Consider the following 771,705-nt stretch of genomic DNA (forward strand, 5'->3'; position numbering starts at 1 on the left):
CCATAGCGGCAGTTGCGACAACGGCCCATGGCCATTGTCGTAGAAAGCAATCAGCGCATCGGCATCGTGAATGTTGAAGAAGGCGGCGGCGCCGACCACGAGCAGGCCGATGCGCACCACGCGCGCAAACACCGGCACGAAGAACCAGTAAACGACGTCGGTGACGAGCTCGCGCCTTTGCCACCACGACTTGCCGGGATTGCAGGCCCAGTAATGGCTGAGCACCGTAAACACCAGTGCCAGGACGACGGTGATCGGCACCACCTTCTCGATGGTCTGGCCGAGCATCATCACCACTTCCATGATCGGATTCGACATCGTCGCCTCGCAAAATGAGATGCTGCAGACGTACTCCCGCCGAGCTTAAGGAGGCGTGAAATCGAGCCGCTCTTCTGCGGCGAAGCTCCGTTCTATGCGTGCGAATCGGCGGCTCGCGCGAAAATCGAATCAGAGCGAATCCCTTAATGGGCCGTTTACTGTGGCAAAGAACAGCCAATTGGAAGCATGTTTACGCGATCGAATTAACTGCGCCGCAATTGTCGGACCTTAGGGTGCGGCCCATGGTCACGGTGCTGAGAACGCCGGCGCGACCAGATCCACAGTTTCGATCAGCCACGTGTACATGGAGTTTAGACGAATGAAGAACCTGATTGCGCGCTTCGTGAAGGACGAGTCCGGCGCCACCGCGATCGAGTACGGCCTGATTGCCGCCGGCATCTCTCTCGCCATCATCGCCGTCGTCAACGGCATCGGCTCCAAGCTGAACGGCGCCTTCAGCTCGATCAACAGTTCGCTTAAGTAAGCGGCTCTCACCGTCGAACAGCAGGGGCCCCGGCAATCGGGGCCCCTGTCTTTTTGAGAGCGCGGGCGTAATTGATGTGCAAGCCGATGGCTGCGCCTATCAACCCGCTCTCGCGCATTTCGGCGGCCGGCAGCCGCGGATTTGCGTTTGCCGATTGTTCATCTCTCGCCCCTAACCTTCACCGATCCAAGGCCGTAATCGCTGCCGTGTAGTGTGCCCCGATGATGCTTGACCTCGCACGGCTTCTCGTCTTTCCCGCGCTGATGGCGTTCGCCGCGGCGAGCGACCTCTTCACCATGACGATCTCGAACCGGGTCTCGCTGGCGCTCGTCGCGTGCTTCTTGGTGCTCGCCCCGCTCACCGGCATGGGGATCAACGACATTCTGCTCCATTTCGGCGCCGGCGCGCTCATGCTCGTGGTCGCGTTCGCCTGTTTTGCGCGCGGCTGGGTCGGCGGTGGTGATGCCAAGCTCGCCGCGGCGACAGCCCTGTGGTTCGGTTTCGCGCATCTGCTCAATTATCTGCTTTACGCGTCCGTGCTCGGCGGTGTCCTGACCATCGCGCTGCTGCAGCTTCGGCAATGGCCGCTGCCCTATCCGCTGACCAGCCAGGCCTGGCTTTTAAGGCTGCACGCCAAGGAAAGCGGCATTCCCTACGGCATCGCGCTCGCGATCGGCGCGCTCATGATCTACCCGGACACCGATTGGGTGACGGCGATCGACCTCGCGCATGTCGCATTGCGCTGACGCTTAGCCGGTAAACCCGGCGTTAAGGCGATTTAGATACGCCTCATTAACCATGCTTTGACGAATAGCTGGTCAACTCCCATCACGGCGACCGACGCGTCGCGGCGTTATGTGGAAAGTTGAAGCGTATGAATACCGCACGCATCGTAGTCCTGGCCATCGCTCTCGGCGCCGGCGGCGTTGCTGCTTACCTTGCGAGCGGATTCGACAACAAGCCGCCTCCGCCCGCGCCGGTCGCGCAGCTCCCGACCGTCGACGTGCTGATCGCCAAGTCGGACATCGGCCTTGGCCAGACCGTCAAGGCGGAAGACCTGCAGTGGCAGACCTGGCCGGCGGCATCCGCCAGCAACAGCTTTATCCGTCGCAATGAGCGGCCCGACGCCACCACGCAGCTCGCCGGCTCGATCGCGCGCGGCCCCTTCATCGCGGGCGAGCCGATCCGCGAGCAGAAGCTGGTGAAGAGCGACTCCGGATTTATGGCGGCCATCCTGCCGACCGGCATGCGCGCGGTATCGACCGAAATCGCCCCGGAGACCGGGGCTGGCGGCTTCATCCTGCCCAACGATCGTGTCGACGTTCTGCTCACCCGGCATCTCAAGAATCCGGATGCCAAGGCCGACGAGCAGGACGTGGTGAAGTCCGAAGTCGTCCTCTCGAATGTCCGCGTGCTCGCGATCGACCAGGCGCCCAAGGAAAAGGACGGCCAGAATGCGGTGATCGGCAAGACCGTTACGCTGGAATTGAAGCCCGAGCAGACCGTCACGCTCGCCGCAGCGCGGCAAGCCGGCTCGCTGTCGCTGGCATTGCGCAGCATTGCCGACGCCAATGCCGTCGAGAACGTCATCAAGGAAGAGAAGGTCACCCAGAACGTCAACGTTGTCCGCTTCGGCATCCCCAGCACGACGACGACAGCACCGACGCAGCAGTGACGATGAGGACGAACGAGATGCAATCCGGGGCAAGCTTCACGAAGATGCGGACCGCGTTGGTCCGCGCCCTGTCGTTTTCGGCGGTCGCTGCGCTCGCGCTCAACCCGGCGCTGGCACCGGTGGAGGCGAGCGATTATCGGCTCGCGCCTCCCGTTGCCGCCGACGGCCAGATGAATGCGCGCTTCCTCTCGCTCGGCGTCGGCAAATCGGTGGTGATCGACCTGCCGCGCGACATCAAGGACGTGCTGGTCGCCGATCCCAAGATCGCCAACGCCGTGATCCGCTCCGCACAGCGCGCCTACATCATTGGTGCCGCGGTCGGTCAGACCAACATCGTTTTTTTTGATTCCGCCGGCCAGCAGATCGCGGCCTATGACATCGCGGTCAAGCGCGACCTCAACGGCGTGCGCGCTGCGCTCAAGCAGCTTCTGCCGAACGCCGATATCCAGATCGAAGGTATCGGCGACGGCGTCGTACTGACCGGCACCGCCGCCACGCCGATCGAGGCACAGCAGGCGGCGGATCTCGCGGGCCGCCTTGCGGGCGGCACCGACAAGGTCGTCAACTCGATCGTGGTCCGCGGCCGCGACCAGGTGATGCTCAAGGTCACGGTGGCCGAAGTGGCCCGCTCGGTGATCAAGCAGCTCGGCATCGATCTCAACGCCAGCCTCAACTACGGCACCGCGGTCGTGAATTTCTCTAATTCCAACCCGTTCACCGCCCGCGGCGGTCCGCTGGTCAGCGGCAACTCGCTGACGAGCTCGTTCGGCGCCGCGCAGTCGGTCACGGCGACGCTGCGGGCGATGGAGAGTGCCGGCGTGATCCGAACCCTGGCCGAGCCGAACCTGACGGCGATCTCGGGCGAGTCCGCAACCTTCGTGGCCGGCGGTGAATTTCCGATTCCGGCCGGCTATTCCTGCGACCCCACCACCCATGTCTGCACCACGCAGATCTCCTACAAGAAATTCGGCGTCTCCCTGAACTTCACGCCGGTGGTGCTGGCCGAGGGACGGATCAGCCTGCACGTGATGACGGAAGTCTCGGAGCTGTCCAATGAAAACTCCGTCACGCTGTCGCAGGCGGTGACGTCCTCGACAGTCAACTCGATCACCATTCCATCCGTCAAGACGCGCCGCGCCGAGACCACGCTGGAAATTCCCTCCGGCGGCGCCATGGCCATGGCCGGCCTGATCCAGGACCAGACCAAGCAGGCCATCAACGGCATGCCCGGCCTGATGCAGCTCCCGGTTCTCGGCACCCTGTTCCGCAGCCGCGACTACGTCAACAACCAGACTGAACTCATGGTCTTGGTGACGCCCTATGTGGTCCGCGCGGTGGCGCAGAAGGACCTGTCGCGTCCTGACGACGGATTTGCGGCGGTCTCGGACCCGCAGGCTGACCTGTTGGGCTCGATCAATCGCATCTATGGCGTGCCCGGTCGCGTCGAGCCGACGCGGAATTATCGCGGCCAATACGGCTTCATCACCGATTGAGGCGAACGAGGATCAAAAACGATGACAAGGCAAACATTCCTCGGTCGCACCCGCATCCTGCGAGTAGCCGGCGCGCTGGCCGGCCTGACCGTTGCGCTCGCTGCCTGCACCCATGCCGACGAAGCCGCGGTCACGGCCAGCATTCCGGAGGATTATCGCGCCCGCCATCCGATCGCGATCGAGGAAGGCAGCCAATCGATGGTCGTCCTGGTCGGCCGCGGCCGCGGCGGGCTTTCGGCCGAGCAGCGCGCCGACGTGATGGGCCTGGCGCAAAGCTGGCTGCACGAAGGAACCGGCGCAATCACTGCCGACGTCCCTATCGACACACCGAATGCGCGCGCGGCCGCGGATTCCCTTCACGAGATTCAGTCGCTGCTCGCTGCGGCCGGCGTACCGCCGCAGGGGCTGACGGTGCACCGCTATCGCCCCGATGATCCCAAATTCATGCCCCCGATCCGTCTGACCTATCCGAAGCTGAAGGCGGTGGCGGGGCCTTGCGGTCTTTGGCCCGAAGATCTCGGCCCCTCGATCAAGAACAAGAGCTATTACGAGAACAGGTCCTACTACAATTTCGGCTGCGCCTATCAGCGCAACATGGCGGCCATGGTCGCAAACCCCGCCGATCTCGAACAGCCACGATCCGAGACGCCGCCCTACACCCCTCGCCGGAGCGAAGGCCTCGAGAAATACCGCAAGGGCACGACCACGGCGACCACCTATCCTGAGGCCGACAGGGCCAAACTCAGCGACACCGGCAAATGATCAGTTACGCCCGCCAGACTTCCGAGCAGCCTCAAGCCGCCACACCGCCGGTGGAAGAGCATATCGCACCGGCGCCGCGCGTGTCGGTGCAGGCATTTTGCGAGACGGTGGAAACTGCTGCTGCCGTGCAGGCCGCCGGCGAAGACCGCCGCCTCGGCAAGGCGCATCTGAAAATCCAGATGGGCGGCATGGCCGCAGCCGTCGAAGCCTATCGCTCGGCGCCGACGCCGAACGTCATCGTGCTGGAGACCGATGCGCGCTCCGACATTCTCGCCGGCCTCGACCAGCTCGCGACCGTCTGCGACGCCGGCACGCGGGTGATCGTGATCGGCCGCATCAACGACGTCGCCTTGTACCGCGAACTCGTCCGCCGCGGCGTCAGCGATTATCTGATCGCGCCGGTGACCGCGATCGACGTGGTCCGCTCGATCTGCAATCTGTTCTCGGCGCCGGAAGCGAAGGCGGTCGGCCGCATCATCGCGGTGGTGGGAGCGAAGGGCGGCGTCGGTGCGTCCACCATTGCTCACAACGTGGCCTGGGCCATCGCCCGCGACCTCGCGATGGATTCGGTCATCGCCGACCTCGACCTTGCCTTCGGCACCGCCGGGCTCGACTACAACCAGGACCCGCCGCAAGGCATCGCCGATGCGGTGTTCTCGCCGGACCGCGTCGACACCGCCTTCATCGACCGCCTGCTGTCGAAATGCACCGACCACCTCAGCCTGCTCGCGGCGCCCGCGACGCTGGACCGCGTCTACGATTTCGGCACCGAAGCATTCGACGCCATATTCGACACGCTGCGCACCACCATGCCATGCATCGTGCTGGACGTTCCGCATCAATGGTCGGGCTGGAGCAAACGGGCACTGGTGGGCGCCGACGACATCCTGATCGTCGCGGCGCCCGATCTTGCCAATTTGCGCAACAGCAAGAACATATTCGACCTGCTGAAGGCCGCGCGTCCGAACGACCGGCCCCCGCTTTACTGCCTCAACCAGGTCGGCGTGCCCAAGCGCCCCGAGATCAACGCATCCGAGTTCGCCAAGGCGATCGAGAGCGAGCCGATCGCCTCTATTCCGTTCGATCCGCAGATGTTCGGCGCGGCCGCCAATAACGGCCAGATGATTGCGGAGATTTCGGCAAATCATCGCGCCACCGAGATGTTCCTGCAGATCGCGCAGCGGCTCACCGGTCGCAGCGAGAGCAAGAAGCCGAAGGGTTCTTTCCTGTCGCCCCTGATCGACAAGCTCTTGAAGAAGTAGTCAAGCGCGTGGAGTCATATCGTGTTTGGTAAGCGTAGCGGAACAGACACCGAGAGCCGGAGCCTGCGGCCGGCGGTGAGCGCGCCGGAGCCTGCGGCCGTGCCGGCCGCGCCGCGCCCCTCCGCTCCCCCTGCGGTGGCGTCGCCGCCGCTCGCGCCGACCAAACCGCCGCCTCCGCCGCCCGTGGTCGAGACCCGGCGCTCCGACAATTACTACCAGGTCAAGGCGACGATCTTCGGTGCGCTGATCGAGGCGATCGATCTCGCCCAGCTCGCCAAGCTCGACGGCGAATCCGCGCGCGAGGAAATCCGCGACATCGTCAACGAGATCATCGCGATCAAGAACATCGTAATGTCGATCGCCGAGCAGGAGGAACTGCTCGACGATATCTGCAACGACGTGCTCGGCTACGGCCCGCTCGAGCCGCTGCTGTCGCGCGACGACATCGCCGACATCATGGTCAACGGCGCCAATACGGTCTACATCGAGGTCGGCGGCAAGATTCAACGCACCGGCATCCGCTTCCGCGACAACCAGCAGCTCCTCAACATCTGCCAACGCATCGTGAGCCAGGTCGGCCGGCGCGTCGACGAAGCCTCGCCGATCTGCGACGCGCGCCTCGCCGACGGCTCGCGCGTCAACGCCATCGTTCCGCCGCTGGCGATCGACGGCCCGGCGCTCACCATCCGCAAATTCAAGAAGGACAAGCTGACGCTCGACCAGCTCGTCAAGTTCGGAGCGATCACGCCCGAGGGCGCGGAGATCCTGCAGATCATCGGCCGCTCCCGCTGCAACGTGCTGATCTCCGGCGGCACCGGCTCCGGCAAGACCACACTGCTCAACTGCCTCACCAACTATATCGAGCACGACGAGCGCATCATCACCTGCGAGGACGCCGCCGAGCTTCAGCTCCAGCAGCCGCACGTGGTGCGCCTGGAAACTCGTCCACCCAACATCGAGGGCGAGGGCCAGGTCACGATGCGCGAATTGGTGCGAAACTGCCTGCGTATGCGGCCCGAGCGCATCATCGTCGGCGAGGTCCGCGGACCGGAGGCCTTCGACCTGTTGCAGGCCATGAACACCGGCCACGACGGATCGATGGGCACGCTGCACGCCAACAATCCGCGCGAGGCGTTGTCGCGCTGCGAATCGATGATCACGATGGGCGGCTTCTCGCTGCCCTCGCGCACCATTCGCGAAATGATCTGCGCCTCGATCGACGTCATCATTCAGGCGGCCCGCCTGCGCGACGGCTCGCGCCGGATCACCCACGTCACGGAGGTGATGGGGATGGAAGGCGACACCATCATCACCCAGGACATCTTCGTCTTCGACCTGATCGGCGAGGACGCCAACGGCAAGATCATCGGCCGGCATCGCTCGACCGGCATCGGCCGGCCGCGCTTCTGGGAACGCGCGCGCTATTACGGCGAGGAGAAACGCCTGGCCGCGGCCCTTGACGCCGCGGAAGACCGCAGCCGGAGTGCGTCATGAACACGCAAACGCTCGCCCTCGGCTTTCTCGCGGCGACCGCGATCGGCGGCATCGCCTGGGTCTTCATCTATCCGGTGCTGTCCGGCGAGAAGCAGGCGGAAAGCCGCCGCGCCTCGATTGCCAAGCCCGAGCCGGCCGCCAAACGCCAGGCCGACAAAACCCAGCGTTCGCGTCGCGAACAGGTCGAGAGCACCTTGAAGGACCTCGAGGCGCGCCATCAGAAGGAAAGCAAGGTCTCGCTCAGCGTCCGCCTCCAGCAGGCGGGGCTCGAGGATTGGTCGACCCAGAAGTTCATGGTGGTGTCGGCGGCTTTGGCCGCGGTGGCTTTCCTGGCGACCTTGGTCGGCGGCGGCGGCCTGCTCGGGGCTTGCGGATTGGCGTTCGCAGCCGGTTTCGGCCTGCCGCGCTGGGGCTTGAGCTTCCTGAAGAAGCGCCGCCTGAAGAAGTTTCTGGCGGCGCTGCCCGACGCGGTCGACGTGATCGTGCGCGGCATCAAGGCCGGCCTGCCCCTGTTCGAATCGATCAAGGTCGTTGCCGCCGACGCGCCGGAGCCGCTGAGGAGCGAGTTCATGGCGATCATCGAAACCCAGGCCATCGGCATGCCGCTCGGAGAGGCTTGCGCGCGGCTCTATGACCGCATGCCGGTTCCTGAGGCGAACTTCTTCGGCATCGTGGTCTCGATCCAGCAGAAGTCCGGCGGCAACTTGTCGGAGGCGCTCGGCAACCTGTCCAAGGTGCTGCGCGACCGCAAGAAGATGGCCGAGAAGATCCAGGCGATGTCGATGGAAGCCAAGGCGTCCGCGTCGATCATCGGCTCGCTGCCGCCGATCGAAATGGTGCTAGTCTACCTGACGACCCCCGACTACATCTCGCTGCTGTGGACCACGCCGACCGGCCAGGTGATGCTGGTCGGGTGCCTGCTCTGGATGTCCATCGGCGTCTTTGTGATGAAGAAGATGATCAATTTCGACTTCTAGAGCGCGATGAGATCGGATCGCACTCTAGGTTTTGTTCAAGCATGATCTTTTCGGAAAGCCGCTAGGCACTGTTCCGGATCATGCCCTAGAGGATGCCGCATGTTCGAGTTACTGGCCGAAAAACTCCACGACCTCCGCTTCATGACCATGCTGCTCGCCGCGATCGCGGCGAGCTTGACCGCTTATACGCTGATCATGCCGCTGTTCGCGGGCGAAGGCTTGGCCAAGCGCATGAAGGCGGTGGCCAACGAGCGCGAACGTATCCGCCAGCGCGAGCGCGAGCGGCTCAACAAGGGCGAGAAGGTCACGCTGCGCCAGACACCGCGGCAGCTCGTGTCGAAGGTGGTGGAGGACTTCAACCTCACCAAATGGCTGGCGCAGGAGTCCGCGCGCGAAAAGCTGGTTCAGGCCGGCTATCGCGGGCAGGCGCCTTATGTCACCTTCCTGTTCGCGCGCATGGTGGCGCCGATCGTATTGCTGGTGCTGTCTGTCATCTACGTCTTCCTGCTCGCGCATCTCGAGAAGCCGTTGCCGATCAAGATCGGCATCTGTGTCGGCGCCGCCTATCTCGGCCTGCAGGCGCCGATGCTGTTCCTGAAGAACGCGATCAGCAAGCGTCAGCTCCAGATCAAGCGCGCCTTTCCCGACGCGCTCGACCTGCTTTTGATCTGCATCGAGTCCGGCATGTCGATCGAAGCCGCCTTTCGCAAGGTCGCCAGCGAGATCGTCAGCCAGTCGATCGCGCTGTCGGAAGAATTCACCCTCACCACGGCCGAGCTATCCTATCTGCAGGACCGCAAGGTCGCCTATGAAAACCTCGCCAGGCGCACGGGGCTCGAGGGCGTCAAATCGGTCTGCTTGGCCCTGCAGCAGGCGGAGCGCTACGGCACGCCCCTCGGACAATCCTTGCGCGTGATGGCGCAGGAGAACCGCGACATGCGCATGAACGAAGCGGAGAAGAAGGCCGCGTCGCTGCCGCCCAAGCTGACCGTGCCGATGATCCTGTTCTTCCTGCCGGTGCTGTTCATCGTCATTCTGGGACCGACCTACATCAAGGTCGTTGCCATGAATCTACAGTGAGGCCCCGCAAGGCTTCGCCGTGATCGCGCGCGGCGATAGCGGCCTTCTCGACGTCGTAGTCATAAAGCCATTTGCGAAATTCGGCGGCGTTGGCGATCTCGCGATCGCGCTGCGCAAGACTTGCGTATTTCGAATCGTAGCGCAGGCCGTTCTGCCGCGCTTCGGCCTGAACCACGTCGGTGCGTTCCCGGCGCAGCCGCTGGTAGTGCGTCAGGATGGCGGGGACATCGGCGGCCTCGCGTCCTTCGAGCAGCACCGCCAGCGCGACGCCGTCCTCGATCGCCTGATTGGCGCCCTGGCCGAGATGCGGGAGCATTGCGTGCGCCGCATCTCCCAATAGCGCGAGGCGGCCATTGGTCCAGGACGCGAGCGGCCGGCGATCGTAGAGGCCCCACCAGAAGCAGGTTTCGACCTTCTCGAGCAGGTCGGTGACGCAAGGGTCCCAGCCCTGGAACGAAGCCGCCAGTTCGTCGCGATCGCCCGCCGCGGACCAGGACTCGATGGTCTCGGTCGAGGTCGGGACGAAGCCGACGTAGTTGAGCATAGTGCCGCTGCGCACCGGAAACACCATGAAGTGCTTGCCATCGCCCATCCACACCTGGTGCGCCTCCTTGCGCCAGCCCGGCAGTTTCTCGCGCGCGATCAGACCGCGATAGGCGCGCACCCCCGAATATTCCGGCGGCTGGGGCGCGACGACATAACGTTGCAGCACCGAGTGGATGCCGTCGGCCGCGATGACCACGTCGGCCTCCGCGCGCTCGCCATTGGCGAAGCTGAGCCGCGCGACCGCGCCGTCCTGCGCAAAGCCGGTGCAGCGATGATCCGTACGCACCGCGCTTGCCGGCAGCCCGCGGGCCAGCACGTCGAGCAGGTCGGCGCGATGCATGCCGTAGAGGCCGTTCCAGCCGCTTGAATCGGTGGTCAGGATCGGCCCGACCACCGTGCCGTCCATACGGCAATATTCCGAACCGGCGCCGACCCTGGCACCGACCGCGGCGAGCGCGTCGGCAAATCCCATCCGCTCGAGCTGGCGCAGGCTGTTGGGATAGATGAAGACGCCGGCGCCGACCTCACCGAGCGCCTTCGCCTGCTCGTAGACCGTGACCTCGATGCCGCGCCGGCGCAGGGCATTGGCCGCGGAGAGGCCGCCGATGCCGCCGCCGACAATGGCGGCGCGAAGGCGTCTGGTCGATGAAATCATGGTCATGTGTTCCGATCCCTTGCAGGGCTGTTGATGGCTAGGGCTGCGGCGCGGATCGGCGCGATCGCTCTCGCGGCGGATAACGATAGGCACCAAGCGAGATGACCAGCATCACGGCCGCGAGCAGCGCGAGACCGAGGCCGATCAGTCCTGTCGCATAGCTGCGATTGGCATCGAAGGCATGCGCCATGATCCATGGGCCGAGGCCGGACCCGAGCGTGAAAAAGGCCAGGATGCAGCCATAGACGACGCCGTAATGGGCCATGCCGAAATAACGGCTGGTGAGATAGGCCATGATGTCGCCCTCCGCGCCGATGCCCAGCCCGAGCAACACGGCCGCGACGACCGCGAGCGGCCCGGTAGCCCCGATGCCGAGCATCATCATGCCGGCGAGGGGGACAAGAAAGAAGAACGCAGCGACATAGGGACCGTAGAAGCGATCGAGCGCGAGCCCGGACAGGATGCGCCCGATGATCAAGGACAGCCCGGCGGCTGCCACCGCCGTGGTGGCGGTGCCTGCGGCGATGCCGCGATCGACGAGGATCGGCACGATGTGGGCGATGGTGCCGTTGATCGCCGCGGCGGCGAACATCATCGCCGCGGCCGCGAACCAGAAACGATAGCCGCGCAGCGCCTGCCCAAGCGTCAGCCCCTCGGCGGTGACCATTTCGATGCGGTCCTGCCGCGGCCGCTCGCGGACGAACAGCGCGACCGAAGGGAAGGCGACCAGAAGCAGGAGCGCGCCCAGCGCGAAATAGGCGTGGCGCCAGTCATATGCGGCGACGAAATAGTGCGTGTATTTCGGCATCAAGGCGGCCCCGATGCCGATGCCCGCAAGCGTGACGCCGAGCGCGAGCCCGCGCCGGCCGTCGAACCAGGTCGAGACCACGCGTCCGTAGGTCAGCGTGGAATGACCGGCGCCAACGATGCCGAGAAAACCGTAGAGCAGGATGAACGCGATCGGGCTTGCGCCAAGCAAGCCGCCCGAGGCGGTGGCGAGCGCGAAGATCACGATCGCGGGCAGCGCGATGCGGCGGACGCCGACGCGATCCACCACTGTGCCGACGAACGGCATCGCCAGCGCGCCGGTGACGTGGGAGGTCACGACAGCAGAGGCAAGCACGCTGCGCTGCCAGCCGAACTCGGCGCTGATCGGCTGCAGCAACACGCCGAAGGTGAAGAGGATGATGGGACCATTGCCGACGATCAGCGCCAGCGTCGAGCCGAACACCACAAGCCAGCCGGTGGAGACCTTTTCGCCGCCGAGCGGCACGGCGAGTTCTCCTGGAAACGCGGACTCTCCCATTCATCCTCCCCCGGTCGGCTGCCATTTCGCGGCTGTTTCGCCGGGCAGCGCTTGGCCGGACCGTAGGGAGCTAGGAATTATTTTACAACACGCTCTTCGTTTATAGAGTAATACGAAATCCATATAAATCAGGAGGCTTCGCAGCCAAGCATGGCCGTTACCTTCCGCCAGCTCGAGGCGTTCATCGCGGTTGCCGAGACCCACAATTTCACCCGCGCGGCGGAGCGGCTGCGCATGGCGCAGCCGATGGTGTCCAGCCTGGTCCGGGAGCTCGAAGCCGAGCTTGGCTTTCGCCTGTTCGACCGCACCACAAGGCGGGTGCAGCTCACCGCCGCCGCGCTTGAATTCCTCAACGACGCGCGGCGGCTCACGAGCGACATGGACGGCGCGCTGCGCCGCGCCCGCGACGTCGGCGCGCGCCGGCGCGGCCACATCAAGGTCGGCGCTCCGCCGCTGCTCGCCGCGGCGCTGCTGCCGAAGGCGATCCGAGAGTTTGCGCAATCATCGCCCGGCGTCGCTGTCAGCGTGGTGGACCGCTCGCTGGCGGCGATTCACGAGCTTCTGACGTCCGGCGACATCGATCTTGCGGTCGGCACTTTCCGCCGCAACGAGGACGGTATCGCGCGCATTCCGCTGGTGCCCTACCTGATCGCGCTGCTCTGCCGCGCCGACCATCCGCTCGCGGCCATTCCGCGCCCGCGCTGGCACGATCTTGCCGGCGTGCCGTTGATTGCGCTTCGTCGCGGCAACGGCATCCGCGAACAGATCGAGCAGGGCTACGCCGCGGCCGGCCTGAACGCGGAACCGGCCTTCGAGCTCGATCAACTCACCACGATCTTCGCGATGGTCGAGGCAGGCTTCGGCATCACGGTGTTGCCGCTCTATGCCCTCTCGGCTCTACCGACAAAATCCCTCGTCGCGCGCGAACTGATCGACCCCATGGTCACGCGCGAGATCGACGTCGCCCATCGCGAAGACCGCTCGCTGTCGCCCGCCGCCCTCGATTTCGTGCGGCTATTGCGGCTCAACGCGACCGAGCTGCAATCGCCGAGGTGACGATCGGCAGCGAAATGCGATCCGCCACCCAGGAATTGAACCCAAGCCGTCATTGCTGTGCATGTTCACTAATTCGCTGATCGAATGGTTTGAGTCTGGGCGGCGGCGAAGTCCTTTGGGGTCTTGCCGCCGAGGGCCTGATGAGGTCTGAAGTTGTTGTAGTAGATCAGGTACTCGAACAGTTCATTGGCGAAGTGCTCAAGGTTATCGAAGGTGGCGCCCTCGATGACGTCATCGTCCAGGGTTCGCCAGAACCGCTCGACCTTGCCATTGGTCTGCGGCCGGTAGGGCCTGGTGTAGCGGTGCTTGATGCCGAGCTCGATCAGCATGGCTTCGAAGGGGTGCTCCTCCGGTTTATTGCGGGAGGCGAACTCGGCCCCGTTATCAGAGAGGATCTCGGCGAACTGGACCCCATAGGTGACGCTCAGGGTGTTGATCATCTTCAGGGCCTTGAACATGACCGGCAGCGCCTTTTTCGAGGTCAGGACTTCGGCCCAGGCCAGGCGTGAGCAACTGTCGAGCAGGCTGATGATGAAGGCAGGGCTTGGCGGCGGCACCAGGAACATGTCGCGCGGCAGTTGGTGCAGGTCAATATGGCCGAGTTCCCCGATCTTGTCCTTGATAATGCGGCGTTTCTCCTCACGCATCGCCGGGGTGCGGCGGTTCAGCTCGTGGCGCTTTAGGACGCGATAGATGGTCGATGGCGAGGGTACCGTATCGCGCTGTTCACGCAAGGCGGCATGGATCTCGTAGCGGTTCATGCCGCGCTTGCGGCAGGCGACGATCTCCGCCTCAATGCCTTCCGGCTGGCGGCGTTCGCGCCATTTCGGCCCGCGGCGCTGCGGCAGCAGGTCGGCCTCCGCGCCGCTGCGCAGGTAGCGGTTATAGTACTTCCGGAACGTCTGCGAGCACGTGCCGTGGTGGCGGTAGAAATCCCCGACCCGCCGGAATGTCGCCGATCGCCCCGCTTTCACTTCCTCATACTCTGCGATCAAGAACCGCCACTTCTGAATGTAATTCCGTTCAATCGTCCGGTCGAAGCTGTTGTCGCGCATCGAATCCCCCCTGCGGGCTGGATTCGATCAGCGAATTAGTGAACATGCACAATTGCGAGGAGCGAGAGCGACGACGCAATCCAGATTGCATCCGCGGAGAAAGTCTGGATTTGCTTCGCTTGCGCCTGCAATGACGCGAAGGACGGCGTTCCAAGCTAGCTTGAAACGCCGCCCTTTTTTATGACTTCTGCCGGTATCGAGAGATCAGGCGAGCTCGAAGCGGTCGAGGTTCATCACCTTGTCCCACGCGGCCACGAAGTCGTTCACGAACTTCTCCTTCGAATCCGCGCAGGCATAGACTTCCGCGAACGCCCGCAATTGCGAGTGCGAGCCGAAGATTAGGTCGACACGGGTGCCGGTCCACTTGAGCTCGTTCGTCTTGCGGTCACGGCCCTCGTACACGCCGTCGGCCCCGGCGGGCGCCCACTGCGTGCGCATATCGAGCAGGTTGACGAAGAAGTCGTTCGTCAGCGTCTCCGGCTTACTGGTGAAGACGCCGTGCTTGGACTTGCCGACGTTGGCACCGAGCACGCGCAGGCCGCCCACGAGCACCGTCAGCTCGGGCGCGGTCAGCGTCAAGAGTTGCGCCCGATCAACCAGGGCTTCCTCCGGCAGCATGTACTGGTGCCGATTGCCGATATAGTTGCGGAAGCCGTCAGCCCGCGGTTCGAGCGGCGCGAAAGAAGGCGCGTCGGTCTGCTCCTGCGAGGCATCCGTGCGCCCCGGCGTGAACGGGACCTTCACGACGGTGCCGCCGTCCTTCGCCGCCTTCTCGACCCCGGCGCAGCCGGCGAGAACGATCAGATCGGCGAGCGAGATCTTCTTGCCGCCGCCTGCGGAGGCGTTGAACTCCTTCTGGATCGCTTCGAGCTTCTGCAGCACGTTCTTGAGCTGCGCCGGCTCGTTGACTTCCCAATCCTTCTGAGGGGCAAGGCGAATGCGTGCGCCGTTCGCTCCGCCGCGTTTGTCCGAGCCGCGGAAGGTCGATGCCGATGCCCAGGCCGTTGCAACGAGCTGAGACACCGTGAGACCTGAGGCGAGGATCTTCGCCTTCAGCGCTTCGACGTCCTTCTCGTCGACCAGCGGATGATCGACGGCCGGAATCGGATCCTGCCAGATCAGCGTCTCCTTCGGCACCAGCGGCCCGAGGTAACGCGCGACCGGCCCCATGTCGCGGTGCGTGAGCTTGAACCAGGCGCGGGCAAAGGCGTCCGCGAACTGATCGGGATGCTCGTAGAAGCGCCGCGAGATCTTCTCGTAGACCGGGTCCATGCGCAGCGAGAGATCGGTCGTCAGCATGGTCGGCACGCGCTTCTTCGACTTGTCGAAGGGGTCCGGAATGGACGGCTCGACTCCCTTCGCTTGCCACTGCCACGCACCAGCGGGGCTCTTGGTCAGCTCCCACTCATACTTGAACAGGTTGTCGAAGAAGTAGTTGCTCCACTTGGTCGGCGTTTGCGACCAGATGACTTCCGGACCACCGGTGATCGCGTCAGCGCCGACGCCGGTGCCGAACTTACTCTTCCACCCGAGGCCCTGGTCCTCGAGGGCGCCACCTTCCGGCTCGGGGCCGATCAGCGACGGATCGCCGGCGCCATGGGTTTTGCCAAAGGTGTGGCCGCCGGCAATCAGGGCGACGGTCTCCTCATCGTTCATCGCCATACGGAAGAACGTCTCGCGAATGTCCTTGGCCGCGGCGACCGGGTCCGGCTTGCCGTTCGGTCCTTCCGGATTGACGTAGATCAGGCCCATCTGCACCGCGCCGAGCGGCTCGGCAAGCTGGCGCTCGCCGCTGTAGCGTTCATCGCCGAGCCATGTGCCCTCGGGACCCCAGTACAGTTCTTCAGGCTCCCACACATCGGCGCGGCCGCCAGCAAAACCGAACGTCTTGAAGCCCATCGATTCCAGGGCAACGTTGCCGGCCAGCACCATCAGGTCGGCCCAGGAGATCTTGCGGCCGTACTTCTGCTTGATCGGCCAGAGCAGCCGGCGCGCCTTGTCGAGATTGGCGTTGTCAGGCCAGCTATTGAGCGGCGCGAAACGCTGCTGGCCGGCACCGGCGCCGCCGCGGCCGTCGGTGATGCGGTAAGTGCCCGCACTGTGCCAGGCCATGCGGATCATGAGTCCGCCATAGTGGCCGAAGTCGGCCGGCCACCACTCCTGCGAGTCCGTCATCAGAGCATGAAGATCCTTGATGACGGCATTCAGGTCGAGGCTCTTGAATTCCTTGGCATAGTCGAATGCCTCGCCCATCGGATCGGAGAGGCTGGAGTGCTGGTGGAGAACCTGAAGATTGAGCTGCTTCGGCCACCAGTCACGGTTCGTGTGTGCGCGCGTGCCCGAAAACGGGCACTTGGTTGTATCATCCATAAATCGCCTCCTGTGGTAGTTCCCTGCACCGCGTGGGCGCAATCTAGGCCTCGCATTCCATCAGGGGAAATTGACTTTGGTGATTGTTACGATAAGATCTCCTGATGATCCAATTTACGCTCCGGCAGCTTCGTTATTTCGATGCGCTGGCACGTCATGGCCATTTCGGACGCGCGGCGGAAGCGTGTGCAATCACGCAACCGGCGATGTCGATGCAGATCAAGGAACTGGAAGAAGCCTTGGGTGGCGTGCTGCTCGAGCGAAATGCGCGCCAGGTCGTGCTGACGAAGTTTGGCCAAGAACTCGCAGAGCGCGTCCGCGAGATCCTGCGGTCGATCGATGAACTCGGCGACTTCGCGCGGGCCTCGCGAGACCAGCTCGTCGGCCGGCTGCGTGTCGGCATGATCCCGACCGTTGCGCCCTACCTGCTGCCCAAGGTCATCGGCAATCTCACGCGCATGCACCCGGAACTTGACGTTCACGTTCGCGAGACGGTGACGCCGAAGCTGATCCAGGAACTCAGCGAGGGTCGGCTTGACGCGGCGATCGTTGCGCTGCCGGTGTCCGAACCCTCGCTGACCGAGGTTGCCTTGTTCTCGGAGAATTTCCTGCTGGTCCGCCCGCGTGAAGATGAGGCGGCGCCGGTGCTCAGCGCCGAAGCGCTGCGCGAGATGCGGCTGCTCCTGCTCGAAGAGGGACACTGCTTCCGCGATCAGGCCCTGTCGTTCTGCAAGATGCAGTCGTCCACGCCGCGGGAGGTGCTGGACGCGAGCTCCTTGTCCACGCTGGTCCAGATGGTGAGCGCGGGCCTCGGCGTCACCTTGATCCCGGAAATGGCCGTGGCGGTGGAGACACGCTCGGCACCCGTATCTGTCGCCCGCTTCGACGACCCGCAGCCTTCGCGAACCGTCGGCATGGTCTGGCGCAAGACAAGTCCGCTGGCGCGACAGCTCCTGCAAATTTCCGAGGTGGTGTCCCTGTCGGCCGACGCCTTGCGTGAGCAGTACGGTGCGAGAGCGGCAAAGGGCAATCGACGAACCTAACTAACCGCCCTGGTGGAGGGATCCCTCGCGAGCCGCCGCAAGGGCCAGCGCAAACTGAACCAGCCGCGGGTCAGCTCTTCATCTGGGCAAGCTGGCCGGCGATGTCGCCCATGCCCCAATGCTCGGCGATCTTGCCGCTGACGATCCGGAAGATGTCGCAGGACGTGAAGCGCAGGCGCTTGCCGGTCGGCGCGACGCCGAGCAGCACGCCCTGATGCGTTCCCTCGTAAACAAAACTCGCGGCGAGCTTGTCGTCCGCCGCCACCATCGCCTCGATCGAGACCTTGAGATCCGGAAGGCCTTTCAGCCGCGCCGCGAAGAAGCCGACGCTCGCCTGCTTGGCGGACATTCCCGGCGGCGGGGGCGGTGCCGCGGCGCTGACTTGATGGTTGACATAGTCGTCGGCGAACAGCGCTGCGAAAGCGTCGATATCGTGGGCCGACAATGTCGCGGCAAAGGCTTCCGCCACCTGGCGGGGCGCGGCCGTATCGGCTCGCGCGAGGCTGGGGGCCAATGTCGCCGCGCCGAGCACTGCCAAGATGGTTCTGCGATCCATCGTCTTCTCCCGTTTCGGAAAACGCGCTGGATAGCTAGCGTTTCTGCCGCTCGAAGTCACGCGCGCAAGCAGCCATGGGAATCGCACGCGGGCCACGCGCGGACGAAAACCGATTTGTCCGCGCCACCCGGCAATCCCAATTCGCCCGACGCTCCGCGCTATGATGCCGCCGCGGCGATCTTGTGCAGCGGGACAGCCCGGTCTCGCATGCTTTCGTCCTCTCGTCTCGCCCCGGGCGGCAGTCCGGCGAAGCGGCGCAAGGCTTCCGCCATCTGCACGCGGCCGCTGACGCCGGTAATGACCACGTCAACCATGGTGAAGGAGGAATGGAAATGCCCGCGCGCTTTGAATTGCTCGACCGGGACACCGGCGGCGGCCAGAGCCTCCGCATAGGCGATCCCCTCGTCCCGCAACGGATCGAACTCGCAGGTTACGACATAGGCCGGCGGCAGGCCTCCCAATTCGCCGCGCAGCGGCGAGACGCGCGGATCGGTGCGATCGGCCGGCGAGCAGTACAGGTCCCAGAACCAGTACATCAACGAGCGCGTGAGAAAGTAGCCCGCCGCGTTTTCGTTGTAGGATGGACGATCGAACGTGCAATCGGTGACCGGGCAGACCAGAAGCTGCCCCGATATCGCCGGCCCACCGCGATCGCGCGCGAGCTGACAGGTGACCGCAGCGATGTTGGCGCCGGCGCTCCAACCGGCGACCAGCACGGGCCCCGGCGTACCGCCGAGGTCCGCCGCGTGCTCGGCGATCCAGCGCGTCGCCGCATAGCCGTCCTCCGCCGCAGTCGGAAAGCGATGCTCGGGCGCATGACGATAGCCGACGCTGACAAAGATCATGCCGCTGCGCCGGCACATGTCGCGGCAGAACGGATCATCCGATTGTTCGTCACCCAACACCCAGCCGCCGCCATGGAAATAAACCACGATCGGATGCGGCCCAGGCGTAGCCGGCCGATACAGCCGGTAGCGCAACGCGCCATCGGCGCTCGGCAGAGTCCCATCGACGACCTCGCCGACCGGCCGGCCGGCGGGACGCGCGGCATTGAATTGGGCGACGAAGTCGCGCAAGCCTTGCGATCCGAATGATTCCAAGGGCGGCAGTTTCATGTCTGCCAGCATGTTCAGAACCAGCCGGACATCCGGCTGCAGGCGAACGATTTCGCCGTCATTGCATTGCTCCGCGACGCCGGGGCCGGTCAGCCTGAAGCCCAACATGCCGCGGCTGACGATCTCGTTGCAGATGCTGCGATAGGGACCGACACCGCCGGTATAAGGCATCACGCCTTGCGCTTTTCCCGGCACGTTGGCGCCCGTGTACCAGGTGTTGGCCAGCCGATGCAGCGTCAGCATCGAACAGTCGGCCATATGCCGTGCCCAACCCGCCTGCGCCGTATCGGTCGCCTCGAGCGTGGTGAAACCGGCCTCGCGCATCGCGATCAGACGATCCACGACCCAGTCGACGTGCTGCTCGATCGACACCGCCATGTTGGACAGCACCGACGGGCTGCCCGGCCCCGTGATCATGAACAGATTGGGAAAGCCTGACACCGTGAGTCCGAGATAGGTCTGCGGTCCATGCGCCCAGACCTCGGACAGCGATCGTCCGCCGCGGCCCGTGATCGGGTGAATCGCCGTAATCGCTCCGGTCATGGCGTCGAAGCCGGTCGCGAACACGATGACGTCCACATCGAACATGCGCTTATCGGTCTTGATGCCGCCGGCCGTGATCCTTTCGATCGGCTCCTGCCGCAGGTTCACGAGCGTGACGTTAGGCCGGTTGTAGGTGGCGTAGTAATTGGTATCGAGACAGGGGCGCTTGGCCCCGAACGGATGATCGTGCGGGGTAAGCGCTTCGGCCGTCTCGGGATCTTTCACGATCTCGCGGATCTTCTCGCGGATCAGTTCCGCGACCACCGCATTGCCGTCGGTGTCGACGCCCTGGTCGGCCCAAAGCTGGGTCAGGATGTAGACGAGATCGCCGTTGGCCCACGCCTTCTCGAAGCGTTCGCGCCGCTCGGCCTCGCTGAGTTGCCAGCTCACGGCTGTTTGCTGCGGATAAGGAACGCCCGTGAGTGACCAGCGCGCCTGCTCACGATAGCCGGCGCGGTTGCTTTCCAACAGAGCAAGGCGATCCGTCGGCGCAGGACCGTTGTGTGCGGGCATGGCAAAGTTAGGCGTGCGCTGGAAAACCGTGAGCTGCGCCGCCTGCTCGGCGATCATCGGGATCAACTGGATGCCTGAGGACCCGGTCCCGATCACCGCGATGCGCTTGCCGGCCAGCTTCACCTCGTCATGCGGCCAGCGGCCGGTGAAATAGACCTCGCCCCTGAAGTCCTTGACGCCATCGATCTCCGGGGGCTTGGGCGCGGAGAGACACCCCGTAGCCATGATGTAGTAGCGAGACGAGACGGAAGCGCCCTCATCGGTCTTCAGCAGCCATCGTTGCCTCACCTCATCCCACGTTGCTGCCGTGACCTTGGTCTTGAAGCGGATGTCGCGTCGCAGATCGTAGCGATCGGCGACGAAGCCGAGATAGCGCAGGATTTCGGGCTGGGTCGCGTATTTCTCGGACCATGTCCACGCGCGCTCGAGTTCGGGATCGAAGGTGTAGCTGTAGTCGATGGTCTGAATGTCGCAGCGTGCACCGGGATATCGGTTCCAGTACCAGGTGCCGCCGACGTCGTCGGCTTCCTCCAACGCGACCGTCGTGAAGTCGGCCTGGCGCAGCCGATGCAGAAGGTACAGGCCGGCAAAGCCGGCGCCCACCACCGCGACGTCGACCTGTTGCGTCGTACCATTCGCGTCTTCTGAAGCACGTGCAGCAACCAATGTACCTGGCATGCCGTTCCTCCCGTGCGTATGTTTTATTTTGCCGTACGCTATCGCCCCGCACGTGCTTTGTCACGCAGGCTGTTGCGATCGGGATGGTTTCCAGGCTTCTCTGCAAGCGGCTGCTGCAACGCCTGTCGCGCCGGAACATTCCGTCTTCAGGCGCTCTCGTTTCGTCCGGCTGCGCTATCAGGCCGCGAAAACGCGTGCGCGCAAAAACTAATTTCACCAACCATTTCAATTCGATTTGGGTGGTCCAGATCCGCGCGCAAAAATATTCCGCTTTGTGATCACCCCAAATCAGTCGCATCCTTCGCGCGTCCCGCCTCGATCCTGGAGGGGCGTATCGCGAACGTCACGAAACGCGAGGCGGGATGCGGTGGACGCGGATGTATCGAAGACGAACGATACGGATGCGGACGGCGAAGTCGTGTGGTCCTGGCGCCCCAAGGCTGGCGCCAAGTTTCGCGAAGATGCGCTTGCCGCATCTCGCTGACGACGGTGACAACAAAGTCTGGCTCACCGGGGAGAGCGCGAAGTAAGCCGTAAAACCACTGCGCAGGGAATGCCGGGCTGTCTCGGCTGAACCTGTGGTCAACGCCCCGCGCACTTTTCTCGCGCGGGGGCCATGGGTGCAGCCAGCACCCGGCATTCCCTGCGCCCTCTGGATTTCGGAGGGTCAAGTCGATGCAAAGCTCGGGCGAACTCCGTCGCGAGAATGCGGACGCACGTCTCCCCAACGTCATTGCGAGGAGCGAAAGCGACGAAGAAATCCAGACTGCGTCCGCGGAGAGATTCTGGATGGCTTCGCTTATGCTCGCAATGACCGAGTGCGCTGTTTGACAGTTGAATCGGAAGTCACCGACCATGTCGTCCCGGCGGAAAGCCGGGACCCATACCGCGCAATCTCTCAATAGACTCGACTGACAGTTGCCCCGAATCCAATGCTTCGTCCGCCCCAGCGCGCGGCTGTGCCAGCGCCCTAATCCGGGCGGTTGAGATCCGCAAGCGGCGCGGTATTGCGGGCAGCCGCCGCGCGGGTGTTGTCCTTGCCCTTGAGCATTTCGCGCAAGTAAGCGACGTTCGCGGCCGCCTCGTCCGGCGGCAGGTCGCTCTTGACGATGCTTTCGGCCTCGGCGAACCGCCCTTGCAGGCCGACGACGAGACCGAGATTCTGCCGCACCCGCGCATCGGCTTTCGGGCTGGCATAGGCCTGGCGCAGCATCTGCTCCGCCTTGGGCAGATCCTTCGAGAGCATGTAGGAGAGGCCGAGATTGGACAGCACCGACGGCTCGCCCGGCACGATCTTGAGCGCGCTCTCGTAATAGCGCCGCGCCTCCTCGTGCCGCCCCATCTGGTCGAGCGCGGTGCCCTGCACCGACAGGATGCGCCAATCGGGATTGTCAGGCGTGTGGGCGCGCGAGAGCACGTCAAAGGCCTGCTGGAAATTGCCGTTGTCGGCGAGCGCGCGCCCCCATGCGGCCAGCAGTTGCTTGTTGCCGGGATTGGCGATGGTCGCCTGTTCGAGCACGGCCGCGGCCTGCGCGCGCTGGCCATTGGCGCGCAACGCCTGGCCATAAGCCAACGCCGCGTCGGCATCTTTGGGATTGGCGCGGTAGCGGTCGCCGTAGGCTTCCATCGCGCGCTGCGGATCGGCCGCAGGCGGCGGCTCCGACTTGGCGGTGATTGATCCCGTGATGTCGGACATGGTCTGACAGCCGCCGAGGCCAGCGGCCAACACCGCCGTCAGGGCCGCGGATGCGAGAAGCCGGGCGGGACTAAACTGCTGACGCATGGACAGGTGATTCTTCGCGGCAAGGGATCGATCCGAATGCCTCAGCAATAAAGCGTTAACCCTAACGCCCGGTTAATGACGCTCCGCGACTTACGGCTAAGCATTCGGCCGAAGCTGCGGAGAGATCTTGGGGATCAGCGTCTCGAGGCCCGGCTGTCGTGCAGCGCCGCGCCGCTCAATATTCGAGCGCGAGCCGCTTCCTGACCTCGTCGAGCCGCTTGTCCAGCTCATCGAAACGCGCATGCAGGGCGCGGTCGTGCAGGTAGAAGACGTAACCGAGTGCCAGTAGCCCGAAAACCCAGTGATGGCTTTCAACATAATTCAGCACCGCCTCGATCGCGTGACCGATGAAGGAGAGCACACCCAGCACAGCATCCATCGCATTTCCCCGATATCTCTGCGGCAATGGTCGCGCGGTCCCGAACATCTGTACCGAAGCGCGACCATTCCGCTGAACGGATTGGGACCGGAACATAGCACATCGGCGTGCTGCCGCTGACAGCCGTGAGATCTCAGCGATTGCGGGCACGACAAAACTTTGCGAAGTCTTCCTCATCCGGAAAGCAAGCCTTGATCCGCCCTTTAATCCGCTCCTTAAAGAAGCGCCTCTGTAGACGAGCCACGCATGCCGATCCCGTTCGAAACCGCGCCAGCCGCTGCCGCTTCGGCGGTTCCCGTCCTCTTCGTCAGCAAATCCACATGGGAGACGACCCGCGCCACGCTCTCGCCCTCCGCGCTGCAATTTGCTGCGGCGAACGGCTTTGCGGCCAAGCCCGGAGCCTGCCTGACGCTGCCGGACGCCGACGGCGGAATCGCGCAAGTCGTGTTCGGATTGGAGGATGCAACTGCCAAGTCGCGCGATCCGTTCAGGCCGGGGGCGCTGCCGGGCCTGTTGCCGGCCGGCTCCTATAGTTTCGCGAACGCGCCGCATGATGCGCGTCTGGCAACGCTCGCCTTTGCGCTCGGCAGCTACCGCTTCAGCCGCTATCGCAAGGCGGAGGCGCCGGCGGTCAAACTGGTGCCGCCTGACGGCATCGATGTCGCCGAGATCACTGCGGTTGCCGAGGCGGCGATGCTCGCCCGCGACCTCATCAATACGCCCTCCAACGAGATGGGACCGGAGGAGCTGGCCGTTGCCGCGAGCGAGGTCGCCGCGCGGTTTGGCGCGCGCTTCAACTGCATCACCGGCGATGAACTCAAGCAGGGCTTTCCGCTCATTCATGCGGTCGGCCAAGCCTCGATCCGCGCGCCGCGACTGATCGAATTTTCCTGGGGGGATCCCGCGCACCCCAAGGTGACGCTGGTCGGCAAGGGCGTCTGCTTCGATACCGGCGGACTCGACCTGAAACCCTCCTCGGGCATGCTGCTGATGAAGAAGGACATGGGCGGCGCCGCCAACGTGCTGGCGCTGGCGCAGATGGTGATGGACGCGAAGCTGAAGGTGCGGCTGCGCGTGCTGATCCCGGCGGTCGAGAACGCGGTGGCCGGCAATGCCTTCCGGCCGCTCGATATCTTCCGCTCGCGCAAGGGGCTGTCGGTCGAAATCGGCAATACCGATGCCGAGGGCCGGCTGATCCTCGCCGATGCCCTGGCCTATGCGGACGAGGAAAAGCCGGATCTCCTGATCGACATGGGCACACTCACCGGCGCCGCGCGCGTGGCGCTCGGACCGGATCTGCCACCGTTCTATACCCAGGACGACGCGCTCGCCGAGGACGTGGGCCGCTGCGCGCGCGAGGAGAACGATCCGCTCTGGCGCATGCCGCTGTGGGGGCCGTACGATAGCTGGCTCGATGCGAAGGTCGCGGACGTCACCAATGCGCCATCGGGCGGCTTTGCCGGCTCGATCACCTGCGCGCTGTTCCTGCAGCGCTTTGTCGAGCACGCCAAGAGCTGGCTGCATTTCGACATCTTCGCCTGGACGCCGCAGGCGAAGCCCGCCCGGCCCGAGGGAGGCGAGTGCCAGGCGGCGCGTGCAGTCTTCCGGCTGCTCGGAGAACGCTATGCTTGACCCGCGCCTGACGCCCGCTCGCGGCGACATCGCTGCCAAGTTTCTCGAAGGCAAGGTGACGGCGGAGCGTTTTGTCGAAGGTGAGACCTTCGAGATTTGCGAGGCGCTCGCGCCGCTGCGCGAGGCGCCCTCCCCTGAGGCCATGCTGTCGACCCAGGCGCTCAAGGGCGAGCGTGTCACGATCTACGATCGCAACGGCGAGGGCTGGGCGTGGGGTCAGCTCGAAACCGATGGCTATGTCGGCTGGCTTCCGGTCGCTGCGCTCGCCACACCGATCGTTGCGCCGACACACAAGGTCATCGCACTGCGCACCTTCGCCTTTCCCGGCCCGTCGATCAAGCTGCCGCCGACGCAGACACTGGTGATGGGCACGCGCCTGGCGATCACGCGCGAAGACGGCTCCTTTGCGATCACCCGCGAAGGCTGGCACCTGCCAAGATCGCATCTTGCCGGCCTCGACAGCCATGCGCCGGACTACGTCGCCGTCGCCGAACGCTTTGTCGGCACACCCTATTTGTGGGGCGGCAAGAGCAGTCTCGGCATCGATTGCTCAGGCCTGGTGCAGCTATCGCTTCAAGCCGCGGGCCTCGACTGTCCGCGCGATAGCGACATGCAGCAGACCAAACTCGGCCGCGTGCTCGATGCCGCGGCAGCCAAGCAATTGCAGCGTGGTGACCTGATCTTCTGGATAGGCCATGTCGCGATCGTCCGCGATGCTGAGACGATTGTGCACGCCAATGCGTTTCACATGGCCACCGCGATCGAGAACACGAGGCAAGCGATCGCCCGCATCAAGGCGGCCGGCAGCGACGTCGTGACGATCAAGCGGCTTTAGCTTGCGACCGCGCCGTTCCCGGCAGCTTCGTGCCGGAAGGCGGCGGCGAACAGGGCCCGGGTGTAATCGGTTTTCGGGCTCTTGAACAATGTAGTCGCCGGCCCCTCCTCCACCACCTTGCCCTGGCGCATCACGATTAGATGGCTCGCCAGCGAGGCGACCACGCGCAGGTCGTGCGAGATGAACATGTAGGTGAGATCGTGCCTGCGTTGCAGCTCGCGCAACAGATCGACCATCTGCGCCTGGAACAGCATGTCGAGCGCGCTGGTCGGCTCGTCCAGCACGATGAAATTCGGCTCCAGCACCACCGCGCGCGCGATCGAGATACGCTGGCGCTGCCCGCCCGAGAATTCATGCGGATAGCGGTAACGTGTCTCCGGATCGAGCCCGACGTCCTCCAGCGCCTTGATCACGCGCGCCTCGCGCTCGGCCTTGGACAGCGAGGGTTGATGCACGCTCAAGCCTTCCGCGACGATATCGCCGACCGACATGCGCGGGCTCAAGGAACCGAACGGATCTTGAAAGACGATCTGCATGTCGCGGCGGAACGGCCGCATCGCCTTGAAGCGCAGGCCCTGGATGTTCCGCCCGAGAAATACGATCGGCCCATTGGAGGAGATCAGGCGCAAGAGCGCCAGGCCGAGCGTCGTCTTGCCCGAGCCGGATTCGCCGACGACGCCGAGCGTCTCGCCCTTGCGCACGGCAACGCTGACGCCGTCCACGGCCTTGATATGGCCGACGGTAGAGCGCAACAGCCCGCGCTTGATCGGAAACCACACCTTCAGATCATCCGCCGACATCACGACCGGCGCATGCGGCCGCGGCGGCGCCGGGTCCGGCTTCGGCTCGGCCGCGAGCAGCGCGCGGGTGTAGGGATGCTTGGGCGCCGTAAAGACCTGTTCGACCGGGCCCTGCTCGACGATCTTGCCGCCGTTCATGACGCAGACGCGATCGGCGATGCGGCGAACGATGCCGAGATCGTGGGTGATGAACAGAAGGCTCATGCCAAGACGGGCACGAATATCCGCGAGCAGTGCCAGAATCTGCGCCTGCACGGTGACGTCGAGCGCGGTGGTCGGCTCATCCGCGATCAAGAGGTCAGGCTCGTTGGCGAGCGCCATCGCGATCATCACGCGCTGGCGCTGACCGCCCGACAATTGATGCGGATAGCTGCCGAGCCGCGTTTCCGGCTCGGGAATGCCGACTTGTCGCAGCAGTTCCAGCGTGCGCGCGCGCACCATCGCGGAGCTGATGTTCTTGTGCAGGCGAAGCGTCTCGCCGATTTGCGACTCGATCGTATGGAGCGGGTTGAGCGAGGTCATCGGCTCCTGAAAGATGATCGAGATGTCGTTGCCGCGGATCTCGCGAATATTGTTCTCCGAGAGGCCGAGCAGCTCGCGCCCCTTGAAACGGATGCTGCCCGAAGGATGCGAGGCGTTCGGATAAGGCAGCAGCTTCAGGATCGACAGCGCGCTGACCGACTTGCCGGAGCCGGACTCGCCGACCAGCGCCACGCACTCGCCGCGCTTGATCTCGTAAGAGATCTTGTCGACCGCTAGAGAGGTACCGCCCTGCTGGTGGAAGGCCACCGAGAGATCACGGATCGAGAGCAGCGGTTGGCTGGTGGCATCCATGCGCATCTCACCTGAACGTCTTGCGCGGATCGAAGGCGTCGCGCACGGCTTCGCCGATGAAGATCAGCAGCGACAGCATGATCGCGACCGAGAAGAAGCCGGTGAAGCCGAGCCACGGCGCCTGCACGTTGGCTTTCGCCTGTGACAACAATTCGCCGAGCGATGGCGAGCCCGGCGGCAGGCCGAACCCCAGGAAATCCAGCGCCGTCAGCGTCATCACGGAGGAGGACACGATGAAGGGCAGGAAGGTCATGGTCGCCACCATCGCGTTCGGCAGCAGATGGCGGAACATGATCACCGGGTTGGAAACGCCGAGCGCGCGCGCCGCCTGAACATATTCGAAATTCCGCCCGCGCAGGAATTCGGCGCGGACCAGGCCAACGAGCGAGACCCATGAGAACAGGCACATGATGCCGAGCAGGACGAAAAAGCCCGGCGGCAGCACGGCCGAGATGATCAGAAGCAAATAGAGCGAGGGGATGGCATTCCAGATCTCGATGAAGCGCTGGAAGCCGAGATCGATCCATCCGCCGAAATACCCCTGCACGGCGCCGGCGGCGACACCGATGAGGGAAGAGATGACGGTAAGACTCAAGCCGAACAGCACCGAAATGCGGAAACCGTAAATCAGCCGGGCCAGCACGTCGCGTCCCTGATCGTCGGTGCCGAGCCAGTTATATTCAAGGTCACGGCAGCTCTTCAGGCCCTTCCGCTCCACCACCGGCTTGCATTGCGCCTCCGTCAGCATCCACGTCGGCGGTGATGGCGCGGGCGTCGGCAGATCCAGATTGTGTGTGTCATAGGAATAGCGGATCAGCGGCCAGACGATGAAGCCGCCCTTGTCCTTGATCAGCTTCTGCAGATAAGGATCGCGATAGTCGGCCGCGGTTTCGAAATCGCCGCCGAAGGTGGTTTCCGAATAGGTGACAAAGGCCGGCCAGTACAAATGGCCATCGAACTTGATCATAAAGGGCCGATCATTGGCGATCAGTTCGGCGAACAGCGAGACGAAGAACAGAACCGAGAAGATCCAGAACGACCAGAAACCGCGCTTGTTCGCCTTGAAATTCTGCCAGCGGCGGCGGTTGAGCGGCGAGGGCTGGAACGCATGGCGGGTGACGGGCACGGCCTCGCCCAGCGGCGAACGCGTGGTGGTCTCGACAGGAGGCGGCGCGGTGATCGTCATCAGACCTCCCTCGCCTCGAAATCGATCCGCGGATCGATCCACATATAGGTGAGGTCGGAGATCAGGTTCACGATCAGGCCGACCAGCGAAAAGATATAAAGCGTTCCGAACACAACCGGGTAGTCGCGGTTGAGGACGCTCTCAAAAGAGAGCAGCCCCAAACCGTCGAGCGAGAAGATAGTCTCGATGAGAAGCGAGCCGGAAAAGAAGGCGTGAATGAAGGCGCCCGGAAAGCCGGCGATCACGATCAGCATCGCGTTGCGGAAGACGTGACCGTAAAGCACCTGCGTTTCGCTGCAGCCCTTGGCGCGGGCCGTCATCACGTACTGCTTGCGGATCTCGTCAAGAAACGAGTTCTTGGTCAAGAGCGTCATGGTGGCAAACGCGCTCAGCGCCATCGAGATCAGCGGCAGCGTCAGGTGCCAGAAATAGTCGATGATCTTCCAATACCAGGGAAACTGGGACCAGCCGTCCGACGTCAGTCCCCGCAGCGGGAAGATGTTGAAGAAGGAGCCGCCGGCGAACAGGACGATCAAGAGGATGGCGAACAGGAATCCTGGGATGGCGAAGCCGACGATGATGACGGCCGAGGTCCAGGTGTCGAACTTCGACCCATCCCTGACCGCCTTGCGGATCCCGAGCGGGATCGAGATCAGGTAGGTCAGCAGCGTCATCCAGATGCCGAGCGATATCGAGACCGGCAGCTTTTCCTTGATCAACTGCAGTACGCTGATGTCGCGGAAATAGCTCTTGCCGAAATCGAAGCGCGCGAAATTCCACACCATGAGCGCAAAACGCTCCGGCGCCGGCTTGTCGAAGCCGAACTGCTTTTCCAGGCTCTTGATGAAATCGGGATCGAGCCCCTGCGCGCCGCGATATTTTGAATTCACTGCATCCGCGGCGGCGCCGACCTGGCCTGGACCGCGCGCGCCAAAATCACCGCCGCCTCCCGAGATGCGAGAGGTGCCGCCCGTATCGGCGCCCTGGAGCTGAGCGATGACGCGCTCGATCGGGCCGCCCGGCGCGAACTGCACCACGGCGAAGGAGACGAACAAGATCCCGAGCAGCGTCGGGACCATCAAGAGTATGCGGCGGGCGATATAGGCGCTCATGAGCTACTTCGCCTGCTCCACCTTGGCGGCCTTGGCCGCGTCATACCACCAGTTCTCCGGCGCGCCGACGCCTTGCGCATAGCGCGGCGGCTTGGGTGGATGGCTGAACTCGTCCCAATAGGCGATGGGGTGCGTGCTACGATACCACTGCGGAACCCAATAGCGTCCGGCCCGAAACACGCGGTCGAGAGCCCGGCACGCAAAGGTCAGATCGGCGCGCGTCTCCGCGCCGATCGCCTTCTCGATCAGCGCGTCGATCGCCGGATTGGCGATGCCGGCAAGATTGTACGATCCTTTGGTGTTGGCCGCTTGCGAGGAGAAATACGGCCGCAGGCTGTCGCCCGGCGTTGCCGACATGCTCAAGCGCTCAATGGTGATGTCGAAATCGAAATCCTCCACGCGGGCACGATATTGTACCGCATCGACCAGACGCAAGCTTGCTTCGACGCCGAGCGTGTTGAGGTTTTTGATGAACGGAGCGTGATGCGGCTGGAACGAGGGCTCGTCGATCAGGAACTCGACGGTAAAAACCTCGCCGCTCGGCAAGTAGCGCTTGCCGTCCTTGACGGTGAACCCGGCGTCATTGAGCAGTTGCTGCGCCTTGCGCAACAGGGCGCGATCCTGACCCGATCCGTCCGAAACCGGCGGGACAAAGGGCTGCCCGAACACCTCATCCGGGACTTGGCCACGGAACGGTTCCAGCAATTTCAGCTCTTCCGGCGAAGGAGGCCCCTCCGCCACCATGTCCGAGTTCTGGAAAGGCGAACGCGTGCGGGCATAGGCGCCGTACATGATGGTCTTATTGGTCCATTCGAAATCGAAGGCGTAGTTCAACGCCTCGCGCACGCGCGGATCCCTGAACTTCTCGCGCCGGGTGTTGATGAACCAGCCCTGTCCGCCCGATGGCGTTTCATCGGGGAGAGTTTCCAGCTTGACGCGACCGTCCTTGACGGCGGCAAAGTCGTATCGTGTCGCCCAGATCCGCGCGGTGAATTCTTCGCGATACAGATAGCTCTTTCCGGTGAAGCCCTCGAACGCGACGTCGCGGTCGCGATAGAATTCGTAGCGCACGGTATCAAAATTGTAGCTGCCGTGGCTGACGGGAAGATCGGCAGCCCACCAATCCTTGACGCGCTCGAACTCGATGAAGCGATTGACCTCGAACTTGCCGACCTTGTACGGCCCGCAGCCCAGGGGAATGTCGAGCGTTGATTCCTCGAACGGCTGCTTGGAGTAATAGGCTCTTGAGAAAATTGGCAGGCCCGCGACAAAGAGCGGAACGTCCCGGGCGCGCTTTTCGGCGAAGGTGACGACCAGCGTCGCATCGTCCAGCGCTTCCGCTTTCAGGAAATCACGCATCTGGACAAGGATCAGCGGGTGCCCCTTCTGCTTGAGCACATTGAGCGAGAAGGCGGCGTCCTGCGCGGTAAGCCTGCTGCCATCGTGAAAGCGCGCCTCGGGGCGCAGCGTAAAGCGGTAAGTCAGCTTGTCGGGTGAAATCCGCACCGACTTGGCCACCAGGCCGTACATCGCGTCAGGCTCGTCATTTGCGCGCACCATCAGCGAGGCAAAGGTCATGTCCATGCCTTGCGCGCCCTCGCCCTTGAGAATGTAGGCGTTCAGCGAATTGAAGGTGAAGAAGGACTGATTGAAGGCCCTGACCGATGGGATCAGCGAAAACAGCCCGCCCTTCGGCGCCGCCGGATTGACATAGTCGAAGTGCGCAAAGTCGGCCGGGTATTTGAGATCGCCGAAGACGGACATGCCGTGCATCTCCGGGCCGCCGTCTTCGGCCTGCGCGACGCGCAGCCACGGCGAAGCGAGCGCACCGATGCCGAGGCCGAGCACATGCCGGCGCGACAAAGCGGGCAGACGGATCAATTTGTTCAAGCGCGTTTGCCTATCCTGGCTGCTTTTTCGGCGTCCCACCACCATATCTCAGGAAAACCCGATGCGCCGTACTTCGGCAACTCAGCCGGACGTCCAAAACGATCCCATCGCGCCGTGCGCACTTTCGCATAGTTCCACTGCGGTACCACGTAGTGGTTCCACAACAGCACGCGATCGAGTGCATGCGTCGCAGCGACGAGTTCTTCGCGGGTCTTGGCATAGATGACGCGCTCGATCAGCTTGTCCACCGCAGGATTTTTGATGCCAACGATGTTTTCCGAACCGTTCATGTCGGCCGACTGCGATCCCCAGTACTCGCGCTGCTCGTTCCCCGGCGACAGCGACTCCGGCCAGGAGTTGACGGTCAGCATGTCGAAGTCGCGATTCCGTACGCGATTCTGATATTGGATCGAATCGACGCTGCGGATTGCCACTGAAACGCCAATGCGCTCCAGCGACGGCTTGTAGAAGAGAGCGACACGTTCAAAGGCCGGTTCGTCGGCAATCGTGAGAAGCTCGATGCTGAGAGGGCTGCCCGTCTTTGCATTCACGAGCTTGCCGTCACGAACTTCGTAGCCAGCCTCCTTTAGCAGCCTTTGCGCCTCCAGCAGGTTCTTGCGCGCCGCTTGATTGCTACCTCCAACCGGATTGGTGTACTCGGTCGTAAAGACCTCGGGCGGAACCTCGGGCCGAACAGTTTCCAGGATTTCCAGCTCCTTGCCCTGCGGCAAGCCCGATGATGCCAATTCCGTTCCGTCGAAATAGCTGGAACACCTTTTGTAGCTCCCGTAGAAGAGCTGCTTGTTCATTTCCTCGAAATCGAAAGCAAAATTCAGAGCGCGGCGGACCCGCGCGTCCTTGAATTGATCGCGACGAATATTGGGCGTGAACGCCTGCATCACGCCGGAACTGCGGTTTGGAAACTCCTCCAGCACGACACGCTTGTCGCGCACCGCCGGGAAATCATAGGCGGTGGCCCAGGTCTTTGCCGAACTCTCGGTACGCCAGTCGACCTGATCGCCTTTGAACGCTTCGAGCGCAACGGTGCTGTCGCGGACAAAGTCGTAGCGCAGTTCGTCGAAGTTGAAGCGCCCGACATTGACGTTCAGATTGCGTCCCCAGTAGTCGTTCGCACGCTCCAGCACGATCGTGCGCCCGGTCTCGATCTGCTTGATGCGGTATGGACCCGAGCCAAGCGGCAACTCCAGGGTGGTCGCGGAAACGTCGCGCTTCTGGCCCTTGCTGTCGGTGCCTTCCCACCAGTGCTTCGGCAAGACCATCAACTGGCCGACGATCTGCGGCAGCTCGCGATTGCCCGGAGCATCGAAGGTGAACTTGACATCGCGGTCCCCGACCGCCTCGGCCTTCGCCACGTGCCGGTAATAGGCGCTGTAACGCGGATGGTACTTCTTGAACGAGTCCAGCGAGAAGATCACATCGGCCGGGGTCACGGGCTTGCCGTCCTGCCACTTGGCTTCGGAACGCAATCGGTAGATGACCCAGGACGAATCGTCGGGACGCTGTAGCTGTTCCGCAAGCAGGCCGTATTCCGTCGACGGCTCGTCAAGCGACGGCGTCGTCAAGCTTTCGTAGATCAGGTTGATGCCGGCCGCGAGCGATCCCTTGACACCAGAAACCACGGGATTGAAGTTGTCGAAGGTGCCGAGCGGACTGAGCCGCAACTGGCCACCTTTGGGCGCATCCGGATTGACGTAGTCGAAACGCTTGAAGTCGGCGGGATATTTGATGTCGCCGAAGAGCGAGAGCGCATGACGCCAAGGCAGCTCAGATGGCAGCTCAGGTGCCGTTTGCGCGCCTGCCGGCTGGATCGCAGAGAGGCCGGCAACATTGCCGAAGGCCGGGGCGAGCGCCGCGATGGCGCCACTTTGCAGAAGCTGTCGTCGGTTAATAGCCAAATCAACACGTCCTTTCGCTATCCCATGACTTGAAGAGAGTTGAGCGCCGTTTGGTTCGTCAGCGCGCTCTCTTGCTCGAGCGAAATCTCTCCGGGAATCCCCCGCCTTCGCCAAGACTGCCCTTCAAGACTGCCCTTGGAGACCACCTTTCGGGCCCGCTTACGCTCTAATTGGGGGGCAATATAAGGCAAGGATTCGACTGGTAAGGTTGCTTTTTCCTCATGATAGCACGGCTTCGTGCGGCGAAACGTCCTATAACAACCGCGCGAGCCCTCAAAACAATAACGGCCAGGCTGAGCCTGGCCGTTCTCGGGAACAATTGGCGTTGGCCGACCAGCTATTTCGAGGCGGTCGGCAGCGGAACCGGCGTATCAGCAAGCGTATGCAGATAGGCGATGACGTCCGCGCGCTCGCTTTCCTTCGGAATACCGGCGAATCCCATCGCGGTGCCCGGAACGAATGCCTTCGGATTGGTCAGGAACTGGTTCAGATCGTCGTCGGTCCAGGTACCACCCTTGGACTTCATCGCGGCCGAGAAGTTGAACCCGCGCCCCTCGCCCTTCTTGTCGCCGACGACGCCCCAGAGGTTCGGACCGACACGATTGGGCTCACCCTTTGCGAAGGTATGGCAGGCCTGGCACTTCTTGGCTGCGGCCTCGCCCTTCTGCACCGAAGCGGTCTGCAGCAGCTTCTCGATCGGCTCTTCCTTGGCCGGCGCGGCTTCCTTGGCGCCGCCGCCCGCCTCTTCCTTCACGGCGATCTCGAAGCCCGGCTTCTCCGGCACCTTCGGCGCAAACAGCGCGTTGGCGGTGAAATTGGTGATCAAGAGGACCAGGCAGGTGCCGAGAACCGCACCGAGGATCTTATTCAGTTCGAAGGAGTCCATGTCGAATCAGGCCCCAAGCCGAAAAGTCTATGATGGGGCCGGTTGGGCCGACCCGCGGAATTGAACCCCGGAATCGCGCTTTCGCATCCTCCCCCGGGAACAGCGATCAGATATCGGTTTGCCCGTGCTCTGGCAACCCGTATAAACGCGCCGGCTTTCGCCTCATCCCCACCATTCGGAAGCCTTGAAGCGAGACCCACCCCGCATGTCGGACAAACGCAGTTTAGTGGTGATTCCCGCGCGCATGGCGTCGACCCGCTTGCCCGGCAAGCCGCTGCTCGACATCGCGGGGCTGCCCATGATCGTCCATGTATTTCGCCGCGCGGAAGCGGCGGCGATAGGACGCGTGGCGGTTGCGACCGACACGATCGAGATCGCGCAAGCGGTGCGCGCCCACGGCGGCGAGGCAGTCATGACTCGCGCCGACCACGCTTCCGGCTCGGACCGGGTGTTCGAGGCGCTCGGCACGCTCGATCCCAGGGGCGAGGCCGAGATCGTGATCAATGTGCAGGGCGATTTTCCGACCATTGCACCCGGCAATATCCGCGACGTGCTGGCCCCGCTCTCCGACCCCGCGGTCGACATCGCGACCCTTGCGGCGAAGATCCACACCAAGGAAGAGAGCGCCAATCCGAATGTCGTGAAGGCGGTCGGCAGTCCGCTCGGCGGAGGACGCCTGCGGGCGCTCTACTTCACCCGCGCGACCGCGCCGCATGGCGAGGGGCAGCGTTACCATCATATCGGCCTCTACGCCTATCGCCGTGCCGCGCTGGAACGTTTTGTCCGCCTGCCGCCCTCACCGCTGGAGCAGCAGGAGAAGCTCGAGCAGCTCCGCGCGCTGGAAGCGGGCATGCGCATCGACATCACCATCGTTGACAGCGTGCCGCGCGGGGTCGACACCCCGGCCGACCTCGAAACTGCCCGCCGCATACTGGCGAAATCCTGAGCGCGAGCGGGGATGCCGTTTCCCCGAAGCGTGATCCTGCTCTATCCTTTTGTTTGCGCGTGATCTTTTCTGGAAATCGCTACCCATTTCTCCGGATCATGCTGTAGAAGGCCGCCATGACCAAAAAGCTGAAAATCGCGTTCCAGGGCGAGCCGGGCGCCAACTCCCACATCGCCATCGTCGAAGCCTATCCCGACGCCGAGCCCCTGCCCTGCGCGACCTTCGAGGACGCGCTGTCCGTGATCGCTTCCGGAGAAGCCGATCTCGGCATGATCCCGATCGAGAACTCGGTTGCGGGACGCGTCGCCGACATCCACCATCTTCTGCCGACCTCAGGCCTCTACATCGTCGGCGAATGGTTCCTGCCGGTTCGGCACCAATTGATGGCGCCGCGCGGAGCCAAGCTCGCCGACATCAAGACGGTCGAGAGCCACGTCCATGCGATCGGCCAATGCCGCCGCATCATCCGCAAGCTCGGCGTCAAGCCGATCGTCGCCGCCGATACCGCCGGCAGCGCGCGCGACATCGCCGAGCGCGGCGACAGAAGCGTCGCGGCCATTGCCTCGCGCCTTGCGGCCGAGATCTACGGTCTCGACATTCTTGCGGAGGATATCGAGGACGAGGCCCACAACACCACGCGCTTCGTGGTGCTGGCGCGCGAGGAGAAGTGGGCCCAACAGGGCTCGGCGCCGCTCATCATCACGACCTTCGTGTTCCGGGTGCGCAACCTCCCCGCCGCGCTCTACAAGGCGCTCGGCGGCTTTGCCACCAATGGCGTCAACATGACCAAGCTCGAGAGCTACATGGTCGACGGCAATTTCTTCGCCACCCAGTTCTACGCCGACGTCGAAGGCCATCCACACGACCGCGGGCTCGCCTTCGCGATCGAGGAGCTGAAATTCTTCTCCCGCGAGTTCCGCATCGTCGGCGTCTATCCCGGCCACAACTTCCGCGCGACGTTTCGGGAGAACGAGGAGTAATCCTTGTCGCCCCGGCGAAAGCCGGGCCCCATAGCCACAGGCGGTTGTTGTTTGCCCAAGGCACCAACCGTCGTGCTCGATCGATAGATTCCGCGGTATGGTCGCGGATCGCGCTCACTTCGTTCGCTTGTCCGGGACGACCACGCTTAGGCTGCGCGCGGCTTCGTCAGCCGGAACGCTTCCGCGAGCAGGCTGTATGACTTCTTCCGCGCCTCATGGTCATAGACGGCGGTGATGACCATCAGCTCATCCGCCTGGCACGCCGTGATCATCGGCTGCAGCTTCTGCATGACGGTCGCGGGGCTGCCGACGAACAGGCGTGAGCGATTGCGCGCGATCAAGGCGCGGTCGGCATCGGTGTAGGGATAGGCCAGAGCCTCTTCCGGGCTCGGCAGCGGTGAATACTTGCCGCGGTCGCGCAGTAATCGATTGAGATCCATTGACGAAGCCAGTCGTTCGGCTTCCGCATCCGTTTCCGCCGCGACCACCGCCACCGCCAGGATCGCATGCGGCGTCGCGCGCCAGCCGGACGGCTTGAAGTGGGCGCGGTAGCTCGTCATCGCAGCGACCGCGTCATGGGACGCGAAGTGATGCGCAAAAGCGAACCCCATCCCGACCTGCGCGGCAAGTTCGGAGCTGTAGTCGCTGGAACCGAGCAGCCAGATCGGCGGCAGTGGCGTGTCGTCGGGCATCGCCACGACGTTGTTGTAGGGATGCCCCGGTGGGAAATCACGCGTCTCCCACAGAATCAGTTCATGCAGTCGCTCCAGGAAATCGTCGCCCTCGCGGCGATCGAGCTGGCTGCGCAGCGCGTAGGCGGTGGCGCCATCCGTGCCGGGCGCACGGCCCAAGCCCAGATCGATTCGGCCAGGAAACAGCGCTTCCAGCATCTTGAAGCGCTCGGCCACCACCAGCGGCGCATGATTGGGCAGCATCACCCCACCGGAGCCGACGCGGAGGTGGCGCGTCGCCGCCGCGATCTGCCCGATCATCACGTCGGGGGCGGGGCTGGCGACGGACGCCAGATTGTGGTGCTCGGCGAGCCAGTAGCGGACATAGCCGAGCCCATCGACATGGCGGGCGAGATCGATGCTGTTGCGCAGCGCCGCCGCCGGGCGGGTTTCCGTGGTGACGACGGATAGATCGAGGACAGAGAGCGGGATCATGGCCTACTAACCTAGTGCACGGCAGCAAGCGGGCAATGAGCGTTCCGGGAAGCCCCCTCCCGCGGACTCGCGGGATCTCACGCGTCGGCGGCGCAGCACGGAGTTGGACATCTAAGCAAGACTTGAGAATTAAATTTAATTCGCCCACCCCATCTAGCCCGAGAAAATCTCCCCAAGTAGCGTCAAATGACCGATCTTTCGTTTCTACGCTTGCCCACTGCACGGCCCGCTCAGGTAAAATCATAGGCCAACATTAGATCATATTGGGCAATTTCCCACCACTGATGGGCTGTTTGCGGCTTCCCATTTGGCCTATCTTAGCCCCTCGCAAGCCCGAGCTGCGAACCACTGGAGTTTATGGTCCCATGACCGAGCCGACGCCCCCCGCCTCAAACGGGGCCCGAGCGCTGCCAGCACCTGCGATCTCGTTCGAGTTCTTCCCACCGAAGACCGAGGAGATGGAGAAGAGCCTTTGGGAGACCATCAAGCGGCTGGCGCCGCTTGCGCCCAATTTCGTCTCGGTCACTTATGGCGCGGGCGGCTCCACGCGGGAGCGGACGCATGCCACCATCGCCCGGATCCTTTCCGAGACCGCGCTCGTCCCCGCCGCCCACCTCACCTGCGTGGACGCGCGCTGCGCCGACGTGGACGACGTGGTGTCCCGCTACTACGAAGTCGGCGTCCGCCATATCGTGGCGCTGCGCGGCGATCCGGCCGGCGGCATCGGCGCAGCCTACACGCCGCATCCTGAGGGTTATCGCAGTTCGGCCGATCTCGTGGCCTCGATCAAGCGCCGCCACGGCGACATCGAGGTGACGGTCTCGGCCTATCCGGAAAAGCACCCGGAAAGCGCAAGCTTCGATGCCGACATCGACATGCTCAAGGCCAAGGTCGATGCCGGCGCCACGCGGGCGATCACGCAATTCTTCTTCGATAACGATCTCTACTTCCGCTATCTCGAGCGCGTGCGCTCCCGCGGCATCAACATTCCCATCGTTCCCGGCATCCTGCCGGTGCAGAATTTCAAGCAGGCCGCCAATTTCGCCAAGCGCGCCGGGGCCAGCGTCCCCGGCTGGCTCGCTCAGAAATTCGAGGGCCTCGACGATGACCCCGAAACGCGCAAGCTCGTCGCCGCCGCTGTTGCCGCCGGCCAGGTGCAGAAGCTGGCCAAGCACGGCGTCGAGACCTTCCATTTCTACACCATGAACCGCGCCGATCTCGTGTTTGCCATCAGCCATCTGCTCGGCATTCGCCCCAAGGGCACGAAGAACGGCGCGCAAGAGGCTGCCTGATGTCCGTAACCGTCTCCCCCAAGCGTGTTGCCCTGCTTGCCGCCGCGCGCGAGCGCATCCTGGTGCTCGACGGCGCCATGGGCACCATGATCCAGGGCCTGGAATTCGACGAGGCCGCTTTTCGCGGCGGGCGTTTTGCCAACTTCCATCGCGACCTCCGCGGCAACAACGATCTTCTGATCCTCACGCAGCCCAAAGCGATCGAGGACATCCACGCCGCTTACTTGCGCGCCGGCGCCGACATCGTCGCCACCAATACCTTCTCCTCGACCTCGATCGCGCAAGCCGATTACGAGCTGACCGATATCGTCTATGAGATGAACTGCGAGGGCGCGAAGCTTGCGCGCGCCGCCGCCGCGCGCGTCTCCGCCGAGGACGGCAGGCCGCGTTTCGTTGCCGGCGCCATCGGCCCAACCAATCGCACCGCCTCGATCTCGCCCGACGTGTCCAATCCCGGTTATCGCGCGGTGACCTTCGACGACCTGCGCGAGGCCTATGGTGAACAGGTCAGGGGCCTGCTCGATGGCGGCGTCGATCTGCTCTTGGTCGAGACCATCTTCGACACGCTCAACGCCAAGGCAGCGCTATATGCGATCGCGGAGATCTGCGAACAGCGCGGCATCGACGTGCCCGTGATGATCTCGGGTACCATCACCGACAAATCCGGCCGCCTGCTCTCGGGCCAGATGCCGGAAGCGTTCTGGAATTCGGTGCGGCATGCACGCCCGATCACCATCGGCTTCAACTGCGCGCTGGGCGCCGAGGATTTACGCGCCCATATCGCCGATATCAGCCGCATCGCCGATACGTTGGTCTGCGCCTACCCCAATGCCGGCCTGCCCAACGAATTCGGCCAGTACGACGAGACCCCCGAATATATGGCCCGCCTGATCGGCGAGTTCGCGCGTGACGGGCTCGTCAATATCGTCGGCGGCTGCTGCGGCACCACGCCCGAGCACATCAAGGCAATCGCCGCCGCCGTTGCGGCGCATAAGCCGCGCGTGGTGCCGACGATCGAGCCACGGCTGCGGCTGTCTGGCCTGGAGCCATTCGAGCTCACGCCCGCGATCCCCTTCGTCAATGTCGGCGAGCGCACCAACGTCACGGGTTCAGCCCGCTTCCGCAAGTTGATCACTGCGGGCGATTACACCGCCGCGCTGCAGGTGGCGCGCGACCAGGTCGCGAACGGCGCGCAGGTGATCGACGTCAACATGGACGAGGGGCTGCTCGATTCGGAAGCGGCGATGCGGACCTTCCTCAATCTCGTCGCTGCCGAGCCCGACATCGCCCGCGTGCCCGTGATGGTCGACTCCTCGAAATTTCACGTGATCGAGGCCGGCCTGAAATGCGTGCAGGGCAAGTCGATCGTGAACTCGATCTCGCTGAAGGAAGGCGAAGAGAAGTTCATCCACGAGGCCAAGATCGCGCGGCGTCATGGTGCGGCTGTCGTCGTGATGGCCTTCGACGAAAAGGGCCAGGCCGACACCTTTGCGCGCAAGACCGATATCTGCAAACGCGCCTACGACATCCTGGTGAACCGCGTCGGCTTGCCGCCGGAAGACATCATCTTCGATCCCAACATCTTCGCGATTGCGACCGGCATCGAGGAGCACAACAATTACGGAGTCGATTTCATCGAGGCCGCGCGCTGGATCCGCCAGAACCTGCCCGGCGCGCATGTCTCGGGCGGCGTCTCCAATCTCTCCTTCTCGTTCCGCGGCAACGAACCGGTGCGCGAAGCGATGCATTCGGTGTTCCTGTATCATGCGATTCATGCCGGCATGGACATGGGCATCGTCAATGCCGGGCAGATGATCGTCTATGACGACATCGATCCCGAGCTGCGGCAAACTTGCGAGGACGTCGTCCTCAACCGCGATGCAGGTGCAGCCGAGCGGCTGCTGGCGCTCGCGGAAAAATTCCGCGGCAAGGAGAAGCAGACGAAGGAAGCCGATCTCGCCTGGCGCGAATGGCCGGTCGACAAGCGCCTCAGCCACGCGCTGGTGCATGGGATCACCGAGTTCATCGAGCAGGACACCGAAGAAGCGCGCCAGGCCGCGGCAAAGCCGCTGGACGTGATCGAGGGACCGTTGATGGCCGGCATGAACGTGGTCGGCGACCTCTTCGGCGACGGCAAGATGTTCCTGCCGCAGGTCGTGAAGTCCGCGCGCGTGATGAAGCAGGCGGTCGCCTATTTGATGCCCTTCATGGAGGCGGAGAAGGCGAAGAACCTCGCCGCAGGGAACACCGACGATCGCCACGCCGCCGGCAAGATCGTGCTGGCCACGGTGAAGGGCGACGTCCACGACATCGGTAAGAACATCGTCGGCATCGTGCTTCAATGTAACAATTTCGAGGTCATCGACCTCGGCGTCATGGTGCCCGCCGCGAAGATCGTCGAGACCGTCAAGGCCGAACGCGCCGATATCGTCGGCCTCTCCGGGCTGATCACGCCCTCACTGGACGAGATGGCGTTTTTCGCGTCCGAGCTGCAGCGTGAGGGGCTGAAGGTCCCGCTCTTGATCGGCGGCGCCACCACGAGCCGTGTGCACACCGCTGTCAAGATCGACCCGAATTATCGCAGCGGGCCGGTGGTGCATGTCAATGATGCGAGCCGCGCGGTGGGCGTTGCGTCCTCGCTTCTGTCCGACAAGCGCGAGGCCTATGCGGCGGAGATCCGCGCCGAATACGCAAAAATCTCCGCGGCGCATTTCCGCGCCCAGGCCGACAAGAAGCGGCTGTCGCTCGCCGCTGCGCGGGCCAATGCTATGAAGATCGATTTTGCGGCGGCGCCGCCGAAGAAGCCGAGCTTTATCGGTACCAGGAGCTTTGAGAATTACGACCTCGCCGAGCTCGTCGACTATATCGACTGGACGCCGTTCTTCCAGACCTGGGAGCTCTCCGGCCGCTTCCCGGCGATCCTTGACGACGCCAAAGTGGGCGAAGCCGCCCGCGCGCTCTACGAGGATGCGCGCCAGATGCTCGAGCGCATCATCCAGGAGAAATGGTTCAAGGCGCAGGCCGTGATCGGCTTCTGGCCGGCCAATGCTGAAGGCGACGACATCGCGGTCTATGCCGACGAGACGCGGACCAGGAAGGTCGCGACCCTGCACACGCTGCGCCAGCAACTCGAGAAGCGCGAGGGCCGCTTCAACGCCGCGCTGTCGGACTTCATCGCGCCGCGCACCTCCGGGGTTGCAGATTATATCGGCGGGTTCGTCGTTACGGCGGGCATTGGCGAGGACGCGGTCGCCGATCGCTTCAAGAACGCCAACGACGATTACTCCTCGATCCTGTGCAAAGCGCTGGCCGACCGCCTGGCCGAGGCGTTTGCCGAACGCATGCACGCGCGTGTGCGCCGGGAGTTCTGGGCCTATGCGCCGGATGAGGCGTTGTCGAACGAGGAGCTGATCCTGGAGAAGTATCAGGGCATTCGCCCGGCGCCCGGCTATCCGGCGCAGCCCGATCATACCGAGAAGAAGACGCTGTTTGCGTTGCTCGATGCGGAGAAGCAAGCCGGCGTGAAGCTCACCGAGAGCTTTGCGATGTGGCCAGGCTCCTCGGTGTCAGGGCTCTATTTCAGTCACCCCGAGAGCTACTATTTCGGCGTCGGCAAGATCGAACGCGACCAGGTCGAGGACTATGCCGCGCGCAAGGGGATGAGCGCCGCCGAGATCGAGCGATGGCTCGCGCCGATCCTGAACTACATCCCGACGCAGGATCGCTCGCCCGCGGATCGCGCGGTGCAGGAGACGATGCCGACGGCCGCGCCCGTGGCGATGCCCGCCAACGATATCGCCTCGCATCCGCCCGGCTGCACCTGTGCGGCGCATCTCGCCTGGCGCAAGAAGGCGGCGGCGAGGGGATAACCCCTCGCCCCGGCGCACAGCGCCTCCTCACTTTACGGAAAAGGCCGCCGAAGTCCGCGCCTCGCAGCTTGCCTACTTCGGCAACAGACCTTTCAGCTTCTCCGCGTCCTTGACGTTGAGCTTGAAGCCGCCGGGCATCACGATGTCGCCGGGCTTCTGGCCTGGTTTGCACTCACCGAGCCACTTGCCTTCGAGCCGGGTGGTCAGATCGCGCAAATTGGCCAGGCCCTTGTCGCTGTGCGACGTGGTCACGATCGTGTAGGCGGAATTGAAGTCGCCGGTTATTTCCGAGTGCGAGGTCAGGGTGCCCCCGCCGACGCTGCAGACGGAATCGGCGACATAACCGTTCGCGGTCTTCTGCAGGTCCTGCTTGGAGCAGATTTGCTTTGCCATCGGCGAGACCGTGTTGTTCATGTCCTTGTCGGTCGTCGCGTCGGTGCAATGCTGCATCGTCAATTCGGGCAGACCGGAGCCGTTACGCACAAGCTTCATCTCCCACAGACCCGGCTTGCGCAGCGGCAAGTCCTCGCCATGCGCCGCCGGCAGCAAGACCGCCAGCGCGCCAGCACCGAGACACACAGGAACAAGCTGCCGCCTCATGATGCGGGCCCTAACTGGTTGCTCGTGGGTCGGGAAGTTTCAGTAAAGCGTACGCAGCGGCCGCTCATTGGCCCCATAGGGCACCCAGCGGCAGGAAAACGAGATGTAGCCGCCATATTGCGCGTCGACCGCGAGAAATTTGACCACCTTGCCATAGGAAGCGCAGTGATTGACGGCGAGCTGCCTTGCGTCAACCTGCTGGGCCAGAGAATAGGCGATGATGCCGCCGGTATCATTGCCTTTGAAAGGCGGCACCCAGTCGGCCCGCGCCGCGTGACCTCCCAGCATTCCGCAAATGGCAACCAGGCCCGCGGCCACAATCCTTCGCATCAGAGACTCCCTTTCGCTTGCGCGCATCTTAGGGCCGCCGATAAAGGCTGAAAAGCGACGTTGTCTCCTTGACGATTGGGTTGCTGAAAAGTGTTGCCGCGCTGCACTTGACCCGGTCGCGCCTTCGCGGCACGGTCAGCGCTCACTGATCAGCTTTGCCGGAAAAGACCATGCGCGACCTCATCACCTCGTTCAAACGGCTTGGATGCAAACGGCTTGGCAGCGCGACCGCGCTTGCGGCGGCATTGGGCCTTTTGGCGTCCGCGCAAACGGCACAGGCCGCCAACCCGCTCGAATTGAATTTCTGGCTCTCGGGCCCGCTATATGAGGGACGGGTCGCACCTTGCGAGAAGGCGCTCGGCACGATCACGTCGCAATTCCAGGAAAAAGAGAGCATGTACTGGAATTCGAGCCTGACGATCACCGGTTATGGCAACATTCACGAGGTGGCCTTCCGCCCCTGGCAGTCCGACAACATTCCGCGTCGCTTTTGCAGCGGCAAGGCCATGACCAGCGACGGCAAAGTGCGGACGGTCAATTTCTCGATCATCGAGGATGGCGGGTTTGCCGGCTTCGACCAGGGCGTCGAATGGTGCGTGACCGGGCTCGACCGCAACTGGGCCTATAACCCGCGCTGCCGCCTCGCCGGCCCGTAGGCCGCCGGCCGCCAATCAGTCGCGCGGGCGGCCATATGGGGATGGCGTCCGCGCGTTTCGCGCATATTGCGAAGGACACCGTCTTGCGATCTTGGCCTTCCGATCGTGCCTTGGTCCTGACTGCGCGCCGACCGACAATTTGTTCTTGAAATGTTCCACTCGCCTGCTAGGCTCCGCGCCGGTGTAGGGAGGTTTTTGTGATGTCTGTCTCAATCCGGATTTGTGGGATTCTCCTAGCGTGCAGCCTGGTTGCGGCCGCCAGGCCGGCCTCGGCCCAGGACGCGCGCCAGAATACCCCCGGCGAGTTCGATTATTACGTGCTGTCGTTGTCGTGGTCGCCGTCCTACTGCGAAGAGGCGGAAGAGCGGGGAAATAACGGACGGTCCCAGCAGGCCCAGTGCGGCGGGCGCCCGTTTTCCTTCGTGGTGCACGGGCTGTGGCCGCAATATGAGCACGGCTATCCCGAATATTGCCAGCGGCCGTCACCGCGGCTCGAGCGCAACATCATGCTCTCGATGCTCGACCTGATGCCCGCGCCGGGCCTGATCTACAATGAATGGGATAAGCACGGGACCTGTTCGGGTCTTTCCGAGCGCGCCTATTTCGAGACCGTCCGGAAGGCGCGTGCGGCGGTGAAGATTCCGCCTGAATTCCTGCAATTGTCCGAGCCCAAAACGGTGGCGCCAGGCGACGTCGAGGACGCCTTCATCAAGGCCAACCCCGGTCTCTCCCCCTCCGCTATCGCTGTCACCTGCAATCGGACGCGGCTGTCGGAAGTGCGCATCTGCATGAGCAAGGATCTGCAGTTCCGGAACTGCGAGGAGATCGATAGTCGCGCCTGCCGCCGTGACCAGGTGACGATGCCGCCGATGCGCGGCGGGTGATTCTCTTCGTCGTCATGCCCGGGCTTGTCCCGGGCATCCACGTCTTTATCGCCACGCCCGTAGAATGTGGATGGCCGGGACAAGCCCGGCCATGACGGATAGAACACGCTGCATACCGCGCAATAAAATCAGCAGCGTCACGCCATGAACTACCGTCACGCCTTTCACGCCGGCGGCTTTGCCGATTGTCTGAAGCACATCGTGCTGGTGCGCATCCTGCTTTACCTGCAGGAAAAGCCGGCTGCGTTTCGCGTCATCGACAGCCATGCCGGCGCCGGCCTCTACGATCTGACCTCGGACGAAGCGAGCCGGGGCGGCGAATGGCGTACCGGCATTGCCCGCCTGATGCAGGCGCAGTTCTCGCAGGCCGCCGCAGCGCTGATCAAACCCTATCTCGACACCGTGGCGGCCTTTAACCCGCAATCCGATCTCACCGCCTATCCAGGCTCCCCGCTGATTGCGCGCGCGCTGCTTCGCCCGCAGGATCGGCTGACCGCTTGCGAGGTCGAGCCGCGCGCCCGCAAGCACCTGATCGATGCGCTGCGCCGCGACGCCCAGGCCAAAGTGGTCGACCTGGACGGCTGGGTGGCGCTGCCGGCCTTCGTGCCGCCCAACGAGCGGCGTGGCTTGGTGCTGATCGACCCGCCGTTCGAGGCTAAAGACGAGTTCGAGCGCCTCGCCGATCGCTTCGCCGCGACCTTCGCCAAATGGCCCACCGGTATCTATTTGCTCTGGTATCCCGCCAAGAGCCGGCGCGCGACGGATGATCTCGCCCGCGCCGTCGTCCAGGCTGCCGGCCGGGTCAAGCCGGCGGGCAGATGCCTGCGGCTCGAATTCAGCGTGGCGCCGCAAACAGCAGGGGCGCCGCTTGCCTCGACCGGACTGCTGATCGTCAACCCGCCATGGACACTGCATGGCGAGCTCAAGATCATCCTGCCGGAACTGGAAAGGCCGCTGGGCCAAGGCGGCACCGCCCGCTTCCGGCTCGAAACACCGAAACCGTGAAGGGGAAGACGGTGGAAAAGCCGTAGTCAATTCGCGGCGAACCGTATTATGCTTAAGTCGATGAGACTGGCTTTACGCCCCGCTTCCGCGAATGGTTGCGGCGGAGCGATCGAGGCCAAAAAAATCCAGGCGACCCGGCGGGGCAAGACGCAGGGACGTTAAGGTGGCCCAGCTTTCCGGCAGCGAATGTCCGGTCGGGCCGATACGCGTGAGGCGTAGCGGTCGGAAGCAGTACGGGGGAGGAGTTTCCCGATGGCCATGACTGGTACGGTCAAGTTCTTCAATGGAGAACGTGGCTATGGCTTCATCAAGCCCGATGACGGCGGGCGCGATGTGTTCGTTCACATCACGGCGGTCGAGCGGGCAGGATTGAAGGACCTGACCGAAGGACAACGCATCACATTCGAGGTTGAACCGGACAAGAAGGGCAAGGGCCCGAAGGCGGTCAATCTGGTGATCCAATCCTAGTGTCGGTTTGAGTTAGGACGCATTTTGCTCATCTGAACCCGCAATGCGTTCAGGCGGCGGGTTCAAAGTGAGCCTTTGCTCGAAGGATGCTGCGCGAAAGATGCTACAAAAAAATCCCGACCGTGAGCCACGGCCGGGAGGTTGTTGCTTGCCCGTTTTTTCTTCTTGGAACTTTGTCGATTGAGCACGATCCGTTCGGAATAGCCGAGCTCAACTTTGCGCCGACGCGGCCCTCCGGATCGTGCTCTAGAAATGGTAGTTCACGCCGACGCGCAGCATGTCGAAGCGATAGCCGTTCGAGGTGCCGGTGATCGCGAAATTGCTCTCCGAGAGGTCGACGTAGAGATATTCGACCTTGGCGGTCCAGTTCTGTGCCACGCCAAATTCGACGCCCGCGCCCAAAGTCCAGCCGGCGCTGGTTTGCGATTCCGACACGCCAAACGTCTGGCCGCGCAATTCGCCAAAGGCGAGACCGCCGGTGCCGTAGAACAGGATGTTGTTGAACGCATAACCCACGCGACCGCGCACCGTGCCGAACCAGGGATTGGAAAACTTCCAGGGCGCGAACGTGTCATCGGCGCCGGTCGCTTCGAGGTCGCCTTCGATGCCGAACACCCAGGGGCCGTTCTGGAAATTGTAGCCACCCTGCACACCGCCGACGATGCCGGACGGCTTGGTCGGGTTGTTTGACACCGTGCCCCAGGCATAGCCGAGATTGCCGCCGAGATAGGGCCCGGCCCAGCTATAGGCATTGAGTGGCTGGTTCACCGTATAGGGCTGGCGCGGCGCATAGTAGTCGGCCGCTCTCGCGGGTAACGCCGTGCTCGCCAGGGTCAGCGCAGCGGCACCGACAGCGAACCTTTTCATCGCAACACTCCAACGCAACTGCCGCGACCAAGAGGTTCGAAATACGCCAAAGCGAAGGCGCTCCACGAACCGCATGGTTACGAAACTCCAGTCCTTTTCGCGAAGATTTATCGAGAGCTTTAAGTTAAAGCCTTGTTAAGCGCGGTTACCGCCCGCTCGGTAATCTTAAGGAAACCTTACCGACGCCTTCGCGCGACCCACAGATCCGTTGTCCCGCGCTATCCACCGGAAGCCGGCCCAGGAACTTCAAATCGCGAACGCCAGCGCTTAAATTTGCGACCATGACCATCCACAAGAGCGATCAAGCCAAGGCGCCCGGCGCAAGGAACGGGCAGCGCGGTTCCGCAAGCGATTTGCCGCCCGAGGGGCTCACGCCGCCGGATATCGATCCTGCAAGCGCCCCCGCCGAGGAGGACGACGACGCCCGCCTGCCGGAACTCGCCGAGGAAAGCACGGAAGCTGTAGCCGAGGGACCTCTTGCGATCGGCCATGCCGCGATCGAAAAAGCGGTGCGGCTCGCCCCCACCTCGCCCGGCGTCTACCGCATGCTGAATGCCGCCCACGACGTGCTCTATGTCGGCAAGGCAAAGAACGTCCGCAAACGGCTCTCGTCCTATGCGCGGGTCAATGCGCCGCTGCCGGCGCGCATCCTGCGCATGATCGCGGCCACCGTCTCGGTCGAGATCGTCTCGACCACGACCGAGACCGAGGCGCTGCTGCTGGAAGCCAATCTGATCAAGCAGCTCCGGCCGCGCTTCAACGTGCAGCTACGCGACGACAAGTCGTTCCCCTACATCCTCATCACCGGCGACCATTGGGCGCCGCAGATCCTCAAGCACCGCGGCGCGCAAAGCCGACCCGGGCGCTATTTCGGACCGTTCGCCTCCGCCGGCGCGGTCAACCGCACCATCACGGCACTGCAGCGGGCGTTCCTGATCCGCTCCTGCACCGATTCATTCTTCGAAAGCCGCACCCGGCCCTGCCTGCTGTACCAGATCAAGCGCTGCGCGGGGCCGTGCACGCGCGAGATCGATTTCCCCGGCTATACCAAGCTCGTCGGCGAAGCCGTCGATTTCCTGTCCGGCCGCAGCCAGCAGGTGAAGCAGGAACTCGCGGCCGAGATGGAAAAAGCCTCGCGCGAGCTGGAATTCGAGACCGCGGCGCTCTACCGCGACCGTCTTGCGGCGCTCTCCGCGATCCAGTCGCAGCAGGGCATCAATCCGCGCACCGTGGAAGAAGCCGACGTGTTCGCCATCCATCAGGAGGGCGGCTATTCCTGCGTCGAAGTGTTCTTCTTCCGCACCGGGCAGAACTGGGGCAACCGCGCCTATTTCCCGCGCGCGGAGAAGTCGTTCACGCCTGAGGAAGTGCTGTCATCCTTCCTTGCGCAATTCTATGACGACAAACCGCCGCCAAAGCTCGTCCTGCTCTCACACGAGATCGAGGAATGCGAGCTCTTGGCCGATGCGCTCTCGGTCAAGGCCGGACACAAGGTCGAGGTTTCCGTCCCCAAGCGCGGCGAGAAGAAGGAGCTGGTGGCGCATGCGCTGACCAACGCGCGCGAGGCGCTCGGCCGCAAGCTAGCGGACACATCCACCCAAGGGCGGCTGCTGGAGGGGCTCGCCACCACGCTCGGCCTGCCGCATCCGCCGCGCCGCATCGAGGTCTACGACAACAGCCACATCCAGGGCACCAATGCCGTCGGCGCCATGATCGTCGCCGGGCCCGAGGGCTTTACGAAAAACCAGTACCGCAAGTTCAACATCAAGTCGGAAGGCCTCACCCCCGGCGACGACTACGCCATGATGCGCGAGGTGCTGCAGCGGCGCTTCAAGCGGCTGGTGAGCGCCAATAACGAGGAGGCCGGCAAGGCCAACGAGAAGAGGGACGATGACGCCTTCCCGCAATGGCCCGACCTTGTGATCATCGATGGCGGCCGCGGCCAGCTCAATGCCGCCAAGGAAATCCTGGACGGACTGGGGGTGACGAAGGTCTCGCTCTTGGGGGTCGCGAAAGGGCCGGACCGCGATGCCGGCCGCGAGACGCTGTTCATGCCGGATCGCGAGGCGATCAAGCTCGAGCCACGCGATCCCGTGCTGTATTTCATCCAGCGGCTGCGCGACGAGGCGCATCGTTTCGTGATCGGCTCGCACCGCAAGCTGCGCAAGAAGGACATTCGAGAAGCCGGCCTGCAGGAGATTCCCGGCATCGGCCCCTCGCGCAAACGCGCCCTTTTGCATCATTTCGGTACGCTGAAGGAGATCGAACGGGCCTCGATCGCCGATCTAGGCAAGGTTCCGGGCGTCTCCGCCGAGAGCGCGCGCAAGATTTTCGAGTTTTTCCACGCCGAGCCACGCTAAAAGGGGATTCGGGTCACATGGGCGTCGCCCGCGGCGGATCATCTCAAACCGGCCGGTTGGTCTTGGCGCGTTGACTTGTCTGGTTGACTTGTCTGGTTGACTTGGCCCGATTGACTTGGCCCGATTGAATTGGCCCGGTTGAATTGGCCGGGGTTGATTGGGCCGGGTTGACCTGGGCGCTCGAGCGGTATTGGTAGAACGGATGAACATCGCAACCACACGAGGGGCCGCCAAGACCTCCTGGTCGCTGCCCAATATCCTGACCTATGGGCGGATCGCTGCCATCCCCGTGGTGGTCGGCTGCATTTATGTGCAGTCGATCCTCGACGGCCCGCTGTGGCTGCGCTGGGTGGCCGTCGCGGTCTTCATCGCTGCGGGCGTCACCGATTATCTCGACGGCTACTACGCCCGCATCTGGAATCAGCAATCGGCGTTCGGCCGCATGCTCGATCCGATCGCCGACAAGCTGTTGGTGGCGTCCTGCCTTTTGATGCTCGCGGCCGACGGCATCATCCATGGCTGGTCGCTGTGGGCGGCCATCATCATTCTCTGCCGCGAAATCCTGGTGTCGGGCTTGCGCGAATACCTCGCCGCGTTGCGCGTCAGCGTGCCCGTGACCAAGCTCGCCAAATGGAAGACCACCCTGCAGCTCGTCGCGATCGGCTTTCTGCTTGCAGGCGAAGCCGGCGACCTCGCCGTCTCCATCATCTCCACCGAGATCGGCCCTCTCGTCACCCAGATCGGGCTGCTGCTGTTGTGGACCTCGGCCCTGATCACCATCTATACGGGCTACGACTATTTCCGCGCCGGCATCCATCACCTCATCAAGGAGGATGAGGCATGAAGCTGAAATATTTCGCCTGGGTGCGCGAGCGCGTCGGCAAGGCCGAGGAGACGATCGAGCCGCCGGCCAGCGTGCGCACCATCGAGGACCTGATCGCCTGGCTCATCCAGCGCGGCGAAGCCTACGCCCATGCGTTCGAAAAGCCGAAGGTGATCCGTGCCGCGATCGACCACGCCCATGTCAAACCGGACGCGGTGATCGCAGGCGCCCGCGAGATCGCCTTCTTCCCGCCGATGACCGGCGGGTAAAGTGAGATGATCTTGGTTGAGTCGATCTGTCCGCGCATTCGGTCTCACCTCTCCCACAGGGAGAGGTCGATTTGCGCAGCAAATCGGGTGAGGGGTTTCACCCTCTCGTGGGAGCTGCGGCCCCTCACCCGGCACTACGCGCCGACCTCTCCCCGTCGGAGAGAGGTGAACCTCCGCGGCGGCTCATCACTTCCGGCCATGAGGCCGCCGTCACCATGACCAGCGTCACCATCCGAATCCAGGAGGCCGACTTCGACATCGCGCGCGAGATCGCGTTGCTCGCGGATGGGCGCACCGATATCGGCGCGATCGTGAGTTTTTCCGGCATCTGTCGCGGCAGCGACGGCGATGGGGTCTCGGCGCTCACGCTGGAGCATTATCCCGACATGGCGGAGGCCGAGATCAGGCGACACGTGGACGAAGCCATCGCGCGCTGGCCGCTGTATGGCGTCACCGTCATCCACCGCGTCGGCCGCCTCACGCCCGGACAAAACATCGTGCTGGTGCTGACGGCCTCGGCCCACCGCCAGGCGGCATTTGAAGCCGCGGAGTTCTTGATGGATTATTTGAAGACGAGCGCGCCGTTCTGGAAGCAGGAGGAAAACGCCTCCGGCAGCAATTGGGTCGAGGCGCAGGCACATGACGATGCCGCGGCCGCCCGTTGGACCAAGTCCTGATGGCAAAACCCGTCAAACCGGCCGCCAGACGTGCAGGCGCCGGATCGAAGTTCGCCAAAGTCGCCCGCGGCGAGCTGCTCACTCTGCTTGATTTCGTCCGCTTCGCGGTCAGCCGCTTTGTCGAGGCGAAGCTGGTGTTCGCCCACGGCACCACCGATCCGGTGGCGGAAGCCGCCTTCCTGGTCTGCGAGGCCCTGCACCTGCACCCCGATCAGCTCGACACCTTCGCCGCCGCGCGCGTCACCGCAGCCGAGGCGAAAGCAATTCTGGACCTGATCGAGCGCCGGGTGCGAACGCGAAAGCCGGCTGCCTATCTCGTCAACAAGATCTATATGCGCGGCGTACCGTTCTATGTCGACGAGCGCGTGATCGTGCCGCGCTCCTTCATCGGCGAGATTCTGGACTCGCATTTGGGGGCCGGCGAGGATGGCGGTTATGCGCTGCTCGGCGATCCTGCCGAGGTCGAACACGTGCTCGACCTCTGCACGGGCTCGGGCTGTCTCGCCATTCTGGCCGCACGCCATTTCCCGAATGCGCAGGTCGATGCGGTGGATATCTCCAAGGACGCGCTCGCTGTGGCCGCGCGCAATGTTTCCGAACATGGGCTTGAGGAACGAGTCAAACTCCATCGCGGCAACCTGTTCGCGCCGCTCGGCGACATGCGCTACGACCTCATCATTTCGAACCCTCCTTACGTCGATGCCGAGGGCATGGCGGCGCTACCCCTCGAATGCCGCGCCGAGCCGAAGCTCGCCTTTGACGGCGGCGCCGACGGGCTCGACCTTGTGCGGCGCATCCTGAACGAGGCCGGAACCCACCTGACGCCGCAGGGCGGGTTGCTCTGCGAAATCGGCCGCGGCAGGGAGCGGCTGGAGGCCGCATGTCCGCAATTGCCGCTGCTCTGGCTCGACAGCGAGGATTCGGAAGGCGAGGTGTTCTGGATTGCAGCCGCCGATCTCGGTTGAGGCGTGCACCGAAATATCAATTGTGGCGCGGTTTCCGTAAAACGCAGAAGCTGATAGCCTGACCGCCAATCGATCGAAACATTCCCAAAAAGAGGCCCCCATGCTGGACAAGAGCGCCCGCCCCACTCCCATCAACGTCCCCAACGATCTTGCCGCGCATTGGATGCCGTTCACCGCCAACCGCGCCTTCAAGAAGCAGCCGCGGCTGCTCGCGGGCGCGACCGGCATGCATTACATCACCGTCGACGGCCGCAAGATCATCGACGCCGCCTCGGGGATGTGGTGCACCAACGCCGGCCATGGCCGCAAGGAGATCTCCTCGGCGATCGCCAAGATGGCGGAGACGCTGGATTATGCGCCACCGTTCCAGTTCGGCATTCCGCAAGCCTTCGAACTCGCCAGCCGCATCGCCGAACTCGCGCCGGACGGTTTGGATCATGTCTTCTTCTGCAATTCCGGCTCGGAAGCCGCCGATACCGCGCTGAAAATCGCGCTGGCCTACCACCAGCTCAATGGCCAGGGCTCCCGCACCCGCCTGATCGGCCGCGTGCGCGGCTATCACGGCGTCGGCTTTGGTGGCACCGCGGTTGGCGGCATCGTCGGCAACCGCAAGATCTTCGGCTCGCTGCTCGCCGGCGTCGATCATCTGCCCGCAACCTACGACCGCGAGAAGCAGGCCTTCACCAAGGGCGAGCCGGACTATGGCGCGCACTTTGCCGATGAGCTGGAGAACCTGGTCAACCTGCACGGCGCCAACACCATTGCCGCCGTCATCGTCGAGCCGATGGCGGGATCGACCGGCGTGCTGCCGGCGCCGAAGGGCTATCTGAAGCGGCTGCGCGAGATCACCCAGAAGCACGGCATTCTCCTGATCTTCGACGAGGTGATTACCGGCTATGGCCGGCTTAGCCATGCGTTTGCCGCCGAGCGCTACGGCGTGCTGCCCGATATGCTCACCTTCGCCAAGGGCGTGACCAACGGCTCGGCCCCGATGGGTGGCGTGCTGGTGCGCGACACCATCCATGACGCCTTCATGAACGGCCCCGAACACGTGGTGGAGCTAACCCACGGCTACACCTATTCCGCGCATCCGCTCGCCTGCGCGGCCGGGCTTGCCACGCTCGACATCTACCGCGACGAAAAGCTGTTCGAGCGCGCCCGTGAGCTGGAGCCGAAATTTGCCGACGCGGTGATGACACTGAAGGGCCTGCCGAACGTGCTCGATATCCGCACCGTGGGGCTGACCGCCGGTATCGATCTCGCGCCCCGTGCCGCCGACCAGGTCGGCAAGCGCGGCTATGATGCGATGGTCAGCGCCTTCCACGACAACGACATGATGATGCGCATCGCCGGTGACACGCTGGCGTTGTCCCCGCCCCTGATCATCAGCGAGGACCAGATCGGCGAGATCATCGACAAGCTCGGCAAGGTGATTCGCGCGGTGGCGTAGGGATCGCCCTTGGCGGCGAGGCCTGCTCGTCGCCCGGCCTACAAATTGCGACCGTCACCCCTGGGAGGCCGCGAACCGCGGCCGTCTCGAAGGGCCACAGCCCCGGTGCCTGCAGCGCGGCATTCATCCTTCGAGGCTCGCTTTCGCGAGCGCCTCCGGCGACAAACGGCGTCGCCGTTTGCGCGGGGATGACGGTCCAGCAGAAGCGCTCGCTTCGCGCTTCGGCAATGCTGCGGTGTTGCAGAATGGCTAGCATCTCGAATCAAATTGAGTGCTAAGGTTGCACTGCTTCGGGGAGCGTCGCGCGCAACATGATCCGCATTTCTACGATTTTCATTGCCATTTGCATGGTGCTGGTTTCGGCCTCGCTGGGCCTCGTTCTCTATTCAGTGGCCGGCATCAGCGGATCGGAATCTGCGATCGTGGCGCTCGCCGCGCTGACCTTCCTCATCCTCTACAATGCCGTTTCGATGCGGCTGCGCGACCGCACCGATGTCGGCAACCAGATTGCGGATTTGTCGCGCGGCACCGCCGATCTTGCCCGCCAGGTCGCCGAATTCGGCCGCAGGCTTTCGGCCATCGAATCCAAGATGACGTCCGCCAATTCGAGCGGTGCCGACCGCATCCAGGCGGTTGTGAGCGAGATCAACGAACTTGGCGGGCTGGTCAAGCAGCTCGCGGCCTCGGTCGCCAATCACGAGGAACTGCTCACCGAGCATACCGCCGCGCCGGCCGACGCCGCGCTCGAGGCAGAACCGGCCGCGAAAGCCGAGGCGGAGCCGCAACAGCCGGTCTCGCCGCCGCAACCGCCTGTAGCCGAAAAGCCTCCGGTTATCGCGGTTACAGTACCCAAAGCCAGCGACAGCCCGGCGCCCCGCGGCGAGAGGCAAATTCTCGCTGCGCTCCGAAGCGCGGTCGAGGAGAACCGGCTGGACCTCTATCTGCAGCCGATGGTGACCCTGCCGCAACGAAAAGTGCGCTTCTACGAGGCGGTCACGCGGCTGCGCGACGAACGGGACCAGATCCTGCCTGCCGAGGATTTCATCGGGCTGGCCGAGGCCGCCGGCCTGATCGGCCGCGTCGATCACATCGTGATCCAACGCTGCGTGCAGGTGCTGCGGCGCCTCATGGTCCGCAACAAGGATGTCGGCGTGTTCTGCAACATCGCCGCCGCAACGCTGGCTAACGCGGAAATCTTTTCGCAATGTCTGGATTTCCTCGAGGCCAACCGGGCGCTCGCGCCGTCCTTCATCCTGGAATTCAAGCAGTCGATGTTCCGGAACCTCGGCCCCGTCGAGACCGAGCATCTCGCGGCGCTGGCGCAGCGCGGTTATCGCTTCTCGATCGATCACGTCACCGATCTGCGCCTTGAGCCGCGGGAACTCGCCGACCGTGGCGTCCGCTACATCAAGGTGCCGGCAGCGCTGTTGCTCGATCCGAAGCAGAGCGCGGCCTCCGACATTCATCCGACCGACCTCTCGGATCTGCTCGGCCGCTTCGGCATCGATCTGATCGCCGAGCGGATCGAGGGCGAACGCTCGGTGGTCGACCTGCTCGATTACGACGTGCGATTCGGACAAGGCTTTCTGTTCGCCCCGCCGCGCCCGCTGCGTCCGGAGGGAGCCGCAAACGCCACGACGCCGGCCAATGCGCAAGAGGCCAAAGGCGAGCCCAAGGCGGCGACCAAATCAGAAACCAAGCCGGAAACGAAGACCGAAACGAAATCCGAAGCCAGGGCCGAACCGAAGATTGAGCCCAGGCTGGGCGGCAACAGCGCCGCCAAGCCAAGCGGAAGCGAAAGGGCCGCAGCCGAGCCGCCGCCGCGCATGACCGGAAACGCCGCGCTGGTGCGCCGCGCTGCCGGACCGGCCTGATCGGCGGCGCGGCAACATGAGCGGCTTGCGTTTTGTCGAACGACTGCGCGACGTCCTTGGCGGCGTCGACGTGGTGCTCTCGGACATCTGGGGCGTCGTCCATAACGGGCTGGAGGCGTTTCCGGAGGCCTGCGAGGCGCTGCGCAACCACCGCAATCAGGGCGGGACGGTGATTCTCATCACCAACGCGCCGCGCCCCGCCGATTCGGTGCAGCGGCAGCTTCGCAAGCTGCACGTCGCCGACGACACCTATGACGCCATCGTCTCGTCCGGCGACCTCACCCGGCTCTATGTCGCCGACCATCCCGGCCGCAAGCTGTTCTGGCTCGGCCCCGAGCGCGACAGCTCCATCCACCGCGGGCTTGATCCCGTTCTCTCGCCACTGGAGCAGGCCGATTACCTGGTCTGCACCGGCCTGCTCGATGACGAGACCGAGACGGCTGAAGATTACCGGCCGATGATGTTGAAAGCGCGCGAACGCAATCTGACCTTCATCTGCGCCAATCCAGACATCGTGGTCGAACGCGGCGACCGCCTGATCTATTGCGCCGGCGCAATCGCCGAGCTCTATCGCGAACTCGGTGGCGAGGTGATCTTCTATGGCAAGCCGCACCGGCCGATCTACGAACGCGCCATGGAACTGGCCGCCGCGCAACGGGGCGGCCCGGTTCAGCGCAACCGGGTGCTGGCCATCGGCGATTCCGTGCGCACCGATCTTGCCGGCGCCCACGGCTTCGGCATCGACTGCCTGTTCGTGACGCGGGGCATCCACTCCGAGGAGTTCGAAGGCATCGATCAGCTCGACCCGGCCTCGGTCAAGGAGCTGTTCGGCCACCCGCCGAAGGCGCTGATACGGGAGTTGAGGTGGTAGGGCAGGCGCCCGTCGACCCCATGCTCCAAGGTCATGGCCGGGCTTAACCCGGCCATCTACGCGTCACAGGCGCGAAAGACGTGGATGCCCGGGACGAGCCCGGGCATGACCGATGGTAACCAGTGTGCCTAGGACTTAGCCCTCAGCTCGTGGCCATATCCGGGAAGACCGCCTCGATCTTGGTCTTCAGCGTCGCCGCATTGAAGGGCTTGACGATATAATTGTTCACCCCGGCCTTCTTGGCCGCTATCACGTTCTCGGTCTTGGATTCCGCCGTGATCATGATGAAGGGCGTGGTGGCGAGGTTGGGGTCGGCGCGGACCTCGCGGAGCAGGTCGTAGCCGGTCATCGGCTCCATGTTCCAGTCCGAGATCACGAGCCCGTACTTCTTGCCGCGCATCTTGTTCAGCGCTGCCGATCCGTCACTCGCGTCATCGATATTCTCGAAACCAAGCTGCTTCAGAAGATTCCGGATGATGCGGATCATGGTGCTGTAATCGTCCACCACCAGGACCGGCATCGACAAATCAACCGCCATTTCTTGACTCCCCCACGCGAACCAGCGTCAGATCAAAACCATTCTGCTCGGGGCGGTTGCCTGCCCCGCAGTTCTCCAAAAGCACTAGCATCAGCCCTTAAACAGCCCGTTAACTCACCAGTCGACGTGGCCGCCTGTCCGGTAACGAAGGCTAGATGAAAGCGCCCGGCTTGACTTCCCGCACCCCGCTAAGTCACGGTCCGGCCGCGCCGAAGGCCGCAACCAGCCCTCAAGAAACGTCATTGAAATGTCTACTGTTTTTTCCGTGATCCGCGATGACACACCCGCCGCGCTGCTGCCAAAGGGGGCCGTGGTGGCGATGGGCAATTTCGACGGCGTCCATCTCGGCCACCGGGCGGTAATCACCGCGGCGCTGGAGATGGGGCGAGCGCACGGCCGGCCTGCCCTCGCCGTAACATTTGAGCCCCACCCGCGCCGCTACTTCAGCCCGAGCACACCCCAGTTCCGCCTGACGGACGAAACCGCCAAGCTGAGGCTTTTGGCGGGCACCGGTCTTGCCGGGGCGGTCGTGATGACCTTCGATAAGCGGCGGGCCGAAACCTCGGCGCAAGATTTCATTCACCGTGACCTGATCGAGCGGCTCGGGGTCTGCGGCATCGCCGTCGGCTACGATTTCCATTTCGGCAAAGGGCGCGGCGGCTCCCCGAGCCTTCTGGTCGCCGAGGCGCCCCGGCTCGGCATCGAGGTCGACGTGCAGCCGCATATCGACATCGACGAGCGGCCGGTCTCCTCCACCGCCATCCGGATGGCGCTCGCCGAGGGCCAGCTTGCGGACGCCACCGCCATGCTGGGGGGACCCTGGTTCGTTACCGGCAGCGTCATTCATGGCGACAAGCGCGGCCGTGATCTCGGCTATCCCACCGCCAATATCCGCCTCGACAACAATTGCGGGCTCAAGCACGGGATCTATGCGGTGCGGGTCGGGCGGGGCAAGACGCGGATCGACGGGGTCGCCAGTTTCGGCCGGCGCCCCACCTTCGACAACGGCGCACCGCTGCTCGAAGTCTTCCTGTTCGATTTCAAGGGCGACCTCTACGGCGAAACGCTAGATGTCGCTTTCATCGGCTTCATTCGCGAGGAACTGAAATTCGACAGTATCGACGCCTTGATCCGGCGGATGAACGAGGACTCCGCCATCGCGCGTGCCCAACTCGCTGCCGCTCCCGACGCCTTTCCGAGGCTCGGAGAGATCGGCTGATCCCACCGGCAGGCCTTTGCGATTTCGGCGCCCCCCTGCTATGAGGGGCGCCATGTTTGCGCGGCGCATCATAATCGGCATTAGCGGCCCGGCTTCCGCCTGAGCCTTTGGGCTCGGCGCAAGACCGGGTTTTCCACCTCGCCCGCTATTTCCAGCGTTTTCGCGCCCTTTTGAGCCAAACAGAACCTGATGTCCGAGAAGCCGCAAAAATCCGACCCCAAAGACTATTCCAAAACCCTGTTCCTGCCGCAGACGGATTTCCCGATGCGCGCCGGCCTGCCCCAGCGCGAGCCGGAAATCCTCTCCCGCTGGAACCAGATGGACCTCTACGGAAAGCTGCGGGAGCAGGCCAAGGGCCGGACGAAATTCGTGCTCCATGACGGCCCGCCCTATGCCAACGGCAACATCCATATCGGGCACGCGCTGAACAAGATCCTCAAGGACGTCGTGACCAAGAGCCAGCAGATGCTCGGCTTCGACTCCAACTATGTGCCGGGCTGGGACTGCCACGGGCTCCCGATCGAGTGGAAGATCGAGGAAGAGAATTATCGCCGCAAGGGCAAGACCAAGCCGAACTTCAAGGATTCCGCCGCCATGGTGGCGTTCCGGAAGGAATGCCGCGCCTATGCGACGCATTGGCTCAACGTGCAGCGCGAGGAGTTCAAGCGGCTTGGCATCATCGGCGACTGGGACCACCCCTACGCCACGATGAGCTATCCGGCGGAGGCGCAGATCGCGCGCGAATTGATGAAATTCGCCGCCAACGGCACGCTCTATCGCGGCTCCAAGCCCGTGATGTGGAGCGTGGTCGAGAAGACCGCACTGGCCGAAGCCGAGGTCGAGTACGAGGATTACACCTCCGATACGGTGTGGGTGAAGTTTCCGGTCACTTCGCCGGCCCATGGCGCGCTCGCCAGCGCCTCGGTGGTGATCTGGACCACGACGCCCTGGACGCTGCCCGGCAACCGCGCCATCGCCTTCTCGCCGAAGATTGCCTACGGCCTTTACAGGGTGACTGAAGCGCCTGCGGACAATTGGGCCAAGCCGGGCGATCTCCTGATCCTGGCGGATGCGCTGGCCGAGAGCGTGTTCAAACAGGCGCGCGTCACCGCTTACGAGAAATTGCGCGACGTGCCGGGCGACACGCTGGATGCGGTGGAGTGCGCGCATCCGCTGAAAGGCCTCGCCGGCGGCTACGAATTCACGGTCCCGCTCCTGCCCGGCGACCACGTCACCGACGATGCCGGCACCGGCTTCGTGCACACCGCGCCCGGTCATGGCCGCGAAGACTTCGACGTGTGGACCGCCCATGCGCGCGAATTGGAGGCGCGCGGCATCAACACCGCGATTCCCTACACGGTCGATGAGAACGGCGCTTTTACCGACCATGCACCGGGCTTCACTGGCAAGCGCGTCATCAACGACAAGGGCGAAAAGGGCGACGCCAACGAGGCCGTGATCAAGGCATTGATCGAGACGGGCAAGCTGCTCGCGCGCGGCAAGCTCAAGCACCAATATCCGCATTCCTGGCGCTCGAAGAAGCCGGTGATCTTCCGCAACACGCCGCAATGGTTCATCGCGATGGACAAGCCGATCGCGAACGATGGCAAGGCTAGGCCCGGCGATACCCTGCGCGCCCGCGCGCTGCACGCGATCTCGGTGACGCAATGGGTGCCGCCCGCCGGGCAAAACCGCATCAACGGCATGATCGAGAACCGGCCCGACTGGGTGATCTCGCGCCAGCGCGCCTGGGGCGTGCCGATCGCGGTGTTCGTGCGCGAGAAGGGCGACGGCTCCGCCGAAATCCTGCAGGACGAGGCTGTCAACCAGCGCATTGCGGAGGCCTTCGAGAAGGAAGGCGCCGACGCCTGGTACATGGACGGCGCGCGCGAGCGTTTCCTCGGGTCGCTCGCCAATGAGGATTGGCAGAAGGTCGACGACATCCTCGATGTCTGGTTCGACTCGGGCTCGACGCACGCCTTCGTGCTCGAAGATCCGGTACATTTCCCTGGGCTCGATGGCATCAAGCGCAAGGTCGACGGCGGTCAGGACAGTGTGATGTATCTGGAAGGTTCGGACCAGCACCGCGGCTGGTTCCATTCCTCGCTCCTGGAGAGCTGCGGCACCCGCGGCCGCGCGCCCTATGACGTCGTCCTGACCCACGGCTTCACGCTGGATGAGAACGGCCGCAAGATGTCGAAGTCGCTCGGCAACACGGTCGAGCCGCAGAAGGTGATCAAGGATTCCGGCGCCGATATCTTGAGGCTCTGGGTCTGCGCGACCGACTATGCCGACGACCAGCGCATCGGCCCGGAAATCCTGAAAAACACCGTCGAGACCTATCGCAAGCTGCGCAACACCATCCGCTGGATGCTCGGCACGCTGCATCACTTCAGGCCGGCCGACAAGGTCGCTCACGGCAACATGCCCGAGCTGGAGCGCTTGATGCTGCACGAGCTCGCCGAGCAGGCGGAGATTGTGCGCAAGGCCTATGCCGAATTCGACTACAAGACCGTAGTCGCCACGCTAGCGGCCTTCATGAACAGCGAATTGTCGGCGTTCTATTTCGATATCCGCAAGGACACGCTGTATTGCGATCCGCCGTCGTCATCGACGCGGAAGGCGGCGCTGACCGCGATCGACATCATCTGCGACGCGATCCTGCGCTGGCTCGCGCCCGTCCTGAGCTTCACCTGCGACGAGGCATGGCACCTCTACAGGCCCGATGCCGAAGCTTCCGTGCATCTGACCCTGTTTCCGGAGGGGCTCGAGACATACCGCAGTGACGCGCTGGCCGCGAAATGGCAGACCATCCGCGCGGTGCGCCGTGTCGTTACCGGCGCGCTGGAGATCGAGCGCGCCGCCAAGCGCATCGGCTCGTCGCTGGAAGCTTCCCCCGTGATCTATGTCTCGGACAGAAGTCTTTTGGCCACCTTGTTCGGCATCGATCTCGCCGAGATCTGCATCACCTCGAATGCGGAAGTGCAGGAGGGCGAAGCACCAGAAGGTGCCTTCCGCCTCAACGAGGTGCCGGGCGTGGCGGTGGTGGTTGAGAAGGCGGTCGGGACAAAATGCGCGCGTTCCTGGAAGATCCTGCCGACCGTCGGCGAGGACCCCGACTATCCCGACGTCTCGCCGCGCGATGCGCAGGCGCTGCGCGAATGGAAGGCGTTGGGGGTCACGCCCTGACGTTGTTGTCGTTCCGGCGAAGGCCGGGACCCATAACCACAGGCGTCTGAGCAGACGAAGAAAGATGACTCAGAGTTTTCTAAGCAACAACCATCCCGCGGTATGGGTCCCGGCGTTCGCCGGGACGACGGCGTGGCTTGCGTCCGGCACGACATGACCCGCCCTCTCCGCGCCGGCCTCATCGCCGCCGTGATCACCGTGGTGGTCGACCAGGCCGCGAAGCTGTGGCTGCTCAACGTGTTCGAGATTGCCCACCGCGGCACCGTGAGGGTGACGCCGTTCTTTGATCTGGTGCTGGCCTGGAACATCGGCATCAGCTTTGGCTGGTTTCAGAGCGACAACCCGGCCGCCCAGATCGCGCTGATGGCGGTGAAGGGCGTGGCGGTGATCGCGCTCGGGATCTGGATGGTCCGCTCCCGGGCGGTCATGGCAACGGTCGCGCTGGGCCTGATCATCGGCGGAGCCATCGGAAACGCCATCGACCGCGCAGCCTATGGCGCGGTGGTCGATTTTGCCCTGTTCCACATCCAGATCGGCGGAAAAACCTTCAATTGGTACGTCTTTAACCTCGCGGACGTGGCCATCGTTGCCGGAGTCATAGCCCTATTGTATGATTCCTTCGTGGGGCTACCCGCCGCAAAAGCGCCCTGATCCCGGCCGATACGACCTGCAAAGGCGGTCGGGCTGACTGCGTCGTCAGCGGCAATTCCGTAAGGTTTTGAACAGGTAAAGCGATGCGTAAGCAACATGCCTCGGGCTGGATGGCTAAGACCTCGTCGGTGGTGCTTAACCGCGGCGTTCGGATCTCCGCCGTTGCGCTGGGCATCGGCCTGCTGGTCGCCTCCGGCGCCGCCCGTGCCCAGGAGGATGACGAGGACGACAAGACCTTCGAGGAGAAGATCATCGAAGGCATCATGAAGGGCATCGGCGCCACCAACATGGATAACAGCGGTATCGACTACCGCGAACGCTCGCCCCTGGTTGTGCCGCCCAAGCTTGACCTGCCGCCGCCGGTATCCGCCAAGGCCGAAGTGAACGTGCCGAACTGGCCGAAGGATCCCGACGACGCCCGTCGCAAGGCGGCCATCGAGAAACGCAAGAAGGACAAGAAAGACACCAGGGACGCTGTCGAGAAGAGCCGCGAAGCCAGCCGCGTGCTGTCGCCCAGCGAACTCAATGTCGCGAGAACCGCGCCCTCCGGCGGCAACAATCACACGTCGGATTCCGAGCAGCCCGGCGGCGATCCCGGTAGCCACGCGGTCCTGAGCCCGGACCAGCTTGGCTTCGAGGGTCGCTTCACCAACCTGTTCGGCGGCAACAAGACCGAGACCGCGGAATTCAAGGGCGAACCGCCGCGCGAAGCGCTGACGCAGCCGCCGCCCGGCTACCAGACGCCGTCGCCGAACTTCGCCTACGGCACCGGCAAGCAGATGGAATCGGTCTACAAGGAATACAATCCGTCCGCCGGAAAGTATGGCGATCAATAATCGCCTCTGCTTATTTGTTCGCGCATAATGTTGCGGAAAACCGGTGTCCGGTTTTCCACATCGTGCATCGAACTCCGTGACGCGAAAGCGTCGGTCGCACCCGTTTGCGTGGGGACAAGGGTGCTTTTGACCCGAACGATAAAGTTCGGGCTTTTTGCATAGGTCATGATGCCCTTACATCGCTCCACAGCCGCTTTGCTTGCGCTCTTCCTCGTTGCGTCCCCCGCCTTCGCGGAGACCACCCCAGCCCCAACCTCGACCTCGGCTCCGCCAGCGACGTTTACGCTCGACAACGGGTTGCAGGTGGTGGTGATCCAGGATCATCGCACGCCGGTGGTCACGCAAATGATCTGGTACAAGGTCGGCTCCGCCGACGAGACGCCCGGCAAGTCCGGGCTCGCGCACTTCCTCGAACACCTGATGTTCAAGGGGACCGCCAAGCACCCGGCCGGAGAATTCTCCCAGACGGTGCTGCGCATCGGCGGCAACGAGAACGCGTTCACGTCCTACGACTACACCGGCTTCTTCCAGCGCGTGCCGCGCGACCAGTTGGCCAGGATGATGGAGTTCGAAGCCGACCGCATGACCGGCCTGATCCTGAAGGACGAGAACGTGCTGCCTGAGCGCGACGTCGTGCTCGAGGAATACAACATGCGCGTCGCCAACAATCCGGAGGCTCGGCTGAACGAGCAGATCATGGCGGCGCTCTACCTCAATCACCCTTACGGGCGTCCGGTGATCGGCTGGCATCCGGAGATCGAAAAGCTCAGCCGCGAGGATGCGCTGGCGTTTTACCGGCGTTTCTACGCGCCCAACAATGCGATCCTGGTGATCGCCGGCGACGTCGATGTCGGCGAAGTCCGGCCGCTGGCCGAACAGACCTTCGGCAAGGTCGCGGCGCAATCTTCGATTCCCGCGCATCGCGTTCGCCCGCAGGAGCCTGAGCCGGCGGGCCCGCGTACCGTGACGGTGGCCGATCCGCATGTCGAGCAGCCTACGGTGAAACGCTTCTACCTCGTGCCCTCCGCCACCACCGCGAGCCCCGGCGAAAGCGCCGCGCTCGACGTGCTGGCGCAGCTCATGGGCAGCGGCAACAACTCCTATCTTTACCGCGCGCTCGTCGTCGACCATCCGCTGGCGGTCGCGGCCTCCGCGGCCTATCAGGGCACCGCGCTCGATCCCTCGCAGTTCTCGATCTCCGCCTCGCCCAAGCCCGGCGTTGATTTCGCGCAAGTCGAACAGGCGATCGATGGCGTCATCGCCAAAGCTGCGGAAAATCCGGCGTCCTCGGAAGATCTCGAGCGCGTGAAGAACCAGTTGATTGCGGAAGCGATCTACGCGCAGGACAACCAGGCAACCATGGCACGCTGGTACGGCGGCGCGCTGACCACCGGATTGAGCATTCAGGACATCAGAAGCTGGCCTGACCGGATCAAGGCCGTGACCGCCGAACAGGTGCGGCAGGCGGCACAGAAATGGCTCGACAAGAAGCGTTCCGTGACTGGCTATCTCATCAAGGACACACAGGCCACCAAGCACGAGGAGAAGCGTTCGTGACCCATCATCTGAAGTTCACGCGGCGCTTTGTCTGCACGCTCGCGGTGGCGCTCGCCGCAACGCTGCCCACGATCGCGCCGTCACAGGCCGCGACGAAGATCCAGCACCTGACCTCGCCTGGCGGCATCGAAGCCTGGTACGTGCAGGATTCCACCGTGCCGCTGATCGCAATGGAGTATGCCTTCGTCGGCGGCGCCAGCCAGGACCCGGCGGACAAGCCCGGCGTTGGCAACCTGGTCGCCGATCTGCTCGACGAGGGTTCAGGCAATCTCGATTCCAAGGCCTACCATGAGCGGCTCGAGCGCCGCGCCATCGAATTGAGCTTCTCCGTGACGCGGGACTACTTCCGAGGGTCCTTGCGCATGCTGAAGGACAACAAGGACGAAGCCTTCACGCTGCTGCACAGCGCGCTGACCTCGCCGCATTTCGATGCCGCCGATGTCGAACGCATCCGCTCGCAGGTGATGTCCGGGCTCAAGCGCGACAGCGCCAATCCCAATGCGCTCGCGGGGCGTAAATTCCTGGAAGTCGCCTACGGCGATCATCCCTATGGCCGGCAAACCTCGGGTACGCTCGATACCGTTCCGACCATCACCGTCGCGGACATGAAGGATTACGTCGGCCGCGTGCTGGCCAAGGACACGCTGAAGATCGCCGTGGTTGGCGATGTCGATCCGGCCACGCTCGGCAAGCTGCTCGATCAGACCTTCGGCGACCTGCCGGCGAAGGCGAAGCTGACCCCGGTTCCCGACGTCGAGGCGGCCAAGCCGCCGCAGCGCGCCTTCGTCCCGCTCGATGTGCCGCAGACCGTGATCACCTTCGGCAGCCCCGGCATCATGCGGCATGATCCGAACTTCATGGCGGGCTATGTGGTCAACCACATTCTCGGCGGCAGCGGACTGTCCTCGCGGCTCTATCACGAGGTCCGCGAAAAGCGCGGGCTCGCCTATTCCATCTACGGAGCGCTGTCATGGATGGAACACTCGGCCCTGTTCATCGGCAACACCGGCACCCGCGCCGACCGCGCCGGCGAGACCATCGCCGCGATCGAGAAGGAAGTCCGCCGCATCGCGCAAGACGGTCCGACGCAACAGGAACTCGATGAGGCCAAGTCCTATCTGAAGGGCTCGCAGATGCTCGCGCTCGACACCTCATCGAAGCTGGCGTCGGGGCTGTTGCAGTATCAGCTCGACGGCCTGCCGATCGACTATCTGGAAAAGCGCAACAGCCTGGTCGATGCGGTGACGCTGGATGATGCCAAGCAGGCCGCCAAGCGGCTCTGGGGCCAAGGCCTGCTCACGGTGATCGTCGGCCGTGCCCCGCAGGCCGCGGCGCAGCCGGTCGCCGCGCCGGGTCCGACCAAGGCGGATTGAGGCCGTCTGGGTATGTCGGACAGCTCAGACCAGTCAGCCCCGCGAAGGCAGTGAGCCTCGAAGGATGGACGGCCCCGCCGCGAAGGCCGGGCCATCGCCCTTCGAGGCCAGAGCCTGTCATCGGGCCGCGTTTCGCGCGGACCCGTTGGCGCCGACACTCAGGACGACGGAGAGATTGCGAGCCCGTTTCGCCGCAAACCGGCTATCCTGCGCACCGATTCCATCTGCCGGTGTCGTCATGCTGCGGATTTCCCGCGATCTCTCCATCGATGAAAACGATCTCGAGATCGGCTTTGTCCGTGCCTCCGGGCCCGGCGGGCAGAACGTCAACAAGCTCGCGACTGCCGCGCAATTGCGCTTCGATACCAATCGGATCGTATTGCCGCCGGACGCCCGCACCCGGCTTGCTCGTCTCGCCGGCCAGCGCATGACCAAGGACGGCGTGATCGTGATCCACGCCCAGCGCTTCCGCACCCAGGAGCGCAACCGCGCTGACGCTATCGAGCGGCTGGTCAGCCTGTTGCGCGAGGCGATGGTCAGGCCGACGCCACGCCGACCGACCAAGCCGACGCTGGCCTCAAAACGGCGCCGGCTCGAGGGCAAGAAGCACCGCGGCGATATCAAGGCGCGGCGCGGCTCGCGCGGGTTTGAAGATTAAGCCAGGCGTTTCGCCAACGCGCCACCGGCGTGGCGCCGCGACCTGTTTTGTTCTGCCCTGAAACAGCCCGCTACTACCACCGCCCGTTTGCCGCCGCCTAACATCCGCGCATAGCGAGGTGAGGCGGATGACAAGCTTGCGCGGGCGATACGCAATCGGGCTGGTATTTTGCGGCGCGCTGCTCGCGGGGAAAATGGCGGCCGCACAAATACCCCTGCCCGCCGCAAAGCCGCCCGATGGCGCCACCTTGTTCAAGCAGCAATGTGCAACCTGCCACACCATCAATCCGTCTGAGCCAATCCGGCAAGGCCCGCCGCTCTCCAAAGTGGTCGGCAGGCCCGCCGGCAAGGTCGACGGCTTCCACTATTCGCCGGGACTCGCAAAGGCGGATTTCGTCTGGGACGAGGCCAGGCTGGACGCGTGGCTTACCAACCCGCAAGCGGTCGTTCCCGATGCCTTCATGGTCTACCGCCAAGCCAAGCCCGAGACCCGCGCGGCGATCATCACCTATTTGAAGGAGCTGAACTGAATGGCCAAACCCGTCCACTCGATGATCCGCGTTCTCGATGAAGCGAGATCGCTTGATTTCTACGCGCGCGCATTCGGGCTCGAAGTGGCCGACCGCTTCAAATTCGCGGAGTTCGCCCTGGTCTATTTGTGCCATCCCTCTTCGCCTTTCGAGGTCGAGCTGACGGTCAATTTCGACCGCAAGGAGCCCTATTCGCTCGGCGACGGCTATGGCCACCTGGCGGTGGTGGTCGACGATGTCGATGCCGAGCATGCCCGCTTTACGCGGGAGCAGTTGTCTCCGGGGCCGCTGCGCGATTTCAAGCACGACGGCCGGACACTGGCGCGGTTCTTTTTCGTCAGCGATCCCGACGGCTACAAGATCGAGGTGATCCAGAGGGGCGGACGTTTCGGCTAGAGCATGATCCGGACCCGGAGGGCCGCGTTAGCGCAAAGTGGATACCGGTTTTCCGGCTCAATCAAGAATCACAATCAATAAAACGTCAGTGGAGGAGCTCATGAGAGAAGTTGATCGTCGCAGCAAATATGATCGCCGGACCTTTCTCAAGGGCGCGGCAACAACGGTGCCCGTGGTCGCGGCCGCGACCACTGCGGGCTTCAGCATCGAGGATGCCTGGGCGGAGGGCACGGTTGCGCTGCCGCCTGCGACGCTGAAGACGCTGCTCAAGGTCGCACGCGACATCTATCCGCACGACTTCCTGGGCGACAGCTACTACATCGCGGCGGTCAAGCCCTGGGACGACAAAGCGGCGAAAGATCCCGCCACCAAGACGCTGATCACGGAGGGCGTGAACCGGCTCGACCAGGACGCCCGCGAGCGTCATCAGCTCGCTTACGCCGAAGTACCCTGGGAAGCGGATCGGGTGGCGCTCTTGCGCCGCATCGAGCCGAGCGACTTCTTCCAGAAGGTCCGTGGCGATCTGATCGTCTCGCTCTACAACCAGAAGGAGGTTTGGCCGAAGTTCGGCTATGAGGGCTCCTCGGCGGAGTATGGCGGCTATATCAAGCGCGGCTTCGCCGACATCGATTGGCTCCCGAAAGTCTAGGCACCTGGACAGAGAACATCAGGGAGGAATCAAAATGGCAAAATTCGATCTGAACGACAGCGGCGTGGTCGTCATCATAGGTTCGGGCGCCGGCGGCGGAACGCTGGGTAATGAGCTCGCGCAAAAGGGCGTGAAGGTCGTCATTCTGGAGGCGGGCCCGCGCATCGAGAACCAGGACTTCGTCAACGACGAATGGGACAGCTTTACCCAACTTGCCTGGAAGGACATGCGCACGACGTCGGGAAGCTGGCGCGTTCACAAGGACTTCCCCAATCTTCCGGCGTGGATCGTGAAGGCGGTCGGCGGCTCGACCACGCACTGGGCCGGCGCATCGCTGCGCTTCGACGAGCATGAGTTCAAGATCAAGAGCACCTATGGCGGGCTTCCCGGGGCCAATCTGTTGGACTGGCCGATCACGCTCGCCGAGATGGAGCCGTATTACGCCAAGGCCGAGAATAAGATGGGCGTGACGCGCACCAACGGCATTCCCGGCCTGCCCGGCAACAACAATTTCAAGGTGCTCGAAGCCGGCGCCAAGACGCTCGGCTACAAGGAAGTCCATACCGGGCGGATGGCGATCAACAGCGAACCGCGCGACGGCCGCGGCTCCTGCCTGCAGATCGGCTTCTGCTTCCAGGGCTGCAAATCCGGCGCGAAGTGGTCGACGCTCTACACCGAAATCCCGAAAGGCGAGGCCACCGGAAACATGGAGGTGCGCCCGAACAGCATGGTGCTCAAGATCGAGCATGATGCGAGCGGCAAGGTCACGGGCGTGGTCTATGCCGACGAGACCGGCGCCATGCAACGGCAGAAAGCACGCGTGGTGGCGGTGGCCGGCAACTCCATCGAGAGCCCGCGTTTGCTGCTCAACAGCGCCTCCAGCATGTTCCCCGATGGCCTTGCCAATTCGTCGGGCCAGGTCGGGCGCAATTACATGCGGCACACGACCGGCAGCGTCTACGCGGTGTTCGAGAAATCAGTCCATATGTATCGCGGCACCACAATGGCGGGCATCATCCGCGATGAGGCGCGCTATGATCCGAAGCGCGGTTTCGTCGGCGGCTATGAAATGGAGACGCTCTCGCTGGGCCTGCCCTTCATGGCGGCCTTCCTCAATCCAGGCGCCTGGGGACGCGAGTTCACCAGCGCCATCGAGGGATATCCGCGGATGGCCGGCCTTTGGATTGTCGGCGAGGACATGCCGCAGGAGACCAATCGCGTCACCCTCGATCCGAAGGCCAAGGACAAGTTCGGCCTGCCGGTCGCCAGCGTGCATTTCGATGATCACCCCAATGACATCGCGATGCGGACCCACGCCTACAAGCAAGGCGCGGCGGTTTACGAGGCCGTCGGCGCGACCGTCACCTATCCGACGCCGCCCTATCCCAGCACCCATAATCTCGGGACCAATCGCATGAGCGAGAAGCCGCGGGATGGCGTCGTGAACAAGTTCGGCCAGACCCACGACATCAAGAACCTGTTCATCTCCGATGGCAGCCAGTTCACCAGCGGCGCGGCCTGCAATCCGACGCTCACGATCGTGTCGCTAGCCATCCGCCAGGCCGACTACATCGCCGGCGCGATGCAGAAGAAGGAGATTTGATCGGACCCACGCGGCGGCTCTGTGCGCAAGCCAGAGCCGCTTTTTGCTTTGCAGCGAGGACGCCGCCAAAAAGACTATTCGGCGGCGTCGAGAATCGGCGTTGCCGTGGAATGAAATTCCGCCACCGCCTGCGCGCTTCTTGCGCGATAGATCAGGCAGGAGCACCGCAAGAGCGAGGCGAAATTCCTGACCTCGCCATGATGATCGAGCACCTCGTCATGCAGCGTCGTGAGGAATTTTGCCAGGCTCATGTTCTGCGTCGCTGCAATCTCCTCCAGCGTGTCCCAGAACGACATTTCGAGACGGATCGACGTGCAATGGCCCCCGATACGCAACGATCGGGTCTGGGATTCATAGTCGCGTTGCGGCTGATGCGCGAACAAATGGCACATGGTTTCCTCTCGTCGCATGATCGTTTTTCTTGAAACCATATACCCGCCCGCCCTGCGTCACAATCCTCGCGGCTGGTAGTGGCACGGTCTGGCCCGGCTTGTGGCGTGGCATCGAACATCAATATCTTCAATGTGATAGACCCGCCTCATCCCCAACGGAAAAGCGCCTTGCTTTGAGGACGCGCGCGCAATGCTTACAATACGGGTTAACGCGAATCTGACTGGAACCCATGCCCGTCCGCCAACTTCCCGAACAGCTCGTCAACCGTATCGCCGCGGGCGAAGTGGTGGAGCGGCCTGCCAGCGTCGTCAAGGAGCTGGTGGAGAACGCCATCGATGCCGGCGCGAGCCGGATTGACGTCTTTACGGATGGCGGCGGGCGGCGGCGCATCGGCATCACCGACGACGGTTCCGGGATGACGGCCGCGGACCTCGAGCTTGCCGTTGAGCGCCACGCGACCTCGAAACTCGACCATGAAGATCTCCTGCAGATCCGCACCCTCGGATTTCGCGGCGAGGCGCTGCCCTCGATCGGCGCGGTGGCAAGGCTTTCCATCACCACGCGCCATGCCAGCGAACCGCATGCCTGGTCGCTTTCGGTGGAGGGCGGGGTGAAGGCGAGGCCGATGCCGGCAGCACTTGGCCAGGGCACGCGCGTCGAGGTCAACGACCTCTTCTACGCAACGCCGGCGCGTCTAAAATTCCTGAAGACCGACCGCACCGAGGCCGAGGCGATCAGGGAAGTGGTGCGACGGCTTGCGATGGCGCGGCCCGACATCGCGTTCACGCTCGCCGGCGAAGAGCGCGCTCCTAGCACCTGGGCCGCGGCGCTGCCCGGCGCCGCGGGCCGGCTGACGCGGCTCGGCGACGTCTTGGGCGCGGAGTTCCGCAACCACGCCATCGAGGTGCGCGCCGAACGCGACGGCGTCCTGGTCGAGGGCTTTGCGGCCTCGCCCGCGCTGACCCGCGCCAACGCACTGGGGCAATATCTTTTCGTCAACGACCGTCCGGTGCGCGACAAGCTGATCTTGGGCGCGGTGCGCGCGGCTTATGCCGATTATTTGCCACGCGACCGGCACCCGGTCGTGGCGCTGTTCGTGGCGCTGGATGCGCGCGAGGTCGACGCCAATGTGCACCCGGCGAAGACCGAGGTGCGCTTCCGCAATGCGGGCCTGGTGCGTGCGCTGATCGTGCACGCCTTGAAAGAGGGGCTTGCGCGCGAGGGCCGGCGCACCGCGGCCAACGGCGCGAGCGCCGCGATCGCCTCGTTCCGCCCGCAGCTCGCACCGCGCCCCGGCAATTGGGATTGGCGCCGCTCGCCGTCGCTGCCGACTGGCCCGCTGCCGGGCTTTGCAGCCGCAGCCGCGCCGGCCTTCGGCGAGCCGGATCAGGCGGGCTTCGATGTCGGCGCGCCCACCGCCGATGTGCGTTTCGAAGCGCAACCCCCGTCCGATTTGCTCGACCGCCCGCTGGGCGCTGCACGCACGCAAATCCACGAGACCTATATCGTCTCGCAAACGCGAGACGGGTTGATCGTCATCGACCAGCACGCGGCGCACGAACGCATCGTCTACGAGAAGCTGAAGAGCTCGCTCGCCAGGAATGGCGTGCAGCGGCAGATCCTCCTGATCCCTGAAATCGTCGAATTGGACGAGGCGACGGTCGAACGGCTGCTGGCGCGTGAGAGCGAGCTCGCTTCCTTCGGGCTTGCGATCGAATCCTTTGGCCCCGGCGCCGTCGCGGTGCGCGAGACACCGTCGCTGCTCGGCAAGGTCGACGCGAGCGCGTTGCTGCGCGATCTCGCCGAGCACATGGATGAATGGGACGAGGCGCTGCCGCTGGAACGGAAACTGATGCATGTCGCGGCCACCATGGCCTGCCACGGCTCGGTGCGCGCCGGGCGGCGCTTGCGGCCGGAAGAGATGAACGCGCTGCTGCGCGAAATGGAAGAAACGCCCAATTCCGGCCAGTGCAACCACGGCCGGCCGACCTATGTCGAGCTGAAGCTGTCGGACATCGAGCGCCTGTTTGGGCGGAAGTAGCCCCCCATCTCGATGTCGTCCGGACAAGCGAAGCGCGAGCCGGGACGACATCTGTTACGCGGCACCAGCCCGCAAGAACACGAACTCCGTGTCATCGTAGACGCGCCGCTCCAGCTCCGCAAAACCTTCCGGCACTGTGAAGCCAGCCGCCTTCGCTTCCTCCACCACCACGACCGCGCCTTCCCTCAGCCAACCGCCATCGCGCAAGGAAGCCAGCGCCTTCTCGGCGAGGCCCTTGCCGTAAGGAGGATCGAGGAACGCGAGCGAAAACGGCTCTACGGGGTGCGCCGGCCCGAGATTGACCGCGTCGCGGCGAAACACTTTTGTAACCCCGCCCAAGCCCAGCGCCTCGACATTGTTGCGCAATAGCGCCCGCGCTTCGGTGCCGTTATCCACGAACAGCGCGAACGCCGCACCGCGCGAGATCGCTTCGATACCGAGCGCGCCGGTACCTGCAAAGAGATCGAGCACGCGGGCCCCGGAAATCGGATCGCCATAGGCGTGGGTAAGGATATTGAACACCGACTCGCGCAGACGATCCGCGGTCGGGCGGATCTCCCGCGATGCGGGCGAGGCCAGATTGCGGCCCCTCAATCGTCCACCGACGACGCGCATCCCGACTCTACTCGTCCCTCGGCTTGAAATCGCGCTTGCCATGATAGCCGCGCTTGGGGCGGCGCGGCGGGCCATAACCACGGGCCTCGAGTTCGTTGCGGGCGCGAGCCTCCTCGCTGCCGGTCCGCTGGACCAGGACGCGGCGGCCCTTGCGGTCGGCGATCACCGCCCTCTTGCCGGCCGGCCGAAGCTGCTTTTGGCCGGGCGATGCCTCGCGCTCCTCATCACCGCCGCGATCAGGCGCGGTCTGCGCGAAATCGCAGCCCGCCTGGGCAATGATCTTGTCTCCAAGCTGCTCGCGCAGGACGCGCGTCTTAACTTCCTCGACCGCGCCTTCGGCGATTTCGCCGAGTTGGAACGGCCCGTAGGAAATGCGGATCAGCCGGTTCACCTCGAGCCCGAGATGCGCCAGCACGTTGCGCACCTCACGGTTCTTGCCTTCGCGGATCGCGAACACCAGCCAGACATTCGCCCCCTGCTCGCGGTCCAGTGTCGCATCGATGGGTCCGTATTTGATGCCATCGACCTCGATACCGTTCTTCAGCTCGTCGAGCTGGGCCTGACTGATCTCGCCATGGGCGCGAACGCGATAGCGACGCAGCCAGCCGGTTTCCGGCAATTCCAGGACACGCGCGAGGCCGCCGTCATTGGTGAGCAAGAGCAGCCCCTCGGTGTTGAAATCGAGCCGACCGACGCTGATCAGACGCGGCAGCCCTTCCGGCAGATTGTCGAATACCGTCGGACGCCCTTCGGGATCGGCATGCGTTGTCATCAGCCCGCGCGGCTTATGATAGAGAAACAGCCGCGTGCGCTCGCGCGCCGGCAATGGCTTGCCGTCGACTGCGATCACGTCATTGGCGGTCACATCGAGCGCGGGTGAATTGATCACCCGGCCGTTGACGCTGACGCGCCCCTGCACGACCCATTCCTCGGCATCGCGGCGCGATGCTAGCCCGGCGCGCGCCAGTACCTTGGCGATGCGCTCGCCGACCTTCTTAGGTCTGGCCTCCTCGCGCGAGGGGCGCTTGCCGGCATCAGGCTTGCGTTCGCGATAGGCGCCACGGCCGCCGAACGCCGGACGCTTGGCGAAACCCTCACGCCCCTCTTCGTTATCCCGGCGCGGCCGTTCGAAACGCGGGCGGTCGAATTTGGGCCGATCATCATATCCGCGCTGATCCCGCCCGCGCGCGAAGCGAGATCGCTCCTCGCCGCCACGCGCCTCGCGCGGGCCGCGCCTCTTGAAATCGCCCTTGCGTTCGCGGTCGGCGCCCGGACGCTTGGTGAAGCCTTTGCGATCCCCTTCCTGCTCGCGGCGTGGTCGCTCGAAACGGGGACGGCCGAATTTGGGACGATCCTCGCTGCCGCGCGCCTCCCGCCCGCGCGCGGATTGCGGGCGCTCCCCGCGACCGCGCTCGCCGCCGCTGCGCTCCTCGCGTCCCCGATCGTCGCGCTTGCGCCAGGATTTTGCATCGCCAGCCTCATCCGGCCGGCGATCAAAACGCTTGCGCGGGCCATCTTCGCGGAAACGGCCGCGCTCGCTGCGATCTGCGCGGACATCCCTGCGCTCGCCGCGTTCCTCTCGCCGCCGGAACGGACGCTCGTCGCGGTCACCGCGACCGCGCTCCCTGCCGTCCTCCGGCTTGCCCGCAAAGCCTCGCTTGGCGAACTTCCTCTCGCCACCCCGCGCCGCTTCGGCACGGTCCTTGCGGCCACCCGGCCGTTCACGCCGGCCGCGCCAAGAGGCGTTGTCTTTATCTTTGTCGCGGGGCATGAAAGGCTCTCTTTTCGTTAAGTCAGGTCGAAAGGCAATCCGCGCGCCATCGCGGCGCTGTCTCGCAAAACCGGTATCCACTTTTGCTGAAGGCGCCCCGTTTAGCAGGTTTTGTTCGATGATACGAGGCATGACCGCACCTTCTTTCATGGATTTGGCGCTCGCTGCGGCCCGCGCGGCCGAAAGAGCCGGGGAAGTGCCGATCGGCTGCGTGATCGTGCGCGATAACGAGGTGATCGCCTCGGCCGGGAACCGCACGCTCGTCGACCGCGATCCCACCGCGCATGCCGAAATGCTCGCCATCCGTGCGGCGGCAGCGAGCCTGGGCAGCGAGCGGCTCGTCGACTGCGATCTCTACGTCACGCTCGAGCCCTGCGCCATGTGCGCCGCCTCCATCTCCTTCGCCCGTATCCGCAGGCTCTATTATGCTGCGACCGACCCCAAGGGCGGCGCGGTCGAGTCCGGCGTACGGTTCTACACGTCTCCGACCTGCCACCACGCGCCGGAAGTCTATTCCGCGGTCGGCGAGAGCGAAGCGGCGGCGATGCTGAAGGACTTTTTCAAGGCGCGCAGATAACCCCCACTCGCGCCTTCATGCCCGGGCTCGTCCACGCCATGACGAAGGTGTAGGCGAAGCCTCGCCCCCCTTAGTCAGACAGGAAGAACTCGCGCAGCAGCTTCGCCGTCGCTGCCGGATTCTCCTCGGTCAGAAAATGCCCGGAATCGACCGGCGCGCCGGAGACGTTGGTGGCCCACATCTTCCAGGTATCGAGCGGCGTAGCCGCGGCGCGCGCGATGCCGGCATCACCCCACAAGGCCAGCATCGGAATGGTGATCTTCTTGCCGGCATCAAAGTCAGCCTTGTCGATTTCATAATCGGCATAGGCGCCGGCGCGATAGTCCTCGCACATCGCGTGCACGCGTGAAGGATCGCGGAATGGGGCGAGGTAATGCTCCAGCGCGCGCGGATCGATGTCGTCGAGGTTCTTCGCCTTGGTCTGGCTCGCCATCTTGGTCTTCAGGAAGAAATCGGGGCTCGCCGTGATCAGCGTTTCCGGCAAAGGCGATGGCTGCGCCAGAAAGGTCCAGTGGTAGATCTTCAGTGCATAGAGCCGGTTGATGCGTTCCCAGTAATTGTAGGTCGGCAGGATATCCAGCACGGCCAGCTTTGCGAGCCGTCCCGGATGATCGAGCGCCAGCCGATAGGCGACGCGCCCGCCGCGGTCATGGCCGGCCATGGCGAAATGCACATAGCCAAGCTGCTCCATGGCCTCCACCATCGTTTGCGCCATCGCGCGCTTGGTATACGGCCTGTGCTCCGCGTCGCTCTCGGGCATGTCCGACCAGCCATAGCCCGGCAGATCGGCGATGATGAGAGTGAAGCGATCCGCAAGTTGCGGCGCGACGCGGTGCCACATCACGTGCGTTTCGGAAAAGCCGTGCAGCAGAAGCAGCGGCGGCCCCTCGCCGCCGACTCGCGCGAAGAGACGCCCGGACCTCGTGCTGATCCATTTGGAAGCAAAGCCGGGGAAGAGGTCGGCGAGGTCGGACATGGTGCACACCCATCATTATTTGCCGAGGCGTGGGTCTCACGCTCCGGCTCCAAGGCTTGCGCGATCCGGCTCACCTCGATGTTGGAGTAAACACCGAGAGCGGCTTTGACAACAAGCGGCGACAGCGTCTCATAACGTGCCAAACAAGCTCGAGATTCCGGATCGACGCGCGCCGCGCGTCGTCCGGGATGACGCGCCTCTATGAATCCGCACGCTCCTTCTCGACCGCCTGCCAGGCGATGTCGCGGCGACAGAAACCGTCCGGCCATTTGATGCGGTCGATCGCCTGATAGGCGCGGGCCTGCGCTTCGCTGATGGTCTTGCCCAGCGCGCAGATGTTCAGCACGCGGCCGCCATTGGCGACAACGGCGCCGTCCTTGGCGGCTGTGCCTGCGTGAAAGATCTCCACGCCCTCGACCTTGGCGGCTTCATCGAGCCCCGCGATCAGGCTGCCCTTCTTGTAGTCGCCGGGATAGCCTTTTGCCGCCATCACCACCGTAATAGCGGATTCCGGGTACCAGCGCAGATCGAAATGCTTCAGCTCGCCGTCGATAGCCGCAAGAAAGGCCGGCACGATGTCCGACATCATTCGCAGCATCAGCACCTGGCATTCGGGATCGCCGAAGCGAACATTGAACTCGAAGAGTTTTGGCCCCTGCTCGGTCAGCATCACGCCGGCATAGAGCACGCCGCGGAACGGCGTGCCACGCGCTTTCATGCCGGCAACCGTCGGCAGGATGATCCGATTCATGATCTGGCCATGAACTTCGTCGGTCACGAACGGCGTCGGCGAATAGGCACCCATGCCGCCGGTGTTCGGGCCCTGGTCGCGATCGAACACGCGCTTGTGGTCCTGGGCCGAGGCGAGCGGGATCGCGGTCTCGCCGTCGCAGAGTGCAAAGAAGCTGACCTCGCGTCCTTCCAGGAATTCCTCGATCACGACCTCGGCGCCGGCCGCGCCGAACCCGCCCTCGAACATCATGGCGATGGCGGCCTCGGCCTCCTGCTGCGTCTTCGCGACGACCACGCCCTTGCCGGCGGCAAGCCCATCCGCCTTGACCACGATCGGCGCGCCTTGCGCACGCACGTAATCCAGCGCTTCCGCCGCACTGGTGCAGCGCCGATAAGCGCCGGTCGGAATGTTGAACTCGCTGCAGAGAGCCTTGGTGAAGCCCTTGGAGGCCTCGAGCTGCGCCGCCTGCCTGCTCGGGCCGAAGGCCTTGATCCCGGCGGCTTCAAGGTCGTCAACGATCCCGGCCGCGAGCGGCGTCTCCGGCCCAACGACGACAAGGTCAATGGCATTCGTTCTGCAGAAGTCGATCACCGCGGCATGGTTGGCAACGTCGAGCGCAACGCATTCGGCCTCGCGCGCAATGCCGGCATTGCCGGGCGCGCACCAGAGTTTTGTCAGCAGCGGAGAGCCGGCGATTTTCCAGGCCAAAGCGTGCTCGCGGCCACCGGAACCGAGCAGGAGAATGTGCATGGGTCGATCGTGCAGTCTGTGGAATTGGATGATGGAGCGGGTCGCACGACTCCCCCTTCTCTCGCAAGGGGAAAAGCCAGCCAGGTCCGTCATTCCGCGGCGCGCGCAAAGCGCTCGAGCTTGTTTGGGCGTAAAAGCTCGAGATTCCGGGTTCGCGCTTGCGCGCGCCCCGGAATGACGGAGCGTCTTAAGCCGTGCCGCCCGCCCCCGCGATGATCTCCTGCAGCGCCGCGACGTGCCGCGCGAACGCGCCGCGCCCTGCTGCGGTCGCAGTGACCGTGGTTTGCGGCTTCTTGCCCACGAACGCCTTCTCCACGCCGACATAGCCAGCACTGGCGAGCGTCTCGATATGGCCGCCGAGATTGCCGTCGGTCGCTCCGGTCAACTTCTTGAGCCGGGAAAATTCCAGCCCCATGCCTTGCGGCAGGCCGTTGAGCGCCGCCATGATCCGTAACCGCAGCGGCTGATGAATGATCTCGTCGAGCCCTGTCACAGAGTACTCTGTACCACAGAGAAAAGGCTGAAACCAGCGGATTGGCGATCCCGGTCGAAAATCCCTAACTTGGGCACCTATCCCTGCGATTCGCGATTCGAGATGCCTGCTGTCGAACCTCTGATCAACGCGCCCGAATTCACCGTCTCCGAACTGTCCAATGCCCTGCGGCGGACGGTGGAGGATCGTTTCGGTCATGTCCGGGTGCGCGGCGAGATCTCGGGTTTCCGCGGTCCGCATTCCTCCGGCCATTGCTATTTCGCGCTCAAGGACGAGAACGCCAAAATCGAGGCGGTGATCTGGAAGAGCTCGCTCTACCGGATGCGGTTCAAGCCGCAGGAGGGGCTCGAGGTCATCGCGACCGGCAAGCTCACCACCTATCCGGGCGCCTCCAAATATCAGATCGTGATCGAGGCCCTGGAGCCGGCCGGCATCGGCGCGCTGATGGCGCTGATGGAAGAGCGAAAAAGGAAGCTGGCCGCCGAAGGCCTGTTCGACGAGCGGCGCAAGCGGCCGCTGCCCTGGCTGCCCGAGGTGATCGGCGTGGTGACCTCGCCGACCGGCGCCGTGATCCGCGATATCCTGCATCGTCTGTCGGACCGCTTCCCCCGCCATGTCCTGGTATGGCCAGTCAAGGTGCAGGGCGATGGTTCGGCCGAGCAGGTCGCTGCCGCGATCCGCGGATTTAATGCGCTGCCGGAACACGGCAGGGTCGCCCGTCCCGACGTCTTGATCGTCGCGCGCGGCGGCGGCTCGCTTGAGGATCTCTGGTCCTTCAACGAGGAGATCGTGGTGCGCGCGGCGGCCGAAAGCCGCATCCCGCTGATTTCGGCGGTCGGCCACGAGACCGATATCACGCTGATCGACTTCGCCGCCGACAAGCGCGCGCCGACGCCGACCGCGGCGGCCGAAATGGCCGTCCCCGTGCGCAGCGACTTGATGGCCGAGGTGGAGAGCCTCGCGCGACGCACCAGGATGTGCTGGCAGCGCGGTCAGGAGAGCCGCCGCAACGAGTTGCGCGCGGCGGCGCGCGCCCTGCCTGCGCCCGGCGAACTGCTCGCGATCCCGCGCCAGCGGCTCGATGGCGCCGGCGCCGCCCTGCCCCGCGGCTTGCGGGCCAATACCCATGCCCATTTCCGCCGCTTTGTCGCGGCGAGCGCGCGGCTCACCTTGCGTGTGCTGCACGGACAGGTCGAGCAGGCGCGTCACCGACACCTCGTCTGCGGCGAAAGACTGACCCATGCCGCGCATTCGCTGCTGCGCCGCCGCCGCGACCGCTTTGCCGGGCTAGAGGCAAGACTGAGGGCCTCAAAGCTCGCCAATGCGCAGGCGCAGCGCCAGACCATTGCCCGCCAGCGCGAGCGAACGCTAAGGCTGTCCGAGCGCGCCCACCGTGCGCTGCTGACGTCGCTGCAGCGGCTTGACGCCCGCATCACCCATAGCGGCCAATTGCTTGCCGCTTTGTCCTATCGCAGCGTCTTGGCGCGCGGCTTTGCCTTGGTGCGCGACGAGGCCGGCCATCCCTTGCATGGGGCGGCCGAGATCGGCGGCGGCGCGCGGCTCGAGCTGGAATTCGCCGATGGGCGCGTCGGCGCGACCGCCGATGCGGATCGTCCGGCAGTGGCCCAGCCCGAGCGGCCGAAGCCGGCCACGCGCGAGCCGAAGACGCCGAAGCGCATCGTCAAGCCAGTCGATCAGGGCAGCCTATTCTGAACACGGTCATTCCGGGGCGCGTCGAAGACGCGAACCCGGAATCTCGACGGACCGCACCGGAATGACGGTGCCAAGAACAGCTACCGCGACAGCCACTCCGCGACGAGCTTTTGCGCGTCCTGCCGCGCTTGGGGATCGGTGCCGACATGGCCGCGCTCGGGCAAGCCGGCATCGTCGACAGAGGCCGCCACGGCGTGGATCGGCAGGTTGGCGCGGTCGAAATCATGATAGGCGCCAGGATAGACCACGATCCGCGTCAGCGCGCTGCGGCCGCGCGCGCCATCGATCATCTGCCGGCAGGCCGGTGGCGAGGACACATCGTCCTTGGCGCCGATCAGGAGGAGCGTCGGCACGCGTGCGCTCCAGCCGAGCCCGGCCGAGAGCCGGCAATCCGGATAGAAGGCGATCGCCGAGCGGAAATCCGGCTCGCCGTTACCGGAGAGCAATTGCGGGCGCACCGCCCAGAGCAGCGCGCTGGCGCCGTTGGCCCAGCCGATCAGGCTGATCCGATCGGCCCTCGCCCAGGGCTGCTCGATCAGCCATTGCCGTGCCGCCAGAATATCGGTCACCCGCTCGCGACGCGCGGTCACCCGATGCTCCTTGGCGCGGCATTGGGGCCCAAGCCCGCGCGAGCCGTAGCTGTCCGGCAGCAAAACCGCCCGGCCGTTCTTCACGAGCTGCTCGGCCCAATCGCGGTAACGCGGCAACACGGGCTCGGAACGGCTGCCCAAGCCGCCGCAGCCGTGGAGCGCGATGACGGTCGGAAACGGCCCATCGCCATCGGGCTTATAGAGCTGGGCGCGAAGGGTGACCGTGCCCGACGGGATCTCCACCTGACGCGGAGCCGGCGGCGAGGACAGGGCAAGCGCCGGGGCGGCAATCAGCAACAATGCGAGGACGGCAAGACGGCGCATCGAACTTTGCAAATCTATGCCGGCGGGGGACACCAGCCTCATCCGCGGAAAAAAGTACCATGCGGCCCGAACCGCAAAACATCACGAATCAGTGGGTTTCGCAGGCGGACAGCGCGACCTATTTATGTTAGCAGGATTTGAGCCTCACACCGGCAGATTACCGGGATTTAATTCGGAGCCCACAATCGTGCTGAACAAATTCGGTCCCTCAGGTCATGGGGAAGCGCAGGTGCAATACCTTGACGGCGATTTCCGCGTGATCTCGCCCGGCACCTATGTGCGCTGCGCGGTGACCGACGTGCGGATACCGCTCGATGAACTGAAATATTGGAGCGTCGATCTGCAGGAAGCCTATGCGACGCCGACCGCGGTGCTGCAACGGCATTACCCCGAGCAGGTGAAGAAGTAGCGTCCGAGGACGTAGCAAAGCGTGAGATGGGTAGAGCGCAGAGCGAAACCCATTTCGCGACCGTGGGATGTGAATGAGCCTGTCATCGGGGGCGCGTTCGCGCGACGCGGCGGCTCTACCAATCTTTCTCTACCCATCTTAATGTCTGTGAAAACTCTTCTCGCGCGCCTTGAAGAGCTGGTCCGACACGAGCTTGCGCAAGCGCGCGACGTCCTCGAATTGCAAGCTCACCGGAAACGGCACGATCTCCGGTGCGAGCGCCGCAAGCTGCGCATCGCCGCGCAATCGCACCAGATCCTTTTCCGTGGCCACCAGCATCAGGCCATCTCGCTTCGCCGCGGTGACCAGCGCCTCGATCTCATGCACTGAGAATGGGTGGTGATCGGCGAACGCCTTCCGTTGCGCGACTTCGACGCCGGCCGCTCCCAAGGTGCGAAAAAAACGCTCGGGATCGCCAATGCCGGCGAAGGCGAGCACGCGTCTGCCCTTGAGCTGTTCGATCGCCGCCGCATCGGGTCGAAGATGCGCCGCGAGCACCGGTTTGCCGGATGCGGCAAGCGCCGCAGCCACGTCTTTCGCCGCAGTACCCGCGCCGATCACGATCAACGCGCTGGTGCGGGCAAGCTGCGGCGCGAGCGGCGCCCTCAAGGGGCCTGCGGGAAAGACGCAGCCGTTGCCGAGGCCGCGCTCGCTGTCGATCACGATCAGCGCGGCGTCCTTGGCAAGCGCGGGATTTTGGAAACCGTCGTCCATCAGGATCACGCTGGCGCGCTGCGATCTTGCGAGCGCGACGCCATCGATGCGGTCGCGCGACACCACCACCGGAACATGCACGGCCAGCATCAGCGGCTCGTCGCCGACATCGACGGCCGTGTGCCTGCCAGCATCGACCATCAAGGGGCCGCGCCGCCGTCCGCCGTAGCCGCGGCTGAGCACGACCGGCGCCTCACCGAGCTCGCGCAGGATGTCGGCAAGCGCAAGCACGGTCGGCGTCTTGCCGGCGCCGCCCAGATGATAATTGCCGACGCAGAACACGGGGACGCCGGCGTCAAAACCCTTGCGAGCCATGCGCAGGCCCGCGACCGCGCCGTACAGCGCGGCAAACGGCCAGAGCAGATGCGATGTCCACGATGCCGGCCGGTACCAAAAGGCCGGCTCACGCATTGGCGGCTCCCATCTCGAGCCGCAACTGCAAGAGATAGGGCTCGAGAGCGGCCAGCGTCCGGTCCAGTGCACCGCCAAGCTGCGCCACGACGCGGGTGGATGCCGTAACCAGCCTCTCGCGCGCGTCCTGATCGGCCAGCAACTGGCCGAGTTGCTTGATCAGCGCCTCCCTGTCGGCAGCGGTTCGCGCACCGCCGGCCTGGTCGAGCGCCTCATAAACGTCGGTGAAGTTGAAGACATGCGGGCCGTGCACGATCGCCGCATTCAGCTTGACCGCCTCGATCGGATTTTGCCCGCCATGTTCGACCAGCGAGCCGCCCATGAAGACGATTTCGGCCAAGCGGTAGAACAGGCCCAATTCGCCGAGCGTATCTGCGACGTAGATCTCGGTCGCCGTATCGGGCAATTGCTGGCGCGAGCGCAACGCGGTTTTCAGACCCGCGGCCTCGATCATCTGCGCAATCGCGGGCCCGCGATCTGGATGCCGCGGAGCGATCACGGTCAAAAGCTGCGGAAACAATCCACCGAGCGCCCGCTGTGTCTCGATCAGGATCTCTTCCTCGCCGGGATGGGTCGAGGCCGCCACCACGATCGGCCGCCCGCGCGTCGCTGCCGTCAGCCGTTCCAGCTTGACCGCGTCGGCGGGCGGCGCCGGAACGTCGAGCTTCAGGTTGCCTGTCACGACGACGTTGCGGCTGCCCAGCGCGGAAAAGCGCTCGGCATCGGTGCGCGATTGCGCAAGACAAATATCGAATTTTTCCAGCAGCGCCGAAATCGTGCCCGACACCCGCCGCCAGCGCGGAAACGAGCGCTGCGACATTCGTCCGTTGATCAGGACCATCGGCAGCCGCCGTGCCGCGCTTTGCAGGATGATGTTCGGCCAGAGGTCGGACTCGATGAACAGCGCCAGCGAGGGCCGCCAATGATTGAGGAACCGCGCGACGAAGCGCGGCGAATCGTATGGCACGTATTGATGGATGATGTCGGGCGGAAAGCGCTTGGCCACGATCGCGGCCGAGGTCACCGTGCCTGATGTGACGAGAATGCGGATGTCGAGCGCCCGCAGTCTCTCAATCAAGGCGGCTGCCGCCAGCACCTCGCCGACGCTGGCGCCATGTATCCAGATCAACGGGCCCGCGGGCCGCGGATCGCGCGACATGCCGCGACGCTCGCCGATGCGCTCCGGATCCTCCTTGCCCTGCCGCAAGCGCCGATTGATCAGGGCCGGCGCCAGCGGCACCACGACCGACGACAGCTTGCGATACACGCGCAGCGTCATCGGCAGCGAGTTAGCCACGGCCGGCCTCCGGGCGCCCCACTTTGGCATAGGCGCGGCGGGTCGCCTCGTTCAGATAGGCCTCCAGCCTCAAGCGCAACCGCTCCATGGTCGCGGCGTCCGCATCGCTGGGCACGTTGATCTCCTCAACCCCCACCAATGCGCCGTGCCCGAACGGCAGATTGATCGTGGTCCGGTCCCAGTTCTTTAGTCGGATGAAGCGGCTGGTGGCCATCGCAAAGGGCATGATCGGCCGTCCGGTTTCTCTCGCCAGCATGATGACGCCGAGACCGGCGACGCGCGCGCGCTTCGGCACGTCGGCGGTCAGCGCAACATTATAATTCTCCTCGAGCGCGCGCACCATCTCCCTGAATGCGCCGACACCGCCCTTGCGGTGAAAGGCCCCGCCATGATCGCCGGAGCCGCGGATCGTGCCGATGCCGAGCCGCTCGGCGGCGATGGCGTTGTACTCGCCGTCGCGATGGCGTGAGATCAGGACCTTGGCGCGGTGGTCCTTCTTGGTCTTGATGAATGGCGTCATGAAATGCTGGCCGTGCCAGAACACGAAGATCGCGGGCTGGCGCGGCTCGACCATGTCATAGACATGCGGCGGGTCCATAACGAATTTGTTGGTCTTCCAGACCAGCCGCAGATACTCGGCTGCGAGGAACCCCACAGCTCGCTGGAACCAGCCGCTGCGCAAAATAATGCGAAGCAGCTTCTTCAACGGCCGGGTTTCGTATCTTGGGCGGGATCGAGCAGCCGATGCAGGTGCACGATGAAGTAGCGCATATGCGCGTTGTCGACGGTCTGCTGCGCCTTGGCTTTCCAGGCCACGTAAGCAGTCGCGTAGTTGGGGAAGAGCCCGACGATATCGACTTTCTCGAGGTCCTTGAACGTGTTGTGTTCGAGGTCGGTCAGTTCACCGCCGAAGACGAGATGAAGCAGTTGTTGCTGCGGGGCATTATCTGGCATGATTCTCTTTCCTAGGATGGATGCCCGGCAAGCTCGAATCTCGCGACAGGGTCAGGGCGCTTAAACGGGCAAACGATCTCGAAAATGCGCGACAATGCTCGCATGACGATCGCGTCCTGCCGCCACCAGCACCCCGTGTGTCACTTCCCGGCAATTGTACAGAATCCCCTCGCCGGAAAGCGCGGTCATCCTACCATTCGCTTCCTGCACGATCAAATGAGCCGCCGCAAGATCCCAATCGTGACTATTGCCGCCGGCAAACGCCGCATCCAGACTTCCATCCGCGACCCGGCACAGCCGAAGCGCCAGTGAAGCGATTCGCGGATGCAGCGTGACGTCGCCTGAACCCGTAGTGAGCCGCTCAACGAGCGGTTTCGGGCCTGCGACACGGGTGAAATCCAGCGCCGTACCGGGCGTGGCCAGCAACTCCATCTCGTTGCGGGTGGCGCCCTGCCCGCGCATGGCGAAAAAGAATTCGTCGCTGGCCGGCGCGAACACCGCGGCGAACAGTGGCGTGTTGTCCTCAACCAGCGCCACGCTCACGCACCAGTCCTCGCGTCCGGCGAGATAGCCGCGCGTGCCGTCGATGGGATCGACGATCCACACGCGCCGTTTCGCCAGCCGGTCCGCGTCGTCAACGCTTTCCTCCGACAGCCAGCCGTAATCGGGGGTTGCGGAGCGCAACCTCGCCTCGAGCAGGTCGTTGACCGCGATATCGGCCTCCGACACCGGGGAGGAAGTGCCCTTGATCCATTTTTTCAGATCGGTGCGGAAGAGCGCGAGTGCCAGCGCGCCGGCCTCGCGCACGGTGTCCTTCAGGAGTTCTGCATCGCGCGACAATGTCTCCCGGCTAACGTCCGCCAAGCGTCAGTCCCTCGATGCGCACGGTCGGCGCGTTGACGCCGTAACGGAACTCCAGGTCACTCGCCGCAACCATCGACTTGAACATGGGCAACAGGTGGCCGGCGATCGTCACCTCGCTCACCGGATAGGTGATCTCGCCGTTTTCGATCCAGAAGCCGGACGCGCCGCGGCTGTAATCGCCGGTGACGCCATTGACGCCCGAGCCGATCAGGTCGGTGACGTAAAATCCCTGCTTGATATCTGAGATCAGCTCGGCGGGCGTGACAGCGCCGGCTTCCAGATGCAGGTTATACGGCCCGGGCGAGGGCGAAGAGGAAACGCCGCGATGGGCGTGACCGGTGGTCGCAAGGCCGAGTTCGCGCGCGGTGGCGCAATCGAGCAGCCAGGAGGTCAGAATGCCCTGATCGATGATGGCGAGCTTTTTCACGCTGACGCCTTCGGCGTCGAAAGGCTGGGAACGCAAGCCGCGGCGGCGCAAGGGATCGTCGATGATGCGGATGTTGTCGGCGAAGAGCTGCGCGCCGAGCTTGTCCTTCAGAAAACTGGTCTTGCGCGCGATCGAGGCGCCGTTGATGGCGCCGACGAGATGGCCGACCAGCGAACCCGAGACGCGGGGATCATAGACGACCGGCACCTGGCAGGTTTCGACCTTGCGGGGATTGGCCCGCGCCACTGCGCGCTCGCCGGCGCTGCGGCCGACGCGCTCGGGCGAATAGAGGTCGGCGGCATGCGGCGCGGAGCTGTAGTCGTAGTCGCGCTCCATCGTGGTGCCCTCGCCCGAGATCGCCGTCATGGAGATGCTTTGGCTGGAACGCAAATAGGCACCATGAAAACCCGAGCTCGTCACCAGCACCATGCCGCCAATGCCGGCGGACGCCGACGCGCCGCCAGATTTGGTAACGCCTTTCACCCCAAGCGCGGCGGCCTCGGCCTCCTGCGCGCGTCGCTCGAGTTCGGCGGTGGAGGGAATCGCGGGATCGACCAGATCGAGATCGGGCAGATCGCGCGCCAACAACGAGGGATCGGCCAGCCCGACATATTTGTCTTCCGGCGCGACACGCGCCATCGCGACCGCCCGCTCCGCGAGCTTGGCCACGCCGTCGCCGGAGACGTCGTTCGTGGAGACGACCGCCTGCCGCTGCCCCACGAGGACGCGCAGGCCCACGTCGTCGCCTTCCGAGCGCTCGGATTCCTCGACGCGACCGTCGCGCACTTCCACGCCGTGCGAAACGCCGCGCACCGCAACCGCGTCGGCGGCGTCGGCGCCGGCGCGCTTGGCCGCTTCCACCAGCCGCTGCGCAAGATCCGACAAGGCCGATTGGTCGAACAGGTCCGAACTCGTGCCTTTGGCTTGCGTCGATGAGGATGGTGAAGAGATCACGAACAGATTCCCGAGCAATGGAGGGAGTGTCGGAAACAAACCCAATTCGTCTCAGATGTGCGCAACTGGCGCGGACTTCAAGCGTTTTCACGAGCCGGAAGCCTAAGAATCTCCGCTCTCTCGCAACGTCTCGTCAATCATGCAAGCCAAGGTCTTGTCAATCATGCCGAGCATAGGAGCGGCGGTGACTTTGGATTAACCAGGCTTTTTAAGGCGAAACCGACGGGACGCGGCGTAAGGTGTCGCGCAACGACCGGGGAACAAAAATCCCGGCGGGGAGACCAAAAGCCGTGAGGCGTCAAACAGCAACGGGCGGGACCAATCCCGCCGGGTCGAGCCGCGCATTGCGGCTCGACCCTCTCTCTTTGCCAGTCAGCTTTCACGCGCATGATGCCCGCGCCGACGGGTTCGTGCGACAGGTCGAGCTCGATCGCGAACGCGTCGTGCTGCGTCGTGCCGTTCGCGGCATGCGCATGGCGCTCAGACTCCGCGTCAGTGATTTTCTCGGTGTTGCCCTGTGCGACATCAAGGATGGACGGATGCTGGTGCTGGCGCACCGCGATCCCTCGCTCAGCGTTCCTCTCTGCGTCGGCGTCGACGAGGAGGAGATCGCGGCCGCCTGGCAGCTATGGAGCGATGTTTTCGCGCTGCCGATGTTGCAGCATGCGGCCTGCGAGCCCGCACCGCGGCGCCGGCGTCGCAACGCCATCCGCGCGCGACGGCCGAAATTCCTGATGCGGCGGCGTGCCGGCAGTTTGCTGGAGCCGGCGAAGATCTACCGCGGCGAGCGCGAAATCATCGCGCGCAACTAAGCCTGCGCTTGTTGATGAATGAACGACTGTCGAACAGTCATCCTTAAGGTGCTCGCCACCGGTCCGCGCGGAGCGCGGCCCGATGACAGGCTCCGCGAGCCTCGAAGGATGAACGGCCCCGCTGCAGCACCCGGGCCGTCGCCCTTCGAGACGGCCGCGTCGCGGCCTCCTCAGGACGACGGTGACGGTTTGCTAACGCGTCAAACGCGCATCACCGCGTCGATCAACAGACCGGCGAACAGCAACAATCCGGCATCACGGTTGGATTTGAAGATGCGCAGGCAGAGCACGGGATCGCCGATCTTCAGGCGGCGGATCTGCCAGGCAAGATGGACGGCAAATACTGCAAGCCCGAGCCATGCCGGCCAATGCACGCCGGCAAGCCAAAACGCCGCGCCGATCAGCACCACCGCGATTCCGTAGAAGACGACCAGCGCCTCGTGCGTGCGGGCGCCGAACAGGCGCGCCGTCGACTTCACGCCGATCAGCGCGTCGTCTTCGGCATCCTGATGCGCATAGATGGTGTCATAGCCGATCACCCAGGCGATCGAGCCCGCGTAAAGGAGGAGCGCGGTGGCGTCGATACGCTGCAGGATCACCGCAAAGCCCATCAGCGCGCCCCAGGAGAACGCGAGTCCCAGCACGACCTGCGGCCAATAGGTGATCCGCTTCATGAACGGATAGATCGCAACCACCAGAAGCGAGGCGATGCCGGTGACAACGGCGAAACGGTTGAACTGCAGCAGCACTAAAAGGCCGACCAGGGCCTGCGCCGCCAGGAAGATGAGCGCCTGTCTCACGCTCACCTGGCCCGCGGGAATGGGGCGCGAACGCGTGCGTTCGACCCTCGCATCGAGATCGCGGTCGGTGATGTCGTTCCAGGTGCACCCCGCACCGCGCATCGCGAACGCGCCGAGGAAGAACAAGGCAATCGTCAGGGGCAATTGCGAGAGGTCGTGCGCGACGCCTGCCGCCAGCGCCGCCGACCACCAGCACGGCAACAACAGCAGCCAGGACCCGATCGGCCGGTCCAGACGCGACAGCCGCAAATAGGGCCGCAACCAGAGCGGCGCATGGGTATCGACCCAATTGCCGGTGGAATCCGCAACGCGTGCCGACGCGTCGCTCACGGCCTCACCGCTCCAGCACGTTGCCGTTCAGCGTATCGAAGGTGCTGCCGCCTTTCTTGACCGGCGTCGCCTCGGGCGCGGAAACCGAGGAGCCCAGCACCTCGCTGAGCGTCGGGCCCGCAGGGCCGCGTGCCTGCACCTGCTGTGCCACCGTGCAAACCTTTTTCTGCAGCGCCTCGGTGTTCTTGTGCCCGGACTTCAACTGATCGGCGATCTGCGGCGGGATTCCGCATTTGGCCGCATGCGTCTCGACATACTTGATCATCTTCAATTCGGCCTGGCCGAAATTGCCGATCAGCTTGCAAGCCTCGTCCGGCGAAGCATGCCGGTCGCTCGCAGCCTTGATCAGTTTGCCGCGTCGCTCCGCCTCCTCGCGCAGCGGCAGGAATTCCTTCATGCAGGCGTCGGCGGGGCCGGCCTGCTGTGGCGGTGCCGCCGGCACAAAGCCGCCGCCGCCGCCCATGATCGGCGCCGCGCCGTTGGTTGGAAAGGAGGTACTGGTCGGCGGCGCGCCGACCGATGCGCTCGGAGCCGCGCCATTCACCGGCGGAAAGGCAGGATCGTTCTTCACGACACCCTGGTTGGGGAGCGGCGCGGGAAACGCGCCTTGCGCCCACGCATGACCGGCGTGGGCGGCAATGACGGCGACCGTGAACGGTCCCAGCAAGCGGCGGATGATCAAGGCTGTTTCTCCGGCAAGTCCTTGTGATCCCCCTAGTGTCCCGGCACTAGCGTCTACCCGATCACGGCGCGATGTTCGATTAAGGGCGTTATTACGATTCCCCGAGGTCGTTAACAACCCGTGGAATTTGGCAACAGCGCGGCGCGAGGCCGCAGGCACGGGCGAATATTTGTCACTGATTCTAGGCCTTTAGGCTAAAACCAGGCCTGGTTGGGAACATCACTAATGCCTGAATTCGACTTTCGCGCCCCCCGCCTTTTTGTCGACGCATCCCTGGCGACGGGGGCGACCGTCACGCTGGAGCGCGACCAGAGCAATTATCTCGGCAATGTGCTGCGGCTTGCCGCCGGCGACACCATTTTGGTGTTCAACGGACGCGACGGCGAATGGCAAGCGGCTCTTTCGGGCCGCAAGCGGCCGGACACCCTTACCATCGCCAGCCAGACGCGCCCGCAGGATCGCCTCCCCGACCTCGCTTACGTCTTTGCACCGCTCAAACACGCCCGGCTGGACTACATGGTGCAGAAGGCCGTCGAAATGGGCGCATCGCGCCTGCAGCCGGTGCTGACCCGCTTCACCCAGGTCGCTCGCGTCAATGGGGAGCGGATGCGGGCCAATGTCATCGAAGCGGCCGAGCAATGCGGCATTTTGAGCCTTGCCGCAGTGGCCGATCCCGTGCCGCTTGCGCGTTACCTCGAGAATCGCGAGGGCCAGCGCCTCCTGATTTTCTGCGACGAGGCCGCCGAGGCCGCTGATCCTCTCCGGGCGCTGCGGAAAGGCCCCGCGGATGGCCTCGGAATCGATGTCCTGGTTGGGCCCGAAGGCGGGTTCGCCGAGGAGGAGCGGAAACTTCTGGTACACCAGCCGCATGTTTTGCGGCTTTCGCTGGGCCCGCGCGTCCTGCGGGCCGACACCGCAGCCGTCGCCGCGCTGGCGCTGGTGCAAGCCGCGCTCGGCGACTGGACGGACAAGCGGGAATGACCCTGCCTCGGTCGACTTTTCCGTTAAGCGAGCTGGCCGATCCCTGTCGAAACCGCCGGCGAGCCATGCTAAGGGCAGCCCAACTTCGAGCCCCTGGAAGCCTCTTTAGATGACCGAAGCCGCTGCCTCGACCGGAACTGCCGCATGGGCGGACGCCCTGCTGGCCTCGTTCGCCCAGGCGGGCTACGAGCGGGCGGAGCCTGCCATCCTGCAGCCGGCCGAGCCGTTCCTGGACCTTTCCGGCGAGGACATCCGCAAGAGCCTTTACCTGACCACGGATGCCAGCGGCGAGGAACTCTGCCTGCGGCCCGACCTCACCATCCCGGTGGCCCGGGACTATCTGGCCTCGAAGCGGGCCGGCCAGGTCGCCGGCTTCAGCTATCTCGGTCCGGTCTTTCGCTATCGCGGGGGGCTGAGAAGCGAGTTCCAGCAGGCCGGCATCGAGTCCTTCGGCCGCCAGGACCGCCCCGCTGCAGATGCCGAGATGCTGGCGCTGGCGCTGGAAGCGACCGGCGCGCTCGGCGTCAAGGAGGTGGAGATCCGCACCGGGGACGTGGCGCTGTTCAATGCGCTGATCGACGCGCTCGATCTTTACCCGGTCTGGCGGCGGCGGCTGATCAAGGATTTCAATCGCAAGGTCTCCCTGGAGCAGGACCTCGAGCGGCTGACGCTCGCGACCAGCGCCGGCCGCAACGAATATGAGGGCGTCCTTGCCGCGCTTGCCGGCTCCGACCGCAAGGCGGCACTGGCGCTGGTGACCGACCTGGTGTCGATTGCCGGCACCGCCCAGGTCGGCGGACGCACAGTGGCGGAGATCGCCGACCGCTTCCTGGAACAATCGACGTTGAAGGGCGGCGCGCTGCCGCACAACGCGCTCGGCCTGATCAAGCGCTTTCTCGCCATCTCCGGCGATCCCGACGAAGCGGTCGCGCAACTGCGGGCGCTGGCGCGCGATGCCAAGCTCGACATCGCCACGGCGATCGATCAGCTCGAAGCCCGGATCGGCTTCATGGCCGCCCGCGGCATCGACGTAAGCAGCCTGCGCTTCTCGACCTCGTTCGGGCGCGGCCTCGATTACTACACCGGCTTCGAATTCGAGGTGCATGCCAAAGGCAGCGGCAGCGAACCGCTGGTCGCCGGCGGCCGCTATGATGGGCTGACGACGAGGCTCGGCTCGGCCACGCCGATCCCGGCTGTCGGTTTTGCGATCTGGGTCGAAGCGCTGACCAGGATTGGCCGCAAGCCTGCCGATAGCCGCAGCGCGAGGACATCATGAGTGCCCTCTTCGTTCTCGCGGTCCCGTCCAAGGGCCGCCTGCAGGAAAACGCAGAAGCCTTTTTCAGCCGTGCCGGCCTTACCCTCGCCAAGCCGCGCGGCGCCCGCGAATACCGCGGCACCATCGTAGACCTCGACAATGTCGAGATCGCCTATCTCTCGGCGAGCGAGATCGCCGCGCAATTGGCCCGTGGCGCCGTACATATGGGCGTCACCGGCGAGGATCTGGTGCGCGAGAGCATCGTCAACGCCGACAAGCGCGTGCTGTTGATCGACGGCCTCGGCTTCGGCAACGCCAATGTCGTGGTAGCCGTGCCGCAGGCCTGGATCGACGTGCGCACCATGGCCGATCTCGATGACGTCACCACGGGCTTCCGCGCCCAGCATAACCGGCGCATGCGGGTGGCCACAAAATACATCAATCTCACCCGCACCTTCTTCGCCTCGCACGGCGTGGTCGATTACCGCATCGTCGAGAGCGCCGGCGCCACCGAAGGGGCGCCCGCGACCGGCACGGCCGAACTGATCGTCGACATCACCACGACCGGCGCGACGCTGGCCGCCAATGGGCTGAAGGTGCTCGATGACGGTGTGATCCTGCGCAGCCAGGCCAATCTCGTCGCCTCGCGCGACGCCGACTGGTCGAGCGATGCGCGCGAAACGGCACGCGTGATCCTCGACCACATTCACGCGCGCTCGCGCGCCAGCAAATACCGCGAGGTCCGCACCCGTTTCAAAGGATGCGATGCAGCAATGCTGGCCGAGGCGCACAACCGCTTCGGCGTGGTCGCGCCCTTCGGCGGACCGACCTCGTCGGGCATGCTGACGCTGCACTGTCCGCCGGCGCAGATCTATGCGCTCGGCAGCTTCCTGCGCGACCACGGCGCCGACACGGTATCGGTGGCCTCGCTGGACTATGTGCTGGACCGCGAAAACCCGCTGTTCGCCAGGCTCGACGCATTCCTGCGGTCGTGACCGATTGTACCTCGCGCGCGCCGACGAGACGAAGCCCCGCGCGATGGCGACAAGGGCGCATGATTGCAATATGTTAACTTGTTAACTGTGGGACGAGTTGGGAAATCCGATCGATGATGCTGGGTAGCGACGTTTCGAACCTGTCCACCACTGCGGCGGACGCCGCGGCGAAGGGGCTGTCGATCGTCGTGCCGATGTACAATGAAGCAGCGGGATTGGCCGCGCTGCACCAGCGGGTTTGCGAGCTCGCCAAGGCGCTGCGCCGCCGCTATGCGCTTCGCTCCGAGATCGTGTATGTCGACGACGGCAGCATGGATGGAACGCTTGCGATCGCGCGCGCTTTGCCGGCCGATACGCTCGACGTTCAGGTGGTCTCGCTGTCGCGCAATTTCGGCAAGGAAGCCGCGCTGATGGCAGGGCTCGATCATGCCCGGCTCGGCGCCGTGCTGTTCATGGACGGCGACGGTCAGCATCCGCCGGCGCTGGTCGAACAGCTCGTCAGCCACTGGATCGATGGCGGCTATGACGTGGTCTACACCGCCAAGGCCCATCGCGACAATGAATCATTCTTGCGGCGTCTTGCGGTGCATGGCTTTTACGCGCTGATCAATTGGGGCGCGCGGCAAAAGATTCCGGAGGATGCCGGCGACTTCCGCCTGCTCTCACCGCGCGCGGTCGCGGCGCTGCGGCAGCTTCCCGAGCGCAACCGCTTCTTCAAGGGATTGGCGAGCTGGATCGGCTTCCGCCAGATCCGGGTCGATTACGAGCCGGCGCCGCGCGCGCATGGCGTCACCACCTTCAATTTCATGCGGCTGCTTGGCCTGTCGATCGAGGGCCTGACCTCGTTCTCGGTGGCGCCTCTGCGTTTTGCGAGCCTGCTCGGCGTTCTGCTCGCCTCGGCCGCATTCCTGTTCGGCCTGTCGATCATCTGGGAAGTCTGGACCACCGGAAAACAGGTGCCTGGCTATCCCTCGCTGGTGGTCGGGCTGATGACCATCGGCGGCGTGCAGCTCATCATGATCGGCATCGTCGGCGAATATATCGGCAAGATCCTGTCGGAGCTGAAGGCGCGTCCGATCTACTTCGTGGCCGAACACAGCGAGAAGCGCTTCGAGGCGGAGCGGGACGAGAGCGCCGGCGAAAGGACCGCGGCCGAATGAGCGCCGCCGCGCCGCTCGCCCGCATCTGGCTGTGCGCCGACGACTACGGTATCAGTCCCGGCGTCAACCGCGGCATTCGTGACCTGATCGAGCGCGGGCGTCTCAACGCCACCTCCGTCATGGTCGTCGGCCCCGCGATCGGCCGCGAGGAAGTTCACGCGCTGGAAAGTGCGACGCGCGCGAGCCCGCGCTGCGCCATCGGCCTGCACGCCACGCTGACCGCGCCGTTCCGTCCGCTCTCGATGCATTTCCGCCCGCTTGACGGCGGCCTGTTTCCGCCCTTCGCGAAACTGTTTCGCTTGGGCCTGTTGCGGCGGCTCGATCCTGAGATCGTCAATGCCGAATTGAAGCTGCAGCTTTCAGCCTTCCGCGAGATGTTCGGTCGCGCGCCGGACTTTGTCGACGGCCATCAGCACGTGCAGCTCTTCCCGGTGGTACGCGATGCGTTCCTCGGCGCGGTGAAGGAATTGGCGCCCACGGCCTGGGTTCGCCAGGCCGGTCGGCCGGGACCCTTGGCCGGCCGGCTCAACGCCCCGAAGGCGCTCTTTCTCGATACCCTGAGCGCGCAATTCCGCACGCGGGCGGCGCACGCCGGCATCGCGGTCAATCCCGCCTTCGCCGGCGCCTATGATTTTTCCAGAATGCCCGATTTCGGCCGATTGATGCGCGAATTTCTCGAAGGCTTGCCCGACCAGGCCGTGGTGATGTGCCATCCCGGATTCGTCGATGACGTTCTGGCCAGCCTCGACCCCTTCACCGATCAGCGCGAGCGGGAGCACGCCTATCTGGCAGGAGAAGAATTCCCGGCCCTCCTCGCCGAAAAACAGGTCACATTGGGCTGAAGGGCGCGGACGACAAGAGCGCGGACGCGATGTCGCATACCTAAATTTAATTCGGAACCGCACTACAGGCGACATGGAACCGGCCCTACATCTTTGAGCGCGCTTTCCAAGAGAAGCCGCTGGAGACAGACCATGAACCCGCAAGAACGCCAATTGGTTGACGAACTTTTCGACCGGCTCGCCAAGCTGGAAAATGCCCCGCGCGATCCGGAGGCGTCCGCCGCTATCGCGGAGGGCTTGCGAAAGGCGCCGAACGCGATCTACCCGCTGGTGCAAACCGTGCTGCTGCAGGACGAGGCGTTGAAGCGCGCCAATGAACACATCGAGCAACTCGAGGCGGCGGCGCAAGCGCCGCAACAGCAGCAGTCCGGCGGCGGCTTTCTGGATTCCATGCGCGATGCGATTTTCGGCCAGGGCGGCCAACCTCAGCAGCGCGGCTCCGTGCCCAATGTCCCGCCTCCGAGCCGACCCGTCTGGAATAGCGGCCAGGTGATGCAATCGCAGCCGCCGGGCTACGGCCAGCAAGGTTATGGCCAGCCGGGCTACGGACAGCCGGGCTATGGACAGCCACCTTACGGCCAGTCCTATGGCGCTCCTCCGTTCGGCGGTGCCGGCGGCTCCTTCCTCGGTACCGCAGCAGCGGCCGCGGCAGGCATGGTCGGTGGTTCGCTGCTGATGAGCGGCATCCGCAACATGATGGGCGGCTCGCATTACGGCTTCGGCGCGCCGACGACGGTGGTCGAGCCGACAACCGTGGTCGAGGACCGCGGCAGCCCGTGGGGCAATCAGTCGGACAGTTCGCTGGCGCGTGACGCCGGCGTCAACGACATCGGCTCCTCGCGCGAGGGTCGCGACGACAATTCGCGCTCCTCGCTGTTCGACCAGGCCTCGAACGATCAGACCGACTACGGCGACGATCGCGACAACATGGACAACGACGATTTCGCCGACAATGGCGACTTCGGCGACGATGACGGCGGCAACGACTACGCCTGAGCGCCCACCTTCATCGTACGGACCAAGTTTATTGCAGAGACAAAACGGCCGCCCCTTGCGCGGCCGTTTTCATCTCAAAGCACGATGACCCTGGCGCCGACATTGACGCGGCCGTAGAGATCGATCACGTCCTCATTGCGCATGCGGATGCAGCCTGAGGACACGTTGGTGCCGATCGTCCAGGGCTCGTTGGAGCCGTGGATGCGGTAGAGCGTCGAGCCCAGATACATCGCGCGGGCGCCGAGCGGGTTTTCCGGCCCGCCTGCCATATGGCGCGGCAGGTCGGGACGACGGGCCAGCATTTCCGCCGGCGGCGTCCAATCCGGCCATTCGCGCTTGGCGGTGATCGTCTTGACGCCGGACCAGGTAAATCCGGGACGGCCGACGCCGATACCATAGCGCAATGCCCTGCCATTGCCCTCGACGAGAAACAGGAACTTGTTCGGCGTGTCGATCACGATGGTGCCGGGACCTTCCTTGCCGTCATATTCGACCTCCTGCTTTTCATATTTCGGATCGAACGGAGGCTGCGTCGGATCATAGGTTTGATCCTGTGGATCGAGCTGCCGCGGCTGCGCCGGCGCATAAGCCGGCACGTAATAAGCGGGCTGCTGTTGATAGATCGGCTGCTGCGGCTGATAGCGCGGATCCTGCACCGGCCGGTCGCCGAACAGGAATTCGATGAAGCCGCCGCCGAGGCTTGAGCGCTCGGTATAAGCGGTGCGCATCGGCGCGGTCGGCTGAGGCGGATTGGCGTAGATGACGGTGGGGCCGGGAGGGCTTGCGGCATCGATCGCCCTTGCATGATCAATGCCCGTGCCGAGAAAGGACGCGCCGGCAAGCAGCGCGAGAGAGGTTCTCTTCAACATCGACGTACTCTGTACTGGTTCGTCTGCTCGACTTTGCGGCAAGCGGGAAGTTCGCCGCGCCGCTATGACCGGAGAATTAGAATCAAAACCGCCTCGGTTTGGTAAACGAAAGCCGCGTTTGGATTCACCACGTCTGCAACGAACCGCGGATTCAATCGCTAGCGTTTATTTTCGATGAACGCGGCGGAGCCATGGTTAATCGCGTTCTTAATTGCCGGTTTGCCAAACCATCAGTCCGTCTTTTCCGAGAAGTTCCGGCGTGAACCCGATGTTAAAGAGCGTCTGCATAAGAGTTGCGAGGAAGAAAGGTTGGGGGAGCCGTGATGGCTGTTCATCGCAAGCGGTATCGCATTGAAGAAGCTATCGGCATCGACGTGCCGACAGTCGAGGAAGTCGAAGGCGGCGACGTCGGTCCGATGCACCGCGAAATCATGGCCGAGCTGCGCGCGATCCGCGCCCAGATGGCAGGCCCGAGCAAAAGCGCAGCCGCCTCGGTGCTGGCAGACACGGCCTCGCGCGAAATGGCGGAGACGCAGGCCTTGCTGGAAACCTACCGCGCGCAGATCGAGCAATGCGAGAAGCTCAAGGTCGAGCTCGATCTGATCCACGACGCCATCAATCGCACCAAGCGCGAGATCGCCGCGATCCACGGCAAGAGCTTTGACGGCCAGGAGATGGCCCGCGTCAATGGCGAACTCGGCGCGGTCGCCAACGGCACCGAGCAGGCGACGCAGCGGATCCTCGAGGCCGCCGAGTTCATCGACCAGGCGGCAAGTGCGCTGGCCAAGGTGAACTCGCCGGACCAGCAGAAGATTCTCAGCGAGGACATCCAGGAGCGCGTGGTCTCGATCTTCGAAGCCTGCAACTTCCAGGATCTGACCGGACAGCGCATCAATAAAGTGATGAACACGATGAAGTTCATCGAGCACCACATCAATGAGATGATGGAGATCTGGGGCGGCGTCGACGCCATCAAGGCACACTCGCCGGCGATCATCGATACGCGGGGCGACGACGAAAAGCTACTGAACGGGCCGAAGCTCGAGGGCGATGCCGGTCATGCCTCGCAGGACGATATCGACGCCCTGTTCGACTGAGCACGATCGAAATCGCAATCAAAACAAAACGCCGGCAGAGCGCCGGCGTTTTTTGTTTGCTCGTTGTCTTGGTCCGTCATTCCGAGGCGAGACCTAAAGCGCGATGAGCGTCATCGCGCTTTAGCTCTTTGATTGAGCATGATCTTTTCGGAAAACCGCTGCGCACTTTTCCGGATCATGCTCTAGCCGCGAACCGCACTCTCGCGACACAACCTCCAGATTCCGGGTTCGCTCGCTCACGCGAGCGCCCCGGAATGACGCGTGTTGCTGTCAAGCCCGCGGAGCGCAGCGGACATAGACCATGTTGCCGTAGCGGTTGGCGGCGTCTGGATCGACGAAGCGCGTGATCAGCACGCGGCCGTCGAAGGAAATGACCTCGCGATCCTGCTCGCCGCCGGGTGGGCCGGCCGGGCCGATGTAATTCTTGCCGGCGCGGCTGCCCTTCAGCCGCAATTCCTGCGGGGTTGCCTGGTCGGCCAGGTGCATGACTACGCCGCCCGAAGTGCCGGCGCCGATCACATAGGGCTGCTTGCACTGCGCCTTGGCCTGCGCCTCGGTGCGGGCTCGATCACTGGGATTCTGGTAGGACGCAAGACCCCATTTGCCGACCAACTCGTCGGCGCGGATGGACGCCGGCAATTCCGGCTCCACCCCCGGCTCAGGCGCGGGCCCCGGCGTGGAGGTGCCGAGGCTAAAACTCGAGCAGGCCCCCAGAAATATCGATAATGCCGCGACGATCGACAGATTTCGAACCGGCCGCGCGCACCCCAAACTGACCATGATATTCCCCCGAACTGGATGGCGGTCGCACCCGCCATCAACCAAGCCTAAAACCGCCGTGGGAGCAACCACTACCGTTCCGTGTTCCGAATTGGTCTCGTTCAACAATGTCCTCACTCGTCATCAAGAAGGGCTTGAGGCCGTTTGCTTGACAGGATCGGCGCCAGGCCATATTTCGGGCCACAATTAGCACTCCGAGAGCACGACTGCCAACGATACGGCCTGCACAGCGCGAACGAAGCGCGCATGAGATGGCCGGTCACTGTTGCACTTTCGAACCGACCTGAGCTGCGAATCAACCTGACCTGCAAAGCGAGCCTGCAAAGGGAAATGCCATGGCTAAATCCAAATTTCGTCCGCTGCATGACCGCGTCGTCGTGAAACGCATCGACGCCGAGGAAAAGACCAAAGGCGGGATCATCATTCCCGATACCGCCAAGGAAAAGCCCTCCCAGGGCGAGATCATCGCGGTGGGACCCGGCGGACGCGACGAGTCCGGCAAGCTGATTCCGATCGACCTCAAGGTCGGTGATCGCGTGCTGTTCGGCAAATGGTCGGGCACCGAGGTCAAGATCGACAATGAGGAACTCCTGATCATGAAGGAGTCCGACATCATGGGCGTGCTGCAGTAGGCCCTCGACCGCCACGCTCTCCACCGTCATGCCCGGGCTTGACCCGAGCATCCATCATTTTCCGAGATGGATTGCCGGGCAAAGCCCGGCAACGACGAGCGGAGAGGCGCTACGCCCACCCAATCCCAATCATTCCAGGAGTTTTGTGATGGCTGCCAAGGACGTAAAATTTGCCGGCGATGCGCGCGAGCGCATGCTGCGCGGCGTCGACATTCTCGCCAACGCCGTCAAGGTGACGCTGGGTCCGAAGGGCCGCAACGTCGTCATCGAGAAGAGCTTCGGCGCGCCCCGCATCACCAAGGACGGCGTCACCGTCGCCAAGGAGATCGAGCTGGAGGACAAGTTCGAGAACATGGGCGCGCAGATGCTGCGCGAAGTCGCCTCCAAGACCAACGACACCGCGGGCGACGGCACCACCACGGCGACCGTGCTGGCGCAGGCGATTGTCCGCGAGGGCGGCAAGTCGGTGGCTGCCGGCATGAACCCGATGGATCTGAAGCGCGGCATCGACATCGCGGTCGCCGCCGTGGTCAAGGATCTGGAGAAGCGGGCCAAGCCGGTTGCCTCCTCCTCTGAGGTCGCCCAGGTCGGCACCATCTCCGCCAACGGCGATGCGGCGATCGGCAAGATGATCGCCCAGGCCATGCAGAAGGTCGGCAATGAGGGCGTCATCACGGTCGAGGAGAACAAGTCGCTCGAGACCGAGGTCGACATCGTCGAGGGCATGAAGTTCGACCGCGGCTATCTCTCGCCCTACTTCGTCACCAATGCCGAGAAGATGACCGCGGAGCTCGAGGACGCCTATATCCTCCTGCACGAGAAGAAGCTCTCCGGGTTGCAGGCGATGCTGCCGGTGCTGGAAGCGGTGGTGCAGTCGGGCAAGCCGCTGGTGATCATCGCCGAAGATGTCGAAGGCGAGGCACTGGCTACGCTGGTGGTCAATCGCCTGCGCGGAGGCCTCAAGGTCGCGGCCGTCAAGGCGCCGGGCTTCGGCGATCGCCGCAAGGCCATGCTGGAAGACATCGCGATCCTGACCGGCGGTCAGCTCATCTCCGATGAGCTCGGCATGAAGCTCGAGAATGTCACGGTGAAGATGCTCGGCCGCGCCCGCAAGGTCGTGATCGACAAGGAGAACACCACGATCGTCAACGGCGCCGGCAAGAAGCCCGACATCGAGGCGCGCGTCGCCCAGATCAAGGCGCAGATCGAGGAGACCACGTCGGACTACGACCGTGAGAAGCTGCAGGAGCGTCTGGCCAAGCTCGCGGGCGGTGTCGCGGTGATCCGCGTCGGCGGTGCCACCGAGGTCGAGGTGAAGGAGAAGAAGGATCGCGTCGAGGACGCGCTGAACGCGACCCGCGCGGCGGTGCAGGAAGGCATCGTTCCCGGTGGCGGCGTGGCGCTGCTGCGCGCCAAGAAGGCGGTCGGCCGCATCCACAACGATAACCCCGACGTGCAGGCCGGCATCAACATCGTGCTGAAGGCGCTGGAAGCGCCGGTCCGCCAGATTTCGGAAAACGCCGGCCTTGAAGGTTCGATCGTGGTCGGCAAGATTCTGGAGGACAAGTCCGAGACCTTCGGCTTCGACGCCCAGACCGAGGACTACGTCGATATGGTTGCCAAGGGCATCATCGATCCCGCCAAGGTAGTGCGCACCGCGCTGCAGGACGCCTCCTCCGTCGCCGGCCTTCTGGTGACGACGGAAGCCATGGTTGCCGAACTGCCGAAGGAGCCTGCGCCGGCCATGCCCGGCGGTGGCGGCATGGGTGGAATGGGCGGCATGGGCTTCTGACCCCGACCTGCCAAAAAATGAAATCGAAGGCCGCCTCCGGGCGGCCTTCTTTTTTGGGCACGTCGCTCTTAAAAGATCACCTGCTCACCTGCCCTGAATCGATGGAACAGGAACTTCATATGCGCGCGCTATTGCTTGGCCTGAGCGGCCTCTTGATCACGTGGTCGGGTATTGCTCTTGCGGATACGAAGCTCCCCGCCAGGATCACTCCGGGCGCGAACGAGATCAGATATTTCACCTCGATCGACGGTCTGATGGACGGCAATGCCGACGCGATCCTGAAGGAGACGCGGCAGGGCAAGGCGGTCAGCGCCGCCGTGCTCGACGTCTGCTATCCCGTGGACAAGAATTCCGATCGCAAGGACCGGTTCGTCGTCAATCTTGCCGTCAACGGACAGACGCTGTCGGGCACGACGCAGAGCCTCGTGGATAAGGCGCCCGTCACGGTCAAGCTGACGCGCAAGCCGACCGGCGACACCTTCGAATTCCGCGGCCAGATCGCCATCGGCCAAGATGTGACCGAGGTCGCCTCGACCGACAATTCCGACATCAGCGAGCGCGAGTTCCAGGACAGCCAGTCCACCGATGACGGCATCACGCCGCAGCCGAAGGACTTCACCGAAGTGTCGCCGGAGTCGGTCGGGGTGCGGATCAAGCTGGATGCGGCGCTGGATTTCCTAAAGAGCCTGAAAGGCCAGGACGTCGAGGTCGGCGTGAGCAGCCTCGCCGTCACCTGCGACGCCATGCGCGCCGGTCAGCAGACCATCAATCTTTCGGTCGACCCCGAGCGCGCGCCAGGGCTGATCGAGAAGGCAAAGTCCTTTCCCGGCGTGACCGCCGCCGGATGGACGACCGGCATGGTCGAGATGGATCGTGCGATCCGTATTTCCGCCGCGGATTGGCGCGACGGCGGCAAGCTGAACAAGGACAAGCTCGCAAATGCGGTCGGCAATGTCCTGTCGAAGACGCTTGCGGCGAAGCTCTCCGCGTCGAACTGGAACAGCACGACCGGCAAGCTGAAGCTGAGCTTCAAGCGGCCGAGCCAGCTCTATCCCGCCCTCGGCCTCACCGAGACGGTCGAGGTGGTCGGCCTGGTCGCACCGGACCGGCCCGGCGCGTCGGACCGGCTGATGCTGTGGATCGGCACTCCCGCGATCTCGACCAACGATGAAAATGCCGGCGCCAAGCTCATCCTGTCAGACGATTCCTCCGGCGAGGAGGAAGGCGATCAGAAGGACGATTCCGGCTCCATCGAAGCGCTGGCCAAGGAATTGAACGGCCAACGCTGGGACGCCGACAAGTCGGCGTGGAAATGAGCGGCGCCATACGCCGCTAGAGCCTGTTGCGATCAAAGCGGATTGTATCCGCAATGACGGACGTAGTTGGCGCATTCTTCAGGGGTGAACAGGTTCAGGGTGCGTCCGATGAAATCCCAGAGGGCGTCGACGGTTCTGGCCTGGGCTTGCCGCAACAGTTCCTTGAGTTTGGCGAATGCCATCTCGATCGGATTGAGATCGGGGCTGTAGGGCGGCAGGAATAGTAGGCGCGCACCGGCGCCTGCGATGAGGCGAGCGGCCTCTTCGTTCTTGTGGCTCGACAGATTGTCGAGGATCACGGTGTCGCCCTGGCGCAGCACGGGGACGAGGATCTGCTCGACATAGGCCAGGAAACACTCGGCGTTGATCGGCCCGTCGAGCACAAAAGGTGCAATCAACCCCTCGCAGGTGAGGCCCGCAAGAAACGTCGTTGTCTTCCAATGGCCGTTCGGGGCATCGCCGATGGCGCGTGCGCCGACGTCGGCCCAGGCGTAACGACGTGTCATCGCGGTCGTCGTCCAAGTCTCATCGAGGAAAATCAACCGGCCACCAAGGTCCTTCTGCGCGCGCCGCCACGCTTCCCGGCGCTCAGCGACGTCGGGACGATCCTGTTCGCTGGCGCGCACGGTTTTTTTGAAGCTGATCCCCTCCGCGGCGAAAAAGCGCGACAGCATCGACTTGTCGGCTTCCACGCCGTGCGTGCCAAGCAGACGCTCGGCGATCGCATCGAGCGTCAGATCGTTCTCCCTACGACGCAGTTCCAGCAACCAATCCCGGTGCGGCTTCAGCACGGAACGTCGGTCCCCGCCGGTGGGCAAAGCCGCCGCGCGGCGCGTCTCCTCGAACTCCTTCACCCAACGGATCGCGCTCGCGATCCCGACCCGGAAAATCCGCGCCGCCTCGTTCCGCGAAAGGCCGTCCTCAACCACGGCCTTGATCACCCGAATCCGAAGAGCCTCCCCATGCGCCATCCCTGCCAGCCTCCTCCCGGCCTTGAGGATGAATCATGGTTCGCCTGATTTGGGAATCCCCTACGATTCAATTCGATCCCAACCCGCTCTAGCTCTGAAACTGACCCGCGTCGCCCTGAGGAGGCCGCAACGCGGCCGTCTCGAAGGGCGACGGCCCGGCTCTCACAGCGGAGCCGTTCATCCTTCAAGGCCTTCGCTGCGCTACGGCACCTCAGGGATGACGGTGCGGCATGAGCGCTCGCTTCCGGTCAAGGCAGCCGGGCCAATCCAGCAATCCCATCTCAGTTCGTGTTGATCCGGAAGCGCAGGATTTTCGGGCCGATGAAGGACACCAGGTCGCCTTCGCGCTTCCAATTGGTGACCTGGCTCAAGGCGGCGATCAGCTCATCGTCGGCCTGAGCGCGATCGGATGGACAAGCGCGGTCCTGCATCGCGCCGGCGACGAAGATCACGGTATTGCCCGCGACCGAGAACTGGCCCTTGCCGCCCTTGCACCACAATTCGAGAACGGTTTCGCCATTGTCGCCGATATCGAGATCGGGAATCCGTTTCGAGCCGGGCTGAGGCAACGCATCGAGCTGCATTTCCATTCCAAAGGGAAAGCTGTTGTCAGCGCGCGCCGAGACAAGAGTTACTGTGGACGCGAGCAGGGCCAAGGCTGCGCTCGCTTGGACAAGAGCTGACTTCACCAAAACCATACGACCTCGCTAATCCTTTCCGCTGTGCCTCGTCATTCCGGCGCGCTCGCAAAACGCGAGCGAGGCCGGGATCCCGAGGTTTTCCCGATGCGCAATTGCGCGTCTGAGCTTCGCGCTTTGCGCGCCCCGGAACGACGCAGGAGAGATTGCGCCCTTCTATGGGATGGATGAGGCGTTGAACAGGCTCGCGCACTCAAAAACTAAACCAAAAAGAAATCCCCGCGGCACCAGCGGCCCCGCGGGGATTGTTGTTACGACATTCGTCGCTTGTGCTCGCAACGATGCCCTGACGCCTCAGAGCTTGGCGATCCCCGGGAAGAAAAGATAGCAGGCGACGCTGATCAGGATCAGGTAGCAGAGCAACACCAAGGTCCACATAAAGTTGTGCCTGATGACTTCACCTTCATTGCGCACGAAGCGTGTGGTCGACACGCCGACGCTCGCGGTTTGCGGCGCGATCGGCTTTCCGATCTCCGAGCCAACCGAGTTGACGGTCGGCAGCAGCAGCGGCGGGAAGCCCAGGATCTGCCCGACCAACGCCTGGAATTTGCCGAACATCGCATTGGTGGATGTGTTGCTGCCTGACAGAGCGACGCCGATGAACCCGAGAATCGGAGCAACGACGATGAAGGCGGAGCCGATCGACGAGAACGCCTTCGCAAGCGAAGCCGCCATGCCGGAGAAATTGTACACATAGGCCAGGCCGAAGATGAACACGCCGACGAGCAAGGCGCCCCACATCTGCGTCCAGGTCTTGTTCCAGATTTCGGCAAGCTGCAGGCTGTTCACGCGCAGCAGCAGTGCGACGACGATCCATGATGCAAGGATGGCCGAGCCCCCGACAAACGGCGTCCAGTTGAAGATCGCCGCGATCGTCGCTCCCTCGGCGATCGAAGATGCCGCGGTGACCTGCGTGTGGAACAAGACGATGCTCGGCAGCTTGGACCACGGGCCTGTCCAGGCGACCACGATGACGATCAGCACGGCGATCGGCAGCCAGGCCTGAACGATGTCGCCGCCGGAAAGACCATGGCCGGCCGCCGTCCCAGTGCTCGTCAACGGCGCACCGCCATAGCCTCGCATCTGACTGGGCTGCCAGACCTTGAGCAGAAGCAGCAGGCAAACGAAGCAGACGATCGCCCCCGCCACGTCAGGCAGATAGGGACCGAGATAGGTGCCGACAGGCAATTGGCCGGCGATATAGGCGAGCGACCCGACCACGGCCAGCGGCCACGCCTCCCACATGCCTTTCTTGCCCGATACGAGATAAAGCAGGATCCACGGCGGCAGCAGCGCCAGGATCGCAACGATCTTGCTGATCGAAGCCGACAGCGCGAGCAATGGATAGCCCGTGACGGCCGCGAGCGCGATGATCGGTGCACCAAGCGCCCCGTAGGAGACAGGCGCGTTGTTGGCAATGGCTGCAACCCGGATGGCATCGAGATCGGGAATGCCGAGGGCGATCAGGATCGGCGCGACAAATGCCCACGGGTAACCGAAGCCGACGAGGCCCTCCAGGAGCGCGCCGAAGGCCCAGGCAAACAGGATGGTTTGCACGCGGACATCCTGCGTTCCCTGCGCGATCAGCCAGCGCCGCAGCTTGTCGAACGTGCCGGTGACCACCAGCGTGTTGAAAAGCATCACGCCCCAGAACGTGATCCAGTTGACGTTCCATATGCCCGTCGCAGCGCCATAGACATAGGCGCGAATGCCCTCATCGAGGGGCATGCGCCAGACCCAGAGCCCGAGCGCAAGCGTAATAAGCGAACCGACGAGCGTCGCAATCCAGGCCGACCAGCGAAGAGCCGCCAGCATGAAAAGCAGCGCCGCGACAGGAACCAAGGCGACGAGCCAGGTGATGAACATATTGCCGGTAGGATCGAGAATTTGCTTGAACATTGCGCTTCCTCCCCACGCCATTTTGGGCGCCCGGCCGGCGTGGACGGACCGGGTAGCCCGGCGCCGTTGCGGAGTGCCTTGGCAATGCGCGACGTGAGTTCAGGAGATTCGGGAACTACCGAACCCTCCTCAAAACCTCGCGAAATCATGAAGGCGCGCCACCCCTCGCCGTTGCGCCCATGCTAGGGTTGACTCGAAGGCCCGGACAAGCCAACCCCGACAGCGATACTTACGACTTTAGTCTAGGCAGAGCCCCATTAGGCCGAATTCAGGCTGTCTTTCAGGCCCTTAAATTCGCTCCCAGGAGATGCTGATCTGTGAAAAAAATCCGCTCGACACTCGCGATCGTATGGCGCATCGCCGGCCCCTATTTTCGCTCCGAGGACAAGCTGGCCGGTCTTACGCTGCTCGCAGCCGTGATTGCGATCGAACTCTCGCTGGTGGCGATCGATGTGGTGCTGAACCAATGGTACAATAGATTTTATAACGATCTTCAGGAACGGAACTGGAATGGCTTCGTCTGGGAGATCGGCTTCTTCATCGTTCTCGCTTCGCTCAACGTCGCCCTCTCGATCTATCAGCTCTATCTCAATCAATGGCTCCAGATCCGCTGGCGGCGCTGGATGACCAGCCGCTATCTTGGCAGATGGCTGCACGAGGCCAATCACTATCGCATGCAACTCACCGGCGATGCCGCTGATAACCCGGACCAGCGCATTTCCGATGACGTGAAGATGTTCGTCGAGCAGACCATCGGCATCGTGGTGGGCCTGCTCAGCGCGGTCGTGACGCTCGCCTCGTTCGTCGTCATTCTGTGGGGCCTGTCGAACGCGGCGCCCTTGCATTTGGCCGGCCAGGACTGGGCGATTCCCGGCTATCTCGTGTGGTGCGCGCTGATCTACGCCGTGTTCGGCACGGCGCTGACGCAATGGATCGGCTCCCCGCTGGTGAACCTCTCGTTCGAACAGCAACGCTATGAGGCCGACTTCCGCTTCAACCTGGTACGGGTACGCGAAAACTCCGAACAAATCGCATTGTTGCGTGGCGAGGGCGCCGAGCGCGAACGGCTGTCGGAGCGCTTCGGACGCGTCGTCCACAACTGGTACCAGATCATGAGCCGCACCAAACGGCTCACGGCCTTCACTACGAGCTACTCGCAGGCCGCGGTAATCTTCCCCTACGTGCTGGTTGCACCGGCCTATTTCGCCGAGAAGATTCAGCTCGGTGGCCTGATGCAGACGGCCTCCGCCTTCGGCAGCGTGCAGAAAGCACTGTCGTTCTTCGTATCGATCTACCGCTCGCTGGCCGAATGGCGTGCCGTGGTCGCCCGTCTCGACGGCTTCGAAATGTCGATCGAGAGCGCAGCAACGCTGCCGTCTAGGCCGCCCTCGATCGACGTGGTCCCGTCGGGCAGCGATACGATCGACGTGGCACAACTGATGGTCCGCCTGCCGAACGGCCTGCCGCTGATCTCGGCCGACAGCTTCAACATCGCAGCGAACGAGCGCACGCTGGTGACCGGGCCCTCGGGCGCCGGCAAGTCGACCCTGTTCCGTGCGATTGCCGGTGTCTGGCCGTTCGGCAGCGGCTCGATTGCGGTCCCGGCGCATGCGAGTCTTATGATGCTGCCGCAGCGGCCGTATTTCCCTGTCGGCACGCTTCGGGCCGCGATCGTCTACCCGGCACAGCCGGGCGAGTTCAGCACCGAGCAGATCACCGATATCTTGGCCGCGGTCGGCCTTTCAAAGCTCGAGCCGCGCTTGGACGAGGAGGAACACTGGAATCGGATGCTCTCGCTCGGCGAGCAGCAGCGGCTGGGGCTGGCACGGGCGCTGCTGCACGCGCCGCAATACCTGTTCCTGGATGAGGCGACCGCGTCCCTCGACGAAGCCGCGGAGGCGAGGCTCTATCGGCTGCTGGAGGAGCGCTTGCCGGCGACCACGATCGTCTCGATCGGCCATCGCTCCACGCTTGCGGCATTCCATGAGCGCAGCGTCGTGCTGACCCGCGAGGGCGACAGGTTCGCGCTGCAGAGCCCCAGCAAGGAAGAAGTAAAGTCCTCCTTGGCCGAATAGCCGGCCCGCACTGCGCGGCCGAGGTTAAGGCAGCGGCGAGCCGCCCTCCAGGGCCGAACAGACAAAGCGAAAGGGGCGGCAGATCTCTCTGCCGCCCCTTCCACAGTCTTTCGGTGAAAGCTTACTTCAGGTTGGTGATCGCCGTCAGGTCGGCGGAGAGCTTGGCCACGCCGGCCGCGCCGCACCAGTTGGAGCCGAAGCCACCCGGATTGATCGCGGTGATGAAGGCCGGGTTGAAGTCCTTGGTCTGGAAGTCGCTGGTGAAGGCATTGCAGGAAGCCTTCGACAGGTCGGTGTCGTAGTAGCGCAGATCCAGCGTGAACACCTTCCAGGTGAAGCCAACGCCGACGTTCCAGGTGTTGTAGCTGGGCTCAGGAATACCGGCCGAGTAGTTGGCCAGCACGCTGGTCACACCATAGAAGGCGTCCGACGTTCCGAGCCACTGGCGGCCGAACTCGCCGGAGACGTACATGCCGATGCCGGTGCTGCCGAAGATCGTGCCCGGCGCGGTCCACTTGGCGGTCACCGAGGAGTAGTTGCCCCAGGCGCCCAGGTTGAGGAAGTTCGGCGAGTAGTACTCGTTGAAGCCCACCGACCACTGGTCGTTGAGGGCGATGTTCAGCTTGGCGTAGCCTTCGAAGAAGCTCGCATCGCGCTTGGCGACGTTGCCGTTCGGCAAGCTGCCGTTGAGCACGCAGTTCAGCTCGGAGCCCGGGATGCCCGAGCCCGGGAAGGCTCCGGCGTTGAAGCACTGTCCGCCCGGATAGAGATAACCCCACACACCGAAGTCGAAGGCGAACATGCCGAAGGTCGGACGGATACCGCCATAGACGTCGATTTCGGCCGCAGCCCGGTTCGGGAACGAGATGCTCTCACCCGACACGCCCAAGTAGAGCTGTAGGTCCTTGTTCACGTTGTACCGTGGCTCGAAATAGGCCGCCACGGAGGCCTGGTGGTTCGACTGGGTGATACCGCGGAAAATGTAGTCGTTCATGATGGCACTGCCGAAGGCAATGTCCCACGGTTCGAATGCCGGCGGCGGCGGCGCCTTGAGCGCCTTCGTTGGCAAATCGGCCGCGAAGGCCGAGCCGGAAACCATTGCTAGCGCCGTTGCTAACAAAGCGACTTTCTTCATGACAATCCCCATCACAGTCCAAGTTCAGCCCGACGTTGGCGGCGCCCCCGGGGCAAGCGGTATCCGGCTGCGACCCAAAAATCTCAGTGCTTGGCACTGTGGAACGGAGCGTCTTGACCGTGAAGCCAAAAACGCGAGCATCTGCCGACTTTTTAGGCGTTCCGCTGAATCTAGCGCAGGTTGTTTTCGTGTGTGGCATTCCGACAACATCTTTGGGCGCCACCGTCCGGAAAATCACGGAGATCGATCGCGCCTCAGCCGGACACGCTATTCGCATTCGACCGCTGCGAATCAGCCATTCCGAATCATGCGCATGGTGGGAAGGGCGCTTCGACAAATGAAAGGGCCGCGGCGAAGACCGCGGCCCTTTGATCGCAAAGTTGCATCGCAAAGCCTGAGCTGAAGTGCGGGCTCGCGCCTGAGTTGAGCCGAGCCGATCCGATCGACCGACCCGGTCCTAAAAGACCCGTTCAACCTCGCAAGGCCCGAAGCGCGACGGCGATTCGACTGAAGCACCTCGCGCTCCGGCATACGTGTGCCGGGCGCTGCGAGCGACTGCAGCTATTGGCCCTGGTCCTCTCCACCGGTCGAAGCACCGTCGCCCCATGACTGCGCGGGGCTTTGGCTCGGCGTGGCCCAGCTCGGGGCCGGCTCTTCCGACTCGGGAGCCGGGGCAGGAGCAGGCTTCGGAGCAGCCGACTTCTTCTTGGCCGCGCTCTTCTTCGGAGCAGCTTTCTTCGCAGCTTTCTTTGCAGCCTTCTTGGCGGATTTCTTCGGCGCCGCCTTCTTTGCCGCGGCTTTCTTTGCCGACTTCGCCTTTTTCGCCGACTTCTTCGAAGCCCTCTTCGCCGCCTTCGCAGCTACAACCTTCTTCTTTTTCGCCTTCTTACCCTTCTTGGCCTTTTTCCCTTTAGCCATCGTGGTCCTCCTATTGCCGCCGATCAATGTGCAATCGGGCGCTTCAAGTCGTCCGCATCTTTGGCCGGGCCAATTCGATCATTCCGATCCTGGCCGGGGACCGCCTGTCGCCCAATCGAGAAGCTCAATGGTGTGGACGACAGGAACTGACGTGCCGCCGGCAATCTGCACCATGCACCCAATATTGCCCGCCGCAATCATGTCCGGCTTGACGCTTGCGATGTTGGCGATCTTGCGATCACGCAGTTGGCTCGCAATGTCAGGCTGGAGAATGTTGTAAGTCCCCGCCGAGCCGCAACACAAATGGCTCTCAGGCACATCTTTCACCACGAATCCATTCTTGGAAAGCAAATCTTTCGGAAGAGCTGTGATTTTCTGTCCATGCTGCAGCGAACACGCCGAGTGATAGGCGATGACCACGCCGCTTTGTTGCTGGCAAGGCTTCAGCTCAAGGCCGGCAAGATACTCGGTGATGTCCTTGGCGAGCGCCGAGACCTTCGCGGCAGGCGCGGCAAAATCGCGGTCGGTGCGCAGCATATGCCCGTAGTCCTTGATCACCGTGCCGCATCCGGAGGTCGTGATCACGATGGCATCGAGCCCGCCGCGCTCGGCCTCGGCGGTCCAGGCCGCGACATTGGCGCGCGCCCGCGCCAATGCGTCGTCGTCGCGCCCCATGTGATGGGTCAGCGCGCCGCAGCATTGTTCGTCGGCGACCAGCACCACTTCAATGCCGTGGCGGGTCAAAACATTGATGGCGGCCTGGCTGATTCGCGGTGCCAGCACCTGTTGCGCGCAGCCCTGCAGCAGCGCGACGCGGCCGCGCCTCTCTCCCTGGGCCGGAAATACGCTGCCTGCGGCCGGTCCCGGCGCCGGCAGACGGCTCGGCGAGAGCGCCAGCATCGCCCTGATGCGACGCAGCAAGGTCGGGTTCGCCTGGTGTCCTTTGGGCGCCGGCAACAGCGCCAGAAGCGGGCGTGCCAGCCGTCCCAGCCGCGTGGCGGCGCGGAAGGCGGTGGGCCGGGGCAGCACGAAGCCAAGCACCTCGCGCAGCAGCCGCTCGCTCAGCGGCCGCTTGTACTGCTTTTCGATTCGCACCCGCGCCTGGTCGACGAGATGCATGTAGTGCACCCCCGACGGACAGGTGGTCATGCAGGCAAGGCAGGAGAGGCAACGGTCGATGTGCTTGACCACCTCGTGGGTCGGCGGCTTCTCCTTCTCCAGCATCTCGCGGATCAGGTAGATCCGCCCGCGCGGGCTATCGAGCTCGTCCCCGAGCAGCACGTAGGTCGGGCAGGTCGCCGTGCAGAAGCCGCAATGCACGCAGGCGCGCAGGATCTTGTCGGCTACCGCGACATCGGGATCGGCGAGCTGGGCAAGGCTAAACTCGGTCTTCATGCGCCCTCCCGCGTGAGCCGGCCGCGATTGAAGATGCGCTTCGGGTCGAAGCTGTTGCGGATGCGCTCGCTCAAGCTCGCAAGCCCTGATGGTTGCGGGTGGAACACATCGATCGCGCGCCGGACCTGCTCGGACCCGCGGATCAGGGTCGCGTGCCCGCCCCCGGCCTCGGCGCGCCGGCGCACCACCGCGGCCTGCGCGTCCGGCTTGGGCGGCAAGGCCGCCCAGATCAGGCCCCCGCCCCAATCGTAGATGACCTCGCCCCCGGTTTCGCGGGCAAGCGCCTGGCCAAGCGCGCCACCGGAAGCCGGCGGGCAGACGATCCGCCACACCGGCCACGCCCCAAGCGGCCCGTTTGCGGCGAAGGGACGCACGTCGCGGATGGAATTCCAGATCTCGGCGGAGGCCGCATCCTCCAGGATCTGCGCCGTTCCGAACGGCTTCAGCGCGTCGGCAAGGGACCGCGCACGATGGCTGACCGAGGCCAGAATGCCTTCGAGCCGCAGCAAAGTCACCGCCTCCTTGGGCGAGCCGACGCCATTGAGGCCGGGCGCCTCGCCGCGCAGCGCCGAGGCAGGCAGATGTGCCGCGGCCGAGACGTCGAAGGGCGAGCCCAGCGCCGCCGTCATCGCGCGATTTGCGCCGAGGTCGTCGAGCCCGCGCAGCACCAGCGTGCGCTCGGTCTCCGGCCGCGGCATGACCTTCATGGTCACCTCGGTCATGACCGCGAGCGTGCCCCAGGAGCCCGCAAGCAGCTTGCAGAGATCGTAGCCGGTGACGTTCTTCACCACTTTGCCGCCGGTCTTGAAGCTGTCGCCGAAGCCGGACACGGCATGCGCGCCCAGGAGGTGGTCGCGCACGCCGCCGGCCCTGATGCGCCGCGGGCCGGCAAGTCCGGCACCGATCATGCCTCCGATGGTTCCGCGTTCCGGCGTTCCCAGCAGAAAGGCGGTATTGACCGGCTCGAAGGCGAATTGCTGGCTCTTGGAATCGAGCAGCGACGTGACGTCCGAAAGCGGCGCGCCGGCCCCGACCGTGATGATCAGCTCGTTCGGCTCATAGGAGGTCACGGCGTTGAGCGGCGACAGGTCGAGCACCGCGTTGGTGGCCATCGCCTGCCCGATCAGCCGCTTGGAGCCATGGCCGATGATCTCCAGCGGCTGCTCGCCGGCAATCGCCGCGCGCACCGCATCTTCGACGTCCTTGGCGTCTCTTATTTTCAGCGTGTCCACGGCCTAAGCGCGTAGCGAAATTCTTCGCCGAAATCAAATGCAAGACTCGGCCGCTGGCATCGCCCGCCTCCGGGCGACGCCGCATCCTCATTTCGATCGTCATCGAATCATCTGCGATGATAATTCGCCATATATCGAATTGTATCCGCCGGAACGGGCCATTCGGCTTGTAACCGCCGGGACGGATCGACAGGAGAACCGCCATGGATCGATATGCAGTCAAGGACAGAACCATCAGCGAGGCCGTGAGCGACGGCGGGCTGCTGGTGGTCGCGCAATGGGAAGCAAAGGAGGATCAGGCGGACAAGGTCGCCGAGATTCTGGACCGCTTCCTCCCGGAGGCCCAGGCCGAGCCTGGGGCAAAACTGTTCCTGATCAGCAGGGCCAAGGACAACCCGGCGCAGTTCCTGTTCTACGAACTGTTCCGCGATGAGGCCGCGTTGAAGGCTCACCAGGAAAGCGCGCACTTCAAATCGTATATTGCGGGTCAGGCACTTCCGCTCCTGACAAGACGCGAACGCGCGCAATACGCGCTGCTGTGAGCTAACGTAAGTCCTCGAATATCGAACCTCCGGGGGTTCGAAAGGCAGAGGGCCGGCCGCGATCGCCTTGGCTTGCGGCGTGGCTTGAGCCCTCTCGCTTTTCGCGGAACCCGATCAACCACCTGCGCCGATCTCTCTCGGCACTTCGAGCACCGTCGAAGCGTCGCGAGAAACCGATACTTCGCCTTGCGAGTTGGGCCGACGAGCGCAGACGAATAACTCAAAGGAGAGAAGATCCAGATGACGGATGCGCCGAAACTTGACCCGCGTGAACAGCATTTCCGCATTCCGGGCCCGCGCGAGGGGCTGGCGCTCTTCCTGCGGTTCCTGCCGGCGGCGAGCACACAATTTCAGCCGCGGCGCGCAGTGCTCTATGTTCACGGCGCAACCTTTCCGTCGGCCCTGTCGGTCGCGCATCGCTTCGACGGTCAATCCTGGCGCGACGCGCTGAATGCCGCGGGCTTCGACGTCTGGGGTCTCGACTTCTATGGTTTCGGTCACTCCGACCGCTATCCGGAGATGGATCGGCCGCCGTCCGACAACCCTCCCCTCTGTGTGGCGGAGGACGCCGCGAGGCAGGTCGAAGCGGCGGTGCGCTTCATTCTCGCCCATCAGGACATCGGCCGGCTGTCGCTGATCTCGCATTCCTGGGGCTCGATGCCGGCCGCCCTGTTCGCCGGCGCCCACCCGGCGCTGGTCGAGCGTATCGTGATGTTTGCCCCGATCGCGCAGCGCGGTCCGCGCCGCTACGAGACCCCGCCCCGCTTTCCGGCCTGGCGCATCGTAACCCGCGAGGATCAATGGAATCGCTTCATTGAGGACGTGCCCGCCCATGAGCCGCCGGTGTTATCCCGCCGCCACTTCGAGGAGTGGGGCAAGCGCTATCTCGACAGCGATCCGATGAGCCGCTCCCGCGATCCCGCGGGCGTGAAGACGCCGCTCGGTCCGTTCAGCGAAATCATCAAGGCCTGGCACGGCCAGCTCGCCTATGATCCCTCGCAGGTGCGCGCACCCGTTGCAATCATTCGCGGCGAATGGGACGGATTGATGCTTGATGACGATGCCCGCTGGCTGTTCAATGCCTTCACGCAGAGCCCGATCAAACGCGATATCAAGATCAGCCGGGGCACCCATCTGATGCATCTCGAAGCGATGCGTCCGGCGCTTTGGCGCGCGAGCATCGACTTCCTGCGCGGCGACGATGTCGCGCCGGCTCCCTCCTGAACCCAAAACCCTTCTGAATCGAAGAGAAGGAGACGACAATGTTTTCCGTGATTTTCGAAGTCCTCCCCGCGCAAGGCAAGAAGGACGGATATCTAGAACTCGCGAAGCATTTAAAGCCGATCCTGGAGTCGATCGAGGGCTTCATCGACAACGAACGATTCGAGAGCCGCCGCAGGCCCGGCTGGGTGTTGTCGCACTCGACCTGGCGCGATGAAAAATCGGTCGTGCGCTGGCGTACGCAGGGCGAGCACCACATGGTCCAGGAGAAGGGCCGCTTCGAGATTTTCGACGACTATCATTTGCGCGTCGGCGAAGTGACCTTCGACAGCAATCCGCCGCCGCAATCGGGAACCCAGGAGCTGCGCTTCGACCAGACGGAGATCGGCCTCGCAAAGGTCGCGACGCTCACAGAGATCACGCCGGCCAGGGACGCAACCTTCGCGGCGCAAACCGATCTCTTGCCTGCCCATCTTGGGCTCGACCTGAAAAGCGCCGCCGTCGTTGAACATGACATCTTCGAAAGCATCTACAATCCGGGCAAGCTCGCGCTGCTGGTCGGATGGAAGGACGCCGAGGCCGCCAGCGCCTGGTCACCGACCCATATCGATGGGATCGAGAAGCTGCGCCATCGCCGCATTCGCATCGTTCGCGACTATGGCCGCTTCGACCGCCGCGAAGCGCCGCAGTTCTATCCTGATGTCAAGGGCGCCCAGGCCCAGCACGCGGAGCCCGCGCAGTGAGGACGTGCTCGGACGACACCGATGGCCTTCCAATTGCGAAGAGATGAAGTCGACTAGGGCCGGATGAGGTTTGGTTGAATCGACATAAGCCGCGGGCGGCTCTCCCATAGGGAGAGGTCGGATCGCATCGAAAGATGCGATCCGGGTGAGGGGTTAAGATCTCGATTGAGAGCTGCGGCCCCTCACCCGGATTGCACTGGACGATGCGGAGCCTGTCATCGGGCGCGCGTTCGCGCGACCCGGTGGCATCGCCAGGAGCAATCCGACCTCTCCCCGCTGGGGAGAGGTGAGCCGCCGAGGCAATCAACTGCCCCCAGGCTCAGCACGCGTTAGAACCGCGGAATATCGGGAAACGCCAGCTTGCCGCCATGCACGTGCATGCGGCCAAGCTCGGCGCAGCGGTGCAGGGTCGGGAATACTTTTCCGGGATTGAGCAGGCCCTGCGCGTCGAAGGCGCATTTGAGCCGCTGCTGCTGGTTGAGGTCGACGTCTGAAAACATCTCGCCCATCAGGTCGCGCTTTTCGATGCCGACCCCGTGCTCGCCTGTGAGCACGCCGCCGAGCTCGACGCAAGCCCGCAGGATGTCGGCGCCAAAGGCTTCGGCGCGCTCCATCTCGCCGGGCTGGTTGGCGTCGTACAGGATCAACGGATGCAGATTGCCGTCGCCGGCATGAAAGACGTTGGCCACCTGCAGACCGTATTTCGCCGAGAGATCGCGGATGCGCGAAAGCGCCTGCGGCAGCTTGCCGCGCGGGATGGTGCCGTCCATGCAGAGATAGTCGGGCGAGATCCGTCCGACGGCGGGGAACGCCGCCTTGCGGCCGGCCCAGAACAGGTTGCGCTCGGCCTCCGAATTTGAAATCCGGCAAGAGGTCGAGCCGCAACTGAGCGCGATCGCCTCTACCCGCTTGATCAGCTCGTCGACCTCGATCGCGGGACCATCGAGCTCGATGATGAGGAGCGCTTCGACGTCGAGTGGATAGCCGGCATGGACAAAGGCCTCGGCAGCGTGGATCGCAGGCTTGTCCATCATTTCCATGCCGCCCGGGATGATGCCGGCACCGATGATCCGCGCCACGCATTCGCCGGCCGCCTCCACCTCGCCGAAGCCGACCATCAGCGCGCGCGCCGTCTCCGGCTTCTGCAGGATGCGCACGGTGACCTCGGTAACGACCCCGAGCAGGCCTTCGGAGCCGGTGATGATGCCCATCAGGTCATAGCCGGCATTCTCGGCCGCCTTGCCGCCGATGCGCAGGATTTCGCCCGTCATCAGCACGATCTCGCAACCGAGCACGTTGTTGGTGGTCATGCCGTATTTCAGGCAATGCACGCCGCCGGAATTTTCCGCGATATTGCCGCCGATCGAGCAGGCGATCTGCGAGGACGGATCGGGCGCGTAGTAGAAGCCGGCATGAGCGACCGCCTGGCTGATCGCAAGATTGGTGACGCCGGGCTCCGTTACCACCACGCGGTTGTCGAAATCGATCTCGCGGATGCGCTTGAATTTGCCCAAGCCCAACAGCACGCCATCGGCAAGCGGCAGCGCACCGCCGGAGAGCGAGGTGCCGGAGCCGCGCGGCACCACCTTGATGCCCTGTTCGTGACAATATTTCAGCACGCGCGAGACCTGCTCGGTGGTCTCGGGCAGCACCACAACCATTGGGGGCTGCCGGTACGCCATCAGGCCATCGGACTCGTAAGGCAGCATCTCGGCTGCGGAGGAGATCACGCCTTCGCCGGGCACGATCGCGCGCAAGCTCGCCACGATCTCATCGCGCCTGGCGATGATCGCGGCATCCGGTTGCGGCATCATGATGGACATCGAACTCTCCGCGCGTTGAAATTTAGCTCGCTGAATCAAGCATATCCATGCCGCCTTGAACAGGCCACGAAGCGCTGTGAATGCTGCAACTGCTCACAGTCCGCCCTAAGGATGAGTCGCGATGCGGTTTGACGGACTTGTCGCGACCGTCGCCCCTATGCAAGAAGGGCGCGCGGAAATCCTACCCCCTATAACCCTCCAGGAAACCTCAAAGAGCCCATGCCATGAAGAAATTGACCTTGAGTGCTTTGGTGGTCATCGCGTCGGCAGCGACCGCCTCGGCGGCGCTGGCGCAGGACGCCGCGGCCGGCAAGACCTCATTCAACAAGTGCTTGCCGTGCCACTCGATCGGCGAAGGCGCCAAGAACAAGGTCGGACCGGAGCTCAACGGGCTCGACGGCCGCAAGACCGGCACTGCACCGGATTACAATTACTCCGACGCAAACAAGAACTCCGGCATCACCTGGAGCAAGGAGACCTTCCTCGAGTACATCAAGGACCCCAAGGCGAAGATCCCGGGCACCAAGATGACGTTCGCGGGGATCAAGAACGAGAAGGAAGCCGAGAACCTCTGGGCCTATCTTTCATCCTTCGACAAGGACGGAAAGCAGAAGCAGTAACGTCGGCTTCGCCCAAACCAAAAGCCCCGAGCGCGCTCGGGGCTTTTTTGTTGGCACGAAGCTGGTGGGCACGCTTCGCTTAGCCCACCCTACAACTACAATTTGGATGCGACCTGCTCGATCATCGCCTCGACTTCGGCCATCACGACATCGGGCGCCGCCTGCTGCACCATGTGGCCGACGCCTTCCAGCACGATCAATCGCGCATGCGGCACCGCGCGGGCGAAGGCGCGCGAATGAATGTCGGTGGATACCGTCTTGTCGAGGTCGCCCGATATCACCGTGATCGGCACCTCGATGTCGCCGTATCGCGGCATTTGCTCGATGACGGCCGCCTTCAACGTGATGAGGTCGCGCGCATTGGCCAGGAATTCGCGCGGCCGCAACATCAGCGGTATCACCGTGTCCTTGATGAAGCCGCCCGGCATCGCCTGGGGCAGAAACACATTGCGCGCACCTGGGCCGGTCAGGAACAGGCCGAGCGGCAGGGTGATGGTGTAGGCAAGCAGCGGCCCGATCAGCGGCGTCGTGACCATCCTGTTGTACCAGCCGACGCCGCCGCGCCAGGGATGCGTCACCGGCGCCAGCATGACGAGGCCGGCGAGCCGCTCAGGCGCGTCCAGCGCCATTCGCGCGCCCAAGGCGCCGCTCCAGGAATGCACGACCAGGATGACGCGGCCAACTCCCAGTTTCTTCAGCGCCTGTTCGATCATCCGGGCCTGGATCGCCGGGGTCGAGTCGGCGGCGCGGGCGCGGCTGCTCCAGCCGTGCCCGGGACGATCGATCAGGAGCACGCGGTGACGCCTTGCCAGGAGATCGCCGAGCGGGCGGCGCATCACTTCGAGGTTCGAGCTCGCGCCATGAATCATCACGATCGGAGGTGCGGACGCATCACGCGGCCCCAGATCGACCACATTCAACCGCGCGTCCCCGACATCCACGATCGTCCCGCGCTGTGGATAAGTCTGCTGCAGGAGCCATACGCCGGCCTGTGTGACCAGCGCCAATAGCACCAGCGCTCCGATAACAACCATTGATATCATTGAGCTTATCCGGACGATCCGTGCCGCAGGGCCAACGCCGCGGCGAAGCGGAGCCGGATTCGCGGCGAACGCATCTGAGCGTGTTGTTTCAATGCCCCGTCATACGGGCGTCGTCGGCCTTTTTATAACCATGGTCGGCACTATCTCTGACGGCGGGCGCAGACCATTCGAGACGATCACCGCCACGCATTTTCCACGTCATCCACAGGAACAGCAAATCCGCGCCGGTGATTGATTCTCAGGCAAATGGGAGGGAGTATTCATGAGTTTCCGATCGAGCGACGCCACCATCGACGAGATCGTGGCTAGCTGCAACGGCGATCTCCGCGGTGCGGTCAGAGCCTTGCTGCTGGTCAATGAGCACCTGGAGGCAGAGCTGGCGCAGCTCTACGCCGCGGCCGCTCACAGCGGCCTGACGGAGCGGCGCAATAGCGTTCTGCATTAGAGCACGATCCGGAAAAGCAAAAACCGGTTTTCCGAGAAGATCATGCTCAAACAAAGATCATGATCCGATTCCGTCTCATCGGATCATGATCCGAATCGCCACGGTTCACTTCCCGGCGGAGTCCTGCTGAGGCGTGGGCTCCTCTTTTTCCGGCGGACAGGCGTTGATGGTCGAGCGGGCCAGCTTCGCATCGCTTTGCGACTTGTAAGGCCCATCAGCGAACCAGATGTTGCCGCCGTCCACGACCGGATTGCGGGTGACGATCTCACATTTGCTGGTGGCGTGGCTTCCGACCACCCAGAACATGTTGTCGGCGTAGGCAGCCGTCGCAGACGCGACCATCAGGCCCGTTGCCAGCATCGCGCGTGTCATGGCTTGGCTTCCCATGGAGACCGAGAGGTGACATTGGCTAGCGGGAAACAGCGCCGCTGACAATCAACGGCTATGCGGCAGGTTAACGCGGCCGTTCTAGATATCGCGGCCTTCGACCTTTTCACTGAGTTGCTTGACGAGTTCGGGCACCTTTTCCAGATGCGGGTTGATCTCCAGCGCCTTGCGGAAGGCATCAAGCGCGCGCTTGTCCTCGCCAAGATCCTGCATGATCATGCCGAGCCCCGCGAGCGCACCGAAATGACGGGGCTCGCGGATCAACACCTGTTCGATATCGGCCAGGGCGTGGCCATAATCGTTCTTGAGATAATAGAGCGTGGCCCGCCGGTTCCACGCCTCGACATAGTCGGGGCGCAGCTTGACCACGGCGTCGAGCAGTTTGATCGCGACCTGAGGCTGCTGCGCGTCCGTCGCGACCTTGGCGCGCGCCATCAACAGCGCCGCGGTGTCGCTTGGCGTCTGCATCCAGAGCGCCCAGATCCGGGCCTCGACATGCTTGGCGCTGATCTCGTCCGGCGCGGCCTTGAGCGCACCGAACAGGAAATCCAGTCCTTTGGACCGGTCGGCGGGAACGTTGGGGAGCTTGGCCGGCGCTTCCGGCGGTTTTTTCTTGGACGGACTAAGCTGGTCCTGCGCAAGCGCCGAGATCGGCAGCGCGGCCATCGCGGCGGCAAGCCCGATCGCGGTGACGTAGCGACGAGGCCCCAAGGATCTCTTCAGGAATCTCATCAGCAAAGTGTAGACGCAGCCGAGCGGCCTTGCAAAGCGGCAAGGCGTCAAAGAGCCGTGAGAAAGGGTTATTACCGCTGGAACCGGGCTACGTCGGTTCGGCCTTCTCAGCCCTGGCGCGCCTTGAAGCGACGCTGGACCTTGTTGATCACATAGACGCGGCCCTTGCGGCGAACCAGGCGGTTGGCGCGATGGCGGCCGCGCAGCGACTTGAGCGAGTTACGGACCTTCATGGCAGTGTCCTGATGCTTCCAAAGGCCGTGTTCGACAGGCCGGATTTGGCAAAATAAGGATTATCCCGCCGGCGGACGACCGCCCGGGATGGCGCGGTTTCTAAGCCATGACCGGGCCAAATGTCAATCCAAATGGGCCGGCTTGCCAAAATGGGTCGGCTTGATGCGGCCCGGCACCGGCCGCCTTGCCAAATTGATTATATGGTATAATCAATTTGGCGAACGCGAAAACCCAAGCCGCGAGGGGACGGAAAGCCCATGCCCAAACTGACGTTGCCCAATATCGACGAGGTCGTGGCGATCGACATCCACACCCATGCCGAGGAGCCCTGCGGGCTGCACGGCGACGACGGTTATGACGATTTCCAGGCCAGGATGGCGGAGTATTTCAAGTCGCCGCACAAGCATCCGCCGACGGTGCCGGAGACGGCCGCCTATTATCGTGAAAAGAAGATCGCCGCCGTGATCTTCCCCGTCGATGCCGAGCGCGAGACCGGTTTCCGCCGCTACAACAATTACGAGATGCTCGAGGTCGCCTCGCAAAACCTCGACGTCCTGATCCCGTTCGCCAGCATCGATCCGCACAAGGGCAAGCTCGGCGTGCGCGAGGCGAAGAAGCTGATGGAGGACTATGGCGTCCGCGGCTTCAAGTTCCACCCGACCATGCAGGGCTTTTATCCCAACGACCGCCTCGCCTATCCGCTTTACGAGGCCATCAATGACGGCGGCGCGATCGCGCTGTTTCACACCGGGCAGACCGGGGTCGGCAGCGGCATGCCCGGCGGCATGGGCATGCGGCTGAAATATTCCAACCCGATGTACATGGACGATGTAGCGGCGGATTTCCCGGACCTGAAGATCATCCTCGCCCATCCCTCCTTCCCCTGGCAGGAAGAGGCGCTGTCGGTCGCGACCCACAAGCCGAACGTCTATATCGACCTCTCCGGCTGGTCGCCGAAATACTTCCCGCCGATCCTGGTGCGCTACGTCAATTCGATCCTGCAGGACAAAATGCTGTTCGGCTCGGATTGGCCGGTGATCACGCCGGACCGCTGGCTCGCGGATTTCGCCAAGCTCGACATCCGCGAGGAGATCCGGCCGAAAGTGCTGAAGGCCAACGCGAGGAAACTGCTCGGCATCTGAAGCGATGCCGGTTTGGTGATGGCCGGGGCGGCGGCTGGCCCTTGCCGAAGCCTGCAAGGCCTAGCATCTTCTCCGCCGCGCTCCTGCCCGCAAAGCGCGGCGATGGCCTCGCCGCAAAAGGCGGGTCACATCGACACGAGATCGGTGAGGAAAAGATGAGCATCGAAGCTGTCGTGTTCGACGCCTACGGCACGCTGTACGACATCCAGTCGGTCGCAGCGGTCACCGAAGACACCTTTCCCGGTTATGGCGACCTCATCACGCAGATCTGGCGTATCAAGCAGCTTGAATATAGCTGGCTGCGCTCGCTGATGGGCCGCTACGAGAGCTTCGCCGTCGTCACGCGCGATTCGCTCGCCTATACGCTGCGCGTGCTCGGGCTGACATATGACCGCGAGGCGTTCGAGCGCATCATCGAGAAATATCTTCATCTCGAACTCTACCCTGATGCGATGGCCGCGCTCGGCGCGATGGGCGAGCGCAAGCTCGCGATCCTCTCCAATGGCAGCCCCGATATGCTGAACGCGCTGGTCCGCAATGCGGGTCTGGACCGCGTGCTGGCGGCGACTATCAGCGTCGATGCCAACAAAGTCTTCAAACCGAGTCCGCCCGCCTACAGCCTGATCGAAACGACGCTTGCCATTCCGCCCGCTTCCGTGCTCTTCGTCTCCTCCAACCCGTGGGATGCCTGCGGCGCCAAGGCTTTTGGCCTCAACGTCGCGTGGATCGAGCGGGTCACGCCGGAAGCGATGGCGCTCGCCTGCGTCGAAAGCGAAACCGTGGCGCCACTGACCCTGTTCAAAGCACTCCGCACCCAGATGGATGAGCTTGGCTTTGCCCCTGATTACCGCATTCGCGCCCTTTCGGAATTGCCAGGGATCGTAGGGCGCGCATGAGTCTGGAATCGGTTCGCGCCTTCTTCGCGCAAAAGGCACCCGACATCACCGTCATTGAATCGCAGGTCAGTTCGGCGACCGTTGCCCTTGCCGCCGAAGCCTACGGCGTCGAGCCCGCGCGGATCGCCAAGACCCTGTCTTTGCGGATCGGCGAGCGCGTGATCCTCATCGTGACCAGCGGCACCTCACGCATGGACAACAAGAAGGTGAAGGCACTGTTCGGCGGCAAACCGAAGATGCTCGCGCCGGACGAGGTCGCCGAGATCACCGGCCATGAAGTCGGCGGCGTCTGTCCATTCGGACTGAAAGCGCCGCTGCCGATCTATTGCGACGTCTCGCTGCAGGCTTTCGATGTCGTGGTGCCGGCCGCCGGCTCGACCCACAGCGCGGTGCGCATCAGCCCACAGCGGATGGCGGAGTTGGTTGGCGCCGAATGGGTCGACGTCTGCGAACATCGCCTCGCGCCGGTCACCTGAACCGCCATTGCCAGGCTGAATGTGCCGCGGCGACGTTCGCGGCCAAGGCGCTGGAGCCGACATCGGGCCTTGCCCGCGCGGTATCGGGATGGTCTCGGACCGATGGTCCGGCTTGAGCGCTAGCCACCGCCCGTGCGTAATTCGTGTTCACAAGCGCTTCGGCCGGTATATGCTGCTCGCTTGGAAATGCCGCTAACAGGGGTAGCGGATATGCCAGTGTCGAGTGCGCGCCGGACCGAACCGTGCAGGATTGCGCGTGTAGCGCCGCACGATCGTCAATGTGTTGCTTTGGCCCGCGCGGCGCTTGCTCGTTCCAACAAGCTTCTGCAGCAATCCCCGCCAAGTTCATTCCTCGGCGAGCGGCACCACGATCCGTTCCCGCTGCCAGCCCAAACCGAATGGAGCGCCCTGGTCGCAACGGGCCGACTGATGCGCGACGCCTCTTCGAGGCCGCCGCCCATCGAACAGCACGTTGCGCCGCCGATTTGTCCCGACTGCGGCATCAAGATGAAATGGTACCGCTCACGGCAGATCGAGCAACACTCACCCATCATTCTGCATCTATTTGCCTGTCCCCACTGCGACGAAGTTACAGGGGTCAATGGAGTTCGCACCATCATTCTGGCGCCGGCTGACGAGGCGGCTCGCCCCGAACCCGCCATTTGCCGGACAAGCTGAGGAGTTCACGGTCGTTCGATTCGGCCGAAGACCATCAGGCGCTCCGCTTCCTCCCTTTCGCAAAATGCCGCGTCAAGAACTCGGCGAGCACCTCGACGCGCGCCGGCCGGGGGCCGCCGGGCGGCGTCACCAGGTGCACGGCGCCTTCCGGCTGTTTCCACCCTTTCAGGATGACTTCGACCTCGCCTGAGGCGATCGCGTCGCCGACGATGAATTCCGGCAGATCGGCGATGCCGAGGCCGGCGATCACGGAGGGCAGCACCGCCTCGCCATTGTTGACGCGCAACTGCCCCGCAGGGCGCACGCTCGCCTCCTCCCCATTCGCATTGGTGTAGTGCCAAACATTCGGCGTGGAGAGATAGGCGTAACCGAAGCATTTGTGCTGGGCGAGGTGCATCGGATGCGTCGGCCGGCCGTGGCGTTTCAAATAGGAGGGCGCGGCAATCGTGTAGCGCGGCATCGCGCAGAGCCGCCGCGCGATCAGGGACGAATCCGGCAGCCGCGCGATGCGCAAGCCGGCGTCGAAGCCTTCGCCGATCAGATCAACCGTGGCGTCGCTCAAATGCAGATCGATCGAGACCTCAGGATATTGCGCGAGGAACTCCGGCAACAGCGGCGCCACCGCCTTCACGCCGAACGTCATCGGCACCGCAAGCCGCACCAAGCCGCGCGGCGCGGTCGATTGCGCGAGCGTCTCGTTCTCGGCCTCCTCGCCGTCGGCGAGCAGGCGCGCGGCGCGGACCGCAAGCCGTTGCCCGGCATCGGTCAGGGCGAGCCGCCGCGAGGTGCGATTGAACAGGCGCGCGCCCAGCCGTTCCTCCAGCCGACTGACCGCCTTGGAGACGGTCGCTTTCGAGACCGCAAGCTCGCTGGCCGCCGCCGCAAACGACCGCAATTCCACGACTTTCGCGAAAATCGCCAGCGCCTCGAAATCCGGAAGCTTTGCCACTGGTCAGCCTCAAACGAATTAGGAAACAATGAGTTTCGATAGTTTCTATTTCTACACCAAGGCCGAGGACATATCCAGAGGGCATCGAAATGTCAGGCAATGGAGCAATCCAATGACCAAGAAGCTTTCAGGCAAGGTTGCGCTCGTCACCGGCGGCTCGCGTGGCATCGGCGCCGCGAGCGCCCGCGCGCTCGCTGACGAGGGTGCAAATGTCGCGATCAGCTATGTCGCCTCGCCCGACAAGGCCGAGGCCGTCGTCGCGGAATTGAAGGCCAAGGGCGTACAGGCCGCCGCCTTCAAGGCGGATCAGGCCTCTCCGGCCGATGTCGAGCAGTTGGTGAACGAGGTCGCGAAGCGGTTCGGGCGGCTCGATATTCTCGTCAACAATGCCGGAGTCGCCGCCGGCGGCGCGGTCGACGATCCCAAGGCCGACACCGCGGCGCTGGCACGGCAGGATGCGATCAATGTGCACGGTGTGATCGCGGCGATCCGCGCGGCCTCAAAGCTCATGGGCGAAGGCGGCCGCATCGTCACCATCGGCTCCATGCTCGCGGACCACGTCGCGTTCCCGGGTCTTGCCGACTACGTCTCCACCAAGGCCGCGGTCGTCGGCTACACCAAGGGCGCCGCGCGCGACCTTGGGCCGCGCGGCATCACCATCAATGTGGTGCAGCCGGGCTCGGTCGACACCGACATGAACCCGAAGGACGGCGGCGACTTTGCCGAGGCCCAGCGCGCCAAACATGCGCTGCAGCGCTTTGGACGGCCGGAAGAGATTGCAGCCGGCGTCGTGTTCCTGGCGAGCCCCGAGGCGTCGTTCGTAACCGGCTCGGTGCTCACCATCGACGGCGGCTTCACCGCGTAAATCGCTCCGTTCACGCCAAACTGCCGGGCGCGAGCGGCGCCCGGCATCACCAGAACGTTCATTGAAGGATACATGTCATGATCGAAGTCAGACCCTTTGCAAAGCTCGGCAGCGCCGATCACGGCTGGCTGAAGGCCCGCCACCATTTCTCGTTCGCCAGCTACTACGACCCTGGCAACATCGGCCACGGCGCGTTGCGGGTGTGGAATGACGACGAGATCGCGCCGAACACCGGCTTTCCCGCGCATCCCCACGCCAACATGGAAATCATCACCTATGTGCGCGAAGGCGCGATCACCCACAAGGACAGCCTGGGCAATACCGGGCGGACCGAGGCCGGCGACGTGCAGGTGATGAGCGCAGGCAGCGGCATCCGCCACTCCGAATACAATCTGGAGCCGAACACGACGAAGATCTTCCAGATCTGGATTGAGCCGACGGTCTCCGGCGGCCAGCCGACCTGGGGCTCGAAGCCGTTCCCCAAGGCCGATCGCTCCGGCAAGCTCGTCACCATCGCCAGCGGTCTTGCCGAGGACAAGGACGCGCTGCCGATCCGCGCCAACGCGCGGGTGCTCGCCACCACGCTGAAGGCCGGTGAAAGCGCGGAATATGCGAGCGGCAAGGCGCGCAATCTCTATTTGGTGCCGGCGGCCGGCGCGGTGGAGATCAACGGCATCCGCGTCAATGCCCGCGACGGCGCTGCCATCAGCGGCGAGGACAAGCTTAGCATCAAGGCGCTGGAGGACAGCGAAGTGGTGCTGGTGGACGCAGCCTAACCCCTTCTCTCCCTCGTCATGCCCGGGGCTTGTCCCGGGCATCCACGACTTATCTCAGGCTGAAGCAAAAGACTGTGTTGGCCGGAACAAGCCCGGCCATGACAGCGGAGCCAGTTGCCCCATTGCCCACTCAACCCCCAGGAGAACCATCCATGACCAAAGTCCTCGTCCTCTACTACTCCGCCTACGGCCATATCGAAGCGATGGCGAACGCCGTCGCGGAGGGCGCGCGCGAGACCGGCGCCACCGTCGACATCAAGCGCGTGCCGGAGCTGGTATCGCCGGAAGTCGCGAAGGCGTCACACTACAAGCTGGACCAGGCCGCGCCGGTCGCCAAGGTCGAGGACCTCGCCAATTACGATGCCATCATCGTCGGTACCGGCACCCGTTTCGGACGCATGTCGTCGCAGATGGCGAATTTCCTCGACCAGGCTGGCGGCCTCTGGATGAAGGGCGCGCTGCACGGCAAGGTCGGCGGCGCCTTCACCTCGACCGCGACCCAGCATGGCGGCCAGGAGACGACGCTGTTCTCCATCATCACCAACCTCTTGCATTTCGGCATGGTCGTGGTCGGCTTGAACTATGGCTTTGCGGGGCAGATGAAGCTCGACGAGATCACCGGCGGCGCGCCCTACGGCGCCACCACCATCACCGGCGGCGACGGCAGCCGGCAGCCCAGCGCCAACGAGCTGGCCGGTGCACGCTATCAAGGACGCGTGATCGCGGAGACCGCGAAGAAACTGCATGGCTGATGCGTTTGGGGCGGCATTCTCTTGAGCGGATGCCGCCCCCATCTACCCCTAGCGATCGGCAACGAAGCGGATCGCATTTTCGTTTCAAGCAGTAGAAGGTCTCGCTCGCCAGGCCGCCGGCCGCATGGTGAGCGGTGCGCTATGGGCACGACGGATATAGCTATGGTCGAAATTCTCTTTATGGCTCAATTGGTGCGCAGGCCGCTGCAGGCCATGGCGCGACGCTGGTATTGCCGCGGGCTATTCCAGGCCACGCGCGGCCGGCTGCGCTGCGCCGAATGCACACGTCCGTGATCCGATTTCACGAGACGCGATCAGGGACACCGAATTAGGGCAGAGAAACGAGGACAGACTCGCGAGACGTAGATGGACATCTTGGCCCTCCCTCGCAGTTGAATAGCGCTCAGCTTTTCGTCGGCTCCGTTTGCTCGCCCTCGGCCTCCGCGGTCGACAGCCACCAACCATCACCTCCATACCAGCACGTATCGTCGGCGGCTCCGCCGAGCCGGAGCGACACCGGCTTTGCCGCAAATCGATCCCTGTATGCGCTGATCTGCGAGGGAGATTGGTCGAAATATGAAACGCTTTTCAGAATGGCAAATGTGAAAGCTTGAAGCTGCGGGCACCCCCTCGCCCTCGCATCAATGGCTGCCTGCACAGAGTGCACGAGTTCGTGATCCATCCTCAGCGGGCGAAATACTGGCAGCTTGCACGAACAAGACTACACTCGTTCCGTTCGAATGTCGCGCATGCGCGCGTGGAGATGCCCCATGAGCAACAAGCCCGCTTCCAAAAGTTCGAAGGACAAGTCCGGCGTTTCCCATCCCGGCATGATGGGTGACGGAACCGAAGAGCAAAATCTCAATGAGCCGGGCAACCCCGTTGCCCGCATCAAAGAGGACGAGGTCGACGAGGCTTTCGGCAAGAAACCGAAGAAATCCAAATAGCGTGGCCAGCCAATTGGCGTATAAAGGGCCGGGCCATTGGGTCCGGCCTTTCTTATTAGTGACGGCGGCGAGATCGGCCTTCCGGTGCGACATGAGCAAGACGCTGCAAACGGCTTGGCCAGAATTACCCACCGCGGCGTGGCGCGAGACTTGCGCAACCTTGCACCTCTTCACCCAGATCATCGGCAAGGTCAGGCTGTCGCGTACGCCCTGGCTGAACCATTCCTGGCATGTGACGCTTTACGTCACCGCGCGCGGGCTCTCAACCTCGCCGATTCCCGATGGTGCCGGGATCTTCGAGCTCGAGCTGGATTTCGTCGATCACGCGCTGCGAATTTCGACAAGCGAAGGCGATGCGCGAACATTCGCATTGGCGGGACATTCCGTCGCCAGCTTTTATGCGAAGACGTTGGCGGCGCTGGCCGAGCTCGGCATTGATGTCAAAATCGACGAGATGCCCAACGAGGTGCCGAACCCCGTGCGCTTCTCGCAGGACACAGGCCACGCATCCTACGATGCCGACGCGGTGCACCGGTTTTTCCAGATCCTCATCAACGCCGATCGCGTGTTCAAGCTGTTCCGCACTGGCTTTCTCGGCAAAGCGAGCCCGGTGCACTTCTTCTGGGGCAGCTTTGATCTTGCGGTCACGCGCTTCTCCGGCCGCAGCGCGCCGCGCCATCCCGGCGGGGTGCCGTACTTGTCCGACGCAGTTGCCATTGAAGCCTACTCACACGAGGTCAGCAGTGCCGGCTTCTGGCCGGGCGGTGGCGCGATCGATTATCCCGCGTTCTACTCCTATGCCTACCCGGAGCCTGCGGGATTTCGCACGACCCGCGTCAAACCCGATGCGGCTTTGTTCAGCGAGGCACTCGGGGAATTCGTCCTGCCCTACGATGCCGTGCGCATCTCAGAGCATCCCGACGGGGCGCTGCTGGATTTTCTGCAAAGCACCTATGAAGCGGCCGCGGACGCAGCGAAATGGGATCGCGCGGCGCTCGAATGTTCTCTTGGCGAGCCCGCCGTCGTGCGGGAAATCTCGTAAGAACACCCGTGCGTCGTGGTTAGCTGTCGAAGATCGCCGCCTCGGTAAAGGCGAGATCGCCGAGCTGCGGCGGCTTTGGTCCTTTGGCGTATTTGCGTCCGCGCTTTTCCGAATACCAGCCGACCATCCCCGGGACGGGACAGTTCGCGTCAAACCGAACCAACAGCCCGCCACGCCAAGCCAGGAAGCGTCCGAGATTGCCGGCAAAGCGCCTGAGATCGCCGATGTCGCGGCAATAGATCAGCCGGTACACGGGAACGAGATTCTTCACGCGGTGCCTCTGGAAGACGAAGGGATGGCAGTTGCGCCCCTCGCGCACCACGACGCTAAGGCAGCCGAATGCTGCGTGCTGGCGCAGCAGATCGGCTTCATAGGACGTGAGCCTGGACGCGTTCTCTTCCGAAAACAGCTCCACGCTCGCATCTGGCGCGGCCCTCGACATTGCCAACGCGCCATACACCTGTCCCTTGCAATAAACCGAGAAGCCCTGGGCTTCGACGGTGGACCAGGTATGCGGCGCCGGCGTGATGTTGAAATAGGTCACGCTCTTGTCGCGCGTGGCCGACCTGACCAGCAGCGAGGCAAAGGGCCTGTACTCAGGCTGGACATACCAGCTCGAGACGTTACACCTGATAACGGGTTCGCCGCCGGCGAGGACTTCCGAAAACAGCAGCAGAATGACGCCGACGGGCGCGCCCGCCTTATCGAGACAATATCCGAACGCGGGATAGCCGCGAGGTCGCGGGCGTCGTGTCTGCCGCTGCAGACCGCGCAGCCAATACTCCGTCGAACGAAAAGGAAAGCCGCGCGCCAGCAGCTCGGCGATGGCGACCAGATCCTGCTCGACGATCTCGCGAACGCGCAGCTTCGCGGCCGGCGCCGGCTGGCTGCACTGACGATCCAACTGCATGGTCCCGGCTTTAAACTGCACTGACCTGGCACGCTTTAAAGAATAGTGAAAGAATAGTGCCGCGTCGAAGGACGCAGCCAATTTGAGGCAATCTCGCCATGAGCAAATTGCGCTCCCGAACCGGGCTCCCGCAAGCGCGGGTTCGCCCGCTCGTGTGTTTACCTTAATGCAATATGGGCCCCATCTCCCGCGCGGCTTACGAGCGCGGAATGCGGATCATGTAGGTCTCGTTCTCATCCAAGCCGTCGAGCACGAACTTGCCGCCGTTAACCGGAATGCGACGCCGCAATCCGTCCCATCCCCACAGCTCGATCGTCCGCGCCCATTCCGGCAGCGCGATCTCCAGCTCTCGCCCCGGCCGGTCCGTCCACTCCGGCAGGTTCTGCCAGACGATGAGCTCGGCATCCGCGCCCGCCAGGCGATAAAGGCCGCGCGGCTTGTCGATGGAGTGAATCGTCATGTCGCCGGCAAGCCGCAGGATCATGCGCAAGACGACGGCGCGGATCTCGGGGGACCACGGATTTTCCGTCGCCGCCATCGCATAGGCAGGGCCATCGACGCGGATGGTGTCGCCGAGATTCCAGGGAAAGGCGAGCGCCGTCACCGGCGAATGCCCGTCGGCGCCGACCACGCTCACCTGATCCCAGAACGCGCTGAGAAACAGTTTTGCGGCGAGCTTCGAATCCTCCCATTCACCGAGGCGCGCGACGTTGAATTCGGTTGCGTAGAACTTCACGTCGCGCTTCAGCCCCATCGCCTGCTTGACCCGATCAAAGCAGGTCTGCACCGAGAATTCGCGCCCGTTCGTCATGGGGAACCATCTGGCGTTGTAGTAGGTGTGAAGATCGATGCCGTCGAGGCGACCGTCTTCGAGCAAATCGGCGATCGCAGGACCATAGCCGCGCAAGGTCGCATCGCGTTGGGAATTGCAGGTCGCGAAACCGCCGGGCACTACCTTGAGCGCGGGATCAACGCTGTGCACCCCATCGGCAAGGCCGGCCAACGCGTCGTGATAGGCTTTGCGCGGGATGCTCGCCAGGACGTCCGGCTCGTTGATCGCGGTGAAGATCGTCGCGCCCCAGCCCGTAATTCCATTCTCCCTTGCCCATTCGCCATCAGGGCGAAAACGTCTGGCCATCGCCTGTCCGGCGACAAACCAGTCCTGATACGAGCCGATCGGCTGCGGCGGATTCAGGGTCTGATAGCTGCCGTCATATTCGAGCAGGATGATCGGCGTGATGTGGTTGGCATGCGCCTCCAGCATCTCCGCATCGAAATCGTGGGGCGTGGGAATCCGGTCGAGCGTACGCCAGCCATATGAATTCATGCGCCCCATGCTGGCGCCGACGCCGTGCAGGGCTGCATAGAGTTGCGCGATCGGAGGGTGACCTGCGAGATGCGTCACGAGATTGCCGCCGCCGATCCTCTCGCGCAGGCTTACGCCTGCGGCGGTGCTTCCATTCGCTGCAAGGAAGGCTCCAATGAGAAGAGCGATGCTCGCCACGACCCGAACCCTGGCGGCCGGGCGGTCAGCTTGCGCGGCTCGCTTCGCGGGGGCCTCAGCCTGATGTGAGAGCCCGTTTCGCAACGCCATTACCGCCGCCCTGCTTTCAACGCTTGCAATGGCCAACCGCTTCGGCAGCGGCCCTGCAGGCCGTATCGACCGCGGTGGCGACGGCATCGTAAGTGAAACGTGCCTGCACATTCGCGCGCGCCGCAAGCCCTTTTGCTTGCAACAGCGCCGGATCCTGCGCGATGGCATTGAGCAACTCACTGAGCCTTGCAGGATCCCGTTCCGGCACGATCCAGCCGCCGTCGCCGACGACGTCGGGTATGGCCCCGCAGGTGGATCCGATCACCGGCACGCCGCAGGCCTGTGCCTCGATGATCACCCGGCCGAACTGCTCACGCACGGCATTCGTGGTGCGGGTGAGCAGCACCAGGGCATCGAGGCTTTGCAGGAAACTGGCGACTTCCGCCGGTGGCCCCCAGCCCCTGAAACTCACGCGTTCGCTTAAAGCCAATTGCTGCACGCGCTGGCGCAGCTTCGCTTCATGCGGCCCCTCTCCCATGATGCTCAAGGAGACCGCTGCCCCGCTCTTGGCTAGCGCATCCAGCGCATCGTCCAGACCCTTCTCTTCGACCAGCCGTCCGACATAGCCGATCCTGAAGAGGCGGTTGCGCTCCGCCGCCGATTTCGGGGCAGGTGTGAAGGTCGTCAGATCGACGCCATAGCCGATCGGCGTCACCGGTCCGCGATAGCCACGCGCGCGCACCACAGCGGTCGCATCCGGGCTGCGCGACAGCACATGGTCCGTGTGCCGCAGCAGATATTTGCGAATGGCCTCGAACGGCGGCGGCAGGCGCTTGAGAATGTTCTGATCGACCTCGAGCACGAGGCCTGCGCGCGCCCTCAGTATTTGCGCCTGCAGCGCAACGATGCTCCAGGGTTCTTCCCAAAGATGGATCACGTCGGGGTCGAGCTTGCGGAGCAATCGACGCAAGCCGGGATAGAAGTGCAGATACCAGTTCATCGGCCCCGCATGCGGGAGGCGAATGGGCAGGACGTGAGTCGTATAGCCGATCTCCTGGCGCGGCTCGGCCATGACAGTGCGGCCGAATTCCTTCCAGACCGTGGGCAGGACGAGATGCAGCTCAATATCGTTGCGCGACGCGAGATAGCGGTAGCGCAACCGTCCGGCGGCGTTGCTGACGGCCGGATGGGCAATCGAGACAATGCGAAGCGGCGCCGGGCTAGACACGTCCGGCGATCCTCGCGGCCGTTCCAGTAATGCCCGTCAGATGCATCGCCATTGCAGCCAGGTTGCGATGGCCGCCATTGATGGTGTTGCGGGGCAGGCTGAAGCGGTCCCGACCGTAACGGAGCAGGCCCTTGCGCGTGGTCGCCGCGCTCAGGAAACCGGCCTGCCGTGCCAGCGCGAAATCGCGCGGCCCGCAATCGCCGGAGCGCCCATAGGGAAAGGCGAAATGCTGCACGTTGATGCCAAGCCGCTCGTTCAAGCGCCTGCGGGATCCCTCGAGCTCGGCAACGGCTGCCTCGGGCGTGAGCGAGGAGACCCGCGCATGGCTGACCGTGTGAGCGCCGATCTCGATCAAGGGATCGTTCGCGAGAAGCTCGAGCATGTCCCAGGAGATCGCGTGTTTCCAATGCATGGCATCGCAATCGATGCCATTCTCCGCGCAGAAGTCCGCATAATGCCTGGCCGCGTCCGGCCCGTCCCACCAGGACGCGATGCGCTGATATGCCGTCCGCCGCGCCTCGGGCGTCGCAAGCCGGACAGTCTGTCCTCCGAGCATGACGCAATCGCGCTCAACCAGCGCCTGCTCGAGCCCCACCGACCAGAGCGGCACCGTTCCATCCGGGATGCCCGTGGTCACAAACAGCGTGAGCGGCACGTTGTGCCGGCGAAAGACCGGCGCGACCAGCTCGAACGTATCGCGGTAGCAATCGTCGATCGAGAAATTCACGTAACGGCTGTTGTCGGCCTCGCGCGCCGATCGCAACACGGCCTCGCCGATGGTCACCACATCCCATCCCTGCGCCACGAGATAGCCGAGAAAGCTGTCGAGAAAACCAATGTCGAGATAGAAGTTGCGGTTCGGCAGCTTGTCCCAGAGCTGCGAGGACGCGGCACGGTGAAACGTGAACAGGCAGCCTCTCGGGCCCAGCACCCGATCGGCTGCCCTGGCGATCGGCAGTGCGAGGGCGTTGGCGGCGAGCATCGCTGTCGACAGCGCGATCAACTCTGCTCCCCTCTCACATGCAAGGCACAGCGGACACGGCTTAGCGCCAAAAGTGCCACTCTCGGCATCAGAAGGCCGACGGCGCTGAAACGACGCATCGACGGCTGGTGAACGCTCACGCCGTCGCTCCCGCCTGCAGCTTGCGGATCACCAGCCCGATCGCGTCGAGCATGCGCGTGACGCCGTACTGCGCGCGGGCGCGGCCGGACGCATACTCCAATTGACCGCTGAGTGCATCGGGCTGCGCGAGGACGGAGGCGATCGCCTTGGCCAGCGCCTGGGGATCATTGGGCGGCACCAAAGTCCCCGCCCTGCCGCCGTCCAGAATATCCGGGGCGGCGCCGGCATCGGTTGCGATCACTGGCACGCCGGCGAGCATCGCTTCGACCAGTGTCCGCCCGAACGGCTCGGGATCGATGGACGGATGCACCATCGCGTCCACGGCCTTCATCAGCGTCGGCACGTCGCGCCGGTGACCGAGGAAACGCACCCGGTCGGCCAGGCCGCGCTCGAGCACCGTCTGCTTTAGCTCCGCCGCGTAGGCCTGCTCGCCGAACAGCGCGTCACCGACGATGATGCAGCCGACGTTCGGCAACGTGGCGAGCGCCTCGATCAGCACATGCTGCCCTTTCCACGGGGCGAGCCGGCTGAACACGCCGACCAGAGGCCCCGCCGGCAGGCCGAGCGCCTGTCTGAGCTCGCTCCGCGATCTCGGCTCGGGCGGCAACGCGAGCCCGTTCGGCACGATTTCGACCAGATCGCGTCGGCCGCCCGCTGCCATGAAAGCGGCCGCCGCAGCCTGCGAGGGTACGATCACCTTGGTGGCGCGTGCGTTGGCAAGCGCAACCTGCACCCGCCGCTGCACGGCGCCGAAATGCTCGGGGCTGATGATGTCGTGCAAATGCCAGATCAGGGGGCGCCTCACCAGCATGTTGGCGATCGCCGCAAGCACGAAGGCCTTCTGCGAATTGGCGTAGACGATGTCGTGGGTCCGCGACGCCCGCGCGATCTCGACGATGATTGCGGCAAGCCGGCCTGCCAGCGGAAGCGCCGTCAGCCAGGAGCTGTCGCGGCGAAATTGCGACAGGCCCTGCCCCCATTTCGATGTGATGAGCTTGAGCTGCTTGTCGGCGAGCGCCTTGCTGAGAGGACCTTGCTCGAACAGGAAGGCCGAAGACCGCTCTCGGCCTTCAACGACGTCGAGCAGGATCAGTTCGGCGCCGCCGATCTGCCCGGTGTGGTCCACGAACAGCACGCGTTCGGCCGACATCACCCTGCCCTGGCATATGCTTCGACTGGGACCGGCCGGGGCTCGGGCGCGGCACTGCGCTGGGGCTCCACCATGGTGACCGCGATCGCGACGTTTGCCGCACCGTGCGCTTTCGCTGCCGCCACCGCCGATGCGCTGCGCCCCATCAGCGAGCCATCGCCGCGCATGCAGAGGAGCACGTTATCCACGCCGGCAAAATAGCGGGATTTGCGGGGCGGCAGCGCGCTGTCGATCAACACGACATCATAGCCGTCGACCCCGGAGAGCAGTTCGGCGAGCTTCTTGCGCCACAGCAGATCCATGGTCTTGGCGGAGCCGCCGCCGGCGGCCAGCACGTCAAGATTCGGGTCGGCCGTCTGAACGACAGCATCGCGAACAGAAATTGAGCCGGCCACGACTCCCGCCAATCCAACACCACCATTGATCGCAAGCGCCTGCGCAAAGGCGGGCTTGAGCAGATCGCATTCTACGGCAAGAACGCGATGGTCGGCGGCGGCAAGATGCCGCGCCAGCGCCAATGTGGTTAACGACTTGCCCTCGCCATCCGCGAGAGAGGTCACCGCGATCCGCCGCCCGGGCTTCTCGTCATCGATGCAAAGCTCATGCGCGAGCTGCTCAAGCGCCTGCTGAAAGCCGGCATCCGCCTCGGCCAGTCGCAACATATCCGCAACCGTCGGCTGAAGATGGTTCTGCAGGATGGCGCCTATCGCAGATACCGGCCGCGGCTTGCTCAGCTTGGGAACGCGAGCAAGGATCGGCACGCCCGCGATCATCGCGAGCAGTGATCCACCTGCAGCCGGCGCGGCCGCGGCAGCCGTGAGCTTTCTCAATTCTCGCACGGAGGATGCGACCCTCGCCAGCGCCGTCGTAGTCTCTTCGCGCGCGACCGGCGCGGCCGCAAGTTCGCCATTCTGCGGCGGCGGATAAAGCTGATCGGCGAGCAGCGCCGCGGCGATGCCGAGGATCAGCGCCAGCGTCGCACCGGCGGCCAGGAACGGGATCTTCTTCGGAAAGAACGGCTTGTTCGGCAGCTCCGCCATGCTGACGAGGCGCGTGCTGCCGAGGAGCACGCGTCGCTCGGTCTCCAGCTCGCTCGCCTTCTTGTAGAGATCGGCATATTGCTGCCGCTTGATCTCGGCGTCGCGCACCATGCTTTCGATCGACGCCTCGTCGAGGGTGGCGGAGCCGGCTTGCGCCTTCGCGGCGTCCATCTCCTTTTTCAGCGAGGTCACCAGCGCATCGCTGGCATCGAACGTTTTCTGGGCGCTCGCCGCGATGTTCTGCATCTCGTCGGCCATGCGCTGCTGGATCAGCGCCTGCTCATGGGTGAGCGCCAGGATCGACGGATGCCTGGGCCCCAGCACAGCGGTCGCGCTGGCGAGTTGCGCGCTCACGGTCGTCAGTTGCTGCTTCAGGTCCGCCATCGTGCGGCTCGAGAGCACCGAAGGCGCGTCAGTCGGCCCTCGGGCCTGTTCGGACTTGATCTCCTTCAAACGCGCCAAGGCCTCCGCGCGCGCCGCCTCCGCGGCCGCGAGCTGCTGGCCGATGCTGGTCAGGCGTTCCGAGGCGATCGGCGCGTTGGCGCCGCGCATCAGCCCCTTGTTGCGGCGGAACTGCTGAATCTTCTCGTCGGCCTCCCGGAGCTGGCCATCGAGCTGCTTGAGCTCCTGCCATAACCAGGAGGTCGCGACTTCGCGGCTGTTGGCGCCCTCATTGCGCTGATCCTCCAGGAAGGCCGTCGTCAACGCATTCGCAAGCCGCTGGGCGACGTCAGGAAGCGGAGACTGATAGGAGATGTTGATGACGCGCGAACGGCCGGCAGAAGCCACACCGTAATGGCCTCCGATATAGTCGATGAAGCTCGCTGCGTCCGACGACAGCTTCTGGCACTGCCCGGCAGAGCCCAACAGCGAGCCATGCTCGCATTCCTCGACCACGGCGGGAACGACCCCGGGCGCGTTCATCACCTGCCGCAGCAGGCGCGGCGAGCGGATGACCAGGAGCTGGCTTTCGAGGTCCGCCGGATCGCCGATCTTCTGCGCCCAGGCCGGCGAGATGTTGCGCACGCCAGGCTCCTGCTCCGCGACGATGACGGAGGCCGTGGCGAGATAGCGCACCGGCAAGACGACGAGCGCGACGATGGCCGCGCCGATCGTCGCAAGAAAGACAGCCGAGAACACGCGCCTGCGGCGCCACAACCTGTTGAAAGCGTCCAGGCCGGATAAGGCTTCCGTTATGTGCGCGTGCCTCATCTTCTCGTTCTCGACAGCGTGCGGTCTATGCGATCAATCGGGACGGCGCACGGCCCTGACCGTTCGCCTGGAACTGCGCCAATTCCTCATTGACGGCGGAGACGAACTGCCTACGGAAACGCTCCGCCGAAAAGAGAGCGGCGCGCTGCCGGCAGTCCAAGCGCGAGATGCCGTGTTCGCTTGCGACGAAGGAACGGACGCAATCGGCGATCGACTGCGGATCGGGAGCGTCAAAGAACATGCCTGTCGGATGGGGGCCGGTTCCCAGCACCGACTCGCGCACGCCCCCACGCCCCAAGGCCAGCACCGGGGCGCCCTCCGACTGGGCTTCGACCGGTATGATACCGAAATCCTCTTCCGCGGCGAAGACGAACGCCCGCGCGCTCGCCATCAGATCGCGCAGGCGCTTGTCCGAGACGAAGCCCGTGAAGGTCACATTGGGGCCCGCCAGCTTCTTCAAGCGCTCGGCCTCGGGCCCATCGCCGGCCACCACGAGTTTCAGATCCGGCATCATGTTGAAGGCGCGAATGATCGGCTCGATCCGCTTGTAAGGCACGAGCCTCGAGGCCGCGAGAAAGTGATCGCTGACCGGGAGAATCGCGTCACGATTTGAAAGGTTCACGGGCGGGTAGATCACCCGCGCGTCGCGGCCATAGATCTTCTTGACGCGCCGCGCGACGAATTGCGAATTGGTGAAGATCGCATCCGGGCCGTGCGCGGTCCGCACGTCCCACATCCGCATGCGATGCAGGATGGTGCGCGCGATCAGGCTTTTGACGCCGGCATCATAGCCGCTTTCCTTCAAATACACGTGCTGCAGGTCCCAGGCATATCGCATCGGCGAGTGCACGTAGGACACATGGAGCTGGTCAGGACCCGTGAGCACGCCGCGCGCCACCGCGCAGCTCGAGGAAATCACCAAATCATAACCGGACAAATCAAATTGCTCGATCGCGAGCGGCATCAAGGGCAGGTACTTACGATGATGCTTGCCGAGCATCGGCATCTTCTGCAGAAAGCTCGTGTGCGACTTCTCAAAGCCGAGCTTCTTGCGGTCCTCCGGCCTCAGCAGATCGAACAGCGTGAAGACATCCGCGCCTGGATAGCACTGCAAAATCTCACGCAAAACTTGCTCGGCTCCGCCGATGACGTAGAGCCAATCATGAACAACAGCAACGCGCATTCCGGTCCCTGATTTTCGGGGCAATTTAATAAAAGCCTTAAGGGACCCATGGGTACGCACAACTCAATCCTAAATTCCTAGTTAACGTACCCTGGATTCGATCGCAGAATCTTAGGCCTGTCCGGTAACCAATCGGCGGCGTCGGTTGCGAATGTGGGAGCGCGTGGGCCGAGGGGACCTGAGCCTCAACGCAAGGCGAAAAGCGCTGCAGTCCAAGGCCTTCCCAGCCTCGGACGATGATAAAGTTGCTTGGTTAATAGTGTCTTGCGCGAGGCCAGCAGGGTTAATTCGCGGTTGTGCCACCTGCGGAAAAGCGCTGCGCCACTGCGCCGAACGCATTAAGGCCGCACCGAACGGGCGATCCGATCTGTCCGGTCGCCGAATCTTCTTTGGTCGCGCGCTCATCAACATTGGAACGGCGCGCTCGCCTTCCAACGAGGAGCATCCGCGACAGCCTGAAACCAGGCTGCCGAAAGGCTCGCGCGCTGACGCGCCGAGCCTTTCGGCCATGCTCCGTCGCCTTACAGCGGCTTGATCTGGACCTTACGGAATTTCACCACGCCGGAGCCGTATTGCAACGCGAACGGTCCGGCGTTCAGATGTTTTGAGTCCTGCACGTCGGCCGTTTTCTGGCCATTCAGCACGACGACGAGATGCGGGCCCTGTGCGGTGATCTCATAGGTATTCCACTTGCCGGCAGCCTTCGGCATCGGATCGACCTTGGCGACATCGACGATCGCGCCGGTGCCGTAGGTCGGGTCGGGCCGCTTGTCGAAAACATTCACCTCGTAGCAGGTCTTCGAATCGATCTTGTCGGGCTGCTCGCAGCGAAGGAACACGCCGCTGTTGGCTTCCTCGTCAACCCAGAATTCAGCTCTGATCTGGAAATCCTTGTACGAATTTTTGCTGACCAGATAGGAGAGGTCCTTGCCCTCGAGCTTGTCGGCGGTCAGCGCGCCGTCCTTCATCGTCCAATTGGCCTTACCGACCTCGTTCCACTCACCCTTGTTGTTTGCATCGAGCAGCGTGACCCAGCCGCCTTCTTGGCCCGACGCCATTTTTGTGAATGGGACTGTCGCGGCGCCGACCAGCAAGACCGCAGCGAGCATCGAAAAGCGTTTCATGAGCGAGAGCCTCCCCTTGTGTGTTGTTGGCGGCGCAACCTAGCATCACCGCCGGCGCGGTAAATGGATTTCTCATGCTGCAAATGCACGCTGAGCAGCCCGCCGGCGCATGCCCCTCGGCTTGCACGACACGAATGCGAGGGGCTAGCATGCGGGCACAATCCGCCGGCCATTCCGGCGCAAGAGAACTCGTAGGGGAAACGCCATGCACACCAGCAAACGTCTTTTGCGTTTTTTCGCGCTCCCGCTCTCGTTCGCCGCGATGTTGAGTATCGGCTCTGCCGCCGAACTCAATCCCGCCGCAGTCGTCTACAAGTTGCCCGACCAGATTCCCTGGGGGCCCGTCGATGCGCGGGGCGCGCAAAATGCGGTCGTGGTCGGCGATCCCTCGAAGCCCGGCTTCTACATCGTCTACACCAAGTGGACCAAGGGCAATCATTTCAGCCGCCCGCACTTCCACCCGAACGACCGTTACATCGCCGTGCTGCAGGGCACCTGGTGGGTGGGATCGGGCGCCAAATTCGATCCCGAGCACGGCACCGTGCCGATGCCCGCCGGCAGCTTCGTCACCCATTACGGCAAACAGGTGCATTGGGATGGCGCCAAGGACGAGGACACCGTTCTGCTGATCATGGGCGAAGGCCCCGCGACAGCGACCTCGGTGGCGGAGGAGAAATAGCGCGCTTCACGCTCGCCGCCCTCGGCGGCGGCGGCACAAGCAGCAGCATCGAGATCGAGGACCCTGCCTGGAACGTGCGCGCGGTCGCGCCGGCCCGGCGGCGCTCGAATGAACTCGATCTCGCCTGACGGAGGAGAGCAGCATGACACGGCAAATGGCGATGGTCGGCTTCCTGCAGGCGCAGAATTGTACCAACCTGCCGTGCTCATGGCGGCATCCGGATTCGCGCGACGATTCGATGTCGGCGGACTACTACCAGGAAATCGCCCGCATTCTCGAAGCCGGCAAATTCCACATGGCCTTCTTCGACGACCGGCTGGCAATGCCGGACCGCTACGGCAACGATCACGCCCACACCGTCGAATACGGCATCCGCTGCGTGAAGATGGATCCGCTCATCGTGCTGACCACGATGGGCATGGTCACCGACAAGCTCGGCCTTGCCTCGACCTGCTCCACCACCTATTTCGAGCCGTTCGACGTGGCACGCCGCTTTGCCACGCTCGACCTCATGACCGGCGGCCGCGCGGCCTGGAACGTCGTCACCTCGGTCAATGACGGCGAAGCGCTCAACATGGGCAAGGAAACGCATCTTGCGCATGATCTGCGCTATGACCGCGCCGATGAGTTCATGGAGGTGGTGCTCGGTCACTGGGATAGTTGGGAGGACGGCGCGCTGATCATCGACAAGGCAAGCGGCCGTTTCGCCGATCCGACCAAGGTCAAGCGGCTCGACCATGACGGGCGCTTCTTCAAGTCGCGCGGGCCGTTCACCGTGCCGCGCTCGCCGCAGGGTCACCCTGTCGTCATCCAGGCCGGCGCGTCCGGCCGCGGCCAGCGCTTTGCCGGCCGCTGGGGTGAAGTGATCTTCACCGCGGCACGCAATCTCGCCAGCGCCAAGCAGGGCTATGACGCGATCCGCAACGAAGCCGCCAAATCGGGCCGCGATCCCGACCAGATGCTCCTCTGCAACCTGACCACGCCGGTGTGCGGCGCGACCAAGTCCGAGGCCGAGGACAAGATGGCGCTGATCGAGAAGCTGCCGCTTCAGATCGATGCACTGTCGCTGCTGGCGGAGGGCTTGAACTTCGATTTCGCCGCCAAGGGCATGGACGAGCCGCTGACATCGGAGGAGCTTGCGGGCATGCAGGGCATGCTCGGCATCCGCGATGGCGTGCTGCGGACATCAGGCAAGGCCAACCCGACCACGCGCGATTTCATCGCGTTTTCCGGCCGCGGCCAGACCCAGGACGTGATCGTCGGCGGGCCGAAGGAGATCGCCGACAAACTGGAAGAGATGTTCGTGAACCGCGGCTGCGACGGCTTCGTCATCGCCGCCACTTACGTGCCGGGCTCTTACGCCGATTTCGTCCGACACGTCGTGCCGGAATTGCAGCGCCGCGGCCTGTTTCACCAGGACTATGCCGGCAAGACCTTGCGCGAAAGTCTGGGGCTGCCGCGGCCCGCTGCCGGCGCCTGGAAGACGCAGCCGCGCGTCGCGGCGGAATAGCATTGCCCCAACTGCCGTCGAGCGGGCGAACTCCGCCTTCATGTCCTTCAGCTTTGCCCCAGCGCAGCTCTCAAGCAGCCGCCGTTGAGGCTTGGCGCCGATCCGTGGACCATGACGTTCGGCTATCGCAGACCAAACATAGGCTCGTCTGCGATGATTGCGGCTACCGGGGCGCCGAGGTCACGCCGAATTGGCGGACGATGGCCGGGCTCTGCTCGGCGTCTCAGTCGCTGCGGTTCCGTGATCGCGGCGCAAGCACAATTCGGGCAGGTCGAGATCGATGTAACGCCACGAAACCGGAATTTCAGCCAGATGATCCCGAATGGTCCATGACAAAACGGACATTGGTCCCTCAGATCCAAATTCGCCATGTTACCCTCCTTCGATCGAAACAAGCTAGAAGACCGGCTGAGCTTGATGCCCCGACGAGCGCTTGAGAGCTGGTATCGGCAGAGCGCAGAATAGAATATTGCGTGGGTGATCGTCAGCGCGCGCGATGCCGTCGATCACGCACGCCCGGCAGCCTCCAAATCCGCGATCTGCTCTTTGAGCAGAGTAATGATCTCGCGCCGGTTCGCGCTGTTCGAGATGTAGTTGCAGCGGCGGACCGCTCCACCGATCGGAAAGACCAAGAGCACGAACCCGAACTTGCGATCGTAGCCACGTGACCTGCCGTTGAACCATTCGTCGAGCAACGAGGCGAGCACGCGCAGTTGTTCGCGAAACCGAGCCTCGATTGGCCCATCGTCAGGCATGTCATAGGGCATTGCGGGAGATCTCCGTCCTATTGAATGTGGCGCCACTGCATTCTTCGCTTTGAAACGTGAGGAGTAGACGCCTCGGCATCACAGGCCGCGTCGCCTGGATGCCGTGTGCGCGGATATGGCCTAGCTTAAAGGGGGCGCAGCTAAGACCGCCTCCATACAGCGCCATCCGATCATCTTCAAAGAGACTTGGCGCGCATTAGCCTATGTGAATGCCGTTCATCTTGCGATTGCCAACGACTGGGTCTCGCTGCAGTGATCTGGGCCTTACGTGAAGTTGATCGAAGCGTTAGCGAGCTGCAGTCGCACCACCAGGTTGCATTCCGCATGCTGGAACATTCGGCTCCCTCGACTATTCCCACGCGCATGAGCGAGTCGAGCACTGGCGAGAAACGAGCCATAAACATCCTCCGCGAATTGCATGCCGCCGAGGAGGAATTGGTCGGCAGAGTGGTCGTGATGACCGACGGCAAGGCTGGAGCGATCGATCACATCTACCTGGATGACGTGCACGGGCTTCGTATATCGATCAGCGGGCATGACGGCCAATGGCCGATTTCGACCGTGAAGTTCATCCGAAGCTGATGGCCCCTCACGACCTGAAGTTCACCGATGAAAAACGCGGCGGTTGCCTAAGAAACGCAAGATGGCATTTTCCGCAACGCCTCGCATGTTGGACGATTTAGATCGGCTGCGTGAACGCGCAACTGCATCCGCTGAGAACTCTGAATTGCTTCGCTTGCGCTCGCAATGATGCCGGAGGGTGGGTGCGCATCCACTTCATACCTACCGACCGGCTGAACACGCGGCAGAAATGGAATGGACTGCGCCCCGCGATCTCGGCCAGTGCGGCGATTTCGATGGGATCATCGAGATGGCTGAGAATGTAGTCCTTGATTCGAGCGAGGGTCGCTTTGCCGAGCATGCCGCGCGGCCCGCTCGCAGTCCCCGATGTATGGCGAGCCACCAGGCCATCAATGAAGGTGTTGGCAACCTCATTCCAGTAATGCGGCCCGTTCGGATAGCCGGCAGCACCTTCCAGCGCCAAAACGCGCGCAAGGTCGAAGAGCGCTTCGTCGTAGCCGGACAAGCGCTCCCTTAATTGCGCTCCGACCTTCCAACTCTCGGCAGCCGCGAATGCGAGCCGGCTCGGATGAATTGCGATCATCAGCACATCGAAGGCTTCCTTGACGTCGACAGCACACGACATATCAGCAGGATGGATCGCAAACGATTCGACTGAGACGTCGCCGCGAGAATCCTGTGACGACAGCTCGCAGTCGAGGCGAACCCGAGGATTCATTTGAAATTTGACAAAGTGCTGTTGCAGCAGCGCCCCATGATGGCCCCCCTCGCAAACCGCACGCGGAGGACGGAGACGCCGCTTTCGCCGGGGCGCTGCTCGCGCCCAGCAGCGTGGGCGTGTTACCGCCGTCGTCGACTGTTACGTAACCTTCCCACCAGGGTTTCATCCGAGGGCTCTTCCACGGTGACGTTTCGTTGTTGTCGCCTGGTCAAACCATATAGTCGCCGACTCCGGCATCAACATCGAGTGAATGTTGCAACCGTAACCAATCGGCGCGACCGGTCGCGTATTTGCAATCAAGACGTGGCTGCGCTTCACGGCGTCGTTATCTCGAAACGTGCGGCTGGATCTGCAGCGCGTGAACGGACAATCATCGGGATGACGCTGCGTTGGCCGGCCGATTGCTCGTCGGGCGAATCGGTTCAGTTTTATCGACGCTCAGTTCATCGGATCGATTTCAGGCCCTCGACATCGCGTGCGCCGAAAATCGAATTTCGCAAAGCCGTTCAAGCTGATTTGGCTCGTCCAGATCTTGTCGCAAAAATAATTCGCTTTGCGCTTCACCCAAATCAGTCGCATCCTCTTCGCATCCCGCCTCGATGAGGGGCGTACGCGTCGTCACGGACGTTGAGGCGGGATGCGGTGGACGCGATGGTGCTGTCTGACGAGCGGCATCTTTCGCGGACGGCGAAGTCGTGTGGTCCTGGCGCCCCGATGCTGGCGCTAAGTTTCGCTGGCACTCCAAAGGGGCTCGCGAGATGACGGTGGCAAGAAAGCCCGGTTCACCGAGGAGAGCGCGAAGTAAGCCGTAAGCCACTGCGCAGGGAAGGTCGGAGTGTCTCCGCCTGTACCTGTGGTCAACGCGCGCTCGCGCAATTTCTTTTGCGCGGGGGCCCCGGGTGCAGCGGTCACCCGGCCTTCCCTGCGCCCTCTGCATTCGAGAGGGCAACGTTCTCGGCACAACTCGGGCGCAACGCGCCGCGAGAACGCGGCTTCACATCCTCTTCGCTGTCTAAAAATCGAATCCGTCACCACCCCCGCGTCGTCCCGGACAGGCGAGTGACAGCGAGCGCCGATCCGGGACCGATAACCACAGGCCAAAGTTATTGCGAAGATCAACGTCTAACGGGCGAGCCTTACCGGTAGATTCCGCGGTATGTATCCTGGCTTTCGCCAGGATGACGAGAAGGGACTTGCTCGTCTCACTTTCGTTTCATCTTGGTCTCGAACGGCAGCGCGACGCCGGTCTTGATCTCCTTCAGGATCATGTTGGTGCGCACATAGCGGATACCGGGCAGGCGAAACATGAACGTGTCGAGGAAATCGTTGTACGCCTTCATGTCCCGCACGACGACGCGCAAATGATAGTCAGCATCACCCGTCGTCGCAAAGCACTCCAGGACCTCGCTGCGCCGGCTCACCTGCGCGACGAACTCGTCGACGAATTTTGCATCGTGCCGCTCCAGCGAGACGTGCAGGATCGCGGAGGTCGCAAAGCCCGCCTGCTCGCGGTCGATCAGTGCGGAGTAGCCACGGATCACACCGGCCTCCTCCAGCGCCCGCACGCGCCGCCAGCAGGCGGATGTGGACATGCCCACGGCATCGGCGAGTTGCTGATTGGTGGCGCGGCCGTCCTTCTGCAGTTCGGCGAGAATCCGCTGATCTTGCTCTTCAACCACGAAACGGCTCCGTTTCGGCAAATTCTACCAAATTTGAGCCCAACATGCAAAATTGTACCGAATTGGGGCCAACGAGGAGCAACGAATAGGTAAGATCTGCCAGCATCCAAGGATTAGCGTTGGACCATTCGACGCAATTGATGTCGGAGGTCGGCCATGGACGACAGACTCTCTCTCGACCTCTATCAGCTCTCCGATCGCTACGACCGCGAAGTCGGCCGCGTGTTCCTGACCGGCACACAGGCGATCGTGCGGATCGTGCTGGACCAGGCGCGGCGCGACCGCGCGGCCGGACACAACACCGCAGGCTTTGTCTCCGGCTATCGCGGCTCGCCGCTCGGCGGCATCGATCTCGAGCTCTGGCGTATCACGGATCAACTGAAGACGCATCGCATCGAGTTCCTGCCGGCCGTGAATGAAGATCTCGCCGCAACAGCGGTGCTGGGCTCGCAGCAGGTCGAGACGCAAGCCGACCGGCGGGTAGCTGGCGTGTTCGGCCTCTGGTACGGCAAGGGGCCCGGCGTCGATCGATCCGGCGATGCGCTGAAGCATGGCAATGCCTACGGCTCCTCGCCCCATGGCGGCGTGCTGGTGGTGGCCGGCGACGATCATGGTTGCGTGTCATCCTCGATGCCGCATCAGTCCGATGTCGCCTTCATGAGCTGGTTCATGCCGACGCTGCATCCGGCGAGCGTCGCCGAATATCTCGCCTTCGGCGAATATGGTTATGCGCTCAGCCGCTTCTCCGGCATGTGGGTCGGCTTCAAGGCGATCTCCGAGATCGTGGAATCCGGCGCCTCGATCGAGCTGCGTCCGCCGCGCCTGTTCGAAAAGCCTGATTTCACGCCGCCACCCGGCGGCTTACACTATCGCTGGCCCGATCTGCCGGGGCCGCAGATCGAGGAGCGGCTGGAGGCGAAGAAGCACGCGGTCTACGCGTTTGCGAAAGCCAATCCGATCGATCGGCGCATCTACGACATTGCGGACGCGAGCTACGGCATCGTCACGACAGGCAAGGCTCATCTCGACCTGATGGAAGCGATGCGGCTGATCGGCCTGGATGAGGCGGCGTGCCGCCGCTTTGGTATCGACATCTATAAGGTCGGCATGGTGTGGCCGCTCGCGCTGCATGACGCGATGGCCTTCGTCACCGACAAGCGCGAGATCCTCGTGGTCGAGGAAAAGCGCGGCATCATCGAAAGCCAGTTCAAGGAATATTTTTACGACTATCCGGGCGCAAAGGCCGAGCGCATGGTCGGCAAGCACGACGAGACCGGCGCGCGGCTGATATCCTGGATCGGCGAATTGTCACCGCGCGCGCTGGCGGACGTACTGGCACGCCGGCTCGATCCGATCTTCCCCGAGCTGCAGCTCGCGCGCCGCGTCGCTGCGCTGACGCCCGAGCCGCAGCGCGTCATCACGGTGCAAGGCGCGACGCGCACGCCCTATTTCTGTTCCGGCTGTCCGCACAACACATCGACGAAAGTGCCCGAAGGCTCGAAGGCGCTGGCCGGCATCGGCTGCCACTTCATGGCGAGCTGGATGGATCGTGAGACGTCGTCGCTGATCCAGATGGGCGGCGAAGGGGTCAACTGGGCGGCATCCTCGAAATTTACCGGCCACAGGCACATCTTCCAGAATCTCGGCGAAGGCACCTATTACCATTCCGGCTCGATGGCGATCCGCCAGGCGATCGCGGCCGGCGCGAACATCACCTACAAGATTCTCTTTAACGACGCGGTGGCCATGACCGGCGGGCAGCCCGTCGACGGTCCGATCAGCGTTCATGCCATCGCTCACAGCGTCCGCGCCGAGGGCGTATCGCGCATCGCGCTGGTCTCGGATGATCCGGCCAAGTTCGAAGCGAAGGATTTTCCGCCCGGCGTGACCATCCATCCGCGCGAGGAGCTGGATGCCGTGCAGCGCGAGCTGCGCGAGATCTCCGGCGTCAGCGTGCTGATCTATGAGCAGACCTGCGCCACCGAAAAGCGCCGCCGGCGCAAGCGTGGCCAGATGGCAGACCCGGCCCGCTTCGTCTACATCAACGAGCTCGTCTGCGAGGGCTGCGGCGACTGCTCGGTGGAATCGAACTGTCTCAGCGTCGAGCCCAAGGAAACGCCATTCGGCCGCAAACGGAAGATCAATCTCTCCACCTGCAACAAGGATTTTTCCTGCCTCAACGGCTTCTGCCCGAGCTTTGTCACGATCGAAGGCGGCAAGCGCCGGGCAAAAACAGCGTCCGATCTCGATCCGCTCGCGCGCGCGGCCACGCTGCCCTTACCGGCGCCGCAAAATCTTCAGAAGCCCTATGATCTCCTGGTGACCGGGGTCGGCGGCACCGGCGTCATCACGGTGGGCGCGCTCATCGCCATGGCGGCGCATCTTCAAGGCCGCGGCATCTCCGTGCTCGACTTCACCGGCTTTGCGCAGAAGTTCGGACCCGTGCTGAGCTATCTGCGCCTCGCGGCGACGCCGGACCAACTGCATCACGTGCGGATCGACCAGGGCGCCGCCGATGCCCTGATCGGGTGCGATCTCGTGGTGAGTTCGTCGGCAAAAGCGTCCGGCACTTACCGCAAGGGCATGCGCGCCGCGGTCAATACCGCGGAGATGCCGACCGGCGATGTGGTGCGCTATCGTGATGCGGACTTGGCGAGCGCGACGCGGCTTGGCGCGATCGAAAGCGTCGTCGGAACAGGCAACCTGAAGACGCTCGACGCCAATGCGCTTGCCGAGGAACTGCTCGGCGACTCCGTCTATGCCAACATGCTGATGCTCGGCTTTGCCTGGCAGGACGGGCTTGTTCCGGTCTCGCTGTCCGCGCTGCTGCGTGCGATCGAGCTCAACGACGTTGCGGTTGCGCGCAACAAGCAGGCTTTTGCCTGGGGCCGCATTGCCCGAAGCGATCCCGATTTTCTCCCCAACGCCGTACGCCGCGCAAACTCCACTCCCGAGACCCTCGACGAGGTCATCGGACGGCGCAGCGCATTCCTCGCGCAATACCAAGACCGCGCCTATGCCGCTCGGTACGAGGCAATCGTCGCACGAATCCGCCGCGCCGAGCGTGAGCTGGGCAGCGAAGCTTTAACCGATGCCGTTGCGCGCTCGCTATTCAAGCTGATGGCCTACAAGGATGAATACGAAGTCGCGCGCCTGCACATGGAGAGCGGCTTCCTGGACGCGTTGCGGAACGAGTTCGAGGGCGATTTCAAGATCAGGTATCATCTCGCGCCCCCCTTCCTGCCTGCAGAAAAGGATGCGCGCGGGCGGCCACGCAAGCGCGCCTTTGGCCCTTGGATGCAGCTTCCGCTCAAGCTGCTCGCGCGCCTGAAATTCCTTCGCGGCACCCCGTTAGACGTGTTCGGCTATACGGCTGAGCGGCGCGCCGAGCGGGAATTGATCGCCTGGTACGAGCGGCAGATCGAAGCCATGCTTGGCCAGCTCTCGCTTGCCAAGCTTCCTGATCTCGTCGCAGTCGCCAGAGCGCCGCTGGAAATCCGCGGCTACGGTCCCGTGAAGGAGGCCGCCATCCCCAAGGTGAAGGCGGACGTGGCGCGATTGACGGAGCGCCTCGCGTGACTGCCGCCCTAGAGCGGTTCACAGCTTAATTGAATCGGGAGGGATTCCGGATTTGGGGCGAATGTGATTCAAGATGCTGGCTGGGACTGGAGGCCAGCATCCGATGGTTCGACCAATTTCCAATGACCTGCGTAAGCGTGTTGTTGCGGCGGTTGCGAAGGGTGAGAGCTGTCGTTCGGTCGCAGCGAGGTTTGGCGTTGCGGTGTCGTCCGTGGTGAAGTGGTCGCAACGTTATCGCGCGACCGGCTCGGTAGCGCCCGGGAAGATGGGGGGCCATCGCAAACCCGTCCTTGAGCCGCATCGCGCCTTCATCAAGGAACGGATCAGTCAGACGCCGCATGTGACGCTTCACGCCCTAAAGGACGAACTGGCGGCGCGCGGGATCAAGGTTTCCCACAATGCGGTTTGGCTGTTTCTGCGTCGCGAAGGGCTGCGGTTCAAAAAAAACGCTGCTCGCCCTCGAGCGAGCTCGCTCAGACGTCGCGAGTAGACGCCAGCGCTGGCGTTCATGGCAGGCCAACCTCGATCCCCGACGCCTGGTCTTTATCGACGAGACCTGGATTAAGACCAACATGGCCCCACTGCGCGGATGGGGGCCAAAAGGCGAGCGGGTGCGGAGCTTCACGCCACATGGCCATTGGCGGACGCTGACATTCCTTGGCGCCTTGCGCTGCGACCGCCTCACCGCACCGTGCCTGTTCGACGGCCCAATCAACGGCGAATGCTTCCGCGCCTATGTCCAGCAGGTTCTCGTTCCGCAGCTTCAGCCCGGCGACATCGTCATCATGGACAATCTCGGCAGTCACAAGTCGGCGGTCCTGCGCCGCTTGATCAAAGCCGCCGGCGCGAGGCTCTGGTACCTGCCGCCATACTCCCCGACCTCAATCCGATCGAACAGGCCTTCGCCAAGATCAAGCACTGGATGCGCGCCGCCCAGAAGCGCACCATCGACGACATTTGCCGCCATATCGGCAGCCTCATCACAACCATCCAGCCCAACGAATGCAGCAACTACTTCGAAAACGCCGGATACGCTTCTATCAAAACGTGAAACGCTCTAGGAACGAACCGCCACTCTGCGATCGGTCGCGGGCGAAATCCACGCCAACAGCGCGGTCGCGATCACCGCAACGACGATGTTGAGGATCAGCGCGCCGAGGCCGACATAGAACGTGTAGGTCGCCCCGCCGAGGCTGACGCTCGCAAGTGGCTTCAGGCCATTGCTCCAGGCCGTCCACGAGCCCCATGCAATGCCGGCAGCCCAGCCGATCAGCAGGCTTTCCGCGCGGAACCAGCGGGTATAGATGCCGAAGACCAGCGCAGGAAATGTCTGGAGGATCCACAAGCCGCCGAGCAGTTGCAGATCGAGCGCATACTGCACCGGCAGGAACAGCGTGAAGGCCAGCGCCCCGACCTTGACGATCAGCGAGGTGATCTTGGCGACCGAGGCCTCGCCGGCATGACTGATGGTCGGATCGAGATAGGTCTTCCAGACGTTGCGCGTGAACAGGTTGGCGGCACCGATGCTCATCACCGCCGCCGGCACCAAGGCGCCAATGGCGATGGCGGAAAAAGCGAAGCCAGCAAACCAGGACGGGAACAGCGTCTTGAAAAGCATCGGCACCACGTCGTTGGGCGAGGCGACCTGGATGTGGGCGGCATGGGCCATGTAGCCGAGCAGCGCGATCAGGCCGAGCAGCAGCGTATAGGCCGGCAGCAGGATCGCATTCTTGCGGATGGTATCGGCGGACTTGGAAGCGAACACGCCGGTCAAGGTGTGCGGGTACATGAAGGCGGCAAAGGCCGAACCGAGCGCCAGCGTGGCATAGGCCAGCATCTGCGAGTCCTTCAGGATCAGGCCAGTGGCGCCGCCCTTCACGGCAAAGGCATCGCCGGCGGCGGCAAACACCGCGCCATAACCACCGAGCTTCGCCGGCACGATGACGACCGCCACCAGCACCACGATATAGATCATGGTATCCTTGACGAAGGCGATCAGGGCCGGCGCGCGCAGGCCGGAGCTGTAGGTGTAGAGCGCGAGGATGATGAAGGCCGCGACGATCGGCAGTTCGCCAGAAAGCCCCATGGCCTTGATGACGGCGCCCATGCCGACCAATTGCAGCGCGATATAGGGCATGGTCGCGACGATGCCGGTGACGGCGACGGCAAGCTCGAGGGCGCGCGAATTGTAGGTCCCGTGTACGACATCGGCCGCGGTGACGTAGCCCTTGGCATGCGCGGCCTTCCACAACAGCGGCATGACCGCGAAGACGAAGGGATAGACGATGATGGTGTAAGGCAGCGCGAAGAAGCCGTAGGCGCCGACCGCATAGACCAGGGCGGGAACCGCGATCACGGTATACGCCGTGTAGAAATCGCCGCCGACCAAAAACCAGGTGATCCAGGTGCCGAATTGCCGGCCGCCCAGACCCCATTCGTCAAGATCCGCATTCACCGGACCGGACTTCCAGCGCGCCGCCAGAAAGCCCATCACCGTGACGAGCACGAAGAAGAAAATGAAAACGGAGAGTGCGACCCACTCGAGCTCAACGGGCATGACGGCTCCCCTCAGCGAGCTTCGTCATGCGGACGGCTGCGATAAACCAGCCAGATCAGAACCGAGGTAATCGGCACCCAGGCGAGCTGATACCAATAAAAGAAGGGAAAACCGAACAGCGCAGGGTCTTTGAAATTGTAGAAGGGCACCCACAACAGACCGACAAACGGCAGCAGCAACAACGTCCACATCAGCGATCTCAGCAACGAGCCGGCTTCTCCGGCCTCTCTCATCCAACGAACTGGGCGGCGGATTAGAGGCAAATGAATTATATTGCAACGTGCAATGCCGAAAATGTGATCAAGCGACCGGCCGAGCTGCGCCCGCTATTCGATCTTGATGCCGGCCTGCTCGATCACGTGACGCCAGTGCTGCTCCTGGTCACGAACATAGCGATCGAGTTCGTCCGGCGGACGCGCGACCAGGACGAGGCCTTCGCTGACGCTGAGCTTCTTGAACGCTTCCGATTGCACCGCCTTGGCAGCCGATTTGTTCAACCGATCGACAACCTCGCGCGGCGTCCCCGAGGGCGCGAACAGGCCATACCAGCTCTCCGCGACATAGCCGCGGACGCCGGCTTCGGAGATGGTTGGGAGATTGGGAAAGGCCGGCGAGCGGTCCGCCGACGTCACCGCCAGCGCGCGCAACTGTCCGGCCTCGATCAGCGGTGCCGCGCTCGCAACCGTTGTGAACATCACCTGGATCTGGCCGCCGAGCAAATCCGTGATCGCCGGCGCGGCGCCCTTATAGGGCACGGTGGTCAGATCGACCTTGGCGAGCGACTTGAACAGCTCGCCGGCAAGGTGCGCGGACGTGCCGGTGCCGTAGGTCCCGTAGGACAGTTGCTCGGGCGCGGCCTTGGCCGCGGCGATGAGATCCGGGATCGATTTGATCTCCGATTTCGCGTTGACGACAACGATGTTGTAGGAGCGCGCGACCAGCGCGACGGGCACGACGTCCTTGTGCGGGTCGTAGGGCAACTTGGCGTAAAGGCTCGGATTCACCGCATTGGCGAACGTGCCCATCAACAGCGTGTAGCCATCGGCTTCGCTGGTCGCCACTGTCTGGGTACCGATGATGGTGCCTGCACCTGGCTTGTTTTCGATGATGACCGACTGCCCGAGGTCCTTCTCCATCTCCTGCGCCAGCGCGCGTGCGATCACGTCCGTACCGCCGCCCGGTGCGAACGGCACCACGATCTTGATGATCCGCTCAGGATAGGATGCGCCCGCAAAACCGTTCGACAGCAAGCTCACCGACACACATGCTGCGAACGCGAACAGACACCGGCTCAGCCGCTCCTTGCTTGGCAAGCCCATGGGATCTTCCTCCCTGAAAGCGCACGCTTCCTTGACCCTTCCGTTCTCCGCCATGCATCCGACGAAGAACGCCCGCGCGCCATTCTCCGTGGACGTTCGGACTTGGATGAGACTAGCATCCGCCTCGCATCTAAGAAGCAAACAAAACGACCGGGGAGGAATGCATGAAACGCGGACTGTTCGGCCTGTTGCTGCTGATCGCGTCGCCCGCGCTCGCGCAGCAACCGGTCCCAAGCATAGGCTTCGATTCCGTCCCCAATCCGCTTCACCTGCCACGCAACGTGTATTTCGGCGAAGCTTCAGGCGTCGCCGTCAATTCCAAAGGCCATGTTTTCGTGCTCTCGCGCGGCAACACGTCAGGGCCGGCTTACGCGGCGGCTGCGGCGCAGCTCCTCGAGTTCGATGCCAATGGCGATTTCATCGGCGAGATCGGCAAGAACCTTTATGCCTGGTCGTTCGCCCACACCGTGAAAGTCGATCCCGCCGACAACATCTGGGTCACCGACAAGGGCTCGGACATGGTGATCAAATTCGATCCCGACGGCCGGGTCCTGATGGTGTTCGGCCGCAAGCAGGAGGCCTCCGACGAAGAGACCGGACCGCTCAAGCATCCCAAGCCGCCTCTGCCCGCCGAGGACGGCCGATTTCGGCAAGTCACCGACGTCGCCTTCGACAGGGACGGCGATACCTTCATCAGCGACGGTTACATCAATTCTCGCGTCGCCAAGGTCGACAAGGATGGCAACTGGCTGAAGTCCTGGGGCGATCGCGGCAAGGAGCCCGGCCAGTTCAATACGCCGCACTCGATAGCAACCGACGCCCAGGGCAATGTCTATGTCGCCGATCGCGGCAATCGGCGCATCCAGGTGTTCGATGGTGAGGGAAAATTCCTCCGCCAGATCACCATCGACATGCCGGTGCCATCGGACGCCAGACCAGCCATCGGCAAGATACCCGATGAAGCCATGATCGCAGGCGGCACGTTCGCGCCGGGCTCGCCGTGGGCCATTTGCATCACGCCGCCGCCGAACCAGGTGCTGTATTCTTCCGATGCCTGGCCCGGCCGTATCTACAAGCTTTCTCTCGACGGCAAGGTGCTCGGCGTGCTCGGCCAGTCCGGCAAACAACTCAAGCAGTTCGGCTGGATTCACGCGATGGCATGTCCATCGGAGAATGTGCTCTACGTCGCGGAGCTGCTGAACTGGCGGGTGCAGAAGCTGATCTTGAAGCCATCGCCTAACGACACTCACGAATAGGGATTGATCAACTTCTGCTGCTCGGCCGAGTGGTGCACCAGCATGTCGATGAAGGTTCTCACCTTCGCCGACAGATGATGCCGGTGCGGGTAAACCGCGCTCATCGAAAGCTCCACCGGTCGATATTCCGGCAAGAGCCGAACCAGACGACCTGCCTCGAGGTCGTCGTGCACGAGAAAGCCCGCCGCAAGGCAAATGCCGACGCCCTGCAGCGCGACGATCCGCAAGGCTTCGCCGCTATTGGTGACAAGGCTGCCCGCCACCCGCACCTTTGCCGGCGCGCCCTTGCGGTCCGCGAACTGCCACTCGTCGCCAAAAGGATACATCAGGTGGCGAATGCAGTTGTGCCTGGCGAGGTCGGACAATTGTTCCGGCCTATTGTGCTTTTCGAGATAGCCGTGGGAGCAGCAGAGCACATGCCGCCACGTGGCGAGATTGCGCACGATCAGGCTCGAATCGGGCGGGGGCGTCATCCGCAGCGCGACATCGACACCCTCTTCGATCAAATCGACGTTGGACTCGCCCATGCGAAGATCAACCTTCACTTCCGGATAGGTCGCGAGAAACTCGCCGATAACAGGCGCGATGAAGGGCACCATGTGGGTTGCGCTATGCACGCGCAGTGTGCCGCGCGGCGTCGATTGCAGGGCGCTGGCGATATCGTCGGCCTGTTCGAGGTCGGCTAGGATTTGCGTGGCACGGTCGTAATAAGCGCGGCCGACTTCGGTCAGGCTCACTTTGCGCGTGGTGCGGTTGAGCAGCCGCACGCCGAGGCGCTCCTCCAGCGCCTGCACGTGATTGCTCACCATGGTGGTCGACATGTTCAGTTTGCGTCCGGCCGCCGAAAATCCGCCGCTGTCGACAACCCCGACGAAGGTGGTGAGGCTCGTGAGCCGGTCCATCGGTGTTCTCTGATTGTATTCTTCTGCTGGATAATGCTTCCAGTTTTTAGGAGATTATCAGACCGGAGAGAACATTGCATCTTGCTCGCCGTGAGACAGCGGCCAGTCCTTAGGCCGTTGTCCGAAGGGTTTTGGAGGGTGTCATGTCGGCCGTTTCTTATGTCTCTGAAGGAAAAGGGAAAACCCGCCTTCGCCTGTCCCGGTCGGCGATCAAGCGGACTGGCCTGATCCTGGCATTGACGCTCGGTACCGCCGCCGCGGCCGACCTCGGTTATGGCTATCTCACCACCGGCCGCTATCTGGAGACGACCGACGACGCCTATGTCAAAGCCGATTCGACGATCGTGGCGCCGAAGGTGTCCGGCTATATCGCGCGGGTTGCGGTCTCCGATAATGAACCGGTGAAGGCCGGCCAACTCCTTGCCCGTATCGACGACCGCGACTTCAAGGCCGCGCTGGACCAGGCGCAGGCGGATGTTGCGGCGTCTGAGGCCGCCGTGCGCAACCTCGATGCGCAGATCGAGTTGCAACAACCGATCATTCAGCAGCAGACGGCCGAGGTCGAAGCCGCCGACGCCAATCTGAAGTTCGCCGAGCAGGAGCGCACGCGTTACGACGACCTGATGAAGACCGGCGCCGGCACGGTGCAACGCGCGCAGCAGACCGACGCCGCGTTGCGCGCCAGTGCTGCGCAATTGCAGCAGGGCAAGGCCGCGCTGACCGCGGCCAACAAGAAGCTCGAAGTGCTGTCGACCGAACGCGCCAAGGCGGTCGCGCAGCTTGCCCACGCCCGCGCGGTGGAGCAGCAGGCGGCGCTCAATCTCTCCTACACGCGGATTACCGCGCCGGTCGACGGCACTGTCGGCGCGCGCTCGTTGCGCGTCGGCCAATATGTGCAGGCGGGAACCCAGTTGATGGCGGTCGTGCCGCTCGACGCGGTCTATGTAGTGGCGAATTTCAAGGAAACCCAGCTCACCTACGTGCGCGACGGCCAGCCCGTTGAGCTGCGGATCGACAGCTTCCCCGGCCACAAGCTGCGTGGTCATGTCGACAGCCTGTCACCCGCGAGCGGTCTCGAATTCGCGCTGCTGCCGCCCGACAACGCCACCGGCAATTTCACCAAGGTCGTGCAGCGCGTGCCCGTGAAGATCGTGCTCGATGATCACAGCCTGACCGGATTGTTGCGCCCCGGCATGTCGGCCGAGCCGACCGTCGACACCAAGGCGACCGTGCTCGCCGAGCGCGAGCGGCATAGCCAGCTTGCCGCAAATCCCGTCTCCGTCCGCCACGGCAGCTAGCGGGTGCGCGAGGGTCGAGATCTTCAAGTCCCGCCGGATAGTCCTTCGCGCTTTCCTCCAATTATCGAACTCCCTGCTTCAATGCATCTTCCTCGCCAAGACGAGAGGAGACATCCATGACTGCGCTCCGAGCCGCCCTCGGGCCCACGGACAACACCAGTGAAGTCCGGACCTCGACCGCAGCGCCGCCGACCGCTCCGAGCGTCTCCGCAAAGACCTGGATCGCCGTATTGGGCGCAACGCTGGGCGCGTTCATGGCGGTGCTCAACATCCAGATCGTCAATGCGTCGCTGGCGGACATCCAGGGCGCGATCGGCGCTGGCATCGACGATGGCGGCTGGATCTCGACCTCTTATCTGATCGCCGAGATCGTGGTGATCCCCTTGAGCGGCTGGCTCGCCCAGGTGTTCTCGATCCGCGTCTATCTCTTGACCAACGCCGTGCTGTTCCTGGCGTTTTCCGCGGCCTGCGCGCTGGCGCAGGACCTGCCGCAGATGATCGCCATCCGCGCGTTGCAAGGCTTCAGCGGCGGCGTGCTGATCCCGATGGCTTTCACGCTGATCATTACGCTCTTGCCGAAGGCAAAACAGCCGATTGGCCTCGCCCTTTTCGCGCTCTCGGCGACCTTTGCTCCGGCGATCGGCCCCACCATCGGCGGCTATCTCACCGAGAACTGGGGTTGGCAATATATCTTCTATGTCAATCTGGCCCCGGGCGCGTTGATGGCCGGCATGCTCTATGTCTCGCTGGAGGCCAAGCCGATGAAGTTGCATCTGCTGCGCGAAGGCGACTGGCCGGGCATCATCACCATGGCGATCGGCCTTGCCGCGCTGCAGACCGTGCTCGAAGAAGGCAACAAGGACGACTGGTTCGGCTCGCCCTTTATCGTCCGCCTGTCGGTGATCGCAGCGGTCGCGCTGATGCTGTTTCTGGCGATCGAGCTGACGACCAGGAAACCGCTGCTCAACTTGCGCCTGTTGTTCCGCCGCAATTTCGGCTTCGGCATTCTTGCCAATTTCCTGCTCGGCGTCGCGCTCTACGGTTCGGTCTTCATCCTGCCGCAATATCTGTCGCGCGTTCAGGGCTACAATGCCGAGCAGATCGGCATGGTGCTGGCCTGGACCGGCCTGCCGCAGCTCGCGCTGATTCCGCTGGTGCCGCGGCTAATGCAGCGGCTCGACCCGCGCATTCTGATCGCCGTCGGTTTCGCGCTGTTCGCCGCCTCCAACTTCATGAACATTTATATGACGGCCGACTATGCGACCGATCAGCTCTTCTGGCCCAATGTGGTGCGCGCGATCGGCCAGGCGCTGGCGATGACGCCGCTGTCGGCGGTCGCGACCGCCGGCATCGAGGCCGAGAACGCTGGTTCCGCATCGGGCCTGTTCAACATGATGCGGAACCTCGGCGGTGCGGTCGGCATCGCGCTGCTGCAGACTTTCCTCACCAAGCGCGAACAGTATCATTCCAACGTGCTGACCCAATCGGTCTCGCTGCTCGAACCGGCCACCCGCAATCGGCTGGATCAGCTCACGCATTATTTCATGAGCCACGGCATCGCCAACCCTGCCGATGCGCTCAATCGTGCCTACGTCGCGATCGGCCACGTCGTGCAGAAGCAGGCGTTCATCCTGGCCTTCAGCGACACCTTCTATCTGCTCGGTGCCGGGCTGATCGTCGCGCTGATCGCGGGCCTTTTGCTCAAGAAGCCGGATCACATGCAATCCGGCGGCGCTCATTAAGCCATCACAGCAAGGAGAGACCGTCATGAAGCCTCGAATGGACTTTTACAAAGCCGCGCCCGAAACCATCGATGCTCTCGTCGCACTCGAGAAGAAGGTGCAATCCAGCGGCATCGAGCAGTCGCTGATCGAACTGGTCAAGACCCGCGCATCCCAGATCAATGGCTGCGCCTTCTGCATCAACATGCACACCCAGGACGCGCGCAAGCACGGCGAGACCGAGCAGCGGCTCTATCTTTTGAACGCCTGGCGCGAAGCACCCGCCTATAGCGAGCGCGAACGCGCGGCGCTCGCCTGGACCGAAGCGCTGACGCTGATTTCCGAGACCCACGCGCCGGACGACGTCTACGCGCAGGTCCGCGCGCAGTTCTCGGAAGCCGAGACGGTCAATCTCACGATGCTGGTCGCAACCATCAACGCCTGGAACAGGCTGGCGATCTCCTTCCGCGCGATGCCGCCGGTGAAGGCGAAGGCAGTGAGCGCGGCGTAACGAGTCGCGGAAACTGTTCGTTCCTATTCAATTGTCAAACAGCGGGTGGCGTCATTGCTGTGCGATGACGAGAAGGCGTGGCTCCGCATTCTCGCGGCGCTGTTCGCGCCCGAGCTTTGCCAGCGATCACCCTCTCGAAGATCAAAGAGGGCGCAGGGAATGCCGGGTGCTGGCTGCACCCATGGCCCCCGCGCGAAAAAAGTGCGCGGGGCGTTGACCACAGGTTCAGCCGAGACGACCCGGCATTCCCCGCACAGTGGTTTTACGGCTTACTCCGCGCTCTCCCCGGTGAACCAGGCGTTGTTGTCACCGTCGTCCGCGAGGTGCGGTCACGCATCTTCGCGAAACTTAGCGCCAGCCATGGGGCGCCAGGACCACGCGGCTTCGCCGTCCGCGCTGGTGCCGCACGTCCATCGGCACCAACGCGTCCACCGCATCCCGCACTCAACGTCCGTGACGACGCGTACGCCCCTCAGCGAGGCGGGACGGATGCAGTAATCATTGATTTCGGAAAAAAAGAAAGCGAAATATTTTTGCGCCAATATCTTGAACGCCTCGACGAGCTTGATTCCGCTAAAAGAATTTCAATTTACGCGCAGGAAAATTCGCGGCCGAAAGCTGCATCCAGGCGAGGTGCTAATCTTACTGCGTCACAAGCGGCTCTATCCCCTTATCCTGAGGAGCTTGCGCAGCAAGCGTCTCGAAGGATAAGGCCGGTCTCGGGTCCTCATGGTTCGAGGCGGCGCTTTCGCGCCTCCTCACCATGAGGGTTTACTGGCGCAGTAAGACTAAAGCGCGATGGGATTAGGTCGAATCGCCATCGCTTTAGATTCTTGTTTTGAGCATGATCTTTTCGGAAAATCCGCTTCACACCTTTCCGGATCATGCTCTAAGGCAAAACTGAACTGATTTGCGCAGCTACAGCATACGCCGATCAAGCTGCAGAGCCGGACGAGTGCCTTCAATCAGGCCCGTCATTGCTGTGCATGTTCACTAATTCGCTGATCGAATGGTTTGAGTCTGGGCGGCGGCGAAGTCCTTTGGGGTCTTGCCGCCGAGGGCCTGATGAGGTCTGAAGTTGTTGTAGTAGATCAGGTACTCGAACAGTTCATTGGCGAAGTGCTCAAGGTTATCGAAGGTGGCGCCCTCGATGACGTCATCGTCCAGGGTTCGCCAGAACCGCTCGACCTTGCCATTGGTCTGCGGCCGGTAGGGCCTGGTGTAGCGGTGCTTGATGCCGAGCTCGATCAGCATGGCTTCGAAGGGGTGCTCCTCCGGTTTATTGCGGGAGGCGAACTCGGCCCCGTTATCAGAGAGGATCTCGGCGAACTGGACCCCATAGGTGACGCTCAGGGTGTTGATCATCTTCAGGGCCTTGAACATGACCGGCAGCGCCTTTTTCGAGGTCAGGACTTCGGCCCAGGCCAGGCGTGAGCAACTGTCGAGCAGGCTGATGATGAAGGCAGGGCTTGGCGGCGGCACCAGGAACATGTCGCGCGGCAGTTGGTGCAGGTCAATATGGCCGAGTTCCCCGATCTTGTCCTTGATAATGCGGCGTTTCTCCTCACGCATCGCCGGGGTGCGGCGGTTCAGCTCGTGGCGCTTTAGGACGCGATAGATGGTCGATGGCGAGGGTACCGTATCGCGCTGTTCACGCAAGGCGGCATGGATCTCGTAGCGGTTCATGCCGCGCTTGCGGCAGGCGACGATCTCCGCCTCAATGCCTTCCGGCTGGCGGCGTTCGCGCCATTTCGGCCCGCGGCGCTGCGGCAGCAGGTCGGCCTCCGCGCCGCTGCGCAGGTAGCGGTTATAGTACTTCCGGAACGTCTGCGAGCACGTGCCGTGGTGGCGGTAGAAATCCCCGACCCGCCGGAATGTCGCCGATCGCCCCGCTTTCACTTCCTCATACTCTGCGATCAAGAACCGCCACTTCTGAATGTAATTCCGTTCAATCGTCCGGTCGAAGCTGTTGTCGCGCATCGAATCCCCCCTGCGGGCTGGATTCGATCAGCGAATTAGTGAACATGCACAATTGCGAGGAGCGAAAGCGACGAAGCAATCGAGACCGCGTCCGCGGAGAAAGTTCTGGATTGCTTCGCGTCGCTCGCAACGACGGCGGAGGTCGGCGTGCCCCCGATCCGCTCAGCTCGGCGAATGCGCTAGCAGTTCTGCAAGCCGCTTGTCAGATCAGCGAGTGCAACGTCCTGACCGCGGCCTCGCGGCATTCCACGGGAACAAACAGATTCACCGAATGCGGCGACAGGAGATATTTGTCGACGGTGATCCCATCCTGTTGCAGAATCTGAATTGCCCTAAATGGCAAGTCTGACGATACGCCGCCGAAGCAGGTGAGGCTCACCGAGCTCAAGGTCTCGCGCTGTTTGCGCAGGTCCTTGCTGCCTTCCAGCGTGCGCAGCAAAGTATCGAGCGACTCAGGATCGCAGGTCATCATGATGCGCGTTTTTCCGCCGGAAAAAGCCGAGGCGAGGAGCTGCGGCCAAGACAAGCCGTTTTGCTTGAGATGCTCGGCGAATTTCGCAAAGCCCTGATTGAGATCGGCCGAATCGATCTCGACATGCTCGATGCGAGCCAACGAGTTGACGGCCAGCACTTTTCCGCTTTCCATCCCGGCGACCTCCTTCATAACTTCGGTGCTGTGTTCGGCGGCGCCCCATTTTTTGACGGTCAAAACTACATCTTGGCTTTGCGCCAACTCGACGCTGCGAAAATGCAGGACCTTGGCGCCCCAAAAACACATCTCGGATAAGGACGCAAAATCAAGCCGACGCAAGAGTCTTGCATTCGCCACGATTCGCGGATCGGCCGAACAAACCCCGTCGACATCTTTGATGATTTCACAGCAGTCGGCCTTTAGCGCGGCCGCCATGGCGACCGCCGTGGTATCGCTGCCGCCCCGTCCCAGGGTGGTGATTTCCTTGGTTACGGGATTCACGCCCTGAAAGCCCGCCAACACGACGACGCGTCCGCGGTCGAGTTCTTCGCGCACGCGAACGGGGCGCACATCCAGAATGCGCGCGGAGGAATGCGAGTCATCGGTCATCACTCCGGCTTGACTGCCGGTAAAGCTGATGGCCGGCACTCCAAGATCGGAGAGCGCCATGCTCATGAGCGACATGCTGATGCGCTCGCCCGTGGTCAGCAACATATCGAGTTCACGGCGATTGGGATGCGGGCTGACCTGATAGGCCATCTTGATCAGTTCGTCGGTGGTCCGTCCCATCGCGGAAACGATCGCCACGACACGATGACCGCGGCTGTGCAAATCGGCGAGAGCGCTCGCGACCGCGCGGATTTTTGCCGGTGTTTCAAGGCAGGCGCCGCCGTATTTTTGCACGATGATGGAACTGTTCCGCATTCTGCTTAGTCGGTCGGAAATCGCCTCCCTGTTCGTCCAACCGCCGGCGCTCCCGCCAGAGCGAGCAGCAGCGGCTTGTGAGATCGCTGGCCGCTTCAACCTTGTAGCACGGTCCGCATCATATCGGATGTGTGCTTGAACGGATCAGATCGTTCTCACCTTCGACGACCTTGCCGTTTTTGGACGTTTGCCAGCGCCGCGGTCGTCCCGCACAGCCAGCCGCTTGTGCTTCTTCGTCGCCGACGCAACGTGTTGCAGCTTTGTCCCGCCGCGGTGGGAGGCATATTCCTTGCCGTCGATCGGCGCCACATGCGGCGGGTCTCTATCAAGGTACGGCCGCCCGATTCCAAACTCACTCCCGTGGGCATCGATCCATTTCCAAAGAGCCTCAGTGGAGATCCAGCGCTCCGCCCGCGTGCCGCCCTTGACGCTGACGATATCGGCCGCAAGCCCGTGGCCATAGCCGCCGCGCAAGCTTCCGCCATGATACGACCTGTTCGTCGCCGCCGTCAGACCGCTTGCAATCGATTGGCGGTAATCATCGCGGAATGCACTGGTGATGCCAGGCGACAGGCCGGCCTGCTCCGCCGCGTAAAGCGCGTGAAAGAGCCTTAGCTTGAAGCTCCGATCCATGCCTCCGATCACGTAATCCATCATGGGCATGCCGGCTCGTTCGGCCGCCTTCGGATCCTTCCACGTGAAGTCCTCGTCGACAAGCTTGATAAAGGTCTTGGTGACGGTCACAAGTTTGCGCTTTTTCTTGACCGTCACTTTCCTTCGCTCTTCCACCTTGATGGTGTCCTCTTTGGGCGTGCGCTCGTAGAGCGCCCACAGGTATCGATCGATGCAGGCGTCCCCTGCCAGGCACTCATCAAGAATTCCGCTGGAACTCGCCGCCTCCTTGTCGCCAGGCACCGGATCGGACGTGGCTGCCGTCGCCACCTGCACCGGCGGTGTTTCCGGCGGCGGCAGCGACGATGACGTGGTCAATGCACCCTGGGCGATCGATTCCGGCTCATCCGAGGTCGCCGTCGCGTCGGCGGACGTCCCCGCAACCGGTTCGGCGACTGTCGTCCGGGCGTCGCCAGCAGCGGCATTGCCGATCGCGGCTGCCCGCGGTTCGTCAGGAGGCTTCGCATCAGCCATGAGAGAAGAGGCACGGCGGTCCATGACGGGCGCTGCGCCGGTATTCTCGGGTCCGCCCGAACCGAAGCCAGCGAGCCAGGCAACAACCGACCCCGCGAGAACGACCGTTCCGCACAACGCCGGCGCTACTACCGCAAATCGCCGCGGGTTCATATCGCAGCCTCCACCTGAGCCGGATTGCACAGCCAAGCATGCGACGCCGCTGCAGGTTCGCGTCAGGATATGGCCGCGCAATGGCGAAAACCGCAGGCCGCCAATTTTTCGAAAGAATGTTGCCCTAATGCAACGAGCCGCCGCAAGCGGTTTGTCGTGCTTCCGGCGGGTGTGCGATGTCCGGTTTACGACCGGAAGCGAAGACTGCTCTTCGCCGACAGGCTGTGAGCTAACGGCCCCGAGCCAGGTCAGTCTGCCAGCGTAGCGAGCACATAGTCGGCCCGCTCTTGCACAGGAGCCTTCGGCAATACGCGTATTTCATAGCCCAACGCGGGATAGATAGCAGCCAGCCGAGAGCATTCCTCCATGGCCTCTGCGAGGCTGTGGCGCCGTTCGCGGTCAGTCACGTAGATGTCTGGCCATGGCGGCGTAAAGAACACGCGTTTGTTATACCGATGGATCCTTCCCAGGATCTCGGTCATCGCTTCTCCCGTCAGATGCTGAAGCGCGGCCGCAGCATCGATCAAACCTCGGTCGAAAAATACCCAGTTTGACGATGTCATGGCGGCAGCACGATCCGCCAACGACAGCTCGATTGCGCGACGGGCGAACGCAGCAGGATCAACCCAAGGCAGCGCTGTCCCATGCCCTGCCAATTCCTCGCTGACGATTCGGCGTCCTGGTTCTTCGACGGTCACATAGCCACGCCGCCGCAGTTCGGCCAGCAAGGCCGATTTCCCGCCGCCCGAGCAACCTGAAATCGTAACGAACCTCTCCATTCGTGCCCTACTCTCGTTAATTGTTACTGATCTCACGCGGACTTCGGGAGGTAAGCGAAGCATGGAAAGATCGCGAATCGACTACCGACTGGCGGCTTTGCTCCGCTTGTCCCCGAGCTGGACGTGCTCGACTTACGAAAGAGTAAGGCCTTTTGGTGCGATGTTCTCGGTTTTTCAAATTGCCTATCAGCGACGTAAGAACGGCTTCATGTATATCGAGCTGCAAGGATCGCAGGTCATGCTGAAGCAACGAAATGGCATGGGAAACCGGGGGCCTGCAGCCCCCACTTGGGCGCGGGATCAACTTCCAGATGTTCGTTCTCTCGGTAGAGCCTTTGCTCGACGCGCTCAGCAATGCAAACTGGCCACTCTTTAGGCCGTGTCATGATGCCTGGTATCGCATTGCAGGAGAGGAGCGCGGCAACAGGCAATTCCTGGTGCAGGATCCCGACGGTTATCTCCTGCGCTTCGCACAGAATTTGGGAACGAGATAGCCTCGTCCGAGCGGCGCCTTCCGAGCGACGGCGTAAGACGAGAGGGTCCGTCAGAGAATCACACCGCGGTCGCCCGCGCGAACTCGATGTAGATCTCGCGCAGTCGGTTCGTCATCGGTCCCGGCTTGCCGTCGCCGACCGGCTTGCCATCGATTGAGACCACCGGCTGCACGAACAGGCTGGCGCTGGTCGCGAAAGCTTCCTTCGCGGCGAGCGCTTCTGGGATCGAAAACGGCCGCTCCTCGATCCGCAACTGGCGCTCCTCCGCGAGCTTCACCACCGCTTTTCGCGTGCAGCCGGGCAGAATCTCGTTGCTGTTGTGCCGCGTCACCAGCACATCGTCCTGCGTCAGGATGAACGCCGAAGACGAGCCGCCCTCGGTCACCATGCCGTCCTCGATCATCCAGGCTTCGCCCGCGCCGGCCTCGGCCGCGGCCTGCTTGGCAAGCACCTGCGCGAGCAACGCAACACTCTTGATGTCGCGCCGCTCCCAGCGGATATCGGGCACGGTGATCACGGCAATGCCGGTCTTGGCGGAAGGCGCGTTGACGATATCCTTGACCGAGGTGAACATGATCAGCGTCGGCTTGACGCCCTTGGGAAAGGCAAAATCGCGGCCCTTGTCCGCGCCGCGCGTCACCTCGAGATAGACCATACCGCTTTCGAGCTTGTTGCGCGCGATCAGCTCCTTCTGGATCTCTTCGATCCGCTCCAAACTCTCGGGCAACTCGAGCGCGATTTCGCCGACCGAGCGCTGCAGCCGCGCCAAATGCGAAGCGTTGTCGACGAGCTTGCCACCCAGCACGGCCGAGACCTCGTAAATGCCGTCGGCGAACAGGAAGCCGCGGTCGAGTATCGACACTTTGGCCTCCGAGAGCGGCACGAACGATCCGTTGACGTAAGCGATCGGGTCCAAGCGAGTGTCTCCTGTGGGGAGCGGAGTTGGTTGTGACGATAACGTATAGGACAATCGTCAATGCCGATAAACCCTTGGACGCCGATAAACCTTCTCGCCGTCATTCCGAGGCGATGCGACAGCATCGAACCCGGAATCTCGAGATTCCGGGTTCGCTCGCTCCGCGAGCGCCCCGGAATGACGGCGGGAGGTGGCAGAGGCTAATGCGACAGGATCTTCGACAAAAATTTCTGCGCGCGGTCACTGCGGGGCTTGCCGAAGAAATCCGCCTTCGGCGTGTCCTCCACGATCTCGCCCTGGTCCATGAAGATCACGCGATGCGCGACCTTGCTGGCAAAGCCCATTTCGTGGGTCACGACCATCATCGTCATGCCCTCGCGCGCGAGATCCACCATGACGTCCAGGACCTCGCTGATCATTTCGGGGTCGAGCGCCGAGGTCGGCTCGTCGAACAGCATCGCGATCGGGTCCATGGCGAGCGCGCGCGCAATGGCGACGCGCTGTTGCTGGCCGCCGGAAAGCTCGGCCGGGTATTTGCGGGCATGGGTCTTAAGGCCGACGCGCTCGAGCAGCTTCATCGCCTTGGCCGCGGCTTCCTCATGCGAGCGGCCGAGCACCTTCTCCTGCGCGAGGCAAAGATTGTCGATGATCCGCAAATGCGGAAACAGCTCGAAGTGCTGGAACACCATGCCGACCCGGGCGCGCAGCTTCGGCAGGTTGGTCTTGGGATCGGTGAGGCTGATGCCGTCGATGATGATCTTGCCCTGCTGGAACGGCTCCAGCGCGTTGACGCATTTGATCAGGGTCGATTTGCCCGAGCCGGACGGACCGCAGACCACCACGACCTCGCCCCTGGCCACGGAGGTGGTGCAATCCTTCAGCGCCTGGAACAGCGGGCCGTACCATTTGCTGACGTGGCTGATCTCGATCATGCGACCTCGGCTTAGCGAACAATGGCGATGCGCGCCTGCAGGCGGCGGACGCCGAAGGACGCGACACAGGAAATGACGAAATAGACCAGCGCCGCGAACAGATACATTTCCACCAGTCGCCCGTCGCGCTGCCCGACGATGCTCGCCGCTCCCAGAAAGTCCGGGATCGACACCACATAGACCAATGAGGTGTCCTGGAACAGCACGATGGTCTGCGTGAGCAGCACCGGCAGCATGTTGCGGAAGGCCTGCGGCAGCACGACGTAACGCATGGTCTGGCCGTAGGTCAGGCCCAAGGCCTGCGCCGCCGCCGGCTGTCCCCTCGAAATCGACTGGATGCCGGCGCGCATGATCTCGGAGTAATAGGCCGCCTCGAACATGATGAAGGTAATGAGCGAGGAGGCAAAGGCACCCACCTTGATCGGCCGCGCCGCGCCGGTCAGCCATTGTCCGATATAGGGCACCAGGAAATAGAACCAGAAGATCACCAGCACCAGCGGCAGCGAGCGTATCAGATCGACATAGAGCGCGGCGATGCGGGACAACAGCCGGAAACCGGATAGCCGCAGCAGCGCGATCAACGTTCCCAAGATGATTCCGCCGAGCGCCGAGAGCGCGGTCAGCGTCAGGGTAAAGACCATGCCCTCGCGGAACAGATAGGGCAGCGCGCGGCCGATGACGTCGAAATCGAAATTGCCGAACATGCTCATTTCCCCGCGATGTAGCCGGGGATCGCGACACGGCGCTCGATGATGCGCATCGCGGTGACGACGACGATATTGATCAGGAGGTACATCACGGTCGCGGCGGTGAAGGCCTCGAACACCTGGAAGGAAAATTCCTGCATCGAGCGCGCTTCGCCGGTCAGCTCCAACAGGCCGATCGTGATGGCAACCGCCGTGTTCTTGATGGTGTTGAGAAACTCCGAGGTGAGCGGCGGCAGAATGATGCGGTAGGCGATCGGCAGCAGCACGTAAGTGTAGGTCTGCGCCGTGGTGAGCCCGAGCGCGGTCGCGGCATGCTTCTGCCCGCGCGGCAGCGCGCCGATGCTCGCCCGCACCTGCTCGGCGACGCGCGCCGACATGAACAGGCCGATGCCGATCGCGGCCGTATAGAACGGCGCATGCGGAAGCTGCTTCAGCCACAGGCCCCAGGCGTGCGGCAGCAGTTCCGGCAGCACGAAGAACCACAGGAAAATCTGCACCAGAAGCGGCATGTTGCGGAAGAATTCGACATAGGCGAAGCCGAACCAGGAGGCCGCTTTCGACGGCAGCGTGCGCATCACGCCGACGACCGAGCCGAAGAGGAGCGCAATCACCCAGGCGCAAAGCGAGGTCTCGATGGTCAGCCACAGCCCCGACAGCAGCATGTCGAGATAGGTGCCTCCACCGGTCGGATTCGGTTCAAGGAAGATGTGCCAGTTCCAGTGATAGTTCACGGGAGCTTTCCGCTTGAGGGGCTCAGCTAGCCCCGTCCAGGTTCACCTCTCCCCAGCGGGGAGAGGTCGGATTGCGGAGCAATCCGGGTCAGGGGCCGCAGTTCTCGGTCGAGATCGTAACCCCTCACCCGCATCGCATCTTTCGATGCGCTCCAACCTCTCCCTGCGGAAGAGGTAAAAGCTTCGGCGCCGCCCATGTGATAGCGCGGCATCACGTGAGCAGCCGCCGTCCCCTCATCGGGCCTACTCCACCCGGTAGGAAGCCGGGTCCGGCGAATCCGACGGCTTGGCGAATTCAGCCTTCAGCTCCGGCGACATCGGCGTGTTCAGGTTCAAGCCCTTGGGCGGAATCTTCGACATGAACCATTTGTCATAGAGCTTCTCGCCTTCGCCGCTGGTGTAGACCGCGGCCACCGCGGCATCGACCACCTTCTTGAACGCCGGATCGTCCTTGCGCAGCATAATGCCGTAAGGCTCGGGCGTGGAGAACGCGTCCTTGGAAATCGCGTAACTCGCAGGATCTTTCGATGAGGCGACCAGGCTCGCCAGCAGAATGTCGTCCATCACGAACGCGACGGCGCGATCCGTCTCCACCATCAGAAACGCCTCGGCATGGTCCTTGGCCGGAATGATGTTGGCGCCAAGCTTGCGCGCGGCGTTGGCCTCGGTGAGCTGCTTGATGTTGGTGGTGCCGGCGGTCGAGACCACCGACTTGCCTTTCAGGTCATCGATCGACTTGAGATTGCTCGACTTCTTGAACACATAGCGGCTCGCCGTGAGGAAATGCGTGTAGGTGAACGCGACCTGCTTCTGGCGCTCGGCATTGTTGGTGGTCGAGCCGCATTCGAGATCGATGGTGCCGTTGGCGAGCAGCGGGATGCGGTTCGACGAGGTCACCGGCTCGAGCTTGACGTCGAGCTTGTCGAGCTTGAGGTCCTTCTTCACGGCATCCACGATCCGGTAGCAGATGTCCATGGCGAAGCCGATCGGCTTCTGGTTGTCGTCGAGATAGGAGAACGGGATCGAGGACTCACGATAGCCAAGCGTGATCGTGCCGGTGTCCTTGATGTTCTTCAGCGTGCCCGTCAGCTCCTCGGCCCTGGCGGAGCCGGCGCAAAATGCGGCCGCGACCGCGAGGGCAACGATATCCAAACGCTTCATGGTAACTCCCCCTTCTTGGATTGGCGGAATGCTTGCACAAACCGGGCCAGAATAGAAATGTGACTTTCGGCGGGTCAGGCCCCCAAAGCATCCGCGGACGTCCGCCGGATCGTCAGCAGCGCGAACAGGCTCAAGATGGCAATACCGGTGAGGTAGTAGCCGGGGGCGAGATCGCCGATCAGTGCAAAGCTGCCGAGCCAGGTCATGGTCGCCGGCCCCATGCCGCCGAACAGGGTGACGCCGATATTGTAGCTGAGGCCAAGCCCGGTCGCCCGCGTGCCGGGCGGAAACAGTTCCGACATCAGCGCCGCCAGCGGCCCGTAATAGAGCCCCTTCAGGATACCGAGCCATAGCACCCCGATGACGACGAGGGCGGGCGTCGGATGCCCCGTCAGCAGCAGGAAGGTCGGGAAGATGAAGGCGAGGAGCAGCGCGCCGCAGGTGATCATGTGCGTGGTGCGTCCGATCCGGTCGGAGACGGCGCCGGCGATCGGCGACAGCAGCATGACCGCGGTCTGTCCGGCGAACGCCGCAATGAAGCCGACCGACGGCGGCAGATTGAGCGTCTTCACCACATAGATCGGCATGAAGACGATGAGGTAATTGACCGCGGTCGAGACCGCGAGCGCGCCGATCGCGAGGATGACGCGCAGCTTCCGCTTCTTGAGGACTTCGCCGACCGGGGAGCCATGCTTGGCCGGGCCTTGCGCCGGCGGCTCATCGATGTGGTTGCGGATATAGATGCCGACCGGCCCGATCAGGACGCCGAACAGGAACGGAATGCGCCAGCCCCACGCCTGCAAATCGGCAGGCGTCAGCGCCGCCGTCAACAGCGCGCCGAAGCCGGCGCCGAGCAGGCCGCTCAGGCCTTGGCTCGCAAACTGCCAGCTTGCGACGAATCCGCGCCGATGCGGCATATGCTCGACCAGGAAGGCGGTCGAGGAGCCGAACTCGCCGCCGGTGGAAAAGCCCTGCACCAGGCGGGCGAGAATGACCGCGAGCGGCGCCAGCACGCCGATGGTCGCAAAGGTCGGCATCAGCGCGACCGCCAGCGTGCCGAACGTCATCATCACGATCGAAACCATCAGCGAAGCCTTGCGGCCGTGACGGTCGGCATAGGCGCCGAGCATGACGCCGCCGATCGGGCGGATCAGGAACGACAGGCCGAACGTGCCGAAGGTCAGCAGCAGCGAGGTGGTGGGATCGTCGGCCGGGAAGAAGGCCTTGGAGATATAGACCGCGAAGTAGCCATAGATGGCGATGTCGAACCACTCGAGCGCATTGCCGATGGAGGTTGCGACGATGAGCCTGGCAACGTTCTTCTCGCGGCCTGCATCGCACGCGACGTCGGCCGCGTCGGCTTGAGCCAGCGCCATCTCAATGGCCTTTTCCGAGCGGGCGCGGCATCTCGCCGAGATCCCAGAACAGGCCGGCCATGATGCCGAGCGCCTCCTCGGTCACCGAGAGTAGAATGTGCTCGTCGGGCGCATGCTGCGAACAACCGGGGTAGGAATGCGGCACCCAGAGCGTCGGCAGGCCGAGCGTATCGGAAAATACGTCATTAGGCAGCGAGCCGCCGAAATTCGGCAGCACGGCCGCCGGCTTTCCCGAAGTCTTCTGGATCGAATCCGCCGCCCATCTGATCCAGGGACTGTCGAAGTCGGTCCGCGACGCGGCAAAGCGCTGCGCGCCCGAGACCTCGATCATCGGAAAGCCGTGCCCGTGCAGATGGGCGCGAATGGCTTCGATCAGATCATCGATCCTGGTCCCGACCACAAAGCGGAGCTGCAGCACCGCGCGCGCGCGTCCCGGAATGGCGTTGGCGGGATTGTCGACATTGCCCGCCGAGATCGCCAGCACTTCGAGCGTATTCCAGGCATAGAGCCGCTCGGCCGCGGAAAGCCCGTCCTCGCCCCAGTTCTCCGACAGCGCCGGCTCATCCGCCGTGGGCTCGACCTTGACGTCGGCGAGCCATTGCCGGATCTGGTTGGAGAGGCGCGGCGGCTTGAGCTGTTCCATTAACAGCCGCCCGCGGCCGTCGACCAGCGTCGCGATCGCACCAGCGAGGATCGTCGCGGGATTGGCGAGCACGCCGCCCCAATTGCCGGAGTGATGCGCGCCTTCGCGCAAGTTGACGTCGAGGTGGATGCGATAGCCGCCGCGGCAGCCGAGAAACAGCGTCGGGCGATCCGCCGACAGCCGCGGCCCGTCCGACGCGATCAAGAGGTCGGCCTTCAATTCGTCGCGCAAGGAGGCGCAGACCTTGCCGAGATCGGGGGAGGCAATCTCCTCGCCCATCTCGATGATGAACTTGGCATTGAAGCCGAGCTTGCCGCCACGCGCCTGCCGCACCGCCCGCAAGGCCGCGAGATTGATTGAGTGCTGGCCCTTGTTGTCGGCGGTACCGCGGCCATAGACGCGGTTACCGACCTGTGTCGTCGCCCAAGGGTTCAAGCCGTCGCGCCATGCGCCGACCATGCCGTCGACGACGTCGCCGTGGCCGTAGATCAGCACGGTCGGCGCGGACGCATCTTCCCGATGCGATGCGACCAGGAAGGGCGACTTGCCGCTGGGGGATTCGACGACCCGGCTGTCGAAGTCGAGCGCGGCAAAGGCCGGCTTGAGTTCGTCTTCCAGATACGCCCGCAGCACGTCGCTGCGCGCGGCATTCTGGCTTTCGGTCTTGTAGGCCACCCTGCGATCGAGTTCGCGCAAAAATTCGCCGGAGCGGAGCTGCTCTCGCGCATGTGCGATGGCGTCGTTTCTGGTCATGTCGTCCTTCGTCAACTACTTTGCCGACACCGCATCGATACACGGCGGCGCCCGTTAGTGGCAATTCCCGTGCCAGATTTGTGTTGCCAAAGCGAGCCCCGATGTAACAATTTCAGCGGCGCTCCCGCGTTTCGGTTCCCTGATCTGTCATGCCCAAAGAAATCCGGCTCAATGCCTTTGCCATGAACTGTGTCGCGCATCAGTCGCCGGGACTGTGGACGCATCCGCGCGATCGCACGGCCGAGTACAATCGCCTGCCTTATTGGCTTGATCTGGCGAAGACGCTGGAGCGCGGCCGTTTCGACGGCCTGTTTCTGGCCGACGTGCTCGGCGTCTATGACGTCTACGGCAACAGCCCCGATGCCGCGCTGCGCAATGCCACGCAGACGCCGGCGAACGAACCGCTGCTCCTGGTCTCGGCGATGGCCGCGGTAACCAAAAATCTTGGTTTCGGCGTCACCAGCAATCTTTCCTTCGAGCCGCCCTACCCGTTTGCACGGCGGATGTCGACGCTCGACCATCTGACCGAGGGCCGGATCGGTTGGAACGTCGTCACCGGCTATCTCGACAGCGCCGCGCGCGGCGCGGGCAAAGACCGGCAGACCGCGCATGACGACCGCTACGACATCGCCGACGAATACATGGAGGTGGTCTACAAGCTCTGGGGAAGGAAGCTGGGAAGATGACGCCGTGCTGCGCGACCGTATCAACGGCATCTTCACCGATCCCTCCAAAGTGCATCGCGTCACGCATGAGGGCAGGAACTACCGGCTCAATGCGATCCACCTGAGCGAGCCGTCGCCGCAGCGCACGCCCGTGCTATACCAGGCCGGCACCTCGCCGCGCGGACGCCAATTCGCGGCGCAGCACGCCGAATGCGTGTTCATGTCGGGCCCCTCGGCCAAGGTGATCGCGCCGCGGGTGAAAGCAATCCGCGAATTGGCCGCGGCGCAGGGACGCAAGCCCACGGACATCCTGATGTTCAGCATGTTCACGGTGATCCTTGGAGAGACCGAGGCGAAAGCCAAGGCGAAATACGAGGACTATCGGCGGCATATCAGCCCCGAGGGGGCGCTGACGCTGATGTCGGGCTGGACCGGTGTCGACTTCTCGACCTACGCGCTCGACCAGCAAGTGCGCCATGTCACCAACGATGCGGGTCGCACGGCCATGGACAACATTACGCGCGCCGATCCGGATCGCGTGTGGACGGTGCGCGAGGTCGCCGAGCATGTCGGCATCGGCGGCATCGGGCCTGTCTTCGTCGGCACGCCCGACAAAGTCGCCGACGACATCGAGGCCTGGTTCGAAACGACCGATGTCGATGGACTCAACATGCCCTTTGCGGTCTCGCCCGGCGACTTCGACGATATCGCGGACATGCTGGTGCCGGAATTGACCCGGCGCGGGCGCTACAAGCGCGCTTATGCGGAAGGCACGTTACGCGAAAAATTGTTCGGTGCGGGACGTGCGCGGCTGGCCGCGCCCCATCCTGCGGCGCAGTATCGGCCGAAGGTGGCGGGGTGATCACGACGCTGCCAGTTCCGTTATCCTGTGAGGTGCTCGCGATAGCGAGCCTCGAAGGATGAACGGCCTCGCTGCAGCGGCCAGGCCGTCCTTCGAGACGGCCGCTATCGCGGCCTCCTCAGGATGACGGGGGAAAGCTGAGCTGTTTCGCTCGGGTGTGGTGCGGCTCTTCAAACACTCCGGTCCACCATCACCTCAATCAACTTTGTCCCAGGCCGATTGAACGCCGACGACAGCGTCGGCTTCAACTCCGCGGGATCGGTGATCCTGATCGCCTCGAGCCCGAGCGACCGGCCGATGCCCGCAAAATCCACCGGGGGATCGACAAAATCCATGCCGATATAGTTGTCGTCGCCATGGAACGAGAGCAGCCGCTGCTTGATGATGCGGTAGCCGCCATTGTTGACGATCACCACCGACAGCGGCAGTTTGTGATGCGCGGCGGTCCAGAGCGCCTGGATCGAATACATCGCGCTGCCGTCGCCGGAGTAGCACACGACCGGCCGGTTCGGATTGGCGAGGCTGACGCCGACCGAGGCCGGCACGCCCCAGCCAATGCCGCCTGATGCCAGCGCGTGATAGCCGTAGCGGTCGCGATGCGGCCGAAGTGCCGGAATCTGGCGCGAGGAGGTGAGCCCTTCGTCGACCAGAATCGCGCTGTCGGGCATGGCCTCGACGACTTGCAGCGCGAGGAAATCGGGATCGATCGGGGATTTGCCTTTGGCCTTGGCAATCTCCTCCGCAAGCACCGCGCGCTTCGCGCTCCAATTCCGGGGTGCGAGCTCGGCAAGGCTCTGCTTGGCGCGAGCTTCCAATGCGCTGCCGCCGGCCTCCCTCAACACCGGCAGCAGCGCGCGCAAGGTCTCCTTCACGTCGGCTTTCAGCGCGATCTCCACGCCGTAGTTCTTGGCGAGATCCCATTCGACGAGGCCGATCTGCACGATGGCAAGCCCCTCCGGCATCGGATCGGTCTCGCTATGCACCGACATGCGCAGGGGATCGGCGCCCAGCACGATCATGAGATCGTAAGGCGATAATACCTCGCGCACCTGTTTCTGCAGGCGCGACAGGCCGCCCATGAAGCTCGGGCTTTCCGAGAGGAAATGCGCGCCGTAAGCCACCGATTGCTGATAGGCCGGACAGCCGAGCGTTGCCGCAAGCGCGGCGGCCTCCTCCAGTGCATCGCTCTTGACGATCTCATCGCCCGCGATGATCACGGGGCGCTGCGCTTTCAGGATGCGCTGCGCCAGCGCCTGCAGGGTCTCGTCGGAGGGGCGCACGCGGGTATCGACGCGCGTGGAGCGGCCGAGTTCGATGCCGGCCTCCGAATTGAGAATGTCACCCGGCAGCGAGATGAACACCGGCCCCGTCGGCGGTGTGGTCGCGACCTTGGCAGCGCGGCGCACGATGCGCGGCAGATCCTCCAGCCGCGTCACCTCGACCGCCCATTTCACCAAGGGCTCGGCCATGCGCACCAACGGGCCATAGAGCAACGGCTCCGTCAATCCATGGCCCTGCTCCTGCTGGCCGGCGGTGAGGATCATCGGCGTGCCCGTAAACTGGGCGTTGTAGAGCGAGCCCATCGCGTTGCCGAGGCCCGGCGCGACATGGACGTTGCAGGCCACAAGCTTGCCCGAGGCGCGCGAAAAGCCGTCGGCGATGGCGACCACAAGGCTCTCCTGCATCGCCATGACGTAAGTGAGGTCGGGATGGTCCTTCAGCGCGTGCATGATCGGCAGCTCTGTGGTGCCGGGATTGCCGAACAGGTGCGTGATGCCCTCGTCCTTGAGCAAGGCGAGAAACGCCGACCGACCGGTGATACGATTCTTCATGTTTCCTCCCACCCGCGGCCGTTCTCGCGCGGTGCGCGCACATGACCAAACTTCACCCGGTGAGGCAATGAAGCGCGCTCATGGCTGACCTGCGAGTTCGGGGTCTCATGGTTCGAGACGCGCGGCCCTGCCGCGCTCCTCACCATGAGGGTCTAAGACTGGAGCAACACCTAAAGACCTCATCCTGAGGAGCGGCCGCCAGGCCGCGTCTCGAAGGATGGGCCACGACAAGGCCGCCGCCACGCATTCCGCAAAACTGCCGGTGAGTTTACGCCTCCTCGCGCGCGAGCTCGAAGGGATCCTCGCCGGCCGAACGCCGCTTCTTTTTCGAGCGCTGCCAGACCACGCCCGGAAAGCCCTTGAGCGGCACCAAGGGCTCGCCGGTATAGGCCCATTCCTGCAGCTCCTCGATCGCGATGTGATAGAGCGGCTGCCGCCCGGTGCGCCCCGAAAACAGCGCGCGTGGGATGTTGACCATGTGCGGCGAGCGGGCGCGTTCGTAGAGCAGGGGCGTGCCGCACTGCGTGCAGAAGCTGCGTACGGTGCTGGTCGCCTTGTCCTCGTAGCGTGAGATCGCCCCCTCGCCCTTGGTAATACGGAAGCGTTTGCGCCAGCTACCGACATAGGTGGCATAGGCCGCGCCATGCGCGCGACGACTTGCGGCGGAGTGATCATGCCAGGCCCAGCGCGCCGGCACGTCGATTTCGAAGGCCACCTTGCCGCACAGGCATTGACCCTTTGCGAGTCCGGCTGGTGATGTGGGTTTTGTCATGCGCCCTCGCTATACGTTGCCGTCATTGCGAGCGAAGCGAAGCGATCCAGACTAGCGTCCGCGGAAACAGTTTGGATTGCTTCGTCGCTTCGCTCCTCGCGATGACGATAACGTTACGCCGGCTCCAGCTCGTCATACACCGGATAATCGGTATATCCCGCCTCCTCGCCGCCATAAAAGGTCGCGCGATTGTAGGGCGTGATCGGAAAGCCGTGGCGCAAGCGGCGCGGCAGATCGGGGTTGGAGATGAAGATGCGGCCGAAGGCGATCGCATCCGCGTGCCGCTCCGCAATCGCAGCATTCGCCGTCTCGCCGGTAAAGCCGCCGGCGCCAATCAACACGCCGCTCCAGAGCGGGCGGAACAGCACCATGGCGGACGGCACGTTCTGCCAGTTGACCTCGGCACGGCCCGCGCCGCTCGAGCGCGGCTCGATCAGATGCAGATAGGCCAGCCCAAGCTTGTCGAGCGATCCGGTCACGTAGCTGTAGAGCGGCATCGGATCCGGCTCGCCGGAATCGTTGGCGATGCCGTAGGGCGACAGCCGCACGCCGACGCGGTCCGCACCCCATACCTCGATGGCGGCCTCGGTGACCTCCAGCAGGAGCCGCGCGCGATTCTCGATCGAGCCGCCATATTGATCGCTGCGCTGGTTGGTGCGCGATTGCAGGAACTGCTCGAGCAGATAGCCGTTGGCGCCGTGGATCTCGACGCCATCAAAGCCGGCGGCAAGCGCGTTGCGCGCGGCCTGCCGAAAGGCGGCAATGATGCCGGGGATTTCGTCGGTCTCAAGCGCCCGCGGGGTTTCATAGGTGGTCGGCTTACCGTCCGCGGTCATGGTCTTGTATTCGGTCGAAATCGCGACCGCCGACGGCGCGACCGGCAACGCTCCATTCGGCTGGAACGAGGAGTGCGAGACGCGTCCGACATGCCAGAGCTGGAGGAAGATGACGCCGCCCTTGGCGTGAACGGCATCGACGACGCTGCGCCAACCCGCAATCTGCGCTTCCGTGTAGATGCCGGGCACGCCGGGATTGCCGAAGCCCGTTGCCGCCACGGGCGAGGCTTCCGCCACGATCAATCCGCCGGGCGTGGCGCGCTGTCCATAATATGACGCGTTCAGCGCGCGCGGCGCGAGCGAGGGTTTCGCCGCGCGCATCCGCGTCAACGGCGCCATCACCACGCGGTGCTCGAGTTGGTAGGGACCGATCTTGAGCGGTGAAAACAAGTGAGGGAATTTCATTTCTGCCCCGAGGTCTGCTTAGAGGAAAGTCGACATCCTATTCGAATCATAAAATGAAGGAGTGGCCGTCCGAAAGGACGGCCACTCCCGCTAATTGCGCCTTCTCCCTCTCCCCGTCCTTACGATAGGGCTATCGCATATGCGGATCACGCTGCAGGTTCGGTGCGCCTTATCTGGTCGGTCGGCCCACAAGCTCGTCATGCCCGGCCTTGTGCCGGGCATGACGATGCGGAAACATCACCGCAAAAATCAGACGGCACCATATGCGATAGCCCCTGCCGCAAACGGGGAGAGGTTAATATCAAGCCGTCTTGATCCAGACCGCCTTGACGTTGAGATACTCTTCCAGATGCTGCTTGCCGGACTCCCGGCCATAGCCGCTCATCTTGTAGCCGCCGAAGGGCACCGCCGGATCCATCGCCTGGTAGCAGTTCACCCAGACCGAGCCGGCGCGCAGCGCCTTGGAGACGTGGTGCGCCTTGGCGACGTCCCGCGTCCACACGCCGCTGCCGAGGCCGAAGGTGGTCGCATTGGCCCGGCGGATCAACTCGTCCATGTCCTTGAATTTGATCGCCGAGATGACGGGGCCGAAAATTTCCTCCTGCGCGATGCGCATGTTGTCCTGCACATTCGCAAACACCGTCGGCTGGACGAAATAGCCCTTCGCCAGCGGCCCCTCGGTCACGCGCGCGCCGCCGGCGAGCGCCCTGGCGCCTTCCTTCTGGCCGATCGCGAGATAGCCGGTGACACGCTCGAGCTGCTGCTCGGACACCAAGGGACCGATCTGCGTGTTGGGATCGAGCCCGTTGCCGACCTGCAGCTTCCTGCCGAATTCGGCGACGCGGCCAACGAACTCGTCATAGATCTTTTCCTCCACGAACAACCGCGTGCCGGCGCTGCAGATCTGGCCAGAATTGGCGAACACCGCCATGGATGCGCCGGGCACCGCCGCATCGAGATCGGCGTCCGCGAACACGATATCAGGCGATTTGCCGCCGAGCTCGAGCGAGACGCGCTTGAGATTGCCGGCGGATGCGCGGACGATCGATTGTCCGGTGATGTGCGAGCCGGTGAACGCAACCTTGTCCACGTCCGGATGCGCCGCGAGCGCCGCGCCCGCGGTTTCGCCGAAGCCCGGCACCACATTGACCACACCAGGCGGAACGCCGGCTTCCAGCGCAAGCTCCGCGAGCCGCAGCGAGGTCAGCGGCGCTTCCTCGGCGGGTTTGAGCACCACCGTGCAGCCGGTCGCGATCGCGGGGCCGATCTTCCACACGGTTGCCGCCAGCGGCCCGTTCCACGGAATGATGGCGCCGACCACGCCGACCGGTTCCTTCAGCGTGTAGGAGAAGATCTCTCCGGGCAGCGAGTTCTCGATCGTCTCGCCGTGCAGCGAGGTGGCCTGGCCGGCATAGTAACGCAGCATGCCGAGCACGCGGAGCTTATTCCCGCGAGTCCGGCTGATCGGCGCGCCCATGTCGAGCGTATCGAGCTGCGACAGCTCCTCGAAATTCTTCTCGACGAGCTCGGCAAGCTTCAACAGCAGGTTCTGCCGCTCGAATGGCTTTACCTTGCTCCACGGGCCCTCGAAGGCGCGGCGGGCGGCAGCGACCGCGCGGTTGATATCCTCCGCATCGCCTTCGGCGACGGTCGCGAGCAACTCACCGGTGGCGGGATTGAGCGTTTCGAATCTCTTGCCGGAGGCGGCATCGACCCATTTGCCGTCGATCAGCATCTTCTTGTAGGAACCATCCGCAAAGGGATGGCGCGTGATCGGAACAGCCTGTGACACGGCCATAGTCTCTCTCCCTTTTGTCGCTTGATCTCGTATGAGTTGATTTAGTTGTTGATTGAGTTGATGTCGATCGCTTGCGCGGACCGTTATAAATGAAAATCTACAGCGGCAAATTTATGCCGTAAAGCTGACAGGACGACGCGCCGCGCGAAGACCTCCCATGCTTGCGCGTAGGTGGTTTGCACGGCGCGCACGACTTAGCTCGAAGCTCGATCGATCACAGGAGACCTCACGTGCCACATCCCGTGCTTGCTGCTGACAATGTTGCCGTGATTACCGGCGGCGCCTCCGGCATCGGCCTCGCCGCCGCGTTGGCCTTCGCGCGGCTTGGCATGAAGATCTGCATCGCAGATGTCGGCGACGCCCGGCTGCGTGAGGCCGAAACAAAACTGTCATCTATCGCCGGCGGTGGCGGCGCCAGCGTCATGGCGGTGGCGACAGATGTCGCAAACGCCGAGAGCGTGAAGCAACTGGAGGCCGCGGTGCGCCAGCGCTTCGGCGGCACCGATCTCTTGATGAACAATGCCGGCATCCAGCCCGGCAGCAAGATGTTCGACCCCTCGGACAATTGGCAGCGGATCATTGCAGTCAATTTGTGGGGCGTGATCCATGGCTCGCAAATCTTTGCCCCGCAGATGATCGAACGCGGCCGGCCCGGGCTCATCATCAACACCGGCTCCAAGCAGGGCATCACCACGCCGCCCGGCGACCCCGCCTACAATGTCTCCAAGACAGGCGTGAAGGCCTTCACCGAAGCGCTGCAGCACGAATTGCGCACCACGCCGAATTGCAAGATCAGCGCGCATCTTTTCATTCCCGGATTCGTGTTCACGCCGCTGTCGGCGCAGGGCCGCACGGAGAAGCCGGCCGCGGCCTGGACGCCGGAGCAGACGGTCGACTTCATGCTGCGAAGGCTGGAAGCCGGCGACTTCTATATTCTCTGCCCGGACAATGACGTGCCGCGAAAACTCGATGAGCGCCGCATTCTGTGGGCGGCCGGAGACATCATCGAAAATCGCCCCGCGCTGTCACGCTGGCACCCGGATTATGCGGAGAAGTTTGCCGCCTTTGTGAAGGGCACATAGGTCCTGCCTGGCGAAAGCCAGACATGCCGCGAAATCTATCCGTGGTATTCGCTGGCAGACATTCATCGCAATACGCCGGCCTGTGGTTATGGGTCCCGGATCTGCGCTTCGCTTGTCCGGGACGACGTGCGGCTTAATCCACCAGTGAAATTTCGAGCGGCCTGCGCCGTGCTTGCGAGCGAAGCGGTTGCTGCGACGTCGCTCGCCCCAACGCGAATTTGAATTTTTGTTTAGTGAGTCTCGCGCCGAGTTGAGCGGCGAACACGGGCAATCCTGACGCGCCATCGCCATCTGCAAGACGTCCGAGACGACGTGGTTGGGAGCGAAAATCCTTGGACGGAGAATGATGATGTTACGCAAGAAACTCTTCGCGTTGTTTGCCGTTGCCGCCGTTGGCCTGGCATCGCCGACGATAGCGCTTGCGCGTGGCGGCGGTGGTGGTGGCGGTCATGGCGGTGGAGGCTTTGGCGGTGGCGGCTTTGGTGGTGGCGGCTTCCATGGCGGCGGCGGCGGTTTTGGCGGCGGATTTCATGGCGGCGGCTTCGGCGGTGGATTTCACGGTGGCGGCTTTGCAGGTGGCTTCCGTTCCGGCGGCTTTGCCGGCGTGCATCCGGGCGTCGTTGGCGGCATGGCGGCAGCCGGCGCCATTCACGCAGGCGGCTTCGATCATGGATTCCACGATCACGGATTTCATGGTCGCGATTTCGCCCACCGCCGCTTCGTAGGCCTGGGATACGGCTTTTATCCCTACGACTATTACGACGACTACGCCTACGACTATCCGTACGGCTACTACGACGATACGTATTCCGACAACGGCAGTTGTTACGTCGTGCAGCGGCGCGTGCACACGACAGCCGGCTGGCGCCTGCGGCCCGTTGAGGTGTGCGGCTAGACGACTCATAGCCCGCATGAGCGGAGCGACATGCGGGTAACCCCAGAGGTGTCGCTGCGTTCACCCGGGCTGCCGCTGAGCGCGTGGAGAATCGCCCTCACCCCCTTCGCATCTTTCGATGCATGCGACCTGCCCCCGCAAGTGGGGCGCGGGCTTAACGAACCGATCGACCGAAGCCACAGCTCCCGAGCCCGATCACTTCCGCTTGATATGAAGGCTACCTACACAGTTTGACTTTGTAGTTATCCTTCATATCTGCTAGTCAGGCAGCATGAGCAAACGCAAAGCGGAACCTGCTTCCTCGCCGGCGGAGGCGCTCGCTTCGGAGCTGGCTGGGCTGTTCGGCAAGCTGAAGCGCCGGCTGCGCGAGCAGGCCTCTGCTGGCGACCTCACGCCCTCGCAGATCGCCGTGCTGGTGCATCTCGACCGCGACGGCCCCGCCACGGTCAGCGCGCTGGCGCGGCTGGAAAGCGTCCGCCCGCAGTCCATGGGCGCCACCGTCGCCACCCTCGAAGCGTTAGGCCTGGTCAAAGGCTCTCCCGACCCCACCGACGGACGGCAGACGATCCTGTCTCTGACGCCGAGGTGCGAGGAGATGATCCGCAGCGGACGCGCCGCGCGTCATGAATGGCTGCTGCGCGCCATCCAATCAAAACTCACATTGCAGGAGCAGGCGCAGCTCAAGGCTGCGCTGCCCCTGCTCAATCGCATCGTCGAAACCGAGTAGATGGAGAACAAGATGGCGATAAGCACACTGGATCCCAACACCGCCTTGCTGGTCATCGACCTGCAGAAGGGCATCGCAGCGCTGCCGACCGCGCACCCGATGCGGGGCGTGATCGACAACGCGGCCATCTTGCTCGATGCGTTCCGCAGCCGCGATCTCCCCATCGTGCTGGTCAATGTCGACGCCCGCGCCCCCGGCCGCACCGAGCGCTCGTTCTCGACCCACGGCTTTCCCGCCGATTGGACCGATCTCGTGCCAGAGCTGAAGCAGCGGCCCGGCGATCATACCGTGACCAAGCGCACCTGGGGCGCTTTCACCAACACCGGCCTGGAACAACATCTGCGGCGACGCGGCGTTACGCAGGTGGTCGTGGCCGGCGTCGCCACCTCGGCTGGGGTCGAATCCACCGCACGGCACGCGTATGAGCTCGGCTTCCATGTCGCGCTCGCGGTCGATGCCATGACCGACATGGACAGCGAGGCACACCTCAACAGCGTGACGCGGGTTTTTCCCCGGATCGGCGAGACCGGCACGACACGCGAACTGATCGATCGGCTTGGCCCTCACGCATAAAGGAATGGCCCAGCCTTGAAAGGTCCGTTTCGTTCCCTGGCGAACGCCAATTATCGAATCTGGGCGGCGGGCGCGCTGATCTCGAACGTCGGCACCTGGATGCAGCGCACTGCCCAGGACTGGCTGGTGCTCACCGAGCTGACCCATCAGAACGCAGCCGCGGTCGGGATCGTGATGGGCCTTCAGTTCGGCCCGCAGATCCTGCTCCTGCCCCTCACCGGTTATGTTGCGGATCATTTCGATCGGCGCAAGCTCCTGTTCTGCACGCAAGCCGCCATGGGCGTGCTGGCGCTCGGCCTCGGACTTCTGGCCGTCACCGGCCTGGTCCAGCTCTGGCACGTCTATGTGTTTGCGTTTCTGCTGGGCTGCGCGGCCGCGTTCGATGCGCCGGTGCGCCAGGCCTTCGTCTCCGAGCTTGTCGAGGAGCGCTACCTGGCGAACGCGGTGGCGCTCAATTCGACCTCGTTCAATGCCGCGCGCATGATGGGACCGGCGATCGCCGGCGGCGTCATCGCGGCGGTCGGTTCGGGCTCTGTGTTTCTGGTCAATGCCGTCTCGTTCCTGGCGGTGCTGAGCTCGCTCGCCTTCCTGCGCCTGGAGGGACCTGCGCGCGGCCATCGCCTCTCCGCTTCGCGCGGCGGCTTCGCCGACGGCTTTCGCTACGTCTTGCGGCGCCCTGATCTGCGGGTCGTCCTGCTCATGCTGTTTCTGGTCGGCACGTTCGGACTGAATTTTCCGATCTTCATCTCGACCATGGCAGTGAGCGTGTTTCACGTCGGCGCCGGCCAGTACGGGCTGCTGACGTCGATGATGGCGGCCGGCTCCGTCAGCGGCGCGCTGCTCGCCGCGACACGCGCGCGGCCCGGCCTGCCGCTGCTGCTGACCGCCGCAGCCATGTTCGGCCTGACCTGCGCGGCCGCAGCCGCCGCGCCGAGCTATCTCGCCTTCGGCCTCACCCTGTTCACGATCGGCCTCGCCGCCCAGACCTTCACCACCTCGACCAACAGCCTGGCGCAGATCTCCACCGAGCCTCACATGCGCGGCCGCGTGATCGCGATCGTGCTTGCGATTGCGCTCGGCGGCACGCCGATCGGCGCACCGATCGTGGGCTGGATCGCCAGCACTCTCGGACCGCGCTGGGCGCTCTGCGTCGGCGCAGCGTCCGGCCTCATGGCCGCTGCCGTGGCCGGGCTTTACCTCGCCGAACGCCGCCGTCCCAATCCGGATACCGGGCCGGCTTGAGCCGGTCGAGCGCGCCCCTTGCCTACCAAAGCGTCGGCGCGCACCCATATAGAGGGGCCGGTGAGAAGAACGGTCGTTTGATGACTCAGCTCGCGCTCTTTGAACAAGAACACGCGGCCGGTCCGCAAGGGCTGCGCTATACGCCTGAATTCGTCTCTGCGGCAACCGAGCAGGCATTGATCGCGCGCATCGCCGAATTGCCGTTGAAGCCGTTTCAGTTCGGTGCGTTCGAAGGCCACCGTCGCGTCAAATCGTTCGGCTTCCGCTACGACTACACGGAACAACGGCTGGTCGAGGCGGAGCCGATCCCGCAATGGCTGCATGAGATCGCACGGGCGGTCGAGGCCTTTGGCGATTTGCCCGAGCACAGCGTGCGCCAGGTGCTCTGCACCGAATATGATCTCGGCGTCGGCATCGGCTGGCACCGCGACAAGCCGCATTTCGACAAGGTCTTCGGGCTCTCGCTGGGCTCGGCCTGCAAGTTCCGCCTTCGCCGCCGCAATGGCGAGACGTGGGAGCGGTTTACGCTGCAAGCCGAGCCGCGCTCGCTCTATCTGATGGACGGCGAGGCGCGGCGGATCTGGGAGCACAGCATCCCCGGCGTGGAGCAGCGCCGCTATTCGATCACTTTTCGCACGATGAAGCGTGACAGCGGCGCGCGGGGCTGAAGATTTCCCTCTTGCCTCTACGGCTGCCCGCCGAACAGATCATGCTGTTCGGGCGGATAGATCAGAGTGCCGTCGGCTTGAGGCCTTGCAGCCTCATTCATCCTTGCCTCTTCGACATGCCCGGGGCCGAGAATGTGCAACACCGTCTCGCCCGCCGCGAGCAGGTAATCGGTGATGATGCGGCGATGGCAGCGCCACCACACGGTTTCCGCGCACATGACGGCGCAGCGCTGCGCGTGGCCGCGTTCGCGCAAGTGCCTCAATCCCTCGCGAAACGGCTTGCTCATGGCATAGTCGGCGTAGTTGTGAAAACTCTCGTTTTCCCAATAGCCATTGAGGTGCGCAGGCACGGCGCGCTCGCGGCCGCGCAAACCGCCGAGCGCTGCCATGTGCTCATAGGCGATGGCGAGGGGCATCAGCGATTGCGGCAGGGTGTCCCGGTTGTATTGCGGATTGGTGCGCGAGCGCGGCACGGTGCGGACGTCGACGAGCAAGTTGACCTCGACGCTGCGCAAGAGATCGACGAACTCATGGAGAGGCCGGGTCCCGTGACCGATGGTGTAGAATGGATGCGGCATCCGCAAATCCAGCTTGTATGCGAAGGCGCTGCTCTCGTTGCGCCGATCGGGACGTCAATGCGCAAGATGCCGTAATGCCCGCCCCTTGTGTAGGGCGACATGATCGGTCTTGTCGCTCTTGATCTCGTATTGCGGGTCGTCGGGACTGGCGTGATGGACATAGCCCTTGTAGTTCACGTCCTTGGTGTGCACGCGCAGGATGGTGCCGCGCACGCGCCCCGCCTCGGAATTCCAGCTCACGTGATCGCCGACCTTGAATGTTCTCGCCATGAGGACACCCGTAACGAGACCGAGAGGCCCCCTACTCCAGCGGCACCCGCGATCATATAAGCGCGAACCGCGGCTTCCGGTTGCATGGCGAGCCCGGCGCCGCGGCACAGCCGGCCCGTCAATCGGCCTTGATGTCGGCGTCACGCACCACGGGAAGCCATTTGGCATCCTGGCCCTCGAGATAGGTCGTGAACTCCGCAGGCGTCATGATGACCGTCTCCGCGCCCAGCTTCTCGAATTTCTCCGCGACGGCCGGATCCTTCAGGATCGCTGCGGTCACCTCGTGCAGCCTCTCGATGACGGCGGCCGGGGTACCGGCGGGCGCGAACAGGCCGGTGAAGGACTGCGCGTCAAACGCGGCATAACCGAGTTCGGCGAAAGTGGGCACGTTCGGCAAGCTCGACAGCCGATGGGCGCTGGTCACGGCCAGCGCGCGGAGTGCTCCGCTCCTGATGTAAGGCAGCGCGACCGAGATATGGTCGAACGCGAATTGCACGTGCCCGGCGACGAGGTCGTTGGTTGCGGGCGCATTGCCGCGATATTGCACGATGGCCCATTTAACGCCGAGCGTCGACTGCGCGAGTTCGCCCAGGAGATGGTTGGTCGTGCCGGCGCCGGGAGAGGCCATCGTCACCTTGCCCTGCCGCTCGCGGGCGAGGGCAAAAAACTCCTTCGCCGTGCGGGCCTGCACGGAGGGATGCACCTCGAGCACCAGCGGCGTCATCGAGATCGTGGTGATGGGAATGAAATCCCGCTTCCATTGATAGGCATCGCGCTTGTTGATCTCCGGCGCGAACAACACCGGGCCGTTGGCGCTGACGAACAGGGTGTAGCCGTCATTGGCGGACTTCGCGAAGGCCTCGGCCGCAGCCAGCCCCTCGGAACCGGGCTTGTTTTCGACCGTGAACGGCTGGCCGAGGCGTTCCTGCAGCTTGCCGGCCAGAATCCGGGCGGCGCCATCGACATTGCCGCCGCGCGGATAGGGAACGATGATGCGAACATTGCGGGTCGGCCATTGCTCGGCCGCGGCCGGGGCGGCGAATGTTGCCGCGACGACAGCAAGCATGATGGCCAGAAACCTCATCGCATTCTCCGGAAGACCTTGCGGCGGATCGAACCCGCCTGATTTGAGCGCCGATCGTTGTCGTCGCGAGACGGTCCGATCGCACCGTCATCATTCGACCCGGAACATTGAGCTGTCGACCGAATTTATGCCGGCCTTGCCCCTGTTGTGGACAACGCGACGCGGCATGATGGCGCGGCGCCAAGCGGCGCGTGCGCGAGGGGCGCGGGGAACTTGCGACCGCAATGTCATGGAAACCGAGGCGGGAGCAGTCCGTCTTCGCTTCCGCTGCGCTCCAGCTACGCCGGACACGCTTCGCCCTTCCGGCTATGCGCGGCTGCGCCACGCGTAGCCGGAAGGGCGAAGCGTGGTGGGCACGACAGGGATCGAACCTGTGACCCCTACCATGTCAAGGTAGTGCTCTCCCGCTGAGCTACGTGCCCGAAAGGTCTTGGATCGGTTGGGGTCCGTATATCGGCTCAGGGGCGGGCAGGCAAGGACCGTTGCCCCCGCTCGGCGCCGATTTTGGGCGGCCGAATCAGGCCGCCAGCATCTTGTTCACCTCGCTGACCAATTCGCGCAGGTGCACCGGCTTGGACAGCACCTTGGCGTTCTTGGGCGCTTCCGAATCGGAGTTCAACGCCACCGCGGCAAACCCGGTGATGAACATGATCTTGATGTCGGGATCGAGCTCGGAGGCGCGCCGCGCAAGCTCGATACCGTCCATCTCCGGCATCACGATGTCGGTGAGCAGCATCTCGAACGGCTCTTCGCGCAGCCTCTGATAGGCCGACATGCCGTTGTCATGAGGGGAGACCTGAAAGCCGGCATTTTCCAGCGCCTTGACCAGGAAGCGGCGCATATCGTTGTCGTCTTCGGCGAGGAGGATCTTGGGCATGGACGGACTTTCGGCGGATCAGGGCGTTTACTAAGCCCGACAGACGGTAAATTTCGGGTGAAAGTCGGTCGGGCACAATCAACCCAAACCTACATCTATTTCTGAACCGGAACGCACCCTAAATCAATCAGAGCGGCGAGCCCGACGGCTCTTGAGAGACGTTCCAGCCCAAGCGAAGACTTTTTCGCTTGGCAGAATGATTGTGATTATCGACAATGCACGCCCACAAAAGCCCCGCTTTCTGGCAGAATCGCGTCAGCGAGCTCGAAGCGGATCAGAAGCGAAGGGACGGCGCCCGACATGACCCGGCTTGATGGCGAAGTGTCGCCCGCGTTCGAGATCGTCGAGCCGGAGGCGTGGCGGGCACCGATCATCTTCAACTCCCCGCATTCCGGCTCGGTCTATCCAGAGGCTTTCCTGAGTGCGTCCCGGATCGACCTGCCGACGCTGCGCCGTTCCGAAGATTCCTTCATGGACGAGCTGATCGGCAATGTGAGCGCGCTCGGGTTTCCCGTCGTGCGCGTCAATTTTCCCCGCTCCTATGTCGATGTGAACCGCGAACCTTACGAGCTCGACCCCCGCATGTTCTCCGGGCGGCTGCCCAGCTTCGCCAACACGCGCTCGATGCGGGTCGCCGGCGGGCTTGGCACGATCCCGCGGGTGGTCGGCGACGGTCAGGAAATTTACCGCGAGCGGCTGTCGGTAGAGGATGCGCTGAGCCGGATCGAGACGCTGTACAAGCCCTATCACCGGGCGTTGCGCCGGCTGATCGCGAAGGTACACCAGAACTTTGGCACTGTCGTTCTGGTGGATTGCCACTCCATGCCGTCGATCGGGGTGTCGCGGGATGAGCCGCGGCGACCGGATGTGGTGATCGGCGATCGCTACGGCACGAGTTGCGCGCCGGTGCTGCCCGACATGGTCGAGGAGACCATGATCGGTCTCGGCTATTCGGTCGGGCGCAACAAGCCTTATGCCGGCGGCTTCATCACCGAACATTACGGCAATCCGGCCAGCGGCCTTCACGTGGTTCAGCTCGAATTGAACCGGGCGGTTTATATGGACGAGCGGCGGCGTGAGAAGGGACCGCGCTTTGCCCAAGTGGCCGCGGATTTCGCGACATTGGCGGAGACGCTGGCGAACGTTCCCCTCGGGGACCTCGGCCCGTTCCAGGCCGCCGCGGAGTAGAGCCAACTCTCGCTCGACCGTCATTGCGGGCGCGCAAGGCGCGAGCCTCAGATGCGCGATTACGCATCGGGGAATTTCGAGATTCCCGGTTCGGTGCTTGCACGCCGCCGTGGAATGACGGTGCCAAGAACTGAGCGATGAACTGAAACGATGCCCAAAGAAAAAAGGGCCGCTTGTGATGACAAGCGGCCCAAGTCTAGGGAGGAAACGCCCAAGGAGGGCAGCGATAGCCAGCGGCTACCGCACCGCAACAATATGCGACCGCGCTGCACAAAGCGCAAGGGTTTTTGACGCTTTTTCCATGCAAAATTCGCAGCCCTGGCAGAACTGCAACGGTTTCCCGCGGCTTGGCATCCTGCTGTATTTTCAAGCACTTACCCGCAAGGGCGGTTCGTAGCGGGCCGGCCACGCCCTGCAAATCCGACAACTCTCGATTTCGTGATCACTTTCGATACTAAGGAATTCGCCTGGTCGCTCGACAAATTCGGCATTCAAAATGCCAGCCGAAAACTCTTTACTCCCGTCGCGCAGCGGAACGGATTGGGCTAGGCAGGAACGCAGGAACAGGGATTCGATCCGCGGGGGTCCCTAATTGCGGCTCGCTCTCGATTTAAGGAATCGCCGTGACGGTCATCGATTTCAAAGCCTTCATCGGGCGCCTGGCGACGACCTCCGGCGAAACCATCCTGCCGTACTTCCGCACCTCGCTGTCGATCGAGGACAAGAGCCTCAGCCGCGATTTCGACCCCGTGACCGAGGCCGATCGCGCCGCGGAAGCCGTGATGCGGCGGCTGATCAAGGCCAGTTTCCCTCAGCACGGCATCGTGGGCGAGGAATTCGGCAATGAACGCACCGATGCCGAATATGTCTGGGTCCTGGATCCGATCGACGGCACCAAATCCTTTATCGCCGGCTTTCCGATCTGGGGCACGCTGATCGCGCTTCTGCACAAGGGCTTGCCGGTGTTCGGCATGATGCACCAGCCCTTCATCGGCGAGCGCTTCTCCGGGGACAACGGCTCGGCCCGATACCAGGGCCCATCAGGTGAGCGGCGGCTCGCCGTGCGCCGCTGCGCCTCGCTGCAAGAGGCGACCTGCTACACCACGAGCCCGCTTCTGATGAACGAAGCCGACCGAGATGCCTTTACCCGCGTGCAGAACACGGCGCGGCTCGCGCGCTATGGCGGCGACTGCTACTCCTACTGCATGCTCGCGGCCGGCCATCTCGACCTCGTGGTCGAGACCGAGTTGAAGCCATACGACATCGCCGCGCTGATCCCGATCGTCACCGGCGCCGGCGGCATCGTTACCACCTGGGATGGCGGCCCCGCCCAGAGCGGCGGCCGCATCATCGCGGCGGGTGATCCGCGCGTGCACGAGGCGGCGCTGAAGCTGCTCAACGCCTGACCAATCCCGTCCGCGCTTTGCAGCAGTCGCCGGATTTCGGCGGAAGCAATCCGGACTGCGTCTGCGGATAAAGCATGGATTGCTTCGCTTGCGCTCGCAATGACGGCTTGTTGGGAGGCGCTGGTCCGAATCTACAACTTGATCGGCAAGTGCTCCTAGACCGTGATCTCGTAACCGATGTCGAGATCCGAGGCGGCAACCCCGCCCCGCATTCCCACGCTTTCCTGCGGCACCTCGATCAATATGACCTTGATGTCGTTTGCTGGGACACCGAACGGCTCGAGATGCCGGATGATCGCCTTGTACAGCGACCGCTTGGTGGCAGGCGCGCGGCCCGCAAACATCGTGATCTCGATGTGGGTGTAGCGCTCGCCGGCCGATGTCGGAATCGCGAAATGTGCCGGCGGATGCTCAACCAGGCGCAGCACCTTGTCGTGCTCCGGCGTGTGCAATGTCTCGACGATAGCTGTGTGGATGGCACTCAGGAACGCGGCCCCCTGCTCTTTGATCCAGCCTTGCCTCACCTCGGCCAAAACATCCGGCATGTCTTTCTCCCATGCGCTGCGCGTAGAGAAGCATGCCCCGGTCCAGCGCCTCGGACAATCCGGCAGTGACCAAGCCCAGCTTCGCCGCAGACGAAGGCTGTTCATCGGCGCGACGGCTCATCAACGTGCGACAGCAGTCGAGCGCAAATGCTCAACCAATTGCTTCGCCGGCCGCGGCAGGGTTTTGAAACTGCGGGCGCAGATCACGAGCCTGCGGTCGGCCCAGGCGTCCCTGATCCGTACGATCGCGATCGGCATCGACCGCGCGCAGCGTCTGGCCGCGGCCTCCGGCACCACGGCAATGCCGACATCGGCCGCGACCATCTGGCAGATGGCGTCGAAGTCGCGCAAGCGAGCGCGGAAATGCAGGCGCATGCCGAGCCGTGCGGCGTGCTTGCCGATATGGACCTGCAGCGCGGTGGCGCTGGTGAGGCCGACAAAGGCGTGACCCGCGGTATCCTTGAAATCGATCTGCCGGCGCCCGCCCAGGGCACTGCGGCGCGACGTCACCAATGCCAGGCGGTCCTCGCTGAAGAGAAAGCGTTCGATGGTCTCGGGCAATGCGTGCTCGGCCGCGAAGCCGAGATCGGCCGCGCCACTGGCGATCGCCGCGGCGATGTCGGTGCTCTCGCGCTCCTCGACATCGACATTGATGTCGGGATGCTCGCGCAGAAAGCTCGCCAATGCGCGCGGCAGATGCTCCGACAATCCGGATGTATTGGCGAGCAGGAGCACGCTGGCGCGAACGCCCGAGGCAAAGCGGGCGAGATCGCCGCGCATCGCCTCCACGTTATGGATCACGAGGCGCGCATGATCGAGCAGGCTTTCGCCGGCGGCGGTGAGCTCGACGCCGCGGCGGCCGCGCTTGAAGAGCGCAATGCCAAACGCCTGCTCCAACCCCTTGATCCGTTCGCTCGCCGAAGCGAGCGCGAGGTGAGCGCGGTCCGCCCCGCCGGTGATGCTGCGGGCATCCGCCACCGCGATGAAGAGCTGCAGATCGACGAGATCGAAGCGCATGCGGGCCTCCTGCCTTCGGTGCTGTCGAAGGCTGTCTCCGTAACCTCCAGATTGTGCGCGTTTGGCGGATCGGTCAATGTGCCCGCCATGTTCGAGCCGATGCTGTTGCTGATCGCCGCCGTCTTCCTGCTTGCCGGATTCGTGAAGGGGGTGATCGGGCTGGGCCTGCCCACGGTCTCGATGGGGCTTTTGGCCGTGACGATGCAGCCGAGCAAAGCGCTCGCCATCGTCATCGCGCCCGCCATCATCACCAATATCTGGCAGACCTTCGGCGGCCCCTATTTGCTCGATATCGTCAAGCGGCTGTGGCCGCTGATGCTGTGCACGGTGGCAGGCAGCCTGTTGAATGCCGGGGCGATGAGCGGGCCTTATGCCCGCTACGGCACCATCGCGCTCGGGCTCCTGCTCGTGATCTACGCCGTCATTGGCTTGCGGCAATTCCGCCTGCGCGTCGAGCGCCGCAATGAAAAATGGGTCGGCGGCATCGTCGGCTTCGTGACGGGGGTGATCTCCGCCTCCACCGGCGTGCAGGTGATCCCGTCGATGCCGTTCATGCAGGCGATCGGCATGGAGAAGGACGAACTGGTCCAGGCGCTCGGCGTGTTCTTCACGGTGGCGACGCTTGCGCTCTCGGTCAATGTCAGCGCCGCCGGCATGCTGACCGCGGCCACCGCCATCCCCGGCGGCATCGCCCTGGCGTGCTCCTTCGCCGGCATGTTCGTCGGCCAGGCGGTGCGCGCCAAGATGCCGACCGAGGCCTTCCGCCGCTGGTTCCTGGTCGCGATGATTCTGCTCGGCCTCTATCTGGCGGGCAGCGCGACTTACGAGCTGGGTATGCACCGGAGCTGATCTTCAGGGTCGCATCCCCGGCCGGCCTCCTTCGCGGGCGGCTCGATCTTAAGACTATCCCCGATTTTGCCGTATCTCTTGCGCCTCCGGTGCTTGGTGGCGCTGCCAAGCCTGGCCGAGTTAGGTTACACTCGATTTCCGAAAGGCTTCCGCCGGTAACAAGGTGTTCCCTCGAGCGGGCGGCCCACCCGCATCCTGATCAGCCCTGCAATCTGGAGCGCCCGAATCAATGGAGAGACGTCTCGCGGCCATCGTTTGCGCTGACGTCGCCGGCTACTCGCGCATGATGGGCGCCGACGAAGCAGGCACGCACGCAGCCTTCAAGGCGCATCGCGGCGCCATTTACCCGGTTATTCTCAACCATGGCGGTCGCGTCGTCAAAAACACCGGCGACGGTTTCCTGCTGGAATTTCCCAGCATCGTCGGCGCCACGCAAGCGGCCATCGCGATGCAAATGCTGATGGCGGAGCGCAACAAGCACCTGCCGGCCGATCGCGCCATGCATTTCCGGCTCGGCGTGCACATGGGCGATGTGATCGCCGATGAGGACGAGGTGTTCGGCGACGATGTGAACATTGCCGTCCGCCTCGAGCAGGTCGCGCCGCCGGGCGGGCTTGCAATTTCGGCAAAGGCCTATGGCGAGGCCGGCAGGCATCTGTCCGTGACGATGCAGGACGCCGGCAGCCATCGTTTCAAGAACATCGCCATGCCCGTGGAGGTCTGGACCTGGCGGCCGACAGGCTCCGACGCGCACTCCCGGGAGCTCGAGGGCATTGCCGGCCTTTCGGCGCAATACCGGTTGGCGATCGTGGGCGTTCTCCCCTTCGTCAACCTCAGCGACAGCGCGGACGAATATTTCTCTGACGGGTTGACGGAGGACCTCATCCACGCGCTTTCGCTGCAATCCTTCTATCGCGTGCTGAGTCGAAATTCGACCTTCCCGTTCAAGGGACAAAGCTTAAGCGCACGCCTGATCGCGCGGGAGATCGACGCGACCTATCTGGTTCAGGGCTCGGTCCGCCGCGCGGGCGCGAAAATTCGCGTGACTGCCGAGCTCGTCGCGCCCGAGAGCGGCGAGCAACTATGGACCGGCCGCTACGACCGCGACATGGGCGAGCTGTTCGCGCTTCAGGACGAGATCACCACGAGCCTTTCGGCGGCGATCGCGCCGGAGATCTTTCGCGCCGAGGCTTCGGCGCCGAACCGATCACCGGCCACCGATCTGACCGCCTGGGATCGCTTCCTGCGAGGTCTCTCCCACTATTATCGCCAGACCAAGGCGGATTTCGAAACCTCGATCGACCTGTTCAAACAGGCCATCGCGCTCGATCCGGCACTCTCGATCGCACATGCCTATCTTGCGACCATCATGGTGCAGGGCGTGCAATATGGATGGATCAAGAGCACCCGCGACCTGTGGAGCTCGGCGATGACGCTCGCGGAGACCAGCGTCCGCCTCGATCCGCGCTCGTCGTTTGCGTTCTCGATCCTGGCCTATCTGCACGCGATGGGCGGGCACCACGAGGCTGCGCAGGATGCGATCAGAAAGGCCGTCGCCTTGAACCCGTACGACATGGGCGCGCGCGGCGTTCAAGGACTATGCCACCTTGCGAGCGGCGAACACCGAGAGGCGATCGAGCTGTTTTCAATGGCGGTCCAGCGCGGCAACAGCGATCCCCGCTATCAATGGGCGGCGCTTTCCGCGTTCAGCCATTACCTGCTCGGACAATACGACGCGGCGCTGTCCTGGGCGCGCGAGGCGCTCTATTCGAATCCCAATCACCTTCAGGTTCTCGCGATACGCGCGGCTTCGCTCGCACAGTTGGGGCGGGCCGAAGACGCGACGAAGGCTGCCGGAGTCTTGCTGAAGAATTATCCAGGTTTCACGGTCGAACGGCATTTGCGGAATTTCCGCTGGAAGAATCCCGATGATATCGCCCACTACCGTGATGGGCTCTTGAAGGCGGGCGCGCCCTTCGCGCGACTGACGCTCGTCGAATCCGGCCCCAAGCGCGCGGCCGATTCGTGATGCTTCACCTCGTCTGCAGCAGGGCGATGCGGGCGCCGAGATAGACGAACATGCCGCCCAGCGCGCGATTGATCCAGGCCATCGCCCGGCCCGATCCCCTGACACGGCGCGCCGTCCTTGCCGCGAACGCCGCAACGCCGAGGCACCACAGCGTTCCGTTGCAAATGAAGATCAGGCCCAGCACCAGGAAGGCCAGCCCCTTATGCGCCGAATCCGCCGCCACGAACTGCGGCAGGAAGGCGAGGAAGAACAGCGCCACTTTCGGATTGAGCACGTTGGTGAGCGCGCCCTGCCAAAACACCGGGCGCAATGAGATCACGCTCTCCCTGGTCGGCGTTTTCTCGCCCTGTGGGTGTGCCGTTTCGCGCGACAGCAGCATCCTGATCCCGATGAAACACAGATAGGCCGCGCCGGCCCACTTCACCACCGTGAATGCCGTCGCCGACGCCGCCAGGAGCGCCGAGAGCCCGGCCGCGCAGGCAAAGATATGGACAAGACAGCCGGAGCTGATCCCGAGCGCCGCCACTGCTCCGCCGCGCCAGCCGAGCTGCGCGCTGCGCCCGACGATATAGGCCGTATCGGGTCCCGGCGTGATGTTGAGCACGAGACCCGAGACGATGAACAGCCAGAGGTCGTGAATGCCGAGCATGGCGCCTCACTTGAACAGCGGCGAGCCCGGGATGAAGGCGTCGAAGGCCGCCCAGAATTGCGAGCGGTAGCGGTCCTGCTCCTGCAGGATCTCGTGCTTGGAGCCGGCGATGACGAGATGCGAGCCGGCGCGCAAGTGATAGGCGAACTCTTCGATCGCCGGCGTCGACACCACAGTGTCGTTGGATGCCGCGAGCATCAGGATCGGCTGGCGGATTTTCGACGGGTAGTCGTATTTGCGGAAGGTGACCATGGCGCGAAAGGCGCTGTCGGCCCAGGCGACGGTCGGCGCGGCGATGCCGAGCGTCGGATCCTCCTCCAGGATCGCGGCGTTGCGGGCATAGCGCACGGGATCGCTGGTCACGGGATTGCTCAGGAAAGCGTCGGTACCGGTGAGCTTGTCGCGGCCGCCTGGTACGTACTGTCCACCCTGGCCCAAGAGCCGGAGCGCGCGCGCAAATGCGCGCACCGGAAGCGTCGTCAGACGTCCCGGCAGGTCGATCATCGGCGCCGACAATACCACGCGGTCGAACCAGCGCTTGCCGGCATGCGCGATCCGCAGCAGCACCGTCCCGCCCATCGAGTGGGCGAGCGCGAAATAAGGCGGCGGACAATCCGGCAGCACGACCTGCTGCACGAAGCTTTCGGCGTCGATCTCATAGTCGGCGAAACTTCGCACGTAGCCCTTGCGCGGATCGCGCAACCGCCGCGACGAATGGCCCTGCCCGCGCCAGTCGATCATCGCCACCGCGAAGCCGCGGTCACGCAGATCGCGCACCGTCTCGAAATATTTCTCGATCATCTCGCCGCGCCCGGTGAAGACGCAGACCGTGCCCTTGCGGCCGGACGGCGGCAACCAGCGCGCGAAGCGCAGTTCGGCACCGTCGGGGGTCTTGATGATGCCGCTGACCGCGCCCTCGGGGACGGGATTGGCGGGGATGGAGACCAGCGTCATGACGTTTCGCGCGGTAGGTGAAGAGTGCTGGAATTCAAGGGATGGACAAGGGTGGGAACATCAAAAGGGCCGCCGGTCGCGCCCTCTTGAACGCGGATCTCATCCCTCCCATATCACCATCGTGCAGGCCGCTACCAGTGTTTCGGATCTCCGGACATCAGGCTGCACAAGTTTAAAGCCCGGCCCGATGGCGGGCGGGTTCATTGCAACAGTCGCTCAATGGAGGACTTACATGCGTACCTACGATCTCACCCCGTTTTATCGTTCCACCGTCGGTTTCGACCGTCTCTTCTCCCTGCTCGACCAGGTGACCTCGGATGGCAGCCCAGGCTATCCGCCCTACAATATCGAGCGGACCGGTGAGAACGCCTACCGCATCAGCGTCGCGGTCTCCGGCTTCTCGAAGGATGAGCTTTCCATCGTCGCGAAAGAGAACACGCTGACGATCAAGGGCGAGAAAGTCGCCAACGAGAACAGCAAGGACAAGGCCGAAGTGCTCTATCGCGGCATCGCCGCGCGCGCCTTCGAACGTGTCTTCCAGCTCGCCGATTTCGTCGTGGTGAAGAATGCCTCGCTCGAGAACGGCCTGCTCCACGTCGACCTCGTACGCGAGATCCCCGAGGCCAAGAAGCCCCGGCAGATCCCGATCAACGGTGCCACGCAAGCTGCGCAGGTGACCAGCGGCTCGGCCGACAAGGCCGCTGCCTAATCCTTACAGTTGTAACGGACTAACCAATACGCCCCGGGGAACCGGGGCGTTTTTTGTTGGCCTGCTGCAGCAAGCACGCCAGCCGGCCCAGTCACGCGATCCCGTCATTCCGGGGCGGTGCGCAAGCACCGAGCCCGGAATCTCGCGCCACAACCTCTGAATTCCGGGTTCGCGCACTCTGCGCGCCCCGGAATGACGCTTGTTTGGGGACGATTGCTGGGGGCAACCAGCCCCTACTCCAATCCCTGCACCGGCGGCATCGGCTCGGTCGGCTTGACCTGCGACTCCGGCGGCTTGGTCTCGCCGATGGCGGCGCTGATGGCGCCAGCCGCGGGCGGTGTGACCGCGGCCGTTTGCGGCTGCGGCGCGGCGGAGTTCTCCACAGGCGATTGCGGCACCCGCTCGGCCGACTTTGCGGGAACCCTTACCGCCGGCTTCGGCGCCGGTAGCGGGACCACGCGGCTGGCCATGTGCGGGATCGGAGCCGGTGGCCGTGGCACGCCGCGAACCACGGTCGGCATCGGCACCGCGGCCTGTGCTCCATAGGGCGTCCTGAGCTCGGAATTATCGGTCCTGCCGCCCAAATAGGCCGGCATGAACCGGATGATCCGCCCGGTGCGGCCATCGATCACGAGCCTGCCGTCCTCGCCATCCGGATCGATGGCGGAGATTTCGTAGACAAAGTCTCGGCGGTGCGGCAGGCCGAGCGGCGAAAATCCGTTTTCGCGCAACACCGCGTAGACCTCGCGGGGCGGCAGCAGCGCCGGCTCATAGCCATAGGACTCGGCGCCATACGGCTCGGCGCCGTAGGGCTCGGCGGGGACGTAAGACGGCGCGCCGTAAGGCGGTGGCGCCGGCGGCGGCCCGCCATAGGGGCCGTCGAAATCGGACACCAGGCGATAAAATGTCCGGCCGGTATCGGCAGGCGCCGGCGATTGCGCGCCTGCGGCCGAGACCAAAAGAACTGATACGGCCGAGACGGCCCACCCTGTGAGCAGCTTCATTGCTCTATGGCTCCACTTGAGCCCCCAATGGTTAAGAGTCCTTGGGGATTTCGGCGGTCCTTGGGCCGGATCACGGCGCGCTTGCTTCAAATCCGCGGCGCGCTAAATGTTGACCTGCGAACATGCCAGCCGCGCAAGGACTTTCACGCGCTTGTGTGATAGATAAAAGTTTGGCATGGTCGGTGTTAGGACAGTCTTGCTGTCTCAAATTTTTGGGCAACCCCGGCACTGGGATTGCAGCGAAGATTCGGCGCTTAACGAGCACCGGAAAGTGCAGGCAAGGCCGTTCTGAACGCCAGCGCCTGAAACCTAAAAATCCGGCTCGCGGAGGACGAGCGGTGGCCCGGTGGGTGCCGCGGAACGCCGAAGGTGCGCCGGACGATGAGCCACCGCACCCAGCCGGATTGAGAGGAATAAAATGAGCGGGTTGGAAATCGAGCGCCAAAACATCTTCAGCGATGAATCGTCGGCGGATTTCAACTCGAAACCGGCCGAGACGACGCGCGAGCATAGTTGGCGCCCTGCCGCCGAAGGCCTGTATGATCCCGCGCTGGAGAAGGATTCCTGCGGGGTCGGCTTCATCGCCAACATCAAGGGCCGCAAGTCGCATCAGATCGTCTCCGATGCGCTCAACATCCTTTGCAACCTCGAACATCGCGGCGCGGTCGGCGCCGACCCGCGCGCCGGCGACGGCGCCGGCATCTTGGTGCAGATCCCGCATGCCTTCTTCAAGCGCAAAACCGCCGAGCTCGGCTTCGAGCTGCCGGAGCCCGGAGAGTACGCCATCGGCGCACTGTTCATGCCGAAGGACGCGGCGTGGCGGAAGGTGATCAAGAGCATCATCGCCGACCAGATCAAGGACGAGGGCCTCACGCTGCTCGGCTGGCGCGACGTGCCGACCGATAATTCCTCACTGGGCGAGACGGTGAAGCCGACCGAGCCGACCCACATGCAGGTCTTCATCGGCCGCAACGGCGCGGCGAAGACCGAGGAGGCGTTCGAGCGCAAGCTCTACATCCTGCGCAAGTCGATCTCGCAGGCGATCTACCAGCGTCGCGACCGCGGCGGAGCCGGCTATTACCCCTGCTCGCTGTCGTGCCGCACCGTGATCTACAAGGGCATGTTCCTCGCCGACCAGCTCGGCAAGTACTATCCCGATCTGCACGAGCCGGATTTCGAGAGCGCGCTGGCGCTGGTGCATCAGCGCTTCTCGACCAACACCTTCCCGACCTGGTCGCTCGCGCACCCCTACCGGATGATCGCGCACAATGGCGAGATCAACACGCTGCGCGGCAACGTCAACTGGATGGCGGCGCGCCAGGCATCCGTGAGCTCCGAGCTTTACGGCAAGGACATCAGCCGTCTCTGGCCGATCTCCTACGAGGGACAAAGCGACACCGCCTGCTTCGACAACGCGCTCGAATTCCTGGTGCAGGGCGGCTACTCGCTGCCGCATGCGGTGATGATGATGATTCCGGAGGCCTGGGCCGGCAATCCGCTGATGGATAAGCAGCGCCGCGCCTTCTACGAATATCACGCCGCTCTGATGGAGCCGTGGGACGGTCCCGCCGCGATCGCCTTCACCGACGGCCGCCAGATCGGCGCGACGCTCGACCGCAACGGCCTGCGGCCGGCGCGCTATCTCGTCACCAAGGACGACCGCATCGTGATGGCGTCCGAGATGGGCGTGTTGAAGATTCCGGAGGAGCAGATCGTCACCAAGTGGCGGCTGCAGCCCGGCAAGATGCTCCTGGTCGACCTCGAACAGGGCCGGCTCATTCCCGACGACGAGATCAAGGCCTCGCTCGCCAAGAGCCACCCCTATCAGGAATGGCTCGACCGCACCCAGATCGTACTCGAGGAGCTGCCGGACGCGCCGACCACGAGCGCACGCTCCAACTTGCCGCTGCTCGACCGGCAGCAGGCCTTTGGCTACACGCAGGAGGACATCAGCCTCCTGATGACGCCGATGGCCTCGACCGGCGAAGAGGCAGTCGGCTCGATGGGCAACGACACCCCCGTCTCGGCGCTGTCTGACAGGCCAAAGCAGCTCTTCACCTATTTCAAGCAGAACTTCGCGCAGGTGACCAACCCGCCGATCGATCCGATCCGCGAGGAGCTGGTCATGAGCCTAGTCTCGATCATCGGGCCGCGGCCGAACCTGTTCGACCTCAAGGGCCTGGCCTCGACCAAGCGGCTCGAGGTGCGCCAGCCTATCCTGACCGATGCGGACCTGGAAAAGATCCGCTCGATCTCGGAGGTGGGCGACAGCCATTTCGTCTCGCGCACCATCGACACCACCTTCCATGCGGGGCTCGGGGCCTCCGGCATGGAGCAGGTGCTGGATGAGCTCTGCGCCCGCGCGGAAGCCGCGGTGCGCGAAGGCGTCAACATCATCATCCTTTCCGATCGCATGGTCGGCACCGATCGGATCCCGATCCCGTCGCTGCTCGCCTGCGCCGCCGTGCATCATCATTTGATCCGCGTGGGCCTGCGCACGTCGGTGGGCATCGTCGTCGAATCCGGCGAGCCGCGCGAGGTGCATCACTTCGCCTGCCTTGCCGGCTACGGCGCGGAAGCGATCAACCCCTATCTCGCGTTCGAAACCATCATCGCGATGAAGGACAGGCTGCCGGCCGCGCTGGACGATCACGAGATCGTCAAGCGCTACATCAAGTCGATCGGCAAGGGCCTTTTGAAGGTGATGTCCAAGATGGGCATCTCGACCTATCAATCCTACTGCGGCGCGCAGATCTTCGACGCGGTCGGGTTGAAGGCGGACTTCGTCGCGAAGTATTTCGCGGGCACCCATACCCGCATCGAGGGCGTGGGCCTGAACGAGATCGCGGAAGAGTCCGTGCGCCGCCACACCGATGCCTTTGGCGAGGCGCAGGTCTACAAGAGCGCGCTCGACGTCGGCGGCGAATATGCCTTCCGCACCCGCGGCGAGGATCACGCCTGGACGGCGGAATCGGTGTCCCTCCTGCAGCACGCGGTGCGTGGCAATTCGCAGGAGCGCTACCGGGCCTTCGCCAAGATCCTCAACGAGCAGTCCGAGCGGCTGCTGACGCTGCGCGGCCTGTTCCGCATCAAAACGGCCGAAGACGACAAGCGCAAGCCGGTCCCCCTCGACCAGGTCGAGCCGGCCAAGGAGATCGTCAAGCGCTTTGCCACCGGCGCGATGAGCTTCGGCTCGATCTCGCGCGAGGCGCATACGACGCTCGCGATCGCGATGAACCGGATCGGCGGCAAGTCCAATACCGGCGAAGGCGGCGAGGAATCGGACCGCTTCAAGCCGCTGCCGAACGGCGATTCCATGCGCTCGGCGATCAAGCAGGTCGCCTCGGGCCGCTTCGGCGTCACGACGGAATATCTCATCAATTCCGACATGATGCAGATCAAGATGGCGCAGGGCGCCAAGCCCGGCGAAGGCGGACAATTGCCCGGCCACAAGGTCGACGCAACGATCGCGCGCGTGCGGCACTCGACGCCCGGCGTCGGCCTGATCTCGCCGCCGCCGCACCACGACATCTACTCGATCGAGGACCTGGCGCAGCTCATCTATGACCTGAAGAACGTCAACCCGGAGGGCCAGGTCTCGGTCAAGCTCGTCTCCGAAATCGGTGTCGGCACCGTGGCCGCGGGCGTTGCGAAAGCACGCGCCGACCATGTCACCATCGCCGGGTTCGAGGGCGGCACCGGTGCCTCGCCGCTCACCTCGATCAAGCATGCCGGGTCGCCCTGGGAGATCGGGCTGGCCGAAACTCACCAGACGCTGGTGCGCGAGCGGCTGCGCAGCCGCATCGCGGTGCAGGTCGATGGCGGCTTCCGCACCGGACGCGACGTCGTCATCGGCGCGCTGCTCGGGGCCGACGAATTCGGCTTCGCCACCGCGCCCCTGATCGCGGCCGGCTGCATCATGATGCGCAAGTGCCATCTCAACACCTGCCCGGTCGGCGTGGCAACGCAGGATCCCGTCCTGCGCAAGCGCTTCACCGGCCAGCCCGAGCACGTGATCAACTACTTCTTCTTCGTCGCCGAAGAGGTGCGGGAGATCATGGCCAGCCTCGGCTATCGCACCTTCAACGAGATGGTGGGCCAGACCCAGATGCTCGACCAGACCACGCTGGTTGCGCATTGGAAGGCCAAGGGCCTCGACTTCTCCAAGCTGTTCGTGCGGCAGAAGGAAGCCAAGGGTCAGAAAATCTATCACTCCGAGCCGCAGAACCATCATCTGGAGGCTGTGCTCGACCGCAAGCTGATCGAAAAGGCCGGGCCCGCGCTCGATCGCGGCGCCCCGGTCAGAATCGAGGCCGAGATCCACAACACCGATCGCTCCGCCGGCGCCATGCTGTCGGGTCAGGTCGCGAAGATCTACGGCCATGCCGGCCTGCCGCAGGACACCATCCATGTCAGCTTCAAGGGCACCGCAGGCCAGGCTTTCGGCGCCTGGCTGGCGCACGGCGTCACCTTCGATCTCGAAGGCGAAGGCAACGACTATGTCGGCAAGGGTCTCTCCGGCGGCAAGATCATCGTCAAGCCGCCGCGCAACGGGGGCATCGTGCCGGAAGAGAGCATCATCGTCGGCAACACCGTGCTGTATGGCGCGATCGAGGGCGAATGCTACTTCCGCGGCATCGCCGGCGAGCGCTTCGCGGTCCGCAACTCCGGCGCGGTCGCGGTGGTCGAAGGTGCGGGCGATCACTGCTGCGAGTACATGACCGGCGGCATCGTGGTCGTGCTCGGCAAGACCGGGCGCAACTTCGCTGCCGGCATGTCGGGCGGCGTCGCCTATGTGCTGGACGAGACCGGCGACTTCGACAAGCTCTGCAATCTTGCCATGGTCGAACTCCAGCCGGTGCTGTCGGAAGAGATGGTCAATGAGAGCGCCTACGGCGCGCAGGGCGATCTCGAGGCGCACGGCCGGGTCGACGTGTTCAAGAATCTGCTCGGAAGCGATGTCGAGCGACTGCACGTGCTGATCACGCGGCACGCCAAGGCCACGGGCTCGAAACGCGCCGCCGAGATCTTGGCGAACTGGAAAGAATGGCTGCCGAAATTCCGCAAGGTGATGCCGGTCGAATACCGGCGCGCCCTGCGTCAGCTTCAGGCCAACGCCGACGCCGAGCCGAAAATCGCGATAGGGGCGTAATAAATCTTCGGCCCTCATGGTGAGGAGGCGCGAAAGCGCCGTCTCGAACCATGAGGCCACTAGCGGGGCCTTCATCCTTCGAGACGCGCGTTCCGCGCTCCTCAGGATGAGGTCTGGAGAAACAAGTTAGAGCGGCAGGGACTACGGGTTAAATGGGCAAGGTCACAGGTTTTCTGGAAATCGAGCGGCACGATCGCAAGTACGCGCCCGTCGCCGAGCGCATCAAGCACTTCCGCGAATTCGTGGTTCCGCTCCCTGAGAAAGAGCTGCGCGACCAGGCCGCGCGCTGCATGAACTGCGGCATTCCCTATTGCCATGGCACGGGCTCCGTTGCGCCGGGCACGCCGGGCTGCCCGGTCAACAACCAGATCCCCGACTGGAACGATCTCGTCTACCAGGGCAATTGGGAAGAGGCCGCGCGCAACCTGCACTCGACCAACAATTTCCCTGAATTCACCGGGCGCATCTGCCCCGCGCCGTGCGAAGCGTCCTGCACGCTCAACATCGATGACAACCCGGTCACCATCAAGACCATCGAATGCGCGATCGTCGATCGCGCCTGGGAGAACGGCTGGGTCAAGCCGGAGCCGCCGCAGCAGACGACCGGCAAGAAGGTCGCGGTCGTCGGCTCGGGACCGGCCGGCCTCGCCTGCGCGCAGCAGCTCGCGCGCGCCGGGCACGAGGTGCATGTGTTCGAGAAATACGCCAAGGCCGGCGGGCTTCTGCGTTACGGCATTCCCGATTTCAAGATGGAAAAGCACATCATCGACCGCCGCATCGCGCAGATGGAAGCGGAAGGCGTGGTGTTTCATTACGGCGTGCATGTCGGCGGCAGTGGCAGCGGCGCGTTCGATCCGCAGACGATGCTGAGGGATTATGACGCGGTGGCGCTCACCGGCGGCGCCGAGGCTCCGCGCGATCTGCCGATCCCCGGCCGCGATCTTGCCGGGATCCATTTCGCGATGGATTTCCTGCCGCAGCAGAACCGCCGCGTCGGCAAGGAGCCGATCACTGGGGCCGAGATTCTTGCGACCGGCAAGCACGTGGTCGTGATCGGCGGCGGCGACACCGGCTCGGACTGCATCGGCACCTCGTTCCGGCAGGGCGCGAAGTCGGTGACGCAGCTCGAGATTATGCCGGCGCCGCCCGAGCGCGAGAACAAGGCCCTGACCTGGCCGAACTGGCCGCTGAAGATGCGCACCTCCTCGAGCCAGGCCGAAGGCGCGCAGCGCGATTACGCTGTGCTGACGCAACGCTTCTCCGGCGCCGACGGCAAGGTCGCGAAGCTGCATTGCGTCCGCGTCGACAGCCAATTCAAACCGCTGCCCGGCACCGAGTTCGACCTCGATGCAGAGCTCGTCCTGCTCGCGATGGGCTTCGTCCACCCGGTGCATGAGGGTCTGTTGAAGCAACTCGGCGTCGAGCTCGACCCGCGCGGCAATGTGCGGGCCAACACGGCGGATTACCAGACCTCGCTGCCGAAGGTGTTTTCGGCCGGCGACATGCGCCGCGGCCAGTCGCTCGTGGTGTGGGCGATCCGGGAGGGTCGGCTGTGCGCGCAATCGGTCGACCGTTTCCTGATGGGAAGGACGGACCTGCCGCGGTGATGTCGTTCACCCTCCCCGGACGGGTGGGTGAGGCCGTTTGCGATTAGACGGCTGCCGTCGTCACGCCGCCGTCGACCACGATGGTCTGGCCGGTCATGAAGGTGGAGGCGTCGGAGGCGAGATAGGCGACCGCGCCGGCGATCTCGTGCGGCTCGCCGATCCGCCGCAGCGGCGTGGTGGCGCAACGGTGTTTCAAGCGCTCCTCGTCTTCCCAGAGCGCACGCGCGAAATCGGTCTTGACCAGCCCGGGGGCGACGCAATTGACGCGCACGCCCTTCGGACCCCACTCGCCGGCGAGGCTCCGGCACAGCGCGAAATCGGCGGCTTTGGAAATGCCGTAGGCCCCGATCACGGTCGAACCGCGCATTCCGCCGATCGAAGAGATGATCACCACCGAGCCTTTGCCGCGCGCGGCCATTTGCGGGACCGCGAGCGCGCAGAGCCAGAGGTTGCTCTTGACGTTGCTTCCCATGATCTTGTCGAAGGCTTCGTCAGAGATGTCCAGCAGGGGTCCGTAATACGGGTTCACTGCGGCGTTGCAGACCAGGATGTCGATCTTGCCGTAATGCTTGGTGGCACCCTCAATCAGCGCCTCGACCTCGTTGCGGCGAGAGATGTTGCAAGGGATGACATGCGCATCGCCGCCGGCTTTCTTGATGCCATCAGCCACTTCCTGGCACGGCTCGGCCTTGCGGCTGGAGATCACCACCTTGGCGCCGAGCTGCGCCAGCAGCTCGGCGGAGGCGCGGCCGATGCCGCGGCTGGAGCCGGTGATCACGGCGACCTGGCCGGAGAGATCGAATGGGGTCCTTGTCACAACGCGTGCTCCCTTTGTTGTCTTCGTATGCCGTTTGTTTGCGTCATGGCCGGCTTGTCCCGGCCATCCACGACCTTCTTTGTAGCCTAGACGTGGATGCCCGGGACAAGCCCGGGCATGACGATCATCATGTTGCCGGCCTCTCGCATCTTCAATTCGTCATTCCTGGGCGCGTCGACGACGCGAAGCCGGAATCCAGAAGTTGTGGAGCGGGATTCCGGGTTCATTCGCGTTTCGCGAATGCCCCGGAATGAGGGCGCAAATCACACCAATCCGCCGCTCTCGCTGACGCGGCGCAGGTGATATTCGGCATCGCCAAAGCTGTTTTCGATCATCGTCAGCCGCTTGAAATAGTGGCCGATCTTCGCCTCCATGGTCATGCCGATGCCGCCGTGGAGCTGGATCGATTGCTGGCCGATGAACTTGCCCGACTTGCCGATCTGGCACTTTGCGGCCGCGACCGCCTTCGCACGCTCGGCCGCATCGTCGAAATCGGCCGCCATGGTGGCGAACATCGACATCGAGCGTGCCTGCTCGAGCGCCACGAACATGTCGGCGGCGCGATGCTGCAGGGTCTGGAAGCTGCCGATCGGAACCCCGAACTGCTTGCGGGTCTTCAAATATTCGACCGTGGTCTTCAGCGATTCATCCATGGCGCCGACCGCTTCCGCGCATAGCGCGGTGCGGGCTTCATCCACGACGCGCTCGATCAGCGGCAGGCCGTTCTGGGGATCGCCGATCACGGCGTCAGCGCCGACCTCGACGCCGGTGAAGCTGATGTCGGCGGCATGCAGGCCGTCCTGGGTCGGATAAGTCTTTTTCGAAACGCCCTTGGCATCGGCAGGAACGAGGAAGACGCCGATGCCGGTCTTGTCACGCTGCGCTCCTTGCGTGCGCGCGGTGACCACCAGGGTGTCCGCGTTCTCGCCATTGATGACGACAAACTTTTCGCCGTCGATCACGTAAGCCTCGCCCTTCTTCTTCGCCGAGGTGGTGACGTCATGAAGATCATAGCGCGAGTTCTTCTCGAGCTGCGCGAACGCAAACGTCTTGCTGCCGTCGATGATGGACGGGATGTGCGCGGCCTTCTGCGCGGCCGAGCCGCCGTGGCGCAGGAAGCCGCCGCCGATCACGACGGTCGCCAGATACGGCTCCACCACCAGCGCCTTGCCGAGCGCTTCCATCACGATCATCGTCTCCACCGCGCCGGCACCGAAACCGCCATCGGCCTCCGCAAAGGGCAGCCCGAGCAGGCCCTGCTCGGCAAGGCGACCCCAGATCGCTCTGCTCCAGCCGCCCTTCTCCTTCATGTATTTCTTGCGCTGCTCGAAATCGTAGGCGTCGGTCAACAGACCGTCGACGCTTTCCTTGAGCAGCCTCTGCTCCTCGGACAAATCGAAATCCATGTTTCCCTACTTTCTCCCGTATTCGATCTCGTCATGCCCGGGCTTGACCCGGGCATCCACGTCTTCCTTCGTGGCCACGTGGATGGCCGGGTCGAGCCCGGCCATGACGACGGTGCGCGTGGTCGCGCGCTTTGATCATCAAAGCCCCAGCACCGCCTTGGTGATAATGTTGCGCTGGATCTCGTTGGAGCCGCCGTAGATCGAGACCTTGCGGTTGTTGAAGTAGCTCGGCGCGATCTGGGCAGTCCAATCCATCGCCTCGTTGCTGCTGTCGGGATGCTCGTCGTAAGGCGCGGCAAACGGCCCGATCACTTCCATGAGTAACTCGGTGGTGGTCTGCTGGATTTCCGAGCCCTTGATCTTGAGCACCGAGGAGGCCGGATTGGGCTTGCCCTTGCCGTGCTTGCCCTCATCCGCGACGACGCGCAATTGCGTCAGCTCCAGCGCTTTCAGCTCGATCTCGCAAGCGGCGAGCTTTTCGCGAAAAGCGGGATCCTCGAGCACCGGGCGCCCGCCCGACTCCACCTTCGAGGCCAGTTCCTTGATGCGGCGGATGCGCTCCTTGGAAACGCCGACGCGCGCAATGCCGGTGCGCTCGTTGCCAAGCAGGAATTTCGCGTAATCCCAGCCCTTGTTTTCCTCGCCGACGAGGTTTTCGTAGGGCACCTCGACATCGTCGAAGAAGACCTCGTTGACCTCGTGGCCGCCGTCGATGGTCTGGATCGGGCGCACCGTGATGCCCTTGCTCTTCATGTCGACCAGGATGAAGGAGATGCCGGTCTGCTTCTTCGCGCTGGGATCGGTGCGGCAGAGGCAGAAGATCATGTCGGCATATTGCGCCAGCGTGGTCCAGGTCTTCTGGCCGTTGATGATCCACTTGTCGCCCTTGCGCTCCGCTTTCGTCTTCAGCGACGCGAGGTCCGAACCCGAGCCCGGCTCCGAGAAGCCCTGGCACCACCAGTCGTCGACGTTGGCGATGCGCGGCAGATAGTATTTCTTCTGCGCTTCGTTGCCGAAAGTGTATATGACCGGGCCAACCATGGAGACGCCGAAGGCGAGCGGCGCCGGCGCGGGATACATCTGCAGCTCCTCGTTGAAGATATAGTGTTGCACCGAACTCCAGCCCGTGCCGCCATATTCCTTCGGCCAGTGGCTGACGCCCCAACCCTTCTTGTTGAGGATGCGCCACCAGGCGACCATCTCCTCCTTCGAGACGTGGCGGCCCTCGACCAGCTTGCGCCGCGTCTCAGCCGGCACGTTGTCACGGAAGAATTGCCGCACTTCCTCGCGGAACGCCTGCTCTTCCTTAGTGAATGCGAGATCCATCGGATCCTCCTGTGAGCGAATTTCTTGTTCTTTCCTATCGTCGTCCCGGCGAAAGCCGGGACCCATAACCACAAGCCTTTGTTGGCGCGAAGGGCGACTGCCCGAGTGCCTCAAGCGACGTCCCGCGGTATGGGTCCCGGCTCAAGGCCGGGACGACAGAATCAATGCACCACCTCGAACAGGCCGGCCGCGCCCATGCCGCCGCCGACGCACATGGTGACGACGGCGTATTTCGCCTTGCGGCGGCGGCCCTCGATCAAGGCGTGACCGGTGAGCCGCGCGCCCGACATGCCGTAGGGATGGCCGACCGCGATGGCGCCGCCATTGACGTTGATCTTCTCGGGGTCGATACCGAGCCGGTCGCGGCAATAGATCACCTGCACGGCGAAGGCTTCGTTGAGCTCCCAGAGATCGATGTCATCGACCTTCAGGCCATGGCGGCTGAGCAGCCGCGGCACGGCGAAGACCGGGCCGATCCCCATCTCGTCCGGCTCGCAGCCATGGGCGACGAAGCCGCGAAAGATGCCGAGTGGCTTGAGGCCGCGCTTGGCCGCTTCCTTGTCGCTCATGATGACGCAGGCGCTGGCGCCGTCCGAGAGCTGGCTGGCATTGCCAGCGGTGATCGTAAAACCTTCGCCGCGCACCGGTTTCAGGCTGGCGAGGCCTTCGGCGGTGGTGTCGGGCCGCGGCCCCTCGTCCTGCGACAGCGTGACGTCCTTATAGGAGACCTCACCGGTCGCCTTGTCGGTCACCGCCATCTTCGTGGCGATCGGCGCCAGCTCGTCCTTGAACTTGCCGCCCTGCTGGGCCGCCGCGACGCGCCGCTGGCTTTCCAGGGCATATTCGTCCTGCCTCTCGCGCGAGATCTCGTAGCGCTTTGCGACCACCTCGGCGGTGTCGATCATCGGCATGTAGACCTCGCCCTTGATCTTCAAGAGCGCCGGGTCCTGGGCATGGAAGCCGTTCATCTTGTCGTTCTGCACCAGGCTGATCGACTCGCCGCCGCCGCCGACCGCGATCTCGACGCCGTCGAACAGGACCGAGCGCGCAGCGAGCGCAATCGCCTGCAGGCCCGACGCACATTGGCGGTCGATGGTGGTGCCGCCGACGGTGACCGGCAGCCCGGCGCGCAGCAGCGCCTTGCGCGCGATATTGCCGCCGGTTGCGCCCTGCTGCAGCGCCGCGCCCATCACCACGTCCTCGACCTCCGCCGGATCGAGATTGGCGCGCTTCACCGCCTCGCCGATGGCATGGCCCAGCAACGTCGCGCCTTCGGTGACGTTGAGTGCGCCGCGATAGGCCTTGCCGATCGGCGTGCGGGCGGTGGAAACGATGACGGCATCGGTCATGGACGACCTCCTGTTGCGAGTTGCTGCTTTGGTTCTGTTGGACGTAACGATGGTTGCTGCTGGCGCAATTCGTGGCGCGAGAGTTTTCCGACCGGCGTGCGCGGCAGTTCGGCCACGAACTCCACGGCCGCGGGCAATTCATGCTTGCCGAGCTTGCCGGTCAGATGCGCACGCAGCTCTTCCAGCGTGAACGGCTTGGCGCCCTCGCGCAGCTTGATGAAGGCCTTGGCCGCCTCGCCGCGATAGGCATCGGGAATACCGATGACGATCACTTCCTGCACGCCCGGGTAGGTGTAGATCGCCTGTTCGATCATCTGCGGATAGACGTTGAAGCCACCGGAGATGATCATGTCCTTCTTGCGATCGACCAGATAGAAATAGCCGTCCGCGTCCATGTAGCCGATGTCGCCGGTGAGAAAGCGATCGCCGACAAAGGAGTCCGCGGTTTCTTTCGGCTTGTTCCAGTAGCCCTTGGTGACGTTCGGCCCCTTGATGCGGATCTCGCCGACCTCGCCCGGCGGCAGCACCTTCTTGGGATCGTCGAGCGCGACGACATCGAGCTCGATGCCGGGCAGCATCAGCCCGATCGAACCGGGCTTCTCGGGACCGACAACGGGATGGCCGGTGCCCGGCGAGCAAGTCTCGGTCATGCCCCAGCCGCTCTTCAGCTTGATGCCGACCTTGCGCTCGAAAACTCTGGCGACCTCGACCGGCAACGGCGCGCCGCCGGAGCCGGCACTGACGAGCGAGGAGAAGTCGCGCCTGTCGAGATCGGGCAACGCGGCGATCGCGATCCACATGGTGGGAACGCCCGGAAAATAGGTGGCGCGCTTGGCCTCGATGTCGCGCATCACGGCCTCTGCGTCGAAACGCTGGTGCAGCGAGATCAGATTGCCGCGGCGCAGTGAGGAGAGCAGCACCACCGTCAGCGCGTAAATGTGGAACAGCGGCAGCACGCAGATGACGCGGTCGATTCCCTCGCGCTTTTGCCGCGCCGGCCTGCCCCAGACATCGTAGATCGAGACCGCCGCGGTGAGATTGCCGTGGGTGAGCATCGCGCCCTTGGGCAGGCCGGTGGTGCCGCCGGTATATTGCAAGAGCGCGACGTCATCGGGCGAGACCGCCGGCCACTCCCGCGGCGGCGCTGCGCCGTCGACGAATTGCTTGAAGGTGACGACCGCAGGATGGTCCGGGATCGGCGCCTGCTTGGTGCCGACCGCCCCCCAATGGTCGTCCTCGCAGACGATCAGGCGGTCGATCAGCCCCTGCTCCAGAAACTTCAGTGCGGTCGGCAACAGCGCCGCGAGATTGCTGGTGACCAGGACACGGCTGCCTGAATCGGTAAGCTTGTGCGAAAGTGCGATCTCGCCGTCGAGCGGCGAGAGATGCGCGATCCGGCCGCCTGCCTTGAGCGCGCCGAAGAAATTGATCGGATGGTCGGGCGTGTTGCCGAGGAACAGGGCGATCGAGGCGCCCTTGCCATAGCCGGCGCGCAAGTAAGCGGCGGCCGCGACCTCGGCCAACCCTTCAAGCGCGGCGTAAGAGATCGGACGGTCGCGGAATTCGATCGCCGTGCGCGCGCCATAGTCGCGCGCCGCCTGCGACAGGAGGTCGGGCAGCGTGCCTTGCGCGATCGGGTCGTCCCAGTGCACGCCTTCGGGGTAAAATTGTTCGCCGGGATGGGTCATGTTGATTCAGACACCGTCATTCCGGGGCGATGCGCTAGCATCGAACTCTGATGTGCAATTGCACATCCGAGGATCGCGAGATTCCGGGTTCGGCTCTGCGAGCCGCCCCGGAATGACAGGTGAGAGCAACGGGCCATCAAGCGGCTTTCGAGCTCGCCGTGAGCGAGGCAAAGCCTTTGCCTTCGGCGACCAGACGCTTGAGCAGCGGCGCCGGCTCGAGCGAGGGATCGTTGGTTTCCTTGGCGTAGAAGGCGAGACGATCGGCAATGTGCTTCAACCCGACCTGGTCGGCCCAATACATCGGGCCGCCGCGATAGATCGGCCAGCCATAGCCGTAGAGCCAGACCACGTCGATGTCGCTCGGGCGCGCGGCGATGCCCTCTTCGAGGATCTTCGCGCCCTCGTTGATCATCGGATACATCATGCGCTCGAGGATTTCCTCGTCGCTCACCGCGCGCCGCTTGCGCCCCAATCGCGTCAAGGTCTCGTCGATCAGCTTCTCGACGTCCGGATCGGGCAGCGGCGCGCGCGAACCGCCTTCATACTTGTAATAGCCCTTGCCGGTCTTCTGGCCGAAGCGGCCGGCTTCGCACAGCGCGTCCGCGATCTCGCTCTTGATGCCGCGATCTTTGCGCGAGCGCCAGCCGATATCGAGGCCGGCGAGATCGCCCATCGCGAATGGGCCCATCGGCATGCCGAATTTCGTCACGACGGCATCGACCTGCTGCGGCAGCGCGCCTTCGAACAGAAGTTTTTCGGCCTGCTTGCCACGCTGCGCCAGCATGCGGTTGCCGACAAAGCCGTCGCAGACGCCGACCACCGCCGGCACTTTGGCGATCTTGCGCGCGATGGAGACGGCGGTCACCAACGCGTCCGGCGCGGTTTTCGCGGCGCGCACGATTTCGCACAGCTTCATCACATTGGCTGGCGAGAAGAAGTGCATCCCGAGCACGTCCTGCGGACGTTTTGTTTCCTTGGCGATTTCGTCGATGTTCAGGTACGAGGTATTCGATGCGAGCACCGCGCCCGGCTTTGCAAACTTGTCGAGCTGGCCGAAGACGTCTTTCTTCACCGCCATGGTCTCGAACACCGCCTCGATCACGAGATCGGCGTCCTTGACGTTGTCCAGACCGACGACGCCGTTGATCAGCGCCATGCGCTTGGCAGGCGCATCGGCCGGGATGCCGCCGCGGGCAGCGGTGGCCTCCCAGTTCTTCTGCATCACGCCCATGCCGCGCTTGAGCTGCTCCTCGCCGGTTTCGATCAAGGTCACCGGGATGCCGGCATTGGCGAAGGACATCGCGATGCCGCCGCCCATGGTGCCGGCGCCGATGATGGCGACACGCTCCACATTGCGCGGTTTCGTTCCCTCGGGGACGCCCGCGATCTTGGCGGCCTCGCGTTCGGCGAAGAAGGCATAGCGCTGCGCCTTGGACTGGTCGCTCGCGACCAGCTTCAGGAAGGCCTCACGCTCCTTCTTCAGGCCTTCGTCAAAAGGCAGATCGATGGCATAGCCGACGGCATCGGCCGCCGCGAAGGGCGCCTCCAGCCCGCGCGCCCGCTTGGTCATCGCGGCGACCGCGTTGGTAAAAATAGAGCGGTCGGCCTTTGCCGCGGCAAGCTTGGAGTTGTCGTCGCGCAACTTGCGGAGCGGCCGCTTCTCGGCCAGCACCTTGCGGGCAAAGGCCTCGCCGCCAATGGCGGGCCCCTCGACAATCTCCTCGATCAAGCCGTTCTTCAGGGCTTCCGCGGCGCTGATCGGATCGCCGCCGACGATCATCTTCACCGCGAGCTCAGGCCCCACCGCGCGCGGCAGGCGCTGCGTGCCGCCGGCGCCGGGCAGAAGGCCCAGCTTCACCTCGGGCAGACCAAGCTTGGCTTCCTTGGTGGCGACGCGGAAATGGCAGGCGAGCGCTACCTCGAGCCCGCCGCCGAGCGCGGTGCCGTGAATCGCAGCGACGATCGGCTTCGGCGAATTCTCCATCACCGCAAGCACCTCGTTCAGGCCCGGCGGCTTCGGCGGCTTGCCGAACTCTGTGATGTCGGCGCCGGCGATGAAGGTGCGCCCCGCGCAGGTCAGGACGATCGCCTTCACCTCGGGATCGGCGATCGCGCTGTTCACGCATTCCAGGATGCCGCCGCGCACCGCGGCGCTCAGCGCGTTCACCGGAGGATTGTTGACGGTGATGATGGCGATGACGTCCTGACGTTCGAGCTTGACCACTTCGCTCACGCTACGCTCCTTGGCTTATTGTTTGCTGGCTTCTTGTTTTGTTTGCTGACTTCTTGTTCGCTGGCTTCTTGTCCGGCTTTCGGATTATTGTTCCCGTCAATTTCGCACTGCGGAATTTAATTCCACATCTTGACATGGAGGGTTATTTTGAAGCACGTCGCTTGTCAACGACTCCGCGCAAGTAGCAGCCGTCAATGAAACGTACAGGGAAGAAACCAGCGACCGATCGCAATTTCGTCGTCGCGCTCTCCCGTGGACTCGAAGTCTTGCGCGCATTCCAACCCAATGACGGGCTCCTGGGCAATCAGGAGATCGCGGCCCGTACGAATTTGCCCAAGCCGACGGTTTCCCGGCTGACTTACACCTTGACCAAGCTCGGCTATCTTACGCCGGTTCCGCGGTTTGAAAAGTATCGCCTCGCGCCCGCCGTGATGGCGCTCGGCTATGCGGCGCTGGCCAATCTCGGCGTCGGCCGCCTGTCCGAGCCATACCGCGAGGAACTGATGCGGCAGACCGGCGGCGCCTGCGCGGTCGGCGGCCGCGACCGCCACAGCATGATCTATTTCGGCCAGAGCCGGAGCGAGCTGACGGTCGGAGTTCAACTTGACGTCGGCTCTCGTATTCCCATTGCAACCACCGCGATGGGGCGCGCCTACATTTGGGCGCTCGCAGACGAGGAACGCGCCGCTTTGCTGCGCGAGCTGCGTGAACATTACGGCAGCCGCTGGCCGAAAATGCGGGACGGCATCGAACGTTCCGGCGAAACGGTTGCCAAATACGGCTTCGCGATGTCGGCTGGCGAGTGGCAAGACGACGTGCATGCGGTCGGCGTTGCGCTAAAGTTGAATGACGGAACGGGGCCATATGCGTTTAACTGCGGAGCGCCTGCGTTCCGCTTTACGGAGGAGCGGCTGCGCAACGATATTGGACCGCGCCTTGTGGCGATGGTAAGGAACATCGAAGCAGCCCTCGGCGGCATCGCACCGCCGGAAGCGCAATCAAGAAAACAACAAAAACAACAAAACAAAAACGGGAAACCAGGAGGGAAAGTTGTGGCCGAGGAGATCAGGTAGGCTTCATCGTTGTCGCGTGCGAGGACGCTCGTGCGCCCGTCTCGCCCCTGCAAGTCGCACGGGCGAGACGACATGACGCAGGCCCAATTGGCGCAGGGACACCATCCCCTGCTCGCGGTTCGCGACGTCAGCGTCGTGTTCGGCGGCATTGTCGCGTTGAACGGCGTCTCTTTCGACATGCACAAGGGCCAGATCCTCGGCCTGATCGGTCCGAACGGCGCCGGCAAAACCACGCTGTTCAACTGCCTGAGCCGGCTGTACCAGCCAAGTGCCGGCGATATCCTGATGGAAGGCGTGAGCATCCTGAAGCGGCCGCCGCACCGGATCGCCGAGATCGGCATCGGCCGCACCTTCCAGAACGTCGCGCTGTTCGCCAATCTCTCGGTGCTCGACAATGTGCGCGTCGGCACCCACGCCCGCACCTCCAGCGACATCATCAGCGACTCGCTCAGGCCTCCCTGGGTCCGCCGCAGCGAAGCGAGCGTGAACGAGAAGGTCCACGAAATCCTCGCCTATCTCGATCTCGAGGAGGTCGCGCACGCCACCGTCTCGGGCCTGCCGTTCGGCACGCAAAAGCGCGTCGAGCTCGCGCGGGCGCTGGCGGCCGATCCGAAGATCCTTCTTCTCGACGAGCCCGCGGGCGGCCTCAACCACGAGGAAGTCCATGTGCTGGGCGAGCTGATCCGCCGCATCCGCAACGAGCGCCATGTCACCGTGCTGCTGGTCGAACATCACATGGGGCTCGTGATGTCGGTCGCCGACCATGTCGTGGCGCTGAATTTCGGCCGCAAGCTCGCGGAAGGCACGCCGGGACAGGTGCAGGCCGATCCCGACGTGATCAAGGCCTATCTCGGGAGCAAGGACCAATGACGACGCTGCTCAACGTCAAGGACCTGCGCGCCTATTACGGCCAGGTGCAGGCGTTGCACGGGCTCACCTTCTCCCTCAGCGAGGGCAGCCTCACCACCTTGCTCGGGGCCAACGGCGCCGGCAAGACCACGACGCTGCGCGCGATCTGCAACATGGTGCGATCGACCGGCGCGATCGAATTCGATGGCCAGCCGCTCGGCAGCCGTTCGACCGAGACCATCGTGCGGCTCGGGATCGCGCATGTGCCGCAGGGCCGCGGCACCTTCACCGCCATGACCGTGGAGGAGAACCTGCAGCTCGGGGCCATCACCCGCACCGACAAGACCGGCATCGTCGCCGATATCGAACGGATGTATGCCTATTTCCCCGTGCTCAAGCAGCGTTACGGCCAGCAGGCCGGCACGCTGTCGGGCGGCGAGCAGCAGATGCTTGCGGTTGCCCGCGCGCTGATGCTGCGGCCGCGCCTGATGCTGCTGGACGAGCCGTCCTTCGGGCTCGCGCCGCTGGTGGTGCGCGATCTCTTCAATATCCTCGGCAAGATCAACCGCGAGGAGAAGGTCTCGATACTTGTCGTCGAACAGAATGCGCAGCTCGCGCTCGAACTCGCCGACCATGCCTATGTGATCGAGACCGGCCGCATCGTCATGTCGGGGTCAGCGAAGGAGATCGCGAGCAACGAGGACGTCCGCAAGTCCTATCTCGGTTACTGAGCTGGGGTGAGATTGATGGAGTGGATCTACCCGCGCACTCACTACACCTCTCCCTTAGGGAGAGGTCGGCGCGAAGCGCCGGGTGAGGGGTTACGCTCTCTCGTTGAAGCTGCGGCCCCTCACCCGATTTGCTGCGCAAATCGACCTCTCCCCACTGGGGAGAGGTGGACCCGCGATGCCGTTGCAGTTCAATCAGAACCCTTCACGCTTTAGGGAGCGCGAGGCCGATGGAGCTTTTCATCAACCAAATCCTGGCCGGCATCTCCACCGGCGCGATCTATGCCTGCATGGCGCTTGCGGTGGTGATGATCTACCAGGCGATCGACCATCTCAATTTCGCGCAAGGCGAAATGGCGATGTTCTCGACCTTCATCTCCTGGCAGCTCATGCAATGGGGCATGCCCTATTGGGCGGCGTTTTTCATCACGATTGCGCTGTCCTTCGCCGGGGGCATCGCGATCGAGCGCGTGATGTTCAAGCCGCTGGCAAAAGCGCCGATCCTGACCAACGTGGCGGGTTTCATTGCGCTGTATTCGATCATCAACTCGTCCGCGGGGCTGATCTGGGATTTCACCATCAAGCAATATCCGACTCCGTTCGGCTCGGCGCCCTTCCTCGGCAGCCAGCTCATTTCGACCCACCAGGCCGGCATGATCGGCGTCACCATCCTGCTCCTGATCGGGCTTTACGCCTTCTTCCGGTATACGCGGGTGGGATTGGCCATGCGCGCGGCAGCCTCGCTGCCTGAATCGGCGCGGCTGGTCGGCATCAACACATCCTGGATGATCGCGCTCGGCTGGGGCATGGCAGCCGCGATCGGCTCGATTGCGGGGATGATGATCGCGCCCGTGGTCTTCCTTGAGCCCAACATGATGCTAGGCGTCCTGATCTACGGCTTTGCCGCCGCGGTGCTCGGCGGGCTGACGAGCCCCTTCGGCGCGGTGATCGGCGGCTTCCTCGTCGGCATCTTCGAGAACCTCGCCGGCACCTACATCCCCGGCGTCGGCAATGAACTGAAACTGCCGATCGCCCTGGCGCTGATCATTTCCGTCCTCGTCGTCAAACCCGCCGGACTGTTCGGCCGGCCCATCGTGAAGCGAGTCTGAGCATGAGCGCTGCTGTCGAGGAAGTCGTAACCGAGGCGCCTGCGGTAGAGGCCGTTCCCAAGCGGGCCATGACGCTCGGCACCGGCACATCGCTGACGGTGCTGGCCCTGCTGGTCGTCGCGCCACTGTTCGTCAAGAACTTCATCATCTTCCAGATGACGATGCTCCTGGTCTATGGGCTCGCCGTGCTGGCGCTCAACATCCTGACCGGCGGCAGCGGCCAGTTCTCGCTGGGCCAGAGCGCGTTCTATGCAATCGGCGCCTATACGTCGGCGGTCCTGATGGAGCAGTACAATGTCAATTACGTGCTGACCCTCCCGATTTCGGGCGCCTTGTGCTTCGCTGCGGGCTTCCTGTTCGGCCAGCCGGCGCTGCGGCTGTCCGGCGTGTATCTTGCGCTCGCGACCTTCGCGCTCGCAACGGCGATGCCGCAGCTCCTGAAGCTGAATTTCCTGGAGCCCTGGACCGGCGGCGTGCAGGGCCTGGTCGTGACCAAGCCTGACGCGCCGTTCGGCCTGCCGATGTCGCAGGACATGTGGCTCTATTATTTCACCCTGGTGATCACGATCGCGATCTACATCGCCTCGGTCAATCTGCTGCGCTCGCGCTCGGGCCGCGCCTTCATGGCGATCCGCGACAACGAGATCGCGGCCTCCGCCATGGGCATCGACGTTGCGTTGTACAAGACGCTGGCATTCGGCGTTTCCGCCGGGATCACTGGCATTGCCGGCTCGCTCGGCGCCATCGTCGTGCAGTTCGTCGCGCCCGACAGCTACACCATCACGCTCGCCATCGCGCTGTTCCTCGGCATGGTGGTCGGCGGCGTCGGCTGGCTGCCCGGATCGATCGTGGGCTCGGCCTTCATCATTTTCGTGCCGAACATCGCCGAGAGCATTTCGAAAGGATTGTCGGGTGCGGTATTCGGCGTGCTCTTGTTCCTCGTCATCTTCGCCGTGCCGCACGGCGCAAGACAGGTTGCGATCGTCTGCCAGCAGACGCTCGCGAAATACAAGAAGCGGTAAGTGAAGCGGTATAGTCCTTGGTTGGACTGAATGATCCGCGCGGCCGGTTTACCTTGCCCCGCTCTTCTTCGCCGAGGCTTTAGCTGATGCGGGGCGGGCGAGCAACGCGTTCTTTACTCAAGCAAGGAGAAATGATGCTTTCGCAAAAACTAAGAATCGCCGCGCTTGCGACGGCGGTCGTCTTCTCTACCTCCGGCGCGGCACTCGCGCAAAAGAAATACGACGCCGGCGCCAGCGATACCGAGATCAAGATCGGCAACATCGTGCCCTATAGCGGCCCTGCCTCCGCCTATGGCGTGATCGGCAAGACCGAAGAGGCCTATTTCAACAAGATCAATGCCGAAGGCGGCATCAACGGCCGCAAGATCAAGTTTATTTCATACGACGACAGCTACAGCCCGCCGAAAGCCGTGGAGCAGGCACGCAAGCTGGTCGAGAGCGATGAGGTCCTCTTGATCTTCAATGCGCTCGGCACGCCCTCGAACTCGGCGATCCAGAAATATTTGAATGCCAAGAAAGTGCCGCAGCTCTTCGTCGCCACCGGCGCCAGCAAGTGGAACGACCCCAAGAACTTCCCCTGGACCATGGGCTGGCAGCCCTCCTACGAGAGCGAGGCGCATATCTATGCGAAATATCTGCTCCAGGAGAAGCCCGACGGCAAGATCGGCGTGCTCTATCAGAACGATGATTTCGGCAAGGACTATCTCAAAGGGCTCAAGGACGGCCTCGCGGACAAGAGCTCCATGATCGTCGCCGAGGAAGGCTACGAGACCTCGGAGCCTTCGATCGACAATCACATCGTCAGGCTGAAAGCTTCCGGCGCCGATGTCTTCATCTCCGTCACCACGCCGAAATTTGCGGCGCAGGCGATCAAGAGGCTTGCCGAGATCGACTGGCACCCCCTGCACATCGTCTCCAACGTGTCGGCCTCCGTCGGCGGCGTGCTCAGGCCGGCGGGCTTCGAGAACTCCCAAGGCATCCTGTCGTCGGCCTACGCCAAGGACGGCTCCGATCCGCAATGGGACAACGATCCCGGCATGAAGAAATTCTATGCGTTCCTGGAGAAATATTATCCGGAGGGCGACAGGCTGAACGCCTCGACGGTGTACGGTTACGGCGTGGCGCAGACGCTGGTGCAAGTGCTCAAGCAATGCGGCGACGACCTGACCCGCGAGAACGTGATGAAGCAGGCCGCAACCTTGAATGATTTCGAGCCGGACACGCTCCTGCCCGGCATCAAGATCAACACGTCGCCGACCGATTTCGCTCCAATCAAGCAGCTCCAGATGATGCGCTTCAAGGGCGAGAAGTGGGAGTTGTTCGGCCCCATCATGAGCGGCCAGCTCAACGAGCAAAGCAGCATCCAATGATACCTGTGGGTTCCCCGCAGCTCGCCCGTTAGACTAAATGACGCCCCCCGCGATGCTGTCGCGGGGGGCTTTATATTGCTGGTACCTCGCAACGGGTGTTGAATGTGGGCCGGAGCGTCAGGAGGACGCGCCCAACAAACGTGGGAAGCGTCAACGCCCGCACGCCAGACGAGCGGAGCGCGAGCAGACCTCCCAACAATCACAAGGAGACGCATTCACCGACCAGGGAGAACACCATGCCTGCATTCGAATGGCGCTGGGCGACCTTTTCGGCCGCGCTCGCGATAGCCGTTGCGATGTCCCCGGCAGCGCTGGCGCAAGGCAAATATGACACCGGCGCGAGCGATACCGAAATCAAGATCGGTAACATCATGCCCTATAGCGGCCCGGCCTCTGCCTACGGCGTGATCGGACGGACGGAAGCGGCCTACTTCAACAAGATCAATGCGGAAGGCGGCATCAACGGGCGAAAGATCAACTTCATCTCCTATGACGACGGCTACAGCCCGCCGAAGACCGTCGAGCAGGCACGCAAGCTGGTCGAGAGCGATGAGGTGCTCCTGATCTTCAACTCGCTCGGCACGCCGCCGAACTCGGCGATCCAGAAATACATGAACGCGAAGAAGGTGCCGCAGCTCTTCGTCGCCACCGGCGCAACCAAGTGGAACGACCCGAAGGATTTCCCCTGGACCATGGGCTGGCAGCCCAACTACCAGAGCGAGTCGCGCATCTACGCGAAATACATCCTCAAAGATCATCCGAACGGCAAGATCGCCGTGCTGTACCAGAACGACGACTATGGGAAGGATTACCTGAAAGGATTGAAGGACGGGCTTGGCGCCAAGGCCGGCTCGATGATCGTGGCCGAGGAAAGTTACGAGACCACCGAGCCGACGATCGATTCCCACATCGTCACGCTGAAGGCGAGCGGCGCCGACATCTTCTTCAACGTCACCACGCCGAAGTTCGCGGCACAGGCGATCAGGAAAATCGCCGAGATCGGCTGGAAGCCGGTGCACTTCCTCAACAACGTCTCGGTTTCGATCGGCAGCGTGATGAAGCCGGCCGGCTTCGAGAATGATCAGGGCATCATCTCCTCGGCTTATCTGAAGGATCCCACCGATCCGCAGTGGAAGGACGACGCCGGGATGAAGGAATGGAGTGCATTCCTGGACAAGTACTTCCCTGATGCCAACCGCAGCGACATCAACGTGGTCTACGGCTACACCGTGGCCCAGGGCCTGGTGCATGTGCTCAAGGCCTGCGGCAACGATCTCACCCGCGCCAATGTCATGAAACAGGCGGCGAATATCCGGGATCTCGAGCTCGGGATGTTCCTGCCCGGGGTCAAGGTCAACACCTCGCCGACGGACTTTGCGCCGATTTCGCAATTGCAGCTCGAGCGCTTCAAGGGCGATAGCTGGGAGCGCTTCGGCGACGTCATCTCGTCCGACGTCGGCGGTTAGCCCCGAGCGCCCCGTCGCGAACTTCAGCACCAAGACGGCAGCCCCTGCGGCTTTTCGCGGGGGCTTTCCGTTTGACCGTTTTCGCAAAATGGTATCGACTACATCCGATCAGAAAAGAGCTCCCGGTCAAGAGAGCCGCGACACGATCGACATTTTTCAAAAAAGGGAGAGAACGTAATGCCTGTTATCGCCACAAGGCTGGCCGTAGCGTCGACCGCCCTTGTCCTGTTCGCCACTTCGATTGCCGCCGCGCCGGCCGCGGATAAGAAATATGACACCGGCGCCACCGACACTGAAATCAAGATCGGCAACATCATGCCCTATAGCGGCCCGGCGTCCGCCTACGGCCAGATCGGCAAGACCGAGGCCGCCTATTTCAGGAAGATCAATGCCGAAGGCGGCATCAACGGGCGCAAGATCAACTTCATCTCCTATGACGACGGCTACAGCCCGCCGAAGACCGTCGAGCAGGCGCGCAAGCTGGTCGAAAGCGACGAGGTGCTGTTCATCTTCAATTCGCTGGGCACGCCGCCGAACTCCGCGATCCACAAATATATGAATGCGAAGAAGGTGCCGCAGCTCTTCGTCGCCACCGGCGCGACCAAGTGGAACGACCCGCAAAACTTCCCCTGGACCATGGGCTGGCAGCCCAACTACCAAAGCGAGTCGCGCATCTACGCGAAATACCTTCTGAAGGAGAAGCCCGGCGCCAAGATCGCGGTGCTCTACCAGAACGACGATTACGGCAAGGACTATCTGAAAGGCCTGAAGGACGGGCTTGGCGCCAAGGCCGCCTCGATGATCATCGCGGAAGAAAGCTACGAGACCACCGAGCCGACCATCGATAGCCACATCGTCAAGCTGAAGTCGACCGGCGCCGACGTGTTCGTCGACATCACCACACCGAAATTCGCGGCGCAAGCGATCAAGAAGGCGCACGAGATCGACTGGAATGCGCTGCACATTCTCAATAACGTCTCGGCCTCGGTCGGCAGCGTGATGAAGCCGGCCGGCTTTGAGAATGCGCAAGGCATCATTTCCGCGGCCTATCTGAAGGACGTCTCCGACCCGCAATGGAAGGACGACGCCGGGATGAAGCAGTTCCTCGACTTCATGGCCAAGGATTTCCCCGAGGGCGACAAGCTCGCCAACGAACCCGTGGTCGGCTACAGCGTCGCGCAGACGCTGGTGCAGGTGCTCAAGCAATGCGGCGACAATCTCACGCGCGAGAACGTGATGAAGCAGGCGGCAAACCTGAAGGACTTCCGCGTCGAGATGCTGCTGCCCGGCATCACCATCAACACATCCCCGAGCGACTTCGCCCCGATCAGCCAGCTTCAGCTCCAGCGTTTCAAGGGCGAGAAGTGGGAGCTGTTCGGCGACGTCATCTCCGGCGACGTCGGCGGCTAGCCTGCGCCGCAACGCCTGAAATTCGCGCCCGCAAGCTTAGAGCGCGATGCATCATCGCGCTCTGGTTTTGGAGCATGATCTCTTCGGAAAACCGGCGCCCACTTTTCCGGATCATGCTCTTGCGGGGGTTTTCTTTTGAGCGGAGACGAGGGATAAGCGAATGCGATGTCCTTCTCTCGATGCTTGCGGAAAAAATGACCGACCGACGCCCTCTCCTGCGCGCAATCTTCGACGCGGCCGTGGCCGCTGCCCATCCCGATGTCGTGCTGGCGCCACATCTGTCGCCGCCGCCATCCGGCCGCGTGATCTGCCTCGCCGCCGGCAAGGGCGCCGCTGCCATGGCGGCCGCCGCCGAGCGGCACTATCTCGACGCGCTCAAGCTCGATCCGGCGCGGCTTTCCGGCATTGCCACCACGCGCCACGGCCACGGCGTGCCGACGCGGCGCATCAAGGTGATCGAGGCCGGCCACCCGATGCCGGACGAGGCAGGCATGAAGGCCGCGGAGGAGACGCTGCGGCTGGCTGAGAGCGCGCAGGCGGAGGATCTTCTGCTGGTGCTGTTGTCGGGCGGCGGCTCCGCCAACTGGATCGCGCCGGCCGACGGCATCAGCTTTGCGCAAAAGCAGCAGTTGACGCGGGCCCTGCTGCGCTCAGGCGCGCCGATCGGCGAGATCAACACGGTCCGCAAGCATCTGTCGCGCATCAAAGGCGGGCGACTGGCGCGCGCCGGCCAGCACGCTGCCGAGATCGTGACGCTCGCGATCTCCGACGTGCCGCGCGACGATCCGTCCGCGATCGCCTCGGGCCCGACGGTGCCCGATCCGACCACGCTTGCGGACGCGCGCGCGATCATCGCCAAATATGGCCTGGAGGTGGATGAGGCGATCCGCCGCGCGCTGGAGGACCCGCGCAACGAGAGTTGCAAGGCGAGCGATCCCGCCTTCGCCCGGGCGCGCTACGAATTGATCGCGAAACCGAAAGCTTCGCTCGACGCGGCGATCGCCCGCGCGCGAGCGGCCGGCTATGAGATCGTCGATCTCGGCGCCGATCTCGAAGGCGAAGCACGCGAGGTCGCCGCCGACCATGCCCGGCTGGCGCTCAAGGCGCGCAGCGAGGGCCGCCGCAGCGCGATCCTCTCCGGCGGCGAGCTCACGGTGACGGTGCGCGGCAATGGCCATGGTGGTCCCAACCAGGAATACGCGCTGGCGCTGGCGGATCTCTTGAAGGATACGCCTGACGTTGCGGCGCTCGCCGGCGATACCGACGGTGCCGACGGCGGCGGCGGCAGCGCGAGCGATCCCGCCGGGGCGATTATCGATGCGAGTACCTTCGCGAAGATGAAATCGCTCGGGCTCGATCCGCGCGCATATCTCGACAACAACGACGCCACCGCGTTCTTCGCGGCGACCGGCGATCTCCTGCAGACTGGCCCGACGCTGACCAACGTCAACGACATCAGGGTGATTTTGGTGGAGTAAGGGCACGTCATTCCGGGGCGATGCGAAGCATCGAACCCGGAATGACGGCCGTAGGGTGGGCCAAGCGAAACGTGCCCACCGTCCAAAGCCGCGTTGCAATGGTGGGCACGGCGCATGCGCGCCTTTGCCCACCTCTTCCGAATCCTACTTCCCCGCGACATACTGCAGCAACGCCAGCAGGCCCTTGAGCAACGCGGTGGGTGATGGCGGGCAGCCGGGAATGTGCAGATCGACCGGCACCACATCGGACACGCCGCCGAGGCAGGCGTAACTGCTCCTGAAAATGCCACCATCGGCCGCGCAGCCACCGACAGCCACGACCCATTTGGGATCGGGCGTGGCGTTATAGGCGCGAAGCAGCGCCTCGCGCATGTTCTTTGTCACGGGCCCTGTGACCATCAGGACATCGGCGTGGCGTGGCGAGGCGACAAAGCGCAGGCCGAAACGCTCGAGGTCGTAGAAGGCGTTGCTGAGCGCGTGAATTTCCAGCTCGCAAGCATTGCAGGAGCCGGCGTCGACCGCCCGGATCGACAGCGAACGTCCAAGCCGCGCCTGCGCCGCTTTGTCGACGCTCCTCGCCAGCTCGGCGAGGGCCGCTTCATCCGGCGCGGGCGGCGCTTCGGTGAGCGGGCCGTGCGTGAGGCTTTCGAGCAAGGTCCTTCGCATCGCATACGCCTTACAAATCGGCCCCGGAATAGGAGCAGTTGAAGGATTTGTTGCAGAGCGGGAAATCGGCGATGATGTTCTTCTCGATCGCGGCCTCCAGCAGCGGCCACTGAAACCAGGAGGCGTCGCGCAAATGACAGCGCCGGATGCGGTTCTCAGTGTCGAGCCTCAGCCAGACCAGCACGTCGCCGCGGAATGCCTCGACCAGGGCCATGCCCTCGCGCACCTCGCCGCTCGGCTTGAGCTCTGTCCTGATCTCGCCGCGCGGCAGGCGGTCGAGGATCTGATCGATCAGCGCAAGGCTCTGTTCGACTTCGCGGATGCGGATCCAGACCCGCGCATTGACGTCGCCGGCCTCCAGCACCGGCACTTCAAACGACAATCGATCATAGGGCGCGTAAGCGAAGTTTCGCCGCGCATCGAAGGCGCGGCCAGCCGCGCGACCGACATAGCCGCCGGCGCCGAAGCGGCGAGCGTATTCCGCCTTGACGATACCGGTCGTGACGGTGCGGTCCTGTAACGAGGCGGTGTTGTCATAGAGCTCGACCAGGCGCGGGAACACTTTGCGGATTTCGGCAAGCAGCGCCCGCACCTCCTCCACGCCGCCGGAGCCGATGTCGCGCGCAACACCGCCCGGCACGATCATATCCATCATCAAGCGGTGGCCGAAGCAGACATCGGCGGCGCGCAAGACCCGCTCACGCAGGATGCCGGTCTGGGCCAGCATCAGCGCGAAGGAGGCATCATTGCAGATGCCGCCGATGTCGCCGATATGATTGGCAAGCCGCTCGAGCTCGGCCATGAGCGCGCGCAAATAAGTCGCACGCGGCGGTGCTTGCGTATTGAGCGCTGCTTCAACGGCGCCTGCAAACGCAAAGGAATAAGCGACCGTGCTGTCGCCGGAGGTGCGGCCCGCGAGCTTTGCTGCCGCTTCCAGCGAGGTGTCCTGCATCAGCTTCTCGATGCCTTTGTGCACAAAGCCGAACCGCTGCTCCACCCGCACCACATGCTCGCCGTTCGCCGCGAAGCGGAAATGACCGGGCTCGATGATCCCGGCATGGATCGGCCCGACCGCGACCTGGTGCAACGCCTCGCCCTCGGCGGGCAGGAATCGATAAGGGGTTTTCCCACCCGCGGCCGTATTACTGCCGAGCGGCGCGTGCACGCCCCACACGCCGTGATCGAGCCACGGCCGCGTATCGCCGGCGCCGACCGCTTCGAGCCCGAAGAGATCGCGAATGCTGCGTTCGAGCCGCAGCGCCGGCGGATGGGAGACGCTGACGCTAGGGATTTTTCCCGATGCGCATTGCAGGCTGATGACCGCGACATCGCTCGCGCCGCCGAGCAGCGCCATGTGCACGACGTCCACCTCGCCCCAGAGGCCGAGCAGCGTGAGTTCCCCGCCGGCGAGAAGCTCGATCGCCTTCAACCAGCCCTCCTCGCCGACGTCAGCGCGCGGCCACGGCCGATGCGGCGACGAAGTGGAGTGATGCGGGATGCCGTCGAGCAGAGCCATCGAGCTTACCCCAACAATCGCGCGACGTTCTGAAAGCCGTTCACCAGGGCCGGGGGCAAATAGACGCCGGCCATGCAGACCAGCGCCAGATGGGTGAACATCGGCACGTAAGAGGCTTCAGCCGGCTTCGTCGCGCCCTTCGGCTCGCCGAACATCACGACATTGATGCGCAAGAACAACCCGCCCAGCGCGATCAGGATGCCGAGCACCAGGAGGGCCGCGAGGTAAGGCGAGCGGGCGAACGTTGAGGTGACGACCAGGAACTCGCTCATGAAGATACCGAGCGGCGGCAGGCCGACGATGGCGACGACGCCGAGCATCAACCCCCAGCCGAGCACCGGGTTGGTGACGGTGAGCCCGCCGATGTCGGCGATCTTCTGCGTTCCCTTGACCTGCGCGACATGGCCGACCGCAAAGAAGATCGCCGACTTGGTCAGGGAATGCATGGTCATGTGCAACAGACCTGCGAAATTCGCGAGCGGCCCGCCCATGCCGAAGGCGAACACGATGATGCCCATGTGCTCGATCGAGGAATAGGCGAACATGCGCTTGATGTCGCGCCGGCGGTAGAGCATCAGGCTCGCGAAGATGACGGAGATCAGGCCCATCACCACCATCAGCGGGCCCGGCGCGATGGTGCCGACGGAAACCGCGAGCATCATCTTGAAGCGGAGCAGCGCGTAGAGTGCGACGTTGAGCAAAAGCCCGGACAGCACCGCCGAGATCGGCGTTGGTCCCTCGGCATGGGCATCGGGCAGCCAGGCGTGCAGCGGCGCCAGGCCCACCTTGGTGCCGTAGCCGAGCAGCAAAAACACGAAGGCGACATTGAGCAGCGCGGGATCGAACTCGGCGGCGCGTTTCACCAGCACCGTCCACACCATCGCGTCCAGCCCCTCCCCGATCACGGGCCGCGCGGCCATGTAGACCAGGATGGTGCCGAACAGCGCGAGCGCGATGCCGACGCTGCCGAGAATGAAATATTTCCAGGCCGCTTCCAGCGCCTCATGGGTGCGGTAGATGCCGACCATCAGCACCGTCGTCAGCGTCGCGACCTCGACCGCGACCCACATCAGGCCGATATTGTTGGCGACCAGCGCAAGGTTCATCGCGAACATCAGCGTCTGGTACATCGCGTGATAGAAGCGCACGAAGGCGGGCGTCAGTCGCCCGATCGCGATTTCATGGCTGATATAGCTCGCGCTGAACACGCTCGTGGTGAAGCCGACGAAGGTGTTGAGCACGATGAACACCTTGTTGAGGTCGTCGACCAGAAGATACTGGCCGGACACCGGCTCGATCACGAACAGCGACAAGGCCGTCAGGAAGGTGAACAGCGCCGCCACCACGTTGATTGCGGCGCTGAGCCGGTAATCGGGCATCAGCGCGAGGATCGCGGCCGACGCCGCGGGGATGAGCAGGATGGCGGCGAGCGCGTCGATCGTCATCGGCGTTCTCCCCGGAAGCGGTCCAGCGCCTGGATATCGACGCTGTCGAAGCGCTCGCGAATGCGGAACAGGAAGATGCCGATAACGATGAAGGCGATCAGCACCGAGAAGGCGACGCTGATCTCCACCACCAGCGGCATGCCCTTGGCACCGGTCGCCGCCAGCACCAGACCGTTTTCCAGCGACATGAAGCCAACCACCTGGCTCACCGCATTGCGGCGGGTCACCATGATCAGAAGCCCGAGCAGCACCACCGAGAGCGCAAAGGCAAGATCCTCCCGCGCCAACGCGTCAGCACCGGGCGTAATGCGCAGCATCACCACCATCGACAGCGCGACGAGACCGATGCCCGCCAACATGGTCAGCCCGACGCTGACGGCGGTCTCGATCTCGCGGTGAATGCCAAGGCGGACAATGATCCGGTGCAGGGCGACCGGAATGATGATGCCCTTGAAGACCAGCGCGATGAAGGCGGTGACATAGAGATGCGGCGCATCCTGGATGAAGGCCTGCCAGGCGACCGACAGCGCCAGCACCAGCGCATGCAGCGCATAGACGTTGAGGAGCGCGGTGAGCCGGTCCTGGTACAGCATCATGAAGCTTGCCAGCACCAGCGTGCCCGCGAGCAGATGAGCGACGTCGAATTCAAGGCCGTGCATGGCTCACAGGCTCCCCGAAACGAAGCGCAGCAGCGTCGCCAGCAGCGCCAGCATGAGCGCCGCGCCCAGGAACTCCGGTATCCGGAACACCCGCATCTTGGCGATCGCGGTCTCGAACACCGCGAGCGCGACGCCGCAGGCCGAAAGCTTGACGATGTAGGCGAGCGCGCCGACCGCGAGCGACCGCACGCCGGCCTCCGGCAGGGCGGCGCCCCATGGCATGAAGATGCAGGCGACCATCGAAATATAGAGCAACAGTTTGAGCTGCGAGGAGAGATCGATCAGCGCGAGATGCCGCCCCGAATATTCCAGCACCATCGCCTCATGCACCATGGTGAGTTCGAGATGCGTCGCCGGGTTGTCGACGGGAATTCGCCCGTTCTCGGCGATGGCCACGATGGTTAACGCGACCAGCGCAAGACCGAGCGACACGCGCAGGCCCACCGCGCTCGACCCCATGAATTCGGCGATGGTCGAGAGCTGGGTCGAGCCCGCGATCATTGCCACCGAAAACACCATGATCAGGATCGCGGGCTCGGCGAGCGAGGCGATCATCACCTCGCGGCTGGAGCCGATGCCGCCGAAGGCGGTGCCGACATCGAGCCCTGCGAGCGCAAGGAAGAAGCGCGCGCTGCCGAGCAGCGCAATGATGGCGATGAGATCGGCCGACCAGGAGAACAACAATCCACCGCCGAAGGTCGGCACCAGCGAGGCCGCGACCCAGGTGCCGGCGAAGATGATGTAGGGGATGACGCGGAACAGCCAGGAGGCGTTTTCGGCGAGCACCACGTCCTTGCGCATCAGGCGGATCAGGTCGCGATAGGGCTGCAACAGCGGCGGGCCCTGCCGGCGCAACAGTCGCGCCTTGATCTTGCGGACGAAGCCGGTGAGCAACGGCGCGAGCAGGAGCACGAGCAGCATCTGCGCACCCTGCGAGATGAGATCGTGGATCATGCTCATATCGCGAGCACCAGGAGCAGCACGATCAGCGCCACGAATACCAGCGCGAGATAGCGGCGGATGGTCAGGAATTGCAGGACGTTGATGCGCTCGGTCGCAAAGCCGATGGTCTTTGCGATCGGGGCATAGAGCGCTTCCCAGATCAGATCATGCATGTCGACCACGAGTCGCGCCGGCGCGGCCGAGCCCGGGGGCGGCATCTCGCCGATCTCGCGCGCGGCAAAGATGGTGGTGCCGAATACGCGACGGATCGGCTGCGAGAAGCTGGATGCGGTGTATTGGATCGCAGGGCTGGAATCGGGGAAGCCGCAGTCCCAGGCCGGTGCGCGGCGGAAGCGATCGGAGGCCAGGCGATGAATTGCGATCGAGGCGATCGAGCCGGAGAGCAGCACGAAGGCGAACAGCAGGAGACCGTTATAGGAGCTGCGGCTTTCCGCGATCGGCACGATGGTCAGCCATTGCAGGCCGGCCTGGTGCGGCATGCTGTTGCCGACCATTGCGGTCGCGACCGGCCCGAGCGCATCGATGAAGAGGCCAGGGAAAATGCCGGCCACCAGGCAGAACGCGGCCAATGCGAACAGGGCGGCCAGCGAGAAGCGATCGACCTCCTGCGCGCCGCCGGCCGCCTCGCCGCGCGCGCGGCCGAGAAAGCTAATGCCGTAGAGTTTGACGAAACAGGCGGCCGCAAGCGCCGCGGCCAGCGCCAGCAGCCCGCCGACGGCGGGAATGATCAGCTTCAGGCCCCAGGACGGCAATTGCGGGCTAAGCAGGATCGCCTGGAATGTCAGCCATTCCGAGACAAAGCCGTTGAAGGGCGGCAGCCCCGAGATCGCGACGCAGCCGATCAGCATCGCGACCGCCGTCTGCGGCATGCGGTGGATCAGCCCGCCCAGTCTTTCCATGTTCCGCTCGCCGGTGGCGTTGAGCACGCACCCGGCACCGAAGAAGAGCAGGCTCTTGAAGGCGGCGTGGTTGAGCACATGAAGCAGTGCCGCGGTGAAGGCGAGCGCGGCGACCCAGGCCATGCCTTCGGCCTTGAAGGCGAGCGCGAGGCCGAGCCCGACGAAAACGATGCCGATATTCTCGATCGTCGAGTAGGCCAGCACGCGTTTGATATCGCGCTGCATCAGCGCATAGAGCACGCCGAGCGTGGCGGATGGGCCGCCGATCGCCAGGACGAGCATGCTCCACCACCATTCCGGCGGACCGAGCAGGTCGAACACGATGCGGACAAAGCCGTAGATCGCGACCTTGGTCATGACGCCGCTCATCAGCCCGGAGACATGGCTCGGTGCCGCGGGATGCGCGAGCGGCAGCCAGGCATGCAGCGGCACCAGACCGGCCTTCGATCCGGCTCCGAGCAACGCCAGCAGCAGGACCGCAGTCGAGAGCATCGGCGTCAGATGCGTGGCGCGGATGCTGGCGAAATCATAATTGCCGCCGCCACCTGCGAGCACGCCGAAGGCGAGCAGCAGCGCCAGCGTGCCGAAGCTTGCCATCAGCAGATAGACATAGCCGGCGCGGACATTCTCGCTCTCGCGGTGATGGGCAACCACGAGCGCCCAGGAGGCGAGCGACATGAACTCCCAGGCAACCAGGAAGCTGAAAGCGTCATCCGCCAGCACGACCGCGTTCATGGCGGCAAGATAGGCCGAATAAAACGGCAGCACGCGCCCCTGCGAATGCTCGTGCCGGCCGTAGCCCAGCGCGAACAGGCTCGCTGCCGCGCCGCCAAAATTGACCACGGAGAGAAAGAAGGCGGCAAGCGGATCGATGCGAAAATGCGCCCCCAACCAGGGCAATCCAACGGGCAGCGTAGTGCTCAGCGTCGGATGCGCCGGATCGAGCAGAACCGAAAGTGCGATGACGCAGAGCGCGAGGGTCGCAACCAAGCTTGCGCCATAAACCACGGCCGAGCCGCGCGCATGCATGGCGAGCGCAATTCCCGCTGGGGCCAGCGCCAGCAACACAGCGACACAAGTCAGCGCCGCGGCGATCATGGCCGCGTCCACCTATCGATGGCCGCGCGCGCGTTCATGCCAAGTCGCCCGCTCCCGCTTTTGGCGCCGCTGACGCCAGCCTGACGCCGCGGCCGCCGCCCTGGCTCGCGGCCCCCTCGCCGATCAGTTCGATTCCGGCGGCGGCCAGCGCTTCGACCAGCTTCATCAGCGAATCGACATTGCCGCGGATCACCCCTTCGGAGGCTTCCATGCGCTGGATGGTCGGCAGCGACAGGCCGCAGCGTTGCGCCAGCTCGCGCTGATCAATCCCAAGAAGCGCGCGGGCGGCGCGCAACTGCGCGGCGGTGATCACGGGATTTACCCCTCCGCAGAATTCTGAGAGAATCCAGCTACTATACCTCCAAATTGATGTGTCAAGCATCAATTAGCAGGTTTTCGGCATCACCGTATTCGGACGGACCAATCCGGTCATTCCCAGGCGCTCGCCGAGGGCGAGCGAACCCGGAATAAAGAAGTTGTCGGCGCGGGATTGTCGGGTTCGATGCTATCGCATCGCCCCGGAAGGACGGGGCCAACTAAAATTCGTCGACGATCTTGGTCAGCATCGCGAGCAGCGCGGCGCGATTGGTGGGGCCGAGGAGCTCGTTGAGCCGCGCCTCGTGCTTGCCCGCGACGAGCCGTTTTGCCCGGGCCAGCATGTTGCGGCCCCTCTCCGTCAAGAGCAGGATGTGCGAGCGGCGGTCGTTGGTCGAGCGCACCCGCTCGCAAAGCCCGCGGCTTTCCAGGCCGTCGAGCATCGAGACGAAATTCGGCCGCAGGATCCCGAGCGTATTGGCAATCTCGGTCTGGTTGCGGCCGGGATTCTTCTCCAGCAGGAGCAATACGGAGAATTGCGCCGGCGTGAGCTGCAGGGGGGCCATGCAGCGCAGAAAATCCTCGAAGATTTTGAGCTGCGCGCGTTTCAGCGTATAGCCGAGCAGTTCGGAGAGCTCGCCGAGCTGGAGCGCTGTGGTCTCGGCGGGCTCGGGCGGCTCCTTGCGGGCTCTTGCGGCCTCGGCGACAGCAATCTTGGAAACGGTCATCGCCCCATGCTCGCGATCACGACAGGTTGGAAACGGCAAGGCCGGCCAGCAGCCTTGAGATTATATTCGATAATTGTTATTCAACATATCAAATATCGGCACAGCTTTTCAACTGCCGCGACGGGCCGGCCTTGCTTTGCAATCAGGCCGGACATCAGGGGGAGCGTCCGCACTTGAACTCCACGATCATGCTGTTCCTGGTGCAGGACGGCATCACCAATGGCGCGATCTACGCCCTCTTGGGGCTGGCACTTGTGCTGGTGTTCGCCGTAACGCGCGTGATCCTGATCCCACAGGGCGAGTTCGTCACCTACGGTGCGCTGACCTATGCCTCGCTGAGCGCCGGCCAGATGCCCGGCACGGCGAAGCTGGCGCTCGTGATGGGTATTGCCGCCTTTGCCTTCGATCTGTTCGCCGCGCGACGGCTCCTCCGCTGGCAAAAGCTCGCGCGCGCCTTCGCGGTCAATGTCGTTTTGCCCGGCGCGGTGCTGGCGCTGACGTCGTGGCTGGCCGGCCGGCATTCGCCGGTTCTGGTCAATGTCGGCGCCTCGCTTCTGATCGTGGCACTGATCGGCGTCTTCCTCTATCGCCTCGCGTTCCAGCCGCTCGCGCACACTTCGGTGCTGGTGCTGCTGATCGCCTCCGTGGGCTGTCATCTCGCCATGCAAGGTTTGGGGCTGTTGTTCTTCGGCGCCGAAGGACAGCGCGGACCTGCGCTTGCGGATGCCGCCGCAACATTGGGCCCGTTGCGTTTCACCGGACAAAGCATCGCGGTCTATGCTCTCACCGTCGGCTTCATCGTCGCACTCTGGCTGTTCTTCGGCTTGACCGTTTACGGCAAGGCGCTGCGCGCCACCGCCGTGAACCGCCTCGGCGCGCGGCTCGTCGGGATCAGGACCTCGCTGTCGGGACAGATCGCCTTCCTGCTCGCGTCCGTGATCGGCGCGCTCTCGGGCATCCTGATCGTGCCGATCACGACGCTCTATTACGACACCGGATTTTTGATCGGCCTCAAAGGCTTCATTGCCGCGATCATCGGCGGCCTGGTCAGCTATCCGCTGACCGCCATGGCCGCGCTCCTGGTCGGTGTCGTCGAGGCCTTCTCCTCCTTCTATGCCAGCAACTTCAAGGAAGTCATCGTCTTTACGCTCTTGATCCCGGTGCTGCTGCTGCGCTCGCTCGCCGCGCCCGCGGTCGAGGAAGAGGGAGAGTAAGCGATGCGCGAGCGCTGGCCCGTTCTCGTTTTCGCGGCCCTGATGGCGGCAATTCCCTTTGTGCCTGACGTTCCGCCGTTCTGGATCGTACTGCTCGACAATATCGGCCTCTCCGCGCTGGTGGCGATGGGGCTCGTGCTGCTGACCGGCGTCGGCGGCCTCACCTCGTTTGGCCAGGCGGCGTTCGTCGGCTTCGGTGCCTACACCACGGCGGTACTGACCACGGCCTATGGCGTCTCGCCCTGGCTCGCGTTGCCGGCTTCGCTCGCGGTGAGCGGCGTCGCCGCGGTGCTGCTCGGCCTCGTCACCGTGCGGCTGTCAGGCCATTATCTGCCGCTCGGCACCATCGCCTGGGGGCTCGGGCTGTTCTATCTGTTCAGCAAGCTGGAATTCCTCGGCCGCAACGACGGCATTTCGGCGATCCCGCCGCTCTCGATCGGTGCGCTGAAGATGCTCGATCCCGGCACGATCTATTACGCGATCTGGATCGCGGTATTCGTCTCGGCGCTGCTCACCTTGAACCTGTTGGACTCCCGCACAGGCCGCGCCATCCGGGCGCTCCGGCGCGGCCACGTTGCAGCCGAAGCCTTTGGCGTGCAGACACCGCGCGCCAAGCTTCTTGTCTTTATCCACGCCGCGGTGCTGGCGGGACTCTCGGGCTGGCTCTATGCGCATTTCCAGCGCGCGGTGAATCCGACGCCGTTCGGCGCGCAGGCCGGCATCGAATATCTCTTCATCGCGGTGGTCGGCGGTGCCGGCTATGTCTGGGGCGGCGTGCTCGGCGCGGCGATCGTGGTGGTGCTCAAGGAGGTGCTGCAGAGCTATCTGCCGCTTCTGTTGCACGGCGAAGGCCAGCTCGAGATCATCGTATTCGGTATCCTGCTGGTGGCGCTGCTGCAGCTCGCCCCAGCCGGCGTATGGCCGCTCGTGATGTCCTGGCTCCCGCTCAAGACCGCCCGCAAGCGCCCCGACGTCTCGCTCAAGCTCGCCTCGCGCGAGCGGGCGCCGCACGAGGCTGGCGTGCTGCTGCAGCTCGAGAAGGCGCGCAAGCAGTTCGGCGGCGTGGTGGCGGTGAACGACGTGTCCTTCGCCGTGCGGCCGCGCGAGATCGTCGCGCTGATCGGCCCGAACGGCGCCGGCAAGAGCACGACGTTCAACCTGATCACCGGCGTGCTCACGGCGACCAGCGGCTCGATCTCCGTGCTCGGCAAAAGGCTGCGCAATCCGCCGCCACAGGAGGTCGTCAAGCTCGGCGTCGCCCGAACCTTCCAGCATGTGAAGCTGGTGCCCGACATGAGCGTGCTGGAGAATGTCGCGATCGGCGCGCATCTGCGCGGCCACGCCGGCCCGCTCGCCAGCATGTTCCGCCTCGACCGCATGGATGAAGCAAAGCTGTTCGCGGAAGCCGCGCGCCAGATCGAGCGCGTCGGTCTTGCCGAGCAGATCGACCAGCCGGCCGGCTCGCTCTCGCTCGGTCAGCAGCGCATTGTCGAGATCGCCCGCGCGCTTTGCGCCGATCCGTTGCTGCTGCTGCTGGACGAACCGGCCGCGGGCCTGCGGCACATGGAAAAGCAGCGGCTCGCCGCGCTCTTGCGGCAATTGCGCGACAGCGGCATGTCGGTACTGCTGGTCGAGCACGACATGGGATTTGTGATGGATTTGGCCGATCGCGTGGTCGTGCTCGATTTCGGCACCAAGATCGCGGAAGGAACGCCGGACGCCATCAAGACGAATCCGGAAGTGATCAGAGCCTATCTTGGAGCCGCCGCATGAGCGAGCTGCTGACGGTGACCGATGCCCATGTCGCCTATGGCAAGGTCGAGGCGGTCCGTTCGGTCTCGCTCGAGGTTGGCGCGAACGAGATCGTCACCATCATCGGCGCCAACGGCGCCGGCAAGACCACGCTGCTCAACGCCATCATGGGCGTGCTGCCGCTCAAGGGCCGCATCGGCTTTCTGGGGGCGGACCTGACACAGCTCGAGATCGAGGACCGCGTCGGCTTAGGGTTGAGCCTAGTGCCGGAGCATCGCGAACTGTTCTGGAGCATGAGCGTCGAGGACAATCTTCTGCTCGGCGCCTTCCGCGGCACATCGGCTGGTTCGGCTAGCGCGTTCGAACGAGTCTATACGCTGTTTCCGCGCCTGAAGGAGCGGCGCAAGCAGCTCGCAGGCACGCTGTCCGGCGGCGAGCAGCAGATGCTGGCGATGGGCCGCGCGCTGATGGGCGCGCCCAAACTGTTGATGCTGGATGAGCCGAGCCTGGGGCTCGCTCCGATCATCGTTGCCGATATTTTCCGCACCGTCTCCGAACTGCGCAGCGCCGGCGTCTCCGTGCTGCTCGTCGAGCAGAACGCGCAGGCCGCGCTGAAAATCGCCGACCGCGCCTATGTGATGGAGCTCGGCGAGTTCGTGCTGCAGGGAAGCGCGGCCGAGATCGAGCGCCACGAAGGCGTCGCCGCCAGCTATCTCGGCTTCCAGCACGCGGGCGAGAGCGGAATCTGAACATTCAACTCACGCGGAACCTCCCGCAAGTGTGAAGCAGGCGCGCTTTGCTTTCGCAGCAGTGCAAACTATCCTCAAACGGGGCCGTTGGGGATGTCGCATGTCGAACAAGCTTGCGGTCCTTGGTTGCGTGCTGGCTCTGGTCGAAGCGTCGATCGCATCCGGCGCGCGGGCTGAACCTGATTTCAGCGGTGTGTGGCTCCCGGACATAAGGGACCAGAAGCGCCAGGAGACGGCGAACATGCCGCCCTGGAAGCCGGAGATTCTAAGCCAGGTTCAACATCTGATTGCCGAGGAAAAGGCCGGGCGCCCGTTTCTGGTGCTGAGCCACTGCCTGCCGCACGGCATGCCGAGCTGGATGCTGATCACGCATAATGCATTCGAGTGGCTCGCAACTCCCGGTCGCATCACCATGCTCGGCGAGGTCGATGGCAACCGGATGCGGCGAATCTACACCGATGGTCGCCAGCATCCCGAGGATCCCGATCCGACGTTGCACGGCCATTCGATCGGCCATTGGGAGGACGATACGCTGGTGGTCGACACCACCGCGATCGTGCCGCAAGCCTACATCGCGATCAGCGAAGCGGTCGGCATTCCCAACAATGGCGACATGCACGTCGTCGAGCACATTCATCTCACCGAGCCGAACGTGATGCATGATGATCTCGAGATCACCGCGCCGAAAGTTCTCACCACGACCTGGAACACGACACGAATTTTCCGCCGCTACCCCAATCGCCACTATGAAATCATCGAGGGCGAGTGCGAGCAGGGAGACCTGATCCCAGGCAAGGACGAGCACGGCAACGACATATTCATCTCCAACCCGCAAAGCGCGTACGGAGCGGTTCGCACGGACAAATAGGGAATGATCGAGATGCCGGTGAAGGCTTTTTCTCTTGCCGCTGCACTGATGCTGGGCTTTCCGACCCTCGTGGCAGCGCACCATTCGGGTGCCGCCTATGACCAGGAACATCAGCAGACCACGCAGGGCACGGTCAAGCAGGTCAACTGGACCAACCCTCACATCACTTTTGTCGTCGAGACCGACGCCAAGGACGGCAAGCAGGCCGAAACCTGGGTTTTCGAGGTCTCAAGCCCCGGCGTGTTGACGCGTTCCGGCTGGACCAAGCGCTCGTTGCAGGTCGGCGATCACGCGACCTTCCAATATGCTCCGCTTCGTGACGGCAAGCCCGGCGGGCTGCTGCGAAAGGTGACGCTGCAGAACGGCCAGGAACTGACCTACACGCTGACGCCTGAAATGGAGCAGTAGTCCGGCGATGGAAGCCGCCCTGACCGCATTTTCCAAATGGCTGGCGACAACGTCGCTCAGCCATGCGATCCAGGCGGCGGGTTGGATCATTCCGACGCTGCAGACCATACATATTCTGAGCGTGGCGGTCGTGTTCTCATCCGCGGTGCTGGTGGATTTGCGCCTGTTCAGACTGTTTGAGCGCGACCAGCCGCTGCGCGAGGTGGCGCGGCGCTTTCTGCCGGCGATCTGGCCCGTGCTGCTCGTCCTGCTCGCAACCGGAAGCCTGCTGATCATCGGCGAGCCGCGCCGCTCGCTGGTTAATCCAACCTTTTACCTCAAAATGACGCTGCTCCTTGTCGCGGTCCTGCTGACGGCAGGCCTGCAGAGATCGATCGCTTCCGCACCGGTCGCTTGGGAGAAGGATCGAAGCCGCCGGATGGCGGGCAAGGCTCTTGCAACGGTATCGATCCTGATCTGGTGCGGCATCCTGTTTGCCGGGCGCTGGATCGCCTACACGCAGGCCGGCTGATGTCGGAATTTCAGGATATCATTGCCTATTTCGAGGAAAGCGGGCTCGCGGAAAGCATTCGCGAGAACGACACGTTGTTTCCACTCATCGAGTCCGTCCACGTGATCGCCATCTGCCTCGTTGTCGGCTCGATCCTCGTCCTGGACCTGCGCCTGCTCGGGCTCGCGTCCATCCATCGGCCCGTGAGCCGGCTCGCGGGTGCCATCCTGCCGGTGACGTGGGCTGCATTCGCGATTGCGGCGACCTCCGGCTTTTTGCTGTTCATCTCCAATGCGACCAAATATCTCGAGAACGGCTATTTCGTCGCCAAGATCTGTCTGATCTGTGCCGCCGGGGTGAATATGCTGATCTTCCATGTCATCAGCGCGAGGGATCTGCCGCAGTGGGAGAAGGAGCGGCGACCGCCGCTGCGGGCGCGCCTTGCAGGCGCGGTCTCGATCCTGCTCTGGATTGCGGTCGTGGCTTGCGGGCGCTGGATCGGATTCACCATGCAGGTGCTTTGAGATGGGCAGCATTCGCGCATCTCTCGGCGTTGCCGTCGCGGTCGTCATCTCCGCCCTCGCCGTATCGCCATCGCTGTCCGACAATGCGCCATCGCTGCCACCCTTCCAGCCCCATGTCGACATGAAGACGTTCATGGAACACGTGCTCAGTCCCGCCGCAGCGATCATCTGGAGCACCAACGGCACGATCATCGACGAGAAGGGCGAGCATGACCTTTCGCCCAAAACGGACGACGACTGGGAGAAGATCGTCAGCGGCGCGGCAACGCTGGCGGAGGCAACGAACGCGCTGATGATCCCGCAGCGGGCGCTGGATGCGCACTGGAACGATTACGTCAACAAGCTCGCGGCCGCCGCGGACAAAGCCTATCGCGCCGCGGAGGCGCACGATCTGAAATCCATCTCCGAAGTCAGCGACCGGCTCGACGGCATTTGCGCGGCCTGCCACCGTCATTACGGGCTGGAGTAGATGACCAATTCCCAGTGAAGGACGACGGCCCGGCTCCCGCAGCCGGGCCGTTCATCCTTCGAGGCTCGCTGTCGCGAGCACCTCCAGCGACAAACGGCGAAGCCGTTTGCGCGGGGATGACGGTTTGAGGCTGGTGCTTGCTTGGATCAAAGGGGCCTATCCACTGATCACCCGCTGTCGCAGGGTGACGACAGTGGTGCTTGCGGCAGCCTCACTCCGCCAGGACGTATTTGCCGTTTTTCACCGTGAGCAGGATGCGCGAGCGGTCGTCGAGGCCGTAGCGGTCGGTTTCGGTGAAATTATAGACACCCTGGCTCGCCGGAATTTCGCGTTCGGTCAGCAGCGCCTTTCGGATCGCCTCGCGGAATTCGCTCGTGCCGGGTTGTGCCGTTTTCAGCGCGGTCGGGACGACACGGTCCAGAACCAGGAACGCATCATAGGAATGGCCGGCGAACTGGCTGCGCGGGCCGTATTTGGCTTCATAGGCCTTGTCCAGCGCCAGGCCCGGCTTCTTGGTCAGCGCGCTGTCGGGCTGATCCTCCGGATCCATCACGGGACCCGAGACCATGATCACGCCTTCGGCGGCTTTGCCGGCGATGCGGATGAAATCCATGCTGGCGGCGCCGTGGGTCTGATAGATCAGGCCCTTGTAGCCGCGGTCGCGCAGCTCGGTCTGCGGCAGCGCGGCGGCGGTGCCGGAGGCGCCGACCAGGATGGCATCGGGATTGGCGGCGACGAGCTTCAGCACCTGGCCGGTGACCGATGTATCGGGGCGCGCGAAGCGCTCGTCATCGACCAGCGTCATGCCCATCGGGATGCCCTGCTTCTTGAAATCGTTCAGCCAGAGATCGCCGTAGGAATCGGAGTAGCCGATATAGCCGACGGTCTTGATGCCATGCTTCTTCATGTGGTCGTACAGCGCCTTGCCGACGATCGGAATCGGCTGCGGCATCGTCACCGACCACTTCGCCCGTTCCGGCGTGATCGGGAACGGCGCGAGCCCGATATGCGGAATGCCGGCCTCGTTGGCGACGTTGGACACCGCGATCGTCGGCGGCGTCGTGGAAGAGCCCATGATGATGTCGGCCTTGGACTCCGTGACAAAGCGCCGCGCATTGGTGGTGGCGTTGGTCGGGTCGCCGCCGTCGTCCAGCACGATCACTTTCAAGGGATGGCCTGCGATCTCCTTGGCCACGAAGTCGAGCGCGTTGCGCTCGGGGATGCCGAGCGCAGCCGCCGGCCCCGTCGTGGAGATGCTGATGCCGATGGTGATCTCATTGGTCTGCGCGCCCGCCGGCGCGCCCGGCAGCGCAAGGCTGAGCGTCAGCGCCGCGGCAGACAAAAGGGCCTTCCTCATTCGTTCCTCCCTGCAATGTTCGCTTGTTCCAGAGCAGAACTTGCCCTGCAGTTCAACCCTCTCTTTAGGTGTGCATCACCCCTGCATGAACTTCTCGACGACCTCGCTCGGCACCGGTACGGATTTGAGCTTGTCAGCATCATCGGGATCGCGGCCGACCAGCACGCGGGTCTCGAAGGCCTCGATCGCCAGCGCCTCGCCCTTATAGACCTTGTGAGTGACCTCGAAACTCGACCGCTTAAAACTCTCGATCCGGCTTTCGATCGTGATCCAGTCGCCGTAGGTGGACGGGATGTAGAATTTCGCCCGCGTGTCGACCATGGGAATACCGACCAGCCCGTAGCGCTTGACGAGGTCCTGCTTGGAAAAACCCGCCACCTCGAACATGATCGAGGTGGAATCGTCGAACATCGCGAAATAACGCGGATAGTAGACGATGTTGGCGGGATCGCAGTCGCCCCACTGTATCTGGACATCGCGCCGGTGCACGAACATGCGGTTGCCTAGCTTCTATGCTTGCCGCGACGATGGTTCACCTCTCCCCGGTGGGGAGAGGTCGCGCCCACCGGGTCGCGCCAAAGGCGCGCCCGATGGCAGGCTCCGGCGCGGATGAGGGGCCGCTGCTCCACGAGAGACCATAACCCCTCACCCGATTTGCTCCGCAAATCGACCTCTCCCGATGGGAGAGGTGCAGGCGAGCTTGCAGCAAGCGCCGGCGTCATCTCAATCACTTCGGCGCCATGCGCAGTGCGCCGTCGAGGCGTACCACCTCGCCGTTGAGATAGGGGTTGTCGATCATGTGCAGCGCGAGCGAGGCGAACTCCTCGGCCTGACCGAGCCGGTGCGGGAACGGGATCGCGGCGGCGAGCGAGTCCTGCGCCTCCTGCGGCAGGTTCGACAGCAGCGGCGTGAGGAACAGGCCCGGCGCGATCGTCATGACGCGGATGCCGAACTGCGCGAGCTCGCGCGCGATCGGCAAGGTCATCGCGACGATGCCGCCCTTCGAGGCCGAATAGGCCGCCTGTCCGATCTGGCCGTCATAGGCGGCGACGGAGGCGGTGTTGATGACGACACCGCGCTCGCCGCTTGCAAGCGGCTCGAGCTTGGACATCGCGGCGGTCGCGACGCGCAGCATGTTGAAAGAGCCGATCAGATTGATCTTGATCACCTTCTCGAAATCCGCCAGCGGCATCGCTCCATCACGGCCGACCACGCGTTTAGCAACACCGATGCCGGCGCAGTTCACCAGCACGCGCGCCGGGCCGTGCGCCTTTTCGGCCTGCGCAATTGCGGCCTCGGCGGCAGTCGACTCCGACACGTCGCAAACGATTGCCGTGCCCTTGATCTCGGCCGCGACGCTTTCCGCCAGCTTGGCATTGAGATCGCAGACCGCGACCTTCGCGCCCTGGGCGGCGAGCTTCCGCGCGGTGGCGGCGCCGAGCCCCGATGCGCCTCCGGTGACGATGGCGGCCTGATCCTTCAACAACATGATGCTCTCCTTAAATTGGCTCTACAGCGCGATGAGATTAGGCTTACCTTGGCAACGGCGAAGGTCCACCTCTCCCGCAGGGAGAGGTGGCGCGAGTCCGTGGATGGGCTGCGGCAAACAAGACACGTCCTTCCTTCAGCCTAGCGTGATCACATCATCCGCCGGCGTCGGTGCATAAAGCTGTTCGATCAACTCCTTGCGATGTTCCAGCACCGCGCGCTGGTTGATCGAGCCCTTGTCGGTGACCTCGCCGCGGTCGATTGATAGCGGCGCATCGAGCAGGATCGCGCGGGTGATCCGCGTCGAGGAGCCCGTCGCGCTCGACAGAAACTTTTCAAACCGCTCGCGGAAGGCCGCGCGCACCAGCGGATCGGCGGCGGTGGCCTTGAGGTCGTCGAAAGGCAGCGTCGCGTTGATCAGCCGGCAGCCGTCGAGGTCGAGCACGACGATCGCCGCGATCTCGTCGCGGTTGATGCCGGCGATCACGACGTCGCGCACCAGCGGCGCGCAGGCCGCGATGAAGCGCGCGCGCAACGGACCGACGCTGACCCACGTTCCGCTCGCGAGCTTGAAATCCTCGGCAATGCGGCCGTCGAAATCGAACCCGGCATGCAGATCATTGGGATCGGCGGGCTTGAGCGCATCGCCGAGCTTGTAAAAGCCTTCCTCGTCGAAAGCGGCCTTGCTCATGTCGGGCTGGCGCCAATAGCCCGGCGTGACATTCGGCCCCTTCGCGCGCACCTCGAGCTTGCCGTTGTTCGGCACGAGCTTGGCCTCGTTGCCCGCCACCGGCAGCCCGACATGGCCGGAGCGGCTGGTGCGCGGATTGGCCGCCATGAAATACGGCGCGGTCTCGGTCGCGCCGAGCCCGGTCAGCATCGGCACGCGATGGCCGGTCGCCTGCACGGAAAGCTCATCAAGGCTGTTCCAGACATAGGGCGAGAGCGCCGCACCCGAGAAGAACATCGCATGCAGGCGGCTGAAGAATTTTTCACATAAGCCTGCATCGTCGCGGAAGTAAGGCAGCAGCGACTCGTAGCCTTTGGGCACGTTGAAATAGACCGTCGGCGCGACCTCACGCAGATTGCGCACGGTCTCTGCGATGCCTTCCGGCGTCGGCTTGCCCGCATCGAGATATATCGAGCCGCCATTATAGAGCGTGAGCCCGACATTGTGATTGCCGCCAAACGTGTGATTCCAGGGCAGCCAATCGATGATGACAGGAGGCTCGTCCTTGAGGAACGCCATCGTTTCGCGCAGCATGACCTGATTGGCGCAGATCATGCGCTGCGTGTTGATGACCGCCTTGGGATTGCCTGTCGACCCCGAGGTCAGCAGGAATTTTGCGATCGTGTCGGGGCCGATCTTGTCATGGGCCGCATCAAGGCTCGGATGCAAGGGCGTCGCCACCAGATCCTTGAGCAGCGTCACGTCGCGGCCTGGCACGCCGCCGTAAGCCGCTGCGATCTCGGTGCCGAGCGACACGTTGGCGAGAAGCGCATCGGCAAACTTGTCGGCGTCATCGGCAAAGACGAGGCCCGGCGTCAGCAGCTTCATCACATGCGCGAGCTTGCCGTAGTCCTTCGAGACCAGCGAATAGGCCGGCGACACCGGGCAGAATGGAATGCCTGCATAGAGCGCGCCGAAGGCGACCAGCGCGTGATCGATCGAATTCCCGGAAAGAATGACCACGGGCTTTTCGGCCGACAGCCCCCGCTTCAGCAGGCTCGAGGCGATATGCCGGCTGCAGACCAGCAGTTCCGCATAGGTGAGCTGCCGCCATGCGCCGCTGTGCTCGCGCTCCGCCATGAAGACGCGGTCCGGCGCGACGCCCGCCCAATAATGCAGGCGGTCGGTGATGCGGACCGGATAGTCCTCGAGGGTACGGGTCGGGCGCAGATAGATGGTGCCGTCGGATTTTCGCTCGATCAAGACGGCCGGATCGCGGAACGAGATCGCGCGCAGTGGATGATGGGCGGCGGCGCGGCCGGTTTCGCCGGCTGCCGTTGACACGATCATGTTCGGCTGCGCGCTCATGTCGACCCCGGTTTCACCTTTGCGGTTCTGTGCTCGAGAAAGGCGCGGATGCGGCGCTTTGCCTCTTTGTCGCTCTGCGCCACGGTGGCCATCAGCGATTCCATCAGAAGCCCTGTCTGCGGATTGGCTTCCGCGATCATCGGCAGCGCCTGCAGCACGGCAAAATTGGTCAGCGGCGCGTTCGACGCGATGCGCTCGGCGAGCTCCATGGCTTTGGCCAGCGCGCCGCCCTCCTCGACGAGATATTGCGCAAAACCGTAGGCCGAGCCTTCAGTGGCGGAATAGACGCGCCCCGTGAGCATCATGTCCATCATCCGCGGCACGCCGATCAACCGCGGCAGCCGGACCGAGCCGCCGCCGCCAACGAAAATGCCGCGCTGGCCCTCCGGCAGCGCGAAATAAGCCGACGGCTCGGCGACGCGGATATGCGCGGCGCAGGCAAGCTCCAGTCCGCCGCCGATCACCGCGCCCTTCAGCGCGGCGATCACGGGCACGCGGCTATATTGAATGCGATCGAACACGCGATGCCACATCTGCGAATGCCGCAGGCCTTCGGTGGCGTCGTGCTCGGTCAGCTCGGAGAGATCGAGACCGGAGGAAAAATGATCGCCGACGCCGTGAATGACCACGGCGCCGATATCGTCGGGAAGCTTTGCAAAAGACTCGCCGATCGCGAGAATAATGCCGTCATTGAGCGCATTGCGCTTGGCCGGACGGTTGAGCCCGACCGTCAGCACCGCGCCGCTTTTCTCGATTTTCAACAGCGCGGCATGTTCCGCGTCGGCGGCAGAGGCGTTTCCCATCGGGTTATTGTGTCCTGTTCGGAATAGTTATGTTGTATAACGATTTCGGGGGGAGTCAATAAGCTGTCGTCCCGGCCAAGCGAACTCCCGGCGACGCGCAGCGTCGCCCGGTGGAGCGCGAGCCGGGACCACAGCGCGATGCGTGGCCGCGGCCCGCCCAAATTCAGTGTCGTCCCGGCGAAAGCCGGGACCCATAGCCAAAGGAGTGGTTTGAGGTACGGCGACGATCATCGTGCCCCAACGCGACATCATGCGGTATGGGTCCCCGCTTTCGCGGGGACGACGTGTGGAGGCAGCGGAAACTGACGGTCACAGCACCTGATGCACGTCGATCACCACGCGCATCGCATGGCGGGCGACGGAGGCGACGAAGAGGTGCTCCATCAGCCAGCGGTACTTTTCATGGCCTGTTTCGAAGTTCGGTGAGGTCCGGCAATAGATCAGCTTGGGATCGACCGCCTCGTTGCGCTTAAGTTTTTGCAGGAGATCGACAGGTCCAAAGCGGATCCCCTTGTTCTCGACATAGATCACCGCGCCATCGTCGGTCTCAAGCGCGTATTTCGCCTCCAGCTCGATCAGCTCGTTGGGCCGGATGATCTGGAAATCCGCGCCGAACGGAAGAACCTTGCCATTGATCTCGCCCCGCACCTCGCCGCCGATGATCGGGATAACGCGGCGAACGCCATGGCCGATGTCGCCGGCGCTGACCACCTCGCCGATCAGCGCGGTGATGGTGAAGACGTATTTGGTTTCGAGCACCGGGATCATCGCGACAAACTCCGAGGTCTGGCTCTTGCTGTGATCATTTCTCCTGGAGGTGACCGGCTTGCCGGATGAGGTTCACCAAATGCACCGCGTCATGCACGCGCGGGGGTGACCGGTCCGAATCGCGGTCGGCGCGTTCGACGATCACCAGATCGTCTTTGGGAATGACCATGGCGTATTGACCGCGTGCTCCCCATGCGAAATAGGACCCGGCCGGGAGGCGAGGCGCACGGCGGGACGGAGCGGGCATGTCCGCAGTCCACCAGAGATATCCATAGCCAAACCCGTCTTCGCCATCCGAGTGAGGCATGGTGCTTTCCCGGACCCAATCCGTTGGTACGACCTGCTGATCGTTCCAACGCCCGCCGTTCAGAAAGAGCAGAGCAAATCTGGCAAGGTCCCGCGTACTCATCCGGAATGTATAAGCGGGGTGAACGGACGCGGCACCCCGGGAATAGCGCTGCGAGCGCGGATCATAGTCCTGCATGCCGATTTTTCGGGCGATCTCATCATCGAAGGCCTGGTAGATCGACGTGCCGACCGCCTTCTCGTAGATCGTACCGAGCGCATTGAAGTCCCAGTTGTTGTAGTACCAGAAGGTCCCCGGCGCGTGGCTCAGCCGCGGCGGTCGCTTCGCGGCCATCGCGGGTGTCTCATAGAGCGCCGGATGGTAGATGCCGGATCGGGCTTCCAACAGCATCAGGACCGTCGCCTGCTTCTCCTCGGCAGAGAGAGCCGGCGCATTGTCGTCGATACCAAGCTGCTGGAGCGTGCTGCCAAGGTCGATCTGGCGGTGTGAAACTGCAATTCCAATCAGAGCATCGAGCAGGCTCTTGCGGACGGAGGCAAGCTCCATCGGCTTGCTGGTGTCACCCCACTCGGCAACGACAGAGCCGTGCTGAACGATCATCACCGCGGCGAAATTGTGCTCGTCTGCAAAAGCCCTTGCCTCGGCGAGGGTTGTTGCGGCCCATCCGGATGCCTCGGGAGGGACATGAGTCCACTCGCCTGCCGGCGCAGGCTGGGCTAATGCCGGACTAATGACTAGGCTGAAAATGATCAGCCAGGCGTACCACACGGCGCGAGTGCTCCTTCAAGTCCCTACTGTTTTTTTGATAAGTCCTAACCCGCCATGCGCTGCGGCAGCCAGGTTGCGAGCAGCGGAAACGTGATCAGGATCACCAGCCGAATCAGGTCGGTGGCCACGAACGGCAGCACGCCCTTGAAGATGGTGGAGAAGGATACGTCCTTCACCACGCTCTTGATTACGAACACGTTCATGCCCACGGGCGGATGGATCAGACCAAGCTCGACCGTCATCACAATGATGACGCCGAACCAGATCGGATCGAAGCCGAGATGCGAAACCACCGGGAAGATGATCGGGACGGTGAGGATGATCATCGCCATCGCATCCATCAGGCAGCCGAGCACCAGATACATCAGCATGATGACCGCAAGCACGCCGTAGCTGCCGAGCCCGAGCGAAGTCAGGAACTCCGTCACTTTTTGCGGCGTCTGGGTGACCGTGAGGAAATAGCCGAAGATCAGCGCGCCGATCAGGACGGTGAAGACCGCCGCCGCGGTGCGCGTCGCCTGCAGGAGCGAAGCAAGAATCTTCTCCTTGTCGAGCCGGCCGGTGACGACGCCGATCAGGAACGCGCCGGTCGCGCCGACGCCGCCGGCTTCGGTCGGCGTGAAGCGCGGCAGGAAGGGAAGCCCATAGAGCCCGCCGATCACGAAGATGAACAGCAGCACCGGCGCCCAGATGTCCTTCAGGCCCATAAATCGCTCGCGCCAAGCGAGCGGCTTGCCCTGCGGCAGAAAGCCGGGCGCCAGATAGCCGATCAGCGCGATCGTGATCATGTACATGGTCATCGCGAGCAGGCCTGGGATGATGCCGGCGATGAACAATTTGCCGATATCCTGCTCGGTGATGATGCCATAGACCGCGAGCACCGTGGATGGCGGCAGCATCGCGCCCAAGGTGCCGCCCGCCGCGATCACGCCGGTGGCAAAGGACTGCGGATAGCCGAACCGCCGCATCTCCGGATAGGCGACCGCGGAGAACGTCGCGGCGGTGGCAACCGAAGAGCCGGAGATCGCGGCGAAGCCGCCGCAGGCGGCCACCGTCGCGATCCCCAGGCCGCCGCGCAGGTGACCGACAAACCCATTGGCGGCACGGAACAGTTCGCGGCTCATGCCGGATTGGCTCACGAAGGTTCCCATCAACAGAAACATCGGGATGACGCCGAAGGTGTAGTCGGTCACCGTCCGCATCGAGGTCTGCCCGACCAGTTTCAGCGCCTGCGTGCCGCCGACGAGATAGGAAAAGCCTGATACGCCGACGAGGCCCATCGCCATGCCGACCGGCACGCGCAAGAGCATCAGCGCGAACAGCGCCACGAACCCGATGACGGCAACGGCGTCGGTACTCAGCAAAGCAGTCACTCCGTGGCCTTGATTTGGGGATCGTGCATGTCTTCGGGATGGAAGATCAGCCGGTAGGTGCGGATCGCGATCAGGAGCACCGCGGAGATGTCGCCGATCCAGGCCACGGCAAAAAACGGCCAGACCGGCATGTGCAGGTCGAAGGTCAGCACGTGGTCGTTATAGGTGCCGCGCACCTTGTCGAACAAAGTCCAGGTCTGCACCGTGACGACGAACAGCAGCACCAGCGTCGCGAACACGTCGATCATGCGCTGATAGCGCGGCCCGACATTGGCCCAGACCAGATCGACGGTGATGTGCGTCCCACGGTAGGAGGTCGCGGCGATGCCCCAGAAGATCAGGATTCCGAGCAGCATCCGCCCGATGTCGAAGGAATCGGGAATGGCATAATTCAGCGTGTTGCGCAGCAGCACCGAGACGAAGATATCCAGCGCGACAATGCCGACGAATCCCGCCGCGATCCATTCGATCGTGTCGATAAAGCGATCCATCGTCGCGCGGTTCATGTTTGTTCCCCTGATCATTGCAAGGTGGAGGCGGAAGAAGATGCCACCGTCGTTAAGGCAAGATGAAATTAGGGTCGATCGGTTGCAGCGGGGTCACCTCTCCCCAGCGGGGAGAGGTCGGATTGCGCGTGACGATGCGAAGCATCGTCCAGTGCAATCCGGGTGAGGGGCCGCAACTCTCAGTGGAGACCGTGACCCCTCACCCGGATCACATCTGTCGATGTGATCCGACCTCTCCCTACGGGAGAGGTGAACCGAGTCTGAGGCTCGCACCGATTGAACCAAACTCATCTCGCTCCAAAGACCAGACCTCACCTACTGCGCCAAGGCGTTATACTTCGCGAGCGAGGCCTTCAGCTCGTCCAGCGCCTTGTCCGGATCGACGCCGGTCTTCCTGACGCCATCGCCCCAGGTCTTCACCAGCGGCTCGGCCGCCTTCTTCCACAATGCGGTCTGCTCGGGAGTCAGCTTGTAAACGTCCTGGCCTGCTTCGGCCTTGATCTTGTCGACGCCGGCGTCCTCGAACTTGCCCCAGGGCTCGCCGACACGGCCCGCGGCCTCGGTGTTGCAGTTATCGTCGATCGCCTTCTTCTGGCGATCCGACATCTGGTTGTACTTGTCCTTGTTCATCACGAAGACGAAGGTCGTGACGTAGAGCGGCGCATCCATGTGATACTTGGTCACCTTGTCGACGCCGAACAGCAGCAGCGAACCCGCCGGGAAGGTGACCCCGTCGGCAACGCCGCGCTCGATGATGTCACGCACTTCCGGAGCCGAGGACTGCACATTGGTGCCGCCGAGCTGGGTGACGAAGTTGGCGATGGTCGCATCCGCCGGGCGAATCTTCATGCCCTTGACGTCCTCGGGCACCACCACCTTCTTGGTGCGGGTGTGGAACGCCGAGGGCGTGTGGACGAAGGCGAGGCAATATTTCACGTCCTTCATCTCGCTCTGCGCATATTTGCGGTACCAGGCATCCAGCCCTTCCGAGCCGCCCTTGGCGTTCGCGATCAGGAACGGAAGCTCGCCCGCGCCGATGATCGGAAACCGGCCGGGCTGGTAGCCGGGATTGACATAGGTAATGTCGGCGATGCCGTCGCGCGCCATGTCGTAGTGATCGAAGGCCTTGCCGAGCTGCTGGGCGGGGAACACCTGGGACTTGATGGTGCCGCCGGACTCCTTCTCGACCGCCGCGGCCCAGTCCTCCAGCGATTTCTGCAGCGGATGCGATGCCGGCACCCAATGCGAGATTCTCAGATTGAAGGTTTGCTCCGCCCCGAACGCAGGCGTCACGCCGATCGCCAGCAGCAACGCCAACCATGCCTTCCTCATCGGCTCTCTCTCCCTTTCGCCAGGCCTTACGCTTCGTCGCGCTTCGCCCTCTGCAAGGCGTTCACGGCCCTTTGCAGATATTGTTATATGATATAATTATCATTGCAAGCCGGCGGCTTTCGCCCCGGGCCGGCTCGTTTGAAGCCTATAACATTGGAGGAAACAAGTATTGCGGACAAAAGTCGCAATCATTGGCGCGGGGCCGGCGGGATTGTTGCTTGGGCAACTCCTCCGCATCTATGGCATCGACAATATCATCCTGGAGAAACAATCGGCGGAGTATGTGCTCGGCCGCATTCGCGCAGGCCTGCTGGAACAAGGCACGGTCAAGCTGCTGGACGAGGTCGGCGCGGGCGAGCGGGCCCATCACGAGGGCCTCGTCCATGACGGGATCGAGCTTGCCTTCGGCGGCGCCCGTCATCGGATCGACATGAAAGCATTGACCGGCAAGACCGTGATGATCTACGGCCAGACCGAGGTGACGCTGGATCTGATGAACACGCGCAAAGCGGCGGGACTGACGACCGTCTATCAGGCGGCAAATGTCACGCCGCTCGATTTTGATACCGACCATCCGCGCGTCACCTATGTGAAGGACGGCGTCAGCCACGAAATCGGTTGCGATTTCATCGCCGGCTGCGACGGTTTCCACGGCATCAGCCGCGCCAGCGTCAAGCCGACGGCGATCGAAGAGTTCGAGCGGGTCTATCCGTTCGGCTGGCTCGGTATCCTCTCCGAAACCCCGCCGGTCTCGCATGAGCTGATCTACAACAATCATGAGCGCGGATTCGCGTTGTGCACGATGCGTTCGATGCACCGCAGCCGCTATTACCTGCAATGTTCGTTGGACGATCACATCGACCACTGGCCCGACGACCGCTTCTGGGACGAATTGAAGCGGCGGCTCGACCAGCGGGCGGCCGACACGATCGTCACCGGTCCCTCGATCGAAAAGAGCATCGCGCCGCTGCGCAGCTTTGTCGCCGAGCCGATGCGGTTCGGGCGCATGTTCCTGGCCGGCGACGCCGGCCATATCGTGCCGCCGACCGGCGCCAAGGGCCTGAACCTCGCCGCGAGCGACGCGCACTATCTGGCCGTGGCGTTGCGCGAGTTCTATGACGAGAAATCGTCCGCCGGCATCGACAATTATTCCGCCACCGCGCTCGCGCGCGTCTGGAAGGCGGTGCGGTTCTCCTGGTGGATGACCTCGATGCTGCACAAATTTCCCGACACCGGCACTTTCGGCGCGCGCATTCAGCTCGCGGAGCTGGATTATGTCTGCAGCTCCCAAGCGGCGATGGCCTCGCTGGCGGAGAACTATGTGGGGCTGCCGTTCTGAGCTCGCACATTGTCTCCGTCATTTCGGGGCGATGCCACCCGGTCCGCGGAGCGCGGCCGGATGACAGGCTCCGCGATCGAACCCGGAAATCTCGAGATTCCGGGTCTGGTCCTTTGGACCATCCCGGAATGACGGGGGACTCGTTTCAGACCTCCATGCAAAACCCCGTTTAAAACTTTGTAGGCGGTGAAAACGTCACACCTTTCGCGTTCAATGGCGCCATGTCTTGCCAACACGCGAGCCGCCCATGACCGAAACGATCCCCGCGGGCTTTGAACCGCACTTCCGCAAGAGCCCGTTCACCGATCCGTGGGAGCCGCTCTATTCCAAGCGGACGGAGAAAGCTGTTGCGCTTGGGCTGCGGCTCGCAACACCTCACACCAATTCTCGCGGGCTGATCCATGGCGGACTGATCGCCTCGCTTGCCGACAATGCGATGGGCTATAGCTGCGCCCAGGCGACGGGCTGGACGGTGAGGCTGGTGACGATCAATCTCTCCGTGGATTTCGTCGGCTCCGCCGAAATCGGCCAATGGCTTTCAGTCGAGTGCGAGGTGATCAGGACCGGCAGCACCATCTGTTTTGCGCAAAGCCTGATCAAGGCGGACGATGTCGTGATCGCGCGGGCGAACGGCACGTTTCGCGTGGTGCCGCAGAAGGGGTGAGCGCGCCCCTTCTCCCTCGTCATGCCCAGGCTTGTCCCGGCGATGACGAGCAAGTGGCAGCCGCATCACGTCACCCAAACCGCCAATCTGAAGTCTCGACCACGAGATCGATAAAGGCGCGCACCTTCGCCGACAACAGCCGCGAGGTCGGATAGACGATATGGATCGGCAATGCCGGCCGCTCGAACTTTTGCAGCACGATCCTGAGCCGGCCGTGCTTCACCGCGTCGGCCGCCTGATAGGCCAGCACGCGCGTCAGGCCGCCGTCGGCTTCGGCATGCTGGATCGCGGCATCGGCGTTGTTGGTGGAAAAGCGCGGGGTCACGGTCACTTCCAGCTCGCTTTCCTCCTTGCCGAAGCGCCATTCCGCCGTCGCGGCCAGCGCGCCGAACTGGATGATCTGGTGCGCGGCGAGCGCCTCCGGCGTCTTCGGCTCGCCATGCGCCTTCAGATAAGCGGGCGAACCCACCACGATGCGCCGCATGTCGCCGACATGCCGCGCCACCAGCGAGGAATCCGGCAGATGCCCGATCCGCACCGCGAGATCGACGCCGTCCTCGACCAGGTTGACCATGCGGTCCTCCAGCCGCAACTCGCCTGATACCTCGCCATAGCGCTTCAGGTACGCCGACATCACCGGGCTGACATGCAGCCGGCCGAAGCCGACCGGCGCCGAGACCACCAGCCGGCCGGTCGGGCGGGTGCGCTCGCCTTCGGCCGCGAGCTCGGCTTCCTCGATATCGGCGAGGATACGCCTGGCACGCTCGAGATAGCGTGCGCCGGCATCGGTCAGCGACACCTGGCGCGTGGTCCGCTGCAACAGCCGCACGCCGAGCCGTTCTTCGAGCGCGGCGATGAGCCGGGTCACCGCCGGCGGCGACAGGCCGAGCTTGCGGGCGGCGGGCGCGAAGCCGTGGGCATCCGCCACCGTCACAAAGGCCTGCATGGCTTCGATCCGGTCCATGGATATTATTGCATATCCTGCAACGATGAAGTGTCAATCGGCTTGATTGTTTTAGCCGGCAAAAGATCCATTTTAGGCGGCAAGACCGGGCCACAAGCCCGCGGGAGACGTTCCGATGTCAGAGACCCATGTCTATCCGAGCGACGTTGCCTTCACGCCGGCGGTCAAATCGATCCAGGCCCGCAAGGGCTCGCGCGAGCATTATGCGCAGGCCGAGCAGCGCGGCTGGCGCACCGAGATCGACGAGAACCTCGCGGCCTTCCTGGGCGAGGCCAACAGCTTTTTTCTGGCCACCGCCTCGGCCTCCGGCCAGCCCTACATCCAGCATCGCGGCGGACCACCGGGTTTCCTGAAGGTGCTGGACAAGCACACGCTGGCGTTTGCGGACTACGCGGGAAATCGCCAGTACATCACGCAAGGCAATCTCGCGGAAAACCCGAAGGCCTATATCTTCGTGATGGACTATGTGCATCGCCGGCGCGTGAAGATCTGGGGCGAGGCCCGCGTCGTCGAGGACGACGCCGCGCTGACGCAATCGCTGATGCCGAAAGGCTATCGCGCGCGGCCCGAGCAGGTGATCCTGTTCACGGTCGCCGCCTGGGACACCAACTGCCCGCAACACATCCCGCAAAAATTCGATGCCGCCGATGTCGCCGCGGCGCTCGCCGCGCGCGATGCAAGGATTGCGGAATTGGAAGCGGAAGTCGCGGCGTTGAAATCGTAGGGTGAGTTGAGCAAAGCGAAACCCGCCGCAGCGTCGGAAACAAAAATGGTGGGTTTCGCTTGCGCTCTACCCACACTACGAACTCCCGCCTTAGGCCGCCTCGCGCTCGGCCTTCCACGCGAATTCCGGATAATATTGGCCCATCATCCGATCGACATAGGCGGTGAGGTTGGCAAACTGCTCCGCCCGCTCCCGCAAACGCGATGAGAAGAACGGCGTCAGGATGCCGGCCAGTGCGCCGAAGGCGGTGGCGTCGGTGCCGCAGGGTTTCGCGCCCATCAGATAGGGCTTGTCGCCGAGCTGCACCGAGAGCGCGAACAGCGAGCGCACCGCGAGCTCGACATCATCGTCCGGGGCGTGGCGGCCCAGGCCGCTCAAGAGATAGTTCTCGGCGACGCGGAACTGCGCGTCCTCGCGCAGCTTCTCGCGGCGGTGTTCGGGCGCACCGTCGAAGAAGTGCGCCGGCCCCTTGGCGAAATTCTCCGGATCGACCCAGCGCGCGCCGACCAGCGCCCAATAAACATGGTGCTCGATCATCCGCTCGAAGGCCCAGGCCTGCGCGCGCTGCGCCCGGTCGAGGCCCTCGTCGAAATCAAAGCCGTATTTGCGCTCGATATGGGCGCGGATGAAGGTGGAATCGGCGATCGCCTGCCCCTCGTCCTCGATGAAGGGGAGCTGCCCCTTGGGCGAGGCCGGCGGCATCGCCCGTTCCTTGCGATAGGCGAGGCCAGCCATTTTGAGCTGGACCTCGGTCTTGGTCACAAACGGGCTGATTTCCGGCAGGCCGAAACCGGTGCCAAAGCCAAACAGGGTGATCATGCGCGAGCTCCCGATGTCGTGATGGCGGTAAGCCCTAGCGCCGCCCTGCTGCCACCATGGTGTCAGCAGCCGTCACGGACTTGGCGAATCGGGCTCCCTGAAGCGCGCGGCGGGCGATATTTTCGACCCAGGCGTTCGCGGCCCGACTGAGCGCAGCCGACAGCAGGCCGATCACCGCGAGGCGAAGGTCACCGGAGGCGACATTGAGAGCGACCAGGCGCTCGAAGGCCAAACAACCCAGTCTCGTCTGCAGCGACTGCCAGCAGCCGCCGACATCCAGGTTATAGAGAGTGGTCATGGACAAAATCCCTTCATTTGAAGCGTTGTCCCGTTATAGAAAACCCCTGCTGCCAACATCCTGTCAGCAGCAGCAAGTCCTCGTTTTCAAACGAGAAATTCCATGAGACGCGCCGACCGGCTGTTTCAGATCATTCAGGTCTTGCGACGATCGCGGAATCCCTTGACGGCGGATGCGATCGCGGTGGAACTCGAGACCTCCAAGCGCACGATCTATCGCGACATCGCGACCCTGATCGGCCAGCGCGTGCCGATCCGCGGCGAGGCCGGCATGGGCTACATCCTGGAAAAGGGCTTCGACCTGCCGCCCCTGATGCTGACGCCGGACGAGATCGAGGCGGCGGTATTGGGCGCGCAATGGGTGGCCAGCAATGCCGATGCCGTGCTGGCGCGCGCGGCCGAGGATCTGATGGCCAAGATCGCCGACACAGTGCCGGAACGCCTGCGTCCCTTCGTGCTCGAGCCCGCGAGCCGCGCCCGCGCCAACTGGCGCAAGGAGCCCGACCGCATCGACATGGCGCGGACGCGCAGCCAGATTCACGAAGGCAAGAAGATCGCGCTGCACTATCGCGACGAGCAGGGCCGCGACAGCGAGCGCACGATTTGGCCGATCGCGATCGGCTATCACGAGGCGGTGCGCATCCTCGCGGCCTGGTGCGAGCTCAGGCGTGATTTCCGCAGCTTCCGCACCGACCGCGTGATCGATGCGCAATATCTCGACGAGAAATACCCTGAAAGGCGCGACGCGCTGCGCGCCAAATGGCGGCGCAGCCTGGTGTGGGAGCATCCGAAGGATGTCTGAGGCGAATGGTTTTCACTGCGCGTCCGCCGCGACGGACAACCCGTGCGTCACCTGCGGCGCCTGCTGCGCCTATTCGGAAAACTGGCCGCGCTTCTCGACCGAGGATGACGCGGCGCTCGAGCTCATTCCCAAGCAATTGGTGAATGCGCGCGGATCCGGCATGGCCTGCGAGAACGACCGCTGCGCGGCGCTCACGGGCCGCATCGGCGTCGCCACCTCCTGCGCGATCTACGCAATCCGCCCCGACGTGTGCCGCACCTGCATGCCGGGCGATGCCGAATGCACCATGGCGCGACGGAAGTTCGGATTGCCGGCGCTGTGATGGCGCTGGCGCAGACCGCAACGAGCTCCATTGTGTCGTCCTGGCGAAAACCAGGACCGTTGTTTGGCCAATCACTCTTCTCCGTCATGCCCGGGCTTGTGCCGCCTGCGGGGCCGGAGCCCCTTCGGCGAGGCGAAGGCCCGGGCATCCACGTGCTTCCTCGTTGCGGGCGGCAGAAACGTGGATGGCCGGGACAAGCCCGGCCATGACGCCGAGGGTTAGCGATTTCCCGTTCACAACAACTGCCTGTGATTATGGGCGCTGGCTTTCGCCAGGGCGAGCAGCGTGAGATCAGGCCGTCACCGCCTCACCGACGTCATCATCCTCCTCGTCCCGGAGCGGCGAGAAGGTGGCGAGCGGTTTGGTCGAGAGCGTGATCGGCTTGCGGCCACTTGCGGATGATTTGGCGCGGCCGGCGGATGCGCGGGATTGGGCATAGAGGACTGAGCCGACACGGCCCCCGAGCTGGGCCAGTTCGCGCTCGCTGCAGCTTGCGGCAATGGCGAGCGCCAGCGAATGCAAATGGCTCCTGCGGTAGCAGAACAGCGCGAGTTGCGCCCGCACATCGGACGAAACGCTTTCGACGAGCCTGGCGAGCCCATGCTCATTGGCGCGGTACATCTCGCCGAGCAGTTCTTCCCGCACCGGGCAGCGCTCATTGTCGTAGGCGTCGCGGCTGGAAAACATCGCAGATCCTCTTGGTGCTGAGGATGCAATGCAATCTGCTAACGAAAGGTTAACCAGGCGCGCCGGTAGTTTCACGGATGCCTTGATCGGGAGCCGCGAATCGGAGTGGGCGATCCTTCACCTCCCCCATAGGAGAGGTCGATTTGCGTCTGGCGATGCGCAGCATCGGCCGGCGCAAATCGGGTGAGGGGTTACAGTCTCTCGTGAGAGCAGCGCGCCCTCACCCGGATCGCTCACGCGATCCGACCTCTCCCCGCCGGGGAGAGGTGAACCGCACCCACGGAGACTCATTTCATCAAAATCAATTCGCCGCCATGAAGATCGACAGCGCGAAGTCGGTGAGATGATGCAGCGCCTGGTCGACGCCGATCACGGTCCAGAACCAGGGATGCTCCGGCGTCAGGCCGAAGCGCGAGGAGACCAGGCCCTTGATGCGATCGATGACGATGTGGATGGCGAAGTCGATGAAAGCCACGAACCAGAAGCGCGGCGCCACGATCAGGATCAACGCCAGTGCAACCCCAAGATGTACCAGGCAATGGACCAGAAGCGGCAGCGCCCAGCCGGTCTTCTGGTCCTTGCCGTGGGCCATCCATCCGGTCTGCAGCACGAAATCGGCGATGATGTGCTTCACGGTGAGCAGCAGCATCCAGCCGATCAGCGCGCCCAGAGAAACCGACGACGAAAGAGATGGAAGCGACAAGCTGACGTCCCTTGGCTAGCAAGCTTGGCACGCGGGAAATGGAGGCGTTCAGCGCAACTTCTTCTCAAACCCGGCCAATAAGCCTGTATTCGCCTTTTATGGCATCTCCGCAGGCAGATTGCACCTGTCGGGAACCGGAAAAACGGCAGGTGTGGCCGAACGGTGCCATCTCACCGCCGACCTTACGGATGGCTGACAGTGAAGGGGAATTTCGTGGCGGTCTCTGCAACCGTCGCGGATCTCGATATGAGGACCGCCAATCTTAAATTGTCGTGCCTCTCTAAGCTTTTAGCGCGATAACCGGCGGCCGCTCAGCCACCGGAAATAGGCCTGCCCGTGCCGCCGCGCTCAGCGCTGCACGAGCGGGGCCGTACATCCTTCGCGGCTCGGTTGCGCGGGGATGACTGCTCACGGCGCGTCGATCAGCTTGCCCAATTCTCGCGGAATTCGCTGAACAGCGTGAGGCCGCCGCAGGCGTAGATGGTCTGACCGGTGATATAGCTCGCCTCACTGGAGGCGAGGAATGCGAACACGCCGGCGATCTCTTCGGCGCTGCCGACACGCCCGAGCGGGATGTGCCCTTCGACCACGGCGCGCTTGGCAGCGTCGCCCGTCCACGCCGCATTGATCGGCGTGTCGATCGCGCCGGGACCGACGGCATTGACGCGAATGCCCCGCCCGGCAAATTCGAGCGCAAGCGTGCGCGTCAGACCGGCCATCGCCGCCTTGCTGATCGAATAAGCGAGATAGCCGGGCTTGGGGATGATCTGGTGGACGCTCGAGCAGTTGATGATGTTGCCGCCGCCACCACGCGCGACGAAGTGCGCGAGCGCGTGACGCGCACAGAGCACCGCGCCGTTCAGGTTCACATCGAGAATGCGCCGATAGGTCTCGACATCGAGCGCCTCGCTCGGCGACTCCTTCTGGAAGCCGGCATTGTTGACCAGGCAATCGAGCCGCGGCCAGCGCGCCAGCACGGCAGCAAACATCCGCGCGATCTCGGCTTCATTGCCGATATCGGCCTCGACCAGGAAATGATCCCGCTCCCCATGCCCCCGCTCGCGCGACGCCGCCTCCACGCGCGCCAGCGCATCCTCGGCCACGGCGCGAGGACCGATGAAGTTGATGGCGACGTGGGCACCTTCCTGAGCGAAGCGGACAGCGACCGCGCGTCCGATGCCTTGCGGGGCGCCGGTGACAAGTGCGTATTGGCCGACGAGGCGGGATGAGAATTGTGGTGAACGTTCGGATTGCTGCATGCGCTGCTCCGGGATGCCAGCCTAAATTGCGTCATCGGCGATCCCGTAGGAAGGTGCAAGCGTGTGGTCTGCGGGAGCTGCGGTGAGTTCTTGCGGCTCTGCGTGTTGGGCATGGTTCTGTTGAGATTAGACGTGCTTCAGTTACGGGCGCATCGGCGGCTGGTGCCCGCCTCCATGTGCAACCGAAGTCTCGCAGCAATCCTGATCCTCGGCGGACGGCAGCACCGATCGCATGCGCGGCCATCGGCTCTCTACCCCAGGCACTCGTCGTTCCGGGGAGCGCGCCAGCGCGAACCCGGAATCTCGAAGTTATGGGCGCTAGGCTGCGTGAAGATGAGTGCGATGCGGTAATCGTTCTGCGCGACCGCACGATCAGCAGGTGCCGGGCTGGATAGATTCAAGCTCGGCTACGAATTTGTCGGCGACGCATCGCCAGGCGAACGGATTATTTGATCCGATATGCCGGGGGCGGTGCGGCGCATCAGACCGTTGCGGGGTCAACTTAGCGCGGAGCGCGTCAGAGGCAAAAATAGCTCGCTTGGGATGGCGAAACGACCTTGTGCTACCTTAAGTAATTAATAAACCACGAGAATGTTCAAAACAGAGTCGACGTTTGTAGCGGCGGACTCGGGGTTAAGGAGCGTGAGAGCCCGCGCCGCGCCCATCGATCAAACAACCCGGACGGTGGGGCGATCTCAGTTCCGAGAGGTGTTCCTCCGGTTGCGCAAAAATGCGCCGTATGCGAATTGAGAGAGGAGTCGATTGCCATTCGAGGGCGTTAACAATCGTCCGATATGATGCTTGCCATGGCCCCCGAGAGTTCCGAGCAAGAGTTTCGCCTTCATTTCGAGGGATCTGCGACCGCTCATCACGCCGTCCCCGCACTGCCGCTCATCCAAGCGGCGGCGGCGTTGCAGCGCACACTCCAGTTAGTCGCCATTGCCTACGAAGGCGAGGAGCCGAAGCAGCGGTTGCGGGTGAGCCGAGAGATGGAGCGCAAGTACTCGATTGTATTTGGCGTTCCAAGAGACGGTGGTTACACACTCCCCTACCGGGTTGGCGGTCCCGCAAACAAGTTCTTTGACCAAGACGATGTCGCCAAGGTCGTTCGCCAGTATGGGGTTGTCCTTGCAGCGGTGCAAGCCGGTGACGCCACCGCTTTACGGCGTGCTTTACCCTCTGCCCTGATAAGACGGGCTGTCGTTAGAGAGTTGAAGCGTATGCAGCCACCTCCACGAAGTGGGTTGGTGGTCAGCATCGAAGACTACCGCGGGCGAAGGCTCCTTGATGGACGGACCGCAGCCGAGCACATCGCCCCCCTGCTGGCGGAGAGTGATCCACACGTCCTCCAGCCGCGCGTAGTAACAGGCCGCTTAGATGCGCTAGTGTTGTGTCTCTGACATCTGATTCACTCGGTGTCACTCCGGGGCTCGCGAAGCGAGAACCCGGGATCTCGCGCCACAACCTCTGGATTCCGGGTTCAGCCCTGCGGGCTGTGCCCGGAATGACGGAATGGATTGTCAGAGTCACAACACTAGTGTTCCGTCACTGACAGACGATTCACAAATCGGCGCGAACCTGCAAGTCTGCGCCGATGAGGAAGATCGAACAGATTGCGGTCGGCGCGACCGATCGTGAGCGACTGGAGCGGCTGGTCCGGGGCCGGAACACGCCGCAGAAGGTGGTTTGGAGAGCACGGATCGTGTTGCTGGCAAGCGATGGACTGACGGCGGAGGCGATTGCGGCGGCGGTTGGCAAGAGCCTGCTGACCGTGCGCCGCTGGCGTCAGCGCTACTTGGCGAAAGGCGTGGACGGGCTGCTGAAGGACGCGACCCGGCCATCGCGCGTCAAACCGTTGTCGCCCGAAAAGATCAAGCAGGTTGTGCACATGACGCTGCACGAGAAGCCGCCAAATGCGACCCATTGGAGCGTGCGCAGCATGGCGAAGGCGGTGGGCCTCTCCTACAGCAGCGTCCAGCGTATCTGGCATGCGCACGAACTGAAACCGCATCTCGTCGACACCTTCAAAGTCTCGCGCGACAGGAACTTCGCTGCCAAGGTGGAAGACGTGGTCGGGCTCTATCTCAATCCGCCGGACAAGGCGCTGGTCCTCTGCGTCGATGAAAAGAGCCAAATCCAGGCTCTCGATCGTACCCAGCCCGGTCTGCCCATGAAGAAGGGCCGCGCCGGCACCATGACCCACGACTACAAGCGCAACGGCACTACGACCTTGTTCGCGGCACTCAGCATGCTGGACGGCAAGGTGATCGGGACGTGCATGCCACGCCATCGGCATCGTGAGTTCCTTCGCTTTCTCAGGCTGATCGACCAGCAGACCCCGCCCGGCCTCGACCTGCATCTGGTCGTTGACAACTATGCGACCCACAAAACGCCGGCCGTAAAGCGTTGGCTCAAGGCGCATCCACGCTTCCATTTGCACTTCACTCCGACCTCGGCCTCTTGGCTCAACATGGTGGAGCGCTTCTTTGCCGAGATCACTCGAAACCGCATCCGCCGCGGCACCTTCGAGAATGTCGCCGAACTGAAAAGCGCGATCATGGAATACCTGGAAAACCACAATGCCGATCCAAAGCCCTTCATCTGGACCAAGTCCGCAGGCGAAATCCTCGAAAAAGTCGCCCGTGCGAAACAAGCGTTAGAGTCACAACACTAGAGTTTCAGACGCGAACATTACGGCTTCAGTTACCGAATGGCCGCATGTTAAGCGGGACTTATAATGATGACTTCGAGCCGATGCTGTTGGACAATCCCCGCGAATGGATACAGGTTCGCGGCGAGGCAATTCTGGCAGAAGATGGAACGCTAAAGTCTTTGGCAAACATCACCGAAATCATCGAAGTGGACACCAGTCCCGTAGTCATCGAGGGCTTTTCAGTCGATGGAAGGTCGTTGGCTTCGGCGAAACCTGTGAACTTTGCAGTCGAGTTCGTCCCTGAAGATGGCTTGTACTTCGCGACCGGCGCGTTCCACATGATGGTTTCGGCTGAGTTGAAGGATGACTTAGACCGGGCAGTAGTCGAGGCACTGCAGTTCTTGTGGCGCGAATTTGCTAATGCATCTCCCAGTGATCACAGACGATGCAAGGCTCCTCCGGGAGGAGCTTATGAGTACTTTCGCGGAGGCAATGGATGCCGCTTGAACGGCGAGACGTGGAAGCATCCCTCACCAAGAAGGGATTTGTGAAGTCGGAAGGAGATCATAGCTTTTTCGTTTATCATTCAATTGGAGGCAGCAAGACTAGCATTTGGACGAAAACGTCGCACGGGAGCAGCCACAAGACGCTTGGCGACAGCCTTACGACGAAGATGGCCCAACAAGTCGGCTTGACACATGGGCAATTCAAGCTGCTTATCGAGTGCCCGTTGAGCCGAGCGAACTATGAGGGGATATTGCTTGAGAGTGGGCGAATAAAACGATAGCGCGCAAGGAACTAGAGGCCATCGAGGCGGATCGTCGACGAGCTCGTACAGCGGATTAGCGGAGCCTAATCCGCCCATCTGTAAGATCGCAAACAAATGACGAAAAATTTCTGTAGCTGATCAGCCTTATCAACACGGCTTTCACTGCTATGCGCAAGCTGGGGCCAAGATCGATATGTGTGGCGCGCTCGGAGAGTTACAGATAGACAATCATAATCTCCAAAGAATTTTGACGGCTTGGCGGCAGATTAAGCTGCGCATCTAGTCCGCCCTACCAATTCTCGCGGCTTACCAAGTGATTTGCCCGACAGGCGCGCGCTTAAAAATCCTGTCAATACAGACAAGCAAAGATATTTCTGTTTTTCCGAAACCAGAATCAGTCGTATGGTCGGTGCGTTCCATCTCGTTATCGAGGGACGTATCGCGATCGTCACGGACGTGGGGTGGAATGCGGTGGACGCGCAGCGTGCCGATGGACGAGCGGCATTCTCGCGGACGGCGAAGTCGTGTGGTCCTGGCGCGCCCATGCAAGGCGCCAAGTTGGCGACGATGCTTTACGCATCGCGCCGGCGACGGTGGCAAACAAGCCGGTTCACCGAGGAGAGCGCGTTATAAGCCGTAAACCATCCGCGCAGGGAAGGCCGGCGTGATTGCCGCGCTCACCTGTGGTCAACGCGCGCTCGCGCAACCTTCTTTGCGCGGGGGCCGTGGGTGTGCTGCGGGCACTTGGTCTTCCCTGCGCCCTCGATCTTGTCGAGGGACGCTTCTTCTCTCGCATCACCCGGGCGCGATTGTGCCGCGGGAATGCGGAAGCGTGTCTTTCTCCTTGCGTCATTGCGAGGAGCAACGCGACGAAGCAATCCAGAATCATGGGCTGGGCTCTGGATTGCTTCGCTTGCGCTCGCAATGACAGGACGGCTACTGAAAATGAATCTGGATGGCGAAGCGAAGTTCCTCGCCCCTTGTTCGTCAGACCCGGGCTTGTCCCGGCCACGACGAGTGGAGAGCCCTCACTCCGCCGCATTCGCCTTGGCGGCATCGGCCAGCGCGCGGGCGCGGATCTGGGCGATGGCGCGCTTCAACGAGGCCTGGCGCGGATCGGGCATCGCAGCAGTGCGCGCCTCTGCGATCGCGCCGGCGAGATCGGACAGCGGCAGGGTGCCGTCGAAGGTCGGTTTGACGAGTCCGTCGATGATCGCGTGCCAATCGGCAAGGCCGTGGCGGTAGGCGTCGCCGAAGCCCTGCACCATGGTCGCGGTCTGCACAATGGCGAACGCAGCGCCCGGCTGCTTGACCAAGGCGCGGCTGATCATATGCAGCCAGCGCTCCACCCAGACCCGCTCCTGCTCGTATCGCGCCGAGAACAGCCGCCAGCGCCGCAAGCCCGCTTCGAGCTTCAGGCGGCGAATGCCCCAGCGGCCCCTGGTCGAAAACGGGATCGCGACGCGCCGGTGCAGCCAGCCAAGCTCGCCGAGCACCATCCAGACCGGATCGGCCGCCAGCTCCGGCAGCGCGCCGATCAGCTCGTCGAAACGAAACCGGCGGATGTCGGTGGACGGCGGCGCGCCGTTCTCGAACTCGCCAAGCTTGAGCTGCGCGATGCGGATCGCATCCTGGTAGCTCATGCGCATCGCCATAAGTCGCGCGATTTCGCCAAACAGCGCGGCATCGACGCCGGGCCGGCCGATGAAGCGGCGCAGGCGCTGGACGTAAAGCTGCGCGTAAGCGGCGCTCTGGTATTCGGTCAACAGATGGATGCCCTCGCTTACGACGCATGCGGTCCCCTCCGGCAGGCCCTCCGGCAGGCAGGGCGGCGTGCCGTCTTCCTCGCCGATGAAGTCGGCGAGCAGATAGCGGAGCGAGGAGAGGATGCCGGTCACCTGTTGCGTCCCGCCTCAAGCGGTCTCGGCCGCGATGGTCGGCGGCGTCTGCTGCGCCAGCCGCTCCTCGAGCTTGCCGATGTTCTCGAACAGGCGCGCGCTGGCGAGCTTGAGCAGATAGAAGCCGAACGCCGGGTTCTGCACATAGAGCTGCTCCACCTGGTCGTAGCTGACGGAAAGGACGAGCCCGTCCTCGATGCATTCCAGGGTCTGGGTGCGCACATTGGAGGGCGACAGCATGCCGAACTCGCCGACGATGGCGCCGACCGGCAGCTCGATGCCGGACTCGACCAGGCGATAGCGGCCGCTGACGATGTAATACATGCTGTCGGCCTTCTCGTCCTTGTAGAACAGCACCTCGTCCGCCCTGCACTTGCGCTCGGTCATGAACGGCTTGAGCCATTCCATGGAGAGATCGCTGCTGACGGATTTTTTTACGTCGCGCACGAGCTGCAGCATCTGGTGCAGCCGATAGACGTTGAGCGGCAGCAGCACCGAATGCAGCACCAGGGTCGGGTAGTTGTGGATCGGGATCGCGGTGGCGATCAGCACGATGTTGGTGAGGATCGCGAAGACGCGGAGCGGGATCATGGTCCGCATCGAGAGCGTCGCCACCACGAAGATCGAGGCAAAGAAACTGCCGGCAGCGCCTGCGTGTTCGGCAAGGTGTGAGGTATCCATCGGAGCCAACCAGACTTTAAGAAATGAAGGGTTCAGCGGATCCAAAATTCCATATAGTGTCCATCACCCCGGTTGATATACGGCCAAAAAGCGAAGTTTTCTCCGCTATTTGGGCCGTTTTCGGGGAATATTTCGCGAGCCGCGGTTTTTCCGCCAGTGCTCGCCGCATCGCTTTGCCCGGTGGAAGCGCGCGCTGCGGACGGCGAGCGGATTTTGGGCCGCCGCAAGCCTCGTTGACGGCCCTGGCCCGTCCGGGCACCTTGTCATTTCCGGCCAAACCCCGGCCGGATCGCATTTTTCTCTGATCGCGGGCAACGCCGTCGAATGTCCAAGCCAGAGGCTTTTCCGGGTCTGGCAGAATTTGTGACCGCCACCGCCGGCCGGAACATGACCAAGGCGGCCTATGCAGCCGTCGCGATCGGCATTCTCATGGTGGTGCTGCTCACCATCGACGAGGCCTACGCCGCGGCGCGGCACTGGATCGAAGGCGTGCTGTGGGGGTGCCTCGCGTTTTTTGCCTTCGAATGGCTGGTGCGGATTCAGTGGGCCGTGAGCAGCGGCCGCGCTTCGAGCTATATGCTGTCCGGCCGCGGACTCGTCGACGCGGCCTGCGCGATCGCCGTGCCGATCGCGTTGCTGTCTGGTGCCGACGACAGGACGGCATGGCTGTTCGCGGTGCTGTGGATCGTCAAGGTTTTTCCCGGCGTACCCGGCTTGCGGCAATTGCGCCGGGTGCTGGTGCTGGAATCCGGCCCGCTGCTGAGCGTGCTGGTGCTGTTTCTGATGGTGCTGTTTTTGGGCTCGGCCGCGGTCTACTTCTTCGAGCGCGAGGCGCAGCCGGCGGTGTTCGGCAATCTGCCCTCGGCGCTGTGGTGGGCGGTGGTGACGCTGACCACCACCGGCTATGGCGACGCGGTGCCGATCACCCCGCTCGGCCGGCTGGTCGCGGGCGTGGTGATGATCTGCGGGCTTGGCGTGTTCGGCCTGTGGACCGGTATCCTCGCCACCGGCTTTGCCGCCGAGACCCGGCGCGACAATTTCCTGCGGACGTGGGAATCGGTGACCAAGGTGCCGTTCTTCGCCAATCTCGGCCCCGCCGCCATCGCCGACGTCACGCATATGCTGCGCACGCTCGACCTGCCGCCGCGCGTCATGATCATCCGCAAGGACCAGCGCGGCGATTGCATGTATTTCATCGCCTCGGGCGAAGTGGAGGTCGACCTGCCCGGCAAGAAGGTGCGGCTCGGCGAAGGCGCCTTCTTCGGCGAGATGGCCCTGCTCGGCAACAACCTGCGCTCCGCGAATATCACCACCACGCGATTGTCAAAGCTCCTGGTGCTAGACCTTGTCGATTTCCGCCTGCTAATGGCGCGTCATCCCGATCTCGCTCAGACCATCGATGCCGAGGCCAAGCGGCGCGCGCTGGAGAACCAATGACCCGACTTCAACCTGCCGCAGACAGCGAAGCGGCGAGCCCGCCCCTTCTCGAACGAGACGGCGCGCGCGCCACCATCCGCCTCAACCGCCCCCGTCACCTGAACCGGCTGCAGCCGGAGGATCTCGATGCGCTCTTGAGGCTGTTCGATGCGATCGAGGCGGATCCTGCCATACGCGTCGTCGTCCTGACCGGCACCGGCCGTGCCTTCAGCGCCGGCTATGATCTCGGCTCGATCGCCGAACGCGCGGCGAGCGCGCAAGAGCAGACGGCGGGATCGGCGTTCGAGGTCGTCGTCAACCGCCTGGAGGATTTGGGCCTGCCGACCATCTGCCGCCTCAATGGCGGCGTCTATGGCGGCGCGACCGACCTCGCGCTGGCCTGCGACTTCCGCATCGGCGTCGACACCTGCGAGATGTTCATGCCGGCGGCCCGGCTTGGGCTGCACTACTACAAGAGCGGCATCAGGCGCTACGTGTCGCGGCTCGGCGTCGACAACGCCAAGAAACTGTTCCTGACGGCGCAGAAGATCGATGCCGCCGAGATGCTGCGGATCGGCTATCTCACCGCGATGGCGCCGGCGCAAGCGCTCGATGCGGAGGTCGACCGCCTCGCGGCCGCACTCGCCGCCAATGCGCCGATCGCCATGCGCGGCATGAAACGGACCATCAACGAGTTCGCGCGCGGCGGCCTGGACGAGCTGGCGGCCGACAAGCGCCATCGCGACAGCATGCATGGCGAGGAGATCAAGGAAGGCGTCAAGGCCTTCGCCGAAAAGCGTCCGCCGCGATTCTGACGGAGCCATCCCGCGCAGTTTTGCGCGGGGCGATTGGACCTGGATCAACGACGCCGCTCAATCCTTGGCGACTCATGATCACGCTACTGCGATTTTGTTCCGGAGCTGCCTGTTTGCGATTGACTAAAGGTTGTTCAATATTAACCTGCTCGTTGGGCGGGAGGCATTTGAGTGCAAAACGGGGAATCGGACTGGAGGCGGCGCGCTCCGGCCTTTGTCGACGCGATCGCGGGCTTGGTAAAAAGCCCGCGCGTTATTCTGCAATTCGAAGAAGTGCCGGGAAGCGCCTTCCGGTCGGATCGGACCAAGCGGTTCGCCACAGACCTGCTCACCATCACCCTGGCGGAGGATTGCCGAGCTCAGTCGGCGGGCTCAACCGGGGACTTCCGTTCTTCTTCGAGTAGCCGCTCGGCAAACGCAATCAGCTCCTCACGGTGCCGCATGCTGCGCAACGCAAGAAAGCTCCTCATAAGCCGAAGGCCGAAAGCCGTCGTTTCATCGGCCTTCAATGCGGCGGGCTTGGGCGGCATCTGCATGCGACTCGCTGCTATTCCGGGTTTATAGCCGTGACCGAACCTGCACTCGACAAGATCATTGCCCAGCTACAATTGTGCATCGTGGATGCGAGGGCCTTGCAACTCAAGATGTTGGAACGGCTTTTGTCAATAGCATTGCTGGAAGCCTATGAAACTCGGGAGAAATCCGCCAACGGACGCGACGACGGGCCGATCTAGGCCGATCCACTGCAACGTGAAGGCGCACAACGCCGGTCCGGTTCATCAATATGAATGGCGCGTATCCTAAGTTAATGGCAGCGCCTAGTCGTCGAAGAACCTGACCGTATCGGCGATCGTGGCACGCGTGGTGCGATAGCTGTTGGCCTTGTGGGCCAGGTCCGGATAGCCGAACGAAATCCCGCAGACGACGCGGCGGTCATCCGCAAGGCCGAAATGGGCGCGTACCACGTCGGAATGAAACGCCAGCGCCGCCTGCGGAATGGTGGCGACCCCGAGCGCCTGCGCCGCCAGCATGAAGCTCGTGACGTAGCCGCCGCAGTCGATCGCGCCATAGACGCCGAGCGCCTCGTCGCTGTGGACGATGGCGACGTGTGGCGCGCCGAAGAAATTGAAATTCTCCAGCGACTGCCTGGCGTAGCCCGCCTTGTCGCCGCGCGCGATGCCGAGCGAATTGTAGAGCTGGAAGCCACTCTCGCGCCGGCGCTCCAGATAGACGCCGCGATATTCGCGCGGAAACGGAAAGTCGCCGGCGTTGGGCTTGCCGCTCGAGGCCGCCGCATACATCACCTCGCGAAACTTCTGCGTGGCCGCGCCCGAGGTGATCTCGAGCCGCCAGGGTTGGCTGTTGCACCAGGATGCCGTCCGTTGCGCCGCAGTAAGGATACGCTCGATGGTCGGACGCGGCACGGGTTTGGACAGAAAGGCGCGGCAGGAGAAACGCGCGGCGAGCAGGTCATCGAGGACGTCGATCGGCTGTTGTTGCGCCTTGTCGGCTGCGATGGAAGTCATGAGCAACTCTCTCCATGGTCATTCCGGGGCGATGCGAAAGCATCGAACCCGGAATGACCTCTATCAATTACGTCCCTTGGTCGGAATTTTGTTGAATGGCACATCCTTGTCGACGCGAATATCCCCTGGCAATCCGAGCACCCGCTCGGCGATGATGTTGCGGAGGATTTCGTCAGTGCCCCCGGCGATGCGCATCGACGGCGACGACAACAGCATCTGCTGGAACTGGCCGGCGGCCTCCGCCACCTCAGGATCGTTGAGAACGCCGGCCGCGCCCTGCAGGTCCATGGCGTAAGCCGCGATGTCCTGCAGCATCGTGCCCGCCACCAGCTTGCCGATGGAATTTTCCGGTCCCGGACGCTCGCCCTTCGACAGTGCCGAGACCGCGCGGTAGCTGGTGTATTTCAGGCCGCTGTTCCTCACCGCCCAATTCGCAAGCCTCTCGCGCGTAGCGCGATTATCGATGGCGGGACCATCATCGGTCATCAGGTTGCTGCAGAAGGCGAAGATTTCGGAGAAGCCCGTGGTGAGCCGCGCGCCGATCGACATGCGCTCGTTCATCAGCGTCGTCAGCGACACGTTCCAGCCGTCGCCGACCGCGCCAATCCGCTGAGAATCCGGCACGCGCAGGTCGGTGAAGAACACCTCGTTGAACTCCTGCAGGCCATTGGCCTGCTTGATCGGCTTCACCTCGACGCCGGGGCTGTTCATGCTGATACAGAACATCGTGAGCCCCTTGTGCTTGGGCACGGTGGGATCGGTCCGGGTGATCAGGATCCCGTAGTCGGAATAATGCGCGCCCGACGTCCAGATCTTCTGGCCGTTGATGATCCATTCATCGCCGCGTTTCTCCGCGCGGGTGCGCAAGCCCGCAACATCGGAGCCGCCGGCGGGCTCGGAGAAGAGCTGGCACCAGATTTCCTCGCCTGACGCGATCTTCGGCAAATAGCGCCGCTTGTCGGCCTCTGACCCATAGGCCATCACGGTCGGCCCGCACATGCCTTCCCCAATCTGGAAGGGCTGGGTCAGCTTGCCGTAGATGCCCTCCTCCTGCTGCCAGATCACGCGCTCGACCGGCGAGGCGCCGCGGCCGCCATATTCCCTAGGCCATTGCAGGCACGCCCATCCCGCATCCGCCTTCTTCTTCTGCCAGCGCTTTGCCACCTCGACGATGTCGTGCTTCTTGAGCTTGATCCGCCCCAGCGAGGATTGCGAAAGCTCGGCCTCCAGCTCTTTCGGCGCGTTGGCGTCGATCCATTGGCGCGCTTGAGCACGAAAAGCGGCTTCCTGCGGGGTGTCATCGAAGTTCATGGTGCCTCTCTCCTCGTCATTCCGGGGCGCGACAAAGTCGCGAACCCGGAATCTCGATCCCAAACTTCCGGATTCCGGGTTCGCGCTTTGCGCGCCCCGGAATGACATCGTAATCTCTAGCTCCGTCCCTTCGTCGGTATCTGGTTGAACGGCACATCCTTGTCGACGCGGATGTCGCCGGGCAGGCCCAGCACGCGCTCGGCGATGATGTTGCGCATGATCTCGTCCGTGCCGCCCTCGACGCGAGTGCCCGGCGCGCGCAGCAGCATCGCTTGAAACTTGCCGGCGAGTTCCGCCTCCGGTCCGTTCAACACACCCGCCGCGCCCTGCAGATCGAGCGCAAACATCGCAACCTCCTGGATCATCGAGCCCGCCACCAGCTTGCCGATGGAATTTTCCGGCCCCGGCCGCTCGCCGCGGGAGAGCGCGGAGATGGCGCGGAAGCTGGTATATTTCAGCCCGCTCGCCTTCACCGCCCAATTCGCCAGTTTCGAGCGCACATTGCGGTCGTCAATGGCGAGGCCACCTTCGAGCACCAGATTGCTGCAGAACTCGAACAGCTCCGGAAAGCCGGTGGCAACGCCGGCGCCGATCGACATGCGCTCGTTCATCAAGGTGGTCAGCGCGACATTCCAGCCGTCATTGACAGCGCCAAGACGCTGAGCATCCGGAATGCGAACGTCGGTGAAATAGACCTCGTTGAAATCGGATTGTCCGCTCGCCTGCTTGATCGGCCGCACCTCGACGCCCGGGCTCTTCATGTCCAGGAAGAACATGGTGAGCCCCTTGTGCTTGGGCGCGGCAGGGTCAGTCCGTGTCAGCAAAATGCCGTAGTCGGAATAATGAGCGCCGGAGGTCCAGATCTTCTGGCCGTTGACGATCCATTCGTCACCGCTCTTCTCCGCACGGGTGCGCAGGCCTGCGACGTCCGAGCCTGCGGAAGGCTCGGAGAACAACTGGCACCAGATCTTCTCGCCCGAGGCCAGCGGCGGCAGATAGCGCCGCTTCTGCTCTTCGCTGGCGAAGGCCATCATGGTCGGCCCGCACATGCCATGCCCGATGATGAACATCGCGGAGAGTTTGCCGTAAGGCCCTTCTTCCTGCTGCCAGATCACCCGCTCGATCGGAGAGGCGCCGCGGCCACCATATTCCTTGGGCCAATGCAGGCAGGCCCAGCCGGCTTCGGCCTTCTTCCTCTGCCAGGCCTTGGCGACCTCGAGCACGTTGGCGCCGGTGAGCTGGGTACGGCCGAGCGAGGATCTGCGCAGCTCGTCTTCATACTGCTTGGGCGCATTGGCGGTGATCCAGGCGCGCGCTTCGGCACGGAAGGCGGCTTCGTGCGGGGTGTCGTCGAAATTCATCGCGAACCTCTTTCCTCCTGTCATTCCGGGGCGCGCAAAGCGCGAACCCGGAATCTCGATCCAAAAGCTCCAGATTCCGGCTTCGCATCTTCGATGCGCCCCGGAATGACGGTGAAAAATCTAGGCCGCATTCCGCTTGCGCATGCGGTCGATCAGCGCGTCTTCCCAATAGGAGAGGCTGCCCAGGCCCAGCGCCGTCGCGTTGGCGCGGCGATAGAACATGTGGCAGTCGAATTCCCAGGTGAAGCCCATGCCGCCGTGGACCTGGATGTTGTTCTTGGCGCAGTGCTGGAACGCCTGGGTCGCGCTGATGCGCGCCGCGGCGGCGGCTTCCGGCAACTCCGACGAATTGGTCGAAAGTGCCCAGGCGCCGTAGTAGGAATTGGAGCGTGCCAGCGTTGCCGACACATACATGTCAGCGAGCATGTGCTTGACCGCCTGAAACGAGCCGATCGGCCGGCCGAAAGCGATGCGGTCGAGCGCATAGTCGCGGCCCATCTCCAGCGCGCGATCGGCGCCGCCGACCTGTTCGAAGGCCATCAACACCGCGGCGCGGTCGAGCAATTGCGTGAGAATGCTCCAACCTTCGCCGCCGCGGCCGAGCGGCTCGGCCCTGCAATTCCCAAAGGTGATCTCGGCCTGGCCGCGGGTGGGATCGATGTTGGAGAGCGACTTGATCTCGACGCCCTCGCCCTTCAACTCCGCCAAAAAGAGGGAGATATCGGTATCACGTCCGCTCGCCCCCGTGCGGGCGGCAACAATCGCAAAATCGGCGATCGCGCCATCGGGCACCGGCATTTTCACGCCGCTCAGCGCACCACCCGATGCGGCGAGCCTCATTGCCTGCGGTGACGGATTCCCCTTGCCCTCGAACAGCGCGAGCGTGCCGATCGCTTCACCTGAAGCGATCTTCGGCAACCATTGCTGCTTCTGCGCCTCGCTGCCTGCAAGCAGCAGCGCCTCGGCGGCGAGATAGACGGTCGACGAGAACGGCACCGGCGCGAGCGAGCGCCCTATCTCCTCGGCGATCACGCAGAGTTCGAGATGGCCGGCACCGGCGCCGCCGTAAGCTTCGGGAATGGCGACGCCAAGGAAACCCATCTCGGCAAGGCCCTGCCACAGTTCGCGATCGTACGGCGTCTTGCCATCGAGCACGGCGCGCACCGCTTTCGGCGGACATTTCTCAGCGAGAAACTTTCGCGCTTCGTCGCGGAGTTGTTTTTGCTCGTCGGAGAAGTCGAAATTCATGGGATCTTCCTCGCCTCGGTGATGTGCGTAAATTGGCTCCGCGGAAGGGCAAAGCGACTTCCGCTCTCGACCTTCACCATAATGACGCTCGGTGGTTATGGTCCCGGCGTTCGCCGGGACGACGACAACTACCGCGGCGCCATGCGGATCGCGCCGTCGAGGCGGATGGTCTCGCCATTGAGCATCGCATTCTCGACGATGTGCACGGCGAGCGCGCCATATTCGGACGCATCCCCCAGCCGCGCCGGATGCGGCACCTGCGCACCCAGGCTCTTGCGCGCCTCTTCGCTCAAACCCATCAGAAGCGGCGTGAAGAACAGACCGGGCGCGATGGTGTTGACGCGGATCTTGTGCTGGGCGAGGTCGCGCGCAGCAGGGAGCGTGAGGCCGACCACGCCGCCCTTGGACGCGGAATAGGCGATCTGGCCGATCTGCCCTTCGAACGCCGCGACGCTCGCGGTGTTGATGATGGCTCCGCGCTCTTCGCCAACCGGCTCGGCCGGCACGAGCCGCTCCGCGAACAGCCGCAGGCAGTTAAAGGTGCCGATCAGGTTGACGTGAATGACGCGGGTGAACTTCGCGAGCGGATAGACGCCGTCCTTGCCGACGATACGTTGCGAGCCGCCGATGCCGGCGCAATTGACCAGCACGCGCGCCACACCGTGCGCGGCCTCCGCTTTGGCCAGCGCCGCCTTGACCTGCTCTTCGTCGGTGACGTCGGCGTGCAACGCCACGCCCTTCACCTCGGCCGCGATCTTTTCCGCGTTTTCCTTGCTCTGATCGAGCACGCCGATCTTCGCGCCTTTGGCGGCCATGGCGCGCGCGGTGGCGGCACCCAGGCCGGAACCACCGCCGGTGATGACAACGGCAACGTCTTTCAACTGCATTTTGATTTTCTCCTTGGGCGTTTCCTGATTTTGTTTGGATGATGGCGAGTAGCAAATGGGGATGGCGCCGCGCACCGACATTCCCAGCCACCCCTTCGCTATTCGCTACTCCCTATTCACTTCTTCCAATTCACTCCGCGTCACCTTGCGCTTCAGCATGCCGCCGCAGATCAGGGCTTCCATATGCTTGATGTAATCGCGGCAAACCTCGTCCGTGACCGGGCCGGCGCCAACGGCGCGAGACATCGCGTGACGGCCGAAGAACAGGTGGTCGCAGGCGCCGATCAGGCTGGTGTAGAACAGCACCGGATCGACGTCGCGAAACTCGCCCGCGGCGATGCCTTCTGCGAGCAGGCGGCGATGAAATTCCAATAGTGGCGCCACGAAGAACTTCGAGACTGCATCGGCCGACTCCGCGCTGCTTTCATGCAGCAGGTAATGGATCAGCCGGTTCATATAGGGGAAGCGGTGATAGGCGCGGATGATGCCGGCGATGTGCAGCTTAAGCTTCGCTGTCGGCGTGATCGGCTGGGCCAGCAGATATTCGAGATTATCCATTTCGGTCGCGGCATCGCGCGCGAGCAGCGCGAGAAGCAGCCCGTCCTTGTTGCCGAAATGATATTTCACGAGCGCAGCATTGACCCCGGACTTCTGCGCGATGTCGCTCAAGGATACGTCGATCGAGGCGCGTTCGATCATCAACTCGCTCGCCGCCACGAGTAACTTATCGGCGGTGGTGTTTCTGCCGCTCGGGAGCCTGTTGGGGGCGCTGGTACTCAAGGGCGATCGGATCCTTCATAAAGGGCCGGGCCCGCAGATAAGCCGAAGCCGCGACTCATCTCAAGAGTTAATTGAACGATTGACTAACTCCTCTTCCGCCTCTTAAATCCGCGCCGTCGTCCAGACCAAGCGAAAAACAAGATCCAGGGAGATGAAGAGATGGCCGAGGCCTATATCGTCGCCGCCGCCCGCACCGTCGGCGGCCGCAAGGGGGGACGTCTCGCGGGCTGGCACCCGGCCGATCTCGCGGCCACCGTCCTGGATGCGCTGGTGGAGCGGTCGGGTGCCGCTCCCGAGCAGATCGAGGACGTCATCATGGGCTGCGTGATGCAAGCCGGCGAGCAGTCCAACAACGTCGCACGCAACGCGGTCCTGGCCTCCAAACTGCCGGAAAGCGTGCCCGGCACCTCGATTGACCGGCAATGCGGCTCATCCCAACAGGCATTGCACTTCGCGGCCCAGGCGGTGATGTCGGGCGCCATGGACGTCGTGATCGCCGCGGGCGTGGAATCGATGACGAGGGTGCCCATGGGACTGGCTTCCTCGCTGCCGGCGAAGAACGGCTTCGGCCACTACAAGAGCCCGAATATAGAGGAGCGCTATCCCAACATCGTGTTCAGCCAGTTCACCGGCGCGGAGATGATGGCGGAGAAGTACGGACTTTCGAAGGACGAACTCGACGAATATTCCTATCAGAGCCATCAGCGCGCGATCGCGGCAACACAGGCCGGCCGCTTCAAGGACGAGATCGTTCCCGTCCAAATCACGCGCGCCGACGGCACGACCGATACCCACCACATCGACGAAGGCATCCGCTTCGATGCGAGCCTTGAAGGCATCAAGGGCGTCAAGCTGATCGCGGAGAATGGCAAGTTGACCGCGGCTTCCGCCAGCCAGATCTGCGACGGCGCCTCCGGCGTTGTGGTCGTCAACGAGCGCGGCTTGAAGTCGCTTGGCGCCAAGCCGCTCGCGCGTATTCATCACATGACGATGATGGGTGGCGATCCCGTGATCATGCTGGACGCGCCGCTGCACGCAACCGAACGCGCGCTGAAGAAGGCGGGCATGAAGATCGACGAGATCGACCTTTTCGAGGTCAACGAAGCCTTCGCCTCCGTGCCGACCGCCTGGCTGAAGACGACAGGCGCGGATCCTGACCGGCTCAACGTCAACGGCGGCGCGATCGCGCTCGGCCATCCGCTCGGCTCGTCCGGCACCAAGCTGATGACGACCCTGGTGAATGCGCTGAAGCAACGCAACAAGCGCTATGGCCTGCAGACCATGTGCGAAGGCGGCGGCATGGCCAATGTGACCATCGTTGAGCGGTTGTAACTAACGTCTACACAAATGCTGTCGTCCCGGCCTTGAGCCGGGACCCATAACCACAGGCGGATCTCGGGAGCGTCGTGCAGGGAGTCCCGTCATTGCGAGCGGAGCGAAGCCATCCAGAATCTCGCGCTGAGCACTGGATTGCTTCGTCGCGGAGCCTGTCATCGGGCGCGCCTTCGCGCGACCCGTTGGCTCCTCGCAATGACGAGTTGCTGTAGGGCGGCCCGAACACAAGCTGGGGATTATGGGTCCGGCTTTCGCCAGGACGACAGTGTCTAATTGGTCAGCAGATTCGATCCAACCGGCAGCCGCGATGACCCATCCCTCCATCCACGCCCGCACCCAGCCGAACAAGATCGCCTACCAGATGGCAGGAACGGGCAAGGCGATCACGTATCGTGAGCTTGACGAGTTGTCGAACCAGGGCGCGCATCTGTTTCGCGCATTGGGCTTGAGGCCCGGCGATCACATCGCCTTCCTGATGGAGAACCGGCTGGCGTTCATGGAGATCTGCTGGGCGGCACAACGGGCAGGCCTCTACTACACCGCGATCAGCCGCTATCTCACGCAAGACGAGATCGATTACATCGTGAAGGATTGCGGCGCCAAGGTCGTGATCACCTCGCCCAAATGCGCCGAACAGGTGCAGGGCCTCATCACAGGCGCGCCCGGCGAGCCGTTGTTCTTCATGCTCGACGAGCCGCAGGCAGGTTTTCGTTCGTGGGACAAGGAAGCGATCGCGCAGCCGGTAACGCCGATCACCGACGAAGTCGCCGGCTACGACATGCTCTATTCGTCCGGCACCACCGGCCGGCCCAAGGGCATCAAAAAACAGTTCGAGGACAAGAGCATCGACTCGCCGAACCCGTTCCTGCTGACGCTTTGCGCCAATATGTGCGGGATGGGATCGGAGACCGTCTACCTGTCGCCGGCACCGCTCTATCACGCGGCGCCACTTCGCTTCAACATGATGGTCGCAGTGCTCGGCGGTACCTCCATCATCATGGAGTCCTTCGACGCAGAAGGCTTTTTGCGCCTGACCCAGAAATACGGGGTCACGCATTCGCAGTTGGTACCGACCATGTTCGTGCGCATGCTCAAGCTGCCGGAGGAGGTACGCAAGCAGTACGAGTTGTCATCGCTCAAGAGCGCGATCCATGCCGCGGCTCCCTGCCCAATCGACGTGAAGGCCAGGATGATCGAATGGTGGGGGCCAATCCTGGTCGAGTACTATGCGGGTTCCGAAGGCAATGGTGTCACCGTCTGCAATTCGCAGCAATGGCTCGAGCATCGCGGCAGCGTCGGCCGCGCCGTGGTCGGGAGCGTCAAGATTCTGGGCGAGGACGATGAAGAGCTGCCGGTCGGCGAGATCGGCACGGTTTATTTCGCCGATGCGCCCAGCTTCTCCTATCACAACGATCCTGAGAAGACGAAGCGCGCCCACAACTCGAAAGGCTGGTCGACGCTGGGCGATGTCGGCTATCTCGATCAAGACGGCTATCTCTATCTGACCGATCGCAAGTCCTACATGATCATTTCCGGCGGGGTGAACATCTATCCGCAGGAGACCGAGGATGTGCTGATCACGCATCCCGAGGTCGCCGACGTCGCGGTGTTCGGCGTGCCGAATGAAGAAATGGGCGAAGAGGTCAAGGCAGTGGTGCAGCCCAACGACATGGCGCGCGCGAACAAGGCATTCGAGGCCGAGCTGATCCAGTTTTGCAAACAGCATCTCTCCCCGATCAAATGCCCGCGCAGTATCGATTTCGAGGCCGAGCTGCCGCGCACGCCGACCGGGAAGCTGGTGAAGCGCCACTTGCGCGACCGTTACTGGCCGAAGACTTCGGTACGGATTTAGCCATCAAAGCCAAACAAACGCCGTCATGCCCGGGCTTGTGCCGGGCATCCACGTCTTAGAAGATGGCGGCAGAAAAAGAACGTGGATGGCCGGGACGAGCCCGGCCATGACGAGGAAACAACCATGGCCAACTCTCTTCCTTCGATCCCGCTTCCGCCTGGCATCCGCTCCCGCTATGTCGAAGGCATCAACGGCTTGACCATGCATGTGCTGGAGGCGGGCTTTGAGGCGCGCGGCCGGCCGTGCGTGTTGCTGCTGCATGGCTTCCCCGAACTTGCCTTTTCCTGGCGCAAGGTGATGCCGGCGCTCGCGCAAGCCGGCTATCATGTGATCGCACCGGATCAGCGCGGTTATGGCCGCACCACCGGGTGGAGCGCGGAGTATGACGGCGATCTCGCGCCATTTCGGCTGACCAATCTGGTCCGCGATGCGCTGGGCCTGGTGTCGGCGTTCGGTTATCGCAGCGTCGATGCCGTGATCGGACACGATTTCGGCAGTCCGGTCGCCGCCTGGTGTGCGTTGCTGCGACCAGATGTATTCCGCTCGGTGGTGATGATGAGCGCGCCGTTCGCAGGCGCGCCGAAATTGCCCTTCGACACCGCGGACAAGCCTGCGATGCCGGCGGCGGAAGACCCCGTGCATCGTGAACTCGCGCGCCTGCCGCGGCCGCGCAAGCATTATCAATGGTACTATTCAACGCGTGAGGCGAATGCCGACATGATGCACGCGCCGCAGGGTCTGCACGATTTCCTCCGCGCCTATTATCATCACAAGAGCGCGGACTGGAAACACAACCGCCCCTCGCCGCTCAAGTCCTGGTCAGCGGAGGAGCTCGCGAAACTGCCGACCTATTACGTGATGGATGTCGACAAGACCATGCCTGAGACGGTTGCGGACGAAATGCCGTCGCCGGCGGAGATCGCCGCCAATCAATGGCTGCCCGACGGCGAGCTCGCTTTCTATACAGGCGAATATGCACGCACCGGATTCCAGGGCGGCTTGCAGTGGTATCGCTGCGGCACATCGGGCGCATTTGAGGCGGAGTTGCAGCTATGGTCGGGCAAGACCATCGACGTGCCCTCCTGCTTCGTTGCGGGCAAGCAGGATTGGGGCATATATCAGCGCCCCGGCGCATTCGAGGCGATGCAATCGAGCGCGTGCACCGCGATGATCGCGTGTCATTTGGTGGACGGTTCTGGTCACTGGGTGCAGCAGGAGCAGCCTGCGGAGATCAATCGACTGCTGCTCGAATTCTTCAAGCAGGCGACTGCAGGACAACGCCACTAGCTTCATCGACTGTTCAGAATCAAACTCTATCGTTGTCGCCACCACGGGTCGGCGAAGGAACGATCATTCGATGCTTGCGTTGCGATCCCGGGCAATGCGCATTTGGAGGAGATTTATGGAGAAGAAAATCGCTGGACTATTGGGAGCGGTCGCCGCGCTCGGCACGCTGGGTGCCGCACAGGCCTCGCCCGCGCCGGCACCGAACCCATCGGACGCGCTGAAAGCCAACTCCTACGCCGACCTGTTAGAGCCGATTCCGAACGCCGCCAAAATATTGCAGGCGCTGGACGAACAGGCGCCTCCCAAGCCCGACGAAGGCTCGACCGACGCCAACGTCAAGGTGGCGCAGTGGTATCACCATCACCACCATCATCACCACCACCATCACTACGGCTATCGGGACTACGACTATGACTATGGCCCCCGGGTCTATGTGGTGCCGCCCCGCCGCTGGTATCACCACCATCATCATCACCATCACCACCATCATCACTGGTATTACGATCGCTACTGATCGCCTTGTAACCTTGTGATGACGTGACGAGTCGCCGGGTTCTCCATGGAGAGCCCGGCAATTGCTTTAGGTCTGTCGCGCTTTCTCTTTCGCCGCGCGATGAAGATGCCGGTAGGTGCCGTCAAACACGGTATCCGTCGACGATGTCCACTCGGTGCCCTTACCCAAGGTCGGACGGTTGGCATAGATGCGGCGCGACTGCAGTTCGCGCTCGGCGGCTTCGTCACGCCCCATCGGCTCGAGTTCGAACGGCGCTTCCTCGGGGATGACGATGATCTGCATGAACGGCTCGCCCGGCCGGAAAATATGCGTGCCGCCCTCCGGCGGTGCCTTGAACACGCAAAAGAACACCATCGGCCACCAGTTGCGGATCAGCGCCGGGACGGCGATCGGCACCGTACCGGTCGCATCCGCATAGAAGCGCGGATGCGGCTCGGTCCTGATCGCGAACCCCTGTGGCACTTTCAGATCGAGCAGAAGCTGGTAGGTGTAGAACGTATCGCCGAAGTTGCGGAAAGGCGGCCATTGCAAGGTGCTGTCCGGCGGCGGCTCGCCCCAATCGCCGTCCAGGATCAAATGGCCGTCCCTGGTCGAGACATGCAGCTCAAAGTCGTACGGATAGAACAGCTCGATTCCGTACTGAGCGCCTTCCGAAAACGGCACGCAATGCCACACCTGTTCGCGTGACCCGTCGGCGCGCGGTTCGCGCTTACCAGCCCAGCCGGGAATTTCGAGCTTGGTTCGCCGCGGCGCGAGCCGCGGGTCGTTCAGACGATATTTGACCTTTTCCATACTTCCCCCGTCGTTGACCAATGCTCGGCTAACGGAAACCGACAGCGCGTGCGAACGGTTCCCACGACAGGCGCTACAGCACAAGGCTTGCTGGCGTAGTCGTGAATTGCGGCCGATTTGACCCGGCGCAACCGAGCCTCTATAGATTGTTTAGAACCGTTCTAAATTATGTCCTGGACGCTTTCTGATGAAGAATTTCGCGGACCTGACCGAGCGCGAGGTGCTGGCGGTGGCCATCTCCTCGGAGGAGGAAGACAGTCGCATCTATATGACGTTCGCCGAGGACCTGAAGGAGCGCTATCCCGATTCGGCAAAGCTGTTCGAGGAGATGGCCGAGGAAGAACGCGGCCATCGCCACATGCTGCTCGAGCTCTATGAACAACGCTTCGGTCCGCATCTGCCGCCGATCCGCAGGGAGGACGTGAAGGGCTTCCTGCGCCGTCGCCCGGTATGGCTGACCAAGAACCTGCCGCTCGAGACCATCCGCAAAGAGGCGGAGACGATGGAGTTCGAGGCCGAGCGGTTTTACACCAAGGCGGCCGAACAGGCGCAGGACGTTGCCGTGCGGCGGCTGCTCGGTGATCTCGCCGAGGCGGAAAAGGGTCACGAAAAGGTCGCGACACGACTCACCCACGAGATTCTGAGCCCCGACGTTCGCGCCGCCGAAGACCGCACGCGCCGGCGCGTCTTCGTCCTGCAATATGTCCAGCCCGGACTCGCCGGCCTGATGGACGGCTCGGTCTCGACACTGGCTCCCCTGTTCGCGGCGGCCTTTGCGACGCATCACAACTGGCAGACTTTTGTGGTGGGCCTTGCCGCCTCGATCGGCGCGGGCATCAGCATGGGTTTTGCGGAAGCCCTGTCCGACGATGGTTCACTGACCGGACGCGGCTCGCCCTGGCTGCGCGGCCTCACCTGCGGATTCATGACCACGCTCGGCGGCCTCGGTCACACCCTTCCTTATCTGGTGCCGGACGCCTGGCCCAACGCCTTCTGGATCGCGACCGCAATCGCCTCCGTGGTGGTATTCTTCGAGCTATGGGCGATCGCCTTTATTCGCGCGCGCTACATGGATACGCCATTCCTGCAAGCGGTGTTCCAGATCGTGCTGGGCGGTGTCATCGTGCTCGGGGTCGGCATTCTGATCGGGGCCGCCTAGGCGGGCTGCGCGATGAGGAAACGCGTTTTCGGCCTCATGCCGCGCTCCGGCTTCGCTGGAGCTGCAGCCGTCACGATCGTGCCCTTCATCATCACGCCTGCGAAGGCGACCGACGAAATCCAGGTCTACAACGCGTCCATTGCCGAGGTCGGCCAGTTCACGATCCAGCAGCACCTCAATTACATCCCGGGCGGGCTGACCAATCCACCCTTTCCGGGCGGACTCGTGTCCAACCACAGCCTCAACGGCACGCCGGAATTCGCCTATGGCGTCACCGACTGGTGGGAAGTCGGGCTCTATCTGCCCTTCTCGATTGCACACGAACAATTTTACTCGGATGCGTTCAAGGTCAGGGCACTGTTCGTCACCCCGCATGCCGATCAACGCAATTTTTTCTACGGCGTGAATTTCGAGTTGAGCAACGAGACGCCGCCCTTCGCGCAGACCCGGTGGGCCCTGGAAATCCGCCCCATCATCGGCGTCCGCAACAGCGAATATGAATTCATCGTCAATCCCATTGTCGATGTCGGTTTCGGAAAATACGGCGAGGCCGATTTCGCGCCGGCTGTGCGCGTCGCGCGAAAGCTGGGAGATGATCTTTACGCCGGCTTCGAATATTACGCCGACTTCGGCAAGATCGGAGCCTTCCCCAAGCTCGCCGATCAGCAGCACACGCTGTTTGCGGTCACCGATTTCAAGTTCGGGGTCTTTGACGTGGACCTTGGCGTCGGCTACGGCCTAACCCCCCAATCCGACCGCTGGGTGGTGAAGACCATTATCGGCTACGCCTTCCCGGTTCCCGGAAAATCCGACGCGACCGGGCACGCCACCACCGGCCCCGTCAATCCGATGTCGCATTCGACGCAGCGGACCTGGTAATCCTGCCGTCACGAGTCCTGAGATATAGTCGACCCATGCTCCCTCGCCTGCATTACGGCACCACCGCAAAAATCTTTCATTGGCTGATCGTCGCACTGCTTGTCGTGCAATACCCGATCGGCTGGCTGATGCCTGACATTCACCGCGGCCAGCAGCCCGGCGTCGGCATGATCCTTCACATCTCGTTCGGCATCTCGATTCTTATTCTCATCGTGCTGCGCTTGGCTTGGCGGTTGAGCCATCCGGTTGCGCCCGAGAGCACGCTGCCGCCCTGGCAACGCCTGAGTTCCGAGCTGATGCATTGGATGCTCTATTTCCTGGTGCTGGCGACGACGTTGACAGGTTGGCTGTTCGCATCCTTCCGCGGCTGGTCGGTCTCTTATTTCTATTTGTTTCCGCTGCCGATGCTCGCGTCCGACAATGCGGCGGCGGGCAAAGCGATCGACGGCCTGCATCAGGCAGCGGAGTGGACGCTGCTCGTTTTCATCGTATTTCACGTGGTCGCGGCGTTCGCGCATATGTTTATCTATCGCGACCGCGTCATGCAGCGCATGCTTCCGGGATAGTCTTCCGCCGCAGCAATTCCGGTCAAGCCGCACCTTGCGGCCACGGCGCATTCTGATCATCATTCGATCATCTCGAAGGATCAGAAGGGGAAAACGCTTTGGCCAAATCGCAATGGAGCTTCAAGACCGCGACCGAACTGTCGGCCGCGCTCGCGGCACGTCAGGTCTCCGCGGTCGAACTCACCGAAGACGCGATCGCGCGGATCGAGCGCCACGACGGCAGGATCAACGCCATCTGCGTGCGCGATTTCGAACGTGCCCTGCAGGCGGCGCGCGCCGCGGACGCAAGCCTCGCGCGCGGCGAGAAGAAGCCGCTGCTCGGCATCCCGCTCACGGTCAAGGAATCCTTCAATGTTGTCGGGCTTCCCACGACCTGGGGGTTCGTCCCGCAGAAGGACTTCAGGCCGGCGCAGGACGCGCTGGCGATCACGCGCATCAAGGACGCCGGCGGCGTAATCATCGGCAAGACCAACGTTCCCGTGGGCCTAGGAGACTGGCAGAGCTACAACGACATCTACGGCACCACCAATAACCCCTACGATCTCGGCCGCACCCCTGGCGGTTCCTCGGGCGGATCATCGGCGGCGCTTGCGGCGGGCTATGGTCCGCTCTCAATCGGCTCGGATATTGGCGGCTCGCTGCGCGTGCCGGCGTTTCACTGCGGGGTCTATGCGCATAAGCCGACCTTTGGCCTGGTCGCGACGCGCGGCCACACACCGCCGCAGGTGCCGCCGATCCCGCTTGATCGCGACATGTCGGTGCTCGGCCCGATGGCCCGCAGCGCGGCCGATCTTTCCCTCCTGCTCGACGTGATGGCGGGCCCCGACCCGCTGGAAGCTGGCGTCGGCTACAAGCTTGCGCTGCCACCGCCGCGCCATGGCAGGCTCGCCGATTTCCGCGTGCTGGTCATCGACGGCCATCCCATGCTGCCGCCGAACAAGGAGATCCGCGAGAGCATCGAGAAGCTCGCGGGCCACCTTGCAAAGGCGGGCGCGAGCATTGCGCGGCAAAGTCCGCTGCTGCCCGATTTCGTGGAGTCCTCGCGTCTCTACATGCGAATGCTGATGGCCTTTCTCGCCTCGTTCTGGCCAGCCGAACAATATGAGGGCGCGAAAGCCGCTGCGGCACGGCTCAAGCCCGATGACGCCAGCCTGCCCGCCGAACGGCTGCGCGGCATAGCAGCGAGCCATCGCGCCTGGGTGCTGGACGAGGGCGCGCGCGGCCGGCTGCGCGCGCGGTGGCGCGAGCTGTTCAAGGATTTTGACGCCGTGATCTGTCCGATCATGCCGACCCAGGCCTATCCGCACGATCATTCGCCGGAGCAGGAGGAGCGCCGTGTCAACATCGACGGCAAGGATTACGTCTATCCTGATCAGTTGTCCTGGCCCGGCATCGCGACGCTGCCCGGCCTTCCCGCCACCGCGATTCCCACCGGCTTCGCCTCGGACGGGCTGCCGATCGGCGTGCAGATCCTTGGCCCCTGGCTCGAGGATCGCACGCCGATCAAATTGGCCGAGCTGATCGAGCGCGAGTTCGGCGGCTTCGTGCCGCCGCCGATGTTTAATGATTGATGCTCGGCAGGCCGCCATTCCGGGACAGCCCGCAGGGCTGAACCCGGAATCTCGCGCCAGCACCTCTGGGTTGGCGGTTTCGCGCGCCGCGCGCACCCTGGAATGACGTTATGCTGCCAGCAACTCGCTAACCTCGGCCATGCCAGCCGGGCGCTCGCCAAGCAGGAGACCTGCGATCGCACTTTCCGCCGCATTATTCGTCAGCCGGAACGGATCGCCGGAAGACAGGCGATGATCGAGCACCAGCCGCGACAATAACAGCCGCCGTGCATCGCCCCGCGTCTCGTTGATGCGCGCCCCCTCCCAGGCCAGCGCGACCGCGCTTGCGACGTGATAAAGCAGGCTGGTCGCGCGCCGCGCCTCCGCCTCGTTGTCGGCGCGTGCGGCGACCTCGCGGGCAAACCCGACGGCGCGGTCGACCAGATGACGCAATCGGTCGCGCCAGGCCAGCGGCACTGCCACAGCTTCGCCGAGCCGGCCGTGCAGATCGGCTGACAGCGCGGATTCCGCGCCGTGGCGGCCGACCGCGCGCCTCAGCGCATCGAGCGCGACGATATTGCCGGTGCCCTCCCAGATCGAACCGAGATGCGCATCGCGCAGGAGCCGCGCGGTGGCGAACTCTTCGATGTAACCGATGCCACCGCGTATCTCCAACGCATCGCCGCAAACTTTTCGCGCATCGCGCGTGGCGCGGAATTTCAGCGTCGGCGTCAGGATACGCAACAATGCCGCTGCATCCTGGCTGCCGGCTTCGGCGCGATCGAGTGCATCCGCGGTGAGAAAACTCATCGACAGCGCCTGCTCGGTGGCAAGCATGATCTTCATCAATTGCCGCCGTCCCAGCGGCAGGTCGATGATACGGCTGCCGAACACCACGCGGTTTTTTGCAACCGTCATGGCGTCGTGATAGGCGCGCCGCATCAGCGCGGTCGACTTGACGCCGTTGGAGAGGCGTGAAGAGTTGACCATGTCCGCCATCTGCACAAAGCCGCGATCGAGGCGGCCGACCGCATAGGCAATCGCGCCCTCCAGCTTGATCTCGCCCGAAGCCATCGAACGCGTCCCGAGCTTGTCCTTCAGCCGGACGATCCGGTAGTGATTCTGCGAACCATCGTCGAGAAAGCGCGGCATCAGGAACAGCCCGACGCCGCGTGTCCCAGCGGGCGCGCCTTGCGGCCGCGCCAACAGCATCACGACCTTGGCGTCTGCGTTGGAGCAGAACCATTTCTCACCATGAAGACGCCAATGGTCGCCTTCCTGAACGGCGGTGGTGGTGAGCGTGCCGACGTCGGAGCCACCCTCCTTTTCGGTCATGAACTGGCCGCCCTGGGTGAGCTTGCTCATATCGGTCTGGGTCACGCCATCGAGATATTTTGCCTTCAGCTCCTCGCTGCCGAAATTTGCCAGCAGCTTCGCGCAACCATCGGTGACGTTGATCGGGCAGCCGAGACCGAACTCGGCCTGATTGAACAGGAACGTGAACGCATGCTTGGCGACCACCGGATATTTGTCGGGCCAGCCCAAGATGCCCTTGCGGATCGACATGGCGTGAATGCCGAACTCGCCGAAGGCGACGCGCTCCAGCTCGCGATACGCTGGATGATATTCGATCGATTGCACGTCCCGCCCGAACTTGTCGCGCTGATGCAGCAGCGGAACGTGGCGATCGGCAAGCCGGGCGCATTCGTCGAGATGGCCGCCGGCGAGATCACCCAACCGATCGAGATGCGGCTCGATGTGACGGAACAGCGCGTCGGGCAGATGAATACGCAAGAGATCGGCGAGCGCGGGGTCGGCCCGGTAGAAATTCATGCCCGTGGTATCAGGCGCCAGCAATTCGGAGCGATCGGCTCGGGCGGTGGTTTCGTCTTTGATAGGCTGATGCATTTTGCGAAGACTCGTGTTCGTTTCCGTCCCGTTTTCCGGCTTTGGATGATATACGTCATGCTCCGCAGGAGACGGCCGATGGGCCGCTCCCAGCGACACGTCGTGCCATGGCGGATCTCTTGCGCATGCGGGAGCGAGGATGTCGCCCTCTTCCGCCAGGGCACGCCGCCATTTTCGCCATAAAGCGATGCCGCATCAATCGCGATCTTGCGCAAGATGGACGCGCGCGGTTGCCGCGCTGCTTTGCACACCTAGATAAGGATTCCCAGCAACCTCCCTAAGGACGGCGCCATGGATATTCCGTCGTACAAAATCGCACTCATTGTCGGCGCCGGCGAAGGCTTGAGCGCCTCGCTCGCCCGCCTGTTCGCCCGCGAAAAGATCCAGGTCGCGCTCGCCGCGCGGAAAATCGAGAAGCTCGGGGCGCTCTGCCACGAGACCGGCGCACGAGCCTACGCGTGCAATGCGGCAGAAGCCGACGATGTCGAACGGCTGTTCGGTCTTGTCGAGCGCGAAATCGGCGCGCCCGATCTCGTCGTCTACAACGCCAGCGCGCGGGCGCGTGGCACTTTTGTCGATCTGGTGCCGGCCGACGTCGCCCAGTCCATCATGATCAGCGCCTTCGGCGGCTTCCTCGTGGCGCAGCAAGCGGCGAAAAGGATGCTGCCCAACAGGCACGGCGCGATCCTGTTCACCGGCGCTTCCGCCAGCGTCAAGGGTTATGCACAGTCGGCGCCGTTTGCGATGGGCAAGTTCGGCCTGCGCGGTCTCGCCCAGTCGCTGGCACGCGAATTGTCCCCGCAGGGCATTCATGTCGCGCATTTCGTCATCGACGGCGGCATCCGCAGCGCGGCGCGCACGGAAGCCTCCGACCGCCCGGACTCGATGCTAGATCCCGACGCCATCGCGCTCAGCTACTGGAATGTACTGCGCCAGCCGCGCAGCGCCTGGACCTGGGAAATGGAATTGCGGCCGTGGGTTGAGAAGTTTTGATGAACACCGTCATTCCGGGGCGCCCGAAGGGCGGACCCGGAATCTCGAGATTCCGGGTTCGGTGCCCACGCACCGCCTCGGAATCAGGAGCCGAAGGGGGGGGAACACCATGACGATCGAAACCAGCATCGACACCGGCACCGACGAACTCCTTTGCGCGATCCGCGACCGCGCCGCGCTCATCACGCTCAACCGTCCGGACGCGCGCAATGCGCTGTCGGACAACCTGACGCCGGCGCTGCGCAGCATGATCAAGGCTTGCGGCGACAATCCCGACGTCGGCGCGCTCTTGATCACCGGCGCCGGCCAGGCGTTCTGCGCCGGCGGCAACGTCAAAGGCATGGGCGCGCATCGCGATCAGAAGAAGCGCGAAATGTCGTTTGACGCCAAGGTCGCGGATCTGCAGGAGCGGCAGCGGCTGTTGACCGGCGCGCTGATTGCTGTTCGCAAGCCGACAATCGCGGCGCTGCCCGGCCCCGCCGTCGGCGCCGGGCTCGCGCTTGCCATGGCCTGCGACATCCGCATCGCCGCGCAATCGGCGTTCATTTCCACCGGTTATGCGCGCATCGCGCTGTCAGGGGATTACGGCATCGCCTGGCTCTTGACGCGGCTCGTCGGCACCGCGCGAGCGCGCGAATTGATGTTCACTTCGGAGCGGGTCGATGCCGCGCGCTGCGAGGCGATCGGGCTCGTCAACCGCGTGGTGCCCGACGCGCAATTGCAGGATGAAGCATTCGCTCTCGCCAAGTCGCTGGCCGAGGGGCCGGCGCTGGCACTTCATTATATGAAGGACAATCTGGACGAGGCGCTGTCGCTGGATTTCAATGCCGCTCGCGATCGTGAGGCCGAGAGGCTGATCATGCTCACCACCACCGACGATCACCGCGAGGCGGTGCAGGCGTTCATCGAGAAGCGCAAGCCGGTGTTCAGGGCAAGCTGAGCAGACTTGCAAAATCAAGCCTCGCGCCGGCGAAGACCGACAGCCAGGAAACGATCGAGCATCGCATTGACCTGATCCGCAACCTCGATCGTGTTGAAATGGCCGGCGAGCATTGTCTTCGCTATGATCAGTTGCGGGCAGATCCTCTGCAGCCGATCGAGGTCGCGCGCCATGTTCACCAGTGGGACGTCAGCGGAAATATAGGCCATGGGAATCTTGCAGGCCTCCGCGGCTGGGACCGGATCATAGTTCATCGCGAAATTCTTGATCGCCGAATAGGCAACGTGCTGCGGCGTCTTCTCGCAAGGCGGCAATATATAGGTCTCGTAGATCATCTTGCGTCGCGCCGGATCATCGTAATCGCAACCGATCTCCCATGCGTTCGCCCTCGAAACGGTCAGATAGTTGGGCCCGCCGATGCCCTCCAGCAGGGCTCGGAGCTCGGGAGCTTCGCGCAAGCTCGGAGGCGACATTATGATCGAGTCGATCATCACCACGCTCGACGCCAGATCCGGATAGCGGCCGCACAGTTCGAGCGCGATCGCGCCGCCCAGGCTGTGGCCTATGACGAGGGGCTTGTGCAGTTGCAGTTGGCCGCATTGCCAGGCGATATCGTCCGCGAATCCTCTGATGGTGTAGTCTTGTTCCGGCGCGTCGCTGGCGCCGTGGCCGCGCAGATTGACGGCGACCACCCGACGGCTTGCCGCGAAGTGGGCAATCTGGGGCGTAAAGATGACGTGGTCGCCGGTCCAGCCGTTGATCAGAAGCAGCGGAGGGAATTGTGCGGCTGCAGGTCCCGCTTCGAAATGCGCCAGTCGCACGCCATCGCGGCTCAACAGAACAGGCTTTAGGGTATCATAGGAAATCACGATCTTTCCTCCTGGATCTCGTACTCATGCGACTGGGGCGAAGCGTTTGGCGGGCCTGACGACGCCGACATAGGCGGCGATCGCGAGCAGACAGAACGTGAGCATCACCACCGCCATCGAAAACACCGAGTGACCGTCAAAAAGCGCAGCGACCAACGCGCTGGAGGACGCGGCGCCGATCATCTGCACGAAAGCCATCACCGCGCTGATCGATCCCGCGATTTCCGGCATCGGCTGCAGTGCGCCGTTCATGGCATGGGGCGAGATCAGCCCGAACGACAGCGCGACACCGATCATCACGAGCACCACGAGGACGGCCGATTTGCCGCCAACTATCGCCATGACAAACAGGGTCGTTGCCAGGATGGTCGAGACTGCGAGGCCGATCGCAATTAATTGCGCAGGCGACAGACCCCATCCGTCGAGAATCCTGTTGACGCGCGTGCCGGCCATCACCGACAGCGAACTTGATCCGAAAATCAGGCCGTATTGATAGGGGCTGAGCCCCAGCGCATTGATGAAGAACAGTGACGAGCCGGTGATGTAGGCGAACACCGCTCCCGCAGCCGCGGCGTTGCAAAGGATATATCCCGCGCAAACCGGCTGCCGCAGAATGCGGAGATAATCCCGGGTGACGGCCGCCGGGCTCAGCCGGGCGTCTGGATCGATCCTCGCGCTCTCGCTGAAGCCGCGTAGTGCCGCAAGTAGCACCAGGCCGCCCGCGATCGGCACGGCGTAGATAGCCCGCCAACCGCTCAACACGAGCAGCGCTGCGCCCATTGTGGGCGCAATCATCGGAACGATGTTGATCGCCAACACCACGTTGGCCATCTTTGCGGACGCGACCTCGCCGTCAAAGAGGTCGCTGATAATGGCAATCGCGGCAATCCCGGGAGCCGAAGCGCCGGCTCCCTGGAGCGCACGAAAGAACAGAAGTTGCGGGAGTGAACGGGAAAAAATGCAGCCCAAGCTCGCGATGATGACGAGTACGCTGCCAAACACCGCGATCGGCTTGCGGCCGAAGCGATCCGATATGGGCCCATAGATCAGGAGCGCCGCGCCCAGGCTCACGAGATAGACGCTCATCGCCAAGCCGACCTCGGCCGGTGTCGCGCCGAGATCGGCTCCCGTCGCCGAAAGGCTCGGCAGGATCATGTCGATGCCGAACGTCGGCAACGAAGCCAGAAGCCCAAGCAGAAGGGTGAAGGCAAACGAATTGGGTTGGATGCGCAAGGCGAGGATTCTCTATTGAGGTCGGCCTCAAAGCTCAGGCCATGCCGCCGTAAGGGAGAGGCTTCGCAGGATCGGCGAACGGCGACGGCCCAATGCGTCGGCCGGTCGCCAGCCTCGCTCCTCGTCAGGCCACGCCTCGATGCTGCCGCTTCACGGGCCGACGGTCGGCCGCGCGGCCGATGGCCGCGATGGCCTCCATCTCCTCGACCAGGCCGGATCCTTCGATGTCTGCCGTGATCGCCTCGCCGATCTTGCAGGCCGCCAGTTTGAATTGCGGCTCGGTGATCAGCCGGTTGATCGCGGCCGCGATTTCCGCCTCGGAGGCCGTCGGGGGGAGTCGAAGCCCGGCGCCTCTCGCCTCGACTCGCGCGGCGTTGGCTGACTGGTCCCGCCCCATCGGCAGGATAAGCTGCGGCAACGCATTGATCAGCGAGCGGGTGACGGTCCCGTGGCCGCCTTGCGATACCACCAGCGAAACCTCCTTCATGACCGAGTCATGTGGGGCGCCGCGCAGCAGATGCACGTTCGTTGGAGCGCGAAGCTCGGCGGCGTCGAGGTTCGGGCCGGTGGTGACGACCGCATCGATCTCCATCGTTCCGGCCGCATCGATGATGCGTTGGATCAGATCACGCTGGCCTTGCGCGCCCGTGCTGCTGGCGATCAGCGCGCGAGGGCGATGCGCCTGCGCCGGCCATGGCGCCTGCCACGACTTGGACCAGTTCGGCATATCGAGCAGCGGCCCGATATAGCGGAAATTGTCCGGAAGGGAATCGGCCCGGAAATCGAACGCCCGACTGGTCGCGAGCAGAAGCCGATCGGCTCGATCGAACAGATCCATGACGTCCCCGAGAGCGGCAAGGCCGAGTTCGGCGCGGGCCCGGTTCAGAATGGGAAGAGACACATTCATCATTGCGGCAAGCGCGGCACTGGCGGCTTCGACTTCGGCGCGCTCCTTCGGTGTTTTCGGCTGGCCCAATCCGCTGGTCGCCGGCGGCATTCCCGGCAGGGGCTTGATGCTGACGTGAGGCGAAAGAAGCGCGAAGGGCACACCGGATGCCTCTGCCCCAAGAGCAGCACCAAAGAGGATGTCGAGCACGAGAACAGCATCGGTCAGCGCCCGTTCGATCTCAGCGCGGATATCGGCCGCATAAGCCGAGCAAGGCTCGAATACGGTCCTGCGCACCCAATCCTGCATGTCCGAGACATCGGTTGGGTCGGCCGCCTCGCCGATCGGAGCGCGGCGCCATGTCACGAACTCGAACTCGGCGGCCTCGACTTCGGCGCGCATGATCGGATCAGCCATCACGCGCACGTGGTGGCCATGTCGGCGTAGCCGCCGGCCCGCGGTCAGCAACGGACTGAGATTGCCTAGTGTACCCCACGACGCCAGGAGAAAACGGTAGGACATCCGAGAAGCTTTCTGTCACGGTCGCGAACTCACGGACGCGATCCGCTCTCGGCGACCAACATAGGCTTGCGGACGGATGCGCCGGCGCACGCATGTATTCGCGCGAGCCACGCGAATGATTGAGCCGCAGCGGCTACCAAACGATGTCGTTTCAGAATGGAATGATTACAGCCGTAAACATCGGCAAGGCGATTGTGGCACGGCGTGAGATTTCGCTGCCAGATTTGCCTTCACGTCACGGCCTCGTGAATCGAGGCCGCTTCAGTGCAAGCGTTCGTGCAGATGCGCCAAAGGGGGGGACGCCAGTGCTCAGCGACCCGAGACTAGCACTTTGGCTTCTCGTGTCGCCGCCGCGATTCGCCAACTCGCGCAGGGAATGTCCTTCGGCGCCGCATCGATCTGTTTTTCGAAGCGCACCAGCTTCCAATCCTCGGGGTGACGGGCGAACGAAAAACCTGATTTGCGCGCCAGCGCAATCATGACGTCATTGGAGCGCAGCGTGTCGCCGAACACGCTGGCCGCACCGAAAGCGGCCGCACGGCATTCCAGATTCGTCATGAGTACCGCGCCGATGCCGCGGCCCTGCCAGTGATCATCGATCGACATGCCGAACTCGAAACTGCCGCTCTCGGCGTGATAGGCGTAACGCGCTTCACCGATGATGGTCGCAAATCCATCGACCTCAACGGTCACCACGACGGTGAAGCCGTCGTCGCGGCCAACATCGGTGAAGCGATCAAGCAGTGTTTTCGGCAGTTCGCTCATAGCGCCGAGAAAGCGGTTGTAGCGGGAGCGGGCCGAGAGCGCGCGATAATAGTTCTGCAATTCCTCGGCATCGCCCGGCTCGACGAAGCGCACGGTTACCGTCTCGCCGCCGCGCGTGCGCAAGATATCCGCGTGCTGGTTGAGCTCCTTGACCCGAAGTGTGGTCATGGCCAACTCCGTTGTCCGAAAAGGCCGTGGGCCGGCGTTCCATTGAGGCAACGCCGGCCCGGCTGCTGCTCAAGCCCGCCAGAACGGCTTCTCGGCCTCGTGCGCGATATCGCTCCAGGAGACGCCGACATCGTGCAAATCGCGGTCGGTCCAGCGTGCAAGCTCCTGGCGGGTGCGGTAGCGCTGCCGCCAGAGATGGAAGGTGTCGCTCAAGCTGGCCCAGACCCCCGCAACATGATGATTTCTCATCACTTCCTGAGTGATGGTAGACATGTTTGGCTCCTAAAGCTAAGCTTTGCGCGGCAAATATCTGCGCTATTCGGCCGGGCGGCAAACGACACTTTGTACCCGATCGAATGAGATAAATTCATGTATCGGAGCTTTCGCGGATGACAGCCAGACTGCCATCGCTCAACGGCTTGCGGGCCTTCGAAGCAGCCGCCCGGCATTTGAGCTTCACGCAGGCCGCCGCCGAACTGAACGTGACGCAAACCGCAATCAGTCATCAGATCCGGCGGCTTGAGGAGGAACTCGGCCTTCGCCTGTTCATCCGTAAGAACCGCGCGCTCGCGCTCACGCCGAAAGCGAAGGATTATCTTCCTGGCGTGCGCGCCGCCTTCAACGATCTACGGCTCGCGACCGACCGCCTGCTGCGCAAGGACAACGATAGCGTCCTGACGATTTCAACGTTGGCGTCGTTCGCGGCGAAATGGCTGTTGCCGCGCCTGTCGACGTTCCAGGAGGCGCATCCCGGCATCGACGTGCGCATCACCACCTCCAACAGCCTGGTCGATTTCAGGAGCGGCGATGTCGATGCCGCGATCCGCTACGGACGCGGGCATTGGCCTGGCGTGCGCGCACGATGGCTGACGGCGGACGAACTGTTTCCGGTGTGCAGCCCGGCCCTGCTCAAGGGCGACAAGCCGCTGCGCCGTCCGCAAGACCTGGCGCAGTACACGCTCCTGCACACCAGCGGCGGCTATGACGACGACTGGCGGCTATGGCTGACGGCGGCAGGTCTGCCGGCAGACATTTCCAAGCAGCGCGGCATCAGCTTCGACCTGATCTTCATGACCGTGCAGGCCGCAATCGACGGGATCGGCGTCGCCATGGGCCGGACCACCTATGTGCAGGACGACATCGTCAAGGGCCGTCTGGTCGTCCCGTTCAAGATCGCGCTGCCGGCGGATGCCGGCTTCTACCTGGTGTCGCCCGAGGCAACCGATGATCCGCCCAAGCTTCGCGTGTTCCGCGACTGGCTCCTCGCTGCAGTGCAAAACAAGGCCTGAAAATCTGTGCTTTCGCGTGGCAATCGTCGAAAATATAAGGCCGTCTCCAGTTGGTCGGCAGCGCGCGTCATGGCAGATTGCCGGCTGGGTTAGTTGGGCTGGCGTGAGGTTTTCTCTGCAACCGGCCATTTCAGACGGAGAGGAAACTCACGATGTCACAAGCGTCCACCGCGCAGGTACCAGCGATCAAGTCGCGCATCGGCGCGATCCTGCGGGCCACCAGCGGCAACTTCCTCGAGCAGTTCGATTTCTTTCTGTTCGGCTTTTACGCCAGCGCCATCGCAAAGGCGTTCTTCCCCGCCACCAACGAGACCGCATCGCTGCTCAACACCTTTGGCGTGTTCTGGCTCGGCGCTCTGATGCGTCCCATCGGCGCGATCGTGCTCGGCGCCTACATTGACAAGATTGGCCGCCGGCAGGGCTTGATTGTCACGCTCTCCATCATGGCCATCGGTACGGTGGTCATCGCATTCTGTCCGACCTATACGACGATCGGCATCGCCGCCCCCGTGATCGTGCTGCTTGGACGACTGCTCCAGGGCTTTTCCGCCGGCGTCGAGCTCGGCGGCGTCTCGGTCTATCTCGCCGAGATCTCCACGCCCGGCAATCGCGGCTTTTACACCTCGTTCCAGTCCTCCAGCCAGCAGGTTGCCATCTTCGTCGCGGCGATCCTCGGCTTTTTGCTGAGCGAATCGATGCCAGCGGAAACGGTGGCGGCCTGGGGCTGGCGCATTCCCTTTTTCGTCGGCTGCCTGATCATTCCGGTGATCTTTTTCCTGCGGCGGACGCTGGAGGAAACGCCGGAGTTTTTGGCGATGAAGAAACATCCCACCGCAAAGGAGGTCTTCGCATCGGCGGTCGCAAACTGGCGCATCGTGATCCTGGGCATGATGATCGCGGTCCTCACCACGACGACCTTCTATTTCGTCACCGTCTATACCCCGACCTTCGGCAGGAACGTGCTGAAACTGTCCACGGCCGATGCGCTGCTGGTGACGTTGCTCGTTGCGGTGACCAACTTTATCTGGAATCCGGTTGGCGGCGCCGTCTCCGACCGCCTCGGCCGCAAGCCGGTGCTCCTCACCATTGCCGGCCTTTCACTGGTGACGGCCTATCCGGCGCTGCACTGGCTGGTGAGCGCGCCGACCTTCGGCAAGATGCTGGCGGTGGAAATGATGTTCTCGTTCTACTTCGGCACCTATAGCGGAACCATGCTGGGCTGCTTGGTCGAGATCGTTCCGAAGCATGTCCGCACCACCTGCTTCTCGCTGGCCTTCGCGCTCGCAGCCGCTTTGTTCGGCACCTTTACGCCCTTCGCCTCGACATGGCTGATCGATCGGACCGGCGATAAGGCATCGCCCGGCTTCTGGCTGATGTTCGCGGCAATTCTCGGCATCATCGCCGCCCTCACCGTGTACCGGGGCGGTCGCCAAGCCGTCGAGAGCCGCGAGGCCGTCGCGGCCTGAGCGGCCACCAGACCTTTGAGCGCGCAAGTCAGTTCGCATTGGGCTAGCAGTTCCGCCTCGAAGCCAACGACCAGCCTCGGCGGTTAGACGCGGAACTGCGCACGCCCACCATTTTCTGACGTCACGATCGCGAAGCGCTTCGGCGCTTCGCGATGAGACCCCTTGAGCTTCCGCCTCGAGGCCGTGTAGAACGTTGCCAATATAATAGAATATCGTTCCATTGTACGGAACGGTCGCGGAGAGCCCTCGTCACGCTCTTCAAGTCCGTGGCCAAGGAGGATCGAGCGTGGAGCCCACTGGCCGACTGAAGAAAGACGAGCGGAGCGCGTCCTCAACCGATCAAGGTGTGATCGCGACGTTCAAATCCCTTCCCGACCTACTCGCTCGCGACGAGGCACTCATCACGCGCGGGCGATGGCTCGACGTCGATTGTCTGCTCGGACCGATGGTGCAGCCGTTCCATATCGCGATCCGCGCCGGGCGGATCGTGGAGATGACGCCGGCACCCCTGCTGATGCGATCCTGGCGTTTCTCCTACCGCGCCAGCACGCAGGCGCTTGCGGCCTATTGGCAAGCGGTGCCGCGTCCCGGCTGGCACGACCTCTTGGCGCTGACCAAGCGCGGCGAGGCGGTGCTGGAGGGCGATCTCTATCCGTTCATGACGCATCTGCAGTTCTTCAAGGATCTGCTGGCCCTGCCGCGCCGCCGAGGTATCGGAGACGCGGCATGAACGGCTTCATCGAACCGATCGTCGGGCGCTACGTGCATGTCGAGAACGATGGCGAGATCAACCGCATCTATTTCGAGGAGAACGGCACGGGCATCCCCTTGGTCTGCCTGCACACCGCCGGCTCCGATAACAGGCAATGGCGGCATCTGCTGAACGATGCGGAGTTCACGAAGCATTTTCGCATCATCGCCTTCGACCTGCCCTGGCACGGCAAGTCGAACCCGCCCGACAGCCGGTATGCCAGCGAGTACCGGCTGACTACCGCAAGCTATACCGCGATCATCCGCGCCTTCTGCCGCGCGCTGGCGCTGGAGAAGCCCGTGGTGATGGGCTGCTCGATCGGCGGCCGCATCGTCCTCAACCTTGCGATCGATCATGCCAGCGAATTCCGCGCGCTGATCGGCCTCGAGGCTGCCGACTTCCAGCAGCCCTGGTACGACACCACCTGGCTGAACCGGCCTGACGTGCATGGCGGTGAGGTCTGCGCCGCTTTGGTCTCGGGCCTGATCGCGCCGCAATCGCCCGAGGCATCGCGCAACGAAACGCTGTGGGCCTACAAGCAGGGCGGGCCCGGCATTTTCAAGGGCGACCTCTACTTCTACCGAGTCGATGGCGACCTGCGCGGCCGCGTAGGCCGCATCGATGTCCGCGCCTGCCCGCTTTATCTCCTGACCGGCGAATATGATTTCTCCTGCACCGTGGAAGACACGATGCGGACCGCCGCGAGCATTCCGGGCGCGACGGCGATTGCCATGGAGCAGCTCGGCCATTTTCCGATGAGCGAGAATCCCGCGCAGTTCCGCCGCTACATCGCGCCGGTGCTTGATGACATTCGTGACAGAGAAAAGGTTTAACGGGAGGCTGACTTCATGAAATTGCGTTTGGTTGCGGCAGCTTTGCTTGCCGTGCAGGCAAGTGCCGCCTGGGCGGCCGATGACGTCATCAAGATCGGCGTGCTCAACGATCAGTCGGGCGTATTCGCCGACAATGGCGGCCGCGGCTCGGTCGCGGCGGCGCGGCTCGCTGCGGAAGATTTCGGCAACGAGATCCTCGGCAGGAAGATCGAGATCATTTCCGCCGACCATCAGAACAAGCCGGATATCGCCGCCGCCACGGCACGCAAATGGTTCGACAACGAAGGCGTCGACGTGATCGCCGACGGCGCGGCCTCCTCGGCCGGCTTCGCGATCCTCGAAGTGGCCCGGCAGAAGAACAAGATTTTCATCATCAGCGGCCCGGGCTCATCCGACTTCACCGGCAAGGCCTGTTCGCCGACGAGCTTTCATTTCAACTATGACACCTATGCTTTGGCGAAACTGACCAGCGATGCCATTACGCGCGCCGGCGGCAAGACCTGGTATTTCATCACGGCGGACTACGCCTTCGGCCACGCCCTGCAACGCGACGCCACCAAGTTCATCGAGGCAGCCGGTGGCCAGGTGATCGGCTCGGCCGCGCATCCGCTGGGCACGACCGATTTCGCCTCGTTCCTGCTGCAGGCGCAAGGCTCCAAGGCAAAGGTCGTCGGGCTGGCGACCTCCGGCGCCGACGTGCAGACCGCGATCAAACAGGCCGGCGAGTTCGGCATCGTCGACAGCGGACAGAGCCTCGCCGGCCTGCTGGTCTTTATCACCGACGTCGATGCGCTCGGCCTGAAGGTGACGCAGGGACTGCAGGTCACGACCTCCTTTTATTGGGACCTCAACGACGAGACCCGCGCATGGTCCAAGCGCTACGCCGCGCTGATGAACGGCAAGGTCGCCAGCATGGTGCAGGCCGGCGTCTACAGCGGCGTTCATCATTATCTCGCGGCCGTGAAGGCGGCGGGCACGACGGATCCGACAATCGTCGCGGCCAAGATGCACGAGATGAAGGTGAACGATATGTATAACAAGGACGTCGCCATCCGCGCCGATGGACGCGTGCTGCACACCATGTATCTCGTTCAGGTGAAGAAGCCGGAGGAGTCGAAATACAAATACGACTACTACAAGATCGTGAAGTCTGCGCCGGGCGAAGAGGTGTTCCGTCCGCTCAGTGAAGGCGGCTGTCCGCTGGCCAAGTAAGAACGCTTATCCATCCACGGCGGCTGCGCTGCTGCCGCGCAAGAGATCAATGGAGAATATCAACATGTCCGCTGCGATCGGATTCATCGGACTCGGGGTCATGGGCGAACCGATCTGCCGCAATCTTCTGCGCAAGAGCGGCCGGCCGGTCGTGGCGTTCGACCTCGCGCAGGAACCGCTGGCGCGCCTTGCGAGGGAAGGCGCGAGGATCGCAAACTCCGTCGCCGAGGTCGTCGCTGGCAGCGAGGTCGTTTTCCTCTGCCTGCCGAGCGCCAAGCACGTCTCGTCTGCCTTCGAGGGCGAGGCTGGCATCCTGAATGCCGTGCAACCCGCGCAAATGGTCATCGACCTCGGCACGTCGGAGGTCGGCCTTACCCGCGACTTCGCGCGCCGGCTCGCGGAGAAGAGCGCGGCGTGGATCGATGCGCCGATCGCGCGCACCCGCCAGGCGGCACAGGATGGCACGCTGAGCGTCATGGTCGGAGCCTCGCCGGAGCACTTTGCCAAGGTCGAGCCGCTGATCCGCCATTTTGCCACCGACATCACGCTGTGCGGCGGCACCGGCGCCGGACAGGTGACGAAGATCCTCAACAACATGGTGCTGTTCGAGACCGTCAACGCGCTCGCGGAGGCGGTCGCGATCGCAAGGCACAGCGGCGTCGAACCGAGGCTGCTGCTGGAGACGCTTTCCAAGGGATCGGCGGACAGTTTTGCGCTACGCAACCATGGCCTGAAGGCGATCGTTCCGGGCGAGTTTCCGTTGCGGGCGTTCTCAACCGAATATGCGCTGAAGGATCTCGGTTACGCGCTCGATCTCGCCGCACAAGCGGGCCTTAAGACGCGCGGCGCAGCTCTCGTCCGCACCATCTTTACCGAGGCCATCGACAAGGGCCTGGGCGATGCGTACTTTCCGGTCATCGCCAAGCTCATTGATCCGCACGAATCCCCCAAATAGGAGACCGCATGCCTTCGCCCGGTGTCGCCGCCGTCGATCGTGCATTGACGATTTTGGCGGCGTTCGAAATCGAGCAGACGCCGCTTTCCCTGGCCGAGCTCGCGCGGCGCACCGGCCTGTACAAGAGCACGCTGTTGCGGCTGATGACCTCGCTCCAGGAATTCGGCTACCTCGTCCAGCTCGCCGACGGCCGCTATCATCTGGGACCGACCCCCTTCCGGTTAGGCGCGGTCTATCAGCGCGCCAACAACCTGCACGATCAGGTAATGCCGGTGCTGCGACAGCTCGTGACTGCCGGCACGGAGAGCGCGTCGTTCCACGTCAGGCACGATGCCAAGCAGCGGCTCTGCGTCTTTCGCGTCGATTCCCAGCATTCGACGCTGGACCGCGTCGAAGCCGGAATGCTGCTGCCGCTCGATCGCGGCGCGGCCGGCAGGATCATCCTGGCCTTCGACGGCGAAATGGGCGAGACATCCGACGAGATCCGCAAGAATTGCATCGCGACCTCGTTCGGCGAACGCGATCCGGATTGCGCAGGGCTCGCTTGCCCGGTATTTGGACCGAACGGCAAGCTCGCTGGAGCCCTGTCGCTCTCCGGGCCCAAGCCCCGTTTCACCAAGGAAAATATCAAGGCCATGTCCTCCCTGCTGCTGACGGCGGCCACGCGACTGACGCGATCACTCGGAGGCTCGAGCGAGCTGTTGGAAAAGATATCGACTTCAGCGCCGGTCGAAAGCCACTCTCGAGAGATGTCTCGGCGAGCGAGGAAGTGAATGGGTGAATCGCTGTGGAACGTGCGATGAATAGGGCGGATGCCGGAGCGGCTGCGCTGTTGAGCCGCCCTCATGAGGTCTTGGTGATCGGCGGCGGCAACGCGGCGCTTTGCGCCGCGATCAGCGCGCGACGGCAGGGCGCCTCGGTTCTGGTGCTGGAGGGCGCGCCGAAATTCTACCGCGGCGGCAACACCCGTCACACCCGCAACATGCGCTGTGCCCACGATGCGGCGACGGAGATCCTGACCGGGCCGTACACCGAGCAGGAGTTCTGGGAAGACCTGCTGCGCGTCACCGGCGGCGAGACCGACGAAGAGCTCGCGCGCTACATGATCGCCGAATCCAAGGACATCCTGAACTGGATCGTCGAGCAGGGCGTGCGCTGGCAGCCCTCGCTCGGGGGCACGCTCAGTCTCGGCCGCACCAACTCGTTTTTCCTCGGCGGCGGCCGCGCCATGCTCAACGCGTTGTATCGGACCGCAGAAGAGCTCGGCGTCGATATTCTCTACGACGCTGAAGTCGTCGACCTCGAGATCGAGAACGGCATGTTTCTCTCGGCAACCGTGAGGCAGGGCAGCGGAACAGTGAGCGTGCGCGCCGGCGCGCTGGTCGCCGCGGCCGGCGGCTTCGAGGCCAACATCGAGTGGCTGAAGCAATATTGGGGCGAGGCCGCCGACAATTTTTTGATCCGCGGCACGCCCTATAACCGCGGCTCGATCCTGAAAATGCTGCTGCACAAGGGTGTGCAGGAGGTGGGCGATCCCACCCAATGCCATGCGGTCGCGATCGACGCCCGCGCGCCGCGCTTCGACGGCGGCATCATCACGCGGCTGGATTGCGTGGTGTTCGGCATCGTGGTCAACCGCGATGCGCAGCGCTTTTACGACGAAGGCGAGGACATCTGGCCCAAGCGCTACGCGATCTGGGGACGGCTGGTGGCGAGCCAGCCGGGACAGATCGCCTACATCATTTTCGATTCGACCGTTCTCACCAGCTTCATGCCGTCGCTGTTTCCGCCGATCCAGGCGAACTCGATCGCCGAACTCGCCGCCAAGCTCGAGCTCGATGCAGCCGCACTGGACAGGACGGTCTCCGATTTCAATGCGGCGGTCAGGACCGGCACCTTCGATCATACCATCCTCGACGATTGCCGGACCGAAGGCATCACGCCACCGAAGACGCATTGGGCGCGCAAGATCGCGACGCCGCCTTATTACGCCTATCCGGTGCGGCCGGGCATCACCTTCACCTATCTCGGCACCCGCGTGAACAAACAGGCGCGCATGCTGATGAAGGACGGCAAGCCTTCGGCCAACATGTTCGCCGCCGGCGAGATCATGGCCGGCAATGTGCTCGGGCGCGGCTATGCCGCCGGCATCGGCATGACCATCGGCAGCGTGTTCGGACGTATCGCGGGACGGGAAGCAGCTAAGCATGCACGGAACTAAGATCCTCAATGAGGCCGACCGTTTGATGACGGTCTGCAACTCCTGCCGCTATTGCGAGGGGCTGTGCGCGGTGTTCCCGGCGATGGAACTGCGGCGCGCCTTTTCCGACGGCGACCTGAACTATCTCGCCAATCTCTGCCACGCGTGCGGCGCATGCTATGTCGACTGCCAATTCTCGCCGCCGCATGAGTTCAATGTCAACGTGCCGAAGACGCTGGCGGTCGCACGCGCGGAGTCCTATGCCGCCTATGCCTGGCCGCGGGCGTTGTCCGGACTGTTCTCGCGCAATGGCCTTGCGATCAGCATCATCGCGGCGCTCAGCGTCGCCGCCTTCATTTTCGGCTTCGCCGCGGCGAACGACCGACAGGTGCTTTACGGGATCCACACCGGGCCGGGCGCGTTCTATGCGCTGATGCCGCATAATGCGATGGTCGCGCTGTTCGGCGTCGCCTTTCTCTACGCGATCCTGGCGCTCGCGATGAGCCTGCGCGCGTTCTGGCGCGACATCAGCGAGCCGGTCGGCGCGCGCGCCGATGCGCCCTCGCTCTGGCAGGCGATGCGGGATGCCGGCAAGTTGCGCTATCTCGACGGCGGCGGCGTCGGCTGCTTCAATGAGAACGATCAGCCGACCGACCGGCGCAGGCTCTATCATCACTTCACCTTCTACGGCTTCCTGCTGTGCTTCGCCGCGACCTGCGTCGCGACGCTTTATCATTATCTGCTCGGGCGCGAGGCGCCGTATGCCTGGTGGGATCTGCCGGTCGTGCTCGGCACGCTCGGCGGCATCGGGCTGGTCATCGGGCCGATTGGGCTGCTCGTCTCGAAGGGACGGCGCGACCCCGTGCTGGTCGATGAGGCGCGTTACGGCATGGATGCGGCATTCACCGCGATGCTGTTCCTGACTGGCCTGTCCGGACTCGCGCTGCTCGTCTGGCGCGAGACGGCCGCGATGGGACCACTGTTGGCGCTGCATCTCGGTTTCGTGTTCGCGCTGTTCATCACGCTTCCCTACGGCAAGTTCGTGCACGGCCTCTACCGCTTCGCCGCCCTGGTGCGTTACGCGCGCGAGCGGAAGATGGTGGCGGGAGCGGCAGGAGAGTAGACGCTCTTTGAGCTGCGTCGCCCCGGCGAAATCAGTTCGCGCGCCTCGTAATGACTGGAGAGACATGCGTCTGCCTTCTCGCGGCGCTCTTCGCGTCCGAGCCTTGCTTATGTTCACCCTCTTCGGAAGCAGAGGGCGCAGGGAAGGCCGGGTGACCGCTGCACCCGGGGCCCTCGCGCCAACGTGAGTTGCGCAAAGGGCGCGTTGACCACAGGTACAGGCGGACACATCCGGCCTTCCCTGCGCAGTGGTTTACGGCTTACTTCGCGCTCTCCTCGGTGAACCGGGCTTTCTTGCCACCGTCGCCTCGCGAGCGCCTTTGGAGTGCCCGCGAGACTTGGCGCCAGCGTCGGGGCGCCAGGACCACGCGACTTCGCCGTCCGCGTCGGTGCCGCTCGTCTATCGGCATCTTCGCGTCCACCGCATTCCGCCCCACGTTCGTGACGATCGCGACACGCCCTCTTGGCGGCGCGGAACGGATGCAACATACATCAATTTCGGAAAAAACGAAACAAAAAATCTCGCGCGGATGGCTCAGCGCTTCAACGCGTTTGATTTGTCTCGCAAAAGCCCGGTTCGCGCGCAGCGCGATGATGAGAACGGCGCGCCGACCATTGATCGTGACGGGACATTGCATCGATTCGCCCGACGGGCGCAGAGTGCAAGCCTGGCTGCGCCAGCACCGGACCGGCTAAACGCGGCTACGTTCTTCAATAGAAGCCGTGGTAGCGCATGCAGCGATAGTAGCGGTAGGTTCGAAATCCCCAGCGCGAGGCGCACACGTTAGACCAGTAAGCATAGCCGCTGGAGGTCCCGATCCACCACGGGTATGCGTACCACCATCCGCGGTGGAAATAATGAAACCTCCCATGCCGGAACCGATGGCGGGGGAAATGGCCGCCGCGAAAGGCGACCTGCCTGAACTGCGGTCTGCCGACGACACCCGGCCTGGCGGCGAAGCGGGGCCTGCCGACGACACGGGGTCTGCCGACAAAGCGCTGGGTGGCGCCGAAACGAGGGGCGACACGCTGCGCCGCGAAGCGAGGCCTGACATGAGGAGCGGCGAAGTGAGGAGCGCCGCCAAAGCGAGAAGCGCCACCGACGCGCAGACCGCCGCCAAAACGTGGACCGCCACCACCAACGCGCGGGGCTGCGAAACGCGAACCGCCGCCGCCGAAATGTCCGCCACCGCCAAAATGGCCGCCTCCTCCGACATGACCGCCGCCACCACCGAAATGACTGCCGCCACGCGGCGCGGCCATCGCCATCGGCGCGCAGCTCAAGGCAAACGCCGCAACAATCGCCAGCATTATCCCGCGCATCATTTGCTTCCTGTTTCGCGCTCAGGTTTAAACGCGCCGCGGCCGGAAGGGTTGCATGGAGAAACCGCGGATGTCGGCTGGCCTTTGTCGTGCGCCGGTCCACTTGTCCGCCACGGCTTTGACGTAGCTGTCGAGATTTACGCGTTCGCGCGGTGCGCGCGCACCGGAACGACGGCGCGGGCTGTTACAGGTCCACCACCACGTAGTCGCTCTCGATTGCGACCTTGATCGTCTCGGCCACATACGGTCCCTTCACGACCGCCGAGCCCGGCTCGACATGCGCGGGATAGGCTTTCACGCGAAAGCGGCGGGGCTCGCAATAGGATTGGCCGGTGCGGACGTCGAACTCCCAGCCGTGCCATGGGCAGCGGATGATCTCGCCCAACTTGGTGTATTCGATCTCGCCGGGATTTTTCGACTGCGCGAGCCCGATCAACGGGCCCTCGCATAGCGAGGCGCCCTGGTGCGGGCAGCGGTTCAGAAGCCCGAAGAACTCGCCCTTGATGTTGAAGACGGCAATGGGGCGTCCGTCGATGATGAGGAATTTGCGGGTGCCCGGCGGCATCTCCTCCACCGGCGCTATGACATGACGAGCCATTTGAGTATGAAGACGTAGGTTGAGCTATGACCGCTGGTCGGATTCACTTCTCTCTATGGGAGACATATGCGGATCGCGCTGCAGGTTCGGTGCGCCTTATCTGGTCGGTTGGCCCACAAACTCGTCATGCCCGGCTTGTGCCGGGCATCCACGTCTTGCTTTCCGCGTGAAGAAAGACGTGGATGGCCGGGTCAAGCCCGGCCATGACGATGCGGAAACATCAGTGCAAAAATCCGGCGGCGCCATGTGCGATAGCCCTACTATGGGAAAGGTGAACGAAACCCGCAGCACACCCGATTTAATCAACGCCCGCTCTCCATCAGGAAACGCCGTATACCTTCCGCGCATTGGCGAGATAGAAGGCTTCGCGGTTGGCGTCGCTGACGCCGGGCGGCAGCACGCGCGAGGGCTCGTCAAAATCCCAATGCGGATAGTCGGTGGCGAACAACAGCTTGTCCCAGCCGATCCACTCGATCAGATCGAACAGATCCTGCCGCCGCTCCGGATCTTCCATCGGCTGCGTGGTCCAATAGATGTGCTCGCGGATGTATTCGGACGGCGGCCGCTTCAGATGCGGCACTTCGCTTCGCAAGCGCTGCCAGACCTTGTCGAGCCGCCAGCATAGCGACGGCGCCCAGCCGAAGCCGGCCTCGATCATGATCATCTTCAGCTTTGGATGGCGTTCGAACACGCCTTCGAGCACGAGGCTTGCCAGCACCGTCTGCTGGCATTGCGCGTGCCCCACCATCTCCTCGATGTAGAAGCTCGGCCACCCCGAAGCAGTGATCGGATTGCCGCCGAAGCCGAAGGCATGCACGCCGACCGGCAGCCCTGCCTCTTCGGCGGCTTCATAGATCGGCCAGTAACGGCGCTGGCCGAGCGGCTCGACATTGCGGCTGAGCAGCAGCACCTGAACGAAATTCTTATCGCCCGCGCGCTTGCGGATTTCTGCGGCCGCCGCGTGCCCATCTTCATTGGCGACGACAATGGAGGCTTTCAGCCGCGCGTCCTTGCTGGTCCACTTCTCGATCTGCCAGTCGTTGATCGCCGAGCAGAGCGCTGCCGCCAGATCCTGGTTGCGGATGCCCTGCCCCGTGTTGAGCGGATTGAGCACGCCGAGCACGACATTGTTGGGATCCAGATGCTGCTTCTGCATGAAGGACAGCGAGGAGCCCTGCGGCCCGCCTTCAGGAGGATAGGCGTCGCGGCGCGAGGCATTGGGCTGCGCCTTCGGATAGGGCGGCCCTTCCATCATGCCCTGATAAGGATGCTTGCCATAGGTCTCGAGATGGTCGTGCCAGCGTTTTGCCAGGAATGGATACAGTTCCGCGTTGGTCGCGCGCGCCGGATGGATGTCGCAATCGGCAATCGCGGTCTTGGCTGTCGCGATTGCCGTTTGGTCAGGAAGGTCGCGGAACTGCACGTTCATGGCGTCGTCTCCCTCGTCGCCTCCTGCTGAAGTTCCTTGAGGCGGCCGTAAGTCGCAAAGGGATTATCGATCATGATCTTATGGACGATATCGGACGATAACCCCTCCGGCAGCGCTTCGTTGCCGTCGAACTGCCAGTGCGGATAGTCGGTTGAGAATAGGAGCAATTCGTCCGACTGCATATGGTCAAACAGCCGATGCAGGATCGCCGGATCGGACGGCGCATCGAACGGCTGCAGCGAAAAGCGGATATTGCTGCGCACAATCTCGAGCGGCGCGCGATCGACCCACGGCGTTTCCATGCGGATGCCGCGCCAGAACTTATGCAGCCGCCACAGAAAGGGCGGCAGCCAGGTGAAACCCGATTCCAGCATCACCATCTTCAAGTTCGGGTGACGCGCGAACACGCCTTCAACGATCAGGCTGGTGAGCTGGTTCTGAAAGGCCTGCGCCTGTCCGACATAATCCTCGATGTGATAGGAGCCCCAGCCGACCGAAGTCGGCGGATTGTGGTAGGCCGAGCCGGCGTGAACGCCGATGGGCAGGCCGAGCCGTTCGGCGGTCGCATAGATCGGCCAGTAGTGGCGTTTGCCGAGCGGCATGTCGCCCATCACGAGCATCAGGACCTGGACGAAGCGCTTGTCCGCGGCGCAGCGCTCGATCTCGGCGACGGATTTTTCCACGCTCTGCACGGGGATCACGATCGAGCCGCGCAGGCGCGCGTCCTTGTCGAGCCATTCCTTGGCGAGCCAATCGTTCAGCGCCCGGCAAAAGGCATCTGCCATATCCTCGGAAAACACCATCTGCACGCCATAGAGCGGATTGCAGATGCCGAAGGCGATTTGATGCGGATCGAGCGCTTGTCGCTGCATATCGTCGAGACGCGACCCCGGCTTGCCCTGCGCCGGGCGCCAATCCGCCCGCGCCGAGATTGGCGAATGCAGCGGATAGGATTGCGAGACCAGATCGGTCATGCCGCGGGTCGTGACCTGATCGCGCCAGTAATCGTTGAGGTACGGTAGCAGGCTGGTCAAATGCGGGACGGCCGGATGCAGGTCGCAATCGACGCCGCCTGCGATCGTTGACGTCATGACGTTTCCTCTGCAACGGAGCGCTTCGCCGCGCCTTCTGTTCAGATGCATTCAAGCAGGCTCCCGTGCGGCCCGCAACAGGCGCAAAGCGCACGGCGCCATGCTTGGAACTCAGGATTGCCTCAAACTCGTCGTCCCGGCCAAGCGCAGCGCGAGCACACAGCCTGTTGCGCGGGGACGACAGGGAGTTTGAGGCGGCGCGAGGAGGCCTACCGTGAGCAACTCACTGGATCACTTCTCGCGGAACGCGCGCATGAGCTGGTCGTGCAGCGGCTTCATCAGATAGGACAGCACGGTGCGATCGCCGGTCTGCACGAAGGCTTCGACCGGCATGCCCGGGATCAGCCTGACGTCGCCGAGCCGCGCGATCTCCTCCGGCGGCATCGAGACGCGGATGGTGTAATAGGTCTGGCCGGTGCGCTGATCGGTGGCGACGTCGGGCGAGACGCGGCTGACCACTCCGTTCAGTTCCGGCGTGGTGCGCTGGTCGAAGGCCGACAGCCGCAACAGCGTTTTCTGGCCGACCTGCAGCTTGTCGATGTCCTGCGGATTGACCTTGGCTTCCACTTGCAGGTCATCGCTCTGCGGCACGATCAGCATGATCGCATCGCCGGCATTGATGACGCCGCCGACGGTGTGCACCGTGGACTGCTCCACCACGCCGTCCTGCGGCGCGCGGATATCGACCCGCCGCAACTGATCTTCTGCCGTCACCTTGCGCTCGATCAGTTCGCCGATCTTGTCGTTGGTCTCGCGCAAGTCCTTTGAGACCTCGCTGACCATGTCCTTATCGACCTGGATGATCTGTAGCTCGGTTTCGGTGATCTTGCCCTTGGCCTGGGCTCTCGAGGAGACGTATTGCGCGCGCTCGCCGTTCAGCCGCGCCGAGTCGCGCTCGAGCGTGGTCAGGCGCGAGATCTGTACCAGGTGCTTGTCATAGAGATCGCGTACCCCCGTCAGCTCCTGCTGCACCAGCGCGATTTCCTGGCCCTTGGCGTTCTCCTGCGCGGTCAGACCGTCGATCTCCTCGTTGAGCTGGCGGATGCGCTCGTGCAACTGCGCCTTCTGGCCGGCGCGCCCGTTGACGCGAACCTCGAACAATTTGCTCTCGCTCGCCATGACATTGGCGACATCGGGATCGCCGGCGCGGTCGGTGAGCTGCCGCGGAAACACGATCTTGTCGAGCCCGCGCTGCTCGGCTTCGAGCCGGGCCGCGCGCGCCAGCGCCGCGTCGAGATTCTTGGTGACGATCGCCAGATTGGCCTTGGTGACGGTGTCATCGAGACGCACCACGATCTGACCGGCCTTGACCACATCGCCGTCGCGCGCGAGCAACTCGCCGACCACGCCGCCGGTCGGATGCTGCACCTTCTTCACGTTGGACTCGACGACGATCTGCCCCGGCGCGATCAGGGCGCCGGAGATCTCGGTGGTCGAGGCCCAGCCGCCAAAGCCGCCGGCCACCACGGCGACCACCACGAGACCGGCAATGACGTGCTGCCGTATCGCGCGCCGCGCGCCCGTCAAGCCGCCAGCACCGCCCGCGATCCGCAGCGCGCTCTCGCTCATGATTTGGCGGCTCCGGCGTCGGAGACGATCTTGATCGGGGTGGGCCCGGCCACGCGCGGCTGCAGCACCTGCGCGAGCACGGTCTCTTTCGGGCCGAAGGCCTGCATGCGGCCGTCCTTGAGCACCAGAATCTGGTCGACCCCCTCGATACCGACCGGCCGGTGCGCGACGACAACCACGATGGCGCCGCGTTCCCGCGCGGCGCGAACGGCGCGCGTCAAGGCTTCGTCGCCCTCGGAATCGAGATTCGAATTGGGCTCGTCGAGCACGATCAGGAACGGATCGCCATAGAGTGCGCGCGCCAGCGCGACGCGCTGCGCCTGGCCGGCCGACAGCGCCGTGCCCTGCTCGCCGACTTGCGTGTTGTAGCCGTCGCGCATCTTGACGATCATGTCGTGCACGCCGGCTTCCTTGGCCGCCGCGATGATGCGGTTGGAGGAGGCTTCCGTGTCGAAACGGCAGATGTTCTGCGCAACCGTGCCGGCGAAGAGTTCCACGTCCTGCGGCAGGTAGCCGATGTAGCGGCCCAGCACCTCCGGCGACCATTGGTCGAGCGCGGCGCCGTCGAGCCGCACCTTGCCGCGAAAGGGCTGCCAGACCCCGACCAGCGCGCGCACCAGCGAGGATTTGCCCGATCCGCTCGGCCCAATCACACCGAGGCCGCTGCCCGCGGCGAGCGCGAAGGTCACATCATTGACGATCACCTTCTGATCGCCGGGCGCGGCGATGCCGATGCCTTCCACCGACAGGCGCGCCGTCGGGCTTTGCAGCAGCGTCGGCACCGGCTTGACCGGCACCTGTTCCAACAACTTGTTGAGACGGTGCCAGCTTTGCCGGGCGGCGACAAAACCCTTCCAATGCGCAATCGCGAGATCGACCGGCGCCAGCGCGCGGGCGCTGAGGATCGAACCGGCGATGATGATGCCGGCGGTCGCCTCCTGATGGATCACGAGATAGGCGCCGACCGCGAGCACCGCGGATTGCAGCATCATGCGCAGCACCTTTGCGACCGATCCCAAGCCGCCGATGACGTCGCTGGCGCGCTGATTGCCTGCCAGATATTTCTGGTTGGCCTCGCTCCAGCGCCTGGCGAGCCGCCCGGCCATGCCCATGGCGACCAACACCTCGGCATTGCGGCGGCTGGCGGCGGCGAGATCATTGCGGTGCGCGGCCAGACCCATGGCCTCGCGCGCGGGCTGGCGCGACAGATATTCGGTGATCAGCGTCAAGGTGACCAGGATGATTGCGCCGATCAGCGCGGTGACGCCAATCAGGACGTGGAAGGCGAAGCAGATCGCGAGATAAAGCGGCAGCCATGGCAGGTCGAAGAAGGCGCCCGGCCCCATGCCGCCCAGGAACGAGCGAACATTGTCGAGGTCGCGCAGCGGCTGTAGCCCCTCGTTGCGCCCGCCGGTCATGAGCGGCAGCTTGACGATGACCTCGAACACCCGCGCGTTGAGCGCTTCGTCCAGCGCGGTACCGATCCGGCCCAAAATCCGGCTGCGGATCAGATCCAGCACGCCTTGCGCAATGTAAAGACCGGCGGCGAGAATGATCAGGCCGATCAGGGTCGGCACGCTGCGGCTCGGCAGCACCCGGTCATAGACCTCCAGCATGAACATCGAACCGGTGAGATAGAGCAGGTTGATGACGCAGCTCATGACGCCGACGCCGACAAAGGCGCTGCGGCAGGCGCGCAAGGCATCACCAAGCTCCGAACGCCGGACAGGGACGGCTGCCATCAATGCTGGTCTCTCAAATGGAGGGCACGGCCCAACTTATAGGCAATTTCAAAGGCTTAAATACTGGGAATAATACCGATTCCTGCCGCAACGGTCCAACGAAGCGGGATTAACCTAAATGCGTATCAGCTTCGGCGCGATGACGCCAATCACAACCAGGCCGTGTGCCCGGCGGCCGGTCCGTTCATCCTATCCCGGCCCGAGGACCGGCTGAAGGGCGGTGCGCCCGATCAAAACCGGCCGCCGCTTCGCGCCAGGCGCACGACGAAGAGCAGGATGATGGCGCCGAGCACGGAATAGAAGATCGCCGACAGCATCCCGGTGCCGAGATGAATGCCGACCTTGGGGAACAACAGGCTCGCAATCAGCGCACCGAGAACGCCAACCACGATGTCGCCGATGATGCCGAAACCGGTGCCGCGGACGATCTTGCCCGCAAGCCAGCCCGCGACCAGCCCGACAAACAGGATGACCAGAAGGCTCTGATTGGACAAATACATGGCTTCCCCGTCTGCACGTCCCCGATTCGCTGCAGGCGAACCTAGCCATAACCGCCTGATGTGACGATCCCAAAAAGGCGCGATGGCGGAAATTAAGGCCGCGCTGTTACGGCGTCACAACAGTCCCGGTTTCCATGGTCCCGGCCCGTTCGGGAAGGATGCAGCGCGCGAAGCGGCCCGCTCCGACCTCAACATTCGGCGGCAGCGCCTCGGCACAGCGGGCTTCGGCAAAGCCGCAGCGCGGCGCGAAGGAGCAATTGTGCGGGGGCTTGTCGAGCGAGGGCGGGGTGCCGGGAATGGTCTCCAGCCGCTCCCCGCGCCTCGCGCCATGAATGGTCGACGCCAGCAGGCCGCGGGCATAGGGGTGAACGGGGCCGCGCACGATGTCGCGCAGGCTGCCCTGCTCAACGATCTGGCCGGCATACATCACCGCGACGCGGTCGCAGATTTCCACGGCGACGCCGATATCGTGGGTGACGAAAATGACGGACATGCCGAACTCGCGCTGCAATTCGCGCAGCAGCAGCAGGATCTGGATCTGCACCGTGGCATCGAGCGCCGTAGTCGGCTCGTCCGCAAGCAGGATCTTCGGCTTGCAGGCGAGCGCGAGCGCGATCATGGCACGCTGGCGCATGCCGCCGGACATTTCGTGCGGATAGGCCTCCAGCCTGCGCTTGGCGGAGGGAATGCGCACCACCTCCAGCATTTCCAGCGCGCGCGCCCTTCCCTCGGCAAAGCTCTTGCCCTCGTGGCGCATCACGGTCTCCGCGATCTGGCGCCCGATGGTGTAGACCGGATCGAGCGCCAGCGCCGGCTCCTGGAAGATCATCGAGACGGTCTGGCCGCGGAACGCCGAGAGTTCGTCGTCGGAGAGCGCCAGCACGTCCTTGCCGGCGACCTTGACGCTCCCCGAAATCTGCGTCCGCTTCTTCGGCAACAGCCGCATCAGCGCGCGCAGCGTGACGCTCTTGCCGGAGCCGGATTCGCCAAGGAGGCCGAGCACCTCACTATGCCCCAGCGACAGTGAGAGATCGTTCACGGCATAGACGGTGCGTTCGCCAGTGAAGCGGATGTTGAGGCCGGAGATCTCGACAAGGTTCGTCATGCGAGCACGGGTACCTTCCGGTGGAAGTCGGTGGCACGCTGGAACGCGGCGCCGATGCGCAGGATGCTCGCCTCATCGAAGGAGCGGCCGATGAGCTGCATCCCGACGGGAAGACCAGCCCTGGTGAAACCGGCCGGCACGGCCAGCGACGGCAAGCCGAGGTAATTGATCGGCCGCGTGAACCGCGTCAGCCGCTGGATCACCGCCTCGGCACCTGGGCTGTTGCCGACATCGCTCTCCGCGATGCTCGGCGCCGGCATCGGCGCAACGGGCGCCAGCACGGCATCGACCTTGCTGGTAGCCGCGACATGCGCGGCGAGCGCAGGGCCGCGCCAGCGCATGGTCTCGAGATAGGTCACCCCGGGAACCGCGAGCCCATTCTGTAATCGCATCAGAACCTGCGGACCGTAATCCTGCGGCCGCTCGATCAGCCAGCGCTTGTGGAAGGCGGCGGCCTCGACCGCGAGCAGGAGCTGGCAGGCGGCGGAGAGCTGGCGCTGATCCGGCAGCTCGACCTGAATGATCTCGGCGCCCTCTTTCTTCAGGACGGCGATGGTCTGATCGAGGATGCGGGCGACTTCGGCGTCGAGATCGTCGACATAGAACGCCGTGGGCACGCCGATCTTGACGCCCTTCATCGGCGCTTTCGTCGCCGCCATGTAATCCTGCACCGGCGCATGGCTCGCGGTAAGATCTTCCGGATCGGGGCCAGCCAGGAGGCCGAGCAGCAGCGCGCAATCCTCGGCGGTGCGCGCGAGCGGTCCGACCGTGTCGAGCGATTGCGACAGCGGCATCGCGCCGGCGCGGCTGACGCGGCCGTAGGTCGTCTTCAAGCCGGTGACGCCGCAGAAATGCGCGGGCATGCGGATCGAGCCGCCGGTGTCCGAGCCCAGCGCGGCAAAGGTCAGGCGCGCAGCAACGGCCGAGCCGGAGCCCGACGACGAGCCGCCGGTGATGCGGTCGAGCCCCCACGGGTTATGAACCGCTCCGTAATGCGCATTGTGCCCGGTCGGTCCGTAGGCGAACTCTGCCATCTGCAGCGAGCCGAGACGAATCGCGCCGGCATTGTTCAGCCGCTGCAGCGCGGTCGAGGTGCTGGTGGCGACGAAATCGCGCCGGATCAGCGAGCCGCAGGTCACCACCTTGCCGGCCTCGTAATACATGTCCTTGTGCGCGAGCGGCACGCCGTGCAGCGGACCGCGGTTGTTGCCTTTGGCGAGCGCCGCATCGGCTTCATCGGCCGCTTTCAGCGCGGCCTCGGCCTCGATCGCCATGAAGGCGTTCAGCCGCGGTTGCCACTGCGCGACGCGGTGCAGGCAGGCGCGCGTCACCTCATGCGAGGACAGGCGCTTGGCGGCGATCGCCTCCGCGACCTCCGTCAGCGACATCAAGGCAGGCTCAAGGCTCATTTGCCGGCCTCCAAGACTTGCGCCAACAGAAAGCTCGCGGGCTCGAGATCGAACGGCAGCGTGCCGGCGATGGCAGAAAAACCTTCGAATGCGGGTCCGATCGAATTGGCGATACGCTCGGCCACATTCGCTTCCACGGGAACCCCTGACGTTTCCGCCATCGCTTTGATGTCTTTGGGACTGGGCCTTGTCATCGAGCCTCTTGCTCCTTGGTTGGCGCCTTTGTTGCTGCGCGGCTGTGGCCGGAACCTGGGATCGCCATGTAGCACGCGGCCTGGTGGCCCATATTACCGAGCGGGAAAAGTTTTGGCGTCGCATTTGCGCAGAGCGGCTCCGCAAATGGACATCGGGTGTGGAAGCGGCAGCCCGGCGGCGGATCGATCGGGTTGGGCGGATCGCCCGAGATCGGCGGGGTTTGCGTGCGGTTGTCGGGATCGGAGGATGGCATCGCAGCCAACAGCGCGCGCGTGTAGGGATGCGCGGGCTGATCCCAGACCTCGTCGACCGGCCCGAGCTCGACCACCTCACCGAGATACATCACCAGAACGCGGTCGGAGATGTAGCGCACGACATTGAGATCGTGGCTGATGAAGAGATAAGTGAGCCCGAATTCGCGCTTGAGGTCCGCGAGCAGATTGAGCACCTGCGCCTCGACGGATTTGTCGAGCGCGGAAACCGCCTCATCCAGGATCACCAGACGCGGCGACAGCGCCAGCGCCCGGGCAATGTTGACCCGCTGGCGCTGGCCGCCTGAAATTTCGTGCGGATAGCGATTGGCAAAAGTCTCCGGGCGCAAGCCCACCTTGCCGAGCAGCTCGCGCGCAAGCGCCCGCGCGGCGGCGTCCGCCATGCCGTGCACCTTGGGACCGAAGGCGATGGACTCTTCCACCGTCAGTCGCGGGTTGAGCGAGGCATAGCTGTCCTGGAACACCATCTGCATGCCGCGCCGCAGCTCGCGCAGCGACAGCGCCTGGCCCACCTGCATGCCGTCATAGATGATCTCGCCGGCATCCCGCGGCATCAGATGCATCAGAAGCCGCGCGGTGGTCGACTTGCCGCAGCCGGACTCGCCGACGATGCCGACCGTTTCGCCCTTGAGCACCGAGAACGACACATCGTCGACCGCGCGCACGGTCTTGCGCGCGCCGAACAGATCGCCGCGCACCGGAAAATGCTTTGTCAGACCGTTGACATGCAGCAGCGGCTGCGCCGCGCCGCCGCGGTCCTCGATCGGCGCCAGTTTTTCGACCACGAGACTCGTTTCGGTCATGGTCTCAGTTCCTTATATCCATGGCGCTGCGCATGCCGTCGCTGAGCAGGTTGAAGCAGATCGAAACCGCAAAGATCATCACGCCCGGCAGCGCCGCCACCCAGGGGTTCACGTAGATCGCGGTGCGCAGCGTATTGAGCATCAGGCCCCATTCGGGCTCCGGCGGCTTTGTTCCCAGCCCCAGGAACGACAGGCCGGCGGCAAGGATCATCGATACCGAGATCAGGCCTGTGGCGTAAACGAAGATCGGGCCGAGCACATTGCCCAAGATGTGCACGCGCATGATGGTGAACGGGCCGGCGCCGGAGGCGCGCGCCGCCTCGACGAAGTCCATGTTGCGCACGCCGGTGGTGACGCTTTCGGCGACGCGGGTGATCTGCGGCACGAACACGACGGTCAAGGATACGATGGAGTTGACGATGCCCGCCCCCAGCGCGCCGGAGATCGCGATCGCGAGCAGCACGGAAGGAAAGGCGTAGAACACGTCGACCGCGCGCATGATGACGGTGTTGACCTTGCCGCCGGCATAGCCGGCCACGAGACCGAGCATGGCGCCTATGCAGAAGGCAAAGATGACAGGCGAAATGCCCACGATCAGCGACAGCCGCCCGCCATAGATCAGCCGCGCCAGCATGTCGCGCCCGAGTTCGTCGGTGCCGAGCGGATAGCCGATCGTGCCGATATGCCGCAGGCGGCGGATCATCGAGCCCTGATAGGGATCGGCGAGGTGAAGCCAGGGCGCAACGAGCGCGGCGAGAAAGATCGCGATCAGGATCAGTGCGCAGGCCATGGAGACCTTGTCGCGGAGCAGGCGGCGGCCGACGGTTGCCCAATAGCCGCGCGCCTTGGTGGCGGGTGCGGCCTGCAAGGCTTGCTCGGAGATCGCGGGAAGAGGAAGCTCGCTCACGTCAAGCTCGTTTGATGCGCGGATCGATCGCGGCTTGCGCGATATCGACCAGAAGGTTGAGGATCACGAAGAACAGCGCCAGCACCAGGATCGTGCCTTGCAAGAGCGGCAGGTCGCGCTGGAAGATCGCGGAGTTGAGCAGCAGTCCCGAACCCGGCCAGGAGAACACGGTCTCGATCAGGATCGAGCCGCCGAGCATGTAACCGAGCTGCAGTCCCATGACGGCAAGCGCGGTGGGCGCCGCGTTCTTGATCACGTGCTTGAACACGTCGAGCTCGCGCAAGCCCTTGGCGCGAAGCGCCTCGACGAAATCCTGGCTCAGGATGTCGCCGGTCAGCGCGCGCACGGTGCGCGTCACGATGCCCATCGGAATCACGGACGTGGTGATGGCCGGCAGGATCAGATAGCGGACATGGTCCCAATCCCAGCTCCAGGCACCGGAGCCGCCCGGCCCGGCGCCGACCGCGGGCAGCCAGTTCAATTCCACCGAGAAGATGATGACCAGCACCATGCCGAGCCAGTAATGCGGCACGGAAACGCCGGCAATCGCAATGCCGGTTGCGAGCTTGTCGATCCAGGTGTCGCGGAAATAGCCCGCGATCAGGCCGAACAAGAGCCCCAAGCTGAAGCCGATCGCGGCCGCAGCGATCGCGAGCGTCACCGTGTTGCCGACGGCGCGGATGACCTCCGTCAGCACCGGCCGGCCGGTCGCGATGGAATTGCCGAGATCGCCGTTGACGGCGCGCCAGAGCCACAGGCCGAATTGCACCGGCAGCGGCCGGTCGAAGCCATAGGCGGCACGTAGCTGGTTCGCGAGTTCCTGCGATGCGTCCGCCGGCAACACGGCGACCAGGGGATCGCCCGGCGTGATGTGCACCAGAAGGAAGCACACCAGCGCCACGCAGATCACGATCGGAATGACGTAGACGATGCGTCTGGCAGCGTAGAGAAACAACGGATCACCTTGCGTTATCGACCACGAATTCTCTTCCGTCATGCTCGGGCTCGACCCGGGCATCCACGTCTTTGCCAACAGCAAGAAAGGCGTGGATGGCCGGGACAAGCCCGGCCACGACGAGAAACCGAAACCCGCCAATCACGGCGTCATCGATACCGGCGAGAAGTCCACGAACCAGCTCTTCGGCTGCACAAAGCCTTTCACCTTCGGGCTCATGGCGCGGGGGGCCACGTCATGCGCGACATAGAGGAAGTCGGCATCGTCGACGGAAGCCGCGTGCAAGTCGGCCAGCGCGGCATCGCGCGCCGCGGGATCGAAGGTCTGGCGCGCCTTCTTGACCAGCTCATCGAACTTCGGATCGTTGATGTAGCCCCAATTGTTCGAGACGGGCGGCGCCATCGAGGACTGCAGGAAGCGGACCATCGCGAAAAACGGGTCCATCGCCGCATAGGTCACGTTGATGGCATTGGCGCCGTTCGCCGTCGGGTCCTTGGCGCCGCGGCGCCAATTGGTGAACAGCGTGTTCCACTCGATGACGTCGATCTGCACATCGAAATAGCATTCGGCGAGCGCCTGCTGCAGATATTCGTTCATCGGCAGCGGCAGCATCTGGCCGGAGCCCGATGCCGAAGTCTGCACCTTCACCGCAAGATGCTTGCTCGGACCATAGCCTGCCTCCTGCATCAGCTTCTGCGCGGCCGCCTTGTCGTATTTGATCTGGAAGGTCGGATTGCCGCGCCAGGGATGGCCGGGCTCGAAAGTGCCGGTCGCCGGCACCATCAGGCCGGCCAGGAGACCGTCCTTCAGGCCCTCGCGATCGACGCAGAGATTGGCGGCCTTGCGGACGCGGATGTCGTTCCAGGGCGAGCCCGGAAGCCGCGAGAACTGCCAAGGCCAGACATGCGGCTCTTCATTGCTGTAGAGCTTGAAGCCGCGCTGCTTGATTTCGGGAAGCGCGTCGGGCGCGGGCGCCTCGACCCAATCGACCTGCCCCGAGAGCAGCGCCGCGGTGCGCGCATTTGCCTCCGGCATCGGCAACAGCACGAGCTTGTCGACGTGGGGAATGCGCGCCTTGTCCCAATAATCGTCGTTCTTGACGAGCTCGAGCCGCTCGCGCGGCGTGAAGCTTGCCATCTTCCAGGGACCGGTGCCCGAGGCATCGCGCGCGAAAGCGTCCCACGCTGCCTGCGATTTCGCCTTTGCATCGGCACCGGAGGCGGCATCATAGAATTTCTGCCACTTCGCAGGGCTCGCCATGAAGAGGTTGGTGAGGTTGATGGGCAGGAAGCTGTCGGGCTCCTTGGTGGTCAGCTCGACCGTGAGATCGTCAATCTTGCGCGCGGAAAGGAGCGTCGGCATGCGCGAGGCGGTGACGCCGACCTGGCTCGGGTCGAACTGCGGCGCATCCTGCTTCAAGACCTTGTCGACGTTCCACACCACCGCATCGGCGTTGAAGGGCGAGCCGTCATGGAATTTCACGCCGGGGCGCAGCTTGAAAATCCATTTGGTCTTGTCGCTATCATCGACCTTCCAGTCGGTCGCGAGGCCCGGAATGACGACGCTGGGCTTCTCCGCCGACGATAGGTCCCACATCGTCAGCGCGTCGTACATGGTAAGGCCGGTGAAACGATTACCCTCGAATCCCTGGTCCGGTTGACCCAGGGTGCGCGGAATATCGGCAGCGGTCATGCCGATGCGCAGCACCGTCGCCGCCGACGCCCTGCCTGCTCCGGTCGCCGTGGCCGCCACGGCCAGCATGACAACCGCAAGCGCGGTGGCGCTTTTTCGGCATTTTCTTGAGAGCATTGCCACTAATCCTCTTGGCTTGGATGATTAAAAGTTATGCAGCCGTATGCAATGGCTGTGCCAATGCCGGCCATGCCCGGTCAAATTGCTTCTGACTTCACAACTCTTTGTGCAATCGCGCGACGCGTGAACATCGAGTGCCTATTCTGGCATCAAGCTTGCAGGATGCGAGCTCGCAAGACGCGGGCGAAAACTCACGCGAGTTCGTCCTTCGCGTCCCAACGGAGCTTAGTCTATGCGTCGCCGATTTTCGATGCTTGTTGCCGCCCTCGCTCTGGCGCTGTCCGCGGTGTCCGCGCGCGCCGAGTCCGTGGTGCGCTACGGCATTTCAATGGCGGATATCCCGCTGACGACAGGCCAGCCTGATCGCGGCGCTGGCGCCTACCAGTTTACCGGCTATACGATCTACGATCCCTTGATCTCCTGGGACATGAGCGTTGCGGACCGGCCGGGCAAGCTGGTGCCGGGGCTCGCGACCGAATGGAAGGTCGACGACAACGACAAGACCAAGTGGATCTTCAAGCTGCGCCGCGGCGTCAAGTTTCACGACGGCAGCGATTTCAACGCCGATGCAGTGATCTGGAATCTCGACAAGGTGCTGAACGACAAGGCGCCGCAATTCGACCAGCGCCAGAGCGCGCAGGTCAAGACCCGCCTGCCTTCGGTCGCGAGCTACACCAAAATCGACGACTACACGGTCGCGATTAACACCAAGAACGTGGACTCCTTCTTCCCATATCAGATGCTGTGGTTCTTGATCTCGAGTCCGGCGCAGTATGAGAAACTCGGCAGAGACTGGGACAAGTTTGCGAGCCAACCCTCCGGCACCGGCCCCTTCAAGCTGACAAAGCTCGTGCCGCGCGAGCTCGCCGAGCTCTCCAAGAACGAGGACTATTGGGACAAGAACCGGATTCCGAAGGTCGACAAGCTGGTGCTGATCCCGATGCCGGAAGCATTGACGCGCACCAACGCGCTGCTGGCGGGGCAAGTCGACATCATCGAAACGCCGGCGCCCGATGCGGTGCCGCAGTTGAAGGCGGCCGGCATGCGGATCGTCGACAACATCACCCCGCACGTCTGGAACTATCATTTGAGCGTGCTGCCCGGTTCGCCCTGGACCGATATTCGCCTGCGCAAGGCGCTCAACCTCGCGATCGATCGCGACGCCGTGGTCGGGCTGATGAACGGTCTTGCCAAGCCGGCCAAAGGCCAGGTCGACCCGTCGAGTCCCTGGTTCGGCAAGCCGACCTTCGACATCAAATACGATCTCGCCGCCGCCAAGAAGCTGGTGCAGGAGGCGGGCTATTCCGAGGAGAAGCCGCTGAAGGCCACTTTCATCATCGCACAGGGCGGCACCGGGCAGATGCTGTCGCTGCCGATGAACGAATTCCTGCAGCAGAGCTTCAAGGAAATCGGCATCGACATCGACTTCAAGGTGGTCGAGCTCGAGACCCTCTATACGCATTGGCGCAAGGGCGCGGCCGACGAGATGAATGCCGGCATCACCGCCAACAACATCGCTTACGTCACCTCCGATCCGCTCTATGCCATCGTGCGCTTCTTCGCCTCCGACCAGATCGCGCCCGTCGGCGTGAACTGGGGCGGCTACAAGAATCCGAAGGTGGATGCGCTGATCAACGAGGCCAAGCAGACCTTCGACACCGCCAAGCAGGACGACCTGATCGCGCAGGCGCATGCGCTCATCGTCGATGACGCGGCTTTGGTGTGGGTGGTGCACGACACCAACCCGCACGCGCTGTCGCCGAAGATCAAGACCTTCGTGCAGGCGCAGCACTGGTTCCAGGATCTCACCACGATCGGGGTGGAGTGATATTTTGCCGTCGTCCTGGCGAAAGCCAGGACCCATAACCACAGCATTGAGTTGGCGCGAAGATTGTCGCCCACCGAGGCTCAGTGAAAGATTCCGCGGTATGGGTCCCGGGTTTCGCCGGGACGACAGCAAATTTATTGCCGCAAGTGCCCGCCTCTTGACCTAGAGCCCACTCTAGCTCGTAAAAGCTTTGGCTGTTCTCGCGCAAAAAGGAGCAGCCATGACACCTGCTGACAACAAGGCCTTCATCCAAACCATCATGGAGGCGCGGGCGCGGCGCGACAATGCGCCGTTCCTTGCGGCCATGGCGGACGATTTCGTCTGGCGCATCATCGGCACGACCGCCTGGTCGGGCGACTATGTCGGCAAGGCCGACATAGTCGAGCGACTGCTGAAGCCGCTCTATGCCCAGTTCACGGCGCAGTCCAGCATCACGGCGAGCCGCATCCTGGCCGACGGCGATCATGTCGTGGTGGAATGCCGTGGCGATGCCACGACAACATCTGGCGAGCGCTACGCCAACACCTACTGCTTCGTGATCCGGATAGAGGACGGGAAGTTGCGCGAAATGACGGAATACATGGACACCGCGCTGGTGGAGCGTGTCTTAAAGCCGCCGCCGGCTCGCCTGTGATTTCAGGCGACGATGCGGTGAGACGGCGGGCCGCTCTCCGCTCGCCATCCACTCGTCATAAAACTCGATCTTGGCGTCGATCAGCGCCAATGCCTCGGTCCAGCGCCGAATGTTCTGCCTGACACGAGCCTGATGCTCCATCAGCAGGGCGTGGCGCTGCGACAGCGCGGATGGGCCCTGTTGCGCCAACGCGGTGTATTTCCGCATCTCGCCGATCGACATGCCGGTCGAGCGCAGCCGTTCCATCAGGTCGAGCCAGCCCACGTGATAATCGCTGTACACACGGCGCCCGCCGCCGTCGCGGCAGACGCCCGGGATGAGGCCCTGACGCTCATACCAGCGGATCGTGTGGACACTGCGCCCGGTCCGGGCCGCCACGTCGCCGATGTGCAAATCCTGCGGCATGTCTTATTCTCCGGCGCATCACGTGGTCGCTGCACGCCGTATTTCAATATCCCGCGGCCGCAATTGGGCCACGAGCGGCGTTACTTCGTCAACAGCGCATAGGCGCCGTTCCAATCCTCCGGCGGCGGGCTTTTCCGATAGTTGCTGATGCGCGCCTCGTAAAGATTGAAGAGCAGCTCCAGGTCGTGGCCCTCATCGGACTTGCGCCCGCGCGCGATGGCGTCCTGCGCGCCGGTCCAGTCGCGGCCGCGATAGGAAGCCAACATTTCGATGGTGAGATTGCGCAGCCGCTGGAAGCGCTCCGAATGGGCGACGTCCTCGCGGCCTGCGATGGCATAGATCACCTCAGGCTCCTTCTTGCCCTTCACCATGATGAAATCGAGCTCGAGGATCGCGAACTTGTCCTTCACGGCAAGCGCGGTCCTGGAGCCGACGATGATGGGAAAGCCATATTCCTTGGTCTGCCCTTCGAGCCGCGAGGCCAGATTGACGCTGTCGCCCAGCACCGAATAGTCGAAGCGCTGGTCGGAGCCCATATTGCCGACCACGCAGGTGCCGGTGTTGATGCCGACGCCGACATTGAGCGGGATGTAGACGTGGCCGCCCTCCTTGGCCTCCTGCTCGCGCTGTTTGTTGAGCTCGTCGATCCGCTCGAGCATGTCGACCGCGGCGCTGCAGGCGTTGAACTGATGCTCGGCGTCATCGAGCGGCGCATTCCAGAACGCCATGATGGCGTCGCCCATATATTTGTCGATGGTGCCCTTGCGCGCCAGGATGGCATTGGTCAACGGCGTGAGAAAGCGGTTCATCAACCGCGTCAGCCCCTGCGGATCGTTCTTGTAGCTCTCCGAAATGGTGGTGAAGCCACGCACGTCGGAGAACAGGATCGTCATCTCGCGCTCCTCGCCGCCGAGCACGAGCTTTTCCGGCGATTGCGCAAGCTGCTCGACCAGCGCCGGTGACAGATATTGGCCGAAGGCGGAGCGGATCTGCCGGCGCTGCGCCTGCTCGCGCACGAAGCTGGAAAAGATCAGGGTGAGATAGACCGCCGTGGTCGAGAGCAAGGGATAGGTGAAATCGAGCAGCAGGCGGTCATGCTGGTAGAAGAACCAGGACGCTCCGATCAGCGCGCTCGCGAACAGCGCTCCGACCAGGACCAGCGTGACCGGCCCAAGGCCAGGTGCAAACGCGATCACCAGCAGACCGAGGATCAGGGCTGCCAAAAATTCAACCGCGATCGCATAGTTCGGCTGCGAGACGGCAGCGCCGGTAAGCAGGCTTTCCAGCACCTGGGCGTGGACCTCGACGCCTGGCATGGCCGGAGACACCGGCGTCGTCTTGATATCGTGCAGGCCGACCGCCGAGGTGCCGATCAACACCAGCTTTCCCTTGATCTTGTCGATCGGCACGCTCTCGTCGAGAACGTCGGCCGCAGGGATATAGATCGACGGATCCTGCCGCGCAAAATGTACCCAGACCTGGCCGTTCTTGTCGGTCGGGAACTCCAGCCCCCTGAGCCTGATGCTCTTGATGCCGGCCTTGTCCGATTTGATCAGCACCGTGGGAGTGCCCGTGATCACGCGCAGGATCTCCAGGCTCAGCGCGGGCATCATGATGCCCTGCGCCCGCAGCACCATCGGCACGCGGCGGATGATGCCGTCGCGCTCGGGCACGATCGTGAAGACGCCGCGGCCCGCGGCCGCCTTTTCGAGCACGGGAATGTTGCGCAACAGGCCGGAAAATTCGAACAGGAATGGATCGATGTCCTCGCCAACCGACGCGAATCCGGTCACCGGAAGATCCTTGTCGAGCTGCGGCGTCATGCTCTCCAGGCCCGTCTCGCCCAGCACGACGCGCGAACGGCGGATCGCGTCGGCCAGCACCTGGTCGTTGCTTGGCAGACTGCGCAGCTTGGCGCGCGTGACCTCGTCGACATAGCGCATGGTTCCGGCCGCGACGTCGGGGTTCAGCCGGTCGGGTTCGGAGAAGACGGAGTCGAAGGCCACCGCGACCGCGCCGAGATTGGTCAGATTGATGATCAGGTCGGCCAGAACGGTCCGCGGCCAGGGCCATTGCCCGAGCTTTGCGAGGCTCTTCTCGTCGATATCGACGATCGCGACGGGCTTTGCCGTCTTCACACGGGGATCGATCACCTGGAACGTGTCGAAGGTGCGCGAGCGGAGCTCCTGAACCGGCGCCGGATCGACAACACGCACGCCGGCAAATCCGATCAGCAGGACAAGGCAGATCAGCCGGGCATAGCCGAATTTGCGCGAGAACCACCGTCGCATGGCCTTAAGATGCCTCATCTGTCTTTCAAACGTCCACTTCGGTCGGCGGCATCGCCGGCAGCTCGATCCGCCGTGATGCTAGAGCATGATCCGGAAAAGTGTGAAGCGGTTTTCCGAAAAGATCACGCTCAGACCTTACTGCGTCATTACGCCCTCATGGCGAGGAGGCGCGTAAGCGCCGTCTCCGGACGATGCTGTGCATCGCCGGGAGAAGCATGAGGCTTCTGTGCCGAGTTTCCGAACCCCACATCCTTCGAGACGCTTGCTCCGCAAGCTCCTCAGGATGAGAGGATAGAGCCGGTTGTGACGCAGTAAAACTAATGCGCAATGATGAAGTCGCTGGTGTGAAGGCTCGTGGCGACCACGTTCTTCAACAGCAAGCTGTCGTGAGCATCGATCGTCACGACCGTGTCGCTCCCCTGCTGGGTGGCATTTGCCGTCAGGTTCGCGACCGAGATGCCGTTGCCAAACTGCCGCAGGTCAATCGTATCGAGATTGGGATCGAAGTCGGTGATGGTGTGCTGCACCGCATCCGGCCCCGAGGTCGGCTTGAACACGAACTGGTCGAGACCACCATTGCCGGTCAAGCTGTCGCTGCCGCCGGTTGCAAAAATGACATCGTTGCCCGGCGTGCCCTGCAGCGTGGCGCTGCTTGCGTTTTCATTGAAGACGAAGTGGACCGTTTCGCCGGCGCCGAAGCCGTCGGTGACGGTGAGGTTGACCATGTCGCTCGCCGGTGGATTTGCGCCGGGATGATGGGTGATCGCGCTCAACGCAGCATTGATCTGGGCAAGGCTGCCCGAGCTGGAATCCTGTGTGGCGCCGCTCTCGGGAGCATCGCCGGTCGTGACCGCAAGGGTGAAGGTCCCGGACCCGGCCCACGGGTCGGCGTCATTGACTTGAATGCCCGTGATCGTGCTCGTGCCGTCTTCGTTCTGCGTGAGGGTGAACCTGTCGGTTTCGATCACGGGAACGCCCGTAACCGTAAGTCCCAACGTCTGGCTCGTAATCTCCGGATTGCCGCTTGAGTTGTGCCCCTCGTCATTGGCGGTCACGGTCAACGTATCGTGGCCGACGAAATCGTTGGCAGGCGTATAGATCACGCCCTTGGCCAAGGCCGCGTCGATATCGGCGACCGTGCCGGAGATGGCCACGGTGTCATGCCCCGCGTCGAACGAGAGCGTCAGCCCCGTCGAGTCCTTCAAGGCCAGCGCGCCATGTCCGACCGACAACTGCACCTGGATCGGATCGCTCCCGGCGCCGGGGTTGGAGACGCCTAGGGAGTTCAGCACAAGCGGCGCGTTCTCCTGCGTCGCACCCGCGCCGCCGACCTCTATCGCGGGCACGGGTGCCTGCAGGTCATCGGCATCGGAGATGACGACGGCAGTCGCCGCGCTGACGGCGGAAGTGGGCATTTCGATGAAGTCGAAGGTGGTCGCCTCCACGCGGATCGCGGATCCCTCATCGCTCTCCTGCACCAGGTACGTCGCACTGTCCGTTCCGATATCGGTCCAGGTGTGGCCGCCGTCGTTCGAATGCTGCCACTGATAATGAATGCTGGCATCATCCTCGTTGGTCGTGGTGTTGGCGGTGAGCGTCTGACCTTCTAACGCCTGACCGCTAATGATCACATCCGTTCGACCGAAGGCGAAAATATCCGCGCGCGTGTAAGTGACGTTATCGAAGATGTGACCCGTCGTCCCGAAGGTCTGCGCGTAAGTCTGCGTCCCTTCATTCAGCAGTTCGAACGAACCGGTGATGTCGGATGTATCGGCTGCGAGGTGTGCGAGATCGAGCTCGATCTGGGTGTTGCCTTTGAGCTGATCGGCGGTGAGCGCCTGACTTGCAAGTGTGGTGAACGTCGTGGTCGAGAAGTTTGCTTCAACGAGCTTGACCGTCATACCACCCTGGCCGTCACCCGTGACATAGAGCTCGACCATCTCATCGTTCGGGTGCGTGGCCGAGGAATCGTTGAGATCGATACCGTATTGCTGGCCGCTGTATTGCGGGACCGTCAGATCGAATGTCGCGCTGGCCGTGAAGGTGGCGTTCTCCTTGAGGCCTCGGCTGGAGACGCTCTCATCGTCGCTGTTGGTGCCCAGCCGCGCGATCACCTGCGCGCCGTCGACGGTCGGAAGGACGACGGCCCCGGTGGATGTCATGATCGCCTGGCCGTCCCCCTCGGTCCAAATGCTGCCCTTGGTCAGGAAGGACACGGGGCTGGTGCCGAAGGTGCCGGCCGCCGGCGGCGCTTGCGCGAAGCTGTCGTCGAAAACCTCATGTCCGTTCTTGACGATCTTGAGCTCGTCGACCGCAAAGCTGAACGGCGCGATCAAGGTCGGCGCGATATCTGCGATGGCGCCGAGCGTGTTGATGGCCTGCTCGGTTTCTCCGGTCGAAGCGTCGACATAGGTCGTGACCAGCCGCAGATACTTCTCTTCGTCGTTCTCGGTCGGCACGTAATAGGAATGGGTGTCGACCTCTGTCCAGTATGTCGTTCCGTCATACGAGATCTGCCAGGAATAGGTCAGTCCCGACGTCACCGGAGCGCCGTCATCGGTCACACCGATGACATCGATCTCCGCACCTTGTGCGGCGCTGCTGGCGCTGAGCGTGGTGACGAGATCATCGCCTGGGGCTTCGGTTACGATCGTGTGGCCCGACGCGTCTTCGCTAAGCACCCAGTGCACGCAGCTATAGTCGCCGGAGAGGTGGATTTTGGCTACATGGTCGCCGGCGAAAACCGAGAGCATCCCGTTGGCGTAGCTGACGGTCAGGTCCGATGTGTAGCTGATGTCGGCAAGGTCGAGCCTGTCGTCATCGTCGAGCCCGGCGATGGTGCCGCCAAAGCTCGTGGAATGATCCAGGATCAGCGTGCCGGTCGCGCCCGTTTCGAAAGTGACGGTGGTCTGCGCATAGCCGCTCCAATTGCACGCGCCCAGTTCCAGCGTCGAGCCCCCGGCGATCTCGACATCACCCGAAAGCGCGCCCTTGAGATCGAGCGTACCGCCGGTCACCTCGACATGGCCGCCATCTTCGGTGATGGCAGCGCTGATGGTGTTGTTGCCGGCGACGTTGTAGAGCGTGCCGCTGATGGTCAGCGTGCTGCCCCAGATGCTGGAATGATCAAGGTCAACGGACGCGCCGCTGCCGATCGTGAGGAAGGCGCCGGTGACTGTGGCGTCGTCGAGCGTCAGCGTGGCATCGGAATCGACATTGATATGCCCGCCGCTGAGCGTAGCGTCATCGATCGCACTGTCGGAGATGACATGAATGGTCCCGTCGTCGGCGATCGTGCCGCCCGTGATCGTGGTCCGATCCAACGTAAGCACGGAATGAGTGTCGACCTGGATGACGTCGTCATTATTGACTGACACATCCGACAGTGTCGCGCCGGCGCAGGTGGAAATCTCCAGCGTACCCACATCCCCGATCGTCAGCGTCCCGCCCTTGATGGTCGTGCCGTCGCCGAGAATCAGACTGGCCGGTGGTGAGAACTCGCAATCCACCTGGATCGCGCCGCCGGTGTTGTCGACGCCGACGCCGTCGAGCGTGGCACCGGTCGATGTCTCGACATGCAGGCTGCCCGAATTGGTCAGGGTCCCGCCGATCACAGCGGTGCCGAACTCGAGCGTCAGGACGCCCGTGATGTCGATGGTGCCCGACGTATTGGTGACGGTTTCACCGTCCAGCGAATTGCCGGCGCCGGAAATCTTGATCAGCCCCGAATTGTCGAGCGCGCCATCCGCCAGGACCGCCGAGCCCGTCAGATCGATCGTGCCACCAGCCAAATTGCTGACGGCCCCGCCAATGATGGTCGCATCGTTCAGCGTCAAGGACGCGGCGGCGTCGACCGTTACGGTGCCGCCAGCGCTTGGCGTCTCGTCCTCACCGACAAGGATCGGGCCACTGAGATCATTGACGATGGTGGTGCCCTGATCGAGCAGCAGGGCGGCGCCGGCCATCACCTCCAGCGTGTTGTTCGCGGTGACGTCCTCGTCATGCAGCGCGTTGGCGAGGCCCGTGACCTTGATCCGACCGGTACTGTCGAGCGTGCCGTCTTGCAGCACGCCCGAACCTTCTAATTCCAGGGTGCCGTTGACCGAGACGGTCCCCCCGTCGATGACCGCGGTTTCCAGGGCGAGCGTTGCGCCGAGATCAACCGTGACCTGGCCGGAATTGGCAACGTCGACCGTCACGCTCAACGTGCCGCCGGCGACCTCGATGGTGCCGCCTTCGTTGTTGGTGATGTGGCTTGTGTCCGAGAAGTCGCCGCCCTGCTGAAGCGTCAGCATGCCGGAGTTGACCAGCGCGCTTTGGTTGAGGAATTCCGCCTTCCCGGCGAAGCTGATCGTTCCGGAATTCACGAGGTTGCTCTCGTCCAGGAAATCCGCCTCGCCGCCGACGGTGACCGTGCCTTGATTATTGATCTTCGCGTCGGCCTTGACACTGAGCCCACCCGCACCGATGGCGAGCTCGCCTGTGCTCAGGATGTCGAGCTCCGGCTTCCCATCGGAGAAGTCGTTCATCGTCAGCGAGTGGGCGAGCGCAGCCTTTGCGCCATTTGCATTGACCACAACGGGATAGGACGGCGTCAGCCCACGAAGCTGATCGGTGATGATGATGACATCATCGCTGGCGGTGGGAGCGGCACCGGTTTCCCAGTTCTGCCCGGTGTTCCAGGAATTGTCAGGCGAACCGTCGCCGCTGGTGTGGATCCAGACCACCGCCGCATTGGCGGTGCCGGTAATGCTGATCGTGATGTCCTGGGTCGAGCTGACGCCCTGGGAATCCGTGACCGTCACCGCATAGGTGAGCGTAAGGACTTCATCCTTGGGGATGAAGTCCGCGATATAGACCGGAAGCGCCGCAAACTGCCAGGCGATGCTCCCCGCCCCGGTGCCCGTGCTGTCGGTCGCGATCGAAGCGGTCAGCGCCTTGCTCAAGAGATCAAGCGGTCCTGGCGGAAGGTCCTGGTTCAGCAGGGCGACGGAAACCGTGTGCGTGTCGGTGAGGTCGACATCGGTAAAGGCCAGCGTGCCGTTGGCGGGATCGTTCAGCGTGCCGCCGGGCACGTTGGTGCCGCCGGAGAGCGCAATCTTCTCCGCACCGGTGCTAATGACGGGCGCGTCATTCGTGCCGGTGACCGTGATGGTGATCGGGACCGTCGTGTATTCGTTGTTCGGCGCGTAGTTGTTGTCGACCCGCACCCGATAGGTCAGCGTCAGCGTCTCGCCGGCGGCCAGAAAATCGAACGCCTTGTCGGCAATGCTATAGCTGAAGGTGGCCCCACCCGTATTTTGATTGCCCGGATCAGGGACGACGGTGAGCTTCAGCTCCGTCGCCAGGATATCCGCAAGCTGCTGCGCGTTCAGCGACGCCGTCACGTCCTGGTGCTGGGCGTTTTGATAGCTGAAGGAGGCGAAGGTGATCTTCACCGTCGGCTGGTCACCGGCATTGACGTCGGCAAAGTTCACTCTGCCCGAGATCGTGTCGGCATCCGTCGCATCGCCGGTCTGTCCGACGCGTTCGGTCAGCGCGAAGCTCGTGGTGGGCTGGCCGTGGGAATCGAGGATCGCGACCTTGGGAGGCCCGGGAATATGAAAAATAAAGCTGTTCGGCCCGTTCGAATTCTGGGCAGACGAGTTGCTGTCGTTGCCGACGGTCTGGAAGCTTGGCGTTGCGGTCGCGCCACTCGCCAGTTTGATGATCGGCCCGACGAAAAGCAGCGGATTGAGCGTATCCGTCTGCGCCGTCGTCGTCTTAGGATTGGCGTCGTTGGCGCTGAACTTCAGCGAGAACACGTCCGTGATGAGCTTTTGAATTTCGTCCGAAAGCGGCGCGGAGGTCTGGCTGACGACACCGTTGGAGATGTTGATCTGCTGGCCGGCCTGGTTGACGACCGCGATCGGCTGCAGCGTGGTCTTGTCGAACAGGATGTAGGATCCGGTGTGCCCGTCCGGCTCGATCAGCACCTGGAATTTGGCGTCCGGGGCCGTAGCCTGGCCCGGCACGGTGAAGTCGATCTCGACCAGCACCGCAGTGCCGCGGATGCCCATGGTCGCGACCGGCGTATCGACCTTCATGTCGCCGTGCTTGGCGGTCTCGCCCGCGACGAAGGTGATGGTGCCGGCGACGAGGCTCAGGAGCGACGAATTGCTCGACCCGTTGGGGTCATAGACCATCTCGTTGAGCACCATCCTCGCGTTCGAGGACAGGCCGAACACGGTGCCGTCGACGAAGGTGAGGCCGAGCGTGGAATCCGCACCCGACTGGACGACGTCGCCCTTCTCGACGTTGTCGCCCATGTTCAGGATAATGGAGACGCCGTTGCGGATCGCGGTCGCGCTGCCCACGAGCTTGGTGACATGCCCGATGACCTGACCGCTCGCGGCGGGCGCGCCGGCCTGGCTGAGTTCGACCGCACCGGTCAGCGCATTGACGATGTCGCCCGCAAGATGCGCGCCGTCGGGCGAGGCCAGCGGCGCGCGTTTCTCGCCCTTGAAGTAATCATGCAGGACGAACGCGTGGTCGTCCTTGGACAGGATCAGGTCGAGCCCGGAGCGCTGGAAATCCGCATTGAATAAGAGGTGCGCGTCCGGAACGACAATGGCGTCCGGTGGCACATGGCTCTGAACCTTGTCGACGTGAACATAAGAATGAGAGGCCGTACCCTGGCCCTCGGAGGCAATCGTGGCATCAAATTTACCAGCGTAATTCAATGGGCCACCGCAATACGGTTAAAATGTACATAACAATCAATGTTGAAAACTTGCCATATCACTGGCGGCCGGATTGCGGAACCATCTTAAGCGCGTGCGAGCGACAGCAGGAGCGCAAGTAAATCTCGATCTATTCGAAGGCGGTTCGCATACAATGAGGTAATATTTGCGCGATTTGTGGGCATATTAGGTAAATTCCTGGACGTAATAGGTTATCTAAAGTAGATCAGAGCATAGAATTAACTTGAATACTTTGGATTGCTTTAGCCCGCACCTCCTCGCGGGATGGTGTGCGATTCTCCCAGCTAGAGCTGTGATCTGAATAACAAATCCGTGGGCGTCCCACGCATTAGCCATATCCAGCGGAAATCGGCGGCCTCACAACTGACGCGTGCACTTTGCATCGTTTCGCGGAGCGCCGGACCGCTTGCCATCATTAAAACTGTCGGCAAAGCCGCAAACCGGCTTTTAGCCTGATTCGAGCTTTCCGGCCGCAAAGGGCCGCTCTTAAGCAGAACAAAAGCGCCCTCACCCATCATCGCCCACGAAACGATCCGGTCACGCGCGAGCGCAGCAAGCCTCGACGATGCCCGGACAGGGGCGTCAGATGGGGCTTCTCAGTCGTCAGCGCATCGCGCTTGCGGCCGTGCTCGCGTGCGGCTTGGCGCATTTTACACCGGCAACCGCGCTCGAAGCGGCTTCGCCCGATTCGACCCGCGCAACCGAGCTGCCTGTCTCGACCGCTGAACCGTTCGGGCTGCCCACCTTGCCCCCAACGGCCGGCGCGCTGCAGGACAAATGGCGCGCGCTTGCACGCAAGCTTGACGACGAGCGGGTGCAGCTTGCGCTTTGCGATGGCGACCGCGAGCGCTGCGCCTCGGACGCGGCACTGCGGTTTCTCGCCATCGTCGATCTGGGCCGCTCGCGCGAGGGCCGCGCCCGTCTCGGCGAAATCAACCGCGCCATCAACCTTGCGATCCACCCGATGAGCGATCTCGCGCAATACGGCGAAGTGGACGTCTGGAGCCCGCCGCTTGCGACCTTCGACCGCGGCGCCGGCGACTGCGAGGACTATGCAATCGCCAAATTCGTCGCGCTGCGCCAGGCCGGCGTGTCGGCCGAGGATCTGCGCATCGTCATCATGCGCAACGTCCTCCATGGCGAAGATCATGCCGTCGCGGCGGCAAGGTTGGACGGACACTGGCTGATGCTGGACAACCAGCGCATGGCCATGGTCGAGGACTCTTATGTGCGCAATGTCCGGCCGCTGTTCGTCATGGACGAGCAGCACCTGAAGACATACGCCGACCCGGAGCTGCTCGCTGCGGGACCGGATCGCGACGCCGCGCCGGCGATTGCAGCGCAGCCGGCCCTGATCAGCGCGTCGAACTAAGGCAGTCGCCGCTTTGCCCACCGAGTGTGTCTCGCGGCCGGCGGCCACGTCGGCATTCGCTGCATCAGATTCATCGTGCCGAAATATCTTTTGGCGATGTTCGAAACCGGAAGCGCAAAACAGACAGTGACGACCTCATGAAAGCGGATCTGCCGGCCCTGCAGGTGCAAGGCTTAACAAAGCGTTTTGACCGGCTAGCGGTCGACGGACTCGAGCTTACGGTGCGCGCCGGCGAATTCTATGCGCTGGTCGGCCCGAATGGCGCCGGCAAGACCACCACCTTGCGTATGGTCGCAGGCCTGCTGCGGCCCGATGCCGGCTCGGTTTCGATCTTTGAGGTGGACGCGCTGCACGATCCCATCGCAGCCAAGCAGATGGTGGCGTGGGTCTCCGACGAGCCGATGATCTATGACAAGCTGACACCGCTCGAATATCTCGAATTCGTCGCCGGCCTCTGGGGCGTCGATCCCTCCGTCTCGACGCCCGCCGCGCGCGACCTTCTGATCTCGCTCGGGCTCGAGCCGCATCTAAGCGAGCGCTGCGAAGGCTTCTCCAAGGGCATGCGCCAGAAGGTGGCGCTCGCCGGCGCGCTGGTGCACGATCCCCGGCTGATCATCCTGGATGAGCCGCTCACCGGCCTCGACGCGGTCTCCGCCCGTCACGTCAAGGGCTTGCTCGGCGAGCGGGTGCGTGGTGGCTGCACCGTGATCATGACCACGCACATTCTCGAGGTGGCCGAACGGATGGCCGACCGCATCGGCGTCATCGCGGCCGGCCGGCTGGTCGCGGAGGGCACGCTGACCGAGCTGCGCGAACAGAACGGCCATGCCAATACCAGCCTCGAGGATCTCTTTATCGCCCTGGTCGATGTGAAGGCCGAGGCGGCATGAACACGGTGACGACGCTCACCTGGTTTGCCCGCCACGAACTCAGGCTCGCATGGCGCGAATGGCTCGGCATGATGACCGGTGGGCGGCGGGGGCGAAGGCGCGCTGCGGTCATCGGCCTGATCGTTTTCGCCGCCATCATGCATCTTCCGGCCTATGCCGTGATCGGCCGCTTTGCCGAGTTGCAGGAGCCGCTCGGCAAGACATCCCTGATCGTCATCACGTCGACGATCTTCCTGGCGTGGGCCCTGATGCTGTCGCAGGCGATCGAGTCGGTCACGCGCGTGTTCTACGCCCGCGCCGATCTCGATCTGATCATGTCGTCGCCGGCAAGGCTGACCAATCTGTTCTCGGTGCGCATTGCCGCGATCGCTTTGATGGTCACCGGCATGGCGCTGTTGTTCTCGACGCCCTTTGTCGACGTTCTGATTCTGTGCGGCGGCATCCGCTGGCTAGCCGCCTTCGGCGTCGTCGCCGCCGTCGGGCTCTCCGCGACCGCGCTGGCGATCGCGGTCACGATCCTGCTGTTTCGCCTGATCGGGCCAGGCAAGACCCGGCTGATCGCCCAGATTCTCGCCGCCTTCATCGGCGCAGGCTTCGTCATCGTGCTGCAGATCGCAGCGATCGTCTCCTACGGCACGCTGTCGCGCTTTGCCATTCTCACCTCAGATGCCGCGGCTGCATTCGCCCCGGATGCCGATAGCCTCCTTTGGTGGCCGGCGCGCGCGGCGCTCGGCGAGGCGGGAGCGCTCATGCTCCTGCTCTCGGCCAGCCTGCTCCTGCTTGGCGGCGTGATGGCGATCTTTTCGCCGCGCTTTGCCGATACCGCGACGGCCGCTTCCACACAGGCGATCTCCAATCGCCGGGGACGGCGAGCCGCTGCGTTGCGCGGCGGCTCGCGGCAGCAGGCGCTGCGCCGCAAGGAATTCCTGCTGCTCGGGCGCGATCCATGGCTGATCTCGCAGACCTTGATGCAGTTGCTCTACCTCGTGCCGCCGGCGCTGTTGCTGTGGCGAAGCTTCTCCGACCATTCAGGCGCGATCCTGCTGATCACGCCGGTCCTTGTAATGGCGGCCGGGCAGCTCGCGGGCGGGCTGGCCTGGCTGACGATATCAGGCGAGGACGCCGCCGACCTGGTCGCGACCGCACCACTGCCCGCGTCCGCGGTCCTGCGCGCCAAGATCGAGGTTGTGCTGATTGCGATCAGCGCGATTTTCGCGCCATTGACCGCAGCGCTCGCCCTTGCCGCGCCGCTGCAGGCGCTGGTCACGGCCGGCGCCGTCATCGTCAGCGCCGCCTCGGCGACCGCGATTCAGCTCTGGTTTCGCGTGCACGCGAGGCGCAGCCAGTTCCGCCGCCGCCAGACCTCATCACGGCTCGCGACCTTTGCCGAAGCCTTCTCCTCCATCGGCTGGGCCGCGACGTCGGCGCTGGCGCTGGCGATTCCGATCGGGGCCGCGCTGACCGGCCTCATGACCGCAGGCATCATCGCGGCAGCCTGGAAGCTCAGCCCGCGACGGGAGTGATTGTCAGCGGTGAATCAGCTCCAGCACCGCGGCCGCAAACGCTTCCGGTTCCTCCTGCGGCAGATTGTGCCCGGCGCGTGGGACCATGCGATGACGGCGCGGTCCAGTAAACTTTGTCGCCTGCGCGGTGCCATCCGTTGCCGGAGCGACCCCGTCGGCATCACCGTCGAGTGTGATCGCCGGCACCGTGATCGGCGGCAGCGCCGCCAGCCGGCGCTGAATATCTGCATAGCGCGGGTCGCCCGTCGCAAGCCCGTAGCGATGGCGGTAGCTATGGATCGCGATATCGACGAAGTCGGGATTGTCGAATGCCGCCGCCGAGCGCGCGAACGCCGCATCATCGAACTGCCAGTTCGGCGACCATTGCCGCCAGAGAATTTTTGCGATCTCCCGACGGTTGGCGGCGAGCCCGGCGCGGCCGCGCTCGATCTGAAAATAGTATTGATACCAGTATGCGATCTCGCGTTCGACCTGCGCGGGCCGCATGGCATTGGCGATATCCTGGATCAGATAGCCGTTCACCGAAACCAGGCCGATGCAGCGCGCCGGCCACAGCGCGGCGCCAACGCAGGCGGCGCGCCCGCCCCAATCATAGCCGGCAAACACCGCGCGCTCGATCGACAGCGCGTCGATCAGCGCGATCAAGTCCGCGCCGATGGCGGCTTGCTCGCCGGAGCGCGGCGTCGAGGGGTCGAGAAAACGGGTCGGGCCGTAGCCGCGCAAATAGGGAACGATGACCCGGCAGCGTTTTTCCGCAAGGATCGGCGCGACATCGACATAGGAATGGATGTCATAGGGAAAGCCGTGCAGCAGTACGGCGGCCGGGCCGTCCGCCGGCCCTGCCTCGTAATAGGCGATATCGAGCAGGCCGGTGTTGATATGACGCAGCGGCTCCAGCCGCTCGGACGAAGATGCGCGAACCGCCATGGTTGCAACTCCCCATCGGCCGCCATCATGGCGGCGCTGACATTCTGTTGATCGGCGAGATCATAGTTCGGTCCGCGGTTCGGCGATACAGTTTGAGCGTCGACAATCGCCGAGCCTTGCCGTGTTCCGCTGTCTTTCCGCCGTTTTCGTCCTAGTGGGCTTTTTCTTGGCGCCGGCCAGAGCCCAGGATGCCCAGCGCAGCGAGTGCATGGCGATCTCGCAAGCGCCGCGCGCGACGCCGGTCGGCCTGCGCCAGGCTGCCGCCAATACGGACGAGGTCGCAATCACCTATGGCGGCCATTCCACCTACTACATCGACACGCCCGGCGGCGTGCGGATCGCGACCGACTATAGCGGCGCCTACCAGATCGGCCGCTTGCCCGATGTGGTCACCATGAACCGCGCACATTCCACGCATTACACCCTGTTCCCGGATCCGCGCATTCCCCATGTGCTGCATGGCTGGCGCGATGACGGACAGCCCGCGCATATTTCGGAGCGGATCGGCGATGTCTTCATCCGCAATGTGACGACGGACATTCGCCGCTATTATGGCGACTATTCGGGCACCGACATGATCAAGGACGGCAACTCGATCTTCATCTTCGAGGTCGCCGGGCTCTGCATCGGTCATCTCGGTCACCTGCATGTCAAGCTCGACGACAGCCATTTCGCGGCGATCGGTCGGCTCGATATCGTGATGGTGCCGATCGACGGCACCTACACCATGTCGCTCGACGGGATTTCGGACATCACACGACGTCTGCATGCCTCCGTCGTGCTGCCGATGCACCGCTTCGCCACTCCGCTGGAAGAATTCATGCAGCGGATCGGCAAGGATTTCTCGATCGACGTCCGCAGCGGGCGGACCCTGAAGATTTCCCGCGAGACGCTGCCGGCGACGCCCACAGTGATCATTCTCGAAGGCGTCTAGGCGGGCCGCAATTTTCTCCAAGTCTCAGCGGTGATGCCGTGCTGATCTCCGCAAAAATGGAGATCCCGCATGGACGCCTCTCAGATCGATTTGCCCGCGGTGCTGCACGCGCAAGGCCCCGACCCTGAATACGCCGAGGCGCTGCAACTCTATGGACGCTTCGTCGGAAGCTGGGATGCCGATATCACGGCGCACGGCGGAGGCGGCATCAGCCATCAGGCGCACGGCGAAATCCATTTCGGATGGGTGCTGCAAGGCCGCGCCATCCAGGACGTCTGGATGATCCCGCGCTCGGCCGACCGGAGCAACGCGCCCGCCTTTCCGATTGCCGGCAACTGGTACGGCACGACGATCCGGGTGTACGACCCGACAATTGATGCCTGGCGCATCTACTGGATCGATCCCGCGACCAACGCCTTCCGCCAGCAGATCGGACGGGCGCGGGGGCCGGACATCGTCCAGGAAGGCACGACCGAGAGCGGCGTGCACACGCGCTGGAGTTTCACCGAGATCACGGCGAACTCGTTTCACTGGCTCGGCGAGGCCAAGCCCGCGGACAGCCCGGACTGGCGGCTCGTGGTGGAGGTGCGCGCCCAGCGCCGGTGAGGCGGCCTGGCGAACCTGCGCCCAGAGCGGTGCGCCGCGCTGAGCGAATTGAGAGGAAGCGCGCTCCGCCGTCATTGCGAGCGAAGCGAAGCAACCCAGACTTTGTCCGCGGATACAGTCTAGATTGCTTCCGCCTTCGCGCACAGGCGCTTCGGCGGGACTCCAAGCCTCGCCATAGCTCGCCGAGCGAGCGGCGGCGGGTCGTCGCTTGCGCTCCTCGCAATGACGGGCTTGAAGGCGCTCGTCCGCCTTGGCAGCTTGATCGGCGGACGCGCTAGCCCGCCCCCATCAGGCTCGTGGCCTGGCGGGTGCCGATCGGGAAGAAGATCCGCTTGAGCTTGTTGATCGCACGCCCCGCGAGTCCGAGCACGAAGGGCTGCGTCTTGCGGCAGAAGGCGAGCTTCTTCACATGACCTTCGACATGCCATTTGGCATGCGCGCCGTCGCGGAAGAAGATAACGTCGCCGGGGCCGTAACGTGTCGGGCGCATGGTATCGCTCTCGAGCACGATCGATCCTTCCAGGATCAGGATCGTCTCATCGAAAGTGTAGTACCAGTTGAACTTCCCTTCGGTGCAGTGCCAAACGATTGTGGAGGCAAGCCCGTCGGCGCTGCGCGACAGCTCGCAGCCCGTCGCCTCCGGCTTGCCTTCGAGAATCCACGACGGCTCGATCGGACGCGGCGTCATTTCCACGTCGGTCTTGCCAATTTCAATCATCTTGCGCGACATCGATCCCCCCTGAATGGAAAGCAAAGGCGGCAAGCCCTGAGCGAGCAGCCGCCGTTGCACCCAACCTAGCCGCGTGCTTTTAAGCCTTCCTTTCGAAAGTCCTTACAATTGATCGAAAAGGCGGAGATTGCGGCTGCGGTCCGTTAAACACTCCGTTCATGGTAAACGCAGCGGCAGTCCGTCTCATCCTCGTTGCAATCTCGAGATTGCCCGGTGCGCAATTGCGCACCTGAGGTTCGATGCTTCGCATCGCCCCGGAATGACCTTCGGTCACCTCGCCCATTCGCCCTTGCGGAACACGGGGACGCGGCGGCCATCGGCGTGGACGCCGTCGATGTCGGTCTGGTCGGAGCCAATCATCCAATCGATGTGGATGAGGCTCTGGTTGCCGCCTTGCGCGGCGATCTGCTGCGGGCTCAGCTTGTCGCCGCCCACGAAGCATTTGGAGTAGCACTGGCCGAGCGCAATGTGCGAAGCGGCGTTCTCGTCGAACAGGGTGTTGAAGAACAAGAGTCCGCTCTTCGAGATCGGCGAGGAATGCGGCACCAATGCCACTTCGCCGAGCCGGCGGGCGCCCTCATCGGTGTCGAGCACCTTGGTCAGGACCTCCTCGCCGCGGCTCGCGCGCGCCTCGACGATGCGTCCCTCCTCGAACTTCACGGCGATGTTGTCGATCAGCGTGCCCTGATAGGAGAGCGGCTTTGACGACACCACATGGCCCGAGACGCGCCGGCAATGCGGCGTGGTGAAGACCTCTTCGGTTGGGATATTGGCATTGCAGATGATGCCGTTCTTGGCGAGCGAGGCGCCGCCTTCCCACTCATGGCCGTCGGCGAGCCCGATCGTGAGGTCGGTGCCCGGGCCGGTATAATGCAAGGCGTGGAAACGCTGGCCGTTCAGCCATTCGGTGCGCTCGCGCAATGTGGCGTTATGGCGGTCCCATTCGGCAAGCGCATCCTCGCGATCGACGCGCGAGGCAGAAAAGATTGCCTCGGCAAGCTTTGCCACCGCAACCGCTTCCGGTTCCTCCGGAAACACCTGCTTGGCCCAGGATGGACTGGGATAGGCGATGATGTTCCAATTGGTGTCGAAATTGACGATCTTCTCCAACGCCGGCTGATAGGCCATCGAATTGGCCTTGCTGGCGCGCGCCACCTTCACCGGATCCTCGCCCGACAGCAGCATGGGATTGTCGCCGACGATGGCAAGCCGCGCGGTGTTTTGCGAGAACGCCTTGCCCATGCCCTCATAGAGCCAGGCGGCGGCGTGATCGAAACCGGCCTCATGGCCGAAGCGGTAGCGCGCCAGCGTCACGGTCTCGTCGGACAGGATCGGCGTAACGATGCCGGCGCCCGCCTTGTAGGCATATTCGGCGATCTTGCGCACCAAAGGCAGCGCAACCGCGGGCGCGGTCACCAGCAGATCCTGGCCCTCGCGCAATCGCAAGCCCACCTTGATCGCCACTTCGGCGAGGCGGTCAAGTTTCACAGGATCGACGGGGGCGGAAGGGGTGCGCTCGAGTGCGGTCATGTACGGTAGGCCTGTTGTGGAGGATAGGTCAGCATATAGTGCGTTTGGTGCGCGATGGAAGCGGAACCGGCGGCGTTCGCCGCTCGAAGCGTCATCGCCGTGGATGAAGCGTGTTCCTCACCATCACCGTCATCCCTGCAAAGGGCGAAGCCGTTTGCAGGGATGACGGGTTGACATGGGCGCCCGCTTCAATTCGATCACGCTTTGGCCACCGGCGCCGAAAACCAAAGCCTGAACTTCAGACCCGGCGCATTGTCCAGCATCTCGATCCGCGCCCCGTGCAGGCGCGCCACCGCGGCGACCAGGCTGAGGCCGAGACCGTTGCCCGGCGTGTAGCGGCTTTGCTCGAGACGGTAGAAGCGCTTGAACACATGGTCGTATTCGCAAGGAGGAATGCCGGGGCCGTCGTCGGCGATCGTGACGACCGGCTCCCCCTCAATGTGTTCGCTTGATACGATGACCTGTCCACCGGCGCGGCCGTGCTTGATTGCATTGTCGACAAGATTGGCGATGGCATCGAAGATCAGGTCCCGATCGCCGGTGACGAGGACGTCCCGATCGCCACCGAGCGTCAGGTGGGTGCCATCCTGCTCGGCCGCGGCGTCATAGAGTTCCACGACCTCGCCTGCGATCTCCGCCAGGTTCACGGTGCGAAAGCCTACTTTCCGCGCTTGCGTCTCGATCTGCGCGATTCGCACGATCGAGGCAAAGATGCGCAAGACGACGTCAAGATCCGCGATCGTGTCGCCGATCAGCGCCTGATCGGCATCGCCGCTGCGCGGACGCTGATAGGCCTTCTCCAGCCGCCCGCGCATACGCGTCAGCGGCGTGCGCAGGTCGTGCGCGACATTGTCGCTCACCTGCCTGACCTCGCCCATCAAGGTTTCGATGCGGTCCAGCATCAAGTTGAGATTTTCGGCAACACGGTCCCATTCGTCATGGCTGCCGCGCAGCGGGATTCGCTTGTCCAGGCCGCTCGCCATGATCGCCCGGCTGGTTGCATTGATCTGCTCGATCCGCCCCACCGTCCGGCGTGTCACCAGGATGCTTGCCATCGCAGCCAGCACGAAGGTCAAGATGACGCCCGAGATCAGGGCCATCTTGATTTGAGCGGTAAAGCTGTCGAGATCGCTGATGTCCCGCCCGACCAGCAGACGATCGCCACTCGCGAAGTTCTCGACCATCCCACGCACCAGCGGCGGCCTGGTTGCGTTTGGCGCAGGATCGGCCGCGCGGAATTCGGTCCATCCGTTCGTCGTGGCGACCTGCGGCCACTGCGCGAAATTGCCGGCCACCACGGTCCGCGACGGATCGGCGAGCAGGTAGACGTGATCGGCAAATCCCCTGTCGGCCATGCGCTGGCGGATGAGTTCGGTCAGCGCGTCGCGGCCCGAGCGCAGGTAAGCCTCGCGCAGGCTCATATATTCGGCCAGGATGGCGCGATCCGACCGGCTGCGGACGTAATGGGCGGTCGACAGATAGACGTAGCTGAAGATCGCCGAGACGATCACGCCGAACGTCCCGATCGCGATCAGGGCCAGCTTGAAGGTCGACGACGTCAGCGTCTTAGCCAGGAGCACGGAGACAATACCCGACGCCGCGAACCGTGTGGATCAGCGGATAGGCCTGCTGGTCGTCGACCTTGCGGCGCACGCGGCCGACATAGACATCGATGATATTGGTCGACGGATCGAAATGCAGGTCCCAGACGTGCTGCAGCAGCATCGCGCGCGACACGACGCGGCCTTCGTTGCGCACCAAATATTCCAAGAGCTGGAATTCCTTGGGCAGAAGCAGAATTTCCTTGCCACGCCGGCTGGCGGTGCGCGAGATCAGGTCGATGGCGAGATCGCCGACCCGCAGGATGGTCTCCTTGGCGACGGTGTCGCTGCGGCGGCCAAGCGCCTCCAGCCGCGCAAGCAGTTCGAGGAAGGAAAACGGCTTGACCAGGTAATCATCGCCGCCGGCACGCAAGCCGCGCACGCGATCGTCGACTTCACCGAGCGCGCTGATGATCAGGAAAGGCGCGGCGATGCCGTTATCGCGCAACTGGCGCATTACCGTGATGCCGTCGATATCCGGCAACATGCGGTCAATCGTGATCACGGCGTAATCGCGAGCCGCGCCGAGGCTCAGCGCCTCGCCGCCGGTAGAGGCGAGATCCACCTGATAGCCGCTGGTCGCGAGTTGCTCCGTCAACTGGCCAGCGGTTTCCGGGTCGTCCTCGACGACGAGGATGCGGCGACGACCTCCCGTCATGGCTTTGCTCCGACGATCGCCACCAGCCTAGCAAGTCTTGCGGGACATGCGCCAGTGGCGATCATCACGATGATGCACGGCGGTTAGAAGTAGCCGTAATCCGCGCAGACATTGACCCACTGCGCACCATACGGCGTCCACGCCCAGCGCCAGCAGCCATCGTAATAGCCGTAATCGGCGTAGAAGAAGGGCCCGCCAAAAAAGGCAAAGCGGCGGAAGCGATGGTGGAAGAACGGGCGATGGAAGCCGAAGCGTGAGAATCCCGGCGTGAAGGCCGCATGCGCGAAGCGCGCGCTTGCGAAACGGCTCCCGGCAAAGCGCGGGCCGCCACCAAATCCACCGAAGCGCGGACCCGGGCCGACAGCCGCAAAACGCGGGCCTCCGCCCATGCCGCCGAAGTGCATTCCGCCTCCTCCCATGCCGCGCATGCCACCACCACCAAAACCGCCGGCGTGCATGCCGCCGCCGCCGAAGCCTCCGCCATGGCCGCCGCCGCCGCCGAAGCCACCGCCGCCACCACCACGGCCGAAGGCCGGCGACGCAAGCGCAAGCGCGGTCCCGAGCGCGCCCGCAATGAGAGATTTAGCAAGCTTGTTCATCCCATTCCTCCGTTGTCCAGTTGCAGCGATGAAACCAGTCGCAAGAGGAGGTCAGCAGACCCAAGTCATGCCGCTTCTTCAACTGACAAATGCGCCAGATTCTGACACCGATGTTAGGCACATTCCGCAAGAGGTGGTCCGACGGCACCGCTATCGCGCAAGCGTCGTCACCAAGGGAAATCCTCGCGCTGAGCCGGCGTCAGGATCGAGAAATGCGGGGATCGGCCGCCAACCGCGGGAGGTGAACCGCCGAGGCAACCAACTAGATGCGATTTCAGCGGGCGCTAGCGTCGCTGGTTGTAGACGTCGAGGCAGACGGCGCCGAGCAGCACCAGGCCCTTGATCACCTGCTGATAATCGATGCCGATGCCGAGGATCGACATGCCGTTGTTCATCACGCCCATGATCATCGCGCCGACCACTGCGCCGCCGACCCGACCCACCCCGCCATAAGCGGAGGCGCCGCCGATGAAACAGGCGGCGATGACGTCGAGCTCGAAGCCGGCGCCGGCCTTGGGCGTTGCCGTGTTGAGACGCGCGGCGAAGACGAGGCCGGCGAGCGCAGCCAGCACGCCCATGTTGACGAAGGTCAAAAAGGTCAGCCGCTCGGCCTTGATGCCCGACAGCTTGGCCGCCTTGGCGTTGCCGCCGACGGCGTAGATCTGGCGGCCGATCACGGTCCGCCGCGTCACAAACCCGTACAGCGCGATCAGCGCCGTCATGATGACGAGCACGTTCGGCAAGCCCCGGTGCGAGGCGATCAGATAGGTGAAATAGAGCACCACGCCGGCAAGCACCGCACTCTTGCCGACAAAGAAGGCATAAGGCTCGACCTCGATGCCATGCGAGGCTTCGCGTGCCCGGACCTTGGCGCTGGCATAGACCAGCGCCAGCGCCAGCGCGGCGCCGATCAGAAGCGAGGTCGGGTGAAAAGTGCCGGCACCTGAAAACAGCTCTGGAATGAAGCCCGACGACAGTTTCTGGAAGGTCGCCGGAAACGGCCCGACCGACTGGCCCTGCAGCACGGCAAGCGCCAGCCCCTTGAACACCAGCATGCCGGCGAGCGTGACGATGAAGGAGGGAATGCCGAAATAGGCGACCCAATAGCCCTGCGCCGCCCCGATCGCCGCCCCCACCAGAAGGCAGGCGATGAAGGCGAGCGGGTAGTCGATGTGATAGCGCACCATCAGCACCGCCGCGACCGCGCCGACGAAGCCCGCCACCGAACCGACGGAGAGATCGATATGGCCGGTGACGATCACGAGCAGCATGCCAAGCGCCATGATGACGATGTAGCTGTTCTGCAGCACCAGATTGGTGAGGTTGAGCGGCTGCAGCAGCGTGCCGTCGGTCACCACCTGGAAAAACAGCATGATCACGAACAGCGAGAGCAACATGCCGTAGTTGCGCAGATTGTGCTTGATGAAGCTGCCGGCCTTGCGTTCCTCGGGCAGCGAAACCGTCTTGTCGGTCATGGCCGCACTCCTTCCATCGGCATGTCGCTTTCGCGCGCCCCGTTGCTGGTTCTCTTGTTATGCATGATCGCGCGCATGATCTTTTCCTGCGTGGCATCGCCGCTCGCGAACTCGCCGACGAAGGCGCCGTCGTTCATCACGCAGATCCGGTCACAGATGCCGAGCAACTCAGGCATTTCCGACGAGATCACCACGACGCCTTTGCCGGCCTCGGCGAGCTCGTTGATGATGCAATAGATCTCGTATTTGGCGCCGACGTCGATGCCACGGGTCGGCTCGTCCAGGATCAGCACCTGCGGGTCCGTCATCAGCCATTTCGACAACACGACCTTCTGCTGGTTGCCGCCGGAGAGCTGGCCGGTCTCCTGGTAGACGTCGGAGCAGCGAATGCGCATGCGGGTCCGATAGTCGCTGGCGGCCCTCAACTCGGCGACATCGTCGATGACCCAGCGCGGCGCCACCTGGGCGAGGCTTGCCAGCGTGATGTTCTTGCGCACGTCGTCGGCGAGGATCACGCCGAGCTGCTTGCGATCCTCGGTCACGTAAGCGAGGCCGGCGTCGATGGCGGCCGGCACGCTGGAAAGCTCGACCTCGCAGCCCTCGAGCGCAATGCGGCCCGTGATGTTGCGGCCCCAGGCACGGCCGAACAGGCTCATGGCGAATTCGGTGCGGCCGGCACCCATCAGGCCGGCGATGCCGACGACCTCGCCGCGCCTGACCTGGAAATCAACGTTCTTGATGACCTGCCGCTCGGGATGCAGCGGATGGTAGACCGACCAGTTCCTAACCTCCAGGACCGGACTGCCGATGCGGGCGTGACGCTCGGGAAAGCGATGCGCGAGGTCGCGATTGACCATGCTGCGGATGATGCGGTCTTCCTCCACCGGCTGTGCGCCGCAATCGATGCTATCGACGGTGCGGCCGTCTCGCAGCACCGTAATGCGGTCGGCGACGCGGGCGACCTCGTTCAATTTGTGGGAAATCAGGATCGAGGCGATCCCCTGCTCGCGGAACGCAAGCAGCCGATCGAGCAGCGCCGCGCTGTCGGCCTCATTCAAGCTGGCGGTCGGCTCGTCCAGGATCAAGAGCCGCACGCGCTTGGACAGCGCCTTGGCGATCTCGACGAGCTGCTGCTTGCCGACGCCGAGATCGGTGATCAGCGTATCGGGATGCTCGCGCAGGCCCACCTGGGCCAGCAACTCGCGCGTCTGCCGATACACCGCGTCGCGGTCGATGATGCCGAGCCGCGCCGGCGGGTGCGACAGGAAGATGTTCTCGGCGATCGACAGCAGCGGGATCAGCGCCAGTTCCTGGTGGATGATGATGATGCCGAGCGCCTCGGAATCGTTGATGTCGCGAAAGCGCCGCTCCTCGCCCTCGAAGATGATGGCCCCTTCATAGCTGCCGTGCGGGTAGACCCCGCTGAGCACCTTCATCAGCGTCGATTTGCCGGCGCCGTTCTCACCGACGAGGGCATGGATCTCGCCGGCCCGAACGGTGAAATTGACGTCGCGCAGCGCCTGCACGCCCGTAAAGCTCTTGCTGACGCCGCGCATTTCCAGCATTGCCGTCATCGCATCATGTCCCGCATCGCCGAACGGTGTTTCCTCGGGGTCTCCGGCAGGCGCGGGTTCCACGCCTGCCGGAGATTGCGGCTCAATCGAATTGCGAGCGCTTGTAGTAGCCGGAGTCAATCAAGACCTTCTCCCAATTGCCTTTGTCGACCACCACGGGCTTGAGCAGATAGGAGGGCACCACCTTGACGCCGTTGTTATAGGACTTGGTGTCGTTGACGGGAACCTGCTTGCCGCCCAGCGCCGCGTCGACCATGTCGGCGGCGACCTTCGCGAGATCCCTCGTATCCTTGAAGATGGTGGACGACTGGTCGCCGCGCAGAATCGCCTTGATCGAGGGCACCTCCGCGTCCTGCCCGCTGATCACAGGCATCGGCTGGTCGGGGCTGCCATAGCCGACGCCCTTGAGCGAGGAAATGATGCCAATGGAGATGCCGTCGTAGGGCGACAGCACCGCATCGAGATGCTTGCTGCCGTAGAAGGCGCTGAGCAGATTGTCCATGCGCGCCTGCGCGGTGGCGCCATCCCAGCGCAAGGTCGCCACCTTGTCCATGCCCATCTGGCCAGAGACGACGACGAGCTTCTTGCTGTCGATGTAGGGTTGCAGCACCGACATCGCGCCGTTGTAGAAGAAGTAGGCGTTGTTGTCGTCGGGCGAGCCGCCGAACAGCTCGATGTTGAACGGACCCTTGCCGTCCTTCAAACCGAGCTTCTGCTCGATCGACTGCGCCTGCAGCACGCCGACCTGGAAATTGTCGAAGGTCGCGTAGTAATCGACATTCGGCGTATCGCGGATCAGGCGATCATAGGCGATCACGGTGATGCCGTTGGCCTTGGCCTGCTTGAGCACGTCGGAGAGCGTGGTGCCGTCGATCGCGGCGATCACCAGCGCCTTGACGCGCTTGGTCACCATGTTCTCGACCTGCGAGAGCTGGTTCGGAATATCGTCCTCGGCATATTGCAAGTCGGCATCATAGCCGCGCTCCTTCAACACCTTGACCATGTTGTTGCCGTCGTCGATCCAGCGCGCGGAGGATTTGGTCGGCATGGCGATGCCGATCGTCCCCTTGCCCTGGGCAAGCGCGCCGGTGCCTGAGGACATCGCCGCGAAACTCGCCAGTGCGAGCGCGGCGAAGGTGGTCTTCAGCTTGAGCATTCTTCCACTCCCTTTCTTCTCTTGGTTTTGACGTTACGATCGAAGATTGACTTCCCTTGTCTGCTTACGAAGCTCCGAGCTTCACGTCGGGCTCTGGACGCCCCGGCGCCGATACGTCCAACACGAAGGTGCGGCCGTGCTCGGGATCGGCCGCGCGCGCGGCCTCGTCCATATCCTGCCAGGCCGAGGTGACGAGCAGGCGCGACAGATCGGGGCCGACGAAAGCCGGGCAGCTTGCCTGGCGCGCCGGCACGTGGAGGCAGCGCAGATGCGCGCCCTGCGGGCTGTAGACGTCGACGCAGCCGCCGCCCCAGCGCGCGTTCCAGATCCGCCCCTCGGCATCGACCACCGCGCCGTCGAGACCGCCGACATCGCGATGTCGCAGCAACTCCTCCGGCGGGCCGATGGGCAGGCCGGTCGAGGGATCGAGAGGAATGCGATAGAGTACGTTTTCCGCAGTGTCGGCGAAATAGCCGAGCGCACCATCGGGTGAGAAGCAGATCGCGTTCGGGATCGTGATCGCTGAAAACAGCCGCGAGAGCTCGCCGCGGTGAAGCGCATAGATCGCCCCCATACCGCGTTCCGCCTTGCGGCCCATGGTGCCGATCCAGAAGGTGCCGGACGGATGCCCCCGCGCATCATTGGAGCGGGTGCGCGGATTATCGGCCTCGAGCGGGCGATACAGCCTCATCGCGCCGTCGCCGACGTTACGAATATAAAGACCGTCTTCCGCGACGACGAGCTGGCGCTCGGCATCGATGCGCGCCAGCGCGCTCGCCATCCTGCCCAGCGCATGGCTGCGCACACGGCCGCTGCCAACGTGCGCTTCGAAGAGGCGGCCTTCGAGAATATCGAACCACCAGGCGGTGTCGGTCGCCGCGTCATAGGTCGGCCCCTCGCCGAGATGGCAGCGTTCATCGCAAAGAATGGAAGTCGGCAGGCGCTCCATCATGCCCCTCCGCGTCGGCTCGAAAAGCGATAGACAATGTGATGCCGATAGATTTCGCCGGGCGCGAGGTGCGGGCTCGGAAAATCCGACCGGTTCGGCGCATCGGGCCACACCTGCGGCTCGAGACAGATGGCGTCGGACTGGCGGTAGAGCCGCCCCTGCTTTCCGGCGATCGATCCGTCGAGATAGTTCCCCGAATAGACCTGCAGGCCCGGCTGGTCGGTGAAGAGTTCGAGGACGCGGCCCGACCGGGGCGCCTCCAGTCGTGCGGCAAATCTCAACTGCCGATCGTCTGCCAGGCAGAAATTGTGGTCATAGCCTCTCCCGTTTCGCAACTGCGCGTTGTCCTGGCGGATCCGGGCGCCGATGGCGGTGGGCTTACGGAAATCGAAGGGCGTGCCCGCAACGGAGCGCGGTGTCGTCGGCAAGGGAATTGCCGTTGGATCGATCGCGAGAAAACGCTCGGCCGCGATCGTCAGGCCGTGATCGAGGATATCGGTTCCCGAAGCCGCGCCTTCAAGATTGAAAAAGCTATGATTGGTGAGATTGACGACGGTCGGACGGTCCGTGCTTGCCCTGAAGGCAAGCGACAATTCGGATGGGCCCGTGAGCTGATACATCACGCTGACCGCGAGCCGGCCAGGATAGCCTTCCTCACCATCGGCGCTGACATAGGTCAGCGTGACCGAGGGCTGCTCGCCCTCGTTCGTCTCCGTAATCTGCCAGAGCTGCCGGTCAAAACCGTTCGGGCCGCCATGCAGGGCATGCGGGCCATTGTTGGCCGCAAGCCGCACCATCTCGCCATCAAGCTCGAAGCGGGCATTGGCAATGCGGTTGGCGTAGCGGCCGACGGTCGCGCCGAAGAAACGCCGCTCGCCGACGTAACCGGCAAGATCGTCATGGCCGAGCACGACGTCGTCGCAATGCCCGACCGCATCGGGCGCGATCAACGCCTGCAGCGCCGCGCCGTAGGTGATGACATGGGCTGCGAAACCTTTGGCGCCGTGCAACACGATGCGCTCCACCGCGCGGCCATCCGGCAGCGCGCCGAAGACATCCCTGACGAGACGCTGACCGATCATGGCCCGTGCTTCCAATCCGGCTTGGCCGCGACATTCTCGGCTGCCTGCAAGCCGGCCGATCGCTCGTGGCGGTGCATGCCGTTGTGAATGACCTCGACCATGGCTCTCGCCGCCATATCGGCGTCGCGGTCCGCGATGGCGTCGACGATACGCTGGTGCCAGAGCAGCACCGTCTCGCGGTCCTGCTCCTCGGACGGCGCGCTGAGCAGGAAAGAAGCGCGCAACGCAGCCTCGATCACATGGCCGATCGAGCGCATGAACAAATTGCCTGACGCATTGGCCACCGCGATGTGCAAAGCGAGATCGGCATCGGCGAAGCCGACGGAATCGGGAGCTTCCTGCCGCATCAGCTCCATGCTGCGCCTGAGCGCAAGGATGTCGGCTTCCGAGCGGCGCGCCGCGGCGAGCCGCGCCGCGCGGGGCTCGACGGCGAGACGGATCTCGGCGAGATCGCCGAGAAAGCGCCGGTCGATGCCGGCGTCGAGATGCCAGGCGAGCACATCGGCGTCGAACATGTTCCAGGCGCCGCGCTCGCGCACGATGGTGCCGACCCGCGCCTTGGTCGAGAGCAGCCCTTTTGCCACGAGCGTCTTGACGGCTTCGCGCAGCACCGGCCGCGATACGCCGAACATCGCGATGAGTTCGGCATCGCCCGGCAAGCGCATTCCTTCCGCGTAGCGGCCGGCGATGATGTCGACGCCGATGCTGCGCGCGACCTCTTCGTGGTTGGAATGAGCCCGCCGCGTGGGGATAACGACAATGCGCGATGTCATGGCTTTGCTCCTGCACGAACGCCGCCGAGCGGCGCGTCTATGCACACCGGTTACGAGACCGGGCGCGTCGACGGATCATGCAATGCGCGAACGGATCGCCGGGAGCGGAGCGCCTTCGGTGGACAGCGAGGTCATGCGGACGGCCGACGCCGTGGCCGCAACAAGCGCTTTGAGGATCATGAGGCGCGTTCTCCCAAGATATGATTGTCGCGGTGCCACTTCTTTGGTGTTGTGGCACCTTCGGGCCACCCGTTTGGGGGTAGCAGCAGGACTATTTCACGGAAAACGTGCGCCGACTAGTCATATTATTTGACTATTTTGCGCCTTTTTGGTGGACCCGTCGCGCCAAAAGGCGCTGGTAAAGCGAAGTACCCGGCGCCTGCTGCTTAGAAGGCAAAGGGTTCGACCTGCCGCGCCCGACCGAGCAGGAAGGCATCGGCCACCAGTTGCAACGGCGACAGGTCGACATCGCTCTGCCCTTCCCGGACCAGTTCGACGAAGCAGCGATAGAGCAGCGGATAGGAGTCCTTCTTGGCGTCGACCAGGACCTCCTCCCCGGCGAGCAATCGAGCGCCACCGGCGGAGAGCGTGACAGGCCCCTTGTCGGTTTCGAAATGGATCTCCCAGATTTCGCGGTCGCGTTCGCGAAAATCGAAGCTCGCCCGGATCGGCAGACCCGCGCCATCAGAGAGTTCGAGTTCGACGGCAATCGGGGCTGCACGGTTTGCGGGAATCTCCAAACTCGAGGTCGTCACGAACGGGGGCCGCGGCAGGATGCGCGTCAGGATCGAGAGCGCATTGATGCCGGGATCGAACACGCCAAAGCCGCCGGGTGCAAAAATCCACTCCTGACCCGGATGCCATTTGCGGACATCTTCCTTCCAGGTGATGGTTGCGCCCAGCAGCTTCCGCTCCGCGAGCAGGCGCCGCGCCGGCTCCACGGCAGGCGCGAACCGCGCGTGCCAGCTCGCAAACAAGCTGCGCCGCGCCCCGCGCGCCGCCGCAATGAGCGGAAGAATCTCGCTGACCGCTCGGCCCGGCGGCTTTTCCAGAAACACGTGTTTTTGCGCGGCCAGGGCAAGCGCGGCTTGCGCGCGCCGCATCTGCGGCGGCGTGGCGAGCGCAACCGCATCGATCTCGGGGCCGTTCCGCAGCAGCTCCTCCAGCGAACGAAAATGCGGGACGCCCGCAGTCACCGGCTTCGGATCGGCAACGGCGACCAGCGTCACGCCGTCCGTTCTTGCGATGGCCGGCACATGCTGGTCGTGCGCGATCTTGCCGAAGCCGACAATCGCCATCCGAATGTCGCTCAACGTTTGTTCCTTTGGGTGAATAGCCGGAACCGGCGGGGAGGATCGCGGCAGCATAACCGCGGCGAGCACATCGCGCTACCGCGAAGCGCTGATCTCGACCCGTCATGCTAAGGAGGCCGCGAAGGCGGCCGTCTCGAAGGATGACGGGACCAATTTGAGCTCCGCTTCAAACCTGCTCTAAAGATCCAAGACCAATCGTTCGGACTCCGACCCGGCGACGCAGACCATCAGAAAGCGCTCGCGTTCATACGGCGAGAGCACGCGATCACGGTGCAGCGGCCGGCCTTCGAGCCAGCCGACCTTGCAGGCGCCGCAGATGCCGCCGCAACAGGAGGTCGGCACCTCGATGCCGACATCCTCCAATGCGGACAACATGCTCTGGCCGGCGCGCACCGGAATTTCGGTGCCCGCACGCGCAAGCACGAGCATGTACGGCTTTGCGTCGGGATCGACAGCGAGCGGCGGCGGCACGAAGCGTTCGACATGAACATTGTGGGCCGGCCAGCCTTCGGCTGCCTGCTCGAAATCGGAAATCATCGATTCCGGGCCGCAACACGCGATCACCGTATCCGGACGCTTGTCTGGACACACTTGGCCAAGCAGAGCGGCGATTTCGGGACGACCATGTCTGGAAGTGTCGTGCCACACGACGCGGCCTTCGGCGATCAGCGGCGCAAGCCGATGCTTGAGCGGCAACTTCTCGCGCGCAATGACGTGAAGCGTGAAGTCGTCGTGCCCGATCCGCCGCAGAGAGCTGGCAACGGACAGGTAGGGTGTGACGCCGATGCCGCCGGCGACAAGGATGTAGCGCGCCGCCGGGGAGTCCAGCACAACCCCGCCTCGCGGCAGCGAAACGCCGATGCTGTCGCCGATCATCACCTCCTCATGCAGCGCGATCGAGCCGCCGCGACCATCGGCCTCGCGCTTGACCGCAACGACATAGCGCGTGTTGTCGGCGGGATCGTTGCATAGCGAATAGGTCCGCACGAGACCATTCGCCAAATGCAGATCGACATGCGCGCCCGGCTTGAACGGCGGCAGCTCCCATCGATCGGGATCGACCAGGGTGAACACCTTGATGCCATGGCCGTCGTCATCGATGGACTCGACGACGGTCTTCACGGTCGTGATCGGCCGCTTGCTCATGCGGCATTGCGCACGATGTCGCCGACCCTGACGACGCCGCCCCGAATGATCCTGCAGTTGAGCCCCGAGCGATTGATCAGCGCATCGAAAATCGCCTTGCCGGTGATCTCCTCGATATGCCGGCAGGGAATCGACAGCCGCGTGGCTTCCAGCAGCGTCTCGCCGAGCCAGAAGCGCTGTCCGACCAGATGATTGAGCGGCACGCCTTCCACCGTCACGTTGCGCCGGTGCTCGTGCGCGCCGAGCTCGATATTGGCATCGCGCTTGAGCGCGATCAGTGTCTCCAATTCGAATAAGGTGACCTGCCGCCCCTCTTCCGGCTTGTGCGAATAGAAGCCCTCCTCGCGGCCGATCATGTAACGATCGCCCTCGATGCCGTTGCCTGCGACCAGCGTCAGCTCGGGCATCGCGCGCATCGGCAAGAAGGCGCGCGGAGTGATGTGCAGATAGCGAACAAAACCCGTCCACGACGGTTTTGCCACGGCGTCCGCGTCAACAGCTTCGACTTTATCCAGCATGATGAAATATCCCGGTCAGGCCATTGAGCCTAGCACAAAACAAGGCCGTGGCATGGATCAAGTCAGCTCCTTGTTCGCCATTTCGGGCGCGACGTAGGTGGCGGTCGCCGTGATCATGGCGCAGGCGATCAGGAACAGCGAAACCGGCCAGGTCGCGCCACCGCTCACTGCCATCAGAGATGCCGCGATCAGCGGGGTCAGGCCGCCGCTCAAGGCCGCACCGACCTGAAATCCGAGCGAAGCACCGCTATAGCGCAGGCGCGCCGAAAACAGTTCCGAGTACCAGGGCGCGCCGATGCCGAACATCACCATCTGCCCGAAGCTGATGGCAATGACGATGGTGAGGATGACAATGGTGGGATCACGCGTGTCGAGCAGCCAGAACAGCGGGAAGGCAAACAGCACGGAAAACGCACAGCTCGCAAAGAACATGGTCTTGCGGCCGAAGCGATCCGACATCCAGCCGAACAGCGGAATCGCGAACAGCGCGACCACGGAGGAAGCAAACGCACCGTTCAACACGACACTGCGCGGCAGGCCGAGATTTGCGGTCGCGTAAGCCATCGCGAAGACGCCGCCGATGCTGGCCCAGGCGATCTCGGAAATCTTCAGGCACACGGCGGTGAAGAAGGGGCGGCGGTGGTGCGTGAAGATCTCGACCAGCGGCAGGCGCGCGACATCGTTCTTCGCCCGCACCTGACGGAAGGCAAGGGTCTCGTCCATGCTGAGGCGGATGTAGAGACCGACGCCGACCAGCAGGACCGAGATCAGGAAAGGAATCCGCCAGCCCCAGCTCATGAATTGCGCCTCGGGCAGACCGGCGACGAGAGCGAACATGCCGACCGCGGCGATATTGCCGATGGGATTACCGACCTGCACCATGGCCCCCAGCAGCCCGCGCCGGTCGCTCGGACAATTCTCCACCACCATCAGCACAGCGCCGCCCCACTCGCCGCCGAGGCCGATGCCCTGCAGGAAGCGCAATGCGACGAGAAGCAGCGGCGCGGCGATGCCGATCTGCTGATAGGTCGGCAGCAAGCCGATCAGGAACGTGCCGAGCCCCATGACGATGATGGTGATTGCGAGCATCGCCTTGCGGCCGACGCGATCGCCATAGTGGCCGAAGACCGCGGCGCCCAGCGGACGCGCCAGAAAGCCAACGGCGTAAGTGCCGAAGGCAGCGATCGTCGCCAGCGTCCCGTTGCCGGCGGGGAAGAAGATCTTGTTGAAGACGAGGGCGGTTGCGGTGGCGTAGATCAGAAAGTCGTACCATTCGACCGCGGTGCCGATCACGCTCGACCACACGATCCGCCGCAAGGTCGCGCTATCGTCCTCAACGGTTTTGAAATCAACCTGCTCCGCTACGCTCATCAAGCTCTCCCTTCTCGCGCGCACGCCTGCGCGCAGTTGGTCGGATGCCGGCTTGAAAGAGCGATCATGTTTACTGTCAGCAATCAATTACAGAAAAGCGGCAATTGCCGCCCGAATCGGCACGAACGCCGACTTGCTGCATTCTGCGGCAAATTCGTCGCGTTTGATGCCGCCTTTGCTCATGAAATTCGCGCCGATGCTTGAAATTTCCGCCATCATGTTTTCTGTGAGATATCCATCGCGGCTCGCTGATTGTGCAGCATTGGCGCCGCTCGCACTGGCAGATCGCCGCGATCTGCGGCAAAAAGGGCGATCCAAAGATCTCGCGCCGGGAGAAGAGATTGCTCGACATCACCAAAGCCGACGGCGTTGGCGCCAATATCCGCCAACTGCGCATGGCCAAGGGCATGACGCTGGATCGGCTCGCGAGTTTGAGCGAGCTCACCCGCGGCTACATCTCGCTGGTCGAACGGGACCTGAAGATGCCCTCGATCGCGGCGCTGTTGCGTATCGCAGCCGCGCTCGAGGTGAAGGCCGCCTATTTCTTCGACCCCAACTCCGAACCAGCGCCGCGCTATACCCTGTTTCGCCAGGAGGATCGCAACACGCCTTTACGGGAGGGCGGTTTCGAGCTGTTTGCGCTCGCCGCCGGACGCACGCGGAAAATGATGGAGCCGTTCCTGTTGAGCCCGCCGTTGAAATCGGCGCAGCGCGCTTCCCATGCCGGCGAAGAGATGCTGTTCGTGGTCAATGGCAGGATCGCCATCAAGCTCGACGGCGAGGAGCTGATCTTGTCCAAGGGCGACTGCCTGTATTTCTCCGGCGAGACGCCGCACGAGGTCAGGAGCCTCGGCCGGCAACGCGCCGAGGTGCTGGTGGTGGTGGCGCAGACCAGCAATAATTGACACCGTGACCCAATCGCTCTCTTGCCGAGGTCCTTGAGAACTTGCGTATCCATGCTGCCGCGCTTTTGTATTTCGACGCGGTCCGCCGCGCCGGCTCGATCCGCGAAGCCGCACGGCGGCTGAACGTCGCCTCCTCCGCGGTGAACCGCCAGATCCTGAAGCTGGAGGGCGAAGTCGGCGCACCGCTGTTCGATCGCTTTCCCGACGGCATCAGGCTTACCTCGGCGGGCGAAGCGCTCGCGCGGCATGTGCTGGTCGTGCTGCAGGATCTCGATCGCGCGCGCTCGGATATCGAGGGGCTGAAGGGCGCGCGGATCGGCCACATCGCCATTGCGGCCGTCGATGGCGTTTGCGGCGCGCTGCTGCCGGACGTGCTCCGCCGTTTGCGCGAGCGAACGCCACGCGTCACCGTCTCGGCGGACTCGATGGGATCACTGGCGATTCCGCGCGCGGTGCTCGAGGGCGAGGTCGATATCGGCATCGCCTTCGCGTTGCCGCGCCACGCTGAATTGCGGCAGGTCGCGGTCGGACGCTTCCGGCTCGGCGCGATCATGGCGCCCGATCATCCGCTGGCCTCGCGGCCCAAGGTCACCCTGTCGATGTGCTTCGATCACCCGGTGATCATGCCCATGGGCGAGCTCTCGATCGGGCAATTGCTGGCGCCAGCCCTGGCGCGGCTGCCGCGCAACGTACAGCCGATCATCCGCTCATCCTCGATCGAATTGATGCGCGAGCTCGCCGAGCGCAGCATCGGCGTGTCATTCCAGACGCGGGTTGGGCTGGAGCGGCACATCGCCGAGGGACGGCTGGTTCATGTGCCGCTGGACGCTGGCGGACCGATCTGGAGCGACCTCGGCGTCTATGTCCGCGCCGGGCGTGCGCTTCCCGCAACCCTCGACCTCGCCTTGCACATCCTCTCGGAGGAGGTGCGCCGGCGCGAGGCCGCCGAGCAGGCAAAAGGCTCCTAAGCCTTTCTGCTTGCTGCGATTTTCAGGCGATGCCGATTTGGCATCAGCTTGTGCGAAATTCTCTGCTTTCTCGCTCGCAACGCGCCAGTTAGCCTTTTCGCAAACGATGGAGACCGCGCGACAATGGCGTCAGCGCTTGAGCAATCGCGTATCGCGGCATGACCCAGGCCGCTGCTGATCCCGCCATCCTGATCCACGGCGCCTGGCAAGGCGGCTGGGTGTGGGACCGACTGATTCCGCTGCTGGCCAAGACGGCCGGAATTCTGTCCGTCGCCGTCGACCTGCCGGGCAACGGCAAGGACGATGTCAGGCCGGCCGATGTCTCGCTGGATCTCTACGTCGCGCATATTGGCGGCGTGCTGAAACGACTCGGCGGCCGCGCGAGCCTGGTTGCGCATTCCGGCGGCGGCATCGTGGCCTCCGCTGTCGCCGAGCGTTTTCCCGAATGCGTCAGCCGCATCGTCTATGTCGCCGGAATGATGCTGCCGAGCGGCATGGCCTTTGCGGATCTGGTTGCGGAGCTCAAGGGCGATCACCCCGATGCAGTCGGCGTCGCGCCGCACCTCATCTGGTCGCGCGACCGGCTGACGAGCCGCGTCCCCATGCAGGTGGCGCTCGCCTATTTCTTTCACGATTGTCCTGTGGCCGATGCCGCTGCCGCCGCGCAGCGGCTCACACCGCAGCCCGACCGCGGCCGCGCCGTGCGAGCCCGGCTTACGCCGCAACGATTTGGCCGCATTCCACGGCTTTATGTCGAGGCCGAGGCCGACCGCGCCGTGATTCCCGCATGCCAGCGCCGCATGCAGGCACTCGTTCCCGGCGCCGACGTCGTGACGCTGCCGACCGGGCACGCGCCGCATCTCGCCGCGCCGCGACTGCTCGCCGATGTGCTGATCCCGTTCCTGACGGCGAGCGAAGATGGCCCGGCCTTTGCAACAACTGCTCTCAGACCTGTCATGCAAGATGCGAGCGCGAGCAGTGGATCGCCGCGGCGGCGCGCCAGCCGCAAATGAATTTCCTAGAGGCTTGAGGCCACACCCGTCAGGAGCACATCCATGAGACGTTTGCTGCCATTCTGCGCTGCCGTGACGCTTGCGCTGACCTTCGCGCAAGCCTCCCGCGCCGCCGAACCCATCACTTTCATACTCGACTGGTTGCCGGCCGGCGACAAGGCCGCGGTCTATCTCGGCGTCGAAAAGGGCCTGTTCGAAGCCGAGGGTATCAAGGTCAATATCCAGTCGGGCCGCGGCTCGAGCGACGTGGTGACGAAACTGGCAACCGGCGCGGCCGATATCGGGACCGGCGGGCTCGCTGCTCTCCTACAGGCAAAGGCGGCCGACAACGTGCCGGTGAAGGCCGTGATGTCGATCTACACGCTGCAGCCGGACGCGGTCTTCACCACCAGCGAAAACGGCATCAACAGCCTGAAGGATCTCGAGGGCAAGACGGTCGCGACGGCGACCTTCTCCTCCTCAAACGTCTCCTGGCCGCTGGTGTTGAAGGCAAACGGCATCGACGCCGACAAGATCAAGCTCTTGAAGGTGGATCCCGGCGCACTCGCGCCGATGCTTGCGTCCGGCAAGGTGGACGCGACCATCAACTGGCTCACCGTCGCGCCGGCCTTCGCCGGCCCGCTCAAGGAAGCCGGCAAGTCGTTCAAGGCGCTGCCATGGTCCGCTTACGGCTTTGACGGCTACGGCCTGTCCGTGTTCGTGTCCGACAAGATGCTCACGCAACGGCCCGAGACCGTGCGCAAATTCCTCAAGGCCTATAAGCAGGCGAGCGAGATGGCGATCGCGGACCCGATGGCCGCGGCGAAAGCGCTGAAAGCCATGGTGCCGGAGGTCGACATCGATACGGCCGTGGAGCAATGGAAAGCTTCCATTCCGCTGATGGTCAACGACATCAGCAAAAAGGACGGCGTTGGCGCGTTCGAGCCCAAGTTGCTGGCGACGACGTGGAAGTGGGTGGCGGAAGCGCAGAGTCTGCCGCTGGACAAGCTCGACCCGGAGAAGGCGGTGAGCCGCGAGTTTTTGAAGTGAGATAAGATGGCTCTCGATCCGCCTGTGATTCAGTTCACCGATGTCGGCCAGAGTTTTCTCGGCGCTGACAGTCACCGCATCACTGCGCTCGACGGGCTTTCCTTTGGCATTGGCCGCCATGAATTCGTTGCCGTGCTCGGTCCGTCCGGCTGCGGAAAATCCACGCTGCTGCGGCTGATCGCCGGGCTCATTCGCGCAAGCGCGGGCAGGGTGGAGATCTTCGGCACTGAGGTGACCGAGCCGCGCGACGAGATCGGCATCGTGTTTCAGAAGCCGACGCTGTTGCCCTGGTTCGACGTGCTCGGCAATGTCACCTTTCCGATGCGCCACAAATACGGCTACGTCAGCGATGTCGAGCGCCGGCGCGCCCGCGACCTGCTGGCCCTGGTCGGCCTTTCCGATTGCGCGACGCGCCGGGTGGACGAGCTGTCCGGCGGCATGCAGCAGCGCGTGGCGATCGCCCGCGCGCTCCTGCTCGACCCCGATATTCTCCTGATGGACGAGCCCTTCTCCGCGCTCGATGCGCTGACGCGGGACGAGATGAGCTTTGAGCTCTTGCGGATCTGGACCGAGCGCCCGAAGACCGTGCTGTTCATCACCCATTCGATTCCCGAGGCGCTATTGCTGGCCGACCGCGTCATCGTCATGACGCCGCGCCCCGGACGCGTCCGCGAAATTCTGGACGTGCCGCTCGCCCGCCCACGCTCGATCAAGACGCTTTCGGAGCCCGCGTTCCATGAACTCGCGAACCACATTCGCGGCCGGCTCTTCAGCCGCCCCGTCGCGGCGTGACCAGCGCATCGGAGCAGGTGATGAGGCCGTGAAGCCCGACAAAGCCAATCGTCTCGGCATACTGCTCGATCGCTTTGCCCCGCCGCTCGCCTTCATTGCCCTGATCCTCATATGGGAAGGCGCGACAAGGCTGTTTGCGATTCCCTCTTTTTTGCTGCCGTCGCCCAGCGCTATCCTGCAGACACTGCTGGCGACGCCGCTCTCCGTATGGCTCGGACATATCTGGGCGACCTTGCGCGTTGCCTTGATGGGCTATGCGCTCGCCATCATCGTATCGGTACCGCTCGCCGTGGCGCTTGCGTCCTCGCGCTTTCTGTCACGCACGCTCTATCCTTTGCTGGTGGTGGTGCAGTCGACGCCGATCGTCGCCGTGGCTCCGATCATCGTGGTGACGTTGGGCGCCTCCGACCTGCCGCGCGTCGTCATCACCTTCCTGATCGCCTTCTTTCCGATCGTGGTCTCGACCGTCACCGGCCTGCTCTCCACCCCCGAGGAACTGATCGAACTGTCGCGCTCGCTGCGCGCGGGCCGCGCCCGGGAGATCCTGCATGTGCGGCTGCCCTTTGCGCTGCCGCATCTGTTCGCGGCGTTGAAGATTTCGACCACCCTCGCCGTCATCGGCGCCGTGGTCGCCGAGTTTGTCGCCGCGGGAAAGGGGCTCGGCTTCTTCATCGCGTTCTCGACCTCGTTCTTCAAGATCCCGACCGCTTTTGCCGGCCTGGTGGTGCTGGTGACGATCAGCCTGATCCTGTTTCGCCTGGTTGGCCTCGCGCAGAAGCTGCTGGCGCCCTGGTCGCTGCCGAAATCGCAGCGCTGAGTGGTACGCTCGATACACGCGCTCAAGTCAAACCCATCATCCTGAGGTGCTCGCGAACGCGAGCCTGGGAGGGCAAGGGCCCGGCTCTCGCAGCGGGGCCGTCCATCCTTCGAGATGGCCGCGTTGCGGCCTCCTCAGGATGACGGTCGGAGATGCGTTGCTCTGGTCTATTGAATAGACTCACGGTGCGATGTGAAAGTAATGATCGTTCTCGACCAGCAGGCAACAACCATCATGACATCGTGCCGCACGGCGACGGCAATAATGATCGCGTTGTTGGCCGGCTCTGAAGCCTTCGGCCAACAAGCGCTGGCGCCCAGCGGCATGGCGCGCATCGGCGAAATCGATCCGCGGTTTCAGTCCTACAATATCGAGATGGTGGAAGTGACCGGCGGCCGGTTTTGGAAGCCCTATGGACGACGTCACGCATCGGTCGCTCGGGACCTTTACGAATACCGGCCGCCGATCGACCTTTCCGACACAAGGCTGCGAAATCTCGCATCCGCATTGGCGCCCGCTTACGTGCGGGTCAGCGGGACCTGGGCCAACGCGACCTATTTTGCGGATTCGGAACCAGCGCCGGCGACACCGCCGGCAGGATACAATTCCGTGCTGTCGCGCGCGCAGTGGCGCGGCGTGCTCGACTTCGCGCAAGCGGTCGGTGCGCGGATCGTCACGTCTTTTGCGGTGAGCGCAGGCACGCGCGATGCAGGTGGCGCCTGGATGCCGGAGCAGGCCTCCCGCCTGCTCGCCTATACCCACTCCCTGGGTGCGCACATTGCCGCTGCCGAATACATGAACGAGCCCACGCTCGCCGCACAAAACGGCGCGCCGTCGGGATACGACGCCACAGCCTATGGACGGGACTTCCGGACCTTTCGGGCCTTCATGCGACAGGCTTCACCGGAGACCCTGATCGCCGGCCCCGGCAGCGTCGGCGAATCCGCCACCGGCACGCCATCCAGGATCAGCACGCGCGATCTGCTCGTCGCCTCCGGCGCCGATATCGACGTGTTCTCTTATCACCATTACGGCGCGCTCTCCCCACGTTGCGGCGGCCGCGAGACGCCGAACCAGGCACTGTCCGAGGCTTGGCTCGCGCGAACCGATCACGCGCTGGCCTTTTATAAGGCCCTTCGCGACCAGTTCGCGCCGGGCAAGCCGATCTGGCTGACGGAAACCGCCGATGCCGCCTGTGGCGGCAACGCCTGGGATGCGACATTTCTCGACAGCTTCCGCTATCTCGACCAGCTCGGGCGATTGGCCAAGGCCGGCGTTCAAGTCGTCATGCACAATACGCTCTCGGGAAGCGACTATGGCCTGCTGGCGGAGCGGAGCCTTACGCCCCGGCCGAACTACTGGGCCGCGCTGCTGTGGCGCCGCCTGATGGGGCCAGTCGTGCTCGACCCAGGTCAACCAACGCAGGCGGGACTTCATGTCTACGCCCACTGCGCTCCTGACAAAGCCGGCGGCGTTTCCATTCTCGCAATCAACATGTCGCGCGATATGCTGCGGGCGCTTGCGATTCCGCTCGCCTCCGAACGGTATGTGCTGAGCGCCTCGCGCCTGCAAAGCACCTCCGTGCAGCTCAACGGCGCAACGCTGCGCCTGGCGGACGATGCACTGCCCGCCATCACCGCAAAACCAGCGCCCGCCGGCATAGTGACATTGCCGCCGGCCACGATCACCTTTTTGGCAGTACCGCTCGCGGCGAATCCCTCCTGCCGCTGACGATACGACCATCAGCCGATACGTGCACAAAATACGGACGTCCTCGACGCTGGACATTATACTCCCGCTGCGCGACCCTCCGGCGAGCCGCCGCGTTATTGTCACGCGGGCTGTTGGGACAACGCGCATCCAAGGGACCCGCATGGCGAGCAACGGCGCAAGTCTCGGAGGCGAACCTCTCGAAGGCAAGCCTTGGCCGCTCGGCTGCTCCTGGGACGAATTGCAACAGAGCTATAATTTCGCGTTGTATTCGAGGGATGCAAGCGCGGTCACCTTGCTGCTCTATGACGAGCGCGACTTTGCGACGCCCTTGCGCATCCTGCCGTTCGCCTTTCCCATCAACAAGACCGGTCGCGTCTGGCACCAGCGGGTGCCGACGGCGACCGTCGACGGTGCGAAATACTACGCGTACCAGGTTGACGGCCCTTATGAGCCGAGCCGCGGGCTGCGCTTTGATCGCAACAAGGTCCTGCTCGATCCTTACGCGACGGGCGTTTTCTTTCCGCCGGCCTTCAGCCCCGAGGCGGCCATTGCCCCAGGATCCAACGCCGGGCGGGCGCCGCTCGGCATGCTGCCCGAACGGCTGATCGCGCCACTGTCCGCCCGGCCGCAAGCGCCGCGCCATGGTCACGACCTGATCATTTACGAGATGCATGTGCGCGGCTTCACCCGCCGCGCCAATTCGAACGTCCCCGGCAACGAACGCGGCACCTATGCCGGCGTGGTAGCCAAGATTCCCTACCTCACATCGCTCGGCATCACCGCGGTCGAGCTGCTGCCGGTGCATCAGTTCGAGCCGGGGCTGGGTAATTATTGGGGCTATATGACGCTGAATTTCTTCTCGCCCCATGCGCAATACAGCGTCGACGGCACGCCGCAAGGCGCGCTGCTGGAGTTTCGCTGGATGGTGGACGAGCTGCACAAGGCCGGAATCGAGGTGCTGCTCGACGTCGTCTACAATCACACCTGCGAAATGGGCAATGGCGGCCCGACCTATTCGTTCCGCGGCATCGACAACTCGACCTACTACGCCCTCTCGCCGACCGATCTTTCCGAATATGTCAACTACAGCGGCTGCGGCAACGACTTGCGAACCGCCCATCCCGCGGTGCGGCTTCTGGTGGTCGACAGCCTGAGATATTGGGCGACAGCAATCGGCGTCGACGGCTTCCGCTTCGATCTCGCCTCGATCTTCGCGCGCAACGAGGACGGGAGCCTCAATTCGGAAGACCCGCCGATCGTCTCCGAGATCAGCAACGATCATAACCTCGCCGAGATGCGGTTGATCGCGGAGCCGTGGGATGCTACAAGCGGCTATCTGATGGGGCGCGCCTTTCCCGGCAAGTCCTGGAGCCAGTGGAACGACCATTTTCGCGACACCGCGCGCGGCTTCATCAAGGGCGACGGCGGCCTGATCGCCGATCTCATGACCCGCCTCTACGGCAGCACGGACCTCTTCCCCGACACGGTGATCGATGCCGACCGGCGCTATCAAAGCATCAACTATATCGATTGCCATGACGGCCTCAATCTCTGCGATCTCGTCAGCTACACCAGCGACGCGCAGCGTAGCTGGAATTGCGGCTACGAGGGCGGCCACAACGTGCCTGCCGAGGTGGCGGTCCTTCGCAAGCGGCAGGTCAGGAACTTCTGCTGCCTTTTGATGCTTTCGAACGGCGTGCCGATGTTCGTGGCGGGCGATGAGTTCATGCACACGCAGCGTGGCAACGCCAACGCCTATGACCAGGACAATGAGACGACCTGGCTGGACTGGGACCTCACGGCGCTCAACGCGGACGTGCTGCGCTTCTTCAGTATGATGATCGCCTTTCGCAGGGCGCATCCCATCATCGGGCGCAGCACCGGTTGGGGCAGCGATTGTAGCTGGCACGGCACGGCCGGCGATCCGGATCTCTCGAACGCCTCGCGCGCGATCGCATTGCGCCTGCATGGTACGCGTTCAGGCGACCTCGACGTTTACGTGATGATGAATGCCTATTGGCAGACGCTCAGCTTCGCCCTTCCCTCCGCTTCGCGCTGGCGGCGGCTGGTCGACACGTCGCTGGCGAGCCCGCTCGACATCGTGGCGGAAACCGATGCCGTGCCGCTTGATCTTGCTTCGTATGAGGTCGGGCCGCGCTCGACCGTGGTGCTGATTTCGGGCGCGGGAGGGGTGGCGTGATGCTCTCTACTGCTCCAAGCCATGATCAAGTTGAGCGGCGAGCGTCCTACTTAGCACCGTCATCCTGAGGTGCTAGCGCAGCGAGCCTCGAAGGATGAACGGCCTCGCTGCAGCCGCCCGGGCCGTCGCCCTTCGAGACGGCCGCTTCGCGGCCTCCTCAGGATGACGGTGATAGCTGAGCCTCTGTTTCGGCTAACAGGTTAGCATAAGCCTCGCCCCTACACCCGCGCCATGTCGAGCGGGGGCGCGACCTCGTCCGGGATCGGACAGCGATAGGGATGGCGCGCGGTGCGCGCGGCGTGGTCACCCTTCGCGGCCGCAAGCAGCGCCTCGTCGCTCAAGAGCTTGCACGCGGTCGCCGCCATGACCTTGGCGACATGCACCATGCCCTTGTGCGCGGCCGGCATCTTGCCCTGCGCCACGAGCTGCCAGGAATGCAGGGGCGTGCCGATCGCCATCATCGCGCCATGGGCCTGCACCGTCGGCACCGCCCAGCTCACATCGCCGACATCGGTCGAGCCGCGCATGAGCTGGCGTGGCGCCTCGCGCGGTATGATCTTGTCGCACAGCGGCGCGTCGCCACGCATCTCGCCGACCGTGCGATAGACACTCTCGAGATCCTGATCGGTGAGCGTTGCCTGAATCTTCTTCGCGAAATCGCGGTCGGCCGCATCGAACGGCGGCGGGCCGAGCTGCTGCAGCACGTCGTGCATCGCGCGCTCCAGCGGCTCGTTGCCAAGCAGGTTCGAAACCGCGCTGATGATCTGCGCCTCGACTTTCGTTTCGGTCATCAACGCCGCGCCTTGCGCCACCTTGCGGACGCGCTCCACCAACTCATGCATGCCGGCAAGATCGCGCGCCCGCACGGAGTAACGGACCTTTGCACGCGCCTGCACGACGTTCGGCGCGATGCCGCCGGCCTCGAGCAGGGCATAATGGATGCGCGCATCGCTCGGGATGTGCTCGCGCATATAGTTGACGCCGACATTCATCAGCTCGACGGCATCGAGCGCGCTGCGGCCAAGATGCGGGGCCGCCGCGGCATGGGCCGCGCGGCCTGAGAACGTGAAATCGATGCGGGTGTTGGCGAGCGACACCGCCGGCATCACCTCGCAGAAACTCGCGGGGTGCCAGGAGATGGCCGCATCGACATCGTCGAACGCGCCGTCGCGCACCATGAAGGTTTTTGCGGCGCCGCCCTCTTCCGCCGGGCAGCCGTAATACCGCACGCGGCCCTTGAGCCCGTTCTTCGCCAGCCAGTCCTTCACCGCGACGGCCGCGAGCATGGCGCCGGCGCCGAGCAGATTGTGGCCGCAGCCATGACCGTTGCCTCCGGCTTGAAGCGGGCGCGGCTCGGCAACGCCCGATTCCTGGGAGAGGCCCGGCAGCGCATCATACTCGCCGAGAATCGCGATCACAGGGCCGCCTTCGCCGGCCTCGCCGATGACAGCGGTCGGAATGCCGGCGACGTTCCTTGCGATGCGAAAGCCGTGGCGTTCGAGCTCCGCCGAGTGCTCGGCGGCGGAACGCGTCTCGGCATAACAGAGCTCGGGCATCGCCCACACCCGATCGCTGAGTGCAATCAAAGGCTCCTGCTTCGCATCGACCAGTTGCCAGACGTCGCGGCTGTCGTTCATGGGAGTTTGCTTTCCTATAGACCGGCCACACATCTCTAGCACGGCGGTGCGGATCATTTCACTTTCTCTGACAGCAGAGCTACGGCGCGCATGGTGCAGGACAGCTTCGTCGGGGCGGCTTTGAATGGTTCTGTTCCGGATTGGGCAGCGAGGAGATATCAACTTCGCTCATGCCTGCCTCGACTGGCTTTCGATTGTAAACCGCACCACTGTCATTGCGAGCGCAGCGGAGCAATCCAGACTGCCGCCGCCGATACCGTCTAGATTGCTTCGTCGCTTCGCTCCTCGCAACAACGAGAGGGACATGACTCAGCCTTCTCGCGACTCGATAGCGCCCGAGTGTTGCTGACGTTCTCGCCCTCAATACAGAGGGCGCAGGGAAAGCCGGGTGGCCGCTGCACCCGGGGCCCCCGCGCCAGAAGATTGCGCGAAAGGGCGCGTGACCACAGGTACAGGCGGATACACACCGGCCTTCCCTGCGCGAGTGGTTTACGGCTTACTTCGGGCTCTCCCCGGTGAACCAGCTTGATTGCCACCGTCATCGGCGCGATGGATAAGCATCGCGGCCGGCTTAGCGCCTGCATGGGCGCGCCAGGACCACCCGACTTCGCCGTCCGCGACGACAGCCGTTCGTCTGCCGGCATCACCGCGGCCACCGCATCCCGCCTCGCGTGTCGTGACGATCGCGATCCGCCCCTCTGCATCGAGGCGGGATAAACCTACGATACGACCGATTCGGGATTCTGAAAAACCGAAATATTTTTATGTGCGCGGCTTGACAGGATTTTGGGGCGCGCACCCGTCGGGCAAATCAGGCGACAATGGCGAGGACTGTAGGACGGATCAGCCGCGCGCGAGCCCGCTACCACATCTACGACCTATGCCCGATCGATCCGCCCGACGTAACATCCCCAACGTGCGTGATGGACGTGCAGATAGGATACGTCGCGCTTGGCAAGAAACCGCTCGCCAAGCTGCCCAGTTGCGAGCCTTGGACGACGTCGGCCGCAACTATGTGGTGTCGATGATCGAGGGCGCGGACCGACATCAATCGAGGCGACATCTGCGCCGGGATTTCGTCGTATCCTACGTACTGGCTCTCGGCGGACTCCCGCACGAATATCGGGCTGATGCTGCGGTAAGGAGAGGGTCCGGCTTGAACCGGGTACGAAAGGAGCAGGACGCTTTCGCCCGGTTTGGCCACATCGAGCGTTATGCGGCAAGGATAGTCGTCACCGGCTTTGGTTCTTCGCCGTTCGATACCTTTCAACAACAACTCTTCATTGCTCAGATTCGAAAAGCGGCCGGAAACTCTCAATTGGCAATCCGGAGAGACGGAAGGACATGTTTGTTCTCCCTTTCAAGCTTGCAATCGCTCATCGTGCGATCGGGCATCCGCCATCTGAAGAATCTTGATGTGGCCGTCATTCCGGGGCGATGTGACAGCATCGAACCCGAAAATCCCGCGCCACAACCTCTGGATTCCGGGTTCGCTCGCGCTTCGCGAGCGCCCCGGAATGACGTCCCCAGACGCTCCAGCGCGCGCGGGAGCCGGATGTGGTCGAGCCGGCACCGCTCGCCAACCGTCCAGTTGGCGGCGCAGGAGTTCTCAGCTTTCTCCCCATCGAATCCAACGAGCGGACCGTCGCAGAACTTTCATGCGCAAGGCGCTTGACGAGCGTCAACATCTATGTTCTTCATTTGTTCCGTTCGTGCTGTGGTTGTACCAGAGGTTTCCAATGGATCAAGTTTGCACTGAGGCCGAGCCTGTTCAGCTTGTTTTTCACAATGACGACAAGACGCCGTTCGATTTCGTGGTGGAGCTCTTCCGGGAGGTGTTCGGCAGGCACGAACGGGATGCCTATGCGCTCACCACGCTGATCAACCGGCAAGGCAAGGTCGCCTGCGGTCCCTTTCCCGCGTCGGTTGCAAGGGCTTTGCTTGATGCCGCGCAGACGCGCATCCGGGCCGAAGGACTTCCGCTGCTGATCACCAGCGAGGCCGCTGGCGAAACGGTCGCGGCAGATCCTTCCGACATACAGTTCGCTTGGGCCGTCGACGCGCTGAATTGGCATTTCGCCGACATCCCGCCGAACAAGCTCGTGACCATGGTGCGACAGTTTCCCGGCCACATGCGCGCGGACGTCCAGGTCGCGATCAACAAGCTGTTTGCCTCGCCGATCCGCTTCTTCGGCGCGCATGAGGAATATCGTTACGAGACGCTGTCGTTCGCGCGGCTCAAGCGTGTCGGACGCAACGCGATCCCGCTGGCGCCGCCGCAATATCACGAGATCGACGTCGGCGAAGCCGCGCCGGTCAAATGCCTGCACAATGGGCTTTGGCTGTGCGAGGCGAACGAATTTCGTTACGCCGTCGTGCTTTCTTACGATCGCGAGTACCGCCATGAGGCGATGATGCGCATCGAGATTGCGGTGCCTGGCGGCGCGGCCGGCGAAGCCTTCGCGCAACGCTGCTTTGTCGAACTGGAGAGGGCGGTACACTCCGCCCGCTCGTACCGCGGCAAGATCCTCTCACTCGACGGCGACCCTGATTACAGCGGCCGCTCGCGCGGCGTCACGGTGCATCGTTTGCCGCCGGTCGACCGCGCCGACGTGATCCTGCCGGAAAAGGCGCTCAAACTGCTCGATCGCAACGTATTGAGCTTTGTCGGAACGCGCGATGCGCTGCGCCGGCTCGGCCAATCGACGCGCAAGGGCATTTTGCTTTATGGCCCGCCCGGCACCGGCAAGACCCACACCATCCGCTATCTCGCAACCAACCTGCCTGATCATACCACCCTCATCATCACGGCCGAGCAGGTCGGTTTGCTCGGTGTCTACATGAATCTCGCGCGGCTGTTGCAGCCGGCGCTGGTGGTGATCGAGGACGTCGATCTGATCGCGCGCGACCGCGACGAGATGGGAGGGCCGTGCGAGGAATCGCTGCTCAACAAGCTGCTCAACGAGATGGATGGCCTGAAGAAGGACGCCGACATCCTGTTCTTGCTCACCACCAACCGGCCGGAAGAACTCGAGGGCGCGCTCGCGGGACGGCCTGGCCGCATCGACCAGGCGATCGAGGTGCCGCTGCCCGACGCGACCGGCCGCGGCAAGCTGGTGCGGCTCTATGGCAAAGGCCTGCCGCTCACTGACGCCGTTGTCGACGACGCGGTGCGGCGGACGGAGGGCGTCAGCGCCGCCTTCATCAAGGAGCTGATGCGGCGTATCGCGCAATCGTCCATCGCGCGCGATGGTGGCGAAACGGTCACCTCCGCTGATATCGACGAGGCGCTCGACGACATGCTGTTCACGGGCGGGCGGCTCAACGTCAAGCTGCTCGGTGGCGCACAGGCCATGGCCGAGGCTTGAGAGGAAACGGGCGCGATTTTGGATCGCGCCCTATGTCCCGAACGCCCGGGAACCGGCCGCCGCAAAGGGCGTAGATCAGCCTCGACAGTTGCCGAGCGTTGAAAGCCGGGTCACTATGTCTGGTGCGGCGCTGTCAGAGGCAGTCTAGCCATGACCCAAGACAGGCCTTTCCTGGTCCGCCACGCGGACCTGATCTTTGCGCTCAAGACATTCGCCGCCGCGATGCTCGCCCTGGTCATCGCGCTGTGGCTCAACCTGCCACGGCCTTACTGGGCGATGGCCAGCGTCTACATCACCTCCCAACCTCTCGCCGGCGCGACCAGTTCGAAGGCGGTCTATCGATTGATCGGAACCTTGGTCGGGGCCGCGACCAGCGTCCTCATGGTGCCCAACCTCGTCAACGCGCCGGAATTGCTGTGCCTCGCCGTAGCGGCTTGGGTCAGCCTGTGCCTTTACTTCTCGCTGATGGATGGGACGCCCCGCAGTTATGCCTTCATGCTGTCGGGCTATACGGTCGCGATCATCGGATTTCCCGCCGTCTCCGACCCCGGCAACATCTTCGATGCCGCAGTTGCACGCGTCCAGGAAATATCGCTCGGCATCATCTGCGCGAGCCTGATATCTTCCACATTCTTTCCGCGCGGCATCGGCGCGGCGGCCTTCGAGCGGCTAGGCTACTGGCTCGCGACCGCCCGCGAATTGTCGCGGGAGGCGCTTGCGGGAGGCGGCACCCGGCGAGAACAACGCCTGCAGCAATTGCTGCGGGAGGCCGTCGAGCTCGAGACGCTGCAAGTCCATCTCGCCTATGACCGGCTCAGCGACGTCGGCACCGCGCAGGCACTGCGCATGCTGCGGCCGCACATGCTGTTGCTGCCGGCCATCCTCGCCTCGATCAATGACCGGATCACCGCGCTTGGCCCGCGCCTGCGGACCGATCACCCCGGCCTCGCACGCCTGTTCGACGACATCTCGGCATGGATTGTCGACGACAGCGACGCGCCGCAGGCGGCGCGCGAATTGCAGGACAGAATCGAAGCACAGCGGCCGCGGCTCGGAACCGGCTCGGACTGGGATCAGATCCTGATCACCAGCCTGCTGATCCGTCTGCAAGAGCTGATCGATCTGCTGCAGGACTGCCGCGCGGTCGGCCCGGCCCTCGCGCAAGGTACGAATCCCTCGCGCGTCAGCCTCCGGTTCAAGCCCGAGAGCGGTGTTGCGCAGACACGTTATCGCGACCGCACGCTCGCGATGTGGTCGGCGGGCGGAGCGGCGGCCTCTGTCCTTCTGTGCTGCGCGTTCTGGATCGGCACCGGATGGCCGGATGGCGCATCCGCACCCATGATGGCCGCGGTCGGCAGCTCGATCTTTGCCTCGCAGGACGATCCGACCATCGGCATTCGCCGGTTCGGCGTTTGGGCGGCCGTCGCGATCATGATCGTCGCCGTCTATCTGTTCGCCTTGCTGCCGCCGATCTCGACGCTCGAGGCGTTGATCGTGCTGCTGGCGCCGGCTTTCATCCTGTTCGGCTACCTGATGGCCCGTCCCGCCACGACATCGATCGGAACCGCGCTCGGCGTGAACGCCGCAACCCTGATGGCGCTGCAATCCGCCTATGCCGCCGACTTCGTCGCCTTCGCCAATTCGTCAATCGCTTTCATCATCGGCATTGTCGCCGCTATTGTGGTGACGCGGACGGCGCGCTCGGTCGGAGCGGAATGGATCGCGCACCGCGTGCTACGCGCCGGCTGGGTCTCGCTCGCCGTGGCGGCGGAACACCGCGGCAGGCGCGACAGGGCGAGCTTTCTCGGCGCCATGCTGGGCCGCCTCGACCAGTTGGTGCAGCGGCTCGCCGCGATTCCGGAGATCGCTCGTCGCGACGTCGACAACCTCAGCCAGCTCCGTGTCGGCCTCAACATCATCGACCTACGCCGCGCCCGTCACCACCTCTCGCCGACCAGCCTGCATGCAATTGATCGCATGCTCGATCGCCTCGCCACGGCGTTCCGCTCGCATTCGGAAGGGCCGATGCCTCGGAGCCTGCTGTCCGACATCGACGCCGCATTGGCCGCGACCGTCGATGATCCCGGTGCGGCTGCCAAGGAAGACGCACTGCTCGGCCTCGTCGGGATTCGCCGGGGCCTGTTCCCGGACTCGCCGGCCTACGGGGCCCACTCTTCCCTCTCCGGGCAGCGCGTCGCATGAGGCAGGACCTGAACATCTATGGTGTCTATGTCCCCGCACTGCTGCTGGAGCTCGTGATCACCTATGCGCTGTCCACGCTGGCCTCGCGGCTGTTCGTCCGCCTCGATCTTTATCGACACGTGTGGCACCGCGCCCTGTTCGATCTCGCCATTTTCGTCTGCCTGCTCGGTGGCGTCGTCTATTTCTCCTCGGAGTTTCTGTCGTGAAGAGCATGCTCGCGTCTTTCCGCCGCTTCGCGATCACCGGCATCGCCGTTGTTGCCGCCGTGGCGGTCGGCTACCGGCTGTGGGTCTATTACATGGAGGAGCCGTGGACGCGGGACGGACGTGTCCGCGCCGATGTCGTCGTGGTGGCGCCCGACGTATCGGGCTTCGTCACCGAGGTGCTCGTCCACGATAACCAGCCGGTCCATCGCGGCGACGTGCTGTTCCGCATCGACCGCGCGCGGTTCGAGTTGGCGCTGCGGCAGGCCGAGGCGGTCGTCGCGGGAAAGCGCGCTTCGCTCGACCAGGCGAATCTCGATCTCAAGCGCTATAGCGCGCTGAGCACCGATGCAGTCTCGCAGCAGAAGCAGGAGGAAGTTCGCGCGACGCAGCTTGTCGCACAGGCTTCTTACGACCAGGCCGTCGCCGATCGCGATCTCGCCCAGCTCAACCTCGACCGCAGCGAGGTCCACGCGTCAGTCAACGGCATCATCACCAATATGGATTTGCGTCCCGGGACCTTTGTCACCGCCGGCAGGGGCGTGATGGCGCTGGTCGATACCGACACGCTGCGCGTCGAAGGCTATTTCGAGGAAACCAAACTGTCCCGCATCCACGTCGGTGACCCCGCATCGATCCGCCTGATGGGGGACAACACCCGCCTGACGGGACGCGTGGAAAGCATCGCGGCCGGCATCGAGGATCGCGACCGCACGGCCGGCAGCAATCTGCTCGCCAACGTCAATCCGACTTTCAACTGGGTGCGGCTGGCACAGCGCGTGCCGGTGCGGATCGCGCTGGACAACGTGCCGCCCAACACCGTTCTGGTATCCGGCCGCACCGCCACCGTCGAGATCCGTCCGGCGACGTGATGTCAAGCTGCTCGGCGGGCACAGGCGATGGCCGAGGCTTGATGTGCCATTATCCGGCCGCTTTCGGTGCGCTCTCGGCCCAGCGCGCCATCAATGTGTTTGACGGCAAGGACTCCTCGACCAGCTTCTTCGCCGTCTCCACGCCAGCCACCGGCAGTTTTGCGGGATCGAGCAGACCGATCTGCACCAGCACGGACGCCTGGTCCCAATAGATGTGCTCGTTGTAGAGCTTGTCGCCGCGGAAGCGGACGATCGCGACCAAAGGTATCTCGACATATTTGCCGGTCGGCGGCACGCCCGGCAGCATCCAGTCGATCTCGATGTCGTGAGTGAAGCAGAACAGCATCTCGTCGACGACGCGATCGGCGCCGATGGTGCGCGAAATCGGGATCAGCCTGGTGTCTTTCGGCGTCTTCGGGATGAAATGGTGCTTGTAAAAGCGCAAGAGATCGCGATAGCCGACGCCCCCGGTCATGGTCGGGATGTGATTGACATAGGGCTCCGCTACCATGGTCTCCATGGTTGCTTCGGCCGAGCGCGTCGCGAATTCCAATTCGGTGTGCTTGTCCCACAGCGATGAGAGATCGTAATGCGGGCCCAGCACCTTGCGGAACAGCGCGATCGAGCGCGAATGCGCCATCAAGGTCGCCGGCTTGTTGAAGCTCGTCCGCTCCGGCGCCGCGAAGGCATGATCGCAGCCGGGATAGAGATAAAATTCGATCTCGGGACGGCCGGCGAAGGCTGCCATGACCTGTGCCCGTGCTTCCGCCGGAGCGAAACGGTCGAGCTCGGCAAAGTGAAACACCATCGGGCATTTGATATTGGCAGCTTCCCCGATATCGGCCTCGATGCCGACACCGTAATAGCTGACCGCGCAATCCACATCCGTGCGCGCGGCAGCGAGGTAAGCGAGCTTGCCGCCGAGGCAGAAGCCGAGCGCGCCCACCTTTCCGGTGCACTCGGGACGGTTCCGCAGCGCCTTCAGCGCATCGGCCGCATCCTTGATCGACTGATTGGCGTCGAAGCGCTGGTAATAGTCCATCGCCTTGGCGACGTCGGCCTCGCCGTAGCCAAGCTCGATTCCCGGCGCCATGCGCCAGAACAGATCCGGCGCCAGCACGACATAACCTTCCTCGGCGTAATAGTCGGCCACGTTGCGCATCGAAGCGTTGATGCCGAAGATCTCCTGCAGCAACAGGATCCCAGGTCCGGAGCCTGATGCGGGAACGGCGAGATAGCCTTTAAACCTGCCGCCATCCGCGGCGTTGATGTCGATCCACTGTCCCGCCATCGTCTCGCCCTCCTTGTCTCGCAAGTCACGTTCACAACCGCGCCATCATTTCTTTGAGCATGATCCCTCGGGTCAAGCCCGAGGGCAAGCTTTTCGGAAAAGCGCTACGCCCGCAGGCCTATACGGCCAGGCGACGCGGATCGCGATCGCCTGCCGGCAGCAAAGCTTGCGCGCGATCACGGATCGTCTCACGCGCTCTCCTGCACACCAGCGCGAAGATCATCCCGCTTGAGCTCGCCAGCGCCTGCCTCACTCCGCCTGCTGCATGTGCACATGCCCGCCCGGCGCAATCGGCGCGGTGCTCGGGGCGTGATGCGTCAGCGGCTTCATGCCGGTGACGGTGCGCAGGAGCACGTAGAACACCGGCGTCAGGAACAGGCCGAAGATGGTGACGCCGATCATGCCCGAGAACACCGCCACCCCCATGGCGCGCCGCATCTCGGCGCCGGCGCCGGTCGAGAGCACCAGCGGCAGCACGCCCATGATGAAGGCCATCGATGTCATCAGGATCGGGCGCAGCCGCAGGCGGCTCGCCTCGATGGCGGCGCGGACCGGCGAATGCCCGGCAAACTCCAGCTCGCGCGCGAACTCCACGATCAGGATCGCGTTCTTCGCGGACAGGCCGACCAGCACGATCAAGCCGATCTGGGTGAAGATGTTGTTGTCGCCCTTGGACAGCCACACGCCGAACATCGCGGCAAACAGCGCCATCGGCACGATCATGATGATCGACAGCGGCAGCACCAGGCTTTCGTAAAGCGCCGCCAGCACCAGGAACACCAGGAGGACGCAGAGCGGGAAGACCCAGATGCCGGAATTGCCAGCGATGAACTCCTGATACGTCAGGTCGGTCCATTCGAAGGCAAAGCCACGCGGCAGCGTTTCCGCCGCGATGCGCGTGGCCGCCGCCTGCGCCTGTCCCGAGGAATAGCCCGGCGCCGCGCCCGCATTGATGTCCGAGGACAGAAAGCCGTTGTAGCGGATCGCGCGTTCGGGACCCGCGCTCTGTCTGACCTTGAGCAGCGCGGAGAGCGGGATCATGTCGCCGGACGCCGAGCGCACCTTGAGCTGGCGGATGTCGTCGGCCCGGGCGCGGAACGGCGCGTCGGCCTGGACATAGACCGAATAGGTGCGGCCGAATTTGTTGAAGTCGTTGACGTAGTAGGAGCCGAGATAGATCTGCAGCGTGTTGAAGACGTCGGTGACGGGCACCCCGAGCTGCAGCGCCTTGGTGCGGTCGATGTCCGCGAAGAGCTGCGGGACATTGACCTGGTAGCTCGAGAACAGGCCGGCGATCTCAGGCGCTTTCGACGCCGCCGCCATGAAGGCCTTGGTCGCGTCGTTCAGCGCCTCATAGCCAAGCCCGGCGCGATCCTCGATCTGCAGCTTGAAGCCGCCGATGGTGCCGAGGCCGTTGACGGGCGGCGGCGGGAACATCGCGATGAAGGCTTCCTGGATCTTGGCGTATTTCTTGTTCAGCGCCGCCGCAATCGCGGGGCCACTGAGCGAAGGATCCTTGCGCTCGTCGAACGGCTTTAAGGTCGAGAACACGATGCCGGCGTTGGAGGAGTTGGTGAAGCCGCTGATCGAGAGCCCGGGGAACGCCACCGAGCTTTCGACGCCCGGCTGCGTCAGTGCAATCTCGCTCATCTTGCGGATCACTTCCTCGGTGCGGTCCAGCGTCGCGCCATCCGGAAGGCGCGCGAAGCCGACCAGATATTGCTTGTCTTGCGCGGGCACGAAGCCGCCCGGCACCTCCCTGAACAGAAAGCCCGTTGCGGCCGCGAGCACCAGATAGACGCCGAGGACGGCGATCTTGCCGGAAATCACGCCCCTGACGCTGCCGCCGTAATTTTCCGATGCGCGCGCAAAGGCGCGATTGAACCGGCGGAAGAACCAGCCGAGCGCGGTGTCGAGCAGGCGGGTGAGCCCGTCCTTCGGATCGTGATGGCCTTTCAGGAGAAGTGCTGCGAGCGCCGGCGACAGCGTCAGCGAATTCACCGCCGAAATCACCGTCGAGATCGCAATCGTCAGCGCGAACTGCTTGTAGAATTGCCCGGTCAGTCCGCTGATGAAGGCGAGCGGCACGAACACCGCGACCAGCACCAGGGCGATGGCGATGATCGGCCCCGACACTTCCCGCATCGCCTGATAGGTCGCATCCCGCGGCGAGAGCCCGGATTCGATGTTGCGCTCGACGTTCTCCACCACGACGATGGCGTCGTCCACCACGATGCCGATCGCGAGCACGAGGCCGAACAGGCTCAGCGCGTTGATCGAAAAACCGAACATATGCATCACGGCAAAGGTGCCGATGATGGAGACCGGCACCGCGAGCAGCGGAATGATCGAGGCCCGCCAGGTCTGCAAGAACAGGATCACCACCAGCACGACCAGCGCCACCGCCTCGAGCAGCGTATGCACCACCGCCTCGATCGAGGAGCGCACGAACTGGGTGGGGTCGTAGACGATGCGGTAGTCCACCCCTTCCGGCATGTTCCTCTTGATCTCCGCCATGGTGGCGCGGACATTGTCGGAGATCTGCAGCGCGTTGGAGCCGGGCGCCTGGAAGATCGGGATCGCCACCGCCTGCTTGTTGTCGAGCAGCGAGCGCAGCCCGTATTCGGAGGCGCCCAGCTCGATGCGCGCAACGTCGCGCAGGCGCGTCACCTCGCCCTGCGGGCCGCTCTTCACCACGATGTCGCCGAACTGCTCTTCGGTCGAGAGGCGGCCTTCGGCATTGACCGAAAGCTGCAGATCGATGCCCTTGACGTTCGGCGATCCACCGACGACGCCGGCGGCGGCCTCCACGTTCTGCGCCTGGATTGCTCTGACGATGTCATTGGCGGCTAGGTCATGTTCGGCGGCCTTCTGCGGATCGACCCAGACCCGCATCGAATAGTCGCCGGCGCCATAGAGCTGCACGTCGCCGACGCCGTCGATCCGCGCCAGGCGGTCCTTGACGTTGAGGACCGCATAGTTGCGCAGGTAGGTCATGTCGTAGCGGCCGTTGGGCGACAACAGATGCACCACCATGGTGAGGTCGGGCGAGCTCTTCTTGGTGATGATGCCGAGCTGACGCACGACATTCGGCAGCCGCGGCTCGGCCTGCTGCACGCGGTTCTGCACAAGCTGCTGCGCCTTGTCGGGATCGGTGCCGAGGCGGAACGTCACGGTGAGCGTCATGGCGCCATCGGTGGTCGCCTGGCTGCTCATATAGAGCATGTTTTCAACGCCGTTGATCTGCTCCTCGATCGGCGTGGCGACCGTCTCGGCGATCACCTTCGGGTTGGCGCCGGGATAGGTCGCGCGCACCACGACCGACGGCGGCACCACGTCGGGATATTCCGAGATCGGCATCGCCAGCAGCGAGATCAGGCCGGCCAGGAAGATGAGGATCGACAGCACGCCCGCAAAGATCGGGCGGTCGACGAAGAATTTGGACAGATTCATGATGCTGGCGCGCCCTCGCGCGAAACCCCTGTTGAATGTTGGTTAGCGCCTGACGACCTGCTGGTCGCCATCGGCCGCGGCCTCTCGCAGGCCGCGCGCGCCCATGTCGGCGACTTCGGTCTTCAGAAGCGCGCCGGGACGCACACGCTGCAACCCGTTGACCACGATGCGGTCACCGGCTTGCAGGCCCGAGGTGATGATGCGTAGGCCGTCGGCGCTGCCGCCAAGCGCGACCGAGCGATATTGCGCGCGATTGTCGGCCCCGACCACCATGACGAACTTCTTGTCCTGATCGGTGCCGATCGCCCGTTCGTCCACCATCACCAGCGTCTGCTGATGCGGCTGGCCCATGCGCAGCCGCGCGAATTGACCGGGGATGAGGCGGCCGTCGTCGTTCCTGAAGACGGCGCGCACGCGAATGGTGCCGCTCTGCGCGTTCACCTGGTTATCGATGAGCTGGATATGGCCTTTGGCGGTCACCCCGTCGGAGGTCGTCATTTCGACCGGGATCTGATCGAGGTTGCCGCGCTTGCCCGAGCCGTCCGCGATCGCGCTCAGCGCGCGCAGCACGACATCCTCGTCGGCATCGAAGCTCGCATAGATCGGGTTGATCGACACCAGCGAGGTCAGCACCGGCGAGGTCGGCCCGGCCGCAACCAGGTTGCCGGCGGTCACCTCGATCTTGCCGACCCGCCCGTCCACGGGCGCCCGCACCTCGGTGTAGTCGAGATTGAGCTTCGCCGTTTGCAGCGTCGCCTCGGCGGCCTTCACATTGGCGACCGCTTCGCGATTGGCATTGTCACGCTGATCGAAATCCCGGCGGGTCACGATGTTGTCGCCGACAAGCTGGCGGCCGCGCTCGACCTCGGATGTGGTGAACACCACGCGCGCCTTTGCCGCCTCGAGCTGAGCCTCGGCCTTCTCCACCTCGGCGAGATAGGGCGCGGGATCGATCTTGAACAGCACGTCGCCGGCCTTGACCAGCGCACCTTCGGTGAAATTGGCGGACAGGATGGCACCGGCGACACGCGGGCGGAGCTCGACGCGGTTGATGGCCTCGAGCCGCCCCGAGAAGTCGTCCCACAGCGTGGTCTGACGCGGCTCGACCACCGCGACCGTGACGTCGACGGCGGGCTCGGGTGCGGCTGCGGTCGTGGTGGCTTGCGCTGCGAAGAAATAGCGATTGGCAAGCACGGAACCGGCGAGGATCACGGCCCCGGCGATGGCCAACCCTGCAAAAATGCGTCGAAAACGGCTCGGATGGGGGATGACGGCGGCTGGGGGCATTTTCGCTCTCCAATTTGTAATGCGCGCTACAAATGTGGAGCTGGACCCGGCCCGTCAAGGTGCTTATGTAGCAAATATTAAAAAATGGAGGAAGCCCCATGGCCATAGGACGCCCGCGGGCCTTCGATGCCGACAAGGCCCTGGACGAAGCGATGGAAGTGTTCTGGCGGCACGGCTATGAGGGGGCGACCATTGCCGAACTCACCGCCGCGATGGGAATAAATGCTCCGAGCCTTTATGCTGCGTTCGGCAGCAAGGAGGGCCTGCTGAAAGCTGCGCTCGACCGATATAGCGGCAAGCGTGCGGCTTTCATGCAACACGTGCTGGATGCGCCGACCGCGCGCGAGGTCGCCAAGCGCCTCTTGTTCGGAACGGCGGACCTGCAGACAGATCCCGCCAATCCGCCCGGCTGCCTCTTGGTGCAGGGCGGCCTCGCCTGCGCCACCGGGCACGAGAACGTGCCGTCCGAACTGGCATCGCGCCGCGCCGAGAATGAGGAGCTGCTGCGCGACCGCTTCAAAAGGGCCAAATCGGAGGGCGACCTCCCCGCGACCGTCGATCCCACCGCCCTGGCACGCTATCTCTCCGCACAGACGGCGGGAATGGGCGTGCTCGCCGCTTCCGGCGCCGATCGCCGCGCCTTGCGTCAGGTCGCCACGCTGGCGATGAAGGCATTCGACAGCGCGGCCGGCGGCTAGGCTTGTTTACCCCTGCCCGCTGGGAGCAGGGCTATCGCATATGGATTTCTGCTGTTCGTGCGGCAGCCGCTTCAACGAATTCGGTGTCGTCCCTGCCACAACATTGCCCTGCTCCGGCGAAGGGAGCAGAACCGACGAGCAAAATGCGAAACAATTTGTTTCGTGACGCGAGCTTGCCCGACCGCAGGGCGCCATTAATTGTCGCCTGTTTCAAGCCACAAGGCCTTATCACGCCTGCAGAACCAGGCTCAGTGAGACGCAATAATGACCACACCGCTGGAATTTGGATTGGACACCTTTGGCGACGTCACCAGAGCCGAAAACGGCGCCCTGCTGCCCCATGCGGAAGTCATCCGCAACGTCGTCGAGGAAGCGGTGCTGGCCGATCAGCTTGGCATCCACTTCATCGGCCTCGGCGAGCATCACCGCGCGGATTTTGCGATCTCCGCCCCTGAAGTGGTGCTCGCGGCGATCGCCGCGCGCACGCGGCAGATCCGGCTCGGCTCTTCGGTGACGGTGCTGAGCTCGGATGATCCTATTCGCGTATTTCAGCGCTTCTCCACCATCGATGCGGTCTCGAACGGCCGCGCCGAGGTGATCCTCGGCCGCGGCTCTTTCACCGAATCCTTCCCGCTGTTCGGCTTCGACCTGCGCCAATATGAAGAATTGTTCGAGGAAAAGCTGGACCTGTTCGCCGCGCTGTTGAACCAGGGCCCGGTGACCTGGCAGGGCAAGCTGCGGCCGCCACTCAAGGAGCAGCTCGTGTTTCCACCGATCCAGCACGGTCGCCTGAAGACCTGGATCGGCGTCGGCGGGAGCCCGCAATCGGTGGTGCGCGCCGCGCATTACGATCTGCCGCTGATGCTCGCAATCATCGGCGGCGAGCCAAAGCGCTTTGCGCCTTTCGTCGATCTCTACCACCGCGCCTTGAAGGAGTTCGGCCGCGAGCCGAAGCCGCTCGGCGTGCACTCGCCCGGCTACGTCGCCGAAACCGACGAGCAGGCGCGCGAGGAGTTGTGGCCCGACTACAAGATCATGCGCGACCGCATCGGCAGGGAGCGCGGCTGGCCGCCGATGGGGCGCGACGAGTTCATCCATGAAGCCGATCACGGCTCGCTCTATGTCGGCTCGCCGGACACCGTGGCGCGCAAGATCGCCGCCACCGTGAAGGCACTCGGGCTGACGCGCTTTCAGCTCAAATACTCGGCGGGACCGCTGCCGCATGAGAAGCTGATGCGCAGCATCGAGCTTTACGGCCGCAAGGTCGTGCCGCTGGTGCGCGACATGCTGGCGTGACGGCGCTAGCGCATGATGAGATAATCTTCAGTCGATTGCATTGGCGGCTCACCTCTCCCCAGCGGGGAGAGGTCGGATTGCAGCGCCAGATGCAATCCGGGTGAGGGAAAATCCGCTCTATGGAGAGACCGTAACCCCTCACCCGATTTGCGCCGGACGATGCTTCGCATCGCGGGAGCGAATCGACCTCTCCCGAAGGGAGACGTGAACACGGTCCGCGGCTGGTGCCGATTCAACCAAATCTCATTCGCTCCAGTAGCGCCTCGTTAGTCTCACTGCGCTGTTCGCTCTGGGGCCGGCGCGACGCCCAGGCCAGCCAGATAAGTATCGACGAACTGCGCCACCTGCTCGCGCAGTTTGTCCGGCGGCACCGCCACCATCCGTTCCTCCAGGCCGAGCGAGATGATGCCGTGCACGGCGGAGAACATCATGCGCGCTTGAAGTGCGATATCGGCGCCGTCGCGACCGGGCATCAGGCGGACGAGCGGGTCATGCATCAGCGCGAAGGCGCGCATCACCATGAGCAGAATGTCTTCCGGGAACGGACGGTCGTCCTCCATGCGGTGCTCATAAAGGGACCGCAGCAGATTGGCGTGTTCGGTGAAAAAGGCGAGATAGGTTTCGGCCAGTCCGTGGAGCTGACGAATCGGATCGTCTTTCGGCACGGCATTCAGCCGCGCCGCGAGCGCCTCCACCGTCTCCCGGTTCACGGTGAGGATCAGGCCGTCGAAGTCCCCGAACTCATTATAGACGCTGCCGATCGAGCAGTCGGCGGCCTCGGCCACATCCCGAACTTTCAATGATCTCAGCCCTTTAGCTGCAATGATGGCGCGTGCGGTCTCGAGCATGAGCGCGCGCCGCCGGCTCTTCTTCTGCTCTCGCAAAGATTCTTCTTGAACATTGTTCATTTTCGCGGTATCCATTTTGAACAATGTTCATTTAGTGCGGAGGCACCCAAAATGCAAACCCTCGCTTTGGAGATCGCGACCACCTTTGTGGACGACGCGGCGACCCTCGTGACCGGCGCCGGCCGCATCATCTTCCGCCTTGCAACGGCGCCGATCGAGCGCCTCGCCAGGGCCTGCGATGTCGCGGGCGTGCTGCCCCGCGCAAAGAGCAAGCGTGTCGCCTCGACCGCATGCCACGAACGCCTGGCGGCGCGACGCCAGCGTCGCTGGCGCAACGTCCTGTTTCCGCTGCGCTCGCTCGGCGACTTGACCTGACGGAGGCGGCGATGCGCCAATTCCTCGAACGCCTGCTTGGCCTGCTCGCCGATCTGCCGGGGCAAGCCCCCTCCGCATTGGCGAGCCTCGAGCGCGCGACCGCGGCCGCGCGGCGCGCCCACACCGCCGCCCGGCGCGCGCTTGCCATCGCCATGGCGGAGGAAGCCCGAGAAGCCGAGCGGCGCGCCGCCCTGACGGCGAAGGTCAGCGAACTGGAGCAACGCGCCGTGCAGGCATTGCGCGCCGGCCGCGAAGACCTTGCCACACAGGCCGCGGAAGCGATCGCCGCGATGACCGCTGAGATCAACGCGTCGAACCAAGCTTCGGAACGTTTCGCCGCCGAGGTGGCGCTGGCCCGACGTGAGATTGATGCCCAGCGCAGACGCCTGTCCGATCTCGATCGCGGCCGGCGCCTGGCCAAAATCAGCTCCGCATTGAACGCCGCGGCGCCCGCCTCGCGTAGCGGCCTCGACAGCTTTGCCGAGGCGGAAGCAGCGCTGGCCCAGGTCGTCGCCGAAAATCAGGACGCCCGCTTCGTGCGCGAAGAAATGGCGCCGCCCGCGGAACAACTCATCGAACGCATGGTGGATGCCGGTCTCGGCGACCCGGTCCAGGTCCGCGCCGCCGATATTCTGGCGCGACTTCGCCGCGCCGCCGGACTGCCCGCAATGCCTCTCCTCGAATCCACCTCAAACGCTCAATAAGGGAGCAAACCATGTCCCAGTCTCTGACTCATCTGGATCGTCCCACCGGCGCGTGGGTGAATTTCTCCTATATTTCGTTCGCCGCGTCCGTGCTCTTGGTCGGCGGCGGCATCTTCGCGCTGCCGCTCGATTGGTGGGTCCGGGCCTATTTCGCGATGGGAATGGCGATGGTGGTGCAATCGGCGTTCACGCTCGCGAAAACTGTCCGCGACCTTCATGAGACCAACCGCATGATCAACAGGATCGAGGAAGCCAGGACCGAGAAACTGTTGAGCGCCGACAGAACCTGAATCGAGCGGCGTTAATGCCTTATTGTTCATCGCGGCTCACGCAACTTGCAACTCGATTAACGCAATGGCAATTCCAAGTTGCTCGGCCGAGAAAAGACAGGACCAGTCATGATCAAGCAGTTGATGTCGTCCCGCCGGTTCGCCCCGCTGTTCTGGGCGCAGTTCTTTTCCGCACTCAACGACAACGTCCTCAAAAATGCGCTCGTCATCATCCTGCTTTATAGCGCGACCGTCGGACACGGCGACGCGCTGGTGACGGTTGCGGGCGCGGTGTTCATCTTCCCGTTCTTCATCCTCTCGGGACTCGGCGGCGAGCTCGCCGACAAATATGTGAAATCGATCGTCGCCAGGCGGCTGAAATTTGCGGAGATCTTCGCGGCCTGCTTCGCCGCCGCAGGCTTCTTCCTGCACTCGGTGCCGTTTCTGTTCATCGCGCTCGCGCTGTTCGGGATCATCGCCGCGCTGTTCGGCCCGGTGAAATACGCGATGCTGCCCGACCAGCTCACAGTCGGCGAGCTTGCGACCGGCAATGCGCTGGTCGAAGGCGCGACCTTCCTTGCGATCCTGCTCGGCACCATCGCCGGCGGGCAGTTTGTTGCGGGATCGACGCATATGGGCCTGGTGTCGTCCGCCGTCGTGCTGCTGGCGCTGCTCTCCTGGGCGTTCGCGTCCCGCATCCCGGTGACCCAACCCTCCGCCGCCGGGCTTGCCATCACCGCCAATCCGTGGACCTCGACCGTCCATTTGCTGAAGACGCTTTATGCCGCGCAGCGGCTGTGGGACGGCATGATCATCGTCTCCTGGTTCTGGCTGGTCGGCGCGGTCGTGCTTTCGCTGCTGCCTGCCCTCGTCAAGGACACGATCGGCGGCACCGAAGGCGTCGTCACGCTCTGCCTTGCGGTCTTCGCCATCGGCATCGCGGCCGGCTCGCTGTTTGCCGCGCATCTGTCTCACGTGCGCCCCAATCTCGCACTGGTGCCGATCGGCGCCATCATCATGGGGATCGTCGGTCTCGACCTCGCTTGGGCGATCGGGCAGACGACGCGCGGCGCTGAGATCACGCCGGCCGGCTTCGCCACCTCACTCGGCGGCTTCCGCATGCTGGCCGACTTCGTCATCTTTGCCTTCGGCGGCGGACTCTTTGTCGTCCCCTCCTTCGCGGCCGTCCAGGCCTGGTCGGAGCCGTCCGAGCGCGCCCGCGTCATCGCCGCCGGCAACGTGCTGCAGGCCGGCTTCATGGTGGTGGGCTCGCTGTTCGTCGCCCTGCTGCAGGCGCAGGGTCTGCCGATCGCCTGGATCTTCTTCGGCCTCGGTATCGCCAGCTTCGGCGCGGTCTGGTTCGTGCTGCGCAAGTGGGGCAAGGAAGGCGTACGCGATTTCGGCGCGCTGGTGTTCCGCGCGCTATTCCGCACCGAAGTGCGCGGGCTGGAGAATCTGCCGCCGGCAGGCACGCGCATGCTGATCGCGCCCAACCATGTCAGCCTGATCGACGGTCCGCTGCTGCACGCGATTCTGCCGATCGATGCGAGCTTTGCGGTCGACACCGGGATTGCGAAAGCCTGGTGGGCCAAGCCGTTCCTAAAGATGATCCGGCACTACACCATGGACCCGACCAAGCCGCTCGCTGCGCGCGAGCTGATCAAGCTGGTCGCCGCCGGCGAGCCGGTCGTCATCTTTCCGGAGGGCCGCCTCACCGTCTCCGGTTCGCTGATGAAGGTCTACGACGGCACCGCGATGATCGCAGACAAGGCCGATGCGCTGGTCGTTCCCGTGCGCATCGAGGGCGCGCAGCGCTCGCATTTGAGCTATTTGCGAAACGGGGAGATCAAGCGCGTCTGGTTTCCCAAGGTGACGATCTCGATTCTGCCGCCGGTAAAATTATCGGTGAACGAGGCGCTCAAGGGCAAGGCGCGGCGCAACGCCGCCGGGGCCGCCTTGCAGGACGTGATGATCGACGCCATCGTCAAGACCGCGCTGCTGGACCAGACGCTGTTCCAGGCGCTCGCACATGCCTATCGCGACCGCGACACCGGCAAGGTCGTGATCGAGGATCCGCTCGGCACCAGGCTTACCTACCGCAAGCTGATCACCGGCGCGCAGGTGCTGAGCCGCAAGCTGGAGAGCGGAACGGCGATCGGGGAGAATGTCGGCCTCCTGCTGCCGAATTCGGCCGGCGTCGCCGTCGTCTTCATGGCGCTGCAGAGCATCGGCCGCGTTCCGGCGATGCTGAACTTCTCCGCCGGCCCCGTCAATGTGCTGGCGGCGATGAAGGCGGCGCAGGTCACGACCGTTTTGACGTCGAAGGGCTTCATCGAGAAAGGCAAGCTCGACAAGCTGATCGCCGCGATCTCGGCGGAAGCGAAGATCATATATATCGAGGACATTCGCGCGGCCGTCGGCCTCGCCGACAAGCTGCGCGGCCTTCTCGACGGCACCAAGCCGCGCGTGGCCCGCGACGCCAACGACCCGGCGGTCGTCCTGTTCACCTCGGGGTCGGAAGGCACGCCGAAGGGCGTGGTGCTCTCTCACCGCAACATTCTCGCCAACGCGGCGCAGGCGCTGGCGCGCGTCGACGCCAATGCCAACGACAGGGTGTTCAACGTGCTGCCCGTGTTCCATTCTTTCGGGCTGACGGGCGGGATGATGATGCCCCTGCTCGCAGGCATTCCGATCTACATGTATCCGTCGCCGCTGCATTACCGGATCGTGCCGGAATTGATCTATCAGACCGGCGCCACCATCCTGTTCGGCACTGATACCTTCCTTAGCGGCTATGCGCGCTCGGCGCACGCCTATGACTTCCGCACGCTGCGTCTCGTGCTTGCCGGCGCCGAAGCGGTGAAGGATCGCACCCGGCAGATCTATATGGAGCGCTATGGCGTGCGCATCCTAGAGGGCTATGGCGTCACCGAGACCGCGCCCGTGCTCGCCATGAACACGCCGATGGCCAATCGGCCGGGCACAGTGGGGCGCCTGTCGCCGCTGATGGAATATCGCCTCGATCCCGTGCCGGGCATCGACGACGGCGGGCGCCTGTCCGTGCGCGGCCCGAATGTGATGCTGGGCTACCTGCGTGCGGAGAATCCGGGCGTGCTGGAGGCGCTGCCTGATGGCTGGCATGACACCGGCGATATCGTCAGCATCGACGAGGCCGGATTCATCACCATCAAGGGGCGCGCCAAGCGCTTCGCCAAGATCGCCGGCGAGATGGTGTCGCTGTCCGCGGTGGAAGCCATGGCTGCGACATTGTGGCCGCAAGCCATCTCGGTCGCCGTCTCCGTCCCCGACCAGCGCAAGGGCGAGCGCATCGTGCTCCTGACCACCCAGAAGGAGGCGGACCGCGCCGCGATGCAGCGGCAGGCGAAGGCGACAGGCGCGTCCGAACTGGCGGTTCCTGCCGTGATCCAGGTGGTCGACAAGGTGCCGCTGCTCGGCTCCGGCAAGACCGACTACGTCGCCGCCACGGCCCTCGCCCGCGAGATCGCGGCGCCGACGGAACGGGAAGTGGCGTGAGCCGCGGATCGCCCGCCCCTGCTGCCATCGGCCAGACCATCGCGTTCCCTATCGGAGGGGCGCTTCAGTTCCAACGCCACGTAAAACCACACGCGGCGCTGCATCCAGCGATGCCCGCCCGAGAACCTGTTCCCGGTCAACGGCGAGGCCTCGGGCCCTGAGCACGTCCTATCCCTGATCGCTTTTTCGTGAGGTTCGGGCAAATTCGCCATCCATTCCATTGCATCCTAATCGTTAGCATCCTATCTAATTGGCATGGTTCTTTCTCAAACAACGATCCATGCTGAAATGGGTTTGCTGATTGCACGGCTGGCGCGCCTGTGGCGACGCGAAGCCAATCAGGCGCTCGCCGATCACGGGCTGTCCGAGGCCACCGCGCTTCCGCTCCTGGTGTTATCGCGTCGGGGTAAGCTCGTCCGCCAGGGCGTGCTTGCCGAAGAGATGGGCATTGAGGGGCCGTCGCTGGTCCGGCTGATCGACCTGTTGCAGGCCGAGGGCCTGGTGGAGCGCCGCGAGGACCCGACCGACCGCCGCGCCAAAATCCTGCATCTCACGCCGACGGGCGAAGCTAAGGCCAATGAGGTCAACCGCGTCCTGCGCCGCGTCCGCGCGTATCTGCTGAAGGACATCGGCAGCGACGAGCTTGTGACAACATTCGAGGCCCTGCTGAGCATCGAGCAGCGTGCCAATCGGTTGCACGAGGCCGCAGAGGCTGCGGGGGCTTAAGCCGTGCGTTCCGATCAATCTTTCCTGGTCCGCCATGCGGACCTCATTTTTGCGTTCAAGACCTTCCTGGCGGCGGCCCTGGCGCTCATCGTCGCGCTTTGGATCGACCTGCCGCGCCCCTACTGGGCGATGGCGACCGTGTACATCGCCTCGCAGCCGCTGGCGGGCGCGACGAGTTCGAAAGCGTTCTACCGGGTGCTCGGGACATTGATCGGCGCGACCGTTACCGTCGCCCTCGTTCCCAACCTGGTCGACGCTCCCGAACTGCTTTGCCTCGCCGTCGCGCTCTGGGTCGGCTTGTGCCTTTATTTATCGCTGCTCGATCGCAGCCCGCGCAGCTACGCCTTCATGCTCGGCGGATATACGGTCGCCCTGATCGGTTTTCCCGCCGTTTCCGACCCCGGCAGCATCTTCGATACGGCGCTGGCGCGGGTCGAGGAGATCTCGCTCGGCATCATCTGCGCGACCCTGGTGTCGACCATCGTGCTGCCGCGCAGCGTCGCGCCCGCGGTCACCAGCCGTGTCAACAATTGGCTGTCCGACGCAAGGCGCCTCAGCCAGGACGTGCTCGCAGGCCGCGGCGACGAGCCGGCGCATCGGGCGCAACGCCTGCGGCTTGCCACCGACGCGAACGAAATCGACGCGCTTGCCGGTCACCTCGCCTATGATCCGCTCGCGGATGCGAACGCGGTGCGCGGCCTGCAGGCGCTTCGCCTGCACATGCTGATGTTGTTGCCGCTCCTGGCCTCCATCACCGATCGGATCGCCGCGCTTGGCGACCGCCTGCGGGCCTGCTCGCCGCAATTGCCGCGCCTGCTTGATGATCTCCGGCGCTGGCTTTCGTCCAGTGCCGGCGAACGGCAACCGGCCGCGACACTGCGCACTGCGATCGCCTCGCTGCGGCCGAAGCTCGATGCTCAATCCTCCTGGGATCAGATCACGGCGGCAAACCTGCTGATGCGATTGCGTGAGCTCGTCGACGCTTCGGAGGATTGCCGCGCGCTCAACCGCGCCATTGCGAACGATGAAGACGTATCGCGCCTGCAGCTAGCGTTCCGGCCGGAAGCTAGCGTTGCCCCGGCGCGGCATCGCGACCACGCCCTGGCCTTGTGGTCGGGCGCGGGCGCGGCCATCGCCATCCTGATCTGTTGTGCGTTCTGGATCGCGACCGGCTGGGTGGACGGCGCATCGGCGCCGATGATGGCGGCGGTCGGCTGTTCTTTTTACGCCGCGCAGGATGATCCGGCGCCAAGCATCCGCAGCTTCGCCTGGTGGTCGCTGGCTTCGATCGTTGTGGTCGCGGTCTATCTGTTCGCGATCATTCCCGGAATCTCGAAGATCGAGGTGCTGATCGCCGCGCTGGCGCCGACCTTCATCCTGTTTGGTTACCTGATCGCCCGGCCCCAGACGGCCTTTGCCGGCTTGCCGCTCGCCGTGAACTCGGCGACCCTGCTGGCGCTGCAATCGAACTACGACGCGGATTTTGCGACTTACGCCAATTCGGCGATCGCATTCCTGCTCGGCATGGCGGCGGCTGCGGTCATCACCAGGCTCGCCCGGTCGGTCGGAGCCGAGTGGGTCGCGCGTCGCCTGATGAAGACCAACTGGACGACGCTTGCGCTCACGGCCGAGCGGCGCGGCCAGAACGATCGGGCCCGTTTCTTCGGTGTGATGCTCGATCGTCTCGGCCTCCTGGTGCAACGCTTCGCCGTCATCCCCGAGGTCGATCGCCGCGATGTTGACAGTCTGACCCAGCTCCGGGTCGGCCTCAACATCATCGATCTGCGCCGCGCCCGCCACGAGCTGACGCCGGAGACGCTCGCTGCGATCGACGACATGCTGGATCAGCTTGCGCTCGCCTCTCGCGCGCATGTGTCCGGGCCGCTGCCGGAGGAACTGCTCGCGCGCATCGATGGCGCGCTGGCGGAAGCGCTCAACGAGCCCGACAGCGAGGCGAGGAAGGACGCGCTGATCGGCCTGATCGGCATCCGGCGCGGACTGTTCCCGCAAGCCTCGGCCTATCGGCCTCAATCGCCCAATCCATGGAGTCTCGCCGCATGAGATATGAAATCGATATCTATGGCGTGCTCGCGCCCGCGCTCCTGCTGTGGCTGGTCATCGCCTATGGCCTAAGCGCGCTGCTGCGCCGGAGCTTACGCAAAACGGGTCTCTACCGCCTGGTCTGGCATCCCGCGCTGTTCGATCTGGCGCTGTTCGTCTGCCTCCTCGGAGGCGTTGTCTATCTGTCTTCGGAGTATCTGTCGTGAAGAAGCTGTTCGCCCTGCTTGGCCGCCTTGCCTTCACAGGCATCGCCGTCGCGGCGGCCGTCGTGGTCGCTATCCATCTGTGGGGCTACTATGTGGACGCGCCCTGGACGCGCGACGGCCGCGTGCGTGCCGATATCGTCCAGGTCGCGCCTGATGTCTCGGGTCTCGTCACCGACGTGCTGGTGCGCGACAACCAGAAGGTCCACCGCGGCGACGTCCTGTTCCGCATCGACCGGGCGCGTTTCGCGCTCGCTTTGCAGCAGGCCGATGCCGTCGTCGCGAGCCGCCGCGCGGCGCTGGATCAGGCCGACAGCGACTTGAAGCGCTACCGCGCCTTGACCACCGACGCCGTTTCCCAACAGAAGCAGGAGCAGGTGCTGGCGACGCAACAGGAGGCCCAGGCCGCCTATGATCAGGCGGTCGCCGATCGTAACCTCGCCCAGCTCAACCTCGATCGCAGCGAGGTGCATGCATCGGTGAACGGCACGATTTCCAACATGGACCTGCGTCCCGGCACCTATGTAACGGCCGGCAAAGGCGTGATGGCCCTGGTCGATAGCGATACGCTGCACGTCGAGGGCTATTTCGAGGAGACCAAGCTGCCGCGTATCCACGTCGGCGACGAGGTCAGGATTCACCTGATGGGCGACAGCGGCCGCCTGACCGGGCATGTGGAGAGCATCGCCGCCGGCATCGAGGACCGCGACCGCGCCGAGGGGACCAGCCTGCTTGCCAACGTCAACCCGACCTTCAACTGGGTGCGCCTGGCGCAACGCGTCCCCGTGCGCATCGCGCTCGATCGTGTTCCCGAGCATACCGGGCTTGTGGCTGGCCGCACCGCGACCGTCGAGGTGATCGGCCCGAACGGCAAGCAAGCGCTTTAGATCATCCGGCAATTCAGTTGTAGAGTCGGATGAGCGCCTTCGATTAGGTCTCGTCATTGCGAGGAGCGAAAGCGACGAGGCAATCCAGATTGCATCCGCGGAGAAAGTCTGGATTGCTTCGCTTGCGCTCGCAATGACTCCGGAGTTTGGCGCGCGTCCTCTCGCTCAGTCTGCGGCCGCAACCTGCTTCTCGATGATGCTGGCGACGCGCACCGGCGTTTCCAGCATCGAATAATGACCGGCATCGTCGATCATCTCGAAGCTCGCCTGCGAATAAGCGGCGGCGAACGCATTGTGCGAGGCCTCGCCGCGATAGAACGGGATGTCCTGCGCCCCGTTCACCACAAGAAGCGGCGCGGCGAGCCGCTTCGTGTCGTCGGTGATGGCTTCGCTCGTGAACATCTTCAGATAGCCACGCATTGCCTCCACCGTGGCGGCCTCGCGCGCAATCCTGAGCTTGCGCGTGAGCCAGCCCTCGCCATAGCGGTTGGAGGTGCGGGCCGTGATCGCGCGCGCGGCCGCCGCGTCTTCGTCGATCACGGCATTCAACGCCTTCATCGCCGCCTCATCGGCGTGAAAGCCCGTCGGCGGCACCGGGGAAAACAGCGTCACGCTCTGGACGCGGGCTGCGGCTTGCAGCGCGATCTTCTGCGCGACGAGGCCCGACATCGAATGCCCGATCAGGTGGAAACGGGAGAACGCGAGATGATTGGCGGTGCGCAGCACATCAGCGGCGGCTTCATCCAGCGTATAGCTGCCGCTCACCGCGCGTGACCAGCCATAGCCGCGCAGGTCCATGAACACCAGCGTTTGGCGCGCCAGGTCGAAATAGGGCAGCGTCGGCTCCCAATTGACGTGGTCGCCGAGCCATTCGTGCAGCACCACGCAGACCGCAGGACCCTTGCCGATGCGGCAATAGCCGAGCCTGTCGGCCACCGCCAGTTGCGGCTCCGGCCAAGGGGATGGCGGCACAACCGCGCTCGGCTTGGCTGCTTCTTCCGCGCCGGCCGGAGCGCCCACCATGGCGGCAGTGGCACTCAAACCCAGCACCTTCAGGAGATTGCGACGCTTCATGTGATTCCTGCCCCCGATAAGGCTTCAATGCGCTTTCCGCGTCCATAGCCTGCCGACGTGCGAGCTGAGAAATTGATTTCTGCAATCGTCTCATTGATAAATCTCATTTCGACCGCTTCCTCGCTGGGCTCGTCCGCCAGCACCGCCGTTCCCCGGAGTTTTGCCCATGCCGACGACCCTCGATATCGACACGCTGCGGTCCCTGATCGCCATCGTGGAGCTCAAGAGTTTCTCGCGCGCCGCCGAGCGGCTCGGCCGCTCGCAATCGGCGATCAGCCTGCAGATCGCACGGCTCGAAGGCCTGGTCGGGCATCCCCTGCTTGAGCGGTCGCGGGGGCGGGTCATCGGCCCGACGCCGCGGGGCGCCGCACTGGTCGCGCATGCACGGGAGATGGTCGCGCTCAACGAACGTGCGGTCGCGGCGATGCGCGGGCCGGCCTCGGGCGAGCGGATCAGGCTGGGCCTGCCGGCGGATTTCCTGGAGCGCGATTTCTCGTCCGCTCTCGAAGAGATTCGGCTCCGCTATCCGAAAGCGCAGCTCTCGCTGCGGACCGACGTCTCCGCGCGGCTTAAAGAAGACCTCGGCCTCGGCCGGCTGGATCTTGCGCTCTTCAAACGCGCGCAGTCGAATGAAGCCGGCGCCGCGATCGCGTTCGAGCCGATGGCATGGTTCGGCCGCCCCACCGCGTTCGCGCGAGGCGATGGCGCGGTGCCGCTGGTGGCCTTCGCGGAAGGCTGCGCCTATCGCGACGAGGCGCTGCGCAGCTTGCGACAGGCCGCGCGCGACTGGACCATCGCCTGCGAGGCGCGCAGCCTTTCGGCGCTGGTTCACGCGGTGAAGGCCGGCCTCGGCTACGCCGCGCTGCCGGAGAAACTCGGCGCTCGCAAGTCGCTCGGCCGCGCCGATGGGCTCACGGACGAACTGCCGGAGCTGAACCCGGTCGAGCTCGCCCTCGGTATCGCCGAGCGCTGCGAGATCCCGTTCGCGCGCACTGTCGGCACGATCATCACCGAGCGCTGCGCGCTGGCCTGACGCGACATCTCCAACCACCGATCGCCTTCAGCCCGGCGCCGGCGCGTGGACCCTGCGCAACAGCTCGTCGAGGTCTATGACCGTCTCCGACGCATGCTCGCGCAACTCGCGAAGGTCATAGGCGAGATTGGCAATCGTGCCCAGGCCGACCTTGCCCTCGGACAGATCCCTGCGCAGGAGTGCGTTGAGGATACTCGCCTCCACCGCGCTGTGGCTCTGAACGCCCGCCAGCACGGAATTGCCAAACTGCTCGCCCGCATCCGCAGGCCGCAGGTGGTAATTCGCCAGAACGCGCGGAACGAGCTGGATGTCGAAGCACGACAACAGCCGCATGTAGAAATCCCAATCGCCGAGCACCGGCAGATCCTCCCGGTAAAAGCCCAATTGCTCATGCACGCTGGCACGGTAGAGCAACGAGATTGGCGGAATGAAATTCCGCGACGCCATCCGGAACAGCGTGACGTTCTGCATCCAGCTATTGAAGGGACGAACACCCTTACGGGCAATGGTGCCGTCGAACACGACCTCGTCGACATATTGCGCGTGACAGACCACGCCCGCCACCGACGGCGGGTGGCGATCGATCGCAGCGACCATGATCTCCAGAAAAGCGCCGTGCCAGCTATCGTCATCGTCGTGAATGACGACGAGATCGCCGCGCGCCGCCTTCAATCCGGCATTGGCGGCCGCCCACCGCCCTTGGGACGTCGCGTGGTGGACGACCGCGACACGACTGCGAACGACATCGGGCACCTGCGCCAACAACTGCTCGAGCGCCGGCGCATCGCCGCCATCATTGACGATGATGATTTCCCAATCGCGAAATCCCTGCTGCTGAACGCTGAGAAGGCTGCGCGCAAGGAAGACCAGGCGATCCTTGGTGCGGATGATGACGGAAACGCGGGGCATGGTGCCATCTAGCTCGCCGGCATGACCGCCATCTCCCGATTGCCGGCGGCCGGCGCCGGCTTTGCCGCTGCCTTGTCGAGAACAAGCAGGGTTTTCTCCGCTCCGATCTGCTGCAAGCGATAGGTGACGATTTCGGTCAGGGCCAGATCGAGCGAGAGGGCTGCCTTGCGATAGGCATCCAGGGAGCGCCATCGCACATGCTGTGCATCGCTCGGCGCTTCCGGAAAATGCTCGAGCACCAGCAGCCGGCCGCCGGGCTTGAGATTTCTTGCGAGCGCCTTGAGGCCGCGCTGCCACAGATCGTCATCGACAATATGAAAGAGGACATCGAGGCAGATGATGGCATCGACCGGCGACAGCGGCACCTGATCAAACGCCCCCGCGATGAAGGTTCCGCCCGGCACGCGGGCGCGAGCCTGGACGATGGCCGTCTTGGAGAAATCGGCACCGATGACCTTGAAGCCGAGATCGGCGCAAACCGCGCTCACCACGCCGGTGCCGCAACCGGCGTCGAACAGAACGCGTCCTTTCGGGTCGGGAAACTTCGCAAGCAGAGCGGAGCGCAGATGATCGGCGTTGACGGCGTAGTCCTGCAAGTTCTGGATCTCGCTCAGTCCGATATGGCCGACGCTGCGGATCGACCCCTTGAGCTGTTCATGCCGGGCCTCCCAATAGCTTTGCGGATCGAAGGCGGCCGGACCTTCCGCGAGCAGCCGGCGAACGGCTTCCATTTGGCGAGCGATCGAATAGCGGTCGACGACGAATGCACGGTAGCCGTTCGGCCGCACCTGGCGAATGCGCTCGACCGCTTGATCCACGGTCGCGAACAGCGCCTCCGCCGGCCAGGTCCTGGCGGCGCCAGGATAATTGTGGACCACCGGCCAGCAGCCGCTTGCCATGGCCTCGCCGATGTTCATGCCGAAGCTCTCATAAAGGGTGGTCGAGAGCAGCACGCCCTTGTCGCGATACCAGGCGTCGATGTCAGCAATGCGCCCATAGAAGGTGATGGAGCGCCCCAGCTCCATCTCGCCGACGAGATGATCCAGATATCGCGCCGTGCGCGGGCAAATCACCTCGCCCGCCACATGCAGGTGATAATCCGCATCCAGATCGACCAGGCGCCGCAAGATTTGCAGCGCGAGCATCGGGTTCTTCTTCATCGCGACGTCGCCGACCCAGGCGATGCGGCGAGGATCGCCGGCGCACGGGCCAGGTGCAAAGCGATCGCAATCGATGCCGTTGGAAATCACGGAATGCCTGACGCGGCGCGGCAGGTCCGGCATCTGCTTCAGCAATTCGTCGCGAATATCCTCACTCACGAAGATCAAGTGATCGACGGCTTCCCATTTCACCTGGTGCGGGAAGCGTCCGTCGATGACCTCGGTCGAATGCAACCGCACGATGACCTTCTTGCCATGCCCGCGCATGTTGAGCTTGTTGGTGGCCCAGACGGCAGGTTCGAGACACCATTCCAGCCAGACGATATCGGCCCACGCAATGGCCTCGATCAGAGCGGCTTCCTGGCGTGAGTTCGTGAAACGGATGTCGTAATCCGACTCCAGCGCAGCCATGATGTCGCGCAGGAAGGAGATATCCCGCGACTTCAAGGCATCGATGAAGGCGATGCGCGGACGTCGGCCGCTCCCGGTAGGGCCGGCGTGCGGCAGAGGAACCTGGTGATGCATGACAAGATCGGTTTTGCGCGGCCGAAAGCAGCCTCAAGACTGATACGTCGAACCGCTTTGGATCAGGCGGGAAAAATGGGGTGGCGAAATTCACAGCCATGGGCGTTCTCGCGGCGCAGAACGCGTCCGAGTGTTGCCGATCTCGCGGCTCTCGATAACAGAGGGCGCGGGAATGCCTGGTGCTGGCTGCCATTGAACTGACTGGCCCGCCAGCCAATAGCCCCGATGCACCCGCGCTAAGCCGGCAGCTCGATGAGAGCGCTCAACCCACCGCCGTCGCGGTTCTTGAGCGTGACATCACCGCCATGTTCGCGGGCGACCGTTCGGGCGATGCTCAAGCCCAGGCCGACGCCTGCCTTGGCCGGATCGCGCGCGGGCTCCCGTCTATAGAACGGTGCAAAAACCTTCTCTTGTTCCTCTGAGGGAATGCCCGGCCCGTCGTCATCGACAATGATGACGACGCGATCGGTGTGGTGAACGATGTTCACGCGTGCGTGTCCCCCATATTTGACCGCGTTGTCAATGAGGTTCGCGACGGCTCGACGAACGAGGGTCGGCCGGCAGGGAACATCGATGCCGCGCCGCTCGGAATACGAGACCTTGCCACCGGCATCCTCAACGTCTTCGCAAACATCCCCGACCAGGACACCGAGATCGACAAGCGTTCGCGGCTCCTGGCGAGCGTTGTCGTGAGCGAAAGCCAATGTGGATTCGATCATGGCATTCATGGCTTCCAGGTCGTCGAACATCTTGCGTTGTTGTTCGCCGTCCGCAACCAGCTCGGCACGCAGGCGCAGCCGGGCCAGCGGCGACCTCAGATCGTGCGAGATTGCAGCCAGCATCTGAGTCCGGTCCTCCAGAAAGCGCTGCAGCCTAAGCTGCATGCGGTTGACCGCCTCAATCGTCGCGCGCAACTCCTGCGGCCCACGCAGGGTAAGAGGGGGCGCCGTCAAATCGGTGCCGAGCCGCTCGGCAGCGCTCGCGAACTCCCTGATCGGGGCGGCAAGGCGACGCGCTGTCCAGGCCGAAACCAGCCCCGCAACCACGACAATGGAAATCAGGAGCAGGATCAGTCCGTACCCGGCTCCCATGGGATAATTGGCAATGGTGACCGTAATCCGCCGACCGTCCGGCAAAGCTGCCTCGATGACGGCGGCGCCGCCTGACGTCTGGTTGGAATGGTCGGGGCCGCCAGGCCCTTGGTCGTCGACCGACACACGCCGGGCGCTCACCCGTATCGGCGGCGACATCGTTTCTAGCTGGATTTGAACCAGCTCGCGGAGCCTATCAAGGTTCTCATCCACGCCAGTCACGGTATCCGATCGCGCCGGCGCATCGAGTGAAACCTGCATGTCGGGCTCTGCGACACCCGCGACGATGCTCTGCTGTCGGGATCGAGGCACGGACGCCACTGAACGTATGATCACCGCAATTCTGCCGGAAAGCATCATTGCATTGCCCCGGGAATTGATGACGGCGAAGTTGGATTTGGAGATCATGACGTGGGTGCGCGCACCGTCGTCCGCACCGCTCTGCGCGTAGCCGTAGTAACTGACAACCAGGCTAAGCCCGATTGCCGCCAACAGCCCGAGAACGATGGCAAGGACGATTGCGACCGCGATCCTCGCTGCGATGCTGTTCAGCCGCGCCGGCATCATCATGATGCCGGCACCACAGAAACGTTTGCAGCGAACACATAGCCGCCGCTGCGCACAGTCTTGATCAGCGTCGGCGACTTCGGATCGGGTTCGATCTTGCGGCGAAGCCGGCTGACCTGCACGTCGATGCTGCGGTCGAACACACTGGCAGACCGTCCGCGAGAGAGGTCGAGCAGTTGGTCACGCGAAAGCACCCGTCGCGGCCGTTCGGCAAATGCAAGAAGTAATTCGAACTCGCCTGCCCGTAGCGGCACGAGGACGTTTTTCGCGGAATAAAGTTGACGATGAGTCACATCCAGGCGCCAGCCCGCAAATTCAAGAATGCGCTTTTGATCGGCTGACGCGGCAGCTTCGGCCGCGCCAGCACGGCGAAGCACGGCGCGGACCCGGGCCAGCAATTCACGCGGATTCGCGACCTTCGCAAGATAGTCATCCGCGCCCATTTCGAGGCCTATGATCCGATCCACTTCATCGCCCATCGCCGTTAGCATGATGATCGGCAATGTGCTGGTTGCACGCAGGCGGCGGCATAACGCCAGGCCATCCTCGCCGGGCAACATCAAGTCGAGGATCACGAGGTTGATGCGTGACGCTTCCAGGATCGTGGCCATCTCGCTCCCATTATGCGCAATGGAGACGCGATAACCGTGCCGGCTGAAAAATTTTGACAGCAATGAGCAAAGCTCTTTGTCGTCGTCAACAATAAGAAGGTGTGGTGCAGCGTTCATGACGCTGGAATTCCCGCGCAGGCTTCACATTCGGATTTGGCCCCGATTTATGGGCCCATTTGCAGGAGTGTCACCTGCGATTTGAGCGTTTTTTGGCAGCCGATTTTGTAACCTTACGTAACCTGCGGCCCCCGGTGCAACACTCTGCAACAGTTCGGGGCATTTTGCGCTTTTGCGGACATCAACGCTCGGAGTTGACGAGTTAAGAGAGCGCGCCACACCAGGCAGACGCGAGATGTTTGCAGCATCTGCGGAATCGATTCCCGACCACCGAGCGGTCGGATGGGTGCGCATTGAGGCCGGCGTTGAAGTCCTGGATCGCAGGCTGCGTTCCGCGCGGGAAGCAGACCGTACAACATCTGATCGCCTCCCGGCCTGCGCTCCGGGCCTGGCTGGTCGTGGCTGCTTTGGTCTTCATGACGGCCTCGATCTTCGAAATTTCGATCACCACCCCCGCCTCCGCGCAAGGCTTCACCTACAACCCGCGCCCGGCGCGGCCGGTGCCGCCGCGCGTTGCCAACGACAACCAGATGTTGGTGCAGGCCAACGAGGTGGACTACGACTACAACAATTCGCGGGTGTCGGCGGTCGGCAACGTGCAGTTGTTCTACAACGGCACCAGCGTCGAGGCCGACAAGGTCATCTACGATCAGAAGACCAAGCGGCTGCATGCCGAAGGCAACATCCGCATGACGGATGCCGATGGCAAGATCACCTATGCCAACATCATGGATCTGAGCGACGACTATCGCGACGGCTTCGTCGATTCGCTGCGCGTCGACACCGCGGACCAGACCCGGATGGCGGCGACCCGCGCCGATCGCTCCAGCGGCAACTACACCGTCTTCGACAATGGCGTGTACACCGCCTGCGCGCCGTGTAAGGACGATCCGAAGAAGCCGCCGCTGTGGCAGGTCAAGGGTGCGCGCATCATCCATGACCAGAGCGAAAAGATGCTGTATTTCGAGACCGCGCAGCTCGAATTCTTCGGCGTCCCGCTCGCCTATATGCCGTATTTCTCGACGCCGGACCCGACCGTGAAGCGCAAGTCCGGCTTCCTGATGCCGACCCCGTCGAACGTCTCGAGCTACGGCTTCGGACTTGAGATCCCCTATTTCTGGGCGATCGCGCCCGACTACGACGCGACCTTCAGCCCGCGCATCACCTCCAAGCAGGGCGTGCTGCTCCAGGCCGAATTCCGCCAGCGCCTGCTCGACGGCTCCTATCAGGTCCGGGCCTATGGCATCGACCAGCTCGATCCGGGTGCCTTCGCCGGCCAGCCTGGCGACCGCCAGTTCCGCGGCGGCCTGGAGACCAAGGGCCAGTTCGCGCTCAACGACAAATGGGTCTGGGGCTGGGACGGGGTTATCCTGTCGGACTACTACTTCATGCAGGACTATCGGCTGGCGCAGTACCGCGACCCGATGGCCTCCTTCATCAACCTGCCGACCGAAGCAATCTCGCAGCTCTATCTGACCGGCGTCGGCAACCGCAGCTTCTTCGACCTGCGCTCGATCTATTATCTCAGCTTCTCGGGCAACCAGCAGCAGGTGCCGGTGATCTGGCCGGTGCTCGACTACTCGAACGTCTTCAACCACCCGATTCTGGGCGGCGAGGTCAGCTACAAGACCAATTTCGTCAATCTGACGCGCAACGACGCCGTGTTCGACCCGATCACGACGCAGGCCAACCTCAATGGCCTGTGTACGCTGACCTCCGCCGATCCGCTCGCGCGCACGCCCTCGCAATGCCTGCTGCGCGGCTTCCCCGGAACCTATACGCGCTTGACGGCGGAAGCGCAGTGGCGGCGCTCGTTCACCGATCCTCTGGGCCAAATCTGGACACCGTTTGCGATCCTGCGAGCGGATGCGATCAACGCCGACGTGTCGAATCAACCCGGCGTGTCGAACTTCCTGCCGGTCGGCGACACCCAGGCGCTGCGGGCGATGCCGGCCGTCGGCTTCGAATACCGCTATCCCTTCATCAACGTCGAGCCTTGGGGCTCGACGACGATCGAGCCGATCGCGCAAGTCATCGTCCGTCCGAACGAGACCTATGCCGGCAAGCTGCCGAACGAGGACGCGCAGAGTCTGGTGTTCGACACCTCGAACCTGTTCAGCGTCGATAAATTCTCCGGCTACGACCGCGTCGAGGGCGGCGGCCGCGCCAATGTCGGCGTGCAGGCGACGACGCAGTTCGACCGCGGCGGCACCGTCAAGGTGCTGTTCGGGCAATCCTACCAGCTCTTCGGCCTGAACTCGTTCGCGGTCCGGGACGAAATCAACACCGGCGTCGATTCCGGCCTGGAGCGGACCGCCTCCGACTATGTCGCCAGCGTCGACTATTCGCCCAACCGCACCTACACGTTCAGCGTCCGCTCCCGCTTCGACGAGCAGACCTGGAACGTTCAGCGCTTCGAAGCCGAAGCGCGCGCGAACTTCGATCGCTGGTCGGTGAGCATGCTGTACGGCAATTACGCCGCGCAGCCGGACCTCGGCTACCTGACGCGCCGCGAAGGCATCCTGGGCTCGGGCTCGGTCAAGGTCGCGGCGAACTGGGTGGTGACGGGCGGCGCGCGCTGGGACCTCGAGGCCAACAAGATCAACCAGTACACCATCGGCGCCGGCTATGTGGACGACTGCTTCGTGCTGGCCGCCAACTACGTCAGGTCCTACAATTATGCGATAGGCGCCGCACCGCCGGTCCTCAATGAGGCTTACATGCTGCAGATCGGACTGCGGACGATCGGAAACGTTTCGATTCCTTTGCCTTAAGATCGAAGCCCGCGAAAATGCTCGCGCCACGCCTCCTCGTCCATTCCATCAAACTTCGTTAAGCGGCGCCCGTCTCACAGCGACGATGCCCGCCGATGATTGCGATGTGAGCCACTTCACACCACCAGGTGCGGATTTCAGTTAGCCTCGAGCCCGTTGAGGCGAGTGCCGTGCTCTATCTGCAGAATCTGGAGAGTGGCATGTGCAAGATCAGGACCTTTGCAATCCTGGCAGTGATGCTCACCGGGGCCTTGGCCGTCACACCGGCATCGGCCTGTCCGGTCGGTTATGCCAAGTGCGGCATGGCCTGCTGCCCCGGACGCTGAACGACGCTGACCATTGAGAAGCGCACGCGAGTCCAGGGAAGCGCGTGGACCCAGGAGGCGATCATGCAAACCATCACAGTGCTCGCATTTGCTGCGACGTTGACCACGGCGGCAGCAGCGCCGGCCGCGTACTATCTGGCGGCGCCCAGCGAAGATCCGCTTGCCGACACCTTGCGCGACTATGGCTTCGTGCCGATCCGTCCGCCGTCCAACCTGATGCATGTTGGATCGCTGTACTACGTCGATCCCGAGGTGAAGCACTTCAACGCGATCTGCGATGCCGATCCGGCCGACCTGGAGGGGCAGGTCGTCTCATCGCGGAGTTGGGAGATGCAGCAGAGTCTGGAGACACGGGGGCGCTTCGCCACCGGCGTGAAGGTCGACCTCGGCTGGCTGCTGAACGGCGGCGCCGACAAAGAGTATGTCGTGAACGTACGCTCGTCGCTGACGGACGTCGTCCTTGAGGAGATCCCGCTCGGCCCGAACTGGTCCATCTTCGCAAAGATGATGGAGAAGCCGCAATGCAGCCAGGTCGCGATGCAATATATCCACGCCGGCGGCTATGTCTGCCAGGGGCAGAAGATCCTCAAGGCAACGGCCGAGTTCAAATTGGACCGCGACGCTCAGAGCAGGCTTGAGACGAGCGCGACTGCCAAGGCCGAGAAGGTCAAGGACATCGTCAAGCTCGCGGTGGAATCGCAGAGCGACCAGAGTGTCGTCGACAAGGAAGGTCGACTGCTTGCTGGCGCCGCATTGGAATACGGTGTCTCGATGAACCCGATCTGCCTGGCGCCGCCCGACGGCCGCTTCCAACGTATCCTGCCGCGGACGAAACTGGGCCGCATGGAGAACTTCGTACTGTTCAATATCATCGAGCCGATCCTGCCAGGGCACGATGGTGTGGACGTGGCGCAGGGGCCACGGGATAAGGAGCGAGCTCAGCAAGGCACCGGGCGGCAGACCGCGCTGAACCGATAGCGCGACCGGCCGCCCCTGCAAGTTGATCCCTCGGATGCGCTAGCCTCGATCAGGCCATTCACTCGTCGGCCTGATGCTGGTGTCTGCAGCGCCAGCCCACGCGGCCGGCGAACTTGCCGCTTGGGCCGCATGATCGGCCGCCAGGCTCGTATTCCATCTCGATGCGATGATGCGGCGGCCTGAGACGTTGTTCGACGCATTCGATGCCAACCAGACAACGGGCGCCGCCATGATTTCGGGAGGTAGGAGCGCTTTGGGATCTCCGACATCCGCCGCCATGCGGGTTGCTGTCGCACCGCCCGGCAGCAACACATTTGCTGTCACACCCGCAGAGCTCAACGAGGTCGCGAGCGCTGCAACGAAGGCCTCACCCGATGCTTTGGTCATTCCGTACATGACGTGGCTGGGCCGCAGCATCGTATCGAGACTGGTGCTGATGAAGACGATTCTTCCCCATCCGCGCTCAATCATCCCGGGCATGACCAGGCGCGTCAGATTGATCGGGGGCGAAAGTGTTGATCTCGAACAGCCGGCGCATCTGAACCGACGTGACGTCGAGCGGGCGCCCCGCCGGCGGGTTGGGAATGCCCGCGTTGTTGATCAGGATGTCAACCCGCCCGAATGTCGCGACGGCCGCATTGAAGAGCACGGAGAGCTGTCGTTCATCTGCGAGATCAGCGGTTGCGAGCGCCGGACGATCGCTCGCCCCACTCTCCCTTCGCGTTTCCTCAAGTGAAGCGGCGTCCGTTGACGTCAGAAATACGCTGTGGCCGGCCTCGAGCAGGGGCAAGGTCATCACCCGGCCAAGACCTCTGCCCGCGCCTGTTATCAAAGCCACACGCATGATGGTTGCTGTCCTGCGCAGGGTGGACGACTTGCCATCGCCCGCACAATGATTGCGACGACAAGCGAACGACGGTCGCGACCCAAACCAATCGTCTTGGCATCGGTTCCTGCTCCAATCTCTCCACAAGTGGAACGCCGCCACCGATACGTACCGCCGCCCGCCCATTTCTCGCCGCCATTATCATTCACGGAACTGGCGAGGGGCTGGTCCTATGGCAGGCGGTGTTCCCTTGGGGTTCTCTGTGTGATCGTCCCACATTTGCTGCAAGATGAAATCGTTGTGTCCCGCCGCAGGTTTCTGGGCGGGCTTTCGTCGCTCGCCAGCATGCTCGCGCTCGGCGGATGCGCGGGCTTGAGCGCGACGGGTGCGCAATTCGATGCTTCATCGCTCTCAGTCCAGCCCACATTGCTGGTCGCAACCACGCGCAATCGGGTGAACGGCGGCCGTGCGAAGCCCTGGTTCGGTCCGGAGCGCGCGTCGACCATGACGATCGCGCGAGCGAAGCTGGTGCCGCCGGACGGCGGCCGTCTCTCGCTCGCCGCGGTCGGACTTGCGGATTGGCGTATTGACGACGTCGAACCAGAGCCGGGAGAGGTCAGCGATCTTCTTGCGCAAGCCGGCGGCGGAGGAGACGTCCTGATTTACGTGCACGGCTTCAAACAAACCTTCGAGACAGCCGCGCTCGATGCCGCACGCCTTTCCGACGGAATCAAGTTCCGCGGCCGGACGATGGTCTTCTCCTGGCCATCCAAGGCGGGGTTGTTCGATTACGGCTACGACCGCGACAGCGCGATGTGGTCCCGCGACGCCTTTGAACGCGTGCTCTCTTCGATCGTGTCGACCGCCGGCACCGGCCGCCTCCACGTCGTCGCGCACAGCATGGGAACCATGCTGGCGCTCGAAAGTCTGCGTCAGCTCTACGCGCGCTATGGCGACACTGTGACCGGCAGGATCGGCGCCGTGGTTTTCGCCGCGCCCGATATCGACATGGACGTGTTCTCGTCGGCAGTGAGCAGCATCGGTCCGCTCGCCGGCAAGATCACCGTCATCAGCGCAACGAACGATCGCGCGCTCGCGCTGTCGGGGCGAATCGCGGGTGGAATGACCCGCGTTGGCGCCGCCGAGAAAGCCGCCATCGAGCGGCTCGGCGTGCGCGTGATCGATGCATCCGATGCCGGCTGGGGCATCATCAACCACGATCTGTTTCTGTCGAATGAGGAAGTTCAGCGGGTCATTCGCCGCGCGATCGATACGACGGCCGCGTAAGCCCGGTCTTGTGCATGCCAGAACCCCTACTGAGCTTCTCCTGACCTGCAATCCCCGGAGTTGGCGTGGTGGACGAGCGGATAGACCCCTTCTCGAATCCTGAGGCCGTGGCCCGGTACGCCGAAGGGCCGCCACGAAACGTGCCCGGCTACGACGCCATGCAACGCATGACCACGCTTCTGCTTGCAGAGCGTGTTTCGGAAGATGCCCGAGTCCTGGTCGTCGGCGCCGGTGGCGGGCTGGAGTTGAAGGCGTTTGCCGAGGCTCATCCGCGTTGGAGGTTCGACGGCGTTGATCCGAGTGCCGAGATGCTGAAGCTGGCCCAACGGACCCTGGGACCGCTCGCCTCGCGCGCGACCCTCCATCAGGGCTACATCGACGATGCGCCGATCGGTCCGTTCCATGCGGCGACCTGTCTTCTGACGTTGCACTTCCTGACTCTCGAGCAACGACGACGTACGGTGGCCGAAGTTTACCGCCGTCTGAAGCCTGGCGCGCCGTTCGTGGTCGCACACCTCAGCATTCCCCAAGGTGAAGAGCGCGCGCTTTGGCTGTCGCGATACACGGCATTCGTGGTCGCCTCCGGCGTCGATCCCGACAAGGCGGCGAACGCCCGCGCGGCGATCGAGACGCAGCTAACCATCCTCACGCCAGAGCAGGACGAAGCAATGCTGCGTGAAGCGGGCTTTTCGAACGTCAGCCTGTTCTATGCCGGCTTCACCTTCCGCGGCTGGGTTGGCTACGCCTGATGCGATCCGACGCGAGCGTCGATGGCCTGCGCTATGGAGCGGGCGCCCCCGCAAAGACTGGTTAAATCGGAAGGAGAAGATCTGGTACAAAGGACCGCAACCGGTCGCGGCGCGTGGTCGTTACCGCCCCTCATATTCGGCCCAGCAATCCGCCGTCTCATAGACCCGAACAGCGGAGAGCTGTCGAAGACTCGGCTTCAAGCGGTCCCATATCCAGATCGCGATGTTCTCGGCGGTCGGATTCTCAAGTCCCCCGACGTCATTCAGGCATCTGTGGTCCAACGCGCCCACGATATCGGCGAAGCATCGTTCGACGTCGAAGAAGTCCACGACGAAACCGGTGCGCGGATCCACCGGTCCGCTCAACTGAACCTCGACCCGGTAGGAATGACCGTGCAGCCGGCTGCAGCGGTGCGTCTCGGGCACGTTTGGCAGCCGGTGTGCAGCTTCGAATCTGAATGCCTGCGATATCTTCATCTGGTTCCTGACACGGCGCGCCCGATCCGTGGCCTGCGACCGGCAACCAGATGCTGCGCTGTTGACCGGCATCGAAGAATGGCGCGCCGCACCGGGCGAAGATGACAACTACCTCTACGCTATAGCCCTCTAAAATCACACTCGGAAGCACAGCGCAATTTCGCTGAGATTACGGCGAGTTTCCGATCTGTTGGCTCAGATCTCGTGCGAGAGACCGTCGCAAGAGTCGCGATGCAGGTCTGGCCGCGCACGCGCCCATGGCGAGACAGTAGCGGTGTTTTGCGATCACTGCCTTGCCGATGGTTGGGGGCGGGCTAAGGACAATGAAGATGGGAACCACGTCTACGCCATAGTTACCTAATTCTACACTACCCCTATTCCTGTTTGTTGCTCGCCCTGCAAGGCCTTGACGGCCTTCCTACTAGAAGGTAGCCAAAGGTATGAGCAACTTGTCTACGACCTCCGACGATATTCTGGCTTGTGCACGTTCTCTGATCGTTGCCGGCGGCTACAACGGTTTCAGTTATGCCGACATCGCGGATGTGGTCGGGATTCGTAAGGCGAGCATCCATCACCATTTCCCAAGCAAGGTCGATCTGGTCCGAACGCTAGTAGCGCGGTATCGGGAAGAAGCTGAGGCTGGGATAGCGAATCTCGAACTTCAGGCGTCCAATCCGCTCGAACAGCTTCGGTTCTACGTTGGGTATTGGGAAGCCTGCATCGCGGATGCCAGCGCTCCGTTTTGTGTCTGCGCACTGTTGGCAAGCCAGCTCCCCGTCCTGCCCGAGGAAGTTGGCTTGGAGGTCCGCAGGCATTTCCGCTCCCTGTCGGAGTGGCTGACATCCGTGTTGGAGCGCGGCGCGCGGCGCGGCCAACTTCAACTGACGAATACCCCTCGTGCCGAGGCCGAAGCGTTCATGGCGACCGTTCACGGCGCGATGCTTTCGGCGCGAGCCTATGGCGATCCGAAGATATTCGGTGTCGTGACAGGCCCGCTCTTGCAGCGATTCGCCCCAGGTAGGTTCTAGATTTCAAACAACCATGGCCATGATCGCTCCACGACGCTCGTCGAGAACCCCTACCTACTAGTCGAAAGGACAAGACCGATATGTTTGGAATTTCACCACTGGGCTGGGTCCATACGCTCGGCAGCCTGCCTGCCATTCCGCTAGCTGTATATATGTTTGCCCGTCACGGGCGGATCGTGCCTCGGTCAAGGCCCGGCGCCGTTTACTTCGTCTCGATGCTGATCGGCGCGGCAACGGCGTTCTTCGTCGCGCATCAGCCGGTGAGCTACGGTATTGGCGCGGTAACGATCCTGCTGCTGCTCGCCGGATACGGCATCGATCGCATTTCGAGCTTTGGGCGTGCGGGCAAGTACCTCGAAACAACCTTCCTCAGCCTGACGACATTTCTGCTGATGGTGCCGACCGTTACCGAAACGCTGCGCCGTGTTCCAGACGGCCACCCCTTTGTCACCGATCTGAACTCGCCACTTCTCCTGGGGTCACAGGCCAGTCTTCTCGCCATCCTCATCGTCGGCTTGACAGCCCAAATCATCTATTTGCGTCAGCAAGGCAGGCTCGCGGCGTTCGCCTCGCCAGCCAAGGCGTCTGCCGAATAATGTGGGCGAGCAGATAACGCGGCGACGGCGTTCAACGCCGATGATCGACCGTCAATGGGGAGTGCCGGCCTCGCTACGGTCGCACATCCCCCTCGCATCGCTGATCTAGACACTCATGGAAGACTTGGCGCGCCCGGAACGATTCGAACGTCCGACCCTCAGATTCGTAGTCTGATGCTCTATCCAGCTGAGCTACGGGCGCGTTTTTCGCATCTGGTGGCGGGCGGTGAAGGCCCGCTTGCAATCCGAGATCAGGTCGGAAGGCCGCGAAAGCGGTCCTCTAGCTAGCGGCTTCGGTCCCAATTGGCAAGGTCCGTGAGGGGCTTTTGCGAGCCATTTTGGGCTGTCGTTCCGGGGGCTCGCGCCAGCGGACAAACCCAAAAGCTCGAGATTCCGGGTTCGATGCTGATGCATCGCCCTCGAATGAGGGGATGAGGGTGAAAGAGCCTAGGCCCTCGCCCGCTCGTTGCGGATGGACAGGAGTTCCACCGGACGGTCGGGGATGACGATCCGGAAGGTGGCGCCGATGGTGCCCTCGACGAGCTGGATGTTGCCGCCATGGGCACGGACGAGTTCGGCGGCGATTGCCAGCCCCAGGCCGCTGCCGCCGGGCCGGCCCGAGGTCTGGAAGGCCTCGAACAGATGGTCGCGCGCCTTTTGCGGCACGCCGGGGCCGGTGTCGGACACTTCCAGGATGGCGACGGCGCCCTCGCGCCGGCCGCTGACGCGGATCTGCATGGGGCGATCGCTGTTCGGGTTGCTCTCCAGCGCCTGCGCCGCGTTGCGCACGAGGTTGAGCAGCACGCGAAAGAGCTGGTCGGGATCGGCATCGACCGCGAGCCCGCGCTCGATCGCCGTGATCCAGGTGATCGAGGCGTCGCTGGCGAGCCCCGCGGTCTCGCGCACCTCGGCCACGATCGCCTCGACCGGCATCATGCGGCGATCGGGCGCGGCCTCCTGTGCCCGGCCGTAGGACAGCGTCGACTGGCAGAACGCGATCGCCCGCTCCAGCGAGCGCATCAGTTTCGGCGCAAAGCGCTGCACCCGCGGATCCGGCACGCTGGCCATCTGGTCGGAGATGAGCTGGGCAGAGGCGAGCAGGTTGCGCAGGTCATGGTTGATCTTGGAGACCGCCAGCCCGAGCGCGGCGAGCCGGCTCTTCTGATGCAGCATCGAGACAAGGTCGCGCTGCATGTCGGACAGCTCGCGCTCCGCCACCCCGATCTCGTCGCCGCGCTGGCTCGGGACGATGATGCGCGCCGAGCTTTCGGGGTCTTCGTGGAAGCCGACCAGGCTTGCGGTCAATCGCCGCATCGGCCGCACGAACAGGAAATGCAGGGCGAGATAGACCAGCGCCGCAGTCAGCACCGCGATGATCAGCGACACCACGACGAGATTGCGCGAGAAGCGAAACATCGCCTGCCGCAGCGGTCGCTCGTCGGTCACCACCTCGATGAATTGCGCATCTCCCGACGCCGGGCCGATGACGCGGATCACCTCATGGCCGCTTTCCAGCATCATCTCGAAGGAGCCGGTGATCGCCGACCACACCGTCATCTCCCGCATGTCGATGTCGTGGTCGATCGCGGCCGGAAGGTCGGCGCTGGCGAGCAAGCGCCGCTGCTGGCCCATCTTGATCGCAACCGCGCGGGCCTGGATGCTCTTGAGAATCTGCCGGGCGAGCGAATCCGGGACCATGCCCAAGGGCGCCGCATCCAGCACCAGCGCCGCGGTGTTGGCGGCGGCCAGGCGGTCGTTCAGCCGATTCATCCAGAAGTTGGCGATCGCGGGCACATAGATCAGCACTTCCGCGATCATCACCAGCGGAATGGTCAACAACAGCAGCTTGCCCGAAAGGCCGAGCCGGCGTGGCGGTCTTGGCCGGGGCACTTTCGTGGTCGGCTGGTCGGCGGTCGCTGACACGCTATATTCGCCTCTGCTGCCCTGCACAACAATGCGACCCGCCCCAAGATCGGTCAAATTACGGATCGCTCATGTGCCCGAGCGCCACGACATTGCCTCGAATTGTCGTCGCGCTCTATCATTTTGTTCGAAATCTTTTGCGCGAGCACGATCTCTTCGGGGAGACCGGTTCCCGCCTTTGCTGATGGTGCCCGATGGGTTCCGTGATGTATGTCCTGAGCCGGCTCTCTGCCAGCTCAACCCGAAAACACCGCAAAATCCATTATATTCGAGTTTAATGACAAGGTTCCAGCCGGTCGCGCCCAGCCTGCCTGTGGCATCCGGCGCGATTGACGAATGTGGGTCGCTCCCGTATAAGCCGCGCCAATCGTCCGCGATGCCCTTGGATATACCGGGGCCGGCCCCTCCGGGCCGGAAGCGGCCCGTTTTGGGCCCTTAAGCATTACCGGACTTCATCTCTCAACTCTTACAACTGGCAAATTGCCCGGTCAGCGGAGAACGACCCGTGAAGCGGACTTACCAACCCAGCAAACTGGTGCGCAAGCGCCGTCACGGCTTCCGCGCCCGCCAGGCCACCACCGGCGGCAAGAAGGTCTTGGCCGCGCGCCGCGCCCGCGGCCGCAAGCGCCTGAGCGCCTGAGCTTTTAGGGCGTCAGCTTCAGGGCATTCCTGCCGGAGATCCATCCATGGAGCGGCTGAGGCAGCGGGCGGACTTCCTCGCCGTTGCCAATGATGGCGCACGGGTCAACACAGCCGCGTTCACCCTGCAGTCCAGGCGCCGCGACGATCAGGGCCCGCCCCGGATCGGCTTCACCGTCAGCAAGAAGAACGGCACCGCCACCGAACGCAACCGTATCCGACGCCGGCTCCGCGAACTGGTCCGGCGGATCGATGACGTAGCGTGCGACGACATTGCGCCGAATAAGATGGCGCTGCGGCCGCACAATGATTATGTGCTCATCGGCCGACGGCCTGCGCTCTCGCGCGATTTCAAGACCATGCTCGACGATCTCCGCACCTCGCTGGATCGTCTCGACCGGCAAACCGCCAAAGCCCGTCCTTAAGAACCGGATTGGATGAGATTTTTGACTGATGACCGATAATCGCAACACCATCATCGCCATCGTCCTGTCCGGCCTGGTGCTGATCGCCTGGCAATATTTCTACAACATCCCGCAGATGGAGCGGCAGCGCGCCGAGAGCCAAAAGCAGGCCGAGCTTGTGAAACCGGCGCAGCCGAGCCCGACCGCCTCGCCGGCTACGTCTTCAACCTCGCCACAGGCCGGTCACGCGCCTTCCGCAGCACCTGCTGCCAGCAATGCAAACGCGCCTGCCGTGAGCCGCGAGGCCGCGCTTGCGGCCACACCGCGCGTCAAGATCGAAACGCCCAGCCTGGAAGGGAGCATTTCGCTGAAGGGCGCACGGATCGACGACCTGTCGCTGGTGAAGTTCCGCGAGACGGTCGATCCCCACTCGCCACCGATCGTGCTGTATTCGCCCTCGGGGACCGCAGAGCCCTATTATGCGGAGTTCGGCTGGGTGCCCGCGGCGGGCTCGTCCGCGAAGCTGCCCGACCAGAACACGGTGTGGCAGCAGGAGAGCAAGGGCGACCTCACCCCAACCAATCCCTTGGTGCTGAAATGGGATAATGGCGAGGGCCTCAGCTTCCATCGCACGATTTCGATCGACGACCGCTATCTCTTCACGGTCAAGGACGAGGTCAGCAATAGCGGCAATGCGCCGGTCACGCTCTATCCTTACGCACTGATCTCGCGCCACGGCACGCCGCAGGTGTCGGGCTATTACATCCTGCACGAAGGCCTGATCGGCTATCTCGGCGACGAGGGCCTGCAGCAATTCACCTACAAGAAGATCGACGAGGCCAAGTCGGTGGGCTGGAAGGTCACCAATGGCTGGCTCGGCATCACCGACAAATACTGGGCCTCCGCGCTGCTGCCCGACATCCATGCGCAGTTGCAGGCGCGATTCTCGTCGAACCTCATCAACAATGTCAGGACCTACCAGACGGACTATCTGGAGGACGCGCAGACAATCGCGGCCGGCGGCAGTGCCAGTGCCTTCACCCGGCTGTTTGCCGGCGCCAAGGAGGCCAGTGTCGTCGGCCTCAATTTCCCGGTCTGGGGCTTTGGCGGCTACAACCGCGAGCTCTCGCTCAACCATTTCGATCTCTTGATCGACTGGGGCTGGTTCTATTTCATCACCAAGCCGATGTTCCTGGCGCTGGACTTCTTCTACCGCCTGTTCGGCAATTTCGGCATCTCGATCCTCCTGGTGACGGTGATCGTCAAGCTGCTGTTCTTCCCGCTCGCCAACAAGTCCTACGCCTCGATGGCGAAGATGAAGTCGGTGCAGCCGCAGCTCCAGGCGCTCAAGGAGCGCTATCCCGACGACCGTGTGAAGCAGCAGCAGGAGATGATGGAGATCTACAAGAAGGAGAAGATCAACCCGGTCGCGGGCTGTCTTCCCGTCGTGATCCAGATCCCCGTGTTCTTCTCCCTGTACAAGGTGCTGTTCGTCACCATCGAGATGCGGCATGCGCCGTTCTACGGCTGGATCAAGGATCTCTCCGCGCCCGATCCAACCAACCTGTTCACGCTGTTCGGGCTCATTCCGTTTGATCCGACGCAGATCCCCGTGTTCGGGCACTATCTCGCGCTCGGCATCTGGCCGATCATCATGGGCATCACGATGTGGTTCCAGATGAAGCTCAACCCGGCGCCGCCGGACCCGACCCAGAAGATGATCTTCGACTGGATGCCGCTGATCTTCACCTTCATGCTGGCCGGCTTCCCGGCGGGCCTCGTGATCTACTGGGCCTGGAACAACACGCTCTCGGTCATCCAGCAGAGCTTCATCATGCGCCGTAACGGCGTGAAGGTCGAACTGTTCGACAATCTCAAGGCCACGTTCGCGCCGAAGAAGGCGACATAGCCTTGCGTGCCGCCGCCTAGAACAGTCTCTATTTCGTCATGCCCGGCCTTGTGCTGCCTTGTGCCGGGCATCCACGTCTTGTCTTAGAGTGTAGAGAGAACCTAGACGTGGATGGCCGGGACAAGCCCGGCCATGACGCAAACGGCAAGCAGTTGGCATGATGGCCGATATCGATGCGGAGCTGATCGAAGCGGGGCGGACGCTGTTCGCCGGCGAGTGGCGCTTCGTTTACGCCGCGCCCTCGATCGCGGTGTTGCCGCCGATGGGGCCCACCGAGGTCGCCTTTGCCGGGCGCTCCAATGTCGGAAAATCCTCGCTCATCAACTCCCTGACCGGCCGCAACAACCTGGCGCGCACCTCCCACACGCCCGGCCGCACCCAGGAATTGATCTTCTTCGAGGGACCGCAAAAAGCCGGCCTGCGCCTGGTCGACATGCCCGGCTACGGCTATGCGCAGGCGCCGAAGACCAAGGTCGCGGCCTGGACCGCGTTGATCCACAAATTCCTGCAGGGCCGCGCCTCGCTCGCACGGGTCTATGTGCTGATCGATGCGCGACACGGCTTGAAGGACGTCGATCAGGACGTGCTGAAGACGCTGGACAAGGCGGCCGTGAGCTATCAGCTCGTCCTTACCAAGGCGGACCAGGTCAAGGCCACCGAACTGCAGGTGCGCATCAACGAGACGGAAGCGGCCCTGGCCAAACATCCCGCCGCCTTTCCTGAAGTGCTGGCGACGTCTTCACGCTCAGGTACCGGGATGGCCGAACTGCGCGCGGCGATGGCCCGCCTGCTGCAGGAACGCGGGTCGTGAGCAGCGCCCGTCGCATTCTCGTCATCCTGGCCGGCGTCATGGGCGCCGATGGCGTGATTCTCGCCGCCCTGTCGGCGCATGGCGGCAATGCCGCCCTACTTACGCCCGCCTGCTCCATGCTGCTGTTTCATGCCAGCGCCGTCTTGGGAACGGTGGCGCTTGCCGAGCGCGGCCTCGTCGATCCCAAGCCTGGCCTCGTTGCCGCGCTCGGCTTTGTCGTGGCAGCTTTCCTGTTCGCCGGCGATCTGACGATCCGGCAATTTGCCGGGCACAACCTGTTTCCCTATGCAGCGCCGACCGGCGGCACGCTCCTGATCCTGAGCTGGCTCCTGCTCGCGGTGGCGGCCGCGTGGCCGCGCCGCGCCTGACACTTTGCGCATAGCGCGCCAATCGGATAGAAACCGGCCCGAGTTTCCGCCTCCCGCCCGCGAGATCCATTGATGACCGACGTGCCCGACATCAGCCCGCTCGATCAGGCCCGAATCCTGTCCGAGGCGCTGCCGCATATGCAGCAATATGACGACGAGACGATCGTCATCAAATATGGCGGCCACGCCATGGGCGCCGAGGACACCGCACGCGCCTTCGCGCGCGACATCGTGCTTCTGGAGCAGACCGCGATCAACCCGGTGGTGGTCCATGGCGGCGGGCCGCAGATCGCGACCATGCTGAAGCGCCTTGGCATTCAGTCCGAATTCGCGGCAGGCCTGCGCATCACCGATGCCGCCACCATCGAGATCGTCGAAATGGTGCTGGCCGGATCGATCAACAAGCAGCTCGTCGGCTACATCAACGAGGCCGGCGGCAAGGCGGTCGGCCTCTGCGGCAAGGACGGCAACATGGTCAGCGCGGTGAAGGCGAGCCGCACCATGATCGATCCGGGCTCGCATATCGAGAGGGTGGTCGATCTCGGCTTTGTCGGCGAACCGGAAAAGGTCGACCTGACCCTGCTCAACCAGCTCATCGGCTATGAGCTGATCCCCGTGCTGGCGCCGCTAGCGACCTCGAAGACCGGACAGACTTTCAACGTCAATGCCGACACTTTTGCGGGCGCCGTCGCCGGCGCGCTCAAGGCCAAGCGGCTCTTGCTGCTCACCGACGTGCCCGGCGTGCTCGACAAGTCGAAGAAATTGATTCCGGAACTCTCGGTGAAGGAAGCCCGCAAGCTGATCGCCGACGGCACCATTTCCGGCGGCATGATCCCGAAGGTCGAGACCTGCATCTACGCGCTTGAACAGGGCGTCGAGGGCGTCGTCATCATCGACGGCAAGACGCAGCACGCCGTCCTGCTCGAATTGTTCACCAATCAGGGCACCGGCACGCTGATCCACAAGTGATGGGCGGGCAGCGGCCGCAAGGGAAAATCGTCATGGCCGGGCTTGTCCCGGCCATCCACGCGTCTTCAAGCCGAAAGAAAGACGTGGAAGCCCGGGCCTTCGCCTCGCCGAAGCGGCTCCCGCCGCGCAGGCGGGACGAGCCCCGGCGCGACGAGCGCAGCCAACGGCGGCGCACGTCTGTCTCGATTTGGAAGCGGACCCTGCTCGCACTACCCGCAGCAATCGTCTCATTTGTCGCATCTTCCGCTCCCGCTTCGGCGGACCTCAAAATCTGCAACCGCATGAGCTATGTGGTGGAGGCCGCGATCGGCATCGATGAGAAGGCGGCGACCGCCACACGCGGCTGGTTCCGGATCGATCCGGCGGCGTGCCGCGTGGTGGTGCAGGGCACGCTCGCGGCCGACCGCATCCTGCTCAATGCCCGCGCGCTCGGCGTCTATGGCGCGTCGCCGCTGCCGCAGAACGGCACCGACACGCTGTGCGTTGCCTCGGGCGATTTCGTCATCGCCGCCGCCCGTGAGTGTCGCGCCGGCCAGACGCCGGCGCGCTTCACGCAGGTCACGCCGACGCAGACGGACGACGGCAATCTGGTCGCCTATCTCGCCGAAGACTCCGAATATGACGACGAGCAGGCGCGGCTCGCCGCGATCCAGCGGCTGCTGCTGATCGCAGGCTATGACGCCGCGCCGATCGATGGAGTCGACGGACCCAAGACGCAGAGCGCGCTCGCCGCCTTCTTGAAGAGCCGCGGGCTTTCGTCCGACGTGCTGCAGTCGCCGAACTTCTTCACCACCATGATCGACGCGGTGCAGGCGCCCTCGCCCACCGGGCTCACCTGGTGCAACGACACCCCATACAGGGTGATGGCGGCGGTCGCGACCGAGGACGGCAGGAGCGTGATCAGCCGCGGCTGGTATCGCATCGATCCCGGCAAGTGCCTGCATCCCGATGTCACCGGCCAACCCAGGCAGATCTATAGTTTTGCCGAGGCCGTCGATGCCGACAACCGCACCATCAAGATCAGCGACAGGCCCCTGAACTGGGGCGGCACCAAGCAGCTTTGCACCCGCGAGAACAAGTTCGAAACCAACGAGCAGGGCGATTGCGGCAGCCGCGGCTTTTCCGCGACCGGCTTTGCGGCTGTTGATATGTCGAGCGGCGGCAAGACTATCCGTTTTGCGATGCCGTGATGATGCCACTTGCACCGTCGTCCCTATCCCCACTGTCGTCCTGGCGAACGCGAGGACCCATAACCACAGGCATTCGTTGTTGCGCAGACAGTAACCAAGCGCGTGCCCGATTGATGGATTCCGCGGTATGGGTCCTGGCCTTCGCCAGGACGACGACTTGAGAGAGCGATGCCTTTAGCCGAACCCACCCTCCGCACCTTCGATCATGTCGACACCTGGGTGTTCGACCTCGACAACACGCTCTATCCGCATCACGTCAATCTGTGGCAGCAGGTCGACGTGCGCATCCGCGACTATGTCAGCCGCTGGCTGAATGTCCCGCCGGAAGAGGCGCGGCGGATCCAGAAGGACTATTATCTGCGCTTCGGCACCACCATGCGCGGCATGATGAGTTTGCACGGGGTCAGCGCCGACGACTACCTCGCCTATGTGCACCAGATCGACCATTCCCCGCTCGAGCCCAATCCCGAAATGGGCGCGGCGATCGCAAAGCTGCCGGGCCGCAAGCTGATCCTGACCAACGGCTCGGCCGATCATGTCGACAAGGTGTTGGAACGGCTCGGACTGTCAGGCCATTTCGATGCGGTGTTCGATATCATCGCCGCCGAGCTCGAGCCAAAGCCGGCGCCGCAGACCTACGAGCGTTTTCTCAGGCTTCACGACGTCGATCCGGCCAAAGCCGCGATGTTCGAGGATCTCGCCCGCAACCTCGTCGTCCCGCATCAGCTCGGCATGACCACAGTGCTGGTGGTACCGGACGGCACGAAGGAGGTGGTGCGCGAGGATTGGGAGCTCGAGGGGCGCGACGCCTCGCACGTGGATCACGTCACGGATGATCTGACCGGGTTTTTGGCGGGGCTGGCGAAGCAAAAGACGTAGCCATCGCTCTGGCGAAGCCCGCTCTCTCCGTCATGCCCGGGCTTGTCCCGCCTGCGCGGCCGGAGCCGCTTCGGCGAGGCGAAGGCCCGGGCATCCACGCCTTTCCGCGCGTGCAGCTCCACGTGGATGGCCGGGACAAGCCCGGCCATGACGACCCTACGCTTGACTCCGTCCCGCCAAATCCTGAAAAAGCCTGCCCGCCGCAAAAAACTCAAGGATATCCCGATGTCTTTGTCCGCCCTCGAATCCACCATCAACGCCGCCTTTGACGCACGCGACGGCATTTCGACCGCGACCAAAGGCGAGGTGCGCGACGCCGTCGAGGGCGCGCTCGAACTGCTCGACAAAGGCGAGGCGCGCGTCGCGGAGCGCGAGGCAAGCGGCAAGTGGAAGGTCAACCAGTGGCTGAAGAAGGCCGTGCTGCTGTCATTCCGCCTCAACGATATGAGCGTGATCCCCGGTGGACCCGGCAAGGCGTCGTGGTGGGACAAGGTGCCCTCCAAATTCGAGGGCTGGGGCGAGAACCGTTTCCGCGATGCCGGCTTTCGCGCGGTGCCCGGCGCGATCGTGCGCCGCTCCGCCTTCATCGCCAAGAACGTCGTGCTGATGCCGTCCTTCGTCAATCTCGGCGCCTATGTCGATGAAGCCACCATGGTCGACACCTGGTCCACGGTCGGCTCCTGCGCCCAGATCGGCAAGCGCGTGCACATCTCGGGCGGCGTGGGAATCGGCGGCGTGCTGGAGCCCCTACAGGCCGAGCCCGTGATCGTTGAGGACGACTGCTTCATCGGCGCCCGCAGCGAGGTCGCCGAAGGCGTGATCGTGCGCAAGGGCGCGGTGCTTTCGATGGGCGTGTTCCTGGGCGCCTCCACCAAGATCGTCGACCGCGAGACCGGCGAGATCTTTGTCGGCGAGGTACCCGAATATGCGGTGGTGGTGCCGGGCACTCTGCCTGGAAAACCGCTCAAGAACGGCCAGCCGGGCCCCTCCACCGCCTGCGCTGTCATCGTCAAGCGCGTCGACGAGCGCACCCGCGCCAAGACCAGCATCAACGAGCTGCTGCGGGATTAGTCCTTAATCTGGGTATCAATCCGGTCAGCCTGAGGAGCGCGCGACAGCGCGCGTCTCGAAGGCCGACGGCCCGGCTTTCGCAGCGGAGGCCGATCCATCCTTCGAGGCCTTCGCTGCGCTACGGCACCTAAGGACGACGGGGCGAGTGCATCTCTCTGGTCTGGCCCGCCGCCGCTGCGGCATGTTAAGCGGGAGGCATGACCGATGCCGTTTCCATTGCCCGTGATCTGATCCGCTGCCCTTCCGTTACCCCGGCCGACGCCGGGGCGCTCGGTGTTCTCGAAAACCTCCTCAAAGGCGCCGGCTTTACGGTGCACCGCGTCACCTTCGGCGAGCCCGGCACCGCCGATATCGACAATCTCTATGCGCGTATCGGCAAGGGCGCGCCGCATATCACCTTTGCTGGCCATACCGATGTGGTGCCGCCGGGCGACGAGGCGGCCTGGAGCGTCGGCGCTTTTTCGGGCGACGTTAAGGGCGGCTTTCTCTACGGCCGGGGCGCGGTCGACATGAAGGGCGGGATTGCCTGCAGCGTCGCCGCGGTGCTCGGCTATCTGAAAGACAATGGCGGCAAGCCCAAGGGCTCGATTTCTTTCCTGATCACCGGAGACGAGGAAGACCTTTCGGTCAACGGCACCGTCAAGCTGTTGCAATGGGCTGCCGCGCGCGGCGAAAAGTTCGACCATTGCGTGCTGGGCGAGCCTTCCAATCAGGAGGCGATGGGCGACTGCATCAAGATCGGCCGCCGCGGCTCGCAATCCGGCACGCTTTACGTCGAGGGTCAGCAGGGCCATGTCGCCTATCCGCATCGCGCCCATAATCCCGTGCCCGACATTTCGCGGCTGATCGTGGCGCTCTCCGATGAGCCGCTCGATCGCGGCAGCGCGCAATTCCAACCCTCGAACCTGGAGTTCACCTCGGTCGATGTCGGCAACACCGCAACCAATGTGATTCCCGGCCAGGCGCGCGCCAGGTTCAACATCCGCTACAACGACCTGCATACGCAGGAATCCCTGCGCAAGCTGGTAGAAGAGCGCGTGGCGAAAGCGGCGGGCAACCGCATCCGCGCGCACATCGAGTGGCAGCCGTCGAACTCCAATGTGTTTTTGACGAAACCCGGCCCCTTCACCGACCTCGCGGTCGCAGCGATCGAGGAGATCACGGGACGTAAGCCCGAGCTCTCCACCACCGGCGGCACCTCGGACGCCCGCTTCATCGCGAGCTACTGCCCGGTCATCGAGTTCGGCCTGGTCGGCCAGACCATGCACCAGATCGACGAACGCGCCGCGGTCGCGGATATGGAGAAGCTGACGAAGATTTATCGGGGGATCTTGGATCGGTATTTTGGCTAGCTGACGTTTCGCTCAGCTATCACCCGGTACTCCGCCGTCATGGCCGGGCGGCCTGCCCGGCCACGACGGTGGAGAGAGATTTCTGGCTCAATACTCCACCCGCACCAGATATAGCCCCTCCGGCGGTGCGACCGGACCGCAGGCGGCGCGGTTTTTTGCGGCCAACGCCGCAGCCAGATCATCGGCGCTCCAGCGGCCTTCGCCGACCCAGACCAGGGAGCCCACCATCGAGCGCACCTGGCTGTGCAGGAAGGAGCGCGCCGAGGTCACAATCCGAATCTCATCGCCATCGCGCGTGACATCGAGCTGGTCCAGCGTCTTCTCCGGTGACTTCGCCTGACATTCGGTGTCGCGGAAGGTGGTGAAATCGTGCTTGCCGACGAGCCGCTGCGCCGCCTCATGCATCGCGCCCGCATCGAGCCGACGCGGCACGCGCCAGACACGGCCGATATCGAGCGCGAGATTGGCCCGCGTGTTCTTGATGCGATAAAGATAATGCCTCTTCCTGGCCGAGAAGCGCGCTTCGAAAGTATCGGGGACGATCTCGGCTGCGAGCACCGCGATCGGATGCGGGCGCAAGTGTGCGTTGAGCCCGTCGCGCAGACGGTCGGGCGCAAAAGGTTTTGCAACATCGCAATGCGCGACCTGGCCGAACGCATGCACGCCGGCATCGGTGCGCCCCGCACCATGGACGCGAACAGGCTCGCCGCACATCGCCGCGACCGCCGCTTCCAGCGCGCCCTGCACCGACAGCGCATTGTCCTGGAGCTGCCAGCCGCAGAAGGGGGCGCCGTCATATTCGATGGTGAGCTTGTAGCGGGGCATTTTTCTCCGAAGTCATCCTCCGCGAAAGCGGATGATCCAGTACGCCGCGGCGCTTCAGTTCAGCCGAGAAGCCGCAGCCTACTGGATACCCCGCCCACGCAGGGCATGACAGCGTCATGTAAATCTCGCGCCGACTTTCAGCGGCGTGCCGCGCAAGAACTCCGCGGCCTTCATTGGCGCTTTGCCGGCGCGCTGCAGCTCGATGATGCGGATTGCATCTTCGGCGCAGGCGATGGTGAGCTGATCATCGAGCACCGTCCCGGGGGCGCCTGAGCCCTCGACCAGCGAGCAGCGCAGGACCTTAATCCGCGCCGGCGCGCCTTCCAGCGACACCTCGCTCCAGGCGCCGGGAAAGGGCGACAGCCCATGGATATGTCGAAGCACCGCGTGTGCCGGCTTGTTCCAATCGATCCTCGCTTCCGCCTTGTCGATCTTGGCCGCGTAGGTCACACCCTCGCTCGGCTGCGGTGTGAGTTGGAGCTGACCGCGATCGAGCGCGCCGATGGCGCGCACCATCAGATCGGCGCCCAGCCGCGACAGCCGATCATGCAGATCGGCAGCGGTCATCTGATCGGTAATCGCCACGCGCTCGGCCATCGCGATGTCGCCGGTGTCGAGCCCCACATCCATCTTCATCACCATCACGCCGGTCTCGGCATCGCCTTCCATGATGGCGCGGTTGATCGGCGCGGCGCCGCGCCAGCGCGGCAGGAGAGACGCGTGCAGGTTGAAGCAGCCGTGCGCCGGCGTATCCAAGATCGCCTGCGGCAGGATCATGCCGTAAGCCACGACCACCGCCGCGTCGGCCTTGTGCGCACGAAACTGTTCCAGCGCCTCCGAGGTCTTCAACGTCGACGGCGTGAACACGGGAATCGAAAGCCGTCGCGCCTCCTGCTCCACCGGCGTTGCCTGCAGCTTCATGCCGCGCCCGCCCGGCTTTGGCGCGCGGGTATAGACGGCCGCGATGTCATGGCCGTGAGCGGCCAGTTCCAGCAGCGTGGGCACCGAGAAATCCGGCGTACCCATGAAGATCAGGCGCAGGGGCATTGCTCAACTGCTTCAGTTTTTCTCGTCATGGCCGGGCCTATCCCGGCCATCCACGGCTTTGCTTCCGGCTGGAAAGAAAGGCGTGGATGCCCGCGTCAAGCCCGGGCACGACAGCCGAGAGAAGTTCAACTACTCCACCACGCGCTTGGCGGCCTTTTCAAATTTCTTCTGCACCCGGTCGCGTTTGAGCTTCGAGAGATAGTCGATGAACAGCACGCCGTTGAGATGATCGATTTCGTGCTGGATGCAGGTGGCGAACAGCCCCTCGGCATCCTCCTCATGCATCTTGCCGTCGAGATCGGTGAAGCGCACGCGCACGCGCGCCGGCCGCTCGACCTCCTCGTAATATTCGGGGATCGAGAGGCAGCCTTCTTCGTAAACGGACTTTTCTTCCGAAGAGGTCAGGATTTCCGGATTGATGAAGACGCGCGGTTCGTGCCTTGTCTCACCCTCCTCGCTCTTCTTGGCGAGGTCCATGGTGATCAGGCGCAACGGTTCCGCGACCTGGATCGCTGCCAAGCCGATCCCCGGCGCGGCATACATGGTCTCGAACATGTCGTCGGCAAGCTTCCGGATCTCCGGGGTCACTTTTTCGACAGGTTTGGACACGAGCCGGAGCCGCTTGTCCGGCAGGATAATGATTTCTCTTAGGGCCATGCGCGCGATTTAGGCCCTCGGCCTGTGCCGGTCAATGTGCCGCGGAACCGGTCGACCTCCTGCCACCTGCGAAATTTAGCGCGGCATTAACCATAAAACTTTACCTCCTATTTACCATAAATGTTCTCTCTTCGTTCGCTTCGACTCGCGAATCGGCTAGAGAGGAGGGCATGAACCAGATCCTTTTCGTGATCGGCGACTGGCCGATCCATGCGAACGAAGCGCTGACCGGTTTCGGCGTGCTCACGCTGGTCCTGTTGGCCGCGCTCGTCATCGTGGTGGCGCGCTCGGGCAAACGCGGCGCGGAGCTGGCGGCTGTCCAGGCCATGCGCTCCGATGAGCTCGAGCAGCGCTTGAGCGAGATGCTGCGTGTGCAGAGCGAGGCCAATGGTCGCGTTGACGCGATGGCGCAGGCGCTCGCGGGGCGCCAGGCCGAGATGGCGCGCGCGGTCAACGAGCGGCTGGATTCGGTCACCCATCGCGTCGGCCAATCGATGGAACAGACCACGCGCAACACCCTGGATTCCTTGCGCGTGCTGCACGAGCGGCTCGGCATCATCGACGATGCGCAGAAGAATCTCTCCCACCTCACGACCCAGGTCACGACCTTACGCGACGTGCTCGCCAACAAGCAGTCGCGCGGCGCCTTCGGCCAGGCGCGGATGGAAGCGATCGTGCAGGACGGGCTGCCCAAGGGCTCCTACGAGTTCCAGTACACGCTCTCGAGCGGCAAGCGCCCGGATTGCGTGGTGTTCCTGCCCGACCAGCGGCCGCTCTGCATCGACGCGAAGTTTCCGTTGGAGGCGGTGACCGCCCTGCATGACGCCCGCAGCGACGAGGAGCGCAAGCTTGCCGCGCAGCGGCTGCGCAGTGACGTGCTCAAGCATGTCGGCGATATCGCGGAAAAATACCTCATTCCCGGCGAGACCCAGGATAACGCGCTGATGTTCGTGCCGTCGGAGTCGGTCTATGCCGAAATCCATGACGGCTTTGACGACGTGATCCAGAAGGCCTATCGCGCCCGCGTCGTGCTGGTGTCGCCCTCGCTGCTCATGCTGGCGATCCAGGTGATGCAACAGATCATGAAGGATGCGCGCATCCGCGACGCGGCTGACCAGATCCGCACCGAGGTGATCAATTTGGGCGACGATCTCACCCGCTTGCGCGAGCGCGTGCTCAAGCTGCAGAAGCATTTTAGCGACGTCAACGAGGACATCAGGCAGATTCTGATCTCCGCCGACAAGATCGAAAAGCGCGCCGGGCGGATCGAGGAACTCGATTTCAGCAAGACCGATGCGCCGGTGGAGGCGCCGCGGCTGGTGAAGCCGGCCGCACCCGATCTGTTCCCAGTCCCGCGCAAGCTGCAGGCGGGGGAATAGTTCATCTTGACCGGACGCGTAGGATGGGTTGAGCGTAGCGAAACCCATCACTTCCGGGGATCGGATGAGAAATGGTGGGTTTCGCGTAGCCTGTCATCGGGCGCGCGTTCGCGCGACCCCGTTGGCTCAACCCACCCTACGATTCTGCATGACCCGACCCGAAGTCGCCTCCAAGACCGGCGTGCCCGCTGAGCCGCCCAAACCCACCTGGCGCGAGAGCCTTGCGGTTTACCTGCAGCCGCGGGTGCTGATCGTGCTATTCCTCGGCTTTTCCTCAGGGCTGCCGCTGGCGCTGTCGGGATCCACGCTCCTGGTCTGGATGCGCGAGGCCGGCGTCGATCTCGGCACCATCGGCCTGTTCGCGCTGGTCGGCACGCCCTACACGCTGAAATTTCTATGGGCGCCGCTGATCGATGCGCTGCATGTGCCGTTCTTCACCCACGCTTTCGGCCGCCGCCGCGGCTGGCTGGTGTTCTCGCAAGTCCTGTTGATCGCAACCATCCTGTTGCTGGCGACAGCGGATCCGGCGCGTTCGGCGCTCTTCGTCGCGCTGGCGGCGCTGCTGGTTGCGGCCGCCTCGTCGACGCAGGACATCGTGGTCGATGCCTTCCGCATCGAGAGCCTGCCCGAAAGCGAGCAAGCCGCCGGTATGGCCGCGTACGTCGCCGCCTATCGCATCGGCATGCTGGTCTCGACCGCGGGCGCCCTGTTCATCGTCAGCGGCTTTGAAGGCGCAGGACTCACACGCGGTGCAGCGTGGACGTGGGGCTATGTGGTGATGGCGGGCATGGTGCTGATCGGCACCGTGACGGCGCTTCTCGCCACGGAACCGGAACAATCCGCACAAGCCGAAGCGGCGACGCACGCCGAGACCGCCTTCGTGCGCGTGCTGCATGCCGCGGTCGGCGCGTTCACCGAGTTCCTAAGCCGCAAGGACGCGATCGCCGCGCTTGCCTTCGTGGTGCTGTTCAAATTCACCGACGCCTTTTCCGGCACCATGACAGCGCCGTTCGTCATCGATCTCGGCTTCTCCCGCAACGACTATGCGGCGATCGTGAAAGGCGTTGGCCTCGCGGCCACCTTGATCGGTGGTTTCGCCGGCGGCTTTGTCGCACGGCGCTATTCGCTGGCCGCGAGCTTGTGGATCGGCGGTATCCTGCAGGCGGTCGCCAACCTCTCCTTCTCCTGGCTCGCGGTGATCGGCATCAATCAATGGGCGCTGGCGCTGGCAATATCCGCGGAAAACTTCACCAGCGCGATCGGCACCGTGATCTTCGTCGCCTACCTCTCGGCGCTGTGCCAGAACCCGCTGCATACTGCGACCCAATACGCGCTGCTTACTGCGCTCTCCGCGGTCGGGCGCACGTATTTGTCGTCGGGGGCGGGTTTCGTGGCCAAGGCCGTGGGATGGCCGGCATTCTTCGCGATCTGCGTGGTTGTGGCGGTGCCAAGCCTGCTGCTGCTGACGTGGCTGCAGCGGCGCGGCCATTTCGAAACGCTGGGGCCGGTGAAGGTGTGAGTCCGAGACGTGGGCAGAGCGACGCGAAACCCATCGCCATCGCCACATGGTGGGCTTCGCTTCCGCTGTACCCACCCTGCGGCGGCCTAGTGCCTCACCAAGCTCCACTTGGTGATCACCGCCTCGCTCATTTGCCCGGCATCCTGGGCGCAGGCGACCTCGTCCACCTTCACCGAGATTTCCCTGCCGACGAGAGATTTCAGTTGCGCGGCCTGGGTGCCGCTGGTGGTGACGAGTTGGAAGGTTTCGGGCCCCGTCTCCAGGTTGCAAAGCCCGTTCGGGGGCGGCAGCCGGCGCGGCTCCGTCGTGATCTGATAGGTCGCGACCGGCTTGCCGTCCTTGGCATCGCGCACGCGCAAGGCGTTGAGTTCGCCCGAGAGCACATCGCCGGTATTGATCGGCTTGCCGGCCTTGAGCGGCGCTTCCGCAGGCTGCTCCGCGCGGCCGGCGGAGGCGGGAAAGCTCGCCAGCAAAATCGACGCAAAGGTCAAGCCCATGGCGAATCGTCGCTTCGTCATTCGTCAGTCTTCCGTGTGTTCAGGCTAGAAGAGGGTGCGCTGGCGCATTGCCGCAGATAGCGTACCTTCGTCGAGATAATCAAGTTCGCCGCCGACCGGCACGCCGTGGGCCAGACGTGTCACCTTGACGTTGGCGTCCTGCAACAGATCGGTGATGTAGTGCGCGGTCGTCTGACCGTCGACGGTTGCATTGAGCGCGAGAATGATCTCGCTCACTTTCGGGTCATGAGCACGGGCGACCAGCGCGTCGATGGTGAGGTCCTGCGGGCCGACGCCGTCGAGCGGCGACAGCGTGCCGCCGACCACGTGATAGCGGCCATTGGTTGCATTCGCCCGTTCCAGCGCCCAAAGATCGGCCACATCGGCAACCACCACGATGATCGCCCCATCGCGGCGCGGATCGGTGCAGACTGTGCAGGGATTTTGCGTATCGATATTGCCGCAGGTCTTGCAGATCTGGATCTTGTCGATCGCGACCTGAAGCGCGCTCGTGAGCGGCGACATCAGCGCTTCGCGCTTCTTGATGAGGTGGAGTGCAGCCCGGCGCGCCGAACGCGGACCAAGCCCCGGCAGGCGCGCGAGGAGCTGGATCAGGCGTTCGATCTCGGGGCCGGCGACGGCGCTGGGCATTTCTGACGAGCCGGATGTCTTATGAACCAAGCCCCAGCAGGCCCGGCGGCAGGCCGAGGCCGCCGGTGAAAGCCTGCATCTTTTCCTGCATCGCCGTCTCAGCCTTGCGCCGGGCATCCGCATGCGCGGTCACCAAGAGATCCTCAAGGATCTCACGCTCTTCGGGCTTCATCAGCGAGGGGTCGATCCTGACGCCCTTCACTTCCATCTTCGCGCTCATGCGAACCGCGACCAGCCCACCGCCGGCGAGGCCCTCGACCTCCACATTGCCGAGTTCTTCCTGCATCTGCTGCATCTTGGATTGCAGTTGCGCCGCCTGCTTCATCATGCCGAGAAAATCAGCCATCGGTGCATCCTCTATCGTCTCGCTTGAGCATGGTCCCGTCGGAAAACCACTGCACGCTTTCTCGCTAACGCAGCCCTTCGCGTCCCGATCATGCTCTAAAAATCGTCCTCGTTATCAGGGGCGTCGTCGCCGCCGAACTCGCCGTCACCAAGGTTCGCGCTAATATCGGATTCCGGCGGCTCGGCGGCAAGCCGGCGCACCTCGACAATGCGCGTCCCGGGAAATCGTGCCAGCACTTCCCTGACCCGTGGGTCGGCTTCGGCGGCGCGCTCGCGCTCGTTCTTCTTGACGAGATTCTGCTCGCGCAGGGTCGGTTGCCCCGCCTCGTTGGAGACGACCACAGCCCAGCGCCGGCCCGTCCATAGCTCGAGCTTGCGCGACAGCTCGGTCACCATGCTCCGCGCCGCCTGCGGCTCCAGCGCGATCTCCAGCCGCCCGTCCTCGATGCGAACCAGGCGAACATCGGCTTCGAGCGCGGACTTGGTCAGGAGGTCGCGGTTCTCGGCGGCAAGCGCCACGAGCTGCGGAAAGCTCGTGATCCGCCGAGCCGGCGCTACTTGCGGCTCAGGTGCCGCCATTTGCGGCTGTGGGCGGACGGAAGCCTCGGCGCGCGGCGCTGCCGGCGCACGCGCCGGCGAGGCCGATATCGACGAAACCGTTGAGGCCGGTGCGCCGCGCGGCGCCGCACTCGGCGCGATCGTCGCAGCCGCCCCGCCGTTCTGCTCGATCATCCTGATCGCTTCGTCCGGGGTCGGCAGGTCGGCGACATAGGCAATACGCACCAAGACCATTTCTGCGGCCGCCGCCGGGCGCGTTGCGCCTTGCGTCTCGGTGATGCCCTTGAGCAGCATCTGCCACATCCGCGACAATACCCGCATCGACATCTTTGTCGCGAACTCGCGCGCGCGCAGCCGCTCTGTCTCGCTATAGGCGACGTTGTCGGCGGTCGCCGGGACGATCTTGACGCGGGTGACGAAGTTGACGAACTCGGCCAGATCCGAGAGCACCACGACCGGATCGGCGCCGGTGTCATATTGCTCGCGGAATTCGCGGAACGCGCCGGCGATATCGCCGCGCACCAGCGAATCGAACAGATCGATCACCCGCGTGCGGTCGGCGAGCCCCAGCATCTGCCGCACCGCATCTGCCCGGACCGGCCCCGCCGCATGCGCGATCGCCTGATCGAGCAGCGACAGCGAATCGCGCACCGAGCCTTCCGCCGCGCGGGCGATGATGCCGAGCGCCTCCGGCTCGATCTCGACCCCTTCCTTGGCCGCGATGTTGGCGAGATGCTTCATCAGCACATCGGCCTCGACCCGGCGCAGGTCGAAGCGCTGGCAGCGCGACAGCACGGTGACCGGAACTTTCCGGATCTCGGTGGTGGCGAAGACGAATTTGGCGTGCTCCGGCGGCTCCTCCAGCGTCTTCAAGAACGCGTTGAAGGCCGCGGTCGAGAGCATGTGGACTTCGTCGATGATGTAGACCTTGTAGCGGGCCGTGGCCGGCGCGTAGCGCACGCTATCGTTGATCTGGCGGACATCGTCGACGCCGGTATGGGACGCGGCATCCATTTCCAGCACGTCCATGTGCCGGCTTTCCATGATGGCCTGGCAATGCACGCCGAGGGTCGGCATGTCGATGGTCGGCCCCTTCATCGAGCCGTCCGGCAGCTCATAATTCAGCGCGCGCGCCAGGATGCGCGCGGTAGTCGTCTTGCCCACCCCGCGCACGCCGGTCAGGATCCAGGCTTGCGGGATGCGGCCGGTCTCGAAAGCGTTGGAAACGGTGCGGACCACCGCGTCCTGGCCGATCAGATCGGCAAAACTGGAGGGGCGGTATTTGCGCGCCAGCACGCGATAAGGCTTGGCTGTGCCTGCGGCCGAGTCGAGACCGCCAGGGGCGGCGCTGTCGGGCTTTGAAGAAGGGGCGCCGGCGTCGGTCATCGAGCGATCCGCAAATGAAACGTCTTTCGGCCGGCTTCGATCGGCTGACGGTGCATAGCCTGGCCGCAAAGCCGCAGCCGGTCTTGCGGACGACGCGCCCAAACGAGCGGCGCGGGGACGGGATTCTCGCCCCGTTTTGCGCGTTTCGCTCGAAAAACAGGTAGGAGACTGACGAGCGACCCGATCCGGACCTCGTTAGGGCTGCTTCCTTCCGGACCTGACCCGGTTGGCGAGTGGCTCGTCCACCGCCAATCTCCCGGCCCCTATTTGGGGCCAAAAGGGTCAGAAAGCAAGCGGGGTATTGCAGCTTGTTCCGTTGTGGCCGGGCTTGCCCCCGCCATCCACGACCTGCTTGCTCCGGCCTTGCAAAAAAGGCGTGGATGCCCGGCATAAAGCCAGGCATGACGGGTGTTGTTTGCGGCCCAAGTGTCTGCAACGGTAGGGGATGAATTCGAGAACCCGTATGCCCGAATCCACCTGGTCGCTGCATCCCCAGCTCAAGAAGGACACCATCGATATCGGCGACCTGCCGCTCTGCCGGGTGCTGGTCATCAAGGATGCCAACTACCCATGGCTGCTGCTGGTGCCGCGGCGCGAGGACACGGTCGAGATCATCGACCTTTCCGAGATCGAGCAGGCGCAGTTGATGACGGAAATCTCCCGCGTGGCGCGGGCGCTGAAAGACATCACCAAATGCGACAAGCTCAACATCGCGGCGCTCGGCAACGTCGTACCGCAGCTCCATGTGCATGTGATCGCGCGGCGCCAGAACGACGCCGCCTGGCCGCGTCCGGTTTGGGGCGTGGTGCCGCCGCTCGCCCATGACGCCGAGGAAGTGCAACTTTTCATCAGCGCGCTACGCCGCAAGATCTGGTTGGGTTGAACAGAACATGTCCGCATCTGATTCGTTTCCGCTGGGAAAGCCGGCGTTCGTCGGCAACATCCTCGATCGGGCGGCGCATCTGCGCACAAACGAGCAGAAGCTGCTATCGCTGGAGAGCGATCCCAGGGCGCGCGCCTATGTCGTCTCTCGCGATTCGCTGGTGGTGAAGCGGGAGGGTGAGGCGTCGCGGGCGCTGCTCACCATCAACGAGGCGCTCACATTCGGCGCCAATCCGGGTACGGTGTTTTTGGGCCTGCGCGACGGCGCGCCCGTGTTCGGCATGGGCATCGCGCCGCAGGCCGCCGAAAAGCTGATCGGCCGCGAGGATGTGGCCGTGAGCGAGCTGCGCGGCATGGCGATGCAGGGGACGATTCCGCCTGAACAACTATCGGCGGTCGCGGCGGCGAAATCGCTCGTCACCTGGCACCAGCGCCACGGTTTTTGCGCCAATTGCGGCGCGCGGACCGCGATGCGCGAAGGCGGCTGGAAGCGCGAATGTCCGGCTTGCAAGACCGAGCATTTTCCCCGCACCGACCCGGTCGTGATCATGATGGTGGCCAAGGGCGACAAATGCCTGATGGGGCGGCAGTCGCGTTTCATGCCCGGCATGTATTCCTGCCTCGCCGGCTTCGTCGAAGCCGCCGAGACGATCGAGGACGCGGTCAAGCGCGAGGTCTTCGAGGAAGCCGGCATCCGCTGCGCCGACGTCGCTTACTACATGACGCAGCCTTGGCCGTATCCGTCGTCGCTGATGATCGGCTGCACCGCGCGCGCCCTCAATGAAGACATTGTGATCGATCGGTCGGAACTGGAGGATGCGCGCTGGTTCGACCGCGACGAAGCGCGCTTGATGCTCACGCGCCAACACCCCGACGGACTTGCCGGGCCGCATCCCTTCGCCATCGCGCACCATCTCTTGGGGCGCTGGCTGCAAGAGGGCGACAACGCCACGCGATAGTGGAGAAGCCCGCAGCGTGACCACACCATCATACCGCAGAGCAGCGCGGTGGCGCTTACGCGTGAACGACGCGAAAGCGCTTGGGCGTCAGTGCCGGCTTGGCCGTCCGGCCCGGATGCCAAGATGATGGGCTTGCTATAGAAGATTTTTCTCTATATGAGAATTACAGGTCCCACATATGGAACTTTATTCTCATGAGCGAGCTCGCCGTCCAACTTCCCAACGAACATGGCCGCCGCCTGGACGCCATCGACCGCAAGATCCTGATGGTACTCCAGGAGGATGCTTCCCTGTCCGTCGCCGAGATTGGCGACCGTGTGGGGCTGTCGTCGACGCCGTGCTGGAAGCGCATTCAGCGGCTTGAGGCCGATGGCGTCATCCTGCGCCGGGTCGCGCTGGTCGACCAGAACAAGATCGGGCTCGGGATCACGGTGTTCGTCTCCGTAGAGAGCTCCGATCATTCCGAAGCTTGGCTGAAGAAATTCGCCGAAGCGGTCAGCGCCATGCCCGAGGTGATGGAGTTTTACCGCATGGCCGGCGATGTCGACTACATGCTGCGCGTCGTGGTCGCGGACATGCAGAGCTACGACGTGTTCTACAAGAAGCTGATCGCGACCGTGCCGCTGAAGAACGTCACCTCGCGCTTTGCGATGGAGAAGATCAAGTCCGTGACCGCGCTGCCGGTGCCGGCGGTGGCGGCTTGATCGCCGCCTCTCTGCCGTCATCGCCCGCCACCGGGTCTCGCCTTCGGCGAGCCCGATGACAGGCTCCAGCGGGCGATCCAGTATTCCAGAGACGGCCGTTATAGATCGAGAGAGCGCGGCGTACTGGATGCCCCGCCTGCGCGGGGCATGACGAGTGGGGGCTGGGGCGCCAGCGCGAGCTTTCAAATCTTCTGATTGTACTCGCCCACCTCGGGGTGGGTGCGCAGCACCTTGTCGACGACTTCGAACATGTCGCGCATGCGCTGCTCGGAGACCGGGCTTTCGACCACGACCACCAGCTCCGGCTTGTTCGAGGAGGCACGCACCAGCCCCCAGCTCCCGTCCTCCACGGTGACGCGGACGCCATTGACCGTAACGAGATCGCGGATCTTCTGGCCTGCGACCGGCTCGCCCTTCTTCTGCAAATCCTGGAAATGCTTCACGACCGCGTCGACCACGCCATATTTGGCTTCGTCCGCGCAATGCGGCGACATGGTCGGCGATGACCAGGTCTTCGGCAGCGCGTTCTTCAGGTCCGCCATCGACTTGCCCGGCGCGCGATCGAGCATCTCGCAGATTGCGATCGCCGACACCAGCCCGTCGTCATAGCCGCGGCCGAATGGCTTGTTGAAGAAGAAGTGGCCGGACTTTTCGAAGCCCGCGAGCGCGCCGAGCTCGTTGGTGTGGCGCTTCATGTAGGAATGGCCGGTCTTCCAGTAGGTCGTCGTCGCGCCCTGTTTTTGCAGCACCGGATCGGTGACGAAGAGCCCGGTCGACTTCACGTCGACGACGAATTGCGCATCCTTGTGGATCGCCGACATATGGCGCGCCAGCATCACGCCGACCTTGTCGGCGAAGATCTCTTCGCCCTCGTTGTCGACGACGCCGCAGCGGTCGCCGTCGCCGTCGAAGCCCAAGCCCACATCGGCCTTGTGCGCCAGCACCGCGTCGCGGATCGCGTGCAGCATGTGCAGGTCTTCGGGGTTCGGATTGTATTTGGGGAAGGTGTAGTCGAGCTCGGTATCGAGCGGCACCACCTCGCAGCCGATCGCCTCCATCACCTGCGGCGCGAATGCGCCCGCGGTGCCGTTGCCGCAGGCCACGACCACCTTGAGCTTGCGCTTCAGCTTGGTCCGCTTGGTCAGATCGGCGATGTAGCGCGCTGGAAAATTCTCGTGGAATTGATAGGAGCCGCCCGCCTCGGTCTTGAACGCGGACGAGAGCACGATCTCCTTCAGCCGCCCCATCTCGTCGGGACCGAAGGTGAGCGGACGATTGGCGCCCATCTTCACGCCGGTCCAGCCATTGTCGTTATGTGAGGCCGTCACCATGGCGACACAGGGGACGTCGAGCTCGAACTGCGCAAAATACGCCATCGGCGTCAGCGCGAGGCCGATGTCGTGCACCTTGCAACCTGCCGCCATAAGTCCGGAAATCAGCGCATATTTGATTGAGGCCGAATATCCGCGGAAATCGTGCCCCGTGACGATCTCCTTCCTGGCGCCGAGTTCCGCGATCAGCGTCCCCAACCCCATGCCCAGCGCCTGCACGCCCATCAGGTTGATTTCCTTGTTGAACAGCCAGCGCGCGTCATATTCGCGGAAGCCGGTCGGCTTCACCATCGGCTCGGATTCAAAGGCATAGGTGTTGGGCAGGAGTACCGGCTTCGGCGTGGGAAACATGAAATCGACCTCGTCGTGAACGCGAACTTCAGTCTAGCGCAGCGGCAGCGAATAGATAGCCGCCGCGGAAGGCGGGATTATCAGTTTGTGATGACTATAATTCAGGCGGATTTGCGAGTTCACTTGGCTGTCATCGTCCGCGAAAGCGGACGATCCAGTATTCCAGAGGCTTCTGACTACCGGAAAAGCCGCAGCGTACCGGATGCCCTGGTCAAGCCTGGGGCATGACGAAGAGGAGCCTTACTGCTGCAGCACCAACTGGCCGTTGCTGTATTCAAAGCGCTTCAGGCGCGACAGGAACGATAGCCCCAAGAGGTTCTCCGACAGCGCCTCGTCGGGCAGCACCAGGGCATCGACATCGCGCAGCACGAGCCCGCCGACATCGATCATGGCAAGGCGAGTGCGCGCGCCCTTGATCGTGCCGTTGGCGGTGGCGACATTGGCGGTGTAGTCGTTGCGCGACGGATGCAGACCGAAGCGCGCGGCCGAACTCTCGTTCACAGCCACCACCGACGCGCCGGTATCGACCATGAAATCGATCCGTTGCCCGTTGATGCGCGCCCCGGTGAGGAAATGACCGCGGCTGTCGCGTGCAATGGCAAGGCTACGGGAGCCGGCCGCCACGGGCGCCTCGACCGCGACGGCTTGGCTGACGACGGGTGTAGCGGAGGCAGGCTGTGGCGCCATCTTGGCGGCGATATCGGCCATGAAGACGCCGAGTCCGCCGATGACCGCCGCAAACACCATCAGATTACGCATGACGCTACAACTCGCGTTTCAAGCCGGGTAATTTCATCACGCCGGCCGCAACACGGCGACGGTCCGGCGAGCCATTTTCGCGAAAAGTGTGAGCGAAAGGTTAACGTCCTTCTCGCCTCTCCCTGCGAGAGCGGGGCGAGGCAGAAGATCAGGTTCCCCGCGGTTTCACCCGGCGCGTTGGTGGCGCATTGGCGGGATCCTCCGGCCAGGGGTGGCGGGGATACCGGCCGCGCAAATCCGAACGCACGGCGGCATAGCTGCCGCGCCAAAAGCCCGGCAGGTCGCGCGTGATCTGCACGGGGCGCTGCGCAGGCGACAGCAATTCAATCACCAGCGGCACCGCGCCACCCGCGATCGAGGGATGGGTGTTGAGCCCAAACAGTTCCTGCAGGCGCACGGCAATGGTCGGCCCCTGCTCGGCCTCGTAATCGACCACAACTTGCGTGCCGGTCGGCGCCTCGAAATGCGTCGGCGCCTCGCGCTCGAGCCGGGCGCGCAAATCCCACGGCAACAACGCCATCAAGGCTTCCGACAGATCGCCGGCGGAAAGATCCCTCAGCGACGTCTTGTCATAAAGCGCGCCCACCAGCCAATCCTCACGCCGCGCGGCAAGGGCGTCATCCGACAGATCCGGCCAGGGGTCGCCTTCGGCCTTGCGCAAGAACATCACGCGGTCGCGCCACTGTTTTGCGGCCTTGGACCACGGCAATTTGTCGAGGCCGACGGCGATGATGCCGTCGGCGAAAATGCGCGCGGTCTCGGCTGAAGGCGTGAGCGCCAGCGGAGCCTCCGAGAGCGTCACGGCATGCAGGCGGCGTCGGCGCCGCGCCCGCAATCCGAGTGCATTGCGATCGAAGCTGATCTCATCCGCGGTTTCGATCTGATCGGCGAAATGTAGTTCGATCTCTCCTTGCGTGATCGGCGCCGCCAGCAGGATGCGCCCGCTGGCCGCCGCGCCCGTGAGCTCTCCAACCGCGATATAGGGCGCGCGGGCCAGTGAAGAGGCTTGATCGACGCCGGCGCCGCGGCCATTGGCGAGCACGAAACTGCCGTTGCCGCGATTGCGCGCGATGCGATCGGGGAAGGCGAAGGCGAGCATGACGCCGGTCGACAAATCCGCCTCCCCTCGCGGCGCGGCGGACGGCGAGGACGACTTGACTTGCGCGGCCCAGCGGCGGGCGAGATCGCGGGCGCTGGACGCGCGCGGCGCACGGTCGCGGCGGAACTGCTCGAGCCTGGCATCCAGATCGACGCTGTCGCCGCCAAGCCCGCGCTCGGTGAGAATGGCGGCGATGTCCGCTGCCGGCTCGGCCGAGCCGAAGCGCTCGGAGTCCACGATCATGCGCGCGAGCCGCGGTGGCAGCGCCAGCGCACGCAGGCTTTGGCCTTCGGCCGTGATGCGGCCATCGGCATCGAGCGCGCCGAGCTCGGACAGCAGGCTCCTCGCCTCCTTCAACGCGGGCGCAGGCGGCGGATCCAGAAACGGCAGCGTGGTCGGATCAGCAACGCCCCATTGCGCGACGTCCAACACGAGCGACGAGAGGTCCGCGCTCAGGATTTCCGGCTGGGTGAAAGGCGCAAGCGAGGCGGTCTGCGGCTCGTCCCAGAGACGATAGCAGATGCCGGTCTCGGTGCGGCCGGCACGGCCACGGCGCTGATCGACGGCGGCGCGCGAGGCGCGCACGGTCTCCAGCCGCGTCAGCCCGATATCCGGCTCGTAGCGCGGCACGCGCGCCAGCCCGGAATCCACGACAATGCGGACGCCCTCGATCGTCAGCGACGTCTCCGCAATCGAGGTCGCCAGCACCACCTTGCGGCGGCCTTTTGGTGCGGGCGCAATGGCGCGGTCCTGAACGCTTGCGTCGAGCGCACCGAACAGCGGCACGATCTCGATTCCCGCATCCTGGATGCGCTCTTTCAATGCTGTTTCGACGCGACGGATTTCGGCCGCGCCCGGCAGGAAGGCCAGCACAGAGCCGGGATCGGCGCGTAGCGCGGTGATGATGGCGTCCGCCATCTGCCGTTCCATCGGCACATCTGGCTTGCGGCCGAGATAGCGAGTCTCGACCGGAAAAGCGCGGCCTTCGCTGGCAATGACCGGCGCATCGCCGAGCAGTTTCGCCACCCACGCGCCGTCCAGCGTGGCGGACATCACGAGCAGCCGCAAATCCTCGCGCAGGCCCGTTTGCGCATCGCGCGCCAGCGCGAGGCCCAGATCGGCGTCGAGCGAGCGTTCGTGAAATTCGTCGAACAGCACCGCCGCGACACCATTGAGTTCGGGATCGTCGAGGATCTGCCGCGAGAAGATGCCTTCGGTGACGACCTCGATCCTGGTGGCGCGCGAGACTTTCGAGCCGAAGCGAACGCGGTAGCCGACGGTCTCGCCCGCACGCTCGCCAAGCGTCTTCGCCATGCGCTCGGCACTGGCGCGCGCGGCGATGCGCCGGGGCTCGAGCACGATGATCCTCTTGCCCTTGGCCCAGGGCGCATCGAGCAGCACGAGCGGCACCCGGGTGGTCTTGCCCGCGCCAGGCGGCGCGACCAGCACGGCGGCGCTGGTCCTGGCCAGCGTATCCGAGAGCTGGTCGAGAACCGCGTCGATCGGGAGGGGCGTGTCGAAGCTGCGGGGCAAAAGTCTCACCGTTCGTCATGCCTGGGCTTATGCAGGGCATCCACGTCTTACACCGTCATTCCGGGATGGTGCGCTAGCCCCAGGCCCGGAATCTCGAGTTTCCGGGTTCGATGCGGAGTTTATCATCGGGCCGGCCAAGAGGCCGGACCCGGTGGCATCGCGCCGGAATGACGGGGTCAACGTCGAGCCGGGACGAGGCCGGCCATGACTGAATCAGCGTCACTTCCCCTTCGCCGAAGGTCGGCCGACGCTTTCGTAAGTGAAGCCGTGCGCGGCCATCTCCTCGGGACGGTAGATATTGCGCAGGTCGACCACGACCGGCTGCGCCATCTCGCGTCGCAGCCGCTCCAGGTCCATGGCGCGATACTGCACCCACTCGGTCACCAGGACCATTGCGTCCGCGCCCTTGGCGCAAGCGTAAGGGTCCTCGCAATATTCGATGTCGGGCAGCTCCTTGCGCGCCTGCTCCATGCCGGCCGGATCATGCGCGCGCACCTTGGCGCCCATGTCGAGCAGGCCCGTGACCAGCGGGATCGACGGCGCCTCGCGCATGTCGTCGGTATCAGGCTTGAAGGTCAACCCGAGCACGGCGATGGTTTTGCCGCGCAAACTTCCGCCCGTGGCGGCCGCGACCTTGCGCGCCATCGCCCGCTTGCGGTTGTCGTTGACGCCGAGCACCGCCTCGACGATGCGAAGCTGCACGTCGTAATCCTGCGCGATCTTGATCAGCGCACGCGTATCCTTGGGGAAGCAGGAGCCGCCGTAGCCTGGACCCGCATGCAGGAATTTGCTGCCGATGCGATTGTCGAGACCGATGCCGCGCGCGACCTCCTGCACGTCGGCGCCGACCTTTTCCGAGAGATCGGCAATCTCGTTGATGAAGGTGATTTTGGTGGCGAGAAAGGCGTTGGCCGCGTATTTGATCAGCTCCGCGGTGCGCCGCGCGGTGAACATCAACGGACCCTGGTTCAGCGACAGCGGTCGGTAGATGTCGGCGAGTACCTTGCGGCCGCGTTCGTCCGAGGTGCCGATCACGATGCGGTCGGGAAACTTGAAGTCGCGGATCGCCGCGCCCTCGCGCAAGAACTCCGGATTGGAGGCGACGACAACGTCCGCGCTCGGATTGGTTTCGCGAATCACCCGCTCGACCTCATCGCCGGTGCCGACCGGCACCGTCGATTTGTTGACCACGACCGTGAAGCCGGAGACGGCACGCGCGATCTCGCGCGCGGCCGCGTAGACGTAAGTGAGATCGGCATGGCCATCGCCGCGACGCGACGGCGTGCCGACGGCGATGAACACCGCATCGGCTTCGGCCACGGGAACGGACAGGTCGGTCGTGAAATCAAGCCGCTTGGCTTTGACGTTGGTCTCGACCAGCGAATCGAGGCCGGGCTCGAAGATCGGTATCTCGCCGCGCTTGAGCGAGGCGATCTTCTCCGCGTCCTTATCCACGCAGGTGACGTTGTGACCGAAGTCCGCAAAGCAGGCTCCGGAAACCAGCCCCACATAGCCAGTGCCGATCATGGCAATTCGCATGAAACAACCACCTCGAATGGTTAACGGGACCGCCTCTTATCCGGCCGCGGCAAGGAAAGCAAAGAATACGGCATGTCGTTTGTATGAATAAAGGGGACAGCAACTGATCGGCCGGATGATGCAAGAATACCGCCTCACAAAGGGACAGCAATGACCAAAATCGGTACAGGGCTCGCACCCACCGGCCCTGCCGCTGGGACCGGCGGACGCGTCGACTGGGTGGACTATGCCAAGGGCATCTGCATCGTCATGGTGGTGATGATGCATTCGGTGCTGGGCGTGGAGAAGGCAACCGGCCAGACCGGCTTCATGCATCTGCTGGTCGCTTTCGCAAAGCCGTTCCGGATGCCGGATTTCTTCCTGATTTCGGGGCTTTTCCTGCCGCTCGTCATCGACCGCGACTGGCGCACTTATCTCGATCGCAAGGTGGTGCACTTCGCCTATTTCTACGTGCTGTGGGTGACCGTCCAGTTCGGCTTCAAGGCGCCTGCGTTTGCCGCCGAATCAAGTTGGACGCAGACCGGCTTGCTGTATCTTGAATCCTTCATCGAGCCGTTCGGCACGCTATGGTTCATTTACCTGCTGCCGATCTTCTTCGTCGTCATAAAACTGACACGGAACGTTTCGCCGCTCCTGATCTGGAGCGTTGCCGCGCTACTTGAGACGCTGTGGATCGGAACCGGCTGGACCGCCATCGACGAATTCTGCGCGCGATTCGTCTACATCTATTCCGGCTATCTGTTCGCCTCTCACGTGTTCGCTTTGTCGAATTGCGCGCGCGCCTATCCGATACGCGCGCTCGCTGCGCTGGCGTTATGGGCGCTGATCGACGGCGGTCTCGTCGCGCTGGGTTTTAGCGAACTGCCTTTGCTATCGCTGATGCTCGGGCTTGCCGGCGCCTGCGCGATCGTGACCATGGGCACGCTGCTCGCGCATGCGCGCCGGCTCGATGCCTTGCGCTTCTGCGGCGAGCATTCGATCGTGATCTATCTTGCGTTCTTCCTGCCGATGGCAGCGACCCGGACGCTGTTGCTCAAGGCAGGCTTGATCGAAGACATCGGCGCGATCTCGCTGATCGTCACGATCGCGGGCGTGGCCGGTGCGCTGCTCATCTGGCGTCTCGCGCTCGCCGTGCACGCCAATTTCCTGTTCGAGCGGCCCGATGCGTTCTGGATCGCACCGAAAAAGCAGCCGACCGCATTGCAGGCGGCGGAGTAGGCTCTCTCGGCGATGTCGTCCCGGCAAAGGCCGGGACCTATAAGCACGAGCGGGAGTTTGTGGCGCGCCGGAGGTAAAAGCTCTCGCAACGACATCTGCCTGGGATATCGGACCCGGACTTTTCCGGGACGACGGAATTTGCTTGTTTGCGAAGCCAAAATACGGCTTCAAAGCCTGTCATTTGCCGCAAAAATTCTTAAATTGGCGCCATGCCCAAAACCTCTCCCAAAGCGACCACCGAAACGCCGGCCGCCGCGAAGGCGGCGGCTCCGAAACCCGTTGCCGCCAAAGCGCTCGGCAAGGGCGACCATGTCTTCCTGGTCGACGGTTCCGGCTACATTTTCCGCGCCTATCACGCGCTGCCGCCCCTGAACCGCAAGTCCGACGGGCTGCAGGTCAATGCCGTGCTCGGCTTCTGCAACATGCTCTGGAAGCTATTGCGGGAGATGCCCGAGGACAATCGGCCGACCCATCTCGCCGTCGTCTTCGACAAGAGCGAAGTCACTTTCCGCAACAAGATCTATGCCGATTACAAATCGCACCGGCCGCCGGCGCCTGACGACCTGATCCCGCAATTTCCGCTGATCCGCTCCGCCGTGCGCGCCTTCGACCTGCCCTGCCTCGAGCAGGCCGGCTTCGAGGCCGACGACCTGATCGCCACTTACGTGCGCCAGGCCTGCGAGCGGGGCGCCACCGCGACCATCGTGTCGTCGGATAAAGACCTGATGCAACTCGTGACCGACTGCGTCACCATGTACGACACGATGAAGGACCGCCGCATCGGCATCGCCGAGGTGCGCGAGAAATTCGGCGTACCGCCGGAGAAGGTGGTCGACGTACAGGCGCTCGCCGGCGATTCCACCGATAATGTGCCGGGCGTGCCCGGGATCGGCGTGAAGACCGCGGCGCAGCTCATCATCGACTATGGCGATCTCGACACGCTGCTGTTGCGCGCGAGCGAGATCAAGCAGCCGAAGCGCCGCGAGGCGCTGATCGAGAACGCCGAGAAGGCGCGGATTTCGCGCCAGCTTGTGCTGCTCGACGACAAGGTCGATCTGGAAGTCCCGCTCGACGACCTCGCCGTGCACGAGCCCGACGCGCGCAAGCTGATTGCGTTTCTGAAGGCGATGGAGTTTTCGTCGCTGACCCGCCGCGTCGCGGAATACGCGCATGTCGACCCCGCAGATGTCGCGCCGGATGAGCTGCTTAAGAGCGGCAATAGATCCACCTCGCCTGCGGCGGAACGCGTGCCGCCGGAAGAGAGCGCCCCGGCTTTGCCTGCGCCGGGCGGCGGCAAAGAGCGGCCCAAGCCGAACGCGGCCGGGCCCAACAAGGCCGCACCGGACAAGAGCGACAAGGCCGCCAGCCTCAAGGGCACGCCGGCTGCGCTTGCGACCGCACGGGCGGAGGCGGCGCGCACTGCCCGCGTTGATCGCAGCAAATATCAGACCATCCAGAGCCTGGACCAGCTCAATGGGTGGCTCGCGCGCGTCCATGACGTCGGCCATTTCGCGATCGAGGCCAAGGCCAATTCGATCGATCCGCTGCAGGCAGAGATCTGCGGCATCGCGCTGGCACTCGCTCCGAACGACGCCTGCTACGTCCCGCTCGCTCACAAGCAGCCCGGCAGCGGTGCCGGCCTGTTCGACGCGGGACTTGCACCCGGCCAGATCAGGGCGACCGACGCGCTGGCCGCGCTGAAGCCCTTGTTGGAGGCCCCCGGGCTGCTCAAGATCGGTTTCAACGTCAAGTTCAATGCGGTGATGTTCGCGCAGGAAGGCATCACCCTGCGCAACTATGACGACGCGCAACTGATGTCCTATGCGCTCGACGCTGGACGCGGCGCGCATGGGCTGGATTCGCTCGCCGAACGCTGGCTCGGCCACGCCATGCTGACCTTTGGCGAACTGACCGGCAGCGGCAAGAACAAGCTCTCGTTCGACCAGGTCGCGATCGACAAGGCCACCGCCTATTCGGCCGAGGACGCCGATGTGATCCTGCGGCTATGGCGCGTGCTGAAACCGCGCCTCGTCGCCGAACGCATGACCGCCGTCTACGAGACCTTGGAGCGCCCATTGGTCGCGGTGTTGGCGCGCATGGAGCGGCGCGGCATCTCGATCGACCGCCAGGTGCTGTCGCGGCTGTCGGGAGACTTTGCCCAGACCGCCGCGCGGGTCGAGGCCGAGCTGCAGGAACTCGCGGGCGAGCCGATCAATGTCGGCAGCCCCAAGCAGATCGGCGATATCATCTTCGGCAAGATGGGTTTGCCCGGCGGTAGCAAGACCAAGACCGGCGCCTGGTCGACCTCGGCGCAGGTGTTGGACGAGCTTGCCGAACAAGGCTACGAGTTTCCGAAGAAGATCCTGGAATGGCGCCAGGTCTCGAAGCTCAAGTCCACCTATACCGATGCGCTGCCGAACTACGTCAATCCACGGACCCATCGCGTGCACACCACCTACGCGCTGGCCGCAACCACGACGGGGCGGCTGTCTTCGAACGAGCCGAACCTGCAGAACATCCCGATCCGCACCGAGGACGGCCGTAAGATCCGCCGCGCGTTTATCGCAACCCCGGGCCACAAGCTGGTCTCGGCCGACTATTCGCAGATCGAGCTGCGGCTGCTCGCCGAGATCGCCGATATCCCCGTGCTGAAGCAGGCCTTCCGCGACGGGCTCGACATTCACGCCATGACGGCATCAGAAATGTTCGGCGTGCCGATCAAGGACATGCCGAGCGAAGTGCGCCGCCGCGCGAAGGCAATCAATTTCGGCATCATCTACGGCATCTCCGCCTTTGGCCTCGCCAACCAGCTCGGCATCGGCCGTGAGGAAGCGTCAGCCTACATCAAGAAGTATTTCGAGCGCTTCCCGGGCATCCGCGCCTATATGGACGAAACAAAGGAGTTCTGCCGCAAGTACGGCTATGTCAGCACGCTGTTCGGCCGCAAGTGCCACTACCCCGAGATCAAGGCGAGCAATGCCTCCGTCCGCTCCTTCAACGAGCGCGCCGCGATCAACGCGCGGTTGCAGGGCACTGCCGCGGATATCATCCGCCGCGCCATGGTGCGGGTCGAGGAGGCACTCACGGACAAGAAACTCTCGGCGCAGATGCTATTGCAGGTGCATGACGAGTTGATCTTCGAGGTGCCCGACGAGGAGGTCGCGGCAACGCTGCCGGTGGTGCAGAAGGTGATGCAGGACGCGCCGTTCCCCGCGGTGCTGCTCTCGGTGCCGCTGCATGTCGATGCCCGTGCCGCCGACAATTGGGACGAGGCGCATTAGCCGTTTATCGAGGGCACTTCACCTCGCCCCGTGCGCGGGGAGAGGGAGTTCGCGCGGCGATTGCTCCGAGCTGGTCGCCTCATATCGGTGCAATTGCGCGATGGTCTCGCTGGATGCCGCAGGTTAGAAAAACGCGGCAAGCTCCATCCCGCGAGTTCGAAAATGCCCGCAACCTCCGCCCTCATCGGCTTCGCCCTGCTCTCCTTCGGTCTCGTGCTGACGCCGGGGCCGAACATGATCTACCTGATCTCGCGCTCGATCACGCAAGGACCGGCGGCCGGTATCGTATCGCTGGGCGGTGTCGCACTCGGCTTCGTGTTCTACATGCTGTGCGCGGCCTTCGGGATCACGGCGCTGCTGTTCGCCGTGCCCTACGCCTATGATGGCTTACGGTTTGCGGGAGCGGCCTATCTGCTCTGGATGGCGTGGCAGGCCATAAAGCCCAACGGACGCTCGCCGTTCCAGGTGAAGAAGCTCGCGGTCGACGGTCCGCGCAAACTGTTCGTGATGGGCCTTGTCACCAACCTGCTCAACCCGAAGATCGCGATGCTGTATCTGGCGCTGTTGCCGCAATTCATCGATCCGGCGTCAGGCAGCGTGCTCGTGCAGTCGCTGGTGCTGGGCACGATCCAGATTTGCATTAGCGTGGGCATCAACGCCCTGATCGCGCTCAGCGCCGGCGGAATCGCGCTGTTTCTGTCCACGCGCCCGACCTGGATGCTCGTTCAGCGCTATCTGATGGGCACGGTGCTGGCCGGACTTGCGGTGCGGATGGCGTTCGAGGCGAAGCGGGCGTGAGGATGCCCCCGCTCGTCAGGCCCCGCAAGTCGGCTTTAACCGACTTGCGCATTCAGTATGCCGATCTCGGGTAAACCCGAGATCGGATGTAGGCGGGGCATCCGGCACCCCGTGGCGTCTCGGCTCAAGCACAACCGCCTCTGGAAGACTGGGTCACCGCTGGAGCCTGTCATCGGGCTTCGCCGAAGGCGAGACCCGGTAGCGGGTGATGACCACCTTCGATCAATCCAGCTTTGCCTCCATGCCGCGCTTCACGCCCGGGCGCGCCATCAGCGTGTTGTACCAGCGCTCCACATTGGGAAAGTCTGACAGCTCGACCTTGTGGCGCGGATGGCGCCAGGCCCAGCCCAGGATCGCGAAATCGGCAACGGAGAGGTCGCCGGCGACGAATTCGCGCCCGGCAAGACGGCGGTCGAGCACGCCGTAAAGCCTTCGCGTCTCCGCCATGAAACGCTTCAGGCCGTAGGCGCGGTCCTGCTCGTCGTCGAGCGCAATGAAGTGATGCACCTGGCCCGGCATCGGGCCGAAGCCGCCCATCTGCCACATCAGCCATTCATAGACCGGGATGCGGTCGATGAGGGGCTTGGGCAGGAACTTTCCAGTCTTCTCGCCGAGATAGAGCAGGATCGCTCCGGATTCGAATATGCTGACCGGCTTACCGTCGGGGCCGTCGGGATCGACGATGGCCGGGATCTTGTTGTTGGGGCTGATCGCCAGAAAATCGGGCGCCATCTGCTCGCCCTTGGTGATGTTCACCGGGATCACCTTGTAGGCCAGCCCCATTTCCTCCAGCGCCACGGAAATCTTGCGGCCATTCGGCGTGTTCCAGGTGTGAAATTCGATGGTCATGTGCTGCCCTTGACGGCCCTTCAGCTCTTGTTCAGACGCGCGTCTGTAGCATCCTTAGCCATTGCTGAGCAAAGCGGCCCGTCGCCTCCCGCCCGAGGGCTGGGGACCGCGCCATTCCTGCGCTGTTGACGGCCGGGATCGGCTCTGGAATGTGCGCGAGAGCGCCGATAGATTGCGCCCGCTGCCGAAATAGCGAGAAAAGAACCTTGTCCAAATCAGCTTCCCGTGCCCGTCTTCACGACATCATCCGCAAGCGCTCGTTCGGCCGCGGCGAAGTCACGCTGGCGTCGGGCCGCAAGAGCGATTTCTATTTCAACCTCAAGCCGACCATGCTCGACCCCGAGGGCGCCGCCTTGCTCGCGGAGCTGACCTTCGAGGCGCTGAAGGACGACCAGCTCGATTATATCGGCGGGCTGGAGATGGGCGCGGTTCCGCTGGCCGGTGCGATCGCGCAGCTTTCCTGGCTGAAGGGCCATCCGATCGCCGCCTTTTTCGTCCGCAAGAAGCCGAAGGAGCATGGTGCACGGCTCGCGATCGAGGGGCTCGCCAAGGGCGAGAGCCTGGAAGGCAAGCGCGTGGTCGTGGTGGAGGACGTTACAACCACCGGCGGTTCGGCGATGAAGGCGGTCGAGGCCCTGCGCGAGACCGGCGCCAATGTCGCGCTGGTCCTGACCATGGTCGACCGCGAGGAAGGCGCGAGCGAAACGTTCGCGGCAGCCGGCCTGCCCTTCCGCTCAATCTATAAGGCTTCGGAATTCTTGAAGGAGTGAGGCTCTCGTCTCCCTCTCCTTGTCCTTACGGGGAGGAGATTGGGTGAGAGGCTCCATCCACGAGCGCCACTCGTGGAGATTTCCCCTTACCCTCCTCACATCGTATGAGGTCAGGCGCCCCTCCCCCGGCACGCAGGGCGAGGTCAAGAGAAAGACGCGCGCCTTTCATTTCTTCCGCACATCGTCGCCACGCTTAGAGCTCATTTACCATCCACGATTTATGGTGAATCCAACCTTGCCGCGTGGCTCGCGTCGCAAGGGAGATTGGCTGCGTCGGGTGGAGTAAGCGTTGGGTACGAAGTTGTCCTTTCGCCGCAGGTTGAGCCGACCCCTCATCGTGGTCGGCATTGCCGGCCCCGTTGCGCTGATGCCAGTGATGGCTTCGGCCGAGGGCTTGCTCGATTTCCTGTTCGGCGCGTTCCAGAAACCGCGCCAGGCTTCGTCGCAAGGGAATTTCTTCGACCCCTTCAACAACAACGCGCAGCCGATACCGCCACGGCCCGTCGTTGCAAGCTCCGGGCCTGCCTTTTGCGTGCGTAGCTGTGACGGCCGGTATTTTCCGCTGACGCGTGGCGGCGCCTCGCCGGTTCAGATGTGCCAGGCCTTCTGTCCCGCGAGCCCGACCAAGGTCTATTTCGGGTCCAGCATCGACAGCGCCTATGCGGCGAACGGTGAGCGCTACGCGGACAGCGAGAACGCCTATGCCTATCGCAAGGCGCTGCGCGCCGATTGTACCTGCAACGGTCGCGATCCCGCAGGGCTCGCGCCGGTGGATCTTGCGCAGGACGGCTCGCTGCGGGCCGGCGACGTGATCGCCACCAGCGAAGGCCTCGTGGCCTATTCCGGGGTCCGCCTCGGCAACGAGCAGACACCCGAGTTCACCCCGGTCGCCTCCTATCCCGGGCTGACCGGCGAGGTCCGTGCCAAGCTGAACGGGCTGAAGGTTGCCCCCGTCCGCGCGGACATGGTCGCAAACGACGGATTCAGCGCCGATGGCGCGCGTGAACCGCCGCCGCCGGTGAGCCCCCCGCCGAAGGCCGCCCCGGACAAGCGAGCGGAAGTGAATTAACGGCCGTCATTCCGGGGCGCGCGAAAGCGCGAGCCCGGAACTAGAGGTCGTGGCGCGAGATTCCGGGTTCGATGCTATTGCATCGCCCCGGAATGACAGACGAAAATCACCGCCCCACGATCACGCCGATCACGTTCGGTGCGGCCAGATATTTCTCCTCGATCGCAGCACGCGCGGCGGTGCGATTTTCCGACGTGAGCAGGCCGCGCTTCTCCGCCAGGATCATCCAGCAATAGCCCCACCAATCCGTGAGCATGCCAGTGTCGTCGACGAGGTCATAACCCTGCTCGGCGGCGAAGATGCGCGCCTGCGCCTCATCGAGCGTATCGAGAAAGGCGTGGTCGGCGGGTGAAAACAATTCGTCGCTGATATCGTCGATGGTGTAGCCCCAGATCGACCGGCAGACGGCGTTGAACTCGCGGTCGATTTCGTCGTCATCGACGAATTTGTGGCGCGAAGCCTGATGCAGCCGCGACAGGCTGCGAGCAAAATCGGCGATCCGGGTCAACGCGAATTGATCGAAGGCGATGGTGGACATGTAGTCCTCGCAAAGTCTGACAGACCATAAATGTTGTGTCGGCGACGCGCCGAATCGATATGATATATCAAAGACTTACTAAATTGTTCTTAATTCGTTCTCAGGACTAAGATTCTCAGAGCTAAATTGTCGTCCTGCTGTTCGCCAAGACGTGATTGACAGGACGTCATTGCTACGCCTGCTCTGCCTCACATATCCGCAAGCATCTTGTCGCCACAGTAATCGGCATAGAACTTCCCGCCGCATTGCTTCTTGATGGCGATGCAGCGGGTTGCTGGTGTGGCGTTGTGCGGAACGCTGAACGCGCAGCTCACGTGGTCAGCGCCGTGCCCGAGCCTGCCGGCAAAGGCGGCACTGGGAACGCTGACGCAGAGTACCAGAAGAAGGGCAGCGATGATCTCGATGGCGAGGCGCATGGCGATCCTCCGAAAAGCCCGACTCCGAGGCTAACCGCGAAGACTAACTCTACCACCGAAAGCAATGGAACCGATGGGCCAGATCGGCCCGGCCCTTGCATAAAAATCATGCATGCGCCGCATTAACCGGGCGGCTACGGGTTACACGCCGGGTCCAACGTGCTTATCATTTGGTGAGTCTTACTGTCAGGATTTGAAGTTGGCGGATCAAACGTTCCACTATCCGGCACCCGGCCAGCCGGTTGATGAACTGGCGCTGGCCGAGATTAAGAGTGCCATTCTCGCAAAGCTGCGGCTTGCCATCGGCAAGGACGCCAGCATGGCGACCAAGCATGATTGGTACACGGCCGCAGCGCTGGCGCTACGCGACCGTATCGTGCATCGCTGGCTGACGGCGGAGAAGCAGAGCTACGACGAGGGCCGCAAGCGGGTCTATTATCTCTCGCTCGAGTTCCTGATCGGCCGTCTCTTCAGCGACGCATTGAACAATATGGGTCTGCTGCAGGTGTTCGAGACCGCGCTCGGCGATCTCGGCGTCGGCCTCGACGATCTGCGCAAATGCGAGCCCGACGCCGCGCTCGGCAATGGCGGCCTGGGGCGGCTGGCCGCCTGTTTCATGGAGAGCATGGCCACGTTGGCGATCCCCGCCATCGGCTACGGCATTCGCTACGACTTCGGCCTGTTTCGCCAGATCATCAACAATGGTTGGCAGCAGGAATATCCCGACGAGTGGCTAAGCTGCGGTAACCCTTGGGAACTGCAACGGCCGGAAGTGGTCTATCACGTCCATTTCGGCGGTGGCGTCGAACATGTCGACGAGAAGGGCCGCGATCGCGCGATCTGGCATCCGGCCGAAACCGTGCAGGCGGTCGCCTACGACACCCCGATCGTCGGCTGGCGCGGCCAGCACGTCAACGCGCTGCGCCTCTGGTCGGCACGCGCGCCCGATCCGCTCAAGCTCGACGTGTTCAACACCGGCGATTATGTCAGCGCCAGCGCCGAGCAGGCGCGCGCCGAAGCGATCTGCAAATTCCTCTACCCGAACGACGAGAGCCCGGCGGGACGCGAGCTCAGGCTGCGGCAGGAATATTTCTTCGTCTCGGCCTCGCTGCAGGATCTGGTCAACCGCCATCTCACCTCGGACGGCTCACTGCGAAGTCTCGCGATGAAGGTGGCGGTGCAGCTCAACGATACGCATCCGAGTCTCGCGGTGGCCGAGCTGATGCGGATCCTGGTCGACCTGCACAATTTCCGCTGGGACGAGGCGTGGAAGATCACGGTCAACACACTGTCCTACACCAACCATACGCTGCTGCCGGAAGCGCTCGAGACCTGGCCGGTCGAGCTGTTCGAGCGGCTGCTACCGCGACACATCGAGATCATCTACCGGATCAACAGCCAGCATTTGGCGCTGGCGGAGCAGCGCTGTCCCGGCGATATCGAATTTCGCGCCTCGGTCTCGCTCATCGACGAGAAGAGCGGCCGCAGGGTGCGGATGGGCCAGCTCGCCTTCGTCGGCTCGCACCGCATCAACGGCGTCTCGGCGATGCATTCCGACCTGATGCGGGAGACCGTGTTCCACGACCTCAACCATCTCTATCCCAGCCGCATCACCAACAAGACCAACGGCATCACCTTCCGCCGCTGGCTGATGCTCGCCAATCCCAAGCTGACCGAACTGTTGCGGGAGGTGTGCGGCGAGGCCGTGCTCGACGATCCGAGCCGGCTGGAACTGCTGGAGGCACGCGCCAGCGACAACGCCTTCCAGCAGCAATTCCGTAATGTGAAACGCCATAACAAGCTGGCGCTGGCCCGTTTGATCAACGAGAGGCTCGGCATCGTGGTCGATTCGACCGCCCTGTTCGACGTCCAGATCAAGCGCATCCACGAATACAAGCGCCAACTCCTCAACATCCTCGAGACCGTGGCGCTCTATCACGCGATCAAGGACAATCCGCAGGCCAATTGGGTGCCGCGGGTCAAGATCTTTGCCGGCAAGGCCGCGGCGAGCTACCGCTACGCCAAGCTGATCATCAAGCTGATCAATGACGTGGCCGAGGTCGTCAACAAGGACCCCGTGATTGCCGATCGCCTGAAGGTCGCCTTCCTGCCCGACTACAATGTCAGCCTCGCCGAGGTGATCATCCCCGCCGCGGATCTGTCCGAGCAGATCTCGACCGCCGGCATGGAGGCCTCCGGCACCGGCAACATGAAGCTCGCGCTCAACGGCGCGGTGACCATCGGCACGCTCGACGGCGCCAACATCGAAATCCGCGAGCATGTCGGGCCCGAGAACATCGCCATCTTCGGCATGGAGGCGATGGACGTGATGGTCCGGCGCAAGCAGGGCCTGGACGCGACCGATATTATCCGCAAGTCGCCGCAGCTTGCGCGCGCCATCAACTCGATCGGCAGCGGTGAGTTCTCGCCGGGCGATCCCGGCCGCTTCGAGTCGATCGCCCACGCGCTGCGTTATCTCGACCATTACATGGTCAGCGCCGATTTCGATTCCTATTACGAGGCGCAGCGCGGCATCGACGCGCGCTGGCAGGTCATGCCGGCCTGGACGCGCGCCAGCATCCTCAATGTGGCGCGGATGGCCTGGTTCTCTTCCGACCGCACCATCCGCGAATATGCCGAGGAAATCTGGCACGTCCCGGTGCATCCCGCCCCCTCGTCGCTATCGCAGACGGATATGCAACGCGGCGCGCGCTGAATTTTTCGGCGCGCGGAAATCGATGACCTCAGAGGTCATTGCATTTGGCAGGATAGCCATCATACTATGCGTGCGCTTGCGCGAAATTTTGCGCTGTCATTCCGGGGCGCCTCGAAGAGGCGAACCCGGGATCTCGAGATTCCGGGTTCGATGCTTCGCATCGCCCCGGAATGACGGAGCCCTAAACGACTCATGCTGACCAAAGCTCCACATCTCTTTGACGACGCCACCCGTGTCACGGCCGGCGACAGCCGCTGGCAGGGACGGACCAGTCCGGATTATTGGGCCTTCGTCGGCCCGTTCGGCGGCTTCACGGCGGCAACCATTTTGCGTGCGCTGCTCGAGCATCCGCAGCGCGCGGGCGATCCGCTGTCGCTCACCGTCAACTATTGCGCACCGATTGCGGAAGGCGCGTTCGATCTCGACGTCCGCCTGGTCAAAGCCAATCGCTCGACGCAGCATTGGTGCGTGGAGCTGTCGCAGGACGGCTCCGAGCCGGCCACGCTCGCCACGGCCGTGTTTGCCGAGCGTCGCCCGTCATGGTCGCACCAGCAAGCAACGATGCCGGATGCCAGGCCTTTCGAGGAGATCAAGCCCTATCCGAAGGTCGCGGCGGCCTGGGTCAATCAATATGATTTCCGCTTCATCGAGGGCGCGGTGGACTTGCGCGGCGGCACGCAGGCGCAGCCGGCGACCGCCTTCTCCAAGCTCTGGATCGGGGATCGCGTGCCGCGAAAGATCGATTGCCTGTCGCTGATGGCGATGTCGGACGCGTTCTTCGCGCGGATCTTTCATGTCAAAGGCGAGCTGGTGCCGATCGGCACGGTGTCGCTGACGACCTATTTCCACGCCGACGCGGACGACCTCGCGAAGGAAGATGTCACCCGCGTGCTCGGCGCCGCCGACGCGAAAATCTTCCACAAGAGCTTCAGCGATCAGTCCGGCGAGTTATGGTCGCCCTCCGGCCGCCTGCTCGCGACCACGACTCAGATGACGTATTTCAAGGCGTAGTCGACAGGATGTTGAACCGTCATCCTGGAGGAGGCCGCGAAAGCGGCCGTCTCGAAGGATGAACGCCCCCCGGGGTGCGACAGCCGAGCCGTCGCCCTTCGAGCCTCGCGGAGCCTGTCATCGGGCCGCGCTTCGCGCGGACCCGGTGGCGAGCACCTTCGGGAGGGGACGGGGCTAGAATCGGGTTTGCTGGACCGAACTGCTTATTTGATCGCCACCGGCGCGATGCGCAGTATCGCCCCGGAGGCTCGAGATTCCGGGTTCGCTGCTATCGCAGCGCCCCGGAATGACTGCGCAACGAAATCACTCCGCCGCGAGCTTCACTTCGGGCGCCGCGGCGCGAACATCGGCATCGACCTTTTCCTCGAACTTGGCGAAGTTCTTCTGGAACATGCCGACCAGGCTACGGGCGGTCTTGTCGAACTCGTCCTTGTCCTTCCAGGTGTTGACCGGGTTGAGAATTTCGGTCGGCACGCCGGGCAGCGCGGTCGGCACCGCGAAGCCGAAATATTTGTCGGTGCGGAACTCGACATTGCGCAAGCTGCCATCGAGGGCCGCGGTGAGCAACGCGCGCGTCACCTTGATCGGCATGCGGCTGCCGACGCCGTACTTGCCGCCGGTCCATCCGGTGTTGACCAGCCAGCAATCCACATTGTGCTGGGCGATCAGCTCGCGCAGCATGTTGCCATAGACCGACGGATCGAGCGGCAGGAAGGGCGAGCCGAAACAGGTGGAGAATTCCGGCTGCGGCTCGGAGCCCAGGCCACGCTCGGTGCCGGCAACCTTCGCGGTGTAGCCCGACAGGAAGTGATACATCGCCTGCGCCGGCGACAGCTTTGCGATCGGCGGCAACACGCCGAAGGCGTCGGCGGCAAGCATCACGACGTTCTTCGGATGGGGCGCCTGCCCCGTGCGCGAGGCGTTCGGAATGAAGTCGAGCGGATATGCCGAACGGGTATTCTCGGTCTTGGAGCCGTCGTCGAAATCGACCTCGCGCGTATCTTCGTCAAGCACACAGTTCTCCAGCACGGCGCCAAAGCGCTTGCTGGCGGCGTAGATCTGCGGCTCGGCTTCCTTCGACAGCTTGATGCACTTGGCATAGCAACCGCCTTCGAAGTTGAAGACGCCGTCCGGTCCCCAGCCATGCTCGTCGTCGCCGATCAATGTGCGGTTGGGGTCGGCCGACAGCGTCGTCTTCCCGGTGCCGGACAGGCCGAAGAAGATCGCGGTGTCGCCTTTGGGCCCGACATTGGCCGAGCAGTGCATCGGCATCACGCCGCGCTCGGGGAGATAGTAATTGAGCGTCGTGAACACGCTCTTCTTCATCTCGCCGGCATAATAAGACCCGCCGATCAGGACGATCTTGCGGGCGAAATCGATGGCGACAACATTCTCCGAGCGCACACCATGGCGTTTGGGATCGGCACGGAAGCTCGGCATGTCGATGATCGTGAGCTCGGGCACGAAGGTCGCGAGCTCGACCGCCTGCGGGCGGATCAGGAGCGTGCGGATGAACAGCGAGTGCCAGGCGAGTTCGGTGAAGACCCGCGTCTTGATCCGGTAGGTCGGATCGGCGCCGCCATAGAGATCCTGAGCGAACAGCCGCTTGCCTTCGGCGTGCTTCAGGAAATCCTGATAGAGCGCCTCGAATTGCTCCGACGTGATCGACTGGTTGCCAGCCCACCACATCTTCTTGTCCGTCATCGCATCGCGGACGGTGAACTTGTCCTTCGGGCTGCGCCCGGTGAACTCGCCGGTGTCGGCGCATAGCGCGCCATCGGCGGATAGCACCGCCTCTCCTGCGATCAGGGCGTATTGATAGAGCTGTGGTGCGCCGAGATTCCAATGCACCTGCTTGAGATTTCTTAAGCCGAATTTGTCGGCACCGAAGGCACCGTTACGCACACCCGTCTCTTGCACGAAGCATCCTCCTCGAACCTGCATCACCCGGCGCGAACCTCATCTCGTGCGCGCCGCTTCTGCGGTGCCACTATAGCCCCACCGGCCCAGGTCCGGCGACTTATTACTTGATGAACGCTCGGCTTGCCAAGCCGATCCCCCGCGATTGGTTTATTCAAGCAGATCGGCGATGCATCTCAATCGCTTGCCGCGGCGCGGCGCAATTTGCGGCACAGTGTGCGTGACAATGCGCCGCGACCGCCTGCGGCGTGGGCAGCTTTTGCGGCGCACAACAATGCGCCGCATGATACCTGCGCGCCGAACGCCGGCGAAAGAAAGAAATGGCGGCGATCGAGTGGCGGCTTCTTTCGCGCGCAAGAATCGCGAGAACATTTCATCGCTCGCGGCGGCTCGGACCGGCTCAAGCCGCCGCGCGCGCCTGTTCGGCCAAGCTGACCAGCATCTTGCGCAGTTCGGTCGGGCCCGTGACGTGCCCGGGAAAATCCAGTCGCAACGTTACATCGCCCGCGTGCAGGTCGATGCCATCAGGGTCGATCGACGTACAGCGCCAATCGCCGCGCTGCGCGCCGAAGAGCCTCGTCGCATAAAGATTGATCGCATCACGATGGTCCGCGTTCATCTGCGCGATCGCACCTACCTCCGCCTCGATCAGCGCCCGCGAATCACCAATGTCCGTCAAGACCTGTTCCGGCTCGAGATCGAGAATGCGCCCGAATCCGGCCACCAGATGGGCTCCGTTCGGCACGATCTGGAAAAAGGAAAAATCGGCAAAGTCGACGAAGCCTTCCGCACTCGGATGGGCCGCCAGATAGCGCCGCCGCACGAGTGCCCGCTCGTCCGGTCCGGTGGCCTCCGCCTGGCCCTGCAGCAGCCCGCTCGTCCAACATCAAGGAAACCCTGGGGGCAGCCAGGATATTGCGGGTGTGCACCGCCAGGCGCGAAATCAGCAGGATTGGCGTTCCATCGGGGTGGCTCGCCAGGTTAACCAGGGAGCAATAGGGGGCGCCCCTTCCGGTCATTAACGTCGCCAGCGCCCCCTCCCGCCGACGCCGCAGCAGCGAGCGCGCCGATTTGGAAGCGTTGAAAGCGGTACCCCGTTGCATCGATTTATCGCGTCATCTTGTTGCAATGAGGCCCTTTTTTCGGGTAAAGGGGGCCTTGATGGGTGCGGGACGGGAGGCGTCCCTGGGAACTCGGTCACACTTCAGCCCAGCTTGCATTGCTCGCTGACCGTGTTTGAAGCCCATTCATGCGGCGCATCACCTGGATTGCCCGCCGTTCAGCAAACCCGAACTGAAAGCAGGCTCATGCCCACAATCGCTCTGGTCGACGACGACCGCAACATTCTCACCTCCGTCTCGATCGCGCTGGAAGCGGAAGGCTACCGCATCATGACCTACACTGACGGCGCTTCCGCGCTAGACGGGTTCCGCACCACCCAACCGGATCTTGCGATCCTCGATATCAAAATGCCGCGCATGGACGGCATGGAGACACTGCGCCGGCTGCGGCAGAAGTCCGATTTGCCGGTGATCTTTCTGACTTCCAAGGATGAAGAGATCGACGAATTGTTCGGCCTCAAGATGGGCGCTGACGATTTTATCCGCAAACCGTTCTCGCAGCGGCTCCTGGTGGAGCGCGTAAAGGCGGTGCTGCGCCGTTCGCAGCCCAAGGATCCAACCGCCGTGCCGAAGGAGAACGACGCCAAGGCGCTCGACCGCGGCCTCCTGCGCATGGATCCGGAGCGTCACACCTGCACCTGGAAGAACGAGCCGGTGACGCTGACGGTCACCGAATTTTTGATCCTGCAGGCGCTTGCGACACGGCCCGGCGTGGTGAAGAGCCGCAATGCGCTGATGGATGCCGCCTATGACGACCAGGTCTATGTCGACGATCGCACGATCGACAGCCACATCAAGCGGCTGCGCAAGAAGTTCAAGGTGGTCGATCCTGAGTTCGAGATGATCGAGACCCTCTACGGAGTCGGCTATCGTTTCAAGGAAGCCTGATTCGAAACGCTGTTTCCCGCGTTTCGCGCCTCACGCCATCTGGGGTAGGATGGCGCAACAAACAAACCAGTCGAAACAATCGGCAGTGTTGACCATTGCTTGATCGAACGCAGCCTGATGCAGGACTGAACGCGTCGGATGTTTCCTCATCCGTGGTTCTGGATGCCGCGGAGGCCGAGGCACCGCGTCTGAAGGGCTGGCAGCGGCCGCTCGGATGGCTGAGCCGTGCCGGGCAATTCCTGTTCACGCTCTCCTTCTCGAGCCTGACGCGCCGGATCGTCTCGCTGAACATCGCGGGGCTGCTGGCGCTCGTCGCGAGCATTCTCTACCTCTCGCAATTCCGCGCCGGCCTGATCGACGCGCGCGCCCAGAGCCTTCTGGTGCAGGCCGAGATCATTGCCGGCGCAATCGCGGCCTCCGCGACCGTGCAGACCAACACCATCACGATCGACCCCGACCGGCTGCTCGATCTCAAGCCCGGCGAGACCATCGGCGCGCCCGACGAATATTCGCCGCTCGATTTTCCGATCAATCCCGAACGCGTCGCACCGGTGTTGCGCACGCTGATCTCCCCGACCAAGACCCGCGCCCGGATTTATGATCCGAACGGAGGCCTGATTCTCGACAGCCGCAACCTCGAAAACGTGTTGCGCTTCGACCTGCCGGCGCCGTCGAAGCCGGGGATCGTCGAGCGCGTGCTGACCGCGGTTCGCACCTGGATCAATCGCGGCGACCTGCCGCTCTATCGTGAATATGAGAGCGGCTCGAGCTACGAGGAGGTTTCCGACGCGCTGAAGGGGCAGAAGCGCAGCATGGTGCGCGTCAATTCCCGCGGCGAGGTCATCGTCTCGGTGGCGGTGCCCGTGCAGCGCTCGCGTACCATTCACGGCGCCTTGATGCTGTCGACGCAAGGCGATGACATCGACCAGATGGTGACCGCGGAACGGCTGGCGATCCTCAAGGTCGGCGGGGTGGCGTCGGCGGTGATGATGCTGCTCTCGCTCCTGCTCGCAAGCACGATCGCGGGTCCGGTGCGCCGGCTGGCCGACAGTGCCGAGCGCGTCCGCCGCCGCATCAAGACCCGCGTGGAAATTCCCGACTTCACCCGCCGCCGCGACGAGATCGGCCATCTCTCCGGCGCGCTCCGCGACATGACGGACGCGCTCTACAATCGCATCGAGGCGATCGAGATGTTCGCGGCCGACGTCGCGCATGAGCTGAAGAACCCCCTCACCTCGCTGCGCTCGGCAGTAGAAACCCTCCCGCTCGCACGCAACGAAAACAGCCGGAGCCGGCTGCTCGGCGTGATCGAGCATGACGTCAAACGGCTCGATCGGCTGATCTCCGATATTTCCGACGCCAGCCGCCTGGATGCCGAATTGCAGCGCCAGGACATGGCGCCGGTCGATGTGCGCCGCCTGCTGACGACGCTCACCTCGGTGGCCAACGAGACCAAGCTCGGCCATGACGTCGGCGTCGAGGCGCGCTTCGAGGGACGAAGCGCCAACGACACCTTCTCGGTGCCCGGACACGATTCGCGGCTCGGTCAGGTGATCACCAATCTCTTGTCCAACGCGCAGTCGTTCTCGGAGCCCGGCAGCAAGGTGCGGATCTACTGCCGGCGCGTCCGCTCGGAAATCGAGGTCGTGGTCGATGACGACGGGCCAGGCATACGCGCCGATGCGCTGGAGCGCGTCTTCGAGCGCTTCTACACCGACCGGCCGCATCAGGGATTTGGGCAGAACTCCGGACTCGGGCTATCGATCTCCAAGCAGATCATCGAGGCGCATGGAGGACGCATCTGGGCCGAGAACCGCGCAGGTCCTGCTGGTCCCGACGGCGAGCCGACCGTGGCCGGCGCGCGCTTCGTGGTCAGGCTGCCCTCGCTATGACAGAGGCGGATAGGCCGAGCGTGCATGCCTCCGCCGTCAAGGTAGGCGAGCGCGCGGTGCTGATCCGCGGTCCCTCCGGCGCCGGCAAGTCCCGCCTCGCCTTCGATCTGATTCTCGCCGGCCGCAGCGGGCAGCTCCCGCCGGCGGTCCTGGTTGGCGATGACCGTGTCCGGTTGGACACAGCCGGCGGAGAATTGTTGGTGCGCGCGGTGCCCGAACTGGCCGGCCTGATCGAGATTCGTGGGCTCGGAATCCGCGGCTGCGACTTTGTGACCGAGGCGGCCGTTGGCCTCGTGGTCGATCTGGGCGCCTCCGATGCGGCTCGCTTGCCGCCACCCGAATCGCTTCAGATCAGCCTTTTTGGTGTTTCGCTACCGCGAATTCCCGTGGCGACAGACCAAAACCCCTTCCCATTGGTTGTCGCCGCCTTGACGACAACTGCAAGTTCATCTTCCGTTAACCATTCGGGCCATTGTGGGAAGGGAATTGGTAACCATATCACCCCCACTATCGCGACCGAATAGACCGGCGCGGCTCCCCTTCCGCTACCGCCAGATTCCGGGAGAACCGCAAACATCCCCCCTTGCGCGGGGGCTCTGGATGGTCAAAGTGGCGCGTTCGTGCGGTGCGTCAAAAAGCACCCGCGAGGAGTTTCCGATGATTGGGCTAGTACTGGTGACCCATGGGCGCCTCGCCGACGAGTTCAAGGCGGCGCTCGAACACGTCATGGGTCCGCAAAAACAAATCGAAGCGGTCACGATCGGCGCCGAAGATGATTCCGATCTCTGTCGAAGCGATATCATTGAAGCGGTCAACCGCGTGGATTCGGGCGATGGCGTTGCCATCCTCACCGATATGTTCGGCGGCACACCGTCCAACCTTGCGATCTCCTGCATGAGCCGCCCCAAGGTCGAAGTGCTCGCAGGCATCAATCTTCCCATGCTGGTCAAGCTCGCGAAGGTTCGCGAGGAGCGCTCGCTGCCTGACGCAATCGCGATGGCGCAGGAAGCCGGCCGCAAATACGTCACCATCGCCAGCCGCGTTCTTGCCGGCAAATGAGCGACGATGACGCGGCACTGGAGAACATTCCCGGGCCGCGGGTGCCCGAGGGGGCCATTTCCAAAGAGCTTCTGATCGTCAACAAGCGCGGGCTGCACGCACGCGCCTCCGCAAAATTTGTCCAGACGGTGGAGCGCTTCAGCGCCGAAGTTTGGGTGACCCGCGGCAGCGAGACCGTCGGCGGCACCTCGATCATGGGACTGATGATGCTCGCAGCCGCGCCCGGCACCACCATCAAAGTCTCCGCGATCGGCACTGAAGCGGAAGCCGCGCTCGCCGCCATCACCGAACTCGTCGAGAGCAAATTCAACGAAGAAGGCACGTGAGGGGCGCGGCGAACGCACTCCGATGCCGTCCCGGCGAAAAGCTGGAACAACAGCGTTTATTTTCCTGGCAACTATTTCCCCGGCGGCTCGATAAAGATCTTCCACGCGGTCGATGGCCCCGGGTGGCCCTGGAAGAAGCGCTGCGTGCTCATCACGAGTTGCTCGGCATTGGGCGCATTTTCTTTCATCCAGGCCTCGCACGTCGGCAGCCGTGCATCCGTCGTGTCGCAAATCCCGATGAAGCCGAGTCGTTTGGCTTCGTCCAGCGACGTCAGCCCGGATGACCACACTTCGCCGGGCGTGAGCGGCGCCGGATGATCGGGGCTGTAGAAGGTCATGGGTTCGCCGATTTCAGTGGTGCCGGCCACCACCGCCCAGCGCGAGCCGAAGCGCATATGCCAGGCCTGCGTCAGCTCCCGCGCCAATTGCGAGCGCGCGGCATAGGTGCTCGCACCATTCGGGCTCTTAGGGATGTCGCTAAGCGCAATCCTGGGGGCGGCGGCGAGCGTGACGAGCGTGATCACCAGCCATATCGCCGTAATCCGAAACAGCGCCATCGCCGGCACGCGCAATCGAGGAATTGCGATCAGCGCGAGCGGCGTGAGGAAGAACAGCGAGATTCCCCAATCGGTCTTCATGTAAATCGTGAAGGCGAGCCCGCCGAGCGGCGGCCCGATCGCGACGATGATCTGAATGATCCAGATGTTCAGTGCCTGCGGAAGCTTTACCGCCGGGCTCGGTCGCGGCGACCAGATCCGCGCCAGCAGCCGCGGCCGCCACGCCAGCGCCAGCAGACCGACCAGGATCGGAGCCGCGAGCAGCCCGGCATTATGCACGACGTAACCGAGCACGAGCTGCGCGCTTTGCGCGCGGCTCGACAGCCCGTAGACATCGCCGGCATAGGTCAGCGGTACGAAATCGACCTGTTTCAGCCAGATCAGATGCGGAATCATCGCGACGACCATGGTCGCGATCGCGACCCATGGCGCGGGCGAGCGCAGAATCTTCAGGCGATCGGGGTGGATCAGGGCCGCGAGGCCGATGGCGCCGATCATGGTCAGCACCCAGTATTTGGTCATCAGCGCCAGCGCGCCGGCAAGTCCGAGCCAGATGCCCGACAGCCAGCTACGCTTTTCGAAGGCATTGAGATAGGCCAATACCAGCAGCGGCAGAGTAACAAGCTGCAGCAGGTCGGGATTGTATTTAAATCCCTTGAAATTGAAGATCGGATACAGCGCGAGCGTCACCACCATGAAGAATGCGCGGCGGCGATCGACCACCCGCAACGCGATCAGGTAGCAGAGCACGAGTCCCACGCTCACCGTCGTCATCGCCAGGAGGTAGGTGGCCCAGTCGGCGACCGGGAAGAAGCTGAACCAGAGGCCCGCGACCCACCCCGACAGGGGCGGATGCTTGCCGTAGCCCAACTGGAACTTTTGACCCCAGGCAAAGGCCTCCGCCACGTCCATATGGACGTCCTGCGCCGCCTTCAACTTGATCAGGATGAGGGTCCAGAGCAGGGCATGCAAAAGCGCAAAGGTAATCACGAGCCAGAGCCCGGTCTCGGGATCCCGGGCCCGGGCCACAAGCCACGCGGCAGGCCGCCGCAGCGTCAGACGGCGGCGTGCGCGAAAGGCGGCGGGTAAGAAGGATGCAGTCGACATGGCCTCACGCGTAGCGCTTTTTGGGGGCAAGTGGAATCAGCTTGGCGTGAACAAAAGCCCTTAGAATAAAGCTATATGGTTGCCGGCCAGAGGGGCCAATGCTATCCCGCCGCCCATGACGACCGTGCCCATTTCCAACATCCGCAACTTTTCCATCGTCGCCCATATCGACCATGGCAAGTCGACCCTGGCCGACCGCCTGATCCAGATGACCGGCGGCCTGTCGGATCGCGAAATGGCCGGCAAGGAACAGGTGCTCGATTCCATGGATATCGAGCGCGAGCGCGGCATCACCATCAAGGCGCAGACCGTGCGGCTGCACTACCGCGCCAAGGACGGCGAAGATTACATTTTCAATCTGATGGACACGCCCGGCCATGTCGACTTCGCCTACGAGGTCTCGCGCTCGCTGGCGGCCTGCGAGGGATCGCTCTTGGTGGTCGACGCGAGCCAGGGCGTGGAAGCGCAGACGCTCGCCAACGTCTATCAGGCGCTCGACAACGATCACGAGATCGTGCCGGTCCTGAACAAGATCGATCTGCCCGCCGCCGAGCCCGACAAGATCAAGCAGCAGATCGAGGACGTGATCGGCATCGATGCATCCGATGCCATCATGATCTCGGCCAAGACCGGCCAGGGCATTCCCGACGTGCTGGAGGCGATCGTCACCCGCCTGCCGCCGCCAAAAGGCGACCGCGACGCGACGCTGAAGGCGCTCCTGGTCGATAGCTGGTACGACGTCTATCTCGGCGTCGTCGTGTTGATCCGCGTCGTCGACGGAGTAATGAAGAAGGGTAGCCGCATCCGGATGATGGGCACGAAAGCGGCCTACGACGTCGAGCGCGTCGGTTTCTTCACGCCGAAGATGCAACAGGTCGACGAACTTGGGCCCGGCGAGATCGGCTTCATCACCGCCGCGATCAAGGAAGTCGCCGACACCCGCGTCGGCGACACCATCACCGACGACAAGAACCCGGTTAAGGAGATGCTGCCGGGCTTCAAGCCGGCGATCCCCGTGGTGTTCTGCGGCCTATTCCCGGTCGATGCCGACGATTTTGAATCGCTGCGCGCAGCGATGGGAAAATTGCGCCTCAACGACGCGAGCTTCTCCTTCGAGATGGAGACCTCGGCCGCGCTCGGCTTCGGCTTCCGCTGCGGCTTTCTGGGTCTTCTGCATCTGGAGATCATCCAGGAGCGCCTGTCGCGCGAATTCGATCTCAACCTGATCGCGACCGCGCCGAGCGTGATCTACAAGATGCATCTGACCGACGGCTCGCGGATCGAGATCCACAATCCCGTCGATATGCCCGACGTGGTCAAGATCGCCGAGATCGAGGAGCCCTGGATCGAGGCGACCATCCTTACTCCCGACGAATATCTCGGCAGCGTGCTGAAGCTTTGCCAGGACCGGCGCGGCTCGCAGAAAGAGCTCACCTATGTCGGCAGCCGCGCCATGGTGAAATATGACCTGCCGCTGAACGAAGTGGTGTTCGATTTCTACGACCGCCTGAAATCCGTCTCCAAGGGCTACGCCTCGTTCGATTATCACCTGACCGACTACAGGCCAGCCGATCTCGTGAAGATGCAGATTCTGGTGAACGGCGAGCCGGTGGATGCGCTGTCGATGCTGGTGCATCGCACCCGTGCCGAGGGCCGCGGCCGTGCCATGGTCGAAAAGATGAAGGAGCTGATCCCGCCGCACATGTTCCAGATTCCGATCCAGGCGGCGATCGGCGGCAAGGTGATCGCCCGCGAAACGGTGCGCGCGCTGCGCAAGGATGTCACCGCGAAATGCTACGGCGGCGACATCACCCGCAAGCGCAAGCTTCTGGAGAAGCAGAAGGAAGGCAAGAAGCGGATGCGCCAGTTCGGCAAGGTCGACATCCCGCAGGAAGCCTTTATCGCCGCGCTGAAGGTGGATAGCTGATCCACGGTCATTCCGGGGCACGCCGATCGGCGCGAACCCGGAATCTGCAGATTGTGGCACGAGATTTCCGGGTTCGCGCTTTCAGTGCGGCCCGGAATGACAGTGTTGCCCTATCTTGCTCTCTTCCGCCAGATAGATCACCATTGCGACCTCCAATCAGACCCAAAAAGGGCGGAGGAAACGCGAATGAACCGGCTTCCCGCATTCGGCCTTGTCGAGCGCGCACGCGCGTTGCAGCCACTGATCACGCAGGAGGCCGACGAGATCGAACGGACACGGCGGCTGACGCCGGCGGTCACCGCGGCCCTGATCGAGAACGGGCTTTATCGGGCACTGTTGCCGCAGAGCTTGGGCGGCGCGGAAGCGCCGCTCGAAGTGTTCATGCAGATGCAGGAGGAGGTCGCCAAGGCCGACGCATCAACCGCCTGGTGTCTCGGCCAATGCAGCGTCTGCGCCATGATCGCGGCCTATCTCGATCACGACGTCGCGGAGGAGATCTTCAACACGACGCCGGGCATCCTGGCCTGGGGAGCCATCGCCCATTCCGTGCGCGCGGTCCCCGGCGGTTACAAAGCGAGCGCGCGCTGGGATTTCGCGTCGGGCTCACGACAGGCGAGTTGGCTCGGCGCACATGTCAGAATCGAGGAAGCAGACGGCACGCCGCGCAAGAGACCGGACGGTTCGCCCGAAATTCGCACCATCCTGTTTCCGGTGACCAGCGCCACGATGTACGACGTCTGGGACGTCATCGGCCTCAAGGGCACGGGCACCGACTCCTATTCGGTCGACGACCTCTTCATCCCTGAACAATATGCGGCGCTTCGCGACGAGCCTGCGGCCCTGCGCGAGGCAGGGCCGCTTTACAAGCTCTCCACCAACATGGTGTTCAGCATGGGCTTTGCCGCGACCGCGCTGGGCGTGGCGCGCGCCACGCTCGACGCCGCGATCGAGCTGTCACGCAAAAAGACGCCGCAGGGCCTTTCCGCGATGCGCGAGAACAACGCCGTTCAAGGCCTGATCGGCCGTACCGAGGCCTGCTTGCGCGCCGCGCGGGCCTATCTCTACGCCACCGCAGCCGAGGTCTGGCGCGATCTGGAAGCCGGCGCGGCCATTTCCGAGGACAACCGGATCGCGCTCCGCATCGCGGCAACCTGGACGATCCACCAAGCCGCCTCCGTGGTCGATACCGCCTATCACATGGCCGGCGCCACCGCCGTGTTCGCCGCAAATCCGTTCGAGCGGCGCTTCCGCGACATGCATGCCATCGCCCAGCAAATCCAAGCCCGCGATACCCATTACGAGGACGCCGGGCGGGTGATCCTTTCGGGCAAGCTGCAAGGACCGCCCACAACGCGCTGAGCGGACAGCAGCGCCGCGCGGCTGCGACTTACGGCTAGCCTAACCGTACGGTAGCATTAAGCAATATTAATCAATCTTGGGTATCCCGACCCACTCCAGTGCAGTTCGGGAATGCCCATGTTCAAGCTTCGTTCCATCGCCGCCCGCCTGATCCTCGCGATTTCGCTTACCGTCGCGGCGGCCTGCGGAATCCTCGGGACTTTCTCGATCCTGCAGCAGCGCTCGCTGACACGGCTCGCGCTCGAACAGCAGCTCAAGCTGGATTATGACAGCGTGGTCGCGGCGATCGACTATGAAGGGCGCGCGACGCTCGCCGTCAGCTCGACCATCGCGGCGCTGCCGCCGGTTGCCGACGCCATTGCCAAAGGCGATCGCGACGCGCTGGGCGCGCTGCTTGTCGGCGCCAACAAGGCGCTGAAGGAGCAAGGCATCCCGCTGATCTCGTTCCAGACGCCGCCGGCGACCACATTCTATCGGGTACACAACCCCAAGACCTTCGGAGACGATGTCTCCAAGCGCCGCATCACGGTTGCGGAAGCGCTGAGGGCCGGCCGGCAAATTGTCGGCGCCGAACCGGCGCTGGAGTCGCTGGGGATTTTTGGCATGACGCCGATCATGCGCGACGGCAAGGCCTTTGCGAATGTCGACGTTGGCGCCGCCTTCGGCAAAGAGTTCGTCGAGCGTGCCAAGCAGCGCTTCGGCATCGACCTCGCCGTGCAATGGTTCGACGGCAAGAGCTTTAAGAGACTGTCCTCCACCTTCGGTGACGTCGAGGTTGCCACGCCTGAGGAGCTGAAGGCTGTGTTCGAGGGTGCGACACTGGACCGCGAGCTCACGTTCCAGGGTCATTCGGCCGCCATCTATGTCGGGCAGATCAAGAATTATGCCGGCCAGCCACTCGCGGTGCTCGAGATCATCAAGGATACCACCGAATACGAGGCAGCCGCGACCCGCGCGCAAACCACCCTGCTGCTGGCAACGCTCGCCATTCTGGCCGTCGCCGCCCTGCTGGCCTTCCTGCTCGGCCGCGGCATGTCGCGTCCGCTGACCGCGATCACCGCGGTGATGAACCGCCTGTCGAGCGGTGATACGTCGGTGGCCATTCCGGGCGGCGAGCGCATGGACGAGGTCGGCACCATGGCACAGGCGGTGGACGTCTTCCGCCTCAACATGATCGAGACGCAGAAGCTGCGCGAGGCGCAGGAGGCGGCCAAGCTGGAGACCGAGCGCGAGAAGCGAGCGCTGCAGAAGCAGATGGCCGATCGTTTCGAAGCGGACGTCAAGAGCGTGGTGGCCGCGGTCGCGAAAGCCACCGAGGAGATGCAACGCGCCGCCGGCGAGATCACCACCAGCGTGAATGGGACCTCGCAGCGCGCGGCGGCCGCGGCCGCGGCGTCGGAAGAGGCGTCCACCAGCGTCGGCACGGTGGCCGCCGCGACCGAAGAACTCGCCTCTTCCGTGGCGGAGATCGGCCGTCAGGTCACCCACTCCTCCGGCGTCGCCGACGAAGCGGTCGGCAAGGCCGACAAGACCACCGAAATGGTCGCAAGCCTGGCCTCGGCCGCCGAGCGGATCGGCGACGTGCTGCGGCTGATTGACGCGATCGCGAGCCAGACCAACCTGCTCGCGTTGAATGCGACGATCGAAGCGGCGCGCGCAGGCGAGGCCGGCCGCGGTTTCGCCGTGGTCGCCGCCGAGGTGAAGGAGCTGGCGAGTCAGACGGCTAAAGCGACCGAGGAGATCGCAGGCCAGGTCGCCGCGATCCAGTCCGCGACCGGCAATTGCGTCACCGCCATCGGCGGCATCAGCCAGACCATCCGCGACATCAGCGGGATTGCCGCCAGCATCGCGGCCGCGGTCGAGGAGCAGGATTCGGCGACGCGCGAGATCGCGCGCAGCGTGCAGCAGGCCGCCGCCGGCACCAGCGAGGTCTCGCAGAACGTTGCCGGCGCAAGCCAGGCCGCCGACCGCTCGCGCGCATTGGCTGAAAGCGTGATGACGGCATCCGGCCAGCTCAGCCGGCACGCTACCGCGTTGTTCGAAAGCGTGGATACGTTCCTGGCCGGCCTGCGCGACGCGGCGTAAACCCGCAAAGCTCGTAGCCGGCTTTGCGGCGCCGTCACCGGGTCAAGCGACGCGCGCCTGCGCCGAACGCGCCTCCCGCGAGACTGCAGTGTCGGCCCCGCGCTGCGCCCGCAACAGCTCGACGATTTCATCGTTGGGGCGGGCACGGCTGAACAGAAAGCCCTGCCCCTCATCGCATCCTTCGGCGCGCAGGCAGCTCAGCTCGGCTTCGGTCTCCACGCCTTCGGCGGTGATGGTGACGCCGAGCCCCTTGCCGAGGCTGACGATCGAACGGATGATCGCCTGCGCCTCGCGGTTGGCGCCGAGGTCACGCACGAAGGACTGGTCGATCTTGATCTTGTCGAAGGGGAAGCTGCGCAGATAGCTCAGGCTGGAATAGCCGGTGCCGAAATCGTCCATGGAGATGCGCACCCCCAGTGCGCGAAGCGCATGCAGCGTCGCCAGCACCTGGCTGCTCTTCTCCAGGAGCAGCGTCTCGGTGATCTCGAGCTCCAGCCGCTTGGCCGCCAGGCCTGACTGCTTCAGAGCATCCATCACGAGCGCCAGCAGATTGCCGGTGCGGAATTGCGCGGGCGACAGGTTCACGGCGACGCGAACTTCGTCGGGCCAGCTTGCCGCGTCCATGCAGGCGCGCCGCAGCATCAGACCGCCGACCCCGTTGATGAGGCCCGTTTCCTCTGCGATCGGAATGAACTCGGCCGGCGACACCATGCCGCGCTCCCGGTGCGGCCAGCGCACCAGCGCCTCGAAGCCGGTGATGCGACCGCGGGACAGGTCGATCAGCGGCTGGTAATACGGCCGCAGTTGCTCATTCTGGATGGCCTCGCGCAGATCCGTCTCAATCTTGCGCCGGCTCTGCGCCCGCGCGTCCATGCCGGCTTCGAAGAAGCTGAAGGTGCCGCGCGAGTCGTTCTTGGCGCGCGAGAGCGCCATATCGGCGTTCTTCAACAATTTTTCCGAATCGTCGCCGTCGCCGGGCGCCATCGCGATGCCGATCGTGGCGCCGATGACGAGCGAATGGCCGTCGAACAGAAAGGGATCGGCGATCGCCTCAAGCAGGCGCCGCGCGAGCAGCACCGCATCTTCGGGACGCGTCAATCCGCTCTGAATGACGGCAAACTCATCGGAGTTGAGACGGGCAAGCGTGTCTTCCTCGCGCAGGGTCGAGCGCAGGCGCTTGGCGACGGCGCGCAACAGACGATCGCCAAGGCCGTGCCCGAACGTGTCGTTGACCGCCTTGAAGTTGTCCAGCCCGAGCACCAGCACCGCGACCTTGTCGACGCTCCGGCGCGTGTGCGCGAGAACATCATCCATCTGCTGCCGCAGCAGATTGCGGTTCGGCAGCCCGGTCAGTCCGTCATGCTGGGCCAAGAAGGCGAGCCGCGCCTCCGCGCGCTTGCGTTCGCTGATGTCCATCAGCGCCAGCAGCATCGCGGGCCGTTCGTTGTACACGAGCTCACGGGAATAGATGGCAAGATCGATCAGCGATCCGTCGGCCTTGACATGCTTCCAGGTCCGCGCCGCGTGCTCGTCGCTCGAGCGAGCGCCATCCCATGGCGGCTCGCTCTCGAATGCCTGCAGATTGCGAATGGTGAGCCTTTCGAATTCGGCCCGGCCATAGCCATAATGCTCGACCGCGGCGTCGTTGACGGCGAGAATGCGGCCGTCGTCGAGCGCACAGACGATCATCGGAACGGGATTGCCGTCGAACAGAAGACGGAATGATGCCTCACGCTGCTTCAGCTCGGTGATGTCGACGCGCAAGCCGACGACACCGCCGTCCTTGGTCAGCCGCTCCTCGATCAAGATGGTGCGGCCGTCGGCGAGCTTCTGCTCATGGCGCTCGCCGGGCTGGTGCATCTTGGCTATTCGCTCGGCGATCCATTGTTCTTCGCACCCCACGGCTTCGGGGTAGTCGCCGCGGGCGACGCCGACGCGAAGCGTATCCTGCAGCCGCACGCCCGGCTCGAACAGATCCGCGGTTCGGCTGTAGATCTCCGCGTACTTCTTGTTCCAGAGGATATAGCGTCCCTCCGCATCGAGAAAGACGATGCCTTGGGGCAGAATCTCGATTGCTTCGCGCAGCCGCTCGTGTGACTTCCGCGCTTCCGCGATTGCGGCCTCCGCTTCGGCGCGGGCAGTCTCAGCGGCTTGAAGGATAGAACGCTGGCGCTCCCTTGCGAGCTTCGGCGTGGGCTTGACGGGACGGCGCGACTTGCGGGTGGCCACCGCAAGCTTGAGTTTCTTTTTGACTGGCCGGATTCTCGGCATCGAGCGCCCCTACTCGCATTCTGCGCGGCCCGTGTTTTCAGCCAAGTGTCTTAAAAAAAAGGTATCTTTCCGCTTTGGCCTATCGCCTAGCGTGCGAACCCTCTCCTTTTTCGGATCGCGAGCTGCCGTTTTATGAGGCGAAGAATCAGGCACAAGTGGATCACGGCGTTACAGCACAACTCGCAGTTGGCAACCCTCGACATCAAATCATCGCTGTCCGCTTGAGGCTGGGGACTATGCGAGTGGCCTGCTCAGGCAATGCGCCCGTCGTCGTTTGCGCGCATGAAATTTGATCAATCGTGAGAAGGGTTATCGCGTAGTTAAGAAGGACGCGTTGTGAGCACGTCGCGCAGGGTTCGAGCGCGGTCATTACATCCTGGCAAACGTGTGGAACGAAGGCCAAAGCACCTGCCTGGCCACAGCGGCAGTGGATCAAGCAATTGCGACTGGGACATTTCGGCCGCTTTCATGCTATTCTCTTCTGCAACTAGGGTGATGCGATGCTGATCCGCCAGATTCTCATCCCGCTCCTGTTCAGCACTCTCTGTGCCACCGCTTCGGCGGCCCTGGCCCAGGACAGAGGCAGCCTCGACCCGAAACCGCTGCCGCCGCTTGCCAATCCCAACGATCCCAAGCTTCCGGCCAAGGAACTGTTCGCCCGCAAGGTGCTGCCGGCGGCGATGCCGCCACGCGCGATCGGCTCTTATTCCAAGGGCTGTATCGCGGGCGCCATGGAGATGCCGATCACGGGCGACACCTGGCAAGTGATGCGGCTGTCGCGTAACAGGAACTGGGGCCATCCGGACCTGATCGCGCTGCTCAAACGCTTGTCGGCGAAAGTGCACAAGGACACCGGCTGGCCGGGAATCCTGATCGGCGACATCGGCCAGCCCCGCGGCGGCCCGGCACTGACGGGCCACGCCAGCCATCAGATCGGGCTCGATGCCGACGTCTGGCTGACCCCGATGCCCGATCACCTGCTCTCGCGCCAACAGCGCGAGGACATGCCCGCGACCATGATGGTTCGCGACGACCGGCTCGACGTCGATCCCAAGGTTTTCACACCCTTTCAGCTCACGATGTTGCGCGATGCCGCGCAGGAGCCGCGCGTGCAGCGCATCTTCGTCAATGCGGCGATCAAGAAGGCGCTGTGCCGCGAGGCCACGGGCGACCGTAGCTGGCTTGCAAAGATCCGCCCCTGGTACGGCCACGATTATCATTTCCACATCCGCATGAGATGCCCGCCCGAGGACGGTGCTTGCGAGGGCCAGAAGGATCAGCCGGAGGAAGACGGCTGCTCGCCCTCCGATCTCGCCTATTGGTTCAAGGATTCGATCCTCCATCCCGAGCCGCCGAAAGAGCCGCCGAAGCCGGAGCACGGCATCACGCTCGCGCAATTGCCCGCGGCCTGCCGGCAAGTGTTGCACGCACCGGACGCCAAGCACTACGCGAAGCAGTAACAACCTCGTAGGCGGGCTATCCATCGGCGATGCGGGTAAGCTAATATTCGCCGTGGTCGCGCCGTAAGCGTGCACCGAACCGTGGGACGGTGGTCCTGTCATTAATTCCGGTTTTGCAGGCCGGCTCCGCTCGCGGGCTTTGCCCGTGTGCCGTCGGCTCTATGGGGATCACCATGCGTATCAATGCACGTGGCCAGATCAAAAGCAGCCTCGTCGCGCTGCTGTTCATTGCCTTGGCCGCGCAGGCGCTGGCCGCGGAGGAGCCAAGCGGCTGCGATAAATTCAAATGGCCGATCGATCGCGAACGCGCGGCGCTGACCGCGCCGGACCGCGCCAGGTTCACCTCGGGCCATGAGCTCGCCACCATCCCACCGAGCGGCATTGTGCTGGCGCTGGTCGCGCCGAATGAGGCCAGGCTGCCGATGCCGCCTGAACGGGCGCCGAAGGAGGGCACATTCGCCGGCTTCACACGCTTGAAGGATCCGCCCAAGGCCGGCGTCTACACCATCAGCCTGTCGGCCGGCGCCTGGGTCGATGTCATCCAGGACGGACATTTCCTCAAGCCAAAAGCCTTCAGCGGCGCCACCGATTGCGACGGAATCCGCAAGACCATGAAGTACGAGCTCGCGGCGAGCCCCTTTGTGCTGCAAATCAGCGGCTCCAAGGATGAGCAGATATCCATCGCCATCCTGCCATCGGAATGAAGGGACTTTACGCGACGCCTCAGGCTGTTATGTTCCGCTCGTGACATCCCGATCGGCCGTAAGCCAAAGGGGATGCGCGGAACGGCGCTTCCGCCCGTCGCAATCCGAAAATCCCGACGCCCGCCTTGCGCGCGCTTGCCGCGCGCCGGGCGCGCATGGAGCGCCATGATGCCTCGCTTTGCCGCTTTTCGCTTTGCCGCCTTCCTGCTGGCCCCCGTCCTTTGCGGATGGCTGAATTCGCCTGCGAGCGCCGAGGACAGGACGCTCACCGTTTTCGCCGCCGCTTCGATGAAGAATGCGCTTGACGACATCGATGCGGCCTTCACCGCAAAGACCGGCGTCAAGGTCTCGGCCAGCTATGCTGCGAGCTCGACGCTGGCAAAGCAGATCGAACAGGGCGCGCCCGCGGACATTTTTGTCTCCGCCGATACCGATTGGATGGACTATGCGATCGGCAAGAAAGACATCAACGAAGCGACACGTGTCAATCTGCTCGGCAACAGCATCGTGCTGATCGCACCGAAAGACTCCAAGATCGACAATGTCACGATCGCGCCCGGTTTCGACCTGGCAAAGCTCGCCGGCGATGGCCGCATCGCGACCGGCGACGTCAAATCGGTGCCGGTCGGCAAATATGCCAAAGCCGCGCTGGAAAAGCTCGGTGCGTGGCAGGCCGCGGAGCCGAAATTCGCGATGGCGGAAAGCGTGCGCGCGGCGCTGACGCTGGTGGCGCGCAGCGAAGCCGCGCTCGGGATCGTCTACTCGACTGACGCCAAGGTCGAGCCCGGCGTCAAGATCGTCGGCACCTTTCCGGCCGAAACGCACGCGCCGATCATCTACCCCGTCGCGGCGACCGCACACGCCAAGTCGGAGGCGGCCGAATATCTCGCTTATCTGCGCTCGCAGGCGGCCAAGGCCGTCTTCGAAAAATACGGCTTTACGTATCTGATCCACCCGACATCCTGACGTGATCGAGATTACGCCCACGGAATGGACGGCGATCCTGCTATCGTTGCGGGTCGCTTCGGTGGCGACACTGGTGGCAACCCCGCTAGGGATCGCGCTGGCCTGGCTGCTGGCGCGCCGCGACTTCTGGGGCAAGTCGTTCCTCGATGCGCTGGTGCATCTGCCGCTGGTGCTGCCGCCGGTCGTGACCGGATATCTTCTGCTGCTCACTTTCGGGCGGCGCGGCCTCGTCGGCGGCTGGCTCGCCGATACGCTCGGCATCGTGTTCGCCTTCCGCTGGACCGGTGCTGCACTCGCCTGCGGCGTCATGGCGTTTCCGCTTCTGGTGCGTCCGATCCGGCTGTCGATCGAAGCGGTGGACCAGAAGCTGGAGCAAGCCGCCGAGACGCTGGGGGCCACGCCATTTCGCGTGTTCCTGACGGTCACCTTGCCCATGGCCCTGCCGGGCGTGCTCGCCGGGATGGTGCTCGGCTTTGCCAAGGCGATCGGCGAATTCGGCGCTACCATTACTTTCGTCTCGAACATTCCGGGCGAGACCCAGACCATTTCGTCCGCCATCTATTCGCTGATCCAGACGCCGGACGGCGATGCCGCGGCGTTGCGGCTGGTCGTAGTGTCCGTCATCATCGCCGTTGCCGCGCTGATCGGCGCGGAATGGTTTGCCCGCCGCGCCACCAGACGCTTGCATGGAAATTGACGATGCTGCGCGTCGACATCGAAAAGCAGCTCGGTGAGTTCTCGCTGTCGGCTTCCTTCACCAGTGAAGGCCGCGTCACCGGACTGTTCGGCGCTTCCGGCGCCGGGAAGAGCTCGCTGATCAACATGATCGCGGGGCTCTTGCAGCCCGACCGCGGCACTATTTCTCTCGACGGAGAGATCCTGGACGACACCAAAAAGGGCATTCATATCCCGGCCTGGCGGCGCCGCATCGGCTATGTGTTCCAGGATGCGCGGCTGTTTCCGCATCTCAATGTGGCGCAAAATCTCGACTACGGGCGGCGCATGAACGGCATCGCCGATGATCCATCCCAGCGCAGGCGCGTGACCGACCTGCTCGACATCGGGCATCTGCTGTCTCGCCGGCCCGGCAAATTGTCGGGTGGCGAGCGCCAGCGCGTGGCGCTCGGCCGCGCTCTGCTGTCCAGGCCGCGGCTGCTCCTGCTCGATGAGCCGCTGGGAGCGCTGGACGAGGGGCGGCGCGCGGAGATCCTGCCCTACCTGGTGCGCCTGCGCGACGAGGCGCGGATTCCCATGGTCTATGTCAGCCACGACCCCGCCGAACTGCGCCAGCTTGCCACACAAATCGTGCTGCTGAAGAATGGACGGATGACGTCCTTCGGCGGGGTGAAGGTGCTGACGGGCTGACTCGTCATTCCGGGGCGACACGAAGTCTCGAATCCGGAGGTTGTGGCTGGAGATTCCGGGTTCGGTGCTTCGCATCGCCCCGGAACGACGGAGCTTGGGATTCAGACAACCTCCCGTGCCCGCAGCTCCGCGATCGCATCCGCATCGTAGCCGAGCGACGACAGCACCTCCTCGGTGTGGGCGCCGAGTGCGGGCGCCATTGAATCGAGACGGCCGCCGCCGTGGGCGAGCTTGAAGCCGCTGCCGGCAAGGCGCAGGCGGCCGTAAGCCGTATCGATCTCCTGAATGGCGCCGCGCGCGACGATGTGCGGATGATCGATGATCTCCTCGATCTTCCAGATGCTGGCGCAAGGCGCGCCGGCCGCGTCCAGGATTTTTTCCCATTCGCGCGGATTCTTCTTGGCGAGCGCCTCCTCGATGATGGCGCGCAGCGCGGGCTCGTTTTCCTGCCGTGCGAACCAATCGACGAAGCGCGGATCGGCCAGCGCATCTTCGCGGCCGAGCGCAATCATCAGCGCGCGGTACTGCTTCTCATTGTTCACGGCGAGCAGCAAATAGCCCTCGCCTGCCTTAAACAGATTGGCCGTCACCTTGCGGCTTACCGCCTGATTGCCGGACAATTGCTGGCGATGGCCGGCCACCGAGTAGTCGGCGATCTGCCCCGACAGGAACGCCAGCGACGCTTCCAGCATCGAGACATCGACAAGCTGGCCCTTGCCAGTATGGCTGCGCTGAAACAGCGCGCTGGAGACGCCGAACGCCGCCGTGGCGCCGGACAACACGTCACACACCGCAAAGCCGGCACGTGTCGGCCCGGTTTCGGGGTGACCGGTGATCGCCATGATGCCGCTCATCGCCTGGATCTTGCCGTCATAGCCGGCGGCAAGCCTCTCCGGACCGGTCTGGCCGAAGCCCGATATCGCGCAATAGATCAGCCGCGGATTGATCGCCGATAGCGCCTCATAGCCGATGCCGAGCTTGTCCATGACGCCGGGCCGGAAATTTTCCATCACCACGTCGGCTTGCGCGGCGAGCTGCTTGACGATGGCGATGGCTTGCGGCTTTTGCAGATCGAGCGTCAGGCTGCGCTTGTTGCCGTTGATGGCTTGAAAGGCCGGGGCGAGACCGCGCTCAGCCCATTCGCGGCTGAGCGGCGTGCGGCGCATGTCCTCGCCCTCCCGCCGCTCGACCTTGATGACGTCGGCGCCCAGAAGCGCAAGCTGGTAGCTCGCATAGGGACCGGCCAGCACCTGCGTGAAGTCGAGAATCTTCACGCCCTCGAACGGTCGGGTCACGTCGGCCTCCTCCCGATGGTTTTTTATTTATGGCTGCCAGCGTCAGGCGGCGCGATTGCCCCGCGCGATCTCCTTTTGCCTGTCGAACTCGGCGCGCCGCCGCGCCAGCTCGGCCTCGCTCATCTGCGCGATATTGTTGTAGTCGAGCTTCCAGGAGGCATCCTCGCTCCAGCGCAGCGGCGATTGCATGGTAGTGCGCGGGCCGAACGCCCGCTCTAGCAAACGCAACGCCAATTCGAGCGTCAGCGCCTGCGATTCCTCGTCATGCGGCTTGCCGGCGGAATTGCCGAGCGGGAAGTCGCTGAACAAAAAGCGCGGCACGGCCGCGTGCTCGACGATGTCCTTTGCGCATCCCATCACCACGGTGGGAATGCCATTGGCCTCGAGATGGCGGGCGACGAGCGCGGTGGTCTGGTGGCAGACCGGGCAGTTCGGCACCAGCACGGCGGCATCGACTTGATCGGCGATGCAGCGGGCAAGGATATCGGGCGCATCGGTTTCGATGGTCACGCGGTGGCTGCGATTGGTCGGCGCGCCGAAAAAGCGCGGTGCGACCTCGCCGATGCGCCCCTGAGCTTGCGCCTTCAAGAGCTGCGGCAGCGGAAACCAGGTGCCGCTGTCGGTCGCGCTGGTGTGCTTGCGATCATAGCCGATATGCGAGATACGCAAATCGTGCGGCTTCGACGTATCGCCGTCATAGACCTTGTAGAATTTTGCGCCGCCATTGTAGGGCGCGCCGGGCCCCTGATCGCCCTTCGCCGGATCATAGGGTGCCGCCGTTGTGACAATCGTCACGCGCGATTGCGCCAACGGTTTTTTCAATGCCTGGAACGGCGCGTCGACATAATGCGCCCAGCGATACGGGGTCGTGTAACCAATGGCGGCGTAGTATTCGCGGGTGCGCTGCATATAGGGTACGGGCGCATCGTAGTCGGGCGCGAAGCCGAATTGTTCATCTGAAGGGACGGACATGCTGGCGTCTCTGATGTCTCTCTGGGGTTTCCACCGTTGCGTTATGTCTTGGGTCCAAGAGTAGGGTCAGTTCGCCTGTTGCTCAACAGCAGATATGGCAGCGCTGCCCGGCTGTGCCGCGGACTCGCGTGGAGCCGTCGGCTTGTCCGGGACGACGCTGCAGCGTATAGTTTGCAGAACGTTGGTGGTAGCGCGGATGTCCATTTTCTCAGGCAGATTGGGTCTCGCACTCGTATTGGCGGCGCTCTGTGTGGGCGCGCGAACGGCCCACGCCCAGGCCGCCCCCGTGACATATTGGATCCCGGGTTGGCCCCTCGGCTTCAGCGGTAACATGGCCGCTGGCCAGGACGTCAACACGTACGGCGACTTTCCGAGCTTTGAGGCGAGTGACGCCCGCGGCGGCGGCTTCTCCTATGCGCGCTACAATTTTCCGAACGGCTGGTTTGTGGGCAACGAACGTGGCAATCTTGGTTTGAGCCTGAGCGGAATCAGCCAGAATTCAGCTTTTGGCAATTTCGGCTCGGTCTCTACCGAAGGCGTGCAGTTCGGCTACAACTTCGGAAGCGCGGGCGGACTGCCCCTCACGGTCTATGCCGGTTTCGACACATTGAAATACAATTCGGGCATCGGTGGCCCGTTCACCCCCTTCGACTCGGTCTCCAGCACACTGCCCGGCTATAGCGCGCACGCGGGCGTGGAGATCCAGGCCACGCCGAATGTCAGCCTGTCCCTCGGGGTCGGCTATACCCAGCAGTCGAGCCGCATCGACAGCGACATCAATTCACCCTTGCTGCCCGGCGCTTCTCCGTTTGCCTTCGGCGCTCGCCGCTGACGCACCCCGCCAGCACGCGGCCAGGATGGCGGCTTGCCGCGCGGCGGTGGCCGCGGCCGCCTTGCAATGATATCCCTGCGGAACTTCTGCTATGCTGAGGTCTCAGCCGGGCAACCCCCTCCGCAAGGCAACCGAAACGATCATGACAGCACCTTACGTCCCCCAGATCACGCTCTATCGCCGCTGGCTCGCCGATCAACGCGGCCTGAGTTTTTCCGACTACGAGGAATTGCGGCAGTGGTCCGTCCGCGACATCGATGGCTTCTGGCGGACGATATGGGACTATTTCGACCTGCAATCACCGACGCCGTTTCGCGCCGTGCTGAGCCAGCGCAAGATGCCGGGCGCGATCTGGTTTCCCGGCGCATCGGTGAACTACGCGCAACAGGTGTTCCGGCATGTCGAGGCGGCGGACGCTGCCGGGATGCCGGCGATCATTGCCAGCGGCGAAGATGGCGTGCTGAAGGAGACGAGCTGGCCGGAGCTGCGGCGGCAGGCGGCGGCGCTTGCCCTGTACCTGAAGGAAAAAGGCGTCGGCCCCGGTGACCGCGTCGCGGCTTACCTGCCGAACATCGCCGAAACCATCGTCGCGTTTCTCGCCACCGCGAGCATCGGCGCAATCTGGAGCGTCTGTGCGCCCGATATGGCGGCGCCCGCGGTGATCGACCGTTTCAAGCAGATCGAGCCAAGGGTACTGATCGCCTGCGACGCCGTCACCTATGCCGGCCGGCGGCACGATCGCCGGGCCGTGATCGACGAGCTGCGCCGCGCGTTGCCGTCAGTGGAGCACTTCATTCTGCAGAGCGATGGCAGCGGCGATCCGGCGGTATCCGATCCGCTGCTGTCGAAAATCCTCGCCAGCAGAAGCGCCCCGATCGACGCATTCGAGCCGGCCTGGCTGCCGTTCGATCACCCGCTCTGGATCGTCTATTCGAGCGGAACGACCGGCCTGCCAAAGCCGATCGTTCACAGCCATGGCGGTGTCGTCGTGGTGGCGCTGCCGCTCATGACGCTGCACAACGATATCGGCTGCAGCTACCAGCCGAACTCCCTTGGCGAGCGCTTCCATTGGTACAGTTCGACCGGCTGGATCATGTGGAATTCGCAAGTCAACGGGCTTCTGAACGGAACGACCTGCTGCGTCTTCGACGGAAGCCCCGGCGGATCGAAGGACAAGCCGGACTGGACGACACTGTGGCGGTTCGTCGCCAACGCGAAGGCGACCTTCTTTGGTGCAGGCGCGGCATTCTTTGCAAACTGCAGCAAGGCCGACATCGACCTTGAATCCGTGGGCGACCTGTCGCAGTTGCGCGCGCTTGGCTCGACAGGCTCGCCGCTGAGCGCCGACACGCAAGCATGGTTCAACGCGCGCTTTGCGGCCCTTGCCAAGATCAACGGCAACCGCTCGCAAGAAGACATGTGGTGGGCGAACATATCGGGCGGGACCGACTTCGCGGGCGCCTTCATCGGAGGAAATCGCGAACTGCCGCAAACGCCCGGTACGATGCAGTGCCGCCTGCTCGGCTGCGCGGTGGAGGCCTTCGACGACCAAGGGCGCGCCGTGATCGCCGACGTCGGCGAACTCGTTTGCACCGAGCCGTTGCCTTCGATGCCGCTGCGGTTCTGGAACGACGAAGGCGACCAGCGCTATCGCGCCAGCTATTTCGAGACCTATCCCGATAATTTCGACGGCAGCGGACGCGGCCCCGTCTGGCGTCACGGCGACTGGCTGAAGATCAATCCGGACGGCTCCTGCGTAATCTATGGCCGCAGCGACGCGACCATCAACCGCCATGGCCTGCGCATGGGGACGAGCGAACTTTACTCGGCGATCGAGTCGCTGCCGGAAGTGCTGGATTCCCTGGTCGTCGACCTCGAATATCTCGGGCGCGAAAGCTATATGCCGCTGTTCGTGGTGCTGCGCGAAGGCATCGCGCTGGATGCGGCGATGCAGGCCAAGATCAACCGAGCGATCGAAGCCGGCCTGTCGCGCCGCTTCCTGCCCAACGAGATCATCGCTGTCCCCGAGATTCCGCGGACACTGTCCGGCAAGAAACAGGAATTGCCGATCAAGAAGCTCCTGCTCGGTCATCCCATGGAAAAAGTCATCAACAAGGAAGCGATGGCCAATCCCGGATGCCTGGATTGGTATCTGGAGTTTGCCAGGAACTACCTGGGGAGAAGCGCCGCGTAGCCGTGCGCGGCGCGGCGACGCACCTACCCCATCTTGCGGCGCCGCAACGCCGATCGCTACCTGATTAGGAGCTGCCGCGCGCCCCTGGCACGGCAGGAGGGAGGCGGTGATGAATTATTTCCGAACTGCAATCCTGCTGGCGGGCCTCACAGCCCTGTTCATGGGCGTCGGTTACCTGATCGGCGGCGGCAAGGGCGCGATCATCGCGCTTCTGATCGCCGGCGCGACCAACCTGTTCGCCTATTGGAATTCCGACCGCATGGTGCTGGCGACCTACGGCGCCCAGGAAGTCGATCGAAACTCCGCGCCCGAGCTCGTCGAGCTTGTGGCCGGGCTCGCCGGCCGTGCCGGCCTGCCCATGCCGCGCGTCTTCGTGATGGACAACCCGCAGCCGAACGCCTTTGCGACCGGCCGCAACCCGCAAAACGCGGCGGTGGCCGTGACCACCGGGTTGATGCAATCCCTCAGCCGCGAAGAGCTCGCCGGCGTGATCGCCCACGAGCTCGCGCATGTCAAACATCACGATACGCTGCTGATGACGATCACCGCGACCATCGCCGGCGCGATCTCGATGCTCGCGCAGTTCGGGATCTTTTTCGGCGGCCACCGCAGCAACAACAGCGGACCCGGTGCGATCGCGTCGATCGTCATGATGATCCTGGCGCCGCTCGCCGCCATGCTGGTGCAGATGGCGATCAGCCGCACGCGCGAATACGCCGCCGACAATGTCGGCGCGCGCATCGCCGGGCAGCCGATGTGGCTCGCCTCCGCGCTCGTCAAGATCGAAAACGCCGCCCACCAGATCCCGAACATGGATGCCGAGCACAATCCGGCAACCGCACACCTGTTCATCATCAATCCGCTGTCGGGTCACGGCATCGACAACCTGTTTGCGACCCATCCGTCGACCGCGAACCGCATCGCAGCGTTGCAGCAGCTCGCAGCCGAACTCGGCACGCGGGGAGCTGGGCCTTGGACTCCGGCCGAGCCCGACGACTCCGCGCGTAACCCGTGGGACCGCTCGCCACGTCCCCGCGGCCCCTGGGGATAAGGCGGAGCGCGCGAGCTCGTGGAGTTATCCGGTCGGGCAAGCCCATCTCTTGGCATCGCAATGCGACCGGGTTACCTTCCGATCGATTCCGGCAGGGGCTCGAGACGTCGATGGGGCTTGCGAATGGGAAGCAACCGCGCGCGACTGCTGCAAGGCTCGCGCGGAGCGGTTTGGGAGCGGCTGCATTTGGATTGTGTGCCGTGGGATGGTGCTGCCTCGCCACGCCGGCCGCAGCGGTCGAGCTGACGGCAGCCCAGTCGGCCCTCTACACGACAGTGTCGATCTTCCCTCCGTCGGCGCGATCGATGACCGTGTGCTATGGTTTCGTCTGCCGGCGGCGCGAAATGCTGGACTTCACGCCCACCGACCGCAGCGCGCTCGGCAAGATCCTCGCAAGCGGGCGCGCTTCAGCCGCCGCGGAGCGAGCCGCCGTGCAGAAGGCCGTGGTCTGGTTCGATCGCCGCATGGGGCCGGTGATCGGCACGGACAAGCGCGTGGCGAAGGCCGACATTCGTGCACTCGACTCCACACACAATTTCGATTGCTGGGACACCACACGCAACACGACGAGTCTGCTGCTCGTCCTGCAGGAGTGGGGCCTTCTGAAATATCATACCGTCGGCGACCCGCATTACCGCGGTAATGCACTGGTGCTGCAGTTGCCGCACAACACCGCTGTGCTCATCGACCGCGCGACCAAGGTCGAATGGGTCGTGGACATGTGGACGCACGGCTACGCCGAACCGCCCGATGTCATGCCGCTCGCGGAATGGATCAAGGAGGATTGAGGTCGGAGCATCTGGAGCATCCGCCGATCAAGGCAGCGCCGAACGAGCGCCTTCAATCAGACCGTCATTGCTGTGCATGTTCACTAATTCGCTGATCGAATGGTTTGAGTCTGGGCGGCGGCGAAGTCCTTTGGGGTCTTGCCGCCGAGGGCCTGATGAGGTCTGAAGTTGTTGTAGTAGATCAGGTACTCGAACAGTTCATTGGCGAAGTGCTCAAGGTTATCGAAGGTGGCGCCCTCGATGACGTCATCGTCCAGGGTTCGCCAGAACCGCTCGACCTTGCCATTGGTCTGCGGCCGGTAGGGCCTGGTGTAGCGGTGCTTGATGCCGAGCTCGATCAGCATGGCTTCGAAGGGGTGCTCCTCCGGTTTATTGCGGGAGGCGAACTCGGCCCCGTTATCAGAGAGGATCTCGGCGAACTGGACCCCATAGGTGACGCTCAGGGTGTTGATCATCTTCAGGGCCTTGAACATGACCGGCAGCGCCTTTTTCGAGGTCAGGACTTCGGCCCAGGCCAGGCGTGAGCAACTGTCGAGCAGGCTGATGATGAAGGCAGGGCTTGGCGGCGGCACCAGGAACATGTCGCGCGGCAGTTGGTGCAGGTCAATATGGCCGAGTTCCCCGATCTTGTCCTTGATAATGCGGCGTTTCTCCTCACGCATCGCCGGGGTGCGGCGGTTCAGCTCGTGGCGCTTTAGAGCGGTTCACAGCTTAATTGAATCGGGAGGGATTCCGGATTTGGGGCGAATGTGATTCAAGATGCTGGCTGGGACTGGAGGCCAGCATCCGATGGTTCGACCAATTTCCAATGACCTGCGTAAGCGTGTTGTTGCGGCGGTTGCGAAGGGTGAGAGCTGTCGTTCGGTCGCAGCGAGGTTTGGCGTTGCGGTGTCGTCCGTGGTGAAGTGGTCGCAACGTTATCGCGCGACCGGCTCGGTAGCGCCCGGGAAGATGGGGGCCATCGCAAACCCGTCCTTGAGCCGCATCGCGCCTTCATCAAGGAACGGATCAGTCAGACGCCGCATGTGACGCTTCACGCCCTAAAGGACGAACTGGCGGCGCGCGGGATCAAGGTTTCCCACAATGCGGTTTGGCTGTTTCTGCGTCGCGAAGGGCTGCGGTTCAAAAAAACGCTGCTCGCCCTCGAGCGAGCTCGCTCAGACGTCGCGAGTAGACGCCAGCGCTGGCGTTCATGGCAGGCCAACCTCGATCCCCGACGCCTGGTCTTTATCGACGAGACCTGGATTAAGACCAACATGGCCCCACTGCGCGGATGGGGGCCAAAAGGCGAGCGGGTGCGGAGCTTCACGCCACATGGCCATTGGCGGACGCTGACATTCCTTGGCGCCTTGCGCTGCGACCGCCTCACCGCACCGTGCCTGTTCGACGGCCCAATCAACGGCGAATGCTTCCGCGCCTATGTCCAGCAGGTTCTCGTTCCGCAGCTTCAGCCCGGCGACATCGTCATCATGGACAATCTCGGCAGTCACAAGTCGGCGGTCCTGCGCCGCTTGATCAAAGCCGCCGGCGCGAGGCTCTGGTACCTGCCGCCATACTCCCCCGACCTCAATCCGATCGAACAGGCCTTCGCCAAGATCAAGCACTGGATGCGCGCCGCCCAGAAGCGCACCATCGACGACATTTGCCGCCATATCGGCAGCCTCATCACAACCATCCAGCCCAACGAATGCAGCAACTACTTCGAAAACGCCGGATACGCTTCTATCAAAACGTGAAACGCTCTAGGACGCGATAGATGGTCGATGGCGAGGGTACCGTATCGCGCTGTTCACGCAAGGCGGCATGGATCTCGTAGCGGTTCATGCCGCGCTTGCGGCAGGCGACGATCTCCGCCTCAATGCCTTCCGGCTGGCGGCGTTCGCGCCATTTCGGCCCGCGGCGCTGCGGCAGCAGGTCGGCCTCCGCGCCGCTGCGCAGGTAGCGGTTATAGTACTTCCGGAACGTCTGCGAGCACGTGCCGTGGTGGCGGTAGAAATCCCCGACCCGCCGGAATGTCGCCGATCGCCCCGCTTTCACTTCCTCATACTCTGCGATCAAGAACCGCCACTTCTGAATGTAATTCCGTTCAATCGTCCGGTCGAAGCTGTTGTCGCGCATCGAATCCCCCCTGCGGGCTGGATTCGATCAGCGAATTAGTGAACATGCACAATTGCGAGGAGCGAAAGCGACGACCCGCCGTCGTTCGCTGCGCGAGCTATGGCGAGGCGTGAAGTCCCGCCGATGCGCCTTTGCGTAGGCGGAAGCAATCCAGACTGCATCCGTGCAGAAAGCTGGGTTTGCTTCGCTCGCGCTGGCAATGACGCGGGGGTTGGGCGGTATGCCCCGATTCGCTCAGCTCGGCGACTCCTCACACGTAATCGTCAACGCGTGACTGTGCGCGAGGCGCCGGGAATGTCGCAAGCGGGCCCGTAATGGCCCCCTTCACGAACTGCTCACTCGGGAAACCCGAACAGCTTTACCGGGTTGTGAACCAGGATCTTTTCCAGCGTTGCCTCGTCGGGAGCGTAACGATACATCAGCTCCAAAAGATCGGCATCGTTGGGCGGTTGCATCACCGAGACCGGGTGCGGCCAGTCGCTCGCCCACACGCAGCGATCGGGCGCGGCCTCGATATAGGCGCGTGCGATCGGGATGACGTCGTCCCAGGGCGGACCCGCCTTCGAGGTCTTCTCGCCGAGCGAGAGCATGACCCAGAAATTGCCCTTCGCGAGCAGCTCCAGCATCTTGCAGAGGTTCGGATCGTCCTTGCCGCGGGCCGGATCGGGTCGGGCCATGTGATCGATCAGCACCGGTACCTCGAGGTTTTCGTACTTCGCGACGCTCGAGATGATCCCATCCTTTTCGGGTTGGATCTTCACATACCAGCCGAGCTCGCGGATTCGCGCGATCGCGCGGGCAAAGTCCTTGTCCGACAGCACCGCGCCGAGCTCCTGGCGGAAGCTGAAGCGCGCGCCGCGGACGCCGGCCTGATGGAGCTTAGCGAGATAGGCGTCGTTCGCCTCGGCGAACACGAGCGCATTGGCGCAGCCGCGATAGTTCGGGCCCATGGCGGCGAGACCATCCAGCACCACCGCGTGATCGGCGCCATAGGTCGTCGTCTGCACGATGATGCCGCGCTCGATCCCGAGCGTCTTGTGCATGCGGAGCGCCGCCTCCCAGGTCGCACTCGGCATCTGATAGGCCGCGCCGGCGCGCACCGGATATTTCTCCAGCGGTCCGAGCACATGGAACTGGCTGTCGACGGTCTTGGGCGGCGGCAGCCTTGAGGGCCGGCGCGGGTTGGGATCAAAGGGAAGATAGGTCGGCACGGGCGTGGGTCCTCGTTAGTCGATGACGGCGGTGAAGTCGCACTGCACCAACGCGCCGCCTTCCATGTCCATCTGCAGGGAATGACGCGCGGGGCGCGAATGTTCGTCGGGAAACATCTTCAGCCACTCGGCATTGAGCGGGCCGCGCTGCGAGCGATCCTTGAGCCACACCGTCATCTTGATGATGTCATCGGTGCTGCCGCCCGCGGCTTCCACCGTCGCTTTCATGTGGGCGAACATATTGGCGCACTGCGCCTCCAGGCTCGAAGGCATGTTGCCGCTCGCCGGATCGCGGCCGAGGATGACGCCTGACATCACGAGATTGCCGATGCGGCAGGCGTTCGGAATCGGATTGGCGTGCTTGAAGCCGCCGATATGGACGCTCTTGCGCCGTGCTTTATCCGTCATGACGCTGTTCTCCTTCCAGATCACGCAAATTGGCAGGACACCGAACCGAAGGCGCCGTAATCGGCATGAAACGTATCGCCGCGGCGGATGTCGATCGGGCGGGTGAAGGATCCGGCGAGCACGACCTCGCCGGCCGCAAGATGCTCGTCATGCGGTGCCAGCCGATTGGCAAGCCAGGCGATCCCGTTCGCGGGATGGTTGAGCACGCCGGCCGCCAGTCCCGTCTCCTCGATCTGGCCATTGCGGAACAGAAGCGCGCCGATCCAGCGCAAATCAGCCTCCAGCGGCCGGAACGGCCGCCCGCCCAGGACCAGCGCGGCATTCGCAGCGTTATCCGAGATCGTGTCCATGACCTTGCGGGTCTTCCCGGTCTCGGGATCGACGCGATGCATGCGGGTTTCGAGGATTTCGAGCGCCGGCGTCACATAGTCGGTGGCGTTGAGCACGTCGAAGATGGTGCAATCCGGCCCGCGGAGCGGCGCCTTCAGCACGAAGGCGAGTTCGACCTCGATCCGCGGTGCGTGAAAGCGATCGAACGGGATCTCGGTCGCATCGGGATAGAACATGTCCGCGAACAGCACGCCGTAATCCGGCTCGGCGATTCCGACCGCGCTTTGCATCGCCTTCGAGGTCAGACCGATCTTGTGGCCTTTGATGACGCGGCCGCGTCCGAGCTGAAGCTGCGTCCAGGCCCGCTGGATCGCATAGGCATCCTCGATCGTCAGGTCAGGATGCTCGCGGGTGAACATGGGAATGAGCTTCTTGCTGCGCTCGGCCTCGTCGAGCCGCTCGGCGAGACGCTTGATGGTGGCTTGATCGAGCATGGTGCTAGCCCTCCGCGACCGCATTGCGCAGCACGCCGATGCGTGAGGATTCCACCTCGACCACGTCGCCGACCTTGAGCCAGCGCGGCGGATCGAAGCGCGCGCCGGCGCCGGTCGGCGTGCCGGTCGCGATCATGTCGCCCGGCTTTAACGTGGCGAAGGTGGAGAGATAGGCGATCAGAGCATCGAACGGGAACATCAGGCGCTCGGTCGAGTCCTGCTGACGCACCTCGCCGTTCACGCGGGTGATGATGTCGTGCGGACCGCGCGGATCGCACTCATCCGCGGTCACGATCCAGGGGCCGATACTGCCGGAGCGGTCAAAATTCTTACCTTGCGTGACGTTGAACTTGCCGTGACGGAGCCAGTCGCGCACGGTGCCCTCGTTGCACAGGGTCATCCCGAAGATGTGCGACCACGCGTGCTCGCGCGGAATGTGGCGCCCCTGCTTGCCGATCACGAGCACGAGCTCGCCTTCATAGTCGAGCTGGTCCGATACACTGGGCTTCTCGAGCCCCTGTCCCGACCCGACCACCGAGGACATGCTGCGGACGAACAGGCTGGGATATTTGGGCAGATCCGAATTGTCCTTGTACTCGGCGTTGCGGTCCATGTAGTTCACGCCGATGCACCAGAGTTTCTCCGGCGTCAGTACCGGCGGCAGCAGCGTCAGCTCATCGAGCGCGTAGTCGGGCTTCTCGCCCGCGACGGCCTGGCGGGCAGCCGCCAATCCATCGCGGGCGATCAGCGCCTTCAGGTCCGGGAAGTCGCGTCCGATCCGCCGCGAGAGCTCGACGACCCCACCTTCGACGGCCGCGCCGTAGCGCGGCTCGCCGTTCACCAGATAGCTCAACAGTCGCATGTGACAAATCCTCGTCGCCGGCGTCAGGCCGGCTGGCTGCGGTGGTTTCCGTTCTCGACGCCCGTCAGTTCGCGGCCGCGCGTTTCCGGAAGCGACAACGTCATCGCAAGAAAGATGATGATCGCCGGCACGACGACCAGCATGCCAAAAGCGAGCTCGCCGCCGAACAGCGCCGCCGCCATGGGCACGACCACGGGCGCGAAGCTGCCGACGCCGCGACCGGCCATGTAGATGACCGACACCGCGGTGGACCGCACTTCGATCGGGTAGATCTCCGATAGCCAGGTGCCGACCACGCCGAGCGCGGAATTGCCGATCACGAAGGCGATGTAGGTCCAGAACATCGGAAAGCCGAGCAGGCTTCCCGCATATTTCTCGTGTGCGAAGAGATAGAGGCAGCCCGCCATCAGGCCCCAGGAGAGCCCCGGCACCAGCGCGCCGAAGCGGCGACCGAGGGCATCGTTGAGCGCGCCCATGCTGATATAGGAGCAGCCGCCAACGACGGAGGCGATGACCGAGATGTTGCGCACCACTTCAGGCGGCGCGGCAAGCGACTTCTGCATCAAGGTCGGCATGAAGACGACGATGCCGTAATAGCTGAACATATAGGCCATCATCCAGGCGAGGCACATCAGCGAAATCGGCAACAGCCTGCCCTTGAACATCAAGAGCAGCGTGTTGGTGGTCTTCACCCTGTTTTTGACCAGGCCGCTCTTGCGCGCGCGGTCGAACTGCAGCCAGGCTTTGGATTCCGGCATAAAGAAGCGGATGAAGATCATCAGGACGATCGGCGAGCCGCCGGTGAGCAGCGCGATGCGCCAGCCCCAATCGAGACTGAAGGAGGTGGTCGCCCAGACGCCAACGATCGAGGCGCCGGCGCTGGCCAGCACCGCGCTGCCCTGGATGAACGCGCTGCCGAGGCCGCGGCGATCCTTGTTCCAGGCCTCGTTGAACAGCACCATGCCCGCGCCCCACTCACCGCCGAGGCCGACCCCAGTGATGAAACGCAGGATCGCGAGACTCGGATAGTCCCAGGCGAAGGCGGAGGCGATCGAGCCGGCCGCGAAAACGCCGAGCGTGAGCTGCAGCGCCTGCTTACGGCCGAGGCGGTCCCCGAGCCAGCCGAACAACGCGCCGCCGATCACCGATCCGATCAAGGTCAGGCTGGTGACGCTCGCGACCTGCGTCAACGAAATGTGCAGCGACGCCTGGATCGAGCTCATCAGGAACGGCATGATCAGCACGTCGTACAGATCGAGCGCGAAGCCGAGCATGCAGGAAAAGATGATGGCGGCACGCTCGCGCGTCGTATAGGTGCCGGCCGAGGAAAGTGAGGAATGTTCGACCATGATGAAGTTGCTTCTGCTGGATCCCGCGGCCGGCGCGCTGTTCAGTCGGGCGACTTCGGGGTTTGGAATACGGTGCGCAGCGTGACGATCTCGCCGAGCCGCGCGTAGCGCGGACCGCCGATGCGTGCGATCGGATCGAGCGCCTCGGTTTCGATCTTACCGTTGTTCACGAGACCGTCGCGGATGTGAAACATCACGACCTCGCCGACGATCAGGCGGCTGCGCGCCTCGCCGAACTCAAGGCACTGCCGGAAGCGGCATTCCATGGCAACCGGCGGTGCCGCGAGCCGCGGCACCTTGATGCGCTCGCTCGGCAGCATCTCGAGCTTAAGCAGTTCGACCTCGCTGACATCGGGCGGATGCTCGACCGAGCTCTCGTGCAGCGCGCTCATCAGCGGCGTGTCGGCGATGTGGATAACATATTCCTCTGTGTCGAGAATGTTATGCGCGGTGTCTTTGTAAACGCCGGCCTTGCGGCCGATGCTGATCGCCAGCATCGGCGGTTTCTGCGAGACGAAGGTGAACGCACTGAAGGGCGCGAGGTTGACGACACCCTTGGCCGACAGGCTCGTCACCCAGGCGATCGGGCGCGGCACGACGATACCGGTCATGAGCCGGTAAATCCGCTCCGCGCCGAGTTCGGAAGGATCGATCCGCATGGCCGCGTCGCGGTCAGGCCCGCGCCTTGCGGTGCCGGGGCCGGCCGTTGCTGCGCCTATGGCAACCACCGCTTTTGCGAGACATCTCGTCGCATCCTCCCTGGATGGATCACGGTCCACCATCTTTTGTTGCAAGCCTGATCGAGGACGGCCCGATCCGACGCGCAATCATCCGATCCGGGGCCTTTACCTGTCGACCGAATTATGGCGTTTCTGTCCACAATATGGACAATGGGTGCGTGACATCATGGACATGAGAACCGGTCCGAAGACGGAACCGAGGCGAGGGGCGCAGGCCATTCGCCGTGCCCTGGCGGTCCTGCGCATTCTGGCCGCGGGCCGCGAAACCGGCCTGCCGCTCGCCGAGGTCGTGCAGGCGACCGGACTGACCCGCCCGACCGTGCACCGGATCGTTCACGTGCTGATCGAAGAAGGCATCGTCGAGCGCCATGAAAGAACTGGCCGCTATGCGATCGGCAGGCAGGTCCCCGAACTGGCGCTGGCCCGCCCCTCACGGTCGCCGCTGCTTGCAGCCGCGGACGAGATTCTCAAGCGGACCTCGCGAGAGGTCGGCGACACCCTGTTTCTCACGGTGCGCACCGGCAACGATACGCTGTGCGTCGACCGCAGGATCGGCTCTTTCCCGATCCAGGTGCTTTCCATCGAGATCGGCGCGCGGCGTCCGCTTGGCGTCAGCAGCGCGGGAGTGGCGATCCTGGCGGCGATGCCGGCCCAGGACGCGCGAAAGATCGTCGCCGCCAACGAGGCGAGGTTCGTGTCCTATCGGACCAATGCGGCGACCGTGCTGGCGCAGATCGCGGCGGCAAGACGGCGCGGCTACAATCTGCGCGAAGTGGGCCTCGTGCCGGGCACGAAGTCGATTTCCACATGGATCAAGACCCCCGATAGCCGTCCGGCGGCGGCCATCACCGTATCAGCGGTTCGCATGCGGCTTGGCCCGCGTCGCGAGCCCGAGCTGGCCGAGATTCTGTTGGATGCGGCCCGGTCGATCGAGCAGAAGATACGATCGGCGTGATCGCCGCTATTTCAGCCCGCGCGCCATTCCGCCGGGCGGAAGGGCGCCGGACTTGTCAACGCGGAGTCATTCGCGCACTATGGCTGAAATTGTGCCGCGCAACACGGCCAATACCAAAGTCGACACGCAAGCGAGGAAACAAGAAAATGCTCAAAATCACGAGGGTCATCGCCATGGCCCTGCCGATGCTCAGTGGAGCTGCCTATGCGCAGGACACCGTCAAGATCGGCTACATCGATCCTCTCTCCGGGGGCGGCGCCAGTGTCGGCGAAGGCGGGTTAAAAACGTTCCAGTTTCTGGCCGATGAGCTGAACGCCAGAGGCGGCATCCTTGGTCATAAAGTCGAGATCCTGCCGCTCGACAACAAAACCAATCCGCAGGAAAGCCTCGTCCAGGCCCAGAAGGCGATCGATGCGGGCGCTCATTACATCACCCAGGGCAACGGCTCCTCGGTCGGCGCAGCGCTGGAGGATTTCGTGACCAAGAACAACACGCGCAACCCCGGCAAGGAAGTGCTCTACTTCAACTATGCCGCGGTCGAGCCGAGCATGACCAACGAGAAGTGCAGCTTCTGGCACTTCCGCTGGGATGCCAACTCGGACATCAAGATGGAAGCCCTCACGAACTATATGAAGGGCAATTCCTCCATCAAGAAAGTCTATCTGATCAACCAGGACTATTCGTTCGGCCAGTCGGTGCGGACCCAGGCGCGCAAGATGCTGGGAGAAAAGCGGCCCGATGTGCAGATCGTCGGCGACGAACTGCACCCGCTGCTCAAGATCACCGACTTCTCGCCCTATATCGCCAAGATCAAGGCGTCAGGCGCCGATAGCGTGGTCACAGGCAATTGGGGACAGGACATCGCCCTGCTGCTGAAGGCCGCGGCCGACGCCGGGCTCAAGGTCAACTGGTACACCTATTATGCCGGTGGTGCCGGCGGCCCGACCGCGATCAAGCAGGCAAATCTCGATCATCAGGTCTTTCAGATCACCGAAGGCTTCGCCAATTCCGGCGATGAGGCCGCGATGGAGTTCGAGAAGGCATTCCGGGCCAAGGTCGGCCTGTCGCTCTGGTACCCTCGCGCGGTCAACGAGATGCGCATGTTCAAGGCGGCCGCCGAAAAGGCCAACTCGATCGATCCGGTGAAGGTTGCCGCCGCGCTCGAGGACATGAAGTTCGACGTTCTCGACGGCGGCAGCGGCGTCATGCGCAAGGACGACCATCAGTTCTTCCAACCGATCTACATTTCCTCGTTCGGCAGCCGCAGCGAAAAGGAGCCGTTCGACGAGGAGAACACCGGCTGGGGCTGGCGCCTGGTCTCAAAGGTGGATACGCCGCAGACCGTGCTGCCCACGACCTGCAAGATGACGCGGCCATGACGGGCGCGCGCGTCCGTTCCCGCTCCGGACATCCGGGGCGGGACCGACGTTTGCGTGACCACCAGGCCGGAGCCGACGGAGCGGCAGTTCCACCTCGCCGCTCCGTGACCCATGCGAGGCGCGCGTGGCTACCAACGAGTGAACCGTGCTTGAGCTGATCGTAATTTCGACCCTCAACGGCATCCTGTTCGGGATGCTGTTGTTCCTTTTGTCCAGTGGGCTCACCGTCATCTTCAGCATGATGGGCGTGCTCAATTTCGCCCATGCGAGCTTCTATATGCTGGGCGCGTTCTTTGGCTATCAGCTCACCAAGTGGATCGGGTTCTGGCCGGCGCTGGTGCTCGCGCCGCTGCTTGTCGGCGCGGTCGGCATGGCGGTCGAGCGCTACGGTCTGCGCAACACCCACAAGCACGGACACGTCGCCGAATTGCTGCTGACCTTCGGGCTCGCCTTTGCCATCGAGGAAATCGTCTCGATGATCTGGGGCAAGAGCCCGGTGGACTATCGCGTGCCGGCGGCGCTGGACTTTCCGGCCTTCACCGTGTTCTCCACTAACTATCCCGCCTACAAGATCTTCATGCTGGCGGTTTCGGTGGCGATCTTCGTGGCGCTCCTGATCGCGCTCAAGCGGACCCGGATCGGCCTCATCGTGCAGGCGGCGCTGACGCATCCCAGCATGGTCGGACATCTCGGCCACAATGTCGGACGGGTGTTCATGCTGGTGTTCGGCGTCGGCAGCGCGCTTGCCGGGCTCGCCGGGGTCATCGCCGGTCCGGCGCTGGTGACGCAGTCCGACATGGCCGCCCTGCTCGGCCCGATCCTATTCGTCGTGATCGTGTTTGGCGGCCTCGGCTCCTTGCCGGGCGCATTCATCGCCTCGCTCTTTATCGGCCTGGTGCAGACCTTTGCGGTTGCACTGAACGGCTCGCTCGCCAGCGCGTTCGGGCCGCTGGATTCGAGCGTCGGACCTTCGGTCCTCAGCGACATCTGGAATGTCACGATCGCCCAGATCGCGCCGGTCCTGCCCTATGTGCTGTTGGTGCTGATCCTGATCGTCCGTCCCATGGGCCTGCTCGGGACGCGCGAAACATGACCAGCACCATGACTTCCGCGCCTGATATCGCCGCGACACCCTCCGGCCAAGCCCTGCGCTTCTACGGCCTCTGGGCGATAGTGGCGATCGCGCTCGTCGTGTTGCCGCTCATCTTCTCCTCAGGCGGCTCGCTTACCTCCTTCAGCCTGATCGGTATCGCGATCATCTTCGCGCTGTCCTACAACATTCTGCTTGGCGAGACCGGCCTCTTGTCGTTCGGCCACGCGGTTCATTACGGCCTCGGCGGCTTCGCCGCGGTCCATGTGATGAACGCGGTCGCCACGCGGGGATGGCCGATCCCGCTTCCCCTGATTCCGTTGGTTGGCGGCATCGGCGGCCTCGCCTTCGCGCTCCTGATCGGTTGGGTGATGACCCGGCGCGCGGGCACGGTGTTCGCGATGATCTCGCTCGGCATCGGCGAACTGGTCGCATCCTCGTCGCTGATCCTGCGCAGCGTGTTCGGCGGCGAATCCGGCATCACCACCGACCGCACCGCGCTGCCGCACATCTTCGGCTGGAGCTTCGGGCCGCAAATTCAGGTCTATTACCTGATCGCATTCTGGGTCTTTGTCGCGGCGATGGCGATGTACGCCCTCACCCGCACGCCGCTCGGGCGGATTTGCAATGCGGTCCGCGACAATCCCGGGCGCGTCGAGTTCATCGGCTACGATCCTCACGTCGTTCGCTATCTCGCCTATTGTTTTGCCGGCTTCTTTGCCGGCATCGCGGGCGGCCTTGCCGCGGTCAATTTCGAGATCGCGAACTCCGCCTATCTCGGCGCGGTGCAGTCGGGCCTGGTGCTGTTCGCGACCTTCATCGGCGGCACGGCCTATTTCTTTGGTCCGATCCTGGGCGCGATTCTCGTGACCTATTTGCAGCTCGGGCTGACCAATGTGACCAGCGTCTGGCAGCTCTATTTCGGCATCATCTTTATCGGCATCGTGATGTTCGCGCCGGGCGGCATTGCCGGCCTTCTGATGATGCACCGGCCGCTGATCCGCGCCGGAACGCTTGCGATGGTGATTCCGTCCTATCTGGTCGCGGCACTCCCGACACTGGCGCTGGCCTGCGGTGTCATTCTCTCGATCGAGACGGTGGCGCGCTACACCGCGAGCGAGGGCGATGGCAACATCATCAACCTTCTCGGCATCGCCTTCAACGCGACCGCACCCGCGACCTGGGTCACGGCGGCCGTCCTGATCGTCGGCGGCTTCATCGTTGCTCGCATCACCTGGCGGCGCATCGGACAGGCCTGGGACCGCGCCGGCAGCATCGCCCGTGACCGGGGGTACCTCGCGTGATGCCAGCCATCGAAGTTCGCGCCGTCGAAAAGCGCTTCGGCAATGTGAGCATCATCCACGACCTCAATCTGAGCGTCGCGAAAGGTGAACGCCACGCCATCATCGGCCCCAATGGCGCCGGCAAATCCACGACGTTCAACCTGATCAGCGGCTATATCAGGCCGAGTTCGGGCGAGATCCGGCTCAACGGCGACGTGATCTCGGGATTGCGGCCGTTCGAGATCAACCGGCGCGGCCTGTCGCGTTCGTTCCAGGTGACCAACGTATTCGCCCGCATGACCGTGTGGGAGAACGTCCGCTGCGCCGTGCTCTGGGCCACCGGCCACCGCTATGCGTTCTGGAAGAACGTGGACGAGCTGCCGGAGGTGCGGCGACGCACCGCGGAGATCCTGGACGACATTCATTTGAGCCACCGCCGCAACGTGCCGGCGGGACTTCTAACCTATGCCGAACAGCGCGAACTCGAAATCGGCATCACCATCGCCGGCGGCGCCAACGTCATCATGCTGGACGAGCCGACCGCCGGGATGAGCCACGCGGAGACCGAACGCGCCGTCGCCCTGATCCGTCGGCTCACCGAGGGGCGCACGCTCGTGATCGTCGAGCACGACATGAGCGTGGTGTTCGGCCTCGCCGACCGCATCTCGGTCCTGGTCTACGGCCGCATCATCGCCTCCGGCACGCCCGAGGAGATCCGCGGCAACCCGAAGGTCAAGGAAGCCTATCTCGGCGAGGAGGCGCATTGATGCTCGAGGTCAGGGATCTGCACGCCTATTACGGCAAGAGCCACATCCTCCAGGGTGTCGACCTCTCGATCTCCGCCGGCGAGGTGGTGAGCCTGCTCGGCCGCAACGGCGTCGGCCGCTCAACCACGGTCAAGGCCATCATGGGCGAGGTGCCGCCGCTGGGGACCATCCGCTTCAAGGGACAGGACATCGCAGGACTCCCGAGCCACAAGATCGCGCGGCTAGGGCTCGGCTATGTGCCGGAGCACCGCGACATCTTCCCCGGCCTCACGGTCCGTCAGAACCTCCTGCTCGGCATCAAGGACACGCGTCGTCCGGGCAAATGGCGGCTGCAGGATATGCTCGACATGTTTCCCAATCTCGCGGCGCGCGCCGATACGCCCGCCGGTGTGCTGTCCGGCGGCGAAAAACAGATGCTGACGACGTGCCGGACGCTGATGGGCGACCCCGAGCTCATCATGATCGATGAGCCGACCGAAGGGTTGGCGCCACTGATCGTGCAGCAGGTCGGCGACCTGATCGCGCATATCGCGGAGGCAGGCGTCGCCATCCTCCTGGTGGAGCAGAAGTTATCCATCGCGCTCAGGATTTCGCATCGCGTCTACATCATGGGCCATGGCCGCATCGTGTTCGAAGGCACGCCGGACGAACTCAGGGCCAACGACGCCGTTCGCAAGGAATGGCTCGAAGTGTGAAGCCGTCGCCAGGCGGAGCGAATTGAGCGGACGCGCGCCCAACCTCCAGCGTCATTGCGAGCGCAAGCGAAGCGGCGGGACTTCACGCCTCGCCATGGCTCGCGCAGCCAGCGACGGCGGGTCGTCGCATTCGCTCCTCGCAATGACAAGCCTAGGCCGCGGGCGTCACGGCTCCTATGAGCCGGGCGTCTTGATGACGAACTTGCCGTCATAAAGACCGGCGCCCTTGAATCCGCTCGGCAGGCTTTCGAAACTGCCCGTGCCCGTGGCGTTCGCATAAGCGCCCGTACCCGAAAGGATCGTATATTCACCCTTCGACTTGCCGTCTTTGACCGAGCCGGCGTAACGAGCCGTAATCGAGGATCCGTCCTCGAAGGTGTAGGTGCTGTAGCCGTGAATGGATCCCGAGCCTTTGAGCAAGTCCGCCGAGTTGACGAAGTCCTTCACCGCGATACGACCGTCCTTGAAGAAAGCGACACCGAACAATTTGCCGGACGCGACCGACTGGCCCTCGATGTTTGCGGCCTCCGTAACCTTGTAATCGATCGGTTTGGTAACCAGCTTGAACTCGAGCACCTGCTCTCCGGCCAAAGCGGTCGACGCTGCAAGAACTATTGCCACGCTGCAAAGGAAAATGGCGGGAGACTTGCGCATTGGGCTCCTCCTCCGTTTTCTGAAATCAAATATTGGAATGCGCGCCGGGCTGTACATCGTGCCTCAGCTTTGCGTTGCGGCACGAAAGAGAGCCATCGGCGACGCCCCGGCAACCGCTGAAGCTTTTCAGCACCCCAGCATCGGGGCTCGGACGCAACTATAAGTCTGGGCGATTGAGAAAAGGTTCAGCGTTTGATGGGCTGCGGTTCATGTACCCGCCGACTGCCCAGCGGCGGCCGCATACGATTCGCAGCGGTAAATCCTGCCGAATGACCTGGTCAAGGTCCGGCGTCACGCGGCATGGCCGAAATAGGCGTGTTCAATCCGCTCGGCGAGATCGGCCGTACCGGTTGCGGCCTCGAGCACCACGCGCCCGCGCGCCAGCGCGTAGACGCGATCGGCGCTTGCCAGCGCCTTCTCCACGAGTTGCTCAACAAGCAGCACGGCCGTGCCCTTGCGGCGCAACTCGCCGACGACGCTTAGCACGCGATCGACCAGCACCGGCGCCAATCCCGCCGACGGCTCGTCCAGCATGAGCAGGCGCGGACGGCGCACCAGGCCTTGGGCCACCACCAGCATCTGCTGCTGTCCGCCGCTGAGTGCGCCGCCGAGCTCCTTGCGCTTGGCCGCGATCTCGGGGAAGTAGCTCAAGGCTTCGTCGATACGCTGGCTGCGCTCATGGCGCGGCACGTCGTAACCGGCGAGCAGCAGATTGTCGAAAACCGATTGCTGCGTGAAGACACGATGACCTTCGATGACATGGACGAGGCCCGCACGCGCCGTCTCGCGCGGGCCCAGGCCTGCCAGCGAGCGTCCTTCGAAAACGACGTCGCCCGCGCTCCACGGCAGCAGCCCGGAAATCGCGCGCAACAGCGTCGTCTTGCCGGCCCCGTTGGGACCGAGCAACGTGACCACCTCGCCCGCGCGGACCTGCAGCGAGACGCCATGCAGGACGCCGATCTTGCCGTAGCCGCTTTCGAGCCCGCGCACGTCGAGCAGTGCTTCCTCAGCCGCCGAGATAGGCACTGATCACCTCCTTGTGGCTGCGAATGTCGGCCGGCGTTCCCTGCGCCAGAACGCGGCCCTGGTTGAGCACGGTCACCTCTTGGCAGATGGCAAAGATCAGATCGGAATGGTGCTCGACCAGCAGCACCGCTGTGCCCTGTTTGCTGATCTCCGTGATCAGCGCGCCGAGCCGCTCGATTTCATCAGGCGACAATCCCGCCGCGGGCTCGTCCAGCAGCAGCACCGAAGGCGCCAGCATCAAGGCGCGGGCGATCTCGACAAAGCGGAGCTCGCTGTGCTGCAGCCGGTTTGCCCTCACTTCCGCCAAAGCCTCGAGCCCTACCGTTTCCAGCGCACGCATCGCCCGCGCCGTCAGGTCGCGCTCGTCACGACCGCGCCCAGGGAGAGCCAGAAGCGTCGCCAGGAAGCCAGCGCGGCCTGACACCGTGCCGCCGATCATGACGTTTTCGAGCACGGTCTCCTCGCCGACGATCCGCGGCGTCTGAAATGTGCGTGCGATACCGAGAGCGGCCCGCAGCTCCGGCCGCGCGGGCGGAAGCAGGCGATCGCCGATCCGCGCCTCACCCTGGCGTGGTGCGTAATAGCCGGAGATGACATTGAGCGCCGCGGTCTTGCCGCTGCCATTGGGACCGATCAAGCCATGCACCTCGCCGGGCTTGATCTGGAGATCGAGCCCGGCCAGCGCACGGACGCCGCCGAACGTGAGGACGATGTTCTGCAGCGTTAAGGTCTCTGCTTCCGGCCGGTGCGCGAAGACGCCGGGAAGCAGCGACGGCCTCGGCACGATCGCCCGTCCGCTGGTAAGCGCATGGCGGTTCTTGAAGTCGAGCACGTCGGCGATGCCGCCGGGCACAACGAGCACGATGACAAGCAGCAGCACCGCGTAGAGAAAGGTCGACCATGATGCCAGCGGCGCGGCTATCTCGGGCAGGATCGTCAGCAGCACCGTGCCGAGCAGCGGCCCCAGGATCGAACCGCGCCCGCCGATCAGGATGGCGATGAAGAATAGGATCGACAGATCGAAGGTGAAGGCGTCGGGCGTGATGTAGGTCTGCAATGTCGCGAACAGCCCGCCGGCAATCGCCGCCATGGCGCCGCCGAGCAGGAACACCGGCACCAGGAGCTTCGCCTTCGAGATCCCGTTGGCCTCCGCCGCGACGTCGGCATCGCGGATCGCGACCAGGGCACGGCCAAACCGGCTGTGCGCGACATTGGCGGAAATCCAGGTCGCGAGCGCCGCCGCGGCGAGACAGAAGGCATAAAAGCCCCATGGAGTGTTGATGGGTGCTGGAAATTCCGGCCCCGGCAGGCCGATGCCGCCACCGGTCACGCTCTGCCAAGCGAGCGCGATCTGGGTGACGATGGTTGCAAATCCGAGCGTCGAAATCGCGAAATAGAAGGTGCGCAGCCGCAGCGCCGGCAATCCGACGATGACGCCAAAGACCCCGCCCGTGAAGGCGGCGGCGACGAAACAGATCGGCAGCGGCATTGCCGGCAGGACATTGCCAGCGGCGAGGACGCTCGTGACATAGGCGCCGAGCGTCAATAGCGCGACATAGCCGATCGCGAGCTGGCCGGCGAACCCGACGATCAGGTTGAGCCCTGCGACCAGCACCCAGTAGATCGCGGCGCGTGAGGCGATCACGGCCCAGTAATCGTTACCGACAAGGGGCAGGATAACGGCCACGGCCGCGATCGCCGCGAACGGAGCCGTCCTGCCGATCCAGGCATTTTTGGCTGAGTGCTTGGCCGCCTCGGCCGCGGCCAACGCTACTTGCGAATGATCCGTCATGGCATCACACGCGCCTTCCGGTCGATAGGCCAAACAGGCCCTGCGGCCAGGCCAGCAGCACGACAATGAACACGACGAATACGGCCACCGAGGCGAAGATGCCGCCGACCAGGAAGTTTGCCGCCTGCTGGAAAATGCCAAGCGCCAGCCCTCCGACGATCGAGCCGCGATTGTTGCCGAGCCCGCCGAGCGCCACAGGTACGAAGCCGTAGAAATTCAGCAGCGCACCATTGGCAAAGAACGCGAGCATCAGCTCGCCGCCGGCAAAGCCGGCGAGCCCGCCGATGGCGCCCGCCAGCGCGTAGCTCAAGACGCGCAAATTGCGCTCGGGCAGGCCGAGCGCGCGGGCGGCGAAGTTGTCCTCGGCCACCGCCAGGAAGGCCCGGCCAACCAGCGTGGCGCGCTGCATCCACTCCAGCCCCGCAATGACAAGGGCACAGGCGCCAATCGGCAGCCAGAATTTCTCGTCGAGCACGCCTGAGCCGAGGCCGAACAGCCTCGGAAAGGCCTGCGGCTCGGTGCTCCACTCGATCGCCGTCACCTGCTGGATCATCAGCGCCATTGCGAGCGTGGACAGCACATAGAGATGCTGGTCGAGACTCTTGAGCACCGGACGCACCGCCACGATCTCGGTGACGATGCCGATCACCGCGCAGGCGGCCAGCGTCAGCGCAAAGCCCGGGATCAGCGGCAAGCCAAGGCGAAGTATGAAGAACGAGCCGAGCACACCGCCGAGCATGCCGAGTTGCCCCGCGGTGAAGCTCATCACGCGCGAGGTGGAAAACATGATGTTGTAGGTGACGCCGATGAGGGCGTAGATCGCCCCCATGGCAAGCCCCGTCGCGAGGATCGAGGCCAGGGTTCCGCCGAGCGCCATCGCGCTATTGTCCTAACCGTAGCCCGGCGCCAGGTTCAGAGCCCCGTCTTTCGACGAGTTGGCGGCCCCCATGACGACCTCGTCCGTGGGATAGCCATTATGTTGCGTTGGTGACCAGGTGTAATTGCCAAACAGACCGGGATACTTGGTCAGACCGTTCAGATATTTGATGATGCCCTCGCCGGCCGTGCCACCGGATTCGGCAACCGCTTTCGAGAGCAGTTCGACGACGTCGACGCCCGATAGCACCCACCACAACAGCGTATCCTTCAGGTCGATCTTGCCGCTGGCCTTGTCGAGGAACGCTTGGGTCCGCTCCGGCAGCTTGCCCTGAGCATCGAAACTGCAGCTTCGGTAGTTGACGGTGTAGACCTTGTCCCAGTTGGCCGGCTTCTCGATCAATTTTCCGACCTCGCCGGAGCCCAGCGAGGGATGGCCGACGAACGGGACGTCCCAGTTCAACGCGGCACGCGCATTGAAGAGACGGGCCGCCATGCCGGTCGAGGTGCTCCAGGACACGATCGCCTCGGCGCCTGCATTCTTCATGCGCAGCATGTCAGGCGTCATGTCGGGCTGGGTCGCATCGATCTGCGCCGTGTAGACGACATCGGCGCCGTCCTTCTTGAAGGCAGCGACGGAATCGCCGGCCGCGGTGGTGCCATAGCCGGTGGTGTCGCCGATGACCGCGACCTTCTTCACCTTCAGGATCTTGAGACAGTAATTGCGCACGGCGTCGTCCCACTGCGAGTTGGAGGGCGCCATGCGGAACGCATTCGGATATTTGACGGGGTCGATCAAGGAATTGACGACGCAAGGGTGGATGTTTGGCATCTTGGCCCGGGCCATGATCGGCGTCGTCGCCAGCGCTTCGCCCGAATTGGTCGGCCCCCAGATGGCGTGCACCTTGATCGAGCTGATCATCTCCTGCGTCGCGTTCACCGCCTTGGTCGGATCTCCTTGCGTGTCGCGCGTGATGAGTTCGATCTTGCGGCCCTTGACGCCGCCCGACGCGTTGACCGCATCGACCGCGTAACGCAGCCCGCGGTCGAATCCGATGGCCGGCGCGGAGCTCGGCCCGGTCAGCGCCCCGAGCCAGCCGATCTTGATCGGTTCGGACTGGGCAAAAGCGGGCTTGAATGCGCCTTGCGAAGCAAGACCGAACGCGCTTGCCGCGCCCAAGGTGAATCCGCGTCGTGAAATGATCATCTTCAGGCTTCCTCCCTGTGCGCTTCATTTTGCGCACTTTTTGTTCAGCTTTTCTCGAGGCCCAGGGAGCCTCGACATTATTATGTCTCGGTATGGGCAGGCTATTTGCTAGAAAAACGCAAGGAAAGCCACCACGCCAAACCCGGTATCGACCGATGCCATTTTTGGATCGATGCTGGCGGCGGTCAAGCCCGCGCGGACCGATCAGTGGCTCGAAAATGTTCTTGAGCCTTTTGGACGATGGCTCTCGGGCAAGACTATGAGGTGCTCGCCAGCTAAATGCCCGCGACCTGCGACCAAAGTTCGGTGAGCTTGCGCTTGAGCCGCTCCGGCCGCGTCAGGGGCTGCTGCTCGTCTTTTTCCTCGGGCAGACGCAGGCCCACGACATTGACGCGACCGCCGGAGATGCTGCGCGCGACCAGCACGATGGCATCGAGCGCCACGGTCGCGCCCTCCTTGGGCGCGTGATCGAGATGGATGTCGAAATAATCGGCCAGCGTCAGCTTGGATTCATCCTCGCCGACCTTGACGCCATAGACCTCGGCAACTTCGCCGAGCGTATGCTCGCCTGACACCATGAAGTCGCCGAGCAGATGTGGATCGGGCGCGGAGCTCGGCTGCATGTCGACGAAGAAGCGGTCCAGCGCTTCGGCCTTCTCCGGCGGCGCCAGCAGATAGATGTAATCGCCCGGCGCAATCGGGTCGGCCTCTGTCGGCGACAGGATGTTTTCGTTGCGGATGACCAATGTCGGCTTCGACCAGGAGGGGATCAGGCCGCGGCGGAAGAACAGGCTCTTCGGGCGCACGGGATAACCGACGAGCTGCTGCTCGAGCTGGCCGGGCAGATCAAGTTCGACGCGCCGCGGGCCACGATCGGCGCGCGGCAGCGCCACATGCAGCCGCCGGGCCGCGGCCGCGAGCGTCCAGCCCTGCAACAGCAGCGAGATGATGACGACCACGAAGGCGACGTCGAAATAGAGATAGGCCTTGCCGAGCCCGACCAGCATCGGGATCGAGGCCAGGAAGATGGCGACGGCGCCGCGCAGGCCGGTCCAGGCGATGAAGACCTTCTCGCGCCAGTTGAAGCGGAATGGCGCCAGGCACAAGAATACCGCGGCCGGCCGCGCGACCAGCATGAGCACCAGCGCGACGACGACCGCGGGCCCTACGCTGCTGGCGAGCCGATGCGGCGAAACCAAGAGGCCCAGGAGGACGAACATCACGATCTGCGCGAGCCAGGTCGCGGCATCGAGAAAGGTCACGACGGAATTATGCGCCCGGGTCGGCCGGTTGCCGATGACGATGCCGGCGAGATAGACTGCCAGATAGCCAGAGGCGTGGCCGATTTGCGCCGCGCCGAAAACCACCAGCGCCGCCGTGGTGACGAACGGCGCATGCAGCCCCTGCGGCAGTGCCACGCGATTCAGCGCGACCACCACCGCCCTTCCGCCGATCACCCCGACCACGGCGCCGAGCACCGCCTCGCGGAAGAATTCGATCACCACGTGGCTGCCCGTGCCCTGGCCGGCCGAAATGAACTCGACCAGCATCAGCGTCAGAAATACCGCGAAGGGATCGTTGCTGCCGGATTCCGCCTCCAGCGTCGCGCCGACGCGCGGACGCAAGCGCAAGCCCTGCGCATGCACCAGGAGGAACACCGCCGCGGCGTCGGTCGAGGCCACCACCGCGCCGACCAGAAGCCCCTCGGCCCAGTTCAGATCGAGCGCATATTTGGCCACCGGCGCGGTGATCAGCGCCGTCAGCAGCACGCCCAGCGTCGCCAGCATCATCGAGGGTGCGAGCACCGCACGAATGGTCTGAACGCGGGTGCGTAGGCCCCCATCGAACAGAATCAAGGCCAGCGCCACCGAGCCGACCAGATAGGTGGTCCGTACGTCGTTAAATTCGATGTGGAAGGGTCCGGAATCGCCGGCCAGCATGCCGATCAGCAGAAACACCAGCAGCAAGGGTGCACCGAAGCGCAGCGCAAGCAGGCTCGACAGAATGCCCGCCATGACCAGGACCGCGCCGAAGAGAATGGCAATGCTGACGGAGTCGAGAGAGGCCATGAGGGTTCGCGCAGATCGCTCGCAAATCGCTGGAATTGCATCCTTATCGTCGCCACCGTGCTGCGCCAACCCATTTTTGGGCATCGCGTCGATATGCCCGGTTTGGTGCTGTCCCGTTCGGATCGCGCACACGGCGCGGCTATGGAAATCTGCGCCAATTTCACATCAAATGCGCTAGAGCATGAGGCGATTGGGTTGAGCTGGATCCGGTTCACCTCTTCCAGAGCGAGAGGTGAGCTACCGCCGCGGAAACTGATTCAACCAAAAGGCATCCGCGCCAGTTACGCGGCGTTGAGGACGAGACTTTGCCGATGGACTTCAACCTGAAAGACATATTGGATTTCCTGCATTCGGCCGCGCGCTCGGTCGGCGCCGAGGTAACCTCGCCCTGGTTCTATTTCCAGCTCGGGCTCGTGCTCGCAGGGGCCGGTATCGCGTTCGCCGTCAGCGCCCTCATTCAGTCTCGGATCGATACCACTTCGCTGGCAACGCGCTGGCCGTTGCTGCTGCGAAGAACCGTTCGGGTGCTGGTGGGCAGCGCATGGGTTGCCGTCTTCGCGGCCTTGATGGTGCTGACGCGCAACGTGATGGTGCTGGCAACCTGGCCGAGCCGCAGCTATCTGATCATGATCGCGGCGAAACTGGCCTTCGCCTGGCTGATCATTCGCCTGGTCGCCTCGGGCATTCACAACAGCCTTGTGGTCCGCGTGGTGTCGGTGGGAGCCTTCCTGGTCGCGGCGCTGAGCATCGTCGGCCAGCTCGATCCCGTCATCGATGCGCTGGACTCGGTTGCCATCACGCTCGGCGGCTTGCGGCTGACGCCGCTGCTCCTGATCAAGCTCGGCGTGCTGTTGATCCTCGCGCTGTGGCTGACCAACGTCGTCAGTAATTTTGCCGAGAGTCGGATCACCCAGTCCGGCGACCTGACGCCCTCGCTGCAGGTGCTCCTGGTCAAGATGATCAGGGTCGGACTGATGATCTTCGCCGTCGCGGTGGCGCTGAGCGCGGTCGGCATCAACCTCTCGGCGCTCGCGATCTTCTCCGGCGCCGCCGGCGTCGGCATCGGCTTCGGCCTGCAGAAGATCGTCGCCAACTTCATCAGCGGCATCATCCTCCTGGTCGACAAGTCGGTGAAACCGGGCGATCTCGTGACCATCGGCGACAATTCGGGCCGTATCAGCGCCATGAACACCCGCTACATCTCCGTCGCCGCCGGCGACGGACGCGAGTTCCTGATCCCGAACGAGGACCTGATCACCCAGAAGGTCACCAATTGGACCTACACCGACAAGAACACGCTGGTGAAGGTCAACTTCGCCACCAATTACGACGCCGATCCACGGCTGGTCTGCAAATTGGCCATCGATATCGCCGCGAGCGCCCCACGCGCGCTCAAAGCCAAGCCGCCGGGCTGTCTGCTCACCGAGTTCACCGACGCCGGCATGAAGTTCTCGCTGACCTTCTGGATCGCCGACCCCGATGGCATGGACGGCGTCAAGAGCGAGGTGATGCTCTCGCTCTGGGACGCCTTCAAGCGCGAGGGCATCCATGTCCCCTATCCGGTGCGCGAAATCCGCGTCCGCGGCGGGGTGCTGCCGGTAGAAACGACGGTGGAGTCCTCAACCTAAACGGGATTCCAAGGCGCAACTCGGCTTGCGAAAGATGCCGTAATCACTAAATTAGGGGGCAAATCACCCCATTTTCCCGGAAAGACCGCGACCCTTCATGAGCTACGTCGAAGCCACCGATACGTCCCTACGCAAGACCGGGCAAATCAAGCTGCACGGGCCGAGCGGGTTTGCCGGCATGCGCAAGGCTGGCGCGCTGGTGGCAAAGTGCCTCGACGAACTCACCGACATCGTTAGGGCCGGGGTTCCGACCTCACGGATCGATGAGTTCGTGCGGGAATTCGCCTTCAGCCACGGCGCCTATCCCGCGACGTTGATGTATCGCGGCTACCGCTATTCGACCTGCACCTCGCTCAATCATGTGGTCTGCCACGGCATGCCGAGCGATCGCGCGCTGAAGGAAGGCGACATCATCAATATCGACGTGACCTTCATCGTCGACGGCTGGTACGGCGATTCCAGCCGAATGTATGCGATCCAGCCGATCGCGCGAAAGGCCGAGCGGCTGATCGAGGTCACCTATGAAGCCATGATGCGCGGCATCGCCGCGGTGAAACCGGGCGCCACCACCGGCGACATCGGCTACGCCATCCAGAGCTTCGTCGAGCCGCAGGGCATGAGCGTGGTGCGCGATTTCTGCGGCCATGGCCTGGGCCGCATGTTCCACGACGAGCCCAACATCATCCATGTCGGCCGACCCGGCGAGGGCGTGCTGCTCAAGCCCGGCATGTTCTTTACCATCGAGCCGATGATCAATCTCGGCAAGCCGCATGTGAAGATCCTCTCCGACGGCTGGACCGCGGTGACGCGCGACCGCTCGCTGTCGGCGCAGTTCGAGCATTCGGTCGGCGTGACCGCCGACGGCGTCGAGATCTTCACGCTGTCCGAGCGCAATGGCGAGAAGCCGCCGGTCGCGGGTCAGTGATCGCCTCCTCTCTCGGTTTCGCAGAGTGAACTTGGCTGCGGAGAGAGATCAATCTCGACAATTGCGTTCGCGCGCTACGGCTCGAAGAAATCGGGATGGCGCGTCACGAAGGCCTGCAGCTCGGCAGCGACGCGATCGAGATGGCTTGCCATCTCACGCCGCGCGCGATTCCCATCATGCGCTGCGATTGCCTGATAGATCGCTTCGTGCTCAGCGAATGTCTCCTGCATGCGCCCAGGCTCGGGCAACAGCGTGCGGCGAACACGCTCCAGGTGCGTGCGGATCGGATCCAGCACCTCGCTGATCCGTGCCAGTCCCAGACTCTCCGCCATCTGCCGGTGAAAGCGCGTGTCGAGTTCGTGGAAGCCCTGCAGATCGCCGCTGGCGAGCCCTGCGCGCTGATAGGCGAGATTCTGAGCTAGCTTCGCGAGCCCCTCTTCTGACAGGCTCGTCGCGCAGGAGGCGACCACCTCCATTTCAAGCGCGCGGCGCATCAACATCCATTGCTTGACGTCGGCAAGGTGCATCCGCGCGACATAGGAGCCGCGCTGGGGCTCGATAACAACCAGCCCTTCGAAGGCAAGATGATTGATCGCACTCGTGATCGACAGCCGCGAAACCTCGAAGCGCGCACACCATTCGTTCTTGTCGATCGGCGTCTCCGGGGCCAGGCCGCCGGAGACGATGGCTTGCTTCAGCGCCCGATAGACGCGGTCCACCTTGGATTCGCGGCCGCTACGGACGCGCGGCGCGACCGCTCCCGCGCTGAACCCTCCGATCGAATGCATCCATGTCACTCCCAATGCCGACGAAGCTCTCTTCGCCCTTTGGAGGCTTGACGAGCCGCCGCTCATATAACTAGCATATCAGTTAATCAAAAACAGCCGCCCACCCCAGGCGCCGTCGATTCAGCGGACACAAGGGGCCGGCAAGCCGGGGAGGACGGGAGCCAATGCAGACGCAGGCGAACGCGCCCGGCGGGCCCAATGGACCCCTTCCCTCCCTGCAGCGGCCCCTCGAGGCAGAGCAGTTGCCGCCGGGGCGAACCGTGCTGGCAGCCGAGCGGATCACCAAGAGCTTCGCCGGAGTGACGGCGCTCCGCGAGGTCGATTTCGACCTGCGCCGCGGCGAAGTGCACGCCCTGATGGGCGAGAACGGAGCCGGCAAGAGCACGCTGATGAAAATCCTGGCCGGCGTTCATGTCAGCTACGACGGCACTGTTCGGATCGGCGGCGTCGCGACCGCATTCGCTGGCGTGCGAGACGCGGAGGCGGCAGGGGTCGCCATCATCCACCAGGAGCTGAACCTGGTTCCGGAACTGAGTATCGCCGACAACATCTTTCTGGGTCGCGAACCGCTCATCGCCGGCACCATCATCGACCGTCGGCGGATGACGCGGGCTGCGGCGCGCCTCTTGCGACGCCTTGAAGTCGACATCGATCCGGAGAGCCGCGTCGCCGCTTTGCGCGTCGGCGAGCAACAGCTTGTGGAGATCGCGAAAGCGCTGTCGCTCGACGCCCGCGTCCTCATCATGGACGAGCCGACCTCGGCGCTGTCGACGCCAGAATGCGAGACACTGTTCAAGGTGGTGCGCCAGTTGCGGTCGGAAGGGGTTGCCATCATCTACACGTCCCATCGCATCGACGAGGTGCTCGCGCTTGCCGACCGCGTCACGGTCTTGCGCGACGGCCGGCGGGTACTAACTGCTGATATCGGCGAGCTTACGCACGGCACCATCATCTCGGCGATGGTTGGCCGCGACATGGCCGCGAGCCACCGCACTACCAGCGCCAATGGTGAACTCGTGCTCTCGGTGCGCAATCTCACACTCGATCAGCCTGCCGTCAACGGCTGGAAACGCGTGCTCCACGGCGTGAGCTTCGACCTGCGCCGCGGCGAGATCCTCGGCATCGGCGGCCTGCTCGGCTCTGGCCGCAGCGAGATTCTGGAATCCATCTTCGGCGCAGCGGCGGGCTGGCGCGGCGGCGAGATTGCCATCGATGGCGCAATCGCCGAAATCAACTCGCCGGCCGACGCCTATCGGCTCGGCCTCGCGCTGGTGACCGAGGATCGCAAATCGCGCGGCCTCCACCTTGCGGCCTCCATCCGCAGCAATGTCGCTCTACCTTCCGTCGGTGCGTTGTCTCACTTCGGCATACGGGATTTCGCCCGCGAGAGCCGGCTCGCGCGCGATGTGGTACGGCGGCTCTCCGTGCGCTGCGCGAATATCGACCAAACCGTCGCGACGCTTTCGGGCGGCAATCAACAGAAGATCGTCATCGGCAAATGGCTCGCCACAGAACCACGCGTCCTTCTGCTCGATGAGCCGACGCGCGGCATCGATGTCGGCGCCAAGCAGGAGATTTATCAGCTCATCTTCGGGCTTGCCGAGCAGGGCCTGGGCATTGTCGTCGTGAGTTCGGAATTGCCGGAGCTCTTGCTGATGTCTGACCGGATCCTGGTCATGTGCGAGGGACATCAAACTGGCCTCTTGCGACGCCACGAGGCGACGCAGGAGCGGATCATGCGCTTGGCCGCACCGGGCATGGCCGCACATCCATGGGAGAGCCAATGACACACCTGCTTCGCGCGCTGTCGCGCACCAAGCTCTATTGGGGCCTCCTGATCATTTGCGCAATCGGCGCAGCCGCCTCGCCGCACACCTCCTCCGGCCACAATATCTTCCTGTCCTACGCCAATCTGACCGACGTATTGCGCCAGGTTTCGATCACCGGGCTCGTCGCCACCGGCATGACCATCGTCATCCTGCTCGGCGGCATCGACCTCTCGGTCGGCTCGCTGATGGGCTTTTCCACCATCGTCTGCGCGATGCTGCTCACCAAATCAGGCTGGACCGCGGCCTCCGTGATTGGCGTGCCGGCGGCGACGCTCGTCAGCTTCGCCGCGGTCGCCTGCCTCGCCCGCTTCGTGCTGCACGGCATTGCCCGCGGCCGCGACGTGACGGCCGGCGCCCGCCGCGAGATCGCGCTTGGCCCCTGGCAGCGCTTCGGAATCCCGGCGCTGCTCGGTCTCCTTGCCGCCCTGCTGGTCTGCCGGTTCGCAGCGAGTCAGCTTTCGACCAAGTTCGGCGTGTTGGGCGTCCTGCTGGTGACCCCTTGCGTGGCGCTCCTGCTCGGCTCCGTCAACGGCCTCCTGATCGTGACCGGGCGCTTGCAGCCGTTCATCGTCACCTTGGCGATGATGGTCAGCGCGCTCGGTATCGGGCGCCTGACGGCCGGCCAGGACAATGCGGTGATCGCGGTCTACACCGGCACCAACGCGACCGAAGCCTTTGAAGCCCTGCGTTCGATGCTCTGGGGACTCGTTCCGGTGCCGAGCGCGTTCTTTCTCGCCGCGATCCTGATCTTCGGCGCAATCCTGCGCTTCACGACGTTCGGCCGCTACATCTACGCGATCGGCGGCAACGCCGAGGCAGCCAAACTCTCCGGCATCAAGGTCGCCCGGGTCCAGTTCACCGCCTATCTCCTGTCCGGCCTGCTCGCGGGAATCGCGGGCGTGCTGTTCGTCGCGCAGTACCGGCAGGGCAAGCCGGACGCCGGCACTGGCCTCGAACTCGACGCCATCGCAGCCGTCGTGATCGGCGGCACCAGCCTGATGGGCGGCCGCGGCGGTCTCGCCGGCACCTTCGTCGGCGTCCTGATCTTCGGCCTGTTGTCGGACATTCTGCAGCTTCAGAACATCGATTCCAACGTGCAGCTCGTGATGAAGGGCCTAATCATCGTTTGCACCGTGCTGGTGCAGGAACAGAATCTCGGACAGCTCGCCGCGCGATGGCGGCTTCCTGCCGCGAAACGCACGAGCGAAACCGGATCGGCCGAACCAATTCGGCCGCTGAGCGCCTCGAACGCGCCATTTGCAAGGGAGGACCTCGATGAAGCGTCGTGAATTTCTACGGATGTCGGCGACCGCCGCCGGTGCGGCGATGACCATCTATCTGCCGGTGGGATGGAGGCCGGTCCGGGCCGCGGCCAAATGGAGGGTGGGCTTCAGCCAATGCACGACGCTCGAGCCGTGGCGCGTGCAGTTCAACAAGGAGATCCAGGCCGAGGCGAAGCAGCATCCCGAAATCGACCTGATCATCACCGACGGCCAGGACAAGACCGAGAAGCAGGTCGCGGACTGCGAGAACCTGATCGTGCAGCAGGTGAACGTGTTGTTGATCTCGCCCAAGGAATCGGCCGGGCTCACCGGCGTGGTCGAGAAGGCGATCGATGCCAAAATTCCCGTGATCGTGCTCGATCGCAACGTCGACACCAAGCGGATCACCGAGTTCATCGGCGGCGACAATCTCGCAATCGGACGCGCAGCCGGCGAGCATGCGGTGAAGCTCTTGGGCGGGCCGGGCAAGGCCAAAGGCAATGTTGTGGAGATCTGGGGCGGCATGGGCACGCAGCCGGCGCATGATCGCCATGACGGCTTCCACGCCCTCACCGACAAGGAGCCCGGGATCAAATACCTGCTCAACAACCAGTCGGGCGATTGGAAGCAGGACCAGGCCTACAACATCATGACCACGGCGCTGCGCAACAACGAGAACATCAACCTCGTCTACGGCCACAACGATCCGATGGCCTATGGCGCCTATCTTGCCGCCAAGGATGCCGGCCGTGAGAAGGACATCAAGTTCTTCATCGGTATCGATGGCCTGCCGGACGAGGGCGCAACCTGGGTCTACAAGGGGCTTCTGACGGCGACGTTCCTCTATGCGACGCCTGGCGCGGAAGGGCTGCGCCAGGCCGTCAAGCTGCTCAATGGACAGAAGATCCCGCCCGTGATCACATTGCCCACCATGCTGATCACTAAGGACAACGCCCCGGAGATCCTGAGGAAGAACGGGCTGCTCTGAGCGAACCGACCATGCCGCGAAGAAGCCGCGCCAGATCGGCGCGGCTTTTTTCGTCCTTCTGTGTCCTTTGGTAAGCCCGCACGCTGCCCCCAGATCGCGCTGGATGATGCTTCGTATCGGCGGATACTCTGCTTGGGCAGAGGTGGAACGAGTTCGCCAGCCGACCCACGCAAATTCAGACCGCTCTACCTCATTCGGCGCGAGATAGATCAGCGCCACGAGCGGCAGCGCGCCGCCGATCGCCGAGCCCGCCACACCGGCGAGGAACGAACAACCTTCCGAAAGACCGCGTTCAGGCCGGATCCTTGCCGGCCGCGGCATCCAATGCGGCGAGCGGCGGCACGAAGCGGTTGCGCGGCTCACGTCGCGGCAAACACAGCAGGATGACCGCGGCAGCGGCGGCAATTATCGACAGAACCAGGTAGCCGCTGCTGTTGCTGCCAAGGGCCTGCTCGGCATAGGTCTTGATTTGCGGCGAGAGGAAGCCGCCCAGATTGCCCAGGGACACGATGAAGGCGATACCGCTCGCCGCACCAACGCCGCTCAGATATTGCGTCGGCAAGCTCCAAAACACCGGCTGCGATGAGGTCAGCCCCGGAACGGCAATACAGAAGGCAATCACCAGCAGGACTGGATTATTGGTGAACCCGACGGCGGCTGATGCGAGAGCACCAGCAATGATCAGCATGATGGAGATTTGGCAGTGGTTCTCATGCCGATCAGCGTAGGAGGTCGCCAGCAGCGTGCCGATCGCCGAACACAGCCAGGGCAGCGCTAGCAGCAGCCCGATCGTAAAGTCGACCTTGCCCCCCATCGCTGAGGCGAGCTTCGAGGGGAAGTAGAAGGAGAAGGGCGATGTGCCGACCTGAAAGCAGAAATAGACCAGAATGAAGGCGATAACCCGCAGGTCCTTGAGAACACCAAGGGCGGAGTGCTCCACCTGCTGCGCTTTGAGAGCTTCCTCGCGCGCGATTTCGTCGGACAGCGCCTTGCGCTCTTGCAGCGTCAACCAGGGCGCCTCGGCAGGTCCGTTGCAAAGATAGAAGAAGGCGACGATACCAACCACAACCGCAGCTATCCCCTCGACCACAAGGACGAACTGCCAGTCCTTCAGACCCATCACCCCGTCGAATTGCAGCAGGAAACCGCTGAGCGGGCTCCCGAATACGAGTGAGAGAGGGACACCGAGATAGAACAAGCCGGTCGCCCGGGCCCGTTGCTTGGCCGGAAACCAATAGGTCAGATAGAGAAGCACCCCGGGGTAGAAGCCGGCCTCCGCGACACCAAGCAGAAAGCGCAGGACGTGGAAGATCGTCTCCGAACGCGCGAAAATCATCGCAGCCGAGATCAGCCCCCAGCTCACCATAATGCGCGCGAGCCAGGTGCGCGCACCGACGCGCCTCAGGACGAGATTACTGGGCACCTCGAATAGCGCATAGCCGATGAAGAAAACGCCGGCTCCGAAAGCATAGGCGGCATCCCCGATGCCCGTGTCGGCCTGATAGGCAAGCTTGACGAATCCTATATTGACCCGATCGAGGAACGCCATGATGAGCATCAGCATGAGGAACGGCAGCAAGCGCCATGCGGACCGGCGGATAGCGCTCTCGAGCGGCGAAGCCTCGGCATTCTGAAGCACTTTTGTCCTCCCTTGTTTGATTTTCGTTATCTTTTTTGCTGTTGGCGTCCGCGACGCCTTAGTGCGCTTCGCGGCGCTCCTTGTCCGGCCACCGTCGTTTGACGAGATACAGGTGCTCGCAGACAAGGACCGTTTCGTCCGACTGATTCAGCACCTCGACCAATTCGACGACCACTCCCAGATCGGCGCGTTTGGCATGGTCGCGTTTGGCCGTGATGGTCGCCTTGACGGTGATGGTGTCGCCGATGAAGACCGGACGAACGAACCGCAACCGGTCGTAACCGTAGGACATCGCATGGGGGTTGATCGTGGATGCGGTCATGCCGATGCCGACGCTAAAGACAAGCGTGCCGTGCGCGATCCGCCGCTTGAAATCCTGCGTGGCGCACCACTGGGCGTCCATGTGATGCGGAAAGTTATCGCCGGTCTGGCCGGCGTGGATCACGATGTCGGCTTCCGTGATCGTGCGGCCGAGGGTGCGGCGGGCGGAGCCGGTCTGGTAATCCTCGAAAAACAGCTCGCTCACGATCATGCGTGACGCTCCTTGTTGTCCCCCGACGCCGAATAGCGCAAGCGTCGCCTGAGGGCGAAGCGCCTTTATTCAAATATGGAAACTATTTTCATATATGGAATGATGTCAAGCTGCTTGACGGATCCGTTGAAAACGTCGGCTGCTCCGGCCGGCGGCGACCCCGCCGCGTGCTATGGTCGGCGTTCATTTGGGGTGCGGGCGAGCGATGACGAAAGAGCGTGAGAACACTGAAGAGCGCTACAAGGCGCCGGCACTGGACAAGGGCCTCGACATCATCGAGCTCCTGTCGGGCACCGATGAAGGGCTGTCGCAGGCCGAAATCGCAAAGGCGCTCGACCGCTCGCCGAACGAGATCTACCGGATGCTGGATCGGCTGGTTCGGCGGAACTATATCGTGCGAACCAGCGAAGACCGTTACGAACTGTCGCTGAAGCTGTTCGGGCTCGCTCATCGGCATCCACCCATGCGGCGCCTGGTAAGTCTGGCGCTTCCTGCGATGCGCCGCTTCGCGCGCGACGCGGAGCAGGCCTGCCACATGGCAGTCTATGATCGCGGCAGCGGAGTGGTCGTTGGACAGATCGATGCGCCGGGATATTGGGGATTCTCAATCCGGGTGGGTTCGCATATCAGCCTGCTGAACACCGGATCGGGTCACGTCTTGCTCGCCTTCGTACCTGACGCGGAGCGCAAGCTGATGCTGGAGGAACGAGTGCCTGTTCCGGGCGAGACCGTACCGGAAAGGTTCGAGCAGATGCTCGCAAAGGTGCGACAGCGAGGCTACGAAGTTCGCCCAAGCCAACAAACAGCCGGCGTTACGAATATTTCCGTTCCCGTTCTCAGTTCGACCGGGACCTTGCTTGCAGCGCTGACGTGCCCGCATATTCGTCGTCTCGACCGGCACGATGCACCATCAAGAGAGGATGTTCTCACGATGTTGCTCGCGACGGCCGGCGAAATCTCCGCTGCCGCGGGCGTAGCCTGAAATCTCCGCAACCTACCCCTGACCGCCGAGCATCAGGTCGCGGCGGCGGTCCGGCGTCTGTTGCTTTTTTTATTCACATATGAGTACTGTATTCATATAAGAATGAGAAGCCGCGCCTGATCGGATCGACTGCAGGACGCTCGAGCGCTCCGGCACGGCGAACGAAACTTGTCCGGCAGAAGGTGGCGCGATGCGCGAAACGACACTCCCCCTCGACGGCCTGCTGGTCGTCGACTTGAGCCAATTTCTATCCGGCCCCTACTGCTGCCTCCGTCTGCTCGATCTCGGAGCACGGGTGATCAAGGTCGAACGACCGGAGGGCGGCGACCTGTCTCGCCGCCTGTATCTCAGCGACGGCGAGATCGGCGGCGACTCCACGATCTTCCACGCGATCAACCGCGGCAAGGAAAGCCTGACGATCGACCTCAAGGAGCCCAGGGATTTGGCGGCGCTGCGTAAGCTCCTCGCGCTTGCCGACGTTGTGGTTCAGAATTTCCGTCCCGGCGTCATCGAGCGGATCGGGCTCGACTACGAGACCGTGAGAGCGCTCAATCCGCGGATCGTCTACGCCTCCATCACCGGCTACGGCACCAAGGGTCCATGGGTCCAACGACCGGGCCAGGACCTGTTGGCACAGTCCCGATCCGGGGTGATGTGGCTGAATGGCGACGAAACCCAAGGGCCGGTCCCTTTCGGGCTTGCCATTGCTGACATGATGGCCGGCGCGACACTGGCTCAGGGTATTCTCGCCGCACTGGTCCGGCGCGGCGTGACGGGGCGAGGCGCCCATGTAGAGACGAGCTTGCTTGAAGCGCTCATCGATTTCCAGCTTGAGGTGCTTACGGTACATCTGAATGACGGTGGGCGATTGCCCAGCCGCTCCGCGCTTCGCAGCGCCCATGCCTATTTGGCCGCGCCATACGGCGTCTATCCCACCAAAGATGGTTTCCTGGCGATCGCCATGACGCCGATCCCGAAGCTCGCCGACCTGCTCGGCCTCGATGCGCTTGCGCCTTATCGTGACGACCCCGCGAGCTGGTTCAATGCCCGGGACGCCATCAAGGCGATCATCGCCCGTCGCCTAGCCGAGCAAACCAGCGACTATTGGCTGTCGATCCTCGAGCCCGCCGATATCTGGTGCGCGAAGGTCCTCTCCTGGCCTGAATTGCTGGAGAGCGAGGGCTTCAAGTCGCTGGAAATGCTGCAAACCGTGTCACGCGAGGATGTCAGCATCCGGACCACCCGCGCGCCGCTGCGCTTTAATGGCTTCAGGCCGAAGGGCGATCAGGCGGCACCCAAGATCGGCGAGCATTCGGCCGCTCTTCGCCGGGAGTTCCTGCTGTGATCCATCTCACGGGCATGACGTGGAGCCATCCGCGCGGCTACGACCCGCTGGTCGCGTGCTCGGAGGTCTGGCGGCGCCGCAGCGGAGTAAGCATCACGTGGGAGCAGCGTTCGCTTCAGGATTTCGAGAGCTTCCCGGTGGTCGAACTCGCCAAGCGCTACGACCTGATCGTGATCGATCATCCGCACGTTGGGCAAATCACCCAGGAGAAGTGCCTGCTGCCGCTGGATGTCGCAGGCCGCGAGGCGGAGCGTACTGCGCTTGAGGCCGCATCCGTCGGCCCCTCCTACCCTTCATACAGGTGGGACGGAAAGCAATGGGCATTTCCGATCGACGCGGCCACCCAGGTCCAGGCGTTTCGACCGGACCGGCTGCCGCAAGCCCCGACGGAATTGGCCGAGGTGATGGAGCTGGCGCGTCGCGGGCGGGTGGCCGTTCCGCTCCGCCCGCCGCATTCCCTGATGCTGTTCTATACGCTGGCGGCGCATCTCGGCCAGCCGTGCGGCATTGAGCGTTCGCGTTTCGTGGATTCTGAGACCGGCCTCGAAGCCTGGCGCATTATTCGCGAGCTTGCCGGATTTATCGACCCCTCGGACCTCGACCGCGATCCCATCGCCGTGTTCGAAAGAATGGTCGATGACGCCTCGGCAATCGACTGCGTTCCTTTCATCTACGGTTACGTGTCCTACGCCCAGGCCGGCTTTCGCCGGCGACTGATCCGTTTCGCCAATATCCCGACGATCGATTCGCGCAAGCCGGTCGGCGCCGCGCTCGGCGGGACCGGAATCGCCGTTTCCGCGAAAACGCCGCACGCGGCGCGGGCGATCGATTTCGCCTATTGGATCGCAAGCGCGGAGGTGCAACGGGGACCTTATGCCGCTGCCGGCGGTCAGTGCGGACATGCCAGCGCCTGGGACGATCCGACCGTGAACAGCGCGACCGCTGAATTCTACCGAAGCACACGCGCGACCCTCGAGGGATCCTACGTTCGGCCGCGACACCATGGTTACATGGCATTCCAGGCGGCTGCGTCGGAGCGGATCAATGCAGCGCTCAGGGCCGGCGAAAATGGCCTCGCATTGCTCGGCGATCTCAATCACCTGTTCGAGACCAATCTGCCGATCCATCCATGAGACACCAGTTGCACAGCAATAGCGAGGCCGTCGGTCGCCGGCTGATCGGCGGCGTCCGCTAAGCAAGATCATTCCGTCGCGAGGTAGATCAGCGCCAACAGCGGCAGCGCGCCGCCGATCGAGGCCGCCAGCGTCCAGCCGCCTTGCACATAAGCCCATCCGCCGATCGCCGAGCCCGCCGCGCCGGCGAGAAAGAACGTCGTCATATAAAGCCCGTTGAGGCGGCTTCGCTGCTCTGCGCCCAGCACGAACAGCGCGCGGTAACCCAGCACGACGTTGGCCTGCACGCCGAAATCAATCGCAATCGCCGCCGCCACGAATGCGGCCAGCGACAGCGGCGAGCCCAGTTCGCCGAACCGGGTCAGTGCAAATCCGCCGGCGGTCAGCAGCATGGCGAAAGCAGTGGCGGGGCGGGTCCAGCCGCGGTCGGCAATACGGCCCGCAAGCGGGGCAGCAATGGCGCCTGCGACGCCGGCCAGCGCGAACAGGGCAATGCCGGCTTGCGAGAAACGGAAGTTGGGGCCCGCGAGCTCCATCGGCACCGTGGTCCAGAACAGGCTGAACGCGCCGAACAGACCGGCCTGGTAGAGCGCGCGGCGCCGCAGCACCGGCGTGGTCCGCGCGAGGTGCACCATCGAAGCCAGGAGCTTGCCGTAACCGAGGCGTGTCCTCGGCTCACTGACCGGCAGCGAGCGGCGGAGCACCAGGCATAAGACCACCATGGTCGCGGCCGAGACGCCATAGACCACGTGCCAGGACGATACCGCCGCGATGAAGCTCGCGGCGGGACGCGCCAGCATGATGCCCAGCATCAAGCCCGTGGTGACGTTGCCGACCACCCGGCCGCGCACGGCGTGGGGCGCAAGATGGCCGGCATAGGGAATGAGGATCTGCACGGCCACCGATCCGAGCCCGATGAGCAGGGATGCCAGGAGAAACGGCAGCGGCGCGCTCGACAGCGCCGCCCCGGCGAGCGCCAGGGCACCAAGACCGGTCACGGCAATGACAAGCCTGCGATTCTCGACGAGGTCGCCAAGCGGCACGATCAGCAATAGACCGGCGCCATAGCCGATCTGCGTCATGGTCACGATCAATCCGGCGAGCTGCGGCGACAGCCCCAGATCGGCGGCGATCGGTCCCACCAGCGGCTGCGCGTAATAGAGATTGGCGACGATCAGGCCGCACGATGCGGCCAGCAGAAGAGTGATCCAGCCCGAAACGTCTTGGGAGTCGCCCGGCAGATCGGAAGCGATCGTGGTCATGTTTCTTGATTTTCCTTTGCTGGGAACGGGCGTTCCCCGAGATGTGCCAAAAGATCAGGCGAGTGAGTTCGCGGCGATGCCGACGATGATCGGCATCTCCGATAGCGACGGCCGGCCTTGGGCGCAGCACAAGGCTCTGCAGCCCCGAGCCGCGTGGCGTCTCCTCCGGATCAAGTTTGTTTTGAAATCGATTTGTCCGCCTGCCCTTGCCGGACCAAACCGCGAATGACGTGCCAGGATGACTTAATGATCGCTCCCGCCTTGGCAAGATGGCCCGTGACGCGACATGCGAAAGCGGGACAGCAACGGCGTTAATGGCCGGTTTTGGAAGTCATCATCGGCGAGCTCAACTCAAATGTCCGTGCGAATGCCCACCCCGCGCGCGTTGCGGGCCTGATCGTGTCGCCCTCGCACTTCAGGGTTGCAAATCTTTTCCGTCTCGGCACATTGGTGGCGATGGCCGAACAACCCGACCCGTCTCAGGACCAGCCCAAGGGGCCGCGCGAGGAGCCGCATTATCACGGCCACCGGCAACGCCTGCGCGAGCGTTTTCGTCAATCGGGCGCGGATGCGCTCACCGACTACGAGCTGCTGGAGATGGTGCTGTTCGCGGCGCAGCCGCGGCGCGACATGAAGCCGCTCGCCAAGGCGCTCTTGAAACGGTTCGGCTCCTTTGCCGAAGTGATCCACGCGCCGGAAACGCTGCTCCGCGAGGTCGACGGCATGGGCGACGCCTCGATCGGCCAGCTCAAGCTGATCGCCGCGGCGGCCACCCGCATCGCGAAAGGTGAATTGAAGCAGCGAACGCTGCTCTCATCATGGAGCGACGTGATCGACTATTGCCGCACCAGCATGGCCTTTGCGGACAAGGAGCAGTTTCGCATCCTGTTCCTGGACAAGCGCAACCAGCTCATCTCCGACGAGGTGCAGCAGACCGGCACGGTCGACCACACCCCGGTCTATCCCCGCGAAGTGATCAAGCGCGCGCTCGAACTCTCCGCCACCGCGATCATCCTGGTCCACAACCATCCCTCCGGCGATCCCACGCCGTCGCAGGCGGATGTGCGGATGACGAAGGCGATCGTCGACATCGCCACGCCGCTCGGGATCGCCGTGCACGACCACATCATCGTCGGCAGAGGCGGGCACGCGAGCCTGAAGGGGATGCGGCTGATGTAGGCTCCGCCGCGCCGGAAGGTCTTTCGGACGACGTATTCTCGTCAAGAAGCCGAACACTCCCCGCCCCTCCCAGGGCCGAAGCATGCTGGCCGACAACTAGAGCAATTCATGGCTAGGCTGAATCGGGAGGGATTCCCCTGAGGGTTGGTTTGTGATTCAAGATGCTGGCTGGGCTGGGGGCCAGCATCTGATGAGCCGACCTCTTTCCAATGATCTGCGAGAGCGAGTGGTGGCGGCGATGGCAGCTGGCGAGAGCTGCCGTACGGTAGCGGCACGGTTTGGTGTTGCAGTGTCGTCGGTGGTGAAGTGGTCGCAGCGCCATCGGGCGACCGGCTCGGTGAGCCCGGGCAAAATGGGCGGGCATCGCAAGCCGGTGCTGGAACCACACCGCGCTTTCATCAAAGAGCGGATCCGACAGACGCCGCATCTGACGCTGCACAAGCTGAAGGACGAACTCGCCGCGCGCGCGGGGTCAAGGTCTCGCACAATGCGGTCTGGACATTCCTGCGGCGCGAAGGACTGCGATTCAAAAAAACGCTGTTCGCCCTCGAGCAAGGCCGCGCTGACGTTGCGCGTCGGCGGCGACGCTGGCGGTCATGGCAGGCCAGCTTGGATCCCCAGCGCCTGGTTTTCATCGACGAGACCTGGATCAAAACCAGCATGGCCCCGCTGCGCGGATGGGGACCGAAGGGCGAGCGGGTGCGAGGTTTTGCCCCGCACGGCCACTGGCGAACGCTGACTTTTCTCGGCGCTCTGCGCTGCAATGGTCTCACGGCCCCTTGCGTCTTCGACGGGCCGATCAACGGCGAGTGCTTCCGAGCTTATGTCGAACAGCAACTCGTTCCCGTTCTCAAGCCCGGCGACATCGTCATCATGGACAATCTCGGCAGCCATAAGTCGGCCGCTCTGCGCCGCATCATCCGCGGCGCCGGCGCCAGGCTCTGGTACCTGCCGCCTTACTCACCAGATCTCAATCCGATCGAGCAGGCCTTTGCCAAGATCAAGCATTGGATGCGCATCGCCCAGAAGCGCACCATCGAAGACACTTGGCGTTGCATCGGCGACCTCGTCACAACTATCCAGCCCCGCGAATGCAGCAACTATTTCGCCAACGCAGGTTACGCTTCCGCCAAATCGTGAAACGCTCTAGGACATCCGAAGCGCGACGCGTCGGCAAAGGCGGCAGGCAAGCCTGAAGGGCATGAAATTGATTCGGCTCATCCGCCCATTTACCATTCATTTACCATTCGCTTCGCGTTCCGCCGAATGTGTGTCAGAAAAGCTCGTCATCGAAGGAGGGGACCGATGATGAACGAGACAGCGGTGCGGATGTGGGGCGCGGGCTTGGCGATGCTGAGGCCTGCTTACCTGATCGACAGGTTCTTAGATTGGGTCGAAAAGGTGAGCGGCCCGATCATGCCAGCGCAAGTCGACACGCTCTCTTGCCAGGTCGCGCGCATCGAACCGCTACCGGATCAATCCGGCGTATAAGCTGGAACGGATGCGCGACCGCCGCGCTCTTCGGCGCTAGCACACACGACTGCAATCATCTTCGGCAAGATCGGCGCGGCCGTAAAGATGGGCTGATTTGGGCTCAAGCTGCGCCGAGTTCAAGAATATTGCCGATCAATCGAGAGGCACCGTCGGGCGCCTCTGCGAACTGATCGGCGTCATTCGATGATATTGCAATCAATAACAGTAGCGCGGACGAACGCGGATCCAGGCGCCGTCGGGGCGCTGGATGTAGCAGCCGTCGCGATAATAATAGTAACCGCCGCGGCGTCGTTCGCCCTCGCTGGCAATGGCCGCCCCGGTGCCCGCGCCGACGATCGCGCCGATTGCTGCACCGCGGCCCCCTCCGACGGCGCCGCCGACAATGGCGCCCGCAGCACCGCCCAACAGCGCCCCGCCCAGCGTATCCTGGGCCACGGCCTCATGAACGGGCATCGCGACCGAGAGCGCCAGCAACGCGGCAATTCCGAGCTTTTTGAACATCCGTGCAGTTCTCCATTTGCGTTTCATTCCACGATGCTTGTTCGCAATCGCTTTGACGCAAGTCAATCGCTTCGCTTTCGCCTCCTGCCGGAAAAGCGCTTGAACCTGCCGCCGCGACAGAGCAATCAATCATGACGGCCCGATGTCGAACCTGGGGGAACGCTGTCGCAGGGCCGCGATTGACCCATGGTCATGTCTCATCGAGAGGAGTTCAGCATGGCCAAGAGCAAAAAGCAGGCGCAAGCCCTTGCCATCAAATTGTCACGTGACCGGCGGGCAGGTAAAAGGATTCCAGCGCCGCCCAAAGGGCAATATTCCGAGGAGACCAGGCGGAGAGCCCGGCGCGATCTCGAGCGCGGACGTGCAAAGCGGCGCGTTGCGAAGAAGCGCCGCAACAGGACGCAATAACGACCGCTACGGCACTGCTTCGTGAATGATCCCCTGGGGCGTCGCATGGTCGAGCTTGCCGGCATAGAGCGAGACCGGCGGATGCGCGCACGCATCAGTGTTGACGTCGAGCAGGGTCACGACCTGCGCCTCGAGCGCGGCGCCGAGCGCAATGTCCAGATCGGCGACGGTCTCGATCACCTCACCTCTTCCGCCGCAGGCGCGGGCGATCGCCGCATGATCGACGCGGCCAAGATGTCCCGACGAGGTGTAGCGGCCGAACTTCACCTGTTCGGCATCTTTCTGATAACCGAGCACGGCGTTGTTGAGCACCACCACCGTCAACGAAAGGCGCGTGTCGCCTCGGCGAGTGCCGCAAGCGTCTCGCGCGCATCGCCGAGCAACCGCATGGCTTCATAGTTGCGGCCGATCTCTTCCGGATCGATGTCGATGTGAATGAGCCGCGCCTGCCGCGGGATCAATGTCCATGCATCCGTGCCGTCTTCATTGGTCCTGGTGCCGACCAGCAGGACAACGTCCGCCTCGTCCAACAGAGGCCTGGTGTGGCGGCCGAGCGAGCCGGGTCCATTCAACGCGCCAAGCGGCCCCGCCGAGAGCGGGTGTTTCGGCGACCGCGCCCTTGCCCATATTGGTGGTCACAACCGGCAGGCTCGCTTCTTCCTGCAGTCTTGCGAGCGCGGCACTCGCTTGCGAGGCGTGAACACCTCCTCCGGCAACGATCACCGGATTCTCGGCGGATGCGATCAGCTCAGCCGCTTGCGCAATCAGCCGCTGCGGCGGACGCGGCCGATCGATGGGCCAGGCGTCAAACCGAAGGCTACGCCTTGGGCTGCCGCTAACTTCTGCGCGCTGCAGATCGAGCGGCAGCATGAGCACCGCGGGACCGGCGCGACCGCTGCCGGCAGCAACGAATGCCGCATCGATCAAATCGTCGATTTGCTCTGGGTCCTCCAGGCGCCGGAACCACTTGGTCACCGGCGCGAACAACGACTGATGATCATATTCCTGGAACGCGTTCCTGCCGATATGCGCGCGCTCGACTTCCTGGATCAGGGCCACGATCGGGCTGCCGGCCTTCATCGCCTCGGCGAACGGCGCGACGATGAGCGCCGCCGCCGGTCCGTTCTGGCAGAAGATCACGGGGATCCGGCCCGAGATGCGCGCGAAGCCATCGGCCATCGCACCGCCCATGTTCTCCTGGCGATAGGTGATTTGCCTGATGCCGCTTTCCTCGCAGGCAAGCACCACTGCGGACGGCACGCTCTGCCCGAAGGCAAACGTCGTACCGTGACGTCGGAGCGCATCGGCGGTTCGGTCGGCAACGGTTCGAGTTCGGTTGAGCATGATCGATCTCCCTTCACGCATTTTCCCGGGAGAACCACGACGCTCGCGCGTCGCGTCAATTGGTGCGAGCTGCCATCGTTCCCGCGGCGACGGAGTTCGATGCGAGGGAACACCGACAGGCGCAATTCTCACGCGAGTTTTGATGCTTTTGCTCGTTCATGCGCGGAACTGCAGAAGCATGCCGGAGTTTCGGACGAGGGGACGCTCAGGTAGCGTCCACACCACCATTGTCGCGCTGAGGAGAAGGAGATGACGCCTCTGAAAAGAACCTCGGGCGAGCCGATTTCCGCTTCGGGCAGCACACCCGTCGAGCGCATGTATTTTGCCTGGAACGATGCGCTGTCGCGCAACGACGCAGAAGCGCTGCTGGCGCTTTATGCGCCTGACGCTCATTTCGAAAGCCCGCTTGTTCCGCATTTGCTCAATTGCGACAGCGGCACGCTGCACGGTCACGACCAACTACGGCCACTATTCGCGCAACTCGCCGAGCGCAAGCCGCCTGTCCGCCAATACTACCGGACCGGTTATCTCACCGACGGCAAACGCTTGATCTGGGAATATCCACGCGATGCCGGCAAAGGCGAGCAGATGGATTTCACCGAGGTCATGGAACTCAACGACGACGGCTTGATCCAGCGTCACTGCGTCTATTGGGGCTGGTTCGGCGTCCGGGTGCTGCAGCGGAACGAATATCACCGCTGACCGGACCGCCTGATCATCTCCTCGCCATCGACGTTGCATCTGTAACCATTCTGCTTGCCTCCGTCACCTCACGGAAACAGCCATCCATGCGGCGAGGCAGCATGTGTTTGCGCAAGAGCGCTTCTACGACGCGGCCGGAAAGAACGCGCTCGGCTTCTCACCGGTCGATCCGATGTCGGGGCAATGACCCTTCTTCAACGCTCGATGCAGCGCTGCACGGCCTCTGCCGTATCGGCGGGCGTGGTGTTGAAGCAGATCGCGGCCGTCGGCGCGAGCCGGTGCACGAGATTGATGATCTTTTCGAACAGCAGCAGCCGCTCCGGCGGCTGCCTGAGGCCCGCGCCGATCAGCACGCAATCAAAAGCGACGGCCCTGAGCGCGTCGGCCGTCACCGCCTCCGCGGTATCGCCGAGATCGATCAAGCACAGGGTGACATCGTAGCCGAGATCGCGCACCCGATCGACCTGGGTATCGATGTGCTGGCGAAACAGCTCGGGCGTGAATTGCGGCAGGGCCGAAAAATCCACGAAGGACGGATCGATCCCGAGCGCCAAAACCTTTTTCTTCGCCATCGCTGCTGCTCCAGTGGCCGGCAGGCATCGCACAACATGAGATCAAGCCAACGCTTGCTCGCTCGCCCCGGTTCCGCTCCGGGGCAAAGCCGCTCACTGCCGCAGCATGATCAGCGGATCGGCGCTATCGGGCACCAGCCGCCACTGCGCGTTATCGTCCGCCTCGAAATGCCAGGTCTCGCCGCGATCGGACATCAGAAGGATCTGGCCACGCTCCAGGCGCCATTGCGTCGGCGCGAAGGCGGCGATGACAGCATCGCATTTCGGTTTCAGGAACACCTGGAAATTGTCGTTGCCGGCGTCATTGTTGGTCAGCGTCAGGCCGCAGACGGTGTTGCCGTCGCCGCGGACCATGGCCCAGTCCCCGATCATCTGGTCCATCGACTTGGCGAGCGAGCGCGCGGCGGCGAGGTTCTGCAGGATGTAGACGCCCTCATTGGCGCGGACGCCTTCGAAAATGCCGGTCTCGACCTCGGTGAAATCGAGCACCGATTCTTCCTTGGCATCCTGCAGCCGGACGATATCGAGCCCCTTGATGCTCCAGTTGGTGATGTCCTTGGTGAAGGGCAGTGCCGCTGCGCAGCCGGGCTCGAGCGCGAGCTTCAACCCATGCGAGGTCGAATCGCCTTTCAGCGTGACCACGCAGGTCTTGCTGCGATCGGTCGTGGACAGCTCCCACTGGCCGATCATCTCCTGCTTCAGGCTTGCCGCGTCCTGCGCGCACACGGGCGACACGGCCGGCATCGCCAGGAGCGCACATGCAAGCACCGCGGCATCTTTCATCGCTTAAGCCTTTATGGGCGTTTCCGCCACCGGTGTGAGCGGCGGCTTGCCGGCGAACCAGGCCTTGAGATTGTCGACGACGAGCTGGTCCATCGCATTGCGCGTGACCACGGAGGCCGAGCCGATATGTGGCAGCAAGACGACGTTCTGCATCGCCTTCAGGTCATCCGGCACATGCGGCTCGCGCTCGAACACGTCGAGCCCGGCCGCCAGAATGGTTCCCGACTTGAGCGCCTGGATCAGCGCCTGCTCATCCACGACCGTGCCGCGCGCGACGTTGATGATGACGCCACGCGGCCCGAGCGCCTTCATCACCTCGGCGTTGATCATCTTCGCCGTTCCCGCCCCGCCGGGGACGATGACGACGAGCGTATCCACCGCCTTCGCCATCTCCATCAGGTTGGGATAATGCTGATAGGACAGGCCCGGGACTGGATTGCGGGTGTGATAGACCACCGGCACCAGCGAGGCCTCGAGCCGCCGCGCGATCGCCTGCCCGATCCGGCCCATGCCAACCATGCCCACCTTGCGGTCGCGCAACGAGCCGGCGCTCAGCGGATATTGCTGCGTCTGCCACAGACCGGAGCGCAGATATTTGTCCGCCTTGACGAACTCGCGCAGGGTCGCGATCAGAAGGCCCATGGCGAGATCGGCGACCTCTTCGGTCAGCACGTCGGGCGTGTTGGTGACCATGATGTTGTGATCGCAGGCATAGGCGGCATCGACATGATCGTAACCGACGCCGAAGGAGGACACGATCTCGAGCTTCGGAAACCGCGCCAGCGTCTTGGCGTCGGCGCGCACCGAATTGTAGGTGATCGCGATCCCGCGGATTTTTGCGGCCACTTCCGGCGTCAGCCGTTCCAGATCGCCCGTCGTCTCGAAATGATGCAGCACGAATTGATCGGAAAACCCGTTGTCGACGATCGGCTTGCGCGGTCCATGCACGAGGAGATCGATTTTTTCGGAGGAGATTGTTCCGGCCGCCATCAGCTTTCCTTTCCAAGCGCGCTTTCATGCCAGCGCCGCAATGCGAGATGCGAAATTAGCGCCAGCAGCCCATAGATGACAATCCCGGCAAGTGACAACAGCAGGAGCGCCGCGAACATGCGGGGAATGTTCAGACGATAACCGGATTCGGCGATCCGATAGGCGAGTCCGGAGCCTGCCCCCGCGGTGCCCGCCGCGATCTCGGCGACCACGGCGCCGATCAGCGACAGGCCACCGGCGATGCGCAAGCCCCCGAGAATATAGGGCAAGGCCGAGGGCAACTTGAGGAGCCGCAGCGCCTGGAGGCGCGAGGCGCCATAGAGCTGAAACAGTCCGGCAAGATTGCGGTCCACCGAGTTCAACCCCAGCGTGGTGTTGGACAGCACCGGAAAAAACGCGACGATCCAGGCGCAGACGACGACGGCGGTCTGCTGCGGCAGATAGATCAGCAGCAGCGGCGCGATCGCGATGACAGGCGTCACCTGCAGGATCACCGCATAGGGGAACAACGAATATTCCAGGAGCTTCGACTGGTTGAACAGAAGCGCCAGCGCGATACCGCCGACGGATGCGGCAATGAAACCTTCAAGCGTCGTCAGCAGCGTCGTCAACAGCGATTGCCACAGCACGTCCCAATCGCCGATCAAGGTCTTGAAGACAAGTACCGGGCCGGGCAGGACATAGGGTTGAATGTCGTTGAGGCGCACCACGAGTTCCCAGACGATCAGGCCCAGCGCTAGCACGAGCACCGGCAGCACGATCCGCGACAGCCGCAAGGCATTGCCACCGTCGGGTACCTGCTGCTTGCCTTGAGCGCTCATAGCGCGGACCGCCCGGAATAGGCCGGCGCCAGCGCCGCGGAGACCTTGCGGCAGTAATCGGCATAGGCGGCGGACGTTCTGAACTCGTCGCCGCGCGGCTCGACCGTTGCGATGCCGATCTCGGCCGCGATGCGGCCGGGTCGCGAGGTCATCACCACCACGCGCTGCGACAGATAAACGGACTCGAACACCGAGTGGGTGACGAAGATGACGGTCTTGCGCAGATTGCGCCACAGCGCGAGCAGGTCGTTGTTGAGACGGAAGCGGGTGATCTCGTCGAGCGCGGCGAACGGCTCGTCCATCAAGAGAATGTCAGGGTCGGTCACCAGCGCGCGGGCCAGCGACACGCGCATCTTCATGCCGCCGGAGAGCTCGCGCGGATAGCTCTGCGCGAATTCGGCAAGACCGACGCGCTCCAGCGCCTCCCTGATGCGCACGTCCGCTGCGGCGGTGGGCGTGCGCGCGAGCCTCAAGGGAAGGCGCACGTTCTCCCACACCGAGGTCCACGGCATCAGCGTCGGCTCCTGAAACACGAAGCCGATGGCATGGCCTGGCCGCGCATCGCTACCATGACGCGATGTCTGGACGGTGCCCGTGGTCGGCGCGGCAAGCCCCGCGATCAGGCGCAGCGCCGTCGATTTGCCGCAACCCGAGGGGCCCACCAGCGCCAGAAATTCGCCCTTGTGGACTTTCAGGTCCAGAGGTCCGAGCGCCGAAATTCCGCCTTCAAAGGTTTTGGTGACGCCGCGCAGGCTGACGGAGAGTCCGGCAAGATCCGCCTCGGTATCGGACAAGACCTGCACCATCCGTCAGTTCTTTGCCCGCAAATCCAGGCCAACGCCCTTGTTGACGAAGCGAAGCGTGTAGGATTTGCGATAGTCGAGGTCGGGGCGCACGACGCCCGCCTTCACCATCTTCTGAAAAAAGCTGGTCATGCGCTCGTCGCTCATGGCGCCGATGCCGTTCTTCAAGGAGTCGCCGGAATCGACGATGCCGTATTCCCTCATCTTGCTCACGGAATTGGCGAGCAGTTCGTCGGTCATTTCCGGGTTGACTTTCTTGATCAGCGCATTGCCGGCCGAATTATCGCCGTAGATATAATTGTACCAGCCGATGATGGAGGCATCGACGAAACGCTGCACCAGATCGGGCTTCTTCTCGATCAGGTCGCGCCGGGCCTCAATGAGGGTCGAATAGCTGCTATAGCCGTAATCGGCGAGCAGGAAGATCGTGGGCTTGAAGCCGGCGGCCTTTTCGACCGCGAACGGCTCGGAGCTGACATAGCCCTGCATCGCGCTTTGCGCCGAGGCGATGAAGGGCTGTGGATTGAAGGTATAGGGACGCACGTTCTTTTCGTTAAAACCATACTCCGATTTCAGCCACTGGAAGTAGCTTGTCATCCCTTCCTTGGACACGAACAGGGTCAGCGGCTTCAAATCTTCGAGCTTGGTCGCCTTGGTCTCGGGATGAGCGAGAAGCACCTGCGGGTCCTTCTGGAACATCGCGGCCACCGCCACGACAGGCACGTTGTTGGCGACTGCATCGAACGACATCAGCGTGTTCGCTGCCATGAAGAAATCGATCTTGCCCGCGATCTCCAGCATGCGGTTATTGGTATTCGGCCCGCCCGGCACGATGGTGACGTCGAGGCCGTATTTCTTATAGGTGCCATCTGCAACCGCCTGGAAAAAGCCGCCATGCTCGGCTTCGGCGACCCAGTTGGTTCCGAAGGAGACCTTATCCAGTTGCCCGTCCGGCTTGGATTGGGCGGATGCGGGTGAGGTCATCAGCCACGCCGCGGCGAGGCCGGTTAACGCTCGCCGCAAAAGAGCCGGGTTCATGGTTGGACTCCGTTGATCATTCTGGCCCATGATTGGGAGGTCTTTCGGATGCTTACAGCATTCCGGAATGGAAGCTAAACTAGCTTGCAAATGCTCCGAATGAAACCTTTCGCGCGATGAATGCCACCCCGCCCCGCGACTGGGCCGACATAAGCTGGCCCGAGATCGACGCCGCCGAGCCTGCCCGCTGGATAGCGGTGCTGCCGCTCGCCGGGACCGAGCAGCATGGTCCGCACCTGCCGCTTGGCACCGACGTGATGATCGCGCAAGTCTATCTCTCGCGCGTGCGCGAGCTGCTGCCGGCCGATCTTCCGGTCACATTCCTGCCCGTGCAGCCGGTCGGGATCTCGACCGAACATATCGACTTCCCGGGGACGCTATCCTTGTCGGCAGAAACCGCGCTGCGGCAGTGGACGGCGCTGGGCGAGAGCGTCGCGCGAGCCGGCGTGAAAAAGCTTGTGATCGTCACCAGCCATGGCGGCAACAGCGCGGCCATGATGCTGGTCGCGCAGGAGCTGCGCGCCGCGCACGGCCTGCTGGTGGTCACCACCTCGTGGTCACGCTTCGGTGCGCCGCAGGGGCTGTTCTCCGATGAAGAGCTACGCCACGGCATTCACGGCGGCGCGGTGGAAACGTCCATCATGCTGGCACGGTTTGCCGAGCATGTGCGCATCGACAAAATCGCCAATTTCCGCTCCGCCAGCATCGACATGGACAAGCGATATCGCTGGCTTTCGGCGCAACGGCCGGCACCGTTCGCCTGGCAGACGCAGGACCTGCATCCAAGCGGCGCGGTCGGCGATGCGACGCAAGGCTCGGCGGAGAAAGGCGAGCGCCTGATCGAGCACGGCTCGCGCGCGTTCGTCGAACTGCTCCAGGATGTCGATAAATTCGACGTGAAGACATTATCGAAGGGCCCCCGGGGCTAATTCCATCCGATCGCACGTTGCGACGTCCCGACCGGGCGCCCCCGGGGGGGGAGGGGTGGGGTCTTTTGTCGATCCACCTTGACATAGCATAGGGGGGTACCCTATGAGGCTAGCATGACGCACACGATCAAAGAGAAGAAAAAGCTGCTGGCACGCGTGGGCCGCATTCGCGGCCAGGTCGAGGCGCTCGAGCGCGCGCTCAACGACGAGATGGAGTGCGGCCGGATCATGCACATGATCGCGGGCATCCGCGGCAGCGTCGCTGGCCTGATGGCCGAGGTGGTCGAGGACCATGTGCGCACCCATCTGGTCGATCCCCAAAAGAATCCGGGCGCATTGAACGCCGATGCGGCCGAGCAGCTCATCGATGTCGTTCACACCTATTTGAGGTGAGTGACGATGGCGGAGGTCGACCACGCGTTCCAGCTTGCCCGACACGAACACGTCTTCCTGGGCCGAGACCATGACAGGGCGGAGCGCCGCACCTGGGCTGTGATCGTTCTATGCAGTGTGATGATGGTCGCCGAAATCATCGGCGGCGCGCTGTTCGGCTCGCTGGCACTGATCGCCGACGGTCTGCACATGTCGACGCATGCCGGCGCACTGCTGCTCGCCGCGCTCGCCTACACCTATGCCCGCAAATACGCTTACGACCGCAGCTTTACTTTCGGCACCGGTAAATTCGGCGATCTCGCGGGCTATACCAGCGCGATCGTGCTGGCGATGATCGCGCTCCTGATCGGGTATGAGGCGGTGGAACGCCTGCTCCACCCGGTGCAGATCCATTTCGACGAGGCGATCCCGATCGCGGTCCTGGGGTTGATCGTCAACATTGCAAGCGCGTGGCTGCTGTCGGGCGGGCATAGCCACGGCCATCATCATGGGCATCACCATCGTGAGGGGCGCGGACATGCTCATCACCATGAGCAAAACCATGACGACGCGCCGCAGCTCGTGACGTTCGGCACACGCGAACTCGCCATCGAGATCTGTGAGGACGGCTCTCCGCCGCGCTTTCGCATCATCGCGGAAGCCGGCGCGCTGCCAGCGGCATCCGATTTCGCCATTGAAACCGTGCGGCCCGATGGCAGCCGCCAGCTCTTCGCCTTCGCGGACCAAGGCAGGTATCTGGAATCGCGCGACGAAATTCCGGAGCCGCATGCTTTTGTCTGCCAGGTGTCGTTGCTTGAGGCGGGACGGCAGTGGCGGCACGAGGTTCGGTTCGAGGAGCACGAGCACGGCCACGACCACGACGCGGCCCATCGGCGCGACAACAACATGCGCGCGGCCATCGTCCATGTGATGGCCGACGCCGCCGTCTCCGTGCTGGTGATTGCCGGCCTGCTGCTGGCGCGCGGCTTCGGCTGGGCCTGGATGGATCCGATCGCCGGCCTCATCGGTGCGCTGGTGATCGCGAACTGGTCGATCGGCCTGTTGCGCGACACGGGCGGCATTCTGCTTGATCGCTTGCCGGATCCAGGGATCGCCGAGAAGGTTCGCCAGGCGGTCGAGAGCGAGGGGGACCAGGTCACCGACCTGCATCTGTGGCGGCTCGGGCCCGGACATCTCGGCGCCATCGTGAGTGTGGCGACTAGTAAGTCGCGCGAAGCCGCGCATTATCGCCGGCGCCTGGCGCGCTTTACCGACCTCTCGCACGTCACGGTTGAGGTCCAGCACGCGCCGCCCGCGCGGGGCTGACCACACGCCAGCGGCGGACGCTCCTCAGGCTTTGAGGAGAGATATTCGCGCTTAAGACCGAAGAAAATCCGCTGCACTGCGGCGTTGACCCTTGACGAGAGGGACGACCGGCGTGTTTCGTGTGCCAAGTTGTCGCACCGGAGAATCGCGTGAAACGTTTCGACGTGATCGCAATGTTCGCAAGCCTTTGGCTTCTCGCGTCCATGGTGATTGACGCCGCCACTCCGCCGGAGCTGAACGTCTACATGATCGGCGCTGCCATTGCGCCGGCCACCGCCGTTTCGGCCCTCCTGTATTGGCTTCGTGTTCCGAGGATCGATTTCGCCGTGGTCTTCGCGACGCTTTGGATGGTGTCCGAGATGGTCCTTGAACTCATTTCGCCGAAGCCGCTGTCGCCGCTGATGGCGATTGTTGCGGTGGCACCGATGGTCATTGTCGGCAGCATCATCAATTTCCAGTGCTGGCGCCGTCGTTCGAAGCTGCGGCCGCTGACGAGCCCGCCCAGCTCGACCTCGTAGCGGTGCCCTGCTCTCACCCCGCACGCAATGGAGCGGATATCTTTCCGCGATGATGCTCGCATGCGCTGGAGCGAAGGATTCGCTCGCAGCGAGAGTGCCCCAACGGCCCTCTTCCGACCTCAGCCCGCGCGCAGCAGCGCGAAAATAGCCATCTCGCCCATTAAAACGGTGCTGACGACGGCGAGTACCAGATACACCTCGCCGGATGAGGACGGTACGACCTTCATTGGCTTCATTGGTTTTCCTCCGCGTCGCAGCGAGGTCCCAACAAATCCCGCGAAACCGTAAACCCCTTTTACTGATGTAAGTTCCCTGCCAAGACGATCAGACCAAAGGTGAAGGTTACGGGCACCCCGTCGATCCAGGACCAGCTCGAGCATCCGCCCTGACGCGGGACCCTAAAGATATTTTGCGATCTGCCTGAATTCCTTCAGTGCCGCCTGCCCCTTTGCCCCCGATGCCTTCAACGTCCCTTCGAGGCTGTGACTGATGTGATCGTGGATCAGCGCCTTCTTGGCGTTGTCGATCGCGCCTTCGACGGCCTGCAATTGCTGCGCGATCTGGGCGCAGGGTCGCCCCTGTTCGATCATCTCGATGATGCTCTCGAGGTGACCATGGGCGCGCCTCAGGCGGCGGGCGATCGCGGCATGCGGCTGGTCCGGCATTGACGTCTCCTATCCTCCCCTGAGGATAACAGCGATCCTGCCCGTAGGATAGCGGTGGAAGCTTGACTCGCGCCGGGACCGGGCCTATGTGCCGGTTGCGGCTGCTCGCAGCGAATGCCCGCCGCCGCATTTCAACCCTAATGAAGAGACCATGGGCAGTACCCGCTTCGGCAGCGCCAGCCCGATTGCTTCAATCGCAGCCGCGTTGCCGCCACAACATGAGATCGACCGCGACGGCGGCAGCCGCGCGAGGGGTGGTGGTCGCTTTTAATTGACCGCCTTGCCGCTCCCCCTGCCGCGCCGGCCGCGGTTATGGAGGTGAGCGATGTTCGAGAGGGTCACCAAATTCCGAATGCTGGGATCCCGGCGCCTCGCGCTGGACGTGCTCGTACCGGCCAACGACAACCGCCGCGGCACCCGCCAAAGCACGGCGCGCCGGGCCCGCGCCCCGCGGCTGATTTGCCGTTGGGCGCTCGGCGAAGGCACCAACCGGCCAACCTGTCGCTGGGAGCTGGAAAGCGCTGACGAGCCCAATCCTTCGTTGCAGTTTGCAGCGGCGGGCGAGTCAGGCATTCACAAGACTGTCTTGCGACTGTCTTATCTCAGGCTGCCTCTCGGAGCGGCCCTGCGCTATCGGGACACCGCGTTGGATACGGGCGAACCTTCGTACGGGTCGAGGGCGCGTCCGGACCATCGCGTTGTGTTGCACGTGCGTCACTAGAGGATGCGATCTAGCGACTCATCCGACACCTCTCCTTCCCATCGAGAGCAGCTTCCAATAAGCTCTAGTTGCGAATGATTTGCAATAAGGCCGGGCAATGAATCGCGCATGCTGCGATCGCATTCTGAATGGATGCCGGGGCCGGCGGGTTCGGGTTTCCTGGGCTATCACGGGCATTGAATGTTGGGGCTCATGACGCAATGGACGATCGCACTGGCCGCACAAGCCGTGGCGCGCAGCGCGAAATGCCGCGCCCGGTCGTCGACGTCGTTGCTCGCCCTGGGGCTGTTCGCACTCGGCACGCCGGCGCTCGCGGCGGACTTGCCGCTGAAGGCGCCCGCGCTCAAGGCCGTGTACGACTGGACCGGCTTTTATGTCGGCGGGCATTTCGGCTATGGCGGCGCGAGCCTTGGCCCCGGCACCAATCCGCTGCCGCTGCAAGGCATCTTCTTTCCGCACAGCCCCACCGGCCTGATCGGCGGCTATCAGATCGGCTACAATCGCGAGCTGGCGAACCATCTCGTGCTCGGCATCGAGGCGGATGCCTCCTTTACCAGTCCGGTCGATGAGCCGGCACTGACGCCCGCCCCGTTCAAGACGACCCTCGATTATGTCGGCACGCTGCGGGGCCGCATCGGCTACGCCTTCGGACGCTGGATGCCGTTTGTCACCGGCGGCTTCGCCTGGGGGCATACCCACATCAACATCAATCAGGATCCGGCGAACACCAGCAGCATCATCTCCTCACCCGGCCATTATCAGCCCGGCTGGACCGCAGGCCTTGGCCTCGAATTCGCCGTCAGCGGCAATTGGACCGCCAAACTCGAATATGACTATATCGAGCTGGCGCTCCAGACCTATGACCTCAGCAGCTTTGCGCTGCCCGGCGTCACCGTCGATCCCCGCATCCATCTCGCCAAGATCGGGCTCAACTACCAGTTCGGCGACAAGCTCTTCAGCCCGACCGCCTTGGCGGATGCAAAGCCGGCTTTGCCCGAGTCGAACGATTGGAATGTTCACGCGCAGACCACCTTCCTGCCGCAGGGCTATCCGTCGTTCCGCTCGCCCTATGCGGGAGCGAACAGCCTTCCCGGCAGCGGCCAACTCCAGGCAACATGGACCACCGCCGCCTTCCTCGGCGTGCGCCTGTGGGACGGCGGCGAGTTCTATTTCAACCCGGAACTGGCGCAGGGTTTTGGCCTCAACGGCACGCTCGGCCTCGCCGGCTTTCCGAACGGCGAGGCGCAGAAGGCCGGCGCGGCGTTCCCGAAAATCCGGCCACAGCGCTATTATTTCAAGCAGACCTTTGGCCTCGGTGGCGAGCAGGAGGACGTCGCCGACGGCCCCAATCAGCTTCCCGGCAAGCGCGACATCGATCGTGTCACCGTCGTGGTCGGCCGCTTTGCGGTCGGCGATTTCTTCGACAACAACGCCTATGCCCACGATCCGCGCGCCGACTTCATGAATTGGGCGCTGTGGGAATCGGCCGCTTACGATTTCCCCGCCGATCTGCCCGGCTATACGCGCGGCGCCATGGTCGAACTCAACCGCAAGGATTGGGCGGTACGTGGGGCCGTGCTCGAAGTGCCGTCGCAGCCGAACAGCGACACCCTGACCTTCAAGACCGGCGGCGCGGTGGTCGAGTTCGAAGAGCGCCACACCATCTTCGAGCAGCCCGGCAAGCTGCGGCTCGGCGCCTTCGGCAATCAGGGCGTGACCGGCAATTATCGCCAGGCGCTGGCGATCGAGGCCACGGATCCGAGCCAGGACATCAACGATGTGATGGCGAGCATTCGTCACGTCAATCCGAAATACGGCTTCTATGCCAATCTCGAGCAGCAGGTCATGAAGGACATCGGCCTGTTCGCGCGCGTGAGCTGGAACGACGGCCAGAACGAAATCCTGTCCTTCACCGACGTCGATCGCAGCCTGTCGGGCGGCGTCTCCATCAAGGGCAGCTATTGGGGGCGCGACAACGACACCGTCGGTGTGGGCGGGGCGATCAACGGGCTTTCCGCCGCGCATCGCGATTTTCTCGCCGCGGGCGGCCTTGGCCTGTTGATCGGCGACGGCCGCCTGAACTACAGCCCCGAGCAGATTCTCGAGGCCTACTACGCCTACCAGGTGACCAAGAATTTCACCGTGACCGCCGACTACCAGTTCATCGCCAACCCCGCCTACAACGCTGACCGCGGGCCGGTTTCGATCTTCTCCTGCCGTCTGCACGGCGAATTCTAGGGGTCTCGTCCGATGACGCTGCAGGATCTCCGCATCGCCGTGCTCACACAGGCGCCACGGCCCAATATCTGGGACGTCGTGGCCCTGATCCTGGTGATCGGCGCCATGGTGCTGATCGTTTATGGCGGTGAGCAGACCACGCTGCCCTTGTCGGCGTTAGATACCGCTCCGGTCACACTCGATCCGGTACATCTGCCGTTCTATGCGCTGCGCACCACCATGCGCATGCTGCTGGCGATGGCCTGCTCGATCGTGTTCACGTTCGTCTATGCGGCGATCGCCGCCAAGAGCCGGCGCGCCGAGATGGTGCTGATCCCGCTTTTGGACATCCTGCAATCGGTGCCGATTCTCGGCTTTCTCACGTTCACTGTGGTGTTCTTCCTCAATCTGTTCCCGGGAAAGGTGCTGGGTGCCGAGCTCGCCTGCGTGTTCGCGATCTTCACCAGCCAGGCCTGGAACATGACCTTCAGCATGTATCAGTCGATGCGCAATGTGCCGAAGGACCTGGATGAGGCCTCGCAAAGCTTTCACTTGAGCGGCTGGCAGCGGTTCTGGCGGCTGGATGTGCCCTTTGCCATGCCGGGCCTGATCTGGAACGCCATGATGTCGATGTCGGGCGGCTGGTTCTTCGTGGTGGCCTCGGAGGCGATCACGGTCGGCAACACCACCGTGACCCTGCCCGGGGTCGGCTCCTATGTGGCGCTCGCGATCGAGAAGCGCGATCTGCCCGCGATCGGTTATGCCATCCTGACCATGCTGCTCGTCATCATCGCCTATGACCAGCTCCTGTTCCGCCCGATCGTGGCCTGGGCCGACAAATTCCGCTTCGAGCAGACCGCGTCCGGCGATGCACCGACCTCCTGGATGCTCGATCTGTTTCGCCGCACCCGCGCGCTGCGTGCTCTGACCCTTCCCTTTGCCGGGCTGAACCGCGCATTTTCAAACCTCGACATCGAGTGGCCGAAGAGCTTCCGCTTGCCGGTCAAGAGCGGCCCGCCCTCACGCCTCGTGGATGCGCTCTGGTTTCTCCTGATCGGGATCGGCACAGGTTACGCCGCGAACCGCGCCTACACCTATCTCTCGGCCAGCCTGGAGCCGTCAGACGTCTATGGCGCCATCGGAGATGGCCTTATTACACTTCTGCGCGTGACCGTGCTGATCGCGCTGGCCACGCTGATCTGGGTGCCGGTCGGGGTCTGGATCGGGCTGCGGCCGAAACTTGCCGAGCGGGTGCAGCCGCTGGCGCAATTCCTGGCGGCCTTTCCGGCCAACCTCGCCTTTCCGGTGTTCGTGCTGCTGATCGTGCATTACCGGCTCAACGCCAATGTCTGGCTGAGCCCGCTGATGATCCTGGGCACGCAGTGGTACATCCTGTTCAACGTGATCGCGGGAGCCACCGCCTTCCCCAGCGACTTGCGCGAGGCCGCTTCCAGCCTGCACCTGAAGGGCTGGCGCTGGTGGATCAAGGCGATCCTGCCCGGCATCTTCCCCTATTACATCACCGGCGCCATCACCGCCTCCGGCGGCTCGTGGAACGCGTCCATCGTCGCGGAAGTGGCGAGCTGGGGCGACACCCATCTGTCTGCCAAGGGACTCGGCGCCTATATCGCCAAGGCCACGGAAGCCGGCGACTTTCCGCGCGTTGTGCTCGGCATCACCATCATGTGCGTTCTGGTGACGCTGTTCAACCGGCTGGTCTGGCGCCCACTCTATGCTTTCGGCGAGCGCCGGCTCCGCCTCGGCTGACCATGAGGGACCTTCATGCTCGACACGTTAAAGCAGCAGTCCACCCTGATCGATATCCGCGGCGTCAGCCGGGTGTTTCCGAAAGGCAGCGGCGAAGATCTACGTGTGCTGGACAATGTCGACCTCACGATCCGTTCCGGCGAGATCGTCGGGCTGCTCGGCCGCTCGGGCTCCGGCAAATCGACCCTGCTGCGCATCATCGCCGGCCTGATCGCGCCATCCTCGGGCAATGCATCTTGCCGTGGCCAAACCATCGTCGGTCCACCGCACGGGGTGGCCATGGTGTTCCAGTCGTTCGCGCTGTTTCCCTGGCTCACGGTGCTACAGAATGTGGAATTGGGACTTGAGGCGCTCGGCATCGATGCCGCGGAGCGGCGCAAGCGGGCGCTGGCGGCGATCGACCTGATCGGCCTGGACGGCTTCGAGTCCGCCTTTCCCAAGGAATTGTCGGGCGGCATGCGCCAGCGCGTCGGCTTTGCCCGGGCGCTGGTCGTCCATCCCGACCTCTTGTTGATGGACGAGCCGTTTTCGGCGCTCGACGTGCTGACCGCGGAAACGCTGCGCACCGACCTCGTCGATCTCTGGAGCGAGGGCCGGCTGCCGATCAAATCGGTATTGATGGTGACGCACAACATCGAGGAGGCGGTGCTGATGTGCGACCGCATCCTGGTGTTTTCGTCCAACCCGGGCCGGGTGGCCGCAGAGTTCAAGGTCGACCTGCCGCATCCGCGCAACAGGCTCGATCCGGCGTTCCGGCAGCTCGTCGACAATCTCTATGCGCGCATGACCCAGCGCCCCACGACCCCGCCACCGACATTCGAAAATATTCCGGGGCCGACCGTTGGCATGGTGCTCGACCATGTCTCCTCGAACGTACTGTCGGGCCTGATCGAGGCGCTGGCCGCCGAACCCTATTACGGCCGTGCCGACCTGCCGGTACTGGCTGGCCAGTTGCAGCTCGAGGCCGACGAGATCCTGCATCTTGGCGAATCCCTGCAACTGCTGCGCTTCGCCCTGTTTCACGACGGCGACCTCGTCCTCACCGAAGCCGGCAAGCGCTTTGCCAATCTCGAGACCGACGCGCGCAAGAAACTGTTCGCCGAACATCTGCTTGCCTACGTGCCGGTGATGGGACTGATCAAGCGCGTGCTCGACGAACGGCCCTCGCACACCGCGCCCGCCGCTCGCTTCCGCAACGAGCTCGAGGACTATATGTCCGAGGAATATGCCGACGAGACCTTGAAGACGATCGTTTCCTGGGGCCGCTATGCCGAGCTGTTCGCCTACGACGAGCAGTCCGAAACGTTCAGCCTGGAGAATCCGGGCTCGGATGAGGGTGGCGGTTGAGGTCGTCTGCGATTGGCATCTCCTCGCTTGTTTGACCCGCCATCCTGAGCTGCGAGCCAACGGGTCCGCGCGGAGCCCGAACCGTCGACAGGCTCCGCGAATTTGGAGGGGCGCATTCAAGGCTCAACTTTGAGGGTCGCTTTCATGTTGGGGTGATAGCGGCAATAATAATCGACGGTCCCCGCTTTCTTCAGGACAACACTCGCCGTCTTCTTCGGCGGCAGGGTCACGTCAAAGTCGCCGTTGCGTGCGGTAGCGGTATGGACAAGGACGTCCTTGTTGATCCATTCGATGGTGTCGCCGACTTTGGCCGAGGCCACCGCCGGCGCGATCTCCAGGTTCTCCATCGTGATTTGAATCGTCGCCGCCGCTGCCGGCACGCACGGTGCCGGCGCCAGCAACAACGCCCCGAGGACGGCGGCGGAGTATCGTGACAGCATCACGCGCTCCTACTTCAGGTCCGCTTCGACGTGCTCGGCGTGCTGCTCGTGGCCCTGAAAGATCTTCAGACCGGTCTGCAGCAAGTTCTTCAGCTCCGCATTATTGGCGGAGGGAATGAGCTGCGTTTCCAGCGCATTGTTCACGGTCTTGTGGTAGGCGACCTCGTTTTCGATATAGGCCTTGTCGAAGGCGGCGCCTTTGAGCTTACCGAGCTCGGCGTATTTTTCATTGGCCTGCTTGGACAGCGAGCGGCTGGTGTCATTGTCTTCAGGCGTCACCTTCAGCTTCTTGACCAGATCGAGCGCCTGCTTGTTCACGGCCTCATGATCGCGCACCATATCCTGGGCGAACTGTTTTACCTCCTTGCTGTGGCCCTTCTCCAAGGCTTGTTTGGCGGCCTTGATATCGATCTCGCCTGCCGTGTAGGCGATATGGGCGATTTGCGGATCGGTCAGCTTCGCGCCTTGCGCGAGCGCCGCGCCGCTCAAGAAGCAAATGGCGGCGATGGCCGCACTCATTCGGACGAACATGGCTCACACTCCTGTTGCGCCGGCACTGGCCGGCAGTCGAACGGTTACGCAGGAGTTGGATGGCGGAATCCGGCCGAGGTTCCCGGAGAGGTCTAAGTCGACAAGCCAAGCCGTTTCAGCACCACTTCCGTGAGCCGTTCACAGCGGCGGCCTGCAAACGGGAATGCTTCCAGGATGACAGGTCCGATCTTCCTCTCCACATCCTCACGCAGCATGAGGCGCGCGCGATGCAGCCGCGTCTTCACCGTTTCGGGTTTCAGCCCGAGCAGTTCGGCAGTCTCCTCGACATTCATCTCCTCCATCACCCGGGCGATGAAGACGAGCCGAAATGGCTCGGGCAATTCGTCGATGGCGTGCTCGACGAACCGCTGTATTTCGCGTTGCGCCATGGACTTTTCGGGATCGCTCGATGCGGATGCGGCGGGAAACTGGATAATCTCGGCCTCCTGCTCGTGCTCCGGCAGCGTGCAGCCGAACGAGGGACGCTGGCCGCGCAGCCGGCCCAGCGCTTCGTTCATGGCGATGCGCGTCAGCCAGGTCGAGAGGCTGGAATCGCCGCGAAAGCCGTCCAGATGCGTCAGGGCCCGGAGGTAAGTCTCCTGCACCACATCCTCGGCTTCGCTGTCGTTGCGCAGGATGCCGCGGGCGATGCGGAACAGCCGGCGGTTGTTGGCCTGCAGGATCGCGCGAACCGCCGCCTCGTCGCGGGCCAGCGCGCGACGGACCAGGTCACTGTCGCTGATCGAGTTTGATAAAGTCTTGACCGGCGTTGCCGAAGCCATGGCTGTTTCCCTGATGTTCAAGGCTTGGATGCAATTTGGGGTGAAAGGTTCCCAATAAGCGCGGCGTCCATCCAATTTTCGCGGCGCGACATCCGACTTCATTTGCGTTGCTCCTTGCCCGCATCCTGCGTTCCACGTGCACTGCCGTCACCAGCCGGATTCGAGCCGTTGCGGCCGACGGTATCCTTGGTTGGGCGCGGGCCCTTGTCCGGTTCATTGCCGTAGCGCGGCGTGCCATCGGGGTTTTGACCTGTGATGCCGTGTGAGGGACTCGCGGGATACCCGCCACTCTCGACAATCGCCATTGAAGCCATCGCGAAACAAAGCGCGACGCTGATGATGGCTGTTTTCATATCTTCCTCCTGTCATGTCTGCCCCGCTTGAACCGATGAATGGTCGCCGCTCCGGCGCTATCTCGCGTGGCTGCTTCCGAAAAGCCGCAAGGGAACGGCGAAGGTCAATCCAGCGCGAATTTCGTTGACCGGGTGTCCTTTGGTCACCGCGTAGCGATAGGCGATATCGAAGGCGAGCTTATCGCTGGCCTGCCAGATCAGGCCGACCAATCCTGAGACCGTCTCTTCAAGGCCGAATTCCTTCTCATAGAAAACTTCGGCGACCGGCCGCACTTTCCATTTCGAGGGACCTTCGAGGATGGTGCCGACGAAGACATCGGCATGATGATCTCGCGTCAGCAGCGCCTCGGTGTTGAAGTGAACCGTTCCCCAGTCCCAGCGCTGCGAGACGATGCCGGCCCAGCTTGCGCCGACGCCGCTGTCGCCGGTGCTGTCCGGCAGCAGCACGCCGAACTCGGTTGCGACGCTCGGTCCGCTCTTGTCCTGGAGGCTGCCGGGCACCACGACGTGCTTGAGGAACGCGCCGGCCGCGGTCAGCTCCGTCGGCCCCGAGAACGACAGCGGCGTTTCGGCTTGGCCCTCGAACACGGCCTCCCATCCCTCGCTCAATCCGAAATTCAATACTGTCTGTGGCGCGATCAGGGTTGTCGTCCCCTGCTCGCGTCGGGGACCCGCCGGCTGCAACTCGACCTCCAGCTCGCCCGGCTCGGCGACGGCTGCGTCCGTACCGTCGAACGGACGATAGGCGAAGGCAGGCGCCGCAAAGCTGGCAGCAGTGACGATGATCAATGATGCAGCGGCACACCGGATCGGAAGAGACTCATCGCTGAGCATGTCTGCTCCCCCGTATGCTGCCTCACGGCGACGGACGATAGATCCAGATTCCGGCGGCGGCCTCGCCCCGCGCCGGCACTGCAAGCAGAAGGCGATCCAAGTCAGGTACGAACAGGGAGGTGCGCGCGCCGGCGGCGGTGGCGATATGGGCGGCCCGCCGGTAGACCGTGCCGTCCGTGGCCAGCACGTCGATAAAACCCTCGCCGCAACTGAGGTAAACCCGGTCGCGCTTGGCATCCACGAAGAGATCATCGACATCACCGCACGTGGGGACCGACGTGATCAGCGCTCCGTCCGCTGCGCCGAACACACCGAGCTCCGCCGGCCGGCGGAACGCCACCAGGACCCGCCGGTGGGCCCCATCCAGCGCCATCGCAAAATTCGCGCGGCGACCCGCGGTCGGCCAGGAGGCAATCTTCTTTGCAGATGCCCCATCGACGACGTCGATCGCGCCGCTGTTGGGCACGTTGACAAAGATGCGGTTCGTGCCCGCTTCGAGCTGAAAACTCTCGGGGTGCGCCTTCAGGGCTATACTTGCGAGCTTCTTCTGCGCGGCGGCATCGAGGATAGTCAACGCGCCATCGCCATGGCCGACGAGCACGCGCCCGGCGCCTGCATCGACTCGAATGTTATCGGCATCGCTGCCGAGCTCGATGCGCCCGCTTGGGGACAGCTCGGCGCCCCTGAACATCCGCACCGAGCCGTCGCCGGCGTTCGCCACATACAGCATGTCTGTTGCCGGCTCATAGCCCACGCCCTGCGGCTGCGGCAGCTTGCCGATCAGGCGGTCGAGACGCTGGGCCTGCAGATCGACGACGGCCAGGCTGTCGTTACCGAGCGCCGCTACGAACAGCCGGCGCCGCGCCAAATCGATCGCCATGTGATCGATCCGGCCGCGCACATCGCCGAGCGGGATCTTGGCCTCGAGCTGCAGCAAGGATTCGGCCAGCGCGCTCGTCCTTTGGCCAATGGCAACCGTGATCGCCAGAGCTCCAGCGATGGCCGTGGCGAAACGCAAGGCAGACACCATGGGCATCCCCGTCGGCTACTTCAACATCACCCAAGCCGGTTGCAGCAACGGATAGGCGACGAGCCCCACCACCGCCGTTGCCGCGATCAGAACCGGATTGCTCACCTTCCAGCGGAGCAGCACCGCAAGCGAGGCGACGCCGATCGTGGCCGTCAGCCAATCGCCGATGGCGATCTTGCCGAGCAGGATGCAGGCGCCGAGGATGGTGCCGATCGCCGCCGCGTAAGCGCCCTTGACGAAACCCTGCACGTTCGCATTGCCCCGGTGGCGCGCCAGCAGCGGCGCGACGATCAACACCAGCAGGAACGACGGCAGGAAGATGCCAATGGTGGAAACCAGCGAGCCCCAGAAGCCCGCGACCAGATAGCCGACGAAAGTCGCGGTGATCACGACCGGTCCCGGGCTGATCATGCCGATCGCGACCGCGATCAAAAATTGCCGCTGGTCGAGCCAGCCATATTGCTGCACCAGTCCCTGCTCGAGGAAAGGCACGATGACGAGGCCGCTGCCAAACGTCAGCGCGCCCGCTTTCAGGAAAAACAGCAACAATTTGCCAAGCGTCGAGCCGGTTGCGACCGGCGCCATCGGTGCGGCAACCGGCACGAGGACGACCGGCAGGGCCGCAGGCGCGCGCTTCAACAGGCTGCCGTAATGGAAAATTCCGATGATGCCGGCGCCGATGAACAACAGCGCGACCTCGGCCTGCATGATGACCGTGACCGCGAGACATGCGGCCGCGATCGCCCATTGCAGCCAGTCTTCCATTCCGAGCCTGGCCAGCCGATAGCAGGAATGCAAAATCAGCGCGATCACGGCCGGGCTGACGCCGTAGAAGATCGCCGTGACCGGCGGCAGATCGCCGAGATGGACATAGAGCGCGCCAAGCAAGGCGACGATGACGAAATTGGGCAGGATGAAGCACCAGCCGCCGAGCCATGCGCCCCAAAAGCCGCAACGCAGCCAGGCGGCATAGATGCCGACCTGGATCGCCAGCGGCCCGGGCAGCGACTGGCAGATGGCGATGGATTCGCGCATCTGCTCTTTGCTGAGCCATTTCTTGTCGTTGACGAGCTCGCGCTCCATCTGCCCGACCAGCGCAACCGGGCCGCCGAAACCGAGAAGGCCAAGACGCAGGAAATAAAGCGCAAGCTCGGTCATGCGGCTGCGTTCTGGGATGATGGTCGTCGTCACATCAACACTTCCTTCAAGGAGGTTTCCGGAGAGCGAGACCCGCGCTTACCAATCTCCCCTTTGTGGGGGAGGCTGCCATCGTGGAGCGGCCCACCATCCGGCGCGGACAAGTCCGCTCCACCTTAACTTTTGCCGCTTGCCGTCTTGTCGAGTGCGCCGCGAATACCCTTTGCCAGCTTCGCGGCATCGTCGTTGGCCCAGAAGTGCAGGAAGAACAGCCGCGGCTGTTCGTCGAGCATGTGGCTGTGCACCGCCGTCACCTCGATTCCGCCGGCGAGCAGGGCCTTGATCACCGGGTTGACCTCATCGCCTGTCAGCGCGAAATCGCCTGTGATCGCAGCCTTGCCGCCACCCGTCGGCTGGAAGTTGATCCCCTGCGCCACGCCCATCGGACCGACCGGTGCGATCTCCGTTCCGGCTTCATTAACGGGATCGCGACGCGGCACGGCAAAGGCGTAAACGCCGCCGTTGTTGTGGCCCTTCACCCCGATGATCTGATCGAGTTGCGCGGTATCGAGATCGATCGCTGGCGGCGGCGAGGCGGGAGCTGCGGTGAGCGGCGTCTTGCTGGCTGCGAGCGCGTCATGAAGAGCGGTCGCCATCTTCAAGGGATCGCCGTGGCCGCCGACATGCACGTAGAAAGTGGCCGGGTTCGCGCGCAGCAGGTGATTGTGCACGGCCGTGATCTCAAGACCGCCCTGCACCAGCTTCGTCATCACGGGTGTGATCTCGGTCTCCAGGAGCACGAGATCGCCCATCACCATGGCACCACCATGGGCCGGCTTGAACGCGACCCAGCCGCCGAGCGCCAGGCTCGGCTTGATGGTGACGCCATCCAGCGTCACATTGAGATCGCTGCGCGGAAAGCCGTAGCGGCGCACATCGCCCGACACCGCCGGCTTGCGGCCGAGCGTGTCATCGACCTTCTGCCAATCGATCGCCTGCGCATGCGCGTTGGTGATGAAGGGCTCTGCGAAAATGCTCCATTGAGGCGAACCCGCTATGGCTGCGGTTGCAGCCGATAAGGCGAGAGCGGTGGCGGTAAGCGCGAGTTTGATCTGCATGGATATGCTCTCCTGTGATGTCCCCGCCCTCGATGGATGGATCGCTTGTGGCCCGCCTCGGGATAAGCCCGTGCGAGCGAAGCGTGAGGCTTGGATCGATGGAACGGCGAGCGATGGCGCAGCGATAGACGGCGGCCACAACAAAACTCGATGGCGCGCAGGCGTGCGTCGCGTCAGGCGCGTTGATCAGTTCGGTAAATGTGGTCGAAGCCAGGCGCTGAGAAGCAGACATGCGGCGTCCTTGTCGAAACCGGACGCGATGCTTGGGCATGTCGCCTCATGGGGAGATCGCAGGTCCCCAGGCCGCGAATACTGCCAAAGAGATTTGGCCTGTCAATCGGGAAAGGAGGTTCCGGAAGGCATGGAACAGCGATTCGCCAAGCCTGCTCAATTCCATTTGATCACCCACGAAGCGGGCGGCGTCGGGCGCTTGCCCGACGTGGAGAAATTGCAAATCTCCAGAATTCCGGGTCTGGCTGGCGCGCCGTCCCGGAGTGACCTCTCAGATGGCGGGCGCAAACGACTCCGCCCGCGCCATCGCCCAGGCATCGCGGAAGCGCACATCGTCGGTGCCATCGATGAGCTCGCCCGGCCGCAACGATGGATAGAGTTTTGCGAAGGAGCACACTTCCGTGCTCGATGTCCGCTTCGAGAAGTGGATCGGTCGCAACTCCTGGGGATGCTCCAAGCCGGCGGCGGCCAGCAGCTCGGCCAGCGCGATCAGGGTCGCGCGGTGGTAATTATAGACCCGGTCGATCTTGAGCGGCACGTACAGCGCACGGGCGCGGGTCGGGTCCTGCGTGGTGACGCCGGTCGGACAACGGTCGGTGTGGCAGCTTAACGACTGGATGCAGCCTAGCGCGAACATGAAGCCACGCGCTGAGTTGCACCAGTCGGCCCCGAGCGCCATGGCGCGCGCCATGTCGAAGGCGGTCGCGATCTTCCCCGACGCACCTAACTTGATGCGATCGCGCGCGTTGATCCCGACCAGCGCGTTGTGAACGAAATTGACGCCCTCGCGCATCGGCATGCCCAAATGATCCATGAACTCCAGCGGTGCGGCGCCGGTGCCGCCTTCATTGCCGTCGATGACTATGAAATCCGGATAGATGCCGGTTTGCCGCATCGCCTTGCAGATCGCCAGAAACTCCCAGGGGTGACCGATGCACATCTTGAAGCCGGCGGGCTTGCCGCCCGAGAGCTTGCGCATTTTGGCGACGAACTCCATCATCTCGATCGGCGTCGAAAACGCCTTATGCGTGGCCGGCGAGATGCAGTCCTCGCCCATGGCGACGCCGCGGATCTTGGAGATCTCTTGCGAGACCTTCGCCGCCGGCAGCACGCCGCCATGGCCGGGCTTGGCACCCTGGCTCATCTTCAGCTCGACCATCTTGATCTGGTCCTCGCTGGCGACGCGGGCGAACTCATCCGCATCGAAAGTGCCATCGCGATGACGGCAGCCGAAATAGCCGGAGCCGACCTCCCAGATCAAATCGCCGCCCATCTCGCGATGGTAGGGAGAAACGCCGCCCTCGCCGGTGTCATGCGCAAAGCCGCCCTTCCTGGCGCCGGCATTGAGCGCGCGCACCGCGTTCGGGCTGAGCGCACCAAAACTCATCGCCGAGATATTGAACACCGACGCCGAATAGGGCCTGGTGCAGTCTGGCCCGCCGATCGTGATGCGGAATTTTTCGTTCGAATGCGCTTTCGGCGCGACCGAATGGTGCATCCATTCGTAGCCCTCGCGGTAGACATCCTCCTGGGTGCCGAAGGGCCGCTTGTCCAGTTGCATCTTGGCGCGCTGATAGACCACCGCACGGGTGTCGCGCGAGAACGGCATGCCGTCCTTCTCGCTCTCGAAGAAATACTGCCGCATCTCGGGGCGGATCTCTTCGAGCAGGAAGCGCATATGCGCCGAAATGGGATAGTTGCGCAAAACGGCGTGGTTCTTCTGCATGAGATCGCGGATGCCAAGCAGCGTCAGCGCGCCGAAGATCAGCATCGGGATCAGCACAACGTCGAAGGCTTTGGGATTGTGGTCGAACATCCCGATGCCGAGCAGCAAGGCCGTCACCACAGCGCAAATCGTCAAAACGATGTAGCGTGGCGAGAACGGAAGCAGCAAGGTTTCCATGGGATACCCCTTCGGGCGATTGTGCCTGTTGTTATGCGCACGCGCGGCGACACGCAGCCTATCGGCGTTGCCGCTCAAGCATATGACAATGCTTCGCTTTGAAGAAGCTAGCCGTTACGGCAGGCGCTAATCAATGCAGTCCCGCTGACGCAATTTTGCGGCGCAATGTGAGCGGGGTGAGGAGCTGTCCGGAAGAGGCGAAGGGGTGCGACCTGCTCGGCCGCCGCGCGCAAGGGTCAGAGGGATCTTGGCTGGCGATCCGGAATCGAACGATCTGTACGACGCGATTGCGAGTTAAGGACGTGGATGGCCGGGACAAGCCCGGCCATGATGGCGTAGCAAGCGGCCATAGTACGCACCACCACCGAGGGGCAAGTTCCTCGGCCGCGACGATGTCGGAGCCTGCTCAGCGCTCGACGAAGGCCTTCTCGATCACGAAATGGCCGGGCTCGGTGTGGTTGCCTTCGAGAAAGCCGCGGCCCTCGAACATCTGCTTGAGCTCTTCGAGCATCGCGGGGCTACCGCACATCATGATGCGGTCGGTCGCCTTATCGAGCGGCGTCTGGCCGAGGTCGTTGAAGAGCTGTTCCGAGGCGATCAGGTCGGTGATGCGGCCGCGGTTGCGGAATGGCTCGCGGGTGACCGTCGGATAGTAAGAGAGCTTCTCGGAGAGCAGCGGTCCGAACAATTCGTCGTCGCGCAGCTTCTGCACGAGCTGCTCGCCGAAGGCGAGCTCGTTGACCTGCCGGCAGCCGTGCACGAGCACGATCTGCTCGAAGCGCTCGTAGACGTCGGGGTCCTTGATCAGGCTCGCGAAAGGCGCCAGCCCCGTTCCGGTCGACAGCAACAGCAGCCGCTTGCCGGGAATGAGATTATCGGTGATCAGCGTACCCGTGGCCTTGCGACCGACCAGGATGGTGTCGCCTTCCCTGATCTTCTGCAGCCGCGAGGTCAGGGGACCGTCGGGAACCTTGATCGAGAAGAATTCCAGTTCTTCCTCGTGATTAGCGCTCGCCATGCTGTAGGCGCGCAGCAGGGGACGGCCATCGACCTCCAGGCCGATCATGGCGAACTGGCCGTTCAGGAAGCGGAAGCCGCTGTCGCGGGTGGCCTTGAAGCTGAAAAGGGTGTCGGTCCAATGCCGGACGGAAAGAACTTTCTCTCGATAGAACGCGCTCATGGTTTGAGATTCTTCCCAGCGTCTCTTGATTAGAACAAACGAGTTGCGTGGCCCCGAAGGGGGCAAAAACCCCTGAATTTGCGGGAGATTTCCCCGCTTCATCTACTGGATTGAACGAGATAATCAACCCGTATTGACGCGTAATTGAGATGGCTCAAATGCATGTCGCATCACTTTTGAAGCAGGTTCGAGCCATTCTAATTCCAGGCTCAATTCTTGACACTGCCGCCGGTAATTAACTTGCTGGATCTGCGGCCAGCGCGGCACTTAATTGCCGGCGCGCCAGGGTTAACGGGGCGGAAAACGAAGCAACGATGCTCAACAGCCAGCGCATTTTCGTCGAGGCGATCAGGAAATACGGCGCCGAGCATGGCATGGCGGTGGAGATCCACGCCGCCGGCTGGCTGATCGTCATGCAACGCGGCGGCAGGCGGCATCTCGCCTTCGGCTACGATCTCGGGCTGAACAGCGCGGTCGCTCACCGAATTGCAAATGACAAGTCGGCGACCGCGGACGTGCTGGCAATGTCCGGCGTGCCCTGCGTGCCGCATGCCCTGTTTCTCAACCCGGAGCTGAATGCCTATGTCCCGCCGCAAGGGTCATGGCAGGCGATGCTCACGCTGCTGTCGCAAAATCCGTCCGGCATCGTGGTCAAGCCCAACGAAGGCACGTCGGGAAAGTCTGTCTTCCTTGTGTCGAGCGCGCCCGGACTCGAACTGGCGGTGAATCGAATCTTCACCTCACATGCAAGCCTTGCAATCTCGCCCTATCTCGAGATCGAGGACGAGGTCCGCGTGGTGCTGCTCGATGACACACCGCTCATCGTCTACAGCAAGAAACGACCCGCGGTGATCGGCGACGGCAAACGCTCGCTGCTCGAGCTCGCGCTGGCGACACTACCGGCCGATGAACGATCGGCTGTCTTGCCGGAGATGTTCGCCGAGCTCGACAGAGGCGCGCTGGATGCGATCGTGCCGGAGGGAGCACGGCGGGCCCTCAACTGGCGCCACAATCTGGAATCAGGCGCACGGCCGCTTCTGCTTGAACATGGCGAGGCACGGGATGCGTGCATGGCGCTTGCGGCACGCGCGGCGCAGGCCATCGGCATCCGCTTCGCATCGATCGACATCGTGCGGGTCGAGGGCGGCTGGCAGGTGCTGGAGATCAATTCCGGGGTGATGATGGAGGCGCTGAGCAAGCTGCATCCGGAGCTGGTCCATGCAGCCTATAGCGCGGCGCTGGATAAGCTATTTGCGTGAGTTGGCGCTGTCGTTCCGGGGCGGTCCGCAGGACCGAACCCGGAACCTCGAGATTTTCGGGTTCGCCTCTTCGAGGCGCTCCGGAATGACGGGCGCAAATGCCTATCAATTATTCGCACCCGGTGAATCATCCATCGCGCGAAAGGCTTCCTCGAGCTGTGGCGAGATCGGGACGTTGAGCCGCTCGCCGGTGGGCAGCCGCCGCACGAACCACTTTTCGTAAAGCGGGATCAGATCATGGTTGGAGCCGAGCTTGCGGAAGGCACGCTCGACCACGGCCGATAATTCCGGCTCGCCCTTACGGAACATGATGCCATAGGGCTCATAGGACAGATAATCGCCGGTGACGCGAAACCGATCCTGCGACTTGTGCCGCGCGATCAGGCCGTAGAGCAGGATGTCGTCGGTCGCGAACGCATCGACCTTGCCGTCCGCCAGCATCTGGTAGGACTGCTCGTGGTCGGCCGCCGTGACGATGTTCAGGCCAAGGGCGAATTTCTTGTCGACATTGCGCATCGCCTGCTCGTTGGTGGTGCCTTTGGTCACCACCACGGTCTTACCCTTGAGGTCGGTCGCCGCCGAAACAGGCGATGCCTTCGGTACCATCAGCTTGGTGCCGGCCACGAAGATCAAGGGCGAGAAGGCCACCAGCCTGGAACGCTCGGCATTCGCTGTGGTCGAGCCGCATTCGAGATCGATTCTGTTCTGCAGCACGGCCGCGATGCGGTCGTCCGAGGTGGCCTTGACGTAGGCGATCTTCAGGTCGGGATCGTCAATCTCGGCGGCGATCTCCTCGACGATCGCCTCGCAGAGTTCGAGGCTGTAGCCGATCGGACGGTTGGCCTCGTCCAGGAACGAGAATGGCGGCGAGCTCTCGCGATAGCCGACATGCACGAGGTGCGCGTTCTTGATCCGGGTCAGCGTCGGGCTAAGCCCGCCCTCGCCGGCTTCATCGCCGCCCTGGGCGAACGCGGCCGCTGCCGGCAGGCAAGCCGCCAGCAAAAGGCCGATCAGCGCCGTCCACCGGCTTATATTTTGCCGCATCACCCGCTCCCATCAGTGGCCCGCTATAACGGGCACTTCGCCGGGGATCATGTCCGGCGGCACGACATCGCCGGGACCGAGCGCGTGGACGGGCGCGAGCTCGCCTTCCCACTTCGCCACGACAGAGGTGGCGAGCGTGTTGCCGATCACATTGGTGGCGCTGCGGCCCATGTCGAGGAAGGTGTCGATACCCATGATCATCAACAGCCCCGCCTCGGGAATGCCGAACTGAGACAGCGTCGAGGCGATCACAACCAGCGAAGCGCGCGGCACGCCGGCGACGCCTTTCGACGTGATCATCAAGGTCGCCAGCATCGCGAGCTGGGTCGCCAGCGACATGTCGATCTTGTAGGTCTGCGCGATGAAGATGGAAGCGAAGGTGCAGTACATCATCGTGCCGTCGAGGTTGAAGGAATAGCCAAGCGGCAGCACGAAACTCGAGATGCGGGACGATGCGCCGAAGCGGTTCAGTCCCTCCAGCGTCTTCGGGTAAGCCGCCTCCGAACTTGCAGTGGAGAACGCGATCATCAAGGGCTCACGGATCAGCCGCAGCAGATGGGCGTAGCGCGGCCCGATCACGATGAAGCCGATGATCACCAGGATGCCCCAGAGGATCAGGAGCGACAGATAGAAGCCGCCCATGAAGACCACGAGCTTCCACAGCACGGCAAGACCGTTCTTGGCGACCGTCGCCGCGATCGCCGCCCACACCGCGAGCGGGGCGAACATCATCACGTAGCTCGTCACCTTCAGCATGATATGACCGACATCATCGATCAGCGCGAGCAGCGACTTCGAGCGTTCGGGCAGCGCCCCCATCGCGACCGAGAAGAACACCGCAAAGATCACGATCTGCAGGATCTCGTTCTGCGCCATTGCGTCCGCGATCGAGGTCGGGATCAAATGGGTCAGGAATTTTTCGACTGAGAAGGCCGACACCGGCAGCCCCGTCGACTGCGTCCTGTCCGGCAGCGTGCCGGGGAAATTCGCCCCAGGCTGCAGCAGATTGACCATGACGAGGCCAAGCAGCAAAGAGACGAAGGAGGCGCTGACGAACCAGCCCATGGTCTTGGCGAAGATGCGGCCGAGCTTGGCGCCGCTGCCCATGTGAGCGATGCCGCCGACCAGCGTTGCGAACACCAAGGGCGCGATGATCATCTTGATCAGGCGCAGAAACAGCATCGCGATCAGGTTGATCGAGGCGGCAAGCTCGGCGCGTTGATCGGGCAGGAAATTGAAGATCAGCGTGCCTGTGATGATGCCGAGCACCATCGCGCCGAGGATATATTGGGTGAACCTGTTGGACATTCTTGACCCCCCGTTCAACTCCGGCGTGTCCAGTTTGGCAGATTTTGAAACTCGCGCAACACGGTTCGACGAGCAACGCGCATGCCACGATCTTCCGCTTGAAAAACGGACGCGCAATCCAGCCTGTGCGCAACGCACAAATCGCCAAGCTGCACGTTTCCTGCGCCACGGCTGCACCAATAATGATCACGCTGCACGCGCCGGGAGGATTGCGGGACGCACGTGATGTGCTCCGACGCAAATTTTGCATCGCATCGTCCGCACATTCCGCTTGAAGCGGAAGGGAAAGCGGCGGATCATGCCGCAGTCCAGATTTTGAAGACCTAAGTCATTCGATATTTTCGCCTGCAGCGGCGGCACGAAGCAATACGAACGCGCATAGCGATACAAAAAGCGATATCGAGAAGGATCGATTGCATGACCAAGAGGTCCGAGAGTGCGGCAGCGCTTGGCGCCTTGCTGTCAGCAGCATTTTCCATTCTCGCATCGGGGGCATTGGCGCAGGCGCCGACCGCGGCGCAGCGCAGCGCGATCAAAACCCAGTGCCGATCCGACTACATCGCGCATTGCGCGAGCGTTCCGCCGGGCGGCGCGGCATCGCTGCAATGCCTGCAGAAGAACGTCGCAAGTCTTGGGCCCGGCTGCCAGTCAGCCTTGCGCGCGGTCGCAGCGCCGTCTGCGGCCAAGTCTGAAGCAAGGTCGGACGCAAAGTCTGTAGACGCAAAGTCTTCAGACGCGAAGTCTGAAGCAAAGCCCGAGCCGAGTGCCGAGGCCAAGCCGGACACAGCAGCACCGCCCGCCGCGGAGACTAAGGCCGAGCCGGCCCCTGCGACCGCCACACAACCGGCCGCTCAGCCTGCCGCGAAGACGGCGGTGACAACGGCGAAGAAGCCGTCGAGCGCGCAAATTGGCGCCGTCCGCAGCGCCTGCCGCGGCGATTATCCAAACGTATGCGCGGGCGTGCCGACCGGCGGCGCAGCCGCCCTGCAATGCCTGGAAAAGAACAAGGCCGCGGTCTCACCCGGCTGCCAACAGGCGCTCGAGGGGGCGAGCGGCGGCGCGCCAGCGGCAACGGCCAATGTCAGCCCGGCTCCGGCTGCGGCCCCCGCCGCGGCACCGGCTGCCCCGAGCGCGATGGCCCTGCGGCCGATGCGACCGCGCGAGGTGGTGTTCGTGATGCGCTCGGCCTGCGGCGCGGATGTGCGCACGCTCTGCGCCGGCGTCGACCCCGGCGGCGGCCGCGTCCTGCAATGCCTGGCGGCAAACGCACCGTCGCTGTCGCCCGCCTGCAAGGGCGTTCTCGCGCGATTTGCCGCGCGGTAGCGCGGGTATTGGGATCGGGCGGGAACACCGCCCCTTTTGTCGGCGAGATCCGACGAATAATTTCGCTGGCGCGCTCGCCGCGTCGCGATTATTCTAGGCAAAATTGTAAGTATACTGTCAATTGGAGGAAGCGCGTGCGCATTGCCGTGATCGGCGGCGGCCCGGGTGGGCTGTATTTCGCCTATCTCTGGAAGAAGCATCATCCCGAGGCGCTGGTCGATCTGTTTGAGCAGAACGCTGCCAATGCCACCTGGGGCTTTGGCGTCGTGTTCTCCGAGCAGGCGCTGGAATTCTTGCGTGCCGACGATCCAGACACCGTGGACGCGATCGCGCCGCAAATGGAGAGCTGGAACAACATCACGCTGACTCTGCGGGGGCAGAGCGTGGAGATCGATGGCGTCGGCTTCTCCTCGATCGGGCGATTGAAGCTCCTGACCGTCCTGCAGGCGCGCGCCCGCGCGGTCGGCGTTACGATGCATTTCGAGACGCAGATCCAATCCCTCGATCGCCTGCAAAGCTATGACCTGATCGTCGCCGCGGACGGGCTGAATTCGCTGGTGCGCCGGGCCTTCGAAGGCGATTTCGGTTTCTCCATTTCCTACTCGACCAACAAATTCGCCTGGTATGGCACCACAAAAAGATTCGAGACGCTGTCGCAGACGTTCGTGAAGACCGAGCGCGGCGCCTTTAATGCCCATCACTACCGCTACGCGCCCGACATGAGCACGTTCCTGGTCGAGTGCGATCACGCGACCTGGCAGGCCTACGGCTTCGCCTACAAGGATGCGGAACAGTCCAAAGCCATCTGCGAAGAGATATTTGCCGAAACGCTCGGTGGCGGGCTCTTGATCTCGAACAAGTCGATGTGGCGCAACTTTCCGTGGGTCTGGAATGAGCGCTGGTTCTACAAGAACATGGTGTTGATTGGCGATGCCCTGCACACAGCGCATTTTTCCATCGGCTCGGGGACGCGTCTGGCGATCGAGGATGCCATCGCGCTCGCGAAGGCGCTCGACGCGGAAGCGCACGTCTCGACCGCACTCGCGCGCTACCAAGGCGAGCGCAAACCGATCGTGAAAAAGCTCGTCACGGCAGCACGTACCAGCGCGGATTGGTACGAGCAGTTCCCCGCGCACATGAAGCTCGATCCGATGGACTTTGCCCATAGCTACATCACCCGTTCGGGCCGGATCGACGAGGCTCGGCTGCGCGCAATGGCGCCGCGCTTTATGGCGGCTTACGAGGCGGAGAAGCGAACGGGAGTGCGCCATGACGCTTGAGATCAAGGACCAGGTGCCGTGCGACGCCCCTGGTGCGCGCGAGATCGGCTTTGCGATTCCCGCCCGCTACAATGCGAGCCGCATTCTCTTTGACAGCCTGGCCAAAGGCCGGGGCGACGCCCTCGCGCTGACCGGCCCCGCGGGGCAGCGGACCTATGCCGACCTCTGCGCGGATGCCGCACGGTGGGGACATGGTTTTCTCTCACTGGGACTAAAGCGCGGCGACCGCGTCCTGCTGTTCCTCGACGACACTCCCGCCTATCCTGCGGCCTTTTTCGGCGCCGTGCGCGCGGGCTTCGTACCGCTCCTGATCAACACGTTGACGCCACCGGATCTCCTGCAGTTCTACCTCGCCGATTCCGGTGCGGCGGTCGCCGTGGTGGACGCGGAATTTGCACCGCGCTTCAATAATGAGGCCTGCCGCGACACCGGCTTGCGCACGCTGATCGTGGTCAACGGCGCCATCGGCGAGCATGCCGCGCCGAATGCGATCGCCGCCGAGCCGTGGCTGAAGCAGTTTCCCACCGAGCTTTCGGAAGCCGATACTCATCGCAACGAGATGGCGTTCTGGATGTACTCCTCCGGCTCGACCGGCAGGCCCAAGGGCATCGTGCATCTGCAGCACGACATGGCTTACAGTGACGCCGCGTTTGCACGCAACGTGCTGCGACTCAAACCGAACGACGTCTGCTTTTCCGTGCCGAAGATCTTCTTCGCCTACGGCTTTGGCAACGCCATCACCTTTCCGTTCTGCGCAGGCGCGGCAACGCTGCTGCTGCCTGGGCAACCCAAGCCCGCCGCGATCTTCGAGGCGATCGGGCGTTTTCGGCCCACCGTGTTCTTCGGACTGCCGACGCTCTACACCTCGCTCACCAAGGCGGACGGCGCCGCCAAGGCCGACTTCTCCTCGCTGCGCATGGCGATCTCCGCCGCCGAGGTGCTCTCGAGCGAGGTCTTCAACGGCTGGAAGGCGCTGACCGGCCTCGAGATCATCGAAGGGTTGGGGTCGACCGAGGTGCTCCACATCTATCTCTGCAACCGGACAGACCGGAAGAAGGCGGGCGCGGCGGGACTGCGCGTACCCGGTTATGAGATCGCGCTGAGGGACAAGAATGGCCGCGAGGTCGGCGATAACGAGGAAGGAATTTTATGGGTGCGCGGCGACTCGAACACGCCGCTGTACTGGAATAGGCCGGACAAGACCGCGGAGACTATCCGCGAAGGGGGTTGGATTTACACCGGCGACCGCTTCGTCCGCGACAGCGAAGGCTTCCACTTCTTCCGCGGCCGCGCCGATGACCTGATCAAGATTTCCGGCCAATGGGTCTATCCGCTCGAGGTCGAGCTGTGTCTCGCCGAACATCCCGATGTGCGCGAATGCGCCGTGTTCGCGGCCGAGCTGCCGGACCGTCGCATGACCTTGAAGGCGGCGGTGGTGATGAACGTCCGCGGCTACGACGAAGCCGAGGCAATCAAGCGGCTGCAGGATTACGTCAAGGCAAAGCTGCTGCCCTATAAATATCCGCGCGAGATCAAGTTTTTGAACGAGCTGCCGAAGACGGGAACAGGGAAGATCGACCGCCAGGCCGTGATGCGGATGTAGGGCGCAACGCCGCACCACATTCGGTGTCGTCCTGGCGAAAGTCAGGACCCATAACCACAGGCTTCGGTTATTGACCCGAATGGCCGTTACAGCGTCGCGCCAAACCACTCCCTCGGGTTATGGGTCCCGGCTCTGCGCTCCGCTTGGCCGGGACGACGGCAGTATATTCGACGCCGCTTGTCCCAATACAAAGCCAGGACTCCTCACCCCGCCCTCCCCAAATGTTCCAGCGCATCTTCGGCGCGCAAGGGCACCCGCGACGCTTCGTTGTTGAGGTCGACGAGCTGCGCCAGCAGCCCCATGAGCACCTTGCGGTCGGCGGGTTTGAGCGGCTGCAACATCCGCGCCTGCGCGCGGTCGACCGAAGGCATGATGTCGCGGAGCAGCTTTGCGCCGGCGCGCGTCAGGTAAAGCAGCTTGACGCGTTTGTCGTGGCTGGCCGGCTTGCGCTCGATCAGGCCTTTCGCCTCCAGGCGCTCGATCACACTGCCGAGGGTGGAGCGATCGAAGGCGATCACCGCAGAGAGCCTGGTGGCGTCGATGCCGGGATGGGTCTGGATCGCGACCAGCGCGGCATATTGCACGGGCGTGGTCTCGAACGTCTTGCATTCCTCGACGAAGATCGCGACCGCGATCTGTTGCATCCGTCGGAACAGATAGCCGGGCTTGGTGTAGACCGCGTCCATCGTGAGCGGTGTCGGCTTACTCGGCATCGCTCTGACGCTCCGGTGCGGCATCGGCGAAGGCGGGCAGCGCCTTTGCCGCGGCCTCGGCCTGGAGCAGGCGCGGAAAGGCGGAGACATCCACGCCGAACCGCCGTGCGTTGGCAAGTTGCGGGACCAGGCAGAGGTCGGCCATCGTGGGCGAGGCGCCGAAGCAGAACGGACCTGGCTCGGCCGCGATCAGCTTTTCGCATGCGGCGAGGCCCTCACGGTTGGCCCAGGCCGCCCATTCCTTGACCTTCTCTTCGGCAAGCCCAAGCTGCCGCAAACGCGCCAGCACCTTCAGGTTCTGCACCGGATGGATATCGCAGGCGATGGCCTGCGAGAACGCGCGGATCTTTGCGCGGCGCAGCGGATCCTTGGGCAGGAGCGGCGGCTGGGGATGGGTCTCCTCCAGCCATTCGACGATCGCGAGCGACTGCGTGAGGATTTCGCCCGCGTCACACTCCAGCGTGGGCACGAGGCCTTGCGGATTGAGCGCGAGGTAAGCGGGCGCCCGTTGCTCGCCCTTGCGCAAATGATGGGGCAAGTGCTCCGCGCTCAAGCCCTTCAGGTTCAGGGCTATCCTGACCCGGTAGGCCGCGCTGCTGCGGAAATAGCCATGCAGCCTCATCGGAACCTCCCTCACGAATTATGGTTGCAATTGACGCAACCTACATTGTCAGTATGCTGTCAATCAAGTGAAGCAAACAAGATCGGGAGGCCGGCCATGGAAGCCGTGGCGAAAACGCCGGAACGCGAGGCGTTCTACAAAAAGATCGACGGCGAGAATCTTTCCGCGCTCTGGAACGTGATGGGCGATCTGATCACGCCCGAGCCGAAGAGCGCCTGCCGCCCGCATTTGTGGAAATTCGACGCCATCCGCAGCTACATGATGGAGGCAGGCAAGCTGATCACCGCGAAAGAGGCGGAGCGGCGGGTGCTGATCCTGGAAAATCCGGGCCTGCGCGGGCAGTCCAAGGTCACCACGTCCTTGTTTGCCGGCATTCAGATGGTCATCCCCGGCGATGTCGCGCCCGCCCACCGGCACAGCCAGTCGGCGCTCCGCTTCATCCTCGAGGGCAAGGGTGCATTCACCGCGGTCGATGGCGAAAAAACGCTGATGGAGCCCGGCGATTTCGTCATCACGCCGTCGATGACCTGGCACGACCACGGCAACGACACCAGCGAGCCGATGTTCTGGCTCGACGGGCTCGACATTCCCATGGTGCAGTTCTTTGACGCTTCGTTCGCCGAAGGCGCGAGCGAGGACCGGCAGCAGATCACAAAACCGGCCGGCGATAGTTTTGCGCGCTATGGCCGTAACCTGTTGCCGGTCGACGAGAAGCGAAGCTCAAAGACCTCGCCGATCTTCAATTATCCCTACAGCTATACCCGCCAAGCGCTGGAGCAGGCGAAGAAGCGCGGCGAATGGGACGCCTGCCACGGGCTGAAGCTGAAATTTTCCAATCCCGAGACCGGCGATTTCGCGATGCCGACCATCGGCACCTTCATCCAGCTCCTGCCGAAGGGTTTTACGACCGCCCGCTATCGCTCGACCGATGCCACCGTGTTCACCGCGATCGAAGGCAAGGGACGCACGCGGGTCGGCGAACAGACGTTCGAGTGGGGCCCGCGCGACCTCTTCGTGGTACCGAGCTGGCACTGGGTAACGCATGAAGCCGATGAGGACGCGGTGCTGTTTTCCTTCTCCGACCGCCCGGTGCAGCAGAAGCTGGATCTGTTCCGGGAAGATCGCGGGAATGCCTAAGGCTGTCGCCCCGGCCAAGCGAAGCGCGAGCCGGGACCCATAACCACAGGCCGTTGTTTGGCGAAGGACAACAACCGCTGTGCCTCTTTCGAAGATTCCGCGGTATGGGTCCCGGATCTGCGCTCGCTCCACTCGCTTGTCCGGGACGACAACTACCGCCAATGCAGCAGCCGCGCCTCCAACAGGCCGATCAGCTTACCCACCGCCAGCCCGAACACCGACAAAACCACCACACCGGCCAGCAACTGATCCGTCTGCATCAGATTGCCGGCCTGCAGCACGAAGGCGCCGATGCCATAATCGGCGCCGATCATCTCCGCGCTCACCACAAGCAACAGCGCGATGGAGGCGGTGATGCGGAAGCCCGCGAGAATCGAGGGCAGCGCGCCCGGCCAGATCACCCGGCGCACGATGGTCGCAAACGGCACATTGAAGCTCTGGGCCATCCGGATCAGGTTGCGCGGCACGGCATCGACGCCGCTATAAACCGATATCGCGGTGGAGAAGAACACGCCCAACGCAATGGTTGCGATCTTGGGCTCCTCGCCGATCCCGAGCCACAGGATCAAGAGCGGCAACAGCGCGATCTTCGGGATCGGAAACAGCGCGGAGATGAAGGTGATGCCGAGACTGCGTGCGAGCGTCGACAGCCCGATCGCAAATCCGACGGCGATGCCTGCGGCAGTGCCGAGCAGCCAACCCGTCCCGATCCGCATCACCGAATAACCCAAATGATGCCAGAGCGCGCCGGAGAGCACGAGCTGTGAGAGCGCGCGACAGATGGCGAATGGGGTCGGCAGGAACAGCGGGTTGACGAGACCCGCGGCGCCCGCGAGCTGCCAGATCCCGATCACCACCAGCAGGGCGATCCAGCCGCTGTACCGGCTCGTCCCCGGCACGAATCCGGCGCCGCGGAATTCCACCAGTCGCGTCCCGGTCTTGGCGTCTTCCGAAGCCCGTGCTGTGGTGCGTTTAAGCATTCTGCACCTCGCGCTCCGCATCGATGGCTTCGTTGCGGATCAGCGACCACAACCCCGTCTGCAGTGCCAGCAGCTTGCCACGGGCCTCGGCACCGCCGCGCTCGCTGCGTGTCATCGGAATATTGACAACCTTGCGGATCCGGCCCGGGCGGCGCGACAGCACCACGATGCGGTCGGCGAGCCGCACGGCTTCCTCCAGATTATGCGTGACATAGATCGCGCCCATGGTGCCGTCCGCGAGCAGGCGGATGAAATCCTCCATCAACAGTTCGCGTGTCTGCGAGTCCAGCGCCGACAGCGGCTCGTCCATCAGCAGGATCGCCGGCCGCACCGCCAGCGCACGTGCAATGCCGACGCGCTGGCGCATGCCGCCCGACAATTGTTTTGGGTAGGTCGCGCGGAAATCGGACAAGCCCGTGCGACGCAACGCATCATCGACGAGCGCGCGGCGCTCGCCAGCGGAAAGCGCCGTATGTAGCAGCGGAAATTCGACATTGGCCTCCACCGTGCACCATGGCAGCAGCGCAAAATCCTGAAACACGAAAGTCAGCGGATTGAAACTGTCCGCGGGCGGCACGCCGCGCAGTTCGGCGGCGCCGGCCGCCGGCCGCAGCAAGCCGCCGAGAATCGAGAGCAGCGTGCTCTTGCCGCACCCGGAAGGGCCGACAATCGCCACCACCTCGCCCGCGCCGAGGGTGAACGAGACATCGTCGAGCACGTCGAGCTCGCCGAAGTGGTGAGAGATATGGTCGGCGATCAGGTCCATCTATGCGACCTATGCGGGCATGCCTGCTCCGTCATCCTGAGGCACGAGCCACCGGGTCCGCGCGAAGCGCGGCCCGATGACAGGCTCCGCGAGCCTCGAAGGATGAACGGCCCCCGTTGCAGCGGCCGGGCCGTGCATCCTTCGAGACGGCCGCTTCGCGGCCTCCTCGGGATAACGGAGATAAAGGGAGCGCGCGGGATCCATACTTCCTTCCATTCAATCCGCTTTCACGAAATCCTTGGCGACGATCGCGTCTACATCGAATCCCTTGTCGACAAAACCCTGCGCCTGCAGCCATTTGATCTGGTTGTCGACGTTCCTGACGTCGAGCTTGCCGTCAGGATCGATATAGGCGCAATTGCCGACCACCTGATCGAGCGGCAGGTTGGTGTATTTGGCGATGATCTCGAGCAGCGGTTTGGTCTGCTCATTGATCGGAGCGACGCCGTCCTTCACGGAAGTGAGGATCACGTCGTGATATTCGCGGTCGGCGCGCTCCAGCGCCGCTAGCAATTTCGTCACCAGCGGCTTGTTATTCAGCGTCTTGGGCGAGGCGAATACGGCACCTAGCTGCCACGGCGTCTCGTCGCCGACCCAGCCCAAGAGCTTGGCGCCGCCGTCATCCATCAGCTTGCGCGCCGTCGAGGCCGGCAACAGTGCCGCATCGGCCGTCTCGCCCTTCAGCGCGGCCGCGGCGTTCGATAGCGATTGCAATGGCACGATCTTCACATCGGAGAGCTTGAAGCCGTATTTGTCGGCGAGCAACCCCAGCGAATAGTGGAAGCTGGAGCCGACCTGAGTGACGGCCACGCGCTTGCCCGCGAGATCCTTCGGGGACCTCAAGCCGGCGGCATAGGCCTTGTTGCTGGCAAAATAGCCGATCAGGGGATAGCCTTTCCTCTCGCGGCTCATGCCGCCGATCACCTTGAGCGTGCCCTTGCCCGCCAGATTGTAGAGCCCGGCCGTGAAGGCGGTGATGCCGAAATCGACATCGCCGGAGGTGGTGGCGACCGCGATTGGCTGCGCCGCATCGAAGAATTTCAATTCGACGTTCAAGCCGGCATCGCGGAAATAGCCCTTATCCTGCGCGATGAAGACGGGTGCGGATGATGACAGCCGTAACACCCCGATCATGGCCTTGAGCGCATCCTCGGCCCTTGCGAGGCTAGTGCTTGCCAGCACCAAAGAGAAAGCGAGCATAGCCCGCGCAAATCCCCTCATCCCGGTTCCTCCGTTCGAATACCTTAACGCAGTGGGAGGGCCGCCTCGCCACGCCCGATGAAAGCGCCTTCTCTCGCCAGCGCCTGCTGCAGCTTCTCTAGCGCAATCTCGCGCGGAAGCGTATGGCCTGAAAGTGATAGACTTGGCGCGAGCCCATAGCGCCTCTCCCTGGCGAGGCAGGCGCCGGGCATCTGCGGCACCGATTCGCCGCGGCGATCCGCTGAAGCCGCGCCTTGCGAAGTGGCGGAAATTTGAGAATCACATCGCCGGGAGCAGTTCGGAGGCGACGCCCGGCATGGCAGACGCATCTCGCCGCGCCGCCGCGCAGACATTGGCGACCGGCAACTGACGCGCCGGTTCTTGCATGGCCTGCCAAAGCCGGTCCGGGTTCCCGGATGCAGGGCGCATCATGACCTGGCCCGGCCGGTTCGAGCACGCGCCCCCGCGCGCAAGAAGCACGCGCGGCGCCGCATCAGTGCCGAGAACGCCGATCTCTCTACGCCGCGCGGATCGTATGCAGGAAATCGTCGACGTTGCTCTTCAGCGAGACCGCCTGCTGCTGCAGCGCCGCGGCTGCGGCAAGGGCGGCTTCGGCGCCGGCGTCGGTCTCCCCCGCCACCGCGCGCACGTCGCCGATCTCCTGGGTCACGGCCGCCGTGCCATTGGCCGCTTCCTCGACATTGCGCGCGATTTCGCTGGTCGCCGCGCCTTGCTGCTCCACGGCCGAGGCGATCGCTGTGGAGATCTCCGATATTTCGCGAACCGTCGCGCCGAATTGCGTGATGGCCGCCACGGTTTCGCCCGTGGCGCTCTGGATCGTCGCGATCTGGCTGGCAATCTGCTCCGTCGCCTGCGCGGTCTGCGAGGCGAGATTCTTCACCTCGCTCGCGACGATCGCAAAGCCTTTCCCCGCCTCGCCGGCCCGCGCCGCTTCGATGGTCGCGTTCAGCGCGAGTAGATTGGTCTGGCTCGCGATCGCCTGGATGAGCTGAACGATGGTGCCGATCTTCTCCGCGGCGCTGGACAGGCCGTGGATCAGTTCGGAGGTCCGCTGCGTCTCGTGCGTGGCCCGGTTCGAGACCGCGACCGAGCGCTGCACCTGGCTCGATATCTCGCGGATCGAGGCGGCGAGTTCCTGGGTCGCAGACGCAACGGTCTGAACGTTCACCGAGGCCTGCTCGGCGCGGCCGGCAACCGCTTCGGCAAGCCCGCGACCGCGTTCGGCCACCCGTGCCAGCTCCTCGGCGCTTTTGCCCATGTCCTGGGCGCGGCCGCCGACGCCGGCGATGACGCCTTGCATGCCCTGCTCGAAACGACCGGCGAGCTCGGCCATCATGCGGACGCGATCCGCCTCGGCGGCCTCGCGCTGCCTTGCCGCTTCCTGCTCCATGCGGCGAACCGCCAGCGCATTCTCGCGGAACACCTCGACGGCGCGCGCCATGCGGCCGATCTCGTCACGCGACTCGCCGCCGGGAATGGCCTCCTCGAGTTCTCCCGCGGCGAGCGATTGCATCCGGTCGGTCATGCGGCGGATCGGGCCGGAGACGCTGGCTCCGATCAGCCAAGCCAGCAGGGCGCCCAGAACCAGCGCGCCGCCCGCGCTCACGATCACAGTATGCCGCGTCTCTTCGACCGCTGCGGCGGTCCTTTGTCCTTGTTCCGCGCGCACCGCACCGAGCTTCTGATTGATCTTGTTGACCTGCTCGTCAATCGCCGCGCTGGCCTTTGCCAAATCGGCCTGCTTCGCGCGCAAATCACCGGCAGCCTTGATCACTTCGTCCAACGCAGCCGTATCGGCTGTGATCTCGGCCTTGAGCGCCGTGACCAGCGACTTCAGCTTGGCCTCGCCCGCAGCGGCAATTTCGGATTCGCTGTCGGCGATCGCGGCCTGCGCGTATTGCAATGTCATCTTGGCATCGTCGGCCTCAGAGTCCGACAGCGTCGCACCATAGCGCATCACCGAAATCCGCACCGCGTCGACGGCGCCGGCCAGCCGCATGGGGTGGAACAGCCGTTCCGGATCGGACCGGTTGGCGAGGGCGACCTGGATGCCGCCGGCGTCCAGCCCAGCGGCGGCGCCATGCGCGTCGGCCTTGGTCATGGCGGCGCGCAGCCGGTCGACGGCGCTCGCCGCAGCGGCAAAGGATGATCGATAGGTTTCCAGCGCGCTTCGGACTGGACCCGCGCCATCGGCGATCGCTTGCAACTTGCCGAACTGCCGGTCGACCTGATCGGCGAGTTGCCCGACGCCTTCGATCGCCTTGGTGGCGGCATCCTTGTCGCCGACATTGCCGGTTCGAATGAATTTCTCCACCGCGCCGTTGGCGCTGAGCAGCGCGGCGCGCACCTGCGACATGCCGGCGTCGCCGGCGGCGCTAGTGATGAGCTCGTTGACGGTCCCCCCGATCCCTTCGACCTGAACCATGGCAAAGCCGGCGAGAAGAACGAGGAAGCTCAGGACCAGCGCGAAGCCGCCGAAAACCCGCGGACGGATACCGATCCAGGACAGCATGGAGGACAGTTTCATTGGATTTCCGAAATTTCTTAACGAGTGGACCGGATGGCGGCGAGCAGATCCTTGCCGAAGCGCTTCTCGAACTCCGGTTCGAGCGGCTTGAGCGCATCAATGAAAGGCTGGCGATCGACCTTGTCGATGACATCCATGCCGGCGCGACGCAGTTGTTCGAGCTTTTCCGCGTCAAGCTGTGACTGCCAGGTTGCCTCGGCTCCCGCCTTTGCGGCGGCGATCAGCGCCTCCTGATCGCTCGGATCGAGCTGTTCGAACATTGCCCGGTTTGCGACAAAGGCGATCGGCGCAAAGAAATGATCGCTGAGAGTCAGGTATTTCTGCACTTCGTTGAACCGGCTGGCGGCCATGGTCGACGGCGGATTTTCCTGGCCGTCAAGGCGTCCGTCCTTCAGCGCCGCATAGACCAGCGGAAATTCCATCGGTACCACTTCAGCGCCCAGCGCCTTGAAGGTCATCTGATAGATCGGGTTCGGGATCACACGGAATTTGAGGCCCTTGAGGTCATCGGGCGAGCGGATCGGCCGCTTGGAGTTGGTGATGTCGCGAAAGCCTTGCTTGCCAAGCGCCAGCAGCACCAACCCTTTATCGGCGAATTTGGCGGCGATCGCCGCACCAACCGGGCCTTGCATAACGGCCTTGGCGTGAGCGACGTCGCGAAATAGGAAGGGAATGTCGAACACGCCCATTTCGGGAATGGCCCCGCTGACCACGCCGCCGGAGAGGACCGCGACATCGACAGCACCCGAGCGGGTCGCGGCAAGAATGGCATTCTCGCTGCCGAGTGCGCCGCCTACGCGCTCATCGAGGATGATGCGCTTGCCGGCCAGCGCCTGCAGCTTTTGACGCAAGGTGTCAGAGCCGACCTGCTGCGGATTTTGCAGGTGTGAATTGAAGGCCAGCGACACCATCCGGGTTGAAGCGACCAGCGGCTGAAGCGATAGCAGCGCCGATGCTGCGACCATTGACCCAGCTACCCAAAACCCTCGTATCTGTCTGCGCATGACCCACCGCTGCGTTGGCTTTGGCGCAGGCCTAGCAAAGAATTATGGTTAAGGTCTTAAGATGGCTCCGTTCAGGTTGCATCGATCGATAAGCGCCCAATCAGATACCGGGCCGACGGCCTCGATGTCAGCGGCCATGCCGCCAATCGGCGGCGCGTTTCTCGGCGAAGGAGGCAAGACCCTCCTTTGCCTCCGCCGACTGGCGCTTGGCCGCATGCATTCGCACCAGGCGCGCATAGGTCGCGTCGTCGACGCCCATACCGCCGAACGAGCTTTCCATTGCCTGCGCCTTGGTTTCCGTCAGGGCGCCGGGGGCGTTGGCGAGCAGTTGCTCGACAACCTTGGCGCCAGCGGCCTCCAGCTCATCCAGCGGCACCACCTCGTGCACCAGACCGATGCGGCGGGCTTCTTGCGCGCTGAACCGTTCGCCGGTCAGCGCATAGCGGCGGACCTGGCGGACGCCGATCGCGTCGCATAATTGCGGGATAATGATCGCAGCGGTCAGTCCCCAGCGAACCTCCGTGATCGAGAACACGGCGTTGTCAGCCGCGATGACAATGTCGCAGGCGGCAATCACGCCGGTGCCGCCACCGAAACATCCGCCTTGCACCAGCGCCACCGTCGGGATGGGCAGCCTGTTCAACCGCTGCACGGCTTCGAAGGTCGCTTGCGAGGCCGCCTCGTTGGCGGCGGGCGATTGCATTCTCACGCCATTGATCCATTTCAGGTCGGCGCCGACCTGAAAATGCTTGCCATGGCCTTTCAGGACCGCCACCCGAAGCTGCGGCTGCTTGCCGAGCTCATCCATCGCCGTGAGCAGGCCCTGAATGAGGCCGGCGTCATAGGCATTATTCACCTCGGGACGGTTCAACGTGACAGTTGCAACCCCGCGCTCATCAAGGCTCCACAAGACCGGGCTGTCAGACATTCTTGATCCTTTCGAAACGGCCGCCGCTACTCCGCCGAGAAGCGTTATGAGCAGCATGTGGCATTTCGGCTGGGGCGGCAAGCCGCCGGGTCGGCACACGGCCTTGCGACCCGTTGCGCCGCGGATTGGCTTCGTGGAAACTGGGCTCGACATTATCAAGCGCGGACTCCATCCCGATGCGGATATGCATTTTCGGCGCGGGCGCCGTCGGCAGTCATTTTGCGGTGCGGCTCGCGCTCGCCGGCCACGACGTTGCCTGCGTCATGCGCGGGCCGCATCTAAAGGCGGTGAGGACGAACGGCCTTGTGCTGCACGTCGGCGAGGCCGAGCTTCGCGCAAGCGTGACCGCCTCGGACGATCCGGCGGCACTCGGGCCTCAGGATCTCGTGATCAGCACGCTGAAAGCAACCGCCGTCGGCAGCCTCGCCGAGGGACTGCGCCCCTTGCTCGGGGACGACACGGCGGTCGTGCTTGCGCAGAACGGCATTCCCTGGTGGTACGATCTTGGGCTGCCTCCGGATCATCCGCCGCCACCCGACCTTTCCTTTCTCGATGCGGGCGGACGGCTGCGTGCCGCGATCCCGAAACAGCGGATCATTGGCGGCGTGATCTTTTCCTCGAACGAGGTGATCGCGCCTGGCGTGGTCGAAAATCTCTCACCCGACCGCAACCGCCTGTTGATCGGCGAATGCGACGACCGTGCCAGCGCGCGTATCGCCGAGCTGCGCTACACCTTTGAGGCCGCGGCCATCGAGTCGCCGCCCGTGAGAGAGATCAGGGAGGCGATCTGGTCGAAGCTTCTCACCAACATGTCGCTATCGGTGCTGTGCCTTCTGACCGGGCAGACGGCACGCGGGGTGCGCGATGATCCGGCGATGCAGGACGTAATCCCGCGCCTGCTCGATGAAGCGAACCAGATCGCGCAAAACTACATCCCCAATGTCAAGCGCGTGACACGAAGCGGACCCGCGCCCAATCACAAGCCGTCCATCTTGCAGGACTACGAGCTCGGCCGCCCCATGGAAATCGATGCGCTGGTGCGCGCGCCCGCCGCTTTTGCGAGAGCGGCGGGGCTATCGACGCCCATGTTCGACCTGCTCGCGGCGCTCGCAACTCAGAAGGCGCGGGACAAGGGACTGTATGGGGTCTGAGTTATCGCCCCGACGTCGTCGCTCGTCTCGTCGCCGCATCAACCATGCTTCGGCGTTATTTTCCTGGTCCATTCGGCGAACACGTCCAGCACCTCATCCATCACTTCGGCATCATTGCGCCCCGAACGTGCCGGGACGTGAAAGGAATGATCGGCGCCTTCGATGAGATGGAGCGAGGCGCGCGCGCCGAGCCCTTGGACGACGCCTCTGAGCAGGTCGAGCTCCGCGAGCTTGTCGCGGGTGCCCTGCAGAAACAGCATGGGGATGTGAACATCCGCAAGATGCGCCGCCCGCTCGTCGGACGGCTTGCCGGCCGGATGCAGCGGAAAGCCGAAGAAGGCCAAGCCGGCCACGCCGGCCAGCGCGCTCTTCGCCTGCGCCTGCGAGGTCATGCGCCCGCCGAAGGATTTGCCGCCCGCGATCAGCGGCAGGCCCGGACAGGCGCCCACCGCCGCTTCGACCGCAGCGCGCACGGTCGCCTGCGCGAGCGCAGGCGGATCGGGCCGCTTGCTGCCCTTTTCCATATAGGGGAACTGGTAGCGCAGCGCCGCGATGCCACGGGCGGCTAGTCCCGCGGCGACGGCTTCCATAAAGGAGTGCGCCATGCCGGCGCCAGCGCCATGGGCAAACACGAAGCAGGTGCGCGGCTCTGCCGGACGCGTAAGAAGCGCGGAGACGCAGACCGACTTGCCGACATCGATCGTGAGCTGCTCGTTCATGCAGCCCAAACTATCAGAACAACAGCACGCCGTCGTCGGCTTCACTGCTACTGGCAGCCCGCGCCGGCGCCTTGGGCGTGAGGCCAAAACCCTTCAAGAAGTCGCGATGTACGTCGCGCTCGCGCTCCATGGTGTAGCGGGCGAAGAGATCGTCGAAGACGGCTTCATCGCTCGCCGAGAGCGCCGCCTTCTGTGCCGTGATGGCGGCAGCTTCCAGCCGGGTCGCCACGCGCGGCAAGGACGCGGCGCCCTTGCCGAGCTCAGTCATTCGATGAGAGGCGGAGGTCATCAGGCCTTCAAATTCCGCCCCCTCCTCGGCCAGCCGGCTGATCAGGCCGCCGAGCCGCGCGTTGCCGGCTTCGACTTCGCGCAAGGCATGCAGGATCGACGGTTCGAGGTTGGCCAGTTGCGCGGGATCGCCATGGACGCGAAGCGCCCTGAGCTCGTTCGCCGATTTCTCGATGCCGTCCAGCGCGGGCTTGAGGCGCGCGGCGCCGATGGAGACGTGATCGGCGGTCGCCTTGAGTTCATTGGCAATCACGACAAAGGCGTTGCCTTTGCTGCCGAGGTGGCTGGCCCTAAGCGAGGCATTCATGCCGATCAGGGTGATATCGACGACGGCTTCGGACAGTCCGGCGATGGCATTGCGAAACTTGCCGAGCGTATCCTCCACCACCGTCAAGGCATCGTCGACGGACTTGCCCGCGCCCTCACAGGTCGCGATCAGCGTCGATGCCTGTGCCAGGATCTCCTTGATGCGGGCCAGGAATGACGCGGAATCGCTGCTCTCACCGCCATAGAGCGAGCGTCCCTGGCCGACGACGGCGACCGCATCGCTGAGGATGGCCGACAAAGCCCGCACGATCTCGCCGATGTCGTGCTCCAATTCGCGCTGGGCGTCCTTGAGCTGCATGGCCTGGAGGCGGCAGAGGAGGCCTGCATTTGACGCCTCGGGGGCGGCCGGCGGCATCAGGCTCGGCGCCGTATCGTCGGCAACGCCGAGCCCGTGGCAGATATGTTCCAGGCGCTGGCGCGCGCTGTCGCCGGCCTGCAGCGAGATGATCGATCGCCCGACCGCCTCGGCGATCTTCCTGGTGCTTGCGCCTGCGAGCTCGGCCAGATGCACGCTCTTGTTGCGCTGTTCCCGCATGCCGGAATAGGCGGAGATCAGATCGCCGCCCGCCGAAAGCAGTTGCGCCTGATAGCGCTGTTCAAAATCCTTTTGCCGGTTGAGCGCGGTGACGACCGCCTTGGACAACAGATCCTGATCGCGCGCGCATGTTTCCAGCGACTGCTGCACTGCCCTGGCGAGTTCGTGGGCTTCCTGCGTGAAGGCGAGAAAGCCCTCCCGATCCCGCGCCAGAGAGGCCGCTTCGATCTTGGCGCTGCGGGCGATGATCGAGATCATCTGCACATCCTTGAACAGCGGCTTGAGCAGCTCGGAAGCCTCGTTGGCGGCCTTGCCGAGACGACCCAACAGAGCACTTTCCGCCGGCAGCGCCTCCGCCAGTCCGTTCAGCCGCTTTGCAACCTCGCGAAGAGCTTCCGAGGCGCCCTCGATCTGCGCGCTGGAGAGTTCTTCGGACAACGCGCTCAAGGCTTGATTCAAGTTCTGAAAGATCGCGTGCCCGCGACCTAGCTGATGACCTGCCTCGGCAAAAGTCTCCTCGATGCGCGAGGAGACTTCCTCGATCGATCGGATCGCTGTGTTGATCGCGTCTGGCTGGACAGGGGCCAACATCCTTCGGCTCAAGCCATCAGGGCGGGCTGCCCCGCCTGGTACCAGAGCATGATCTCGCGCGGGATCTGGCTGAGCGAAACAACCTTTTCCGCCGCGCCCAACGCGATCGCCTCTTTCGGCATGCCGAACACGACGCAGCTCTCTTCATCCTGCGCGCGCGTCGCCGCGCCCAGCTTGCGCATCTCAAGCAACCCGCGCGCGCCGTCGTCCCCCATACCGGTCATGATAATGCCGAGCGCGTTGCGGCCGGCATATTGCGCGGCCGAGCGGAACAGCACGTCGGCGGAAGGCCGATGCCGCGATACCGGCGGTCCGTCCTTGATCGCGATGTGATAGCGCAAGCCGGTCCGTTGCAGCAGCATGTGCCGTGCCCCGGGCGCGATATAGGCGTGGCCCGGCTGCACCGGCTCGCCGTCCTCCGCCTCCTTCACGCTGATCTGGCAGACGCCGTTGAGCCGCCGCGCAAAGGCGGCGGTAAAGCCCTGCGGCATGTGCTGCACGATCAGGATGCCGGGACAATGGGATGGCAACACCTCGAGCACGTCGTTCAAGGCCTCGGTCCCGCCGGTCGACACGCCGATACAGACGATGCGCTCGGTCACTGGGCGGGACCGCCCCTGCACAGGCGGCGGGATGATGGCGTCAGCGGTGAGTTTCTTCTCCACCGGCGCGCGTCGCGCAAGCCGCGGCCGCACGCGGGCGCGGGCCGCCGATTTGACGGCGTCGCGCAACCGCCCCGAGGATTCAAGCAGCGCCTGGCGGGTATCAATGCGCGGCTTGGGAACGATATCCACCGCACCGGCCTCGAACGCCTGGAACATCAGGTCCGAGCCCTCTTCCGTCAGCGAGGAGCAGATGATCACCGGGATCGGATGCTGCGCCATGATCTTGCGCAGAAATGTGATGCCATCCATGCGCGGCATTTCAATGTCGAGAAGAATGACATCAGGCAGTTCGTTCTGCAGCCGGCGGGCCGCCGCATAGGGATCGGATGCGGTCCCCATGATCTCGATGTCGGGATCTTCCGAAAGGATCGTCGTGAGGATTTGGCGCACTGACGCCGAATCATCCACGATCAGCACACGCACTTTCTTTTTGAGCATGGCTGTGCTCCGTTCTAGACCCGAAAGATCGTCGGCTGAACCTGCTTCAGCCCGGGCACGACGCTGTGAACCATCGATTCCGAGTGCCCGACCATCAGGTAACCTCCGGGCCTCAAATGCGCGCATAACTGCTCGACGACTTTGCGCTGGGTCTCCCGTTCAAAATAGATCAATACGTTGCGGCAGAAGATGATGTCGACATCGCGATCGACAGGATATTTGGAATCCATCAGGTTCATGCGCATGAAATTCGTGCGCCGGCGGAGTTCCGGGACGATACGCACCTCATCGCTCGCGCGATCCTTCGCCGACAGAAAATAGCGCTTGATGAAGGCAGGAGGCACCGGCTCCAGCGTATCGCGCGTGTAGATCGCGGTCTTGGCCAGGCGCAGCACGGCCGTCGAGATATCCGTGCCCAGGATCCGAAACTGGAATCGCGAGCCGGTCCTCGTCATGTCGTCGAGAACCATGGCGGTGCTGTAGGCTTCCATTCCGGTCGAGCAGGCCGCGCTCCAGATCTTCAGGTCACCGCGGCCCCGCGGCTTCAGGAGCTCGGGAACGGCGACCTCCCTCATGAAGGTGAAGTGCGACGGCTCACGAAAGAAGTCGGTCTTGTTGGTGGTCACGACATCGATAAGATGCGTGAGCTCGTCGTCGAGCTGACCGGCTTCGAACAAGGTCTCGACGTATTCGTTGAGTCCGCCATAGTTGAGCGCGCGGACGCGCTTGTGCAGCCGGCCCTCCAGCATCAGGCGTTTGCCGGCCGGCAACTTGATCCCGACCTGCCCTTCGATCAGCTTGGCGATCATGCCGAAATGCCGGTCGGACAGGTGCAGCGGACTTTCCAGCATATTCAAAGCCACGGCGCTCACGCGGCGACAGGCGCGTCGACCTGCGTCTCCTGCGCTGCCGGCATGCCCTCATGCGCCATCAGGCGCGCGAGATCGAAGATGATGACGAATTTGTCGCCCTTGCGCCCGATGCCTGCGATGTAATCGGACTGCCAGCGCCCGCCGACCGACGGTACCGGCTCCATCGAGCTCTCGTCGATGTCGGTGACTTCGTAGACGCAATCCGCGACGAAGCCGACGCCGACCACGCGATCGCCGATCGGCACGTCGAGAATGATGATGCGGGTGGCGTCCGTCGCCGGCACGCTCGGCAGATCCAGCTTCAATCGCAAGTCGACGATCGGATAGCCGCTGCCGCGCACGTCGATCATGCCGAGCAGGAAGTGCGGAGCGTGGGGCAGCTTCGAGATCGGCCGCATGTCCAGGATCTCGCGGACATTGCGGATGCCGATGCCGAACGTCTCGCCTGCGAGACCAAGCGTTAGGTATTGCGCTGTTTCGGCCATGTTGCCGTCCTTGAGAGGTTTTGATCGGCGCGGGCCCAACTACGCCGCGCCAATCTCGTTGTGTTTGTCAGCGTTGGAAATCTGCATCGCGTTCGTCGCCGCCGTCATCCATGGCGAAGGCAAAGCCGCCGCCCGACGCCTTGGCGGTACGGGCGGGCCTGGCGGTGACGGGTTTTCTTGCGCCGCGATCGGCCGCGGCCATGGTCTGGGCCTTGGCGCGAAGCTGGCTGACCGCGCGATCGATCGGCGCGGGCGCATCCAGCTTGGTCTTGGCTGCGTTCTGGTCGATGCGGAAATAGGCGATGGTCGATTGCAATTGCTCGGCCTGCGAGGCGAGCTCTTCGGAAGTCGAGGACACCTGCTCGGAGGCGCTGGCGTTCTGCTGGCCGACCTTGTCGAGCTGCTGGATCGCCTGGTTGATCTGCGCCGAGCCGACGTCCTGCTCGCGGCAGGCGGCGGTAATCTCCTCGACCAGTTCCGCCGTCTTCTTGATGTCGGGCACCAGCTTGGCGAGCATGCCGCCCGCCTCCTGGGCCACCTTGACGGTTTCCGACGACAAGGTGCCGATCTCGGCCGCGGCGGCCTGGCTGCGCTCGGCGAGCTTGCGCACCTCGGAGGCGACCACCGCAAAGCCCTTGCCATGCTCGCCGGCGCGCGCGGCCTCGACCGCGGCATTCAGGGCGAGCAGGTCGGTCTGGCGGGCGATCTCCTGCACGATGGTGATCTTTTCCGCGATCGTCTGCATCGCCTGCACCGCGCGGCCGACCGCGGCGCCGCTTGCCTCGGCATCCTTGGCCGACTGCGCGGCGATCTTCTCGGTCTGGCTGGCGTTCTCGGCGTTCTGCTTCACGTTCGCGGCCATCTCCTCCATCGAGGAGGAGGCTTCCTCGGCGGAAGAGGCCTGTTCGGTCGCGCCCTGCGAGAGCTGCTCGGCGCTGGCCGAGAGCTCCTGGCTGCCGGCCGAGACGTTCTGCGCCGCGGTCAGGGCCTCGGCCACGATCTGCCGAAGCTTCTCCACCATGCGCTCCAACGCCATGCCGAGCTTGTCCTTATCCGAGATACGCTTGGCTTCCACGGTGAGGTTGCCCTGCGCGATCTCATGGGCAACCGCGGCCGTGGCATTGAGGCTCGACAGCATGCGCTCCAGCGCCAAGCCGAGCGTGTCTTTTTCGGACAGCGGCTTGGCTACGACATCCAGGTTGCCCTGCGCAACCTCGCCGGCCACGGCGGCCGTCGCGTTGAGGTTCACGGTCATCGCATTCAGCGCCTTGATCAGGTCGCCGACCTCGTCATCGCTGACGACATCGATCTTCTGGCTGAGATCGCCGATCGCGACCGCATCAGCGAGGCCGACGGCGCGGCCCAGCGCGCGGCTGATGCTAAGCGCAATCCAGATCGCCGCCCCGACGGCAATGACGAGCGAGGCCAGGACCAGGCAGAGCATCAGCATCTGCGCGCGAGCGCCGTCCTGCCTGGCCTGCTCGGCATTGTCGGCCATCAGCTTTTTGACGAAGGCGATGTATTCGTCGACGACTTTGATCGTTTCCGCGACCGCCTTGCGCTCGTCGGTTGACGAATGCTCAATCGCTTTCGCCTTGTCCGACTTCACGAGCTTGAAGGTGTGATCCTCCAACGCGTTCATATCGGCGTACGCAGTCGCAATCCTATCAAGGATCTTCTTGCCGTTTTCGGTGGCCGCGGCATAGATTTCATCTCGGGTCTTCAGGAACGCCGTTCGATAGCTGTTGGCCTCGGCGATGAAGCGGTCCGCCTCAGCATCTGACGGTGCGAGGAGCACGTTCTTCTCGGCACGGATCTGAAGCAGAATGTCCTCCTTCAGCATCGAGGCCTTGTCCATGCGCCCGGCGGCCCCGACGATGGTCTCGCTCGCCGAGGTCGTGTCGCTCAGTTTCATGTAGCCGACGGCTCCCATGATAGCGGACAGCAGGATTACGGCGCCGAAGGTGCCGGCCAGCTTGGCCTTGATCGTCAGTCTCATTTCTCAGCCCCATTTTTGGGGATCGCGTGGATCCCCTCCCGTCCAACCTGCGGCATCGAAGCCGCCGCTGACCTCAACGTTGAAACTCTGCGTCCCGCTCGTCAGTGCCGTCATCCATGGCGAAGGCAAAGCCGCCGCCATTCGCGACCTTGGCGGCGCGGGCCGGCTTGGCACCAACGGATTTCTTTCCACCGCGATCGGCCGCCGCCATGGTCGCCGCCTTGGCGCGAAGCTGGCTGACCGCGCGGTCGATCGGCGCGGGTGCATCGGCCGTCGCCTTGCTTGCGGCGGCGTCGATGCGGAAATAGGCGATGGTCGATTGCAATTGCTCGGCCTGCGAGGCGAGCTCTTCGGAAGTCGAGGACACCTGCTCGGAGGCGCTGGCGTTCTGCTGGCCGACCTTGTCGAGCTGCTGGATCGCCTGGTTGATCTGCGCCGAGCCGACGTCCTGCTCGCGGCAGGCGGCGGTAATCTCCTCGACCAGTTCCGCCGTCTTCTTGATGTCGGGCACCAGCTTGGCGAGCATGCCGCCCGCCTCCTGGGCCACCTTGACGGTTTCCGACGACAAGGTGCCGATCTCGGCCGCGGCGGCCTGGCTGCGCTCGGCGAGCTTGCGCACCTCGGAGGCGACCACCGCAAAGCCCTTGCCATGCTCGCCGGCGCGCGCGGCCTCGACCGCGGCATTCAGGGCGAGCAGGTCGGTCTGGCGGGCGATCTCCTGCACGATGGTGATCTTTTCCGCGATCGTCTGCATCGCCTGCACCGCGCGGCCGACCGCGGCGCCGCTTGCCTCGGCATCCTTGGCCGACTGCGCGGCGATCTTTTCGGTCTGGCTGGCGTTCTCGGCGTTCTGCTTCACATTCGCGGCCATCTCCTCCATTGAGGAGGAGGCTTCCTCGGCGGAAGAGGCCTGTTCGGTCGCGCCCTGCGAGAGCTGCTCGGCGCTGGCCGAGAGCTCCTGGCTGCCGGCCGAGACGTTCTGCGCCGCGGTCAGGGCTTCGGCCACGATCTGCCGAAGCTTCTCCACCATGCGCTCCAACGCCATGCCGAGCGTATCCTGCTCGGACAGCCGCTTGGCCTCGACGGTGAGATTGCCATTGGCGATCTCATTGGCAACGCCTGCCGTGGCATTCAGGTTGACGGTCATCGCATTCAGCGACCTGATGAGATCGCCGACTTCGTCATTGTTCGAATAATCGATCTTCTGGCTGAGATCGCCGACCGCAACGGCATCGGCGAGACCGACCGCCCGGGCAAGCGCGCGGCTAATGCTGAGCGATATCCACGTCGCCGACACCAGCGCAATCAGCAGCGCGGCAATGATGCTGCTGATGACCAGGAGCTTGGCAAAGCTGGCTTCCTTAGCTCCCTCGTCCGCAACCTCGCTCATTTGTTGCTCGTTGCGCTTGACGTATTGCTCGATGATGTCAAGCGCCTGGTTGAACATCTTGCGGCCTTCGCCACGCTCGATCGCCGCAGCCTTGATGTTGCCGGCCTCCTCCGCGAGATGGGCGGATTGCTCGGCGGCCTTGGTCAGGCGTTCAAGTGGCGTATTGAGCGGGCCGATGGAGCCTTCGGCCTGTTCGCTCGCCAGCTTCGCGATGTCGGCCTTGACGGCGTTCAGCCGCTGCAGCGCTTCCTTGACATCCGAGTCGACCTCATCGAGGTTCGAGCTGGTGTAGGCCGAAATGACTGCGCGCGAGAGGCGCGCGGCATCAAGCTTGGCAGTCAGCAGCGCCGTCACCGCCCGCTGGCTCACCGATGCTCCCTTGTTTAGTTCCGCAACCATGGCGTCGAGCAGAGAATCGAGCTCTCTGGCGGCGGGCTGCCCCTGGCCTTTCCAGATCTCGGCGGCCTTGTTGTTCGAGTTGAGCAGCGCCAGCTTGCCCGCCTGCTCCTCAAGTTCGTTCATCCGCTTCATGGCGGCGGCGGCGTCGTCGAGGATGCGCTTTCCGGCGTCACTGGCTTTGCCGTAGAGCTCGTCCCTGAGCTTGAGCACCTTGTCGCGGCGAGCCGTCATGTTGTTGTAATTGTCCTGCGTATCCTTGTCGGTGGTCGCATAGATCATCCGTATCTCAGAACGCTGCTGCGACTGGATGCCGTTCATGATGTCAGCGGCCATTTTCAAGCGCAGCGCCTGCGCGACCGTTCGCTCTTCCGCTTCGCTCAGCGCGGAGAGTTTGCTGTAAGCGATCGCTCCGGTGATCATCGACAAGACGATGACTGCGCCAAAGGCACCGGCAAGCTTCGCCTTGACCGTGAGTCTCATGTTCAGCCCCTATTCCCAATTGCCTCCGGCCCGCTTCGAAGCGGACCGGGTATTCCGTTTATCGTTGAAAATCGGCGTCGCGTTCGTCGCCGCCATCGTCCATCGTGAAGGCAAAGCCGCCGCCGCCCGCCGCTTTGACGGCGCGGCGTGCCGCAGGTTTCGCCGCCGACTGCATAGGCTTCCTAGTGCCACGCTCGGCCGCGGCCATGGTCGCAGCCTTGGCGCGGAGCTGGCTGACCGCACGATCCATCGGCAAAACCGCCTCAGACCTCTCGATGCCGGCGTTGTCGATCCGGAAGAACGAAATGGTCGATTGCAATTGCTCGGCCTGCGAGGCGAGCTCTTCGGAAGTCGAGGACACCTGCTCGGAGGCGCTGGCGTTCTGCTGGCCGACCTTGTCGAGCTGCTGGATCGCCTGGTTGATCTGCGCCGAGCCGACGTCCTGCTCGCGGCAGGCGGCGGTAATCTCCTCGACCAGCTCTGCCGTCTTCTTGATGTCGGGCACCAGCTTGGCAAGCATGCCGCCCGCCTCCTGGGCCACCTTGACGGTTTCCGACGACAAGGTGCCGATCTCGGCCGCGGCGGCCTGGCTGCGCTCGGCGAGCTTGCGCACCTCGGAGGCGACCACCGCAAAGCCCTTGCCATGCTCGCCGGCGCGCGCGGCCTCGACCGCGGCATTCAGGGCGAGCAGGTCGGTCTGGCGGGCGATCTCCTGCACGATGGTGATCTTTTCCGCGATCGTCTGCATCGCCTGCACCGCGCGGCCGACCGCGGCGCCGCTTGCCTCGGCATCCTTGGCCGACTGCGCGGCGATCTTCTCGGTCTGGCTGGCGTTCTCGGCGTTCTGCTTCACATTCGCGGCCATCTCCTCCATCGAGGAGGAGGCTTCCTCGGCGGAAGAGGCCTGTTCGGTCGCGCCCTGCGAGAGCTGCTCGGCGCTGGCCGAGAGCTCCTGGCTGCCGGCCGAGACGTTCTGCGCCGCGGTCAGGGCTTCGGCCACGATCTGCCGGAGCTTTTCGACCATCATATTCAGCGATTTGACGAGATCGCCGATCTCGTCGTTGCTAGACACCTTGATGGTCTGGTTGAGATCGCCATCGGCGACGGCACCGGCAAGGCTCACGGCACGGCTCAGCGCGCGGCTGATATTGAGCGAAATGAAGATCGCCGCCGCGATCGCAATGGCGATCGAGACAAGAGCCAATGTCATCAACAGGAGCTGTGCGTGGCTGCCCTCGTCCCTGGCCGCCGCGGCCTGGTCCGCCATGCCTTTCCTGGTGTAGGCGATATAGGCCTCGGCGGCCTCCAGCGTGTCGTTGACGACCTTACGGCCCTCCTTCGCTGACCGCTCGGCAGCCGCGGCTTTGTCGGTCTTTCCAATCTTCAGGGTTTCATCCTGGAACGCATTCAGCTTGACATAGCTGGCCGCGAAGGCGTCGAGCAGCTTCTTGCCGCCTTCGCTCGCCATCGCATAGACCGTTTCCTTCGTCTTCGTCACCGCGTCCCGCATCGGGGAGATATCCGCAGCGAACTGATCGGATTCGGTGCCGGATGTCAGAAGCGCATTTTTCTCGGCCCGAACCTGCCGGAGAATTTCCACCTCAATTTCGGCGGCTTTTTCCATACGCCCGGCGCGCAGCACTAATGCCTCGGCCGTGGCCGCCATATCAGTCAGCTTTATGTAGGACAGGCCGCTCGCCACGGCGGACAACACGATGATGACGCCGAACGCGCAGGCGAGCTTCGCCTTGACTGTGAACCTCATTTCAGCCCCTTCCCGTCTCAGCCCCGAGACGTCCCTCAATTCAGAATGCGTTCCATGTTGGGAACGATGACGAACTCTTCGCGCCATTTGGTGATGAAGCGAATGAACTCGGGTCGCCAATGCATGCCGACGCGCGGCGTCTGCTGCACGTTGGTGCGCGAAATCTCCGTCACCTCGTACACCTTGTCGGCGGTCAGCCCGACCAGGACAGGCTCGTTGTCGATATCGAGCTCAATGACGACGATGCGGGTCTCGGCGGTATCCTCGGTCATCGGCATGCCGAAGCGGATGCGCAGATCCGCAAGAGGAATGACGTTGCCGCGCACATTGATGACGCAGGGTACGAACGCCTTGGCCCCGGCGACCCTGGTGGCGGGGATCGGATCGATGATCTCGCGCACCATCCCGGCATCGAGGGCGAATTTTTCGTCGCCAAGGCCGATCATGACGACCTGGATCGAACCGTCCTGGTTGACCGCGGCCTCTTGCACCTCAGGAGCGGGCATTTAGGCAGCCTCGTTCATCTGTTGTTTTTCCGACAGCGCCTGCGCCAGCGAGACGAGCTGCGCCACGTCCAGGATCAACGCCGCGGTGCCGTCGCCGAGGATGGTCGCGCCCGAGAAGATCGTGACGTCGGAATGCAGCTTCGACAGCGACTTGATGACGGTCTGGTGATTGCCGATGATCTGGTCGGCGACCAGGCCGACGCGGGTCTCGCCGGTGGAAATGATGATGGTCTTTTGATGCAGCTCGGGCTCGCCTGCCGCATGGAGGATCTCGCGCAAGCGCAGGAACGGCACGAGATTGCCGCGCACATTGAGGAAGTTGCGCCCACGCGAGCGCTGGTCCTCGGCCATCAGCTCGACGCATTCCTCGACCGCCGACAGCGGGATGATGTAGCGGCCCTCGCCGACACGGATCAAAAGACCTTCGATGATCGCGAGCGTCAGCGGCAGCCGCAGCGTCACGCTGGTGCCTTGTCCGGGCCTGGTCGACAGATCAATCGAGCCGCGCATATTCTCGATGGTGCGCTTGACCACGTCCATGCCGACGCCGCGGCCCGACAGCGCCGAGACGGTTTGCGCCGTGGAAAAGCCGGGATGGAACAGGAACTGGTGGATCTCGTGGTCCGACAGCGCCGCACCCGGCGCGATCAGGCCCTGCTCTTCGGCCTTGGCGCGGATGCGCGCGGTGTTGAGACCGCCGCCATTGTCGCGCACCGTGACCAGGACCTGCGCGCCCGAATGAACCGCGTGGAGCTCGATGCGGCCCTGCTCGGTCTTGCCGGCGGCGGCGCGCGCAGACGTATCCTCGATGCCGTGATCGATGGCATTGCGGATCAGGTGGACCAGCGGATCGGCCAGGCATTCGATCATGGTCTTGTCGAGCTCGGTGTCCTCGCCCGATGTGACGAATTCCACTGGCTTCTTGAGATCGCGCGAGAGATCATGCACCAGACGGCGGAATCGTCCGAACAGCGAGCCGATCGGCACCATGCGCGCACCCATGGTGGTGTCGCGCAGACTGGCCGCCAGCCGCTCGATCTCTTCCGCGATGATCTTGATCGAGAGGTCGGAGCCGGCCGCCGCCAACTGGCTCAGGCGCGCCTGCGCAATCACCAGCTCGCCGACCCGGTCCATCAACTCGTCCAGCCGCTCGGCCTGTACGCGCACGGTCGCGATGCCTCGTTCTTCGCTGCGCTTGACCTCGTCGCGCCGGGTCTCGGGCCGGGCGGCCGGCTGCGGCGGCACTTCCTTGGCGACAGGCTCGGCCTTCGGCGTGGCCGCAGGCTCGGCGGCCGGCTCTGCTTTTGGCGTGGGCTCGGCGGCCGTTGGCGCGGGCGTCACCTCGGCCGCAGTCGCCTGCATCGGAGTCTGCCGTGGCGCCTCCGGCGCTGGCTGCTGTGCCGGCAGCTCGGCCTGCGTCAGCGGCATGAGCGTGAGCTTCATCTCGTCGGCGACAAACATGAAGACGTCATCGATCGCGCTCTTCTCGCAATCGGCGTGCAGCGTGACGTCCCATTTTAGGTAGCAGTATTCCGGCTCGAGCTCGTCGAGCAGCGGCACGTCGTCGGTGACGGGGACGACGAAACAGGGGCCGAGCTTGCAGAGGTCCTCGAGCAGGTCGAGCGGATTGGAACCGTTGCAAAGAATGTGGGAATCGAACTCCAGATGCAGACGCCAGCCCGCGGACCGCTGCTCGGCCGCGGCCGCCGGCTCCGCCGTGGCGGGCGTCGCCACTTCGGCCCGCTGGGCCGTCGGAGCGACGAACTGCTTCAGATCGTCCAGAATGGCCTCGCCAATGATGGCGTCCGTCGTCTCCGGCGCCTCGATCAGCGCGCGGATATAGTCCTTCGCGGACAGCGCGACCGCGATCAATTCCTGGGTCGGCTTGATCTCGCCTTTGCGAACCAGTTCGAACGCCGTTTCGAATTCATGGGTGAAGGCGGCGACCTTGTCGAAACCGAACATCGCGCCGGACCCCTTGATGGTGTGCAGCGCGCGAAAAGCCGAGTCGACCAGCTCCCGATCGTCCGGTCGCTGGCAAAGATCCAGCAGTGCCCCTTCCAGGGTCTCGAAAAGCTCGCTTGCTTCCTGGCGAAAGATCTCTGTCGGATCCAGCGCACTCATGACCGCACCAGCTTGGCGACGACCGCGAGCAATTGCTCAGGTTTGAAGGGCTTTGTGATCCACCCGGTCGCTCCGGCGCTCTTGGCCTCCTGCTTGACCGCGTCGTTGGATTCCGTGGTCAGAAAGACGATCGGCATCCCGGTCAGCGCGGGCAGCTTCCGCAACGCGCGGATCAGCTCCAGCCCGTTCATCGTCGGCATGTTGAGGTCGGTGATGACGAGGTCCGGTCGCTTCGCCTGGCATTGGGCCAGGCCCTGGGCGCCGTCACCGGCTTCGAGCACGCTGTGACCAGCAGGCTCGAGGACGACCTTGATCATCTGGCGGATACTGGGGGAATCATCGACCGTCAGAACGGTAGCCATCAGACGCCATCTTTCTTTTCGTTGAAGGGATGGTTGGCCATCGCCTCGCTGGAGAAGCCGGCGCGGCGAAGCGTGTTGCGGAAGTTTTGCGAGAACGAGGTGAGCACCACCGGGCGCCCCTGCGCCTGGCCGGTCTTGGTCGTGGACAGCAATAGCTGGATCGACGTCACATCGGCCTTGGCGACGTTCGAACAATCGATCTCAAGCGGATCTTGCCGGCTGAAGGCCTCGCGGATCAGCTCATAGACGCTACGGATCGCCGCGATGCTGCAGTCTGCCGGAAGCCGGAGTGACCACTTCGACTCGGTGGCATTAGGCGTCATTGCGTCCCCCGTCCCGAATTCGCCATCCGTCCGGCGCGAATTCATTCCCACGGGACTTTCACAATGGCTGATGAGCAAACTCCTAACTAGAGAGCCCGTGTAAATACGGGGTTAAAAGAACTTTAGGTTGCAAAGCTGGATTGCCGGGCACTCTCATTCGCGCGAGGAACGCGATCATCGCGCGCGACGCGTGCGCGTTTGCGGAAAACGGATGCAGCTTCCCGCCAGGCGACCGCGATCGTCTGTGCCGCGCGAGCTCGACGCTCAAGAATTCCGAATTTAAGTTCGATCGCCGCTGCGCTTGCGCAAGAAAATTCGGCCTCGATCGGCGATTAATAACTTATAAAAACATGTTTAGGTTGTGGACGCACCAGGCAAGGTCGGCCGAGCCAGCCGTCACGAAGTCGTCGCAACTTCTGAAGCGACAAGCGTCGCGCTCTTGGTCTCGATCGAAGCCGCGACGGCAACAGCGGTTCTCAGTTCGACCAAACGGAGAGTTAGCCAAACCTTCACACCTATCACGCTAGTGTGACGCAGGGGAGCGATGCGGATTCGCATCGCTCGAAGGGGAAACGCCGTGCAGAAATTCTTCCGCAGCATCAGCAGCCGGATTCTGCTCATACCCATCGTCGCGCTGCTGGCACTGATCGTGACAGGCCTGGTTTCGATCCGCGTCATCGCCAATGTCACGCTGGAGGAACATCAGGCGCGGGCTCGCGCGGTGACGGATGCGGCAACGAAGATCGTTGAAGCCTTCGAGGCCAAGGCGGCGCGCGGCGAGATGCCGGACGAAGCTGCCAAGGCGGCCGCCAAGGACGTGCTCCGCGCCATTCGCTACGACGGCAATGAATATGTGATGGCGCGCCGCCTCGATGGCATCATCGAAGTCAACGGACTGTTCAAGGACCGCGAAGGCGCCCCGTCGCTCGAATCCAAGGATGCCAACGGCACCTATTTTGCGCGCGACATGATCAAGGCGGCCGAGGCCGGCGGCGGCTTTACTTATTATCTCTGGCCGAAAATGCCGAACACGCCGCCAGTGCGCAAAGCCAGCTATGCAAAGCTCAGCGGCCGCTGGAAGTGGGTGGTGGGGACAGGCGTCTATCTGGACGACGTCGAAGCGGCCACCTGGGCCAGCGCGATCAACGCGGCATGGATGATCGGCGCCGTGGCTCTGCTGACTTTCGCCGTGGCTTACTTGCTCGGCCGCCGCATCACCGGACCGATCCTGCGCCTGACCGAGGCCACCCATCGGCTGGCCGAAGGCGATACGGCGACCGCCGTGCCCGAGGTGGAGAGGCGGGACGAGATTGGAACGATGGCGCAAGCCGTTGCCATTCTGAAGGAACGATCGGCCGAGGCGACGCGTCTGGCCGCCGACCAGGACCGGTTGAAGGCCGAAGCCGCGCTGGAGCGGCGAGCGGCGATGCACAAGCTCGCCGACGGGTTCGAGGCGTCCGTGAAAGGCGTGGTCGAAACCATCGCAGATTCCGCGAGCGAGATGAAAGCGTCCGCCAACGCGATGACCCGCGCGGCGACGACCGCCAGCGGCGAGACGACCGCGGCGGCTTCCGCTGCCGGTCAGACCAGCACCAATGTCGGCACCGTGGCTACGGCAACGGAAGAGCTATCGTCCTCGATCCGGGAGATTTCCCGCCAGATCACCCATTCCTCGCAAATCGCCTCCAGCGCGGTTTCGGAGGCCGATCGCGCCAAGACGACCATGGCGCGCCTCGAAAATTCCGCCCAACGCGTCGGCGATATCGTGGCGCTGATCAGCGGCATCGCCGAGCAGACCAATCTCCTGGCGCTGAACGCGACGATCGAAGCCGCGCGCGCCGGCGAGGCCGGCAAAGGCTTTGCCGTCGTCGCCTCGGAGGTGAAATCGCTCGCGACCCAGACCGCCAAGGCGACCGAGGAAATCCAGGCCACGGTGGCGGAGATTCAGTCCATGACCGGAAGCGCCGTCGAAGTCATCCAGGGCATCGGCGGCGTGGTGGCGCAGATCAACGAGATCACGTCCGCCATTGCCGCCGCCGTCGAGGAGCAGGGCGCCGCGACCAGCGATATCGCAGCCAACATCCAGCAAGCCGCCGCCGGCGCGCGGCAGGTCTCGGAAAGCGTCTCGGCGGCACAGAGCGCGGCGAGGCAGACCGGCAGCATCGCAAATGATGTGCTGGGCGCAGCCGACGGGTTCTCCGGCGAAGCCGAACGCCTGCGACGCGAAGTCGCCGGCTTCCTCGCGCAGGTTCGTGCGGCCTAGAGTTCAAGCCCGATCGCGAAAGGCCGCCTGCAAAGTGCGCAGCGGCTTTTGGAAATATCGCGCTCAAAATGGAAAACAAAGCGCGATCGGGATCAAGTGTGGTCCGGTCGGAGCATCCGGACGCACGCCGATCACCGGACCGAGCACGGGTCGCCGAGCCGGAAATTGCAGTCCTTGGAGGACGTTGTTGGCGGCGGCGTGAGGAGCCGCCGGTGATCGGACCTTCTGGAGGGCCGGGATTGACCTTAACAAAACGATACCGTATCGTTTTACGTAGATGATTTCGACTTGGCCGGCCAGCGATGCTTGCCGCCGAGCCGGATGGATCTCCGGCGTACACGCGAATCGCAGAGGTCATTCGCCGCAACCGGGCTCATCAGCCCCGACGTCCGGTCGCGTCGTATGGCGGCCGGTCTGAGCCTGTTGCTCAGATCGGCCACATTCTCTCGCGGTCTTCGTGGACGCGAAGTGCGCGGCCGGCATCGACCTCATCGCGGTCCCTGGCAATAGCCAGATCGCTCGTGCAGCCCTGCTGCGAACGCTCACAGGCTCTCCCGCTATCGGAGGCCATGGTTTGAATGTGGCAGCCGCAGCGCCGGATTTGCTGCCTGGACGGACGTATCGGGCGAAGCAAAGGAAATCTATTGTTATGAGTTGCGGACCGAAGAGACATCGCCGTGGGAGCTTGGCAGCGTGCCCCGTTGCCAGAGCTGTGTGCGTGGCGGTCGCAGCAATGATGCCCATAGGGCGAGCCGATGCCGGCGATCGAGAAGGAACGCTGGAGGAACGGCAAGCCTGCACGCCCGATGTGTTTCGACTTTGCAGCGACCAGATACCGGATGTGGATCGGATCGTTGCGTGTCTCAAACAGAACGTTCGCAGCCTGAGTGAGCCATGCCGCATCGTGATGTCGGATCGGGACGCCACCAAGCGGACGCAGGACCCGAAATGATGCATTCGGCAGGGACTACCGGCAATCCGTGGGCGGGGACCCGATGCTGACTGGTGAAGTTTCGAACCGCAAAGCCCGTAGAGCACCCTATGTCCAACAAGTGCCTGGTTGCAGCCCTCTTCCTCTCGTTGGCGTCAGTCGCCGCATCGCCTGCGATGGCCGACCTCGCCGTCAGCCCGGCGGCCACGTCGCATGAAGGTGGCACAAACCTCGATATCACCGCGGTGACCATCGACCGCGAGCTGGAGCGTTTTCGTGCCGCTGAAGTATCGTTGCGCCGGGCGATGGCGATCGCCGAAACGCTGCACAAGGGCGCGAGAGCCGCGGATATCAGCTTCGACGGTGAACCCACATCACCGGTCTATTGGGTGACAACGGTAAAGAACGATCAAATTTGGAAAGACGCAATCGATGCAAAGACCGGGGAGGTCAGCGCCAACGGAACTGCCTTATCCCTCAAAGAGCTGGGCCTGGAGGATCGCAGCAACCTTAGTGCTCTGAAGTCCGTTCGCCAGGACCTATCGGACGCCGTGCTCGTCGCGGAGAAATCCGCATCCGGCAAGGCGATCAGCGGCGGGCTGACGAACGAGGGCGGCAAACTGAATTTCATTGTCGTCGTTGTCAGCGGCGATGACCTCAAGCAAGTCGTCCTCGAACCTCCCAGGTCGCGCCGCGGGGGATCGGCTCGCCGCCGCTCGCCGTAATCTGACGCGCCGCGGGTTCGACCCGCCCCGCGCTGGCCGGCTCATTCGAGGCGATCCGGCGGCAGGGCGGCTCCGGTCCCATTCTGGCAGACACGCCTTCGCAGGCCGCATTTAGTTTTGCGTTAAGTTTCGCCGGGATACCATTCCAAATTGCTAAAATGCAATTGACCCGCGCGACCCAAGAAACCGGCCGATGCTGACCCAGGCGCTCCTTGTTGATGATAGCCGCTCCGTGCTCGACTTTTTGAAGCGGCACATCGAAGCGGACGGCATGGTGCAGGCAACTGCCTTCCTGGATCCCTTGCAGGCGATTGCCGCAGCCCGCACGCGCGATTTCGACATCGTGCTGGTCGACTACGAGATGCCGAAGATGGATGGCATCGCCTTCATCCGCACCCTTCGCAGCCTGCCGAGATGTGCCGAGATTCCCGTCGTGATGATCACCTCGATCGAGGACGATGAGGTGCGGATGCAGGCGCTGCAGGCCGGCGCCACCGATTTCCTGCCCAAGCGTCCGCAAAGCCTGGAGATGAGGGTGCGCCTTCGCAACCTCGTCCGGCTCGGCCTTGCGGTCAGAAAGCTCAACGATCGCACGGCTCACCTTGCCAGCGAGGTGGCGGCGGCCACGCAGAAGCTTCAGGAGCGCGAGGAGGAAATCATCCTGCGCCTGGCGCTCGCGGTCGAATATCGGGACAACGACACCGGCGAACATACGCTGCGGGTCGCCAAATACAGCCGCCTCATCGCCGAGGAGCTCGGCCTTTCGGAGCGGTTGTGCCGCGACATCTATCTCGCCGCGCCTCTGCACGATGTCGGCAAGGTCGCGATCCCCGACAGTATCCTGCTCAAGCCCGGCCGGCTGAACGAGGAGGAGATGGCGATCATCCGAACGCATGCCGCGATCGGCGGACGCATCCTGGCGGACAGCCACTGCGAATTGATTCAGCTTGGTGCGGCGATCGCCTTCGCTCACCACGAAAGATGGGACGGCACCGGTTATCCCCGCGGCCTGGAGGGGCCGGAGATTCCGATCGCAGCCCGCGTGGTCGCGGTGGCCGACGTGTTCGATGCGCTGACGACCAAGCGGCCCTACAAGGAGGCAATGCCGCTGACGGAGGCGCGCGACTATCTCGTGAAGCGAAGCGGTCAGGAATTCGACCCGGCCTGCGTCGACGCCTTCTTGTCGCGCTGGGACGACGTGCTGGCCATCGCACGGGCTCACACCGCGCCGCTTCCAACCCTTAAGGACGCGGGCGCCCTCGCCCCGCAATGAACCAAGGGAGTGGCGCGGGCATTCATGGCCGTGCGGCAATTTTGTGTGCGATCGCCGTTCGGCCATTTCGAAATAGCCTTCCCGCCATACGCAACGTTTCGGCCTTCTCGACGTTGACCTCGCCACACAGAGGCGCATTCCCAAAGCTTCCGCGCGATGGTATGCCGGCCTCATTGCGGCGGGACGGAGAGCTTCGGTTCCCGCAAGAAGCGGCAACCCGACAGGCGCGATAACGGCAGAGGGATGATCGAGAGGGTTCTTCTCGCTGACATTGGCGGCACCAATGCGCGCTTCGCGCTGATGGAGCGCGGCAAAATTGGGCCGATCCGACACATGCGGGTCGCCGATTACCCGCGCGCGAACGACGCGATCGCGGCCTTTGTGGCGCGTCATGCCGCGGAACCGCCCACGGCGGCCGTGCTGGGCGTCGCGGGCCCGGTGGAGAACAATCACTGCCTCATCACCAATAGCGGATGGCTGCTCGACGGCGCCGAGCTCACAAAGCTGTTCGGTTTTGCGAGTGTCCATCTGCTCAACGATTTCGAAGCGCTGGGCTGGTCGCTGCCGGGATTGCAGCCGGCCGATCTCTTTCCGCTCGGGACGCAGCCTCCGATGCCGGGCGCGCCGATGCTCGTGCTCGGGCCCGGCACCGGCTTTGGTGCCGCCGGATTCCTGATGCAGGGCGCGCAGCCCCTGGTGGTCGTCACCGAAGCCGGGCATGCGACGTTGCCCGCAACGTCCGAGCGCGAAGAGCAGGTCATCGCGCAATTGCGCAAACAGTTTGGGCACGTCTCGATCGAACGGGTGCTGTCGGGCTCGGGCCTTGAAAACCTCTATCACGCGCTGGCGACGATCGATGGCATCGCCGCGGCAGAGCGCGATGCCGCCGAGATCACCCAGGCCGCGCTTGACGGCAGTTGCGCCGTCAGCGTCGCGGCGCTCGATCTGTTTTGCGCCTTTCTCGGCAGCGTCGCCGGCAATCTCGCCCTGACCTTTTGCGCGCGCGGCGGCGTCTATATCGCCGGCGGCATCGTGCCCCGTTTCGCGGATCGCATAGCCCAAACGAAGTTTCGCGAGCAGTTCGAGAGCAAGGGACGCTATGACGCTTATCTGCGCGCCATCCCGACCAACGTCATCATCACCCCCGACAGCAGCTTCATCGGGCTCAGGATCTTCTTCGAACAGAGCGTTTCGGCGACCGCATCTGCCGTGCAAAGCCGATAGCGGCCCTCGTCAGCATCACCCGCAACTCCGGCGGTCGACCTTTTCAAGGTTGGTTGGGCAGATTGTCCCGGTTGCCAAGCTGCGGGCCATCTCACAAGGACGCGAGCGGCATCAACGCGGCGGGGCTCATCAACCCGCCCTCGCACCCGAAAACGGCTTCTCGATCAGGGCCAGTTTCGTTTCGACGAATTTTGTCGGCAGCCCACGTTCCCCGGTAAACTCCTTATAGGCCTGCATGGCTCCGTCGTACGCGTCTCCGACGCCATCCACCCACATATGCCTGGGCTTTGACCAGCAATCGTCGACAACGATGACCCCGCCCGGGCCAAGCCGCGGATAGATCCTTTCCAGGCCAACCCTGACCGGTTGGTAGAGATCCACATCGAGCAGACAGAACGAAATACGGTCCGGCAGGAGAGAGTCCTCCACCGTCGAGATGTCGGCTTCGAGAACCTTGATGTCCGTGATGTGCCGTCTGGCAAGCGACTCCTTGAACCACGCGGCATTGTTGTTCTTGAATTCCCATTCGTAGTTCTGGACCTTGCCGCGCTGCTCCTTCTCGACGTGAATGTCTTGGGGCGTGAAGCCGCAAAACGTATCGATACAAACGTATTCTTTGTGAATGCCGGAATCCGCAAGGTATTCATAAAGAAACGTGGTGGTCAGGCCGTGTGCACAACCGATCTCGACAATCGAACCGTCTACGTCGGCGGTGCGGTCCAGGCAGTGCGCGAGGAAGCACAATTGTCGCGGAAAATACTGAAACTGATAGCGCGGGTACCAAAGCTTGCGAAAATAGCCCCTCAACATCAGTTGACGGTACCCTTTCGCTGCAATTGCATGCGCAATTTCCCTGATCACGTTTCACTCCCGAAGTTCCATGTTCGGTTGTTTGGCCGGAAGAGAAGCGGTGAGCTTTCGGTTCGTCTTCCTCAGAGAAGCCTTTGTTGCGGCAAGGCCGGGACATAACCGACGATTGTTGCTCGCGCAGATTGCGCTATCCAACCGTATCAATCGACAGGAATCAAGCCTGTGCGCGCTCGCAAAATCGTGAGCTGCTTCGCGGCGAAAGCAATGTGCGTCGACCGCGGTTTCCCTAGCCGCTCAGCCGCGCCCGCGCCAACACGGCGCGGACGGCTGCGACCGGCACCGCAAACCCTAAGCCCGGCGCGTCCGGGCGGCGGCTTCGCGCGACATTGATCCCGACAAGCTCGCCGCGCCCATTGATCAAGGGGCCGCCCGAATTGCCACGCTCGATCAAGGCATCGGTCACGATCAGGTCGGCGTTTTCGATGCCCGGACAGGAGCGATGCAGCGCGCTGATCATGCCGAAAGTCGTGCTTTGCCCACGCCCGAGCGGATGGCCGACGGCAAATACGTGGTCGCCGACCTGCGGGCCGTCCGCGTTTCCGAGCGCAAGCGCGCTAAGTCCTCCCGGCGCAATCCTGAGGATGGCGAGATCGTCGCCTTCAGAGGCAGCAATAACGGCCGCATCGAGACGGCGGCCGTCGGAAACGGCGACCGTCACGGCTTCGGCATCTTCGACCACGTGATGGCTGGTGACGATCAGGCCGAGGTTGGCGTCCACGATGACGCCCGAGCCGATCACGTTAAGATCCTGTGGCAGCGGCGCGTCGGGAAATCCTGCGGCGGGATCGACCGTCAGATGTCCATTGGGCGGGCGCTTGATGCTGGTGACCGCAACGACCGACGGCGAGGTGCTGTCGACCAGCGGCGCAAGCGAGGACTGCGGAAACTCGGCATGGCTTGGCTGCCTTTGCACGCTATAGGTCGGCGCTGCCATCAGGACCAACAGCAGAGCCGTGCAGGCGCCGGCCAGCCTGCCCGAATGAAAGATCATCAAAGCCATCTCGCGTTGCCGCTCGCGCAGATTTGGAGAGGCTATGCGAAGGCGCAAGTGCGTGTTGAGGCATGTCAAGCTTGCCCGGAGCGCAATCCACGCGCAACAATCGGGGCAACGAGGTTCCGATCCAACCATTCCTCGCGGCGGCGCTTGATTCATGTCAACGCCGAGTGCCTGATGGTTGGGATGATCGGCCCGCTTCCGGCGGAGGAACAGCATGATCAAGGATATCCTGGTACAAATCCCGACGGAGCGGCCGGCGCGGCCCGTTATCGATGCGTCGGTCTCGCTGGCCGTGGCCTTCGGCGCCCATCTCGATGCGCTGGCGGCCGGCTATATATCGGCGAGCACCGCCTATGTGATGGATGGAAGTGCGGGCGCCGCCGTTGCCGCCGTGTTCGAAATGGAGAAGGAGAGAGCCGCCCAGCGGGCCGCTGCGGCGCTCGACGTGTTCGAGGCCGAGGCGCGAAACGCCAAGATCTCGTACGAACGACACGCGATCGAAGAGGCGCCGGCGGATGCGGCGAGCTCGATCGCCGCCGCCGCACGAGTCCATGACTTGACCGTCGTGCCGCAGCCGGAGGCGGGAGGCGACAGCTTCGACAAGATCATTCCAACCGAAGTGCTGATTCAGGCCGGCGGGCCCGTGCTGTTCGTGCCCCACATCTTTCGCGGGCCCTTCACGGCCAAGCGTATCGGCATTTGCTGGGACGGAAGCCGGCAGGCGGCCCGTGCGCTGAGAGATGCAAAGCCCTTCCTACAGAAAGCGGATGCGCTGATGGCGATTGCGATCAATGAGGAGAGCGCACCGACGCAAGCATCGGCCGCAAACCTCGCCAAGCACCTCGCGCGCGCCGGACTGCCGATCAGGATCGTCGAACTTGCGGCGGAGCGCGCCGATATTCAACCCACCATCCTGTCGTTGGCGGCGGATGAAGATCTCGACATGCTGGTGATGGGAGGCTACGGCCATTCGCGCCTGCAGGAAGGCATCCTGGGCGGCGTCACGCGGGCGATGCTGCGGGCCATGACCGTGCCGACGCTGATGTCGCATTGAGGCCGTTGAACCGTGATCGCTTTGGACTAAAGCGCGATGAGATTGAGTTTAATCGTCATCGCGCTTTAGCTCTTTGATTGAGCATGATTTTTTCGGAAAACCGCTACGCACTTTTCCGGATCATGCTCTAAGACAGGCTGCCGGAAGGGACGTCGGCAAGGGATGATCAGTCGCTGTGAGGTGGTCGTCCCGTCATCGCCGCGCAAACGGCTTCGCCGTTTGTCGCTTGAGGCGATCGTCACCAGGTCCGCGCGAGCCGTGGCCCGATGACAGGCTCCGCAAGCCTCGAAGGATGACGGGCAGCTTGAGAGCCCGCGTCCAGCTAGAGAGCGTTTCACGTTTTGATGGAAGCGTATCCGGCGTTTTCGAAGTAGTTGCTGCATTCGTTGGGCTGGATGGTTGTGACGAGGCTGCCGATATGGCGGCAAATCTCGTCGATCGTGCGCTTTTGGGCGGTGCGCATCCAATGCTTGATCTTGGCGAAGGTCTGTTCGATCGGATTGAGGTCGGGGGAGTATGGCGGCAGGTACCAGAGCCTCGCGCCGGCGGCTTTGATCAAGCTGCGCAGGACAGCCGACTTGTGACTGCCGAGATTGTCCATGATGACGATGTCGCCGGGCTGAAGCTGCGGAACGAGAACCTGCTGGACATAGGCGCGGAAGCATTCGCCGTTGATTGGGCCGTCGAACAGGCACGGCGCGGTGAGGCGGTCGCAGCGCAAGGCGCCAAGGAATGTCAGCGTCCGCCAATGGCCATGTGGCGTGAAGCTCCGCACCCGCGCGCCTTTTGGCCCCCATCCGCGCAGTGGGGCCATGTTGGTCTTAATCCAGGTCTCGTCGATAAAGACCAGGCGTCGGGGATCGAGCTTGGCCTGCCATGAACGCCAGCGCTGGCGTCTACGTGCGACGTCGGAGCGAGCTCGCTCGAGGGCGAGCAGCGTTTTTTTTGAACCGCAGCCCTTCGCGGCGCAGAAACAGCCAAACTGCATTGTGGGAGACCTTAACCCCTCGCGCGGCGAGTTCGTCCTTCAAGGCATGCAGCGTCAAATGCGGCGTCTGGCTAATCCGTTCCCTGATGAAGGCGCGATGCGGTTCAAGCACCGGCTTACGGTGGCCGCCTATCTTGCCAGGCGCTACCGAGCCGGTCTGGCGATGACGCTGCGACCACTTCACCACGGACGACACCGCAACGCCAAACCTCGCTGCGACCGAACGACAGCTCTCACCCTTCGCAACCGCCGCAACAACACGCTTACGCAGGTCATTGGAAATTGGTCGAACCATCGGATGCTGGCCTCCAGTCCCAGCCAGCAGCATCTTGAATCACATTCGCCCCAAATCCGGAATCCCTCCCGATTCAATTAAGCCGTGAACCGCTCTAACAGGCGCGATTCTAAGCCTGGGGCTTTGCGCGGCCGCTTTTTTCGGCGGCACGGCGCAAGGCGTCGGCAAGCGCGCCACCGCCGGACTGCTCCTGCGATTTGCGGCCCGCCGTGGACCGCATCGCGGAACCGGCGCTGTCGCGCGTCCCCTTGCCGTCCTTCTTCGGACCGACCTCGTCATCGAGCCGCAGCGTCAGCGAGATGCGCTTGCGGGCAACCTCGACGTCCAGCACCTTCACCTTCACGATGTCGCCGGGCTTCACCACCTCGCGCGGGTCCTTGATGAAATTCCTGGACATCGCCGAAACGTGGACCAGCCCGTCCTGGTGCACACCGATGTCGACGAAGGCGCCGAAGGCGGCGACGTTGGTGACGGTGCCCTCCAGGATCATGCCGCGCTTGAGATCCTTGATCTCCTCGACACCCTCCTTGAACACGGCGGCCTTGAAGGCCGGGCGCGGGTCGCGGCCGGGCTTTTCCAGTTCGCGCAGGATGTCGGTGACCGTCGGCAGGCCGAACGTCTCGTCGACGAAGGCCTGCGGCTTGAGCTGACGCACGATCTCGCCGTTGCCGATCAGCGCCTTGATGTCGCTCTTGGTGGCGGCCAGGATCCGCCGCACCACGGGATAGGCTTCGGGATGCACGCCGGAGGCGTCGAGCGGATCCTCGCCGCCATTGATGCGCAGGAAGCCCGCGCACTGCTCGAAGGCCTTCGGTCCGAGCCGCGGCACCTCCTTCAGCGCCTTGCGTGACTTGAACGGGCCGTTCTCGTCGCGATGCTGCACGATGCTTTGCGCCAGCGATGGGCCGATGCCCGACACCCGCGACAGCAGCGGGACGGAGGCGGTGTTGACGTCGACGCCGACCGCGTTCACGCAGTCCTCGACCACGGCATCCAGCGAGCGCGCCAATTTGGCCTCGCCGAGGTCATGTTGATATTGCCCGACGCCGATCGCCTTGGGGTCGATCTTCACGAGCTCGGCCAGCGGATCCTGCAGCCGCCGCGCGATCGAGACCGCGCCGCGCATGGTCACATCGAGATCGGGCAATTCTCCCGAGGCAAAGGCCGAGGCCGAGTAGACGGAGGCGCCTGCTTCCGAGACGACGATCTTGGTCATCTTCAGATCGGGCAGCCGCTTCACCAGTTCGGTCGCGAGCTTGTCGGTTTCGCGCGAGGCGGTGCCGTTGCCGATGGCGATGAGGTCGACGCGGTGCGCGATCGCGAGCTTGCCGAGGATGGCCAGCGCCTCGTCCCATTGCCGCTGCGGCTCATGCGGATAGACCGCGGTGGTCGCCAGCACCTTGCCGGTCGCATCCACGACGGCGACCTTGACGCCGGTGCGGTAGCCCGGATCGAGCCCCATGGTGACGCGTGCTCCCGCAGGCGCGGCGAGCAGCAGGTCGCGCAAATTGGAGGCGAACACGCGCACCGCTTCCGTTTCGGCCGCATTCCACAGCCGCATGCGCAGATCGATGTTGAGATGGAGCTGGATCTTGGTGCGCCAGGCCCAGCGCACGGTCTCGAGCAGCCAGCGGTCGCCCGGCCGGCCCTGATCCGAGATGCCGAAGCGCTGCATGATTTTCAGCTCATAGGTGCCGGGCACGCCGGCCGCCGGCGCCTGCGGTTCGGGATCGATCTGCAGGTCGAGAACTTCCTCCTTCTCGCCCCGGAACATCGCGAGAATCCGGTGCGAGGGAAGCTTCTGCAGCGGCTCGCTCCAATCGAAATAGTCCTTGAACTTCTCACCTTCGGTCTTCTTGCCCTTGCGCACGGTCGAGACCATCCGCCCTTGCGCCCACATCTCCTCACGGAGCGCGCCGATCAGATCGGCATCTTCATCGAAGCGCTCGACCAGGATGGCACGCGCGCCCTCGAGCGCGGCGGCGACATCGGCGACGCCCTTCTCCGCATCGACAAAATCCTTCGCCACCTGCTTGGGATCATTCTGCGGCTCCTTCAGCAGCAGCTCCGACAAGGGTTCGAGACCCGCCTCCTTGGCGATCTCGGCCTTGGTGCGGCGTTTCGGCTTATAGGGGAGATAGATGTCTTCCAGTCGCGCCTTGCTGTCGGCCGCCATGATCGTGGCTTCGAGCGCGGCGTCGAGCTTGCCCTGCTCGCGGATCGACTCGAGGATCGCCTTGCGACGTTCTTCCAGCTCGCGCAAATAAGTGAGCCGCTCCTCCAGTGTGCGCAACTGCGCGTCGTCGAGCGCGCCGGTCAGTTCCTTGCGATAGCGGGCAATGAAGGGGACGGTGGCGCCGCCATCGAGCAGCGTCACCGCCGCCTCGACCTGCTGCTCCCGAACCCCAAGCTCTTGCGCAATCTTCTGATTGATATTTGCCACGCAAACTTCCTCCGACGCGAAGCAGCCAACCCTGCCGGCTGCGAGGACGCCGCTTATGGACCAACTCCGATTGATTCCTCAAGCCGGTGCGCGCGACGCAAAAGGCACACCCGAAAGCGTTGGGGATATTGTTGGCACGCAGCTCGGCGCGCTTCCGCTGCAAAGGGAGAAATGCAGCGCCATAACGATGGTTGGATGATAAGTAGCTGAAATCGCTGCTTAGTCGGGGAGCACGGCGAGTGGCGATCCCGGCATGACTCGAACATGCGACCTACGGTTTAGGAAACCGCCGCTCTATCCAGCTGAGCTACGGGACCGCGCGCGCCGCCGCGCTGCAAGCTCCATAGCAGAGCGCGAGGCGGATCGGAAGCCTCCCGGAGGTAGGTCCTTGCCGCCGTTTCCAGCGGTGGGAGACCGGGAGCGCTCGAGCCGACCTGCAGGCGAGCATACGCCAGCCGCGCAGCCCGGTCAGGCGCGTCCCCCGGCGCTGCGCCAAAGCGCAAGCCGACCGCTAGTTACTTCTGATCGACAACGTGCCTCAGGACGAGATCGGATAGCTGCGTCACAAGCGCCCGCAGCCGGGCATTTTCCTCGAGCAGTGCAATCACATCATTATCCAAATCACTATCCGACCTGTCCTCATCGCATTCCAGCCGCGACGGCAGAACCCGATCCTTGGTCGACGGCGAATAAACGTTTCCCATGACTGACATCCCCTGGCCAACTGAACTCCGCCGAGTCAGGTCTGTTACGGATGACCAGGAACGTGGGCTGAGTCGGCGTCGAAATTTGGACCGTTCCAAGGGGAAATTAGAGCGGCTATGCAGCGAACACTTGGCGCGGTCAACTTGCCGCGGAAATCAGCGCTATCGCAGGGATGCGCGAGTTCACATAGGTTAATCTGACAGCCATCCTGCCATAGCAAGCGGCAGGGTGTCTGGCCCGACCCCAAGAGAACGGAATGGAGTGCCGATACTCCTTCGGCACAGCATTGCGATACCGGGCTGGCGCCGTGCCGCCTCGATCGATTGCGCAATTCCTGGCGTCTGCGATTCGCGCCGTCCGCCGCGCGCTCTTCACTTAGCCGCAACGCGTATTTGCCGACAGGATGTCGTGGAGCACCTGCTTCTGCATCGACGGGAAGGTGGTCACTGAAATATGTCCAAGCTCCGGGTTGTTTTTCATGTCCACATTCTTGAGCGAGCCATGAAAATTATCGCCCGGCTGCACAGTCGTGCCGACCCCGTCGGAAACATAGAAGTTCTCCAGACTATGCACATTGGCGGGGACGGCGCCCTTGATCACGGGATCGAGCGTCACGATCAGTGCGACATGCATGCCGGCCTTGTTGAGACGATCGGCCATCATCAACGCGCCGGTCGCGCCGAAGGAATGGCCGACCAGCACGATCGTGCCGACCCGGCCGGTTCGGCAGTCCTCGATGGCCTCGTTGGCGAGCGACAGCGCGAAGACGTGATTGGCGACCTCGGTCTCGATGTTCCTTTCCTTGAGTTCCTGCGCGAGTTGGTCGATCCCGGGCGACAGAACGTTGGTGAAGCCGCGCAACAGGAAGACCTTTTCGCGCGGCGCACCGGCCGCGTGAGGCTGCGCTTGCGCCAGGCTGGCGCGCGCCGACAGACAGGCGAACAGTGCGACAAAGAGGAAAGCAGCAGCAACACGCGCCATCGCAGACATCCCAGATTCCGTTCCTGCTCTCATCTTATTGGAGTCGAACGGGGGGCGGAAGTGATCGCTTGGCAACAGCGCCCTGACGAATCGCGATGTGCCTTGATCCCGTCAGATCACCGCGAGCTTCACGTCACGTTCGACGGCACGCCGAGGGAGATGAGCGCGGATAGAGACTATAGAGTCCGACAACGCCAAAGTATGAGCCTCGCTGCGTCGGATCGAGCCGCAATCAGTCGTGCGATGACGGCGCGGATGGCGCAAGCTGGGCCGGCAGCATAAAAAGCTGAGGCCGCCGCATTTCGGCAAGCCGCGCCCGGCAATATTCCCGGTAGATGAGGTTGAGCAAAGCCGACATGGCCGAACTCCTTGTTGTTTTTGATTGCCGCCGGACGAGGCCGGCGGGAGATGGACATACTCGGCCGGAGATACGGAAGCCGGCCGCCTGACGTTACAGCGCAGGTAGGATTCAAGAGGCGGCTGCAGTTCGCCTGTGAGCTACGAGCTAAATAGGCGCTGCCCGCGCGAAATAAATGAGCGAAGGGCGAAAAGACTATTTCGTGTGGACAAACAATCACCCGCCAATCGCGGCGGCGTGATCACTCTTGGACGGCGCGGCCGGTCGCGGCGGACACCGCCGCGAGCAGCCGTCGCCATGGCATAGACGCGCGCATCCGCAGTCACCTCCACCGGCCACCGACTGGGTGCGGCCTCTTGTTCGGCTCGCGCGTGCCCCAGCGCCGTCGCCAGCGCGAGGCCTCAACGGCTTCATGCGACGGCGCGCAAAGTGGCTTGTGCCGGCATCGGAGCCGGTTCCGGCGTCCGGTCCGGAAAGATCGCGGCGCCTCCCGCCACAATCAAGCCCGTTTCGGAGATGAACGCTTTTTAATTCGAAGCCGGTGCAGCCGCTTGGCGCCGCGGGCCGTGCCGGCTCTCTTGACCGGCGGGCGGCGCAATGTCATCGCAAGGTCAGCAAGCGGCGTTTAATCCCCTCGTCTGACCGGCCGCGCAAGCTCGCGCGTTTTCGTTATCTTCCATCCCCAGGGAATAGATCAAGGGACATAGATGATCATCAGGTCGCTCGTTTTCGGCATGCTCGCCAGCGTGGTGGCGGCCGCGCACGCGCAGGACAATCGCAACCTGCTGGAGTCCAGGGAATCGCTCTACAACAATATTTATGTGTACGAGCAGCCGCCTTACGTCAGCATGACCTTCGGCCACAACCGCCGCATCTACACCGAAAGCGTCTACAACACCCACGACGACAAGGACCTGCCGGTCGACTACACGCGCTACATGACCGCGAGCCTGATGTACGCCAAGGACGTGCATTCGATCCTGGAAATCGGCTTCGGCGGCGGCCGCACCGCCTGGTATCTGCACCGCTTCCTGCCCAACGTCCCGATCACCTCGGTCGAGCTCGATCCGACGGTGGTGCAGCTCGCGAAGAAATATTTCGGCATCAAGGACGAGCCGGACTTCCAGGTCGTCAACCGCGACGGCCGGCTGTTCCTGCAGGAATCCAAGGACAAATACGACGTCATCCTGATCGACGCCTATCGCGGCCCGTTCGTGCCGTTTCACCTCCTGACGAAGGAATTTTATCAGATCGTCAAGGACCACCTCGCCGAGGGCGGCGTGGTCGCGCAAAACGTCGAACCTTCGACCATGCTGTTCGACTCCGCGGTGAAGACGATCAATGCGGTGTTCCCGCAGCTCGATTTCTACCGGGCCGACGGCAACATCGTCACCGTCGCCTACGACGGCGCCGAGCGGAAGGGTGAGGATCTCGCGGCGTTCGCCCACGACCGCGACAAGGCTTACGGCCTGCGCTACAGCCTTGCGGACATGCTCAACGAGCGGCGGCGCATCGATATCGCAAGCGGCAAGGTCATCGACGCCAATGCCAAGGTGCTCACGGACGATTTCGCGCCGGTCGAAGCCTTGAAGAGCATCGAGCGCCATAACAGGAAGCTGCCTTGAAGACATTGCCTGCAACGCTGTCGTTTTCCATCTACGCCTGCTCCTTTCTGGTCGGCGGCGTCTTGATGGGATTTGAGATGCTGGGCAGCCGCTATCTGTTTCCCTATTTCGGCGGCGGCATCGGCACCTGGGCGAGCCTGATCTCGACGGTGCTGTGTGCGCTCGCGATCGGCTATTTCGCCGGCAGCGCGATCGTGGCGCGCCATCCGACGCAGCGCGCGATTGCGCTCGCCATCCTGATCGCGGCCGCCTATCTCGCCTGCGTGCCGGCCACCGCCGATCCGGTGATGGAGACGATTTTGAACTCGCTTGGGGACGGCCCCTCGGCGACGCTGTTGGCGTCAACCGCCCTCCTCCTGGTGCCCTTGACGCTGCTCGGCACCTTTTCGCCGATCGCGGTGAGCCTCCTGACGCGCTCGGCCGATGAGGCCGGGCGCGTGGCCGGACTGGTCTACGGCGTCTCCACCATCGGCAATGTCGTGGGCACGCTGCTCACGACATTCCTGCTGATCCCGACCGTCGGCTCGCGCGCCATCACCTATTACTTTGCCGTGGTGCTCGCGGTCTGTGCCGGCGCGCTGCTTCTCAATCCCATCAAGCGGTCCGCGTGAGGTTTGGCATAACATGCGGCAGACAGCTTCTTCTCGGTCGCAAAGGGTAATCGCGGCGCTTGCGACCGCCGCCACGCTCGTGCTCTCGGCGGCCGCCGCGGGTGCACAGGACACAAGCGACGCAAAGATCGAGTTATGGGACGGCCAGCGCGCGCTCGCGCATATCGCCGACCTGTTGCGCTTCACCCCACGCGCCATCGACACACCGGGCCATCAGCAGGCGATCGACTACATCAAGGCCGAGATGGCCAAGACCAGCGCGGATGCCGTCACCACCCAACACTTCGACTACAAGGATGAGTCCGGCAAGTCATACGCGATGACCAACATCATCGCCCGCTTCCAGCCGGCCAATCCGCGCCGCATGATCGTCGCGACCCATTATGACAGCATCGTGCACGCCTATCGCGACGCCCAAAATCCCAAGGCACCGATGCCCGGCGCCAACAACTCGGCCTCCGGCGTCGCCCTGCTGCTGGAGACCGCGCGCGTGCTGTCGCTCCTGCCAAAGCCCGCCGTCGGGATCGACATGATCTTCTTCGACGGCGAGGAAGGGCCGAAGGCGCTCGGCGCCGGCGATCCCAACTGGCACCCGATCGGCTCGCCCTATTTCACCGCGCATCTGCACGATTACTATCCGGCCGCCAAGCCGGAAAAGGCCGTGGTATTCGACATGGTCTGCGACAGGGACCTCGAGCTGAAGCCCGACCCCTCCTCGCTGGCCTCCGCCATGCCGGAGGTGAAGAAGTTCTGGAGCGCAGGCCTTGCGATCGCGCCCAAGGCGTTTTCGACGAAAACAACGAGCTATCCGATCAGCGACGATCACACCGCGCTCGCGGCCGCTGGCATTCCGAGCTTTCTCGTGATCGATTTCGAGTACGAGCCCTATTTCAACACCACGCAGGATACGATCGACAAATGCTCGGCCGGCAGTCTCGAGGCGGTCGGGCGCACGTTGCTGCAATATCTGTATTTGCCGTAACTGCGCCCTCTCCCGCGCGCGGGGAGATGGCGAACCAAGCGGGAGGAGAGAATGAACAAGACAATCACGACGCCAGTGCCGTGTGACGCCGGCGCGACCAACGCAAGCAGCGATGCCGGGCTGTCGCGCCGAACCCTGCTCGCGGCGCTGGCGGCGGCTCCTGTCGCCGCCGCGGCGATGCAGCCGGTTCTCGCCGCCGAAGCGGGTCCGACCGATGCCGCGCTAGCGGCGCAGACCGCGCTAAAGAACGCAAGCGGCACCAAGCTCGTGATTCTCGGCACCACCGGGGGACCGGCGCCGATGCTGCCAGGCCGCACCCGCCACATGACCTCGCATGTGATGCTCAGCAACGGCGCGGCCTATGTGCTCGACTGTGGTCTCGGCGTCACCAATCAATATGCGCGCACCGGCATCCCCTTTAGCGCGCTCAAATCGATCTTCCTCACCCATCATCATCCCGACCACAATGTCGAATACGGTCCGCTGCTGATCGTCGGCTGGGTGCAGGGCATGCCGCTCACCGTCCGCGCCTTCGGGCCGCCGCCGCTGAAACAGATGACGGAGGATTTCCTGCGCGCCTACAGGCAGACGGTCGAGTTCTGGTCGGAAGACTTCCACCTTGCGCCGCTCACCTCGATCGAGGTGCAGGAGATCTCGGGCGTCGGTCCGGTGATGCAGGACGACAACGTCAAGGTCTCCGCCACCATCGTCAACCATCCGCCGGTGACGCCGGCGCTCGGTTATCGGTTCGACTTTAAGGATCGCTCGATCGCCTTCTCCGGCGACACCACGGCGGTCGAGGCCATGGTGCAGATCGCCAAGGGCGCGGATGTGCTGGTGCACGAGGCGCTCTATTTGCCGGCGCTCGACGCCTATTTGCGCGATCGCATCGCCAAGGGCTTCCCGGTCAAGTACGACGCGTTCATGGCGCATATGAAGGCCGATCATGCACCCGTCGAGGATGTCGGCCGCATCGCGGAGGAAGCCGGGGTGAAGACGCTGGTGCTCTCTCACCTGACGCCAGGCCTCGACAGCATCAAGGAAGAGGACTGGCGCGACGGCGCGGCCAGGAATTTCAAGGGCGAGATTATCGTCGCCCGTGATTTGATGGTGATCTAGAACATGATCCGGAAAAGTGTGTAGCGGTTTTCCGAAAAGATCATGGTCAAACGAGAATCTAAAGCGCGATGGCGATTCGACCTAATCCCATCGCGCTTAAGCGCACCCCGCCCGCTCCCGCAGCATCGCATCGAAGGCGTGCTTGATGGCGCGGACGGCCGGGTCCTTATAAGGGAAATCCGGGTTGTCGTTGTGCACCAGCATCGAGGCATTGACCTCGAACACGACAAGGTTGCCGTCGCGGTCCAGGCCGCAATCGATGCCGAAATAATCCAGCCCGATCCGCTCACGGATCGTACGCAGCGCCTGGAAATTGGCTTCCGTGAAGACGGTGCCGGGCTCGGCGAGAAACGACGCCTCCTCCTGCTGCATCCAGGGATGGTCACCCATGTCGGTGTTGTCGTGATGCAGCTTCCAATCGCTTCCGATCGCGAGATGATAGGGCAGGATGTCGTTGCCGACGAACAGGAAGCGGTATTTCCGGAAATAGCCGTCGGCTGAGGCGTAATCGATATATTCGATCAGGTAGCGGTCGCCATCGCGATGTTGCGCCAGAAAGGCCGCAAGCTCATCGAGGCTCGCGATCTTTTCGAAGTCATCGCCGCCATGCGTGCCGGCGGGCCGCGCCAGCACGGGACAGGCGAACGGCAGTGCTTGCGCCAGCGCCTCCGGCGCGACATCGGCGCCGGCATCGAGACGCAGGATCTGCGGAATTCGGCAGCCGGCAATACCTGGCAGCAGCTCGGCGACGGCATCCCGCGTGGTGTGCTGAATTCTTGCGGGATCATTGATGACGCTCTTGCCGAGTTTTTTGACCAATGCTGCGGCCAGGGACAAGGTCGCGCCGGACTGGTCCGGGTCCGAAATCAGATTGACCACAAGCTGGACATCGCCGAGCGAAGCGACATCCACCGTGCCGTCCTCGAACATCGCCAGCGTATCCGCATCATAGGCCGCGTCCGAAAACAGATAGTTGGACGGCGTATTGCCGCCGAACGGCGCGTAGAGGGCGAGCAGGCGAAAATCCGCCGGCGATTTCGCCGCCGGCCGCCGGATCAGCGGCTGAATCTGCGCGGCTTGCGCGTAGGCGAGCCGGGCAGCGTCAGCCTCGCCCATGTCCTGCCTGATCCCGCCGATCCAATACAGGCTTTCGGCATCACGCGGATTGATGTCGACCGCCGCCTGGAAATGCGACAACGCCTCCTTGGTCTCGTTCAGCGCGAAACAGGCTTTGCCGAGCTGGTGGCGAAGCTGCCCGTCCTCCGGCCGCTCCGCGGCAAGTTCGGACAGCAGGGCCTTGGCCACGAGATGCTGCCCGGTCGCCATCAAGGCTTGGACGAGATTGGTACGCGAGGGCCAATGCGCAGGGTTCAGCTTCAGCGCTTCGATATAAAGCGCGGTCGCAGCCTGCGCGTTCCCGGTCTCGAACTGCGCATTGCCGAGATTGCACCAGCAGGCGGTGAGCGTCGGCTTCAGCCGCAGCGCGCTCTTGTACTGCTCGGTTGCGGACGAAAATTGCCGGCCGACCATATAGGCGTTGCCAAGCTTGGCGTAGAGCTCGGCCAGGATGTCGACGGCGATCTGATCGAGGCCGATTGTTTCGGCGTGGTCGAGCCCGCTTCGATAGGCAGCGATCGCCAGGCCGATCTGGCCCGTGGCGTAATGCTGTTGTCCGATCAGAAGCTGGCGATTGATGTGAGACGTAACCTCTTCGGCAGAGGAAGCAGGGACGGCAAGCACACTGAGATTCACAGGGAAGGCTCTCGGCAGGAAATGGTTAACCATGCCCACGGTTTGGTAAACAAAGCGTTCCGCCCGAGATCGCGGAGCCCGGCCCTTGCGCCTTCGCGCGCGCCCCGATTGTGGCAATGCGACCAGGAAACGCGCGAATCGGCGGCAAGGGGCGCGATCGCGCCCCGCGACGCCCCATGAAAACGTTTAAGGAACTCTTTCGCCTTCCGCCCATACCTGGAAAAAAGCCAAGCCGTAGATCGGGTTAGCCGCGGACAGCACGAGTCGGACACTGTCGCGCCAATTTCATGACCGGCTGCCACAAAATGGCGACAATCGGAAAACCAATTGTTACCTGGAAAGTTTGGGGACCAGCGCCAGTGTTCGGATCGCATCAAGCTGCACTGATGGCAGCCGCGATGGCCGTCGTATTTATGCTGCAGCCGTCGCGCGCGGTTGCCGGCTGGTGGAACCGCGCGCCGGCCGATTTCGAGGAATGCGCCGAGCTCGCCGGCAAGGCCGCAACCCAGCAAGAGCGAACGTCCGCGCTCGCCGATTGCAATGCCAAGTTCGCCGGCCGGCGCAAGCCCGGCGGCGGCTACACCTATTATGATTTCCTGCAGGACCGCAGCTTCGATATCGCCGGTCCCAATCCGACGCCGGAAGAGCAGCGCTATATCGACCAGCAATATGCGCTCTATCTGGAGCGGCAGCGGCGCAGCAACATCGTGGCCGCTTTCGCCGCCAAGCAGCAGGAACAGGAGCAAGAGCCGCAGCCGGTGTCGCTGCGAACGCCAACGGAACGCGTGCCGCTTCCGCAGGCGCGGCCGAGCAAGCTGATCGCCAACCAGGCCGCAAACAATTCGCGCACGCGCGATTGCGTGAAACCGTCATTGTCCTGCGAATGGCCGCGCCTGTCGGAAACGATCAACGACCTGAAGAAAAGGCTGTTCGGCGCAACGACGCCGGCCAAAGGCAAGAAGAGCTGACGGCGTCTAAAGCGCGATGGGATTAGGTCGGATCGCCATCGCGCTTTAGATTATTGTTTGAGCATGATCTTTTCGGAAAACCGCTTCACACTTTCCGGATCATGCTCCTAGGTGCCGGTCCGCGTTTGCGAACCGAGAGGGACGCGCAAACCGAAAGCATCGCCTCTTGTACTGACGCGGGCTCCCACCTACCCCTGTCATCCCGAGGAGGCCGCAAGGCGGCCGTCTCGAAGGCCCCGCTGCGAGATCGGGGCCGCTCACCCTTCGAGGCTCGCTGGCGCGAGCACCTCAGGAATGATGGGGATGGTTGCGAGCCCTTTGACTTATGCAATCTCCCGTCAATGACCCCGCGTTCGCTTCACATGATAGCGTTGCAGCGGGACCGGCGGATTGGCTGGGACCGATGACGGGCCGGCCGTGAAGGTCGTCGACGTCGCCCTTCTCTGCTCCTGCAACCGCGCGTCGTAACCGGGCGACGGCGTCACCGTGGGCGGCGCAGCATGCGCGACGGCGATGGTTGCGGTCGTGAGAGCCAGGATGGCTGCCGCGATGGATCGGCGCATCGTCTTCCCCCTTTTTATCTCGGCAGTCACGCCGCCACCCTTGTCATCCAAGCGCAGCCGTTTCAACGCCGCAAGTCCTTGCCTTGTAACCGTCATCAGGCACCGCTATGGTTCCGCTCACAGTGGGGCAGCCTGGCGGTAGGAGCAAACGATGGGTTTACTCGACGTCCTCAACGGCATGCAGCAAGGTCCCCGCGGCCCTTCAGGCCCGAGCGAGCAGCAGAGCAGCGGTGGAATGTCGCCGCTCACCATGGCGATTCTGGGCTTGCTGGCCTGGAAAGCCTTCAAGCATCTCACCGGCAACCAACAGAGCGCACCGACAAGCACGGCGCCGAGGCCTGCGCCTGAGCCACCTCCCTCAACCGCACCCGGCGGGGGCGGTGGCCTTGGCGATATCTTGAGGGGCCCCTTGGGCGGCGCGCTCGCCGGCGGTGCCGCAGGCAGCGTGCTTTCGGGCGGATTGTCCGACCTGCTCAGGCAATTGCAGCAGGCCGGTCATGGCGATACGGCGAATTCCTGGGTGAGCCCGGGGCCGAACAAGCAGATCGCGCCGGGCGATCTCGCCAACGCCCTTGGCGCCGACCAGATCGATCAGCTTTCAGCACAGAGCGGCTTGTCGCGCGACGATTTGCTCAATGGCCTCAGTCAATATCTGCCGCGCGTGGTCGATCATCTGACGCCGGAGGGACGGCTCCCGACCGAGGATGAGATGTCGGAACGCATCTGATCGCCGCGGCCACTGCATTTTTGTTGTTGGGAAAGGGACAGCAATTATGGGCGGCATTATCTACATCATCGTCGTCGGCTTCGTGGCCGGCATCATCGCGCGTCTTCTGTCGCCGGGACCGAACAATCCGTCAGGCTTCATCCTGACCACCGTGCTCGGCATCGCCGGCGCATTTCTGGCAACCTGGGTCGGCCAGGCGATCGGTCACTACGGCCCTGAGCAGGGCGCAGGTTTCATCACCGCCACCATCGGTGCACTGGTGGTGCTGTTCATCTGGAATCGCCTGGTCGCCAGCGGCGTGCTCCGCGATTACAATCGCTGATAGGGCCGTCATTCCGGGGCGATGCGATAGCATCGAGCTCTGATGTGCAATTGCACATCTGAGAATCTCGAGATTCCGGGTTCGCGCTGACGCGCGTCCCGGAATGACGCGCCCAATTTTACAAAATCAGATGCATGCCGGCATCCATGCGGACGCATTCGCCGGTCATGTTGCTCGAGGCGGGGCTCGCCAGAAAGTAAACGAGCTGCGCGATGTCCTCGGCGGTCGAGGCGACCTTCAGCGGAACCTTCGCCACCACCGCATCGCGCACCTGCTTGGCACCGGCTTCGCCGCGCCCCTTGGTGAACCAGGGCGTGTCGATATAGCCGGGGCAGACCGTGTTGACGCGGATGGCGGGCGCGAGCGCGCGCGCCAGCGACAAGGTCATGGCGTTGAGCGCGCCCTTGCTTGCCGCATAGGCCACCGAGGAGCCGCCGCCGCTGATGCCGGCAACCGAGGAGACGTTGACCACCGTCGCCGCGCGCCCCGACGCCTTGGCGCTCGCTTCCAGCAGCGATCGCGCGGCGCGGATCATCTGATACGGCCCGATGGTGTTGACTGCATAGATGCGCTGAAAATCCTCGGCCGACAGCCCGTCGAGATTATCATGCGGCACATGCTTGGTGGTGCCGGCATTGTTGATCAGCGCGTCGACGCGACCCCAGGGCGCCGCCGCGGCGACGATTTTCTTGCAGTCCTCGTCGCGCGACACGTCGCCCTGCACCACCACGACCTCGGCGGCGCCTGCCTTGCGGCAGGCTTCCGCAGTCGCCTCGGCCTCGTTCCGGCTATTGGAATAATTGACCACGATGCGCCCGCCGGCCTTGGCAAACAGGCCCGCGGTCGCAGCACCAAGCCCCGACGCCGAACCCGTCACGATCGCGCACAAACCATCCTTCGACATCGTTTCCCCTTGATTGGTTTTCAGGCCATCAGCGGCCAAGCCGCGCTTACCATATCGCGGGGCAAAATCGCCGCAAATCTGCGATAGTCCATTGCGCGGAATTAGATTTTCCGCAAGCCGCACCGCGACGGCGGCTGCCGCCTGCAATCATGCCCGCACCGCAAGCGCCCCTGCGACCAGCGCTTGTCAGGGCCATGGCTTTTCCCCATCATCCGGTGCAAGAAAAGCTCGCAGTCTCGCCCCTTCTGTCCGGGCGCGGACGCGCCAATATCCCTAAAGCGAGGAACGCTGTGGCGGAGAGTGAGAACATCGTCGTCGAGACCGCGGAAAAGATTTTCACCGATCTCGCCGACGCGCAAACCATCAACAGCGACAAGACTGGATCCTGGAAAGCGCCGCTGTGGCAGGCGCTCAGCGAGGCCGGCCTGCCGCTGTCCTGGGTTGATGAAGACCTTGGTGGTTCGGGCGCCTCGCTTGCCGACGGATTTGGCGTGCTCGGTGCGGCCGGACGGTTTGCGATCGCGGTGCCGCTCGCGGAGACCATGCTTGCGGGGTGGCTGCTGGCGCAGGCCAGGATCGCCTCGCCCCCGGGCGAGATGACGGTGGCACCGGCAAGCCCGAAGGACCGCATCACGCTCAATGCCGACGGCACGCTGACCGGCCGCGCCCGCGGCGTGCCGTTCGCCAAGGCCGCCAAGCATGTTGCCGTGCTGGCACACGGGGCGGATGGCGTTTGGATCGCACTCGTGGACGCCGCCAAGCTGCGCATCGAGCCGGGCCTCAACCTTGCGAACGACAACAGCGATGCCGTCACCTGTGACAAGGTCCAGCCGATCACCGCAAAACCCGCGCCCAAAGGCTTTGACCAGAACGCGCTGATGCTGATGGGCGGCGTGGCGCGCAGCCTGCAGATCGCGGGTAGTCTGGAATCCATGCTCGACATCAGCGTGCGCTATTCGAATGAGCGCGTGGCGTTCGAGAAGAAGATCTCGAAATTCCAGGCGGTGCAGCACAATCTGGCGCGGCTTGCCGGCGAGTCGGCCGCGGCGCTGGCGGCCGCGACTTCGGCGGCCGATACGATCGCCACCAACCCGTCCTTCGCTGAGGACGCGGTTTTCCTCGAAGCCGCCGCGGCAAAGATCCGCTGCGCCGAGGCCGCCGAAAAGGGCGGCGCCATCGCGCATCAGGTGCACGGCGCGATCGGCTTCACGATCGAACACATCCTGCACCGTTACTCCTTGCGCGCGCTGTCCTGGCGCGACGATTTCGGCTCCGAGAGCTACTGGGCCGTCGAGCTGGGAAAACGGATCGCCGCGCGCGGCGCCGACGAATTGTGGCCCCTGGTGGCCTCGCGTTAAACGAAGGTTTTCGACATGACAGCAGCGCTGCGTTTCGATCCGATCCGCCTGCCGCCAAAATGCGAGGAGCTGCGCAAGGAAGTGCGCGCCTTCCTTGCCGAGGAAATCGCGGCCGGCACTTTCAACCCGTTCAAGCCCAACCGCGAGGACACCGACGTGCCGGCCTTCTCCCGCAAGGTGGGCGAGCGCGGCTGGATCGGCATGACCTGGCCGAAGAAATATGGTGGCCATGAGCAATCGTTCCTGGAGCGCTATGTGGTGACGGAAGAGATGCGGGTGGCCAACGCGCCGACGCGGCGCTTTTTCGTGGCCGATCGCCAGAGCGGGCCGATCCTGCTGAAATACGCCCCCGAGCACGTCAAGATGGACATCCTGCCGCGCATCTGCCGCGGTGAGCTCTGCTTTGCCATCGGCATGAGCGAGCCGAACTCCGGCTCCGACCTGTTCGCGGCGAAGACCAAGGCAACCAAGACCGACGGCGGCTGGCTCATCAACGGCACCAAGATCTGGACCTCCTCGGCGCATATCGCCGACTACATGATCGCGCTGTTCCGCACCTCGCCGCCGACCAAGGAAAACCGCCGGCACGGGCTGACGCAGTTCCTGGTCAAGATGAAGCAGCCGGGCATCAAGGTGAACCCGATCGGCCAGATCACCGGCCAGTTCGAGTTCAACGAGGTGGTGTTTACCGACCATTTCATTCCCGACGACTATGTGCTCGGCGAGATCGACGGCGCCTGGAAGCAGGCGACGAGCGAGCTTGCCTATGAGCGCTCCGGCCCCGAGCGTTTCCTGGAAACCTATTACGTGCTCACCGAGCTGGTGCGCGCGGTCGGCGACAAGCCGGATACGCGCAGCGCCGAGGGCATCGGGCGCCTGGTCGCCCAGCTCCATACGATGCGGCGAATGTCGGTCTCGGTGGCCGGCATGCTGCAGGCCGGCAAGGAGCCGGTGGTGGAGGCGGCCATCGTCAAGGACATCGGCACGGTCTGGGAGCAGCAATTGCCGCACCGCGTGCGCGACCTCGCCGCTTTCGTCGAGGAGGACGCCGGTAATCGCGAGACGCTGGAGAAACAACTGTCGTTCGCGATCAAGACCGCGCCGAAACTGACCATTCAGGGCGGCACCACCGAGGTGCTGCGCGGCATCATCGCGCGCGGACTTGGTCTGCGGTAGCGTTGATGAATCGAAAGCTCGCGCCGCAAGCTCTTCCACCTCTCCCATCGGGAGAGGTCGATATTCTCGCGAAGCGAGAATATCGGGTGAGGGGTACGGTCCCTCGTGAGCGCGACGGCCCCTCACCCGGCGCGACGCGCCGACCTCTCCCCGCCGGGGAGAGATGAAGATGATCGGAGACACTCATGACCAACTACACAGATATCGGCGTCGAGAAGCACGGCCATGTCGGCCTGATCGAGATCCGAAAGCCGCCGCTGAACTTCTTCGACGTCTCGCTGATCAACCAGATCGCCGATGCGCTCGAAGAGTTCGATCGCGACATTAAGATCCGCGCCTCCGTGCTCGCCGCGCAAGGCAAGGCGTTCTGCGCCGGTGCCAATTTCAACGATCCGGCGCGACAGCAACAGGAAGAGCGCGCGGCGTCCGATCCGGCCGCGAACCTGCCGATCAATCATCTCTATGTCCAGGCAGTGCGCATCTTCCGCAACAAGAAGCCGATCGTCGCCGCGATCCATGGCGCGGCCATCGGTGGCGGCCTCGGCCTTGCGGTCTCGGCGGATTTCCGCGTCACCTGCCCCGAGGCGCGGTTCTCCGCCAACTTCACCAGGCTGGGCTTCCATCCCGGTTTTGGTCTGACGGTCACGCTGCCTGAGTTGATCGGCAAGAACAATGCGGAGCTGATGTTCTATACCAGCCGCCGCGTCACCGGCGAGGAAGCCTACCGCTGGGGTCTCGCCAACGAGCTGGTGCCGCAGGACCAGGTGCGCGCCGCCGCCATGAAGCTCGCCGGCGAGATCGCCGAATGCTCGCCGCTCGGCCTCGTCTCGACCCGCGCCACCATGCGCGCCGGTCTCGCCGACCGCGTGCTGGCCGCGACCAACCACGAGCTGGTCGAACAAACAAGGCTGCGCGCGACGGAAGATTTCAAGGAAGGCGTCAATGCCACCGCCGAGCGTCGCGTGGCGAATTTCAAGGGAAGATGAAGCCGGCCGCTTGAATCGGACTGGCTGCGAACTCGGTCTACCTCTCCCCAGCGGGGAGAGGTGCACACCATCGATTCGGTACCTTGCTCGACCTGATCACGCCGCGCGCTGCAGCGGCCGCGACACCACGGTCAAACCATTCGACAGCGCATTGCTATCGATCGACGCGATGGTGCGCGCGATGAGTTGCGGCAGGCCTGGCACGGCGGCGAGGTTCGGAAATACCTTGCGGACCAGGAAGCCGTGCAGACTCAAATCCTTCTTGATCCGCAGCACCTCGTAGTCCGCCGAGGAGAAGCAGGTGCGCGCCGCGCGCTCGTTGAAATAGTTCCAGTGATCGACGAAGTAGGACAGCGGCCGGTTGTTGCCGCGCAGCCGCGCCCAGGCGAGTTCCGTCTTGCGGCGCCAGCTTCCTTCGTTGGGAAAGCGGAAGATCAGCACGCCATCCTCGGCGAGCAGCGACTTGAGCGAGCGCAAGGTGCCGACCGGATCCAGCATATGCTCGAAGACCTGGTCCGAGACGATGCAGTCGAAGCGCTTGCCGCCGAGCACGTCGCCGATCTTGCGCCAGTCACCCGATACGATGGTCACGCCGTTCTCGCGCGCCACCTCCGCGCGGGCAGGATCCCCCTCGAAGCCGACCACGTCGAAGCCGCGCTTCATCAGCATCGGCAGAAGTTGCGAGGCGCCACAGCCGAGGTCGAGCACGCGTCGCCCGGGCGCCCAGCGTTCGATCAAGGGAATGAGCGAATAGGGATAGTCGTTCTCGTCGAAGATACGCTTCCAGGCGAAGTGCGCGCGTTGCTGGGCAACCCGCTCCGGCGAGGCAAAAATCTCCACTGCCTCTTCCTCGACCTTTTCAATTCGCATCGGCCGATCGGCCACGAAACGTCCGGTGCACGATCCGCACTCGTAGACCAGGTAAAGCCGGCCGTTCGCATCCTCCAGTGCTCGCAGCTTCGTGTCATGGATGTCCTCGGACGAGCAGAACGGACATTGCGAGATGACCGGGAATCGTGTGACCTGAGAGTCCATTGGCAAAGTCTCCCTTCAGCACACTTCGTTTCTTGGCCAAGTTTTTTGGCCGAAACGCATTCGCTGTCCGGCTATGAAGGAATTTTTCTGTGCGGAAAGCTCGGCGGTCTCTTGGCAAATTGTTGGCGAGTCCCGTGCTTGCGACGGAGCAGAGCCGCGAACGCGACGCTTGACGTCAGTTGCAACGCAACGGCTGCTCAAAACGACAACATAGGTTAAGTTCTGCGCTTCACCACCAGCGCATCCACGATCGTCACGCCCTGCCCTTGCGGGTGCACCAGCACGGGATTGACTTCGATCTCGGCGAGCTCGTCGCGCAATCGCACGGCGAGCTGCGAGAGTTCGGAGATCAATCGCGCGAGCGCCGCGACGTCCGCCTTCACGGCTCCGCGAAATCCCTTCAGAAGCGGCGCGGCCTTCAGCTCATCGAGCATCGCCGCCGCCTCCGCCGCGCCGACCGGCGCCGGCCGATACACCACGTCGCGGAACAGTTCCGTGGTAATGCCGCCGAGGCCGACCATGACCATCGGCCCGAAAGTGTTGTCCTGCAGGGTCCCGATGATGATCTCGACACCCTTTTTTGCCATCGGGCCGACCAGCACGCCCTGGATCGCGGCGTCGGGGCGCGCCTTGCGCGCATTGTTGAGCAATGCTTCGAAGGTGAGAAACACCTCGCCCTTGGTGGCGATATTCAAGCGCACGCCGCCGACCTCGCTCTTGTGCGCAATGTCAGGCGATTGCACTTTCATCACGAGCGGCAGACCGACCCGCGCGATCGCGGCGTCCAGCCCGCTTTTGTCCGTCACCAGCACTTCCTCGGGCAACGCGACGCCGGCGGCGCGGAGCAGCGCCTTGCTATCGGCTTCCGACAGACGCGGCGATTTCAGATAATCGGAGAGATCACGGTCGGGCAGGCTGGCGCCGACTGCGGCCCGCGGCAGCGTGAACTTCGCGTGATCGACCAGCCGCCGCAGTGCCGTGGCGGCCTGGGTCAGGCCCGACAACACCACCACGCCCGAGGCCGCCAGTTCGCGGCGCGCGAAATCCGACGGCACCGTATAGGTATAGAACACGACCGGCTTGCGTTGCGCCTCCAGCACCGGTTTCAGCTCGGGCTGTTTGAACGGCATCCGCACTTCGCTCGACATTGACAGCATCACCAGGATCGCATCGACCTCATCGGACGTGCTGAGCAGGTCGACGCTCCTCTGCAGGCCGCCGCTGTTCACGCCTTGGGCCGTGACGTCGATCGGATTGCGCGCCGTGCCGTACGACGGCAGCAGCTTCTTGATCTCGGTCTGGATCGGCGCTGATAGTTCCGGCACCTGCAGCCCTTGCTGCGACACCGCGTCCGCGCCCCAGATGCCGGCGCCGCCGGAGACCGTGAGCACGGCGACGCGATCACCCTTCGGCAGCGGATTGGTGCAGAGCACCGCGGCGATGGTGATGGCCTCGTCGAGATCATTGGAGACGATGAAGCCGTATTTGGCGAACACCGCGTCATAGGCCGCCGACCAGCCGGCCATGCTCGCGGTGTGCGAGGCCGCCGCGCGCTCGCCGGCGCCGGAGCGGCCGACCTTGGTCACGATCACCGGCTTGCGCAGTTCCGCGGCGCGCCGGGCGGCGTTTAAAAACTTCTCGACGTCGCGGATGCCCTCGATGAACAGCAGGATCACGTCCGTGGATGCATCCTGCACCATGTAATCGAAGAACTCGCCGGCCCCGAGATCGCTCTCATTGCCCGCGCTGACGACGTAGCTCACGGCGATGCCGAGCGCTTTCGCACGATGATAATAGGCAAAGCCGATGCCGCCGCTTTGCGCGACGATGCCGATCCGCTTCCTGGTCGCGACCAGCGGCGCTACGCCCGGCTTGACGTCGACCGCCGGGCTGAAGGTCGCGGCGACCCGCGGCACCGCGCTGAAAAAGCCTTCCGCATTGGGTCCGGAAATGCGCATGCCCGTTCGCCTGGCCAGTGCGGCGACGCCTTCCTGCATGGCCGCGCTGTCGCCGCCCTCTTCGGCAAAGCCGGAGGAGATGATCACGGCATTCTTCACGCCCACGGCCGCACACTGTTCGAGCGCGGCCAGCACCCCACGCGCCGGAATGATGATGACGGCAAGATCGATCGGCGCGCCGATGTCGGCGATCTGTTTGAAGCAGGTCAGCCCGTCGATCTCGTCGTAGTTCGGATTGACCGGATAGATCTTGCCCGGAAACTCGTTCTTGCGCAGCATTGCCAGCAGGCGCCCCGGGATTTTCTCATGATCGCGCGAGGCCCCGATCAACGCGATGCTTTCGGGGGCGAAGAAGGAGTCGAGCGGGTGCGGCATTCGGCGTTCCTATTTGTTCTTCATTATCGAGAGTGTCTAACACTCAGTGACGACTTCATCCTGAGGAGCGCGCATCGCGCGCGTCTCGAAGGATGACAGCCCGGCTGCTGCAGCGGCCCATCATCCTTCGAGACCGCCGCTCCGCGGCCTCCTCAGAGTGGATACGCGAATCATTCGGCAAGCTTGAACGTAACGCCCCCGATCACAAATTCGCTGTCCGACACAGCATAACCTCTCGCCCGCGCGGCCTCGCAAACCGCAGCGACACTGGCCACACGAAAATCGAGTCCGCTCATGATCTCCGCCTCGCCTTGCACGAAGCGGAAGCTGGCATTGGGCAGTTTCAGCTCGGGCGTCCCGTCCGCCCCGCGCGAGACCGGCACCTCGATGATTCTGCCCCAATGCGCGGCCAAGCCGAGCGGATCAGGACTTTGCACCTCCACCCCAGTCAGCGCCTGCGTCACGTCCTGGCGCATGAACTTCTGCCACTCCGGTCCCGCCGGCGGATAGGCACCCAAGATGTCGTCGCTGCCCTCGGTGTGATTGAATTCGATGAAGGCGGCGCGGCAATCGCGCGGATGGAGTTGCACGCCGTGATAGGGCGCGTGCGTGATGACGTTGGCGGTGCGCACGCCGAGCGCATTGGCGCGGGCAGCGCGTTCGTCGGGATCGTCGCAGGCGAAGATCGCCGTGTAGCCGCCGCGGCCGCCGCTCTTTTCCAGGAAGCGGCCCGCCGCCGTGCCGTCGCGGAACGGCGCCACCACTTCCAGCAGGATGGTGTCCACCGGCAACAGCGCGTTGACGAGGCCATATTTGGCGACATTGCCGTCGCGGTAGCAGACGGAAAGGCCCATGATATCAGCGATATCGGCAATCACCCGCTCGAGCTGCGGCGCGACCAGGCAGACCTGCCGCAATCGAATGGCGCCGGCCACGCTAGGCGCCCCGGAACACCGCCTTGCGTTTCTCGACGAAGGCCTTGGCCGCTTCCTTGTGGTCGGCGGTCTCGCCGGCGCGGGTGTGATGGATCGCTTCCGCGTCGAAGCAATCTTCGAGCGAGAGATGCTCGGCATTGTTGATGTTACGCTTGATATAGCCGAGCGCGACCGACGGGCCCTGTGCGAGCTCCATTGCGAGCTCACGCGCTGCCGCATCAATTTCACTATCCGCCACCACGCGGTTCACCATGCCGAGCGCAAGCGCTTCGCTGGCACTCAGCACCGGCGACAGCAGATAGAGTTCGCGCGCCTTGGCGCTGCCGAGGAGCTGGGTGAGGAAGTAGGTGCCGCCATAATCGCCGGAGAAGCCGACCTTGGCGAAGGCGGTGGTGATCTTGCAGGATTCACTGGCGACGCGAAGATCGCAGGAGAGCGCGATGGAAAGGCCGGCGCCGGCCGCGGCGCCATCGAGCTGCGCCACCACGGGCTTCGGCATCTGGTGCAGGATGCGCGAGACCTCCATGCCGCGGCGCAGGTTCGCGAGCTTGGCCTCGAAGGGGAGCGGCGCCCGCCCCTCCGCCATCGCCTTGACGTCGCCGCCGACGCAAAAGGTACCGCCGGCGCCCTTGATCAGCACGGCGCGCACCTCGTGATCCTCCGCGGCGCGCCGCGCGGCTTCGACGAGCCCGCGCGTCATGTCCGGGTTGAGCGCATTGCGCCTGTCCGGGCGATTCATGGTGATGGTGAGCAGGCCGGATTCGAGATGCTGCAGGACCATGTCAGTTGCGCTCATGGGATTTCGCCTTTGTTGTTGATTGAACCTTGCACCGTCGTTCCGGGGCGGTCGCGAAGCGAGCGAACCCGGAATCTCGAGATTCCGGGTTCGCGTGCTGCGCACCGCCCCGGAATGGCGAAAAGCTTAACGCACCGCTCGTGATGACGCCCGCTGCGTCATTTCTTCACCAGCGGGCAGCGTGATTGCTCCAGCGATTGAAACGCCTCGTCGCCGGGGACAGTGGCGAGCAGCTTGTAGTCATCCCAGCGGCCCTTCGACTCCGACGGCTTCTTCACCTCGAACAGGTACATGTCATGCACCATGCGGCCGTCCGCGCGGATGTAGCCGTTCTTGGCGAAGAAATCGTTGATCGGCGTTGCCTTCATCACCTTCATCACCGCCGCCGAATCGGTGGTGCCGGCGGCTTTCACCGCTTGCAGATAATGCATCACGGAGGAATAGACGCCGGCCTGCGCCGAGGTCGGCGGCCGCTTCACGCGCGCCATGAAGCGTTTTGAAAACGCACGCGTGTCGTCGTTGAGGTCCCAGTAAAACGCTTCGGCCAGCAGCAGCCCTTGCGCGGTGTCGAGCCCGATCGAGTCGATGTCGGTGACGAACGCAAGCAGCGGCGACAGCTTCTGGCCACCCTTCATGATGCCGAACTCAGCGGCCTGCTTGATCGCGTTCACGGTGTCGCCGCCGGCATTGGCGAGCCCGATCACTTTTGCCTTCGAGGCCTGCGCCTGCAAGAGGAAGGACGAGAAATCCGAGGTATTGAGCGGATGGCGGACGCTGCCCAGCACCTTGCCGCCTGCCTTGGTCACGACATTGGTGGTGTCCTTTTCCAGATCGTGGCCGAAAGCGTAGTCGGCGGTCAGGAAGAACCAGGTGTCGAGCCCTTGCCTGACCGCGGCAAGGCCCGTCACATTGGCCTGCGCGTAGGTGTCGAATACGTAATGCACCGTGTAGGGGCCGCAGGCCTCGTTGGAGAGCCGGATCGAGCCGGGACCATTGAAAATGATGATCTTGTTGCGCTCCTTGGCGATCTCGCCGGCCGCGAGCGCAGTCGCGGAAGCCGCGACGTCGTAGATCATCTCAACGCCCTGGTTGTCGATCATGTCGCGGGCGATGTTGGCGGCGAGATCGGCCTTGTTGAGGTGGTCGGCAGCCAAGACTTCGATCTTGCGGCCCAGCACCTCGCCGCCGAAATCTTCCGCCGCCATCTTGGCGGCCTCCAGGCTGCCGGGGCCGGTGATGTCGGCATAGAGGCTCGACATGTCCAGAATGCCGCCGATCTTGAGCGGAGGCTTATCCTGCCCCAGCGCGGCGCTCGCCGTCAGCGCCAGCGCGGCAGCAAAAATTGCCGAAGGAAACCTCTTCATCAAAATCCTCCCTCTCGGCCACGATTTTGCACGGCGGCCTTATTGAGTTGCGCGCGATCATGCCGCATGCATCGGACAGCGGCAAGCGAAGGGGCGCGCCTTGCGGTTTTCCGCTAAGCGGAATGGATGAAATGTGCGAGCATGCTCGCGATGATTTCGATGCCTGTGATATCTCGACGTCAACGTGCGCGCTGCCCGGCCGCATGCCTCTGCCTGGTCCTCGCTGCTCCCGCGCAATCGGCCTTCGCCGCGGCTTGCGCGCCGCCGCCACAGGGCGAGGGCCGCGTCGCCGAGATCGTCGATGGCCGCAGTTTTCGCCTCACCGACGGACGCGAGATCAGGCTCGCGGGCATCGAACCGGCCGGTATCACAAAGGCAGAGCGCGTCAACGCGCTATCGGCGCTCGTGGCCGGTCGTAACGTGAGCCTGCGCGGCGATGACGATGCGCCCGACCGCTACGGGAGGCAGACGGCCTTCGTGTTTCTCGCGGCCTCGGAGGTGCCGGTTCAGGCACAGCTCGTGTCGCAAGGCCGGGCGCTGGTCCTGCCCGACATCGAGAACAGGGATTGCGCGGCGGCCCTGATGGCGGCCGAAGCGGAGGCGCGAGCGGCCAAACGGGGAACCTGGAGCGCTAACGATGTCATAAAAAACGCGGAAAGTCCGGACGATATTTTGGCGGGCGTGGGGCACTTTACGGTCGTCGAAGGCAAGGTTCTATCCGTACGGCAGTCGGGGGCTACCACTTACCTGAACTTCGGACGTCACTGGACACAGGACTTCGCTGCGACTATTCCAAGGCACGTATTGCCGGCCTTTGCAGCGGCCGGAATCGCCCTTAAGTCCTTGGAGAATCGGCGGATTCGGATCCGGGGCTGGGTCGAGGCGCGCCCGGGACCGCGCATCGAGGTGGTTCGGGTGGGGCAGATCGAGGTGCTGGGTGGGGACTGACCCAAGGGTGATTCGGGGGCAATCCCAAGGGCAATTTAAGACGTGACAACTCAAGAGTAGCCGCGAGTGGATGGGTTTGCGGGACCGCGCGACACGGCAATGAGCCGCCGCCTTTGGGCTGCGCTGGCGGCGCTTGGCTTTGCGCTGTCGCTTGGCGCCTGCGGCGACATGGGGCGGCTGCAGTTGGCCACGCCTGCGCCGGCGCCCGCGCCGGTCAAGCCCAAGCCTGTGGTCACGAACACGCCGGCCACCGAGCGGGAGCATGAGCGGATCCTCGCCACTTATGGCGGCGCCTATGACGACCCGCAGTTGGAAGCGCTGATCGGCAAGACGGTCGACCGCCTGGTCGCAGCTTCGGAGCGGCCCGACCAGGGCTACAAGGTGACCATCCTCAACTCCGGCGCGGTGAACGCCTTCGCGCTGCCGGGCGGCCAGCTCTATGTGACGCGCGGGCTGATCGCGCTCGCCAACGACACCTCCGAACTCTCCTCCGTGCTGAGCCACGAGATGGCGCATGTGATCGCCAGGCACGCCGCGATCCGCGAGGATCAGGCGCGCCAGGCCGCGATCGTCACCCGCGTCGTCACCGACATGAGCACCGATCCCGATCTCACCGCGCTCGCGCTCGCCAAGACCAAGCTGACGCTTGCGACCTTCTCGCGCAACCAGGAGTTCGAGGCCGACGCCATGGGCGTTGCGATTGCCGCGCGCGCGCATTTCGACCCCTACGGCGCGGCGCGCTTCTTGAGCTCGATGGAGCGCAATGCCGAACTGAAGGCCGCCAAGGCTTCGTTCGATCCGCGCGCCCAGGATTTCCTCTCCTCGCATCCGGCAACGCCCGAGCGCGTGGAGAACGCGCAGACCATCGCCCGGCAATATACTTCGCCTGAGAACAGCGAGCGCGATCGCGAGGCCTATCTCTCGGCGATCGACAACATCGTCTACGGCGAAGACCCGAGCGAGGGCTTCGTGCGCGGGCGGCGCTTCCTGCATCCCAAGCTCGGCTTCACCTTCCAGGCGCCGGACAATTTCACGCTCGACAATACCGCGCAGGCGGTGATCGGCGTGCGCGACGGCGGCACGCAGGCAATGCGCTTCGACGTGGTGCGGGTGCCGGCGGAACAATCGCTCGGCGACTATCTCAACTCGGGCTGGATGGAGAACGTCAACAAGGCCTCGACCGAGGATCTCACCATCAACGGCTTTCCGGCCGCCTCCGCAACCGCCGATGGCGATCAATGGCACTTCAAGATCTACGCGCTGCGCTTCGGCAGCGACGTCTATCGTTTCATCTTCGCGACCAAGCAGAAGACCACGGAGAGCGAGCGCAATGCCCGCGAGACCGTCAACTCCTTCCGTCGCCTCACGCTGGATGAAATCCAGGCCGCACGCCCCTTACGCATCAAGGTGATCACGGTGCAGCCCGGAGATACCGTGGAGTCGCTCTCCCACCGCATGGCCGGCGTCGATCATCCCATGGAACGCTTCCGCATGCTCAACGGCCTCAGCTCACATGCGGAGGTGAAGGTCCGCGATCGCGTGAAGATCGTGGTGGACTGACGGTTCTCCGGTAACACGCGACGTCGGGAACGAAGCGCGCGGATGTCCACAGGTGGAACCGCTTTGCGCGACAAATCTACTCGGCATCATCACAATTCGGGAACACTTCCCCGGTTGGATCCGTTCGTTCCGCTTGATGCTTCGAAGAAGTGGGAGCAGCCGATGAAGTTGAACTCGACGCAGGTGGAGCAGACATTGAACCAAATGAATGCCCACGTTCTTCCCGACGACCATCCGGCGGTCACGCAATTGACCGATGTCTTTGGGGACCACACGTTCTTTCTCGACGAGAGTGGCCTCAAGGTCCTGGAGCCGGCCGAGGCACCGGAGATGGAGATTCAATCCGGCGAGGTGGTCAGTCTTGCGGATTGGACCGACTCGACCCTCACCAGTTTGACGCCGCATGCACCTGAGCTGACAGGCACGACGATCGTCTTCCGCGAAATGAAACATTGACGGACCTGTCGTCTCACACAGCCAGATGATTTGATCTGCGATGCCGGCGTGATGGCGGCCGCCACGTTGCGCTCTCAATCCGAGTGCGGGTGGCTGGCCGCCATCAACCATCGCTGCGGCGTTCTCCGGGATAATCCAGGTTAAGGCGGGAACCCGTTGGTTCCTGCAACCTTGCGCTTGGTCGAATCAATGCTCGCGTTCACCGGAGAGCAATCGCATGTCAGTGCGTGAGATGCCGATCGCCGCAACGCATTTGCTTCTGGCATTCGCCTTGATGATTGCCGGCGCATTCGGCACCGGGGTTCCGATCGCGCTCCTGATCATCTGGCTTTGCTCCTGAACCTGCCGCGCTCATGGCCTGCGTGCAGCCCGCATGCTTGCTTCCCGCAACAACTCGATCTTCAGCGGCGCAGCTTCGCTGAAGCGCGGCTCGATACCGCCGTCAGCGAATCCATTGACTTGGAATCGTCATCACTCGATTCGCAATGAACGCACAATGAAGCCATCATATCGCGTCATTGGCTCGATATCGCTCCGACCGGGGAACTTGCTCCTGCGGAAGGAACAAACATGCGACGCTTTCGATTCGTCCTCTGGCTATTTGCCGCGCTGCTCATTTCGCCTCTCGCCCAAGCTCAGATCCTCAGCATTACGATCGCTCCGCCGGAGCTTCCGGTCTACGAGCAGCCGCCGCTTCCCGCGCCCGGCTATATTTGGACGCCCGGTTACTGGGCTTACGGTCCGGACGGATATTACTGGGTGCCGGGCACTTGGGTTGAGCCGCCGGCCGTCGGCCTGTTGTGGACGCCCGGTTACTGGGGATGGCATGACGGCGTTTACGCGTGGAACGCCGGGTATTGGGGACCGCGTGTCGGCTTCTATGGTGGTGTCAACTATGGCTTCGGCTATGGCGGCGTCGGCTATGAGGGTGGCCACTGGGACAACGGCGCGTTCGCCTACAACCGCACCGTGAACAATTTCGGCAGTGTCAACGTCACCAACGTCTACGAGAAGACTGTCATCAACAACAACATCACGCGGGTCAGCTTCAATGGCGGCAATGGCGGGCTCACCGTCCAGCCGACACCGCAAGAGCAGGCTGCCGCGCAAGATCGCCACATCGCTCCCGCGCCGGCGCAACTCCAACAGCAACATCTGGCGAGCACCAACAGAGCACTGCTTGCCTCCGAGAACCACGGCCGCCCGGCCATCGCCGCGACAGCCAAGCCGGGCGAATTCAGCGGCAAGGGCGTCGTCGCTGCACGGGAAGCCAAGCCGGGGCCGGCGCCGCAGCCGCCCGCAGCGGCGGCTCCCAAAGGGCCTGCCAACAATGCGCTCACCAACAGGGCGCTCGAGAACAAGCCGCTGACGGCCACCCCTGCGAACAAGCCTCTCGCAAACAATCCTTCGGCTGCGAACAGGGCCGTCGAAAGCCGCCCGGTCGACAACAAGGAATCGGCCGGTCCGGAGCACGCTGCGAGAACGAACAACGTGTTGCCCAAGCCGGCAGGCGCGACGGTCAGACCGGACGGCAAGCCGCTGAATACTGCAGTGAGGCCCGCCAATGTCGAGGCTAGGCCGGCCGCCACGGCGACGGCTCCCAAGCCGCCCCAGCATCCAAGTGCCGCGCCACCCCGACAAGTCGCCGCGGCGCCGCATCCCGCGCCCCATCCGCCTGCGGCGAAACCCAAAACCGCGCCGCACAATGAAGCGCATTAGAGCGTGATCTGTGCAGCGGCTTCGCCAAAGGATCACGCTCAAGGAAAAAATTGAGACGCGCGATGAGGATTCAACCTGATCTCATCGCGCTCTCACGCATGAGCGCGCTCGTGATGCGGAGAAGAAGTAAGGACGAGGTTCGGGAGGGCTGGGTTCCCGAACCTCGTCGCCGGAGCCCTCACGCAAATGAGCGCCGGAGGGCTACGCAACATGAACGAGCTTCCGTGAGCCTTTCGTGATGTGACCGTCGCGCTCCAGGCCTTTCACTGTGCATGATCTCTTCGAAAAGCCGCTGCGCACTTTTCCGAACCATCGCCCGGTCCATTGCCCGCCCCTCGATTCGACGAGGTCAATTCGCCACTTCCGTCCACCGCGCGGCCGCCGCCGCGATTGCGCACATCGTCCAGACGCGGGGTCCAGACGCGGGCTGCTTCCTCGGCGAGCCGAATTATGGCAATTCAGGGGCTGTCAAAAACATACCTGAGATTATCCACAGTATAGCTCTGATATGCCTTTGCTCTCTGGGGGTGCTTTCCGTCGTATTCGGAGGACAGACAAATGGGGAATATCGAACAACTTCGAAAGACTCCTGAAGTGAGTTTGGCTCAACTGGAAGCGGACATCTCGATGGGGCGTCCAAGCACTTCATTAGCCTCAATTGCATTGCCTGATTACGTCGAGCACCAGGACGGCGTTCCACGCGTCGGCGCGCTCAGTGCCGAGGCAGTGGTCCGCGACTACGAGGCCGCCGCGAAAGAGATGGAGGCCATGGGAGCGGAATTGATCGATGCCGCCAAGAAATGCGAGGCGATGACCGCGGAGGTCCATAACGCGATCGCCTATATGCGCGATACGGCAGCGGCATATCGCGAGGAAGCCAAAAAAATCTTCAAGCGCATTGAAGATTGTGCGCTGTTCACCGAAGACGTCAGAAAGACCTGCGAACAGGTCAAACGCAGGATGATAGACGGCCCGAACACCAACTGAGGCCATCCCGCCCAACGCAAGACCACCGACGGCGGCCTGTTCCGCAGATCTCTTTGCGGAACGGATTCATGGGCAATCCGGGGCAGTGGGCCGCAAACGGCAAGCACGCTCGCGCGAGCCGGCAACGACCTATCTTACTCCCTCGTTTGGGAAGCGAGGCCACCATGAGCTTTTTCACGATGAAGCTGCAGGAGGAGGCTCCCACCTGTGACAGGTGCGGAAACAAGCCTCGCTTCATTGGCAGAATGCTTGACCCGAAACAGGGCGGAACCGTCCGCCTGTTCATCTGCGAATGCGGTGAACTGATCAAGATGGAGTGCGATTCGCGCTAAAATCCAAATGCCCGGGTTAAGGGTAGAGTTGCCGGCCTGATCGGATCGCTACGTTCGCGCATGGTGTCTGCGGAGAGCCGCGGCACATTTTGTGTGAATGCACCCTGTCGCGGGTCCAGATCATGCTCTGGTCTTGCTGCGTGAGTAAACCCTCAAGATGAGGAGGCGCGGCTGCGCCGCGTTCGGACGATGCTATGCATCGCTGCCGGCCTCATCGTTCGGGGCGCTTGCTCCGCAAGCTCGTCAAGATGATGGGACAGAGCCGCTCATCACGCCGCAGGACTAGACCAGTCGCCGATCAAGTTGCAAAGCCGGACGAGCGCCTTCGACCAGGCCCGTCATTGCGAGGAGCGAAAGCGCCGACCCGCGTCGCTCGCTGCGCGAGCTATGGCGAGGCGTGAAGTCCCCGCCGAAGCGCCTTTGCGCGTAGGCGGAAGCAATCCAGACTGCATCCACGGAGAAAATCTGGATTGCTTCGCTTGCGCTCGCAATGACAGCGGAGGTCGGGGCGCGTTCCCCCGATACGCTCAGCTCGGCGAATGCGCTAGTTAGTGCAACGTCAAGCTGACCAATGCGGCACCATGGATTGCGAGCGCCTTGCGAAAGCCGGCGGCAAGATGCCGATAGTGTGCAGCAAGGCGCTTGTACTTGGTCTGCATCGCGCTATCGCCAGCCATCTGCGCGAGCGTCTCGCATTCGGCCGCTGAGGTCTCATACTGCTCAACTCGTTTCAGTCGAACGTCTGTTGCGGAGGTACGCATTACGGTCCCCTGAGCGGGGTTTATCTTGAACGGCGCAATTCTGCCCTGCGCGGCCACAGCAACGACCCTGTGCTCAGAGTTTGGCATTTTTACAGCCGCTCGCTTCCGCCAAAAGTCTATGCCGTGGTCTGATCTTTGTTGTTCGCGCGAAGCGTCGGGATCGCCGCTATTGCCGCCTCGCGAGATATTCGTCGGACTGCAATGATCTTCAATGCTTGTGCCGCCGCTTTTGGCGAGGCCCGGATTTGGGAGAAGGCTTGGCGAAGTATGGATTGACGACGCACTGAGCCGCCCGGCCCGACGCGGAGGCCTGACACTGAGCTATCGATGTATAGCTGCACTCGAAGTAGTAGTGCACCATGTCGTCGTAGACCTGCAGGCAGACCGGGTAGTTCGGATCGTAGGTCTGAGCCTGTGACGGCGCGGCGCTAAGAACTGTCCCAGCCGCCAGAACGGCCAACACAAAAATACGCATCAGGCTTCTCACACCTGAACGTCCAATTCCGGTCCGTCTCATCCTCGTCCTCCTCGCGCCGCTGCCGATCGTCTCGTCCGTGCTGCGCATTACAATCTTGAGCACATCATCGGATAACGGGATCTGCAAGCTCGCGACTTTGTTCCTTCGCGACACCTAGAGATCGCGAACCATGAAAGCCGTCTCCAGGCCTCTCCAGTTGGTGTGATCTTGAACAACCCAACCGAGCCTCTCATAGTAGCCGGCGACATCCGTGGTGTAGAGGTGGAGCCGAGAAAATCCCCGTTGCCGCGCTTGATCCTCGATGGCTCGAACCAAGACCGCGCCCGCCCCCTTTCGCCGATGCGCCGGAACGACGAACAAGCCTGCAAGCCATGGCGATACATCGTGGTTGGGCTCAATCTCCGACTCGACCAGAAGACACGTCCCGATCGGCTCACCATCGGCCTTGGCAATCAGCCCGACACCACGGCTTTGATCCGAAGCAAACAGCTCCAGCGACCGCAATTCATCCTCGAAGGACGCCTTGAGCACCGAAAAGGCATCCACGCGCCAGCGCGCGCAGATCGCCAGCTCCGGCGTGCCGGGCTCAATGATGAACGTCTGAATGTCAGTCATCGGGATCTCTGGGCTGGGAGCTGATCTACCTTGTTGACATCACCCAGCAGCATCTCGGTCTTGTCATCCAACAACGGCCGCTGCAGCACCTCCGCCTCGTTCCCACCGTCGGCGGGCTGCGGACCGGGGGCGATGGTGGATTGGTTGATGACAGAAGTTACAAATGTCGGCCTCCCAGATGAGCTTTCAGGTACTCCAAATGATATTTGGCCGCCTCGAGTTTTCCGGGAAGGCGGGGCACGGCCCAACACCAGGTGGACACGCAAACGCTGCGGATCAGCGATAGCAGAGTGAAGAGTTCGTGATCTATCGGCTCAAATGCCGCGAGGTCGGGAACGCAGCCAATATCCCATTCGCGGGGACCAAGGCTCACCGCATCGAAGTCTGTCCACAGCGGGCCTTCTGCCGCAAACAATACATTCCCCAGATGGGCGTCACCGTGAATAGGCACCGGCCGAACCGGATGATTGTCCAACGAGCAGATCAGGTGGTCGTATATTTTCAAGAGCACGTTGCGATCGGAGTTCGCCATTGCGGCAAGGGCCGATCGATCTCCAAGCAACGCTCCGCATTCGTCGATCTTGGCTCGATAGGACGGGAGCCAATGCGGATAATCGGCAAGCGCCTCGTGCACTCGGCGCAGTGCTCGTGCCGCGCTTGCCAGCCGTTCAACATCATCATCGTCGTCGGTCCGCAGATGCTCGACGTGTAGCCAAAGCGTCATTGCAAATTGTTCATGAACGTGCGGGCCTGCGGGATACGCCTGGCTTGACCTGACTATCGGGGCGCCACGCGCGCCAAGATGGCGAGCTATCTGGAGCTCGCGGTTGAGCGCTTCGATGCAAAGCCCGGAGTTAACGACTACGACGCGGGCCACGATTGCCAATGGACGCAGCAGCACAGTGATGTGCCGAGACTGGTGCAGAATAACCGGTTCGACGCGAGCTGCGGTAAATCGTGCAGCGACTATCGCTGCTGCAAGCGCAGCCCGATGAGGGATGTCGGCCTCGTCCATGACGAAACGTTGCCTTATCAGAGCTTGCCGGGGAGGGAAGGATCCGGTGTCTGTCGAGGCGTGTCAACTCTTCGACTCCACAGCGCCGATGCGCTCGGCGCGCCCTAACAAAAAGCCCGGTCGAATGACCGGGCTTTTGTCTTTCCGAAAAACGCCAGCGCGCTTACGCGGCTTCGTCGGCGACCGCGGTGTCGTCGCCGTCGCTGTCGTCGATATCCTCGATATCGCCCTCGGCATCAGCCTCGCCCTCGGCTCCGGCCTCCGCCTTGGCGGCGCCGCGGCGCGGGCTCTTGGCGAGTTGGCTCTCGATCTCCTTGACCGCTTCGGTCTCGGTCGAGTGCTGCACCACCGCGATCTCGCGCGACAGCCGGTCCAGCGCCGCTTCATAGAGCTGGCGTTCGCTGTAGGACTGCTCGGGCTGCGACTCCGAGCGATAGAGGTCGCGCACCACTTCCGCGATGGCGACGATGTCGCCCGAATTGATCTTGGCTTCGTACTCCTGGGCACGACGCGACCACATGGTACGCTTCACGCGCGCGCGGCCCTTGAGCGTCTCCAGCGCCTTCTTGACCAGCGCGGGATCGGACAGCTTGCGCATGCCGACATTCGCAACCTTCGCGGTCGGAACCCGCAGCGTCATCTTGTCCTTGATGAAGTTGATGACGAACAGTTCCAGCTTGGCGCCCGCGATCTCCTGCTCCTCGATGGCCAGGATCTGGCCAACGCCGTGAGCCGGGTACACCACGAACTCGTTGGCCTTGAAGCCCTGACGCTGGGTCACGACCTTCTTTTCTTCCGCCTTGGGCGCAGGTGCCGGCTTCGCGGCCACCGCCGGCTTGGTCGCAGCCGGCTTGGCGGCGGCCTTCACCGGAGCCTTGGGAGCAACTTTCGGGGCAGTGGTCTTGGCGACCGTCGCTTTCGCGGCAGTCTTGGCAGCAGACTTATGTTGCATTTCGCTTCTTTTCTTAGAGGACTTTGCGGCCGAGACCGCCTTGTGGGCGGTCCGGGTGTCCCTTAGGGATGCCCGGGCACGGCTTTTGGTTGCGCTGCGGCTGCTGGCCGCGGCAGCTTTCTTGGTGGTCTTGGAAGCACTCGTTTTACGCGTTTTCTGTGACACAGCCTGCGCGCGGAACTGCCACGCCCCTGTTGAATGTTTTTCACGGGAACCCTGAGGGGCCAAAGCGGGCTGACGGGGTTCAAGCTTGAAATGTGCTCAATATAACACATTTCCCGCAAAAATCAATGATTTAGAGCTTTTGGGGGGCGGTTTTTGGCTGATTCGCCGCTATTAGGGTTAAGTTTGGCCGGTATTGGCTTAGTCACCGGCTCCCGGATTCGGGGAAAAATATTTCTCGAACTTGCCGTCCATCCCGTCGAAATCCTTGGCGTCCGCCGGGGCGTCCTTCTTCTGGGTAATATTCGGCCAGCTCTTGGCGTACTCATTGTTGAGCGACAGCCATTTCTCCAGCCCCGGCTCGGTGTCGGGCTTGATGGCATCCGCCGGGCATTCGGGCTCGCACACACCGCAATCGATGCATTCGTCGGGGTGGATCACCAGCATGTTCTCGCCCTCGTAGAAGCAATCTACCGGGCAGACCTCAACGCAATCGGTGTACTTGCACTTGATGCAGGCTTCAGTGACGACGTAAGTCATCCAAGGCTCCGAGACGGTTCGATTTTCTTGGCTGGAATTTTCTTGGCGAGTTTTGGCTTGCGTAGCGCAGGAACATGCGTGCTGCAAGGGAAGCCAAGCCTCGCGAACGGCCTAATCCGAGCAAGTTAGCAAGTTATTGCTCCGCTCAGATAATCATTTTGGCCCGCCTTGCAAATCCTCGAACAAGACGCGCGCAGCCTGCGCGTCGCCGCGCCGCTCGGCAAAGCCGATCACCTTGAGGATGCGCACGCTGCGGTCGAGCCCGATGGTGAGGACGTCGCCGAGCTTCACGCTGTGACCGGGCGCCGTTTCGCGCACGCCGTTGATCCGGACGTGGCCCGCCTCGACCAGCGCGGCGGCGCTGGTGCGGGCCTTCACGACCCGCGCGTGCCACAGCCATTTATCGATGCGCTGGCGGTCCGTGGGCGTAATCCTCTGTTCGATGCGTTTTCTTCACGCGAACCGGTTCCCCCCGGATCGCGTCCGGGGCAGGCTTCGCTGGAAAACGCTAGTCCTTCCTGTTGGCCGTGAGCTGTTCCTTCAGCGCCGCGAGCTTGGCGAACGGCGAATTGGGATCGACGGCGCGTTCACGCTCGCGCGGCGCGCTCGAGGCATAGGGCCGATGCGACGGACCGAACTCGCGCTTGTCGCGGCCGCCTTTGTCGCGGCCGTGATCGCGCGGACCCCGCTCGCGGCCGCCATGGTCGCGCTCGGCGCCGAACTTGCCCTTCTTGTCGCGGTTCTGATCCTTGCCGAAACGCTCGCGCGGCCGGTCCCTGTCCTCGCGATGCTCACGCTCGTCGCGGCGCTCGCGTCCCTGGCGCGCCTGAGCGCCCTCGGCGCCGCTGGCCGCCTCCGCGCCCGCCTGGCCGTCCTTCTTGCGGAAATCCCGCCGGCCATGATGGCGATGATGCTGGCGCTTCTCGCCCTCGCCGGCTTCGCCTGCCGCCGCCTCGGCCTGCTCGCCAGGCTTGCGATCCTGATGGCGATGGTGGCGGTGACGCGGGCGCCGCTCGTCCATGCGGCCGCCGGGCCGCCAGACCTCGACCAGTTGCGGCTCGGCCGCCGCCGCAGGTGCGCCTTCCGCCGTGGGCTCGGTTTCCGCCGCAGGGACTTCGGCCGTCGCAGCCTCGACAGCCGCCGCGGTTTCCGCAGGCATGGCCTCGCTGATCGCGGCGACCTCGTCGGATGAATCGATGACTTGTGCCTGCTCTTGCGACGCGTCCGCAGCCGCTTCAGGAGCCGGCACGGCCTCCGCAACTGCGGGCGACGCAGGCGCTTCCTCCGCCGCAACCGCTGGCTCCGGCTCCTCGCTGAAGGGGATCGGCGAAACGTCCGGCAGCAGCGCGGCCGAGGGCGCGAGATTGCCGGGCTGTTCCGCCGCCTCCAGCACCGGTTCGACCAGTGCATCCGTTGTTGATGACTCGGCGGCGGCCTCAGGCTGCTCCGCCGGCGTGTCGGCGGGTGCCGTGGCGGCGCCTTCGGCCGGTGGCGCCTCGGGGGCGACCGTCTCGGTGACGACGGCAGGCTTCGGCGGCAGCGGCGGGCGGCGCTCCATGCGATACCCGAGCGCGCGCAGGATCGAGGCAAAGTCCTCGCCCGCCGAGCCCGTGAGCGAGGTCATCGCCTGCGTCACCACGAAGCCGCGGCCGTCGAACGCGCCTAGCGGCTTCTCGCCGGGCGAACTCTCGCGCCAGGCCAGCGCCGGGCGAATCAGATCGGCAAGCCGTTCCAGAATGTCGACGCGCACGGCGCGCTCGCCGCATTGCCGGTAGCCCAGCACGCGATAGGCATCGCGCGGCAAGGCCTTGTCGACCGGGAAGGAGGTGCGCCCCGATGAGGCCATGTGCTGCGCGCCGGAGACCGCCTGCAGATCGACATTGTCGTGCTTCAAGGCCCAGAGCAGCGAGGCCAGCGCGCGCGCCGCCGGCTTCAACAGCGCCGGGAAATAGATGTGATAGGCGCCGAACCGCACGCCATATTTGCGCAAGGTCGCCCGCGAGGGCTGGTCGAGATCCTTCATCTCGGATGCGATCTTGGCCCGCTCCAGCACGCCCAATGCTTCGACGAGCTGGAAGGCGATACCGCGCCCGATGCCGGTGATGTCCTCGGCCTTGGAGAGCTCGAACAAGGGCCCCAGCAGCTTTTCGATGTGCGTCTTCAGCCACAGCTCCAGCCGCGCCTGCACTTTTTCGCGCGAGGCGCCGGTCAATCGTTCGTCGGCGATGATGCGAATGCGCGGATGCAGCGCGTCGTCGGCCGCGACCAGCTTTGCCACGGCGTCCCCGGTCCAGCGGATGGTGCCGTCGGAGGTGAGCACGAACTGATCGTCCGCCGCATTGCCAAGCTTTTCGGCGCGGGCGTCGATCTCGCGCGCCAGCACCTGTTGCGCGGCGGCCTGCAGCGCCTTGGCGTCGGACCCCGCCTCCGCCGCGTCTGGCGCAAAAGTGAACCCGTCGAGCCGGCCGATCGCATGGCCCTCAACAATGACTTCGCCGGTCTTGCCGATTTCCGTATTCAAAACGACGTTCTCCCGCAGGCGGCGCATCAATACACTGGTACGGCGATCAACGAAACGCTCCGTGAGCCGTTCGTGCAACGCGTCCGACAATTTATTTTCAACTTCGCGCGTGATTCCCTGCCAATGCTCCGGGTCTTTGAGCCAATCCGGCCGGTTGGCGACAAAGGTCCAGGTGCGAATCTGCGCGATCCGGCCCGAAAGCGTGTCGATATCGCCGTCGACACGGTCGGACTGGTCGACCTGGGCGGCAAACCAGCCGTCCGGGATCCGGCCCCCTTTCATCAGGAAAGCGTACAAAGTGGTCACCAATTCGGCATGCGCCGCCGGCGACAGCTTCCGGTAATCCGGTATCTGGCAGGCGTCCCAGAGCCGCTCGACCGCGGCCTTGCCATGCGCCATGTCGCGCACATCGGCATCGCGCGCGGCGTGGTCGAGCACGCGCAGATCCTCGGCGATCGGCGCGCGCGTCAACGCCTCGTGACCGGGCGGCAGCGCAAGCGACACCTGCAGCGCACCGAGGGACGAAAAATCCAGCTTCGAATTGCGCCATTGCAGAACCTTGACCGCCTCGAAGGTGTGGTTCTGCAGAGCATTCACCAGCTCCGGCTCGAACGGCGCGCAGCGCCCGGTGGTGCCGAACGTGCCGTCGCGGGTGGCGCGTCCCGCTCTTCCTGCGATCTGCGCGAACTCCGCCGGATTGAGCCTGCGGAACTGATAGCCGTCATATTTGCGGTCGGAGGCGAACGCGACGTGGTCGACGTCGAGATTGAGCCCCATGCCGATCGCGTCGGTGGCGACGAGATAATCGACGTCGCCGTTCTGGAACATCGCCACCTGCGCGTTGCGCGTGCGCGGCGACAGCGAGCCCAGCACCACCGCCGCTCCGCCATGCTGGCGGCGGATCAATTCGGCGATGGCGTAGACCTCGTCGGCCGAGAACGCGACGATCGCGGTGCGGCGCGGCTGGCGGGTGATCTTGCGATCGCCGGCAAAGGAGAGCTGCGACAATCTCGGGCGCGTCACGATCGACGCGCCCGGCAATAGGCGCTCGATGATCGGGCGCATGGTGGCGGCGCCCAGCAGCAGCGTCTCGTCGCGGCCGCGCCGGTTGAGAATGCGGTCGGTGAAGACATGGCCGCGTTCGAGATCGGCCGCGATCTGGATTTCGTCGACCGCAAGGAACGACACGTCGAGATCGCGCGGCATCGCCTCGACGGTCGAGACCCAGAAGCGCGGCGACTTCGGCTTGATCTTCTCTTCGCCCGTGACCAGCGCCACGGCCTCAGGGCCGGCGCGATCGGCGATCTTGTTGTAGACCTCGCGCGCCAGGAGCCGCAGCGGCAGCCCGATCATGCCGGAGGAATGCGCAAGCATGCGCTCGATCGCAAGATGCGTCTTGCCGGTGTTGGTCGGGCCGAGCACGGCTGTCACGCCGGAGCCTGCAGCGCGCTCCGGTGCGAACGAGGACGAAGGAGAAAGGGCCATAATGTGTTGAGGTGCTTTAACGCCTAGAGGCTAGCGTGCGATCGCCGTCGATTGAAAAGATGTCTCCGCGCTGCCGGTCCATCTCGCCCCGACGCGAGTCGGGCCTGCCCGACTTGCGCAAATCGAGAATGAGCAACTCCGCCAAACCCCGGTTGCGGCGGGGAGAGGCAAAACTCCGTTGTTCGCTTCAAATCGAATTAACATGCCCTGGCGCGCCACAAGAAGAAGATGGGGTGCAAATCCGCAAATTGCGAATGCGATGCGGGCTTCCGGGCCCGCAACTGTGTCACTTTGCTACGGATATAGTGCCCCCGCTTAAGCTCTGGAACGAGTCTAGAACGAATCGCGGCCGAATCGCTGACTCCATCCCATTTCCGGCTTCGTTCACCGCAACATCTCGCGAGGGAACCGAAACCCCGCACTAGATGAGGTTTTGCCGCGATCCAAAGCAAGGGATTTTGGCTGCGAATGTCTTAAATTCCTGATGCCCCCGAGTCGAATCAGAAGCGGCCAAGAGTCAACAGGATTCGTCGACAGGATTCGTCAACAGGATTCCGCGCCTCGCCGCTGCCACCGTCGTTCCGGGGCGCACGAAGTGCGAACCTCAGATGCGCAATTGCGCATCGGGAACCTCGAGATTCCGGGTTCGCTGCTGCGCACCGCCCCCGGAATGACGCTGCGGATGGCTGGCGGCGCCAACGCGCCAAGCGCGGCGACGCTACTGCGTCTTCGGATTCTTCGGATTGGCCTGGGTGATGAACTGCGTCGCCTCCAGCACGCCCGTGCCGAAGGGCGTCGGCACCACCATGCGGAACGGCACCAGGAACCGCGTGCCCGGGATCGGCACGAAGGTGACCTCGATGTTGCGCGCGGCGGAGAGATATTTGATCACCGGGCGGTCCGGGATGTAGCCCGCGATCGGCTTGAAGTAGATGGCGCAGACCACCGCGGGGCCGTAATAGCCCTTTTCCGCCTTCACCATGCTCATGCGCTTGTAGTCGAGCGAGAGCTCGTAGCGCATGCGGCCGTCGAACACCGCGGCGCTGGTGCGGCAGGCATCGGGCGACAGCGGATCGCCGGTGCCGGGCACGCGCAGCAGCGAGGCCGTCATCGGATCGAACACGCCCTTGCGATGCGCATCGGTGACGGGAACGCGGTCGGGATCGACCGGCGGGGTCGGGTCGATGCCGTATTCCTTCACGCTGCCGTTGTTGAGCACGATGTGGATCGCCTCGGTCTTCTTCGAGGTCGTGGTCGAGGCCGTGTAATTGGTCCCGACCAGCGCGCCATTGACGACGCGCCCCTGCGCGGCCCCGGTGCCGGAGGAGTTGGCGATCGCTTTCAACAGCCCCGCGGTGCCGCCGAAGGCGGAGGCCGAATATTGGTCGTCGCCGATGTCGATGGTCCAGGAGCCGCGGCCGATCGGAATGCCGGCCAGCGTCGCCTCATATTGCGCGTCCACCCGCGCCTGGGCGTGCGCGGCGCCTGCAAGCGCGCCGGAGAGGACCAGGCCTGCGCAAAGGCTCGCGAGCAGCAGGAGCGCCGACCGGCGGCGGGCCGGCCGGGCCGGGATCGGATGGTCCGGGGTCACGGAAGGCAGTCCTGCTGCCGGCGCGATCGTGTGGTTCGAACTGTCATCAACGCAGGAAACGGAGCAAAAAACCAAGGCGGCCGGCGGCCTTAGGCCAAAATCGGTCCAACAGGGGTCCAGCGCCGGGAACATTTCGAGCTTAAAGATCGGTCCCGAATGCGCCCTTTATATGATCCGTTAAGCATCGGAAATGCCTGCGAGATACCGCGATTTCGCAAGCCTCTCGCGGCCTCGAAAACTTGACGGATCGGCCATTGCGCCCTATACGTCCGCGCACTCCCGGTAGGACCGATGAATTTTGACCCCTGCGGCCGCCCGATCACGGGCTTTGAGCTGGCGGGGATGGAAGAGGATTTTGCGATGTCACGGCGCTGCGAACTGACGGCCAAGGGTCCCCAGGTGGGCCACAAGGTCAGCCACTCCAACATCAAGACCAAGCGGCGCTTCCTGCCGAACCTGTGCAACGTGACTTTCATCTCCGATGCACTCGGCCGCAACGTGCGCCTGCGCGTCTCCACCAGCGCGATCAAGAGCGTCGACCACAATGGCGGCCTGGATGCGTACCTGCTCAAGGCCAAGGCCGACACCCTCTCCCCGCGCGCGCTCGAGATCAAGCGCCAGATCGAGAAGAAGGTCGGCGCGGCAGAGCCGGTGAAGCAGGCGAGCTGAGAGTTTTAAGGGCTAGGGCTAGGGGCAAGTAGCGTCTAGTCGCGTAGGCTTAAGCGTTGAGTTTGTGGCGGCCGGGTCGAAAGACCCGGCCGTTTTTGTTTTTCGGACGACGGGACGACAAACTATCTCTTCAAGTAGCCAATCGAGCCGACTCGGTTTCGCCACCTCGCATTCCCAAACCGTCAAGCATTTCCACCCCGCGCTTTGGAGCGCTCGTTTGTGCCGAGCGTCGCGCAGTCGGTTCGCACGAAGCTTTTCGGTCCAGTACTTCGGGTTCGATTTCACTCTGCGCTTGCCATCCACGCATTTTCTGCACCCATGCCAAAAACAGCCGTGCACAAAAATAGCAACGCGACGGGATGGAAAGACTATGTCCGGCTTGCCCGGAAGCGCCGCCGAATGCAGCCTGAATCGTAGTCCGTTTCTGAAAAGAAATTGCCTAACCGAAATCTCAGGGCGCGTATCCTTCGAACGGATAGCCGCCATGTTAGCACTCCGGCGAATCGCTGATATTTTGTCCATAATGGCGCGAACGGCTTAGCGTGTTACTCCCCGGTCAAATACATGAAATTAAGCCGATTTTCACCATGAACGGCTTAGACTTTGTGGGCGAAGCAGGCATCATACCTTTGATTGATTCCTTTCGCGCGCTAACACCTGTAAGTGCATGCTGCAAGAACAGTTGAAAAAATAATGGCGACCGCGCGATCCTCTCGGGGAAGTTCAAAACGCAACGCTTCAGGAAGGCTACCGAAAATTGTTAGCCTCTTCTCTGGGGCTGGGGGCCTGGACCACGGATTCAAATCCGTCGGCTTCGAGCTAAGCGCGGCGTTTGATATTTCGTCCGCGGCCATCGAGACTCATAAGCGAAATTTTCCAGGCTCAGCGGCGATCGCCGGAGACTTAATTGAGCTTGGCCCAAAGGGTGTTTCATCGATTGTAAATGAAGCTTTACCTAGGGGCTCGCGCATCGGAATTATCGGCGGACCTCCGTGCCAGGGGTTCTCTCGGGCAAACACCACCGCTACGGCATCCGACCCCAGAAATCAGCTCCCGAAACTCTACATCGATATCGTGCGAGAGCTTAAGCGATACTTTGTGGTCGAATTTGTCGTATTCGAAAACGTCCTGGGAATGCGGGACAAGAAACATTCAGCCGCGTACCAGAACCTTCTCACTGGGTTACGCGAACTTGGATTCGACATAACAGAGAAAGAACTCTGCGCTCTGGACTTTGGTGTACCCCAAACCAGAAAACGACTAGTGCTTTCAGGCATGCGATCGGACCTCCGCATCCAGAGCGTGCGTCCAAGACGGAGAAAGGGCCACTTAACTGTCCGAGATGCGATAGGCGCCCTTCCCGAGCCGAAATTCTTTTCACGAAACCTAACTGAGCGGGATATTCCTCACCATCCTAACCACTGGACCATGAATCCCGTGTCGCCTCGCTTTCAAAAAAGGTCCGCAGCTCACATAGGGCGTTGCTTCAAACAATTAAGCTGGCACAAGCCGAGCCCTACAATCGCGTTCGGCCACCGAGAGATTTATGTCCATCCAAGTGGCAAGCGACGCTTGAGTATTTTTGAAGCAATGCTGCTACAGGGTTTTCCGAAAACATTCGTCCTGGCAGGTAATCTCTCTGAGCAAGTTGAGCAAGTATCCAACGCGGTGCCGCCGCCTCTAGCGAAGAGTTTGGCCGCCGCGATAAAACATTCCCTAGGTGAATGAGTTGGCACCCACAATAGTCCACCAGGAAAAGCCCAACGAACTCGAACTCGCCGACAAAATCTTGCGGAGCGAGGATCGAGATCATGTCGTCCAGACTACACTCCAAACAAACGAGCAAGTTATAGCTCGAGTCACGGATGGCATCTACCGCCAGCCGGCATCTGCACTGAGGGAACTAATCTCCAACGCGTACGACGCAGATGCGAGCCGGGTGGTGATAAAGACGGACGTTCCGCGTTTTGAGCGCATTACAATTGAAGACGATGGGGCCGGAATGTCACCGCAGGTCTTGGCGCACCTGCTGTTCAATATAGGAGGCAGTGCAAAACGAAATGACCGCGGAGAAGGTCTGGGCATTACGTCACCAAAGGATCCCTTCCGGAGCCCAAAGGGTCGACGGCTTATCGGAAAAATCGGCATTGGGCTCTTTTCGGTTTCGCAACTTACCCACTCTTTCCAAATCATAACCAAGACAAAAGGTGATGATCATCGCACAGTCGCAACCGTCGTATTGAGACAGTTTTCCGATTCTGAAGTCGCGCCTTCACACGGGGAAGGGCGGTTTGAATCCGGCAAGGTGACCATCTGGCGAGAGAAGGCGACGGATAGAGACAAGCATGGCACTACCATTGTTCTAAATTCTATCCGGCCACAAGCACGCGACACCCTGCGCAGTCGGGACATCTGGGACGCCATAGAACACAATGAGGAAACCACGACAGGGGAGGAAAGGCAGGCGATCGAACCTCCACAATTTCATGTCGGGCGAGTTGATAAGTCTGGCAAATCGTTCAGGCCGATCGGCGATAAATACTCCTCGCTTCCTTGGGACAAATCAGATCGGCCAGAAGCGGCGTTTCAGAAGCTTGTAGATTGCGTTTGGCAACAGATCGAGCAAGCAAATCCGAATCCAAAGCTAGACAGAATCTTTGACTATTACCTTCGGATGATTTGGCAGCTCGCGTTGGCGATACCGCTGCCATATGTTGACGGACATCTGTTCGACATGCCCACCTCGGGCTGGGCCAGTACCTTTGAGCTATCCAACAAGCCCAAGGGCTCAGCGACGCCCATTGAGGGCAAAAACCAATCTTCCATTCGAGAGATTGTTGGCCTTAGCGATCCAGAGGGACAAGGCGACAAATTCGAGGTCTTCATAGATGATCTGAAGCTTGCACGACCCATTAAATTTAGGAATCTTCCTACGACATCCCACGCGCTCAAACGTCCTCTCGTATTCATTGGAAAATGTGACGAGGCGTTCTCTAAAATAAAGCCAGAGCTCAGCGGTGGCAGGCTTGCGTTCGAGGCCTATTTGTTCTGGTCTCCCAAGATTGCCCCTACTGAGCACCAGGGCTCGCTAGTCCGAATTCACGGCGCAAGTGGGACGCTGTTCGACCCAACATTCATGCGGTACCAAGTCTCCGAGCAGACTCGCCTTCGGCAGACCACGTGCGAAATCTTCGTTAGCGAAGGATTGGACAGCGCCTTGAACATTGATAGGGAATCTTTCAACAATGCGCATCCCCACGTCGTCTATCTGACGCGATGGCTGCACGGGGCATTGAGGCAGCTTGCCACCGTGCAGAAGAAAGCTTCGAGCGAAGTCCGCTCGGAGTCACGCGAACAAGTAAGAGGATCTCGCGTTGGCGCCATCCAACAAATAGCTTCTCAGGTGTGGGCAGATCAATCAAGCGACCCCGCCTCATCTCCACCCTCTGTTGAAATTGTCGATAGCGAGAAATCCGCACCTCGAAAGTCTGATGCGTATGTGTATAGACGCTCATCCGTTACGAAAGGCCACATCCAACCGAGGACTCCGAAGGAGAAAACGCGCGCAGCCATTATCGAGGAGAAATTAAAGGCGATTACGCAAGTCCTCGCCTCGTTCGGCTTGATCGACCAACTGACCAAAAGAGATCAGGAAGTTCTACTCAGAGCAATACACTCAATTCTAGAAGAGCGCGAGGAATGAAAGTCCAAGGAGCGAACAGCTCAACCGAGCCTGATGACACCGAGAGCCTAGCTAGCGATCTTGTTTCCATAGACGACTACAGCTTTGCATTACCCAAAAAGAGGGAATTTTTGCCCTGGCACAAGCCGCGAAAGCAGTACGTTCGAAGCGAACAGTGGCGCCATTATATCGGCGAACTCGCCGATGAGATTGCTGCTGCTGGAGGAACACTGACGTACTTCGGGCTTCCCGGAGACGATCTACTCGATATCAGATTCTTTGGCTCCGCAGTTTGCGAGCCGCGCTCCTTAAGGCTGCGCTTCTTAGGTTTCAATAACAGCGCTGATGCGCAAAGCGACGACCAAACCGATCTAAACATCTCGTTGGACGAAGTCAGCAAATCGGCTTCGTACGATCCTCAATCTGAGATCGTCCCTCACGATATCCGTGAAGTAGTGGATGATCACTCAATCGCTTGGCGCAAAACGTTTGAGATTGGACCGTACGATGTGATTAATCTTGACCTGTGCGACGGATTTGGAGCACAGCCGCCCGGAAAATTTGACCACACTTACTACAACATGGTCAGCAAACTACTGTCGGTTCAAGCGCGGAGGAAAACTCCATGGTTGCTGCTACTGACAACTAGGGTCGGCAAAGCTCACGTTCATTTCGAAACGTTGGATCGTCTATCCGAGCTGTATAAGACCAATCTAGCTGATTGCATTCGCTTTCGGGAATTCTCGTCTAAAAAATATAACATAAGCGACGCTTCATCGTTGCAGAAAGCAAAGCGGCAGGACAAGGGCATTCAACCAGTGTTTCTGGTTGGCCTTTGCAAGTGGTTGCTCCGTCTCTCATCGTCTCAAAACCCTCCCTCGATAATGGACGTCAAGAATGTACTCGGATATCGAGTCAAGGGCGGCGTAGAGATCGAAGACATGGTTTCGATTGCCATAAGATTTAATCCTACGCATGGCCCCACAAAGGACCCAAGCAACCTTGCTGGGATACAGCCAACGCAAATCGACGAATGTGCGCTGGCCACAAATGCCCTAAAAAGGGTAGGAAATTTACTTGATGTTGATGCCTATTTAGGGTCTCAGCACGAGATCAGAAATGAGATGGTCAATGCGATGTGCCAGCTCCTTGACGCCGCGCGGTATGACATTGCGGAATATCGAAAGCTCTTCGCCTGAACGACTCAGCCGCACGAAACACCGCCGAGCGAAGCGCTCGATCCGCTGAACCGACTGGCACACCAAGGTGCCGATCTGGTGACAAGCGTTCTGAGGTGAGGGTCGCCTCCCTCACCTCGGCCCCACCCGCATCGCCTCTGGCAGCGTCTCCGGCAGCCTGCCCAGCCCCTGCAGCGCCGCCTGCATGGCGACGATGTAGCCATACGGCCCGAGCCCCGCGATCACGCCCTTGACCGCCGCCGAGAGTTTCGAATGCCGGTGCAGTTCGTCTCTCGCGTGGATGTTGGAAATGTGGACCTCGTAGATCGGCCCTTCGAAAATCTTCAGCGCGTCGTACATCGCGATCGAGGTGAAGGAATAGGCGGCGGGATTGATGATGAGTGCGTCGGCGTCGTTGCGCGCCGACTGGATGAGGTCGACGAGGACGCCTTCGTGGTTCGACTGGTGGAAGGCGAGCTGTACGCCGGCAAAGGCGGCGAACTGCGCGCATGAGGCCTTGATCGCATCCAGCGTGGTCGAGCCGTAGATGTGCGGCTCGCGCACGCCGAGCAGATTGAGGTTGGGGCCGTTGATGATCATGATGCGCATGTCGTCCTCCCGGGAATTGGCGGCCAGCCTGACGGCCTTCAACCTAAGCGGCAGCGGGATTCGATCAACAGATTGATGGCGAACGCCGGGTTGTAGGGTAGGCAAAGCGCCTCGTCCCGCCGAAGCTTGACGAGCGAAGGCGGAAGCGTGCCCACCCTACGGGACTGCCCGGTCTTACCCCGCAGTAGCCTTTGAGCGTGTGCAGCATGCCGGCAGCGCGCCCGCGTAAGTGCGTCGCATCCCGCATGACAGCCTGCGCAACCCGGCCTGGTTGATGCTATAATCGCAGCAACACAAGACAACAGGGAAGACGCCACGGAGGACGTCATGTCTCATACCATGGTTCCCAGCGATCGCGTGGAGCACGTCGCCGTTTACGGGTGCGACGGCGCGAGGCTCGGCACGATCGAGCGGCTGATGCTCGACAAGGTGAGCGGAACGGTTGCTTATGCGGTGGTCAGGACCGGCGGGCTGCTCGGCACCCACCATCATCATCCCATCCAGTGGAGCGCGCTCAAGTTCAATCCCGAGCGCCAGGCGTTCGAGACCGGGCTGACGCTGGACGAGCTGCGCTCGAGCCCGTGCGAGTTCGACGGCGACGCCTTCGACTGGGGCGACCGCTCACGATCCTACCCGCACCCGCAATACTGGACGGTGTAGTTGGAGAGTGCGCAAATCGCCTCGTCGCGCCGAAGCTCGACGAGCGAAGGCGGAAGCGTGCCCACCGCTTCCGATCGCAACGACCACGATGGGCATGGGGCTGACGCGCCTTTGCCCGCCCTGCAACTCGGGTGATGGCACTGCGAGCTCCGCCCACCTCTCCCGGAGGGAGAGGTCGATTTGTGCCGGCGATGCGAAGCATCGTCCGGCACAAATCGGGTGAGGGATTACGGTCCCTCGAGAGAGCCGGTCCCCCTCACCCCGATTGCATCTGACGATGCAATCCGACCTCTCCCGGAGGGAGAGGTGAGCAGACCGCGGCTCCTTTTGGCGGGGGGCATCGAGGCACAACAACTTTCGCAAATCTGCGCTATGCTCGCCCAGGTAGCATGAGGGAGCAGCACCGGGGGGAGACAGCCATGAAGAACATCGTCATCTGCTGCGACGGGACCGGCAACGAGATCAGCGAGAACATTTCCAACGTCCTCAAGCTCTATCGCTGCATGCGCAAGACGCCGAAAACACAGCCGTTCCAGGCGGTGTTCTACGATCCCGGCGTCGGCACGCTGGCGCGGCCCGATCCCTGGCACAAGCTGCGGCAGGATTTCGTCGCCATCCTCGGGCTCGCCACCGGCTACGGCCTCGATGACAACGTGCTCGCGTCTTACGAATTCCTGGTCCACAACTATGAGGACGGCGATCACATCTATCTGTTCGGCTTTTCCCGCGGCGCCTATGCGGTACGCGTGCTGGCCGGGCTGATCCACAAGGTCGGGCTCATTCGCCCGCAGCAGGTCAATCTCGCGGGCTCCGGGCTCACCGCCTACAAGCAGTTTTCGAGCAACGGGCAGCAGGCCGACCCGAAATCGCTGCTGGAGGCGGCCGATGACGAGGGGCCGCTGCCGACGAGCCGCTACGACCAGGCGGCGCAGTTCGCGCGCATCCTGTCCTCGCGCTGGCCGACCATTCATTTCATCGGCGTGTGGGACACGGTAGCGAGCGTCATCGTGCCGCGGCCTGACCGGCTGTACTGGCCGAGCCTGGAGGAGCTGGCGTTCACGATCGCCAATCCGAGCGTGAGGATCTTCCGCCAGGCGATCTCGATCGACGAGCGCCGCTGCATGTTCCGCCTGAAGAAGTGGGACGAGCCGCAGACTTTCGCGCACAACCGCTTCAACGACGCCAAGGCCGAGCCGCAGGACATCAAGCAGGTCTGGTTCGCCGGCGTGCATGGCGATGTCGGCGGCGGCTATCCCGAAAAGGACAGCGCGCTCTCCAAATATCCGCTGCTCTGGATGATCGACGAGGCGGTGCGATGCGGCCTCACCGTCAACCAGCAGACGGTCAATCAGCTCGCCTGGGGCGTGCAGCGCAAGGGCAGCCCGTTCTCCTACGTCAAGCCTTGCGTCCGCGGCGAAGCGCACAATTCGATGACGGCGGCCTGGCGCATTCTCGAATACCTGCCGAAGAAGGACAAATACAAGGAATGGCCGGAGCGAAAATCGCATTTCGGCTTCTACATTCCGGATGCCGAGCCGCGGCTCATCCCGGAAGGTGCCTTCATCCATGAATCCGTGCTGAGGCGCATGGAAGCGCTGCCGGACTACAAGCCGGTGAACCTGCCACTCAAGTACGAGACGGTGCCGATGCCGGTGGGGCCGGAGTAAGTCTCATCGGGCTCGGCCGTCATGCCCCGCGAAGGCGGGGCATCCAGTAAGCCGAGACCTCTCCGCTTAAGGACGAAAGCCTCTGGAATACTGGATCGCCCGCCTTCGCGGGCGATGACGACCGAGGAACGGCCCAAAAATCGCCTGCGCGCAAAAACTAATTTTGCGAGCCGCATCAAGCAGATTAGCCCGTTCAAGATTTCGCATAAAAAATAAATCGCTTTGCGATCCCCCCAAATCAGCCGCATCTTGCGTGCGTCCCGCCTCGATGAGGGGCGTACGCGTCGTCACGGACGTTGAGCGCGGGATGCGGTGGACGCGAGGGTGCCGAAAGACGAACGGCTTCTTTCGCGGACGGCGAAGTCGTGTGGTCCTGGCGCCCCAAGGCTGGCGCTAAGTTCGCGACGATGCGCAAGCGCATCGCGCTGATGACGGTGACAACAAAGTCTGGTTCACCGGGGAGAGCGCGGAGTAAGCCGTAAACCACTGCGCAGGGAAGGCCGGTGTGAACCCGCCTTACCTGTGGTTGCTCCCGTGTGCATTTCTTTAGCGCATCTGCCGCACACGGGACCATGGGTGCGGCGGACACCCGGCCTTCCCTGCGCCCTCTGCTATCGAGAGGGACGATGGTTGTCGCAAAACTCGGGCGAAAGTCGCCGCGAGAACGCGGACGCATGTCTCTCGCTCGTCATTGCGAGGAGCGTAAGCGACGAAGCAATCCAGAGTCGCACGCGTGGCTCTGGATTGCTTCGCTTCGCTCGCAATGACGGTACGCGCTGTTTGAAAATCGAATCGGAAAACAACCCCTGTCGTCCCGGCCGAGCCAACGGGTCCGCGCAAAGCGCGGCCCGATGACAGGCTCCGCGCGAGCCGGGACCCATAACCACAGGACATCGTTTGGACGAAGGTTCTCGTCGACCAGATGAGTCCCACGCAGAGATTCCGCGGTATGGGTCCTGGCTTTCGCCAGGACGACCAAGTGGGGTTATGCCGTCATTCCGGGTTCGATGCTGGCGCATCGCCCTGGAATGACACCCACACGACGCCACCCTCACACAGGCTCCGCCCGCACGATCATCACGCCGCCCTGCCCATCCCCGCATCGAGATGCTTCAGCCGCGGCAACACCTCCTCCTTCAAGAGGCGCAGCGAGTTGTGCCAGGCTTCGCTCTTGTGCTTGTAGTCGAAGCCGAACACAAGCAGCACGCCGAAGCCGCCGACCTCGTGCCAGATCTGCTCGATCTTCTCGGTCACGGTCGCGGGCGAGCCGATGACCCAGTTGTGGCGCGCGCAATACTCGACATTGACGTCGCTATCGGGCACGTCGGGCCCGGCTTTCAAATAATCCTTGAAGCCGAAATGGCCGAGCAGCGGCAGGAAATATTCGCTCATCATTCGGCCCATCATGTCGCCGACCGATAGCCGCCACGCTTCCTCGTCGGTGTCGGCGACGAACACCTCGCGCACCAGCCGCCAATCGCGCCGGCTCGGCTTGCGCCCGCTCTTCGCCGCGCCTGCTTCCACCGAGTCCCAGTGGCTGCCGACATAGGCCGGGTTGAGGTTGAGGCTCATCGGAATGAAGCCGCGCTCGCCCGCGAGCTTCAGCGTATCCGACCCCTTGGAGAGGCCGGCGACGCCGATCGGCGGATGCGGCGCTTGCAGCGGCTTGAGGTGAGGCTTGAGGAAATCGAACATCACGTCCGGCTTGCTCACGGTCCAATACTTGCCCTGATGCGTGAAGGGCGCGGGCTCGGTCCACAGCCGCAAGATGATCTCGAGCGCCTCGCGCGTCATCTCGCGATTCTGCCCGCTCATGCCGTCGACATTGAACATCGCCCAGTCGCTCGGCAGGCCGGAGGCCGCGACGCCGAAATTCAGGCGGCCCTCGGAAAGATGGTCGAGCATGGCGACGCGGTTCGCGAGCTCGGCGGGATGGTGATAGGGCAGCAGAAAGCCGCCGGGGCCGAGGCGCAAATGCTTGGTCTGGCGAAGGCCTTCGACGACCAGAAGGTCCGGCGCGGGATCGGGCTCCCAGGGTGCGGTGTGATGCTCGCCGATCCAGGCCTCCTGGTAGCCGAGCTCGTCCAGCCAGCGCAGCACCTGCAGGTCGAAGTCGTGCCCCTCTTTCAAGCCGCACTCCGGCGGATGCGACGGCATCGCGAAATATCCGAGTTCCATGGGCGTGTCCTCATATGTGTTTTCTACGCGCAGGCGTCGGCGCCCGTGCTTATGGTTGAGTATAGGAAGTACCTCCCTCGGTTGCGGCGGAATCATGGCCCGGCGGCTTCACCTCTGCATGCGCCAGACGTGAGCCTGGGACACAAGGGCGCGAGGGGGCACGTGCGGCGCAAAAGGCGGGCGCTTCCGGCACGGTTGTTGCATTTCCAAAAAGCAGCAACGGGAGCCAGTGCTGATGACCAAACTATTGCGCCGCGAATTTTTATTGGGCCTTGGAGCCGGAATGATTGCCGCACCGGCGGTTCTGCGCGCGGAAGGCGCGCCGATCGTGATCCGCGCCGGCGCATTGAAGCTGATCCATTCGATCGCGCCCTATTTCTACGAGCAGTTCGTGCCGGCCGGCACCAAGGTCGAGGTCACCCCGTTCGAGACGCCGGCCGAATGCAAGAACGCGGTGGTGACCAGATCGGTCGATTTCGGCGCCTTCGGCATTGCAGCGGCGATTTTGGGTGCCGCGGCCGGCGAGCCGGTCGTGGTGATCGCCTCCACCTGCAACCGCGGCATGGCGATCATCGCCAAGAAGGATTCCGGCATCAACACGCTGAAGGATCTGAAGGGCAAGCGGGTGGCGGTATTCCCTGGCACGACGCAGGAGGTGTTTTTCCTGGAGCGGCTGAGGATGGAGGGCATGAGCATCAGGGACGTCGAGCCGGTGCGCGTCTCCTTCAGCGAGATGCATATCTCGCTCGCGCGCGGCGACATCGATGCCTATGTCGGCGCCGAACCGGGCCCCGGCGTGTCGCTCTCCACCGGCGTCGGGCAACTGGTCGAATATCCCTATTCGACGCCGATGGGCTCGCTCAACATGGTGTTCGGCACCCATCGCGATCTCATCACCGAAAAGCCGGAGCTAGTGCGCGTCATGCTCGGCATTCACCAGCGCGCGACCGATTATGCCGCGACCAACAAGGATGCGATGGTGGCGATGGCGAGCGCGAAGCTGGGGCAGAAGAAGGAGGCGATCGAGGCCTCGGTGGGGAATGTGGAATTGACCTGGAAGCTGGGGCCGCAGGAGATCGAGGAATCCAGGATCTATGCCGAGCACATGCTGGCGCTGAAGCAGATCAAGCGCATCCCGGACTTCTCAAGCTTCATCGACACCAGCTTTGTCGATGCGATGAAGCCGACCTGAGCGGTCCGCATGCTGGCACCCTCGACCGAGAACACCGCAGCGCAGGAACGGCCGGCCGCGATGCCGCCGGTTATCCGCCGAAGTTTCAGCGAAGGCACATGGCCGCGGCTGCGGCCGGTGCTGCTGGCGATGGGCTTTCCGCTGCTGCTGCTCGCGCTCTGGCATTTTGCCACCGCGGGCCGGCCGGCGAGCCTGATCCCGCCGCCCCACGACGTGTGGCTGGAATTGCAGGATCTCGCCTTCGGCGGCATCAACGACGATGCCTATAGCCGCACCCTGCACATTCATCTGCTCGCGTCGATGAGTCGGGTCTATGGCGGCTTTGCACTGGCGCTGATCGTGGCGCTGCCCCTGGGCATGCTGATCGGGCGGGTGCCGCTGATCCGCCAATCGGTCGACCCGACCATCCAGATCTTGCGGCCGATTCCCGTCACCGCCTGGCTGCCGCTGTCGATGATCATCTTCGGCTTAGGTCCGCGCTCGGCCTTCTTCCTGGTGTTCTTGGGCGCCTTCTTTCCCGTCCTGGTCAACACCATCTTCGGCGTCCGCTCGGTCGAGCCGCGGCTGTTCGAGGCGGGCAGCATGCTCGGCTGCACCGGCTCGGCACAGTTCTTTCGCGTGGTGCTGCCGGCGGCACTGCCCTCGATCTTCACCGGCATGCGGCTGGGACTTGGCTTTGCCTGGGTCGTGATCGTGGTCGGCGAGATGACCGGCGTGCAGACGGGACTGGGGGCGATCATCATGGAGGCGCGGCAGCTCTCGCGCACCGAGATCGTGATCGCCGGCATGATCGTGATCGGCGCGTTCGGCTTTCTTTCGGATCAATTGGTGATGCTGATCGGGCGGCGTCTGCTGAAATGGAGCCCGGCGCATGGCTGAGATTCCCATTCTCGAGATGCGCAATGTCGGCAAGACCTATGCGCAGAACGGTCGGCCAATCGAGGCGCTGCGCGGCGCCAATTTGAGCGTAAAGAAGGGCGAGTTCATCTGCCTGATCGGCGCCTCCGGCTGCGGCAAGTCCACGATGCTGCGCCTTGCCGCCGGCTTCGAGATGCCCACCGTCGGCGAGAGCCTGATGTGGGGCGTGCCGATCACGGGTCCGGGCCCCAGCCGCGGCATGGTGTTCCAGGATTACGGGCTGTTTCCGTGGCTCACCGTGCGCGACAATGTCGGCTTCGGGCCGAAGTCGCGCGGGCGAGGCAGGCGGGAGATCAACGAGACCGCCGAGCGCTTTATCGAGCTCGTCGGCCTGCAGAATTTTGCCGACGTCTATCCGCACCAGCTTTCCGGCGGCATGAAGCAGCGCGTGGCGATCGCCCGCGTGCTCGCCAATGATGCGGAGATTGTACTGATGGACGAGCCGTTCGGCGCGCTGGACGCGATGACACGGGAGCGGCTGCAGGATGAACTGGTGGAGATCTGGTCGCGCACCGGGCTCACGGTGCTGTTCGTCACCCACGCGATCGAGGAAGCGATCTTCCTCGCCGACCGCGTGGTGGTGATGTCGCCGGGGCCGGGACGGATCGACAGCGAATACGTCATCGATCTGAAGCGGCCGCGCGACATCGCGAGCGGCGAGTTCAACGACTGGCGGCGGCTGCTGGCATCAAAGCTGCACAGCCATCACGCACGCAAGGCGGGCTGAGGGACGCTGTTCATGCCGCCTTTCGCAAGCGTTTACCGGCCGCCAGGGCTTCCGACAGCACTTCGCCCGCCCGCACCTCTTCGCGGCCGGTCAGATAGCCCGCGGCAAACGCCTTGCGCGCCGCGCCATTGGCCCGCGCGAGATCGCGGACTAGGAAGGCATGCACCCGCATGTCGTTGAGGTCGCCAAGCGCGCTCTGCAGGTTTTTCAGTGCACGGTCCACCTTGCGGCCGCGGCGATCCGGATCGAGGCTCGCGAAAAACTCCCGGCCGTACCGAACCTTCTTCACGGCGATGCGCAGCTTATGGAGCCGGCGCGCATCGAGCCTCTTGAGCTTGCGCACGCGTTTCACGACCTTGCGCATCCGCCGCCCCAGTTTCTCCTGCGCAAACCCGCGCGCCGGGCGCTCGCGCAAGGCGCGCAGCAGCGGATCGTCGCCGTTGCGCCATTCGCCGTCGAGCAGCCAGAGCACGCAGTCGAGCAGGAGGCGGCGGAAGCGCTCATTGTCCACGGCGGCGCGGGCGCGCGAAAAAGCACCGTCGCGCTCTCGTTCCAGATGATGCGCGAGGGCCTCGAACACACCAGTATCCGGATGATGGACGAGATAGGGCTTCACGATCCCAGAAAGGAATACGTCATAGTCGCGCGCCGGTCCGAGCTGTCGGGTAAGCCATTTCAGCTCGCGCTTGAGGCGTTCCGTGTCCGCGCCCCGCAACATGTTCTTGAACAGCGACAGCGCCGTCTGCAACCGCCGCAGGCCGACGCGCATCTGGTGAACACCCTCGGCTTCGCCGCTGCGCACCGCGGCCTCGTTGCTGGCGAGATGGCGCAGACAGGCGTAGCCGATGATGACAAAGGCGTCCGCGGCCGTGGAGGCAGGTGCAATCGTGGCAGGACGAGCAGCAAACACCGGCGCATCGAGCGCGTGATCAAGCAGCGCGTAGCCCAGCTCCGATTTGGCACGCGGACCAAAGGTAACGGGCACGTGCTCCGCGAGGCGCCTTGCCAAGCGCGCTGCATCGTGGCGTTCGCCCTGTTTCAGCTCGATCTCGATCTCGGCGATGTCGACGCTGCTATCGGCCGTTCCGACGCGGCCTCGATCGAGCGCGAGTTCGATCTCGCTGTCGCCAAACTGAAGCGGCATCACCACGCGCTCGACGCGCGTCTCAAACACGGGCTTCAGTTGCTGCCTGACCTCGTCCGTCAAGAGCGGCGCGAGCGCGGTGCTTGCGGCAAGTTCCAGTTTCGGACGGTCGCGATCGATCTCGGTTTCCCATTCCGAACGCGCCAGCGGCAGGTCGGAGGCCGCCTTGATGGTCTGCAACCGTCGTTCACCGTTCTTGCGCACACGCAAGGAGACGCCGTGCGCGCGCAGCGCACGGTCATCGGTGTCAAAATAAACCGAAGTCAGGTCCTGTTTGCTGACCTTCTCGCCCGCCATCTTCCTCAGCCAAGGCAGCGCCAGCGCCTTGCGCAAGCCGCTTCGAGAGGTTGCAAGCTTAAGTTCAACTTCGGCGCCCACGGTCCTTGCTCCAGCCAGTCTTCACATACGCTAAAGGAGTTCCGCGGCAGCTTGTTCCGGCTTGCGAACAACGCAGAAGGCTGGTGCGAGGCCGGTTGCCGAAAAAAGGTGGAGCCAGAGAACCGGTTACGCGCGCGCTCGCGCGATGGCGCCGGAAATGATTTGCATGGCGACGCCGAGCGACCAGCCCAACATGATCAGGATTGTCCAGGCGATGTGCGGCTCCTGGCGCAGAATGATGATCGCGACGGAGAAGAACGCAGTGAGCGTCGCCAAAAATGTGCCTGCCGCGCTCAGGAGTTCCGCGGAATCCACCTTGGGCTCGGCCAGCTCATCATCATGGAACGGCAAGGGCGGCGTGTCGATGCCGAGATAGAAGCCGATCGCGCCGACGATCATCATGATGAGCAGAAAGCCCTGCGTGGTCAGAAAACTGATGCTGGAGCCGACATGGGCCGCAACAAAGAGCCCGCAAGCCGCGCCGGCCAGCGCGAGCCCGCAACGCTCCAGCACGTGAGCAAATCTTCTGAAGCGAGTTTGCATGGTGCCAACCGGCAGTTAGGCCGCCACCTTAGTCCTTTTCCCTGGGGCGCGAAACCCATTGGCAGCTCCGCCCCTTCAGCACGACGGGGGACTGCCTTACCTCGTACCAAAACGCGTGGTGCCAAACAGCTCCTTTTGTTCCGCCGGCGCGGCGCGCCAATAGGGCGGCGGCGCGCTCACATGACCGCCGAGCTCGGCGGCGGCATGCCAGCCCCAGCGTGGGTCGTAGAGCATGCCGCGCGCGAGCGCGACCATGTCGGCTTTGCCGGATGCGACGATCTCCTCCGCCTGCTTGGCTTCGGTGATCAGGCCAACGGCCATAGTGGTGACGCCGGTTTCCGCCTTGATGGCTGCGGCAAGCGGCACCTGATAGCCGGGGCCAAGCGGGATCTTCTGTTTCGGCGATACGCCGCCGGAAGACACGTCGACCCAGTCGACCCCACGCTGCTTCAATTCCTTGACGAGTTCGATGGTCTGGGAGAGATCCCAACCGCCCTCGATCCAATCGGTCGCCGACACCTTGATACCGACGGGCTTTTCGGCCGGCACCGCCGCGCGGATGGCCTCGAACACCTCCAGCGGAAAGCGCATGCGATTTTGCAGCGAGCCACCATACTGGTCGGTGCGCTGGTTGGAGATCGGCGAAAGGAATTGGTGCAACAGGTAGCCGTGGGCACAGTGCAGCTCGACGGCATCGAGTCCGAGACGCATTGCGCGCCTGGCCGCAGCAACAAAGGCCTCGCGCACGCGCGCAAGTCCCGGCAGATCAAGCGCCCGCGGCGCCGCTTCGTCCTGCTTGTGTGGAACGGCAGATGGTCCTTCCGGCTGCCAGCCACCTTGATCCGGCGGGATCAGTTGCCCGCCTTCCCAGGGGCGCTGGCTCGACGCCTTACGCCCGGCATGCGCAAGCTGAATCGCGATCGCGGTGTTGGAATGCTTCCGCACCGAAGCAATGATCGGTGTGAGCGCGGCTTCGCAAGCCTCATTCCAAAGGCCGAGGCAGCCCGGCGTGATACGGCCGATCGCCTCCACTCCAGTGGCCTCGATGCAGAACATCGCCGCACCCGACAGGGCCAGCGAGTTAATATGGGTGAAATGCCAGTCCGTGGCTTCGCCATTGACGGCCGAATATTGGCACATCGGCGCGACCATGATGCGGTTGGGCAGCGACAGACCGCGCAGCTCGATCGGGGAAAACAAGGCGCTCATGCAAGGGAGCTCCGGAACTGGAAGGAAACGGCGTTGGGAGAGATGGCGTTGGAAGAGATTAGGTGGTTGCCGGCGAGATTTCCAACTGCACGGGCCGGTGGGCGGCAATGCGCCCGCGCATGGTCTGCCTCGTTTGCATGCAGGCGCGGTCAGAAGTAGCCCCGGGCCGAGCGCATCGAGGATTCGGTGGCTTTCCTGCGGGCGACAATCACTCCACCATCGTGAACTGCAGCAGCAAGGTGCGCTGAATCAGCGAAAAATTGTCGTCGGAGACCAGAGTCAGGACGGTGTCGCCCTCCGCCGTCACATAGGCATCGATCCCCTCCATATTGTCGATCTCCTCGCCGAGATCGGCCTCGAAGATCGCGGGGCCATCGACCAGCGCACCGGGCATGATCGATGGAAGCGCAATGCGACGAATGCGGATGCCGACACCGGAGATCCAGGAGAATTTCCGCTCCAAGATCAAGAGATCCCCGGACGCCAGCAGCACCGCGTCGCTGATATCGAAATTGGCCGTGCGGCGCACGGAGAACTGCCCAGGTGAAGGTCCGCCAACCAGAAACGCGATCAGATTGCCGTCGCGGTCGAGCCCTCGCTCGGACAGCGCGATCAGAGTGCCCGCTAGCGGCAGCCCGTGGGGCACAACGACAAGCGCTTCGAGTCCCTTATTGTGAGGAAGCTTCTTGACCGCGGGCGGCATTGGCACCAGTTCGCCCCGCGACCGCGTGAAGCCTTCGGAGAAATCGAATCGCAAGACCTGGTTGACGCGCTCGAGGCCGACGTAAGCGAACTGACGATCCAGCGCGAGCGACTCCGAATCGTACCAGCCGCGCGCGGTGATCGGCTTGCCATCCGGCCCCAGTATCGGCGCCGCCTCGACGTCCTTGAGCCCGACCATGGCGCGTCCGGAATAAACAATGCGACCGGTGAACCAACCGCCCCTGTCGCTGAGCGCGATGAACCGCTCGCCCCTGGCATCAAGCCGAATCGCCGACAGTCCGCCAAAGCCCGGAAAGGACGAGGTGAGTACCAATCCGCTGCGATATTCCAGCGAACCAAAACGGATATGCGAATGGTCGCGCGGGTCAAAGGAAGGAATGGGCCGCGCGTTGACCTCGATCGAGACCGGAGCGGTGACGGAATGTTCGTCGATAGCCGCCGATTTCGCCGGCGGTTGCGTCGCGGATTGAGCGCAGGCGATCCCCGGCACCGCGATGGCCGAAAGCCCCGCCGCCGAAACCTGAAGAAAGCGACGGCGAGAGAGGTTTGTGCGCATCAGCTCACGAATGCAGCCGACGCCGCTGCCCGTTCCCGCTCGGTTTGACCGGTGCCGCGTGGGTCTCGCTGAAGAGCTCGGCGAGCTTTTCGGTGATGGCACCGCCGAGCTCCTCGGCATCGACGATGGTGACCGCGCGGCGATAATAGCGGGTCACGTCGTGGCCGATGCCGATTGCGATCAATTCGACCGGAGAACGCGTCTCGATCTCTTCGATAATATGGCGCAGATGCCGCTCGAGATAATTGCCGGGATTGACCGACAGTGTGGAATCGTCGACCGGCGCGCCGTCGGAGATCATCATCAGGATCTTGCGCTGTTCGGGCCGGGCAAGCAGCCGCTTGTGCGCCCAATCAAGTGCTTCGCCGTCGATGTTCTCCTTCAACAGCCCCTCGCGCATCATCAGGCCGAGATTCTTGCGCGAGCGTCGCCACGGCGCATCCGCTGCCTTGTAGATGATATGGCGCAGATCGTTCAGCCGGCCCGGATTGGGCGGCTTGCCGGCGGCGAGCCAGGCCTCGCGTGACTGCCCGCCCTTCCAGGCACGGGTGGTGAAGCCCAGGATTTCGACCTTGACGCCGCAGCGCTCCAGCGTGCGGGCGAGAATATCGGCGCACGTCGCCGCCACCGTGATCGGGCGGCCGCGCATCGAACCGGAATTGTCGAGCAGCAGCGTCACCACCGTGTCGCGGAAGGTCGCCTCCTTCTCGCGCATGAAGGACAGCGGGTGATAGGGATCGACGACCACGCGCGACAGCCGCGCCGGATCCAAAATGCCTTCCTCGAGGTCGAACTCCCAGGCGCGGTTCTGCTGCGCCATCAGTCGCCGCTGCAGGCGATTGGCAAGCCGCGCCACGATGCCTTGCAAATGCGCGAGCTGCTTGTCGAGGTAGGAGCGCAGGCGCTCCAGCTCATCATGGTCGCAGAGGTCCTCAGCCGCGATCACCTCGTCGAATTTCGGCGCGAAGGCATGATATTCGGGCCCCCGCGGCTCGTTGGCGCCGCGGAAATTGGGCCGCGTCGCTTCGCCCGGCGTTTCGTCATCGCCGAGTTCGCTATCGTCGAAAGTATCGCTGGTGGAGGCCTGTGCGCTCTCCATCGCGCTTTCCGACATTTCCTCTGTGGTCGCCTGAGCCTGATCGGCGCTCATTTCCTGGGCCGCATCACTATCCGGCGAACCCTCAGCGCCGGACTGCTCGCTTTCGCCCTCGCGGTTGTCGTCCTGGTTCTCGTCCTCGTCGGCCTCGGCATTGCGCTCATCCCCGAGATCGAGTGCCGACAACAGATCATGCACGAGGTCGCCGAACTTCGCCTGATCCTCGGTGAAACGGCTGAGCTGATCGAGCCGCTTGCCGATCCTGTCCTCCAGGATCGGACGCCAGAGATCGACCATCTTTTTCGCAGCCGCGGGCGGCGGAAGGCCGGTCAGGCGTTCCCGCACCATCATGGCAAGCGCATCCGACAGCGGGGCATCCGCGCGGTCCGTGATCTCGTCGAACTTGCCGCGATGAAAGTGATCGTCGAGCATCGCCGTGAGATTCTTGGCGACGCCGGCCATCCGCCGCGCACCGATCGCTTCCACCCGCGCCTGCTCCACCGCCTCGAACACGCCGCGCGCCTGCGGATTGCCCGGCATCAGCCGGCGGTGCACCTTGGGATCGTGACAGGCGAGTTTCAGCGCAATCGAATCGGCATGACCGCGCACGATCGACGCATCCCGCCGCGTCATCTTGCGCGCGGGCTCGGGCAACCGCGCCTTGCCCGGTGCGAGCCCGGGCCGCTCGGCCGCAAAGCTCACATCGAGCTCGGGCGTTTTTGCAATTGCGCGCAGGCAGGCGGTCACCGCGCGCTTGAAAGGCTCGGTTGGTGCTTCCTTCGTTCCGGGGCGGAATTTGATGTTGGAGGTTGTCATCGTTATCCAGCTCGTCGTCCCCGCGAAAGCGGGGACCCATAACCACCGGCAGTCGTTGCCACCCGAGAAACCAGCAGTATCGCCCTACTGAACGATTCCGCGGCATCGGCCCCCGCGTTCGCCGGGACGACCTCTCTTAGGAAAGCGCCACGTTGACCGCAGATTCCGGCAGCTCGGCGTTGAAGCAGCGCTGATAGAACTCGGCCACCAGCGGCCGTTCGAGTTCATCGCACTTGTTGAGGAAGGTCACACGGAAGGCAAAGCCGATATCGCCAAAAATCTCCGAGTTTTCCGCCCAGGTGATCACCGTGCGGGGGCTCATCACCGTCGACAGGTCGCCATTGGCAAAGGCGTTACGGGTCAGATCGGCGAGCCGCACCATCTTGTTGACGGTGTCGCGTCCTTCCTGGGTGCGATAGTGATGCGCCTTCGCCAGCACGATCTCGACCTCCTCGTCATGCGCGAGATAGTTGAGGGTGGTGACGATCGACCAGCGGTCCATCTGACCCTGGTTGATCTGCTGGGTGCCGTGATAGAGGCCCGATGTATCGCCCAGCCCGATCGTATTGGCCGTGGCAAACAGGCGGAACGCAGGATGCGGCTTGATCACCTTGTTCTGGTCAAGCAGCGTCAGGCGGCCCGAGACCTCAAGCACGCGCTGGATCACAAACATCACGTCGGGGCGGCCGGCGTCGTATTCGTCGAACACCAGCGCGATGTTGTGCTGCAAGGCCCAGGGGAGAATGCCGTCGCGGAACTCGGTGACCTGCTTGCCGTCCTTGACGACAATCGCGTCCTTGCCGACCAGGTCGATACGGCTGATGTGGCTGTCGAGGTTGACGCGCACGCAGGGCCAGTTCAGCCGGGCCGCGACCTGCTCGATATGGGTCGATTTGCCCGTACCGTGATAGCCGGTGACCATGACGCGGCGGTTCTTGGCAAATCCGGCGAGAATGGCGAGTGTGGTAGCGCGATCGAAGCGGTAATCGGCGTCGACTTCCGGAACATGCGGGTCGACTTCCGAGTAAGCGGGCACTTCCAGGTCACTATCGATTCCGAAAACCTGCCGGACCGACACCTTCATGTCGGGCAGTCCGACGGTCTCTTCGATATTGGGCAGGGCGACGGTCGTCATTAATCCTCCGAGGTCCCGGGCATTCCCGAAACCAAATAGCAAGTTGCGGCTGCGGTTGGGTGCTCAAATAAGCCTAGCAGACGGCGGCGGTTCGCAGAAGCCCGCGGCCGAATCAAAGTTCCGTTGTTTTTTCATTGAGATATGCATGTGACGCGGTTTTGGGAGGGCTGCCTTGCGAATCAGCCGTCATTTTTCCTTCTTATGGAAAGGTGGCGGACGGGTTCCGCTGTCCATGGCACTTTCTGCGTTTGATCCTACTTATCCCTGACCCGGCGGACCAAGGGCCGGTCGTTAAGCCACGGAAACTCTGTGACTTCCTATCTTGATAGCCTCGTTACGTTCGTTTCGGCAAACGCGTGGCTTGCCTACCTGACGCTGTTTCTGGCTGCGCTCCTGGAAGCGGTTCCGGTGGTCGGCTCGGTCGTTCCTGGCTCGACCATCATTCTGGCCTTGAGCGCGCTGATCCCGGGCGGGGAATTGAGGCTGACGTGGGTGCTGGCGGCGGCGGTCGTCGGCGCGCTGCTCGGCGATGGGTCCGCGTTCTGGGGCGGGCATCGGACGCAGCGAGAGATCCTGGACGCCTGGCCGCTCAACAAATACCCGCGCCTGATCGAGCAGAGCGAGACGTTCTTCCGGCGCTGGGGGATTTGGGCGGTGTTTTTTGCGCGGTTCGTGCCGCCGATCCGCGCCTTCGTGCCGGTCACCGCTGGCGCGCTCGGCATGCCGCCGATGCGCTTCTTCGCCGCCAATGTCCCCGCCGTCCTGCTATGGGCACCCGCGCACGTCCTGCCGGGCGTCTTGGCGATCACCGCACTGCACCGCTATGGCGGGGTCCCGCATCATGTCGGCCTTAAGCACTACTGGATCGTCGCGGTCATCGCCGGCGCAGTCGTCGTGACGCTGGCAGGCTGGATGATACGCCGCCGCCAGAACGAAATGCAGCCGGCGGCCGAGCGGGTGAGAGGTCAGCGCTAAGGCCCGCGTTCGGCCATTGCCGGTGCCGGGCCGACGTGCAGCTCAGCTCGCGCGCACTACCGTCTTCAGGTAATTGTAGGCCTTGATGATCTCGATCAGCCGATCCTCCGTGGAGCGGTCGCCGCCATTGGCGTCGGGATGGTGCTGCTTCACCAGCGCCTTGTATTTTGCCTTGACGTCCTCGAGCGTGGCGTCGGCCTCCAATCCCATGACCTGCAACGCCTTGCGCTCGGCATTGAACACCTTGCGCGTCTCGGGCTTGGAATTGGTCTCGGGGCGGGTCCCGAAACCGCCGCGGCCATTGAGTTCGCCGAACATGCTGAACGGATCGGCGGCGCCGTCGAAATCCGCGGCACTGCCGGTGACGCGCCGGGCACTGGTATTGGCGCCCATTTTCCAGGTCGGGCGATGGCCGGTCAGCGCGTCCTTCTGATAGCGCGCGACGGCTTCGGCATTCATGCCGGAAAAGAAATTATAGGACTGATTGTATTCGCGGACATGATCGAGGCAGAAGTGCCAATATTCGCGCGAGTTGTCGCGGCCCTTGGGTGCGCGATGCGTGCCCTTGTTCTTGCAGTCCGGCCATTGGCACGGCACCGCGGCTTCGCGCACCTGCGTTTCCTGCTTCGCACTCCGCTTGTTGATGCGAATGGAATCGAAGAATTTGGATGTGTCGATCGGCATGGCGGACTTTGACTACGCAACGCGGAAAGCTTCAAGTCTTGACATTGTGAATCCTTCAACTCCCGACGCAATTGACGAAACCGGCGAGCGGATTTATTGCCGCAGCCATGGCTACCCGAGACATTATCACAAACAAATTGCGCGAAGCTTTCGCTCCCGAAAGCCTCGAGGTCCGTGACGAGTCACATCTGCATGAAGGGCACGCAGGCCACAGGCCGGGCGGCGAGACACACTACAGGGTTTATATCGTGTCGGAGGCCTTCCAAGGGAAGAGCCGCGTCGAACGCCACCGCATGATTAATGCGGCACTGAGCGCGGAACTCGCGGACTCGGTGCACGCGCTTGCCATCCACGCCAAGGCGCCGGGGGAAGGCTGACCGCACGTTACCGCCTACGCGAGATGGCATGAGGGTTCGAGACGGCGCTTACGCGCCTCCTCACCACGAGAGACCTCAGAAGGCCGTACCCGCCCGCTTCGGCTTCTGCTCCTCGATCTCGGTCTCCCGCGGTACCGGAACGATCCGCAGCGCGGTGATTCGGTTGCGCTCGCGCCGAAGCACACGGAAGCGAAAGCCATGGAAGGTAAAACTTTGGCCACGCTCCGGAATCGAACGCGCCTCGTGGATCACCAGGCCGGCGACGGTGGTTGCCTCTTCGTCAGGCAGATTCCAGTCCATGGCGCGGTTGAGATCGCGGATCGGCACCGAGCCGTCGACCACCACCGAACCATCCGGCTGAGCGCGCACGCCGGCCACGACCACGTCCTGCTCGTCGGCGATGTCGCCGACGATTTCCTCCAGAATGTCCTCCAGCGTGACGATGCCCTCGACCTCGCCATATTCATCGACCACCAGGGCAAAGTGCGTCTTGCGGCGGCGAAATGCCTTGAGCTGCTCGGAAACGGGACGGATATCCGGCACGAACCAGGGCGGCAGCATGATCGTCGAGACGTCGATGTGCGAGGTGTCACCCTCGGACGCACGAATCGCACGCAACAAGTCCTTGGCGTGCAGCACGCCGACGATGTTTTCCGGCTTGTCGCGCCACAAGGGAATCCGGGTGTATTCCGAGGCAAGCACCTCCCGCACCAGTTCTTCTGGCGGCAGGTCGGCATTGATGGTCACCATTTCCGTGCGGTGGACCATCACGTCGGACACCTGCAACTCGCGGAGGTCCAATAGCCCGCCAAACATGTCGCGGTCGGTCTTTTCGACTTTTCCTTCGCTATGGAGCAGATCGACCGCGCCGCGCAGGCGCTCGATGGGGGATAGGATCGGCTGATTGGCGCCGATCTTCACGCCGATCGCCCGCATCAGAACGCGCACCACGGCCTCCACCACCGCCGATAGCGGCCCGAGCACGGTGACAGTGACCCGCATGGGCCGCGCGACCAGAAGCGCAAACCGGTCTGGCGCGTTGATGGCAATCGTCTTCGGCAGCACCTCGGCGAAGATCACCACCAGCACGGTCATGACGGCGGTGGCGTAGAGCACGCCGACATCCCCGAACCACGACGTCAGAATGCCGGTCGCGAGCGCGGAGGCGCCGATATTGGCGATGTTGTTGCCCAGCAGGAGCGCACCGATGAGGCGTTCGCGGTTTGCGACGAGATCGGAGACGATGGCGGCGTCGCGGCTGCCCTGCTTCGACAGCCGCAGCATGCTGCCGCGCGAGGCGCCGGTCAGCGCGGTTTCGCTTGCTGCGAAGAACGCGGAGATCGCGAGCAGCACGACCACCACTGAGATTGTCAGCCATTCCATGGCAGTTGCTATTTGTGGCCCGCGAGTTTGGCGCCGAGGAAATCCCGCACCAGCGCAGGCTCGACATCCCTGGCAATCACGGCGCGGCCGATCGCCTCCAGCAGGATGAAGGTCAATTTTCCGCGCCTGACCTTCTTGTCCTGGGCCATCAGCGCCATCAGCGCATCGGCGTCCGCAAGCCCTTCCTGAGCAAATCCCGCGATGTCCTGTAGATGGGTGGGCAGCCCAGCTTCGGCAAGGTGACGTTCGATCCGCGCCGCATCGGCGGGCGGGATCATGCCGAGGGAGGCGGAGAACTCGGCCGCCAGCACCGTGCCAATCGCGACACCCTCGCCATGGAACAGGCGGTCGGAAAAGCCCGTTGCGGCCTCAAGCGCGTGGCCGAAGGTGTGGCCGAGATTGAGCAGCGCGCGGTCGCCGGTTTCGCGCTCGTCGCGCGCAACGATTGCAGCCTTGGCACGGCAGGAGGTCGCGATGGCGTGCTCGCGCGCAGGCCCCCCTTTGAAGATGTCGGCGTGATTGGCTTCCAGCCAGCCAAAGAAGGCGGCATCGCCCAGCACCCCATATTTGGCGACTTCCGCGTAGCCCGCCCGGAACTGCCGCGGAGGCAATGTGTCGAGAACGGCGGTATCGGCGATCACCAGCACCGGCTGGTGAAAGGCGCCGATCAAATTCTTGCCTTGCGGCGAATTGATCCCGGTCTTGCCGCCGACGCTGGAATCGACCTGGGCGAGAAGCGTGGTTGGCACCTGCACGAAATCGACGCCGCGGCGCAGCGTCGCTGCGGCAAAGCCCGCGAGATCGCCGACCACGCCGCCGCCAAGCGCGATCACCAGATCATTGCGCTCGATCTTGGCCGCGATCAGCGCTTCGCTGACCTTTTCGAACGTCGCATAGCTCTTCGAGCCTTCCCCGCCATCGACGATGATGCGCGAACTTGCAATGCCGGCCCGCGCCAACGCCGCCTCGGTCTTTTCCAGCCAATGGATTGCGACGTTGCGATCGGTCACAATGGCCGTGCGCACGCCGGGGCGAAGCGCGGCGATCCGCTCACCAAGCGAGGCCAGCTCGTCCCGGCCGATAACAATGTCGTAGGCACGATCGCCAAGCGCGACATCGACGATGATGGAATCGGAGCGTTTGAGCGGCGCCGTCACCGTGCCGCTCCCACGATACTGGAAGATGCGTCGGTCGCAGCACCATCGCCGCAAAGATGGGCGTGCAGCGCCGCCATGCATTCATCGACGATCTTGTCATGGGGAACGTCGCGCGAGGCGATCGTCAGGTCGGCATATTGATAGACCGGCTCGCGCTCGCTGATCAGTCGGGTGACGGTGGCTTCGGGATCCGCGGTTTGCAACAGCGGACGATCGGCACGGCGCCGGACCCTGCGCATGATCACGTCCGCATCGGCCTTGAGCCAGATCGAGACCGCCTTGTCATTGACGCGACGGCGGGTTTCCTCGCGCATGAACGAGCCACCGCCGGTGGCAAGCACGGCAGGCCCGCCCTCCAGAAGCCGCGCGATCACCCTCGCCTCGCCATCCCTGAAATGCGGCTCACCATGGGCCTCAAAAATCTCCGGTATCGACATGCCGGCCGCCGCCTCGATTTCGGTATCGGCGTCGACGAAGGGTAGCTGCAACCGCGCCGCCAGTCGCCGGCCGATGGTGGATTTGCCCGCCCCCATCATGCCGACGAGCACGATCAGCCGCGCTCCGAGGGCGGCGCGGATTTCCGCCTCGGGCGTGGGATTTTCGGTCGGCGACGTGACAATCTCAGGCATTTCCGGCTCAGAAGCTCGCGGCCGAGGCCGCACTGAAGCCACCTATACTACCCCCTCCTGCGGACTTGCCAGAGAGTCTTGCAACTCGGATGCGAACATGTTGGATGATTTCAATGGTTAATGCGCCTGTCTAAGGCCCCGAAATGCCCAGCCTGTTCCGTTTCCTGACGGTCGTCGCCATCATCGGCGCCATCGCCTATGGCGCGATCTATGCGTTGGCGAACTTCGTCAATCCCAAGCCGCGGGAGATGACCGTCACTATTCCGCCGGACAAATTCCTCAAGAGATAGCCGGCAGGATCTACGGGATGCGCACCAAGCCTTCTGACGAGAAGCTGATCGGCCTGTTCCTCGACATGCTGGCCGCGGAACAGGGCGCCGGCGAGAACACGCTTGGTGCCTATCGTCGCGACCTCGTCGACCTCTCCGACTTTCTTGCCCGCAACGCTCAGAGCTTCATTGCCGCGACCACCGAGGATTTGCGGAACTATCTTGCCGACCTCGATACCCGCGGCTTCAAGTCCTCGAGCGTTGCGCGGCGGCTCTCGGCCCTGCGCCATCTGTTCCGCTTCCTGCTGAGCGAACGCATCAGGAGCGACGATCCGGCAGCGATCCTGTCCGGACCCAAGCGCGGGCGCAGCCTGCCGAAGGTGCTCTCGATCAAGGACGTCGACCGCATGCTGGCGCGGGCGAACGAGCTGACGCAGGCCGCCGATGCCTCGCCGCTGCAGCGACTGCGCGCATTCCGCCTCTACTGCCTGCTCGAGGTGCTCTACGCCACCGGCTTGCGGGTCTCGGAGCTGGTGGCGCTGCCGCGCTCGGCTGCAACGCGCGACGCCCGCATGATCGTGGTGCGCGGCAAGGGCGCCAAGGAGCGGCTCGTCCCGCTCAACGACGCGTCGCGGCAGGCGATGGCGGACTATCTTGCCGCGATGGATGCGCTCAAGGGGACGAAAAAGAAGAACAGCGTGAGCTCGAAATGGCTGTTTCCCTCCTTCGGCGAGAGCGGCCACCTGACGCGCCAGCATTTCGCCCGCGACCTGAAGGAGCTCGCGGTCGCCGCCGGGCTTTCCGCGCGACAGGTGTCGCCCCATGTGCTGCGGCACGCCTTCGCGAGCCATCTGCTTCACAACGGCGCCGACCTGCGCATCGTCCAGACCCTGCTCGGGCACACCGACATTTCGACGACCCAGATCTATACCCACGTCGTGGAGGAGCGGCTGAAGAGCCTGGTGCGCGACCTGCACCCGCTGGCGGAAAAGTGAGAGGCGCTTGCCGCGCTTGACTTCCGTCCCCGATCCCACGAAAGAGCTTTCCGCCCAAAGGCCGTTCGAGCAGGTGATCCGAGAAGGGCAGCCGCGGCCGGATGACACGTTAACCCTTTGGAAAAGCGTGCCTTCCGGGCACGCTTCGTTCCCACACACGTCGTTACCTATATTGGAATTATGCCGGACCAGATGCGCTCTTACCTCGATTTCGAAAAGCCGGTCGCCGAACTCGACTCCAAGGTCGACGAGCTGCGGGCGCTGGCGGCGTCGGGCACCGACATCAGCGAAGAGGTCGCCAGGATCGAGGAAAAGGCGGCGCAGGCGCTGGCCGAGCTCTATGCCAATCTCACGCCGTGGCAGAAGACGCTGGTGGCGCGGCATCCGCAGCGTCCGCATTTCACCGATTTCGTGGGCGAGCTCATCACCGATTTCACGCCGCTCGCCGGCGATCGCAAGTTCGGCGAGGACCAGGCGCTGATGGGCGGCTTCGGCCGTTTCCGCGGCGAGAGCATCTGCGTGATGGGCCAGGAGAAGGGCAATTCCACCGACTCCCGCATCAAGCACAATTTCGGCATGGCCCGCCCCGAAGGCTACCGCAAGGCGGTACGGTTGATGGAGCTGGCGGATCGCTTCGGCATCCCCGTACTGTCGCTCGTGGACTCCGCGGGAGCCTATCCGGGCATCGGCGCGGAAGAGCGCGGCCAGGCGGAGGCGATCGCGCGCTCCACGGACGCCTGCCTTTCGCTCGGGGTGCCCAATGTCGCCATCGTCACCGGCGAGGGGATGTCCGGCGGCGCGATCGCGATCACCACCGCCAATCGCGTCCTGATGCTCGAACACGCGATCTACAGCGTGATCTCGCCGGAGGCGGCGTCCTCGATCCTGTGGCGGGACGGCACCAAGGCCCAGGAAGCCGCAAACAACATGAAGATCACCGCCCAGGACATGCTGCGGTTTGGCGTGATCGATACGATCCTGAAAGAGCCCGTGGGCGGCGCGCATCGCGACCCTGCCGCCATGATCGCCGCGACCGGCGAAGCCATCGACCAGGCGTTCAGTGAATTGCGTGGGCTGGACGCCGAGGCGATCCGCAAGCAAAGGCGGCAAAAATTCCTCGATATCGGCCGAAAGCTCGGCTGAGCGTTCAATTTTCCGGCAAATGCGGGCGTGAGCGCCGCCTTTTTTGCCTCCCGTTTTTGGCTGAGGCCGCCGCTTTCGGCCCCAATTAGGCCAAGACGCGGGATTTAACTTTCGGTTGACCATGGGGCTATCGGGCCTGCCGACGCACCCTGTTCAGGTTGCGGGCAGGGGTCAAAGGGTAGTATTTTAATCAATGGCTTCAGGGCATCGCGCTGCTAATTGGGGTTGCGAGATCGCCCGGTGGGTGTGGAGCTTCTGCCTTGATTAATCGCTCGCTGGTCCGCGCGCTTACCACCACGGCTGCGCTCGCCGCCATTGGCGCGTTTCTCGCCGGCTGCGATGCCGACCAGGTTTCGCTGGCGAGCAACGCCAAGGCCAATCAGCCCGTTCCGCCCAAGCTGATCGCGGCGATGCAGGAAAAGGACATGGATCTGCAATCGCCGATCCTGATCCGCGTCTTCAAGCAGGAAGCCGAACTGGAGGTCTGGAAGCAGAACCGCTCCGGCAAGTTCGCGCTGCTCAAGACCTACCCGATCTGCCGCTGGTCCGGTGATCTGGGCCCGAAGACGCGCGAAGGCGACCGCCAGGCGCCCGAGGGGTTTTATTCGATCACGCCGGCGCAGATGAACCCGCAATCGGCCTATTATCTCTCCTTCAACACCGGCTACCCCAATGCCTATGACCGTGCGCTCGGCCACACCGGCTCGGAGCTGATGGTGCATGGCGACTGCTCCTCGCGCGGCTGCTACGCGATGACCGACGAGCAGATCGCGGAGATCTATGCATTGGGCCGCGAATCCTTCTTCGGCGGCCAGAAGGCCTTTCAGTTCCAGGCCTATCCGTTCCGGATGACGCCCGCGAACATGGCCAAGCACCGCAACAATCCGAGCATGGCGTTCTGGAAAATGATCAAGGAAGGCTATGATCATTTCGAGGTCACGCGCCAGGAGCCGAAGGTCGATTTCTGCGAGAAGCATTACGTCTTCGATGCAGCCCGCACACCGGATGCGACGCGTGATCCGGTGTTCAACGCCTCGGCGAAATGCCCGCCCTATGTGGTGCCCGAGGAGATCGCCGGACCGGTACGCGAGAAGCAGCAGCAGGACGAAGCCGAATACGCCAAGCTGGTGGCGAAGGGCACGCCGGTCGCAAAGCTCAACACCGGTATCGACGGCGGCATGAACCAGGTGTTCGCCTCGCACGTCCCCGGGGCCAGCACGGGCCTGTCCGAGGGCGGCCAGGGCCAGGACCTGGCGGTCGCGTCTTATTCGAAGCTGCCTGGGACCATCCCTCCGACGGTCAATCCGCCGCACGCGCCCGGCGCCGACGAGGCGGTGGCCGTTGCCGCGGCCCCCGCCCCAGAGGCACCCGCGCCCACGGCGACCCCGGCGACCAAGATGGCGTCGGCATCGGGCGAACAATCCGGCGGCTTCTTCTCGGGTCTCGCCCGCAAGATGGGCCTGAGCAACGCGACGGCCGATACGACTGCGACCGCAAGCCCGCCGGCCGCACCTCCCGCCAAGCAAAAGGTGGCCGATGCCAAGCACAACGAGGCGCGCGCCGAGGCCTCGGCTCCGCGCGTGGCCGCAGCAAGATCGACCGAAGCCAGGCAGGCAGCGCGTCCACCGGCGCTCAAGCGCTCGATCGCCGACAGCCAGGCCGATACGTCGTCAGCCCCGGCGAAGGATGGGTTGGTCAGCGGCGCCCAGCCCATCGTCTCGGCCAACTCATTCGAGAGCCGCTTCTCGGCGATGAAGTAGTTCATCGCCGGCAAGGCGTGGCAGCTCAGATTCGAATTTCAAACAGCCACTCGCGTTATTGCGAGTCTCGCAGATCGCTGTCATCACCCGCAAAAGCGGGTGATCCAGTATTCCAGAGACGTTCGACTTGCACAGCGAGGCCGCGGCGTACTGGGTCGTCCGCCTTCGCGGGCGATGACGAGCGGGTATCGGCGTTCACCTGATTTCCGATTGAATTTTCAAACAGCAATAAAGGATGTGCGTCCGCATTCTCGCGGCGCGCTGCGCCCGAGTTGTGCTGCGAACCTCAACGCTCCTCGATAACAAGGGCGCAGGGAAGGCCGGGTGCCCGCTGCACCCATGGCTCCGTGTGCGGCAGATGCGCAAAGAATGCACACGGGAGCAATCACAGGTACAGGCGGCATCACACCGGCCTTCCCTGCGCGAATGGTTTACGGCTTACTTCGCGCTCTTCCCGGTGAGCCAGACTTTGTTGTCACCGTCATCGGCGAGATGCGAAAGCGATCTTCGCCAACTTAGCGCCAGCCATGGGGCGCCAGAACCACGCGACTTCGCCGTCCGCGACCAGTGCCGCTCGTCTATCAGCACCTTCGCGTCCACCGCATCCCGCACCCAACGTCCGTGACGACGCGTACGCCCCTTGTATCGAGGCGGGACGCGAAAGAGGATGCGACTGATTTGGGGTCATCACAAAGCGATTTATTTTTTGCGTGAAGACTGGACGACCCAAATCAGCTTGATGCGGCAAGGGAAATTAGATTTTGCGCGCGGGCGATTTTGCACGCCTGCGGCCTTAGATCACGATCCGATTTGACGGAATCGGATCGTGATCAGCTCTTTGCTTGAGCATGATCTCCGCGCAGACGCGTTCCGCGTTTGCTGGCCAAAGCAAAACCGGTTTCCACTTTGCGCTAGCACGGCCCTTCGGGTCCGGATCGTGCTTTAAGGAAGCAACGCGACGCTGCTGATCCTGCCATCCTTTGCGAGCGCAATCTGCCAATCGGCGGCGCCGTGAACGAATTGGGTGCGGTAGATGTCGCTGCCGTCGCTGCCAACACCGCGAAACGACATCACGAGCTGCGGGCCGAGTCTTGCCAGGATCGCCTGTCTTTGCTTCAGGAGGGAGCGCGTCGCGGACACAGCCTCACGCGTCATCAGATCCTGCTTGATCTCGCCGCTGCGCAAACCCGCGATGTAGGCCTGCAATGCCTCGTAGCCACCTTCCGCCGGCAGATCCCGATGCATTCGCGCCGATTCTCCGGCCTCGCCGGACGAAATAGGGTGCACGCGCGTCAACCGTCCGGGCAGGATGATTTCGCGGCATGCTCCTTTCACATCAGCGATCATGAGGGGAGCGGCGACATCGGTCAAAATGTCTGCGGAGCCACCGTTCTCAAGGGCACCGCTCCCGACCCATTGTCCTGAGGGTCCCCGCCTGAACAGGCGGACGTCGGCGCCACTGCGATTGATGAGCGACACTCTGATCGGAGCAACACCGGAAGAGGACTTGAGCGTTGCTTCGCGCTCACAGGCGAGAACCGCGCCCGGGCGCCCGTCACCCTCGGGACGGAAGGTGAGGTCATCGATCGTGCCGTCAGCGGCCAGATCGATCCGGAATTCCGCCGAGCCGTTTGCGAAATCGACGGCATAGATGTCGTATCCCCCGGGTCCGACGCCGCGAAACGAGATCGACCGCACGGCGCCCAACTCCACCAGCGCCTGGTGCAGAATGGAGATGCGTCGGTGCATCTGGTTGGCGAGTTGCGGGCTCATTCGCGCATCGTCGGGCTCGCCCCGCTTGAGGCCATCAATCACCTGCCTCAGACGATCCTCGCCGCCGGGCGCCGGGAGCTGCTGTACAAAGCGGTCCGGCGCCTCGGCCAGGCGCTGGGCAAAGCGGGCCTCGATCAGTCGGGCCAGGCCTGCGCTGATCCGTAAGCCGCGCGCGAGCTTTCCTTGCGCATCGTACAGCTCCAATGCGCTGATACGGCCATCGGCATCGGGGACGAAAGTGAACTTCTCATCGCCCGCTTCGGAGCTGAACGCGCGGTCCCCCAGCGCCCGCAAGCGGGTGGCCGGCTCGCCGGTCAGACGCGCGCTCAACCCTCCCCCCTCGCGCACGACTGTGAGCAGCGTGCCTACGCCGATCTGATAATCGCCGACGAAACCATCAAGCAGCCCTGGGGCGGGATCGACAGGCCGATCGGCCGTGATCCGCGCAGCCGGCAAGCCTGGCCCGACATCCTGTGTCACGCTGCCGGCGCTGAGCGCCGCCAGCGGCAGAACGGCCGCCGCGGCCAGCAGGCGTTTGCGTCGGCTGATCGCCTGCGGCGGCAGTGTCGTTGCGAGGAGGCGCTGCACCCGGCGCGGCACGCTGCTCGATTGCGCCATCGCAAGGCCGGCCGGCGGGCTTGGCGCGGCCGCATCGGCCATCTGCAGCAAAATGTCGACATAGGAGCGCCTGTCGCCGGTCCCGGTCACCACCGCGTCATCGCTGACCATCTCGGCCAGATCAGCGAGTTGCCGATGCAGCCACCAGGCGAAGGGCGAGAACCAGAAGATCGCGCGGTAGAGAGAGGACAGCAGCAGGCGGTAGAAATCGCGATGAGCGATATGCGCTCCCTCGTGCAAAAGGACCACGCGTCGCTTGCGGTCACTCCACGCGATCGAGTCGGCGGGAAGCAGGATGACGGATGCAAAGGTCACGGGCACGCGCACCACGTCAGTCACGCGCACATTCGCGCGCCCAAACGCGCCATCACGAAGCGGGCGCGCCGCGGCGGTGATGCGGCACATGATAGCCAAGCCAATCAGCAGGCGCATGATCATGGCGCCGGCGACCAGCAGATAGACCGCGGTCGCCGAGCGGAGCCAGTCGATCGACAGTGCTGTCGCAGCTCGGCCGTCCGTCGATACGGTCCGTGTTTCATCGATCGGCTGCGACGCGGTTAATGGCGCAGGCGGCAAGATTCCTTCTTGGGGAGGAAGGGTGGAAAGCACCGGCTGCGCGCGCGTCGGCACGAGGTCGGCTGGAAGCGGCAGGCGCATGAACGGCGTCAGCAGCGGCATCGCCAGCGAGACACACAGCACCATGGTCCAGATGGTCATGAGCAGCTTCGGATCGCGTAATCGCGCGACCGCGAGCCCAAGCCACACGATGCAGCCAAGCCCCATCGCACGCAACGCCAGCTCCGCAACCTCACCCAGGATCATTTCTTTTCCGTCTTGGGCGCATCCATCCTGTCGAGGATACGACGCAATTGCCTGCGGTCGATCATTTTCGAATCCACCATCCCGACAAGGACCTCCTCGACAGATCCGTTGCACACCCAGTCGATGATCCGCTTGACGGCGCGCGCCGCGATCCGCCCGCGCGGCTCGCGCGGCTCATAGACATAGGTGCGCCCATCGATCGTGTGAGTGATGTAGCCCTTCTCCTCCAGCCGCCGCAGCACGGTTCGCACCGTCGATTCCTTCAACGGGCGGGCCAGGCGCTCGCGGACCGCCTCCGCCGTAACAGGCGCATTGGCCCACACCACCTGCACGACCTCGCGCTGGAGGTCGCCAAGCTCCTCCAAACCGTCCGTCTCATCGAATTTATCCGCCATCGCTCCATCTATCGGTAGCATACGCTAACGCTATTCAACGTAGCACTTCCGATCCGCCGCTGACAGAGTGCAAGGAGTTTTTCGACAACCGAGGGCCCGCTCATGAACAGTCGACACGAGCCCGCCTACTGATCCGATCAAAACCTATTGACTGTAGCACATCATAGCGTTACGCATCATAGCATAAATGTCCGAGCGAAATCGCCGCCATGGCGGCGCCTCGCCGGCGGCGAATGAAGCGTTCGTAACGTGTGTCCTGCAGTCGTAACTGGTGTTAGGCGCGCTCAAACGGAGGTAGCGCTCGGATGAGCCCCGGACTCAAAACGCTCTGCCTTGTCGCATGTCTCCAGGGACTGCTGTCGATCCCGGCCTCGCCGCAAGCGAATCGTTTCCCATCCCGTCTTCAACTCGGGACCGATCGCCAGTTCTTGTCGGCCCAAACCAAGGCCGTGAAGGAGAAGACGCTGAAGGACATTCATGATCTCGGCCTGGTGTGGCTTCGCGATGCTCCCACGAGCGGCTCGCAGCGAGCCGTCGCAAACTTTGTCGAAGAGGTCGCGATCGCGAAGCAAAATCGGCTCAAGGTCTTGGCGATCATCATGCCGATGGACGAGGATTATGATGACGCGCTGCCGACCAATCGGTGCGGCTGGAAGGAGAAGCGCCTCAGCCAGATCAATCTGAAGAAATACGCCGAGCGGCTGCAAGCCTTGTTCGGCGCCGTCAAGACCGCCGGACTCTCCATCGATGCCTTCGAGTTCGGCAGCGAACTGGACCAATATTGTTACGATGCCGATGTTCCCCGCGGGCACGCGGGTTCAGCGACATCAGAGGAAATCAAGAACTGGTTGAGGGGCTATGGCCGTTTTCTGCAAACAGGCGCGGCCATCGTTCGTGACCCAAGCTACTTCCCGCAAGCCAAGATCATCACCTTCGGCATGGCGCATAGCGGCGACTCCCATCCGGACGAGTCGTTTCCCGACCCCGCGCGCTTCGTCGCCATGCTGCGGAATGTGGATGGCGTCAATTATCTGAAAGACGTCGACGGCTATGGCACGCACCTCTATCCCTCGCCGAACGACATCGCAAACTCGGTGCATCACCTGCTGGGGGAGGATATGGCGGCTCTGGGCCGCGACAAGCCGATCTGGATCACCGAATGGGGATTTCTTGAGATTCGCGCCTTTCCGAACCGCAGTGGACAGACCCTGCCGCAATGCGTGCAGACATTCCTCAATGTCCTGGATGAGGCGCATCGCGACATCCCACTCGGTCCGGCGATGTACTTTCGCTACGACGTCTGGCTGACCGATGCGACAGGAAGCCCGTTGCCGCAAGCCGGCGTGTTGGCTTCCTACATGTCGGGAAAACCGGCGCTCCATTAGACATGACAAAATTGCACCGCGCCCCCGCTGTTATCGGCCTCGTTTTGCTCGGCGCCCTGCCGCTTTTCCGGCCAGCCTTCGTGCATGCGGACGGCGCGAAAGATGCGAGACCGGACCATGCAGAGTTTTGTCTCCCATGCAATGGCTCAGTGAGATGACCGCACCAGACAAACCCGCCGCATGCGGAAAAACCGTCCCTTATCGAGCACGCCTCACGTCGCTCGTTGCATCGCGGCTGTTTTGGCCGCTCTGCCTCATCTGCCATCTTGCCGTCTTCCCTTGGCTCGGCATCATTCACCCCGCCGCTGCGGCGCAGCCGCAGAACGTGGTTCGCGGCGTCAATTTCGTGCATCCATTGCAGTTCAGCGTCGACGACCAGAACGCCAAGCTCGCCGAGCTGCGATCGCTGGGCGTGCATGTGATCCGCTTCGGCATGTATGCGCAGGACGAGGACAAGAATATCGAATTCATCAAGCGCGCTTACGCCCATCAGATTTCGACGGTCCTCATCCTGCACGGCCTCTACACCCCGGGCGCTCCGGAGCGCCCATTTCGACCGAAGGAGTTTCCGGGAATGTGGCCGGGGCCGCCGCTGTCCGCGCTCGATCCGGAGCGCTCGGCCCAATATTTCCAAGAGCTCATGGGCAAGCTGGACGCAAGCGGCATCACGCTGGCCGGCCTGGAGCTGGAGAACGAGATCAATATGGCCGGCAACGATCCGGATTTCCGGCTGCCCGGCGAAGGCCGCGTGCTTGGCCTTGCAGATCTGACACACGACCCCGAGGGCCAGCAGGTCGCCAAGGGCTATCTGCAGTATCTTAAGGTGCTCGAAGTGCTGAAGCAGGTGCGCGACCACTCAAAGCTCAACAGGCGCACGCCGCTCTTGCCGACCAGCCTTGTCGACCTCGAACAGGAAGGGCCATGGCCGACGCCGAAGCCGTATGACGGGGTGAGCGTCGGGGCGATCATGGCCTTCTTCCGTGCCCATGGGCTCGACCAGCTCGTCGATGCCTACAACCTGCACACTTATCCCTGGGGCGACCATCCGGGCGACAAGGCCGCGGCGATCCATCGCATGCGTCGTTTGCGGGCGCTGGTCGATCCGGTCTGCGCTGGTGGCAAGCCGTGCTGGATCACCGAGTGGGGCTTTGCCTATGCCGGCAAGACCTGCTCAGCGTCCGAGGAGAAAGATCGTGCGCTGGTCGTGCAGGAGATGATGGGCGATTTCGCCGAGCTTGCGCAGGAGGGCCGGCTTGTGGGCCTGATCTACTATTCCTGGACCGGCGATCCGCTATTCGATGTCGAGCGCTGCGGCGGACTCACCGAGTCCGGCAAGCGCGCACTGGGCCCTCTGTAAGGAAGGAATCTGGAATGCGCAGGGAGTTGGTTTGGCTGCAGGTCGCTTTCCTCGGCCTGGCGGCGGCGGATGCCTCGCGCGCCGCAAGCCTGCAAAAATTGACCTGGGGCAATCCCGACCAGCCCTGGGGAACGAGGCGCCCCGTCACCGAGGCTGATCGGGCCGCGATCGCGCGCTATCGCGCCGGACAACATGGGAAGCCGGCGTTCGCGACCGACTTCACCGCGGCGGCGGCGCTCAATTCCGAATGGCTGACGCAGTCCGACGATTATCTGAAGTCATGTCGCCGACCGGAGAACGTCGTTGCAACGCCGGCCGGGCTGGAACTGCAAACACGCAACGCCACGGGCTGTCGGGCGCAATGGTCGACGGGCTTCATCATCAGCCGGCAGCATTTCGGCTATGGCTTCTTTGAAGCGACCATCAAGACCGCGGACATCGAGGGCCTCAACAACGCCTTCTGGCTCGTCACCGAAGACCATTTCGAGATCGATGTCTGCGAACTGCATTATCCGAACATTGATCGGATGACGCTCCATGACAACAACAAGATCGACGGCAAATTCCCCATCGCGGTGGGCTTCGACAGCCGCTTCGCCGAGAACTTCGCCAGGGATTTTCATGATTTCGGTGTGCTGTGGACCGCAACCGACATCGTGTTCGAGGTCGATGGCGAGCCGGTCGCCGCGATCCGCACCAGCGGCTCAATCAAAGGCGCGGCCGATATCCGGCTGTCCTCGGCATTGATGGATTATGCGGGAAAAATCCCGGCCCACCCGGCCGGCCATGCCATGTCCGTCAGGTCCTTGCGCGTATACCCGTTTTGAAGCCGGGCGAAGGCGGAAGCGTGCCCAACGCCAATGCTTCCGTGAAGCAGATGACTGGTGGGCACGGCGCTTATGCGCCTTTGCCCACCCTACAAGCTGCACGCGGCGACGGCGCCCTCAGCTCACACATATTTGCCGTGGCAGTGCTTGTACTTTTTCCCTGAACCGCAGGGGCAATCCTCGTTGCGGCCGACCTTGCCCCAGGTTGCGGGATTCTTTGGATCGCGGCTTTCGGCACGCCCCGTCGGCGCCTGCGGCACCAGCGAGGCGTTGGCGAACGCCATCTCGTCCTCGCCGGTGCTCGGATCGACATGGGATACCTGCATCGGCGGCAGCTCCTGATGCTGCGGCTCCGGCGGGACGATCTCCACGCGCATCAATTGCGCGGTGACCGCCTCGCGCAAATGGGCGATCATGGATTCGAACAGGCTGAAGGCTTCCGATTTGTATTCCTGCAGGGGATCGCGCTGGCCGTAGCCGCGCAGGCCGATCACCTGGCGCAGGTGATCGAGCATGATCAGATGCTCGCGCCAGAGGTGATCCAGCGTCTGCAAGAGGATCGTCTTCTCGACATAGCGCATCACCTCAGGCCCCCACTGGGCGACCTTGGCGGCCATGTGCTCGTCGGCGCGCTTCTCGATGCGCGAGAGCAGCTCCTCGTCGGCGATGCCCTCTTCCTTGGCCCATTCGTCGACCGGCAGGTCGAGATCGAGCACGCGCTTGAGCTCTTCCTTCAGCCCCGCGACATCCCACTGCTCGGCGTAGGCATGCTCGGGCACATGCTTGGCGACGAGGTCCTCGACATAGGCGTGGCGCATGTCGGCGACCGTCTCGGCGACGCTCTCGTCCTTCATCAGGTCGACGCGCTGGTCGAAGATCACCTTGCGCTGATCGTTCTGCACGTTGTCGAACTTGAGCAGGTTCTTGCGGATGTCGAAGTTGCGCGCCTCGACCTTCTGCTGCGCCTTCTCCAGCGCCTTGTTGATCCAGGGATGGATGATGGCCTCGCCCTCTTTCAGGCCGAGGCGCGTGAGCATGGAGTCGAGCCGGTCGGACCCGAAGATGCGCATCAGGTCGTCTTCCAGCGACAGGAAGAACTTTGAGCGCCCGGGGTCGCCCTGGCGTCCCGAACGGCCGCGGAGCTGGTTGTCGATGCGGCGGGATTCGTGGCGTTCCGAACCGATGATGTAGAGGCCGCCCGGCTTTTTCACCGTCTTCGCCGGCTTGCTGCCCTTGGCCGGCTCGAGCTCGACGATCTCCTCCGCATTCAGCACGATCTCGCGGAAGCGCTCGACGTCGGCCTTGATCTGCTCGATCTTCTTGGCCTTCTCGGCCTCATCGGTCATCCCCGCGGTCTCCTGCTGGATCCGCATCTCCAAGGAGCCGCCGAGCTTGATGTCGGTACCGCGGCCGGCCATGTTGGTCGCGATCGTGATCGCGCCGGGCACGCCGGCCTCCGCGACGATGTAGGCTTCCTGCTCGTGGAAGCGGGCGTTCAAGACCGCGAACAATTTCGCCGGCTTGCCGGCGCGGGCCGCGGCATAGAGCTTATCGAGCGCGCCTTCCTTGCCGAAATCGATCTGCTTGTAGCCGTGCTTCTTCAGATACTCGGCCAACACCTCGGACTTCTCGATCGAGGCGGTGCCGACCAGCACCGGCTGCAGCCGCGCATTGGCCCGCTCGATCTCGGCGAGAATCGCGGCGTACTTTTCGGTTTGCGTGCGGTAGACCTCGTCGTCCTCGTCCAGACGCGCCACCGGCAGGTTGGTCGGGATCTCCACGACCTCGAGCTTGTAGATGTCGAACAGCTCGTCGGCTTCTGTGGCCGCCGTGCCGGTCATGCCGGCGAGCTTTTCGTACATGCGGAAATAGTTCTGGAAGGTGATGGAGGCCAGCGTCTGGTTTTCCGGCTGCACCGGCTGATGCTCTTTGGCTTCCAGCGCCTGGTGCAGGCCTTCCGAATAGCGCCGGCCCGGCATCATGCGCCCGGTGAACTCGTCGATGATCACGACCTCGCCGTCGCGGACGATGTAATCCTTGTCGCGGGTGAACAGCGTGTGCGCCCGCAGCGCCTGGTTGACGTGATGCACCACCGAGACGTTCTCGACGTCATAGAGCGACTCGCCCTTGAGCAGATCCGCGTCCTGCAGCAGGTTCTCGAGCTTCTCCATGCCGGCTTCGGTGAGCGTCACCGTGCGCTGCTTCTCGTCGACCTCGTAGTCGGACTTGTCGAGCTTGGGGAAGAACGTATCGATGGTGTTGTAGAAATCGGAGCGGTCGTCGAGCGGACCGGAAATGATCAACGGCGTGCGCGCTTCGTCGATCAGGATCGAGTCGACTTCGTCGACGATGGCGAAGTAGTGCCCGCGCTGGACCATGTCCTCCAGGCGGTACTTCATGTTGTCGCGCAGATAGTCGAAGCCGTATTCGTTGTTGGTGCCGTAGGTGATGTCGCAGGCATAGGCCGCCTTGCGCTCGGCATCATCGAGCCCGTGGACGATGACGCCCGTGGTCATGCCGAGGAAGGAATAGATCTGGCCCATCCAGCCCGCGTCACGGCGGGCGAGGTAATCGTTGACGGTGACGACATGAACGCCGCGGCCGGCGAGCGCGTTCAGGTAGACCGCGAGCGTTGCGACCAGCGTCTTGCCTTCGCCGGTCTTCATCTCGGCGATGTCGCCTTCATGCAGCACCATGCCGCCGATGAGCTGCACGTCGAAATGGCGCTGGCCGAGCGTCCGCTTGGCGGCCTCGCGGACCGTTGCAAAGGCCGGAACCAGGATGTCGTCGAGCGTCTTGCCTTCCGCCAGTTGCTTGCGGAACTCCTCGGTGCGGGCCCTCAGCGCTTCGTCAGAGAGCGCGGCAAGCTCGCCTTCGAGCGCGTTGATGGCAGCGACGCGGGACTGGTATCCCTTGACCCGCCGGTCGTTGGCGGAGCCGAAAAACTTACGGGCGAGCGCGCCGATCATGCCGTCTTCCTGTTCTCGCGATAACGCGTTGCAGCGTTAGAGTGGTCCACCCGCCCTTGCCCTATCAACTCACCGTGACGCACCGGCGTGCCGCCCTAACTTTGAGGACCGTCCGGTGCATGAGCGGGAATTAAGCAATTTTGGGTTCAACGGCAAAAAACGCAGCAAAAATAAGCGCTATCACCGCTTATACGATGCGCGAGAGATATGGCCCGGTCGGGGGCTTGTCAACGGCGGCAGGGTTTGGTCGCGCTGTCAAGGATTTCATGAAATTGACAGACTTTTCGCGTTGCCAAGGGCTGCTGTTTGGGCGAGTGTCCGGCCGCCTAAAGCCATCCTAATATGTGAAGGATTTTCCATGACCACCTCGTTCGCGGTAGCGAAAACCGGCTCGCGCCTTTTCCTCGCCTCAGCCCTGGCAGGCTCTCTCGCTCTGGCGCTTTTCGCCGGCCCCCTTCGCGCCGAGGACAAGGTGCTCGCCAAGGTCAACGGCGCCGAAATCCACCAGAGCGACGTTGCGCTCGCCGAAGAGGAACTCGGGCCCTCGCTCGCGCAGATGGATCCTTCGACCAAGGACGAGAACGTGCTGGCGTTCCTGATCGACATGAAGATCGTCGCCAGGGCCGCCGAGGACAAGAAGCTCCAGGACAGCGACGACTTCAAGAAGCGAATGGCGTTCACCCGCAACCGGCTGCTGATGGACAGCCTCTTGGCGAACGAAGGCAAGGCCGCAACCACCGACGATGCGATGAAGAAGGTCTATGAGGACGCTTCCAAGCAAATCGCCGGCGAACAGGAAGTCCATGCCCGTCACATCCTGGTCGAGACCGAGGACGAGGCCAAGCAGGTCAAGGCGGATCTCGACAAGGGCGCCGACTTCGCCGAGCTTGCCAAGAAGAAGTCCAAGGATCCCGGCGCCTCCGACGGCGGCGACCTCGGCTTCTTCACCAAGGACCAGATGGTGCCGGAATTTTCGGCTGTCGCCTTCTCGCTCGAGCCGGGCAAGATCTCCGATCCGGTCAAGACCCAGTTCGGCTGGCACATCATCAAGGTCGAGGAGAAGCGCAACCGCAAGCCGCCGGAATTCGACCAGGTGAAGAGCCAGATTGAAACCTATGTGACGCGCAAGGCGCAGGCGGATTACGTGGCCAAGCTGCGCGAAGGCGCCAAGATCGAGCGCATGGACCAGGCCGCCAACACGCCGGCTGCGCCCGCCGCAAAGGACGCGGCCAAGCCGGCGGACGCCAGCAAGAAGTAAGAAAGACTTGGTAAAGCCCCGGCCTCTGAGCCGGGGCTTTCATTTCGCGTCGTCCCGGCCAAATGAGCTCCCGGCAACGCGCAGCGTTGTCCGGTAGCGAGCTGAGCCGGGAGCCATAACCCCGGGCGGGGCTTATTGCGCAGGCTGGGACGACGGATTGCCGCAAAACTGAAGCCGGTGGTTATCGGTCCAGGCTTTCGCCAGGACGACAGTGTTTGTGCGGCGCCCCTCTCCCCGCATCACGACGAAGGTGATACAGAGCGCTTCCCGCATCACCAGCCGCCGGAAGCTTAGATGTCCACGACCGTCTCCCCGCTTGCGCCCGCCGATTTTCCCGCCATGCCCGCGATTGCGGGCGTGAAGCTTGCGACCGCCGCCGCCGGGATTCGCTACAAGGGGCGCACCGACGTGCTGCTCGCCGTGCTGGACAAGGGCACCGCGGTGGCCGGCGTCTTCACCAGGTCCAAATGCCCGTCGGCGCCGGTCGAATGGTGCCGGGCCAAACTGTCCGGCGGCAAGGCACGCGCGCTGGTGGTCAATTCCGGCAATGCCAACGCCTTCACCGGCAAGACCGGACGGCAATCGACGGCCATGACGGCCGCAATCGCCGCCAAGGCCGTCGGTTGCAGCGTGAGCGAGGTGTTCCTGGCATCGACCGGCGTCATCGGCGAGCCGCTGGATGCCACGAAATTCGACGGCGTGCTGGCCAATCTCGCCGAGACCGCTGCGCCGGATGACTGGATGGCCGCCGCCAAGGCCATCATGACCACCGACACGTTTCCGAAGATCGCGACCGCGACCGTCAAGCTCGGCAAGACCAAGGTCACGATCAACGGCATGGCGAAGGGCGCGGGCATGATCGCGCCCGACATGGCCACCATGCTCTCGTTCGTCTTCACCGACGCACCGCTCTCGCCGAGCGTGTTGCAGGCGCTTCTAAAGAGCGGGGTCGAAGACACCTTCAACGCAGTCACCATCGACGGCGACACCTCGACGTCCGACACGCTGCTAGCCTTTGCGACGGGCGCGGCGGCAAGCGCCGGCGCACCGAAGATCAGCCGCGCCAGCGATCCCAGGCTAAAGGATTTCGTCAAAGGCTTCCGCGGCGTGCTGGCGACGCTCTCCGAGCAGGTGGCGCGGGATGGCGAGGGCGCGCGCAAGCTGGTCGAAGTGCTGGTCGAAGGCGCGGTCTCCAAACAATCGGCACGCAGAATCGCGATGTCGATTGCGAACTCGCCGCTGGTGAAGACCGCCATCGCCGGTGAGGATGCCAATTGGGGCCGCGTGGTGATGGCGGTCGGCAAGGCCGGCGAGCCCGCCAACCGCGACAAGCTCTCGATCTTCTTCAATGGCATCCGCGTCGCCAAGAGCGGAGCGCGCGATGTCGGCTATGACGAGGCCGAAGTCTCCAGGGCGATGAAGGAGCCGAAGATTCAGATCAAGGTCACCCTCGGCCTCGGCAAAGGCCGCGACCGCGTGCTGACCTGCGACCTCACCAAGGAATATGTCGCCATCAACGGCGATTATCGGTCGTAATTTGTCCGTCATTGCGAGCGCGCGCAGAGATTCTGGATTGCTTCGTCGCTCCGCTCCTCGCAATGACGCGGTTGGAGCGTCAGATGACAGATCTCAAGCTCACACTCGTCGTCGCCTGCGCGCTCGTTGATGTGGACAAGCGCGTGCTGATCGCGCAGCGACCGCCGGGCAAGGCGATGGCGGGCTTATGGGAATTTCCCGGCGGCAAGATCGAGCCGGGCGAACGGCCGGAACAGACGTTGATCCGCGAGTTGCATGAGGAGCTCGGCATCAGCGTCAGCGAGCCGTGCCTCGCGCCTCTGACCTTCGCGAGCCACGCCTATGAGAGCTTTCATCTGTTGATGCCGCTCTATATCTGCCGGCGCTGGGAAGGACAGGCGATCGCACGCGAAGGACAGAACCTTGCCTGGGTGCGCGCCAACAAACTGCGCGATTATCCGATGCCGCCAGCGGACCTACCGCTGATCCCGCATCTGGTTGATCTGTTGATGTGAAGCACCGTCATTCCCGGGGGCGATGCATAAGCATCGAACTATGGTGCGCAATTGCGGACCTGAGAATCTCGAGATTTCCGGGTTGGCTCTCTTCGAGGCGTCCCGGAATGACGGCGCGATAAGCATCGGGACAAACCCGGCCATGACGGAGCAAGCCTAGTCCTTCTTCGCCCGCTTCACCGCCTCTTCGAGGCTCGCTTTCGCCGAGCCCGGACGCAGCGGTTTTTGCTGGCTTTCGTGCGGTGCCCAGGCGGAAAGCCAGATCACGTCGAAGGTGGCGCGGATGCGGCCGTCCGGATCGGCGAAGCGCTCGCCATAGATTTGCGCCATCCTGAGCAGCGTGCTGCGGCGGGTCGGCGTTCGCCGCCGCTCGGTGAGCACGTTGGTTGCGCCCATACGCCGCAAATCCTGCATCAAGCCGAACGCGCTGTCGTAACGCACCACGATGCGGTCGAGATCCGTGACCGGCAGGGCGAGCCCGGCCCGCTGCAACAGGCCGCCGACGTCGCGCAAGTCGGCGAAAGGCGCGACGCGCGGCGAAATCCCGCCCTCGCATTCGGCTTCCGCCGCGGCGAAGGATTGGCGCAGTTCGGTCAGCGTATCGCCGCCGATCATCGCCGCAAGCAACAAACCGTCCGGCCGCAGGGCACGCCTGATCTGCGCGAGCACGCCGGGCAGATCGTTGACGAACTGAAAGGCCAGCGCCGACACCACGAGATCGAGGGACTCAGGCGCGAGCGACAGCCCTTCCTCCGCCGAGTCCGACGGGGCGACATGCTTGATCGAAGGCAGGCGCCGGCGCAGCCGCGTTTGCAGCTCTTCGCCCGGCGTCCAGACATCCGCGACATCCCTGAAATCGCGCATCACAGCGGCGAGTCGCTCCTCCATGTCATCTGCGACGCGCTCCAGCAGAAAATCCGCCGGCCCGAGTGACAAAGCGCGGCGCCGCCGCTGCGCGAGCAGCGCGCGGTCGAACAGCCTTGGGGCGATGATCGGGCTCTGAGCCATGTTCTTTGCTTAAGCCGGTCCCGCCGCATCTGGCAATCCGCCTTGAGCGATTGCGTTCTCGGCGCTAGCCTTAACGAATGGAAGTGGAAATCGCTCCGTCCCGTTCGGTTTTTGGCCCGCTCCGCGGCGTGTTCGGCACTTGCCGGAACGGCTTGCGTCACGCCGCCAAACTTGCGCTCGACATTGCGCTCCCGACGCTCTGCGTCGCTTGCCGCGAGCCGGTCGACGGCGAGGGCGTCTGCCCCGACTGCTGGGCGAAACTGTCCTTCATCGCACCGCCCTATTGTCCGCGGCTCGGCATTCCCTTCGTTTATGATCCCGGGCCCGACATGCTGTCGATGGAGGCGATCGCCGATCCGCCGGCCTATACCCGTGCCCGCGCGGCCGTGCGCTATGACGACGTGGCGCGCACGCTGGTCCACGCGCTGAAGTACCAGGACCGTACCGATCTTGCGCCGACGATGGGCCGCTGGATGGCGCGCGCCGGGCGCGAGCTCCTGGCCGGCGCCGACATGCTGATCCCGGTGCCGCTGCACTGGCGGCGCGCCTGGAGCCGACGCTACAATCAGTCCGGCGCGCTGGCGCGGGTCATCGCGCGTCAAAGCGGGGTGAAGCTGCGCGGCGACCTGTTGTTGCGGGTTCGGGCGACCGAGCAGCAGGTCGGCCTGTCCCGCGCGCAGCGGGCGAGCAATGTGCAGGGTGCATTCGAGGTATCGCCTGACCGGCGGCCGGAGATTGCCGGACGACGCGTGATCCTGGTGGATGACGTTCTCACCTCCGGCGCCACGCTGGATGCGTGCGCGCGGGCACTATTGCGCGCCAAAGCAGCGCAGGTGGATGTGCTGGTGTTTGCCCGGGTTGTGGACAGCCCTAAAGCTCCCATATAATTCACGAATCCGTAAAAGATCAGAGCGCGAGATGACCTCTGCTATCGAAATATACACCCGCCCGGGCTGCGGCTATTGCACCGCCGCCAAATCGCTGCTGACCCGGAAGAAGGCCGTCTTCACCGAATACGATATCGCCAAGGATCCGAGCTTCCGGCAAATGATGTATGACCGCGCCGGGGCGGGCTCGACCTTTCCGCAGATTTTCATCGGCAAAACCCATGTCGGCGGATGCGACGATCTTTACGCGCTCGACCGCGCCGGCCAACTCGACGCCCTTCTTGCGGGAGAAAAGGCCTCATCATGAGCGCTGACAACACCTTCACTGCCGCGATGGTGCAGATGCGGACCGGACTTCTGCCGGGGCCAAGTCTCGAGCAGGGCACGAAACTGATCAGACAGGCCGCCGCGCAAGGTGCCGACTATGTGCTCACGCCCGAGGTGAGCAACATGATGCAGTTGAACCGCAAGGCACTGTTCGAGCATCTTTCGAGCGAGCAGGATGATCCCTCGCTGAAGGCCTACCAGGCGCTCGCGGCCGAATTGAAGATCTATCTCCACATCGGCTCGCTCGCGCTGCGCTTCTCGCCGGAGAAGGCGGTCAACCGTTCCTTCCTGATCGCGCCCGACGGCAGGGTGCTCGCCAGCTACGACAAGATCCACATGTTCGACATCGATCTGCCGGGCGGCGAGAGCTACCGCGAGTCCGCCAATTACCAGCCTGGCGAGACCGCTGTCATTTCCGACCTGCCCTGGGGCCGCATCGGACTGACCATTTGCTACGACGTGCGCTTCCCCGCGCTCTACCGCGCGTTGGCCGAAAGCGGCGCCTCATTCATTACCGTTCCCTCCGCCTTCACCCGCAAGACGGGCGAAGCGCATTGGCATGTGCTGCTCCGCGCCCGTGCCATCGAGACCGGTTGTTTCGTGTTCGCGGCGGCGCAAGCCGGACTGCATGAGAACAAGCGCGAGACCTATGGCCATTCGCTGATCATCGATCCCTGGGGCGAGGTGCTCGCGGAAGCCGGTGTTGAGCCCGGCGTCATCATGGCCAAGATCGATCCATCGAAGGTCGAGACGGCGCGCAAGGCGGTGCCGTCGTTGCAGCACGGCCGCCGTTTCAGCGTCGCCGACCCCAAATCGGGACCGGAACATCTGCATCTGGTGCGAGGATCGGCATGATCCGTTATTCGCTCCGCTGTGAACGCGAGCACAATTTCGAAAGCTGGTTCCAGAGCTCTTCCGCCTTCGACTCTCAGGTGAAGCGCAAGCTCGTGAACTGCCCGATTTGCGGCTCCGACAAGGTCGAGAAGGCCATCATGGCACCGCGGATCGTCAGCAAGAAGGGCCGCGAGAGAGCGGCGCCCGTGCCTGTGCCTGCCGCGTCACCGGAAGCGGGTCCGGCAGCGCAAACCGCGCAGACCGCGCTGATGATGGCGCAGGAGCGGGAACTGCGGGCCAAGCTGAAGGAATTGCGCGACCACATCGTCAAGAACGCCGACAATGTCGGTGAACGCTTCCCGAACGAGGCGCGGAAAATGCATTACGGCGAGATCGAGCACCGCCCGATCTACGGCGAGGCCTCGCCCGACGAAGCGCGCGCCCTGATCGAGGAAGGCGTCGAAGTCTCCCCACTCCCGGTGCTGCCGGAAGACAGAAACTGACGCGACACTCTAGCGCGTCATTGCGAGCGGAGCGAAGCAATCCAGAGCTGCGCGTGACGCTCTGGATTGCTTCGTCGCTGACGCTCCTCGCAATGACAGCGTATAACGAAGCAAGGCCCCGCGCATGAGCCCGATCTCCTTCTCATCCTGGCAAATATGGGCGGTGCTTTCGGCCGTCTTTGCCGCGTTGACGGCGATCTTCGCCAAGGTCGGCGTCGAGGACATCAATTCCGATCTTGCCACCCTGATCCGGACCGTCATCGTCCTGATCGCGCTGTCGCTGATCCTTTATGCGACCGGGCGCCTCACGGATGCGGGTCCGATCTCGGCCAAGAGCTGGCTGTTTCTTCTGCTCTCGGGGCTCGGCACCGGCGCCTCCTGGCTGTGCTATTTCCGCGCGCTCAAGCTTGGGCCGGCAACGCTGGTCGCGCCGATCGACAAATTGAGCGTGGTGCTGGTGGCGCTGTTCGGCGTGGTGTTCCTGGGCGAGCGGCCCTCTGTCAATGGTTGGCTCGGAATCGCGCTGATCTCGGCCGGCGCGGTGCTGATCGCGTTCAGGCGCTGATCTTGGGAATGCGGAGCGAACTAACCCCACTGTCGTCCCTGCGAAAGCAGGGACCCATACCCCCAGGCGTGAGTTCGAGGCACGGGATTAAGCGACAAGGTCGCTCGCGCGCGATGGCTTCTTCGATTCGGTCATAAGATTCCACGTAGACAAGCCGAACCGTACTGCTTCACAAATAAAGAGCCCTTGCCGCTTCGGTGCTCTTCCAACCGTTTCGGCAAGGAATTTGTAACTCCAATGTACAATGTGCCGTGGCGCCGGCTGGCGAGGATGTAGACATGGTACATGCGTGCCCCCAGATCGGAATGGGCCGCCACTTATATCAGATAACTTCTGCCTGTGGTTATGGGTCCCTGCTTTCGCAGGGACGACAGTGTGCATGATTGCGGCAAACGCCCCCTCACACCATCTCTTCCGCAATCACCATGTAGTTCACGTCCATGTCGGTGGAGAGGCTCCATTTGTCGGCGAAGGGGCTGTAGACCACGCCACTTTCCTCTGTCACCACGAGGCGGTTGTCGAGCAGGTATTTCGCGAGCTCGTCGGGGGTCACGAACTTGTCCCATTGATGGGTGCCGCGCGGCAGCCAGCGCAGGACATATTCGGCGCCGACGATCGCGAGCGCAAAGCTCTTCCAGTTGCGGTTGATGGTTGAGATCACCATCAGCCCGCTGGGCTTGAGCATTGCGGCGCAGCGCTTGAGGAACAGGCTGACATCCGTGACATGCTCCACCACCTCCATCGCCAGCACGACGTCGAAGCGCTCGCGGACATCCATCTCCTCCACCGTCGTGCAGCGGTAGTCGATGGAGAGATGACCGCGGTCGGCGTGCAGCTTGGCGGCGGCGATGTTGGATGGCGAGGGATCGATGCCGATCACCTGGGCCCCGAGCCGGGAGAGCGGCTCGCACAATAGCCCCGCGCCGCATCCGATATCGAGGATGCGCAGGTCCGACAGACAGCTCAGGCTTCTGACGTTGCGGGAAAACTTCCGGCACGCGGCGTCGCGGATGTAGCCGAGCCGCAATGGGTTGATCTTGTGCAAGGGCGCCATCTTGCCCTTCGGATCCCACCATTCCTGCGACAGTCTCGAAAATTTGGCGACCTCGGCCGGATCGACGGTCGAGCCCGGTGCGCCTGGGGTGATGTTTGGGTCCTGCTGCATAGCCATTAATGAACTCTTCAAGCTCTCTATCGCGCGGTGATGGCGCTGCGAAACGCCAGCGGCGACGCGATCGTTCTGATTGTTTCCCTGCCCTCGCCGACGCCCATGATGGTCACGTCGCCGTAGTTGAAGATCCGACCCATGATGCTCTGATTGACATCGACGCTCTCGATCTTATCGAGCGCTATCTCGAAGGTGCGCCGCCTGATGAAGCCGGTTTTATGCACCACCCGCCGGTCGGTCACGTCGGTTTCCGTGGTGAAACGGTGGAACCAGGCCGTGAAGGTCCAATACAGCGCCACAAGCGCGACGACCGCGGCGGCCACAAGCGACACCAGCACGAGCCAATCGGCCGTGGCGGTCCGCCACGCGATCAAAAGCGCCAGCACCACGATCCAGGCGATGATGGCCGGCAGATAGAAGATCCAATGTGCGTTGGTGGAATAAAGGACCGTTTCGCCGGGCTGCAGGATCTGGTCGACATAACGCCCCATCAACTCGCCTCACCCTCACCTGGTCCGAACCTGCTGCCTACTCTTCGAGCCAGCCGCGGAGGAACCCGCTTGCCCCCAGCCGCGGGCCTATGTATAGCGCGTTTCGGTCCGGGTGCCTTCGCCTTTCGCGCCGGGCCGGTAACTTATCCTCTTGGAGAGTGTGCGCGTCGTCATGGGCCGCCTCGTGATGAAGTTCGGCGGCACGTCCGTCGCCAATATCGACCGTATCCGCAACGTCGCGCAGCATGTGAAGCGCGAGGTCGATGCCGGCCACGAAGTGGCCGTCGTGGTCTCCGCCATGGCCGGTAAAACCAACGAGCTCGTGGCGTGGTGCAGTGAGGCCTCACCGTTGCACGACGCCCGCGAATATGACGCGGTGGTCGCCTCCGGCGAGCAGGTCACCTCGGGGCTGCTCGCCATCGTCCTGCAAAACATGGGCATCCAGGCCCGCTCCTGGCAGGGCTGGCAAATTCCGATCGTGACCAGCGACGCACACGCCTCGGCGCGCATTCTCGATATTAACGGCTCCGAGCTGATCAGGCGCTTCCAGGAGCGCAAGGAGGTCGCCGTGATCGCGGGCTTCCAGGGGATCAACCCGCAGACGGGACGGATCACCACATTGGGGCGCGGGGGCTCCGATACCTCGGCGGTGGCGATCGCGGCCGCGATCAAGGCCGACCGCTGCGATATCTACACCGATGTCGACGGCGTCTATACCACCGACCCGCGCGTGGTTCCAAAGGCGCACCGGCTCGACAAGATCGCATTCGAGGACATGCTGGAGCTTGCCTCGCAGGGCGCGAAAGTGCTGCAGGTCCGCTCGGTGGAACTCGGCATGGTGCACAACATGCCAATCTTCGTCCGCTCCAGCTTCGACAAGCCAGAGGATATCGACCCGCACGGCACACCGCCGGGCACGCTGATCTGCAGCGAGGAGGAAATCATGGAAATGCACGTCGTCACCGGGATCGCCTTCTCCAAGGACGAGGCCCAGATTTCCGTGCGCCAGATCGAGGACAAGCCGGGCGTGGCGGCCGCGATCTTCGGCCCGCTGGCGGATGCCAATATCAATGTCGACATGATCGTGCAGAACGTGTCGGAAGACGGAAAGACCACCGATCTGACCTTCACGGTTCCGGCTGCTGACTATGTCCGCGCCCGCGACACCATCACCTCGGCCAAGGACCGAATCGGCTATGCGCGTTTCGACAGCGCGACCGACGTCGCCAAAGTATCCGTGATCGGCAGCGGCATGCGCAGCCATGCCGGCGTGGCGGCCAAGGCCTTCGCGGCGCTGGCCGCGCGCAACATCAACATACGCGCCATCACCACCTCCGAGATCAAATTCTCGGTTCTGATCGACGCCGCCTACACTGAGCTTGCCGTGCGCACGCTGCATACGCTCTACGGGCTCGATCAGGTCTAGAGTTTTTCCAGGTCGAGAAATATTTTTCTCCGGAGCGCGGTCCGAACAGCGGATACCGGTTTTGCGTTCGATCGCACTCCAGAACTAGCGGTTTGCGCATGATGTGATCGCCAAACCGCTCACGATTTGGCGGATCACGCGCTTAGCGCTCGCAGCATTCGCAAGCGGTGGTTTGCGGCCGCACTGGCAGGCGTTTTGCTTGGCAAAACAAGCCTCAATTCGCTATACGGCCATCACAGGATGGGCTGCGGCAAACTGTGCCGCAGTTTTCGCTATCCTGATTCGGCCCGTATATGGGCTGGACGGCGCCGAATGAATAAAACTGTTGTTTTTTGCGCGTTAAACGCCAGCTCCCGGCCACCCGCCGGGCTGGCTCGAAGGATGAGGACGAGAACACATGCGAAGCGCGTCGGGAGGTCCCCGCGTCCTTTTGAGACGGCTTCGCGAAACCATGGCGGAGCAGGTCAGCGCCCAGGAACGATTGGACAAGATCGTGGTGCTGATCGCTGCCAACATGGTGGCCGAGGTCTGCTCGGTCTATGTGCTGCGCATCGACAACACGCTCGAGCTCTACGCAACTGAAGGTCTTAACCGCGACGCCGTGCACCGCACGGTGTTGAGCGCGCATGAGGGCCTGGTCGGCCTGGTGGCGAGCGAGGCCACCCCGCTCAATCTGAGCGACGCCCAGAGCCATCCGGCGTTTTCGTTCCGCCCCGAGACCGGCGAAGAAATTTACCACTCCTTCCTCGGCGTGCCGATCCTGCGCGCCGGCAACACGCTGGGCGTGCTGGTGGTACAGAATCGCGCCAAGCGCACCTATGTCGAGGAGGAGGTCGAGGCGCTGCAGACCACCGCGATGGTGCTCGCCGAGATGATCGCTTCGGGCGAGTTGGCAGCGCTCGCTCAGCCCGGCGCCGAGCCGGCCGCGCGGCATTCGCTGCACAAGGTCGGCACGATCCTCTCCGACGGTATCGCGCTCGGCCATGTGGTGCTGCACGAGCCGCGCGTCGTCATCAACAACTACATTGCCGAAGACCTGCCGAAGGAGATCAAGCGGCTCGACGCGGCGCTGGCAAAACTGCGCGCCGATCTCGACCGGCTGCTCGAGCGCGGCGATGTCGCCGACGGCGGCGAGCACCGCGACGTGCTCGAAGCCTACCGGATGTTCGCCAACGACCAGGGCTGGTCGCACAAGCTGCACGAGGCGGTCGCCACCGGCCTGACCGCGGAAGCCGCGGTCGAACGCGTGCAATCGGATACCCGCGCGCGGATGCTGCGCTCCACGGATCCCTATTTGCGCGAACGGCTGCACGATCTGGAGGACCTGGGCTTCCGCCTGCTGCGGCAGCTCGTCGGGCAGGACCATGCGCCCTCGCGCGAGCAATTGCCCGACAATGCGATCCTGATCGCGCGCGCGATGGGACCCGCGGCGCTGCTCGACTACGATCGCAAGCGGCTGCGCGGGCTAGTGCTGGAGGAAGGCACCGCCAATTCGCATGTTTCGATCGTGGCGCGCGCGCTCGGCATTCCCGCCGTGGGTGAGGTGCCCAACGCACCTGGCATTGCCGACCCCGGCGATGCCATCATCGTCGACGGCACGTCGGGCTCGATCTATGTCCGTCCTTCCAGCGAGATCGAAGCGGCCTACGCGGAGCGGGTGCGTTTTCGCGCCCGGCGGCAGGCGCAATATCTGGCGCTGCGCGAAAGGCCCTGCGTCACCAAGGACGGCCAGCCGGTCGAATTGATGATCAATGCGGGGCTGACGATCGACCTGCCGCATATCGACGAGACCGGCAGCGCCGGCATCGGCCTGTTCCGCACCGAGTTGCAGTTCATGGTCTCGCCGAGCCTGCCGCGCTCGAGCGACCAGCTCGCGCTCTACCGCACGGTGCTGGACGCCGCGGGCTCAAAGCCGGTCACCTTCCGCACCCTCGACATCGGCGGCGACAAGGCGCTGCCCTATATGGAGACCGTGATCGAGGAGAATCCCGCGCTCGGCTGGCGCGCGATCCGGCTCGGGCTCGACCGGCCGGGGCTGCTGCGCGGCCAGATCCGCGCGCTGCTGCGCGCCGGCGGCGGGCGGGCGCTGCGCATCATGTTCCCGATGATCTCGGAGATCGCCGAGTTCGACGCCGCCAAAGCGATCGTCGAGCGCGAGCTGACCTATTTGCGTCAGCATGGCCACCCGCTGCCGGAGCGGATCGACGTCGGCACCATGATCGAGGTTCCGGCGCTGCTCTATCAGCTCGACGAGCTCCTGAGGCGGGTCGATTTCATCTCCGTCGGCTCGAACGATCTGTTCCAGTTCCTGTTCGCGGTCGACCGCGGCAATGCCAAGGTTTCCGAGCGGTTCGATACGCTCTCGGCGCCGATCCTGCGCGCGCTGCGCGACATCGTGCGCAAGGCGCAAGCCGCGAAGAAGAGCGCGTCGCTCTGCGGCGAGATGGCCTCCAAGCCGATCGGCGCGCTGGCGCTGATCGCGCTCGGCTACCGCTCGCTCTCGCTGTCGGCGACCGGCCACGGCCCGGTGAAAGCGATGATCCTCGAGCTCGACGCCAAGAAGGCCGAGGACATGCTCATGCCGCTCCTGGACGCACCTAGCGGCGCCATATCGATCCGCCAGAAGCTGATCGAATTTGCCGAAGCCGAGAAGCTGCCATTGTAGCGGGGCTGTTGCCGAGCACCCCGCAACTTCCCATTTCGTAGAGGATGCCTGTTGGTTGAATCAGCCCATCTGCAGACTCGGTGCACGCTCCCCAATGGGGAGACGTGAACGTTCCTTGTCGCGACGCTTCACTTAATCCCACGCCTTAATTCGAGACTACCGATGTCGAACCTGCCCGAGGCCAAATTGGACGTTCTGCTGGCGCATCATGCTGCGCTGGAGGCGGAACTGCTTGGCCAGGTCAATTCCGATAAATATGTGCAGATCACCCGCGAGCTCGCCGAGCTCAATCCCCTGATCGAGGCGGTGAAGGCCTATCGCGCCACCGTGAGGGAGCTTGCCGATGCCGAGGCGTTGATTGCCGATCCGGCGACGGATGCGGAGATGCGCGGCATGGCGGAAGCCGAGCTTGAAACGCTGACCGCGCGGCGCGGCGAGCTCGAGCAGGAAATCCGCGTCGCGCTGCTGCCCAAAGACGCCATGGACGACCGCAACGTGGTCCTGGAAATCCGTGCCGGCACCGGCGGCGACGAGGCGGCGCTGTTCGCCGGCGATCTCTTCCGCATGTATGAGCGCTTTGCAAGCCTGCAGGGCTGGAAGGTCGATGTGATCTCGGCCAGCGAAGGCACCATGGGCGGCTACAAGGAAATCATCGCCGAGGTGAAGGGCCGCGGCGCCTTCGCGAAACTGAAGTTCGAATCAGGCGTGCATCGCGTGCAGCGCGTGCCCGACACCGAGACGCAGGGGCGGATTCACACCTCGGCCGCGACCGTCGCGGTGCTGCCCGAGGTCGAGGATGTCGACGTCGATATCCGCAACGAGGACTTGAGGATCGAGACCATGCGCGCGCAGGGCGCCGGCGGCCAGCACGTCAACAAGACCGAGTCCGCGATCCGCATCACCCATATCCCGACGGGCATCGTGGTCAGCATGCAGGACAGCCGCTCGCAGCACAAGAACCGGGCCTCGGCCATGAATATCCTGCGCTCGCGGATCTATGATGCCGAACGCCAGCGCGTGGAGGCGGCGCGCTCGGCCGACCGCAAGGAGAAGGTCGGCTCCGGCGATCGCAGCGAGCGCATTCGCACCTATAATTTTCCGCAAGGTCGGGTCACCGATCACCGCATCAACCTGACGCTCTACAAACTGCCGCAGGTGATGGCGGGCGAAGCCTTGGGCGAGTTGATCGATGCGTTGACGACGGAGCATCAAGCCGCCCAGCTTGCCGCGCAAGGCGCGGCGGCGTGAGGTCGGCGCCAGCAGCGGGCATTGAATGAACGCTTCCCTCGCGGGCCAAACCGTCGAAGCTGCACGTCGCGCCCTCGCTGCACGTTTGAGGGCCGCGAACATCGACTCCGCCGATCTCGATGCGCGCATGTTATTGGGCGCGGTTCTGAAGCTCGAGCTCACCGGCCTGATCACATCTGCGGCGCAGCAGCTTACGCAACAGGAAGCAGAACGGCTTGAGGCCTTTGCGGAGCGCAGGATCGGCGGCGAGCCGGTCGCACGTATTCTCGGCGAGAAGGAATTTTGGGGCCTGCGGCTAAAGCTCGCACCGGAAACGCTGGTGCCGCGGCCGGACACCGAGACCGTGGTCGAGCTTGCCCTGCAGATGCTGCCGGCGCCGGCGCCCGAGCGCGCCTTGCGCATTCTCGACATCGGCACCGGATCCGGCGCGATTTTGTTGGCAGTGGTTTCGGAACGGCCCGACGCCTTCGGTGTTGGCACCGATATCAGCGAGGGCGCGCTGAAGGCTGCAAGAAGCAATGCTGCCGCATTAGGTCTTCTGTCGCGGGCCGCGTTCCTGGCGTGCGATTATGCGGCGGCTTTGGGCGCGCCATTCGATCTCGTCGTATCGAACCCGCCCTATATTCCTTCTGCTGATATTGCGGGTCTTGGCGCGGAGGTGCGCGAGCACGATCCGCGTCAAGCGCTGGATGGCGGCGCCGATGGGCTTAACGCTTACCGCGCCCTCATCCCGGACGCAGCGCGCCTTTTACGCGCAGGAGGCGCGCTGGTGGTGGAGGCGGGATATGGCCAAAGCGGCCCGATTGAAGGATTGATGGCGAGGGCAGGGCTGGCCGTCCACGAGCCCCCCAAGATGGACTTAGCAGGTATTCCCAGAGCGGTTGGAGGCCGAAAAATACCTAGATAAAGCCGGATTGGGACGCAAAAAGCTCTTGGAATATTGCCCGGGAGCGACTACGTTCCAGTCAGCACATCGGCGCAGGCCCCGTAGATATACGGGCAAAACCAGGGTTCAGGGCGACAGCCGCGCCGATTGAAGGTTCCAAACGCAGGTTGATTTGAGCGCGACAGCCAAGAGCGCTGCGCCGCTTGCGACCGCAAAGCGAACGAAAGCCTGATTGCGCTTGACGACTTACGCAAGAAAACTGGGCTTGTTTTGGCAGGCTTAACTTAAGTGTTTCGCTAGCGACCGAAGCGCTGGCGGGTGGGGACGCGTCTTTGTTGAGCGCGATGGTCGACAAAATCGGCACGGATGGGAGTTGGATCCCACTTTGGTGCGTTTGAAGCACGCGCCCCGGATCGACCGAGACTGACACACGACACCTCAAAGACTTCTAACTTAGGGCTGGAATAAAGGCAGGACATGAGAAACGGTCAGAACAACAAGCGGATGCGCAACCGCGGCAACAACAATAATAATCGGCGCGGCCAAAACCCCCTGACCAGGGTGTTCGAGTCCAACGGACCCGATATCAAGATCCGCGGCACGGCATCTCACATCGCCGAGAAATATCTGCAGCTCGCGCGCGATGCGCGTTCATCCGGCGACCCGGTCGCGGCCGAAAATTACTATCAGCACGCCGAGCATTATTTCCGGCTGATTGCCGCGGCCCAGGAGCAATTCCGGCAGAACCAGCCGCAGCAGCCGCGCAACACCGACGAGATCATGACCGAGGACGGCGAGGACGACGGCGAGAATTTCTCGAGCTTCGGCCAGGAGCCGGGCTTCGTCCCGGTGCAGCAGCAGCCTCAACCTTACCTGCGGGACCGCGACCGCGATGGCGGCCAGCGCGAGCAGCCGCGCGACGGCCAGCCCTATCAGCGCGATCGCGAGCAGCCGCGTGAACATCGCGAGCGCGAGCATCGTCCGCAGCCGCAATATCAACCGCAGCCGCAACCCCAGCCCGTGATCGCCGACAATGGCGGCGGTGTCGATCGGCTACCCTCATTCATCACCGGCCCGCAGCCGCAGATCAATGGCACGGATGGCTTTGAGCGTGGCGGCGAGCGCTATCCGCGGCGTCGGCGCCGGCCTCATGGCCCGCGGTCCGACGGCGGCGGCATGGCACAGCCGCAGCAGGCTGGCCCCAGCGAAGATATCAATCCGGGCAACGAATAAAGCCCGGTCCTCCGCTCTCGCCGTCCGGCCAAACGAACAGGTCCGCGCCCAGCGCGGACCAATGACCGGCTCCGCGCGAGCTCCCCATACCACGTGATGCTTCAAGGTGCTCTGGTCGTCGCCCCTCGCAAGAACGACGCCTGTGGCTATGGATCCTGGGCTGCCCCGGGACGACGGCTTGGATTGGGTTTACGCGTGGCCCGGCGTCGCCGTCGACGACGGCACCAACACCGGCTTGAGCGCCGGAATCAGCCGCGTCCGTTCGCGACGTGCGGGGATCACGCGATAGACCTGCTTGGTGGCTTCCACGATGTGTACGCCTGCGAATGGCAGCGATAGCGCCGCGCCTGCGCGCTCCCACACCAGCGCCGAACGCAGGAACCAGCCTCCCGCAACCGGCGGCATGAACAGTGCCTCGCCCCAGGCGGTCGGCGTGAACCAGGTCTGCCGCAACAACTCGGTGATCTGTGAACGCGAATAGGGCCGGCCGTGACCGAACGGCGTGTTGTCGGTGCGCGTCCACACCCCGCGCCGGTTTGGAATCACCGCGATCACGCGCCCCGACGGCGCCAGCACGCGCCAGACCTCGCGCAAGAGACCGGCGGGATCGTCGGCCATTTCCAGCGCATGGACCAACAGGATACGGTCGACCGCGGCATCCGGCAGCGGCAACGAGAACTCATCCACCAGGGCCGCCAGCGTCGGGCGCGCGGTCGGCCATTTCAGGACGCCCTGCGCCGCCGGCATGAAAGCGATACAGCGTTCGCTGTCTTCACGAAAAAGTCCCAGATAGGGCGTCGGATAGCCGATGCCCAGCACGCGTTGGCCTTCCGCACTGGGCCAGCGCATCCGGATGCCGCGATTGATCAATTGCCGCGCCACGATGCCCAGTCGCTGCGAATAGAAGTCGCGCAGGTCGATGACGTCCATGCTCATGACACTAATTTAACACGTTCACCGCTTCCGGGACGCGCAGAATATGGCATTGCCGCATCAGCGTTAACGCCATATCTCTGGGCGATATGCCGCAAGTGCTCGATAAGGGATAGAGAAATCATGGCCGCCGAGATTCGTGTCTTCACCTGTTTAACCGACAATTTCGGCTATCTGATCCATGACGATGCGAGCGGCGCCACGGCCTCGATCGACGCGCCGGAAGCCGGCCCGATCATCAAGGCGCTGGAGCGTGAGGGCTGGACGCTTACCGACATCCTGATCACCCATCACCACGGCGATCATGTCGGCGGCGTGGCCGAGCTGAAGCAGCGCTATGGCTGCCGCGTCGTTGCGCCGCATGACAAGACGACCAAGATCGCCAACGTCGATCTGCGCGTCGCCAATGCCGACGTGGTCAAGGTCGGCAACCTCCTGGCCCGGGTGCTGGAGACGCCGGGCCATACGCTCGATCACGTTTCCTATGTCTTCGACAACGACAAGGCGCTGTTTGCCGCCGACACATTGTTCTCCATCGGCTGCGGGCGCGTGTTCGAAGGCAATTATCCCATGATGTGGGACTCGCTGTTGAAGCTGCGGGCGCTGCCCGACGATTTCAAGCTCTATTGCGGCCACGAATACACCGCTTCCAACATCAAATTCGCGCTCACGGTCGAGCCGGACAATCCGGCCCTGAAGGCGCGCGCCGAGGAGGTGACGCGGCTGCGCGCCGACGGCAAGCCGACCATTCCCGTGCTGCTCGGCGAGGAGAAGAAAGCCAATGTTTTCCTGCGCGCCGACGATCCCGCCGTTGCGGCAAGGCTGCATATGAAGGGGGCGAACGCGGCCGAGGTGTTCGGTGAGTTGCGTGAACGCAAGAACAAGTCCTGATGCCAGACCCATTATCCGCAGCCGATATCATCGCGCGTCTTGAATTAAGACCACATCCCGAAGGCGGACATTATCGCGAGACGTTTCGCGATTCGCGGGCCGACGCGCAGGGCCGCGCCTGCTCGACCGCGATCTATTTTCTGCTGGCACGCGGCGAGATCTCGCAGTGGCACCGGATCGATGCGGTCGAGATCTGGCACTATTACGCCGGCAGTCCGCTGACGCTGCGCATCGCCCACGACGGCTGCGCGACGCATACGGTGCGGCTCGGGTCAGACGTCGCAGCCGGCGAACGGCCGCAAGCGATCGTGCCGGCTTCGGCCTGGCAGACCGCCGAGAGTACGGGCGACTGGACGCTGGTCGGATGCACTGTTGCACCCGGGTTCGAATTCGCCCAATTCGAGATGGCGCCTAAGGGATGGGAGCCGAGCTAGTTCCGTCGTTCCGGGACGCTCGCCTTGCGGGCGAACCCGGAATGACGGTCAACCGCGTTTTCGCAGCATATCCTTTGCCGCGATGAGGCCGCCGCCGGCGATCAGGATCGCGGCAAGCGCCAGATTGACGCTCGGCTTGGCGAAGCCAGCGACGATGAGAAACGCCGTCGACAGCAGCGGCGTCGCATAGGAGGCGGCGCCCAGCACGCGGATGTCGCCGCGTTTCATGCCGATGTCCCAGGCATAGAATGCGGCGCCGACCGGCGCGACGCCAAGACCGATCACGGCACACCACTGCAGCAGGGTTTCCGGCCAGACCGTCACTTCGACGGCCAAGTGCACCAGCGCCGCCAGCACTGCGGTCGCCAGGCAGAAGCCGGCGACTGCATCGGTGGGCACCGCTTTCAGCTTGCGCGACATCACCGAATAGGATGCCCAGACAAAGGCCGCGACGAAGGCGGCCACGAGGCCCGGCACCTGGCCGGGCGCGAAGCCGCCGGTGCTGCCGGAGAGCAAGAGCACGGTGCCGGCAAGTCCGAGCAGCGCGCCGATGACGTGATGCGGCGCCAGTCGCTCGCCCGGCAACAACGAGGAGAACAGCACGATGAGGAGCGGCCAAAGGTAATTCAGCAGCCCCGCTTCCGCCGGCGGCGCAAAGCGCAGCGCGAGAAAATACAGCGCGTGATAGCCGAACAGCCCGCCGACGCCGACAGCCCAGGCGAGCCACGGTTGCATCAAGGCACGGACGGCATTGGGTCTTCCGATCCAGGTCAGCGAGCCCACCAGTGCGCCAATCGCAAACGTCATTGCGGCGAGCTGAAATGCCGGGATCCTGCCGGTCGCGACCGTCATCACCGCGAGCATCGACCACATCAGGATCGCGGTGAGGCCGATTAAAGTGGCGGTGCGGGAGGACATGGCGTCATTGCGAGTGAAGCGAAGCAATCCATGTACGCCTCATAGCGAATCTGGATTGCTTCGTCGCTAGCGCTCGTCGCAATGACAGTCAAATAGTCACGCCATGTATTGGCCGCCATTGATGGTCAGTGTCGAGCCGGTGATGGCGCCCGCTTCGTCGGCGGCGAGGAACACCACCCCGCGCGCGATCTCTTCCGGCTCGCCGAGACGGCCGATCGGAATCAGCGGCAGCACGGATTTCTCCAAAACATCCTTCGGCACCGCCTGCACCATCTCGGTGTTGATATAGCCCGGACAGATCGCGTTCACGGTGACGCCGGCCTTGGCATTTTCCAGCGCGAGCGCCTTGGTGAATCCGACCTCGCCGGCCTTCGCCGCGGAATAGTTGCACTGGCCGAACTGCCCCTTCTGGCCGTTGATCGAGGAGATGTTGATGACGCGACCGAACTTGCGGGCGCGCATGCCCTCGATGACCTGGCGCGTCATGTTGAAGAGCGAGCCGAGATTGGTGTTGATCACCGCGCTCCAATGCTCGAGCGACATCTTGTGGAAGGCGCCGTCGCGGGTGATGCCGGCATTGTTGACCAGGACGTCGATCGGACCGAGATCCGCCTCGACCTTCTTGACGCCCTCGGCGCAAGCGTCAAACGAGCTGACGTCCCATTTGTAGACAGGAATGCCGGTCTCTGTCTTGAACTTCTCGGCGGCGGCGTCATTGCCGGCATAATTGGCGGCAACCTTGTAGCCTGCAGCTTTCAGTGCCTTGCAGATCGCGGCACCAATGCCCCGCGTACCTCCCGTGACCAACGCAACACGTGCCATGTCGAATCCTTCCCTCGCTCCGTTTCCTCACGCGCGCTTTGCGAACAGCGCTTTTTATGTAACGCCGAATTATGCGAGCCGTTTGACCAACATCAAGACAAAACGCCCGGCATCGTGCCGGGCGTTTTTCTTTAATTCAGAACTGTGCGGCTGCGAAGGTGATTTAATTCGCAGGCGCTGAACTTTTTTTGAGCGCGTGCAGCGCACTCAACCGCGCTCGACGCACATCGCGATGCCCATGCCGCCACCGATGCACAATGTGGCGAGACCCTTCTTGGCGTCACGCTTCTGCATTTCATGCAACAGCGTGACCAGGACGCGCCCGCCCGATGCGCCGATCGGATGACCGAGGGCGATCGCGCCGCCATTGACATTCACCTTCGACGTGTCCCAACCGAGGTCCTTGTTGACCGCGCAGGCCTGCGCCGCGAAGGCCTCGTTGGCTTCGATCAGGTCGAGGTCGGCGATGTTCCAGCCGGCCTTCTTCAACGCCGCGCGCGAAGCGGGGATCGGGCCCGTTCCCATGATCTTGGGATCGACGCCGGCCTGAGCCCAGGACACGATGCGGGCGATCGGCGTCTTGCCTTCCTTCGCCGCCTGCTTGGCGGTCATCAGCACCACCGCCGCGGCGCCGTCATTGATGCCCGAAGCGGAGCCGGCCGTCACCGTGCCATCCTTCTCGAAGGCGGGCTTGAGCTTGGCCATGGCATCCAGCGTCGCGCCATGGCGCGGATATTCATCGGTGTCGACGATGACGTCGCCCTTGCGGGTCTTGACCGTCACCGGCACGATCTCGTCCTTGAACCTGCCGGCCTTCTGCGCGGCCTCCGCCTTGTGCTGCGAGGAAACCGCGAACTCGTCCTGCTGCGCGCGGGTGATCTGGTACTGGCGCGCGACGTTCTCGGCGGTGTTGCCCATGTGATACCCGTTGAAGGCATCCCAGAGGCCGTCCTTGATCATGGTATCGACCAGTTCGAGCCCGCCCATCTTGACGCCGCCACGCAGGTGCTGCGCGTGCGGAGCCATGCTCATCGATTCCTGGCCGCCGGCGACCACGATGTCGGAATCGCCGTTCATCAGCGCCTGATAACCCAAGGCGACCGAGCGCAGACCCGAACCGCACAATTGATTGACGCCCCAGGCCGGACTTTCCACCGGGATGCCGGCGGCGATCGAGGCCTGACGGGCCGGATTCTGGCCCTGCGCCGCGGTGAGGATCTGCCCCATGATCACTTCCGACACGCGCGCCGGATCAACGCCCGCGCGCTCCAGGGCGGCCTTGATGGCGACAGCGCCGAGATCATGGGCCGGCAGCGTGGCAAACGCACCATTGAAGCTTCCAACGGGGGTGCGGGCGGCGCTGACGATGACGACATCGTCTGACATGGGCATCTCCTAACGACTTTGGGTTGGGGCTGAGGGTCTTTGCAATGCGGCGAGCGACCGGAATTGGCGCACCACTTTGTCTAGCCCGCATCCTGTTAACGTCGTTGAGGCATGTCAACGGGGGCTGCCCGAAATCGGATCGCACTGCATTCAAATTGGCTCGCACGAGCATCGCCGGTACCATCGCCGGGATCCGGGAAGCCTTGGAAATGCGGGCTTTTGCGCACTTTGCTGCAGCGCGACAAATCTCTTCGCAAGCCATGCTGCGCAGCGCGAAATGCTCGTCGATTAACCGTGCTGCACAAAACGGTAGCGCAAAGCTGTTGAAAGTGCTTACTTTGTTGCGATGCGTAGCTCGTAAGCCCTGCGGCGACGCCGTCGGGTTCCCCCGTCCTCTGGTGCGAAGTGTGAGCCATGGCGAAATCAGACCAACCCACAACCATCAAGAAGTACGCTAACCGCCGGCTCTATAATACCGGCACCAGCACCTATGTGACGCTGGAGGATCTCGCGGCCATGGTGAAGAACGGCGAGGACTTCCTCGTCTACGACGCCAAGACCGGCGATGACATCACCCGCTCGGTGCTCGCGCAGATCATCTTCGAGCAGGAAAACAAAGCGGGGCAGAATCTTTTGCCCACCACTTTCCTGCGCCAACTCATCCGCTTCTATGGCGACAGCATGCAGATGGTGGTGCCGAAATATCTGGAGCAATCCATCGACACGCTGACGCGCGAGCAGGAAAAGTTTCGCAAGCAGCTTGCGAGCACCTTGAGCGGCACACCTTTCGCGCCGCTCGAGGAGCAGGTTCGCCGCAACATGGAGCTGTTCCAGCAAACCTTCTCGATGTTCAAGCCGTTCACCCGTCCCCCGACGGCTGAGGCGGAGAAATCGGCCGAGCCGCCGCCGAGCGAGGAAGAGAGCAGCAACATCGATGAGCTGCGCCGCCAGATGAAGGAAATGCAGGAGCGGCTCGATCGCATGTCGAAAGAGCCCGCTGCGAAAGAGACAAAAAAGGAAGAGTGACTCGCTCTGGCGATGTTGTTTGCTGTAGTCCCGGCGAAAGCCGGGACCCATACCGCGGAATCTATCCGTGGACTCGTCTGTAGATGACCTTCGTAACAACACAGGCCTGTGGTTATGGGTCTCGGGTCGCGCTTCGCTTGCCCGGGACGCCGGCGGAAAGAACTGGCTACCCCGCCGCAGGCAACGCCTGCTCGTTCTTCTGCCAAGTCCGCTGCGGCGAAGCCAGCCCGATCAGCCGGCCCTGGATGTAATCGCAGCCCCAGTCGCGCAGCATGCCGGCTGCCGTCTCATCCTGCACCCATTCGGCGACCGTCTTAATCTTCAGCCGTCGCGAAAGATCAATCAGCGTCTGCACGAAGGCGCGGTCGTCGGCCGATGTCGCGATGTTCTGCACGAAGGCACCGTCGATCTTCACGATGTCGACGGCGAGCTTGCGCAAGTTGCGGAACGAGGTGTAGCCGGCGCCGAAATCGTCGATCGCGATCCGGCTGCCGAGATTCTTCAAGCGGGTGACGAAGCCGCGCAGACCGTCGATGTCCTGGATCGCGACCGTTTCGGTGATCTCGACGATCAGCCGCTCGGCAGCGCCGGGATGGGCGCGCATCAGCGACTCGATCGAAGCCCACCAGTCGGAGTCCATCGTGGTCTCGGGCGAGATGTTGAGGCTGAGCGAGACGTGCGGCGCGGCGGCGAGTTCGGCAACGACGAGTTCGAGCACGCGATGATCGACCAGCCGGATCAGACCGAGCCGCTCGGCGACCGGGACGATATCAGGCGCGAGCAGCATCTTGCCGCCTTCCTGCTCCATCCGGACCAAACATTCGTAGAACGCGGGCTTGCGCGCATGCGCCTCCACCACCGGCTCAAAGGCAAGCGCGATCCGCCGTTCATTCAACGCGGTGACGATCTCGTCGGTGACGCGGATGTTGACGCGGCGCTGGGCCTCGCGCTCGACATTCGGGCGCCAGGCGGCGAACGAGGCGGCGTGGCGGCGCTTGGCACCATCGAGCGTCTCATGGGCGCGGTTGATCGCCTCCTCGGGCGAACGTGCATAGCGCGGGACGCTGACCGCGCCGATGGACGCAGTGACCGAGACCGGGCCTAGCCTGGTCGGCACCACCTCGTCGCGGACCGCGGCGAGAAACCGCTCGGCGGCGACCGTCATGTCGTCCTGCGTACAGTTCTTCAGGATCAGACCGAACTTGTTGCCGGAAAAACGTCCCAGCACGTCGCCGCCGCGCAGCCGCGCACGGACGCGCTTGGCCACTTCCGCAATCACGCCGTCCGCAACATCGAACCCGAACGCATCGTTGATGCGCGCCAGGTGATCGATGCCGATCAGCATGAATGCGCAGGAGGAACGGTAGCGTTGCGCTTCCTCGATGGTTTCTGCCAGCGCCGCGATCAGATGGGTACGATTGAGCTCGCCCGTCAGCGCGTCGTTGCGCGACAGTTTCAAAAGCTGTTCTTCGGCCGCATGGCGCTCGTTATTGATGCGCACAACGCCTTGGGCGCGCGCCGGCCGGCCGTCGGGACCGGCGAACCAGCAGCCGGTCTCCTCGATCCAGACCGGCTGCGCGGCCGTCGACGCGCGCACCGCATATTCGATCCTGTAGGGCACACCGTTGGCACCATGAGCCGCCGGCGACAGATGCAGCGCATCGCTGCGGATCGAGCGCTGCGGTTCGATCAGCTTGGCGAACGCGGCGCCGCTGGCAAGCGAGGCGGGCGCAAGATCCGGGAACACCGCGCCGACATGATCGCTCCAGCGGATGGCATCGGTCGCGATGTCCCAGACAAACGCCGCCTGCCCAAGCGAGGCCAGGATGGTCGAGGTTGGCAGTGGTGTCACGTTCGCCTCGTTCCGGGACAGGAGCGTTGATTCTTAACGCGCGAGGATAGGCCCTGTTTGATGCCGACGGTAAGTAAAGTTGATAAAGAATTTACAAACCATGTCTGATCGGCGTGGAAACCCGACGCGGTCCGGCGGCATAATCCTTGCGAATTCGTAAATCGCAGGGACGGCAACGTCCCAAAACGCGACAGCTCAGGGACGTCAGTTTGCGATGTCGAGTACCGCCCAAGCCAAGTTGATGATCTCTGACGGGCAGGCCGGCAGTCCGAAATCCAGTTCGGGCGCGCTTGTACCGCTCCCCGAGCGCGCGCGCTGGTCGCGCCGGCCGAAACTTCCTCCGCCCGATCCAAGCTTTGTCGCGCAGCTCATCGCCAATGCCGAGCGGTTTTCGCACGCCCGCAGCTCTCCTGGCGAAAGCGCGGACGCGATCTCCGCCTATCGCGCGCACCAGCAGCGCCCTTGCGACGCCGGGCGTCTCACGCGGCAGACGATCTGAGGAATTGGCGCATGATCCGGAAGCGTGTGCTGCGCTCTTCCGAAAAGATCATGCGCAAACGAGCCCCGAGGCGGGGGATGAGGCCACTGCGCCTTAGCGCTGCGGCGCTTCTGGTGTGCCCTCGGCGCCGCTGTTGGGCTGGAGCGCGGGCGACCGTGGCTCGGCCGTATCAGCCGCCGGCGGCGCAGCGTGGGGTCCGGAATGATCGGCAAGGACGGATTCGGCAACAGCGGCGGCTGGCGGCTGCGGCGTAGCCGGCGGGGCGTTCGGCGCAGCAGCAGTTGCTGGTGGCGGCGCGGCAGGCGCGGGCTCGACACGCGGTTCTGCCGCCGCGGCTTCCTCGCGCCTGGCCCGGCCGCGACGGGGAGCTTCCTCGACCGTCACATAACGCAACGACCTGCGCGCGCGCAGCGCGATGCCCGACACGAAATCCACGAACGCCAACAGCACCAGCAGGAAGTAGGTCGAGCTGGCGAATTTCGGCCACAGCACAAATTCGGCCGTGGCGGCGCCGAACACCACCAGCGACAGCAGGTGATCCATCAGGTATTTCGCGCCCGGCCGCGCACCCTTGATCACCTCGAGCAGCAGCAGGACCATGCCCAGAGCGATCAGAATGTCGCTGAGCGTGACCGGCCACACGGCACCCGACGGCAGCGTCAGTGTGAACAGCGCCTCCGTAAAGGAGACGTCGCGCATCAGGAAGACGACGATGTTGTAGACCGCGAGCGGAATCAGAAGAAGCGGAAAACCGACCATGGAATCGGCGAGGCCTGCTTTGAGAACCGGATCATCCCCGGGGCGAAGCGCCATTCGTTCGCCACCGGGACCAATCCTACCGCATTCATTGGCCTGGTTGGGGCAAGCGCAAGCTTGCCCGCCTGGCGCCCAACCGAAGTCAGGATTCTTTCTTCTTCAGCACCTGCCGGCCCTTATACATGCCGGTCTTCAGGTCGAGGTGGTGCGGGCGACGGAGTTCGCCGGAATCCTTGTCCTCGACATAAGTGGGCTTCTTCAACGCATCCGCCGAGCGGCGCATGCCACGCCGCGAGGGCGAAGTTTTTCGTCTGGGAACGGCCATGTCGGTGTCCTCTGGGTATCGGTGTTAGGTGTCGGTGTCCTCTAGGGATGTCTCTTGATGCCGGCGTCCGCGAGGGGACGCAGTTTGGCGCGCAAAAATACCGCGCAAGCCGAATACCGGATCAGGTGCGCGCTTATAGAGGATCGGGGGGCGCAAAGCTAGGGTATCGGAGCGCAAAAATGCACCAAAACCGCCCAAACACTAGCGATTTTCGGCCCAGCAACGCCTGATCCTCTCGGCCCGGGCCATGTAGGTTCCGGCCAGGCGGCGCACGAGCGGCGACGGGTTGCGGGCGCTGCGCTTGACCGGATTAGGCAGGATCGCCGCCAGGAGCGCCGCCTCCCGCGCGGAGAGCTCGCCCGCCGAACGGCCAAAGGCGTAAGCGGCACCGGCCTCGGCGCCGAACTGGCCCGCGGGGCCCAATTCCGCGATGTTCAGATAAATCTCCAGAATGCGCTGTTTCGTCAGCACAAAATCGATCCACATCGCCAAGGGGAACTCCAGCACCTTGCGGATCACATCGGGGATGGGCGCGAGAAACAGGTTCTTGGCGACCTGCTGGGTGATGGTGGACGCGCCGCGCAGCTCCCCTCCCTCCTGGGCGTCGTCGATGACCTCGCGCAAGGCGCCCCAATCGATGCCGTGATGCCTGCAGAAATGTGCATCCTCCGCCGCAACCACCGCGCGCGGCAGGTCGGGCGATATTGCCGCGATGTCCATCCACTGCCTTTTGACCGGTGCGCCCTTGAGCGACCGCCACGCCATCAGCGCCGAAACGGGATGGCCGACGCGATAAAATGGCGCCAGGACATAGGGCACCAGCGCAAGCGCGATCACGACCAGGAGCAGAGTTCGAAAGAGGCGCAAATTAACTGTTTCTGGTTGGAGACAAAGACGAATTGCGGAGGGATCGCCCCGGACGAACAGGCTATCTGCCTGACAGGTCCGGCTTTTTTTCAAGCACTTTTAAGGCGTTGACCTGCACGCAGCGCAATTGACGAAGCGCGCAGCATAAAGGATTGTCCGGCCAAATTTGACCCTGGAGCTTTCCTTGATGACCGGTACGGCCCTCACCGACTTTACGAAACGACTGGATAAGACCGCGGAGGACACCGAAGCGCTGCTTTCCACGCTGCTGTCGGATACCGTGCTGGCCGATGAGATCGCGCGCCCGAAGCGGCTGGTCGATGCCATGCGTTATTCGAGCCTTAACGGTGGAAAGCGCTTGCGGCCCTTTCTGGTTGTGGAAAGCGCGGCCGTATTTTCCGTTCCGCGCGAGGCGGCGCTGCTCGCGGGCGCCGCGCTGGAATGCATCCACTGCTATTCCCTGATCCATGACGATTTGCCGGCGATGGACAACAGCGATCTGCGCCGCGGCCGGCCCACCCTGCACAAGGCCTATGACGACGCCACCGCCATCCTCGCGGGCGATGCGCTGCTCACCATCGCCTTCGACATCATCACGCGCGACGAGATTCACCGCGAGCCGGCAGTGCGGCTGGCGCTGACGCGCGCGCTGGCACGCGCCTCCGGCGTCGGCGGCATGGCCGGCGGCCAGATGCTGGATCTGGCCGGCGAGGGGCGGTTCGGCGATCGCGGGCCGGTCGATGTCGCGCGCGTGCAGCAGATGAAGACCGGCGCGCTCTTGCGCTTCGGCTGCATCGCGGGCGCGATCCTTGGCCAGGCGACGCAAGCCGAATACAAGGCGCTCGACGATTTCGGCCGTGCGCTCGGCGAAGCCTTCCAGATCGCCGATGACCTGCTCGATGTCGAAGGCGATGCGGCGACGCTGGGTAAGCCCGCCGGCGCGGACGCCGAGCTCGGCAAGACCACCTTCGTGACGCAGCTCGGCATTGAAGGCGCCAAGCAACGCGTGCGCGATCTGCTCGCGCGGGGCGACGCGGCGCTGTCGATCTTCGGTGCCAGGGCCGATGTGCTGCGGGCCGCAGCGCACTTCGTCGCCGAACGCAAGAACTAGCAGTGGCGAAATCGCCATGGAAGCTGACGATCCCATTCTTGTCCGCTTCCGAAGGTTGTGGCTCCCGGCGCGCGTGGTTTACGCGCGCCCGCGCACCTTCATCGCGATCGCGATCGGCATCATTGGCTTCTTTCTCTTGCCGGCCTCGCTGCGGCTGATCACGCGCCTGCTCGTCGCCTGGGACGTCTTCGTCGCGTTCTATCTGCTGCTGGTCTACAGCATGATGCTGCGCAGCGAGCACCGCCATATCCGCCGCGACGCGGTGCTGCAGGACGATGGGCGCTTCGTGATCCTGATGGTGGCCGCCCTCGGCGCCTTCGCCAGCATCGCCGCAATCGTCTCCGAGCTCGGCGCCTCCCATCGCGACGTTCTTGAGCTTGCCCTCGCCACTGGCACGATCGCGCTGTCCTGGGCGGCGGTGCACACGACCTTCGCGCTGCATTATGCCCATGCCTATTACCGCGGCCACAAGCCGGGCGGGCTGCAATTCCCGAGCGGCGACCAACAGGAGCACGCCGACTACTGGGACTTCGTCTATTTCTCCTTCGTCATTGGTATGACCGCGCAGGTCTCCGATGTCGGGATCACCGATAAGACCATCCGCCGCACCGCGACCGCGCACGGAATCGTCTCGTTCATCTACAACACCGCCCTGCTCGCACTGATGGTCAACATCGCGGCAAGTGCGATTGCGGGGTGAAGGTCCCTCCTCCGTCATTCCGGGGGGGTGCGTTAGCACGAACCCGGAACCTCGAGATTGCGGGTTCGGTGCGTCGCATCGCCCCGCAATGACGCTCGACGGCGACCGACAAATTTCGTCACTGTCGCCGCCGGTTCGGGCTTTGCCTCTGACAAAATTCCGTTCAAGATTTGCAGCCAGCGAATTGCCGAAGGGAGAGCCAAGTGAGCTATGGCCAGAGCTATGACCGCTCCAGCGTCGAAGCCGTCGTCCAAGGCTATTTCGACGCGCTTTATGAGGGTGATGCCGACAAGCTGGGCGCGATATTCCACCCCAGCGCCGACCTGCGCTGGGTCGAAAAGGGCGAGCTGAAGGTCTTGACGGTGCCCGACTGGCTGGCCTGGGTGCGCAAGCGCCCCTCCGCCAAGGCCGAGGGCAAGCCGCGTGACGACTTCATCGTCACCATCGATCGCTCCGACGAATCCACCGCCTTCGTCAAGGTGCGCTGCCAATTGCCGCCGCGCTACTTCACCGACTATCTGGTGGCGATGAAGCTCGCGGACGGCTGGCAGATCGTCTCGAAATCCTATCGCTACGATCTGCGGGAGTGATCGCGGCGGCGTAGGCTGGTTGAGCAGGAATCGACGGCATTGACGTCGACGGCGCTTCCGGACGAAGTGGTCTTGCCATGGAAGCGACATTCCAGATTTTCCTGATCCTGCTCGCGGTGCTCGCGGGCGCCTCGCTTCTGGCGCGGCGCACCGACATCGCACCGGCGATCCTGCTGCTGCTCGCCGGGATCGCGCTGGCCTTCGTGCCCGGCATGCCGCAGATCGAGCTGCCGCCGGAGCTCGTGCTTCTGGTGGTGCTGCCGCCGCTGATCTATTCCGCCAGCGTCGCCATGAGCTGGCGCGAGTTCAAATACAATCTGCGCCCCATCATCCTGCTCGCGGTCGGCTGCGTGATCTTTACCGCGGCCGCGGTCGCGACTGCCGTGCACTACCTGATCGGCATGCCTTGGGACGTCGGCTTCCTGCTCGGCGCCATCGTCGCGCCGCCCGACGTGGTGGCGCCGCTCGCGGTCGCCCGCAAGCTCAACATCCCCCGCCGCATCCTGGTGGTGCTCGAGGGCGAGGGCCTTGCCAATGATTCGACCGCCCTGATCCTCTATCGTTTTGCGGTGGTGGCGATTGTGAGCGGAACGTTCTCGCTGTCGAAAGCGACCGGCGAGTTCGCCGCCATCGTCGCCTGCGAGATTGCTTTCGGCATCGGCGTCGGCTGGCTCAGCCTGCGCGCGCGCCAATACGCACGCGATCCGCAGATCGAGATCACGCTCTCGCTGCTCACGCCCTATGTCGCCTATTGGATACCGCATTATGTCGGCGGCTCCGGCGTGATCGCAACCGTCGCCTGCGGTCTGTATACAAGCTGGAACGGGCCGCTCCTGATTTCCTCCGCGACGCGCCTGCAGGGCATCTTCTTCTGGGACCTCGTGATCTATGTCATCGAGGGCCTTTTGTTCCTGCTTACCGGGTTTCAGATGCGCTCGCTGTTCGAGCGATCGAAGGCGTTCCCGCTCTATGACATCCTGTTCGCGACCGCGGTCGTCATCGTCATTGTGGTCGTCGCCCGTTTTGTCTGGGTCTATCCGGCGACCTATCTGCCGCGATGGTTGAGCAAATCCTTGCGCAGGCGCGATCCCTCGCCGCCCTGGCAATGGGTCTTCATCCTGTCGTTCGCGGGCGTACGCGGCGCGGTCTCGCTGGCGGCCGCCCTGGCGCTGCCGCTTGTGCTCGACAATGGGCAGGACTTCCCGTTTCGCGACCTCATTCTGTTCGTCGCCTTCGGCGTCATCCTGATCACGCTGGTCGGAATGGGGCTTGGGCTGCCCGGCGTTGTGCGCTGGCTCGGGGTGGCGGATGCCGGCCGCTCGGAACATATCGCGGAGCACGAATCCGAGATCGCGGCGCGGCGCGAAGCACTGGAGGCGGCGCTCAAGTCTCTCAACAGCTTCGCCGAGGATCGCGAATTGTCCGACGAAGTCGTCAGGCTGTTGCGCGCGCGGCATGAGATCCGCGTCAATCAGTTGCCGGAATCCCTTGATCCCGACAAGCACGACATCTCGGCGAAGGGCACCGAACTGACCCGCGAGCTGATCTCGGTGGAGCGGAAATTCATCCACATGCTGCTGCGCGAAGGCCGGATCACCGACGAGACGCGCCGGCGCATTGAGCGCGATCTGGATTTGGAAGAGGCCAGCCTCGCCAACCGGGAATATCGCGGGCCGTTGTGAGATTCCCGGTATAACCACGAGTCGCCCCCGTGAAAGCGGGGACCCACCCTACACCTCTTCGTCACACCGGCCGTTCGCCCTTCACGGTGACGCGCGTGCCTGACCGCGTGTGCGGCCAGTAGTCCCACATCGCGCGGTGCTGGGTGCAGCGGTTGTCCCAGAACGCAATGGCGTTTTCCGTCCAGCGGAAACGGCACTGGAACAGCGGGTTTTCGGCGTGCTGATAGAGATAGGCGAGAATGGCGTCGCTCTCGTCGCGCGGAACGCCAATGATGTGGCGGGTGAAGCCGCGGTTGACATAGAGCGCCCTCTTGCCCGTCACGGGATGCGTGCGCACCACGGGGTGTTCTGCATGCGGATAGGCCGGCTTGTCGGCGACGCCATAGTTCGCGTAAAGCCCGCGATAGATCGGCTCGCCGTCATGCAGCGCGGTCAGCCCGTCGAGATAGGCCTTCATGCGATCCGACAGCGCTTCATACGCCGCGTACATGTTGGCGAACAGCGTATCGCCGCCGCGCGGCGGGCATTGTTTGATGTAGAGGATGGAGCCCATCGGCGGCTCGAGATCGCAGGACACATCGGAATGCCAGCCCTCACCATTGGCGCGTGGTGAGTCCTTGTCCGCATAGATCTTCATCAGCGCGGGATCGTCGCCCTCATGAGGCGCCGCGGGATGAATGTGCAGCTCGCCGAACTTGCGGCCGAAGGCGAGATGCTGGGCCGGCGTAATGTGCTGGTCGCGGAAGAAGATGACGAGGTTTTCGGCGAGCGCGCGATGGATCTCGTCCATCTGGCGGTTCGAGCGGACGTCGTCGGAGACGAGCTTTGCGATGTCGACCCCGGAGATTTCCGCGCCGATGATGGGCGTGAGCTTTTCGACGGCGATGGTCTCGTACGGCTCGCTTTCGTCCGCGAGGTGCTTGTAGCGGGGCCCTTGCTTTGATGACAGCGAACTCATCGTGTTCCTCCGGCTCGTTTTTGCGCAGGCATGGTAGCCCGAGTCGAAAGAAGCGCAACACATGCCGATGTCGTCCCGGACAAGCGAGCTCCCGGTAACGCGCAGCGTTGTCCGGCAGCGAGCGCCGATCCGGGACCCATAGCCAGAGGCAGACGTTTTCGCGAAGGCTGGCGCTCCAGCCTTGCGTAACAACTGAGGCCTGTGGTTATGGATCCCCGCTTTCGCGGGGACGACAGGTGGAGATAGTCTTCCGCTATTCCGCGGCCGTCACCGTCTCAGCGGACACCTTGGCGCCGTTGCCATAGCGCTGGTCGATATAGTCGATCACCAGCGCCTTGAAATCGGCGGCAATGGTGGGACCGCGCAGGGTGCGGAACTTCTTGCCGTCGATGAAGACCGGTGCGGCCGGCGCTTCGCCGGTGCCGGGCAGCGAGATGCCGATATTGGCGTGCTTGGACTCGCCGGGCCCGTTGACGATGCAGCCCATGACCGCGACGTTGAGCGTCTCGACGCCAGGATATTTCGTCTTCCAGACCGGCATCTCGTCGCGGATGAAATCCTGGATCGAGCGCGCCAATTCCTGGAACGTGGTCGAGGTGGTTCGGCCGCAACCTGGGCAGGCCGCAACCAGCGGCACGAAGGTGCGGAAGCCCATGGTCTGCAACAGTTCCTGCGCCACCTGCACCTCAAGCGTGCGATCGCCGCCGGGCTCGGGGGTGAGCGAAATGCGGATGGTGTCGCCGATCCCCTGCTGCAGCAAGATGCCCAGCGCGGCGGAGGAAGCAACGATGCCTTTCGAGCCCATGCCCGCCTCGGTCAGGCCGAGATGGATCGCGTAATCCGAGCGGCGCGCCAGTTCCTGATACACCGCAATCAGGTCCTGCACGGCGGAAACCTTCGCCGACAGGATGATGCGATTCTTCGGCATGCCGAGCTCTTCGGCGCGCTTGGCCGAGAGCAGCGCCGACTGCACCATCGCCTCGCGCGTCACCGCCCGGGCATCGCGCGGATTTTCGGAGGCCGCGTTCTCGTCCATCAGCTTGGAGAGCAGTTCCTGGTCGAGCGAGCCCCAATTGGCGCCGATGCGCACCGGCTTGCTGTTCTTGTTGGCGATCTCGATGATGTCGGCAAACTGGGTGTCGCGCTTGTTCTTGAAGCCGACATTGCCGGGATTGATGCGATATTTGTCGAGCGCTTCCGCGCAGGCCGGATATTCGGCGAGCAGCTTGTGGCCGATATAGTGGAAGTCGCCGATCAAGGGCGTCGTGATGCCCCGTTTGCGCAGGCCGTCGCGAATGTGGGGGACGGCGGCCGCCGCCTCTTCCCGGTCGACCGTGATGCGCACCATTTCCGAGCCGGCGCGCGACAGCGCGGCCACCTGCTCCACGGTGCTTTTCACATCGGCGGTGTCGGTATTGGTCATCGACTGCACGACAATCGGCGCGCCGCCGCCGACAGCCACGTTGCCGACCAGGACTTGGGTGGTCTGATGCCGCGGCGCGGGGCCGGCGATATCGGTTTGGGGCAGTTTTTCGGGCTTGTTCATGGGGGTTTCGATATCAGGTTTTGGTGACATTCAGCAACGGATCAGAGGGAACCGCGACGGTTGGGCTCGGCCGGTTAACCAGAAAAAGTCCAGCAATTACAAGCAGGGCTGCGGCCCCGAAGGCCAGGCTAAGCCGGTCATGCATGATGAAATAGCTAGCCACGACGCCAAACAAAGGGGTGATGAAGGTAAAAGCGGACAATTTGCTGGCCGAATAGGCCTTCACCAGAGCAAACCAGAGCGTAAAGGTCGTGCCGACCACCCAGACCGCCTGGAACACCATTAAAGAAATGGTTAGCGGGCTGGGCGGATGGCTGATGGTTTCTCCCGAGAGCCAGGCTGCAAACCCCAAAATCGGGATCGAGAGCGCGACCTGGTAGCCCAGCGCCTTTTCCGGCGGCGCAAACCTTAACTTCGAGGCCTTGGCGACCAATGTGGTCGCGGCCCATAAGATCCCGCCGCCGACAATCATCAGGTCGCCCAGCAGCACCTTGGAATCGACATCGGCCTGCGGAACCCCGATCGCAAGCGCGACGCCGAGGAAACTCAAGGCAAGACCGCCCCATTGCGCGGTGCCCAAGCGCTCTCCGAGCAGTTGAAAGGAGCCGAGCGCCACCACGAAGGGCGCGCAATAGAGAAACACCACCGCGCGCGAGGCCGTCGTGAATCGCAGGCCCTGGTAGATCAGCACGAATTCGACGCCGAACATCGCCCCCGCGAGCAGGCCCGGCCAGAGGGTGCCGTCGCGCTCAAAAAACCTGGCACCACGCAGGCGACCGATCAGCAGCAGCACCGGCAAGGCGCCGGCCGAACGGATGCACGCCTGCAGCATCGGCGGAATGTCTGAAAGCACCAGCTTGACCGCGATCTGGTTGAACCCCCAGGTGAAACACAGCATCAGCATCAATGCGATGGCGCCCGGGCTGAGCGGCCGCCCGGCCGACGAAATCACTTGTTTCGAAGACATTTCTCTCCGTAGCGCCAATGGCGCCCGCATCCTTGTTGTTGGACGTTATTGCGGTTGGATTTGGTTTATGCGGCCTTTTGGCAGTGGGCGCAAAGGCCGGTGATTTCGAGCACGGACAATTTCGGCACAAAGCCTGAGGCCCGTGCCGCGGCGTTGAGACTTTTCGCCACGGGCGCGGCGGGAATTTCGCCGACCGCGCCGCAGCGGTCGCAAATCAAGAATGCCACCATCGCGGCATCGTCGTGGTCATGCGCGCAGGCGAGAAAGGCGTTGCGGCTTTCGATGCGGTGAACCAGGCCGTTCGCCATCAGGAAATCCAGCGCGCGGTAGACCGTGATCGGCGCCGGCCGCGGCATCGACCTGGCGAGCGCATCGATGATCTCGTAGGCGCCGAGCGGACGGTGGCTGGCGAGCAGCGCCTGGAGCACCTGGCGGCGTATAGGGGTGAATTTCTGCGCCCGCAGCGCGCAGACCCGTTCCGCATGCGTGATCGCGTCCGCGGCGCAGCGGTCGTGATCATGGTCGGGCGCAGGAAAGGCTGGCTTTTCGAGGGTCATTGCGGCGAATTTGTACCATTTTGGGCGCCATTCCCAAAGCCCGCGCGCCGGGTGATGCCTGCCATGTGCATAGCGAGGGTCGGTTCCCTTGTTAAGACGCCGTGAAGCGATCATAAGCTAGCTTATTATATTCCGAGCTCATTGGAGACCAAGCTTATGATCCGCGGTTCCGTGGATGCGAATTTCCTGTTCACGCTGGGCGAATTGTACCGGCTGATCCGGACCCATGCGGACAAGGAGGCGAGGCGCTTCGGCATCACCCGCGCGCAATGGGCGGTGCTGGCCAAGGTCGAGCGCAGCGAGGGCATGAAGCAGAGCGAGCTCGCCGAACTCCTGGAAATGCAGCCGATCACGCTGACGCGGCTGATCGACAAGCTTTGCGAGCAGGGCTGGATCGAACGGCGCAGCGATGCCACCGACCGCCGCGTCAATCGTCTCTACTTGCGCAAAGCCGGCCGCCAGCTCCTCGGCAAGATGAGCGGCTTGCGCTCCGAGCTCACCGCCACCGCGCTGGAAGGGATCAATCCGGCGGATGCCCATCGCCTTTTGGCGCAACTCGAACAGGTCAAGGAAAACGTGCGTAACGCAATACAGAACACGACGACCGACCAGGTCCGCAAGGAGCAGCGCTATGGCTGATCCGGTCTTGAAATTTCCGCCCGAGCAGAAGGGCAAGGGCGAAAACGCCGGGGCCAAGGCTGCAGCCCAGCCGGGGCGCCGGCTGATGGCGGGATTGCGCCGCCACCGCCGCTTCCTGCTTCTGGTCGTCCTGCCGATCATCGCCGCGATCGGCGGACTCGTCTTCTATCTCAATGGCGGGCGCTATGTCGGCACTGACGACGCCTATGTCGGGGCACAGAAAGTGCTGATCACGCCCGACATCTCCGGCAAGATCATCAAGATCGTGGTGAAGGAAGGCGAGCACGTCAAAGAAGGCGACGTGCTGTTCGAGATCGACCCCGAACCGTTCCAGCTCGCGCTCGACCAGGCCAAGTCCGCGCTCGAGCAGGCGCGCACCAGCTACAACAATTTGCACGCCAATATCGCCATCTACCAGCAGATGGCGGATTTGATGCAGCAGACCATCGATCTGAAGCAGCGCGATGTCGATCGCAAGTCGACGCTGGCAAAAAGCAGCTTCGGCTCCCAGCTCGATCTCGACAATGCCTCCTCCGCGCTGGTCACCGCGCGGGCCGAATATGCCTTCGTCCAGCAGCAGATTTCCAACGCGAAGACGCAGCTACTCGGCAATGTCGATCTGCCCATCGAGCAATTTCCGCCCTATTACCAGGCCAAGGCGGCGCTCGCCGTGGCGCAGCGCAATCTCGACCACACCGTGCTCCGCGCGCCGATGAACGGCATTGCGACCCAGGTCGACCAGATCCAGCTCGGGCGCTTCGTGCCCGCCGGCACGCCGGTGTTTTCCGTCATCGACGTCGATCATCCCTGGGTCGATGCCAATCCGAAGGAAAGCGACTTCACCTATGTCGCTGTCGGCCAGCCGGTGACGCTGGAGGTCGATGCGTTCCCGAACCACCTGTTCAAGGGCTATGTCGGCTCGCTCTCGCCTGGGACCGGCGCGCAATTTGCGATCCTGCCGCCGCAGAACGCGACCGGCAATTTCGTCAAGGTCGTGCAGCGCGTGCCCGTGCGCATCTATTTCGATGAGAACGATAAGTATGTGAAGAAGCTGAAGGCGGGCATGAGCGTCTATGCCACCATCGACACCGGCCATCGCCGTTCGCTTGCCGGCCTGCTCGGCTTGTCGGCCTCGGCGAACCAGGACCGGGAGTAGCCGTGTCGGGCGCGCCAGCTTCCCTCGCGGTTCCCGGCCTGCGCCGGAACATGGTGACGATCTGCGCCATGACCGCGACCATCATGCAGGCGCTGGACACCACCATCGCCAACGTCGCGCTGCCCTATATGCAGGGCACGCTGTCGGCCTCCCAGGACCAGATCAACTGGGTGCTGACCTCCTATATCGTCGCGGCCGCGATCATGACCGCGCCGGTGGGCTGGATCGCCAACCGCTTCGGGCGCAAGCGCACCTTCATCATCTGCTCGGCCGGCTTCACGGTCGCGTCCGTGCTGTGCGGGCTCGCGCAGGACATCAACCAGATGGTGCTGTTCCGCCTGTTGCAAGGCGTGTTCGGCGCGGCATTGGTGCCGCTCTCGCAGGCGGTGATGCTCGACTACTACACGCTGCAGGAACGCGCCAAGGCGATGTCGATCTGGGGCATGGGCGTAATGATGGGCCCGATCATGGGACCGTCGCTCGGCGCCTGGCTGACCGAGACCTATTCCTGGCACTGGGTGTTCTTCGTCAACCTGCCGTTCGGCTTCGTCACCGTGCTCGGCCTGATGGTCTTCATGGACGAGACCAAGCAGGACCATGAGCTGCGCTTCGACTGGTTCGGTTTCGGCGCGCTCGCGGTCGCGATCGGCGCACTGCAGCTTGCGCTCGACCGAGGCGAGCAGCAGGGCTGGCTGGAGTCCAACGAGATTATTGCCGAATTCATCATCTCCGGCATCGGCTTCTACTATTTCTTCGCGCATTCCTTCACGACGCCGAATCCATTCATCCGGCTCGCGCTGTTCAAGGACCGGAATTTCGTCACCGGCTGCATTTTCATGACGGTGATGGGCCTTGTGCTTTACTCCACCATGGCCCTGGCTTCGCCCTACCTGCAAAACGTGATCGGCTACCCGATCATTACCGCGGGCGTCCTGCTGGCGAGCCGCGGCTGCGGCACTTTCGTCGCGATGATGTTGGTCGGACGGCTCATGCGCTATTTCGAAGCGCGCTCGCTGATCATCACCGGGCTGATCATTACCGCAGCGTCCTTATTCCAAATGACCGGATGGACCGATCAGACCGGTGCTCCCGAAATCGTGACGGTCAGCATCGTCCAGGGATTCGGGTTTGGCCTCGTCTTCGTGCCGCTTTCGACGGTGGCGTTCATGACATTGTCCAATCAATTGCGCACCGACGGCACCTCGATGCTGACCCTGGTGCGCAATGTCGCGAGCTCGGTGGGCATTTCCATCGTGATCGCGCAGCTCACCGAGGGTTCGCGGCGCACTTACGCCATTCTCTCCGAGCACATCACGCCGTTCAACCAGGCGATCCAGATGCCGGACGTCAGCCGTCTGATCAACCTTGGCACCGACTCGGGCCGCGCGCTTGCGGACGTGATGGTGGCCTTGCAGGCGCAGATCATCGCCTTCTCGCAAGACTACCAGCTCGTGATGATCTTCATCCTCTGCTCGATCCCGCTCGCGATCATGATCGGCTCGACCAAAGTCGCGCTGCGCAGCCAGGCCGGCGGTGGCGGCGGCGAGCAGCATGCGGTGATGGAGTAGGTCCCGTCGTCTCGGCCAAGCGGAGCGCGAGCCGGGACCCATAACCACAGGGCGATGTTGGTGCGAAGGTCGTCGGCCGCGGAATACCACGGATAGATTCCGCGGTATGGGTCCCGGCTTTCGCCGGGACGACGGCGGAATCAAATATCGAAAAACACCGTCTCGCCCTCGCCCTGCAGGCGGATGTCGAGCGAATAGACCGCGCCATCGCCCGCCTTGCGCTGGGCGATCAGCGTGCTGCGGCGGTCCGCCGGCACCAGCGCCAGCACCGGGTCGCCGGCATTTGCCCCCTCGTCGCCGAAATAGATCCGCGTGTAGAGATGCCGCAACATGCCGCGCGCGAAAACCGCGAGCAGGATATGCGGCGACTGCGGCCTGCCATCGGCGTCGGGCACTGAGCCCGGCTTGATGGTGTCGAAGGCGTAAGCCCCGTTCTGGTCGGTGCCACAGCGGCCAAAGCCCCTGAACGTGGCGTTCGGCAACGCACGTTTGTCCTGCGGATCGGCGAAACGCCCTTGGGCGTCGGCCTGCCACACTTCCAGCATGCAATCCGGCACCGGCAGACCGTCGCCGTCATACACGATGCCCTCGATGCGGATGCGCTCGCCGGAGACGTCCGGCGTGATGAGGTTGTTGGTGAAGGCGTCGTTCCAGTCGTACTGGCCGCCCGGGGTCAGCCCGTACTTGAAGAACGGACCGACGGTCTGCGATGGCGTGATGCCTTCCGGTTTACTTGCCACTTAATTGTTCTCCATTGGCGTGGCGTTACGTCCGCGCAGCACGATATCGAAGCGATAGCACAGCGCCCATTCCGGCTGAGTATTTTCCAGATCGAACGACGAGATCATTCGTGCGCGCGCCTTCTCGTCGGCGACCGCGTTGAAGATCGGATCGAACGGAAACAGAGGATCGCCCGGGAAATACATCTGCGTCACCAGGCGCGAGATGAAGGAGTGGCCGAACACCGAGAAATGGATGTGCGCCGGGCGCCAGGCGTTGTGATGATTGCCCCAGGGGTAGGCGCCAGGCTTGATGGTGACGAAGCGGTAATAGCCGGACGCGTCGCTCTGCGCGCGGCCGGCGCCGGTGAAGTTCGGATCGAGCGGCGCCGGATGCTGGTCGCGGACGTGAATGTAGCGGCCGCAGGCGTTGGCCTGCCAGATCTCGACCAGCGTATTGGGCACGCCGCGACCATCCTCATCGAGCACGTGGCCGTGCACGATGATCCGTTCGCCTAGCGGCTCGCCCTTGTGTTGCACGGTGAGGTCGCTGTCGCCGGCGCGCACCGTCTCATGCCCGTAAACCGGGCCCGTCAGTTCCGACAGCGTGTGACGCATGGGGATCAACGGCTTGCTGGGCGCGCGCTTGATCGAGCTTTTATACTCGGGTGACAGCGGCGCCGGATGCGCGTTGTTGCTATCGACCGGATAGATGAATGTCATGGCGAACTCCTCCTTTTGTCATTGCGAGGCGCGTCAGCGACGACGCAATCCAGTTCGCGGCTTTCTGGATTGCTTCGCCTCGCTCGCAACGACGACGCGGACGTCAATTCAGTTTCTCGATCGCGACCGCGACGCCCTGGCCGACGCCGACGCACATGGTGGCGAGCGCGAGCTTGCCGCCGCGCTTTTCCATGCCGTGGACGGCGGTGAGCGCCAGCCGCGCGCCGCTCATGCCAAGCGGATGGCCGAGCGCGATCGCGCCGCCATGCGGATTGACGAAGTCGGCATCGTCCTTCACGCCGAGTTGCCGCAGGCATGCAATTCCCTGCGAAGCAAAGGCCTCGTTGAGCTCGATCAGGTCGAAGTCGCTGATCTTGAGGTTCAGCCGCTCCATCAGCTTGCGCGTTGCCGGCACGGGGCCGATGCCCATGATGCGCGGCGGCACGGCGGCCGAGGCAAGACCGAGAATGCGAGCCCGCGGTGTAAGACCATGCTTCTTCACGGCCGCCTCGGACGCGAGAATCATGGCGGCGGCGCCGTCATTGACGCCGGAGGCATTGCCCGCCGTCACCGTGCCGGGATTGCGCACGATCGGCTTCAGTTTTGCCAATCCCTCGATGGTGGTCTCGGGCCGCGGGTGCTCGTCCTTATCGACGGTAATCGGGCCGGCCTTGCCGCCCGGCGCCGTGACCGGCGTGATCTCCTCGGCGAAATAGCCCGACGCGATCGCCGCGCCCGCCCGCTGCTGCGAGCGCAGCGCGAATGCGTCCTGGTCCGCGCGCGAGACCTGGAATTCCTCGGCGACGTTCTCGCCGGTCTCCGGCATGGAATCGACGCCATATTGCTGCTTCATCAAGGGATTGATGAAGCGCCAGCCGATGGTGGTATCGAAGATCTCCGCCGAACGCGAAAACGCTTCCGCCGCCTTGCCCATCACGAACGGCGCCCGCGTCATCGATTCGACGCCGCCGGCAATGGCGAAATCGATCTCCCCTGATCGGATGGCGCGGCCCGCGGCGCCCACCGCATCCAGCCCCGAGGCGCAGAGACGGTTGAGAGTCTGTCCGGGAACCGATTCCGGAATCCCCGCGAGCAATAGCGCCATGCGCGCGACATTGCGGTTGTCCTCGCCGGCCTGGTTGGCGCAACCGAAAAAGACTTCGTCCAGCGCGGACCAATCGAGCTTGGGGTGCTTGGCGAGCAGCGCCTTGATCGGAGTGGCAGCGAGGTCGTCGGCGCGCACCTTGGCGAGCGAACCGCCGAAACGGCCGATCGGGGTTCTCACGGCATCACAAACAAAGACATCACGCATCGGTTTTCTCCCTGAAATGCCGCCTTCGGCCTCAATTGAGGGCGAGTTGTAGGAGCGCCTCTGCGTGAGGTCAATTGAGGCGTTGATGCGGAGCGGCGCGTTGGCGCGGGGCCGCCATGCTTAATCCAGCGTCCTTTGGTCACGCGTTGAGGGGTGGAAAAGGCGGATCGCTCCCGCAAAGCGATAGGACAGGATTGCGAAATTGGCTAGTTTGCGCCTCCCATGACCGTCCAGCCGTCCATCTCTCAAGCCCCCGCCACCGCCGCCGAGCCCTCGCAGCTTGCGGAAACATCGGCGCGCGTGACGCCGATGATGGAACAGTATCTCGAGATCAAGGCCGCCCACCCGGGACTGCTGCTGTTCTATCGAATGGGCGATTTCTACGAGCTGTTCTTCGAGGATGCAGAGATCGCCTCCAAGGCGCTGGGCATCGTCCTGACCAAGCGCGGCAAGCATCAGGGCATGGACATCCCGATGTGCGGCGTCCCGGTGGAACGCGCCGAAGACTATCTGCACCGGCTGATTGCCAAAGGCTCCCGCGTCGCCGTGTGCGAGCAGACGGAAGATCCGGCCGCGGCGCGTGCCCGCGGCAACAAGAGCGTGGTCAAGCGCGACGTGGTGCGGCTGGTGACGCCGGGTACGCTCACCGAGGACACGCTGCTGGATGCCCGCGCCAACAATTACCTCCTGGCGGTCGCGCGGGCGCGCTCGTCCTCAGGCGGTGACCGTTTCGGGCTCGCCTGGATCGACATTTCGACCTCCGAATTCATGGTCACGGAGTGCGCGAGCGGCGAATTGCAGGCGACGCTGGCGCGCATCAATCCCAATGAGGCGATCGTCGCCGATTCGCTCTACGGCGATACCGAGCTCGGTCCGCTGCTGCGCGAACTGCCGGCGGTGACGCCGCTCACCCGCGACGTCTTCGACAGTTCCACCGCCGAGCGGCGGCTGTGCGACTATTTTGCCGTCGCGACCATGGATGGGCTGGCCGCGATGTCGCGGCTGGAAGCCACGGCCGCCGCTGCCGCCGTGACCTATATCGACCGGACCCAGGTGGGCAAGCGCCCGCCGCTGTCGCCGCCCGCGCGCGAGGCGGTCGGCACCACGATGGCGATCGATCCCGCGACCCGCGCCAATCTCGAATTGACGCGCACGCTCTCCGGCGAACGCCGCGGCTCGCTGCTCGACGCGATCGACTGCACGGTCACCCCAGCGGGATCGCGGCTGCTGGCGCAGCGCCTGGCGGCGCCGCTGACCGATGTCGCGCAGATCGCGCGGCGGCTCGATGCCGTCGGTGTCTTCGTTGCCGACAGCGCCGCGCGCGAAGACATCCGCTCCATCCTGCGCGGCGCGCCCGACATGTCGCGGGCGCTCGCGCGGCTCTCGCTCGGCCGCGGCGGCCCGCGTGATCTCGCCGGGCTTCGCGACGGCATGATCGCCGCCGACCAGGCGCTGGCAAAACTCACCGAACTGGAGCAGCCGCCGGCGGAGGTCGCGGCCGTGATCGAGGCGCTCAGCCGTCCCGCGCGCGAACTTGCGCGCGAGCTCGAGCGCGCGCTTGCCGAGCAACTGCCGCTCATCAAGCGCGACGGCGGTTTTGTCCGCGAGGATTATGAAGCCGCGCTCGACGAGGCGCGCTCCCTGCGCGATGCCTCGCGGCTGGTGGTCGCGGCGATGCAGGCGCGCTACGCCGACGAGACCGGGATCAAGGGCCTGAAAATCCGGCACAACAATGTGCTCGGCTACTTCGTCGAGGTGACGGCGCAGCATGGCGACAAGCTGATGTCGCCGCCCCTGAATGCGACCTTCATCCATCGCCAGACCCTCGCCGGGCAAGTGCGCTTCACAACCGCCGAACTCGGCGAGACCGAGGCCAAGATCGCCAACGCCGGCGACCGCGCGCTCAATCTGGAGCTGGAAGTTTTCGAGCGGCTCACCGCCAAAGCGCTCGCCGCGAGCGAAGACTTGCGCGCCGCGGCGCACGCTTTCGCCTTGCTCGACGTTGCAACCGCGCTCGCCAAGCTCGCCGTCGACGACAATTACGTGCGGCCCGAAGTGGATGCTTCGCTCAGCTTTGCCATCGAAGGCGGCCGGCATCCCGTGGTCGAGCAGGCCTTGAAGCGCGACGGCGCGCCGTTCATCGCCAACAATTGCGATCTTTCGCCTGCGCCTGCGCAAAAGTCCGGGCAGATCTGGCTCGTGACCGGCCCCAACATGGCCGGTAAATCGACCTTCCTGCGCCAGAACGCGCTGATCGCACTGCTCGCGCAGATCGGCAGCTATGTGCCGGCGAGCCGCGCCCGGATCGGCATCGTCGACCGGCTGTTCTCGCGCGTCGGGGCGGCGGACGATCTCGCACGCGGACGCTCCACCTTCATGGTCGAGATGGTCGAAACCGCGGCCATCCTCAACCAGGCCGGCGAGCGTTCGCTGGTCATCCTCGACGAGATCGGCCGCGGCACCGCGACGTTCGACGGCCTCTCGATCGCCTGGGCCGCGATCGAACATCTGCATGAAAACAACCGCTGCCGCACGCTGTTCGCCACCCATTATCATGAGCTGACCGCGCTTTCGGCCAAGCTGCCGCGGATGTTCAACGCCACCGTGCGGGTGAAGGAATGGCATGGCGAGGTCGTGTTCCTGCACGAGGTGCTGCCTGGTTCGGCCGATCGTTCCTACGGCATCCAGGTGGCGCGGCTGGCCGGTCTCCCCGCGCCCGTGATCGCGCGCGCCAAAACGGTGCTGGCGAAACTGGAAGCCCAAGACCGTGGCCAGACCGCGCGCGCGCTGGTCGACGACTTGCCGCTGTTCGCGGTCCCGTCGCGGGCGGCTGCCGAACCTGCGCTGCCGGACGAAGCGGCGCAGTTGATCGAAGCCGTGAAGGCGCTGCATCCAGACGAGATGTCTCCGCGCGAGGCGCTGGACGCGATCTATGCGTTGAAAGCGAAATTGCCGAAGCACTGAGACCGTGATTCCGGGGCGATGCCACCCGGTCCGCGCGAAGCGCGGCCGGACGACAGGCTCCGCATCGAACCCGGAACCTCGAGATTCTCAGATGTGCCATTGCACATCAGAGTTCGCTCGCTGACGCGAGCGCCCCGGAATGACGGCGCCTATTTCGCCACCGCCACCTTCCTTCGCCCGTTCCACCACAGCGCCAGATTCCACCCGACGCAGGTGGCGAGCGCGAGGCTCAGGCCGACGGCCGAGCCGAAGCGCAGGGCGGCGACATGCAGAACCGCAATGGCAACGCCGAATCCCATCAGGCCCCAGCCGCCATTCGCGATCACGGCGGCGGTCGCCGGCCCGCCGATGCGCGGATGCAGGATCAGCATCAGGCTGGTGAACACCACAGGGAACAACGCCAATATGCCTGTGATCGCCGGCCCCACCCGCCCTGATAGCGTCACCACGGCAGCGACCAGCACGGCCACGAGCGAAGCGCGGAACGGGATGTCGTACCAGCGGCGCGTGATCAGCGGCATCTTCACGTGGCCATAGCGCTGCATCAGCGGCACGCAGATCGCGAACGCAACCACGTTGGCGATGAGCCCGCCGACAAGCGAGAGATCGAGCGCACGCAATCCCGCGGCAAGCAGGAACCACACCGCGAGCGCGGACACCAGACTGAGCAAGAGACCGTGACGCTGCGCCAGCAGCACGTAAGTCAGCGCCAGAAACAACGTCGCGGCATTCACGGGCAGGCTGGCCAGCGCACCTTCTGCGATGAACGCCGCATCGTGATCGAGCGCGAGGAATACGTAAGATGGTCCCGCAGAGATCGGCAGCGTCGCCACCAGCGCACCGATCACGGGGCCCGAACGCTCGGCAATGATCGATGCCGACACCACGAAGGCGGCGGCGACCGCCATGCGGAGCCCGAGCACGAAGATGAGGCTGAGGTCGGGAGACATTTTTGCTGTCGTCCCGGCGAACGCCGGAACCCATAACCACAGGCGGTCGTTTTCTTGAGCGGTCGAGGTGACAAGCCTGCGCGCGAATTGATGCCGGTGATCATGGGTCCCCGCTTCCGCGGGGACGATACCGATCTTTGTTCGACGCTAGATGCGCTTCATCGTCACGGAGACCTTCGGGCCGTTCTTGATGGTCTGATAGACCACGCAATAGCGCTCGGTGAGTTTGAGAAGCAGATCGAGCTTGTCCTGCGGCGCGTCGGTGGCGACCTCGAAACGCAGGCGGATTTCGGCGAAACCGACCGGCGCTTCCTTGTCGACCCCGAGCGTCCCGCGAAAATCGAGATCGCCTTCGGCGAACACCAGCCCCTGACGGAGCGGCACCTCGATCGCGGTCGCGACCGATTTCAAGGTCACGCCGGCGCAGGCGACCAGCGCCTCCAGCAGCATATCGCCGGAACACAGCTCCAGGCCGGAACCGCCGGTCGCCGGATGCAGGCCCGCGACCGCGAGCGCGCGGCCGGTCTCGACTTTGCAGGCGATGCCTTCATTGTCGATCGAGCCCTTGGCCTTGAGCGTGATCAACGCGGCGTTGGGGTCGGATTTGTAACGCTCCTTGATCGGAGCCTGCAGGCTGCGAAGTGCGGCGGCGTCCATCGTTTTCTCCCGGAGTTATTTCGCTCCGGATGTAGCGGGTCCGCGCCGTGATGTCACCACCACATCGCCCCGCCCTCGTCGGACCGGCCATGCGCGTCAGGCACGTTGCGGTCCAGCGAGCGATCGAGCGAGGTCAGCACGTGCCGCTTGAAATGGTCGAACAGTTCGGAATTGCGGTCGCGCGGACGCGCCAGATTGATGCTGATGGTCTCGAACAGCCGGCCCGGCCGCGGCCGCATCACCAGCACGCGGTCGGCGAGCACCACCGCCTCGTCGACGTCATGGGTCACCAGGATCAGCGTCGGCCGCGTGTCGGCCCAGAGGTCGAGCAGATGGTCCTGCAGGTCGCGCCGGGTGAAGGCATCGAGCGCCGAGAACGGCTCGTCCAGCAGCAGCACTTCCGGCTGCGGCACCAGCGCGCGCGCAATCGCCACCCGCTGCGCCTGGCCACCGGAGAGTTCGCGCGGCCAGGCCTTTGCCTTGTCGGCAAGGCCGACGCGGGCAAGCGCCTTGGCGACCCTCTCTCGCCTGACGTCGGCGGGCAGGTCGGAGAGACCGAAGCCGATATTGTCGGCGACGGAAAGCCAGGGCAGAAGCCGCGGCTCCTGGAAGATGATGCCGATCTTCTCGTGCGGCGCCGAAATGGCGATGTCATCGAGCGTCACCGTCCCTGAGCTTGCGGGATCAAGGCCCGCGATCGCGCGCAGCAGGGTCGACTTGCCGCAACCGGATCCGCCGATGATGGCGACGATCTCGCCCTGCCTGATCTCGGCAGAGAAACGCGCGAGCGCATGCACCCCGTTGGGATAGGTCTTGCCGACACGGTCGAGCGCCAGCATCAGGCCGCTCCCATGTGTTGGCCGAAGGCGTCCTGCCAGCGCAACAGCGGCGCGGTTGCGATCTCGATCAGCCAGTCGGTGGCTTTGCCCAGAATGGCGAAGATCACGATCGCCGCCACGATCTGCGCGGGCTTGCCGAGCTGCTGGCCGTCGATCAGGAGATAGCCCAATCCTTCGGAGGCGCCCATGAACTCGGCGGCGACCACGAACATCCACCCGAGACCCAGGCCGACGCGCAGCGCGACGACATAGGCCGGCAACACCGCAGGCAACAGAATGCGGCGGATCATCGCCGGACCGGACAGACGAAAGATGCGGCCGACTTCGACGATCTTGCGGTCCACCGACAGGATCGCGCCCATGACGCCGAGATAGACCGGAAAGAATACGCCGACCGCGATCAGCGCGACTTTCGAGGTCTCGAAAATGCCGAGCCAGAGGATGAACAACGGCACCCATGCGATCGAGGGGATGGCGCGCAGGGCCTGAACAGTTGGATCGAGCAGCCGCCGCGCCAGCCCCCAATAGCCGGAGATCGCGCCCAGCATGGTGCCGGCCACCACGCCAAGCGCGAAGCCGCTCACGACCCGCAACAGCGTCGCGACGGTATGGCGGCTGAGCTCGCCGCTTGCCGCAAGCGCGACGATGGTTGCAAATACCTTGGACGGCGGCGGGACCAGGCGTCCATTGGAGAAGCCGAGCCAGACGATGACCTCCCAGCCGAGCGCAACCGCAACCGGCAACAACAGGCCCAGCAGCGGGCGCAGATAGCGCCGCACGCGCGTAGGCTGCGCCGCTTGCATATTCGTTTCCAGGCGCTCGGTGGCCGGCAAGTCAACAGTCATGGCCATAGCAAAATGCTTTCCGCGCAGGAATTGCAAGACATCACCGCAATCTCGGCTGTCGTCCTCGCGAAAAGCGCGGACCCATAACCACAGACCTGCATTAGGATGGGAAATGCGCGCCCCGGCCTGCTCAAACAACGAGGCCTGTGGTTATGGGTCCCGGCCGCGCTTCCGCCTTCGCTCTCCGAGCTACGGCGGACAAGTCGCTTGCCCGGGACGACGACTGTATCGGGGCGACGAAGTTAAGACGTCAATTCGTCGGCAGCGGCACCTGATCGTCGATCAGCGAGTCCAGGGCCGCCTTGACGTCGACCTTGGCATCAATGACGCCCGCCTTTTGCAGCGCCAGCCCCGCTTCCAAAATCGACTCGCGTTGCGGCGCGCCGATACGGTTGTAGGTCAGTTCGGTGCGTTCCTTGAGCTGCTTGTCGACCACGGCTTCCGGCAGCTTGGTCGCGCTGATGAAGGTCTTCTTCAGCTCGTCGTAGCTCGCGAGCGACTCCTTGCGCGCCTCCTCGTAAGTGGCGAGCACGCGGCGAACGATGTCGGGATGATCCTTCAGGAACTGCTCGCGCACATTGAGAATGCCCCAAGTATTGGCCTCCGGCTTGCGGTAGAACAGTTTCGCGCCGTCCTCGATTTCCGCCTGCGCCATCATCGGGTCCAGGCCCGCCCATGCATCGACATCGCCGCGGATCAGCGCGGTCTTGCCGTCGGCGTGCTGCAACAGCACCGGCGTGATGTCCTTCTCGGACAAGCCGGCGCCGAGCAGCGCGCGCACCAGGAAGATGTGCGGATCCGTGCCGCGGGTGACCGCGACGCGCTTGCCCTTGAGGTCGGCGACGCTTGCGATCTTGGAATCCTTTGTGGTGACCAGCGCGGTCCATTCGGGGCGTGAATAGACATAGATCGACTTGATCGGATTGCCATTGATCTTAGCTACAAGGGCAGCCGAGCCTGCGGTCGAGCCGAAATCGATCGAACCGGCATTGAGAAATTCGAGCGCCTTGTTGGAACCGGCGGACTGCACCCAGACGATGCTGATGCCATCCTTGGCGAACTCCTTTTCCAGGAGTCCCTTTTGCTTCAGCACCAGCGACACCGGATTGTACGTCGCCCAGTCGATGCGAATCTCCTTGAGCGCATCGGCAGCGTGAGCACCGACCGGCATCAATGTCATCGCCGCAAGGCTTGCAACCAAGGTGCGCCGCGAGAATTTGATCATGTCCCCTCTCCTGGAAAGATGACGTCTTTTCAAGGCGTTAGACAGTTTCGTCAATGAGAAAATCCGTACCTTTTAGGCTCCACAACGAGAACGGCTTTGCCGCGAGGACGCGAAATCCAGCATGGACCTGCCGCATGCCAAGAATGTTTCGTGACAGCGCAGGCGCGGTCCGATATCCGGTGAGGTCATGGACAACGTCGTAACCGAGCCAGTCCGCGAGGCTGAGGCGCCCTTTTTTAATACGGCGCGCGTCACCGCCGCAGTCGATGCGCTGGCCGAGCAGCACGCCGGCCGGGAGGACGTATTTCGCTCGGCAATGGCGCAGTTGCTCAAGGGCGAGCTGGTCGCGGCACGCGCCGCCGCCCAGACGATGCTGCTGAAGGACCGGCACGGCCGGCGCTGCGCCGAGCGGCTCTGCCTGGTGCAGGACGAGATCATCCGCATCCTGTTTTCGGCCGCCACTCGCCATCTCTATCGCTCGCCGCTTCCCTCCGGCGCCGAGCGTATGGCGGTGGTCGCCACCGGCGGCTATGGCCGCGGCCTGATGGCGCCGGAATCCGACATCGATCTGTTGTTCATCCTGCCCTACAAGCAGACCGCCTGGGGCGAGCAGGTCGCCGAGGCCATTCTTTATTGTTTGTGGGACATGGGCCTGAAGGTCGGTCACGCCACGCGCTCGGTCGACGAATCGATCCGTCAGGCGCGCGGCGACATGACCATTCGCACCGCGATCCTGGAAACGCGATATCTGACCGGCGACAAGCCGCTCTATGATGAACTGGTAGCGCGGTTCGACAAGGAGGTGGTGCAGGGAACCGCGGCGGAGTTCGTCACCGCGAAACTCGCCGAGCGTGAGGAACGGCATCGCCGCGCCGGCCAGTCGCGCTATCTGGTCGAACCCAATGTGAAGGACGGCAAGGGCGGCTTGCGCGACCTGCACACCCTGTTCTGGATCGCGAAATATGTCTATCGCGTGCGCGAGACCGAGGAGCTGTTGGAGCGCGGCGTATTCGACGCGCAGGAATACCGCACCTTTCGGCGCTGCGCCGATTTCCTCTGGTCGGTCCGCTGCAATCTGCATTTCGTCACCGGCCGCGCCGAGGAGCGGCTGTCCTTCGACCTGCAGCGCGAGCTCGCGATCCGGCTCGGCTACACCAGTCATCCCGGCATGCAGGATGTCGAGCGCTTCATGAAGCACTACTTCCTGATCGCCAAGGAGGTCGGCGACCTTACCGCCATTCTGTGCGCGAAGCTGGAAGACCAGCAGGCGAAGCCCGCGCCGGTGCTGAGCCGGATGATGGCGCGCTTCCGTCCCAATCTGACGCGGCGGCGGGTGCCCGACGGCGACGATTTCGTCGTCGACAACAACCGCATCAATCTCGCCGCCCCCGACGTATTCAAGCACGATCCGGTCAACCTGATCCGGATCTTCCGCCTGGCGCAGAAGAACAACCTTGCCTTTCACCCCGATGCGATGCGCAGCGTGACGCGCTCGCTGAAGCTGGTCAATTCGGAGCTGCGCGAGAACCCGGAAGCAAACCGGCTGTTCATGGAGATCTTGACCTCGAACGACGCCGAGATCGTGCTGCGGCGGATGAACGAGACCGGCGTGCTCGGCCATTTCATCCGCGCCTTCGGCCGCATCGTCTCGATGATGCAGTTCAACATGTATCATCACTACACGGTCGACGAGCATCTCATCCGCTGCATCGGGTTCCTGCACGAGATCGAGCGCGGGGGCAGCGAGGAGTTCGCCCTCGCCAGCGACCTCATGCGCAAGATCAGGCCCGAGCACCGCCCGGTGCTCTATGTCGCAACGCTGTTGCACGACATCGCGAAGGGCCGGCCGGAGGATCACTCCGTCGCCGGCGCCAAGGTGGCGCGACGGCTCTGCCCGCGGCTCGGCTTCTCCGCAGGCGACACCGAGCTCGTCGCCTGGCTGATCGAGGAGCATCTGACCATGTCGACGGTTGCGCAATCGCGCGACCTCTCCGACCGCCGCACCATCGAGAACTTCGCTGCCGTGGTGCAGTCGGTCGAGCAGATGAAGCTGCTCACCATCCTCACCACCGCTGATATCCGCGGCGTCGGACCCGGCGTGTGGAACGGCTGGAAGGCGCAGCTCTTGCGCTCACTTTATTATGAGACCGAGCCGGTGCTGACCGGCGGCTTCTCGGAGGTCAACCGCGTCAGGCGCATCGCGGCGGCCCAGGCCGAATTCCGCGCGGCCTTCACCGAATGGAGCGAGCAGGAGGTCAATGCCTATATCGGGCGGCATTATCCGGCCTACTGGCTCAAGGTCGAGCTGCCGCGCAAGATCCGCCACGCCCGCTTCATCAAGGCGACCGAACAGGCCGGGCACAAGCTCGCGATCAATGTCGGCTTTGACGAGGCGCGCGGCGTCACCGAGCTGACCATCCTCGCGATGGACCATCCCTGGCTGCTGTCGATCATCGCGGGTGCCTGCGCCTCGGCCGGCGCCAACATCGTGGACGCGCAGATTTACACGACGACCGACGGCCGCGCGCTCGACACCATCGCGATCTCAAGGGAATACGACCGCGACGAGGACGAAGGACGGCGCGCCACGCGGATCGGCGAGACGATCGAGGACGTGCTGGAAGGCAAGTTGCGGCTGCCCGAAGCCGTGGCGCGCCGCACGGTGCGCGGCGGCCGCGTCAAGGCGTTCGTGGTCGAACCGGAAGTGACCATCAACAACCAATGGTCGGAGCTCTACACCGTGATCGAAGTGTCCGGTCTCGACCGGCCGGGCCTGCTCTACCAGCTCACCACCGCGATCTCGAAGCTCAACCTCAACATCGCCTCCGCGCATGTCGCGACGTTCGGCGAACGCGCCCGCGACGTGTTTTACGTCACCGACCTGCTGGGCGCGCAGATCACCGCGCCGACCCGGCAGGCCGCGATCCGCAGCGCGCTGCTGCATCTGTTGTCCAACGACGAGGCGGTGGCGAAGCCCGCGGCGTGAGCCCTCAGCCGGAGCGGAATCCGGTCCAACTGCCCCGGCAGCGCGGAGAGGTGAGCCGCGCGAGAGGCTCGCCCCTATTACCGTGATGCCCGATTTATGATCGGCTCCGCACGCTGCTCAGCCTCACACCTTCATGCTCCAGCAGCCAGCGCTTGCGCGCGAGCCCGCCGCCATATTTGACCAGCGACCCGTCGGCACCGATCAGGCGATGACAGGGAATGACGACGCTGATCGGATTGGCGCCGTTGGCGTGCCCGACTGCGCGCATGGCTTTGGGCACGCCAAGCTGCGCCGCCAGCGCGCCATAGCTGACGGTCGTTCCAGGTGGGATTTCCGTAAGCGCGGTCCAAACTTGGCGCTGAAAAGCGGTTCCGGCGAGGCGCCATTTGATGGCGCGCAGGGAATTGAGCTCGCCCTTGAAATAGGCCGACAGTGCCGCCTTGATCTCCTGCGGTGCCACCCCCTGCTGCAAGACCACCGCGCCGTGCTGCAGCCGCAATAACTCCCGCATGCGGGATTCGTAGCCCTCCCAATCCAATGCGCAAAGGACGCCCTTGCAGTCGGTCACCAGCAACGCTGTGCCGATCGGCGTATCCAACCGATCAACTCCAAGCGGTTCGGGCCGATTTGCGCTCACTGTCCCTCTCATCCTCCAGGCTCATTCCAAGGCGTGCCATCCAAGATCTTCGCGCACTCGCACGCGGTGCCGCCACCCGTTTTGCGCCATTCGGTTTCCGTCGCTTCCGGGAACGTGATCCGTTGATCTTAGGGCCGCGGCCTCATCTTGCATTGCAGAAACCGGTCCTCCACAATTGCCCGCAGCGATGGCGTCCCCTTCTCGGGGATCAGACCGTGGCACAATCAATGAAAAGGAGGAACGCACCACATGAACAAGGGCTTTTTCCGTCTGGCCGCCGGCACCGCGCTCGTGATCGCGCTGTCGGCATCGTCGGCCTTCGCGCAGAAGAAATACGATCCTGGCGCCTCCGACAGCGAGATCAAGATTGGCCAGACCGTGCCGTTTTCCGGCCCCGCCTCGGCTTACGCCACCATCGGCAGGGCACAGGCCGCCTACATCAACATGATCAACGACCAGGGCGGCATCAACGGCCGCAAGATCAAGCTGATCCAATATGACGACGCCTACAGCCCGCCGAAGGCGGTGGAGCAGGTGCGCAAACTGGTCGAGAACGACGAGGTGCTGTTGACCTTCCAGATCATCGGCACGCCGTCGAATGCCGCCGTGCAGAAATATCTCAACGCCAAGAAGGTGCCGCAACTGTTCGCCGCGACCGGCGCCTCCAAGTTCACCGATCCCAAGAACTTCCCCTGGACCATGGGATATAATCCCAACTACTTCGTCGAGGGCCGCATCTACGGCCAGTACATCCTGAAGGAGCATCCGAACGCCAAGGTCGGCGTGCTCTACCAGAACGACGATCTCGGCAAGGATTATCTCAACGGCATCAAGGCCGGCCTTGGCGACAAGGCGGCGACCATGATCGTCGCGGAGGCCTCTTACGAGGTATCCGATCCGACCATCGACTCGCAGATCCTGAAGATAAGGTCCGCCGGCGCCGACCTCCTGTTCAGCGCAGCGACGCCGAAGCAGGCGGCGCAGGCGATCAAGAAGGTCTATGAGCTCGGCTGGAGGCCCGTGCACATCGTCGACATCAACGCCACCTCGGTCGGCGCGGTGATGCAGCCGGCGGGGCTGGAGGCCGCCAAGGGCGTGATCTCGGTCAATTACGGCAAGGATCCGCTCGACCCGACCTGGAAGGACGATCCTGGCATGAAGAAGTATTTCGACTTCATGGCCAAGTATTATCCGGAAGGGGACAAGAACTCCAACTTCAACGTCTACGGCTACTCCACGACAGAGCTCCTGGTGCACGTGCTGCAGATGTGCGGCGACAACCTGACTCGCGAGAATGTCATGAAGCAGGCGAGCTCGCTGAAGGACGTCACCGGCGACCTCGCGTTGCCGGGAATCAAGGCCAACACCTCGCCGACCGATTATCGCGTCAACAAGCAGCTACAGATGATGCGCTTCAACGGCGAACGTTGGGAGCTGTTCGGCCCGATCCTCGAAGACACGGGGGCTGCGGGCTGACAGCTCCACCTCCGACCAAGCAAGGTCGTCATGCCCGGGCTTGACCTGGCTTGACCCGGGCATCCACGCTGTGCCGCAGAAAGAAAGGCGTGGATGGCCGGGTCAAGCCCGGCCATGACGATGCGGAGAGCGCGTGCGCTTCGACCGATTCAACTGGGAATCTCGCCAAAATTCTTCCCCACCGGCAGCACGCCGCAACGGATCAGGCGGGAATCTTCAACCGCGGCCTGGCGGTGCTTGACCGCTTCACGATAGACGGGATCGCGGATCATCTCCACGAACGCACCAACGCTTGGATACGCCGCGATGAAGCAATGGTCCCAGCGCTCTTCCTGCGGGCCGATCAGCATCAGTTCGAATCGGCCCTGCCAGACGATCCTGCCGCCCAGCCGCTCGAACACTGGCCCGCTGTCGCGGCCATAAGCCGCATAGGCTTCGGCACCGCTTGCCTTGCGGCCGTCGGGATAGGCGGCCTCGGCGCGCAACCGGACCAGATTGAGCATGTGAATGGGGCCGGGGCGGTCATTGGCCCGAAACTGCGCGAACACATCCTTGGTGGGATCGATATGGCCCATGCGTTTCTCCCTTAACTGATCGGGCCATTTCTACCACGCGCCGCCTCACCTCCTAATCCCGCGTTAAGGTTTGCGTAACGGCCCCTTAAAGTCCCGGGTCTAGCGTGTGCTGGGGAGTTTCGTGGCGTGAGCAGTAGATGGCCTGGGGACGGAAACAGAGCGGCACGCGCAAGGAGCCGCAATTCGGGCTCGGCGCTTCGCTCGCCTCGCTGCGGCTAAGCCTCGAGGACCGTATCCCCTTTGGCGAGGACAAGCCGAAAAAATCGCAAGCCAAGCGCAGACAACAAGAGGAACCGGACGACGAGGAACCGCCGCGTGAGCGCAAACCGCCCTCCTCCAGCATGAGCAACAAGCGCCGCGGCAAAGCGCGCGGATTTCGCCCGTCACGATTGATCTATTGGGGCGTCGTGCTCGGACTGTGGGGCGCCATCGCTGTGCTCGGCGCCGTGATCTGGGCCGGGGCGCATCTGCCGCCGATCCAATCGCTGGAAATTCCCAAGCGCCCGCCGACCATTGAGATCGTGGGGCTCGACGGCACTGTGCTGGCCCAGCGCGGAGAAATGGCAGGCGCCAATGTCGCCCTCAAAGACCTGCCGCCCTATTTGCCGAAGGCGTTCATCGCGATCGAGGACCGCAGATTCTATTCCCATTTCGGCATCGATCCCTTTGGTATCTTGCGCGCGGCGGTCGCCAACCTGCTGCATCGTGGCGTCTCGCAGGGCGGCTCGACCTTGACCCAGCAGCTCGCCAAGAATCTGTTCCTGACCCAGGAGCGGACGCTGACGCGCAAGCTGCAGGAAGCCGAGCTCGCGCTGTGGCTGGAACGCAAATATTCTAAGAATGAGCTTCTCGAACTCTATCTGAACCGCGTCTATTTCGGCTCCGGCGCCTATGGCGTCGAGGCCGCCGCCCAACGCTACTTCGGCAAGTCCGCCAAGAACGTCACGCTGGCGGAAGCCGCGATGCTTGCAGGACTCGTCAAATCGCCCTCGCGTCTTGCGCCGAACCGCAATCCGGAAGGCGCCGCGGACCGTGCCAAGACCGTGCTCGCGGCGATGGCGGACGCCAAATTCATCACGCAAGCGCAGGCGCAGGCCGCGAGCGCCCATCCGGCGATGAGCGTGAAGCCGGCCGGTGCCGGCACGGTCAACTATGTCGCCGACTGGATTTCCGAGGTGCTCGACGACCTGATCGGCCAGATCGAACAGAGCATCGTGGTGGAGACCACGATCGATCCCAAGCTGCAGGCCGCGGCGGAGGCTGCCGTCATCGACGAGCTCGCCGCCAAGAGCGTGAAGTTCAATGTCAGCCAGGGCGCGCTGGTGGCGATGAGCCCCGACGGCGCCGTGCGCGCCATGGTGGGCGGGCGGAACTATGCCGAGAGCCAGTACAACCGCGCGGTCACCGCCAAGCGACAGCCGGGTTCCGCGTTCAAGCCGTTCGTCTATCTGACCGCGATCGAAGCGGGGCTGACGCCGGACACCGTCCGCATGGACGCGCCGCTCGACATCAAGGGTTGGAAGCCGGAGAACTACAGCCGCGAATATTTCGGTCCCGTGACGCTGACCCAGGCGCTCGCGATGTCGCTCAACACGGTCGCGGTGCGCGTCGGCCTCGAAGTCGGACCGAAGAATGTGGTGCGGACCGCCCACCGGCTTGGCATTTCCTCCAAGCTCGAGCCCAACGCTTCGATCGCTCTCGGCACCTCCGAAGTTTCCATGACCGAGCTGGTGGGCGCTTACGCACCATTCGCCAATGGCGGCTATGCTGTGTCCCCCCATGTCGTGAGTAAGATCCGCACCCTCGAAGGCAAGATTCTCTATGTGCGCCAACCCGAGCAGCTCAACCAGGTGATCGAGCCGCGCAATGTCGCGATGATGGACGCGATGATGGAGCAGACGCTGATCTCGGGCACGGCGCGGAAGGCGGAAATTCCGGGTTGGCAGGCCGCCGGCAAGACCGGCACCAGCCAGGATTTTCGCGACGCCTGGTTCATCGGCTACACGGCCCATCTCGTCACCGGCGTCTGGCTCGGCAATGACGACAGTTCGCCGACCAAGAAGGCGACCGGCGGCGGACTGCCGGTGGAAGTCTGGTCCCGCTTCATGCGTACCGCGCTGCAAGGTGTTCAGCCCGTGGCCTTGCCGAACTCGCAACCGCCGAGCCCGATGTCCAACCTCGCCCAGATCGCATCGCAAATCACCGCGCCGTCCGCGCCCGCGCCGCAGCTCACGACCAGCGGCCGCGCAGCATCCAGCCGCGGCGCGGTGCGGCCCGAGGCGGACGCAGGGCTCGACGGCTGGCTGCTTCAGCGGCTGTTTGGACGGTAGTTCGAAGCGCGGCAAATGCCGACGATGCCGTCCCGGCTTTCGCCGGAACGACGAGAGGGATCAATCCTCGATCCCGTACCGGTGCAGGTCATTGCCGCAGGTGTCGAGCCACTTCTTGGCGCGTTCGACCGAGGGGCAGATCCTGGCCACCACGCGCCAGAACCGCGGCGAATGGTTCATCTCGACGAGATGCGCGACTTCATGGGCGGCGAGATAGTCGAGCACGAAGGGCGGCGCGAGGATCAAGCGCCAAGAGAAGGACAGCGATCCGGCCGAGGTGCACGAGCCCCAGCGGCTCGACTGATCGCGGATCGAGAGCCGTTTCACCCGCACGCCGAGTTCTTGCGCGTAAATCTCCGTCGCCTTCTGCAGCTCGCGCCGCGCCTCGCGTTTGAGGTAATCATGCACCCGGCGGTCGAGATGTTCGACGCCGCCGGCAACGCAAAGGATCTTTTCGCCGCTGTCGCGCGTCTCCGTCCAAACGGTGCCGCGCTCGCCAGCGCGATGGACGATCCGATGCGGCACCCCGCGAAGCGGCACCACCACACCCGGCAGGAACGGCGCGGCCTTCGGCAATCGTCCCAAACGTGCGGCGATCCAGCCGCCATGCAGTTGCGCAAAGTCTCTCGCTTCCGCGATCGTCCCCCGCGGGGGCATCGTCAATATCGCTTCGCGGTCAGTGGGATGAATGCGCAACGTGTAACGGCGCGCGCGCCGATGCCTGCGCAGCCGGATCGCAAAAATTTGCGAGCCATGTTTGATGAGAAAGGTCGAAGGTTCGTAGGGGCGCCGATACAGGAGCGCGCGAGTGGCCATGTCTGTCAGTCCGGGGGGTAGGAGTTCGCCCGGATTCTGCCACATCCAAAGCCAGTGAAATCGCCCGGCGCAAAAACAAATCATTTGCCCAATATACGGGGTCTAGCGGCCATCCCAGGCCCTACAGAATGGGGCCGAAAACGGAAATTTTGACTTAAAAACCCCGGTTCCGGCTCGCTCAAAGAATGAGGCAAAACTCATTCTTTCGGAACCGGCGAATCCGGCTTTCCTGATGCCGGATCAGGTACTTACCTGAAGGCGCAATCGGCGCGAATTTCGCGCCGATTGCGTCGACTTCTCGCAAAGCGCGCGCTTATTCGGCCGCGAGCGCCAGCATCGACTTCGGATTCGCCGCTGAGAGCATGAAATCGTTGATGCGCGGCACGATCTCGGAGCGGAAACGGGAACCATTGAACACACCGTAATGACCAACGCCGGGCTGCACATAGTGCACGCGGCGATGTGCAGGGATCGAACTGCACAAATCGTGTGTCGCTTCGGTCTGACCGAGACCGGAAATGTCATCCTTCTCGCCTTCAACCGTCATCAACGCCACGCGCGTGATCTTTGAAGGATCAACCGGCGTGCCGCGATGGGTCATCTGGCCCTTCGGCAGCGCGTGCTTGATGAAAACCGTCTCCACCGTCTGCAGGTAATATTCGGCTGTGAGATCCATCACCGCCAGATATTCATCATAGAAGTCGCGGTGCTTGTCGACGAGATCGCCGTCGCCCTTCACCAGATTGCGGAAGAGCGCCTTGTGGGCATCGACATGGCGGTCGAGATTCATGCTGATGAAGCCGTTGAGCTGCAAAAATCCCGGATAGACGTCGCGCATCACGCCTGGATGCGGGAACGGCACCTTGGTGATGACATGGCTGCGGAACCATTCGATACCGCGCTCCTCGGCGAGCTTGTTGACCGCGGTCGGATTGCGACGGGTATCGATCGGCCCACCCATCAGCGTCATGGAGACCGGCACGAACGGGTCGCGCCGCGCTTCCATCAGCGACACAGCCGCAACCACCGGCACCGCCGGCTGGCAGACGGCGATGACGTGCATGTTGCCGCCAAGCACATGGAGCATCTCGATGACGTAATCGATGTAGTCGTCGAGGTCGAACCGTCCCTCCGACAACGGCACCATGCGCGCATCCGACCAATCGGTGATGTAAACCTCGTGCGTCGGCAGGAAAGCTTCGACTGTGCCACGCAACAGGGTGGCGTAATGGCCGGACATCGGCGCCACGATCAGCACGCGCGGCTGTGGAGAGCGCACGGGACGGGTGAACTTGCGGTCGAAGTAGAGCAGCCGGCAGAACGGCTTTTCCCAGACGCTGCGAATCTCGATCGGCACGCGGATGCCGGCGACTTCGGTCTCACTGATGCCCCATTCCGGCTTGCCGTAACGGCGCGTGGTGCGCTCGAACAACTCGCAGGCCGCGGCGAGCTGCTTGCCAAATTGGGTGTGCGACCAGGGATTGAGCGGATTCTGAAACAGGATCTTGGTGGCATCCGAAACCGCGCGCGCCGGATTGAGCGAGGCATGCGCCATCTCATACATCCAGTACATCGGTGTCGTTAGCGCCGGACTGCCTTCAGCCGCTAACGGAGGTGCGCCGCCGAACTCGCCTATTGCCATTTCTTAATCTTCCCTTTTGCGTCGCAATATAGTGCCGAATGCGTAATAAAGCGTCAATGCACAGATCGGTATCCGGACGCTCTTTCGGTAGAGAAGATCACGAAAATCCACGGGAAAATGATCTATTCGCCGCCCGCGAGCAGTGAGCCGTGACGGCGGGCGCTGCGCAAAAGGGCAAGAAATGCCGTAAACGAGGCCATCAGCAGCACGGCATTGATCGCAAGCGCCGCGAGCATCAGGTCCGTGCGGAAGACATGGTCGATGAGGAGCGCGCGCATGCCCTCGAACACGTAAGTCGGCGGCAGCGACCATGAGATATATTGCAGCCAGACCGGCAATACGTGCACCGGATAATAGACGCAGGCGAGCGGCATCAACGCAAACATCAGCGTCCAGACGATGCTCTCAGCCCCTAACCCATGCCGCAGCACCAGGCCGGAGACGAAGATGCCGACCGCCCAGCTCGTGAAGATCAGGTTGCAGAAAAAGGCGATCAGCGGCAGGCCGAGGCTGTAGAAATTGAACTGAAAGAAAAACAGCGCGAGCAGCGTCATCGGGAAGACGCCGATCGCAAGCCTGATCAGGCTCATCGTCATCAGCGCGATCAGGAACTCGATCGGCTTCAACGGGCTCATCATTAGGTTGGCGAGATTGCGCGCCCACATCTCCTCCAGGAACGAGATGGAAAAGCCGAGCTGCCCGCGGAACAGGATGTCCCACAGGATCACCGCACCGATCAGCGTGCCGCCGGCGCGCGCGAAAAAATTGGCGTTTTGCGCGATATAAGTCTGCAGGAACCCCCAGGTGATGATCTGCAGTACCGGCCAGTAGACGAGCTCCAGCAGCCGCGGCCAGGACGACAGCAAAAGATACCAGTAGCGCAGAATCATCGCGCCGATGCGGTTGACGGAAATCCCGCCATGCAGCGCGAGCTCGCTCATGACGCCGCTTCCTTGACCCGGCCGCGCGCGACATCGAGGAAGACTTCCTCCAGCGTCGCCCGGTTGTAGCGCGCCATGATGCCTTCCGGGCTGTCGTCGTCCTCAATGCGGCCGCGCTTCATGATGATGACGCGGTCGCAGAGCCGCTCGACCTCGAGCATATTGTGGGAGGCCAACAGCACCGTCGCCTGATGGGTCCTGCGGTAGGTCTCCAAACGCCCGCGGACCCAATCCGCGGTATCCGGATCGAGCGAGGCGGTCGGCTCGTCGAGCAGAAGCAGCTCGGGCTCGTTGATCAGCGCCTTGGCGAGCGCCACGCGCGTCTTCTGTCCCGCCGAGAGCTTGCCGTTGGCGCGGTCGAGGAATTCGTTGAGATCGAGTTCATCGGCCAGTTGCGCGATGCGCTCGCGCAAGTTCGCGACCGCATAGAGGCGGCCGAAGATGGTCAGGTTCTGCCGCACCGTTAATCGCATCGGCATGTCGACATAGGGGCTCTCGAAATTCATCCGCCCAAGCACACGCTCGCTCTGTTGCGGCATCTGATAGCCCAACACCTGGACGCGCCCCGACGTCGGCAGCACCAATCCCATGATCATGGCAATCGTCGTCGTCTTGCCGGCGCCATTGCCTCCGAGCAGCCCGGTGATACTGCCGCGCGCGATGGAAAAGGAGATGCCGTCGACCGCCCGCGTCTGCTTGTAGACCTTGGTGAGATGCGCGACCTCGATCGCGGCGGAGCCTAGCGGACCCGCGGCGACCGATTTTGGCGGAACCTGGTCGACGATGTTCATGCGGGGCCGTTCATTGGGCCATTGCGGCAATAAGCGCAACAGCTATCAGGCTCAAACCATGCAATTTGTGATCGGATCGCCACCGCCAGAAGGGCGACGACCTCCCTCCGACCCTTATCCAGCTCTATCCTTTTGTTCGAGCATGATCTTTTCGGGAAACCGCTACACACGCTTGCGGGTCATGCTCTAAGCTTCAGCCATGATCGACATCGCCGCTTCCGATTTCCGCCACCCGCGGCGCCATGTGCGCCTGGATACGATCTTGCGGCTGCGCTGGCTTGCCGTGCTCGGCCAGTTGGCAGCGATTTTCATCGTGCTGCAGGGGCTGGAATTCGACCTGCCGGTGATCCCCTGCCTTGCCATCATCGCCCTCTCGGCGCTGCTCAACCTCGGCCTGCAGATCGCTTTCAATCCGATGCAGCGCCTGGAGCCGCGCTATGCCGCGGCGCTGCTCGCGCTGAATATCATTGAGCTTGCGGCGCTGCTGTTTCTCACCGGAGGCCTGCAAAACCCGTTTTCCTTCCTGTTTCTGGCGCCGGTCCTGATCTCCGCGACCGCGCTGCCGTCGCGGCTCACCATGGCGCTTGGCGCGCTCGCGGTGGCCTGCGCGTCCATTCTGGTCTTCTTCTACATGCCGCTGCCCTGGGATGCCGAGGAGCCGCTGGTGCTGCCGCCGATCTATCTGTTCGGGGTGTGGCTCTCCATCGTGGTCGCGATCGGCGTCACCAGCCTTTATGCATTCCAGGTCACCGAGGAGGCGCGCGAGCTCGCGGATGCGCTTGCTGCCACCGAACTGGTGCTGGCGCGCGAACAGCATCTCACCCAGCTCGACGGCCTGGCCGCCGCCGCCGCGCACGAGCTTGGCACGCCGCTGTCGACCATCGTGCTGATTTCGCGCGAACTCGAGCGCGCGCTGCAGGACAATGCCCTGGTCTCCGCCGACATCAAAACCCTGCGCGAGCAGGCGCAGCGCTGCCGCGACATTCTCTCCAAGATCACCCAGCTCTCATCGACCGGCGCGCCGTTCGATCGCATGAAGCTGTCGACCTTGATCGAGGAAATCGTCGCGCCGCACCGCGATTTCGGCGTCGCGATCAAGGTTCGGATTGCGGTGGCGGGTTCGAAAGAACCGGTCGGCACACGCAACCCGGCGATCCTTTACGGCGTCGGCAACATCCTGGAAAACGCGCTCGACTTCGCGCGCTCCGCGGTGGAAGTGAATGCCTGGTGGAACAATGACAGCGTCGAGATCGTGATCTCCGACGACGGTCCGGGATTTGCGCCTGATATCCTGAAGCGGATCGGCGAGCCCTATCTGTCACGCCGGCGCGGGGCTGAGGATACGCAAAGCGAGCATTCGGGGCTTGGACTCGGCGTGTTCATCGCACGCACCCTTCTGGAGCGCACCGGCGCCAAGATCTCGTTTACCAACCGGACCTTTCCCGATCATGGCGCGGTGGTCTCGATCGTCTGGCCGCGCCACCGCTTCGAGGCCGGCGAAAGCGGTGAAGAGAGTGCAGAGGTTGGAGCATGATCCGGCTCTGCCGGAGCACCGGTTTTTCAAAAAGGTTCGTATAAACAAGTGGATAGACGGGATTCGATTTCATCCCGCGCCGTCAGCGGCGTAAGGCCGCATTTATGCAACCCGATTTTAGTGCTCTTGGCAGGGCGTATCCACAACGCCATATCTTTTCGGGAACAACCTCAAGAGATGCCCGCCTTGGCCGCCGCTGCTCAACTTGCCGATTACCCCGATCATTCGCTCCTGATCGTGGAGGATGACAAGCCGTTCCTGGAGCGCCTCGGGCGCGCCATGGAAACGCGCGGTTTTGCCGTGACCTCCTGCGACAGCGTCGCCGAGGGCCTTGCACAGATTGCCAAGGCCGCGCCGGCTTTCGCGGTGGTGGACCTGCGGCTTGGCGACGGCAACGGACTCGACGTGGTCTCGGCACTCAAGCGCAAGCGCCCCGATGCGCGCGTCATCGTGCTCACCGGCTATGGCAATATCGCCACCGCCGTGACCGCGGTGAAGATGGGCGCGGTAGACTATCTGGCAAAGCCGGCCGATGCCGATGACGTCGTCGCGGCGCTGCTTGCCACCGGCACCGAGAAGTCGGAACTGCCGCAGAACCCGATGTCGGCGGACCGCGTCCGCTGGGAGCACATTCAGCGCATCTACGAGATGTGCAACCGCAACGTCTCCGAGACCGCACGGCGACTCAACATGCATCGCCGCACCTTGCAGCGGATCCTGGCCAAACGCGCACCGCGGTAGTCGCAGACTATAGGGCGGGCAAAGCAAAGCGCGCCCACCATCATGTGCGTCAAGAAATTGGTGGGGACGCGGCTAACGCGCCTTTGTCCACCCTACGATTTTCGATTGAGGCCGATCACTCCCAAAACTCCGCGTGCCCCTGCGGATCGAGCAGCCTATTCATCCGCTGCCCGGCGGCCATCGCGAAACGTATCATCATCAGCTTGCGCGTCGGCGCCGGCAGGCGATGTACCGGCGCATCGCAGAACATATGCGCGCCGTAGGCATCGGCGACGATCAGGCCGGTGTCATCAGGAAAAATCTCGCAAGGCATGTCCTGCGTGAAGGCGAAGAACAACCGGTCGCAATGGGCGCGGTAGTCCTCCCATTTGTGATCGGCGCGCAGGTCCTCGACCGAAGACTTGATCTCGATGATCCAGATTTCGCCGCGCTCATTCAGCGCCACCAGATCGGCACGGCGGCCCGAGGGCAACGGCAATTCGCTGATACAGGAAAATCCCAGCGACCGCAGCAGCCGCGCCGTGCCGCGCGCGACCGCAAGCGCGGTCTCCGATTGGCGACCATCGGTAGGCGGAGCAAGGCTGATCTGGCGGACACGCTGTTCCATGAGCATTGAGTTTACCCGATTCCGCAACAGTGCTGCACGAATCTTTCGCTTTCGCCGCCCTGCAAAAACCGGCATTCTGACGGCATGAGCGAGCAAAACCAAACCGAAACCAAAGCGAAAGCCGGCGCGATCATCGTGCCGGTGACGCCGTTCGAGCAGAACTGCACCATCATCTGGGATGAGGCGACCAAGCAGGCCGCAGTGTTCGATCCCGGCGGCGATGTTCCAAGGATCCTGGCTGCGATCGAGAAGACCGGAGTAAAGGTCGAGAAGATCTGGCTCACTCACGGCCATATCGATCATGTCGGCGGCGCCGCCGAACTGCGCGACGCGCTGCGCGTGCCGATCGAAGGTCCGCACCGGGACGACAAATTCCTGCTCGACAACGTCGTGACCTCCGGCGCGACCTTCGGCATGACGGGTGTGCGCAATTTCGCGCCCGACCGCTGGCTCGAGGAAGGCGAGCGGGTAGAGATCGGCTCACTCAGCTTCGACATCCTGCATTGCCCCGGTCACTCGCCGGGCAGCGTCGTCTACTTCAACAAGGACTTGCGTTTTGCCCATGTCGGCGACGTCTTGTTCAACGGCTCGGTCGGCCGCACCGACCTTCCCGGTGGCAATCACCAAACCCTGATCTCTTCGATCAAGACAAAACTGTTGCCGCTTGGCGATGATGTCGGCTTCATCTGCGGCCACGGCGCAGGCTCGAGCTTCGGCCAGGAACGCCGGACCAATCCGTTCATCACGGGGCAAATGTAGGCCGTGATCCTTGCCTCTCTCCGTGCTTACGGGGTGAGGGGCCATTTCGGAAAGCTCAGCGCCAGTCGATAGACCTGTCCCCTCACCTGGATCGCATCTTTTCGATGCGATCCGACCTCTCCCCGCAAGCGGGGCGAGGCGGACCCAGCGTGACTGCGGAGGGAGCGCTACTTCTTCAGCCCGGCGGCGATCAGCACGCGCTCCAGTGCCGCGCTGACATCGCCCACGATGCGATGCCGCGTTTTCGGTGCAGCTTGCGGCGCGGCGTCGGGTTTCGCTTCGCCTGGCTGTTCGGTCGTGATCAGGGGCCGCAGCACCTTGGTAAGATCCGGCACCACCACGGCCGAGATTGGGGACACCGGCGGAATCAGTTTGGCGCTCGGCGACTCCGCAACCGTCGGCTTGGCATCGCGAATCCAGCGCGTGAGGCCGAAGAATTTTGCGATGTGGTAGGACGAGGAGATGCCGGCTTCGAGCAGGAACGCCCCCTCCTTGCCATAGCGCTTGTCGTCGTGGCCTCGCCCGAGCGGCGTGCCATGCGCCATGTCGGCGATCGCGTAGGATTCGATGACGGTCTGGCCGTCTTCATTCCACCAGACCTGACGTCGATGGCCGTCGACCACACCTTGCGACATCGGAGCTTCCGGCAGATCGTGCACGTCAAGCCATTGGTTGACGATCTCACCGGCATTGGCAGGACTGACGGTGCGGTCGGCGCTGCCGTGCCACACCGACACTTTTGGCCAAGGCCCACGATATTTGGAGGCATTACGCACGAGATCGCCGAGCGCGGCCCCGGACCGCCCCGAGCCGGTTCGCATCGCGAGCAACGCTTCCCGCACATTGCCGGCGACACCGAACGGCAGACCGGCGATGATCGCGCCCGCCGAAAACACATCCGGATAAGTCGCGAGCATCACCGATGCCATCGCCCCGCCGGCGGAGAGGCCGGTGACAAAGACGCGACGCGGATCGATGGCGTGATCGCGCACCATGCGCACGACCATCTGACGGATCGAGGCGGCTTCGCCGCGGCCGCGCGCGATGTCATCCTTGCTGAACCAGTTGAAGCAGCCATTGGGATTGTTCGACGGCTGCTGCTGCGGCAACAGCAAAGCAAAGCCGTAGTGCTTGGCGAGCGTCGACCAGCCGGCACCGAGATCGTAAGATGCCGCGGTCTGCCCGCAGCCATGCAGCACGACGACAAGCGCGTGCGGCTGCTGCAGCTTCGACGGCACGAAAGCGAACATCCGCAAATGTCCGGGGTTGCTGCCGAACCCATGCACCTCCGTCAGCGGGCTTTGCACGTCGCCGCGCAAGCCGCGGCCATAGAGCGGCCAATCGCCCGGCTTGGGAAGGAGGCTTAGGAAATCGATATTTTCAGCGAGAGACACCTGGGGCTCCCTTGGTGGACAGCTCTAAACCCCACCAAGAACAGATAGTTGCTGCAGCGCAAAACAAAAGTATGTGTGCTGTCGATCCCCAGGATTTGACCCGCGATTCGAGACTAACGCAAGCGCGCGATCACAGTTCTAGCATTCGATCGTCATCTTTTTGGAAAGCTGTTGCCCGCTTGTCTCCATCATGCGCGAGCGCACCGCATCCACGACAAAAATGCGACGCATGTCACAATTGAAAGCACGAACATGACGAGCGCTGCAAACAGCGCGTGCTGCGCGGAACGTGATGCTTCGATTGCAAAGAATACCGCGCCGATGGCGGCAACGCCCGCGGCATTGGCGATCTGCGCCGTGGTGCCGTACATGCCTGAGCCCGCGCCCGCGGCGGCCGGCTTGACCGTCACCAGCACCGCGCTCGACAACGGCGCCATCACCAATCCTTGCCCGTAGCCGAAGATCGCAAGCACGAGCGACAGCGCCAAGGCCGACGGCGCTTCGATTTGAAATACCAATAGGCCGATGGCGGCCAAGGCGATCATCTGAACAATGCAGCCTTCGATCAGCACCAGCGTACCGCGATGCTTGGCGCGCGCGCCGCTATGGCGGGACGCGACCACAAAGGTCAACGCCAACGGCACGAACACGAGGCCGCCTTGCAGCGGCGGAATCTGCAATGTCTTTTGCATGAACACCGTCATCACGAAATAAAATGACAGATTGGCGAGAAAGAAAAAGAACGCCGCGCAAAGTCCCCGCATGAAACGCACGTCCGACAATAGTGAGAGATCGATCAGCGGCATGCCGCCGCGACTTGCGATAGCCCTTTCCAGGCGCGGGAATGCCGCGACGATGACAACGCCCGCCGCCATGATCAGCCAAAGCCAGGGCGCCCAATGCACATCATGGCCGAACAGCAACGGCCCGATCAGACACAACAGGCCAACGAACAGGACGACCGCGCCGGGAATGTCCAGCCTTGTGCCGGGCCGAAGCGGCGCGGGAGGCATGATCCTCGTGCCTGCGGCGATGATCGCAAGCCCGAACGGCACGTTGACTAAAAACACCGTGCGCCAGCCGAGATGAGCGATATCGAGCGTCACCAGCACGCCGCCAAGCGCGAAACCTGCAGCCCCCGCTAATCCCAATGCAACTCCATAAATGCCGAATGCGCGAGCGCGCGCCTGATCGGCAAACAGCAGATGCAGCGTCGCCAGAACCTGCGGCACCATCGCCGCCGCGGTCGCACCTTGTGCCAGCCGCGCCATGATCAGCTCCGGGCCCGATCGCGCCAGCGCGCACCAAAGCGAGGTCACCGTAAAGCCAAGCACGCCCGCGAGGAACACCGGCTTGGTGCCGTAGATGTCGCCGAGCCGGCCGCCGGTGACAATCAAGGTCGCATAGGAGATCAGATAAATCGCGATCACTGATTCGATTTGAGCCGGACTTGCATTCAGCTCGATCGCAATGGTGGGGATCGCGACATTGACGACAAAGGCGTCGACGCCAAACATGAACTGCGCCGCAACCACGATCGCGAGCACCCACCACCGGCGCGAGATATCGACGCCGGCTGTCACCATCTGATGCATGGGAATGCGGACCTGCCTCAATTGCACTGCGGCAGATGATGACCGCTCGCGGTCATCGGCGCGATTACCTCCGAGGTAAAAGAGGCGCGACCGGGAGAGCTGGCAAGCTCCGGGCGAACACCAGCTCGCAGCGATCTATCGTCCTTATCGGCCTTTCTCGACGATGAAATTGCCGATGGCCCCCGCTGCCATCAAAACGCACGTGCCAAGAAAGACGGCGCGCATGCCGATGTGACCGCCGACGAACCCTCCGGCAAGCGGCCCGATCACCTGGCCGCAATATTGCGCCGACACCGAATAGCCCAGAATGCCGCCGGCGATCGCCTCCGGCACATTGTGCCGGATGACGCTGGCGATGCAGGGCAGCAGTCCACCAAGCGCGAGGCCCATGAGCAGGCGCAGGACGATGAGCTGCCAACCGCTGTCGACAAAGGCCTGCGGGATCAAGAGCGCTGCCGAAACCGCGAGACAGATGATGATGATGGTCCAGTGTCCGACACGATCGGCTAGCTTGCCGAGCTGCGATGACGACAAGATGCTGCCCAGCGCCCCTGCCGACATGGCGAGACCGGCGAAGAACGTCAGGCGCGGAGGTTCGACGAGCTGGGCGACATAGACTGTGATGATCGGCTCGATCGACATATTGGCGATCATCAGAAGGACGCCCGTCGCCAGCATCGCCAGGATGGGACGCTTGTCCGGGATCAGCGCCCATGCCCCGCGCGACTTGCGGCTCTTGGCCTGCGGCGGCCGCTTCTCTTCGTGAATCAAAAAGCTCGTGCCGAGAAAGGTGATGAAGATGACGGCACCGGCCAGCAGAAAGGTCGCGCGAAGGCCGATCAACGGCGGCAACGCGCCGCCGATCAGCGGGCCCACCACATTGCCGGCCATGATGCCGGAGGACAGGACGCCAAGCGCCCAGCCAGACCGCACCTTGGGCGTTTGCGCCGCGACCAGGATCATCGAGCCCGACGCGTAACCGCCAAGCAGGCCGGCGAGCAGCCTTAAGCCCACCAGCTCCCAGACATTGTGCGCCATGCCGATGAGAGACATCGCGACCGCCATACCGAGACTCGCGCGGATCAGCATGAGCTTGCGGCCGTAGCGGTCTCCAAGCTGTCCCCAGAGCGGCGCCGTCAGCGCCGCGCTGAAAAAGGTCGCGCCATAGGCGATGCCGGACCATTGCACGATGGCGGCGTGGTCCGTCACACCAAGCTGCTCGACATAGAGCGGCAGGAACGGCAGCAACAGCGTCATCGCCACGATCGTGGTGAAGGAGCCGAAGACGCAAACGAGCAAATTCCGCTTCCAGGGGCCGGCGTCGAGGTTCACCCCGAGTTCGGGCATCGCGTCCATCTCTAGCGCATCCCTATCACGGCAAAACCGCGCGCGCGCAGGCCGCGGTGGTCGTCCTGCAGCGAGCGGAGCAGCCGGGCGAGCGTGTCGCGGATGTGCGCGGCCGCTTCGCGCGCCGCCTCGTCAGGCTCGTTGCGACGAATGAAGGTAAGTATGCGCCGATGCTCGGCCCAGGCCTGTTCGCGCGATGGCTCGGTCCAGACTTCGAGCCAGCGGGCCCGCGACAGCCGTGTCATCGCTCCCGCGATCGCCTTTGCGATGAACGGATTGCCCGATAGCCGCGCAAGCTCGACATGGAAGTCGGTCCCGACCCGGTGCCATTCCTCGCGCGGCGCGCCGGCCTGGCAGGCATCGAGCATCTCTTCGATCGCGGCAAGATCTGCTTCGCTCGCGCGTGAACAGGCCAGCCGCACGCCCGTGGTCTCCAGCGGCTCCCTGAACTCGGCGAGCGCCTCCAATTCACCGAGATCGATCGGGGCCACGATCCAGTTGCGGCCGTCGCGGCGGACCAACTCTTCGCCTTCCAGCCGCGCCAGCGCCGCCCGGATTGGCGTGCGGGAACCCGAAAAGCGGCTCTCGAGCCAGCGTTCGGTCAAGCGCTCGCCTGGCACGAGATCGAGCGAGAGGATCATCTCGCGCAACTGACCGTGGATCTGGAGCATTTGCGACATAGTTGGTTTTGACGGGAAACGCGCTGAAACAGAACCGCGCCTTTCGGTATACCGAATTGGGACACCAAACAACCCCGCTACGGGATACCAGCTCCGCCGAAATCCGATGGGCTCGCCTTCTCGAGGGAGATGACACCGGACCAAATGCGCGCGAGCGGCTTGGTGGTTTGAGCGACCGCTGCGACCCTTTCCAGGCGCCGTCATTCCGGGGCGCCTCGAAGAGGCGAACCCGGAAATCTCGAGATTCCGGGTTCGGTGCTGTCGCACCGCCCCGGAATGACGCAAAAAACTCAAATCGCCTTCAGCTTGCGATAGGCAAACCAGACCATTTTGAGCAACAGCCAGCCATCGCGGAAACGCGATATCTGGGTCTCGCCGAAGGTGCGCGCCTTATAATGTATCGGCGTCTCGATGATCTTTAAGTTCTGCTTCGCGGCACCGAAGATCAGGTCGAAATCGCCGAACGGATCGAAATTGCCGAAATAGCCGCGCTCCTTCGCCAGCACCTCATAGTCCCTGCGCAACAGTACCTTGGTGCCGCACAGCGTATCGGTCAGGCGCGTGTTGACGAGATAGCTGAACATGTAGGCGAACATGCGATTGGCGATGAAGTTGAGAGGTCGCATCGCCTCCTGCTCCATCGGATAGACGAGGCGTGTGCCGTTGACGAATTCCGCCTTCCCGCTCTCGATCACCGCATGATATTTCGGCAATGCCTCCGGCGGCATGGTGAGGTCGGCATCGAGAATCATCAGCACGTCGTTCTTGGCCACGGCAAAGCCCTTGCGGACCGCATCGCCCTTGCCCTTGCCGTCCTGCTTCAACACCTTGATATCCCATTGGCCGCGATAGGCCTCGCGGACACGTTCGCATTCGGCAAGGGTGTCGTCCGAAGAATTGCCTTCGACGAAAATGATCTCCTGTTCGCTGCCGAAGCGCGGCATGCGCAGGATCGCATCCTCGATGTTGCCGCGCTCGTTGCGGCAGGGAATGACGATGCTGACCGAAAATTTGCGGTCCGGGAATTGCCGCACGGGACGGCCGACCAGATAGGTGCGCAGACATAATTTCCGCACGCCCGGCAGCGGCGCCAGATAGCGGTTGATCAGCGGCCCAAGCCCGAACCAGCGCTGCGGCAAAAGCTGCCGCTGCTCCGCGGAAATCACCTCGAAATCGGCGAGGTCCATCAGATTGCGGAAATCCGCATTGGCGATGTAGTTGATCTTCGGCTGCTTGCGCCGCAAGCCGATCGCCTCCGCGGCTTTCAGGATCGGCTCCCAGAGATGGGAATAATAGGAGATCACGATCCGCGTCGACGGTTCGCAGAGCTGATGGATCAATCTCAGCGTGCCGTCGATATCCTCGAACATTCCGATCGTATCGGCGATGACGATATAGTCGAACGGACCCTTGACCGATTGCAGCGTTGCCGGATCCTCAACATCGCCCAGCACGAAGGTGAGCTGCGGGTGGCGTGCTCGTGCACGCGCCAGCGTTTGCGGTCCGAAATCGATGCCGACGCCGTAAGAGGGTTCGAGGGCGGCGAGCAGATCGCCGGTGCCGCAGCCCAATTCCAGCACGCGCTTGCCCGGCGGAATCAGGAAGCGCATGAACTTGAAATCGTCCTCATGGTAGGCGGCGTTGAATTTGCGCCAACTCTCCTGCTCGTCGAGCGAGGAATCGATCTCTTCCATTAATTGCCGTTTCCGCGGATTGGTGATCTGCGGAGCGACGGTTGCTTGCGCAAGAACCATGAATTGCCTCAAGTGAACGCGGTCGCACCCGGCCCATGTAGCGGGCGGCGATCGGCGGACCGCCTTTTAGACTGAACCATTGCCAAACAGAACCCGGTTTGCGCGGCGTAACGACGGTAAATCGGGCCACCCGGCGACCACTGAGCAGTCAGCATTGCTGGCCTGCGGACTGCGGACGATTGCCTTGCGCAGGGCCACCACGTAGCCTGTGCAAAGCCCAATAACGAAAAATTCCGCCCGGAGGAACCATGGCGCGCCTGAAATTCGGAGCTTTTCTCGCCCCGCATCATCCCATCGGCGAGCACCCGATGCTGCAATTCCGCAGGGATCTCGATTTCGTCGCCCAGCTCGACGAGCTCGGCTATGACGAGTTCTGGTGCGGCGAGCACCATTCCAGCGGCTGGGAAATGATCGCCTCTCCTGAGATGTTCCTCGCCGCCGCCGGCGAGCGCACCAAGCGCATCAAGCTCGGCACCGGCGTGATCTCCTTGCCCTATCACCATCCCTTCAATGTCGCGCAGCGCATGGTGCAGCTCGATCACATGACCGGCGGCCGCGCCATTTTCGGCTCGGGCCCCGGCGCGCTGGCCTCGGATGCGCATACGCTCGGCATCGACCCGATGACGCAACGTGACCGCCAGGACGAGGCGATCGCGATCATCCGCAGGCTGTTTGCGGGCGAGCGTGTCACCGCGAAGAGCGACTGGTTCACGATGAACGACGCGGCGCTGCAGATCCTGCCCTTGCAGGAAGACATGCCGTTCGTCGTGGCCTCCCAGATTTCACCTTCGGGCATGACGCTCGCCGGCAAATACGGCATCGGAATCATCTCGCTGGGCTCGATGACGACGCAGGGGCTGATGTCGCTGGCCAAGCAATGGGAATTTGCCGAGGACGCCGCGAAAAAGCATGGCACGACGGTGAGCCGGAAGGACTGGCGCGTGCTGCTCTCCTGGCACATCGCCGAGACGCGCGAGCAGGCGCGGCGCGAGGCGGGCGCCGGACTGATGCGCTGGCACAACGAATATAATGTCGGCACCTTGATGCGGCCGGGGCTGACGGCCTTCTCGTCGCCGGACGAGGCCGTGGACAAGACCGCCTTCGTCGAGGGCGCGGCCTCCACCATCGGCACCCCCGACGATCTCGTCAAAACCATCAAGAATGTCATCCAGGTGTCCGGCGGCGTCGGCGCCATCATCGGCTTTGCCCATGACTGGGCCAACCCGCAAGACACCCGGCGGAGCTGGGACATGGTCGCGCGCTATGTCGTGCCGGAGATCAACGGCTACATCGACGGCTTGCGCAGATCGCAAAAATTCGTGATCGAGAACCGCGCCATCTTCGATCGCGCCGGCCAGGCCGTGATGGCCAAGATCATGGAGAACGACAAGGCGGCCGCCGCGCTCGCCCACACCGGCCCCGGGCGGGTCGCGATTCCGGCCGTGAATGCCCCGGACCTGCAGAAGGAAGCGGCCAAGAGGAAGGCGTGAACAGCCCCGCTGTATCGCCGTCCCCCTGAGGCGCTCGCGGAGCCTGCCATCGGGCCGCGCTTCGCGCGGACCCGGTGGCTCGCGCCGTCAGGATGACGGTTTAAACGCCGGTACCAACCGGATAAGATGCGCGATCTGCATCACCGGAGCGACCACCGCCATGTCGATGGCTCTTCCTTCGGCAAGCGTTACCCCGCCCAAACGCAATTCGCTGAAACACATCCCAGGCGACGAGGGCTGGCCGCTTATCGGCCACACCCTGCAGATCCTGGCCGACCCGAAAGGCTTCATCGAGAGGCGGGCCCAAAAATATGGCCTGGTCTATCGCAGCCACATCTTCGGCGAGACCAGCGTGGTTTTGCTTGGGCCGGACGCCAACGAACTCGTGATGTTCGACCAGGACAAGCTGTTTTCCTCGAAGCACGGCTGGGACAGCATCCTCGGGCTCCTGTTCCCGCGCGGACTGATGCTGCGCGACTTCGAAGAACATCGCATTCACCGTAAGGCCCTGTCGGTCGCCTTCAAGGCGGGGCCGATGCAGTCCTATCTCGCCAAGCTCGACAAGGGCATCGCCGCCCGCATCGCCCAATGGAAGAAGCAACCCGGCGAGATGAAGATCTATCCGGCGATGAAGCAGCTCACGCTCGATCTCGCCGCGACCTCCTTTCTCGGCGCCGATATCGGCCCCGAGGTCGATGCGATCAACAGGGCCTTCGTCGACATGGTGGCCGCCGCGGTTGCGCCGATCCGGCGGCCGCTGCCCGGCACGCAGATGGCTCGCGGGGTCAACGGACGCAAACGCATCGTCGCATATTTCTCCGAGCAGATTCCGATCCGCCGCGAAAAGGGCGGCGACGATCTGTTCTCGCAGCTATGCCAGGCGAGGGATGAAAACGACGAGCTGCTGTCCGCGCAGGACGTGATCGACCACATGAGCTTCCTGATGATGGCCGCCCACGACACCTTGACCTCGTCGCTGACTTCGTTCGTGGGCGAACTGGCGGCACATCCAGGGTGGCAGCAAAAGCTGCGTGACGAAGTGGCGACGCTTCGATTGGCGGCGGACGACCCGATCAGCTCCGGAGCGCTCGATAAGCTGCCGCTGACGGAGATGGCCTTCAACGAGGCGCTGCGTAAAAAACCGCCGGTGCCCTCGATGCCGCGGCGCGCGGTACGCGATTTCAGCTTTATGGGCTTTGCCATTCCCGCCGGCACCCTGGTCGGCGTCAATCCGGTGTTCACCCATCACATGCCGGCGATCTGGCCCGACCCCGACGCTTTCGATCCCTTGCGCTTCACCGGCGAAGCACAGCGCGCCCGGCATCGCTTCGCCTTCGTGCCATACGGCGGCGGCGCACATAAGTGCCTCGGCCAACACTTCGCCTATATGCAGGCCAAATGCTTTGCACGGCATTTCCTGCAGAACCTCTCGGTGTCCTTGCCGCAAGGTTACAGGCCGGAATGGCAGATGTGGCCGATCCCCAAACCGCGCGACGGCTTGCGGGTGGTGGTGAAGCCGGTGTGAGTTAGGACCGTCATTCCGGGGCGGCTCGCAGAGCCGAACCCGGAATCTCGATATTCCGAGTTCGCGTCTTTGACGCGTTCCGGAATGAGGAGCAAGCTACCCCTTCTTTGCCTCGAACGCCTTGCGCAGCTCGACATAGCCCTGTTGCTGCTGGCTCCAGTTGCGTCCGCCGGTGATCGCGCCGTCGATCACCAGATCATGCCCGTTGATGAAGCTGGATTCATCACTCGCCAGGAACACCGCGGCATAGGCGATGTCTTCGGGCAGACCTGCGCGCGGGATCGGCTGCGCGCTCTTGTAGACCTCGCGCATCACGGGCGGAGTGTTCTCCGCCGCCTCTACCGATAGCCCGAGCGCCTTGGCGAAAATACCGGTCGCGATCGCGCCCGGCGAGATCGAGTTGACCCGCACGCCGGCCTCGCCGAGTTCCATGGCGACGCATTTGGTGAGATGGATCACCGCGGCCTTGGCGGCGCCGTAGACAATCGAGGAGGAGAACCCGGCTAATCGGCCAGCGATGCTGCCATTGTTGATGATACTCCCGAAGCCCTGCTTCTTCATGTGGGGCGCGGCATGTTTCATGCCGAGCATGACGCTGCGCACCAGGGTGGCCATGGCAAGGTCGAACCGTTCGACCTCCAATCCCTCGATACCACCGGTCTGCGCCGGGCCGCCGGCATTGTTGAACAGGCAATCGATGCGGCCGAATTTGTCGACCGCAAGTGCAATCAGCGCCTTGACCTGCTCCTCGACCGTGACGTCGGTCTGGCGAAAGAGGCAGTTGGACCCCAGCCGCGCGGCGAGCGCCTCGCCTTCAGGAACACGGCGGCCGGCGACGACAACTTTCGCGCCTTCGGCCACGAAGATTTCGGCCGTGCATAGGCCGATGCCACTGGTAGCCCCTGTGATCACCGCGACTTTGCCATCGAGCCGTCCCATGTCGTTCCCTCTTTCATTGCAAATTGATTCGAACTGATGCGGAAAACCTCTCCCGCGCCGGAATCATATTCCCGATCCTTGGAATGGGTGGCAAGCTATGCGTGCAGATGTGAAGCGCGTATTTTGCACTGGAGAGCTGCGCGCTCGCCCCAGCCCAACCGGCGGGGCCGTTAGGAGGAAGATGAAGCTGTTCGAGGAATTCCGGCGCGGCTGGCATGGAGAAGACCAACCGTCGCCGCTGTTTGGTCTCGGCTTTGTGCTGCTCTGCCTGGCGCTTTCCACCGCGGCACGCTGGGGCATGTCCCTGATACGGCCCGACATCTTTTTCACGCCCTATATCCCCGCGGTGTTTTTCGCGACGGCGGTTGCCGGCTGGCGCTTCGGCGCCATCACGGCCATCGTCAGCGGCGCGCTCGGCATCATCTTGAATTTCGACCACGGGAGAGCGGACGCGGCACGCTTTGTGCTGCTCTTGATCTACTGGGCCGTAGCGGCCTTCACCATCTGGGGCGTCGAACATTATCGATCCCTGGTTGCGCGCGAGCGCCGCATCTCCAAACGGCTGATCGAGGAGGAAGAATACCGCAAGCTCGTGGTCGCCGAACTGCAGCACCGGTTAAAGAACAAATTGTCGACCATTCACGCCGTGCTGCATCAGGTGCTGGAGAAGCAGCCGCAGGTCTGGGGCAGCATCGATCATCGCCTGCGCGCGCTCGCGGTGACCGACGATCTGATCGCACGGGCCGACAAAGCGGGCTGCGATATCAGGGAGCTGCTGCTCTCCGAGCTTGGCCCTTACGGGCATGTCCGGTTCAATCTGAACGGTGAGCCGCTGGACCTGCCGGCGAAACTGGCTGTGAGCCTTTCCCTGATTTTTCACGAACTCGCCACCAACGCGGCAAAATATGGCGCGTTTTCCGCCGCGCGCGGTTTCCTGCAGGTGTCGTGGACCGTGTCCGAGGATCGTCTCAACGTAACCTGGGACGAGACCGAGGGCCCTACGGTGGAAACGGTGGGCCCCGCCGGGTTCGGTACCAAGCTGTTGAAATCGGCACTGCTGGCGTTCGACGGCAAAACCGAGATCACCTTCCTGAAGAGCGGCGTTCATTGCACCATGCAATGCCGCATACCCCCGACGTGACGGTCGCGCACCGCTCGCGGATCGCGTTGATACTCTATTAATGACAACACTCATCGCCGCCATGGCGCCCGCTGCCTTCAAACCGGTAACGCCGTGTTTCGGCGCAAGGTTTAACCAAATGAAGAGGGAGCCGCGCAAGAACGGCCCTCATGCAAAACCAAGCCGCAGACTCTCTCCAGGGCGCTGCCACGGAAGCCGGTTCGCTTCGCGCGCTCGAAGCCGAGCTGAGCCTATTGAAGGAAGTGCTCCGGCTTCTGCCTGCCGGCGTTACGCTCCTGGATGAGCGTGGCCGGCTCTTGCTTACGAACGACGCCGCCACGGCGCAGCTCAGATTGCCGGAAGCGACGCAAGCGCTGAACCAGCGGCGGGAGATCGCGCTCGAACTGCTCGGCACCGGCCGTACGCTCGTAACTGAGGAGGCTATCGGCCCTGGAGCCTCGCAGCACGTGCTTTTGAGCGCCCATCGCCCGGTCTACATCGGCGAGCAGAAACTGTTGCTCTCGAGCTCGGCCGACATCAGCGAACAAAAGGCGTTCGAGGACCAGTTATTTCGCTCCGCCTATTACGACGAACTGACCGACCTGCCGACGCGGCGCGTGATCGAGCACCGCGCCAACAGCCTGCTCAATCGCGGCGAACAGGAGCGATTCGCGCTCGCTTTCCTCGACATCGATAATTTCAAGCACATCAACGACTATTACGGCCACGCCATTGGCGATGCGCTTTTGGTCGGGCTCGCCAAGCGCCTGAGCCGCGACCTGCGCGAGACCGATATGCTAGCGCGGATCTCAGGCGATGAATTTCTGCTCCTGCTTTCGCCGGTCGAGAGCGCGCAGGAAGTCGCCGATTACATGGAATCGACGCTGAAGCGGCTGAGCGCGCCGTTCTTCATCGACGGCTCGGAAATCTTCGCCTCCACCTCGATCGGCGTCAGCCTCTATCCCGAGCACGGCAAATCCTACGAGGTGCTGCGCCAGAACGCTGATCTCGCGATGTATCGCGTCAAGAACGAGGGCAAGGGCGCCGCCGCGTTCTTCGACGCCGGCATGGAGCACGAGGCCTTGGCGCGGATGAAGATCGAACAGTCGCTGCGGCTGGCGATCCTGGAGAAGCGGTTCTGCTGCGCGTTCCAGACCAAAGTCGATATCCGCAGCCAGCAGATCAGAGGTATCGAGGCGCTGGTGCGGCTGCGCGACGAGGGCGGCGTGATCCAGGCGCCCGGCGACTTCGTCAATCTCGCCGTCGAGCTCGGACTGATCGATGAGCTGACGCATCTCGTGCTCGCCGAGATCGTCAAGTCGATCGACCGCATCAACGATACGTTCGGCCCCGATGCGACGATCAGCATCAATGTCGCCGCCAAGCAGGCCGGCAACCCCGAATTCATGCGCTCCTTTGCCGAGGCGCTGGAAGCGACCGGCTTTCCGTCCCGCTTCATGATCGAGGTGACGGAAGATGCCTTCGTCGCCAAAAGCCACTTCCAGCAGGAGATCCTGCCGATGTTCCGCAAGCTCGGCGTCGGCATCTCGATCGACGATTTCGGCATCGGCTATTCGTCGCTGTCGGCACTCGCCGATATCACCGCCGACGAGATCAAGATCGACCGCTCCTTCATCACCGACATCCATAAGCGTCCGCGCAGCCAGGGCATCTTGCGCGCCATCGAATCCTTGAGCGCGGCGCTCGGCATGACCGTGATTGCGGAAGGCATCGAGTCCTTCGAGGAGTTGGCCTATCTGCAGGCCGCCACCAACATCCGCTACGCGCAGGGCTACTACTTCTCGCGTCCGATCTTCCTGGAAGAGCTGAAGCCCGCGATCCCGCTCGCCAGCGAGACGCGCGTCAGCCTGGCAAGCCGCCCGCTCCAGGAAAGCCGGCCGGGCTATTCGTCCCGAGGCGCACGCGGGTATCGGCGGTAGAGCCGGATGGCTCAGGGAAATGGGCACTGCCCGCGGGCGCTTCGACTCTCCCGCAGGGAGCGGTGAACTCCGCTCTGCTGCTATCTTCGCTACAAAAGGATACAGTCCGCTCCGCCTCGGGTGCCTTGACCCGGGCCGAGCGCCCACACTATCAGTTGCGCGAAACGCAAAAGGGGGAAAGAGCCGTGCGCAGATCCTTGATCGCTTCCGGCATTGCCGTCGCTTTATTGTCCACAGCCGCCCAGGCAGACGATCTCACCATCGCGCTGATCTACGGCAAGACCGGGCCGCTCGAGGCCTACGCCAAGCAGACCGAGACGGGACTGCGCATGGGTCTGGAATACGCGACCAAGGGCACCATGACGGTCGACGGCCGCAAGATCGTCATCGTCACCAAGGACGATCAAGGCAAGCCGGACCTGTCGAAGGCCGCGCTCGCGGAGGCCTATCAGGACGACAAGGCCGATATCGCCATCGGCACCACCTCCTCCGCTGCGGCGCTGGCCGATCTCCCCGTGGCCGAGGAGAATAAGAAGATCTTCCTGGTCGAGCCCGCGGTGGCCGACCAGATTACCGGCGAGAAGTGGAACAAGTACATCTTCCGCACCGCGCGCAATTCGTCCCAGGACGCCATTTCGAACGCGGTGGCAATCGGCAAGCCGGGCGTGACAGTGGCGACGCTCGCCCAGGATTATGCCTTCGGGCGCGACGGCGTCGCCGCCTTCAAGGAGGCGCTGGCCAAGACCGGCGCGACGCTTGCCGCCGAAGAATATGTCCCGACCACCACCACCGACTTCACCGCCGCGGGCCAGCGCCTGTTCGACGCGCTGAAGGACAAGCCGGGCCGCAAGATCATCTGGGTGATCTGGGCCGGTGCCGGCGATCCCCTGACCAAGCTGCAGGACATGGACCCGAAGCGCTACGGCATCGAGCTTTCCACCGGCGGCAACATTCTGCCGGCGCTCGCCGCCTATAAGCGCCTGCCCGGAATGGAGGGCGCCACCTACTATTATTACGACATCCCAAAGAACCCGGTGAACGCCTGGCTGGTGGCCGAGCACGAGAAGCGCTTCCACTCCCCGCCCGACTTCTTTACCGCCGGCGGCTTTGCCGCGGCGATGGCCGTGGTGACCGCCGTGACCAAGGCGAAATCCACCGACACCGACAAGCTGATCTCGACCATGGAAGGCATGGAGTTCGACACGCCCAAGGGCAAGATGATCTTCCGCAAGGAGGACCACCAGGCGCTGCAGAGCATGTATCACTTCCGCGTCAAGGTCGATCCGAACCTCGCCTGGGCGGTGAACGAGCCGGTGCGCGAGATCAAGATCGAGGACATGGACATCCCGATCCGCAACAAGCGGTGATGCTGCGCTATCTCTCGCCGCCTTCGCGTTGCCAAGTTTTGGTAAGCAGGCGCGAAGCGAGGCAACACATGGGAGCTTGATCGTGCGAGATCGACGCAAGCAGCCAATTTTCACCGTCACCACGGGGTGTTCGCCACCGGGTCCGCGCGAAGCGCGGCCCGATGACAGGCTCCGCGAGCCTCGAAGGGCGACGGCCCGACTGTCGCACGGGGGCCGTTCATCCTTCGAGACAGCCCGCTTTCGCGGCCTCCTCGGGATGACGGATCACGATGGGTGCTCGCTGCAGCCGAAGCGATGACGCCACTTTAGACAGCGAAACCTCACCACGTGCAGCCCATGTCCCTCACGCTCGAAACGGAAGACCTCACCATCCGCTTCGGTGGCCACGTCGCGGTTAACCGCGTGAGCTGCACGTTTCGCCCTGGCGAGCTCACCGCCATCGTCGGCCCGAACGGCGCCGGAAAGACCACCTATTTCAACCTGATCTCCGGGCAACTCCGTCCCAGCGACGGCCGCATCCTGTTCGAGGGCAGGGACATCACGCCCCTCGCCGCGCCCTTGCGCACCCGCGCAGGGCTGGGACGTGCATTCCAGCTCACCAATCTTTTTCCCAATCTCTCGGTCGAAGAGAATGTGCGTCTCGCGGTGCAGGCCGCGCACCATGTGCATTACGACATGCTGCGGCCCTGGATGATCAGACGCGACCTGCTCGAACGCGCAGACGCCCTTCTCGACAAGGTCGCGCTCCAGGGCCGCCGCGCGGCGGCCGCGAGCGCGCTGTCCCACGGCGACCAGCGCAAGCTCGAAGTGGCGCTGATGATGGCACTCGAGCCAAAGGTATTCATGTTTGACGAGCCGACCGCGGGCATGAGCATCGACGAGGTCCCTGTCGTGCTGAACCTGATCGAACAGCTCAAGCAGGACAAGAGCAAGATCATCCTCCTGGTCGAGCACAAGATGGACGTGGTGCGATCGCTCGCCGACCGCATCATCGTGCTGCATAACGGCCAGCTCGTTGCCGACGGCAAGCCTGCCGACGTCATCGCCTCGCCGATCGTGCAGGAGGCCTATCTCGGCGTCGCGCCGGGGCGGAGCGCGGCATGAGCGACCTCCTCACGCTATCGGGTGTTCATACCCATATCGGGCGCTATCACATCCTGCAGGGCGTCGACTTCGTCGTGCCCGAAGGACAGACCACGATGCTGCTGGGCCGCAACGGCGCCGGCAAGACCTCGACGCTGCGCACCATCATGGGGCTGTGGCAGGCCTCGGCGGGAGAAATTCGCCTGGCCGGGCAGCGCATCGACCGCGTGGCGACGCCCGATATTGCCCGGCTTGGCGTAGGCTATGTGCCGGAGAGCATGGCAGTGTTCTCCGATCTCTCCGTGCGGGAAAACCTGGTGCTGGCGGCCCGTGACGGGGCGATGGACGATGCCCGGCTGGAGTGGATCTTCGGTTTCTTCCCGGCGCTAAAACGGTTCTGGCTCTCGCGCGCCGGCGGGCTTTCAGGCGGGCAGAAGCAGATGCTCTCGATCGCCCGCGCGATTGTCGAGCCGCGCAAGCTGCTGCTGATCGACGAGCCGACCAAGGGCCTTGCACCCGCAATCGTCGGTTCGCTGATCGAATGTTTGAAGGAGATCAAGCGCAGCAGTGCGACCATTCTTCTGGTCGAGCAGAATTTTCATGCCGCACGCGAGCTCGGCGACAATGTGCTGGTGATGGACAACGGGACCATCGTCCATCGCGGCGAGATGGCGGCGCTCGCCGCCGACGTGCCGCTGCAGGAACACTTGCTGGGCTTGAGCCTGGAGGCGCATCAGTGACTGAACTCGCCGCGAGCGATCCCTTACCAAGGCCGAAACGCGACCTGCTGCCGGCGCTGCTGCCGATCGCGCTTGCGCTCGTCATGCTGCCGGCGGTCGGCTCGACCAGCTCCTGGGTGACGCTGACGGTCGCAAGCCTCGCCATGGGCATGATGATCTTCATCATGGCGAGCGGGCTGACACTGGTGTTCGGCCTGATGGACGTGCTCAATTTCGGCCACGGCGCCTTCACTGCAGTCGGCGCCTATGTGGCAACCCTGGTGCTGTTGCCGCTCGCGGGCTGGATGCAAGCAGACTCGCTTCTCAGCAATCTCGCCGTGCTGGTGCCGGCGGCGCTGCTCTCCATGGCCGTCTCCGGCGCGCTTGGCGCAGTGGTCGAGCGCGTGCTGATCCTGCCAGTCTATGGCCAGCATCTAAAGCAGATCCTGATGACGACGGGCGGACTGATCGTCGCCGAGCAAACGCTTTACGCGCTGTGGGGACCGCAGATCATTCCGCTGCCCCTGCCCACCGCCTTGCGCGGCTCCTTCATCATCGGCGACATCGCGATCGCCAAATATCGCCTGCTCGCAATGCTGGTCGGCCTCATCGTCTTCCTCGCTATCCAGCTCGTCCTGAACCGCACCAAAATTGGGCTGCTGATCCGCGCAGGGGTCGAGAACCGCGAGATGGTGGAGGCGCTGGGTTACCATATCCGCAGGCTTTTCCTGGGCGTCTTCATGACCGGCTCGGCGCTTGCCGGCCTTGGCGGCGTGATGTGGGCGCTGTACCGCGAGGAGGTGCATGCCTCGATGGGCAACGATCTCACGGTGCTTGTGTTTATCGTCGTCATCATCGGCGGGCTGGGCTCGATCGGCGGCTGCTTCATCGGCGCGCTGCTCGTCGCCATGGTCGCCAACTATGGCGGCTTCCTGGTGCCGAAGCTGGCGCTTGTCTCCAACATCCTGCTGATGGTCGCCATCCTGATGTGGCGGCCGCGCGGGCTTCATGCGGTGACCAGTCGGTGATGATCCTTTCCGGCGATCCCCCGCGCAGCCGCGCGCTCACGCTCCTGCTTGTCGTGATCGTGCTGGCACTGCTGGCAACGCCATGGCTGTTTCCGGGCGCCAAGGCGCTGAACGTCGCGGCCAAAATCTGCATCTTTGCCGCCCTCGTCGCCTCCTACGACCTCCTGCTCGGCTATACCGGCTCGGTGTCGTTCGCCCACACCATGTTCTACGGCATCGGCTCTTACGCCGTCGCGATCGCGCTCTATTCGATGGGGCCAAACTGGGCGGCGGTCGCAACCGGCATCGCGGTCGGCCTGCCCCTCGCAATGCTGCTGGCGCTCGCCATCGGGCTGTTCTCGCTGCGCGTCGAGGCAATCTTCTTTGCCATGATTACGCTCGCGGTCGCCTCTGCCTTCATGGTGCTTGCCTCGCAGCTCTCCTGGCTCACCGGCGGCGAGGACGGGCGCAGCTTTCAATTGCCGGAGTTGCTCCGGCCCGGCACGGTCTTCATATCCAAGAAGGCGTTCGGCTTCGAGGTCAACGGGCGGACCCTCACCTATTATCTCGTGTTCGCCGCCTCCGCGGCGATGATCCTGCTGCTGCTGCGCGTGGTCAACTCGCCCTTCGGACGCGTGCTGCAGGCGATCCGCGAAAACCGCTTTCGCGCCGAGGCGCTCGGCTATCGCACGGTATTCCATCTCACTTACGCCAATTGCATCGCGGCGACGGTTGCCGCCAGCGCCGGCGTCCTGAATGCGCTATGGCTGCGCTATGCAGGCCCCGACACCTCGCTCAGCTTCTCCATCATGCTGGACATTCTGTTGATGGTGGTGATCGGCGGCATGGGCACGATCTATGGCGCGATCATCGGTGCCGCGATCTTCATCCTCGCGCAAAACTATTTGCAGGCCTTGATGGGCACCGCCTCCCGCGCCGCTGCGGACGCCGGCCTGCCTTTGGTGCCCGGCCTGCTGCACCCGGACCGCTGGCTGCTTTGGCTTGGGCTGTTGTTCATCGCGAGCGTTTATTTCTTCCCGACAGGTGTGGTCGGGCGGTTGCGGGGCAAGCCGCCCGCCAAGTAGGGCCTATCAAGTCGCACGTGCATCAGGCAGTTGCCAACCCAGCGGCCGCTTCGACTCGCCTTCATGTTTCATCGCACCGCAACATCGTTCAGCATATTGCGCAAATGCTGAGCAAACTGCGTCGATTAAGCCTTGAGTAACCGGATTTCCTAACCGCTTTTATCATTCCTGCATCGTATCCATTCCCTCACCGAATGGTGGAGGAAATGCGCGACGTAATTTCCAGCATCTGGGCCAGAATGTCCCGCGGCTTGGCGAGCCGGCTCAAGCGCGTCCGGCGCGAGCCGGTGTTCTGGCTCACGCTTTGCGGCAGCGTGCTGGTGATCGCGATCTTCGTCGGCACAATCGTGACGATCGACGGCTTCCGCGAACGCGCCATCGCCAACAGCGCGCGCGAATTGCAGAACACCGTGATGCTGCTGACCCGCCATTTCGACCAGCAGTTCGCGGACTCCGAGACGGTCGCCGATGAACTGATCGCGCAGATGCAGATCTCGGGCGCCACGTCCCCGGAAATGTTCCGGGAGCGGATGTCGACGTCCGATGCGCACCTGATGCTGCGCTCCAAGGTGAGTGCGCTCTCCTATATCGGCGACGTCGCCGTCTACGATGCGGACGGCAAAATGATCAACTGGTCGCGACCCGACCCGGTGCCGGACATCAACGTCGCCAAGCGGAATTACTTCAAGATCTTGAAATCGGACCCGCCAGCCGAGCCGATCGTCATCGAAGCGGTCCGCAGCTATTTCGACGGAAGCTGGACCACCATCATCGCGCACCGGTTGACTGGGCCGGGCGGCATCTTCCTCGGTGTGATGTCACGGCGCATCGATCCCGCCAACTACGAGAGGTTCTTCGCTTCGCTCGCGCTTGGCGAGGGCGCCGCGATCGCAATGTTCTCTCGCGACGGCACGATGCTGGCGCGCCATCCGCATGTCGATGCATTGATCGGGCACAAACTGGCGGAGGCGCCGCTCCTGCAGAAGATCATCGCACTCGGCGGCCAGCAGACGCTTCGGATACAAAGCCCCATCGATGGGGAGGACAGGCTCGGTACCGGGGCCCAGGTCGGTCATTTTCCGATCGTCGTGGTCGCGACCAAAACCGCGGCGACCGCGCTGGCCGACTGGCGCGAGCAGACTCGCTTTCTGGTCACGGCCGCGGCTCTGTCCGCCGCGATCATCGCGCTCATCCTGTTTGCGATCATCCGGCAGATCAGGCGGCAGAACCGCGAGGCGCAGCGGAAGCTGGAGGCGGAGCGGCAACGGCTCGACACCGCGCTGAACAACATGACGCAGGGCCTGGTACTATACGACGCCTCGGCGCGCATCGTCACCTTCAACCAGCGCTACATCGATATGTACAAGCTGTCGCGCGAGGTGGTGAAGCCAGGGCTTCACTATTACGACCTGATCCAGCACCGCAAGGACACCGGCTCCTTCGACGGGAACGTCCGCGCCTTCTGCGATCCGATCATGCGCGACGTGGCGCAGGGCAAAGCCAGCCGCATGATCATGGAAATCGCGGACGGGCGCTCGTTCGAGATCGTCAACAAGCCGCTCGCACAGGGTGGCTGGGTCGCCACCATCGAGGACATCAGCGATCGCCGCCGGCTCGAGCAGGAGCGCGACCGCAACTATACCTTCCTGCGCGAGATCATCGACCACATCCCCTCGCAGATCACGGTCAAGGACGCGCAGACCAGGCGCTATCTGCTGGTCAACAGCGTTGCCGAATACCAGTTCGACATGACGCGCGAGGAGATCGTCGGCAAGACCGCCTATGACGTGTTCGCCGAAAAGCAGGCCGACATCGTCACCGCCGATGACGACAAGACCTTGCAATCCGCCGAGGGCTTTTTTCGGGACGAGCACCCGTGGGACACGCTGATGAGCGGGCGCCGCTGGATCACCTCCAAGCGCATCGGCCTTCGCGATGCCGCCGGCAAGCCGCGCTACATCATCAACGTGGTCGACGATGTCACCGAACGACGCGCGGCCGACGAGAAGATTGCGCATCTGGCCCATTACGACGCACTGACCGACCTGCCAAACCGCGTGCTGTTCCGCGAACGCATCGAGCGCGAGCTGAAGCAGGCGCAAAGCGGCCAGAAGTTCGCGCTTCTTTACATCGATATCGACGAGTTCAAGGGCATCAACGATTCGCTCGGCCATCACGTCGGCGACGAGCTGTTGAAGGCCGTCGCCGCCCGCATCCGTACCTGCATCAAGCCGGCCGACCTGATCGCGCGGCTCGGCGGCGACGAATTCGCCGTGATCCAGGCCGGGGTCAACTCGACCGAAGATGCCGTCGAGTTCGTCACCCGGATTCACGAGGCGATCCGGCGTCCCTATCAATGTCTCGGCCACCAGCTCTCGACCGACGCCTCCATCGGCATTGCGCTGGCGCCGCAGGACGGCACCGAGATCGACCAGTTGATCAAGAATGCGGACCTTGCGATGTACGCCGCCAAGGCCGGCGGCCGCCGCACCCACCGTTTTTTCGAACCGGCGATGGATGCCTCCGCCAAGGCGCGGCTCTCGATGGAGTTGGACCTGCGCCAGGCCATGATCGATGGCGGCTTCGAGATTCATTACCAGCCGCTGGTGGACTTGCGCACCGGCGAGGTGAGCGGCTGCGAGGCGCTGCTGCGTTTTCGTCATCCGGAGCGCGGCATGGTCTCGCCGGCCGAATTCATTCCCATCGCCGAGGATACCGGGCTGATCACCGAACTCGGCGACTGGGTGCTGCGCACGGCCTGCCAGGAAGCCGCGAGCTGGCCGGATCACATCCGCATCGCGGTGAACGTCTCGCCGGTGCAGCTCAAATGCCAGACGCTCGCGCTCCGGATCGCAGGCGCCTTGGCCGCCTCCTCGCTCAAGCCGAGCCGGCTCGAGATCGAGATCACCGAAGCCGTGCTGATCCGCGACGACGAGGCGGCGCTCGCCATCCTGCATCAGCTCCGCGCCATCGGCGTACGGATTGCGCTGGACGATTTCGGCACCGGCTTCTCCTCGCTCAGCTATCTCAAGCGCTTCCCCTTCGACAAGATCAAGATCGACCGCTGTTTCGTCAGCGACATCTCGGAAACCGATTCCTCCTCTTCGATCGTGCAGGCGGTGGTGAATATCGCGTCCGCCCTCAAGATGCGCACGACCGCCGAGGGCGTCGAAACCGAGACGCAGCGCGAGCTGCTGCGCAAGCTCGGCTGCAGCGAGATGCAGGGCTATCTGTTCAGTGCACCCAGGCCGGCCGCCGAGGTGAAACAATTGTTCGGCACGCCCACGGATACCGTGGCGGTCGCCTGATCGCGGCCGGCCGGCGGATACCGAGGCCCCTATCCCGCTTGCCGCGTTCGGGCGTATAAGCGGCACATCTTCGTCGCATGCGGGAAATCAGATGTCCCCTGTTTCTCTTCTGCTCAATCTGTTGTGGATCCTCTTGGGCGGCGCCTACATGGCCTTCGGCTGGCTGGTCGCTGCCGTCATCATGGCCATTACCATCATCGGCCTGCCTTGGGCTCGGGCGGCGTTCAACATCGCCATCTACACCTTTCTGCCATTCGGCTCGAGGGCCGTGCGTCGCGACGAGATCACCGGCGAGAGCGATATCGGCACCGGCCCGTTAGGGTTGATCGGAAACATCATCTGGCTGGTGCTCGCAGGCTGGTGGCTTGCGCTCGGGCACCTCGCCACCGCGGTGGTCCTGGCGATCACGATCGTCGGCATCCCCTTCGCCTGGGCGCACCTCAAGCTTGCCGGCATGGCGCTGTGGCCGATCGGCAGGGAGATCGTGCCGGTGTAAGCTTTGGCGCTGCATTGAAGACCGCGTCATCGGGCGGGATGGCCGCGAGATGCCGGTTCCCCGATCGACGCTGTGGCAGCTTCACGCAGGCCGCAGACTGCGGCAGCAACGGACATCTCCTCACGGGCGCGGCCGGACGAGGGCTTCTCCCACAGCCCTTAAGGCATTGCCGAGGCCGGGCCAATCGGCTAAATGAGGCGCTCGACGCACCCGTAGCTCAGCTGGATAGAGCGTTGCCCTCCGAAGGCAAAGGTCACACGTTCGAATCGTGTCGGGTGCGCCAATTAACTGTCGTCAGATTGAAACTGCGGACATTTGGCTCGGGCTCGTTCATCGCCGCAGTTCGTCGATGCCCAATTCCGTCCAGAGCCATCCGAAGCTGTAGCTTGCCATGGCGCTGTTGCAGTCGGCTGACTTGGCCATCCGGTTTTCGACCATCTTGAGCCAGTCGGCGACTCTGACGCGTCCGCTGTCGGTTCTGATCGCAGCGCGTGGCGTCTCGCCTCCGAGCATGGAAATTGGTTGATCGGGTGCGTCGCGACAATGCCGGTCCAAAAGTCTTCTCCTAGCGCCGCTTCCGCGAACTTCTGCCTTTCGTGTTTGCTGAGCTTTCCGAACTCGCGCCAGGCCTGGAGGAGGGCTTCGGATACGCCGTGTTCAAACGCAGCATGCCTCCGCCCATCTGCGCTTGCGACCCACCCGGACGATGCGTGCGGCACTTAAAAGCTTGAGCGTTTTCCGAACAGTTCCAGGTAGAGCCGCCAGGATCTGCCGTCATCTTGCAATCGCTCAGCCGAGTAGTGGAAGGAGTGGGGGATGATCGCCTGATAGCCCCAGCGAATCGGCGTGCCGTCGGCAAGCTCTCCTTCCATCGCGATCTCCTGGCCCCGACGGCGCGCCATCAGCCGGGCGCAGGTTTCGTCATCCGCCGGATTGATGAAGGTGACGCGCCAGGCGTTCAGCCCGCGGTCGTAGGTGCGAATGGTGGTGGCATATCTGTCACCCCGCGCAGGCGTGCCGGCAGAGCGATCAACGCGGCGTGGGAAAATGAACAAGTCCTGGATCGCGCGCCCCTCCAACACCCAGGAGGCATGGAGTTCACCCTTCATCCTGCAGGTTGTTCCGTCCACCTCGTGAAGCAGCGCATCGAGCTCCCAGCTTCCGATCAGGAAACCGAAGATATCCGCCTCGTCGGACAAGTCGGCGACACGTCGTGGAGAAGGCAAGGCTTCGAGAAAGCCCTGCGGGATTGTCATCCGAACCTCCCAGGGTTCTGGCTGTTGACAACCCGGAACGAAGGGAAACGGTTTCGCGGCCCTCAGGGCCGGGCGCAGCTTTCGCGCAAAAGCAATGCAAACATACGCGCGCACATAGGTACGAACGGCGGGCGGTTTCGGTGCGATACCGCTCGCGTGAAAGGACTAAGCTGCGGCGAACGCCTCCCAGCGCGCAGGGGCGTAGTAGTGAGCGGGTGGTAACGGCAACCTCTCAGCCGCATGGTCGCGGACGCTGAAATAGGCTTCGAGCTCCGCCACGGCGCGGCGCTCCCATTCCATGGCCTCTCCAAGCAGCGAGCAGCTTTGCCGCGGGCGGAATGCCGCGGTCTGACGATACAGCGACGCGATCGCCCGGTAGCGGCGCACATTTTCCAAGACGGCTTCCCCGTTCATCGGCATTGATCTTCCCCTGTCCTTGCCTCTGGTCGGGGCGACTCTGGCGGCAACGATTTTCCAATTGGTTAGCGGCCCGGGCGGACGGCTCGGATAGTTTCCCAAGCGTTGACCGGCCTGCCGCGCGCCTTTCGCGCATCGCACCAGGCCCGCATTGGACGTTCACTTTCGCGACACGCGCTATGGTTAAGAGTCTGCCGATGCCGTCGCTAAATTGCGGCGGCTGCTCTGATCCGAAGCTTAGAATCTAAGTTGTATGAGAGGCCCCAGCGATCAACGGCACGGGCCGCAAATGGATATGGAAATCATCGAAATTGTCGGCGTGATTGGATTGATTTCCGCGATGGCGGCACTCGGTCGCATCGTCTATGAGCGTCGCATGGATGTTCTGCACGGGCCATATATTGAAGGCCGCTAACAGCCTTATGGTTTTCGCTGCGCTCGAACCACCCGACGAAGGCAACCCACGGACACCAATCTATTCGATCGCCGCGATGCCGGAGGATGTCAGTGACGGCTCGCCGTCGTGCATCTCCGCCAGTCCCATTTCGATCAGCAACTGCAGATCGGCATCGGCCGTGGGCAGAAATTTCGTTCTGTTGGCCATGATATCGCGCAGCGTCCAGCGCAACGAGATCGCGCGCTCGAGCGTCAAGTGCGCGAACGGATCGTCTTGCATGACGGCGTCGTGTTCCAGCTCCGACATCCGAGCGTTTGCCTCCTTTTACGCTGGAGCGGCAAGGCGCAGACGCGCCGACACTTCCCGCAATCGCGCACGCCTGGGATCCGGAGGCGCGAACAGCTTTTCAAATTCGGCCGGATCGAGCGTGTTTCCGTCGGGATCGGTGACGACCACGTGCCAGCCGACCCGGGCCCACACCCGCGCTTTCGCGGCCGCGATCAGCAGGCTCTCCCGTTCCGATCGCAGGACCTCGTCACCTTTGGTCGCGACAATCTTGTACGCCATAAGCGCTCCACACTTCGTCCCTGTCCCATCGCTAATGGAGCCGCCGTGTTTGGCTCTAGTTTGCCGTGAAAGTGACGGTTCGAAGGCGCCACGTTGACCAAGGCGCGTCGGTTTTGGCGACTCACCGACGCGTCATTGCGATGAGCGAAAGCGACAAACCAATCCGGACGCTCGCATATGGCTTTGAATTGCTTCGCTCACGCTCGCAATGACGGAGTGCAACCTTCTGAAAATTGGACCTGATGCCGTCACGACGACGGCAGCCTTGGCGCTCTCCTGGCCGCCACGCAAATCGAATCAAATGCGTCTCTTTCCAGTAAGCCGATGGCACGAGCGGTGGGCTAACAATGGCAGACCCAAGGAGAATCCTCATGCTGCGCGATCTACCTGATCATGGCTTGCCTCTCGTCCAGCTCAAGGAGCAGCGCCGGGAGTTGATTGTCGCCCTTCAGAACCGGACAGGTCCCGTCAGCGGCTGGGAGCTGATGCAGATCGCCGCGATTCAGCAGGCGATCTCCGCGTTCGAGGAAGTCATCGCCGATCTCGATGCGGAGATCGAAACCCCGCATCGCGCGCCCGTCTTGAACAGCATGCATGGCTCCCATCTCAGGGCCTGCGAGTGAGCCGCAAAGCGGGCGCCGAAGACAAGGCTGTAGCGGAGAATTGCGAGAGCGATGGACAGTTCGTGTAAGCCGGAAGATTCGTTGTCGTCGCCCGGGGCGGCGACGCGATCGTTCAGGAGCAACAGAATGGCACAGCGACCACGGCTGTTCGAGCCCGCGCGGATAGAGCCGCCGGCCAGGATCGCTCCGCCGTCACGGCACCACGAGCCCGCCAGATCGGAGTAAGCGGTCCTTCGTCGCTCTCGCGAAGGCACCATGAACGCTTTGTTCACCATGCGCACAGAGGCGCGCGTGGCGCCGGCGAAATCTGGGCAGGTCCCAACCTTGCTTATACTTTTGCTGCCTAATCCTGCGTCGTGAGGCCGGCGCAATCCACTGCGCCGGCGCGTGACACGTAAGTTAAGGCGTATGAATACCGCACGCATCGTCGTCCTGGTTATCGCGCTCGGCGCCGGTGGTGTGGCCGCTTACCTCGCCAGCGGGACCGACAACAAGCCCGCGCCGGCCGCGCCCGTCGCGCAGCTCCAAACCACGGATGTTCTCGTTGCAAAGGCCGATATCGGCCTTGGTCAAACGGTGAAGCCGGACGACTTGCAGTGGCAGACATGGCCTTCGGCAACTGCAAGCGGCGCCTTCATCCGCCGCAGCGATCGTCCTGACGCGACCAAGGAGCTCACCGGCGCGATCGCACGGGCGCCTTTCATCGCGGGCGAACCGATCCGCGAGCAGAAGCTGGTGAAGGCCGATGGCTCCGGATTCATGGCGGCGATCCTGCCGACCGGGATGCGCGCAGTCTCGACCGAAATTTCCCCTGAGAGCGGCGCCGGCGGATTCATCCTGCCGAACGACCGCGTCGACGTCATCGTCACCAAGCACCTCAAGAACCCCAGCGACGACGCCGGCGCCATGCCGGACATCGTCGTCTCCAAGATCATCCTGACCAATATCCGCGTGCTCGCCATCGATCAGGCGCCGAAGGAGAAAGAGGGTCAGAACGCGGTCATCGGCAAGACCGTCACGCTCGAATTAAAGCCCGACCAGGCCATGACGCTCGCCATGGAGCGCCAGGCCGGAACGCTGTCGTTGGCGCTGCGCAGCATCGCCGACGCCAATGCGGTCGAGATCACCGACGACCAGCAAACCTACCGACAGAACGTCCAGATCGTGCGCCACGGCACCCCGAGCCAGGCCACGGCACAGAGGTGACAGAAAGGAAGCCTGGAAATGAAGTGCAGGGGGCATCAACGGGCGTTCCGCGCCTTGCTGCTTGGCGCGGTTTCGCTGGCGGTCATCGCTGTCGGCCCAGCGCTCACGCCCGCAGCCGCCGCCGAGGATCACCCGGGGGCAGCGACCGCATCTGAAACAGCTTCCGCCGCGTCGACCATAGCGGCGCCCGCGACCACATCTTCGGCAAAGACTGTTGCCGCGCCGATCTCGGTGCGGACACGCTTCGTTTCGCTCGGCATCGGCAAATCCGTCGTCGTCGACCTGCCGCGCGAGGCCAAGGACGTGCTGGTCGCCGACCCCAAGATCGCCAATGCCGTGGTGCGTTCGGCGCAGCGCGCCTTCATCATCGGCGTCGGTGTCGGACAGACCAATGTCGTCTTCTTCGACGGCGACGGCCAGCAGATCGGCTCGTACGACATTGCGGTCAAGCGCGACCTGAACGGCGTGCGCGCCGCGCTACAACAGAGCATTCCGGGCGTGCAGATCGAAGGCGTCGGCGACGGCGTGCTGCTCACCGGATCGGTGTCCTCGCCGGTGGAAGCGCAGCAGGCCGGCGACATCGCCGCGCGCCTGGTCGGCGGTGCGGACAAGGTCGTCAACAGCATCGTCGTGCGCGGCCGCGACCAGGTGATGTTGAAGGTCCATGTCGCGGAGGTCCGGCGCGATATCGTCAAGCAGATGGGCATCGACCTCTCCGCCAGCATGAATTACGGCACAGCGGTCGTGAACTTCAACAACGCCAACCCGTTCACGGCCAATAACGGCCCGCTTGTCTCCGGCAATTCCTTCAGTGCCTCGTCGGTCGTGAAGGGCCTGCCCACCTTCACCGCCACCATGCGCGCGATGGAGAGTGCGGGAGTGATGCGAACGCTCGCCGAACCCAATCTGACCGCGATCTCGGGAGAGTCCGCGACATTCATCGCCGGCGGCGAATTCCCGGTCCCCGCCGGCTATTCCTGCGATCCGACCACGCATGTCTGCACCACCCAGATCTCCTACAAGAAGTTCGGCATCTCGCTGAACTTCACGCCGGTCGTGCTTTCGGAAGGGCGGATCAGCCTGCGCGTCATGACCGAAGTGTCGGAGCTGTCCAATGACCACGCGATCACTGTGTCCCAGGCGCTCAGCTCGACCTCGACCGATTCGATCACCGTTCCCTCGATCCGCACCCGTCGCGCCGAGACGACGCTGGAAATTCCGTCCGGCGGCTCGATGGCGATGGCGGGCTTGATTCAGGAACAGACCAAGCGTGCGATCAACGGCCTGCCCGGTCTCGACCAGCTTCCGGTGCTCGGCGCCCTGTTCCGCAGCCAGGACTACGTGAACGACGAGACCGAGCTCGTCGTCCTGGTGACGCCCTATGTGGTGCGCGCGGTGGCCGAGAAGGAAATCGCGCGGCCCGATGACGGATTCGTGCCAGCCTCCGATTCGGAATCGGCACTGCTGGCGCAGATCAGCCGCATCTACGGCGTCGCCGCCCATGTGCCGGTCGCAAGCTGCAAATGCGGCATCGGTTTCATCATCGATTGAGGCGGGGCGCGACAGCGCGGGGCGAGGGGGAACACTCAATGGGCAACACAACCGCGACGGCGCGCTACCGAAGGCTACTGCTGCCGGGCATATTTGCCGGCCTTACGCTTGCACTTGGCGCCTGCACCTATACCGGCGAGCAGATCGTCACGGGAGAGATTCCCGAGGATGTCCGTCAGCGCCATCCGATCGCGATCGAAGAAGGTCAGCATTCGATGATGATCTTCGTCGGCCATGGCCGCGGCGGCTTGACGGCGGAGCAGCGCAACGACGTGGCGGGGCTGGCGCGCAACTGGATTCGCGAAGGCACCGGCGCAATCGTGGCCGATGTGCCGGTGGACACGCCGAACGCGCGCGCCGCAGCTTCGGCCTATCACGAAGTCCGATCGATCCTGCTCGCGCGCGGTGTGCCGGCGCACGGTCTTGTCCTGCACCATTATCATCCGGACGACCCGCGCTTCTTCGCCAACATCCGCCTGACCTATCCAAAGATCAAGGCGGTCGCCGGTCCTTGCGGCGTGTGGCCGGAAGATCTCGGCCCCTCGGGGCTGAATCCCAGCTACAACGACAACAAGCCCTATTACAATTTTGGCTGCGCCACCCAGCATAACCTCGCCGCGATGATCGACAATCCGGCGGATCTCGAGCAACCGCGATCGGAGACGGCCGCCTACACGGCGCGACGCAGCGAAGCGTTCGAGAAATATCGCAAGGGCGAGCCGACCACGACCACCTATCCCGAGGCCGACAGGGCCAAACTCAGCGATACCGGCAAATGATCAGGTCCGCGCCTCATACGTCTGATGATGCCGCCGACGGCGCCGCGCCGTCCGCGGACGACTATATCGCGCCGGTGCCGCGCATCTCCGTGCAAGCCTTCTGCGAAACCGAGGCGAGCAACGAAATCGTGAAGGCGGCGGGGCAAGACCGCCGCCTCGCCAAGGCGCATCTCACCGTGAAGATGGGTGGCGTCGCGGCCGCGATCGATGCCTATAGCGCCATGCCGACCCCCAACGTGATCGTGCTGGAGTCGGACGGCGCCGGCAATATTCTTGCAGGCCTCGACCAGCTTGCCAGCGTCTGCGATCCCGGAACGCGCGTGGTCGTGATCGGCAGCGTGAACGACGAAGTGCCTTATCGCGAACTGGTGCGCCGCGGCGTCAACGATTACATCATCGGCCCGGTCGAGGTTCTCGACGTCGTGCGCGCGATCTGCAGCCTGTTCTCGGCTTCGGAAGCCGTCGTGACCGGGCGCATCATCGCCGTCATCGGTGCAAAGGGCGGCGTCGGCGCATCCACCGTCGCGCACAATCTGGCCTGGACCATCGCGCGCGACCTGGCGCTGGATTCGGTGGTGATCGATCTCGACCTCGCTTTCGGCACGGCGAGCCTGGACTACAATCAGGATCCGCTGCAGGGCATTGCCAATGCGGTGTTCCAGCCTGAACGGCCCGACACCGCGCTTATGGAACGGCTGCTGGCGAAATGCTCCGAACGTCTCAGCCTGCTCGCCGCGCCGGCGGCGCTCGATCGGGTCTACGATTTCGGCGAGGAAGCGTTCGACGCGATCTTCGATACGCTGCGCATGACGACGCCCTGCATCGTGCTCGACATGCCGCACCAATGGTCCGCCTGGACCAGGCGCACGCTGGTGAGCGCGGATGACATCCTGATCGTGGCCGAGCCGGATCTCGCCAATTTGCGCAACACCAAAAACCTGATGAGCGTGCTGAAAGCGGCGCGGCCGAACGACCGGCCGCCGCTGTACTGCATCAACCAAGTCGGCATGCACAAGCGGCCGGAGATCGACGTCAAGAGTTTTGCCAAGGCGGTCGAAAGCGCGCCGGTGGCGGCGATCCCGTTCGATTCCAAGATGTTCGGTACTGCCGCCAATAACGGACAGATGATCGCCGAACTCTCCGCAAACCACCGCGCCTCGCAGATATTCCAAGAGATCGCGCGGCACCTCACCGGCCGCATCGAGCCGAAGAAGCAGCGGCGCTCGCTGCTGTCGCCGATCGTCGACAAGCTGCGCGGCAAGGCCAAGCGATCCGCCGGCGTCCGGTAGCCGCTCGAACATGGCGCGCGGCAGATGCCGCGCCGTCCCCTGCCCGCTTAATGCAGGATGCGCCTCTCAAGAGACCAGCGCTGCCGCTAGGGCAGTCGCCGAGTTGAGGGAATCAAGCGGACACGCACCAACCCCTGGCGCCATGGCGAGCGCAATGACGGGCTTGGAAGGCGTCCCGGCCGGCTCTGCAAGTCGATCGGTAGATGCCGATAGAGCATGATCCGGAAAAGTGTGAAGCGGTTTTCCGAAAAGACCATGCTCAAACAAGAATCTAAAGCGCGATGACGATTCGACCTAATCCCATCGCGCTTTAGTCGATGAACTCGGCGCCGAACTCGCAACCGATCCGCCACACCAGGCGGCACTGCCGCGCGTAGTCGGTGGAGAAGATGATGGTGAATTGCGGCGGGATCTCGAGATATTCGGCAACCACCTTAACGCCGCCATCCGATATGTCGGTGATCGTGCAGTCACGCGGCAGCGAACCGGCACCGGTCTGAATTTTTGCAATCCGTCTGCACAGGCGACGTTCGCTTCTGCGTCGATTAGCCAGCATTTTTCCTAACTGTCCCAACTCGGTAGAGAGAGTACATCCGTCCCTGCCGATTTATCGAACAGCCGTTAGAATGTCCCTAGCCTGATAGATCGGAGTCTTTGCATTCCCTTTCAGGTCTGTTTACCCATCGCTCGGACCAACGGCCCCGCGGCTTGAGAACGCGTCGTGGCCGCAGGCTCGCGATCGACCGACACGGCCGCCGGGAGTTCTCAAGTTCGGGCAATGGCTCACCTCTCGGGGCGCGGTGGTTCACAGACTCGGTGCGGGCTCGAGCGGCAGCGCTTTCAGGCCGCCGAAGCGGCGTTCGCGGCGGTTGAAGGAGGCAAGCGCCTCGGCGAGATCGTCGGCGTCGAATTCGGGCCACATCCGCTCGGTGAAATGCAATTCCGCATAAGCGCCCTCCCAGAGCAGGAAATCCGACAGCCGCTTCTCGCCACTGGTGCGGATGATGAGGTCGACGTCACGCAAGCCGGGCTCGCCGGTGACGAGCTGCGAAAACAATTCGCGGGTCGGCTCTGTGATGCCGGCAAGCTTTGTCGCCGCGTGGAGGATGGCATCGCGCGCCGAATAATCCACCGCGATGCGCAAATGCAGCACCTCGCCCCTCGCGGTTGCGGTCTCCGCGCGCGCGATCGCGTCCGCAATTCCGTCGGGCAGGCGATCACGCCGTCCGATCACGGTGAGCCGCACGCCGTTCTTGACCAGGCTCTGCACCTCATTGGCGAGATAAAAGCGCAACAATCCCATGAGGCCCACGACCTCCGCCCGGGGTCGGCGCCAATTGTCGGTCGAAAAGGCATAGAGCGTCAGCGTGCCCACACCCTGATCGGGCGCCGCTTCGACGACGCGACGGATCGCCTCGACGCCGGCCTCGTGCCCGCGCAGGCGCGACAGACCGCGCCGCGTCGCCCATCGGCCGTTGCCGTCCATGATGATGCCGACATGCAGCTTGTCCATGGGTTTGGATGAGAGACTACTTTGCATTACAAAGCTCCCCTGCAAAAAAATTGAAATCAGGTCGGCAGGATGCCGAGCCGGGACAGCGTCGACGCCTCCTTGCCGGCGGCCTTCGCAGCGTCGCGCACCAGACCTTCGAGAACGGCGAGATAATCGAGAAAGCGGCGGCGCCCGGCCTTGGTGAGGCGGCAGGAGGTATGCGGACGGTTGCCCTCATAACCTTTGGTGACCTCGACCAACCCCGCCTCCTGCAGCACCTGCAGATGGCGGGACAGATTGCCGTCCGTCAAGCCGCAGAGCTGCTTGAGATCGGCAAAGGCGAGGCCCTTGGGATGGGCCATCAGCGAGGTCATCAGGCCAAGCCGCGCCTTTTCATGGATCACCCGGTCGAGTCCGTCATAGGCAAACGGCGCGTGGTTGGCGTCAGCCTTCGGCATCGGTTTCCCCGGAAGCAAAGTACAAAATGGCCGCCATCAGCCACTGTCCGATGACGAAGGGCAGGCCCATCGTCCACGGCGACAGCGCGTGGTTTTGGCTCGCCAGCACCAGGACGACGAAACCCGCGGCGAAATACCAGCCGCCCGCGAAGGCGACGGTCCGCGGCAGGGAGCGGACGGATGCGAAGACGCCGAGACTCACCAGCACCTGCCACAGACCCGGGAGCATCCACAGCGCCTCCGGCGCGAACTTTCCCAGGACGACCGCGAGCAGCACGCCCGCGATTCCCGACGGAAGAAACTGCTCGAGCGCCTGATGAATCATTGCATCCGCAAGGCCCGAATGATGCCTGCGCGAGCGCGCCTGCATTTCGATCCAGATCATCAGCGCCGATAGCGCCGCCGCGGCGGCCCAGCCGAACAGAAACGTGAGCGGATGGCCGGTCGGATCGTCGAGCCAGAGATATTGCAGGATCGCCGTCAGCAACGCCACGCCGCCGGTAACGGCAATGGCGGCCGGACCATAGCCTCGGAACGCGGTGCCTGCCGCAATCTGGCTGCGGATCGTGATGATGTCGGCCAGCGCCTTGTCGAGATCGCGCATCGCTCACCCCACTTTGCATTGCAAAGCATACGGAATCGCAAAGTTAAAGGCAAGCCGCCGTTTGCGGCGAATGGAGACTATTCGCGGACCGCGAACATGCGAGCTTGCCGGCAGGCCCAATGCTACTCCAGATTGCTTCGGGCGCAACTCGCACATAGAATGTTCCGGCAAAAGACTTGGGGCGTGCTGGGGCCGTTATATGCCGAGAAAGTTGTTGCTTGCCTGTTCACTACAAGTTGCGATCGCGTCTTCCGCAATAGCCGCCGGACCATTCGGGTCGATCCATGTCGGGAACTGGATCGGCGGCGCCTTCAGCGACGACAGCACGGGCGCCTTCTCGCACTGCGCGGCGACGACGTCTTATGCCAGCGGGGTGAGCCTCGTGGTCGGCCAGAACGCCGCCAATGCCTGGCTGCTCAGCTTCGCGAGTCCCGACTTCCACTTGAACAAGGGCGAAACGCTGCCGATCGACGTCACCTTCGATGGTCAGGCCGGAGCACGGCTGTTTGCGACGGCGAATTCGAACATCATGCTGACGGCGATTCTGCCGCCCAACGTCGCGCGTGCCTTTCAGCGGGCCAGCCTCATGGTCGCCCAGGCGGGAAAGACAACGCTGCAATTCAACCTGACCTCGACCGGCCCCCTGCTCAACGTCATTGCGACCTGCGTCACCAGGGTCAAAGCACAAGGGCTGAACAGCGCGGGTGATTTCGCTAAACTTGCTGCGCCAAAATCGGCCTCGGCGAGCGATGCGCCCAACACTACGGGGGCGCCGAAGACATCGAAAACCATAAGTAAAAGCGGCACCGGCTTCGTGATCAGTGCCAGCGGTCACATTGTCACCAATCACCATGTCGTCGATGGCTGCACCGATATTCGCGGCAATCTCAGCGGCCAGCCGGCAACGGAGCTGCGCGTGGTCTCCAGCGACGCGAGAAACGATCTTGCGCTGCTGCAGGGGCCGACCAGCTCGTTCAAGGACTTTGCCAGGATCCGCGATCGCTCGATTCGCTCCGGCGACTCCGTGGTTGCGATCGGCTATCCCTTTCATGGCCTGCTGACATCGGATTTCACGGTTACTACTGGGATTGTGAGTTCGCTCAGTGGCATTCTAAACGACACGCGCTATCTTCAGATCAGCGCCGCGGTTCAGCCTGGCAACAGCGGGGGCCCGCTGTTCGATACCAACGGCCTGATCGTAGGCGTGGTCACGGGGAAGCTTGACGCCGTGACGATGGTCCAGGCCACCGGCAGCATTCCCGAAAACATCAATTTCGCCATCAAGACCGGCGCGATCCGCGACTTCCTCGACAACAGCGTCGTACCCTATGAGACAGCCGAGCCCAAGGGCGAGCTCAAGACTCCCGAGATTGCGGATAAGGCCCGCGCCTACACGCTGCTGATCACCTGCACCGGCGGCAAGCAGCCGGTCGAGGCGAAACGATAAGTTACTCGGCTTAAGCCTGCCGCGGATCAAAGTCCGCGGCGAGCAGTTCACCATTGCGGGTAGGGCGCGCGATAAGGCGGCGGACCCTAGCGTGCACGGTCGAAGGCGACGCGCGGATTGATGCCGCAATAGACGTTGCGGCCCGACGCGCTCGCCATGCACTGCTCATACGTCTGGTAGGAGCACTCGCCGGGGTAGCCCCAGTCGCGACCCTGGATACACCAGGGATAATCATAGGCGGCCCTCGCGGGTGCCGGGTCTAACAAGGTCCCAAAACCCGCCGCGAGCACCGTCATGACGGCAAAACCGAATTTGCGCATGATCCGTTTCCTCCGCGCTGGTGGGAACGATACGTCGCGTGCGATCCTATCAGATCGGCGGCGGTTCCGGCGTTCACTCCACCTTGAGCCCGGCAAATTCGACCACTTTCCTCCACTTCTCGGTCTCGGCCTTGATCTGCTCGCCAAAGGCATCCGGCGACTGGATCAGCGGCTCGCCACCGAGCTCGACCAGACGCTTGCGCATGTCGGGTTCGGCCAGAATCGCATTGATCGCGGTGTTGAGCTTGGCAATGACGTCCTTCGGCGTGTTCTTCGGCACGCCCATGCCGAACAGCGCGCTCGCCTCATAGCCTGAAACGGTTTCCGCGATGGCCTGCACGTCGGGCAATTGCGCCGACCGCTCCGCCGTCGTCACGCCAAGCGCGCGCAGCGCGCCCGAGCGGATATGCTGGATGATGGAAGGCATGTTGTCGAAGATCACCTGCACCTGGCCGCCCAACATGTCGGTGATCGCCGGTGCCGCGCCGCGATAAGGCACGTGCTGCATCTTGGTGCCGGTCATCGCCATGAACATTTCCCCCGACAGATGCACGGAGGTGCCGTTACCCGAGGAGGCCATGTTGATCTTGCCGGGATTGTCCTTCAGATAGGCGATGAATTCGGCGACATTCTTGGCCGGCACGTCCTTGTTGACCGTCATCACGTTCGGCACACGGTTGAAGGACGCCACCGCGGCGATATCGCGGACGAAATTGAACTTGAGATTGGCGTAGAGCGTCGCGTTGATGTAGTTCGCGGGATTGACCAGCAGCACCGTGTAGCCGTCGCCTTCCGCGTTCACCACTGCCTCGGTGGCGATGTTGTTCCCCGCGCCCGGCTTGTTCTCGATCACGAATTGCTGGCCGAGCCTTTCCGACAGCCGCTGCCCAACCAGCCGCGCGAGGATGTCGGTGGCGCCGCCCGGGGGATAGCCCACCACGAAGCGAACCGGCCGGGTCGGATATTCCAGCGCCGCTGCTCCGCGCCTTGTCGAGGCCACCAGTGCCGGCAGGCCGATGGAAAAGGCTCCGATCGCATCGCGGCGTGAAAGCATCGCATGTCTCCCCTGTTTGTTGTCGTTGAATCAAAGGCGGCTGGCGTTGTAACAAACAGGCTGGCCTGCGGCCAGTGCGCCCAAGGCGGCGCGACGAAAGGATAGGCCATGTCAGTGACAGTCCATGCGCTCGATCACCTCGTGATCAATGTGGCCGACGTCGCGCGCTCGGCCGCGTGGTACCAGAAAATCCTCGGCATGGAGGTGAAGATGTTCGATCCCGGCGAGGGCAAGCCGAAACGGGCGTCACTGGTGTTTGGCGATCAGAAGATCAATGTGCGGCCTAAGGACGCAGACAAGGTCGAGTGGTTCACCGCCGACCACGAGACGCCGGGCAGCGAGGATTTGTGCTTTCTCACGACGAGCAGCCCGGAGGAGGTCGTCGCGCATCTCAAGGCCAATGGCGTTGCCATCGAGGAGGGGCCGGTGGCTAGGCAAGGCGCGCGCGGCACGTTGCGCTCGGTCTATTGCCGCGATCCCGACGGCAGTCTGATCGAGATTTCATCCTATGCGGATGGAGCCGGTTAGCACACCCGACGACACACCAAGGGCTCGTCATGCCCGGGCTTTGTTCCGGGTCCACGTCCCATCGGATCCGCAGCGCGACGTGGATGGCCGGGTCAAGCTCGGTCATGACCGCGGAGAAGGCGTAGCGTTTGCGCAGCGCCTTATCCGGTGGCAGAACACTCCTACGAAAACGCAGCCAGCAAAGGCTGCGCGGGAGGAAGCATGGCGAATTCTCAGGCGGCACCGGGCGTGGTCGGCCCGTTCGCGGGGCTGGACGTGCCCTGGCTACTCAAGATGCGCAGCGAGAACCGTCGCGAACACCCATTCCTGATCTGGGCGCCGTTCGATGCTCCGGCGCGCGAATGGTCCTATGGCGAATTTCACGAGCGGGTCGGCGCGCTGGCCGCGGGGCTCGTCAAGCGCGGCATCAAACCCGGCGATTTCGTGCTGATCCATCTGGATAATTGCATCGAGGCGATGCTGGCCTGGTTTGCCTGCGCCGAGCTCGGAGCCATCGCGGTGACCACCAACACCCGCTCGGCCGGCGCCGAGATGGAGTATTTTGCGACTCATTGCGGCGCGGCCGCCGCGATCACCCAACCCGCTTATGCCGAGATGATCGCGGCCCATTGCGGGGATCTGCGCTGGATGGCCGTGATTTCGCACGACGCCGGCGGCGCGCCGTCGCACGTTGCACCGCGCGAAAATTCCTTCGAGGCGCTGTTCGGCGACAGCACGGACAGGCCGCGTCGCACCGCCGATCCGGCGGCGCCGTGCAGCGTCCAGTATACGTCCGGCACGACCTCACGGCCGAAAGCGGTGCTATGGACCCATGCCAATGCGCTCTGGGGCGCCAAGGTCAATGCCGCGCATGAGGACCTGCATGCGAGCGACGTGCACCAGATTTACTTGCCGCTGTTTCACACCAATGCGCTGGCCTACTCCATGCTGGCGACGTTATGGGTGGGCGGCTCCTGCGTGATCCAGCCGCGCTTTTCGGCAAGCCGGTTCTGGCGCGTCGCCAAACAGCATGGCTGCACCTGGGCCTCGACGATTCCTTTCTGCATGAAGGCCCTGCTCGAGCACGAGATTCCCGATCACAAATTCCGTCTCTGGGGCACGGCGGTCTGCGAACCGCCGGCCTTTGCCGCTTTCGGTGTCAAGATCATCGGCTGGTGGGGCATGACCGAGACCATCACCCACGGCATTGTCGGCGAGATCGATCAGCCCAACGCGCCGATGTCGATGGGCCGCGCGGCCACGGAATACTCCATCCGCGTCACCGATGACGACGGCCGGCCCACGGAGGTTGGCGGCACCGGCAATCTCTCCATCAAGGGCGTGCCCGGGCTCTCCCTGTTCAAGGAATATCTCTACAACGAGAAAGCCACGCGCGAGAGCTTTGACGAGCACGGCTATTTTGTCACCGGCGATCGCGTCACTCTTCTGGAGGACGGCTTCATCAGGTTCGGCGACCGCGCCAAGGACATGCTGAAGGTCGGCGGCGAGAATGTCGCGGCCTCCGAAATCGAACAGGTCATCGCGCTCGTTCCCGGCGTGCGCGAGGCCGCGGTGGTGGCCAAGAAGCATCCGATGCTCGAGGAGGTGCCGGTCGTCTTCATCATTCCCCAAAGCGGCGTCGAAAAGCTGCCGCAGGACCTGCATGCCAACATCATGGCGGCCTGTCGCAGCGCGCTTGCCGATTTCAAGCAGCCGCGCGAGATCCGCTTTGTCGACGATCTGCCCCGCTCGACGCTGGAGAAAGTGGCGAAAGCGGAACTGAGGAAGCTGTTGGATTAGCCGTCGTCATTCCGGGGCGATGCGATGGCATAGAACCCGGAATCTCGCGCCACAACCTCTGGATTCCGGGTTCGCTCGCTTTGCGAGCGCCCCGGAATGACGGGTGTCAATACGCCCCGAATGCCACCGGTCGAAACGCCTGCAGCAGTTGCTGGTCGAGCTTGCCGCCCATGTTCTCCATCACGGAGAAGGCGCGGGCATAGGTGAAGGGCATACGATAGGCGCGCTGCTCCACCAGCGCGGTGTAAATATCGACGATGGTGGTCAGCCGCACGATGTCGCTGATTTCCTCGCCGCGCAGGCCGTTGGGATAGCCGCTGCCGTCCAACAGCTCGTGATGATGCAGCACCACATCGAGCATTTCGCGCGGGAAGCCACCCTGGTTCGCGAGGGCCTCATAGCCGCGGCGCGGATGCTGGCGGATCTCGATGATCTCCTCTTCCGTCAGCTTGCCCGGCTTGTCCAGGATGGCGACGGGAATGAAGGCCTTGCCGACGTCGTGCAGCAGCGCCGCTCGGGTCAGGCGGCGCTGATCGTCCTCGCGCATGCCAAGATGCTGCGCGAATGCCACCGCAAAGCCGGTGACGAACAGGCAATGGCGGTAAGTGCCGGTGTGATGGCAGCCCACCGTGGTCAGCCATTCCCGCAACGACGAGTGCTTGATGGCTCTCAGAATCTTGGTTTCGGACTCGAGCACGTCGTCGAAACTCAAGGGCACGCCGGCCGGCAGCCGTTCGAAGATCTTTGCGATCACCGCATGGGCGGCAGCAATGCCGCGATTCAACATCTTGCCGCGGTCGGTCGCGTCGAAGTCGTCGCTGTCGGGGAACGCGCTGCGGATCCGCTGCAGGATGTCGTTGGCCTTGAACGGCCGCGCGATGGTATCGGTCGCGCCCAGCGCCCAGGCCTGCATCGCGGCGTGGTGCAAGGCATCGGAGAGAACGAACAGCCGCGGCATCGAGCGGTACGCCTCGCCACGCAGCTTGTTGCGCACGCGCTGCACGGCCTCAGCCGAGCGCAGATTGATGTCGACGACAATGCCGGAGATGTGACTCGCAGGCCGCTCGGGGATATCAGACGTCGAGATGGTGTCGACCTCGCCGACCGACTGCAGGATATGGGCAAGCTCACTGCTCCGGTCGACGTGATCCGATGCAAGCAGGAAGCACCGCTTGAACGAGGACTGTTTGGCAAGGGCTGTCATTGATCCCCCAAGGGGCTGGTTGGCGATGACAGCAAAACCTTACCGGGCAATGCGTTCCGCGTGCCTTAATAGGAATGATGAAGGCGGGCCTCACGCCACCGTTACAATTTTAGGCACCGTCGTTCCGGGTCGATGCCTCGGCACCGCACCAGCAATCCCGAGATTCTCAGATGTGCAATTGCACATCAGAGTTCGCCCGCTTACGTGCGCGGGGCGGAATGACAGTGCAAAAAAATTAGAACCAGCGCTCGCCGACCTGGACCGTGTCGCCAGGCGAAACGGGCGTTCCGAGCGGCACCGCGTAGCGCGCGGTGCCGGATGCGTCGGTGTGGGTCAGCGTGACCTCATCGCGCTTGGCGCGCGGTGAAAATCCGCCGGCGATGGCGACCGCGCTCTCGACAGTCATATTGGGCACGTAAGGGTATTGTCCGGGAGCCGCGACTTCGCCCAGGATGAAGAACGGGCGGTAGGATTCGATCTCCACGGCCACGGACGGCTCGCGAAGATAGCCGTTGCGCAATTTGGCGGTGATGGCGGAAGCGAGTTCAGCAGGGGTGCGGCCGCGCGCGCTGACGGCACCGATCAGCGGCATGGTGATGGAGCCGCCGGCATCGATCGCATAGGTGTTGGTGAGACCGTCCTGGCCATAGACCACGACGCGGAGCTTGTCGCCCGCATCGAGCCGATAGGCCGTGTCGTAACGCGTCGGCATTGGCGCGGCCGCATAGGCGTCATAGGCCGACGGCTGCGCGGAAGCGGGCGGCGACGACTGGGCGGGAGGCGGCGTGTATGCGGGCTGCGAGGAATAGGCAGGCGGCGCCGAATAGGTCGGACGGGGCGCGGCGGCAAAGGCCCTGCGCAGGGCCGCGATCGCACCGCCGGAATCGGCGGCAGAGGGCGGTGCGGCAGCATAGCGGTTGTAGCCCTCATGAGGCTGGCCGTAGGCCATGTAGTCGAGATCGTTGCGCGCCTGGGCGACCGCGACGGGGGCAGCGGTCGTCAGGCCGAGAGCGAACGTGGCGGCAATGATCGGAAATCGGAACGCGTGCACGACCTGCACCTTAAGCCATCCCAAAGCGGAGACGGCTTAAGTCATGCACCGGTTATGGTTAACAAACGGTTTTCACGACAATGCCGGCGGTGCGTGTCTCGCGCGAGGCGAAAGCACGCACCAGCACGGCACCGTCAGGCGCTGACGCCTGTGCCGATCGGGCACGACACGCCGGTGCCGCCGAGCCCGCAATAGCCGGCCGGATTCTTGGCGAGATATTGCTGATGATAATCTTCGGCGAAATAGAATTCGCCGGCGGGTGCGATCTCGGTGGTGATCGCACCGAGGCCTTTTGCCGACAGTGCGCCTTGGTAGGCCGCCTTCGAAGCTTCCGCAGCTTTGCGCTGCGCGTCGTCGAAAGTGTAGATCGCGCTGCGATACTGGGTGCCGATGTCGTTGCCTTGGCGCATGCCCTGCGTCGGATCGTGGCTCTCCCAGAACGTCTTCAGAAGCTGCTCGTAGGAGATCTTCTTGGGATCGAACACCACCAGCACCACTTCGGCGTGGCCGGTGCGGCCCGAACAGACTTCTTCATAGGTCGGGTTCGGCGTATAGCCGCCAGCATAGCCGACCGCGGTCACATGGACGCCATCACCAAGCTCCCAGAACTTGCGCTCCGCGCCCCAGAAGCAGCCAAGTCCGAACATCGCCTGTTCAAGGCCCGCCGGATAAGGCGGCTTCAGACGTTCGCCGTTGACGAAATGAGTGGTCGCGGTCGGGATCGCTGCGGCACGGCCCGGCAGCGCCTCGGCTGCGCTTGGCAATGCTGTGGTCTTGCGCATGAACAACATGGATCTTCTCCGGGGCGAGACATCGGCTGGGCTCGGGGGCCTCAGCCGCGAACTCGTGACGAGCTCGTTGCATCCGTCATATATGTCCTTACGCCGCGCCGGGCAGTCCCGTTACGGGCGGCGTGTCAATCCCGCGCATAGCCGATCAGCGGCTTGCGCGGCCGGAACAGCAGCAAAAGCAAGATACCAAGCACGCCGAGCACGGCAAACACCGGCTGGTCCAGCACAAGCTTGACGACGCTGGTCCAGAGCCAGGGCGCCTTGCTCTCCACCCAGGCCCGGAACGCCTGCTGGCTGGACTGGTTGATGTCGTTCCAGAACTGGCCGAACTGGGTAAACCGCAATGACTGGTCGGCGACCCAGCGCGCCCCGTCATAGACCAGGAAGACGAACCCGCAGGCCAGCAGCAACAGCCCTATCAGTCGGAAAAAGCCGCGGATCATGCTTCACCTATGCCTCTGGCCCGCCGTTCGGGAGCCGTCCCAGCCATTACCGGGCCATTGGCGGAAATTCAACCTCATCAGTCACTTATCGCCGTCTTACGGCGCCATCCGGCCGGTTTCCGGGGGCCTGAAAGCGTTGACCTTACCGGAGGCGCCCTCTATAAGGGGCGCCAATGGCGGCGGGCGCAATCCCGCCGCCGCTGTTCTTTGGGCAGCGCCGGCCTCCCTTGAAGCGTTTCGGCTTCGGCAACGGCATTCTCAAAGACACGTGTTTTAGGAAAAACCAGCAGCGTCGATCACGCGGTTCAAGCGGCCGGCGCGCTCATGTCACGATCAAGAGCGAACAGTCACCGCAAGGATATTTGAGACCATGGCCAACACCACTTCCGCCAAGAAAGCGACGCGCAAGATCGCCCGCCGCACCGCGATCAACAAGTCGCGTCGCACGCAGATGCGCGGCGCCGTTCGTCGCGTCGAGGACGCGATCAAGCGCGGCGACCGTGATGCAGCGCTGCAGGCGATGTCGCGCGCCGAACCCGAGTTGATGCGCGCCGCGCAACGTCACATCATTCATAAGAACAACGCGAGCCGCAAGGTCTCGCGGCTCACGCAGCAGATCGCGAAGCTCGGCAAGTGAGTCAATCGCACGCGTGAGCTGATCGAGAAGCTCAGTTCTCAAACAGCCCGGCATCGCCGGGCTGTTTGTTTTTTGTATCGCGTTTGCGGATGCCGCTTGTGAGCGATGCATCGTTGCGTTCGTCCACGCTTTGACTTGATGCATTTTTGACTTGATGCATTTTTGCCGCACCTGAAACAAATGCGCGCGTTGCAAGAAATGCCTGCGCCAAGCCATCAAAATGGAAGAGCACGTGACGCATTTCGCGGCTGCAGCGTGCGGGAGTTACCCTCCTAAAAGAGACTCGAAAATCATTGTTTCGATAATCACTTATCCCCATAGCGAGAGGAAGCATTTGGAAAAATCGCTTGGACGGCTCTTGCTTGAAGGATTTGTAAATTTTTTTTTGCAGCACATCGCAATTTGTGACGGCGCCGTTTGCGCGCACGATTTTGTGCGGTGATTCAAAAACTTGCTTTCGAGTCTCCGGCTCCGCGCGCGGGCGCGTTAACCGTTGAATAGGATTTGGGTGCTCCGATGTTGAATCAAATGCGTTGCGGGCGGCCGCGCATCGTGTATTTCTAAATTGCTCGCGGCGCCCACGATCTTGAGACCAGCGCGGTTTTAGAAACGGGGCGGACGTGCAAATCGGCGGCGGTGTGCGCGTTGGCGACGCTTTCCAAGCGATTGTCGAATCGAGGCCTATAGCGATATGGGCAACGATATCGCTGTGTCGAAATTTCTCTGGCGGGGTCTTCGTGCCTCGTTCGCTTCAACAAGAGAGATACGACACCGGCAAGAGCGGGAAGCCAACCCGGGCGGGTGGTAGTTTGGACGGGCTGAGCGAACTGGCATAGCGGCTGAGCGATTGAGTTCGGACGCAGTCGATTTTGGACACACGTGGGATGACAGCTTGCCGCGAGCGATCGCGGCGGGACGGGGAGGTTGCATGCTTTACGGAGATCACACTCTATTTGCTCGAATGGCAATTGCCGCTAACAAGATTTTCCACCTCGCCGCCGAAACTGTGCGGCCTCTGACGCCGGCCCCGGCCACCCCTTCGAGTACTTGCTGACCTCGCGGAACGTTTCCGCTCCTTGCCATCGCTGATCTGACGCGGCGCTTGTCGCCGGACGGTTGAGCTGTCTCTGGAGCGGAATGGTCCGCTTGAGGTCACGCTGCGGCAGGCTCCCTGCACGGCGTTTCATCATTAGAACATCACTGGGTCGGAAGAGCTTTCAGACA

687 protein-coding genes, 4 tRNA genes, 1 other RNA gene and 6 pseudogenes (1 of these 698 only partly in view) are annotated in these 771,705 nt (G+C 63.6%); 340 read left to right on the plus strand and 358 right to left on the minus strand.

The window, feature by feature from the left end:
- Nucleotides 1-318: the beginning of a sterol desaturase family protein gene (locus P6U23_RS35685; protein ID WP_407176967.1), read on the minus strand. It extends 510 nt beyond the left edge of the window; the window shows 318 of its 828 coding nt (coding positions 1-318); the start codon lies at nucleotides 316-318; the stop codon falls past the left edge of the window.
- A 319-nt stretch (nucleotides 319-637) separates the two neighbouring features.
- On the opposite strand from P6U23_RS35685, the gene P6U23_RS35690 reads away from it, so the two are divergent.
- The 9 genes from P6U23_RS35690 (at nucleotide 638) to P6U23_RS35730 (ending at nucleotide 9,545) form a co-directional block, all read left to right on the plus strand.
- Nucleotides 638-802, plus strand: coding sequence for a Flp family type IVb pilin (locus tag P6U23_RS35690; RefSeq protein WP_407176968.1), 165 nt, complete (start codon nucleotides 638-640; stop codon nucleotides 800-802).
- A gap of 221 nt (nucleotides 803-1,023) precedes the next feature.
- A complete protein-coding gene (locus tag P6U23_RS35695) occupies nucleotides 1,024-1,548 on the plus strand; it encodes a prepilin peptidase (protein WP_407176969.1) in 525 nt (174 codons plus the stop codon).
- A 128-nt stretch (nucleotides 1,549-1,676) separates the two neighbouring features.
- Nucleotides 1,677-2,477: a Flp pilus assembly protein CpaB gene (cpaB, locus tag P6U23_RS35700; RefSeq protein WP_407176970.1), complete on the plus strand. Its 801-nt coding sequence runs from the start codon at nucleotides 1,677-1,679 to the stop codon at nucleotides 2,475-2,477.
- Nucleotides 2,478-2,494: 17 nt separating this feature from the next.
- Entirely contained in the window at nucleotides 2,495-3,970 is a 1,476-nt protein-coding gene (locus P6U23_RS35705; RefSeq protein WP_407176971.1) for a type II and III secretion system protein family protein, read from the plus strand.
- A gap of 21 nt (nucleotides 3,971-3,991) precedes the next feature.
- Nucleotides 3,992-4,732 carry a CpaD family pilus assembly protein gene (locus tag P6U23_RS35710; protein ID WP_407176972.1) on the plus strand — a complete coding sequence of 247 codons (741 nt, stop codon included), beginning with the start codon at nucleotides 3,992-3,994 and terminating at the stop codon, nucleotides 4,730-4,732.
- Nucleotides 4,729-5,994 (plus strand): AAA family ATPase, encoded by a 1,266-nt coding sequence (locus P6U23_RS35715; protein ID WP_407176973.1) that lies wholly within the window; start codon nucleotides 4,729-4,731, stop codon nucleotides 5,992-5,994. Before P6U23_RS35710 ends, P6U23_RS35715 begins: the two co-directional genes overlap by 4 nt.
- Nucleotides 5,995-6,015: 21 nt before the next feature.
- Complete coding sequence (locus P6U23_RS35720; protein WP_407176974.1) at nucleotides 6,016-7,488, plus strand: CpaF family protein; 1,473 nt, start codon at nucleotides 6,016-6,018, stop codon at nucleotides 7,486-7,488.
- Entirely contained in the window at nucleotides 7,485-8,465 is a 981-nt protein-coding gene (locus P6U23_RS35725) for a type II secretion system F family protein (RefSeq protein ID WP_407176975.1), read from the plus strand. Before P6U23_RS35720 ends, P6U23_RS35725 begins: the two co-directional genes overlap by 4 nt.
- A gap of 99 nt (nucleotides 8,466-8,564) precedes the next feature.
- The gene (locus P6U23_RS35730) at nucleotides 8,565-9,545 is read left to right on the plus strand and encodes a type II secretion system F family protein (protein ID WP_407176976.1); all 981 of its coding nucleotides are present in this window, start codon (nucleotides 8,565-8,567) and stop codon (nucleotides 9,543-9,545) included.
- Here the strand turns inward: P6U23_RS35730 and P6U23_RS35735 are convergent.
- Together P6U23_RS35735 and P6U23_RS35740 are read right to left on the minus strand one after the other, a co-directional pair.
- Entirely contained in the window at nucleotides 9,517-10,752 is a 1,236-nt protein-coding gene (locus P6U23_RS35735) for an FAD-dependent monooxygenase (protein ID WP_407176977.1), read from the minus strand. The genes P6U23_RS35730 and P6U23_RS35735 overlap by 29 nt on opposite strands.
- Before the next feature lie 31 nt (nucleotides 10,753-10,783).
- Entirely contained in the window at nucleotides 10,784-12,052 is a 1,269-nt protein-coding gene (locus P6U23_RS35740; RefSeq protein ID WP_407176978.1) for an MFS transporter, read from the minus strand.
- Between the two features lie 150 nt (nucleotides 12,053-12,202).
- Here P6U23_RS35740 and P6U23_RS35745 point away from each other — a divergent pair, with 150 nt between their 5' ends.
- Nucleotides 12,203-13,108, plus strand: coding sequence for a LysR family transcriptional regulator (locus P6U23_RS35745; RefSeq protein ID WP_407176979.1), 906 nt, complete (start codon nucleotides 12,203-12,205; stop codon nucleotides 13,106-13,108).
- Nucleotides 13,109-13,176: 68 nt separating this feature from the next.
- On the opposite strand, the gene P6U23_RS35750 is transcribed toward P6U23_RS35745, so the two are convergent.
- Both P6U23_RS35750 and katG read right to left on the minus strand, forming a co-directional pair.
- Nucleotides 13,177-14,163: an integrase core domain-containing protein gene (locus P6U23_RS35750; protein ID WP_407176980.1), complete on the minus strand. Its 987-nt coding sequence runs from the start codon at nucleotides 14,161-14,163 to the stop codon at nucleotides 13,177-13,179.
- Nucleotides 14,164-14,367: 204 nt separating this feature from the next.
- Nucleotides 14,368-16,533, minus strand: a complete 2,166-nt coding sequence (gene katG, locus P6U23_RS35755; RefSeq protein ID WP_407176981.1) for a catalase/peroxidase HPI — start codon at nucleotides 16,531-16,533, stop codon at nucleotides 14,368-14,370.
- 104 nt (nucleotides 16,534-16,637) lie between these two features.
- Here katG and P6U23_RS35760 point away from each other — a divergent pair, with 104 nt between their 5' ends.
- Nucleotides 16,638-17,576, plus strand: a complete 939-nt coding sequence (locus tag P6U23_RS35760) for a LysR substrate-binding domain-containing protein (RefSeq protein WP_407176982.1) — start codon at nucleotides 16,638-16,640, stop codon at nucleotides 17,574-17,576.
- 70 nt (nucleotides 17,577-17,646) lie between these two features.
- Here P6U23_RS35760 and P6U23_RS35765 read toward each other — a convergent pair whose 3' ends face one another.
- The 4 genes from P6U23_RS35765 to P6U23_RS35780 form a co-directional block, all read right to left on the minus strand.
- On the minus strand, nucleotides 17,647-18,132 hold the full coding sequence (locus P6U23_RS35765) for an ester cyclase (protein ID WP_407176983.1): 486 nt from the start codon (nucleotides 18,130-18,132) through the stop codon (nucleotides 17,647-17,649).
- A 158-nt stretch (nucleotides 18,133-18,290) separates the two neighbouring features.
- Entirely contained in the window at nucleotides 18,291-20,981 is a 2,691-nt protein-coding gene (locus tag P6U23_RS35770) for a flavin-containing monooxygenase (protein ID WP_407176984.1), read from the minus strand.
- 970 nt (nucleotides 20,982-21,951) lie between these two features.
- Complete coding sequence (locus P6U23_RS35775; protein WP_407176985.1) at nucleotides 21,952-22,764, minus strand: tetratricopeptide repeat protein; 813 nt, start codon at nucleotides 22,762-22,764, stop codon at nucleotides 21,952-21,954.
- Between the two features lie 175 nt (nucleotides 22,765-22,939).
- A complete protein-coding gene (locus P6U23_RS35780; RefSeq protein WP_024507641.1) occupies nucleotides 22,940-23,143 on the minus strand; it encodes a hypothetical protein in 204 nt (67 codons plus the stop codon).
- A 246-nt stretch (nucleotides 23,144-23,389) separates the two neighbouring features.
- Between P6U23_RS35780 and P6U23_RS35785 the strand changes: the two genes are divergently transcribed.
- Nucleotides 23,390-24,775, plus strand: coding sequence for a leucyl aminopeptidase family protein (locus P6U23_RS35785; RefSeq protein WP_407176986.1), 1,386 nt, complete (start codon nucleotides 23,390-23,392; stop codon nucleotides 24,773-24,775).
- Nucleotides 24,768-25,610, plus strand: coding sequence for a C40 family peptidase (locus P6U23_RS35790; RefSeq protein ID WP_407176987.1), 843 nt, complete (start codon nucleotides 24,768-24,770; stop codon nucleotides 25,608-25,610). Before P6U23_RS35785 ends, P6U23_RS35790 begins: the two co-directional genes overlap by 8 nt.
- Here the strand turns inward: P6U23_RS35790 and P6U23_RS35795 are convergent.
- From P6U23_RS35795 to P6U23_RS35820, 6 genes are all read right to left on the minus strand, one after another.
- On the minus strand, nucleotides 25,607-27,244 hold the full coding sequence (locus P6U23_RS35795; protein ID WP_407176988.1) for an ABC transporter ATP-binding protein: 1,638 nt from the start codon (nucleotides 27,242-27,244) through the stop codon (nucleotides 25,607-25,609). The genes P6U23_RS35790 and P6U23_RS35795 overlap by 4 nt on opposite strands.
- A 7-nt stretch (nucleotides 27,245-27,251) precedes the next feature.
- Entirely contained in the window at nucleotides 27,252-28,430 is a 1,179-nt protein-coding gene (locus P6U23_RS35800) for an ABC transporter permease (protein ID WP_407176989.1), read from the minus strand.
- Entirely contained in the window at nucleotides 28,430-29,542 is a 1,113-nt protein-coding gene (locus tag P6U23_RS35805; protein ID WP_407176990.1) for a microcin C ABC transporter permease YejB, read from the minus strand. The genes P6U23_RS35800 and P6U23_RS35805 overlap by 1 nt, the downstream gene beginning before the upstream one ends.
- Nucleotides 29,543-29,545: 3 nt before the next feature.
- Complete coding sequence (locus P6U23_RS35810; RefSeq protein ID WP_407181699.1) at nucleotides 29,546-31,414, minus strand: extracellular solute-binding protein; 1,869 nt, start codon at nucleotides 31,412-31,414, stop codon at nucleotides 29,546-29,548.
- Between the two features lie 14 nt (nucleotides 31,415-31,428).
- On the minus strand, nucleotides 31,429-33,348 hold the full coding sequence (locus P6U23_RS35815) for an extracellular solute-binding protein (protein WP_407176991.1): 1,920 nt from the start codon (nucleotides 33,346-33,348) through the stop codon (nucleotides 31,429-31,431).
- Nucleotides 33,349-33,685: 337 nt separating this feature from the next.
- On the minus strand, nucleotides 33,686-34,234 hold the full coding sequence (locus P6U23_RS35820) for a c-type cytochrome (protein ID WP_407176992.1): 549 nt from the start codon (nucleotides 34,232-34,234) through the stop codon (nucleotides 33,686-33,688).
- Between the two features lie 205 nt (nucleotides 34,235-34,439).
- Here P6U23_RS35820 and P6U23_RS35825 point away from each other — a divergent pair, with 205 nt between their 5' ends.
- Nucleotides 34,440-35,180 (plus strand): 3-deoxy-manno-octulosonate cytidylyltransferase, encoded by a 741-nt coding sequence (locus P6U23_RS35825; protein ID WP_407176993.1) that lies wholly within the window; start codon nucleotides 34,440-34,442, stop codon nucleotides 35,178-35,180.
- Between the two features lie 116 nt (nucleotides 35,181-35,296).
- Nucleotides 35,297-36,160, plus strand: a complete 864-nt coding sequence (locus P6U23_RS35830) for a prephenate dehydratase (RefSeq protein ID WP_407176994.1) — start codon at nucleotides 35,297-35,299, stop codon at nucleotides 36,158-36,160.
- A gap of 146 nt (nucleotides 36,161-36,306) precedes the next feature.
- Here the strand turns inward: P6U23_RS35830 and P6U23_RS35835 are convergent, their stop codons facing one another.
- Complete coding sequence (locus P6U23_RS35835) at nucleotides 36,307-37,326, minus strand: LLM class flavin-dependent oxidoreductase (RefSeq protein WP_407176995.1); 1,020 nt, start codon at nucleotides 37,324-37,326, stop codon at nucleotides 36,307-36,309.
- Nucleotides 37,327-37,691: 365 nt separating this feature from the next.
- Between P6U23_RS35835 and metF the strand changes: the two genes are divergently transcribed.
- Together metF and metH are read left to right on the plus strand one after the other, a co-directional pair.
- Nucleotides 37,692-38,618: a methylenetetrahydrofolate reductase [NAD(P)H] gene (gene metF, locus P6U23_RS35840; protein ID WP_407176996.1), complete on the plus strand. Its 927-nt coding sequence runs from the start codon at nucleotides 37,692-37,694 to the stop codon at nucleotides 38,616-38,618.
- Nucleotides 38,618-42,487, plus strand: a complete 3,870-nt coding sequence (metH, locus tag P6U23_RS35845; RefSeq protein WP_407176997.1) for a methionine synthase — start codon at nucleotides 38,618-38,620, stop codon at nucleotides 42,485-42,487. Before metF ends, metH begins: the two co-directional genes overlap by 1 nt.
- 72 nt (nucleotides 42,488-42,559) lie before the next feature.
- Here metH and P6U23_RS35850 read toward each other — a convergent pair whose 3' ends face one another.
- Both P6U23_RS35850 and P6U23_RS35855 read right to left on the minus strand, forming a co-directional pair.
- Entirely contained in the window at nucleotides 42,560-43,087 is a 528-nt protein-coding gene (locus P6U23_RS35850; RefSeq protein ID WP_407176998.1) for a DUF3617 domain-containing protein, read from the minus strand.
- A gap of 39 nt (nucleotides 43,088-43,126) precedes the next feature.
- Nucleotides 43,127-43,417 carry a hypothetical protein gene (locus P6U23_RS35855; protein WP_407176999.1) on the minus strand — a complete coding sequence of 97 codons (291 nt, stop codon included), beginning with the start codon at nucleotides 43,415-43,417 and terminating at the stop codon, nucleotides 43,127-43,129.
- Between the two features lie 170 nt (nucleotides 43,418-43,587).
- On the opposite strand from P6U23_RS35855, the gene P6U23_RS35860 reads away from it, so the two are divergent.
- The 4 genes from P6U23_RS35860 to P6U23_RS35875 all read left to right on the plus strand — a co-directional run bounded on the left by P6U23_RS35860 (nucleotide 43,588) and on the right by P6U23_RS35875 (nucleotide 46,430).
- A complete protein-coding gene (locus tag P6U23_RS35860; RefSeq protein WP_407177000.1) occupies nucleotides 43,588-44,073 on the plus strand; it encodes a hypothetical protein in 486 nt (161 codons plus the stop codon).
- A 200-nt stretch (nucleotides 44,074-44,273) separates the two neighbouring features.
- Nucleotides 44,274-44,957, plus strand: a complete 684-nt coding sequence (locus P6U23_RS35865; RefSeq protein ID WP_407177001.1) for a ribonuclease T2 family protein — start codon at nucleotides 44,274-44,276, stop codon at nucleotides 44,955-44,957.
- Between the two features lie 144 nt (nucleotides 44,958-45,101).
- A complete protein-coding gene (locus tag P6U23_RS35870; RefSeq protein WP_407177002.1) occupies nucleotides 45,102-45,962 on the plus strand; it encodes a 23S rRNA (adenine(2030)-N(6))-methyltransferase RlmJ in 861 nt (286 codons plus the stop codon).
- 252 nt (nucleotides 45,963-46,214) lie between these two features.
- A complete protein-coding gene (locus P6U23_RS35875; RefSeq protein ID WP_024507622.1) occupies nucleotides 46,215-46,430 on the plus strand; it encodes a cold-shock protein in 216 nt (71 codons plus the stop codon).
- A gap of 246 nt (nucleotides 46,431-46,676) precedes the next feature.
- Here the strand turns inward: P6U23_RS35875 and P6U23_RS35880 are convergent, their stop codons facing one another.
- Complete coding sequence (locus tag P6U23_RS35880; protein WP_407177003.1) at nucleotides 46,677-47,297, minus strand: outer membrane protein; 621 nt, start codon at nucleotides 47,295-47,297, stop codon at nucleotides 46,677-46,679.
- A gap of 281 nt (nucleotides 47,298-47,578) precedes the next feature.
- Between P6U23_RS35880 and uvrC the strand changes: the two genes are divergently transcribed.
- The 8 genes from uvrC to P6U23_RS35920 all read left to right on the plus strand — a co-directional run bounded on the left by uvrC (nucleotide 47,579) and on the right by P6U23_RS35920 (nucleotide 56,586).
- Complete coding sequence (uvrC, locus tag P6U23_RS35885; RefSeq protein ID WP_407177004.1) at nucleotides 47,579-49,657, plus strand: excinuclease ABC subunit UvrC; 2,079 nt, start codon at nucleotides 47,579-47,581, stop codon at nucleotides 49,655-49,657.
- A 202-nt stretch (nucleotides 49,658-49,859) separates the two neighbouring features.
- Nucleotides 49,860-50,501 carry a CDP-diacylglycerol--glycerol-3-phosphate 3-phosphatidyltransferase gene (pgsA, locus tag P6U23_RS35890; RefSeq protein WP_024507619.1) on the plus strand — a complete coding sequence of 214 codons (642 nt, stop codon included), beginning with the start codon at nucleotides 49,860-49,862 and terminating at the stop codon, nucleotides 50,499-50,501.
- Nucleotides 50,498-50,749: a molybdopterin converting factor subunit 1 gene (moaD, locus tag P6U23_RS35895; protein WP_407177005.1), complete on the plus strand. Its 252-nt coding sequence runs from the start codon at nucleotides 50,498-50,500 to the stop codon at nucleotides 50,747-50,749. The genes pgsA and moaD overlap by 4 nt, the downstream gene beginning before the upstream one ends.
- Before the next feature lie 215 nt (nucleotides 50,750-50,964).
- Nucleotides 50,965-51,426 carry a molybdenum cofactor biosynthesis protein MoaE gene (locus P6U23_RS35900; protein WP_407177006.1) on the plus strand — a complete coding sequence of 154 codons (462 nt, stop codon included), beginning with the start codon at nucleotides 50,965-50,967 and terminating at the stop codon, nucleotides 51,424-51,426.
- The gene (gene prmB, locus P6U23_RS35905) at nucleotides 51,426-52,391 is read left to right on the plus strand and encodes a 50S ribosomal protein L3 N(5)-glutamine methyltransferase (RefSeq protein WP_407177007.1); all 966 of its coding nucleotides are present in this window, start codon (nucleotides 51,426-51,428) and stop codon (nucleotides 52,389-52,391) included. The genes P6U23_RS35900 and prmB overlap by 1 nt, the downstream gene beginning before the upstream one ends.
- 100 nt (nucleotides 52,392-52,491) lie before the next feature.
- On the plus strand, nucleotides 52,492-53,841 hold the full coding sequence (locus P6U23_RS35910; RefSeq protein WP_407177008.1) for an aspartate aminotransferase family protein: 1,350 nt from the start codon (nucleotides 52,492-52,494) through the stop codon (nucleotides 53,839-53,841).
- Between the two features lie 311 nt (nucleotides 53,842-54,152).
- Nucleotides 54,153-55,715 (plus strand): EAL domain-containing protein, encoded by a 1,563-nt coding sequence (locus tag P6U23_RS35915; RefSeq protein ID WP_407177009.1) that lies wholly within the window; start codon nucleotides 54,153-54,155, stop codon nucleotides 55,713-55,715.
- Nucleotides 55,716-55,731: 16 nt separating this feature from the next.
- The gene (locus P6U23_RS35920) at nucleotides 55,732-56,586 is read left to right on the plus strand and encodes a TIGR01459 family HAD-type hydrolase (RefSeq protein WP_407177010.1); all 855 of its coding nucleotides are present in this window, start codon (nucleotides 55,732-55,734) and stop codon (nucleotides 56,584-56,586) included.
- Nucleotides 56,587-56,728: 142 nt separating this feature from the next.
- Here P6U23_RS35920 and P6U23_RS35925 read toward each other — a convergent pair whose 3' ends face one another.
- Nucleotides 56,729-57,124: a response regulator gene (locus P6U23_RS35925; RefSeq protein ID WP_407177011.1), complete on the minus strand. Its 396-nt coding sequence runs from the start codon at nucleotides 57,122-57,124 to the stop codon at nucleotides 56,729-56,731.
- A 247-nt stretch (nucleotides 57,125-57,371) separates the two neighbouring features.
- Here P6U23_RS35925 and P6U23_RS35930 point away from each other — a divergent pair, with 247 nt between their 5' ends.
- From P6U23_RS35930 to P6U23_RS35980, 11 genes are all read left to right on the plus strand, one after another.
- Nucleotides 57,372-58,343, plus strand: a complete 972-nt coding sequence (locus tag P6U23_RS35930; RefSeq protein ID WP_407177012.1) for a bifunctional riboflavin kinase/FAD synthetase — start codon at nucleotides 57,372-57,374, stop codon at nucleotides 58,341-58,343.
- Nucleotides 58,344-58,532: 189 nt separating this feature from the next.
- On the plus strand, nucleotides 58,533-61,532 hold the full coding sequence (ileS, locus tag P6U23_RS35935; protein ID WP_407177013.1) for an isoleucine--tRNA ligase: 3,000 nt from the start codon (nucleotides 58,533-58,535) through the stop codon (nucleotides 61,530-61,532).
- 153 nt (nucleotides 61,533-61,685) lie between these two features.
- Nucleotides 61,686-62,183 carry a signal peptidase II gene (lspA, locus tag P6U23_RS35940; RefSeq protein WP_407177014.1) on the plus strand — a complete coding sequence of 166 codons (498 nt, stop codon included), beginning with the start codon at nucleotides 61,686-61,688 and terminating at the stop codon, nucleotides 62,181-62,183.
- An 83-nt stretch (nucleotides 62,184-62,266) separates the two neighbouring features.
- Complete coding sequence (locus P6U23_RS35945) at nucleotides 62,267-63,019, plus strand: hypothetical protein (RefSeq protein ID WP_407177015.1); 753 nt, start codon at nucleotides 62,267-62,269, stop codon at nucleotides 63,017-63,019.
- A 165-nt stretch (nucleotides 63,020-63,184) separates the two neighbouring features.
- Nucleotides 63,185-64,576 carry a M16 family metallopeptidase gene (locus tag P6U23_RS35950; protein WP_407177016.1) on the plus strand — a complete coding sequence of 464 codons (1,392 nt, stop codon included), beginning with the start codon at nucleotides 63,185-63,187 and terminating at the stop codon, nucleotides 64,574-64,576.
- Nucleotides 64,573-65,949 (plus strand): M16 family metallopeptidase, encoded by a 1,377-nt coding sequence (locus P6U23_RS35955; protein ID WP_407177017.1) that lies wholly within the window; start codon nucleotides 64,573-64,575, stop codon nucleotides 65,947-65,949. The genes P6U23_RS35950 and P6U23_RS35955 overlap by 4 nt, the downstream gene beginning before the upstream one ends.
- Nucleotides 65,950-66,187: 238 nt before the next feature.
- Nucleotides 66,188-66,607, plus strand: a complete 420-nt coding sequence (gene arfB / locus P6U23_RS35960) for an alternative ribosome rescue aminoacyl-tRNA hydrolase ArfB (RefSeq protein WP_407177018.1) — start codon at nucleotides 66,188-66,190, stop codon at nucleotides 66,605-66,607.
- A 193-nt stretch (nucleotides 66,608-66,800) separates the two neighbouring features.
- On the plus strand, nucleotides 66,801-67,136 hold the full coding sequence (locus P6U23_RS35965; RefSeq protein WP_407181700.1) for a c-type cytochrome: 336 nt from the start codon (nucleotides 66,801-66,803) through the stop codon (nucleotides 67,134-67,136).
- Nucleotides 67,137-67,532 (plus strand): VOC family protein, encoded by a 396-nt coding sequence (locus P6U23_RS35970; protein WP_407177019.1) that lies wholly within the window; start codon nucleotides 67,137-67,139, stop codon nucleotides 67,530-67,532.
- Nucleotides 67,533-67,632: 100 nt separating this feature from the next.
- Nucleotides 67,633-68,181 (plus strand): gluconate 2-dehydrogenase subunit 3 family protein, encoded by a 549-nt coding sequence (locus tag P6U23_RS35975; protein WP_407177020.1) that lies wholly within the window; start codon nucleotides 67,633-67,635, stop codon nucleotides 68,179-68,181.
- 34 nt (nucleotides 68,182-68,215) lie between these two features.
- Complete coding sequence (locus P6U23_RS35980) at nucleotides 68,216-69,784, plus strand: GMC family oxidoreductase (RefSeq protein WP_407177021.1); 1,569 nt, start codon at nucleotides 68,216-68,218, stop codon at nucleotides 69,782-69,784.
- Nucleotides 69,785-69,858: 74 nt separating this feature from the next.
- On the opposite strand, the gene P6U23_RS35985 is transcribed toward P6U23_RS35980, so the two are convergent.
- On the minus strand, nucleotides 69,859-70,176 hold the full coding sequence (locus P6U23_RS35985; RefSeq protein ID WP_407181701.1) for a ribbon-helix-helix domain-containing protein: 318 nt from the start codon (nucleotides 70,174-70,176) through the stop codon (nucleotides 69,859-69,861).
- 230 nt (nucleotides 70,177-70,406) lie between these two features.
- On the opposite strand from P6U23_RS35985, the gene mutL reads away from it, so the two are divergent.
- Nucleotides 70,407-72,218, plus strand: coding sequence for a DNA mismatch repair endonuclease MutL (gene mutL, locus P6U23_RS35990; RefSeq protein ID WP_407177022.1), 1,812 nt, complete (start codon nucleotides 70,407-70,409; stop codon nucleotides 72,216-72,218).
- A gap of 54 nt (nucleotides 72,219-72,272) precedes the next feature.
- Here the strand turns inward: mutL and rsmD are convergent, their stop codons facing one another.
- The gene (gene rsmD / locus P6U23_RS35995) at nucleotides 72,273-72,833 is read right to left on the minus strand and encodes a 16S rRNA (guanine(966)-N(2))-methyltransferase RsmD (protein ID WP_407177023.1); all 561 of its coding nucleotides are present in this window, start codon (nucleotides 72,831-72,833) and stop codon (nucleotides 72,273-72,275) included.
- Between the two features lie 7 nt (nucleotides 72,834-72,840).
- The gene (locus P6U23_RS36000) at nucleotides 72,841-74,604 is read right to left on the minus strand and encodes a pseudouridine synthase (protein ID WP_407177024.1); all 1,764 of its coding nucleotides are present in this window, start codon (nucleotides 74,602-74,604) and stop codon (nucleotides 72,841-72,843) included.
- Nucleotides 74,605-74,734: 130 nt separating this feature from the next.
- On the opposite strand from P6U23_RS36000, the gene P6U23_RS36005 reads away from it, so the two are divergent.
- Complete coding sequence (locus P6U23_RS36005; protein ID WP_407177025.1) at nucleotides 74,735-75,181, plus strand: nucleoside deaminase; 447 nt, start codon at nucleotides 74,735-74,737, stop codon at nucleotides 75,179-75,181.
- Nucleotides 75,182-75,251: 70 nt separating this feature from the next.
- Here P6U23_RS36005 and P6U23_RS36010 read toward each other — a convergent pair whose 3' ends face one another.
- The 3 genes from P6U23_RS36010 to P6U23_RS36020 all read right to left on the minus strand — a co-directional run bounded on the left by P6U23_RS36010 (nucleotide 75,252) and on the right by P6U23_RS36020 (nucleotide 78,133).
- The gene (locus P6U23_RS36010) at nucleotides 75,252-76,157 is read right to left on the minus strand and encodes an alpha/beta fold hydrolase (RefSeq protein ID WP_407177026.1); all 906 of its coding nucleotides are present in this window, start codon (nucleotides 76,155-76,157) and stop codon (nucleotides 75,252-75,254) included.
- A gap of 199 nt (nucleotides 76,158-76,356) precedes the next feature.
- Nucleotides 76,357-77,640: a phosphoribosylamine--glycine ligase gene (purD, locus tag P6U23_RS36015; protein ID WP_407177027.1), complete on the minus strand. Its 1,284-nt coding sequence runs from the start codon at nucleotides 77,638-77,640 to the stop codon at nucleotides 76,357-76,359.
- Between the two features lie 187 nt (nucleotides 77,641-77,827).
- The gene (locus P6U23_RS36020; protein ID WP_407177028.1) at nucleotides 77,828-78,133 is read right to left on the minus strand and encodes a winged helix-turn-helix domain-containing protein; all 306 of its coding nucleotides are present in this window, start codon (nucleotides 78,131-78,133) and stop codon (nucleotides 77,828-77,830) included.
- A 102-nt stretch (nucleotides 78,134-78,235) separates the two neighbouring features.
- Between P6U23_RS36020 and xseA the strand changes: the two genes are divergently transcribed.
- Complete coding sequence (gene xseA, locus P6U23_RS36025; protein WP_407177029.1) at nucleotides 78,236-79,846, plus strand: exodeoxyribonuclease VII large subunit; 1,611 nt, start codon at nucleotides 78,236-78,238, stop codon at nucleotides 79,844-79,846.
- 80 nt (nucleotides 79,847-79,926) lie between these two features.
- Here the strand turns inward: xseA and P6U23_RS36030 are convergent, their stop codons facing one another.
- The gene (locus P6U23_RS36030) at nucleotides 79,927-80,760 is read right to left on the minus strand and encodes a dienelactone hydrolase family protein (RefSeq protein WP_407177030.1); all 834 of its coding nucleotides are present in this window, start codon (nucleotides 80,758-80,760) and stop codon (nucleotides 79,927-79,929) included.
- A gap of 187 nt (nucleotides 80,761-80,947) precedes the next feature.
- Between P6U23_RS36030 and P6U23_RS36035 the strand changes: the two genes are divergently transcribed.
- Nucleotides 80,948-81,169 (plus strand): DUF2093 domain-containing protein, encoded by a 222-nt coding sequence (locus P6U23_RS36035; RefSeq protein WP_024507587.1) that lies wholly within the window; start codon nucleotides 80,948-80,950, stop codon nucleotides 81,167-81,169.
- Between the two features lie 138 nt (nucleotides 81,170-81,307).
- Here P6U23_RS36035 and lpxK read toward each other — a convergent pair whose 3' ends face one another.
- Genes lpxK through P6U23_RS36065 form a run of 6 tightly spaced genes read right to left on the minus strand, consistent with a single transcriptional unit; the run spans nucleotide 81,308 to nucleotide 86,829 of the window.
- Nucleotides 81,308-82,333, minus strand: coding sequence for a tetraacyldisaccharide 4'-kinase (gene lpxK / locus P6U23_RS36040; RefSeq protein WP_407177031.1), 1,026 nt, complete (start codon nucleotides 82,331-82,333; stop codon nucleotides 81,308-81,310).
- On the minus strand, nucleotides 82,326-83,630 hold the full coding sequence (locus tag P6U23_RS36045) for a 3-deoxy-D-manno-octulosonic acid transferase (protein WP_407177032.1): 1,305 nt from the start codon (nucleotides 83,628-83,630) through the stop codon (nucleotides 82,326-82,328). Before P6U23_RS36045 ends, lpxK begins: the two co-directional genes overlap by 8 nt.
- A complete protein-coding gene (locus P6U23_RS36050) occupies nucleotides 83,623-84,336 on the minus strand; it encodes a lysophospholipid acyltransferase family protein (RefSeq protein WP_407177033.1) in 714 nt (237 codons plus the stop codon). The genes P6U23_RS36045 and P6U23_RS36050 overlap by 8 nt, the downstream gene beginning before the upstream one ends.
- Nucleotides 84,333-84,584 (minus strand): DUF4170 domain-containing protein, encoded by a 252-nt coding sequence (locus tag P6U23_RS36055; protein ID WP_024507583.1) that lies wholly within the window; start codon nucleotides 84,582-84,584, stop codon nucleotides 84,333-84,335. Before P6U23_RS36055 ends, P6U23_RS36050 begins: the two co-directional genes overlap by 4 nt.
- Nucleotides 84,585-84,644: 60 nt before the next feature.
- Nucleotides 84,645-85,448, minus strand: coding sequence for a 3'(2'),5'-bisphosphate nucleotidase CysQ (locus tag P6U23_RS36060; protein WP_407177034.1), 804 nt, complete (start codon nucleotides 85,446-85,448; stop codon nucleotides 84,645-84,647).
- On the minus strand, nucleotides 85,435-86,829 hold the full coding sequence (locus tag P6U23_RS36065; RefSeq protein WP_407177035.1) for a TldD/PmbA family protein: 1,395 nt from the start codon (nucleotides 86,827-86,829) through the stop codon (nucleotides 85,435-85,437). The genes P6U23_RS36060 and P6U23_RS36065 overlap by 14 nt, the downstream gene beginning before the upstream one ends.
- Before the next feature lie 290 nt (nucleotides 86,830-87,119).
- Here P6U23_RS36065 and P6U23_RS36070 point away from each other — a divergent pair, with 290 nt between their 5' ends.
- Nucleotides 87,120-87,641 carry a DUF6101 family protein gene (locus P6U23_RS36070; RefSeq protein WP_407177036.1) on the plus strand — a complete coding sequence of 174 codons (522 nt, stop codon included), beginning with the start codon at nucleotides 87,120-87,122 and terminating at the stop codon, nucleotides 87,639-87,641.
- Nucleotides 87,642-87,841: 200 nt separating this feature from the next.
- Here the strand turns inward: P6U23_RS36070 and ubiA are convergent, their stop codons facing one another.
- Nucleotides 87,842-88,771: a 4-hydroxybenzoate octaprenyltransferase gene (ubiA, locus tag P6U23_RS36075; RefSeq protein WP_407177037.1), complete on the minus strand. Its 930-nt coding sequence runs from the start codon at nucleotides 88,769-88,771 to the stop codon at nucleotides 87,842-87,844.
- Nucleotides 88,772-88,775: 4 nt separating this feature from the next.
- Complete coding sequence (locus tag P6U23_RS36080) at nucleotides 88,776-89,450, minus strand: hypothetical protein (RefSeq protein ID WP_407181702.1); 675 nt, start codon at nucleotides 89,448-89,450, stop codon at nucleotides 88,776-88,778.
- Between the two features lie 228 nt (nucleotides 89,451-89,678).
- On the opposite strand from P6U23_RS36080, the gene P6U23_RS36085 reads away from it, so the two are divergent.
- The 6 genes from P6U23_RS36085 (at nucleotide 89,679) to P6U23_RS36110 (ending at nucleotide 95,682) form a co-directional block, all read left to right on the plus strand.
- Nucleotides 89,679-90,434: a 16S rRNA (uracil(1498)-N(3))-methyltransferase gene (locus P6U23_RS36085; RefSeq protein WP_407177038.1), complete on the plus strand. Its 756-nt coding sequence runs from the start codon at nucleotides 89,679-89,681 to the stop codon at nucleotides 90,432-90,434.
- A gap of 109 nt (nucleotides 90,435-90,543) precedes the next feature.
- Nucleotides 90,544-91,710: an ATP phosphoribosyltransferase regulatory subunit gene (locus P6U23_RS36090; RefSeq protein ID WP_407177039.1), complete on the plus strand. Its 1,167-nt coding sequence runs from the start codon at nucleotides 90,544-90,546 to the stop codon at nucleotides 91,708-91,710.
- The gene (gene hisG / locus P6U23_RS36095; RefSeq protein WP_407177040.1) at nucleotides 91,707-92,684 is read left to right on the plus strand and encodes an ATP phosphoribosyltransferase; all 978 of its coding nucleotides are present in this window, start codon (nucleotides 91,707-91,709) and stop codon (nucleotides 92,682-92,684) included. Before P6U23_RS36090 ends, hisG begins: the two co-directional genes overlap by 4 nt.
- A 113-nt stretch (nucleotides 92,685-92,797) precedes the next feature.
- Nucleotides 92,798-93,844, plus strand: a complete 1,047-nt coding sequence (locus P6U23_RS36100) for a glycosyltransferase family 2 protein (RefSeq protein WP_407177042.1) — start codon at nucleotides 92,798-92,800, stop codon at nucleotides 93,842-93,844.
- Complete coding sequence (locus tag P6U23_RS36105) at nucleotides 93,841-94,686, plus strand: ChbG/HpnK family deacetylase (RefSeq protein WP_407177043.1); 846 nt, start codon at nucleotides 93,841-93,843, stop codon at nucleotides 94,684-94,686. Before P6U23_RS36100 ends, P6U23_RS36105 begins: the two co-directional genes overlap by 4 nt.
- 132 nt (nucleotides 94,687-94,818) lie before the next feature.
- Nucleotides 94,819-95,682, plus strand: a complete 864-nt coding sequence (locus P6U23_RS36110) for a DUF2076 domain-containing protein (protein ID WP_407177044.1) — start codon at nucleotides 94,819-94,821, stop codon at nucleotides 95,680-95,682.
- Nucleotides 95,683-95,756: 74 nt separating this feature from the next.
- Here P6U23_RS36110 and P6U23_RS36115 read toward each other — a convergent pair whose 3' ends face one another.
- Nucleotides 95,757-96,551, minus strand: a complete 795-nt coding sequence (locus tag P6U23_RS36115) for a L,D-transpeptidase (RefSeq protein WP_407177045.1) — start codon at nucleotides 96,549-96,551, stop codon at nucleotides 95,757-95,759.
- Between the two features lie 323 nt (nucleotides 96,552-96,874).
- On the opposite strand from P6U23_RS36115, the gene P6U23_RS36120 reads away from it, so the two are divergent.
- The gene (locus P6U23_RS36120; RefSeq protein WP_407177046.1) at nucleotides 96,875-97,648 is read left to right on the plus strand and encodes a protein phosphatase CheZ; all 774 of its coding nucleotides are present in this window, start codon (nucleotides 96,875-96,877) and stop codon (nucleotides 97,646-97,648) included.
- A 270-nt stretch (nucleotides 97,649-97,918) separates the two neighbouring features.
- Here P6U23_RS36120 and P6U23_RS36125 read toward each other — a convergent pair whose 3' ends face one another.
- The gene (locus P6U23_RS36125) at nucleotides 97,919-98,428 is read right to left on the minus strand and encodes a hypothetical protein (protein ID WP_407177047.1); all 510 of its coding nucleotides are present in this window, start codon (nucleotides 98,426-98,428) and stop codon (nucleotides 97,919-97,921) included.
- A 335-nt stretch (nucleotides 98,429-98,763) separates the two neighbouring features.
- On the opposite strand from P6U23_RS36125, the gene groES reads away from it, so the two are divergent.
- The 3 genes from groES to P6U23_RS36140 all read left to right on the plus strand — a co-directional run bounded on the left by groES (nucleotide 98,764) and on the right by P6U23_RS36140 (nucleotide 102,168).
- On the plus strand, nucleotides 98,764-99,060 hold the full coding sequence (gene groES, locus P6U23_RS36130; RefSeq protein ID WP_407177048.1) for a co-chaperone GroES: 297 nt from the start codon (nucleotides 98,764-98,766) through the stop codon (nucleotides 99,058-99,060).
- A gap of 148 nt (nucleotides 99,061-99,208) precedes the next feature.
- Complete coding sequence (groL, locus tag P6U23_RS36135; RefSeq protein ID WP_407177049.1) at nucleotides 99,209-100,852, plus strand: chaperonin GroEL; 1,644 nt, start codon at nucleotides 99,209-99,211, stop codon at nucleotides 100,850-100,852.
- A gap of 119 nt (nucleotides 100,853-100,971) precedes the next feature.
- The gene (locus P6U23_RS36140; protein ID WP_407177050.1) at nucleotides 100,972-102,168 is read left to right on the plus strand and encodes a hypothetical protein; all 1,197 of its coding nucleotides are present in this window, start codon (nucleotides 100,972-100,974) and stop codon (nucleotides 102,166-102,168) included.
- Between the two features lie 32 nt (nucleotides 102,169-102,200).
- Here the strand turns inward: P6U23_RS36140 and P6U23_RS36145 are convergent, their stop codons facing one another.
- From P6U23_RS36145 to P6U23_RS36155, 3 genes are all read right to left on the minus strand, one after another.
- Entirely contained in the window at nucleotides 102,201-103,139 is a 939-nt protein-coding gene (locus tag P6U23_RS36145; protein ID WP_407177051.1) for an IS630 family transposase, read from the minus strand.
- A gap of 281 nt (nucleotides 103,140-103,420) precedes the next feature.
- Nucleotides 103,421-103,837, minus strand: a complete 417-nt coding sequence (locus P6U23_RS36150; RefSeq protein ID WP_407177052.1) for an META domain-containing protein — start codon at nucleotides 103,835-103,837, stop codon at nucleotides 103,421-103,423.
- Between the two features lie 294 nt (nucleotides 103,838-104,131).
- The gene (locus P6U23_RS36155; RefSeq protein ID WP_407177053.1) at nucleotides 104,132-105,736 is read right to left on the minus strand and encodes an L-lactate permease; all 1,605 of its coding nucleotides are present in this window, start codon (nucleotides 105,734-105,736) and stop codon (nucleotides 104,132-104,134) included.
- Between the two features lie 317 nt (nucleotides 105,737-106,053).
- Between P6U23_RS36155 and P6U23_RS36160 the strand changes: the two genes are divergently transcribed.
- On the plus strand, nucleotides 106,054-107,811 hold the full coding sequence (locus tag P6U23_RS36160; protein ID WP_407177054.1) for an ABC transporter ATP-binding protein/permease: 1,758 nt from the start codon (nucleotides 106,054-106,056) through the stop codon (nucleotides 107,809-107,811).
- 121 nt (nucleotides 107,812-107,932) lie between these two features.
- Here P6U23_RS36160 and P6U23_RS36165 read toward each other — a convergent pair whose 3' ends face one another.
- The 4 genes from P6U23_RS36165 to P6U23_RS36180 all read right to left on the minus strand — a co-directional run bounded on the left by P6U23_RS36165 (nucleotide 107,933) and on the right by P6U23_RS36180 (nucleotide 112,491).
- Complete coding sequence (locus P6U23_RS36165; RefSeq protein WP_407177055.1) at nucleotides 107,933-108,946, minus strand: TorF family putative porin; 1,014 nt, start codon at nucleotides 108,944-108,946, stop codon at nucleotides 107,933-107,935.
- 561 nt (nucleotides 108,947-109,507) lie between these two features.
- Entirely contained in the window at nucleotides 109,508-109,891 is a 384-nt protein-coding gene (locus tag P6U23_RS36170) for a histone (RefSeq protein WP_407177056.1), read from the minus strand.
- Between the two features lie 51 nt (nucleotides 109,892-109,942).
- Nucleotides 109,943-111,259 (minus strand): glycolate oxidase subunit GlcF, encoded by a 1,317-nt coding sequence (glcF, locus tag P6U23_RS36175; RefSeq protein ID WP_407177057.1) that lies wholly within the window; start codon nucleotides 111,257-111,259, stop codon nucleotides 109,943-109,945.
- Nucleotides 111,256-112,491: an FAD-binding protein gene (locus P6U23_RS36180; RefSeq protein WP_407177058.1), complete on the minus strand. Its 1,236-nt coding sequence runs from the start codon at nucleotides 112,489-112,491 to the stop codon at nucleotides 111,256-111,258. The genes glcF and P6U23_RS36180 overlap by 4 nt, the downstream gene beginning before the upstream one ends.
- 203 nt (nucleotides 112,492-112,694) lie before the next feature.
- On the opposite strand from P6U23_RS36180, the gene P6U23_RS36185 reads away from it, so the two are divergent.
- From P6U23_RS36185 to P6U23_RS36195, 3 genes are all read left to right on the plus strand, one after another.
- The gene (locus tag P6U23_RS36185; protein ID WP_407177059.1) at nucleotides 112,695-113,033 is read left to right on the plus strand and encodes a putative quinol monooxygenase; all 339 of its coding nucleotides are present in this window, start codon (nucleotides 112,695-112,697) and stop codon (nucleotides 113,031-113,033) included.
- 240 nt (nucleotides 113,034-113,273) lie between these two features.
- The gene (locus P6U23_RS36190) at nucleotides 113,274-114,257 is read left to right on the plus strand and encodes an alpha/beta hydrolase (protein ID WP_407177060.1); all 984 of its coding nucleotides are present in this window, start codon (nucleotides 113,274-113,276) and stop codon (nucleotides 114,255-114,257) included.
- A gap of 38 nt (nucleotides 114,258-114,295) precedes the next feature.
- A complete protein-coding gene (locus P6U23_RS36195) occupies nucleotides 114,296-114,997 on the plus strand; it encodes an antibiotic biosynthesis monooxygenase family protein (protein WP_407177061.1) in 702 nt (233 codons plus the stop codon).
- Nucleotides 114,998-115,326: 329 nt separating this feature from the next.
- Here the strand turns inward: P6U23_RS36195 and P6U23_RS36200 are convergent, their stop codons facing one another.
- Entirely contained in the window at nucleotides 115,327-116,820 is a 1,494-nt protein-coding gene (locus P6U23_RS36200) for an FAD-linked oxidase C-terminal domain-containing protein (protein WP_407177062.1), read from the minus strand.
- A gap of 224 nt (nucleotides 116,821-117,044) precedes the next feature.
- On the opposite strand from P6U23_RS36200, the gene cycA reads away from it, so the two are divergent.
- Nucleotides 117,045-117,440, plus strand: a complete 396-nt coding sequence (cycA, locus tag P6U23_RS36205; protein WP_407177063.1) for a cytochrome c-550 CycA — start codon at nucleotides 117,045-117,047, stop codon at nucleotides 117,438-117,440.
- 95 nt (nucleotides 117,441-117,535) lie between these two features.
- Here the strand turns inward: cycA and P6U23_RS36210 are convergent, their stop codons facing one another.
- Nucleotides 117,536-118,483, minus strand: coding sequence for an alpha/beta fold hydrolase (locus tag P6U23_RS36210; RefSeq protein ID WP_407177064.1), 948 nt, complete (start codon nucleotides 118,481-118,483; stop codon nucleotides 117,536-117,538).
- A 262-nt stretch (nucleotides 118,484-118,745) separates the two neighbouring features.
- Between P6U23_RS36210 and P6U23_RS36215 the strand changes: the two genes are divergently transcribed.
- Complete coding sequence (locus P6U23_RS36215) at nucleotides 118,746-118,928, plus strand: hypothetical protein (RefSeq protein WP_407177065.1); 183 nt, start codon at nucleotides 118,746-118,748, stop codon at nucleotides 118,926-118,928.
- Nucleotides 118,929-119,033: 105 nt separating this feature from the next.
- On the opposite strand, the gene P6U23_RS36220 is transcribed toward P6U23_RS36215, so the two are convergent.
- From P6U23_RS36220 to ykgO, 3 genes are all read right to left on the minus strand, one after another.
- Nucleotides 119,034-119,300, minus strand: a complete 267-nt coding sequence (locus tag P6U23_RS36220; RefSeq protein WP_407177066.1) for a hypothetical protein — start codon at nucleotides 119,298-119,300, stop codon at nucleotides 119,034-119,036.
- 96 nt (nucleotides 119,301-119,396) lie between these two features.
- Nucleotides 119,397-119,981 carry a tetratricopeptide repeat protein gene (locus tag P6U23_RS36225; protein WP_407181703.1) on the minus strand — a complete coding sequence of 195 codons (585 nt, stop codon included), beginning with the start codon at nucleotides 119,979-119,981 and terminating at the stop codon, nucleotides 119,397-119,399.
- A gap of 173 nt (nucleotides 119,982-120,154) precedes the next feature.
- Nucleotides 120,155-120,280 carry a type B 50S ribosomal protein L36 gene (gene ykgO, locus P6U23_RS36230; protein ID WP_006611362.1) on the minus strand — a complete coding sequence of 42 codons (126 nt, stop codon included), beginning with the start codon at nucleotides 120,278-120,280 and terminating at the stop codon, nucleotides 120,155-120,157.
- A gap of 258 nt (nucleotides 120,281-120,538) precedes the next feature.
- On the opposite strand from ykgO, the gene P6U23_RS36235 reads away from it, so the two are divergent.
- The 3 genes from P6U23_RS36235 to P6U23_RS36245 all read left to right on the plus strand — a co-directional run bounded on the left by P6U23_RS36235 (nucleotide 120,539) and on the right by P6U23_RS36245 (nucleotide 122,795).
- Entirely contained in the window at nucleotides 120,539-121,423 is an 885-nt protein-coding gene (locus P6U23_RS36235; protein WP_407177067.1) for an amidohydrolase family protein, read from the plus strand.
- A 155-nt stretch (nucleotides 121,424-121,578) separates the two neighbouring features.
- Nucleotides 121,579-122,319, plus strand: coding sequence for a haloacid dehalogenase type II (locus tag P6U23_RS36240; RefSeq protein ID WP_407177068.1), 741 nt, complete (start codon nucleotides 121,579-121,581; stop codon nucleotides 122,317-122,319).
- On the plus strand, nucleotides 122,316-122,795 hold the full coding sequence (locus P6U23_RS36245) for a YbaK/EbsC family protein (RefSeq protein ID WP_407177069.1): 480 nt from the start codon (nucleotides 122,316-122,318) through the stop codon (nucleotides 122,793-122,795). The genes P6U23_RS36240 and P6U23_RS36245 overlap by 4 nt, the downstream gene beginning before the upstream one ends.
- 712 nt (nucleotides 122,796-123,507) lie before the next feature.
- Here the strand turns inward: P6U23_RS36245 and P6U23_RS36250 are convergent.
- Nucleotides 123,508-124,422, minus strand: a complete 915-nt coding sequence (locus P6U23_RS36250) for a LysR family transcriptional regulator (RefSeq protein ID WP_407177070.1) — start codon at nucleotides 124,420-124,422, stop codon at nucleotides 123,508-123,510.
- 112 nt (nucleotides 124,423-124,534) lie between these two features.
- On the opposite strand from P6U23_RS36250, the gene P6U23_RS36255 reads away from it, so the two are divergent.
- The 5 genes from P6U23_RS36255 (at nucleotide 124,535) to P6U23_RS36275 (ending at nucleotide 128,804) form a co-directional block, all read left to right on the plus strand.
- Entirely contained in the window at nucleotides 124,535-125,287 is a 753-nt protein-coding gene (locus P6U23_RS36255) for an SDR family NAD(P)-dependent oxidoreductase (protein WP_407181704.1), read from the plus strand.
- Nucleotides 125,288-125,364: 77 nt separating this feature from the next.
- A complete protein-coding gene (locus P6U23_RS36260) occupies nucleotides 125,365-126,063 on the plus strand; it encodes a pirin family protein (RefSeq protein WP_407177071.1) in 699 nt (232 codons plus the stop codon).
- Nucleotides 126,064-126,215: 152 nt separating this feature from the next.
- Entirely contained in the window at nucleotides 126,216-126,815 is a 600-nt protein-coding gene (gene wrbA / locus P6U23_RS36265; RefSeq protein WP_407177072.1) for an NAD(P)H:quinone oxidoreductase, read from the plus strand.
- A 770-nt stretch (nucleotides 126,816-127,585) separates the two neighbouring features.
- Complete coding sequence (locus P6U23_RS36270; RefSeq protein WP_407177073.1) at nucleotides 127,586-127,762, plus strand: hypothetical protein; 177 nt, start codon at nucleotides 127,586-127,588, stop codon at nucleotides 127,760-127,762.
- Between the two features lie 91 nt (nucleotides 127,763-127,853).
- The gene (locus P6U23_RS36275; RefSeq protein ID WP_407177074.1) at nucleotides 127,854-128,804 is read left to right on the plus strand and encodes a DUF5996 family protein; all 951 of its coding nucleotides are present in this window, start codon (nucleotides 127,854-127,856) and stop codon (nucleotides 128,802-128,804) included.
- Nucleotides 128,805-128,823: 19 nt separating this feature from the next.
- Here the strand turns inward: P6U23_RS36275 and P6U23_RS36280 are convergent, their stop codons facing one another.
- The 8 genes from P6U23_RS36280 to P6U23_RS36315 all read right to left on the minus strand — a co-directional run bounded on the left by P6U23_RS36280 (nucleotide 128,824) and on the right by P6U23_RS36315 (nucleotide 139,308).
- Nucleotides 128,824-129,714: an acyl-CoA acyltransferase gene (locus P6U23_RS36280; protein WP_407177075.1), complete on the minus strand. Its 891-nt coding sequence runs from the start codon at nucleotides 129,712-129,714 to the stop codon at nucleotides 128,824-128,826.
- A 196-nt stretch (nucleotides 129,715-129,910) separates the two neighbouring features.
- Complete coding sequence (locus P6U23_RS36285) at nucleotides 129,911-131,218, minus strand: hypothetical protein (protein WP_407177076.1); 1,308 nt, start codon at nucleotides 131,216-131,218, stop codon at nucleotides 129,911-129,913.
- Between the two features lie 106 nt (nucleotides 131,219-131,324).
- Nucleotides 131,325-132,476: a glycosyltransferase gene (locus P6U23_RS36290; RefSeq protein WP_407177077.1), complete on the minus strand. Its 1,152-nt coding sequence runs from the start codon at nucleotides 132,474-132,476 to the stop codon at nucleotides 131,325-131,327.
- Nucleotides 132,469-133,458, minus strand: coding sequence for a polysaccharide deacetylase family protein (locus P6U23_RS36295; RefSeq protein WP_407181705.1), 990 nt, complete (start codon nucleotides 133,456-133,458; stop codon nucleotides 132,469-132,471). The genes P6U23_RS36290 and P6U23_RS36295 overlap by 8 nt, the downstream gene beginning before the upstream one ends.
- 136 nt (nucleotides 133,459-133,594) lie before the next feature.
- Nucleotides 133,595-134,752 (minus strand): glycosyltransferase, encoded by a 1,158-nt coding sequence (locus P6U23_RS36300; protein WP_407177078.1) that lies wholly within the window; start codon nucleotides 134,750-134,752, stop codon nucleotides 133,595-133,597.
- A complete protein-coding gene (locus P6U23_RS36305) occupies nucleotides 134,749-137,001 on the minus strand; it encodes a GumC family protein (protein WP_407177079.1) in 2,253 nt (750 codons plus the stop codon). Before P6U23_RS36305 ends, P6U23_RS36300 begins: the two co-directional genes overlap by 4 nt.
- A gap of 25 nt (nucleotides 137,002-137,026) precedes the next feature.
- Nucleotides 137,027-138,184 (minus strand): glycosyltransferase, encoded by a 1,158-nt coding sequence (locus tag P6U23_RS36310; RefSeq protein WP_407177080.1) that lies wholly within the window; start codon nucleotides 138,182-138,184, stop codon nucleotides 137,027-137,029.
- Between the two features lie 521 nt (nucleotides 138,185-138,705).
- Nucleotides 138,706-139,308 carry a DUF1080 domain-containing protein gene (locus P6U23_RS36315; RefSeq protein ID WP_407177081.1) on the minus strand — a complete coding sequence of 201 codons (603 nt, stop codon included), beginning with the start codon at nucleotides 139,306-139,308 and terminating at the stop codon, nucleotides 138,706-138,708.
- Nucleotides 139,309-139,513: 205 nt separating this feature from the next.
- Here P6U23_RS36315 and P6U23_RS36320 point away from each other — a divergent pair, with 205 nt between their 5' ends.
- Nucleotides 139,514-139,987, plus strand: coding sequence for a cupin domain-containing protein (locus P6U23_RS36320; RefSeq protein WP_407177082.1), 474 nt, complete (start codon nucleotides 139,514-139,516; stop codon nucleotides 139,985-139,987).
- 142 nt (nucleotides 139,988-140,129) lie between these two features.
- Nucleotides 140,130-141,497, plus strand: a complete 1,368-nt coding sequence (locus P6U23_RS36325) for an LLM class flavin-dependent oxidoreductase (protein ID WP_407177083.1) — start codon at nucleotides 140,130-140,132, stop codon at nucleotides 141,495-141,497.
- A gap of 506 nt (nucleotides 141,498-142,003) precedes the next feature.
- Here the strand turns inward: P6U23_RS36325 and P6U23_RS36330 are convergent.
- Nucleotides 142,004-142,264, minus strand: a complete 261-nt coding sequence (locus tag P6U23_RS36330) for a hypothetical protein (RefSeq protein WP_407177084.1) — start codon at nucleotides 142,262-142,264, stop codon at nucleotides 142,004-142,006.
- 363 nt (nucleotides 142,265-142,627) lie between these two features.
- Between P6U23_RS36330 and P6U23_RS36335 the strand changes: the two genes are divergently transcribed.
- Entirely contained in the window at nucleotides 142,628-142,846 is a 219-nt protein-coding gene (locus tag P6U23_RS36335; RefSeq protein ID WP_407181706.1) for a PRC-barrel domain containing protein, read from the plus strand.
- A gap of 97 nt (nucleotides 142,847-142,943) precedes the next feature.
- On the opposite strand, the gene P6U23_RS36340 is transcribed toward P6U23_RS36335, so the two are convergent.
- Both P6U23_RS36340 and P6U23_RS36345 read right to left on the minus strand, forming a co-directional pair.
- Nucleotides 142,944-143,471, minus strand: coding sequence for a hypothetical protein (locus P6U23_RS36340; protein WP_407177085.1), 528 nt, complete (start codon nucleotides 143,469-143,471; stop codon nucleotides 142,944-142,946).
- A 1,298-nt stretch (nucleotides 143,472-144,769) separates the two neighbouring features.
- Entirely contained in the window at nucleotides 144,770-145,246 is a 477-nt protein-coding gene (locus tag P6U23_RS36345) for an Lrp/AsnC family transcriptional regulator (protein ID WP_407177086.1), read from the minus strand.
- A gap of 156 nt (nucleotides 145,247-145,402) precedes the next feature.
- On the opposite strand from P6U23_RS36345, the gene P6U23_RS36350 reads away from it, so the two are divergent.
- Both P6U23_RS36350 and P6U23_RS36355 read left to right on the plus strand, forming a co-directional pair.
- Nucleotides 145,403-148,825: an indolepyruvate ferredoxin oxidoreductase family protein gene (locus P6U23_RS36350; RefSeq protein WP_407177087.1), complete on the plus strand. Its 3,423-nt coding sequence runs from the start codon at nucleotides 145,403-145,405 to the stop codon at nucleotides 148,823-148,825.
- A gap of 103 nt (nucleotides 148,826-148,928) precedes the next feature.
- A pseudogene (locus P6U23_RS36355) lies at nucleotides 148,929-149,876 on the plus strand (IS630 family transposase).
- Between the two features lie 6 nt (nucleotides 149,877-149,882).
- On the opposite strand, the gene mctP reads toward P6U23_RS36355, so the two are convergent.
- The 3 genes from mctP to P6U23_RS36370 all read right to left on the minus strand — a co-directional run bounded on the left by mctP (nucleotide 149,883) and on the right by P6U23_RS36370 (nucleotide 152,701).
- A complete protein-coding gene (gene mctP / locus P6U23_RS36360; protein ID WP_407177088.1) occupies nucleotides 149,883-151,382 on the minus strand; it encodes a monocarboxylate uptake permease MctP in 1,500 nt (499 codons plus the stop codon).
- 11 nt (nucleotides 151,383-151,393) lie between these two features.
- Nucleotides 151,394-151,573: a DUF3311 domain-containing protein gene (locus tag P6U23_RS36365; RefSeq protein WP_407177089.1), complete on the minus strand. Its 180-nt coding sequence runs from the start codon at nucleotides 151,571-151,573 to the stop codon at nucleotides 151,394-151,396.
- A gap of 135 nt (nucleotides 151,574-151,708) precedes the next feature.
- Nucleotides 151,709-152,701, minus strand: coding sequence for a Bug family tripartite tricarboxylate transporter substrate binding protein (locus P6U23_RS36370; RefSeq protein ID WP_407177090.1), 993 nt, complete (start codon nucleotides 152,699-152,701; stop codon nucleotides 151,709-151,711).
- Between the two features lie 164 nt (nucleotides 152,702-152,865).
- Between P6U23_RS36370 and P6U23_RS36375 the strand changes: the two genes are divergently transcribed.
- Nucleotides 152,866-153,957 (plus strand): peptidyl-alpha-hydroxyglycine alpha-amidating lyase family protein, encoded by a 1,092-nt coding sequence (locus P6U23_RS36375; RefSeq protein ID WP_407177091.1) that lies wholly within the window; start codon nucleotides 152,866-152,868, stop codon nucleotides 153,955-153,957.
- On the opposite strand, the gene P6U23_RS36380 is transcribed toward P6U23_RS36375, so the two are convergent.
- Nucleotides 153,948-154,859, minus strand: coding sequence for a LysR family transcriptional regulator (locus tag P6U23_RS36380; protein ID WP_407177092.1), 912 nt, complete (start codon nucleotides 154,857-154,859; stop codon nucleotides 153,948-153,950). The two genes, P6U23_RS36375 and P6U23_RS36380, sit on opposite strands and share 10 nt — an antisense overlap.
- Nucleotides 154,860-155,002: 143 nt before the next feature.
- On the opposite strand from P6U23_RS36380, the gene P6U23_RS36385 reads away from it, so the two are divergent.
- The 3 genes from P6U23_RS36385 (at nucleotide 155,003) to P6U23_RS36395 (ending at nucleotide 158,389) form a co-directional block, all read left to right on the plus strand.
- Complete coding sequence (locus tag P6U23_RS36385) at nucleotides 155,003-156,157, plus strand: HlyD family secretion protein (protein WP_407177093.1); 1,155 nt, start codon at nucleotides 155,003-155,005, stop codon at nucleotides 156,155-156,157.
- 116 nt (nucleotides 156,158-156,273) lie between these two features.
- Nucleotides 156,274-157,899 (plus strand): MDR family MFS transporter, encoded by a 1,626-nt coding sequence (locus P6U23_RS36390; protein ID WP_407177094.1) that lies wholly within the window; start codon nucleotides 156,274-156,276, stop codon nucleotides 157,897-157,899.
- A 25-nt stretch (nucleotides 157,900-157,924) separates the two neighbouring features.
- Entirely contained in the window at nucleotides 157,925-158,389 is a 465-nt protein-coding gene (locus tag P6U23_RS36395; protein WP_407177095.1) for a carboxymuconolactone decarboxylase family protein, read from the plus strand.
- Between the two features lie 993 nt (nucleotides 158,390-159,382).
- Here the strand turns inward: P6U23_RS36395 and P6U23_RS36400 are convergent.
- From P6U23_RS36400 to P6U23_RS36450, 11 genes are all read right to left on the minus strand, one after another.
- Nucleotides 159,383-160,369: an integrase core domain-containing protein gene (locus tag P6U23_RS36400; protein ID WP_407176980.1), complete on the minus strand. Its 987-nt coding sequence runs from the start codon at nucleotides 160,367-160,369 to the stop codon at nucleotides 159,383-159,385.
- 202 nt (nucleotides 160,370-160,571) lie between these two features.
- Entirely contained in the window at nucleotides 160,572-161,864 is a 1,293-nt protein-coding gene (locus tag P6U23_RS36405; protein ID WP_407177096.1) for an aspartate kinase, read from the minus strand.
- A 45-nt stretch (nucleotides 161,865-161,909) separates the two neighbouring features.
- Entirely contained in the window at nucleotides 161,910-163,064 is a 1,155-nt protein-coding gene (locus P6U23_RS36410; RefSeq protein ID WP_407177097.1) for a peptidase M15, read from the minus strand.
- 248 nt (nucleotides 163,065-163,312) lie between these two features.
- Nucleotides 163,313-163,843, minus strand: a complete 531-nt coding sequence (locus P6U23_RS36415) for an AAA family ATPase (RefSeq protein ID WP_407177098.1) — start codon at nucleotides 163,841-163,843, stop codon at nucleotides 163,313-163,315.
- A gap of 552 nt (nucleotides 163,844-164,395) precedes the next feature.
- Complete coding sequence (locus P6U23_RS36420; protein WP_407177099.1) at nucleotides 164,396-165,253, minus strand: D-amino-acid transaminase; 858 nt, start codon at nucleotides 165,251-165,253, stop codon at nucleotides 164,396-164,398.
- Nucleotides 165,254-165,453: 200 nt separating this feature from the next.
- Entirely contained in the window at nucleotides 165,454-166,185 is a 732-nt protein-coding gene (locus P6U23_RS36425) for an amino acid ABC transporter ATP-binding protein (RefSeq protein WP_407177100.1), read from the minus strand.
- An 11-nt stretch (nucleotides 166,186-166,196) separates the two neighbouring features.
- Complete coding sequence (locus P6U23_RS36430) at nucleotides 166,197-166,889, minus strand: amino acid ABC transporter permease (protein WP_407177101.1); 693 nt, start codon at nucleotides 166,887-166,889, stop codon at nucleotides 166,197-166,199.
- Between the two features lie 2 nt (nucleotides 166,890-166,891).
- Nucleotides 166,892-167,623, minus strand: coding sequence for an amino acid ABC transporter permease (locus P6U23_RS36435; protein WP_407177102.1), 732 nt, complete (start codon nucleotides 167,621-167,623; stop codon nucleotides 166,892-166,894).
- A gap of 243 nt (nucleotides 167,624-167,866) precedes the next feature.
- On the minus strand, nucleotides 167,867-168,784 hold the full coding sequence (locus tag P6U23_RS36440) for an amino acid ABC transporter substrate-binding protein (protein ID WP_407177103.1): 918 nt from the start codon (nucleotides 168,782-168,784) through the stop codon (nucleotides 167,867-167,869).
- A gap of 74 nt (nucleotides 168,785-168,858) precedes the next feature.
- Complete coding sequence (locus tag P6U23_RS36445; RefSeq protein WP_407177104.1) at nucleotides 168,859-170,160, minus strand: MFS transporter; 1,302 nt, start codon at nucleotides 170,158-170,160, stop codon at nucleotides 168,859-168,861.
- Nucleotide 170,161: 1 nt separating this feature from the next.
- A complete protein-coding gene (locus P6U23_RS36450; RefSeq protein WP_407177105.1) occupies nucleotides 170,162-171,556 on the minus strand; it encodes a M20 family metallopeptidase in 1,395 nt (464 codons plus the stop codon).
- Between the two features lie 149 nt (nucleotides 171,557-171,705).
- On the opposite strand from P6U23_RS36450, the pseudogene P6U23_RS36455 reads away from it, so the two are divergent.
- Nucleotides 171,706-173,083: pseudogene (locus P6U23_RS36455) on the plus strand (LLM class flavin-dependent oxidoreductase).
- A 170-nt stretch (nucleotides 173,084-173,253) separates the two neighbouring features.
- Here P6U23_RS36455 and P6U23_RS36460 read toward each other — a convergent pair.
- The 4 genes from P6U23_RS36460 to P6U23_RS36475 all read right to left on the minus strand — a co-directional run bounded on the left by P6U23_RS36460 (nucleotide 173,254) and on the right by P6U23_RS36475 (nucleotide 178,726).
- A complete protein-coding gene (locus P6U23_RS36460) occupies nucleotides 173,254-174,915 on the minus strand; it encodes a thiamine pyrophosphate-binding protein (RefSeq protein WP_407177106.1) in 1,662 nt (553 codons plus the stop codon).
- A gap of 268 nt (nucleotides 174,916-175,183) precedes the next feature.
- Nucleotides 175,184-175,687 (minus strand): GFA family protein, encoded by a 504-nt coding sequence (locus P6U23_RS36465; RefSeq protein ID WP_407177107.1) that lies wholly within the window; start codon nucleotides 175,685-175,687, stop codon nucleotides 175,184-175,186.
- 113 nt (nucleotides 175,688-175,800) lie between these two features.
- The gene (locus P6U23_RS36470) at nucleotides 175,801-176,928 is read right to left on the minus strand and encodes an alkene reductase (protein WP_407177108.1); all 1,128 of its coding nucleotides are present in this window, start codon (nucleotides 176,926-176,928) and stop codon (nucleotides 175,801-175,803) included.
- A 301-nt stretch (nucleotides 176,929-177,229) separates the two neighbouring features.
- Nucleotides 177,230-178,726 (minus strand): aldehyde dehydrogenase family protein, encoded by a 1,497-nt coding sequence (locus P6U23_RS36475; RefSeq protein ID WP_407177109.1) that lies wholly within the window; start codon nucleotides 178,724-178,726, stop codon nucleotides 177,230-177,232.
- A gap of 230 nt (nucleotides 178,727-178,956) precedes the next feature.
- Between P6U23_RS36475 and P6U23_RS36480 the strand changes: the two genes are divergently transcribed.
- From P6U23_RS36480 to P6U23_RS36505, 6 genes are all read left to right on the plus strand, one after another.
- Nucleotides 178,957-179,808 carry an SDR family NAD(P)-dependent oxidoreductase gene (locus P6U23_RS36480; RefSeq protein WP_407177110.1) on the plus strand — a complete coding sequence of 284 codons (852 nt, stop codon included), beginning with the start codon at nucleotides 178,957-178,959 and terminating at the stop codon, nucleotides 179,806-179,808.
- Between the two features lie 343 nt (nucleotides 179,809-180,151).
- Nucleotides 180,152-180,703, plus strand: coding sequence for a hypothetical protein (locus tag P6U23_RS36485; protein WP_407177111.1), 552 nt, complete (start codon nucleotides 180,152-180,154; stop codon nucleotides 180,701-180,703).
- A 271-nt stretch (nucleotides 180,704-180,974) separates the two neighbouring features.
- A complete protein-coding gene (locus P6U23_RS36490) occupies nucleotides 180,975-181,430 on the plus strand; it encodes a MarR family winged helix-turn-helix transcriptional regulator (RefSeq protein ID WP_407177112.1) in 456 nt (151 codons plus the stop codon).
- Nucleotides 181,431-181,442: 12 nt separating this feature from the next.
- Complete coding sequence (locus tag P6U23_RS36495) at nucleotides 181,443-182,003, plus strand: isochorismatase family protein (RefSeq protein ID WP_407177113.1); 561 nt, start codon at nucleotides 181,443-181,445, stop codon at nucleotides 182,001-182,003.
- Between the two features lie 15 nt (nucleotides 182,004-182,018).
- Entirely contained in the window at nucleotides 182,019-183,245 is a 1,227-nt protein-coding gene (locus tag P6U23_RS36500) for an MFS transporter (protein WP_407177114.1), read from the plus strand.
- 80 nt (nucleotides 183,246-183,325) lie between these two features.
- The gene (locus P6U23_RS36505) at nucleotides 183,326-183,913 is read left to right on the plus strand and encodes an alpha-ketoglutarate-dependent dioxygenase AlkB (protein WP_407177115.1); all 588 of its coding nucleotides are present in this window, start codon (nucleotides 183,326-183,328) and stop codon (nucleotides 183,911-183,913) included.
- 17 nt (nucleotides 183,914-183,930) lie between these two features.
- Here the strand turns inward: P6U23_RS36505 and P6U23_RS36510 are convergent, their stop codons facing one another.
- From P6U23_RS36510 to cpdR, 5 genes are all read right to left on the minus strand, one after another.
- A complete protein-coding gene (locus tag P6U23_RS36510; RefSeq protein ID WP_407177116.1) occupies nucleotides 183,931-184,491 on the minus strand; it encodes a DUF488 family protein in 561 nt (186 codons plus the stop codon).
- A 54-nt stretch (nucleotides 184,492-184,545) separates the two neighbouring features.
- Nucleotides 184,546-184,761 (minus strand): DUF2945 domain-containing protein, encoded by a 216-nt coding sequence (locus P6U23_RS36515; RefSeq protein ID WP_407177117.1) that lies wholly within the window; start codon nucleotides 184,759-184,761, stop codon nucleotides 184,546-184,548.
- A 118-nt stretch (nucleotides 184,762-184,879) separates the two neighbouring features.
- The gene (locus tag P6U23_RS36520; RefSeq protein ID WP_407177118.1) at nucleotides 184,880-185,845 is read right to left on the minus strand and encodes a Bug family tripartite tricarboxylate transporter substrate binding protein; all 966 of its coding nucleotides are present in this window, start codon (nucleotides 185,843-185,845) and stop codon (nucleotides 184,880-184,882) included.
- A 347-nt stretch (nucleotides 185,846-186,192) separates the two neighbouring features.
- Nucleotides 186,193-186,267 (minus strand) — tRNA-Val (locus tag P6U23_RS36525).
- 95 nt (nucleotides 186,268-186,362) lie between these two features.
- Complete coding sequence (cpdR, locus tag P6U23_RS36530) at nucleotides 186,363-186,722, minus strand: cell cycle two-component system response regulator CpdR (protein ID WP_024510592.1); 360 nt, start codon at nucleotides 186,720-186,722, stop codon at nucleotides 186,363-186,365.
- Between the two features lie 300 nt (nucleotides 186,723-187,022).
- Between cpdR and P6U23_RS36535 the strand changes: the two genes are divergently transcribed.
- Both P6U23_RS36535 and hisN read left to right on the plus strand, forming a co-directional pair.
- Nucleotides 187,023-187,910, plus strand: coding sequence for an N-formylglutamate amidohydrolase (locus P6U23_RS36535; protein ID WP_407177119.1), 888 nt, complete (start codon nucleotides 187,023-187,025; stop codon nucleotides 187,908-187,910).
- Between the two features lie 623 nt (nucleotides 187,911-188,533).
- Nucleotides 188,534-189,316: a histidinol-phosphatase gene (gene hisN / locus P6U23_RS36540; RefSeq protein WP_407177120.1), complete on the plus strand. Its 783-nt coding sequence runs from the start codon at nucleotides 188,534-188,536 to the stop codon at nucleotides 189,314-189,316.
- Nucleotides 189,317-189,471: 155 nt separating this feature from the next.
- Here hisN and P6U23_RS36545 read toward each other — a convergent pair whose 3' ends face one another.
- Nucleotides 189,472-189,861 carry a tautomerase family protein gene (locus tag P6U23_RS36545; RefSeq protein ID WP_407177121.1) on the minus strand — a complete coding sequence of 130 codons (390 nt, stop codon included), beginning with the start codon at nucleotides 189,859-189,861 and terminating at the stop codon, nucleotides 189,472-189,474.
- A gap of 120 nt (nucleotides 189,862-189,981) precedes the next feature.
- On the minus strand, nucleotides 189,982-190,878 hold the full coding sequence (locus P6U23_RS36550; RefSeq protein ID WP_407177122.1) for a LysR substrate-binding domain-containing protein: 897 nt from the start codon (nucleotides 190,876-190,878) through the stop codon (nucleotides 189,982-189,984).
- A gap of 87 nt (nucleotides 190,879-190,965) precedes the next feature.
- Here P6U23_RS36550 and P6U23_RS36555 point away from each other — a divergent pair, with 87 nt between their 5' ends.
- Both P6U23_RS36555 and P6U23_RS36560 read left to right on the plus strand, forming a co-directional pair.
- Nucleotides 190,966-191,727 (plus strand): sulfite exporter TauE/SafE family protein, encoded by a 762-nt coding sequence (locus P6U23_RS36555; protein WP_407177123.1) that lies wholly within the window; start codon nucleotides 190,966-190,968, stop codon nucleotides 191,725-191,727.
- 229 nt (nucleotides 191,728-191,956) lie between these two features.
- Nucleotides 191,957-193,756, plus strand: a complete 1,800-nt coding sequence (locus tag P6U23_RS36560; RefSeq protein WP_407177124.1) for an adenylate/guanylate cyclase domain-containing protein — start codon at nucleotides 191,957-191,959, stop codon at nucleotides 193,754-193,756.
- Nucleotides 193,757-193,760: 4 nt separating this feature from the next.
- Here the strand turns inward: P6U23_RS36560 and P6U23_RS36565 are convergent, their stop codons facing one another.
- Nucleotides 193,761-194,405 (minus strand): LysE family translocator, encoded by a 645-nt coding sequence (locus P6U23_RS36565; protein WP_407177125.1) that lies wholly within the window; start codon nucleotides 194,403-194,405, stop codon nucleotides 193,761-193,763.
- A 6-nt stretch (nucleotides 194,406-194,411) separates the two neighbouring features.
- The gene (locus P6U23_RS36570; RefSeq protein ID WP_407177126.1) at nucleotides 194,412-195,359 is read right to left on the minus strand and encodes an alpha/beta fold hydrolase; all 948 of its coding nucleotides are present in this window, start codon (nucleotides 195,357-195,359) and stop codon (nucleotides 194,412-194,414) included.
- A gap of 232 nt (nucleotides 195,360-195,591) precedes the next feature.
- Here P6U23_RS36570 and P6U23_RS36575 point away from each other — a divergent pair, with 232 nt between their 5' ends.
- Complete coding sequence (locus tag P6U23_RS36575; protein WP_407177127.1) at nucleotides 195,592-196,068, plus strand: Hsp20 family protein; 477 nt, start codon at nucleotides 195,592-195,594, stop codon at nucleotides 196,066-196,068.
- Nucleotides 196,069-196,301: 233 nt separating this feature from the next.
- On the opposite strand, the gene P6U23_RS36580 is transcribed toward P6U23_RS36575, so the two are convergent.
- Nucleotides 196,302-197,072 carry a hypothetical protein gene (locus P6U23_RS36580; RefSeq protein ID WP_407177128.1) on the minus strand — a complete coding sequence of 257 codons (771 nt, stop codon included), beginning with the start codon at nucleotides 197,070-197,072 and terminating at the stop codon, nucleotides 196,302-196,304.
- Nucleotides 197,073-197,490: 418 nt separating this feature from the next.
- Here P6U23_RS36580 and gltB point away from each other — a divergent pair, with 418 nt between their 5' ends.
- Both gltB and P6U23_RS36590 read left to right on the plus strand, forming a co-directional pair.
- Nucleotides 197,491-202,224, plus strand: coding sequence for a glutamate synthase large subunit (gltB, locus tag P6U23_RS36585; RefSeq protein ID WP_407177129.1), 4,734 nt, complete (start codon nucleotides 197,491-197,493; stop codon nucleotides 202,222-202,224).
- A 152-nt stretch (nucleotides 202,225-202,376) separates the two neighbouring features.
- The gene (locus tag P6U23_RS36590) at nucleotides 202,377-203,831 is read left to right on the plus strand and encodes a glutamate synthase subunit beta (RefSeq protein WP_407177130.1); all 1,455 of its coding nucleotides are present in this window, start codon (nucleotides 202,377-202,379) and stop codon (nucleotides 203,829-203,831) included.
- Between the two features lie 43 nt (nucleotides 203,832-203,874).
- On the opposite strand, the gene P6U23_RS36595 is transcribed toward P6U23_RS36590, so the two are convergent.
- The 6 genes from P6U23_RS36595 to P6U23_RS36620 form a co-directional block, all read right to left on the minus strand.
- Nucleotides 203,875-204,648, minus strand: a complete 774-nt coding sequence (locus P6U23_RS36595) for an SDR family NAD(P)-dependent oxidoreductase (RefSeq protein WP_407177131.1) — start codon at nucleotides 204,646-204,648, stop codon at nucleotides 203,875-203,877.
- Between the two features lie 263 nt (nucleotides 204,649-204,911).
- Nucleotides 204,912-206,054 (minus strand): pimeloyl-CoA dehydrogenase small subunit, encoded by a 1,143-nt coding sequence (gene pimD / locus P6U23_RS36600; RefSeq protein WP_407177132.1) that lies wholly within the window; start codon nucleotides 206,052-206,054, stop codon nucleotides 204,912-204,914.
- A gap of 138 nt (nucleotides 206,055-206,192) precedes the next feature.
- Nucleotides 206,193-207,380 carry a pimeloyl-CoA dehydrogenase large subunit gene (pimC, locus tag P6U23_RS36605; protein WP_407177133.1) on the minus strand — a complete coding sequence of 396 codons (1,188 nt, stop codon included), beginning with the start codon at nucleotides 207,378-207,380 and terminating at the stop codon, nucleotides 206,193-206,195.
- Nucleotides 207,381-207,541: 161 nt separating this feature from the next.
- Nucleotides 207,542-208,729, minus strand: coding sequence for an acetyl-CoA C-acyltransferase (locus P6U23_RS36610; protein WP_407177134.1), 1,188 nt, complete (start codon nucleotides 208,727-208,729; stop codon nucleotides 207,542-207,544).
- On the minus strand, nucleotides 208,726-210,417 hold the full coding sequence (gene pimA / locus P6U23_RS36615; RefSeq protein ID WP_407177135.1) for a dicarboxylate--CoA ligase PimA: 1,692 nt from the start codon (nucleotides 210,415-210,417) through the stop codon (nucleotides 208,726-208,728). Before pimA ends, P6U23_RS36610 begins: the two co-directional genes overlap by 4 nt.
- Nucleotides 210,418-210,553: 136 nt before the next feature.
- Nucleotides 210,554-212,650, minus strand: a complete 2,097-nt coding sequence (locus P6U23_RS36620) for a 3-hydroxyacyl-CoA dehydrogenase NAD-binding domain-containing protein (protein ID WP_407177136.1) — start codon at nucleotides 212,648-212,650, stop codon at nucleotides 210,554-210,556.
- A 194-nt stretch (nucleotides 212,651-212,844) separates the two neighbouring features.
- On the opposite strand from P6U23_RS36620, the gene P6U23_RS36625 reads away from it, so the two are divergent.
- From P6U23_RS36625 to P6U23_RS36665, 9 genes are all read left to right on the plus strand, one after another.
- A complete protein-coding gene (locus P6U23_RS36625) occupies nucleotides 212,845-213,723 on the plus strand; it encodes an IclR family transcriptional regulator (protein WP_407177137.1) in 879 nt (292 codons plus the stop codon).
- A gap of 72 nt (nucleotides 213,724-213,795) precedes the next feature.
- Nucleotides 213,796-214,593, plus strand: coding sequence for an ABC transporter ATP-binding protein (locus P6U23_RS36630; RefSeq protein WP_407177138.1), 798 nt, complete (start codon nucleotides 213,796-213,798; stop codon nucleotides 214,591-214,593).
- Nucleotides 214,590-215,303 carry an ABC transporter ATP-binding protein gene (locus P6U23_RS36635; protein ID WP_407177139.1) on the plus strand — a complete coding sequence of 238 codons (714 nt, stop codon included), beginning with the start codon at nucleotides 214,590-214,592 and terminating at the stop codon, nucleotides 215,301-215,303. The genes P6U23_RS36630 and P6U23_RS36635 overlap by 4 nt, the downstream gene beginning before the upstream one ends.
- A gap of 227 nt (nucleotides 215,304-215,530) precedes the next feature.
- Nucleotides 215,531-216,409 carry a branched-chain amino acid ABC transporter permease gene (locus P6U23_RS36640; protein ID WP_407177140.1) on the plus strand — a complete coding sequence of 293 codons (879 nt, stop codon included), beginning with the start codon at nucleotides 215,531-215,533 and terminating at the stop codon, nucleotides 216,407-216,409.
- A 2-nt stretch (nucleotides 216,410-216,411) separates the two neighbouring features.
- The gene (locus tag P6U23_RS36645) at nucleotides 216,412-217,431 is read left to right on the plus strand and encodes a branched-chain amino acid ABC transporter permease (protein ID WP_407177141.1); all 1,020 of its coding nucleotides are present in this window, start codon (nucleotides 216,412-216,414) and stop codon (nucleotides 217,429-217,431) included.
- A gap of 131 nt (nucleotides 217,432-217,562) precedes the next feature.
- Nucleotides 217,563-218,801 carry an ABC transporter substrate-binding protein gene (locus P6U23_RS36650; protein WP_407177142.1) on the plus strand — a complete coding sequence of 413 codons (1,239 nt, stop codon included), beginning with the start codon at nucleotides 217,563-217,565 and terminating at the stop codon, nucleotides 218,799-218,801.
- Between the two features lie 236 nt (nucleotides 218,802-219,037).
- Nucleotides 219,038-220,267 carry an ABC transporter substrate-binding protein gene (locus P6U23_RS36655; protein WP_407177143.1) on the plus strand — a complete coding sequence of 410 codons (1,230 nt, stop codon included), beginning with the start codon at nucleotides 219,038-219,040 and terminating at the stop codon, nucleotides 220,265-220,267.
- A 177-nt stretch (nucleotides 220,268-220,444) separates the two neighbouring features.
- Nucleotides 220,445-221,677 carry an ABC transporter substrate-binding protein gene (locus P6U23_RS36660; protein WP_407177144.1) on the plus strand — a complete coding sequence of 411 codons (1,233 nt, stop codon included), beginning with the start codon at nucleotides 220,445-220,447 and terminating at the stop codon, nucleotides 221,675-221,677.
- 194 nt (nucleotides 221,678-221,871) lie between these two features.
- Nucleotides 221,872-223,155, plus strand: coding sequence for a glycerate kinase (locus P6U23_RS36665; protein ID WP_407177145.1), 1,284 nt, complete (start codon nucleotides 221,872-221,874; stop codon nucleotides 223,153-223,155).
- A 144-nt stretch (nucleotides 223,156-223,299) separates the two neighbouring features.
- Here the strand turns inward: P6U23_RS36665 and P6U23_RS36670 are convergent, their stop codons facing one another.
- The 8 genes from P6U23_RS36670 to P6U23_RS36705 all read right to left on the minus strand — a co-directional run bounded on the left by P6U23_RS36670 (nucleotide 223,300) and on the right by P6U23_RS36705 (nucleotide 231,444).
- Nucleotides 223,300-223,821, minus strand: coding sequence for an NADH-quinone oxidoreductase subunit B family protein (locus P6U23_RS36670; protein WP_407177146.1), 522 nt, complete (start codon nucleotides 223,819-223,821; stop codon nucleotides 223,300-223,302).
- Nucleotides 223,822-223,831: 10 nt separating this feature from the next.
- Nucleotides 223,832-225,337 (minus strand): hydrogenase expression protein HypE, encoded by a 1,506-nt coding sequence (locus tag P6U23_RS36675; protein ID WP_407177147.1) that lies wholly within the window; start codon nucleotides 225,335-225,337, stop codon nucleotides 223,832-223,834.
- A gap of 5 nt (nucleotides 225,338-225,342) precedes the next feature.
- The gene (locus P6U23_RS36680) at nucleotides 225,343-226,782 is read right to left on the minus strand and encodes a hydrogenase 4 subunit F (protein ID WP_407177149.1); all 1,440 of its coding nucleotides are present in this window, start codon (nucleotides 226,780-226,782) and stop codon (nucleotides 225,343-225,345) included.
- Nucleotides 226,779-227,441 (minus strand): hydrogenase-4 component E, encoded by a 663-nt coding sequence (locus P6U23_RS36685; protein ID WP_407177150.1) that lies wholly within the window; start codon nucleotides 227,439-227,441, stop codon nucleotides 226,779-226,781. Before P6U23_RS36685 ends, P6U23_RS36680 begins: the two co-directional genes overlap by 4 nt.
- 3 nt (nucleotides 227,442-227,444) lie before the next feature.
- Complete coding sequence (locus tag P6U23_RS36690; protein ID WP_407177151.1) at nucleotides 227,445-228,401, minus strand: respiratory chain complex I subunit 1 family protein; 957 nt, start codon at nucleotides 228,399-228,401, stop codon at nucleotides 227,445-227,447.
- Nucleotides 228,398-230,401, minus strand: coding sequence for a hydrogenase 4 subunit B (hyfB, locus tag P6U23_RS36695; protein ID WP_407177152.1), 2,004 nt, complete (start codon nucleotides 230,399-230,401; stop codon nucleotides 228,398-228,400). The genes P6U23_RS36690 and hyfB overlap by 4 nt, the downstream gene beginning before the upstream one ends.
- A 34-nt stretch (nucleotides 230,402-230,435) precedes the next feature.
- A complete protein-coding gene (locus P6U23_RS36700) occupies nucleotides 230,436-230,714 on the minus strand; it encodes a helix-turn-helix domain-containing protein (RefSeq protein WP_407177153.1) in 279 nt (92 codons plus the stop codon).
- A gap of 223 nt (nucleotides 230,715-230,937) precedes the next feature.
- Nucleotides 230,938-231,444 (minus strand): MarR family winged helix-turn-helix transcriptional regulator, encoded by a 507-nt coding sequence (locus P6U23_RS36705; protein WP_407177154.1) that lies wholly within the window; start codon nucleotides 231,442-231,444, stop codon nucleotides 230,938-230,940.
- A 173-nt stretch (nucleotides 231,445-231,617) separates the two neighbouring features.
- Here P6U23_RS36705 and P6U23_RS36710 point away from each other — a divergent pair, with 173 nt between their 5' ends.
- The 8 genes from P6U23_RS36710 (at nucleotide 231,618) to P6U23_RS36745 (ending at nucleotide 237,918) form a co-directional block, all read left to right on the plus strand.
- Nucleotides 231,618-232,658 carry a branched-chain amino acid ABC transporter permease gene (locus P6U23_RS36710; RefSeq protein WP_407177155.1) on the plus strand — a complete coding sequence of 347 codons (1,041 nt, stop codon included), beginning with the start codon at nucleotides 231,618-231,620 and terminating at the stop codon, nucleotides 232,656-232,658.
- A 3-nt stretch (nucleotides 232,659-232,661) separates the two neighbouring features.
- A complete protein-coding gene (locus P6U23_RS36715; protein ID WP_407177156.1) occupies nucleotides 232,662-234,431 on the plus strand; it encodes an ABC transporter permease subunit in 1,770 nt (589 codons plus the stop codon).
- Nucleotides 234,428-235,159: an ABC transporter ATP-binding protein gene (locus P6U23_RS36720; RefSeq protein WP_407177157.1), complete on the plus strand. Its 732-nt coding sequence runs from the start codon at nucleotides 234,428-234,430 to the stop codon at nucleotides 235,157-235,159. Before P6U23_RS36715 ends, P6U23_RS36720 begins: the two co-directional genes overlap by 4 nt.
- A gap of 100 nt (nucleotides 235,160-235,259) precedes the next feature.
- On the plus strand, nucleotides 235,260-236,027 hold the full coding sequence (locus P6U23_RS36725) for a hypothetical protein (RefSeq protein ID WP_407177158.1): 768 nt from the start codon (nucleotides 235,260-235,262) through the stop codon (nucleotides 236,025-236,027).
- Between the two features lie 3 nt (nucleotides 236,028-236,030).
- Entirely contained in the window at nucleotides 236,031-236,435 is a 405-nt protein-coding gene (locus P6U23_RS36730; RefSeq protein WP_407177159.1) for a DUF6152 family protein, read from the plus strand.
- A gap of 7 nt (nucleotides 236,436-236,442) precedes the next feature.
- Entirely contained in the window at nucleotides 236,443-236,946 is a 504-nt protein-coding gene (locus P6U23_RS36735; RefSeq protein WP_407177160.1) for a DUF6644 family protein, read from the plus strand.
- The gene (locus P6U23_RS36740) at nucleotides 236,946-237,449 is read left to right on the plus strand and encodes a DUF6644 family protein (RefSeq protein WP_407177161.1); all 504 of its coding nucleotides are present in this window, start codon (nucleotides 236,946-236,948) and stop codon (nucleotides 237,447-237,449) included. Before P6U23_RS36735 ends, P6U23_RS36740 begins: the two co-directional genes overlap by 1 nt.
- Nucleotide 237,450: 1 nt before the next feature.
- The gene (locus P6U23_RS36745) at nucleotides 237,451-237,918 is read left to right on the plus strand and encodes a hypothetical protein (RefSeq protein ID WP_407177162.1); all 468 of its coding nucleotides are present in this window, start codon (nucleotides 237,451-237,453) and stop codon (nucleotides 237,916-237,918) included.
- A 211-nt stretch (nucleotides 237,919-238,129) separates the two neighbouring features.
- Here P6U23_RS36745 and P6U23_RS36750 read toward each other — a convergent pair whose 3' ends face one another.
- From P6U23_RS36750 to P6U23_RS36795, 10 genes are all read right to left on the minus strand, one after another.
- On the minus strand, nucleotides 238,130-239,275 hold the full coding sequence (locus P6U23_RS36750; protein WP_407177163.1) for an ABC transporter substrate-binding protein: 1,146 nt from the start codon (nucleotides 239,273-239,275) through the stop codon (nucleotides 238,130-238,132).
- Between the two features lie 75 nt (nucleotides 239,276-239,350).
- Nucleotides 239,351-239,770 carry an acyl-CoA thioesterase gene (locus tag P6U23_RS36755; protein WP_407177164.1) on the minus strand — a complete coding sequence of 140 codons (420 nt, stop codon included), beginning with the start codon at nucleotides 239,768-239,770 and terminating at the stop codon, nucleotides 239,351-239,353.
- 232 nt (nucleotides 239,771-240,002) lie between these two features.
- Entirely contained in the window at nucleotides 240,003-240,764 is a 762-nt protein-coding gene (locus P6U23_RS36760) for an SDR family NAD(P)-dependent oxidoreductase (protein WP_407177165.1), read from the minus strand.
- Nucleotides 240,765-240,899: 135 nt separating this feature from the next.
- Entirely contained in the window at nucleotides 240,900-242,801 is a 1,902-nt protein-coding gene (locus P6U23_RS36765; RefSeq protein WP_407177166.1) for a feruloyl-CoA synthase, read from the minus strand.
- Entirely contained in the window at nucleotides 242,798-243,604 is an 807-nt protein-coding gene (locus tag P6U23_RS36770; protein ID WP_407177167.1) for a crotonase/enoyl-CoA hydratase family protein, read from the minus strand. Before P6U23_RS36770 ends, P6U23_RS36765 begins: the two co-directional genes overlap by 4 nt.
- A 309-nt stretch (nucleotides 243,605-243,913) precedes the next feature.
- Entirely contained in the window at nucleotides 243,914-244,372 is a 459-nt protein-coding gene (locus P6U23_RS36775; protein WP_407177168.1) for a DUF3237 domain-containing protein, read from the minus strand.
- 34 nt (nucleotides 244,373-244,406) lie between these two features.
- Nucleotides 244,407-245,447, minus strand: coding sequence for a serine hydrolase domain-containing protein (locus tag P6U23_RS36780; protein WP_407177169.1), 1,041 nt, complete (start codon nucleotides 245,445-245,447; stop codon nucleotides 244,407-244,409).
- A gap of 44 nt (nucleotides 245,448-245,491) precedes the next feature.
- Nucleotides 245,492-246,808, minus strand: a complete 1,317-nt coding sequence (locus P6U23_RS36785) for a TRAP transporter large permease (RefSeq protein ID WP_407181707.1) — start codon at nucleotides 246,806-246,808, stop codon at nucleotides 245,492-245,494.
- A gap of 8 nt (nucleotides 246,809-246,816) precedes the next feature.
- Nucleotides 246,817-247,326 carry a TRAP transporter small permease gene (locus P6U23_RS36790; protein WP_024510842.1) on the minus strand — a complete coding sequence of 170 codons (510 nt, stop codon included), beginning with the start codon at nucleotides 247,324-247,326 and terminating at the stop codon, nucleotides 246,817-246,819.
- A 315-nt stretch (nucleotides 247,327-247,641) separates the two neighbouring features.
- Nucleotides 247,642-248,658 carry a TRAP transporter substrate-binding protein gene (locus P6U23_RS36795; RefSeq protein WP_407177170.1) on the minus strand — a complete coding sequence of 339 codons (1,017 nt, stop codon included), beginning with the start codon at nucleotides 248,656-248,658 and terminating at the stop codon, nucleotides 247,642-247,644.
- A 169-nt stretch (nucleotides 248,659-248,827) separates the two neighbouring features.
- Here P6U23_RS36795 and pobA point away from each other — a divergent pair, with 169 nt between their 5' ends.
- On the plus strand, nucleotides 248,828-249,997 hold the full coding sequence (gene pobA, locus P6U23_RS36800; protein ID WP_407177171.1) for a 4-hydroxybenzoate 3-monooxygenase: 1,170 nt from the start codon (nucleotides 248,828-248,830) through the stop codon (nucleotides 249,995-249,997).
- Between the two features lie 247 nt (nucleotides 249,998-250,244).
- Complete coding sequence (locus P6U23_RS36805) at nucleotides 250,245-250,661, plus strand: PaaI family thioesterase (RefSeq protein WP_407177172.1); 417 nt, start codon at nucleotides 250,245-250,247, stop codon at nucleotides 250,659-250,661.
- 70 nt (nucleotides 250,662-250,731) lie between these two features.
- On the opposite strand, the gene P6U23_RS36810 is transcribed toward P6U23_RS36805, so the two are convergent.
- A complete protein-coding gene (locus P6U23_RS36810; RefSeq protein WP_407177173.1) occupies nucleotides 250,732-251,625 on the minus strand; it encodes a LysR family transcriptional regulator in 894 nt (297 codons plus the stop codon).
- A gap of 115 nt (nucleotides 251,626-251,740) precedes the next feature.
- Here P6U23_RS36810 and P6U23_RS36815 point away from each other — a divergent pair, with 115 nt between their 5' ends.
- The gene (locus P6U23_RS36815) at nucleotides 251,741-252,349 is read left to right on the plus strand and encodes a pyridoxamine 5'-phosphate oxidase family protein (protein ID WP_407177174.1); all 609 of its coding nucleotides are present in this window, start codon (nucleotides 251,741-251,743) and stop codon (nucleotides 252,347-252,349) included.
- A gap of 90 nt (nucleotides 252,350-252,439) precedes the next feature.
- Here P6U23_RS36815 and P6U23_RS36820 read toward each other — a convergent pair whose 3' ends face one another.
- Entirely contained in the window at nucleotides 252,440-253,168 is a 729-nt protein-coding gene (locus P6U23_RS36820) for a glutathione S-transferase family protein (protein WP_407177175.1), read from the minus strand.
- Between the two features lie 34 nt (nucleotides 253,169-253,202).
- Entirely contained in the window at nucleotides 253,203-253,466 is a 264-nt protein-coding gene (locus tag P6U23_RS36825) for a hypothetical protein (protein WP_407177176.1), read from the minus strand.
- Between the two features lie 102 nt (nucleotides 253,467-253,568).
- Here P6U23_RS36825 and P6U23_RS36830 point away from each other — a divergent pair, with 102 nt between their 5' ends.
- On the plus strand, nucleotides 253,569-254,267 hold the full coding sequence (locus P6U23_RS36830) for a helix-turn-helix transcriptional regulator (protein ID WP_407177177.1): 699 nt from the start codon (nucleotides 253,569-253,571) through the stop codon (nucleotides 254,265-254,267).
- Complete coding sequence (locus P6U23_RS36835; protein WP_407177178.1) at nucleotides 254,260-254,589, plus strand: YkgJ family cysteine cluster protein; 330 nt, start codon at nucleotides 254,260-254,262, stop codon at nucleotides 254,587-254,589. The genes P6U23_RS36830 and P6U23_RS36835 overlap by 8 nt, the downstream gene beginning before the upstream one ends.
- Nucleotides 254,590-254,880: 291 nt before the next feature.
- Here the strand turns inward: P6U23_RS36835 and P6U23_RS36840 are convergent, their stop codons facing one another.
- The 3 genes from P6U23_RS36840 to P6U23_RS36850 form a co-directional block, all read right to left on the minus strand.
- The gene (locus P6U23_RS36840; RefSeq protein ID WP_407177179.1) at nucleotides 254,881-255,276 is read right to left on the minus strand and encodes a hypothetical protein; all 396 of its coding nucleotides are present in this window, start codon (nucleotides 255,274-255,276) and stop codon (nucleotides 254,881-254,883) included.
- Nucleotides 255,277-255,577: 301 nt separating this feature from the next.
- Complete coding sequence (locus tag P6U23_RS36845; RefSeq protein WP_407181708.1) at nucleotides 255,578-255,925, minus strand: DUF3307 domain-containing protein; 348 nt, start codon at nucleotides 255,923-255,925, stop codon at nucleotides 255,578-255,580.
- 476 nt (nucleotides 255,926-256,401) lie between these two features.
- Nucleotides 256,402-257,238, minus strand: a complete 837-nt coding sequence (locus P6U23_RS36850) for an SDR family oxidoreductase (RefSeq protein ID WP_407177180.1) — start codon at nucleotides 257,236-257,238, stop codon at nucleotides 256,402-256,404.
- Between the two features lie 1,594 nt (nucleotides 257,239-258,832).
- On the opposite strand from P6U23_RS36850, the gene P6U23_RS36855 reads away from it, so the two are divergent.
- Entirely contained in the window at nucleotides 258,833-259,912 is a 1,080-nt protein-coding gene (locus P6U23_RS36855; RefSeq protein WP_407174502.1) for an IS630 family transposase, read from the plus strand.
- A gap of 44 nt (nucleotides 259,913-259,956) precedes the next feature.
- Nucleotides 259,957-260,442 carry a hypothetical protein gene (locus P6U23_RS36860; RefSeq protein ID WP_407177181.1) on the plus strand — a complete coding sequence of 162 codons (486 nt, stop codon included), beginning with the start codon at nucleotides 259,957-259,959 and terminating at the stop codon, nucleotides 260,440-260,442.
- A gap of 1,246 nt (nucleotides 260,443-261,688) precedes the next feature.
- Here P6U23_RS36860 and P6U23_RS36865 read toward each other — a convergent pair.
- Together P6U23_RS36865 and P6U23_RS36870 are read right to left on the minus strand one after the other, a co-directional pair.
- Entirely contained in the window at nucleotides 261,689-262,558 is an 870-nt protein-coding gene (locus P6U23_RS36865) for a DUF6537 domain-containing protein (RefSeq protein ID WP_407177182.1), read from the minus strand.
- 15 nt (nucleotides 262,559-262,573) lie between these two features.
- A complete protein-coding gene (locus P6U23_RS36870) occupies nucleotides 262,574-263,239 on the minus strand; it encodes a Crp/Fnr family transcriptional regulator (protein ID WP_407177183.1) in 666 nt (221 codons plus the stop codon).
- Between the two features lie 324 nt (nucleotides 263,240-263,563).
- Here P6U23_RS36870 and P6U23_RS36875 point away from each other — a divergent pair, with 324 nt between their 5' ends.
- The 3 genes from P6U23_RS36875 (at nucleotide 263,564) to P6U23_RS36885 (ending at nucleotide 266,204) form a co-directional block, all read left to right on the plus strand.
- Entirely contained in the window at nucleotides 263,564-264,676 is a 1,113-nt protein-coding gene (locus P6U23_RS36875) for a cyclic nucleotide-gated ion channel (protein ID WP_407177184.1), read from the plus strand.
- The gene (locus P6U23_RS36880; protein WP_407177185.1) at nucleotides 264,673-265,470 is read left to right on the plus strand and encodes an enoyl-CoA hydratase/isomerase family protein; all 798 of its coding nucleotides are present in this window, start codon (nucleotides 264,673-264,675) and stop codon (nucleotides 265,468-265,470) included. The genes P6U23_RS36875 and P6U23_RS36880 overlap by 4 nt, the downstream gene beginning before the upstream one ends.
- 434 nt (nucleotides 265,471-265,904) lie before the next feature.
- A complete protein-coding gene (locus P6U23_RS36885; protein WP_407177186.1) occupies nucleotides 265,905-266,204 on the plus strand; it encodes a hypothetical protein in 300 nt (99 codons plus the stop codon).
- 84 nt (nucleotides 266,205-266,288) lie between these two features.
- On the opposite strand, the gene P6U23_RS36890 is transcribed toward P6U23_RS36885, so the two are convergent.
- From P6U23_RS36890 to P6U23_RS36915, 6 genes are all read right to left on the minus strand, one after another.
- Nucleotides 266,289-266,996 (minus strand): nitroreductase, encoded by a 708-nt coding sequence (locus tag P6U23_RS36890; protein WP_407177187.1) that lies wholly within the window; start codon nucleotides 266,994-266,996, stop codon nucleotides 266,289-266,291.
- Between the two features lie 63 nt (nucleotides 266,997-267,059).
- Nucleotides 267,060-268,307: an acyl-CoA dehydrogenase gene (locus P6U23_RS36895; RefSeq protein WP_407177188.1), complete on the minus strand. Its 1,248-nt coding sequence runs from the start codon at nucleotides 268,305-268,307 to the stop codon at nucleotides 267,060-267,062.
- 116 nt (nucleotides 268,308-268,423) lie between these two features.
- Nucleotides 268,424-269,668, minus strand: coding sequence for an acyl-CoA dehydrogenase (locus P6U23_RS36900; protein ID WP_407177190.1), 1,245 nt, complete (start codon nucleotides 269,666-269,668; stop codon nucleotides 268,424-268,426).
- 120 nt (nucleotides 269,669-269,788) lie between these two features.
- Nucleotides 269,789-270,916: an acyl-CoA dehydrogenase family protein gene (locus P6U23_RS36905; RefSeq protein ID WP_407177191.1), complete on the minus strand. Its 1,128-nt coding sequence runs from the start codon at nucleotides 270,914-270,916 to the stop codon at nucleotides 269,789-269,791.
- 128 nt (nucleotides 270,917-271,044) lie between these two features.
- The gene (locus P6U23_RS36910; RefSeq protein WP_407177192.1) at nucleotides 271,045-271,803 is read right to left on the minus strand and encodes an SDR family NAD(P)-dependent oxidoreductase; all 759 of its coding nucleotides are present in this window, start codon (nucleotides 271,801-271,803) and stop codon (nucleotides 271,045-271,047) included.
- 105 nt (nucleotides 271,804-271,908) lie between these two features.
- On the minus strand, nucleotides 271,909-272,583 hold the full coding sequence (locus P6U23_RS36915; RefSeq protein WP_407177193.1) for a TetR family transcriptional regulator: 675 nt from the start codon (nucleotides 272,581-272,583) through the stop codon (nucleotides 271,909-271,911).
- 159 nt (nucleotides 272,584-272,742) lie between these two features.
- Between P6U23_RS36915 and P6U23_RS36920 the strand changes: the two genes are divergently transcribed.
- From P6U23_RS36920 to P6U23_RS36935, 4 genes are all read left to right on the plus strand, one after another.
- Complete coding sequence (locus P6U23_RS36920; protein WP_407177194.1) at nucleotides 272,743-273,915, plus strand: acetyl-CoA C-acetyltransferase; 1,173 nt, start codon at nucleotides 272,743-272,745, stop codon at nucleotides 273,913-273,915.
- A 310-nt stretch (nucleotides 273,916-274,225) separates the two neighbouring features.
- Nucleotides 274,226-275,770, plus strand: a complete 1,545-nt coding sequence (locus P6U23_RS36925; RefSeq protein WP_407177195.1) for an acyl-CoA synthetase — start codon at nucleotides 274,226-274,228, stop codon at nucleotides 275,768-275,770.
- A gap of 123 nt (nucleotides 275,771-275,893) precedes the next feature.
- Nucleotides 275,894-277,057, plus strand: coding sequence for an alpha/beta fold hydrolase (locus P6U23_RS36930; protein WP_407177196.1), 1,164 nt, complete (start codon nucleotides 275,894-275,896; stop codon nucleotides 277,055-277,057).
- Between the two features lie 115 nt (nucleotides 277,058-277,172).
- Nucleotides 277,173-277,571 carry a hypothetical protein gene (locus P6U23_RS36935; protein ID WP_407177197.1) on the plus strand — a complete coding sequence of 133 codons (399 nt, stop codon included), beginning with the start codon at nucleotides 277,173-277,175 and terminating at the stop codon, nucleotides 277,569-277,571.
- A gap of 66 nt (nucleotides 277,572-277,637) precedes the next feature.
- Here P6U23_RS36935 and P6U23_RS36940 read toward each other — a convergent pair whose 3' ends face one another.
- Nucleotides 277,638-278,363, minus strand: coding sequence for a hypothetical protein (locus P6U23_RS36940; RefSeq protein ID WP_407177198.1), 726 nt, complete (start codon nucleotides 278,361-278,363; stop codon nucleotides 277,638-277,640).
- A gap of 187 nt (nucleotides 278,364-278,550) precedes the next feature.
- Here P6U23_RS36940 and mbfA point away from each other — a divergent pair, with 187 nt between their 5' ends.
- From mbfA to P6U23_RS36960, 4 genes are all read left to right on the plus strand, one after another.
- Nucleotides 278,551-279,522, plus strand: a complete 972-nt coding sequence (gene mbfA, locus P6U23_RS36945) for an iron exporter MbfA (protein ID WP_407177199.1) — start codon at nucleotides 278,551-278,553, stop codon at nucleotides 279,520-279,522.
- A 12-nt stretch (nucleotides 279,523-279,534) separates the two neighbouring features.
- Nucleotides 279,535-280,401, plus strand: a complete 867-nt coding sequence (locus P6U23_RS36950) for a hypothetical protein (RefSeq protein ID WP_407177200.1) — start codon at nucleotides 279,535-279,537, stop codon at nucleotides 280,399-280,401.
- 35 nt (nucleotides 280,402-280,436) lie between these two features.
- Nucleotides 280,437-280,967: a cytochrome b gene (locus P6U23_RS36955; RefSeq protein WP_407177201.1), complete on the plus strand. Its 531-nt coding sequence runs from the start codon at nucleotides 280,437-280,439 to the stop codon at nucleotides 280,965-280,967.
- Between the two features lie 98 nt (nucleotides 280,968-281,065).
- A complete protein-coding gene (locus P6U23_RS36960) occupies nucleotides 281,066-282,538 on the plus strand; it encodes an amidase (protein ID WP_407177202.1) in 1,473 nt (490 codons plus the stop codon).
- Between the two features lie 108 nt (nucleotides 282,539-282,646).
- Here the strand turns inward: P6U23_RS36960 and P6U23_RS36965 are convergent, their stop codons facing one another.
- The gene (locus P6U23_RS36965) at nucleotides 282,647-284,425 is read right to left on the minus strand and encodes an acyl-CoA dehydrogenase family protein (protein ID WP_407177203.1); all 1,779 of its coding nucleotides are present in this window, start codon (nucleotides 284,423-284,425) and stop codon (nucleotides 282,647-282,649) included.
- 291 nt (nucleotides 284,426-284,716) lie between these two features.
- Here P6U23_RS36965 and P6U23_RS36970 point away from each other — a divergent pair, with 291 nt between their 5' ends.
- On the plus strand, nucleotides 284,717-285,418 hold the full coding sequence (locus P6U23_RS36970; RefSeq protein WP_407177204.1) for an SDR family NAD(P)-dependent oxidoreductase: 702 nt from the start codon (nucleotides 284,717-284,719) through the stop codon (nucleotides 285,416-285,418).
- Between the two features lie 109 nt (nucleotides 285,419-285,527).
- Nucleotides 285,528-286,358 carry an enoyl-CoA hydratase gene (locus P6U23_RS36975; protein ID WP_407177205.1) on the plus strand — a complete coding sequence of 277 codons (831 nt, stop codon included), beginning with the start codon at nucleotides 285,528-285,530 and terminating at the stop codon, nucleotides 286,356-286,358.
- A 14-nt stretch (nucleotides 286,359-286,372) separates the two neighbouring features.
- Here P6U23_RS36975 and P6U23_RS36980 read toward each other — a convergent pair whose 3' ends face one another.
- From P6U23_RS36980 to P6U23_RS37000, 5 genes are all read right to left on the minus strand, one after another.
- Nucleotides 286,373-287,227 (minus strand): alpha/beta fold hydrolase, encoded by an 855-nt coding sequence (locus P6U23_RS36980; RefSeq protein ID WP_407177206.1) that lies wholly within the window; start codon nucleotides 287,225-287,227, stop codon nucleotides 286,373-286,375.
- 24 nt (nucleotides 287,228-287,251) lie between these two features.
- Complete coding sequence (locus P6U23_RS36985; protein ID WP_407177208.1) at nucleotides 287,252-288,460, minus strand: Bcr/CflA family efflux MFS transporter; 1,209 nt, start codon at nucleotides 288,458-288,460, stop codon at nucleotides 287,252-287,254.
- 124 nt (nucleotides 288,461-288,584) lie between these two features.
- Nucleotides 288,585-289,868, minus strand: a complete 1,284-nt coding sequence (locus P6U23_RS36990) for a glycosyltransferase (protein WP_407177209.1) — start codon at nucleotides 289,866-289,868, stop codon at nucleotides 288,585-288,587.
- A 309-nt stretch (nucleotides 289,869-290,177) separates the two neighbouring features.
- On the minus strand, nucleotides 290,178-290,801 hold the full coding sequence (locus tag P6U23_RS36995) for a GNAT family N-acetyltransferase (protein WP_407177210.1): 624 nt from the start codon (nucleotides 290,799-290,801) through the stop codon (nucleotides 290,178-290,180).
- A 69-nt stretch (nucleotides 290,802-290,870) separates the two neighbouring features.
- Nucleotides 290,871-291,074 carry a DUF1127 domain-containing protein gene (locus P6U23_RS37000; protein WP_407177211.1) on the minus strand — a complete coding sequence of 68 codons (204 nt, stop codon included), beginning with the start codon at nucleotides 291,072-291,074 and terminating at the stop codon, nucleotides 290,871-290,873.
- A 116-nt stretch (nucleotides 291,075-291,190) separates the two neighbouring features.
- On the opposite strand from P6U23_RS37000, the gene P6U23_RS37005 reads away from it, so the two are divergent.
- From P6U23_RS37005 to tcuB, 9 genes are all read left to right on the plus strand, one after another.
- Nucleotides 291,191-292,090, plus strand: a complete 900-nt coding sequence (locus P6U23_RS37005; RefSeq protein ID WP_407177212.1) for a transcriptional regulator GcvA — start codon at nucleotides 291,191-291,193, stop codon at nucleotides 292,088-292,090.
- Nucleotides 292,091-292,242: 152 nt separating this feature from the next.
- The gene (locus tag P6U23_RS37010) at nucleotides 292,243-293,556 is read left to right on the plus strand and encodes an MFS transporter (RefSeq protein ID WP_407177213.1); all 1,314 of its coding nucleotides are present in this window, start codon (nucleotides 292,243-292,245) and stop codon (nucleotides 293,554-293,556) included.
- 286 nt (nucleotides 293,557-293,842) lie between these two features.
- Nucleotides 293,843-294,286: a hypothetical protein gene (locus tag P6U23_RS37015; RefSeq protein WP_407177214.1), complete on the plus strand. Its 444-nt coding sequence runs from the start codon at nucleotides 293,843-293,845 to the stop codon at nucleotides 294,284-294,286.
- Nucleotides 294,283-295,140 (plus strand): alpha/beta fold hydrolase, encoded by an 858-nt coding sequence (locus tag P6U23_RS37020; protein ID WP_407177215.1) that lies wholly within the window; start codon nucleotides 294,283-294,285, stop codon nucleotides 295,138-295,140. Before P6U23_RS37015 ends, P6U23_RS37020 begins: the two co-directional genes overlap by 4 nt.
- Nucleotides 295,141-295,155: 15 nt before the next feature.
- Nucleotides 295,156-296,352, plus strand: a complete 1,197-nt coding sequence (locus P6U23_RS37025) for an ABC transporter substrate-binding protein (RefSeq protein WP_407177216.1) — start codon at nucleotides 295,156-295,158, stop codon at nucleotides 296,350-296,352.
- 64 nt (nucleotides 296,353-296,416) lie between these two features.
- Nucleotides 296,417-297,307, plus strand: a complete 891-nt coding sequence (locus P6U23_RS37030) for an NAD(P)-dependent oxidoreductase (protein ID WP_407177217.1) — start codon at nucleotides 296,417-296,419, stop codon at nucleotides 297,305-297,307.
- Between the two features lie 8 nt (nucleotides 297,308-297,315).
- Nucleotides 297,316-298,080: an IclR family transcriptional regulator gene (locus P6U23_RS37035; protein WP_407177218.1), complete on the plus strand. Its 765-nt coding sequence runs from the start codon at nucleotides 297,316-297,318 to the stop codon at nucleotides 298,078-298,080.
- A gap of 26 nt (nucleotides 298,081-298,106) precedes the next feature.
- Complete coding sequence (gene tcuA / locus P6U23_RS37040; RefSeq protein ID WP_407177219.1) at nucleotides 298,107-299,528, plus strand: FAD-dependent tricarballylate dehydrogenase TcuA; 1,422 nt, start codon at nucleotides 298,107-298,109, stop codon at nucleotides 299,526-299,528.
- A complete protein-coding gene (tcuB, locus tag P6U23_RS37045; protein WP_407177220.1) occupies nucleotides 299,515-300,630 on the plus strand; it encodes a tricarballylate utilization 4Fe-4S protein TcuB in 1,116 nt (371 codons plus the stop codon). Before tcuA ends, tcuB begins: the two co-directional genes overlap by 14 nt.
- A gap of 710 nt (nucleotides 300,631-301,340) precedes the next feature.
- On the opposite strand, the gene P6U23_RS37050 is transcribed toward tcuB, so the two are convergent.
- From P6U23_RS37050 to P6U23_RS37115, 14 genes are all read right to left on the minus strand, one after another.
- Nucleotides 301,341-301,940: a hypothetical protein gene (locus P6U23_RS37050; RefSeq protein ID WP_407177221.1), complete on the minus strand. Its 600-nt coding sequence runs from the start codon at nucleotides 301,938-301,940 to the stop codon at nucleotides 301,341-301,343.
- Between the two features lie 196 nt (nucleotides 301,941-302,136).
- The gene (locus tag P6U23_RS37055; RefSeq protein WP_407177222.1) at nucleotides 302,137-302,550 is read right to left on the minus strand and encodes a Rieske (2Fe-2S) protein; all 414 of its coding nucleotides are present in this window, start codon (nucleotides 302,548-302,550) and stop codon (nucleotides 302,137-302,139) included.
- Nucleotides 302,551-302,869: 319 nt separating this feature from the next.
- On the minus strand, nucleotides 302,870-303,979 hold the full coding sequence (locus P6U23_RS37060) for an amidohydrolase family protein (protein WP_407177223.1): 1,110 nt from the start codon (nucleotides 303,977-303,979) through the stop codon (nucleotides 302,870-302,872).
- Nucleotides 303,976-305,070: an amidohydrolase family protein gene (locus tag P6U23_RS37065; RefSeq protein ID WP_407177224.1), complete on the minus strand. Its 1,095-nt coding sequence runs from the start codon at nucleotides 305,068-305,070 to the stop codon at nucleotides 303,976-303,978. Before P6U23_RS37065 ends, P6U23_RS37060 begins: the two co-directional genes overlap by 4 nt.
- A 231-nt stretch (nucleotides 305,071-305,301) precedes the next feature.
- The gene (locus tag P6U23_RS37070; protein WP_407177225.1) at nucleotides 305,302-306,639 is read right to left on the minus strand and encodes an HlyD family type I secretion periplasmic adaptor subunit; all 1,338 of its coding nucleotides are present in this window, start codon (nucleotides 306,637-306,639) and stop codon (nucleotides 305,302-305,304) included.
- Nucleotides 306,636-308,381, minus strand: coding sequence for a type I secretion system permease/ATPase (locus P6U23_RS37075; RefSeq protein WP_407177226.1), 1,746 nt, complete (start codon nucleotides 308,379-308,381; stop codon nucleotides 306,636-306,638). Before P6U23_RS37075 ends, P6U23_RS37070 begins: the two co-directional genes overlap by 4 nt.
- 230 nt (nucleotides 308,382-308,611) lie before the next feature.
- Nucleotides 308,612-308,881: a GlsB/YeaQ/YmgE family stress response membrane protein gene (locus P6U23_RS37080; RefSeq protein ID WP_407177227.1), complete on the minus strand. Its 270-nt coding sequence runs from the start codon at nucleotides 308,879-308,881 to the stop codon at nucleotides 308,612-308,614.
- A gap of 106 nt (nucleotides 308,882-308,987) precedes the next feature.
- Nucleotides 308,988-309,986 (minus strand): ABC transporter ATP-binding protein, encoded by a 999-nt coding sequence (locus tag P6U23_RS37085; RefSeq protein ID WP_407177228.1) that lies wholly within the window; start codon nucleotides 309,984-309,986, stop codon nucleotides 308,988-308,990.
- Nucleotides 309,983-311,395, minus strand: a complete 1,413-nt coding sequence (locus P6U23_RS37090) for an amidase (protein ID WP_407177229.1) — start codon at nucleotides 311,393-311,395, stop codon at nucleotides 309,983-309,985. The genes P6U23_RS37085 and P6U23_RS37090 overlap by 4 nt, the downstream gene beginning before the upstream one ends.
- Nucleotides 311,392-311,589, minus strand: coding sequence for a hypothetical protein (locus tag P6U23_RS37095; RefSeq protein WP_407177230.1), 198 nt, complete (start codon nucleotides 311,587-311,589; stop codon nucleotides 311,392-311,394). The genes P6U23_RS37090 and P6U23_RS37095 overlap by 4 nt, the downstream gene beginning before the upstream one ends.
- Nucleotides 311,586-312,665, minus strand: a complete 1,080-nt coding sequence (locus P6U23_RS37100) for an ABC transporter ATP-binding protein (RefSeq protein ID WP_407177231.1) — start codon at nucleotides 312,663-312,665, stop codon at nucleotides 311,586-311,588. Before P6U23_RS37100 ends, P6U23_RS37095 begins: the two co-directional genes overlap by 4 nt.
- A gap of 4 nt (nucleotides 312,666-312,669) precedes the next feature.
- Nucleotides 312,670-313,572, minus strand: coding sequence for an ABC transporter permease (locus P6U23_RS37105; RefSeq protein ID WP_407177232.1), 903 nt, complete (start codon nucleotides 313,570-313,572; stop codon nucleotides 312,670-312,672).
- Between the two features lies 1 nt (nucleotide 313,573).
- Nucleotides 313,574-314,527 (minus strand): ABC transporter permease, encoded by a 954-nt coding sequence (locus tag P6U23_RS37110; RefSeq protein ID WP_407181709.1) that lies wholly within the window; start codon nucleotides 314,525-314,527, stop codon nucleotides 313,574-313,576.
- A gap of 141 nt (nucleotides 314,528-314,668) precedes the next feature.
- Nucleotides 314,669-316,288, minus strand: coding sequence for an ABC transporter substrate-binding protein (locus tag P6U23_RS37115; RefSeq protein ID WP_407181710.1), 1,620 nt, complete (start codon nucleotides 316,286-316,288; stop codon nucleotides 314,669-314,671).
- 283 nt (nucleotides 316,289-316,571) lie between these two features.
- Between P6U23_RS37115 and P6U23_RS37120 the strand changes: the two genes are divergently transcribed.
- Together P6U23_RS37120 and P6U23_RS37125 are read left to right on the plus strand one after the other, a co-directional pair.
- Nucleotides 316,572-318,167: an ABC transporter substrate-binding protein gene (locus P6U23_RS37120; protein WP_407177233.1), complete on the plus strand. Its 1,596-nt coding sequence runs from the start codon at nucleotides 316,572-316,574 to the stop codon at nucleotides 318,165-318,167.
- A 220-nt stretch (nucleotides 318,168-318,387) separates the two neighbouring features.
- Complete coding sequence (locus P6U23_RS37125) at nucleotides 318,388-318,801, plus strand: nuclear transport factor 2 family protein (RefSeq protein ID WP_407177234.1); 414 nt, start codon at nucleotides 318,388-318,390, stop codon at nucleotides 318,799-318,801.
- Here the strand turns inward: P6U23_RS37125 and P6U23_RS37130 are convergent.
- The 3 genes from P6U23_RS37130 to P6U23_RS37140 form a co-directional block, all read right to left on the minus strand.
- Nucleotides 318,775-319,206, minus strand: coding sequence for a MerR family transcriptional regulator (locus P6U23_RS37130; protein ID WP_407177235.1), 432 nt, complete (start codon nucleotides 319,204-319,206; stop codon nucleotides 318,775-318,777). The two genes, P6U23_RS37125 and P6U23_RS37130, sit on opposite strands and share 27 nt — an antisense overlap.
- 80 nt (nucleotides 319,207-319,286) lie before the next feature.
- Entirely contained in the window at nucleotides 319,287-321,515 is a 2,229-nt protein-coding gene (locus P6U23_RS37135; protein WP_407177236.1) for a CHASE2 domain-containing protein, read from the minus strand.
- A 299-nt stretch (nucleotides 321,516-321,814) separates the two neighbouring features.
- A complete protein-coding gene (locus P6U23_RS37140; protein ID WP_407177237.1) occupies nucleotides 321,815-328,219 on the minus strand; it encodes a FecR domain-containing protein in 6,405 nt (2,134 codons plus the stop codon).
- A 607-nt stretch (nucleotides 328,220-328,826) separates the two neighbouring features.
- Between P6U23_RS37140 and P6U23_RS37145 the strand changes: the two genes are divergently transcribed.
- From P6U23_RS37145 to P6U23_RS37155, 3 genes are all read left to right on the plus strand, one after another.
- Entirely contained in the window at nucleotides 328,827-329,612 is a 786-nt protein-coding gene (locus P6U23_RS37145) for a transglutaminase-like cysteine peptidase (RefSeq protein ID WP_407177238.1), read from the plus strand.
- A gap of 137 nt (nucleotides 329,613-329,749) precedes the next feature.
- Nucleotides 329,750-330,502 (plus strand): ABC transporter ATP-binding protein, encoded by a 753-nt coding sequence (locus tag P6U23_RS37150; protein ID WP_407177239.1) that lies wholly within the window; start codon nucleotides 329,750-329,752, stop codon nucleotides 330,500-330,502.
- Nucleotides 330,499-332,025: a permease gene (locus tag P6U23_RS37155; RefSeq protein WP_407177240.1), complete on the plus strand. Its 1,527-nt coding sequence runs from the start codon at nucleotides 330,499-330,501 to the stop codon at nucleotides 332,023-332,025. The genes P6U23_RS37150 and P6U23_RS37155 overlap by 4 nt, the downstream gene beginning before the upstream one ends.
- A gap of 3 nt (nucleotides 332,026-332,028) precedes the next feature.
- Here P6U23_RS37155 and P6U23_RS37160 read toward each other — a convergent pair whose 3' ends face one another.
- Complete coding sequence (locus P6U23_RS37160; RefSeq protein ID WP_407177241.1) at nucleotides 332,029-332,952, minus strand: alpha/beta fold hydrolase; 924 nt, start codon at nucleotides 332,950-332,952, stop codon at nucleotides 332,029-332,031.
- A gap of 208 nt (nucleotides 332,953-333,160) precedes the next feature.
- On the opposite strand from P6U23_RS37160, the gene P6U23_RS37165 reads away from it, so the two are divergent.
- Together P6U23_RS37165 and P6U23_RS37170 are read left to right on the plus strand one after the other, a co-directional pair.
- Nucleotides 333,161-333,886: an MBL fold metallo-hydrolase gene (locus P6U23_RS37165; protein ID WP_407177242.1), complete on the plus strand. Its 726-nt coding sequence runs from the start codon at nucleotides 333,161-333,163 to the stop codon at nucleotides 333,884-333,886.
- Nucleotides 333,887-333,955: 69 nt separating this feature from the next.
- Nucleotides 333,956-334,492 carry a hypothetical protein gene (locus tag P6U23_RS37170; protein WP_407177243.1) on the plus strand — a complete coding sequence of 179 codons (537 nt, stop codon included), beginning with the start codon at nucleotides 333,956-333,958 and terminating at the stop codon, nucleotides 334,490-334,492.
- Between the two features lie 274 nt (nucleotides 334,493-334,766).
- Here the strand turns inward: P6U23_RS37170 and P6U23_RS37175 are convergent, their stop codons facing one another.
- From P6U23_RS37175 to P6U23_RS37250, 16 genes and pseudogenes are all read right to left on the minus strand, one after another.
- On the minus strand, nucleotides 334,767-335,222 hold the full coding sequence (locus tag P6U23_RS37175) for a cupin domain-containing protein (protein WP_407177245.1): 456 nt from the start codon (nucleotides 335,220-335,222) through the stop codon (nucleotides 334,767-334,769).
- 270 nt (nucleotides 335,223-335,492) lie between these two features.
- Nucleotides 335,493-336,752 carry an aminopeptidase gene (locus tag P6U23_RS37180; protein WP_407177246.1) on the minus strand — a complete coding sequence of 420 codons (1,260 nt, stop codon included), beginning with the start codon at nucleotides 336,750-336,752 and terminating at the stop codon, nucleotides 335,493-335,495.
- A 197-nt stretch (nucleotides 336,753-336,949) separates the two neighbouring features.
- Nucleotides 336,950-337,882, minus strand: a pseudogene (locus P6U23_RS37185) (sensor histidine kinase); the annotation flags it as partial.
- A gap of 436 nt (nucleotides 337,883-338,318) precedes the next feature.
- Nucleotides 338,319-339,011, minus strand: a complete 693-nt coding sequence (locus P6U23_RS37190; RefSeq protein ID WP_407177247.1) for a winged helix-turn-helix domain-containing protein — start codon at nucleotides 339,009-339,011, stop codon at nucleotides 338,319-338,321.
- Between the two features lie 83 nt (nucleotides 339,012-339,094).
- Nucleotides 339,095-339,610, minus strand: coding sequence for a hypothetical protein (locus P6U23_RS37195; RefSeq protein WP_407177248.1), 516 nt, complete (start codon nucleotides 339,608-339,610; stop codon nucleotides 339,095-339,097).
- A 284-nt stretch (nucleotides 339,611-339,894) separates the two neighbouring features.
- Nucleotides 339,895-341,085 carry a multiple monosaccharide ABC transporter permease gene (gene mmsB / locus P6U23_RS37200; RefSeq protein WP_407177249.1) on the minus strand — a complete coding sequence of 397 codons (1,191 nt, stop codon included), beginning with the start codon at nucleotides 341,083-341,085 and terminating at the stop codon, nucleotides 339,895-339,897.
- Nucleotides 341,082-342,659: a multiple monosaccharide ABC transporter ATP-binding protein gene (gene mmsA, locus P6U23_RS37205; protein ID WP_407177250.1), complete on the minus strand. Its 1,578-nt coding sequence runs from the start codon at nucleotides 342,657-342,659 to the stop codon at nucleotides 341,082-341,084. The genes mmsB and mmsA overlap by 4 nt, the downstream gene beginning before the upstream one ends.
- An 82-nt stretch (nucleotides 342,660-342,741) precedes the next feature.
- Nucleotides 342,742-343,815: a multiple monosaccharide ABC transporter substrate-binding protein gene (gene chvE / locus P6U23_RS37210; RefSeq protein WP_407177251.1), complete on the minus strand. Its 1,074-nt coding sequence runs from the start codon at nucleotides 343,813-343,815 to the stop codon at nucleotides 342,742-342,744.
- Between the two features lie 64 nt (nucleotides 343,816-343,879).
- On the minus strand, nucleotides 343,880-344,764 hold the full coding sequence (locus P6U23_RS37215; protein WP_407181711.1) for an SMP-30/gluconolactonase/LRE family protein: 885 nt from the start codon (nucleotides 344,762-344,764) through the stop codon (nucleotides 343,880-343,882).
- Nucleotides 344,764-345,846 (minus strand): aldose epimerase family protein, encoded by a 1,083-nt coding sequence (locus tag P6U23_RS37220; RefSeq protein ID WP_407177252.1) that lies wholly within the window; start codon nucleotides 345,844-345,846, stop codon nucleotides 344,764-344,766. The genes P6U23_RS37215 and P6U23_RS37220 overlap by 1 nt, the downstream gene beginning before the upstream one ends.
- On the minus strand, nucleotides 345,843-346,619 hold the full coding sequence (locus P6U23_RS37225; RefSeq protein WP_407177253.1) for a FadR/GntR family transcriptional regulator: 777 nt from the start codon (nucleotides 346,617-346,619) through the stop codon (nucleotides 345,843-345,845). The genes P6U23_RS37220 and P6U23_RS37225 overlap by 4 nt, the downstream gene beginning before the upstream one ends.
- A 386-nt stretch (nucleotides 346,620-347,005) precedes the next feature.
- On the minus strand, nucleotides 347,006-347,932 hold the full coding sequence (locus tag P6U23_RS37230; RefSeq protein ID WP_407177254.1) for a Gfo/Idh/MocA family protein: 927 nt from the start codon (nucleotides 347,930-347,932) through the stop codon (nucleotides 347,006-347,008).
- A gap of 177 nt (nucleotides 347,933-348,109) precedes the next feature.
- Entirely contained in the window at nucleotides 348,110-349,078 is a 969-nt protein-coding gene (locus P6U23_RS37235) for a PDR/VanB family oxidoreductase (protein ID WP_407177255.1), read from the minus strand.
- Nucleotides 349,075-349,596 carry an MOSC domain-containing protein gene (locus tag P6U23_RS37240; RefSeq protein ID WP_407177256.1) on the minus strand — a complete coding sequence of 174 codons (522 nt, stop codon included), beginning with the start codon at nucleotides 349,594-349,596 and terminating at the stop codon, nucleotides 349,075-349,077. The genes P6U23_RS37235 and P6U23_RS37240 overlap by 4 nt, the downstream gene beginning before the upstream one ends.
- 57 nt (nucleotides 349,597-349,653) lie before the next feature.
- Entirely contained in the window at nucleotides 349,654-350,967 is a 1,314-nt protein-coding gene (locus P6U23_RS37245) for an MFS transporter (RefSeq protein WP_407177257.1), read from the minus strand.
- A gap of 87 nt (nucleotides 350,968-351,054) precedes the next feature.
- On the minus strand, nucleotides 351,055-351,186 hold the full coding sequence (locus tag P6U23_RS37250) for a hypothetical protein (RefSeq protein WP_407177258.1): 132 nt from the start codon (nucleotides 351,184-351,186) through the stop codon (nucleotides 351,055-351,057).
- Nucleotides 351,187-351,308: 122 nt separating this feature from the next.
- Here P6U23_RS37250 and P6U23_RS37255 point away from each other — a divergent pair, with 122 nt between their 5' ends.
- From P6U23_RS37255 to P6U23_RS37290, 8 genes are all read left to right on the plus strand, one after another.
- Nucleotides 351,309-351,872: a helix-turn-helix domain-containing protein gene (locus tag P6U23_RS37255; RefSeq protein ID WP_407177259.1), complete on the plus strand. Its 564-nt coding sequence runs from the start codon at nucleotides 351,309-351,311 to the stop codon at nucleotides 351,870-351,872.
- A gap of 41 nt (nucleotides 351,873-351,913) precedes the next feature.
- Nucleotides 351,914-352,840, plus strand: a complete 927-nt coding sequence (locus P6U23_RS37260) for a LysR family transcriptional regulator (RefSeq protein ID WP_407177260.1) — start codon at nucleotides 351,914-351,916, stop codon at nucleotides 352,838-352,840.
- Nucleotides 352,841-352,998: 158 nt separating this feature from the next.
- Nucleotides 352,999-353,853 (plus strand): alpha/beta fold hydrolase, encoded by an 855-nt coding sequence (locus P6U23_RS37265; RefSeq protein WP_407177261.1) that lies wholly within the window; start codon nucleotides 352,999-353,001, stop codon nucleotides 353,851-353,853.
- A 42-nt stretch (nucleotides 353,854-353,895) separates the two neighbouring features.
- Nucleotides 353,896-354,882 (plus strand): ABC transporter substrate-binding protein, encoded by a 987-nt coding sequence (locus tag P6U23_RS37270; protein WP_407177262.1) that lies wholly within the window; start codon nucleotides 353,896-353,898, stop codon nucleotides 354,880-354,882.
- A 6-nt stretch (nucleotides 354,883-354,888) separates the two neighbouring features.
- Entirely contained in the window at nucleotides 354,889-355,674 is a 786-nt protein-coding gene (locus tag P6U23_RS37275; RefSeq protein WP_407177263.1) for an ABC transporter ATP-binding protein, read from the plus strand.
- Nucleotides 355,619-356,491 (plus strand): ABC transporter permease, encoded by an 873-nt coding sequence (locus P6U23_RS37280; protein ID WP_407177264.1) that lies wholly within the window; start codon nucleotides 355,619-355,621, stop codon nucleotides 356,489-356,491. Before P6U23_RS37275 ends, P6U23_RS37280 begins: the two co-directional genes overlap by 56 nt.
- A 201-nt stretch (nucleotides 356,492-356,692) precedes the next feature.
- The gene (locus tag P6U23_RS37285) at nucleotides 356,693-358,222 is read left to right on the plus strand and encodes a hypothetical protein (RefSeq protein WP_407177265.1); all 1,530 of its coding nucleotides are present in this window, start codon (nucleotides 356,693-356,695) and stop codon (nucleotides 358,220-358,222) included.
- 142 nt (nucleotides 358,223-358,364) lie between these two features.
- A complete protein-coding gene (locus tag P6U23_RS37290) occupies nucleotides 358,365-360,404 on the plus strand; it encodes a glycogen debranching protein (RefSeq protein WP_407177266.1) in 2,040 nt (679 codons plus the stop codon).
- 218 nt (nucleotides 360,405-360,622) lie between these two features.
- On the opposite strand, the gene P6U23_RS37295 is transcribed toward P6U23_RS37290, so the two are convergent.
- Nucleotides 360,623-362,041 carry a M20 family metallopeptidase gene (locus tag P6U23_RS37295; protein WP_407177267.1) on the minus strand — a complete coding sequence of 473 codons (1,419 nt, stop codon included), beginning with the start codon at nucleotides 362,039-362,041 and terminating at the stop codon, nucleotides 360,623-360,625.
- Nucleotides 362,042-362,912: 871 nt separating this feature from the next.
- Entirely contained in the window at nucleotides 362,913-363,245 is a 333-nt protein-coding gene (locus tag P6U23_RS37300) for a DUF1203 domain-containing protein (protein ID WP_407181712.1), read from the minus strand.
- Between the two features lie 535 nt (nucleotides 363,246-363,780).
- Here P6U23_RS37300 and P6U23_RS37305 point away from each other — a divergent pair.
- The 4 genes from P6U23_RS37305 (at nucleotide 363,781) to P6U23_RS37320 (ending at nucleotide 368,686) form a co-directional block, all read left to right on the plus strand.
- Nucleotides 363,781-365,409, plus strand: coding sequence for an ATP-dependent Clp protease adaptor ClpS (locus tag P6U23_RS37305; protein ID WP_407177268.1), 1,629 nt, complete (start codon nucleotides 363,781-363,783; stop codon nucleotides 365,407-365,409).
- 150 nt (nucleotides 365,410-365,559) lie between these two features.
- A complete protein-coding gene (locus tag P6U23_RS37310; protein WP_407177269.1) occupies nucleotides 365,560-367,611 on the plus strand; it encodes an FUSC family protein in 2,052 nt (683 codons plus the stop codon).
- Nucleotides 367,608-367,817 carry a DUF1656 domain-containing protein gene (locus tag P6U23_RS37315; protein WP_407177270.1) on the plus strand — a complete coding sequence of 70 codons (210 nt, stop codon included), beginning with the start codon at nucleotides 367,608-367,610 and terminating at the stop codon, nucleotides 367,815-367,817. The genes P6U23_RS37310 and P6U23_RS37315 overlap by 4 nt, the downstream gene beginning before the upstream one ends.
- Complete coding sequence (locus P6U23_RS37320; RefSeq protein WP_407177271.1) at nucleotides 367,814-368,686, plus strand: efflux RND transporter periplasmic adaptor subunit; 873 nt, start codon at nucleotides 367,814-367,816, stop codon at nucleotides 368,684-368,686. Before P6U23_RS37315 ends, P6U23_RS37320 begins: the two co-directional genes overlap by 4 nt.
- Before the next feature lie 49 nt (nucleotides 368,687-368,735).
- Here P6U23_RS37320 and P6U23_RS37325 read toward each other — a convergent pair whose 3' ends face one another.
- The 3 genes from P6U23_RS37325 to P6U23_RS37335 all read right to left on the minus strand — a co-directional run bounded on the left by P6U23_RS37325 (nucleotide 368,736) and on the right by P6U23_RS37335 (nucleotide 374,717).
- On the minus strand, nucleotides 368,736-369,977 hold the full coding sequence (locus P6U23_RS37325) for a dienelactone hydrolase family protein (protein ID WP_407177272.1): 1,242 nt from the start codon (nucleotides 369,975-369,977) through the stop codon (nucleotides 368,736-368,738).
- Between the two features lie 249 nt (nucleotides 369,978-370,226).
- A complete protein-coding gene (locus tag P6U23_RS37330; protein WP_407177273.1) occupies nucleotides 370,227-373,430 on the minus strand; it encodes an efflux RND transporter permease subunit in 3,204 nt (1,067 codons plus the stop codon).
- A 42-nt stretch (nucleotides 373,431-373,472) separates the two neighbouring features.
- Complete coding sequence (locus tag P6U23_RS37335) at nucleotides 373,473-374,717, minus strand: efflux RND transporter periplasmic adaptor subunit (protein ID WP_407177274.1); 1,245 nt, start codon at nucleotides 374,715-374,717, stop codon at nucleotides 373,473-373,475.
- 98 nt (nucleotides 374,718-374,815) lie between these two features.
- Here P6U23_RS37335 and P6U23_RS37340 point away from each other — a divergent pair, with 98 nt between their 5' ends.
- Nucleotides 374,816-375,415, plus strand: a complete 600-nt coding sequence (locus P6U23_RS37340; RefSeq protein ID WP_407177275.1) for a TetR/AcrR family transcriptional regulator — start codon at nucleotides 374,816-374,818, stop codon at nucleotides 375,413-375,415.
- Nucleotides 375,416-375,679: 264 nt separating this feature from the next.
- Nucleotides 375,680-376,711 (plus strand): LLM class flavin-dependent oxidoreductase, encoded by a 1,032-nt coding sequence (locus P6U23_RS37345; RefSeq protein WP_407177276.1) that lies wholly within the window; start codon nucleotides 375,680-375,682, stop codon nucleotides 376,709-376,711.
- A 272-nt stretch (nucleotides 376,712-376,983) separates the two neighbouring features.
- Here P6U23_RS37345 and P6U23_RS37350 read toward each other — a convergent pair whose 3' ends face one another.
- A complete protein-coding gene (locus P6U23_RS37350) occupies nucleotides 376,984-377,559 on the minus strand; it encodes a TetR/AcrR family transcriptional regulator (RefSeq protein ID WP_407177277.1) in 576 nt (191 codons plus the stop codon).
- Between the two features lie 111 nt (nucleotides 377,560-377,670).
- Here P6U23_RS37350 and P6U23_RS37355 point away from each other — a divergent pair, with 111 nt between their 5' ends.
- The 8 genes from P6U23_RS37355 (at nucleotide 377,671) to P6U23_RS37390 (ending at nucleotide 386,318) form a co-directional block, all read left to right on the plus strand.
- A complete protein-coding gene (locus P6U23_RS37355; protein ID WP_407177278.1) occupies nucleotides 377,671-377,934 on the plus strand; it encodes a hypothetical protein in 264 nt (87 codons plus the stop codon).
- Nucleotides 377,935-377,945: 11 nt separating this feature from the next.
- The gene (locus P6U23_RS37360) at nucleotides 377,946-378,638 is read left to right on the plus strand and encodes a PspA/IM30 family protein (RefSeq protein ID WP_407177279.1); all 693 of its coding nucleotides are present in this window, start codon (nucleotides 377,946-377,948) and stop codon (nucleotides 378,636-378,638) included.
- Nucleotides 378,639-378,649: 11 nt separating this feature from the next.
- Complete coding sequence (locus P6U23_RS37365; RefSeq protein WP_407177280.1) at nucleotides 378,650-378,928, plus strand: YiaA/YiaB family inner membrane protein; 279 nt, start codon at nucleotides 378,650-378,652, stop codon at nucleotides 378,926-378,928.
- A gap of 108 nt (nucleotides 378,929-379,036) precedes the next feature.
- Nucleotides 379,037-382,441 (plus strand): acyl-[ACP]--phospholipid O-acyltransferase, encoded by a 3,405-nt coding sequence (locus tag P6U23_RS37370; RefSeq protein ID WP_407177281.1) that lies wholly within the window; start codon nucleotides 379,037-379,039, stop codon nucleotides 382,439-382,441.
- Between the two features lie 255 nt (nucleotides 382,442-382,696).
- A complete protein-coding gene (locus P6U23_RS37375; protein WP_407177282.1) occupies nucleotides 382,697-383,167 on the plus strand; it encodes a MarR family winged helix-turn-helix transcriptional regulator in 471 nt (156 codons plus the stop codon).
- A 3-nt stretch (nucleotides 383,168-383,170) separates the two neighbouring features.
- On the plus strand, nucleotides 383,171-385,228 hold the full coding sequence (locus P6U23_RS37380) for an FUSC family protein (RefSeq protein ID WP_407177283.1): 2,058 nt from the start codon (nucleotides 383,171-383,173) through the stop codon (nucleotides 385,226-385,228).
- The gene (locus P6U23_RS37385; RefSeq protein ID WP_407177284.1) at nucleotides 385,225-385,434 is read left to right on the plus strand and encodes a DUF1656 domain-containing protein; all 210 of its coding nucleotides are present in this window, start codon (nucleotides 385,225-385,227) and stop codon (nucleotides 385,432-385,434) included. The genes P6U23_RS37380 and P6U23_RS37385 overlap by 4 nt, the downstream gene beginning before the upstream one ends.
- Nucleotides 385,431-386,318 (plus strand): efflux RND transporter periplasmic adaptor subunit, encoded by an 888-nt coding sequence (locus tag P6U23_RS37390; protein ID WP_407177285.1) that lies wholly within the window; start codon nucleotides 385,431-385,433, stop codon nucleotides 386,316-386,318. The genes P6U23_RS37385 and P6U23_RS37390 overlap by 4 nt, the downstream gene beginning before the upstream one ends.
- A 165-nt stretch (nucleotides 386,319-386,483) precedes the next feature.
- On the opposite strand, the gene P6U23_RS37395 is transcribed toward P6U23_RS37390, so the two are convergent.
- Nucleotides 386,484-387,392, minus strand: a complete 909-nt coding sequence (locus P6U23_RS37395) for an alpha/beta fold hydrolase (protein WP_407177286.1) — start codon at nucleotides 387,390-387,392, stop codon at nucleotides 386,484-386,486.
- Between the two features lie 166 nt (nucleotides 387,393-387,558).
- On the opposite strand from P6U23_RS37395, the gene P6U23_RS37400 reads away from it, so the two are divergent.
- A complete protein-coding gene (locus tag P6U23_RS37400; RefSeq protein ID WP_407177287.1) occupies nucleotides 387,559-388,425 on the plus strand; it encodes a LysR family transcriptional regulator in 867 nt (288 codons plus the stop codon).
- A gap of 27 nt (nucleotides 388,426-388,452) precedes the next feature.
- Here the strand turns inward: P6U23_RS37400 and P6U23_RS37405 are convergent, their stop codons facing one another.
- The 4 genes from P6U23_RS37405 to P6U23_RS37420 form a co-directional block, all read right to left on the minus strand.
- On the minus strand, nucleotides 388,453-389,334 hold the full coding sequence (locus tag P6U23_RS37405; protein WP_407177288.1) for a glycosyltransferase family 2 protein: 882 nt from the start codon (nucleotides 389,332-389,334) through the stop codon (nucleotides 388,453-388,455).
- Between the two features lie 8 nt (nucleotides 389,335-389,342).
- Complete coding sequence (locus tag P6U23_RS37410) at nucleotides 389,343-391,019, minus strand: glycosyltransferase (protein WP_407177289.1); 1,677 nt, start codon at nucleotides 391,017-391,019, stop codon at nucleotides 389,343-389,345.
- Nucleotides 391,020-391,255: 236 nt separating this feature from the next.
- Nucleotides 391,256-392,680 (minus strand): ATP-binding protein, encoded by a 1,425-nt coding sequence (locus tag P6U23_RS37415; RefSeq protein ID WP_407177290.1) that lies wholly within the window; start codon nucleotides 392,678-392,680, stop codon nucleotides 391,256-391,258.
- Nucleotides 392,677-393,405 (minus strand): response regulator, encoded by a 729-nt coding sequence (locus P6U23_RS37420; RefSeq protein ID WP_407177291.1) that lies wholly within the window; start codon nucleotides 393,403-393,405, stop codon nucleotides 392,677-392,679. Before P6U23_RS37420 ends, P6U23_RS37415 begins: the two co-directional genes overlap by 4 nt.
- 416 nt (nucleotides 393,406-393,821) lie before the next feature.
- Here P6U23_RS37420 and P6U23_RS37425 point away from each other — a divergent pair, with 416 nt between their 5' ends.
- The 3 genes from P6U23_RS37425 (at nucleotide 393,822) to P6U23_RS37435 (ending at nucleotide 397,483) form a co-directional block, all read left to right on the plus strand.
- Nucleotides 393,822-396,179 (plus strand): LPS-assembly protein LptD, encoded by a 2,358-nt coding sequence (locus P6U23_RS37425; RefSeq protein ID WP_407181713.1) that lies wholly within the window; start codon nucleotides 393,822-393,824, stop codon nucleotides 396,177-396,179.
- Nucleotides 396,180-396,379: 200 nt separating this feature from the next.
- Complete coding sequence (locus P6U23_RS37430; RefSeq protein WP_407177292.1) at nucleotides 396,380-396,505, plus strand: hypothetical protein; 126 nt, start codon at nucleotides 396,380-396,382, stop codon at nucleotides 396,503-396,505.
- Between the two features lie 63 nt (nucleotides 396,506-396,568).
- Complete coding sequence (locus tag P6U23_RS37435) at nucleotides 396,569-397,483, plus strand: hypothetical protein (protein ID WP_407177293.1); 915 nt, start codon at nucleotides 396,569-396,571, stop codon at nucleotides 397,481-397,483.
- Between the two features lie 39 nt (nucleotides 397,484-397,522).
- On the opposite strand, the gene P6U23_RS37440 is transcribed toward P6U23_RS37435, so the two are convergent.
- On the minus strand, nucleotides 397,523-397,963 hold the full coding sequence (locus tag P6U23_RS37440) for an SDR family oxidoreductase (protein WP_407177294.1): 441 nt from the start codon (nucleotides 397,961-397,963) through the stop codon (nucleotides 397,523-397,525).
- The gene (locus tag P6U23_RS37445; protein WP_407177295.1) at nucleotides 397,947-398,495 is read right to left on the minus strand and encodes an SDR family NAD(P)-dependent oxidoreductase; all 549 of its coding nucleotides are present in this window, start codon (nucleotides 398,493-398,495) and stop codon (nucleotides 397,947-397,949) included. The genes P6U23_RS37440 and P6U23_RS37445 overlap by 17 nt, the downstream gene beginning before the upstream one ends.
- A gap of 159 nt (nucleotides 398,496-398,654) precedes the next feature.
- Between P6U23_RS37445 and P6U23_RS37450 the strand changes: the two genes are divergently transcribed.
- Together P6U23_RS37450 and P6U23_RS37455 are read left to right on the plus strand one after the other, a co-directional pair.
- Nucleotides 398,655-399,596 (plus strand): alpha/beta hydrolase, encoded by a 942-nt coding sequence (locus tag P6U23_RS37450; RefSeq protein ID WP_407181714.1) that lies wholly within the window; start codon nucleotides 398,655-398,657, stop codon nucleotides 399,594-399,596.
- Between the two features lie 68 nt (nucleotides 399,597-399,664).
- Nucleotides 399,665-400,345 (plus strand): class I SAM-dependent methyltransferase, encoded by a 681-nt coding sequence (locus P6U23_RS37455; protein WP_407177296.1) that lies wholly within the window; start codon nucleotides 399,665-399,667, stop codon nucleotides 400,343-400,345.
- 120 nt (nucleotides 400,346-400,465) lie between these two features.
- Here the strand turns inward: P6U23_RS37455 and queD are convergent, their stop codons facing one another.
- Complete coding sequence (gene queD / locus P6U23_RS37460; protein ID WP_407177297.1) at nucleotides 400,466-400,822, minus strand: 6-carboxytetrahydropterin synthase QueD; 357 nt, start codon at nucleotides 400,820-400,822, stop codon at nucleotides 400,466-400,468.
- Between the two features lie 440 nt (nucleotides 400,823-401,262).
- Between queD and P6U23_RS37465 the strand changes: the two genes are divergently transcribed.
- Both P6U23_RS37465 and P6U23_RS37470 read left to right on the plus strand, forming a co-directional pair.
- Nucleotides 401,263-401,850: a TetR/AcrR family transcriptional regulator gene (locus P6U23_RS37465; protein WP_407177298.1), complete on the plus strand. Its 588-nt coding sequence runs from the start codon at nucleotides 401,263-401,265 to the stop codon at nucleotides 401,848-401,850.
- A gap of 80 nt (nucleotides 401,851-401,930) precedes the next feature.
- A complete protein-coding gene (locus P6U23_RS37470) occupies nucleotides 401,931-402,446 on the plus strand; it encodes a hypothetical protein (RefSeq protein WP_407177299.1) in 516 nt (171 codons plus the stop codon).
- Nucleotides 402,447-402,571: 125 nt separating this feature from the next.
- Here the strand turns inward: P6U23_RS37470 and P6U23_RS37475 are convergent.
- Nucleotides 402,572-402,648 (minus strand) — tRNA-Arg (locus P6U23_RS37475).
- A 245-nt stretch (nucleotides 402,649-402,893) separates the two neighbouring features.
- Nucleotides 402,894-404,369 (minus strand): sensor histidine kinase, encoded by a 1,476-nt coding sequence (locus tag P6U23_RS37480; RefSeq protein WP_407177300.1) that lies wholly within the window; start codon nucleotides 404,367-404,369, stop codon nucleotides 402,894-402,896.
- A 505-nt stretch (nucleotides 404,370-404,874) separates the two neighbouring features.
- Between P6U23_RS37480 and rpmH the strand changes: the two genes are divergently transcribed.
- The 10 genes from rpmH (at nucleotide 404,875) to dapE (ending at nucleotide 413,961) form a co-directional block, all read left to right on the plus strand.
- Nucleotides 404,875-405,009 (plus strand): 50S ribosomal protein L34, encoded by a 135-nt coding sequence (gene rpmH / locus P6U23_RS37485; protein ID WP_407177301.1) that lies wholly within the window; start codon nucleotides 404,875-404,877, stop codon nucleotides 405,007-405,009.
- 46 nt (nucleotides 405,010-405,055) lie between these two features.
- On the plus strand, nucleotides 405,056-405,433 hold the full coding sequence (rnpA, locus tag P6U23_RS37490) for a ribonuclease P protein component (RefSeq protein WP_407177302.1): 378 nt from the start codon (nucleotides 405,056-405,058) through the stop codon (nucleotides 405,431-405,433).
- A gap of 28 nt (nucleotides 405,434-405,461) precedes the next feature.
- Nucleotides 405,462-407,321 (plus strand): membrane protein insertase YidC, encoded by a 1,860-nt coding sequence (gene yidC, locus P6U23_RS37495; RefSeq protein ID WP_407177303.1) that lies wholly within the window; start codon nucleotides 405,462-405,464, stop codon nucleotides 407,319-407,321.
- A 157-nt stretch (nucleotides 407,322-407,478) separates the two neighbouring features.
- Nucleotides 407,479-408,132, plus strand: coding sequence for a ribosome biogenesis GTP-binding protein YihA/YsxC (yihA, locus tag P6U23_RS37500; protein WP_407177304.1), 654 nt, complete (start codon nucleotides 407,479-407,481; stop codon nucleotides 408,130-408,132).
- Nucleotides 408,129-408,500 carry a DUF423 domain-containing protein gene (locus P6U23_RS37505; protein WP_407177305.1) on the plus strand — a complete coding sequence of 124 codons (372 nt, stop codon included), beginning with the start codon at nucleotides 408,129-408,131 and terminating at the stop codon, nucleotides 408,498-408,500. The genes yihA and P6U23_RS37505 overlap by 4 nt, the downstream gene beginning before the upstream one ends.
- A gap of 72 nt (nucleotides 408,501-408,572) precedes the next feature.
- Nucleotides 408,573-409,469, plus strand: coding sequence for an acetylglutamate kinase (gene argB, locus P6U23_RS37510; protein ID WP_407177306.1), 897 nt, complete (start codon nucleotides 408,573-408,575; stop codon nucleotides 409,467-409,469).
- 32 nt (nucleotides 409,470-409,501) lie between these two features.
- On the plus strand, nucleotides 409,502-410,659 hold the full coding sequence (locus tag P6U23_RS37515) for a DUF1036 domain-containing protein (RefSeq protein WP_407177307.1): 1,158 nt from the start codon (nucleotides 409,502-409,504) through the stop codon (nucleotides 410,657-410,659).
- Nucleotides 410,660-410,827: 168 nt separating this feature from the next.
- Entirely contained in the window at nucleotides 410,828-411,538 is a 711-nt protein-coding gene (locus P6U23_RS37520) for a pyrimidine 5'-nucleotidase (RefSeq protein WP_407177308.1), read from the plus strand.
- A 225-nt stretch (nucleotides 411,539-411,763) separates the two neighbouring features.
- On the plus strand, nucleotides 411,764-412,609 hold the full coding sequence (gene dapD, locus P6U23_RS37525) for a 2,3,4,5-tetrahydropyridine-2,6-dicarboxylate N-succinyltransferase (RefSeq protein WP_407177309.1): 846 nt from the start codon (nucleotides 411,764-411,766) through the stop codon (nucleotides 412,607-412,609).
- Nucleotides 412,610-412,806: 197 nt separating this feature from the next.
- Entirely contained in the window at nucleotides 412,807-413,961 is a 1,155-nt protein-coding gene (gene dapE, locus P6U23_RS37530) for a succinyl-diaminopimelate desuccinylase (protein WP_407177310.1), read from the plus strand.
- Between the two features lie 87 nt (nucleotides 413,962-414,048).
- Here dapE and truA read toward each other — a convergent pair whose 3' ends face one another.
- From truA to def, 3 genes are all read right to left on the minus strand, one after another.
- Nucleotides 414,049-414,786, minus strand: coding sequence for a tRNA pseudouridine(38-40) synthase TruA (truA, locus tag P6U23_RS37535; protein WP_407177311.1), 738 nt, complete (start codon nucleotides 414,784-414,786; stop codon nucleotides 414,049-414,051).
- A 114-nt stretch (nucleotides 414,787-414,900) separates the two neighbouring features.
- Nucleotides 414,901-415,833 (minus strand): methionyl-tRNA formyltransferase, encoded by a 933-nt coding sequence (fmt, locus tag P6U23_RS37540; protein WP_407177312.1) that lies wholly within the window; start codon nucleotides 415,831-415,833, stop codon nucleotides 414,901-414,903.
- Between the two features lie 129 nt (nucleotides 415,834-415,962).
- Entirely contained in the window at nucleotides 415,963-416,490 is a 528-nt protein-coding gene (gene def / locus P6U23_RS37545) for a peptide deformylase (RefSeq protein WP_407177313.1), read from the minus strand.
- 170 nt (nucleotides 416,491-416,660) lie between these two features.
- Here def and P6U23_RS37550 point away from each other — a divergent pair, with 170 nt between their 5' ends.
- Both P6U23_RS37550 and P6U23_RS37555 read left to right on the plus strand, forming a co-directional pair.
- Nucleotides 416,661-417,869 (plus strand): DNA recombination protein RmuC, encoded by a 1,209-nt coding sequence (locus P6U23_RS37550; protein ID WP_407177314.1) that lies wholly within the window; start codon nucleotides 416,661-416,663, stop codon nucleotides 417,867-417,869.
- Nucleotides 417,870-418,017: 148 nt separating this feature from the next.
- Nucleotides 418,018-419,388 (plus strand): AmpG family muropeptide MFS transporter, encoded by a 1,371-nt coding sequence (locus P6U23_RS37555; RefSeq protein ID WP_407177315.1) that lies wholly within the window; start codon nucleotides 418,018-418,020, stop codon nucleotides 419,386-419,388.
- A gap of 86 nt (nucleotides 419,389-419,474) precedes the next feature.
- On the opposite strand, the gene P6U23_RS37560 is transcribed toward P6U23_RS37555, so the two are convergent.
- The 5 genes from P6U23_RS37560 to ffs form a co-directional block, all read right to left on the minus strand.
- Entirely contained in the window at nucleotides 419,475-419,906 is a 432-nt protein-coding gene (locus P6U23_RS37560) for a hypothetical protein (RefSeq protein WP_407177316.1), read from the minus strand.
- Nucleotides 419,907-419,930: 24 nt separating this feature from the next.
- The gene (gene recR, locus P6U23_RS37565; RefSeq protein ID WP_407177317.1) at nucleotides 419,931-420,536 is read right to left on the minus strand and encodes a recombination mediator RecR; all 606 of its coding nucleotides are present in this window, start codon (nucleotides 420,534-420,536) and stop codon (nucleotides 419,931-419,933) included.
- Nucleotides 420,537-420,555: 19 nt separating this feature from the next.
- Entirely contained in the window at nucleotides 420,556-420,882 is a 327-nt protein-coding gene (locus P6U23_RS37570) for a YbaB/EbfC family nucleoid-associated protein (RefSeq protein ID WP_024509280.1), read from the minus strand.
- Between the two features lie 95 nt (nucleotides 420,883-420,977).
- On the minus strand, nucleotides 420,978-422,825 hold the full coding sequence (locus P6U23_RS37575) for a DNA polymerase III subunit gamma/tau (protein ID WP_407177318.1): 1,848 nt from the start codon (nucleotides 422,823-422,825) through the stop codon (nucleotides 420,978-420,980).
- A 160-nt stretch (nucleotides 422,826-422,985) separates the two neighbouring features.
- Nucleotides 422,986-423,082, minus strand: an RNA gene (ffs, locus tag P6U23_RS37580) — signal recognition particle sRNA small type.
- 206 nt (nucleotides 423,083-423,288) lie between these two features.
- Between ffs and P6U23_RS37585 the strand changes: the two genes are divergently transcribed.
- From P6U23_RS37585 to P6U23_RS37595, 3 genes are all read left to right on the plus strand, one after another.
- Nucleotides 423,289-423,708: an HIT domain-containing protein gene (locus tag P6U23_RS37585; RefSeq protein ID WP_407177319.1), complete on the plus strand. Its 420-nt coding sequence runs from the start codon at nucleotides 423,289-423,291 to the stop codon at nucleotides 423,706-423,708.
- Between the two features lie 7 nt (nucleotides 423,709-423,715).
- Nucleotides 423,716-424,666 carry an NAD(+) diphosphatase gene (gene nudC, locus P6U23_RS37590; protein WP_407177320.1) on the plus strand — a complete coding sequence of 317 codons (951 nt, stop codon included), beginning with the start codon at nucleotides 423,716-423,718 and terminating at the stop codon, nucleotides 424,664-424,666.
- A 194-nt stretch (nucleotides 424,667-424,860) separates the two neighbouring features.
- Nucleotides 424,861-425,370: an Lrp/AsnC family transcriptional regulator gene (locus P6U23_RS37595; protein WP_407177321.1), complete on the plus strand. Its 510-nt coding sequence runs from the start codon at nucleotides 424,861-424,863 to the stop codon at nucleotides 425,368-425,370.
- 182 nt (nucleotides 425,371-425,552) lie between these two features.
- Here P6U23_RS37595 and P6U23_RS37600 read toward each other — a convergent pair whose 3' ends face one another.
- From P6U23_RS37600 to P6U23_RS37615, 4 genes are all read right to left on the minus strand, one after another.
- Nucleotides 425,553-427,052 carry a phosphomannomutase/phosphoglucomutase gene (locus P6U23_RS37600; protein ID WP_407177322.1) on the minus strand — a complete coding sequence of 500 codons (1,500 nt, stop codon included), beginning with the start codon at nucleotides 427,050-427,052 and terminating at the stop codon, nucleotides 425,553-425,555.
- Nucleotides 427,053-427,292: 240 nt separating this feature from the next.
- Nucleotides 427,293-427,811: a TIGR02281 family clan AA aspartic protease gene (locus P6U23_RS37605; RefSeq protein WP_407177323.1), complete on the minus strand. Its 519-nt coding sequence runs from the start codon at nucleotides 427,809-427,811 to the stop codon at nucleotides 427,293-427,295.
- Between the two features lie 148 nt (nucleotides 427,812-427,959).
- A complete protein-coding gene (gene hrpB / locus P6U23_RS37610) occupies nucleotides 427,960-430,443 on the minus strand; it encodes an ATP-dependent helicase HrpB (RefSeq protein ID WP_407181715.1) in 2,484 nt (827 codons plus the stop codon).
- Nucleotides 430,444-430,662: 219 nt separating this feature from the next.
- Nucleotides 430,663-431,982 (minus strand): UDP-glucose dehydrogenase family protein, encoded by a 1,320-nt coding sequence (locus P6U23_RS37615; RefSeq protein WP_407177324.1) that lies wholly within the window; start codon nucleotides 431,980-431,982, stop codon nucleotides 430,663-430,665.
- Between the two features lie 150 nt (nucleotides 431,983-432,132).
- Here P6U23_RS37615 and P6U23_RS37620 point away from each other — a divergent pair, with 150 nt between their 5' ends.
- The 3 genes from P6U23_RS37620 (at nucleotide 432,133) to P6U23_RS37630 (ending at nucleotide 437,279) form a co-directional block, all read left to right on the plus strand.
- Nucleotides 432,133-433,200 (plus strand): acyltransferase family protein, encoded by a 1,068-nt coding sequence (locus P6U23_RS37620; protein WP_407177325.1) that lies wholly within the window; start codon nucleotides 432,133-432,135, stop codon nucleotides 433,198-433,200.
- A 209-nt stretch (nucleotides 433,201-433,409) separates the two neighbouring features.
- On the plus strand, nucleotides 433,410-436,481 hold the full coding sequence (gene polA, locus P6U23_RS37625) for a DNA polymerase I (RefSeq protein WP_407177326.1): 3,072 nt from the start codon (nucleotides 433,410-433,412) through the stop codon (nucleotides 436,479-436,481).
- A gap of 162 nt (nucleotides 436,482-436,643) precedes the next feature.
- Nucleotides 436,644-437,279: a LysE family translocator gene (locus P6U23_RS37630; RefSeq protein ID WP_407177327.1), complete on the plus strand. Its 636-nt coding sequence runs from the start codon at nucleotides 436,644-436,646 to the stop codon at nucleotides 437,277-437,279.
- Between the two features lie 222 nt (nucleotides 437,280-437,501).
- Here P6U23_RS37630 and P6U23_RS37635 read toward each other — a convergent pair whose 3' ends face one another.
- Complete coding sequence (locus tag P6U23_RS37635; RefSeq protein WP_407177328.1) at nucleotides 437,502-438,128, minus strand: glutathione S-transferase family protein; 627 nt, start codon at nucleotides 438,126-438,128, stop codon at nucleotides 437,502-437,504.
- A 206-nt stretch (nucleotides 438,129-438,334) separates the two neighbouring features.
- On the opposite strand from P6U23_RS37635, the gene pyrE reads away from it, so the two are divergent.
- Entirely contained in the window at nucleotides 438,335-438,898 is a 564-nt protein-coding gene (gene pyrE / locus P6U23_RS37640) for an orotate phosphoribosyltransferase (protein WP_407177329.1), read from the plus strand.
- A 289-nt stretch (nucleotides 438,899-439,187) separates the two neighbouring features.
- Nucleotides 439,188-439,967 (plus strand): DUF2865 domain-containing protein, encoded by a 780-nt coding sequence (locus tag P6U23_RS37645; RefSeq protein ID WP_407177330.1) that lies wholly within the window; start codon nucleotides 439,188-439,190, stop codon nucleotides 439,965-439,967.
- Nucleotides 439,968-440,073: 106 nt separating this feature from the next.
- On the opposite strand, the gene P6U23_RS37650 is transcribed toward P6U23_RS37645, so the two are convergent.
- Both P6U23_RS37650 and P6U23_RS37655 read right to left on the minus strand, forming a co-directional pair.
- Nucleotides 440,074-440,505: a hypothetical protein gene (locus P6U23_RS37650; RefSeq protein WP_407177331.1), complete on the minus strand. Its 432-nt coding sequence runs from the start codon at nucleotides 440,503-440,505 to the stop codon at nucleotides 440,074-440,076.
- A gap of 188 nt (nucleotides 440,506-440,693) precedes the next feature.
- Nucleotides 440,694-440,921, minus strand: coding sequence for a hypothetical protein (locus tag P6U23_RS37655; protein ID WP_407177332.1), 228 nt, complete (start codon nucleotides 440,919-440,921; stop codon nucleotides 440,694-440,696).
- A 199-nt stretch (nucleotides 440,922-441,120) separates the two neighbouring features.
- Here P6U23_RS37655 and P6U23_RS37660 point away from each other — a divergent pair, with 199 nt between their 5' ends.
- Together P6U23_RS37660 and P6U23_RS37665 are read left to right on the plus strand one after the other, a co-directional pair.
- The gene (locus tag P6U23_RS37660) at nucleotides 441,121-443,637 is read left to right on the plus strand and encodes a glycogen/starch/alpha-glucan phosphorylase (protein ID WP_407177333.1); all 2,517 of its coding nucleotides are present in this window, start codon (nucleotides 441,121-441,123) and stop codon (nucleotides 443,635-443,637) included.
- Between the two features lie 192 nt (nucleotides 443,638-443,829).
- A complete protein-coding gene (locus P6U23_RS37665) occupies nucleotides 443,830-444,648 on the plus strand; it encodes an acyl-CoA thioesterase (protein WP_407177334.1) in 819 nt (272 codons plus the stop codon).
- Between the two features lie 303 nt (nucleotides 444,649-444,951).
- On the opposite strand, the gene P6U23_RS37670 is transcribed toward P6U23_RS37665, so the two are convergent.
- Nucleotides 444,952-446,568, minus strand: a complete 1,617-nt coding sequence (locus P6U23_RS37670; protein ID WP_407177335.1) for a phosphoenolpyruvate carboxykinase — start codon at nucleotides 446,566-446,568, stop codon at nucleotides 444,952-444,954.
- 400 nt (nucleotides 446,569-446,968) lie between these two features.
- Nucleotides 446,969-447,671 (minus strand): annotated as a pseudogene (locus P6U23_RS37675) (HugZ family protein).
- 204 nt (nucleotides 447,672-447,875) lie between these two features.
- Between P6U23_RS37675 and P6U23_RS37680 the strand changes: the two are divergent.
- The 5 genes from P6U23_RS37680 (at nucleotide 447,876) to P6U23_RS37700 (ending at nucleotide 451,854) form a co-directional block, all read left to right on the plus strand.
- Nucleotides 447,876-448,577, plus strand: a complete 702-nt coding sequence (locus P6U23_RS37680; protein WP_024509302.1) for a response regulator transcription factor — start codon at nucleotides 447,876-447,878, stop codon at nucleotides 448,575-448,577.
- A gap of 95 nt (nucleotides 448,578-448,672) precedes the next feature.
- Complete coding sequence (locus P6U23_RS37685; protein ID WP_407177336.1) at nucleotides 448,673-450,469, plus strand: stimulus-sensing domain-containing protein; 1,797 nt, start codon at nucleotides 448,673-448,675, stop codon at nucleotides 450,467-450,469.
- On the plus strand, nucleotides 450,466-450,993 hold the full coding sequence (locus P6U23_RS37690) for an HPr kinase/phosphorylase (RefSeq protein WP_407177337.1): 528 nt from the start codon (nucleotides 450,466-450,468) through the stop codon (nucleotides 450,991-450,993). Before P6U23_RS37685 ends, P6U23_RS37690 begins: the two co-directional genes overlap by 4 nt.
- A gap of 133 nt (nucleotides 450,994-451,126) precedes the next feature.
- Complete coding sequence (locus P6U23_RS37695; RefSeq protein ID WP_024509305.1) at nucleotides 451,127-451,528, plus strand: PTS sugar transporter subunit IIA; 402 nt, start codon at nucleotides 451,127-451,129, stop codon at nucleotides 451,526-451,528.
- A complete protein-coding gene (locus P6U23_RS37700; protein ID WP_407177338.1) occupies nucleotides 451,525-451,854 on the plus strand; it encodes an HPr family phosphocarrier protein in 330 nt (109 codons plus the stop codon). Before P6U23_RS37695 ends, P6U23_RS37700 begins: the two co-directional genes overlap by 4 nt.
- Before the next feature lie 71 nt (nucleotides 451,855-451,925).
- On the opposite strand, the gene P6U23_RS37705 is transcribed toward P6U23_RS37700, so the two are convergent.
- Nucleotides 451,926-453,518, minus strand: a complete 1,593-nt coding sequence (locus P6U23_RS37705) for a glycosyltransferase family 39 protein (protein ID WP_407177339.1) — start codon at nucleotides 453,516-453,518, stop codon at nucleotides 451,926-451,928.
- A gap of 115 nt (nucleotides 453,519-453,633) precedes the next feature.
- On the opposite strand from P6U23_RS37705, the gene lepA reads away from it, so the two are divergent.
- The 3 genes from lepA (at nucleotide 453,634) to P6U23_RS37720 (ending at nucleotide 458,889) form a co-directional block, all read left to right on the plus strand.
- Complete coding sequence (gene lepA, locus P6U23_RS37710; protein WP_407177340.1) at nucleotides 453,634-455,445, plus strand: translation elongation factor 4; 1,812 nt, start codon at nucleotides 453,634-453,636, stop codon at nucleotides 455,443-455,445.
- 186 nt (nucleotides 455,446-455,631) lie between these two features.
- Nucleotides 455,632-456,804 (plus strand): acyl-CoA dehydrogenase family protein, encoded by a 1,173-nt coding sequence (locus P6U23_RS37715; protein ID WP_407177341.1) that lies wholly within the window; start codon nucleotides 455,632-455,634, stop codon nucleotides 456,802-456,804.
- Between the two features lie 117 nt (nucleotides 456,805-456,921).
- Nucleotides 456,922-458,889, plus strand: coding sequence for a methyl-accepting chemotaxis protein (locus P6U23_RS37720; protein ID WP_407177342.1), 1,968 nt, complete (start codon nucleotides 456,922-456,924; stop codon nucleotides 458,887-458,889).
- Between the two features lie 42 nt (nucleotides 458,890-458,931).
- On the opposite strand, the gene P6U23_RS37725 is transcribed toward P6U23_RS37720, so the two are convergent.
- Complete coding sequence (locus P6U23_RS37725; RefSeq protein ID WP_407177343.1) at nucleotides 458,932-461,160, minus strand: putative bifunctional diguanylate cyclase/phosphodiesterase; 2,229 nt, start codon at nucleotides 461,158-461,160, stop codon at nucleotides 458,932-458,934.
- A 500-nt stretch (nucleotides 461,161-461,660) separates the two neighbouring features.
- Between P6U23_RS37725 and mepA the strand changes: the two genes are divergently transcribed.
- From mepA to modC, 5 genes are all read left to right on the plus strand, one after another.
- A complete protein-coding gene (gene mepA, locus P6U23_RS37730; RefSeq protein WP_407177344.1) occupies nucleotides 461,661-462,620 on the plus strand; it encodes a penicillin-insensitive murein endopeptidase in 960 nt (319 codons plus the stop codon).
- 173 nt (nucleotides 462,621-462,793) lie between these two features.
- Nucleotides 462,794-463,324: a hypothetical protein gene (locus tag P6U23_RS37735; RefSeq protein WP_407177345.1), complete on the plus strand. Its 531-nt coding sequence runs from the start codon at nucleotides 462,794-462,796 to the stop codon at nucleotides 463,322-463,324.
- Between the two features lie 168 nt (nucleotides 463,325-463,492).
- Entirely contained in the window at nucleotides 463,493-464,290 is a 798-nt protein-coding gene (gene modA / locus P6U23_RS37740) for a molybdate ABC transporter substrate-binding protein (RefSeq protein WP_407181716.1), read from the plus strand.
- 1 nt (nucleotide 464,291) lies between these two features.
- On the plus strand, nucleotides 464,292-464,987 hold the full coding sequence (modB, locus tag P6U23_RS37745; protein ID WP_024509316.1) for a molybdate ABC transporter permease subunit: 696 nt from the start codon (nucleotides 464,292-464,294) through the stop codon (nucleotides 464,985-464,987).
- Between the two features lie 2 nt (nucleotides 464,988-464,989).
- Nucleotides 464,990-465,655: a molybdenum ABC transporter ATP-binding protein gene (gene modC, locus P6U23_RS37750; protein WP_407177346.1), complete on the plus strand. Its 666-nt coding sequence runs from the start codon at nucleotides 464,990-464,992 to the stop codon at nucleotides 465,653-465,655.
- A gap of 101 nt (nucleotides 465,656-465,756) precedes the next feature.
- Here the strand turns inward: modC and P6U23_RS37755 are convergent, their stop codons facing one another.
- Both P6U23_RS37755 and P6U23_RS37760 read right to left on the minus strand, forming a co-directional pair.
- Nucleotides 465,757-466,950, minus strand: a complete 1,194-nt coding sequence (locus tag P6U23_RS37755) for a CaiB/BaiF CoA transferase family protein (RefSeq protein ID WP_407177347.1) — start codon at nucleotides 466,948-466,950, stop codon at nucleotides 465,757-465,759.
- A 42-nt stretch (nucleotides 466,951-466,992) separates the two neighbouring features.
- Nucleotides 466,993-467,922: a glycine reductase gene (locus tag P6U23_RS37760; protein ID WP_407177348.1), complete on the minus strand. Its 930-nt coding sequence runs from the start codon at nucleotides 467,920-467,922 to the stop codon at nucleotides 466,993-466,995.
- 331 nt (nucleotides 467,923-468,253) lie between these two features.
- Between P6U23_RS37760 and P6U23_RS37765 the strand changes: the two genes are divergently transcribed.
- The 4 genes from P6U23_RS37765 to P6U23_RS37780 all read left to right on the plus strand — a co-directional run bounded on the left by P6U23_RS37765 (nucleotide 468,254) and on the right by P6U23_RS37780 (nucleotide 472,787).
- Entirely contained in the window at nucleotides 468,254-468,754 is a 501-nt protein-coding gene (locus P6U23_RS37765) for an outer membrane protein (protein WP_407177349.1), read from the plus strand.
- A gap of 142 nt (nucleotides 468,755-468,896) precedes the next feature.
- A complete protein-coding gene (locus P6U23_RS37770; RefSeq protein WP_407177350.1) occupies nucleotides 468,897-470,948 on the plus strand; it encodes an acetoacetate--CoA ligase in 2,052 nt (683 codons plus the stop codon).
- Between the two features lie 109 nt (nucleotides 470,949-471,057).
- Nucleotides 471,058-471,999, plus strand: coding sequence for a zinc metalloprotease HtpX (gene htpX / locus P6U23_RS37775; protein ID WP_407177351.1), 942 nt, complete (start codon nucleotides 471,058-471,060; stop codon nucleotides 471,997-471,999).
- A 110-nt stretch (nucleotides 472,000-472,109) separates the two neighbouring features.
- A complete protein-coding gene (locus P6U23_RS37780) occupies nucleotides 472,110-472,787 on the plus strand; it encodes a hypothetical protein (protein ID WP_407177352.1) in 678 nt (225 codons plus the stop codon).
- 83 nt (nucleotides 472,788-472,870) lie between these two features.
- Here P6U23_RS37780 and P6U23_RS37785 read toward each other — a convergent pair whose 3' ends face one another.
- Nucleotides 472,871-473,449, minus strand: a complete 579-nt coding sequence (locus P6U23_RS37785; RefSeq protein WP_407177353.1) for an integrase core domain-containing protein — start codon at nucleotides 473,447-473,449, stop codon at nucleotides 472,871-472,873.
- Between the two features lie 127 nt (nucleotides 473,450-473,576).
- Between P6U23_RS37785 and P6U23_RS37790 the strand changes: the two genes are divergently transcribed.
- Nucleotides 473,577-474,523 (plus strand): IS630 family transposase gene (locus P6U23_RS37790; RefSeq protein WP_407177354.1). Its coding sequence is split into 2 segments (ribosomal slippage): nucleotides 473,577-473,739 and nucleotides 473,739-474,523, totalling 948 coding nucleotides; the frame shifts between segments, so codons are not numbered across the junction.
- Here the strand turns inward: P6U23_RS37790 and P6U23_RS37795 are convergent.
- From P6U23_RS37795 to P6U23_RS37825, 7 genes are all read right to left on the minus strand, one after another.
- Nucleotides 474,513-474,905 (minus strand): helix-turn-helix domain-containing protein, encoded by a 393-nt coding sequence (locus tag P6U23_RS37795; RefSeq protein ID WP_407177355.1) that lies wholly within the window; start codon nucleotides 474,903-474,905, stop codon nucleotides 474,513-474,515. The genes P6U23_RS37790 and P6U23_RS37795 overlap by 11 nt on opposite strands.
- Before the next feature lie 335 nt (nucleotides 474,906-475,240).
- Nucleotides 475,241-476,116 (minus strand): amidohydrolase family protein, encoded by an 876-nt coding sequence (locus P6U23_RS37800; RefSeq protein WP_407177356.1) that lies wholly within the window; start codon nucleotides 476,114-476,116, stop codon nucleotides 475,241-475,243.
- Nucleotides 476,117-476,131: 15 nt separating this feature from the next.
- Nucleotides 476,132-476,524, minus strand: a complete 393-nt coding sequence (locus P6U23_RS37805) for a RidA family protein (RefSeq protein ID WP_407177357.1) — start codon at nucleotides 476,522-476,524, stop codon at nucleotides 476,132-476,134.
- Nucleotides 476,525-476,544: 20 nt separating this feature from the next.
- A complete protein-coding gene (hpaH, locus tag P6U23_RS37810; RefSeq protein WP_407177358.1) occupies nucleotides 476,545-477,348 on the minus strand; it encodes a 2-oxo-hept-4-ene-1,7-dioate hydratase in 804 nt (267 codons plus the stop codon).
- Between the two features lie 4 nt (nucleotides 477,349-477,352).
- Entirely contained in the window at nucleotides 477,353-478,210 is an 858-nt protein-coding gene (locus P6U23_RS37815; protein WP_407177359.1) for a fumarylacetoacetate hydrolase family protein, read from the minus strand.
- Between the two features lie 23 nt (nucleotides 478,211-478,233).
- Nucleotides 478,234-479,559: an MFS transporter gene (locus tag P6U23_RS37820; RefSeq protein WP_407177360.1), complete on the minus strand. Its 1,326-nt coding sequence runs from the start codon at nucleotides 479,557-479,559 to the stop codon at nucleotides 478,234-478,236.
- 41 nt (nucleotides 479,560-479,600) lie between these two features.
- Complete coding sequence (locus P6U23_RS37825; RefSeq protein WP_407177361.1) at nucleotides 479,601-480,218, minus strand: flavin reductase family protein; 618 nt, start codon at nucleotides 480,216-480,218, stop codon at nucleotides 479,601-479,603.
- 247 nt (nucleotides 480,219-480,465) lie between these two features.
- Here P6U23_RS37825 and P6U23_RS37830 point away from each other — a divergent pair, with 247 nt between their 5' ends.
- From P6U23_RS37830 to P6U23_RS37855, 6 genes are all read left to right on the plus strand, one after another.
- Nucleotides 480,466-481,254, plus strand: coding sequence for an IclR family transcriptional regulator (locus P6U23_RS37830; protein ID WP_407177362.1), 789 nt, complete (start codon nucleotides 480,466-480,468; stop codon nucleotides 481,252-481,254).
- A gap of 146 nt (nucleotides 481,255-481,400) precedes the next feature.
- On the plus strand, nucleotides 481,401-482,633 hold the full coding sequence (locus P6U23_RS37835) for a branched-chain amino acid ABC transporter substrate-binding protein (protein ID WP_407177363.1): 1,233 nt from the start codon (nucleotides 481,401-481,403) through the stop codon (nucleotides 482,631-482,633).
- A 145-nt stretch (nucleotides 482,634-482,778) separates the two neighbouring features.
- The gene (locus tag P6U23_RS37840) at nucleotides 482,779-483,726 is read left to right on the plus strand and encodes a branched-chain amino acid ABC transporter permease (protein WP_407177364.1); all 948 of its coding nucleotides are present in this window, start codon (nucleotides 482,779-482,781) and stop codon (nucleotides 483,724-483,726) included.
- Entirely contained in the window at nucleotides 483,723-485,027 is a 1,305-nt protein-coding gene (locus P6U23_RS37845) for a branched-chain amino acid ABC transporter permease (protein WP_407177365.1), read from the plus strand. The genes P6U23_RS37840 and P6U23_RS37845 overlap by 4 nt, the downstream gene beginning before the upstream one ends.
- Nucleotides 485,024-485,773 carry an ABC transporter ATP-binding protein gene (locus P6U23_RS37850; RefSeq protein WP_407177366.1) on the plus strand — a complete coding sequence of 250 codons (750 nt, stop codon included), beginning with the start codon at nucleotides 485,024-485,026 and terminating at the stop codon, nucleotides 485,771-485,773. The genes P6U23_RS37845 and P6U23_RS37850 overlap by 4 nt, the downstream gene beginning before the upstream one ends.
- A complete protein-coding gene (locus P6U23_RS37855) occupies nucleotides 485,773-486,468 on the plus strand; it encodes an ABC transporter ATP-binding protein (RefSeq protein WP_407177367.1) in 696 nt (231 codons plus the stop codon). The genes P6U23_RS37850 and P6U23_RS37855 overlap by 1 nt, the downstream gene beginning before the upstream one ends.
- Nucleotides 486,469-486,642: 174 nt before the next feature.
- Here P6U23_RS37855 and P6U23_RS37860 read toward each other — a convergent pair whose 3' ends face one another.
- From P6U23_RS37860 to P6U23_RS37885, 6 genes are all read right to left on the minus strand, one after another.
- Nucleotides 486,643-487,122 (minus strand): hypothetical protein, encoded by a 480-nt coding sequence (locus P6U23_RS37860; protein WP_407177368.1) that lies wholly within the window; start codon nucleotides 487,120-487,122, stop codon nucleotides 486,643-486,645.
- 291 nt (nucleotides 487,123-487,413) lie between these two features.
- Nucleotides 487,414-488,148, minus strand: coding sequence for an ABC transporter ATP-binding protein (locus tag P6U23_RS37865; RefSeq protein WP_407177369.1), 735 nt, complete (start codon nucleotides 488,146-488,148; stop codon nucleotides 487,414-487,416).
- On the minus strand, nucleotides 488,129-489,940 hold the full coding sequence (locus tag P6U23_RS37870) for an ABC transporter permease subunit (protein ID WP_407177370.1): 1,812 nt from the start codon (nucleotides 489,938-489,940) through the stop codon (nucleotides 488,129-488,131). Before P6U23_RS37870 ends, P6U23_RS37865 begins: the two co-directional genes overlap by 20 nt.
- 4 nt (nucleotides 489,941-489,944) lie before the next feature.
- Nucleotides 489,945-490,817: a branched-chain amino acid ABC transporter permease gene (locus P6U23_RS37875; RefSeq protein ID WP_407177371.1), complete on the minus strand. Its 873-nt coding sequence runs from the start codon at nucleotides 490,815-490,817 to the stop codon at nucleotides 489,945-489,947.
- 12 nt (nucleotides 490,818-490,829) lie between these two features.
- Nucleotides 490,830-492,023 carry an ABC transporter substrate-binding protein gene (locus P6U23_RS37880; RefSeq protein WP_407177372.1) on the minus strand — a complete coding sequence of 398 codons (1,194 nt, stop codon included), beginning with the start codon at nucleotides 492,021-492,023 and terminating at the stop codon, nucleotides 490,830-490,832.
- 275 nt (nucleotides 492,024-492,298) lie between these two features.
- The gene (locus tag P6U23_RS37885; RefSeq protein WP_407177373.1) at nucleotides 492,299-494,092 is read right to left on the minus strand and encodes a potassium/proton antiporter; all 1,794 of its coding nucleotides are present in this window, start codon (nucleotides 494,090-494,092) and stop codon (nucleotides 492,299-492,301) included.
- A gap of 311 nt (nucleotides 494,093-494,403) precedes the next feature.
- On the opposite strand from P6U23_RS37885, the gene P6U23_RS37890 reads away from it, so the two are divergent.
- Both P6U23_RS37890 and map read left to right on the plus strand, forming a co-directional pair.
- Nucleotides 494,404-495,720, plus strand: coding sequence for a mechanosensitive ion channel family protein (locus P6U23_RS37890; protein WP_407177374.1), 1,317 nt, complete (start codon nucleotides 494,404-494,406; stop codon nucleotides 495,718-495,720).
- Between the two features lie 97 nt (nucleotides 495,721-495,817).
- Nucleotides 495,818-496,645: a type I methionyl aminopeptidase gene (gene map, locus P6U23_RS37895; RefSeq protein ID WP_407177375.1), complete on the plus strand. Its 828-nt coding sequence runs from the start codon at nucleotides 495,818-495,820 to the stop codon at nucleotides 496,643-496,645.
- A gap of 74 nt (nucleotides 496,646-496,719) precedes the next feature.
- On the opposite strand, the gene P6U23_RS37900 is transcribed toward map, so the two are convergent.
- The gene (locus tag P6U23_RS37900) at nucleotides 496,720-497,433 is read right to left on the minus strand and encodes a GntR family transcriptional regulator (protein ID WP_407177376.1); all 714 of its coding nucleotides are present in this window, start codon (nucleotides 497,431-497,433) and stop codon (nucleotides 496,720-496,722) included.
- A gap of 164 nt (nucleotides 497,434-497,597) precedes the next feature.
- On the opposite strand from P6U23_RS37900, the gene P6U23_RS37905 reads away from it, so the two are divergent.
- From P6U23_RS37905 to P6U23_RS37915, 3 genes are read left to right on the plus strand one after another with little or no spacing between them, the layout of a single operon-like run.
- Entirely contained in the window at nucleotides 497,598-499,220 is a 1,623-nt protein-coding gene (locus P6U23_RS37905) for a sugar ABC transporter ATP-binding protein (protein ID WP_407177377.1), read from the plus strand.
- On the plus strand, nucleotides 499,217-500,551 hold the full coding sequence (locus P6U23_RS37910; protein WP_407177378.1) for an ABC transporter permease: 1,335 nt from the start codon (nucleotides 499,217-499,219) through the stop codon (nucleotides 500,549-500,551). Before P6U23_RS37905 ends, P6U23_RS37910 begins: the two co-directional genes overlap by 4 nt.
- Nucleotides 500,538-501,512, plus strand: a complete 975-nt coding sequence (locus P6U23_RS37915) for a substrate-binding domain-containing protein (protein WP_407177379.1) — start codon at nucleotides 500,538-500,540, stop codon at nucleotides 501,510-501,512. Before P6U23_RS37910 ends, P6U23_RS37915 begins: the two co-directional genes overlap by 14 nt.
- Nucleotides 501,513-501,804: 292 nt before the next feature.
- Here the strand turns inward: P6U23_RS37915 and P6U23_RS37920 are convergent, their stop codons facing one another.
- Together P6U23_RS37920 and P6U23_RS37925 are read right to left on the minus strand one after the other, a co-directional pair.
- On the minus strand, nucleotides 501,805-503,151 hold the full coding sequence (locus tag P6U23_RS37920; protein ID WP_407177380.1) for an MFS transporter: 1,347 nt from the start codon (nucleotides 503,149-503,151) through the stop codon (nucleotides 501,805-501,807).
- A gap of 58 nt (nucleotides 503,152-503,209) precedes the next feature.
- The gene (locus P6U23_RS37925) at nucleotides 503,210-503,683 is read right to left on the minus strand and encodes a MaoC family dehydratase (protein WP_407177381.1); all 474 of its coding nucleotides are present in this window, start codon (nucleotides 503,681-503,683) and stop codon (nucleotides 503,210-503,212) included.
- A 205-nt stretch (nucleotides 503,684-503,888) separates the two neighbouring features.
- Here P6U23_RS37925 and P6U23_RS37930 point away from each other — a divergent pair, with 205 nt between their 5' ends.
- The 3 genes from P6U23_RS37930 to P6U23_RS37940 all read left to right on the plus strand — a co-directional run bounded on the left by P6U23_RS37930 (nucleotide 503,889) and on the right by P6U23_RS37940 (nucleotide 507,143).
- The gene (locus P6U23_RS37930; RefSeq protein WP_407177382.1) at nucleotides 503,889-504,665 is read left to right on the plus strand and encodes an IclR family transcriptional regulator; all 777 of its coding nucleotides are present in this window, start codon (nucleotides 503,889-503,891) and stop codon (nucleotides 504,663-504,665) included.
- 190 nt (nucleotides 504,666-504,855) lie between these two features.
- Complete coding sequence (locus tag P6U23_RS37935) at nucleotides 504,856-506,010, plus strand: CaiB/BaiF CoA transferase family protein (protein ID WP_407177383.1); 1,155 nt, start codon at nucleotides 504,856-504,858, stop codon at nucleotides 506,008-506,010.
- 14 nt (nucleotides 506,011-506,024) lie between these two features.
- Nucleotides 506,025-507,143, plus strand: coding sequence for an ABC transporter substrate-binding protein (locus P6U23_RS37940; RefSeq protein WP_407181717.1), 1,119 nt, complete (start codon nucleotides 506,025-506,027; stop codon nucleotides 507,141-507,143).
- A gap of 68 nt (nucleotides 507,144-507,211) precedes the next feature.
- On the opposite strand, the gene P6U23_RS37945 is transcribed toward P6U23_RS37940, so the two are convergent.
- Nucleotides 507,212-508,405 (minus strand): MFS transporter, encoded by a 1,194-nt coding sequence (locus P6U23_RS37945; RefSeq protein ID WP_407177384.1) that lies wholly within the window; start codon nucleotides 508,403-508,405, stop codon nucleotides 507,212-507,214.
- On the opposite strand from P6U23_RS37945, the gene P6U23_RS37950 reads away from it, so the two are divergent.
- The 4 genes from P6U23_RS37950 (at nucleotide 508,398) to P6U23_RS37965 (ending at nucleotide 511,075) form a co-directional block, all read left to right on the plus strand.
- Complete coding sequence (locus P6U23_RS37950; protein ID WP_407177385.1) at nucleotides 508,398-508,634, plus strand: hypothetical protein; 237 nt, start codon at nucleotides 508,398-508,400, stop codon at nucleotides 508,632-508,634. The genes P6U23_RS37945 and P6U23_RS37950 overlap by 8 nt on opposite strands.
- Nucleotides 508,635-508,861: 227 nt before the next feature.
- Nucleotides 508,862-509,584 carry a DNA repair protein RadC gene (gene radC / locus P6U23_RS37955; RefSeq protein WP_407181718.1) on the plus strand — a complete coding sequence of 241 codons (723 nt, stop codon included), beginning with the start codon at nucleotides 508,862-508,864 and terminating at the stop codon, nucleotides 509,582-509,584.
- Between the two features lie 190 nt (nucleotides 509,585-509,774).
- Nucleotides 509,775-510,724 (plus strand): IS630 family transposase gene (locus tag P6U23_RS37960; RefSeq protein WP_407177386.1). Its coding sequence is split into 2 segments (ribosomal slippage): nucleotides 509,775-510,044 and nucleotides 510,047-510,724, totalling 948 coding nucleotides; the frame shifts between segments, so codons are not numbered across the junction.
- Between the two features lie 165 nt (nucleotides 510,725-510,889).
- A complete protein-coding gene (locus P6U23_RS37965) occupies nucleotides 510,890-511,075 on the plus strand; it encodes a hypothetical protein (protein ID WP_407177387.1) in 186 nt (61 codons plus the stop codon).
- A gap of 198 nt (nucleotides 511,076-511,273) precedes the next feature.
- On the opposite strand, the gene P6U23_RS37970 is transcribed toward P6U23_RS37965, so the two are convergent.
- The gene (locus P6U23_RS37970) at nucleotides 511,274-511,579 is read right to left on the minus strand and encodes a glycine zipper domain-containing protein (protein WP_024509353.1); all 306 of its coding nucleotides are present in this window, start codon (nucleotides 511,577-511,579) and stop codon (nucleotides 511,274-511,276) included.
- A 414-nt stretch (nucleotides 511,580-511,993) separates the two neighbouring features.
- Nucleotides 511,994-513,331: pseudogene (locus tag P6U23_RS37975) on the minus strand (thiamine pyrophosphate-binding protein).
- A 249-nt stretch (nucleotides 513,332-513,580) separates the two neighbouring features.
- Here P6U23_RS37975 and P6U23_RS37980 point away from each other — a divergent pair.
- The gene (locus P6U23_RS37980; RefSeq protein ID WP_407177388.1) at nucleotides 513,581-514,033 is read left to right on the plus strand and encodes a nuclear transport factor 2 family protein; all 453 of its coding nucleotides are present in this window, start codon (nucleotides 513,581-513,583) and stop codon (nucleotides 514,031-514,033) included.
- Nucleotides 514,034-514,227: 194 nt separating this feature from the next.
- Here the strand turns inward: P6U23_RS37980 and P6U23_RS37985 are convergent, their stop codons facing one another.
- The 6 genes from P6U23_RS37985 to P6U23_RS38010 form a co-directional block, all read right to left on the minus strand.
- Entirely contained in the window at nucleotides 514,228-514,605 is a 378-nt protein-coding gene (locus tag P6U23_RS37985; protein WP_407177389.1) for a hypothetical protein, read from the minus strand.
- Nucleotides 514,606-514,698: 93 nt separating this feature from the next.
- A complete protein-coding gene (locus P6U23_RS37990; protein ID WP_407177390.1) occupies nucleotides 514,699-515,388 on the minus strand; it encodes an AprI/Inh family metalloprotease inhibitor in 690 nt (229 codons plus the stop codon).
- Nucleotides 515,389-515,391: 3 nt separating this feature from the next.
- Nucleotides 515,392-516,378 (minus strand): 2-hydroxyacid dehydrogenase, encoded by a 987-nt coding sequence (locus tag P6U23_RS37995; protein WP_407177391.1) that lies wholly within the window; start codon nucleotides 516,376-516,378, stop codon nucleotides 515,392-515,394.
- The gene (locus tag P6U23_RS38000) at nucleotides 516,378-517,199 is read right to left on the minus strand and encodes an ABC transporter permease (protein WP_407177392.1); all 822 of its coding nucleotides are present in this window, start codon (nucleotides 517,197-517,199) and stop codon (nucleotides 516,378-516,380) included. The genes P6U23_RS37995 and P6U23_RS38000 overlap by 1 nt, the downstream gene beginning before the upstream one ends.
- Entirely contained in the window at nucleotides 517,196-518,005 is an 810-nt protein-coding gene (locus tag P6U23_RS38005) for an ABC transporter ATP-binding protein (RefSeq protein ID WP_407177393.1), read from the minus strand. The genes P6U23_RS38000 and P6U23_RS38005 overlap by 4 nt, the downstream gene beginning before the upstream one ends.
- Nucleotides 518,006-518,008: 3 nt before the next feature.
- Complete coding sequence (locus P6U23_RS38010) at nucleotides 518,009-519,040, minus strand: ABC transporter substrate-binding protein (RefSeq protein WP_407177394.1); 1,032 nt, start codon at nucleotides 519,038-519,040, stop codon at nucleotides 518,009-518,011.
- Nucleotides 519,041-519,156: 116 nt separating this feature from the next.
- Here P6U23_RS38010 and P6U23_RS38015 point away from each other — a divergent pair, with 116 nt between their 5' ends.
- The 4 genes from P6U23_RS38015 to P6U23_RS38030 all read left to right on the plus strand — a co-directional run bounded on the left by P6U23_RS38015 (nucleotide 519,157) and on the right by P6U23_RS38030 (nucleotide 522,185).
- Nucleotides 519,157-519,969 carry a creatininase family protein gene (locus P6U23_RS38015; protein ID WP_407177395.1) on the plus strand — a complete coding sequence of 271 codons (813 nt, stop codon included), beginning with the start codon at nucleotides 519,157-519,159 and terminating at the stop codon, nucleotides 519,967-519,969.
- A 114-nt stretch (nucleotides 519,970-520,083) separates the two neighbouring features.
- Nucleotides 520,084-520,362, plus strand: coding sequence for a metal/formaldehyde-sensitive transcriptional repressor (locus tag P6U23_RS38020; protein ID WP_024509362.1), 279 nt, complete (start codon nucleotides 520,084-520,086; stop codon nucleotides 520,360-520,362).
- Between the two features lie 6 nt (nucleotides 520,363-520,368).
- The gene (dmeF, locus tag P6U23_RS38025; RefSeq protein ID WP_407177396.1) at nucleotides 520,369-521,667 is read left to right on the plus strand and encodes a CDF family Co(II)/Ni(II) efflux transporter DmeF; all 1,299 of its coding nucleotides are present in this window, start codon (nucleotides 520,369-520,371) and stop codon (nucleotides 521,665-521,667) included.
- Between the two features lie 149 nt (nucleotides 521,668-521,816).
- Nucleotides 521,817-522,185, plus strand: a complete 369-nt coding sequence (locus tag P6U23_RS38030; RefSeq protein ID WP_407177397.1) for a hypothetical protein — start codon at nucleotides 521,817-521,819, stop codon at nucleotides 522,183-522,185.
- A gap of 398 nt (nucleotides 522,186-522,583) precedes the next feature.
- Here P6U23_RS38030 and P6U23_RS38035 read toward each other — a convergent pair whose 3' ends face one another.
- Entirely contained in the window at nucleotides 522,584-522,850 is a 267-nt protein-coding gene (locus P6U23_RS38035; RefSeq protein ID WP_407177398.1) for a metal-sensing transcriptional repressor, read from the minus strand.
- A 325-nt stretch (nucleotides 522,851-523,175) separates the two neighbouring features.
- Between P6U23_RS38035 and P6U23_RS38040 the strand changes: the two genes are divergently transcribed.
- The 4 genes from P6U23_RS38040 to P6U23_RS38055 all read left to right on the plus strand — a co-directional run bounded on the left by P6U23_RS38040 (nucleotide 523,176) and on the right by P6U23_RS38055 (nucleotide 528,902).
- Nucleotides 523,176-523,571, plus strand: coding sequence for a hypothetical protein (locus P6U23_RS38040; RefSeq protein WP_407177399.1), 396 nt, complete (start codon nucleotides 523,176-523,178; stop codon nucleotides 523,569-523,571).
- A 180-nt stretch (nucleotides 523,572-523,751) separates the two neighbouring features.
- Complete coding sequence (locus P6U23_RS38045) at nucleotides 523,752-525,809, plus strand: carbohydrate porin (RefSeq protein WP_407177400.1); 2,058 nt, start codon at nucleotides 523,752-523,754, stop codon at nucleotides 525,807-525,809.
- Between the two features lie 12 nt (nucleotides 525,810-525,821).
- Nucleotides 525,822-527,555 (plus strand): ABC transporter permease, encoded by a 1,734-nt coding sequence (locus P6U23_RS38050; protein WP_407177401.1) that lies wholly within the window; start codon nucleotides 525,822-525,824, stop codon nucleotides 527,553-527,555.
- Nucleotides 527,556-527,570: 15 nt separating this feature from the next.
- On the plus strand, nucleotides 527,571-528,902 hold the full coding sequence (locus P6U23_RS38055) for an AAA-associated domain-containing protein (RefSeq protein WP_407177402.1): 1,332 nt from the start codon (nucleotides 527,571-527,573) through the stop codon (nucleotides 528,900-528,902).
- A gap of 116 nt (nucleotides 528,903-529,018) precedes the next feature.
- On the opposite strand, the gene P6U23_RS38060 is transcribed toward P6U23_RS38055, so the two are convergent.
- The 10 genes from P6U23_RS38060 to P6U23_RS38105 all read right to left on the minus strand — a co-directional run bounded on the left by P6U23_RS38060 (nucleotide 529,019) and on the right by P6U23_RS38105 (nucleotide 538,441).
- The gene (locus tag P6U23_RS38060; RefSeq protein ID WP_407177403.1) at nucleotides 529,019-529,342 is read right to left on the minus strand and encodes a cupredoxin domain-containing protein; all 324 of its coding nucleotides are present in this window, start codon (nucleotides 529,340-529,342) and stop codon (nucleotides 529,019-529,021) included.
- Between the two features lie 9 nt (nucleotides 529,343-529,351).
- On the minus strand, nucleotides 529,352-529,873 hold the full coding sequence (locus tag P6U23_RS38065; RefSeq protein WP_407177404.1) for a DUF4142 domain-containing protein: 522 nt from the start codon (nucleotides 529,871-529,873) through the stop codon (nucleotides 529,352-529,354).
- Between the two features lie 92 nt (nucleotides 529,874-529,965).
- Nucleotides 529,966-530,655 carry an RNA polymerase sigma factor gene (locus P6U23_RS38070; protein WP_407177405.1) on the minus strand — a complete coding sequence of 230 codons (690 nt, stop codon included), beginning with the start codon at nucleotides 530,653-530,655 and terminating at the stop codon, nucleotides 529,966-529,968.
- A gap of 98 nt (nucleotides 530,656-530,753) precedes the next feature.
- A complete protein-coding gene (locus P6U23_RS38075; RefSeq protein WP_407177406.1) occupies nucleotides 530,754-531,008 on the minus strand; it encodes a hypothetical protein in 255 nt (84 codons plus the stop codon).
- Nucleotides 531,009-531,065: 57 nt separating this feature from the next.
- On the minus strand, nucleotides 531,066-531,842 hold the full coding sequence (locus P6U23_RS38080) for a hypothetical protein (RefSeq protein WP_407177407.1): 777 nt from the start codon (nucleotides 531,840-531,842) through the stop codon (nucleotides 531,066-531,068).
- A gap of 22 nt (nucleotides 531,843-531,864) precedes the next feature.
- The gene (locus tag P6U23_RS38085; protein ID WP_407177408.1) at nucleotides 531,865-532,779 is read right to left on the minus strand and encodes a YncE family protein; all 915 of its coding nucleotides are present in this window, start codon (nucleotides 532,777-532,779) and stop codon (nucleotides 531,865-531,867) included.
- 108 nt (nucleotides 532,780-532,887) lie between these two features.
- Nucleotides 532,888-534,063, minus strand: a complete 1,176-nt coding sequence (gene chrA / locus P6U23_RS38090) for a chromate efflux transporter (RefSeq protein WP_407177409.1) — start codon at nucleotides 534,061-534,063, stop codon at nucleotides 532,888-532,890.
- A gap of 122 nt (nucleotides 534,064-534,185) precedes the next feature.
- A complete protein-coding gene (locus tag P6U23_RS38095; protein ID WP_407177410.1) occupies nucleotides 534,186-535,127 on the minus strand; it encodes a DUF1259 domain-containing protein in 942 nt (313 codons plus the stop codon).
- 502 nt (nucleotides 535,128-535,629) lie between these two features.
- Nucleotides 535,630-537,261: an FMN-binding glutamate synthase family protein gene (locus P6U23_RS38100; RefSeq protein ID WP_407177411.1), complete on the minus strand. Its 1,632-nt coding sequence runs from the start codon at nucleotides 537,259-537,261 to the stop codon at nucleotides 535,630-535,632.
- 406 nt (nucleotides 537,262-537,667) lie between these two features.
- Complete coding sequence (locus tag P6U23_RS38105) at nucleotides 537,668-538,441, minus strand: ferredoxin--NADP reductase (protein WP_407177412.1); 774 nt, start codon at nucleotides 538,439-538,441, stop codon at nucleotides 537,668-537,670.
- A 314-nt stretch (nucleotides 538,442-538,755) separates the two neighbouring features.
- On the opposite strand from P6U23_RS38105, the gene P6U23_RS38110 reads away from it, so the two are divergent.
- On the plus strand, nucleotides 538,756-539,700 hold the full coding sequence (locus P6U23_RS38110; protein WP_407177413.1) for a RimK-like protein: 945 nt from the start codon (nucleotides 538,756-538,758) through the stop codon (nucleotides 539,698-539,700).
- A gap of 105 nt (nucleotides 539,701-539,805) precedes the next feature.
- On the opposite strand, the gene P6U23_RS38115 is transcribed toward P6U23_RS38110, so the two are convergent.
- Both P6U23_RS38115 and P6U23_RS38120 read right to left on the minus strand, forming a co-directional pair.
- Nucleotides 539,806-540,744 carry an amino acid ABC transporter substrate-binding protein gene (locus P6U23_RS38115; protein ID WP_407177414.1) on the minus strand — a complete coding sequence of 313 codons (939 nt, stop codon included), beginning with the start codon at nucleotides 540,742-540,744 and terminating at the stop codon, nucleotides 539,806-539,808.
- Nucleotides 540,745-540,756: 12 nt separating this feature from the next.
- Complete coding sequence (locus P6U23_RS38120; protein WP_407177415.1) at nucleotides 540,757-542,052, minus strand: dicarboxylate/amino acid:cation symporter; 1,296 nt, start codon at nucleotides 542,050-542,052, stop codon at nucleotides 540,757-540,759.
- A 417-nt stretch (nucleotides 542,053-542,469) separates the two neighbouring features.
- Here P6U23_RS38120 and P6U23_RS38125 point away from each other — a divergent pair, with 417 nt between their 5' ends.
- From P6U23_RS38125 to P6U23_RS38135, 3 genes are all read left to right on the plus strand, one after another.
- Nucleotides 542,470-543,375: a hypothetical protein gene (locus P6U23_RS38125; protein WP_407177416.1), complete on the plus strand. Its 906-nt coding sequence runs from the start codon at nucleotides 542,470-542,472 to the stop codon at nucleotides 543,373-543,375.
- Between the two features lie 134 nt (nucleotides 543,376-543,509).
- Nucleotides 543,510-544,655 carry an FAD-dependent monooxygenase gene (locus P6U23_RS38130; protein WP_407177417.1) on the plus strand — a complete coding sequence of 382 codons (1,146 nt, stop codon included), beginning with the start codon at nucleotides 543,510-543,512 and terminating at the stop codon, nucleotides 544,653-544,655.
- A complete protein-coding gene (locus tag P6U23_RS38135; RefSeq protein WP_407177418.1) occupies nucleotides 544,645-546,258 on the plus strand; it encodes a benzoate-CoA ligase family protein in 1,614 nt (537 codons plus the stop codon). Before P6U23_RS38130 ends, P6U23_RS38135 begins: the two co-directional genes overlap by 11 nt.
- Nucleotides 546,259-546,461: 203 nt before the next feature.
- On the opposite strand, the gene P6U23_RS38140 is transcribed toward P6U23_RS38135, so the two are convergent.
- Both P6U23_RS38140 and maiA read right to left on the minus strand, forming a co-directional pair.
- Entirely contained in the window at nucleotides 546,462-546,971 is a 510-nt protein-coding gene (locus tag P6U23_RS38140; RefSeq protein ID WP_407177419.1) for a MarR family winged helix-turn-helix transcriptional regulator, read from the minus strand.
- The gene (gene maiA / locus P6U23_RS38145; RefSeq protein WP_407177420.1) at nucleotides 546,961-547,593 is read right to left on the minus strand and encodes a maleylacetoacetate isomerase; all 633 of its coding nucleotides are present in this window, start codon (nucleotides 547,591-547,593) and stop codon (nucleotides 546,961-546,963) included. The genes P6U23_RS38140 and maiA overlap by 11 nt, the downstream gene beginning before the upstream one ends.
- Before the next feature lie 96 nt (nucleotides 547,594-547,689).
- On the opposite strand from maiA, the gene gtdA reads away from it, so the two are divergent.
- Complete coding sequence (gene gtdA / locus P6U23_RS38150; protein ID WP_407177421.1) at nucleotides 547,690-548,730, plus strand: gentisate 1,2-dioxygenase; 1,041 nt, start codon at nucleotides 547,690-547,692, stop codon at nucleotides 548,728-548,730.
- A 152-nt stretch (nucleotides 548,731-548,882) separates the two neighbouring features.
- Here gtdA and P6U23_RS38155 read toward each other — a convergent pair whose 3' ends face one another.
- The 6 genes from P6U23_RS38155 to P6U23_RS38180 form a co-directional block, all read right to left on the minus strand.
- Complete coding sequence (locus P6U23_RS38155) at nucleotides 548,883-549,710, minus strand: ABC transporter permease (protein WP_407177422.1); 828 nt, start codon at nucleotides 549,708-549,710, stop codon at nucleotides 548,883-548,885.
- Complete coding sequence (locus P6U23_RS38160) at nucleotides 549,703-550,476, minus strand: ABC transporter ATP-binding protein (protein WP_407177423.1); 774 nt, start codon at nucleotides 550,474-550,476, stop codon at nucleotides 549,703-549,705. Before P6U23_RS38160 ends, P6U23_RS38155 begins: the two co-directional genes overlap by 8 nt.
- Before the next feature lie 216 nt (nucleotides 550,477-550,692).
- Complete coding sequence (locus tag P6U23_RS38165; protein ID WP_407177424.1) at nucleotides 550,693-551,697, minus strand: ABC transporter substrate-binding protein; 1,005 nt, start codon at nucleotides 551,695-551,697, stop codon at nucleotides 550,693-550,695.
- 496 nt (nucleotides 551,698-552,193) lie between these two features.
- Nucleotides 552,194-554,224 (minus strand): methyl-accepting chemotaxis protein, encoded by a 2,031-nt coding sequence (locus P6U23_RS38170; protein ID WP_407177425.1) that lies wholly within the window; start codon nucleotides 554,222-554,224, stop codon nucleotides 552,194-552,196.
- A gap of 17 nt (nucleotides 554,225-554,241) precedes the next feature.
- Nucleotides 554,242-555,228, minus strand: a complete 987-nt coding sequence (locus P6U23_RS38175) for a TRAP transporter substrate-binding protein (protein ID WP_407177426.1) — start codon at nucleotides 555,226-555,228, stop codon at nucleotides 554,242-554,244.
- A gap of 127 nt (nucleotides 555,229-555,355) precedes the next feature.
- Entirely contained in the window at nucleotides 555,356-556,156 is an 801-nt protein-coding gene (locus P6U23_RS38180) for an enoyl-CoA hydratase-related protein (protein ID WP_407177427.1), read from the minus strand.
- Between the two features lie 176 nt (nucleotides 556,157-556,332).
- On the opposite strand from P6U23_RS38180, the gene P6U23_RS38185 reads away from it, so the two are divergent.
- Nucleotides 556,333-557,307: a ketopantoate reductase family protein gene (locus P6U23_RS38185; protein WP_407177428.1), complete on the plus strand. Its 975-nt coding sequence runs from the start codon at nucleotides 556,333-556,335 to the stop codon at nucleotides 557,305-557,307.
- A gap of 38 nt (nucleotides 557,308-557,345) precedes the next feature.
- Here P6U23_RS38185 and P6U23_RS38190 read toward each other — a convergent pair whose 3' ends face one another.
- The 12 genes from P6U23_RS38190 to P6U23_RS38245 all read right to left on the minus strand — a co-directional run bounded on the left by P6U23_RS38190 (nucleotide 557,346) and on the right by P6U23_RS38245 (nucleotide 571,575).
- A complete protein-coding gene (locus P6U23_RS38190; RefSeq protein WP_407177429.1) occupies nucleotides 557,346-558,026 on the minus strand; it encodes an alpha/beta family hydrolase in 681 nt (226 codons plus the stop codon).
- 13 nt (nucleotides 558,027-558,039) lie between these two features.
- Nucleotides 558,040-559,767, minus strand: coding sequence for a chemotaxis protein (locus P6U23_RS38195; RefSeq protein WP_407177430.1), 1,728 nt, complete (start codon nucleotides 559,765-559,767; stop codon nucleotides 558,040-558,042).
- Between the two features lie 8 nt (nucleotides 559,768-559,775).
- Nucleotides 559,776-560,870, minus strand: coding sequence for a chemotaxis response regulator protein-glutamate methylesterase (locus tag P6U23_RS38200; protein WP_407177431.1), 1,095 nt, complete (start codon nucleotides 560,868-560,870; stop codon nucleotides 559,776-559,778).
- A gap of 14 nt (nucleotides 560,871-560,884) precedes the next feature.
- A complete protein-coding gene (locus P6U23_RS38205; RefSeq protein ID WP_407181719.1) occupies nucleotides 560,885-561,721 on the minus strand; it encodes a CheR family methyltransferase in 837 nt (278 codons plus the stop codon).
- A gap of 17 nt (nucleotides 561,722-561,738) precedes the next feature.
- Nucleotides 561,739-562,227 (minus strand): chemotaxis protein CheW, encoded by a 489-nt coding sequence (locus P6U23_RS38210; RefSeq protein ID WP_407177432.1) that lies wholly within the window; start codon nucleotides 562,225-562,227, stop codon nucleotides 561,739-561,741.
- Between the two features lie 67 nt (nucleotides 562,228-562,294).
- Nucleotides 562,295-564,226 (minus strand): methyl-accepting chemotaxis protein, encoded by a 1,932-nt coding sequence (locus P6U23_RS38215; RefSeq protein WP_407177433.1) that lies wholly within the window; start codon nucleotides 564,224-564,226, stop codon nucleotides 562,295-562,297.
- Between the two features lie 73 nt (nucleotides 564,227-564,299).
- Nucleotides 564,300-566,495, minus strand: a complete 2,196-nt coding sequence (locus P6U23_RS38220; protein ID WP_407177434.1) for a methyl-accepting chemotaxis protein — start codon at nucleotides 566,493-566,495, stop codon at nucleotides 564,300-564,302.
- A gap of 58 nt (nucleotides 566,496-566,553) precedes the next feature.
- Complete coding sequence (locus P6U23_RS38225) at nucleotides 566,554-568,260, minus strand: methyl-accepting chemotaxis protein (RefSeq protein ID WP_407177435.1); 1,707 nt, start codon at nucleotides 568,258-568,260, stop codon at nucleotides 566,554-566,556.
- A gap of 35 nt (nucleotides 568,261-568,295) precedes the next feature.
- Nucleotides 568,296-568,766, minus strand: coding sequence for a chemotaxis protein CheW (locus P6U23_RS38230; RefSeq protein ID WP_407177436.1), 471 nt, complete (start codon nucleotides 568,764-568,766; stop codon nucleotides 568,296-568,298).
- On the minus strand, nucleotides 568,767-570,890 hold the full coding sequence (locus P6U23_RS38235) for a chemotaxis protein CheA (protein WP_407177437.1): 2,124 nt from the start codon (nucleotides 570,888-570,890) through the stop codon (nucleotides 568,767-568,769).
- On the minus strand, nucleotides 570,887-571,252 hold the full coding sequence (locus P6U23_RS38240; protein WP_024512185.1) for a response regulator: 366 nt from the start codon (nucleotides 571,250-571,252) through the stop codon (nucleotides 570,887-570,889). Before P6U23_RS38240 ends, P6U23_RS38235 begins: the two co-directional genes overlap by 4 nt.
- On the minus strand, nucleotides 571,252-571,575 hold the full coding sequence (locus tag P6U23_RS38245) for a lipid asymmetry maintenance protein MlaB (protein WP_407177438.1): 324 nt from the start codon (nucleotides 571,573-571,575) through the stop codon (nucleotides 571,252-571,254). Before P6U23_RS38245 ends, P6U23_RS38240 begins: the two co-directional genes overlap by 1 nt.
- A 577-nt stretch (nucleotides 571,576-572,152) precedes the next feature.
- Between P6U23_RS38245 and P6U23_RS38250 the strand changes: the two genes are divergently transcribed.
- The 4 genes from P6U23_RS38250 to glk all read left to right on the plus strand — a co-directional run bounded on the left by P6U23_RS38250 (nucleotide 572,153) and on the right by glk (nucleotide 577,991).
- On the plus strand, nucleotides 572,153-573,838 hold the full coding sequence (locus tag P6U23_RS38250) for a methyl-accepting chemotaxis protein (RefSeq protein ID WP_407177439.1): 1,686 nt from the start codon (nucleotides 572,153-572,155) through the stop codon (nucleotides 573,836-573,838).
- A gap of 1,041 nt (nucleotides 573,839-574,879) precedes the next feature.
- Complete coding sequence (locus P6U23_RS38255; protein WP_407177440.1) at nucleotides 574,880-575,494, plus strand: PepSY domain-containing protein; 615 nt, start codon at nucleotides 574,880-574,882, stop codon at nucleotides 575,492-575,494.
- Nucleotides 575,495-575,687: 193 nt separating this feature from the next.
- The gene (locus P6U23_RS38260) at nucleotides 575,688-576,767 is read left to right on the plus strand and encodes an HD-GYP domain-containing protein (RefSeq protein WP_407177441.1); all 1,080 of its coding nucleotides are present in this window, start codon (nucleotides 575,688-575,690) and stop codon (nucleotides 576,765-576,767) included.
- 243 nt (nucleotides 576,768-577,010) lie between these two features.
- On the plus strand, nucleotides 577,011-577,991 hold the full coding sequence (gene glk, locus P6U23_RS38265) for a glucokinase (protein ID WP_407177442.1): 981 nt from the start codon (nucleotides 577,011-577,013) through the stop codon (nucleotides 577,989-577,991).
- A gap of 129 nt (nucleotides 577,992-578,120) precedes the next feature.
- Here glk and P6U23_RS38270 read toward each other — a convergent pair whose 3' ends face one another.
- Complete coding sequence (locus tag P6U23_RS38270; RefSeq protein WP_407177443.1) at nucleotides 578,121-578,852, minus strand: class I SAM-dependent methyltransferase; 732 nt, start codon at nucleotides 578,850-578,852, stop codon at nucleotides 578,121-578,123.
- A gap of 235 nt (nucleotides 578,853-579,087) precedes the next feature.
- Complete coding sequence (locus P6U23_RS38275; protein WP_407177444.1) at nucleotides 579,088-579,852, minus strand: S1C family serine protease; 765 nt, start codon at nucleotides 579,850-579,852, stop codon at nucleotides 579,088-579,090.
- A gap of 220 nt (nucleotides 579,853-580,072) precedes the next feature.
- On the opposite strand from P6U23_RS38275, the gene P6U23_RS38280 reads away from it, so the two are divergent.
- Entirely contained in the window at nucleotides 580,073-580,912 is an 840-nt protein-coding gene (locus P6U23_RS38280; protein ID WP_407177445.1) for a universal stress protein, read from the plus strand.
- A gap of 334 nt (nucleotides 580,913-581,246) precedes the next feature.
- Here the strand turns inward: P6U23_RS38280 and P6U23_RS38285 are convergent.
- From P6U23_RS38285 to P6U23_RS38310, 6 genes are all read right to left on the minus strand, one after another.
- A protein-coding gene (locus tag P6U23_RS38285) for an IS630 family transposase (RefSeq protein ID WP_407177446.1) occupies nucleotides 581,247-582,195 on the minus strand; the annotation gives its coding sequence in 2 pieces (ribosomal slippage) (nucleotides 581,247-581,858 and nucleotides 581,860-582,195; 948 coding nt in all).
- A gap of 109 nt (nucleotides 582,196-582,304) precedes the next feature.
- On the minus strand, nucleotides 582,305-584,638 hold the full coding sequence (locus P6U23_RS38290; protein ID WP_407177447.1) for a Tex family protein: 2,334 nt from the start codon (nucleotides 584,636-584,638) through the stop codon (nucleotides 582,305-582,307).
- A 240-nt stretch (nucleotides 584,639-584,878) separates the two neighbouring features.
- Nucleotides 584,879-584,955, minus strand: a tRNA-Arg gene (locus tag P6U23_RS38295).
- A gap of 198 nt (nucleotides 584,956-585,153) precedes the next feature.
- On the minus strand, nucleotides 585,154-585,342 hold the full coding sequence (locus P6U23_RS38300) for a hypothetical protein (RefSeq protein WP_407177448.1): 189 nt from the start codon (nucleotides 585,340-585,342) through the stop codon (nucleotides 585,154-585,156).
- Nucleotides 585,343-585,718: 376 nt separating this feature from the next.
- The gene (locus tag P6U23_RS38305) at nucleotides 585,719-586,324 is read right to left on the minus strand and encodes a hypothetical protein (protein WP_407177449.1); all 606 of its coding nucleotides are present in this window, start codon (nucleotides 586,322-586,324) and stop codon (nucleotides 585,719-585,721) included.
- A gap of 232 nt (nucleotides 586,325-586,556) precedes the next feature.
- Nucleotides 586,557-586,682, minus strand: coding sequence for a hypothetical protein (locus tag P6U23_RS38310; RefSeq protein WP_407177450.1), 126 nt, complete (start codon nucleotides 586,680-586,682; stop codon nucleotides 586,557-586,559).
- Between the two features lie 707 nt (nucleotides 586,683-587,389).
- On the opposite strand from P6U23_RS38310, the gene P6U23_RS38315 reads away from it, so the two are divergent.
- From P6U23_RS38315 to P6U23_RS38330, 4 genes are read left to right on the plus strand one after another with little or no spacing between them, the layout of a single operon-like run.
- Complete coding sequence (locus P6U23_RS38315; protein WP_407177451.1) at nucleotides 587,390-588,307, plus strand: spermidine synthase; 918 nt, start codon at nucleotides 587,390-587,392, stop codon at nucleotides 588,305-588,307.
- Complete coding sequence (locus P6U23_RS38320; RefSeq protein ID WP_407177452.1) at nucleotides 588,304-588,918, plus strand: fused MFS/spermidine synthase; 615 nt, start codon at nucleotides 588,304-588,306, stop codon at nucleotides 588,916-588,918. Before P6U23_RS38315 ends, P6U23_RS38320 begins: the two co-directional genes overlap by 4 nt.
- Nucleotides 588,919-588,931: 13 nt before the next feature.
- Nucleotides 588,932-589,900 carry a M28 family peptidase gene (locus P6U23_RS38325; RefSeq protein WP_407177453.1) on the plus strand — a complete coding sequence of 323 codons (969 nt, stop codon included), beginning with the start codon at nucleotides 588,932-588,934 and terminating at the stop codon, nucleotides 589,898-589,900.
- A 51-nt stretch (nucleotides 589,901-589,951) separates the two neighbouring features.
- Complete coding sequence (locus tag P6U23_RS38330; RefSeq protein ID WP_407177454.1) at nucleotides 589,952-591,019, plus strand: MBL fold metallo-hydrolase; 1,068 nt, start codon at nucleotides 589,952-589,954, stop codon at nucleotides 591,017-591,019.
- 96 nt (nucleotides 591,020-591,115) lie between these two features.
- Here the strand turns inward: P6U23_RS38330 and P6U23_RS38335 are convergent, their stop codons facing one another.
- Nucleotides 591,116-592,771: a tetratricopeptide repeat protein gene (locus tag P6U23_RS38335; protein WP_407177455.1), complete on the minus strand. Its 1,656-nt coding sequence runs from the start codon at nucleotides 592,769-592,771 to the stop codon at nucleotides 591,116-591,118.
- Nucleotides 592,772-593,169: 398 nt separating this feature from the next.
- Between P6U23_RS38335 and P6U23_RS38340 the strand changes: the two genes are divergently transcribed.
- Nucleotides 593,170-593,739: a hypothetical protein gene (locus P6U23_RS38340; protein WP_407177456.1), complete on the plus strand. Its 570-nt coding sequence runs from the start codon at nucleotides 593,170-593,172 to the stop codon at nucleotides 593,737-593,739.
- A 338-nt stretch (nucleotides 593,740-594,077) separates the two neighbouring features.
- Here the strand turns inward: P6U23_RS38340 and P6U23_RS38345 are convergent, their stop codons facing one another.
- Nucleotides 594,078-594,302 (minus strand): hypothetical protein, encoded by a 225-nt coding sequence (locus P6U23_RS38345; protein WP_407177457.1) that lies wholly within the window; start codon nucleotides 594,300-594,302, stop codon nucleotides 594,078-594,080.
- 151 nt (nucleotides 594,303-594,453) lie between these two features.
- Between P6U23_RS38345 and P6U23_RS38350 the strand changes: the two genes are divergently transcribed.
- Entirely contained in the window at nucleotides 594,454-595,029 is a 576-nt protein-coding gene (locus P6U23_RS38350; RefSeq protein WP_407177458.1) for a YidB family protein, read from the plus strand.
- A 46-nt stretch (nucleotides 595,030-595,075) separates the two neighbouring features.
- Nucleotides 595,076-595,351, plus strand: a complete 276-nt coding sequence (locus P6U23_RS38355; RefSeq protein WP_407177459.1) for a GlsB/YeaQ/YmgE family stress response membrane protein — start codon at nucleotides 595,076-595,078, stop codon at nucleotides 595,349-595,351.
- 118 nt (nucleotides 595,352-595,469) lie between these two features.
- Here the strand turns inward: P6U23_RS38355 and P6U23_RS38360 are convergent, their stop codons facing one another.
- On the minus strand, nucleotides 595,470-596,255 hold the full coding sequence (locus tag P6U23_RS38360; protein ID WP_407177460.1) for an SDR family NAD(P)-dependent oxidoreductase: 786 nt from the start codon (nucleotides 596,253-596,255) through the stop codon (nucleotides 595,470-595,472).
- Nucleotides 596,256-596,545: 290 nt separating this feature from the next.
- Here P6U23_RS38360 and P6U23_RS38365 point away from each other — a divergent pair, with 290 nt between their 5' ends.
- The 3 genes from P6U23_RS38365 to P6U23_RS38375 all read left to right on the plus strand — a co-directional run bounded on the left by P6U23_RS38365 (nucleotide 596,546) and on the right by P6U23_RS38375 (nucleotide 599,775).
- On the plus strand, nucleotides 596,546-597,613 hold the full coding sequence (locus P6U23_RS38365) for an acyl-CoA dehydrogenase family protein (RefSeq protein ID WP_407177461.1): 1,068 nt from the start codon (nucleotides 596,546-596,548) through the stop codon (nucleotides 597,611-597,613).
- A gap of 15 nt (nucleotides 597,614-597,628) precedes the next feature.
- On the plus strand, nucleotides 597,629-598,789 hold the full coding sequence (locus P6U23_RS38370; protein WP_407177462.1) for an acyl-CoA dehydrogenase family protein: 1,161 nt from the start codon (nucleotides 597,629-597,631) through the stop codon (nucleotides 598,787-598,789).
- Between the two features lie 185 nt (nucleotides 598,790-598,974).
- Nucleotides 598,975-599,775 carry an enoyl-CoA hydratase/isomerase family protein gene (locus P6U23_RS38375; RefSeq protein WP_407177463.1) on the plus strand — a complete coding sequence of 267 codons (801 nt, stop codon included), beginning with the start codon at nucleotides 598,975-598,977 and terminating at the stop codon, nucleotides 599,773-599,775.
- A 96-nt stretch (nucleotides 599,776-599,871) separates the two neighbouring features.
- On the opposite strand, the gene P6U23_RS38380 is transcribed toward P6U23_RS38375, so the two are convergent.
- From P6U23_RS38380 to P6U23_RS38400, 5 genes are all read right to left on the minus strand, one after another.
- Nucleotides 599,872-600,810, minus strand: a complete 939-nt coding sequence (locus P6U23_RS38380) for a class I SAM-dependent methyltransferase (protein WP_407177464.1) — start codon at nucleotides 600,808-600,810, stop codon at nucleotides 599,872-599,874.
- A 215-nt stretch (nucleotides 600,811-601,025) separates the two neighbouring features.
- Nucleotides 601,026-603,143: an acetate--CoA ligase family protein gene (locus P6U23_RS38385; protein WP_407177465.1), complete on the minus strand. Its 2,118-nt coding sequence runs from the start codon at nucleotides 603,141-603,143 to the stop codon at nucleotides 601,026-601,028.
- 170 nt (nucleotides 603,144-603,313) lie between these two features.
- Entirely contained in the window at nucleotides 603,314-604,078 is a 765-nt protein-coding gene (locus P6U23_RS38390) for a hypothetical protein (RefSeq protein WP_407177466.1), read from the minus strand.
- Between the two features lies 1 nt (nucleotide 604,079).
- Entirely contained in the window at nucleotides 604,080-604,874 is a 795-nt protein-coding gene (locus P6U23_RS38395; protein WP_407177467.1) for an enoyl-CoA hydratase, read from the minus strand.
- 158 nt (nucleotides 604,875-605,032) lie between these two features.
- Nucleotides 605,033-606,238: an ABC transporter substrate-binding protein gene (locus P6U23_RS38400; RefSeq protein WP_407177468.1), complete on the minus strand. Its 1,206-nt coding sequence runs from the start codon at nucleotides 606,236-606,238 to the stop codon at nucleotides 605,033-605,035.
- Between the two features lie 159 nt (nucleotides 606,239-606,397).
- Here P6U23_RS38400 and P6U23_RS38405 point away from each other — a divergent pair, with 159 nt between their 5' ends.
- The 6 genes from P6U23_RS38405 (at nucleotide 606,398) to P6U23_RS38430 (ending at nucleotide 611,908) form a co-directional block, all read left to right on the plus strand.
- Complete coding sequence (locus P6U23_RS38405; RefSeq protein ID WP_407177469.1) at nucleotides 606,398-607,186, plus strand: thermonuclease family protein; 789 nt, start codon at nucleotides 606,398-606,400, stop codon at nucleotides 607,184-607,186.
- Between the two features lie 99 nt (nucleotides 607,187-607,285).
- Nucleotides 607,286-608,746 carry a M48 family metalloprotease gene (locus P6U23_RS38410; RefSeq protein WP_407177470.1) on the plus strand — a complete coding sequence of 487 codons (1,461 nt, stop codon included), beginning with the start codon at nucleotides 607,286-607,288 and terminating at the stop codon, nucleotides 608,744-608,746.
- 162 nt (nucleotides 608,747-608,908) lie between these two features.
- Nucleotides 608,909-609,202: a hypothetical protein gene (locus P6U23_RS38415; protein WP_407181720.1), complete on the plus strand. Its 294-nt coding sequence runs from the start codon at nucleotides 608,909-608,911 to the stop codon at nucleotides 609,200-609,202.
- A gap of 217 nt (nucleotides 609,203-609,419) precedes the next feature.
- Entirely contained in the window at nucleotides 609,420-609,542 is a 123-nt protein-coding gene (locus P6U23_RS38420) for a hypothetical protein (RefSeq protein ID WP_283805894.1), read from the plus strand.
- A 230-nt stretch (nucleotides 609,543-609,772) separates the two neighbouring features.
- A complete protein-coding gene (locus P6U23_RS38425; protein WP_407177471.1) occupies nucleotides 609,773-610,921 on the plus strand; it encodes a YXWGXW repeat-containing protein in 1,149 nt (382 codons plus the stop codon).
- Nucleotides 610,922-611,479: 558 nt separating this feature from the next.
- A complete protein-coding gene (locus P6U23_RS38430) occupies nucleotides 611,480-611,908 on the plus strand; it encodes a hypothetical protein (RefSeq protein WP_407177472.1) in 429 nt (142 codons plus the stop codon).
- 880 nt (nucleotides 611,909-612,788) lie between these two features.
- Here P6U23_RS38430 and P6U23_RS38435 read toward each other — a convergent pair.
- The 9 genes from P6U23_RS38435 to P6U23_RS38475 all read right to left on the minus strand — a co-directional run bounded on the left by P6U23_RS38435 (nucleotide 612,789) and on the right by P6U23_RS38475 (nucleotide 622,306).
- Nucleotides 612,789-613,001 (minus strand): hypothetical protein, encoded by a 213-nt coding sequence (locus P6U23_RS38435; protein WP_407177473.1) that lies wholly within the window; start codon nucleotides 612,999-613,001, stop codon nucleotides 612,789-612,791.
- 208 nt (nucleotides 613,002-613,209) lie between these two features.
- Nucleotides 613,210-613,476 (minus strand): DUF3551 domain-containing protein, encoded by a 267-nt coding sequence (locus P6U23_RS38440; protein ID WP_407177474.1) that lies wholly within the window; start codon nucleotides 613,474-613,476, stop codon nucleotides 613,210-613,212.
- A gap of 156 nt (nucleotides 613,477-613,632) precedes the next feature.
- Complete coding sequence (locus P6U23_RS38445) at nucleotides 613,633-614,094, minus strand: GNAT family N-acetyltransferase (RefSeq protein WP_407177475.1); 462 nt, start codon at nucleotides 614,092-614,094, stop codon at nucleotides 613,633-613,635.
- A gap of 157 nt (nucleotides 614,095-614,251) precedes the next feature.
- Complete coding sequence (locus P6U23_RS38450) at nucleotides 614,252-615,109, minus strand: phosphotransferase (protein WP_407177476.1); 858 nt, start codon at nucleotides 615,107-615,109, stop codon at nucleotides 614,252-614,254.
- A gap of 163 nt (nucleotides 615,110-615,272) precedes the next feature.
- The gene (locus P6U23_RS38455; protein ID WP_407177477.1) at nucleotides 615,273-616,061 is read right to left on the minus strand and encodes a CarD family transcriptional regulator; all 789 of its coding nucleotides are present in this window, start codon (nucleotides 616,059-616,061) and stop codon (nucleotides 615,273-615,275) included.
- Nucleotides 616,062-616,424: 363 nt separating this feature from the next.
- Nucleotides 616,425-616,763 (minus strand): ferredoxin FdxA, encoded by a 339-nt coding sequence (fdxA, locus tag P6U23_RS38460; protein ID WP_407177478.1) that lies wholly within the window; start codon nucleotides 616,761-616,763, stop codon nucleotides 616,425-616,427.
- Nucleotides 616,764-616,916: 153 nt separating this feature from the next.
- Nucleotides 616,917-617,141, minus strand: coding sequence for a S4 domain-containing protein (locus P6U23_RS38465; RefSeq protein ID WP_024512223.1), 225 nt, complete (start codon nucleotides 617,139-617,141; stop codon nucleotides 616,917-616,919).
- Nucleotides 617,142-617,271: 130 nt separating this feature from the next.
- Nucleotides 617,272-620,769 (minus strand): helicase-related protein, encoded by a 3,498-nt coding sequence (locus P6U23_RS38470; protein WP_407177479.1) that lies wholly within the window; start codon nucleotides 620,767-620,769, stop codon nucleotides 617,272-617,274.
- Nucleotides 620,770-621,487: 718 nt separating this feature from the next.
- On the minus strand, nucleotides 621,488-622,306 hold the full coding sequence (locus tag P6U23_RS38475; protein ID WP_407181721.1) for a DUF3108 domain-containing protein: 819 nt from the start codon (nucleotides 622,304-622,306) through the stop codon (nucleotides 621,488-621,490).
- A 414-nt stretch (nucleotides 622,307-622,720) separates the two neighbouring features.
- Here P6U23_RS38475 and rpmB point away from each other — a divergent pair, with 414 nt between their 5' ends.
- The gene (gene rpmB / locus P6U23_RS38480; protein ID WP_407181722.1) at nucleotides 622,721-623,029 is read left to right on the plus strand and encodes a 50S ribosomal protein L28; all 309 of its coding nucleotides are present in this window, start codon (nucleotides 622,721-622,723) and stop codon (nucleotides 623,027-623,029) included.
- Between the two features lie 18 nt (nucleotides 623,030-623,047).
- On the opposite strand, the gene P6U23_RS38485 is transcribed toward rpmB, so the two are convergent.
- Nucleotides 623,048-623,551, minus strand: a complete 504-nt coding sequence (locus tag P6U23_RS38485) for a very short patch repair endonuclease (RefSeq protein WP_407177480.1) — start codon at nucleotides 623,549-623,551, stop codon at nucleotides 623,048-623,050.
- A gap of 171 nt (nucleotides 623,552-623,722) precedes the next feature.
- On the opposite strand from P6U23_RS38485, the gene P6U23_RS38490 reads away from it, so the two are divergent.
- Genes P6U23_RS38490 through P6U23_RS38500 form a run of 3 tightly spaced genes read left to right on the plus strand, consistent with a single transcriptional unit; the run spans nucleotide 623,723 to nucleotide 627,910 of the window.
- Nucleotides 623,723-624,757 carry a DNA cytosine methyltransferase gene (locus P6U23_RS38490; RefSeq protein ID WP_407177481.1) on the plus strand — a complete coding sequence of 345 codons (1,035 nt, stop codon included), beginning with the start codon at nucleotides 623,723-623,725 and terminating at the stop codon, nucleotides 624,755-624,757.
- Between the two features lies 1 nt (nucleotide 624,758).
- Complete coding sequence (locus P6U23_RS38495; protein WP_407177482.1) at nucleotides 624,759-626,732, plus strand: ATP-binding protein; 1,974 nt, start codon at nucleotides 624,759-624,761, stop codon at nucleotides 626,730-626,732.
- Entirely contained in the window at nucleotides 626,729-627,910 is a 1,182-nt protein-coding gene (locus P6U23_RS38500) for a PP_RS20740 family protein (RefSeq protein WP_407177483.1), read from the plus strand. The genes P6U23_RS38495 and P6U23_RS38500 overlap by 4 nt, the downstream gene beginning before the upstream one ends.
- Nucleotides 627,911-628,021: 111 nt before the next feature.
- Here the strand turns inward: P6U23_RS38500 and P6U23_RS38505 are convergent, their stop codons facing one another.
- A complete protein-coding gene (locus P6U23_RS38505; RefSeq protein ID WP_407177484.1) occupies nucleotides 628,022-628,498 on the minus strand; it encodes a type II 3-dehydroquinate dehydratase in 477 nt (158 codons plus the stop codon).
- Between the two features lie 327 nt (nucleotides 628,499-628,825).
- Between P6U23_RS38505 and P6U23_RS38510 the strand changes: the two genes are divergently transcribed.
- Together P6U23_RS38510 and P6U23_RS38515 are read left to right on the plus strand one after the other, a co-directional pair.
- On the plus strand, nucleotides 628,826-629,158 hold the full coding sequence (locus tag P6U23_RS38510) for a PRC-barrel domain-containing protein (protein WP_407177485.1): 333 nt from the start codon (nucleotides 628,826-628,828) through the stop codon (nucleotides 629,156-629,158).
- A 419-nt stretch (nucleotides 629,159-629,577) separates the two neighbouring features.
- The gene (locus tag P6U23_RS38515; RefSeq protein WP_407177486.1) at nucleotides 629,578-630,825 is read left to right on the plus strand and encodes a DUF2235 domain-containing protein; all 1,248 of its coding nucleotides are present in this window, start codon (nucleotides 629,578-629,580) and stop codon (nucleotides 630,823-630,825) included.
- A 1,077-nt stretch (nucleotides 630,826-631,902) separates the two neighbouring features.
- On the opposite strand, the gene P6U23_RS38520 is transcribed toward P6U23_RS38515, so the two are convergent.
- Nucleotides 631,903-633,003 (minus strand): LLM class flavin-dependent oxidoreductase, encoded by a 1,101-nt coding sequence (locus tag P6U23_RS38520; RefSeq protein WP_407177487.1) that lies wholly within the window; start codon nucleotides 633,001-633,003, stop codon nucleotides 631,903-631,905.
- A gap of 235 nt (nucleotides 633,004-633,238) precedes the next feature.
- Here P6U23_RS38520 and P6U23_RS38525 point away from each other — a divergent pair, with 235 nt between their 5' ends.
- Genes P6U23_RS38525 through P6U23_RS38535 form a run of 3 tightly spaced genes read left to right on the plus strand, consistent with a single transcriptional unit; the run spans nucleotide 633,239 to nucleotide 635,840 of the window.
- Nucleotides 633,239-634,195 carry an ABC transporter substrate-binding protein gene (locus tag P6U23_RS38525; protein WP_407177488.1) on the plus strand — a complete coding sequence of 319 codons (957 nt, stop codon included), beginning with the start codon at nucleotides 633,239-633,241 and terminating at the stop codon, nucleotides 634,193-634,195.
- A 60-nt stretch (nucleotides 634,196-634,255) separates the two neighbouring features.
- Nucleotides 634,256-635,074, plus strand: a complete 819-nt coding sequence (locus P6U23_RS38530; protein WP_407181723.1) for an ABC transporter permease — start codon at nucleotides 634,256-634,258, stop codon at nucleotides 635,072-635,074.
- Nucleotides 635,067-635,840 carry an ABC transporter ATP-binding protein gene (locus P6U23_RS38535; RefSeq protein ID WP_407177489.1) on the plus strand — a complete coding sequence of 258 codons (774 nt, stop codon included), beginning with the start codon at nucleotides 635,067-635,069 and terminating at the stop codon, nucleotides 635,838-635,840. Before P6U23_RS38530 ends, P6U23_RS38535 begins: the two co-directional genes overlap by 8 nt.
- Nucleotides 635,841-635,850: 10 nt before the next feature.
- Here P6U23_RS38535 and P6U23_RS38540 read toward each other — a convergent pair whose 3' ends face one another.
- From P6U23_RS38540 to cobS, 6 genes are all read right to left on the minus strand, one after another.
- The gene (locus tag P6U23_RS38540) at nucleotides 635,851-637,362 is read right to left on the minus strand and encodes a CHAD domain-containing protein (RefSeq protein ID WP_407177490.1); all 1,512 of its coding nucleotides are present in this window, start codon (nucleotides 637,360-637,362) and stop codon (nucleotides 635,851-635,853) included.
- 126 nt (nucleotides 637,363-637,488) lie between these two features.
- The gene (locus P6U23_RS38545) at nucleotides 637,489-637,905 is read right to left on the minus strand and encodes a hypothetical protein (protein WP_407177491.1); all 417 of its coding nucleotides are present in this window, start codon (nucleotides 637,903-637,905) and stop codon (nucleotides 637,489-637,491) included.
- Between the two features lie 96 nt (nucleotides 637,906-638,001).
- A complete protein-coding gene (locus tag P6U23_RS38550) occupies nucleotides 638,002-639,114 on the minus strand; it encodes an NADH:flavin oxidoreductase/NADH oxidase (RefSeq protein WP_407177492.1) in 1,113 nt (370 codons plus the stop codon).
- Between the two features lie 208 nt (nucleotides 639,115-639,322).
- A complete protein-coding gene (locus P6U23_RS38555; protein WP_407177493.1) occupies nucleotides 639,323-640,393 on the minus strand; it encodes an esterase-like activity of phytase family protein in 1,071 nt (356 codons plus the stop codon).
- Between the two features lie 4 nt (nucleotides 640,394-640,397).
- Nucleotides 640,398-642,305, minus strand: coding sequence for a cobaltochelatase subunit CobT (gene cobT, locus P6U23_RS38560; RefSeq protein ID WP_407177494.1), 1,908 nt, complete (start codon nucleotides 642,303-642,305; stop codon nucleotides 640,398-640,400).
- A 136-nt stretch (nucleotides 642,306-642,441) separates the two neighbouring features.
- Entirely contained in the window at nucleotides 642,442-643,440 is a 999-nt protein-coding gene (cobS, locus tag P6U23_RS38565; protein ID WP_407177495.1) for a cobaltochelatase subunit CobS, read from the minus strand.
- Between the two features lie 309 nt (nucleotides 643,441-643,749).
- Between cobS and P6U23_RS38570 the strand changes: the two genes are divergently transcribed.
- Nucleotides 643,750-644,415 carry a DedA family protein gene (locus P6U23_RS38570; protein ID WP_407177496.1) on the plus strand — a complete coding sequence of 222 codons (666 nt, stop codon included), beginning with the start codon at nucleotides 643,750-643,752 and terminating at the stop codon, nucleotides 644,413-644,415.
- Between the two features lie 42 nt (nucleotides 644,416-644,457).
- Here the strand turns inward: P6U23_RS38570 and P6U23_RS38575 are convergent, their stop codons facing one another.
- Entirely contained in the window at nucleotides 644,458-645,099 is a 642-nt protein-coding gene (locus P6U23_RS38575; protein WP_407177497.1) for a J domain-containing protein, read from the minus strand.
- 107 nt (nucleotides 645,100-645,206) lie between these two features.
- On the opposite strand from P6U23_RS38575, the gene P6U23_RS38580 reads away from it, so the two are divergent.
- Nucleotides 645,207-645,476 (plus strand): BolA family protein, encoded by a 270-nt coding sequence (locus P6U23_RS38580; protein ID WP_407177498.1) that lies wholly within the window; start codon nucleotides 645,207-645,209, stop codon nucleotides 645,474-645,476.
- Between the two features lie 75 nt (nucleotides 645,477-645,551).
- Here the strand turns inward: P6U23_RS38580 and P6U23_RS38585 are convergent, their stop codons facing one another.
- From P6U23_RS38585 to P6U23_RS38595, 3 genes are read right to left on the minus strand one after another with little or no spacing between them, the layout of a single operon-like run.
- Entirely contained in the window at nucleotides 645,552-646,859 is a 1,308-nt protein-coding gene (locus P6U23_RS38585) for an HlyC/CorC family transporter (RefSeq protein WP_407177499.1), read from the minus strand.
- An 8-nt stretch (nucleotides 646,860-646,867) separates the two neighbouring features.
- On the minus strand, nucleotides 646,868-648,016 hold the full coding sequence (gene aroB / locus P6U23_RS38590; protein ID WP_407177500.1) for a 3-dehydroquinate synthase: 1,149 nt from the start codon (nucleotides 648,014-648,016) through the stop codon (nucleotides 646,868-646,870).
- A complete protein-coding gene (locus tag P6U23_RS38595; protein WP_407177501.1) occupies nucleotides 648,013-648,645 on the minus strand; it encodes a shikimate kinase in 633 nt (210 codons plus the stop codon). The genes aroB and P6U23_RS38595 overlap by 4 nt, the downstream gene beginning before the upstream one ends.
- Before the next feature lie 143 nt (nucleotides 648,646-648,788).
- Between P6U23_RS38595 and P6U23_RS38600 the strand changes: the two genes are divergently transcribed.
- From P6U23_RS38600 to P6U23_RS38615, 4 genes are all read left to right on the plus strand, one after another.
- Entirely contained in the window at nucleotides 648,789-648,935 is a 147-nt protein-coding gene (locus P6U23_RS38600; protein ID WP_407177502.1) for a histidine kinase, read from the plus strand.
- A gap of 17 nt (nucleotides 648,936-648,952) precedes the next feature.
- Entirely contained in the window at nucleotides 648,953-649,909 is a 957-nt protein-coding gene (gene xerD, locus P6U23_RS38605; protein WP_407177503.1) for a site-specific tyrosine recombinase XerD, read from the plus strand.
- Between the two features lie 180 nt (nucleotides 649,910-650,089).
- Nucleotides 650,090-651,052: an acetyl-CoA carboxylase carboxyltransferase subunit alpha gene (locus P6U23_RS38610; protein ID WP_407177504.1), complete on the plus strand. Its 963-nt coding sequence runs from the start codon at nucleotides 650,090-650,092 to the stop codon at nucleotides 651,050-651,052.
- A gap of 260 nt (nucleotides 651,053-651,312) precedes the next feature.
- Nucleotides 651,313-652,812, plus strand: a complete 1,500-nt coding sequence (locus P6U23_RS38615; protein WP_407177505.1) for a L,D-transpeptidase family protein — start codon at nucleotides 651,313-651,315, stop codon at nucleotides 652,810-652,812.
- A gap of 942 nt (nucleotides 652,813-653,754) precedes the next feature.
- Here the strand turns inward: P6U23_RS38615 and P6U23_RS38620 are convergent.
- Both P6U23_RS38620 and P6U23_RS38625 read right to left on the minus strand, forming a co-directional pair.
- Nucleotides 653,755-656,025 (minus strand): M56 family metallopeptidase, encoded by a 2,271-nt coding sequence (locus P6U23_RS38620; RefSeq protein WP_407177506.1) that lies wholly within the window; start codon nucleotides 656,023-656,025, stop codon nucleotides 653,755-653,757.
- Nucleotides 656,022-656,420, minus strand: a complete 399-nt coding sequence (locus P6U23_RS38625) for a BlaI/MecI/CopY family transcriptional regulator (protein WP_407177507.1) — start codon at nucleotides 656,418-656,420, stop codon at nucleotides 656,022-656,024. The genes P6U23_RS38620 and P6U23_RS38625 overlap by 4 nt, the downstream gene beginning before the upstream one ends.
- A 305-nt stretch (nucleotides 656,421-656,725) precedes the next feature.
- Here P6U23_RS38625 and P6U23_RS38630 point away from each other — a divergent pair, with 305 nt between their 5' ends.
- The 3 genes from P6U23_RS38630 to P6U23_RS38640 all read left to right on the plus strand — a co-directional run bounded on the left by P6U23_RS38630 (nucleotide 656,726) and on the right by P6U23_RS38640 (nucleotide 659,989).
- Entirely contained in the window at nucleotides 656,726-657,805 is a 1,080-nt protein-coding gene (locus tag P6U23_RS38630) for a hypothetical protein (protein WP_407177508.1), read from the plus strand.
- A 154-nt stretch (nucleotides 657,806-657,959) separates the two neighbouring features.
- A complete protein-coding gene (locus P6U23_RS38635) occupies nucleotides 657,960-659,162 on the plus strand; it encodes a hypothetical protein (protein WP_407177509.1) in 1,203 nt (400 codons plus the stop codon).
- A gap of 14 nt (nucleotides 659,163-659,176) precedes the next feature.
- Nucleotides 659,177-659,989 carry a family 16 glycosylhydrolase gene (locus P6U23_RS38640; protein WP_407177510.1) on the plus strand — a complete coding sequence of 271 codons (813 nt, stop codon included), beginning with the start codon at nucleotides 659,177-659,179 and terminating at the stop codon, nucleotides 659,987-659,989.
- 122 nt (nucleotides 659,990-660,111) lie between these two features.
- On the opposite strand, the gene secA is transcribed toward P6U23_RS38640, so the two are convergent.
- Nucleotides 660,112-662,958, minus strand: coding sequence for a preprotein translocase subunit SecA (gene secA / locus P6U23_RS38645; RefSeq protein ID WP_407177511.1), 2,847 nt, complete (start codon nucleotides 662,956-662,958; stop codon nucleotides 660,112-660,114).
- Nucleotides 662,959-663,316: 358 nt separating this feature from the next.
- Between secA and P6U23_RS38650 the strand changes: the two genes are divergently transcribed.
- From P6U23_RS38650 to P6U23_RS38660, 3 genes are all read left to right on the plus strand, one after another.
- A complete protein-coding gene (locus P6U23_RS38650; RefSeq protein ID WP_407177512.1) occupies nucleotides 663,317-664,216 on the plus strand; it encodes a peptidylprolyl isomerase in 900 nt (299 codons plus the stop codon).
- Between the two features lie 294 nt (nucleotides 664,217-664,510).
- On the plus strand, nucleotides 664,511-665,752 hold the full coding sequence (argJ, locus tag P6U23_RS38655) for a bifunctional glutamate N-acetyltransferase/amino-acid acetyltransferase ArgJ (protein ID WP_407177513.1): 1,242 nt from the start codon (nucleotides 664,511-664,513) through the stop codon (nucleotides 665,750-665,752).
- A gap of 83 nt (nucleotides 665,753-665,835) precedes the next feature.
- Nucleotides 665,836-666,246 carry a (deoxy)nucleoside triphosphate pyrophosphohydrolase gene (locus P6U23_RS38660; RefSeq protein ID WP_407177514.1) on the plus strand — a complete coding sequence of 137 codons (411 nt, stop codon included), beginning with the start codon at nucleotides 665,836-665,838 and terminating at the stop codon, nucleotides 666,244-666,246.
- A gap of 156 nt (nucleotides 666,247-666,402) precedes the next feature.
- Here P6U23_RS38660 and P6U23_RS38665 read toward each other — a convergent pair whose 3' ends face one another.
- On the minus strand, nucleotides 666,403-667,254 hold the full coding sequence (locus tag P6U23_RS38665; protein ID WP_407177515.1) for a methyltransferase domain-containing protein: 852 nt from the start codon (nucleotides 667,252-667,254) through the stop codon (nucleotides 666,403-666,405).
- A 77-nt stretch (nucleotides 667,255-667,331) separates the two neighbouring features.
- Here P6U23_RS38665 and P6U23_RS38670 point away from each other — a divergent pair, with 77 nt between their 5' ends.
- From P6U23_RS38670 to P6U23_RS38690, 5 genes and pseudogenes are all read left to right on the plus strand, one after another.
- Complete coding sequence (locus P6U23_RS38670) at nucleotides 667,332-668,141, plus strand: ComF family protein (protein WP_407177516.1); 810 nt, start codon at nucleotides 667,332-667,334, stop codon at nucleotides 668,139-668,141.
- A 31-nt stretch (nucleotides 668,142-668,172) separates the two neighbouring features.
- Nucleotides 668,173-668,448, plus strand: a complete 276-nt coding sequence (grxC, locus tag P6U23_RS38675; RefSeq protein WP_407177517.1) for a glutaredoxin 3 — start codon at nucleotides 668,173-668,175, stop codon at nucleotides 668,446-668,448.
- Nucleotides 668,445-669,323: a carbon-nitrogen hydrolase family protein gene (locus P6U23_RS38680; RefSeq protein ID WP_407177518.1), complete on the plus strand. Its 879-nt coding sequence runs from the start codon at nucleotides 668,445-668,447 to the stop codon at nucleotides 669,321-669,323. The genes grxC and P6U23_RS38680 overlap by 4 nt, the downstream gene beginning before the upstream one ends.
- On the plus strand, nucleotides 669,320-669,805 hold the full coding sequence (locus tag P6U23_RS38685) for a DUF1178 family protein (RefSeq protein ID WP_407177519.1): 486 nt from the start codon (nucleotides 669,320-669,322) through the stop codon (nucleotides 669,803-669,805). Before P6U23_RS38680 ends, P6U23_RS38685 begins: the two co-directional genes overlap by 4 nt.
- Nucleotides 669,806-669,998: 193 nt before the next feature.
- Nucleotides 669,999-670,370: pseudogene (locus P6U23_RS38690) on the plus strand (EamA family transporter); the annotation flags it as partial.
- A 131-nt stretch (nucleotides 670,371-670,501) separates the two neighbouring features.
- Here P6U23_RS38690 and P6U23_RS38695 read toward each other — a convergent pair.
- From P6U23_RS38695 to P6U23_RS38705, 3 genes are all read right to left on the minus strand, one after another.
- Nucleotides 670,502-670,657, minus strand: coding sequence for a GIY-YIG nuclease family protein (locus P6U23_RS38695; protein ID WP_407177520.1), 156 nt, complete (start codon nucleotides 670,655-670,657; stop codon nucleotides 670,502-670,504).
- 113 nt (nucleotides 670,658-670,770) lie between these two features.
- Nucleotides 670,771-671,541 carry a bifunctional 2-polyprenyl-6-hydroxyphenol methylase/3-demethylubiquinol 3-O-methyltransferase UbiG gene (gene ubiG, locus P6U23_RS38700; protein ID WP_407177521.1) on the minus strand — a complete coding sequence of 257 codons (771 nt, stop codon included), beginning with the start codon at nucleotides 671,539-671,541 and terminating at the stop codon, nucleotides 670,771-670,773.
- 20 nt (nucleotides 671,542-671,561) lie between these two features.
- Complete coding sequence (locus P6U23_RS38705; RefSeq protein WP_407177522.1) at nucleotides 671,562-672,029, minus strand: PH domain-containing protein; 468 nt, start codon at nucleotides 672,027-672,029, stop codon at nucleotides 671,562-671,564.
- A gap of 172 nt (nucleotides 672,030-672,201) precedes the next feature.
- On the opposite strand from P6U23_RS38705, the gene P6U23_RS38710 reads away from it, so the two are divergent.
- The 5 genes from P6U23_RS38710 to P6U23_RS38730 all read left to right on the plus strand — a co-directional run bounded on the left by P6U23_RS38710 (nucleotide 672,202) and on the right by P6U23_RS38730 (nucleotide 679,487).
- Nucleotides 672,202-673,455 (plus strand): aspartate kinase, encoded by a 1,254-nt coding sequence (locus P6U23_RS38710; RefSeq protein WP_407181724.1) that lies wholly within the window; start codon nucleotides 672,202-672,204, stop codon nucleotides 673,453-673,455.
- Nucleotides 673,456-673,852: 397 nt separating this feature from the next.
- Nucleotides 673,853-676,120 carry a phosphoenolpyruvate--protein phosphotransferase gene (gene ptsP, locus P6U23_RS38715; RefSeq protein WP_407177523.1) on the plus strand — a complete coding sequence of 756 codons (2,268 nt, stop codon included), beginning with the start codon at nucleotides 673,853-673,855 and terminating at the stop codon, nucleotides 676,118-676,120.
- 162 nt (nucleotides 676,121-676,282) lie between these two features.
- On the plus strand, nucleotides 676,283-677,368 hold the full coding sequence (gene prfA / locus P6U23_RS38720; RefSeq protein ID WP_407177524.1) for a peptide chain release factor 1: 1,086 nt from the start codon (nucleotides 676,283-676,285) through the stop codon (nucleotides 677,366-677,368).
- 25 nt (nucleotides 677,369-677,393) lie between these two features.
- Entirely contained in the window at nucleotides 677,394-678,275 is an 882-nt protein-coding gene (gene prmC / locus P6U23_RS38725; protein WP_407177525.1) for a peptide chain release factor N(5)-glutamine methyltransferase, read from the plus strand.
- Nucleotides 678,276-678,731: 456 nt separating this feature from the next.
- The gene (locus P6U23_RS38730) at nucleotides 678,732-679,487 is read left to right on the plus strand and encodes a DUF4167 domain-containing protein (protein WP_407177526.1); all 756 of its coding nucleotides are present in this window, start codon (nucleotides 678,732-678,734) and stop codon (nucleotides 679,485-679,487) included.
- 189 nt (nucleotides 679,488-679,676) lie between these two features.
- Here the strand turns inward: P6U23_RS38730 and P6U23_RS38735 are convergent, their stop codons facing one another.
- Entirely contained in the window at nucleotides 679,677-680,417 is a 741-nt protein-coding gene (locus P6U23_RS38735; RefSeq protein WP_407181725.1) for a methyltransferase domain-containing protein, read from the minus strand.
- A 126-nt stretch (nucleotides 680,418-680,543) separates the two neighbouring features.
- Here P6U23_RS38735 and gloB point away from each other — a divergent pair, with 126 nt between their 5' ends.
- Both gloB and P6U23_RS38745 read left to right on the plus strand, forming a co-directional pair.
- Nucleotides 680,544-681,311, plus strand: coding sequence for a hydroxyacylglutathione hydrolase (gloB, locus tag P6U23_RS38740; protein ID WP_407177527.1), 768 nt, complete (start codon nucleotides 680,544-680,546; stop codon nucleotides 681,309-681,311).
- On the plus strand, nucleotides 681,311-681,745 hold the full coding sequence (locus tag P6U23_RS38745) for a cupin domain-containing protein (protein ID WP_407177528.1): 435 nt from the start codon (nucleotides 681,311-681,313) through the stop codon (nucleotides 681,743-681,745). The genes gloB and P6U23_RS38745 overlap by 1 nt, the downstream gene beginning before the upstream one ends.
- Nucleotides 681,746-681,793: 48 nt before the next feature.
- On the opposite strand, the gene P6U23_RS38750 is transcribed toward P6U23_RS38745, so the two are convergent.
- The 3 genes from P6U23_RS38750 to P6U23_RS38760 all read right to left on the minus strand — a co-directional run bounded on the left by P6U23_RS38750 (nucleotide 681,794) and on the right by P6U23_RS38760 (nucleotide 684,871).
- Nucleotides 681,794-682,663, minus strand: a complete 870-nt coding sequence (locus P6U23_RS38750) for a DMT family transporter (protein ID WP_407177529.1) — start codon at nucleotides 682,661-682,663, stop codon at nucleotides 681,794-681,796.
- 96 nt (nucleotides 682,664-682,759) lie between these two features.
- On the minus strand, nucleotides 682,760-683,485 hold the full coding sequence (phbB, locus tag P6U23_RS38755; protein ID WP_407177530.1) for an acetoacetyl-CoA reductase: 726 nt from the start codon (nucleotides 683,483-683,485) through the stop codon (nucleotides 682,760-682,762).
- Nucleotides 683,486-683,692: 207 nt separating this feature from the next.
- A complete protein-coding gene (locus P6U23_RS38760; RefSeq protein ID WP_407177531.1) occupies nucleotides 683,693-684,871 on the minus strand; it encodes an acetyl-CoA C-acetyltransferase in 1,179 nt (392 codons plus the stop codon).
- 414 nt (nucleotides 684,872-685,285) lie between these two features.
- Between P6U23_RS38760 and phaR the strand changes: the two genes are divergently transcribed.
- Complete coding sequence (gene phaR / locus P6U23_RS38765) at nucleotides 685,286-685,897, plus strand: polyhydroxyalkanoate synthesis repressor PhaR (protein WP_407177532.1); 612 nt, start codon at nucleotides 685,286-685,288, stop codon at nucleotides 685,895-685,897.
- A 166-nt stretch (nucleotides 685,898-686,063) separates the two neighbouring features.
- Here the strand turns inward: phaR and P6U23_RS38770 are convergent, their stop codons facing one another.
- Entirely contained in the window at nucleotides 686,064-687,749 is a 1,686-nt protein-coding gene (locus P6U23_RS38770; protein ID WP_407177533.1) for a putative bifunctional diguanylate cyclase/phosphodiesterase, read from the minus strand.
- A 214-nt stretch (nucleotides 687,750-687,963) separates the two neighbouring features.
- On the opposite strand from P6U23_RS38770, the gene P6U23_RS38775 reads away from it, so the two are divergent.
- The gene (locus tag P6U23_RS38775) at nucleotides 687,964-688,248 is read left to right on the plus strand and encodes a hypothetical protein (protein ID WP_407177534.1); all 285 of its coding nucleotides are present in this window, start codon (nucleotides 687,964-687,966) and stop codon (nucleotides 688,246-688,248) included.
- 93 nt (nucleotides 688,249-688,341) lie between these two features.
- Here the strand turns inward: P6U23_RS38775 and P6U23_RS38780 are convergent, their stop codons facing one another.
- The 3 genes from P6U23_RS38780 to mtgA all read right to left on the minus strand — a co-directional run bounded on the left by P6U23_RS38780 (nucleotide 688,342) and on the right by mtgA (nucleotide 690,196).
- Nucleotides 688,342-689,007, minus strand: a complete 666-nt coding sequence (locus P6U23_RS38780; protein ID WP_407181726.1) for a hypothetical protein — start codon at nucleotides 689,005-689,007, stop codon at nucleotides 688,342-688,344.
- A 139-nt stretch (nucleotides 689,008-689,146) separates the two neighbouring features.
- Nucleotides 689,147-689,329: a 50S ribosomal protein L32 gene (gene rpmF / locus P6U23_RS38785; protein WP_024509484.1), complete on the minus strand. Its 183-nt coding sequence runs from the start codon at nucleotides 689,327-689,329 to the stop codon at nucleotides 689,147-689,149.
- 201 nt (nucleotides 689,330-689,530) lie between these two features.
- The gene (gene mtgA, locus P6U23_RS38790; RefSeq protein ID WP_407177535.1) at nucleotides 689,531-690,196 is read right to left on the minus strand and encodes a monofunctional biosynthetic peptidoglycan transglycosylase; all 666 of its coding nucleotides are present in this window, start codon (nucleotides 690,194-690,196) and stop codon (nucleotides 689,531-689,533) included.
- Between the two features lie 187 nt (nucleotides 690,197-690,383).
- Between mtgA and P6U23_RS38795 the strand changes: the two genes are divergently transcribed.
- The 4 genes from P6U23_RS38795 to P6U23_RS38810 all read left to right on the plus strand — a co-directional run bounded on the left by P6U23_RS38795 (nucleotide 690,384) and on the right by P6U23_RS38810 (nucleotide 694,279).
- A complete protein-coding gene (locus P6U23_RS38795; RefSeq protein WP_407177536.1) occupies nucleotides 690,384-691,307 on the plus strand; it encodes a polyprenyl synthetase family protein in 924 nt (307 codons plus the stop codon).
- A 16-nt stretch (nucleotides 691,308-691,323) separates the two neighbouring features.
- On the plus strand, nucleotides 691,324-692,007 hold the full coding sequence (locus tag P6U23_RS38800; protein ID WP_407177537.1) for a DUF1345 domain-containing protein: 684 nt from the start codon (nucleotides 691,324-691,326) through the stop codon (nucleotides 692,005-692,007).
- A 203-nt stretch (nucleotides 692,008-692,210) separates the two neighbouring features.
- Complete coding sequence (locus tag P6U23_RS38805) at nucleotides 692,211-692,597, plus strand: nuclear transport factor 2 family protein (protein WP_024509480.1); 387 nt, start codon at nucleotides 692,211-692,213, stop codon at nucleotides 692,595-692,597.
- 77 nt (nucleotides 692,598-692,674) lie between these two features.
- Entirely contained in the window at nucleotides 692,675-694,279 is a 1,605-nt protein-coding gene (locus tag P6U23_RS38810) for a Na+/H+ antiporter (RefSeq protein ID WP_407177538.1), read from the plus strand.
- A gap of 61 nt (nucleotides 694,280-694,340) precedes the next feature.
- Here P6U23_RS38810 and P6U23_RS38815 read toward each other — a convergent pair whose 3' ends face one another.
- The 4 genes from P6U23_RS38815 to P6U23_RS38830 all read right to left on the minus strand — a co-directional run bounded on the left by P6U23_RS38815 (nucleotide 694,341) and on the right by P6U23_RS38830 (nucleotide 698,307).
- Nucleotides 694,341-695,237, minus strand: a complete 897-nt coding sequence (locus P6U23_RS38815) for a TauD/TfdA dioxygenase family protein (protein WP_407177539.1) — start codon at nucleotides 695,235-695,237, stop codon at nucleotides 694,341-694,343.
- 253 nt (nucleotides 695,238-695,490) lie between these two features.
- Nucleotides 695,491-696,783, minus strand: a complete 1,293-nt coding sequence (gene ispG / locus P6U23_RS38820; RefSeq protein WP_407177540.1) for a flavodoxin-dependent (E)-4-hydroxy-3-methylbut-2-enyl-diphosphate synthase — start codon at nucleotides 696,781-696,783, stop codon at nucleotides 695,491-695,493.
- A 13-nt stretch (nucleotides 696,784-696,796) separates the two neighbouring features.
- Nucleotides 696,797-697,750 (minus strand): DMT family transporter, encoded by a 954-nt coding sequence (locus P6U23_RS38825; protein WP_407177541.1) that lies wholly within the window; start codon nucleotides 697,748-697,750, stop codon nucleotides 696,797-696,799.
- Between the two features lie 65 nt (nucleotides 697,751-697,815).
- Nucleotides 697,816-698,307 carry a Fur family transcriptional regulator gene (locus P6U23_RS38830; RefSeq protein ID WP_407177542.1) on the minus strand — a complete coding sequence of 164 codons (492 nt, stop codon included), beginning with the start codon at nucleotides 698,305-698,307 and terminating at the stop codon, nucleotides 697,816-697,818.
- 156 nt (nucleotides 698,308-698,463) lie between these two features.
- On the opposite strand from P6U23_RS38830, the gene P6U23_RS38835 reads away from it, so the two are divergent.
- From P6U23_RS38835 to P6U23_RS38845, 3 genes are read left to right on the plus strand one after another with little or no spacing between them, the layout of a single operon-like run.
- Nucleotides 698,464-698,946, plus strand: a complete 483-nt coding sequence (locus P6U23_RS38835) for a MarR family winged helix-turn-helix transcriptional regulator (protein WP_407177543.1) — start codon at nucleotides 698,464-698,466, stop codon at nucleotides 698,944-698,946.
- A complete protein-coding gene (locus P6U23_RS38840) occupies nucleotides 698,939-700,102 on the plus strand; it encodes an HlyD family secretion protein (RefSeq protein WP_407177544.1) in 1,164 nt (387 codons plus the stop codon). The genes P6U23_RS38835 and P6U23_RS38840 overlap by 8 nt, the downstream gene beginning before the upstream one ends.
- Nucleotides 700,103-700,104: 2 nt before the next feature.
- Nucleotides 700,105-701,670: an MDR family MFS transporter gene (locus P6U23_RS38845; RefSeq protein ID WP_407177545.1), complete on the plus strand. Its 1,566-nt coding sequence runs from the start codon at nucleotides 700,105-700,107 to the stop codon at nucleotides 701,668-701,670.
- A gap of 140 nt (nucleotides 701,671-701,810) precedes the next feature.
- Here the strand turns inward: P6U23_RS38845 and pcaG are convergent, their stop codons facing one another.
- The 3 genes from pcaG to pcaF all read right to left on the minus strand — a co-directional run bounded on the left by pcaG (nucleotide 701,811) and on the right by pcaF (nucleotide 704,424).
- A complete protein-coding gene (pcaG, locus tag P6U23_RS38850) occupies nucleotides 701,811-702,410 on the minus strand; it encodes a protocatechuate 3,4-dioxygenase subunit alpha (RefSeq protein WP_407177546.1) in 600 nt (199 codons plus the stop codon).
- Nucleotides 702,411-703,112 (minus strand): protocatechuate 3,4-dioxygenase subunit beta, encoded by a 702-nt coding sequence (gene pcaH / locus P6U23_RS38855; protein ID WP_407177547.1) that lies wholly within the window; start codon nucleotides 703,110-703,112, stop codon nucleotides 702,411-702,413. It lies immediately after the preceding gene.
- Between the two features lie 103 nt (nucleotides 703,113-703,215).
- Entirely contained in the window at nucleotides 703,216-704,424 is a 1,209-nt protein-coding gene (gene pcaF / locus P6U23_RS38860; protein ID WP_407177548.1) for a 3-oxoadipyl-CoA thiolase, read from the minus strand.
- A 222-nt stretch (nucleotides 704,425-704,646) separates the two neighbouring features.
- Here pcaF and mutS point away from each other — a divergent pair, with 222 nt between their 5' ends.
- Nucleotides 704,647-707,388 carry a DNA mismatch repair protein MutS gene (gene mutS / locus P6U23_RS38865; protein WP_407177549.1) on the plus strand — a complete coding sequence of 914 codons (2,742 nt, stop codon included), beginning with the start codon at nucleotides 704,647-704,649 and terminating at the stop codon, nucleotides 707,386-707,388.
- 149 nt (nucleotides 707,389-707,537) lie between these two features.
- On the opposite strand, the gene P6U23_RS38870 is transcribed toward mutS, so the two are convergent.
- The 5 genes from P6U23_RS38870 to P6U23_RS38890 all read right to left on the minus strand — a co-directional run bounded on the left by P6U23_RS38870 (nucleotide 707,538) and on the right by P6U23_RS38890 (nucleotide 711,904).
- Complete coding sequence (locus tag P6U23_RS38870; protein ID WP_407177550.1) at nucleotides 707,538-708,338, minus strand: hypothetical protein; 801 nt, start codon at nucleotides 708,336-708,338, stop codon at nucleotides 707,538-707,540.
- A 147-nt stretch (nucleotides 708,339-708,485) separates the two neighbouring features.
- A complete protein-coding gene (locus P6U23_RS38875; RefSeq protein ID WP_407177551.1) occupies nucleotides 708,486-708,995 on the minus strand; it encodes an OsmC family protein in 510 nt (169 codons plus the stop codon).
- Between the two features lie 53 nt (nucleotides 708,996-709,048).
- A complete protein-coding gene (locus tag P6U23_RS38880; RefSeq protein WP_407177552.1) occupies nucleotides 709,049-709,834 on the minus strand; it encodes an ABC transporter ATP-binding protein in 786 nt (261 codons plus the stop codon).
- Nucleotides 709,834-710,685: an ABC transporter permease gene (locus tag P6U23_RS38885; RefSeq protein ID WP_407177553.1), complete on the minus strand. Its 852-nt coding sequence runs from the start codon at nucleotides 710,683-710,685 to the stop codon at nucleotides 709,834-709,836. The genes P6U23_RS38880 and P6U23_RS38885 overlap by 1 nt, the downstream gene beginning before the upstream one ends.
- Nucleotides 710,686-710,929: 244 nt before the next feature.
- Entirely contained in the window at nucleotides 710,930-711,904 is a 975-nt protein-coding gene (locus P6U23_RS38890; protein ID WP_407177554.1) for an aliphatic sulfonate ABC transporter substrate-binding protein, read from the minus strand.
- Between the two features lie 187 nt (nucleotides 711,905-712,091).
- Between P6U23_RS38890 and P6U23_RS38895 the strand changes: the two genes are divergently transcribed.
- Nucleotides 712,092-714,890: a [protein-PII] uridylyltransferase gene (locus P6U23_RS38895; protein ID WP_407177555.1), complete on the plus strand. Its 2,799-nt coding sequence runs from the start codon at nucleotides 712,092-712,094 to the stop codon at nucleotides 714,888-714,890.
- 94 nt (nucleotides 714,891-714,984) lie between these two features.
- Here the strand turns inward: P6U23_RS38895 and P6U23_RS38900 are convergent, their stop codons facing one another.
- Nucleotides 714,985-715,539, minus strand: a complete 555-nt coding sequence (locus P6U23_RS38900) for a methylated-DNA--[protein]-cysteine S-methyltransferase (protein WP_407177556.1) — start codon at nucleotides 715,537-715,539, stop codon at nucleotides 714,985-714,987.
- Between the two features lie 237 nt (nucleotides 715,540-715,776).
- On the opposite strand from P6U23_RS38900, the gene P6U23_RS38905 reads away from it, so the two are divergent.
- Nucleotides 715,777-717,003 carry an ABC transporter substrate-binding protein gene (locus P6U23_RS38905; protein WP_407177557.1) on the plus strand — a complete coding sequence of 409 codons (1,227 nt, stop codon included), beginning with the start codon at nucleotides 715,777-715,779 and terminating at the stop codon, nucleotides 717,001-717,003.
- A gap of 149 nt (nucleotides 717,004-717,152) precedes the next feature.
- Here the strand turns inward: P6U23_RS38905 and P6U23_RS38910 are convergent, their stop codons facing one another.
- Nucleotides 717,153-717,578: a DUF1330 domain-containing protein gene (locus tag P6U23_RS38910; RefSeq protein ID WP_407177558.1), complete on the minus strand. Its 426-nt coding sequence runs from the start codon at nucleotides 717,576-717,578 to the stop codon at nucleotides 717,153-717,155.
- A 137-nt stretch (nucleotides 717,579-717,715) separates the two neighbouring features.
- On the opposite strand from P6U23_RS38910, the gene P6U23_RS38915 reads away from it, so the two are divergent.
- Nucleotides 717,716-719,908, plus strand: a complete 2,193-nt coding sequence (locus P6U23_RS38915; protein ID WP_407177559.1) for a transglycosylase domain-containing protein — start codon at nucleotides 717,716-717,718, stop codon at nucleotides 719,906-719,908.
- A gap of 60 nt (nucleotides 719,909-719,968) precedes the next feature.
- Here the strand turns inward: P6U23_RS38915 and P6U23_RS38920 are convergent, their stop codons facing one another.
- The 4 genes from P6U23_RS38920 to P6U23_RS38935 form a co-directional block, all read right to left on the minus strand.
- On the minus strand, nucleotides 719,969-720,808 hold the full coding sequence (locus P6U23_RS38920; RefSeq protein WP_407177560.1) for a M48 family metallopeptidase: 840 nt from the start codon (nucleotides 720,806-720,808) through the stop codon (nucleotides 719,969-719,971).
- A 229-nt stretch (nucleotides 720,809-721,037) separates the two neighbouring features.
- Nucleotides 721,038-722,366, minus strand: a complete 1,329-nt coding sequence (locus P6U23_RS38925; RefSeq protein WP_407177561.1) for a polyhydroxyalkanoate depolymerase — start codon at nucleotides 722,364-722,366, stop codon at nucleotides 721,038-721,040.
- 122 nt (nucleotides 722,367-722,488) lie between these two features.
- The gene (locus P6U23_RS38930) at nucleotides 722,489-723,307 is read right to left on the minus strand and encodes an ABC transporter permease (RefSeq protein WP_407177562.1); all 819 of its coding nucleotides are present in this window, start codon (nucleotides 723,305-723,307) and stop codon (nucleotides 722,489-722,491) included.
- A complete protein-coding gene (locus P6U23_RS38935) occupies nucleotides 723,304-724,098 on the minus strand; it encodes an ABC transporter ATP-binding protein (protein WP_407177563.1) in 795 nt (264 codons plus the stop codon). Before P6U23_RS38935 ends, P6U23_RS38930 begins: the two co-directional genes overlap by 4 nt.
- A 199-nt stretch (nucleotides 724,099-724,297) precedes the next feature.
- Between P6U23_RS38935 and P6U23_RS38940 the strand changes: the two genes are divergently transcribed.
- Nucleotides 724,298-725,632, plus strand: coding sequence for an ActS/PrrB/RegB family redox-sensitive histidine kinase (locus P6U23_RS38940; RefSeq protein ID WP_407177564.1), 1,335 nt, complete (start codon nucleotides 724,298-724,300; stop codon nucleotides 725,630-725,632).
- Between the two features lie 177 nt (nucleotides 725,633-725,809).
- Nucleotides 725,810-726,373 (plus strand): ActR/PrrA/RegA family redox response regulator transcription factor, encoded by a 564-nt coding sequence (locus P6U23_RS38945; protein WP_157450081.1) that lies wholly within the window; start codon nucleotides 725,810-725,812, stop codon nucleotides 726,371-726,373.
- Between the two features lie 115 nt (nucleotides 726,374-726,488).
- On the opposite strand, the gene P6U23_RS38950 is transcribed toward P6U23_RS38945, so the two are convergent.
- Entirely contained in the window at nucleotides 726,489-726,980 is a 492-nt protein-coding gene (locus P6U23_RS38950; protein WP_407181727.1) for an MmcB family DNA repair protein, read from the minus strand.
- Nucleotides 726,981-727,064: 84 nt separating this feature from the next.
- Here P6U23_RS38950 and P6U23_RS38955 point away from each other — a divergent pair, with 84 nt between their 5' ends.
- Nucleotides 727,065-727,739, plus strand: coding sequence for an MBL fold metallo-hydrolase (locus P6U23_RS38955; RefSeq protein WP_407177565.1), 675 nt, complete (start codon nucleotides 727,065-727,067; stop codon nucleotides 727,737-727,739).
- A gap of 167 nt (nucleotides 727,740-727,906) precedes the next feature.
- On the opposite strand, the gene P6U23_RS38960 is transcribed toward P6U23_RS38955, so the two are convergent.
- The 5 genes from P6U23_RS38960 to P6U23_RS38980 form a co-directional block, all read right to left on the minus strand.
- Nucleotides 727,907-729,133, minus strand: a complete 1,227-nt coding sequence (locus P6U23_RS38960; protein WP_407177566.1) for a PHB depolymerase family esterase — start codon at nucleotides 729,131-729,133, stop codon at nucleotides 727,907-727,909.
- Nucleotides 729,134-729,321: 188 nt separating this feature from the next.
- Complete coding sequence (locus P6U23_RS38965; RefSeq protein ID WP_407177567.1) at nucleotides 729,322-730,728, minus strand: MFS transporter; 1,407 nt, start codon at nucleotides 730,726-730,728, stop codon at nucleotides 729,322-729,324.
- Nucleotides 730,729-730,872: 144 nt separating this feature from the next.
- Nucleotides 730,873-732,084: an MFS transporter gene (locus tag P6U23_RS38970; RefSeq protein ID WP_407177568.1), complete on the minus strand. Its 1,212-nt coding sequence runs from the start codon at nucleotides 732,082-732,084 to the stop codon at nucleotides 730,873-730,875.
- Between the two features lie 2 nt (nucleotides 732,085-732,086).
- Nucleotides 732,087-732,755 carry a GntR family transcriptional regulator gene (locus P6U23_RS38975; RefSeq protein ID WP_407177569.1) on the minus strand — a complete coding sequence of 223 codons (669 nt, stop codon included), beginning with the start codon at nucleotides 732,753-732,755 and terminating at the stop codon, nucleotides 732,087-732,089.
- A gap of 290 nt (nucleotides 732,756-733,045) precedes the next feature.
- A complete protein-coding gene (locus P6U23_RS38980; RefSeq protein ID WP_407177570.1) occupies nucleotides 733,046-734,509 on the minus strand; it encodes a glycosyltransferase in 1,464 nt (487 codons plus the stop codon).
- A 248-nt stretch (nucleotides 734,510-734,757) separates the two neighbouring features.
- Here P6U23_RS38980 and P6U23_RS38985 point away from each other — a divergent pair, with 248 nt between their 5' ends.
- Both P6U23_RS38985 and P6U23_RS38990 read left to right on the plus strand, forming a co-directional pair.
- Entirely contained in the window at nucleotides 734,758-735,999 is a 1,242-nt protein-coding gene (locus P6U23_RS38985) for an LLM class flavin-dependent oxidoreductase (RefSeq protein WP_407177571.1), read from the plus strand.
- Between the two features lie 166 nt (nucleotides 736,000-736,165).
- Entirely contained in the window at nucleotides 736,166-737,524 is a 1,359-nt protein-coding gene (locus P6U23_RS38990; RefSeq protein WP_407181728.1) for a cytochrome P450, read from the plus strand.
- A gap of 96 nt (nucleotides 737,525-737,620) precedes the next feature.
- Here the strand turns inward: P6U23_RS38990 and P6U23_RS38995 are convergent, their stop codons facing one another.
- On the minus strand, nucleotides 737,621-738,463 hold the full coding sequence (locus P6U23_RS38995; RefSeq protein ID WP_407177572.1) for an SDR family NAD(P)-dependent oxidoreductase: 843 nt from the start codon (nucleotides 738,461-738,463) through the stop codon (nucleotides 737,621-737,623).
- A gap of 181 nt (nucleotides 738,464-738,644) precedes the next feature.
- Here P6U23_RS38995 and P6U23_RS39000 point away from each other — a divergent pair, with 181 nt between their 5' ends.
- From P6U23_RS39000 to P6U23_RS39045, 10 genes are all read left to right on the plus strand, one after another.
- Nucleotides 738,645-739,604 (plus strand): sensor histidine kinase, encoded by a 960-nt coding sequence (locus P6U23_RS39000; protein ID WP_407177573.1) that lies wholly within the window; start codon nucleotides 738,645-738,647, stop codon nucleotides 739,602-739,604.
- Between the two features lie 149 nt (nucleotides 739,605-739,753).
- Nucleotides 739,754-741,523, plus strand: a complete 1,770-nt coding sequence (locus P6U23_RS39005) for a putative bifunctional diguanylate cyclase/phosphodiesterase (RefSeq protein WP_407177574.1) — start codon at nucleotides 739,754-739,756, stop codon at nucleotides 741,521-741,523.
- 185 nt (nucleotides 741,524-741,708) lie between these two features.
- Nucleotides 741,709-742,890 carry a substrate-binding domain-containing protein gene (locus tag P6U23_RS39010; protein WP_407177575.1) on the plus strand — a complete coding sequence of 394 codons (1,182 nt, stop codon included), beginning with the start codon at nucleotides 741,709-741,711 and terminating at the stop codon, nucleotides 742,888-742,890.
- Between the two features lie 336 nt (nucleotides 742,891-743,226).
- Nucleotides 743,227-743,994, plus strand: a complete 768-nt coding sequence (locus P6U23_RS39015; protein WP_407177576.1) for an ABC transporter ATP-binding protein — start codon at nucleotides 743,227-743,229, stop codon at nucleotides 743,992-743,994.
- A complete protein-coding gene (locus tag P6U23_RS39020) occupies nucleotides 743,991-744,713 on the plus strand; it encodes an ABC transporter ATP-binding protein (RefSeq protein WP_407177577.1) in 723 nt (240 codons plus the stop codon). Before P6U23_RS39015 ends, P6U23_RS39020 begins: the two co-directional genes overlap by 4 nt.
- Complete coding sequence (locus P6U23_RS39025; protein WP_407177578.1) at nucleotides 744,710-745,720, plus strand: branched-chain amino acid ABC transporter permease; 1,011 nt, start codon at nucleotides 744,710-744,712, stop codon at nucleotides 745,718-745,720. Before P6U23_RS39020 ends, P6U23_RS39025 begins: the two co-directional genes overlap by 4 nt.
- Entirely contained in the window at nucleotides 745,720-746,784 is a 1,065-nt protein-coding gene (locus P6U23_RS39030; RefSeq protein ID WP_407181729.1) for a branched-chain amino acid ABC transporter permease, read from the plus strand. Before P6U23_RS39025 ends, P6U23_RS39030 begins: the two co-directional genes overlap by 1 nt.
- Nucleotides 746,785-746,990: 206 nt before the next feature.
- Nucleotides 746,991-750,092, plus strand: coding sequence for an EAL domain-containing protein (locus P6U23_RS39035; RefSeq protein ID WP_407177579.1), 3,102 nt, complete (start codon nucleotides 746,991-746,993; stop codon nucleotides 750,090-750,092).
- A 91-nt stretch (nucleotides 750,093-750,183) separates the two neighbouring features.
- The gene (locus tag P6U23_RS39040; RefSeq protein WP_407177580.1) at nucleotides 750,184-750,588 is read left to right on the plus strand and encodes a YccF domain-containing protein; all 405 of its coding nucleotides are present in this window, start codon (nucleotides 750,184-750,186) and stop codon (nucleotides 750,586-750,588) included.
- A 206-nt stretch (nucleotides 750,589-750,794) separates the two neighbouring features.
- Nucleotides 750,795-750,871, plus strand: a tRNA-Arg gene (locus P6U23_RS39045).
- 436 nt (nucleotides 750,872-751,307) lie between these two features.
- Here the strand turns inward: P6U23_RS39045 and P6U23_RS39050 are convergent.
- On the minus strand, nucleotides 751,308-751,787 hold the full coding sequence (locus P6U23_RS39050; RefSeq protein ID WP_407177581.1) for a hypothetical protein: 480 nt from the start codon (nucleotides 751,785-751,787) through the stop codon (nucleotides 751,308-751,310).
- A gap of 222 nt (nucleotides 751,788-752,009) precedes the next feature.
- Nucleotides 752,010-752,264 carry a hypothetical protein gene (locus P6U23_RS39055; protein WP_407177582.1) on the minus strand — a complete coding sequence of 85 codons (255 nt, stop codon included), beginning with the start codon at nucleotides 752,262-752,264 and terminating at the stop codon, nucleotides 752,010-752,012.
- A 286-nt stretch (nucleotides 752,265-752,550) separates the two neighbouring features.
- On the opposite strand from P6U23_RS39055, the gene P6U23_RS39060 reads away from it, so the two are divergent.
- The gene (locus P6U23_RS39060; RefSeq protein WP_407177583.1) at nucleotides 752,551-752,676 is read left to right on the plus strand and encodes a hypothetical protein; all 126 of its coding nucleotides are present in this window, start codon (nucleotides 752,551-752,553) and stop codon (nucleotides 752,674-752,676) included.
- A 60-nt stretch (nucleotides 752,677-752,736) separates the two neighbouring features.
- Here P6U23_RS39060 and P6U23_RS39065 read toward each other — a convergent pair whose 3' ends face one another.
- Both P6U23_RS39065 and P6U23_RS39070 read right to left on the minus strand, forming a co-directional pair.
- On the minus strand, nucleotides 752,737-752,964 hold the full coding sequence (locus P6U23_RS39065; protein ID WP_407177584.1) for a hypothetical protein: 228 nt from the start codon (nucleotides 752,962-752,964) through the stop codon (nucleotides 752,737-752,739).
- An 18-nt stretch (nucleotides 752,965-752,982) separates the two neighbouring features.
- Complete coding sequence (locus P6U23_RS39070; RefSeq protein ID WP_024509656.1) at nucleotides 752,983-753,225, minus strand: hypothetical protein; 243 nt, start codon at nucleotides 753,223-753,225, stop codon at nucleotides 752,983-752,985.
- A 371-nt stretch (nucleotides 753,226-753,596) separates the two neighbouring features.
- Here P6U23_RS39070 and P6U23_RS39075 point away from each other — a divergent pair, with 371 nt between their 5' ends.
- From P6U23_RS39075 to P6U23_RS39095, 5 genes are all read left to right on the plus strand, one after another.
- Entirely contained in the window at nucleotides 753,597-753,848 is a 252-nt protein-coding gene (locus P6U23_RS39075; RefSeq protein WP_024509655.1) for a hypothetical protein, read from the plus strand.
- Nucleotides 753,849-754,256: 408 nt separating this feature from the next.
- Nucleotides 754,257-755,054 (plus strand): Flp pilus assembly protein CpaB, encoded by a 798-nt coding sequence (gene cpaB / locus P6U23_RS39080; protein ID WP_407177585.1) that lies wholly within the window; start codon nucleotides 754,257-754,259, stop codon nucleotides 755,052-755,054.
- Between the two features lie 18 nt (nucleotides 755,055-755,072).
- A complete protein-coding gene (locus tag P6U23_RS39085) occupies nucleotides 755,073-756,605 on the plus strand; it encodes a type II and III secretion system protein family protein (RefSeq protein ID WP_407177586.1) in 1,533 nt (510 codons plus the stop codon).
- Between the two features lie 38 nt (nucleotides 756,606-756,643).
- Nucleotides 756,644-757,384, plus strand: a complete 741-nt coding sequence (locus P6U23_RS39090) for a CpaD family pilus assembly protein (RefSeq protein WP_407177587.1) — start codon at nucleotides 756,644-756,646, stop codon at nucleotides 757,382-757,384.
- Nucleotides 757,381-758,673 carry a CpaE family protein gene (locus P6U23_RS39095; RefSeq protein WP_407177588.1) on the plus strand — a complete coding sequence of 431 codons (1,293 nt, stop codon included), beginning with the start codon at nucleotides 757,381-757,383 and terminating at the stop codon, nucleotides 758,671-758,673. Before P6U23_RS39090 ends, P6U23_RS39095 begins: the two co-directional genes overlap by 4 nt.
- A 310-nt stretch (nucleotides 758,674-758,983) precedes the next feature.
- On the opposite strand, the gene P6U23_RS39100 is transcribed toward P6U23_RS39095, so the two are convergent.
- The 4 genes from P6U23_RS39100 to P6U23_RS39115 all read right to left on the minus strand — a co-directional run bounded on the left by P6U23_RS39100 (nucleotide 758,984) and on the right by P6U23_RS39115 (nucleotide 761,227).
- On the minus strand, nucleotides 758,984-759,229 hold the full coding sequence (locus P6U23_RS39100) for a PilZ domain-containing protein (RefSeq protein ID WP_407177589.1): 246 nt from the start codon (nucleotides 759,227-759,229) through the stop codon (nucleotides 758,984-758,986).
- A gap of 249 nt (nucleotides 759,230-759,478) precedes the next feature.
- Entirely contained in the window at nucleotides 759,479-760,213 is a 735-nt protein-coding gene (locus tag P6U23_RS39105; protein ID WP_407177590.1) for a di-trans,poly-cis-decaprenylcistransferase, read from the minus strand.
- A gap of 29 nt (nucleotides 760,214-760,242) precedes the next feature.
- On the minus strand, nucleotides 760,243-760,623 hold the full coding sequence (locus P6U23_RS39110; RefSeq protein WP_407177591.1) for a transcriptional regulator: 381 nt from the start codon (nucleotides 760,621-760,623) through the stop codon (nucleotides 760,243-760,245).
- On the minus strand, nucleotides 760,610-761,227 hold the full coding sequence (locus P6U23_RS39115) for a hypothetical protein (RefSeq protein WP_407177592.1): 618 nt from the start codon (nucleotides 761,225-761,227) through the stop codon (nucleotides 760,610-760,612). Before P6U23_RS39115 ends, P6U23_RS39110 begins: the two co-directional genes overlap by 14 nt.
- A gap of 199 nt (nucleotides 761,228-761,426) precedes the next feature.
- Between P6U23_RS39115 and P6U23_RS39120 the strand changes: the two genes are divergently transcribed.
- Nucleotides 761,427-762,674 carry a S1C family serine protease gene (locus P6U23_RS39120; protein ID WP_407177593.1) on the plus strand — a complete coding sequence of 416 codons (1,248 nt, stop codon included), beginning with the start codon at nucleotides 761,427-761,429 and terminating at the stop codon, nucleotides 762,672-762,674.
- Nucleotides 762,675-762,760: 86 nt separating this feature from the next.
- Here the strand turns inward: P6U23_RS39120 and P6U23_RS39125 are convergent, their stop codons facing one another.
- Both P6U23_RS39125 and P6U23_RS39130 read right to left on the minus strand, forming a co-directional pair.
- The gene (locus P6U23_RS39125) at nucleotides 762,761-762,994 is read right to left on the minus strand and encodes a DUF3551 domain-containing protein (protein ID WP_407177594.1); all 234 of its coding nucleotides are present in this window, start codon (nucleotides 762,992-762,994) and stop codon (nucleotides 762,761-762,763) included.
- A 73-nt stretch (nucleotides 762,995-763,067) separates the two neighbouring features.
- Nucleotides 763,068-764,048 carry a Bug family tripartite tricarboxylate transporter substrate binding protein gene (locus P6U23_RS39130; protein ID WP_407177595.1) on the minus strand — a complete coding sequence of 327 codons (981 nt, stop codon included), beginning with the start codon at nucleotides 764,046-764,048 and terminating at the stop codon, nucleotides 763,068-763,070.
- 108 nt (nucleotides 764,049-764,156) lie between these two features.
- Between P6U23_RS39130 and P6U23_RS39135 the strand changes: the two genes are divergently transcribed.
- On the plus strand, nucleotides 764,157-764,576 hold the full coding sequence (locus P6U23_RS39135) for a VOC family protein (RefSeq protein ID WP_407177596.1): 420 nt from the start codon (nucleotides 764,157-764,159) through the stop codon (nucleotides 764,574-764,576).
- A gap of 201 nt (nucleotides 764,577-764,777) precedes the next feature.
- Complete coding sequence (locus P6U23_RS39140; RefSeq protein ID WP_407177597.1) at nucleotides 764,778-766,355, plus strand: AMP-binding protein; 1,578 nt, start codon at nucleotides 764,778-764,780, stop codon at nucleotides 766,353-766,355.
- Between the two features lie 106 nt (nucleotides 766,356-766,461).
- On the opposite strand, the gene P6U23_RS39145 is transcribed toward P6U23_RS39140, so the two are convergent.
- The 4 genes from P6U23_RS39145 to P6U23_RS39160 all read right to left on the minus strand — a co-directional run bounded on the left by P6U23_RS39145 (nucleotide 766,462) and on the right by P6U23_RS39160 (nucleotide 769,844).
- Complete coding sequence (locus tag P6U23_RS39145) at nucleotides 766,462-767,559, minus strand: HD-GYP domain-containing protein (RefSeq protein ID WP_407177598.1); 1,098 nt, start codon at nucleotides 767,557-767,559, stop codon at nucleotides 766,462-766,464.
- 235 nt (nucleotides 767,560-767,794) lie between these two features.
- Nucleotides 767,795-768,610 carry a polysaccharide biosynthesis/export family protein gene (locus tag P6U23_RS39150; RefSeq protein ID WP_407181730.1) on the minus strand — a complete coding sequence of 272 codons (816 nt, stop codon included), beginning with the start codon at nucleotides 768,608-768,610 and terminating at the stop codon, nucleotides 767,795-767,797.
- A gap of 134 nt (nucleotides 768,611-768,744) precedes the next feature.
- Nucleotides 768,745-769,401: a peptide-methionine (S)-S-oxide reductase MsrA gene (msrA, locus tag P6U23_RS39155; RefSeq protein ID WP_407177599.1), complete on the minus strand. Its 657-nt coding sequence runs from the start codon at nucleotides 769,399-769,401 to the stop codon at nucleotides 768,745-768,747.
- A gap of 125 nt (nucleotides 769,402-769,526) precedes the next feature.
- A complete protein-coding gene (locus P6U23_RS39160) occupies nucleotides 769,527-769,844 on the minus strand; it encodes a hypothetical protein (protein ID WP_407177600.1) in 318 nt (105 codons plus the stop codon).
- Nucleotides 769,845-770,214: 370 nt separating this feature from the next.
- Between P6U23_RS39160 and rpsT the strand changes: the two genes are divergently transcribed.
- Nucleotides 770,215-770,481: a 30S ribosomal protein S20 gene (gene rpsT / locus P6U23_RS39165; protein WP_407177601.1), complete on the plus strand. Its 267-nt coding sequence runs from the start codon at nucleotides 770,215-770,217 to the stop codon at nucleotides 770,479-770,481.
- Between the two features lie 31 nt (nucleotides 770,482-770,512).
- Here rpsT and P6U23_RS39170 read toward each other — a convergent pair whose 3' ends face one another.
- Nucleotides 770,513-770,908: a hypothetical protein gene (locus P6U23_RS39170; protein WP_407177602.1), complete on the minus strand. Its 396-nt coding sequence runs from the start codon at nucleotides 770,906-770,908 to the stop codon at nucleotides 770,513-770,515.
- Between the last annotated feature and the right edge of the window lie 797 nt (nucleotides 770,909-771,705).

Source organism: Bradyrhizobium sp. STM 3562 (assembly GCF_045571435.1).
Taxonomy (GTDB): Bacteria; Pseudomonadota; Alphaproteobacteria; order Rhizobiales; family Xanthobacteraceae; genus Bradyrhizobium.

Excerpts from the sequence above, each read along its gene's own strand:
- P6U23_RS35690 (WP_407176968.1), top strand. The coding sequence starts at position 638 with ATGAAGAACCTGATTGCGCGCTTCGTGAAGGACGAGTCCGGCGCCACC.
- P6U23_RS35695 (WP_407176969.1), top strand. The coding sequence starts at position 1,024 with ATGATGCTTGACCTCGCACGGCTTCTCGTCTTTCCCGCGCTGATGGCG.
- cpaB (WP_407176970.1), top strand. The coding sequence starts at position 1,677 with ATGAATACCGCACGCATCGTAGTCCTGGCCATCGCTCTCGGCGCCGGC.
- P6U23_RS35705 (WP_407176971.1), top strand. The coding sequence starts at position 2,495 with ATGCAATCCGGGGCAAGCTTCACGAAGATGCGGACCGCGTTGGTCCGC.
- P6U23_RS35710 (WP_407176972.1), top strand. The coding sequence starts at position 3,992 with ATGACAAGGCAAACATTCCTCGGTCGCACCCGCATCCTGCGAGTAGCC.
- P6U23_RS35715 (WP_407176973.1), top strand. The coding sequence starts at position 4,729 with ATGATCAGTTACGCCCGCCAGACTTCCGAGCAGCCTCAAGCCGCCACA.
- P6U23_RS35725 (WP_407176975.1), top strand. The coding sequence starts at position 7,485 with ATGAACACGCAAACGCTCGCCCTCGGCTTTCTCGCGGCGACCGCGATC.
- P6U23_RS35730 (WP_407176976.1), top strand. The coding sequence starts at position 8,565 with ATGTTCGAGTTACTGGCCGAAAAACTCCACGACCTCCGCTTCATGACC.
- P6U23_RS35735 (WP_407176977.1), bottom strand. The coding sequence starts at position 10,752 with ATGACCATGATTTCATCGACCAGACGCCTTCGCGCCGCCATTGTCGGC.
- P6U23_RS35740 (WP_407176978.1), bottom strand. The coding sequence starts at position 12,052 with ATGGGAGAGTCCGCGTTTCCAGGAGAACTCGCCGTGCCGCTCGGCGGC.
- P6U23_RS35745 (WP_407176979.1), top strand. The coding sequence starts at position 12,203 with ATGGCCGTTACCTTCCGCCAGCTCGAGGCGTTCATCGCGGTTGCCGAG.
- P6U23_RS35750 (WP_407176980.1), bottom strand. The coding sequence starts at position 14,163 with ATGCGCGACAACAGCTTCGACCGGACGATTGAACGGAATTACATTCAG.
- katG (WP_407176981.1), bottom strand. The coding sequence starts at position 16,533 with ATGGATGATACAACCAAGTGCCCGTTTTCGGGCACGCGCGCACACACG.
- P6U23_RS35760 (WP_407176982.1), top strand. The coding sequence starts at position 16,638 with ATGATCCAATTTACGCTCCGGCAGCTTCGTTATTTCGATGCGCTGGCA.
- P6U23_RS35765 (WP_407176983.1), bottom strand. The coding sequence starts at position 18,132 with ATGGATCGCAGAACCATCTTGGCAGTGCTCGGCGCGGCGACATTGGCC.
- P6U23_RS35770 (WP_407176984.1), bottom strand. The coding sequence starts at position 20,981 with ATGCCAGGTACATTGGTTGCTGCACGTGCTTCAGAAGACGCGAATGGT.
- P6U23_RS35775 (WP_407176985.1), bottom strand. The coding sequence starts at position 22,764 with ATGCGTCAGCAGTTTAGTCCCGCCCGGCTTCTCGCATCCGCGGCCCTG.
- P6U23_RS35780 (WP_024507641.1), bottom strand. The coding sequence starts at position 23,143 with ATGGATGCTGTGCTGGGTGTGCTCTCCTTCATCGGTCACGCGATCGAG.
- P6U23_RS35785 (WP_407176986.1), top strand. The coding sequence starts at position 23,390 with ATGCCGATCCCGTTCGAAACCGCGCCAGCCGCTGCCGCTTCGGCGGTT.
- P6U23_RS35790 (WP_407176987.1), top strand. The coding sequence starts at position 24,768 with ATGCTTGACCCGCGCCTGACGCCCGCTCGCGGCGACATCGCTGCCAAG.
- P6U23_RS35795 (WP_407176988.1), bottom strand. The coding sequence starts at position 27,244 with ATGGATGCCACCAGCCAACCGCTGCTCTCGATCCGTGATCTCTCGGTG.
- P6U23_RS35800 (WP_407176989.1), bottom strand. The coding sequence starts at position 28,430 with ATGACGATCACCGCGCCGCCTCCTGTCGAGACCACCACGCGTTCGCCG.
- P6U23_RS35805 (WP_407176990.1), bottom strand. The coding sequence starts at position 29,542 with ATGAGCGCCTATATCGCCCGCCGCATACTCTTGATGGTCCCGACGCTG.
- P6U23_RS35820 (WP_407176992.1), bottom strand. The coding sequence starts at position 34,234 with ATGGACTCCTTCGAACTGAATAAGATCCTCGGTGCGGTTCTCGGCACC.
- P6U23_RS35825 (WP_407176993.1), top strand. The coding sequence starts at position 34,440 with ATGTCGGACAAACGCAGTTTAGTGGTGATTCCCGCGCGCATGGCGTCG.
- P6U23_RS35830 (WP_407176994.1), top strand. The coding sequence starts at position 35,297 with ATGACCAAAAAGCTGAAAATCGCGTTCCAGGGCGAGCCGGGCGCCAAC.
- P6U23_RS35835 (WP_407176995.1), bottom strand. The coding sequence starts at position 37,326 with ATGATCCCGCTCTCTGTCCTCGATCTATCCGTCGTCACCACGGAAACC.
- metF (WP_407176996.1), top strand. The coding sequence starts at position 37,692 with ATGACCGAGCCGACGCCCCCCGCCTCAAACGGGGCCCGAGCGCTGCCA.
- metH (WP_407176997.1), top strand. The coding sequence starts at position 38,618 with ATGTCCGTAACCGTCTCCCCCAAGCGTGTTGCCCTGCTTGCCGCCGCG.
- P6U23_RS35850 (WP_407176998.1), bottom strand. The coding sequence starts at position 43,087 with ATGAGGCGGCAGCTTGTTCCTGTGTGTCTCGGTGCTGGCGCGCTGGCG.
- P6U23_RS35855 (WP_407176999.1), bottom strand. The coding sequence starts at position 43,417 with ATGCGAAGGATTGTGGCCGCGGGCCTGGTTGCCATTTGCGGAATGCTG.
- P6U23_RS35860 (WP_407177000.1), top strand. The coding sequence starts at position 43,588 with ATGCGCGACCTCATCACCTCGTTCAAACGGCTTGGATGCAAACGGCTT.
- P6U23_RS35865 (WP_407177001.1), top strand. The coding sequence starts at position 44,274 with ATGTCTGTCTCAATCCGGATTTGTGGGATTCTCCTAGCGTGCAGCCTG.
- P6U23_RS35870 (WP_407177002.1), top strand. The coding sequence starts at position 45,102 with ATGAACTACCGTCACGCCTTTCACGCCGGCGGCTTTGCCGATTGTCTG.
- P6U23_RS35875 (WP_024507622.1), top strand. The coding sequence starts at position 46,215 with ATGGCCATGACTGGTACGGTCAAGTTCTTCAATGGAGAACGTGGCTAT.
- P6U23_RS35880 (WP_407177003.1), bottom strand. The coding sequence starts at position 47,297 with ATGAAAAGGTTCGCTGTCGGTGCCGCTGCGCTGACCCTGGCGAGCACG.
- uvrC (WP_407177004.1), top strand. The coding sequence starts at position 47,579 with ATGACCATCCACAAGAGCGATCAAGCCAAGGCGCCCGGCGCAAGGAAC.
- pgsA (WP_024507619.1), top strand. The coding sequence starts at position 49,860 with ATGAACATCGCAACCACACGAGGGGCCGCCAAGACCTCCTGGTCGCTG.
- moaD (WP_407177005.1), top strand. The coding sequence starts at position 50,498 with ATGAAGCTGAAATATTTCGCCTGGGTGCGCGAGCGCGTCGGCAAGGCC.
- P6U23_RS35900 (WP_407177006.1), top strand. The coding sequence starts at position 50,965 with ATGACCAGCGTCACCATCCGAATCCAGGAGGCCGACTTCGACATCGCG.
- prmB (WP_407177007.1), top strand. The coding sequence starts at position 51,426 with ATGGCAAAACCCGTCAAACCGGCCGCCAGACGTGCAGGCGCCGGATCG.
- P6U23_RS35910 (WP_407177008.1), top strand. The coding sequence starts at position 52,492 with ATGCTGGACAAGAGCGCCCGCCCCACTCCCATCAACGTCCCCAACGAT.
- P6U23_RS35915 (WP_407177009.1), top strand. The coding sequence starts at position 54,153 with ATGATCCGCATTTCTACGATTTTCATTGCCATTTGCATGGTGCTGGTT.
- P6U23_RS35920 (WP_407177010.1), top strand. The coding sequence starts at position 55,732 with ATGAGCGGCTTGCGTTTTGTCGAACGACTGCGCGACGTCCTTGGCGGC.
- P6U23_RS35925 (WP_407177011.1), bottom strand. The coding sequence starts at position 57,124 with ATGGCGGTTGATTTGTCGATGCCGGTCCTGGTGGTGGACGATTACAGC.
- P6U23_RS35930 (WP_407177012.1), top strand. The coding sequence starts at position 57,372 with ATGTCTACTGTTTTTTCCGTGATCCGCGATGACACACCCGCCGCGCTG.
- ileS (WP_407177013.1), top strand. The coding sequence starts at position 58,533 with ATGTCCGAGAAGCCGCAAAAATCCGACCCCAAAGACTATTCCAAAACC.
- lspA (WP_407177014.1), top strand. The coding sequence starts at position 61,686 with ATGACCCGCCCTCTCCGCGCCGGCCTCATCGCCGCCGTGATCACCGTG.
- P6U23_RS35945 (WP_407177015.1), top strand. The coding sequence starts at position 62,267 with ATGCGTAAGCAACATGCCTCGGGCTGGATGGCTAAGACCTCGTCGGTG.
- P6U23_RS35950 (WP_407177016.1), top strand. The coding sequence starts at position 63,185 with ATGATGCCCTTACATCGCTCCACAGCCGCTTTGCTTGCGCTCTTCCTC.
- arfB (WP_407177018.1), top strand. The coding sequence starts at position 66,188 with ATGCTGCGGATTTCCCGCGATCTCTCCATCGATGAAAACGATCTCGAG.
- P6U23_RS35965 (WP_407181700.1), top strand. The coding sequence starts at position 66,801 with ATGGCGGCCGCACAAATACCCCTGCCCGCCGCAAAGCCGCCCGATGGC.
- P6U23_RS35970 (WP_407177019.1), top strand. The coding sequence starts at position 67,137 with ATGGCCAAACCCGTCCACTCGATGATCCGCGTTCTCGATGAAGCGAGA.
- P6U23_RS35975 (WP_407177020.1), top strand. The coding sequence starts at position 67,633 with ATGAGAGAAGTTGATCGTCGCAGCAAATATGATCGCCGGACCTTTCTC.
- P6U23_RS35980 (WP_407177021.1), top strand. The coding sequence starts at position 68,216 with ATGGCAAAATTCGATCTGAACGACAGCGGCGTGGTCGTCATCATAGGT.
- P6U23_RS35985 (WP_407181701.1), bottom strand. The coding sequence starts at position 70,176 with ATGTGCCATTTGTTCGCGCATCAGCCGCAACGCGACTATGAATCCCAG.
- mutL (WP_407177022.1), top strand. The coding sequence starts at position 70,407 with ATGCCCGTCCGCCAACTTCCCGAACAGCTCGTCAACCGTATCGCCGCG.
- rsmD (WP_407177023.1), bottom strand. The coding sequence starts at position 72,833 with ATGCGCGTCGTCGGTGGACGATTGAGGGGCCGCAATCTGGCCTCGCCC.
- P6U23_RS36000 (WP_407177024.1), bottom strand. The coding sequence starts at position 74,604 with ATGCCCCGCGACAAAGATAAAGACAACGCCTCTTGGCGCGGCCGGCGT.
- P6U23_RS36005 (WP_407177025.1), top strand. The coding sequence starts at position 74,735 with ATGACCGCACCTTCTTTCATGGATTTGGCGCTCGCTGCGGCCCGCGCG.
- P6U23_RS36010 (WP_407177026.1), bottom strand. The coding sequence starts at position 76,157 with ATGTCCGACCTCGCCGACCTCTTCCCCGGCTTTGCTTCCAAATGGATC.
- purD (WP_407177027.1), bottom strand. The coding sequence starts at position 77,640 with ATGCACATTCTCCTGCTCGGTTCCGGTGGCCGCGAGCACGCTTTGGCC.
- xseA (WP_407177029.1), top strand. The coding sequence starts at position 78,236 with ATGCCTGCTGTCGAACCTCTGATCAACGCGCCCGAATTCACCGTCTCC.
- P6U23_RS36030 (WP_407177030.1), bottom strand. The coding sequence starts at position 80,760 with ATGCGCCGTCTTGCCGTCCTCGCATTGTTGCTGATTGCCGCCCCGGCG.
- lpxK (WP_407177031.1), bottom strand. The coding sequence starts at position 82,333 with ATGCGTGAGCCGGCCTTTTGGTACCGGCCGGCATCGTGGACATCGCAT.
- P6U23_RS36055 (WP_024507583.1), bottom strand. The coding sequence starts at position 84,584 with ATGCCAGATAATGCCCCGCAGCAACAACTGCTTCATCTCGTCTTCGGC.
- P6U23_RS36085 (WP_407177038.1), top strand. The coding sequence starts at position 89,679 with ATGCCTGAATTCGACTTTCGCGCCCCCCGCCTTTTTGTCGACGCATCC.
- P6U23_RS36090 (WP_407177039.1), top strand. The coding sequence starts at position 90,544 with ATGACCGAAGCCGCTGCCTCGACCGGAACTGCCGCATGGGCGGACGCC.
- hisG (WP_407177040.1), top strand. The coding sequence starts at position 91,707 with ATGAGTGCCCTCTTCGTTCTCGCGGTCCCGTCCAAGGGCCGCCTGCAG.
- P6U23_RS36100 (WP_407177042.1), top strand. The coding sequence starts at position 92,798 with ATGATGCTGGGTAGCGACGTTTCGAACCTGTCCACCACTGCGGCGGAC.
- P6U23_RS36105 (WP_407177043.1), top strand. The coding sequence starts at position 93,841 with ATGAGCGCCGCCGCGCCGCTCGCCCGCATCTGGCTGTGCGCCGACGAC.
- P6U23_RS36110 (WP_407177044.1), top strand. The coding sequence starts at position 94,819 with ATGAACCCGCAAGAACGCCAATTGGTTGACGAACTTTTCGACCGGCTC.
- P6U23_RS36115 (WP_407177045.1), bottom strand. The coding sequence starts at position 96,551 with ATGTTGAAGAGAACCTCTCTCGCGCTGCTTGCCGGCGCGTCCTTTCTC.
- P6U23_RS36120 (WP_407177046.1), top strand. The coding sequence starts at position 96,875 with ATGGCTGTTCATCGCAAGCGGTATCGCATTGAAGAAGCTATCGGCATC.
- P6U23_RS36125 (WP_407177047.1), bottom strand. The coding sequence starts at position 98,428 with ATGGTCAGTTTGGGGTGCGCGCGGCCGGTTCGAAATCTGTCGATCGTC.
- groES (WP_407177048.1), top strand. The coding sequence starts at position 98,764 with ATGGCTAAATCCAAATTTCGTCCGCTGCATGACCGCGTCGTCGTGAAA.
- groL (WP_407177049.1), top strand. The coding sequence starts at position 99,209 with ATGGCTGCCAAGGACGTAAAATTTGCCGGCGATGCGCGCGAGCGCATG.
- P6U23_RS36140 (WP_407177050.1), top strand. The coding sequence starts at position 100,972 with ATGCGCGCGCTATTGCTTGGCCTGAGCGGCCTCTTGATCACGTGGTCG.
- P6U23_RS36145 (WP_407177051.1), bottom strand. The coding sequence starts at position 103,139 with ATGGCGCATGGGGAGGCTCTTCGGATTCGGGTGATCAAGGCCGTGGTT.
- P6U23_RS36150 (WP_407177052.1), bottom strand. The coding sequence starts at position 103,837 with ATGGTTTTGGTGAAGTCAGCTCTTGTCCAAGCGAGCGCAGCCTTGGCC.
- P6U23_RS36155 (WP_407177053.1), bottom strand. The coding sequence starts at position 105,736 with ATGTTCAAGCAAATTCTCGATCCTACCGGCAATATGTTCATCACCTGG.
- P6U23_RS36165 (WP_407177055.1), bottom strand. The coding sequence starts at position 108,946 with ATGAAGAAAGTCGCTTTGTTAGCAACGGCGCTAGCAATGGTTTCCGGC.
- glcF (WP_407177057.1), bottom strand. The coding sequence starts at position 111,259 with ATGAAGACCGAGTTTAGCCTTGCCCAGCTCGCCGATCCCGATGTCGCG.
- P6U23_RS36185 (WP_407177059.1), top strand. The coding sequence starts at position 112,695 with ATGGATCGATATGCAGTCAAGGACAGAACCATCAGCGAGGCCGTGAGC.
- P6U23_RS36190 (WP_407177060.1), top strand. The coding sequence starts at position 113,274 with ATGACGGATGCGCCGAAACTTGACCCGCGTGAACAGCATTTCCGCATT.
- P6U23_RS36195 (WP_407177061.1), top strand. The coding sequence starts at position 114,296 with ATGTTTTCCGTGATTTTCGAAGTCCTCCCCGCGCAAGGCAAGAAGGAC.
- P6U23_RS36200 (WP_407177062.1), bottom strand. The coding sequence starts at position 116,820 with ATGTCCATCATGATGCCGCAACCGGATGCCGCGATCATCGCCAGGCGC.
- cycA (WP_407177063.1), top strand. The coding sequence starts at position 117,045 with ATGAAGAAATTGACCTTGAGTGCTTTGGTGGTCATCGCGTCGGCAGCG.
- P6U23_RS36210 (WP_407177064.1), bottom strand. The coding sequence starts at position 118,483 with ATGATATCAATGGTTGTTATCGGAGCGCTGGTGCTATTGGCGCTGGTC.
- P6U23_RS36215 (WP_407177065.1), top strand. The coding sequence starts at position 118,746 with ATGAGTTTCCGATCGAGCGACGCCACCATCGACGAGATCGTGGCTAGC.
- P6U23_RS36220 (WP_407177066.1), bottom strand. The coding sequence starts at position 119,300 with ATGACACGCGCGATGCTGGCAACGGGCCTGATGGTCGCGTCTGCGACG.
- P6U23_RS36225 (WP_407181703.1), bottom strand. The coding sequence starts at position 119,981 with ATGGCCGCGCTGCCGATCTCGGCGCTTGCGCAGGACCAGCTTAGTCCG.
- ykgO (WP_006611362.1), bottom strand. The coding sequence starts at position 120,280 with ATGAAGGTCCGTAACTCGCTCAAGTCGCTGCGCGGCCGCCATCGCGCC.
- P6U23_RS36235 (WP_407177067.1), top strand. The coding sequence starts at position 120,539 with ATGCCCAAACTGACGTTGCCCAATATCGACGAGGTCGTGGCGATCGAC.
- P6U23_RS36240 (WP_407177068.1), top strand. The coding sequence starts at position 121,579 with ATGAGCATCGAAGCTGTCGTGTTCGACGCCTACGGCACGCTGTACGAC.
- P6U23_RS36245 (WP_407177069.1), top strand. The coding sequence starts at position 122,316 with ATGAGTCTGGAATCGGTTCGCGCCTTCTTCGCGCAAAAGGCACCCGAC.
- P6U23_RS36255 (WP_407181704.1), top strand. The coding sequence starts at position 124,535 with ATGACCAAGAAGCTTTCAGGCAAGGTTGCGCTCGTCACCGGCGGCTCG.
- P6U23_RS36260 (WP_407177071.1), top strand. The coding sequence starts at position 125,365 with ATGATCGAAGTCAGACCCTTTGCAAAGCTCGGCAGCGCCGATCACGGC.
- wrbA (WP_407177072.1), top strand. The coding sequence starts at position 126,216 with ATGACCAAAGTCCTCGTCCTCTACTACTCCGCCTACGGCCATATCGAA.
- P6U23_RS36270 (WP_407177073.1), top strand. The coding sequence starts at position 127,586 with ATGAGCAACAAGCCCGCTTCCAAAAGTTCGAAGGACAAGTCCGGCGTT.
- P6U23_RS36275 (WP_407177074.1), top strand. The coding sequence starts at position 127,854 with ATGAGCAAGACGCTGCAAACGGCTTGGCCAGAATTACCCACCGCGGCG.
- P6U23_RS36280 (WP_407177075.1), bottom strand. The coding sequence starts at position 129,714 with ATGCAGTTGGATCGTCAGTGCAGCCAGCCGGCGCCGGCCGCGAAGCTG.
- P6U23_RS36295 (WP_407181705.1), bottom strand. The coding sequence starts at position 133,458 with ATGCTCGCCGCCAACGCCCTCGCACTGCCGATCGCCAGGGCAGCCGAT.
- P6U23_RS36305 (WP_407177079.1), bottom strand. The coding sequence starts at position 137,001 with ATGAGGCACGCGCACATAACGGAAGCCTTATCCGGCCTGGACGCTTTC.
- P6U23_RS36310 (WP_407177080.1), bottom strand. The coding sequence starts at position 138,184 with ATGCGCGTTGCTGTTGTTCATGATTGGCTCTACGTCATCGGCGGAGCC.
- P6U23_RS36315 (WP_407177081.1), bottom strand. The coding sequence starts at position 139,308 with ATGAAACGCTTTTCGATGCTCGCTGCGGTCTTGCTGGTCGGCGCCGCG.
- P6U23_RS36320 (WP_407177082.1), top strand. The coding sequence starts at position 139,514 with ATGCACACCAGCAAACGTCTTTTGCGTTTTTTCGCGCTCCCGCTCTCG.
- P6U23_RS36325 (WP_407177083.1), top strand. The coding sequence starts at position 140,130 with ATGACACGGCAAATGGCGATGGTCGGCTTCCTGCAGGCGCAGAATTGT.
- P6U23_RS36330 (WP_407177084.1), bottom strand. The coding sequence starts at position 142,264 with ATGCCCTATGACATGCCTGACGATGGGCCAATCGAGGCTCGGTTTCGC.
- P6U23_RS36335 (WP_407181706.1), top strand. The coding sequence starts at position 142,628 with ATGAGCGAGTCGAGCACTGGCGAGAAACGAGCCATAAACATCCTCCGC.
- P6U23_RS36340 (WP_407177085.1), bottom strand. The coding sequence starts at position 143,471 with ATGTCGTGTGCTGTCGACGTCAAGGAAGCCTTCGATGTGCTGATGATC.
- P6U23_RS36350 (WP_407177087.1), top strand. The coding sequence starts at position 145,403 with ATGGACGACAGACTCTCTCTCGACCTCTATCAGCTCTCCGATCGCTAC.
- mctP (WP_407177088.1), bottom strand. The coding sequence starts at position 151,382 with ATGCCCGTTGAGCTCGAGTGGGTCGCACTCTCCGTTTTCATTTTCTTC.
- P6U23_RS36365 (WP_407177089.1), bottom strand. The coding sequence starts at position 151,573 with ATGTGGACGTTGTTGCTGCTGCCGTTTGTCGGTCTGTTGTGGGTGCCC.
- P6U23_RS36370 (WP_407177090.1), bottom strand. The coding sequence starts at position 152,701 with ATGGGCTTGCCAAGCAAGGAGCGGCTGAGCCGGTGTCTGTTCGCGTTC.
- P6U23_RS36375 (WP_407177091.1), top strand. The coding sequence starts at position 152,866 with ATGAAACGCGGACTGTTCGGCCTGTTGCTGCTGATCGCGTCGCCCGCG.
- P6U23_RS36380 (WP_407177092.1), bottom strand. The coding sequence starts at position 154,859 with ATGGACCGGCTCACGAGCCTCACCACCTTCGTCGGGGTTGTCGACAGC.
- P6U23_RS36385 (WP_407177093.1), top strand. The coding sequence starts at position 155,003 with ATGTCGGCCGTTTCTTATGTCTCTGAAGGAAAAGGGAAAACCCGCCTT.
- P6U23_RS36390 (WP_407177094.1), top strand. The coding sequence starts at position 156,274 with ATGACTGCGCTCCGAGCCGCCCTCGGGCCCACGGACAACACCAGTGAA.
- P6U23_RS36395 (WP_407177095.1), top strand. The coding sequence starts at position 157,925 with ATGAAGCCTCGAATGGACTTTTACAAAGCCGCGCCCGAAACCATCGAT.
- P6U23_RS36400 (WP_407176980.1), bottom strand. The coding sequence starts at position 160,369 with ATGCGCGACAACAGCTTCGACCGGACGATTGAACGGAATTACATTCAG.
- P6U23_RS36410 (WP_407177097.1), bottom strand. The coding sequence starts at position 163,064 with ATGAACCCGCGGCGATTTGCGGTAGTAGCGCCGGCGTTGTGCGGAACG.
- P6U23_RS36415 (WP_407177098.1), bottom strand. The coding sequence starts at position 163,843 with ATGGAGAGGTTCGTTACGATTTCAGGTTGCTCGGGCGGCGGGAAATCG.
- P6U23_RS36425 (WP_407177100.1), bottom strand. The coding sequence starts at position 166,185 with ATGATCGAGATCAGCCACGTCAGCAAATGGTACGGCCCGCTGTTCCAG.
- P6U23_RS36430 (WP_407177101.1), bottom strand. The coding sequence starts at position 166,889 with ATGTTCGGCAATTTCGATTTCGACGTCATCGGCCGCGCGCTGCCCTAT.
- P6U23_RS36440 (WP_407177103.1), bottom strand. The coding sequence starts at position 168,784 with ATGAAGCGTTTGGATATCGTTGCCCTCGCGGTCGCGGCCGCATTTTGC.
- P6U23_RS36445 (WP_407177104.1), bottom strand. The coding sequence starts at position 170,160 with ATGGCGCTGGCTCAAGCCGACGCGGCCGACGTCGCGTGCGATGCAGGC.
- P6U23_RS36450 (WP_407177105.1), bottom strand. The coding sequence starts at position 171,556 with ATGACCAGAAACGACGCCATCGCACATGCGCGAGAGCAGCTCCGCTCC.
- P6U23_RS36460 (WP_407177106.1), bottom strand. The coding sequence starts at position 174,915 with ATGAAGAATCGTATCACCGGTCGGTCGGCGTTTCTCGCCTTGCTCAAG.
- P6U23_RS36465 (WP_407177107.1), bottom strand. The coding sequence starts at position 175,687 with ATGACAAAACCCACATCACCAGCCGGACTCGCAAAGGGTCAATGCCTG.
- P6U23_RS36470 (WP_407177108.1), bottom strand. The coding sequence starts at position 176,928 with ATGAAATTCCCTCACTTGTTTTCACCGCTCAAGATCGGTCCCTACCAA.
- P6U23_RS36475 (WP_407177109.1), bottom strand. The coding sequence starts at position 178,726 with ATGGCCGTGTCACAGGCTGTTCCGATCACGCGCCATCCCTTTGCGGAT.
- P6U23_RS36485 (WP_407177111.1), top strand. The coding sequence starts at position 180,152 with ATGATGATGTTACGCAAGAAACTCTTCGCGTTGTTTGCCGTTGCCGCC.
- P6U23_RS36490 (WP_407177112.1), top strand. The coding sequence starts at position 180,975 with ATGAGCAAACGCAAAGCGGAACCTGCTTCCTCGCCGGCGGAGGCGCTC.
- P6U23_RS36495 (WP_407177113.1), top strand. The coding sequence starts at position 181,443 with ATGGCGATAAGCACACTGGATCCCAACACCGCCTTGCTGGTCATCGAC.
- P6U23_RS36505 (WP_407177115.1), top strand. The coding sequence starts at position 183,326 with ATGACTCAGCTCGCGCTCTTTGAACAAGAACACGCGGCCGGTCCGCAA.
- P6U23_RS36510 (WP_407177116.1), bottom strand. The coding sequence starts at position 184,491 with ATGCCGCATCCATTCTACACCATCGGTCACGGGACCCGGCCTCTCCAT.
- P6U23_RS36515 (WP_407177117.1), bottom strand. The coding sequence starts at position 184,761 with ATGGCGAGAACATTCAAGGTCGGCGATCACGTGAGCTGGAATTCCGAG.
- P6U23_RS36520 (WP_407177118.1), bottom strand. The coding sequence starts at position 185,845 with ATGAGGTTTCTGGCCATCATGCTTGCTGTCGTCGCGGCAACATTCGCC.
- cpdR (WP_024510592.1), bottom strand. The coding sequence starts at position 186,722 with ATGCCCAAGATCCTCCTCGCCGAAGACGACAACGATATGCGCCGCTTC.
- P6U23_RS36535 (WP_407177119.1), top strand. The coding sequence starts at position 187,023 with ATGACCCGGCTTGATGGCGAAGTGTCGCCCGCGTTCGAGATCGTCGAG.
- P6U23_RS36545 (WP_407177121.1), bottom strand. The coding sequence starts at position 189,861 with ATGCCGGATGTTTTGGCCGAGGTGAGGCAAGGCTGGATCAAAGAGCAG.
- P6U23_RS36550 (WP_407177122.1), bottom strand. The coding sequence starts at position 190,878 with ATGCGCTTCGATCTCGTCGATCTGCAGCTCTTCATCGCGGTGGCGGAT.
- P6U23_RS36555 (WP_407177123.1), top strand. The coding sequence starts at position 190,966 with ATGTTCGAGCCGATGCTGTTGCTGATCGCCGCCGTCTTCCTGCTTGCC.
- P6U23_RS36560 (WP_407177124.1), top strand. The coding sequence starts at position 191,957 with ATGGAGAGACGTCTCGCGGCCATCGTTTGCGCTGACGTCGCCGGCTAC.
- P6U23_RS36565 (WP_407177125.1), bottom strand. The coding sequence starts at position 194,405 with ATGCTCGGCATTCACGACCTCTGGCTGTTCATCGTCTCGGGTCTCGTG.
- P6U23_RS36570 (WP_407177126.1), bottom strand. The coding sequence starts at position 195,359 with ATGACGCTGGTCTCCATCCCCGCCAATCCCGTCCCCGAGGGCGCGGTC.
- P6U23_RS36575 (WP_407177127.1), top strand. The coding sequence starts at position 195,592 with ATGCGTACCTACGATCTCACCCCGTTTTATCGTTCCACCGTCGGTTTC.
- P6U23_RS36580 (WP_407177128.1), bottom strand. The coding sequence starts at position 197,072 with ATGAAGCTGCTCACAGGGTGGGCCGTCTCGGCCGTATCAGTTCTTTTG.
- gltB (WP_407177129.1), top strand. The coding sequence starts at position 197,491 with ATGAGCGGGTTGGAAATCGAGCGCCAAAACATCTTCAGCGATGAATCG.
- P6U23_RS36590 (WP_407177130.1), top strand. The coding sequence starts at position 202,377 with ATGGGCAAGGTCACAGGTTTTCTGGAAATCGAGCGGCACGATCGCAAG.
- pimD (WP_407177132.1), bottom strand. The coding sequence starts at position 206,054 with ATGGATTTCGATTTGTCCGAGGAGCAGAGGCTGCTCAAGGAAAGCGTC.
- pimC (WP_407177133.1), bottom strand. The coding sequence starts at position 207,380 with ATGGATCTCGCATTCACTAAGGAAGAGCAGGCGTTCCGCGAGGAAGTG.
- P6U23_RS36610 (WP_407177134.1), bottom strand. The coding sequence starts at position 208,729 with ATGACCGATGCCGTCATCGTTTCCACCGCCCGCACGCCGATCGGCAAG.
- pimA (WP_407177135.1), bottom strand. The coding sequence starts at position 210,417 with ATGACCCATCCCGGCGAACAATTTTACCCCGAAGGCGTGCACTGGGAC.
- P6U23_RS36625 (WP_407177137.1), top strand. The coding sequence starts at position 212,845 with ATGAAACGTACAGGGAAGAAACCAGCGACCGATCGCAATTTCGTCGTC.
- P6U23_RS36630 (WP_407177138.1), top strand. The coding sequence starts at position 213,796 with ATGACGCAGGCCCAATTGGCGCAGGGACACCATCCCCTGCTCGCGGTT.
- P6U23_RS36635 (WP_407177139.1), top strand. The coding sequence starts at position 214,590 with ATGACGACGCTGCTCAACGTCAAGGACCTGCGCGCCTATTACGGCCAG.
- P6U23_RS36640 (WP_407177140.1), top strand. The coding sequence starts at position 215,531 with ATGGAGCTTTTCATCAACCAAATCCTGGCCGGCATCTCCACCGGCGCG.
- P6U23_RS36645 (WP_407177141.1), top strand. The coding sequence starts at position 216,412 with ATGAGCGCTGCTGTCGAGGAAGTCGTAACCGAGGCGCCTGCGGTAGAG.
- P6U23_RS36650 (WP_407177142.1), top strand. The coding sequence starts at position 217,563 with ATGATGCTTTCGCAAAAACTAAGAATCGCCGCGCTTGCGACGGCGGTC.
- P6U23_RS36655 (WP_407177143.1), top strand. The coding sequence starts at position 219,038 with ATGCCTGCATTCGAATGGCGCTGGGCGACCTTTTCGGCCGCGCTCGCG.
- P6U23_RS36660 (WP_407177144.1), top strand. The coding sequence starts at position 220,445 with ATGCCTGTTATCGCCACAAGGCTGGCCGTAGCGTCGACCGCCCTTGTC.
- P6U23_RS36665 (WP_407177145.1), top strand. The coding sequence starts at position 221,872 with ATGACCGACCGACGCCCTCTCCTGCGCGCAATCTTCGACGCGGCCGTG.
- P6U23_RS36670 (WP_407177146.1), bottom strand. The coding sequence starts at position 223,821 with ATGCGAAGGACCTTGCTCGAAAGCCTCACGCACGGCCCGCTCACCGAA.
- P6U23_RS36675 (WP_407177147.1), bottom strand. The coding sequence starts at position 225,337 with ATGGCTCTGCTCGACGGCATCCCGCATCACTCCACTTCGTCGCCGCAT.
- P6U23_RS36680 (WP_407177149.1), bottom strand. The coding sequence starts at position 226,782 with ATGACGATCGACGCGCTCGCCGCCATCCTGCTCATCCCCGCGGCGTCG.
- P6U23_RS36685 (WP_407177150.1), bottom strand. The coding sequence starts at position 227,441 with ATGCACGGCCTTGAATTCGACGTCGCTCATCTGCTCGCGGGCACGCTG.
- P6U23_RS36690 (WP_407177151.1), bottom strand. The coding sequence starts at position 228,401 with ATGAGCATGATCCACGATCTCATCTCGCAGGGTGCGCAGATGCTGCTC.
- hyfB (WP_407177152.1), bottom strand. The coding sequence starts at position 230,401 with ATGATCGCCGCGGCGCTGACTTGTGTCGCTGTGTTGCTGGCGCTGGCC.
- P6U23_RS36705 (WP_407177154.1), bottom strand. The coding sequence starts at position 231,444 with ATGACCGTTTCCAAGATTGCTGTCGCCGAGGCCGCAAGAGCCCGCAAG.
- P6U23_RS36715 (WP_407177156.1), top strand. The coding sequence starts at position 232,662 with ATGCGCGAGCGCTGGCCCGTTCTCGTTTTCGCGGCCCTGATGGCGGCA.
- P6U23_RS36720 (WP_407177157.1), top strand. The coding sequence starts at position 234,428 with ATGAGCGAGCTGCTGACGGTGACCGATGCCCATGTCGCCTATGGCAAG.
- P6U23_RS36725 (WP_407177158.1), top strand. The coding sequence starts at position 235,260 with ATGTCGAACAAGCTTGCGGTCCTTGGTTGCGTGCTGGCTCTGGTCGAA.
- P6U23_RS36730 (WP_407177159.1), top strand. The coding sequence starts at position 236,031 with ATGATCGAGATGCCGGTGAAGGCTTTTTCTCTTGCCGCTGCACTGATG.
- P6U23_RS36735 (WP_407177160.1), top strand. The coding sequence starts at position 236,443 with ATGGAAGCCGCCCTGACCGCATTTTCCAAATGGCTGGCGACAACGTCG.
- P6U23_RS36740 (WP_407177161.1), top strand. The coding sequence starts at position 236,946 with ATGTCGGAATTTCAGGATATCATTGCCTATTTCGAGGAAAGCGGGCTC.
- P6U23_RS36745 (WP_407177162.1), top strand. The coding sequence starts at position 237,451 with ATGGGCAGCATTCGCGCATCTCTCGGCGTTGCCGTCGCGGTCGTCATC.
- P6U23_RS36750 (WP_407177163.1), bottom strand. The coding sequence starts at position 239,275 with ATGAGGAAGGCCCTTTTGTCTGCCGCGGCGCTGACGCTCAGCCTTGCG.
- P6U23_RS36755 (WP_407177164.1), bottom strand. The coding sequence starts at position 239,770 with ATGTTCGTGCACCGGCGCGATGTCCAGATACAGTGGGGCGACTGCGAT.
- P6U23_RS36760 (WP_407177165.1), bottom strand. The coding sequence starts at position 240,764 with ATGTTGTTGAAGGATCAGGCCGCCATCGTCACCGGAGGCGCATCGGGG.
- P6U23_RS36765 (WP_407177166.1), bottom strand. The coding sequence starts at position 242,801 with ATGAGCGCGCAGCCGAACATGATCGTGTCAACGGCAGCCGGCGAAACC.
- P6U23_RS36770 (WP_407177167.1), bottom strand. The coding sequence starts at position 243,604 with ATGGGAAACGCCTCTGCCGCCGACGCGGAACATGCCGCGCTGTTGAAA.
- P6U23_RS36775 (WP_407177168.1), bottom strand. The coding sequence starts at position 244,372 with ATGATCCCGGTGCTCGAAACCAAATACGTCTTCACCATCACCGCGCTG.
- P6U23_RS36790 (WP_024510842.1), bottom strand. The coding sequence starts at position 247,326 with ATGAACCGCGCGACGATGGATCGCTTTATCGACACGATCGAATGGATC.
- P6U23_RS36795 (WP_407177170.1), bottom strand. The coding sequence starts at position 248,658 with ATGAGGAAGGCATGGTTGGCGTTGCTGCTGGCGATCGGCGTGACGCCT.
- P6U23_RS36805 (WP_407177172.1), top strand. The coding sequence starts at position 250,245 with ATGACCGAAACGATCCCCGCGGGCTTTGAACCGCACTTCCGCAAGAGC.
- P6U23_RS36810 (WP_407177173.1), bottom strand. The coding sequence starts at position 251,625 with ATGGACCGGATCGAAGCCATGCAGGCCTTTGTGACGGTGGCGGATGCC.
- P6U23_RS36815 (WP_407177174.1), top strand. The coding sequence starts at position 251,741 with ATGTCAGAGACCCATGTCTATCCGAGCGACGTTGCCTTCACGCCGGCG.
- P6U23_RS36820 (WP_407177175.1), bottom strand. The coding sequence starts at position 253,168 with ATGATCACCCTGTTTGGCTTTGGCACCGGTTTCGGCCTGCCGGAAATC.
- P6U23_RS36825 (WP_407177176.1), bottom strand. The coding sequence starts at position 253,466 with ATGACCACTCTCTATAACCTGGATGTCGGCGGCTGCTGGCAGTCGCTG.
- P6U23_RS36830 (WP_407177177.1), top strand. The coding sequence starts at position 253,569 with ATGAGACGCGCCGACCGGCTGTTTCAGATCATTCAGGTCTTGCGACGA.
- P6U23_RS36835 (WP_407177178.1), top strand. The coding sequence starts at position 254,260 with ATGTCTGAGGCGAATGGTTTTCACTGCGCGTCCGCCGCGACGGACAAC.
- P6U23_RS36840 (WP_407177179.1), bottom strand. The coding sequence starts at position 255,276 with ATGTTTTCCAGCCGCGACGCCTACGACAATGAGCGCTGCCCGGTGCGG.
- P6U23_RS36845 (WP_407181708.1), bottom strand. The coding sequence starts at position 255,925 with ATGCTGCTGCTCACCGTGAAGCACATCATCGCCGATTTCGTGCTGCAG.
- P6U23_RS36850 (WP_407177180.1), bottom strand. The coding sequence starts at position 257,238 with ATGCAGCAATCCGAACGTTCACCACAATTCTCATCCCGCCTCGTCGGC.
- P6U23_RS36855 (WP_407174502.1), top strand. The coding sequence starts at position 258,833 with ATGAGGAAGATCGAACAGATTGCGGTCGGCGCGACCGATCGTGAGCGA.
- P6U23_RS36860 (WP_407177181.1), top strand. The coding sequence starts at position 259,957 with ATGTTAAGCGGGACTTATAATGATGACTTCGAGCCGATGCTGTTGGAC.
- P6U23_RS36870 (WP_407177183.1), bottom strand. The coding sequence starts at position 263,239 with ATGGATACCTCACACCTTGCCGAACACGCAGGCGCTGCCGGCAGTTTC.
- P6U23_RS36875 (WP_407177184.1), top strand. The coding sequence starts at position 263,564 with ATGTCCAAGCCAGAGGCTTTTCCGGGTCTGGCAGAATTTGTGACCGCC.
- P6U23_RS36880 (WP_407177185.1), top strand. The coding sequence starts at position 264,673 with ATGACCCGACTTCAACCTGCCGCAGACAGCGAAGCGGCGAGCCCGCCC.
- P6U23_RS36890 (WP_407177187.1), bottom strand. The coding sequence starts at position 266,996 with ATGACTTCCATCGCAGCCGACAAGGCGCAACAACAGCCGATCGACGTC.
- P6U23_RS36895 (WP_407177188.1), bottom strand. The coding sequence starts at position 268,307 with ATGAACTTCGATGACACCCCGCAGGAAGCCGCTTTTCGTGCTCAAGCG.
- P6U23_RS36900 (WP_407177190.1), bottom strand. The coding sequence starts at position 269,668 with ATGAATTTCGACGACACCCCGCACGAAGCCGCCTTCCGTGCCGAAGCG.
- P6U23_RS36905 (WP_407177191.1), bottom strand. The coding sequence starts at position 270,916 with ATGAATTTCGACTTCTCCGACGAGCAAAAACAACTCCGCGACGAAGCG.
- P6U23_RS36910 (WP_407177192.1), bottom strand. The coding sequence starts at position 271,803 with ATGCAGTTGAAAGACGTTGCCGTTGTCATCACCGGCGGTGGTTCCGGC.
- P6U23_RS36920 (WP_407177194.1), top strand. The coding sequence starts at position 272,743 with ATGGCCGAGGCCTATATCGTCGCCGCCGCCCGCACCGTCGGCGGCCGC.
- P6U23_RS36925 (WP_407177195.1), top strand. The coding sequence starts at position 274,226 with ATGACCCATCCCTCCATCCACGCCCGCACCCAGCCGAACAAGATCGCC.
- P6U23_RS36930 (WP_407177196.1), top strand. The coding sequence starts at position 275,894 with ATGGCCAACTCTCTTCCTTCGATCCCGCTTCCGCCTGGCATCCGCTCC.
- P6U23_RS36935 (WP_407177197.1), top strand. The coding sequence starts at position 277,173 with ATGGAGAAGAAAATCGCTGGACTATTGGGAGCGGTCGCCGCGCTCGGC.
- P6U23_RS36940 (WP_407177198.1), bottom strand. The coding sequence starts at position 278,363 with ATGGAAAAGGTCAAATATCGTCTGAACGACCCGCGGCTCGCGCCGCGG.
- mbfA (WP_407177199.1), top strand. The coding sequence starts at position 278,551 with ATGAAGAATTTCGCGGACCTGACCGAGCGCGAGGTGCTGGCGGTGGCC.
- P6U23_RS36950 (WP_407177200.1), top strand. The coding sequence starts at position 279,535 with ATGAGGAAACGCGTTTTCGGCCTCATGCCGCGCTCCGGCTTCGCTGGA.
- P6U23_RS36955 (WP_407177201.1), top strand. The coding sequence starts at position 280,437 with ATGCTCCCTCGCCTGCATTACGGCACCACCGCAAAAATCTTTCATTGG.
- P6U23_RS36965 (WP_407177203.1), bottom strand. The coding sequence starts at position 284,425 with ATGCATCAGCCTATCAAAGACGAAACCACCGCCCGAGCCGATCGCTCC.
- P6U23_RS36970 (WP_407177204.1), top strand. The coding sequence starts at position 284,717 with ATGGATATTCCGTCGTACAAAATCGCACTCATTGTCGGCGCCGGCGAA.
- P6U23_RS36975 (WP_407177205.1), top strand. The coding sequence starts at position 285,528 with ATGACGATCGAAACCAGCATCGACACCGGCACCGACGAACTCCTTTGC.
- P6U23_RS36990 (WP_407177209.1), bottom strand. The coding sequence starts at position 289,868 with ATGTCCTACCGTTTTCTCCTGGCGTCGTGGGGTACACTAGGCAATCTC.
- P6U23_RS36995 (WP_407177210.1), bottom strand. The coding sequence starts at position 290,801 with ATGACCACACTTCGGGTCAAGGAGCTCAACCAGCACGCGGATATCTTG.
- P6U23_RS37000 (WP_407177211.1), bottom strand. The coding sequence starts at position 291,074 with ATGTCTACCATCACTCAGGAAGTGATGAGAAATCATCATGTTGCGGGG.
- P6U23_RS37005 (WP_407177212.1), top strand. The coding sequence starts at position 291,191 with ATGACAGCCAGACTGCCATCGCTCAACGGCTTGCGGGCCTTCGAAGCA.
- P6U23_RS37010 (WP_407177213.1), top strand. The coding sequence starts at position 292,243 with ATGTCACAAGCGTCCACCGCGCAGGTACCAGCGATCAAGTCGCGCATC.
- P6U23_RS37020 (WP_407177215.1), top strand. The coding sequence starts at position 294,283 with ATGAACGGCTTCATCGAACCGATCGTCGGGCGCTACGTGCATGTCGAG.
- P6U23_RS37025 (WP_407177216.1), top strand. The coding sequence starts at position 295,156 with ATGAAATTGCGTTTGGTTGCGGCAGCTTTGCTTGCCGTGCAGGCAAGT.
- P6U23_RS37030 (WP_407177217.1), top strand. The coding sequence starts at position 296,417 with ATGTCCGCTGCGATCGGATTCATCGGACTCGGGGTCATGGGCGAACCG.
- P6U23_RS37035 (WP_407177218.1), top strand. The coding sequence starts at position 297,316 with ATGCCTTCGCCCGGTGTCGCCGCCGTCGATCGTGCATTGACGATTTTG.
- tcuA (WP_407177219.1), top strand. The coding sequence starts at position 298,107 with ATGAATAGGGCGGATGCCGGAGCGGCTGCGCTGTTGAGCCGCCCTCAT.
- tcuB (WP_407177220.1), top strand. The coding sequence starts at position 299,515 with ATGCACGGAACTAAGATCCTCAATGAGGCCGACCGTTTGATGACGGTC.
- P6U23_RS37050 (WP_407177221.1), bottom strand. The coding sequence starts at position 301,940 with ATGCTGGCGATTGTTGCGGCGTTTGCCTTGAGCTGCGCGCCGATGGCG.
- P6U23_RS37055 (WP_407177222.1), bottom strand. The coding sequence starts at position 302,550 with ATGGCTCGTCATGTCATAGCGCCGGTGGAGGAGATGCCGCCGGGCACC.
- P6U23_RS37060 (WP_407177223.1), bottom strand. The coding sequence starts at position 303,979 with ATGAACGTGCAGTTCCGCGACCTTCCTGACCAAACGGCAATCGCGACA.
- P6U23_RS37065 (WP_407177224.1), bottom strand. The coding sequence starts at position 305,070 with ATGACGTCAACGATCGCAGGCGGCGTCGATTGCGACCTGCATCCGGCC.
- P6U23_RS37070 (WP_407177225.1), bottom strand. The coding sequence starts at position 306,639 with ATGAGCGAGAGCGCGCTGCGGATCGCGGGCGGTGCTGGCGGCTTGACG.
- P6U23_RS37075 (WP_407177226.1), bottom strand. The coding sequence starts at position 308,381 with ATGGCAGCCGTCCCTGTCCGGCGTTCGGAGCTTGGTGATGCCTTGCGC.
- P6U23_RS37080 (WP_407177227.1), bottom strand. The coding sequence starts at position 308,881 with ATGTATTTGTCCAATCAGAGCCTTCTGGTCATCCTGTTTGTCGGGCTG.
- P6U23_RS37085 (WP_407177228.1), bottom strand. The coding sequence starts at position 309,986 with ATGACGAACCTTGTCGAGATCTCCGGCCTCAACATCCGCTTCACTGGC.
- P6U23_RS37090 (WP_407177229.1), bottom strand. The coding sequence starts at position 311,395 with ATGAGCCTTGAGCCTGCCTTGATGTCGCTGACGGAGGTCGCGGAGGCG.
- P6U23_RS37095 (WP_407177230.1), bottom strand. The coding sequence starts at position 311,589 with ATGACAAGGCCCAGTCCCAAAGACATCAAAGCGATGGCGGAAACGTCA.
- P6U23_RS37100 (WP_407177231.1), bottom strand. The coding sequence starts at position 312,665 with ATGACCGAAACGAGTCTCGTGGTCGAAAAACTGGCGCCGATCGAGGAC.
- P6U23_RS37115 (WP_407181710.1), bottom strand. The coding sequence starts at position 316,288 with ATGCTGGCCGTGGCGGCCACGGCGACCGGAGCAGGCAGGGCGTCGGCG.
- P6U23_RS37120 (WP_407177233.1), top strand. The coding sequence starts at position 316,572 with ATGCGTCGCCGATTTTCGATGCTTGTTGCCGCCCTCGCTCTGGCGCTG.
- P6U23_RS37125 (WP_407177234.1), top strand. The coding sequence starts at position 318,388 with ATGACACCTGCTGACAACAAGGCCTTCATCCAAACCATCATGGAGGCG.
- P6U23_RS37130 (WP_407177235.1), bottom strand. The coding sequence starts at position 319,206 with ATGCCGCAGGATTTGCACATCGGCGACGTGGCGGCCCGGACCGGGCGC.
- P6U23_RS37135 (WP_407177236.1), bottom strand. The coding sequence starts at position 321,515 with ATGAGGCATCTTAAGGCCATGCGACGGTGGTTCTCGCGCAAATTCGGC.
- P6U23_RS37145 (WP_407177238.1), top strand. The coding sequence starts at position 328,827 with ATGGGGCTTCTCAGTCGTCAGCGCATCGCGCTTGCGGCCGTGCTCGCG.
- P6U23_RS37150 (WP_407177239.1), top strand. The coding sequence starts at position 329,750 with ATGAAAGCGGATCTGCCGGCCCTGCAGGTGCAAGGCTTAACAAAGCGT.
- P6U23_RS37155 (WP_407177240.1), top strand. The coding sequence starts at position 330,499 with ATGAACACGGTGACGACGCTCACCTGGTTTGCCCGCCACGAACTCAGG.
- P6U23_RS37160 (WP_407177241.1), bottom strand. The coding sequence starts at position 332,952 with ATGGCGGTTCGCGCATCTTCGTCCGAGCGGCTGGAGCCGCTGCGTCAT.
- P6U23_RS37165 (WP_407177242.1), top strand. The coding sequence starts at position 333,161 with ATGGCGATCTCGCAAGCGCCGCGCGCGACGCCGGTCGGCCTGCGCCAG.
- P6U23_RS37170 (WP_407177243.1), top strand. The coding sequence starts at position 333,956 with ATGGACGCCTCTCAGATCGATTTGCCCGCGGTGCTGCACGCGCAAGGC.
- P6U23_RS37175 (WP_407177245.1), bottom strand. The coding sequence starts at position 335,222 with ATGTCGCGCAAGATGATTGAAATTGGCAAGACCGACGTGGAAATGACG.
- P6U23_RS37180 (WP_407177246.1), bottom strand. The coding sequence starts at position 336,752 with ATGACCGCACTCGAGCGCACCCCTTCCGCCCCCGTCGATCCTGTGAAA.
- P6U23_RS37190 (WP_407177247.1), bottom strand. The coding sequence starts at position 339,011 with ATGACGGGAGGTCGTCGCCGCATCCTCGTCGTCGAGGACGACCCGGAA.
- P6U23_RS37195 (WP_407177248.1), bottom strand. The coding sequence starts at position 339,610 with ATGAACAAGCTTGCTAAATCTCTCATTGCGGGCGCGCTCGGGACCGCG.
- mmsB (WP_407177249.1), bottom strand. The coding sequence starts at position 341,085 with ATGACCGACAAGACGGTTTCGCTGCCCGAGGAACGCAAGGCCGGCAGC.
- mmsA (WP_407177250.1), bottom strand. The coding sequence starts at position 342,659 with ATGACGGCAATGCTGGAAATGCGCGGCGTCAGCAAGAGCTTTACGGGC.
- chvE (WP_407177251.1), bottom strand. The coding sequence starts at position 343,815 with ATGCTCAAGCTGAAGACCACCTTCGCCGCGCTCGCACTGGCGAGTTTC.
- P6U23_RS37215 (WP_407181711.1), bottom strand. The coding sequence starts at position 344,764 with ATGGAGCGCCTGCCGACTTCCATTCTTTGCGATGAACGCTGCCATCTC.
- P6U23_RS37220 (WP_407177252.1), bottom strand. The coding sequence starts at position 345,846 with ATGATCGGTCAGCGTCTCGTCAGGGATGTCTTCGGCGCGCTGCCGGAT.
- P6U23_RS37225 (WP_407177253.1), bottom strand. The coding sequence starts at position 346,619 with ATGACATCGCGCATTGTCGTTATCCCCACGCGGCGGGCTCATTCCAAC.
- P6U23_RS37235 (WP_407177255.1), bottom strand. The coding sequence starts at position 349,078 with ATGAGCAAGCGGCCGATCACGACCGTGAAGACCGTCGTCGAGTCCATC.
- P6U23_RS37240 (WP_407177256.1), bottom strand. The coding sequence starts at position 349,596 with ATGCTGGATAAAGTCGAAGCTGTTGACGCGGACGCCGTGGCAAAACCG.
- P6U23_RS37245 (WP_407177257.1), bottom strand. The coding sequence starts at position 350,967 with ATGAGCGTAGCGGAGCAGGTTGATTTCAAAACCGTTGAGGACGATAGC.
- P6U23_RS37250 (WP_407177258.1), bottom strand. The coding sequence starts at position 351,186 with ATGATGGCGGAAATTTCAAGCATCGGCGCGAATTTCATGAGCAAAGGC.
- P6U23_RS37265 (WP_407177261.1), top strand. The coding sequence starts at position 352,999 with ATGACCCAGGCCGCTGCTGATCCCGCCATCCTGATCCACGGCGCCTGG.
- P6U23_RS37270 (WP_407177262.1), top strand. The coding sequence starts at position 353,896 with ATGAGACGTTTGCTGCCATTCTGCGCTGCCGTGACGCTTGCGCTGACC.
- P6U23_RS37275 (WP_407177263.1), top strand. The coding sequence starts at position 354,889 with ATGGCTCTCGATCCGCCTGTGATTCAGTTCACCGATGTCGGCCAGAGT.
- P6U23_RS37280 (WP_407177264.1), top strand. The coding sequence starts at position 355,619 with ATGAACTCGCGAACCACATTCGCGGCCGGCTCTTCAGCCGCCCCGTCG.
- P6U23_RS37285 (WP_407177265.1), top strand. The coding sequence starts at position 356,693 with ATGATCGTTCTCGACCAGCAGGCAACAACCATCATGACATCGTGCCGC.
- P6U23_RS37290 (WP_407177266.1), top strand. The coding sequence starts at position 358,365 with ATGGCGAGCAACGGCGCAAGTCTCGGAGGCGAACCTCTCGAAGGCAAG.
- P6U23_RS37295 (WP_407177267.1), bottom strand. The coding sequence starts at position 362,041 with ATGAACGACAGCCGCGACGTCTGGCAACTGGTCGATGCGAAGCAGGAG.
- P6U23_RS37305 (WP_407177268.1), top strand. The coding sequence starts at position 363,781 with ATGGATCAAGTTTGCACTGAGGCCGAGCCTGTTCAGCTTGTTTTTCAC.
- P6U23_RS37310 (WP_407177269.1), top strand. The coding sequence starts at position 365,560 with ATGACCCAAGACAGGCCTTTCCTGGTCCGCCACGCGGACCTGATCTTT.
- P6U23_RS37315 (WP_407177270.1), top strand. The coding sequence starts at position 367,608 with ATGAGGCAGGACCTGAACATCTATGGTGTCTATGTCCCCGCACTGCTG.
- P6U23_RS37325 (WP_407177272.1), bottom strand. The coding sequence starts at position 369,977 with ATGGCGGGACAGTGGATCGACATCAACGCCGCGGATGGCGGCAGGTTT.
- P6U23_RS37330 (WP_407177273.1), bottom strand. The coding sequence starts at position 373,430 with ATGAATCTGTCCAAATTCTTCGTCGACCGCCCGATCTTTGCGGGCGTG.
- P6U23_RS37335 (WP_407177274.1), bottom strand. The coding sequence starts at position 374,717 with ATGCCCCCAGCCGCCGTCATCCCCCATCCGAGCCGTTTTCGACGCATT.
- P6U23_RS37340 (WP_407177275.1), top strand. The coding sequence starts at position 374,816 with ATGGCCATAGGACGCCCGCGGGCCTTCGATGCCGACAAGGCCCTGGAC.
- P6U23_RS37345 (WP_407177276.1), top strand. The coding sequence starts at position 375,680 with ATGACCACACCGCTGGAATTTGGATTGGACACCTTTGGCGACGTCACC.
- P6U23_RS37350 (WP_407177277.1), bottom strand. The coding sequence starts at position 377,559 with ATGCTCGAGACCGCACGCGCCATCATTGCAGCTAAAGGGCTGAGATCA.
- P6U23_RS37355 (WP_407177278.1), top strand. The coding sequence starts at position 377,671 with ATGCAAACCCTCGCTTTGGAGATCGCGACCACCTTTGTGGACGACGCG.
- P6U23_RS37360 (WP_407177279.1), top strand. The coding sequence starts at position 377,946 with ATGCGCCAATTCCTCGAACGCCTGCTTGGCCTGCTCGCCGATCTGCCG.
- P6U23_RS37365 (WP_407177280.1), top strand. The coding sequence starts at position 378,650 with ATGTCCCAGTCTCTGACTCATCTGGATCGTCCCACCGGCGCGTGGGTG.
- P6U23_RS37370 (WP_407177281.1), top strand. The coding sequence starts at position 379,037 with ATGATCAAGCAGTTGATGTCGTCCCGCCGGTTCGCCCCGCTGTTCTGG.
- P6U23_RS37375 (WP_407177282.1), top strand. The coding sequence starts at position 382,697 with ATGGTTCTTTCTCAAACAACGATCCATGCTGAAATGGGTTTGCTGATT.
- P6U23_RS37385 (WP_407177284.1), top strand. The coding sequence starts at position 385,225 with ATGAGATATGAAATCGATATCTATGGCGTGCTCGCGCCCGCGCTCCTG.
- P6U23_RS37395 (WP_407177286.1), bottom strand. The coding sequence starts at position 387,392 with ATGAAGCGTCGCAATCTCCTGAAGGTGCTGGGTTTGAGTGCCACTGCC.
- P6U23_RS37400 (WP_407177287.1), top strand. The coding sequence starts at position 387,559 with ATGCCGACGACCCTCGATATCGACACGCTGCGGTCCCTGATCGCCATC.
- P6U23_RS37405 (WP_407177288.1), bottom strand. The coding sequence starts at position 389,334 with ATGCCCCGCGTTTCCGTCATCATCCGCACCAAGGATCGCCTGGTCTTC.
- P6U23_RS37410 (WP_407177289.1), bottom strand. The coding sequence starts at position 391,019 with ATGCATCACCAGGTTCCTCTGCCGCACGCCGGCCCTACCGGGAGCGGC.
- P6U23_RS37415 (WP_407177290.1), bottom strand. The coding sequence starts at position 392,680 with ATGATGATGCCGGCGCGGCTGAACAGCATCGCAGCGAGGATCGCGGTC.
- P6U23_RS37420 (WP_407177291.1), bottom strand. The coding sequence starts at position 393,405 with ATGAACGCTGCACCACACCTTCTTATTGTTGACGACGACAAAGAGCTT.
- P6U23_RS37425 (WP_407181713.1), top strand. The coding sequence starts at position 393,822 with ATGACGGCCTCGATCTTCGAAATTTCGATCACCACCCCCGCCTCCGCG.
- P6U23_RS37430 (WP_407177292.1), top strand. The coding sequence starts at position 396,380 with ATGTGCAAGATCAGGACCTTTGCAATCCTGGCAGTGATGCTCACCGGG.
- P6U23_RS37435 (WP_407177293.1), top strand. The coding sequence starts at position 396,569 with ATGCAAACCATCACAGTGCTCGCATTTGCTGCGACGTTGACCACGGCG.
- P6U23_RS37440 (WP_407177294.1), bottom strand. The coding sequence starts at position 397,963 with ATGCCCGGGATGATTGAGCGCGGATGGGGAAGAATCGTCTTCATCAGC.
- P6U23_RS37445 (WP_407177295.1), bottom strand. The coding sequence starts at position 398,495 with ATGGGCGGGCGGCGGTACGTATCGGTGGCGGCGTTCCACTTGTGGAGA.
- P6U23_RS37450 (WP_407181714.1), top strand. The coding sequence starts at position 398,655 with ATGCTCGCGCTCGGCGGATGCGCGGGCTTGAGCGCGACGGGTGCGCAA.
- queD (WP_407177297.1), bottom strand. The coding sequence starts at position 400,822 with ATGAAGATATCGCAGGCATTCAGATTCGAAGCTGCACACCGGCTGCCA.
- P6U23_RS37465 (WP_407177298.1), top strand. The coding sequence starts at position 401,263 with ATGAGCAACTTGTCTACGACCTCCGACGATATTCTGGCTTGTGCACGT.
- P6U23_RS37470 (WP_407177299.1), top strand. The coding sequence starts at position 401,931 with ATGTTTGGAATTTCACCACTGGGCTGGGTCCATACGCTCGGCAGCCTG.
- rnpA (WP_407177302.1), top strand. The coding sequence starts at position 405,056 with ATGGAGCGGCTGAGGCAGCGGGCGGACTTCCTCGCCGTTGCCAATGAT.
- yidC (WP_407177303.1), top strand. The coding sequence starts at position 405,462 with ATGACCGATAATCGCAACACCATCATCGCCATCGTCCTGTCCGGCCTG.
- yihA (WP_407177304.1), top strand. The coding sequence starts at position 407,479 with ATGATGGCCGATATCGATGCGGAGCTGATCGAAGCGGGGCGGACGCTG.
- argB (WP_407177306.1), top strand. The coding sequence starts at position 408,573 with ATGACCGACGTGCCCGACATCAGCCCGCTCGATCAGGCCCGAATCCTG.
- P6U23_RS37515 (WP_407177307.1), top strand. The coding sequence starts at position 409,502 with ATGGCCGGGCTTGTCCCGGCCATCCACGCGTCTTCAAGCCGAAAGAAA.
- P6U23_RS37520 (WP_407177308.1), top strand. The coding sequence starts at position 410,828 with ATGCCTTTAGCCGAACCCACCCTCCGCACCTTCGATCATGTCGACACC.
- dapD (WP_407177309.1), top strand. The coding sequence starts at position 411,764 with ATGTCTTTGTCCGCCCTCGAATCCACCATCAACGCCGCCTTTGACGCA.
- dapE (WP_407177310.1), top strand. The coding sequence starts at position 412,807 with ATGACCGATGCCGTTTCCATTGCCCGTGATCTGATCCGCTGCCCTTCC.
- truA (WP_407177311.1), bottom strand. The coding sequence starts at position 414,786 with ATGCCCCGCTACAAGCTCACCATCGAATATGACGGCGCCCCCTTCTGC.
- fmt (WP_407177312.1), bottom strand. The coding sequence starts at position 415,833 with ATGCCCCTGCGCCTGATCTTCATGGGTACGCCGGATTTCTCGGTGCCC.
- def (WP_407177313.1), bottom strand. The coding sequence starts at position 416,490 with ATGGCCCTAAGAGAAATCATTATCCTGCCGGACAAGCGGCTCCGGCTC.
- P6U23_RS37550 (WP_407177314.1), top strand. The coding sequence starts at position 416,661 with ATGAACCAGATCCTTTTCGTGATCGGCGACTGGCCGATCCATGCGAAC.
- P6U23_RS37555 (WP_407177315.1), top strand. The coding sequence starts at position 418,018 with ATGACCCGACCCGAAGTCGCCTCCAAGACCGGCGTGCCCGCTGAGCCG.
- P6U23_RS37560 (WP_407177316.1), bottom strand. The coding sequence starts at position 419,906 with ATGACGAAGCGACGATTCGCCATGGGCTTGACCTTTGCGTCGATTTTG.
- recR (WP_407177317.1), bottom strand. The coding sequence starts at position 420,536 with ATGCCCAGCGCCGTCGCCGGCCCCGAGATCGAACGCCTGATCCAGCTC.
- P6U23_RS37570 (WP_024509280.1), bottom strand. The coding sequence starts at position 420,882 with ATGGCTGATTTTCTCGGCATGATGAAGCAGGCGGCGCAACTGCAATCC.
- P6U23_RS37575 (WP_407177318.1), bottom strand. The coding sequence starts at position 422,825 with ATGACCGACGCCGGCGCCCCTTCTTCAAAGCCCGACAGCGCCGCCCCT.
- P6U23_RS37585 (WP_407177319.1), top strand. The coding sequence starts at position 423,289 with ATGCCCGAATCCACCTGGTCGCTGCATCCCCAGCTCAAGAAGGACACC.
- nudC (WP_407177320.1), top strand. The coding sequence starts at position 423,716 with ATGTCCGCATCTGATTCGTTTCCGCTGGGAAAGCCGGCGTTCGTCGGC.
- P6U23_RS37595 (WP_407177321.1), top strand. The coding sequence starts at position 424,861 with ATGAGCGAGCTCGCCGTCCAACTTCCCAACGAACATGGCCGCCGCCTG.
- P6U23_RS37600 (WP_407177322.1), bottom strand. The coding sequence starts at position 427,052 with ATGTTTCCCACGCCGAAGCCGGTACTCCTGCCCAACACCTATGCCTTT.
- P6U23_RS37605 (WP_407177323.1), bottom strand. The coding sequence starts at position 427,811 with ATGCGTAATCTGATGGTGTTTGCGGCGGTCATCGGCGGACTCGGCGTC.
- P6U23_RS37615 (WP_407177324.1), bottom strand. The coding sequence starts at position 431,982 with ATGCGAATTGCCATGATCGGCACTGGCTATGTGGGGCTGGTTTCCGGA.
- P6U23_RS37620 (WP_407177325.1), top strand. The coding sequence starts at position 432,133 with ATGACCAAAATCGGTACAGGGCTCGCACCCACCGGCCCTGCCGCTGGG.
- polA (WP_407177326.1), top strand. The coding sequence starts at position 433,410 with ATGCCCAAAACCTCTCCCAAAGCGACCACCGAAACGCCGGCCGCCGCG.
- P6U23_RS37630 (WP_407177327.1), top strand. The coding sequence starts at position 436,644 with ATGCCCGCAACCTCCGCCCTCATCGGCTTCGCCCTGCTCTCCTTCGGT.
- P6U23_RS37635 (WP_407177328.1), bottom strand. The coding sequence starts at position 438,128 with ATGACCATCGAATTTCACACCTGGAACACGCCGAATGGCCGCAAGATT.
- P6U23_RS37650 (WP_407177331.1), bottom strand. The coding sequence starts at position 440,505 with ATGTCCACCATCGCCTTCGATCAATTCGCGTTGACCCGGATCGCCGAT.
- P6U23_RS37655 (WP_407177332.1), bottom strand. The coding sequence starts at position 440,921 with ATGCGCCTCGCCATCGAGATCATCGCTGCCCTTCTTCTGGTACTCTGC.
- P6U23_RS37665 (WP_407177334.1), top strand. The coding sequence starts at position 443,830 with ATGCTGACCAAAGCTCCACATCTCTTTGACGACGCCACCCGTGTCACG.
- P6U23_RS37680 (WP_024509302.1), top strand. The coding sequence starts at position 447,876 with ATGCCCACAATCGCTCTGGTCGACGACGACCGCAACATTCTCACCTCC.
- P6U23_RS37690 (WP_407177337.1), top strand. The coding sequence starts at position 450,466 with ATGACAGAGGCGGATAGGCCGAGCGTGCATGCCTCCGCCGTCAAGGTA.
- P6U23_RS37695 (WP_024509305.1), top strand. The coding sequence starts at position 451,127 with ATGATTGGGCTAGTACTGGTGACCCATGGGCGCCTCGCCGACGAGTTC.
- P6U23_RS37700 (WP_407177338.1), top strand. The coding sequence starts at position 451,525 with ATGAGCGACGATGACGCGGCACTGGAGAACATTCCCGGGCCGCGGGTG.
- P6U23_RS37705 (WP_407177339.1), bottom strand. The coding sequence starts at position 453,518 with ATGTCGACTGCATCCTTCTTACCCGCCGCCTTTCGCGCACGCCGCCGT.
- lepA (WP_407177340.1), top strand. The coding sequence starts at position 453,634 with ATGACGACCGTGCCCATTTCCAACATCCGCAACTTTTCCATCGTCGCC.
- P6U23_RS37715 (WP_407177341.1), top strand. The coding sequence starts at position 455,632 with ATGAACCGGCTTCCCGCATTCGGCCTTGTCGAGCGCGCACGCGCGTTG.
- P6U23_RS37720 (WP_407177342.1), top strand. The coding sequence starts at position 456,922 with ATGTTCAAGCTTCGTTCCATCGCCGCCCGCCTGATCCTCGCGATTTCG.
- P6U23_RS37725 (WP_407177343.1), bottom strand. The coding sequence starts at position 461,160 with ATGCCGAGAATCCGGCCAGTCAAAAAGAAACTCAAGCTTGCGGTGGCC.
- mepA (WP_407177344.1), top strand. The coding sequence starts at position 461,661 with ATGCTGATCCGCCAGATTCTCATCCCGCTCCTGTTCAGCACTCTCTGT.
- P6U23_RS37735 (WP_407177345.1), top strand. The coding sequence starts at position 462,794 with ATGCGTATCAATGCACGTGGCCAGATCAAAAGCAGCCTCGTCGCGCTG.
- modA (WP_407181716.1), top strand. The coding sequence starts at position 463,493 with ATGCCTCGCTTTGCCGCTTTTCGCTTTGCCGCCTTCCTGCTGGCCCCC.
- modC (WP_407177346.1), top strand. The coding sequence starts at position 464,990 with ATGCTGCGCGTCGACATCGAAAAGCAGCTCGGTGAGTTCTCGCTGTCG.
- P6U23_RS37760 (WP_407177348.1), bottom strand. The coding sequence starts at position 467,922 with ATGTCCGTCCCTTCAGATGAACAATTCGGCTTCGCGCCCGACTACGAT.
- P6U23_RS37765 (WP_407177349.1), top strand. The coding sequence starts at position 468,254 with ATGGCCGCTGGCCAGGACGTCAACACGTACGGCGACTTTCCGAGCTTT.
- P6U23_RS37770 (WP_407177350.1), top strand. The coding sequence starts at position 468,897 with ATGACAGCACCTTACGTCCCCCAGATCACGCTCTATCGCCGCTGGCTC.
- htpX (WP_407177351.1), top strand. The coding sequence starts at position 471,058 with ATGAATTATTTCCGAACTGCAATCCTGCTGGCGGGCCTCACAGCCCTG.
- P6U23_RS37780 (WP_407177352.1), top strand. The coding sequence starts at position 472,110 with ATGGGGCTTGCGAATGGGAAGCAACCGCGCGCGACTGCTGCAAGGCTC.
- P6U23_RS37785 (WP_407177353.1), bottom strand. The coding sequence starts at position 473,449 with ATGCGTGAGGAGAAACGCCGCATTATCAAGGACAAGATCGGGGAACTC.
- P6U23_RS37795 (WP_407177355.1), bottom strand. The coding sequence starts at position 474,905 with ATGCGCGACAACAGCTTCGACCGGACGATTGAACGGAATTACATTCAG.
- P6U23_RS37805 (WP_407177357.1), bottom strand. The coding sequence starts at position 476,524 with ATGACGGATAAAGCACGGCGCAAGAGCGTCCATATCGGCGGCTTCAAG.
- hpaH (WP_407177358.1), bottom strand. The coding sequence starts at position 477,348 with ATGCTCGATCAAGCCACCATCAAGCGTCTCGCCGAGCGGCTCGACGAG.
- P6U23_RS37815 (WP_407177359.1), bottom strand. The coding sequence starts at position 478,210 with ATGCGACTGTTGAGCTATCTGGTGAACGGCGAGCCGCGCTACGGCGCG.
- P6U23_RS37820 (WP_407177360.1), bottom strand. The coding sequence starts at position 479,559 with ATGGTCGAACATTCCTCACTTTCCTCGGCCGGCACCTATACGACGCGC.
- P6U23_RS37825 (WP_407177361.1), bottom strand. The coding sequence starts at position 480,218 with ATGCGGATCGATCCTTCCGAACTCGGCGCGGAGCGGATTTACCGGCTC.
- P6U23_RS37830 (WP_407177362.1), top strand. The coding sequence starts at position 480,466 with ATGGACATGAGAACCGGTCCGAAGACGGAACCGAGGCGAGGGGCGCAG.
- P6U23_RS37835 (WP_407177363.1), top strand. The coding sequence starts at position 481,401 with ATGCTCAAAATCACGAGGGTCATCGCCATGGCCCTGCCGATGCTCAGT.
- P6U23_RS37845 (WP_407177365.1), top strand. The coding sequence starts at position 483,723 with ATGACCAGCACCATGACTTCCGCGCCTGATATCGCCGCGACACCCTCC.
- P6U23_RS37855 (WP_407177367.1), top strand. The coding sequence starts at position 485,773 with ATGCTCGAGGTCAGGGATCTGCACGCCTATTACGGCAAGAGCCACATC.
- P6U23_RS37860 (WP_407177368.1), bottom strand. The coding sequence starts at position 487,122 with ATGCGCAAGTCTCCCGCCATTTTCCTTTGCAGCGTGGCAATAGTTCTT.
- P6U23_RS37870 (WP_407177370.1), bottom strand. The coding sequence starts at position 489,940 with ATGACGGATCATTCGCAAGTAGCGTTGGCCGCGGCCGAGGCGGCCAAG.
- P6U23_RS37875 (WP_407177371.1), bottom strand. The coding sequence starts at position 490,817 with ATGGCGCTCGGCGGAACCCTGGCCTCGATCCTCGCGACGGGGCTTGCC.
- P6U23_RS37880 (WP_407177372.1), bottom strand. The coding sequence starts at position 492,023 with ATGATCATTTCACGACGCGGATTCACCTTGGGCGCGGCAAGCGCGTTC.
- P6U23_RS37885 (WP_407177373.1), bottom strand. The coding sequence starts at position 494,092 with ATGGCCTCTCTCGACTCCGTCAGCATTGCCATTCTCTTCGGCGCGGTC.
- P6U23_RS37890 (WP_407177374.1), top strand. The coding sequence starts at position 494,404 with ATGGACTTCAACCTGAAAGACATATTGGATTTCCTGCATTCGGCCGCG.
- map (WP_407177375.1), top strand. The coding sequence starts at position 495,818 with ATGAGCTACGTCGAAGCCACCGATACGTCCCTACGCAAGACCGGGCAA.
- P6U23_RS37900 (WP_407177376.1), bottom strand. The coding sequence starts at position 497,433 with ATGCATTCGATCGGAGGGTTCAGCGCGGGAGCGGTCGCGCCGCGCGTC.
- P6U23_RS37905 (WP_407177377.1), top strand. The coding sequence starts at position 497,598 with ATGCAGACGCAGGCGAACGCGCCCGGCGGGCCCAATGGACCCCTTCCC.
- P6U23_RS37910 (WP_407177378.1), top strand. The coding sequence starts at position 499,217 with ATGACACACCTGCTTCGCGCGCTGTCGCGCACCAAGCTCTATTGGGGC.
- P6U23_RS37915 (WP_407177379.1), top strand. The coding sequence starts at position 500,538 with ATGAAGCGTCGTGAATTTCTACGGATGTCGGCGACCGCCGCCGGTGCG.
- P6U23_RS37925 (WP_407177381.1), bottom strand. The coding sequence starts at position 503,683 with ATGATCGTGAGCGAGCTGTTTTTCGAGGATTACCAGACCGGCTCCGCC.
- P6U23_RS37930 (WP_407177382.1), top strand. The coding sequence starts at position 503,889 with ATGACGAAAGAGCGTGAGAACACTGAAGAGCGCTACAAGGCGCCGGCA.
- P6U23_RS37935 (WP_407177383.1), top strand. The coding sequence starts at position 504,856 with ATGCGCGAAACGACACTCCCCCTCGACGGCCTGCTGGTCGTCGACTTG.
- P6U23_RS37940 (WP_407181717.1), top strand. The coding sequence starts at position 506,025 with ATGACGTGGAGCCATCCGCGCGGCTACGACCCGCTGGTCGCGTGCTCG.
- P6U23_RS37945 (WP_407177384.1), bottom strand. The coding sequence starts at position 508,405 with ATGACCACGATCGCTTCCGATCTGCCGGGCGACTCCCAAGACGTTTCG.
- radC (WP_407181718.1), top strand. The coding sequence starts at position 508,862 with ATGGCCGAACAACCCGACCCGTCTCAGGACCAGCCCAAGGGGCCGCGC.
- P6U23_RS37965 (WP_407177387.1), top strand. The coding sequence starts at position 510,890 with ATGATGAACGAGACAGCGGTGCGGATGTGGGGCGCGGGCTTGGCGATG.
- P6U23_RS37970 (WP_024509353.1), bottom strand. The coding sequence starts at position 511,579 with ATGTTCAAAAAGCTCGGAATTGCCGCGTTGCTGGCGCTCTCGGTCGCG.
- P6U23_RS37980 (WP_407177388.1), top strand. The coding sequence starts at position 513,581 with ATGACGCCTCTGAAAAGAACCTCGGGCGAGCCGATTTCCGCTTCGGGC.
- P6U23_RS37985 (WP_407177389.1), bottom strand. The coding sequence starts at position 514,605 with ATGGCGAAGAAAAAGGTTTTGGCGCTCGGGATCGATCCGTCCTTCGTG.
- P6U23_RS37990 (WP_407177390.1), bottom strand. The coding sequence starts at position 515,388 with ATGAAAGATGCCGCGGTGCTTGCATGTGCGCTCCTGGCGATGCCGGCC.
- P6U23_RS37995 (WP_407177391.1), bottom strand. The coding sequence starts at position 516,378 with ATGGCGGCCGGAACAATCTCCTCCGAAAAAATCGATCTCCTCGTGCAT.
- P6U23_RS38000 (WP_407177392.1), bottom strand. The coding sequence starts at position 517,199 with ATGAGCGCTCAAGGCAAGCAGCAGGTACCCGACGGTGGCAATGCCTTG.
- P6U23_RS38005 (WP_407177393.1), bottom strand. The coding sequence starts at position 518,005 with ATGGTGCAGGTCTTGTCCGATACCGAGGCGGATCTTGCCGGACTCTCC.
- P6U23_RS38010 (WP_407177394.1), bottom strand. The coding sequence starts at position 519,040 with ATGAACCCGGCTCTTTTGCGGCGAGCGTTAACCGGCCTCGCCGCGGCG.
- P6U23_RS38015 (WP_407177395.1), top strand. The coding sequence starts at position 519,157 with ATGAATGCCACCCCGCCCCGCGACTGGGCCGACATAAGCTGGCCCGAG.
- P6U23_RS38020 (WP_024509362.1), top strand. The coding sequence starts at position 520,084 with ATGACGCACACGATCAAAGAGAAGAAAAAGCTGCTGGCACGCGTGGGC.
- dmeF (WP_407177396.1), top strand. The coding sequence starts at position 520,369 with ATGGCGGAGGTCGACCACGCGTTCCAGCTTGCCCGACACGAACACGTC.
- P6U23_RS38035 (WP_407177398.1), bottom strand. The coding sequence starts at position 522,850 with ATGCCGGACCAGCCGCATGCCGCGATCGCCCGCCGCCTGAGGCGCGCC.
- P6U23_RS38040 (WP_407177399.1), top strand. The coding sequence starts at position 523,176 with ATGTTCGAGAGGGTCACCAAATTCCGAATGCTGGGATCCCGGCGCCTC.
- P6U23_RS38045 (WP_407177400.1), top strand. The coding sequence starts at position 523,752 with ATGTTGGGGCTCATGACGCAATGGACGATCGCACTGGCCGCACAAGCC.
- P6U23_RS38050 (WP_407177401.1), top strand. The coding sequence starts at position 525,822 with ATGACGCTGCAGGATCTCCGCATCGCCGTGCTCACACAGGCGCCACGG.
- P6U23_RS38055 (WP_407177402.1), top strand. The coding sequence starts at position 527,571 with ATGCTCGACACGTTAAAGCAGCAGTCCACCCTGATCGATATCCGCGGC.
- P6U23_RS38060 (WP_407177403.1), bottom strand. The coding sequence starts at position 529,342 with ATGCTGTCACGATACTCCGCCGCCGTCCTCGGGGCGTTGTTGCTGGCG.
- P6U23_RS38065 (WP_407177404.1), bottom strand. The coding sequence starts at position 529,873 with ATGTTCGTCCGAATGAGTGCGGCCATCGCCGCCATTTGCTTCTTGAGC.
- P6U23_RS38070 (WP_407177405.1), bottom strand. The coding sequence starts at position 530,655 with ATGGCTTCGGCAACGCCGGTCAAGACTTTATCAAACTCGATCAGCGAC.
- P6U23_RS38075 (WP_407177406.1), bottom strand. The coding sequence starts at position 531,008 with ATGAAAACAGCCATCATCAGCGTCGCGCTTTGTTTCGCGATGGCTTCA.
- P6U23_RS38080 (WP_407177407.1), bottom strand. The coding sequence starts at position 531,842 with ATGCTCAGCGATGAGTCTCTTCCGATCCGGTGTGCCGCTGCATCATTG.
- P6U23_RS38095 (WP_407177410.1), bottom strand. The coding sequence starts at position 535,127 with ATGCAGATCAAACTCGCGCTTACCGCCACCGCTCTCGCCTTATCGGCT.
- P6U23_RS38100 (WP_407177411.1), bottom strand. The coding sequence starts at position 537,261 with ATGGAAACCTTGCTGCTTCCGTTCTCGCCACGCTACATCGTTTTGACG.
- P6U23_RS38105 (WP_407177412.1), bottom strand. The coding sequence starts at position 538,441 with ATGAGCGCGTTCTATCGAGAGAAAGTTCTTTCCGTCCGGCATTGGACC.
- P6U23_RS38110 (WP_407177413.1), top strand. The coding sequence starts at position 538,756 with ATGCTCAACAGCCAGCGCATTTTCGTCGAGGCGATCAGGAAATACGGC.
- P6U23_RS38115 (WP_407177414.1), bottom strand. The coding sequence starts at position 540,744 with ATGCGGCAAAATATAAGCCGGTGGACGGCGCTGATCGGCCTTTTGCTG.
- P6U23_RS38120 (WP_407177415.1), bottom strand. The coding sequence starts at position 542,052 with ATGTCCAACAGGTTCACCCAATATATCCTCGGCGCGATGGTGCTCGGC.
- P6U23_RS38125 (WP_407177416.1), top strand. The coding sequence starts at position 542,470 with ATGACCAAGAGGTCCGAGAGTGCGGCAGCGCTTGGCGCCTTGCTGTCA.
- P6U23_RS38135 (WP_407177418.1), top strand. The coding sequence starts at position 544,645 with ATGACGCTTGAGATCAAGGACCAGGTGCCGTGCGACGCCCCTGGTGCG.
- P6U23_RS38140 (WP_407177419.1), bottom strand. The coding sequence starts at position 546,971 with ATGCCGAGTAAGCCGACACCGCTCACGATGGACGCGGTCTACACCAAG.
- maiA (WP_407177420.1), bottom strand. The coding sequence starts at position 547,593 with ATGAGGCTGCATGGCTATTTCCGCAGCAGCGCGGCCTACCGGGTCAGG.
- gtdA (WP_407177421.1), top strand. The coding sequence starts at position 547,690 with ATGGAAGCCGTGGCGAAAACGCCGGAACGCGAGGCGTTCTACAAAAAG.
- P6U23_RS38155 (WP_407177422.1), bottom strand. The coding sequence starts at position 549,710 with ATGCTTAAACGCACCACAGCACGGGCTTCGGAAGACGCCAAGACCGGG.
- P6U23_RS38160 (WP_407177423.1), bottom strand. The coding sequence starts at position 550,476 with ATGGACCTGATCGCCGACCATATCTCTCACCACTTCGGCGAGCTCGAC.
- P6U23_RS38165 (WP_407177424.1), bottom strand. The coding sequence starts at position 551,697 with ATGAGGGGATTTGCGCGGGCTATGCTCGCTTTCTCTTTGGTGCTGGCA.
- P6U23_RS38170 (WP_407177425.1), bottom strand. The coding sequence starts at position 554,224 with ATGAAACTGTCCTCCATGCTGTCCTGGATCGGTATCCGTCCGCGGGTT.
- P6U23_RS38175 (WP_407177426.1), bottom strand. The coding sequence starts at position 555,228 with ATGCGCAGACAGATACGAGGGTTTTGGGTAGCTGGGTCAATGGTCGCA.
- P6U23_RS38180 (WP_407177427.1), bottom strand. The coding sequence starts at position 556,156 with ATGTCTGACAGCCCGGTCTTGTGGAGCCTTGATGAGCGCGGGGTTGCA.
- P6U23_RS38185 (WP_407177428.1), top strand. The coding sequence starts at position 556,333 with ATGCGGATATGCATTTTCGGCGCGGGCGCCGTCGGCAGTCATTTTGCG.
- P6U23_RS38190 (WP_407177429.1), bottom strand. The coding sequence starts at position 558,026 with ATGAACGAGCAGCTCACGATCGATGTCGGCAAGTCGGTCTGCGTCTCC.
- P6U23_RS38195 (WP_407177430.1), bottom strand. The coding sequence starts at position 559,767 with ATGTTGGCCCCTGTCCAGCCAGACGCGATCAACACAGCGATCCGATCG.
- P6U23_RS38200 (WP_407177431.1), bottom strand. The coding sequence starts at position 560,870 with ATGCTCAAAAAGAAAGTGCGTGTGCTGATCGTGGATGATTCGGCGTCA.
- P6U23_RS38205 (WP_407181719.1), bottom strand. The coding sequence starts at position 561,721 with ATGCTGGAAAGTCCGCTGCACCTGTCCGACCGGCATTTCGGCATGATC.
- P6U23_RS38210 (WP_407177432.1), bottom strand. The coding sequence starts at position 562,227 with ATGGCCGAAACAGCGCAATACCTAACGCTTGGTCTCGCAGGCGAGACG.
- P6U23_RS38215 (WP_407177433.1), bottom strand. The coding sequence starts at position 564,226 with ATGAGACTGACGATCAAGGCCAAGCTGGCCGGCACCTTCGGCGCCGTA.
- P6U23_RS38220 (WP_407177434.1), bottom strand. The coding sequence starts at position 566,495 with ATGAGACTCACGGTCAAGGCGAAGCTTGCCGGTGCCTTTGGCGCAGTC.
- P6U23_RS38225 (WP_407177435.1), bottom strand. The coding sequence starts at position 568,260 with ATGAGGTTCACAGTCAAGGCGAAGCTCGCCTGCGCGTTCGGCGTCATC.
- P6U23_RS38230 (WP_407177436.1), bottom strand. The coding sequence starts at position 568,766 with ATGCCCGCTCCTGAGGTGCAAGAGGCCGCGGTCAACCAGGACGGTTCG.
- P6U23_RS38235 (WP_407177437.1), bottom strand. The coding sequence starts at position 570,890 with ATGAGTGCGCTGGATCCGACAGAGATCTTTCGCCAGGAAGCAAGCGAG.
- P6U23_RS38240 (WP_024512185.1), bottom strand. The coding sequence starts at position 571,252 with ATGGCTACCGTTCTGACGGTCGATGATTCCCCCAGTATCCGCCAGATG.
- P6U23_RS38245 (WP_407177438.1), bottom strand. The coding sequence starts at position 571,575 with ATGACGCCTAATGCCACCGAGTCGAAGTGGTCACTCCGGCTTCCGGCA.
- P6U23_RS38255 (WP_407177440.1), top strand. The coding sequence starts at position 574,880 with ATGTCCAACAAGTGCCTGGTTGCAGCCCTCTTCCTCTCGTTGGCGTCA.
- P6U23_RS38260 (WP_407177441.1), top strand. The coding sequence starts at position 575,688 with ATGCTGACCCAGGCGCTCCTTGTTGATGATAGCCGCTCCGTGCTCGAC.
- glk (WP_407177442.1), top strand. The coding sequence starts at position 577,011 with ATGATCGAGAGGGTTCTTCTCGCTGACATTGGCGGCACCAATGCGCGC.
- P6U23_RS38275 (WP_407177444.1), bottom strand. The coding sequence starts at position 579,852 with ATGATCTTTCATTCGGGCAGGCTGGCCGGCGCCTGCACGGCTCTGCTG.
- P6U23_RS38280 (WP_407177445.1), top strand. The coding sequence starts at position 580,073 with ATGATCAAGGATATCCTGGTACAAATCCCGACGGAGCGGCCGGCGCGG.
- P6U23_RS38300 (WP_407177448.1), bottom strand. The coding sequence starts at position 585,342 with ATGGGAAACGTTTATTCGCCGTCGACCAAGGATCGGGTTCTGCCGTCG.
- P6U23_RS38305 (WP_407177449.1), bottom strand. The coding sequence starts at position 586,324 with ATGGCGCGTGTTGCTGCTGCTTTCCTCTTTGTCGCACTGTTCGCCTGT.
- P6U23_RS38310 (WP_407177450.1), bottom strand. The coding sequence starts at position 586,682 with ATGTCGGCTTTGCTCAACCTCATCTACCGGGAATATTGCCGGGCGCGG.
- P6U23_RS38315 (WP_407177451.1), top strand. The coding sequence starts at position 587,390 with ATGATCATCAGGTCGCTCGTTTTCGGCATGCTCGCCAGCGTGGTGGCG.
- P6U23_RS38325 (WP_407177453.1), top strand. The coding sequence starts at position 588,932 with ATGCGGCAGACAGCTTCTTCTCGGTCGCAAAGGGTAATCGCGGCGCTT.
- P6U23_RS38330 (WP_407177454.1), top strand. The coding sequence starts at position 589,952 with ATGAACAAGACAATCACGACGCCAGTGCCGTGTGACGCCGGCGCGACC.
- P6U23_RS38340 (WP_407177456.1), top strand. The coding sequence starts at position 593,170 with ATGGCCGTCGTATTTATGCTGCAGCCGTCGCGCGCGGTTGCCGGCTGG.
- P6U23_RS38345 (WP_407177457.1), bottom strand. The coding sequence starts at position 594,302 with ATGCGCCGATCCATCGCGGCAGCCATCCTGGCTCTCACGACCGCAACC.
- P6U23_RS38350 (WP_407177458.1), top strand. The coding sequence starts at position 594,454 with ATGGGTTTACTCGACGTCCTCAACGGCATGCAGCAAGGTCCCCGCGGC.
- P6U23_RS38355 (WP_407177459.1), top strand. The coding sequence starts at position 595,076 with ATGGGCGGCATTATCTACATCATCGTCGTCGGCTTCGTGGCCGGCATC.
- P6U23_RS38360 (WP_407177460.1), bottom strand. The coding sequence starts at position 596,255 with ATGTCGAAGGATGGTTTGTGCGCGATCGTGACGGGTTCGGCGTCGGGG.
- P6U23_RS38370 (WP_407177462.1), top strand. The coding sequence starts at position 597,629 with ATGACAGCAGCGCTGCGTTTCGATCCGATCCGCCTGCCGCCAAAATGC.
- P6U23_RS38375 (WP_407177463.1), top strand. The coding sequence starts at position 598,975 with ATGACCAACTACACAGATATCGGCGTCGAGAAGCACGGCCATGTCGGC.
- P6U23_RS38380 (WP_407177464.1), bottom strand. The coding sequence starts at position 600,810 with ATGGACTCTCAGGTCACACGATTCCCGGTCATCTCGCAATGTCCGTTC.
- P6U23_RS38385 (WP_407177465.1), bottom strand. The coding sequence starts at position 603,143 with ATGCCGCACCCGCTCGACTCCTTCTTCGCCCCCGAAAGCATCGCGTTG.
- P6U23_RS38395 (WP_407177467.1), bottom strand. The coding sequence starts at position 604,874 with ATGAGCGCAACTGACATGGTCCTGCAGCATCTCGAATCCGGCCTGCTC.
- P6U23_RS38400 (WP_407177468.1), bottom strand. The coding sequence starts at position 606,238 with ATGAAGAGGTTTCCTTCGGCAATTTTTGCTGCCGCGCTGGCGCTGACG.
- P6U23_RS38405 (WP_407177469.1), top strand. The coding sequence starts at position 606,398 with ATGCCTGTGATATCTCGACGTCAACGTGCGCGCTGCCCGGCCGCATGC.
- P6U23_RS38410 (WP_407177470.1), top strand. The coding sequence starts at position 607,286 with ATGAGCCGCCGCCTTTGGGCTGCGCTGGCGGCGCTTGGCTTTGCGCTG.
- P6U23_RS38415 (WP_407181720.1), top strand. The coding sequence starts at position 608,909 with ATGAAGTTGAACTCGACGCAGGTGGAGCAGACATTGAACCAAATGAAT.
- P6U23_RS38420 (WP_283805894.1), top strand. The coding sequence starts at position 609,420 with ATGTCAGTGCGTGAGATGCCGATCGCCGCAACGCATTTGCTTCTGGCA.
- P6U23_RS38425 (WP_407177471.1), top strand. The coding sequence starts at position 609,773 with ATGCGACGCTTTCGATTCGTCCTCTGGCTATTTGCCGCGCTGCTCATT.
- P6U23_RS38430 (WP_407177472.1), top strand. The coding sequence starts at position 611,480 with ATGGGGAATATCGAACAACTTCGAAAGACTCCTGAAGTGAGTTTGGCT.
- P6U23_RS38435 (WP_407177473.1), bottom strand. The coding sequence starts at position 613,001 with ATGCGTACCTCCGCAACAGACGTTCGACTGAAACGAGTTGAGCAGTAT.
- P6U23_RS38440 (WP_407177474.1), bottom strand. The coding sequence starts at position 613,476 with ATGCGTATTTTTGTGTTGGCCGTTCTGGCGGCTGGGACAGTTCTTAGC.
- P6U23_RS38445 (WP_407177475.1), bottom strand. The coding sequence starts at position 614,094 with ATGACTGACATTCAGACGTTCATCATTGAGCCCGGCACGCCGGAGCTG.
- P6U23_RS38450 (WP_407177476.1), bottom strand. The coding sequence starts at position 615,109 with ATGGACGAGGCCGACATCCCTCATCGGGCTGCGCTTGCAGCAGCGATA.
- P6U23_RS38455 (WP_407177477.1), bottom strand. The coding sequence starts at position 616,061 with ATGCAACATAAGTCTGCTGCCAAGACTGCCGCGAAAGCGACGGTCGCC.
- fdxA (WP_407177478.1), bottom strand. The coding sequence starts at position 616,763 with ATGACTTACGTCGTCACTGAAGCCTGCATCAAGTGCAAGTACACCGAT.
- P6U23_RS38470 (WP_407177479.1), bottom strand. The coding sequence starts at position 620,769 with ATGGCCCTTTCTCCTTCGTCCTCGTTCGCACCGGAGCGCGCTGCAGGC.
- rpmB (WP_407181722.1), top strand. The coding sequence starts at position 622,721 with ATGTCACGGCGCTGCGAACTGACGGCCAAGGGTCCCCAGGTGGGCCAC.
- P6U23_RS38485 (WP_407177480.1), bottom strand. The coding sequence starts at position 623,551 with ATGGACAAAATATCAGCGATTCGCCGGAGTGCTAACATGGCGGCTATC.
- P6U23_RS38490 (WP_407177481.1), top strand. The coding sequence starts at position 623,723 with ATGGCGACCGCGCGATCCTCTCGGGGAAGTTCAAAACGCAACGCTTCA.
- P6U23_RS38500 (WP_407177483.1), top strand. The coding sequence starts at position 626,729 with ATGAAAGTCCAAGGAGCGAACAGCTCAACCGAGCCTGATGACACCGAG.
- P6U23_RS38505 (WP_407177484.1), bottom strand. The coding sequence starts at position 628,498 with ATGCGCATCATGATCATCAACGGCCCCAACCTCAATCTGCTCGGCGTG.
- P6U23_RS38510 (WP_407177485.1), top strand. The coding sequence starts at position 628,826 with ATGTCTCATACCATGGTTCCCAGCGATCGCGTGGAGCACGTCGCCGTT.
- P6U23_RS38515 (WP_407177486.1), top strand. The coding sequence starts at position 629,578 with ATGAAGAACATCGTCATCTGCTGCGACGGGACCGGCAACGAGATCAGC.
- P6U23_RS38520 (WP_407177487.1), bottom strand. The coding sequence starts at position 633,003 with ATGGAACTCGGATATTTCGCGATGCCGTCGCATCCGCCGGAGTGCGGC.
- P6U23_RS38525 (WP_407177488.1), top strand. The coding sequence starts at position 633,239 with ATGACCAAACTATTGCGCCGCGAATTTTTATTGGGCCTTGGAGCCGGA.
- P6U23_RS38530 (WP_407181723.1), top strand. The coding sequence starts at position 634,256 with ATGCCGCCGGTTATCCGCCGAAGTTTCAGCGAAGGCACATGGCCGCGG.
- P6U23_RS38535 (WP_407177489.1), top strand. The coding sequence starts at position 635,067 with ATGGCTGAGATTCCCATTCTCGAGATGCGCAATGTCGGCAAGACCTAT.
- P6U23_RS38545 (WP_407177491.1), bottom strand. The coding sequence starts at position 637,905 with ATGCAAACTCGCTTCAGAAGATTTGCTCACGTGCTGGAGCGTTGCGGG.
- P6U23_RS38550 (WP_407177492.1), bottom strand. The coding sequence starts at position 639,114 with ATGAGCGCCTTGTTTTCCCCGATCGAGCTGCGCGGTCTGTCGCTGCCC.
- P6U23_RS38555 (WP_407177493.1), bottom strand. The coding sequence starts at position 640,393 with ATGCGCACAAACCTCTCTCGCCGTCGCTTTCTTCAGGTTTCGGCGGCG.
- cobT (WP_407177494.1), bottom strand. The coding sequence starts at position 642,305 with ATGACAACCTCCAACATCAAATTCCGCCCCGGAACGAAGGAAGCACCA.
- cobS (WP_407177495.1), bottom strand. The coding sequence starts at position 643,440 with ATGACGACCGTCGCCCTGCCCAATATCGAAGAGACCGTCGGACTGCCC.
- P6U23_RS38575 (WP_407177497.1), bottom strand. The coding sequence starts at position 645,099 with ATGCCGATCGACACATCCAAATTCTTCGATTCCATTCGCATCAACAAG.
- P6U23_RS38580 (WP_407177498.1), top strand. The coding sequence starts at position 645,207 with ATGGCTACCCGAGACATTATCACAAACAAATTGCGCGAAGCTTTCGCT.
- P6U23_RS38585 (WP_407177499.1), bottom strand. The coding sequence starts at position 646,859 with ATGGAATGGCTGACAATCTCAGTGGTGGTCGTGCTGCTCGCGATCTCC.
- P6U23_RS38595 (WP_407177501.1), bottom strand. The coding sequence starts at position 648,645 with ATGCCTGAGATTGTCACGTCGCCGACCGAAAATCCCACGCCCGAGGCG.
- P6U23_RS38600 (WP_407177502.1), top strand. The coding sequence starts at position 648,789 with ATGCCCAGCCTGTTCCGTTTCCTGACGGTCGTCGCCATCATCGGCGCC.
- xerD (WP_407177503.1), top strand. The coding sequence starts at position 648,953 with ATGCGCACCAAGCCTTCTGACGAGAAGCTGATCGGCCTGTTCCTCGAC.
- P6U23_RS38610 (WP_407177504.1), top strand. The coding sequence starts at position 650,090 with ATGCCGGACCAGATGCGCTCTTACCTCGATTTCGAAAAGCCGGTCGCC.
- P6U23_RS38620 (WP_407177506.1), bottom strand. The coding sequence starts at position 656,025 with ATGATCCTGGGTGAGGTTGCGGAGCTGGCGTTGCGTGCGATGGGGCTT.
- P6U23_RS38625 (WP_407177507.1), bottom strand. The coding sequence starts at position 656,420 with ATGGCGGATAAATTCGATGAGACGGACGGTTTGGAGGAGCTTGGCGAC.
- P6U23_RS38630 (WP_407177508.1), top strand. The coding sequence starts at position 656,726 with ATGAGCCCCGGACTCAAAACGCTCTGCCTTGTCGCATGTCTCCAGGGA.
- P6U23_RS38635 (WP_407177509.1), top strand. The coding sequence starts at position 657,960 with ATGACCGCACCAGACAAACCCGCCGCATGCGGAAAAACCGTCCCTTAT.
- P6U23_RS38640 (WP_407177510.1), top strand. The coding sequence starts at position 659,177 with ATGCGCAGGGAGTTGGTTTGGCTGCAGGTCGCTTTCCTCGGCCTGGCG.
- secA (WP_407177511.1), bottom strand. The coding sequence starts at position 662,958 with ATGATCGGCGCGCTCGCCCGTAAGTTTTTCGGCTCCGCCAACGACCGG.
- P6U23_RS38650 (WP_407177512.1), top strand. The coding sequence starts at position 663,317 with ATGACCACCTCGTTCGCGGTAGCGAAAACCGGCTCGCGCCTTTTCCTC.
- argJ (WP_407177513.1), top strand. The coding sequence starts at position 664,511 with ATGTCCACGACCGTCTCCCCGCTTGCGCCCGCCGATTTTCCCGCCATG.
- P6U23_RS38660 (WP_407177514.1), top strand. The coding sequence starts at position 665,836 with ATGACAGATCTCAAGCTCACACTCGTCGTCGCCTGCGCGCTCGTTGAT.
- P6U23_RS38665 (WP_407177515.1), bottom strand. The coding sequence starts at position 667,254 with ATGGCTCAGAGCCCGATCATCGCCCCAAGGCTGTTCGACCGCGCGCTG.
- P6U23_RS38670 (WP_407177516.1), top strand. The coding sequence starts at position 667,332 with ATGGAAGTGGAAATCGCTCCGTCCCGTTCGGTTTTTGGCCCGCTCCGC.
- grxC (WP_407177517.1), top strand. The coding sequence starts at position 668,173 with ATGACCTCTGCTATCGAAATATACACCCGCCCGGGCTGCGGCTATTGC.
- P6U23_RS38680 (WP_407177518.1), top strand. The coding sequence starts at position 668,445 with ATGAGCGCTGACAACACCTTCACTGCCGCGATGGTGCAGATGCGGACC.
- P6U23_RS38685 (WP_407177519.1), top strand. The coding sequence starts at position 669,320 with ATGATCCGTTATTCGCTCCGCTGTGAACGCGAGCACAATTTCGAAAGC.
- P6U23_RS38695 (WP_407177520.1), bottom strand. The coding sequence starts at position 670,657 with ATGTACCATGTCTACATCCTCGCCAGCCGGCGCCACGGCACATTGTAC.
- ubiG (WP_407177521.1), bottom strand. The coding sequence starts at position 671,541 with ATGGCTATGCAGCAGGACCCAAACATCACCCCAGGCGCACCGGGCTCG.
- P6U23_RS38705 (WP_407177522.1), bottom strand. The coding sequence starts at position 672,029 with ATGGGGCGTTATGTCGACCAGATCCTGCAGCCCGGCGAAACGGTCCTT.
- P6U23_RS38710 (WP_407181724.1), top strand. The coding sequence starts at position 672,202 with ATGGGCCGCCTCGTGATGAAGTTCGGCGGCACGTCCGTCGCCAATATC.
- ptsP (WP_407177523.1), top strand. The coding sequence starts at position 673,853 with ATGCGAAGCGCGTCGGGAGGTCCCCGCGTCCTTTTGAGACGGCTTCGC.
- prfA (WP_407177524.1), top strand. The coding sequence starts at position 676,283 with ATGTCGAACCTGCCCGAGGCCAAATTGGACGTTCTGCTGGCGCATCAT.
- prmC (WP_407177525.1), top strand. The coding sequence starts at position 677,394 with ATGAACGCTTCCCTCGCGGGCCAAACCGTCGAAGCTGCACGTCGCGCC.
- P6U23_RS38730 (WP_407177526.1), top strand. The coding sequence starts at position 678,732 with ATGAGAAACGGTCAGAACAACAAGCGGATGCGCAACCGCGGCAACAAC.
- P6U23_RS38735 (WP_407181725.1), bottom strand. The coding sequence starts at position 680,417 with ATGGACGTCATCGACCTGCGCGACTTCTATTCGCAGCGACTGGGCATC.
- gloB (WP_407177527.1), top strand. The coding sequence starts at position 680,544 with ATGGCCGCCGAGATTCGTGTCTTCACCTGTTTAACCGACAATTTCGGC.
- P6U23_RS38745 (WP_407177528.1), top strand. The coding sequence starts at position 681,311 with ATGCCAGACCCATTATCCGCAGCCGATATCATCGCGCGTCTTGAATTA.
- P6U23_RS38750 (WP_407177529.1), bottom strand. The coding sequence starts at position 682,663 with ATGTCCTCCCGCACCGCCACTTTAATCGGCCTCACCGCGATCCTGATG.
- phbB (WP_407177530.1), bottom strand. The coding sequence starts at position 683,485 with ATGGCACGTGTTGCGTTGGTCACGGGAGGTACGCGGGGCATTGGTGCC.
- P6U23_RS38760 (WP_407177531.1), bottom strand. The coding sequence starts at position 684,871 with ATGTCAGACGATGTCGTCATCGTCAGCGCCGCCCGCACCCCCGTTGGA.
- phaR (WP_407177532.1), top strand. The coding sequence starts at position 685,286 with ATGGCGAAATCAGACCAACCCACAACCATCAAGAAGTACGCTAACCGC.
- P6U23_RS38775 (WP_407177534.1), top strand. The coding sequence starts at position 687,964 with ATGTCGAGTACCGCCCAAGCCAAGTTGATGATCTCTGACGGGCAGGCC.
- P6U23_RS38780 (WP_407181726.1), bottom strand. The coding sequence starts at position 689,007 with ATGGTCGGTTTTCCGCTTCTTCTGATTCCGCTCGCGGTCTACAACATC.
- rpmF (WP_024509484.1), bottom strand. The coding sequence starts at position 689,329 with ATGGCCGTTCCCAGACGAAAAACTTCGCCCTCGCGGCGTGGCATGCGC.
- P6U23_RS38795 (WP_407177536.1), top strand. The coding sequence starts at position 690,384 with ATGACCGGTACGGCCCTCACCGACTTTACGAAACGACTGGATAAGACC.
- P6U23_RS38800 (WP_407177537.1), top strand. The coding sequence starts at position 691,324 with ATGGAAGCTGACGATCCCATTCTTGTCCGCTTCCGAAGGTTGTGGCTC.
- P6U23_RS38810 (WP_407177538.1), top strand. The coding sequence starts at position 692,675 with ATGGAAGCGACATTCCAGATTTTCCTGATCCTGCTCGCGGTGCTCGCG.
- P6U23_RS38815 (WP_407177539.1), bottom strand. The coding sequence starts at position 695,237 with ATGAGTTCGCTGTCATCAAAGCAAGGGCCCCGCTACAAGCACCTCGCG.
- ispG (WP_407177540.1), bottom strand. The coding sequence starts at position 696,783 with ATGAACAAGCCCGAAAAACTGCCCCAAACCGATATCGCCGGCCCCGCG.
- P6U23_RS38825 (WP_407177541.1), bottom strand. The coding sequence starts at position 697,750 with ATGTCTTCGAAACAAGTGATTTCGTCGGCCGGGCGGCCGCTCAGCCCG.
- P6U23_RS38830 (WP_407177542.1), bottom strand. The coding sequence starts at position 698,307 with ATGACCCTCGAAAAGCCAGCCTTTCCTGCGCCCGACCATGATCACGAC.
- P6U23_RS38835 (WP_407177543.1), top strand. The coding sequence starts at position 698,464 with ATGATCCGCGGTTCCGTGGATGCGAATTTCCTGTTCACGCTGGGCGAA.
- P6U23_RS38840 (WP_407177544.1), top strand. The coding sequence starts at position 698,939 with ATGGCTGATCCGGTCTTGAAATTTCCGCCCGAGCAGAAGGGCAAGGGC.
- pcaH (WP_407177547.1), bottom strand. The coding sequence starts at position 703,112 with ATGACATTCATCTATCCGGTCGATAGCAACAACGCGCATCCGGCGCCG.
- pcaF (WP_407177548.1), bottom strand. The coding sequence starts at position 704,424 with ATGCGTGATGTCTTTGTTTGTGATGCCGTGAGAACCCCGATCGGCCGT.
- mutS (WP_407177549.1), top strand. The coding sequence starts at position 704,647 with ATGACCGTCCAGCCGTCCATCTCTCAAGCCCCCGCCACCGCCGCCGAG.
- P6U23_RS38870 (WP_407177550.1), bottom strand. The coding sequence starts at position 708,338 with ATGTCTCCCGACCTCAGCCTCATCTTCGTGCTCGGGCTCCGCATGGCG.
- P6U23_RS38875 (WP_407177551.1), bottom strand. The coding sequence starts at position 708,995 with ATGGACGCCGCCGCACTTCGCAGCCTGCAGGCTCCGATCAAGGAGCGT.
- P6U23_RS38880 (WP_407177552.1), bottom strand. The coding sequence starts at position 709,834 with ATGCTGGCGCTCGACCGTGTCGGCAAGACCTATCCCAACGGGGTGCAT.
- P6U23_RS38885 (WP_407177553.1), bottom strand. The coding sequence starts at position 710,685 with ATGGCCATGACTGTTGACTTGCCGGCCACCGAGCGCCTGGAAACGAAT.
- P6U23_RS38890 (WP_407177554.1), bottom strand. The coding sequence starts at position 711,904 with ATGATCAAATTCTCGCGGCGCACCTTGGTTGCAAGCCTTGCGGCGATG.
- P6U23_RS38895 (WP_407177555.1), top strand. The coding sequence starts at position 712,092 with ATGGACAACGTCGTAACCGAGCCAGTCCGCGAGGCTGAGGCGCCCTTT.
- P6U23_RS38900 (WP_407177556.1), bottom strand. The coding sequence starts at position 715,539 with ATGAGAGGGACAGTGAGCGCAAATCGGCCCGAACCGCTTGGAGTTGAT.
- P6U23_RS38905 (WP_407177557.1), top strand. The coding sequence starts at position 715,777 with ATGAACAAGGGCTTTTTCCGTCTGGCCGCCGGCACCGCGCTCGTGATC.
- P6U23_RS38910 (WP_407177558.1), bottom strand. The coding sequence starts at position 717,578 with ATGGGCCATATCGATCCCACCAAGGATGTGTTCGCGCAGTTTCGGGCC.
- P6U23_RS38915 (WP_407177559.1), top strand. The coding sequence starts at position 717,716 with ATGGCCTGGGGACGGAAACAGAGCGGCACGCGCAAGGAGCCGCAATTC.
- P6U23_RS38920 (WP_407177560.1), bottom strand. The coding sequence starts at position 720,808 with ATGATTTGTTTTTGCGCCGGGCGATTTCACTGGCTTTGGATGTGGCAG.
- P6U23_RS38925 (WP_407177561.1), bottom strand. The coding sequence starts at position 722,366 with ATGGCAATAGGCGAGTTCGGCGGCGCACCTCCGTTAGCGGCTGAAGGC.
- P6U23_RS38930 (WP_407177562.1), bottom strand. The coding sequence starts at position 723,307 with ATGAGCGAGCTCGCGCTGCATGGCGGGATTTCCGTCAACCGCATCGGC.
- P6U23_RS38935 (WP_407177563.1), bottom strand. The coding sequence starts at position 724,098 with ATGAACATCGTCGACCAGGTTCCGCCAAAATCGGTCGCCGCGGGTCCG.
- P6U23_RS38940 (WP_407177564.1), top strand. The coding sequence starts at position 724,298 with ATGATCGACATCGCCGCTTCCGATTTCCGCCACCCGCGGCGCCATGTG.
- P6U23_RS38945 (WP_157450081.1), top strand. The coding sequence starts at position 725,810 with ATGCCCGCCTTGGCCGCCGCTGCTCAACTTGCCGATTACCCCGATCAT.
- P6U23_RS38950 (WP_407181727.1), bottom strand. The coding sequence starts at position 726,980 with ATGGAACAGCGTGTCCGCCAGATCAGCCTTGCTCCGCCTACCGATGGT.
- P6U23_RS38955 (WP_407177565.1), top strand. The coding sequence starts at position 727,065 with ATGAGCGAGCAAAACCAAACCGAAACCAAAGCGAAAGCCGGCGCGATC.
- P6U23_RS38965 (WP_407177567.1), bottom strand. The coding sequence starts at position 730,728 with ATGCATCAGATGGTGACAGCCGGCGTCGATATCTCGCGCCGGTGGTGG.
- P6U23_RS38970 (WP_407177568.1), bottom strand. The coding sequence starts at position 732,084 with ATGGACGCGATGCCCGAACTCGGGGTGAACCTCGACGCCGGCCCCTGG.
- P6U23_RS38975 (WP_407177569.1), bottom strand. The coding sequence starts at position 732,755 with ATGTCGCAAATGCTCCAGATCCACGGTCAGTTGCGCGAGATGATCCTC.
- P6U23_RS38980 (WP_407177570.1), bottom strand. The coding sequence starts at position 734,509 with ATGGTTCTTGCGCAAGCAACCGTCGCTCCGCAGATCACCAATCCGCGG.
- P6U23_RS38985 (WP_407177571.1), top strand. The coding sequence starts at position 734,758 with ATGGCGCGCCTGAAATTCGGAGCTTTTCTCGCCCCGCATCATCCCATC.
- P6U23_RS38990 (WP_407181728.1), top strand. The coding sequence starts at position 736,166 with ATGGCTCTTCCTTCGGCAAGCGTTACCCCGCCCAAACGCAATTCGCTG.
- P6U23_RS38995 (WP_407177572.1), bottom strand. The coding sequence starts at position 738,463 with ATGGGACGGCTCGATGGCAAAGTCGCGGTGATCACAGGGGCTACCAGT.
- P6U23_RS39000 (WP_407177573.1), top strand. The coding sequence starts at position 738,645 with ATGAAGCTGTTCGAGGAATTCCGGCGCGGCTGGCATGGAGAAGACCAA.
- P6U23_RS39005 (WP_407177574.1), top strand. The coding sequence starts at position 739,754 with ATGCAAAACCAAGCCGCAGACTCTCTCCAGGGCGCTGCCACGGAAGCC.
- P6U23_RS39015 (WP_407177576.1), top strand. The coding sequence starts at position 743,227 with ATGTCCCTCACGCTCGAAACGGAAGACCTCACCATCCGCTTCGGTGGC.
- P6U23_RS39020 (WP_407177577.1), top strand. The coding sequence starts at position 743,991 with ATGAGCGACCTCCTCACGCTATCGGGTGTTCATACCCATATCGGGCGC.
- P6U23_RS39030 (WP_407181729.1), top strand. The coding sequence starts at position 745,720 with ATGATCCTTTCCGGCGATCCCCCGCGCAGCCGCGCGCTCACGCTCCTG.
- P6U23_RS39035 (WP_407177579.1), top strand. The coding sequence starts at position 746,991 with ATGCGCGACGTAATTTCCAGCATCTGGGCCAGAATGTCCCGCGGCTTG.
- P6U23_RS39040 (WP_407177580.1), top strand. The coding sequence starts at position 750,184 with ATGTCCCCTGTTTCTCTTCTGCTCAATCTGTTGTGGATCCTCTTGGGC.
- P6U23_RS39055 (WP_407177582.1), bottom strand. The coding sequence starts at position 752,264 with ATGCCGATGAACGGGGAAGCCGTCTTGGAAAATGTGCGCCGCTACCGG.
- P6U23_RS39060 (WP_407177583.1), top strand. The coding sequence starts at position 752,551 with ATGGATATGGAAATCATCGAAATTGTCGGCGTGATTGGATTGATTTCC.
- P6U23_RS39065 (WP_407177584.1), bottom strand. The coding sequence starts at position 752,964 with ATGTCGGAGCTGGAACACGACGCCGTCATGCAAGACGATCCGTTCGCG.
- P6U23_RS39070 (WP_024509656.1), bottom strand. The coding sequence starts at position 753,225 with ATGGCGTACAAGATTGTCGCGACCAAAGGTGACGAGGTCCTGCGATCG.
- P6U23_RS39075 (WP_024509655.1), top strand. The coding sequence starts at position 753,597 with ATGCTGCGCGATCTACCTGATCATGGCTTGCCTCTCGTCCAGCTCAAG.
- cpaB (WP_407177585.1), top strand. The coding sequence starts at position 754,257 with ATGAATACCGCACGCATCGTCGTCCTGGTTATCGCGCTCGGCGCCGGT.
- P6U23_RS39085 (WP_407177586.1), top strand. The coding sequence starts at position 755,073 with ATGAAGTGCAGGGGGCATCAACGGGCGTTCCGCGCCTTGCTGCTTGGC.
- P6U23_RS39090 (WP_407177587.1), top strand. The coding sequence starts at position 756,644 with ATGGGCAACACAACCGCGACGGCGCGCTACCGAAGGCTACTGCTGCCG.
- P6U23_RS39095 (WP_407177588.1), top strand. The coding sequence starts at position 757,381 with ATGATCAGGTCCGCGCCTCATACGTCTGATGATGCCGCCGACGGCGCC.
- P6U23_RS39100 (WP_407177589.1), bottom strand. The coding sequence starts at position 759,229 with ATGCTGGCTAATCGACGCAGAAGCGAACGTCGCCTGTGCAGACGGATT.
- P6U23_RS39105 (WP_407177590.1), bottom strand. The coding sequence starts at position 760,213 with ATGCAAAGTAGTCTCTCATCCAAACCCATGGACAAGCTGCATGTCGGC.
- P6U23_RS39110 (WP_407177591.1), bottom strand. The coding sequence starts at position 760,623 with ATGCCGAAGGCTGACGCCAACCACGCGCCGTTTGCCTATGACGGACTC.
- P6U23_RS39115 (WP_407177592.1), bottom strand. The coding sequence starts at position 761,227 with ATGCGCGATCTCGACAAGGCGCTGGCCGACATCATCACGATCCGCAGC.
- P6U23_RS39120 (WP_407177593.1), top strand. The coding sequence starts at position 761,427 with ATGCCGAGAAAGTTGTTGCTTGCCTGTTCACTACAAGTTGCGATCGCG.
- P6U23_RS39125 (WP_407177594.1), bottom strand. The coding sequence starts at position 762,994 with ATGCGCAAATTCGGTTTTGCCGTCATGACGGTGCTCGCGGCGGGTTTT.
- P6U23_RS39130 (WP_407177595.1), bottom strand. The coding sequence starts at position 764,048 with ATGCTTTCACGCCGCGATGCGATCGGAGCCTTTTCCATCGGCCTGCCG.
- P6U23_RS39135 (WP_407177596.1), top strand. The coding sequence starts at position 764,157 with ATGTCAGTGACAGTCCATGCGCTCGATCACCTCGTGATCAATGTGGCC.
- P6U23_RS39140 (WP_407177597.1), top strand. The coding sequence starts at position 764,778 with ATGGCGAATTCTCAGGCGGCACCGGGCGTGGTCGGCCCGTTCGCGGGG.
- P6U23_RS39145 (WP_407177598.1), bottom strand. The coding sequence starts at position 767,559 with ATGACAGCCCTTGCCAAACAGTCCTCGTTCAAGCGGTGCTTCCTGCTT.
- msrA (WP_407177599.1), bottom strand. The coding sequence starts at position 769,401 with ATGTTGTTCATGCGCAAGACCACAGCATTGCCAAGCGCAGCCGAGGCG.
- P6U23_RS39160 (WP_407177600.1), bottom strand. The coding sequence starts at position 769,844 with ATGATCCGCGGCTTTTTCCGACTGATAGGGCTGTTGCTGCTGGCCTGC.
- rpsT (WP_407177601.1), top strand. The coding sequence starts at position 770,215 with ATGGCCAACACCACTTCCGCCAAGAAAGCGACGCGCAAGATCGCCCGC.